At 64.7% G+C, this 916,044-nt stretch carries 801 protein-coding genes, 9 pseudogenes and 3 riboswitches (2 of these 813 cut by a window edge); of the genes and pseudogenes, 346 read left to right on the top strand and 464 right to left on the bottom strand.

The features are described 5' to 3' along the window. From FJV43_RS31075 to FJV43_RS31065, 3 genes are all read left to right on the top strand, one after another. Nucleotides 1-2,442, top strand: the 3' portion of a protein-coding gene (locus tag FJV43_RS31075; RefSeq protein WP_239622830.1) for an Ig-like domain-containing protein. 48 nt of this gene lie to the left of the window's left edge; the window shows 2,442 of its 2,490 coding nt (coding positions 49-2,490); its start codon lies beyond the left edge, outside the window; the stop codon is at nt 2,440-2,442. 354 nt (nt 2,443-2,796) lie between these two features. Next, entirely contained in the window at nt 2,797-3,852 is a 1,056-nt protein-coding gene (locus tag FJV43_RS31070; protein ID WP_239622829.1) for a glycosyltransferase family 2 protein, read from the top strand. 223 nt (nt 3,853-4,075) lie between these two features. After that, nucleotides 4,076-5,362, top strand: a complete 1,287-nt coding sequence (locus FJV43_RS31065) for a polysaccharide biosynthesis protein (protein WP_239622828.1) — start codon at nt 4,076-4,078, stop codon at nt 5,360-5,362. A gap of 31 nt (nt 5,363-5,393) precedes the next feature. Here FJV43_RS31065 and FJV43_RS31060 read toward each other — a convergent pair whose 3' ends face one another. The 3 genes from FJV43_RS31060 to FJV43_RS31050 all read right to left on the bottom strand — a co-directional run bounded on the left by FJV43_RS31060 (nt 5,394) and on the right by FJV43_RS31050 (nt 8,820). Further along, the gene (locus FJV43_RS31060; protein WP_239622827.1) at nt 5,394-6,113 is read right to left on the bottom strand and encodes an FkbM family methyltransferase; all 720 of its coding nucleotides are present in this window, start codon (nt 6,111-6,113) and stop codon (nt 5,394-5,396) included. 78 nt (nt 6,114-6,191) lie between these two features. After that, complete coding sequence (locus FJV43_RS31055) at nt 6,192-7,109, bottom strand: glycosyltransferase family 2 protein (RefSeq protein WP_239622826.1); 918 nt, start codon at nt 7,107-7,109, stop codon at nt 6,192-6,194. A gap of 70 nt (nt 7,110-7,179) precedes the next feature. Continuing rightward, nucleotides 7,180-8,820: a hypothetical protein gene (locus FJV43_RS31050; protein ID WP_239622825.1), complete on the bottom strand. Its 1,641-nt coding sequence runs from the start codon at nt 8,818-8,820 to the stop codon at nt 7,180-7,182. A 115-nt stretch (nt 8,821-8,935) separates the two neighbouring features. On the opposite strand from FJV43_RS31050, the gene FJV43_RS31045 reads away from it, so the two are divergent. From FJV43_RS31045 to FJV43_RS31030, 4 genes are all read left to right on the top strand, one after another. After that, nucleotides 8,936-10,177: an O-antigen ligase family protein gene (locus FJV43_RS31045; RefSeq protein WP_239622824.1), complete on the top strand. Its 1,242-nt coding sequence runs from the start codon at nt 8,936-8,938 to the stop codon at nt 10,175-10,177. Then, nucleotides 10,178-11,197, top strand: a complete 1,020-nt coding sequence (locus tag FJV43_RS31040) for a hypothetical protein (protein ID WP_239622823.1) — start codon at nt 10,178-10,180, stop codon at nt 11,195-11,197. Between the two features lie 135 nt (nt 11,198-11,332). Next, nucleotides 11,333-12,277 carry a hypothetical protein gene (locus tag FJV43_RS31035; protein ID WP_239622822.1) on the top strand — a complete coding sequence of 315 codons (945 nt, stop codon included), beginning with the start codon at nt 11,333-11,335 and terminating at the stop codon, nt 12,275-12,277. Nucleotides 12,278-12,440: 163 nt separating this feature from the next. Beyond that, complete coding sequence (locus tag FJV43_RS31030) at nt 12,441-13,880, top strand: undecaprenyl-phosphate glucose phosphotransferase (RefSeq protein ID WP_239622821.1); 1,440 nt, start codon at nt 12,441-12,443, stop codon at nt 13,878-13,880. Between the two features lie 214 nt (nt 13,881-14,094). Here the strand turns inward: FJV43_RS31030 and FJV43_RS31025 are convergent, their stop codons facing one another. Beyond that, entirely contained in the window at nt 14,095-14,394 is a 300-nt protein-coding gene (locus FJV43_RS31025) for a hypothetical protein (RefSeq protein ID WP_239622820.1), read from the bottom strand. 53 nt (nt 14,395-14,447) lie between these two features. Between FJV43_RS31025 and FJV43_RS31020 the strand changes: the two genes are divergently transcribed. The 20 genes from FJV43_RS31020 (at nt 14,448) to FJV43_RS30925 (ending at nt 36,499) form a co-directional block, all read left to right on the top strand. Next, nucleotides 14,448-15,698 carry an ABC transporter substrate-binding protein gene (locus tag FJV43_RS31020; RefSeq protein WP_239622819.1) on the top strand — a complete coding sequence of 417 codons (1,251 nt, stop codon included), beginning with the start codon at nt 14,448-14,450 and terminating at the stop codon, nt 15,696-15,698. 121 nt (nt 15,699-15,819) lie between these two features. Beyond that, nucleotides 15,820-16,647, top strand: a complete 828-nt coding sequence (locus tag FJV43_RS31015; RefSeq protein ID WP_239622818.1) for an AraC family transcriptional regulator — start codon at nt 15,820-15,822, stop codon at nt 16,645-16,647. Between the two features lie 193 nt (nt 16,648-16,840). After that, nucleotides 16,841-17,851, top strand: coding sequence for a branched-chain amino acid ABC transporter permease (locus FJV43_RS31010; RefSeq protein ID WP_239622817.1), 1,011 nt, complete (start codon nt 16,841-16,843; stop codon nt 17,849-17,851). Nucleotide 17,852: 1 nt separating this feature from the next. After that, nucleotides 17,853-18,935, top strand: a complete 1,083-nt coding sequence (locus FJV43_RS31005; protein WP_239622815.1) for a branched-chain amino acid ABC transporter permease — start codon at nt 17,853-17,855, stop codon at nt 18,933-18,935. Then, complete coding sequence (locus tag FJV43_RS31000) at nt 18,928-19,710, top strand: ABC transporter ATP-binding protein (RefSeq protein WP_239622813.1); 783 nt, start codon at nt 18,928-18,930, stop codon at nt 19,708-19,710. The genes FJV43_RS31005 and FJV43_RS31000 overlap by 8 nt, the downstream gene beginning before the upstream one ends. Continuing rightward, nucleotides 19,703-21,913: an ABC transporter permease gene (locus FJV43_RS30995; protein WP_239622812.1), complete on the top strand. Its 2,211-nt coding sequence runs from the start codon at nt 19,703-19,705 to the stop codon at nt 21,911-21,913. The genes FJV43_RS31000 and FJV43_RS30995 overlap by 8 nt, the downstream gene beginning before the upstream one ends. 3 nt (nt 21,914-21,916) lie before the next feature. Beyond that, nucleotides 21,917-22,750, top strand: coding sequence for a phosphoenolpyruvate hydrolase family protein (locus FJV43_RS30990; protein WP_239622810.1), 834 nt, complete (start codon nt 21,917-21,919; stop codon nt 22,748-22,750). Nucleotides 22,751-22,776: 26 nt separating this feature from the next. After that, a complete protein-coding gene (locus tag FJV43_RS30985) occupies nt 22,777-25,683 on the top strand; it encodes a flotillin family protein (RefSeq protein ID WP_239622809.1) in 2,907 nt (968 codons plus the stop codon). A gap of 9 nt (nt 25,684-25,692) precedes the next feature. Continuing rightward, a complete protein-coding gene (locus FJV43_RS30980; RefSeq protein ID WP_239622808.1) occupies nt 25,693-26,130 on the top strand; it encodes an SRPBCC family protein in 438 nt (145 codons plus the stop codon). A gap of 2 nt (nt 26,131-26,132) precedes the next feature. Further along, a complete protein-coding gene (locus FJV43_RS30975) occupies nt 26,133-26,576 on the top strand; it encodes an SRPBCC family protein (RefSeq protein WP_239622806.1) in 444 nt (147 codons plus the stop codon). Nucleotides 26,577-26,578: 2 nt separating this feature from the next. Then, nucleotides 26,579-27,397, top strand: coding sequence for an FAD binding domain-containing protein (locus tag FJV43_RS30970; protein ID WP_239622805.1), 819 nt, complete (start codon nt 26,579-26,581; stop codon nt 27,395-27,397). A gap of 6 nt (nt 27,398-27,403) precedes the next feature. Further along, nucleotides 27,404-27,880 (top strand): (2Fe-2S)-binding protein, encoded by a 477-nt coding sequence (locus tag FJV43_RS30965; RefSeq protein WP_194388103.1) that lies wholly within the window; start codon nt 27,404-27,406, stop codon nt 27,878-27,880. Between the two features lie 12 nt (nt 27,881-27,892). Then, nucleotides 27,893-29,485 carry a molybdopterin cofactor-binding domain-containing protein gene (locus FJV43_RS30960; protein ID WP_239622804.1) on the top strand — a complete coding sequence of 531 codons (1,593 nt, stop codon included), beginning with the start codon at nt 27,893-27,895 and terminating at the stop codon, nt 29,483-29,485. Then, entirely contained in the window at nt 29,486-30,508 is a 1,023-nt protein-coding gene (locus FJV43_RS30955; protein ID WP_239622803.1) for a molybdopterin cofactor-binding domain-containing protein, read from the top strand. A 10-nt stretch (nt 30,509-30,518) separates the two neighbouring features. Beyond that, a complete protein-coding gene (locus FJV43_RS30950; RefSeq protein ID WP_239622801.1) occupies nt 30,519-31,400 on the top strand; it encodes a MoxR family ATPase in 882 nt (293 codons plus the stop codon). Further along, nucleotides 31,397-32,515, top strand: coding sequence for a VWA domain-containing protein (locus FJV43_RS30945; RefSeq protein WP_239622800.1), 1,119 nt, complete (start codon nt 31,397-31,399; stop codon nt 32,513-32,515). Before FJV43_RS30950 ends, FJV43_RS30945 begins: the two co-directional genes overlap by 4 nt. Next, nucleotides 32,512-33,396 carry an amidohydrolase family protein gene (locus tag FJV43_RS30940; RefSeq protein WP_239622798.1) on the top strand — a complete coding sequence of 295 codons (885 nt, stop codon included), beginning with the start codon at nt 32,512-32,514 and terminating at the stop codon, nt 33,394-33,396. Before FJV43_RS30945 ends, FJV43_RS30940 begins: the two co-directional genes overlap by 4 nt. Nucleotides 33,397-33,426: 30 nt before the next feature. Then, nucleotides 33,427-34,275 (top strand): MBL fold metallo-hydrolase, encoded by an 849-nt coding sequence (locus tag FJV43_RS30935; protein ID WP_239622797.1) that lies wholly within the window; start codon nt 33,427-33,429, stop codon nt 34,273-34,275. 19 nt (nt 34,276-34,294) lie between these two features. Further along, entirely contained in the window at nt 34,295-35,869 is a 1,575-nt protein-coding gene (locus tag FJV43_RS30930) for an isochorismatase family protein (protein ID WP_239622795.1), read from the top strand. Nucleotides 35,870-35,872: 3 nt separating this feature from the next. Beyond that, nucleotides 35,873-36,499, top strand: coding sequence for an NAD(P)H-dependent oxidoreductase (locus tag FJV43_RS30925; protein ID WP_239622794.1), 627 nt, complete (start codon nt 35,873-35,875; stop codon nt 36,497-36,499). A 30-nt stretch (nt 36,500-36,529) separates the two neighbouring features. Here the strand turns inward: FJV43_RS30925 and hydA (FJV43_RS30920) are convergent, their stop codons facing one another. Genes hydA (FJV43_RS30920) through FJV43_RS30900 form a run of 5 tightly spaced genes read right to left on the bottom strand, consistent with a single transcriptional unit; the run spans nt 36,530 to nt 41,307 of the window. Then, nucleotides 36,530-37,990 (bottom strand): dihydropyrimidinase, encoded by a 1,461-nt coding sequence (hydA, locus tag FJV43_RS30920; protein WP_239622793.1) that lies wholly within the window; start codon nt 37,988-37,990, stop codon nt 36,530-36,532. Continuing rightward, entirely contained in the window at nt 37,951-38,682 is a 732-nt protein-coding gene (locus tag FJV43_RS30915) for an aspartate/glutamate racemase family protein (protein WP_239622792.1), read from the bottom strand. Before FJV43_RS30915 ends, hydA (FJV43_RS30920) begins: the two co-directional genes overlap by 40 nt. Before the next feature lie 9 nt (nt 38,683-38,691). After that, complete coding sequence (locus FJV43_RS30910; RefSeq protein ID WP_061020907.1) at nt 38,692-39,468, bottom strand: ABC transporter ATP-binding protein; 777 nt, start codon at nt 39,466-39,468, stop codon at nt 38,692-38,694. Continuing rightward, nucleotides 39,468-40,319, bottom strand: coding sequence for an ABC transporter permease (locus FJV43_RS30905; RefSeq protein ID WP_239622791.1), 852 nt, complete (start codon nt 40,317-40,319; stop codon nt 39,468-39,470). The genes FJV43_RS30910 and FJV43_RS30905 overlap by 1 nt, the downstream gene beginning before the upstream one ends. Continuing rightward, complete coding sequence (locus tag FJV43_RS30900; protein ID WP_239622790.1) at nt 40,303-41,307, bottom strand: ABC transporter substrate-binding protein; 1,005 nt, start codon at nt 41,305-41,307, stop codon at nt 40,303-40,305. The genes FJV43_RS30905 and FJV43_RS30900 overlap by 17 nt, the downstream gene beginning before the upstream one ends. A gap of 128 nt (nt 41,308-41,435) precedes the next feature. On the opposite strand from FJV43_RS30900, the gene FJV43_RS30895 reads away from it, so the two are divergent. Beyond that, nucleotides 41,436-42,215 carry a GntR family transcriptional regulator gene (locus FJV43_RS30895; RefSeq protein ID WP_239629688.1) on the top strand — a complete coding sequence of 260 codons (780 nt, stop codon included), beginning with the start codon at nt 41,436-41,438 and terminating at the stop codon, nt 42,213-42,215. Between the two features lie 2 nt (nt 42,216-42,217). Then, complete coding sequence (locus FJV43_RS30890; protein WP_239622789.1) at nt 42,218-42,967, top strand: aspartate/glutamate racemase family protein; 750 nt, start codon at nt 42,218-42,220, stop codon at nt 42,965-42,967. Here FJV43_RS30890 and FJV43_RS30885 read toward each other — a convergent pair whose 3' ends face one another. Continuing rightward, entirely contained in the window at nt 42,968-44,215 is a 1,248-nt protein-coding gene (locus FJV43_RS30885) for an amidase family protein (RefSeq protein ID WP_239622788.1), read from the bottom strand. A 229-nt stretch (nt 44,216-44,444) separates the two neighbouring features. Between FJV43_RS30885 and FJV43_RS30880 the strand changes: the two genes are divergently transcribed. Genes FJV43_RS30880 through FJV43_RS30865 form a run of 4 tightly spaced genes read left to right on the top strand, consistent with a single transcriptional unit; the run spans nt 44,445 to nt 48,298 of the window. Further along, the gene (locus FJV43_RS30880; RefSeq protein ID WP_239622787.1) at nt 44,445-45,539 is read left to right on the top strand and encodes an ABC transporter ATP-binding protein; all 1,095 of its coding nucleotides are present in this window, start codon (nt 44,445-44,447) and stop codon (nt 45,537-45,539) included. Nucleotides 45,540-45,569: 30 nt separating this feature from the next. Next, nucleotides 45,570-46,616 (top strand): ABC transporter substrate-binding protein, encoded by a 1,047-nt coding sequence (locus FJV43_RS30875; protein WP_239622786.1) that lies wholly within the window; start codon nt 45,570-45,572, stop codon nt 46,614-46,616. 3 nt (nt 46,617-46,619) lie between these two features. After that, complete coding sequence (locus FJV43_RS30870) at nt 46,620-47,483, top strand: ABC transporter permease (RefSeq protein WP_239622785.1); 864 nt, start codon at nt 46,620-46,622, stop codon at nt 47,481-47,483. Then, on the top strand, nt 47,483-48,298 hold the full coding sequence (locus tag FJV43_RS30865; RefSeq protein WP_197965506.1) for an ABC transporter permease: 816 nt from the start codon (nt 47,483-47,485) through the stop codon (nt 48,296-48,298). The genes FJV43_RS30870 and FJV43_RS30865 overlap by 1 nt, the downstream gene beginning before the upstream one ends. Here the strand turns inward: FJV43_RS30865 and FJV43_RS30860 are convergent, their stop codons facing one another. Further along, on the bottom strand, nt 48,299-48,634 hold the full coding sequence (locus FJV43_RS30860) for a hydroxyisourate hydrolase (protein WP_239622784.1): 336 nt from the start codon (nt 48,632-48,634) through the stop codon (nt 48,299-48,301). 26 nt (nt 48,635-48,660) lie between these two features. Here FJV43_RS30860 and FJV43_RS30855 point away from each other — a divergent pair, with 26 nt between their 5' ends. Then, nucleotides 48,661-49,857 (top strand): MFS transporter, encoded by a 1,197-nt coding sequence (locus FJV43_RS30855; RefSeq protein ID WP_239622783.1) that lies wholly within the window; start codon nt 48,661-48,663, stop codon nt 49,855-49,857. Further along, a complete protein-coding gene (locus FJV43_RS30850; RefSeq protein WP_239622782.1) occupies nt 49,844-51,205 on the top strand; it encodes an amidase in 1,362 nt (453 codons plus the stop codon). Before FJV43_RS30855 ends, FJV43_RS30850 begins: the two co-directional genes overlap by 14 nt. 132 nt (nt 51,206-51,337) lie before the next feature. Here FJV43_RS30850 and FJV43_RS30845 read toward each other — a convergent pair whose 3' ends face one another. Continuing rightward, nucleotides 51,338-51,592 (bottom strand): hypothetical protein, encoded by a 255-nt coding sequence (locus tag FJV43_RS30845; RefSeq protein WP_239622781.1) that lies wholly within the window; start codon nt 51,590-51,592, stop codon nt 51,338-51,340. Further along, a complete protein-coding gene (locus FJV43_RS30840; protein WP_239622780.1) occupies nt 51,589-52,443 on the bottom strand; it encodes an AraC family transcriptional regulator in 855 nt (284 codons plus the stop codon). The genes FJV43_RS30845 and FJV43_RS30840 overlap by 4 nt, the downstream gene beginning before the upstream one ends. A 508-nt stretch (nt 52,444-52,951) precedes the next feature. Here FJV43_RS30840 and FJV43_RS30835 point away from each other — a divergent pair. The 6 genes from FJV43_RS30835 (at nt 52,952) to FJV43_RS30810 (ending at nt 59,501) form a co-directional block, all read left to right on the top strand. Next, nucleotides 52,952-54,775: a PAS domain-containing sensor histidine kinase gene (locus FJV43_RS30835; protein ID WP_239622779.1), complete on the top strand. Its 1,824-nt coding sequence runs from the start codon at nt 52,952-52,954 to the stop codon at nt 54,773-54,775. Further along, a complete protein-coding gene (locus FJV43_RS30830) occupies nt 54,772-55,443 on the top strand; it encodes a response regulator transcription factor (RefSeq protein ID WP_028179426.1) in 672 nt (223 codons plus the stop codon). Before FJV43_RS30835 ends, FJV43_RS30830 begins: the two co-directional genes overlap by 4 nt. A gap of 106 nt (nt 55,444-55,549) precedes the next feature. Then, nucleotides 55,550-55,927, top strand: coding sequence for a response regulator (locus tag FJV43_RS30825; protein WP_239622778.1), 378 nt, complete (start codon nt 55,550-55,552; stop codon nt 55,925-55,927). A gap of 170 nt (nt 55,928-56,097) precedes the next feature. After that, the gene (locus FJV43_RS30820) at nt 56,098-57,993 is read left to right on the top strand and encodes an FUSC family protein (protein WP_239622777.1); all 1,896 of its coding nucleotides are present in this window, start codon (nt 56,098-56,100) and stop codon (nt 57,991-57,993) included. Next, nucleotides 57,990-58,193 (top strand): DUF1656 domain-containing protein, encoded by a 204-nt coding sequence (locus tag FJV43_RS30815; protein ID WP_028179429.1) that lies wholly within the window; start codon nt 57,990-57,992, stop codon nt 58,191-58,193. Before FJV43_RS30820 ends, FJV43_RS30815 begins: the two co-directional genes overlap by 4 nt. Before the next feature lie 12 nt (nt 58,194-58,205). Then, entirely contained in the window at nt 58,206-59,501 is a 1,296-nt protein-coding gene (locus FJV43_RS30810) for an HlyD family secretion protein (RefSeq protein WP_239622776.1), read from the top strand. A 382-nt stretch (nt 59,502-59,883) separates the two neighbouring features. Here the strand turns inward: FJV43_RS30810 and FJV43_RS30805 are convergent, their stop codons facing one another. The 9 genes from FJV43_RS30805 to FJV43_RS30765 form a co-directional block, all read right to left on the bottom strand. Next, nucleotides 59,884-60,822 carry an acyltransferase domain-containing protein gene (locus FJV43_RS30805; RefSeq protein WP_239622775.1) on the bottom strand — a complete coding sequence of 313 codons (939 nt, stop codon included), beginning with the start codon at nt 60,820-60,822 and terminating at the stop codon, nt 59,884-59,886. Between the two features lie 9 nt (nt 60,823-60,831). Further along, complete coding sequence (locus FJV43_RS30800; RefSeq protein ID WP_239622774.1) at nt 60,832-61,782, bottom strand: AEC family transporter; 951 nt, start codon at nt 61,780-61,782, stop codon at nt 60,832-60,834. Beyond that, on the bottom strand, nt 61,779-62,660 hold the full coding sequence (gene mdcB / locus FJV43_RS30795) for a triphosphoribosyl-dephospho-CoA synthase MdcB (RefSeq protein ID WP_239622773.1): 882 nt from the start codon (nt 62,658-62,660) through the stop codon (nt 61,779-61,781). Before mdcB ends, FJV43_RS30800 begins: the two co-directional genes overlap by 4 nt. Further along, the gene (gene mdcG / locus FJV43_RS30790; protein ID WP_239622772.1) at nt 62,657-63,337 is read right to left on the bottom strand and encodes a malonate decarboxylase holo-[acyl-carrier-protein] synthase; all 681 of its coding nucleotides are present in this window, start codon (nt 63,335-63,337) and stop codon (nt 62,657-62,659) included. The genes mdcB and mdcG overlap by 4 nt, the downstream gene beginning before the upstream one ends. Continuing rightward, entirely contained in the window at nt 63,312-64,034 is a 723-nt protein-coding gene (gene mdcE / locus FJV43_RS30785; protein WP_239622771.1) for a biotin-independent malonate decarboxylase subunit gamma, read from the bottom strand. The genes mdcG and mdcE overlap by 26 nt, the downstream gene beginning before the upstream one ends. Then, a complete protein-coding gene (locus tag FJV43_RS30780; RefSeq protein ID WP_239622770.1) occupies nt 64,021-64,959 on the bottom strand; it encodes a biotin-independent malonate decarboxylase subunit beta in 939 nt (312 codons plus the stop codon). The genes mdcE and FJV43_RS30780 overlap by 14 nt, the downstream gene beginning before the upstream one ends. After that, complete coding sequence (gene mdcC / locus FJV43_RS30775) at nt 64,956-65,273, bottom strand: malonate decarboxylase acyl carrier protein (RefSeq protein ID WP_239622769.1); 318 nt, start codon at nt 65,271-65,273, stop codon at nt 64,956-64,958. Before mdcC ends, FJV43_RS30780 begins: the two co-directional genes overlap by 4 nt. A 9-nt stretch (nt 65,274-65,282) precedes the next feature. Then, entirely contained in the window at nt 65,283-66,929 is a 1,647-nt protein-coding gene (gene mdcA / locus FJV43_RS30770; RefSeq protein ID WP_239622768.1) for a malonate decarboxylase subunit alpha, read from the bottom strand. Between the two features lie 173 nt (nt 66,930-67,102). Then, nucleotides 67,103-67,888 carry an alpha/beta hydrolase gene (locus FJV43_RS30765; RefSeq protein WP_239622767.1) on the bottom strand — a complete coding sequence of 262 codons (786 nt, stop codon included), beginning with the start codon at nt 67,886-67,888 and terminating at the stop codon, nt 67,103-67,105. Between the two features lie 253 nt (nt 67,889-68,141). Here FJV43_RS30765 and FJV43_RS30760 point away from each other — a divergent pair, with 253 nt between their 5' ends. From FJV43_RS30760 to FJV43_RS30735, 6 genes are all read left to right on the top strand, one after another. Next, nucleotides 68,142-68,501 (top strand): hypothetical protein, encoded by a 360-nt coding sequence (locus FJV43_RS30760; protein WP_239622766.1) that lies wholly within the window; start codon nt 68,142-68,144, stop codon nt 68,499-68,501. A 181-nt stretch (nt 68,502-68,682) separates the two neighbouring features. Then, nucleotides 68,683-69,147, top strand: coding sequence for a hypothetical protein (locus FJV43_RS30755; protein WP_239622765.1), 465 nt, complete (start codon nt 68,683-68,685; stop codon nt 69,145-69,147). Nucleotides 69,148-69,167: 20 nt separating this feature from the next. Next, the gene (locus tag FJV43_RS30750) at nt 69,168-70,340 is read left to right on the top strand and encodes an efflux RND transporter periplasmic adaptor subunit (RefSeq protein WP_239622764.1); all 1,173 of its coding nucleotides are present in this window, start codon (nt 69,168-69,170) and stop codon (nt 70,338-70,340) included. After that, on the top strand, nt 70,337-73,480 hold the full coding sequence (locus tag FJV43_RS30745) for an efflux RND transporter permease subunit (protein WP_239622763.1): 3,144 nt from the start codon (nt 70,337-70,339) through the stop codon (nt 73,478-73,480). Before FJV43_RS30750 ends, FJV43_RS30745 begins: the two co-directional genes overlap by 4 nt. Next, nucleotides 73,467-73,925, top strand: coding sequence for a thioesterase family protein (locus FJV43_RS30740; protein WP_239622762.1), 459 nt, complete (start codon nt 73,467-73,469; stop codon nt 73,923-73,925). The genes FJV43_RS30745 and FJV43_RS30740 overlap by 14 nt, the downstream gene beginning before the upstream one ends. Nucleotides 73,926-73,982: 57 nt before the next feature. Beyond that, the gene (locus FJV43_RS30735) at nt 73,983-75,464 is read left to right on the top strand and encodes an ATP-binding protein (protein ID WP_239622761.1); all 1,482 of its coding nucleotides are present in this window, start codon (nt 73,983-73,985) and stop codon (nt 75,462-75,464) included. 23 nt (nt 75,465-75,487) lie between these two features. On the opposite strand, the gene FJV43_RS30730 is transcribed toward FJV43_RS30735, so the two are convergent. Beyond that, entirely contained in the window at nt 75,488-77,776 is a 2,289-nt protein-coding gene (locus FJV43_RS30730; protein ID WP_239622760.1) for an FdhF/YdeP family oxidoreductase, read from the bottom strand. A gap of 250 nt (nt 77,777-78,026) precedes the next feature. On the opposite strand from FJV43_RS30730, the gene FJV43_RS30725 reads away from it, so the two are divergent. Then, nucleotides 78,027-79,274 (top strand): oxalate decarboxylase family bicupin, encoded by a 1,248-nt coding sequence (locus tag FJV43_RS30725; RefSeq protein ID WP_239622759.1) that lies wholly within the window; start codon nt 78,027-78,029, stop codon nt 79,272-79,274. 101 nt (nt 79,275-79,375) lie between these two features. On the opposite strand, the gene cydB is transcribed toward FJV43_RS30725, so the two are convergent. From cydB to FJV43_RS30665, 12 genes are all read right to left on the bottom strand, one after another. Beyond that, entirely contained in the window at nt 79,376-80,362 is a 987-nt protein-coding gene (gene cydB, locus FJV43_RS30720; RefSeq protein WP_239622758.1) for a cytochrome d ubiquinol oxidase subunit II, read from the bottom strand. Between the two features lie 2 nt (nt 80,363-80,364). Then, nucleotides 80,365-81,765 (bottom strand): cytochrome ubiquinol oxidase subunit I, encoded by a 1,401-nt coding sequence (locus FJV43_RS30715; RefSeq protein WP_239622757.1) that lies wholly within the window; start codon nt 81,763-81,765, stop codon nt 80,365-80,367. An 18-nt stretch (nt 81,766-81,783) separates the two neighbouring features. Further along, a complete protein-coding gene (mqo, locus tag FJV43_RS30710) occupies nt 81,784-83,322 on the bottom strand; it encodes a malate dehydrogenase (quinone) (RefSeq protein WP_239622756.1) in 1,539 nt (512 codons plus the stop codon). A gap of 51 nt (nt 83,323-83,373) precedes the next feature. After that, a complete protein-coding gene (locus tag FJV43_RS30705; protein ID WP_239622755.1) occupies nt 83,374-83,778 on the bottom strand; it encodes a hypothetical protein in 405 nt (134 codons plus the stop codon). A gap of 13 nt (nt 83,779-83,791) precedes the next feature. Beyond that, nucleotides 83,792-85,228 (bottom strand): class II fumarate hydratase, encoded by a 1,437-nt coding sequence (fumC, locus tag FJV43_RS30700; protein WP_239622754.1) that lies wholly within the window; start codon nt 85,226-85,228, stop codon nt 83,792-83,794. Nucleotides 85,229-85,373: 145 nt separating this feature from the next. Beyond that, on the bottom strand, nt 85,374-86,054 hold the full coding sequence (locus FJV43_RS30695; protein ID WP_239622753.1) for a YoaK family protein: 681 nt from the start codon (nt 86,052-86,054) through the stop codon (nt 85,374-85,376). Nucleotides 86,055-86,070: 16 nt separating this feature from the next. Further along, nucleotides 86,071-86,907: a formate dehydrogenase accessory sulfurtransferase FdhD gene (gene fdhD, locus FJV43_RS30690; RefSeq protein WP_239622752.1), complete on the bottom strand. Its 837-nt coding sequence runs from the start codon at nt 86,905-86,907 to the stop codon at nt 86,071-86,073. Between the two features lie 3 nt (nt 86,908-86,910). Next, nucleotides 86,911-87,510 (bottom strand): HdeD family acid-resistance protein, encoded by a 600-nt coding sequence (locus tag FJV43_RS30685; RefSeq protein ID WP_239622751.1) that lies wholly within the window; start codon nt 87,508-87,510, stop codon nt 86,911-86,913. 183 nt (nt 87,511-87,693) lie between these two features. Then, nucleotides 87,694-88,320, bottom strand: a complete 627-nt coding sequence (locus FJV43_RS30680; RefSeq protein WP_239622750.1) for a histidine kinase dimerization/phosphoacceptor domain -containing protein — start codon at nt 88,318-88,320, stop codon at nt 87,694-87,696. 35 nt (nt 88,321-88,355) lie between these two features. Beyond that, nucleotides 88,356-88,856, bottom strand: coding sequence for a DNA starvation/stationary phase protection protein (locus FJV43_RS30675; RefSeq protein ID WP_239629686.1), 501 nt, complete (start codon nt 88,854-88,856; stop codon nt 88,356-88,358). Between the two features lie 110 nt (nt 88,857-88,966). Then, nucleotides 88,967-89,530 (bottom strand): cytochrome b/b6 domain-containing protein, encoded by a 564-nt coding sequence (locus FJV43_RS30670; RefSeq protein WP_239622749.1) that lies wholly within the window; start codon nt 89,528-89,530, stop codon nt 88,967-88,969. Next, complete coding sequence (locus FJV43_RS30665) at nt 89,527-90,579, bottom strand: catalase family peroxidase (protein WP_239629684.1); 1,053 nt, start codon at nt 90,577-90,579, stop codon at nt 89,527-89,529. Before FJV43_RS30665 ends, FJV43_RS30670 begins: the two co-directional genes overlap by 4 nt. Nucleotides 90,580-90,999: 420 nt before the next feature. Here FJV43_RS30665 and FJV43_RS30660 point away from each other — a divergent pair, with 420 nt between their 5' ends. Next, complete coding sequence (locus tag FJV43_RS30660) at nt 91,000-91,242, top strand: hypothetical protein (RefSeq protein ID WP_239622748.1); 243 nt, start codon at nt 91,000-91,002, stop codon at nt 91,240-91,242. 754 nt (nt 91,243-91,996) lie between these two features. Continuing rightward, nucleotides 91,997-92,773 (top strand): hypothetical protein, encoded by a 777-nt coding sequence (locus FJV43_RS30650; RefSeq protein ID WP_239622746.1) that lies wholly within the window; start codon nt 91,997-91,999, stop codon nt 92,771-92,773. On the opposite strand, the gene FJV43_RS30645 is transcribed toward FJV43_RS30650, so the two are convergent. From FJV43_RS30645 to FJV43_RS30620, 6 genes are all read right to left on the bottom strand, one after another. Continuing rightward, a complete protein-coding gene (locus FJV43_RS30645; RefSeq protein ID WP_239622745.1) occupies nt 92,730-94,016 on the bottom strand; it encodes an efflux RND transporter periplasmic adaptor subunit in 1,287 nt (428 codons plus the stop codon). The genes FJV43_RS30650 and FJV43_RS30645 overlap by 44 nt on opposite strands. Beyond that, nucleotides 94,013-97,195 (bottom strand): efflux RND transporter permease subunit, encoded by a 3,183-nt coding sequence (locus FJV43_RS30640; protein ID WP_239622744.1) that lies wholly within the window; start codon nt 97,193-97,195, stop codon nt 94,013-94,015. The genes FJV43_RS30645 and FJV43_RS30640 overlap by 4 nt, the downstream gene beginning before the upstream one ends. Nucleotides 97,196-97,255: 60 nt before the next feature. Next, nucleotides 97,256-98,272 (bottom strand): RNA polymerase sigma factor RpoH, encoded by a 1,017-nt coding sequence (gene rpoH / locus FJV43_RS30635; RefSeq protein WP_239629683.1) that lies wholly within the window; start codon nt 98,270-98,272, stop codon nt 97,256-97,258. Between the two features lie 168 nt (nt 98,273-98,440). Beyond that, a complete protein-coding gene (locus FJV43_RS30630) occupies nt 98,441-99,034 on the bottom strand; it encodes an ATP-binding protein (protein WP_239622743.1) in 594 nt (197 codons plus the stop codon). A gap of 18 nt (nt 99,035-99,052) precedes the next feature. Beyond that, complete coding sequence (locus FJV43_RS30625) at nt 99,053-99,865, bottom strand: HAMP domain-containing protein (RefSeq protein ID WP_239622742.1); 813 nt, start codon at nt 99,863-99,865, stop codon at nt 99,053-99,055. Nucleotides 99,866-99,881: 16 nt separating this feature from the next. Further along, on the bottom strand, nt 99,882-100,559 hold the full coding sequence (locus FJV43_RS30620) for a response regulator transcription factor (RefSeq protein ID WP_061882070.1): 678 nt from the start codon (nt 100,557-100,559) through the stop codon (nt 99,882-99,884). A 484-nt stretch (nt 100,560-101,043) separates the two neighbouring features. On the opposite strand from FJV43_RS30620, the gene FJV43_RS30615 reads away from it, so the two are divergent. Together FJV43_RS30615 and FJV43_RS30610 are read left to right on the top strand one after the other, a co-directional pair. After that, a complete protein-coding gene (locus tag FJV43_RS30615; RefSeq protein ID WP_239622741.1) occupies nt 101,044-101,289 on the top strand; it encodes a hypothetical protein in 246 nt (81 codons plus the stop codon). A gap of 268 nt (nt 101,290-101,557) precedes the next feature. Beyond that, nucleotides 101,558-101,962, top strand: a complete 405-nt coding sequence (locus FJV43_RS30610; protein WP_239622740.1) for a hypothetical protein — start codon at nt 101,558-101,560, stop codon at nt 101,960-101,962. 160 nt (nt 101,963-102,122) lie between these two features. Here FJV43_RS30610 and FJV43_RS30605 read toward each other — a convergent pair whose 3' ends face one another. The 6 genes from FJV43_RS30605 to FJV43_RS30580 all read right to left on the bottom strand — a co-directional run bounded on the left by FJV43_RS30605 (nt 102,123) and on the right by FJV43_RS30580 (nt 109,299). After that, on the bottom strand, nt 102,123-104,177 hold the full coding sequence (locus FJV43_RS30605) for an acetoacetate--CoA ligase (protein WP_239622739.1): 2,055 nt from the start codon (nt 104,175-104,177) through the stop codon (nt 102,123-102,125). A gap of 96 nt (nt 104,178-104,273) precedes the next feature. Then, nucleotides 104,274-104,969, bottom strand: a complete 696-nt coding sequence (locus FJV43_RS30600) for an ABC transporter ATP-binding protein (RefSeq protein ID WP_239622738.1) — start codon at nt 104,967-104,969, stop codon at nt 104,274-104,276. Further along, nucleotides 104,969-105,718: an ABC transporter ATP-binding protein gene (locus FJV43_RS30595; RefSeq protein ID WP_028181856.1), complete on the bottom strand. Its 750-nt coding sequence runs from the start codon at nt 105,716-105,718 to the stop codon at nt 104,969-104,971. The genes FJV43_RS30600 and FJV43_RS30595 overlap by 1 nt, the downstream gene beginning before the upstream one ends. Next, nucleotides 105,715-107,013 carry a branched-chain amino acid ABC transporter permease gene (locus FJV43_RS30590; protein WP_239622737.1) on the bottom strand — a complete coding sequence of 433 codons (1,299 nt, stop codon included), beginning with the start codon at nt 107,011-107,013 and terminating at the stop codon, nt 105,715-105,717. The genes FJV43_RS30595 and FJV43_RS30590 overlap by 4 nt, the downstream gene beginning before the upstream one ends. Next, entirely contained in the window at nt 107,010-107,957 is a 948-nt protein-coding gene (locus tag FJV43_RS30585) for a branched-chain amino acid ABC transporter permease (protein WP_239622736.1), read from the bottom strand. Before FJV43_RS30585 ends, FJV43_RS30590 begins: the two co-directional genes overlap by 4 nt. Nucleotides 107,958-108,066: 109 nt before the next feature. Further along, nucleotides 108,067-109,299, bottom strand: coding sequence for a branched-chain amino acid ABC transporter substrate-binding protein (locus tag FJV43_RS30580; protein WP_239622735.1), 1,233 nt, complete (start codon nt 109,297-109,299; stop codon nt 108,067-108,069). Nucleotides 109,300-109,623: 324 nt separating this feature from the next. Between FJV43_RS30580 and FJV43_RS30575 the strand changes: the two genes are divergently transcribed. Then, complete coding sequence (locus FJV43_RS30575; protein WP_239622734.1) at nt 109,624-110,484, top strand: alpha/beta hydrolase; 861 nt, start codon at nt 109,624-109,626, stop codon at nt 110,482-110,484. A gap of 120 nt (nt 110,485-110,604) precedes the next feature. On the opposite strand, the gene FJV43_RS30570 is transcribed toward FJV43_RS30575, so the two are convergent. The 10 genes and pseudogenes from FJV43_RS30570 to FJV43_RS30525 form a co-directional block, all read right to left on the bottom strand. After that, on the bottom strand, nt 110,605-110,937 hold the full coding sequence (locus tag FJV43_RS30570; protein WP_345946107.1) for a Rieske (2Fe-2S) protein: 333 nt from the start codon (nt 110,935-110,937) through the stop codon (nt 110,605-110,607). Next, nucleotides 110,930-111,634: an ABC transporter ATP-binding protein gene (locus tag FJV43_RS30565; protein ID WP_165936011.1), complete on the bottom strand. Its 705-nt coding sequence runs from the start codon at nt 111,632-111,634 to the stop codon at nt 110,930-110,932. The genes FJV43_RS30570 and FJV43_RS30565 overlap by 8 nt, the downstream gene beginning before the upstream one ends. Next, nucleotides 111,627-112,409, bottom strand: a complete 783-nt coding sequence (locus FJV43_RS30560) for an ABC transporter ATP-binding protein (RefSeq protein WP_239622732.1) — start codon at nt 112,407-112,409, stop codon at nt 111,627-111,629. Before FJV43_RS30560 ends, FJV43_RS30565 begins: the two co-directional genes overlap by 8 nt. Beyond that, nucleotides 112,409-113,449 carry a branched-chain amino acid ABC transporter permease gene (locus FJV43_RS30555; protein WP_239622731.1) on the bottom strand — a complete coding sequence of 347 codons (1,041 nt, stop codon included), beginning with the start codon at nt 113,447-113,449 and terminating at the stop codon, nt 112,409-112,411. The genes FJV43_RS30560 and FJV43_RS30555 overlap by 1 nt, the downstream gene beginning before the upstream one ends. Beyond that, nucleotides 113,446-114,318 carry a branched-chain amino acid ABC transporter permease gene (locus FJV43_RS30550; RefSeq protein ID WP_239622730.1) on the bottom strand — a complete coding sequence of 291 codons (873 nt, stop codon included), beginning with the start codon at nt 114,316-114,318 and terminating at the stop codon, nt 113,446-113,448. The genes FJV43_RS30555 and FJV43_RS30550 overlap by 4 nt, the downstream gene beginning before the upstream one ends. 499 nt (nt 114,319-114,817) lie before the next feature. Then, a complete protein-coding gene (locus FJV43_RS30545) occupies nt 114,818-115,972 on the bottom strand; it encodes an ABC transporter substrate-binding protein (RefSeq protein WP_239622729.1) in 1,155 nt (384 codons plus the stop codon). Nucleotides 115,973-116,049: 77 nt separating this feature from the next. Further along, nucleotides 116,050-117,237 carry a 2Fe-2S iron-sulfur cluster-binding protein gene (locus FJV43_RS30540; RefSeq protein WP_239622728.1) on the bottom strand — a complete coding sequence of 396 codons (1,188 nt, stop codon included), beginning with the start codon at nt 117,235-117,237 and terminating at the stop codon, nt 116,050-116,052. Further along, on the bottom strand, nt 117,234-118,070 hold the full coding sequence (locus FJV43_RS30535) for an FAD binding domain-containing protein (protein ID WP_239622727.1): 837 nt from the start codon (nt 118,068-118,070) through the stop codon (nt 117,234-117,236). Before FJV43_RS30535 ends, FJV43_RS30540 begins: the two co-directional genes overlap by 4 nt. Beyond that, a pseudogene (locus FJV43_RS30530) lies at nt 118,067-120,357 on the bottom strand (xanthine dehydrogenase family protein molybdopterin-binding subunit). The gene FJV43_RS30535 and the pseudogene FJV43_RS30530 overlap by 4 nt, the downstream one beginning before the upstream one ends. A gap of 111 nt (nt 120,358-120,468) precedes the next feature. Next, nucleotides 120,469-121,746: an amidohydrolase/deacetylase family metallohydrolase gene (locus tag FJV43_RS30525; protein ID WP_239622726.1), complete on the bottom strand. Its 1,278-nt coding sequence runs from the start codon at nt 121,744-121,746 to the stop codon at nt 120,469-120,471. A gap of 187 nt (nt 121,747-121,933) precedes the next feature. On the opposite strand from FJV43_RS30525, the gene FJV43_RS30520 reads away from it, so the two are divergent. Together FJV43_RS30520 and FJV43_RS30515 are read left to right on the top strand one after the other, a co-directional pair. After that, a complete protein-coding gene (locus FJV43_RS30520; protein ID WP_239622725.1) occupies nt 121,934-122,428 on the top strand; it encodes a MarR family transcriptional regulator in 495 nt (164 codons plus the stop codon). Between the two features lie 266 nt (nt 122,429-122,694). Further along, nucleotides 122,695-124,113, top strand: coding sequence for a cytosine permease (locus FJV43_RS30515; RefSeq protein ID WP_239622724.1), 1,419 nt, complete (start codon nt 122,695-122,697; stop codon nt 124,111-124,113). 27 nt (nt 124,114-124,140) lie between these two features. Here FJV43_RS30515 and treZ read toward each other — a convergent pair whose 3' ends face one another. Next, entirely contained in the window at nt 124,141-125,970 is a 1,830-nt protein-coding gene (treZ, locus tag FJV43_RS30510; protein ID WP_239622723.1) for a malto-oligosyltrehalose trehalohydrolase, read from the bottom strand. Nucleotides 125,971-126,153: 183 nt separating this feature from the next. Between treZ and FJV43_RS30505 the strand changes: the two genes are divergently transcribed. From FJV43_RS30505 to FJV43_RS30495, 3 genes are all read left to right on the top strand, one after another. Next, nucleotides 126,154-126,435, top strand: a complete 282-nt coding sequence (locus FJV43_RS30505; protein WP_239622722.1) for a DUF3606 domain-containing protein — start codon at nt 126,154-126,156, stop codon at nt 126,433-126,435. Between the two features lie 20 nt (nt 126,436-126,455). After that, nucleotides 126,456-128,693: a glycogen debranching protein GlgX gene (glgX, locus tag FJV43_RS30500; protein WP_239622721.1), complete on the top strand. Its 2,238-nt coding sequence runs from the start codon at nt 126,456-126,458 to the stop codon at nt 128,691-128,693. Nucleotides 128,694-128,976: 283 nt separating this feature from the next. Then, the gene (locus FJV43_RS30495) at nt 128,977-129,210 is read left to right on the top strand and encodes a DUF3551 domain-containing protein (RefSeq protein ID WP_239622720.1); all 234 of its coding nucleotides are present in this window, start codon (nt 128,977-128,979) and stop codon (nt 129,208-129,210) included. A 12-nt stretch (nt 129,211-129,222) separates the two neighbouring features. Here FJV43_RS30495 and FJV43_RS30490 read toward each other — a convergent pair whose 3' ends face one another. After that, on the bottom strand, nt 129,223-131,535 hold the full coding sequence (locus FJV43_RS30490) for a TonB-dependent receptor (protein WP_239622718.1): 2,313 nt from the start codon (nt 131,533-131,535) through the stop codon (nt 129,223-129,225). Nucleotides 131,536-132,019: 484 nt separating this feature from the next. On the opposite strand from FJV43_RS30490, the gene FJV43_RS30485 reads away from it, so the two are divergent. Next, on the top strand, nt 132,020-132,229 hold the full coding sequence (locus tag FJV43_RS30485; protein WP_239622717.1) for a hypothetical protein: 210 nt from the start codon (nt 132,020-132,022) through the stop codon (nt 132,227-132,229). 26 nt (nt 132,230-132,255) lie between these two features. Here FJV43_RS30485 and FJV43_RS30480 read toward each other — a convergent pair whose 3' ends face one another. Genes FJV43_RS30480 through FJV43_RS30460 form a run of 5 tightly spaced genes read right to left on the bottom strand, consistent with a single transcriptional unit; the run spans nt 132,256 to nt 137,855 of the window. After that, complete coding sequence (locus FJV43_RS30480; protein WP_239622715.1) at nt 132,256-133,257, bottom strand: formate dehydrogenase subunit gamma; 1,002 nt, start codon at nt 133,255-133,257, stop codon at nt 132,256-132,258. Nucleotides 133,258-133,297: 40 nt separating this feature from the next. Then, the gene (gene fdh3B, locus FJV43_RS30475; RefSeq protein ID WP_131870000.1) at nt 133,298-133,894 is read right to left on the bottom strand and encodes a formate dehydrogenase FDH3 subunit beta; all 597 of its coding nucleotides are present in this window, start codon (nt 133,892-133,894) and stop codon (nt 133,298-133,300) included. Between the two features lie 13 nt (nt 133,895-133,907). Continuing rightward, nucleotides 133,908-136,850, bottom strand: coding sequence for a formate dehydrogenase subunit alpha (locus FJV43_RS30470; RefSeq protein ID WP_239622713.1), 2,943 nt, complete (start codon nt 136,848-136,850; stop codon nt 133,908-133,910). Between the two features lie 13 nt (nt 136,851-136,863). Beyond that, nucleotides 136,864-137,073, bottom strand: coding sequence for a twin-arginine translocation signal domain-containing protein (locus FJV43_RS30465; RefSeq protein ID WP_239622712.1), 210 nt, complete (start codon nt 137,071-137,073; stop codon nt 136,864-136,866). 29 nt (nt 137,074-137,102) lie between these two features. Next, complete coding sequence (locus FJV43_RS30460) at nt 137,103-137,855, bottom strand: molecular chaperone TorD family protein (protein ID WP_239629681.1); 753 nt, start codon at nt 137,853-137,855, stop codon at nt 137,103-137,105. Between FJV43_RS30460 and FJV43_RS30455 the strand changes: the two genes are divergently transcribed. Continuing rightward, nucleotides 137,802-137,948 carry a hypothetical protein gene (locus FJV43_RS30455; RefSeq protein ID WP_239629845.1) on the top strand — a complete coding sequence of 49 codons (147 nt, stop codon included), beginning with the start codon at nt 137,802-137,804 and terminating at the stop codon, nt 137,946-137,948. The genes FJV43_RS30460 and FJV43_RS30455 overlap by 54 nt on opposite strands. A gap of 63 nt (nt 137,949-138,011) precedes the next feature. Here the strand turns inward: FJV43_RS30455 and FJV43_RS30450 are convergent, their stop codons facing one another. The 5 genes from FJV43_RS30450 to FJV43_RS30430 are packed head-to-tail and all read right to left on the bottom strand — an operon-like array spanning nt 138,012 to nt 141,400. Beyond that, nucleotides 138,012-138,638: a DUF3306 domain-containing protein gene (locus tag FJV43_RS30450; protein WP_239622711.1), complete on the bottom strand. Its 627-nt coding sequence runs from the start codon at nt 138,636-138,638 to the stop codon at nt 138,012-138,014. Beyond that, nucleotides 138,635-139,150, bottom strand: a complete 516-nt coding sequence (locus FJV43_RS30445; protein WP_239622710.1) for a DUF3305 domain-containing protein — start codon at nt 139,148-139,150, stop codon at nt 138,635-138,637. Before FJV43_RS30445 ends, FJV43_RS30450 begins: the two co-directional genes overlap by 4 nt. Then, nucleotides 139,147-140,154, bottom strand: coding sequence for a DUF6352 family protein (locus FJV43_RS30440; RefSeq protein WP_239622709.1), 1,008 nt, complete (start codon nt 140,152-140,154; stop codon nt 139,147-139,149). The genes FJV43_RS30445 and FJV43_RS30440 overlap by 4 nt, the downstream gene beginning before the upstream one ends. Next, nucleotides 140,151-140,696, bottom strand: coding sequence for a DUF6505 family protein (locus FJV43_RS30435; RefSeq protein ID WP_239622707.1), 546 nt, complete (start codon nt 140,694-140,696; stop codon nt 140,151-140,153). Before FJV43_RS30435 ends, FJV43_RS30440 begins: the two co-directional genes overlap by 4 nt. Further along, nucleotides 140,693-141,400, bottom strand: a complete 708-nt coding sequence (locus FJV43_RS30430) for a biotin/lipoate--protein ligase family protein (protein WP_239622706.1) — start codon at nt 141,398-141,400, stop codon at nt 140,693-140,695. Before FJV43_RS30430 ends, FJV43_RS30435 begins: the two co-directional genes overlap by 4 nt. Nucleotides 141,401-141,597: 197 nt before the next feature. Between FJV43_RS30430 and FJV43_RS30425 the strand changes: the two genes are divergently transcribed. Then, the gene (locus tag FJV43_RS30425; protein ID WP_239622704.1) at nt 141,598-143,568 is read left to right on the top strand and encodes a 4Fe-4S binding protein; all 1,971 of its coding nucleotides are present in this window, start codon (nt 141,598-141,600) and stop codon (nt 143,566-143,568) included. A gap of 717 nt (nt 143,569-144,285) precedes the next feature. Further along, the gene (locus tag FJV43_RS30420) at nt 144,286-146,046 is read left to right on the top strand and encodes a radical SAM protein (protein ID WP_239622703.1); all 1,761 of its coding nucleotides are present in this window, start codon (nt 144,286-144,288) and stop codon (nt 146,044-146,046) included. 254 nt (nt 146,047-146,300) lie between these two features. Here the strand turns inward: FJV43_RS30420 and FJV43_RS30415 are convergent, their stop codons facing one another. Continuing rightward, a complete protein-coding gene (locus FJV43_RS30415) occupies nt 146,301-147,656 on the bottom strand; it encodes a c-type cytochrome (protein WP_239622701.1) in 1,356 nt (451 codons plus the stop codon). 528 nt (nt 147,657-148,184) lie between these two features. On the opposite strand from FJV43_RS30415, the gene FJV43_RS30410 reads away from it, so the two are divergent. After that, on the top strand, nt 148,185-148,421 hold the full coding sequence (locus FJV43_RS30410) for a hypothetical protein (protein WP_239622699.1): 237 nt from the start codon (nt 148,185-148,187) through the stop codon (nt 148,419-148,421). A 233-nt stretch (nt 148,422-148,654) separates the two neighbouring features. Here the strand turns inward: FJV43_RS30410 and FJV43_RS30405 are convergent, their stop codons facing one another. From FJV43_RS30405 to FJV43_RS30355, 11 genes are all read right to left on the bottom strand, one after another. After that, nucleotides 148,655-149,650, bottom strand: a complete 996-nt coding sequence (locus FJV43_RS30405; RefSeq protein WP_239622698.1) for a tripartite tricarboxylate transporter substrate binding protein — start codon at nt 149,648-149,650, stop codon at nt 148,655-148,657. Between the two features lie 171 nt (nt 149,651-149,821). Next, entirely contained in the window at nt 149,822-150,583 is a 762-nt protein-coding gene (locus FJV43_RS30400; RefSeq protein ID WP_239622697.1) for an SDR family NAD(P)-dependent oxidoreductase, read from the bottom strand. A 33-nt stretch (nt 150,584-150,616) separates the two neighbouring features. Beyond that, nucleotides 150,617-152,356, bottom strand: coding sequence for a nitrilase-related carbon-nitrogen hydrolase (locus tag FJV43_RS30395; protein WP_239622696.1), 1,740 nt, complete (start codon nt 152,354-152,356; stop codon nt 150,617-150,619). 13 nt (nt 152,357-152,369) lie between these two features. Further along, entirely contained in the window at nt 152,370-153,359 is a 990-nt protein-coding gene (locus FJV43_RS30390; protein WP_239622694.1) for an acetamidase/formamidase family protein, read from the bottom strand. 33 nt (nt 153,360-153,392) lie between these two features. Continuing rightward, complete coding sequence (locus tag FJV43_RS30385) at nt 153,393-154,121, bottom strand: ABC transporter ATP-binding protein (RefSeq protein ID WP_239622692.1); 729 nt, start codon at nt 154,119-154,121, stop codon at nt 153,393-153,395. Next, a complete protein-coding gene (locus tag FJV43_RS30380; protein WP_239622690.1) occupies nt 154,114-154,830 on the bottom strand; it encodes an ABC transporter ATP-binding protein in 717 nt (238 codons plus the stop codon). The genes FJV43_RS30385 and FJV43_RS30380 overlap by 8 nt, the downstream gene beginning before the upstream one ends. Continuing rightward, nucleotides 154,830-155,894 (bottom strand): branched-chain amino acid ABC transporter permease, encoded by a 1,065-nt coding sequence (locus tag FJV43_RS30375; protein WP_239622688.1) that lies wholly within the window; start codon nt 155,892-155,894, stop codon nt 154,830-154,832. Before FJV43_RS30375 ends, FJV43_RS30380 begins: the two co-directional genes overlap by 1 nt. Before the next feature lie 15 nt (nt 155,895-155,909). After that, a complete protein-coding gene (locus tag FJV43_RS30370) occupies nt 155,910-156,782 on the bottom strand; it encodes a branched-chain amino acid ABC transporter permease (RefSeq protein WP_025035503.1) in 873 nt (290 codons plus the stop codon). A 94-nt stretch (nt 156,783-156,876) separates the two neighbouring features. Next, a complete protein-coding gene (locus FJV43_RS30365; RefSeq protein ID WP_239622686.1) occupies nt 156,877-158,130 on the bottom strand; it encodes an urea ABC transporter substrate-binding protein in 1,254 nt (417 codons plus the stop codon). Nucleotides 158,131-158,140: 10 nt separating this feature from the next. Beyond that, a complete protein-coding gene (locus FJV43_RS30360; RefSeq protein WP_239622685.1) occupies nt 158,141-158,806 on the bottom strand; it encodes an ANTAR domain-containing protein in 666 nt (221 codons plus the stop codon). Then, the gene (locus FJV43_RS30355) at nt 158,803-159,963 is read right to left on the bottom strand and encodes a transporter substrate-binding domain-containing protein (RefSeq protein WP_239622683.1); all 1,161 of its coding nucleotides are present in this window, start codon (nt 159,961-159,963) and stop codon (nt 158,803-158,805) included. The genes FJV43_RS30360 and FJV43_RS30355 overlap by 4 nt, the downstream gene beginning before the upstream one ends. A gap of 654 nt (nt 159,964-160,617) precedes the next feature. Here FJV43_RS30355 and FJV43_RS30350 point away from each other — a divergent pair. Continuing rightward, the gene (locus FJV43_RS30350; protein WP_239622682.1) at nt 160,618-161,754 is read left to right on the top strand and encodes a GNAT family N-acetyltransferase; all 1,137 of its coding nucleotides are present in this window, start codon (nt 160,618-160,620) and stop codon (nt 161,752-161,754) included. Nucleotides 161,755-161,782: 28 nt separating this feature from the next. On the opposite strand, the gene FJV43_RS30345 is transcribed toward FJV43_RS30350, so the two are convergent. Continuing rightward, entirely contained in the window at nt 161,783-163,006 is a 1,224-nt protein-coding gene (locus FJV43_RS30345) for an NAD(P)/FAD-dependent oxidoreductase (protein WP_239622680.1), read from the bottom strand. Nucleotides 163,007-163,470: 464 nt separating this feature from the next. On the opposite strand from FJV43_RS30345, the gene FJV43_RS30340 reads away from it, so the two are divergent. From FJV43_RS30340 to FJV43_RS30330, 3 genes are all read left to right on the top strand, one after another. After that, nucleotides 163,471-164,817 carry an oligosaccharide flippase family protein gene (locus tag FJV43_RS30340; protein ID WP_239622679.1) on the top strand — a complete coding sequence of 449 codons (1,347 nt, stop codon included), beginning with the start codon at nt 163,471-163,473 and terminating at the stop codon, nt 164,815-164,817. A gap of 238 nt (nt 164,818-165,055) precedes the next feature. Further along, nucleotides 165,056-166,231, top strand: coding sequence for a glycosyltransferase family 4 protein (locus FJV43_RS30335; protein WP_239622677.1), 1,176 nt, complete (start codon nt 165,056-165,058; stop codon nt 166,229-166,231). A 29-nt stretch (nt 166,232-166,260) separates the two neighbouring features. Continuing rightward, complete coding sequence (locus FJV43_RS30330; RefSeq protein ID WP_239622676.1) at nt 166,261-167,793, top strand: hypothetical protein; 1,533 nt, start codon at nt 166,261-166,263, stop codon at nt 167,791-167,793. A 55-nt stretch (nt 167,794-167,848) separates the two neighbouring features. Here the strand turns inward: FJV43_RS30330 and FJV43_RS30325 are convergent, their stop codons facing one another. After that, the gene (locus FJV43_RS30325) at nt 167,849-168,772 is read right to left on the bottom strand and encodes a LysR family transcriptional regulator (protein ID WP_239622674.1); all 924 of its coding nucleotides are present in this window, start codon (nt 168,770-168,772) and stop codon (nt 167,849-167,851) included. Nucleotides 168,773-168,879: 107 nt separating this feature from the next. Here FJV43_RS30325 and FJV43_RS30320 point away from each other — a divergent pair, with 107 nt between their 5' ends. The 11 genes from FJV43_RS30320 to FJV43_RS30270 all read left to right on the top strand — a co-directional run bounded on the left by FJV43_RS30320 (nt 168,880) and on the right by FJV43_RS30270 (nt 179,749). After that, on the top strand, nt 168,880-169,203 hold the full coding sequence (locus FJV43_RS30320) for a Dabb family protein (RefSeq protein ID WP_239622673.1): 324 nt from the start codon (nt 168,880-168,882) through the stop codon (nt 169,201-169,203). Further along, nucleotides 169,200-170,279, top strand: a complete 1,080-nt coding sequence (locus tag FJV43_RS30315) for a maleylacetate reductase (RefSeq protein ID WP_239622671.1) — start codon at nt 169,200-169,202, stop codon at nt 170,277-170,279. Before FJV43_RS30320 ends, FJV43_RS30315 begins: the two co-directional genes overlap by 4 nt. Before the next feature lie 5 nt (nt 170,280-170,284). Beyond that, nucleotides 170,285-171,658 (top strand): amidohydrolase family protein, encoded by a 1,374-nt coding sequence (locus FJV43_RS30310; protein ID WP_239622670.1) that lies wholly within the window; start codon nt 170,285-170,287, stop codon nt 171,656-171,658. Between the two features lie 21 nt (nt 171,659-171,679). Then, a complete protein-coding gene (locus tag FJV43_RS30305; protein WP_239622669.1) occupies nt 171,680-172,582 on the top strand; it encodes an NAD(P)-dependent oxidoreductase in 903 nt (300 codons plus the stop codon). Nucleotides 172,583-172,597: 15 nt separating this feature from the next. After that, nucleotides 172,598-173,482: an intradiol ring-cleavage dioxygenase gene (locus FJV43_RS30300; RefSeq protein WP_239622667.1), complete on the top strand. Its 885-nt coding sequence runs from the start codon at nt 172,598-172,600 to the stop codon at nt 173,480-173,482. A 54-nt stretch (nt 173,483-173,536) separates the two neighbouring features. Beyond that, nucleotides 173,537-174,931, top strand: a complete 1,395-nt coding sequence (locus FJV43_RS30295; protein ID WP_239622666.1) for an FAD-linked oxidase C-terminal domain-containing protein — start codon at nt 173,537-173,539, stop codon at nt 174,929-174,931. Continuing rightward, the gene (locus tag FJV43_RS30290) at nt 174,928-176,451 is read left to right on the top strand and encodes a sugar ABC transporter ATP-binding protein (RefSeq protein WP_239622664.1); all 1,524 of its coding nucleotides are present in this window, start codon (nt 174,928-174,930) and stop codon (nt 176,449-176,451) included. The genes FJV43_RS30295 and FJV43_RS30290 overlap by 4 nt, the downstream gene beginning before the upstream one ends. Then, nucleotides 176,444-177,394, top strand: a complete 951-nt coding sequence (locus FJV43_RS30285) for an ABC transporter permease (protein ID WP_197968246.1) — start codon at nt 176,444-176,446, stop codon at nt 177,392-177,394. Before FJV43_RS30290 ends, FJV43_RS30285 begins: the two co-directional genes overlap by 8 nt. Then, nucleotides 177,391-178,368: an ABC transporter permease gene (locus FJV43_RS30280; RefSeq protein WP_197968247.1), complete on the top strand. Its 978-nt coding sequence runs from the start codon at nt 177,391-177,393 to the stop codon at nt 178,366-178,368. The genes FJV43_RS30285 and FJV43_RS30280 overlap by 4 nt, the downstream gene beginning before the upstream one ends. A 42-nt stretch (nt 178,369-178,410) precedes the next feature. After that, the gene (locus FJV43_RS30275) at nt 178,411-179,385 is read left to right on the top strand and encodes a sugar ABC transporter substrate-binding protein (protein ID WP_239622663.1); all 975 of its coding nucleotides are present in this window, start codon (nt 178,411-178,413) and stop codon (nt 179,383-179,385) included. 76 nt (nt 179,386-179,461) lie between these two features. Then, entirely contained in the window at nt 179,462-179,749 is a 288-nt protein-coding gene (locus FJV43_RS30270) for a YciI family protein (protein ID WP_212370153.1), read from the top strand. 3 nt (nt 179,750-179,752) lie between these two features. Here the strand turns inward: FJV43_RS30270 and FJV43_RS30265 are convergent, their stop codons facing one another. The 13 genes from FJV43_RS30265 to hydA (FJV43_RS30205) all read right to left on the bottom strand — a co-directional run bounded on the left by FJV43_RS30265 (nt 179,753) and on the right by hydA (FJV43_RS30205) (nt 195,293). Continuing rightward, a complete protein-coding gene (locus FJV43_RS30265) occupies nt 179,753-180,730 on the bottom strand; it encodes an oligopeptide/dipeptide ABC transporter ATP-binding protein (RefSeq protein ID WP_239622661.1) in 978 nt (325 codons plus the stop codon). Then, nucleotides 180,727-181,716: an ABC transporter ATP-binding protein gene (locus tag FJV43_RS30260; protein ID WP_239622660.1), complete on the bottom strand. Its 990-nt coding sequence runs from the start codon at nt 181,714-181,716 to the stop codon at nt 180,727-180,729. The genes FJV43_RS30265 and FJV43_RS30260 overlap by 4 nt, the downstream gene beginning before the upstream one ends. Nucleotides 181,717-181,735: 19 nt before the next feature. Then, nucleotides 181,736-182,659, bottom strand: a complete 924-nt coding sequence (locus FJV43_RS30255; RefSeq protein WP_239622658.1) for an ABC transporter permease — start codon at nt 182,657-182,659, stop codon at nt 181,736-181,738. Then, nucleotides 182,656-183,597 carry an ABC transporter permease gene (locus tag FJV43_RS30250; RefSeq protein ID WP_239622657.1) on the bottom strand — a complete coding sequence of 314 codons (942 nt, stop codon included), beginning with the start codon at nt 183,595-183,597 and terminating at the stop codon, nt 182,656-182,658. The genes FJV43_RS30255 and FJV43_RS30250 overlap by 4 nt, the downstream gene beginning before the upstream one ends. Nucleotides 183,598-183,614: 17 nt before the next feature. Further along, entirely contained in the window at nt 183,615-185,216 is a 1,602-nt protein-coding gene (locus FJV43_RS30245) for an ABC transporter substrate-binding protein (RefSeq protein ID WP_239622655.1), read from the bottom strand. A gap of 141 nt (nt 185,217-185,357) precedes the next feature. Continuing rightward, complete coding sequence (locus FJV43_RS30240; RefSeq protein ID WP_239622654.1) at nt 185,358-187,028, bottom strand: ABC transporter ATP-binding protein; 1,671 nt, start codon at nt 187,026-187,028, stop codon at nt 185,358-185,360. Then, on the bottom strand, nt 187,025-187,873 hold the full coding sequence (locus FJV43_RS30235) for an ABC transporter permease (RefSeq protein ID WP_239622653.1): 849 nt from the start codon (nt 187,871-187,873) through the stop codon (nt 187,025-187,027). Before FJV43_RS30235 ends, FJV43_RS30240 begins: the two co-directional genes overlap by 4 nt. Beyond that, a complete protein-coding gene (locus FJV43_RS30230) occupies nt 187,870-188,904 on the bottom strand; it encodes an ABC transporter permease (protein WP_239622652.1) in 1,035 nt (344 codons plus the stop codon). The genes FJV43_RS30235 and FJV43_RS30230 overlap by 4 nt, the downstream gene beginning before the upstream one ends. Before the next feature lie 28 nt (nt 188,905-188,932). Beyond that, entirely contained in the window at nt 188,933-190,552 is a 1,620-nt protein-coding gene (locus FJV43_RS30225; RefSeq protein WP_239622650.1) for an ABC transporter substrate-binding protein, read from the bottom strand. A gap of 96 nt (nt 190,553-190,648) precedes the next feature. Then, the gene (locus FJV43_RS30220; protein ID WP_239622649.1) at nt 190,649-192,085 is read right to left on the bottom strand and encodes an NAD(P)/FAD-dependent oxidoreductase; all 1,437 of its coding nucleotides are present in this window, start codon (nt 192,083-192,085) and stop codon (nt 190,649-190,651) included. Then, a complete protein-coding gene (locus FJV43_RS30215; protein WP_239622647.1) occupies nt 192,082-192,831 on the bottom strand; it encodes an SDR family oxidoreductase in 750 nt (249 codons plus the stop codon). Before FJV43_RS30215 ends, FJV43_RS30220 begins: the two co-directional genes overlap by 4 nt. A 1-nt stretch (nt 192,832) precedes the next feature. Then, nucleotides 192,833-193,807, bottom strand: a complete 975-nt coding sequence (locus FJV43_RS30210) for an NAD(P)-dependent oxidoreductase (RefSeq protein ID WP_239622646.1) — start codon at nt 193,805-193,807, stop codon at nt 192,833-192,835. A gap of 16 nt (nt 193,808-193,823) precedes the next feature. Continuing rightward, nucleotides 193,824-195,293, bottom strand: a complete 1,470-nt coding sequence (gene hydA, locus FJV43_RS30205; RefSeq protein ID WP_239622644.1) for a dihydropyrimidinase — start codon at nt 195,291-195,293, stop codon at nt 193,824-193,826. Between the two features lie 56 nt (nt 195,294-195,349). Between hydA (FJV43_RS30205) and FJV43_RS30200 the strand changes: the two genes are divergently transcribed. Continuing rightward, nucleotides 195,350-196,012, top strand: coding sequence for an aspartate/glutamate racemase family protein (locus FJV43_RS30200; RefSeq protein ID WP_239622642.1), 663 nt, complete (start codon nt 195,350-195,352; stop codon nt 196,010-196,012). On the opposite strand, the gene FJV43_RS30195 is transcribed toward FJV43_RS30200, so the two are convergent. The 8 genes from FJV43_RS30195 to FJV43_RS30160 form a co-directional block, all read right to left on the bottom strand. Continuing rightward, nucleotides 196,009-196,668, bottom strand: coding sequence for a flavin reductase family protein (locus FJV43_RS30195; protein ID WP_239622641.1), 660 nt, complete (start codon nt 196,666-196,668; stop codon nt 196,009-196,011). The genes FJV43_RS30200 and FJV43_RS30195 overlap by 4 nt on opposite strands. A gap of 5 nt (nt 196,669-196,673) precedes the next feature. Further along, nucleotides 196,674-197,606, bottom strand: coding sequence for an N-carbamoyl-D-amino-acid hydrolase (locus tag FJV43_RS30190; protein WP_239622640.1), 933 nt, complete (start codon nt 197,604-197,606; stop codon nt 196,674-196,676). 112 nt (nt 197,607-197,718) lie between these two features. Next, nucleotides 197,719-199,401: a long-chain-fatty-acid--CoA ligase gene (locus FJV43_RS30185; RefSeq protein ID WP_239622639.1), complete on the bottom strand. Its 1,683-nt coding sequence runs from the start codon at nt 199,399-199,401 to the stop codon at nt 197,719-197,721. Then, the gene (locus FJV43_RS30180; protein ID WP_239622637.1) at nt 199,398-200,693 is read right to left on the bottom strand and encodes an aspartate aminotransferase family protein; all 1,296 of its coding nucleotides are present in this window, start codon (nt 200,691-200,693) and stop codon (nt 199,398-199,400) included. The genes FJV43_RS30185 and FJV43_RS30180 overlap by 4 nt, the downstream gene beginning before the upstream one ends. 10 nt (nt 200,694-200,703) lie before the next feature. Then, entirely contained in the window at nt 200,704-202,284 is a 1,581-nt protein-coding gene (locus FJV43_RS30175; RefSeq protein ID WP_239622635.1) for a hydantoinase B/oxoprolinase family protein, read from the bottom strand. Then, nucleotides 202,281-204,290, bottom strand: a complete 2,010-nt coding sequence (locus tag FJV43_RS30170; RefSeq protein WP_239622633.1) for a hydantoinase/oxoprolinase family protein — start codon at nt 204,288-204,290, stop codon at nt 202,281-202,283. The genes FJV43_RS30175 and FJV43_RS30170 overlap by 4 nt, the downstream gene beginning before the upstream one ends. Before the next feature lie 446 nt (nt 204,291-204,736). Continuing rightward, entirely contained in the window at nt 204,737-206,260 is a 1,524-nt protein-coding gene (locus tag FJV43_RS30165) for a PLP-dependent aminotransferase family protein (protein ID WP_239622632.1), read from the bottom strand. Between the two features lie 78 nt (nt 206,261-206,338). Then, nucleotides 206,339-207,772 (bottom strand): NAD-dependent succinate-semialdehyde dehydrogenase, encoded by a 1,434-nt coding sequence (locus tag FJV43_RS30160; protein ID WP_239622631.1) that lies wholly within the window; start codon nt 207,770-207,772, stop codon nt 206,339-206,341. Nucleotides 207,773-208,043: 271 nt separating this feature from the next. Here FJV43_RS30160 and FJV43_RS30155 point away from each other — a divergent pair, with 271 nt between their 5' ends. From FJV43_RS30155 to FJV43_RS30145, 3 genes are all read left to right on the top strand, one after another. Next, the gene (locus FJV43_RS30155; protein WP_239622630.1) at nt 208,044-208,868 is read left to right on the top strand and encodes a helix-turn-helix transcriptional regulator; all 825 of its coding nucleotides are present in this window, start codon (nt 208,044-208,046) and stop codon (nt 208,866-208,868) included. A 107-nt stretch (nt 208,869-208,975) separates the two neighbouring features. After that, entirely contained in the window at nt 208,976-209,665 is a 690-nt protein-coding gene (locus FJV43_RS30150) for a class I SAM-dependent methyltransferase (protein WP_239622628.1), read from the top strand. A gap of 36 nt (nt 209,666-209,701) precedes the next feature. Then, nucleotides 209,702-210,454, top strand: coding sequence for a siderophore-interacting protein (locus tag FJV43_RS30145; protein WP_239622627.1), 753 nt, complete (start codon nt 209,702-209,704; stop codon nt 210,452-210,454). Here FJV43_RS30145 and FJV43_RS30140 read toward each other — a convergent pair. Continuing rightward, complete coding sequence (locus FJV43_RS30140) at nt 210,421-211,869, bottom strand: PepSY domain-containing protein (RefSeq protein WP_239622625.1); 1,449 nt, start codon at nt 211,867-211,869, stop codon at nt 210,421-210,423. The genes FJV43_RS30145 and FJV43_RS30140 overlap by 34 nt on opposite strands. A 12-nt stretch (nt 211,870-211,881) precedes the next feature. Then, nucleotides 211,882-214,239 (bottom strand): TonB-dependent receptor, encoded by a 2,358-nt coding sequence (locus FJV43_RS30135; RefSeq protein ID WP_239622623.1) that lies wholly within the window; start codon nt 214,237-214,239, stop codon nt 211,882-211,884. 116 nt (nt 214,240-214,355) lie between these two features. Then, nucleotides 214,356-214,559, bottom strand: a riboswitch (cobalamin riboswitch). Nucleotides 214,560-214,631: 72 nt separating this feature from the next. On the opposite strand from FJV43_RS30135, the gene FJV43_RS30130 reads away from it, so the two are divergent. Then, on the top strand, nt 214,632-215,204 hold the full coding sequence (locus FJV43_RS30130) for a histidine phosphatase family protein (RefSeq protein WP_239622621.1): 573 nt from the start codon (nt 214,632-214,634) through the stop codon (nt 215,202-215,204). Between the two features lie 6 nt (nt 215,205-215,210). Here the strand turns inward: FJV43_RS30130 and cobT are convergent, their stop codons facing one another. The 8 genes from cobT to cbiT all read right to left on the bottom strand — a co-directional run bounded on the left by cobT (nt 215,211) and on the right by cbiT (nt 222,412). Further along, a complete protein-coding gene (gene cobT, locus FJV43_RS30125; RefSeq protein WP_239622619.1) occupies nt 215,211-216,263 on the bottom strand; it encodes a nicotinate-nucleotide--dimethylbenzimidazole phosphoribosyltransferase in 1,053 nt (350 codons plus the stop codon). 10 nt (nt 216,264-216,273) lie between these two features. After that, entirely contained in the window at nt 216,274-217,023 is a 750-nt protein-coding gene (gene cobF / locus FJV43_RS30120; protein WP_239622618.1) for a precorrin-6A synthase (deacetylating), read from the bottom strand. Between the two features lie 46 nt (nt 217,024-217,069). Next, nucleotides 217,070-217,747, bottom strand: coding sequence for an energy-coupling factor ABC transporter permease (locus tag FJV43_RS30115; RefSeq protein WP_239622616.1), 678 nt, complete (start codon nt 217,745-217,747; stop codon nt 217,070-217,072). 36 nt (nt 217,748-217,783) lie between these two features. After that, nucleotides 217,784-218,003: riboswitch (cobalamin riboswitch) on the bottom strand. Between the two features lie 45 nt (nt 218,004-218,048). Next, nucleotides 218,049-218,780 (bottom strand): uroporphyrinogen-III C-methyltransferase, encoded by a 732-nt coding sequence (cobA, locus tag FJV43_RS30110; protein ID WP_345946106.1) that lies wholly within the window; start codon nt 218,778-218,780, stop codon nt 218,049-218,051. After that, nucleotides 218,777-220,087 carry a cobyrinate a,c-diamide synthase gene (locus FJV43_RS30105; RefSeq protein WP_239622612.1) on the bottom strand — a complete coding sequence of 437 codons (1,311 nt, stop codon included), beginning with the start codon at nt 220,085-220,087 and terminating at the stop codon, nt 218,777-218,779. The genes cobA and FJV43_RS30105 overlap by 4 nt, the downstream gene beginning before the upstream one ends. Then, nucleotides 220,087-220,869 (bottom strand): precorrin-4 C(11)-methyltransferase, encoded by a 783-nt coding sequence (gene cobM / locus FJV43_RS30100; RefSeq protein ID WP_239622610.1) that lies wholly within the window; start codon nt 220,867-220,869, stop codon nt 220,087-220,089. Before cobM ends, FJV43_RS30105 begins: the two co-directional genes overlap by 1 nt. Continuing rightward, nucleotides 220,866-221,234, bottom strand: coding sequence for a cobalamin biosynthesis protein (locus FJV43_RS30095; protein ID WP_239622609.1), 369 nt, complete (start codon nt 221,232-221,234; stop codon nt 220,866-220,868). The genes cobM and FJV43_RS30095 overlap by 4 nt, the downstream gene beginning before the upstream one ends. Next, complete coding sequence (cbiT, locus tag FJV43_RS30090; RefSeq protein WP_239622607.1) at nt 221,231-222,412, bottom strand: precorrin-6Y C5,15-methyltransferase (decarboxylating) subunit CbiT; 1,182 nt, start codon at nt 222,410-222,412, stop codon at nt 221,231-221,233. The genes FJV43_RS30095 and cbiT overlap by 4 nt, the downstream gene beginning before the upstream one ends. On the opposite strand from cbiT, the gene FJV43_RS30085 reads away from it, so the two are divergent. Continuing rightward, entirely contained in the window at nt 222,411-223,157 is a 747-nt protein-coding gene (locus FJV43_RS30085; protein ID WP_239622606.1) for a cobalt-precorrin-6A reductase, read from the top strand. The two genes, cbiT and FJV43_RS30085, sit on opposite strands and share 2 nt — an antisense overlap. On the opposite strand, the gene cobJ is transcribed toward FJV43_RS30085, so the two are convergent. Genes cobJ through FJV43_RS30050 form a run of 7 tightly spaced genes read right to left on the bottom strand, consistent with a single transcriptional unit; the run spans nt 223,133 to nt 231,040 of the window. Then, nucleotides 223,133-223,867, bottom strand: coding sequence for a precorrin-3B C(17)-methyltransferase (cobJ, locus tag FJV43_RS30080; RefSeq protein ID WP_239622604.1), 735 nt, complete (start codon nt 223,865-223,867; stop codon nt 223,133-223,135). The genes FJV43_RS30085 and cobJ overlap by 25 nt on opposite strands. Continuing rightward, complete coding sequence (locus tag FJV43_RS30075; protein ID WP_239622603.1) at nt 223,864-224,595, bottom strand: precorrin-2 C(20)-methyltransferase; 732 nt, start codon at nt 224,593-224,595, stop codon at nt 223,864-223,866. Before FJV43_RS30075 ends, cobJ begins: the two co-directional genes overlap by 4 nt. 2 nt (nt 224,596-224,597) lie before the next feature. Next, nucleotides 224,598-225,227 carry a precorrin-8X methylmutase gene (locus tag FJV43_RS30070; protein ID WP_239622601.1) on the bottom strand — a complete coding sequence of 210 codons (630 nt, stop codon included), beginning with the start codon at nt 225,225-225,227 and terminating at the stop codon, nt 224,598-224,600. After that, on the bottom strand, nt 225,227-226,390 hold the full coding sequence (cobG, locus tag FJV43_RS30065) for a precorrin-3B synthase (RefSeq protein WP_239622600.1): 1,164 nt from the start codon (nt 226,388-226,390) through the stop codon (nt 225,227-225,229). Before cobG ends, FJV43_RS30070 begins: the two co-directional genes overlap by 1 nt. Continuing rightward, nucleotides 226,387-229,635, bottom strand: a complete 3,249-nt coding sequence (cobN, locus tag FJV43_RS30060) for a cobaltochelatase subunit CobN (RefSeq protein ID WP_239622599.1) — start codon at nt 229,633-229,635, stop codon at nt 226,387-226,389. Before cobN ends, cobG begins: the two co-directional genes overlap by 4 nt. Further along, the gene (gene cobW, locus FJV43_RS30055) at nt 229,635-230,669 is read right to left on the bottom strand and encodes a cobalamin biosynthesis protein CobW (protein ID WP_239622598.1); all 1,035 of its coding nucleotides are present in this window, start codon (nt 230,667-230,669) and stop codon (nt 229,635-229,637) included. The genes cobN and cobW overlap by 1 nt, the downstream gene beginning before the upstream one ends. Next, nucleotides 230,666-231,040 carry a DUF1636 domain-containing protein gene (locus FJV43_RS30050; protein WP_239622596.1) on the bottom strand — a complete coding sequence of 125 codons (375 nt, stop codon included), beginning with the start codon at nt 231,038-231,040 and terminating at the stop codon, nt 230,666-230,668. Before FJV43_RS30050 ends, cobW begins: the two co-directional genes overlap by 4 nt. A 92-nt stretch (nt 231,041-231,132) precedes the next feature. Next, a riboswitch (cobalamin riboswitch) is annotated at nt 231,133-231,353 on the bottom strand. A 39-nt stretch (nt 231,354-231,392) separates the two neighbouring features. Between FJV43_RS30050 and cobO the strand changes: the two genes are divergently transcribed. Together cobO and FJV43_RS30040 are read left to right on the top strand one after the other, a co-directional pair. After that, on the top strand, nt 231,393-232,028 hold the full coding sequence (gene cobO, locus FJV43_RS30045; protein WP_239622595.1) for a cob(I)yrinic acid a,c-diamide adenosyltransferase: 636 nt from the start codon (nt 231,393-231,395) through the stop codon (nt 232,026-232,028). 12 nt (nt 232,029-232,040) lie between these two features. Further along, nucleotides 232,041-233,489 (top strand): cobyric acid synthase, encoded by a 1,449-nt coding sequence (locus tag FJV43_RS30040; protein WP_239622594.1) that lies wholly within the window; start codon nt 232,041-232,043, stop codon nt 233,487-233,489. Here the strand turns inward: FJV43_RS30040 and cobD are convergent. Together cobD and cbiB are read right to left on the bottom strand one after the other, a co-directional pair. Continuing rightward, the gene (cobD, locus tag FJV43_RS30035) at nt 233,478-234,443 is read right to left on the bottom strand and encodes a threonine-phosphate decarboxylase CobD (protein ID WP_239622593.1); all 966 of its coding nucleotides are present in this window, start codon (nt 234,441-234,443) and stop codon (nt 233,478-233,480) included. The two genes, FJV43_RS30040 and cobD, sit on opposite strands and share 12 nt — an antisense overlap. 11 nt (nt 234,444-234,454) lie before the next feature. Next, complete coding sequence (cbiB, locus tag FJV43_RS30030; protein WP_239622592.1) at nt 234,455-235,396, bottom strand: adenosylcobinamide-phosphate synthase CbiB; 942 nt, start codon at nt 235,394-235,396, stop codon at nt 234,455-234,457. A gap of 125 nt (nt 235,397-235,521) precedes the next feature. Between cbiB and cobU the strand changes: the two genes are divergently transcribed. The 5 genes from cobU to FJV43_RS30005 all read left to right on the top strand — a co-directional run bounded on the left by cobU (nt 235,522) and on the right by FJV43_RS30005 (nt 239,184). Beyond that, nucleotides 235,522-236,025: a bifunctional adenosylcobinamide kinase/adenosylcobinamide-phosphate guanylyltransferase gene (cobU, locus tag FJV43_RS30025; RefSeq protein WP_239622590.1), complete on the top strand. Its 504-nt coding sequence runs from the start codon at nt 235,522-235,524 to the stop codon at nt 236,023-236,025. Continuing rightward, complete coding sequence (gene cobS, locus FJV43_RS30020; protein WP_239622589.1) at nt 236,022-236,804, top strand: adenosylcobinamide-GDP ribazoletransferase; 783 nt, start codon at nt 236,022-236,024, stop codon at nt 236,802-236,804. Before cobU ends, cobS begins: the two co-directional genes overlap by 4 nt. 4 nt (nt 236,805-236,808) lie before the next feature. Beyond that, nucleotides 236,809-237,441: a 5,6-dimethylbenzimidazole synthase gene (gene bluB, locus FJV43_RS30015; protein ID WP_239622587.1), complete on the top strand. Its 633-nt coding sequence runs from the start codon at nt 236,809-236,811 to the stop codon at nt 237,439-237,441. Nucleotides 237,442-237,766: 325 nt separating this feature from the next. Beyond that, nucleotides 237,767-237,946: a Flp family type IVb pilin gene (locus FJV43_RS30010; protein ID WP_239629679.1), complete on the top strand. Its 180-nt coding sequence runs from the start codon at nt 237,767-237,769 to the stop codon at nt 237,944-237,946. A 173-nt stretch (nt 237,947-238,119) separates the two neighbouring features. Continuing rightward, nucleotides 238,120-239,184, top strand: a complete 1,065-nt coding sequence (locus FJV43_RS30005; RefSeq protein WP_239622586.1) for a phosphatase PAP2 family protein — start codon at nt 238,120-238,122, stop codon at nt 239,182-239,184. 97 nt (nt 239,185-239,281) lie between these two features. On the opposite strand, the gene FJV43_RS30000 is transcribed toward FJV43_RS30005, so the two are convergent. Continuing rightward, on the bottom strand, nt 239,282-240,193 hold the full coding sequence (locus FJV43_RS30000) for a LysR family transcriptional regulator (protein WP_239622585.1): 912 nt from the start codon (nt 240,191-240,193) through the stop codon (nt 239,282-239,284). Between the two features lie 128 nt (nt 240,194-240,321). Between FJV43_RS30000 and FJV43_RS29995 the strand changes: the two genes are divergently transcribed. The 3 genes from FJV43_RS29995 (at nt 240,322) to FJV43_RS29985 (ending at nt 242,816) form a co-directional block, all read left to right on the top strand. After that, a complete protein-coding gene (locus tag FJV43_RS29995) occupies nt 240,322-241,260 on the top strand; it encodes a ring-cleaving dioxygenase (protein ID WP_061883232.1) in 939 nt (312 codons plus the stop codon). Further along, nucleotides 241,257-241,883 carry an alpha/beta hydrolase gene (locus tag FJV43_RS29990; RefSeq protein WP_239622583.1) on the top strand — a complete coding sequence of 209 codons (627 nt, stop codon included), beginning with the start codon at nt 241,257-241,259 and terminating at the stop codon, nt 241,881-241,883. The genes FJV43_RS29995 and FJV43_RS29990 overlap by 4 nt, the downstream gene beginning before the upstream one ends. A gap of 294 nt (nt 241,884-242,177) precedes the next feature. Next, a complete protein-coding gene (locus tag FJV43_RS29985) occupies nt 242,178-242,816 on the top strand; it encodes a cation transporter (protein ID WP_239622582.1) in 639 nt (212 codons plus the stop codon). Nucleotides 242,817-243,211: 395 nt separating this feature from the next. On the opposite strand, the gene FJV43_RS29980 is transcribed toward FJV43_RS29985, so the two are convergent. The 6 genes from FJV43_RS29980 to FJV43_RS29955 form a co-directional block, all read right to left on the bottom strand. Then, entirely contained in the window at nt 243,212-244,708 is a 1,497-nt protein-coding gene (locus tag FJV43_RS29980) for an ABC transporter substrate-binding protein (RefSeq protein ID WP_239622580.1), read from the bottom strand. A gap of 50 nt (nt 244,709-244,758) precedes the next feature. Continuing rightward, on the bottom strand, nt 244,759-245,769 hold the full coding sequence (locus FJV43_RS29975) for an oligopeptide/dipeptide ABC transporter ATP-binding protein (protein ID WP_239622579.1): 1,011 nt from the start codon (nt 245,767-245,769) through the stop codon (nt 244,759-244,761). Next, on the bottom strand, nt 245,766-246,779 hold the full coding sequence (locus FJV43_RS29970) for an ABC transporter ATP-binding protein (protein ID WP_239629677.1): 1,014 nt from the start codon (nt 246,777-246,779) through the stop codon (nt 245,766-245,768). Before FJV43_RS29970 ends, FJV43_RS29975 begins: the two co-directional genes overlap by 4 nt. Nucleotides 246,780-246,781: 2 nt before the next feature. After that, nucleotides 246,782-247,669: an ABC transporter permease gene (locus FJV43_RS29965; RefSeq protein ID WP_239622578.1), complete on the bottom strand. Its 888-nt coding sequence runs from the start codon at nt 247,667-247,669 to the stop codon at nt 246,782-246,784. Then, nucleotides 247,666-248,616, bottom strand: coding sequence for an ABC transporter permease (locus tag FJV43_RS29960; RefSeq protein ID WP_035669781.1), 951 nt, complete (start codon nt 248,614-248,616; stop codon nt 247,666-247,668). Before FJV43_RS29960 ends, FJV43_RS29965 begins: the two co-directional genes overlap by 4 nt. A 99-nt stretch (nt 248,617-248,715) precedes the next feature. Continuing rightward, nucleotides 248,716-250,137 carry an amidase gene (locus FJV43_RS29955; RefSeq protein WP_239629675.1) on the bottom strand — a complete coding sequence of 474 codons (1,422 nt, stop codon included), beginning with the start codon at nt 250,135-250,137 and terminating at the stop codon, nt 248,716-248,718. A gap of 124 nt (nt 250,138-250,261) precedes the next feature. Here FJV43_RS29955 and FJV43_RS29950 point away from each other — a divergent pair, with 124 nt between their 5' ends. Continuing rightward, a complete protein-coding gene (locus FJV43_RS29950) occupies nt 250,262-251,149 on the top strand; it encodes a LysR substrate-binding domain-containing protein (RefSeq protein WP_239622576.1) in 888 nt (295 codons plus the stop codon). A gap of 6 nt (nt 251,150-251,155) precedes the next feature. Here the strand turns inward: FJV43_RS29950 and FJV43_RS29945 are convergent, their stop codons facing one another. From FJV43_RS29945 to FJV43_RS29875, 15 genes are all read right to left on the bottom strand, one after another. Continuing rightward, on the bottom strand, nt 251,156-252,091 hold the full coding sequence (locus FJV43_RS29945) for a carbohydrate kinase (RefSeq protein WP_239622574.1): 936 nt from the start codon (nt 252,089-252,091) through the stop codon (nt 251,156-251,158). Nucleotides 252,092-252,096: 5 nt separating this feature from the next. After that, on the bottom strand, nt 252,097-253,749 hold the full coding sequence (locus FJV43_RS29940; protein WP_239622573.1) for an FGGY-family carbohydrate kinase: 1,653 nt from the start codon (nt 253,747-253,749) through the stop codon (nt 252,097-252,099). Nucleotides 253,750-253,788: 39 nt separating this feature from the next. Beyond that, nucleotides 253,789-254,562 (bottom strand): SDR family NAD(P)-dependent oxidoreductase, encoded by a 774-nt coding sequence (locus FJV43_RS29935; protein ID WP_131870097.1) that lies wholly within the window; start codon nt 254,560-254,562, stop codon nt 253,789-253,791. A gap of 31 nt (nt 254,563-254,593) precedes the next feature. Then, entirely contained in the window at nt 254,594-255,601 is a 1,008-nt protein-coding gene (locus FJV43_RS29930; RefSeq protein WP_239622571.1) for an ABC transporter ATP-binding protein, read from the bottom strand. Between the two features lie 15 nt (nt 255,602-255,616). Further along, on the bottom strand, nt 255,617-256,447 hold the full coding sequence (locus FJV43_RS29925; RefSeq protein WP_239622570.1) for a carbohydrate ABC transporter permease: 831 nt from the start codon (nt 256,445-256,447) through the stop codon (nt 255,617-255,619). A 4-nt stretch (nt 256,448-256,451) separates the two neighbouring features. Next, nucleotides 256,452-257,324, bottom strand: coding sequence for a sugar ABC transporter permease (locus tag FJV43_RS29920; protein ID WP_239622569.1), 873 nt, complete (start codon nt 257,322-257,324; stop codon nt 256,452-256,454). Nucleotides 257,325-257,476: 152 nt separating this feature from the next. Next, complete coding sequence (locus tag FJV43_RS29915; RefSeq protein ID WP_239622568.1) at nt 257,477-258,787, bottom strand: sugar ABC transporter substrate-binding protein; 1,311 nt, start codon at nt 258,785-258,787, stop codon at nt 257,477-257,479. A gap of 315 nt (nt 258,788-259,102) precedes the next feature. Continuing rightward, complete coding sequence (locus FJV43_RS29910; protein ID WP_239622566.1) at nt 259,103-260,053, bottom strand: sugar-binding domain-containing protein; 951 nt, start codon at nt 260,051-260,053, stop codon at nt 259,103-259,105. 7 nt (nt 260,054-260,060) lie between these two features. Continuing rightward, entirely contained in the window at nt 260,061-260,723 is a 663-nt protein-coding gene (locus tag FJV43_RS29905; protein WP_239622565.1) for an HAD family hydrolase, read from the bottom strand. 72 nt (nt 260,724-260,795) lie between these two features. After that, a complete protein-coding gene (locus FJV43_RS29900) occupies nt 260,796-262,712 on the bottom strand; it encodes a VWA domain-containing protein (RefSeq protein ID WP_239622564.1) in 1,917 nt (638 codons plus the stop codon). Between the two features lie 7 nt (nt 262,713-262,719). Continuing rightward, nucleotides 262,720-263,529 (bottom strand): CbbQ/NirQ/NorQ/GpvN family protein, encoded by an 810-nt coding sequence (locus FJV43_RS29895; RefSeq protein ID WP_239622562.1) that lies wholly within the window; start codon nt 263,527-263,529, stop codon nt 262,720-262,722. Nucleotides 263,530-263,591: 62 nt separating this feature from the next. Beyond that, entirely contained in the window at nt 263,592-264,938 is a 1,347-nt protein-coding gene (locus FJV43_RS29890; RefSeq protein ID WP_239622561.1) for a cbb3-type cytochrome c oxidase subunit I, read from the bottom strand. A 37-nt stretch (nt 264,939-264,975) separates the two neighbouring features. Beyond that, entirely contained in the window at nt 264,976-265,428 is a 453-nt protein-coding gene (locus tag FJV43_RS29885; protein WP_131870107.1) for a cytochrome c, read from the bottom strand. A 96-nt stretch (nt 265,429-265,524) separates the two neighbouring features. After that, entirely contained in the window at nt 265,525-265,785 is a 261-nt protein-coding gene (locus tag FJV43_RS29880) for a cytochrome C oxidase subunit IV family protein (RefSeq protein WP_239622560.1), read from the bottom strand. A 2-nt stretch (nt 265,786-265,787) separates the two neighbouring features. Next, the gene (locus tag FJV43_RS29875) at nt 265,788-266,363 is read right to left on the bottom strand and encodes a cytochrome c oxidase subunit 3 family protein (RefSeq protein ID WP_239629674.1); all 576 of its coding nucleotides are present in this window, start codon (nt 266,361-266,363) and stop codon (nt 265,788-265,790) included. Nucleotides 266,364-266,532: 169 nt separating this feature from the next. Here FJV43_RS29875 and FJV43_RS29870 point away from each other — a divergent pair, with 169 nt between their 5' ends. Next, a complete protein-coding gene (locus FJV43_RS29870) occupies nt 266,533-266,700 on the top strand; it encodes a hypothetical protein (protein ID WP_239622558.1) in 168 nt (55 codons plus the stop codon). A gap of 110 nt (nt 266,701-266,810) precedes the next feature. Here FJV43_RS29870 and mmsB read toward each other — a convergent pair whose 3' ends face one another. The 19 genes from mmsB to FJV43_RS29775 all read right to left on the bottom strand — a co-directional run bounded on the left by mmsB (nt 266,811) and on the right by FJV43_RS29775 (nt 287,509). Further along, nucleotides 266,811-268,001 carry a multiple monosaccharide ABC transporter permease gene (gene mmsB / locus FJV43_RS29865; protein ID WP_239622557.1) on the bottom strand — a complete coding sequence of 397 codons (1,191 nt, stop codon included), beginning with the start codon at nt 267,999-268,001 and terminating at the stop codon, nt 266,811-266,813. Next, entirely contained in the window at nt 267,998-269,575 is a 1,578-nt protein-coding gene (gene mmsA, locus FJV43_RS29860; RefSeq protein WP_239622556.1) for a multiple monosaccharide ABC transporter ATP-binding protein, read from the bottom strand. Before mmsA ends, mmsB begins: the two co-directional genes overlap by 4 nt. Nucleotides 269,576-269,744: 169 nt before the next feature. Continuing rightward, nucleotides 269,745-270,815: a multiple monosaccharide ABC transporter substrate-binding protein gene (gene chvE, locus FJV43_RS29855; protein ID WP_275973689.1), complete on the bottom strand. Its 1,071-nt coding sequence runs from the start codon at nt 270,813-270,815 to the stop codon at nt 269,745-269,747. 72 nt (nt 270,816-270,887) lie between these two features. After that, nucleotides 270,888-271,766, bottom strand: a complete 879-nt coding sequence (locus FJV43_RS29850; RefSeq protein ID WP_239629671.1) for an SMP-30/gluconolactonase/LRE family protein — start codon at nt 271,764-271,766, stop codon at nt 270,888-270,890. Further along, entirely contained in the window at nt 271,766-272,842 is a 1,077-nt protein-coding gene (locus FJV43_RS29845) for an aldose epimerase family protein (protein ID WP_239622554.1), read from the bottom strand. Before FJV43_RS29845 ends, FJV43_RS29850 begins: the two co-directional genes overlap by 1 nt. A 2-nt stretch (nt 272,843-272,844) precedes the next feature. Further along, nucleotides 272,845-273,771: a Gfo/Idh/MocA family oxidoreductase gene (locus FJV43_RS29840; protein WP_239622553.1), complete on the bottom strand. Its 927-nt coding sequence runs from the start codon at nt 273,769-273,771 to the stop codon at nt 272,845-272,847. Continuing rightward, nucleotides 273,768-274,544, bottom strand: coding sequence for a FadR/GntR family transcriptional regulator (locus FJV43_RS29835; protein WP_239622552.1), 777 nt, complete (start codon nt 274,542-274,544; stop codon nt 273,768-273,770). The genes FJV43_RS29840 and FJV43_RS29835 overlap by 4 nt, the downstream gene beginning before the upstream one ends. Continuing rightward, nucleotides 274,541-275,521, bottom strand: a complete 981-nt coding sequence (yjfF, locus tag FJV43_RS29830; protein WP_239622551.1) for a galactofuranose ABC transporter, permease protein YjfF — start codon at nt 275,519-275,521, stop codon at nt 274,541-274,543. Before yjfF ends, FJV43_RS29835 begins: the two co-directional genes overlap by 4 nt. Then, a complete protein-coding gene (locus tag FJV43_RS29825) occupies nt 275,518-276,510 on the bottom strand; it encodes an ABC transporter permease (protein ID WP_239622550.1) in 993 nt (330 codons plus the stop codon). The genes yjfF and FJV43_RS29825 overlap by 4 nt, the downstream gene beginning before the upstream one ends. Beyond that, nucleotides 276,507-278,051: a sugar ABC transporter ATP-binding protein gene (locus tag FJV43_RS29820; protein WP_239622549.1), complete on the bottom strand. Its 1,545-nt coding sequence runs from the start codon at nt 278,049-278,051 to the stop codon at nt 276,507-276,509. Before FJV43_RS29820 ends, FJV43_RS29825 begins: the two co-directional genes overlap by 4 nt. 116 nt (nt 278,052-278,167) lie before the next feature. Next, complete coding sequence (gene ytfQ / locus FJV43_RS29815; RefSeq protein WP_239622548.1) at nt 278,168-279,133, bottom strand: galactofuranose ABC transporter, galactofuranose-binding protein YtfQ; 966 nt, start codon at nt 279,131-279,133, stop codon at nt 278,168-278,170. Between the two features lie 789 nt (nt 279,134-279,922). Next, the gene (locus FJV43_RS29810; protein WP_239622547.1) at nt 279,923-281,095 is read right to left on the bottom strand and encodes a fumarylacetoacetate hydrolase family protein; all 1,173 of its coding nucleotides are present in this window, start codon (nt 281,093-281,095) and stop codon (nt 279,923-279,925) included. A 124-nt stretch (nt 281,096-281,219) separates the two neighbouring features. Then, nucleotides 281,220-282,278: a putative sulfate exporter family transporter gene (locus FJV43_RS29805; RefSeq protein ID WP_239622546.1), complete on the bottom strand. Its 1,059-nt coding sequence runs from the start codon at nt 282,276-282,278 to the stop codon at nt 281,220-281,222. 111 nt (nt 282,279-282,389) lie between these two features. After that, nucleotides 282,390-282,668 carry a hypothetical protein gene (locus tag FJV43_RS29800; protein ID WP_239622545.1) on the bottom strand — a complete coding sequence of 93 codons (279 nt, stop codon included), beginning with the start codon at nt 282,666-282,668 and terminating at the stop codon, nt 282,390-282,392. A 106-nt stretch (nt 282,669-282,774) separates the two neighbouring features. Next, nucleotides 282,775-283,488, bottom strand: a complete 714-nt coding sequence (locus FJV43_RS29795) for an ABC transporter ATP-binding protein (RefSeq protein WP_239622544.1) — start codon at nt 283,486-283,488, stop codon at nt 282,775-282,777. Further along, entirely contained in the window at nt 283,485-284,240 is a 756-nt protein-coding gene (locus FJV43_RS29790; protein ID WP_239622543.1) for an ABC transporter ATP-binding protein, read from the bottom strand. The genes FJV43_RS29795 and FJV43_RS29790 overlap by 4 nt, the downstream gene beginning before the upstream one ends. 3 nt (nt 284,241-284,243) lie before the next feature. Further along, nucleotides 284,244-285,263: a branched-chain amino acid ABC transporter permease gene (locus FJV43_RS29785; protein ID WP_239622542.1), complete on the bottom strand. Its 1,020-nt coding sequence runs from the start codon at nt 285,261-285,263 to the stop codon at nt 284,244-284,246. Then, the gene (locus tag FJV43_RS29780) at nt 285,260-286,162 is read right to left on the bottom strand and encodes a branched-chain amino acid ABC transporter permease (RefSeq protein ID WP_239622541.1); all 903 of its coding nucleotides are present in this window, start codon (nt 286,160-286,162) and stop codon (nt 285,260-285,262) included. Before FJV43_RS29780 ends, FJV43_RS29785 begins: the two co-directional genes overlap by 4 nt. Before the next feature lie 87 nt (nt 286,163-286,249). Then, nucleotides 286,250-287,509, bottom strand: coding sequence for an ABC transporter substrate-binding protein (locus FJV43_RS29775; protein ID WP_239622540.1), 1,260 nt, complete (start codon nt 287,507-287,509; stop codon nt 286,250-286,252). A 173-nt stretch (nt 287,510-287,682) separates the two neighbouring features. On the opposite strand from FJV43_RS29775, the gene FJV43_RS29770 reads away from it, so the two are divergent. Genes FJV43_RS29770 through FJV43_RS29760 form a run of 3 tightly spaced genes read left to right on the top strand, consistent with a single transcriptional unit; the run spans nt 287,683 to nt 291,724 of the window. Next, a complete protein-coding gene (locus FJV43_RS29770; RefSeq protein ID WP_239622539.1) occupies nt 287,683-289,176 on the top strand; it encodes an AMP-binding protein in 1,494 nt (497 codons plus the stop codon). Further along, nucleotides 289,173-289,814 carry a TetR/AcrR family transcriptional regulator gene (locus FJV43_RS29765; protein ID WP_239622538.1) on the top strand — a complete coding sequence of 214 codons (642 nt, stop codon included), beginning with the start codon at nt 289,173-289,175 and terminating at the stop codon, nt 289,812-289,814. Before FJV43_RS29770 ends, FJV43_RS29765 begins: the two co-directional genes overlap by 4 nt. After that, on the top strand, nt 289,811-291,724 hold the full coding sequence (locus tag FJV43_RS29760) for an NAD(P)/FAD-dependent oxidoreductase (protein ID WP_239622537.1): 1,914 nt from the start codon (nt 289,811-289,813) through the stop codon (nt 291,722-291,724). Before FJV43_RS29765 ends, FJV43_RS29760 begins: the two co-directional genes overlap by 4 nt. Before the next feature lie 192 nt (nt 291,725-291,916). On the opposite strand, the gene ald is transcribed toward FJV43_RS29760, so the two are convergent. Beyond that, nucleotides 291,917-293,032 carry an alanine dehydrogenase gene (gene ald, locus FJV43_RS29755; protein WP_239622536.1) on the bottom strand — a complete coding sequence of 372 codons (1,116 nt, stop codon included), beginning with the start codon at nt 293,030-293,032 and terminating at the stop codon, nt 291,917-291,919. A gap of 144 nt (nt 293,033-293,176) precedes the next feature. Here ald and FJV43_RS29750 point away from each other — a divergent pair, with 144 nt between their 5' ends. From FJV43_RS29750 to FJV43_RS29725, 6 genes are all read left to right on the top strand, one after another. After that, nucleotides 293,177-293,656 (top strand): Lrp/AsnC family transcriptional regulator, encoded by a 480-nt coding sequence (locus FJV43_RS29750; protein WP_239622535.1) that lies wholly within the window; start codon nt 293,177-293,179, stop codon nt 293,654-293,656. Nucleotides 293,657-293,794: 138 nt separating this feature from the next. Then, nucleotides 293,795-294,286, top strand: a complete 492-nt coding sequence (locus tag FJV43_RS29745; RefSeq protein ID WP_239622534.1) for a (2Fe-2S)-binding protein — start codon at nt 293,795-293,797, stop codon at nt 294,284-294,286. Next, on the top strand, nt 294,283-295,299 hold the full coding sequence (locus tag FJV43_RS29740) for a xanthine dehydrogenase family protein subunit M (RefSeq protein ID WP_239622533.1): 1,017 nt from the start codon (nt 294,283-294,285) through the stop codon (nt 295,297-295,299). The genes FJV43_RS29745 and FJV43_RS29740 overlap by 4 nt, the downstream gene beginning before the upstream one ends. Nucleotides 295,300-295,306: 7 nt before the next feature. Then, nucleotides 295,307-297,508, top strand: a complete 2,202-nt coding sequence (locus FJV43_RS29735) for a xanthine dehydrogenase family protein molybdopterin-binding subunit (RefSeq protein ID WP_239622532.1) — start codon at nt 295,307-295,309, stop codon at nt 297,506-297,508. Between the two features lie 99 nt (nt 297,509-297,607). Beyond that, the gene (locus tag FJV43_RS29730) at nt 297,608-299,965 is read left to right on the top strand and encodes an Orn/Lys/Arg decarboxylase N-terminal domain-containing protein (RefSeq protein ID WP_239622531.1); all 2,358 of its coding nucleotides are present in this window, start codon (nt 297,608-297,610) and stop codon (nt 299,963-299,965) included. A gap of 5 nt (nt 299,966-299,970) precedes the next feature. Continuing rightward, nucleotides 299,971-300,546, top strand: a complete 576-nt coding sequence (locus FJV43_RS29725) for a GNAT family N-acetyltransferase (protein ID WP_239622530.1) — start codon at nt 299,971-299,973, stop codon at nt 300,544-300,546. A 3-nt stretch (nt 300,547-300,549) separates the two neighbouring features. Here FJV43_RS29725 and FJV43_RS29720 read toward each other — a convergent pair whose 3' ends face one another. Then, a complete protein-coding gene (locus FJV43_RS29720) occupies nt 300,550-300,762 on the bottom strand; it encodes a hypothetical protein (protein ID WP_028177182.1) in 213 nt (70 codons plus the stop codon). Nucleotides 300,763-301,062: 300 nt separating this feature from the next. Between FJV43_RS29720 and FJV43_RS29715 the strand changes: the two genes are divergently transcribed. Next, on the top strand, nt 301,063-301,296 hold the full coding sequence (locus tag FJV43_RS29715) for a hypothetical protein (RefSeq protein ID WP_239622529.1): 234 nt from the start codon (nt 301,063-301,065) through the stop codon (nt 301,294-301,296). A gap of 72 nt (nt 301,297-301,368) precedes the next feature. On the opposite strand, the gene FJV43_RS29710 is transcribed toward FJV43_RS29715, so the two are convergent. Both FJV43_RS29710 and FJV43_RS29705 read right to left on the bottom strand, forming a co-directional pair. Beyond that, nucleotides 301,369-301,818 carry a flagellar basal body protein gene (locus tag FJV43_RS29710; protein ID WP_239622528.1) on the bottom strand — a complete coding sequence of 150 codons (450 nt, stop codon included), beginning with the start codon at nt 301,816-301,818 and terminating at the stop codon, nt 301,369-301,371. Between the two features lie 123 nt (nt 301,819-301,941). Further along, a complete protein-coding gene (locus FJV43_RS29705; RefSeq protein WP_239622527.1) occupies nt 301,942-302,991 on the bottom strand; it encodes a hydroxyacid dehydrogenase in 1,050 nt (349 codons plus the stop codon). Nucleotides 302,992-303,232: 241 nt separating this feature from the next. On the opposite strand from FJV43_RS29705, the gene FJV43_RS29700 reads away from it, so the two are divergent. The 3 genes from FJV43_RS29700 to FJV43_RS29690 all read left to right on the top strand — a co-directional run bounded on the left by FJV43_RS29700 (nt 303,233) and on the right by FJV43_RS29690 (nt 304,858). Beyond that, nucleotides 303,233-303,799: a thiamine pyrophosphate-binding protein gene (locus FJV43_RS29700; protein WP_239622526.1), complete on the top strand. Its 567-nt coding sequence runs from the start codon at nt 303,233-303,235 to the stop codon at nt 303,797-303,799. A gap of 8 nt (nt 303,800-303,807) precedes the next feature. After that, a complete protein-coding gene (locus tag FJV43_RS29695) occupies nt 303,808-304,404 on the top strand; it encodes a thiamine pyrophosphate-dependent enzyme (protein WP_239622525.1) in 597 nt (198 codons plus the stop codon). 76 nt (nt 304,405-304,480) lie between these two features. Then, nucleotides 304,481-304,858: a VanZ family protein gene (locus FJV43_RS29690; protein WP_239622524.1), complete on the top strand. Its 378-nt coding sequence runs from the start codon at nt 304,481-304,483 to the stop codon at nt 304,856-304,858. 43 nt (nt 304,859-304,901) lie between these two features. Here FJV43_RS29690 and FJV43_RS29685 read toward each other — a convergent pair whose 3' ends face one another. The 11 genes from FJV43_RS29685 to FJV43_RS29635 all read right to left on the bottom strand — a co-directional run bounded on the left by FJV43_RS29685 (nt 304,902) and on the right by FJV43_RS29635 (nt 318,193). Next, nucleotides 304,902-305,285 (bottom strand): DUF1236 domain-containing protein, encoded by a 384-nt coding sequence (locus FJV43_RS29685; protein ID WP_028177189.1) that lies wholly within the window; start codon nt 305,283-305,285, stop codon nt 304,902-304,904. 115 nt (nt 305,286-305,400) lie between these two features. Further along, nucleotides 305,401-306,288, bottom strand: coding sequence for a 2-hydroxy-3-oxopropionate reductase (locus tag FJV43_RS29680; RefSeq protein ID WP_239622523.1), 888 nt, complete (start codon nt 306,286-306,288; stop codon nt 305,401-305,403). 238 nt (nt 306,289-306,526) lie between these two features. Next, on the bottom strand, nt 306,527-307,312 hold the full coding sequence (gene hyi, locus FJV43_RS29675; RefSeq protein ID WP_239622522.1) for a hydroxypyruvate isomerase: 786 nt from the start codon (nt 307,310-307,312) through the stop codon (nt 306,527-306,529). 11 nt (nt 307,313-307,323) lie between these two features. Further along, nucleotides 307,324-309,114 (bottom strand): glyoxylate carboligase, encoded by a 1,791-nt coding sequence (gcl, locus tag FJV43_RS29670; protein ID WP_239622521.1) that lies wholly within the window; start codon nt 309,112-309,114, stop codon nt 307,324-307,326. A gap of 152 nt (nt 309,115-309,266) precedes the next feature. Then, nucleotides 309,267-311,069: an adenine deaminase C-terminal domain-containing protein gene (locus FJV43_RS29665; protein WP_239622520.1), complete on the bottom strand. Its 1,803-nt coding sequence runs from the start codon at nt 311,067-311,069 to the stop codon at nt 309,267-309,269. A gap of 85 nt (nt 311,070-311,154) precedes the next feature. Continuing rightward, the gene (locus FJV43_RS29660; protein ID WP_239622519.1) at nt 311,155-311,949 is read right to left on the bottom strand and encodes an NYN domain-containing protein; all 795 of its coding nucleotides are present in this window, start codon (nt 311,947-311,949) and stop codon (nt 311,155-311,157) included. A gap of 53 nt (nt 311,950-312,002) precedes the next feature. Then, the gene (locus FJV43_RS29655) at nt 312,003-313,502 is read right to left on the bottom strand and encodes a tripartite tricarboxylate transporter permease (protein ID WP_239622518.1); all 1,500 of its coding nucleotides are present in this window, start codon (nt 313,500-313,502) and stop codon (nt 312,003-312,005) included. Beyond that, on the bottom strand, nt 313,502-313,987 hold the full coding sequence (locus FJV43_RS29650; RefSeq protein WP_239622517.1) for a tripartite tricarboxylate transporter TctB family protein: 486 nt from the start codon (nt 313,985-313,987) through the stop codon (nt 313,502-313,504). Before FJV43_RS29650 ends, FJV43_RS29655 begins: the two co-directional genes overlap by 1 nt. Beyond that, entirely contained in the window at nt 313,984-314,952 is a 969-nt protein-coding gene (locus FJV43_RS29645; RefSeq protein ID WP_239622516.1) for a tripartite tricarboxylate transporter substrate binding protein, read from the bottom strand. Before FJV43_RS29645 ends, FJV43_RS29650 begins: the two co-directional genes overlap by 4 nt. 105 nt (nt 314,953-315,057) lie before the next feature. Then, nucleotides 315,058-315,900 carry an IclR family transcriptional regulator gene (locus tag FJV43_RS29640; RefSeq protein WP_239629669.1) on the bottom strand — a complete coding sequence of 281 codons (843 nt, stop codon included), beginning with the start codon at nt 315,898-315,900 and terminating at the stop codon, nt 315,058-315,060. 163 nt (nt 315,901-316,063) lie between these two features. After that, nucleotides 316,064-318,193, bottom strand: coding sequence for an acetate--CoA ligase family protein (locus FJV43_RS29635; protein ID WP_239622515.1), 2,130 nt, complete (start codon nt 318,191-318,193; stop codon nt 316,064-316,066). Between the two features lie 350 nt (nt 318,194-318,543). Between FJV43_RS29635 and FJV43_RS29630 the strand changes: the two genes are divergently transcribed. From FJV43_RS29630 to FJV43_RS29610, 5 genes are all read left to right on the top strand, one after another. After that, entirely contained in the window at nt 318,544-319,239 is a 696-nt protein-coding gene (locus FJV43_RS29630) for a GntR family transcriptional regulator (RefSeq protein ID WP_239629667.1), read from the top strand. Between the two features lie 73 nt (nt 319,240-319,312). Next, nucleotides 319,313-321,046: an oxalyl-CoA decarboxylase gene (oxc, locus tag FJV43_RS29625; RefSeq protein WP_239622514.1), complete on the top strand. Its 1,734-nt coding sequence runs from the start codon at nt 319,313-319,315 to the stop codon at nt 321,044-321,046. Nucleotides 321,047-321,110: 64 nt separating this feature from the next. Next, complete coding sequence (gene frc / locus FJV43_RS29620; protein ID WP_239622513.1) at nt 321,111-322,388, top strand: formyl-CoA transferase; 1,278 nt, start codon at nt 321,111-321,113, stop codon at nt 322,386-322,388. 544 nt (nt 322,389-322,932) lie between these two features. Beyond that, a complete protein-coding gene (locus FJV43_RS29615) occupies nt 322,933-324,162 on the top strand; it encodes a hypothetical protein (protein WP_239622512.1) in 1,230 nt (409 codons plus the stop codon). 609 nt (nt 324,163-324,771) lie between these two features. After that, nucleotides 324,772-325,707: a hypothetical protein gene (locus FJV43_RS29610; protein ID WP_239622511.1), complete on the top strand. Its 936-nt coding sequence runs from the start codon at nt 324,772-324,774 to the stop codon at nt 325,705-325,707. A 343-nt stretch (nt 325,708-326,050) separates the two neighbouring features. On the opposite strand, the gene FJV43_RS29605 is transcribed toward FJV43_RS29610, so the two are convergent. The 3 genes from FJV43_RS29605 to FJV43_RS29595 all read right to left on the bottom strand — a co-directional run bounded on the left by FJV43_RS29605 (nt 326,051) and on the right by FJV43_RS29595 (nt 329,602). Beyond that, nucleotides 326,051-326,725 carry a hypothetical protein gene (locus FJV43_RS29605; RefSeq protein WP_239622510.1) on the bottom strand — a complete coding sequence of 225 codons (675 nt, stop codon included), beginning with the start codon at nt 326,723-326,725 and terminating at the stop codon, nt 326,051-326,053. A 935-nt stretch (nt 326,726-327,660) separates the two neighbouring features. Continuing rightward, complete coding sequence (locus FJV43_RS29600) at nt 327,661-328,272, bottom strand: hypothetical protein (protein WP_239622509.1); 612 nt, start codon at nt 328,270-328,272, stop codon at nt 327,661-327,663. A gap of 355 nt (nt 328,273-328,627) precedes the next feature. After that, nucleotides 328,628-329,602, bottom strand: coding sequence for an alpha/beta fold hydrolase (locus FJV43_RS29595; RefSeq protein ID WP_239622508.1), 975 nt, complete (start codon nt 329,600-329,602; stop codon nt 328,628-328,630). A gap of 135 nt (nt 329,603-329,737) precedes the next feature. Between FJV43_RS29595 and FJV43_RS29590 the strand changes: the two genes are divergently transcribed. The 4 genes from FJV43_RS29590 (at nt 329,738) to FJV43_RS29575 (ending at nt 333,171) form a co-directional block, all read left to right on the top strand. Then, nucleotides 329,738-330,427, top strand: coding sequence for a hypothetical protein (locus FJV43_RS29590; protein WP_239622507.1), 690 nt, complete (start codon nt 329,738-329,740; stop codon nt 330,425-330,427). 133 nt (nt 330,428-330,560) lie between these two features. Then, nucleotides 330,561-331,004, top strand: a complete 444-nt coding sequence (locus FJV43_RS29585) for an SRPBCC family protein (protein ID WP_028180500.1) — start codon at nt 330,561-330,563, stop codon at nt 331,002-331,004. A 312-nt stretch (nt 331,005-331,316) separates the two neighbouring features. Then, nucleotides 331,317-332,579 (top strand): serine hydrolase domain-containing protein, encoded by a 1,263-nt coding sequence (locus FJV43_RS29580; RefSeq protein ID WP_239629665.1) that lies wholly within the window; start codon nt 331,317-331,319, stop codon nt 332,577-332,579. Between the two features lie 142 nt (nt 332,580-332,721). Further along, nucleotides 332,722-333,171 carry a cytochrome c gene (locus FJV43_RS29575; RefSeq protein WP_239622506.1) on the top strand — a complete coding sequence of 150 codons (450 nt, stop codon included), beginning with the start codon at nt 332,722-332,724 and terminating at the stop codon, nt 333,169-333,171. 27 nt (nt 333,172-333,198) lie between these two features. On the opposite strand, the gene FJV43_RS29570 is transcribed toward FJV43_RS29575, so the two are convergent. Together FJV43_RS29570 and zigA are read right to left on the bottom strand one after the other, a co-directional pair. After that, on the bottom strand, nt 333,199-334,512 hold the full coding sequence (locus tag FJV43_RS29570; protein WP_239622505.1) for an Hsp70 family protein: 1,314 nt from the start codon (nt 334,510-334,512) through the stop codon (nt 333,199-333,201). Nucleotides 334,513-334,650: 138 nt separating this feature from the next. Next, nucleotides 334,651-335,856 (bottom strand): zinc metallochaperone GTPase ZigA, encoded by a 1,206-nt coding sequence (gene zigA, locus FJV43_RS29565; protein WP_239622504.1) that lies wholly within the window; start codon nt 335,854-335,856, stop codon nt 334,651-334,653. 259 nt (nt 335,857-336,115) lie between these two features. Between zigA and FJV43_RS29560 the strand changes: the two genes are divergently transcribed. The 15 genes from FJV43_RS29560 to FJV43_RS29490 all read left to right on the top strand — a co-directional run bounded on the left by FJV43_RS29560 (nt 336,116) and on the right by FJV43_RS29490 (nt 353,685). Continuing rightward, nucleotides 336,116-336,253 carry a hypothetical protein gene (locus FJV43_RS29560; RefSeq protein ID WP_194388353.1) on the top strand — a complete coding sequence of 46 codons (138 nt, stop codon included), beginning with the start codon at nt 336,116-336,118 and terminating at the stop codon, nt 336,251-336,253. A gap of 460 nt (nt 336,254-336,713) precedes the next feature. After that, the gene (locus FJV43_RS29555) at nt 336,714-337,721 is read left to right on the top strand and encodes a tripartite tricarboxylate transporter substrate-binding protein (protein WP_239622503.1); all 1,008 of its coding nucleotides are present in this window, start codon (nt 336,714-336,716) and stop codon (nt 337,719-337,721) included. A gap of 102 nt (nt 337,722-337,823) precedes the next feature. Then, nucleotides 337,824-338,315 (top strand): tripartite tricarboxylate transporter TctB family protein, encoded by a 492-nt coding sequence (locus tag FJV43_RS29550; RefSeq protein WP_239622502.1) that lies wholly within the window; start codon nt 337,824-337,826, stop codon nt 338,313-338,315. Between the two features lie 43 nt (nt 338,316-338,358). Then, complete coding sequence (locus FJV43_RS29545) at nt 338,359-339,858, top strand: tripartite tricarboxylate transporter permease (protein ID WP_035676542.1); 1,500 nt, start codon at nt 338,359-338,361, stop codon at nt 339,856-339,858. A gap of 397 nt (nt 339,859-340,255) precedes the next feature. Continuing rightward, nucleotides 340,256-341,545: an oxalate/formate MFS antiporter gene (gene oxlT, locus FJV43_RS29540; RefSeq protein WP_194388357.1), complete on the top strand. Its 1,290-nt coding sequence runs from the start codon at nt 340,256-340,258 to the stop codon at nt 341,543-341,545. A 256-nt stretch (nt 341,546-341,801) separates the two neighbouring features. Further along, nucleotides 341,802-343,124, top strand: coding sequence for an oxalate/formate MFS antiporter (gene oxlT, locus FJV43_RS29535; RefSeq protein WP_239622501.1), 1,323 nt, complete (start codon nt 341,802-341,804; stop codon nt 343,122-343,124). Between the two features lie 185 nt (nt 343,125-343,309). Then, nucleotides 343,310-343,738, top strand: coding sequence for a CBS domain-containing protein (locus tag FJV43_RS29530; RefSeq protein ID WP_028180493.1), 429 nt, complete (start codon nt 343,310-343,312; stop codon nt 343,736-343,738). 222 nt (nt 343,739-343,960) lie between these two features. Further along, on the top strand, nt 343,961-344,980 hold the full coding sequence (locus tag FJV43_RS29525) for a 2-dehydropantoate 2-reductase (protein WP_239622500.1): 1,020 nt from the start codon (nt 343,961-343,963) through the stop codon (nt 344,978-344,980). After that, nucleotides 344,977-345,765, top strand: a complete 789-nt coding sequence (locus FJV43_RS29520) for a fumarylacetoacetate hydrolase family protein (RefSeq protein WP_239622499.1) — start codon at nt 344,977-344,979, stop codon at nt 345,763-345,765. The genes FJV43_RS29525 and FJV43_RS29520 overlap by 4 nt, the downstream gene beginning before the upstream one ends. A gap of 524 nt (nt 345,766-346,289) precedes the next feature. Further along, nucleotides 346,290-346,493: a hypothetical protein gene (locus tag FJV43_RS29515; RefSeq protein ID WP_035718272.1), complete on the top strand. Its 204-nt coding sequence runs from the start codon at nt 346,290-346,292 to the stop codon at nt 346,491-346,493. 55 nt (nt 346,494-346,548) lie between these two features. Beyond that, entirely contained in the window at nt 346,549-347,199 is a 651-nt protein-coding gene (locus FJV43_RS29510) for a hypothetical protein (RefSeq protein WP_239622498.1), read from the top strand. A 346-nt stretch (nt 347,200-347,545) separates the two neighbouring features. After that, nucleotides 347,546-348,541: a nitronate monooxygenase family protein gene (locus FJV43_RS29505; protein ID WP_239622497.1), complete on the top strand. Its 996-nt coding sequence runs from the start codon at nt 347,546-347,548 to the stop codon at nt 348,539-348,541. Between the two features lie 25 nt (nt 348,542-348,566). After that, nucleotides 348,567-349,535: a zinc-binding dehydrogenase gene (locus FJV43_RS29500; protein ID WP_239622496.1), complete on the top strand. Its 969-nt coding sequence runs from the start codon at nt 348,567-348,569 to the stop codon at nt 349,533-349,535. A gap of 220 nt (nt 349,536-349,755) precedes the next feature. Then, entirely contained in the window at nt 349,756-351,129 is a 1,374-nt protein-coding gene (locus tag FJV43_RS29495) for a cation-efflux pump (protein WP_239622495.1), read from the top strand. 225 nt (nt 351,130-351,354) lie between these two features. After that, on the top strand, nt 351,355-353,685 hold the full coding sequence (locus FJV43_RS29490; RefSeq protein ID WP_239622494.1) for a PAS domain-containing sensor histidine kinase: 2,331 nt from the start codon (nt 351,355-351,357) through the stop codon (nt 353,683-353,685). A gap of 172 nt (nt 353,686-353,857) precedes the next feature. Here FJV43_RS29490 and FJV43_RS29485 read toward each other — a convergent pair whose 3' ends face one another. Beyond that, on the bottom strand, nt 353,858-354,751 hold the full coding sequence (locus FJV43_RS29485) for a LysR family transcriptional regulator (protein WP_061883324.1): 894 nt from the start codon (nt 354,749-354,751) through the stop codon (nt 353,858-353,860). A gap of 224 nt (nt 354,752-354,975) precedes the next feature. On the opposite strand from FJV43_RS29485, the gene FJV43_RS29480 reads away from it, so the two are divergent. The 5 genes from FJV43_RS29480 to FJV43_RS29460 are packed head-to-tail and all read left to right on the top strand — an operon-like array spanning nt 354,976 to nt 360,953. Next, nucleotides 354,976-355,449, top strand: coding sequence for a formate dehydrogenase subunit gamma (locus FJV43_RS29480; RefSeq protein ID WP_239622493.1), 474 nt, complete (start codon nt 354,976-354,978; stop codon nt 355,447-355,449). Further along, nucleotides 355,446-357,002, top strand: coding sequence for an NADH-quinone oxidoreductase subunit NuoF (locus tag FJV43_RS29475; protein WP_239622492.1), 1,557 nt, complete (start codon nt 355,446-355,448; stop codon nt 357,000-357,002). Before FJV43_RS29480 ends, FJV43_RS29475 begins: the two co-directional genes overlap by 4 nt. A gap of 10 nt (nt 357,003-357,012) precedes the next feature. Beyond that, entirely contained in the window at nt 357,013-359,898 is a 2,886-nt protein-coding gene (gene fdhF / locus FJV43_RS29470; protein ID WP_239622491.1) for a formate dehydrogenase subunit alpha, read from the top strand. 4 nt (nt 359,899-359,902) lie between these two features. Further along, entirely contained in the window at nt 359,903-360,730 is an 828-nt protein-coding gene (gene fdhD, locus FJV43_RS29465; RefSeq protein WP_239622490.1) for a formate dehydrogenase accessory sulfurtransferase FdhD, read from the top strand. After that, complete coding sequence (locus FJV43_RS29460; RefSeq protein WP_239622489.1) at nt 360,720-360,953, top strand: formate dehydrogenase subunit delta; 234 nt, start codon at nt 360,720-360,722, stop codon at nt 360,951-360,953. Before fdhD (FJV43_RS29465) ends, FJV43_RS29460 begins: the two co-directional genes overlap by 11 nt. Here the strand turns inward: FJV43_RS29460 and FJV43_RS29455 are convergent. Both FJV43_RS29455 and FJV43_RS29450 read right to left on the bottom strand, forming a co-directional pair. After that, complete coding sequence (locus tag FJV43_RS29455) at nt 360,910-363,897, bottom strand: bifunctional [glutamine synthetase] adenylyltransferase/[glutamine synthetase]-adenylyl-L-tyrosine phosphorylase (protein ID WP_239622488.1); 2,988 nt, start codon at nt 363,895-363,897, stop codon at nt 360,910-360,912. The two genes, FJV43_RS29460 and FJV43_RS29455, sit on opposite strands and share 44 nt — an antisense overlap. Next, nucleotides 363,894-365,348 (bottom strand): ATP-binding protein, encoded by a 1,455-nt coding sequence (locus FJV43_RS29450; protein WP_239622487.1) that lies wholly within the window; start codon nt 365,346-365,348, stop codon nt 363,894-363,896. Before FJV43_RS29450 ends, FJV43_RS29455 begins: the two co-directional genes overlap by 4 nt. A 593-nt stretch (nt 365,349-365,941) precedes the next feature. Between FJV43_RS29450 and FJV43_RS29445 the strand changes: the two genes are divergently transcribed. Next, nucleotides 365,942-366,370, top strand: coding sequence for a hypothetical protein (locus FJV43_RS29445; protein ID WP_239622486.1), 429 nt, complete (start codon nt 365,942-365,944; stop codon nt 366,368-366,370). Here FJV43_RS29445 and FJV43_RS29440 read toward each other — a convergent pair. From FJV43_RS29440 to FJV43_RS29400, 9 genes are all read right to left on the bottom strand, one after another. Further along, the gene (locus tag FJV43_RS29440; protein WP_239622485.1) at nt 366,330-367,043 is read right to left on the bottom strand and encodes an ABC transporter ATP-binding protein; all 714 of its coding nucleotides are present in this window, start codon (nt 367,041-367,043) and stop codon (nt 366,330-366,332) included. The genes FJV43_RS29445 and FJV43_RS29440 overlap by 41 nt on opposite strands. Further along, nucleotides 367,024-367,755, bottom strand: coding sequence for an ABC transporter ATP-binding protein (locus tag FJV43_RS29435; RefSeq protein WP_239629663.1), 732 nt, complete (start codon nt 367,753-367,755; stop codon nt 367,024-367,026). The genes FJV43_RS29440 and FJV43_RS29435 overlap by 20 nt, the downstream gene beginning before the upstream one ends. A 32-nt stretch (nt 367,756-367,787) precedes the next feature. Further along, the gene (locus FJV43_RS29430; RefSeq protein WP_239629661.1) at nt 367,788-368,765 is read right to left on the bottom strand and encodes a branched-chain amino acid ABC transporter permease; all 978 of its coding nucleotides are present in this window, start codon (nt 368,763-368,765) and stop codon (nt 367,788-367,790) included. A gap of 28 nt (nt 368,766-368,793) precedes the next feature. Then, complete coding sequence (locus FJV43_RS29425; protein WP_239622484.1) at nt 368,794-369,663, bottom strand: branched-chain amino acid ABC transporter permease; 870 nt, start codon at nt 369,661-369,663, stop codon at nt 368,794-368,796. Beyond that, a complete protein-coding gene (locus tag FJV43_RS29420) occupies nt 369,663-370,031 on the bottom strand; it encodes an amidohydrolase family protein (RefSeq protein ID WP_239622483.1) in 369 nt (122 codons plus the stop codon). The genes FJV43_RS29425 and FJV43_RS29420 overlap by 1 nt, the downstream gene beginning before the upstream one ends. A 64-nt stretch (nt 370,032-370,095) precedes the next feature. Then, nucleotides 370,096-371,271 carry an ABC transporter substrate-binding protein gene (locus FJV43_RS29415; protein ID WP_239622482.1) on the bottom strand — a complete coding sequence of 392 codons (1,176 nt, stop codon included), beginning with the start codon at nt 371,269-371,271 and terminating at the stop codon, nt 370,096-370,098. A gap of 31 nt (nt 371,272-371,302) precedes the next feature. Next, nucleotides 371,303-372,745: a glutamine synthetase family protein gene (locus FJV43_RS29410; RefSeq protein WP_239622481.1), complete on the bottom strand. Its 1,443-nt coding sequence runs from the start codon at nt 372,743-372,745 to the stop codon at nt 371,303-371,305. Between the two features lie 34 nt (nt 372,746-372,779). Continuing rightward, entirely contained in the window at nt 372,780-374,138 is a 1,359-nt protein-coding gene (locus FJV43_RS29405; protein WP_239622480.1) for an aromatic ring-hydroxylating dioxygenase subunit alpha, read from the bottom strand. 57 nt (nt 374,139-374,195) lie between these two features. Next, nucleotides 374,196-375,881 carry an amidohydrolase gene (locus FJV43_RS29400; protein WP_239622479.1) on the bottom strand — a complete coding sequence of 562 codons (1,686 nt, stop codon included), beginning with the start codon at nt 375,879-375,881 and terminating at the stop codon, nt 374,196-374,198. A gap of 217 nt (nt 375,882-376,098) precedes the next feature. Here FJV43_RS29400 and FJV43_RS29395 point away from each other — a divergent pair, with 217 nt between their 5' ends. Genes FJV43_RS29395 through FJV43_RS29385 form a run of 3 tightly spaced genes read left to right on the top strand, consistent with a single transcriptional unit; the run spans nt 376,099 to nt 378,512 of the window. After that, the gene (locus FJV43_RS29395) at nt 376,099-376,422 is read left to right on the top strand and encodes a 2Fe-2S iron-sulfur cluster-binding protein (protein WP_239622478.1); all 324 of its coding nucleotides are present in this window, start codon (nt 376,099-376,101) and stop codon (nt 376,420-376,422) included. Beyond that, the gene (locus tag FJV43_RS29390) at nt 376,419-377,657 is read left to right on the top strand and encodes an FAD-dependent oxidoreductase (RefSeq protein ID WP_239622477.1); all 1,239 of its coding nucleotides are present in this window, start codon (nt 376,419-376,421) and stop codon (nt 377,655-377,657) included. The genes FJV43_RS29395 and FJV43_RS29390 overlap by 4 nt, the downstream gene beginning before the upstream one ends. A gap of 60 nt (nt 377,658-377,717) precedes the next feature. Further along, nucleotides 377,718-378,512, top strand: coding sequence for an IclR family transcriptional regulator C-terminal domain-containing protein (locus tag FJV43_RS29385; protein ID WP_239622476.1), 795 nt, complete (start codon nt 377,718-377,720; stop codon nt 378,510-378,512). Between the two features lie 28 nt (nt 378,513-378,540). Here FJV43_RS29385 and FJV43_RS29380 read toward each other — a convergent pair whose 3' ends face one another. Both FJV43_RS29380 and FJV43_RS29375 read right to left on the bottom strand, forming a co-directional pair. Further along, complete coding sequence (locus FJV43_RS29380) at nt 378,541-378,882, bottom strand: 5-carboxymethyl-2-hydroxymuconate Delta-isomerase (protein WP_028182201.1); 342 nt, start codon at nt 378,880-378,882, stop codon at nt 378,541-378,543. A gap of 27 nt (nt 378,883-378,909) precedes the next feature. Further along, nucleotides 378,910-380,598: an amidohydrolase gene (locus FJV43_RS29375; protein ID WP_239622475.1), complete on the bottom strand. Its 1,689-nt coding sequence runs from the start codon at nt 380,596-380,598 to the stop codon at nt 378,910-378,912. Between the two features lie 290 nt (nt 380,599-380,888). Here FJV43_RS29375 and FJV43_RS29370 point away from each other — a divergent pair. Continuing rightward, nucleotides 380,889-381,032 (top strand): annotated as a pseudogene (locus FJV43_RS29370) (IS630 family transposase); the annotation flags it as partial. Here the strand turns inward: FJV43_RS29370 and FJV43_RS29365 are convergent. After that, the gene (locus tag FJV43_RS29365; protein WP_239622474.1) at nt 381,029-381,289 is read right to left on the bottom strand and encodes a hypothetical protein; all 261 of its coding nucleotides are present in this window, start codon (nt 381,287-381,289) and stop codon (nt 381,029-381,031) included. The pseudogene FJV43_RS29370 and the gene FJV43_RS29365 sit on opposite strands and share 4 nt — an antisense overlap. Nucleotides 381,290-381,306: 17 nt before the next feature. Here FJV43_RS29365 and FJV43_RS37275 point away from each other — a divergent pair. Then, nucleotides 381,307-381,447: pseudogene (locus FJV43_RS37275) on the top strand (hypothetical protein); the annotation flags it as partial. An 84-nt stretch (nt 381,448-381,531) separates the two neighbouring features. Next, a complete protein-coding gene (locus tag FJV43_RS29355) occupies nt 381,532-381,924 on the top strand; it encodes an FCD domain-containing protein (RefSeq protein ID WP_239622473.1) in 393 nt (130 codons plus the stop codon). Between the two features lie 2 nt (nt 381,925-381,926). Here FJV43_RS29355 and FJV43_RS29350 read toward each other — a convergent pair. Further along, a pseudogene (locus FJV43_RS29350) lies at nt 381,927-382,297 on the bottom strand (CoA transferase). Nucleotides 382,298-382,365: 68 nt separating this feature from the next. Continuing rightward, on the bottom strand, nt 382,366-383,031 hold the full coding sequence (locus FJV43_RS29345) for a TetR/AcrR family transcriptional regulator (RefSeq protein ID WP_239622472.1): 666 nt from the start codon (nt 383,029-383,031) through the stop codon (nt 382,366-382,368). Between the two features lie 148 nt (nt 383,032-383,179). Here FJV43_RS29345 and FJV43_RS29340 point away from each other — a divergent pair, with 148 nt between their 5' ends. From FJV43_RS29340 to FJV43_RS29305, 8 genes are all read left to right on the top strand, one after another. After that, nucleotides 383,180-384,547, top strand: a complete 1,368-nt coding sequence (locus FJV43_RS29340) for an aminotransferase class III-fold pyridoxal phosphate-dependent enzyme (RefSeq protein ID WP_239622471.1) — start codon at nt 383,180-383,182, stop codon at nt 384,545-384,547. Nucleotides 384,548-384,586: 39 nt separating this feature from the next. After that, complete coding sequence (locus FJV43_RS29335; RefSeq protein WP_239622470.1) at nt 384,587-385,696, top strand: class II histone deacetylase; 1,110 nt, start codon at nt 384,587-384,589, stop codon at nt 385,694-385,696. 138 nt (nt 385,697-385,834) lie between these two features. Beyond that, nucleotides 385,835-387,130, top strand: a complete 1,296-nt coding sequence (locus FJV43_RS29330) for an ABC transporter substrate-binding protein (protein WP_239622469.1) — start codon at nt 385,835-385,837, stop codon at nt 387,128-387,130. Between the two features lie 12 nt (nt 387,131-387,142). Continuing rightward, nucleotides 387,143-387,958: an ABC transporter ATP-binding protein gene (locus FJV43_RS29325; RefSeq protein WP_239622468.1), complete on the top strand. Its 816-nt coding sequence runs from the start codon at nt 387,143-387,145 to the stop codon at nt 387,956-387,958. Further along, on the top strand, nt 387,951-388,679 hold the full coding sequence (locus FJV43_RS29320) for an ABC transporter ATP-binding protein (RefSeq protein WP_239622467.1): 729 nt from the start codon (nt 387,951-387,953) through the stop codon (nt 388,677-388,679). The genes FJV43_RS29325 and FJV43_RS29320 overlap by 8 nt, the downstream gene beginning before the upstream one ends. Before the next feature lie 4 nt (nt 388,680-388,683). Then, nucleotides 388,684-389,568 carry a branched-chain amino acid ABC transporter permease gene (locus FJV43_RS29315; protein WP_035676140.1) on the top strand — a complete coding sequence of 295 codons (885 nt, stop codon included), beginning with the start codon at nt 388,684-388,686 and terminating at the stop codon, nt 389,566-389,568. Between the two features lie 7 nt (nt 389,569-389,575). Next, nucleotides 389,576-390,604 (top strand): branched-chain amino acid ABC transporter permease, encoded by a 1,029-nt coding sequence (locus FJV43_RS29310; protein WP_239622466.1) that lies wholly within the window; start codon nt 389,576-389,578, stop codon nt 390,602-390,604. Between the two features lie 15 nt (nt 390,605-390,619). Continuing rightward, nucleotides 390,620-392,233, top strand: a complete 1,614-nt coding sequence (locus FJV43_RS29305) for a GMC family oxidoreductase N-terminal domain-containing protein (protein WP_239622465.1) — start codon at nt 390,620-390,622, stop codon at nt 392,231-392,233. Between the two features lie 374 nt (nt 392,234-392,607). Here FJV43_RS29305 and FJV43_RS29300 read toward each other — a convergent pair. Beyond that, nucleotides 392,608-392,703, bottom strand: a pseudogene (locus FJV43_RS29300) (IS21-like element helper ATPase IstB); the annotation flags it as partial. Beyond that, nucleotides 392,703-393,571 (bottom strand): annotated as a pseudogene (locus tag FJV43_RS29295) (IS21 family transposase); the annotation flags it as partial. The pseudogenes FJV43_RS29300 and FJV43_RS29295, both read right to left, overlap by 1 nt. A gap of 11 nt (nt 393,572-393,582) precedes the next feature. On the opposite strand from FJV43_RS29295, the gene FJV43_RS37270 reads away from it, so the two are divergent. Further along, on the top strand, nt 393,583-394,287 hold the full coding sequence (locus FJV43_RS37270) for a hypothetical protein (RefSeq protein ID WP_345946105.1): 705 nt from the start codon (nt 393,583-393,585) through the stop codon (nt 394,285-394,287). A gap of 68 nt (nt 394,288-394,355) precedes the next feature. Here FJV43_RS37270 and FJV43_RS29280 read toward each other — a convergent pair whose 3' ends face one another. The 8 genes from FJV43_RS29280 to FJV43_RS29245 form a co-directional block, all read right to left on the bottom strand. After that, the gene (locus FJV43_RS29280; RefSeq protein ID WP_239622464.1) at nt 394,356-395,624 is read right to left on the bottom strand and encodes an adenylate/guanylate cyclase domain-containing protein; all 1,269 of its coding nucleotides are present in this window, start codon (nt 395,622-395,624) and stop codon (nt 394,356-394,358) included. Between the two features lie 332 nt (nt 395,625-395,956). Further along, nucleotides 395,957-396,637: a YoaK family protein gene (locus FJV43_RS29275; RefSeq protein ID WP_239629658.1), complete on the bottom strand. Its 681-nt coding sequence runs from the start codon at nt 396,635-396,637 to the stop codon at nt 395,957-395,959. Nucleotide 396,638: 1 nt separating this feature from the next. Then, on the bottom strand, nt 396,639-398,060 hold the full coding sequence (locus FJV43_RS29270; protein WP_239622463.1) for an alginate export family protein: 1,422 nt from the start codon (nt 398,058-398,060) through the stop codon (nt 396,639-396,641). 14 nt (nt 398,061-398,074) lie between these two features. Beyond that, nucleotides 398,075-399,007, bottom strand: coding sequence for a glyoxalase (locus FJV43_RS29265; RefSeq protein ID WP_239622462.1), 933 nt, complete (start codon nt 399,005-399,007; stop codon nt 398,075-398,077). Beyond that, the gene (locus FJV43_RS29260) at nt 399,004-399,471 is read right to left on the bottom strand and encodes a DoxX family protein (protein ID WP_239622461.1); all 468 of its coding nucleotides are present in this window, start codon (nt 399,469-399,471) and stop codon (nt 399,004-399,006) included. The genes FJV43_RS29265 and FJV43_RS29260 overlap by 4 nt, the downstream gene beginning before the upstream one ends. A gap of 1 nt (nt 399,472) precedes the next feature. Next, nucleotides 399,473-401,359 carry an amidohydrolase gene (locus FJV43_RS29255; RefSeq protein ID WP_239622460.1) on the bottom strand — a complete coding sequence of 629 codons (1,887 nt, stop codon included), beginning with the start codon at nt 401,357-401,359 and terminating at the stop codon, nt 399,473-399,475. Beyond that, a complete protein-coding gene (locus tag FJV43_RS29250; RefSeq protein WP_239622459.1) occupies nt 401,356-401,646 on the bottom strand; it encodes a XapX domain-containing protein in 291 nt (96 codons plus the stop codon). Before FJV43_RS29250 ends, FJV43_RS29255 begins: the two co-directional genes overlap by 4 nt. Nucleotides 401,647-401,672: 26 nt before the next feature. Beyond that, nucleotides 401,673-402,323, bottom strand: coding sequence for a hydrolase (locus FJV43_RS29245; RefSeq protein ID WP_239622458.1), 651 nt, complete (start codon nt 402,321-402,323; stop codon nt 401,673-401,675). A gap of 111 nt (nt 402,324-402,434) precedes the next feature. Between FJV43_RS29245 and FJV43_RS29240 the strand changes: the two genes are divergently transcribed. Together FJV43_RS29240 and FJV43_RS29235 are read left to right on the top strand one after the other, a co-directional pair. Continuing rightward, complete coding sequence (locus FJV43_RS29240; RefSeq protein ID WP_239622457.1) at nt 402,435-403,451, top strand: alpha/beta hydrolase; 1,017 nt, start codon at nt 402,435-402,437, stop codon at nt 403,449-403,451. A gap of 13 nt (nt 403,452-403,464) precedes the next feature. Then, a complete protein-coding gene (locus FJV43_RS29235; protein ID WP_239622456.1) occupies nt 403,465-404,097 on the top strand; it encodes a hydrolase in 633 nt (210 codons plus the stop codon). An 18-nt stretch (nt 404,098-404,115) separates the two neighbouring features. Here FJV43_RS29235 and FJV43_RS29230 read toward each other — a convergent pair whose 3' ends face one another. Further along, on the bottom strand, nt 404,116-405,042 hold the full coding sequence (locus tag FJV43_RS29230; RefSeq protein WP_239622455.1) for an AraC family transcriptional regulator: 927 nt from the start codon (nt 405,040-405,042) through the stop codon (nt 404,116-404,118). A gap of 261 nt (nt 405,043-405,303) precedes the next feature. On the opposite strand from FJV43_RS29230, the gene FJV43_RS29225 reads away from it, so the two are divergent. Beyond that, nucleotides 405,304-406,293 (top strand): LysR substrate-binding domain-containing protein, encoded by a 990-nt coding sequence (locus FJV43_RS29225; RefSeq protein ID WP_239622454.1) that lies wholly within the window; start codon nt 405,304-405,306, stop codon nt 406,291-406,293. On the opposite strand, the gene FJV43_RS29220 is transcribed toward FJV43_RS29225, so the two are convergent. Then, on the bottom strand, nt 406,227-407,462 hold the full coding sequence (locus FJV43_RS29220; RefSeq protein ID WP_239622453.1) for a ring-cleaving dioxygenase: 1,236 nt from the start codon (nt 407,460-407,462) through the stop codon (nt 406,227-406,229). The genes FJV43_RS29225 and FJV43_RS29220 overlap by 67 nt on opposite strands. A gap of 128 nt (nt 407,463-407,590) precedes the next feature. On the opposite strand from FJV43_RS29220, the gene FJV43_RS29215 reads away from it, so the two are divergent. Further along, a complete protein-coding gene (locus FJV43_RS29215; RefSeq protein WP_239622452.1) occupies nt 407,591-407,803 on the top strand; it encodes an alpha/beta hydrolase in 213 nt (70 codons plus the stop codon). Nucleotides 407,804-407,837: 34 nt separating this feature from the next. After that, nucleotides 407,838-408,998 (top strand): iron-containing alcohol dehydrogenase, encoded by a 1,161-nt coding sequence (locus FJV43_RS29210; RefSeq protein WP_239622451.1) that lies wholly within the window; start codon nt 407,838-407,840, stop codon nt 408,996-408,998. Between the two features lie 89 nt (nt 408,999-409,087). Here the strand turns inward: FJV43_RS29210 and FJV43_RS29205 are convergent, their stop codons facing one another. The 7 genes and pseudogenes from FJV43_RS29205 to FJV43_RS29175 all read right to left on the bottom strand — a co-directional run bounded on the left by FJV43_RS29205 (nt 409,088) and on the right by FJV43_RS29175 (nt 416,067). Next, nucleotides 409,088-410,092, bottom strand: coding sequence for a nitronate monooxygenase family protein (locus tag FJV43_RS29205; protein WP_239622450.1), 1,005 nt, complete (start codon nt 410,090-410,092; stop codon nt 409,088-409,090). A gap of 23 nt (nt 410,093-410,115) precedes the next feature. Next, nucleotides 410,116-411,303: an acetyl-CoA C-acyltransferase gene (locus FJV43_RS29200; RefSeq protein ID WP_239622449.1), complete on the bottom strand. Its 1,188-nt coding sequence runs from the start codon at nt 411,301-411,303 to the stop codon at nt 410,116-410,118. An 18-nt stretch (nt 411,304-411,321) separates the two neighbouring features. Continuing rightward, nucleotides 411,322-412,452 (bottom strand): acyl-CoA dehydrogenase family protein, encoded by a 1,131-nt coding sequence (locus tag FJV43_RS29195; RefSeq protein WP_239622448.1) that lies wholly within the window; start codon nt 412,450-412,452, stop codon nt 411,322-411,324. Between the two features lie 23 nt (nt 412,453-412,475). After that, the gene (locus FJV43_RS29190; protein ID WP_239622447.1) at nt 412,476-413,657 is read right to left on the bottom strand and encodes an acyl-CoA dehydrogenase family protein; all 1,182 of its coding nucleotides are present in this window, start codon (nt 413,655-413,657) and stop codon (nt 412,476-412,478) included. Between the two features lie 14 nt (nt 413,658-413,671). Beyond that, nucleotides 413,672-414,409, bottom strand: coding sequence for an SDR family oxidoreductase (locus FJV43_RS29185; RefSeq protein ID WP_239622446.1), 738 nt, complete (start codon nt 414,407-414,409; stop codon nt 413,672-413,674). A gap of 452 nt (nt 414,410-414,861) precedes the next feature. Further along, a pseudogene (locus tag FJV43_RS29180) lies at nt 414,862-415,357 on the bottom strand (CoA transferase); the annotation flags it as partial. Between the two features lie 77 nt (nt 415,358-415,434). Next, nucleotides 415,435-416,067, bottom strand: a complete 633-nt coding sequence (locus FJV43_RS29175) for a 2-hydroxychromene-2-carboxylate isomerase (protein ID WP_239622445.1) — start codon at nt 416,065-416,067, stop codon at nt 415,435-415,437. 226 nt (nt 416,068-416,293) lie between these two features. On the opposite strand from FJV43_RS29175, the gene FJV43_RS29170 reads away from it, so the two are divergent. After that, complete coding sequence (locus FJV43_RS29170; protein WP_239622444.1) at nt 416,294-416,827, top strand: helix-turn-helix domain-containing protein; 534 nt, start codon at nt 416,294-416,296, stop codon at nt 416,825-416,827. 42 nt (nt 416,828-416,869) lie between these two features. On the opposite strand, the gene FJV43_RS29165 is transcribed toward FJV43_RS29170, so the two are convergent. The 14 genes from FJV43_RS29165 to FJV43_RS29100 form a co-directional block, all read right to left on the bottom strand. Beyond that, nucleotides 416,870-418,858 carry an AMP-binding protein gene (locus FJV43_RS29165; protein ID WP_239622443.1) on the bottom strand — a complete coding sequence of 663 codons (1,989 nt, stop codon included), beginning with the start codon at nt 418,856-418,858 and terminating at the stop codon, nt 416,870-416,872. Then, nucleotides 418,801-420,000 carry an ABC transporter substrate-binding protein gene (locus FJV43_RS29160; protein ID WP_239622442.1) on the bottom strand — a complete coding sequence of 400 codons (1,200 nt, stop codon included), beginning with the start codon at nt 419,998-420,000 and terminating at the stop codon, nt 418,801-418,803. Before FJV43_RS29160 ends, FJV43_RS29165 begins: the two co-directional genes overlap by 58 nt. A 1,175-nt stretch (nt 420,001-421,175) precedes the next feature. Next, the gene (locus tag FJV43_RS29155) at nt 421,176-421,856 is read right to left on the bottom strand and encodes a response regulator transcription factor (RefSeq protein WP_239622441.1); all 681 of its coding nucleotides are present in this window, start codon (nt 421,854-421,856) and stop codon (nt 421,176-421,178) included. A 274-nt stretch (nt 421,857-422,130) separates the two neighbouring features. Next, nucleotides 422,131-423,708 (bottom strand): Do family serine endopeptidase, encoded by a 1,578-nt coding sequence (locus FJV43_RS29150; RefSeq protein ID WP_239622440.1) that lies wholly within the window; start codon nt 423,706-423,708, stop codon nt 422,131-422,133. Nucleotides 423,709-423,928: 220 nt separating this feature from the next. Then, complete coding sequence (locus FJV43_RS29145; RefSeq protein ID WP_239622439.1) at nt 423,929-425,272, bottom strand: methyl-accepting chemotaxis protein; 1,344 nt, start codon at nt 425,270-425,272, stop codon at nt 423,929-423,931. A 113-nt stretch (nt 425,273-425,385) separates the two neighbouring features. Then, entirely contained in the window at nt 425,386-425,868 is a 483-nt protein-coding gene (locus FJV43_RS29140; protein ID WP_239622438.1) for a cytochrome c-type biogenesis protein, read from the bottom strand. Between the two features lie 4 nt (nt 425,869-425,872). Beyond that, complete coding sequence (locus tag FJV43_RS29135; protein ID WP_239622437.1) at nt 425,873-427,855, bottom strand: heme lyase CcmF/NrfE family subunit; 1,983 nt, start codon at nt 427,853-427,855, stop codon at nt 425,873-425,875. Further along, nucleotides 427,852-428,361, bottom strand: coding sequence for a cytochrome c maturation protein CcmE (gene ccmE, locus FJV43_RS29130; protein WP_239622436.1), 510 nt, complete (start codon nt 428,359-428,361; stop codon nt 427,852-427,854). Before ccmE ends, FJV43_RS29135 begins: the two co-directional genes overlap by 4 nt. A gap of 37 nt (nt 428,362-428,398) precedes the next feature. Further along, nucleotides 428,399-429,505, bottom strand: coding sequence for a c-type cytochrome biogenesis protein CcmI (gene ccmI, locus FJV43_RS29125; protein WP_239622435.1), 1,107 nt, complete (start codon nt 429,503-429,505; stop codon nt 428,399-428,401). 139 nt (nt 429,506-429,644) lie between these two features. Continuing rightward, nucleotides 429,645-429,914, bottom strand: coding sequence for a hypothetical protein (locus FJV43_RS29120; RefSeq protein WP_239629656.1), 270 nt, complete (start codon nt 429,912-429,914; stop codon nt 429,645-429,647). A gap of 98 nt (nt 429,915-430,012) precedes the next feature. Further along, nucleotides 430,013-431,413 (bottom strand): hypothetical protein, encoded by a 1,401-nt coding sequence (locus FJV43_RS29115; RefSeq protein ID WP_239622434.1) that lies wholly within the window; start codon nt 431,411-431,413, stop codon nt 430,013-430,015. A gap of 160 nt (nt 431,414-431,573) precedes the next feature. Beyond that, a complete protein-coding gene (locus tag FJV43_RS29110) occupies nt 431,574-432,950 on the bottom strand; it encodes a sensor histidine kinase (protein WP_239622433.1) in 1,377 nt (458 codons plus the stop codon). 106 nt (nt 432,951-433,056) lie between these two features. Then, nucleotides 433,057-433,731, bottom strand: coding sequence for a response regulator transcription factor (locus tag FJV43_RS29105; protein WP_011085905.1), 675 nt, complete (start codon nt 433,729-433,731; stop codon nt 433,057-433,059). A gap of 234 nt (nt 433,732-433,965) precedes the next feature. Next, a complete protein-coding gene (locus FJV43_RS29100; protein ID WP_162832009.1) occupies nt 433,966-434,121 on the bottom strand; it encodes a hypothetical protein in 156 nt (51 codons plus the stop codon). Between the two features lie 230 nt (nt 434,122-434,351). Between FJV43_RS29100 and FJV43_RS29095 the strand changes: the two genes are divergently transcribed. The 7 genes from FJV43_RS29095 to FJV43_RS29065 all read left to right on the top strand — a co-directional run bounded on the left by FJV43_RS29095 (nt 434,352) and on the right by FJV43_RS29065 (nt 444,283). Beyond that, nucleotides 434,352-435,347: a Ku protein gene (locus FJV43_RS29095; RefSeq protein ID WP_239622432.1), complete on the top strand. Its 996-nt coding sequence runs from the start codon at nt 434,352-434,354 to the stop codon at nt 435,345-435,347. Between the two features lie 59 nt (nt 435,348-435,406). Then, nucleotides 435,407-435,643: a hypothetical protein gene (locus tag FJV43_RS29090; protein ID WP_239622431.1), complete on the top strand. Its 237-nt coding sequence runs from the start codon at nt 435,407-435,409 to the stop codon at nt 435,641-435,643. A gap of 291 nt (nt 435,644-435,934) precedes the next feature. Then, nucleotides 435,935-436,099: a Flp family type IVb pilin gene (locus FJV43_RS29085; protein WP_028177856.1), complete on the top strand. Its 165-nt coding sequence runs from the start codon at nt 435,935-435,937 to the stop codon at nt 436,097-436,099. 141 nt (nt 436,100-436,240) lie between these two features. Continuing rightward, nucleotides 436,241-437,782, top strand: a complete 1,542-nt coding sequence (locus FJV43_RS29080; RefSeq protein ID WP_239622430.1) for a thymidine phosphorylase family protein — start codon at nt 436,241-436,243, stop codon at nt 437,780-437,782. Beyond that, nucleotides 437,779-438,699, top strand: a complete 921-nt coding sequence (locus FJV43_RS29075) for a ribose-phosphate pyrophosphokinase (protein WP_239622429.1) — start codon at nt 437,779-437,781, stop codon at nt 438,697-438,699. The genes FJV43_RS29080 and FJV43_RS29075 overlap by 4 nt, the downstream gene beginning before the upstream one ends. Next, nucleotides 438,696-440,291 (top strand): MBL fold metallo-hydrolase, encoded by a 1,596-nt coding sequence (locus tag FJV43_RS29070; RefSeq protein ID WP_239622428.1) that lies wholly within the window; start codon nt 438,696-438,698, stop codon nt 440,289-440,291. The genes FJV43_RS29075 and FJV43_RS29070 overlap by 4 nt, the downstream gene beginning before the upstream one ends. A gap of 1,238 nt (nt 440,292-441,529) precedes the next feature. Continuing rightward, nucleotides 441,530-444,283, top strand: coding sequence for a calcium-binding protein (locus FJV43_RS29065; protein ID WP_239622427.1), 2,754 nt, complete (start codon nt 441,530-441,532; stop codon nt 444,281-444,283). 52 nt (nt 444,284-444,335) lie between these two features. Here FJV43_RS29065 and FJV43_RS29060 read toward each other — a convergent pair whose 3' ends face one another. From FJV43_RS29060 to FJV43_RS29045, 4 genes are all read right to left on the bottom strand, one after another. After that, nucleotides 444,336-444,968: a hypothetical protein gene (locus FJV43_RS29060; protein ID WP_239622426.1), complete on the bottom strand. Its 633-nt coding sequence runs from the start codon at nt 444,966-444,968 to the stop codon at nt 444,336-444,338. Between the two features lie 8 nt (nt 444,969-444,976). Beyond that, the gene (locus tag FJV43_RS29055) at nt 444,977-447,229 is read right to left on the bottom strand and encodes a molybdopterin cofactor-binding domain-containing protein (RefSeq protein WP_239622425.1); all 2,253 of its coding nucleotides are present in this window, start codon (nt 447,227-447,229) and stop codon (nt 444,977-444,979) included. A gap of 1 nt (nt 447,230) precedes the next feature. After that, a complete protein-coding gene (locus tag FJV43_RS29050) occupies nt 447,231-447,695 on the bottom strand; it encodes a (2Fe-2S)-binding protein (RefSeq protein WP_239622424.1) in 465 nt (154 codons plus the stop codon). Between the two features lie 82 nt (nt 447,696-447,777). Continuing rightward, a complete protein-coding gene (locus FJV43_RS29045) occupies nt 447,778-448,713 on the bottom strand; it encodes an AraC family transcriptional regulator (protein WP_239622423.1) in 936 nt (311 codons plus the stop codon). A 413-nt stretch (nt 448,714-449,126) separates the two neighbouring features. Between FJV43_RS29045 and FJV43_RS29040 the strand changes: the two genes are divergently transcribed. The 7 genes from FJV43_RS29040 to FJV43_RS29010 all read left to right on the top strand — a co-directional run bounded on the left by FJV43_RS29040 (nt 449,127) and on the right by FJV43_RS29010 (nt 460,899). Beyond that, nucleotides 449,127-450,140, top strand: coding sequence for an aldo/keto reductase (locus FJV43_RS29040; RefSeq protein ID WP_239622422.1), 1,014 nt, complete (start codon nt 449,127-449,129; stop codon nt 450,138-450,140). Between the two features lie 38 nt (nt 450,141-450,178). Further along, nucleotides 450,179-451,024: a VOC family protein gene (locus FJV43_RS29035; RefSeq protein WP_239622421.1), complete on the top strand. Its 846-nt coding sequence runs from the start codon at nt 450,179-450,181 to the stop codon at nt 451,022-451,024. A gap of 73 nt (nt 451,025-451,097) precedes the next feature. Then, complete coding sequence (locus FJV43_RS29030) at nt 451,098-451,520, top strand: putative quinol monooxygenase (protein ID WP_239622420.1); 423 nt, start codon at nt 451,098-451,100, stop codon at nt 451,518-451,520. 181 nt (nt 451,521-451,701) lie between these two features. After that, nucleotides 451,702-454,632, top strand: coding sequence for a winged helix-turn-helix domain-containing protein (locus FJV43_RS29025; RefSeq protein ID WP_239622419.1), 2,931 nt, complete (start codon nt 451,702-451,704; stop codon nt 454,630-454,632). Between the two features lie 108 nt (nt 454,633-454,740). Beyond that, nucleotides 454,741-456,375, top strand: a complete 1,635-nt coding sequence (locus FJV43_RS29020) for a thiamine pyrophosphate-requiring protein (RefSeq protein WP_239622418.1) — start codon at nt 454,741-454,743, stop codon at nt 456,373-456,375. A gap of 331 nt (nt 456,376-456,706) precedes the next feature. Beyond that, complete coding sequence (locus FJV43_RS29015) at nt 456,707-459,187, top strand: GAF domain-containing protein (RefSeq protein WP_239622417.1); 2,481 nt, start codon at nt 456,707-456,709, stop codon at nt 459,185-459,187. A 74-nt stretch (nt 459,188-459,261) separates the two neighbouring features. Continuing rightward, nucleotides 459,262-460,899, top strand: coding sequence for an alpha/beta-hydrolase family protein (locus FJV43_RS29010; protein ID WP_239629654.1), 1,638 nt, complete (start codon nt 459,262-459,264; stop codon nt 460,897-460,899). 6 nt (nt 460,900-460,905) lie between these two features. Here FJV43_RS29010 and FJV43_RS29005 read toward each other — a convergent pair whose 3' ends face one another. Together FJV43_RS29005 and FJV43_RS29000 are read right to left on the bottom strand one after the other, a co-directional pair. Further along, a complete protein-coding gene (locus FJV43_RS29005) occupies nt 460,906-462,489 on the bottom strand; it encodes an MDR family MFS transporter (RefSeq protein ID WP_239622416.1) in 1,584 nt (527 codons plus the stop codon). Between the two features lie 165 nt (nt 462,490-462,654). Next, nucleotides 462,655-463,170, bottom strand: coding sequence for a YcgN family cysteine cluster protein (locus FJV43_RS29000; RefSeq protein ID WP_239622415.1), 516 nt, complete (start codon nt 463,168-463,170; stop codon nt 462,655-462,657). 290 nt (nt 463,171-463,460) lie between these two features. Here FJV43_RS29000 and FJV43_RS28995 point away from each other — a divergent pair, with 290 nt between their 5' ends. From FJV43_RS28995 to FJV43_RS28985, 3 genes are read left to right on the top strand one after another with little or no spacing between them, the layout of a single operon-like run. Continuing rightward, entirely contained in the window at nt 463,461-465,749 is a 2,289-nt protein-coding gene (locus FJV43_RS28995; protein WP_239622414.1) for a PBP1A family penicillin-binding protein, read from the top strand. A 9-nt stretch (nt 465,750-465,758) separates the two neighbouring features. Then, complete coding sequence (locus FJV43_RS28990) at nt 465,759-466,337, top strand: DUF1214 domain-containing protein (RefSeq protein ID WP_239622413.1); 579 nt, start codon at nt 465,759-465,761, stop codon at nt 466,335-466,337. Then, on the top strand, nt 466,334-466,918 hold the full coding sequence (locus FJV43_RS28985) for a DUF1254 domain-containing protein (RefSeq protein ID WP_239622412.1): 585 nt from the start codon (nt 466,334-466,336) through the stop codon (nt 466,916-466,918). Before FJV43_RS28990 ends, FJV43_RS28985 begins: the two co-directional genes overlap by 4 nt. Nucleotides 466,919-467,194: 276 nt before the next feature. On the opposite strand, the gene FJV43_RS28980 is transcribed toward FJV43_RS28985, so the two are convergent. The 5 genes from FJV43_RS28980 to FJV43_RS28960 all read right to left on the bottom strand — a co-directional run bounded on the left by FJV43_RS28980 (nt 467,195) and on the right by FJV43_RS28960 (nt 471,686). Next, on the bottom strand, nt 467,195-467,965 hold the full coding sequence (locus FJV43_RS28980) for an amino acid ABC transporter ATP-binding protein (RefSeq protein ID WP_275973688.1): 771 nt from the start codon (nt 467,963-467,965) through the stop codon (nt 467,195-467,197). A gap of 37 nt (nt 467,966-468,002) precedes the next feature. Next, on the bottom strand, nt 468,003-468,698 hold the full coding sequence (locus tag FJV43_RS28975; RefSeq protein WP_239622411.1) for an amino acid ABC transporter permease: 696 nt from the start codon (nt 468,696-468,698) through the stop codon (nt 468,003-468,005). Beyond that, nucleotides 468,695-469,489 carry an amino acid ABC transporter permease gene (locus FJV43_RS28970; protein ID WP_239622410.1) on the bottom strand — a complete coding sequence of 265 codons (795 nt, stop codon included), beginning with the start codon at nt 469,487-469,489 and terminating at the stop codon, nt 468,695-468,697. The genes FJV43_RS28975 and FJV43_RS28970 overlap by 4 nt, the downstream gene beginning before the upstream one ends. Nucleotides 469,490-469,600: 111 nt before the next feature. Further along, nucleotides 469,601-470,503 (bottom strand): amino acid ABC transporter substrate-binding protein, encoded by a 903-nt coding sequence (locus tag FJV43_RS28965; RefSeq protein ID WP_239622409.1) that lies wholly within the window; start codon nt 470,501-470,503, stop codon nt 469,601-469,603. 22 nt (nt 470,504-470,525) lie between these two features. Continuing rightward, a complete protein-coding gene (locus FJV43_RS28960; protein WP_239622408.1) occupies nt 470,526-471,686 on the bottom strand; it encodes an aminotransferase class V-fold PLP-dependent enzyme in 1,161 nt (386 codons plus the stop codon). 176 nt (nt 471,687-471,862) lie between these two features. On the opposite strand from FJV43_RS28960, the gene FJV43_RS28955 reads away from it, so the two are divergent. Both FJV43_RS28955 and FJV43_RS28950 read left to right on the top strand, forming a co-directional pair. Continuing rightward, nucleotides 471,863-472,663, top strand: a complete 801-nt coding sequence (locus FJV43_RS28955; protein ID WP_239622407.1) for an IclR family transcriptional regulator — start codon at nt 471,863-471,865, stop codon at nt 472,661-472,663. Between the two features lie 265 nt (nt 472,664-472,928). Then, nucleotides 472,929-473,336, top strand: coding sequence for a GFA family protein (locus FJV43_RS28950; RefSeq protein ID WP_239622406.1), 408 nt, complete (start codon nt 472,929-472,931; stop codon nt 473,334-473,336). A gap of 68 nt (nt 473,337-473,404) precedes the next feature. Here the strand turns inward: FJV43_RS28950 and FJV43_RS28945 are convergent, their stop codons facing one another. The 10 genes from FJV43_RS28945 to FJV43_RS28900 form a co-directional block, all read right to left on the bottom strand. Beyond that, nucleotides 473,405-473,935, bottom strand: a complete 531-nt coding sequence (locus FJV43_RS28945) for a hypothetical protein (RefSeq protein ID WP_239622405.1) — start codon at nt 473,933-473,935, stop codon at nt 473,405-473,407. A gap of 154 nt (nt 473,936-474,089) precedes the next feature. After that, on the bottom strand, nt 474,090-474,581 hold the full coding sequence (locus tag FJV43_RS28940) for a DUF411 domain-containing protein (RefSeq protein ID WP_239622404.1): 492 nt from the start codon (nt 474,579-474,581) through the stop codon (nt 474,090-474,092). Nucleotides 474,582-474,617: 36 nt separating this feature from the next. Further along, nucleotides 474,618-475,229, bottom strand: a complete 612-nt coding sequence (locus FJV43_RS28935) for a class I SAM-dependent methyltransferase (protein WP_239622403.1) — start codon at nt 475,227-475,229, stop codon at nt 474,618-474,620. A gap of 183 nt (nt 475,230-475,412) precedes the next feature. Then, entirely contained in the window at nt 475,413-478,604 is a 3,192-nt protein-coding gene (locus FJV43_RS28930; RefSeq protein WP_239622402.1) for an efflux RND transporter permease subunit, read from the bottom strand. After that, nucleotides 478,601-480,022: an efflux RND transporter periplasmic adaptor subunit gene (locus FJV43_RS28925; RefSeq protein ID WP_239622401.1), complete on the bottom strand. Its 1,422-nt coding sequence runs from the start codon at nt 480,020-480,022 to the stop codon at nt 478,601-478,603. Before FJV43_RS28925 ends, FJV43_RS28930 begins: the two co-directional genes overlap by 4 nt. Nucleotides 480,023-480,104: 82 nt before the next feature. Beyond that, on the bottom strand, nt 480,105-480,497 hold the full coding sequence (locus tag FJV43_RS28920; RefSeq protein WP_239622400.1) for a FixH family protein: 393 nt from the start codon (nt 480,495-480,497) through the stop codon (nt 480,105-480,107). A 101-nt stretch (nt 480,498-480,598) separates the two neighbouring features. Beyond that, nucleotides 480,599-480,964: a hypothetical protein gene (locus FJV43_RS28915; protein ID WP_239629650.1), complete on the bottom strand. Its 366-nt coding sequence runs from the start codon at nt 480,962-480,964 to the stop codon at nt 480,599-480,601. A gap of 198 nt (nt 480,965-481,162) precedes the next feature. Beyond that, nucleotides 481,163-482,338 carry an MFS transporter gene (locus FJV43_RS28910; RefSeq protein WP_239622399.1) on the bottom strand — a complete coding sequence of 392 codons (1,176 nt, stop codon included), beginning with the start codon at nt 482,336-482,338 and terminating at the stop codon, nt 481,163-481,165. Then, entirely contained in the window at nt 482,335-483,699 is a 1,365-nt protein-coding gene (locus tag FJV43_RS28905; protein WP_239622398.1) for an NAD(P)-binding domain-containing protein, read from the bottom strand. The genes FJV43_RS28910 and FJV43_RS28905 overlap by 4 nt, the downstream gene beginning before the upstream one ends. Before the next feature lie 49 nt (nt 483,700-483,748). Next, nucleotides 483,749-484,066, bottom strand: coding sequence for a helix-turn-helix domain-containing protein (locus FJV43_RS28900; RefSeq protein WP_061878003.1), 318 nt, complete (start codon nt 484,064-484,066; stop codon nt 483,749-483,751). A 126-nt stretch (nt 484,067-484,192) separates the two neighbouring features. Between FJV43_RS28900 and FJV43_RS28895 the strand changes: the two genes are divergently transcribed. From FJV43_RS28895 to arsC, 4 genes are all read left to right on the top strand, one after another. Continuing rightward, nucleotides 484,193-484,555 (top strand): metalloregulator ArsR/SmtB family transcription factor, encoded by a 363-nt coding sequence (locus FJV43_RS28895; RefSeq protein WP_239622397.1) that lies wholly within the window; start codon nt 484,193-484,195, stop codon nt 484,553-484,555. Beyond that, nucleotides 484,548-485,075 carry an arsenate reductase ArsC gene (locus FJV43_RS28890; RefSeq protein ID WP_239622396.1) on the top strand — a complete coding sequence of 176 codons (528 nt, stop codon included), beginning with the start codon at nt 484,548-484,550 and terminating at the stop codon, nt 485,073-485,075. The genes FJV43_RS28895 and FJV43_RS28890 overlap by 8 nt, the downstream gene beginning before the upstream one ends. A gap of 2 nt (nt 485,076-485,077) precedes the next feature. Further along, entirely contained in the window at nt 485,078-486,133 is a 1,056-nt protein-coding gene (arsB, locus tag FJV43_RS28885; protein ID WP_239629649.1) for an ACR3 family arsenite efflux transporter, read from the top strand. A gap of 67 nt (nt 486,134-486,200) precedes the next feature. Beyond that, complete coding sequence (gene arsC / locus FJV43_RS28880; RefSeq protein WP_239622395.1) at nt 486,201-486,602, top strand: arsenate reductase (glutaredoxin); 402 nt, start codon at nt 486,201-486,203, stop codon at nt 486,600-486,602. 60 nt (nt 486,603-486,662) lie between these two features. Here arsC and FJV43_RS28875 read toward each other — a convergent pair whose 3' ends face one another. The 6 genes from FJV43_RS28875 to FJV43_RS28850 form a co-directional block, all read right to left on the bottom strand. Continuing rightward, the gene (locus FJV43_RS28875; RefSeq protein ID WP_239622394.1) at nt 486,663-487,430 is read right to left on the bottom strand and encodes a hypothetical protein; all 768 of its coding nucleotides are present in this window, start codon (nt 487,428-487,430) and stop codon (nt 486,663-486,665) included. 2 nt (nt 487,431-487,432) lie between these two features. Beyond that, nucleotides 487,433-487,627, bottom strand: coding sequence for a hypothetical protein (locus FJV43_RS28870; RefSeq protein WP_239629647.1), 195 nt, complete (start codon nt 487,625-487,627; stop codon nt 487,433-487,435). Beyond that, nucleotides 487,627-488,070, bottom strand: coding sequence for a hypothetical protein (locus tag FJV43_RS28865; RefSeq protein ID WP_239622393.1), 444 nt, complete (start codon nt 488,068-488,070; stop codon nt 487,627-487,629). Before FJV43_RS28865 ends, FJV43_RS28870 begins: the two co-directional genes overlap by 1 nt. 25 nt (nt 488,071-488,095) lie before the next feature. After that, nucleotides 488,096-491,374: a CHAT domain-containing protein gene (locus FJV43_RS28860; RefSeq protein WP_239622392.1), complete on the bottom strand. Its 3,279-nt coding sequence runs from the start codon at nt 491,372-491,374 to the stop codon at nt 488,096-488,098. 347 nt (nt 491,375-491,721) lie between these two features. Further along, nucleotides 491,722-492,483 (bottom strand): hypothetical protein, encoded by a 762-nt coding sequence (locus FJV43_RS28855; RefSeq protein WP_239622391.1) that lies wholly within the window; start codon nt 492,481-492,483, stop codon nt 491,722-491,724. A gap of 16 nt (nt 492,484-492,499) precedes the next feature. Further along, entirely contained in the window at nt 492,500-492,688 is a 189-nt protein-coding gene (locus FJV43_RS28850) for a hypothetical protein (RefSeq protein WP_131874317.1), read from the bottom strand. A 255-nt stretch (nt 492,689-492,943) separates the two neighbouring features. On the opposite strand from FJV43_RS28850, the gene FJV43_RS28845 reads away from it, so the two are divergent. Further along, nucleotides 492,944-493,891, top strand: coding sequence for a DUF2336 domain-containing protein (locus FJV43_RS28845; RefSeq protein ID WP_239622390.1), 948 nt, complete (start codon nt 492,944-492,946; stop codon nt 493,889-493,891). Nucleotides 493,892-494,038: 147 nt separating this feature from the next. Here FJV43_RS28845 and FJV43_RS28840 read toward each other — a convergent pair whose 3' ends face one another. The 4 genes from FJV43_RS28840 to FJV43_RS28825 form a co-directional block, all read right to left on the bottom strand. After that, entirely contained in the window at nt 494,039-494,383 is a 345-nt protein-coding gene (locus FJV43_RS28840) for a DUF1491 family protein (RefSeq protein ID WP_061878014.1), read from the bottom strand. A 53-nt stretch (nt 494,384-494,436) separates the two neighbouring features. Continuing rightward, complete coding sequence (locus tag FJV43_RS28835; RefSeq protein ID WP_239622389.1) at nt 494,437-494,649, bottom strand: hypothetical protein; 213 nt, start codon at nt 494,647-494,649, stop codon at nt 494,437-494,439. Between the two features lie 156 nt (nt 494,650-494,805). Further along, nucleotides 494,806-495,507 carry a peptidoglycan-binding domain-containing protein gene (locus FJV43_RS28830; protein ID WP_239622388.1) on the bottom strand — a complete coding sequence of 234 codons (702 nt, stop codon included), beginning with the start codon at nt 495,505-495,507 and terminating at the stop codon, nt 494,806-494,808. After that, nucleotides 495,500-497,368 carry an ATP-binding protein gene (locus tag FJV43_RS28825; RefSeq protein WP_239622387.1) on the bottom strand — a complete coding sequence of 623 codons (1,869 nt, stop codon included), beginning with the start codon at nt 497,366-497,368 and terminating at the stop codon, nt 495,500-495,502. Before FJV43_RS28825 ends, FJV43_RS28830 begins: the two co-directional genes overlap by 8 nt. A gap of 410 nt (nt 497,369-497,778) precedes the next feature. On the opposite strand from FJV43_RS28825, the gene FJV43_RS28820 reads away from it, so the two are divergent. Together FJV43_RS28820 and FJV43_RS28815 are read left to right on the top strand one after the other, a co-directional pair. Continuing rightward, on the top strand, nt 497,779-498,222 hold the full coding sequence (locus tag FJV43_RS28820) for a DUF5330 domain-containing protein (RefSeq protein WP_239622386.1): 444 nt from the start codon (nt 497,779-497,781) through the stop codon (nt 498,220-498,222). 67 nt (nt 498,223-498,289) lie between these two features. After that, nucleotides 498,290-498,718 carry a SufE family protein gene (locus tag FJV43_RS28815; RefSeq protein ID WP_239622385.1) on the top strand — a complete coding sequence of 143 codons (429 nt, stop codon included), beginning with the start codon at nt 498,290-498,292 and terminating at the stop codon, nt 498,716-498,718. A 4-nt stretch (nt 498,719-498,722) separates the two neighbouring features. Here FJV43_RS28815 and FJV43_RS28810 read toward each other — a convergent pair whose 3' ends face one another. Both FJV43_RS28810 and FJV43_RS28805 read right to left on the bottom strand, forming a co-directional pair. Then, on the bottom strand, nt 498,723-499,139 hold the full coding sequence (locus FJV43_RS28810) for a MucR family transcriptional regulator (protein ID WP_239622384.1): 417 nt from the start codon (nt 499,137-499,139) through the stop codon (nt 498,723-498,725). Nucleotides 499,140-499,285: 146 nt separating this feature from the next. Beyond that, a complete protein-coding gene (locus FJV43_RS28805; RefSeq protein ID WP_239622383.1) occupies nt 499,286-500,125 on the bottom strand; it encodes a DUF308 domain-containing protein in 840 nt (279 codons plus the stop codon). Between the two features lie 312 nt (nt 500,126-500,437). On the opposite strand from FJV43_RS28805, the gene FJV43_RS28800 reads away from it, so the two are divergent. Further along, complete coding sequence (locus FJV43_RS28800) at nt 500,438-502,087, top strand: glycosyltransferase family 39 protein (protein ID WP_239622382.1); 1,650 nt, start codon at nt 500,438-500,440, stop codon at nt 502,085-502,087. A gap of 208 nt (nt 502,088-502,295) precedes the next feature. Then, nucleotides 502,296-503,075 (top strand): class II aldolase/adducin family protein, encoded by a 780-nt coding sequence (locus FJV43_RS28795; protein ID WP_239622381.1) that lies wholly within the window; start codon nt 502,296-502,298, stop codon nt 503,073-503,075. Nucleotides 503,076-503,480: 405 nt separating this feature from the next. Here FJV43_RS28795 and FJV43_RS28790 read toward each other — a convergent pair whose 3' ends face one another. The 3 genes from FJV43_RS28790 to FJV43_RS28780 all read right to left on the bottom strand — a co-directional run bounded on the left by FJV43_RS28790 (nt 503,481) and on the right by FJV43_RS28780 (nt 508,013). Then, nucleotides 503,481-504,875, bottom strand: coding sequence for a M20/M25/M40 family metallo-hydrolase (locus FJV43_RS28790; RefSeq protein WP_239622380.1), 1,395 nt, complete (start codon nt 504,873-504,875; stop codon nt 503,481-503,483). A gap of 24 nt (nt 504,876-504,899) precedes the next feature. After that, nucleotides 504,900-506,228 (bottom strand): glycosyltransferase family 87 protein, encoded by a 1,329-nt coding sequence (locus FJV43_RS28785; RefSeq protein WP_239622379.1) that lies wholly within the window; start codon nt 506,226-506,228, stop codon nt 504,900-504,902. A 156-nt stretch (nt 506,229-506,384) separates the two neighbouring features. Continuing rightward, entirely contained in the window at nt 506,385-508,013 is a 1,629-nt protein-coding gene (locus FJV43_RS28780; protein ID WP_239622378.1) for a helicase HerA-like domain-containing protein, read from the bottom strand. 346 nt (nt 508,014-508,359) lie between these two features. Here FJV43_RS28780 and FJV43_RS28775 point away from each other — a divergent pair, with 346 nt between their 5' ends. The 10 genes from FJV43_RS28775 (at nt 508,360) to FJV43_RS28730 (ending at nt 516,836) form a co-directional block, all read left to right on the top strand. Further along, nucleotides 508,360-508,725 (top strand): DUF2267 domain-containing protein, encoded by a 366-nt coding sequence (locus tag FJV43_RS28775; RefSeq protein WP_239622377.1) that lies wholly within the window; start codon nt 508,360-508,362, stop codon nt 508,723-508,725. 25 nt (nt 508,726-508,750) lie between these two features. After that, a complete protein-coding gene (locus FJV43_RS28770) occupies nt 508,751-509,158 on the top strand; it encodes a DUF4332 domain-containing protein (RefSeq protein WP_028176685.1) in 408 nt (135 codons plus the stop codon). A 238-nt stretch (nt 509,159-509,396) separates the two neighbouring features. Next, nucleotides 509,397-510,257, top strand: a complete 861-nt coding sequence (gene folP, locus FJV43_RS28765; protein WP_239622376.1) for a dihydropteroate synthase — start codon at nt 509,397-509,399, stop codon at nt 510,255-510,257. Then, entirely contained in the window at nt 510,254-510,622 is a 369-nt protein-coding gene (folB, locus tag FJV43_RS28760) for a dihydroneopterin aldolase (RefSeq protein WP_028176687.1), read from the top strand. Before folP ends, folB begins: the two co-directional genes overlap by 4 nt. Nucleotide 510,623: 1 nt before the next feature. Continuing rightward, the gene (gene folK / locus FJV43_RS28755) at nt 510,624-511,115 is read left to right on the top strand and encodes a 2-amino-4-hydroxy-6-hydroxymethyldihydropteridine diphosphokinase (RefSeq protein WP_239622375.1); all 492 of its coding nucleotides are present in this window, start codon (nt 510,624-510,626) and stop codon (nt 511,113-511,115) included. Nucleotides 511,116-511,196: 81 nt separating this feature from the next. Further along, nucleotides 511,197-513,068, top strand: a complete 1,872-nt coding sequence (locus tag FJV43_RS28750; RefSeq protein ID WP_239622374.1) for a methylmalonyl-CoA mutase family protein — start codon at nt 511,197-511,199, stop codon at nt 513,066-513,068. Next, nucleotides 513,065-513,529 (top strand): GFA family protein, encoded by a 465-nt coding sequence (locus FJV43_RS28745; RefSeq protein ID WP_239622373.1) that lies wholly within the window; start codon nt 513,065-513,067, stop codon nt 513,527-513,529. Before FJV43_RS28750 ends, FJV43_RS28745 begins: the two co-directional genes overlap by 4 nt. A gap of 23 nt (nt 513,530-513,552) precedes the next feature. Then, nucleotides 513,553-515,709, top strand: coding sequence for a methylmalonyl-CoA mutase (gene scpA, locus FJV43_RS28740; protein WP_239622372.1), 2,157 nt, complete (start codon nt 513,553-513,555; stop codon nt 515,707-515,709). 34 nt (nt 515,710-515,743) lie between these two features. Then, nucleotides 515,744-516,034, top strand: coding sequence for a nucleotidyltransferase domain-containing protein (locus FJV43_RS28735; RefSeq protein WP_239622371.1), 291 nt, complete (start codon nt 515,744-515,746; stop codon nt 516,032-516,034). A gap of 22 nt (nt 516,035-516,056) precedes the next feature. Then, on the top strand, nt 516,057-516,836 hold the full coding sequence (locus FJV43_RS28730) for an RsiV family protein (protein ID WP_239622370.1): 780 nt from the start codon (nt 516,057-516,059) through the stop codon (nt 516,834-516,836). Nucleotide 516,837: 1 nt separating this feature from the next. Here the strand turns inward: FJV43_RS28730 and FJV43_RS28725 are convergent, their stop codons facing one another. Beyond that, nucleotides 516,838-517,317, bottom strand: coding sequence for an SRPBCC family protein (locus tag FJV43_RS28725; RefSeq protein ID WP_239622369.1), 480 nt, complete (start codon nt 517,315-517,317; stop codon nt 516,838-516,840). A 217-nt stretch (nt 517,318-517,534) separates the two neighbouring features. Here FJV43_RS28725 and FJV43_RS28720 point away from each other — a divergent pair, with 217 nt between their 5' ends. From FJV43_RS28720 to FJV43_RS28695, 6 genes are all read left to right on the top strand, one after another. Continuing rightward, nucleotides 517,535-518,527: a tripartite tricarboxylate transporter substrate binding protein gene (locus tag FJV43_RS28720; protein ID WP_239622368.1), complete on the top strand. Its 993-nt coding sequence runs from the start codon at nt 517,535-517,537 to the stop codon at nt 518,525-518,527. Between the two features lie 213 nt (nt 518,528-518,740). Beyond that, nucleotides 518,741-519,232, top strand: a complete 492-nt coding sequence (locus FJV43_RS28715) for a tripartite tricarboxylate transporter TctB family protein (RefSeq protein ID WP_239622367.1) — start codon at nt 518,741-518,743, stop codon at nt 519,230-519,232. 4 nt (nt 519,233-519,236) lie between these two features. Next, nucleotides 519,237-520,748: a tripartite tricarboxylate transporter permease gene (locus FJV43_RS28710; protein ID WP_239622366.1), complete on the top strand. Its 1,512-nt coding sequence runs from the start codon at nt 519,237-519,239 to the stop codon at nt 520,746-520,748. Nucleotides 520,749-520,799: 51 nt separating this feature from the next. After that, nucleotides 520,800-521,789, top strand: coding sequence for a methylmalonyl Co-A mutase-associated GTPase MeaB (gene meaB, locus FJV43_RS28705; RefSeq protein ID WP_239622365.1), 990 nt, complete (start codon nt 520,800-520,802; stop codon nt 521,787-521,789). Continuing rightward, nucleotides 521,786-522,439: a pyroglutamyl-peptidase I gene (locus FJV43_RS28700; protein WP_239622364.1), complete on the top strand. Its 654-nt coding sequence runs from the start codon at nt 521,786-521,788 to the stop codon at nt 522,437-522,439. Before meaB ends, FJV43_RS28700 begins: the two co-directional genes overlap by 4 nt. A 200-nt stretch (nt 522,440-522,639) precedes the next feature. Next, the gene (locus FJV43_RS28695) at nt 522,640-524,010 is read left to right on the top strand and encodes a TIGR03808 family TAT-translocated repetitive protein (protein WP_239622363.1); all 1,371 of its coding nucleotides are present in this window, start codon (nt 522,640-522,642) and stop codon (nt 524,008-524,010) included. Between the two features lie 304 nt (nt 524,011-524,314). On the opposite strand, the gene FJV43_RS28690 is transcribed toward FJV43_RS28695, so the two are convergent. The 4 genes from FJV43_RS28690 to FJV43_RS28675 all read right to left on the bottom strand — a co-directional run bounded on the left by FJV43_RS28690 (nt 524,315) and on the right by FJV43_RS28675 (nt 528,667). Beyond that, nucleotides 524,315-525,091 carry a TIGR03809 family protein gene (locus FJV43_RS28690; protein ID WP_239622362.1) on the bottom strand — a complete coding sequence of 259 codons (777 nt, stop codon included), beginning with the start codon at nt 525,089-525,091 and terminating at the stop codon, nt 524,315-524,317. Between the two features lie 585 nt (nt 525,092-525,676). Next, entirely contained in the window at nt 525,677-527,389 is a 1,713-nt protein-coding gene (locus FJV43_RS28685; protein ID WP_239622361.1) for a S8 family serine peptidase, read from the bottom strand. A gap of 16 nt (nt 527,390-527,405) precedes the next feature. Further along, the gene (locus tag FJV43_RS28680) at nt 527,406-528,101 is read right to left on the bottom strand and encodes a hypothetical protein (RefSeq protein ID WP_239622360.1); all 696 of its coding nucleotides are present in this window, start codon (nt 528,099-528,101) and stop codon (nt 527,406-527,408) included. Next, complete coding sequence (locus FJV43_RS28675) at nt 528,098-528,667, bottom strand: sigma-70 family RNA polymerase sigma factor (protein ID WP_239622359.1); 570 nt, start codon at nt 528,665-528,667, stop codon at nt 528,098-528,100. Before FJV43_RS28675 ends, FJV43_RS28680 begins: the two co-directional genes overlap by 4 nt. Before the next feature lie 435 nt (nt 528,668-529,102). Here FJV43_RS28675 and FJV43_RS28670 point away from each other — a divergent pair, with 435 nt between their 5' ends. After that, nucleotides 529,103-530,260, top strand: a complete 1,158-nt coding sequence (locus FJV43_RS28670) for a GGDEF domain-containing protein (RefSeq protein WP_239622358.1) — start codon at nt 529,103-529,105, stop codon at nt 530,258-530,260. 63 nt (nt 530,261-530,323) lie between these two features. After that, a complete protein-coding gene (locus FJV43_RS28665; RefSeq protein ID WP_239622357.1) occupies nt 530,324-531,427 on the top strand; it encodes a DUF2336 domain-containing protein in 1,104 nt (367 codons plus the stop codon). Between the two features lie 12 nt (nt 531,428-531,439). Here FJV43_RS28665 and FJV43_RS28660 read toward each other — a convergent pair whose 3' ends face one another. Continuing rightward, nucleotides 531,440-532,078: a DUF1109 domain-containing protein gene (locus tag FJV43_RS28660; protein WP_239622356.1), complete on the bottom strand. Its 639-nt coding sequence runs from the start codon at nt 532,076-532,078 to the stop codon at nt 531,440-531,442. 2 nt (nt 532,079-532,080) lie between these two features. Continuing rightward, complete coding sequence (locus FJV43_RS28655; RefSeq protein ID WP_239622355.1) at nt 532,081-532,626, bottom strand: sigma-70 family RNA polymerase sigma factor; 546 nt, start codon at nt 532,624-532,626, stop codon at nt 532,081-532,083. A 290-nt stretch (nt 532,627-532,916) separates the two neighbouring features. On the opposite strand from FJV43_RS28655, the gene FJV43_RS28650 reads away from it, so the two are divergent. From FJV43_RS28650 to FJV43_RS28635, 4 genes are all read left to right on the top strand, one after another. Further along, complete coding sequence (locus FJV43_RS28650; RefSeq protein WP_239622354.1) at nt 532,917-533,576, top strand: hypothetical protein; 660 nt, start codon at nt 532,917-532,919, stop codon at nt 533,574-533,576. 146 nt (nt 533,577-533,722) lie between these two features. Then, complete coding sequence (locus FJV43_RS28645) at nt 533,723-534,502, top strand: enoyl-CoA hydratase (protein ID WP_194388492.1); 780 nt, start codon at nt 533,723-533,725, stop codon at nt 534,500-534,502. A gap of 185 nt (nt 534,503-534,687) precedes the next feature. Further along, on the top strand, nt 534,688-536,118 hold the full coding sequence (locus FJV43_RS28640; protein ID WP_239622353.1) for a TolC family outer membrane protein: 1,431 nt from the start codon (nt 534,688-534,690) through the stop codon (nt 536,116-536,118). Nucleotides 536,119-536,307: 189 nt separating this feature from the next. Continuing rightward, nucleotides 536,308-537,270, top strand: a complete 963-nt coding sequence (locus FJV43_RS28635) for an amidohydrolase family protein (RefSeq protein WP_239622352.1) — start codon at nt 536,308-536,310, stop codon at nt 537,268-537,270. Between the two features lie 3 nt (nt 537,271-537,273). Here the strand turns inward: FJV43_RS28635 and FJV43_RS28630 are convergent, their stop codons facing one another. The 3 genes from FJV43_RS28630 to FJV43_RS28620 all read right to left on the bottom strand — a co-directional run bounded on the left by FJV43_RS28630 (nt 537,274) and on the right by FJV43_RS28620 (nt 543,404). After that, nucleotides 537,274-540,390 (bottom strand): CusA/CzcA family heavy metal efflux RND transporter, encoded by a 3,117-nt coding sequence (locus tag FJV43_RS28630; RefSeq protein ID WP_239622351.1) that lies wholly within the window; start codon nt 540,388-540,390, stop codon nt 537,274-537,276. A gap of 224 nt (nt 540,391-540,614) precedes the next feature. Further along, on the bottom strand, nt 540,615-541,859 hold the full coding sequence (locus FJV43_RS28625; RefSeq protein WP_239622350.1) for an efflux RND transporter periplasmic adaptor subunit: 1,245 nt from the start codon (nt 541,857-541,859) through the stop codon (nt 540,615-540,617). Between the two features lie 144 nt (nt 541,860-542,003). Beyond that, complete coding sequence (locus FJV43_RS28620; RefSeq protein ID WP_239622349.1) at nt 542,004-543,404, bottom strand: CoA transferase; 1,401 nt, start codon at nt 543,402-543,404, stop codon at nt 542,004-542,006. A gap of 139 nt (nt 543,405-543,543) precedes the next feature. On the opposite strand from FJV43_RS28620, the gene FJV43_RS28615 reads away from it, so the two are divergent. The 3 genes from FJV43_RS28615 to FJV43_RS28605 all read left to right on the top strand — a co-directional run bounded on the left by FJV43_RS28615 (nt 543,544) and on the right by FJV43_RS28605 (nt 546,069). Continuing rightward, nucleotides 543,544-543,831, top strand: a complete 288-nt coding sequence (locus tag FJV43_RS28615) for a hypothetical protein (protein ID WP_197969196.1) — start codon at nt 543,544-543,546, stop codon at nt 543,829-543,831. A 172-nt stretch (nt 543,832-544,003) separates the two neighbouring features. Further along, nucleotides 544,004-544,774, top strand: coding sequence for an SDR family oxidoreductase (locus FJV43_RS28610; protein ID WP_239622348.1), 771 nt, complete (start codon nt 544,004-544,006; stop codon nt 544,772-544,774). A gap of 326 nt (nt 544,775-545,100) precedes the next feature. Beyond that, nucleotides 545,101-546,069, top strand: a complete 969-nt coding sequence (locus FJV43_RS28605) for an IS110 family transposase (protein WP_239620704.1) — start codon at nt 545,101-545,103, stop codon at nt 546,067-546,069. A gap of 241 nt (nt 546,070-546,310) precedes the next feature. Here the strand turns inward: FJV43_RS28605 and FJV43_RS28600 are convergent, their stop codons facing one another. The 3 genes from FJV43_RS28600 to FJV43_RS28590 are packed head-to-tail and all read right to left on the bottom strand — an operon-like array spanning nt 546,311 to nt 552,124. Next, on the bottom strand, nt 546,311-549,829 hold the full coding sequence (locus tag FJV43_RS28600) for an error-prone DNA polymerase (RefSeq protein ID WP_239622347.1): 3,519 nt from the start codon (nt 549,827-549,829) through the stop codon (nt 546,311-546,313). Then, a complete protein-coding gene (locus tag FJV43_RS28595; protein ID WP_239622346.1) occupies nt 549,826-551,421 on the bottom strand; it encodes a DNA polymerase Y family protein in 1,596 nt (531 codons plus the stop codon). The genes FJV43_RS28600 and FJV43_RS28595 overlap by 4 nt, the downstream gene beginning before the upstream one ends. Continuing rightward, nucleotides 551,318-552,124, bottom strand: coding sequence for a DNA repair protein (locus tag FJV43_RS28590; protein WP_239629645.1), 807 nt, complete (start codon nt 552,122-552,124; stop codon nt 551,318-551,320). The genes FJV43_RS28595 and FJV43_RS28590 overlap by 104 nt, the downstream gene beginning before the upstream one ends. Nucleotides 552,125-552,286: 162 nt before the next feature. On the opposite strand from FJV43_RS28590, the gene FJV43_RS28585 reads away from it, so the two are divergent. From FJV43_RS28585 to FJV43_RS28575, 3 genes are all read left to right on the top strand, one after another. Further along, entirely contained in the window at nt 552,287-553,522 is a 1,236-nt protein-coding gene (locus FJV43_RS28585; RefSeq protein WP_239622345.1) for a putative DNA modification/repair radical SAM protein, read from the top strand. Further along, the gene (locus tag FJV43_RS28580; RefSeq protein ID WP_239622344.1) at nt 553,522-554,964 is read left to right on the top strand and encodes a UdgX family uracil-DNA binding protein; all 1,443 of its coding nucleotides are present in this window, start codon (nt 553,522-553,524) and stop codon (nt 554,962-554,964) included. The genes FJV43_RS28585 and FJV43_RS28580 overlap by 1 nt, the downstream gene beginning before the upstream one ends. A gap of 94 nt (nt 554,965-555,058) precedes the next feature. Beyond that, entirely contained in the window at nt 555,059-556,687 is a 1,629-nt protein-coding gene (locus FJV43_RS28575; RefSeq protein ID WP_239622343.1) for an inorganic phosphate transporter, read from the top strand. Nucleotides 556,688-556,915: 228 nt separating this feature from the next. Here the strand turns inward: FJV43_RS28575 and FJV43_RS28570 are convergent, their stop codons facing one another. Further along, complete coding sequence (locus FJV43_RS28570; RefSeq protein WP_239622342.1) at nt 556,916-558,088, bottom strand: M20 aminoacylase family protein; 1,173 nt, start codon at nt 558,086-558,088, stop codon at nt 556,916-556,918. Between the two features lie 174 nt (nt 558,089-558,262). Between FJV43_RS28570 and FJV43_RS28565 the strand changes: the two genes are divergently transcribed. Together FJV43_RS28565 and FJV43_RS28560 are read left to right on the top strand one after the other, a co-directional pair. Next, nucleotides 558,263-559,882: a GMC family oxidoreductase N-terminal domain-containing protein gene (locus tag FJV43_RS28565; protein WP_239622341.1), complete on the top strand. Its 1,620-nt coding sequence runs from the start codon at nt 558,263-558,265 to the stop codon at nt 559,880-559,882. 24 nt (nt 559,883-559,906) lie between these two features. After that, nucleotides 559,907-560,788, top strand: coding sequence for an alpha/beta hydrolase (locus FJV43_RS28560; RefSeq protein WP_239622340.1), 882 nt, complete (start codon nt 559,907-559,909; stop codon nt 560,786-560,788). A 94-nt stretch (nt 560,789-560,882) separates the two neighbouring features. On the opposite strand, the gene hpnO is transcribed toward FJV43_RS28560, so the two are convergent. Continuing rightward, on the bottom strand, nt 560,883-562,274 hold the full coding sequence (gene hpnO, locus FJV43_RS28555) for an aminobacteriohopanetriol synthase HpnO (RefSeq protein ID WP_239622339.1): 1,392 nt from the start codon (nt 562,272-562,274) through the stop codon (nt 560,883-560,885). A gap of 142 nt (nt 562,275-562,416) precedes the next feature. On the opposite strand from hpnO, the gene FJV43_RS28550 reads away from it, so the two are divergent. Then, nucleotides 562,417-563,076 (top strand): DUF2147 domain-containing protein, encoded by a 660-nt coding sequence (locus tag FJV43_RS28550; RefSeq protein WP_239622338.1) that lies wholly within the window; start codon nt 562,417-562,419, stop codon nt 563,074-563,076. Here FJV43_RS28550 and FJV43_RS28545 read toward each other — a convergent pair. Then, the gene (locus FJV43_RS28545) at nt 563,044-565,632 is read right to left on the bottom strand and encodes an MMPL family transporter (protein WP_239622337.1); all 2,589 of its coding nucleotides are present in this window, start codon (nt 565,630-565,632) and stop codon (nt 563,044-563,046) included. The genes FJV43_RS28550 and FJV43_RS28545 overlap by 33 nt on opposite strands. Before the next feature lie 452 nt (nt 565,633-566,084). Here FJV43_RS28545 and ispH point away from each other — a divergent pair, with 452 nt between their 5' ends. Continuing rightward, entirely contained in the window at nt 566,085-567,011 is a 927-nt protein-coding gene (ispH, locus tag FJV43_RS28540) for a 4-hydroxy-3-methylbut-2-enyl diphosphate reductase (RefSeq protein WP_239622336.1), read from the top strand. Between the two features lie 35 nt (nt 567,012-567,046). Next, nucleotides 567,047-568,207 carry an adenosyl-hopene transferase HpnH gene (gene hpnH, locus FJV43_RS28535; RefSeq protein WP_239622335.1) on the top strand — a complete coding sequence of 387 codons (1,161 nt, stop codon included), beginning with the start codon at nt 567,047-567,049 and terminating at the stop codon, nt 568,205-568,207. Between the two features lie 117 nt (nt 568,208-568,324). On the opposite strand, the gene FJV43_RS28530 is transcribed toward hpnH, so the two are convergent. From FJV43_RS28530 to FJV43_RS28505, 6 genes are all read right to left on the bottom strand, one after another. Further along, a complete protein-coding gene (locus FJV43_RS28530; protein WP_239622334.1) occupies nt 568,325-569,074 on the bottom strand; it encodes a phosphorylase in 750 nt (249 codons plus the stop codon). Further along, nucleotides 569,071-571,023: a squalene--hopene cyclase gene (gene shc / locus FJV43_RS28525; RefSeq protein ID WP_239622333.1), complete on the bottom strand. Its 1,953-nt coding sequence runs from the start codon at nt 571,021-571,023 to the stop codon at nt 569,071-569,073. Before shc ends, FJV43_RS28530 begins: the two co-directional genes overlap by 4 nt. Nucleotides 571,024-571,075: 52 nt before the next feature. Continuing rightward, nucleotides 571,076-572,344 carry a hydroxysqualene dehydroxylase HpnE gene (hpnE, locus tag FJV43_RS28520; protein ID WP_239622332.1) on the bottom strand — a complete coding sequence of 423 codons (1,269 nt, stop codon included), beginning with the start codon at nt 572,342-572,344 and terminating at the stop codon, nt 571,076-571,078. Then, nucleotides 572,344-573,183: a presqualene diphosphate synthase HpnD gene (hpnD, locus tag FJV43_RS28515; RefSeq protein WP_239622331.1), complete on the bottom strand. Its 840-nt coding sequence runs from the start codon at nt 573,181-573,183 to the stop codon at nt 572,344-572,346. Before hpnD ends, hpnE begins: the two co-directional genes overlap by 1 nt. After that, the gene (gene hpnC, locus FJV43_RS28510; RefSeq protein WP_239622330.1) at nt 573,173-574,057 is read right to left on the bottom strand and encodes a squalene synthase HpnC; all 885 of its coding nucleotides are present in this window, start codon (nt 574,055-574,057) and stop codon (nt 573,173-573,175) included. Before hpnC ends, hpnD begins: the two co-directional genes overlap by 11 nt. Nucleotides 574,058-574,249: 192 nt before the next feature. Then, a complete protein-coding gene (locus FJV43_RS28505) occupies nt 574,250-574,483 on the bottom strand; it encodes a hypothetical protein (protein ID WP_025035011.1) in 234 nt (77 codons plus the stop codon). Nucleotides 574,484-574,941: 458 nt separating this feature from the next. Here FJV43_RS28505 and FJV43_RS28500 point away from each other — a divergent pair, with 458 nt between their 5' ends. Together FJV43_RS28500 and FJV43_RS28495 are read left to right on the top strand one after the other, a co-directional pair. Then, nucleotides 574,942-575,439 (top strand): hypothetical protein, encoded by a 498-nt coding sequence (locus FJV43_RS28500; protein WP_239622329.1) that lies wholly within the window; start codon nt 574,942-574,944, stop codon nt 575,437-575,439. A 75-nt stretch (nt 575,440-575,514) separates the two neighbouring features. Next, nucleotides 575,515-576,348, top strand: coding sequence for a hypothetical protein (locus tag FJV43_RS28495; protein ID WP_239622328.1), 834 nt, complete (start codon nt 575,515-575,517; stop codon nt 576,346-576,348). A 30-nt stretch (nt 576,349-576,378) separates the two neighbouring features. Here FJV43_RS28495 and FJV43_RS28490 read toward each other — a convergent pair whose 3' ends face one another. The 4 genes from FJV43_RS28490 to FJV43_RS28475 form a co-directional block, all read right to left on the bottom strand. Then, a complete protein-coding gene (locus tag FJV43_RS28490; protein WP_239622327.1) occupies nt 576,379-578,745 on the bottom strand; it encodes an MMPL family transporter in 2,367 nt (788 codons plus the stop codon). Nucleotides 578,746-578,954: 209 nt separating this feature from the next. Beyond that, complete coding sequence (eutC, locus tag FJV43_RS28485) at nt 578,955-579,740, bottom strand: ethanolamine ammonia-lyase subunit EutC (protein WP_239622326.1); 786 nt, start codon at nt 579,738-579,740, stop codon at nt 578,955-578,957. Between the two features lie 6 nt (nt 579,741-579,746). Next, entirely contained in the window at nt 579,747-581,333 is a 1,587-nt protein-coding gene (locus FJV43_RS28480; RefSeq protein WP_239622325.1) for a B12-binding domain-containing radical SAM protein, read from the bottom strand. Between the two features lie 151 nt (nt 581,334-581,484). Further along, nucleotides 581,485-582,867: an ethanolamine ammonia-lyase subunit EutB gene (locus tag FJV43_RS28475; protein WP_239622324.1), complete on the bottom strand. Its 1,383-nt coding sequence runs from the start codon at nt 582,865-582,867 to the stop codon at nt 581,485-581,487. A 237-nt stretch (nt 582,868-583,104) separates the two neighbouring features. On the opposite strand from FJV43_RS28475, the gene FJV43_RS28470 reads away from it, so the two are divergent. The 3 genes from FJV43_RS28470 to arsA all read left to right on the top strand — a co-directional run bounded on the left by FJV43_RS28470 (nt 583,105) and on the right by arsA (nt 587,496). After that, nucleotides 583,105-584,844: a methyl-accepting chemotaxis protein gene (locus FJV43_RS28470; RefSeq protein ID WP_239622323.1), complete on the top strand. Its 1,740-nt coding sequence runs from the start codon at nt 583,105-583,107 to the stop codon at nt 584,842-584,844. 493 nt (nt 584,845-585,337) lie between these two features. After that, a complete protein-coding gene (locus tag FJV43_RS28465; protein ID WP_239622322.1) occupies nt 585,338-585,529 on the top strand; it encodes a hypothetical protein in 192 nt (63 codons plus the stop codon). A gap of 209 nt (nt 585,530-585,738) precedes the next feature. After that, nucleotides 585,739-587,496, top strand: coding sequence for an arsenical pump-driving ATPase (gene arsA, locus FJV43_RS28460; protein WP_239629644.1), 1,758 nt, complete (start codon nt 585,739-585,741; stop codon nt 587,494-587,496). A gap of 400 nt (nt 587,497-587,896) precedes the next feature. On the opposite strand, the gene FJV43_RS28455 is transcribed toward arsA, so the two are convergent. The 6 genes from FJV43_RS28455 to FJV43_RS28430 form a co-directional block, all read right to left on the bottom strand. Next, on the bottom strand, nt 587,897-589,111 hold the full coding sequence (locus FJV43_RS28455) for an acyl-CoA dehydrogenase family protein (RefSeq protein ID WP_239622321.1): 1,215 nt from the start codon (nt 589,109-589,111) through the stop codon (nt 587,897-587,899). Between the two features lie 181 nt (nt 589,112-589,292). Further along, a complete protein-coding gene (locus FJV43_RS28450; protein ID WP_239622320.1) occupies nt 589,293-590,504 on the bottom strand; it encodes an ABC transporter substrate-binding protein in 1,212 nt (403 codons plus the stop codon). Nucleotides 590,505-590,708: 204 nt separating this feature from the next. Next, complete coding sequence (locus FJV43_RS28445; RefSeq protein ID WP_239622319.1) at nt 590,709-591,284, bottom strand: HdeD family acid-resistance protein; 576 nt, start codon at nt 591,282-591,284, stop codon at nt 590,709-590,711. Nucleotides 591,285-591,436: 152 nt separating this feature from the next. Beyond that, complete coding sequence (locus FJV43_RS28440) at nt 591,437-592,333, bottom strand: alpha/beta hydrolase (protein WP_239622318.1); 897 nt, start codon at nt 592,331-592,333, stop codon at nt 591,437-591,439. Between the two features lie 116 nt (nt 592,334-592,449). Further along, nucleotides 592,450-593,277, bottom strand: coding sequence for an HD domain-containing protein (locus FJV43_RS28435; protein WP_239622317.1), 828 nt, complete (start codon nt 593,275-593,277; stop codon nt 592,450-592,452). A 227-nt stretch (nt 593,278-593,504) separates the two neighbouring features. Next, nucleotides 593,505-594,404 (bottom strand): LysR family transcriptional regulator, encoded by a 900-nt coding sequence (locus FJV43_RS28430; RefSeq protein ID WP_239622316.1) that lies wholly within the window; start codon nt 594,402-594,404, stop codon nt 593,505-593,507. Between the two features lie 151 nt (nt 594,405-594,555). On the opposite strand from FJV43_RS28430, the gene FJV43_RS28425 reads away from it, so the two are divergent. The 5 genes from FJV43_RS28425 to FJV43_RS28405 all read left to right on the top strand — a co-directional run bounded on the left by FJV43_RS28425 (nt 594,556) and on the right by FJV43_RS28405 (nt 599,682). Beyond that, complete coding sequence (locus tag FJV43_RS28425; RefSeq protein ID WP_239629642.1) at nt 594,556-595,707, top strand: ABC transporter ATP-binding protein; 1,152 nt, start codon at nt 594,556-594,558, stop codon at nt 595,705-595,707. Further along, complete coding sequence (locus FJV43_RS28420) at nt 595,700-596,647, top strand: sugar ABC transporter permease (RefSeq protein WP_239622315.1); 948 nt, start codon at nt 595,700-595,702, stop codon at nt 596,645-596,647. The genes FJV43_RS28425 and FJV43_RS28420 overlap by 8 nt, the downstream gene beginning before the upstream one ends. Continuing rightward, complete coding sequence (locus tag FJV43_RS28415) at nt 596,644-597,480, top strand: carbohydrate ABC transporter permease (RefSeq protein ID WP_239622314.1); 837 nt, start codon at nt 596,644-596,646, stop codon at nt 597,478-597,480. The genes FJV43_RS28420 and FJV43_RS28415 overlap by 4 nt, the downstream gene beginning before the upstream one ends. A 28-nt stretch (nt 597,481-597,508) precedes the next feature. Then, entirely contained in the window at nt 597,509-598,789 is a 1,281-nt protein-coding gene (locus FJV43_RS28410) for an ABC transporter substrate-binding protein (RefSeq protein ID WP_239622313.1), read from the top strand. A 68-nt stretch (nt 598,790-598,857) separates the two neighbouring features. Further along, complete coding sequence (locus tag FJV43_RS28405; protein ID WP_239622312.1) at nt 598,858-599,682, top strand: phosphodiesterase; 825 nt, start codon at nt 598,858-598,860, stop codon at nt 599,680-599,682. A gap of 225 nt (nt 599,683-599,907) precedes the next feature. Here the strand turns inward: FJV43_RS28405 and FJV43_RS28400 are convergent, their stop codons facing one another. The 10 genes from FJV43_RS28400 to hpaR all read right to left on the bottom strand — a co-directional run bounded on the left by FJV43_RS28400 (nt 599,908) and on the right by hpaR (nt 613,813). Continuing rightward, on the bottom strand, nt 599,908-600,360 hold the full coding sequence (locus FJV43_RS28400; protein ID WP_239622311.1) for a hypothetical protein: 453 nt from the start codon (nt 600,358-600,360) through the stop codon (nt 599,908-599,910). A 157-nt stretch (nt 600,361-600,517) separates the two neighbouring features. Then, entirely contained in the window at nt 600,518-601,396 is an 879-nt protein-coding gene (locus FJV43_RS28395) for a transglutaminase family protein (protein ID WP_239622310.1), read from the bottom strand. Further along, nucleotides 601,393-603,918, bottom strand: coding sequence for a circularly permuted type 2 ATP-grasp protein (locus FJV43_RS28390; protein ID WP_239622309.1), 2,526 nt, complete (start codon nt 603,916-603,918; stop codon nt 601,393-601,395). The genes FJV43_RS28395 and FJV43_RS28390 overlap by 4 nt, the downstream gene beginning before the upstream one ends. A gap of 27 nt (nt 603,919-603,945) precedes the next feature. Continuing rightward, nucleotides 603,946-607,215 carry a transglutaminase family protein gene (locus FJV43_RS28385; RefSeq protein WP_239622308.1) on the bottom strand — a complete coding sequence of 1,090 codons (3,270 nt, stop codon included), beginning with the start codon at nt 607,213-607,215 and terminating at the stop codon, nt 603,946-603,948. A 264-nt stretch (nt 607,216-607,479) separates the two neighbouring features. After that, complete coding sequence (locus FJV43_RS28380) at nt 607,480-608,787, bottom strand: methyl-accepting chemotaxis protein (RefSeq protein ID WP_239622307.1); 1,308 nt, start codon at nt 608,785-608,787, stop codon at nt 607,480-607,482. Then, nucleotides 608,765-609,283, bottom strand: coding sequence for a PAS domain-containing protein (locus FJV43_RS28375; protein WP_239622306.1), 519 nt, complete (start codon nt 609,281-609,283; stop codon nt 608,765-608,767). The genes FJV43_RS28380 and FJV43_RS28375 overlap by 23 nt, the downstream gene beginning before the upstream one ends. Nucleotides 609,284-609,523: 240 nt before the next feature. Next, a complete protein-coding gene (locus tag FJV43_RS28370; protein WP_239622305.1) occupies nt 609,524-611,047 on the bottom strand; it encodes an altronate dehydratase family protein in 1,524 nt (507 codons plus the stop codon). Between the two features lie 95 nt (nt 611,048-611,142). Then, nucleotides 611,143-611,919, bottom strand: coding sequence for an aldolase/citrate lyase family protein (locus FJV43_RS28365; protein WP_239622304.1), 777 nt, complete (start codon nt 611,917-611,919; stop codon nt 611,143-611,145). A gap of 162 nt (nt 611,920-612,081) precedes the next feature. Next, nucleotides 612,082-613,167 carry a malate/lactate/ureidoglycolate dehydrogenase gene (locus FJV43_RS28360; protein ID WP_239622303.1) on the bottom strand — a complete coding sequence of 362 codons (1,086 nt, stop codon included), beginning with the start codon at nt 613,165-613,167 and terminating at the stop codon, nt 612,082-612,084. Between the two features lie 115 nt (nt 613,168-613,282). After that, the gene (gene hpaR / locus FJV43_RS28355; RefSeq protein ID WP_239622302.1) at nt 613,283-613,813 is read right to left on the bottom strand and encodes a homoprotocatechuate degradation operon regulator HpaR; all 531 of its coding nucleotides are present in this window, start codon (nt 613,811-613,813) and stop codon (nt 613,283-613,285) included. A gap of 111 nt (nt 613,814-613,924) precedes the next feature. Here hpaR and hpaH point away from each other — a divergent pair, with 111 nt between their 5' ends. From hpaH to FJV43_RS28325, 6 genes are all read left to right on the top strand, one after another. Beyond that, a complete protein-coding gene (gene hpaH / locus FJV43_RS28350; protein ID WP_239622301.1) occupies nt 613,925-614,731 on the top strand; it encodes a 2-oxo-hept-4-ene-1,7-dioate hydratase in 807 nt (268 codons plus the stop codon). Nucleotides 614,732-614,761: 30 nt separating this feature from the next. Further along, nucleotides 614,762-615,160, top strand: a complete 399-nt coding sequence (locus FJV43_RS28345; protein WP_239622300.1) for a 5-carboxymethyl-2-hydroxymuconate Delta-isomerase — start codon at nt 614,762-614,764, stop codon at nt 615,158-615,160. Then, complete coding sequence (hpaE, locus tag FJV43_RS28340) at nt 615,153-616,691, top strand: 5-carboxymethyl-2-hydroxymuconate semialdehyde dehydrogenase (RefSeq protein WP_239622299.1); 1,539 nt, start codon at nt 615,153-615,155, stop codon at nt 616,689-616,691. The genes FJV43_RS28345 and hpaE overlap by 8 nt, the downstream gene beginning before the upstream one ends. A gap of 111 nt (nt 616,692-616,802) precedes the next feature. Further along, nucleotides 616,803-617,786 (top strand): 3,4-dihydroxyphenylacetate 2,3-dioxygenase, encoded by a 984-nt coding sequence (hpaD, locus tag FJV43_RS28335; RefSeq protein ID WP_239622298.1) that lies wholly within the window; start codon nt 616,803-616,805, stop codon nt 617,784-617,786. Next, complete coding sequence (locus FJV43_RS28330; protein WP_239622297.1) at nt 617,786-618,655, top strand: fumarylacetoacetate hydrolase family protein; 870 nt, start codon at nt 617,786-617,788, stop codon at nt 618,653-618,655. The genes hpaD and FJV43_RS28330 overlap by 1 nt, the downstream gene beginning before the upstream one ends. A gap of 25 nt (nt 618,656-618,680) precedes the next feature. Next, on the top strand, nt 618,681-620,309 hold the full coding sequence (locus tag FJV43_RS28325; RefSeq protein ID WP_239622296.1) for a thiamine pyrophosphate-dependent enzyme: 1,629 nt from the start codon (nt 618,681-618,683) through the stop codon (nt 620,307-620,309). Here the strand turns inward: FJV43_RS28325 and FJV43_RS28320 are convergent. From FJV43_RS28320 to FJV43_RS28300, 5 genes are all read right to left on the bottom strand, one after another. Next, on the bottom strand, nt 620,287-621,531 hold the full coding sequence (locus FJV43_RS28320) for an MFS transporter (protein WP_239622295.1): 1,245 nt from the start codon (nt 621,529-621,531) through the stop codon (nt 620,287-620,289). The genes FJV43_RS28325 and FJV43_RS28320 overlap by 23 nt on opposite strands. Before the next feature lie 54 nt (nt 621,532-621,585). Continuing rightward, complete coding sequence (alkB, locus tag FJV43_RS28315; RefSeq protein WP_239622294.1) at nt 621,586-622,239, bottom strand: DNA oxidative demethylase AlkB; 654 nt, start codon at nt 622,237-622,239, stop codon at nt 621,586-621,588. A gap of 9 nt (nt 622,240-622,248) precedes the next feature. After that, entirely contained in the window at nt 622,249-622,995 is a 747-nt protein-coding gene (locus FJV43_RS28310) for a 2OG-Fe(II) oxygenase (protein WP_239622293.1), read from the bottom strand. Between the two features lie 311 nt (nt 622,996-623,306). Further along, a complete protein-coding gene (locus tag FJV43_RS28305; RefSeq protein ID WP_239622292.1) occupies nt 623,307-623,993 on the bottom strand; it encodes a DUF2848 domain-containing protein in 687 nt (228 codons plus the stop codon). Beyond that, nucleotides 623,986-625,335, bottom strand: coding sequence for an amidase (locus tag FJV43_RS28300; RefSeq protein ID WP_239622291.1), 1,350 nt, complete (start codon nt 625,333-625,335; stop codon nt 623,986-623,988). The genes FJV43_RS28305 and FJV43_RS28300 overlap by 8 nt, the downstream gene beginning before the upstream one ends. A gap of 178 nt (nt 625,336-625,513) precedes the next feature. Between FJV43_RS28300 and FJV43_RS28295 the strand changes: the two genes are divergently transcribed. The 4 genes from FJV43_RS28295 (at nt 625,514) to FJV43_RS28280 (ending at nt 629,385) form a co-directional block, all read left to right on the top strand. Continuing rightward, nucleotides 625,514-625,927 (top strand): Zn-ribbon domain-containing OB-fold protein, encoded by a 414-nt coding sequence (locus FJV43_RS28295; RefSeq protein WP_197967125.1) that lies wholly within the window; start codon nt 625,514-625,516, stop codon nt 625,925-625,927. A 4-nt stretch (nt 625,928-625,931) separates the two neighbouring features. Then, nucleotides 625,932-627,071 carry a thiolase gene (locus tag FJV43_RS28290; protein ID WP_239622290.1) on the top strand — a complete coding sequence of 380 codons (1,140 nt, stop codon included), beginning with the start codon at nt 625,932-625,934 and terminating at the stop codon, nt 627,069-627,071. A gap of 128 nt (nt 627,072-627,199) precedes the next feature. Next, nucleotides 627,200-628,114, top strand: a complete 915-nt coding sequence (locus FJV43_RS28285) for an SDR family oxidoreductase (RefSeq protein ID WP_239622289.1) — start codon at nt 627,200-627,202, stop codon at nt 628,112-628,114. 107 nt (nt 628,115-628,221) lie between these two features. Beyond that, entirely contained in the window at nt 628,222-629,385 is a 1,164-nt protein-coding gene (locus FJV43_RS28280) for an SMP-30/gluconolactonase/LRE family protein (RefSeq protein WP_239622288.1), read from the top strand. 122 nt (nt 629,386-629,507) lie between these two features. On the opposite strand, the gene ppc is transcribed toward FJV43_RS28280, so the two are convergent. Then, the gene (gene ppc / locus FJV43_RS28275) at nt 629,508-632,303 is read right to left on the bottom strand and encodes a phosphoenolpyruvate carboxylase (protein ID WP_239622287.1); all 2,796 of its coding nucleotides are present in this window, start codon (nt 632,301-632,303) and stop codon (nt 629,508-629,510) included. Between the two features lie 1,030 nt (nt 632,304-633,333). Between ppc and FJV43_RS28270 the strand changes: the two genes are divergently transcribed. Together FJV43_RS28270 and FJV43_RS28265 are read left to right on the top strand one after the other, a co-directional pair. Then, on the top strand, nt 633,334-634,302 hold the full coding sequence (locus FJV43_RS28270) for an IS110 family transposase (RefSeq protein WP_239621302.1): 969 nt from the start codon (nt 633,334-633,336) through the stop codon (nt 634,300-634,302). A 419-nt stretch (nt 634,303-634,721) separates the two neighbouring features. Next, nucleotides 634,722-635,129 (top strand): hypothetical protein, encoded by a 408-nt coding sequence (locus tag FJV43_RS28265; RefSeq protein WP_239622286.1) that lies wholly within the window; start codon nt 634,722-634,724, stop codon nt 635,127-635,129. A 79-nt stretch (nt 635,130-635,208) separates the two neighbouring features. On the opposite strand, the gene FJV43_RS28260 is transcribed toward FJV43_RS28265, so the two are convergent. From FJV43_RS28260 to FJV43_RS28240, 5 genes are all read right to left on the bottom strand, one after another. Next, nucleotides 635,209-636,216, bottom strand: coding sequence for a transporter (locus FJV43_RS28260; RefSeq protein WP_239629640.1), 1,008 nt, complete (start codon nt 636,214-636,216; stop codon nt 635,209-635,211). A gap of 201 nt (nt 636,217-636,417) precedes the next feature. Then, the gene (locus FJV43_RS28255; RefSeq protein ID WP_239622285.1) at nt 636,418-637,857 is read right to left on the bottom strand and encodes a DUF1254 domain-containing protein; all 1,440 of its coding nucleotides are present in this window, start codon (nt 637,855-637,857) and stop codon (nt 636,418-636,420) included. Nucleotides 637,858-638,004: 147 nt separating this feature from the next. Further along, nucleotides 638,005-639,435: a DUF1254 domain-containing protein gene (locus tag FJV43_RS28250; RefSeq protein ID WP_239622284.1), complete on the bottom strand. Its 1,431-nt coding sequence runs from the start codon at nt 639,433-639,435 to the stop codon at nt 638,005-638,007. Nucleotides 639,436-639,528: 93 nt separating this feature from the next. Next, nucleotides 639,529-640,152, bottom strand: a complete 624-nt coding sequence (locus FJV43_RS28245; protein ID WP_239629638.1) for a hypothetical protein — start codon at nt 640,150-640,152, stop codon at nt 639,529-639,531. Nucleotides 640,153-640,403: 251 nt separating this feature from the next. Further along, a complete protein-coding gene (locus FJV43_RS28240; protein ID WP_239622283.1) occupies nt 640,404-640,940 on the bottom strand; it encodes a helix-turn-helix transcriptional regulator in 537 nt (178 codons plus the stop codon). 129 nt (nt 640,941-641,069) lie between these two features. Here FJV43_RS28240 and FJV43_RS28235 point away from each other — a divergent pair, with 129 nt between their 5' ends. After that, complete coding sequence (locus FJV43_RS28235; RefSeq protein ID WP_239622282.1) at nt 641,070-642,071, top strand: AraC family transcriptional regulator; 1,002 nt, start codon at nt 641,070-641,072, stop codon at nt 642,069-642,071. 103 nt (nt 642,072-642,174) lie between these two features. Here FJV43_RS28235 and FJV43_RS28230 read toward each other — a convergent pair whose 3' ends face one another. The 4 genes from FJV43_RS28230 to FJV43_RS28215 form a co-directional block, all read right to left on the bottom strand. Next, entirely contained in the window at nt 642,175-642,579 is a 405-nt protein-coding gene (locus tag FJV43_RS28230) for a YccF domain-containing protein (RefSeq protein WP_239622281.1), read from the bottom strand. A gap of 170 nt (nt 642,580-642,749) precedes the next feature. Continuing rightward, nucleotides 642,750-643,559: an enoyl-CoA hydratase/isomerase family protein gene (locus tag FJV43_RS28225; protein ID WP_239622280.1), complete on the bottom strand. Its 810-nt coding sequence runs from the start codon at nt 643,557-643,559 to the stop codon at nt 642,750-642,752. Nucleotides 643,560-643,660: 101 nt separating this feature from the next. Next, on the bottom strand, nt 643,661-645,205 hold the full coding sequence (locus FJV43_RS28220) for an acyl-CoA synthetase (RefSeq protein WP_239622279.1): 1,545 nt from the start codon (nt 645,203-645,205) through the stop codon (nt 643,661-643,663). A 110-nt stretch (nt 645,206-645,315) separates the two neighbouring features. Further along, on the bottom strand, nt 645,316-646,125 hold the full coding sequence (locus FJV43_RS28215) for a crotonase/enoyl-CoA hydratase family protein (RefSeq protein WP_239622278.1): 810 nt from the start codon (nt 646,123-646,125) through the stop codon (nt 645,316-645,318). 105 nt (nt 646,126-646,230) lie between these two features. On the opposite strand from FJV43_RS28215, the gene FJV43_RS28210 reads away from it, so the two are divergent. Together FJV43_RS28210 and FJV43_RS28205 are read left to right on the top strand one after the other, a co-directional pair. Continuing rightward, a complete protein-coding gene (locus FJV43_RS28210; protein WP_239622277.1) occupies nt 646,231-647,103 on the top strand; it encodes an SDR family oxidoreductase in 873 nt (290 codons plus the stop codon). 173 nt (nt 647,104-647,276) lie between these two features. Continuing rightward, nucleotides 647,277-648,854 carry a fatty acid--CoA ligase gene (locus FJV43_RS28205; protein WP_239622276.1) on the top strand — a complete coding sequence of 526 codons (1,578 nt, stop codon included), beginning with the start codon at nt 647,277-647,279 and terminating at the stop codon, nt 648,852-648,854. A 119-nt stretch (nt 648,855-648,973) separates the two neighbouring features. Here FJV43_RS28205 and FJV43_RS28200 read toward each other — a convergent pair whose 3' ends face one another. After that, the gene (locus FJV43_RS28200; protein ID WP_239622275.1) at nt 648,974-650,248 is read right to left on the bottom strand and encodes an acyl-CoA dehydrogenase family protein; all 1,275 of its coding nucleotides are present in this window, start codon (nt 650,246-650,248) and stop codon (nt 648,974-648,976) included. 213 nt (nt 650,249-650,461) lie between these two features. Here FJV43_RS28200 and FJV43_RS28195 point away from each other — a divergent pair, with 213 nt between their 5' ends. Next, entirely contained in the window at nt 650,462-651,241 is a 780-nt protein-coding gene (locus tag FJV43_RS28195; protein WP_239622274.1) for an enoyl-CoA hydratase-related protein, read from the top strand. 318 nt (nt 651,242-651,559) lie between these two features. Here the strand turns inward: FJV43_RS28195 and FJV43_RS28190 are convergent, their stop codons facing one another. From FJV43_RS28190 to FJV43_RS28180, 3 genes are read right to left on the bottom strand one after another with little or no spacing between them, the layout of a single operon-like run. Next, complete coding sequence (locus FJV43_RS28190; RefSeq protein ID WP_239622273.1) at nt 651,560-651,937, bottom strand: DUF6285 domain-containing protein; 378 nt, start codon at nt 651,935-651,937, stop codon at nt 651,560-651,562. Between the two features lie 3 nt (nt 651,938-651,940). Next, the gene (locus tag FJV43_RS28185) at nt 651,941-652,927 is read right to left on the bottom strand and encodes a phosphotransferase family protein (protein WP_239622272.1); all 987 of its coding nucleotides are present in this window, start codon (nt 652,925-652,927) and stop codon (nt 651,941-651,943) included. Continuing rightward, nucleotides 652,924-653,712, bottom strand: coding sequence for an enoyl-CoA hydratase/isomerase (locus FJV43_RS28180; protein WP_239622271.1), 789 nt, complete (start codon nt 653,710-653,712; stop codon nt 652,924-652,926). Before FJV43_RS28180 ends, FJV43_RS28185 begins: the two co-directional genes overlap by 4 nt. Nucleotides 653,713-653,891: 179 nt before the next feature. On the opposite strand from FJV43_RS28180, the gene FJV43_RS28175 reads away from it, so the two are divergent. From FJV43_RS28175 to FJV43_RS28155, 5 genes are all read left to right on the top strand, one after another. Then, entirely contained in the window at nt 653,892-654,671 is a 780-nt protein-coding gene (locus FJV43_RS28175) for an SDR family oxidoreductase (RefSeq protein WP_239622270.1), read from the top strand. Between the two features lie 130 nt (nt 654,672-654,801). Further along, on the top strand, nt 654,802-655,182 hold the full coding sequence (locus tag FJV43_RS28170) for a VOC family protein (RefSeq protein WP_239622269.1): 381 nt from the start codon (nt 654,802-654,804) through the stop codon (nt 655,180-655,182). A 286-nt stretch (nt 655,183-655,468) separates the two neighbouring features. Beyond that, a complete protein-coding gene (locus tag FJV43_RS28165) occupies nt 655,469-656,746 on the top strand; it encodes an acyl-CoA dehydrogenase family protein (protein ID WP_239622268.1) in 1,278 nt (425 codons plus the stop codon). A gap of 331 nt (nt 656,747-657,077) precedes the next feature. Beyond that, nucleotides 657,078-658,046: an IS110 family transposase gene (locus FJV43_RS28160; protein ID WP_239622267.1), complete on the top strand. Its 969-nt coding sequence runs from the start codon at nt 657,078-657,080 to the stop codon at nt 658,044-658,046. Nucleotides 658,047-658,277: 231 nt separating this feature from the next. Then, nucleotides 658,278-658,895, top strand: coding sequence for a flavin reductase family protein (locus FJV43_RS28155; protein ID WP_239622266.1), 618 nt, complete (start codon nt 658,278-658,280; stop codon nt 658,893-658,895). Nucleotides 658,896-659,176: 281 nt separating this feature from the next. Here FJV43_RS28155 and yghU read toward each other — a convergent pair whose 3' ends face one another. Further along, nucleotides 659,177-660,052: a glutathione-dependent disulfide-bond oxidoreductase gene (gene yghU / locus FJV43_RS28150; protein ID WP_239622265.1), complete on the bottom strand. Its 876-nt coding sequence runs from the start codon at nt 660,050-660,052 to the stop codon at nt 659,177-659,179. 230 nt (nt 660,053-660,282) lie between these two features. Then, entirely contained in the window at nt 660,283-661,938 is a 1,656-nt protein-coding gene (locus tag FJV43_RS28145) for an NAD(P)/FAD-dependent oxidoreductase (RefSeq protein ID WP_239622264.1), read from the bottom strand. A 248-nt stretch (nt 661,939-662,186) separates the two neighbouring features. On the opposite strand from FJV43_RS28145, the gene FJV43_RS28140 reads away from it, so the two are divergent. Both FJV43_RS28140 and FJV43_RS28135 read left to right on the top strand, forming a co-directional pair. Beyond that, a complete protein-coding gene (locus tag FJV43_RS28140) occupies nt 662,187-663,320 on the top strand; it encodes a nitronate monooxygenase (RefSeq protein WP_239622263.1) in 1,134 nt (377 codons plus the stop codon). 115 nt (nt 663,321-663,435) lie between these two features. Beyond that, nucleotides 663,436-664,950 carry an acetyl-CoA acetyltransferase gene (locus tag FJV43_RS28135; RefSeq protein WP_239622262.1) on the top strand — a complete coding sequence of 505 codons (1,515 nt, stop codon included), beginning with the start codon at nt 663,436-663,438 and terminating at the stop codon, nt 664,948-664,950. A gap of 147 nt (nt 664,951-665,097) precedes the next feature. Here FJV43_RS28135 and FJV43_RS28130 read toward each other — a convergent pair whose 3' ends face one another. From FJV43_RS28130 to ltnD, 8 genes are all read right to left on the bottom strand, one after another. Further along, the gene (locus FJV43_RS28130) at nt 665,098-666,294 is read right to left on the bottom strand and encodes an efflux RND transporter periplasmic adaptor subunit (protein WP_239622261.1); all 1,197 of its coding nucleotides are present in this window, start codon (nt 666,292-666,294) and stop codon (nt 665,098-665,100) included. After that, nucleotides 666,281-669,460, bottom strand: a complete 3,180-nt coding sequence (locus tag FJV43_RS28125) for an efflux RND transporter permease subunit (protein WP_239622260.1) — start codon at nt 669,458-669,460, stop codon at nt 666,281-666,283. The genes FJV43_RS28130 and FJV43_RS28125 overlap by 14 nt, the downstream gene beginning before the upstream one ends. 169 nt (nt 669,461-669,629) lie before the next feature. Then, nucleotides 669,630-671,324, bottom strand: a complete 1,695-nt coding sequence (locus FJV43_RS28120) for a methyl-accepting chemotaxis protein (protein WP_239622259.1) — start codon at nt 671,322-671,324, stop codon at nt 669,630-669,632. A gap of 232 nt (nt 671,325-671,556) precedes the next feature. After that, entirely contained in the window at nt 671,557-673,749 is a 2,193-nt protein-coding gene (locus tag FJV43_RS28115; RefSeq protein ID WP_239622258.1) for a methyl-accepting chemotaxis protein, read from the bottom strand. 170 nt (nt 673,750-673,919) lie between these two features. Beyond that, complete coding sequence (locus FJV43_RS28110) at nt 673,920-675,611, bottom strand: methyl-accepting chemotaxis protein (RefSeq protein ID WP_239622257.1); 1,692 nt, start codon at nt 675,609-675,611, stop codon at nt 673,920-673,922. Between the two features lie 168 nt (nt 675,612-675,779). Further along, nucleotides 675,780-677,051 (bottom strand): 3-oxo-tetronate kinase, encoded by a 1,272-nt coding sequence (gene otnK, locus FJV43_RS28105; RefSeq protein ID WP_239622256.1) that lies wholly within the window; start codon nt 677,049-677,051, stop codon nt 675,780-675,782. Then, nucleotides 677,048-677,830, bottom strand: coding sequence for a 2-oxo-tetronate isomerase (gene otnI / locus FJV43_RS28100; protein WP_239622255.1), 783 nt, complete (start codon nt 677,828-677,830; stop codon nt 677,048-677,050). Before otnI ends, otnK begins: the two co-directional genes overlap by 4 nt. Before the next feature lie 15 nt (nt 677,831-677,845). Beyond that, complete coding sequence (ltnD, locus tag FJV43_RS28095) at nt 677,846-678,763, bottom strand: L-threonate dehydrogenase (protein WP_239622254.1); 918 nt, start codon at nt 678,761-678,763, stop codon at nt 677,846-677,848. A 104-nt stretch (nt 678,764-678,867) separates the two neighbouring features. Here ltnD and FJV43_RS28090 point away from each other — a divergent pair, with 104 nt between their 5' ends. Continuing rightward, on the top strand, nt 678,868-679,542 hold the full coding sequence (locus FJV43_RS28090) for an aldolase (RefSeq protein ID WP_239622253.1): 675 nt from the start codon (nt 678,868-678,870) through the stop codon (nt 679,540-679,542). A 190-nt stretch (nt 679,543-679,732) separates the two neighbouring features. On the opposite strand, the gene FJV43_RS28085 is transcribed toward FJV43_RS28090, so the two are convergent. From FJV43_RS28085 to FJV43_RS28060, 6 genes are all read right to left on the bottom strand, one after another. Then, entirely contained in the window at nt 679,733-680,437 is a 705-nt protein-coding gene (locus tag FJV43_RS28085; RefSeq protein WP_239622252.1) for an ABC transporter ATP-binding protein, read from the bottom strand. Next, nucleotides 680,421-681,152 (bottom strand): ABC transporter ATP-binding protein, encoded by a 732-nt coding sequence (locus tag FJV43_RS28080; protein ID WP_028178355.1) that lies wholly within the window; start codon nt 681,150-681,152, stop codon nt 680,421-680,423. Before FJV43_RS28080 ends, FJV43_RS28085 begins: the two co-directional genes overlap by 17 nt. Further along, nucleotides 681,149-682,132 carry a branched-chain amino acid ABC transporter permease gene (locus FJV43_RS28075; protein WP_239622251.1) on the bottom strand — a complete coding sequence of 328 codons (984 nt, stop codon included), beginning with the start codon at nt 682,130-682,132 and terminating at the stop codon, nt 681,149-681,151. Before FJV43_RS28075 ends, FJV43_RS28080 begins: the two co-directional genes overlap by 4 nt. Beyond that, nucleotides 682,132-682,965 (bottom strand): branched-chain amino acid ABC transporter permease, encoded by an 834-nt coding sequence (locus FJV43_RS28070; protein ID WP_239622250.1) that lies wholly within the window; start codon nt 682,963-682,965, stop codon nt 682,132-682,134. Before FJV43_RS28070 ends, FJV43_RS28075 begins: the two co-directional genes overlap by 1 nt. 212 nt (nt 682,966-683,177) lie before the next feature. Continuing rightward, nucleotides 683,178-684,422 carry an ABC transporter substrate-binding protein gene (locus FJV43_RS28065; protein WP_239622249.1) on the bottom strand — a complete coding sequence of 415 codons (1,245 nt, stop codon included), beginning with the start codon at nt 684,420-684,422 and terminating at the stop codon, nt 683,178-683,180. Between the two features lie 89 nt (nt 684,423-684,511). Then, nucleotides 684,512-685,327 carry a putative hydro-lyase gene (locus FJV43_RS28060; RefSeq protein ID WP_239622248.1) on the bottom strand — a complete coding sequence of 272 codons (816 nt, stop codon included), beginning with the start codon at nt 685,325-685,327 and terminating at the stop codon, nt 684,512-684,514. Nucleotides 685,328-685,447: 120 nt separating this feature from the next. On the opposite strand from FJV43_RS28060, the gene FJV43_RS28055 reads away from it, so the two are divergent. The 4 genes from FJV43_RS28055 to FJV43_RS28040 all read left to right on the top strand — a co-directional run bounded on the left by FJV43_RS28055 (nt 685,448) and on the right by FJV43_RS28040 (nt 689,768). Further along, on the top strand, nt 685,448-686,365 hold the full coding sequence (locus tag FJV43_RS28055; RefSeq protein ID WP_035673265.1) for a LysR family transcriptional regulator: 918 nt from the start codon (nt 685,448-685,450) through the stop codon (nt 686,363-686,365). Between the two features lie 142 nt (nt 686,366-686,507). Beyond that, complete coding sequence (locus FJV43_RS28050; RefSeq protein WP_239622247.1) at nt 686,508-687,758, top strand: Zn-dependent hydrolase; 1,251 nt, start codon at nt 686,508-686,510, stop codon at nt 687,756-687,758. 12 nt (nt 687,759-687,770) lie between these two features. Continuing rightward, a complete protein-coding gene (locus tag FJV43_RS28045) occupies nt 687,771-688,682 on the top strand; it encodes an NAD(P)-dependent oxidoreductase (RefSeq protein ID WP_028178362.1) in 912 nt (303 codons plus the stop codon). Nucleotides 688,683-688,694: 12 nt separating this feature from the next. Further along, a complete protein-coding gene (locus FJV43_RS28040) occupies nt 688,695-689,768 on the top strand; it encodes a malate/lactate/ureidoglycolate dehydrogenase (RefSeq protein WP_239622246.1) in 1,074 nt (357 codons plus the stop codon). Between the two features lie 185 nt (nt 689,769-689,953). On the opposite strand, the gene FJV43_RS28035 is transcribed toward FJV43_RS28040, so the two are convergent. Then, entirely contained in the window at nt 689,954-691,027 is a 1,074-nt protein-coding gene (locus FJV43_RS28035) for a tartrate dehydrogenase (RefSeq protein WP_239622245.1), read from the bottom strand. Between the two features lie 154 nt (nt 691,028-691,181). Between FJV43_RS28035 and FJV43_RS28030 the strand changes: the two genes are divergently transcribed. From FJV43_RS28030 to FJV43_RS28020, 3 genes are all read left to right on the top strand, one after another. After that, nucleotides 691,182-691,958 carry an SDR family oxidoreductase gene (locus FJV43_RS28030; protein WP_239622244.1) on the top strand — a complete coding sequence of 259 codons (777 nt, stop codon included), beginning with the start codon at nt 691,182-691,184 and terminating at the stop codon, nt 691,956-691,958. A gap of 121 nt (nt 691,959-692,079) precedes the next feature. Next, nucleotides 692,080-693,498 carry an amidase family protein gene (locus FJV43_RS28025; RefSeq protein WP_239622243.1) on the top strand — a complete coding sequence of 473 codons (1,419 nt, stop codon included), beginning with the start codon at nt 692,080-692,082 and terminating at the stop codon, nt 693,496-693,498. A gap of 10 nt (nt 693,499-693,508) precedes the next feature. After that, the gene (locus FJV43_RS28020; RefSeq protein WP_239622242.1) at nt 693,509-694,159 is read left to right on the top strand and encodes an aspartate/glutamate racemase family protein; all 651 of its coding nucleotides are present in this window, start codon (nt 693,509-693,511) and stop codon (nt 694,157-694,159) included. Here FJV43_RS28020 and FJV43_RS28015 read toward each other — a convergent pair. Continuing rightward, a complete protein-coding gene (locus tag FJV43_RS28015; protein ID WP_239622241.1) occupies nt 694,156-694,803 on the bottom strand; it encodes a TetR/AcrR family transcriptional regulator in 648 nt (215 codons plus the stop codon). The genes FJV43_RS28020 and FJV43_RS28015 overlap by 4 nt on opposite strands. A 137-nt stretch (nt 694,804-694,940) precedes the next feature. On the opposite strand from FJV43_RS28015, the gene FJV43_RS28010 reads away from it, so the two are divergent. Genes FJV43_RS28010 through FJV43_RS27990 form a run of 5 tightly spaced genes read left to right on the top strand, consistent with a single transcriptional unit; the run spans nt 694,941 to nt 699,691 of the window. Further along, a complete protein-coding gene (locus FJV43_RS28010; RefSeq protein ID WP_239622240.1) occupies nt 694,941-695,150 on the top strand; it encodes a ferredoxin in 210 nt (69 codons plus the stop codon). A gap of 50 nt (nt 695,151-695,200) precedes the next feature. Continuing rightward, nucleotides 695,201-696,421 carry a cytochrome P450 gene (locus FJV43_RS28005; RefSeq protein WP_239622239.1) on the top strand — a complete coding sequence of 407 codons (1,221 nt, stop codon included), beginning with the start codon at nt 695,201-695,203 and terminating at the stop codon, nt 696,419-696,421. A 35-nt stretch (nt 696,422-696,456) separates the two neighbouring features. Beyond that, nucleotides 696,457-697,779 (top strand): MFS transporter, encoded by a 1,323-nt coding sequence (locus FJV43_RS28000; RefSeq protein ID WP_239622238.1) that lies wholly within the window; start codon nt 696,457-696,459, stop codon nt 697,777-697,779. A gap of 3 nt (nt 697,780-697,782) precedes the next feature. Beyond that, complete coding sequence (locus FJV43_RS27995; RefSeq protein ID WP_239622237.1) at nt 697,783-698,442, top strand: sulfite oxidase-like oxidoreductase; 660 nt, start codon at nt 697,783-697,785, stop codon at nt 698,440-698,442. 25 nt (nt 698,443-698,467) lie between these two features. Continuing rightward, entirely contained in the window at nt 698,468-699,691 is a 1,224-nt protein-coding gene (locus FJV43_RS27990) for an alpha/beta fold hydrolase (protein ID WP_239622236.1), read from the top strand. Between the two features lie 2 nt (nt 699,692-699,693). Here the strand turns inward: FJV43_RS27990 and FJV43_RS27985 are convergent, their stop codons facing one another. From FJV43_RS27985 to FJV43_RS27910, 16 genes are all read right to left on the bottom strand, one after another. Beyond that, nucleotides 699,694-700,773, bottom strand: a complete 1,080-nt coding sequence (locus FJV43_RS27985; protein ID WP_239622235.1) for a YeeE/YedE family protein — start codon at nt 700,771-700,773, stop codon at nt 699,694-699,696. A 115-nt stretch (nt 700,774-700,888) separates the two neighbouring features. Beyond that, a complete protein-coding gene (locus FJV43_RS27980; protein WP_239622234.1) occupies nt 700,889-701,893 on the bottom strand; it encodes a zinc-binding alcohol dehydrogenase family protein in 1,005 nt (334 codons plus the stop codon). 51 nt (nt 701,894-701,944) lie between these two features. Further along, complete coding sequence (gene paaK / locus FJV43_RS27975; RefSeq protein WP_239622233.1) at nt 701,945-703,276, bottom strand: phenylacetate--CoA ligase PaaK; 1,332 nt, start codon at nt 703,274-703,276, stop codon at nt 701,945-701,947. Between the two features lie 40 nt (nt 703,277-703,316). Beyond that, a complete protein-coding gene (gene paaI / locus FJV43_RS27970; RefSeq protein ID WP_239622232.1) occupies nt 703,317-703,766 on the bottom strand; it encodes a hydroxyphenylacetyl-CoA thioesterase PaaI in 450 nt (149 codons plus the stop codon). A gap of 101 nt (nt 703,767-703,867) precedes the next feature. After that, a complete protein-coding gene (gene paaE, locus FJV43_RS27965) occupies nt 703,868-704,950 on the bottom strand; it encodes a 1,2-phenylacetyl-CoA epoxidase subunit PaaE (protein WP_239622231.1) in 1,083 nt (360 codons plus the stop codon). 136 nt (nt 704,951-705,086) lie between these two features. Then, nucleotides 705,087-705,590 (bottom strand): 1,2-phenylacetyl-CoA epoxidase subunit PaaD, encoded by a 504-nt coding sequence (gene paaD / locus FJV43_RS27960; protein ID WP_239622230.1) that lies wholly within the window; start codon nt 705,588-705,590, stop codon nt 705,087-705,089. Further along, nucleotides 705,584-706,360: a 1,2-phenylacetyl-CoA epoxidase subunit PaaC gene (gene paaC, locus FJV43_RS27955; protein ID WP_239622229.1), complete on the bottom strand. Its 777-nt coding sequence runs from the start codon at nt 706,358-706,360 to the stop codon at nt 705,584-705,586. The genes paaD and paaC overlap by 7 nt, the downstream gene beginning before the upstream one ends. Continuing rightward, on the bottom strand, nt 706,360-706,647 hold the full coding sequence (gene paaB / locus FJV43_RS27950; RefSeq protein WP_015687593.1) for a 1,2-phenylacetyl-CoA epoxidase subunit PaaB: 288 nt from the start codon (nt 706,645-706,647) through the stop codon (nt 706,360-706,362). The genes paaC and paaB overlap by 1 nt, the downstream gene beginning before the upstream one ends. Nucleotides 706,648-706,657: 10 nt before the next feature. Continuing rightward, entirely contained in the window at nt 706,658-707,650 is a 993-nt protein-coding gene (gene paaA / locus FJV43_RS27945) for a 1,2-phenylacetyl-CoA epoxidase subunit PaaA (RefSeq protein ID WP_239622228.1), read from the bottom strand. Between the two features lie 76 nt (nt 707,651-707,726). Then, complete coding sequence (gene paaX, locus FJV43_RS27940) at nt 707,727-708,593, bottom strand: phenylacetic acid degradation operon negative regulatory protein PaaX (protein WP_239622227.1); 867 nt, start codon at nt 708,591-708,593, stop codon at nt 707,727-707,729. 91 nt (nt 708,594-708,684) lie between these two features. Beyond that, nucleotides 708,685-709,455 (bottom strand): alpha/beta hydrolase, encoded by a 771-nt coding sequence (locus tag FJV43_RS27935; protein WP_239622226.1) that lies wholly within the window; start codon nt 709,453-709,455, stop codon nt 708,685-708,687. 202 nt (nt 709,456-709,657) lie between these two features. Continuing rightward, nucleotides 709,658-710,944: a DUF445 domain-containing protein gene (locus FJV43_RS27930; protein ID WP_239622225.1), complete on the bottom strand. Its 1,287-nt coding sequence runs from the start codon at nt 710,942-710,944 to the stop codon at nt 709,658-709,660. Nucleotides 710,945-711,137: 193 nt separating this feature from the next. Beyond that, nucleotides 711,138-711,593, bottom strand: a complete 456-nt coding sequence (locus FJV43_RS27925; protein WP_239622224.1) for a phasin — start codon at nt 711,591-711,593, stop codon at nt 711,138-711,140. A 222-nt stretch (nt 711,594-711,815) separates the two neighbouring features. Continuing rightward, nucleotides 711,816-712,409: a GNAT family N-acetyltransferase gene (locus tag FJV43_RS27920; RefSeq protein WP_239622223.1), complete on the bottom strand. Its 594-nt coding sequence runs from the start codon at nt 712,407-712,409 to the stop codon at nt 711,816-711,818. Then, nucleotides 712,406-713,488: an alpha/beta fold hydrolase gene (locus FJV43_RS27915; RefSeq protein WP_239622222.1), complete on the bottom strand. Its 1,083-nt coding sequence runs from the start codon at nt 713,486-713,488 to the stop codon at nt 712,406-712,408. The genes FJV43_RS27920 and FJV43_RS27915 overlap by 4 nt, the downstream gene beginning before the upstream one ends. Further along, on the bottom strand, nt 713,485-713,865 hold the full coding sequence (locus FJV43_RS27910; RefSeq protein WP_239622221.1) for a hypothetical protein: 381 nt from the start codon (nt 713,863-713,865) through the stop codon (nt 713,485-713,487). Before FJV43_RS27910 ends, FJV43_RS27915 begins: the two co-directional genes overlap by 4 nt. A 166-nt stretch (nt 713,866-714,031) precedes the next feature. Between FJV43_RS27910 and FJV43_RS27905 the strand changes: the two genes are divergently transcribed. Beyond that, on the top strand, nt 714,032-714,946 hold the full coding sequence (locus FJV43_RS27905; RefSeq protein WP_239622220.1) for an alpha/beta hydrolase: 915 nt from the start codon (nt 714,032-714,034) through the stop codon (nt 714,944-714,946). On the opposite strand, the gene FJV43_RS27900 is transcribed toward FJV43_RS27905, so the two are convergent. The 6 genes from FJV43_RS27900 to FJV43_RS27875 all read right to left on the bottom strand — a co-directional run bounded on the left by FJV43_RS27900 (nt 714,943) and on the right by FJV43_RS27875 (nt 722,698). After that, entirely contained in the window at nt 714,943-715,617 is a 675-nt protein-coding gene (locus FJV43_RS27900; protein WP_239622219.1) for a spermidine synthase, read from the bottom strand. The two genes, FJV43_RS27905 and FJV43_RS27900, sit on opposite strands and share 4 nt — an antisense overlap. Nucleotides 715,618-715,647: 30 nt before the next feature. Further along, nucleotides 715,648-718,884, bottom strand: coding sequence for a cytochrome P450 (locus tag FJV43_RS27895; protein WP_239622218.1), 3,237 nt, complete (start codon nt 718,882-718,884; stop codon nt 715,648-715,650). Nucleotides 718,885-719,036: 152 nt separating this feature from the next. After that, nucleotides 719,037-720,032 (bottom strand): alpha/beta hydrolase, encoded by a 996-nt coding sequence (locus tag FJV43_RS27890; RefSeq protein ID WP_239622217.1) that lies wholly within the window; start codon nt 720,030-720,032, stop codon nt 719,037-719,039. A gap of 10 nt (nt 720,033-720,042) precedes the next feature. Then, on the bottom strand, nt 720,043-721,593 hold the full coding sequence (locus FJV43_RS27885) for a wax ester/triacylglycerol synthase family O-acyltransferase (RefSeq protein ID WP_239622216.1): 1,551 nt from the start codon (nt 721,591-721,593) through the stop codon (nt 720,043-720,045). Nucleotides 721,594-721,640: 47 nt separating this feature from the next. Beyond that, complete coding sequence (locus FJV43_RS27880; protein WP_239622215.1) at nt 721,641-722,441, bottom strand: alpha/beta hydrolase; 801 nt, start codon at nt 722,439-722,441, stop codon at nt 721,641-721,643. Beyond that, entirely contained in the window at nt 722,441-722,698 is a 258-nt protein-coding gene (locus FJV43_RS27875) for a DUF6489 family protein (RefSeq protein WP_239622214.1), read from the bottom strand. Before FJV43_RS27875 ends, FJV43_RS27880 begins: the two co-directional genes overlap by 1 nt. Nucleotides 722,699-723,002: 304 nt before the next feature. Between FJV43_RS27875 and FJV43_RS27870 the strand changes: the two genes are divergently transcribed. From FJV43_RS27870 to FJV43_RS27815, 12 genes are all read left to right on the top strand, one after another. Next, on the top strand, nt 723,003-724,598 hold the full coding sequence (locus FJV43_RS27870) for an ABC transporter substrate-binding protein (protein ID WP_239622213.1): 1,596 nt from the start codon (nt 723,003-723,005) through the stop codon (nt 724,596-724,598). Between the two features lie 104 nt (nt 724,599-724,702). Then, entirely contained in the window at nt 724,703-725,683 is a 981-nt protein-coding gene (locus tag FJV43_RS27865; RefSeq protein ID WP_239622212.1) for an ABC transporter permease, read from the top strand. Nucleotides 725,684-725,694: 11 nt separating this feature from the next. After that, nucleotides 725,695-726,666 carry an ABC transporter permease gene (locus FJV43_RS27860; protein ID WP_239622211.1) on the top strand — a complete coding sequence of 324 codons (972 nt, stop codon included), beginning with the start codon at nt 725,695-725,697 and terminating at the stop codon, nt 726,664-726,666. 13 nt (nt 726,667-726,679) lie between these two features. Next, entirely contained in the window at nt 726,680-727,666 is a 987-nt protein-coding gene (locus FJV43_RS27855) for an ABC transporter ATP-binding protein (protein ID WP_239622210.1), read from the top strand. Then, nucleotides 727,663-728,652: an oligopeptide/dipeptide ABC transporter ATP-binding protein gene (locus FJV43_RS27850; protein WP_239622209.1), complete on the top strand. Its 990-nt coding sequence runs from the start codon at nt 727,663-727,665 to the stop codon at nt 728,650-728,652. Before FJV43_RS27855 ends, FJV43_RS27850 begins: the two co-directional genes overlap by 4 nt. 81 nt (nt 728,653-728,733) lie before the next feature. Next, a complete protein-coding gene (locus tag FJV43_RS27845) occupies nt 728,734-730,539 on the top strand; it encodes a gamma-glutamyltransferase family protein (protein ID WP_239622208.1) in 1,806 nt (601 codons plus the stop codon). Nucleotides 730,540-730,548: 9 nt separating this feature from the next. Next, a complete protein-coding gene (locus tag FJV43_RS27840; protein WP_239622207.1) occupies nt 730,549-731,259 on the top strand; it encodes a DUF1028 domain-containing protein in 711 nt (236 codons plus the stop codon). After that, on the top strand, nt 731,256-732,245 hold the full coding sequence (locus FJV43_RS27835) for an ABC transporter ATP-binding protein (RefSeq protein WP_239622206.1): 990 nt from the start codon (nt 731,256-731,258) through the stop codon (nt 732,243-732,245). The genes FJV43_RS27840 and FJV43_RS27835 overlap by 4 nt, the downstream gene beginning before the upstream one ends. Continuing rightward, nucleotides 732,245-733,351: a dipeptide ABC transporter ATP-binding protein gene (locus FJV43_RS27830; protein ID WP_239622205.1), complete on the top strand. Its 1,107-nt coding sequence runs from the start codon at nt 732,245-732,247 to the stop codon at nt 733,349-733,351. Before FJV43_RS27835 ends, FJV43_RS27830 begins: the two co-directional genes overlap by 1 nt. Nucleotides 733,352-733,368: 17 nt before the next feature. Continuing rightward, entirely contained in the window at nt 733,369-734,880 is a 1,512-nt protein-coding gene (locus FJV43_RS27825; protein ID WP_239622204.1) for an ABC transporter substrate-binding protein, read from the top strand. Nucleotides 734,881-734,911: 31 nt separating this feature from the next. Then, a complete protein-coding gene (locus tag FJV43_RS27820; RefSeq protein WP_239622203.1) occupies nt 734,912-735,853 on the top strand; it encodes an ABC transporter permease in 942 nt (313 codons plus the stop codon). A gap of 2 nt (nt 735,854-735,855) precedes the next feature. After that, nucleotides 735,856-736,743, top strand: a complete 888-nt coding sequence (locus FJV43_RS27815; protein ID WP_239622202.1) for an ABC transporter permease — start codon at nt 735,856-735,858, stop codon at nt 736,741-736,743. Here FJV43_RS27815 and FJV43_RS27810 read toward each other — a convergent pair. The 9 genes from FJV43_RS27810 to FJV43_RS27770 all read right to left on the bottom strand — a co-directional run bounded on the left by FJV43_RS27810 (nt 736,740) and on the right by FJV43_RS27770 (nt 747,656). Beyond that, the gene (locus FJV43_RS27810) at nt 736,740-737,486 is read right to left on the bottom strand and encodes a hypothetical protein (RefSeq protein WP_239622201.1); all 747 of its coding nucleotides are present in this window, start codon (nt 737,484-737,486) and stop codon (nt 736,740-736,742) included. The two genes, FJV43_RS27815 and FJV43_RS27810, sit on opposite strands and share 4 nt — an antisense overlap. A 9-nt stretch (nt 737,487-737,495) precedes the next feature. Further along, nucleotides 737,496-738,746, bottom strand: coding sequence for an adenylate/guanylate cyclase domain-containing protein (locus FJV43_RS27805; protein ID WP_239622200.1), 1,251 nt, complete (start codon nt 738,744-738,746; stop codon nt 737,496-737,498). Next, entirely contained in the window at nt 738,743-739,132 is a 390-nt protein-coding gene (locus FJV43_RS27800; protein ID WP_024340065.1) for a response regulator, read from the bottom strand. The genes FJV43_RS27805 and FJV43_RS27800 overlap by 4 nt, the downstream gene beginning before the upstream one ends. Next, on the bottom strand, nt 739,129-741,189 hold the full coding sequence (locus FJV43_RS27795; protein WP_239622199.1) for an ATP-binding protein: 2,061 nt from the start codon (nt 741,187-741,189) through the stop codon (nt 739,129-739,131). The genes FJV43_RS27800 and FJV43_RS27795 overlap by 4 nt, the downstream gene beginning before the upstream one ends. A gap of 129 nt (nt 741,190-741,318) precedes the next feature. Beyond that, entirely contained in the window at nt 741,319-744,414 is a 3,096-nt protein-coding gene (locus tag FJV43_RS27790) for a MexW/MexI family multidrug efflux RND transporter permease subunit (RefSeq protein WP_239622198.1), read from the bottom strand. Between the two features lie 81 nt (nt 744,415-744,495). Further along, nucleotides 744,496-745,686 (bottom strand): efflux RND transporter periplasmic adaptor subunit, encoded by a 1,191-nt coding sequence (locus FJV43_RS27785; RefSeq protein WP_239622197.1) that lies wholly within the window; start codon nt 745,684-745,686, stop codon nt 744,496-744,498. A 1-nt stretch (nt 745,687) separates the two neighbouring features. Next, nucleotides 745,688-746,389: a TetR/AcrR family transcriptional regulator gene (locus tag FJV43_RS27780; RefSeq protein WP_061878200.1), complete on the bottom strand. Its 702-nt coding sequence runs from the start codon at nt 746,387-746,389 to the stop codon at nt 745,688-745,690. 137 nt (nt 746,390-746,526) lie between these two features. Then, entirely contained in the window at nt 746,527-747,117 is a 591-nt protein-coding gene (locus FJV43_RS27775) for a thiamine pyrophosphate-dependent enzyme (protein WP_239622196.1), read from the bottom strand. Then, the gene (locus FJV43_RS27770; protein WP_028178284.1) at nt 747,114-747,656 is read right to left on the bottom strand and encodes a phosphonopyruvate decarboxylase; all 543 of its coding nucleotides are present in this window, start codon (nt 747,654-747,656) and stop codon (nt 747,114-747,116) included. The genes FJV43_RS27775 and FJV43_RS27770 overlap by 4 nt, the downstream gene beginning before the upstream one ends. Before the next feature lie 105 nt (nt 747,657-747,761). Between FJV43_RS27770 and FJV43_RS27765 the strand changes: the two genes are divergently transcribed. Next, a complete protein-coding gene (locus FJV43_RS27765) occupies nt 747,762-748,982 on the top strand; it encodes a cytochrome P450 (RefSeq protein WP_239622195.1) in 1,221 nt (406 codons plus the stop codon). A gap of 227 nt (nt 748,983-749,209) precedes the next feature. Next, nucleotides 749,210-750,424: an ornithine--oxo-acid transaminase gene (gene rocD, locus FJV43_RS27760; protein WP_239622194.1), complete on the top strand. Its 1,215-nt coding sequence runs from the start codon at nt 749,210-749,212 to the stop codon at nt 750,422-750,424. Nucleotides 750,425-750,995: 571 nt separating this feature from the next. On the opposite strand, the gene FJV43_RS27755 is transcribed toward rocD, so the two are convergent. After that, nucleotides 750,996-751,253 carry a hypothetical protein gene (locus FJV43_RS27755; RefSeq protein WP_239629844.1) on the bottom strand — a complete coding sequence of 86 codons (258 nt, stop codon included), beginning with the start codon at nt 751,251-751,253 and terminating at the stop codon, nt 750,996-750,998. Here FJV43_RS27755 and FJV43_RS27750 point away from each other — a divergent pair. Then, on the top strand, nt 751,224-752,396 hold the full coding sequence (locus FJV43_RS27750; RefSeq protein ID WP_239629636.1) for a Spy/CpxP family protein refolding chaperone: 1,173 nt from the start codon (nt 751,224-751,226) through the stop codon (nt 752,394-752,396). The genes FJV43_RS27755 and FJV43_RS27750 overlap by 30 nt on opposite strands. Nucleotides 752,397-752,616: 220 nt before the next feature. On the opposite strand, the gene FJV43_RS27745 is transcribed toward FJV43_RS27750, so the two are convergent. The 9 genes from FJV43_RS27745 to FJV43_RS27705 form a co-directional block, all read right to left on the bottom strand. Continuing rightward, nucleotides 752,617-753,480 (bottom strand): sugar phosphate isomerase/epimerase family protein, encoded by an 864-nt coding sequence (locus tag FJV43_RS27745; RefSeq protein WP_239622193.1) that lies wholly within the window; start codon nt 753,478-753,480, stop codon nt 752,617-752,619. Next, nucleotides 753,480-754,670, bottom strand: coding sequence for a dihydrodipicolinate synthase family protein (locus FJV43_RS27740; RefSeq protein ID WP_239622192.1), 1,191 nt, complete (start codon nt 754,668-754,670; stop codon nt 753,480-753,482). Before FJV43_RS27740 ends, FJV43_RS27745 begins: the two co-directional genes overlap by 1 nt. A 130-nt stretch (nt 754,671-754,800) precedes the next feature. Then, entirely contained in the window at nt 754,801-755,952 is a 1,152-nt protein-coding gene (locus FJV43_RS27735) for a Gfo/Idh/MocA family oxidoreductase (protein WP_239622191.1), read from the bottom strand. After that, nucleotides 755,949-757,346 (bottom strand): hypothetical protein, encoded by a 1,398-nt coding sequence (locus tag FJV43_RS27730; RefSeq protein WP_239622190.1) that lies wholly within the window; start codon nt 757,344-757,346, stop codon nt 755,949-755,951. The genes FJV43_RS27735 and FJV43_RS27730 overlap by 4 nt, the downstream gene beginning before the upstream one ends. 200 nt (nt 757,347-757,546) lie before the next feature. Continuing rightward, nucleotides 757,547-758,389, bottom strand: coding sequence for an ABC transporter ATP-binding protein (locus FJV43_RS27725; protein ID WP_239622189.1), 843 nt, complete (start codon nt 758,387-758,389; stop codon nt 757,547-757,549). 133 nt (nt 758,390-758,522) lie between these two features. After that, the gene (locus FJV43_RS27720; RefSeq protein WP_239622188.1) at nt 758,523-759,515 is read right to left on the bottom strand and encodes an ABC transporter substrate-binding protein; all 993 of its coding nucleotides are present in this window, start codon (nt 759,513-759,515) and stop codon (nt 758,523-758,525) included. Nucleotides 759,516-759,588: 73 nt separating this feature from the next. Then, on the bottom strand, nt 759,589-760,398 hold the full coding sequence (locus tag FJV43_RS27715) for an ABC transporter permease (protein ID WP_239622187.1): 810 nt from the start codon (nt 760,396-760,398) through the stop codon (nt 759,589-759,591). A 354-nt stretch (nt 760,399-760,752) separates the two neighbouring features. Next, on the bottom strand, nt 760,753-761,412 hold the full coding sequence (locus tag FJV43_RS27710) for a TetR/AcrR family transcriptional regulator (RefSeq protein WP_239622186.1): 660 nt from the start codon (nt 761,410-761,412) through the stop codon (nt 760,753-760,755). A gap of 204 nt (nt 761,413-761,616) precedes the next feature. Further along, nucleotides 761,617-762,465, bottom strand: coding sequence for a VOC family protein (locus FJV43_RS27705; RefSeq protein ID WP_239622185.1), 849 nt, complete (start codon nt 762,463-762,465; stop codon nt 761,617-761,619). A gap of 212 nt (nt 762,466-762,677) precedes the next feature. On the opposite strand from FJV43_RS27705, the gene FJV43_RS27700 reads away from it, so the two are divergent. Together FJV43_RS27700 and FJV43_RS27695 are read left to right on the top strand one after the other, a co-directional pair. Beyond that, a complete protein-coding gene (locus FJV43_RS27700; protein ID WP_131866928.1) occupies nt 762,678-763,571 on the top strand; it encodes a sugar kinase in 894 nt (297 codons plus the stop codon). Between the two features lie 17 nt (nt 763,572-763,588). Next, nucleotides 763,589-764,503: a ribokinase gene (locus tag FJV43_RS27695; RefSeq protein ID WP_239622184.1), complete on the top strand. Its 915-nt coding sequence runs from the start codon at nt 763,589-763,591 to the stop codon at nt 764,501-764,503. A gap of 4 nt (nt 764,504-764,507) precedes the next feature. Here the strand turns inward: FJV43_RS27695 and FJV43_RS27690 are convergent, their stop codons facing one another. Beyond that, on the bottom strand, nt 764,508-765,728 hold the full coding sequence (locus FJV43_RS27690; protein ID WP_239622183.1) for an FAD-dependent oxidoreductase: 1,221 nt from the start codon (nt 765,726-765,728) through the stop codon (nt 764,508-764,510). Between the two features lie 227 nt (nt 765,729-765,955). Between FJV43_RS27690 and FJV43_RS27685 the strand changes: the two genes are divergently transcribed. Beyond that, nucleotides 765,956-766,750, top strand: coding sequence for an enoyl-CoA hydratase/isomerase family protein (locus FJV43_RS27685; RefSeq protein ID WP_239622182.1), 795 nt, complete (start codon nt 765,956-765,958; stop codon nt 766,748-766,750). Next, nucleotides 766,747-767,322, top strand: a complete 576-nt coding sequence (locus FJV43_RS27680) for a histidine phosphatase family protein (RefSeq protein WP_239622181.1) — start codon at nt 766,747-766,749, stop codon at nt 767,320-767,322. The genes FJV43_RS27685 and FJV43_RS27680 overlap by 4 nt, the downstream gene beginning before the upstream one ends. A gap of 67 nt (nt 767,323-767,389) precedes the next feature. Here FJV43_RS27680 and FJV43_RS27675 read toward each other — a convergent pair whose 3' ends face one another. Beyond that, nucleotides 767,390-769,108, bottom strand: a complete 1,719-nt coding sequence (locus tag FJV43_RS27675; protein ID WP_239622180.1) for an IlvD/Edd family dehydratase — start codon at nt 769,106-769,108, stop codon at nt 767,390-767,392. A 222-nt stretch (nt 769,109-769,330) separates the two neighbouring features. Here FJV43_RS27675 and FJV43_RS27670 point away from each other — a divergent pair, with 222 nt between their 5' ends. Continuing rightward, on the top strand, nt 769,331-770,257 hold the full coding sequence (locus FJV43_RS27670; RefSeq protein WP_239622179.1) for a hypothetical protein: 927 nt from the start codon (nt 769,331-769,333) through the stop codon (nt 770,255-770,257). A 403-nt stretch (nt 770,258-770,660) separates the two neighbouring features. Beyond that, a complete protein-coding gene (locus tag FJV43_RS27665) occupies nt 770,661-771,629 on the top strand; it encodes a hypothetical protein (protein WP_239622178.1) in 969 nt (322 codons plus the stop codon). Between the two features lie 18 nt (nt 771,630-771,647). Here the strand turns inward: FJV43_RS27665 and FJV43_RS27660 are convergent, their stop codons facing one another. Then, a complete protein-coding gene (locus tag FJV43_RS27660; protein ID WP_239622177.1) occupies nt 771,648-772,580 on the bottom strand; it encodes a LysR family transcriptional regulator in 933 nt (310 codons plus the stop codon). 102 nt (nt 772,581-772,682) lie between these two features. On the opposite strand from FJV43_RS27660, the gene FJV43_RS27655 reads away from it, so the two are divergent. The 5 genes from FJV43_RS27655 to FJV43_RS27635 are packed head-to-tail and all read left to right on the top strand — an operon-like array spanning nt 772,683 to nt 775,458. Beyond that, nucleotides 772,683-773,495: an SDR family oxidoreductase gene (locus tag FJV43_RS27655; protein WP_239622176.1), complete on the top strand. Its 813-nt coding sequence runs from the start codon at nt 772,683-772,685 to the stop codon at nt 773,493-773,495. A gap of 30 nt (nt 773,496-773,525) precedes the next feature. Next, nucleotides 773,526-774,059: a DUF417 family protein gene (locus FJV43_RS27650; protein ID WP_239622175.1), complete on the top strand. Its 534-nt coding sequence runs from the start codon at nt 773,526-773,528 to the stop codon at nt 774,057-774,059. Nucleotides 774,060-774,109: 50 nt separating this feature from the next. Further along, complete coding sequence (locus tag FJV43_RS27645; RefSeq protein WP_239622174.1) at nt 774,110-774,556, top strand: cupin domain-containing protein; 447 nt, start codon at nt 774,110-774,112, stop codon at nt 774,554-774,556. Next, nucleotides 774,549-775,004: a carboxymuconolactone decarboxylase family protein gene (locus FJV43_RS27640; protein WP_239622173.1), complete on the top strand. Its 456-nt coding sequence runs from the start codon at nt 774,549-774,551 to the stop codon at nt 775,002-775,004. The genes FJV43_RS27645 and FJV43_RS27640 overlap by 8 nt, the downstream gene beginning before the upstream one ends. 43 nt (nt 775,005-775,047) lie before the next feature. Further along, nucleotides 775,048-775,458 carry a cupin domain-containing protein gene (locus tag FJV43_RS27635; RefSeq protein ID WP_239622172.1) on the top strand — a complete coding sequence of 137 codons (411 nt, stop codon included), beginning with the start codon at nt 775,048-775,050 and terminating at the stop codon, nt 775,456-775,458. A gap of 7 nt (nt 775,459-775,465) precedes the next feature. Here the strand turns inward: FJV43_RS27635 and FJV43_RS27630 are convergent, their stop codons facing one another. Then, the gene (locus FJV43_RS27630) at nt 775,466-776,290 is read right to left on the bottom strand and encodes an NAD(P)-dependent oxidoreductase (protein ID WP_239622171.1); all 825 of its coding nucleotides are present in this window, start codon (nt 776,288-776,290) and stop codon (nt 775,466-775,468) included. Between the two features lie 91 nt (nt 776,291-776,381). On the opposite strand from FJV43_RS27630, the gene FJV43_RS27625 reads away from it, so the two are divergent. Beyond that, entirely contained in the window at nt 776,382-777,350 is a 969-nt protein-coding gene (locus tag FJV43_RS27625) for an SMP-30/gluconolactonase/LRE family protein (protein ID WP_239622170.1), read from the top strand. 163 nt (nt 777,351-777,513) lie between these two features. Here the strand turns inward: FJV43_RS27625 and FJV43_RS27620 are convergent, their stop codons facing one another. After that, nucleotides 777,514-778,944, bottom strand: coding sequence for an aldehyde dehydrogenase family protein (locus tag FJV43_RS27620; protein ID WP_239629634.1), 1,431 nt, complete (start codon nt 778,942-778,944; stop codon nt 777,514-777,516). A 300-nt stretch (nt 778,945-779,244) separates the two neighbouring features. Then, nucleotides 779,245-781,608: a transketolase gene (locus tag FJV43_RS27615; RefSeq protein ID WP_239622169.1), complete on the bottom strand. Its 2,364-nt coding sequence runs from the start codon at nt 781,606-781,608 to the stop codon at nt 779,245-779,247. A gap of 132 nt (nt 781,609-781,740) precedes the next feature. On the opposite strand from FJV43_RS27615, the gene FJV43_RS27610 reads away from it, so the two are divergent. Together FJV43_RS27610 and ppk2 are read left to right on the top strand one after the other, a co-directional pair. After that, nucleotides 781,741-782,202: an Lrp/AsnC family transcriptional regulator gene (locus FJV43_RS27610; RefSeq protein ID WP_131866897.1), complete on the top strand. Its 462-nt coding sequence runs from the start codon at nt 781,741-781,743 to the stop codon at nt 782,200-782,202. Between the two features lie 91 nt (nt 782,203-782,293). Next, nucleotides 782,294-783,214, top strand: coding sequence for a polyphosphate kinase 2 (ppk2, locus tag FJV43_RS27605; protein WP_239622168.1), 921 nt, complete (start codon nt 782,294-782,296; stop codon nt 783,212-783,214). A gap of 160 nt (nt 783,215-783,374) precedes the next feature. Here ppk2 and FJV43_RS27600 read toward each other — a convergent pair whose 3' ends face one another. The 11 genes from FJV43_RS27600 to FJV43_RS27550 form a co-directional block, all read right to left on the bottom strand. Further along, nucleotides 783,375-784,454, bottom strand: a complete 1,080-nt coding sequence (locus tag FJV43_RS27600) for a zinc-binding dehydrogenase (protein ID WP_239622167.1) — start codon at nt 784,452-784,454, stop codon at nt 783,375-783,377. A gap of 60 nt (nt 784,455-784,514) precedes the next feature. Beyond that, the gene (locus FJV43_RS27595) at nt 784,515-785,453 is read right to left on the bottom strand and encodes a DMT family transporter (protein ID WP_239629633.1); all 939 of its coding nucleotides are present in this window, start codon (nt 785,451-785,453) and stop codon (nt 784,515-784,517) included. A 184-nt stretch (nt 785,454-785,637) separates the two neighbouring features. After that, on the bottom strand, nt 785,638-786,477 hold the full coding sequence (locus FJV43_RS27590; RefSeq protein ID WP_239622166.1) for an aldo/keto reductase: 840 nt from the start codon (nt 786,475-786,477) through the stop codon (nt 785,638-785,640). Between the two features lie 120 nt (nt 786,478-786,597). Further along, complete coding sequence (locus FJV43_RS27585; RefSeq protein WP_239629631.1) at nt 786,598-787,494, bottom strand: SMP-30/gluconolactonase/LRE family protein; 897 nt, start codon at nt 787,492-787,494, stop codon at nt 786,598-786,600. A 374-nt stretch (nt 787,495-787,868) separates the two neighbouring features. Then, nucleotides 787,869-790,574 carry a nitrate reductase gene (locus FJV43_RS27580; RefSeq protein WP_239622165.1) on the bottom strand — a complete coding sequence of 902 codons (2,706 nt, stop codon included), beginning with the start codon at nt 790,572-790,574 and terminating at the stop codon, nt 787,869-787,871. A gap of 15 nt (nt 790,575-790,589) precedes the next feature. After that, nucleotides 790,590-791,807 (bottom strand): FAD-dependent oxidoreductase, encoded by a 1,218-nt coding sequence (locus FJV43_RS27575; RefSeq protein ID WP_239622164.1) that lies wholly within the window; start codon nt 791,805-791,807, stop codon nt 790,590-790,592. Between the two features lie 10 nt (nt 791,808-791,817). After that, complete coding sequence (locus FJV43_RS27570; RefSeq protein ID WP_239622163.1) at nt 791,818-792,246, bottom strand: globin family protein; 429 nt, start codon at nt 792,244-792,246, stop codon at nt 791,818-791,820. A gap of 129 nt (nt 792,247-792,375) precedes the next feature. After that, a complete protein-coding gene (locus FJV43_RS27565; protein WP_239622162.1) occupies nt 792,376-793,755 on the bottom strand; it encodes an MFS transporter in 1,380 nt (459 codons plus the stop codon). 341 nt (nt 793,756-794,096) lie between these two features. Then, nucleotides 794,097-794,891, bottom strand: coding sequence for an ABC transporter ATP-binding protein (locus FJV43_RS27560; RefSeq protein WP_028177816.1), 795 nt, complete (start codon nt 794,889-794,891; stop codon nt 794,097-794,099). A 13-nt stretch (nt 794,892-794,904) separates the two neighbouring features. Continuing rightward, a complete protein-coding gene (ntrB, locus tag FJV43_RS27555) occupies nt 794,905-795,801 on the bottom strand; it encodes a nitrate ABC transporter permease (protein WP_239622161.1) in 897 nt (298 codons plus the stop codon). A gap of 60 nt (nt 795,802-795,861) precedes the next feature. Beyond that, the gene (locus FJV43_RS27550) at nt 795,862-797,184 is read right to left on the bottom strand and encodes a CmpA/NrtA family ABC transporter substrate-binding protein (protein ID WP_239622160.1); all 1,323 of its coding nucleotides are present in this window, start codon (nt 797,182-797,184) and stop codon (nt 795,862-795,864) included. A 676-nt stretch (nt 797,185-797,860) separates the two neighbouring features. On the opposite strand from FJV43_RS27550, the gene FJV43_RS27545 reads away from it, so the two are divergent. From FJV43_RS27545 to FJV43_RS27535, 3 genes are all read left to right on the top strand, one after another. After that, the gene (locus tag FJV43_RS27545; RefSeq protein ID WP_239622159.1) at nt 797,861-798,700 is read left to right on the top strand and encodes a formate/nitrite transporter family protein; all 840 of its coding nucleotides are present in this window, start codon (nt 797,861-797,863) and stop codon (nt 798,698-798,700) included. Between the two features lie 60 nt (nt 798,701-798,760). Beyond that, entirely contained in the window at nt 798,761-800,497 is a 1,737-nt protein-coding gene (locus FJV43_RS27540; protein ID WP_239622158.1) for a bifunctional protein-serine/threonine kinase/phosphatase, read from the top strand. Nucleotides 800,498-800,751: 254 nt separating this feature from the next. After that, nucleotides 800,752-801,765 (top strand): acyltransferase, encoded by a 1,014-nt coding sequence (locus FJV43_RS27535; protein ID WP_239622157.1) that lies wholly within the window; start codon nt 800,752-800,754, stop codon nt 801,763-801,765. 81 nt (nt 801,766-801,846) lie between these two features. Here FJV43_RS27535 and FJV43_RS27530 read toward each other — a convergent pair whose 3' ends face one another. After that, a complete protein-coding gene (locus FJV43_RS27530; protein WP_239622156.1) occupies nt 801,847-802,764 on the bottom strand; it encodes an intradiol ring-cleavage dioxygenase in 918 nt (305 codons plus the stop codon). 163 nt (nt 802,765-802,927) lie between these two features. On the opposite strand from FJV43_RS27530, the gene FJV43_RS27525 reads away from it, so the two are divergent. Further along, on the top strand, nt 802,928-804,202 hold the full coding sequence (locus FJV43_RS27525; protein ID WP_239622155.1) for a serine hydrolase domain-containing protein: 1,275 nt from the start codon (nt 802,928-802,930) through the stop codon (nt 804,200-804,202). 64 nt (nt 804,203-804,266) lie between these two features. On the opposite strand, the gene FJV43_RS27520 is transcribed toward FJV43_RS27525, so the two are convergent. From FJV43_RS27520 to FJV43_RS27510, 3 genes are all read right to left on the bottom strand, one after another. Then, the gene (locus tag FJV43_RS27520; RefSeq protein ID WP_239622154.1) at nt 804,267-805,586 is read right to left on the bottom strand and encodes a TRAP transporter large permease; all 1,320 of its coding nucleotides are present in this window, start codon (nt 805,584-805,586) and stop codon (nt 804,267-804,269) included. Next, nucleotides 805,583-806,098, bottom strand: a complete 516-nt coding sequence (locus tag FJV43_RS27515; protein ID WP_239622153.1) for a TRAP transporter small permease — start codon at nt 806,096-806,098, stop codon at nt 805,583-805,585. The genes FJV43_RS27520 and FJV43_RS27515 overlap by 4 nt, the downstream gene beginning before the upstream one ends. Before the next feature lie 82 nt (nt 806,099-806,180). Continuing rightward, the gene (locus FJV43_RS27510; RefSeq protein ID WP_239622152.1) at nt 806,181-807,179 is read right to left on the bottom strand and encodes a TRAP transporter substrate-binding protein; all 999 of its coding nucleotides are present in this window, start codon (nt 807,177-807,179) and stop codon (nt 806,181-806,183) included. 379 nt (nt 807,180-807,558) lie between these two features. On the opposite strand from FJV43_RS27510, the gene FJV43_RS27505 reads away from it, so the two are divergent. From FJV43_RS27505 to FJV43_RS27475, 7 genes are all read left to right on the top strand, one after another. Beyond that, entirely contained in the window at nt 807,559-809,016 is a 1,458-nt protein-coding gene (locus FJV43_RS27505) for a sensor histidine kinase (protein WP_239629629.1), read from the top strand. Between the two features lie 172 nt (nt 809,017-809,188). After that, nucleotides 809,189-810,010, top strand: a complete 822-nt coding sequence (locus FJV43_RS27500) for a FadR/GntR family transcriptional regulator (protein WP_239622151.1) — start codon at nt 809,189-809,191, stop codon at nt 810,008-810,010. A 150-nt stretch (nt 810,011-810,160) separates the two neighbouring features. Further along, nucleotides 810,161-810,982 (top strand): ABC transporter permease, encoded by an 822-nt coding sequence (locus tag FJV43_RS27495; RefSeq protein WP_035670422.1) that lies wholly within the window; start codon nt 810,161-810,163, stop codon nt 810,980-810,982. Continuing rightward, entirely contained in the window at nt 810,979-811,785 is an 807-nt protein-coding gene (locus FJV43_RS27490; RefSeq protein ID WP_080659888.1) for an ABC transporter permease, read from the top strand. The genes FJV43_RS27495 and FJV43_RS27490 overlap by 4 nt, the downstream gene beginning before the upstream one ends. Then, nucleotides 811,782-812,540 (top strand): ABC transporter ATP-binding protein, encoded by a 759-nt coding sequence (locus FJV43_RS27485; protein ID WP_239622150.1) that lies wholly within the window; start codon nt 811,782-811,784, stop codon nt 812,538-812,540. The genes FJV43_RS27490 and FJV43_RS27485 overlap by 4 nt, the downstream gene beginning before the upstream one ends. Further along, nucleotides 812,537-812,869, top strand: a complete 333-nt coding sequence (locus tag FJV43_RS27480) for a hypothetical protein (protein WP_239622149.1) — start codon at nt 812,537-812,539, stop codon at nt 812,867-812,869. Before FJV43_RS27485 ends, FJV43_RS27480 begins: the two co-directional genes overlap by 4 nt. A gap of 4 nt (nt 812,870-812,873) precedes the next feature. Beyond that, complete coding sequence (locus FJV43_RS27475; RefSeq protein ID WP_239622148.1) at nt 812,874-813,929, top strand: ABC transporter substrate-binding protein; 1,056 nt, start codon at nt 812,874-812,876, stop codon at nt 813,927-813,929. Nucleotides 813,930-813,983: 54 nt separating this feature from the next. Here the strand turns inward: FJV43_RS27475 and FJV43_RS27470 are convergent, their stop codons facing one another. The 4 genes from FJV43_RS27470 to FJV43_RS27455 all read right to left on the bottom strand — a co-directional run bounded on the left by FJV43_RS27470 (nt 813,984) and on the right by FJV43_RS27455 (nt 817,411). Further along, entirely contained in the window at nt 813,984-815,531 is a 1,548-nt protein-coding gene (locus FJV43_RS27470; protein WP_239622147.1) for a heme peroxidase family protein, read from the bottom strand. Between the two features lie 261 nt (nt 815,532-815,792). Further along, entirely contained in the window at nt 815,793-816,065 is a 273-nt protein-coding gene (locus FJV43_RS27465) for a hypothetical protein (protein WP_131866859.1), read from the bottom strand. Between the two features lie 141 nt (nt 816,066-816,206). Next, on the bottom strand, nt 816,207-816,938 hold the full coding sequence (locus FJV43_RS27460) for a cytochrome c biogenesis protein CcdA (RefSeq protein WP_239622146.1): 732 nt from the start codon (nt 816,936-816,938) through the stop codon (nt 816,207-816,209). Nucleotides 816,939-817,144: 206 nt separating this feature from the next. Then, nucleotides 817,145-817,411 (bottom strand): hypothetical protein, encoded by a 267-nt coding sequence (locus FJV43_RS27455; protein ID WP_239622145.1) that lies wholly within the window; start codon nt 817,409-817,411, stop codon nt 817,145-817,147. A 483-nt stretch (nt 817,412-817,894) separates the two neighbouring features. On the opposite strand from FJV43_RS27455, the gene FJV43_RS27450 reads away from it, so the two are divergent. The 3 genes from FJV43_RS27450 to FJV43_RS27440 all read left to right on the top strand — a co-directional run bounded on the left by FJV43_RS27450 (nt 817,895) and on the right by FJV43_RS27440 (nt 820,471). Beyond that, nucleotides 817,895-818,944, top strand: a complete 1,050-nt coding sequence (locus FJV43_RS27450; protein WP_239622144.1) for a LysR family transcriptional regulator — start codon at nt 817,895-817,897, stop codon at nt 818,942-818,944. Nucleotides 818,945-818,972: 28 nt separating this feature from the next. Continuing rightward, entirely contained in the window at nt 818,973-819,344 is a 372-nt protein-coding gene (locus FJV43_RS27445; protein WP_020608151.1) for a helix-turn-helix transcriptional regulator, read from the top strand. Between the two features lie 305 nt (nt 819,345-819,649). Further along, on the top strand, nt 819,650-820,471 hold the full coding sequence (locus FJV43_RS27440) for an enoyl-CoA hydratase (protein WP_239622143.1): 822 nt from the start codon (nt 819,650-819,652) through the stop codon (nt 820,469-820,471). Nucleotides 820,472-820,629: 158 nt separating this feature from the next. Here the strand turns inward: FJV43_RS27440 and FJV43_RS27435 are convergent, their stop codons facing one another. The 9 genes from FJV43_RS27435 to FJV43_RS27395 form a co-directional block, all read right to left on the bottom strand. After that, nucleotides 820,630-821,037 carry an ASCH domain-containing protein gene (locus FJV43_RS27435; protein ID WP_028179982.1) on the bottom strand — a complete coding sequence of 136 codons (408 nt, stop codon included), beginning with the start codon at nt 821,035-821,037 and terminating at the stop codon, nt 820,630-820,632. A gap of 9 nt (nt 821,038-821,046) precedes the next feature. After that, on the bottom strand, nt 821,047-822,126 hold the full coding sequence (locus FJV43_RS27430; RefSeq protein WP_239622142.1) for an isocitrate/isopropylmalate dehydrogenase family protein: 1,080 nt from the start codon (nt 822,124-822,126) through the stop codon (nt 821,047-821,049). Between the two features lie 130 nt (nt 822,127-822,256). Next, nucleotides 822,257-823,324 carry an alcohol dehydrogenase gene (locus FJV43_RS27425; protein ID WP_239622141.1) on the bottom strand — a complete coding sequence of 356 codons (1,068 nt, stop codon included), beginning with the start codon at nt 823,322-823,324 and terminating at the stop codon, nt 822,257-822,259. A gap of 82 nt (nt 823,325-823,406) precedes the next feature. Beyond that, on the bottom strand, nt 823,407-824,378 hold the full coding sequence (locus tag FJV43_RS27420; RefSeq protein WP_239622140.1) for an oligopeptide/dipeptide ABC transporter ATP-binding protein: 972 nt from the start codon (nt 824,376-824,378) through the stop codon (nt 823,407-823,409). Further along, nucleotides 824,375-825,367 (bottom strand): ABC transporter ATP-binding protein, encoded by a 993-nt coding sequence (locus FJV43_RS27415; RefSeq protein WP_239622139.1) that lies wholly within the window; start codon nt 825,365-825,367, stop codon nt 824,375-824,377. The genes FJV43_RS27420 and FJV43_RS27415 overlap by 4 nt, the downstream gene beginning before the upstream one ends. Then, nucleotides 825,364-826,236 (bottom strand): ABC transporter permease, encoded by an 873-nt coding sequence (locus tag FJV43_RS27410; RefSeq protein WP_239622138.1) that lies wholly within the window; start codon nt 826,234-826,236, stop codon nt 825,364-825,366. Before FJV43_RS27410 ends, FJV43_RS27415 begins: the two co-directional genes overlap by 4 nt. Beyond that, nucleotides 826,223-827,173, bottom strand: coding sequence for an ABC transporter permease (locus FJV43_RS27405; RefSeq protein WP_239622137.1), 951 nt, complete (start codon nt 827,171-827,173; stop codon nt 826,223-826,225). The genes FJV43_RS27410 and FJV43_RS27405 overlap by 14 nt, the downstream gene beginning before the upstream one ends. Nucleotides 827,174-827,180: 7 nt before the next feature. Beyond that, nucleotides 827,181-828,716 carry an ABC transporter substrate-binding protein gene (locus tag FJV43_RS27400; RefSeq protein ID WP_239622136.1) on the bottom strand — a complete coding sequence of 512 codons (1,536 nt, stop codon included), beginning with the start codon at nt 828,714-828,716 and terminating at the stop codon, nt 827,181-827,183. A 131-nt stretch (nt 828,717-828,847) separates the two neighbouring features. Beyond that, nucleotides 828,848-830,044, bottom strand: a complete 1,197-nt coding sequence (locus FJV43_RS27395; RefSeq protein WP_239622135.1) for a CoA transferase — start codon at nt 830,042-830,044, stop codon at nt 828,848-828,850. Nucleotides 830,045-830,236: 192 nt separating this feature from the next. On the opposite strand from FJV43_RS27395, the gene glgA reads away from it, so the two are divergent. Continuing rightward, nucleotides 830,237-831,652 carry a glycogen synthase GlgA gene (gene glgA, locus FJV43_RS27390; RefSeq protein WP_239622134.1) on the top strand — a complete coding sequence of 472 codons (1,416 nt, stop codon included), beginning with the start codon at nt 830,237-830,239 and terminating at the stop codon, nt 831,650-831,652. Nucleotides 831,653-831,779: 127 nt separating this feature from the next. On the opposite strand, the gene FJV43_RS27385 is transcribed toward glgA, so the two are convergent. Both FJV43_RS27385 and FJV43_RS27380 read right to left on the bottom strand, forming a co-directional pair. Further along, the gene (locus tag FJV43_RS27385; protein WP_239622133.1) at nt 831,780-832,730 is read right to left on the bottom strand and encodes an oxygenase MpaB family protein; all 951 of its coding nucleotides are present in this window, start codon (nt 832,728-832,730) and stop codon (nt 831,780-831,782) included. A gap of 77 nt (nt 832,731-832,807) precedes the next feature. Next, entirely contained in the window at nt 832,808-833,944 is a 1,137-nt protein-coding gene (locus FJV43_RS27380) for a patatin-like phospholipase family protein (RefSeq protein ID WP_239622132.1), read from the bottom strand. Between the two features lie 200 nt (nt 833,945-834,144). Between FJV43_RS27380 and FJV43_RS27375 the strand changes: the two genes are divergently transcribed. Next, nucleotides 834,145-835,032: a LysR family transcriptional regulator gene (locus FJV43_RS27375; RefSeq protein ID WP_239622131.1), complete on the top strand. Its 888-nt coding sequence runs from the start codon at nt 834,145-834,147 to the stop codon at nt 835,030-835,032. A 258-nt stretch (nt 835,033-835,290) separates the two neighbouring features. Here FJV43_RS27375 and FJV43_RS27370 read toward each other — a convergent pair whose 3' ends face one another. Beyond that, nucleotides 835,291-836,007, bottom strand: a complete 717-nt coding sequence (locus FJV43_RS27370; RefSeq protein WP_239622130.1) for a peroxiredoxin-like family protein — start codon at nt 836,005-836,007, stop codon at nt 835,291-835,293. Nucleotides 836,008-836,091: 84 nt separating this feature from the next. After that, on the bottom strand, nt 836,092-836,376 hold the full coding sequence (locus tag FJV43_RS27365; RefSeq protein ID WP_239622129.1) for a hypothetical protein: 285 nt from the start codon (nt 836,374-836,376) through the stop codon (nt 836,092-836,094). A gap of 238 nt (nt 836,377-836,614) precedes the next feature. Here FJV43_RS27365 and FJV43_RS27360 point away from each other — a divergent pair, with 238 nt between their 5' ends. After that, a complete protein-coding gene (locus tag FJV43_RS27360; protein WP_061878265.1) occupies nt 836,615-837,097 on the top strand; it encodes a cupin domain-containing protein in 483 nt (160 codons plus the stop codon). Between the two features lie 100 nt (nt 837,098-837,197). Next, nucleotides 837,198-838,400: an MFS transporter gene (locus tag FJV43_RS27355; RefSeq protein WP_239622128.1), complete on the top strand. Its 1,203-nt coding sequence runs from the start codon at nt 837,198-837,200 to the stop codon at nt 838,398-838,400. Here the strand turns inward: FJV43_RS27355 and ccoS are convergent. From ccoS to FJV43_RS27305, 10 genes are all read right to left on the bottom strand, one after another. Then, entirely contained in the window at nt 838,397-838,564 is a 168-nt protein-coding gene (gene ccoS / locus FJV43_RS27350) for a cbb3-type cytochrome oxidase assembly protein CcoS (RefSeq protein WP_061878267.1), read from the bottom strand. The genes FJV43_RS27355 and ccoS overlap by 4 nt on opposite strands. Continuing rightward, complete coding sequence (locus FJV43_RS27345) at nt 838,564-840,753, bottom strand: cation-translocating P-type ATPase (RefSeq protein ID WP_239622127.1); 2,190 nt, start codon at nt 840,751-840,753, stop codon at nt 838,564-838,566. Before FJV43_RS27345 ends, ccoS begins: the two co-directional genes overlap by 1 nt. Before the next feature lie 11 nt (nt 840,754-840,764). Then, complete coding sequence (locus FJV43_RS27340) at nt 840,765-841,250, bottom strand: FixH family protein (protein ID WP_239622126.1); 486 nt, start codon at nt 841,248-841,250, stop codon at nt 840,765-840,767. 16 nt (nt 841,251-841,266) lie between these two features. Further along, entirely contained in the window at nt 841,267-842,733 is a 1,467-nt protein-coding gene (ccoG, locus tag FJV43_RS27335; RefSeq protein ID WP_239622125.1) for a cytochrome c oxidase accessory protein CcoG, read from the bottom strand. Between the two features lie 118 nt (nt 842,734-842,851). Continuing rightward, entirely contained in the window at nt 842,852-843,727 is an 876-nt protein-coding gene (gene ccoP, locus FJV43_RS27330; protein WP_239622124.1) for a cytochrome-c oxidase, cbb3-type subunit III, read from the bottom strand. A 6-nt stretch (nt 843,728-843,733) separates the two neighbouring features. Further along, nucleotides 843,734-843,898, bottom strand: coding sequence for a cbb3-type cytochrome c oxidase subunit 3 (locus FJV43_RS27325; RefSeq protein ID WP_028179361.1), 165 nt, complete (start codon nt 843,896-843,898; stop codon nt 843,734-843,736). Between the two features lie 13 nt (nt 843,899-843,911). Next, nucleotides 843,912-844,646: a cytochrome-c oxidase, cbb3-type subunit II gene (ccoO, locus tag FJV43_RS27320; RefSeq protein WP_239622123.1), complete on the bottom strand. Its 735-nt coding sequence runs from the start codon at nt 844,644-844,646 to the stop codon at nt 843,912-843,914. 12 nt (nt 844,647-844,658) lie between these two features. Next, nucleotides 844,659-846,308 carry a cytochrome-c oxidase, cbb3-type subunit I gene (ccoN, locus tag FJV43_RS27315; protein WP_239622122.1) on the bottom strand — a complete coding sequence of 550 codons (1,650 nt, stop codon included), beginning with the start codon at nt 846,306-846,308 and terminating at the stop codon, nt 844,659-844,661. 360 nt (nt 846,309-846,668) lie between these two features. Beyond that, nucleotides 846,669-847,094 (bottom strand): CBS domain-containing protein, encoded by a 426-nt coding sequence (locus tag FJV43_RS27310; protein ID WP_239622121.1) that lies wholly within the window; start codon nt 847,092-847,094, stop codon nt 846,669-846,671. A gap of 37 nt (nt 847,095-847,131) precedes the next feature. Beyond that, the gene (locus FJV43_RS27305; protein WP_239622120.1) at nt 847,132-847,965 is read right to left on the bottom strand and encodes a universal stress protein; all 834 of its coding nucleotides are present in this window, start codon (nt 847,963-847,965) and stop codon (nt 847,132-847,134) included. Nucleotides 847,966-848,180: 215 nt separating this feature from the next. On the opposite strand from FJV43_RS27305, the gene fixL reads away from it, so the two are divergent. The 4 genes from fixL to FJV43_RS27285 all read left to right on the top strand — a co-directional run bounded on the left by fixL (nt 848,181) and on the right by FJV43_RS27285 (nt 851,578). Next, complete coding sequence (gene fixL / locus FJV43_RS27300; RefSeq protein WP_239622119.1) at nt 848,181-849,698, top strand: sensor protein FixL; 1,518 nt, start codon at nt 848,181-848,183, stop codon at nt 849,696-849,698. Nucleotides 849,699-849,701: 3 nt separating this feature from the next. Further along, complete coding sequence (gene fixJ, locus FJV43_RS27295; RefSeq protein WP_239622118.1) at nt 849,702-850,319, top strand: response regulator FixJ; 618 nt, start codon at nt 849,702-849,704, stop codon at nt 850,317-850,319. Between the two features lie 43 nt (nt 850,320-850,362). Further along, a complete protein-coding gene (locus FJV43_RS27290; RefSeq protein ID WP_239622117.1) occupies nt 850,363-850,776 on the top strand; it encodes a response regulator in 414 nt (137 codons plus the stop codon). Between the two features lie 103 nt (nt 850,777-850,879). Then, a complete protein-coding gene (locus FJV43_RS27285) occupies nt 850,880-851,578 on the top strand; it encodes a helix-turn-helix domain-containing protein (RefSeq protein WP_239622116.1) in 699 nt (232 codons plus the stop codon). A gap of 74 nt (nt 851,579-851,652) precedes the next feature. Here the strand turns inward: FJV43_RS27285 and FJV43_RS27280 are convergent, their stop codons facing one another. The 4 genes from FJV43_RS27280 to FJV43_RS27265 are packed head-to-tail and all read right to left on the bottom strand — an operon-like array spanning nt 851,653 to nt 857,535. After that, on the bottom strand, nt 851,653-852,939 hold the full coding sequence (locus FJV43_RS27280; RefSeq protein ID WP_239622115.1) for an MFS transporter: 1,287 nt from the start codon (nt 852,937-852,939) through the stop codon (nt 851,653-851,655). A 23-nt stretch (nt 852,940-852,962) separates the two neighbouring features. Continuing rightward, entirely contained in the window at nt 852,963-853,484 is a 522-nt protein-coding gene (locus FJV43_RS27275; protein WP_239622114.1) for a PRC-barrel domain-containing protein, read from the bottom strand. Between the two features lie 23 nt (nt 853,485-853,507). Further along, nucleotides 853,508-855,712 carry an amylo-alpha-1,6-glucosidase gene (locus FJV43_RS27270; protein WP_239622113.1) on the bottom strand — a complete coding sequence of 735 codons (2,205 nt, stop codon included), beginning with the start codon at nt 855,710-855,712 and terminating at the stop codon, nt 853,508-853,510. Between the two features lie 59 nt (nt 855,713-855,771). After that, on the bottom strand, nt 855,772-857,535 hold the full coding sequence (locus FJV43_RS27265) for an ABC transporter ATP-binding protein (protein WP_239622112.1): 1,764 nt from the start codon (nt 857,533-857,535) through the stop codon (nt 855,772-855,774). Nucleotides 857,536-857,810: 275 nt separating this feature from the next. On the opposite strand from FJV43_RS27265, the gene FJV43_RS27260 reads away from it, so the two are divergent. Next, the gene (locus FJV43_RS27260; protein ID WP_239622111.1) at nt 857,811-858,881 is read left to right on the top strand and encodes a glycosyltransferase family 4 protein; all 1,071 of its coding nucleotides are present in this window, start codon (nt 857,811-857,813) and stop codon (nt 858,879-858,881) included. Between the two features lie 187 nt (nt 858,882-859,068). On the opposite strand, the gene FJV43_RS27255 is transcribed toward FJV43_RS27260, so the two are convergent. The 6 genes and pseudogenes from FJV43_RS27255 to FJV43_RS27230 all read right to left on the bottom strand — a co-directional run bounded on the left by FJV43_RS27255 (nt 859,069) and on the right by FJV43_RS27230 (nt 866,531). Then, a complete protein-coding gene (locus FJV43_RS27255; protein ID WP_239622110.1) occupies nt 859,069-860,997 on the bottom strand; it encodes an alkyl sulfatase dimerization domain-containing protein in 1,929 nt (642 codons plus the stop codon). A 123-nt stretch (nt 860,998-861,120) separates the two neighbouring features. After that, nucleotides 861,121-862,278 (bottom strand): GGDEF domain-containing protein, encoded by a 1,158-nt coding sequence (locus tag FJV43_RS27250; protein ID WP_239622109.1) that lies wholly within the window; start codon nt 862,276-862,278, stop codon nt 861,121-861,123. 156 nt (nt 862,279-862,434) lie between these two features. Beyond that, entirely contained in the window at nt 862,435-863,715 is a 1,281-nt protein-coding gene (locus tag FJV43_RS37265; RefSeq protein WP_239629628.1) for a TRAP transporter large permease subunit, read from the bottom strand. A 267-nt stretch (nt 863,716-863,982) separates the two neighbouring features. Then, nucleotides 863,983-864,411 (bottom strand): annotated as a pseudogene (locus FJV43_RS37260) (TRAP transporter small permease); the annotation flags it as partial. A 149-nt stretch (nt 864,412-864,560) separates the two neighbouring features. Beyond that, a complete protein-coding gene (locus FJV43_RS27235) occupies nt 864,561-865,562 on the bottom strand; it encodes a DctP family TRAP transporter solute-binding subunit (RefSeq protein ID WP_239622108.1) in 1,002 nt (333 codons plus the stop codon). Nucleotides 865,563-865,760: 198 nt separating this feature from the next. Next, the gene (locus FJV43_RS27230; protein WP_345946207.1) at nt 865,761-866,531 is read right to left on the bottom strand and encodes a methyltransferase domain-containing protein; all 771 of its coding nucleotides are present in this window, start codon (nt 866,529-866,531) and stop codon (nt 865,761-865,763) included. A gap of 159 nt (nt 866,532-866,690) precedes the next feature. Between FJV43_RS27230 and FJV43_RS27225 the strand changes: the two genes are divergently transcribed. The 6 genes from FJV43_RS27225 (at nt 866,691) to FJV43_RS27200 (ending at nt 875,084) form a co-directional block, all read left to right on the top strand. After that, nucleotides 866,691-867,434 (top strand): SDR family oxidoreductase, encoded by a 744-nt coding sequence (locus FJV43_RS27225; RefSeq protein ID WP_239622106.1) that lies wholly within the window; start codon nt 866,691-866,693, stop codon nt 867,432-867,434. Nucleotides 867,435-868,145: 711 nt separating this feature from the next. After that, a complete protein-coding gene (locus FJV43_RS27220; protein ID WP_061878284.1) occupies nt 868,146-868,748 on the top strand; it encodes a TetR/AcrR family transcriptional regulator in 603 nt (200 codons plus the stop codon). Between the two features lie 114 nt (nt 868,749-868,862). Beyond that, complete coding sequence (locus FJV43_RS27215) at nt 868,863-870,572, top strand: ABC transporter substrate-binding protein (protein WP_239622105.1); 1,710 nt, start codon at nt 868,863-868,865, stop codon at nt 870,570-870,572. A gap of 65 nt (nt 870,573-870,637) precedes the next feature. Further along, on the top strand, nt 870,638-872,062 hold the full coding sequence (locus FJV43_RS27210; protein ID WP_239622104.1) for an amidase family protein: 1,425 nt from the start codon (nt 870,638-870,640) through the stop codon (nt 872,060-872,062). A 29-nt stretch (nt 872,063-872,091) separates the two neighbouring features. Then, on the top strand, nt 872,092-873,366 hold the full coding sequence (locus tag FJV43_RS27205; RefSeq protein WP_239622103.1) for an aminotransferase class III-fold pyridoxal phosphate-dependent enzyme: 1,275 nt from the start codon (nt 872,092-872,094) through the stop codon (nt 873,364-873,366). 329 nt (nt 873,367-873,695) lie between these two features. Further along, nucleotides 873,696-875,084 (top strand): MFS transporter, encoded by a 1,389-nt coding sequence (locus tag FJV43_RS27200; RefSeq protein ID WP_239622102.1) that lies wholly within the window; start codon nt 873,696-873,698, stop codon nt 875,082-875,084. Nucleotides 875,085-875,117: 33 nt separating this feature from the next. On the opposite strand, the gene FJV43_RS27195 is transcribed toward FJV43_RS27200, so the two are convergent. Together FJV43_RS27195 and FJV43_RS27190 are read right to left on the bottom strand one after the other, a co-directional pair. Next, nucleotides 875,118-877,313 carry a hypothetical protein gene (locus tag FJV43_RS27195; RefSeq protein WP_239622101.1) on the bottom strand — a complete coding sequence of 732 codons (2,196 nt, stop codon included), beginning with the start codon at nt 877,311-877,313 and terminating at the stop codon, nt 875,118-875,120. Between the two features lie 203 nt (nt 877,314-877,516). Further along, nucleotides 877,517-879,136, bottom strand: a complete 1,620-nt coding sequence (locus FJV43_RS27190; RefSeq protein WP_239622100.1) for a radical SAM protein — start codon at nt 879,134-879,136, stop codon at nt 877,517-877,519. 341 nt (nt 879,137-879,477) lie between these two features. On the opposite strand from FJV43_RS27190, the gene FJV43_RS27185 reads away from it, so the two are divergent. From FJV43_RS27185 to soxA, 7 genes are all read left to right on the top strand, one after another. After that, nucleotides 879,478-879,927: a (2Fe-2S)-binding protein gene (locus FJV43_RS27185; RefSeq protein ID WP_239622099.1), complete on the top strand. Its 450-nt coding sequence runs from the start codon at nt 879,478-879,480 to the stop codon at nt 879,925-879,927. Nucleotides 879,928-879,938: 11 nt separating this feature from the next. Continuing rightward, a complete protein-coding gene (locus tag FJV43_RS27180) occupies nt 879,939-882,125 on the top strand; it encodes a molybdopterin cofactor-binding domain-containing protein (RefSeq protein WP_239622098.1) in 2,187 nt (728 codons plus the stop codon). A 126-nt stretch (nt 882,126-882,251) separates the two neighbouring features. Then, nucleotides 882,252-883,523, top strand: coding sequence for an NAD(P)/FAD-dependent oxidoreductase (locus tag FJV43_RS27175; protein WP_239622097.1), 1,272 nt, complete (start codon nt 882,252-882,254; stop codon nt 883,521-883,523). 213 nt (nt 883,524-883,736) lie between these two features. Next, the gene (soxX, locus tag FJV43_RS27170; protein ID WP_239629626.1) at nt 883,737-884,159 is read left to right on the top strand and encodes a sulfur oxidation c-type cytochrome SoxX; all 423 of its coding nucleotides are present in this window, start codon (nt 883,737-883,739) and stop codon (nt 884,157-884,159) included. 4 nt (nt 884,160-884,163) lie between these two features. Next, on the top strand, nt 884,164-884,631 hold the full coding sequence (locus FJV43_RS27165) for a SoxY-related AACIE arm protein (protein WP_239622096.1): 468 nt from the start codon (nt 884,164-884,166) through the stop codon (nt 884,629-884,631). After that, complete coding sequence (soxZ, locus tag FJV43_RS27160; protein ID WP_239622095.1) at nt 884,631-884,948, top strand: thiosulfate oxidation carrier complex protein SoxZ; 318 nt, start codon at nt 884,631-884,633, stop codon at nt 884,946-884,948. The genes FJV43_RS27165 and soxZ overlap by 1 nt, the downstream gene beginning before the upstream one ends. Then, on the top strand, nt 884,945-885,724 hold the full coding sequence (gene soxA, locus FJV43_RS27155) for a sulfur oxidation c-type cytochrome SoxA (protein WP_239622094.1): 780 nt from the start codon (nt 884,945-884,947) through the stop codon (nt 885,722-885,724). The genes soxZ and soxA overlap by 4 nt, the downstream gene beginning before the upstream one ends. A 51-nt stretch (nt 885,725-885,775) precedes the next feature. Here the strand turns inward: soxA and FJV43_RS27150 are convergent, their stop codons facing one another. From FJV43_RS27150 to FJV43_RS27140, 3 genes are all read right to left on the bottom strand, one after another. Beyond that, on the bottom strand, nt 885,776-887,443 hold the full coding sequence (locus tag FJV43_RS27150) for a regulator (RefSeq protein WP_239622093.1): 1,668 nt from the start codon (nt 887,441-887,443) through the stop codon (nt 885,776-885,778). 10 nt (nt 887,444-887,453) lie between these two features. Beyond that, nucleotides 887,454-888,152, bottom strand: coding sequence for an isochorismatase family cysteine hydrolase (locus tag FJV43_RS27145; protein ID WP_239622092.1), 699 nt, complete (start codon nt 888,150-888,152; stop codon nt 887,454-887,456). A gap of 320 nt (nt 888,153-888,472) precedes the next feature. Further along, entirely contained in the window at nt 888,473-889,423 is a 951-nt protein-coding gene (locus FJV43_RS27140; protein ID WP_239622091.1) for a hypothetical protein, read from the bottom strand. Between the two features lie 163 nt (nt 889,424-889,586). Here FJV43_RS27140 and FJV43_RS27135 point away from each other — a divergent pair, with 163 nt between their 5' ends. Next, the gene (locus FJV43_RS27135; protein WP_239622090.1) at nt 889,587-893,063 is read left to right on the top strand and encodes an indolepyruvate ferredoxin oxidoreductase family protein; all 3,477 of its coding nucleotides are present in this window, start codon (nt 889,587-889,589) and stop codon (nt 893,061-893,063) included. 148 nt (nt 893,064-893,211) lie between these two features. Here the strand turns inward: FJV43_RS27135 and FJV43_RS27130 are convergent, their stop codons facing one another. The 3 genes from FJV43_RS27130 to FJV43_RS27120 form a co-directional block, all read right to left on the bottom strand. Beyond that, nucleotides 893,212-894,231, bottom strand: a complete 1,020-nt coding sequence (locus FJV43_RS27130; protein WP_239622089.1) for a trypsin-like peptidase domain-containing protein — start codon at nt 894,229-894,231, stop codon at nt 893,212-893,214. 83 nt (nt 894,232-894,314) lie between these two features. Next, the gene (locus tag FJV43_RS27125) at nt 894,315-894,764 is read right to left on the bottom strand and encodes a hypothetical protein (protein ID WP_239622088.1); all 450 of its coding nucleotides are present in this window, start codon (nt 894,762-894,764) and stop codon (nt 894,315-894,317) included. Between the two features lie 223 nt (nt 894,765-894,987). After that, nucleotides 894,988-896,586 (bottom strand): GMC family oxidoreductase, encoded by a 1,599-nt coding sequence (locus FJV43_RS27120; protein WP_239622087.1) that lies wholly within the window; start codon nt 896,584-896,586, stop codon nt 894,988-894,990. Nucleotides 896,587-896,787: 201 nt separating this feature from the next. Between FJV43_RS27120 and FJV43_RS27115 the strand changes: the two genes are divergently transcribed. Next, nucleotides 896,788-897,576 carry a thermonuclease family protein gene (locus tag FJV43_RS27115; RefSeq protein WP_239622086.1) on the top strand — a complete coding sequence of 263 codons (789 nt, stop codon included), beginning with the start codon at nt 896,788-896,790 and terminating at the stop codon, nt 897,574-897,576. Between the two features lie 318 nt (nt 897,577-897,894). Here the strand turns inward: FJV43_RS27115 and cyoD are convergent, their stop codons facing one another. Genes cyoD through FJV43_RS27095 form a run of 4 tightly spaced genes read right to left on the bottom strand, consistent with a single transcriptional unit; the run spans nt 897,895 to nt 901,742 of the window. After that, entirely contained in the window at nt 897,895-898,281 is a 387-nt protein-coding gene (gene cyoD, locus FJV43_RS27110; RefSeq protein WP_239622085.1) for a cytochrome o ubiquinol oxidase subunit IV, read from the bottom strand. Further along, nucleotides 898,278-898,919 carry a cytochrome (ubi)quinol oxidase subunit III gene (locus FJV43_RS27105; protein WP_239622084.1) on the bottom strand — a complete coding sequence of 214 codons (642 nt, stop codon included), beginning with the start codon at nt 898,917-898,919 and terminating at the stop codon, nt 898,278-898,280. The genes cyoD and FJV43_RS27105 overlap by 4 nt, the downstream gene beginning before the upstream one ends. Continuing rightward, nucleotides 898,919-900,919: a cytochrome o ubiquinol oxidase subunit I gene (gene cyoB, locus FJV43_RS27100; RefSeq protein ID WP_239629624.1), complete on the bottom strand. Its 2,001-nt coding sequence runs from the start codon at nt 900,917-900,919 to the stop codon at nt 898,919-898,921. The genes FJV43_RS27105 and cyoB overlap by 1 nt, the downstream gene beginning before the upstream one ends. Continuing rightward, nucleotides 900,909-901,742, bottom strand: a complete 834-nt coding sequence (locus FJV43_RS27095) for a cytochrome ubiquinol oxidase subunit II (RefSeq protein ID WP_239622083.1) — start codon at nt 901,740-901,742, stop codon at nt 900,909-900,911. Before FJV43_RS27095 ends, cyoB begins: the two co-directional genes overlap by 11 nt. A 256-nt stretch (nt 901,743-901,998) precedes the next feature. Here FJV43_RS27095 and FJV43_RS27090 point away from each other — a divergent pair. Continuing rightward, nucleotides 901,999-902,799, top strand: a pseudogene (locus FJV43_RS27090) (SDR family NAD(P)-dependent oxidoreductase). 268 nt (nt 902,800-903,067) lie between these two features. On the opposite strand, the gene FJV43_RS27085 reads toward FJV43_RS27090, so the two are convergent. Next, complete coding sequence (locus FJV43_RS27085; RefSeq protein ID WP_239622082.1) at nt 903,068-904,384, bottom strand: sorbosone dehydrogenase family protein; 1,317 nt, start codon at nt 904,382-904,384, stop codon at nt 903,068-903,070. Nucleotides 904,385-904,631: 247 nt separating this feature from the next. On the opposite strand from FJV43_RS27085, the gene FJV43_RS27080 reads away from it, so the two are divergent. The 3 genes from FJV43_RS27080 to FJV43_RS27070 all read left to right on the top strand — a co-directional run bounded on the left by FJV43_RS27080 (nt 904,632) and on the right by FJV43_RS27070 (nt 907,197). Next, the gene (locus tag FJV43_RS27080; protein WP_239622081.1) at nt 904,632-905,834 is read left to right on the top strand and encodes a urate hydroxylase PuuD; all 1,203 of its coding nucleotides are present in this window, start codon (nt 904,632-904,634) and stop codon (nt 905,832-905,834) included. 150 nt (nt 905,835-905,984) lie between these two features. Further along, nucleotides 905,985-906,842: a VOC family protein gene (locus tag FJV43_RS27075; protein WP_239622080.1), complete on the top strand. Its 858-nt coding sequence runs from the start codon at nt 905,985-905,987 to the stop codon at nt 906,840-906,842. A 79-nt stretch (nt 906,843-906,921) separates the two neighbouring features. Further along, nucleotides 906,922-907,197: a hypothetical protein gene (locus tag FJV43_RS27070; RefSeq protein ID WP_239622079.1), complete on the top strand. Its 276-nt coding sequence runs from the start codon at nt 906,922-906,924 to the stop codon at nt 907,195-907,197. Here FJV43_RS27070 and FJV43_RS27065 read toward each other — a convergent pair. Then, a complete protein-coding gene (locus FJV43_RS27065; protein WP_239629622.1) occupies nt 907,194-908,225 on the bottom strand; it encodes a L,D-transpeptidase family protein in 1,032 nt (343 codons plus the stop codon). The two genes, FJV43_RS27070 and FJV43_RS27065, sit on opposite strands and share 4 nt — an antisense overlap. A gap of 182 nt (nt 908,226-908,407) precedes the next feature. Between FJV43_RS27065 and FJV43_RS27060 the strand changes: the two genes are divergently transcribed. Together FJV43_RS27060 and FJV43_RS27055 are read left to right on the top strand one after the other, a co-directional pair. Beyond that, a complete protein-coding gene (locus FJV43_RS27060) occupies nt 908,408-909,370 on the top strand; it encodes a lytic transglycosylase domain-containing protein (protein WP_239622078.1) in 963 nt (320 codons plus the stop codon). 145 nt (nt 909,371-909,515) lie between these two features. Beyond that, nucleotides 909,516-909,977 carry an NUDIX domain-containing protein gene (locus FJV43_RS27055; protein ID WP_239629620.1) on the top strand — a complete coding sequence of 154 codons (462 nt, stop codon included), beginning with the start codon at nt 909,516-909,518 and terminating at the stop codon, nt 909,975-909,977. 77 nt (nt 909,978-910,054) lie between these two features. Here the strand turns inward: FJV43_RS27055 and FJV43_RS27050 are convergent, their stop codons facing one another. Continuing rightward, entirely contained in the window at nt 910,055-911,038 is a 984-nt protein-coding gene (locus FJV43_RS27050) for a tripartite tricarboxylate transporter substrate binding protein (RefSeq protein ID WP_239622077.1), read from the bottom strand. Nucleotides 911,039-911,488: 450 nt separating this feature from the next. Between FJV43_RS27050 and FJV43_RS27045 the strand changes: the two genes are divergently transcribed. Together FJV43_RS27045 and FJV43_RS27040 are read left to right on the top strand one after the other, a co-directional pair. Beyond that, the gene (locus FJV43_RS27045; RefSeq protein WP_239622076.1) at nt 911,489-912,136 is read left to right on the top strand and encodes a hypothetical protein; all 648 of its coding nucleotides are present in this window, start codon (nt 911,489-911,491) and stop codon (nt 912,134-912,136) included. Further along, nucleotides 912,133-912,408 carry an HGGxSTG domain-containing protein gene (locus tag FJV43_RS27040; protein WP_239622075.1) on the top strand — a complete coding sequence of 92 codons (276 nt, stop codon included), beginning with the start codon at nt 912,133-912,135 and terminating at the stop codon, nt 912,406-912,408. The genes FJV43_RS27045 and FJV43_RS27040 overlap by 4 nt, the downstream gene beginning before the upstream one ends. Nucleotides 912,409-912,468: 60 nt before the next feature. Here FJV43_RS27040 and FJV43_RS27035 read toward each other — a convergent pair whose 3' ends face one another. Beyond that, the gene (locus FJV43_RS27035; protein ID WP_239622074.1) at nt 912,469-912,651 is read right to left on the bottom strand and encodes a hypothetical protein; all 183 of its coding nucleotides are present in this window, start codon (nt 912,649-912,651) and stop codon (nt 912,469-912,471) included. A 723-nt stretch (nt 912,652-913,374) separates the two neighbouring features. Between FJV43_RS27035 and FJV43_RS27030 the strand changes: the two genes are divergently transcribed. From FJV43_RS27030 to FJV43_RS27020, 3 genes are all read left to right on the top strand, one after another. Next, a complete protein-coding gene (locus FJV43_RS27030) occupies nt 913,375-914,619 on the top strand; it encodes an MFS transporter (protein ID WP_239622073.1) in 1,245 nt (414 codons plus the stop codon). A 33-nt stretch (nt 914,620-914,652) separates the two neighbouring features. Further along, nucleotides 914,653-915,846: a M20/M25/M40 family metallo-hydrolase gene (locus tag FJV43_RS27025; protein ID WP_061878321.1), complete on the top strand. Its 1,194-nt coding sequence runs from the start codon at nt 914,653-914,655 to the stop codon at nt 915,844-915,846. A gap of 79 nt (nt 915,847-915,925) precedes the next feature. Beyond that, nucleotides 915,926-916,044, top strand: partial view of a mandelate racemase/muconate lactonizing enzyme family protein gene (locus FJV43_RS27020; RefSeq protein ID WP_239622072.1) — the beginning only. It continues 970 nt past the right edge of the window; the window shows 119 of its 1,089 coding nt (coding positions 1-119); its start codon is at nt 915,926-915,928; its stop codon lies beyond the right edge, outside the window.

The following is a 916,044-nucleotide window of genomic DNA, read 5'->3' as shown; positions in this document are numbered from 1 at the left end:
AGCGAGGGTTATCCAGACGGTGTTCCGCACAGCTACAATTGGTACAAGGGTTGGAATCCTGATGGACTGCTAACCCCGCCTGCCGACTTCACCGCGGTCGAAGGTTGGGCGCAAGTCTATACGGAAGAAGGGGCTCCCGCGTCCCCAAATTCGGACATCGAAGTCGCGAACGCAAAAACCTACGTCCATATCAAGGAGACCGGCCAGTGGTTGCTGGTTCAGGACCAGTCACAGCTTGGAATCGCAGGCGGACATTTCGTCACTGATTTCAGCGGTAACTCAGGTTACCCGATGCAAGTGACAACCCTGGCAAGCGGAGCGGTGAGCTTTGATGCGCCTTCGACCGGATACAACGATCATTTCTGGTACGGAGCGCGTGGGACTTATGCGGCTGGTACGGTCGACGGCGTTTACGTCCAGATGGACATGAGGCAGACCGACCCCAACGCGAATCTGGTGGGTATGGTTGGCGTGGACTGGTGGCGCAACGCGTCAGCGCCGTATCTTGACGACCACAGCAACAATCCAGGTGTCGGAGGCAGCAACTGGGTTGAGCTATCGACGCAATGGAAGACGATCGGTTACTATTCCATGAGCACCGCGGCGTTCCAGGCAAACTTGCCTCCGCCTCTGCTTGGATCCACTCAACCGCCTCCAGTCGAGGCTCCTGACACGGTAGCACCGGCATCGCCCAAGATAGTCGCAATCACGCCGGATGCGGGTACCGTCGGAGACCAGGTCACCAATGCCAAACAACTGACGCTGAGCGGAACGGCAGAAGCGGGCAGCACCATCAAGGTATTTGAGGGCTCGACCGTAATTGGTACGGCCAAGGCCAATGCGAGTGGCACCTGGAGCCTGACCACTGCCCAGTTGGCAGATGGGAACCATGCCTTCACCGCGACCGCCACAAACGCTGCAGGCAACGTCAGTCCACAATCGGCTTCTCTCAGTATGCGGGTGGACACGCTCGCGCCGGTGGCACCCAGGATCACGGCATTCACACCGGATACTGGTACCGTCGGGGACAAGGTGACCAACGTCAGCCAATTGACGCTGACGGGCACAGCGGAAGCAGGCAGCACGGTCAAGGTCCTTGAGGGAACGACCGTCTTGGGCACAACTCAAGCTAACGCAGGCGGCGCCTGGAGCCTGACGACGGCACAGTTGGCCGTCGGGAACCACGCGTTTACTGCGATGGCCACCGATGCTGCAGGCAATGTCAGCACGAAGTCTGGTGCCCTGAATGTGACGGTGAGCGAGCCCCTCATCTCACCGCCGGCAAACGGAAAGAACCTGCTGGTCAACGGGTCGTTCGAGACGACGGACTCGTCGCCCCTCGGTGAGGGCCGCTGGGGAGCTTATAAGTCGATTTCGGGCTGGACCGCGATCTCCGGCGGCACGATAGAGCTCTGGAACAATATCAATGGAGTCAGGGCGAGCGATGGCGGCAATTTTGGCGAGCTCGACTATCTCGGTGCTCGGGATGGATTCTACCAGGACGTAAAGACCGTCGCGGGACAGGTTTACCAACTGTCCTTCGATGCACGCTCGCGCCCCGGATTCACCGGTACAACCTGCTCGATCGAGGTGTTGTGGAATGACTCGGTCATCGCGACTGTTCCACCCGGCAGCGACTGGACCAACTATGATTTCAAGGTCGTGGGCACTGGCAGCAACGATCGCCTGACCTTCCGCGAAGTGGCCAGCCAAGGTAGCGATGGCTTGGGTGCCCTCTATGACAATATCGAGCTCACCGCCACCACAGCGGCGCCAACCACTCCGCTGCCGGAGGTCGGGGATAAGAATCTCCTGATGAACGGGTCGTTCGAGTCATCTTCACTGGCGCCCGGCGGCTGGGCGGGCTTCGATGCCATTCCCGGCTGGCACGCCATTAGTGGCGGAACCATCGAGCTCTGGAATAATCTGAACGGCGCGACAGCAAGTGACGGCGGCAATTACGGCGAACTGGACTATCTCGGAGCCCGTGATGGACTTTACCAGGATGTGAAAACGGTCGCCGGTCAGCAATATGCTCTTTCCTTCGACGCGCGCTCACGGCCGGGGTTCTCAGACTCGACATGTTCGATCGAAGTCCTCTGGAATGGCTCGGTCGTTGGGGTCGTTCCGCCAGACGCCGACTGGAAGAACTATGATTTCACGGTGACCGGGACAGGTGGACAGGACCGCGTGACATTCCGCGAGGTTGCGAGCCAGGGTGGTGACGGGCTCGGTGCGCTCTATGACAATGTGTCCTTGGTTGCTAAGCAGGCAAACCCTGCCTCGGCGTCCCTGCTGAGCAGTGCAAGCCAGGCAGTTGCGCTGATGAACCAGTACACCGCGACCGATGCGATCACGACCGGTGCGGTGACGAGTGGTCCCCTTGCAACCGATACGACCACTTTGCTCTCGCAGACGCTCTCGTTGCCGGCACAACACTAGTTCCCCGGCGATAGGCTATAAGTCAAATCGCGGGGCGCCGATTTACGGCCCCCGCGGTTTGCGTTGCGAGCGCGGAGGAGCGCCTTCCAGCCAGCAGGCGCCGCTCTACGAGCAGCCTCGCGGAATTGATAGCCGTCAACTCCGACATGCCTGTATCAGCTTAGATGATGCTGGGCGCGCCCAGAATATTGCCGTTCGCCGTCCATACGATATCGCACATGGAAGGAGCCGGCCATGCATTGCAGCAAGTCCACCTCCGATCGGAAGCCAAGAAACGCCGGGTCAAGCCTCTCGTGGCGGTTGCCGCGACGACAGTCCTGACAACCGAAATCCATGACACATTCGGGAAATATCATGGAGTGTTCGCCCGCGAGTTCTGCTAGCAGAGCCGTGAACAGCGCACTTTCGGCAAAGACTGACCATCCTTACGTAACGATCGCAATTCCTACATACAATAGGGCCGCGCTGTTGAGAGGATGCATCGCATCTGCCTTGGCGCAGACCTACCCTCATTTCGAGGTTCTCGTCTCGAACAACGCTTCGCCGGACGATACGGCACAGATCTTGGGCGAGTTTAGCGACCTGCGATTGCGCGTCATCACCCAGGAGACGAATATCGGCCTGCTCCCGAACTGGAATGCATGTCTCGCGAATGCCCGAGGCGACTACATCATCTTCGTATCCGATGACGACAGGATCATGCCGGAGCTGCTCGAGCGATGCGTGACGCTCATTCGCCAACACCCGCAACTTCCGATCGTCATTACCCTGAGCAATCTACACGCGGCCTCACTCGGTCAAACGCGCTCCCCGCGCGTCAGCCGGACTCTCGATACCGGCATTCGGGACGGCACTGCGATTCTGAATGCGTTCCTTACTGACCAGATCACCGTCAATATGTGCGGCGTGGTGATGCGCACCGCCCTTCTGCGCGAACGTGGCGGCATCCCGCTCGATCTGCCGCACACTGCCGACGTCGCTGCATGGGCGCCGCTGCTGCTTCTCGGCAAGGCCGGTCTCGTCAACGAGGCCTGCGCAACCTACACCTATCACGACGATTCCGAAACGGCTCGATTGGGGGTGGAACGGCTTCTGCACGACGGACGCAAGGTAGCCGATTTGATCGCGGACACTGCGGAGATTTGTGTTCAGGACACACAGCTGCGCAAGACCATCCAGCTCCAGGCTTGGCGTTGCTTCGCACGTCGCGGGCTGATCGCGCTGACAGACGTTCGCAAGAACGGAGCAAGCATGCTCGATATGTTGAGCATGGCCTGGCACTTCCGTCGCGATCTCCACGGTGTGAGCCTGCAAGCTGTCCTTCGCTTCGTTGTTGTCGCCCTTTGTCCGCCGCTTCTCGCCGCTCGCCTGCGTCGTCTGAGGCGCGGCACCCCGGAACAACTCGCTTGACGGCAATGGCACGAGTTATGGTCGGTCTCCCCGCACACGATTCCGATACCAAGTGCAAAACGGTCGGCCACAATTTATCGGCTTGAACCGTTATTGATAGCCCTCAAATTCGCCCGGCTCTTGCACCCATAGGCTGACCCAAGATTCACTGGTTTTCCGATCAAGCGAACCGAACGCGAGATCAAGGCGATGGTGACGTTATGCCTAATTCACTGCCTGCATCATGAGCACACCAGCTCTGCCCGGCTCACCCAGCCGCCTCCTCGTCGATCTCATGGTCATGGCCATGCGGGCGAGCGTCATGGGCTGCAAGTTCGGTCTCGCCCTGTTCATTGCCCGCTATCTCGACTTGTCGTCGCTGGGTCTTTATGGCCTCGCCGCCGGCGCGATCGCAGCCGTTCCGATCGTGGTCAATCTTGGCATGAACCACCTGCTGATGCGCGACGCCGTAACAGCCTCCACCAGCGAAATGATCGACAGCATGCGCCACTATTGGGGCTTCGTGGCCTTTGCGTACGCGGTCCTTCTGACGATCACGACGCTCTTCACCGTCCTCGTCGGCACTTCGCCTCTCTGGATCCTCATCGTTGCCGTGATCATGTTCGAGCACGTTGGCAATGACATTTTTTACCTCCTTTCCAGCCTGCAGCACCACGTCTGGGCAAACGCCATCGGCTTCATCCGCGGCGCAGCCTGGATCCTGATCTATATTCCGCTCGCTATTTGGGACCCCAGCTTCAGATCGCTTTCGCATCTGTTCGGCTTCTGGTTGGTGGGAGGTGTCGCCTCGATGGGGCTGTTCGCTGCCCTCAGCCGGTCATGGCCATGGCGGGCATCCTTCTCTCGGCCGTTCAGGCTCAGAGTGATCACCGACGCGATCCAGAAGTCCTTCCTCATGCTGCTGAGCGACCTCGGCTTTATCACGAGCCAGTATATCGACCGCTACCTGATCACACTGTTCCTCGGTTTGAAAGTCGCCGGCATCTACTTCCTCTTCTGGACGGTCGGCAATTCTGCAACCACATTCCTGGCTCTCGTCCTACAACAAAAGCAACGACCATCGCTGATCAGCGCATATCGGACCAGCGGTCCCTCTGCGCACCGGCTGCTGGCCTGGCGCTACCTGCAGACGACCGCATTCGCGACCGCCGCGCTCAGCACGGCAATCGGATTTGCTTTCCAGGTGCTCCTGCCATGGGTCGCTCAACCCGGGCTTGTCGCCCAGTGGTCGGCATTCTGGTTGATAGTAGCTGGGCTGGCGGTGCGCTATATGGCCGATTTCGGAGCCTTGGGCCTGTTTACAGCGCATCTAGACCGTCTGACGACGGTCACGAACCTGGCCTCGGTAGGCATTCTGGTGGTAGCACAATTGGCGCTGCTGCCGCTCGCCGGGCTCCATGGCGCCGGAGCAGCAATTCTGTTGACATCGCTTATCATCGCACTATGGCGCTACTGGTTGCTGTTCGGCTTCCCGAGCTCGAACGCCTATTCCCGCAGAGTGGGCGCCTAGTTGCAGATTCAAGAATGTTCGGCGACTAGTCTTAGCTAAAGCCATCGGCGTAGTCAGTCCGCCTAAACAGGCAATCTACCTCGAGCAGCGAAGCGGGATCCCTGGAGTAGTAGGTCACCGGACGCAACTGGCTCAGCGTGAAGCCAGCCTCGCGCATGAATCGGACTGCTTCATCGAACTTCCAGGTATCCTCATAGAGATGGATCAGGGGCAATTCGAGTTGAACGCCAAGCAGGGTATGAAGCGCGTTGACACCACCGCGCAGGACGCTTTGCTCGAATCCCTGCGTATCGACCTTCAGGAACACACGCTCTCCGGCAAACTCCTCAAATATCGAATCGAGCGTGGCGATCCGGACCTTGTCGACGCGAACTACTTCGGATTCGTAGATGCTGTTCCGGCCGATCTCGGTCTGGTTGACGATAGAACTCATGGCCGTGTTCTTGCTCACATTGATCTGGATGACCCCATTGACATCTCCCAATGCGATATTTCGGCAATCCCATTTCTGATCGGCCTCGCACCTCTTCTCGAGCCTTTTGAACACGTCAAGCACGGGCTCGAAGGAGACGATCCGCCCTGCGTATCCCTGCGATCGCAGATCGTCCACGAACTGGCCCTCGTTCGCGCCGACGTCCAGAACAAGGCCCACGGAACGAGATTGGAGGAACTCCGCCAAATTCGGGTGATGACGGCGAATTTCGTAGCCTGTCGACCTTACAAACGATTTCAGTCGCTCTTTCACCATCATCTCTCCGCTCCCTATCAATTTCAGTCCAACTCGGCCAGGCCGTTGATCTTGCGCGCCGGTGGGCCAAATGGCTTACCGCTAGCCGAACTGACTTCGACGCCATCTCACGAGCGTTGACAGCATTGCTCTCCCCACCTCGGTCCGCCGCAGGCCGACCTTCACCAGGTCCAAGGCCGGCGATGGAAGTGGAGGCATCAGGTCATCGCGCGTGAGGAACATTCCATCGCCCCGATCAACGTCACATTCGGCCGCCTCCCTCACGCGATCGCGCCAGGAGGCCAGCTCATGCACGGGCATCGGGTCCTTATCGATCCAGTCAGACTGACCACCTTTCGCGAGCGCTCGGTTCGCCTCGTGCTTGAACAGTCCCGGCTGCTGTTGGCGTATCGCCAGCCGCTTGGATATCTGCGCCGGCGAGCGATATGGGAAATGCTTCAAACGTATCCGCGATGACAATGTCCGCCCGCGGTTGTGGGGCCAGATCAGTCCACCCCAGCGCAGATCCCTCCGATGGCGAACGAAGCGCGGCTCGCTCCAATTGTTCTGATAGTACCTGAGCCGCTCTTGCACGGGACGGGCGAGCCATGCCGCCGGATTCTCCTCGTAGTTCTTCAAATCGGCATCCGTGAAATAGAAGTTCATTGTTGCCGAAAAGACGAAGCCATAGCTTTGGGGCACGTTCCCAAGAAACTGTGCCGGGTCATCGATGAAGAACTCGTCAGCATCGAGCCTGCACCACCAGTCCCCCGGCGACGCTACGTGCCGTCGGGCCTCGAATATTTCTCCGCGGAGTTCGTCGGTGAACGTGCGATCGTCGTGGCCAACGAGCTCGATCTTGGGATAGCGCTTCGCGAGGTCCTGAAGCGTCTCCCAGGTTCCATCGGTGCTTCCATTGTCGAAAACGAAGATCCGATCGCTCCATGCGAGAGCCGCTTTCAGCGTCTCGCCGACAATGTCGTTCTCGTCTCGAACACAACAAATGCTGAATATCTTCATGTCGGGATTGCCCTTGGTACCGGCGGTGGCTACCGACGTCTCACACGGCGCACGCATGACATCACTGTTTTCACCCCCGTAACGGAGGCATTCTGGATGATCGTGCATCACTCCCGACACCGCCTTCCTCGTAGTCGGCCCGCCCGGCAGCATGTAGCGACCTCACGCCATCTCCTCTTTGGGCAGCCATCAACAAGCTCTTGATAGGATCGTGATCTTCGGCGCCGGTGACCGAGCTCGACGCCGGATGCATGGTGGTCTTGGCAAGCGCGGGACCGAAGATGGCACCCAAGCCGAGCAGAACTCCGCCAGCGGCCGCCAACGCGATCAGATGCGAGACTTGCGGAAACACAGGCGCTGTTGGCGTTATGGCCTTCTGCACCACTCTAAGGCTGGAGAGCTGGCTCTTCTTGGCGACCTCGGAGCTTATCTGCTCCTCGAGAATACGAGCTGCATATTGTGCGGCGGCAGACGATGCGGTTGTGAGAACGCGTTTCAATCTTCCGTACTCCGCTTCCTTCGCGGAAAGCGAGGCCAGCTCCGCGTTCACCTTCTCGAGCTCCATGCCGAGTTGATTCAGGAGTTCCGTCTGCCCATTGAGTTCGGCATTCAGCTTCATCAGCGTTGCCATGTTGTCCTGGTAAACCTTGATCAGAAGCAACGGCGGCTGCTCCTCGAAATGCTCAGGCGGCTTGGCGACCGGGTCAAGACTCTTACGGTTATCTTGCCCTCCGAGAGTGGTCACCATCCTACTCACGGCCTTGTTCTGGGCAACAGGCCGCAATATGGCCAACTGATCGGCGACCGACAGTTTCTGTCCCTTCTTGTCCTCGATCGCTCCTCGCGTCGTGGCAATCAGCGCAGACAGATCACTGGCGCGTTTGAGCAGCAGCTGCCGCTGGTCGTCGACGGCATAGATTGAGGCTTCGACGGAGAAGCGCTTCAGATCCGCTGCAGCGATCTCGGCCTCCTCCTCCAGCCGCTTCGTTTGTTGCTGGAAGAACTCCTGCGCGCCCGGCATTTGCACGTCCAGGCTTTGCACCGTGACCAACGCGCTCGCGAGCTCGTTCAGATAGCTCGCGGCGACCACCGGATTCTTGTGACGGAACGTTATCCTCAACAGATCGGAGCGCCCCTCCTGTTTCGCATTCACGCGGTCTCGCAAGCTGAGAATCCCCGCCTGGTTACGCTCGATATCTTCTTCCGTCTCGTCGACAGGCTTCGGCCGCTCCTTCGGCTCTGCAGATTCCGTGGCGAACACATCCCGAAGATCGATCTCCTTGCCCCAGGCCATAAACCTGGCCAGAAGCGTTGGATTTGCGTCGGACGATAGCCTCTCGTAGCCGACGTTCTTCGCCGCTTCCAAGATGACCAGATCGATCTTGGCGATCCGCGACAGGGATTCCATGCGACTTTGGAGGTCAACGCCTTCCCCGAATGGCGAGGCTGCGTTGCTCGAAGAGCGTTCCTTGATCCCCTGCCCGGCACGGAGCAAGACGTAGGCCTCGTAACGGTCTCCAACCGCTGCGTAGTAGAGAAAGGCCGCGCCGGACGTCAACAATAGGCACAGATATATGACCCATTGCCGCCGCCATAGCAGACCGAAAGCTCTGGCGAATGCACTGCTCGTGTTACGTTCCACCACCGGCTCCACTTCTTTTGACGGCTTAGGGTCTACCGAAGCGTTCGGGCAGGTATTGACGACCGTCAACTCAGACTTGGCAATTCCCGACAACTTGGGCCGACCGGACGGTCCCTGGCAGGTCGCTCCCGCTTGGAGTGGCGCCGCGGAACCGAACTCTTCAGAAGCGCGGAGTACGCCTGCCGTGAACGATCTGGCTCTGGGAAGAGAGGGTACACCGCACCTCGCTTCCGGTTCGATGACCATGCACGGTCGCTTCTTCGTGGTGACCTGCTTCGGCCTTGTGTTCCTGAACCTCCTGACCTTTCTCTATCACTTCACCGGATCGACCATATTCAACGTCCTGAGCAATTCGACGAGCCTGCTTCTGATCCTGTGGTCTGCGCGCCACGTGCTGATCGCGAACGAGAGAAGCTACTTCTACAATCTCCTGTTGGCGCTCGCCTGCGTCTTCACGGGTGCCAGCTACCTGGTGAACTTTGGCTCCTTTGAGCTGTCCGATGGGCTGAAGCTCGTCTCAATCTACTCATTTTACGTCGCCGGCCGCGGCATGGCCGAGCAGATACAGCCAGCCGAAAGGCGTTGCATCTACGTGCTTGCGGCACTGCCGCTCCTGTTCAAGGCGATCGGCCAGACTCAAGTCTACACCGGCATCGAATATCCCGACGTGTTCTCCTACTTTCCGAACACAAATACGGCAGCGCTTTACTTCTCGGCCCTACTGTTTGCCCTTTCTCCCTGGTTCGGAAACAGGGTCTTGATTGCCCAGTTCGTAAACGCCGCGATCATGAACCGTGTCGGGCCCGCCCTGGCGACCATCATCTCGATTGGCCTCTGGTCCTTTTTTCCCTTGCGACCGCAAGTCTTCGTCGTGATCATCCTGTTGGCGTGCGCCAGCGTCGCCGCCTACGCCGTGGGCGCGCTCGATCGATTGATAACCGGTTTGAACGCAATCTCAGTCATCTGGAGCCTTGACCCCAGCACTGTCGCCAGAATGACAACGAAGCAATTGATCGATTTGACCGGATCGACGGACATGTCCGCGTTCTTCCGCATCACCCACTGGACGAACATCTGGCAGATATACTCGTCGCTGGGGCTCGGCGGAATATTGTTCGGATATGGTGCGAGTCAGACCGGCATCCTTACCGTCTTGCCGCTGCCGCCGCACAATGACTATCTGCGCGTCTTGGCAGAGTATGGACTTCTGAATTGCATTGTTTTCGTCGTCTTCGTCTTCAGCATTGTGTTTTCACTGAAGGATCGGGCTGCCAAGACGATGTACACAGTGCTTCTCATCTACTTTTTATCCGAAAACCTCATCGACAATTTCACTTCGATGGCGCTGTTCTTTTCTTACGCGGGCCGGTTTACGTCTCCGAAATGGCCGGAACGCAGCTCGTCCGGCGCGAGCAAGAAAGCATAATTGATGGAGTTCTCACTCTCCGAACTCATCAAGCAAAACACTCCCGGAAACAGCGAAGGCTTTCCGGCAGGCGTACCGTCAAGCTACAATTGGTATCACGGATGGAATGATGACGGACTGTGGTCGCCACCCGAAGATTTCACCGCTGTTGAGGGCTGGGGACAAGTCTATGCGAAGGTGGGGGCACCGTCGTATTCAAGTCCGGGCGCGGCAGTCGAGGTCGCCAACGCCAAGACCTACGTTCGCATCAAGCAAGCCGGCGAATGGACGTTGGTTCAAGACCAGTCGGGAACGCAGTTGACTGGGGGACATTTCGTCCCGGATTTCGCTGGCAATGTTGCCATTCCCATGAAAGCCACCCCTCTGGCCGGCGCGGCGATCGCCTTTGATGTGCCTCCGGCTGGCTACAATAACCATTTTTGGTATAAGGCGCGCGGAACTTACGCGGCCGGCACTGTGGACGCCGTCTACGTTCAGATGGAGATGAGGGTTACCGATCCGAACCTAAGTCTCGTCGCCATGGTCGGCGCCGACTGGTGGCGCGACGCGCGAGCGCCCTATCTCGACGATCACAGCAATAATCCGGGCGTTGGCGGCAGTAACTGGATCGAACTTTCGACCCAGTGGAAGACGATCGGATTCTATTCCATGAGCGCCGAGGACCTTCGCGCGAACCCGGCTCCGCCGCTGCGCGACTTGGTGAGGGAGATGCCGCCCACACGCCCTCCTACGCCAACGCGGAGCGGCGAGAACTTCATCCCGAATGAACCGGGTGGACCTGCCTCCACCTCAGGAGACCAGAAACACACCACGGCAAACGGAACCGCGGAATTTCCACTCGCGGAAGAGATCTGGCCTCAGTCGATCAACTCCGGTTCACGCGCCATGCTTGCTTATCCAATCACAGCAGTCCAAGCCTTGTCGAACGACTGCCTTTTGGCTTTCGCCCTGACCATGGGAGCACTGGCCAAGGTCCGCTGGAGCAACTTGCAGAGGCGCAAACGTATAGACCGGGCGTGACAAGCATTACGGCCCCAGGCGTGCACCGATCTATCGGCACCCCAAATCGCATGCCCATTCTTGACGTTCGTCAACTCTGCAGCGCCTCCAGTGCCTACGATATGAAAAGAAGTTTAACTGGTTATGGGTCGGTCTATGTCTGGCACCTCCCATTCGATCCCGTTCTGCTCGCCGCCCGCTGCTATTGCGCGTATGATTTACGTCCTCGAGCGATCTGTCTCGGGCTGGTTCCTGCCACTCGGTCTCATCGGAATTCTGGCCATCTCTCCGAAGAGTGCCGATGCGGCCAGCGGGAGACCGGACGCCGTCACCTCCGTGGGTCTCGCCTCGAGTGTCATCGAGCAAAACAGCATTGGTTACAGCCAGGCATATCCTGCGGGCGTCCCCAAGACCTCTTCCTGGTGCAACGGCGCCTCAAAGCCCGAAAACGGCGAACCTCCCGCCGACTTCACTGCCGTCACAGGAATGGCATCAATATTTCCAAAGTTTGGTGCGACCACACCGAACAAGGACGGCAAGATCCTCGTCGCCAACGGAAAGACATATGTACGCCTTCGCAGCACGAAGGAATGGATCCTGGTACAAGATCAGGCAGAGAACGAGATCGTCGGGGCCCATTTTGACGTAATGGCTCCCAAGAACGCTGCTGTCGAGATGAAGATTAAAGTTCAGACGGATGGAACTACCCTTGTTGACAGTCCCCCTCCCGGCCGCAACGACCTGATGTGGCTCGTGAGACGCGGCGACTTCGCCGCCGGAGCTGTCGATTCTGTCTACGTCCAGATAGAGATGAAGACGACCGACCCCGAAATGAAAGTGGTTGCCAACGTTGGAGCCGACTGGTGGCGTTCTTCGGACTCGCCGCATAACGGCGCCAATAATCGAGCAGCCGGCAGCAGCAACTGGGTCGAGCTCTCCCCAGACTGGTCAACACTCTACTTCTTTTCGGGCAGCACAGCGCAGTTTGTCGCAGATCCACCCCCACCCCTGGCGGAGTCTCCGCTTCCTGTTACAGCCACCAGCACGCGGCGCACTGCAGCCGGACCCTCGCCGTGTCTGCGGACCTTGGCGCCGCGATAGGTACACTAGGCACAGTTTATATTTGCGATCGCCGTCTTCGAAATGTCGCGAGGCGCTACACCGAAATCATCGGACCTGTAACCTCCCGATCTAGGCTTTTTTGAACGCACCCTTGCTTTAGCTAAAGTATTGCCACGTGACGTCTTTTGGAATGAGGCATTTCATGTCATTAACCACTTACGGTTCGAAGTCCTCATCCTCGATTTTGGTACGACGCGGTGTCTCACTACAGAGACCGGTTCAATTTGCCATTATGGCAGGCGACTTCCTGCTCATTTTGCTCAGCTATGTCGCCGCCAACCTGGTCCACCGCAAGTTCATGACGACACTGGCCGAACGGGAACTTTCCGTCGGCGTCGCCTTGCTTGTGGCGACCACATTCGTCGCGATCGCCTTTTTCAGGGGATGCTACGATAACCACAACCTGGCCAATACGAACTGGCAGTTGCGGAAGGCCTCATCCGTCTGGCTTCTCTCGCTTGCGATTCTTGTATTCTCTGCTTTCCTGCTGAGATCGACCGCCGAGCTGTCCCGTATCACCATCGTTCTGTTCGCAGTAATCGGCCTTGCTGGTCTCGGCGCGCATCGCGTGATCTGGCGATTCGCTCTGATCTCTTCTTTCGCGCGAAGACACTCCGTCAAACGAAGGGTCGTTTTGATCAGCGGAGAGCCACTCGACTTTACCTCAATCCGCTTCAAGGATTTGCGTAGGAACGGTTTTCAGGTGGTACGCCACTTCGTTCTGGACGCTACGTTGAAGTCCGACGACGCAGCAATGGAGCGCGAGCTGGCCACCATCATTCGAAATTCGCGCGGAGCAGGCGTCGACGAATTCCTTCTGGCCTTCAATTGGCGCGATCTGGCGCTGTTTCAGCGCCTCAGCCAATCTCTGCGCCAGGTACCAAATCCGGTTCGCCTCCTGCCAGATCTTGAGATCGCCGACCTGGTATCGCGGCCGTTCACGCCCGTAGGCGACTCTGTGGTGATCGAAGTCCAGAGAGCGCCTCTCTCGGTCAGCGAACGAGCCTTGAAGCGCAGCGTCGATATCTGTCTTGCCTCGCTCGGCCTTCTATGCCTCGCACCTCTACTCGCCATGACGGCGCTCCTAGTCAGGCTCGATTCGCCAGGCAGCATCATTTTCCGTCAGACACGCCGGGGCTTCAACGGCGAGCTATTTAATATCTGGAAGTTCCGCAGCATGACGGTGTCGGAGAATGGCTCCGAGATCAAGCAAGCCAGCAAACAGGATGCGCGGGTTACCCCGGTCGGGCGGATCTTGCGCAAGACCAGCATCGACGAATTGCCTCAGCTGTGGAACGTGCTGCGCGGAGAAATGTCGCTGGTGGGTCCGCGGCCGCACGCTCTCGCGCATGACAACTACTACGATCAGATGATTGGCAACTATGCCTGTCGTCGCCACGTCAAACCCGGCCTTACGGGCTGGGCTCAGGTGAACGGTCTCCGCGGCGAGACACCGACCATCGAGCTGATGAAGAAACGCGTCGAGTACGATGTCTGGTATGTCACCAATTGGAGCATTTGGTTGGACATTCGCATCATGATCCGGACCGTAGTAACACTCTCGGGTCAGGACGTTTATTGAGCTACTCGTGATCGTAGGCTCGCCTACGCCAGCTCGATGTTTTCCCCGCTCGAATGCTGGGAACCGAGTCGCACCGCGTACACTAGTCAGCGCCAGTTACCCGTTCTCGCTGATGTTTTTCATCTTCAGGGTGGTCGCGGCGTCGTTCGATCTCGTGGAGATAACCAGGCGCAGGTCCTTCCCGCCATTTTGGCGTAGGGTTGCCAACGTGCCGTCACGCGACAGGCGGTTGGTCAGGGGTCGATCGGGACTTGGTCCGCGGCGCGTTGCGCTCGGCGGTCCCGTCGCGGAAATCGTAGGTGCGCGGATCTGCATCACGATCATCGGCGGATGCGATTGTTCTGGTCGGCTGCGGCAGGATTTCTTGCAGCGCGAGCCCCTGCTGCACCGCGAAACGACTTGCGCCGCAACATTCAAAAATGAGACTGCCAGTCAAACCGAACGAGACACCGATGCGTGCACCGCATTCGACTTCGGCTAGCTTCCCTCTAAAGCCGCGGCCTTCGAGAGCCACGGGCGTCGCGCAGGTCGGCGCGGCAACAAAACGACGACACAGGGGAGGAGCAAATGTCGAAATGCAGCATGGGACTGCTCGCGTTGAGCAGCCTGTTTCTTTCAGGCGCAGCAATCGCCCAGGAAAAGATCAAGGTGGGCGTGACCGCAACACTCGAAGGCACTTACACCGTGCTTGGCGAGGATGGGATGCGCGGCCATCAGACGGCACTCAATGTGCTGGGCAAGAAGATCGGCGATAAGGAACTCGAATTCATCGTCGCCTCGACCGACGCAACGCCGGACTCAGCCGTGCGCGCTGTGCGCAAGCTGATCGAGCAGGACAAGGTCCAGATCCTGCTGTCGCCGCTCTCTGGCGACGAGGGCATCGCGGTGAAGAACTTTGCAAAGACCCATCCCGAGCTGACCTTCATCAATGCGGCCTCCGGCGCGCAGGAAACGACCTATGTCGACCCTGCCCCGAACTTCTTCCGCTACAATATGGACGGCGCCCAGTGGCAGGTCGGCCTCGGCAAATACGCCTATGAGGACAAGAAGTACCGCAAGATCGCAACCGTCGGCGAAGACTATTCCTTCATCTACACCCAGGTGTTCGGACTGGTGCTCGAGTTCTGCGGAATGGGCGGGCAAGTCACCAACCGACAATGGGTGCCGCTGGGAACGAAGGACTTCGCCTCCGTCATCGCCGCCCTGCCCGACGACGTCGACGCCATCTATCTCGGGCTCGGCGGCGCGGATGCCGTCAACTTCCTCAACCAATATCAGCAGGCCGGCGGCAAGGCGCATCTGATGGGCGGTTCCATCATGATCGACCAGACCATCCTGTCGTCAAAAGGGAATGCGAAGAACGCCCTCATCGGCACCATTGCGGCGAGCGGCCAGGCCGACACCTGGGACGATCCGGGCTGGCAGAAGTTCGTGAAGGCCTATCAGGACGCCTTCCCGCCCAACAAGCGCTTCCCGAGCCCCTCTCTGCTGGCGACCAACTATTATGATTCAACCATGGCGCTGATCCTCGCGCTGCGTCAGGTCAACGGTGATCTCTCCAACAACCAGGCGAAGTTCAAGGAAGCGCTGGCGAAGATCGAGCTCGATGCGCCAAACGGCAAGATCAAGCTCGACTCCAACCGCCAGGCCATCGGCACCAACTTCGTGACCGAGGTCGTCGACGACGGCAAGGGCGCGCTGTTCAGCAAGGTCGTGAAGGTGATTCCGAACGTGAACCAGACGCTCGGCTACGATCCGGCCGTCTTCTCCAAGATCGGACTGCCAAGCCGCACCGTTCCGGAATGTAAGAAGTACTGACGCATCACCTCGGCAGTACGTAGACGGGGAGCGACTTGCTGACGCGGTCGCTCTCCGCTCTTGCAATCTCGTCGGCGTTGTTGAACGCTGACCGAAAAGAGAACATTCGGGAGGGGAAGGCATGAGCCGTGCGCTCGCCGTCTTCCATGGCCGCTTCGGCCGGGCGACGGTTTACCAGTTGAACCGCCCTTTCAATATCCACGCCCATCGTGAAGGTCATCTGATCTTTCATGTCGGCGGCATGCCCGCATGCATTGATGTCTCCAACGGGCATTATGATCTCACCGAATCGTCCGTCGTCGCCGTCAATCCGTGGGAGCCACACAACTTCCTGCCGGCCGATCTCGATGGCGGCGCCATCTTTTTCGTGCTCTACGTCAACGCCGAATGGTTTGCGCCCGATGCCTCGGGCAGCGACCGGCTGCGCTTCGGCCGCACCCAGTTCAGGCGCACTCCTGCACTCGACAAGCATATCAGGCGGACCGCCGCGCTCGTGTGCGGCGCACCATCGCTCTCCAGTCTCGATTCCGAGCTGAGGAGGCTGATCGACATCTGCTATGACGAAAGCTGGCAGCAGGCCGAGATCGCGCGCGATCCGCGCGCAAGCGGCTCCGTCACAGACTTTCGCGTGCGCAAATGCATCAAGATGATGTCGGAAAGCCCCGGTGCCGAGATCGAGCTCGACACCATCGCCCGCGAATCCGGCCTGTCGCGGCCCCACTTCTACCGATTGTTCCGCGTGCAGACCGGCCTCACGCCGAACCTCTATCTCAATACACTGATCATGGAACAGGCGCTCGAAGCGCTGGTCGCGAGCGAAACGCCGATCGCCGACATCGGCTTCGATCTCGGCTTCTCCTCGCAGAGCGGATTCACCCGCTTCTTCGCCGCCAATGTGGGGATGGCCCCGACCGATTATCGTCGCGCAGCCAAGGTTTTGCGCGCCTGACCGCGGGCCACGAAAAGATACTCACGATCAAACGCCGCCCTCGCCGCCCGGGTAGGATGTAGGCAACGCGATCCCGAGATGATCGCGACCGACGGGAGCACACGTCCATGGCAAGGCCTGCAGCCGCTGCAAGGCTGTTCGACCTGCATTCAGTGAACCTTCGGCCTGTGGCCCGGAAAACCGGACGGCGCACATGAGCCGCTTTGTCGAACGCCATCCCGCCTGGGCATTGATCGCGATCATTGCCGTTGCCGTCATGCTCTGGCTGGTCTTCGCCATCTGGCCGCCGGGTCTCGAACAGGCCGTCGGCCGCAAGCGCGTCTTCCTCAACGCCGTCTTCAACGGCATCACGCTCGGGGGCCTCTACTTCCTCGTCGCCAGCGGCTTCACGCTGATCTTCGGCCTGATGCGCAACGTCAACCTCGCCCACGGCTCGCTCTATCTGTTCGGTGGCTATGTCGGCTATGCCATCAGCACCTCGACCGGGTCCTGGGTCCTCAGCTTCATCGCCGCCTTCATCCTGACCGCCCTCGTCGGCGTCCTGCTTCAGGTCATCGTGTTCCGCCGAATGGAGGGACAGGATCTCAGGCAGACCATGGTGACGATCGGGCTTTCGATCGTGTTCGCCGACCTCATGCTGTGGGCCTGCGGCGGCGACTTCTACCAGATCCAGACCCCGAACTGGCTGATCGGGCCGGTGGAGCTGCCACTGATCACCGCGATCAAATCCTCCGGCGAGCCGGTCTATCTCAGATATCCCTCGGTGCGGCTCGTGATCTTCGCAGCGTCCGTGGTCATTGGCGTGGCGATGTGGCTCGCGCTCAACCGCACCCGGATCGGCATGATCATCCGCGCCGGCGTCGACGATCGCGATATCCTGGCTGCGACCGGCGTGCGCATCCAGCTCGTCTTCGTGCTGGTGTTCGCCTTCGGCGCGGGACTTGCCGGCATCGCCGGCGTCGTCGGCGGCACCTTCCAGTCATTGTCGCCGGGCGAAGACATCCGCTTCCTGCTCGCCTCGCTCGTGGTCGTGATCGTCGGCGGCATGGGCTCGATCCCCGGCGCCGCGCTCGGCGCGCTCATCATCGGCCTCGCCGAGCAGCTCGGCTCGGTCTACATCCCGACCTATGCCATCGTCGTGACCTTCCTGATCATGGTGCTGGTGCTGGCCATCCGGCCCCAAGGCCTATTGGCGGGGCGCTGAGATGTCGCTCGCTCACGATGCTCACGTTGCCGTTCGCCCCGCCGCCGCGGCGCAACGCCCGACGCGGACATGGCCGGAGGTCAACAATCCCGCCGCCTGGATCGTCGCGGTCATTCTCCTGATCATGCCGCTGATCGCCAACGGATTCTTCCTGATCGAGATCTTCGCTTCCACCTTGATCCTCGGCACCATGGCGCTGAGCCTGATGTTCCTCGCCGGCTATGGCGGCATGGTCAGCCTGATGCAGCTCACCATCGCCGGCTTCTCGGCCTATATGGTCGCCGTGTTCGGCGTCAGCGGCAACGCCAATATCAGCCTGGGCTGGCCCTGGTGGCTCGCGGTGCCGATGGCGCTGGCGCTGGCGACCGCCTTCGGCACCCTCGGCGGCGCGCTCGCGGTGCGCACCGAAGGCATCTACACCATCATGATCACGCTCGCGATCGGCGCGGCCTTTTACTATTTCACCAATCAGAACTGGGCGATCTTCAACGGCCACACGGGCATCAACACCGTGGCGACGCCGCACTTCTGGGGCGTCAACTGGCGCGCAGACATTCCCTTCTACTATATCGTGCTCGCGGTCGCGGCGCTCTGCTATTTCGCGGTCGAGTATCTCTCGCGCGCGCCCTTCGGCCTTGCCCTTCAGGGCGTACGCGACAATCCGCGGCGCATGGCCGCGCTCGGCTTCAACGTCAATGCCCACCGCGTCGCGGCCTATGCTTTCGCGTCCCTCGTAGCCGCGCTCGCCGGCGTCCTCCAGGTCTGGAACTATCGCCAGATCTCGCCGGGCTCGGTCAGCGTCGGCGCCTGCATCGACGTACTGATCATCGCGGTCGTCGGGGGCATCACGCGCCCGATCGGCCCCTTCATCGGCGCGCTGATCTTCGTGCTGCTCCGCACCTTCGCGCTCGACTTCCTGGTCCGGCTTGGGCTCGACGGCAACCGATTCCGCCTGCTGATCGGGCTCGGCTTCCTCGCCATCGTGTTCTGGTCGTCGGATGGCGTCATCGGCCTATGGCAGCGTTGGCGTCAGAGCCAGCGTCCACGAACGGACCGCCCGGGCGGAGGAAGCGGCCATGGATAGCGTCGCTCAACGCCTTTCCGCCGTTGGCGCCGGTGCCGCTCTCGAGCTGCGCGGGGTGACACGGTTTTTCGGCGCCCTGGCGGCGCTGACCGACGTCACCATCACCGTGCGTCCGGGCGAGCGGCGCGCCGTGCTCGGCTCGAACGGCGCCGGCAAGACCACGTTGTTCAACTGCATCACCGGCGATTTCCCGCCCTCCTCCGGCACCATCCGCTTCTTCGGCGAGGACGTCACGCACTTCCCGCCCTATGAACGCATCCGCCGCGGGCTGCGCCGGACCTATCAGATCTCGGCGCTGTTCCCCGGCCTCACCGTCCAGGACAATGTCTATCTCGCCTGCCGCGGCGTCTCGCGCGGGCGCTTCTCCTTCCTGCGTCCGGGACAGAACGATGCCCTGATGCATGCGGCGGACAATCTCGTGCAGGCCGTGCATCTCTCCGCGGTGAAGGACCAGCGCGTGGCCGAGCTCGCGCACGGCCAGCAGCGTCAGCTCGAGATCGCGCTCGCGCTCGCCGGCGCCCCGCGCTTCGTCCTGTTCGATGAGCCTGCTGCTGGCCTGTCGCCGACCGAGCGGGCCGAGCTGATCGAAATCCTGACCTCGCTGCCGGCGCACATCGGCTACATCATCATCGAGCACGACATGGACGTCGCCTTGCGCGTCGTCGAGAGCGTCACGATGATGCACAACGGCCGCATCTTCAAGGAGGGCCTGCCGGAGGAGATCCAGTCGGATCCCCAAGTGCAGGAGCTCTATCTCGGAGGCGGCCATGAATGAGGCCCGCCGCAGCAGTGCCGCACTCGAGGTCCGCGGCCTCGACGTCTACTACGGCCACTCGCACGCGCTGCAAGGGGTCGACCTCACGCTGGAGAGCGGCGTGTTCTCCGTCGTCGGCCGCAACGGCATGGGCAAGACCACCCTGTGCAAGGCGATCATGGGGCTGGTGCCCGTGAGCGGTGGGTCGATCCGCGTGCGGGGCGAGGACGTCACACGGCGGCCGCCGGCGCAAATCGCCCGGCTCGGCGTCGGCTATGTGCCGCAGGGCCGCCGCCTCTGGCGCTCGCTTAGCGTCGACGAGCATCTGCGGCTCGCCGGAGGCATGCGCGCCGGCGCCTGGACCGTCGAGCGCATCTACGACACCTTCCCGCGTCTGGCCGAGCGCAAGGATCATGGCGGCGGTCAGCTCTCCGGCGGCGAACAGCAGATGCTGGCGATCTCGCGCGCGCTGCTCACCAATCCTCATTTGCTGATCATGGACGAGCCGACCGAGGGCCTCGCGCCCGTCATCGTGACTCAAGTCGAGGAGATGCTGCTGCGCTTGGGCGAGGACGGCGACATGTCGGTGCTCGTGATCGAGCAGAACATCGGCGTTGCCACCGCGGTCTCGCGCAACGTCGCGATCATGGTCAATGGCCGCATCAACCGCATCATCGACTCCGCGCGCCTTGCCGCGGACCGCGAACTTCAGCAGCGCCTGCTCGGCGTCGGGCTTCACGCCGAGCTCGAGCCCGATGTCGACATCGCCCCGTCCGGCCGTGAAGTAAAGCCGGCGCCTGCGCCACGCCGCGACGGGCCGCTCCGCATCTACATCTCCAACCCGACGCTTCCGACGCGATGGTCCCAACCCGTGCCGATCGCCCGCATCGAGGCCGCCGCCCGCACGGTCTCGACGCAGGTGACGCGGCTCGACGAGGCGGTGCGCCGCCAGCGTGAACCTTCAGCGGCCCAGGCCTCGGGCCCGCCTGTCGTGCTGGTCGTCGGCACGCTCGACACCAAGGGCCCCGAGCTGCGCTACATCCGCGACATCATCGCGGAAAGCGGACTGCGCGCGCGGCTGGTCGATGTTTCGACCAGCGGCAAGCATTCGTCGTGCGACGTCTCCGCGCAGGAGATCGCTCTGAACCACGGCCGCGGCGGCTCCGCTGTGTTCGGCCCGGATCGCGGCGCCGCCGTGACGGCGATGGCCGATGCATTCGCCAGCTGGCTGCGGCGCCAGGGCAATGTCGCCGGCGTGATCTCGGCCGGCGGCTCGGGCGCGGCGTCGCTGGTGGCGCCGGCCATGCGCACCCTTCCCGTCGGCGTGCCCAAGCTGATCGTCTCCTCCGTCGCCTCCGGCGATGTCGGGCCCTATGTCGGACCAGCCGACATCACCATGATGCACTCGGTCACCGACGTGCAGGGGCTGAACTCGATTTCGCGGGCGGTGTTGGCCAACGGTGCCAATGCGCTTGCCGGCATGGTGAAGGCGCGGCTCGAGGCGCGCGCCGCAACGGCGCGCGAGCCCCGCGGCCTGCCCTCGGTCGGCATTACCATGTTCGGCGTCACCACACCGGCCGTTCAGAAGATCGCGGCGGAGCTGCGCGATGATTTCGAATGTCTCGTGTTTCACGCCACCGGCGTCGGTGGCCGTTCCATGGAGAAGCTCGTCGAGTCCGGTCAGCTCGCCGGCGTGATCGACCTTACCACCACCGAGATCTGCGACCTGCTGATGGGGGGCGTGTTTCCGGCGACGGAAGATCGTCTTGGCGCGATTATCCGCAGCCGCCTGCCCTATGTCGGCTCGGTTGGCGCCCTCGACATGGTCAATTTCGGTGCGCCGGACACCATTCCCGAACGCTACCGCGGCCGCAAGTTTCACGTCCATAATCCGCAAGTGACGTTGATGCGGACGACCGCCGAGGAGAACGAGCGCATGGGCCGCTGGATCGCCGAGCGGCTCAACCAGATGGACGGCCCCGTGCGCTTCTTCCTGCCGGAGGGCGGCGTCTCCGCGCTCGATGCGCGAGGCCAGCCGTTCTGGGACCCGGAATCCGACGCTGCCCTGTTCCGTGCGCTGGAGCGCAACGTGCGGCAGACCGGCAACCGTCAGATCGTTCGCGTCCCCAAGAACATCAACGATCCCGACTTCGCCGCCGCCATCGTCGGCGCGTTCCGAACCCTGTTCGGCCGCGCCGGCGCGCGGCGGAGACTAGCGAGGTGACCGATGGCCAGATTTGAACGCGCAACCCTCCTGAAGAAGTTTCGCGACATGGCGAGGCGCGGCGTGCCGATCGTTGGTGGAGGTGCTGGCACCGGGCTGTCGGCCAAATGCGAGGAAGCCGGCGGTGTCGATCTCATCGTCATCTACAATTCCGGCCGCTATCGCATGGCTGGCCGGGGCTCGCTCGCCGGCCTGATGGCCTACGGCGACGCCAATGCCATCGTGCTGGAGATGGCCTGCGAGGTGCTCCCCGTGGTCGGCCAGACCCCGGTGCTTGCGGGCGTCAACGGCACCGACCCGTTTCGCGACATGGACGTCTTCCTCGACCAGTTGAAGGCGCTCGGTTTCGCAGGGGTCCAGAACTTTCCGACGGTCGGCCTGATCGACGGCACCTTCCGGGCCAATCTCGAAGAGACCGGCATGTCCTATGCGCTCGAGATCGACATGATCGCGAAGGCACACGACAAGGACATGCTGACCACGCCCTACGTGTTCAGCGAGAAAGAGGCGACCGCAATGGCGATCGCGGGCGCCGACATCATCGTTTGTCACATGGGCCTGACGACCGGCGGCACGATCGGTGCGCACACCGCGCCAAAGCTCGGGGACTGCCCCGCGCGTATCGACACCTGGGCTTCGGCAGCGCTCAGCGTCAATCCGGACATCCTGGTGCTGGCGCATGGCGGTCCGATCGCGGATCCCGCCGACGCCGATTTCATCATGAAGAACACCCGCCATTGCCATGGCTTCTACGGCGCCTCCTCGATGGAGCGACTGCCGGTCGAGCGGGCGCTGACGGAGCAGGTACGTCAGTTCAAGGCGATCGGCGCGCGGTAACGCCGGAAGGTTCGAGGGAGGGAAAGATGTCAGGGATGCTGGTCGGTGAATTGATCCTCTGGCTGATCGTCGCGATCATCGTGATCGTGGTTGGCGTCTATATCGTGAACTGGCTCTACCATCGCTCCTCCAAGGAGACCTCGTTCGTCCGGACGGGTTTCCTCGGCGAACGCGTGGTGATCAATGGCGGCGCCTTCGTGCTGCCATTCATCCACGACTACACGCCGGTCAACATGAACGTGCTGCCGATGGGTGTCGTCCGCTCCAAACAGGATGCCGTCATCACCCGCGACCGCATGCGGGTCGACATTGAGGCCGACTTCTATGTCCGGGTGCAGGCGACCCGCGAAGCGGTCTCGATCGCCGCGGCGACGCTCGGCCGCCGCACCATGGCGCCGGAGCAACTGCATGCGCTGCTCGCCGGAAAATTCATCTCCGCGATCCGCTCGGTCGCCTCCGAGATGACCATGGAGGAGATGCACGAACGGCGCGGCGACTATGTCGCGCGCGTCAAGACCGAAGCGGCGGAAGCCCTCGCCCAGAACGGCCTCGAACTGGAATCGGTCGCCATCACCGATCTCGACCAGACCGACCTGGAATTCTTCAACCCCTCGAACCGCTTCGATGCCGAAGGCCTGACCCAGCTGATGCAGGACATCGAGGCCAAGCGCAAGCTGCGCAACGACATCGAGCAGGACTCGATGATCAAGATCCGCACCCGCAACCTGGAGGCCGAGCGGCAGGCGCTGGAGATCGAGCGCGAGAGCGAGACCGCTCGCCTGGAGCAGGAGCGCGACATCGAGATGCGCCGCGCGCTCCAGCGCACCGAAGTCGCCCGCGAACGGGCGCTGCGCGAGACCGAAGCCGAACAAGCGCAGATCTCGGCCCGCGAAGCCATCGAGCGCGCCCGAATCGCCAACGACCAGGCGATCGCGGAGGCCCGCATCGCCTCCGAGCGCGAAACCCGCCAGAGGGAGATCGAGCGGACCCGCACCATCGAGGAGAAGGAGCTGCTGGCGCGCGAGGAGATCGAGAAGACCAGGATCGCCAACCAGCGCTCGATCGACACCACCCGCATTGCCTCCGAGCGCGAGGTGCGCCAGCGCGAGATCGAGCGGATGCGCACGGTCGAGGAAGCCGAGATTGCGGCCCGCGAAGCCATCGAGAAGGCGCGGATTCAGCAGGACCGCGTCGTCACCGATGCGCGGATCGCCAACGAGGAGGAAACGAGGCGCCGCGAGATCGAGCGCACCCGCGCCGTCGAGGAAGCAGAGATCGCCGCGCGCGAGGCCACCGAAAAGGCCCGCATTGCCCAGACGATGACCGTCAATGTCGAGCGCATCTCCTCCGACGAGCGCACCCGCGCGCTGGAGATCCAGCAGGTGCGGACCATCCAGGAGGCCGAGATCGACGCGCAGCGCGCGGTTGAAGCCGCCCGCATCGCCCGCGAGCGGACGCTTGCTGCCGAGCGCATCGCCGCCGAGCAGAACACGCGCAAGCTGGAGATCGAGCGCAACCAGGCCCTCGATGTTGCAGGCATCGCCGCGCGCGAGACCACGGAAGCCTCGCGCATCGCGCAGGAGGAGCGCGTGCGCTCGCTGGAGATCGCCCGCAACCGCGCCGTCGAGGAAGCCGACATCGCCTCCCGCGAGGCGATCGAGGCGGCGCGCATCGCCCAGGAAAAGGCGGTTGCCGCCGAGCGCATCCAGGCCGAACGCGAAACCCGCGCACTCGAAATCGAGCGGACCGGTGTCCTCGAAGCCGCCGAACTGAAGCGGCGCGACGCCATCGAGCGCCAGCGCATCACGGTCGATCTGGCGCTGGAGGCCGAGCGCATCAATTCCTCCAAGCAGCGCGAGGTGCTCAACATCGAGCAGAAGAAGGCGATCGAGATCGCCGACGAGGAGCGCGTCATCGCCCTCTCGACCAAGCGCTCGGAACGGATCGATGCCGACCGCCAGGTCAAGCAGGCCGAGATCGTCGCCCGCAAGGAGGTCGAGACCACCGATGTCTCCCGCGAGCAGGCGCTGGAGGCGGCGCGCATCGAGCGGCGGCGCGCCATCGAGCAGCTCGAGGTCGCCCGCGTCCAGTCGCTGCAGGAAGCCGAAATCGGCGCGCGCGAGGAGGTCGAGCGTGCCCGCATCGCCTCCGACCGCGGTCTCGACGAAGCCCGCATCGGCCGCGAGCGCGAGCTGCGCAAGCTCGAGGTCAATCGCGAGAAGGAGGTCGAGACCGTCCTGATGGAGAAGGCGATTGCGATCCATCTGAAGTCCCTGGAGGAATCCGCGGCCAAGGCGTCGGCCGAGGAAGCGCGCATGCGCGCGACGGAAGCTACCGAGCGCGTCGTCACGGCGCGGGAGAGCGAGATCGCCAAGCGGCGCAAGACCGTCGAAATCCTGCTCGCCGAGAAGCAGGCCGAGGAGACGCGCATCGCGGCCGAAGCCGAGCGCGTGCGCGCGGCGGTCGAGGCCGAGGCGCAGCGGATGCTCAACGAAGCCGAGAACGTGCTCACCGACCAGGCGCGATACTCGCTGTTCCGGCGCAAGCTGCTCGACCGCATCGAGGGCATCGTGCGCGAGAGCGTCAAGCCGATGGAGAAGATCGAGGGCATCCGCATCCTCCAGGTCGACGGGCTCAACGGCAGCGGTCACGGAAATGGCAATGGCGGCCGCAGCGCCACCGACGAGGTGATCGACTCCGCCCTGCGCTACCGGGTTCAGGCACCGCTGATCGACTCCATCCTGTCCGACATCGGCGTCGAGGGCGGCAGTCTCTCGAAAATGCCGGGCCTGATCCGCGAGGCCCGTGACATGCAGGGCATCAAGGAGGCCGCGCGCAAGGGTGGTGGCGGCGGCGACAAGCCGGCTGCCTCTCCGCCTGCGGCCGAGGCGGGCGAGCCTCCGGCCGAGCGCGGTCCAAGGAAGAAGAGCTGAGGTCGCGCCATGGCCCGCGTCTACGTCTCCACTGTCGTCAACGCCCGCAACGACCGCGTCTGGGCACGGGTGCGCGATTTCAACGGCCTGCCGAACTGGCACCCGGCCATCGCCGAAAGCCGGATCGAGGGTGGCGAGCCTTCCGACAAGATCGGCTGCGTCCGGGATTTCCGCCTGCGCAACGGCGACCGCATCCGCGAGAAGCTTTTGGGACTCTCCGACTACGACATGTTCTGCACCTATTCGATCCTGGAATCCCCGATGGGCGTCGAGAACTACGTTGCGACGCTGAGGCTGACGCCCATCACCGACGGCGACCAGACCTTCATGGAATGGACCGCGGAATTCGACTGCGCGCCGGAACGCGAGACGGAGCTCGTCAGCAACATCGGCGGCGGCGTGTTTCAGGGCGGCTTCGACGCCCTGAAACGCGTGTTCGGAGGTTAGCCGTGCCCCACGTCGTCAAGAGCACGATCCTGAACGCGCCGACAGAGGCGGTGTGGAGCGTGCTGCGCGATTTCAACGGGCACGATCGCTGGCATCCTGCGGTCGCGACCTCCACCATCGAACGCGCGCAGTCGGCCGACAAGATCGGCTGTGTCAGGCGGTTCAAGCTCAAGGACGGCTCGGAGCTGCGCGAACAGTTGCTGGCGCTGTCCGACCTCGAACAGACCTTCAGCTATTGTCTGCTCGATACGCCGATCCCGATGTTCAACTACGTCGCCCATGTCCGCCTGCTGCCGGTCACCGATGGTGACCGCACCTTCTGGCATTGGGAATCGCGCTTCACCACGAAGCCCGATGACAGGGATCGCATCACCCACATGGTGGCGGAAGACATCTACCAGGCGGGATTCGAGGCGATCCGCCGCCATCTGAAGGAGGCCGCCTAGCCATGGCTGTGACCGTAAAGACCTTTGCCGGCGTCAGCGAAGCGGCCGGGGCAATATCCTCCGATCGCAGCGCCCGCTATCTCGGCGGCGGCACGCTGGTGATGCGGGCGCTGAACGAGGGCGACGTCTCAATCTCGACCGTCGTTCGCGCCAGCGATCCCGCGCTCACCCGTATCGATGCGTCCGGCCCGCGCATGATGCTGGGGGCCGGCGTCACCTTCGCGCGCATTCTCGCCGAACGCGACCTCGCCTTTCTGCACGCGCCCGCTCGCTCGATCGGAGGTCCTGCCGTGCGCAACATGGGCACGGTCGGCGGCAATCTCTTCGCGCCCAACCCTTACGGCGATTTCACCGTCGCGCTGCTGGCACTCGACGCCACCGTCACGGTGCAAGGCGGATTCGGCACCCGCGACATCCCGATTGAAGAGTTCTTGCAGGCGCGCGATCGGCAGGCCGGGACACTGGTGCTATCGGTCTCCTGCACTCGGCCGGGGAGCACGGACGCCTTTCGCTATCGCAAGATCGCCCGCATCAAGCCCAAGGGCGGCTCGGTCATAACCCTTGCCGCGCATCTGCCGATCAGCGGCGGCCGGATTGCCGGCGCCCGGATCGCGCTGGGATCGATGGCCCCGACGCAGATCCGCGCTCGCGCCGCCGAACGCGCGCTCGAGGGCCGTTCGCTGGATGCCGCGACCATCGCGGCTGCCGCATCGGCAGCGAACGAAGGAACATCGCCATCCGACGACGCGCTCGGCAGCGCCTGGTATCGCCGCGAGATCGTCGGCGTGCATCTGCGTCGTTTGCTGTCGGGACAGGAATAGATCGCCATGTCCAAGATACCCCTGCAATTTCGTCACAACGGCCGCGACGTCGCAATCTTCGTCGATGGCGGCACCAATCTCCTGGTGGCGCTGCGCGAATTGATAGGCGACATGACCCCGAAATTCGGCTGCGGCCAGGGCGGCTGCGGCACTTGCAGCGTGCTGATCGACGGTGAACTTCACCTCTCCTGCCTGACACTCGCCGAGACGGTCTCGGGTCGCTCGGTCGAGACGCTCGATGGTATGAAACAGGGCCCGAACCTGCATCCGCTCCAGCGCGCCTTCGCGGACAATTTTGCCGCTCAGTGCGGCTATTGCACACCGGGCATGCTGATGGCGGCAAAAGCCCTGCTCGACCGCAACCCTTCGCCGAGCCGCGACGAGGTCGTCGAGGCGATCTCCGGCAACATCTGCCGCTGCACCGGCTACGAGCCGATCATCAACGCCATCCTCGCCGCCGCCGGCGGCCGGGTCAGCGCCTAGAGGGACGCGACCATGCTGGAACTGCGCAAAGACATCTTCGCCGACGAGCGCGACGACAACCTGAACGAAATCGGCAAGGGCACCCAGCGCCAGGACATGCTCGGCCATGTCACGGGCACGTCCAGCTATTTTGGCGACCACAAGCTGCAAGGCATGCTGCATCTGAAGGTCGTGCGTTCGACTCATGCGCATGCGAGACTGCGTCGCATCGACACCACGGAAGCGGAACGCTCGGCGGGCGTACGGCGCATCATCCGCGGCGCCGACGTGCCACGCAATCTCAACACGCTGCTCAGCCTCATCAACTTCGGCAGGGACGACGAGCCGTCGCTTGCGGTCGACAAGGTGCGCTACAAGGGCGAACCGATCCTCGCCATCGTCGCCGACAGCGAGCGCGAGGCGTTCGAGGCCACCGCAAAGGTCCGGATCGACTACGAGCCGCTGCCGACCGTGTTCGACGTCGAGGATGCGCTCAAGCCGGGCGCGCCGGTGGTCAACGAGACCTATCCGAAGAACGCATTCATCTATCATGACGTCTACGACCACCAGCGCCTGCGCTTTGGCGACGCCGACGCGGCGCTTGCAACCGCCGACCACGTGCTCGAGCAGCGCTACCAGATGTCGCCGATCGAGCACGCACCGACCGAGACCAACGGCGCGATCGCCGCGCCCGACACCAACGGCCGCTACGTGGTTTACACCTCGACGCAGGCGCTGTTCTTCTCGGTCGACACCTGCGCCAAGATTTTGGACGTGCCCTCCAACACCTTCCACTTCATCGGCGGCACGGTGGGCGGCGGGTTTGGCGGCAAGGTGGATACGCTGACCGAACCGCTCGCGATCCTCGGCGCCATGCTGACCGGGCGCCCCGTCCGCTACGTGTTCGGCCGCGAGGAGGAGATGCAATATGGCCCGCCGCGCGGCGCCGAGCGCATCTACATCAAGGACGGTGTGATGCGGGACGGCCGCATCGTCGCGCGCAAGATCCGCGCCTATTTCGACAGCGGCGCCTATACGCGGTTGTCGAGCTACGCTGCCGTCAAGTGCGCCGCCCACCTGCCGGGCCCCTACACCATCCCGAACGTCCATGGCGACGTCTATTGCGTCTTCACCAACCGCACGCCGGCCACCGCCATGCGCGGCTTCGGCGTCACCGCGATGGACTTTGCGATCGAATGCCAGATGGACAAGCTGGCAAACCTCGTCGGCATGGACCCGATGGAGTTCCGCATCCTCAACGCCTATCGCGACGGCGACATGAAGGCGCACCGGCGCGAGGCCAAGAACACGGCGCTGATCGAATGCGTGCAGGTCGCCGCGGAGAAGGCCAAATGGCCGATCCGCGACGAGTTCAGGCGCGCCTCCTCGCGCAAGGATGGCGGCGGCAGCCGCGCCGTGATCCCGCCAACGCCGGCGGATGCGCGTCCGAGGTCGACGGCTCCGGCACAGCAGCGCACCAGCTACGATCGGCTCCCGCCCACCGTCACCCGCGAACCGCCGCGCGAGCCGCCACCGCCGACTCCGCCGCCGCCCTCGCCGCGGCCGGCCACGCCATCGCATGGCGCGACCCGCTTCTCCTCCGTATTCGGGACCAGGAGGCGCTAGATGACCCGGCATCGCGGACGCGGCATGGCGTCGATCAACTATCCCATCGGCATGAACCTCGGCGGCGATCCGAGCCAGGCGCTGGTGCATTCCAATCCGAGCGGCAAGTTCACGGTGGCTTTGTCGTCGATCGACCTCGGTCAGGGCATGAAATCGGTGACGCGGCAGATCTGCGCCGAGACGCTCGGCGTGCCCGTCGAGGACGTCTATGTCGACACGGCGGATTCCGACACCGGCCCGCATTGCATGGGCTCGTTCGCCTCGCGCGGCACCCATCGTGTCGGCAATGCCGTCATGGCCGCCGCTCGCGAGGCGCGGGGCGTGATGATGGAAGCGGCGGCCGAGGAGCTCGAGGTCAACGCCGCCGATCTCGAAACCGACGGCCGCGGCAACATCCATGTCAAGGGCGCGCCGCATCGCTCGATCTCGACGAAGGATGTCGCAATCGCGGCGCAGTTCAAGCAGGGCAAGACCATCTCCGGCCGCGGTATCTTCCTCGTGCCGCTGTCCGACGTCGACCCCGAAACCGGCGAGATGTCGCCGGCGACCTGCTACGCCCATGCCTGCCTCGTTGCCGAGGTCGAGGTCGACGACGAGACCGGCGAGGTCGCGATGGTCCGCATGGATTCCGCCTACGAACTCGGCCGCGCGCTCAACCCCCGCCTGGTCGAGCAGCAGCTCGTCGGCGGCGCCTGGATGGGCGTCAGTCACGCGCTCTACGAGACGCCCGAACCCTACTACCCCGATCCAGCTCACGGGCCTCGCGACTTCGTCGAATATCTGATGCCCGGCCCCGGTGACATCTGCCCGCACGACATCGCGGTGCTGGAGCGTCCCGCTCCCGATGGCCCGTTCGGAGCCAAGGGACCCGGCGAGATGTGCGCCAACCCGGTGCTGCCGGCGGTCGCCAATGCGATCTTCAATGCGGTCGGCGTGCGCATCAACGATCTGCCGATCACGCCCGAGAAGGTGCTGCGCGCGATCAAGGCGCAAGGGGGCGCACGGCCGCAGGCGCGGCGCTAGGGGATCGGCCGTGGCGGTTCGCAGCAACATCGTCGGCATTGACAGCCCGGAGGCGCTGGAGAAGGCGCTGCGCGCGGCCTATTACCTCGCCGACGAGGGACTGGCGACGGCGGCCTATCTCGGCCTTGCCCTCGGCAAGCCGCTGCTGCTGGAAGGTGCCCCCGGTGTCGGCAAGACCGAAGCAGCAAAGGCGATCGCCGCCGTGCTCGGCCGCCGCCTCATCCGGCTGCAATGCTACGAGGGCATCGACTCCTCCGCTGCGCTCTATGAATGGAACTACCCGCGCCAGATGCTGGCCATCCGCCAGGCCGGCGACGAGAGCATCGACATCTATGGCGAGGCCTTCCTGATCGAACGACCGATGCTGGCGGTGCTCCGCGCGCCCGATTCCACCGTGCTCCTGATCGACGAAATCGACCGTGCCGACCAGGAGTTCGAGGCGTTCCTGCTCGAGTTCCTGTCCGATTTCCAGATCTCCATCCCCGAGCGCGGCACGGTCCGCGCGGCCGAGCGGCCGGTGGTCGTGCTAACATCGAACCGGACACGCGATTTGCACGAAGCCCTGCGCCGCCGCTGTGTCTATCACTGGATCGACTATCCCGACGCCGAGCGGGAGGCACGGATCATCATGATGCGCGCATCCAGCGTCGCCGAAACCACGGCGCGCGCCGTTGTCGCGGCCGTGGAGAAATTGCGGCGCGAACCGCTGAGCAAGGCGCCCGGCATCGCCGAAGCTGTCGACTGGGCCGAGGCCGCGACGCTCCTCAACAGGGGCGGCGCGCGCTGGCCGGACGCCTTCAAACGCTCAATCGGCGTAGCGCTGAAGGACGAGGAGGATCTGCATTTCATCGCGCCCCGGCTCGATGCCCTGCTCGCGGAGGCGACCGCATGAGCACCGAGTTGCAGCTTCCGCGCGCTGCCCGCATCTTCGTTTCCTTCGCCGCGCTGCTGCGCGTCAACGGCTTTGCCGTTGCCCCGGAGCAGACCACCGCATTCCTTACCGCAATCGCACTGCTGGGCCCGCGCGACCTCGGCGACATCAGGCAATCTGCGCTCGCCACCCTCGCCCCGCCGCCCGAGCGCCGCGCCACCTTCGACCGGCTGTTTGATCACCATTTCCGCGGCAGCGAGGCGATCGAGCATGCCGAAGACGGCGAGGACGACGAGACCGTGCGTCTCCAGGAGGAAGGTCGCGGCGACGAGGAGCCCCTGCTCTCCGACGATGCCAATGAGTCCGGCCTTGCCGCGACGCGCACCGAAGCGCTGGTCGAGCGGCGCTTCGCCCAACTCTCCACGATCGATGCGCTCCGGCGCCTGACACGAGAAGCTCCCCGCCGCCTGCCGCGGCGGCGCGGGCACCGCCGCATGCGGGCGCGCCGCGGCCCCTTCGCCGATCTCCGCCGCACCTTGCGCGACAGCGTCCGCAGCGATGGCGAGATCCTGCGTCTCGGCCATATGAAGCGACGTCAGCGCCCGAGAAAAATCCTGCTGCTGATCGACGTTTCCGGCTCGATGAAGAGCCGCACCGAGGAGAACATGAAGCTCGCCCACGCGCTGGTGCAGGCTGCGCCGAACGTCGAAGTCTTCACCTTCGGCACGCGGCTGACCCGTGTCACCCGCGCGCTGCGGCTGAAACGCCGCGAACAGGCGCTGAATGCGGCAGCGCATCTCGTCAGCGACTGGGACGGCGGCACCCGCATCGGCGACGCGCTGCAGGCCTTTCTCGCGGTCCCGCGGTTCGGCGGCTACGCCCGCGGCGCTGCCGTGGTCATCTTGTCGGACGGACTCGAGCGCGGCCAACCGGACGCCCTTCGCGACGCGGTCGCGAAACTGTCGCGGCGGGCCTGGCGCCTCAGCTGGCTGACGCCCCTCGCGACAGGCCCCGGCTTCCGTCCGCAGACCGAAGCGCTGGTCGCGATCGAACGCTTCGTCGACGATCTCGTGGACGGCGGATCGAGCGCCACGATCGTCGCTCATGTACTGGCACTGGGAAGGAGAGCGGCGTGAACCATATTGTCGACGGCCATCATCACATCTGGCGGCAGGCCGACCTGCCTTGGCTGACCGGCCCGATGCAGCCCCGCATCTTCGGCCCCTACGAGCCGATCCGGCGCGATTATCCGATCCAGGAATATCTCGACGACCTCAAGGGCAGCGGCGTCACCCGTTCCGTCTACGTCCAGACCAACTGGGCCAATGACCGTTTCGAGGACGAGGCTGCCTGGGTGCAGCAGACGGCTGATGAGCACGGCTGGCCGCACGCCATCGTCGCCTACGCCAATTTCGCGGCCGATGACGTGCGCCCGCAGCTCGACCGCCTCAAACGCTATCCGCTGCTGCGCGGGGTGCGCATGCAGCTGCATTGGCACGAGAACCCGCTCTACCGCTTTGCGGCCCGCTCGGATCTCTGCGCCGACCCCTTGATCCGCCGCAACGTCGCGCGTCTCGCCGACTATGGCTGGAGCTTCGATCTGCAGGTGTTCACGCCACAGATGCCGGAGGCCGCGGAGCTGGCCGACGCTTGTCCAAAGGTGACCTTCATCCTTCAGCATGCCGGCATGCTGGAGGACCTCTCACCGTCTGGCCGCAGCGCCTGGCGCGCCGGCATGGCGCGGCTTGCGGCCTGTCCTAACGTGGTCTCGAAGCTCTCAGGTCTCGGCACCTTCATCCATCGCAACGATCCCGCGCACATCGCCGCCGTGCTCACCGACACGGTCGCGATCTTCGGCGCCGAGCGCTGCCTGTTCGGCTCCAATTTCCCGATCGAGAAGTTGTGGACCAGCTATCGCGAGCTGGTTGGCGCGTTTCGCGCAGCCGCCGCGCCGCTGAGTCCCACGCAACAGGACGCGATCTTCAGTGCCACCGCGGCGCGCGTGTATCGACTTTGAAAGACGAGAAGCAAGACAGGAGGGAACCGAATGGCGCTGGAGATCAAGATCCTGGACTACGGCGATATCGAGCTGGAATCGAGCTTCCTGGTGCTCGGCCGCGATTGCGGCCGTACCCGCCGTGTCCTCACCCTTGGCTTCCTGATCCTCGGCGGCCCCTATCCGGTCGTGGTCGACACCGGATATCGCTCCAACCAGATCATGGAGACGCTGGGCATGCGGGGACTTCAGTACCACGAGAACATGATCGAAAACCAGCTGGCGCGGCACGGCGTGCGCATGGGCGACGTCCGCTTCGTCTGCCACACGCATCTGCACATCGACCATGCCGGCAAGGACGACCTGTTCCCGATGAACACGACCGTCGTGCTCAACCGCAAGGAGCTCGAATATTCGGTGTCCGGCCTGATGCATCCGCAATATCCGGCACCCGACATCAAGCACCTGATCGACCGCCTGCATACCAAGAGCGCGCTGCGCTTCCTCGACCTCGAGATCACCGGCCCGATCGAGCTGATGCCCGGGGTCTATTGCGACGCCGCCAACGCTCACACCGAAGGATCGATGAACATCATCGTCCACACCGCCGATGGCATCGCCACCATCTGCGGCGACGTGATCTACGATTTCAATGATCAGATCGTGACGCCGTTCCACGAAATCCACGATTGGGAGCCGCGCACCACCGGCAACCATGGCACCAGCAAGCGTGCCGAGAAGGCGGCGATCAAGAAGCTGCTCAGCAATTCACGCTACCTGCTCCCCGTCCACGACCGGCCCGCCAAGATCGAAGGCGGCAATGTCGTGGGGCGCCTGCACGACCAAGTTCCTGGTCCGATCGTGCAGTCGCTCCCCCAGCGCAACTGGTTCCCGGCTTGATGTTGTCGAGGATCAACCGATGACGCATGTGACGTTGCGAAGCGAGTTCGACAACCTGATCGACCCCTATGCGCCGGTCGCACAGATCGGCACCGGATTCGATTTCACGGAGGGGCCGATCTGGCATCCGGTCGATCATTATCTGCTGTTCTCCGACATGCCGGGCGACGTGCGCCGGCGCTGGGATGCGCGGCGGGGCGTCGTCGAGGTCAAACGCCCGTCGAACAAATGCAACGGCATGACCTACGACGCCGAGCTCAACCTGATCGTTTGCGAGCACGCGACGTCGTCGCTGGTCCGCGAACGGTCGGACGGACGGCGCGAGGTGCTCGCTTCGCATTTCAGCGGTCAGGAGCTCAACAGCCCGAACGATGTCTGCGTCCATTCGTCGGGCGCGATCTATTTCTCCGATCCCTGGTATGGCCGCATGCCGGTCTACGGCGTCGAGCGACCGCGCCAGCTCGGCTTCCAGGGCGTCTATCGGGTCGTGCCCGGCAGCGAACCGAAACTCATGGTCGATCGCAACCTGTTCGATCAGCCGAATGGATTGTGCTTCTCGCCGGACGAGAAGCTGCTCTATGTCAACGACACCGTGCAAGCCCTGATCCGCGTATTCGACGTCGGCAGCGACGGTTCGCTCTCGAATGCACGGGTGTTTGCGAGTGGGATAAAGTCCGAGCTCGAACCCGGTCTGCCCGATGGCATGAAGTGCGACCAGCACGGCAATATCTGGGTCACCGCGCCCGGCGGCGTCTGGGTCTATTCGCCACGCGGCGAACTGCTCGGCAAGGTCCGCGTGCCGGAGCTGGTCGCCAACCTCACCTGGGGCGGGCCGGATTTCCGCACGCTTTATCTCACCTCGACGCATTCGGTGTACGCAATCCCGACCAGGGTCGGGCCCCGCCACGAGCCTTACATGAGCGGCAAGCGCGCAGGCGGCGGAGCAGGCCCGAGCTCATCGCCGGCCTCGCCTGTTCTGACCGAGGGCGAGATGCGGCTCGATCCGCAGCGCTGCGCCATGATCATCCAGGATCTCCAGAACGACGTCATCATGGACGGCGGCGCTTTCGCCGATTCAGGCGCGCCGGGTCATGCAAAGCAACAGCATGTTGTGGAGAATGTGCGCCGTCTGGCGGAAGCCGCACGCGGGCGCGGTGTCGCCATCATCCATGTCTGGTTCGTCGTGGAGCCCGGCGCCCCCGGCGTCACGCTGAATGCACCGTTGTTCGAGGGCCTCGTCGATAGCAAGGCGATGGTGCGCGGAAGCTGGGGCGTCGCGCCCGTTTCCGGCCTCGAGCCGCGGCCCGGCGATTTCGTGGTCGAGAAGATGCGCATGAGCGCCTGGGAAGGCACGCGGCTGGAGACGATTCTCAAGGCCACCGGCCGCGACATGATCATCAATACCGGCGCGTGGACCAACATGTCGGTCGAGCACACCGCTCGCACCGGTGCTGACAAGGGCTATTTCATGATCGTGCCCGAGGATTGCTGCTCGACGATGAATTCCGACTGGCACAATGCCTCGATCAATTTTGCCATGCAGAACGTCGCGGTCGTGACCAGGGCCGATGCCGTCATCAGAGCGCTGGGATGAGCTGTGGCGAAGCTGCTGCATCTGACCTGCTCGCCCCGCGCCGAGTCCGAGTCGAGTGACGGGGCGCGCATCTTTCTCGACAGATTTCGCCAGGCGCGCCCGGATTGGGACGTCGACGTCGTGGACATCTGGCGCGAGCGGATGCCGGAATTCACGGGCCCGATCGTCGAGGCCAAATATGCACGCATGAAGGCTCAGGCCTTCAACGACACCCAACGCGACAGCTTCGCCGAGGCCGAGCGAATGGCGCTGCGCTTTTCGCTTGCCGATCGGGTGCTGATCTCGACCCCGATGTGGAACTTCGGTATTCCCTACAAGCTCAAGCAGTGGTTCGACATCATCGTCCAGCCCGGGCTCACCTTTCGCTTCGACCCGTCGCACGGATATTTCCCGCTGCTGCAGGATCGACCGACACTGGTGATCCTGGCCAGCGGCAGCGATTTTGCCACAGGCATGAACCGCGGCCGCACCGATATGGCAACGCCTTACCTGCGGGAGATCCTGCGCTTCATCGGAATCAGCAATGTCCGCTTCGTTCTGATCGGTCCAACCACCGGACCTCAGCAGCCGGTCGATGCCGCCCGTGAAAGGGCCCATCGGCGCCTCGCTGCAATGGCCACGACCTTCTAGAACTCAGCCTTGACGGCGCATCGATCTGGATCAGATCAGGCTCGACTTGCCCCGGCTCAGCACATTGCCTGCCCCCTTGGCGCCGACGATCCGACCCTGGTCATAGACCACTTGGCCGCGGGCGATCGTCGTCACCGGCCATCCCGTGACCTCGAAACCTTCCCATGGCGTGTAATCTGAGCCGTGATGCAGATCGGCCTGCCGGATGGGCTTCTTCAATTTGGGATCCCAGAGAACGATGTCGGCATCAAAGCCGACGCCGATCGAGCCCTTGCGCGGATAGAGGCCGTAGATGCGGGCGTGGTTGGTCGCGGTCAGCTCGACGAACTTTTGCAGGGTGATGCGTCCCTTCGAGACGCCCTCGGAGAACAGGATCGGCAGCCGGGTCTCGACACCGGGGATGCCGTTCGGCACCCAGCGGAACGAGGTGCGCGCATTCGGCGTCAGCTTGCCCTTGGGATCGTCGTAGCGGAACGGGCAATGATCGGACGAGAAGGTCTGGAACACGCCTGACGTGATACCCTCCCAGATCGCCTGCTGGCTCTCGAGGTCGCGCGGCGGCGGCGAGCAGACGTACTTCGCACCTGATATGTCCATGTTCAGGCCCTTCATGTCGTCGGCCGTCAGCGTGATGTATTGCGGGCAGGTTTCCGCATGCACCGGCAAGCCGCGCTGCTGGGCCCAGCGCACCTGCTCCATCGCCTCTCGGCCCGAGACGTGCACGATCATGATGGGAACGCCGATCACCTCGGCATGGCTGATGGCACGATGCGTCGCCTCGCGCTCGACGGCCTGGGGCCGCGAGGTGCCGTGATAATAAGGCGCGATATGGCCTTCGCGTTCCAGCTTGCTGGTGAGGAAGCGGATGGCGTCGTAGCCCTCACAATGGACCATGACCAGCGCCTCCTCACGGCGCGCCACCTCGAACACCTCGAGCAGCTGCTTGTCGCTGAGCACGAGGTCGTCATAGGTCATGAACACCTTGAACGAGGTGTAGCCGTCCTTGACGAGAGCCGGCAGCTCCTGGCCGAGCACGACCGCGGTCGGATCGGAAATGATGAGATGGAACGCCGTGTCGATATAGCACTCGCCCTCGGCAAGCTTACGGTAGTTCTCGACGCAGGTCCGCAGGGAGGTGCCCTTCTCCTGGAGCGCGAAGGGCAGCACCATGGTGTTGCCGCCGGCAGCAGCCGCGCGCGTCGCCGAGGCAAAATCGTCGGCCATCACCACATCGGGGCCCGACGGCTGGGAGATGTGGACGTGGCTGTCGATGCCGCCCGGCAGCGCGAGCAATCCCGTCGCATCGATCTCGCGTGCCGCGCCCTCGATGCTGTCTGCAATGCTGACGATACGGCCGTCGCGAATGCCGATATCGGCGCGAAACTCGTCGCTGGCCGTCACGATGGTGCCGCCGCGAATGGCGAGATCGAGCTGCGTCACTGAGGCCTCCGTCACTTGATGGCTGGCATTGTCTGGAAGATCCGGCCCCATTGCGCAAGGGTCGTGACGTTGCCCCCGGCGAGGCCGAGGGATCGCCAAAGCGTCACCGCAACCGAGTCGAGCACGGCGATGTCCAGCTCCCGCTCCAGCGTGGCCGCCAGCGCGGCGCCGTCGAGATTGGTGCAGAGGATGACGATCGCGTCGGCACCCTCCGCCGCCACGGCCCGGATCATCTCGGCGATGGTCGCAGGCGCGACCTCGCCGAAGGAAAAATTGTCGCGCAGGCCGAGATGCCGCTCGGCATGCGGCGCGACTCCCTCCCCGGCCCAGACCTCCGCGATACGTTGCTGCACGTCATCGGTATAGGGCGAGACCAATCCGACATGTCTGGCGCCGAGCGCGCGAGCGGCGTCAATGCAGGCCAGCGTGGACGTTGTCGCCGGGATACCCGTGCGCGCCGCGATCGCTTCGCACAGGCTTCTGTCGCGGCCGATCCCGAGCCAACTCGCGGAGGTGCCGTTCCAGGCGATGGCATCAACCTTGGCATCCGCCAGCATATCCGCTGCCGGAAGCATCACGGACGCGTCGAACTGGTTCAGCGCGGCGGCGGCGAGCGCAATCTCCGTGACGCGGAAGCGCGAGAAATGCGCAGTGACGCCGGGAGCGCCTGCCAGCATGGCGCTGGTGACGGGCTCGAGCACCGAGTTGGAGGACGGCGTGATCATGCCGAGACGCTTGCGCATGCCGAAACCTTACGACGCCTGCGCAAGGCGCGTCGACTCCTCGCGGATCAGCGACAGGATGTGGCGTTTTGCGTCGTTGAACTCGGGGCTGGTGATATCGCGCGGGCGCGGCAGGTCGAAATTGACGGCCTCCCGGATCCGGCCCGGCCGCCTGGTCATGACCACGATCTTGTTGCCGAGCACCAGCGCCTCGTCGACACTGTGGGTGACGAACACGATGGTGCAGCGGCGCTTCTGCCAGATCGCGACCAGCTCCTCCTGCATTTCGAGCTTGGTCTGGGCATCCAGCGCCGCAAACGGCTCGTCCATCAGGATGACGCTCGGATTCATCAACAGTGCGCGGGCGATGCCCACGCGCTGGTTCATGCCACCCGACATTTCGGAGGGATGATGATGCTCGAAACCGCGAAGGCCGACAAGGTCGATGAACTCCATGGCGCGGTGGTGCCGCTCGGCCTTGGCAACGCCCTTGAGCTTGAGATGGAAGGCGATGTTGTCGATGGCCGTCAGCCACGGCATCAGGGTCGGCTGCTGGAACACCACGCCGCGGTCCGAGCCGGGCCGCTCCACCTGCTTGCCGTCGACCAGCGTGCGCCCGGACGTCGCCTGCTCGAAGCCGGCGATGATGTTCAGGAGGGTCGACTTGCCGCAGCCAGAGGGGCCGAGCAGGCAGACGAAGTCGTTGGCCTCGATGTCGAGATTGATGTTGTCCAGCGTCAGCAGGTCGCGGCCGCGCCGCTTGTCGGAGAACACCTTGACGATGTTGCGAAGCTCGATTGCCGCCATCAGCCCGCCCTGCCCTGCACGGTGGTTGTCTGCTGCCAGCGCAGCGTGCGCGCCATGATCGCCTTGAGGCCGAGGTCGGAGAGATAGCCGAGCAGCCCGATCGATATCATTGCCGCGAGCACGATGTCGTAGCGCAGGAAGTAATAGGAATCCCAGAGCACGTAGCCGAGGCCGCTCTTCACCGCGACCATCTCGGCCGTGACAGTCAGCATCCAGGCCGAGCCGACCGCAATGCGCAGGCCGGCGAAGATCGAGGGCAGCGCCGCCGGCAGCACGATGTCTGTCAGCATCTGCCGGCCGTTGGCGCCCATCATCGCGCCGGCCCGCACGAGATTGTGGTCGACGGTCTTGACACCATGGATGCTGTTCATCAGCACCGGAAAGAATGCACCGAGGAAGACCAGGAAGATGGCCGGCTTGTCGGCGATCCCGAACCAGATGATCGCGAGCGGAATCCAGGACACCGGCGGGATCGGGCGCAACATCTGCAGTGTCGGCTCCAGCGTCTTCTCGAACAGCCGGGACCAGCCGATCGCGACCCCGGCGAGGATGCCGAGCAGGCTTGCCAATGCAAAGCCGCCAAAGACGCGAAGCGCGCTGGCGAGCGCATCACGCAGCCAATGGCCAGAGTAGGTCTGCGTGGTCTCGTCGAAGCCGAACACCCAATCGCCGAGCGCATGCAGTACCGCACTCGGCGCCGGCAGCAGCGCGGGCGGCAGCATGCCACTGCGGGCAAACGCCTCCCAGCCCGCAATCAACAGCGCGGGGACGACGAGGCGTTCGAGCCCCTGGAACGCTCGCGTCAGCCGGACCGTTGGCCTCGCGGGCGAGACGTCAGTAACCGAGGTCATTCTTGGCCTTTCCCGTGGCCTTTTCCAGGAACGAATAGTCCATGTTCTTCTCCGCTTCCGCGGAGACGTCCTTGGAGATGTATTTGAGGTCGCGCATCATCGCCGCGATCGCCAGCGTCTGTGAACGATGGATCGCGGGATCTGGCGAGGCATTCTTCAGCGCTTCGGTCGCCACATTCTTGTCGAGGCCGGTGAGCTTGTTGATGACCTCGATCCACGGCGCCTTGTCGGCGATCAGCTTGTTGTCGAGCTCGACCACGGCGGCGACCACGCCCTGGACGCCGGCGCGCTGGCCCGCGATCACATCGGAGCGGGTGACGATCAAGTTGGTCAAATTGCCTGCGGCCTGTTCATACGGCAACACGAAGTGCTTGCCGGCACCGGCGAGCCGGATCTGCGATGCAAACGGCTCGACCGAACAGATCATGTCGACCTCGCCGCGCTGGAGTGCCGCGAGATGGTCGGACGGATTGGGAATGTTGATGAACTGGATGTCCTTGTTGGGATCGACGCCCTGCTTGAGGAACGCCCCGCGCATGTGGATGTCCTGCGCGTTGCCGCGGGAGGCCGCAACCTTCAGCGGCTGACCGTCGCTCTTCGCCTTCGCAACGGTCGCCTTGAACGTGGCCCAGTCCTCGGGCGGCAGGCTCAGCTTCGCGGAGGACAGGCATTCCGAGCCGCCATTGATCTGACCGGACACGGCAACGACGTCAAAGCCTTTGTCGAGCGCGGTGATGTAGTGGAGATAGGTGACCTGCGCGACGTCGATGCTCTTCGATATCAAGGCGGTGAGAACGTCGTTCCCCGAGTTGAAGCCGGTGGCCTCGACCTCGACGCCCTTGGCCATGCCTGGGATCAGCGACATCGGCAGGCAGTGCGCGCATTTGGCGTAGCCGAGCTTGATCTTCGCCGTCTGCGCCGAGGCGAAATCGCTTCCGCCAAGCATTGCCGCCATTGCCACTAGACCCAGTCGCAAACTCGTCCGCATCGCTTACTCCGCTTCGAAGGCGCGATATCCGCGCTTTGCGCAGGATCATCCGTCGCCCTTCGCCGCAACGCAATCCACTTTCTGCATGCTGCATACAATTTGCGCGCTATGCCATTGTTTTCAGCGAGATACGTCGATATTTTGAGCAAGCCAAGGAGCCGGAAGCGGCTAAGATCAAGGTGAGAAGCGAGGCACGCGTGCAGCCAAAACCGGAAGCGTCAAAGGGACGAAAGTCGCCCAAACTCAAGCGGATGGGCCTGCATGAGCGTGCTGCGGCGCGGATGCGGACGATGATCATTCGCGGCGAACTGCCACCGGGGTCGCAGACCCAGGAGACCTGGCTGTCGAAGGAGCTCGGCGTGTCGCGCACCCCCTTGCGCGAGGCGATGAAAGTGCTTGCCGCGGAGGGGTTGATCGAGCTTCGTCCCAACCGCAGCCCGCGCATTGCCGGTATCGCGGCGGACGGCATCTCGGAATTGTTCGAAGCGCTCGCCGGTATCGAGCGGCTCGCCGCCGAGCTCGCTGCGGAGCGCGCGACCGAGCGCGACCTCGCCCGCCTGCGCACGCTTCAGGCCCGCATGGAGGGTCATCACCGCAGCGGCAAGCTGGACGACTATTTCGCCATCAACGGCGAGATCCACAACGCCATCGTCCGCATGGCCCGTAACACGCCGCTGCGGGAAGCTCACGAGACGCTGATCTCCCGGGCCGAGCGCGCGCGATATCTCGCCCTCGGCGCCGAACGGCGCTGGAGCAATTCGGTCGACGAGCACGCCGATATCCTGGCCGCCCTCGAAGCGCGCGACGGCGAAGCGGCGGGCCGCCTGCTCGGCGCGCATGTCGCGCGCACCGGCACGGCCCTGCTCGAAGTCCTCGCCGCCTCTCAGGCCAAGCAGACGGCGGCATAGTCATGAAGCTGCTGCTGCTCAACCCGAACACCAGCGCCGAGGTCACGCACCTGATGATGGGTGTCGGGCAGCGGGCGGTCTCGCCCGGGACGGAGCTGATCCCCTGCACCGCGACCCGCGGCGTGCCCTATATCGCGACGCGCACCGAGGCGCAGATCGGCGGGGCCATTGCGCTGGAGATGCTGGCCGAGCAGCACAGGAGGGTCGATGCCGCGATCATCGCGGCCTTCGGCGATCCCGGCCTGTTCGCCGCGCGCGAGACCTTCGACATTCCCGTGATCGGCATGGCGGAAGCGGCAATGCTGACCGCCTGCATGGCCGGGCGCCGCTTCGCCATCGTCACCTTCGCCCAGGCGCTCGGGCCCTGGTACGAGGAGTGCGTCCGCGCGCATGGATTGTGGGAGCGTTGCGCCGGCATCCGCATGCTCGATACGCCGTTCCAGGCCATCTCCGAGGTCGGCACCGAGAAGGAGGACGTGCTGGTCGAGCTCGCCCACCGCGCCATCGTCGAGGACAAGGCCGATGTGCTGATCTTTGCCGGGGCCCCGCTCTCCGGCCTCGCCGAGCGCGTCGCCGACCGGATTCCCGTTCCCGTGGTCGATCAGGTCGTCGCCTCAGTGAAGCAGGCCGAAGCGCTGGTTGCCTTGCGCCTGCGCAAGGCAGCAGCGGGAACGTTCCGCCGGCCCGCCGCCAAACCGACCCTCGGTCTCGCCGCGGCGCTCGCCGCCCGGATCGAGCATCGCGACAGCTGATCAGAAAGGCGGCCGGCGATGCGAAAAACCCAGTTCGTTCTCGAGACTACGGCCGAAGGCGAACAAGCGGGATTCGCCGCCCGGCGGCGCGATGATCTGGATGCCGAAGGGCAGTTCGCTCGCGTCTCGTCGTACCGGCATGGTCAGGACCGGAAAGCCGACCAGCGACACGATGAAGGTGACCGCGAGATAGTCGATCGGCGTCTCCGATGCCGCCCCGTCAATTGCGGTGACATCGCTGATCTCGTTCGGCCAGGGGAAGACGGACGCGGCCGGCGCAATCAGGAAATCGGTACCGATGAACAGCTCGCGAAAGCTGCGGTAGATGGCGGTGCGACGCCGTTCAGCGTCGAGGTAATCCTGCGCGGACAGTTTCGCGCCGGCCTCGATATTCCAGATCACCGTCGGAGTGAGTTCCGCACGCCTGGTCCTCAGCAACTCGCCATAGCTGTTGGCGATGTGCGCAGCGCGCAGCACGCGGAAGGTTTCGACCGCGCCGCTACAATCGGGCGACGACGGCACGATTTCGGCAACCCGGGACAGCGCCTCGCATGCGGTGTTGAAACGCGCGCGAACGTGGCGTGCGACCGGCGCAACACCGAAATCGGGTGTTACGGCGATCCTCGGACGTCCCGCGTTCGACCAATCGTCGCTGCCGAGGCCGAGCGATACGGGGTCGCGCACATCGCTTCCCTCGCACACGGACAGCGCAAGCGCGAGGTCATCGACACCGCGGGCAAGGAAACCGTGGGTGGCGAGCATGTCCCAGCCGAGCGGACGGCACGGCGACGGAATGCGGCCGGGCGTCGGCCGGATCGAGGCGACGTCGCAGAAGCTTGCGGGCGTGCGCACCGAGCCGCCGAAATCGGTGCCATGCGCCAGCGGCACCATGCCGGCCGCGACCGCGACGGCAGAGCCGCCGGACGATCCGCCGGAGGTCAGTGCGGGATCGTAGGGATTGCGCGTCGGCCCGCACAATCGGTTGGTGCAGACCGCGCCGAAACCGAACTCCGGCGTGTTGGTCTTGCCCAGAATGATCGCACCGGCGCGGCGCAGCCGCGCGACCACCAGATCGTCCTCGGCCGGAACGTGATCGCGAAACAGCATCGATCCATGAGTCGTCTTGAGCCCGCCGGTGTCGGTGAGGTCTTTGATCCCGATAGGCACACCGTGCAGCGGACCGAACGGCTCCGATGCCGCATCGCAAATCTGCGCGGCGCGGCGAGCACCATCAGCATCGACCGTCACGAACGCCGCCAACTGACTGTCGAGACTCGCAATCCGCGCAAGATGCGCGTCAACGGCCTCACGCGAGGACAGCTCGCGCCTCGCAATCCCGCGCGCAAGCTCCGTGGTTGTGAGGTCGCAAACCGATCGATCCGATGTCATCGGGCCACCATGCCTGAGCGCGCGCCGAAAAGCGACAGGCGCGGGCATGAGACTTGCTTTCTCCTCTGGGGCAACGGGAGGCAACACCATGGCTGAAACGCAAGGCGGCCGATCGCTCATCGTCGACGCGGTCACCCACCGTTACCCGAGTGGCGCGCTTGCAGTCGAGAACATCAATCTCGACATCAAGGGTGGCGAGATCATCGCCCTGCTCGGCCCGTCCGGCTGCGGCAAGACAACGCTCTTGCGTATCATCGCCGGCTTCATCGCGCAGACGCAAGGGCGGATCATCATCGGCGATGACATCGTAGACACGCTGCCGCCGAACCGCCGCGCGGTCGGAATCGTGTTCCAGAACTACGCGCTGTTTCCGCACCTGTCGATCAGTGAGAACGTCGCTTACGGCCTCGCAGCCCGCGGCATCGACAAGGCGACGCGCCAGCGCGAGGCGCAGCGCCTGCTGGATCTGGTGCAGCTGCCTGCTATGGGTGAGCGGCTGCCGCGGCAACTCTCCGGCGGCCAGCAGCAGCGCGTCGCGCTGGCCCGGGCGCTCGCGATCAAGCCGTCGATCCTGCTGCTTGACGAGCCATTTGCCGCGCTGGACAAGAATCTGCGGCTCGACATGCAGATTGAGGTCAAGCGGCTGCAGCGCGTTTCCGGCATCACCACGCTCATCGTCACTCACGACCAGGAAGAGGCGCTGTCGATGGCGGACCGCGTCGCCGTGCTGAGCCACGGCAAGCTCGAGCAGTTCGGCACACCGTCCGACGTCTACGACCGGCCGCAGACATTGTTCGTCAACACTTTCGTCGGTTCGACCAACCGCATGCCCGGCGTGGTGGTTTCGGCGGACCGTACCGCCGCCAAGGTGCGCCTCGACGCCGGCGCGGAGATCATCGCACGGCCCGCCGGCGGGGCGCTCAGTGAGGGTGGCCGCGTCACCGTCTGCATCCGTCCCGAGCATCTGCAATTCGTCGGCGACGAGACCGGCTTTGCCGGTGTGGTCGGCATGTCGCTGCCGCTGGGAGCCACCGTCGTGCACGAAGTCACCACTGCCGACGGCTCCGGCGTCAAGGTCTCCCAGGCGCGCATCGGCGAGACGCGCGCGCTGGAGAACGGTGCTGCGGTGCGCCTCGCGCCGCTCGCCCCGTCGCTCGCCAACGCCTTTTCCGCAACGCTTTGAAATGCAGTCATAGTCCAAACGGAGTTCGACATGATCCTCAACCGCCGAAGCCTGCTGACCACCGCCCTCACACTCGGCGCCATGAAAGCGTTTCCCGGACTGAGCTTTGCCCAGGCTCGCCCACTGGTGTTCGCGACCTTCACCGGCAGTTGGGAGGAAGCCCACAAGGCAGTGCTGGTGCCGGCCTTTCGCAAGGCGAATGCAGACGCCGCGATCGTGCTCGACCCGATGCTCTCGGTCGACCAGATCGCGAAGGTCAACGCCGCCAAGGCCAATCCGCCGATCGACGTCATGCTGCATGATCCCGGCCCCGCACTCGTCGCCATCGGCCAGGACCTGGTCGAGCCCTATCCGGTCGAGAAAAGCGCCCATTACAAGGACCTGATCGCCGAGGCGCAGGAGCCGATGGGCCCCGCCCCGTTCTTTCAGGTCGTCGGCCTCACCTACAATCCGGAAGCCGTCAAGACGCCGCCGACGTCATGGGCCGATCTCTGGAAGCCCGAGTTCAAGGGCCGCGTCGGCATCACCAATCTCAACTCGACGCTCGGCACCGGATGGCTGGTCGAGATCGCCAAGATGCGCGGCGGCTCGGAAGCCAATGTCGATCCCGCCTTCAAGGCGCTGGAAGAGCTGAAGCCCAATCTCGCCGCGGTCGCCGCCAATCCCGGCGCACTCGCGACCCTGTTCCAGCAAGGCCAGATCGACATCTCGCCCGGCAATTTCAACGCCATCCAGATCCTGAAAGCGCGGGGCGTGCCGGTCGAGTTCGTGGCGCCGAAGGAAGGCGCCATCGCCTTCAAGACCACGATCCACATCGTCAAGAACTCGCCCAACCGCGAGCTCGCCTTCAAGCTGATCGAGGCGGCGTTGACGCCGGAGGTACAGACCACGCTGATGAACCCGCCCTATCTGATCGTGCCGACCAATTCCAAGGTCACGATGGGCGGCGAGATCGCGCGCGTGCTGGCCAAGGACACGGCCGAGCTGAAGAAGAAGTTCGTGTTCCAGGACTGGAAGAAGATCAACGAGCAGCGCTCGGCCTGGATCGAGCGCTTCAACCGCGAAATCAAGATCTGAGCCATGGGCACAGCACCGGCATCACGCGATGTGACATCCTACGGGATGGGATTGGCAGCGCCGCTGGCGCTGTTCTTCCTCTTCTTCTTCGTCGCGCCGCTGCTGCAATTGTTCTGGCTCTCGCTGCACAACGACACGGCCGGGCTCCATTGGGGGCTCGGCCAGTACCTGCACTTTCTCACCGATCCATTCAGCCTGGGCGTGCTCGGCTCGACACTGCTGCTGGGCGCCGAGGTAACCGCCGTCTGTCTCTTGCTCGGCTTTCCCATCGCGTGGCTCTATCAACGAGTCGGACCAAAGCTTCAGACCATCATCATCCTGATCGTTCTGCTGCCGCTTTTGACCAGCGTGGTCGTTCGTACCTTCGCCTGGATCGTCATCCTGGGTCGGCAGGGCATCATCAACGCCACGCTGCAATCGCTCGGCGTCATCGATACTCCCCTCAAGCTGCTCTATACGCAGTTCGGCGTGGTGATCGCGCTGGCGCAGGTGCAGATGCCGCTGATGACACTGCCGCTGATCACCGCGCTCAGCCGCATCGATCCCAATCTCGACGATGCCTCCTGCTCGCTCGGCGCCGGAAGCTGGCGCACCTTCTTCAGAATCGTGCTGCCGTTGTCGCTGCCCGGCGTGATCGCCGGCTGCACGCTGACCTATGCCGCCGCGATCACCGCCTTCATCACCCAGTCGCTGGTCGGCGGCGGGCAGATGCTATTCATGCCGATGTATCTCTATCAGCAAGCCTCCACGCTGCAGAACTGGCCGTTTGCGGCGGCGATCTCGATCATCTTCCTGCTCGCCGTGCTCGCGGTCGTCTCGGTCTTCACCACGCTCGGCCGCCTGTCGCGCGGCTATGGAGGCGCGTGATGAGCGGCCGCAGGCGTACCCTGGAAGCCCTGAGCTTCGAGCTGGTCATGACCGTGATCGCGGTGATCGCGCTGATCATCATCATCGCGCCATCGCTGGTGGTTGTGATCGTCTCCTTCACGAGCGGTTTCTCGCTGCGCTTCCCGCCGCCCGGCTATTCGCTGCGTTGGTACGCCGAATTGTGGAATGCCTGGCAGCTGCATTTCGCGGCGAAGAACAGCCTGATCGTGGCGTTCTGGGCAACGGGCCTCTCCGTCGTGCTCGGCGTCGCGGCCGCGCTCGCAATCTCGCGGTCGCGGACGCTGTCCGCACGGCTGCTCGATTCCCTCTTCATGTCGCCGCTGGTCTTGCCGGCGCTCGCCTTCGGCCTTGCCGCCCTGATGCTGTTCTCGCTGGTCGGCCTGCCGGTATCGCCGCTGACGCTGGTGATCGGACACACCGTGGTCTGCGTCCCCTATGTCGTGCGCAACACCGTCGCCGCCCTCGCCCAGCTCGAGCCGACCCTGCTCGAAAGCTCGGCCGTGCTGGGGGCAAGCCGTCTCTACACGTTCCGGCGCATCGTGCTGCCGCTGATCCGGCCCGGCATCATCGCGGGCGCCTTCATCGCTTTCATGTCGTCTTTCGACAACGTGCCGGTGTCGCTGTTCCTGCGCGATGCCGCGACCGACATGCTGCCGATCCGGATGTGGCAAGATCTCGAAGGCAAGCTCGACGTTACCATCGCCGCGCTCTCCGGCGTGCTGATCATCGCCACCGTCGCGCTGGTCGCGGTCATGGAGCGTGTCACCGGCCTGTCGCGGCGGCTGACCAACTGATCAGGCACCGCGAAACAGCGAGTAGCCCCAGCGCGTGAATTTCAGCGGCAGATGAAAATGCTCGTCAACGTTCTTGATGCGGAAGCGGAACGGCGTCACGGTCAGGAAACCGTCGCTGTCGCCGAAGAACTCGCCGAGATGAAACAGCACCTCGTACTCGCCGGCCGTCACGCCAGCGCCTTGCGCGACGGTATGATCGAGTACGCCGTTGGCGCCGAGCCGCCCGTCGGCGATGCGCGAGGAGTCCGGATCGATCCGCCGGATCTCGACGCGCAGCCCCTGCGCCGGGCGCCCGCTCGCCACATCGACCGCGTGAATGGAAATGCCGCCTGCCACGTTGTTCCTCCCATGAGCAAGCCGCGATGGTAGACGGAAACGCGGCCGTTCGGCCAGCACCCGCATTGCTGCCGGCCCTTGGCGCGATGACCTTGCTGCAGGCCCTCGTTGCGTTTGCCTTGTTCGCGCCTGGCGTGGTCGCGCCGCGCGCCCATATCGAGGTCTGGCAGCTCTCGATGTTCTCCTGCGCTGTGTTCGCCGTCGGCATCCCGGCCTCGTTCTGGGGCGGCGGCTTCATCGCGCGGGTCGGCTCGCTGCGGATCGCGAGCCTGTGCGCGGCGGCCATCGTCGTCGCCATGGCGTTGGCCGCGCTCGGATCGACCGCCGCCCTGCTGGCCGCGGGCATCTGCCTTGGCCTTGCGATGGGGCCCGAGACACCGGCGAGCGCGGCACTGCTGGCGCGGCTCGTGACCGCCGAGCGGCGCACCTTCGTGTTCTCGGTGCGCCAGACCGGCAACCAGATTGGCGCCGTCTGCGGCTCGCTGGCCCTGCCCGCGATCGCCATCGCATTCGGGCCGGCCTGGTGCTATGCGGTGGTGGGCCTCTGCGCGCTGCTGGCGATCATTCTGTTTGAATGGTTGCGACCGGCCTACGCCGTCAAGCTCGTCCCGCCCCCGAAGCTCGATCTCCGTGCGCGGCTGGCGCTGATGACGGCGGACCGGCGCATCGCGATGCTGGCGCTGGCCTCGATGCCGTTCAGCGCGATGCAGGTGTCGCTGAACACGGTGTTCGTCACGCTTGGCACCCGTGAACTCGGCCTCAGCCATATCGAGGCCGGCATGGCGCTCGCCTGCGCGCAGGCCGGCGGCCTCGTCGGCCGGCTCGGCTGGGGATTTGTGGCGATGCGGCTCGATGCCTCGCGGATGGTGCTCATCGTCATCGGTCTCGGCATGGCCTTCTGCGCCGCGCTGCTCGGCCTCGACGGCGGATCGCTCAGTCGCACCTGGCAGTTCGCGATTGCGGCGCTGTTCGGCCTGACGGCGTCGGGCTGGAACGGCGTCTTCATCGCCGAGATCGCCCGCCTCGCCCCTCAAGACCGGATCGGCGAAACCACCGGCGCGGTGCTGACCGCATCCTATGCCGGCCTGCTGGCGGCGCCTGCACTGGTATCAATCCTTGATGGCGTGGCCGGCCTCGGCGCGGCATTCTTTGCCTTGGCGTGCCTTGCCCTCTGCGGCACGGTGGCGCTGTTCTGGGGAGGCCGTGACAATGCCAGCGCATAGTGCCCGTGAGATCGCGGCCGATGTCGCAGCCGGGCGGACGAGCGCCGTCGAAACCGCAAAGGCCGCGCTCGCCCGCATTGAGGCCGGCATGGCGTTGAACGCGGTGGTCACGATCGATCCCGCGCGCACGCTGGCCGACGCTGCGGCGGTCGACGATCGCCTGCGTGCCGGCGAGGCAATGCCGCTCGCCGGCGTCCCCGTCATCGTCAAGGACAACATCTGGGTCGGCGGCTGGCGCGTGACGCAGGGCTCGCGCCTGTTTCGCGAGTTCATCGCACCGCGCGATGCCATCGCGATCGAGCGCCTGCGCAGGGCCGGTGCGGTCGTCGTCGGCATCGGCGCAACATCCGAGTTCGCCTGCAAGGGCGTCACCACCTCGCCGCTGTATGGGCCAACGCGGCACCCCCTCGATCCCGCGCTGACGCCCGGCGGCTCATCGGGCGGCCCGGCCGCGGCCGTCGCCGCCGGCCTCGTGCCGCTCGCGATCGGCACCGACGCGGGCGGCTCGAACCGCAGGCCGCCAGCCCATGTCGGGGTCGCCGGCTTCAAGCCGTCCTATGGCGCGATCCCCTATGGGCCGGGTTTCGCCGAGCCCTTCTTCGGCCTCTCCGTCATCGCACCGATCGCAGCCGATGCGGCCGATATTGCGCTGGCATTCGAAGCCATGGTCGGCGCCGACCCGCGCGATCCGGATTCTGCCGTCGTTGCGCGGCAGGCCGAAGAGATCGGCGCCCAGCGCATCGCGTTCTCGCCGCGCCTCGGTCTCGATGCCGCGATCGATGACGTCGTCGCGAATGGGCTCGTCTCCACCATCGACCGCCTTTCGGCGGCAGGTTTGTGCATCACGCAGCGCGATCCCGTCTGGCCGGCAGGCGCCACGGAAGACGCCATCATGCCGCTTCAGCATGCGGGTCTCGCGGCACTCTATGGTGATACTTTCCGCAAGGATCCCACCGTCTTCGATCCCGACATCGCCAAGCAGATCGAGCGAGGTCTCTCCTGGTCGGGTGCTGAGGTTGCCGGAGCACTGCTCGCGAGCGCCGCGATCGCCAATGCCTTCTCGGCTTTCTTCACCGAAGTTGACCTCTTGCTGACGCCGACGGTGCCATGCGTCGCGTGGCCGCTGACGCAGCTCGGCCCGGACATGATCGGCGGAAAAGCCGTGAGCCCGCGTGCCCACGCGGTGTTCACGCCCTTTGTCAATCATGCCCGCCTGCCGGCAATTTCGATTCCGTGCGGAACGGACCGGTGCGGCCTTCCATTCGGCCTTCAGATCATCGGCGCCCGTGGGCAAGACCGCTCGCTGCTTAGAGCAGCGCAAGAGATCGAGGCCGTCCTGCGAGCTTGAATCCCACTGTCACTGCGCGGCCCATCGACCTCGAACACCTGCTCGCCACAGCGCATCCCGGCGGAGCGCTCGGCCATAATGGCCCGTCGAGCGACCGCGGAGCTGCTCGTATCAGTCCAGCGCCTGTCTATTTCAAGTCTGCGGGACCGCGTCATCTATCGACCGGTCCATCAACACATAGTGTGCGACGCCTCCGACGATAGCTTTGCAGAAGTTCAGGGTGAAGCGACCATATAGGGCGCCTGACCCCGGCTGCGAGGATGCGAAGCGATAGGAGGCACCGAGAATACGCGCGATCTCGTACAATCCCATGAGTTCGTGGTGCGCCAGTGCCGAGTGAATGCCGAGCAGCGGCAGCAACAGGGCCTGCATACCGACGCCGCTCATGACGCCCTCGCTTCCGGGCGCGGCAGCGGCAGGAATTGCGCAAGATGAGCACTCCTCCACTGATATGGCGTATTGCCGGCGAAGCGCTTGAAGACTGTCGTGAAATGAGCCTGCGTCTGGAACCCGACGGTCAAGGCGATGTCTACGAGCGAGATGTCCGGCCGCTGCAGCAATTCCTGAGCCCGCTCGATCCGCCGCTTCAGCAGATATTCGTGCGGCCGCATGCCGACGGCCGCCCGGAACTGCGCGGCGAAGTGCATCCGGCTGAGGCCGGCAACGGCGGACAGATGCTGCAAGGTGACCTTCGCGTCCAGATTGTCGTCGATATACTGCATGACGCGCTTGAGGCGCCATTTTTGCAGCGACCGCACCGCCCGGCAGGCGTGCCCTCCACGGTCACTCTCGGCCGGCTCGGACTGGCCTCGTGCGGCCGTCGTCCCTCCGCTGGCCTTGCGGGTCAGAATGGCCAGGCGCAATGCGTCGACGAGAATGGCGGAATGCGGATCTTGCATGGCTTTGGTTGCCGCGAGGGCATCCGAGAGGCGCCGCATCACCGGGTCCGCACTTCCCTCCGCACCCGTCTCCCGATCGGACTCCGCGGACACGTGCGCAAGACGTTTCGCGGACACCCTGAAGCTCGGCCCGCCACTGGCAGATCCCTGCACGCCCGGTGCTGGTGGCTCGATGGCCAGCGCAACATCCAGATGCACGAGAGAGAGCATCACCGCCTCCTCGCCGGAGCGCGACGAACGTTTCGACGACCGCAGCTGTGGGCCGTCGATGGGAGAGACGTCCATCGTGGCGGCGACATGATCCTTGGCATTTTGCGAGTATGATATCTGCAGCGACATCGTCGAACCTCCTTGTCCCAATTCGCACCAGCAATGCCTGGCCGGCTTGTCCGAATGCTATGGGAGCAGAGTAGTTCGGCGATCCGCGCGCTCCATTCTACGCGCGGGTGCATGGATAAGGTCTCGGGTTAACCGAGTCATACGTAGGTATGATCCCGGGGCGAGAGGGCGAGCGGAACACTCCGCCCCACGCTCGAGCCCTGAAGCTCCCCCTGCCTGCGGTAAGTTGACGCGTCCGCGATCGGCAAAATCACCGATAAGCCTTGTTCCGCAGGGGAATTTCCGTGTCGCCGCCCTCGCCGCATTGGACTATCCACGAGGTCTTCCAAGAGGGCACGAAAATCAGCTGGCGGGATATTGTGGGCGCGATTAAATCGCGGCATCAACGCGGTTGCAATGAGAAGAAACCCCACCTGAGACGATGACGAACTTTGATCGGCCCACGGGCTCGTCCATGAGCCGCGCCGGCCTGCGGTTCTGGTCCGCCGTCCTCGCCCTCGCGGTCTTCATGGTCGACGTGCTGACGCCGCTCGAAGGTGCGGTCGCGGTTCTCTACGTCGTTGCGATTCTGCTCGCGGCGAGGACGAACCGGCGCAACGACATCATCGTCGCCGCGATTGGCTGTGCCGCCCTGACGATGACCGCGTATCTGTTATCGCATGATCACGAGCCCATCGGCTCACCGGCCCTTCGTGCCCTGGTGAGCCTCGCGGCCATCGCAATCACCACGCTGCTCGCGCTCCAGAATCATGCCGCAACCAATCGCCTGGCGGCGCAGGCCCGCCTGCTCAACCTCTCGCATGACATGATCTTCGTCCGCGATCGCGCCGGCGTGATCAATTTCTGGAACAAGGCCGCGGAACAGACCTACGGCTGGACCACCGACGAGGCGCTCGGGCAGATCGCCGACAAGCTTCTGCGAACCAGCTATCCCGACCGGAGGGAAGTCATCGAGGCCACCCTGCTCGATACCGGGCGATGGGAAGGCAGGGTTGAGCAGCGCACGAAGGCCGGTGCCGTACTCGCGGTCGATGCCCGCTGGGCGCTGCAACACGACCATCTCGGCAAACCCGTTGGAGTGCTCGAAACGCACACCGACGTCACGGACCAGGTGGCGGCGCACAGCGCGCTCGTGCAGAGCGAGCAACGATACCGCCGGATGTTCGACGCCAGCCGGATCGGCGTCGTAGAGGAGGACTGGAGCGGACTACGGACCGCGCTGCATTCGCTACCGACCCGAGGGGCGGACCTGCGCGACTATCTGGCACGACATCCCGATTTCGTCCGCCATGCCCGCGGACTTGCCAGAATTACCGACGTCAATCCTGCCCTGCAGAAGATGGCGGGGGCGAGCAGCTCTGCGGCCTTCATCGAGAACGTGGACAAGCTGCTGGGCGAGAACGATCGCAGTTTCCTGGACGCACTGGTGGCATTCGCGGAAGGAGAGCAGTTCCACGAAGGGGAGAGCGAGCTCGTGCGCCTCGACGGACGCAAGGTCCCCGTGCTGTTCACGATCACCTTTCCGCCTCAATCCGACGAAGATCACAACGTGCTCATCTTCGTCGTCGACATTACCGAGCGCCGGCAGGCGCAGGATGCGCTGCTCGCGGCCCAAGCCGAGCTCGCTCATGCTGCACGCGTTGCAACCCTCGGCGAGCTCAGCGCGTCAATTGCACATGAGGTGAACCAGCCGCTGGCGGCGATCGTCACCAGCGGCGAGGCCGGCTTGCGGTGGCTGCGGCGCGACGTCCCCGATCTCAAGGAGGTCACGACGACGATCGGCCATGTCGTCGCTCAGGGCCGCCGCGCCAGCGAGATCGTGACCCGTATCCGCACCTTCCTGAAGAAGGCCCCGCCCCAGCGGGATATGCTGCAAATCGGCGAGATCATCGAGGAGGCGACCGCACTTGTCGCGCGCGAACTCGCCAAGGACCAGGTCACCCTCACCGTCGAGTCGCAGCACGATCTGCCACCGATTCGCGGCGATCGGGTCCAGCTGCAACAGGTCCTGGTCAATCTTCTGATCAATGCCGGCCAGGCCATGTCAGGCCAGCCCGGTTCCCGCACCATCACGGTGCGCGCCGGCAGCGAGGGCAGCGAAACCCTCTCCATCATGGTACAGGACAGCGGCCCGGGTATCCAACCCGAGGACCTGCCGCGCCTGTTTGATCCGTTCTTCACGACGAAGGATGGCGGAATGGGCATGGGACTTGCGATCTGCCGAACCACGGTGGAAGCTCACGGCGGCCGGTTGTCGGTGGCGAGCACTCCGGGCTCGGGAACGACATTCCACCTGACATTGCCATTTAGCCAAGAACACGCCTTGCCATGACACGACCCAACCAGGCGCAGCCGCCCGCCCAACCCTCCAGTGCATTGGTAATCGTCGTCGACGACGACGAAGGCATCCGCGCCTCGCTCGACAGCCTGTTCCGGTCCGTCGGCCTGCAGACGCGCCTGTACGGCTCGCCCGCCGAATTGCTTGCCGGCTCGCTGCCCGACGGTCCGGGCTGCATCGTGCTGGACGTCCGCCTTCCGGGCGTGAGCGGTCTCGATCTGCAGAGCCAGTTCGTCCGGCAGGGCATCAGCTATCCGATCATCTTCATGACCGGCCACGGGGACATTCCGATGTCGGTGCGTGCCATGAAGGCCGGTGCCGTCGACTTCCTTTCAAAGCCGTTTCGCGACCAGGACATGCTGGATGCCGTGACCGCGGCGCTCGAGCGCGATGCGCAGCACCGTGCCGAAGCCGCGGCCAAGGAGGACATCCGCGCCCAGTACGAGACCCTGACGGCGCGCGAACGCGAGGTGATGGGCCATGTCACCGCCGGCCTGATGAACAAGCAGGTGGCGGCCCTGATCGGCCTCAGCGAGATCACGGTCAAAATCCACCGCGGGAACGTCATGCGCAAGATGGGTGTTAGGTCACTGGCCGACCTCGTTCGCAAGGCCGAGGCGCTCGGAGTTTCCCAAACCCGCAGGACTACGGACCAAACCTGAGTATAATTTCGGCGGTCCGGGCCCTGGGTGCATAAGGCGGTATCGGCCGCGCAACGGGAGATATCCTCCTTGCCTTGCGGAGCACCGCGGTCAGGATTGTGCGCAAATGGCCAAGACCCCTGTGATTGCGATTGTGGACGACGATGAAGGCGTTCGCGCTTCGCTTGCGAGCCTGGTGCGTTCGCTCGGCTACGAGGCCGATGCCTACGAGTCCGGCCTGGACTTCCTGCGGCATGCGCCGGGAGACGATCCGGCATGCATGATCGCCGACGTGCAGATGCCGGTCATCACGGGCGATGAGTTGCAGGCCCAATTGATCGCCGCCGGCCGCCGCTTCCCGATCATCTTCATGACGGCATTTCCAAGCGAATCCGTGCGCCAGCGCGTAATGGCCGCAGGCGCGCGTTGCTTTCTCGGCAAGCCCTCCAGCGGCGATGAGATCATCCGCTGCCTCGAAGAGGCGCTGGCAGGCCACGCGGCTTAGCCTGTCTGTCCCCCCCTCGCGCAACGGCTCTCGTCCCTAACCAGACGTGCATTCCGGCAACTGGGTTGGTGGACCGGAAATACCGGCAGGAACTGCAAACCTCATAATCGTTGTCGACTTTCTCGACTTCGGCCGGGCGGTACGCTCTGCCGAAAAACGGATGAGGCACGATGCCCGTGAACGCCACCAGTGCTGCCGCGCCGTCCCCGTTGGTCTTCGCCGGCTTCCCGGCAAGCTCCTGGACCTTTGCGCTGCGGGTATGGCTGGCGATGTTGCTCGCACTCTATGCGAGCTTCTGGCTCGAGCTCGAATCCCCCTCGTCGGCGGCCTTGACCGTGGCGATCCTCGCTTTGCCGACACGCGGTCAGGGCATGGAAAAGGCCGGCTACCGGCTGCTCGCGACGGCGATTGGGGTCATGGCATCGATTGCGATCGCCGGCGTGTTCTCTCAGACCGACGGCCTCCTACTCGCCGTGCTCGGCATCTGGGTCGGGCTCTGCGTCTATGTCGCCGCCATGCTGGACGGCAATCGTGCCTATGCGGCGGCGCTCGGCTGCATCACCGTCGCCCTGATCGCCATCCAGCAGATCGACACGCCGCTCCAGGTGTTTCCGACCGGCATCGCGCGCGGCGCCGCCATCGGCATCGGGGTGCTTGCGGTGGCGCTGGTCAACGAGGTGCTGGCCGCGCCGGACTATCATCCGGTACTGGCAGGCCGCATCGAGGCGCAGTACGACCGGGTCAAGGCGCTCGCGCACGGTACCGACCGTGGCTCCGCAGCGGCTGCGGCGAGCCTGTTGCACGACATCGCTGCGATACGTCCGGAGATCGCCAGCCTTACGACGGAATCGAGCATCGGCACGGCAAGGACTGCGGCCGCACGTTCCGCGCTGGTCGACCTTGTCAGCGTCCTCTCCCTTGGGCGCATGCTCGCGGCGCTCCCAGTCACGTCCGCCCCGGCGCAGAGTGCGAACGGCCCGGGCCAGAAGGCGGCGAGGCTGACGGCCATTTCCCGATCCTGGCTCCGCAGCGAGATCTGCCATAAGCTTGCCGAGGTCCGCAGCAGCCTCGATGCGCTGCACCAAGGGGTACGTCCGTATCATGCATGGCGCACGCCGCTCTACCGCTCGCGCCGCATCGCGGCGGAAACCGGCGCAAGGACCGCGATCTCGTTCGCGCTGATCGGGCTCTTCTTCGTGTTGACAGGATGGCCGACCACCGAGCTCTGCCTCTCGCTCGTCGCGGTGATCCTCGGCCTCGGCTCGACGGCGCCCGCGCCACGCACCTTCACGAAGGTCACGGTGATGGCGATGCCAATCGCCTGCGCGCTGGCCGGCATCCTGAAATATTTCGTCTTCAACGGCGTGTCCGAATTTCAACTGCTGGCGATCGGTCTCGCACCTGTCGTCATCGGCTTCGCGCTGCTGATCTCGTCGCCGAACCCGCTGCTGTCCTCCCTCGGCCGGCTCACCCTGGTGTTCACGATCGCCGTACTCGCACCGACCAACCCGCAGAGCTACGACCCTGAGGTGTTTCTCGTGACGAGCTTCTTTGCCTGCCTGTCGTCCCTGCTCGTGCTCGCAGCGCAGACGCTGCTTCCTTCATTGTCGGGCGACCAGCGAGTTCGTCTGCTGTTGCGAGAGGCCACGAGCGAGCTGGGCCACCTCGACCACTGGCGAGTTCGAGACCTCGCGCCAGAGGAAGCCGCGTTTCGCGACGCGGGGCGAGTCGAACAGATCTTGAGCGCAAACGGCGCCTCCGCTCTCAATGGTCAGATCGCGGCGAAGGCGATGTGCTGTTTCGACCAGGCTGAGAGCTTGCGACGCTGCCGCGCCGAACTGGAGCGGCTGACCCAAGATCCGCTCGCCCGGGTGGTGCAGGACGCACGAGACGCCCTCGCCCAGCGCAACGGTGCCGCGATCCTCGCCGCTGCCGGGGCGCTGAGCAAGGCGGCATCGCAAAACAACCTGTCCGCCAACTCGGCCATCGCCGCGCTGGTTCCGGCAGCCGCCATATTCGCACCATCGCAGTCTCCAACAGACCTCAGCCAAGGCAAGCAGCCATGACAAACACATATCGGGAGCTCGTCATCGGTGGCGTGCTCATTGCTCCCATCGTCTCCTATGCCGCAATTGCGCTGCTTGCGTTCCTGATGCTTCGCCCGCTGCTGCGCTTCGTCGGCTTCGCGAGAGTCTTCAGCAACCCGTCGCTGGCCGAACTTTGCCTCTACGTGGCGATGTTCGGCACGCTCGCGCTGTTCTTCTAGGGAGAAAGTGCCATGGAAGCCACCCTGCCTCGGGACGTCACTCCGCTTCATGGCGAGCCCCCAGCCGAAGCACCGGTCGATGCCGCAGACGCTGTGGACGGTTCAAACGCGCCGGAGACCGTGGCGCGAGACACCAGCGATCGGGCACGGCACAGCATCAGACCCTCCGCATGGGCGACGCCCGATACGAGGCGCCTGCGCCAAGCGGTCGGCCGCTTCATGCGCGGTGCCGGCAGGCACCTTGCGACTCTCGGCATCGCACTGGTCGCAATTCTCATAGCGGCTTCAACCTGGCAGCACTACGTCACCGCGCCCTGGACGCGGAACGGCAGCGTCCGCGTGCAGGTCGCCAGCGTGGCGCCGCAAGTGGCGGGCAAGATCGTGGAGCTTCGGGTGGCCGACAACCAGTTCGTCCACAAGGGCGACGTCCTCTACGTGATCGATCCGTTCGACTTCGAGGTGGCCGTTCGGGTCGGCAAGGCTCTGGTCGACCAGCGGGCGGCGGACCTCGTGGTGAAGCAGGCCGAGTTCGACCGCCGGCAGCACCTGTCAGATCTTGCGACGACGCCCGAAGAACAGCAAATCTATGCAGGCAACGCGGCGCAGGCGAAGGCTGCCTACGAGGCTGCGGCGCACCAGCTCGCACAGGCGGAACTGAACCTGAAGCGTACGAGCGTGGTCAGTCCCGTCGATGGTTACGTCACCAACCTCCTGTTGCGCGCGGGAGACTATGCCGTCACCGGCGTCAGCAACGTTTCCGTGATCGATTCCAACAGTTTCTGGATCGACGGCTATTTCGAGGAAACCAAGATGGCGCGGGTTTGCATCGGCGATCGCGCCGAAGCCCAACTGATGGGCTATCCCAAGCCGATATTGGGACATGTGAAGACCGTGACACGCGGCGTCAGCGTGTCGAACGCCGCCGCGGGCACACAGGGCCTGCCCAACGTGGACCCGATCTACACCTGGGTGCGGCTCGCGCAGCGCGTACCGGTTCGCCTCGCCATCGACACCGTGCCGCCTGATGTGCCGCTCGTCTCCGGCATGACAGCGACGGTGACGATTCGGCAGCCCTCCGCGAGCGAGGGCCAGACCTGGCACGACCGGTTCCGCGCGAACTTCGTCGATCCCGTCTCCGATCTGTTCGGCGCCGGCCGCCCGCCTCGTCCGGACTGCCTCCAGCCGACCGCGCAGCAACGCCCCGAGGTGGAAGTACTTCCCTATACGCGCGAGTCCGCGGTTCCTCCGGCAGAGAAGATCGCGCCCGGCCTGACACCCGGCATCGACGCCTCGCCACGCCTGCCCTGAAGCAGGCCAGGACGCCTGACCTGGACGAGACGCGCCATGTGTCTCGTCTCCTCCGCACGCACCAGCGCAGCAACCCAGCGCGCAGTTCCGTGCGGCGACCTGGCCTCGACACCGCAAAGCCCGATCTCACGTGCTGCGTACGGGCCTCTCGTGGATCATGCGAAACGGGAAATGGCGGGGGTTCATGAAATACTCTGGCTGCGGGATCGGGGATGATGTGCGTGTTAAGTGACTGAGATCCCCAAGTCACGGCTCGAGCCTCCCTCCTCCCTAGGCATCCGAGCATTTCAGGGGCCGTCCTCCCCCAAGGGACGGCCCCTTTTTTTCGACGGCACAATGCGCGATCGAGGCCATCGTCCCGTTCGCGATTTGCCGGCGCTAGCTAGAGGATGACGTGACGCGTGAGCCAGGTGCGGACGCCCTGAAGGCTCCTGAAATCATCCAGCGAGTGCGCGGGAACTCCGGGCGCGATTTCCGCAGCCATGCCGCTCAGCGCATGTCCCGGCCCGAGCTCGAGAAACCCTGTCGCGCCCGCTTCGACACAGGCTTGCAGGCAATCGGCCCATTGCACGGTTTGCGATATCTGCGCGGCGAGTTTGTCGAGACCAGTCTCGCGCGAGACGACCGGAGCGGCATCGATTCCGCTCAGAATGCGCGCACCGGTCCGCGGCGGGAATATCACCGGCGCAAGGCGCAAGGCTTCACGAAATGCCACAGACGCTTCAGCGAGCCGTTCGGTGTGGGAGGCAACCTCAACCGGCAAGGCGACGATCCTCACGCCGTGCATCGCCCTCGCGTCTTTCGCGATCTGATCGAGCGCCTGCCGGTCACCGCCGATGACAAAGGCATCGCCCGGATTGACGATGGCAACCGCTGCTCCGTAGCGCTCGCAAAGGCGACCGACCTGTTCTCGCGAAAGACCGCGGACGAAGACCAGTCCATCGCCGGCGAGCGTCGCCGCATTCATGGCCTCCGCCCGGCGTGCCACGAGGTCCAGCGTGACGGTCGCGTCAAACAGGCCGCCGACACCCCAGGCCGCGACCTCGCCGACACTGTAGCCGGCAATGATGGCGCCAGGTGGAATGGCATCTCCGAGCGCGGCCGCGGCGGCGAGGGCCTGCAAGGTGCACAGAACCTGGCCGGCACGATTGCGATGCAGGGCCTCGTCGGATTCGGCGCGCACGAAATCGCGTGGATCCTTGCCATCAAGCAATGTCGCCGCATGCGCAAACAGGGGCGCGGCCTGCGGCGCATCGCCCGTGAGGGCGAACATGTCGCGATGCTGCCTGCCCTGCCCCGAACAAAGGATTGCCAATGTCATGGTCGCGCCCTAATGCGGAAAGAGCAGCGCAATCACAATCGCCAGCGTCGGGACGCTGAATGCGGTGCTGGCGATAACCATGGACCCCACCCTCGCGGAATCCAGCCGGTAGTTGACCGCAAACAAAATCCCGAAAAAGCCCGAGGGAACGGCGGCGAGCAGAATGGCCGTCTTCGCTGCATCCTGCGCGATCGGAAGGACGAGAATGACCGCGACAGCCAACAACGGGCGGACGATGTCCGAGGCCACCGTTGCAGCGCTGATCTTCCAATCCAGCCGAAACGATTGCGCCGACAGAATGGCTCCGGTGAGGAACAGGGCGACGCCGGCGGCCGAGCTTCCGATCAGGGCGAGGCTCGCATGCGCCAGCGCGTCGAGGCTCACGTCCGACAACGAGAACACGATGCCGAGCGCGGGCGCCAGCACCACCGGCTTGGTGATCGCACGGCGGACTGCCGTCAAGATCTGCCGCGCCGCCATTTCTTCGCCACGAGCCTTGGCGGCACCCATTTCCGCTACGATCAGGGTCAATGGGCTGATGAGGATCGAGCCCGCCGCCAACGCGACGGCAACCGGAACGGTGCCGGTTGGACCCACGACTGAGGTCATGATCGGAAGACCCACCCCGGCGAGATTCGGGAAGCCGATCGTCAACGCCTGCAGGGACGCCTCGGACTGGGAGAGCTTGGAGATCCGGCGTGCGGCAAAATACCAGGCAAGATAGAGCAGCAGCATCGTGACGCCGAGCACCAAGAAGAGCGGGACCTGGTCGATCATCTCACGGCGCGACGCTGAGGCGGTCGCGGCGAACAGTGAAGCGGGCAATGCAAAATCCATCACGAGCGCGTTGAGAGCGTCGACATGGAGATTGTCGACGACATGAAGTTTGCCGGCAGCGTATCCCAACAAGAGAACGAAGAAGACCGGCACGAGCGCCATCAGGATTGCATTGGACATCATCGGCATGGGCTCTCATGGGCGTCGACGAAGAGCGTCATCGCAAGCAGATCGGCCGATCCACCCGGGCTGAGACGACGGGCGACGAAACTGTCATGGATCGATTGCGCCCGCCTACGCCAACCAGCCGCGGTGACGCCGCCAGCATCGATGAAGCCGCGCGCCGCATCATGCGCAAAGCGAAGGCCGTCGAACCCACCGCGATGCAGGAGGTTGGTGTCCTCGACCGAGGCGATCAGGGCAAAGCATGCCTCGACCCGGGCGGCTTCCCCATCTTCCGGCACGGCATGCCCCGCCCTGCGCAGCGCCGGCAATCCGATCCGGTAGACGCTGGGAAATCCGTTCGCGGCCTCGGTACGCGCACCGCCGGCGTGAAAACGGCGTCGGGCCGCGCTGCCGTGGCTGTGCAACAGCACTGGACCGTCGAGGATGCCGTCGCTCCACAGGCGCCTCACGACCTCGCCAAGCGAAAGCTCGGGATCGACCAACCCGCCCGCCCTCGCACCGGCCGCCGCACACAACAGGCCGAGCCCGAAGATCGCGCCGCGATGCGTGTTGACGCCAGAGGTCGCCGCAAACATCGCGTGCTCGGCCTCGAGGCCGATGATCCGCAGCCGCCCCATGCCGCAACTGCGCGCCCCTGCATCGGCCAGGCGCTGAAGATGGGGCTCGATCGCCGCGGCGCTGCGACGGAACGTGCCGGCATCCATATCATCGTGACTGCCATTGTCGATATGACTCACGAGCCCCGGCTTCGGCCAGGTTTCCAGCTCCTCGACGAGACAGCGGGCGGCGATGGCGCCGATGGCGGAAACGTCGGGCGTGATGCGCGCCCGACGCTGAACCGACCTTTCCAAACCTCGCATAGCCGCGGTGATCATGATCCCCTCGCTCCCGAAATGAATCGATTCCTGCCGAGCAGGATCACGCTCTCGATGCTTTTCACCAGAAGCTCGCTCCCGCCGCCGTGGAGCTCGCGCCAGTTCACGGCAGCACCGTCCGCGCGCATCAGCTCGCCATCGATCCGCATCGGCGCTTCGTTCTCGATCGCAGCCACATCGGCAACGAAACGATCGATGTCGGTTTCACCGCGAAACTCGAACAGCACATCGAGGTCCGATCGGTCCGTCACGTAGTCGAGACCGGTCAGCGATTGCCAGGCCAGGCTGCCAAAGACGCGCGCGTCCACCGAGTGACGAAGCTCCAACCGGTCGAGCCGATCGAGCGTCGGCCACCAGTTGCGTGGCGCGTAAGCGCGCGCCTGCCGCAGCGACGGCGGCCTCGCGACCGAGACGACGTGGTCGATATCAACCAGGAGGGAGATCCGCTTCTTGCCGGCCGAGGGCGGCAATGGCAGGCCCAGAGCAAGACCGCTTTCCTCGCATGGCAGAGCGCGCCGCCTGATCGCCGGCCAGCCCATTTTGGACCAACGCGCGACCAACGCATCGGCAGCGAGATCGCCGCGCGCTTCCAGCATCGCACGCCATCCCGCCGGGCTGACGAAGACGAGGTCATGACGACCCGGTGAACGCTCACCGTGCTTGCAGGGCCAGGTCACGAACACGCTCCGCAATATCAGCGGCCTTCAGCCGGCCACCACGCGCCTTACCAAGCGCATCCCGCTGGTCTCGCGCGGCCGGCATGTCGGCCAGCAGCGCCTCCAGTTGATCGGCGAGCGAGGCGTCATTGCTCCATGTCATGTGAACCGCGCCCATCTGCACGAGATTGGACAGCCCCGGCGCGAACACCGGCGTCGACTTCGCCTTCTCCTCGAGGGCTTCCATCGACAGCTTGGTGACCTTCGCCATCGACGGCAGGTCCATCACTGCAGGGTGTGCACCGGGCAACCCGACCAGCACGCGGGTTGCAAGTCCCGTCGCGAGCAGAGCGCCCGCCGCCGAGTGACCGTAGAGAAGGCCGATGGTCGGGCGGCCATTCATGTCCGCGTGGATCAACACTTTCGCCAGATGCGCGAGGAATTCGTTCAGCCCGAGCAACTCGTCGCGCTTGCTCATGCGCTGGCTGTCGCTGTCGACGAGCACCAGGATCGGGCCAGAGTCCCGGCCGATCGACGCCAGGACATGGCCGGACAATCTGATCGCCTCGTCGACGCCCAGTGCGGTCAGATCCGCAACACCGAGGACGAGCATTTTGTCGCCGGGTCGCAGCGTCGCCGAGCCGAGAAGGACGCCTTTGTCGTTCCTGACTTCATGGCCGTCGGGGAAGAGCGAGGCAAGAATGTCATCGAGCGTCACGGCTGGTCCTCCCGATTCTGTCGGCGAGCGTAATGAATTGATCGGCCGGCAGCTCCGGAACCGTTTCAGCGCGCGCGATGCCCTGCGCCGCCCAGATGTCGACGGCATCCAGGCAGGCGCCGTAGCGGCTTAGCCGGTCAGCAAGCCGCTCCTGCTCTGCCTTCAAGCTGTCGAGGCCGAAAGGTCCGATCAGGCCCAGCAGTTCGAGCGCGGCTTCGCGGAAATCCTGCACATTATCATCGGCAAAGACATCCGCGGCGCCGAGCAGCCGGCGATGCTTGCCGCCCATGGTGCGCCAGACCAGCGCGCGGTCGCGGGAGTCGAACTCCTCGACGCCGCGATTGGTCTCGATGACCTCGGGGCCCGACACCGCGATGCGCCCGGGCTCCGAGACGGCGAGAGCCGAGCAGCAGCCTGCGATCAACCCACCGCCGCCGTAGCATCCGGACCGACCGCCGATCAGGCCGACCACCTTCACGCCGGCGCTGCGCGCCTCCATCACCGCCCGCATGATCTCGGCGATGGCGAGCTCGCCCGCATTGGCTTCCTGCAACCGGACGCCGCCGGTGTCGAACAGGATCAGGACGGGGATCGATGCGATCTGGCGCGCCGCGCGGAGTAACCCGATCAGCTTGGCGCCATGCACCTCGCCGAAGGCGCCGCCCATGAAACGGCCCTCCTGTGCGGCGACGAACACCGGCGAGTCATCGAGGCGGCCATGGCCGACGACGATGCCGTCGTCGAACTGCTCGGGCAGATCAAAAATCTTCAGGTGCGGACTGACCTCGCGCTGCTCCGGACCGATGAACTCGACGAAGCTGCCGACGTCAAGCAGCAACTCCAGCCGCGTGCGGGCCGACGCTTCGTAGAAGCTGGTGCTGCGGGCGCGCTCGGCCGGCGTCACGTCCTCGAGTGGTGTGGTCATTGGCCGTTCTCCGTGATCAATCGCACTGCCTGCGCCAACCGAAGCGAGACCGTATCGGGGCGCGCGCCGCCGTCATTGATCGAGAATCTCAGCCCGCCGGGCGAATAGCGCTCGACGAAATCGCCGATTACGGCAGTCCAGACCTCGCCGAAGCCAACCGCCGCGGTCCTGATCTCGATGGCGCATTCCGCATCCGGGAGGACGCGTTCCACCAGCACCTCCAGATTGCCCGAGGCGACAACGCCGACGATCGCGCTCTGCCTGGCGCCGCCGGCCCTGGTGCGAACGCTGTGCTCAAACCTAAGATCTTCCATGGCCCGTCCTCACCAGTTCCTGAACTTCGACGGCGGCGCGTAGAGGCCGCCAGACCAGCGCACGAGATCCTTGATCGAGCGCGCCGCGAGCAGGCTGCGATCCGCATCGAGCGGATTGATGCCGAGATCCTCCGGGCGGCGGACCACCCCGCGTTCGCGCAAGTGCGCGACCATGCCGTGATCCCGCCGACGACCGACATCGGTATAGCCGGCGACGCCGCGGATGGCCTGCTCCCGCTCCTGCGCGGTGCGGCACAGCAGGAGGTTGGCCACGCCCTCCTCGGTGACGATGTGCGTGACGTCGTCGCCATAGATCATGATGGGCGCGAGCTCGAGCTCCAGCTTCTCCGCGAGCTCGATGGCATCGAGCTTCTCGACGAACAGCGGCACGTTCTTGTCGCCGAACGTCTCGCCGATCTGAACGACCAGCTTGCGGCCGCGGCGCATCAGGGGCGAGCCGTCGGGATCGGACTCCGCCCCGGCCTTCAGCCAGGGCTCGCTCGGATGACGCCGGCCGCGCGCATCCGCTCCCATGTTCGGCGCGCCGCCGAACCCGGCGATGCGGGAGGTGGTGACGGTCGACGAATTTCCCTGCAGATCGATCTGCAACGTCGAACCGATGAACATGTCGCAGGCATAGAGCCCGGCGGTCTGGCAAAAGGCGCGGTTCGAGCGCAGCGAGCCGTCGGGGCCGGTGAAGTAGACGTCGGATCGGGCGCGGATGTAGTCGTCCATGCCGACTTCCGAACCGAACGAGTGGATCTGGCGCACCCAGCCGGATTCGATCGCCGGAATGAGTGCGGGATGCGGGTTCAGAGCAAAATGGCTTGCGATCTTGCCCTTGAGGCCAAGCCGTTCGCCGAAGGTCGGCAGCAGAAGCTCGATCGCGGCCGTACTGAATCCGATGCCGTGATTGAGCCGCTGCACGCCATAGGGAGCATAGATGCCCTTGATGGCGAGCATCGCGGTCAGGATCTGCCCCTCGGTGATCGCGGCCGGATCGCGCGTGAACAGCGGCTCGACGAAGAACGGCTTGTCGGACTTGACGATGAAGTGGACGCGGTCCCCCGGGATGTCGACCCGCGGAACCTGCTCGACGATCTCGTTGACCTGGGCGATCACGATGCCGTCCTTGAAGGCGGTTGCCTCCACCACGGTCGGCGTGTCCTCGGTGTTCGGACCGGTGTAGAGATTCCCGTCATGGTCGGCGCTGACGGCGGCGATCAGCGCGACGTGCGGCGTCAAGTCGATGAAGTAGCGTGCGAACAGTTCGAGATAGGTGTGGACCGCGCCCAGCTCGATCTTGCCGCCGAACAGCATGCGCGCGATGCGGGCCGATTGCGGCCCGGAATAGGCATAGTCCAGCCGCTTCGCGACGCCGCGGTCGAACAGATCCAGATGTTCTGGAAGAACGACGCCCGACTGCACCATGTGCAGATCGTTGACCCTGGAGAGATCGACCGCGAGCAGCGCGCGACTGAGCAGATCGGCCTGCTTCTGGTTGTCGCCTTCCAGGCAGATCCGGTCGCCCGGCCGGATCACGGCCTCGAGCAGGCGCGTGGCATTGCCCGCTTCCACGACTTTGCCGCGGGCAAGTCCACCGCCTGCGGCGATGCGGGCATCACGCATGGCGCGGTTGCTTTGCCAGCTCGTCATGGCCTTTGCTCCTTGACGCGCGTCAGGTCACGAACCGGTCCTCGACTTGCGCTGGTCTTCTCGATCACGCTCATGGAATTCTCCGGGGGTGGGCAGTCAGGCCGGCGGGAGTGCTGTCTCCCCCGCCGGCCTTCCTTCCGCCGGCCATGCGTCAGGACCGGCAAAATGCGTCGTCAGCGGGCGGCCGGTTGATCGATGCTGCGTGCGGCGCGGGTGATCACGGCCGCCACTTCCTTGGGATGCGACTCGTAGACCGAGTGGCTCGCGCCCGGGATCACCGTGGTGTGGCTCTTGGCACGCTCGTAGTACCAGCGCTCCAGATCGGGATTGATGATCTGGTCGCCGCCGGCAACGATGCCCCAGCTCGGCTTGGTCTTCCACGCAGCCGCCGTCAGTGGGGTGCTGAACACCTGTGCAGCGGCCAGGACCTGGGAGCGTGCCACGAACTCGGCACGCTCACGCGGCAGATCGGGTGCGAACAGTTTTGGGAATTGCACCGGATCGAGATAGGTGAACTTGTCCGGCGTGACCTTGATGACGCCCTCGGTCTTTCCAAGCACGCTCGGCGTCTTCTTGCCCAGCGCCGATTCATCTTCGCCGACGTCGGGGGCGTGCGCGGCGACGTAGACGAGACCGACGACGTTGGGATGGACGCCGGCCTCGGTGATGATCGAACCGCCATAGCTGTGGCCGACGAGGAGTGTTGGGCCGTCCTGGAGATCGAGAATCCGCTTCGCTGCCGTGACGTCGTCGGCGAACGACGTTTCCGGCTCCTGAGCCATGGTCACGTGAAAGCCTTCCTTGCTCAGGATTTCGTAGACCGGCTTCCAGCCGGACGCATCCACCCAGGCGCCGTGCACCAGGACGATGTTCTTAGGGGGTTCCGCACGCGCCGGGGCGACGCTCGCGAACAGGGAGAGGGCTGCAACAAAGGCGAGACCTGCGTCGAGGTGCTTCATGTCGGGATCACTCCGGGTTGGAACGATGCGACACTAGGTTGGCGGCCTGCCTGTGTATTTCGGCAAGCAACGGCCCTTGCCACTTCGCACGCCGGAAATTATCGCGCCCGGCGCTGACCCAGCTCACATTCCGGTTTCTCTGATGGCACGATCTCGCGCGCGTGCAAGCCAGCCGACGTTCGCAAGCGAAAGACGGCGCGTACCGGTCCTGTCATTGGAGACAGAGGTTCGCTACCGACACGAAGGATCGACAATGACTTCGAATTCACTCATCCGGATTGCAGCTGCCACTATAATCCTCCTGCAGGCGGCATCCCCGGCTCGTGCTGCGTCCTGTTCGGATTCGATCGGGCGTGTCCAGGCACAGCTGGACGCCGCGATCGAGAAAAATGCCGGCGCACATGGCTGGAGCCCGGAAAGCCTCGATGCACTGCGCGGTCATCAGCCCACGCCGCGATCGCTGGCGCAAGCGGAAGGCGCGAGCGGAGTGTACCTTCGGCTCGCGCTCGATGCCCTCGACCGCGCGCGCGCCGCGAACAGCTCCAGCGACATCGCCACGTGCCGCCGGGAGCTGTCCGAGGCAAAGCGACTACTTCGGAAGGGGCCCCAATGATCCCGGGGGTGGATGGCTTTCGATCGTGCGGCCAGACAGCGGGACGTGCATTCAGGGAATACCCGCACGCCGGCCGCTCCCTATCGTCCCGCACACATGAAAGAACCCGGAGCAGCCCATGCGACAACAGCCCTCATCGAAGCGGTTCGGATGCCGCCGATTTGCATCGGTGCATCTGGGCATGGCGCTCGCAACCAGCCTGATATGGCTGATCCCGGCCGCGGCAAGTGCGCAAACGACGCTGCCGACGACGCTGCCCCCTGTCGGCATGTCCGCAACCTCGCCGCTCAACCTGGGCTCCACGCGGCCTGAAGGCATTCCGCTGGGCTCGACCGAAATCGCCACCCCTGGCGTATCCCCGATCAATCCCTCGCAAGCAATGACGAACTGCTCCCAAACGGGGAATACCGGATCGTCGGGGGCCTTGTTTGACGGCGGCGGACTCTCCGGAAGCCCGTCACTCGGCTGCCCCGACGGCACGACGACCCAATCGGCCTTGCCACCCTCGACATCGACGGTCGGACGCGTCGGGATTCCGCTCGGATCCACCGAGCTCGGCGGCGCCGGAATCAGTCCGTCCCTGCCGGTGCCCGGCCCTGCTCCCATGGGCGACACGAATTCAATCAACGGTTCCGGCAATCCCTGAAATCGAGAAGGACCATCACCGTGAAACGGAACCTCACCCTTGCACTGGTTGCTCTGGCCGCGATCCTGATCGGCGCAGGCCTCTGGTTCTACGGCAGCGACCACAGGCCGGCCGTGGCGGCCGCGCCGGTGCCCGCTGCCGTGCCGGTCGTCGCAGCCACCGTCACCGGCAAGGACGTTCCGATCTACCTGCGCGGCATCGGCACCGTGATCGCCTACAACACCGACGTCGTGCGCAGCCAGATTCAGGGGCAGATCGTCAAGATCGCCTTCACCGAGGGACAGACCGTCAAGGCCGGCGACCTGCTCGCCCAGATTGATCCGCGTCCCTACGAGGCGCAGATCGAGCAGCTGACGGCCAACCGCGACAGGGACCAGGCGCAACTCGTGAACGCCGAGGCCAATCTCGCACGCTACAATCAGCTCGGCGACAAGGGCTACGCGACCCCGCAACTGATCGAGACGCAGACGGCGCAGGTGGCGCAGCTCAAGGCCGCCGTGAAGGCCGACCAGGCGCTGATCGATCAGGCCAACGTCCAGCTCAGCTACACGCGCCTGACGTCGGCCATTCCCGGCATCACGGGCGTTCGCCAGATCGATGTCGGCAACGTGATCCATCCGACCGACCCCAATGGTCTCGTCGTCGTCACCCAGATCGAACCGATCTCGCTGCTGTTCACTCTGCCGCAGACCGACCTGCCCGCAATCCAGGAGCACGCTGCAAAGGGATCGTTGAAGGTCATTGCCTACAGCCAGGACAACAAGATGAAGCTCGACGAAGGCACGCTGCTGCTGGTCAACAACGAGATCGCAGGGACGACCGGCACCGTCCAGCTCAAGGCGGTGTTCCCGAATCGTGAGCACCGGCTGTGGCCGGGCCAGCTTGTGAACGCGCGTCTGTTGCTCGAAATTCGGAAAGACGCGCTCACCGTCGCGGGCTCGGCCGTGCAGCAGGGACCGAACGGCAGCTATGTCTATGTCTTGACCGGCGGCCAGACGGCGACCTTGCGCCCTGTTCACGTCGCACAGATCAGTGATGGCCAGGCACTGATCGACCAGGGGCTGAAGTCAGGCGACGTGGTCGTGGTCGACGGCCAGTATCGGCTGACGGAAGGCAGCCGCGTCCGGGAACTGCATGGCAAAGCTGCGCAAGAAGCCGACTTGCAGAGCGCCGTGCAGGAAGCGATCCCATGAACCTCTCGGCGCCCTTCATCCTGCGGCCGATCGCAACCGCCCTGCTGATGGCCGGCTTGCTGCTGTGCGGCCTCGCGGCCTATCCGCTGCTGCCGGTCGGCGCGCTGCCGAACGTCAATTACCCGACGATCCAGATCTCGGCGCAACTGCCCGGCGCCGATCCGGGCACCATTGCTTCGTCGCTCGCCACACCGCTCGAACAGCAGCTCAGCCAGATCCCCGGCATCACCCAGCTCACCTCGTCCAGTGCGCTCGGCGTGGCCCAGCTCACGGTGCAGTTCGAGCTGTCGCGGACGGTGGACAGCGCAGCGGTGGATGTGCTGGCCGCGATCAATGCCGCCAGCCCCTTCCTGCCGCCGAACATCCCCTATCCGCCGACGATCAGAAAGGTGAATCCGGCGGAGACGCCGATCATGCTGATCGCGCTGACGTCGAATTCGCTGCCGCTGACCACGGTCGATGCCTATGCGGAAAATATCCTGCTGCCGAAGATTTCGCAGGTGCCGGGCGTGGGCCTCGTTGGCATCGGCGGCCAGCAGAAGCCGGCGATCCGTGTTCGAGTCAATCCGCAGGCGCTTGCCGCCCGCGGCATCGGCCTCGAAGACGTCCGCAACGTCATCGCCGGCGCCAATGTCGACCTGCCCAAGGGCACGCTCAACAGCCCGCGCGTCACCTACACGCTGAACACCAACGATCAGCTGCTGAAACCCTCTGCTTACGAAGACCTCATCATCGCCTATCGCAACGGCTCGCCGGTGCGACTCCGCGACGTCGGCACGGCGATCGAGGCCCCCGAGAACGATCTTCTGGCTGGCTGGTACGGCAAGGAGCCGGCCGTCATCCTCGCCGTTCAACGCGTTCCCGGCGCCAACGTGATCGAGACCGTCGACCGGATCAAGAAACTGCTGCCGCAGCTGCAGGCTTCCGTTCCGCCGGCGATCAAGGTGACGATCGCCGCAGATCGAACCGCGACCATTCGCGCCGCGGTTTCCGACGTCCAGTTCACGCTGCTGCTGACGGTCGCCCTGGTGGTGATGGTCATTTTCCTGTTTCTGCGGAATTTCTGGGCCACCGTCATTCCGGCGATCACTGTTCCCCTGGCGCTGATCGGGACGTTTGCGGTGCTCTATGTGCTCGGCTACAGCCTCGACAACCTCTCGCTGATGGCACTGTCGATCGCCGTCGGCTTCGTGGTCGATGATGCGGTCGTGGTCATCGAGAATATCGTGCGCCATCTCGAACAGGGCATGACGCCGCAGGAGGCCGCACTCAAGGGCTCCGCCGAGATCGGCTTCACGATCGTCTCCATCACGCTGTCGCTGATCGCGGTGTTCATCCCGCTCTTCCTGATGGGCGGCTATGTCGGCAAGCTGTTCCAGGAATTCGCCGTCACCATCACCGCCGCGCTGCTGCTGTCGCTGGTCATCTCGCTCACCCTGACGCCCATGATGTGCGCGCGCCTTCTGAAGGACGATTCGCGAAGGAAGCACGGCCGGATCTATCTCCTGTTCGAACGCGGCTTCGATGCCTTGCTTGCGCTCTATGCGCGGGGCTTGCGCGTGGTGCTGCGGCATCGCTTCGCGACGCTGCTCGTCATGCTCTCGACCATCGCACTGACCGGCTACCTCTACGTGATCATCCCGAAGGGCTTCTTCCCGCAACAGGACACCGGACAGATCGTCGGCATCACCGAGGCTGCCCAGGACATCTCCTTCCCCGCGATGTCGGAACGACAGCAGGCGATCGTGGACATCCTCTCAAAGGATCCCGCGATCCAGTCGGTGGCGAGCTATATCGGTCCGGGCGGTCCGACCGCGACGCTCAACCAGGGGCGCATCTTCATCGTGCTGAAGCCGAAGCCGGAGCGCAAGGCGAGCGCCGACCAGGTGATCAACCGGCTGCGCCCGCGATTATCCCACATCCAGGGCATCACGCTCTACATGCAGGCGGCGCAGGACATCACGATCGGCGCACGCTTGTCGAAGACACAATATCAATACACCCTGACGGATGCCGATTCCAACGAGCTGACCCACTGGTCGGCGATCTTCCTGGAGAAGCTCCGCGCGCTCGACGTCATCAGCGACGTCGCGAGCGACCAGGCCAATGCCGGCCCACGGCTGGAGGTTACCGTCAATCGCGAGGTCGCCTCGAGCTTCGGCATCCTGCCCACGACGATCGACAATGCGCTTGACGACGCCTTCGGCCAGCGCATCGTCTCCACCATGTTCACCTCGCTGAACCAGTACCACGTCGTGATGGAAGTCGATCCGCGCTTCCAGTACGGGCCCGAGGCGCTCAAGGACATCTACCTGAACTCGGCCAGCGGCCAGCAGGTCCCGCTCAGCACGCTGGTCCATGCCGTCATCAAGCCTGCGCCCATCCTGATCAACCACCAGAGCCTGTTTCCCTCGGTGACGATCTCGTTCAACCTGCGGCCGGGCGTCGCGCTGGGCGATGCGGTGACGGCGATCCAGAAGATCGAGAAGGATACGGGAAAGCCCGCCTCGCTGTCGACCTCGTTCCAGGGCAACGCCCAGGCCTTCCAGTCCTCCCTGTCCGGCACACCGCTGTTGATCGGGGCCGCGTTGATCGTGATCTACATCATTCTCGGCGTGCTCTATGAGAGCCTGATCCATCCGATCACGATCCTGTCGACGCTGCCTTCGGCGGGTATCGGCGCGCTGCTGCTGCTGCTGGCTGTCCACATGGACCTCAGCGTCATCGCCATCATCGGCATCATCCTGCTGATCGGCATCGTCAAGAAGAACGGCATCATGCTGGTCGATTTCGCGCTCGAGGTGGAGCGGCGGCAGGGGCTGAGTCCGGAGGAGGCGATCTACCAGGCCTGCACGCTTCGCTTCCGCCCGATCCTGATGACGACCATGGCTGCGCTGCTCGGTGGCGTGCCACTGATGATCGGCTCCGGCACCGGCGCGGAGCTGCGCCAGCCGCTCGGCTACACGATCGTCGGCGGCCTGATGCTGTCGCAGATCCTGACGCTCTACACCACGCCCGTCGTCTATCTCTATCTCGATCGGCTCGGCAACTGGTTCACCGGACGCAAGCCGCAGGCCGCCAAGACATCCACCCCATCCACGACCGAGGCACAGACGGAATTGAGCCATGAATCCGCTTGAGAAAGTGACGACCGGCATGACCGCCGAAAAACTGCTGACCGTCACGCCCGAGATGACGGTCGGCCACGTGGTGCCGGGCATGCCAGCCGTCTACGGCACACCGATGATGATCCTGCACATGGAAATGGCCGCCGGATCGGCGGTTCAGCCGTTCCTTCCCGCAGGTCATGTCAGCGTCGGGATGATGGTCAATATCCGCCATCTGGCCGCGACGCCGGTCGGCCGCACGGTGCGAGCGACGGCACGGGTCGTCGCGATCGACGCCAGAAGCGTCCTGTTCGAGGTCGAGGCCTGGGAGGGCGACCGCAAGATCGGCGACGGCACCCACCGCCGTGGCGTCGTCAATGTCGCCGAGTTCGAGCAGCGATTCGGCGTCACGAGGCCAACCGCCGAGATGGCCCAGGATCGCATCCAGCAAGCCCGATCGCAGTTTCGTGCGTTTTGACAAGACGCCTGCGAAAACGCAAAAGACCTCCCGTCGGCGGCGCGCTAGACCTTCCGCATGATGCTCGAACGCCTGGATGGCTCAACCCCGGTACAGCCCCAGCGATGGTGGCGGCGTTTGCTGCCGATCCAGACAATACAGGATCGGATTCTGCTGTGGGCTTGGGGTAGCCTTGTTCTGACCCTGCTGTCCTTCGCCTGTTCACTGCTTGGAGACAATTTCACGGCGATCGCTTTCGCTGCTTTCCTAGCCGCTTCGCTGACGCTCGTCGGCGCGATCATGGATATCACGGCCCTGAAGAAGACCAATGCCGAGCTGGAGCGGAGCGAGCAGCGCTACCGCCAGCTGTTCGGCCGCATGCCGATCGCATTCCAGCAGCTCGACGCCAGCAGACTTGTCGCGCTGTTTCGAAGATTGCGTGCCGATGGCGTCAAAGACCTCGGCGCCTATTTCGACAGCCATCCCGAATTCCTCCGCACCTGCATGGATGCGCTCTCGTTCCAGGAGGCCAACGAACGAGCCGTCCAGATGTTCGGGCGAGGCGTCGAAGGATTTGTCGGACCTTCCATGGCGGATACCTGGAGGGAACGGCCCGATACGTTCCGCCGCGCGATGGAGTCCCGCTATCGCGGCGAGACGAATTTCGAGGAAGAGACCAAGATGGTCACGTGGGACGGTCGAATCGTCGACGTTCTCTTCACGACCGCGCGCGTCGGCCCTATCAATGATCTCGAAATAAGCCTGGTCGGCACGATCGATATCTCACAGCGTCTTCGCGCCCAGCAGAAGCTCCAGCAGGTACAGGCCGAGTTCGCACATGCCGCGCGGGTCTCGATGCTCGGCGAGCTCACCGCATCGATCGCCCACGAAGTCAATCAGCCCCTCGCAGCCATCGCCACCAATGGCGCCGCCGGACTGCGATGGCTGAATAGGCCCACTCCCGACATCATCGAGATCCGCAAGACCATCGAAAACATCGTCGTAGATGCGCAACGGGCGGCGAACATCGTGGCGCGCGTTCGCGGAATGGCTTCCCGGAGGCCCCCGGAACGGGCATCCCTGTCATTTGATGACATCATTCACGAAGCGCTTCTCTTCCTCCGACACGAACTCGAATCCCGCGCAGTGACGATCGTGCACCGGCCCGACCCGAGCGCGCCGCAGGTGCTCGGTGATCGCACCCAACTCCAGCAGGTGATCGTCAATCTGGCCATCAACGCGGTGCAGGCGATGACCCAGGCCGGATATGACGATCGCCGGATCGTCATCAGCACGGTCACGCCGGACCCGTCGACACTGTGCTGCTCTGTTGAGGACAACGGGCCTGGCATCGATGCCGAACATGTCGGTCGGCTCTTCGACAGCTTCTTTACGACCAAAGAGACCGGGATGGGCATGGGACTGTCCATCTGCCGGTCGATCGTCGAAGCGCATGGAGGCCGGATCGGCGCGGAAGGCAATGGCGCGCATGGCGGAGCCCGTTTCTGGTTCACGCTGCCGGTCTCCGTCCGGGTGGATGCGCCGTGCTGCGATGCGTGACCGCCACGCGCCCGGCGCTGGCTCTATTCCCCGGCCGCCACCGAGCGCACAAGGCGAATCGGAACGCCCTTGTATGACGGCGTGAAGCTGAGGGGATCCCGGGCATAGAGCGGGACCAGCGGATTGGTTTCCGGATAGTATGCGGCGCAGCAGCCGGTCGGGAACGAATAGGCCACGACGCGGAAGTTGCGCACGATCCGCTCGGCGCCATCGGTCGATACGGTTATCAGGTCGACGCGGTCGCCGTCGACCAGTCCCCGCTTCTTCAGCTCATACTCGTTGAGGAAGACCACGTCGCGCTGGCCGAACACACCGCGGTAGCGGTCGGACATCGAGTAGAGCGTGGTGTTGTACTGATCGTGGCTGCGTATGGTGGTGAGCCAGAGAAAATCGGCATCGCTCTGCGGGTCTTCGCCGCACCCCGGAAACACCAGGAAGTTCGCCTTGCCCGACGGCGTCGCCCATATCCGCTCGCGCGCCGTCGAGGTGAGGTGGAAGCCGCCGGGAACACGAATACGGGCATTGTAGCCCTGGAAGATCGGGAACACCGCCTCGATCGCATCGCGGATCCTGTCGTAGTCGGCAACGAAGCCGTCCCAGTCGACCACGGTGCGCTCGCCCAGCGTCGCCTTGGCGACGCCGGCAATGATCGCAACCTCGCTGCGCAGATGCTCCGACGCAGGCTTGTTGCGGCCGCCGGACGCATGCACCATCGACATCGAGTCCTCCACCGTGATCGACTGCGGCCCCGACGCCTGGACATCGATCTCAGTGCGTCCGAGGCATGGCAGGATCAGGGCCGCTCGGCCATGAATCATGTGGCTGCGATTGAGCTTGGTCGAGACGTGGACGGTGAGATCGAGCTTGCCGAGTGCCGCCTGCGTCGCCTGCCAATCCGGAATGGCCGCGGCGAAATTGCCGCCCATCGCGAAGAAGGCCTTCACCTCGCCGCGGATCATCGCCTCCAGCGCGGTCACCACGTTGTGCCCCGGCGCGGCCGGCGGCTTGAAGCCGAAGCGTTGCTCCAGGCGCTCGAGGAAGTCTGCCTTGGGAACCTCGGTGATCCCCACGGTGCGATCGCCCTGCACGTTGGAATGACCTCGAACCGGGCAGACGCCGGCGCCTTCTCGCCCGACATTGCCGCGCAGCAGCGCAAGATTGGCGATCTGCTGCACGTTGTGCGCGCCGCGCCAGTGCTGGGTGATGCCCATGCCGTAGACGATGATGGCACGCTCGGCCTTCATGTACGCGCCGGCAGCATATTCCATGTCCTCGCGCGTCAGGCCGGACTGACGTTCGATGTCGGGCCATTGCGTGCTCTTGAGATCGTCGATCAGGGCTTCGACGCCGACGGTGTGGCCGCGAATAAAGTCCCAGTCCAGGATCTCCGGCTGCTCGGCGGCGCGGGCGGCCTCGTCCGCCTCGACCAGGATCTTCATGATCCCCTTGAGGGTAGCGACGTCGCCGCCGACCCGAACCTGGAAGAGCTTCGAGCTGATCGTCGTCGCGCTCAGCGTGATCATCTCGACAGGGCTCTGCGGCGCCTGAAAGCGCTCCAGCGCACGTTCGCGGAACGGATTGAACGAGATGATCGATGCGCCCCGACGCGCCGCATTGCGCAGGCTGGTCATCATCCGCGGGCTGTTGGTGCCCGGATTCTGGCCGAAAATGAAGATGCAATCGGCCTTGTCGAAGTCCTCCAGCAGCACGGTGCCCTTGCCGACCCCGAGCGAGTACGGCAGGCCGACGCTGGTCGCCTCATGGCACATGTTCGAGCAGTCGGGGAAATTGTTGGTACCGTATTCGCGCACGAAGAGCTGATAGAGGAAAGCTGCTTCGTTCGAGGTCCGCCCGGAAGTGTAGAACTCCGCCATGTTCGGATTCGGCAGTGCCCTGAGCTCCCGTCCGATCATGTCGAACGCATCGCTCCATTCCAACGGGAGATAGCGGTCGGATGCGGCATCATAGGCCATCGGATGCGTGAGCCGCCCGACCATTTCGAGATCATAGTCGTTCCAGCTTGCGAGCTCGGTGACGGTATGCTCCGCGAAGAATTCTGGCGTGCAGCGCTTTGACGTTGCCTCCCAGGCGATCGCCTTGCCGCCGTTCTCGCAGAATTCGAACGACGAAGTGTGCTTCGGATCGGGCCATGCGCAGCCGGGACAATCAAACCCCTGCGGCTGATTCATCCGGCTCAGCGTCGCCGCGCCCTTCAGCGGCACCCGCTGCAGCAGAAGCGCCTCGCTGAGCGCCTTGAGTGCGCCCCAGCCGCCGGCAGGTTCACGGTAGGGACGAACCGATTTCTTGGTCATCTCGATGTCTCTCGATCTTGCGCTTCTCCGGGTCAGTTAAGGATCCTGCGGGCAGAGACGTCTTTTCAAAACGAAGCCGAATTTCTCAATTTGCACACGGCCGAGCCCGGCCGGCTTGCCGCAACAGCCCGTGCATTCCGGCAAGAAGAGCGCCGTTCGCGGAAGCTGAAGCGGCAATGGGCAACTAGGCTGGGCGGTTGGAGCCCCGTCGAAACAGAGGGCTTTGGACAATCCTCAGGAGCGACCCAACATGTTCTCACGACGTGATTTGCTGGCTATGTCCGCGGCAGGCGCCGCCATGGTCGGCACAAGTGCGCAGGCCGCAAGCTTCGGCAATCCGGATGAGCCACCGCAAGGGGCCGTAAACGCCAGGAGTCCTGGCAGCCTGACAGATCCCGGTCCGCAGAATCCCGCGCTGGCCAGGCAATTCCCATCGGCGCAGACCCCGCCCGCGACCGACGTGGGCGGTCAGCCGATGGATTGGGCCTCGTTCAACAATGCGCCGAGGCGCATCCAGAATGGCGGCTGGGCCCGTCAGGTCACCGTCGCGGATTTCGCCATCTCCAAGGAGATCTCCGGCGTCAACATGCGGCTGTCCGCCGGCGGCATCCGCGAGCTGCATTGGCATCAGGCCGCCGAATGGGCGATCATGACCTACGGCACCTGCCGCATCACGGTGCTCGACACCCAGGGACGCCCCTATGTCGCCGACGTCAAAGCAGGCGATCTCTGGTATTTTCCATCGGGCGCGCCCCATTCGCTGCAGGGATTGGGTCCCGATGGCTGCGAATTCGTGATCTGCTTCGATGACGGCCATGCCAATGAGTTCAACACGCTGCTGGTGACTGATTGGCTCGCCCATACCCCGCCCGAGGTCCTGGCGAAGAATTTCGGCGTCCCGGCCGAGGCCTTCGCGAAGATCCCGCTGCACAATCTCTGGATCTTCCAGGGGACGGTGCCCGGCGATCTCGCAGCCGATCGCGCTGCAGTCGCCAGGCACGCCGAAGCGCCGCCCTACCCCTTCGTCCACACGCTCGGCGGCTCGACCCCGGTCAAGGAGAGCTCTGCCGGAAGCATCCGCGTTGCCGACAGCAGCAACTTCAAGGTGTCCACCACCATCGCCGCGGCGCTGGTGACGATGCCGCCAGGAGCGGTCCGGGAAATGCATTGGCACCCGAACGCCGATGAGTGGCAGTACTACATCAAGGGCAAGGCGCGGATGACGGTGTTCGACACCGGTCCGAACGCGCTGACGACGGATTTCGCGGCCGGCGACATCGGCTATGTCCGGCGCAACCTGGGCCACTATGTCGAGAATGTCGGCGACACCGAACTGCAGTTCGTCGGCGTGTTCCGTGCGCCGCGCTACGAGGAGGTCTCGCTCACCAACTGGCTGACGCACACGCCGCCCAAGCTCGTCGCCCAGCATTTCAACATCGACGAGAAGCTGATCGCGCAATGGCCGGACAACAGTCCCGGCATCATGCCCAAGTCCTGAATGAAGCCGCTCAACGAGAGCCCTTCAACGAGAAAGGCGCCGGAAACGGCGCCTTTCTTCTTGTCCGCTGCAATTCGCGGCACGTTCGAGCCATGCCGCCGTCAGTAGTGATCGACTGCCGGGGCAGACTTGCCGCGGAAGACGCGGTAGCCGACCGCGACATAGAGCAGCATCAGCGGAAAGACGAACAGGCCGGCGCCCCAGAACATGAACGCGAGACTTGCATGAGGCGCCGCGGCCTCGTCGATCGTCAGGACGAACGGGATCATATAGGGCCAGAAAGACAGGGCGAGCGTGCCGAACGCCGCCGCGAAGATCAGCGCGACCATGTGAAATGGCCAGTAATCGTCGTGACGCAGGACACTCGTGGCGAGCACGGCAGCGGCACCGGCCCCGACGAGCGGAAACAGGAACAGATAGGGCCGGTCGGTCCAGCGCTGCAGGATCGGCAGATGTTCGGCAAGCGCATAGGCGAACACGACGATCAGGAACATCAGCACGCCGATCGCCAGCGGCGGGATCTGGCGCCGCGCGGCGTCCCGAACGAGACCATCGCACTTCCGCACCAGCCAGCAGGCGCCGAGCAGCGAATATCCGAAGCAGAGCCCGATCCCGCACAGGGTAGAAAAGACGGTCAGCCAGCCGAACATCCCGCCGACGTAGTGGCCGTTGGAGAACTGAAGTCCTTCCACGAGGGCGCCCACCATCGCGCCCTGCATGAAGCTGGCAGCGAACGAGCCCGCGACGAAGCTGACGTCCCAAATCCAGCGCGAACGGAGCGCCTTGCTGCGAAACTCGAACGCCACGCCGCGCAGGATCAATCCGAGCAGCATCACGATAACCGGGATATAGAACGCTGACATCACCGTGGCATAGGCCAGCGGAAACGCGCCCCACATGATCACGCCGGTGACGACCAGCCAGGTCTCGTTGCCATCCCAGACCGGAGCAACCGTGTGCAGCATCGTCTCCCGCTTCGCCTCGCTGCGTGCGAGGCTGCACAGCATCCCAACCCCGAGGTCGAAGCCGTCCAGAAGGAGATAGATCAGGATGCTGATGGCAAGAAGCGCAACCCAGAACGTCACCATGGCTATTCTCCCGCCTCGACGATTGTCGGCATTTTGTCGGCAAGCGACATCGGCCGGTTGGGCACGGGAACGTCCAGCGGCTTGCCGCCGAGTCCCGCCGGTCCGGCGCGCAAGAGCCGATAGATGTAATAGGTTCCGAACGAGAAGATGAAGGCATAGACCGCGACGAAGAGGATCAGCGAAGCCGTGGCGGCCGACGCGGTCAGGAACGGCGTCGCGGCATCTGCCGTGCGTAGCACGCCATAGACCGTCCATGGCTGGCGGCCGACTTCCGCGGTGTACCAGCCCGTGAGGATGGCGATCCAGGGCAATGGAAAGCTGAGGAAGATGCCCCACAGCAGCAAGCGGCTGCGCTCGAGCCGATGCTTGAGCCCTAGCCAGGTCCCGAGCCAGGCAAGCCCCAGCATCACGAAGCCGCAGCCGACCATGATGCGAAAGGCAAAGAACGGGATTGCCACCGGCGGGCGGTCCTGCGGCGCGAAGCTGCTCAGGCCGACCTCCTTCGAGCTCAGGCTCATGCTTGCGATGATGCTGCCGAGCACCGGGATCGAGACGGCATATCTGTTCGATTCGGTGCTCGAATCCGGGATCGCGATCAGCACCTCCGAAGCCGGTTGCTCGTCATGCCAGCGCGCTTCAATCGCGGCGAACTTGGCCGGCTGGTAATCGTGAACGTAGTCGCCGACGAGATGCCCGATGAACAGCTGGACCGGAAGCAGCACGGCCGCGAGCGCGAGGCCCATGCGCAACATCACATGCGCCTCGGGCCGATAGGTCCGCCGCAGCACGTACCACGCGCCGGTCGCCGCCACGCAGAACGCGCCCGTCAGATAAGAGGCGAGCAGCATGTGCGGAAATCTGACCCAGACCACCCGGTTGAAAATGATCTGCGCCCAATCGTCAGGCACGAACTGGCCGTTTTGCAGGACATAGCCGGTCGGCACCTGCATCCAGCTGTTGTTGACCATGATCCAGAACGCCGACAGCGTGGTTCCGAGCGCGACCATCGCGGTCGAGAACAGATAGAACCAGGGCGGCACCCGAGGCCGACCGAAGATGAGGATACCGAAGAAACCCGCCTCCAGCATGAAGGCGGTGAACGTCTCGTAAGCCAGCAGCGGGCCCTGGATCGGCCCCGACATCTTGGAGAGCACGCTCCAGTTCGTTCCGAACTGGAACGCCATCACGACGCCCGATACGACGCCCATGCCGAAGGCGACACCGAAGATCTTGAGCCAGAACTCGAACAGCGTCCGGTACACTGGCCTGCCACTGTACTGGTGCATCGCTTCGAGCACGGTCAGCCAGGCGGCGAGCCCGATCGTGAACGCCGGGAAGATAATGTGGAACGAGATGGTGAAGGCAAACTGCAGCCGGGACAGGAGAAGCGCCGTCGGATCCATGGGAAGCCCCTTCTTTTCTCACGCTCGCTTCACGGGCGCCGGTGCGCATGCGGCCGGCTGCGGAATGTTTTCGACCTTGAGGACCTCCGCCGTTGCCGCGCGGATCTTGCGGCAGAAATCCGCGTCCTCGATCAGTGACACGCCATAGGACGGGATGATCTGCCTCAGCTTCGGCAGCCAAGCGCTTGCCGTCAGCTCACCGGCGAAACACTTCTCCAGCACGCTGATGGCGATGAACGCCGCAGTGGAGGCACCTGGCGAAGCGCCGAGCAGCGCAACCAGCGAATGATCGTCCGCGCCGACGAGTTCGGTTCCGAATTCAAGGAATCCGCCACGTTTGACGTCGGGCTTGATGATCTGGACGCGCTGGCCCGCGACCTGCAACCTCCAGTCCTTCGGATCGGCCATCGGGAAATATTCGTCGAGTGCCGCCAGACGGTGGCTCTCGGACTGCAGCACCTGCCCGATCAGATACTCGGTGAGATCGAAATTGTCGCGTGCCACCGAAAGTAGCGGTTTGACGTTCGCGGGACGGATGGACTCGAAGAGGTCGAGCAGAGAGCCGTGCTTGAGGAACTTGCTCGAGAAGCCGGCATAGGGCCCAAATAGTAACGACCGCTGACCGCCGATCACGCGCGTGTCGAGATGCGGCACCGACATCGGCGGTGAGCCGACGGCGGCCTTGCCGTAGACCTTGGCGTGGTGACGTCGGTTGATCTCCGCATCGTCGCAGCGCAGCCAGATCCCGCTGACCGGGAAACCGCCATAGCCGCGTCCCTCCGGAATTCCGGACTTCTCGAGCAGAGGCAAAGCACCGCCACCGGCGCCGATAAAGACGAACTTCGCGAGGACAGACCGGATGTCGCCGCTGTCGGTATCGCGCGCCTCGATACGCCAGCGGCCGTCCTGCCCGCGAACGAGATCGGTGACGAAGCTCTTGTAGTGCGTGGTGCAGCCCGGCTGGCCGACGAGATGACGGACCAAAAGATGAGTCAGCGCCCCGTAATCGACGTCGGTCCCCGTGATGATACGCGTGGCCGCCACGGGATCACCGCCGGTGCGGCCCTCGATCACCAATGGCGCCCACTCGGCGATCTTCGTCGGATCCTCGCTGTATTCCATGCCCTCGTAACAGTGATGGGCGGCCATCGCCTTAAACCGCTTCCTGAGAAAGGCGACGTTGTCGGCACCGTGCACGAAGCTCATATGCGGCACGGGATGAATGAAGGATCGCGGATCGGCGATCGCGCCACGCCCAACGAGATAGGACCACAACTGCCGCGACAGGTCGAACTCGACATTGACCTGGAGCGCCTTCGAGATATCGACGCTGCCGTCTTGCCTCTCCGGCGTGTAGTTCATCTCGCAATTGGCGGCATGCCCGGTGCCCGCGTTGTTCCACGCATCCGAACTTTCGAGCGCACAATCCTCAAGGGCCTCGAGCATCTGGATCGTGAGGGAGGGCTCCAACTCCTTGAGAAGGACCCCAAGGGTCGCGCTCATGATGCCTGCGCCAATGAGGACGACGTCGCATTCGTGGTCGGAAGTTCCTTGCATGGCGCCTCTCTTCGTTCAGTTGGAGTTCGATGCTGTGCTCTGGATGGCCGATCAGGCCCGCGCCGGCTGCGGCGCCTTGGCGCGGAACGGCACTTCTGCTCCCGGCCGCAGCACCACGTAGGCGCGGCGCCAGGACGAATCGTCCGTCAACTTCCAGCTGTGGCCCGATCCTGCGGTGTCTTCGGCCAGCAGGACATTGCCAGGATGAATGAGGAAGTGATGGCCGTCACGCGTCTGGAAATCGAGCGTTCCACTCAACGTGATCACGAGTTGGCGGACCGGCGCGGTGTGCCAGGAGAAGGCGCCGCCCGACTCAGTCTCCTGGAAGGAGACGCTGACGGCATCGACCTTGCCGCTCAGGAAGTCGCCGCGCTGGCCGGGCTCCAGCTCGATGAAACCCTCCTCGAAATGCGAATTGGCGTCCTGTCCAGTCCACAGACGTACACAGCGGATCATTGCTTCTCTCCCTTCAACCAGCCTTCTCACCAATCGCAGACGACGCCTTGATCTCGGCAACATAGGGTCTGACCATCTTCACGGGATCCACGATACAGTCGAATTCCGTCTCGGTGACGAAGCCGAGTTTCAACGCCGCCGATTTCAGCGTGAGATCGTTCTCCATTGCGTAGTGCGCGATCCGCGACGCCCTGTCGTAGCCGATCACTGGCGCCAGTGCGGTCACCAGCATCAAGGATCTCTCGACATATTCCTGGATCTTCTTGCGATTCGGCTGGGTGCCTTCGACCAGGAACGTGCGGAAGTTCGTGCAGCCATCGGCAAGGATCGTGACGGATTGCGCGATATTATGGATGATCAACGGCTTGTAGACATTCATTTCGAGGTAGCCGCCGGCGCCACCGAAGCCGACAGCGACGTCGTTCGCCATCACCTGCACCGCGATCATCGTCAGCGCTTCCGCCTGTGTCGGGTTGACCTTTCCCGGCATGATCGACGAGCCGGGCTCATTCACGGGGATCAGCAATTCGGCAAAGCCCGCGCGCGGTCCGCAGGACATCAGGCGGATGTCGTTCGCGATCTTGTAGAGCGAGCCGGCCAGCGTGCGCAGCGTGCCGGATAGCTGCACCAGCGCATCGTGCGCGCCCTGCACGGCGAATTTGTTGGGAGCGCTGACGAACGGCAGGCCGGTCAACCGCGCGATCTCGGCAGCGACCGCCTCCGCGAAACCCGGGCCAGCGTTGATCCCGGTGCCAACGGCCGTGCCCCCGAGCGCGAGCCGGAAGACGCCCTTGAGCGCGTCGTCGATGCGTGCAAGATCGTCCGCGAGCATGCCGGCGTAACCGGACCACTCCTGCCCGAGTGTCAGCGGGGTTGCATCCTGCATGTGGGTGCGGCCGATCTTGACGACGTCGTCCCACTTGGCCGCTTTTTCCGCGATTGCGGCGTGCAGCGCCTCGACTGCCGGCACGAGTCGCTGGGTGACGCTTGTCGCCGCGGCGATATGCATGGCCGAAGGGAAGCTGTCGTTCGACGATTGCGACATGTTGACGTGATCATTCGGATGAACGGGATCCTTGCTGCCGAGCGGCGTGCCCGCGAGCTGGCAGCACCGGTTCGAGATCACCTCGTTTACATTCATGTTGAACTGCGTTCCGCTGCCGGTCATCCAGACATGGAGCGGAAACATGTCGCCGTGCTGGCCGGCGAGGATCTCGTCGCAGACCTGGACGATTAGCTCGTGACGCTTGTCATCGAGGCGGCCGCCGGCGCAGTTCGTTGTCGCAGCCGCTTTCTTCAGGATCGCGTAGGACTGGATCATCTCGCGCGGCATGAGGTCTCTGCCGATGCTGAAATGTTCGAGCGAACGTTGCGTCTGCGCGCCCCAGAGCTTGTCCGCGGGAACGGACACTTCACCGAGGCTGTCTGTCTCTTTGCGGAGGTCGTTCATCCCTGGCTCTCGTGGCGGTTGATCTCGGAAGGCGCCATCCCGACGCGTGCTGGAAATGATACGTTGCGCCCGGCAAGCCTGCTTTCGCGAACGAACGCCCCTTTGCCGAATGGCATGGCGTGGCGGTGCACCGGGAAAGAACCGCTCAACCGGGATCGCGGCGGATCCGGCTCTGCAAGCAGAGCAGCAGCACGGACCCCGACGATACGATCGGCGCCGAAAGACTGGCCGCCCCGAGCCACGTCGTCGCATAGCCGCCGATGGCCGCGCCGCAAAGGAATGTCAGGCAGAGCACGAGCATGGCCACGCCACCACGCAAGGCGTCGCGATCGGAGGTCGACACGAATTGATCGATAGCGCGCAACATGTTGCCGGTCACGGTGACGGAGAGATAGCTCCAGCGATCGACGCGCCTGAAGCTGGCCGACTGCAGCGCGATGCCGAAGGAGATCATGAGGATGGCGATCGGATCTGGGATCCGATGCAGCAACAACATCGCTGCCGCGAGGCAGACGATATGCGCAACGAGACAGCGCAGCGGCGCCTGCATGCGGATTGCGACCCAGGCGCCAAGAAGGAAGCCGACGATCGGCAGCAGATGGTGCGCCGCTTGCTGCCATCGCCCGGACAGGGCATCGATGCCAAGGAAGACGACATTGCCGGTCTGCGAGCTCGCAAACACACCACCGAGCGAGAGCCAGGTGAAGGCATCGAGAAAGCCGCCCGAAACAGTCAGCAGAGCCGCAACGAAGAGCGATCGTTCCGGAGCATAGGCGACGGCGCGGGGCTCGGCCGCGGCGTCCGGAGATACGGCTTGCATCGCCATGCCGGTCGGCCCAGTGTCAGGCCTCCGCGCGCGGAGCAGCCTCGTCAGGCAGCAAAACGCGTCGCGGGTGTGTGAACACGCCGTATCCGTCATCGCGGGCAATCGCCACGAGCGTGATGCCCGCTTCCTTCGCAGTCTGGATGGCGAGCGCGGTCGGAGCGGATACAGCCACGACGACCGGCACGCCCATCATCGCCGCCTTCTGCACCATCTCGACCGAGACGCGGCTCGTCAGGAGCACGGCGCCCTCGCCGGCCGAACCGCCGTCGCGGAGGACCGCACCCGCGAGCTTGTCGAGGGCATTGTGCCGCCCAACGTCTTCCCTGACCGGACCGATGCCGCTGCGCGGCGTCCAGAAGGCCGCCGCATGAACGGATCGCGTGTGCTGATTCAATGTCTGGAGCGGAGACAGGGCCTGCATCGCGTCCAGCAGATCCCGTGCGCGAAAGACAATGTTATGATCTTTCACCCGCGAGGGCGCACGTCGCGCCTGTTCAAGGCTTTCGATACCGCATAGCCCACACCCAACCGGACCGCTGATGGCGCGGCGGCGGGCCGCCAGGGACGCCGAGCAGTCGCCATCGAGCCACATCCGCACCTCGACGCCCAGCTCGTTCGGAATCAGATCGATGCTCCTGATTTCGTCTCTTCGTCCCACGATGGCTTCGGTGAGGCTGAAGCCGATACCGAAATCCTCCAGGTCGGCGGGCGTTCCCATCATCACGGCATGGGTCGAGCCGTTATAGGTGAGCGCGATGGCCGTCTCCTCGGCGATCAGCCGAGAGGTCGACCGCGTCTGACCGCCGCGCCAGGCAATCTCCGAGTGCCGCGTGAAAGTCGATCCCGTCATCATGGCTCACACCGTCGCCGGCTGGGCCGAGTGGCGGGACGCCCGGCTTCTGAGCGCCAGCCCGAATGCAATGAAACCCCAGCCCTGGAAGATCAGGTCGACCACCAGCATCGCACCGAGCAGCCACAGGCCGATCGCGGGCCAAGCCGCCACCAGCATCACGCCGACGCAGAACGTCAAAACACCGGCGGCGACGATCCAGCGCCAACCCGCAGCCGGTCGCATGTGAACACCTGCCCACATCCGCATCACACCGGCGACGACGAGGAAGGCACACACCGCGAGAGACAGCGTGAACGAGGCCAGGACCGGATCATAGAGGATGATGATCCCGGCCGCGCCGTAGACAATGCCCGCGAGCAACCAGAACAGGAATCCCCGCATAGCGCGCACCGAAAAAGCATGCACAATCTGGAAGACGCCAGCGACAGCCATGGTGGCGCCAATGACCAGCACGGAGGCGAGACTGGCGGCCATCAGGTTTGCGGACGCAATGCCACCGAGGACCAATTCGCCTGCGCCCAGAGCAACGAACCAGCCCCATTTTCCGCCGATCGCGTGGATGGCTCTTCCAAGCGACGCCTTCGAATTCGACATGTCCGTCATGGCTTGACCCTTGCACGTATGACCGCTCTCCCGGTCATGAATGGTAGCAAGGGTACAAGCGGGCCCACGCCCCATCTTTCGCAAAAACGGCGATATTGTTGATCTGCACGATGCGGAGCGTTGGCGCGGTGAGCTTGCGGGGCACGAACGGGAAGTTTCCCGTCGTCGCGCGTCGAGACCGCGCTAGGCCCGACGCGGGATCTCGACGACGGTCCTGGTCCCGTCGGGTCCGAAGCGGATATCCATCGTTCCATTCAGACGCGCAGCGAGGATATCGACGATGGAACGGTCGAGCCCGGGCCGGCCTTCGGCAGTTATCCTATTGTCGATGATACAGCACGTGACCGAATTTGCGGTTCCCCAGACTTCGAGCCGGATGGCGCCGGCCCCATCGAGGGAGAGGTGACGCGCCGAGGCGGTGATCAGTTCGAAGACGATCATGCCCAGCAACCAGCAACGCTCGGAGCTTACCTTGAGCGGCTGGAGCAGGAGCGAAAGCGCGATGCCCTCATGCTCAAGCCGTGAGCGGCTGATCGACCTGCACAGTTGCCGGAGATAGGAGGCCAGATCAATGGTCGTGGCGAACTGGGGCATCTGCAATGCGTGGTGGAGGCACACATGGCTTTCCAGTCGATCCTGCACGGAAGCGAGTATCGCTCTCGCCTCCGTGCCTTCGCAGCGACCGGCAGCCTCCGACAGCAACTCGATCACGGACACGAGCTCGCCCTCGATCTGATGGGCCAGCTCCCGCAGCAACATGCGCTCCGCATTGGTGCCGCTATCCGGCGATAGCTCCGAGAGACTGCTCATCCTTCACCCGCCTCCCGGCCGAACGACTTGCCTTCTTACGAATTCGCGCCGCTCCGCCCGGTCTCGTACAGGAACCAGATCCGCCGCTCCGTCTCGTCGATCCAGTTCTCCAGCAAGCTTGCGGTGGCGACATCGCCATATTCGTCGCAGAGCTCGTGGACCCGGCGCATTTCCCGTGTCAGCTGCTGATTGTCGCTGCGCAGCTCGGCCAGCATATCCTGCGGATCGACATAATCCGCGTCGTTGTCGAGAATGCGCTGCTCGCGGGCGATGTGACCGATCGATCGCAGCGTGGTGCCGCCGATCTTGCGCGCGCGCTCGGCGATATCGTCGGTCATGGCGAAGATCTGTTCGGCCTGCTCATCGAGCATGAGATGATAGTCGCGGAAGTGACTGCCAGATACGTGCCAATGGAAGTTCTTCGTCTTCAGGTACAGCGCGAAAACGTCGGCGAGCAGCGCTCTCAGCGCGGCAGGAATGTCCCGGTTCGCATTGGCTCCCAGATCGGTCGGGCTTTGCAGGTCTGCTTTGGTCATGGTTGGCATCCTTGTTGGAAAGTGGACAATTTCTAGCTTGAGGGCGGGCAGCCGGTCTTTCCGTGCCGAAACATCGTTCTCGGATTGCACGCCTACAGGCGCGCGGTGACTCATTCGGTGGGCTTCATCCGCTGCCGCTGCGGCAGAGGCGAGATCGTCGCGAACACGCCATCGCGACGGATCAGGGCGTGGAACAGCGCTGCTGCCAGGTGCAGCAACACGAGGGCGAAGAACGCGAGGCCCAGATAGACGTGGGCATTCCAAAGCAGCGTGTGTGCGTGGTCGCTCTGCGGCAGCAACGCCGGAAGCCGAATCCCGCCATACAGGACGACCGGATAGGCCGCAGCCCAGAGCATGCCGAGACCAAGCAAGGGCATGACGATCATGAAGCCATAGAGCAGCAGATGCGACAATCGCGCTCCCAGCTTCATCGTCGCCGGAAGGTCGGCCGGCAATGGCGGTGCGCCGAAATGAAGCCGCAGCGCCAGCCTGACCAGGACGAGCACGAGGAGTGCAACGCCGAGCGTCTTGTGGATCAGGATGAGCGGCAGATATTTCTGAGCCACGGTGGACACCATGCCTACACCAATGAAGAGCATGGCGATGATGCAGATCGCCATCAGCCAATGCAGCAGCCGCTGGATCGGGGCGAAGCGTTGCGGGACATTGGTCATGGCTTGGCAACCTCGGTTCTCGGATAGTCGCTGGCTTCGGCTGCGCGAAGATCGTAGGATTTGCGGTAGACGGACGAGCGCGCCGCCGGGAAGGGATCGTCCGACACCCGGACGCCCTGCGGCAGCACGGTCGGATCGAAGTTGATGTCGCGGCACGGCCCATCGCGCTCGGGTTCAATTCGCTGCACGACCAGCGTTCCGACCTGGACCTTGCGCCGGTTCTGCGGCCAGGCTTTGCTCGGATCAGCGGTCGGATCGCCCGGCTCGGCCACAGTGGTGACCATGGTCCACCGTTGCGGCGCCGACTGCACCCGGTTCGTGATCTCCTGCTCGAGGAAATCCGGGCCGCGTTTCTCAAGCTCCGCCTGGGCGATGGAAGCAGGCTCTGCCGTGGGCACCAGCGACCACCGCACGGTGTGCTCATCGCCCTTCGCGTTCGTGAAGACGAAGCTGTCGAGACTGTTATACGATTCCTCCGCGTAGCTTCCGGTCCAGGGCGCCGCCTTGGCCCAGGCTGCGAAAGCGGCGAACTCCGGATTTGCGCTGATGAACGTCTTCATCGCCTCCGGATCCTTCTTGCCGGCCGCAACCAGCAGATCGTGAAACGCGTCAGGCGTGGACACCGCAAAGAATGGCGGGTTGATCATCGCCATTCGCCACTCCTCTCCGTCCGCCGCCGATATCTGGAGCCCCATGCCGCGCACGCGCACGGTCGCGTCCACCGCGTTCGGATCGGCCGTACCGAGATTGAAACGGCCCAGAACCGGATAGCGGCCCTGCACGAACACCTTGGCGCGGGACAGCTCGACACCATTTCCGTTCGCTTCGAACATGCCGGTGAAGCAGATTCCCTTGGCATGATTCCGCCGGTGCCCCAGCGGTGGGCCGCTCGGAGGCGTCAACGCTGCAATCATGCGATCCGGCGTAAGACGCCCCGGCGTGAGCCATCCCGCGGTATACGCAAAGGCGGCGGCGCTGCCGCCGACCACGGCGGCAATCAGAACGAGCCATCCAAGGCTCGAACGCTCTACTCTACCTGGCTGATTCATCAAGTCCTCTCACAACGCGGCGGCCGCCCGGCGCTCGAAAGCGCGCAGCTCTCCGCTCAATCACACGAAGCTAACTTAGCGGACCGTCGCTATTCCGATCTTCCCAAACGCACCGTCAATTTCGTGAAGGCACGGCGGGCCCGTCCGATAAGATCACCACCGATATCGCACGCGAAGCGGCTTCGGGCCTTCCCGGCATCACCCTCCCGACGTCGGGTCGCCGCGCTGTCGCGTGCAATCCACGCCGGCAAGTACCTCGCGATAGCCATCGTCTTCTCGCAACAGTGATGCACAATCACGGGCTTTGCGAACAAAGCGACTTATATATCTCGGCATAGAATACAATTCCGGAAACGCCGTCAGCCGAGCAGCGATCCTCGCCAAGCGACTCTCCGCACGAGAACGCAATGGAGACTCGCTATGAATGCACTCAAAATCCTGATCGCCTCGGTGCTGATCTCAACTGCGACAGTGTCGTCGGCCTCCGCCGCCTGGTCCTTCGCCGACCAGGAGCCCGCAACCTTTGCCTCGATGTATCCCGACCGCGACGTGCTGAATGGCGGCGCGTTGACCCCGGCAGGACGAATGGGGCTCGAGCGCCCCGGTGGCGCGGCTCCCGTGTTTGGCGCGGTTCAGGTTCGCAACCACCACTGGCGCCGATGACAAGCCGAACGAGCAATCAAATACAGCTACCAGATTCAGATGACCATCGTTCACGCCTCGAACGGAGTACGCCCGCGCGATGCGGCGTACCCCGCGGCGTGGATGTGCATGCATCCCTTCGTGCAATGACGAAAATGATCGTTCAATTGATACTGCCGATCCGGTGCACGCATGCACATGTCTGATGCGCGAGCCGAGGCGTTCCCGGCGTCGCTTTGTCAAGGAGATGTACAATGACTACACTGAAACTGTTCTCGGCCGGGTTGATCGCTGCGGCCATGGTTGCTTCCCCGGCGATGGCGCGTGAAGGTAATACGAACGCGCGGCGGACGAATGTCGATGCCTACGCGTCGGCTCAACGTGTTCCGGTTACCTCCAAGCGCGGTTGCACGCGGGCTCCGGACGTCGGCGCCTATGCATCTGCCCCGTGGCGTCGCCCGCCCTGCGAGCCCAAGTCCGGCTATTGAGCGCACCGGCCGGACAACGCTGCCTCGGCAGAACGCAATTGCGCGTGCCGAACTGAAGCGGATCGTTGCGCGTCTCGGGGCCTTTTGGCTTACGCGGAAAAGAGGAATGACAGCTCCTCATGCTGTCATTCCTCCAATTTGATCGACAACTCTCGAGTCGTCCGCTCCGTCACCGCCGCTGCACGGGCGATGGAGGTGCCGACATCAGGAATGATTGCCGCCACCCGGCAGAGCGGCGACGACCGTTTTGGGTGACACATCCATCCGTCTGTCGCGATGGTCGCGACATGGCGATAAGGCGGTTGCGCTGCACGGCTGTCCCTCAGCACCCCGGCGGCAAGATCGGCGAGACTCCCGGCGTCGGCGCCGCACCTGATGCGTTGGCCGGCAGCACTGTCGCAGGAGATGCCAGATTCATCGTCATGCTTTCCGCACAGGTCGAGGTGTTGGGGCTGGGCGCGACGACAGCACCTGGATCGATGCCCGTGCCGACATCGCCGCTGATCGCGACCGGGATCGTACCCGGCGGCGGCCCGGCCTGCACTTGCGGGATCGAGAGCGGCAAACTCGCAGCGCTCGCCACCAACCCGCCCGGCATTGAGCTGCACGCCACCGTTACTCCTGTCCCTGACGGCGCGGCCGCGGAGATTGTACCGATCGAGCTCCCGATTTGTCCCATGATCGGTATAGTTGGAGCCACATTGCCCGCCGTCGGCGATCCCATGCTCGATGCGGTCGGCATTGTCGGCACCGACGTCGGAGATGTCGATGGTGGCGCGCAGACGACGGCGGTACCGGGGGTCGTCGGATCCGACGCGAGCGGAACCGGTGCCAGCGTGGTGTCGGGTGCACCTTGCACGGTCGTTGCGGAGAACGGACCCGGGCTATTGAGCGGTGAGGTGACGATGGCGCCCGGTACGGTTGGCAGGCTCATCGCCGTGCTGCCGGTCGTCGCGACCTGGGCTTTGCCCGCGGGGCAGCCGAGCAGCAGGGCGGCGAGCGCTGCGCAAACGATCCGGATCATGTCTGCCTCCCCTGGCTCGCCTCATTCTTGCGAATGGTGACCTGGTTGCCCTCCGCCAGATTGACCGCCGGATTGAGCACGACTTGCTCACCGGGCTCCACGCCCTCGCGCACTTCCACCGACGTGCCGAGATCTCGCGCGATCGAGACTTTCTGCAAATGAACGGTGCCGTTGCGCACGACTGCGACATGAAGGCCGTTCTGGTCGAAGACCAGCGCATCGGCGGGAATCGACATCAACGGCGTCTTGCGCGGGATCGACAGTTCGACCGTGCAGTAGATGCCGGGACTCAACGCGCCGTCGGGATTGGGCACGTCGATCTCGGTCAGCAGCGTTCGGCTTCCCGGCTGCAACGCGCTCGCGATGCGCGTGACCTTCCCTGGAAATGCCCGGCCCGGGATCTCGGGAACGTGAATCTCGGCCTCGACGCCCGGCGCGACGCCGAAGGCCTCGTCCTGCGGCACGAACACTTGCGTTCGGATCACGTTCGAATGCATCAGCGTGAACATGAAGGTCGATCCCGCCTGAACGAGGCTGCCATTGTCCACGTTGCGTTGCGTGATCACACCGTCGAACGGTGCCACCACGCGCTGGTAGGCCTTCTCCTGCTGAAGCACGCGAATCTGCGCCTCTTGTGCCGTGATGTTCGATTGGGCCACGCTCACGGCCGCCTGCTGGGCGCGTAGGGTGAGACGGTCGTTGTCGCCCTGCTGGGCCGTCAACCAGCCCTGCTTGACCAGATTGCTGTCCCGCGCATTGGTGACGTCGGCAAGCTCCCGGCTCGCCTGCGCCTGCTGCAACGCCGCCTGGTTCTGCGCCAGCGTCGCCTGCGCCTGCGCAATCTGCTGGTCGAGTTCCGGCGCCGTGATCTCCGCCAGGAGATCGCCCTTCTTCACGTGATCGCCGATATCGACGTAGCGCTTCTCGATGTAGCCGCTAGCCCGTGCGAAGATGTTCGCCGCCTCGAATGCCGTCGTCGTCGCCGGCAGGGTTACCTTCGTGAACTCGGGGCTGGCGCGGACCGTCGCCACCCGAACCTCCGGAACGGCAGTCTTGATCTGCTCTGCCGATACGGCCAGATCGCGTGCGGCCTGATAGTGCCGCCAGCCGCCCACGCCGAGACCGCCGGCAAGGAGCAGGACCATGGCGCCGCCGAGCCATGCGCCGCCGTGGCGGCGGCGCGGCCGTGCGTCCTTGCCCGGCAGCTCCACGATGCGGCAGCTCTCCGCATCGGGCGGCTCGCTCACGTCATGACTATTGGTCCGCACCCGAACATCGCTCATTCCGGTAACTCCTCGAACACGCCGTGGTGAGGCTTGCCATCGTTGCGCTTGCGCAGCCAGGCGAAGAGATAGGGCACGATCAGCAACGTCGTCGGCGTTGCGAACAGCAGCCCGCCGATCACGGCACGGGCGAGCGCCGCGTTCTGCTCCTCGCCCGGGCCTCCGATCGCCATCGGGATCATGCCCACGATCATCGCGGCGGCCGTCATCAGCACGGGGCGGATTCGCGTGCGGCCCGCGCTCAGCGCAGCCTCGAACGCGGTGTGCCCATTCAGTTGCGCGTCACGCGCGAAGGTCACGAGCAGGATGGAATTGGCCGATGCGACGCCCACGGCCATGATCGCACCCATCAGCGAAGGCACGTTCAGCGTCGTCCCCGTGATGAACAGCATCGTCATGATACCGCAGAAGGTCGCGGGCAACGCCATGATGACGACAAGGGGGTCGCCGAAGTTCTGGTAGTTCACGACCATCAGCAGATAGACCAGGATGGCGGCAAACAGCAGCCCGATCCCGAGATCGCGGAACGATTGATGCATGCTCTGGATCTGCCCCAGAACCTGAATCGAATTTCCCGGCTGGAGCTGCTTTTGAAGCGTCGACGTGACCTTCTCGATGTCAGCCGAGACGCTGCCGAGATCGCGCCCCTGCACGCTCGCATAGACGTCATACACCGGCTGAACGTTTGCCTGGTTCAAATTGGTGGGCACAGTCCCCCGCTTGAAGGTCGCAACATTGCTGAGCAGGCCAGGCACCGTCTGTCCGCTTGCTGCCGATGAGGCCGACACCGGCGTGTTCCCCAGTGCGTTGAGCGAGTTCGCCCTGTACTCCGGCGTCTGAACGGCAAGATAATAAGGGATGCCCGACGTCGGGTCGGTCCAGAAGTTCGGTGAGACCTGGGCCGACGAGCTGAGGCTGACATTGATGTTGGTTGCCACCGTGCTGGCATTGAGCCCCAGCTGTGCGGCCCTCGTGCGGTCGATGTCGGCGTAGAACGCGGGAGCGTCGACCTCCTGTTGAAGATGCGCGTCGACGACTCCCGGAATGGCCGCCAGGCGCTTTTGCAGCTCCTTCGCCACGGACAGATTGTTGGCGCCGTAGCCGACGGTACGAACGTCGATTTGCGCCGGCAGGCCGAAATTCAGGATCTGGGTGACGATATCCGCCGCCTGGAAATAGAAGACATCCTCGGGGAATGCCGCTGGCAGGACCTGGCGCAGCTTCCTGACGTAATCCGCCGTCGGCCTGTGGCCGTCCTTGAGCGATACCAGGATCGTGCCGTCGTTCACTCCTATCGTCGAACCGTCGGTGAAGGCCAGATTGTAGGGACGCGCCGGCAAACCGATATTGTCGACGATCAGCCCGCGATCCCGGTCCGGAATGACTTCGCGGATCTTGTCCTCGACCGCCTGGAAGATGGCCTCGGTGCGCTCGATCCGGGTCCCGGCGGGCGCACGAACATGGAGCTGGATCTGACCACCGTCGATCAGGGGATAGAAATCCCTGCCCACGTAGACGAACGTGACGGCCCCGAGTGCCAGCACGAGCACGGCAGCGATCGGCACGATGCTGCGACTCCGGAGCAGGGTCGTCAGGAGCTCGGAATAGCCGTCGCGCAGGCGCTCGAAGCCGCGCTCGAACGCGGCGGACGCGCGCGAAAACATGCCGGACGAACTCTCGCCCTCGCCATGGCGCCGCTCCCCCTTCAGCAGCAGACCGATCGTGATCGGCGTGAGAGTCCGCGACAGCGCGTACGATGCCAGCATGGCAAACACCACCGCTAGGCCGAGCGGCGTGAAGAGGTATTGCGCCGGTCCTTCGAGGAATATGACCGAGGTGAAGACGCAGCTGATGGCGAGCGTGGAGACAAGCGTCGGTACGGCGATTTCGGCCGCGCCGTGCAGCGTCGCTTGCGACAGCGGCATCCCCTCCTCGGTCCAGAGCCGATGCGTGTTCTCGATCGTCACCGTCGAATCGTCGACCAGAATGCCCACTGCGAGCGCCAGCCCACCCAGCGTCATCGTGTTGAGGGTCTCGCCGAGAAAATGGAGCACAATGAGCGAGGACAGCATCGCGAGCGGAATGGAGATCAGGACCACGAGCGTCGACCGCCAAGATCCCAGAAATACCAGGATCATCAGCGCCGTGAGACCGGCCGCGATCGCTCCTTCGCGCAGCACACCGTCGACGGAGTGCGTGACGAAAACCGATTGGTCGAACAATTCGCTGATCTTCAGCCCGGCCGGCGCCGACGCCCGAATCGACTTCAAGGCCTGCTTGACGCCGTTGACGACGGCAAGCGTCGAGGCGTTGCCATTCTTGATCACGCTGAGCAGAACCGCGCGGTGACCATCCTCGCGCACGATATTCTGCTGGACCTGCGATCCGTCCCGAACCTGGGCGACATCCTTCAGCAGGATCGTCGCGCCGTTCGCGAACTTGACCGGGATCATGTTGAGATCCTTGATCGAGGCCGGCGTCGCGTTGGTTCGCACGGTGTACTGGGTATCGCCGATCTTCGCCGTTCCGGTCGGCAGCGTCAGGTTCTGGGTGTTCACCGCATTGACGATGTCGAGCGGCGTCAATCCGCGCGACGAGAGTTTGTTTGGGTCGATGTCGACCATGATCTGGCGATATTTGCCACCCGCAGGCGTCGGCAGCGTTACCCCCGGGACGGGAGCCAATTGCTGCCGGATCCGATAGATGCCGAAGTCGTATAATTGCTCCTCGTTCAGTTTGTCGGACTCGAGGCTGAGCTGCAGGACCGGCACGCTCGACGCATTGAACTGCACGATCACGGGCGGCTGAATGCCCGGCGGCATCAGGGCGCGGATGGCGTTCGTTGCCGATACGATCTGCGAGATCGCGAGATCGAGATTGACGTCCGGCTGGAAGTAGATCTTTTGAACCGACAGGCCATTGAGCGTCTGCGCTTCGATATTCTTGATGCCGCTGACATTGGCGCTGATCGAATACTGGCTGTACGTGGAGACGCGCTGCTCCATCTCCGGCGTCGAGAGGCCGGTATAGCTCCAGATGACGGTGACGACGGGGATGCGGATCTCTGGAAAGATGTCCGTCGGCATCGACCAGACAGAGATGCCGCCCAGAAACAGGATCAGCGCCGCGAGCACATAGAATGTGTGCGGAAACCGGAGCGCAAAGCGGACAATTCCCATGGAGACAACTACTTCGAGCAGGTTGCGGGAAATTTTCAGATGGCGACGATGCTTGACCGTTCAAATGAAATCGAGTTCAGCATCGCGACCTCTCGATCGTTCACGTCGATGCGAACGCCTCGCGCTCGAGATAGTGTCGGGACAGGTGGGTGACGACAGAGACGACGCCGCGCGCCGCCCCTGTCCCCGGGGAGTGGCCGCGGGCTCGAGGGTGGCACGGATGGCGGCACGCCTGACCTTTGCAAAGGCGCGAATCTCGATCTGCCGGACGCGCTCGCTGGAGATCGAAAGCTCGCGGGCGAGCTGATCGAGCGTCGGGGGATGCTCCGCCAGCCGCCTTGCCTCCAGCACGCGCCGCTCGCGCCCCGTGAGGCCATTCAGCGCAATGCGCAGGGCATCGGTCCGATGCTCCATCTGATCCTGATCGGCAAGAACGGTCTCGGCGTCGCTCGCCTCGTCCACAAGCAAGGCCTCCCACTCAGTACCTTGCTCGTCGCCGCCAACCCGCGCATTCAGCGATAGATCGCCGTGCAGGCGGCAATCCATCTCCATCACATCGCGCGCCGAAACTTCGAGCTTGGTGGCGATCGCCTCGGCGACATCGGGGGTAAGCCGCGCCATCCCGCCCTGGCCGGCCTTTCTCATCTCGCCGCGAAGCCGGAAGAACAGCTTCTTCTGAGCGGCCGTTGTTCCGATCTTGACCAGCGACCAGGAGCGCAGGATGTATTCGTGGATGGCGGCCTTGATCCACCACGTCGCATAGGTGGAAAATCGCGAGGCTCGGTCGGGCTCGAACCGCGACGCGGCAATCACCAGCCCGAGATTGGCCTCGGCCATGAGATCGGCGAACGGAAGGCCGTATCCCCTGTAGCTCCGCGCGACCTTGGCGGCGAGCCGGAGGTGACTTGTGACGAGCGCGTTCGCGGCGTCGCCGTCCCTCGTCTCCTGCCAGCGACGCGCAAGCTGCTGCTCCTGCTCGCGTTCGAGCAGGTCGTAACGGCCGATGACCGAGGAATACGCATTGAACACAGCGGCCGCCGTACGCCTACCCGGCTCAGCCGTCTCGATCCTGCTCAAACCCGCATGTCGCATTGGCATCTTTTGCTCCCACATTCGAACCGGCAAACGGAACGTAAGAAGCCTCCGACTGACGGCGCCAGTAAACTGCACTTAACAAGCCTGAATTCGCTTTCAGAGATCTCGCCGCTCTTTCCGCTTCGCACGTCGCGCACGTGGCATCGGCGGTCACATCGGCGCGAGGCTCGCGTGAAGCGAACGAACCGGCGCCGATGCCGCGGGTTCGCGTGATGTCGCGCCCGTCGTGGCGAGGATCTCCACCCGTCCGCCGGGTGCCGGGCAAATGGTCAGGCAGAAGCCGTGCAGCTTCAGGATCGCAGCGACGAGGCTCAGTCCCAGTCCCACTCCCGGCGTGTTGCGCATCTTGTCGGAGCGATAGAACCGACGCAGCACCGCCTCGCGCTCCGACTCGCCGATGCCGGGGCCGGTATCGCTCACGCGCACGAGCACGGCCCTGTCGTCCGACACCAGCTCGAGCGTCACTCTTCCGCCCGCGGGGGTGAACTTGACGGCATTGTCCACGAGATTGGCAACCGCCTCGAACAGCAGGTCCCGATCACCCCGCACCTGCACTTTGCGGTCGATCTCGACGTCGATCTCGATATCCTTGTCTTCGGCAATGGGTTCGTAGACGTCGCACACCTGACGCAGGATCTCGTCGAGCGCGACGTCGCCGAAGCCGGCCGTACGGCTGCTGCTCTCGATTTCGGCGAGGCGCAGCAGCGCGGTGATGATTGCGAGCGACTGGTCGATTCCGGCCATTGCCTTGTCCACGATGTCCTAAAGCTCCTCCAGCGTGGCCGCATGCGTGCGCCCGCGCTCCAGAGCCAGGCGGGCTCGCGTGAGCGGTGTCCTGAGATCGTGAGCGATATCGTTGCCGACACCGGCCAGCGCGTTGATAGTGGTCTCCATTTCATCGAGCATGCCATTGACGATCCTGGCCAGCCGCGCGAAGGGATCGTCCGCGTTGGTCTGTGGGAGGCGCTCGCGGATATCGCCGGCCACGATGCGCTGAACCCTCTGGTTCACCTCCTCCACGCGCCTTTGGGCGCGGACGCTCAGCCAGGCTCCGGCCAGCAGGCAGAGGCAGAATGCCGGCAGCAGACCGAGCAGAAGCGCCTGCCCGACGACGTTCGATATCTCGCGCGTCTCGTCGACGTTCCTCCCAATCACCAGGATATGGCCGTTGCCCAGCCGCCTGCCCGCGGCCTTCACAACGGTGTCGCGAACCGCCGACGGCCCGTCCCGTGCGAGCCGCACGCTCCGGACCGGCCCGCCGAGATCGAGCTGTGCTGGCAATCGCCCGATGTTGCCGGCAAGCGGAGTCCCTACGGCATCGAACAGCCCGGCATATTGCACGCCCCTGGAATCCTGCTTGAGATGATCGGAGATCGCGTCCATGAGACGGCCGGGCGGCAGCTCGGCCATGAAGTTGAGCTGCGTTGCAATCATGCGGTCGGATCGCATGATCAGGTAGTCGTCGATCTTCCAGTAGATGAAGGCGAACAGGGCGGCGACGAACAACGCCAGCGCGGCTGCTATCGCCGCGGCCCACAGGAACGTGTTCGAACGAATGAACTGAATCTGGCGCATCGATCCGCCGAACCTGTTAACGAGTGCGCAGCACGAAGCCGGAGCCGCGAACATTGTGAATGAGCTGCGTCTCGCCGGGGCCGTCGACCTTGTGACGAAGGCGACCCATGTGCACGTCGATGAGATTGGTGGTTGCCGGAACGAATTTGTAGTTCCAGACCTCCTCGAGCAGCATCGCGCGGGTCAGCAGCTGATCGCTCCGGCGCATCATGTATTCGAGCAGGCGGAATTCGCGCGGCAGCAGATCGATCTCGCGCTCGCCCCGCCGCGCGGTCCGCTCGATCAGGTCGAGCTCCAGCGGCCCGGCGCACAACGTGGTCTCGCGGCTGTCGATCGGACGCCGCAGCAACGCCTCCACCCGGGCGACGAGCTCGATCAGCGCGAACGGCTTGGTGAGATAGTCGTCTCCGCCGACGCGCAACCCACGCACCCTGTCGTCGACCGCGCCGAGCGCGCTCAGCACCAGGACGGGCGTCCTGACCTGGTCCTTGCGCAAGGCCTCGATGACGGTCAGCCCGTCCATTCCAGGCAGCATCCGATCGACGATCAGGGCATCGGGAGACGATTCGCGCGCCCGATCGAGACCGCCGATCCCGTCGGGCGCCCATCGCACCTCGAACCCGCGCTCGGTGAGTTCGGCCACGATCGCGTCAGCGGTCTCGGCATCATCCTCGATCAGGAGAATCCGCGTCATTGTGCTGGTTCCACGTCCTGCGAGGCCTCGAGACCGGCGGCGAAGCATGGGCTCGGTGATCCGCGACGACATGTTCAATGCCCGCCCGGGCCGAACACGCGAGGCAGGACCGGCATGCGACGCACCGCTGTCTCGCAACAGAAGTAAGCCTGCGTCGAATGAAGCACCATTAAATTGCATTTCAGGGCGTCCGAGAACACGGCCGCTGCGGGCGCCGGCGCGAAGGCGATCGAATGTGCTGTCGCAGTGGTCATGGCTCATCTCCATGCAGCGGGATGTTGCAACAGTTATGTCCTCAGCGAGGCTGCTGTTACCGCCGAAATCGGCGACGTTGCGAGTTTGCACGATCGTGCTTGTCGGCAAGGCCGGGATCACGGCCCATTGAACGCCGGTGAGCAATTCGTGCGTTTTGTCGGCGCGCGCTCGTCCGCACCTCCTCCGCAGGCCGGCTTGGACTGCCAGCTGTCATCAAAGGAGAAGCCAAATGACCACTCTCAAGCTCTTGTCGACCGGACTGATCGCAGTCGCCATGCTCGGTGGCCCCGCCATGGCGCGGGAGCGTCATGAAGGCGCCCGGCCATCCGCCATGCAAGCCGATCCGGTTGCATCGTACGGGTCGGACTATCAGGTCGGCCGCGCCTGCGTTCCAGCGCCGCGTGTCGGCGCGTTTGCGACGGCGCCGTGGACCGGCAACAACGTTCCCTGTGAGCCGGGCACCGGCAGCTTCTGATCCCGACGACGTCGCGGCGGCCGGGCGGGTCCCTCGCTCGGCCGCCGCCTTTCACGATGGGGTCGAGCCTGACGTTGACCCCGCCCACGCCCGGTCGACGCGCCGGCCGATCACCTCGCCGAAGCGCAGCGCCCCGCTCCTGAAATCGAATTCAGTGGGATTGCCGCGCGACCTTCCTATCTTCCCTTCACGACAGGGCTTGCCGACGGCACGAGGCTGAAAGCGACGGCATCGTCCGCCGGGCATCCGGACACGAAAGGAGTCCCTCATGAAACGAGCATTGATGATCATGGCGACAGCGGCGCTCGCCTCCGCGCTGGCGATCGGAACGGCCGAGGCACATGGCGGCGGCGGTGGCGGTGGCCACGGCGGCTTTGGCGGTGGCGGTGGCCACGGCGGCTTTGGCGGTGGCGGATTCGGCGGCGGACATATGGGCTTTGGCGGCGGTGCGCATTTCGGCGGCATGGGACATGGCGGCGGATTCGGTGGCGGAGCCCGATTCGGCGGCGAGCACCTCGGCTTCGGCCATCATGTCGCAACCGGCGGCTTCCGGCAGCACGCGTTTCACCGTTTTGACCGCTTCCGGTCCGGATATGGATTCTACGGCTATCCGGATTGCTATGACTGGTACGAGCTGCATCCGGCCCAACCCTTGCCGCTGAGCTGCAGCTAGGTCCGCGCGCACGACGCTGATCGGTCCGGACCACGCAAGCTCGCGGCCCGGATCGATCGAACTGTGCGCGCGAAGAAGACCGCACAGCAGCCTACGGGTGGAGCCACTCCTCAGCCCGCCCTGCGCAGTGGTCGGACGGCAGATGCCGTGTCCATCGCGGTCAAGCCGCTCCTTCGACCTTCTTCAGGTGCATCGCTGCGAAATCGAGATACCAATCCAGACAGCCGGGATTGGCCATCGCCTCCCTGTTGATGACCTTCTCCACGGACTGGCCGAGCAGCAGCTTCTTGATCGGCAGCTCCTGCTTCTTGCCGGACAGCGTCCGCGGAATCTCGGCGACGGCGAAAATTTCGTTCGGCAGAAAGCGCCGTGACAGGCTGGATTCGATCGCCTTGTTGATCTTCGCCTGCATCGCCGCATCGAGCGCAATGCCGTCGCGCAACACAACGAACAGCGGCATGTAACTGTCGCGGCCGAGATATTCGAGATCCACGACGAGGGAGTCGAGCACCTCGGGCAGCGACTCGATTGCGGAATAGAGCTCGCTCGTACCCATGCGCAGGCCGTGCCGGTTGATGGTGGCATCACTGCGGCCATAGATGATACAGGAGCCATCCGGATTGACCTTGAGCCAGTCGCCGTGCCGCCACGCCGGACCGCGCCCGCTGCCGTCGAAATTGTCCGGATAGGTTTCGAAATAGCTCGCGCGATAGCGCGCCTCACCCTCGTCATTCCAGAAATAGAGCGGCATCGACGGCATCGGCTCAGTACAGACGAGCTCGCCGACCTCGTCGATGACGGCGCGCCCCTGTTCGTTGAAGGCCTCCACGGCCGCGCCCAGCAGCCGGCACTGCATGGCGCCCGGCGTCTGCGGCAGCTCGCGGTTGCCGCCGATGAAGGCGCCGGCGAAATCGGTCCCGCCGGAAATGTTGGCCCACCAGATGTCGGCCTGCGCCTTGCTGCCGTTCGTCTTCGACAACGCAGCGAAGCGCGCGTTGAACCAGGCTTGCGTGTCGGCGCTGAGGGGCGAGCCGGTCGAGCCGAGGCAACGCAGTTGCGAAAGATCGCCGGCGGCAGCAAGGTCGATCTCGGCCTTGGCGCAGTTCGCGAAGAACGCCGCGCCTGCCCCGAAGAAGGTCGACTTCGATTGCGCGACGAAGCGCCACAGCGTGGTCCAGTCCGGCTTGTCCTTCGCGCCGGCCGGGCTGCCGTCGAAGATGCAGCAGGTGGTCCCGCTGAGCAGGCCGCCGACCTGGCTGTTCCACATGATCCAGCCGGTCGAGCTGTACCAGTGATAACGCTCACCGAAGGAATTCTGGTGATAGGAACAGCCGATGTCGTTGTGCAGCCCCAGAAGCGCGAGCACCACGATGATGATGCCGCCATGGCCGTGTACGATCGGCTTCGGCAGGCCGGTCGTGCCGCTGGAATAGACGACCCAGAGCGGATGATCGAACGGCAGCCAGATCGGCTCGAAGGCATCGATTGCCGCGCCCGTTCTGGCGAGAATGTCGGAGAGCAGCGCGTCCGGTGCGGCAGCTGCGCCGGCTTCGCCGTGCAGGATAACGTGCTCGACGGTCGGCAGCGACCGCCTGAGCTCGCCGACGACGTCGCGACGGTCATGCCGCCGTCCGGCATAAGTCACGGAATCGCAGGCGATCAGCACCTTCGGTTCGATCTGCTTGAAGCGGTCGATCACCGCGGGCGCCGCCATGTCGGGCGCACAGACGCTCCAGATTGCACCGATGCTGGCTGTCGCCAGGAACGCAACGATGGTCTCGGGGATGTTCGGCAGATAGGCTGCGACGCGGTCGCCGGGGCGCACGCCCTTGTCCTTCAGATCGAGCGCGAGCGCCGCTGCCTTGCGCCGCAGCTCCGGCCAGCTCGTCTCCCTGAGACTGCCGTCCTCACCGCCGCTGACGATGGCGGGCAGCCCGGCTGCGTCTGCCGCCGCGACATGCCGGAACACCTGCCTGGCGTAATTCACCTGCGCGCCGGGAAACCACACCGCATTTGGCATTCTGCGCTCGGTAATCACCGCGGCAAACGGCGTCGGCGATTGCAGATCGTAATAGTCCCAAATGCTGTGCCAGAACCCGTCGAGATCGCGCACCGACCATTGCCGCATCTCTTCGTAGCTCGAGAAGACAAGGCCGCGCGTATCCCCGAGCCATTGACGATACAGGGCCATTTGAGGAACGTAGGGAGCTGCCATCATCAAATTCCGAAGGTCTATGGATTGCGAGAGCTACAGCCGAACTCGGGACGTGTGCGCTGTTGCACCCGTTGAACGGTCCGTCTCACAATAAGTTCAAACCTCGAGCCACTCCTGGCGAACCGCCGCGTTCGCCCTCAGTTCGTCCGGCGTGCCTTCAAAAACCACGCGACCGTGTCCCATGATGTAGACGCGCTTCGAGATGCGCATCGCGATCGATAGCTTCTGCTCGACGAGCAGGATCGCGACCCCGGCTTGCGCGATGCGGACGATGAGATCTCCCACCTGTTGCACGATCAGCGGCGCGAGACCCTCAGTCGGCTCGTCGATCATGATGAGATCAGGATCGCCCATCAACGTGCGGCATGTCGTCAACATCTGCTTCTCGCCGCCGGAGAGGACCCCAGCAGGCGCGTCGGCGCGCGCGGCGAGGTTGGGAAACATGTCGAGCATGTCCTGCAGCCGCCATTTGCCCGGTCGTCGCGTGTCCTTGATGCCGAGCAGAAGATTCTGTCGCACCGTCAAGCTCGGAAAGATATCGCGATGCTCGGGAACGTAGCCGAGCCCGAGGCGCGCGATCTTGTAGCTCGGCAGGCCCGCAATGTCCTTGCCCTTGAAGCGGATCGTGCCCTGCGGAACGACCTCGCCCATGATCGCCTTGACCGTGGTCGAACGCCCGACACCGTTGCGGCCGAGCAGGCTCACCACTTCGCCGGCGGCGACGTCGAGATCAACGCCCTGGAGAATGTGGCTCTTGCCGTAATAGGCGTGGAGGTTCCTGACTTCGAGCATCAGTGTGCCTCCTCGCCAAGATAGGCTTCCCTGACCTTCGGATCACGCCTGATCTCCTCGGGAGTGCCCGAGGCGATGATATGACCGTAAACCAGCACCGAAATGCGGTCGGCAAGGCCAAACACGACGCTCATGTCGTGTTCGACGATGACCAGCGTTCGCCCTTCGGTCAGGCGCCGGATCAACGACACCGCACGCTCCGTCTCGGCGTGGCTCATTCCAGCGGTCGGCTCATCGAGCATGACGACGGTAGCGCCCCCTGCGATCGTGATGCCGATCTCCAGCTCGCGCTGCTCGGCATATGTCAACAGGCCGGCCGGGACGTCGCGGCGGTGCGTGAGGTGAATGTCTTCGAGAATCCGCGCCGTCCGCTCGCGCACCTCGGGCAGGCTGTCCACGTTCTTCCAGAACGCGTAGCGATGCCCGGTGGCCCACAGCACCGCGCAGCGGACGTTTTCCCAGACCGTCATGCGGGCGAACACGTTGGTGACCTGGAACGAGCGCGACAGCCCCCGCCGGTTGATCTCGAACGGCTGCAGGCCGGAGATCACGTCGCCATTGAGCCGGACCTCGCCCGAAGTCGGCTTGATATGCCCACTGATCAGATTGAACGTCGTCGACTTCCCCGCGCCGTTCGGACCGATGATGGCGTGCCGTTCGCCCTGCGCGATGCTGAGGTTCAGGTCGCGAATGATGCCAACGTTGCCGAAGCGCTTCTCGACGGCGCGGACTTCGATGGCTGCAGTCATGCCAGATACCCCCGCTCGCGCGCGACCGTGGCCGCCCGATCCCATGCTTCGCCAACCCGCCGCCACGTCAATCGCGCGATGACGAAGCCACCGGCCACGAGAACCGCTGCGGCAATCCAGGTGGTTGGCGACTTGGGATTGAAGGCGATGCCGAACAGGTTGATCGCATTGGCCTCCCCGCCGGAATGACGCGCGATCGTCTCGATCACCAGAATGACGCCGCAACCGAGCGCCACGGTCGGCACGATCGCGACGAGATAGGACGGAATCACCGTCCATAACGTTCCGGCGCGAAGGAGCGGCCGGTGCATCATGACGAGTCCGGCGATGCCGCCGGGCGCGAACATCACGATGCCGATGAAGATGATGCCGAAATAGAGCTGCCAGACGCTGGTGACGCTGGTCAGCCCGAGCTGCAGATAGGTCACCAGGATCGCGCCGAGAATGGGTCCGAAGAAATAGGCGGTACCGCCGATGAAGGTTGCGAACAGCACCAGGCCGGATTGGATCGCGCCGAGATAGGCCGAATTCGCGATCTCGAAGCTGATCGCGGCAAGCCCCCCGGCGATGCCGGCGAAGAATCCTGCAAAGCAATAGGCGAGATAACGAACCACGTGAGGATCGTAGCCGATAAACTGGACGCGTTCGGGATTGTCACGGACGGCATTGCTAATCCGCCCCAGCGGGGTTCGGGTCAGTGCGTACATCGCGATCGCCGAGACCACCAGCCAGAACGCGATCAGATAATAGACCTGGATCTGCGGCCCGAAGGTCCAGCCGAACATGCGCGGCAGCGCTGTGCGGTCCGTCGTGATGCCGGCTTCGCCGCCGAAGACCGACCGGAGGATCAGAGACGAAGACGCCACCAGCTCGCCGATGCCCAGCGAGATCATGGCGAACACGGTGCCGGCACGCTTGGTCATGAGCCAGCCGACGAGGATGGCGAACCCGAGGCCGCCGAGGCCGCCGAACAATGGGATGAACGGAAGCGGGATCGGCCAGCCGTGGGAAACGATCGCGTTCATCACATGGCAGGCCGTGAAGCCGCCGAGACCGTAGTGCACGGCATGGCCGAACGACAACAATCCGGTCTGTCCAAGCAGGATATTGTAAGAGAGCGCGAACACGATCGCGATCCCGATCAGGCTGAAGGACGTGAGGGAGCCGCCGGACGAGAACACCAGCGGCAGCACGATGAGGACGACCACGCCGGCCAGCCAGACGCCGTAGAAGCGCAGGTTCTCGCCGGCCGCGTTCGCTGCGGGTCCCGATACCGATGTCGTTGCCGTCGTCATGATTCGCGCGTCCCCATCAGGCCCATGGGGCGAACGATCAGGATGATGACCAGCAGAAGATAAGGAATGATCGGCGCGACCTGTGCGATTGTGACGTTCCAGATGTCGGAAAGAGCGGAAGGTCCCCCCGCTGAATCGAGCGGACCGAAGACGCTGGCCAGCGAGCCATTCAACGCCACTGCAAAAGTCTGCACCAGGCCAATGACGAGCGAGGCGACGAAGGCGCCGGGCAAGGAGCCGAGGCCGCCGAACACGATGACCACGAACAGGATCGGCCCGAGCGCGGCCGCCATGTCGGACTGCGTCACCAGCGCCGGTCCCGCAATGACACCGGCAAGGCCTGCGAGCGCGCTGCCCACACCAAACACCACCATGAACACGCGCCCCACATTGTGGCCGAGGTGCCCGACCATGTGAGGATGCGTCAGCGCCGCCTGCACGATCAGGCCGACCCTGGTACGCCGCAGCACCAGCAAGAGCGCGACGAAGATGACCACCGATACTGCGAGCATGAAGATCTTGTAGGCGGGATAATTGGTGGAGAAGATCGTGAAGGCTGGGAAGTCAAGCAGCGCCGGCACGCGATAGTCGACCGGGCTCCTGCCCCAGATCATTGCGACGATCTCTTCGATCGCGAATGCGAGGCCAAAGGTCAGCAGCAATTCCGCGACATGGCCATGCTTGTGCGTGTTGCGCAGTCCGTAGCGCTCGACCGACATCCCGATCGCGCCGACCAGAAGCGGGGCGAGCACGAAAGCCGGCCAGAACCCGATCCATTTCGTCAATTGAAAGCCGAAGAAGGCACCGAGCATGTAGAAGCTGGCATGGGCGAAGTTCAGCACGCCCATCATGCTGAAGATGACCGTCAGCCCGCTCGACAGCAGAAACAGCAGCATGCCGAACAGCACACCGTTCAGGGTCGAAATGACAATGAGTTCTAGCACAGCGTACTCGTGAACTATCCGAGGCAGGGCCCCGGTTTCCATCCAGGAAGCATTTCGGCCGCCACCTGCCCGCGACGAGAGTGCCGCGGGCAGGCGGCGTGTATGGCCCTTACGGTCGCGTCATCTTGCAGGTGGTGGTGACCATGGCCTGCGGGGTATCGACCTTGCTGACCAGATGCCAGCCCCAGCCGGTGTTCTCCTCGTCGAACGGCTCGTTCGCGGCAAGCTTGCCGAAGGAGGAGATGTAGATCGGCTGGAAGAACTGATGGTCGTCCTTGCGCATGAAGCCGGTACCACCATCCAGGACCTCGAACTTCAGGTCCTCGAGCGCCGCCGCCACCTTCACGGGCTCAACCGAGTTGGCCTTCTCGGCCGCGGCCTTGAACATGCGCATCTCGTTGACCGCACGGGGATACCAAAGCGACATGTTGACCTTGGCACGGAAGGCCTTCTCGTAATCCATCGCAGGCTGGTGGGCCGAATTGGCAAAACCTTCCGTCAGCTGGAATACCTGATGGTCGAGACCCGTCTGCTTGATCGCGGTCGGCCCACCGGCGCCACCGGCATAGTAAGTGTACCAATTGACCTTCAGACCAGCATCAGCGGCGGCCTTGAGCAGCAGCGCGATGTCCTGACCCCAGTTGCCCGTGATGACGCTGTCAGCACCGGAAGCCTTGATCTTGGCGATGTAGGGCGAGAAGTCCGTGACCTTCAGCAGCGGATGCAGTTCGTCGCCGACAATCTGGACATCAGGCCGCTTCGCCATCAACATCTTGCGCGCATCGCTGCGCACCGACTGACCAAACGAATAGTCCTGGTTGATCAGGTACACCTTCTTGATCGAAGCGACGTCCTTGATGTAGTTCGTCAGCGCCTCCATCTTGATGTCGGAGCTGGCATCCCAGCGGAAATGCCAGTAGCTGCACTTCTCGTTGGTCATGGCCGGATCGACGGCAGCATAGTTGAAGTAGAGCACTTCCTTGCCGGGATTGCGCGTGTTGTACTTCGTGACGAAATCCTCCAGCGCCAGGCCGACGGACGAGCCATTGCCCTGTGTGATGTAGCGAACCCCGGCGTCGATCGCCTTCTGGGCCTGCACCAGGGCCTCCTGCGGATTGGTCTTGTTGTCGAAGGGCACGATCTCGACTTTGCGGCCCAGGATGCCGCCCTTGGCGTTGAGCTCGTCAGCCAGGTACTGGAATGTCTTCAGGCCCCCCTCACCCACGCTGGCGCCGCCACCGGAGAGTGGATCGATGTAGCCGATCTTGACGGTATCCTCCGCCCATGCCGCATGGCCGAGCATCGGGGCGATCACGGCGGCGGCCAAAATCAGTCTACGCATAATGTTTCCTCACTGATTGTCGACTTTAGTCGATGCATGCATGCGTGGATCGCATGCACGGTTTGGACGGACACTGAGCAGAATAAACTCGAGCTGACAAGCTCGCTCCGACATAGCTGCAGCCGCAGGTACGACAAAATGTAAAAGCACGGGGTAGCCCCATGACCAAATGTTCCCGGGTGTTGCGCGCCCGACCTGCCCCGCAGCCGGCAGGCCGAGCCGTCTTGTCCAAGGCTGGACACGGTTGATCCAACAGCTCAATAGAGGGTGACTGGCCGGTCCAAATCGACAAGAGTGTCGTCCAGGGCCGCAACGGAGAGTTTCATGGCTGAGAACGCGCGTTCGACGATTCGGTCGCTCGACCCCCGCGGGAAATGGTCCGAGCTGTCGCAGGCAGAACGCAATGCCGCCTATGACAACAACGCGGCGGTCAAGAACAGCGCGGCCCTGATCGCCGAGCGCAACGACGCCTCCAGCCGGCTGCGGGGCACGCTGAAGTCCCACCTCGACCTGCCCTATGGCGAGCGGGCCAACAACAAGATCGACCTCTACCCCGCCGCCAAGCCGGATGCGCCCTGCCTGGTGTTTCTGCACGGCGGCTATTGGCAGCGCAATTCGCGCGAATTGTTCGCCATGCTGGTCGAAGGCGTCGCTGCACATGGCTGGTCGGTTGCCATCCCCGGCTATTCACTGGCGCCCGAGGTGTCGCTGACCGATATCGTCGGCGAGATCCCGCGCGCACTCGACTGGCTTGCCGCACATGGCGCGGCCCATGGCGTCGCCGGGCCGGTCGTGCTGTCGGGCTGGTCCGCCGGTGCCCATCTCGTCGCAATGGCGCTCGATCATCCGCGTGTCCACGCGGGGCTGGCGATATCGGGCGTCTATGATCTCGCGCCGATCCGCGATACCGGGCTGAACAACGCGCTGAAGCTGACGGATGAGGAAATCGCCACGCTGTCGCCGCTCCGCCTGCCGGTGACGCAGAAGCGGCTCGACATTGCCTATGGCAGCAGCGAGCTGCCGGCTCTCGTGAACGATTCAATCGATTTCTACGAGAAGCGCGCGGCGGCGCAGGCACCGGGCAAGCTCATCTCGGTCGAAGGCGCCGACCATTTCACCATTCTCGAGGCGCTGCGCCGGCCGGACGGCATGCTGGTCGACGCCGCTCGGCGGTTGCTGGACTAAAAAGTGCGAAAACAACCCCATGCACAGTAGAGATGCCGTTGTTTTCAAATGCAAATTCTTGAAGGCAGAACGACGCCGCCACCGCTTTGACTTGTCGGGCAAAACAGGGGCATGATGCCATCATCGCCCCGGCTGCCGCTCCTGCATCTCGATCCAGACTTGCCCGCCCGTGATCCGCACCGGATAGAGCCGCAGTGGCCGGCTCGGCCATCCCGCGGTGATTGCACCGTTGCTCAAATCGAATGATGCCGCATGGCGGGGGCAACGCAGCCGCCCCGCCGCCACCTGCCCTTGAGCCAAATCGGCCTGTTCGTGCGGGCACGCCCGTTCGCAGGCGACAACGTTGCCTTCGTTCCAGATCACGATCAGGTCGCGCGCGGCGACGCGGACGATCGCTTCCGCCTTCAGCCGGTCGAGATCGCAGACCGGAGTCCAGCCGGCCCCATCACCCACCGAGATAGGCCTTGCGCACATGCTCGTTCGCGATCAGCTCGGAGCCGGCTCCGGACAGCACGATACGGCCGTTCTCGAGCAGATAAGCATGGTCGCACATCTCGAGCGCGGCGAAGGCGTTCTGCTCGACCAGCAGCACCGTGGTGCCGGCATCGCGGATACCGCGGATGATGGCAAAGGTGCGCTCGACGATGTTGGGCGCGAGCCCGAGCGATGGCTCGTCGAACATGATCAGCCGCGGTCGCGACATCAGCGCGCGCCCGATCGCAAGCATCTGCTGCTCGCCACCGGACAGTGTCCCCGCCGCCTGCCGGCGCCGCTCGGCGAGCCGCGGGAATTCCGCATAGATGCGGTCGCGGTCGGCCGCAATCTCGCCCGAACCACGACGGAGGTAAGCCCCCATGTCGAGATTCTCCTCAACGCTCATGTGCGGAAACACGCGCCGCCCTTCCGGACAATGCGCGATTCCGCTCGCCAGCACGCGCGGGGGCCTCGCCCCGGTGATGTCGATGCCCTCGAACCGCATCTGGCCCGAGCGTGGCGGCACGAGGCCGGAGATCGCGCGCAGCGTCGTGCTCTTGCCGGCGCCGTTGGCACCGATCAGCGCGACCAGCTGGCCGGCCTTCACGTCCAGCGAGATGCCGCGCAGCGCGGTGACGCCGCCATAGCCACAAACCATCTCGCGGATCTCAAGCACGTCCCGCTCCATGTCCGAGATAGGCTTCGATGACCGCAGGGTCGTTGCGGATGACGTCGGGCGTCCCTTCCGCGATGATGCGGCCATAGTTGAGCACGACGATGCGGTCGGAGACCGTCATCACCATGGGCATGTCGTGCTCGACCAGGAGGATGGTGATGCCGCGGTCGCGGATGCTGCGGATCAATTCAACGAAGCGATGGGTCTCCGAGGCGTTCATGCCGGAGACCGGCTCGTCGAGCAGCAGCATCGACGGCTCCGCGGCAAGCGCCAGCGCGACACCGACGAGACGCTGCTCGCCGTAGGACAGAGAGCCCGCGGCATCATGCGCGCGCCGCTCCAGCCCGACCCATTCAAGCAGCTCGCTGGCCCGCTGCCGCAGCTTGCGCTCCGAGGCGCGGGCGCCCGGCAGGCCAAGGATGGCGTCGAGCAGCCGCACCCGGCCCTGTCGATGCAGGCCGATCAGCAGATTGTCGTAGACGGTGTCGTTGGGGAAAACGCTGGTGCGCTGGAAGGTGCGGATCAAGCCGAGATCGGCAATCTCGTGCGGTTTCAAACCGGCGAGCGCAGTGTCGCGATAGGTCACGCGGCCGGCGCTCGGCGTCAGGAAGCCGGTCATGACGTTGAAGGCGGTGGTCTTGCCGGCACCGTTCGGTCCGATCAGGCTGACGATCTCGCCCTCGCCCACGGTGAAACTCATGTCGGATATCGCAACCAGCCCCCCGAAGCGGACAGCGACCTGGTCGATGGTCATGGCAATACTGCGCGCCGTCATCACGCCGGCTCCTTGGCAGCGGTCTCCGTGAGGGTCGCCGGCGCAGGCGACCGGCGCCGCCGCCCTGCCAAACGCAGTGCGAGCGACGGCACGATCCCGCGCGGCAGCACGAAGAGGATGGCGATCAGCACGCCGCCATAGGCAATCCATTGCGCTTCCGGCGCCATCACCGGACGGAGCGCGACCGGCAGCAGCCCGAAGATGAGTCCGCCGACGACGGGTCCGGCCAGGGAGCCTTTGCCGCCGGTGATGACCATGATCACCATGGTGACGGTGTTGATGAAGGCGAACACTTCGGGGTCGATGATCCTGATATAATGGGCATAGAGGCTGCCGGCCGCGCCTGCGATGGCAGCCGAGATCACGGCTGCGATCGTCAAGGTCCTGGTCACGTCGATGCCGACGGAGACGGCCAGCGTCTCGTTTTCCATCAGACCACGCATGGAGCGGCCGAAATGGGAATGAACGAGGCGCGCGATCAGGAGATAGGCGATGAGCGCGACGACCAGCACGAGATAGTAGTTCTGCAGCTTGGTGCGCAGCGTCAATTCGCCGACGCCCGGCAAGGGCAACGCGATGGAGGGGATGTTGGTCAACGCCAGCGGGCCCTGTGTCAGTTCGACCCAGTTCAGCGCGACCAACCGGACCACCTCGGCAAAGGAGATCGTCACGATGACGAAATAAGCGCCGCGGACCCGGAACGACAACAGGCCGACGAAATAGCCGCACAATCCTGCAATCAGGATCGCCAGTACGAAGCCTATGATCGGCGGCCAGGGCGTGTGAACCAGCCGAAAGCCTCCGGGCAGGCCGACGTCGAAGCCGAGCGAGGTCAGCGCGCTGACATAAGCGCCGATGCCGAAGAAGGCGATGTGGCCGAGGCTGAGCTGGCCGGTGAAGCCGAGCAGCAGATTAAGGCTCATCGCGCCGATGACGAAGATGCCGGTCGTGATCAGGGCGTTGAGAAGATAGGGATCGCGCAGCCAGAGCGGCACCGAGGCGAGAGCTGCGACGGCAAGAATGGTGACGATCGCTTTCATCCGACCCGCTCCGCACGCGCGAACAGGCCGGTCGGCCGGAAGATCAGCACGGCGATGATGATGACAAAGCCCATGGCGTCGCGGTAGCCCGACGAGACGTAGCCGGCGCCCAGCTCCTCGGCCAGGGCGAGGATGAAGCCGCCGATCACGGCGCCGGTGATGTTGCCGAGGCCGCCGAGGATGACGATGGCGAAGGCCTTGACCGCGGCGAGGTCTCCCATCTGAGGGAAGATGACGTAGACCGGCCCGAGCAGCGCGCCCGCCGCGGCCGCAAGGCTCGATCCGATCGCGAAGGTCGAGGTGTAGATCATGTCCACGTTGACCCCCATCAGCGAGGCCGTGTCGTGATCCTGGAACGTCGCGCGCATCGCGCGTCCGAGGCTTGTCTTGTTGATCAGCAGATACGTCACCAGGATCAGAAGCGCCGCGGCGGCGAGCACGAACAGGCGGAGCCAGGACACCGACACCGGTCCGAGCACCAGCGGCGCCTCGGGAAACGGCGTCGTCACCGATTTGGCGACCCCGCCCCAGATCCACAGCGTGCCGGACTGCATCGCGATCCAGGCGCCGATCATCACCAGCATGGTGGTGTCGATGTCAGAGCCGCGCAGCGGTCGCAGCAAGGTCAATTCGATGGCCGCACCCAGCAGCCATCCGGCCAGCACGGCCACGGGCAGCGCGAGAAAGAAGTTTAGCCCGAGCTGCTGCACCACGATGAACATGATGTATGCGCCGAACGTGTACAGCACGCCATGCGTGAAGTTCACGACGTTCATGATGCCGAAGATCAAGGTCAGCCCGATGCCCAGCAGCGCATAGGTGCCGCCGAGCACGAGCATGTTGATCAGATGCTGGAGGAATTCGCTCAAGACTGTTTCCGAGTGACCCGTGGTAAGTTGGGGCTATCGCATATGACAGTGGGAGAGTGACGGACGAACTCGGCCCGCATGGTTCGAGACGCCCGCTTTGGCGGGCTCCTCACCATGAGGGTCTGACATCTCGCCGCAAAACGCGACCTCATGCTGAGGGCCCGCCGCACGCGGGCGTCTCGAAGGATGGACCGCAGGCAAGCTGCCCGCCACGTTTTTCTTCATATGCGATAGCCTGTGTAGTGAGGCGAGAATAGCGATGCGCCGCCCCTCGCCTGTGACCGGCCCTAAAGCTGACGGCTTTTGATTGGGTCGATCTCGCAGCGGTCTCCGTCACCTCTCCCGCCTCCGGGAGAGGTCGGCGCGGAGCGCCGGGTGAGGGTTCTATCCTCTTGGGGAATCCCACCGCGGAGACACCCTCTCCCCAACCCTCTCCCGCAAGCGGGAGAGGGAGCGCACCTGCATCGCGGCTTGCAATCGGACCTAGCTTAATCATGCGCTAGAGCGTCTTCATCTCGACCTTGCCGTCGTTGATCTCGATGAGATAGACGTTCGGCTGGCTCTGCCCGCTCTCCTTGCCCTCGGGGCCGGACTTGCGGAACACGATGTCGCCGTTGAGCCCCTTGATGTTGATCTGCCAGAGCGCGGCCTTGATCGCCGCGGGCTCGGCCTTGCCGGCCTTCTCGATCGCGGCCGCCGCGGTGCGGATGCCGTCATAGCCACGGAAGCTCTCGGTGCAGCCCGCGAACTCGAATCCGCGCTTCTTCCATTCCGTGATGAAGTAGTTGGTCGCTTCCGGATTCGGCGTCTTTTCGGGGAACCAGGGCAGGAACGTGGTCAGATGCATGGTGCCGTTGGCGGCAGCTCCTGCCTGGGCAATGATCTGGTCCGGATTCTGCGAGCCGCCGGTGGTGATGATCCGCTTCTTCAGGCCCAGCGCCGCGGCCTGCTTGAAGATCAGGGTAAGCTGGTCGACCGCGGTCGTCACGATGACCGTCTCGGAATCCGAGCTCTTGATCTTGGAGAGCTGCGCGCTCATGTCCTGCGCGCCCTGGTCCATGGTCTCGACCAGGCCGATGCTGATCCCCTTCTCCTTCATCATCTTGCTGAAGTCCTCGGCGGTGCCGCGGCCCCAGTCATTGTTGATGACGAGGAAATCGACCTTCTTCAGCGCGAGCTTGTCGACGATGCCCTTGAACGCCGCGGCCTCGACTGCGGAGGGCGGCGAGATGCGGAAGATGAAGGGATTGCCCGTCGTCGTGATCTTGCCCGAGGACGAGGTCTCGACCACCATCGGGGTCTCGTATTCCATCAGCTTCGGCATCACCGCGAGCGTCAGGCTCGAGCCCCAGGCGCCCATCAGCACCGGCACCTTGTCGCTGGTGATGAGCTTCTCGGCGACTGCGGCCGCTTCGGTCGGGTTGCTCTTGTTATCCTCGATCACCAGCTCGATCTTCTTGCCGAGGATGCCGCCCTTGGCGTTGATCTCGTCGGCGGCGATCTTGGCGCCGTTGACGACGTAAGTGCCTGACGCCGCGAACGCGCCGGTGAGCGGCTCGTTGACGCCGATCTTGATGGTCTGCGCCCCGGCGGCGCCGCCGATCAAGGTCGTCGCCAGCGCGATCGTCCGAACCAATCCCAGTGCTCGTGTCATGTTGTCTCTCCAAATCCAACGCTGTTGATGTCTTAAGTCTGTCCAGGCTTCGTCACTTCCGGTGTGCGGGCACACCGTCACCCCGCCTCGCTCCGGCGGCCAAAGATGCGGGCGATCCGCGCGCGCAAGACGTCCGACGCGATCGACCAGAAGCTCAGCTCCGCCGGCGTTCCCGGTCCGGACGACACGCCAGACATCCGGCGATCGAGATTGGCGGCGAAGTCCGCAACCAGGCGTTTGGCGAGATCCCGCACCAGGCCGGGCCGGCCGATCTGGGCCAGCATTCCCGTGAGCGTGTAGCCGATCGACAGCTCGACCGCGGTCGCCGCGCCGCCTTCGAGCGGAAGCAGGCGATAACGGATCTCGCCTTGCGTCGCCGAATGGCTGCGGCGGTCGGTGCCGATGCCGACGATGCGTCCGGAGAGCGTCGCGGGATCGCGCTCGACGCGCGCGGCACCCTCGAAGGCCGCGGCGATCGGCCCGAGCTTCACCCGGATCGACCCCTCCACACGCTCCGGTATCGGCGGCGATGTCAGCGATACGCCAGGAAGGCAGGCGGCAATGCCCGCGATATCGTCGAACATCGCGAACACCTTTGCCGGCGCGTGCGGCAGCGTGAAGCGCTGGTCGAGCACGGTCGCCGGGGTGAAGTCGGGAATGGTGCCGCGCGCGACGCTCTCGGACGTCGGAGCCAGCACGGTGCGCGCAGGCTGCGAGTCGTATCGGCCGGATTCAGCTCGCCCCGAGCCGGCCGGACCGAGGACGGTCCTGCCGCCATCAGCCAGCGGCGCGATATTGCGCGCGCGTCTCGCCTCGATCACGGACTGCACCGCGCGCACGATGCCGACATAGCCGGTGCAGCGGCAGAGATTGCCGCTGAGACCGACGCGAATGCGCCGCTCGTCGGCATCGGGCAGACGCAGCACGAGATCGCGCGCGGAGACCAGCATGCCCGGCGTGCAATAGCCGCATTGCAGCGCATGCTCGCGGGTGAAGGCGGCGCGCAGCTCGGTCGTAACCTCGTCCTCGTCGAGGCCCTCGATCGTGGTGACGTCGGCGCCCTCGCAGGCCGCCGCATAGGTGATGCAGGAGCGCGCCGGCACGCCGTCGAGCAGCACGGTGCAGGCCCCGCAGACGCCGTGCTCGCAGCCGAGATGGGTGCCGGTCAGATCGAGCTTGTCGCGAACGAAATCGGCAAGGCTGGTGCGCGGCTCGGCCGACAGCTCCACAGCGCGGCGATTGACGTGAAGCGCGATCGTGCTCATGCCGCGGCCTCCTGGACGGAGCGTTTCAGCACGCTGACATGGATATGGCGCTGCGCGGCATCGTCGATGCCGGCCTTGGCCAGAACGGCGTCGGCAACGCGGACATCGAAGCGCTGCTTGTAGTCGGCCGTGATGCGGCCGCCGAACAGCTCGGCGGCGTCGGTGATGACGATGGGGGTCGTGTCGATCGCGCCGATCACGATGCGCGCCGAAGCCGCGGCGGGATCGATCAGGACCGCGCCGATGGCATGGGCGAACTCGCCGGTCTTGCGGCAGCTCTTGGCATAGCCCCAATGCGCCGAGGCCGATCGCGCCGGCACATGGACCGCTTCGACGATCTCGCCCGTGTGCAGCGCAGATTCCAGGGCGCCCACCACGAACGCCTCGACGGGCATCGTGCGTGCACCGCCAAGACTGCGCAACGTCACCCGTGCGCCCAAGGCGGCAAGGGCCGAAATCCAGTCCGCGGCGGGATCGGCATGGCTGAGCGAACCGCCGATCGTGCCGCGGTTACGCACGGCGCGATAGGCGATGTTGGCCGCCACGCCGCGCATGGCGCCGCGGGTCACGTCGACCGCGCGCCCGTCTTCGATATCGGCATGGGTGACCAGGGCGCCGAGCACGAGCTCGCCGCCGGAAATCTCGGCGCGCTTAAGCTCGGCGATGCTCGAGATATCGACGATCAGCTCCGGCTGCACCAGCCGCAGATTGAGCATCGGCCCGAGCGACTGGCCGCCGGCGATGATCTTCGCCGAGCCACTGCCGGCGGCCAGCATCGAGAGTGCTGCCGTGAGATCGCGTGGGCGTTCATAGGCGAAGGGAGCGGGCTTCATGCCGCACTCCTTTCGGCCGCGCGCGCGGCCAGCACGGCCGCGACGATCCGGTGCGGGGTGATCGGCGACTGCATCAGCTCGACGCCCAGAGGGCGCAGCGCGTCGTTGACGGCGTTGGCGCTCGCGGCCGGCGGCGCGCTCGCCCGCCCTCGCCGATGCCCTTCACGCCGAACTGCGTATAAGGCGACGGCGTCTCCATGTGGTCGAGGCGCGCGGCAGGAACCTCGGTCGGCCCGGGCAGCAGATAGTCGGCAAGTGTCGTCGCCAGCGGCTGGCCGGAGGCGTCGAACGGCATCTCCTCGTAGAGCGCGGTGCCTATGCCTTGCGCGAGGCCGCCATAGATCTGGCCGTCGACGACGAGCGGATTGACCAGCACGCCGCCGTCCTCGACGATCACGTAATCGAGGATCTCGACCTCGCCGAGATCAGGATCGACCGCGACCACCGCCGCATGCGCGGCGTAGCTGAAGGTACCGCTGTCGCGCACCGGCTTGTAGCCTTGCGTCACCTCAAGCCCGCCGGGATCGACGTCGGCCGGCAGATCCTGCGGGCGGCGGTACCAGGTGTGGGCGATCGCCTTCAGGCTGACGCTGCCATTGACGCCGCGCACTTCGCCATTCTGCAACACCACCGAAGCCGGATCATGCTGAAGCAGCTTGGCGCCGATGCGCCGGGCGCGTTCGCCGAGTTCGCGGCAGGCAGTGGCCACCGCGCCGCCCGCCATCACCATCGAGCGCGAGCCCCAGGTGCCGGTCGAATAGGGCGTCATCGCGGTGTCGCCGAGGATGATGCGGATCTTCGCGACATCCACCCCGAGGATCTCATGCGCGACCTGGGCGAGCGTGGTCTCCATCCCCTGGCCGTGCGAATGCACGCCGACGCGCAATTCGAGGCCGCCGTCCGGCGTCAGCCGCGCCGAAGCCTGCTCGTGGCCCGGCACCATCGGGATGCCCCAGCCGGAATAGACGGATGTGCCGTGCGCGGCCTGCTCGCAATAGATGGAGACGCCGACGCCGATCCGGCGGCCGTCGGCCTCGCCCTTGCGCTGGCGGCCGCGAATGGCATCGATATCGATCTGCGCCAGCGCGCGACGCATCGCCTCCGGATAGTCGCCGCTGTCGAAATGCTTCCTGGTGATGTTGTCGAACGGCATCTGCTCCGGCCGCACCAGATTGCGCAGCCGGACCACGCCGGGCTCGAGCCCGGCCTCCGCCGCCACGAGATCGAGCATCAATTCCAGCGCGAAGCAGACGCCGGTGCGCGCCACGCCGCGATAGGGCAGGATTGGACATTTGTTGGTGGCGACCGAGAAGGTGCGGCAGCGATAGGCCGGCATCTTGTAAGGACCCGGCAGGATGCTCGCGACCTGCGCGGCTTCGAGGCAGGCCGAGAACGGATAGGACGAGTAGGCGCCGGAATCCACCGTCGCCTCGCAATCGATGCCGCGCAGCGTGCCGTCGCCGTCGGCATAGACCGTGATCCTGTAATGGTGCTCGCGGCAATTGGAGCTGGCGACGAGATGCTCGCGGCGATCCTCGATCCAGCGCACCGGGTGGCCGCGCTGCATCGTCAGCCAGGACAGGCAGACCTCTTCGGGCAGCAAAATCCCCTTGTGACCGAAACCGCCGCCGACGTCGGGCGAGATGACGCGGATCTGTCCCTCCTCCATGCCGAGACATTCGGCAAGACCGCTGCGCGTGATGTGCGGCATCTGCGCTGCGGAGTGCAGCGTGAGCTGGTCGAGCCTCGGATCGAAGGTCGCGACCACGCCGCGGCCTTCGAGTGGCGACATGCACTGCCGCGCCGTCGAGATCTCGCGCGTCACCTTGATCGGCGCATCCAGCGCAGCCGAGATGTCGACCTCGTAGTTGGTCTCCAGGAAGACATTGTCGCCCCAATGCTCGTGCACCAGCGCCGAACCGGGCTCGCGCGCCCTCAGCATGTCGTAGACCGCGGGCAGCTCTTCGAGATCCAACGTCACGGAGGCCGCGATGTCCTCCGCTTCGGCGCGTGTCGGCGCAAGGCACATCGCGACGAGTTCGCCGACCTGCCGGACCTTGCCGGTGGCGAGCACCGGCTGCTCGGAAATCTTGAAGCCGGGAAGTCCCGAGACGGCGCGGATGGGCTTGATGCCGTCGAGATCGGCCGCCGTGAACACGTTGCCGCGATGGCGTTCAGGCACATGAATCCCGCGGATGCGCGCATGCGCCAGCGGGCTGCGCACGAAGGCGACGTCCTGAAGGCCGGCGAGCCTGATGTCGGCGACATACTGGCCGCGGCCGCGCATCAGGCGGTCGTCCTCCTTCCGAGGCAGCCGCGCGCCCACGCCCTGCCCGGACTTGCCCGAAGGAAATTCTCGCTCGTTGCGCACGCCGGCCTTCTCCTTCACCGCCCGCCCTTATGCCGCGACAGCTTGCGGCAGGATCGGCGCAACCGCGTCGAAGCGCGTGCCGGCGCGCAGGCAGAAGGCCGGCTGCAGCAGGCGCTCGGCGATCACCTCGTTCTTCTCATTGTCCTTGAGGACGAAGCGGCCGTTCTGTTCGGTTAGCACGGAGACGTCAGCATCCATGCCGACCCTGAGCGCGCCGATCTCCCCGCTGCGGCCGAGCATCCTGGCGGGATTGGAGGTGACCATCGGCACCACCTGCTCCAGCGACAGGCCGAGCGCCATCATCGAGCTCATCGCCTGGACCAGGCTGAACTTGGCCTGGCCCGCGAAGGGATGGTTCTCGTCGTCCTCATGCTGGTCGGGCGTCCCGGCCGGCGCGGGCACATGGGTGTTGTAGCCATGGATATCGGCGCCGAGCGTGGTCGGAACGATGCCGGCGGCGATCGCCTTCTTTGCCAGCCGGTAGGAGAAATGGCTGCCGTGACCGACATCGACCTTCAGGCCGCGGTCGAGCGCAGCCCGGATCACCGGATGCACCTCGCCCTCGCGATTGACGAAACCGCCGGGATGGCGCGTGAAGGGATGGGCGAGAATGTCGCCCTCGCGCAGGAGCGGAATCACGCGCGTCAGGATCGTGTCGGCATCCTCGCCATTGGCGCCGCTCTCGGGCAGGCCCCAGAGCTGGCCGAAATGCACGTAGACCGGCAGATCGGCGCGCTTGCCGATCTCCGCCGCCATCTCGATGACGCGGATGCCCCAGCGCGCGAAGCCGCCGATCTCGGCGTGAGCCTTGATGCCGCGCACGATGTCGAGATTGGCCGTCGCCGCCTTGACGGTCGCGTCGACGTCGACCCCGTCGGGGCTATAGAGCTGCGGATAGAAATGCCCCTCGAGTCCGCCGACGAGATAGGCGGACAGGAACGCGTAGACGCGCGAGGCGGCGGGCTCCGCGATGAAATGACGGAAGCCGGGCAGCGTCATGCAGGACGGACCGCCCTGGTCGACCAGCGTCGTCACACCCGACTGCACGCCGACCATGTCCGGATTCATGCCGAAGCGTCCGGAGACATATTGATAGACGTGGGCGTGCGTGTCGATCAGCCCGGGCAGCACCAGCTTGCCGCCAACGTCGACGACCTCCCGGGCGCTGGTCGGCAGAATGTCGTACGCGATCGCGGCAATCTTGCCGTTGCGGATCGCGACATCCTTGATGCCATCGACGCCGGAGGCCGGACAGATCACGCGACCGCCTCGCAGTAGAAGGTCGAAGCTGGCAGTGACGGACATGGCGCTCTCCTCTTCTTGCGAGGGCGACGGCTTCGTCCCCTCGAATTACGAAGCATGCTTCGTATCTTGACATTACGAAGCATGCTTCGCATTTTGACAAAAGCAAGCATCGTGCCATGATCCCGATGTGGCAGGCGCACTCGAATCGAGCTAAGCGCGGCAGGGTTTCGGCTTGGGAGAGTGTGCATTGCGGCAGGCGAAGACACGTCGCGGCGGGACGAGGCACCGCCCCTGGCCCTTGTCGGAACGGCCCGGATATCTGATCCGCCGGCTGCATCAGATTCACGTCGCGCTGTTTCAGGAAGCCTGCGGCGAATTCGAGGTCACGCCGCTGCAATACAGCCTGCTCTCGGCGCTGGCGGTGCGTGAAACCGCCGATCAGACCACTTTGGCGGCCGATATCGCCCTCGATCGCACCACGACGACCGGGGCCCTGAAGCGGCTTGCCGCCCGAAATCTGGTCGAACGTGCGGTGAACAAGGATGATCGCCGGGCCCGGCTGTGCCGACTGACACCGGCCGGAGCCGCGCTGCTGGTCAAGATCGAGGGCGGGGCGCGACGGGCGCATCGTGCGACGCTCGGCGATTTGAACCAGCGGGAACAGGCGCTTTTCATCGAGATGATGCAGCGCATCGTGGCCGGCCATCCCAGTCGCGACAGCGCTGCTGCCGTATTCGACTAGGAGCCAGTGCTGCGCTTTTGAGTTGGGCTGCTCAATTTATCATCGTACCGCTGCCCGGCCGAGCAACATCGCCCGCCTCTCGCCGGCGCGGCAGACATGCCGAAGCGTACTCACGCGCAAGATCGGCCAGCGCTTGAAAACGCAGTCGCATCCGGCGCGACGCGCATGGCTTCCGGCATCGCCGCCCGCCGGCTCGGCCGCTCCGCAATTCCATGGCACGATTTATGCTGCGGTGATGCGAAGCGTGCTTCGTATTGGGGGATACCATGACGGATTCCGAACTTCGCGCTGATATTCACAGCATTGAGCCGATTCCCGACGCGGACCGGGACTCCACCGGCCCGCAGCAGATGTGGATCTGGGCCGGCGCCAACATCGCGCCGGTCAACTGGGCGCTCGGCGCGCTCGGCATCATCCTCAAGCTCGGGCTGATGGAGACGATTGCGGTCATCGTGCTCGGCAACATCGTCGGCTGCGCGATCTTCGCAACCTTCACGGTGATGGGGCACAAGACCGGCGTGAACCAGATGGTGCTGAGCCGGTCCGCGTTCGGCGTACGCGGCGCCTATCTGCCGAGCATCCTAATGTTCCTGATGACGTTGGGCTGGATCGGCGTCAACACCTACTTCCCGGTGAAGGTCTCGATGGGCATCCTCGGCCAGTTCGGCGTGCCCGACACCTGGCCGGTCGAGCTCGTCGTCATCACGCTGGTGATGGCGGTGCAGGTGCTGATCGGGATCTACGGCTTCTACGCGATCCGCACCTTCGAGAAATACACGGTGCCGCCGACCATCGCCATCATGGTGCTGATGAGCGTGCTGGCCTGGACGCGGCCCGGCGTCGTCAACTGGAACCTGACCACCTCGCTGCCGCCCGGCGCGCATCTTGCGATGCTGACGATGCTGACGACCGCGATCGGTGTCGGCTGGGGGATCTCCTGGGTGACCTGGGCCTCCGACTATTCGCGCTTCGTGCCGCGCTCCACGCCATCGAAGGCCGTGTTCTGGTACAGCTATGTCGGCATGTTCGTGCCGACAGTCTGGCTCGGCATTCTCGGCGCGACCATTGCTTCGACGACGCTGGACACGGACCCAGCCAAGATGGTCAGCGCGGTGTTCGGCGGTCCCGTCAGCATTCTGGTCCTGTTGATGGTGCTGCACGGCCCGATCGCCACCAACATCCTCAACGTCTATTCGGCGGCGCTGGCGGCGCTGAGCGCGGGGCTGAAACTCTCGCGCTTCTGGCTCACCGTCATCGTCGGCGTCGCCGGCTATCTGGTTACCCTCTACTTCATCTTCGCGCCGTCGTTCGCGAAGGCGTTCGACCATTGGATGATCAGCCTGCTGTTGTGGATGAGCCCCTGGGCCGGCGTGGTGCTCGCCGACTTCTTCATCAAGCGCAAGGGCAGGATCGAGGTGGCCGAGCTCTATCGCTCGCCGGAGAGCAGCGCCTATGGCGACATCAACTGGGCCGGCATGATCGCCTTCTTTGCCGGCCTCGTTGCCGGCTGGCTGGTGCAGGACGGCCTGGTCAGCGCGCTGCAGGGGCCGATCTCGATCAATCTGCTCGGCGGTGCCGATCTGAGCTGGCTGTTCGGAATTGGCGTCGCAGGTCTCGTCTATCTTGCGCTCGGCAAGTTCGCGACCTCGCCGTCATCGGTCGTCGCGAGCAGTGCTGGCCGGTAGCAGGAGGACACGGACCGCGTCCAGCGATCAGTCCTTCTGGCGAAGTCTCACGATCATGTCGCCGGGCACGAGTGCTTCGGCGGCATGGGGGTGCAGTCGCCACAGGCTTTCGCCCTCGACCAGCGGCGGCATGGGAAGCGCGTGGCCGGCGAAGTTGACGACAATCTGCAGAACGTCGCCCCTCTCCGTCTGCCAGCGCACATCCGCGCCGCCCATGTGGGGATCCGCGCCGAGCAATTGCCGCTGCGCGGAAACAAACCCCCGTTTGATGAGCGGCACGATCTTCTCACGCCGTATCGTCAACAACCGCGCTGTCAGCGCTCGAAACCTCGCGCCGGCAGGAGATTGGTCGATGCTCGTCCAGTCCAGCTTGGAGACCAGGAAGGTTCCTTCGTCGCACGGGTCCGGAATTCTTGCGCGCGTTTCGGGGGCTGCGAAAGCCTTGAAGTGCGAAAACTCCCTGCGGCGGCCGTCCCGCGTCAGCTCGGCCGCTTCGCCCGTCCAGTCCGCAAAGAACAGGAAGGGCGTGTCGGCGGCGGCTTCCTCACCCATGAACAGCATCGGAATATGCGGGCTCAGCAGAACCAGCGCCAGGGCGAGCTCCAGCTTCTCCGGGCCGACCAATCGGGAGAGCCGCTCCCCGAAGGCGCGGTTGCCGACCTGGTCGTGGTTCTGGGCGAAGAAGATGGTCGCTTCGGGCGGCAGATGAGCACTCGGCTCGCCGCGCGGCTCCTGGTGCAGAGGAAAGACTTCGCCCTGATAGGCAAAGCCCTCGGTCAGGGATCGCGCGAGATGTTCGAGCGGCTTGTCTGCGAACGCCCGGTAATAGCCTTCGTCCTCGCCCGTGAGCAGGACGTGGAGCGCGTTGTGAAAATCGTCGCCCCACTGCGCGTCGTAATACCTCGCCCGTCCCTGCGAACGCGCGAGCAGGTGCGCCTGATTGGCCTCGTTCTCCAGCATCAGATGGACGTGCCGGCCCACCAGCTGACTGCGCACGGTCTCGGCCAGCTCGATCAGGAAATGCCGCTCGGAATCGTCCTTCAGCGCGTGGACCGCGTCGAACCGCAGACCGTCGAACCCATAGTCGCGCAGCCACATCAGGGCATTCTCGATCAGGAACCCGCGCACGCACGCGCCGTCTGGCCCTTCGAGATTGACGGCAGGCCCCCAGCCGGTGGTGTGGCGCGGGTTGAAAAAGCTTTCCGCATAGGAGTGCAGATAGTTCAGCTGCGGCCCGAAATGATTATAGACGACGTCGAGATAGACCATGATGTCGAGAGCATGCGCGGCCTGCAGCAGCCGCTTGAGATCCTCTGGCCGGCCATAGCGGGCATTCGGCGCGTTCAGGAGCACGCCGTCATAGCCCCAATTGTGCCGGCCAGGGACGTCGTTGAGCGGCATCAGCTCGATGGCGGTGATACCGAGATCGCGCAGATAAGGCAGCCTCTTCTCGACGCCGGCATAGGTGCCCTCCTCGCTGAAGGTGCCGACATGCAGCTCGTAGATCACGGCTTCCGCCCAGGGACGGCTCGGATAGAGAACCGGGTCCCTCAGCGCGGTCGTATCGATCACCTCGCTGGACGCACCGACATCGTCCGGCTGGAAGAACGAGGCGGGATCGGGGACGACGAGGTCTTCGTTGATCCTGAACTGATAGCGCGTGCCGGCGCGCGCGGTTGGGCTCAGCAGCTGATACCAGCCGTCGTCATCCCGCGGCATCCTGCGGGACGGCTGGCCGACTTCGAGCAGTTCGACCGATCGGGCCGTGGGCGCCCATAGGTTGAACGAGACCCCGTGATCGACGATCTGAGGACCATGGCGCCGACTTTGCTCGGCCGTTCCCAATCTGTGCCTCAAACCCGTCCCCTTTCACCCGCATGCCCCGCGCCTCGGCGTGCTTTGTGATCGCTTGCATCGTCCGGACCACAAAGCGGAGCCGCGTGCGTTCGTTCCTCCACGCGTCGACGCCGGACATTTGCAGCACATGGGGGAACGGAATCAGCGGCGCGACGGTTACCCTCGTACACAGGAGCTGTCGCCATGCGCCGCCCGAAACCGCAAGCCATCCGCAACAAGCTGGACCTGACCGACCGCACCCAGGTGCGCCTCCTCAGGAAGCGCCTCGGACTGTCGGACGCGGAGCTGACCGCGATCGTCGGGCGGATGGGCAACTCGATTCCGGCCATCAGCAAGGAAGCAGCTCAGCAAAGAGCCAACGCGCTGTCCAAGCCGGCGGACGTGGCGCCTGCCGCCGTGATCGCTTCGGCGACCGCCAGCGAGCAGACGACGGCCGAGGTCGCAGCGACCGCGCCGTCATCCTGACGGACTATTCGGGGGGAAGGATGGACCAAACAGTACATTCAGACGACGCCCTGACGCGGGCGGCCTTAAGCCTGCGCCGCACCCGGATCACCGAGGGCAGGCCGTTTCCGCTCGGCGCCACCTGGGATGGGCTCGGCGTCAACTTCGCGCTCTTTTCGGCCCACGCCACCAAGGTTGAGCTCTGCCTGTTCGACGACACCGGTGAAACCGAGCTCGAGCGCATCGAGCTTCCCGAATATACCGACGAAGTCTGGCACGGCTATCTGCCCTCCGCCCGCCCCGGCACCGTCTACGGCTACCGCGTCCATGGCCCTTACGAACCCGACGCCGGCCACCGCTTCAATCCCAACAAGCTCGTGCTCGATCCCTACGCCAGGCAGCTGGTCGGCCAGCTCCGCTGGGGACCGGAGCTATTCGGCTACCGGCTCGACCATGCCGACAAGGATCTCTCCTACGACGAACGCGACAGCGCGCCGTTGATGCAGAAGTGCCGCGTGATCGATCCCGCCTTCACCTGGGGCGCAGCGCGCAAGCCGGAAGTGCCTTGGGAGCGGACGATCGTCTACGAGATGCACGTCAAGGGGTTTACCCAGCTGCATCCGCTGGTGCCGGAAGCCGACCGCGGCACGTTCTCGGGCCTGGCACATTCCGAAGTCCCGGCCTATCTACGCTCGCTCGGCATCACCAGCGCCGAGTTGCTGCCGATCCATGCCTTCGTCGACGACAGCTATCTGGTCGAGAAAGGCCTGCGCAACTACTGGGGCTACAATTCCATCGCCTTCTTCGCGCCTGATCCGCGTTACCTCAAGACGCCGTCCGCGAACGAGTTCAAGGCCATGGTCAACCAGTTTCACGCCCATGGCATCGAGATCATTCTCGACGTCGTCTACAATCACACCGCGGAAGGCAACGAGCTCGGCCCGACCCTTTCGTTCAAGGGCATCGACAATGCCAGCTACTACCGCCTGCTGCCGGACAAGAAGCGCTACTACATCAACGACACCGGCACGGGGAACACCGTCAACCTTTCGCATCAGCGCGTGCTGCAACTCGTCGCCGATTCCCTGCGCTACTGGGCGACCGAGATGCGGGTCGACGGCTTCCGTTTCGACCTCGCCACCATTCTGGCGCGCGAACCGTATGGCTTCGATGAGGGCGGCGGCTTCCTCGACGCCTGCCGCCAGGATCCCGTGCTCTCCAGCGTCAAGCTGATCGCAGAGCCCTGGGACATCGGGCCCGGAGGCTACCAGGTCGGTCAGTTTCCGCCCGGTTGGGCCGAGTGGAACGACAAGTTCAGGGACACGGTGCGCACCTTCTGGAAGGGCGACCCGGGCACGCTGGCCGACTTTGCCAAGCGCGTATCGGGATCCGGCGACCTCTTCAACAAGCGCGGGCGGCGGCCCTGGGCCAGTGTCAACTTCGTCACGGCCCATGACGGCTTCAACCTGAACGATCTCGTCTCCTACAACGACAAGCACAACGAGGCGAATGGCGAGGACAATCGCGACGGTCACAGCAACAACCATTCCTGGAACTGCGGCGCCGAGGGGCCGACCGACGACCCTGAGATCACCGCGCTGCGCGAGCGCCAGAAGCGGAATCTGCTGGCGACGATGCTGCTCTCCCACGGCACGCCGATGCTGCTCGCCGGCGACGAGTTCGGCCACACCCAGAATGGCAACAACAACGCCTACGCCCAGGACAACGAAACCACCTGGCTCGACTGGATGGGAATCACCGCGAACGGCCGCAGCCTTCGCGAATTCGCCCGCAAGCTGATTGCGACCCGCAAGGCGTTTCCGATCCTCTACCGCAGCCGCTTCCTGGTCGGCTCGCACAACGAGGAACTCGACGTCAAGGACGTGACCTGGCTGTCGCCATCCGGTGAGGAGATGACGACCGAGCAATGGCAGGATGGCAATGCCAAATGCTTCGGGATGCTGCTCGACGGACGCGCGCAGGAGACCGGGATCAAGCGTCGGGGCTCGGATGCGACCATGCTGCTGGTCTACAACGCGCATCATGACGTCGTGAACTTCACCCTGCCGGAGGTCACCGACGGGCGCAGCTGGCTGGGCCTGATCGACACCAATCGGCCTGAGGCGCCCACGACCGAGTTCGAGTTCGGGCACGCCTACGCGGTGACCGGGCGATCCCTGCTGATGTTGGGCCTTGCCAACGATAACATCGCGACGCGCCGCCTGCGGCAGGGTCTCGGCGCCCTGCTGGACATCGCCGACACACCTCTGCCGGGCTAAAGCGCGCTGCGATCGGGATGAATCGTCATCGCGCTTCAGGTTGTTGTTCAAGCATGATCTTTTCGGAAAATCGCTGCGCACTTTCCCGCATCATGCTTTAGACTGTCGTCCGCAGCGCGCCATTGGACTGCGGGATGCCGGGGATCATGATGGTGAGGTCTCCGAGGCGGAGCACTGATCAGGCATCTTCCTTCCGGTTGGGGCGTCGCTGCAACCATCCTGCGCGCCGGGCTTTGGAACGCCCGGTCACGAGCCGCGTTCAGTGTCGAAATTGGAGGTTTTGATGAGACCTTTGTTGATAGCTGCCGCCGCGCTGTCGATCCTGACGAGCTTCGGGTTTTCGAGCGCCGCCGTGGCACAAGATCGCTACTGCCTCCAGGGCCGGATCTGGGGCTATCCAGGCAACTGCCAGTTCGCCAGTTACGCTCAGTGCATGGCAACCGCATCGGGAACGAACGCCTATTGCGGCATCAATCCCCGCTACGCCTATGCGCGCCGTTATAGAGGATACCGGTGACTTCCAGGCTGGCTAAAACGTCCCCGCCACAGTGACCCTGAACGTCAGCGGCTCCACCGGGTGCAGCACGTAATCCATCACGCCGTTCTGGCAGACCGCCGTTGGCGCTGTGCCTGATGTGCAGAGATTGTAGAGCGAGTCGGTCTTGAGCAGCGCCCCATAGGCATAGGTGATCTGGTTCGCCTTCGTGTTGAAGAGGTTGAGCACGTCGAGCTGGATGCGCCAGCCATTGTCGATGCGATAGCCGAGGCGACCGTTGAAGATGCTGGTCGCAGAGGAGCGGAACGCGTTGTCCTCCGTCAGCGGGCTCGAGGCCAGATAGCGCCAACGCACGGTTCCGAACCAGCCGGCCTTCTCGCCCAGCGTGACGCCGGCTGACGCCACCATCGCCGGTGCGTTCGGAATGTAGTTGCCTGGGGCATTGCCGATCTGCGCCTCGGGATAGCCGGCAAGCGAGGCATAGACCTCCGCCTGCTCGCTGTCATAGCCGCGAAACCGCGCATGCGTCATTGCAAGATCGGCGTCGATGTCGATCCAGGACCGTGGCCGGTAATGGTTGGTCCACTCGAAGCCGTAGCGGCGGCTGGCGCGGGTTGCCGAGGTATCGCCGGCATCGCCGGAGAACAGGATCTCGGAATCCTGATCCAGGATGAAGAGGCTGAGCGAGGTGTCGAGGCCCGCAACGATCCTGCTGCGGACGCCGACCTCCGCGCCTCTGGTCCGCACCAGCAGCGGCGACGGCGTGAGCCTTGTCGCGGGATCGGCCGGATCTTCAGTCGTAGTCGCGCCGCGGGCGTCGTTCGAATGCATGCCGTAGCCGGCACCGAGGAAAAATTCGGTCTGGTTGAACGGACCAAGCACCATCCTGAATTTCGGGCTGCCGAGCGCGGCATCGGCGCGGCCGGAATTGGCGCTGTTGAACAGCGAGGTGACATCAGCGGCATAATAGTCGCCGCGCCAGCCCACCGTCGTCCTGAGCCAATCGGTCCAGCGCACCGTGTTTTCGGCATAGACCCCGACGCTGCCCTCGCCGACCTTGTCGCTGCGCACGTTGGAGAGAAAGCTGCGCTGGAACGTGTCGGTGAGCGCGAGGTCGATCGCATCATAACGCGATTGCAGGCCGACCGTGGTCTGCGTCGGCAGGCCCGCGAATGAACCGTTCAGCGTACGCGAGACGTTGGCGCCTGCCATCAGGCGGTCGTCGTGCTGGTGGAACTGGTCGCCGAGCACGGGATCGTCGAGGAAGTAAGTGAAATTGTTGAAGAGGTCGAGCTGGCTCTTCACCACATAGGCATTCGCCTTCCACGACCCGAGATCGTCGCTCTGCGCGATGCGGCCCGACAGAGCAAAACGGTTGGTGTTGCCGCCGTCGGTCGGATCCTCCGAGCCAAAACGATCGAGCAGGCCGCCCGTGATGGCGCGCTGCGGCACCTGGTCGGTCGAATTCCATCTGTTGACGTAGGCCATGCCGGTGACGGACAGGCCGTCGGTCGCAGTGCCCTGGCTGTAGCGCACGAGCCCGTTGAGCTTTCGCACATTGTCCGGATTGTCCCAAGGGCCGTTGTAGGTCCCAACTTCGCCGGCCACCAGCAGCGAACCGTCACCGACTTTTGCGGAATCCATGCCGAGCAGGCGGCGATAGCCGAAACTGCCGACCGTCACCTGCGCGAGTCTCCTGGTGCGGTCGATCAGACCGATATGAACGCTTCCGACCGAGGCGAAGTCGCCTTCGTCGGCGAAATAAGGCCCCTTGCGCACGTCCATGACGGCGACGGTTTCCGGGATCAGCCAGTTGAGATCGGCATAGCCCTGGCCGTGCGCGTGGGTGCGCATGTTGACGGGGACGCCGTCGACCGTGATCGCAAGATCCGTGCCGTGGTCGAGATTATAGCCGCGCAGGAAATACTGGTTGGCTTTGCCCTCGCCGGAATGCTGCGTCACGATCAGACCCGGGACGGCTTCGAGCACCTCACCCGGCCGCGAGACCGGGCGCGCGTTGATCTCATCGCCGGAGACGGTGATCTCGCTGGCCATGCCGGCCTCGCCCTTTGCACCCGAGCCGGCACTGCGCGCATCCGACGCCTGCGTCGGTACAGGATACAGGAAGATGCGGTGACTGGCCGCAGCCGGTCTGCCGGTGCGGCGCGATGCGGCCGGCCTCTTGCGCCCCGGCGTCTCGCTGCCACTGACCTGGACCGGCGGCAGTTCGCGTGAGGCGCTATTGCTCTGCGCAAGGGCGCGGCCGTCATCGGCAAGCAGCGCCAGGGCCGAGAGTGCCGTCAGCGCGCCGCCACGACGGCCGGACTTAGGCCGTCTCAGTCGCATCGGCGCATTCCAAAACCTTCGTCCCGGCAGTCCCGGGCTCGACCGCCCGCAAATTCCGCCTCGCCGCCCGCTCCATCAGCCCCGCCTTTACAGTATGACGTTTATCAAACTTTCTCATACTGACAAGAGCAAGAGCCGGACCACTTTCGACCTCACGGCCGAACGCCGACAAAACGGAAGCCAAATGGCTGCTCTAATGGAGGAATTCCGCGCCGGCCCTTGACGACGCCGGGGCGGGACGGAGCGCTTCTATTGGCAAGCTGATATCCACTCTGACGAGCAAGTTGACGGCTGGCAGGGGCTCACGGACATGCCCGCCGCACCATCCGATCTGAGGATGGATTGCATGTTGATGCCGCAAGTGCCGGCCGCCTCCAGAGCAGCTCGGTTTCAACGGTGGTGGAACCGATCGCTGTGAAGTGGCTCACATGCGGCCGGACAATCTGGATGTATTGGTCGTGCCGGGTGGAGATGGCAGACGGAGATGCGCATGAAACCCCTCATGCTTTCGCTCATTGCAGCCATGCTTCTCGCCGGTGCGGCCAGCAACATGTTCAGGTCGCATGCCGTTCTACATTTCGGTCAGCACGGCATGGCGTCCATTCAAGACATGCAGACCGGCCAGGCAAACAAGCTTCCCGAGCAGGAGCTGCAGGACCGCTCCGTCTTGTTTGCGAAAGAGCCGGCTCAGTAGGCTGGAGCGCCCACGTCGGACTCCGCTTATTCGGCCGCGGCCGTTGCGGGTTGCGGTTGTCCGTCGTTCGGTCCGGTTCGCGCCTTCTGCTCGTCGAGCCAGAGGCTATGGTGCTCGCGAGCCCAGTTGACGTCGACTTCGCCCGAGCCCATGGCCTCGAACGCGCCTTCCATTCCGATGGTGCCGATATAGATGTGCCCGATCATGGCCGCGACGAACAGGACCGCCACGATGGCGTGGACGATCTGGGCCACCTGCATGCCTTCGATCCCCGTGCCGTAGAACGGAAACATCAGCGCATAGCCTGACGCTGCAACGAGACCGCCGCCGAGCACGACGATCCAGTAGATCATCTTCTGGCCGCCGTTGAACCGATAGGCCGGCGGATGATCATGCCCGATCAGGCCGCCACCCCGCCTGGCCCATTCGATATCCACCTTGCCGGGAATATTGCCGCCGATCCACATCAGGAAGATCAACACGACCCCCAGCGTGAACGGAAAACTCAGATAATTGTGGGCGTATTTGGCCCATTGCGACCATTCGGAGAAGGCCTCGAAACCGATCAGCGGCAAAAGCAGCTGCCGGCCAAAGGTGACGTTAAGGCCGGAGATCGCCAGGATGATAAAGCAGGTTGCCGTCATCCAGTGTACGAAACGTTCGAAACCATTGAAGCGCACGATGGTGCGGCCCGAGCGGCCGCTCTCCAGCCGAACCATGCCGCGGGTGAGATAGAAGATCATTATCAGGGCGATCATGCCGATGATGGCAACGCCGCCGATCCAGGGCAGCGTCACCATGCGGAATTCCCGCCATTCCCGCCCCTGCGGCTGCTCGAGAACGCGGGAGCGCTGGTCGGGAATGCTGACGCGGCCCTGGATCCGGTTGAGCTCCTGCAGGAGCTGCTGCTCCTTGACCGCGCTCGCGGTCGGATTGACCTGCTGAGCGCTCGCGGGCACCGCCGTCACCAAAAGAAACAGCGCCCAGGCGCCAAACGCCAGACGAATGAACCTTGCAAACGACGCCATCACGTCCTCCCCGGTCTTGCGCGCCCGTCGACTGCCCACGTCAGGACTCGATCGTCTCGCGATACGCGGTCTTCCAGCCCCATGCACCCGAGCCATAGCCGCGCTTCGTGACGCGTTCCTTGTAGATCTGGGCGATGATCTCGCCGTCACCCGCAAGCAAGGATTTGGTCGAGCACATCTCGGCACACAGCGGCAGCTTGCCTTCGGCCAGCCGGTTCGCGCCGTACTTTTCGTATTCCTCCTTGCTGCCGTCGGCTTCAGGGCCGCCGGCGCAATAGGTGCATTTGTCCATCTTGCCGCGCGAGCCGAAGTTCCCGACCTTCGGATATTGCGGTGCGCCGAACGGGCAGGCGTAGAAGCAATAGCCGCAGCCGATGCAGAGATCCTTGGAGTGCAGCACCACGGCATCGGCCGTGGTGTAGAAGCAGTTCACCGGGCACACGGCCGCGCAGGGCGCATCCGTGCAGTGCATGCAGGCCATCGAGATCGAGCGCTCGCCCGGCTTGCCGTCGTTGATGGTGACGACGCGCCGGCGGTTGATGCCCCAGGGCACCTCGTGCTCGTTCTTGCAGGCGGTGACGCAAGCGTTGCACTCGATGCAGCGATCGGCGTCGCAGAGAAATTTCATCCGAGCCATGTGCGTGCTCCTCTCAGGCTGCGACGATCTGACAAAGCGTGACCTTCGGCTCCTGCATGCCCGTCGCAGGATCGTAGCCGTAGCTCGTGATCGTGTTGGCGCTTTCGCCCAGCACGATCGGATCGGTGCCGGCGGGATAGTTCTTGCGCAGGTCGGCCCCCCCGAGCCAGCCGCCGAAATGGAACGGCATCCAGGCGACGCCCTTGCCGACGCGTTCGGTCACCAGCGCCTTCATCCTGGCACGTGAATTGTTCTCGGCACCGCTCACCCAGACCCAGCCGCCGTCCTTGATGCCGCGATCGGCGGCATCGGCGGGGCTGATCTCGATGAACATGTCCTGCTGCAATTCGGCGAGCCATGGATTGGTGCGGGTTTCCTCGCCGCCGCCTTCGTATTCGACGAGACGTCCCGAGGAAAGGATCAGCGGAAACTGCTTGGCGATCCCCTTTTCCACCGCCGCCTTCTGCACCGAGAAGCCGATGTTGGGCAGGCGGAACTGCTTGGCGTCGGGCAGGGTCGGATATTTCTCGACGAGATCGACGCGCGGCGTGTAGATCGGTTCGCGGTGCACCGGTATCGGGTCCGGCAGGCCGAACGCATTCATGCGCGCCTTGCCGTTGCCGAAGGGCACGCAACCGTGCTTCAGCGCGACGCGCTGGATGCCGCCGGAAAGGTCGACCGCCCAGGACACCGCATCCGGATTGGCCGGGTTGACCCTCTGGATCGTCGCCATCTCGGCCTCGGTGAGATCCTGGTCCCAGCCGAGTTTCTTCAGGCTTGCCAGCGTGAATTCGGGATAGCCGTCCTCGATCTCCGATCCCCTGGAGAAGGACTTGTCGGCGAGCAGGCTCACCTTCCGCGTCGTGCCGTCCGGCAGCTTCTCCTCGCGTTCGATGCCGAAGCGTGGGCGGAACGCGCCGCCGCCGTCCATCACGTGCAGATTGTTGTTGTAGAGCAGCGGCGAGCCGGGATGCTTCACCTCGGGCGAGCCCCAGCACGGCCAGGGCAGGCCGTAATAATCGCCGCCGACCTCCGGATCGTCCTTGGGCGCACGCAGCGTCACCAGGTCGAACTTGTGCTGGTTCTTCATGTGCGCCTTGATGCGCTCCGGCGACTGCCCGCAGTAGCCGGTCGACCAGCTTCCGCGGTTGATCTCGCGCAGCACGTCCTCGGCGACCGGAAGGTCGTTCTCGACCTTGATGTTCTTGAACATCTTGTCGGCGAAGCCGAACTTCTTCGCGAGCAAATAGATGATCTCGAGGTCATCCTTGGATTCGAAGATCGGCTTGACGATCTGCTCGCCCCATTGCATCGAGCGATTGGAGGCGACGCGCGATCCCGTGCATTCGAACTGCGTGGCCACGGGCAGGATGTAGACGCCATCCTTGCGTCCCGCCTCGACCGCCAGGGACGCCCAGGTGGTCGGGTGCGGGTCGGCGATCACCAACAGCTCCAGCGCCTTCAGGCCCTTCATCGATTCGGGAATGCGCGTGATGCTGTTGCTGGCGTGGCCTTGCACGAATACGGCCTTGACGTTGTCCTTCTGTGCGACATCGGCCTTCGGCAACAGCGCAGCATCGAACCACCGCGTCAGCGGGATGCCTGGCGTCTCCATCAGCTTCTTCTCGTCGAAGCGGGAGACGAGATAGTCGTAGTCGACCTCCCAGACTCGGGACCAGTGCTTCCAGGCGCCTTCCGCAAGGCCGTAGTAGAACGGCAACGTCACGATATCGAGGCCGACGTCGGTCGCGCCCTGCACATTGTCATGGCCGCGCAGGATGTTGGCGCCGGCGCCGGCCTTGCCGACGTTGCCCGTCATCAGCAACGCGATGCAGCTCGCGCGCACATTGGCCGTGCCGACGGTGTGCTGCGTCTGCCCCATGCACCAGATGATGGTCGCGGGCTTGACCGTCGCGAGCATCTTGGCGACGCGCTCGAGCTGCGCGGCCGGCACACCGGTGACGCGCTCGACCTCCTGCGGGTTCCACTTCTCGACCTCCTTGCGCAGGTCGTCGAAACCGTAGACGCGCTGGGCAATGAACTCCTTGTCCTCCCAGCCGTTCTTCAGGATGTGCCACATCATGCCGTAGAGCACGGGAATGTCGGTGCCGGGACGGATCCGGACATATTCGGTGGCATGCGCCGCGGTACGGGTCAGGCGCGGATCGAAGACGATGAAGTTCGCCTTGTTGAGCTCCTTGGATTCCAGCAGGTGCTGCATGCTGACCGGATGCGCTTCCGCGGCGTTGCTGCCGATGAACAGCATCGTCTTGGAGTTGCGCATGTCGTTGATGCTGTTCGTCATCGCGCCATAGCCCCAGGTGTTGGCGACGCCGGTGACGGTGGTGGAGTGGCAGATCCGCGCCTGGTGATCGGTGTTGTTGGTGCCCCAGAACGCGCCGAGCTTGCGGAACAGGTAGGCTCCCTCGTTGGTCATCTTGGCCGAGCCGAGCCAGTAGACGGAATCGCTGCCCGACTTCTCGCGAACCTGGAGCAGCTTGTCGCCGATCTCGTTCACTGCCGTGTCCCACGACACACGCGTCCACTGCCCGTTCACCAGCTTCATCGGATAGCGCAGGCGGCGATCGCTGTGCACGAGCTCGCGCACCGAAGCGCCCTTGGCGCAATGCGAGCCGCGGTTGATCGGCGAATCCCAGCTCGGCTCCTGCCCGATCCAGACTCCATTGAGCACTTCCGCCGTCACCGTGCAGCCGACGGCACAATGCGTGCAGATGCTCTTCTTGACGGTGGCGCCGGCCGCGAGCGGGCCGGCAGCGGCCGCTTCCGCCTTGCGCACGCTGACGACCGGCATGGCCCCCAGCGCTGCGAGAGCGCCGCCCGCCAGACCGGATTTGCGCAGGAAGGAGCGGCGATCAAGTCCCCCGCCCTGGCCCGCAAGGGATTCGGCGACGGAGCCGCGGCGATCGGAACGCTGATGTGTTTGCTTGATAAGCACGGCAGCCTCCCTCTCAGGCCGGATAACGATTGACGCGGTAGAACGTCTTCACGTGTTCGGTTTCCTTGTAGCGCGCCTTGCGCTTCTCATCGTTGTTCTCGCTGTCCGCCTGCGCGGACCCGACCAACGGTGTCGCCAGCGTCGCGCCGACACCGGCCGTGCCCAAGCCGACCCTGCGAAGGAAATCGCGGCGTCCGACCTTTGCTTTCGTCTCGTCACTCATCGCATCTCTCCCGGACCAAGGCGCCTCGGTCAGTTGGCGAATGTGAATGCTTCCGTCTCGATTTCGATGAAGGTGCGGCCGAGCGCGCCGACCGCTCGATAGAAACGGGCGTCCCCGGCGCTCTCGATGTCGGCGAACAGCCGCCCCATCCAGGGCGACACATGTTTTTCGAAGAAGGCGCGCTGCGCCTCGGGCGAGGCATCGAAGCGGCCGCCGGCAAGCCCCGACATGATCTCGCACAGGATGGCGGCGTGATCCTCGGGTTCGGAATTGTTGGCAGCCCGCGCGATACCGAGCCTCGCCAGGTCGCCGCGCAGGCGCGACAGGGGCCGTTCGTTGAGAAAGCCGGTGAGATAGTAGGAGGCATAGGGCAGCAATTCGCCGCGGCCGAGTCCGACGAACAGGTCGAAATACTCCCGCTCGACTTGCGCTGCGACGGCGCTCGAGGCGGCATCGGCCAGCGCCGCATGCGCGCGCCCGAGCGGCGTCGCGTCACCGCTCAGCGCGGCGAGCTGATCCAGCAGGCGTTTCGACGGAGGCGCCGACAGCAGCGTTGCCAGGAGCGCGTATTCCTGCGCGCGCGCCGCTTCGATGGGATCGACGAACTCGCCGGAGCCGGCCTGTTCGCCATAGAGATCGGGCCGCAGATCGTTCCGGGAAACGCCGGTGGCGGTTTCGACTGCAATCACCCGTTGTGCGGGCACGCGGGTCCAATTCGATACAGAGGGTTGGCTGATGCCGATTTTGCGCGCAAGCTGAGCAATGCCGCCTGCAGCGTCGATCGCGCGATCAAGCCCGTCATCACGCACGTGGACCTCCCATCCAAGTCCCGTCTGCTGATTATCGCTTTTGTTACAAAGCAGTACGCAGGGTAATCCGGGCTCCGTAAGCCGTCAACGCTTGCCATAGCCTGTGCCTATAGCCTTTGGTCGTGTTGCTCAGCGCGGCAAGGCACTGCCGTGAGTCCGCGGCCTGACGGGCTCGGCGAAATCGTCGGATCCGTCAGCCATCTTCGGTTGCACCGCAACAGGAGCAGCCAGCTGCTTCGTCTCGTCCGGCGACGAGACGACGTTGGACATCTCCGGCACATCGGCCTCATGCAGTTCCGCCGAAGAAACCCCCGCTTCGGTCGGCGTCTCGGGGAGGGACCGGGCCGCCTCGCGCACTCCGCCGACGATGCGGTCGACCAGTGCGGCCAGCTCTTCCGACGAGCAATCCAGCGGTCCAAAACCAGGCATCGCGGTCGGGTCGTTGAAGTCCCATGCATTCTCCGCAAGCCCGACGAAGTCGCGAATGGTCGGATCTGTTGTCCAGGCGCGCCGGAGCGCTGCGCGGCTCAATTCCCGGGGAACACCCTTGCTGAGGAAGGCCGTGATGTCGGTTGCGGCATTGATCTCGTCGATCGAGGGCAGGCACGAGAGATCGAACTCGCCCTCCTCGTCCTTGGCCGCGACCGGCGGCGTTGACTGCGGCGGCGTTGGCTGCGCCGCAGCAGGCTTCGCCGGCTCCGCTTGCGATTCGCGTTTGCGGCGCGACCAACGCGCAAGGAACTCCTCCTCGCTCATTCCTGTCCGCCTTCATGCTCGCGCCGTGCCAGCGCCTCCGGGTCGGCGCGGCGCCGCTTGCGCTTGACGAATTCCCGCTCGACATGGTGCTCGGCCACGAAGCTTTCAATCGCTTCGCGCAGCACCTCCGGCATCGGCACGGCCTCGACGAGATTGTCGGCGGCTTCGGTAAAGCCTTCGCCCTCGGCGGGGTCGGCCGTCACCGCGGTGACGGCATAGGGCCAGGCGCCGTCCGAGGGCGACAGCACGGTCCAGATGCTCGGACTGCCGGAGGCGAGATTGTCGCGGTAGCGCGCCGTCTCGGAGGGATAGAGATCGACGGTCGCCCTTCCGGCATAGAACAGGGTCGTGCCGTCCTGCTCGCGAAGCACGGTCCACGGCTGTGTCGCCGGCTCGTCCGGCAGGACGGCAATTCCGCGCCAGATGAAATCGACCCACGGCGAGTCAGCCTTGCACCGCTCGACCACGACGCCGACGGCAATCGAGAGGGTGGGCAACGCCGCAGGGCTCATGTCGCCATCTCCAGGTGCTTCACCGGCAGCCCGGTCAGCAGATTCTGTGGCTTCATCCGGAGCTTCTGATCCGCCGTCATCGACAGGATCAGGTAGACCGGTTCACCCCCGACATCGTCAAGAGCGCTGCCTGAATCCGCGAACGTCAGGCGGAACAGCGCGAGCACACGGTCGGCGTCGCGCTCGCCGAGTTCTTCGCCGTGCCACAGCCGGTCGCCGAGCCTCGTGGCGTCGGCATCGAGCCCGACATACCAGGTGAGCCGTGCCTCGTGCAGCGCGCGCAGCGGCTCGATCATGACGTCGATGCCGAGCAGATGGGAGACCCAGCGCGTCATCGCCTGCGCCAGGGCAACCGGCCCGCGGCCGCCGGCCGTCAGGTCGAGGGCCATGTCGAACTGGTCGCTGCGCTGCCAATAGGCCTCGGCATTCTCCTCGCCCAGCACCTCGACCACGGCATCGGTGGTGGCGCCCAGCATCGACATCAGAGAGAGTACCGGCGTCGGGCTCCGGCCTCCGACGACCTCCTCGTCTCCGAGCAACAGGGCGTGCTCATGCGGCAGGATGCGCTGGGTCCGGAAGAACAATTCGGCCGCCCGCAGCACGAACGGGTCGTCGCAGCCGTCGAGCGCGTTCCGAAGGATCACGTGCACGAGCTGGTTGACGAACAGCGGCGGCAAATCGTTCGCGCCCGATCTCACCGATGCGAGATAGGCGGCTTCGAGCGTCGGATGCCGCAACAGAAGATCGCGGAACGCCAGCACCAACTGCCAATTCTCCCGCGCATCGGCATCGACGATCCCGGCGATTTCGGCGGCGCTGACCGCCTGGCGCGGATCGGCGAGCAATTCGCGGTGCAGCCGGCGCTCGAGCGGGCACGCATCGTCCGGCGGCATCAGCTCGGGGCGGGCAAAATAGGCCTTGAGGAACTCGTCCGTGACACGGAGCCCACCGCCTTCGTCGCGATCGAGCAGGTGATGACCACAGGCGATCCAGAAATCGTTCATCGGACGGTCGGCTCCCGGCCCAGATCCGCAAGCTTGAGATCGCCGTCAGGCTGGACCTCGTCCTCGATTTCCATGAACGAGAACGCCTTGCTGTGCCCCTGCCCTTGTCCTTGCCGGAGTTGCAGCCGGCGGAACGACTCGCGGACTTCGCCGTCGCTCGAGGTGCGGTGCACTGCAATGAGAGAGCTGATCGGATGGCTGCAGAGCGACTGCGCGAAAGCGACCTCCTCTTCCGCGGCCGTCTTCGCCGCCGCCATGTCCGGCGCACCGAAGCGATCGACGAGTTGCCTGGCGAGGAGATCGACCAGGCTGCGATATTCGTCTTCGGTTGCCGGAACGATCTGCGCCAGCGTCGACCAGCCCCAGGACTGCACCCCGAGGAAACCGCCGCGAAACGCCGCGCGCGCCTTGCCCTCGAGCCTGGCAGCGTCGTGATCCCAGAAGCGGAAAGCGCCTGAGACGGCCCATTCGCCCGGTTCCGCCGCCACGTCGAACACGAAGGTGTCGGAGGGATCGAGCGCGATGGTGCGCAGGAGCTTCACAGGCGCGGTCCTCCGAGGGCCGGATCGAGCCAGGACGGAGTCGCGAGCGCCTGCACGAGGTCGCTTCGCTGGACCCGATCCGTCCCGATGCGGCGCGTCAGGACATCGCCGCATTCGTCAATGCGCTGAACTGTCTGTCTTTCACGCGGCATTCGAGTGAGATAGTCGCGCGCGACGCTGTCAAAGCCGTCAACCCGCCAGCCATCCAGCACCAGCATCAGGTGCCGGGCAAAGCTTTCCGTGATCTGCGCCGCGCCGGCCTCGCCAAAACCTTCCTGGTCGAGTGCCGAGGCCAGCGGGTGGACGCCCGGATCGTCATCGTTCATGGCAACCGTCCGGATCATGGCCCCGAAGACCAGCCAGGGCGGCGGCGCATCCTCGTCAGCTGCGAATGGCCAACCCATCCGTCCGCCACCGACCAGTCCCCCGTCGATCCTGACAGCGTCCGGCCAATTGATCGTGATCGGCTTGCTCGGCGGCGCATAGGCGCTAAGGGCATCGGTGAGAGCGACCATGCCGGCGTAAAAGGCGCGGCGCGCGCTCCGCAACGGCTCGGCCGGCTCCAGCACCACGGCGAACTCTGCGAGGTCGAAGCGCCCGACATAGACCAGCGTGCCGGCACCGGCCTCCGGTGCGATGCGGCATGCATGGGCAAAGGCATCTCCGCTCTCGCGCAATCGCACCAACGTGAACGGCGGCGGCAAGTGAATAGGTTCCGCCAGGGAAACATGGTTGACTGGGGTCGACGACAGGCCGTCCTCCGCTTTCCTTTTCTTCCCGATGGATAATGTCTATACGAGGCGAAGGGCCGGCGCGAGTCCGTCGTCGGCGTCCGAATGGCGGAGGGGTTAACCTGGAGCAGCCGTCGAAGACCGTCCTGATCTGCTCGTGCGAAGACACGATGCCCCTCGACGTGGCTGCGATCCGGCGCGGATGCCCGAACAGCGAGGTCAAGAGCTTTCGCCACCTCTGCGGTGCGGAGCTTGACCACTTCCGCAAGCTTGCCGCGGCAGAGGGCGTGTTGACGGTCGCCTGCACGCAGCAGGCAGCGCAGTTTTCGGACGAGGCCGGCGAACGGCCCGATGCGATCAGCTTCGTCAACATCCGCGAAACGGCCGGCTGGTCCCGCGACGGCGCGCGCACTGGCGCAAAAATGGCCGCCCTGCTCGCATCCGCCGCCGTGCCGTCCCCGGACTATCCGCTCGTCACCCTGTCGAGCGAGGGCGTGATCCTGATCTACGGACGCGATGAGGCCGCGATCGAGGCCGGCCGCCTGCTAGCGGATCACCTCGACGTCACGGTGATGCTGAAGCAGCTCGACGACACCGTGCCTCCGGCCATAGCGGTCTTCCCGATCGTGCAGGGCACGATCCGCTCCGCGAAGGGACATTTCGGCGCATTTGAGCTTGCGATCGACGACTATGCGCGTCCCCGTCCCTCCTCGCGCGATCGCTTCGTGCTGGACCCGCCGCGAAGCGGCGTCACCTCGCGCTGCGATGTCATCATCGACCTGTCCGGCGCTATGCCGCTGTTTCCTGCCCACGACCTGCGCGACGGCTATCTGCGCGCCGACACGAAGGATCCCGCTGCAGTGCTCCGCGCCGTGCTGACCGCGCGCGATCTCGTCGGCAGCTTCGACAAGCCGAAATATGTCGACGTCGCGCCCGCGCTCTGCGCCCATTCGCGCTCGAAGCGCACCGGCTGCCATCGCTGCCTCGATCTCTGCCCGACCGGGGCGATCACCCCCGTCGGCGATCATGTCGCAATCGATCCGAACATCTGCGCAGGCTGCGGCCAATGCGCAGCTGCCTGCCCCACCAGCGCGGTATCCTACACGCTGCCTCCAGCCGATGCGCAGCTCCAGAAAATCCGCGCCATGCTGCTCGCCTACCGCGAGGCCGGCGGCGCGAATGCAGTGCTGCTCTTTCACGACAGCCCGCACGGTACGCCCCTGATCGACGCCCTCGCGCGGCATGGCGACGGCCTGCCGGCGAACGTGCTTCCCTTTGCCGTCAACGAGCTCACACAGCTGGGGCTGGAAGCGATCGTCGGCGCCTTCGCCCATGGCGTATCGGCTGTGCGCTTCCTGCTCCGTGCCAAGCCGCGCCACGATGTGACCGGCCTGTCGCAGACGATCGCGATGGCCGAAGCGATCCTCGGCGGCCTTGGATTTGCGGGCCGTCGCCTCGCCACCATCGAAACCGACGACCCCGATGCGCTGGGCGAGCATTTGACTGACATCGGCACGCTCACCGCGGTCGCGACGCCCGCGACCTTCAGGACCGTCGGCAAGCGGCGCGACCTCTTGCGGTTCGCCCTGAGCGAGCTGCATCGACTGGCGCCGCAGCCGGTCGACGTGATCGCCTTGCCACAGGGGGCGCCGGTCGGCGCAATCACCGTCGACACCGATGGCTGCACGCTGTGCCTCTCCTGCGTCTCGGCCTGCCCGACCGGCGCGCTGCGGGACGATCCCGAGCGGCCCGTGCTGAAATTCATCGAGGATGCCTGCGTGCAGTGCGGCCTGTGCGAGAGCACCTGTCCGGAAAAGGTCATCAGCCTCAAGCCGCAGATCGATTTCCGTGCGGCGCGCGCTCCCGCGACGATCATCAAGGAAGAGGAGCCCGCACTCTGCGTCCGCTGCGGCACGGCCTTCGGCGTCAAGAGCACGATCGACCGCATCGCAGCCAAGCTCGAGGGCCGGCACTGGATGTATCCGGCCGGCGACCGGCGGATCGAGGCACTGAGGATGTGCGCGGACTGCCGCGTCATCGTCATGAGCGAGCAGCAATTCGATCCGTTCAAAGGCGTCCCGGAACGAACGCCGCCGCGGACGACGGATGACTATCTGCGCCAGCGTGAGGGCAAGGACTAGCGCATGTACTCATAGATGTCGGCTCACCAACGTAAAGCGGAAGTCACCCACCTTGAGCGTGATCTGCGGCTTGTGTGAACCATATCGGAAGTCAGCATCTGCGCTACGACGCTTATGGTAGTGACCATTCCGACCGTCCATCGCTGCCAGATATCGACATTCATTCGCCGGATAGTAAGCCTCGCGGATCGCAGCCTCGATCCGAAGCGAGGTAGTCGATTTCGCTGCGGGTAATACCGATATCGTTGAAGCGATGATCGGAAAGGCGGGGTGCTTGGCGACTCAGCTGATCTTCGGATGGTCTGAATCCGCGGCGTAGGACAAGAAGCAAGCAACGGAACTCATCGACAGCGCACTTTCCAAGAGCGGAGGAAACCCGAGGGCTCACACAATCAAGGGAACCCTTCTCTTACTTGGACAACCGGTGCAGGCATTGGCTGAATTCGATGCGGCGCTCAGGGGGGCAGGCGTCCCATAGCAATGAAGGAGGAATATTCTTCAATGACGCCAAGGAGTGATGTCTGGCGCATGACCACCTCGCGACTGTGCATCTCAATTTGTGCCAAACATGCGATAGCGCGATGCGGTTAGCCGAGGTGCTCTGCGAATAGCTGAGGTACCTGGATAGGATGTTTTTCGTGCCACAGTTCGTCGTTTTTTGGCAGAACCTAGCGGAAACCAGTTGGCCTTTGACCGACATCGAGCTACCGGTTGCTTATGGGGAAGAACAAGAGTTTCCGGCTTGTTCTGATCAAGCCGTCACATTACGACGACGATGGCTACGTCATTCGATGGTGGCGCGGCGGCCTGCCTTCGAACTCATTGGCCTGCCTGTACGGCATCGTGCTCGATTGTCGTGAGCGCCAGGTTCTCGGGCCCGATTTCGACATCGAGATCGACGCCATCGACGAGACCAACTGGAAGGTGCGTGTTGCGGATCTGGCGCGCGCAATCAAAGCCGCTGATGCCGGCATGGTGATGCTGGTCGGAGTTCAGTCCAACCAGTTTCCCCGATCGCTCGATCTGGCGAGACGATTTCGCAAGCTCGGAATTGACGTTGCGATCGGCGGCTTCCATGTGTCGGGCACCCTCTCGATGCTGCCGGAGCGCGATCCCGGCGTTCAAGAGATGATGGACCTCGGTGTGTCGGTCTTCGCAGGCGAGGCCGAGGGACGACTGGAGGGGCTGTTGCAAGACGCGGTCGCCGGGCGATTGCAGCCTCTCTACAACTACATCGACGATCTGCCGCATCTGGAGAGCCAGCCTTTGCCGATCATTCCCCGGCAGCAGATCGGGCGGGTCATCGGCCACACCACGAGCTTCGACGCCGGGCGCGGCTGCCCGTTCCAGTGCTCGTTCTGCACCATCATCAACGTGCAGGGCCGCAAGTCGCGACGCCGCAGCGCCGACGACATCGAGGCCGTGATCCGCGCCAACGTCGCCCAGGGCGTCTTCGCCTTCTTCCTCACCGACGACAATTTTGCGCGCAACAAGGATTGGGAAGGCCTGCTCGACCGCGTGATCGCGCTGCGCGAGAAGGAGGGCTGGGATCTCCGCTTCACGATCCAGGTCGACACGCTCTGCCACAAGCTGCCGAACTTCATCGAGAAATGCGCAAAGGCCGGTGTCCGGCGATGCTTCATCGGCCTCGAAAACATCAACCCGGATAGTCTGCTCGGCGCCAAGAAGCGGCAGAACAAGATCACCGATTATCGCGAGATGATGCTGGCCTGGAAGAAAGCCAGGATCATGACCGTCGGAGGCTACATTCTGGGCTTTCCCAACGACACACCGGAATCGATCGTTCGCGACATCGAGATCATCAAGCATGAGTTGCCGATCGACATGCTGGAGTTCTTCTTCCTGACGCCGCTACCGGGCTCGGAGGACCACAAGACGCTCTACATGAAGGGCGTCGCGATGGATGCGGACCTCAACAAATACGACCTGGACCACGTTACGGTCGGCCACCCCGCCATGTCCAAGGCGGATTGGGAGCGGGCCTGCGAGCTCGCCTGGAACAGCTATTACAGCTGGGAGCACATCGAGAGGCTGATGCGGCGCGCCGCGGCGATGGGCAACAATGTCGGCAAGATCGGGACCTACGCGCTTTATTTCAAAGGCTACCATCCCATCGAGCGCGTCCATCCGCTTGAAGGGGGGGTGCTGCGGCTCAAGAGCCGCGACGAGCGCCGTCCGCATCTGCCGGTCGAGCCGGCCTGGTCGTTCTATCCGCGCTATGTCGCCGAGACCGTCGTGAAGGCCGTGCAATGGGCATCGCTCGCGCTGCGCCTCCACCGGCTGGCTCGCAAGGTCAAGTCGGATCCGCACCGGCTCGCCTATGTCGATGAGGCGATCACAATGCAGGCCGACGAGACCGAAAATCTGGACTTGTACAAGACGCGGTCCAGCCAGGCGTTTCTCGATCAGCGGCGGCATATCGAAGAGGCACAGAAACCTAAGTCGGCCGTGCGGTAGTTGCCAACTCGCGTTAGTTGATTTCTCAAGCCGCCGCGGACCATCGTATCCTCACAGATTGCTGGACAAGCGACGTCCGCTTGCACCGAACAGAGGCCCGGGCCAACGTCCCTTGAGTGGAGGCTGAAAATAATTCGCGTGGTCTTCGTTGCTGGCTTGCTTTTCGTTCAACAAGCGTGGGCGCAGAACATGGCGTTGTTCGTGGCTTCCAATGGAAGTACTTGAAGCGAAAATAACCCAGAAGGGACAACTAACTATCGCGATGTCGCGCGCCCCAAGAAGTCGGTCAACGCGCGTCGGTCCTCTGCAGAGCCGATGCGCTGCTCCGGCATCTTGGTTCCGGGGGTGTAGGCATTCGGCCCGATTTCGAACAGTCTCGCGACCGTTTCCGGTGTCCAGACGATGTCCATCGTCTTCAGCGCATCGGAGAAGCGATATCCCGGCAGCGAAGCGATCCTGCGGCCGTATAGTCCCGCAAGTGTCGGACCAGCACGCTGCACCTCCTGGTCCGACAACGTGTGACAGGCAACACACGCCCGAAATACATCGGCGCCATGATCGCCGGCATAGGCGGCGAGCGGATCGGCGGGTGTGCCGATCAGGACTGACCCGACGGGATCGCCGGTGCGCGCATTCCAGCGCCTGATCCTGCCGTCCGCACCACCCGTCATCAGGGTCTCGCCATCTGGAAGGAAGGCGGCCGACCACACCGGTAGCCCGGGCCCGACCAGCGTGCGCAGCAGGTTGCGCGACTTGCGATCGATGATCTCCACTGTGCCGCCGATGCCGGCCGCAGCGATCAACGCGCCGTCCGCCGACATCGTCAAGGCCACCACCGGTGTCGGGCTGGCCGCGACCTCGCCGCTGACCTTGCCGTCCTTGGTCAGCATGCGCAGCCTGCCATCGACCGCGCCTGCGACGATTTCACCATCCGGCGCCACCGCCACGGCGTTCAGCGGCGCCGGCAAGGTCACGATTTCAGGCTGGCCGTCCGGCAAACGCCAGATGCGCAGCGCGAGATCGTAGCCGACGCTGACAAGCCCGCCGTCCGGCGCGAAAGCGACGCCGTTGACGTTCTGCGTATGCCCTTCGAGCACGCGCGACGTGCCGTCCGACAGCGACCAGAGCCGCACCGTCCGGTCCCATGACGCCGATGCGAGCAGCGCCCCGTCGGGCGACACAGCAAGCGCCGCGATCGGAGCGACATGTCCCTCCAGTACCCGGTCCGGCTCCACCCGGCCCGCCGTCCACACCGCAATTCGTGCGTCGGCGCCGGCCGTGATCAGGCGGCGATCCTTCAGAAAGGCAACGGCATTGACGCCGCCGGTATGATACCGCAGCACTTGCTCTGCGGTATCCGTCTTGAGCGACCAGCGAATGACCGCCGTGTCGAAGCTGCCGGAGAGAAGGTCCTGCCCATCCGGGGAAACGGCAAGAGCCCGAATCGGGCCACCGTGTCCGACCATGTCGGCATGCACGGATGATCCGGCAACGATGGCCCACAGCGCTACGGCCACCTTCGTGCACAAAGGTGATCTGTTCATTTCCGGCCGGCCCTGCTTGACGTTCGCATTCTCAAGACTGCCAGAACGGGCGGCCGAAATGAACATCCCGGACCGGTCTACTTGGCCGGTTCCGTGGTGGTCTTGGAGGATCCCTCCGGCGCGGCCTGCATTCCAGGCGGACTCTGGCCTTGGGGACTTTCGGCCGGCGCACCACCCGAACCTGTATTGATTGGGCCCGTCCAACCTTGCGGCTGTGCCTGGCCCTTCTCTTCAGGAGGGGTTTTCGTCGCCGACGGGTTGGTTTGCGCGGGCTGGGCCAGGGCACTCCCAACAAAACAAAGTGCTGCGAAGCACAAGATCGTTCTCGGCAATGTCACGCAAGGCCTCCGATGCGCTCACCAAAGCGCAATGCGATCAGGATAAATCGCCATCGCGCTTCAGGCTGTTGTTCAAGCATGATCTTCCGGAAAACCGCTGCGCACTTTTCCGGACCGTGCTTTAGGCTTGCAAGAAACCTGCGAAACCCGCTTCCGTTCCGAAGCGTGCAGCGCAACAGCCCACCTCGGGCATCCGCCGCTTGAATGCCGAGAGCCCGGACACTAGATTCTGCCTGCTCATGCCAAGGAAGACCGCATGCAGGGGCGAACGGGGCCAATTCTGCGGATGATTGCGCGGCTGCGCGTTCTTGGCGCCATTGATGGCCCGCAAGATCCCGCCGCGCGAGAAGCCTCCCCTTTCCTCTTCCTCATTGCCGTCGTGCTCGCGCTGCTGCTCGCAATCCTGGAAGTCGATTCGAACAGCGCCGGGCTTCGGTCCCTTGGCTTGATGGGCGATGCGTTTTCCGCCGATCCCGTGTTCAAGAGCCCATAGGACCGCGGATGCCTTGCCACGGATGCCTGGGCGCGATCGACGAGCTTGCTCGCGATACGTCGCGTCGTATAGATGGCTTGATGTTCCAAATCGGGGGAGGCTGAGGATGAAGGCTTTTTTACTTGGCTGCGTCGCGGCTCTGGTCATCGCGATTGCGGGAATGGAGATCCTGAATCGAGTCCAGGAGCCCGTCGCTCAAGCGTTTGCTACGTCCGCGGTACGACTCTGAGCGCTCAGTCGCGCTTGAGCCCGATCGACTTGACGATGGGAGCCAGGCGGACGAGTTCGTCCTCGACCAGGCGCTGGAATTTGTCGGGGCCTGAATCGATGTCCGGCTCCAGACCTTGCGAACGATAGCTTTCCTGCAACTGAGCATCAGCCATCGCCGTGCGGGTCGCCGCAGCGATCCGCGCCACGATCGCATCCGGGGTTGCTCTTGGGGCAAACAGGCCAAACCAGCCGGCGTATCTGAGGCCGGGCATGCCGGATTCGATGACCGTCGGAATCTCCGGCGCGCCGCTCAGCCGCCGGTCGCTCGTCACGGCGATCAGCCGCAGCTTGCCCGCAAAGTGCAATTGCAGGTTCTGGCTCGAGACGACCGCAATGACCGAGTTGATCTGGCCGCTGACGAGGTCGTTGGTAGCGGCCGCCATGCCCCGGTAAGGGACGTGGATCAAATCTGCCGCAAGACCCGATTGCTGCCTGAACATCTCTCCGACGAGATGATTGCCGGTGCCGACCCCCGGAGTGCCATAGGACAGCCCGCCCGGATTCGACTTCGCAAACGCTGCCAGCTCCCGCAGGTCCTTCACCGGCAGGGACGGATGAACCGCGAATGCGAGGGTGCTGGTAATCAGACGATAGATGGCACGGAAATCGCGAATCGTGTCGTAGGCAGGCTGCGCCGAGGACAACGGAATCGTCACCTTCGTGCTGCCATTGCCGAGCAGAAGCGAGTAGCCGTCGGGAGCGCTCTGCGCCACCGATGCGGAGCCGATCGCACCGCCGGCGCCCCCGATATTCTCGACATGGACCGGGCCGAGCAGCGGCGCGACCTTGTCGGCCCAGGGACGGCCGATCTGATCACCCGCGGCGCCAGCCGTATAGGGAATGACCAGCTTGATGGAGCGGGAGGGATAATCGTCGGCGGTCGCACCGCCGGGCCAGGCAGCCAGCGCCGTGAGACGCGCCGCCGCATCGAGCAGTTCTCGCCGTGAGAGAAGGGACATCGTCTGCGTGTTCGGGACCGGGCTCGCTATCTTGCACGAATGAGGTGTCCCGAAAATCCACGCGGGGAGATCGCTGCCCTGCACAATGCGGGCAGCAGTGGCCGCAGCTGCCCTGCGATCACACGGTCAATCATGACGCGGGTGACAGATTTGCGTTTCAGCGTTCACGCCTCAGAATTGCACACCGCGCGTCAGGGCACCGTCGACGACGAGGTTCGTTCCTGTGATGAAGCTGGCGGCGCCACTTGCGAGAAATACGACTGCGTTCGCCGTCTCCTGCGGCGTCCCCATCCGGCCGGTGGGATTGAGCGCAAGCGCCGTCTTGTAGAGCTCGGGATTGTTGTCCTTGATGGTGTTCCAGACACCGCCTTCGAAATAGGTGTTGCCCGGCGAAACCGTGTTGGCGCGGATGCCCTTGTGTGCGAGCTGATTGGCGAGACCCTGCGTGTAGTGGATGATGGCGGCCTTGAAAGTGCCGTAGGGGCCGGCCGCGAAATCGACCTCGCGCCCGGAGACGCTGGAGATGGCGACGATCGCACCGGCCCGGCTCTTCTCCAGATAAGGCATGGCCGCGTTCACCAGCCGGACCGTGCCCATCATGTCGGTCGAGAACTCCTTGGCCCAGCTTTCATCGTCCTGCCCGATGGCGAGCGCGCTCACATTGGCCACGACGACGTCAATTCCGTCCAGCTTGGTCGCCATGTCGACCACCCAGGCCTTGAGCGCCGCACCATCGGACACGTCGACCGCAGCGCCAAAGGCCGCGACGCCTTTGCTCTTGAGCGCTGCAACGGTGCTGTCGACGTCCGCCTGGCTGCGCGCACAGATGCCGAGATTAGCGCCCTCGGCGGCAAAGGTCTCCGCGATCGCCCGGCCTATCCCCTTGGTGCTGCCGGTGACGAGAACCTTGGCACCCGCAAGTCCTAGATCCATGATCGGCTCCTTCTTCCCAGTAGATTCACACGTTCAATGGTTATTTGCCGTTGCCCTGACCAACCCTCGATAGCTGTGTGGCATCCGCATCGAAACGAGGTCCTTTCGTCGCACGACGTTGGTCGGATACACGCTGTCGAGATTGGTGGTGTCGACCAGAGCAGTAGCAAGGTTCGTGCCGTCCGCTGCAATCGCTTCGCGGCGCGGGAATTCGAACGTATCGGGGCCGAACACGCCGCTCAGGCCAGGATAGCCGTGTTCGGGATCGAAGACATTGGCAAACGCCAGGAATACGTTGTTCTCGCCGGCGCGGACCCGGAAGTGGTGCCAATGATGCGGATCGGCGCCGGTCGGGATCGGGGCCGGCTGCACAACGGATGTCCCCGGATGTGGCGAACCGAAGGGGCCCTTGACCGCCGCGCAGCACGCGATGATATCGCAGCCGCGAAGTGCGAGCACCCGCCCCGCCTCCGGAAACGCCGCATCGTGGCCGATCAAGAGGCCTACTCGCCCGATCGGCGTGTCGATCACGGCCCAGTCGTCACCCGCCGTGGCCCAGCTCCGCTCCTCTTCCGTCAAATGCGTCTTGCGATAGAGCGTGATCTCTCCATCCGGCGTGATCAGGCAGGCGCTGTTGTAGACGGCATCGCCCGCGCGCTCGGCCATCCCACAGACGATGTGGATATGGAGCTGCGCAGCGAGCGCGTGCAGGCTCTGCGTGGCCGGGCCCGGTAGCGGCTGCGCCGATTTCACGGGATCTGCGAGGCCGGTGACCGCAAGCTCCGGGAATACGACGAGCGCCGCGCCGTCCGCCCTGGCCTGACGCGCAAGATTCGCCATCGCCTCGAGATTTCGCGCAACATCGGCACTGGGTGCGAATTGGGCCGCGGCAACGCGCGAGCGCACGCCTTCAGGCCAGGGCTCGTGGCCGTAAAGGCCGAAGAAATCGCGCGGATTCCAGCTGAAGGTGTCGGTGAGCAGCTCCGGATAAAGCTCGGGCCGGCGTTGACGGAAGACAGGCTCGCCCAGCACGCGACGTGCGCGCGCAATATCGAGATCGATCTCGGCCAGTGCGACCCCGTCGCCCTTGTCGAGGACCGTGATCACCTTGCCATCCGGCGCGATCACACAGCTCCCGCCGCTGAACTGGACGGTGCGCTCGAGCCCCCAGCGGTTGCTCTCGATCACGTAGCAGCCGTTCTCGAATGCACGGCTGATCCAGTATGGCGCCGGCGTTCGCTCCGCGAGCCAGTTGGAGATATGGCAGATGACGTCCGCGCCCCCGAGCGCCATCAGCCGCGCGGTCTCCACAAAATGGATGTCCATGCATATGAGGAGCGCGATCCGTCCGATCGGCGTGTCGAAGACCTGGTTGTGCAGATCGCCCGCCGCCGCCCATTTCGGTTCGGAGATATAAGGATGCGTCTTGCGATGGCGGCCGACGATGCCATCTGGCCCGACGAGCACGGCCGAGTTGAAATAGATGTCGTCCTCGTCGACTTCAGGCATGCCGACCACGATGTAGCAGTCATGCTTGCGTGCCAGCGCCGCAAACCGGTCGGTGGTCGGCCCCGGAATCCGCTCGACATAGGGCCGAACCTCGGCGCGGTCGAACCAGCAATAGCCCGTGGTTCCCATTTCCGGCGTGACGATGAGCTTCGCGCCGGCCGCCGCCGCCTGCTCACAGAGCTCGAGCAGGCGCGCGACGTTGCGCTCCTTCTCGAACATGATCGGCTCGAACTGGACGGTGGCGACCTTGTGTACGGTGGACATGAGCTGGCTGGCCTCAACCGAGATACGACTTCTTGATGGAGGCGCCGAGCGTATACTTCGGATCGACCATGTTGCCGAGGCGCACCCGGCCGGCCTGGGTCAGCAGCATGTAGGCATCGATCTCGTCGAAACCGTAGTCCGTCGCCATCCAGCGGCAAAGCTCGCGATAGGCGATGCGGGCTGCATCCTCCATCGGACGCGCCGAGCCGATCGTCATGATGAAGTCCTTGGTCTCGAGCCGCGGCCAGGCGATGGTCCAGCCCTTGATAAGGTCGACCTGCACCGTGGTCACGGTCGGATGCTCGATGGCGACGCCGCAGAGCTCGCCGTCGCCCTGCGCCGCATGGCAGTCGCCGAGATAGAGCAGCGCGCCCTTGGTATTGACGGGCAGGTAGATGACGGCGCCGACGCCGACGTCGGGCAGATCCATGTTGCCGCCATAGTAATCCGGGACCAGCGACGAGATCGCCTCGATCTCCGGCGAGGTGCCGATGGTGCCGATGAAGGGCTCATAGGGCAACGTGATCTTGTCGTTCCATTTGGTGCCGGTCTTGGCGTCGATCTCCAGCTTCTTGACGCGCTCGGGCAGCGCCGGATTGAGCAGCGCCGTGTTGCCCGTACCGACCAGGCCACCGAATTCCGGCATGATCACCGTGGTGCCACGCGGCTGCGGCCCGCGCGGTACGATGCTCTCGATATAGACCGCGAGCGTATCGCCCTTCTCGGCGCCGTTGACGTGGATCGGCCCGTTCTGCGGATTGAGGAACGGGAAGTTGAGAATCTTCGACGGGCTGTCGGTCTCGTTCTTGATGGCGCCCTCGAACGCGTCATGGGTCTCCGCGGAGACGACGGCGCCGGGGTCGACCGTCAGCACCGGCTTCACATAGGGGCCGTAGACATAGTGGTACTTGCCCTGCTCGCTTTCCGTGATCGTGTAGCCGGTGCCGCGCTCGCCCTTGGCGACGCCCTTGCGGGCCATGATGGAGTCTTTCTGCCAGGACATTTGCTTTTCTCCTTCTGTCGTTGGCGTAGGTCTTCAAACCGCGAGATGACGGCGCATCTCGGCCGCGTCGTCGAGCGCCGCGCGATCGAGGTTGGCGACGATGCGTCCCTTGTCCATGACGTAGCAACGCTGCGCCATGGCGCGGATCATGTCGAGATTCTGCTCGACCAGGATGATGGTCACCCCGGTCCTGTGGTTGAGCTCGACCATGTTGCGCGCGATGTCCTGGACGATGTTGGGCTGGATGCCCTCCGAGGGCTCGTCGAGCAGGATGAGGTTGGGATCGGCGATCAGGACCCGTCCGATTGCGAGTTGCTGCTGCTGGCCGCCGGACATGGTGCCGGCGCGCTGATGCCAACGCTCTTCGAGGATCGGAAAGGCTTCGACGATCTTGCGCCGGCCCGCTTCGGGAATGCCGCCGCCCTTGATCGCTGCGCCGACCGCGACGTTCTCGCCGACGGTCAGGCGCGGAAACACGTCGCGCCCCTGCGGCACATAGCCCATGCCGAGGCGCGCCCGCTTGTGCGCGGGAAGAAGCTCTACCGCCTCGCCGCGATAGACGATCGAGCCGCTCATCGCCGGCACCAGTCCGATCAGGCTCTTCATCAGCGTGGATTTGCCGACGCCGTTGCGACCGATGACGGCGACGATCTCCCCTTCCCGCACCTCGATCTCGAGGCCCTGGAGCACCGGCTTGCCGCCATAGCCGGCGCGCAAGCCCAGGGTCGACAGGATCACTTCCTTGCGCGGCTGATCAAGCATGGGCCTGCCCCAGATAGATCGCCGCCACGCGCTCGTCGGCCACGATCTCGTCGATCGAGCCTTGCGCGAAGACCTGCCCGAGATGCAGCACGGTGACGCGGTGCGCGACCTGCCGGACGAAGGCCATGTCGTGCTCGATCGCCAGCACCGTCATGCCGTCGGCATTGAGCCGCTGCACCATCTCGCCGGTCATGTGGGTTTCCTCGGGCGACATGCCGGCGGTGGGCTCGTCCAGCAGAAGAAGGCGCGGCTTCAGGCTGACCGCCATGCCGATCTCGAGCCATTGCTTCTGGCCATGGCTGAGATTGCCGGCGATCTGCGCCTGCTCCGATTCCAGCCCGAGGAAGGTCAGCAGCCGGCCGATCTCCGCTTCGAGCTCCGCGCCGCGATGCCGGCTCTGCAGGGCGATCTCGAGATTCTGGCGGACCGACAGGCCCTTGAAGACGCCGGGCACCTGGAACTTGACCGAAAGGCCGCGGCGAATCCGCGCAAAGGATTTCAGCGCCGTGATGTTCTCGCCGGCGAAGAGAATGTCGCCGCTGCCGGGATGATGCTCGCCGAGGATCAGGCGGAACAACGTGCTCTTGCCGGCGCCGTTCGGGCCGATCAGGCAATGGATCTCGCCGGCTTGCAGCGTGAGATCCACGGAATTGGTGACGTGCAGACCACCGAAATGCTTGTTCAGCTTGCGCAGTTCGAGCAGCGACATCAGCCGGCCCTCTGCGTGAGGCGTGCGGCGATACGGCGGAGCCAGTTCATCACCCCGAGCACGAGACCGTTCGGGGCGATCAGGACCGTGAGCACCAGCAGCACACCCATGAAGACCAGCGCGTACTGGCTGCCATAGATCGTGAGCGCCTGAAACGCGGCGAGCACCACCAGCGTGCCGATCACGGTCGACGTCAGGTCGCTGCGGCCGCCGACCGCGACCCAGATCAGCGGCAGCGCCGCGGCCGTCATGCCCATGCTCGACGGCGTGATGTACTGGCCCCACACCGTGTAGAGCACGCCGGAGAGCCCTGCGAGCGCAGCGCCGATGACGAAGGTGATGAGCTGGTACTTGCGGATGTCGTAACCCAGCATCTCCGCCCTCTCCGGGTTCTCACGGATCGCGACGATGACGTTGCCGAAAGACGAGTTCATCAGGATCCGCAAGGCCAGATAGACGAAGACGAGAAGGCCGAGCACGAGGTAGTAGAGCCCGACATCGGCGAACAGCACGATCGGCTCGCCCGGCCAGGGGATGGTCAGCGGCGGCATCGCGCTCATGCCGTTGAAGCCGTTGAGCCGCGCACTGCCGATGTGCCATTCCGGCCCCGCGGTCTGTGCCATGAAGCGTTCCAGCATCAGGGTCACTGCGAGCGTGACGATGCCGAGGAACACGCCGGCGATGCGGCCGAAGAACATGAAGTAGCCGAGCAAGACCGCGAACAGTGCGGCGATCCCGACCGCGATCACCAGCGCCAGCAGCGTGAAGCCGTAGGCGGAGCCGAAATTGATGGTGAGGATGCCGTAACCATAGCCTGCGATCCCGAAGAAGGCGGTCTGGCCGAAGGAGAGCGAGCCGCCATAGCCCCAGATCAGGCACAGGCTGAGCGCGATGAAGACCCAGACGAAGAAGTAGACGGTGTTGCCGACCGTGTAGCCGTCGCTGAACAGCGGATAGGCGAGTGCGGCAGCGAGCACGAGTGCGAACAGGCCCCAGAAGGCCGGACCGCGACCGACGGTCTGCGGGCCTTCGAGACGGCGGAACATTGCAAGTAGACCGGTCACGACGCCATCACTCCGTCAGGTGCGCTCGCGCAGCACGAAGCCGGAAATGCCTTTCGGCAACACCCGGACGACGATGATGACGGCGACCAGCAGACCGATCTGGCCGAACAGCTGTCCCTGCCAGGACGTCATCACCGACTTCACCACCGCAAGCACGCCGCCGGCCGGTGCGGTGCCGAGGAAGACGTCGGCGCCGCCGATCACCACGGTGACGAAGGCCTCCATGATGAAGGTCGCGCCCATGGTCGGCACCAGCGTCATGGTCGGCGCATAGAGGCCACCGGCAAGACCGGCGAGCCCTGCCCCGCAGGCGAAAGTGAGGCTGTAGATCAGGCGCGTGTCGACGCCGAGCGCGGCCGCCATGTGCGGCACCTGGATGGTGGCGCGCGCCAGCACGCCGAACCGCGTCCAGTTGAACAGCGCGTAGAGCGCGGCGAGCACGCCGAGTGCGGCACAGAACAGCACGATGCGATAGATCGAATAGGAGTAGTCGCCGACCTGGAAGCTGCCGAACGGCGTACCGACGCCCGCCATGGTCGAGCCGACCATGATCAGCGTGCCCTGCGTGGCGATCAGGCTCAGCCCCCAGGTGGCGACGATGGTGTCGAGCGGCCGGTCGTACAGATGACGGATGACCGCGAGCTCCACCACGACGCCGACCAGCGCCGACACGAGCGTGCCGGCCAGTATTCCCAGCGGCAGCGGGAGGCCCGCATGCACGGTCGCGGCGGTGACGTAGGCGCCGCACATGATGAACTCGCCATGGGCAAGATTGATCACGCCCATCATGCCGAAGATCACCGCGAGCCCGCAGGCCGAGAGCACCAGGAATGCGAAGGCGTCGCCGAATTGATAGAGCGCCGAGAATACGTGGGTCGCGATGTCCATGAATCAACCAGGATGTGGGAGGATGCGGCGTCGCCGCCGCAGATGTCCTTGATCGCCCCGGCGCGCCGAAAGCGCCGGGGCGATCAGCCGCCGGTCAGGGCTTCGGCGGCGGATTCGACGGCGTGTACTGGGCCGTCGGATCCTTCTTGGTGAGATCGCAGCCGGCTTCACCCAGCCAGTACGGCTTGATGTCCTCCCAGACCTTCGGGAAGGAGATCGAGTGATCGGCGCCGACCTTGGCGAGATAGATCGTGTGCGACATGTGCTGGCTCTTCGGGTCGATGCAGACCTTGCCCTCCGGCGCGTCCATGCAGACGTCGCCCAGCGCGATCACCTTGCGGATCTCCTCGCGCTTGGTCGACTTCGCGCGCTCCACCATCTGCTTGTAGAGATAGACCGCGAGATAGGAGTTCTCCGCCTCCTGGTTCACATAAGGCTCGCTCGGGAACTTGGCCTTGAACTTGGCGTAGAACGCCTTGCTCTTGGGCGAGTCGATCTCCTCGATGTAGTTGGTGGTGACGTACATGTCCTTCAGGCTCGGCGGCTTGAAGCGCTTGTGCTCGTAGCCCTGGCCGACATTGACCGAGGAGGCCATCGGCAGGTTGACGTTGGCGGAGGCCGCCTGCTCGTAGTAGGAGGCCTGCGCGGTGCCGACCAGCAGCGTCACCACGAAGTCCGGCTTGGCCTTCTGGATGTTCTGGATGCTCTGCGAGAATTGCGACACGCCGAGCGGGATGAACTCCTCGCCGGCCATCTTGCCGCCGTTCTCCTTGACGATCTTGCGGACCCACTCCGCCGAGATCTGGCCGAAATTGTAGTCGGCTGCGAGCGTGTAGACGTTCTTGCCGTACTTCTCCATCATGTAGGGGATGAGCGTCGAGAACTGCTGCTCGGGCACGGCGCCCGTCACGATCATGTGGCCGTCGCAGACGCCGCCTTCGTACTGGTTGTTGTAGAAGGCGAAACCGTTGAACTGATCGACGATCGGGCGGTACGCCTCGCGCGAGGCCGAAGAGAAGCCTGCGAACACGACATCGACCTTGTCGCGCTGGAGCACGCGCCGCATGAACTCCTGGTAGCGGGTGTTGTCGGACTGCGTGTCGTAAGCGACGAGCTCCAGCGGCCTGCCCATGATGCCGCCGGCCTTGTTGATCTCCTCGGCGGCGAGCTGGATGGCGTGAACCTTGCCGATCGTGGCCGCCGCGAAATCGCCGGACTGATCCTCCAGCACGCCGAGCTTGATCGGGTTTTCCGCCGCGAGCGCCAAGTGTGATCCAAGGGGTGATCCGAGGACAAGCGTCCCCGTGAGGGCTGCGGCGCGCAGCCCCCGCAATACAGACTTGCTCATTTTGCTTCTCCTAGATGGCCTGCTTGTTGCCGCCTTGCAGCGTGATGCCGGTCGTGCGGCTGGACGTGTCGGGCGGCTTCGCCCGCTTGCTCAGAAACTCCTCGCAATAGAGTTCCATGTTCTGCCGCGCGCGCATGCTCTCGCGGCGGAGCTGGGAATAGGCACCCTCCTCGTCGAGGCCCTCCTGCCGCATCAGCAGGATGACGGCCCGGATCACCGCGCGGCGGCCGCGGCGGCGCTCCTCGAGGCCCTGCAGGCGCTCATACATCTCGGCGCGCAGCAGGAACTGGTTGATGCCCATGAACAGGGACGTGTAGACCGCGCCGCCATGCACCGGCTTGCGCAGGAATGAGGTCGCGCCCAGATTGACCAGCGCCTTGAGCCGGCTCGGCGCTTCGACACCAACGAGGCCGATCACCGGCGCCGGCGGCAATCGCGAGCCAGGATTGACCTCGATCGCGACTGCGCCTTCGAGATCGCCGTCGATGAACAGGATGTCACGGTCGGCCTGCAGACTCGCAACATCGATCTGGGCGCGACCGTCGATGATTTCCGGGTACTCCGTGGAAACGCCGAGCTTGGCCAGCGTCGTTTCGAGCGCGCTCTCCCACCCTCCCCGCCTGGTGACGACGATGGCACGGCCGCCCTTGAAGTTCTGCAGCAGTCGGGAGCTCATGATTGCACCACCTTCAAATGTGGAGAGCGCATTGCGCTGGCAAAGCGCGGCGACGACTGAACGAGATAGGGATCCGGCGCGATCGGCTCGCGCGATTCCAGCAGCACTTCGAACTGCCCGTCGGCTGTCGACCGGCCGATCCGAGGCGTGAGCCAGGCATGGAAGGTCTGGCGGTCGATGCGGACCTCGCCTTGCGGCGCGTGCAGCCGCTGGTCTGCCACGGCGGCGCGGACCGTCCGGGCGTCGTCGGTGCCGGCCTGCGACAAGGCCGCTCCGAGCAGCTTGACGGCGATGTAGGACGCTTCGGCATCCGCCGACGAGGCCGGTCCGTCCGGAAAGGACGTCGTATAGGCGCGAATGAAGGCGCCGTTTTCCGCCGAGTTCAGCGAAGAAAAATAGACACTCGAGGATAGATGTCCATCGATCGCATCCGGGCCGATCTCCGGCAATTCCGGCTCCGACAGCGTGCAGCTCGCGACCGGGATTTCGGCGGCCTGGTCGATGCCGCGCGCGCGGCAGGCGGCCCGGAACGCCCGGAAGAACGCGTAGGCGCTGGTGCCGATCAGATTGTTGAAGACGAAGTCGGGGCGCTGGTCGATGATTGCCGCGATCACCTGATCGACCTCGGTGTCGCCGACGGAGAGATAGCGTTCGGCGAGCACGGTGCCACCGCGCGCAGTCAGTGCCTCCCGGAAGATGCGGTTGTTTTCCCAGGCCCAGATGTAATTCGAGCCGACACAGAAGGCGCGCGAACCGAGGCGGGATGCCAGGTAGTCGACGAGTGGCAGCACGTGCTGGTTCGGCGCGGCGCCGGTGTAGATGACGTTATCGGAGCTCTCGAATCCCTCGTAGTGAGAGGGATACCACAGCAGTCCGTCGAGCTTCTCGAAGCAAGGGATCACCTCCTTGCGGCTCGACGAGGTGTAGCAGCCGACCACATGCCGGACGCCGGAGCCGAGAAGCTCGAGGCTGAGCGAGCGATAGCTCGCGAGGTCGCCGGACGGATTCACGACCACCGGCTCGAGCGCAATATCGCCTCCGCTCGCGTTGATCTCGCGAAAGGCGAGCAGCGCCCCATTCAGCATCGATCGCGCGACGACGCTATAGGACCCCGTCGTCGAGAGCATTACGCCGATTCGGTATATCGTCCGCGCCATCACTCGTCCCGAAATGAAAAAGGCGCCCATCGGCTCGTTAAGCCGAGGGCGCCCTCGCCGCCAACCGAGCACGCGAAATCCGCGCGATGTTGGAAATGGTTGAAACTCGCTGCGTTGACGGGCTGAACTGCCCAACGCTTGTGTAGCACGGTCGTTGAGATCAGTTACGAAGTCAAGCGCGTTATTGCAGCGAAAGCTGCTACGATTCGTATCGTGGTGCAGCAAAACTGTGCATCCGATCCGAGCCCACGCGCCGATGCGCCGTCGACATGACGGCACGCCCGACGTCCTGCATTCGGACCTGACGTGCGCTATCGAAGGTTGCGCGGTCGAACCTGCCGATGGGCCTATGCAAAGCCAAGCCGTCGGCACTTCCCGCTGCGAGCGACAGGGATCTCTGCCGGCGCTCGAATTCGCCGGGTGTGAATTCCAGCCGGCGGAGCGTCATCTGGCATCGAGCCGGCCGCACACGATCTCATCCTCAGCCTGGGTCCATGCACTCCGACATTTTAGGAATTTGGCAACGATACGAACGTCGCTGAACGCATTAATGCAAATCGCACGCTGCCGGTGTCTGCCCCGTAACGACCTTGCTATAAGCCCGGCCAGGCGCGATCAACGCTCGCGAAATCGACCTGGTTTCATTGATTGCTCATGAACAAGCTCAGCAATACGTTCGACATCGTCATCGAGCAGTCGTTCGACTTTCTCTCTCCGGAATATGCAGCACTGTTTGATCGCTCGGCCGCCACCGCGTTCCAGCATCCGGTCTGGCTGCATAGCCTCTACACCGGGCTCGCGCCGGAAACGGGCGCAACCCCTCTGGTCGTCGTGGTCCGCCACCGCGCGACGGGGGCCCTTGCGATGGTGCTGCCCCTGCTTCGGATCCGGCGCGGTCCGATACGAACCGTCGAGTTCGCCGACCTCCGCGTTTCCGACTACCTGGCGCCGGTTTGCAGCCCGGACGTGTTCTCGCAACTGCTCGACGACGCGGCTGCGTGCGCGCAGATTCGGCGCCTTGTCCGTCCTTTCGATCTGCTCCGACTGGTCAAGCTGCCCGACGGACGGCTTCCGATCGAAGACCTCCTGGCCGCGTCCCGCCGCGTAGCGATGGACACCAATGCCTACGCGACGGTTCTCGTCGCGCCGTTCGAGCAATGGCGGGCCAGCACGCTCGATCGCTCCTATCAGAAGGAGCTCGCAAAGAAACGTCGTCAGCTCGAGAAGAAGGGCGCGCTGAGCTTCTCATGCTGCGGCGACAGCGCGTCCGTGCTCGAGGCGCTGGACGTCATGAGGAAGTTCCGGGGTCCGCGCTTTCACGCACAGGGCGACGGAGACCTGCTGCAGCGCCCCGAATATTACGGCTTCTATTCCGCCGTCGCGCTTCGCGGCCTCGGGTCCTTTGTCCGCCTCTACGCCATGAAGATGGATGGCGAGGTGATTGCCGCCGTGCTCGGACTATGCCATCGGGGCAGCTTCCTCATCATCATGAGCGCCTTCGACATCGCCGGCTACAAGAGCCAGTCCCTCGGCGCGCTGATGTTCGAGCAGGTGGCGCGGGACTGTATCGAGCGCGGAGATCAGATGCTCGATTTCACCATTGGCGACGAGCCATACAAGAAATCGTTCGGCGGGCAGCCTTCGCCGATGTGGGCGGTGACGCAGGCCGGCAGCACCGCAGGCGCCATCGCCCTCTTCGCGCTGAAGCAGGCTCCCTGGCTCAAGCTGGCGGCCAAGCGGCTATCGGATTTGAAACTCCAGCCCGAGCGCACCCCAACTCCCACGCGCTGACCCACGGCACGCGAACGAGGAGCAGAACTCAGGCGCGCAACGCGCCGCGGACACGCCCAAGCCAACCCGGGTGCATCTGATCGACGCGATGTGTCAGACTGCGCCGCAGGAAGTGCAACCGTCGCCGTACGTCCCAGCCGATGTCGTTGCGGGACGTCAGAGCCTCGCGGAAGCGCGCCATCTTCAGCGACTGCTGGTCAGCCGCGATCTTGTCGCGATCGGAATAGAACTGCGAGATCTTCTCCAGGCCCATGCCTGGGGTCATGAGCCACCGCGGCGCGTATTCGGTGCAAAGACGCTCGACGTCCACCAGCAGGCGGGCGACGCCCGTGCCGGCGGCGGGACAGTTGGTCTGGAACGCATCGCCGATGAGCACGACGCCGGGCTGGAGATGCCCCTCGACGACAGTCAGATCCATCACCCAGTTCTGGACCCGGTCGATCACACGGAAATCGCCGAGGTAGTCCCGCAATCCCGGCAGCAGGCGCAAGACCGTCGCCTCCGGCTCGCGACGCAACTCGCGCATGATCGGGTCTGTCGGATCGCGGAACATGAAGAGATTGGCCCGCATGCCGGCACGGACCGGAAACAGGCTGAGATAGTCGATGCCATCCGCCGTACGTTCGCCGTAGCAGGTCAACGCCTCGAAATCGAACGGAGTACCGTCCTGGCGGGCGATCGTGAAGCCGAATGAAACCGAATGGCGCTCGGCCAGCACGCGCCGCCTGACGCCGAGCTTGTAACCGAGGACTCCCGCCATGCCCGTGGCCAGAACAACGAGGCGTGCGGTGACGCGCCGCCCGGAGGCCAGCTCGAGATTCTGGACATCGTCGCTGCTGCTGATCGCCGTGACCTCGTCGACGATCAGGCGGGATGGATCGGGGATCTGGCGACGCGCCATGGCGACGAGATCGGCATAGGGGAATCCGTAAGCCTGGCCGACACTGACATCGACCACTTTGCCCTCCCGGATATTGAGCACCTGGTCATATCGACAGGCGACGTCCTCGAGCGCGTTGAGAAAGCCCAGCTTGCGAAACAGCTCCAGCTGATGGCCGCCGATCTTTTCGACCCGGAATTCGTCCGGATAGATCGCGCGCTTGTCGACGAGAGCAACGCGATGCCCTGCCCGCGCCAGCACGGCCGCCGCAAGCGATCCCGCAAGGCCACCGCCGACAACGGCGATATCGGAGACGACCGTTGCCGTCTCGCCCTCGTCGATCGGCTCGGTCACGGCTCCATCCGTCGTCATGGCTTCGGCTCCCAGGTTAACGGCGGTTCCAGTGCAACTCTCCCGCCTGATGTCGCATCGCGGAGCCGAGTGCGATCATTTCCGAAGATTGAGGTTAATGATCTGAAGCGGCAGGCGCGCTGCCGCCCTTGCGGCACGCGTCTTGCTCGAGATGCTCCGTAGATTCCGGGTTCCGACATCCCGGCGACCGATCCAGCGCGCCATTCCGCACTCGAACGGCCGATCTCGCCTTCTTCGGTCGTCGATGCGGCGCCAGGCCGTCAGTCGGTCGAGCTGGACTTTGCACCAACCGGGACAATGAGGACGACGATGTTCCAGAGTGAAGCAGCCGACGTCGCCGCGATGTCGTCGCGGCCGGCGAGATCCTGCATCTCGTCCATTAACACTCGCGCCGTTGCAGCATGCTAGGTTGTCGCCGGTATCGGAACACGTCTCTTCAGGGGAGCGCACCCCCTTAAACCTCCATGATCGAAGCCATCCTCCAGTTCATGCGGCGCGATGTCACGCGCGGAGTTGCCGGGACCATCCTCCTCAAGGTTGGCAGCGGCGTGCTCGCGTTTGCATTGTTCTCGCTGGCGGCACGGACGATGTCGCCCGACGGCTTCGGCATCTTTGCGACCTGGCTCTCGGTCGCCCAGATCGCAGCCGTCCTGGGACTGGTCGGCCAGGAATCCCTGCTGGTGCGCTTCCTCAACGAGTATCAGGTCAGCGAGAGGCCGGACCTTACCAAAGGCGTCCTCCTATCGAGCTTCAAGATTGCCTCGGTCGCAATGCTGATCGTGATCGCCGGGATCGCCATCGTAGCGAGCATGAGAGGCGACTGGTGGCTGCTGATCCTCGTGGTGTCGGCCTACACGGCCGTCAACGCCGCAGTGATGCTTGGGAGCCAGATCGCTCGCTCGCTGGTCAGCATTCTCATGGGCGAAGGAAATCGCGAGTTCTTCTGGCGGGTGATCGTCGTCCTGTTCCTGCTCGCCATGCTGCTCAGCCATCGGCAACTCGATCCCACCGAGTTGATCGCGGTGATGACGATGGCCATGTCGGTGGGCCTGGTGGCGCAGATCATTTCGATCGCGCGAGTGCTGCCGGATTTGCGCGGTACGCCGGCGCGCACCGAGACATCCCGCTGGCGATCGAGCGCCCTTCACTTCTGGCTCGCATCCATCCTTGAAGCCGCCAACCAGTATTTCGACGTCATTCTGGTCTACTGGATGCTGGATCCGACGACCGCCGGAATCTACTTTGCCGCCTCGCGCCTTGCCAACATCTTCGCCATGCTGTCCGCAGCGCTGTACACTTTCGGCGCGCGCCGGCTTCCGTCGCTGTATTTCAGCAAGAACCACCGGGAGTTCGAGCGGACCTTGCGGTTGATGGCGGAAGTGACCGCACTTTGCGTGATCGCCGGCCTCGTCATCATCTGGATCGGCGGCCCCTATCTCCTCAACCTGTTCGGACCTCATTTCACTGCACAGCACTCGGTCTTGATCGTGCTCGCGATCGGGACCGCCATCCAGGCAGCAGGCGGCCCGTCTGCTGCGATCCTGCAGCTGACCGGCCATGAACGAATCTATGTGCCGGTCGTTGCCGCCAACGTCGCGCTGCGGCTCGTGGGATTTATCGTCCTCATTCCCTGGCTCGGGGTGCTTGGCGCGGCGATTTCGGCGACGGTCTCGCTCGCGCTCGCGACCATTGCCCTGAACGTCCTCTGCCGCCGGCGATCCGGGGTGGATCCCTCGGTCCTCGTGCTCTTGCGCTTCTCTGCTTCGAGGCGCGGCAACTATGCAGTTCGCGGCGCGGACTCGAGCGATTAGGTGTCATCAGGCCGCTGCTCGGGGAATCCGCAGTCACGCGCCGGCAGCGTGCAAGACCGATTGGTTAACGCGCTCGCCGCGCACCCTCGGGGAAACAGCGGAAATGCCGCGCGAACGATGTGGTTGCAAAGGCCTCGCATTAACTCCGTTTGTTGCTAGGCGCTGTCCAGGCGATACCCGCATGATAGGTACGGAGTTAAGAAGGTGAAGATTTCGTTTCTTTAGCGGGTCGGGATCCGTGCTCCACTATCAGCCGAACAAGCAATTGGGCGAGACGAGCGCGACGGCTTTGGCGCGGCCGGACAACGGCGCGCCGAAACTGCACGTGCTTCTCGCACAAACCCAGGCCGAGAACGCCGGTGCGCAGGAGATCTCGCGGCTCCTCGGCGCCGGGCTCACCGCTCGCGGCTATCGGGTCACCAATCTATTCTTCTTCCGCAAATCGGACTCCTTCGATGAACCGCCGGATACGCTCTACTGCGCACAGAGCCGGCCGGGCAATCCGGTGGCGCTGCTGCGGATGCTGCGGACGCTCGGCCGCCATATCAGGGCCACGAGGCCCGACGCCGTCCTGACTTTCCAACATTTCGGCAACGTCATCGGCGGTGGCGTGACGCGTCTCGTCAGCCGTGCACCGGTTGTCGCAAATCAGGTTTCATCCGCAATGTCGATGAGCTGGCCGGTCCGCACCGCCGACATCGTCATGGGCAGTCTCGGCTTCTTCGACTGCATCACGCTCAATTCGAAGGACATGCAGCGCGAATATTCGCGCTACCCCGCGGCTTACCGGTCGCGCATGGTGCATGTGCCGCACGGCTTCGACGACAAGGCCCTCACGCTGTCGAAGGAGGCTGCACGACACAAGCTCAACCTGCCGCCGGACAGCGTCCTGCTCGGCTGCGCGGCAAGGCTGCATCCGCACAAGCGGCTCGATATGGCGATACGCCTGTTGCCGGATCAGCCATCCTGGCACCTTGCGCTTGCCGGCCAGGGAGCCGACGAGGCCCGGCTGAAGCTGCTGGCGAGCGACTTGCGCGTCTCGGACCGACTGCATTGGCTCGGGGAGATTCCTCCCAGCCGGATGGCGGACTTCCTGGCCTGCCTGGACGTGTTCGTCTTTCCGACACAGGCCGAAACCTTCGGTCTGGCCGCTGTCGAGGCTGCGAACGCCGGTGTTCCCTCGGTCGTGACCGATCTTCCCGTCCTGCGCGAAGTGTTGTCCTACGAAGGGAGACCGACCGCACTTTTCGTCGATGCCTCCGATCATGCGAAGCTCTCTGCAGCCGTCTCCACGCTGTTGACGGACAAGCACCTGAGCGACGAACTGCGACAAAACGCCAAAGGCCTGAGATTGCGCTATTCGGTAGATGCGATGGTTGACGAATACGTTCGTATTCTCGAGCAGGTCATTTGACATGATCCGTTGAAACAGATTGGCTCGACATGATCATCGAGTTTCGCTGTGAACGCGAGTACGCGCGGCAATGGATGGCCCGCGAGACGCTGTCGATCGACGGCCGGGACGTGCCGGTTCAAATCGTATGGGCGCCAACGGCGGAGCCGCGGCCCGCAGGGCTCGACGCCCTGTTCGAGCTCGAACGCGTGGCGTTGCGCAAAGGCAAACATGGCGGCGCAGACAGGCTGAAGCTCGTTCCGGAAGGGTCGCAGGCTTGCGGCGCCGCCGACGTGATCGTCGATTTTACGGGCGCCGCGCGGGATCCGGACTGCTCTGCCCGGCTGTATCTGCGTCCGCTGTTCAACGGAGCTGCGGGCGAAAATGCCGCCCTCGCCGCCATTCTCGCCGGCGACCTGCCCGTGATCGACATCGTCAACGAGGCCGATGGTTCGGTCCTCGACCGCGGCCATCCATCCGGAGAGATTGCCGCGGGCCTCAGCGGCGCGCTCGAAACCGTCATGGCGCGAACCCTGACCATGGTGGCGGCGGTCCTGTCGGGAAGGCCGCGCATTGTGCCGCAACTGGCGCGCCCCGCCGGGAATGACTTGCGCCGCGAAGCTGTCGGCTATGTCGCTCGCGGCCTTGCCGCATCGATCGCCAAGGAGATCTATCGCCTCTGCTGCTATGCCCCGCATTGGCATATCGGATGGCGCTTCAATGACGGCGGAGGCGTCTGGCAGACCGGAGATCTGTCCGGCCCAAGCTGGAACGTGCTGGGAGATCCTGGAAACCACTTCTACGCCGATCCCTTTCCGATCACGTGGCAGGGGCGCACATTCGTCTTCTTTGAGGATCTCGATCACCGCGTCGGAAAAGGCATCATTTCGGCGATCGAGTTCAGTGACGCGGGGCCGGTCGGCGAGGTGATGCCGGTGCTGGAGGAGCCCTGGCACCTCTCCTATCCGTTTCTGATCGAAGACGATGGCGAGCTGTGGATGATCCCGGAGAGCTCGACGCGCGGGGACGTCGCCCTCTACAAATGCGTTCGGTTTCCGGACAAATGGGAGCGATATGCGACGCTCCTTTCCGGCCTCGAGCTGGCCGACGCCACGATCACGCGGCACAACGGCCTGCACTATCTGTTCGGCGCCTGGCGCGACGGAGCGGGTGGCTATTCGGATTCGCTGGCGATCTACTACGCCGACCGTCTCTTGGGGCCCTGGTTGCCCCACGCCAGCAATCCGGTCTTGATCGACCGCGCAAGCACGCGGCCGGCGGGGAATTTCGTCACCCTCAATGGCAGATTGTGGCGACCGGTCCAGGATTGTGCCGACGGATACGGCGCGGCGCTCGCCCTGGCAGAGGTGGTCGAACTGTCGCCGACGGCGTTCAAGCAGATCGTCCGCCACTCTCTGAAGCCCGGACCGCTATGGCCCGGCAGGAAGCTGCATACCTTGAACCGCTGCGGCCGGCTCGAGGTGATCGACGGATCGCGCGTCCAACCCAAGACGCGCGCGTTCGCGAGTCACTTTCCGTCGACGGTCGTGTCTGCGCGAACCAGCCCGAGTTCGGCTGTTTGATCTGCGTTTCGCTCGCCGATCCGCCCACGGCGACCCGAATTCTCGGGTTGCCCGCTCACTTCGCCGCGTCGATCCAGATGCCGGGCTGCGAATGCTCACGGATGTGGCTGACCAGGAAGTCGGAAAAGACCCTGATCTTGGCGGGCAGCCTGACGCGGTTTTGATAGGCGATGTTCATGGTGAGCAGAGGCAGCTCCCAGCCCATCAGGACCGGCACCAGCCGGCCGGCCGCGATATCACCCTGCACGATATAGAGCGGCTGGATCAGGATGCCTAACCCGGCACGGGCTGCGCCACAGATGATCTGGCCGTCATTACTGTCGAGCGTCGGCGCGATGCGGATGGTCTGCGTCGTGCTGCCCTGGCTCAGCCGCAGCGAATAGGGATCGTTGGCGAGGTTGTAGATCAGCATATTGTGGCGGGCGAGATCGGCGGGATGCTCCGGCCAGCCGTGCTTCTCCAGGTAGGAGGGAGCCGCAGCCAGCACGCGGTGCATCTGGCCGATCCGCCGGACGATGATGTTGGAATCCGGTTCTTGCTCCCGCGTGCGGATCGCGACGTCGATGCCAGCTTCGATGAAGTCGGGATACCGGTTTGCGCTGATGATCTGCACGCTGAGATTGGGATAGAGCGCGCGGAAGGCGGGCAGCATCGGCGCGAGATAGATCATCGCGAACGACAACGAGCTCGTCACGCGGAGCATGCCCTTGGGCGACAGCGCGCGGTCGGAGACTGCATCCTCAGCCTCAGCCAATTCGTTCAAGAGCGTGCCGCAGCGCTGCAGGAGTTCCTGCCCTGCTTCGGTCAGCCATTGCCGGCGCGTGTTGCGCTCGATCAGCCGGACCGCAAGCCGCTCCTCCAGCGCGCTGAGATGACGGCTGACAGCCGCATTCGACATCCGCAGCGCGTCGGCAGCTTTGGACAGACTGCCGAGTTCAGCGGTTTTGGAGAACACCTCGAGTTGGAGCAGCCGGTCCATTTTTTCGCAAAAAGGAAAAGAGACTTACAAATTTTGACCTTTATTTCCGATTTCTGCAAGGCAAAATGGCGCCAACAAAGCACTATCGCAGGCGAGGAAACTGGGAAATGTCGGGCCCGATCAGGCACATCGTGATGTGGCGGCTGCGCGGGGACACCCCCGAGGAACGCACCGCCGCGCGGGTCAAGGTCAAGATCCTGTTCGAGGGCCTCAAGGGCCGGATCGACGGCCTCACCCATATCGAGGTCGGCCTCGACGTCAGCGCTGTCGACTACGCCTGCGACGTCGTCCTGTTCTCCGAATTCACCGACCAGGCGGCGCTTGCCGCCTACGCCAACCATCCGGAACATCTGCGCGTCCGCGAGGCGCTGGGCGACTTGCGGATCGGACGCTTCCAGGTCGATTATCCCATCAAAGAGACCGGCGCATGATCGGCTCGTTCACCTACGAAAACCTGCCCTGCCGCGTCGTGTTCGGCAGCGGAACGCTGGCTTCCGCCAAGGCCGAGGTCGAGCGGTTCGGCGGCAAGCGCGCGCTGGTGCTGACGACGCCGCAGCAGGAGGAGCAAGGCAAGAGCTTGGGCACCGCGCTCGGCCCGCTCTACGCCGGCCTGTTTTCCGGCGCGACCATGCACACGCCGGTCGAGGTCACGGAACGGGCGCTCGCGGCGCTGAAGGCGTGCGAGGCCGATTGCGTCGTCTCGCTCGGCGGCGGCTCGACCACCGGTCTCGGCAAGGCGCTCGCCTTGCGCACCGGCGTCAACCAGCTCTGCATCCCGACCACCTATGCCGGCTCCGAGATGACACCGATCGTCGGGCAGACCGAGAACGGCCTGAAGACCACGGTCCGCGATGCGGCCGTGCTGCCGGAGACCGTGATCTACGATGTCGATCTAACCCTGACGCTGCCGGCAAGCCTCGCCGCAACCTCCGGCATCAATGCGATCGCCCATGCGGTCGAGGCGCTCTATGCCCGCGACGCCAATCCCGTGACATCGCTGATGGCGGAAGAAGGTATCCGCGCGCTGGCACGTGCCCTGCCCGCGATCGCCGCCAGGGCCAACGACCGCGAGGCCCGCACCGAGGCTCTCTACGGCGCGTGGCTGTGCGGCGTCTGCCTTGGCACCGTCGGCATGGCGCTGCATCACAAGCTCTGCCACACGCTCGGCGGCACCTTCGACCTGCCGCACGCCGAGACCCACACCATCGTGCTGCCGCATGCGCTGGCTTACAACGCACCTGCGGTGCCCGACGCGATGGCGCGCATCTCGCGCGCGATCGGCGCTGCAGACGCATCGCAGGGGCTTTTCGAGCTTGCGAAGCGGCTGGGTGCGAAGGTCGCGCTGCGTGATATCGGCATGCCCCAAAGCGGCATCGACAAGGCGGCCGACCTCGCCGTCACAAATGCCTACTGGAATCCGCGGCCGCTCGAGCCAAACGCCATCCGCGACCTGATTGCACGCGCCTGGGCCGGCGAGCCGCCGGGCACTGCAAAAGCGGCGGCGTGAAAGCGATGCGGCGCACGTTGATCAAATCGGCCACCGTCATCAGCATGGATGACGCGATCGGCGACCTTTCGAGCGGCGATGTGCTGGTCGAAGGCAGCCGGATCGTCGACGTGCGCCCGTCGATCGACCTCGGCAGTGGTGCCGGCGAGACCGAAATCGTCGACGGCGCCGGGCGCATCGTCATCCCCGGCCTGATCAACGCGCACATGCACACCTGGCAGACGGGCTTGCGCGGCTATGCCGCGAACTGGACGCTGCTCGAATATTTCCGCCGCATGCATGCCGGACTCGCGACCGTGTTCCGGCCCGAGGACATCCATATCGCGACGCTGGTCGGCGCGTTGAACCAGATCCACCACGGCGTCACCACGCTGGTCGACTGGTGCCACAACAATCCGACGCCCGATCACACCGATGCCGCCGTGCGCGGCCTGATCGAGAGCGGCATCCGCGCCGCCTTCTTCCACGGTTCCCCAAAGCCGGAGCCGAAGCCGGGCGAGCCGCATTTCTCGGAAGTGCCGCATCCGCGCCGCGAGGTCGAGCGGCTGCTGGCGGGCCCCCTCGCCGACCGCGACGGCCTCGTCACGCTCGGTCTTGCGATCCTGGGTCCGCATTATTCAACGCTCGACGTCGCCATGCACGATTTCCGCCTGGCGCGAGAGCTCGAGCTGATCGCCTCGATGCATCAGGGCGGCGGACCGGCCAAGACGCCCGGCGGCTGGGAGCAGCTGATCGAGGCCGGCCTCGTCGGCGCGGGCGTCAACATCGTCCATGGCAACGATCTGCCCGATAAACTCCTGGACCGGATGATCGATCTCGGCGTGTCCTTCTCGGTGACGCCTGAGAACGAGATGATCCAGGGCCACGGCTTCCCGATCACCGGACGCCTCCTCAAGCGCGGCGTTCGGCCGACGATCGGCATCGATCTCGAATCCGTGCTGGCAGGCGATCTCTTCTCCGCCGCCCGCGTTGCGCTCTCGATGCAGCGGGCGCTCAACAATGCGGCGTCGCAGCAAACGAGCGGCACCATTCCGGCGACGACCACGATCTCCGCGCGTGAGGCGCTCCGCTGGATCACGACGGAAGGCGCGCGCATGCTCGGCCGCGAGAGGCAGATCGGCTCGCTGACGCCGGGCAAGCTCGCCGACCTCGTCATCATCAACGCCTCCGATCTCAATCTTGTCCCGGTGCACGATCCCGTCGCCACCGTCGTGATGCAGACGGGCCTCGCCAACATCGAGGCCGTGATGATCGGCGGCGCCTGGAAGAAACGGAACGGCCGGTTGCTGGCCGAGGGACTGGAGACGAAGAAGGAGCTGCTGGCGCAATCCGGCCGGCGGCTGGTGCAGGACATCGAACGACAGGGACGCGCTGCCTAGCAGCGCCATTGGACAAGAACAATGACTGACGCTTCCAGGAATGTTGCTTTCATCGGGATCGGCAAGATGGGTCTGCCGATGTCGGCGCTCGTTATCAAGGCCGGCTATGCCGTGACCGCTTTCGATCAGAGTGCCGCACGGCTCGACGAGGCACGCGCACTCGGCGCTTCGGTTGCCGCTTCGCCGGCCGCCGCCGTGAGCGGCAAGCCGGCCGTTGTCACGTCCCTGCCCGATGACGCGGCGTTACGCGGCGCGTTGCTCGGCCCCTCCGGCCTCATCGCCGCGATGGCACCCGAAGCCAGCTTGATCGAGACCAGCACCGTAAGCGTCGAGGCCTCGACCGAAGTTGCGGCCGCGGCGCAGGCGCGCGGCATTTCCTATCTCCGTTCGCCGGTCTCCGGCAATGCCAGCATCGTCCACACCGGCGCGCTGACCTGCTTCGTCTCGGGGCCGAAGCAGGCCTTCGAGAACGCAAAGCCGCTGTTCGCGACCTTTACCCGCGCGCAGACCTATCTGGGGCCGGCCGAGGAAGCTCGCTACGCAAAACTGTCCGTCAACCTGATGATCGCGGTGTCGGCGGCGATGATGGCGGAGAGCCTGGCGCTGGCGCGCAAGGGCGGCATCGCCTGGCAGGACATCCTGAAGGTGCTCGAAGACAGCGCGATCGCCTCGCCGATGGTGAAGTACAAGACCGCGCCGCTGCGAACCCGCGATTTCGAGTCCACCTTCTCCTGCAAGCAGATGGCCAAGGATCTCGATCTCATCCTCGGCGCCGGGCACGCCGTCGGCGTGCCGCTTCAGCTCGCGGCGCAGGTGCGCGAGACCTATGGCTCGCTGGTGGCGCAGGGCGACGGCGACACCGACTTCATCGCAACCGTCAAGCATCTCGAACGGCTGTCCGGCCTCGGCGAGCCGAAGCTCTGATCAACGGAGGCACCCATGCGCAACTTCAACGAGAGCACGATCACGGACGCGGTGCTGGAGCGGATTGCCGGCGCAACCGACCCGCGGATCAAGCAGGTCAGCGAAGCGCTGGTCCGCCACCTCCATGCCTTCGTCCGCGAGGTGCGGCCGACCCAGAAGGAATGGGACTACGGCATCGATTTCCTGACCCGCACCGGGCACATGTGCGACGACAAGCGCCAGGAGTTCATCCTGCTGTCGGACACGCTCGGCATTTCCATGCTGGTCGACGCCATCAACCATCCGGTGCCGGAAGGCGCGACCGAGACCACGGTGCTCGGCCCGTTCTTCGTTCAGGCCGCGCCTGAAAAGGAGAGCGGCGCCGACATTTCGGGTCCGATGGACGGCGATCCGATGCTCGTCACCGGCTCGGTCTCGACCGCCGACGGAAGGCCGCTTGCGGGTGCCATCGTGGACGTGTGGCATTCCGACGATGACGGCTATTATGACGTGCAGCAGCTCGACGCCATCGGCGATCTCGCGATGCGCGCGCGTTTCCACACCGATGCCAACGGCCGCTTCCATTTCTGGTCGATCAAGCCGGCTGCCTACCCCATTCCGCATGACGGCCCGGTCGGCGAGATGCTGGAGGCCCAGGGCCGCCATCCCTGGCGCCCGGCGCATGTGCACTTCATGATCTCGGCACCGGGGTTCGAAAAGCTCGTGACTCACGTGTTCGTCGCGGGCGACCAGTATCTCGACAGCGACGTCGTGTTCGGCGTCAAGGACAGCCTGATCCGGGAGTTCGTACGTCGGCCCGCCGGCCGTGCGCCGGATGGTCGCATGGTAGACAGCGAGTATTTTCATCTCAACTACGATTTCGGGCTGAAGCAGGTCGCGGGCAACGCGAGAGCCGCCTAAGCTGGGCTACGGACCAACGAGAGTCCGGCAACAGGGAGCAGACGGGAGCTGAGGATGGGACCGCGGGTCAGCACGAGCATATTGGCCGATCGTCTCACCGGCATGATCGGCCCGCGCGCGAGCGTTGCGCGCGGCGTGCTCGATCAGCATGGGCAGAGCGAATCGCATTATCAGAGCCTGCCGCCCGATATCGTCGTCTTCCCTGAAACCACGCAGGAGGTCGCGGACATCGTCAAGCTCTGCGCCGGCGCAGGCATGCCGATCGTTCCGTTCGGCGCCGGCACCTCGCTCGAAGGCAACGCGGCCGCGGTCGCCGGCGGCGTCTGCTTCGACTTCGCGCGCATGAACAAGGTTGTCGCAGTGCACGACAGCGACATGGATGTCGTGGTGCAGCCCGGTATCACGCGCAAGCAGCTCAATGCCGAGCTGCGCAATACCGGCCTGTTCTTCCCGATCGACCCCGGCGCCGACGCCTCGATCGGCGGCATGACCTCGACGCGCGCCTCCGGCACCATGGCTGTGCGCTACGGCACCATGAAGGACAATGTCATGGCGCTCGAAGTCGTGCTGGCCGATGGCCGCGTGATCCGGACCGCCAAGCGCGCGCGCAAGTCGGCCGCCGGCTATGATCTGACGCGCATGTTCGTCGGCGCCGAAGGCACGCTCGGCGTCATCACCGAGATCACGCTGAAAGTGCATCCGGTCCCGCAGGCCATCTCGGCCGCGGTCTGCAGCTTCGACACCCTGCACGATGCCGTCGATACCGCGATCTCGGTGATCCAGTCCGCGATCCCCGTGGCGCGCATCGAGCTGCTCGACGACGTCATGATGCGGGGCATCAATGCCTATGCCAAGCTCGGCTATCGCGAGGCCCCCACCCTGTTCTTCGAATTCCACGGCTCGGAGACCTCCGTCGCCGAGCAGGCCGAAGCCGCGCAGGCCATCGCCGCCGACCATGGCGGCCATGGCTTTGCCTGGGCGAAGGCGCCGGAAGATCGCAGCCGGCTCTGGCACGCCCGCGACAACACGCTCTATGCCGGCCTCGGCCTGCGCCCCGGCGCACGCGCGGTGATCACGGATGTCTGCGTGCCGATCTCGCGGCTGGCGGAATGCCTCACCGAGACGCGGCGCGACGCGGACGTGCACGGCTTCGTCGCGCCGATCGTCGGTCACGTCGGCGACGGCAATTTTCACATGCTGATCCTGATCGATCCCGCAAAGCCGGAGGAGGCCGAAGGCGCCAAGGCGCTGCAGGCCCGCATGGTCGCCCGCGCCATTGCCATGGACGGCACCTGCACCGGCGAGCACGGCATCGGGCTCGGCAAGATCGGCTATCTCTCCGATGAACTCGGCGAAGCCGTCGACGTGATGCGGCAGATCAAGACCGCGCTTGACCCTGATGGACTGATGAACCCCGGAAAGATCTTTGCGAGCGGAGCCAAGATATGAGCGACGCACTTCCGATCGAGGTCACCTCGCCGACGCCGCTGCTCGAGCTGCGCGGCATCAGCAAGGAATTCCCCGGTGTCAAGGCGCTGGACGACGTGTCCTTTGCCGTCCATCCCGGCGAAGTCCACATGCTGCTGGGCGAGAACGGCGCCGGCAAATCGAGCCTGATGAAGGTCCTCTGCGGCGCCTACCGCGCCGACGCCGGCGAGTTCTATTACAAGGGCGAGACCGTCGCGATCAATTCCACCGCGGACGCGCAGAAGCTCGGCATTGCCGTGATCTTCCAGGAATTCTCGCTGGTCCCCCATCTCGATATCGCCCAGAACATCTTCCTGGGTCGCGAGCCGAAGGGCCGCATCCCCGGTACCATCGATCGCGGGAAGATCTTGGCTGATGCGAGGCGCGTGCTCGCCACGATCGGATTCGACATCGATCCCTCCACCACCATCGACAAGCTCGGCGTGGCGCAGCAGCAGATGGTCGAGATCGCGAAAGCGATCAGCCAGGACGCCCGCATCCTGGTCATGGACGAGCCGACCGCGGCGCTGTCGGACCGAGAGACCGAGCTGCTGTTTGCGCTGATCGCGCGGCTGAAGGCCGACGGCGTGTCCATCGTCTACATCTCGCACCGCATGGCCGAGGTGTTCGCGCTCGGCGATCGCATCACCGTGCTGCGCGACGGCCGCCGCATCGACGGCGTCCGTCCCGCTGACGTCACGCCGGACCAGCTCGTCCGCATGATGGTCGGCCGCAACGTCGACATGACCTATCCGCGGCACTTTGCCGACAAGCCCGGCGAGCTGCTGCTCGAGGTCAAGGGCCTGACCGCGCCAACCGGCATCTCCGATATCAATATCGAGGTGCGCCGGGGCGAGATCGTCGGCCTGTGCGGGCTCGTCGGCTCCGGTCGCAGCGAGGTCGCGCGCGCCATTTTCGGCGCCGACCCCGTCACATCAGGGCAGATCATCTTCGATGGCAAGACCATCTCCGGCGAGCCGGACCTCGCCGCCCGCCGCGGCATCGCGTTGATCCCGGAGAGCCGCAAGAGCGAGGGCCTGGCGCTGCTGCGGTCGGTGAGCGATAACCTCGTGGTGTCGGCGCTGCGAAAGCTGTTCCCGAGCGGCCTGTTCGACCAGCGCAGTGCGCAGCGCACCGCCGACGGCCTGATCCGCCAGTTGAGGATCGCGACACCGAGTGCGCGGCAAACCGTCGGCCTGCTCTCGGGCGGCAACCAGCAGAAGGTCGTGATCGGCAAGTGGCTGGCTGCCGGCTCAAAGCTGTTCATTTTCGACGAGCCGACGCGGGGCATCGACATCGGCGCCAAGTCCGAGATCTTTGCGCTGATCGACCGCCTCGTCGCGGAAGGCGCGGCGGCCCTGATGATCTCGTCCGAGCAGGTCGAGATCTGCCATGTCTGCGACCGCGCCTATGTGATGCGCGAGGGGCGCATTGCCGGGCACCTGACGCGCAGCGAACTGACGGAGGAGAACATCGTGCGACTGGGGATGCATCATGCGTGAAGCCGCGATCGTCTCAGAGCCCAATCCGCTGCAACGCATCCCCGGCGTTGCCATGGTGCTGGTGCTGCTGATCGCGCTGTTCAGCGTGATCGCGCCCGGCTTCCTGTCGGTCGCCAATCTCTCCAACGTGCTGGTGCAGTCGACCATCCTGACCATGCTCGCGCTGCCGATGACGCTCATCATCATGACGGAGGGGCTGGATCTGTCGATGGGCGCGGTGCTGACGCTGACCTCGCTCTGCGTCGCCATCGTGTCGCTCGCGACCAAGTCGATGCTGCTCGGCTTGGGTGCCGGCCTGCTGGTCGGCACGGCCTTCGGCCTCGCCAATGGCTGGCTGGTCGCGATCGTGGGCATTCCGCCCTTCGTCGCGACGCTGGGCACGCTCGGCATGGCGCAGGGATTGTCGCTGATCGTCAGCGACGGCCAGAGCGTCGTCGGCATTCCCCACAGCGTGCGGGACATCTATTCGGCGACGCTTCTGGGAGTCCCCGTTCCGATCGTGATGGCGCTCGTGACCTACGCGGTCTTCCACGTGCTGCTCTATCATACGAGATTCGGCACCTACATCTTCGCCCTCGGCGGCAACCGCGAGGCGCTGCGCTATGCCGGCCTCTCGCCGAACCGGCTCCTGATCGCCGTCTACGCGATCGGCGGCGCCATGGCCGGCATCGCGGGTCTGCTGATGACCGCGCGGATGAACTCCGGTCACCCCACCGCCGGCCTCGGTCTCGAATTCGATGCCATCGCCGCCGTCGCCGTCGGTGGCACCTCATTCGAGCGCGGCAATGGCTGGCTGCTCGGCACGCTGCTCGGCGTCCTCTCGGTCGGCGTGCTGCGCAACGGGCTGAACCTGATCTCGCTGCCGTCCTCTGTGCAGGTCGCAAGCGTCGGCGTGCTCGTCATCGTTGCCCTGTTCCTCGACGGCCTCAGGAGCCGCGCATGACCGACATCACCAAGGACGCCATCGCGCCGCCCCGCTCGTTCCTCTCGCAGGACGCGATCCAGGTGTTTTACCGCCTGCTCGCGGCACTCCTGATCTGCGCCGTGCTCGCCGTGCTCAGCGATTCCTTCCTCAGCCTCGGCAACATCCTCAACGTGCTCAGGCAGGCGAGCCTGACCTTCTTCATCGCTTCCGGCCTGACGCTGGTGGTGCTGACCGCCGGCCTCGATCTGTCCGTCGGCGCCAATGTCGCGCTGTCCGCCTGTATCGCCGGGACCGTGATCCACACGACCGGCTCGCCGGCGCTCGGCATCCTCACCGGCCTTGCCTGCGGCGGCATCGTCGGCCTGCTCAACGGCATCATGGTCACTGCGCTCCGCATCCCCTCCTTCATCGCCACCTACGGCATGCTCTGGGTGCTGAACGGCCTCACCTACTGGTACATGGCGGGCGAGACCCTGCACGGCTTCCCGGCCGGCTTCCGCCAGATCGGCAGCGGCTATCTGTTCGGCCTGCCCATCCCGGTCTATCTGCTGCTGGTCTTCCTCGGGATCGGAACGTTCTTCGCGCAGCGCACGATCTGGGGCCAGGAGATCTATGCGATCGGCGCCAATCCGGTCGCGGCGCGGCTCTCAGGCATCCCGGTCGCGCGGCGCCTGCTGCTGGTCTATGCCGTCTCCGGCACCATGGCCGGGCTCGCCTCGATCATCTTCCTGTCGCGGCTCAATTCGGCCGAGGCCGACATCGGCGAGAGCCTGACGCTGCCCGCCATCGCGGCCGTGCTGATCGGCGGCACCTCGCTGTTCGGCGGCGTCGGCACCGTGTTCGGCACCTTCATCGGCGCGCTGATCCTCACCTTGGTGCTGAATGGCATGAACCTGCTCTCGGTCAGCGCCAACTGGCAGCCGCTCGTCACCGGCGTCATCGTCATTCTCGCGGTCTGGCTCGACATGAAGACCCGCCGCCGCGCGCAATGAGTTCTTGAAGTTCCAACAAGCAAAACGAGGGATGGAGGCAACATGAAACAGAAACTTGGCTATCTGGCGCTGCCGCTGCTGATGGCGGCCGCGTTCACCACCGGGGCGCGCGCCGATGGCGAGACCATCGCCGTCTTCACCAAGAACCAGACCAATCCGTTCTTCCAGACGGTGCGGGTCGGCGCCGACAACATGGCGAAGACGCTGAACGCGAAGACGCTTCAGTACATCCCGACCAAGCCGGACTCGATCCCCGAGCAGCTCAGCCAGATCGAGGACGTCGTGGTGAAGAAGCCGAGCGCGATCGTCTTCACGCCGGTCGACTACAAGGCGATGGTGCCCGGCGTCGAGAAGATCAACGAGGCCAAGATCCCGGTCGTCAACATCACCGACCGCTCAGCCGGCGGCAAGTTCCTGTCCTTCGTCGGCGCCGACGACTACAGCCTCGGGCTGGAGACCGCGCGCTTCCTGCTGAAGACACTGGGAGGCAAGGGCAACATCGTCATCATCGAGGGCGTCAAGGGCTCGCTGACCAATGTCGACCGCGTCCGCGGCTTCAACGACGCGCTGAAGGAGAATCCGGGCGCCAAGCTGCTGGCCTCCCAGCCCGGCAATTACCAGCGGCTCCAGGCGCTCCAGGTGATGGAGAACCTGATGCAGTCGAACTCGCAGATCGACGGCGTGCTCGCCGCCAATGACGCCATGGCGGTCGGCGCGATCGAGGCGCTCGACGGTGCCAATCGCAAGGCCCAGGTGATCGGCATCAACGGCACCAAGGAGGCGATCGACGCGATCAAGTCAGGCAAGCTGCTGGCGAGCGGCGACTACAACGGCTTTGCGCAAGGTTGCCTCGGCACCATGATGGCGATCCGCTCCCTGCGCAATCAGCCCGTCATCAGCGAGATCGTGCTGAAGCCGACCGTCATCACCAAGGACAATTACCAGCCGTTCGACGTCCCGCTGGAGCAGCGCACCTGCCCGACCTTCGAGGACGCCGGCAAGCTTGGCGCGAAGTAGACCACCCGATCACGTCGAGTCCGGACGGCCGCCCCCGCGGCCGTCCCAAGAACCGAAGCAAGAAACGGAGACCATCATGCTGTTCGCCATTCACGCTCTCGACCGCACCGGTGCGCTGCCCACGCGGCTTGCCAATTACGACGCGCACAAGGCTTTCCTGAGCGATACTTCGCGCTTCGGCGTCAAGATCGTGATGTCGGGGCCGCTGGTCTCCGACGACGGCCAGACGATGATCGGCAGCCTGTTCCTGATCGAAGCGCCGGGCCGCGCCGAGGTCGAAGCCTTCAACCGCGCAGATCCCTTTGCTGCCGCCGGCATCTGGGAAAAGGTCACGATCACGGGCTTCCTGCGCCGGCAGGGTTAGACCCTACGGCACTTCGTCGAGGTGACAGGCCACCCACTGCTCGGCTCCGGTCGAACGCAGCATCGGCTCCTCTGTCCGGCAGCGGTCGAAGACGAACGGGCAGCGGGTGTGAAAGCGGCATCCGTTCGGCGGGTTGATCGGGCTCGGCACGTCGCCCTTGAGAATGATCGGATTGCGCTGCGCTCCGGGCTCCGGCAGCGGCACGGCCGAGAGCAGCGCCTTGGTGTAGGGGTGCCTTGGCGCGGCAAAGATCTCCCGCCGCGGCGCCACTTCCACGATCTTGCCGAGATACATGACCGCAACGCGATGGGTCATGTGCTCGACGATCGCGAGATCGTGGCTGATGAACAGCAGCGCGAGGCCGAACTCGCTTTGGAGATCCTGCAGCAGATTGACGATCTGCGCCTTGACCGAAACGTCGAGCGCGGAAACCGCCTCGTCGCACACGATCAACTCGGGCTCGGCCGCAAGCGCGCGCGCAATGCCGATGCGCTGGCGCTGGCCGCCGGAGAATTCGTGGGGCCTGCGGTTCAGCGCCTCGCGCGGCAGGCGTACCGTGTCCATCAGCGATGTGACGCGAACCTCGAGATCTTCCGCAGACTTGGCGAGGCCGAAATTGCGGATCGGCTCGGCGAGAATATCGCGCACGCGCATGCGCGGATTGAGGCTCGAGAACGGATCCTGGAACACCACCTGCACGCGCCGGCGCATCTGGCGCATCGTGCTCGGCGCGGCGTCGTCGATCCTCTGGCCGTCGAGGATGACCTGGCCCGAGGTGATCTCGAACAGCCGCAGGATGGCGCGGCCGACCGTCGATTTGCCGCAGCCGGACTCCCCGACCAGCGACAGGGTCTCGCCCCGCGCGATCTCGAACGACACGCCGTCGACCGCATAGACGAATTCGGACTTGCGGCCGAACAGGCCGGTCTTGACCGGAAAGTGCTTCTTGAGGTCGTTGACCTGGAGCAGCGGAGGACTCATGCCGCGATGGCTCCCTTGGCGGCGTAATGACAGGCGGCGACGTGGCGGGGGCCCTTCTCCTCCAGCCCCGGCGCATATTGGCGGCAGAGATCGGTCGCGAGCGCACAGCGGCCGGCAAAGACGCAGCCGGTGATCGGCTTGCGGAGATCCGGCACCTGCCCGGGAATCTCGGCAAGCCGTCTTGCCGTGCCCGTCAGCGAGGAGCCGAGCCGCGGCACCGCGCCAAGCAAACCCTGTGTATAGGGATGACGCGGCGAACGGAACAGCTCGGCCACCGGCGCCTCCTCGACCTTGCGGCCGGCATACATCACCATGACGCGCTCGGCGATCTCGGCGACGACGCCGAGATCGTGGGTGATGAGGATGATCGCAGCTCCGACCCGGCTCTTCAGGTCCAGCATCAGCTTCAGGATCTGCGCCTGGATCGTGACGTCGAGCGCGGTTGTCGGCTCGTCCGCAATGAGAAGCTTGGGATTGCAGGCGAGCGCGATGGCGATCATGACGCGCTGACGCATGCCGCCGGATAGCTGATGCGGGTATTCGCGCACCCGGCGATTCGGCTCGGGAATGCCGACCAGCGTCAGCATCTCGATCGCGTGCGCCTCCGCCGCCTGCTTGTCGAGGCCCTGATGGATCATCAAGGTCTCGCGGATCTGGCGGCCGACGGTCAGGACCGGATTGAGGCTGGTCATCGGCTCCTGGAAGATCATCGAGATGTCGTTGCCGCGGATCGCGCGCATCTCGCGATCGGACAGCTTCAGCAGGTCCCTGCCCGCAAAGCGGATGGCGCCGGCGATCCTGCCCGGCGGCTCCGGGATCAGCCGCATCAGCGACATCGACGTCACCGACTTGCCGCAGCCGGACTCGCCGACGATGGCGAGCGTCTCGCCCTCGTTGACATGAAAGGACACCCCGTCGACCGCGCGATTGATGCCGCTGGGGGTGCGGAAATGGGTCTGGAGGTTCTCGACTTCGAGCAAAGCCATCGCGATCAGCCTCGATCCATCAGAGGCTCTTGGCCATGCGCGGGTCGAGCGCATCGCGAAGGCCGTCGCCGAGCAGATTCACGGCGAGAACGGTGACGGACAGGAACGCCGCCGGGAAGAACACGATGTAGGGCTTCACCTGCCACAGTGCGCGGCCCTCGGCCATGATATTGCCCCAGGACGGGATGGTCGGCGGCGTTCCGGCACCGATGAAGGACAGGATCGCCTCGGTGATCATGGCGCTGGCGCAGATATAGGTCGCCTGCACCAGCATCGGCGCGACCGTGTTGGGCAGGATATGGCGGAGGATGATCATTGGCGAGCGCGTGCCGCAGGCCACGGCCGCATCCACATAGGGCTGCTCGCGAAGCGACAGCACCACGCTGCGGACGAGGCGCGAGACACGCGGGATTTCGGCAACGGTGATCGCCAGGATGACGTTGCCGACGCTGCCGCGCGTCAGCGCCATCAGCGCGATCGCGAGCAGGATCGGCGGAATCGACATCAGGCCATCCATGAACCGCATCAGGATGCCGTCGGCCCAGCGGATGAATCCGGAGATCATGCCGATGGCGAGACCCGCCGCAGATGCGAAGATCGCGACCGACAGGCCGACCGTGAGCGAGACTCGCGCGCCGAACAGCACGCGGGAATAGATGTCGCGGCCGAGCACGTCGGTGCCGAACCAGAAATCGGCCGACGGCGCCCGTGTGCGCTTGGCGGGCGCGAGCGCGGTCGGGTCGACCGTGCCGAGATAAGGCGCGAAGACCGCGATCAGCACGAGCGTCAGCAGCAGCGCGCCGCCGATCGCGACCGTCGGATGGCCGCGCAGGAGGCCGACGAAGCCGCGCCGGATCGTGACCGGCCGCAGGATCTCGGGCAGCTGCGGCGCGACGACGAGACCGGCCGGCAGCGATTGCGGATTGACGGTGGTATCGGTCAATAGCGGATCCTCGGGTCAACGAGCGTGTAGACGACGTCGATCATCAGATTGACGAGGACGTAGACGAAGCTGAACAGAAGCACGATGCCCTGGATCACCGGATAGTCACGGCGCAGGATCGCATCGATGGTGAGGCGGCCGAGGCCGGGGATCGCGAACACGCTCTCGGTCACGACCGCGCCGCCGATCAGCAGCGCGATGCCGATCCCGATCACGGTCACGATCGGTACCGCCGCGTTCTTGAGCGCGTGAATGAACAGGATGCCGCCCTGCCCGAGTCCCTTGGCCTTCGCAGTGCGGATATAGTCCTGCTGCAGCACTTCGAGCATGGCCGCCCGCGTGATGCGTGCGACCAGCGCGATATAGACGCAGCCGAGCGCGATCGCCGGCAGGATCAGGTTCTCGAGCCACGGCCAGAAGCCCTGCGTGAGCGGCGTATAGCCCTGCACCGGCAGCCATTCGAGCTCCAGCGCGAAGATATAGGCGAGCATGTAGCCGACCACGAACACGGGCAACGAGAAGCCGAACACGGCAAAGCCCATGATGACGCGGTCGATCAGGCTGCCCGCCTTCCACGCCGCCACCACGCCGAGCGGCACCGCCACCACGATCGTGAGCAGCAGCGTGACCATCATCAGCGACAGCGTCGGACCGAGACGCTGCCCGATCATCGCCGAGACCGGCAGATTGGTGAAGATCGAGGTGCCGAGATCGCCGTGCAGGATGCGCCAGACCCAGCTTCCGAACTGGACCAGGAACGGACGGTTGAGGCCGAGGCTCTGCCGGATGCGCTCCACATCCTCCGGACTCGCCTGGTCGCCCGCGATCACCACGGCCGGATCACCCGGCGCGATGTAGAGCAGGCTGAACACGAACAGCGCGACGATCGCCATGACTGGCAAGGTCGCGACGATGCGACGGAGGATGTAGGAGAGCATCTGGCCTCAGCGCACGATCATGCAGACTTGGACACGCCCCAGAAGAACGGCAGCGGCCCCTTGGTGATGCCGGAGACGTTCTTGCGCCACGCAGTGTAGCTCAGGAAGAAGCCCGTCGGCGCGTAGACGACGTCATCGAGGGCCGCCCTGTTGAGGCGGCCGATGGCGGCCTTCTCCTCGTCGAGGTTCTTGGCCTCGAACCAGGACGCGACCTCCTTCTCCGTGCCGGGGCTGTTCGGCCAGCCGAACCAGGCCTTGTCGCCGTTGGCGCGAATGGCGGTGTATGGGGCGGGATTGATGCAGTCTGCGCCGGCGTGCCAGGTGTGGAACATGTTCCAGCCACCCTGTCCGGGCGGCGTCTTCTGCGCGCGGCGCGAGCCGACCGTGCCCCAATCGGTGGCGACGAAGTCGACATTCATGCCGAGCTTCTTCAGCAGGTCCGCGGTGACGTCGCCCTGTGCCTTGGTGATCGGCTGGTCCTGTGCCACCAGGCACGTCACCGGCTGGCCGGAATAGCCGCTCTCGGCCAGAAGCTTCTTGGCCGCATCGAGATCGCGCTTGCCCTTCAGGATCTCGCCGCCGGCTTCGCTGTAAAGCGGCGTCTCCGGCGTGAAGAAGCCGGGCAGCGGCTTCCAGAGTGCCGTGTCGTCGCCGACGATCGCGCGCATGTAGTCTTCCTGGCTGAGCGCCATCAGCACCGCTCGCCGCGCCCGCACGTCATTGAAGGGCGCAAAGAGATGGTTCATGCGGAACGAGCCGATATTGCCGAGGGGATCGCCAATATCGACGCTGATATTCTTGTTCTTCTTCAGGACCGGAACGAGGTCTGCAATCGGGCTCTCCCACCAGTCGACCTCGCCGTTCTGCAAGGCGGCGGCTGCCGTGGCGGGATCCGGCATCACGATCCATTCGACGCGATCGACCAGGATCTGCTTGCCACCCGCGAGCCAGGATGCCTTCTCCTGCCGCGGCACGTAGTCGGCGAACTTCTCGAACACCGCCTTCGCGCCGGGCACCCACTCGCCCTTGGCGAATTTCATCGGCCCGGAGCCGACATATTCGGTGATCTGCTTGAACGGATCGGTCTGCGCGATGCGCTCCGGCATGATGAAGCCGCACGGCGAGTTGTTCTTGGCCAGCGCGTAGAGCAGCTTCGGGAAGGGCTGCTTGAGCACCCATTTGAAGGTGCGGTCATCGACGGCCGTCAGCTCCTGCTGCAGCGCCTTGATCATCAGTCCCATCGGATCGCGCGCCGACCAGCGCGTCAGGCTTGCAACGACGTCCTTGCTCAGCACCGGCTCGCCGTCATGGAACTTGAGGCCCGGCCGCAATTTGAACGTCCAGGTCGTGCCGTCGTCGGTCACTTCCTCGGACTCGACCATCTGACGCTGCGGCTGCAGCGAGGAATCGATGCCGTAGAGCGTGTCCCAGACCATCGCGGCGGCATTACGCACGACATATTGCGTGCCCCAGATCGGGTCGAAATTGGCGAGATTGGCCTGGGGCACGAAGCGGAGGGTCCGGGCGGATGCGCCTTGCGCAATCGCGGGCGCCGAGAGACCGGTCAATGCCAGACCGCCCGCGCCGGCCAGTCCCTTCAATACGGTCCTGCGATCCATGAAATCCTCCCAGTAATGCCGTGATTCCGGCCAGCATTGGCCAGGGGCAAGTGAAACCGAGCCCATTTGCAAGCAAATGGTATGCCACTAAATGGGCCTTCGCCGGCGGATCTCATTTCTCTTTTTTGGCCGCGCGAGGCTTCACAGAGCGGCCGCCAGCGTCGGCCCAGTCTCGATGTGCGGGATCGCCTCGACCAGTTTGCGCGTGTAGTCGGTCTTCGGATTGTCGAACAGCGCCCGGCTTTCACCCTGCTCGACGATGCCGCCATTGCGCAGCACGATGGTGCGGTCGCAGAGCATGCGCACCACGTTGAGATCGTGGCTGACGAACAGCAGCGCGATGTCGTTCTCGCGCCGCAGGCGGTCGAGCAGTTGCAGCACCACTGCCTGAACCGAGACGTCGAGCGCGGCGGTCGGCTCGTCCAGCACCAGGAGCCGCGGCCGGCAGGCGATGGCACGGGCGATGCCGACGCGGGCCTTCTGCCCGCCGGAGAGCTGATGCGGAAACCGCGGCAACAGATCGAGCGGCAGCCCGACGCGCTGCGCGCATTCTTCCACCCGCTGACGCAGCGCCTCACCCGTGCGCATGCCGTCGAGCCGCATCAAGGGATGGGCAATACAATCGAACGCGGTAAAGCGCGGGTTGAGACTCTCGTTCGGATCCTGAAAGACCATCTGGATGTCTTTGCGAAATGGCGAGCGGTGAAAATCACGCGACGCCACGTGCCCGATCGACTGCCCGTCGAACACGATGTCGCCTTCGCTCGGGTCGATCAGGCGACAGATCATGCGCGACGTCGTACTCTTGCCTGAGCCGGACTCGCCGACCAGACCGACGCTCTCGCCGCCGGCCATGGTCATCGAGAAGTCGGCAACCGCGGCGGAGCCTTGGTCGAAACGCTTTGCGAGCTTTCGCACTTCCAGCAGCGGCGGCGTGCCATGTGGCAGCACCGGCCGCGGTTTGTCGAGAATGGCGTTGTAACGCTCTCTCTCCTCCTCAGTCACGAGGTCTTCGATCCGTGACGTCGCCGTCGGCGATGCCGCGACCAGGCGCCTCGTATAGGCGTGCTGCGGCGCGCTGAAGAGCTTGCCGGGGCTCGCCTCCTCGACGATGCGGCCACGCTCCATCACGGCGATGCGGCGGCAATAGCGCGCGGCGAGGCCGAGGTCATGCGTGATCAAAATCGTCGCCATGCCTCGCGCGGCGGCAATGTCTGCCAGCAGATCCATCACCACCTTCTGCGTGGTGACGTCGAGCCCGGTCGTCGGCTCGTCGGCGATCAGCAGCGCGGGATTGCAGGAGATCGCAATCGCGATCATGACGCGCTGGCACATGCCGCCCGAGAGCTCGTGCGGATAAGCGTTCATCCGCTGCTCGGGATCGCGGATCTGCACGGCGCGCAGCAGGTCCAGCGCCTCGGCGCGCGCGGCCTCCTTCGAGATGCGCTTGTGGGTGAGGATCGCGTCCGCGATCTGCAATCCGATGGCCCGGATCGGATTGAGCGCCGCCCGCGGGTTCTGGAAGATCATCGACATCGCGGCGCCCTGGAGCTGGCGGAGGTCATCGCCCCTGAGCTTCGTCACGTCCTGGCCGCGAAACAGGATCTTGCCCCCGGTGACGCGCCCGGCGGCATCGAGCAACCGCGTCGTCGCAAAGCCGGTGACCGACTTGCCCGAGCCGCTCTCGCCGACGAGGCCGAGCATCTCACCGGCCTTGACGGTCAGCGTCACGCCGCGCACGGCCTCGACCATTCCGCGCCGCGTCGAGAACGCGACGTGGAGGTCGTCGATCCTGAGCAGGTCCTCGCTCATGTGCGCATCCGGGGATCGAGAATGTCCCGCATCCCGTCACCGAGGAGATTGAAGCACAGCACCGCCATCATCAGCGCGAGGCCTGGAAACGCCACCAGCCACCACCGCCCCGTCGAGATGAAGCGCGCGCCTTCGGCGACCATGATGCCCCATTCCGGCGTCGGCGGCTTGACGCCGAGGCCGATGAAGGACAGGCCGGCCGCGTTCAGAATCGCCCAGCCGAGATTGAGCGAGATCTGCACCGCCATCGCCGGCAGGATGTTCGGCAGCAGAAAACGCAGCACCACGGAAAAATGGCTCTCGCCGCAGGCGCGTGCGGCCTCGACCCAGCCGACATTGCGCCTGACGTTGACCTCGGCCCGTGCAAAGCGGATGTAGAAGGGAAGATTGATGATCGCGGTCGCAATCACGATGTTCTCGATCCGGTTGCCGAGCGCGGCCACCATCGCCATCGCCAGCACGAACAGCGGAAACGCCATCATCACGTCGACGAAACGGCCGACGGCGCGATCGAGCCGGCCGCCGGCATAGCCGCAGAACGCGCCGACGACGGCCCCGATCACGAAGGAGATTCCGACCGCGGAGACCGCGATAGCGAGGTCGAGCCGCGCGGCGATGATGAGACGGCTGAACACGTCGCGCCCGAGTTGGTCCGTACCGGCAATGTGCGTCGCGCTCGGCGGCTGCAACGCCTCCGAGACGTTCGAGGCTACGGGATCGTAAGGCACGATCCACGGTCCGAAGATCGCGACCAGGACGAAGAGGAGCACACCGGTCGCAGCAACCGCGGTGAGCGGATTGCCGCGCAGTATCCAGACCGAATGGCGAAGGGTTGCACTGGTCATTCGATCGACACCCGGGGATCGGCGATGCCGTAGCAGACATCGACCACGAGATTGACCAGCACGAACAGGCTGGCCATCAGCAGCACGAAGCCCTGCACCGGCGCATAGTCGGACGAGAGCAGCGCATCGAGCGCATAGGAAGCCACGCCCGGCCAGGAGAACACCTTCTCCACCAGCACGTTGGCGCCCAGCATGGTCGAGAACACGATGCCGGCGATGGTGATGACGGGAAGGATCGCATTGCGCAGCGCATAGGTCACGACCACCTTGCGCCAGGACAATCCGACCGAGCGCGCGGTGCGCACGAAATCGCTGCCGAGCGAGACCAGCATCGACGCGCGCGTGATCCGCGCCAGCGGCGCGATCACGAACAAGGCCATGCTCAGCGCCGGCAGGATCAGCTGCTTGCAAGCCGCCCACCAGCCGTCGAGATCGCCAGCCAGCAGGAAATCGATGGAGAGAAAACCGGTGTGCTGCGGCGGCAGCGAGGTGAAGACGTCGATGCGCCCGGTCGGATCAGGAGCCAGCCCGAGCAGATAGTAGAAGACGTAGATCAACAGCAGGCCCGACACGAAGGTCGGCACGCAGACACCGAGAGCGCAGAACAGCCGCACGCCGTGATCGACGATCGAGCCCGGCCGCAAGGCCGCGACCACCCCGAGCGGCACCGCCGCGATCAGCGCGATCAGGAGCGCGGTGAAGGTGAGCTCGAGCGAAGCAGGCAGCCGCTCGCGCAGATCCTTGAGCACCGGCTGGCCCGTCATCATGGAGCGGCCGAGATTGCCGTGGCCGATGTCGGAGAGATAGAACACGAGCTGCTCCGGCACCGACTTGTTGAGCCCCATCTGCTTGCGGATCTGCTCGATCTCCTCCTTGCCGGCATTGGGCCCCGAGGCGAAGAACACCGCGGGGTCGCCGGGCAGGACGCGCATCAACAGGAAGGTGAAGACCAGCACGCCGAACAGCGCCGGCAGCGAAGACAGAAGCCGCCTGCCCGCTCTCACTATCGTTGCACCAAGACCGGTCTTCACCCTTAGGAGCCTCTCTTGCCTTCAGACGTTACTTGCGGCTGAGGTTGCGGTAGTCGACCTGACGATGGAACTCGTAGATGTAGCCCTCGACCGAGGTCGCCATCACCGCATCCTGGTTCGGCTGCCACAGCATGATCTGGGGCATCAGGTCGACATGCATCGCGTTGAGCTTGCGGCCGTCCTCCTCGTATTTGGCCTTATCCGGCTCGAACCGGGCTTCCTGGGCGATCGCCGACAGCTCGGCATTGTTGATCGAGCTGTAATTCCAGCGCTGATTGCCGGTATAGAAGTTGCGGTAGAAGTAGTCCGTCGACGGCAGCCAGGCGATGATGCCTTCGGTGAAGAAGGGCACCTTCTTCTCGTTGATCAGCGTCGACATCTGCGCGTCCGGCAGCTTCTGGATGTCGACCTTGATGCCGATCTTGCCGAGCGACTCCTTGACCAGCGCCGCCATCGGCTCCGCCTGGGAGGCCCATCCGACATTGAAGCTGAAGGTGGTCGAGAAGCCGTCTGGAAGGCCGGCGGCCTTGAGATATTCTTTTGCCTTGTCGAGGTCGAGCTTGACCGGCTGCTGGAACGGATAAGTCCCGTTCAGCGGCTTGCCGTCCGGCCAGCTGGCGCCATACAGCGGCGCGCCGCGGCCGAACAAGGCCGCCTTGAACATGTCCTCGTAAGGCAGCGCGAACGCGATGGCGCGGCGGACGTTGACGTTGTCGAAGGGCGGTATCTGGTTGTTCATCGAGACGAACGTGATCGCGTTGTATTGCGGCGTCGAGACCACCTTCAACTTGCCCTTGGCTTCGAGCGACTGCACGTCGCTTGCCTGAAGATCGAGCACGATATCTGCGTCGCCGCGCTCGACCAGATTGGCGCGAGTTGCCGGCTCCGGTACCGATTGCACGATGACGCGCTTGAAGGAGGCGGGCTTGCCGGGAGAACCGCGGTTCCAGGCCTCGTTGCGCTTGAGGGTCACCTGCTCGCCGGGCTTGAAGGTCTCGACGATGTAGGCGCCGCTGCCTGCGGTGTGCTCCTTCAGCCAGGCCATCGCCCACGGATCGTCCGCGGTCGCATGCTCCTTCGCCAGCTTCGAATTGATGATCATCGGATAGACGGTGGCGAGATTCGGCAGCGCCAGCTTGTCGGGCTTCGGCAGCGTCACCTCGATCGTCAAGGGATCGATCACCTTGAACTGATCGGCGGATGTCAGCGACCCCGTCAGCAGCTGCGCCTTGCCGAGGATCGGCGCGGTGACGCAGCGGTCGAGCGACCACTTCACGTCATCCGCCGTCACCGGCGAGCCGTCCTGGAACTTGGCGTCCTTGCGCAGATGGAACGTGATCTTCAGCTTGTCAGGACTGACGTCATAGGACTCGGCGAGCTCGCCCGTGATCGTGTCGAGATCGAACACCCATTTGCCGTTGATCTGCTTGCGGCCGAACGACACAAGCCGATCGTAGGTGCTCATGCTGAGTCCGAAGGATTCGCGCGTCGCGCCGGGAATGTTGGGATCGAGCGTGTTGACCGACGCGCCGGTCACATAGCGCAGCGTTTCCGCTCTGGATTGCGCGTGCGAAGGCGCGGTCGCGATCAGCAACAGCGCAGTGATGGCAAGGACTGAGGTCGCGGACCTGAAAGACACAAAACGCATTCGTTTTCCCTTGAATTTCGAGCAGGAAGGCCGGCAAGGCTGGTCAAGAAAGAAGCAATTTGCGCGCCAATCTTCGCCGTGGCGGGGCATGGATGATCATCGCGGTTGCTCCATTGCTCGCGCTGGCCGCGTGACCACGGCCTGCGGCACGTCATAGGCGCTGAGCGAAGCCCAGTGCCGCTCGACATCAGCGCGGAACAGGCCGCGTGTCAGGCCATTCACGAGCTTGGGCACTGCGGTGGTCATCGCATTGATCGACGATCCCGAGGCACCAAAGCTCATGGTGGAGGCGATCGCGAAGAGATGGATGTCGGAGATCCACGGCGTCTTTCCAGGCACGCGCTCGCTGAAGGCATAGTCGTCGGCGAGATAGGGAAAGCGGCCGAGCCGTTCGTTGCGTTCGCCCTCCGGCGGCTGATAGCGGTCCGCCCAGGTGGCGATATTGCCGGCAAACCTGGAGAGCTCGCCGCGCCCCGCAAAGTCCATGTCGATGCCTGCGCCGCAAATGACGAAATCGGCGGTGATGGCGCCCCGCGACGTCTGCAATTCAATGGCTTTGCCTGTCTCGCGCGCCGCTTCGATCGGCGCGCCCTCGTGCAGGATGAAATTGGCGTGGCGCGCGCAGCGGTCATAGGTCGCTTGCGGAAATCCTTCCCGCATCTCGAGCACCTTGCGCATGAAGCGCCAGCGCCAGGCATCATCGAGATCGCTGAGATGGCGCAGGAAGCCGCGGAAGGTCAGCCAGCGATAGGGTTGGATCACCTGGATCTGCGCACGGCGGCACAGCAGGTGCACCTCGGCAGCACCCGCCTCCAACGCGGTGGCCGCATTATCGAAGGCGGAGGCGCCGGCGCCGATCACGGCGACACGCTTGCCGCGCAAGCTTTCGAAATCGATGGCGTCGGCGACGGTCGCGACCGAGCTCGCCGGCAGATCACGCAGCGGCTCCGGGATCATCCAGCCGCCCATGCCCTCCTGTCCCGTCGCCAGCACGATCTTGCGCGCATAAAGCGTCTCCACCCCTGCGGCATGCTTCACGCGCGCGGCGAGCAGGCCGTCGGCCGCTGGCGCGATCTCCAGGAGCTCACAGCCGTTGCATACCGGCAGGCCGAGTGTGCGCCGCAGCCAGAGCAGATACTCGGCCCAGTGCGCGCGCGGAATCAGATCGAGCGTCTGCCAGCTCTCCTTGCCGAACCGGGCTTCGTGCCAGGACTGGTAGGTGAGGCTCGGGATGTCGAGGTCGGGACCGGTGTAATCCTTCGGGCTGCGCAGCGTTGGCATCCGGGCATAGGTGAGCCACGGGCCCTCCTTCCCCTCCTCGGCCTTGTCGATCAGGAGGATGTTGCTGACGCGCGAGCGCATCAGGCCGAAGCCGATGGCGATGCCGGATTGGCCGGCGCCGATGATGAGCACATCCAGCGCAGGATTGCCGTCCGGCCCGGTCTTCGGTTCGAGCCATGCGGCACCGGGATGCGCGATCTTGTCGAGATCGGCGCGAACGCCCGCTTCAAGTTTTGCCAGCGCGTCACTCATGCCGCGAGCCAGCCTCCGTCGACCACCATCACGGTGCCGGTCGTGAACGAGGACGCATCGCTGGCGAGATGCAGCGCGGTCTGGGCGATCTCCTCCGCCTGACCGAACCGCTTCATGGCATGGCGGTTGCGCGAGGCCTCGCGCACCTCCTCCGAATTGGCGTGGCGGGCAAAGCTGCGGCGAAGCATCGGCGTATCGATCGCGCCCGGTGCAATCGCGTTGATGCGGATGCCGTCGGCGGCGAAATCCACCGCCATGGTCCGGGTCAGGCTGACGATCGCCCCTTTGGCGGCGATATAGGCGCTGTTGCCCCTGCCGCCGGCCATCGCGAGCTGCGAGGCCAGCGTGATGATCGAACCGCTGTTCTGCCGCTGCATGTGCGGCACCGCCACCCGCGCCCACAGCCAGGTGCCGCCGACATTGGCGCGGAACACCGCGTCCCAATCGTCCGGGCTCGTCGTCAGCACGGTGCCGCCGCAGGAGAAGCCTGCTGCCGTCATCAGGATGTCGAGCCGGCCGTGCCGCGCGATGACCTCGCCGACAACAGTCTCGGCGAATGCAGCATCGCCGACGTCGCCGACATGCGTCGTTGCTTCACCTACCAGACCTAGCGTTTCCTGGAGGCCCGCGGCATCGAGATCGACCAGAGCGAGACGCGCTCCTTCTTCTGCAAACAGTTTTGCGCTGGCGCGGCCAATGCCCGAGCCTGCCCCGGTGATGATGGCGGTGCGCCCCTGCAGCCGCATGTCAGATCCCCTCCTTGTGCTGCACCCACCAGGCGCTCATCGCAGCGGCGGACTCGGCGCAGCCGAACCGCGCGCGCCAGCCGAATTCGTCGGCCATCCGTGCAACCGAGAGCGGTGCACGATCACCCCCGTGGAGCTTGATAACCGTGCTTTCTCCGGGCACCGCCAGCCGGCAGTGCAGGCCGGGATGAAGTGCCGCAAAGGCCTCGCCCCATTGCAGCGCCGACCAGGCCGCGCCACTGGAGATGTTGTAGAGACGATGGCGTGGCCGCTCGGCCTCGACCAGCACAGCCACGGCCTCGGCGGCGTCGACGGCGTAGGTCCAATCTTTAAGGCCAGGTCCCGGCATGATCGCCGGCTCGCCGCGGGCGAACGCGGCCAGGATCTGGAATTGGAGGCTGGGCGTATCGCGCACCGCGCCGGCCCGCTCCCACGGACCAAACACGGCGCTCAGCCGCACGCTCAGAAAATCGCCGCCAAAGAGCTCGGCATGGCGCGCGACGGAGCGCTCCGAGGTGAATTTGCTGATGGCGTAGAACGAGACGGGATCGCAGGCCGTTTCCTCGTCCAGGACTTGATGACGCTGGCCCGCGGCGCCATAGGCAGACGCCGAGGATAAATTGACGACGCGGCGAACGCCGTGACGGATCGCCGCTTGCAGGATCGGGATCTGTGCCATGACGTTGATCTCGAGAACGCGCGCGGGCGATGCGCGTTCGAGGTCATCGCCTGCAGTGACCGCGGCGCCCAGCACGATTGCGTCCCAGCCTTCAGCGATGAGGGCATCGATGCCGGCCGCATCGGTGACATCGCCTTGAACGAGTCGGAGCCGCTCCCGAGAATCCAGCAGGGATCGCTGCGCAGCCGGCGGCAGCGGCGAACGATCATACAGCGTCACCTCATGGCCGCGCGCGAGCAGAACCTCGGCAAGATTGAGGCCGACAAAGCCGGTGCCGCCGAAGATGACGATCTTCATCGCGCGCGATCCACCGTCACAGCAACTTTGCCCCAAAATTCCGCTCCGGATCCATGTCGGCAACGAGCCGGCCGGTCGGCTTCGCCGCCTCGCCGCCGCTGCGCGCCAGGAATTTTCCGCTGCCGGCGCTCGCGAGGCACTTGTTGCCGTCGATGACCACGCGGCCACGCGAAAGCACCGACACCGGCCAGCCCTTCACCTTGCGGCCCGCGAACGGCGTGTAGCCGGTGAGATCGTGCATCATCTCGTCTGCGATCGTCACCTCGCGGTTCGGATCCCAGATCGCGACGTCGGCATCGGCGCCGACGGCGATCGAGCCCTTGCGCGGATGCAGATTGTAGATCTTTGCCGGCGCCGTCGCCGTCAGCTCGACGAATTTCTCCAGGCCCAGCCGGCCCTTCGAAACCATCGCGTCGAACAGCAGCGGCAGCCGCAGCTCCAGTCCCGGCAGGCCGTTGGCGACCTGCTTGAAGTTCGGATTGGGACCGGCGCGCAGCTTGCCGGTCTCGTCGTAACGATACGGCGCGTGGTCCGACGAGATGGTCTGGAGGTCGCCGAGCGAGAGCGCCTGCCAGAGCGCCTCCTGGTCGGCATGCGTGCGCGGCGGCGGGCTGCACATCCACTTGGCGCCCTCGGAGCCGGGCTTGTCGAGATCGCCTGCCGTGAGGAACAGATATTGCGGACATGTCTCGGCGAAGACCTTGAGCCCCTGCCCGCGCGCATCGCGGATCACCTTGGCGCCTTCGGCGGTCGAGACGTGGAAGATCATGATCGGCTGGTCGATCAGCGCCGCCATGCCGATCAGCCGGGTGAACGCTTCCGCCTCCGAAACGCGGGCGTGGCTGACGGCGTGGTATTTCGGCATGGTGTAGCCGCGCGCGAGCAGGCGCTTGACCATCCAGGCGATGATGCCGTGGTTTTCGGCATGCGCGCACAGCATCGCGCCGGACTGGCGCGCGGCGAGCAGAATGTCGAGCAGCGGCTCGTCGTCGACCTTGAGCCGGTCATAGGTCATGAAGATCTTGATCGAGGCATGCCCCTGCTTCACCAGCGCCGGGATGTGCTCCTCGACCGTCTCCTTGGTCGCGTCCGCAATGATCATGTGAAAGGCGTAGTCGATCATGGCGCCCTTCCTCGCCAGCGCGTGATAGTCCTCCACCACCTGCGGCAGCTTCATGCCGACATGCTGCGCGGCAAACGGGATCACCGTGGTGGTGCCGCCGAAGGCAGCAGAGACCGTCGCGCTTTCGAACGTATCGGCATTCATGATGCCGGCAGCGGAGAGCTGCTCGATATGAGCATGGCTGTCGACGCCGCCGGGCAGCACCAGCTTGCCGCGCGCGTCGATCTCGCGTTTGGCGCCCGGCAGGCCCTTTCCGACGGCTGCGATGGTCTCGCCGGAAATCGCAACGTCGGCCTCGAATACGTCGGTGGTGGTGGCGACGCGGCCACCGCGGATGATCAGGTCGTAAACGGGTTCAGTCATGAGGCACTCCATGATATGCCTGAAACGAGTGATCTCCATTTTGCAGGAAGACCATCATGTCCCGGCCGCGCATTCTCGTCATCAATCCGAACTCCAACCACAAGGTCACGCAAGGGCTGGAGGATGCGCTGAAGCCGCTCGACTTCGAGGGCGGGCCGGAAGTGGTCTGCCAGACGCTGGCCGAGGGTCCCTTCGGCATCGAGAGCCAGGCCGACGTCGACAGCGTCGCGATGCCGCTGCGCCGGCTGGTCGAGAGTGACAACAGCTCGGCCGCCTTCGTCATCGCCTGCTACAGCGATCCCGGACTGCAAGTCTGCCGTGAAGGTACCGACCGCCCCGTGTTCGGCATCGCCGAGTGCGGCGTGCTGACCGCGCTTTCGCGCGCCGAGACCTTCGGCGTCATCGCGATCGCCCAGCGATCGATCCCGCGTCACATGCGCTATCTCAGGCAGATGGGGCTGACCGACCGCCTCGCCGGCGAGCGGCCGCTGAACATGAGCGTTGCGGAAACGGCCTCGGGCGAAGGCACGCTGGCGAAAATGATCGAGGTCGGCCGCGCGCTGCGCGACGAGGACGGCGCCCGTGCCATCGTGATGGGCTGCGCCGGCATGGCGCGCCATCGCCGTCCGCTCGAAGACGCGCTGCGAATCCCGGTGATCGACCCGACGCAGGCGGCCGTCACCATGGCGCTGGGCACGGTGCAGTTCTCGGCTCACTAGGCGTCCTTCAGCTCTCTGGCGTCCTGCCGCGCGAGCCATTGCGCATGGCTCTCGCGGACAAGCGCAAACGTATCCCGCTGCGTCGTGTAGAGATTGCCGAACATGCGGCCGATCGGCCGGTAGGCATCGAGATCGACATACATGTTGGCGGTATCGACGAGGCCCTCGCGCGCGTGCACCCTGATCACCTCGCCAACCAGCAACTCGCGATCCGCCGAGAAAGTCAGCACCACGTGGCGCCGGCATTCCAGCGCGAACGGCGCCGCGGCGAGGCGCGGCACCTTCACGTCGATCGACGGAAGCGTGGCAAGCCCGATCGCGGCGACCTCGCTGTCGCCGGAGGGGAAATCGACCGCGCAGTCGTTCATCGCCACCGACAGCGCTTCATCCACCATGTGCACGACGAATTCGCCGTCGCGATGGATGTTGCGGGTCGTGTCCTTCGGGCTGTGATCGGGCTTGTGCTGCAGCCCGAGCACGATCAGCGCGGGGCTTTCCGAGAAGACGTTGAAGAAGCTGAACGGCGCGGCATTGACAGCTCCGTTCTCGTCCAGCGTCGTCACCAGCGCGATCGGCCGCGGCACCACAACGCCGCAGAGCAGCTTGTAGCGGTCACGCGCGTCAAGCTCGCGCAGGGAGATGCCCTTGTCAGCCATCGGCGTCACGTCTCCGGCGGCGGCACCGCGCCGGTCTGGCTGGTGATCAGGCCGTAATGCTCGATGCGGCGATGCCGGGCGAAATCGAAGATCGTGGTCTTGCCGAAGGTCGTTGCATCGAGGTCGCAAGGATGGACCAGGACCTCGTCCTCCTCCGTCTTCGCTTCGGCCACGATCTCGCCGTTGGGATCGACGATCAGGCTGCCGCCGAACAGCGGATGGCCGTCCTCGACGCCGGCCTTGGCCACCGCGACCACCCAGGTCGCGTTCTGGTAGGCGCCGGCCTGCACCGAGAGGCGATTGTGGAACAGGCGCTTTTCGACGCCCTCTTCGCTCTTCTCGGCATTCACGGATGGCGTGTTGTAGCCGATCAGCACCATCTCGACGCCCTGCAAGCCCATGACGCGATAGGTCTCGGGCCAGCGGCGGTCGTTGCAGATCGCCATGCCGATGATGCCGCCCAGCGTACGCCAGACCTTGAAGCCGAGATCGCCCGGCTCGAAATAGCGCTTCTCCAGATGCTGGTGCGAGCGTTTGGTGTCGTATTCCACATGGCCCGGCAGATGGACCTTGCGGTATTTGCCGACGATCTTGCCGGACTTGTCGGTGAGAACCGCGGTGTTGAAATGATGGCCGTCCGGCGTCAGCTCCGCATAGCCGAAATTCATCGCCATTCCGTGCTGCGCGGCACGCTCGAACAGCGGCCTTGTCGCCGCGTTCGGCATCTCCCGCTCGAACCAGACGTCGAACTCGGCCCGGTCCTCGACATACCAGCGCGGGAAGAACGTCGTCAGCGCCAATTCGGGATAGACGATCAAGTCGGCGCCCTTGCTCTTGGCCTCGTCCATCAGCGCGATCATGCGCTTGACCACGACCTCGCGGCTGTCGGCTTTCTGGATCGGGCCCATCTGGGCGGCGGCGACATTGACGATTCGCATCAGCGACTTCCTGATCTCTTCACGAATTTCTTGGCGAGGCTGGGGATCGCAGCTTCAAGGGCGTAGCGGCAGCATAACGCCGCCTTGCGTCCGTTTTCCAGCCAAGCAGATTTCATGCCGTTCGCCCCCATTCGGCGTCCTGCAACAGCCGCCAGTTGATCTTGTTGCTTGCGGTGCGCGGCAGCTGGTCGACGAAGACGACCGTGCGCGGCGCCTTGTAGCTGGCCATCGCGCCGCGCGCCCAGCCAACGATGTCGTCGGGCGATGTCGTTGCCCGCGCCGCCTCATCCAGCACGACCAGCGCCTTGACGGTCTCGCCGCGGTAATCGTCCGGCGCCGAAATGACGCAGCACTCCCGGATCGCGCGGTTCTGATACATCGCGGCCTCAACCTCGGCCGGCCACACCTTGAAGCCGCTGACATTGATCATCCGCTTCAGGCGATCGACGGCGAAGAAATAGCCCTCGGCATCGCGATAGCCGAGATCGCCCGTACGCAGGAACCGCTTGCCGTCAAGTTCGATGAAGGCCTCGGCATTCGCCTGCGGCCTGTTCCAGTAACCCTGCAACACCTGCGGTCCGTGCACGACGATTTCGCCGACCACGTTGTCGCCGAGCTCGATCAGGCTCTCGGGATCGACGACCCTTGCGTCGGTCTCCTGCACGGCGATGCCAAGGCACTGCCGCTTCGGCGCCGCCATCGGGTTGAGATGCGTCGGCGACATCGTCTCGGTCATGCCGTAGCCCTCGACGAAGTCGAGCCCGAAGCGCCCCTTGAGCCGTTCGGCGACCGCGGTCGGCATCGCCGCGCCGCCGCCGGTCAGAACCTTGAGCTTCGCAAAGCATTTGTCGCGAAACCGGGCGCTGGCGAGCACGTCGACGATCATGGTCGGCGCGGCGTTCCAGAACGTCACGCCATGGATCTCGAACAGATCCGGCAACAGATCCTTGTCCCAGCGCGCCATCAGGAGCAGCGTGGCCCCGGTGACCATCGCCGCATTCATCGAGCCCTGCATGCCCGCAACATGGAACAAAGGCATGAAGCCGGTCATCACGTCGCTGCCATCGAGCCGATACCAGCGCGCCTGCAAGACGGCGGTGAACAGCGCGCTGCGATGCGTGTGCATGCACGCCTTGGGCTTGCCTGTGGTGCCCGACGTGTAGGGCAGGATCATGAGATCGTCCGGCCCCGCGGTCATCACACCCGGCTGCAAGCCTTGTGCGATCGCGGACGACCAGGAATGCCAGCCCGGCGATGACGGCACCTCGGCCGGCGCTTCCGTCACGCATGATGGCAGCGTATAGGGCGTCGCGGCTGGAATCTCGTCGCGATACTGCGCGACGATCGCATGCCTGATGGCCTCGCCCAGCAGCGGGGCAAACACATCGCTCAGTTCGCTCCCGATGAGCGCGACCTTGGCTCCGCTGTCCACGGCGAGATACGCGATCTCGGCGGTCTTGTTCATGGGATTGACGGGTACGATCACGGCGTCCGCCCGCATCACCGCGTAATAGGCGATGACATATTGCGGCGAGTTCTGAAGCGCGATCATGACGCGGTCGCCGCGCTTCACCCCGCAGGCGCCCTGCAGGAAGCCGGCCATGGCATCGACGCGGTCGCGCAGCTCGGCGTAGCTCAGGCTTGCGCCGTAGAACACCGTCGCCGGATGCGACGCTCGTTCACGTGCTGCACGCGCCAGCGCGTCGTAGAGCGTTCCCTCCGGCATCGCGAGATGCCAGGACTCATCCGCCGGCCAGGCCGGCGACCGGCGTGGCGTTGCATGATCCGCGCTCACCCGTGCTCCTCGTCAGCGATATCGAGTCCGTGATCGAGCGCATCCAGAAGCTGGTCAGCCTCGCGCTCGGAAATGACGAGCGGCGGCGCCAGGAACAGCGAGGTCTGCTCGCCGCTGGTACCGATCACCGCACCGGCTTCCAGCGCCCGCTCCGCGACGCGCGAGGCGATCGGCACCTCCGTGGTGTCGGCATGCCAGGTCCGCCAATCCGGCCCGTGCAGTTCCACCGTCCAGTGCAGCCCCTGCCCCGCGACGCGCTGCACGCTCGGATGCTTCTGCGCGATCGCGAGCAGGCGGCGGATGAACCGCTTCTCGAGCTGCTGCACACGCTCCAGAATCCCGTCCTCGGTGACAACCTTCAGATAGGCGCTGACGGCCGCCATGCTGATGGGATGGCCGCGCAGCGTGCCGTAGTTCTGCCAGCTCGTCCCCTTGAGCCGCTCGACGATGTCCTTGGACACCACGACCGCCGCCACCGCCGCGGCGCCACCGCCGAGCGACTTGCCCAGCGTGACGATGTCCGGGCGGCTTTGCGCCCCCTGGAACGCGAACCAGCGGCCCGCGCGCCCCGCGCCGGTCACGACCTCGTCGGCGATCCAGTAGGAGCCCGCCTGCCGCGCGCAGCGCGCCACTTCGTCCTGATATTCGCCGTCGTAATAGATGCCGCCCTGGGTGTAGTCGATGATGGTTGCCGCCGTGTCCGAGAGCAGCCGCGTGGCATCCGCGAGATACTCGCTCGGCGGCGTATTGTTGGCCGGTGCACCGTAGATCGCGCCATCCGGCGCCGGCAGGATCCGCACCGGCGCCATCGGCGCCGGCAGCTTCGAACCACCGGTATGCACCGCGAGCCCGCCGTGCCATTGCGGCTGCACCGTCATGCTGCGCGACAGGCCGGTGATGCCGTGATAGGCGCGCTCGCGCGTCGCCAATGCGGACCGCTGCGTCAGCGCCTGACAGAGCGACAGCGCCATGTCGTTGGCCTCGCTGCCGCTGATGCAGAAGCGCACCGCGCCGACCCAGTCCTCCTCGCCTTTGAAAGCGGTCGCCATCAGATCGTCCGCCGCCTGCTCGCGGCCGACCCAGGTCCAGCCCTCGTTGACGACAGGCGTATCCGCCGCGCGGCGGATCGCCTCCACCATCGCGGGATGGCGATGGCCGAGACCGCCACCGGTGTTGCTGCCGTCGATGAGCTTGCGGCCATCGGACAGGTGGAAGTAGACGCCCTCGCCGCCGACCACGGCCATCGGCGCGCTGTCGCCCGCATTCAGCCCGGTTCGCAACAATCTGCTCATCGCAATCCCCTCACTCTACAGCTGCAGCGCCATAACCGCCGCCGCCGCACATCTCGATCGTGACGAGATCATCTTGCTGCAACACCAGGTTCGACTTGCCGTCGATCGCGACGTTCGCGCCATGCCTGACCAGCGAGATACGGCATGCCTTGCCGGATTCGCCGCCCTGCATGCCCCAAGGCGCAATCACCATCCGTTCGATGCAGGTGGTCAGGTGCATCGAGGGTGCGAGGATACGATAGGTTCGAACCGAGCCGTCGCCGCCGCGGTGCGCCCCCGCGCCGCCGGATTGCCGGCGGATCGCCTGCTGCTCCAGCCGGATCGCGTAGTTCGCCTCGATCACCTCGACCGGCGTATTCGAGGTGTTGGACAGATGCACCCGGGTTGCCGACATGCCGTCCCGATCGTGGCGCGCGCCTTCGCCGCCGCCGTGAACCTCGTAGAGCATCTTCCACGATCCGTTCGGCCGCGGCTCGGCAAAAAAAAGCACACCCGCCGTGGTCGCCCCGCCGGCCGACAGGCGTTCGGGGATGGTGTCCTGCATCGCGCGAAAGATCGCATCGACGATGCGCATGGACGTCTCATGGTTGCCGGCCGCGACAGACGCCGACCAGCCGGGCTCCAGGATCGAGCCCGGGCGCGTGATGATGGTCAGTGGCCTGAGCGCGCCGGCGTTCTGCTGCATGTCGCGCCCGCTCATGATGCGCGCGGCATAGGCGACGGCCGAGCGCGCCATGAACGGTGTCGTATTGCAGAAGTTCGAGACGCGATCGCAGCTTCCGGAGAGGTCGAACGTCGCCTCGTCGCCGCGAATGGTGATCTTCACATGGATGCGCGCCGGCGCGTTGTTGTCGCTGCCGTCGTCGAGATAATCCTCGCCCTCATAGACGCCGTCCGGAAGGTCGCGCAGCGCCGCCCGCATCTCGATCTCGGAGAGATCGTGCAGGCGCGACTGCGCCGCCATGAAGACGGCCTTGCCGTGCTCGCGGCAAAGCTCGACGATGCGCTTCTCGCCGGCCTTGGTGGCGGCGATCTGGGCGAGGAGGTCGCCCTCGCAGGATTCGGAGTCGCGAACATTGGCCTTGAGCAGCTGCACGATCGCCGCATTGACGCCGGCCGCGGTCGCGATCAGCACCGGCGGAATCCGCATCGCTTCCTGGAAGGTGTCGATCGCCTTGGCAAAATAGCTGCCGGGCCAGGTGCCGCCGATGTCGGGCCAGTGCGCGAGGCTGACCGCGAATGCCACGATCTCGCCGTCGACGAAGACGGGGCGCACGACCTTGACGTCGTTGAGATGATTGCCGCCGAGCGCGCCGACATTGTAGATCAGCACGTCGCCGTCGTTCAGGCTGTCGCGCGGCACCACCTTCAGCAATTCGGGGATGGTGTAGGCCATCGCGCCGAGGTGGATCGGGATGTCGCGCCCCTGCCCGACCAGACCGCCGTGGCCGTCGGTGATCGCGGACGACAGATCGCCCGCCTCGCGCAACAGCGGCGAGCGCGCCGAGCGCGTCATCACCAGGCTCATCTCCTCGGCCGCGGCGGAAAGCCCGTGCCTGATGACCTCGACGACGAATGGATCGAGCTTCATGCCCTCCTCCGCGTCAGGAACAGATTGCCCGTCGCATCAGGTTTCGCCTGCCAACCGAGCGGCACGACCACAGTCGACCACGCGTCTTCGATGATCGCGGGGCCGCTCACCATCTCTGTCAGCGACGCTCGGTCGACGATCGCTGTCGCCGTCTCGGGCAGACCATCAAACGAGCAGACACGCGTGCCCGTGGATACCGCCCTCGCCGCCGTCGCCGGCCGGCTCACGACGGTTGTCGACGGGCGGCGGGCCTGCACCCGCACGGACTCGATGACGCAAGGCTCGCCGGTCGCATAGCCGAACAGCTCGTGATGCCGCGTCAGGAAATCCTGCTTGAGCCTGGCGACGTCCAGCGGCAAGGCGAAAGCCACCGGGATAGCGTCGTTCTGCGCCGCATAGCGCATCAACGCGACCAGCTCGACCTGGATCTCCGCCTTCGCAACGCCATTGGCGAGCAGCGGCGCGGATGCATCGGCAATCAGCGCCTCGATCCGCTCCGATACGCGCGCGAGGTCGATGCCGTCGAGTGCGGCGCGAAGGGTCTGCTGCTGGAGAAAGCTGAAATCGGCGGTGAGACAGCCCAGCGCCGAGAAGGCGCTGGATGCACTGGGCACAACGACCTCTGCGATCCCGTAGAGATCGGCGAGGCCCGCGGCATGCATCGGGCCGCCGCCGCCGAAGGCGAGCAGCGTGCAGTCGCGTCCGTCGATGCCGCGCTCGACCGTGACGCGGCGCAACGCGCGGGCCATGGTCGCGTTCGCGACCTTGATAATGCCGAGCGCCGTTTCCGTCAGGCTCAATCCGAGCGCGCCCGCGATCGGTGCGATGACGCGCCTGGCTGCCTCGATGTCGATGCCAATGCGGTCACCAAGCTTGGTCTGGGGATTGAGATAGCCGAGCACGGCGTTGGCGTCCGTGATGGTCGGCTCCGTGCCGCCGCGGCCGTAGCAGGCCGGCCCCGGCTCGGAGCCGGCACTCTCCGGCCCGACCGTGAGGCCGCCGGGACCGTTGCGCACGATCGATCCGCCGCCCGCGCCGATCGAATGCACCGCGAGCATCGGCTGGCGCAGCGGCTTGTCGCCGAGCATGCGGCCGTCGGTCATCTCGGCCTGGCCGTCGACGATCAGGCAGACGTCGGTGGTGGTGCCGCCCATGTCGAACGTCAGCATGCGCGAGGTACCGAGCTGGCGCGCGATGCTGACGGACGCCGAGACGCCGGCGGCCGGTCCCGACATCGCCATCACCAGCGGCCGGCGTTTCACCGCCGAGATGGGGATCATGGCGCCGGCGGAATGAAACACCTGCAATCCCGGCCCGATCGGCAGCCGCTGCTCCAGCTCGGTCAGATACTCGACCGCGATCGGCATCGCGGCCGCGTTGAACACGGTCGCTGAAGTCCGCTCATACTCGCGTGCCTCGGGATTGACCTCGTGCGACAGCGAGACATGGGCGACGACCTCCTTGAGGCGCTCGCCGAGCATCTTCTCGTGGACCGGATTGGCGTAGGCGTGAAGCAAGGCCACCGCGACACTCTGCACGCCGGTGTCCTTCAGCCAGGCCAGCAGACGCTCGATCTCCGCTTGCTCCAGCGCCTTCAGCACCCGGCCCTCGTGATCGAGGCGCTCGGCAAGCCCGAAGCAGCGTTCGGGCGGCACCAGCGGCGGCGATTTCGGCGGAATGTCGAGCCGATAGAGGTCGCGGCGGCGATAGCGCGCGATCTCGAGCACGTCGGCAAAGCCCTCGGTCGCGACCAGCGCGACCTTCGGCAGCCGGTTCTCGACGATCGCGTTGGTGACGCGCGTGGTGCCATGGACGAAGCGCCTGACCTCGTTCTTGTGCAGGCCCACCGCCTCGATCGCCTCCAGCATCGCCTGAACCGGCGCCTGCGGGCGCGACGGCACTTTCGCGATCCGCGCCTCGGCGGAATCGCGCCTGATGGCGATGATATCGGTGAAGGTGCCACCGATATCGGTGCCGACTTCCCAGTGACTTTCGAAAGAGCTCATGTGGCGTCAGCTACGCGTGACGTCCAAACCGGACGCCGGGCCCTTCCCGTCCATCGCAAACTCGAATGCCGAACCGAGAGCGCTCATCTTGCATCCCCTGTCATGCCACCGTCAGCGAGCGTGCGACAGAGCGGTGGCCCTCCGACAGGGCCAGAGTTGTCGCAATTCACTGGGCCAGCAGGCCTATGGCGCAGCGCGCCGCAGGACGGGATGCACGTTTTGGTGCAGAAGTGCCTGCAAAGACAGCACGCGAACGCGCGCTGTTCCACGTAGGAAACGCGCAACGCACCACGGATTTCTCTGAGCAAATCGCGATGTCCATGGCACCGCAGTCCGAGCGACCGAGATCAGTTGTCTAATTTGCAGGCGATCAATCGGCCGCGCGGGAGTTCCGGATGCCTATGAGCTATGCACGGCGGTCGGCTCAGCCTCTCTTTATTGTACGATCAGTAAGAGAGCGACTTGGGCGGGTCGGATGGTGCGTCGCGAGAGGCGCCGCCGATGCAGGCTGCAATTCTTGCAAGTAGCGGAGCGGCATCCTCGACGCGCAACCGCCCGTAGCCGAACACCAGGCCTTGCCGTGTCGGCCGTTCCAGGAAATTCTGCGACAATGGCTGCACGTGGATGCCGGCCCGCTTCAGGACCGCGGCCGCCTCCCGATCGCTCATCCGCGCCTGCATTGCGTCGGTGAACAACGCCACCAGGTGCAGGCCGGTGACGGCGGAGGACACCGTCAGATCATCCGGCATCAGCGCTCCGATCGCGTCGATCAGCGCCTTTCGCCGCGCAGCATAGACCCGCCGCATTGCGCGCAGGTGCCGCAGCAGATGGCCTTCCCGCATGAATTCCGCCAAGGCGAGCTGTCCGATGCCGGAGGTGTGCACGTCGATGCGCGCGCGGCCCTTGGCGAACCCTTCGATGAAATGCCTGTTCGCAACGAGGTATCCGAGCCGCAGGTTCGGCATCATGATCTTCGAGAAGGTGCCGAAATAGATCACCCGGCCCTCGCGATCGAGCGAGCGCAGCGAGGCGATCATGCTGTCCTGATGCCTGAACTCCGAATTGTAGTCATCCTCGATCACCCAGACGTCGTTCTTGTTCGCCCAGTCGAGAAGCTCGAGCCGCCGCTCCAGGCCCATGCTGATCCCGAGCGGATATTGATGCGATGGCGTGACCACGATCAGGCGCGCGCGTGGTGCGCGCCGAATCCCTTCCGAGACGACCAGTCCCTTGTCGTCGACCGGAATCGGAACGAGCTTTGCTCCGGCCGCCGTGAGCGCCCATCGCGCCTCGACGAAACCGGGCTCCTCGACCCAGACCTCGTCGCCGGGATCGAGGATCATCCGGCTGCAGAAATCCAGTGCACCCGACGTGCCGGAGGTGACGACGACCTCGTCCGGCGAACAAACGAGACCGCGCACGGAGCTGAGGAAGTTTGCGATCTCGCTCCGCAACCGCGGATGGCCTTCGGGCGGAAGATCGAGGCACTCCTGCTCTCTTGGATTCTGCCAGGCCTGGCGCAGCAGGCGCGACCAATCCTTGAAGGGAAAGGTCGAGATGTCAGGCGCGCCGGGACTGAACTCCGACGGCCAGTTGGTCTCGTAGTCGAAGGCCAGCAGCGATCGCCAGCGTTCCGACATGTGGGCGGGTTTGGCCGCAGACAACGCGGACGATGGTTCGGCATGAGGCGCCGCCACCGATGCCACCATGACGCTGCCGCGCGGCGTCGATTCCAGATAGCCCTCGGCGTAGAGCAGATCCCATGCCGTCAGCACTACGGTCCGCGAGCAACCCAGTTCGCGCGCGATCTCGCGCGAACCGAGAAATTGCGTTCCTGAGGGAAAGGCGCCGCAGAGAATGCCGTCCCGGATATGCTTCGCGATCTGCAAGTGCAGCGGCACCGCGGAGGTCCGGTCGATATGGATCCCGGCAAGGGATACACGCTTGCTCGGATGACGGCTGTTGTTCATGTCTCGCCTGCCGGGCAACGCAGGTACTGTCCGCCGTCATTCCGGGAGCGCGCCCCGGAATGACAGCGCGACACTTCGTTACGCGCTCGCCTGGGTCACGAACTTCGTGTTGAGATAGCCCTCGATCGCCTCGAGGCCGCCTTCGGAGCCGTAGCCGGAATCCTTGATGCCGCCGAACGGCACTTCAGGCAACGCGAGTCCGTGATGGTTGATCGACACCATGCCGCTCTCGATGTCGGCACCGATGGCCTGCATCGTCTTGGTCGAGGTGGTGTAGGCATAGGCCGCCAGGCCGTAAGGCAGACGGTTCGCCTCGGCCACCACCTCGTCATAGCTGCGGAACGAGGTGATCGGCGCCAGCGGCCCGAACGGCTCCTCGTTCATGATGCGGGCATCGCGCGGCACGTCGGTGAGCACCGTCGGCTCGAAGAAGAAGCCTTCATTGCCGATGCGCTTGCCGCCGGCCTTGACCTTGGCGCCGCGCTGGACCGCATCGGCGACAAAGCCTTCCATGGCATCGACGCGGCGCGGATTCGCCAGCGGTCCCATGCGCGTGTCCTTGTCGAGGCCGTTGCCGACCTTGAGGCTCTTCGCGGCCGCCACGAACTTGTCGACGAAGGGCTCGTAGACGCTCTCATGCACCAGGAAGCGCGTGGGCGAGACGCAGACCTGGCCGGCGTTGCGGAACTTGTTAGCCGACAGGATTTTTGCGGCGTTGTCGAGGTCCGCGTCCGCGAACACGATCGCCGGCGCATGGCCGCCGAGCTCCATGGTGACACGCTTCATGTGCAAGCCCGCGAGCGCAGCCAGATGCTTGCCGACGGCGGTCGAGCCGGTGAAGCTGATCTTGCGGATGATCGGATGCGGAATGAGATACTCCGACACTTCCGCCGGCACACCGAATACAAGTTGCACGACGCCGGCCGGAATGCCCGCATCCACATAGGCCCGCACCAGCTCCATGCAGCTTGCAGGCGTCTCTTCCGGGCCCTTGACGATGATCGAGCAGCCGGCGGCCAGCGCGGCCGAGATCTTGCGCACCGCCTGGTTGATCGGGAAGTTCCAGGGCGTGAAAGCCGCGACCGGGCCGACCGGCTCCTTGGTCACGAGCTGCGAGACGTTGCCCATCCGCGGCGGCACGATGCGGCCATAGGCGCGGCGCGCCTCTTCCGCGAACCAGTCGATGAGGTCGCCGGCCAGCATGGTCTCGCCCTGCGCTTCCACCACCGGCTTGCCCTGTTCCATGGTCATCACGGGCGCGATCTCGGCGGCGCGCGAGCGGATGATGTCGGCGGCCTTGCGCATCAGCTTGTAGCGATCGAACGGCGAGGTCTTGCGCCAGATCTCGAAGCCGGCCTTGGCCGCCTCCAGCGCGCGGTCGAGATCCCCACGCGAGGCATGCGGGGTCTTGCCGATCGGCTGGCCGGTGGCGGGATTGAGGATGTTCTCCGACTTGCCGGACGAACCATCGGTCCACTCGCCGGCGATGAACATCTGAACTTTCGGGTACATCCGTGCTGCCTCCTGCATGATTTCGGCGGCGGCATTGGCGTCCACCACCTCGCGACTGGGCGCAGAGCTACACCGAAAGGCGGCCGGCGAAAAGGGACCAATGTTGCGCTCGCAAGGCATCGCTGATCCCCTCAGCTGCCATGATCACGGAGGCCGCCGGGAATGGCCCGTTAGAACCAATCGAGACTGGCGCCTTCCGCATTGAAAATCGGCGGCTCGGTCTCGATATAGCCGGAGCCAGCCAGTCATCATCGGATCGACCATCGCCGCCATGCCCTTCTTCCGGCTCAACGACAACGATCTTCGTTCCGATGATGCGGTCGATTTCGATCCGGAGGACGTTCCGCGCGCCATCGCCGCCTTCGGCGGCGAGATGGTCACCAAGGGCACCGAGCTTGCCATGCACACCCATTGCAAGGACGAGCTCGTCCTGACCTTGCGGGGTGTCGTCCGCTGCGAGGCTGGGCCGGGCGTCTGGATCGTGCCGCCGCGCTGTGGGCTGTGGATTCCGCGAAATGTCCCCCACAGTGTCAGCGTCGCCGGAAACGTCGAAGTGTATTGCCTGTTCGTCGAACCGGGTGCGGTGCCAAGGCCGCCCGGGCAATGCTGCACGCTGTCGATCTCGCCGCTGCTGGAACGTCTGCTGGTGCACGTCACCCGGATGCCGGCCCTGTATGACACCGACGGCCCCGACGGGCGGATCGCAACTGTCCTGCTCGACCAGCTGGCGCTGGCGCCCACCGAAGAGCTGAGCTTCCCGATGCCGGCCGATGCCAGGCTGCGCAGGATCGCGAGTGCCATGATCGCCGATCCCTCCGACCGCGCGACGATCGACGAGTGGGCCAGCCGCATGGCCGTCGCTCCGAGGACCCTGACCCGCATCCTGCAACGCGAGACCGGCATGAGCTTCGGCCGCTGGCGCCAGCAACTCCACATCCTGATTGCGCTTCAGCGCCTCGACCAGGGAGCGTCGGTGCACGCTGTGGCGCTCGATCTCGGCTATGAAGGCGCGAGCGCCTTCGTCACCATGTTCCGCAAAGCCCTGGGCAAGCCGCCGGCGCGATACCTCGCCGAGCGCCGCGTCCTCGCGCACTGACCGGAAATCGCAATCGATTGTCACGTTCGCGGAATGCGGCCGCCAGACCGATTCCGTATTCAGGCTCCAAGGCCCGTCCGTGGGCGCATTTTCCGGAGCCGAGAAACATGGATTCCCTCAGCCAAGGCCTTGTCGCCGACGTTCTCCTCCGTCTTCATCGGGAAGCGGAGGCTGCCGATGCGCCGCTGATGCAAGCCATGGGCGAAGCAACCGATCAGCAGAGCACCATCAGCCACTTCATCGAAGCCGAGACCAGGGATCTCGCGGGGGTCTATCGCGGGCTCGCGGACAATTTCCTGAACGTCTGCCCCGAATTCGGTCGGTTTCTCTACCTCTGCGCCCGCGCCTGCAAGGCGACGCGCATCGTGGAGTTCGGCTCTTCGATGGGGATTTCCGCCATCTACATGGCCGCCGCCTTGCGCGACATGAGCGGCGGCCGCCTGATCGGGACCGATCTCGAGCCCGCCAAGATCGCGCGTGCACGCGCCAACCTCGCTGCCGCAGGGCTCGACGACCTGGTCGAATTTCGCGTCGGCGATGCGCGCGAGACCCTCAAGGCCGGCGTCGGCGGCGACATCGACATGGTGATGCTCGACGGCGCGTTCACGCTCTATCTTCCCATCCTGAAGCTGCTCGAGCCCCACCTGAAGTGCGGCGCAGTGATCATTGGCGAGAACGCGTTTGCGGAAGGCGCGGGCTATCTCGACTACGTGCGCGATCCGCAGAATGGCTATCTCTCGCTGCCGCTGCCGTTCAATCCGGGGCGCGGCAACGAACTGACCATCAGGACCAGGTAGTCCCGGCGACCGCTGAGAAATGATTGGAGCCAGGCCTTGAACGAGCCCGACCAACCCCGGATGTCCGAGCCATCGAAGCCGCCGCAGGGACGGGTCACGCGCATGTTGCTGCAATGGCTGATGCGCCCTGCGCGCATCGCCGGGATCGAGGTGCTCTCGCCCCGCCGCTTTCGGTCGATCGCGCTCGAGGGCGACGCACTCAAGGGCCTCGCATGGAGCGTGGGTCAGAAGATCCAGGTCGCGATGGGATCCGGCCTGAGCGCGCGAACCTACACGCCGATGTCGTGGGACGCGGAGAACGGACGCACGACATTGCTGGCTTTCGCGCACGGCAGCGGTCCTGGCAGCCAATGGGCAAGCAGCTTGCAGGAAGGCGACATGTGCTGGCTCTTCGGCCCGCGCCGCTCACTCGATCCTTCCGCGGGAGAACCGCCCATAGTTGTGTTCGGCGATGAAACTTCATTCGGCCTTGCTTCCGCACTCAAGGAGAGCCGGCAGGCGGGTGGTACAATCCACGTGTTCGAGGTTTCGGATGCCGCGGAAGCAAGTCCCGTTCTGGCGGCGATCGGTCTCGGCAGTGCGACACTGATCGCGCGCAGCGCCGAGGATGCCCATCTCGCAGCCGTCGAGGCCGAACTGCTGCGCCTTTCAGCAAGCGCGCAATTCGTCCTGACGGGCAAGGCTTCGTCGATCCAGCGCATCAGCCGGGCCCTGAAAGCGGCCGGCGTCGCAGCATCGCGGATGAGGACCAAGGCCTATTGGGCGCCGGGCAAGACAGGGTTGGATTGACGCAAACGCCGCCAGCCGATGACGATGCCCGTGATCGAGAATACCAGCCCGACCGCGCAGAGCCCAACGACCAGGACGTCACGCAGACGCGGGTGTGCCATGAGGGCGGGGAAGTCCAGCGTGTGCAACGCGCTGTAGACCCAGCGATAGGCCCGCCGCGACGCATCCAGCCGTTGCAGCACGCGGCCTTCCGCGCCATCGATGTCGAACCAGAACTCGCCACAGCGCGAGCGATAGACAGGTGAACCCGGCAGAGCTGATCGCACGTTGTAAAAATCATCATCGGCGACGACGGACGGCGCGTCGCAGCGCGGGGCGAGGCGCGACGTCAATGCCAAGACTTCGCGCGCGCTGAGAAATCCCGTCGGCTCATCGTGCGGCAGATCCCCTGCCCTGATCAATCTCTGACCGCCAAGCGCGACCCGGTCGCGCCGATAGACGGTGCCGTTGAAGCCGAACCATTCGACCTCGCGGGCCGAGGAAGATATTGACTGGCGATCGAGCGATGCGGCCTCCCTCCAATCCGGCGCACCGTTGATCACGCCGGCCTCGGCCGGGGTCAAATGCCCTCGCGAGAACAGCCGCCCGTGATCCATCGAGAGCCAGCCGCTGAAGATCCAGCTCAGCACGAAGAGCATCGCCGCGAGCCCAATGAGGTGGTGCAGGGCATGCCAGCCACGATAGGGTGAGGAGATCAGACGTCCTCGAATCCTCACCCGCGCGATCCCGAGCACCGCACCAAGCAATGCTGCGATCAATGCGAGCAGCGACAAGGTCCAGACCACCCCATCCCACAGCGCCCAGTTGCTTCTCAGAACCGTGGGATAGATCCAGTGCAGAACACTGCCGGCCCAATTCCAGGCGCGCTCGCTGCGCGTCGTGTCAAGCACCACCTCGCCGGTCGATGACGAGACATAGACCTCCGTCCCGGCGGCATCGCCGAGGGCAGCGCGGAACAACGGCCGGTGGCGGTCGAATCCGTTCGGCACGCTCCATTGATCGTAGTCAGAATGCCCGGCGATCGCGGCGCGTGCTGCGTCGAGTCCACGCTGACGGGCGTGAGCTCGCACGATGACGAGCGCGGCATCGGCGGAGATCACCGATGCATCCTGCCCGTCGGAGGCGCGCACCGCTCGGGAACGCGCCGGACCCGACACGATGTAGACCGGTCCGTCGATCCGCTGGATCAGCCGCACGCGCGCGGCATCCACGATCCCGCTCGCGGCCACGGCGTCTCCGACCGAAATCCTGATCTCGCCGGGATCCACGGGCGCGAGCCCGGCAAACCGCTCCGCTTCCGTCAGCGACGGAAACGGAACGAAGTGCATCACGATCCCGGTCGCGAACCACATCGCGAACAGGAGGCAGAACGCGATCCCGAGCCAGCGGTGCGAGAGGACGATCGCGCCCATCATGCCTTCAGCGTCCTACCATTTGAACGCGGCCGAGATCTCGTAGGTGCGCGGCGCGCCCAGCAGGATCTGGTCAGGGTAGAACGGATCGCCCCAGATCGCATAGCGCTTGTCGGTGATGTTGCGGATGCGGAAGGTCAGGCGGGCCCGGTCCACCGCATTGAACACCGTCTTGGGGATATCGACAAAGGCATAGACGTCGGCCACCGTGTACGCCTTCATCGTCACGACGTTGGCATCGGTGTTGTAGCGGTCGCCCACATGACGGCCGGTGATGCCGAGCTCCACCGGCCAGGGCGTGAAGAACCGATACGACGCGCCGGCATTGGCCACGATACGCGGCACGTTCGGCGGCGTGTTGCCGGAGAACGAGCCGCCGACGAAATCGTAGTCGGCATAACGAGCGTCGACATAGGCGATGTTGCCCCACAGCCGAAGCGGCTCGATCGGCCGCACCGCCGCGGCAAGCTCGACGCCCTTCGACTCCTGTCGGCCCGCAATGTTGAGCTGCATGCCGCCGGCCGCCGCGTAGACGTTCTTGCGCAGGATGTCGTAGGCCGAGAACGACCATTCCGCCCTGTTGTCCCAGAACAGATGCTTGACGCCGGTCTCGTAGGTGCGCGCGGTCGTCAGGTCGAGCGGCTGGGTGGGTGCGAGCAGGAAGATGTTGTTGGCGGCGATGTCGGCGCCGGTGGCGTACTGGCTGAAGAAGGTCAGGCCGGGAACGGCCTCCCAGGTGTAGCCGATGCGGCCCGTCACCGGCGCCCAGTCTTTCGTGAACGGAAAGCCTGCCTTCTCCTGCCCGCTCACGTTGGTCGAATTGCGGTCGAGCCCGATATGCTCGACGCGGAGGCCGCCGACCAGCGCGAAGCTGCGCGTGAGCTTCAGCCGGTCCTCGAACGAGAGCGCTTCGTTATCGATGCGCGCGGCCTGCTGCTGGGTCGTGAGCAGGCCGTAGTAGCCGCGATTGGGATCGACCAGCGAAACGGAATCGCCTGGAAAGTTTGCCGCGCCCGGCCTGACGAAATCGAGATAGCTTGTCGACAAGGTCGTGACCAGCCGGTTGTCGAAGCCTGCGATATTCGTGTCCCAGATCAAATCGGTGATGTTGCCGACCTGGCGCTGGCTGTGCGCGACATAGAAGCGCTCGCGATCGACCAGGTTCGTGGTGGAATTGAACGCCTCGATCTCGTTGTTGAACCAGCTCCGCTCTGCGCCATAGCCATAGGCCTGGCTCTTCAGCGTCAGGTCAGGCGCCAATTTCAGCTCGAAGCCGCCGCGCAGCCACACTTCCTGGGCGACGTTGCGGTTATCAAGGACGTTGTAGTTGGTGTTGAAGGTGCGGTCGTCGATGGTGACGGCACCGAGATTGGTCCCGTTGTAGTTCGAGACGTAATTGCCGGAGACGATCCCCGTCGTTGCATGCGAGCCGCTGAAAGCGACCGGCACCAGCGGCGCGCCCCAATAGGCCTTGGAGCGGTCCTCGCGGTACTCGAGCGCGCCCCAGATCTTGAGACTATCGGAGATGCGGTAGTCGAGCTGGCCGGACGTGCCGAACGTCTTGATGTTGGTGTCGTCGGCAAAACCGTTGAGGGCGGAGCGGCTGATGTCGAAGCGATAGTCGAGGCCCTGCACATTGGTGCTGCCGCCCGAGCCGTAATGCGCGCGGAATGAGTTGAGCGAGTCCCAGGAGAACTCGGCTTCGTTGCGGATCGGTCCGGTGTGGGGCTGCTTGGTGACGAAGTTGATGGCGCCGCCGGCGGCACCCTCACCTGACATCAGCGAGGCCGGGCCTTTGAGAAACTCCACGGCCTGCAGATTGGCGGTGTCGGTGATCCGCGAGGTCATGTTCTGCGGGCCGATCTTGATGCCGTTGTAGAGCGTATTGATCTGGCTGTTGGTGAAGCCACGCATGGAGAACGCCGCGGGCTCGGCCGGATTATCGCCGGAGGTGACGCCGACGGCACCCTGCGCCACCTCCGAGACCGTCCGATAACCCTGCTCGCGCATGGTCTCGGCCGAGATTACCTCGACCGTCGCCGGCGTTTCGCGCACCGTCAGGCCGAGCCGCGAGGCGCTTTCGGCCACCACATTGCTGTTGAGCGGCGTCTGCGCTGTCGCAGCCGGCGCGCTCGGCTTGGGCGGAGCCGATGCGGTCGCTGGCCGGCGCGCGGCTGCACGGCGCGCGCGCTGCGCTTCACGGCCGGCCGGCTTGGCTTGCCTGCCGGTTTCGGCAGGCGAGACCTCGACCGGCGGCAGGGGTTCGCGGACCTGCTGCGCCAGGGCGGCAGGGATATCAGCGATGACAAACGACGTGAGCGTAGCGGAGGCGAGCAGGAAGCGGCTCGGCCGTAAGATACAGATGGAAGACACGATACGAAACCTCGGTATGACGTCAGTGGCACGTCACAGCGAACGAGGTCTCATCTGTTGGCCTTTCGGGCCGTCCGATGAAGCCGAATGTCTGTACTCCCCGACCGACATCTTCGCGTGTGACCACGGCTGACGGCAGGTCTCCTGGCTCGCGGGTCGTGACCGCTTCGTCGCCTTCCCGGGACCGAGGACCCAGTGGCTTCTGACGAAGGATTCACCGCTTACAGTTGCGGGGGCAGCCGCGGCATTGGGGACAAGTTTCCCCGCACCGCATTCCCTTTTCATTCCCTCTCGGGGAAACCGTCGCGATCATCTAGGATTACCATCATGACAGAGTCAATGCGCCAGTTGCGGCGTTGTGGCCACAGCGACCAACTTCCCTGGAGATGAGCATGGAAGGCGAGACCTTCCTCTGGCTGGTACGGCATGCGACCGTCGAGGGCGTGGCGGGGACGATCCATGCTACTGATGCGCGGGCGGATCTCGGCGATCACGCAGCGTTGGCGGCTCTGCGGCGGCATTTGCCGCCGGATGCCACCAGCTATGCCAGCCCGTCGCGGCGCACCGTCGAGACCGCGCGCGCACTGGGGTTCGAACCGGAATTGGTCAGCGAATTCCGCGAGCAGGATTTCGGCGACTGGACCGGCCGCCGGCATGACGAGCTCGCCGCGACCGGTGGCGAGACTTACGCGCAGTTCTGGCACGATCCGGCGCACGGACGGCCGCCGAACGGCGAAAGCTTTGCGGATCAGATCGCCCGCGTCCGGCTGGGACTGTCGCGGATCGGGGCCGGATCGGCAACGCTCGTCGTGCATTCCGGCACCATCCGCGCCGCGCTCTGCATTGCACTGGACCTGACGCCGCAAGCCGCCTTGCGCTTCGTGATCGATCCGCTGTCGCTGACCCGGATCGACCGGCTCGCGGCGGGCTGGCGTGTCGTCTCCGTCAACCAGCGCGTGGCTTGAGCCGCATCAGGCCTGGCGATCCGGCACGTTGGCCTGCGCGAAGGTCGTCATACCGTTGTGAAGCGCGCAGGCCGCGCGGACCAGCGGCAGCGCGATGGCCGCCCCCGATCCCTCCCCGAGCCTGAGATCGAGGCTGATCAGCGGCTGCACGTTCAGCGCGCGCAGCACCAGCCGATGCCCCTGCTCCGCCGATTGATGCGAGGCGAGCTGGAACGGCTGGCAGGACGGATTGAGACGCGCCGCCGCCAGCGCCGCGACGGACACGATGAAGCCGTCGATCAACACCGGAATGCGGGCTTGCGCGGCCGCAATGATCGCGCCTGAGATCGCCGCGATCTCGAGGCCGCCGACGGCGCACAGGATCTGCTCGACCGACGCTCCGGCGACGCCGTGGCGGGCGATCGCCGCATCGATCACCCGTGCCTTGTGCGCGCGGCCGGCCGCATCGACGCCGGTGCCGCTGCCCGCGATCTCCGCGGCGCTCACACCAAGCAGGCTCGCCGCGATCGCCGCGGATGTCGTGGTGTTGCCGATGCCCATCTCGCCGAGGATCAGGAGATCTGGCCGACCGGCCTCGGCGCGCACCACCGCACGCTGGCCGGCCTCGAAGGCAAAGGCGAGGTCCGCGGGCGTCAGCGCAGCCTCGACGCTGAAGTCGCGCGTGCCGTTGCGCGGCTTGTCGGTGACGACGCCCGCCATCTGCTCCCGGGCCAGCGTGCCGGCGTCGACCACCTCCAGGCTCGAACCCAGCTCGCGCGCCAGCACCGAGATTGCCGCGCCGCCGGAGGCAAAATTCGCCATCATCGCAATCGTCACGGCTTGCGGATAGGCCGACACGCCCTGCGCGACGATGCCGTGATCGCCGGCGAAGATGATGATCGGCACCCGCAAGGCGCGCGGCTCTTCGGTCGCCTGCAAGCCCGCAAGCTCGATCGCGAGCTGCTCGAGCCGGCCGAGCGCGCCGGTCGGCTTGGTCAGCTGCGCCTGCCGCGCGATCGCCGCATCGCGATGATGTGCGGAGATCTCGGGGCATTTCCGGTGGACCCATTCGGGGAGCATGCTGCCTCGCTTACGCCCTGCGCTTGAGAAGATAGCTGTCCATGATCCAGCCGTGCCGCTCGCGCGCTTCCTGCCGCGCGATCACGATGTGCGGACCGACCTCGGCCAGCGCGCCGGACATGATGATCTGATCGGGCATGCCGAGATAGGCGCCCCACCAGATATGCAGACGCTCCGGATCGAGCGACTGGAACGCCGTGCCGCCGTCGAGCATCACCACCACGGTATCGACACCTTGCGGCCAGCCGCCTTCGCGCAAGCGCCGCCCCGTCGTGACCAAGAACGGCTCGCCGATGTCGTTGAGCGGCAGCGCATGCGCCGCACACAGCGCCTGGATCGAGGTAATGCCGGGCACGACTTCGATCGCCGGCAACGGATTCAATCGCCGTGCAATGCGCAGCGAGGAGTCGTAGAGCGACGGATCGCCCCAGATCAAGAGCGCAACCTTGCCCTCACCATCGAGATGCCTCGCGATCGTCTGCGACCAGGTCGCGGCAACCGCATCGTGCCAATCGTCTACGCCCTTGCGGTAGTCGGCCTCACCGGCGTCGCGCACGGGAAGGTCGAATTCGGCGATGGCTGTCTTGTCACTGGTGAGCAAGTCCGCGCAGATCGTTCGCCGGAGATCGGCGAGATCGGACTTCGCAGCCCCCTTGCGTGGGATCAGGACGAGATCGGCCGCGTTGATGGCAGCGATCGCGGCGCGCGTGAGCTGCTCGGGATCGCCGCAACCGATGCCTATCAGGGAGAGCGTGAGCATCGCGAGCGCGACGGGCGGCAATCAAGGCCGCCCTTTCGCTTGTCTCTCAGGCGCCGCTGTGCAGGCGCGGAGTGACGAGGCCGGGCGCGGTGACGCCACGCAGCGACTTCGCCAGCGCCAGCACTGCGAGGTCTGCCAGCGGCTCGATCACGATGACCAGCGCGTAGGAGGCCGCGAAGGTCGCGATGTTGGCGAGGTTGCTCATGGCAAAACCGGAGCCGTAGAGCGCCCAGAACGCCACCCAGGCGACAACACCCGCTTGATAAGTCGTCGACAGCGCCAGCGCCTGACCGTACTTCAGATCGACATAGGCGGTGTTGCGCGAAATGATGCGCGTGGCGATGGCCTGGATCGCGAGCAGCGGCACCAGCAGCGTGGTGACGTTCATGCCGTATTGCGGCAGGTCGGCGGGCTCGAACAACAGCCCCTGGAGCAGCAGGCCGAAAGCGAGGCCGAAGGCGGCGGGCGCAGCACCAAAGAGCAGGAACAAGGTCGAGCCGAGGATGAAGTGCACTTCGGAGACGCCGACCGGGAAGTGCGGCAGGACCTGGAAGAAGGTGAAGACGAGGCCCGTGGTGGCGAGCGTGCGCGCGGCGAACGAGCCGACGCCCTGCGTGCGGACGGTTTCGGCCGCCAGCTTCAGCGCAACGCCGCCTGCGGCGATGCCGGTTGCGTAACTCAATACGAGCTTGGCGCCCGTGACGATTCCCGGTTCGATATGCATGGCTCAGATCCTTCCTGCCGTCACACCCGACGGCCTTGGCCTCAAAACGTGCAGGGCCGGTCTCCTGGCTCGCGGTTCACTGGGTTCTCCGGCCTTCCCGGACCTTGCGGCCCAGTGGCTGATCGGAGCCCCTCACCGCTTACAGTCGCGGGGGCGGCTGGGGTTTTGGGCGCCGCAACTTGGTCCGCCCATCCCCATTCCCGATTATGCTCCGGCGCTTTGCGCCGCGTCGAGCACCTTGCCTCTCCTGTGTGCCCCTTTCGCCGAGCCTGCGTCAAGGGGCGAGGCGCGGCCAAGACAATCATGACGGATAATCCCCCGCCAGCGCACCGAACAGGATCACGGCGGCGGTGGAAGCGGCACCGCCGCGGGCAAGCTGCTCGGCAAGCTCGGCAATCGTGGTGCGGACCAGCCGCTCGTCGGGTCGGCCCAGGGATTCGGCGAACAGCGCCGGGGTCTCCGCGGCGAGGCCGTGCGCGATCAATTTTGCGGCAAGCGCCGGAAAGGTGCGCCGGCCCATATAGACCACGGTCGTGGCCTCGGGATCGGCCAGCGCCGCCCAGTTCAGGTTGGACGGCAGCTCGCCGCTGACATCGGCCCCCGTGATGAACTGCACCCGGCGGGAGGTATGCCGACGGGTCAGGGGAATGCCGGCCTGGGCGGCGGCGGCGCAGGCCGCAGTGACGCCGGGAACGATCTCATAGCCGATGCCGGCTTCGCGCAGCGTCTCCAGCTCCTCCTCGAGCCGGCCGAAAATGCCGGCATCGCCGGACTTGAGCCGCACCACGCGCGCGCCCGTCGCGGCATAGTCCACCAGGAGACGGTTGACGTGGTGCTGCTTGGTCGAGGGCCGCCCTGCCCGCTTTCCCACCGCGACGAGATTGGCGCCGGGCCGGGCGAGATCCAGAATCGCGCCGGAGGCGAGGTCGTCATAGAGCACGACGTCGGCCTCGCGCAGCCGCGCAGCGCCCCTCACCGTGAGCAACTCGGGATCGCCGGGTCCGGCGGAAATGAACGACACGAATCCTTTCACCGGTCCTCCGCGATCAGATGAAAGAATGTACCGGTGGCGTGGCCGCGCCGCGAGCCGGTTTCGGCCATGGCGGCGCCCGTCGCATCGTGCACGACCGCCAGCGGCGCGTCCGGCTGCGCGACGATCGTCGAATAGTGGAACTCGTGACCGCGCAGGCGTGCACCGGGCTGATGCCCCGGCATCGGCGCAGCCAGTTCGGCGAGACGATAGCCCAGATGCATGCGGCGTTTGGCAAAGCTGGTCTCGAGGCCGAGCAGGCCCGTCATCTCATGGCGGAGCCCGTCGGCATCGGTGAGGCTTGTGCCCAGAACCATATAGCCTCCGCACTCGCCGTGGACCGGCCGTGTCTCGGCGAAGGCGCGCAGGCCGCTCCGAAAGCGCGCATTGGCCGCGAGCTTGCCGGCGTGCAGTTCGGGATAGCCGCCAGGAAGCCAGCAGACGTCGGCGCTCGCGTCAGGCGTTTCATCGGCAAGCGGCGAGAATGTCGAGATCTCGGCGCCCGCCGCGCGCCAGGCCTCCAGCATGTGCGGATAGACGAAGGAGAAAGCCGCGTCGCGGGCGAGCGCAATGCGTTGCCCGGGTGGGGCCACGTTGAGACCGTTCGCGGCGGGTTGCGGCAACCAGCGAGCCGCCGATCGCAGCACGGCATCGAGATCGACATGCTCGGCGACGAAGCGCGCGGTCTCGTCGATCAGCTGGCCGATCTCGGCCCGCTCCTCGGCCTGCACCAGGCCAAGATGCCGCTTCGGCAGGCTGATCTCGGCATGACGCGGCAGCGCGCCGAACACGGCGATGCCGGCATCAACGAGCGCACGCCGCACCAGATCTTCATGACGCGGGCTGGCGACGCGGTTGAGCACGACGCCCGCAAGGCGCACGCCGGCACGATAATCGCGAAGGCCTGCGGCGATCGCCGCCGCAGTCTGCGCCTGGCCCGAGGGATCGATCACAAGAACCACCGGCCAGCCCAGCATCTCCGCAATGTCAGCGGTGGCGCCGGTGCCGGAGACGCCGCGCGCGGCGACACCGTCGAACAGGCCCATCGAGCCCTCTGCAAGCACGACGTCGGCGTCGGCACCGCGGCTGACGAGATGCGCGATCGCTCCGCGATCCATCGCCCAGCTGTCGACGTTGACGGAGGCGCGGCCCGTTGCGGCGGCGTGGAACGCGGGATCGATGTAGTCGGGCCCGCTCTTGAAGCACTGCACGTTCAGGCCGCGATTGCGCCATGCGCGCGCGAGCGCCAGCGTCAGCGTGGTCTTGCCGACACCGGAGGCCGGCGCGGAGATGACGAGCGCTGCGGCCATCACGATGCCTCCGGAAAACGCGGCTCGGCGCCGACCGGCCGATAGCGGCGGTCGTAGTCGGCGGCATAGAGACGGCTCTCGTCGAAATCCGCAGCACCAAGCGTCCTGCCGACCAGGATCAGCGCGGTTCGCTCCATCTCGCTGCCCACGGTCGCATCAAGCGTGCCAAGCGTCGCGCGGACGATGCGCTGGTCCGGCCAGCTCGCGCGCCAGACGATCGCGACCGGGCAGTCCGTGCCGTAATGCGGCGTCAACTCGGCCACGACCTTGTCGAGCAGGTGGATCGACAGATGGATCGCGAGCACCGCGCCGGTCGCGGCGAATGCGGCGAGCTTCTCGCCTTTAGGCATTGCGCTGGCGCGGCCCGGCGTGCGCGTCAGCACCACGGTCTGGGCGAGACCAGGAAGCGTCAGCTCGGTCTCCAGTGCCGCTGCAGCGGCCGAGAAAGCAGGCACGCCCGGCGTCACCGAACAGGGAATGCCGAGCGCGCGCAGGCGGCGAAGCTGCTCGCCCATCGCCGACCAGATCGAGAGGTCGCCGGAATGCAGCCGCGCGACATCCTTGCCTTCTGCATGCGCGGCGGCGATCTCCGCGATGATCTCGTCGAGCGAGAGCGGCGCGGTGTTGACGATGCGTGCACCGGGCGGGCAATGCGCCAGCACGCCCTCCGTCACCAGCGAGCCGGCATAGAGACAGACCGGAGAGGCTGCGATCAGATCGCGGCCGCGCAGCGTCAGCAAATCGGGCGCGCCCGGGCCGGCGCCGATGAAATGCACCGTCATGCGCCATCTCCTTCGGCGATCGCCGCGGTCGCGGTGCGATCCCGCGAGACGACGCGTGTCGCAATCAGCCGCGCGCGAGGACCGGCCGCAGCGAGCGCCGCGGCCTCGGCAAGCGATCCCGTCCCGAACTTTTCCGCGACGAGTTTTGACTGCGTCGGCGTGTCGATGCCGGCCAGCCTGTCGGCCGGAACGGCCTTGATCGGCACACCGCATTCCTGCGCGAGCTGCTTCAGCGCCTCCGCGTCGGCCTTGTCGCTGACGGTCGCGAATGCCGCAAGACCTTCGGGGCCGCCGGCTGTCGCGAGCGCCTCGCGCAACGAGGCGAGCGTCACGTCGCTCTTGAAGCCCAGACCAGCGACTTTCATCGGATCGCACTCCATTGCACCACCGGCCGCGTCGCCTCCCAGGAGCGGTAGCGACCGAGTGGGGCCGCATGCGCGATTTCGACCCGCATCAGATCGCCGCCATGGCGCTGGTGCAGCTCGGCGAGCAGCGCTTCCGTCTCCAGCGTGACCGAATGTGCGACGAACCGCGCTCCGGGCGAGAGCCGCGCCCAGATGGCGTCGAACATCGCGCCATCGAGGCCGCCGCCGATGAAGACGGCATCCGGCGGCTCCAGCGCAGCAAGGGCTTCGGGCGCCTTCCCCGAAACGATGACGATCCGATGCGCCAATCCGAACGCGGCTGCATTGCTGCGAATGTTCGCGGCGCGATCTTCGCGCAGCTCGATGGCCGTGGCTGTCCCACCACACAGCCCCCACTCCACCGAGATCGAACCCGAACCGGCGCCGACGTCCCACAGTCGCTCGCCTGGCCGCGGCGCCAGCGCCGAGAGGGCGAGCGCGCGCACCGGCCGCTTGGTGATCTGCCCGTCATGGACGAAGAGATCGTCCGACAATCCCGAACTGCGGGGAATGCCCTGGCCTCCCTGCGCCTGCACCGCCACCGCAACCAGATTGCCTGCGATATCCCCGGCAAAGAGATCGGCGCGATGCTGGTCGATACTTTCGCGTGGGCCGCCAAGCGCAGCCAGAGTCCACACGAGTGAGCCGCCCCATCCGCGTTGTGTCAGCCATTTCGTGAGATCGCCGACCGCCGTTGCGTCGCGCACCAGGCATAGGATGCGTGCGCCTTGCGACAAGTGCGGCATGAGACGCTCGAATGGCGCCGCATGAAGGCCGAGGCACGTCACGGATTCGAGGCGCCAGCCCAGCCGCGCGGCCGCAAGCGAGAATGTCGACGGCGCGGGGTGCGCGATCCACTCGCCGCCATCGAGCATCTGGGCGAGGCTCGCGCCGGCGCCATGCCAGAACGGATCGCCGGAGGCGAGCACCGCCGTCGGCCGGCCACGGCAGCTCAGCACGATCTTTGCGTCGAACGGCACCGGCCACGGGCGGCCACGGCTGCCTGCCTCCGCAAGCGCGAGATGGCGCTCACCGCCGAAGACGGTTTCAGCCCTGGCAAGCGCCTTTCGGCTTGCCTCGGACAGCCCGGCAAGGCCATCTTCCCCGATACCGATGATTGTCAGCCAGGGATCAGACATGACGCGCGCCCTCATTCTGGGCGGAACGGCCGATGCGAGCCTGCTCGCAGCGGAGATCGCGCGCGCCGGCATTGGCGCCGTCTATTCCTATGGCGGCCGTACCCGCGCGCCGGCCGACCAGCCGCTGCCGACCCGCATCGGCGGCTTCGGCGGCGCGAGCGGCCTTGCCGACTACATTCGCCGCGAAAGTATCACCCATGTGATCGACGCGACGCATCCCTTCGCGGCCGAGATGAGCCGGAACGCGGTCGAGGCGTGTGCGGAAACCGGCGCACCGTTGATCGCACTGGAACGCGCGCCCTGGACGAGAGCGCCCGGCGATAAGTGGATCGAAACGCGCGATGTCAACGCGGCAGTCGCCGCGCTGCCTGACGCGCCGACAAACGTGTTCCTCGCCATCGGCCGCCAGCACATCGCGCCGTTCGCGAGCAAGCCACAGCATGCCTACACGTTGAGGTTCGTCGATCCGCCAGAGGCGCCCCTGCCCTTCGCCGCCGATGTGATCGTGTCGCGTGGACCGTTCACGCTTCCAAGCGAACTGGAGATGCTGCGCGCGCGCGGCATCGTCTGGATCGTCGCCCGCAATTCCGGCGGCGACGGCGCGCGCGCCAAGATCGACGCGGCCCGTACGCTGGGCCTGCCCGTGGTCATGATCACGCGACCGCAACTGCCCGAGCGATTGCGGGTCGAGAAGGTCGCCGACGTGATGCAGTGGCTCGGTCATTCTACCCGCCTCGGCGCATAGACCCAGCGGCCGACGCGGCGCGTCTGCGAATTGCCGACGATCACGAGCGTGCGCATGTCGGCCATTTCAGGCGTCGCTTCGTTCAGCGTGACGGTCGCGATCCTCTCGTCAGCCGCGCTGATCGCGCGCGCGAAGATCACCAGCCGCTCGCCGCAACCGGCCTCGCGAAGCACCGCAAGCGCGCGGCCAAATCCCTCCGGCCGGCTTGCCGAGCGCGGATTGTACATCGCGATGGCAAAATCGGCTTCCGCCGCGAGGCGGAGGCGTTTCTCGATCACCGCCCACGGCTTGAGATTGTCGGAGAGATTGATCGCGCAGAAATCATGACCGAGCGGCGCGCCGGCATGCGCGGCCGCCGCCAGCATCGCGGTGATACCAGGCAGCACGCGGATCGGCAGCGCCTGCCATTGCGGCGCCCGTTCGAGCGCCTCGAACACGGCCGAGGCCATCGCGAACACGCCGGGATCGCCGGACGACACGACGACGACCTGGCCGCCTTCGGCCGCCAGCCGCAAGGCCTCGCTCGCGCGTTGCAGCTCCTCGCGATTGTCTGACGGATGCAGGGTGAGCCCAGGTCGCGGCAGCACCCGGGCGACATAGGGCGCGTAGCCCAGGATGTCGGTCGCGGCTGCAAGCGCCGCCGAGACTTCCGGCGTCACCAGCGCCTCGCTGCCCGGGCCGAGACCCGCGATGGTCAGCGTGCCCGTCATTCGGCTGCGTCCAGATGCCGGCCCTTGCCGTGCACCAGCACGATCGCAAAATAGGGGCAATCGGCGGCATCGGTCTCGGCCAGCCGCAGCACGCGCTCGTCCGGCATGGTGCCGCGCTCGACCAGCCAGGCGTCGTCGAGCCGGCCGGCGGCTGCGAGCGCGCGGCGCACCTTTGCGAGGTTGCGGCCCGTCTTCATGACGACGAGCGCATCGGAATCGCGCATGTGGCGCTCAAGCTCGTCTTCAGGAAGCGTGCCCATCAGCACGGTCGTCACGTCGTCGCCGAGCGCAATCGGCTGTCCGACGCCGTTCCAGCAGCCGACCATGCCCGGAATGCCGGCGATCACCTCGATCGCGACGCGGCCCTGCAGGCGCGTGTGCAGATGCATGAAGGAGCCGTAGAAGTAGGGATCGCCCTCGCAGAGCACGACGATGTCGACCGCGCGAGAAAGGCGGGCCAGGCGCTCGGCCCATTCGTCGTAGAAGCCGGCGAGCAAATTGACATATTCCGGGCTCGCGAAAGCGATCTCCGTCGTAACAGGATATTCCATGGGATATTCGGTGACGTCGGCAGCCAACATGCCCTCGACGATGCGGCGCGCCTGGCCCGGCCTGCCCTTCTTGCGGAAATAGGCGACATGCTGCGCCTTGCGAACCGTGCGATCGGCGCGCACGCTCATCAGATCAGGATCGCCGGGGCCGAGACCGCAGCAGATGATGCGTCCCATGGCTATTCGCTCCGGCTCGCCAGCGCGTTGACGGCAGCAACCGTGATGGCGGAGCCACCGAGGCGGCCTTCGACCGTCAATGCCGGGACCGGCGGATCGGCCATCAGCGCGGCTTTCGATTCGGCGGCGCCGACGAAGCCGACGGGACAGCCGATGATCGCCGCAGGCCGCGGGCAGTCGCGATCCTCCAGCATGTTGAGCAGATGAAACAGCGCGGTCGGCGCGTTGCCGATTGCGACGATCGCACCGTCGAGATGCGGCCGCCACAGCTCCAGCGCCGCGGCCGAGCGCGTGTTGCGCATGGATTGCGCGAGCGCAGGAACGGCGGGATCTCCGAGCGTGCAGATGACCGCATTGGCCGCGGGAAGTCTTGCGCGCGTGATGCCTTCCGAGACCATGCGCGCATCGCACAGGATTGGGGCGCCCTTTTGCAGGGCCGCGCGCGCGAGCGTCGCCATGCCCGATGTGAAGCGGATATGCGCCTCCAGGCCGACCATGCCGGCGGCGTGGATCATGCGCACCACGACCGGCTCCTCGTCGGGCGTAAAGCGCGCAAGATCGGCCTCGGCCCGAATGGTCGCGAAGGATTGCCGGTAGATCGCCGCGCCGTCGGTCTCATAGGTGTGCGGCATCAATTCCCTCCGACCAGGATGGAGGGATCGCTGACGATGTCGGCGCCGTTGAGACCGCGCAGGACCGGCTCGTCGCGGGTCGAGCCGTCGCGGACGAGATCGAAACCGGCATGCGTCGCAATCAGCGTGACCGCAGCCGTGCCGGAATGGGCGCAGCCCTTGCCGCAGCCGGAGACGTGGAGCCGCGTGTCGGCGGCAATGCGCGGCGCCAGCGCTGCTGCGAGCGCGCGCGTATCGGCATGAGCTTCTTGGCAGCGCGGCGCGCCGCTGCAGGCGATCACGCGCAGCGCCGGGTCGTACGGCTCGGTGATGAGGCCCGCCCCACCCGGCATCTCGCGCTTGCCCTCGCTGAGCACCATCCGCCAGGGCGTCACGCGCAGCGCATGTCCGCAAGCAGAGAACTGATGGAGCGTCGAGTGCAGCATCTGCCCGAACGCGACGCCGACCATCGCGCCTTGCGGATAGTGCCCGGGCCGCGCCGCGGCCATGACGGCCGCGGGTTCGGTCTCGCCGCGCAGCGATTGAGGCAACGCGGTGCCGGACGCGATGTGGGCTGCCATGCGCCCTCGCCCGCCCCTCGCGCCGCCGGAGATGATGAACCAGCTTGCGAGCGCCAGCGCCGTGCTGACGGCCTGTCCGCGTGCGACGGAGCGGCCGAGCCTTGCGCCGTCGGCCCGCACCAGGAGACGGCCCGAGCGGTCGCGCTCGATGCGTATGTCGGCGGAATCGCCGGCAAGAACGCGCGACCTTCCGTCGTCGATGGCGAAGCCGAACTTGGTGGGAAGCGCAAGGCCGGAATCGGCGAGCGCCTCCTCGATCTCCGCGGCGAGCGACTGCGTTTCGTCGCCGTTGCTCCAGAACGGCGTCACCAGGATGTTGCGCCGAGCTTCGATGTCAGCGTCGGGGTCGAGCAGCTGGAGCTGCGCAAGGCCGTCGAGCAACGGCCGATGGTCCTCCTCCTTGACGCCCCTGATCTGGAGATTGGCCCGGCGTGTGACGTCGATCAGACCATTGCCGAAGCGTTCGGCCAGTTCGGCAAGCCCGGAGATCTGTGGTGCTTCAAGTCGCCCGCCAAACGGACGCACGCGCACCACGAACCCATCGCCCGACAGCATCGGGCGCAGCGCGCCGGGACACCAGCCTTTGACTGCGCCCGCGCTCATGAGGCCTCCCGCAGCGCCGCCGCGATCGAATTGCGGCGGGTTCGCCAGAGTGAGGCTTCGTGCAGGCGTGTGAAGCAGGTCTCCATCGCGGCGAGCGCGGACGGATTTTCATTGGCCATGAAGGCCCGGACGTCGTCATTGCCGAGCGTGGCATCGTAGTAGAGGTCGAACAGATGTGGCGGCACGGCGCCCGCGAGATGCGCGAAGGCGGCCATGTGCTCCAGCGTCGCGGTGATCTCGGCGGCGCCGCGAAAACCATGCCGCATCATGCCGGCGATCCACGCCGGATTGACCGCGCGTGCCCGGACGACACGAGAAATCTCCTCCGTCAGCGTGCGCGCGCGAGGTTGCTCGGGGCGTGTCGCGTCGAGGTGATAGAGCGACGGTCCCGCCGCGCCGAGATGTGCCGCAGCTGCGGCTACGCCTGCTTCATGTGCAGCATAGTCGGCCGCGAGCAGCAGATCGGTTTCGGGCAAGTCCTGCACATGGACGAAAGCGTCGGCAGACGCGAGCCGCTGCTCGATGCCGGCGCGATCTGGCTGCATCGCACCATCTGCCGAGAAGGCCCAGGACGATGCCGATAGCCAGGCCTCGCCCGCCGCATCGCGTGTCTCAGACGTGAAGGCATCCGGGATAGCGGACAATCCGACGCCATAGTGTCCTGGGCGCGGCGCGAAGACGCGTGAGGTACGGTGACGATACGGGTTCTCCTCGCCCTCCTCCGCGCGGCCAGCGAGCGCCTCGGCGGCAGCTTCGAACAATTGCGCGAGACCCACGAAGACATCGCGGAACAGGCCCGACACGCGTAGCGTGACGTCGATGCGTGGACGGCCGAGCTCGGCCGGCGCGACAATGTCGTAGCCGGTGACGCGGCCGGAGGCGTGATCCCAGCGCGGCGCAAGGCCGGCCAGGTGCAGCGCCATGGCGAACTCCTCGCCCGCCGTGCGCATCGTCGCCGAGCCCCAGAGATCGACGATGAGGCCCTTCGGCCAGTCGCCATGATCCTGCAAGTGACGGCGGAGCAGCTCCTCCGCAAGCTTGATGCCTTGCGCATGCGCGGACGGCGTCGGCACCGCGCGCGGATCGACGGCGAAGAGATTGCGCCCGGTCGGCAGCACGTCCTGGCGTCCGCGATAGGGCGAGCCCGATGGGCCCGGCGCAACGCGCCGGCCTGCCAGCGCAGCAAGCAGCGCGTCCCGCTCCGCATCACCGCAGGCGCCGCGGCCGAACACGTGCAGGCCGTCGCCGAACTGGCTCTCCTTGAGATCGCAGACGAAGCGATCGATCCGCGGAATCGCCTCGGCGGGCGCTGCCGATGCGTCGAGACCGAGATCCTCTTCGAGGCCTGCGGCACGGGCCTCGTCGCGGATCGCCGCGATGAGGCGCTGGCGACGGGCGGGATCGAGACCATCGGCGGTCGAATATTCATCGAGCAGCCGTTCGAGCCGGCGCAGGCCTTCCGGCACCGCGGATGTTTCCAGCGGCGGCGGCAAATGGCCGATCGTGACCGCGCCGATGCGCCGCTTGGCCTGCGCAGCCTCGCCGGGATCGTTGACGATGAAGGGATAGATGACGGGAAGATCGCCGGTCAGCGCTTCCGGCCAGCAGCTCGATGACAGCGCCACGGATTTCCCGGGCAGCCACTCCAGCGTGCCGTGCGCGCCCATATGCAGGACGGCGTCACAGCCCTGCTGCCTGAGCCAGAGATGGAAGGCAACGTAGGCATGGCGCGGCGTGCGCGCGAGGTCGTGATAGTCGGCATCGCGCGAGGCCGCTTCGCCGCGTTCCGGCTGAATTGCGACGATCGACTGACCACATGCGATCGCGGCGAAATGGAACGCGCCGTCGCGGCAGCTCGGATCGTCTTCCGGCGCGCCCCAGGCCTGCGCGAGATCGTCCTGCAAGGATTGCGGCAGGCGCGACAGCGCAGCGCGATAATCGGCGACATTCCAGGTCAATTGCTGCGTGAGCAGCGTCTCGCCGAGCGCATGAACCGGAACAACAGCGAATCCGGCCTCAGCGAGATCGGACAACAACGCTTCGACCGAAGCCAGCGCGTCGAGACCAACGGCATGCGCGATCTGGTGCGGCCGACCGGGATAGTTCGACAGCACGATCGCCAGCCGCTTCTCGCCGGCCGGCGTCTCGGCAAGGCGCCGCCAGGCCGCGACGCGCGCGGCGACGGCCTTCACCCGCAACGCGTCGGGCGTGTGCGCCAGATGCGAGAATTGCAGATCGGGATCGCGCGTCGCGGCCGACTTGAAGCTCACCACGCCCGCGAACAGGCGGCCGTCGACTTCGGGCAGCACCACATGCATGGCGAGGTCGCCAGGCGACAGGCCGCGCAGCGAGCTCGCCCAGTCCTCGCGCCGCGCCGTGGAGAGCGCGACCTGAAACACGGGGCACGTCGCGGCATCGAACGGCGTCGTGCCGTCATCGCCGATCGCGGAGAACGCCGTTGCATTGACGATCGCGGCTGGAGCATCCTGCGCAAGATGCGCGCGGAGCCAATCCGCGACGCCGGGGGCCTTCAGGGAGGTGACGAATACGCCATACGCATCAAAGCCGCGCTCGCGCAGCGCCGCAATCAGGGCATCGACCGGTCCCGTGTCCGCAGCTGTGAGATAGGAGCGATAGAACGTCACCAGCGCGCGCGGCTTCTCCTCGGCACCCGCCGGCGCCGCAATGACGCCACGCGCGGGATCGTAAAAGCCCATCTCGGGCACGGTCATCTCGCCGACGACCGGTCCCGCGTAGAGCCCCGAGGCCAGCGCGAGCTGCGCGATCGCCGCCTGCGCCGCGACCGGACCGCCGGTGTCGCAGAGCACCTTGAGCCGCCGCAGCGTCGAGACCGGCAAGGTCGAGTACGAATCGAGCCTCGTGTCGTCGCGGCCATCGGCCGGCAGCACGGCGAGCACGACGTTGCGATCTTTCGCCACTTGCTGGAGAGCCGCGAGCCCGTAGGGCCAGTAGGACTCGCCGCCGATCAGCCGCACGAGGATGCCGCGCGCCTGCGACAGCGTGCGCTCGATATACGTGTCGACCGACAGCGGATGTCGGAGCTCGGCGAGATTGGCGAGCCGCAGCGACGGCAGGCTGCTCCGGCCGCGCCGCCAGCCGGCCGCAAACGCCGCAAGATCGGAATCCGAATACGAGAGCACCACGAGATCGGCCGGGTCCTGGCCGATGTCTCTTGGCGTCGAGGTCTCCTCGAGACCACGGCTCTCGCGGAAAACGACGTGCATCAGATACCAAGTCCTGACCTGATCGCGGCCTCGTCGATATCGCCATGCTCGCCGATCACGACGAGCTTCGACTGCCTGATACCCGCGCCCCAGGGCCTGTCGAACTGGTGGCGCACGCGCTCGCCGACGGCCTGCAGCAAGAGGCGCATTGGCTTGCCCGCGACCGCGATGTAGCCCTTGGCACGCAGCACGTTCTGCTCGCGCGCCAGACGCTGGACCGAGGCGACCAGCGCATCGATATCCGCGACCTCCGGAAGATCGATCACGACGGAGGCGAAATCGTCGTGCTCGTGCTCCTCCTCGCCGTCATGATGCGACGGGCGCGCGGCGAGATCGTTCTCGGCGGCAGCGCCAAGGCCGAGGATGACGCGCGCATCGATCGCACCGTCGGTGACGGAAAGCATCGGCACGCGGCGCGGCATCTCGGCGGCGATCGCCGCCCTGGCGGCTTCGATTCCGGCCGCGCCGGCGAGATCCGCCTTGGTCAGCAGCACGATGTCCGCGCAGGCGATCTGGTCCTCGAACACTTCCGACAGCGGCGTCTCGTGGTCGAGATTTTCGTCCGCGGCGCGCTGCGCTTCGACGGCAATCGGGTCCGGCGCGAAGCGGCCCGCCGCGACGGCCTCGGCATCGGCCAGCGCGATCACGCCGTCCACGGTGATGCGCGAGCGGATCTGCGGCCAGTCGAACGCTTTGAGCAGCGGCTTCGGCAGCGCCAGGCCCGAGGTCTCGATCAGGATGTGATCGGGCCGCACCGGGCGCGCCAGCAATTTCTCCATCGTCGGAATGAAATCGTCGGCGACGGTGCAGCAGATGCAGCCGTTGGCGAGCTCGATGATATTCTCCTCCGGACAGTTCGCATCGGCGCACGACTTCAATATCTCGCCGTCGACGCCCTCGCTGCCGAACTCGTTGACGAGCACTGCGAGCTTCTTGCCGTTCGCATTGGCGAGCAGATGCTGGATCAGCGTGGTCTTGCCGGACCCGAGAAAACCGGTGACCACCGTCACTGGAACTTTTGCGAGCGAATTCATTCGGCGGCCTCCGGCACGACGGCAATGGGGGGAATGCGGGCAAGCGACTGCTTGCGGAAGATTTCCGGCCTGCTGCGCCAGGGCACGAGGCCGTCGGGCGCAGCCGCATAGGCCGCCGCGCCTGCGACCACGTCCTGCGCATTCGTCTCCGACAGGCGGCCATAGACATAGGACCAGCGGCCGGGCGCGCTGAGCGCGACCGAGCAGCCCTGGCTGCAGGCCGACAGGCATTCGACGGGAACCACATTGACGCCCTCGGGGACGCCGGCGTCGAGGATCGCGCCATGCAGGCGCTTGCCGGGCGTCGTCTCGCCCTCGCCAAGCGTCTGGCCGGCGCGGCAGGTGATGCAGACGTGAAGTGTGACGGTCATCGCCTCTTCCAGGATAAACAGCGGGAGGCGAGAGGCACACGGACCCTGACTCGAGAGGCCGTTTCCCCGTCGCGGAACACCCCGTCCGCCGGTCCAAAACTCGTCGCGCTGGCAGGTCTCCCGGCTTGCGGAGCAGGGCTTTGCCCTTCGATCCCCGCCTTCCCGATTCCCGCGGGAATCAGTGGCTTCGGGCATCTCTCCGGTCACGGTCGCGGGGGCGGCTGCATTTTGGACCCAAATCTTGCCGATTCGGACCCTATCGCATTCCCTCTTCGCCTGTCATAGGACAGGAACCAACGCCGGGCCACCATTTGCCCGTGGCTGCCACTTGTCAAGCCGAAGGACTGGACCGATGACGCCTGAACCGGACACCCGAACGGGCGAGGAAACCGACGCCCGGCACGCCCAGAAGATGGCGAAGAAGAAGGCCGCCCGCGACAAGATCATGGCGACCAAGAGCGGCGAAAAGGGCCTGATCATCGTCCACACCGGCAGCGGCAAGGGCAAATCCTCCTCGGCGTTCGGCATGATCGTCCGCTGCGTCGCCCATGGCTTCCCCTGCGCGGTGGTGCAATTCATCAAGGGCGCCTGGGACACCGGCGAGCGGCGCCTGCTCACCGGCCATTTCGGCGATCTCTGCCAGTTCCACGCCATGGGCGAAGGCTTCACCTGGGAGACGCAGGACCGCGCCCGCGACATCGCCGCCGCGCGCGCCGGCTGGGAGAAGGCCAAGGAGCTGATCCTCGATGAGAGCTTGCGCATGGTCGTGCTCGACGAGATCAACATCGCGCTGCGCTACGATTATCTCGACATCACCGAAGTGGTCGAATTCCTTTCGACGCAAAAGCCGCCGATGACGCATGTCGTGCTCACCGGCCGCAACGCCAAGGACGAGCTGATCGAGATCGCCGATCTCGTCACCGAGATGACGCTGGTGAAGCACCCGTTCCGCTCCGGCATCAAGGCGCAAGCCGGCGTCGAGTTCTGAGTCTCTTCGGCAATGACGCGCGCATTGATGATCCAGGGAGCCGGTTCGGACGTGGGCAAGTCGCTCATCGTCGCCGGCCTTGCGCGTGCCTTCACGCGGCGGGACTTGCGCGTGCTGCCCTTCAAGCCGCAGAACATGTCGAACAACGCGGCCGTCACCGTCGACGGTGGCGAGATCGGCCGCGCCCAGGCGCTCCAGGCGCTCGCCGCCGGCGTCGAGCCGCATACCGACATGAACCCGGTGCTGCTGAAGCCCGAGACCGATGTCGGCGCGCAGGTCATCGTTCACGGCAAGCGCATCGCCACGGCGCGTGCGCGCGACTACGCCGCGATGAAGCCATCATTGATGGGCGCGGTGCTGGAGAGCTTCGAGCGGCTGAAGGCGCGCGCCGATCTCGTGCTGGTGGAAGGTGCCGGCAGCCCGGCCGAGGTGAACCTGCGCAAGGCCGACATCGCCAATATGGGCTTTGCGCGCAAGGCGGACGTGCCGGTCGTGCTGGTCGGCGACATCGACCGCGGCGGCGTGATCGCGCAGCTCGTCGGCATCAAGACGGTGATCGACGCCGACGATGCCGCGATGATCCGTGGATTTGTCATCAACAAGTTCCGCGGCGATCCCACGCTGTTCGACGACGGCTACAGACTGATCGAAGACAAGACGTCCTGGCGCGGCTTCGGCGTGCTGCCCTGGTTCGCGCGTGCCGGCGAGCTGCCGGCCGAGGATGCGCTGGGCCTGAGCGACGCGCGAAAGCCGGGCCGATGCAAGATCGCCTGCCTCGCTCTGTCGCGGATTGCCAATTTCGACGATCTCGATCCGCTCAAGCTCGAGCCGGGCGTCGATCTCCTCATGGTGCGTCCGGGCGACGCCATTCCCGGCGATGTCAGGCTCGTCATCATCCCGGGCTCGAAATCCACGCGAGGCGATCTCGCCTTCCTGCGCGCGCAGGGCTGGGACATCGATCTTCTCGCGCACCACCGCAGGGGCGGCCATGTGCTCGGCCTCTGCGGCGGCTATCAGATGCTCGGGCACAGCGTCGCCGATCCTGATGGCATCGAGGGCCCCGCGGGCGAGACTCCGGGCCTCGGACTTCTGGACGTGAACACGGTGATGAGCCCACAGAAGACGCTGACGCGGGTTGCGGCCGTGCATGCCGCCACGGGGCAGCCGATCGAAGCCTACGAAATCCATATCGGCCGCACCGACGGCCCCGATCGCGCCCGCCCGTTCGCACAACTGAATGGCGAGCCGGAAGGCGCGATCTCGCAGGATGGACGCGTGCAAGGCAGCTATCTGCACGGCCTGTTCACGTCGGACGATTTCCGCAAGGCGTTCCTGGCCAGGCTCGACATTCCCGCAGGCGACGAGCCTTATCGCGCCAGGGTCGAAAGTGCGCTCGACGCCCTCGCCGACCACATCGAAACCCACCTCGACGTCGATGGCCTGCTCGCGCTAGCGCGCTAGAACCTCGCCGAGCCGCGCCCATTCGGCTTCGCTGCCGGGAAGCCCGAGGCGCAGCCATGTCGGCTTCTGCGCAAAGACGCGCGACCAGATTTGGCGACGCGCGAGCTTCTCCTGCGCGGCACGCGCGTCAGGCGTTTCGTACGAGCGAAACAGCGGCGTGCCGCCAACAAGCCGCCAGCCTCGCGCTCGCGCCATGTCGTCGAGGCGGCCGCAGTCGCGCGCAAGCCGCGCCGACGTGGCCTCGGCCCAGGCCTGGTCGTGCAAGGCGCGACAGCCGATCGCAATCGCCGCCCCCGAGACCGGCCATGGACCCGACATCGCCGCGAGTCTGGCGATGTCGGCGGCATTGCCGATCACAAAGCCGAGGCGCAGGCCGGCAAGGCCATAGAACTTTCCGAAGGAGCGCAATATCAAAAGTCCCGGCCGATCCGCTTCGGGAGCGAGCGACAATTGCGGCACGGCATCCGCAAAGCTCTCGTCGATCACGAGACGGCCGACGCGCGGCAGCATTGCCAGCAGATCCCTGGGCATATGATGCCGGCCGTCGGGATTGTTGGGATTGACGACGACGGCGAGGTCCGCGCCCGCCAGCGCGTCGAGGTTCTCAACCTCCTGGACGTCCCAGCCTGCAGCCGACAGGACCCCAGCATATTCATTGTAGGTCGGGCCGAGGATGCGGGCGCGACCGGGCGGTGCCAGTTGCGGCAGCAATTGAATGGCGGCCTGCGCGCCACCCATCGCAACGACCGGTGCACCGGTGCGGTAGGCCTGCTGCGCGGCCCGATGCAGCGCCTCGATCTCGGCACGCGACGGCAGCGCGCTCCACGCATGCAAGCTCACCTCACCCACCGGATAAGGCAGCCGGTTGATCCCGGTCGACAGATCGATCCAGTCCTCCGCGCGTCCACCAAAACGCTGCCGGGCCTGATCCAGATTTCCACCGTGCTCGCGCATGCCCCGTTGTTTCACGCGAAAGCCAGGACCGCAAGCAGGCCGGCGAGCAGCAGCATGGCGCGACGGTACAGCGTCAGTGCCTCGTCGATGTCCGCGGCGCGCGGATCGCGCGCGCCTTCGTTCAGCCAAGGCTCGTTGGCGACGCTGCCGTGATAGATGCGGGGGCCGCTGAGCCGCACACCGAGCCCGCCAGCCATGGCCGCTTCCGGCCAGCCGGCATTGGGCGAGCGGTGGCGGCGCGCATCCCGCGTCATGCACGACAGCGCCTCCGACCGGTGCGGCGCCAGCAGCACGAAGAGAAATCCTGTCACCCGCGCCGGAATGAAATTGGCGACATCGTCGATGCGCGCCGCCGCCCAGCCGAACGCTTCGTGCCGTTCGCTGCGATGACCGATCATGGAATCGAGCGTGTTGATGGCCTTGTAGCCGAGGATTCCAGGCAGGCCGAACAGCGCGCCCCAGAACACGGGCGCCACGATGCCGTCGGAGGCGTTCTCCGCGAGGCTCTCGATCGCCGCCCGCGCGATGCCGGCTTCATCGAGCGCCGCTGGATCGCGGCCGACGATGCGCGAGACTGCGTCTCGTGCAGCGGCGACGTCGCCGTCCCGCAACGGGGCCGCGACGGCGGCGACGTGGTCGTGGAGCGAGCGCAAGGCGACCAGGGGCCAGGCCAGGACGCCCACCAGCACGATCTGGATCCAGCCTGAAGGAAGCAAGGATTGAAGCCCCCAACCGAGCGCGACGGAGAGCGCGATCACCACGAGTGCACCGGCAACGCCGGCAGCGCGGCGCAACGCCGGCGGATCGGACGCGCGATTCCAGGCCGAGTCGATCGCGGCAATCAGCCAGCCCAGCCAGGTGACGGGATGGCCGATCCGCGCGAACAGCCACGACGGCCAGCCCAGAAGGGCATCCACCGCCATCGCCACTGCCATGGCCCCCGCAAAATCCACGCAAATCTCCCGTCTCGCTCCGTCCCTGTTGCGCAAGACCGCGGCCGAGCGCAAGCCCCCGCCGCCTGATTTCGGCTTTGTCTTTGCCCGCGTTTGATGATTAGTGCTGGCGACAGGAGACCTTCATGGCCGTCATCTTGATCACCGGCGGAGCGCGATCGGGCAAGAGCACCCGGGCGGAAGCGCGCGCGCGCAGCTTTCCCGGCCAGCCCGTCTACATCGCAACCGCCGAGGCGCTCGATGGTGAAATGGAGGAACGCATCGCACGACACCGCGCGCGGCGCGGAACCGATTGGATCGAGCGCGAGGTCCCGCTCGATCTCGTGCCGGCGCTGCTCGCAACCGATGGCGGGGGCGCGAGGCTCGTGGACTGCCTGACGCTGTGGCTCTCCAACCTGATGCATGCGGCGCGCGACTGGGAGCGAGACGTGCGAGATCTCGCCGGCGCCCTGCCCCGCCTCAGCAGCCCCGTCGTCCTTGTGACCAACGAAGTCGGCCTCGGCATCGTGCCCGACAACGCGCTGGCGCGCAGCTTCCGCGACGCCGCCGGGATCATGAATCAGATCATTGCCGATGTCGCCGATGAGGTCGAGTTCGTCGTCGCCGGCCTGCCGATGAAGCTGAAATGATCCCGCGCGCCGAGCTCTTGCGAGACGTCGTCGCCGATCTCAGGATCGCGGCGTCGTTCGTGACGATCCTGCCCGTGGCATCGTCGAAGCCCGCCGGCGACGGCGCGATCGCGCGCGCAACCTGGGCGCTGCCCGTGGCGGGATTGCTGGTCGGCCTCGCCGGCGCCTTCATCTACATGATCTCCATTCGCTTCGGACTGACATCGGGCCCCGCCGCGCTGCTCGTGCTGGCCACGACCGCTCTCATCACCGGCGCGTTGCACGAGGACGGACTTGCCGACACCGCGGACGGACTCGGTGGAGGCCGGACACGCGAGCGCAAGCTCGAGATCATGCGCGACAGCCGGATCGGGACCTATGGCGTCTGCGCACTGATCCTGACGTTCGGCCTGCGCTGGAGCGCGCTCGCGGCGATCGCCGATCCCTGGGCCGTCATGCTCGCGCTGTGCGCTGCGCACGCTGCTGCCCGCGCCGGTGTGCCGGCCTTCATGTCGCTGGTCAGCCCGGCGCGGACTGATGGGCTGTCGGCCGGCGCCGGATCGCCGCCGGGCCGCAGCGTGGCCATTGCCTTCGCTGTTGGAACCCTCGCGCTGGCCCTGACGTTGGGGCCGGGCAAGGCGCTGGCCGGCCTGGTCCTGCTGTCGCTCGCCGGCCTCATGCTGGCGCGGCTTGCCATCCGCCAGATCGGTGGGCAGACCGGCGACATCCTCGGGGCGTTCGAGCAGCTGGGCGAGATCCTGATCCTGCTGGTTGCCGCCTCCTTCCCGGAGGGACATTGACGTCATGGTCGAGTTCGATGACGCCTTCCGCCAGCATTTGCGCGAGCTGTTCGTGTGGCGCCGCGACGTGCGCCGCTTTCGCAGCGACCTATTGCCGGCCGGCGCCGTCGATCGCCTGATCGAGACCGCCTGCCTCTCGCCTTCGGTCGGCCTCAGCCAGCCCTGGCGCTTCGTCACCGTCGACGACGACGCGCGGCGCCGCGCTGTGATCGACGATTTCAGATCATGCAACGCCGACGCGCTGAACGCCTATGTCGGCGAGCGCGCCGCGCGCTATGCCACGCTGAAACTCTCGGGTCTCGAACAGGCCCCTGGTCACCTCGCCGTGTTCGCGGACAAGACCAGCGACATCGGCCACGGCCTCGGTCGCGCGACCATGCCGGAGACGACCGAATATTCCGTGGTCGCCGCGATCACCGCGATGTGGCTCGCCGCGCGCGCCGAGGGCATCGGTCTCGGCTGGGTGTCGATCCTGAGCCCGGATCGGATTCACGCCATTCTCGACGTGCCCAGCTCCTGGAAATTCATCGCTTATCTCTGCATCGGCTATCCGGAGATCGAGTGCGACCGGCCCGAACTGGAGCAGGCGAAATGGGAGCACCGGCGCGGTGCGGACGAGTTCACGCTGCGGCGGTAGGATAGCACCACCGCTCGCCTGGGCGGCCTCATAGTCGGCTCGAGGCACAGCGTGGCTGAGTCGAAAGCGTCGACTTCCGCCTCGAGCTCCCTTCGACCTTCGGCTCGCCGGTCAAGACTGAAGACGGTCGTTCCCGACATACGGTCTTCCGCAGCAGACGGCCGCGACCGTACTCACGCGGCTTCCAGCAACCGTGTGAAACATTCGAGTTGGACTCAAATTAACGGTTCGGATTCAAGCCTCCTTAATTCCTTCACGAGTAGAAACAAGTTGTTACAACCAGTTGCTACACGCTAATAAAGCAATCATAAGGAGACGAACTTGCATACGTTCAAGAGGTTTCTGTCTGGCTGACGAAAGCGGCGCTACGGCTATCGAATATGGCCTGATCGCCGAGGGCATTGCGCTCGCAATCATTGCTGCGGTCAAGAACACCGGCACGGCATTGAGCGATGTATTCACGAGCATCAACACCAAGCTGAGCCCAGCGCCAGCCGCACCCTAACCTTCACGAAAAGCGGGGCGGCCCAGCCTCCCAGCGCCGGACTGCCGGAGATCCGAGCTCCACGGACACTTTGGTAAATCCAACGCCGCCCTGCTGCCCTGTTCCAGCCAGCTTGCCCGAGCCGCCTCATCGGCAGCAGACGTCGCGCTCTCTCAAGCTACGCCGGGACCGACTTGGTCTACGGCGCATTAAGGATTCCTTCGTGCGGCGTCTCCATCCATTTCAACCAAAAGCTGCGGCAGAGGAAAATGCACGACCGGTCGAACACGGATGACCGACTGCTGTCCACCATTACGTGGCAGGCCACCTTGGCGATCGCTCTCTTGGCGGCGCTCTCGCTCAGCCTTGTCGGTTTAAGCTGCAGCATTGAAGTGTCAGCCGATACCCTCGTGTTGATGTCATGCTATGCTTTCTGCGCCATATATTTCAGTTTCGTTCGACCGAATCCAAAGATCGCGCGCGGCCTCATCTGCTTTGGCCAGCTCGTTGTCGTGATCCTCATGGGAGTGATGCTGAGCTACGCCGCGTCCACAGTGCCGCTGCCTTACCGGGACGCCGACCTCCACGCCATGGATCAGTGGCTTGGATTCGATCGCGCCGGCTATCTCGCTGTCGTGAAAAAGCACGAAGGACTTCGCAACGCACTTTCCCTCGCCTACAACTCCATGATGTCGCAGAATATCTTGGTGCTGGCCGCCGCCATTCTGACCCGACGGCTTGACCGATTGCAGTTCTACATCATCGCATTTGCGGTTGCTGTAACGGCGACCGCCGCAATCGCGTGCTTCATTCCGGCCGCAAACGCGATAATCTATGTGGACAGGGTTGCCACCGAACTATCAACCCTGCCGGACGGCGGGCACAGCTATTTCCCTGTCCTGGAGGGACTTCGCAACGGAACGCTACGCGTCATCGATTTTCGGTCGGTGGAGGGGCTGATCTCCTTCCCGAGCTTTCACACGGCCAATGCCATTTTGTTTGCTTGGGCTCTTTGGCCGATCCGAATCTTGCGCTTCGTTCTCGTTCCCTTGAATCTCCTTCTCATCGCCGGAACGCCACTCTGCGGCGCGCATTATGGCGTGGACGTTATTGGCGGCGCTGCCGTGGCATACGGAGCCATTGCTGCAACGACGTGGCTCGTTCGGGCGCGTGGCCCGAGCAGCGCCCTCGTGCAAGCCATCCCCTCACCGATTGACGGCAAGCCGTGGCTGCGCCCGATCTGGTTCTCGCCCGACTAGGTACTGGACGATCAACGCAGATCGAGCGCGAAGTCTGCTCATTGGGCCAAACAGACGTCGGCCGGCTGCCCCCTCGATCCGTTCGCGGCCCCGAGTCTCACTGCGGCCGCACACCTGTCTCGTCCTCCCGCCCGAACCGCTCGACCAGAAAATCGATGAACAGCCGCACCTTCACCGACAGATGCCGCGTCGGCGGATAGACGGCGTACAGCGCGAGTGGCGGCGCAGAATAGTCCTGGAGCACGACGCGCAGCTCGCCTTTCCGCACGGCATCTGCTGCGATGAACTCAGGGAGCAGCGCGAGCCCCCTGCCCTTGATGGCGACGTCGCGCAGCACCTCGGCATTGTTGACGCAGAGCGACCAGGCCGGCTGGATCCAGTGATCGCCATCGCTGCCTGAGAGCTTCCACTGGTTGCCGGTTAGCAGGAAGCCGTAGGTCAGCGAGGTGTGCCCGCGGAGATCCTGCGGATGTCTTGGCGTGCCGTGGCGCGCAAGGTAGTCCGGCGAAGCGCACACCATGCGCGCCACCGGCATGATCTTGCGCGCGATCAGGCTGGAGGATTCCAGCTCCGCGATGCGCAGCGTGACGTCGAAGCCGTCTTGCACGGGGTCGAGCAGATCGTCGCTGAGCACGATCTGGAGTTGAAGCTCGCCATGGCGCGCCATGAAATCGGCGAGCGCCGGCCCGAGCCGCATCGTGCCGAACGACATCGGCGCGTTGACCCGCAACAGGCCGCGCGGCGCCGACTGCGCCTGCGTCACCGCCTGGTCCGCGGCCTCGATCTCCGAAAGGATCACGACCGCGCGCTCGAAATAGCGCTGGCCGTTCTCGGTCGGGCTCGCGTGCCGCGTGGTCCGGTTCAACAGCTGGACGCCGAGGCTCTCCTCGAGGTCGGCGACGTATTTGCTGATCGCCGAGCGCGACAGCCGCAGCTGGCGGCCGGCCTCGGCAAAGCTCCCGCTTTCGACCACCTTCACGAACGCCCGGAGGCTGCCGAGCTTATCCAAGGGCCCGCCCCGGCGATTGTTTCCAAATCGTAGACATAGCCGTCATAATCGCATGGATTGTCTCCAATCCAAAGCAGAACAATATTTCCGGCCAGAGCAAGCCCGCTCCCCAATCTTGGAGGACGACAATGTCTGGACTGCACCATGTCACCGCGATCGCCGGCGATCCCATCAGGAATTTCGGCTTCTACACCCGGGATCTCGGCCTGCGCTTCGTCAAGAAGACGGTCAATTTCGACGATCCCGGCACCTATCACTTCTACTACGGCGACGAGACCGGCCGCCCCGGCACCATCCTGACCTTCTTCCCCTGGGCGGGCGTCCCGGCCGGACGCCGCGGCGTCGGCGAGACCCATCAGACCGCCTTCCGCGTGCCGCAGCGCTCGCTCGGCTACTGGACGCAGCGTTTCACCGAGAAGGGCATCGCGTACGAGGCGCTGGAGAAGCGCTTCGGTGAATCCGTGCTGCCGTTCACTGATCCGGATGGCATGGCGCTGGCGCTGGTCGGCATCCCCGGCGCCGAGAACGAGCCCGGCTGGAGCAACGGCGACGTGCCGGCCGAGCACGCCATCCGAGGTTTCCACGGCGTGACCTTGCTGCTGGACAGCGCGGCGAAGACGGCCGCCGTCCTCACCGACGTGTTCGGTTTCAAGGAGACCGGACGCGAAGGCTCGGTGATCCGCTTCAAGGCTTCAGGCGATGCCGAAGGCAGCGTCGTCGATATCTACGAGGCCAAGGGCTTTTTGCGTGGGCATCAAGGCGGCGGCTCGGTGCATCACATCGCCTTCCGCGCGGCTGACGATGCCGAACAGGGCAAGATGGCGCAGAAGCTCGTCAGCAATCACGGCCTGCACCCGACCGAGCAGCGGGACCGCAACTACTTCCGGTCGATCTACTTCCGCGAGCCCGGCGGCGTGCTGTTCGAGATTGCGACCGACATCCCCGGCTTCGCCGTCGACGAGCCCGTCGCGACGCTGGGGCGTGAGCTGAAGCTGCCTGTTTTCCTCGAGCAGCATCGCAAGCAGATCGAGGACGTGTTGCCGAGCCTGGAAGAGAGCGTGTCATGACCGAGAGTAGCTTCATTCATCGTTTCGAGCCCGCGACCGATGCGGGCTCGCCCCCGCTGCTGCTGCTGCACGGCACCGGCGGCGACGAGAACGACCTGCTCGGGCTCGGCAGGATGATCTCGCCCGGCGCCGCCCTGCTCTCGCCGCGCGGCCGCGTGCTCGAGCACGGCATGCCGCGCTTCTTCCGCCGCCTCGCCGAGGGCGTGTTCGACGAGGACGACGTCCGCCGACGCGCGCACGAGCTCGGCGACTTCGTCGCGGAGTCGCGCAAGCAATACGGCCTCGCCGCGCCGGTCGCGGTCGGTTTCTCCAACGGCGCCAACATCGCGGCGGCGCTGTTGCTGCTGAAGCCGGAAGCGTTGTCCGGCGCGATCCTGCTGCGCGCCATGGTGCCGCTGTCGGATCCGCCGAACGCCGACCTTGCAGGCAAACCTGTTCTGCTGCTCTCCGGGCAGGCGGACCCGATCGTGCCGGCGAGCAATTCCGCAAGGCTTGCGGCGCTGTTGTCGGAAGCGGGCGCGCGGGTGACCCACAAGGTCCTGCCGGCAGGCCATCAATTGTCGCAGGCCGACGTGTCGCTGGCCCGCGACTGGGTCGGCAACGTCGCGGCGGAAGCGGCCTGACTCGCGGGCGGCGCATCGTTTCCGAACGGTGCGCCGCCTCTCAATCGAACCAGCCGCGCCGCCTGAACCAGATCAGCGGCAGCAGGCCGCTGGCGATGACATCTGCGCAAGGACCGCAACGGCGTTCGTAGTGCTGATTCCCCTGCACATTGCCTCTGCCCGGCTTTTCAGTGATACTCATGCGGCCATGGCAAACCCTTGGCTTCTGGTGAAACGAATTCGCGGCAAAGACGATTGAAGCGACGAGAGTTTCGGGCGGACAAGCACGATGACGAAGCCTCGACGGAGGTGGGCATGGCAAACTGCGGTGGCTGTTGCGGCAGCAATGTAAAATTTGAGGGCCTTTCCTCAGACTACAAGCGGCGGCTGTGGACAGTAATCGCGCTCAATGCCGGCATGTTCATCGTCGAAACGGCAGGCGGTCATCTGGCGGGATCGAAGGCGCTGCAGGCTGACGCCCTGGATTTCCTGGGCGATGCTTTGACCTATGGGATCACGCTCGCAGCGATCGGGGCGACGGTGGCAATCCGGGCCAAGGCGGCCCTCTTCAAGGGCTTCACGCTGTTCGTGATGGGCCTGTGGGTCTTTGGATCGACGGCATATCACGTCATTGTTCTGGACGTCCCACGGGCCGAGTTGATGAGCGCGATCGGCTTTCTCGCGCTGTGTGCCAACGTCTCGAGTGTCTTGCTGTTGATGAGATACAAGGATGGCGACGCCAATGTGCGATCCGTCTGGCTGTGCTCACGGAACGATGCCATCGGCAACGTTGCCGTAATGGTCGCGGCGGGGGCCGTGTGGCTCACGGCGTCGAAGTGGCCCGACCTCATCGTTGCGGCATTGATGGCCGGACTTTTCCTGTCCTCCGCGTTCCAGATTCTTCGCCAGTCGCTCGCGGAGTTGCGGGCTCCGGTTGGCGTTGCCGCCGAGTAATTTCCGGCCCCGAGGTGCGGCTTGATCACGGGCGGAATCCAGGGGTGGGCTGCGCATCCGCCATAGCGGCATGCCGTGGGCGCACGCGCTCACCGACAAGCGCGGAAGGGGCGCGATGACGGCATCGCCGCGCCACGGCTTCTTCAGGGCTGCCCCGCCTGATGGCGCGTCCCGAACCACGAGACCGCCGACGATCGCATCATGCCAGTGTTTTGCCCGACGGGTCAACGTCGGCCCCTTCGCGCAGACCACGCAAGGCGCAACGCGCAAGCCTTTGAAATGACTGGCCCCGTCTACTGTGCATGGGGTTGTTTTTCAGGTTTTTGTTTTGGACCCCATAAATCCTCTCTCGGGAGAATGGACACGGTCCTTTCGACTTGATCTCGCGGCGGCCCCTACTCCCAATACCAGGTCGAGAAATCGTTCTCGTACTGCGGCACGTCTTTCCAGACGCCCTTCAGCTTCTTGTTGGTGATGGTGATCAGCTGCGGCTGGTAGAGGTAGGCGGAGACCGCGTCGGTCGCGAGCATGCGCTGGGCGTCGCCGAGCAGCTTGGCGCGTGCCGCCTCGTCCGGCGTCGACACGATCTGCTTGTAGAGCGCGTTGAACTTCTCGTTGTTGTAGCCGAGGTAGTAGTCCGGCTCGGTGATCTTGACGAGGTCGAACGGCTCGACATGGCTGACGATGGTGAGATCAAAATTGTGTGGACCGTTGGGCGCGAACACCTGCGACAGCCACTGCGCCCATTCGACGTTCTCGATCTTGGCGATGATGCCGACCTTGGCGAGCTGAGCTGCGACGATCTCGCCGCCCTGCCGCGCGTAGGACGGCGGCGGCAGCTTGAGCGAGAGCTCGAGCGGCGTGGTGACGCCGGCTTCAGTGAGCAGCTTCTTGGCCTTCTCGGGGTCGTAGGGGTTGATGCCGGTGGTGTCGACATAGCCAAGCGCCCCCGGGACGTAGAAGCTGCCGATCGGCGTGCCGAAGCCATCGACGGCGCCCTCGATGATCGCCTTGCGGTCGATCGCGGCGAGGATGGCGCGGCGGACGCGGACGTCGTCCAGCGGCTTCTTCCGGTGGTTGATGCCGACGATGGTCTTGGCCCTGGAACCGCCGACCTGGACGTTGAAGCGCGGATCGGCCCTGAACTGAGCGATCGCGCGCTGTGCGGAGACGCGCGGGAACGCATCGACGTCACCCGAGAGCAGCGCGGCGGTCTGCGCCGCCGGTTCGGAGATGAAGCGGATCGTCACCTTTGATAGCTTGACCGCGGCGGCATTGCGGTAGTCGGCCCATTTGGTCAGCGTGATCGAGGAGCCCTTGGCCCAGGCGCCGAGCTGGTAGGGCCCGGTGCCGACCGGCTGCGTGACGTTGGTGGCCGCGCTCTTCGGCTCCACGATCGAGCCGCTCGCCTGCCCGAGCAGGAACGGCAGGTTCGGCTCGCCATATTTCATGGTGATCACGACGGTGTCGGCGTCGGGCGCATCGACCTTCTCGATGGCCTGGAACAGGCTCTTGTCCTTGTTGGTGCTGGTCGGCGCGGCGTTGCGCTCGAACGAGAACTTCACCGCCGCGGAATTGAACGGCTCGCCGTTGTGGAATTTGACGCCCTTGCGCAGTTTGAACGTGTAGGTCTTCAGGTCGGGCGAAGCGGTCCAGCTCTCGGCCAGCAGCGGCGCGACCGAGCCGTCCTCGTTGATCTTGGTCAGCGTCTCATAGATGTTGTAGAGCGTGACCTCGGCGATCGCGGCGGCGGCGGCATTGGTGGGATCGAGCCCCGGCGGCTCCAGCGCCATCGCCATGACGACGCTGTCCTTCTTGCCCTGCGCCAGCACCGGCAAAGGCGCTGCGGCAAGTGTGAGGGCAAATGCGACGATCGACAGTTTCCTGAACATGCGTGACTCCCCGGCCTGTGCTTAAGCCTACGCCAATCCTGCTGCGAACACTAACCTTCCATGGCCGCCTGCGGCAACGCCATCGCGGCCTCGGCCTTGTGGCAGGCGGCAAGGTGCCCCTCCCCGACCTTGCGTAACTCAGGCAGAACCTCGCGGCAATGCTGGTCGGCGAGCGGACAGCGCGCGACATAGGGGCAGCCGGTCGCCGCCGCCGATTGCGAGGCGATCGCCTGCGCTCCGCGCCGCCGCCGGCCCCCGACGGGGCGCGCCCGCGGTACGGCATCCAGGAGTGCTCGCGTATAGGGATGGGCGCAGCGCTCGAACAGATCCTCCGGCCGCCCCTGCTCGACGATCCGGCCGAGATACATCACCGCGACCTCGTCGCAGAGATAGTCGACGACGGCGAGGTCGTGGCTGATCAGGATGTAGCTGAGGCCGAACTGCTCCTGGAGGTCCTGCATCAGGTTCAGCACCTGCGCCTGCACGGAGACGTCGAGCGCGGAGACCGGCTCGTCGGCGACGATCAGCTTCGGCTGCGTGATCAGCGCACGCGCAATCGCAATGCGCTGGCGCTGGCCACCGGAGAATTCGTGCGGGTACTTGTCCATGTCCGCATCGCGCAGGCCGACCTGCCGCAGCACCGCGGCGACGCGTTCGCGGAACGTGGTGCGGTCCGCGCCTTCGAGCACGGTCAGCGGCTCGGCGACGATGCGCGCGATGGTCTGGCGCGGATCGAGCGAGCCATAGGGGTCCTGGAACACCATCTGGAAATCGCGCCTTGCGCGGCGCAGCTCGTCGGCGGAGATGCGGTTGAGATCGCGGCCGAGCAGCGCGACCTCCCCTGACGTCGGCCGCTCCAGCGCCATCACCAGCCGCGCGAAAGTCGACTTGCCCGATCCGGACTCGCCGACGACGCCGAGGCTCTTGCCGGCGGCGACCTGCACGCTCACGCCGTTGAGCGCACGCACCTGTCCCGGCGGCCGGAACAGGCTTTCGCGCGGCAGCGCGTAACGCTGCACCAGATCCTTCACGTCGAGAAGAGGCTCTGCTGCGGCGGTCATGCGGTCAGCGCTCCGACGCGCTCTGCCATCGACACATCCGTCCTGATGCAGCGTACGAGGTGGCCGGGGCCGACGTCCACCATCGGCGGCAGCGCGGCGCGGCACCGATCGATCACGAGCGGACAGCGATCGGAGAAGGTGCAGCCGGACGGCAAATCGGCGAGCTCCGGCACCGTGCCCGAGATGGTCTTCAGCCGCGTCCCCTTGCGTGCGCCGAGCTTCGGCCGCGCGCGAAACAGGCCCTGCGTGTAGGGATGTCCCATCCGGCGGAACACCTCGTTGGTCGGCCCGCTCTCGACGACGGCACCGCCATACATCACCATCATGCGCTGCACGTTCGCGGCGATGACGCCGAGATCGTGCGAAATCAGGATCATCGACATGCCGCGCTCCTCGACGAGATCGGCAATGAGGTCGAGGATCTGGCCCTGGATGGTGACGTCGAGTGCGGTGGTCGGCTCGTCCGCGATCAACAGGTCGGGCTCGCAGGCGAGCGCCATGGCGATGGTGATGCGCTGGCGCTGGCCGCCGGAGAACTGGTGGGGATAGGCGTCGACGCGCCGTGCGGGATCGGGCAGCCCGACGCGGTCGAGCAAGGCGATCGCTTCGCGCCGCGCCTGCGCCGCCGAATATTTCTTGTGGCGGCGCAGCGGCTCGGCGACCTGATGGCCGATCGTGTGCATCGGGTTGAGCGCGGTCATCGGCTCCTGGAAGATCATGCTGATGCGGTTGCCGCGCAACCGGCAATAATCGCCATCCGAAAGCCCGACGAGCTCCTTGCCATCCAGCTTGATGCTGCCGGTGACGGCCGCACTGTCCGGCAGCAGGCCCATCAACGACAACGCGGTGACCGACTTGCCGCAGCCGGATTCGCCGACGAGCCCGAGCGTCTCGCCGCGCTCGAGCGAGAAGCCGACGCCGCGCACCGCCTGCGCCGGTCCGCGGCTGGTGTTGAGGCGGACGCCGAGATTGCCGACTTCGATCAGCGGCACGTTGGTGCGCTCGCCCATCATTATCGCTCCCGCGCCAGCCTGGGATCGAGCAGGTCGCGCAGCCCATCCCCGAGCAGATTGAGACCCAGCACCGCGATCGCGATCGCCGCACCCGGATAGACCGCGAGCATCGGCGACTGGAACAGCAGCGTCTGCGCATCGTTCAGCATCCGCCCCCAGGACGGCTGCGGCGGCTGCGTGCCGAGGCCGAGATAGGACAGCGCGGCTTCGGCGAGGATGGCGAGCGCAAACTGGATGGTGACCTGCACGATCAGGATCGACAGGATGTTGGGCAGCACGTGCTCGATGGTGATGCGAAAGCGTCCCTTCCCTGCCGCGCGCGCGGCCAGCACGAATTCGCGCGCCCAGATCGCATTGGCCGAGCCGCGCGTCAGCCGCGTCAGTGTCGGGATCTGGAAGATGCCGATCGCGATGATCGAGGTCACCATGCCTGGCCCTACGACCGCGGCGAGCATGATCGCGGAGAGCACGGCCGGAAAGGCGAAAGTAAAGTCGGAAAAGCGCATGATGATCTCTTCCGTCCAGCCGCGCCGGGCCGAGGCGATCAGGCCGAGCGTGACGCCGAAGGTGAGACCGATACTGACGGCGATGACACCGACCATGATGGTGGATCTGGCACCGGCGAGCAGCAGCGAGACGATGTCGCGGCCGAAGGAATCGGTGCCGAGCCAATGCGCCGCTGAGGGCGGCCGGAGCTTCGATGCGATGTCGATCTCGTAAGGAGACCAGGGCGTCCACACCAGCGACAGCAGCGCCGAGGCGAGCACCAGCAGGCTCAGCGCAGCGCCGAGCACGAAGCTGCGATGGCGCAGTGCTCGACGGACGAAAGTGCGGGCCGGCAGAGGCCGCGTTGCGATCGGCGCATCGATGGTCAGGGGCTCGCTCACAGGTCGTGGACCTTGATGCGGGGATCGATGAAGGCGTAGAGCACGTCGACCACGAAATTGACGATGACGACCATGGCGGCGAGCAGCATCACGCAGTTGCGCACCACGATCAGATCGCGGTTGGCGATCGACTGGAAGATCAGCCGGCCGAGGCCCGGCAGGTAGAACACATTCTCGATCACGATGGTGCCGGCGAGCAGATTGGCGAATTGCAGCCCCATCACCGTCATCACGGGGATCATGGCATTGCGCAGCACATGGCTCCACAGCACCTCGCGCTTGCCGAGGCCCTTTGCGCGTGCAGTGCGGACGAAATCCTCGCGCAGCACTTCGAGCACGGCCGAACGTGTGACGCGCGCGAGGATGGCGGCCTGCACCACTGCGAGCGAGATTGCCGGCAGCAGCAGCGACTTCACGCCGAGCCAGATGCCGTCGTCCCAGCCGGCAAAGCCGCCCGCCGAGAGCCATTGCAGGCGCACCGAGAACAACAGCACCAGCAGGATGGCGAACCAGAAGTTCGGCAGCGCGATGCCGACCTGGGTCAGCGACATCACGCCGACGTCGCCGAGCTTGTTGTGATTGGCGGCGGTGTAGATGCCGGCGGAGAGCGCCAGCGTCACGGTGATGGTCATAGCCATGATCGCGAGCGGAATGGTCAGCATCAGCCGCTCCGCGATCAGGCTGGCGACCGGCGTGCCGTAGGCATAGGAGTTGCCGAGATCGCCGACGAGCAGCCCCTTGATCCAGTGCAGATAGCGGACCGCCAGCGGCTGGTCGAGCCCGAGCTTGACGGTGAGCGCGCGTACCGCATCCGCCGAGGCATCGGCGCCCATCAGCATCTGCGCGGCATTGCCGGGAAGCGCGTCGAGCACCAGGAAGATGATCAGCGATGCGCCGACCAGCGTCGCGAGCAAGGTCAACAGACGTCGGAGGACAAAGACGCTCATGCGCGCTCGGCTTCAGGGCTCACCTGCGGCACGATCAACATGTCTGGACCCCGGAGGCAAGTCCTTTGCACACGCGCCCCTTGCTGCATGCCCATGTCCTCAAGCCGGCCAGCGGGACAGAAGATCGCTCGAAGCCTCGAACATAGCGCTCACGCGCAGCAATTCCGCATCGGCGCGGAAGCGGCCGACGAGTTGAATCCCGATCGGCAGGCCGTCGCGGGCAAAACCCGAGGGCAGGCTGATCGCGGGATGGCCGGTCATGTTGAAGGGCATGGTCCAGGGGAACCAGTGCGGCCGGACGCTGTCGAAATGCCGACCATCGATCTCGATGCTGCCGAACAGGTCCTGCTCGATCGGCAGCGCGGTGCGCGTGAGGGTCGGCGTCGCCAGAAAGTGCCCGCGCGCAAGCAGCGATTGCAGGCGGCGGAACAGCGCGGTGCGCGCGAACATCGCCTCCTGGTAGTCGACGCCGCTGACGTCGGTGGCGAGCGCAAGCTGCTTGAGAAAGGCCTCGCTCAGCTGGTCCCTGTGCTCTGCCGCAAGTTTTGCAAAGCGCGTGCGCCAGACCGTGTGGTTGATGGCGCGCCAGATCGGCTCGATGTCGAAACCATCGCCGGAGAACTCCTCGAGCTCGGCACCGAGCCCTGCCAGCCGGTCGAGGCTCGCCTTGAAATTGGCGGCGACCTCAGTGGACACCGGCCGGCCCGGCGGCGTCAGGCAATACAGGATCCTCTGCCCGCGCAGATCGCCGCGTCGGGCGGCCGTACCGACGAAATCGGGCACGGGCACGCCAATCGACCAGGGATCGCAGGCATCCTCGCCGGCCATCGCCTGCAACATCAGCGCGGTGTCGGCGACGGTGCGGGTGGTCGGTGTGACATAGGTCTGGTTACCGAACACATCCAGCGCCTGGCTGTGCGGGACGACGCCGTTGCTCTCCTTCAGCCCGACCACGCCGTTGCAGGCGGCCGGAATTCGCGTCGAGCCGCCTCCGTCGGTCGCGATCGCGAGCGGTGCGATGCCGCTGGCAACGGCGACCGCGGCGCCGCCGCTGGAGCCGCCGGAGGACCGGTCGGCACTCCACGCATTGCGGGTGCGACCGAACAAGGGCGAGTCGGTCAGGCACTTGCTGCCGAACTCCGGCGTCGTGGTCTTGCCGATCAGGATCGCGCCCTCGCTGCGCAGCCGCGCCACCGCCACGGCGTCCTCGTTCGGCACATTGTCCTTGTAGGGAACGGCGCCGAAGGTGGTCTTGACGCCCCTGGTGTTGACGATGTCCTTGACGGTAACGGGGATGCCGTGCAGCAGGCCGAGCAGTTCGCCGGCCATCACCTTGCGCTCGGCTTCGCGCGCCGCTGCAATCGCCTCATCGCCGCACAGGGTGATGAAACAGTTGAGCGCGGGCTGGAGCGCCTCGGCGCGCGCGAGAACGGCTCGGACGATCTCGACTGGCGAAATCCGCTTTCCGGCGATGAGGCCGCGCAGCTCGGTTGCGGACAAGCGACAGGGATCGCCGTTCATGGTCACATCGCGCTCCGAAGCGGGCCGCCATTGGCCCGAAGACATTGACAGCAAGAATGACAGCCTTGTTAACTCGCCGTCCAATACGATTTTTGCCGTCAGCCCATATATTTTCGGTATGCCAATGGATCTTCGCCGGCTCCGCTATTTCGTCGCCGTTGCCGAGGCGCGCAGCGTCGGCAAGGCGGCCGAGCGGCTGCGGATGGCGCAACCACCGCTCTCGGTGCAAATCCGCAAGCTCGAGGCCGAAGTCGGCGCGCCTTTGTTCCGCCGCGGCACGCGCGGCATGGACCTGACCGAGGCCGGCCAGGCCCTGCTGGCGCGCGCCGGCGAGGCGCTGGCCCTGGCGGCCGACGGCATCGAAGCCGCGCGCGCGGTTGCGGCCGGGCGGCGCGGGCGGATCTCGATCGGCTACATGTTCGCGCTGGCAAATGCGGTACTGCCGCGCCTGATTCCCGAGTTGCGGCGCTCCATTCCCGGCGTCGAGCTTCATTTTGCCGAGCTCAGCGGCTCGACGCGCGAGGCGCGGCTGCTCGACCGCAGCGTCACGGTCGCGCTGTGCATGCCGGCGATCAACCATCCCGAAATCCAGGTGGCGCGGGTCGGCGCGCAACCTCTCATGCTGGCGATGCCGATCCGATCGCCGCTCTCCCGCCTCGGCGCGGTGCCGATGGCGAAATTGCACGGCCGGCCGCTGATCGCGCTGCCGCGGCCGGAGCAGGACCCCGCCTCCTCTGCGGTGACGGCGTTGCTGCGGCGACATCAGGTGGTGATGCCGATCGCCAGCCGGGTGGAAACCGTGCATTCGGCGATGAGCCTCGTGCTGGCCGGCGAAGGGCTCGCGATCCTGCCCGCCTGCGCCAAGCTCGGCGCGCCGCAGGGCATCGTGTTCCGGCCGTTGCGGGACGCAACCGACTCCATCGACGTCGCCGTATGCTGGCGGCGCGACTCGCACAGCCCGCTGATCCGCACCTTCCTCAAGTGCGCCGAGAAGGTCGTCGCACCAATGTGACGCGGATTACCAACTCCAATTGATCTCATCGCTCCAGGGTGGATCGGCGCCCGGGCGGGTGCAGGTCAGGCCCGCGCAATTGGCGGCAAAGGACAGTGCGCGGCGGAGCTCGTCCGCTCCGATCTTGCTCAGTTTCTCGCGCACCAGCCCGCCCTGCTTGTGCAGGGCGAAGAGCAGCGCCGCCTGAAAACTGTCGCCGGCGCCAATGGTGTCGGCAACTTCGACCTTCGGCGCGGGGACTTCGATCTGCCCTGCCCCCGCGTGCCACGCAATCGCGCCGTCGTTGCCGCGGGTGATGACGATGAGGCTTATACCCTGTGCGAGCAGCGTGCTCGCGCGCTGATGATACGGCTCGTCGCCGAAGAGATAGGCGAAATCGACGTCCGACATCTTGATGAGATCGGCGCTTCCCGCGAACTCGGCCATGCGCGCGAGATAGGCCGGCTTGTCGCTGACGAGGTTCGGGCGGCAGTTCGGATCGAAGCAGATCGTGGACGACGCGCGCGCGTCCGCGATCAACGCCTTGGTCTCGGCCGCGCCATGGTCGTTGACCAGCGTGGTCGAGCCGACATGAACGGCTTCGACGCTCGCGAATGGAATGGATCCGCGCCGGTAGGTCCAGTTCCGCGTCGCGGTCTCGGCATCGTAGAACGCGTAGTGCGACTCGCCCGCGACGATGCGGACGAAGGCGAGCGTGGTCTGGTGATCGCTGCGGGTGGCGAGACTGATATCGACATTGGAGGCCGCGGCGTGATCGGCGATCATTCGCCCGAACAGGTCGGTCGAGACGCCGCCGACGAAACCGGTCGGCGCGCCCAGCCGCGCCATGCCGATCGCGACGTTGAGGCAGGAACCGCCGACCGCCGGCATCACGGCCTCGCGCCCGTCGATGTTTCGCGTCGGTACGAAATCGATCAGTGCATCGCCGCAGGCAATCAGCATGTCCTTCAACCTCGTTCGACGCCGCGCATCGCCGCGCGGCTGCCGCGATCGACCTCGCGCAGCAGCTTGTAGACGTCGCGCTTGCGGGCGTGAAACGCGGTCATATCAGGCGCAGTCGGCTCGCTCTTCCGCCCCAGCGCCGACATTTTGGCCATGGTCTCGGCTATCGTGGCATAGGCGCCGCCGGCCACCGCCCCCAGCATCGCGGCGCCCAGCAGCACGGGCTCCTTCGTCTGCGGCAGCGCGACGCTGAGACCGGTCGTATCCGCCATGATCTGCCGCACCAGAGGACTGCGGCTGGCGCCGCCGCCCATGATCATGATGTTCGAGCGCACGCCATGCGCGGCAAAGGCTTCGATCACCTCGGCAAGACCATAAGCGAGCCCGCAGAGGCCGGCGACGAACAACCGCTCCATGGAGGCGATGTCGGTGTCGAGATCGAGACCGGCGATCACCGCGCGCGTGTCAGGATCGGCATAGGGAGAGCGGTTGCCGATGAATTCAGGCAGCACATGAACGTCACGCGCGAGCAGCGCCGCGCGGCTGGCATCGCCGGCACGCGCCATGATGCGGCGCTCCAGGAAGTCGATGAGGTCGAGGCCTTCCCTGCGTGCCGCCGCGCCCGCCTCGCCGAAACCGGGATGCGACTTGAGGAGATGGTCGATCGCCGCGCCCGCGGCCGACTGGCCGCCCTCGTTGAGCCAGAACTCCGGGACCATGCCGGAATAATAAGGCCCCCACACGCCGGGGACGAAGCACGGCTCTTTCGTCGTCGCCATGATGCAGGCCGACGTTCCCATGATGTAGGCAAGACGGTCGCTGACATCGCCCGCCCCGCCCGCCCCGCCCGCCCCATCGCGGCCGCCGATCGCGCCGACACCGCCGGCATGCGCGTCGATCAGCGACGCGCCGACCGGCGTGCCCGGTGCCAGACCGAACTCGGTCGCGGCGGCACGCGTGAGGCCTGCGCCGAGCCGCGTGCCGGGTGCGACGATCTCGGTGCCAATGCGCGCATAGTTCTCGGCGACGAAGTCGGATAGGCCGATGCGCTTGAAGAACGGCGCACTCCAGCCGCCATCATGGGCGAGGTAGTTCCACTTGCAGGTGACGGTGCAGGTCGAACGCTGCAGTGCGCCGGTCGCACGCCAGGTCAGATAGTCGGCCAGATCGAAGAAGTGACCGGCGGCGTCAAAACTCGCGCGCAGATGCCGCTTCAGCCATAGCAGCTTCGGCATCTCCATCTCCGGCGAGATCGAGCCGCCGACATAGCGCAGCACGGCATCCTCGGTCTCGTTGATCAGCCGCGCCTCGGCCGTGGCGCGATGGTCCATCCAGACGATGACGTTGCGCTGCGCCTCGCCGGACGCGCTGACGGTGAGTGGCTCGCCTTGCGGATCAAGCACCACAAGGGAACAGGTGGCGTCAAAGCCGATGCCGCCGATGCTGTCGGGTGCAATCGCGGCCTCCGCCATCGCCGCCCGCACCGACTTGCAGCAGGCCTCCCAGATGTCCTGGGAGGACTGCTCGACGATGTCGCCGGCCTCCTGCCAGATCCGGATCGGATGCCTGGCGGTGGCGAGCAGGATACCGGCCTCGTCAAACACCCCTGCCCGCGTGCTCGTGGTCCCCACGTCGACGCCGATATACGCTCGCGGCATTGTCGCTCCCGGTCGCTTCTCGCCAGTTTTGACGCAAGCCTACCAGCAAGTGTAGCCGCCATCCACCAGCACGATGCTGCCTGTCATCAGGCTCGCGGCTTCCGAAGAGAGGAACAGCACGACGGAGGCGATCTCCTCGACCTGCCCCATCCGCGCCATCGGGGTTCCGCCGATCCAGGCGTCGTACATCTTCGGATTGCTCTTCACGAAGGCATTCAGCGGCGTCTCGATATAGGTCGGCGCCACCGCGTTGACGCGGATGCCGCGCGCGCCCCATTCGGCGGCGAGCGACTTGGTCAGATGGTGCACTCCGGCCTTGGAGGCGTTGTAGAAGCATTGTTCCTGCGGCTTGTTGACGATGAAGCCGGACATCGAGCCGACGTTGACGATGGCGCCGCTCCTGGCCTTGAGCATGTGCTTGCCGAATTCGCGGCAACACCAAAACGTGCCATTGAGGTTGACGTCGATGACGTTGAGCCAGTGCTCGTCGGTCACAGTCTCGGCCGGGGTCTCGCTGCGCGCGATGCCGGCATTGTTGACGAGGATATCGACCTTGCCATGGCGGGCGACGAGGTCGTTCGCGACCTCCGCCACGCGCCTGGTGTCGGTGACGTCCATGATCGCGGTCTCGATGTCGAAGCCCTTCGCCTTCAGGCCGGCTTTGGCGCTGTCGGCGACCTTGCCGTCGCGGTCTCCGATCACGACCCTGGCGCCGGCCTCGGCCAGCGCTTCGGCGCAGGCGAGGCCAATGCCCTGGCCTCCGCCGGTGATGAACGCGGTCTTGCCGTTCAGCTTGAATTTTTCGAGGTACATGATCGTCTTTCCGTTGTCTCGTCGTTTCTTGTCAGCCCCGAAGAGCGTTGCCGCTCGCGTCGAAGCGGTGGATGCGCGCGGGATCCGGCAGCAGCGACACGCGATCGCCGGCATGCAGGCTCAATTCGCCGATGTAGCGCGCGGTCAGCATGCCGAGCGGACCGGCATCGACGTAGAGAAACGTGTCGCTGCCGAGATGCTCCGCGACCGCGATCGTCCCCTGCCAGCCGCCACCGCCGTCACGCTCGATCTTGAGGTGCTCAGGCCGCACGCCGATGGTGGCGGCGCCATGCTGCAAGGCGAACTCGCCGGTGACGAAATTCATCTTGGGCGAGCCGATGAAGCCGGCGACGAAGAGGTTGGCGGGCTTCTCGTAAAGCTCCAGCGGCGAGCCATATTGCTCGATCTTGCCGCTGTTGAGCACGACGATCTTGTCGGCCATGGTCATGGCCTCGACCTGATCGTGGGTAACGTAGATCGCGGTGGTGCCTAGCTGCTTCTGCAGCCGCGTCACCTCGATCCGCATCTGCACGCGCAGCGCCGCATCGAGATTTGAGAGCGGTTCGTCGAACAGGAAGGCCTTGGGCTCGCGCACGATGGCGCGGCCGATGGCGACACGCTGGCGCTGACCGCCGGAGAGCTCGCGCGGCTTGCGGTCGAGATAGGGCGTGAGGTTCAGCGTCGCCGCTGCCGCCTCGACCTTGCGGTTGATCTCGTCCTTCGGCAGCCCTGCCATCTTCAGGCCGAAACCGATATTGCCGCGCACGCTCATATGCGGATAGAGCGCGTATGACTGGAACACCATCGACAGTCCGCGCTTGGCCGGGGGCGTATCGACCACATTCTTGCCGTCGATCAGGATCTTGCCGCCGGAGACGTCCTCGAGCCCCGCGATCAGGCGCAGCAGCGTGGTCTTGCCGCAACCGGAGGGACCGACGAACACCACGAAGGAGCCGTCGGAGATGTCCAGGTCGGCGCCCTTGATGATGTGCACGGGGCCGAAGGATTTTTGCACGCCCTGGAGTGTGATCTGACCCATGATACGCCAGCCCCTCTACTTCACCGCGCCGAAAGTCAGCCCGCGCACGAGCTGCTTCTGGCTGAACCAGCCGAGGACGAGAATGGGCGCGATCGCCAGCGTGGACGCCGCCGACAGCTTCGCCCAGAACAGCCCTTCCGGGCTCGAATAGGACGCGATGAACGTGGTGAGCGGCGCGGCGTTCGAGGTCGACAGATTGAGCGTCCAGAACGCCTCGTTCCAGGCCAGGATCAGGTTGAGCAACAGGGTCGATGCGAGCCCCGGGATCGCCATCGGCGTCAGCACATAGACCAGTTCGCGGCCGATGGTGGCGCCGTCCATCCGCGCGGCCTCCAGGATGTCGCGCGGGATCTCCTTGAAATAGGTGAACAGCATCCAGATCACGATCGGCAGATTGCCGAGGCAGAGGATGAAGACGAGACCGATGCGGGAATCGAGCAGTCCGAAGGACTTGTAGATCAGATAGATCGGCACCAGCACGCCGACCGGCGGCATCATCTTGGTCGAGAGCATCCAGAGCAGGATGTCCTTGGTGCGCCTGGTCGGCGAGAACGCCATCGACCAGGCCGCGGGAATGGCGATCAAAAGCGCTATCAGCGTCGAGCCACCGGCGATGATGATCGAGTTCATCGCGTGGTGGAAATAGTCGCTGCGCTCCTGCACGGTCGCGTAATTCTCCGTGGTCCAGTGAAAGAACAGGAAGGACGGCGGTATCGCAAACGCCTCGAGCTCGGTCTTGAAGCTCGCCAGCACCATCCAGAGGATCGGGAAGAAAATCAGGAAGCCGAAGAACCACGCTCCGATCGTCGAGACCACCACCCGCTGTGTTGTCGACTTGCGCGCCATGATGTCAGGCTTCCAGGTTGCGGCCGACGATGCGGACGAGGAAGAAGGCGACGACGTTGGCGATCACCACGGCGACGAGGCCGCCCGCGGAGGCGGTGCCGACGTCGAACTGGATCAGCGCCTGCGAATAGATCAGGAAGGCGATGTTGGTGGTCTGCAGGCCAGGCCCGCCGCCGGTCGTGACGAAGATTTCGGCGAACACCGTCAGCAGGAAGATGGTCTCGATCAGGATCACCACGGTGATCGGACGCGCGAGGTGCGGCAGCGTGATGTAGATGAAGGTCGAGATCGCGCTGGCGCCGTCCATCTCTGCGGCCTCCTTCTGCTCCTCGTCGAGCGATTGCAGTGCGGTCAGCAGGATCAGCGTCGCGAAGGGCAGCCATTGCCAGGCGACGATCAGGATCACCGCGAGCAGCGGCGCGTCGGTGAACCAGTCGATCGGCGTCAGGTGAAACAACTGGGCGAGCCAGGCGAACAGGCCCGAGACCGGGTGCATCAACAGGTTCTTCCAGACCAGCGCGCTCACGGTCGGCATCACGAAGAATGGCGCGATCACCATCAGCCGGACGAAATTGCGTCCGATCACGGGCTGGTCCATCAGCAGCGCCAAGGGGATGCCGAGCAGGATCGTCAGTGCCAGGACAGAGCCGACCAGCACCAGCGTGTTCCGGAGCGAGGCAAGGAATGCGGGATCGGTGAGGAAGTAGCGGAAATTCTCCAGCCCGACGAAGGATTCCGAGCCGGGATCGAGCAGGCTGTAATGCAGCGTCGAGAAGTAGAGCGTCAGCGCGAGCGGGACGATCATCCAGATGAACAGCAGCCCGACCGCCGGCGCCAGGAGCGAGCGCGCGAGAAGCTGCGTCTGCCGGGTTGCCATCCGTGACCTCTCCTTCAGAGCGTTTTCGAGCGAAGTGGAGACCGGTTCGCGGGAAGAAAACGCGTCAAAATGAAACCTCGCGAAGAAGGCGGCCATCCATCCGGGGACGGGCGGATGGCCGCGAGTCTGAGCTCAGGAGGAAGAGCTCGGGTTCACTTGATATAGCCGGCGCGCTTCATCTCGCGCTCGGTTGCGGATTGGGCGGCGGTCAGCGCAGCATCGACCGTCATCGATCCCGCGAGCGCGGCCGAGAACTGCTGGCCCACCTGCGTGCCGATACCCTGGAATTCCGGGATCGCGGCATATTGCACGCCGACATAGGGCACCGGCTTCACGGTCGGCTTGTTCGGATCGGCGGCATCGATCGAGGCCAGCGTCAGCTTGGCGAAGGGGGCGACCTTCAGATATTCAGGATTCTGGTAGAGCGAGGTGCGCGTGCCCGGCGGCACATTGGCCCAGCCGTCTTTGGACGCCACGAGCTTGGTGTAGTCCTTGCTCGTCGCCCAGGCGATGAACTTCTCGGCCGCTTCGGTCTTCTTGGAGCCGGCTGGGATTGCGAGATTCCAGGCCCACAGCCAGTTGGCGTTCTTGCCGAGCCCGGTGTTCGGCGCGAGCGCGAAGCCGACCTTGTCGGCGACCTTGGAGTCCTTGGGATTGGTGACGAAGGACGCCGCGACCGTGGCATCGATCCACATGGCGCATTTGCCCGCGTTGAACAGCGCCAGGTTCTCGTTGAAGCCGTTGGAGCTTGCGCCCGGAGGACCGGCCTCCTTCATCAGATTGACGTAGGTCGTCAGCGTCGCCTTCCATTCCGGCGTGTTGAACTGCGGCTCCCACTTCTCGTCGAACCAGCGCGCGCCGTAGGAATTGGCCATCGCCGAGAGGAACGCCATGTTCTCGCCCCAGCCGGCCTTGCCGCGCAGGCAAATGCCGTAGGTGCCGGCGCTCTTGTCGGTGAGCTTCTTGGCGGCATCGATGACGAAATCCCAGGTCGGCTTTTCCGGCATTTTCAGACCGGCCTTCTCGAACAGATCGGTGCGATACATCACCATGGAACTCTCGCCGTAGAACGGAGCGGCATAGAGCTTGCCGTCGGCGGAGACTGAGTCCCTGATCTTGGGCAGGAGGTCGGCGACGTCGTAATCGGCGCCGAGATTGGCGAGCGGCACCAGCCAGCCCTTCTTGGCCCAGATCGGCACTTCATAGGTGCCGATGGTGAGCACGTCGAACTGACCGCCCTTGGTGGCGATGTCGGTGGTGACGCGCTGGCGCAGCACGTTCTCCTCCAGCGTCACCCATTTCACGGTGATGTCGGGGTTCTTCTTGGTGAACTCACCCGTCAGCCCCTGCATACGGATCATGTCGCCATTGTTGACGGTCGCGATCGTGAGGGTGGTTTCGGCCATCGCAGGGACGGCCAGCAGGACAGACGCGCCGCAGACGGCGCCGAGGACGTGTTTCACGGTGACCTCCCTTGGCTTTGCGCTTTTGAGCATATGCCCACGCATTGGGCGTATGTTCAACGGACGGGCGGCGCTTGTCAAGCACGCGCGCGGACGTTTGCGCACCTTATGAGTGCTGCGGTGCGGGAGTGACGACAGGTGTTGCCCACCAGACTGTCATGCTCCGCGGAAGCGGGGCATCCAGTATTCCGTGTCGTCTTGTTGGTTTGCCTCAAGCGGGGCCGCGGCGTACTGGATCGTCCGCCTTCGCGGACGATGACAATGGGTGCGGATGGAAAGACCGCCCGCCTCACTGACGCTGGAAGCGCAAGCGCCCTACCGCTCCAGAATCGCCCTCGCGGTCGTCTCGTCGGTGATCAGCCCGTTGATCAGGCCCCCGTTCAACGCGGCGGCGATCGCCGTAACCTTGGCCGCGCCCACTGCCGCACCGATCGTCGTGGTCTTCGCCGGCACTTCCGGCGGGATGCTGGTCAGGCGCTTGTTGGTGCCGGCCTTGAGCAGACGGCCCCTGGAATCATAGGCCCAGCCGGTGATCTCGCCGATGGCGCCAAGCCGCATCATCTCGAACAATTCGTCGCGGGTGACGAAGCCGTCGATGTGGACCTGCGCCTTCTGGTCCATCTGGCCGATGCCGACGAGACGCAAATCGGCCTTGGCCGCGACCGCCTTCACCTTCGCGATCGGCTCGATGCGCACCATCCTGTTGCGCTCGTCTTCCGACGACATCAGGAACGGCAGCGGCATCGGATAGTGCCGCGCGCCGGTGCGGTCGGCGAGCCGGCCGACGGTGTCGTAGAAGCTCGCCGAACCGTCGGCGGAGATGTTGCCGACCAGCGAGACGATCTGGTGATTGGGCCGGTCGATCGGCGTGACGCGCTCGACCGCGGCGCGCACCGCGCGGCCGGTGCCGAGCGCGACGATGACGGGCGTCTCCGATCGCAGCGTCGTGTCCAGCAGGTTGGCGCAGCGTTCGGCGATGCCGGCGGTCGCCTGCGGCGCGCCGGGATCGGCCGGCACCACCTCGCAATGGACGAGATCGAACCGCTCCTTCAGCCGCGCCGCCAATTCCATGCAGGCGGCGATCGGATGCTCGAGCCGGAAAGTGATGAGACGTTCGGCCAGGCACAGCGACACCAGCCGCTGCGCCGAGGCGCGCGAGACCTGGAGCATCCTTGCGATCTCGTCCTGGGTATGGCCGGCAATGAAATAGAGCCAGCCGGCGCGGGCGGCATCGTCGAGCCTCGACTTGTCGTTCTCGGCGGCCATGCGGGCCTCACGCCTCCCAGAAATCGCTCATATGCGCGAAGACCCGATCGGCCCCGGCGGCGGACAATATAGCGCGGCCGTCGCGCGCGCGATAATGGCTGCCGCCGACAAATCCCCAGACGGTCATGCCGGCCGCCTTGCCCGCCTGCACGCCGCTGACACTGTCCTCGATCACCAGCGTGCGCGCAGGTTGCGCCCCCATCTTCTCCGCCGCATAGAGGAAGAGATCGGGTGCCGGCTTGCCGCGCGCGACCATCTGCGCGGTATAGATCCGATCGCCGAAATGCGCCCGCAGATCGGTGACGTCGAGCGAGAGCGAGACGCGATCGATGTCGCTCGATGAGGCCACGCAGACCGGCACGGTCACCCCCGAGATCACCGCCCGTACCCCCGGGATTGGCTCCAGCGAGGCGGCAAACGACTCGAGCACGCGCGACTTCAATCCCGGCAGGAAGCTGTCCGGTAGCGACTGCCCGAGATCACGATAATGCTGCTCGATCGCCTTGGTGCTGCGCCCGAGAAACAGGTCCAGCGCCTGCGCCTCGCTGAGCGTGAATCCGAACCCGGCCAGCACTTCGGACAGGCAACGACAGCTCAAGAGCTCGCTGTCGACGAGCACGCCGTCGCAGTCGAAGATGATCAGATCGGGTTGTGGCCGGCATGGGTTCATCCAGCCATTCGATCATATACCCAATCTCTGAGCAATAGCTCACAAAAGGTAACCGCGGTCGGCTCGACCGGGTCAATGCGCCACCTGCCGGTAGATCGCCGGCAGTGCCCCCGGCAGCCGCTTGATGTTGCCGACGATGGCATAGCCACCGCGGCCGAACAGCGTCGGAAAATAGGATTGCGCGGTCGCGTCGATCGTCACGCCGAACACCGCAATGCCGAGCCGGCGCGCTTCCTGCACGGATTTCCTGGTGTCTTCGACCGCAAAGCGCCCTTCATAGTGATCGACGTCGTTCGGCTTGCCGTCGGTGAGGACGAGCAGCAGCTTCTTGCGCTGCGGCTGGCGCGCGAGCCCGGCCGCGGCGTGGCGCACCGCCGCGCCGATCCGCGTGTAATAGCCGGGCCTGAGCGCCCCGATGCGGCGCTCCACCACCCCGCTCATTGGTTCGCCGAACGCCTTGATCGTTTCGAGTCGCACCCAGGAACGTCGACGTGACGTGAAGGTCAGAATGCTGTGGTGGTCGCCGCAAGCCGACAGCCCGTGCGCGAGCACGAGCAGCGCTTCCTTCTCGACGTCGAGCACGCGATAGCCGTCGACCCAGGCATCGGTCGACAGCGAGACGTCGACCAGCAGCGTGACGGCGAGATCGTGCCCTTGCGGGCGCATCGCGACATGGATGCGATCGAGACCGCCGCCGCTGCCGGCACTGAGATCGCACCGCGCGCGCACCAGTGCGTCGAGGTCGAGATCATGTCCGTCGCTCTGGGCACGCATCATCTCGTGACGCGGACGCAGAACCTCGAAGCGGCGGCGCACCTGGCGAATGCGTCGGCGCATCGCGTCATCCGCCGTCCAGTTCTCGCCTTCCTCCGACGCCGCAGCCTCGAGCACGCGGCAATGATCCGGCAGATAGGAGCCGCTTCGATAGTCCCATTCGGGATAGGTCAGGTCCGCATTCAGCTGCGAGGCGTCGAGGGCCTCCGGCGGCAGGTCGAGATCGAACTTGAACCGGCTCGCTGGCTTGCCAGCGCGGCGGCTGAGCGTGATCTCCTCGAGATCGTCGGCTGCTTTCTGCGCATCCTCGTCCTCGCTGTCGTCAGCAGGGCGGTCGACATTGATCATCTCGGCCATCGCGAGGATCTTCTCGAAGCGGTTCAGCACGAACGGATCGCGCCGATTGGCGTCGTCGTCGCACTCGCGGACGGCAAAGCGCTTGCGATCGTCCTTCGCCGCGGCCGCTGCGCCCGGTGCGCATTCGTCTTCGTCCGCATGTGCGGGCGAGAGCTCGCGCGTCCAGCAATCTCCCCAGAGCGGGCACGGCAGGATCGCGCGATAGCCCGGCGGCGCCTTGTCCGGCAGCGGGCCCATCCCCATCATCGCCGGCCACAGTCGACCTGCAGGCGCCTTTCCCGCTCCGAGCAGGGCCAGGACGATTTGCTCGATCTCTTGCTCGATCCGCGGCAAGGGGCGACGAGGCCGGGCCTCGGCGGTGGCCGCGGCAAGCTGCGCGTAATCGACGGCGAGCCCTGGGAATTGCGTGAGCACCCAGACCGCGGTTTCGCTCGCCCGGCGCAACATCAAGAGATCCCGCCGCAGCGGATCGGCTTCCGCGATCGCATCGATCGGCGCGGCTGCGAACCACGCCGCAAGCCAGCGATAAAGCGTTGCGTTCAGGGCCCGGTCGGGAAAGATCGCGATGCGATCGGGCAGGAAGATGGTTGCCGCGTCGCGGCCCGGCTGCTCGAGTCGCTCGTCTCCGAGGCCGATGCGCTGCCGCCAGCCGAGACGATGGCCCGGCCTGCGCGCGCCTGCGCTGGCGATCTGAACGCCGGTCTCGCCGCCAAGCGCGCGGAACATCACCGCGAGCCGGCTCCTCACCTCTGCGAGGGCGACGGCGTGATCGCCGTGAACCGGATAGCTCGCGACGCCGCCGACCATCCGATGCCAGGCGCGGCCGACCGTCTCTTCCAGTTCGAGGAAGTCGAGCATGGCGGCTTCACCCGATCACGGCACACGCGACGTCCAGCAACGCCGCCTTGACGTCGGCATCGTCGGTCAGCGGCTCGATCATGCCGGCGAGCACCGCATCCGCCGTCGGCATCCCCGCGGCAATCAGCGTCGCACAATAGACCACGAGCCGGGTCGAGACGCCCTCCTCCAGATCGTTGCCCTTGAGCGCACGCAGCCGGCCGGCCAGCCCGACCAGCGGTCGCACGCGCTCCGGCGACAGCCCGCTTTCGGCGGACACGACGGCAATCTCCTGTTCGGGCGGCAGGAAGCCGAATTCGATGGCGACGAAGCGCTGCCGCGTCGAGGGCTTGAGCGCCTTCAGCAGCGTCTGATAGCCGGGATTGTAGGAGACCACGAGCATGAAGCTCTTCGGCGCCGCGAGTTCCTCGCCGGTACGTTCCAGCGGCAGGATACGGCGGTCATCGGTCAGGGGATGCAGCACCACCGTGACGTCCTTGCGCGCTTCCACGACTTCGTCGAGGTAGCAGATGCCGCCCTCGCGCACCGCGCGCGTCAGCGGACCGTCGGTCCATACCGTGTCGCCGCCCCGCAGCAGGTAGCGACCGGTGAGATCCGCGGCGGTGAGATCGTCGTGGCAGGCGACGGTGTGGAGCGGCAATCCGAGCCGCGCCGCCATATGCGCGACGAAGCGCGTCTTGCCGCAGCCGGTCGGCCCCTTCAGCAGGACCGGCAGCTGATGCCGCCAGGCGTGCTCGAACAGCGCGCACTCGTTGCCGCTTGCGACATAGGCCGGCAGCTCGCGCTCCGACGTCACCGTGTGAAGGGCAGCTTTCATGATGTTTCTCCGGACTTTCCAGGAAGCTGGCGGCCGCGGCGAACCGCGACCGCCGATTGCATTCATTCAGCCGGCTGCAACGCGCCGGGGATGACCGCCTGCTTGGCGCGACCGGGCACCAGCACGGCCCAGACGAACATCAGCGCGGAGATCGCGACGAATACGCCTGAGCCGAGCCGGACCCAGTAGAACATCGCGAGCTGGTCCTGCACGTCCATGTAGCCCTGGCCGAGCACGCGCTGGAGATGGACCTGGACGACGCCGGCAAAGGTCAGCGCGAAGGTCATCACCATCATGGCCGTGCACATGATCCAGAAGCTTGCCATGGAGAGCCACTGGTTGTAGGGCGCGCGTCCCCTGATCTGCGGGATCGCATAGGCCATGACGGAAAGATTGAGCATCACATAGGCGCCGAAGAAGGCGAGATGGCCGTGCGCCGCGGTGACCTGGGTGCCGTGGGTGTAGTAGTTCACCGAGGACAGCGTGTGCAGGAAGCCCCAGACGCCGGCACCGAGGAAGGCCATCACCGAGCAGCCGACCGACCACAGCAGCGCAGCGCGGTTCGGATGCTTGCGGCCGGCCTTCCATGTCATCTGCACCGTGAAGATCACCATCGTGAAGAACGGTGCCACCTCGAGCGTGGAGAACAGCGAGCCGATCCACTGCCAGTAGCCGGGCGCGCCGATCCAGTAGAAGTGATGGCCGGTGCCGAGGATGCCGGAGAACAGCGCAAGGCCGATGATGACGTAGAGCCATTTCTCCACGACCTCGCGGTCGATGCCGTTGAGCTTGATCATGAGATAGGCCAGCACCGAGGCCATGATCAGCTCCCAGACGCCTTCGACCCAGAGATGGACGACGTACCACCAGTACATCTTGTCGAGCGCGAGGTTCGCAGGATTGTAGAAGGCGAACAGGAAGAAGATCGCAACGCCCCACAGGCCGAACAGCAGGATGTTCGTGATCGTGGTCTTGCGGCCCTTCAGTGCCGTCATGGTGACGTTGAACAGGAACATCAGGCAGACGACGACGATGCCGACCTTGATGATGAAGGGCTGCTCGAGGAACTCGCGGCCCTCATGGTAGTGGAAGAGATAGCCGACCACGGCCACGCCTGCGGCGCCAAAAAACATCCAGAACTGGATCTTTGCCAGCAGCGGGCTGTACAGCTCGGTCTCGGTTTCCTCAGGCAGCAGGAAATAGGTCGCGCCCATGAAGCCGATCAGCGACCATACGATCAGCGCGTTGGTGTGGATCATCCTGACGATGTTGAACGGCAGGAGCGTCGACAGCGTGTTGGGCAGGACGTAGATGGTTCCGGCGACGAGGCCGAACAGGACCTGCGCGAGGAACAGGGTCAGCGCGCCGTAGAAATACAGCATCGCGACTTTCTGGGTCTGATATTTCATCTCGGGTCTCTCTGTCTTGAAAGAGGAAACAGCGTGCTCAGCCGGCCTTGTTCGGCGGCCATTCCTGGCGCTTGATCTTGCTGGTCCATTGCAGGAAGTCGGCGAGATCGTCGAGCTCCTGGTCGGTGAGGTTGAACTGCGGCATCTGCCGCCGGCCGGGCGCGCCCGAGGGCTGCGACTGCATCCAGGCCTTCAGTGTCTCGCGCGCAGCCGCCGGGTCCTCGTTGCCGCCCCAGCGATCCCAGACGTTGCCGACCTCAGGGGCGAAGTAGGCGCCCTCACCCAGCAGAGTGTGGCAGTTGATGCAGGAGTTCTTTTCCCAGACATGCTTGCCGCGGGCGACCGACGACGTCAGCGTCGTGGCGTCGGTCGACGTCGTGGCCATGTAGTAATGGCTGTGCGCCGTCAGCCCTATGAAGATGGCGAAGAAGAAGGCCGAGCCGCCGTAGAAGACATTTCGAGCGGCCGACTTGGTCAGGCGTTCAGCCATTGCCAATCCTTTCCGGTTTGATTCCTGCGAAATCGCGATGGTGCGATTTATTGCCGCTCAGCCCGGCCCGTTCTTTGTCAGGGCGCAATGAGCGCGTCAGATCAGGACGACGACGGCCGAGGCGAGCCAGGCAAGCAGCAGGACGATCAGGATCCAACTCACGACGAGGCCCCGCCAGAGTGCGGGGACGGCGCGTAGATCCATGAAGTCGAGCGCGATCCGGTGGCCCTTGAGTGCGGCGAAAGCGAGCAGCAGTGCGTTGCCGAGCAACGGCCGCGGCACAAGCGGCGGCAGCAGGATGGTCGCAAGCGCGAGGCCGATCAACACGACCCAGGTCACGTCGATACGATCCGGCATCGTCACTTCACCAGATAGAGAATCGGGAACATGACGATCCAGACCAGGTCGACCATGTGCCAGAAGGCCGTTGCCGTCTCGACGCCCGATATCCCGGCGCGGCGGCAGACCACGGCGAGGATGACGATGCCGAGGCCGACATGCAGAAGATGAAAACCGGTCAGGAGGAAGTAGAGCGTGAAGAACGGGCTGGTCTCGAGCCCGACGCCTCGCCCGATTTCTTCCGCATATTCGGCGATCTTGATCGCGATGAAGAGACCGCCGAGCGCCATCGCGCCCAAGATCCAGTATCGCGCCACCGGCCGTTCCCCTGCACGCGCGGCCTTCGTTGCCTTTGCCGCCGCCCAGCCGCTGGTGACCAGCACGACGGTGTTGAGGCCGGCGAGATTCGAATTGAGTGCTGACTGCCCGGCCGCGAACAGCGCGGGGTGGATCGTGCGGGCGACCGAGAAGGCGCCGAGGAACAAGCCGAAGGCGACGAGCTCGCTGAAGATCAGCACCCAGATCATGGGATCGCCGGGGAGATCTTCCAGAATTCCCCAGCCGGTTTCCTGGCGTTCGCACTCGGCCGTCGACATCATCTTTCCGGATCAGGACACCGGCCAGACTTAGCCCGACTGCCCGGTTCCGAGTTTGTCGCCGGACAAACTGGCGAGTTACGGTGCGCTTGTTTGCGCCGACGCAACGTCCGACCGGCCGGATCGCGTTACGAACCAGCTCAGGGACCACGGAATGGCGAACGATCACATGAGTGATGCACAGATCGGCTTGATGACCGCGACACCCATCATCATCGCCTTCGCCATCGCGCTCCAGCGAATGGGGGTATTGTCGACGGTGGCGACCGTATCGGCGGTGGGCCTCTCCGTCGCGATCGCGGCGGTGCTGTTCACGACGCAATCACCGCTGCCGTAATACCGTAGGGTGGGCAAAGCGAAGCGTGCCCACCATTTTCTCACGATCGGAGACAGATGGTGGGCACGGCGCGATGCGCCTTTGCCCACCCTACGACAGCGCCGTTGCGGCTACCGCCGCTGATTGTACACGTCGATGCACACTGCTCCCAGCAGCACCAGCCCCTTGATCACCTGCTGGTAGTCGATGCCGATGCCGAGGATGGACATGCCGTTGTTCATCACACCCATGATCATGGCGCCGACCACGGCGCCGCCGACGCGCCCGACACCGCCATAGGCCGAGGCGCCGCCGATGAAGCAGGCGGCGATGACGTCGAGCTCGAAACCGAGGCCGGCCTTCGGGGTCGCGGTGTTGAGCCGCGCGGCGAAGACGAGGCCGGCGAGCGCGGCGAGCACGCCCATGTTGACGAATGTCAGGAACGTCAGCCGCTCGGTCTTGATGCCCGACAGGCTCGCTGCCTTGGCGTTGCCGCCGACCGCGTAGATCTGCCGCCCGATCACGGTGCGGCGGGTCACGAAGCCGTAAAGCGCGATCAGCCCGGTCATGATGACAAGCACGTTGGGCAGGCCGCGATGCGAGGCGATCAGATAGGTAAAATAGAGTACGGCGCAGGCCAGCAGGATGCTCTTGCCGAGAAAGAACGCATAGGGCTCGACCTCGATTCCGTGCAATTGCTCGCGCGACCTGCCCTTGGCGCTGGCGTAGACGAGGCCCAGCGCGAGCACGGCGCCGATCAGCATGGATGTCGGATGCAGCGTGCCGGCTTCGGGCAGCAGTTCGGGAATGAACCCCGACGACAATTTCTGGAAGGTCGCCGGGAACGGCCCGAGCGACTGGCCCTGCAGCACCGCGAGCGCGAGGCCCTTGAACACCAGCATCCCCGCCAAGGTGACGATGAAGGACGGGATCTTGAAATAGGCCACCCAATAGCCCTGCGCCGCGCCGATGGCGGCACCGACCAGGAGGCAGGCGATGAACGCAAGCGTATAGTCGACCTTGTAGGTCACCATCAGCACCGCGGCCACGGCGCCTATGAAGCCTGCGACCGAGCCGACCGAGAGGTCGATATGGCCGGTGACGATTACCAGGAGCATGCCGAGCGCCATGATGACGATGTAGCTGTTCTGCAGCACCAGGTTGGTGAGGTTGAGCGGCTGCAGCAGCGTGCCGCCGGTCACGACCTGGAAGAACAGCATGATCGCGATCAGCGACAGCAGCATGCCATAATTGCGCAGATTGTTCTTGATGAAGCTGCCGTGCCGGCGCTCCTCGGGCAGCGACACCGTCTTGTCGGTCATGGCTGCGATCCTCCCATCTCCGCGGCCTCAGGCACGCTGTTTCCATTGCTTCGTTCGTTGCGCATGATGGCGCGCATGATCTTTTCCTGCGTCGCCTCAGGGCCCTTGAATTCCCCGACGAAGGCGCCATCGTTCATGACGCAGATGCGGTCGCAGATGCCGAGCAGCTCGGGCATCTCAGAGGAGATCACCACGACGCCGCGGCCGGCCTCCGCCAGCTCGTTGATGATACAGTAAATCTCGTACTTGGCACCGACGTCGATGCCCCTTGTCGGCTCGTCCAGGATCAGCACCTTGGGGTCCGTCATCAGCCATTTCGACAGCACCACCTTCTGCTGGTTGCCGCCGGAGAGCTGGCCGGTCTCCTGGTAGACGTCGGAACAGCGGATGCGCATGCGGCTGCGGTAGTCGCTGGCGACCTTCAGCTCGGCGATGTCGTCGATCACCCTCCTGGGTGCGACCTGGTGGAGGCTTGCGAGCGTAATGTTCTTGCGGACGTCGTCGGCGAGGATCAGGCCGAGTTGCTTGCGGTCCTCGGTGACATAGGCGAGGCCGGCGTCGATCGCGGCCGCGACGCTCGGCAGCACCATCTCCCTGCCTTCGAGCCGGAGAGAGCCGCTGATCGTTGTGCCCCAGGAGCGGCCGAACAGGCTCATGGCGAATTCGGTGCGGCCGGCCCCCATCAGTCCGGCGATGCCCACGACTTCGCCGCGCCTAACGCTGAAATTGACGTTCTTGATCACCTGCCGCTCGGGATGGATGGGGTGATAGACCGACCAGTTCGCGACGTCGAGCACCGGTTCGCCGATCTTCGCGCTGCGCTCCGGGAAGCGGTGCGCGAGATCGCGATTGACCATGCTGCGGATGATGCGATCCTCCTGGATCGGCTCGGCATGACAGTCGATGCTGTCGACGGTGCGGCCGTCGCGCAGCACCGTGATGTGGTCGGCGACCTTGGCAACCTCGTTCAGCTTGTGCGAGATCAGGATCGAGCCGATGCCCTGCTCGCGGAATGTCATCAGGCGTTCGAGCAGCGCGGCGCTGTCGGCTTCGTTGAGGCTCGCCGTCGGCTCGTCCAGGATCAGCATGCGCACACGCTTGGACAGCGCTTTCGCGATTTCGACGAGTTGCTGCTTGCCGACGCCGAGATCCGTGATCAGCGTATCGGGGGACTCCTTCAGGCCGACCTGCGCCAGCAGCTCGCGCGTGCGCCGGTAGACCTCGTCGCGATCGATCACCCCGAGCTTCGACGGCGGATGCGACAGGAAGATGTTCTCTGCGATCGACATCAGCGGGATCAGCGCCAGCTCCTGGTGAATGATGATGATGCCGAGCGCCTCGGAATCGTTGATGTCGCGGAAGCGACGCTCCTCGCCCTCGAAGATGATGGTGCCCTCGTAGCTGCCATGCGGATAGACCCCACTCAGCACCTTCATCAGCGTCGACTTGCCGGCGCCGTTCTCGCCGACGAGGGCGTGGATCTGCCCGGCCTCGACCTGGAAGTTGACGTCGCGCAGCGCCTGCACACCGGCAAAGCTCTTGCTGACGTTGCGCATCTCCAGCATTGCGGTCATGGCATCATGTCCCTTGGTCGCTAACTTCACCTCGCCCCGCTTGCGGGGAGAGGTCGATCGCGTAGCGATCGGGTGAGGGGGAGTCTCCGCGTGGGCAGCTATCACCGTCCCCGTGGAGAGCCCCCTCACCCTAACCCTCTCCCCGCACGCGGGGAGAGGGAAGAGAAAGTTACTGGAACTGCGACTTCTTGTAATAGCCGCTGTCGACCAGCACCTTCTCCCAATTGTCCTTGTAGACCACCACCGGCTTGAGCAGGTAGGACGGCACGGTCTTGACGCCGTTCTCGTAGGTCTTGGTATCGTTGACGGTGACCTCCTTGCCGGCGAGCGCGGCATCGACCATGTCGGCTGTCACCTTGGCGAGGTCGCGGGTGTCCTTGAAGATGGTCGAATACTGGTCGCCGCGCAGCATGGCCTTGATCGATGGCACTTCGGCATCCTGGCCCGAGATGATTGGCATCGGCTGGCCAGCACTGCCATAGCCGACGCCCTTCAGCGAGGAGATGATGCCGATCGAGATGCCGTCATAGGGCGACAGCACGGCATTTAGCTTCTTGTTGCCGTAGTAGGCGCTGAGCAGATTGTCCATGCGCGCCTGGGCGGTGGCGCCGTCCCAGCGCAGGGTCGCGACCTTGTCCATACCCATCTGGCCCGATGCGACGACGAGCTTGCCGCTGTCGATGTACGGCTTCAACACGCTCATCGCGCCGTTGTAGAAGAAGTAGGCGTTGTTGTCGTCGGGCGAGCCGCCGAACAGCTCGATGTTGAAGGGACCCTTGCCCTCCTTCAACCCGAGCCCCTGCTCGATCGACTGCGCCTGCAAGACGCCGACCTGGAAATTGTCGAAGGTCGCGTAGTAGTCGACGTTCGGCGTGCCGCGGATGAGGCGGTCATAGGCGATCACCGTGATGCCTTTTGCTTTCGCCTGCTTGAGCACGTCCGACAGCGTGGTGCCGTCGATCGCGGCGATCACCAGCGCTTTCGCGCCCTTGGTCACCATGTTCTCGACCTGCGAGAGCTGGTTCGGAATGTCGTCCTCGGCATATTGCAGGTCGGTGTTGTAGCCGCGCTCCTTCAGCACCTTGACCATGTTGTTGCCGTCGTCGATCCAGCGCGCCGACGACTTCGTCGGCATGGCGATGCCGACGGTCGCCTTCTGGGCGAAGGCCGTGACGCCTGTGGCCATCGTGGCAGCGCCGGCCAGCGCCAGCGCGAGAACTGTCGTCTTCAGTTTCAGCATGTTTCACTCCCTTGGGTATCAGACTGTTTCTTCGTGACGTCGAGAACGTAGTCGTGGGATGCCTCTGGTCTCCTATGCGAGCTTGACGTCGGGCTCCGCGCGTCCGCGTGCGGATGCCTCCAACAAGAAGGTGCAACCGGCTTGCGGATCGGCGGCGCGCGCAGTCGCGTCCATGTCCTGCCAGGCCGAGGTGACGAGCAGGCGCGACAGATCCGGGCCGACAAAGGCGGGACAGCTCGCCTGCCTTGCCGGCACGCCGAGTGAGCGCAGGCGCTCGCCTTGCGGAGAATAGACATCGATCCGGCTCGCGCCCCAGCACGCGTTCCAGATGTTTCCTTCGGCATCGCACACCGAGCCATCAAGGCCGCCGATGCCGCTGTGGCGCAACAGCACCTCCGGCTCGGCGCGCGGCAAGCCGGTCGCAGGATTGAGCGGCACAGCGTAGAGCACGGCGCGCGCGCTGTCGGCAAAATAGCCGATCGCGCCATCCGGCGAGAAACAGATCGAGTTGGGAATGCTGATGCGGGGAAACAGCAGCGAGATCCTGCCGCGGTGGAACGCGTAGATCGCGCCTGCCCCCGGCTCCGCGTTGCGTCCCATGGTGCCGATCCAGAACGTGCCGGACTGATGCACCCGCGCGTCGTTGGAGCGGGTCGCGGGATTGTCGGCTTCGAGCGGACAGAGCAGCATCATCGCGCCATCGACGAGCTTGCGGATGTAAAGACCGTCCTCGGCAACGATCAATTGGCGCTCCGCATCGATGCGTCCGAGCGCGCTCGCCATCCGGCCGAGCGCGTGGACGCGGATGCTGCCGCTGTGGAGCTGCGCCTCGAACAGCAGCCCTTCGCGGATGTCGAACCACCAGGCGGTGTCGGTGGTTGCGTCATAGGTCGGCCCTTCACCCAGATGGCAGGGATGGTCCGAGAGCACAATCGTGGGCACCTGTTCCATCATGGTGACCTCACTGAAAAGCGATAGACCGTATGATGGCGATAGACTTCGCCGGGGTCGAGGCGCGGGCTTGGAAAATCCGGCCGGTTCGGCGCGTCCGGCCAGATGTGAGGCTCCAGGCACATGGCGTCCGATTGACGAATGAGCTTGCCGCCCTTTCCCAAGATCGTGCCATCCAGATAATTGCCGGAATAGACCTGGAGCCCGGGCTGATCGGTGAACAGCTCCATGATGCGGCCCGCGCGCGGCGCCTCCAGCCGGGCGGCTAACGCGAGCTTGCCGTCGCGGGCGAGGCAGTAGGTGTGGTCGTAGCCCCTGCCGCTCTGCATTTGCTGATCGCTCTCGCGGATCCGCTCGCCGACCGCCCGCGGCTCGCGGAAGTCGAACGGCGTGCCGGCTACCGGGCGCGGCGGCTCCCGCAGCGGAATGGCGGTGGGATCGATCGCCAGGAAATGGTCTGCGGGGACGGTCAGCTCGTGGTCGAGAACGGACCTGCCCGACGTTGCGCCCTCGAGATTGAAGAAGCTGTGGTTGGTGAGATTGACGATGGTCGGCCGGTCCGTCCGCGCCTCCATGATGAGCGAGAGTTCGGCCGGGCCGGTGATGCGATAGGTCACGCGTACGTCGAGCCGGCCGGGATAGTTCTCTTCGCCATGCGGGCTGACATAGGTAAGCGTCACCGCGGGTTCGGCGCCCTCGTCGAGGTCCGCAAGCTCCCAGAGCTTGCGGTCGAATCCGTCGAGGCCGCCGTGCAACGCATTGGGGCCGTTGTTGACGGCAAGCTGCACCGTCTCGCCGCCGAGCGAAAACTGGCCCTTGGCAATGCGGTTGGCGTAGCGGCCGACGGTCGCGCCGAAAAACTTTCGTTCGGCGAGATAGCCTGTGAATGTGTCATAGCCGAGCACGACGTCGTCGTGGCCGCCGCGCGCGTCCGGGGCGATCAACGCCTGAAGCACGGCGCCATGCGTGATGATCCGCGCCTCGAAGCCGCCCTCCCCGCGCAGCACGATGCGCTCGACCTTGCGGCCGTCCGGCAGCGTCCCGAAGACGTCTCTGGTGATTTTTGGTGCGGCCATGTTCAGTCCACAAACGGCTCGACGATCGTGCGCTTGCCCAGCAGAAAGGCGTCGGCGACGAGACGCAGGGGCGTCAGATCCATGTCACTCGCGCCGGTCGCCGCGAGTTCGACGAAGCGCCGGTAGAGCCCGCGATATTCCTCATCGGGAGCCTCGGCAAGCACCTTGCCGTCAACGGCCATGCGCGCGCCACCGCTGGACAGAGTCATCCGGCCCCGATCCGTTTCGACGACGATATCCCAACTCTGCGGCCCGGTCTGGCGGAAATCGAACTCGGCGGTCACAGGCAGACCGCTGATATCAGTCAGTGTCAGGTTCGCCGCGATCGGCGCCTGGCAATTGGCCGGGAAGGCCAGCTCCGCCGCGGTGACGAACACGGGCTTCGGCAGAATCCTGGTCAGGATCGACAGCGCATTGATGCCGGGATCGAACACGCCGAGGCCGCCCGGCTCCCAGATCCAGGCCTGGCCGGGATGCCAGACGCGGACATCTTCCTTCCAGCTGATCTGCACGGAGGCGATGCGGCGCTCGGCGAGCCATTGCCGCGCCGGCTCGACCGCCGGCGCATGGCGCGAATGCCAGGTCGCAAACAGCGTGCGCTTCGCCTCCGCCGCCATTGCGATCAGCGGATCGAGCTCGGCAACGCCGGTGCCCGGCGGCTTCTCCAGCATGACATGCTTGCCGGCGGCGAGAGCTGCTGCAGCCTGGGCCCGGCGCACCTGCGGCGGCGTGCAGAGCGACACCGCATCGATCGGCGGTCCCCGCTCCAGCAAGTCCTCGATGGTGGCAAAATGCGGCAATTCCGGCAGCGAAGCGTTGCGGCTGGCGACCGCCGCCAGCGTTGCACCCGGGGTCGCCGCGATCGCGCCGACATGCTGGTCGCGCGCGATCTTGCCGAACCCGACGATGGCGATGCGAAGGTCTGTCACGCTCGTTCTCCAGTATCCGCCGACGGCAGCGCCTCGGCCGGCGCGGTCTCGATCGCGGCCCCCTCATGGCGATGCATTCCATTGTGAATGACGAAGACCATCGCTTCGGCGGCGGCATCGGCATCGCCGACCGCGATGGCATCGACGATCTTCTGGTGCCACTGCAGCACAGTGTCGCGATCCTCCGGCTCGACCGGGGCGCTGAGCAGGAACGAGGCGCGCAGCGCAGCCTCGATGACGTGCCCGATCGAGCGCATGAACAAATTGCCCGAGGCGCGCGCCACGGCCACGTGAAGCGCGAGATCGGCATCGGCAAAGCCCACCGAGTCGGACGCTTCATGCCGCATGCGCTCCATGCTGCGGCGGAGCTCGGCAAGGCCCTCCTCCGACCGCCGCGCCGCCGCGAGCATGGCCGCGCGCGGCTCGACCGCAAGACGGATCTCGGCGAGATCATTGAGGAAGCGCTTGTCGATGCCGGCGTCGAGGTGCCAGGCCAGCACATCAGCGTCGAACATGTTCCAGGCGCCGCGCTCGCGCACGACGGTCCCGACCCGCGCCTTGGTGGTGAGCAGGCCCTTGGCGACCAGCGTCTTCACGCTCTCCCGCAGCACCGGCCGCGACACGCCGAACATCGCGATCATCTCGGCATCGCCCGGCAGACGCGTGCCTTCCGCATAGCGGCCGGCGATGATGTCGACGCCGATCGAACGGGCCACCTCCGCATGGTTGGAGTGGGCCCGCCGCGTCGGGATGACGAGGATGCGCGAGGTCATGACGCCGCTCCTGCGCTCTTGACCACCGGCCGGCGCGCCAGCGCGACCAGCCCCTGCTGCAAGGCGATGAAGGCGAACAGTAGCACGCCGGTCGCGATCTTGGTCCACCAGCTCGACAAGGTGCCGTCGAAATTGATGTAGGTCTGGATCAGGCCCTGGATCAGCACGCCGAGGAAGGTGCCGATCACCGAGCCCTGGCCGCCCGTCAGCAGCGTGCCGCCGATCACGACGGCGGCGATGGTGTCGAGCTCGACACCGACGGCGGAGAGCGAATAGCCGGCGCTTGTGTAGAAGGAGAAGACGATGCCGGCGACCCCCGCGAGCAGGCTCGACAGCATGTAGATCTTGATCGTCATCTTGCCGACGGCAACGCCCATCAGGCTTGCGGTGGTCCGGTTACCGCCGAGTGCATAGACGTTGGCGCCGAACCGGGTGAGATGCAGAAGCAAGGCGCCGCCGATCACGATCACGAGCATGATGATCGCGATCGCGGTCAGTCGCCCCCCGCCGGGCATCCGCAGCGCGAAGTCCGACACGGTGGAATAGACCGGCGCAGTGATCGGCACCGATTCGGTCGAGAGCAGGAAGCTCGCACCCCGCGCCAGGAACATGCCGGCCAGCGTGACGATGAAGGGCGGCAGGTCGAAGACATGGATCACCGCGCCCATCGCCGCACCAAAGGCTGCCGAGAGCGCGAGAATGGCGACGAAGGCGACCAGCGGCGGCACGCCCCAGCGCTCGATCGCCAGTGCAACGAACACGGTGGTGAAGCCGATCACCGATCCGACCGAAAGATCTATGCCGCCGGAGATGATCACAAATGTCATGCCGGTCGCGACGATGCCGAGGAAGGCGTTGTCGGTGAGGAGATTTCCGACCACGCGCGTCGAGGCGATATTCGGAAACTGCATCGCGCAGAGCGCGAAGCCCGCAACGAGCACGATGGCCGTGATGAGAACGGGCGGCAGGCCTTTCATGCCTTGGTCCTCCGCAGCCGCATGGCAATTCCGGCGAGCCCCGACAGTTTCGGCGATTGCAGCAGCAACACCGTGAGCACCACCACCGCCTTGACCAGCAGGTTGAACTCCGGCGGATAGCCTGACAGCAGGATGCCGGTGTTCATGGTCTGGATGATGAGCGCCCCCAACACGGCGAGCACGAGGCTGAAACGGCCGCCGAACAGCGAGGTGCCGCCGATCACCACCGCGAGGATGGCATCGAGTTCGAGCCACAGGCCGGCATTGTTGGCATCGGCACCCATGATGTCGGCGGCCGCGATCACGCCGGCGAGCGCGGCGCATACGCCGCACCAGACGTAGACCGAAAGGATCATGGCGCGGGTGCCGACGCCGGCGAGCTCGCTCGCCCGCGCATTGCCGCCGGTGGCCTCGATCAGGAGGCCGAGCGCGGAGCCGCGCACCACTGCGGCGGTGAGGATCAGCATGCCCAGGGCAATCACGACCGGCACCGGCAGGCCGAGTACCGAGCCATTGCCGAGCCAGACCAGGTCCGGTGAGGAAAAGGTGACGATGCGCCCCTCGGTGATGAGCTGGGCGATGCCGCGTCCCGCCACCATCAGGATCAGCGTCGCCACGATCGGCTGCATGCCGAGCACGGCGACGAGGAAACCGTTCCACAAGCCGCAGACGAGGCCTGCGCCAAGCGCGGCCGCCAGCACGATCGGCAGCCCGTAGCTGTCGGCGAGGCTCGCCGCGATGGCGCCCGAAATCGCCATGACGGCGCCGACTGAGAGATCGATACCGCGCGTCGCGATCACCAGCACCATGCCGAGCGTGAGCAGTGCCACGGGCGTGCCGCGATTGAGCACGTCGATCAGGCTGCCGAACAGCCGCCCGTCCTGCAGGCGCAGGTCGAAGAACTGAGGTGATACGATGCGATCGACCGCCAGGATCACGATCAGCGCCAGGACCTGGGCAAGGCCGCGGCGCGGCAATAGCGTTGTCATGCCCGGCCCTCGTGCGCGGCCGCGGCGCCATCGGCGGCGATCGCCGCGAGAATGTTGCCGACGTCGATCGTCTCTCCCGCGAGCTCTTCGACATGGGCGCGGTCGCGCAGCACCACGACGCGGTCCGAATAGGTCACGATCTCGTCGAGCTCGGAGGAAATCACGAGCAGTGCCAGGCCATCGTCGCAGAGGTCGCGGATCAGACGGATGATCTCGGCATGCGCGCCGACATCGATGCCGCGGGTCGGCTCGTCCAGCACGAGGAGCCGCGGCGAGGTCGCAAGCCAGCGCGCCAGCAGCACTTTCTGCTGATTGCCGCCGGAGAGCAGACCGACGGGGCGCTCGGGATCAGGCGGGCGGATGTCGAGCATCTTGACGTAGCGGTTCGCGATCTCGTCCTGCTCGCGGCGCGACAGCGGGCGATGCAGGCCGCGCTTGGCCTGGAGCGCAAGCACGATGTTCTCGCGCACGCTGAGTTCGGCAATAATGCCGTCGGTCTTGCGCTCCTCCGGGCAATAGCCAAAACCGTGGCGGACACCGTCGCGCGGCGACTGCAGCCGCACCGGCGCACCTTCCACCCTCGCCTGCCCGCGATCGGCGCATTCGGCGCCGAACACCAGCCGCGCCGTCTCGGTCCGGCCCGAGCCGAGCAGTCCGGCAAGGCCGACGACCTCGCCATGGCGCAGCTCGAGATTGAACGGCGCGACGTATCCGGACTTGCCGTAACCTTCGAAGCTCGCGCAGATCTCGCGTGTCTTGTGCTCGGTGACAGAAGCCCGCGTGCTGGTGGTGTCCGCGAGCTCGCGACCGAGCATCATCCGGATCAGCTCGAGGCGCAGCAGTGAAGCTGTCTCACGCTCGCCGACCAGGCGGCCGTTGCGCAACACCGTGATGCGGTCGGAGATCTCGTAGACCTGGTCGAGGAAGTGGCTGACGAAGACGATGCCGATGCCGCGCCGCGCGAGCTGGCGCATGATGCCGAAGAGAATCCCGACCTCATGGCGGTCAAGGCTCGCGGTCGGCTCGTCCAGGATCAGCACGCGCGCGGAAAGATCGACGGCGCGCGCGATCGCGGTGACGTGCTGGATGGCCACCGAATAGTTGCCGAGCGGCGCGGCGACATCGATATCGAGACCGAAATCTGCAAGCAGTGCCTTGGCGCGGCGGCGCATCTCGCCTTCGCGCACGATGCCGAAGCGCATCGGCTGCCGGTCGAGGAACAGGTTCTGCGCCACCGACAGGTTCGGCAGCAGGTTGACCTCTTGGTAGACGGTGGCGATGCCGGCGCCAAGCGCCGCCTTGGCCGAGCGCGGCACGACCTCTTCGCCACCGAGCCTGACAGTGCCGGCATCGCGGGGAAACACGCCGGTGATCACCTTGATCAGCGTGGACTTGCCGGCGCCGTTCTCGCCGAGCAGCGCATGGATCTCGCCGGCGCGCAGCGTGAAGTCGACCTCCTGCAAGGCGCGCACCGCGCCGAAGCTCTTGCTGATCCCGCGCACCTCAAGGAGCGGCGAAACAGGATCGAGGCTGTTTTCCATCGCGACGTCACTCCCACGGGCGTCCGCTGTGACGCGCACGTCCAGCCTATTCGTTCCCCGCAGCGGTTTCGAAGGGGGCACCGGACTGCTGGAAGCAGTCCGGCGTATTGCCCGCCTCAGTAACCGAGGCCCTTCTTGCTGTCGTAGATCTTCTGCGGATCGTCCGCCGCGGTATAGAGCTTGGACTCGGTCTGGATCCATTTCGGTGGAACCGTACCCTTCTCCTTGAACGCCGCGATGGCATCGAGCGCGGGGCCGGCCATGTTCGGCGTCAGCTCGACCGTGGCATTGGCCTCGCCCGCAGCCATCGCCTTGAAGATGTCGGGCACGGCGTCGATCGAGACGGTGAGGATCTCCTTGCCGGGCTTGAGGCCAGCTTCCTTCATGGCCTGGATCGCGCCGACCATCATATCGTCGTTGTGGGCATAGACCGCGCAGATCGACTTGCCGCCGCCTTCGGCCTTGATGAAGCTCTCCATCACCTCTTTGCCCTTGGCGCGGGTGAAGTCACCGGTTTGGCTGCGCACCACCTTCAGATTCGCATGCTTGGCGATCGCGGTGTCAAAGCCCTTCTTGCGGTTGGCTGCGACGCTGGCGCCGACCGTGCCCTGCAACTCGACGATGTTGCAGGCCTTCGTCCCGACGGTCTTGGCGAGCCAGTCGCCGGCGACGGCGCCTTCGTGCACGCTGTCCGAAGTAACAGCAGTGAGATAGAGGTCCTTGCCTGAGGGGTCGATGTCGCGGTCGAGCAGCACGACCGGGATCTTGGCTTCCTTGGCTTCCTTCAGCACCGAATCCCAGCCGGTCGAGACGACGGGCGCGAGGAAGATCGCATCAACGTTCTGCGCGATGAAGGAGCGGATCGCCTTGATCTGGTTCTCCTGCTTCTGCTGCGCGTCGGCGATCTTGAGATTGACCTTCCGCTTGGCGGCTTCCTGCTTGGAGACCGAGGTCTCGGCCGCGCGCCAGCCGGATTCCGATCCGATCTGCGAGAAGCCGATGGTGAGTTGGGCGGCGTTAGCCGGCAAGGTGAGCATCAACGCGGCCGCGGCGCTGGCCGCAAATAGAGCTTTGAGGGTCATCAGGCGTGTCTCCCAAGATGTTTATCCGGGGCGCCTATTGGTATCATGGCACCCGTAGGCCGGCCCTTGAGGCGGCGGAAGGCACTATTTCACGGAAGATCGGTTCCGACTAGTCATATTATTTTACTATTCGCCGCAAAAAGTTCGGGTAGTGCGGCGCGCGGTTTTAAGACACGCTCTGCGCGATTTTGTTCCAGCGATGCAACGGGGAGATGAACGGAAATTGCGAGCTGCTGCGACAGCGATGACGAGTTTCACCCGCGCTGAGAGGGTTGGGGTAAGGGCCCATCCAGCGACGGTGATAAACGGACCCGCGACCTCTCCTCCCCGTCATTGCGAGCGCAGCGAGACAATCCAGAATCCCTCCGAGGAAAGACTCTGAATTGCTTCCGCCTTCGCCGAAGGCTTCGGCGGACAAATCGCTGCGCTCGCAATGAAGGAGTAGATAGAGAGCTCTGCGTATGTCAGCCAGAGCGACCAGTGGCAGGTCCCTCATCCGCCACGCTTTGCGTGTCGGCCTCCCCCTGCATGCGGCAGGGCTATCGCATAGGAGTTCTCGGCGGGGCCTGAGCGCACGCCTCGTCCTTCGAGACGACCGCAGAGCCTGTCATCGGGCCGCGCTATGCGCGGACCCGGTGGCGGTCTCCTCTCCATGAACCACCTGTCAGACGACGTCTGGCAGGTGGTTCATGGAGAGGGCCCGCCGACGGCGGGCGTCTCGAAGGATGGACACAGAGGAATCGCTCCCATATGCGATTGCCCTGCCGCATGCGGGGAGAGGCGCAGAAACTAGATCAGCTTCCGTTGCGCCAGGTTCTTCATCAGCGCGCCGATGCCAAACGTCCACGGCTCACACTCGTCGCTGGTGCGCATGCGGTTGACGAGCTTGCCGAGTTGGGGCGCGGAGATCGTGACGATGTCGTCGCGCTTGTGGGTGAACCCCTGCCCCGGCGCATCGCGATCCTTGACCGGTGCGAACATCGTTCCCAGGAACAGCACGAAGCCATCAGGGTATTGATGGATCTTGCCGATGGTCTGCGCGACCAGATCGGTCGGATCGCGGCTGATCTTGCTGATCGAGGAATGGCCGTCGAGAACGAAGCCGTCCGTGCCCGTGACATTCAGGCTGATGTCCAGCTTGCGCGCGTCGTCGAGCGTAAAACTGTCGTCGAACAGGCGCAGCAGCGGGCCGATTGCGCAGGACGCGTTGTTGTCCTTGGCCTTGGACAGCAGCAGCGCCGAACGGCCCTCGAAGTCGCGCAGGTTCACATCGTTACCGAGCGCCCCGCCGACGATCTTGCCATGGCTGGAGACGAACAGCACCAGTTCGGGCTCCGGATTGTTCCAGGTCGATTTCGGATGCAGGCCGGCGTCCATGCCGGTGCCGACCGACGACAGCGTCGGCGCCTTGGTGAAGACTTCAGCGTCGGGGCCGATGCCGACCTCGAGATACTGGCTCCAGGCGTTCTGATCGATCAGCACCTGTTTCAGGTGCATCGCCTGGTCCGAGCCCGGCTTGAGCTTGGACAGATCGTCTCCGATCAGACGCGTGACCTCTTTCCGGATCGCTTCGGCCGAAGCCGGATTGCCCTTGGCGCGCTCCTCGATCACGCGCTCCAGCATCGAGATGGCGAAGGTGACGCCGGCGGCTTTCAGCGTCTGGAGGTCGACCGGCGCGAGCAGCCACGGTTTCTTGGGGTCACGCCCGTCGGGTGCCGTGTTGGCAACAATTGTTTCGAGGTCGCCGATACGCTCGCCCTTGGTCGTGGTCAGCGCCTGAGCGGGATTGTCTTCTTCGCAGAGCGCGCTGATGGTCGGGAATCTCGCGGTGACATCGAACACGCCGTCGCCGCGCACGGCGACCACGGCCGGACCATCGACCTGCGGCAGCCAGACGCGGCCGGCCAATGTTCCCCGCGTGCCGTCCTCGGGCAGAAGATCCTTCACGGTCAATGTCGTCATGGCCGGCGTCCTCGCTGTTTCTGAGGATCAGCCGCGCTCGAAGACGGCCGATCACATTGGCGAAGACCAATAAACGTCTGGCGGGGGAAGTCCAGAGCGGCAGCGAGGCCGCGTCCTGTTCCAATCACTTGAACCAGTGCACCAGCGCGATGCTGATGCCGAGCAGCAGCAGCAGCGAGAGCGTGACGGCGGCCGTCACCCTGCCTCCGACATTGGCGAGCACGCGGACGTCGACACCCAAGCCGAGTGCGGCCATCGACACCACGGTGAGAAAACTGGTGATCTTCGTCACGGGGCCGACCACCGTCGCCGGCACGATTTCGAGGGAGCGCAGGGTCGCCAGCGCGAGAAAGCCGAGGATGAACCACGGGACCAGGCGGAAGAAGCCGACATTGGTCTTCTTGGCATCGGCCTGCCAGCGCGAGGCGACCAGCGACAAGCCGACGACGACGGGCCCGAGCATCAGGACGCGCATCAGCTTGACCAGCGTGCCGATCTGGGTCGCGACGAGTCCCGCCGGCACCGTTGCGGCCAGCACCTGCGGCACCGCATAGACGGTGAGGCCCGCGAGGATGCCGTATTGCGTGGCCGACAATTGCAGCAGCGGGATCAGGAGCGGCAGGCCAAGCACCATCATCACGCCAAGGATGGCGGTGAAGGAGATCGAGGATGCGATCTCGTCGTTGTTGGCACCGATGATCGGCGCCACAGCAGCAATCGCCGAATTCCCGCAAATCGAGTTGCCGCAGGCGATCAGGATCGACAGGCGTGTCGACAGACCCAACAGACGGCTGAGACCGAAAGAGACACATAGCGCGATCACGACGACGGCCGCGATCGAGACGAGAAGCGCGATGCCCGAGGCGGCGATCGCGGCGAAGCTGATCGAGGCTCCCAGCAGCATGACCGCGACCTCGAGCAGCTGTTTTGCGCTGAAGGCGATCCCGGCCTGCCACCGCTGTGCCGGCTTCCAGAAGCTGCGGAGCGCCATGCCAAGCAGGATCGCCATGACGAGCGCTTCGACATAGGGATGCTCGAACATACCCAGCTCGGCGCGCTCCAGCAGGGCGGAGACGCCGGCGACCAGAACGCAAAGGAGAATGCCGGGAATCAGCGACGCAATGCGGCTTGCGGCTGTGGCCGGCTTGGCGTCGGCCGGGCTGGATGCTTGATTCTGCGACACAAATCTCTCCCTGAAGAGAAAGATTTATACGCAGCATGGCCCGGGAGGGAAATAAGTTTTCGACATATCAGGCCCGAGGGGAGTTCTATCCTCAGCCCGGGGTAACCAGCCTCAGAAGATCAGGCTCTTGGCGAGGGAAGCGACGCGGCTGAAGCCATCATAGACGCCGGGCTCGAAAAAGGCGGCGCGAGCAAGCACGATACCCGCAACCAGCGACCAGAACAGGCCGGTGCCGGCGCGCAGCAAAAGCTTCGACGTACGCGACCGCGGCTGGGTGTCCGTCGCGGACACCAATTGCTCGCCGAAGGGTTCAAATCCGGTACGTTCCATGGCTCTGGCCAATCCATCAAATTCTGATGGGAATGTCGTCGTTTCGGCCGCAAACAGCAATGGAAGCGATTGGCGTTTTTGTCCTCGCGGAGGAAATCTCCTTCCGTCGGACTGGCGCGGAACGATAGTTTTCTTCTTCCGGCCTATTTGAACACCGGCACCCGACTCACAGGGCCAGATAGCGGCGCCGGATTGCCTCGTTGGCCCTGAGTTCGTCGATCCCGGCGGCATAGACGATCTGGCCCTTGTCGATGACGGTGGCGTGGCTTGCGAGCCCCAGGCAGAAATGCATGTTCTGCTCGGCGATCAGCACGGTCGATCCGAGCTGGCGGAGCTGCCGCAACAGCTCGCCGATCCGCTGCACGATGATCGGCGCGAGCCCCTCGCTCGGCTCGTCCAGCAGCAGCAGCGCCGGATTACCCATCAGCGTGCGAGCGATCGCCAGCATCTGCTGCTCGCCGCCCGAGAGACGCCCGGCAATGCGATGGCGCAGCGGCTCCAGGAGCGGAAAGACCTCATAGATGCGCTTGATCGGCCATTCGTCCTGGCCGTCCGGTCCCTTCTTCTTCCCGATGACGAGATTGTCCTCCACCGTGTGCTCCGGAAAAATCTGGCGATCCTCCGGCACGAAGCCGAGGCCGGCGCGCGCGATGGTGTGCGGCTTAAGACCGGAGATTACAGTCCCGCGCAGGCTCACCCTGCCCCGCCGCGGCGGCGCCAGCCCCATGATCGCCTTCATCGTCGTCGACTTGCCGGCGCCGTTGCGACCGAGCAGCGCCATCGTTTCGCCCTGCCGCACCGACAGCCCGACGCCGAACAGGATCTGGCTGGTGCCGTAGTAGACATCGAGATCGGCGACTTCGATGACGGCGGTGCTCATGCGGCGGCTCCCGCATGCTCGGTCCCGAGATAGGCATCGATCACGGCGCTGTTGCTGCGGATCTCGTCGGGCGTGCCGATGGCGAGGATGCGGCCGTAGCACAGCACGACGATCTTGGGTGCGATCTTGAACACGATGTCCATGTCGTGCTCGATGAAGACGACCGTAATCTTCTGGATCTCCCAGAGCTCGCGCACCTTGTCGATCATGCGCCAGCGCTCCTCCGGCCCCATCCCGGCTGTCGGCTCGTCAAGAAGCAGCACTTTCGGTTCGAGCACGAGTGCCAGCGCAATGTCGAGCAGCTTCTGGTCGCCATGCGACAGCGTCGCTGCCGTGCGATGACGCTTGCTCGCCAAACCCAGCAGCTCCATCACATGTTCGGCGCGGTCGCGCGTCTCGGGTAGCGGGAAGCGCTTGTGCAGCACCGCGGAAGTGCGCTGATCGGCGCTGACGGCGGCGAGCATGGTTTCCTCTACCGTCAGCGACTTGAAGATGCTCGCGACCTGGAAGGCGCGGCCGATGCCGTACCGCACGATCTCGGGCGGCGAGCGGCCGGCAAGATCGACGCCGTCGAGCAGAACCTGGCCGGAATCCGGTTTCAAGGCGCCGGTGATCAGGTTGAAGAAGGTGCTCTTGCCGGCGCCGTTCGGCCCGATTACGGCGGTGAGCGAGCCGTCGGGGAAATCGAGCGAGACGTCGTTGGTCGCCTTCACGCCACCGAAGGATTTTGCGAGGTTGCGGATCTCGAGCATTGGCTAGCGCCCCTTGCCTGCATCGCGCCGATCCCAAAGCCATTCGGCGACGAAATCCAGCAGGCCCTTGCGCAGGCCCAGCGCGAAGAACAGGATAACCACGCCGAGCACGATGCCATGATACTCGGTGAACCGCGTCACGGTGTCGTTGAGCAGGAGCAGCAACACCGTGCCGACCATCGGGCCGAGGAACGTCGAGACGCCGCCGAGCATGTTGATGAAAATGCCCTCGCCCGAGATCGTCCAATAGGCGAACTCCGGATAGGCACCCGACACGAACAGCGCCATCACCATGCCACCCATCGACGCGAACAGCGCGGCCAGCACGAACACGGTGAGTTTTGCGCGCCAGACGTCGATGCCGAGGAAGCTCGCGCGCGCGGCGTTGTCGCGGATCATGCGCAGCGTGTAGCCGAACGGCGACTGCGCGATCTGGCGCATCGCGAGCAGGCCGAGGATGAGCAGCGCGCAGCTCGTGACATAGAGATGGACATGATTGGACAGATCGATGCCGAGAAAGACGGGCCGCGGGATGCCGCCGCGCAGGCCCTGATCGCCGCCGGTGAACGAGGCCCAGGACAGGATGGTCGAGTGGATCAGCATCTGAAAGGCGAGCGTGACGAAGGCGAAATAGATCTCCTTCAGCCGCACGCAGATCGCGCCGATGACTGTCGCAAAGACCGCCGTGATGGCCAATGCCGCGACGAAAGCCACCGGAATCGGCACGCCGAGCTTCTGCATGATCAGGCCGAAGCTGTAGGCACCAAGGCCGAAGAACATGCCGTGCCCGAACGAGGTCAGGCCGGTGTAGCCGACCAGGAGGTTGAGCGAGGTCGCGAACAGACCATAGGCCGAGCAGCGGATGACGAAATCGAGCAGCGCCTTGCTGCCGGTGAACAATGGCAGGCTCGCCAGCACGGCGAAGGCGATCAGCGCGATCAGCACGTCGCGATAACGTCGCAGCACGGCACCGCTGCGCACCGGCACCAGAGCTTGCGCGCGTCCGGCCTCCAGCTCGGTCATGCCGCCTCCTTGCCGAACAGGCCGGTGGGCTTTGAGACCAGCACGATCACCATGAACAGATACATCAGGCCTTCCGTGAACAGGGGAAATCCGAGCGACCCGAAGGAACGGATCAGGCCGAGCAGCAGCGCGCCGATCAGCGCGCCCAGGATCGAGCCCATGCCGCCGATCACCGTGACGATGAAGGACTCGATCAACACCGAGAAGCCCATGCCGGGAGTCAGCGAGCGCACCGGCGCTGCCAGCGCCCCGGCAAGACCCGCCAGCATGCCGCCGAGCGCGAACACGCCGCCATAGATCAGGCCGGTGTTGATGCCGAGCGCCGACACCATGCCGGGATTGTGCGCGGCCGCGCGGATCACCTTGCCGATGTGGCTGCGCGACAGGCCGATGCCGAGCACGATGGCGGCGAGAAGCGCGACACCGATCAGCAGCAGATAGTAAGGCGGCACCACGCCGCCGGCGATGAACAGCGGCATCACCTGGAAGGCCGCCGGCATGCCCATCGCCTTGAACTCGGGCCCCCAGATGATGCGCACGACGTCGTCGAAGATCAGCACGAAGGCGTAGCAGACGAGGAGCTGCATCAGGACGTCGGCGCCATAGACGCGGCTCATGAAGACACGCTCGAAGATCAGGCCGAGAACCGCGGTGCCGGCCGCGCCCGCGAGCATCGCCAGCGCAAAACTGCCGGTGAGCTGATAGGCCGTCATCGCGAAATAGGCGCCGAACATATAGAAGGCGCCGTGGCTGAAATTGACCACCTTGAGCACGCCGAAGATCAGCGTCAGCCCGACGGCGACGAGGAACAGCAGCATGCCGATGATGAGGCCGCTGGTGGTTTGCGTCACCAGGCACGCGGAACTGGAGAGACAGCCGGCAAGCGCATCGAGATCCACGGGAGCACTTTCATTGCGACGCGCCTGACACGGCGCGGAAAAGGACACGACGGCGGAGACGGTCACCCGTCCCCGCCGCTTGCGCGATCAGGTATAGCCCTTGCTCTTCTTCCACTCGGCTTCCAGCTCGAAGATGGTCTTCCAGTCCCCGGCCTTGACTTCGGGCACGTACGGCTCCTGTGGGATCGTCGTGCCCCAGCCGATGGCGTAGCCGACGAGGGTGTGATCGTCGCCGCGCATGGTCACGGTGCCGTCGGCACCGAACGGGCACTTGATCGTGAGGCCCTTCAGAACCTCTGCGATCTTCTTGCCGTCGGCCGAGTTCGCCTTCTTCGCAGCTTCCGCCATCAGCATGATTGCGGTGGCATTCTCCCACGACCAGTTGGTCGGATATTCATTGAACTTTGCCTTGTAGGCATCGCCCCAGGCAGCATTCTCCGGCGTGGTCGGGAAAGTCTTGATGTAGCGGTTGCCGGAGTGGATGCCCTTGGGCAGGTTCTTCACCACGGTGAGCGCAGTGTAGTCAGCCATATTGACCGCGAACACTTCCATCTGGCCGAACATCGCGTAGATGTTGGCCTGGTCGATATAGGAGGTGAGATCGCCGCCCCACAGGCAGGAATAGAGCGCCTGCGGTTTGGCTTGCAGGATCTTCGTCACCACCTCGGTGTAGTCAGGCTGGAACAGCTTCGGCCAGGACTCGCTGATGATCTCGACCTCGGGCGCGAAGCGCTTCAGGTACAGCGTGAACTCCGCCGTGGTGTCGCGGCCATAGGCATAATCCGGCGAGCAGGTCGCCCATTTCTTCAAGCCCTTCGCCTTGGCGATCGCAGCGGCATAGCTGCCGCCGACGATGGAGTCGTGCACGCCCTGCCGCGCGGTACGGAACGCGTTGGGAATGTGCTGCTTGGGATCGGCGGTCAGAGCCGAGGTCTCCGAATTGGTGTGAATGCAGAAGACGCCGAGATCGCGCGCGACCTCGTGCACCGCGAAGGCACCGGAGGAGGCTTCGGCATCGATCATGAGCTCGCAGCCGTCGGTGTTGACGAGTTCGCGCGCGACGCGGGCGGCTTCCTGCGGCTGGCCCTTGGAGTCGCGGATCACCATCTCGATCTGCCGGCCGGCAAGGCCACCGACAGCGTTGACCTTCTCGACCTCGAGCATCACCGCATTGCGCGAGGACGTGCCGAGCTGCGCAACGCGGCCCGACAGGATCGTCGGCATTCCGATCTTGATGGTCTTGGCTTGCGCACGCGCCACCCAGGGCGCGGCAACACTCATCGCACCGGCGCCCATCAGCGCCAGTGTTGAACGGCGGCTGATGCCCGGCGTGCGGGTCCTCGTCATTTTCCCCTCCCTCTTTCGGGTCGGCGTTTCCTGATCCCTGTCGGAGATCGTCTCGTCTCCGTGTCTCGAAGGATTTCAGAGGTAGGGGGGTGACGTCAAGCCAAAGATGAATTACGAGTCAGAATTCATCAGGGAAGGAAACGAGGCCAAGAATTGGCCCGAAACCAGCGCAAATGATCAATCTGTCGAGCTTCATCGCCTTTCATGCCCGACGCACGCCGGCGCGGCCCGCGCTGAAATATCGCGGCGAGGTGATTTCCTACGCGGCGCTTGATGCACGCGTCCGCAAGGCCGCCGGGTGGCTCGCCGCGCAGGGCATCGGCCCTGGCGATGTCGTGGCCGTATTGATGAAGAACAGCGCGGCATTCCTGGAACTGGTGTTTGCCACCAGTCATCTCGGCGCAGTCTTCTTGCCGATCAACTTCCGCCTCTCACGCGATGAGGTCGGCTACATCGCCGGCAATGCCGGCGCGCGCCTGCTGATCGTCGATGAAGAGCTGGCAGCGAATGCCGCGGGCGCGAAGAGTGTCGTGCTCGATGAGGCCGCGCAGCACAGCGTCGTGCGTCTCGCGAGCAGCGCTGCACCCGCGCCGATGCATCCGCGCCAGCCATCGGACCTGATGCGGCTGATGTACACCTCGGGCACGACCGACCGCCCCAAGGGCGTGATGCTCTCTTACGATAATTTCTACTGGAAGTCCGCCGATCAGACGATTGCGCTCGGCCTCAGAGCCGAGACGCGGCTTCTCGTCGTCGGTCCGCTCTATCACGTCGGTGCACTCGACCTGCCGGGCATCGCCGTGCTCTGGCATGGCGGCTTTATCCGCATCGAGCGCAATTTCGAGCCGGAGACGGCGCTTGCGGCGATCGCCGAGGACAGGCTCAACGCCGCCTGGTTCGCGCCGGTCATGACCACGGCGATGCTCACCTGCCCCACCCGCGATCGCTACGACGTCTCCAGCCTGACATGGGCGATCGGCGGCGGCGAGAAGACGCCGGAGTTGCGCATCCGCGCCTTCTCCGAATACTTCCGCAACGCGCGCTATATCGACGCCTATGGCCTCACCGAGACCGTCGGCGGCGACACGTTCATGGAGGCCGGCCGCGAGATCGAGAAGATCGGCTCCACCGGCCGCGCCATCGCCCATGTCGAGATCGAGATTCGCGACGAGGACGGCAAGATCGTGCCACCGAACGTCAATGGCGAGATCTGCCTGCGCGGGCCGAAAATCACGCGCGGCTACTGGAAGGATTCGGACAAGACGGCCTCGGCCTTCTTCGGCGACTGGTTCCGCAGCGGCGACGTCGGCTATCTCGACGACGAGGGCTTTCTGTACCTGACCGACCGCAAGAAGGACATGATCATCTCCGGCGGCGAGAACATCGCCTCCTCCGAGGTCGAGCGCGTCATCTACGATCTGCCCGAGGTGCGCGAGGTCGCCGTGATCGGCCTGCGCGATGCGCGCTGGGGAGAGCGACCGGTCGCCATCGTCGTGCTGGCTGACGGCGCCAGCCTCGACCTCTCTGCCCTCACCGAACATTGCCGTGCGCGGCTGGCGAGCTTCAAGGTGCCGAAACAGCTCGTCGTCCGCGACAGCCTGCCGCGCAATCCAAGCGGAAAGATCCTCAAGCGCGTGCTGCGCGCCGAGCTGGAGACGTCTGAATGACGCAAGTGAACGCCAAGGTGACGAAGCTCAACCGCGTCGAGCGCAACGCCTGGACCAAGCAGAAGATCTTCGAGGCCGCCACCAAGGTCGTGGGCAGATACGGCTATGCCGAAGCCTCGGTCGCCCGCATCACCGAACAGGCCGGCGTCGCGCAGGGCACCTTCTACAATCATTTCGAGAATCGCCAGGAATTGCTCGACCAGCTCCTGCCCAAGATCGGTCTCGACATGGTCGAATTCATCCGCGCTCGCACCGGCACGGCGGATGCGGCACGGCAGGAGATCGCGCGCTTCTCCGCCTTCTTCGACTTCATCCGCGAGGTGCCGGAATTTCTGCGCATCCTCAACGAGGCCGAGTTCTTCGCACCGACCGGGTATCAGAAGCATCTCGACAACATTTCGGTCGCCTATGTCCGCATCCTGCGCCGGGCTCGTCTTGCGGGCGCGATCGAGGACTACAGCGATGAGGAATTCGAGGCGATCGTCCACATGCTGATGGGGGCGCGCGGCTATCTCAGCCGCCGCTATTCCTATTCGGAAAGCGGCGTCACCACCGTTCCCGATCACGTCATCTCCGCCTATCGCAAGCTGATGACGCGCGGCCTCTTCACTGCCTTCGGAGATCAGGACACGCCATGAACATCGAATCTCCGCACAAGCCGCTCGACTTCGCCTCGGCGATCGCCGAGGGCGATATCCGTTGCCTGCTGATGGTGCTGGTGCACATGACCGGCGACGAGAAGTGGCTGGAACCGCCCTACCTGCCCAAGCGCGATATCCGCCTGATCCCCGATCCCGAGGCCGGGGTGCCGCACGATATCCAGGACGAGATCCGCGCCGCCGTGGTCAAGCTCTTCGCCGAGGGGACGCCCAAGCCCGTCATCACCGACCCCGGCGAGGGATTGCTGCTGAGGATGATGCGCGCCTGCCTCGGCGAGAACGTCGCGCCGGAATATGCGCCCCTGATGCGCGAAGAGATGGGCTTTGTGACGCGCGAGGCACGCTGGACGGCGCGCCCTTCCGACGAGAAGCTTGCGAACCAGCACGTGCTGATCGTCGGCGCCGGTGTCTGTGCCATCGCGCTCGGCGTGGCGCTCGGCCATCTCGGCATCCCCTACACCATCGTCGAGAAGAACGAGGAACTCGGCGGCACCTGGTGGATCAACCGCTATCCCGGCTGCGGCGTCGATACGCCGAACCACTCCTATTCGTATTCGTTCGGATCGCGCAATGCCTGGACGCGCTACTTCTGCCAGCGCGAGGAGCTGCTCGGCTATTTGCTTAAGGTCGCCGACGAATACGGCATCCGCAAGCATCTTCGCGTCAACACCGAGCTGACCTCGTCGCGCTGGGACGAAGGCAAGAAGCGGTGGATTTCGACGCTGAAGACAGTGAACGGCGAAGAGATCTTCGAGTCCACCGCGCTGGTCAGTGCCATCGGCCAGCTCAACGATCCCTCACGCGCCCGCTTCGAAGGCGAAGACAGCTTCAAGGGAACGATCCTGCATTCGGCATTGTGGTCCGACAACATCAACGTCGAGGGCAAGCACGTCGCCGTGATCGGCACCGGTGCCACCTCGATGCAGCTCGTGCCCGCGATCGCCGGCCGTGCAGCCTCGGTCACGGTCTACCAGCGCAGCGCGCAATGGGCTCGGCCGGTGAAGGGCTATGCCGACCCGATCAGCGAGGGCGCACGCTGGCTGCTGGCGCATCTGCCATTCTATGTGCAGTGGTATCGCTTCAACATGTTCTGGCGCTACGGCGATGGCCTCCTTCCCTTCCTCCGCAAGGACCCGGCCTGGCCGCATCCCGAACGCGCCGTCAACAAGGGCAACGACCGGCACCGCCAGGAGCTGACGGACTTCATCCTGGCGGAACTGCAGGGACGCCCCGACCTGATCGAAAAATGCGTGCCGACCTATCCGCCCTATGGCAAGCGCATCCTGCTCGACAACAGCTGGTTCAAGACTTTGAGGCGAGACAACGTCGAACTCGTCACCGAGGCGATCGACCATTTTGACGAAAGCGGCATCGTCACTGCCGACGGCAGGCAGCGCCCGGCCGACATCATCGTCGTCGCCACCGGCTTCAAGGTGACGGAGATGGCTGCACGCCTCAACATCAGCGGGCGCGGGGGCACGAATCTGCGTGAAGCCTGGACCAACGACAATCCGACCGCGTTCCTCGGCCTCACCGTGCCGGGCTTTCCAAACTTCTTCTGCATGCTCGGTCCCAATTCAGGGCCGGCCCATGGCGGCAGCGTCATTTTCCAGTCGGAATGCCAGAGCCGCTACATCTCGGCGTGTCTCGTCGACATGATCGAACGAGACATCGCCGCGATCGATGTCCGTCAGGACGTGCTCGACGAGTATGTCCGCAAGGTCGATGCCGAGCACGAGGCGATGATCTGGACCCATCCGGGCATGAGCACCTACTACCGCAACAGCAGTGGCCGCGTGTTCTCGGCGATGCCGTGGCGTTTCGTGGATTACTGGCGCATGACGCATGATCCGGATATGAGGCAGTACACGCTGACGAAGGCTGACTGAAACTGGAGCGGCAACCAGTGCACCCTCTCCCCTTGTGGGAGAGGGTGGCTTCGCGAAGGCGAAGCCGGGTGAGGGGTATCTATCCCCACGAGCAGTCTGGCCAGTCGCGAGAACCCCTCATCCGGCGCTACGCGCCACCTTCTCCCACAAGGGGGAGAAGGAAGTGCGACATCCGCGTAACCCAACGCACCTTTACGCCGCCAGCCCGCTCTCCACCGGAGCGAACTCCAGCCCGAGGCTCTCTGCCACGGCCTTGTTCGTAATCCGCCCGCGATGCACATTGAGTCCGTTGCGCAAATGCGGGTTCTCCAGCACCGCCGCAAACCCCTTGTTCGCGAGCATCAGTCCGAACGGCAGCGTCGCATTGTTCAGCGCCTGACTCGAGGTCACCGGCACCGCGCCCGGCATGTTGGCGACGCAATAATGCACGACGCCGTCGACCTCGTAGGTCGGCTCGGCGTGCGTGGTCGGATGAGAGGTCTCGAAGCAACCGCCCTGGTCGATCGCGACGTCGACCAGCACGGCCCCCGGCCGCATCGATTTCAGCATGGCGCGCGTGACGAGCTTCGGCGCACTGGCGCCCGGCACCAGCACCGCACCGATCACGACGTCGGCGGCGAACACCTCGTCCTCGACCGATTCAATGGTCGAGAAACGCGTGCGCACGCGTCCGGCAAAGAGATCGTCCAGTTCGCGCAAGCGCGGAATCGAGCGGTCGATCACGGTGACTTCGGCCCCGAGGCCGGCGGCCATGCGCGCCGACTGGGTTCCGACCACGCCGCCGCCGAGCACGACGACGCGCGCCGGCTGCACGCCCGGTACGCCGCCCAGGAGCAAGCCGCGGCCGCCGGCCGAGCGCTTGAGCGCGGCGCCGGCGGCCTCGATGGCAAGGCGGCCGGCGACTTCGCTCATCGGGGCGAGCAGCGGGAGGTGACCGCTCGCATCCGTGACGGTCTCATAGGCGATCGCGGTGCAGCCGGAGTCGATCAGGCCCTTGGCCTGCTCCGGATCCGGCGCAAGATGAAGATAAGTAAACAGGATCTGGTTCTCGCGGAGCTGGGCCCATTCGCCCTTCTGCGGCTCCTTGACCTTCACGATCATCTCGGACTTGGCGAAGATCTCGCGGGCGGTCTCGGCAATGGACGCCCCTGCCCGCCGATACATCTCGTCGGACCCGCCGATGCCACTGCCGGCGCCGGTCTCGACCGTCACCTGGTGCCCGGCGGCGACATACTCGCGGACGGCGCCCGGGGTGAGCCCGACGCGATATTCCTGCACCTTGATCTCCTTGGGCACACCGACACGCATCCCGAGCTCCATTGCCAACGCACTGATTCCGCTCATTCATCGTAGCGACGGCGCCCGTTTGGTTTCGTGCAAATATCCGCTAGGTTTGGCACGCGCGCGCCGGTTTCCGGCGCGAAAGTGCCCTTTCACGCTGGAAACGAAACCTTGGCCCTCGACCGGAAAGACATCGCGATCCTCGCGGAACTCACGACCAATGCGCGGGCCAGCCACACCGAGCTTGCCAACAAGATCGGCCTGTCGAGCACGGCGCTGGCGCGGCGGCAGAAGGCGCTGGAGGACGACGGCTACATCCAGGGCTACCAGGCCACACTCGACCTCGCCGAGTTCGGCCTCACCACCACCGTGCTGGTTCGCATCGCGCTGGAGAGCCAGAGCGACGATGCGCTGAAGGCGTTCGAGGCTGAGGTGGTGAAATGCCCCTCAGTCGTGCGCTGCTTCCTGATGTCGGGCACCGACGACTACATCTTGATCGTGCTCGCCCGCGACATCCAGGATTTCGAGCGGATCCACCGCACCGAGCTGTCCCGCCTGCCCCGCGTCGCGCGCGTGCAATCGAGCTTCGCACTACGCGAGATCGTCAACCGCGCGGTGCCGACCGTGGTGTTCGGGGAGACGAAGCGCTGACCTCGCCCGTCCCAACCGGAGAACCGGTCGGGAACCAAGAAGCCCGTCATCCGTTGGGCGCTATTGGCCAGCGGCGGCAATGCATCCTCGCGTCACAGCCTCGGTTGCCCGGCTCGGCCTTTCCGCAGGGAACAGACCATGGCCGACATCGCGGATCAGACCCCCAAACGCATTCCGATCAACCTCGTCGTCAATGGCGCAAGGCGCACACTCGAGGTCGCGCCGTGGACCACGCTCCTGGATGCCCTGCGTGACCGCCTGGAGTTGACCGGCACCAAGAAAGGCTGTGATCACGGCCAATGCGGCGCCTGTACCGTGCTGATCGATGGAAGACGGGTCAATTCCTGCCTGACCCTCGCCGTCATGAAGGATGGCGCTGAGATCACGACGATCGAAGGCCTTGCCAAGGACGGCGCGCTGCATCCCCTGCAACAGGCCTTCATCGACCATGACGCCTTTCAGTGCGGCTATTGTACGCCGGGACAGATTTGCTCGGCGGCCGGCCTGCTGGCCGAAGGCCGTGCGCGGGATGCCGACGAGATCCGGGAGCTGATGAGCGGAAATCTCTGCCGGTGCGGCGCCTACCCCAACATCGTGGCTGCGATCGAACAGGCAATGAGCCGGTCATGAACAACTTCCACTATTCCCGCGCAAGCGACGTTGCCGACGCCATTCGCCTGCTCGCCGCCGATCCAGGCGCGAAGCTGATTGCCGGCGGCACCAACCTGATCGACCTGATGAAAGAGAACGTCGAACGGCCCTCGCGGCTGATCGACATCTCCCGCCTGCCGCTCCGCGACATCGAGGAGACTGCCGATGGCGGCCTGCGCATCGGCGCCTTGGTGCCGAATTCGGATCTCGCCTATCATCCGCTGATCGAGCAGCGCTATCCCCTGCTCGCCAGCGCCATCCTGGCAGGTGCCTCCGCGCAACTGCGCAACATGGCCTCGGTCGGTGGAAATCTGATGCAGCGAACGCGCTGCGCCTACTTCTATGACACGACGACGCCTTGCAACAAGCGAAGTCCCGGTTCGGGCTGCTCGGCAAGCGATGGTCTCAACCGGAACCATGCAATCCTCGGCACCAGCACGTCCTGCATCGCGACCAATCCCTCCGACATGAGCGTGGCGCTGGCGGCGCTCGGTGCGCTCGTCCACATTGCAGGCGCCAACGGTCAGCGCACCATCGCGCTGACCGATTTCCATCGGCTGCCGGGTGATACGCCTCACCGAGATACGAATCTCGGCAGCGGCGAGATCATCATCGCAATCGAGCTGCCGCCGCGCGGCTTTGCCCGGAACTACAGCTACCTGAAGATCCGCGACCGGCTGTCCTACGCCTTCGCCTTGGTCTCGGTCGCAGCCGCGCTCAAGCTGGAAGGCAACGCAATCGGCGAAGCGCGCCTGGCGCTCGGCGGCGTTGCCCACAAGCCCTGGCGAAGCCCCGAAGCCGAAGCGGCATTGCGCGGCCAGGCGGCAACACCGGATCATTTCGGGCGCGCCGCCGATCTGCTGCTGCAGGGAGCAACCGCTCGCTCGCACAACAGGTTCAAGATCGAGCTCGCGCGCCGAGCCGTCGTGCGTACGCTGATCCAGGCCACAGGCGCCACACCGCAATCACAAGCTCACAAGAAGATCGCATGAGGGCCCGATGAACGCCTATGTCGGAACACCAACGTCGCGCGTCGACGGCCGGGCCAAGGTCACTGGAGCTGCGAAGTATGCCGGCGAGTTCACCGCCGAGGGCCTGGTCCATGGTTTCGTGGTGGCGGCCACCATAACGCGCGGTCGTATCGTGCGGCTCGACACCAGCGAAGCGCTGAAGGTGGCTGGAGTGCTCGACGTGCTCACGCACGCCAATCGTCCTTCCCTCGCCGACAAGGACGAGGCCTGGAAGGACGAGGTGGCCCCGGAGGGTTCGCCCTTCCGGCCGCTATATGATGACTTGATCAGGTTCAACGGGCAGCCGATTGCTCTCGTCGTTGCCAAAGAATGGGAGACCGCGAAGTACGCCGCAACGCTGGTGCGGATCGATTACGAGCAGGATGGGTTTGCAACCGATCTCGAGGCCGAGCGCGGCAGTGCCCGCGAGATGGACAAGCCGCACAAGCCCCGCGGCGACGCCAAAGCAGCGCTTGCGGCCGCCCCCCTGCGGCACGAAGCGGACTACCTCATTCCGACCGAGCATCACAATCCGATGGAGCTCTATGCGACGACGACGGTCTGGGAAGGCGACGGCAAGCTCACGGTCTACGACAAGACGCAAGGCGTCCAGAACGTGCAGAAGTTCCTCTGCGGTGTGTTCGACAAGAAGCCCGAGGAGATCCGCGTGCTTTCGCCCTATGTCGGCGGCGCATTCGGTTCCGGCCTGCGGCCGCAATACCAGGTGGTGCTGGCGACGCTGGCCGCGCTCGCACTCAAGCGCTCGGTCCGCGTCGTGCTGACACGGCAGCAGATGTATGGGCTTGGCTATCGGCCGATGACCATCGAGCATGTCGCGCTCGGGGCAAGGCGCGACGGCACGCTCGATGCCGTCAGCCACGAAGCCATTGCCGTTACCTCACGCTACGAGGATTTTTCGCGCAATGACACCGGCTGGGCCGAGCAGCTTTACAAGAGCCCCAACAGCCACTTTTCCCACAAGCTGGTCGACCTCGACGTCTCGACGCCCTGCGACATGCGCGCGCCGGGCGCGGCAACGGGCGTCTTGGCGCTCGAATGCGCCATGGACGAACTGGCCGTCACGCTGAAGCTGGATCCGATCGAGCTGCGCCTGAAGTGCTACTCGGATCGCGACCAAAGCGAAGACCTCCCCTACACCAGCAAGCAATTGCGGGAATGCTACGCCCGCGGCGCGGAAGCCTTCGGCTGGGCCCGGCGCGCCCCCGCCCCGCGCTCCATGCGCGACGGCAAGGAACTGGTCGGCTGGGGCATGGCGACGGGGGTGTGGGAGGCGCTGCAGATGCCGGTCGCCGTCCGGATCGTGCTGACGGCCAACGGCCATGCCGAGGTCTCCTGCGCCGCGTCCGATATCGGCACCGGCACGTACACCATCGTGGCGCAAGTGGCGGCCGATGCTCTTGGGCTGCCGATCGAGAACATCAGCGTCAGGCTCGCCGACTCGACCTTGCCGCAAGCCCCTGTCGAGGGCGGCTCCTGGATGGCGGCGTCCAGCGCGCATGCCGTACTGGGGGCGGCCGAAGACATTCGCCATGAGCTCGCACGTCTTGCAAAGGCAATGCCAGGCTCGCCGCTCGCTAACCTCGACGCCGCCAACGTGACCCTGGTCGACGGTATGATCGCCAGCAACGGCAAGGACGGGGCTGCCGTCTCGATTGCGGATGTCATGCGCCACGGCGAGCTCGAGCGGATCGAAAAGGAGAAGCTCAACCAGTTCGCGGAGGACAAATCGCATGCCCGCAACACGCATTCGGCGGTTTTCGCCGAGGTGAAGGTCGACGAGGAGCTGGGTGTCATCCGCGTCACGCGGGTCGTGAGTGCTGTCGCCGCCGGCCGCATCCTGAACACCAAGACGGGCCGCAGCCAGGTCATGGGCGGTGTGGTCTGGGGGATCGGGATGGCGCTGCACGAGGAGACGATGATGGATCACCGCTTCGGCCGCATCATGAACGCTAACGTCGCCGAGTACCACATTCCCGTGAACGCCGACATTCACGATATCGACGTCATTTTCGTCGATGAGCCCGACGGCCGGATCAACAGGATGGGCATCAAGGGTCTCGGCGAGATCGGCATTGTCGGCGTGCCTGCGGCGATCGCAAACGCCGTCTATCACGCCACCGGCAAGCGCATCCGCCGCTTCCCGATCACGCTGGACAAGCTGCTGGACTGAGGCCGCAAATACGCGAACATTCCCGCGGCACTCGGGCGTGTCATCCAACTGTCATCGAATGTGCCGAGAGCTGTGTCTCTGCCACATTCGGGATCCGACATGGACTATTTCAAGCGCTTCAACTTCCTGTTCGCAGCACCCGTGTTCGACGCCGACGACCTCGAGGGCGTTCGCTTCAACCAGATCATCGAGGAGATCCAGCGCTCCGGATTCGAGGTGGTCCGGGCCCGCAAGCTGGAGGATGCCGAGATGGCCGTGCAGACCGATGCGGCGATCGGCTGCATGGTGGTCGACTGGGGCAAGAAGGGCCTCGAAGGCAAGACCTCGGCCCTGATCAATCTGATGCGCCGCCGGGGCCTCGACTTCCCCATCATCCTCCTGATCCGTCGCAAGCGGTTCGAGGATCTGCCAGTCGAGGTGCTCGATTTCATCGACGGCTATGTCTTTCTGTCCGAGGAGACGCCGCCCTTCATCGCCAAGAACCTGATCAGCCGTCTCAAGCAATATGCCGAGACGCTGAAGACCCCGTTCTTCGGTGCGCTGGTCGACTATGCCGAGGAAGGCAACCAGCTCTGGACCTGTCCAGGCCATAACGGCGGCGTGTTCTACAACCGCAGCCCGATCGGGCGCGTGTTCGTCGAGCATCTCGGTGAATCCGTGTTCCGTGACGACCTCGATAATTCCGTGCTCGATCTCGGCGACCTCCTCACCCATGAAGGCCCGGCGCTGAAGGCGCAGAAGGAAGCGGCCCAGATCTTCGGCGCCGAAAAGACCTATTTCGTGCTCAACGGCACCTCGACGTCGAACAAGGTCGCGCTCGGCGCCCTCGTCACCGACGGTGACCTCGTGCTGTTCGACCGCAACAACCACAAGGCCGCCCATCACGGCGCTCTGATGATCAGCGGCGGCGTCCCCATCTACGTCCCGACCGTCCGCAATGCCTGGGGCCTGATCGGCCCGATGCGCTGGGACATGCTCGACGAGAAGGCCCTGCGCGAGGCCATCCGCAACCATCCGCTGGTCGGGGACCGCGACGCCTGGCGCAAGGAGCGTCCGTTCCGCGTCGCCGTGGTCGAGCAGTGCACCTATGACGGCTCGATCCACAGCGCAGAGATGATCCTGAAGCGCATCGGCCATCTCTGCGAATACATCCTGTTCGACGAGGCCTGGGCCGGCTTCATGAAATTCCATCCGCTCTATGCCGGGCGCTTCGCCATGGGCCTGGCCAATCTTCCTCCTGAGGCGCCCGGCATCATCGCGACGCAGTCGACCCACAAGCAGCTGGCGAGCTTCTCGCAGGCCTCGCAGATCCACATCAAGGATCGTCACATCCGCGGCCAGAAGCGGCGCGTCGAGCACCGCCGCTTCAACGAGAGCTTCATGCAGCACGCATCGACGTCCCCCTTCTATCCGCTGTTCGCCTCGCTCGACGTCGGTGCGCAGATGATGAAGGGTCGCTCCGGCGAAGTGCTGTGGGACGACACGATCCGGCTCGGCATCGAGCTGCGCAAGAAGATCCGGGCGATGCGCAGGGAGTTCGAGGAGAAAGAGCAAAATCCGGAGCGGCGCTGGTTCTTCGAGCCCTTCGTTCCCGATCGGGTCGCCATTCCCGATGTCAGCCGCCCCGGCGCCGCGCACAACGTCGCCTGGGAGACGCTCTCCACCGACGAGCTCGCGACCAATCCCGCGCTGTGGCAGCTCTCCCCGGACACCAACTGGCATGGCTTTCCCGATCTCGCGGAAGGCTTTGCCATGACCGATCCGAACAAGCTGACCTTGCTCACCCCCGGATTCGATCGTGCGACCGGCGCCTATGCCGAACACGGCATCCCCGCACCGGTCGTCGCGCAATACTTGCGCGAAAACCGCATCGTCCCCGAGAAGAACGACCTCAACTCCCTGCTCTTCCTGCTCACGCCCGGCGTCGAGGCAAGCAAGGCCGGCACGCTCATCTCCGGCCTCGTCGCGTTCAAGAGGCTGCATGACGACAATGCGCTGCTGGCCGACGCGATCCCGGAATTCCATCAGCGGCGACGGGCGCGCTACGCAGGCGTGCGTCTGCGCGACCTCTGCGGCGAGATGCACCGCTTCTTCCGAGCCGCCGACGTCAGTGCGCTCCAGGCTCGGCAGTTCATGCCCGAGCACATGCCCGAGATCGCGATGTCGCCCCGCGATGCCGCGCGCTATCTGTTCCGCAACGATGTCGACTACCTGCCGATCGAGGCGATCGCCGGCCGCATCGCCACCACACCCTTCGTGGTCTATCCGCCCGGCATCGCCACCATCGTGCCCGGAGAGCGGCTGACGGAGCGGGCCAAACCCATGATCGATTATCTCAAGATGTTCGAGACCTGCTTCAACACGTTCCCGGGCTTCGACGTCGAGATCCAGGGGGTCTACAAGGAGGTCGATGCGAACGGGCGCATCGGGCTCTACACTTACGTGGTCGCCGAGTAGCGCCGATGAACGAAACAGCTGCGCGCGCGAGTGACGAGCCCGTTCTGGTCAGGCCGTCACGCGAAAGCGATGTCGAAGCGATGCTGGCGATCTACCGCCATCACGTCCGCAATGGTGTGCCGCGCGATGTCGAGGGAACCGGTGCGCCGGCGCCGGATGATTTGCGCGAGCGGCGCAAGAACCTGAAGCAGACCCGCCTGCCGCATCTGGTCGCGACCTATCGCGGCGAGGTCGTCGGCTATGCCTATGCCGTGCTGTTCCGCAAGCGTCCCGCCTATCGGTACACGGCCAAGCACTCGATCTACGTCCACCACGCGCATCTCGGCCGCGGAGTCGGACGGCTATTGCTCCAGGAATTGATCGATGCCTGTGCGGCGGCCGGCTTCCGCCAGATGATCGGCTATATCGATGCCGACAACGCGCCCTCGCTGGCGCTTCACGAGAGGTTCGGCTTCGCGCGCGCCGGCCTGCTTTGCGGCGTCGCCTATCGCCACGGCCGCTGGTCCGACACCGTGATGGTGCAGCGATCGCTCGGCGCCGGGACGACAACACCTCCGCCCATCATGACGCCGGGCCGGTAGGCCTTACGACGGAAAGTCGGCCGGTCTCACATGGATGCGGTCGGCATGCAGCGACCAGTCATGCAATGCCTGTTCCTTGCAGAATCTCGCTTTCGCCCGCTCCTTGGCCTCATTCTCGTCGGCGGCATCGATCTCGAGCGTACCCTGACAAACCTCGCTCTGTCGGCCGTATTCGCCGAGCACGTTCTTCATGAACCTGACGACATAAGTAGCCATAGGACCTCCTGCTGCCCTCGCAGCACTCTAGTCCCATTTAGGGCGGAGCGGGGAAGGAGATTTTGACGCGGATCAAGGCGGGAAGGACAATCCATTTCGGAACCTGCCGGCCGGGGAGAAGCCGGAATGCCGGCCGCGCCCATGAGGATCTTGCCTTGCACCTCGTCTCCGATACCGAAGTCACGAAAGTTCCGACGTCTCCTATCCTCATTGCCGCGCTGGAGGAGGCCCATCGCCGGCCGAAGATGGAAGTCCTGGACGCCTTTCTCGGCGGCGAGGGGGCCCAATACGCGCGTCTTCGTGGACCGGCGGGAATCGGCCTTCCCTGGCCTCGGCGCCATCCTGCAGCCGATCACCAGCGGTGCGATCAGCGAGACCGACGTCCTCGGCGATCTCGACGATCTCGCCAGCGGCAGCGCGCAGGGACGCGCCTCACCGTCCGACATCACCTTCTTCACGAACGCGGGCGGCGGCCATCTCGACCTCATGACCTGGGAGGCCGTGTTCAAGCAGCTCGGCACGAAGTTCGGGTAGACGCCCTGCCCTGGCATCTCGCCGGTGGAGGCGGACGAGCGAAGGCAGGCGGGACAGAGCCGACATCAGCCATCACGTCGTGATGTCGAGCAGCGACTCCGTCGTTTCCGAGTAGGCCTGAATGACCTTCGCATTGGCGATGAAGCTGTACTTTGCGGCCGCCAGCTCAACGAATTCGCGGGTGATATCGACATTCGGCGCCGCGACCAGGCCGTCCTGGTTTGCGAAGGGGGCGCCCGGGTCGGATTGTGCGATATAGCTCGGCGAAACCGTCGACACGACCGCTTTCGTACCGCCTGGCATCGAGCCACTGGATTGGTCGACCTGATCGACGCGCAACGGCACATAAGCCGCGGGATAAGTCGAACTCGTGCTCGAGCTGGCTGCACCGGCCGACGTGCCCGATCCGCCTGACGCTGGCAGCGGGCCGGTCGTGCGGACGTTGGCGATATTGCTCGCGGCCACGTTCACGCGCAAACTTGCCGCAGAAAGTCCGGATGTCGCAATCGAAAAGACGCTCATGGACTTTCAACTACAGGACAAGTGATACGCGTTCACTTACCCGATCGATAAGATGCGGCGCTTTGGCTTTCAATCGTGGTAACCAATGATCGGAGCGCAATCCAACCTGGCGCGGCCGGCCCCTTACCCGGGCGTCACACCAAACGCCTGCTTGAAGCGCTCCGCATAGCGCGGCCAGACTTCGGGATTGATCATGCGCGGCGGTCGCTTGCCGTCGAGCACATCAAGCACCTGCTCGGCGGCGATGCGGCCCATGTTCTGGCGCGCCTCGATGGTGACGCCTGCCGTGTGCGGGCTCGCCAGCACGTTGTCGAACTGGAGCAGCGGATGCTCCGGCGGCGGTGGCTCCTTGGACCAGACGTCGAGGCCGGCACCCGCAATGCGCTTGTCGCGCAGCGCCTGAAGCAACGCGTCCTCGTCGTGGATGAAACCGCGCGCCGTGGTGATGAAATAGGCATGCGGCTGCATCAGCGCGAATTCACGCACGCTGATCATGTTCCGGCTGCCCTTGTTCAGCGGGCAGGAGATCGAGACGAAATCGGCGCGGCGCAGGAGCTCGTCGAGCTCGACCTTCTCCCCGCCCCGCTCCGCCATCACCTCGGCCGACAGATACGGGTCGTAGGCCAGCACCGTCATGCCGAGCAGGCCCTTGCACAGGGCGGCGATGCGCCGGCCGACATTGCCGAGGCCGATGATGCCGACGGTCTTGCCCTCGACCTCGTTGCCGACGAGTTCGTTGCGGTTGACGTCGCGCTCGCGGCGCAGGCGGCGATCCGACTGGATGATGCGCTTGGACAACGTCAACATCATCGCCAGCGCATGCTCGGCCACCGAATGGGCATTGCCGCCGGACTGGTTGACGACCAGCACCCCCGCGTCCGTGCAGGCCTCGACGTCAACAGGGTCGAAGCCCGCGCCATTGCTGGAGACCAGCAGCAATTTCGGCGTCCGCTTCAGAAAGGCGGCGTCGACGTGGAAATGCGGCGCCAGTTCGTCGCGGGCCGCGCCGATCTGGTAGACATGGGCCGCGCTCAGGACCGGTGCATAAAAATCTTCAGGGCTCTCGTTCTCGATGCGATCGAGCCGGACGTCGGGCCGCGCCTTCAGAATGTCGATGTAGATCGGATTGGCGAGGTATTTGACGTAGAAGACGCGCTTGTTGTTGACGGACATCAGGACCCTTCCGGCTCGCTCGCGAGGGAGCTCGGCAAGGTCGGCGCGACGCGCTGCCTCCGGTGCTTCCTCCCGTTTCTTCATTGCCACACTTATGACATGGCGGTGCCGGCCACGGCAGGCCTTCTGGCGCAGATCACGGTGCCGGCCCGGACATGTTGACAATCCCACTGCCTGCGTCAAGTTCGGCGGGCCGCCGCGACGGCCAGAAAGAAGCATGCGCGGCTGAAGGGAGAACGCAATGGCGATTGCGGAACAACGGACCTCGCCCCAGGCCGCTCAAAGCTCCGGCGAAGGAAGCTGGCACGGCATCGTCCTGCAAACGTTGAAGCGGAACGAGATCAGCCTCATCCCCTACGTGCCCGACCGCGTGCTGACGCCGCTGATCAAGAACCTGCACGCCGATCCCTTCTTCACCACCTTTGCCACCGCCCGCGAGGAGGAAGCGGTTGGCATCGTCTCCGGCGCCTGGATGGGCGGACGGCGCGGGGCGGTGCTGATGCAGACCTCCGGCTTTGCCACGCTGGCCAACGTGCTGGCCTCGCTCGCGGTGCCCTACCAGATCCCGCTGATCATGTTCGTGTCCGAGCGCGGCACGCTCGGCGAGTTCAATTACGGCCAGTCGCTGGTCTGCCGCACCATGCGCCCGGTGCTCGATTCACTGGCGCTGGAGCACCACACCATCACCCGGCTCGACGAGCTCGAATTCATCACGGACCGCTCGATCAAGCAGGCCGTCACCACGCAGGCGCCGGTGGCGTTGATCCTCAACCCGCTGCTCACGGGCGGCAAGGTCTTCGACAAGTGAGGCCGGTCATGAACACGCGCAACACCAAGGTCATGAACCGCTTCGACGTCACCTCGCGCCTCGTCGCGAAGCTCAAGCACGAGGAAGCCGTGATCGGCGGCATCGGCAACACCAATTTCGATCTCTGGGCCGCCGGCCACCGCCCGCAGAATTTCTACATGCTGGGCAGCATGGGGCTCGCCTTTCCGATCGCGCTCGGGGTGGCGCTGGCGCAGCCCGGTCGCCGCGTCATCGCACTCGAAGGCGACGGCTCGCTGCTGATGCAGCTCGGCGCGCTGTCGACCATTGCAGCCCTGAAGCCGAAGAACCTGACGATGATCGTGATGGACAACGGCATCTACCAAATCACCGGCGCGCAGCCGACACCGGCAGCGAACGTCGCCGACATCGTCGCCATCGCCATCGGCTCCGGCCTCGTCAACAGCGCCTGGGCCGCGGACGAGGAGGATTTCGAGCGACTGGTCGACGATGCGATGGCTGCCAGCGAGCCGGGCCTGATCGCAGTCCGGATCGACGACAAGCCGGGCGTGGGCACCACCCGCCGCGACCCCGTGCAGATCCGGGAACGCTTCATGCACGGCCTCGGCGTGCGCGAGCCACTTTAACATTTTGTCATTAACTACACGGCGATCTGATACCGACCTCGCGACAAGCCCGCCAGATCCGTGCTAAGCGGTCCGGATGTCCTTTTTCATTCGTAGCGTTGCCTGGCTGCTCGCGGCCGCCGTCACTTTCGCCACCCTAGGTCCCCCCGGCCTACGGCCCCATTCCGACCTCGGCCAGGACGGCGAACATGCGCTCGCCTTCATCCTGGTGGGACTGGCGTTCGGCCTCGCCTATCGGCGACGACGTCTGCTGGTCACAGCCGCCGCGGTCGTGCTGATTGGCGTGCTCGAGCTGATGCAATTTTGGGCACCCGGCCGCCATGCGCGGCTGGAGGATTTTCTGGTCGATGCCGCCACCGCCTGCCTCGGCTTTGCGCTCGCCGCCGCGGCCGATTGGCTGCTCGCGCGCTTTCGCACCAGCGCTGCCCTGACAAGCGAAGGCCCCGCGGAGTGACACTCCGCAGGGGCTGTCTCGTCAGCGCCTGGATTGCCGCCGATCAGTCGATGATCTTGACGACGCGGCGGGTGCGCGGCTCGACGATCACGCGGCGATCGTTCACGACCGCATAGCGATACTCGGTGTAATTCGGCACGGGGCGGAGCACAACGGTGGGCGGCAGCGGCTCGCCGACGACAACGCGCTCCTCCACGACGACCGAATCGCTTCGCGGGATTCCGCCCAGCACGGCATTCGGAATTTCGAGACCGGCGCCGACGGCCGCGCCAACGGTGCCGCCGACCATCGCGCCGATTGGGCCGCCGATGTCGCCACCCGCACGCGCGCCATCCGCGGCGCCCTGAGCGGTCGTTGACTGGGCGAAGGCTGCGCTCGACGCCAGCAGCGAGGCGGCGGCGAACGTAATCGCAAGACGGGTTTTCATGTGCTTATGTCTCCAGTGGATTGTCCTGCGCCTTCAACCGCGGGGCGCAGGCATTGTTCCGGTTCCCTGCGGCCAAAGAAGCGTCAGAATCCGGAGACTGTTACGCCGTAACACATCAGGCTGCGGCGATCTCGTGTCCCGCCATCAGTTCCAGCGCCCGCACCATCGCCGAATGATCCCACGCCTTGCCGCCATGCGCCGTGCAGGACGAGAACAATTGCTGCGCCACTGCCGTGCTCGGCAGCGACAAGCCGAGTGAGCGAGCGCCTTCGAGCGCGAGGTTGAGATCCTTCTGGTGCAGCTCGATGCGGAAGCCCGGATCGAAATTGCGCTTCACCATGCGCTCGCCATGCACTTCGAGGATCCGCGACGAGGCGAAGCCGCCCATCAGCGCCTTGCGCACCAGCGCTGGGTCCGCGCCGGCCTTGGATGCGAACAGAAGCGCTTCGCTCACGGCCTCGATCGTCAGCGCGACAATGATCTGGTTGGCGACCTTCGTCGTCTGGCCGTCGCCATTGGCGCCGACATGCGTGACATTCTTGCCCATCCTGTCGAAGATCGGCTTCATGGTGCCAAAAGCCCGCTCCGGCCCGCCGACCATGATGGTGAGGCTCGCAGCTTTCGCTCCGACCTCGCCGCCCGACACCGGCGCATCGAGATAGTCGGCGCCAAGCGCCTCGATCTTCTTCGCAAATTCCTTCGTCGCCAGCGGCGAGATCGAGCTCATGTCGGCCACGATCTTGCCCTTGGAAATGCCGCTCGCGACCCCGTCCTTGCCGAACAGCACGGCTTCGACATGCGGCGTATCCGGCACCATGATGACGACCGCATCCGCCTTCTCCGCGACCTCTTTGCCGGAGTTGCAGGGAATGCCGCCGGCCGCGATCAGCTCCGGCGCAACGGGCGCCACATCATGCAGAAGAACGCGATGGCCCGCGGCCAGGAGATGGCCGGCCATCGGCCGTCCCATGGTGCCAAGTCCGATGAAGCCGATGTCGATCATGTCAAGCTTTCCTCAGTTGCATATGCAAGATTCATCCGTTGGCTCGGTGCACCTCTCCCGCTTGCGGGAGAAGTCGGCGCGTCCGGGCGATGCGAAGCATCGTCCCGCGCGCCGGGTGAGCTTTATCCGCTTGGGGATTTTCACCGCACCGCGAATCCCATTGCGGAAGCACCCTCTCCCCAACCCTCTCCCGCAAGCGGGAAGAGGGAGTGCACCGTCACTGTGGCTTCGATATCCTCTATGTCTCGAACGTCTGTGCCGCGTGCCACGAAAGTCCTTCGAGCGTCGTGGTGCGCGGCTTGTATTCGCAGCCGATCCAGCCGCGATAGCCGATCGCATCGAGGTGGCGGAACAGAAAGGGATAGTTGATCTCGCCGGTGCCGGGCTCGTGGCGGCCGGGATTGTCGGCGAGCTGGATGTGGGCGATCTCAGGCAGATATTCCTGCATGGTGCGAGCGAGGTCGCCCTCCATGATCTGCATGTGATAGATGTCGTACTGGATGAAGAGGTTATTCGACCGCACGTCCGAGATCAGCTGCACCGCCTGCTCGGTGCCGTTGAGATAGAAGCCGGGAATGTCGAGCGTGTTGATCGGCTCGACCAGCAGCTTGATGTTCTCCCGCGCCAGCGTCGAGGCGGCAAAGCGCAAATTTCCGACCAGCGTCTCGTTCAGCTCGCGCGGGTCCGCATCGACAGGCGCGATGCCGACGAGGCAGTTGAGCTGCTCGCAATCGAGCGCCTTGGCGTAGTCGATGGCGCGGAATACGCCGTCGCGGAATTCACTGACGCGATCGGGCAGGATGGCAATGCCGCGCTCGCCCGCCGCCCAATTGCCGGCCGGCAGATTGTGCAGCACCTGCGTCAGCCCGTGGGCCTCCAACTGTTCACGCAGCTGCGCCTTGTCGAAATCATAGGGAAAGAGATACTCGACCCCGGCAAAGCCCGCCGCCTTCGCAGCGGCAAAGCGGTCGAGGAACGGCATCTCGTTGAAGAGCATGGTGAGGTTGGCGGCAAACTTCGGCATGATACTCTCCCCTATTCCGCCGGCTGCAGCACGCCCGGGCGCGCCCGCTCGACCTCGTCGAGCGGAAGGTCCAGCACCTCCTCGAACTCGACGATGTTGTCGATCTCGCTGCCCATCGCGATGTTGGTGACGCGTTCGAGGATGAATTCGACCACCACGGGCACGCGATGCCTGGCCATCAGTTCGCGCGCGGTGGCGAACGCCGCTTGCGTGTCCTCGGGGCGGGTGACGCGGATCGCCTTGCACCCGAGGCCTTCGGCAACTGCGACATGGTCGACGCCGTAGACGCCGATCTCGGGTGCGTTGATGTTCTCGAAGGAGAGCTGGACTTGATAGTCCATCTCGAAGCCGCGCTGGGCCTGGCGGATCAGGCCGAGATAGGAGTTGTTCACGACGACGTGGATGTAGGGCAGATTGAACTGCGCGCCGACCGCGAGCTCCTCGATCAGGAACTGGAAGTCGTAGTCGCCGGAGAGTGCGACGATGTCGCGATCCGGGCACGCCGCACGCACGCCGAGCGCGGCAGGCAGCGTCCAGCCGAGCGGTCCCGCCTGTCCGGCATTGATCCAGTTGCGCGGCTTGTAGACGCCGAGGAATTGTGCGCCGGCGATCTGCGACAGGCCGATCACGGTGACATAAGTGATGTCGCGGCCGAACGCCTTGTTCATCTCCTCATAGACGCGCTGCGGCTTGATTGGCACGTCGTCGAAATGGCTCTTGCGCAGCATCGTCTTCTTGCGATCGCGGCAGGCAGCGGGCCACGCCTGGCGCTCGCGGAGCCTGCCTGACCGGCGCCACTCCCTGGCGACGGCGACGAACAGCTCGAGCGCAACCTTCGCATCCGAGACGATGCCGAGATCGGGATTGAACACGCGCCCGATCTGCGTCGGCTCGATATCGACATGCACGAAGGTGCGGCCCTTGGTGTAGGTCTCGACCGAGCCGGTGTGGCGGTTGGCCCAGCGGTTGCCGATACCGAGCACGAAATCGGATTCCAGCAGCGTGGCGTTGCCGTAGCGGTGGCTGGTCTGAAGCCCGACCATGCCGGCCATCAGCACATGGTCGTCGGGGATCGCACCCCATCCCATCAGCGTCGGGACGACGGGCACGTTGGTGATCTCGGCAAACTCGACCAGCAGATCCGAGGCATCGGCATTGATGATGCCGCCGCCGGCGACGATCAGCGGCCGCTCGGCCGCGTTCAGCATCTCCAGCGCCTTCTCGACCTGCTTGCGCGTCGCGGCGGGCCTGTAGACCGGCAGCGGCTCATAAGTCTCGTCGTCGAACTCGATCTCGGCGAGTTGCACGTCGAGCGGCATGTCGATCAACACCGGCCCCGGCCGGCCCGAGCGCATCACGTGAAAAGCCTGGCTGAACACGCGCGGCACCAGCGCGGGCTCGCGCACCGTCACCGCCCATTTGGTCACGGGCTTTGCGATGGACTCGATATCGACCGCCTGGAAATCTTCCTTGTACAGCCGCGCCCGGGGCGCCTGTCCGGTGATGCAGAGGATCGGGATGGAATCGGCGATCGCGGAATAGAGCCCGGTGATCATGTCGGTGCCGGCCGGCCCCGAGGTGCCGATGCAGACGCCGATATTGCCGGCCTTGGCCCGCGTATATCCTTCCGCCATGTGCGAGGCGCCCTCGACATGCCGCGCCAGGATGTGGCGGATCGAACCGCGCTTCCTGAGCGCCGAGTAAAGCGGATTGATCGCGGCCCCGGGAACCCCGAAGGCAGTCGAGATGCCTTCCTTCTCCAGGACACGCACGGCTGCATCGACGGCTCGCATCTTCGCCATATCGGACCTCGCTTCAGTTGCGTCAGTGAGCGAGATCATCGGTTGCGCAGAAGCCGATCTCAACGAGATCGGTTTTATTTTCCACGATGCGGCAACCGCGGAAAAATCGGGGCGGTCTCAATCGGTTATATCGAGGAATGCGTGAAAGCGGATCACTCGAACAGCGGCGCCAGCTCCATCTGCGGCACCAGCACGAGACCCTTGTCGGTGATGCGAATTTCCGGAATGACCGATAGCGGAATCAAATTGAAGCCCATGTAGGGGATGGTGCAGCCGGCCTCCGCCCATTCCTTCTTCAGCACCTTCATTTCTTCCGCCACTTCGGTGACGCGCTTGTCGGAGAGCAGCCCGGCAATGGGCAGTGGAACCAGCGACCTCACCTTGCCATCTGCGACGACGCAGACGCCACCCTGATGCTCCTTGATCGCAGCGATTGCCACCTGCATGTCCGGCTCGTTGGTGCCGGCGACGATGATGTTGTGGCTGTCGTGACCGACGCTGGAGGCGACCGCACCGCGCTTCAGGCCGAAATCCTTGAGAAGGCCATGGGCGACATTGCCGGCCGACTTGCCGTGGCGCTCGACGACCGTGACGAAGCAAAGTCCGTAGCGGGCAAACAGGGATGGCCAATCCTTTGCAGGTTCGATCGCGACCTTCTCATGGATCAGCGTGATGCCGGGCAACGCGGTCTTGATCGCGTTGACGGTGCAGGCCTTCGCGGGCAGCTCAGGCGTCAGCTTCAACTTTTCCGGAAGCTTCACCGTGGCGTAGGCGGCCGTCGGATATTGATAGCGTTGCGACAAGGCCTGATCGAGAAGCCCGGTGATCTTGCCGTTCTCGACCACGAGCTCGCCGCCGTACCAGGTGCATTGCGGCTTGAGCTGGTCGTCCATAAGCACGAGATCGGCGCGGCGGCCGCCACCGAGCCCGCCGATATCGCCTTCCATACCGAAACGTGTCGCGCCATGAAGCGAACCCATCGACCAGGCCTGCTCCGGCGACATCCCCGCCTTCACCGCCTCGCGCACCACCCAGTCGAGACCGAACAGCAGCAGATCGTCGGCATCGCGATCATCTGTGCAGACCGCCGTGCGCTTGTGCGAGGCCCCGAGCTCGGTCACGGTGCGGATCGCCTGCGGCAGCGAATGCCAGGGCGTCGTCGGCGGGCCGCCGCGCAAGAACACCCAGACGCCGGCGTCGAGCAGGTCGTCGGCGATGTCGCGGTCGATCGCCTCGTGCGTATCGGTGACGCCGCTCGCCGCATAGGCAGCGACGAACTCGCGGCCATAGACATGACCGGACACCGGACGCCCGCGCTTCAGGGCCGCGGCGAGGATGGCATGGCTGCGCTCGTCGCCCATGGTGACAGGCACGAAATCCATCTTCTCGCCGAGTGCGACCGCCTCGGGCCAGCGATCGAACAGGCCCGCGATCTTGTCCGGCGTGAGGTCGCCGCCGGCGGTTTCCAGTTCCGCGGACGTTGCTGGCACCGTGCTCGGCACCGTCAGGAAGATCGAGAGCGGCGCCTCGCGTGCGTCCTCCAGCATCGCCTCGACGCCGGCGACGTCCATGACGTTGCCGATCTCGTGGCTGTCGCAGAAGATCGTGGTGGTTCCGTTGAGCAGCGCAGCTTCCGCGTAGGCACAGGCCGTCACCATCGAGGATTCGATGTGGATGTGCGGATCGACCAGCCCCGGCGCGATGATGCCGCCGGCCGCATCATAGAGCGGCACGCCGCTCCAGACCTTCTTCGCCGTGCCGGCCGGCTTCACCGCAGCGATGCGGCCGCCGGTGATCCAGACCTCGCGGCCCGGATGGATGCGCTCCGAATAGGTCGAGAGCACCCGGGCCCCCGTGACGACGAGATCGGGCGCAACGCGCGCCGAGGCGACGTCGGCGAGGCGACGCGTCATGCTGTGCAGCGGCGCAACGGAGAAACGGGTGAGTCTGGTCATCGGCGCTCTCTGGTGACGTTACGGCCGAGCGATGGTTACGCCCAGCCCCACCCCGGGCAAGCTCAAATATAGCGGCAGGACCTGCTTACGTCTTCGGCGCCGAAACGCCTGCCGCGCCCGGAGGCCTGCGCGGGTTCCGCGGTCGCCTCGGCGGTGCGGCAGTGGGCTTGACCCGAATTCGCATCGACCGGCCTTTCGGCTCATCGATCTCGAACGCATTCGTCTTTCGCACGAGATCGCTCAGCTTGCGAAAGCCGAACGTCCTCGGATCGAAATCCGAAGCCAGGTTGGCGAGCTGCCGCCCGACTTCACCGAGAGCGACCCAGCCGTCTTCGCTCTCCATCTGGGTGATCACCTTCTTGATAATGGGCGTGGCGGCATCGGGCGGCTGAAGCGGCGGCGACCTCGAGGCGGCATCCTGGGTGTTCGCCGGGGCGGCAAGCAGGTTCTCGGTGTAGACGAATCTCCGGCAGGCCTGCCTGAAGCTTTCCGGCGTCTTCTGCTCGCCGAACCCGAAGACGTCGACGCCCTGCTCCCGGATGCGGGCGGCGAGACGGGTAAAGTCGCTGTCGGAGGACACCAGGCAGAAGCCGTCGAACCGGCCGCTGTGAAGCAGGTCCATCGCGTCGATGACCAGGGTGATGTCGGACGCATTCTTTCCCGTCGTATAAGCGAATTGCTGCTGCGGGATGATGGCGTGCTTCGACAGAACGTCGGCCCAGGCCCTGGAACGCGCATTGGAGAAGTCGCCGTAGATGCGTCGGACGCTGGCCTCGCCGATCTTGGCAATCTCCTCGAAAAGTCCATCCGCGATCTTCGCAGAGGCATTGTCGGCGTCGATCAGGACGGCCAGACGGGGCGAGCGAAGTTCAGACGGCATTGCATTTCTCCACGGGATGGACGCAGCATTAGAACATGCGCGCGTCTTGACGGCTAATCCTCGTTCGCCTTGAATCGCCCGAGCCCCTTCAGCACGAAGGGCGCCAGCAGCGCGATCAACGCCACCGCCAGCAGCGTCGCCGAGATCGGGCTTTGGACCAGCGTCATGGGATCGCCGAGGCTGATCGCGAGTGCGCGCCGCAACTGGCTTTCCGCGATCGGGCCGAGGATCAGGCCGACGACCACGGGAGCGATCGGAAAATCGAACCGGCGCATCAAGAAGCCGAGCACGCCGAAGCCGGCCAGCATCGACAATTCCACCACCGACGGCTTGGCGGCGATGGTGCCCATGGTCGCGAAGACGAGGATGCCGGCATAGAGCCAGGGCTGCGGAATCGCGAGCAGGCGCACCCACAGTCCGACCAGCGGCAGGTTGAGCACCAGCAGCATGCAGTTGGCGATGAAGAGGCTCGCGATCAGACCCCACACCAGATCGGGCCGCTCGGCGAACAGCAGCGGCCCCGGATTGAGGCCGTATTGCTGGAAACCCGCCAGCATCATCGCGGCCGTCGCCGAGGTCGGCAGCCCGAGCGTGAGCAGCGGCACCAGTGTGCCGGCGGCGGAGGCGTTATTGGCCGCTTCCGGTCCCGCCACACCTTCGATCGCGCCCTTGCCGAATTCTTCGGGGTGTTTGGTCAGGCGCTTCTCGGTCGAATAGGACAGAAAGGTCGGGATCTCGGCGCCGCCCGCAGGCAGCGCGCCGATCGGAAAGCCGAACATGGTGCCGCGCAGCCACGGTTTCCACGATCGTTTCCAGTCTTCCTTTGTCATCCACAGCGAGCCGCGCACCGGCTCGAGCTTCTCCTCGGTATGGTGGCGGCGCGATGCGACATAGAGCGCCTCGCCCACCGCGAACAGGCCGACCGCGAGCGTCGTCACCTCGACGCCGTCGAGCAGCTCGGGGACGCCGAACGCAAGCCGCGCCTGGCCGGTCAGCTTGTCGATGCCGACGAGGCCCAGCGTCAGGCCGATGAACAAGCTGGTCAGGCCCCGAACCGGCGAATCTCCGAAGGTCGCCGACACCGTGACGAAGGCGACGCACATCAGCGCGAAGTAATCCTCTGGGCCAAAGCGCACGGCGAAATCGACCAGCCACGGCGCAAGGAAGGCGAGTCCGATGGTGGCGATGGTGCCGGCGACGAAAGAGCCGATCGCGGAGGTCGCAAGCGCCGGCCCGCCACGGCCGGCCTTGGCCATCTTGTTGCCTTCGAGCGCGGTCGCCATCGAGGCGCTCTCGCCGGGCGTGTTGATCAGGATCGCGGTGGTCGAGCCGCCATACATGCCGCCATAATAGATGCCGGCGAACATGATCAGCGAGCCGCCGGGATCGAGCTTGTACGTTACCGGCAGCAGCAGCGCGACCGTCAGCGCTGGGCCGATGCCGGGCAGCACGCCGACGGCCGTGCCGAGGAACACGCCGATCAGCGCATAGAGCAGGTTCATCGGCTGGACGGCGACCGCCATGCCGTGGGCCAGCGCGGCAAAAGTGTCCATCACAGCAGTCGCTCCAGGGGCCCGGCCGGAAGGCTCAGCGTCAACAGGCGGTCGAACGCGAGATAGATGAGGGTCGACATCACGAGGGCGATGATGCTGTCGACCAGGATGGCACGGCGCCCAAACGCCGCCGACGTCGTCACGAACAGCGCGGACGTCGCCAGGATGAAGCCGCCGCCGAAGCCGATGATCGCGATCAGCAGCGCGAGGCCGACCAGGATCAGAAACACCGGAACGGGATCGGCGCTCTCGCGCGCCGGCAGGTTGCCACGCAGCGCGTCGATGAGATTGCCGATCGCGAGCAAGGCAAGGCCGGAGGCGACCACAACCGGCATCGCTTCGGGCCCCATCCCGTACATCGCGGCAGATTGCAGGCCGCGTGCATCCCAGACCAGCACCGCGGCCAGCCCTGCGAGCACCGCGGCGATAACGAGGCCGGCGCGGTCGACGCGCCGCGGCGGCTGCGCAGGATCGCCCGAGGTCATGACTTGACGAGGCCGACCGATTTCAGCACGTCGGTGACGCGCAACGTTTCCTTCTTCAGGAAGTCGGCGAAAGCGTCGCCGCCGAGATAAGCGTCCTCCCAGCCTTTCTGCTTGAGGATCTCCTTCCAGGCGTCGGACTTCACCATCTTCTCGACCGCATCGCTCAAGGTCTTGCGCTGCTCCGGCGTGATGCCGGGAGGCGCGACCACCGAGCGCCAGTTGGCAATCACGAGGTCGATGCCCTGCTCCTTGAAGGTCGGGATGTCACTGCCGGCAATGCGCTTCTCCGAGGTCACGCCGATCGCGCGCAGCTTGCCGGACTTGATCTGCCCTTCATATTCGCTCAGGCCCGAAATGCCCGCGGTGACCTTGCCGCCGAGGATCGCCGCCAGCGATTCGCCGCCGCCGGAGAACGGGATGTAGTTGATCTTCTTCGCATCTGCGCCGACGGCGCCGGCGAACAGCGCTGCCATCACATGGTCCACACCGCCGGCCGAGCCGCCGGCGAAGGTGACCCTGGCGATATCGGCCTTCACCGCGGCGGCGAGATCCTGCGCATTCTTGATCGGCGAATTCGCGGGAACCACGATCACCTGGATCTCCTCGGTGAGGCGGGCAATCGGCGTCACCTGCTCCAGCGTCACCGGCGACTTGTTCATGGCGAGCGCGCCCACCATGACGAAGCCGTTGACCATCAGCTGGTTGCCGTCGCCCTTGGCGCCATTGACGAACTGCGCGATGCCGACGCTGCCGCCGGCACCGGGAACGTTGGTGACCTGCACGCTGCGCGCGACGCCCGAAGCCACCAGCGCCTGCTGCATCGAGCGCGCGGTCTGGTCCCAGCCCCCGCCCGGAGCTGCCGGTGCCATCAGCTTGAGCTCGAGTTGCTGGGCAAAGGCCGGATTGGCTGCCGCCAGGGTCAGCGCGACGGCTGCGCCGACAAGGCGCGGGGGAAATCGAAACATGGGGGCATCTCCAGGCTCATGCGGACGTTTGCCGCATTGTGTCGTTTGGTCGCATATCAGCCAAAACGGCCGATACTGTCCAGTGACATCCCCCAGGGGTCTTGGTCAGCGGGGCGCCGGGATCACCCCGCCGAGCGCGGCCGTCAGATCGGCAGCAACATGCCGGACGATTTGCCCGATCTCCGGCAACCGCTGATCGGTCAAGCGGCCCGTCATGCCGGAGACTGAAATCGCCGCGAGCGGCTCGGCGCAGTCGTTGTAGACGACCGCCGCAACGCAGCGCAGGCCCATACAGGCCTCTTCATCGTCGAGGGCATAGCCCTGCTTGCGGATCTTTTCGAGCTCCTTGAACAGGTCGCTCGGCCGAACGATCGACTTCTCGGTCAGGCGGGGCATGCCGTGATGGCGGATGACGGCGCCGACGTCCTCGTCCGAATAAGTCGCCAGCACGGCCTTGCCGACGCCGGAGGTCACCATGGGAACGCGGCCGCCCACCTTGGTCAGCGAGCGCATGATCTCGCGGCTTTCCATGCGGGTCAGCACGATGATGAACTCATCGTCGACCACGGCGAGATTGGCCGTCTCGCGGGTGAGATCGCGCAGCTTGCGCAGATAGGGAATCGCCTGCGCGGAGAAATTGCGTCGCCGGGCAAAGCTGGCGCCGACCGTGAAGCTGCGCACGCCGACATGCCATTTGGATTCGCCACGGTCGAACTGCACGAAGCGGCGACTTTCGAGGGTTGCAAGCAGCCGGTGCACGGTGGACGCCGACAGGCCGGTACGGACCGCGAGATCGCTGAGGCGATAACCCTCGTCGTCCTCGGCCAGCGTCTCGATGATCGACAGCGCGCGGTCAACGGATTGCACGCCGCCGTCACGGCCCTCGTGATCGGATTCCGCGACCGATTTGGGCTCGAGCGATTTGCGCCGGATCACGTTCTTGCTCATCGCGACCTGCCGCTTGTGCATCCGTCATTCCGGGATGGTGCGCCGGGACTGCGCGCAGCGCGGGCCTGGCGTACCAGACCCGGAATCTCGAGATCCCCAGGTGCGCAATTGCGCACCATAGTTCGATGCTCCGCATCGCCCCGGGATGACAGGAGAGTTAGGCTCAGAGCAGCCCTGCCCCGCGCGCCCACTTGTACTTCGCGCCGAGCACCTCGACCGGCAGCTCCGTCGAGTAGGCGTAGGCCGGGATGCCGTTCTGGTAGAGATATTCGGCGGCTTCCTCGACCTCGACGTCGCCGGCCAGAGACGCGACCATCGGCTTCACAAAACCCTTGGCCTCCATCTCCTTCTTCACCTCGACCATGTTGCGGGCGAACACCATCGGCGGGGTGACGATGGTGTGCCAGTAGCCGAGGATGAGCGCATGGATGCGCTCATCCGACAGGCCCAGCTTCACGGTGTTGACGTAGGTGATCGGCGGCTCGCCGCCGGTGATGTCCACAGGATTTCCGGCCGCACCGAACGGCGGAATGAACTTGCGGAAGGCCGCGTCGAGATCCGGCGGCATCGACATCAACGACAGGCCGTTGTCGACGCAGGAGTCCGACAGCAGCACGCCCGAGCCGCCGGCGCCGGTGATGATCAGCACGTTCTCGCCCTTCGGCGTCGGCAGCACCGGCACGCCACGGGCGAATTCGAGCAGCTGGCGCAAGGAGCGAGCACGGATCACGCCGGACTGCTTGAACACGTCCTCGTAGATGCGGTCGTTGCCGGCGAGCGCGCCGGTGTGCGAGGACGCAGCCTTGGCACCGGCCGAGGTGCGGCCGGCCTTGAGCACGACCACCGGCTTCTTCTTGGAGACGCGTTTTGCCGCTTCGGCAAAGGCGCGGCCGTCCTTGAGGTCTTCGCAGTGCTGCGCGATCAGGTTTGTGTTCGGATCCTGCTCGAAGAAGGCGAGCAGATCGTCCTCGTCGATATCGGACTTGTTGCCGAGACCGACGATCGCCGAGACGCCCATTTTCGCTGAGCGCGAGAAGCCGATGATGGCCATGCCGATGCCGCCCGACTGCGACGACAGCGCCGCATGGCCCTTGACGTCGTAAGCAGTACAGAAAGTCGCGCAGAGATTGACGGGCGTATAATAGAAGCCATAGATGTTCGGCCCCATCAGGCGGATGTCGTACTTCTTGCCGACCTCGACGATCTCGGCCTGCAACTCCGGCGCGCCGGCTTCAGCGAAGCCCGACGGGATCAACACCGCGCCCGGGATTTTCTTCTCGCCGCACTCGGTGAGCGCTGCAGCCACGAACTTGGCGGGGATCGCGAACACCGCGACGTCGATCACGCCGGGCACGTCCTTGACGCTCTTGTAGGCCTTGTAGCCGAGGATCTCGGTGGCCTTGGGATGGATCGGATAGATCTCGCCCTTGTAGCCGCCGTTGATGAGGTTCTTCATCACGGAATTGCCGATCTTGCCATCCTCGGCGGAGGCGCCGACCACGGCGACCGCCTTCGGCTGCATGATGCGGTTCATCGCCGCGACGATCTCATCGGTCGGGCGCGGCTTCGGCTTCGGCTTGAAAGCGAAATCGACGACGATGCGCACGTCCGCGGCGGTCGCGCCCTTCGGCGTCGCGAACACCGGGTTGAGGTCGAGCTCGACGATCTCAGGGAAATCGGTGACGAGCTGCGAGACCTTGACGATGACGTCGGCGAGGGCGTTGCGATTCACCGGCTCGCTGCCGCGCACGCCCTTCAGGATCTCATGCGCCTGGATGCCGTCGAGCATCGAGAGCGCGTCCTCCTTGGTCGCCGGCGCGAGGCGGAAGGTGATGTCCTTCAACACCTCGACCAGCACACCGCCGAGGCCGAAGGCGACGAGCTTGCCGAACGAGCCGTCGGTGATCGAGCCGACGATGACCTCGGTGCCGCCGGCCAGCATCTGCTGCACCTGGACGCCCTCGATCTTGGCATCGGACTTATATTTCTTGGCGTTGGAAAGAATGGTCTCGTAGGCCTTCTCGGCCTCTTCGGTGGTCTTGAGACCGACAATGACGCCGCCGGCCTCGGTCTTGTGGAGAATGTCCGGCGAGACGATCTTCATCACGACCGGGAAGCCCATGGCCGAAGCCATCTTGCCGGCCTCGCCTGCCGACTTTGCCACGCCCTCCTTCGGCACCGGAATGCCGTAGGCGTCGCAGACCAGCTTGCCCTCCGGCGCCGTCAGGCTGGTGCGGTTGTCCGCCTTGACCTGGTCAAGCACCTTGCGGACGGCATCTTTGGAATTGGACATCTGGCTTCTCCCTTGACCTGAGTTCGTTCTTTTCAAAGCGCGCGCATGGTTAGCGGCTGCCTGTGATGCTTGCCATTCGCCGCGCTCTGTTCCATGCGGCGGACGGAGTGGCATAAAGCCCGAGACTACTCCGCCGGCTTGGATCAAAAATGGCTGGCGATGGCATTTGGTATGCCAGAAGCCAACTTGTCAAGCTGGAGCATGTCTTAGAACGCCGCAAAAAATCGCCGCCTTGACATTCTGGCATGTGGTATGCCAAAAACTTTCCCGTCATTATTCCTGTAAAAGACGACTCCCACTGGAGGAGATTCGTCGTGTCACTACGGAAACCAACCAAGGCGTTGCCGAACATGGCCGAGGCAGACATCGCAATCGTTCGTATTGCCCCGGAGAGCAGCTTCAAGAACAAGGCGTATGACGCCTTGAAGGAAGCCATCCTCAAGATGGACATCTACTCGACGCCCGAGCCGGTGATGCTCGACGAGCGCGCATTGTCCGAGAGGCTTGGCGTCAGCCGCACGCCGATCCGCGAAGCGATCGCGATGCTCGAGCAGGACGGTTTTGTGAAGACGGTGCCGCGCCGCGGCATCATGGTGGTGCGAAGGACCAAGAGCGAGATCGTCGACATGATCCGCGCCTGGGCGGCGCTGGAGAGCATGGCCGCCCGCCTCATCACCACGACTGCGCGCAAGAAGGACATCACCGCGCTGCGCGACTTCTTCAAGGACTTTAACAAGGACCGCCTGCCCGAGGATCACGTCGAGGAATATTCCCGCGCCAACATCGCCTTCCACCAGGCGCTGATCTCGCTGTCGGAATCGCCGGTGCTGGTCGATCTCACCAACGACCTCCTGCTGCACGTGCGCGGCTATCGCCAGCTGACCATCGGACGCAAGGACCGCACCGCAACTTCGCTGCCCGAGCATCTCGGCATCATCGAAGCGCTGGAAGCGCGCGACACCGAGCTCGCCGAGAAGCGCGCCCGCGATCACACCCTCGGCCTCGCCGCTTACGTCGAAGCGCACGGCCAGGAACTGTTCACGTAGCTCTTGACCTAGCAAACCTTCACCAGAAGGGCGAAGCACTCGCCCCAGTACTGAGACCAGGGAGACAAGGCCCATGCTGAATACCGCGACCAAGTCCGAAGCACCGGGCACCGAGCAGGAACTGACGGATGGCTTCCATCTGGTCATCGACGCGCTCAAGCTGAACGGCATCAACACCATCTATAATGTGCCGGGCATCCCGATCACGGATTTGGGCCGCATGGCGCAGGCCGCCGGTCTTCGCGTGATCTCCTTCCGCCACGAGCAGAACGCCGGCTACGCCGCAGGCATTGCCGGCTATCTCACCAAGAAGCCCGGCGTCTGCCTCACGGTCTCGGCGCCCGGCTTCCTCAACGGTCTCACCGCGCTCGCGCATGCCACCACCAACTGCTACCCGATGATCCTGGTCTCGGGCTCCTCCGAGCGCGAGATCGTCGATCTCCAGCAGGGCGACTACGAGGAAATGGACCAGCTCGCGATCGCGAAGCCCCTGTGCAAGGCGGCCTATCGCGTGCTGCACGCCCAGGACATCGGCATCGGTTTCGCCCGCGCCATCCGCGCCGCGGTCTCGGGCCGTCCGGGCGGCGTCTATCTCGACCTGCCGGCAAAGCTGTTCGGCCAGGTGATGAACGCCGAGGCCGGCCGAAAGTCGCTGGTCAAGGTGATCGACGCTGCGCCCGCGCAGATCCCCTCGCCGGCTTCGGTCAAGCGCGCGCTCGACGTGCTCAAGAGCGCGAAGCGTCCGCTCATCATCCTCGGCAAGGGCGCGGCCTACGCGCAGGCCGACGAGGAGATCAAGAGCTTCGTCGAGAACAGCGGCGTGCCGTTCCTGCCCATGAGCATGGCCAAGGGCCTCCTCCCCGACACGCATCCGCAATGCGCCGGCGCGGCCCGCTCGACGGTGCTGAAGGACTCCGACGTCGTCATGCTGATCGGCGCGCGGCTGAACTGGCTGCTGTCGCACGGCAAGGGCAAGAGCTGGGGCGAAGCGCCGAAGAAGTTCATCCAGGTCGACATCGAGCCGAAGGAGATGGACTCCAATGTCGAGATCGTCGCGCCCGTCGTCGGCGACATCGGCTCGGTCGTCTCCGCGTTCAACCAGGCGCTGGCGTCGGGCTGGACCGCACCGCCCGCCGAATGGACCAAGGCCGTGTCAGCCAAGCGCGAAGAGAACGTCGCCAAGATGGCGCCGAAGCTCATGAACAACAAATCGCCGATGGACTATCACGGTGCGCTCGGCGTGCTGAAGAACGTCATCAAGGAGCACCCCGAGGCGATCCTGGTCAACGAGGGCGCCAACACGCTCGACCTCGCCCGCGGCGTCATCGACATGTACCGCCCGCGCAAGCGTCTCGACGTCGGCACCTGGGGCGTGATGGGCATCGGCATGGGTCAGGCGATCGCAGCTGCGCTCGAGACCGGCCACCCCGTGCTCGCAGTGGAAGGCGACTCGGCCTTCGGCTTCTCCGGCATGGAGGTCGAGACCATCTGCCGCTACAACCTTCCGATCTGCGTCGTCATCTTCAACAATGACGGCATCTATCGCGGCACGGACGTGAACAACGCCAACGCCGACCCGGCGACCACCGTGTTCGTCAAGGGCGCGCGCTACGACAAGATGATGGAAGCCTTCGGCGGCGTCGGCGTCAATGCGACCTCGCCCGACGAGCTCAAGCGCGCCGTGAACGAGGCGATGAAATCCGGCAAGCCGACGCTCATCAACGCGGTGATCGATCCGGCCGCGGGCTCGGAGAGCGGCCGCATCGGCAACCTCAATCCGCAGAGCGTTCTGCAGAAGAAGAAGTAAGTCCACCCCTCAACCCTTATTCCCTGCCGGGTGCAGGGGCAGACAAAGAGTACGGAGCAACACGATGACCAAAGCGCTCGAGGGCGTTCGCATTCTCGACTTCACCCACGTCCAGTCCGGACCGACCTGCACGCAGCTGCTGGCCTGGTTCGGCGCCGACGTGATCAAGGTGGAACGCCCGGGCGTGGGTGACATCACCCGCGGCCAGCTGCAGGACATCCCGAACGTGGACAGCCTGTATTTCACCATGCTCAACCACAACAAGCGCTCGATCACGCTCGACACCAAGAACCCCAAGGGCAAGGAGGTCCTCACCGAGCTGATCAAGAAGTGCGACGTGCTGGTGGAGAATTTCGGCCCCGGCGTGCTCGACCGCATGGGCTTCCCCTGGGAGACGATTCAAGCGATCAACCCGAAGATGATCGTCGCCTCGATCAAGGGCTTCGGACCCGGACCGTACGAGGACTGCAAGGTCTACGAGAACGTCGCGCAGTGCACCGGCGGTGCCGCCTCCACCACCGGCTTCCGCGACGGCGTGCCGCTCGTCACCGGCGCGCAGATCGGCGATTCCGGCACCGGCCTGCATCTGGCGCTCGGCATCGTCACCGCGCTCTATCAGCGCACCCACACCGGTAAGGGCCAGCGCGTCACCGCGGCGATGCAGGACGGCGTGCTCAATCTCTGCCGCGTCAAGCTGCGCGACCAGCAGCGCCTCGCCCACGGACCGCTCAAGGAGTACAGCCAGTTCGGCGAAGGCGTGCCGTTCGGCGATGCCGTGCCGCGCGCCGGCAACGATTCCGGCGGCGGTCAGCCCGGCCGCATCCTGAAGTGCAAGGGCTGGGAGACCGATCCCAACGCCTACATCTACTTCATCACCCAGGCCCCGGTCTGGGAGAAGATCTGCGACGTGATCGGCGAGCCCACCTGGAAGACCGACCCGAACTACGCCAAGCCGGCCGCGCGCCTGCCACGCCTCAACGAGATCTTTGGCCGCATCGAGCAGTGGACGATGTCCAAGACCAAGTTCGAGGCGATGGAGATCCTCAACAAGGACGACATCCCCTGCGGGCCCATCCTGTCGATGAAGGAGATCGCGGAAGACCAGTCGCTGCGCGCGACCGGCACCGTCGTCGAGGTCGATCACCCCACCCGCGGCAAGTACGTCTCGGTCGGCAACCCGATCAAGCTGTCGGACTCTCCGAGCGATGTGCAGCGCTCCCCGCTGCTCGGCGAGCACACCGACGAGATCCTGCGCTCGGTGCTCGGCTTCAGCGACCATCAGGTCGCCGAGATCCACAAGTCCGGCGCGCTCGACCCGCCGCAGAAGCAGGCCGCGGAGTAAGCGGGACGCATCGAACGAGACGAAAGGGCCGCCCGAAGGGGCGGCCCTTTTGCTTGGGAAGGCGCGACGTCGCAGGGTCAAAATCAAAACTGGAAAAACAACCCCATGCACAGTAGCCATCCCGTTGGTCCGCCACGATATTTCTGATTCGACGAAAAAATTCCGATCCGTCGGGCAAAACAGGGGTATTATGCCATCGTGGATGTCATGCGGGAGTGCACATCCGGGCGCTGGCTGCTGCGCATCGGAACGGCTTCCCGACCACACCCCGTTCGCGGAAGGGGCTGCAGAGGTCTGGAGTCCAAGGGCGGTTATCGGACGTCAGCGCGAGGCGCAAGGACGTCAGCGATGAGCCGGACGAAATCCGCTAGAGTAGCCGAGCGACGATTAGGTGTGGGCGTTACAATGGAACGGCAATCACGTTCAGATCTCTTCGACAAAGCTATCAGTGGGCCTCCTGGCACATGAGGCGCAACTTCACAGATCGGCCACTTCAAGACATCGCCCGCTGGGCATAGACCATCGTCCACCCGGAGAACAGCAAGTGAGCCGAATAGCAACCTTCGTACGGATCGTAGCGACCTTCACAATCATTGTAGTCGCCACTCCACTCCGGGCTCAAGCAACACCGGAAGCGTCAGCGTGCGGATACCTCGCTGGCCTAATCGATAAGGCATCACCATCTGGACCACTGTTCCTGCCCAGCTATCCGACCGTCGAATCGGGGCCTCTCCATGCCGCCGCCTACCTCTATGACAATGCGGTAGCCGTCATCGCATTGGTCGGCTGCGGCGAGCGAGACAAAGCGTATCGAATTGGCTCGGCGATTCTCTGGGCCATCGATAACGACCGCACCTGGCATGACGGCCGCCTCAGGAACGCTTACGCGGCGGGGGTGGTGGTGGTGGTGAACGGCCCCGTCAAACTTCCAGGGTGGTGGGACAATACTCAAAACAAATGGTTAGAGGATCGATATCAGGTGGGTAGCGATGTTGGCAACGTGGCATGGGCCATGCTGGCGTTGCTGTCCATCGATGACGTGAACGCCGACGCTCGGCTCCGCGATGGTGCAGCACGGCTTGGCGCCTGGGTCGCGCAATGGGCCGATACGCGCGGTACTGGCGGTTTCACGGGTGGTACGTTTGGGCACGAACCGACCCCGGAAGTGCGGACGTGGAAATCGACTGAACATAATACTGATCTCGCCGCCGCGTTTGGCCTTCTTGCGATCCGTACAGGTGATTTGCGCTGGCGCGATAAGGCAACGGTTGCCGAGTACTTTGTAAATACGATGTGGGATCCGGGGTGCGCCTGTTTCGCCGCAGGGACCGCTGAAGACGGTGTCACGCATAATCCGATGTTGGCTCTGGATGCCCAGATCTGGCCTTTAACAGCGCTTCACGGAGCGGCCGGGAAATTTGCACCGGCAATGACGACTGCCGAACAGCGAATGAGCGTCGGCGGAGGCTTTTCTTACGGTAAAGACCGGGACGGTGTGTGGACCGAAGGTACGGGCCAAATGGCTCTCTTGATGAAATTGCTCGGCAAGGCTGAGAGGGCAGAATCGTTAATCGCTGTCATCGAATCCCAGAGGTCGCCCGATGGTGGGTTCTATGCCACGACTGTCCGCGCGTTACCGACGGGGTTCGTGTTGGACACCGACCCGACCAAGCCGCGAAACTATTTCCGATTGGCGCATCTTGGCGCAGCTTCGTGGGCTGCCCTCGCGGAACGTGGGTTCAATCCCTTTACGATGACAAAAGGACTTCCCTAGCCAAGCCGCAGTGCTTCTCGTCTCAGCCGTTTCGGTCTGTTTTGACTTCGATATCTCCGCAAAGGGCCACAGGACTAAACCGCGCGCGCCGTAGGGCACGACGGCCGGCAGCACGGCTGACAGAATAGCGCAACGAGGCGTCCTAAGGTGACAGTGCACTCAATTGTACTTCGCCAGAAATAGATTAGGTGCACTGTCACCGCAATTCCAGTTTGCCACCGGACTATTGCGAGCAGGTCTTGACCAGACCGGGATGCGGCCTGCTCGCTCATCACGCCAGAACGCATGTGTAACAGATGTCCACCTTGGTGCACGGTCGAGTTGGAACTTTACCGAAGGTGCTATACAATGTTGGGTGGTAACGACAGAAAGGTTCCCCTTGCCGAGACTTCGATGAAGGTTGCGGTCGTGGCCACGGGCTGGGATGTAACCGGTCGGGCGCCCTAACGATTGCTACAACTTAGTTTGGTGCCGGAATCAGTCGGGGACCTGCCGTTAGACCCGATTAGTAATTCGTCGCTCGCACGCTACCTCGCTCAGAGAGGAGCTGGCCCGCCGCGCCCGTCTCTGCGCGATTTCGAGTATCTTGCCGCAGCCTTGGAGGGACGCATGGAAGAGAAGCCATCTAAGTTCATCAGCAAGCTTATTTCGACTGAACGCCGACTCCGCCTTGCAATGGGCAGTTTTGCTCTTTCGTTGCCGCTTATTCTGGTCGTATGGAGCTTATACACGGGATACGACGTCCTACCTTCGATGAGTCATTACTACTTCGCCTCCGCGATGTCATTTCCAATGCGGACTTGGTTTGTCGGCATCCTCTTCACGTTGGGATTCTTCCTGATTTTCTACCGCGGGTTTTCGAAGCTGGAGAGCATTTTGTTGAGTATTTTGGGCTTCTGCGCGATGGCCGTAGCAGTTGTTCACATGGACCCCGACCCAATGTATTGCAGGCGACCCCTCCTCATCGACGGTAACGTAATTATTAAAGAGCTGGACGTTTGCGGAGGCTCTGCGCTTCCGTGGTGGCTTGCGTGGTGGCCTCATTGGGCGGAGGGGCCACACGTGTCCTTCGCGGTAATCGTTTTCGTTTGTATGGCCTTGGTTGTTTTGCTGTGTAGTCGGCAAACCTTCGCTGCGCTGGATGACAAGCAGCTAAAACGGTACCGATGGATTTACCGTGTGATTGGGATCGCAATGATTGCACTGCCCGTGCTTGTTGTCGTTGCGGCACAACCTTTGTGGTCCGTTTGGTCACTCGGAGAGTTCAAATGGCGCGTGCTTGCCCTCGAAACTATCGGGGTTGTTCTGTTTGGAATTTACTGGTTGGTCAAGACTTTTGAGATTTGGCAGACCGAGGCGGACAAAAAAGCGGCGATGGGCAAATTGTTGCCTCCACCTGCTGACCCTTGGCTAAACTGGCTCGACAAGAAGCTCGACGAGAAGCCGGTCCGCTTTCGCCCAACCGTAGACTTGCTGCGCCCGTGGCATGAAATGCAGAACACGCCTGACGGACCGCCGCCCGAAAAAAAAGAGGCAGGACCGTAAAACAAATCAACCAACTCGCGCTCGTTGTGGGGGAGAGGCCAGGCTCGGCTATTACGTGCTTCAGCCGTTCGAACTGCATACGTAGCTTCCCCAGCGTTGCATTAACGCGGAGTAACCGACCACGTCGGCAGCCTAAATCGCAGTAGTCGCCTTTGAACCGCTGCTCGGTCAGAGCGCACTCCGAAGACCAAATTAGCCACCGGCGGTGGGCAGGGAACTTTCCTGGATTACGGTGACAGTACACTCAATTTTACTTCGCCAGCGGCGAGATTAGGTGCACTGTCACTGTAATTACCTTGCCCGGCAACACTCCGGGTCAGAATGACGGCAAGGGCTCATACGGCTAGTCGCTGGCAGAAATGCCACTTAAGGGCGATGGCGTAACGTGCGTGGGCTCCGATGAGAGCCAAGGCTCCCAGCGCATCTTCGAACGAGCCTGCCCCCCGCACAAGATCCTCAATCGATCCAGCAAGTTCAAGGACGTTGGAACGATCAAAGGACGACGTTCAAATAGACGGTACAGCTCGGGCTCCCTAATCAGCTCACCCGGTGATACCCTAACGCGTTCAAAGCGCCTCAGATATCGGTAATGCTCATATGTTAAAACTCCTAGCTGAAAGAAGCGCAGCCATTCCAGAAAGTCGAGATTCATTGGGAAGCCTGCGTGTTCACGCCTCACCATCTCGCGAAAATTCTCGACTATCAATCCGCGCGCCACGATCCAATGCTGCATGACTTCAAACTCGGTCATTCCGCTCTGAAACGATTGCATCAGCTCGACGGCTTCAGGTTCGAGATCGTCGGGTGGGTTCTTCGTCGACCCAAAATGCAAGGTATCACCTGTAGTGTGCGACGGATGGCATAGAAAGGACCACAAAATCACCAGACTAATGTTGCCGATAGCTTCTTGTTTGACGTTGGTGTCTGGATTCAGATCACTGCGGACAAAGAGGCGGTCTTTCGGTCCCGCGAGGACGAAATAGCAGAGCGTAAATGCGTCGGGCTTTAGCAGACCCAAAGATACGCTCCTTGAGCCGGGCCTAAGCGGCGCCTCGGTTCGTCGGTTTAGAATAGGATTTGCCAGCCTACCAATTACGAGTGGCGCGAACCTATTCGTCGTTCTAATGGCGTTAGTGAACAGGTGCATTTCGAACGGCGGACCTTCGTCGTGACGTGCCGTGTAGTGTACTAGATTACCCTCGGCGCTCCGGTGGGATGGATGAATTGTGCAGTGAGCTTCTGTAATCACGTGGTCTGCTCGGTTGATGCGGTAATCTGGGCGACGAAATTGCCCAAGGCGCGGCTTCACTATTACAGAGCCGGTTGCATTTACTGACGCATCTAGGACGGTGCTTGGTCCCGCGGCGGTAATGATGTGAAAGCGGACACCTGACCTATCCAATTTCGGACGAGCGTCACCCGTCATATTCGCGAAATTGGTCAAACTCATTCACTCCCTCAAGGGCGCTGGTTCGCTCCCGTCAAGCTAGCGGGGTTCATTTCATCCGAGCAAGTCGGGCATAGACCTCGATCGTCGCTTGGCTCAACGTCGTGGACGGGCAGTCATCGCAAACCTTCTTAACTTCCGCCACGATGCCGGCCCCGTCGGTCAATGCGCCGACATGATGGTTGTCATCGTTCCCGAAATTTGGGCCACTCCAAAATCCAAAAATCCATACTTTGCCTTCGCTTATGGCTTCCGATTGCCAGTAGGCACAACTCCGTGTGCCTATACCAAAGGCACGTGCTTCAATGGTGCTGCCTGTCCTACCGTCGAAAGGATGGAAAGGCACGCGACTGTGATGAGGCGTCTCAATTGCATCTACTGTCCCCTCATTCGAGGAGCGTAATCCGAATAGGCACGGGTGCCAAGTTGATGGGGTTACGGTGACAGTGCACTCAATTCACTTCGCCTGCGGCAGATTAGGTGCACTGTCACTGTAGTCCGGGGTTTCATCTGCAGCCGTGATCGACGATCGGTCGGCAGAGCTTCTCAATCTCCTCGCGAAGGCGCTTGAGTTGGGTGCTGACAGCATCGTCATTCGTGACCGCCCAGACGTTGTTTCGCCATTTCTGCCAAAGTCGCTGGTTTTCGGGGCTGGTATCCTGCGGGCGCGGGTCATGCATCAACATTTCCGCCGATACTTCAATTTCTCGCCGCACTTTTTGCATCAGCAGGAATGTGTCCTCGACCTGCGATCCGAATAGCGCTGCGCACTTCACCTGAATCTTCCATGCTCGGTCGAAGAAGTCTTTGCTGGCGCGAATACGCTTTAAGGTCGCAAAGAATGCTCCCCGCTGCGACCTCTCGGCGTCCGGCCCGATTTCGGGCATGTCTTCCCACTCGCCAGCAAATGCAAGCGGGCTTCTTATTCCGTCAAAGATGAAGCGAGCTTCGTAGCATAACGCAAGGGCGTCTATTGCGACCTCTATGCGCTTTTCTTCGAGCTTCTCGCGTCGCCATTTGTCGAAGGTCTTAAAGCCGGCAATCGCAATCGCGACGGTGATGACAAGGCCGCTGAGAGTGAACACCTGCGTCCAGCCGAACGCCCATGGATCAGTCATTCAATGTTCCCCGCCTCCACCGCGCATCATTATGGTGACCGCAACCAGCGCGGGTATGCAAGAGGCCACGCGGGTCCTCCCCAGCGGAAAAGCAAACCCGGTGGTTCGGCCCCATTTTTTGGCTAGCTGCGGGGGCGAATTTGATGCAACGAGTCCCTGATGCAACGCCCTTGGAGCTGATTTCGATCAGCGAGGCGGCCCGGATCATCGGGATCAACAAGTCAACATTGAGCTAGGTCGAGAGCGGCGCCGGCCGGTCAGGCCGAAGGGCAAGAAAGGCGCCTTCAAGCTCGGCCTCGGTGCATCAGCGGATGTAGTGCCCGGCCGCCCGGATGCAACGGCTTGACCGGGCCCCTCAACGATCTCCGGCCGCCAATTGCTCACGAAAATACTTCACCACCGCCGCATTGAACTCGCGATGAAATCCTGCCCGGTCGAACCCTGCGGGCACATCGGTGCAGATGCGCGGGACGGCCGCCGCGAGGTCGGTCGAGCATGGAGCCAGGAACGCATAATGGCCGGCCGGCACGACGTGGATGTCGGGCTTGCCCGGCAAGCCTTCGGCAACGCGTGCGTTGCCGGAGCCGTCGCCGACGCCGGGTCCACCGAACTGCGAGCGCCAGAACTGGAAAGGCACCTTGACGGCGGCAAGGTTCTCTCGCGTCAGGGTGGCCGGTGCGGGATCAACGATGACGGCGGCGCGAATGCGCGCATCGCGGATCGGGTCAGGCGGCGTCTCGCCACTGTGAAGCTGTGCGCAGGCGCCGGTCGTCTCCTTGCAGAGGCTGGCGACCCTTGCGAAATCCGGCTTGGTCCCCATCAGCACGAGCCCGGTAGAGCCTCCGAGCGAGAAGCCGAAGAAGCCGACTTTGCCAGGATCGATCGCCGCCCTGTCCTTCCAATTGTTCAGCATGAAATCAAGCAAACGAACAATGTCCGCCGGACGCGATCCCCACACAGACAGCGTGTCGCGCCGCGAGGAGTCACCGTATGTGTCGCCGGGGTGGTTGATGGCCGCAACGATGAAGCCGGCATCGGCCAGCGCCTCCACCGTGTCATGATGCTGGCCGAACCATCCGCCCCGGCCGTGCGAGAAGATCACCAATGGCAGCTTCGCACCCGTGACGGGACAATCCTTCACGCCCTTCAGGTCGAAATCGGCACCGACCGAAAGACGGCCCAGCGCGACATGCGTCGGCTCCGCCGCGCAAGGATACCAGATCGCACCTGACAGCGCCGGATCGGCGTCGAGCAACTGAATGCCAGCTGCCGCCGCCGGCGAACCAAGACAGCAGAGCGTGATGGCCAAAGCCCAGAGCGTGCTGCGCAACGGAAGCCCCCCCGATCTCCCGCAGGAGTTGAACGCGGAACGGTAGCGGAATTGTGGCTTCGGCTTGTCGGGCGGGCACACCTTGCCGCCGCTGTTGGCGTTGAGGCAAACTATCCGCAAAAAGGGGAGGTCAGCATGTCACTGCTCGGCAAGGCCGCGGTCGCGATGTGGTGGAGCGTTCGCCCGGAGCAGCGCAGCGAGTTCGGCGACTGGCACTCGCATGAGCATTTTCCGGAGCGGATGAGCATTCCCGGCTTCCGGCGGGGATCGCGCTGGAGCAGCACGACGGATGCCGAGGGATTCTTTGTGCTCTACGAGCTCGAGCAATACGAGGTGCTCACGTCGAAGGGATATCTCGACCGGCTCAACGCGCCGACGCCGTGGTCGAGGAAGATGATGCCGCATCATCTCGGCATGGTCCGCAGCCAGTGCCGGATCATCGCGAGCTTTGGCGGTGGCGTGGCGGCCTCGCTTGCGACCATCAGGCTGTCGCCAGACGTCGGGCGGGATGCGGAGTTGCAGGCGCACCTTTCCGAGACGCTCGCCGCATTGGCCCAGCAGCCGGGACTGACAGGCGCCCACCTCCTGCTCACCGACACGCCCCGGACAAGCGCGCCCACCACCGAGCAGCAGATCCGCGGCAAGGACGGCGCTGCCGACTGGATCGTGCTGCTGTCCGGTTACGATTCCGATGCCGTTGAGGACGTGATCGCAGGACGGCTCTCGCCGTCATCGCTTCACGCGGCCGGCGCTTGCGAAAACCCTGGAATTGGCCGCTACAGGCTGGCATTCACAATGACGTCTCAGGATGTCGCTGCCGTCTAGCAATCGGGCCGAACAAGACTCGAACGAAAAAATCCAAGGCGCCTGTCGGATCGGCGGCTTGCCCGTCGTCCTCGTGACATGAATGGGCCATAGACGCCAAACTCGGGCCCATCGATCACTGAGGACAACAACCATGCCCAACACTGTCCGCCTGCACCGCGTCCTGGCCACCAGGCCGGAGAAAGTCTATCGCGCCTTCCTGGAGGCCGATGCGATGGCGAAATGGCTTCCGCCGAACGGGTTCACCTGCACCGTGCATCATTTCGAGCCCAAGGTCGGGGGCACGTTCAAGATGTCGTTCCGGAATTTCACCACGGGCAACAGCCATTCCTTTGGCGGCGAATATGTCGAGCTCGTGCCGGGCGAACGCATCCGCTATACCGACAAGTTCGACGATCCCAATCTGCCTGGCCTGATCGAGGTGACCGTGATCCTGAAGAAGGTCTCGGTCGGAACCGAAATCGACATCACGCAGTCGGGCATCCCGGATGTCATCCCGCCGGAGGCCTGCTATCTCGGCTGGCAGGAATCGCTGCGGAATCTGGCCAAGCTCGTCGAGCCCGAGATCAATCAATAGGCTGGACGCAGTGGCTTTGAGCCGAGTCGACGAGAGCCGCTGGCTCGCTCAGCCCCCTCCGCTTGGGCAGGGCCATCGCATTTGAACGCGATTTCCCTGTGGCGGTCCTTCGCGACGCCCGCCATTGGCGGGCTCTCAAGGAGACCGCCACCGGGTCCGTGCGAAACGGTATCCGACGGCGGCGCGGCAGGCGCCCTCCCGCCTGCGTTGCAGGCGCTCCCCGCAGTCCGATGCCCCTTGTGCCGGTCGAGCGGAAGGCTACACTCGGGAGGAATCGGGAGGGGGTTGATGAAACCATTCCAGGCGTTGCGGATGATTACCTGTGGCGCGCTGCTCGTTGCGGCCGCAGCAGCTTCGGCCCGGGCCGAAGGGACTTTTGAAATTCCCGCCGGAGCACATTTCAACAAGGACAAGCTGGCAAAACTCGACGAGTTCTTCCGCAACGAAGTCGCGACGGGGAAAATTCCCGGAGCGATCCTGCTCATCCAACAGCACGGCAAGCCGGTCTATCACCAATCCTTCGGCGTGCAGGACGTGGAGTCGAAGGCTCCGATCACCGACCATACCATCTTCCGCCTGTTCTCGATGACCAAGGCCATCACCAGCGTGGTTGCCGTGCAGATGATCGATGAGGGCAAGTTCTCCCTCGACGACCCGATCGCAAAATACATTCCGTCGTTTGCAAATGTGAAGGTCGGGGTCGAGAAGGCAGCCAGCGACGGTACCAAGACGCTCGAACTGGTACCGCCGAACCGGCCGCCGACGGTGCTCGACCTGATGCGCCAGACCTCCGGCGTTACCTACGGCTTCTACGGCGACAGCCTGGTCCGCAAGGCCTACAAGGCTGCCGATATCTATGCCGGCGATTTCGACCTCGCCGAGTTCGCCGAGCGGATCGCAAAACTGCCGCTGCACAATCAACCCGGCGCGCTCTGGCAGTATGGCCATTCCACCGACATCCTGGCGCGGATCATGGAAATCGCGTCCGGGAAGTCCCTGATCGAGGTCGAGAAGGAAAAGCTGCTCGATCCGCTCGGCATGAAGGACACCGGCTTCTTCGTCGGCGACCCCGAAAAGCAGAAGCTGCTTGCCAAGCCGATGCCAAACGACAGCGATTTCCGGGTGGGCCGCGAAAACGATCCGACCAAGCCGAAGAAGATGATGTACGCCAGTGGCGGCATGGTCTCGACGATGGCGGACTACGCCCGCTTCGCTCAGATGCTGCTCAACGGCGGTACGTACGAGGGCAAGACCATTCTCAGCCCCAAGGCGTTCAAGCTGCTGACGACGGACCAGGTCGGGCCCGGATCGGGCGTCGAGCGGGACTTCTTCTACTTTCCGGGCGACGGCTTCGGCTTTGGGCTCGGCCTCGCGGTGCGCACCGATCCGGGCAACGCCAAACCGCCGCCGCCGGGCAATCTGGGCGAACTGAAATGGGACGGCGCCAGCGGCTGCTATTTCGTGATCGACCCCAAGCAGGACATGTTCTTCATCTTGCTCGAGCAGACTCCCTCGGAGCGCCAGCGCATCCAAAGGACCGTCAAGCAGCTGATTTATGAGGCCATGGAGAACTGACGACGTCACGTCGGCGAGCGAGCGACTGTGCAAAGTCATGTGCGCGCTTCGGTTCTGGCTGTGCGGTCTTGATGTGCGTCAAACTGTCTAAAGGGCAAAACGGCTAGGAGCAGGAGTCTTCCCTGCCGGCCTCGGAGGCGAGATGATGAGATCTGCTATCGGATGGTTGATCATTGCCGGTCTTGCCGCTGGTTTCGCCGCTGCCGCCAAGGCCGAAGAAGTTGACATCGGGAAGGCGGAATTTCTGTCTTCATGCGCGAGTTGTCATGGCGCCGACGCAAAGGGCAAAGGCCCGATCAGCGGCCAGCTCAAGACACCGCCTTCCGACCTGACCATGTTGGCCAAGAACAACAACGGGGTGTTTCCCACCAACGCCGTTTACGAGACCTTGTATGGGTCGAAATCAGTCCCGGCTCACGGAACGCGTGAAATGCCGGTCTGGGGCGAGCGGTTCAACCCCATCGTCAGCCTGCCTCACGCTGTCGATCCCACTTATTGGCAAAAGGCCGGGCCGCAGCAAAACCCGGAGGTCGTCGTGCGGACTCGCATTCTCGCCGTGATCGATTACCTGAACCGAATTCAGCAGAAATAGCGACCAAATAGCGCCGCTCGCCGCCTGCTACGCGACCTGACTTGCCGCCCAGCGATCCGGGTCGGGACTATGTCCGATCAGCGCCAGCCCATAGGCGATCGACTCGAACTGGTCGCCTGACATCAGCCGTTCGTTGCCGAACCGTTCAGCAAACAGTTTCCGGACGGCCGGCACAAAGGACGTGCCGCCGGTCAAGAACACTTTCTCGATCTCGCGCGCGGTGATGCCGGCCTCGCCCAGCACCTTGTCGACCGTCGCCCCCAACCGGGCGATATCGTCGGCGATCCAGGCTTCGAAATTCTTCCGTGTGATCGCCGCGCCGATATCGACGCCGCCGCCCTTGAAGCGGAAGTCCACCTCGTCCTGCGCCGACAGCGCGACCTTGGTGTCGGACACGGCGCGGTAGAGCGAAAAGCCGAGGTCGAGATCGACAATGGTGATGAAATCCTCGAGCAGATCAGGCTTCAGCGCAGTGCGCTGGAGCTCGCGGAGTTCGCGCAGATCGCCGTTGCTCTTCATCATCGCGAGCTGATGCCAGCGCGCGAGGTTGGTGTAGTGGCCGCTCGGAACCGGCAGCACCTTGTCGAACGAGCGAAAGCTGGAGCCTTTGCCGAGCCGCGGCGAGACGACGTGGTCGACGATGCGATAGTCGAAGGTGTCGCCGGCGATGCCGATGCCGGCGTGGCCGAGCGGCTCGGCGCGAAGGCTGCCGCCCGCGCGCGAGAAACGCATCACGGAGAAATCGCTGGTGCCGCCGCCGAAATCGGCAACCAGCACGGTGGCATCCCGCTCCAGCCGGCGCGCGAAGGAGAACGCCGCGCCGACGGGCTCGTAGACATAGCGCGCGTGACCGGCGCCGAGCCGCTCGAACGCGGCCCGGTAGCGCTGCATCGCCAGCGCCTCGTCGGGATTGCCGCCGGCGAAGCGCACCGGACGACCGACCGTGATATTCGCCGCCTCGAAGCCGAACTTCCCGCCGCCATGGCGCGCCAGCGTCCGCAGGAACGCCGCCAGAATATCCTCGAACTTGTAGCGCTGCCGGAACACCTGCGTGGTGTTGAAGCTGCTGCTCGCTGCAAACGTCTTGAACGACTGAAGGAAGCGGTAGACGTGGCGGCCTTCGAGGAACTGCTCGATCGCCCACGGACCACCCTCGGCCTGGGCGCCGGCGCCGGGCCGGTCCTCCCAGAAGCACAGGGCCGACACGTAGACGCTGTGGCGCTGTCCGCCATGATCGAAGCGGATGGCCTCGACCCGGCGGTCGTCCGCCGCAATCGCGACGACCGTATTGCTGGTCCCAAAATCGATGCCGATCGAGACGGCGGGCGAGGCGCTCGACATGAACCACTCTGATGAAGGATTGGAAGGGGGCAGAGCACTAACGGCTTTGCCGTCGCCTTGCAAGACCTGGTCGGAGCAAGACCTGGCCGGAGATGGTCGAGCCCGGACCTCATGCCGAGATTCTGATACTCAAATCGATCAGTTGGACTGATCGCCTCGACGCCAGGCCGGAAACGGATCGGCGAGAGCGGACCATGCGGCGATGTCCATCGTGGACGTTTCCGGGACAAGACATGCGTCGAGCCTGCGGCGGATCTCGGCTTCGTCCATGCCGGTGCCGATGAACACGATCTCCTGGCGACGATCGCCGTAGACCTTGTCCCAATGCTGGCCGAGCCGCTTGCGAAAGGACTCATCGTTCGGCCAGCGCTCCTTTGGGACGCTCGCCCACCAGAAACCCAGCGCTTCGGTCCTCACGATCGCTCCGGCCTGGCTGATCTCGCCGAGCCATTGCGGCCGCGTCGCCAGCCAGAAATGACCCTTCGCCCGGATCACGCCGGGCCAGGCCCCTTTGACGAACTTGTCGAACTTCGACGGATCGAACGGCCGGCGGGCACGGTAGACGAAGTTCCTCACGTCATATTCCTGCGTTTCAGGAACGTGGTCGGCGAAACCGTAGAGCTCCTTGTACCAGAGCGGGTGCTGCTGGGCCTTCTCGAAGTCGAAGCGGCCGGTGTTGAGCACGCGGTCGAAGGGCACGCGGCTGTGATTGGCTTCGATGATGTCGGCTTCGGGATTCAACGAGCGGATGATCTGCCGTGCCGCCTCGCGCTGTTGCGGCGAGGCATCGTCCACCTTGTTGAGGATGATCACGTCGGCGAACTCGATCTGCTCCACGAGGAGATCGACCAGCGTCCGCTTGTCGCCGTCCAGCGCCTCGCCGCGCTCGCCGAGGAATTCGGTCGAGGAATAGTCCTTCAGCAGGTTGGCGGCGTCGACCACCGTCACCATCGTGTCCAGGTGGGCGATGTCGGAGAGGCTTTCGCCGTCCTCCGAGCGGAAATCGAACGTCGCTGCGACCGGGAGCGGCTCCGAAATGCCCGTCGATTCGATCAGCAGATAATCGAAGCGCCCGCTTTCGGCGAGCGCACGTACCTCCTTCAGGAGATCGTCGCGTAGGGTGCAGCAGATGCAGCCATTGGTCATCTCCACCAGCTTCTCATCAGTCCGCGAGAGGTTGGCACCACCATCGCGGACCAGGTCCGCATCGATGTTCACCTCGCTCATGTCGTTCACGATCACCGCTACTTTCAGGCCGTGCCGGTTGTTCAGGACGTGGTTCAGCAAAGTGGTCTTTCCAGCCCCGAGGAAGCCGGACAAGACGGTGACGGGGAGTTTGGGCATGGAGATCGAACAGCCTTTTGAGCGGGATGGGTCGAGGACGGCGAGACACGGCATCTCACTATGTTATGTTATAACATAACATTCTTGGTTCGGCGGGCGATGTCAAGGTGCCTGCCCTGGGCGCCTCACCGGCTATGCCGCAATGCGGAAGAACGAATGCTGCTATGCAAACAAGAACATGGACGTTGGCATCTGGTATACATAAACTGCCTTTCGAAATGAGGCAGCAAGACTGACTGTCTCAAGAAAGGGATTTCCGATGTCCAAGACCGCTTCCGTTGCTCTCGCCCCCTCCGCCTCGCTGTTCGCCCGCCTGATGGCCGCGATCGACAGCTTCCTGATGGCGAGCGCCGAGATTTCCAATCACAACGGCGACCTGCCGCGTTTCGGCCTGTAAGGAGGCCTTGTCCTCCCGCCAGACGGTGGGCTGACAGACTCGCAGACGCCAAGTTCGGTCAAATGGCCCCGCATGTTCGGGGCCATTTTCTTTTGCCGCCTTGCCTGGGCTTGCGACCGCAACTGCGACGATTCGTCCCTCCGGACCGCCGCCGATCCGATTGTTTGTTCGCTGGCATCGCGCATACCATTGGACAAGCAAGAGCGATTGCACAATCCAAGGTGTAAGGCGGGGAAACGTAACGCAGGACGGGAACAGCCGAGGGCACACGCACCGCGAACCTTGGCGGAACCTTAGCCGAAAGGAGCGGATGCCGCGCGCTGTCCCTCCTCATACAGTTTCTATCGGGACTGCCATGGGAGATCGACCGCAAGGGTGACACCAGGCATCTGAATCGAGATGGGCTGACGCAAGTCGACAAAGAGCGGCTGCGTTGAGGGTTCGACAGGGAGAGAAACAAATGAAGCCATCCGTTCTGAGTGTCGCTTTGGCGGCAATCGCGATGTCGTGCGCCAGCAGCACCGCAAGCCGGGCTGCCTGGGAGCCAGTCCGTCCGGTCGAGTTCATCGTGCCCGCGGGCACCGGCGGCGGCGCCGATCAGATGGCGCGCACCATCCAGGGCATCGTCACCAAGCACAATCTGATGAAGCAGCCGATGGTCGTCATCAACAAGGCGGGCGGCGCGGGCGGTGAAGGCTTCCTCGACGTGAAGACGTCATCGGGCAATCCGCACAAGATCATCATCACGCTGTCGAACCTGTTCACGACGCCGCTGGCCACCGGCATTCCGTTCAACTGGAAGGATTTGACGCCGGTGGCGATGCTGGCGCTCGACGAATTCGTGCTCTGGGTGAATGCCGAGAAGCCGTACAACAGCGTCAAGGATTACGTCGACGCCGCGAAGAAGGCACCAAGCGGCTCGTTCAAGATGGGCGGCACCGGCTCCAAGCAGGAAGACCAGATCATCACGGTCGGCATCGAGAAGGCGATCGACGCGAAGTTCACCTACATTCCCTACAAGGGCGGCGGCGAAGTCGCCGTCCAGCTCGTCGGCAATCACGTCGATTCGACCGTCAACAATCCGATCGAGGCGGTCGCGCAATGGCGCGGCGGCAAGCTGCGCCCGCTCTGCGTGTTCGACGCCCAGCCGATGGCCTATGACGAACCGATCGCCGACGGCAAGGCCTGGAAGGATATTCCGACCTGCAAGTCGCAGGGCCTTGCGATGGAATATCTCATGCTGCGCGGCATCTTCATGTCGCCCAAGGCCACGAAGGACCAGATCGAATACTATGTCGAGCTGTTCAAGAAGGTGCGCGCCACGCCGGAATGGCAGGACTTCATGAAGAGCGGCGCCTTCAACACGACCTTCATGACCGGAGCCGACTACGCCAAATGGGTCGAGGCGGAGGAGAAGCGCCACGAAGGCTTGATGAAGGAAGCCGGTTTCCTCGCATCGGGGAATTGAGCCGCGGCATCGACGATGGCTGAGGACGCTGCTCGTCCTCACGCCCGCCGCGACCGCGAAAGACTGCGTTTCCGCCTGGAGGCCCCATGACTGAACGATCCCATGACTGAACGATCCGGATCCGGCCCGGCCCACAAGACGCTGGAAATCGGGATGGCGCTGCTGATCGGCGTCTTCGGCCTCGTCGTCATCTTCGGCAGCCTGAAGGCCGGCATCAACTGGGGCGCGGAGGGCCCGCGTGCCGGCTTCTTCCCCTTCTATATCGGCGCCGCCATCGTCGTGGCGAGCGCCATCAACCTCTGGCATGCGCAACGCGACGACGACGGCCGGCTGTTCGCGGAATGGGGACAGCTGCGCCAGGTCATGAGCGTCGTCGTGCCGACCGCTATCTATGTCGGCTCGATGCCGTTCATCGGCCTCTACGTCGCCTCGATGGTTTTCATCGCCTGGTTCATGCGCTGGCTCGGCGGCTATCGCTGGCTGACGACCATCGCGATCGCGGTCGGAATGCCGGTCCTGACCTATCTCGTTTTCGAGCGCTGGTTCCTCGTCCCGCTTCCCAAGGGTCCGTTCGAGGAATGGCTCGGCCTGTAAGGGCCGCGCCGTCATTTCCGTCACTTCTGCAGGACGTATCGATATGGAAGAGTTGGCCAATCTGTTTCACGGCTTCGCGGTCGCCCTGCAGCCCTACAACATCATGCTGATGATCATCGGCATCACGCTCGGGGTCATCATCGGCGTGCTGCCGGGGCTGGGGGGCGCCAACGGCGTCGCGATCCTGCTTCCCCTGACCTTCAGCATGCCGCCGACATCGGCGATCATCATGTTGTCCTGCATCTATTGGGGCGCATTGTTCGGCGGCGCCATCACCTCGATCCTGTTCAACATACCCGGCGAGCCCTGGTCCGTGGCGACCACTTTCGACGGCTATCCGATGGCGCAACAGGGCAGACCCGGCGAAGCCCTGACCGCCGCCTTCACCTCCTCCTTCGTGGGCGCGCTGTTTGCCGTCATCATGATCACGCTCGTCGCGCCGCTCGTTGCGGGCTTCGCACTGCGATTTGGTCCGGCGGAGAAGTTCGCGGTGTACTTCCTCGCTTTCTGCAGCTTCGTCGGCCTCAGCAAGGAGCCGCCGTTCAAGACCATCGCGGCGATGATGATGGGCTTTGCGCTCGCGGCGGTCGGCCTCGATTCGATCACCGGACAGTTGCGGCTGACCTTCGGCATCACGGAGCTGCTCAACGGATTCGACTTCCTGATCGCCGTGATCGGCCTGTTCGGCATCGGCGAGATCCTGCTGACCATGGAGGAAGGGCTGGCGTTCCGCGGCGGCAACGCCAGCATCAATCTTCGGGTGGTGCTGCAGACCTGGCGGGAATTGCCCGCCTATTGGATGACCTCGCTGCGCTCGTGCCTGATCGGCTGCTGGATGGGCGTCACGCCCGCCGGCGCAACGCCGGCCTCCTTCATGAGCTACGGCATCGCCAAGCGCCTGTCGCGACGCGGCAACAATTTCGGCAAGGGCGAGATCGAAGGCGTGATCGCGCCGGAGACTGCGGCTCATGCCGCGGGCACCGCCGCGCTGCTGCCGATGCTCTCGCTCGGCGTGCCGGGTTCGCCGACCGCCGCCGTCCTGCTCGGCGGCTTGCTGATCTGGGGCCTGCAGCCGGGCCCGATGCTGTTCGTCGAGCAGAAGGAATTCGTCTGGGGCCTGATCGCGTCGATGTATCTCGGCAACCTCGCCGGCCTCATCGTCGTGCTCACCTGCGTGCCGATCTTCGCCGCGATCCTCCGCGTGCCCTTCGGCATCATCGCGCCGCTCATCCTGGTGCTCTGTGCGATCGGCGCCTATTCGGTGCACAACAGCACCTTCGACGTGATGCTGATGCTGGTGTTCGGCGTGCTCGGCTATCTCCTGAAGAAGTGCAACTACCCGCTCGCCCCGCTGGTGCTCGCCATCGTGCTCGGCGACAAGGCCGAGGAAGCCTTCCGCCAATCGCTGCTGGGATCGCAGGGATCGCTCGGGGTGTTTTTCTCCAACGGCCTCGTCAGCACGATCATGGCGCTCGGTCTGGTCGCCTTGTTCTGGTCCGCGATCCAGGAAGGCTATAGCCGGTTGCGCACGTCGATGGCGTGACGAGCGACCTGCGCCATCAGCGCCGCCGCCGCCAAATTGCCGCAGGGCGGACTTCTGGAATATAGAATTCCAGGAATCGCGTGTTCAGCGACGGACCGCGCGTCGGCGGCGCGCGCGTGGAGAATCCCCAAACGTGCGGTCATTCAACAGCGGTCTTGCGGCGTCGCGACGAAACCAAAGTAAGAGCTGAATCAATCACTTGAACAGGATCAACCGCCGCTTCCGCGAGCGCGCCGGCAGCGATTGAGGCTTTACAATCCAGCCCTCATGGCGCATGTGAACAGGCCCGCGTTATTTCGCCGCACCTCCCGTCCTCCGCTTGAATCTTGGCATAATGAATACCAGGATGCGGGCAGCGCATGCATAAAAATGATCGGCGCATTCGGGAGGGTTTTTAATGACGGACATGGTGCAGTCGGCAGCGGCCCCCAGTGCCGCACGCGTAAGCGATGCGTATCGCTGGGCGCAGTTGGCGATCGGTGTGATGGCGATGGTGATGATCGCCAATTACCAATATGGCTGGACGTTCTTCGTCCCCGACATCCAGAAGACGTTCGGCTGGGATCGCGCGTCGATCCAGTGGGCCTTCACCCTTTTCGTCTTGTTCGAGACCTGGCTGGTGCCGGTCGAAGGATGGTTCGTCGACAAATACGGCCCGCGCATCGTCGTGCTGGTCGGCGGCGTGCTCTGCGCCATCGGCTGGGCGATCAACGCGCAGGCCACCTCGCTCAACGGCTACTATCTCGGCATGATCATCGCGGGCATCGGCGCCGGCGGCGTCTACGGCACCTGCGTCGGCAATGCGCTGAAATGGTTTCCGGACAAGCGCGGTCTTGCCGCCGGCATCACCGCCGCGGGCTTCGGTGCAGGCTCTGCGCTGACCGTCGCGCCGATCCAGGCCATGATCAAGGACAGCGGCTTCCAGACCACCTTCCTCTATTTCGGCCTCGGGCAAGGCATCATCATCTGCATCCTCGCCTTCTTCCTGCTCGCGCCGAAAGCGGGCCAGGTGCCGAACGTGGTGGCGAATGCCAATATCATCCAGACCCGCCGCAACTATCAGCCGACCGAGGTGCTGCGCCAGCCGATCTTCTGGCTGATGTACTTCATGTTCGTGATCGTCGGCGCGGGTGGACTGATGGTCACCGCGAACCTGAAGCCGATCGCGGTTGACTGGAAAGTCGACAGCGTGCCGGTGACGCTGATGGCGGTGACGATGACGGCGGTGACCTTCGCGGCCACCATCGACCGCGTGCTCAACGGCCTGACGCGTCCGTTCTTCGGCTGGATCTCCGACATGATCGGCCGCGAGAACACCATGTTCATCGCCTTCGGCATGGAAGGGTTCGGCATCTGGATGCTCTACCTCTGGGGCCACGATCCGGTATGGTTCGTGCTGCTCTCGGGCTTCGTGTTCTTCGCCTGGGGTGAGATCTACTCGCTGTTCCCCTCGACCTGCACCGACACGTTCGGCGCCAAGTTCGCGACCACCAATGCCGGCCTGCTCTACACCGCCAAGGGCACCGCCGCGCTCCTGGTGCCCATCGCCAACTACATGCAGCAATCGTCGGGCACCTGGGACGCCGTGTTCATCATCGCGGCCGGCGCCAACATCCTGGCTTCGCTGCTGGCGATCGCGGTGCTGAAACCCTGGCGCAAGGTCGTGGTCGCGAAATCGACCATCTGACCGCTCCACCGCAGTTCACGCGAACGACGCCCGGCCCTCACGGCCGGGCGTTTTCGTTTTGAGGAGACCTCCGCGATTGGCGGGATGCGGCCTGACCCGCCGCTTTTTGTGAACGCCGAGCCAAGATAGGACTTGCAATCTGGAATATCGTATACCAATCTCCGAGCAACGCCTGCGACGATAAGACACAATATTTGCGACATCAGGTCACCTTGGCAATCTGATGTACGCAAGACAGGCGCGTTGGGAGGTTCTGATGATTTCCAGCCCGGATGGCGCCGCCACCGCCGCGCCGCTTCGCACCGGCTTCCGTTGGCTCCAGCTCGGCATGGGCATCGTCTGCATGGCGATGATCGCCAATCTGCAATATGGCTGGACGCTGTTCGTCGATCCGATCGACGCCGCCCATCATTGGGGGCGCGCCGCGATCCAGCTCGCTTTCACCATCTTCGTGGTCACCGAGACCTGGCTGGTGCCGGTCGAGGCCTGGTTCGTCGACAAATACGGCCCGCGCATCGTCGTCATGTTCGGCGGCGCGATGATCGCGCTGTCCTGGATCGTCAACTCCTACGCCGACAGCCTCACCCTGCTCTACGCGGCCGCGATCATCGGCGGCCTGGGCGCGGGCGCGGTGTACGGCACCTGCGTCGGCAACGCGCTGAAATGGTTTCCCGACCGTCGCGGTCTCGCGGCAGGTGCGACCGCCGCCGGCTTCGGCGCGGGCGCCGCGCTCACGATCGTGCCGATCGCGAGCATGATCGCCTCGAGCGGCTACCAGCACGCGTTCCTCACCTTCGGCATCGGCCAGGGCGTCGTCGTGTTCGTGCTCGCCTTCTTCATCCAGCCGCCGCGGATCTCGATTCCGCCGAAGAAGAAGCAGCTCAATTTGCCGCAGACCAAGATCGACTTCACCCCGCCGCAGGTGCTGCGCACCCCCGTTTTCTGGGTGATGTATCTCGTTTTCGTGATGGTTGCCTCGGGCGGCCTGATGACCGCGGCGCAGATCGGTCCGATCGCGCACGACTACAAGATCGCGAATAGTCCGGTAACGCTCGCCGGCTTCCAGATGGCGGCCTTGACGTTCGCGATCTCGCTCGACCGCATCTTCGACGGTTTCGGGCGTCCGTTCTTCGGCTGGGTCTCTGACACGATCGGCCGCGAGCCCACCATGTTCATCGCCTTCGGCACGGCTGCCTTGATGTTGCTGACGCTGTCGGCCTATGGCCACCTGCCGACCATCTTCGTGCTCGCGACCGCGGTCTATTTCGGTGTGTTCGGCGAGATCTACTCGCTGTTCCCCGCGACCTGCGGCGACACCTTCGGTGCGAAGTTCGCGACCACCAACAACGGCATGCTCTACACCGCCAAGGGCACGGCCTCGCTGCTCGTCCCGCTCGCAAGCATGATCTCCACCGCCTATGGCTGGAAGGCCGTGTTCGTGGTCGCGGTGGCGCTGAACGCAACGGCGGCGCTGATGGCGCTGCTCGTGATCAAGCCGCTGCGCCGCTCCTTCATCCTCGGCAAGGAAGCCGAGAGCACCGGCGCTGCCACCGGCACTGCCAAAACCGAGACGGCGTAAGCACCACACAGATTGCATCCGTGAGAAGGGGCGCAGCGATGCGCCCCTTCTTTCTTTGGTCTCTTTGGCTCAGGACAAACGTCAGTATGGCTGTCGCAAGATTTTTCGGATCAGCCAAATCCAGCGCTTGACGATTGGCATTATGTATACCACACTTCTCCCGTCACTCACCCAGGGAGGTTGCAATGCTGGTCGGAGACATTCTGCGCAAGAAGACGCCGCGCGTTGTCACGGTGCGTATGAACGAAACGGTGGGTATCGCGGCCAAGCTGATGCGCGCCAACAATATCAGCGCGCTGGTGGTGAAGGACGTGGTCCGCTCCGAGGGCAACACCGCGGTCGGCATGTTCACCGAGCGCGACGTGGTGCGCGCCGTCGCCGAGCACGGCGCGAACGCCGTCAATGTCAAGGTCTCGCAACTCGTCTCGGTGCAGCAGCTCGTGTCCTGCACCTCCTCGGATCCGATCGAGCACGTCCGCCATCTGATGAACCGTCATCACATCCGCCATCTGCCCGTGATCGACGATTACAGCCTCATCTCCGTCATCAGCATGCGCGACATCGCCGCGGCCGTCGACGAGGCCCTCAACGGCACGCCGCAAGCCGCAGCCTAAGCGCCCCCTCACGTCCAGCCACGGAAGAGCTGCGCCCCTCTCCCGCTTGCGGAGAGGATTGGGGAGAGGGCTGCATCCGCTGGGGAGACTCCCCAAGAGGATAGAGCCCTCACCCGCCGAGTTCTCCGAACCCGCCGACCTCTCTCGCAAGCGGGAGAGGTGCAGGGAGCCTGTTGCCTGATCGATCCAACTGAATGCCAATCTTGGTCCCGCGAGGATTTCATGAAGATCTGCATCTACGGCGCCGGCGCAATCGGCGGATATCTCGGGGTTCAGCTCGCGCGCGCGGGCGCCGATGTCAGCCTCGTCGCACGCGGCCCGCACCTTGCCGCGATGCGCGAGCGCGGCCTGACGCTGCTCGCGGGCGAAGAGAAGCACACCGTGCACCCGCGCTGCACCGACAACCCCGCCGAGCTCGGCGTGCAGGACTACATCATCATCACGCTGAAGGCCCATTCGATCACCGGCGTGATCGAGAAGATGCAGCCGCTACTCGGGCCTCACACCCGCATCGTCACGGCCGTCAACGGCATCCCCTATTGGTACTTCTACAAGCACGGCGGCCAATACGAGAACTCGACGCTGGAGAGCATCGACCCCGGCGGGCGGCAGTGGCGCGAAATCGGTGCCGAGCGCGCCATCGGCTGCATCGTCTATCCCGCCACCGAGATCGAGGCGCCCGGCGTGATCCGCCACGTCTACGGCAGCAACTTTCCGCTCGGCGAGCCCTCCGGCGAGATCACTGATGACGTGCAGCGTCTCGCCGACCTGTTCGTCGCCGCCGGGCTGAAGGCGCCGGTGCTCGACCGCATCCGGGACGAGATCTGGCTCAAGCTGTGGGGTAACGTCTGCTTCAATCCGATCAGCGCGCTGACCCATGCCACGCTCGACGTGATCTGCACCGATCCGGCGACGCGCGCACTGTCCCGCGCGATCATGGTGGAGACGCAAGCCATCGCCGAGACGTTCGGGGTCAAGTTCCGCGTTGACGTCGAGCGCCGCATCGAGGGCGCCCGCAAGGTCGGCGCGCACAAGACCTCGATGCTCCAGGATCTCGAGCGTGGCCGCCCGATGGAGATCGATCCGCTCGTCACGGTGGTGCAGGAGATGGGCCGCCTTACCGGGATCGCCACGCCCGCGCTCGATTCAGTGCTGGCGATGGTGACCCAGCGCGCCCGCATCGCCGGCCTCTATGACGGGGTCTCGACGCCATCAGATCCGCGCGCACTGGCGGTGGCATGATGGCGAGCGAGATCAAGAAGTGGCTCCGCTTTCGGAGCAATGGCACGACCGGCTTCGGCACGCTGAGCCCATCAGGCATCAGCGTGCATGAAGGCGAGGTGTTCGGCCGCAGCACCGCTACCGGCAAGACGCTGTCGCTGTCGGAGGTCGAGCTGCTCGCGCCCTGTGCGCCCAGCAAGATCGTCGCGCTCTGGAACAATTTCCACGCGCTCGCGGCCAAGCTCAACCAACCCGAGCCGCCGGAGCCGCTCTATCTGCTGAAGGCCACCACCAGCATCGCCGCCCCCGGTGCGGTGATCCGCCGCCCGTCCTCCTACGACGGCAAGACGACCTATGAGGGCGAGCTCGGCATCGTCATCGGCAAGGCCTGCGCGCGCGTCTCGCCTGACGAAGCCGACAGCTTCATCTTCGGCTACACCTGCGTCAACGACATCACCGCCAACGACATCCTGACCAGGGATCCCACTTTCCCGCAATGGGCCCGCGCAAAGGGCATCGACGATTACGGCCCGTTCGGCCCTGTCATCGCGACTGGCATCGATCCGGCCGGGCTCGTGGTCCGTACTATCCTCAATGGCGCGGAGCGGCAGAACTATCCGATCTCAGACATGATCTTCAGCGCTCAGGAGCTGGTCAGCAGGATCTCCCATGACATGACCCTGCTGCCCGGCGACCTCATCGCCGTCGGCACCTCCGTCGGCGTCGGCGTGATGAAGGAGCCGGTAAACACGGTCACCGTCGCGATCGACGGCATCGGCGAGCTGACCAACGAGTTTCGGCTGTAACCACCAACACGGTGCAGTAGCCCGGATGAGCGAAGCGACATCCGGGAGGACTGTCGTGTGACACCCCGCATGTCGCTGCGCTCATGCGGGCTACGACCTCTGCTCCGTCATTGGCGGCTCGCCGGCTAATTGCCCCGCAGCGCAGCAAAATTGATCCGGCGCAAACCGCGACGTCGCCGCCACCGCTATCCTTCCGCAAGAAATCAATGTCTGATGCAAGGGAGGACGCCATGACGAATGCCGGCAATGCGCTTTTGTGGACGGCCCTTTACTTCGCTCTCTCGTTCGTTGCGATCTTCGTCGTTTGGTTCGCCGACAAGATGCGCTCGAACATCTCTCGGAAACGATAGTCCGAGGCGCGTCTACATTTCCGAAGCATTCGGACACATCACATCTGCGCGCGCTTGACATATGCCGCCAACATGTCGCGCGCCTGCCGCAACTTGGACGCATTCGGTCGCCCTTTTGTGTGGCGTGTCTGGGGGCACGGCGCTGCCGTGTTTGGACCAAACCTTCAGGGGTATATGACTGTGAAGAAGATTGTATTTGCTCTCGGTGCTACGCTTGCTCTGGCGACGGCTGCGAACGCTGCGGATCTGCCGCGCCGGCAGCCCGTGCCGGCCTATCCGGCCGAACAGGCGCCGATTGGCAAGATGCCGATTGGCAAGAGCCCCGTTGGAAAAGCCCCGATCGGCAAGGCGCCCGGCCCGGTCGCAGCGCGCTACTGACGCGCAGCGGAATACGCGCAGATCTGCGTAGCAGCCGACAGTCGAGGGGTGTCGCGTGACGAACAAAGCTGATCGATCGGGATCCTGCATCCTCGCGGGCTTCGCTCTTGCGGCTATGCTCTCGTGCACGACGCCCTCGGCCTCGGCCCACCAGGCAAACAAGCGCGCTGCCGATGCCAACGCGCTTGCCACGACCGACACCGCCTCGCGACCTCAGCCGCAATCGACGCGGCGCTCCGTCGCGCGCGCGGAGACAGGCCCCTACTACGTCGACTTCCGCGCGCGTACCGCCGCGAGCTGGGGCCATGCCTTCGTCTGGTACGGCAAGACCAGCGAGCGCGCCGTGGAGGTCGCAGGGCTCACACCGGCCGGCGACACGCTCGCTTACGTGCTCGGTCACCTCACCTTTGTGCCGTCCGAGACCGGCGCGAGCTACGGCGATCTCGATCCGGAATATCTGACCGCGAGCTATCGCGTCTACCTGAACGAAGCGGACGCAAAGCGAGTATTCGCCTACATCAAGAAATTGCAGGCGAACTCACCGGTGTGGAACGCGGAGACCACCAACTGCACCGGCTTCATCGGCGATATCGCCGAATTCATGGGATTGCAGGTCCCCAACCGCTGGCAACGCCCGGAAAACTTCGTCAACCACCTCAAGGAAATGAACGGCGGCCGTCAGATGGTGCGGCTGTCGGCGGAGTAGCCGAAGCGTTGTAGCCGGGATGGAGCGCAGCGAAATCCGGGATCGGAATCGCGTGTTGCACGATCCAACCGGATTGCGCTTCGCTCCATCCTGCTCGAGCCCTCTTATCAAATCCACAGTCGCAATGACGGTGTTGAAGCAGCGGGATTCAAGCGCCGCCTCAGCGGTGTCCCGGCGCGCGCGCTGGTCATAGGACCCGAATTATCCGCCCTGCGGAATCACCTTGCTCCGCGCATGATCGCCCTGCCCCTACCGCACGCCGGCCCGATAGACTTTTGCCACCCCCAGCGGCATCCTCCCGCCATCAACCGATAACAGAGCGCCACGCAGGCGGGGGAAACACATCATGTTGCAGACACGGTTCACCAAACTCGTCGGCGTCGAGCACCCGATCGTCCAGGGCGGCATGCAGTGGGTCGGCCGAGCCGAGCTCGTCGCTGCCGTCGCCAATGCCGGCGCGCTCGGGTTCATCACCGCGCTGACCCAGCCGACGCCGGAGGACCTGACCAGGGAGATCGCGCGCTGTCGCGACCTCACCGACAAGCCGTTCGGCGTCAATCTCACCATCCTGCCCGCGATCAAGCCGCCGCCCTATGCCGAATACCGCGCCGCCATCATCGAGAGCGGCGTCAAGGTGGTCGAGACCGCCGGCAACAAGCCGCAGGAGCATGTCGACGAGTTCAGGAGGCACGGCGTCAAGGTCGTGCACAAATGCACCAGCGTGCGCCACGCGCTTTCGGCCGAAAGGATGGGCGTCGATGCCATCTCGATCGATGGATTCGAATGCGCCGGCCACCCCGGCGAGGACGACACCCCCGGCCTGATCCTGATCCCGGCCGCCGCCAACAAGATCAGGATCCCGATGATCGCCTCGGGCGGCTTTGCCGATGCCCGCGGCCTCGTCGCGGCGCTGGCCCTGGGCGCGGACGGCATCAACATGGGCACGCGCTTCATGGCCACCAAGGAAAGCCCGATCCACCAGCTCATCAAGGAGAAGATCGTCGCCAATGACGAGCGCGAGACCGAGCTGATCTTCCGCACCATGCGCAACACCTCGCGTGTGGCGAAGAACGCGATCTCGAGCAAGGTCGTCGCCATGGAGAAGGAGGGCGCGAAATTCGAGGACATCCGCGAGCTCGTCGCCGGCGCCCGCGGCAAGATGGTCTATGCCACCGGCGATTCCGACGAAGGCATCTGGTCGGCCGGCCAGGTGCAGGGCCTGATCCAGGACATCCCGAGCTGCGCCGAACTGGTCTCCCGCATCGTGCGCGAGGCGGAAGCGATCATCCGCGGCCGGCTCGAAGGCATGATCGTTCATCCGCAACGTGAAGCCGCGGAATAGTCACCGCAGGAAGCGAGAGCAATTCATGAAGGCTTACGTCTACGGCCCTGGTGGCGCTACGATTTCCGATGTCGCTCAACCAAAGCCAGAGGGCACGCAGGTGCTGGTCCGCGTCCGCGCCAGCGCCCTGAACCGCGCCGACACCGCCATGCGCAAGGGGCACGCCCATGGGGCGGCCGGCGGCGTCGGCACCGTGCTCGGCATGGAATGGGCCGGCGAAGTCGCCGAGCTTGGGCCGAATGCCAAAGGCGTCAAAGTCGGCGACCGCATCATGGGCTCGGGCGGCGCGGCCTTTGCCGAATATACGCTGGCCGATCACGGACGGCTATTCCACGCCCCCTCAAACATGAATTTCGAGGAGGCCGCCACCCTGCCCGTCGCACTCACGACCATGCACAACGCCGTCGTTACCGTTGGCGGTGTGCAGGCGGGCCAGAGCGTGCTGATCCAGGGCGCGAGCTCCGGGGTCGGCCTGATGGCGATGCAGATCGCCAGGCTCAAGGGCGCAAAGCTCGTGATCGGCTCGTCGACCGATGCCGCTCGTCGCGGCCGGCTGAAGGACCATGGCGCCGATCTCGCCGTCGATAGCTCCGATCCCCAATGGGTCGACGAGGTGCTGAAGGCGACGAACGGGGAAGGCGTCGATCTGATCGTCGACCAGGTCTCGGGCAAGGTCGCGAGCCAGAACCTCGCCGCGACGAAGATCAAGGGCCGCATCGTCAATGTCGGCCGGCTCGGCGGCACCCACGCCGACTTCAATTTCGACCTGCATGCGGCCCGCCGCATCGACTATGTCGGCGTCACCTTCCGCACCCGCACCATCGAGGAGGTCCGCGAGATCTTCGAGGAGGTCCGCAAGGACGTCTGGGGCGCGGTGGAATCGCGCAAGCTGCAGCTGCCGATCGACAAGGTGTTCGCGTTCGACGATATCGATCAGGCGTTCGAGCACATGGAGGCGAACAGGCATCTGGGGAAGATCGTGGTGACGCTGTGAAGGTTGTGGCAGTGAGACAAGAGCGGAGCGACGCTCTCTCCTCTCGTCATGGCCGGGCTTGACCCGGCCATCCACGTCTTTACCCCTTACGCAGAAGAACGTGGATGCCCGGGACAAGCCCGGGCATGACGGCGTCGGGGGATCCGCTCCTGCAAGTCACTCGCGACTACGGCTGTGGATCGTCGCTTGATGTTCACCCACGCCCTGCTAAATCCCCGCCATGGCCTCTCAGCACAATAAAACCTCGGTCGCCGCGATCTCGATCTTCGCCAGTGGCGGCATGGCGGCGGCGAAGTTCGCGGTCGGGATCGCGATCGGCTCGCTGGCGCTGATCTCCGAGGCCCTGCATTCCTCGATCGACCTGGTCGCGACCATCATCACCTGGGCGGTGGTGCGGGTGTCCGACAAGCCCGCAGACGACGAGCACCATTACGGCCACGGCAAGCTGGAAAGCGTCTCCGCACTCGGCGTCACCGCCCTGCTCTACGTGCTTGCCGGCGGCATCCTGGTCGAGGCCTATAGCCGGCTGAGCGAGGGAACCCCGCCGCCGACCATTTCGGCCGTGCCGTTCGTGGTGCTGGTGCTCGACATCGCCGTCAATCTCTGGCGCGCCCGCGCCCTGCACCGCGCCGCGCGGGAGACCCGGAGCCAGGCGCTGGCGGCGGATGCGCTGCATTTCGCCTCCGACGTGATGGGCTCGTTCGCCGTGATCGTGGGCCTGATCCTCGCCGGCCTCGGCTTCTGGTGGGGCGACGCGGCGGCGGCCGCAGCGGTTGCCGTGATGATCGCCCTGCTCGGGCTGCGCATGGCCGGCTCCACCGTGCAGACGCTGGTCGACCGCGCCCCGGAAGGCGCGCAGGAGAAGGCCACCGCCGCGATCCGGAGCGTGCCGGGCGTGATCGACGTCGACCGGCTGCGCGTGCGCATGGTCGGAGCGACCACGTTCATCGACACCATCGCAAAGGTGCCGCGAACCTATCCGATCGACCGCGTCGAGGAGATCAAGCGCAGCGCGCAAATCGCCGTGGACAAGGCGTTCGGCGACGCCGACCTCACCTTCACCGCCGTCCCCGTCGCCCGCAACAACGAGACCGTGCGCGACCGCATCATGGTGATCGCGCACAATTCGGGCCTCGCCGTTCACCATGTCACGGTGCACGATCTCGGCGCCAAGCTGACCGTCAGCATCGACCTCGAGGTCGACGCCGACATGCAGCTCGAGGCCGCCCATGACGTCGCCAACACACTGGAGCGCAACATCCAGGAGGAGTTCGGCGAGGACGTCGAGGTCGACGTTCACATCGAGCCATTGGAACCGGAACTGCCGTTCGGCATCGATGCCGCACCGGAACGGGTGCAGACCATCGCCGCTGCTCTGACGGAATATGCCGCCGGCGGCGATATCCACGACATCCATAACGTGCGGGTCCGCAACACCGACGCCGGAGAAATCGTCAACTTCCACTGCCGCGCGGCACCGTCGATGAGCGTGATCAAGGTGCATGAGCATGTCGATGCGATCGAGCGCGCGTTGCGGCGTGCGTTTCCGAGCGTGAAGCGCGTGATCAGTCACGCCGAACCGCCGCGCGCGTGACGCAGAACGCACGGGGAGTCGCACGTTCTCGTTTCGGACTCCTCGCGCGCGCGAGTTTGCGGCCACACGATGCACAAACTGCGCGTTGGATAAGAATAATTTCGCGTTAACGATTCGTTGACTCTCGACAGCCCGCGAAAACTGGATTCAAATCAGTGTGATTCGGAAGCGACGTGGGGCTGTTTCCGAACTTCAGTTGCAAGCAGGTTTCAGGGGGCCGAAGGCATGTCGCGTGCAGACGCCGCGAACGCATGCGTCCAATCCGATTCGATCAAGGGATTGGCGCAATCGATCGCGAAACCTGCCTATCATCGGCTCCTGATCGCGGAGCCGGCGCTGCGCCGCGCCGTGCCGACACTCATCATCGCATTCCTGATCACGATCTGCCTCGGCGCGTTCGTGCAGGTGGTCGACCAGACGCGGCAGAAGCGGCTGGTGATCAGCCACGACATTTCGGCACTCGCCGACCTGCTCGCCGAGCGCATCGACCGCCTCACCACGGTGCGGCAGGAACGGCTGAAGAACATCGAGAGCCTGCCGGCGCTGTTGCCGGATCTGATCCCCTCCTGGGGCACGGCCTCGGGCCGGCATGTCATCGTCACCTCGGCCGGCGTCGACCGCCGTATCCTCGCCCGCATCCCGGCCGACAACGACTCCGTCGGCAACGACCGCCTGCTCGATGCGATCACGGCCGCGCAATTGATGGCGGCGCCGCCACGCGACGGCAACGTCTCCGACTTGACGCTGCCGAGCGGCAACGCTGCGATGGCGACCTCGCGGCAGATCAAGTCGCTGCCCGGCTTCGTCACCGTGATCCAGGAGCGCAACGAGCCGATCTGGGGCTCGGACGCCGCGCTCTCGGTCACGCTGTCGGCGACCACCGGCTTCGTCGTCCTGATCCTCGGCTTCGCTTTCCACTGGCAGTCGACCCGCGCCCGCGAGGGCGACATCATCAACGACGCCGTGCGCGGCCGCATCGACACCGCGCTCAACCGCGGCCGCTGCGGGCTGTGGGACTGGGATCTGTCGCGCGGCCGGATCTTCTGGTCGCAGTCGATGTTCTCGATGCTCGGCCTCGACGGCCGCCACGAGCTCCTCACCTTCGGCGAGGTCAACGCGCTGGTGAAGTCCGACGACATCGACCTGTTCGCGATCGCCGACCAGCTCATCTCCGGCGAGATCGACCACATCGACCAGACCTTCCGCATGCAGCATGTCGACGGCCACTGGATCTGGCTCCGCGTGCGCTGCGAGAAGACGCGCGGCGCGACCGATGACAGCGTGCACCTGATCGGGATCGCCGTCGACATCACCGAGCAGAAGAGCCTCGCGGAGAAGACCGTGGAAGCCGACCTCCGCCTGCGCGATGCGATCGAGACGATTCCGGAAGCCTTCGTGCTGTGGGATGCGAGCGATCGGCTCGTGCTCTGCAACTCGCACTTCCAGCGCCTGCACAGGCTGCCCGATACGGCCGTCATTCCCGGCACCTCCTACGAGACCGTGCTCGAGGTCGGCCGCATGCCGGAGGTGCGCACCCGCCACAACGAGACCGCTGCCCAAGGCCCGGGGGCGCGCACCTTCGAGGCGCAGCTCGACGACGGCAGCTGGCTGCACATCAGCGAACGCCGCACCAAGGACGGCGGCTACGTCTCGGTCGGCACCGACATCACCCGCATCAAGGAGCACGAGCAGAAGCTGGTCGACAACGACCTGCGCCTGCGTGCCACCGTCATCGACCTAAAGCGCTCGCAGGCCGCGCTGGAGCGCCAGGCGATCGAGCTCGCCGACCTCGCCGAGAAGTACCAGCGCGAGAAGACCCGCGCCGAGGAAGCCAACCAGACCAAGTCGAAATTCCTGGCCAATATGAGCCACGAGCTGCGCACGCCGCTCAATGCCATCATCGGCTTCTCCGAGATCATGGGCTCGGGCATGTTCGGCGAGCTCGGAAGCGAGAGATACCAGGAATACTGCCAGGACATCCTGACCAGCGGCCACTACCTGCTCGAGGTCATCAACGACATCCTCGACATGTCCAAGATCGAAGCCGGCCGCATGAAGCTCGACATGGAGGAGCTCGACCTCTCGAAGACGCTGGTGGAGTCCCTGCGGGTCGTCACCGGCCGTGCGCAGGACAAGCGCCTGACGCTCGACGCCGACATCGCAAAGCCCATCTCCGTCGTCGCCGACCGCCGCGCGACCAAGCAGATCATCGTCAACCTGCTCTCCAACGCCGTGAAGTTCACGCCCGAGGGCGGGCGCGTCGTGGTGCGCAGCCGGCAGCTCGAGGACAGGATCGTGCTGATGATCGCCGATACCGGCATCGGGATCGCGCCACATTCGCTGGCGCGGCTCGGCCGCCCGTTCGAGCAGGTCGAGAGCCAGCTCACCAAGACCTATCACGGCTCGGGCCTTGGCCTCGCGATCGCCCGCTCGCTGGCGCAGCTCCACGGCGGCTCGATGCGGCTGCGCTCCAAGCTCGAGGTCGGCACCGTCGTGCGCGTGACCCTGCCGCGCGACGCGATCAAGGCGGCGTCCGGGATATCGGCCGCGGCTTAGCGCACGGCGGGACGTTCGCCTGAGGCCATCCTTCGAGACGCCCGCCTGCGGCGGGCCCTCAGGATGAGGTCTGCGTGCGCGGCAGCAGCTTCAGCGAACACCGATACAACGGAGCCTCATCCTGAGGAGCCCGCGAAGCGGGCGTCTCGAAGGACGAGGCGCTTGCTCGAATCTACAATTGCAGCGTCGGCGCCACTTCCCGCGCCACATTGACCAGCGCAGCGATCAGCGGCGTCATCGGGTCGCGCTGCGGGATCACCATGCCGATGCTGTAATTGACCTCGGGGTCGACGATCGGGATCGAACGCACCGTATCGGACAGGCCGAGCGTCTCGGCGAGCTTGGCCGGCATCACGCTCGCCCAACGCCCCGTCTTCACATGCGTGAACAGCACCAGCAGCGAGTTCGAGGTCAGCGTCGGCGTCGCCTCCGCGCCGACCGAGCGCAATGCGCGGTCGATGATGCGGCGGTTCTGCATGTCGGGCGTCAGCAGGCATAGCGGCACCTGGCCGACCTCCTTCCAGGTCACCGTCTCGCGGTCGCCGAACATCGCATCCGGCGCGGTCAGCAGGCGGTAGCTCTCGTTGTAGAGCGGAATGGTGCGCACCTTGCCGATCGGCTCGTTCTCGATGTAGGTGAGCCCCGCATCGACCTCGAGATTTTCGAGCAGCCCCAGCACCTCGGACGAGGTGGTGGACTGGATCCGGAAGCGCACCTCGGGATGCTTGGCGCGATACGGCGTCGTCAGCGAGGCGACCATGCCGAGCACGGTCGGGATCGCGGCGATGCGGATCTCGCCGGAGAGCTGATGCTTCAGCCCGTTGATCTCGTCGCGCATCGCGCGGGCATCACCCACGATCCGCCGCGCCCAGTCGAGCGCCCGCTCGCCTTCCGGGGTAAATCCCTGGAAGCGAGACCCGCGCTGGACCAGCATCACGCCGAGGATCTCCTCGAGCTGCTTGAGCCCGGTCGACATCGTCGGTTGCGTCACGCCGCAGGCTTCCGCCGCGCGTCCGAAATGCCGCTCCTTCGCCAGCGCCAGCAGCAGTTCAAGCTTGTCGATCAACCGGTTATCCCTTCGGATTCTGTGGTGGCATGCAAGCTAGCACGCCCACTCCTCCGCAACACGCAAAAACCGCCTGCGGGAACGGCTTCGATTGCAATTTGAAATCGAGTGATCGCGCCCGCCAATCGATCTGAATTCGCAATCGCAGCACGGGACAGCTTTATTGATCTTCGAATGATTCCAAATAGTTTGGGAGCAGGAAACGCTCTGGTTGAGAATGACGAATGACAGCGGTTTATGATTGGGACGAGACGCGCGGCGCCGAGATCATCGCCGAACATGCCGGGCAGGAAGGCGCGACGCTCGTCATCCTGCATGCGCTTCAAGAGGCGTTCGGCCATGTGCCGGAGGCGGCAATTCCCATGGTGGCGAAGGCACTCAATCTGTCGCGGGCCGAGGTCCACGGCGTGTTCACGTTCTACCATGATTTCCGCCACAAGCCGGCCGGCCGCCATGTGCTGAAGCTGTGCCGTGCGGAAGCCTGTCAGGCCGCGGGCGGCGATGCGCTGGCTGCGCGCGCCGAGGCAAGGCTCGGCGTCTCGCTCGGCAACACCACGGCCGACGATCGCGTCACGCTGGAACCGATCTACTGCCTTGGCCTGTGCGCGACTGCGCCGTCTGCGATGCTCGATGGCCGCCTCGTCGGGCGGCTCGATCAGAAGCGCCTCGATGCGCTGGTTGCGGAGGCGCAGCGATGAGCATCCGCCTGTACGTCTCGCGCGATGCCGGTGCGGTTTCCGTCGGCGCCGACGAGGTTGCCCTTGCGCTGGAGCAGGCCGCCGCCAAGCGCGGCGTTGCAGTGGAGATCGTCAGGACCGGCTCGCGCGGCCTCTACTGGCTGGAGCCGCTGGTCGAGGTGGCGACGCCCCAGGGCCGGATCGCCTTCGGGCCTGTCACCGAGACCGACGTGCCCTCGCTGTTCGACGCGCTCGCCGGCAACACGCCGCATCTCTTGCGGCTGGGAGCGACCGACGAGATCCCCTGGCTGAAGCGCCAGACCCGCCTCACCTTCGCCCGTTGCGGCGTGATCGACCCGCGCTCGCTTGACGACTACCGCGCCCATGGCGGCTACAAGGGCCTCGCGCGCGCGCTCTCGCTTGGATCGGACGCAATCCTCGACGACGTCACCGCGTCCGGCCTGCGCGGCCGCGGCGGCGCAGGCTTCCCCACCGGCATCAAGTGGAAGACGGTTGCCCAGGCCAAGGCCGACCGCAAATTCATCGTCTGCAACGCCGACGAAGGCGACAGCGGCACCTTTGCCGACCGCATGATCATGGAAGGCGATCCGTTCCTGGTGATCGAGGGCATGACCATCGCCGGCATCACCGTCGGCGCGACCAAGGGCTACATCTACATCCGCAGCGAATATCCGCACGCGGTGGAGGCGATGAACGCGGCCATCGTGGCGGCCAGGCGCGGCGGCTACCTCGGCGCGAATATCGGCGGCTCGAACCAAGCCTTCGATCTCGAAGTGCGCGTCGGCGCCGGCGCTTACGTCTGCGGCGAGGAGACCTCGCTGCTGGAAAGCCTCGAAGGCCGCCGCGGCATCGTGCGCGCCAAGCCTCCGCTGCCGGCGCATCACGGCCTCTTCGGCAAGCCGACCGTGATCAACAACGTGCTGTCGTTCGCCGCCATTCCCTTCATCCTCGCCGAGGGGGCCAAGGCCTATGCCGATTTCGGCATGGGCCGCTCGCGCGGCACGATGCCGATCCAGCTCGCCGGCAACATCCGTTACGGCGGACTGTTCGAGACCGCCTTCGGCGTGACGCTCGGCGAGCTCGTCGACGACATCGGCGGCGGCACGTTCACGGGCCGTCCGGTCCGCGCGGTGCAGGTCGGCGGCCCGCTCGGCGCCTACTTTCCCCGCGCCCTGTTCGACACGCCGTTCGACTACGAATCTTTCGCCGCGCGCGACGGCCTGATCGGCCATGGCGGCATCGTCGTGTTCGACGACAGCGTCGACATGCGCAGGCAGGCGCGCTTCGCCATGGAGTTCTGCGCCATCGAATCCTGCGGCAAGTGCACGCCGTGCCGGATCGGCTCGACCCGCGGGGTCGAGACCATCGAGAAGATCATCAAGGGCGAGCATGTCAGCGAGAATCTCGCGCTCGTCGAGGACCTCTGCAACACCATGAAATTCGGCTCGCTCTGCGCGCTCGGCGGCTTCACGCCCTACCCCGTGCTCAGTGCGTTGAAGCACTTCCGGGAGGATTTCGCGCCGGTCCCGACCACGCTTCAGGCCGCGGAATAGGAGAACGACAATGTCTCTGATCGAAGAAATCGACTTCGGCACGCCGGCTTCCAAATCGGAAACGATGGTGACGCTGACCATCGACGGCAAGGAGGTGACGGTGCCCGAGGGCACTTCCATCATGCGTGCCGCGATGGATGCAGGCCACCAGATTCCAAAGCTCTGCGCGACCGACATGGTCGACGCGTTCGGCTCCTGCCGTCTCTGCCTCGTCGAGATCGAGGGCCGCGCCGGCACGCCGGCGTCCTGCACCACGCCTGTGATGCCCGGCCTCGTCGTGCATACCCAGACCGAGCGGCTGAAGCGGCTGCGCAAGGGCGTGATGGAACTCTATATCTCCGACCATCCGCTCGACTGCCTCACCTGCGGCGCCAACGGCGACTGCGAATTGCAGGACATGGCCGGCGCCGTGGGTCTGCGCGACGTGCGTTACGGCTACGAGGGCGAGAACCACGTTTTCGCCAAGACACCTGGCAAGTCGGACGGCTGCACTAACGACAATTGGATGCCGAAGGACGAGTCCAACCCGTACTTCACCTACGATCCCTCCAAGTGCATCGTCTGCTCGCGCTGCGTCCGCGCCTGCGAGGAGGTGCAAGGCACTTTCGCGCTGACCATCTCCGGCCGCGGCTTCGACAGCCGCGTCTCGCCCGGCATGAGCGAAAGCTTCCTCGGCTCGGAATGCGTCTCCTGCGGCGCCTGCGTCCAGGCCTGTCCGACCGCGACGCTGACGGAAAAGTCCGTGATCGAGATCGGCCAGCCCGAGCACTCCGTCGTCACCACCTGCGCCTATTGCGGCGTCGGCTGCGCCTTCAAGGCCGAGATGCGCGGCGAGGAAGTGGTGCGCATGGTGCCCTACAAGGACGGCAAGGCCAATCGCGGCCATTCCTGCGTCAAGGGCCGCTTCGCCTGGGGCTACACCAACCACAAGGAACGCATTCTCAAGCCGATGATCCGCGAGCGCATCGAGGATCCCTGGCGCGAAGTGTCCTGGGACGAGGCGTTCTCGTTCGCCGCCGCCAGGATGCGCGGCATCCAGAAGAAATACGGCCGCGACGCCATCGGCGGCATCACCTCGTCCCGCTGCACCAATGAAGAGACCTATCTGGTGCAGAAGCTGATCCGCGCCGGCTTCGGCAACAACAACGTCGACACCTGCGCCCGCGTCTGCCACTCCCCCACCGGCTACGGCCTCGCCACCACCTTCGGCACCTCCGCCGGGACGCAGGATTTCGACTCGGTCGAGGAGACCGATGTCGTGGTCGTCATCGGCGCCAACCCGGCCTCCGCTCACCCCGTCTTCGCCTCGCGCCTGAAGAAGCGGCTGCGCCAGGGCGCCAAGCTGATCGTGATCGATCCGCGCCGCACCGAGATGGTGGAATCGCCGCATGTGAAGGCGCTGCATTTGCCCCTGATGCCCGGCACCAACGTCGCGGTCATGACGGCGCTGGCGCACGTCATCGTCACCGAAGGACTCGTCAACGAAGCCTTCGTGCGCGAGCGCTGCGACTGGAGCGAGTTCGAGGAATGGGCCGCCTTCGTCGCCCAACCGCAGAACAGCCCGGAAGCCACCGCCATCCTCACCGGCGTCAATCCGAAGGACCTGCGCGAGGCAGCCCGCACCTACGCCACCGGCGGCAACGGCGCGATCTATTACGGCCTCGGCGTCACCGAGCACAGCCAGGGCTCGACCACCGTGATCGCGATCGCCAATCTCGCGATGGCAACAGGCAATATCGGCCGTCCCGGCGTCGGCGTGAACCCGCTGCGCGGCCAGAACAACGTTCAAGGTTCCTGCGACATGGGCTCGTTCCCGCACGAGCTGCCCGGCTACCGCCACATCTCGGGCGATGCGGTGCGCGAGCAGTTCGAGGCGCTGTGGAACGTCAGGCTCAACCCGGAGCCCGGCCTGCGCATTCCCAACATGTTCGATGCCGCGGTCGAAGGCACCTTCATGGGCATCTACGTGCAGGGCGAGGACATCCTGCAATCCGATCCCAACACCTCGCACGTGGTGGCGGCGCTGTCGGCGATGGAATGCGTCATCGTCCACGATCTCTTCCTGAACGAGACCGCGAACTACGCCCACGTCTTCCTGCCCGGCTCGAGCTTCCTCGAGAAGGACGGCACCTTCACCAACGCCGAGCGCCGCATCCAGCGCGTGCGCAAGGTGATGACGCCGAAGAACGGCATGGCGGACTGGGAGGTCACCATCGGCCTCGCCAAGGCCATGGGCTTCGAGATGAAATACAGCCATCCGTCCGAGATCATGGACGAGATCGCGGCGCTGACGCCGACCTTCGCCGGCGTCTCCTATGCCAGGCTCGACGAGCTCGGCTCGGTGCAGTGGCCCTGCAACGAGAAGGCGCCCGAGGGCACACCGGTGATGCACATCGACGGCTTCGTCCGCGGCAAGGGCAAGTTCGTCGTGACCGAATATGTCGCGACCGACGAGCGCACCGGCCCGCGTTATCCCCTGCTGCTCACGACCGGCCGCATCCTCAGCCAGTACAATGTCGGCGCGCAGACCCGGCGCACCGAGAACGTCGTCTGGCATTCCGAGGACCGCCTCGAGATCCATCCGCACGACGCCGAGCAGCGCGGCGTGCGCGACGGTGACTGGGTGCGGCTGAAGAGCCGCGCCGGCGAGACCACGTTGCGCGCGGAGATCACCGACCGCGTCGCGCCGGGCGTCGTCTACACCACCTTCCACCATCCGGACACGCAGGCCAACGTCATCACGACCGACTATTCGGACTGGGCCACCAATTGTCCCGAATACAAGGTCACGGCGGTGCAGGTCTCGCCCTCGAACGGCCCGTCCGACTGGCAGAAGGCTTATGACGCGCAGGCGCGGCACTCCCGCCGCATCGCACCGGCCGAGGCCGCGGAGTAACCGCATGCACGTTCCGGTCCAGGCCACCGACCGCGAGATCTGGCGTGATGGCATCGCATCAGAGGGCCCACGGCTGATCCCGGAGGAGACTCCGCTGGCGCTGACCTATAATGGCGGCACCTACGCCGTCATGATGGGGACACCGCAGAACCTCGAGGATTTTGCGGTCGGCTTCAGCGTGAACGAAGGGATCGTCGGTTCGGTCGACGACATTCGCTCTCTCGACGTGGTCCGTCTCGACGACGGCATCGAGCTGCGGATGTGGCTGGCATCGGAGGATGCAGCCCGCATCAACGAGCGCCGCCGCCACGTCGCGGGACCCACGGGCTGCGGCATCTGCGGCATCGAGTCCATTGCCGAGGCGGTGCGGCCGGCGGCCGTGGTGCCGCAGGGGCAGACCTTCACGCCGGACCAAATTATGACGGCGATGCAGGCGATCACGCCCCTGCAATCGATCAACATGCAAACCCGCGCCGTTCACGCCGCCGCGTTCTGGTCCCCAGCACGCGGCATCGTCGCGCTGCGCGAGGATGTCGGCCGTCACAACGCGCTCGACAAGCTCGCCGGGGCCCTGGCGCGCAGCCGCGCGGATGCGCGCGGCGGCGTGGTGCTGCTGACGAGCCGGGTCTCGGTGGAGATGGTGCAGAAGACGGCCGCAATCGGCGCCCCCGTGATGATCGCCGTGTCCGCACCGACCGCGCTCGCGGTACGCACGGCGGAAGCCGCCGGCATCACGCTGATCGCGATCGCACGGCAGGACGGGTTCGAAATATTCTCGCATGGCAGCCGGATCGTCGCGCGCCATGCCACGGAGGTTGCCGATGTCGCCTGACCGCCTGATCTACATGGCCAACCAGATCGGCAGATTCTTCCGGAGCCAGGGCCATGACAAGTCCGTGCCGGGGATTGCCGAGCACATCAAGAAATTCTGGGATCCCCGCATGAAGCGCGCGATCTTCGCTCATCTCGATGCCGGCGGTGCGGGCCTCGAACCTGATGTGCGCGAGGCCATCACCTCGTTGAAGCAGGCGACGTCCCTTCCAGCAGCGCCCTGAACACGCGCCGCACCTCGGTCTGGGTCTCCTTCACCCGCGCCTCCAGCGACGAGAAGTCCGGCGCGTCGCCCGCGCGCGCCATCACGCGCAGGAGGTCGGTGCCGGCGGTCTCAGGCTTGAAGCGCTCGCTGACGCAAAGCCGCAGGATCTGCGTCAGGTCGTGATAGAGCCGCGCCGCGGCACGCAAGATCTCGGTCTCGGACTGTGCGAGCACGCCGAGCCGGCATGCATTTTCCAGCACCTGCATGGTGCCGACATCGAGAATGTCCGGCTTCTCGTGGGCATGCACGAGCTGGAGATATTGCGCAATGAAGTCGATGTCGACCATGCCGCCGGCCGCATGCTTGATATCCCAGCAATCGGCCTCGCCCTTCTCCTGCGCGATCGCGCGCCGCATGTCGGCGACGTCGTTGGCCGTGATTGCGGGATCGCGTCGGCGGGTCAGGACATCGCGGATGACACGCTCGATCCGTTCCCGGAATTCGGGCGATGCCGACACCACGCGCGCGCGCGTCAACGCCATGTGCTCCCAGGTCCAGGCCTCGGTGGCCTGGTAGTCCGCGAATGAAACGAGACTCGAGGCCACCGGGCCGGCGCGTCCCGACGGCCGCAGGCGCATGTCGATCTCATAGAGCACGCCGTAATTGGTGCGCGTCGTGAAGGCGCTGATCAGGCGCTGGGTGAAGCGCGCGAAATATTGCGCGCCATGAAGCGATTTCGGTCCATCGGAGTCCGGATTTTCGCTGTCGAAATCGTAGAGCAGGATCAGGTCGAGATCGGACGAGGCCGTCATCTCGCGGCTGCCGAGCCGGCCCATCGCGATGATCGCGGTCTCCTGCCCCGTGATCCGGCCGTGCTGGGCGGCAAAGCGATCGGCGACAAGGCCATGCACGGTGTGCACGATTCCTTCGGCGACATCGGCAAAGGCGGTGCTCGCCTGCTGCGCCGAAACCGTGCCGGACAGGATGCGCGTTCCGATCAGGAACAGGCTCTCCTGGCCGAACAGGCGCAGGCGATCGAGAAACTCCTCGTAGGAGTCCGCGTCTCGCACGGTGGCCGCGAGCCGGCCCGACAATTCCTGCCTGTCGGGCATGGCGCCGAAGAAGCGCGGGTCGATCAGACCATCCATGAGCTGCGGTTGCCGCGCCAGCATCTCGCCAAGCCGCGGCGCCGCCCCCAGCACCAGCGCCACCAGCGCGACGAGATCCCGGTTCTGGCCGAGCAGCGTGATCAGCCGGCCGCCGCGCTGCAGTGCCCCGAGGAATTGATCGAACGCCACGACGGCACGGTCCGGCTCCTCGGAGTGGGCAAGACCGTCGATCAGGGCCGGCACGAATTCGACGAAAGCGCTTCGCGTCGCCTCATTGCGGAATACGCGGTAGTCACCGGTGATCCAGTCGCGCACGGTCTGCGCGACGGCGGCCGGCTTCTTGAAGCCCAGCGTCGCCAGATGCTGGAGCAGGCGCGGATCGTCGGGACCCGCACCATAGTCGAGCGCCGGCAGCTTGGCCGTCCCGGTCGGATCGTCGCCCTCGAACAGTTTTTCGTAGTGACCCTGGACGATCTGGAGCTGGTGCAACAGGTCGCGCGCAAAGGCTTCGCGATCCCGATAACCGAAGAACCAGGCGAAGCGATCGACCGCTTGCCTGTCCTCAGGCAGCGTATGGGTCTGCTCGTCGGCGATCATCTGGAGGCGATGCTCGACCCGGCGCAGGAATTCATAGGCCGTCGTCAGCTCGTCGCGCGCCGCAGAGGTGATCCACTTGCTGGAGGCGAGTACATCGAGCGCCTCGAGCGTCGGCCGCACCCGCAATTCCGGATGGCGGCCGCCCGCAATCAGCTGCTGAGTCTGCGCGAAGAACTCGATCTCGCGGATGCCGCCGCGCCCGACCTTGACGTTATGTCCCTCGACCGCGACCTCGCTCTGGCCACGATAGGTCTGCATCTGCCGCTTCATGTCGTGAACGTCGGCGAGCGCGGCGAAGTCGAGATGCTTGCGCCAGACAAAGGGCGCGATCTCTGCCAGAAGCGCTTCACCCGCCCTGGGATCGCCGGCGCAGGCCCGCGCCTTGATCATTGCAGCGCGCTCCCAGGTGCGGCCTTCCCGCTCGTAGTAATGCAGCGCGGCGTCCCGCGAGATCGCCACCTGTGTCGAGGACGGATCGGGCCGCAGGCGCAGATCCACGCGGAAGACGTAACCGTCATAGGTGCGCTGCTGGAGGATGCGCGCCATCCCCTGCGTGACACGGACGAAGAACGGCTGCGGCTCGATGTCCGCCGCCAGCGTTGTCGCATCGGGATCGAAGAACACGATCAGATCGATGTCGCTGGAATAGTTCAGCTCGCCCGCGCCCATCTTGCCCATCGCGAGCACGATCAGCCCGCAGCCCTCTTCGGGTGCCTCCGGATTGGGCGGCGAGAGCTTGCCGCGTGCGGCTTCCTGCCGCAGCAAATATTGCAGCGCCGCCTGCACGGAGGACACGGCAACATCGGTGAGCGCCGCCGTCACCCGCATCACGGGCCAGACACCGCCAATGTCGCACAGCGCGATCAGCAGCGCGGCCTCTGCCTTCATCCGGCGAAGCAGCCGCATCACCTCGGCCTCGTCAGGTGCCGCGAGCACCGCGCCCCTCGCCTCAGCGATCAGTGCGGCGAGATGCGTATCCGGATCGCATTCGAGCAGCCGGATCAGGCGCGGGGCATCGGCGCGCACCAGATCGAACAGATAGGGCGAGAATTCCGCGATCCCGGCCAGGATGTCGCGGGCGAAGGGGTGGCCCAGGAGCGCTTCCAGACGCGCCGATTGGGCCGGCTCAAGCTCGGCCAGCCAGCTTTCCAAACGTCGTTCGTCGGTTGTGGAAGCGGCAATATGGGGAGCTTCCGCGAAGCGTGCGGCCAGCCTCTCACCATGCTTGTCCGCGTTTCCCGGCGCGGAGAGGTTCATGCCACCTTCTGTGGCACATCCGGCATTGGCGGAGCAACCCTGTCGCCCGCGCGCGCCGGCAGCGCCAGCGTGGCGACAAGACCGGGATGGGCATCGCCCAGCCGCAATTCTCCGCCATGCAGCGTGGCAACAGCCGAGGCGAGGCTGAGGCCGAGACCGGAGCCCGGCAGCGTGCGGCTCGCCTCCAGGCGGACGAATCGCTCGACGACATGCTTGCGGTCGCTTTCGGGGATACCGGGGCCGCGATCGGTGACGCTGAGCAGCACCTGATCGCCCTCGCGCCGGGCCTCGATCGTAATCTGCCGGCTATCCATGCTGACCACGGTTCCCGCGGGCTGCGAAGCGGGCTTGCCGTATTTGATCGCATTCTCGACCAGATTGGCGAGCGCCTGGCTGATCAACTCGCGGTTGGCATGAACCGGTGTCGGATCGGCCTTCACCTTCAAGGTCATGCCGTCGTCCTCCGCCAGGGGCTCGTAGAGCTCGTGGATGCCATTGGCGACCTCGGCGGCGTCGAAATCATCCATGTTGCCGCGCGCCTGTCCGGACTCGGCGCGCGCGATCATCAGAAGCGCGTTGAAAGTACGAATCAGCCCGTCGGATTCCTCGATGGTCCGCTCCAGCGCGGCGCGGTAATCGGCCTCGCAGCCTGATCTCGCCAGCGCCTCCTCGGCGCGATTGCGCAGCCGCGTCAACGGCGTCTTGAGGTCGTGGGCGATGTTGTCCGAAACCTCCTTCAGCCCCGCCATCAGCGCCTCGATCCGCTCGAGCATGGCGTTGAGGTTCTCGGCGAGACGATCGATCTCGTCGCCGCTGCGCCCCACGGGCAGGCGCTCGCTGAGATCTCCGGTCATGATCCGCTGCGCCGTGCCGGTCATGGCGTCGATGCGCCTCAGCACCCTCCGCGCGACGAAAATACCGCCGGCGAGGCCAAGCACGACCACGATGAGGACCGACCATTGCGCCGCCTTGGCGACGATGCCGAACAGACGCCGCCGCTCGGCGAGGTCGCGACCGATCAGCAGGCGGAAGCCGTTCTCCAATTCGGTGACGCGCACCAGCGCGCGATGATCGCGGTCATCGGCGTCCTCGATCCGCCGGTAGGCGGTTTCGGACCAGCCGCGCGTCGCCATCACGCCCGGGGCCAGCGAGCCGACATTGCCGGCGACCGCCTGCCCGGTCGGGGTGGTCACGAGGTAGAGGTTCGCGCCCGGGCGCAGCGCCCGATATTCGATCGTCCGCACGAGGCCAAACAGGCCGCGGCGCCCGTAGATCTCGTTGATCTCCGAGGTTTCGGCATTGACCGTCTGCGTGATCTCCTCGGTGATCAGCCGCCGCGTGTTCCAGGCGAAATAGGCCAGCAGCGAGGCCGCGAACATCGCGAACAGCAGCAGATAGACCAGCGTCAGCCGGAACGCCGTGGTGCGGACGAGTTTACCGAATGCCGTCACGGATCATGTATCCAATTTCAGTGCCGCGTCTGCTATCACCGAGCATCGTCACCCTTCGTATTCTGCTTTATTTACAGTACCTTGGGTTCATAAGCTATCGTCTGTCTTCGCCTAAAATCGCCGAACGCCGGCCGGTCTTTGCAAAAAGTGGTAAGGCGGCACATCCGCCTCTTTGAAAGTATCCGTGACGGTCACACATCCGACTGGTGCTTGTGGAACGACTGACCATGACGGGCAAAGCATCCGCGCCGGTAAGTGGTAAGCGAAAGGGGAACGTTAAAGCGGCGCTCAATTCGAACCAAGTTAAATCCCTGCAAGCTGGCGTTCATGCGGCACTGGCGGGCTCCACCTGGTCGTGCGCGGAAGCGGTGATCGGGTGTGGGCCTTCCGTTTCACCGACCCCGAGGGCAAACGGGCGCAGATGGAGTTCGCCAAGGCTGGCGACCGCGACAGCGCAGGGGGTGACGTTCTGACCCTAAGCAGCGCGCGAGAAGGCACGCGAATACAAGGTTGCATTGAAGCGCCAGGGCATCGATCCGCGCGTCAAAGAGGAGTAAACTCAATGGCAGCTCTCCATCCGCGACGTGCCGAGCTTGCACGAGAAGGCCGCATGGCGCGGCAACCTCAAATACCTGCTGCCGTCGCCCCGCAAGCTGAATCGCAAAAAGGGACATCGGTCCGAGCCTTACACGAAGATGCCGCAAATGATGACAGGGCTGCGCTCTGATCCCGGCAATGCCGCGCGCTGCACAGAAGTCGGCATCCTCACCGTGTCGCGCAGCCAAGAAATCCGGCTCATGGAATGGACCGAGCTCGACTTCGAAGCAAAGACGTGGATGGTTCCAGCTGAGAAGATGAAGATAAAGGGCGACCTAGAGCCCAAACAGAATTTTCGCCGCGAAGTGCTTGAGTTCTGCTTGTCGCATCGTGTCGGCGATGATGCCGAACCGTCATATTGGGTCAGCAGGAACACCGCCCGCTTTAATGTAATCCGACACCGAGCAGGCGCTCGACCATCTTAGGGTCGTCGCGCAAGTGCGCGCACTCCCCACTCCAGACCGCCTTGCCCCGTTCAACCACCATGACCTGATCGGCAAACCGTAGTGCTCGTTCGATCTGCTGCTCGACCAAAACGATGGTCATCTCGCCAGAGCTCGCTAACGCCGTGATGATGTCCATGATTTGATCGCAGATCACCGGGGCGAGACCCTCAAGCGGTTCGTCCAAGAGGAGAACCGAGGGCCTTCCTAGCAGCGTTCTGGCAAGCGAAAGCATCTGTTGCTCGCCGCCCGATAACTGCGTCCCGAAGTGGCGCCGGCGTTCAGCCAGTCTCGGGAACATCACGTAGACCTCTTCAAGCGCCTCTCGACCTCGATCTTTGAGACCTGCGACCAGGTTTTCTTCCACCGTCAGCGACCGAAAAATGTCGCGTGTCTGCGGTACGTAGCCGAGACCTCGCTGAGCACGTGTAGATGCCTTGGAATCCGTGAGATCTGCTTCGCCCAGGAATACTTTCCCGCCATGATGGGTTGTCAGACCCATTAGCGATGCGAGCAAGGTCGTCTTGCCGACTCCGTTTCGACCAAGGACGCTGAGACGACCTCCAGGCAAGACCTCGAAAGACATGTCATCCACGACACGCGTGAGGCCATACCCAGCACTGAGACCTTTGACTTCAAGACGCGTGGCGGGCATCTGCGTAGCTACCTAGATAGGCTCGACGGACTTCCTGATGGTTCGTGACTTCTGTCGGATCGCCCTGGAAGATCAGCTTTCCGTTGGCGAGAACGAGCACACGGCGGGCAAATCTGAAGACCAGGTCCATGTCATGCTCGATCATCAAAACCGCAATATCAGAAGGCAATCTGTCGATCGCCTCGATGATCTTGGAAGACTCCTCTGACGGCACCCCTGCCGCGGGCTCATCCAGGAGCAGGACCTTCGGCTCAAGAGCAAGCCCGATTGCCAGGTCAAGAAGGCGCTGCTGACCGTACGCCAGTTGCGAGACCTGCCTGTCGGCTAGATGTGCGATACCGAGCGTTCCAAGGGCCCGTTCCCACTCCAGGCGAACGTCCGGCCGATCAATCGGGGAGGAAAACATATTTCTCGTGAGCCCCTTCCTTTGCATCACGGCGAGCGCGACGTTCTGTGCGACCGTCAGGCTCTTGAAGAGCCTCGTAATCTGAAATGTCCGGATCAAGCCGGCATCGACGCGATCGGAAATCGGTAGCGCGGTCACATCAACACCGGCGAGGTGTACGGCCCCTTGTGAAGGGGTCAAGTCACCGGAGATAACGTTGACGAGCGTGGTTTTGCCCGCGCCGTTCGGGCCAATCAATGCGACCCTTTCTCCCTTCCCGATACTGAAGGAGATATCATCGTTGACCCTCATCCCGCCGAAGGACATCGAAACGTTTCGCAGTTCAAGCAGGGACTGGCTCACGGGCGCCTCCTCAGCAGCGACGCGGTGCGACCAGCAAGCAAGCCCCCCAGGGATACCAGGCCTTTGGGGGCGAACAACACGACCGCAATCAGCAACGCACCGACCATGGTCATCCAATGGAATGGATTTGCAGCCGAGACATAGTGCTCGAACACCTGGAAGACGATGGATCCGATCAGCGCGCCCCAGAGACTGCCCGCGCCACCCAGGACGAGCATAACGAGAGCTTCAGCCGACCGCTCAAATCCGACGCTATCAAGTCCCACGACGCCTGTATTGATGGCGTTGAGAGCGCCACCAATTCCGCCAACAACCCCCGACACGCCATACATCAGCACGAGCCGGGGATACACGCGGGCACCGATCATCCGTGCCCGAAGGCTGTCATCCTTGATTGCCTGACAGAGAAGGCCGAAGGGAGAGTGCACGATTCGAAGCAGCACCACGAACACGACCATGAGCACCGCAACGGAGAATACGTAGCCGGTGCGCCCGTACATGTCGAAAGCATAGACCCCGAAGATTCGTCCAGGCGAAATGCCGGACAATCCGTCGCTTCCGCCCGTCAGGCTGGACAGTTTGTTGGCTAGCGCCGCGATGAGCTGTCCGACAGCAATGGACAGCACGAGCTGGGGGAGACCCTTGAACCTCGTGACAAGGAGCCCTGAGACCAGCCCCATCAGAGCACCGGCCACCGCCCCCACGAGCAACAGCAGCAGGGGATCGGAATGCCCGGCAAGGCAGGCGTTACCAACGACGTAGGCGCTCACACCGTAGATCGCCGCATGCCCCAGGGTGGCGACACCGCAATATCCCGTGACCAGATCGAGCGACAGCACCAGAAGCGCGATGCTGATCAGCCTTGTCAGAAACGCGAGGTCGTCCGGAAAAAGCGTATAGCCGAGCGCTCCGAGCACCAGCGTGATCACGACAGCGTGCAGCTCGAGCGGGACGGAGAAACGAGGCGCGCTCATGCCATCGACCATGATTCGATCGGTCACGTCAGTGCCTCCTGCCCAAAAGGCCGTTCGGAAACAGAAACACGACCAGGATGACCGCAAGATAGAAGAAGAACTCACCATATTCGGGTGCAAGGTACTTGCCGGTCGTGTCCGCAAGACCAAGCAATATCGATGCCGCCACGGCGCCTGGTATCGATCCTGCCCCGCCGACCGAGACGACGACAAGGAAAGTCACCATATATCTGAGCGCGTAAAATGGTTCGACGGGCAAGAGCTCGGCGCCCACCACACCCCCGAACGCCGCCAGGCCGACCGCAAGCGCGAACGTCGCGGAAAAAAGGATCTGCGTCTTGATTCCAAGCGACTCGGCCATGTCACCGTTGTCGACCGCGGCACGCAGCCGGATCCCGAACTCGGTGCGGTCGATCAGTAGCCAGAGCAAGCCTGCGGTGCACACTCCGCAAATCATCACGAAAATCCGATGAGCTGGGATCATTCGGAAGCCGAGATCGACGGGACCGCTCAGCAGCGGAGGCAGCGGAATGGATTTGGTTGTCGGGCCAAGAATGTAGTTGGCAACGCCGATGATGACGAACGCAATGCCGATCGTGAGCAAAATCTGGGTCAGCTCATCAGACTTGCGATAAATCCGGCGGTAGAGAAGAAACTCAAGCGGAAAGGCGATCACGATGGTGCCGAGGACCGCCAGGACAATCGCGATCGGATATCCAACTCCTGCGCTCTTGAGCGCAAAAGACGCGAGATATCCCCCGATCATCGCAAATGCGCCATGAGCAAGGTTCACTACCCTCATCAGGCCCATCATGATGGACAGCCCGATAGAGATGATGAAGAGCACCATGCCGTACGAGAGGGCATCCAGCCCGATGCTGAGAACCGTCCACGCCATTAGTTGAATACTTCCGCGGCTTTGAAATGTTGCGACCCCGACGCGTCACGCCCAATGGTGCCGCGGACCACCGTCATCAAGGTCTTGACCGACCGCAGGTCGACGGACGAGTCGAACGGGTCCTGATCCAAGGCGACCAGGTCCGCGGCGCTGCCAGCGCGAAGCGTGCCCCGCCAGCTCTTCTGGCGCAACACATCCGCGCCACCCTGCAAATAGCTCGCGATCGTCTGGCTGCGTGAGGGGGCCTCGTCCTGAACGCCGACAATGGCGCCATTTTGCGTCACCAGCGTATCGGCCGGAAGCCGGTCGCTGGCATCGCGATAGATGCGACCGCTGACGAAGCGAATAGACTGCGGCCGACCACTCATTCTGGGCCCTTCTCCGACACGATGAAGAGATTGCTCGCGAGATTTACTTCGCGAGCAATCCGCTCTAGTTCTTCGCTAGGCCCCAGTCCGGCTGCGCATCGAACGTTTGCAGTTCCTTGTTGAGGAACTTGCCGTCCTGCTTCACGACTTCGCGCAGATATACGTTCTGACGAATATGCCGGGTATCCGGATCGATCGACACGGGTCCGCGCGGACTGACCCATTTCATGCCCTTCACGGCCGCAAGGGCTTTGTCCGGATCCTTTTGACCGTTCGTGGCCTCAACCATCTTGTAGATGAGCCGAGCACCGTCATAAGCCGCGACCGACGCCATGGTGATGTCGTCAGGCTTGGCGCCAGCCTTGATCATATCGGCCAGGAAGGCCTTGTTCTCTGGAGAGTCGTGCGAGACCGCGTAGTGGTAAGTCGACAAGATGCCTTCGCCGCTGTCACCAATGTTCGGAAGATCCGGCTCGGTCACGACATCACCGGTGGACAGCAACTTCACGCCGGACGCTTTCAGTCCGTTGTCGATATAGGCCTTGACGAACCCCAGGGTCGGCGGACCGGCCGGCAAGAACGTGAAGATCATGTCTGCGCCGGAATCCTTGATCCTTTGCATGATTGGGCCGAAATCGGTTGTATTGAGCGGCATCCTGACCGATTGGACGATGGTGCCTCCATCTGCCTCGAACGTCTTCTTGAAGGCTGCTTCGGCATCAACGCCCGGACCGTAATCGCTGACGGCGATCGCCACCTTCTTGGCCGCTCTGGCCTTCGCCACCTTTGCCGCGGGGACCGTGTTCTGCCACATCGTAAAGGACGTCCGCACGATGTAGGGGCTCTTCTCGACGATCGCGGACGTAGCGGCGTTCATGACGATCATAGGTACCTTCGCTTCCTCAAGAAGTGGAGCGACGGCCAGCGCGTCCGGAGTGAAGTACAGTCCCGCGATGTATTGAACCTTCTCCTTGACGATCAACTCCTGAGCCAATGATTTCGACTTGGCAGGGTTCGGCGATTCTTCGTCGCGATAGACGAACTCGATCTGATGATCGCCGACTTTCGATCCATGCTTGGCCACCCAGGCGTCAATGCCGTACTTGAAATTCTGGCCGAACAAGGCATACGGACCGGACATGGTGCCAATGATCCCCACCTTGATCGTGTCGCACTGCGCCGGCGAGATCCAGGCGGTGGCAATCGCGACGGCCCCAACAAGTCCAAACCTCAAGCCCATGTCTCTCTTCTCCTGCTTCGGTGATGCCATTTCAGAACATTTCGAAATATTCTCGCTGCTCCCACTCGGTGACCGTCGATTGGAAGCGCTCGATTTCCGCGTTCTTGATGAAAACGTAGTAGTCGACGAATTTCTCTCCCAGAGCCTCGCGGAAGAAGGGGTCATCGCGCAACGCGAACACCGCCTCGCGCAAGGAGGTCGGTAGGAGGTTCGCCTTGGTCTCGTAGGGGGTGTCCGCCGACGGACCGGGATCGAGCTGGCGATCAATGCCGTTGAGGCCGGCCAGAATCTGCGACGCCATGTACAGATAGGGGTTTGCGGCCGGCTCGCCGATCCTGTTTTCGAGCCGGGTGGCTTTATCGTCGGGACCGCCCAGCACGCGGATCATGACGCCCCTGTTGTCGCGTCCCCAGATCGCCCGATCCGGAGCCAGCGAATAGGAACGGTAGCGCTTGTAGCCATTGATCGTCGGTGTCGAGAAGACCGCGGATGCCCTGGCATGCTCCAGCAGCCCCGCCATATAGTGCTTGCCAAGTTTCGACAGACCGGCCGGTTCGCTCGTCATGAACACGTTGGCGCCGTCTGTTCGGGAGACCAGCGATTGGTGAAGGTGCCACCCCGATGACATCACGTTCGGTATCCGCGGCCGACACATGAAGGTCGCGTGATAGCCGTGGCGGTTGCAGATCTGCTTCACTGCCGTGCGAAACAGTACCATCGTGTCCGCCGGCTCAATGCCGACGGTGGGCTGAAACACGAACTCGCACTGGCTCGGCCCGTATTCCACCTCGATCGACCGAAGCGGCAAGCCCAGCGCCACGATGTTTTGCCTGATCAGCTCGAGCGCAGGCTCCATCTGGTCATAACGTTGCTCCGTCAGGTACTGATAGCCCTGCGAAAGCAGGCTGACCTCCGGAGGCTCACCCGGTTGGCCGGGACTGCCGGCGTCCCTAGGTGCTAGCCGGGCATTCTCGACTTTGAAGATGTGGCATTCGACCTCGAGGCCCGCCTTGAAATCATAGCCCCGGTCCTTGAGCTGCCCCAGCACGGATTTGTACAGGCCCCTGGTAGCGAAGGGCACGGGTCGTCCGTCGGAGAAGTAGAGGTCGCAAAGCACCCACCCCGTTTTTGGTGCCCAGGGGAGAACCTTGAAGGTGGTGGGATCGGCGACCATCATGACGTCGCCTCCCCCCTGCATTTCGTTCATCCCAAACCCGCCGCCGGCGGTGAAGACGGGAAACACCGTGCGGTGAGAGGTATCTTTCGCGAGCAATGTCGTCGTTATCGAGCAGCCGCTCTCGATCGACGAGAGCGCCTCGGAAGCGACCAGCGCCTTGCCGCGCAAGATGCCGTGCTGGTCCGGAAAGGAGAGCCGGATCGTATGCAGCTCCTGCTCCTCCGCCATCCGCCGCATGCGGATGGCAGCCTCCTTCTGTTCGGCCGACCAGAGACCGTGCTTTTCGACGAAACTCAACGACATCTCCTTTGCTGAGCTGGGCCGGCCTGGGTTATTCGGCGGCGGTCAGGTGAGGCACCTTCTTGGCGAGCTCGGCGGGCACCGGCGCGGCCCAGGGAGCGCCCCGACGACGCCTGACGTCCACTTCCATCCAGTAGGTTTCCCAGCCCTTCGTCGGACCGATGCCGTCCATTGTGGCCGGCCCCTGGATGCTGCGCGCGCTGGCAGCGTCGAGGAACAACAGCGGCTTGCCCCCGGCGGCCACCTTCTCGATCTCCTGGCGAAGCAGCCGGCGGTACTGAACGATCGCCTTGTCGGATTGCCCGAGATGCTCACGCGTCCGGTCCTGAATGGCGCCCATCGACTCGACGGCCCACTGGTCATGGACGTTGATGTCCGCGCCCATGCCGGTGTAAGTCTCGGTCGCCTGCTCGTGCGGGTCGAAGCCGTAGTCGTTCGACTTGTTCTTCCGCGAGCGGTATTCCGGCAACTCGTAAAGCTCGAGGCGCTGCGCGCGCATTTTCGCCTTGTCGACGGGCGCGGCGTAGCTGGTGAAAATCGCATACCAATAGCAATTCTCGTCGTCGACGGGCACATGCCACTGGGTAATCGTCATCTCCGTGCTCATCGGAATGACGAACGCATGCGGGAACAGCTGGTTGGTGACGCGAACGTGGGTGCGCTGCTCGTCGATTTCTCGCAAGGCGATGAGCCGCAGGCCGTATTCGGTGTGCTCGACGTTGATGATCGGCCGGTCGTACTCGCGCAGGACCTTCGTCATGGGCATTTCCGAGTCGGCCGACGCACCGCGAAACTGCTTGCCGTAGGCCGCCGATGTATCCTCATCCTCGAAGAACCGGTGAAGGAACGAGGCATGAGCCGGGTCGATGCCGACTTCCAGGGCCTGCAGCCAATTGCATTCGATCAGGCCCTTGAAGGCGAAGGTGTATTCGCCCGGCGCCGCGAAGCAGTCGATCTCCGGAAACGCCGGCGGCTCGCCTTCACCCAAATACGCCCACAGGATTCCACCCTTCTCCAGGACGGGGTAGGACCGCTGCTTGATGTTCTTGCAGAGCGAGGAGTTTGCAGGCTCGGCGGGCGTCTCGAGACACTGTCCCGTGGTGTCAAACAGCCACCCGTGGAAGGCGCAGCGCAGGCCGCCGTTCTCGAGCCGGCCGAAGGCAAGGTCGGCGCCCCGATGCGGGCAGTCGCGATCGAGCAGACCATAGCGCCCCGTTTCGTCCTTGAACAGAACGAGGTTCTCACCGAGAAGCTTGACGGCCTTGATGGGGCGTCCCTCCTCGAGTTCGTCGACAAGTGCAGCAGGCTGCCAATACATCCGCATCAGCTTTCCCGCAGGCGCCTTTGGTCCGACGCGGGTAATGAGGTCGTTCTGCTCTTGGCTCATCATGACTTGGGTCTCCTCTCTCCGGCTTCGAGATGCGTCCTCTTGCTATCGGGACGCAGACTAACGCTGAAACACGATCTTGCCGCCGACAATCGTCAGGTCGGCTTTGATGTCTTTGATCTGTTCCTCGGGGACCGTCATGAGGTCCGCCGACAACGCGGTCAGATCCGCGAGTTTTCCGGCCTCGATCGTCCCCTTCTCGTTCTCTTCGAACATGTAGTGCGATGCCGCGCTGGTGTAGAGGCGCAGCGCCTGCTCGCGGCTGACGGCTTCGTTCGCTCCATAAACGCGTCCGGCAGGATCCTTGCGGGTCACCATGATGTACATGTTGATGAAGGGATTGATCGTGTTCACCGGGAAGTCGGTGCCTGCGCCGAGGCTGTTCAGCCCCACCTTCTCGATGAGAGTTTTCGTGGGCACAGCCCGATTGGCGACCGCCGCACCCAGGAAACGCTCGACGGCGGTCGCCTTGTCCCACATGAACACGTTCTGGAAGTCGACTCTGACGCCGAGGCGCTTCGCGCGCTCCATTTGCTCGGGCACGATCAAGCTTCCATGGATCAGAACGAAACGACGATCCTTGATCGATTTTTCCTTGTCGGCTGCTTCGAAGGCATCAAGGACCTGGTCGATGCCCTTGTCGCCGACGGCATGAACACCCACGCGCCAATTGTGGCGATTGCAAATGGACACCAGCTCCTTGAGACGTTGCGGCGATTGCTGGGCAATGCCGTGGTAGTCATCATGCGAGTCCGGATAGGCCTCGCGCATGAGCGCCGTCTTGAGCGTCATGCCGCCATCGTAAAGGATCTTGATTCCGGCGAACTTCAGCCAGTCATCGCCAAAGCCCGACGAGGCGCCGTTGCCGCGCATGATGTCCTCCCAGGCTGCGTTCTCGGCGGGGGGCTCCGGGCGCCACATGAGACCGACCCGTAGCGTTGCTTCACCGGCCTGCGCCACTCGCTGCAGGGCCGCGATGTCTCTGGGCGAGGTGGCCCCTTCTACGGCGCTGGTGATCCCGAACGAGTTTAGCACACCTTCCGCGAGCTTGAATTGGCGAAACTCGTCGTCCGCTGTCCACTCCGGAACGGCCTTTTCGACCTTGTCGATCGCCGTCTCGACCAGAACGCCGGTCAGCTCACCAGCACTGTCGCGCTCAAACGATCCGCCGCTTGGGTTTGGGGTGGCCTTGGTTACGCCGGCCTTCTCGAGCGCCATCGAATTGGCCATCGAGAAGTGGCCAACGGTCCGGAGATAGACCGGATTGTTCGGCGCGACGCCATCGATCTCCTGACGTGTCAGGTAGCGCTTTTCCGCGAGCTGTGACGGGGGATGCCAGGCGCTTCCGATGATCCACTCGCCGGGCTTCTTCTTCGCCACGAACTGCTTGATGCTTGCGAGGGCATCCGCAACAGTCTTGGCGCCGCTCATATTCACGACGTAGTCCGACAGACCGGCGGCCCTGAAATGCGTGTGCGTGTCGATCAGCCCGGGAACGACAGTCTTGCCCTGCAAGTCGATTGTACGGGTGCGATTTCCGGCCAACGCCTTGATCGTCGCCGTGTCTCCTACGGCCAAGATTTTTCCGTCGCGAACGGCAAGCGCTTCCGCAACCTTTGACTGACCGTCCATGGTGAAAATCTTGCCATTGATCAAGGCAAGCGAGGGAGCATTGGCCTCCTGCTGCTGGGCAAACGCCGCGCTTGATGTCAGCACCACTCCCACGATCGCTGTCGTCAGCTTCATTGCGCCCTTCCTGCTTGTTCGATAGACGAACAAAGGTTCGATTTAACTCAGAATGACTCCAATGTGACGAGCAGGCAAGCAAAATATTTCCGCAAAATGTGCCTAATGGAACCGCAGCCGCGGCGACCAGATCGATATTGAGGGGCTCCTAGAATTGCTGTAACCGGTAATCGAACTTATGTTCTTAGACCGAACAGCCACAACGAACGGAGGTCGAATGCCGCGAGTGAGATTTGTCCAGCAGGACGGCAGCGAAAAATCCATCGAGGTCGGACGCGACCTGAGCGTGACGCTCGCGGCCGTTCGCAACGGTATTCCCGGCATTGACGGCGAATGCGGCGGCTCCCTCGATTGCGCGACCTGCCACGTCTACGTCGACGAAGAACAAACAAGCTCTCTCCCTCAGCCGAGCGAAGAAGAGCTCGAGTTGCTATCCGCCGTCTCGGGAGAGCGAAAGCCGAACAGTCGGCTGAGTTGCCAGCTGAAGGTGTTGGCCCCTCTCGACGAGCTGGTGGTCCATGTGCCGGCGAGGCGGTCATGACCGGGCTGGTCATCATCGGCGCCTCATATGCCGGGATTCAAGCCGCTCTCACTGCTCGTGACGCCGGCTATTCTCAGCCCATCACCATTGTGTGCGACGAAGAGTGGTTGCCGTATCAGAGGCCGCCGCTATCCAAGGACTTCCTTCTCGGGCGCATCAGCGAGCAAAACCTGATCTTGCGCGACGAGACTTTCTTCGAAGGCAAGCAGATCAATCTCGTTCTTGGGCAGCGCGCCACGCTGCTTGACTTGCGCGCGCGGCAGGTCACTCTGGCCGGCGACAACGCTCTGGAGTTTGAAAAACTCCTCATCGCCACAGGCTCGCGCGCGCGGCGCATCGCGGTCGAGGGCGCGGACTTCGATGGAATTTTCTATCTGCGTTCGGTGACCGATGCGATCGACCTGAAAGCACGGCTGGCCGATGCCGCGGAGATCGTCATTGTCGGGGGCGGCTTTATAGGGCTGGAAGTTGCGGCCTCCGCGGCAAAGCTGGGCAAGAAGGTCACCGTCGTAGAAGCGAGCAGCCGCCTGCTTGAGCGTGCGGTCTCGCCGATCTTGTCGACCTTTCTTCTTGATACGCATTTGCGGGCTGGCGTCGACGTGAAGCTCGACGAAACGGTTACCTCCTTCAAAGGAAACGATCGAAAAGTTTCCGCTGTCGTGCTGGGCAACGGTGCCAGTGTCCGCGCCGACCTGGTGCTGGTGGGGATTGGTGGTGTCGCCAATGACGAGATCGCGCGCTCGGCGGGGCTTAGATGCACGAATGGAATTGTTGTTGACGAGCACGGACAATCCGAAACATCGGACATTTTCGCGGCCGGTGACTGCGCCAACCACTTCAACCGCTTTTGCGAAAGCTGGGTCAGATTGGAATCGGTGCAAAACGCCCAGGATCAAGCGAAGGCCGCTGGACTGGCGATCGCCGGCGATCGAGCGCCCTATGAGAGTGTGCCGAGGTTCTGGTCCGACCAATATGACGTCAAGCTGCAGATCGTCGGGCTGGCCGGACAGTATGATCGGCAGGCGGTCCGAGGTTCGGTCGACGACGGAAGGTTCTCGGTCTTCTACTTTCGCCAGGGCCGATTGGTCGCGGTGGACAGCGTCAACCGGCCAGGCGAGCAAATGGCAGCCCGGCGCCTGATTGCCGCGGGGATCTCCCCTGCACCGGAGCAGGCCGCAGACGCTTCCTTTGACCTCAAATCCCTGGTGACAGCCGGAGACAAGGCTGGCGCCTAGCGTGCGGATTTGTGATGGTTCTCACTTCCGAGAGGCCGCCGACAGGGACCGCCCAATAGAATGCCGAGGCTGAAGCGTACGGAAGAAGAGGAAAAGGCGCGGGAGGGAAGCGAGTTCATCGAGAGCCTGGATCGGGGTCTTCGCGTGATACAGTCCTTTGGCATCGATCGCCGTCCAATGACCCTCAGCGACCTGTCCAAGAGCGCGAATCTTCCGCGTGCGACGGTGCGCCGGATCCTGATGACCCTCGTAAAATCCGGATTCGTCGTGAGCGACGAGCGGTTGTTTTCGCTGACGCCCAGGGTACTGCTTTTGGCTTCAGCCTATTTGACGTCGAACCAAATCAGCACCGTGATGCAGCCGTTGATGGACGAGGTCGCCGGCAAGGCCAAGGAGGTCTGCTCCCTTGCGATCCTTGATGGCGAAGAGGTCGTTTTTATCGCCCGCTCGAGTCCGGCGCGGGTATTCTCGAGCGGACTGGACATAGGATATCGGCTGCCGGCTTTCTGCACGTCAGTGGGACGCGTTCTGCTGGGCAGATTGGCAAACGACGAGCTGACGAGAACGGTCGACGGCATGAAGCTGGCGGCTCAGACCCAGTCGACGCTGCTCGACAAATCGGCAGTGATTGCGACAATCATTGCCGACCGCACCAAAGGGTATAGCCTTGTCGATCAGGAAGCCGAAGAGGGCTTTCGCTCCATATCGGTGCCAATTCGCCGCTACGATGGCGCCGTCATCGCAGCCGCAAATATTGGCGCTCATGTCGATCGCATCACGACCGGTGAGATGATCGATCGCTTCCTGCCTCTCCTCAAAGAGATGTCCCTCGCCGCGCAGCCCCTGCTCGTCTGAGAAGCTGCCGCCTTTTGGCGAGCACCCGTCATTTCAGCCGTTTCTTGTAGGCGACCGGGTCCATGTCACGGACATCCACGCTTATGCTGACCACATCCGGGCATCGCTCTGTCATCGTCCGTCGAAGGCTCGTACTCAGCTCAACCTTCTGGTCGGGCGATCGACCTTCGAGCAAGTAGACCGACAGATGCACGAAGCTGTCACGCTTCCCGGCAACCAGGAAATCGTTGTAGACGCACGCCCGCACCTTGACGTCCTCCGCCTTCATGATCCCCGTTCGCCAAGCGGCTTCAAAGAGCGCTTCCATCAAGCCTGTTACGTCGTCGCGAGCGAGCGCCCCTTCCGAGTATTCGATCACCAAGTGCGGCATGACGTTGTTCTCGTTTTTAGGTCGCGCTCATGAGATGGCCTCACCGTCGTAGACCGTTCGCCCCCCAACGATGGTCCGTACAGCCGTGATGTCCTTGATGCTTTCTTCCGGGATCGTCATGATATCGTCGGACAGAACAACCATGTCGGCATACTTGCCCGGTTCTATTGATCCGACTTTGTCCTCTGAAAACGAGTATCGAGATGCTGCGCTCGTGTAGAGCTGGATAGCTTCCTTCCGGCTGATCCGTTCGCCTTCTCCATACACGTCGCCATTCTTGTCGCGGCGGGTCACCATGACATACATATTGACGAATGGATTTAGGAGGTTGATCGGATAGTCGGTACCTTGCCCAATCAACTTCAAGCCCATGATGTCGATCATGGTTCGCATGGGGAAGGCCCGGTCGGCGGTATCTTTGCCGAGAAATTTCGCCACGACAGCCGCCTTGTCCCAGAGGAACGAGGTCTGCGCATCGACACGCACGTCTAATTTCTTGGCACGCTGCATTTGATCTGGTCGCATCAGACTGCCATGGATGACGATAAAGCGCCTTCCCTTGATAGATCTCTCAGCATCCGCGAGCTCGTAGGCGTCCAAGACACGGTCGATGGCGGCGTCCCCAACGGCGTGAACACCGACGCGCCAGCCATAGCGATTGGCCGCTGCAACCAGGGCATTGAACCTGGATGGCTCGATAACGATGGTCCCCTTGTATTCGCGATCGTCGGGGTAACCGTCCCGCATCGCGGCTGTTCGCAATGTCATCCCGCCGTCGATCTGAAGCTTGACGCCGGAATAGCTCAACCAATCGTCGCCGAAGTCTGAAGCTGCGCCGATGCGAGAGAAGAACAGCTCCCATTCTTCGATCGTCATGCTGGGATTGAGGCCGCCCGTCGGCGCGTACATGGCACTGATGCGCAAAGACGCCTGTCCGGTTTGCCGGACTCGCTGATGGGCGCGGAAAGTTGCGGGATCGACTGCCGCGCTAATTGCGGAGGTCAGCCCAAATTGATTGAAGTATTGCATCGCGAACTTCATCTGCTCATCGCGATCCTCGTCCGACCATTCGGGCAGAAGGTCGTGAACAAGGTCCTCCGCGGCCTCCTCCAACGTACCATTCGGCTCGCCGGTGGATCTGTCGCGATGGATGATCCCGCCATCCGGATCAGGCGTGTCCTTCGTTATTTTCGCGAGGGCCAATGCCTCCGAGTTGACGAGAGTGAAGTGGCCAATCGGCAAGCACACCGGATTGTGGGGAGCCGCCCGATCGAGCTCCTCGCGCGTCAAGAAGCGCTTTTCGACCAATTGCGAGACCGGGTGCCATTGTGCACCGCGCACCCATTTCCCCTTGGGCAATCTGCGAGCGTGCTCCCCGATACGGGTCAATGCCTGCTCGACCGTGGTGACGTCGTTCAGCTGCACCGTGTACTTGATCAATCCCGCCCGCTCGACATGAGCATGGGTATCGATCAGGCCCGGAAGGACGGTTCGACCGTCCAAATCAATAATGGCCGTGTTCGGGCCCGCGAGCGCAGATATTTCATCGATCTTGCCGACCGCGACGAAGCGGCCGTCTCTCACGGCGACCGCGCTCGCCACGCCGAACAGCGGGTCAACCTTGAGGAACTTGCCGTTGGTGTAAATCGTATCGGGCGCGCCGATGGACTCGCTGCGGTTCGCGCCGCGGGCACCATGGCCACGTGAATCCATCATTCCCATCTCATCTTGTTGTTTGTTCGACTAACGAACATATGTTCGGAATCTACACGTCCGGTTTGCGATTGTCAAAAAGACCAGGCTTTGGCCGATCTTCGAGGACGACACCTGCACTGCATGGATCGTGCTGAGCGAAATCATTCAGTCGACAGCGGGGCATCCGACAAGCAGGATCGCTCCGGCCGGCGATCACAGCTGCTCTCGCGCTTTGGTGCGCGTTGCCCCTGATTGTCCCCGCGCGGCGTCTATCGCAGTGTCGCTGCCCTCAGGGCGGATATCACCTCGTCATCGAACGACACAATGCCGATCCGAAACCATTCCGATGGACCAAGTCCGCTGATGGCATCCTTGCTTCCAGCGAGCGCTTCTGCCGATACAATGCCCCGGCAGAAAACGGAGCGATGTTGCGAACTTCTGGTTCAGGACACTAGCTTTCGCGCATCGCATTCGAGGAGACGCGTACTTCTTCAGTCGAGATCGAACCGCTGTCAACCAGAAGCGCGACCGCTCCACCGGTCAGCGGCAGTTCGCCAGTGTCTTTAACGGTGAACATCTTCTTGCCGTCGACATACGTCTCGATACACGTGCCGGCCACGCGCAGCTCAACTTTGTATTTGCGGTCGAGTTGCCAAGCGAATGGCTCGCTGGCGAGCACGATCTCGTCGTGCACACGCTTGACCAGGCGCACACGGCCCCCTCGACGCGATCGAACATGACTGCATAATACCGCTCACGCCCCTGAACGCGGGCGGCGAGACCCCACGCGTTCGCCAGCATCTGCACGAGCTCGTCCCTCTCGTCGAGCTGACGACGCTGCTGGGCGTCTCGCGCACCCCCGTCCGCGCGGCGCTTCAGAAGCTCGCATCGGAGGGACTGCTCGATTACACGCCCAACCCCGGCTATACGCTGCGGGAATTCTCAATCGACGAAGTGATCAGCGCCTATGAAGTGCGATCCGTGCTGGAGGGCCTTGCGGCGCGACTCAGCGCCGAGCGCGGGCTTAACGTCGGCGAGATAGGGACCTTACAACAGGCGCTCCGGGACGGCGACGATTTGCTTCGCAATGGGCAGATCACCGACGAGCATCGATCTGAGTATAGCCGGATCAATGCATCTTTCCACGTCACGATCCATGCGTCTGCCGGTTCGCGGCTCCTCAACGACATGGTCTATCCGTGTCAGCAGGTGCCGGTCTCGTCGCCACGCAATGTCGTGGCGTTTGAAGAAGGAGACGTTCGCCGCCGCCACGAGGATCACCATCGCATCTTCGAGGCGATCGTTGGGCGCGAGCCCACGAAGACCGCGCGGCGGCTCCGCCGCTAGCATCAATATGGCACCATCTCTTCGTTTTTCGATCGTCGAGCGACACTTGCCATTCGGACGGCCAGTCCCTCCGATGGATGCTCGATCGTTCGAAAATAGTTGATGGCGAGCAGGTGCTCGCCGCTCACGACATCCCCCAAAGAGTTCATGTGCGCCACGGGAATGTCAGCTTCGGCAAGAATGCCGATCCACTCCGCCGTCGTGCGGGTTGCCAGCACGCTGGCCAGATATCCGTAGACTTGTGAGCGAGCCGCTCGCTTTGCGAGGAGAACCGCTTGTCGTTCTCGAAAACAACCGGCTGCCCGATAGCTGCGAAGAAACTCCGCCAGTGCTTGTCCGTGTGGACGAGCGGGCAGATATACCCGTCTCGCATCCGGTGCGGGCGACGGTTGTGCGCCAGGCTGCGCTGATAGCCGACTCCGCCGACTTATGCAGCAGCGCTCATCCCCGCGTCGCGGGCCTCCGCGCCTTTCGCGCTTTACGGTTGTTCGACAGCCCGCTTGCGAATACCTGAGTCGCCGCGATCAGCGTCTCGATCGCGTGCGACGATCTGGTCCTGTTCGGCTTCGCCAGCTCCTGCAACAATAGTCCATCGATACCGGCCAGCATGAACCGCGCAACGTCGGCGCACTCAGCCGCATCGAGCTCGCCGGTGCGCCCAGCAACGCCCTGCAGGATGTCCTGATAGACCTTGATATATGCATCATATTGATAACCCGCGAGCCCGACTGCATCGTCGCGGCGGAGCGCGTACAAGGTTAGCTCGTACTGCACGATCTGCAGCTCGAGCGTTCGCGTCAGATAGCGCCAGCCGGCACGCAGGGACCCGCGGATGCAGCTTGCGATGTCAGCCGCCTCGCCGGTCTCCTCGCGCAGCGCCGTGGTCGTCTCATCGATCAGATGTTCGAGCACCGCAAGCAGCAGCGCGCTCTTGCTCTCGAAATGGTAGTGCAGCGTGGCGAGGCGAACGCCGGCACCGGCCGCGATGTCGCGGGTCGTCGTCGCCGCGACGCCCCCGGTCGCGAGCGCCTGCAAGGCGCCGACGATGATCTGGCGTCGCGTCCGTTCGCCCTTGGCGCCGACCTGCTCACGTGCCGCAGTTGTCATCCGTCTCTCCAATGCGCGCGCGATTGTCTATCCCGTGGCGCACAAATTTGCATGTTGCACAAAATTGGTCATTTGACCAGTTTTGGCTCCTGTGTTTATCCTTGAGGCAGGGGAACATCGAAGCTGCGGGGAAAAAAGGAACGAGAACATGACCACAGCAGCCGCTCGCAACAACGACACGCTGACTCGTCACGTCGTCTACCCCTTCGCGAATGCTAACTTCCTCGCCGCGAACCCGCCAATCTGCATCGAGGGCGGTGACGGTGTCTATGTCTCGGACGGCCAGGGCGCTCTCTATCTCGACGGACAGGCCGGGTTGTGGAACGTCAATGTCGGGCATGGCCGGCCCGAGATCAAACAGGCAATCATCGAACAGCTCGATCGTCTCAGCTTCTATTCCACCTTCGGCAACACCACCAACAGCCCGTCGGTCGCGCTCGCGGACGGGCTCTGCCGGCTCGCCGAGCCGGAAGGCATGGTCCGTACATTCTTCTCATCCGGCGGCTCGGAGGCGAATGAAGCTGCCATCAAGCTCGCCAAGCAGTATTGGCGGCTCGCCGGCCAGCCGCTGCGCACCAAGATCATCTCGCTGCGCGGCGCCTATCATGGCGTGACGCTCGGCGCGTTGTCGGCCGGCGGCGTCAATGTCTACAAGGAGCAATTCACGCCGCTGCTGCCGGGCTTCTTCCAGGTCGAGACACCGCACGTCTATCGCAATCCCTTCACGTCGGATCCGGAGGCACTCGGCCGGCTCTGCGCCGAGCTGCTGGAGCGCGAGATCATCTACCAGGGTCCGGACAGCGTCGCGGCCTTCATGGCCGAACCGGTGCAAGGCGCCGGCGGCGTGATCGTGCCGCCTGCGAATTTCTGGCCGCTGCTGCGCGAGGTCTGCGATCGCCACGGCGTGCTGCTGATCGCCGACGAGGTCGTCACCGGCTTCGGCCGCTCCGGCAGCATGTTCGGCAGCCGCGCCTGGGGCGTGAAGCCCGACATCATGGTGTTCGCCAAGGGGATCAACAGCGGCTACATCCCGCTTGGCGCGACCTTGATCAATGCGAAGGTTGCAGCGGCCTTCCAGTCCGACGACAAGTCCCAGTTCACGCCGCGCGCCTTCATGCACGGCAACACCTATGCCGGGCATCCCCTCGCCTGCGCGGCCGCGATCGCCAATCTGCGCATCGTCGAGCAGGAAGAGCTGCCGGCCAATGCCGGCAAGGTCGGCGCCTATCTGCTGGCGCGGCTGAAGGACATCCAGAAGCGTCATCCCAACATGGGTGACGTGCGCGGCAAGGGACTGATGATCGGCATCGAGCTGGTCGCCGATCCTGAAACCAAGCGGCCGTTCGATCTGGCGGAGAATTTCGGCCAGCGGATCTGGGAGAGATGCGTTGCCAAGGGCATCCTGATCCGCAACCTCGCCGATACGTTCATCATCTCCCCGCCGCTCACCTTCACGACCGAACATGCCGATAAGATTGCGGACACGTTCGACGAGGCGATCAGCGCGGTCGAATAGATCAACACGAGGGCGGCGCCAGGACGAAGGATTGCATGCATGCCTACTGGGTTTGTCTGCCATGAACTTTACATGTGGCACAACACCGGCAACTGGGCTCAGGTGTTTCCGCCGGGATTGACGATCCAGCCAGGGACCCATGCAGAAAATCCGGAGACCAAGCGCCGCATCCGCAATCTGGTCGAGGTCAGCGGCCTGCTCGATGAACTCGTGCAGATCAAGCCGCGTTCGGCTACGGTCGCCGAGATCGCCCGCGTCCACACGTCAGAGCATATCGCGCATATCAAGCGCCTCAGCGATGCGGGCGGCGGCGATGCCAGCGAGCTGACGCCGCTCGGCGCCGGCAGCTACGAGATCGCGCTACTCGCGGCCGGCGGCGCGATCGTCGCGGGCGAAGCGGTCGCATCCGGCGCTGTGACCAATGCCTATGCACTGGTCCGCCCTCCCGGACATCATGCGCGCCCCGAGCTCGGCATGGGTTTCTGTCTGTTCGGCAATGCAGCGGTCGCAATCCGCCATCTGCAGGCGACGGGCAAGGTCGGCCGCGTCGCAGTCGTCGACTGGGATGTGCATCACGGCAACGGGACGCAGGCGATCTTCTACGAAGACCCCAGCGTGCTCACCGTCTCGCTGCATCAGGACAATCTATTTCCGCCGAACTCGGGCGCGCTCGCTGAGAACGGCGCTGGTGCCGGCGAGGGCTACAACATCAACGTGCCGCTGCCGCCGGGATCGGGCATCGGTGCCTATCGCGCGGCGTTCGAACGCGTCGTGCTGCCCGCGCTGCATCGCTTTGCGCCAGATATGATCGTGGTCGCATCGGGCTTCGATGCGTCAGGTGTCGATCCGCTCGGCCGCATGATGCTGTCCTCGGCGGCCTATCGCGAGATGACGCGCATGCTGCTCGCCGCCGCCAAAACCTTGTGCAACGGCCGCATCCTGATGACACATGAAGGCGGCTATTCCGAGATGTATGCGCCGTATTGCGGGCTTGCGGTGCTCGAGGAGCTGTCGGGTGTGCGGACACATATGGCCGATCCCTGGGAGCCGCTGATGGCCGCATGGGGCGGTAACGATCTGCAGCCGCATCAAGCCGCAGTGATCGAGGCCGCCGCCGCACTGGTGGCGCAGCTTCCTGCCACGCGCTGAGTTCACTCGATGGTGTTGTCGATGAACGGGATTGCCGGATGCCATGGCATGGTTCGTGCAGCAACGACCGCCGTGCATCTCTTGCTTTAGAGGGAGGCGTCGGATTGTCCGCGCCATTGACGAGGGGTACTGACGATCATGATTGACCGACGTTCACTTCTCGGCGGCGTTGCCGCCGGCGCAGGTTCAATTGCAATGCTGGCGAGCCTGAACGGTGGAGCTCACGCCGCGGGAGCACCGGTCAAGATCGGCTCGGCACTGCCGATGTCGGGCTTTGCCGCCGCAGATGGCATCGAGTTCAAGAACGGCCTCACGCTCGCCGCCGAAGAAATTAACGCCGCCGGCGGCATCCTCGGACGCCCGATCCAGATCGAGATCGAGGACACCAAGGAGATGGGCGCCGACATCGTCACCCAGGCGATGCAGCGCCTGATCGATCGCCATTCGGCCGGCGCCATCATCAACGGCTACAATGTCGGCACCAACATGGTGGAGATGGATGTCGCCGCCGACAACGACGTCATCTTCGTGCACTACAACACGCTGATCTCGCACAACACCAAGTTCCTCAGCGACCCGCAGCGTTATTATTCGTGCTTCCAAGGCGACCCGCCCGAATTCTATTACGGCCCCGGCTTCCTGCTGTTTCTGAAGTCGCTGATCGACAGCAAGCAGTGGAATCCGCCGAACAAGAAGATCGCGATCATCCCCTCGGCCAACGAGTACTCGATCGTGATCGCCAACGCGATCCGCGACCGGCTCACGGAGTTCGGCTTCGAGCTCGGGCTCTACGAGACGGTGCCCTTCCCGACCAATCAGTGGGGACCTACGCTCGCCAAGCTGCGCCAGAATCCGCCGGCTGCGATTGCGGTGACGCATTTCCTACCGCAGGATCTGGCGCAGTTCATGACCCAGTTCCTGCCCGAGCCGACGCAGAGCCTGGTCTACATGCAGTACGGACCTTCGTTACCGGCGTTTCGCGAGATCGGCAAGGAAGCCGTCAACGGCGTGATCTATTCTACCGTAATCGGCTGCCTGCCGGATGAATTCTCCGCGGCCTACCGCAAGACCTATCGCGAGAAGTTCGGCGCCAAAGCTGCCTTCATCACGGGCTCGCAGACCTATGACGGGCTCTGGCACTACGCATTGTCGGCAGCGATCGCCGGCGGCGCCAGCGAGCCCAACAACAAGGAGCAGACCCGCAAGGTTTCGGAAGCGATGAAGCGGCTGATCTATCGCGGCGTCAACGGCATCTATCACGCCGATCCGAAGGGTCAGTCCGCGTTCTGCTATCCGACCCAGGTCAAGGATCCCTCGCTCGGGATGGCGCACCAGTTCTTGCAACACCAGGATTATCGCACCGATCCCAAGCTGATCGCGCCTCCGCTCTACGCCATCGACGCGATGAAGCTGCCGCCGTGGATCAAGGCGTGAGAGGCTGGCGCGGTGACCTCTCCTGACCAGACGAACGATCCACTGCTCGTCTGCGAGGACGTGACAAAGACGTTCGGGTCGCTCCGCGCGGTGGACGGTCTCTCCTTGACCGTCCGGCCCGGCGAGGTGGTCGGCCTCGGCGGGCCGAATGGCGCCGGCAAGACGACTTTCTTCGACGTCGTCACTGCCGTCACCCCGATCACCGACGGCCGCATCCTGTTTGCGGGACGTGACATCACCGGTCTTGCGGCGCACGAGGTGTGCCGCGCCGGCATCGCCCGTACCTTTCAGCTCAATGCGGCCTTCGACAGCCTGTCGGTGCAGGAGAATATCGAGGTGGCCGCGCATTTCGGCCATAGCGAACGCCGCTTTCCCGGTTTTGCCATCAGTCGTGTCGCCAGGCAGAGCGCCGCCACAGCGCTCGATCTCGTCGGCCTTGCGGGGCGCAAACGCATCGCACGTGACCTGCCGGTGCTCGACCGCAAGCTGCTGATGATTGCCGGCGCCGTTGCGACCTCGCCGCAATTGCTGCTGCTCGACGAGCCGGTCGGCGGCCTCAGCCCGTCAGAGGTCGACCGGATCGCCGACGTCGTGAAGCGGCTTTCGGCCTCGGGGATTGCTATCCTGCTGATCGAGCACGTCATGCGCTTCCTGCTCTCGCTGTCGACGCGCGTCGTGATCATGCACCATGGTAAATCGATCTTCGAAGGCGCGCCCGCGGCGGTGGCCGACGACCAGACCGTGGTCGAGACCTATCTCGGCAAGGCCGCGACCAGCCGGTTGAAGGCCTTTTTCGTCAAACAGCCCGAGATGAGCGCACATGGTTGAACCGTCGAACTCTCCCTGTCTCGTCGTCGATGGGCTCGTCACCGGCTACGACGGCCGTAACGTGCTCACCGGCGTATCGCTGTCGGTCGATCCGGGTGAGCTCGTCACCGTCGTCGGCCCCAACGGCCACGGCAAATCCACCCTGCTGCGTGCGATCTCCGGCCTGCTTCCGGTGCGCAAGGGATCGATATCGCTGAACGGCCGCGTGATCTCCGGCCAACCGGCGCATCGCGTGGCATCCAGCGGCGTGATCCATGTACCGCAGGGCGATCTGTTGTTTGCAGGGATGAGCGTGCTCGAGAACCTGCTGATGGGCGCCTATCTCGATTCCGATCAGGCGGCAGTGGCGCGGCGGCTCGAGGGGGTGTTCACCCTGCTGCCCAAGCTTGCCGAGCGCCAGACTCAGATTGCCGCCAGCCTCTCCGGAGGCGAACGGCGCATGGTCGGCATCGGCCGCGGCTTGATGATGAACGGCTCGGTGATGCTGATCGACGAGCCGTCGCTCGGCCTCGCGCCGATCATCATCGAGCAGATCTACGAGGTGATCGCGCGGCTGAAGGCGAGCGGCCGCACCATCCTGCTGGTCGAGGAGAACCCCGCCCGCGTCGCCGACATCGCCGACCGCATCCATCTGCTCGACAACGGTGCCTTCGTCTGGTCGGGCGAGCCGGCCGTGCTGCTGCAGCGCGACGAGCTGCTCGCAACCTATCTCGGGGGCTGACGACGTGGAGATCATAGGACCCGTACTCGTCTCTGGCATCACCACCGGCGCTCTGTACGCGCTGGCGACACTCGGTCTGTCGCTGGTCTGGGGCTCGCTCGGCATGCTCAACATGGCGCATGGCACACTGTTGACGCTCGGCGGTTACGCGGCCTTCACGGCAGCCAGCCAGCTCGGATTGCCGGTGCCGCTTGCGGTGCTTGCCGCTACCGCGGTCGGCGGCGTGATCGGGGCGCTGATCTTCGCGCTGGTCGCCTACCCGCTGTCGCGCCGCAGCCCGGAGACCTTTGAGACCACCATCATGATCGCGACCTTCGGCGTCGCACTCACGCTCGAGAATGCCGTGCTGCGGCTCTATGGCGGCCAGCCGCTGGGGCAACCGCTCTCGGTTGGCGGCGCGATCAATCTCGGCGGCTTCGCGCTACCCTGGCAGAACCTCATCATCGTCGTCAGCGCCATCGCACTGATGGGCGCCACCGCGCTGTTCCTGACCCGCACCAAAACGGGCCGCGCCATCCGTGCCACCGCACAGAACCCTGATGCCGCCAAGCTGATGGGCGTGCCGGTCGCGCGGGTCTATCTGCAGGTCTTGATCCTGTCCGGGATGCTCGCCGGTGTCTGCGGTGTCTTGGTGTCATCGATTACCCAGCTTTCGCCCTCGCTCGGCGCCGATCCGATGCTGAAGGCCTTCATCATGTGCGTGGTGGCAGGGCTCGGCAATCTGCCGGGCGCGATCATCACCTCGTTCGGTCTCGCGATCGTCGAGGCGCTGGTCCAGTTCCTGGCCGGCGCGCGATGGGGTTTCCCTGCTCTGCTCGCCATCGTGATCCTGGTGCTCATCCGCCGGCCAGGCGGATTGTTCGGCCGGGTTGAAGTGCGGCGTCTGTGAGGTCCATGTGAAACGCGAAGATCTCGCCCATCTCCTGGTCGGCCTCGTCGTCCTCGCCGCGGCGATCGCGCTGCCGTTCTATGTCGACAGCCGTTACGTGATCGGCCAGGTCACGCTGGGCCTATTCTATGCCATCGTCGCCTCGCAGTGGAACCTGCTGTTCGGTTTCTCCGGCGTTTTCTCGCTGGCGCAGATGGCGCTGTTCGGCTTCGGTGGCTACGCCACCGCGATGCTGTGCTTCTATTTCGGCCTCAACATCTGGGCCGCGATGCCGCTCGCGGCTGTTGCCACCGTGCTATTCAGCCTGGTGATCGGCGCGGCCTGCCTGCGGCTGAGCGGCGCCTATACCGCGCTGCTGACACTTGCGGTCGCGCAGGTGATGTATCTTTTGATCGTCACCGACACGGACTGCTTCGTGATGGTCGGCACCCAATGCCGGCAACTCACCGGCGGCGCGGTTGGCTTCGCTCGCTTCGGCGATCTCGGCACGCGCGCGATGTTCAAGGCCAAGTTCCTGGTCGCCAACTACGCGCTAGTCGTGGCGCTGTTCGCCATCACGATGGTGTTCACCTGGGCGATCATCCGCGGCCCGATCGGGCTCGCCTTCCGGGCGTTGCGCGACAATCCCGGCTGCGCCATGGCTCGCGGCATCAGCCGCTTCCAGATGCAGCTCCTGGTGTTCGGGCTGTCGGCATTCTTCACCGGCCTCGCCGGCGGGCTCTACGCCGCGCATTTCAACGCGATCGGTCCTGGCGTGCTGTCGTTCTCGCAGCTGTTCTTCATCATCGCCATGGTGGTCGTGGGCGGCATCGGCCGGCTGTGGGGGCCACTGGTCGGCGCCATCGTGCTGGTGGCCGCCGACGAGGCGATGCGCGAGATCGGCGAATTCCGGTCGCTCGGGCTCGGCATCATCATCGCCGCCGTCATGGTGCTGATGCCAAACGGGCTGATCGGCCTCTTTGAGAGCATCTGGGACCGCTTGCGCACGCGCAACCCCGGGATGACAGCAGAGATGTCCGGCGAAACGCCGGCGTGACCCATGGAGCGAGAGATGTACGATACGATTATCGTGGGCGCCGGTTCGGCCGGATGCGTCTTGGCCAACCGGCTGTCTGCAGATCCGGCCCGCAAGGTGCTGGTGTTGGAAGCCGGCCGCGCCGCGCCGTTGGCGTCGGACATTCCGTCAGACTGGCCGACGATGTTCAACACCGCGGTCGATTGGGGCTTCTACACCGAGCCGCAGGCCGGTTGCCGCGGCCGCCGCGTGTTCTGGCCGCGCGGCAAGATGGTCGGCGGCTCCGGTGCGATGAATGCGATGATCTATATCCGCGGCCTGCCCTCCGACTATGACGGCTGGGAAAAGGCCGGATGCACCGGCTGGGGCTGGCGCAAAGTGCTGCCGGATTTCATCGCCTTTGAGAACAATGCCGACTTCACTGACAGCCCGATGCACGGCACCAAGGGCCCGCTCTATGTCGCGCACGTGCCGTTCGTCGATCCGAACGAGCAGCTCTGGCTCGAGGCGGCCAAGGCCGCCGGTCATGCGCATAATCGCGACTTCAACGGCGAGAGCCAGGAAGGCGCTGGCTTCTTCCAATTCGTGATCAAGCAGGGCGAGCGCTTCGGCACCGGCAAGGCCTATCTGCGTCCGGCGCTGTCGCGGCCCAATCTCACCGTCAAGACCGGCGTACGCGTGATCCGGGTGGTCATAGAGAAGGGGCGCGCTACCGGCGTCGAGTACCTCGAGAACGGCCAGTTCAAGACTGCGCAGGCATCGAGCGATGTCGTGATGTCCTCAGGTGCGATCGGGTCCGCGCAGCAACTGCTGCTGTCGGGCATAGGCCCCGCCGACGAACTCAAGAACGTCGGTGTGACGCCGGTGCACGACCTGCCCGGCGTCGGCAAGGATCTGCAGGACCACATCAACATCCCCATTACCTTCTACACCAAGGAAAAGATCGGCGTCGGCGCCTGGACCGACGAGACCCTCGAGGCCAGCCTGAAGGAATGGCAGGACAGCCGCAGCGGTCCCCGCTCATCGCCCTGGGTCGCGGCTGGCGCGCATGTCCGCAGCCGTCCGGACGTCGAGCCCGATCTGCAGCTCTATGGCGCCATCAGCCCGCACCGTGACTACGTCCGCTTCCTGTCCTCGAAGCCGGGCATCACCTTGCACTCGACATTGCAGCGGCCGAACAGCCGTGGCGAACTGACCTTGCGCTCGGCCGATCCGCTGGAATATCCGGCAATCGACCCGCGCTACTTCTCATCCGATCCGAGTGGCCGCGACATCGCAACGCTGGTCGAGGGCGTGCGCATCAACCGCCGTATCGCCGCGCAGTCACCGCTCAAAGAGCTGATCGAGACTGAAGTCACGCCGAGCGTGGAGGCGACCAGCGACGCCGACATCGCGGAGTATGTGCGCGGCCATTGCACCACGCTGTATCACGCCTCCTCAACCTGCCGCATGGGCAACGACAAGATGGCGGTGGTCGATCCCCAGACCTTCAAAGTGCATGGCCTCGAAGGCCTCCGCGTCGCCGACGCCTCGGTGATCCCGATCATGATCTCGGGCAACATCCAGACGCCGACGATCCTGATCGCCGAGCGTGCGGCCGCGGCGATCTGCCATGGCGACGTTTTTCAGGTGGAGCGTACCGGCAAATGAATTCTGCAACCAAACGAGCGATCGGCCTTATCGTCGGGGATGAATCAGAGCCCTTCCAATCCTGCGTCTGCTTTCAGACGATTGGAGACGTACTTGCGTCCAATTTGAGCAAAGCGAGAACCGATTTGACCCTAAGCAGTTGGCGTGTCGGCAGAATGTCTGCTTTACGCAAATAGCCGCATTGCCTGCATTCAGAGCAGCCGAAGTCACATCATGATCGCGGTGGGACGTTTCGGCCTCCACCCCGTTGACATTTTTGGCCTGGAAAGGTGTAGCGACGGGAAGCGTTGTAATGTTCTGATGGTCAAAATAGTTCGGTTGCCCTCACCTGTTCATCCAGCACGATGAAGTCCATCCGGGTCAGATGCTCGGCGACGCTTGACGGCAGTTGCCATGATCTCGTCGAAGGCAGCCTTCATGCCGTAGAGCTTGAGTTCGCCCATGAGGTCGAAGATTTGGGTTCGTTCCATCAGATGATCATCCGGAGGTTGTCGTAGCGGGCACAATCGGCGATCGGCGCATGGCGGAGCGTCAGTGCGGCCGGCGTCATGATGTTGGCCGGTGGAGCAGGTTCACGTTGCCGCGCCAGGATGTTGAGCACGACATCGGCAGAATGGACGCCATGACCGAGAGCTTCGGCACAGGCGGCTTCCACCGCGGGTAGACCGTCAGTCAGCACCGCGTTGAGGATGTCGACCATCTGACGATTGCCATCGTCGGTGCTTGTGAGTCTGCGCCGGATCCGCTCGACCGCTGCCGGCAACACCCAGTCCTTGAAGGGTGCACCGTCGCGCAAGGCGCCGGGTTTGCGCGCCAGCACCGGCACATAGTGCCAGGGATCGTAGACGGTCTCGCCGCGTCCGAAGCATCGTGGATGCTCCGCAACGATGCGCCCGTCCTGACCGATCACGATGCGATCGGCTGGACCTCGACGGGGCGCCCAACTGCGCTGGCTGCGACCGAGTATTTGTTGTTGTCGAAGCGCACCAGACAGGTCTTCGAGACCGACGCCGTCACCGCATGGAAGCCGTCGAACCGACCGGCATAGGGAACGAGGTTGGGACGCTCGGCTTCGAACACTTCCCAGATTGTCTGGTCGGCCAGCTCTGGATGGTGATGCGCCTTGGCATAGGCGATGCACTTGTCCAGCAGCCAGGCGTTTAACTCGTCCAGGTTTTTGAACCGCAGCCGCAGCGTGAAGAAGCGTTCCCGGACCAGTCCGACCTAGTTCTCAACCTGGCCCTTCTCCCAGCCCGAGGCTGGCGTACAGGCAACCGGATCGACCAGGTAGTGGCTGCACATCTGCAGGAAGCGGCGATTGTAGCGACGGTCTTTGCCGAACCATCACCGTGGTGCCGCTCAGCTCTTGCGCCTTCGATCGGACGTCCGGTCTCTGGACCGGCGAACAGACCGAGGGATGGAGAACCGTCGTCGATCGGATCCACGAAAAAGGGGGGCGTATCGTCGCGCAGCTCTGGCACGCCGGACGCGCCAGCGCGCGTGGCCTACTGTCGGACAAACAACCGCTGTCTCCGTCGGGCGTTAACGACGATCTGGATCGGCTGCAGGTATGGGCGCTGCTCGCAAACGGCGCTTACGTGCGGATCGCCGCCACACCGTCGCGTGCGATGTCGCTCGCGGAGATCCAAGGAGCCGTGAACGAATTCAGACTGGCGGCCGCCAACGCCATTCGCGCGGGGTTCGACGGCGTGGAGATCCACGGCGCCAACGGCTATCTCATCCACCAGTTTCTGTCTCCGACCATTAATCTGCGAACCGACGACTACGGCGGGGACGCCGAAGGGCGATCCAGGTTGCTTCTGGAAATCGTTTCCGCGATATGGACCGCTTATCGTCAATACCGGCATCACTCCCGAGCACGCAGAGCAAATCGTCAGTTCCGGCGAAGCGGATGCAGTCGCCTTTGGCCGCCTCTTTCTCGCCAATCCAGACCTCCCGGCGCGGATTCGAGTTGGAGGCCCCTACAACTCCCCAAAACCGTTCGGGATCTACGGCGGTTCGGATTCCGGGTATCTCGACTACCCAACGCTTGAGACCGTCAGCAGAGAGGCCGCAGCGCGAGCTTAGTGCAGAAACAATCGCACAGGTCGACGGCGACTCGTCATCCCGCGAGTCCGTATATAGACATCCTAGCGGAGATACCTCGCAGCTGATGCTCACCGAGATGCTCGACGTCCCGTGGAACGTGCCGAGCGACGGCTTCCGTCATGAGCAGGTCCCGGCCTATGGTCTTGGTGAGCGCCTCCACGCGGCAGGCCTCGTTGACGGCGGCGCCAATAACCGTGAAGTCCAGGCGATCCGGAGCGCCGACGTTACCAAAAAAGACTGCACCTTCGTGGAGGACGATGCCGGCCCGCAGCAGGTGGCAGCCTTCGGCGTCGAACGCAACACGAATAGTCCGATTGAAAACCTCGAGTCGCGCGATCGCGTCCCTCGCCGCCGAGACGGCCGCGCGGGACGATTCGGCGACGCCCACCGTCACCGGAAAGACGGCAAGCATACCGTCGCCGATGAATTTGAGAATTTCGCCGCCGTGAGCGGTTACGGCACTTACCATCGCCTCGAAGTAGGCGTTGAGCAGGACCAGCATGTCGGCCGGAGCCAGAACGTCCGACATCTTCGTGAAATTTCTGAGGTCCGACACCCAAATCACGGCGCGTATCGAGTCTCCCGCGCCGCGCTTGATCGCGCCCTCAAGCACCTTGGCGGCGGCGCCGTAACCAAGGTACGCGCCCAACGCGTTTTCGGAAATCTTCAACTCGCTATGCCGCTGCACATGCAAGGCGAATAGTTTGAAAAGGTGGATCAAGCAGTCTATCTCCGCCTCGGCGAAGCCACCGGCCACTTTCGTCGCGATGGTGATCACGTTGCGTGTATCCAGGCCGGACAACGGAATCGCGGCGTAGTCGGTCATGCCGGCGGCCGCGAGCTCGATCATGATTGGAAATTCCGCCTGCGTCGACGGCTCGCTGGGCCTTCGCCGGATCGTCTCGCCGGTCTCGACGATACGTTGCAGCGGATTGAGTCTGTAGGCGTCAGAATCGACCGCGGCGTCGGCGACCCGTACCTCGTCGCAGAAGCCATCGTCGGCATTCCAGACCCATGCGAATCCGACAAGCTTGGGATGGAGCGTGCCGATATGCAGGGTAAGTCGATCGACCGAAGAGCCGGCGGCCTTCATCTGACGGATCAGCTTGACGAGGAGGTCGATCATCTGCCGCTCGGCGGAGGCCTCTTCCAGCAGCCAGTTTTCGATCCCGGCGAAATTGTCCGCGATGCCCACGGCGACCGCGATCGGACCGGCTCTTCGCACGAACGTGACCGACTGGGGATAGGATCGAGGGGATGGATCGGAAGTCTCAGAAGCCATTTCAGTTTCCTCGCGCATTGCCTGCCGCACCTCTCGACGCGAAGCCGGTCTTGATGTCCGGACAGCAGGATCCATCGTTCCGGGCGACAATGCGGATGCGCTGGCGGCCATACTTTCGACGGCGGGAGCCAAGGTTGACCATCGCGCGTTCCCGTTAGACCACCCGTTGCAGGCCGTCGTCGCGATGCCCGCTCGTGATTGGCCGAAGCGATGCAGTATGCGATGGCCTCTTGATCAGCGACTTCTCGACTTTCTGCAGGTACCCGATCGACATGGGTCGACCGGGCCCGAGCCATTCGCCAGGTCCTTCAATTCGGATCGCTCACGCCGCGTCACTTCGGCTCGGCCGCGGCCAGAAACACCGCCGGTAACGCGATCAGCGGAGGCAAGATGAAGCACCACGTTCCGAACTTCGCGTAGAGACAGGCGCCGGCTGCGCATCCCAATGCGAAGGCAGCGACGCTCGCTGCCATCTTGCCGAGCCGCGGCTTGGCGACGGTCAGCACCGACGCTGGCGCACCGCGAAAAACGTCTGCGACGTCGATCATGATCTGGGTGGTGGTGCCCGTCATCAACGTGCTGGGAGGTTCGGTACCCATATGGATGCGGTGCGCGGCATTCTGGATGGCCATGGCGGCAACCAGAACCATGCCGGTGCAGATCGCCTGCCAGCTATCGCCCTGCGTGAATGGTCCGAAATAGACGGCGCACGCACCGCCCACCGCCAGAAGTATCGTCTTGAGGGCCAGCATCGAGCGGAAGATCGGAAGTCCCATTGCCGGGAGATAGAAGCTCAAGATTCTGGTGACGACAACTACGAAGCAGAAGACCGGGAGAGCGAGCAGCTTCGCTAGGCCACCGGACGTCCCCAGCACCATGGCCGCGCCGAAGGTGACGAAATTGCCGGTGACATGCGCAGTGAACAGCCCCTGAAGCGCAAGAAAACCGGCGGTGTCGACGAAGCCGGCATTCAGGCTCATGAGGAGCGGAAGCAAAAGTATATTGCGTGGCATATCACCAACCATATTGAAGCTGGACACCCAGATAGTTGCTGGTGTGTCCACCAGCGCGAATGATCGTGTCGCCGACGTCGAAATGCACCGCCTCGATCGCGCCGGTCAGGTGGTCGTTGAACGCGTAGTCGACGCGAAGCTGACCGTAGGCTCCCGTCCAGTTGCTGCCCTTGCCGGCGGTCCCCGCTATCGGCACGCTGGGCTGGACGTAGATCGCGTCGGCCGTCGTTTCGCGCCACTGCAAGCCAATCGCTCCCATCACCTTCAGCCGGTCCGCCGGACTGACGGTTATGGAGGGTTTGAAGTGAAGGATGTTCGCGTATCCCGTATAGCCGGCCAGCGTGAAATAATAGCCGTTCGGGAAGAGCGGATTGAACGTTCCCAGCGTGCCGTCGCCGGAGTGATGGTCGCCCGACGCAGCGTCGAACTGGAGGCCGATGCGCGGCAGCCAGGGAACACCGGACAAAGTGTATCCAATTCGCGTACCGACGGCCCAGGCACGAATGTCCTTCGTACCCACCTGCCCCGCCTGCCCCATGGCTTCGAGATCCCAGTCGAACTGTTGGGACTTTCCTGCGAATCTTGCATCCAGAATGTGACGGCTTTCGTCGCCCAAGGCATCGATATATCTGGCGGCCTTGCGCTCGTACAGCGAGTAGTAGCCCGACAGCTCGTTGTCACCCAAGACCTTCCGCTCGACCCGGAGCGTGCTGAAGCGGAAATTATCGTTCGAGGTGTCATCGAAGGGACGTACATCAAAGTATTGGACGGGACGGCTGACGAAGCCGATGAAGCGCCAGACGCCGGTCTCCCAATCCGCCCAGATCGCATCGAATGATTGTCGCACGTTGGGTCCATCCCGCGACGATACGAAGCGCTGCAGGTCAAAGGCGAAGTCCTGTCGTCCGATGCGCGCCTTCAGGGTCCCGCCCGAGAATGTGTTGACATACTCGAGGAAGGCAAGGCGCAGGTCGGCACGGTCCTGGTCGACCGGAGAGACGCTCAGCTTGTCGAAGGCCCGATCGTCCTCGAGTTGAACGAAGACTCGCCAGTTCTCGTTGAAGTGAATGTCGGCGTGCACCTGCAAACGCTGTATGAGATAGCTGTCCGAGGGCGTGTTGCCGGTGCCGAACGCCGACGCGCTATTGGTCTCGAAGCGTTCCCGCAGTGTGGCCCCCAGCGAGACGTAGCTTTTCGGATCGCTCGCCCAAAGCGGGATGTACTTGAGCCCGTCAAACGGTTCGGTCCGCAACCTGGGATCGGCGAGGACCGACCAGTCCTCTGCCCAGCGGTTCGCCTGGATCGCGGGCCTCTTGGGGACCGCAGCGTCCCCGTCTTCGGCCCGCGCGAAGCCGATGCCGGCGCCAAGGGTCGCAAGCGTCAGAACGATCCGGAAGTTACGCATATCGACCCGTGCCAACATCGGCAGACGTCACCTCATTTGCCGTCCGACCGCGATGCACTCTTCGGGCCAAGCGCGTGGATCTCGGCGATGTACCCGCCGGGGAACATGACGAACGCCGCAGAGCGACCGCTTGACGTGTAGGATTCGACCAGCACCGTTGCGCCGGCGTCCTTTGCCTTGCCGAGCGTCGAAGAGAGGTCGGCCACTTCATAACCCGTCGTCTCCCGGCCGTAGGGATAGGGCAGATGACCGTCCGTGACCAATACAACCATCTTCCCGAATGGGGACTCGATCCGGATGCGCCTGTAGGTCACATCCGATCTTCCGATCTCCAAGCCGGGCGCCTTCGCGTCGTCCGAGACGACCTTGCCGCGGGAGAATGCAAGAAAACTCCGGGTGAAAGCAGCGGCCCTGTCGGGAGAGACGTACACGCGGTTCTCCGGAATTCGCTCGAAGGCAGCGTAGTCGGGCTTCGTCGTATGCCAGTAGAGCTGCAAGTTGATACCGCCCGGCCACTGGACCACGGCGTCGCGCCCAATCGGATCCGGGAAGGTGGACACGATCACGTCAGCGCCCGCGCCGCGCGCTGCTTTGATCGCCTCGTCCATGTCTGCGACCAGGTAGCCGTTGCGCTCGGCGCCAAACGGATATGGAATCGGCGTCTTGAAGCCGAACAGCGAGACGGTGCCGACGGGCGTCTGCAGCAGTTGTGACGTGGTGCTGCTCGGCGTGGGCGTAACCGTCGCCACCACCTGCTTGGTGCTCTTGCCGCCAAAGGTCGCCAGGAAGCTTGCCGCGAACCTGTCCACGTCCTCAGGCGCCACGTAGACGTGGGTCGTGTCGTACTGAGGGGCAACGGCAACCGCCGCGTCCTTGGACCTCGTTGCGTCCCTTGCGATGACCGGCGTGTTCGCAGCGACAATTGCGGTAAACGCCACGAGAGCGATGGCACTAATCGATTTCATTGAGGCATTCCTTGGGCGGCTTGAGGTCGCGCAGTGCGGTTCGGACGGAGAGAGGCCTCGTCGGAAAGAATGGATACTATGACGAGGCCCGCGATCAACCCGAGATGTTCGAAGAAGGCATTTGTTGCCATGAATCTCTCGTGGCCTCCCATCGTCCAGAAGGCGTTCGCGGTAAGCATCGCGACGAACGTCAAAACGCCGAGCCCGCCAGCGCCCAACCACACCAAACGATTCATGACAACAAGCAGAGACCCGCCGAGTTCGACCACGATGGCGGCGGCGGCCCACAGCCAGCCCGGATACAGGCCGAAGTGTTCCTGCTCGGCCACCGCCCCTGCGAAGTCGAGCAATTTGGCAAAACCGCCGAGGATGTAGGCGGACACCAAGGCCAATCTGGCCGCATGCCACAGCAGCGGCCAGCGCAAGATTGTGGAAATCCAGCCAGGTGCGGCGCTGGCCTGCATCTCAGACCGCCCAACAGGCGCATCCCAATGCGCCCCAGAAGCTTCGGAGATCGGAGACCGGCAGCCGGCTCGACCAAGCCGCCGCATGGTCGTGTCCATGGACGCCACATGAGTTGGCGCAGCCGCACATTTGCGTGGCCTTCATCGCGAGGCTGGTATCCTTCGTCTGTGCCTTGTCATCGGCCCAGGCCGCGTACCCGCCGAAGCGGCGGACCGGTGACCAGTCCGGCATCGCGGGCGGCGGAGTGACACTCTCCAGCCTGGAGAAGTCTCCCGCACCAAACACGATCCTTCCCCCGACCATGGTCAACAGCGCGGTCGTATCGGCGATCTCGGCCTCGCTACAGGAGAAGTAGTCGCGGTCGGGGACGACGAGGTCGGCGAGCTGGCCGACCTGGATCCGGCCCTTGTTACCCTCTTCGTTCGAGAACCACGTCACGTTTTCGGTCCACATCCGCAGCGCCGTCTCGCGATCCAGACAGTTGCGCTGCGGCGTGATGCGCAGTCCGCCGACGGTCCGGCCGGTGACCAGCCATGACAACGAGACCCAGGGATTGTAGGAAGCCACGCGCGTCGCATCAGTGCCGGCAGAGACCTTGACGCCCTTGTCGATGATCTTCTTGACCGGCGGCGTCGCTTCCGCCGCACCCAGCCCGTAGCGTTCGACGAAATATTCGCCCTGATAGGCCATCCGGTGCTGCACGGCGATGCCGCCGCCGAGCGCCGCGATGCGATCGATCGACTGGTCCGAGATCGTCTCGGCGTGATCGAAAAACCAGTGCAGCCCTTCCAGCGGCATGTCCTGATCGACGCGCTCGAACACGTCCAGGGCCCGCGAAATTGTCTCGTCGTAGGTCGCATGGAGCCGCCACGGCCACTTGTTCTGAACGAGGACGCGTACGACCTCCTCAAGCTCGCCTTCCATCTCCGCAGGCATGTCCGGACGCGCCACCCGGAAATCCTCGAAGTCGGCGGCCGAGAACACCAGCATCTCGCCGGCGCCGTTGTGCCTGAAATAGTCGTCGCCCTGCTTGTACTTCGAGGTCTTCGTCCAGTTCAGGAAGTCCTCCTTCTCGCCCTTGGGCTTCTGGGTGAAGAGGTTGTAGGCCAACCGTATCGTCAGGAGACCTTCGTCGTTCAGCTTCTGGATAACAGCGTAATCTTCCGGATAGTTCTGGAATCCGCCGCCGGCATCGATCGCGCCGGTCACGCCCAGCCGGTTCAACTCCCGCATGAAATGACGGGTCGAGTTGACCTGGTAGTCGAAGGGCAGCTTGGGCCCCTTGGCGAGGGTCGCATAGAGAATGTTGGCATTGGGCTTGGCCAGCAGCAAACCCGTCGGGTTGCCCTTGACGTCGCGCATAATCTCGCCGCCGGGCGGTTCGGGCGTGTCCTTCGTATAACCAACTGCACGCAGGGCCGCGCCGTTCAGGATGGCCCGATCGTAGAGATGCAGCAGGAAGACCGGCGTATCGGGTGCCACGGCATTGAGCTCGTCGATCGTCGGAAGCCGCTTCTCCGCGAACTGGTGTTCGGTGAATCCGCCGACGACCCGCACCCACTGCGGCGGCGGCGTGACCGCGACCTGCCGCTTCAGCATGTCCATCGCAGTGGCGAGCGAGCGTACCCCGTCCCAGCGCAATTCCATGTTGAAGTTCAGACCGCCGCGGATGATGTGAAGGTGGTTGTCGATCAAGCCGGGCAAAACGCGCCGTCCCCTGAGATCGACGATCTTCGTGGACGGCCCGGCCAGCTTCATCACGTCATGATCGTGCCCGACCGCGACGAAGCGGCCGTCGGCGATCGCGACCGCCGAAGCCGTCGGGTTCGAGCGATCGAGCGTCGTGAACAGACCGCGATGCAGGATGATATCGGGTGCGGAGGTCATGAATGTTTCTCCAGGCCGTCTGCCGGGGCGGCATTTTTCGACTGGTCGGTTTGACGTCCGGGCAGCAGGCCGAACATGTGCGGAGCGCACTTGGCCTGCTGCCACGCCGACGCCAGCCCGTGTCCGGACAGCAGCTGCCGGGCTACGGGGACGATCTGTTCGCCGGCGAGGATGCCGAGAAGCCCGACCAGCGCCACCAGCGGCGGCGCCGGTGAGCGCACGTTGAGAAGGCTGTAGACGACGCCGACCAAGAGGCCGGCGCCGAGAGACAACAGATAGATTTTCATCACGGTGATCCGCGATTGGAGGACGTTCAGCCGGCTTTCGCGCCTCCTTCGGAGGCGTGCTCTCCGAGCGCCCATTTCGAGAAGCGGATCTGGATTCCGTAAGGCGAATGCGCGCGTTGAATGTCCATCATGCCTTCGTAGGTCTCGCTGCGCGCCCAGTCCTGCTGAAGCTCGTAGGCGTATTGCGACGAGGTGATGGGGACCGCACCTGCCTGGATGGCGCGCTCCATGGCGCGGTTATGGGCTTCGAGGGAGAGGTCGCCGCAGGCATCGGCGGCGATGTAGATCTCGTAACCTTCCTTGAGCATGTCCAAGGTCGGAAAGATCACGCACGCCTCGGTCCAGAGACCGGCCAGCACGAATTTCTTGCGACCGGTGGCAGCCACCGCCTTGCGGAAGTTCCCATCGAGCCAGGAATTCATGGACGTGCGGTCGATGACGTCGTGCTTCGGAAACAGCGAGGTGACTTCCGGCATGAAGGGCCCGGAGAAGGAATCCCTGGCCACCGTGGTCAGCACGGTCGGGATTTTGAAAAGCTTGGCGGCCTTTGCCAGGATCTGGACGTTGTTAACCGTGACCAGGCGGTCATGCGATTGAACGCCCTGGAACATGGCCGGCTGATAGTCGATCAGCGCGATGGCGCTGTTGTCGGGGGTAAGCATATCGAGTTTCGACATCGAGAGGTTCTCCTTGCGATCGGCATAGGCGATCGAGCGAAAGGGAATGGAGCAAGTGGCTTCATCGTGCCCCCTGAACACCGGCCAACGCTTGGACGATTTCGTCGTAGCTTGGATTCCGGCCCGATGACTCATCCAAGTGCGACGAATTGCCGGGCGCACATCGGCGGCGCTGGTCCGAGATCGCCAGCATGTCCAAACGACGCGCAGATCGTGCAAGCCAATCCGCGCTCCATCCGTGAACTTGAGGGCAGGACGACCGAACCGCCTCGCAGGATCACGTTCGGTCATATTTCGTCACAGGAGCGAACGATGGCCTTGCTTGAATTGCGGGACGGCACCGAGCTCTATTACAAGGACTGGGGAAGCGGAAAGCCGATCCTGTTCAGCCATGGCTGGCCGCTCAGCGCGGACATGTGGGACGCGCAGATGCTTTTCTTCGCCGAGCGTGGTTACCGAACGGTGGCATTCGATCGAAGGGGTTTCGGCCGGTCGAGCCAGCCATGGACAGGCTATGACTACGATACGTTCGCGGATGATATCGCCGATCTTATCAAGCACCTCGACCTGAAAGATGTGACACTCGTCGGATTCTCCATGGGCGGCGGAGACATCGCGCGCTATGTGGCGCGCCACGGAACGTCGCGGGTCGCCAAGTTCGTCCTGATCAGTGCCGTGACTCCTCTCTTCATCAAGACCTCGGACCATGACGGTGTCGACAAGTCGGTGTTCGACGGCATCAAGGCCGGCTTGGTCAAGGACCGCGCGCAGTTCCTCGACGACTTCAGCGCCCTCTTCTACGGCACGAACCACGGCATGAAGGTATCGCAAGGTGTATTCAAGCAGACCCTCCAGATCGCGCTTCAGGCGTCGGTCAAGGCGACGATCGATTGCGTGACCGCGTTCTCGGAAACCGACTTCCGGCCCAACATGACCAAGATCGACGTACCCACTTTGGTGATCCACGGCGAGGACGATCAGGTCGTGCCGTTCCCCTACACGGGCAAGCTGGCCGCCGAGATGATCAAGGGCGCCAAGCTGAAGACCTATCCGGGCGCTCCGCACGCGACGGCAACGACGCATGCCAACCAGGTCAATGCTGACCTGCTCGCGTTCCTGAAGGCCTAGCCGGAAAAAGTCGATGGCCGCGAATCCACTTCATCTGCTCGAGCCCAAGGACTGCGCCCTGCTCCTGATCGACCAACAGGCCGGCCTGGCTTTCGGAGTGGGCTCGATCGACCGGCAGGCTCTCATGAACAACGTTGTCGCGCTCGCGAAGACCGCGACGGTGTTCGGCCTGCCTGTCGTCGCGTCCACCTCGGCGACGAAAGTGTACAGCGGGCCGCTGATGCCGGCGGTCAAGTCGGCGCTTCCCAGCGTCGAACCGATCGACCGGCGCAGCATGAACGTGTGGGAGGACGACAAGACGCGCGAGGCCGTGCTCGCCACCGGTCGAAACCGCTTGATCGTTTCGGGCCTGCTGACCGAGGCATGCGTGACGTTCGCGGTGCTTTCGGCGCTGTCAGCCGGCCTCGAGGTCTATGTCGTCGGCGACGCCTGCGGAGGGCTGACGACTGGGAGCCACGAACTGGCTCTCGGCCGGATGCAGGCCGCCGGCGCCCGCCTCACGTCCTGGATCCAGGTTCTGCTCGAGATGCAGCGCGATTGGACGAGGCATGAAACCTACGATGGCGCACGTGCCATCGTCGAATCTCACGCCGGAGGCTACGGGATCGGCCTGGCCTACGCCCGCGAGATGATCCGACCGGCTTAAGACAGGGGCATGCTCGCGTCAGCCCTCGGAGCGGGCTCTTCGCCAGGCTCCGGGGCTGGCCCCGACGTTGCGGGAAAACACCCTCGTGAAGTAGCTCTGGTCGCCAAAGCCGCAGATGAGCGCGATATCGGCGAGCGGAAGCTTCGTACTCAACATCAGGCGCTTCGCCTCGTCGATGCGAAGCTGGGACAGGAATTCGTGCGGGGCAACGCCTGTGCTGCGCCGGAACGACCTCGCGAAGTGGCTCGGCGTCAACTTGCATTCCGCGGCGACGTCGGCAATCGTGAGATTGCTGGCGAGACGCGCTCGCATGATTTCCTTGGCGCGACGCTCCTGCCAGGGAGCGAGGCCTCCACCCGCAGCTTTTTCTTGTGGGCGCATTCCGCCGTAGGTCTGGGCGAAATGGGCCAGGACACTCAACCCGATCTGATCGACGAAGAGCTGATTGCTCGTCGGATCCTGCTCCACCGCACTGAGCAGAACGCTGGACAGGGTCGACAGGAACGGATCACGCTGATTCCTGCTCCATTTGAGCGTCGAGACCGGCTTGGCTCCGTGCTCGCGAGCGAACTCGTCGAGGGCCGTCTGCGGCACGTAGTATTGGACGGCATCGAACGGGCCCTTGAACTCACATTGGGGGTTGTCCATCAGGTTGATCACGCTGACGCTCCCCGCACCGAAAGCTCCCGAATATCTCGGTCGTCCGGCGAGCCAGCAGGAATGCCGATCGAGGTCGCCGAGCTGTTGTAGGATGCTGTAGGCCGGCTCGGAAGGAATCGCCGCGGTCCGCTCCCGAATGAATTGGGAGCATGTCAGCCGGGTCATCGCTAGCGCCAATTGCCCTTCGCGCTTGATGCGCAGCAGGCAGTCGCCCTCCATTCCCAGGTGCTGGCTGAGGCGACGACCATAGAAGCCGCCCGCCGTACTATCAGACTCTTCCATCATCGGGGTGTTCAAAGCTATCCACCGTTGGATATGCCGCCATAGTGAATCCGAAGGACCACGTGCAGATCACGTCCACCGCATCAATTTTTCCTCATAGAGCGATAGTCGTCCCCGTTCAAGTCACCGATCCGACAGCGATGTGCTCGCCGGAAAACCGATTGCATAAGGAAACGATGATCCACCATAGGTGACATTTACCGGACTTGATAATCCGCTCCAATTCCACTTTATCTGTGAAACGATTTCATAGATGGATACGCGATGGATAATCGCATCGGCGAAATGCAGGTCTTCCTCCGTGTGGTGGAAGCCAAGAGCTATTCGGAGGCGGCTCGTCGGCTGTTGATGACGCCGTCCACCGTCAGCAAGCTCATCGGAAGGATCGAGACACGGCTCGGTGTCAGACTGTTTGAGCGTTCGACGCGGCGGCTGTCGCTGACGTCCGAGGGTCGGATGTACCACGAGAAGAGCGTTGCGCTGCTGGCCGAGCTCGATGGCATCGAACGCGGCATCTCTCGGGGTGCAGCGGCAGCGGGCGGAACGATCCGGGTCAACACCACCGTTTCCTTCGGCATTCTCGGCCTTGAGCCCCTGCTCCCCGCCTTTTGGCAAGCTCACCCCGAGATCGTGGTCGATATCTCACTCTCGGACGAGATCGTCGATCTGTACCTCGAGCGGACCGATATCGCCTTCCGCGTCGGCCCCTTGCAGGCCTCCGCGATGGTCGCCCGACGCATCGGGGTCGTCAAAAGAAGGATCGTTGCGTCTCCAGACTACATCGATCGCCTGGGTGAGCCGAAGAGGGTCGAGGATCTTTCACGTCACAACTGTCTGGGATTCAATTTCCGGCGCTCTGCCCCGGTCTGGCCCCTGAAGGAGAGCGGGCGAATTGTCGACCGGGCGATCAGCGGCTCGCTGCTTGCGAACAACGCGCAAAGCCTTCGGCGAATGGCAATCGCGGGCATCGGCCTTGCAAGGCTCGCCGACTATCACGTCCGCGACGACATATCGGCTGGCCGCCTGGTCGAAGTGCTCGAGGGCACGGCGGGCGACGAAGAGCAAATACACGCGCTTTATCACGGTGGACCGCGGCTGCCCTTACGCGTGCGAGCATTCCTCGACTTCATGTGCCCACGGCTGACCGATTTCATGGAAGGTCGGGCTCGCGTTGATCGACAGGCAGTTCACGTGAGCGGGGGCAGGATCGCCGCCAGTTCGGCGCGACGTTCTTCGAGAGAGGCGGGAAGCTGAAGTTGCTGGCCCAGCCGCTCCGGCGCCTCGTCGACCGCGAATCCCGGGCCGTCGGTCGCGATCTCGAAAAGCACGCCGCAGGGTGCGCGAAAGCCGACCGCATTCAGGTAGGTTCGCTCGATCGGATCGCTCACCACGATGCCGTACGCAGATTGAAGTTTCTCGACCATCTCCGATCGATCGTCCAGATTGCTCGCGCGGAAGGCGACGTGCCGGATGGTGCCACCGCCGAGGCGCCCCCGCGAAGACTTTCCGATCATGCACAAGGTGATCGTGCCACCCGGACCGTCATGAGCCACGAAGCGCATGGCGCCGTTTCTCTGAGAGACCAGCTGGAAATCGAAAACCTTCTGAAGGATGTCGATCGTCTCATCCTCCTCACGGACGTTCAGCGTGACGCCATGAAGGCCGCGTAGCGCACGATCGGCCGTGGAATTTTGGACGGTTGTCGCTGGCAGCTTTTCCCACGTCTCGACCAGCGACAGCGCCGTGCCATCGGGATCGGCAAAGCAGAGCATGCGCTCGCCGAAGGGCGACACGTCCAATCGATTGGGGACCCCCGAAGAGTTGAGCCGATCCACCCACCCATCGAGCGAATCCGGTGCGACGCGGAAGGCGGTCTGCACGACCTCGCCGACGCCGCTCAGCCCCGGCGTCACGCAATTCCAGGCGAGCGTACTGATCACGGCACCCGGATTGCCGATGTCGTCGCCATAGTACACGTGGTAACTGCCGGGATCGTCATAGCAGACGGTCTTCTTGACCCGCTTGAGGCCCAGCACACCCGCGTAGAAGTCGGCGGCGCGGCGTACGTCACCGATGATCGCTGTGACGTGATGAAGTCCCCGTGCGTTCACGCAATTGCTGCCTAATCCTCGGTCCCGAGGCCGCCCGTTCGGAGCACCATTTCCGCCGCGCGGGTCCTCGTTCTCCCTCTGGTTGCTGCTCGTTCCGGAGAGACAACCCCGAACATCTCCGCGCGTCTTGGACTTTCTCCCGATCTTGGAACCGCCGCCAGGGTAAAATTCGGTACCTAACCCAGCGTTCCCGCAGCTTTGGGGATGCAATCGTGCAAAACGCCGTGAAAACCTGCAATCAGTCCCCTCCGACTTGACGAAGGATCGCGCCCGGAAACCTCGCACCCCGGGCATGAGATCGGTGACCACCATTCGTCGAGCAACCTGCCGGGCAAACGGCATCCGCCAATTCTACCTGGAGGCCGGGGCCGGCCCCCCGATCGTGCTGTAGCACGGCTTCCCGGAGACCAGCTTCGCCTGGCGTTTCCAGATACCGGCACTTGGACCTGCGCGGATACGGCGAGACCGACAAGCCGCCGAACGGCTATGACAAGAGGACGATGGCCAACGACATCGTCGAACTCCTGAAGACGCTCGGGGTTGAAGACGCCGTTGATCGGCGACGGCAACCGTCGCCATTTAATCTTCAGCGCATCGCAAAGCTCCAACTTGCCGAAAGGCCGCTCCTAATTTACATGATGGTCATAATATAACGCCCGGTAGTCGGGCGTCCCGTGGGAGGAAAACATGCGCAGGACTGGTGTCCATAACTTTCCGGCAATCGATCGGGTCATCTATGGCAAAGCCGCCGCCGAAGCTGTCCGCGACGAGGCGGAGCGACTTGGCGCAAAGCGCGTCTTCCTCCTCGCCAGCCGGACCCTGAACTCCAAGACCGACGAGATCGATAAAATCCGGCTTACGCTCGGCGACAAGCATGCAGCGACCTTCGACGGAATTGCACAGCACACGACGCGCAAGCAGGCTGCCGAGGTCGCCCTACATGCAAAAGAGGCGCGAGCCGATCTGGTCGTGGCTGTCGGCGGAGGGTCGGCGGTCGATCTCGCCAAGATCGTCATCATGGCGATGGAGCACGACATCCGCGATGAAGCGGGCTTCGATCCCTTTTCGATAGGGCCTGGCGTAAGCCAATCTCCCTTCCGCGCGCCGGCAGTTCGGCAGATCGCGGTGCCGTCGACGCTGAACGGCGGGGAATACAATGCCGCAGCGCTCGTCACCGATGAGCGCCAGAAGCTGAAGCAGATCTTCTTTCACCCCCAGATGATGCCGGTGGCCATCATTCTCGATCCCGCCCTCACCCTTCATACGCCGACAAAGCTCTGGATGGGATCGGGCACCCGCTCGATGGATCACGGCATCGAGGCTTTGTGCTCGCCGGCCGGCACTCCCTTGGCTGACGAAGTCGTCCTGGCCGGCATCCGCACGCTGCGTGAGGGAATGCTCCAGACCTTGCAACAGCCTGACGATCTCGAGGCACGCCAATTGTCACAATATGGCTCATGGCTTGCGTCGTACGGGCTGCAGGCTCGCGTCCCCATGGGCGCAAGTCACGGCATTGGCCACGTGCTTGGCGGAACGTTCGACGTTCCCCACTACTATTGCACGCCCGTCATCATGCCGAGCCTTCTACGCTACAACAAGCCGTTCACCGAAGATGCGCAGAAGCGTTTGGCGACGGCCCTGGGCGCGCCGGGCGGCGAAGCCGCAGATGCCTTCGCGGAATTCACCAGGACGCTTGGACTGCCTGCGCGGCTGGCCGACGTCGGCATTGGTGAAGACAAGTTCTATCGGATCAGCAGGATCGCGATCAATCATCGCTTCGTAAAGGCCAATCCGCGCCCCTTCAAAGACGAATCCGACATCGTCGGTCTGCTGCGAATGGCCGCCTAGCAGCGGCCTCGGTGAGGGAGCCGAGATCGGGGGCCCCTCACCAGACGAATGCGGGGAAGCGGCGCTTGAAGCGCCGATCCCCGTGGTCCTCACGCGACCTTCCGCGCGGCTCCGCTGTCGGCGTCGAGAAATCCGGTCAGCCTGTCCCTAATCAGTCGCTCGGCATCCGCCATGATGCGGTCGATCAGTTCCTTCACGGTCGGAATGTCGTGAATGAGCCCGACGACCATGCCACAGCTCCAGGCGCCTGCGTCCATGTCGCCCTCGATCATCACCTTGGGATAGACGCCCGCCACCTCGTCGTGGATGTCCTCGATCTTGAGGCTCTTGCCCTTCTCTCGCTCGATCTCGAGCAGCTGCTCGACGCCCTTGTTGTTCAGGACCCGCTCGGTGTTGCGGAGCGCGCGCATAACGAGCCTGGTGTCGAGTTCCGTCGCCGTGACCAGTGCCTTCTTGACGTTCTCGTGCACCGGCGCTTCCTTGGTGGCGATGAAGCGCGTGCCCATGTTCATGCCCGCAGCGCCCATCGCCAGGGCCGCAACCAGGCTGCGCGCGTCCGCCATGCCGCCCGAAGCAACGAACGGGATCTTCAGTTCCTCGGCCGCGCGCGGCAACAGGATCATGTTCGGCATGTCATCCTCGCCGGGATGGCCGCCGCACTCGAAGCCGTCGACGCTGACGGCATCGCAGCCGATCTGCTCGGCCTTCAGCGAATGCCGGACGGAGGTGCATTTGTGAATCACCTTGATGCCGCCCGCCTTTAGGGCCGCCATGTACTGTTCAGGGCTGCGCCCGGCGGTTTCGACGATCCTGACACCGCCCTCCCTGATCGCCGCGATATATTCCGGATAGGGCGGCGCGCTGAAGGTCGGCAGGAACGTGAGGTTCACGCCGAACGGCTTGTCCGTCATGTCGCGGCAGCGCGCGATCTCCTTGGCCAGCAACTCCGGCGTCCGCTGCGTCAGGCCCGTGATCAAGCCGAGCCCGCCGGCGTTGGAGACGGCAGCCGCCATTTCGGCGAAGCCGACATAATGCATTCCGCCCTGGATGATCGGATGTTCGATGCCGAACAGTTCAGTGATCGCTGTCTTCACGAATGATCTCCCCGCGTTTCCGCTCAGTGGATGATTTCAAACAAGCCCGCTGCGCCCATGCCGCCACCGATGCACATGGTCACCACGCCGTATTTCGCCTTGCGCCGCCGGCCTTCGATCAGGATATGGCCGGTAAGCCGTGCCCCCGTCATGCCATAGGGATGACCGATCGCGATCGAACCGCCGTTGACGTTGAGCTTGTCGGGATCGATGCCGAGCTTGTCGCGGCAATAGATCACCTGCACCGCGTAAGCCTCGTTCAGCTCCCAGAGGTCGATGTCGTCGATCTTCAGGTTATGGCGCTTGAGCAGGCGCGGGATCGCGGCGACCGGCCCGACACCCATCTCGTCGGGCTCGACGCCGGCGGCAACGAAGCCGCGGAAGATGCCGAGCGGCTTCAGTCCCTTCCTCGCGGCGATCTTGTCGCTCATGATCACGCAGGCCGAAGCGCCGTCCGAAAGCTGGCTCGCATTGCCCGCGCTGATCGTCTTGCCCTCGAACACCGGCTTGATTTTGGCGAGGCCCTCGGCGGTGGTTTCCGGACGCGGGCCCTCGTCCTTTGTGAGCGTCACCTGCTCGTAACTGACCTCCTTGGTGTCCTTGTTGACGAGCGCCATTCTGGTGGTGAACGGCACGATCTCGTCGTTGAAGCGGCCGGCCTGCAACGCGGCGCCAACGCGGCGCTGGCACTCGAGGCTGTACTCGTCCTGCCGGTCGCGGCCGATCTTGTAGCGCTCGGCAACGATTTCGGCTGTATCGAGCATCGACATGTACATTTCGGGCTTCATCGCCATCAGCTCGTCGTCGACGGCGTGGAACTTGTTCATATGCTCATTCTGCACGAGGCTGATCGACTCGATGCCGCCGCCGATCGCGACCTCGACCCCATCAAGCATGATCGAGCGAGCGGCCACCGCGATGGCTTGCAGGCCAGACGCACATTGCCGGTCGATGGTGGTGCCGGCCACCGTCACGGGCAAGCCGGCGCGGATCGCGCCTTTGCGCGCCACGTTCATCACCATGGTGCCTTGCTGCATCGCGCAGCCCAGGACCACGTCTTCCACCTCTCCGGGCGCGATGCCGGCACGCTTCACCGCCTCGGCCATCACATGCCCGGCCATGGTCGGGCCGTCCGTGTTGTTGAGCGCGCCACGATAGGCTTTGCCGACGGCTGTCCTTGCGGTGGAAACGATGACTGCTTCTGTCGTCATGCTGGCTGGCCTCTCTGCTTACGCGGCCGTGTCCAGCTGCGCATAGCGCAGCACGTGGAACGCGGGATCGCCGAACTGGATGTTGATGGAGGAGATGCGTTTGAAATAGTGCCCGACGTTGAGCTCGTCCGTCATTCCCATGCCACCGTGAAGCTGCACCGCCTGATCGGCTACGAACTTGCCGGCATACCCGATTTTCGACTTGGCACCGGAGGCAAGCCGCGAGAGTCCGGGATCGCCGGCGCTGAGGCTGAGGCTGAGATGCTGCATCAAGGAGAGCGCCTCCTGATGGGCGATGAACATGTCGACCATGCGATGCTGCAGCACCTGGAAGGAGCCGATCGTGGTGCCGAACTGCTTGCGGGTCTTGGAATACTCCAGCGTGGCAGAATTCAGCTCGCCGATCGCGCCGACCGCTTCCGCGCAGAGCGCACCGATGGCGCGGTCGCGGCCGGCTTCCAGTGCAGCAACGCCCTCGCCTTTCCGCCCGAGCAATTGCCCGCGCGCATCGCGCAGGCTGACCTCGGCTGCCCGGCGACCGTCGATGGTCTTGAAGCTCTGGAGATCGACGCCGGCAGCACGGCGATCGACCACGAACAGGCTCACGCCGCCACGGTCACGGTCGTCGCCGGAAGTCCGCGCCGAGACGATCAGATGATCGGCCCAGGGCGCGGCGATCACCATCGTCTTCGCGCCGGTGAGAGCGTAGTCACTCCCCTCGCGCCGCGCCCTTGTCGCGACATGGGCGAAATCGAAACGCGATGCTTTCTCCGTCCAGGCCAGCGCCCAGACCTGCGAGCCATCGATGATACCCGGGATGAAACTTTGCTGCTGCTCGGGTGTGCCCGCGTGCTCGATCAGGCCGCCGGCCAGCACCACCGTCTCGACAAACGGTTCGACAACGAGGTGACGACCGAACTCGTGCATGACGATCATGGTCGACAACGGGCCGCCGCCGAGACCGCCGGCGCCCTCGGAGAACGGGGCGGCCAGCAGGCCGAGCTCGGCGAAAGCCGCCCACTGCTTCCGGCTGAAGCCTTCCTCGCTTGCCACGATCTTGCGTCGTGCCTCGAAATCGTACTGGTCACGCAGCAGCCGCTGGACGCTGGACCGCAGCAATTCCTGCTCTTCCGTGAACTGAATATCCATCCGATCCTCCCGATCCGTCGTGGCTAGAGCCCGAGCACGGCCTTGGCGATGATGTTTCGCTGGATCTCGTTGGATCCGCCGTAGATGCTGAGCTTGCGCGCGTTCAGATACTTCTCCGACGCGGTGTGTCCGTAATCGGGGCCTGGCATGAAGCGGTTGGCGCTGACCGGATGCTCGCGGATGGCCAGGCCGTAGTTGCCGATCGCGCGATGGGTGAGCTCGGTGATGTTCTGAAATATCTCGGTGCCCCGGATCTTGAAAAGCGAGGCCGCCGGACCGGGGTCTATGCCGCGCGCCATCTGGGCGACGACGCGCAGTTCCGTCGCCTCCAGCGCCAGCACGTCGAGCTCGATGCGGGCAATGTCGCGCAGGAATTCGAGATGCGCGGGATCATCGACAGGTATCTCGGCCCTCACGATCTGTTTCAGCTTGTTGATGTAGCGGGTGGACCGGCCGATACCGGCCATGCTGGTGCGCTCTTTGCCGAGCAGGAACTTGGCGTAGGTCCAGCCCTTGTTCTCCTCGCCAACCAGGTTCTCGACAGGCACGCGGACATTTTCGAGGAAGACGTCGTTGACCTCGTGGCTGCCATCGATCGTGATGATCGGCCGCACGGTGACGCCGGGCGACTTCATGTCGATCAGCAGAAAGGAGATGCCGGATTGCGGCTTCGCGTTCGGATCGGTGCGCACGAGGCAAAAGATCCAGTCGGCATGCTGCGCCAGCGTGGTCCAGGTCTTGTGGCCGTTGACGATGTAGTGGTCGCCGTCACGCACCGCCTTGGTTCTGACGGTTGCGAGGTCCGAGCCTGAGCCCGGCTCCGAATAACCTTGGCACCACCAATCCTCGCCGGACAGAATCCGCGGCAGAAACTTCTTCTTCTGCGCCTCGTTGCCGAACGTGTAGATCACCGGCCCGACCATGGTGACGCTGAAGGCGAGCGGCGGCAGCGTGCCGGCGCGAGAGGTTTCCTGCTCGAAGATAAAGCGCTGCGTGACGGACCAGCCCGGGCCGCCATACTCCTTGGGCCAGAGCGGCGCGATCCAACCCTTCTTGTAGAGAATCCGGTGCCAGAGCAGCGACTGCTCCTTGGTCAGATCGGTCTCCGGATTGGGAACGCGCATTTCCGGCGGATAGTTCTCCGTAATGAAAGTACGCACCTCGTCGCGAAACGCGGTATCTTCGCGGGAAAGCTTGAGCTCCATCGTAGCAGGCTCCGCTACCACTTCTCGCCGAAGGGACGGATCTCCATCTCGAACGTCCACGCGCTTTTCGGCTGCTGGTAGAGCTGCCAGTAGGATGCAGCAACGGAGGACGGCGGCATCAAGGCGTCCGGATCATCCAGCGCGTTCGGCCCGAGAGCCTCCAGCCGCCGTTGCCGGACCCACTCGGTATCCACGCCGGAATCGATGATGAGATGCGCGACGTGAATGTTTTTCGGGCCGAGCTCGCGGGCCATGGCTTGCGCGACCGCGCGAAGGCCAAACTTGGCGCTTGCGAAAGCTGCATAACCGCTGCCGCCTCGGAGCGAGGCGGTCGCCCCGGTAAAGAAGATGTTGCCGCCCCCGCGCGGCAGCATGAGCCGGGCCGCCTCGCGACCGGCCAGAAAGCCGGAATAGCAGGCCATTTCCCAGACCTTGCGGAAAACGCGCTCGGTGGTTTCCAGGATCGGGAAATTGACGTTCGCCCCGATGTTGAAGATGCAGACTTCCAGCGGCGCGTGCTTGTCCGCATCGTTCAGGAAGGAGATGATTTCGTCTTCCTTGCGAGCGTCGAGCGAACGGGCGTGGATCTCTCCTCCGGCAGCCTCGATATCCTTCACGAGCGGAGCCAGCTTTTCGCCGTTACGGCGGCCGGCGAAGACCGTGAATCCCTCTGCTGCGAACTTTTTGGCGATTTCGCCGCCGATGAAATCGCCGGCGCCGATCACGGCCGCGGTTGCGCTTCTCTTTTGCAAGGCTCGTCTCCCGGTAGGGTTGATCTGTTGAAGCTATTTCGCCGAGGCCGGAGCGCCTGGCCCAATGCGGCATTCGCCGGTCGTGAGCATATGGCCGCCTGCTATATCGGTCGCGCTTGAAAGGGTCGCCATTGCCAACCTCCCGGATGATGAGCGCATGTCCTTTGCCGCAGCGCATTCATTAATCCGATCTAACGTTCTTTTTTAGAACTCGTCAATCGCCAATTTGTCGCTTTCGGCTCTGGCCCGAGAATGGGGCAGCTGACTTACCCTTTCGCGCGATCTTTACAATGCTGCAGGGGGCAAGTACCAATACGTTCCAAATAAGAATGTACTTGAGGAGAACGCACGGTCGAGAGCCGCGGCGTGGCGATCCTGGTGGGCGCAGCCGTCGCGCGGCGCTTTGCGAAGGGCGGCTATACGATTTGCATCTGCCGGCGCGACGGGGGCGCCCTGCCCCTCTTCTCACGCGCATACAGCGCCGCCGCAACTGCCTGCGCTGTGAACACCGCGGTGGTCTTGTCGCAGACGATGGTGCGGATCATTTGTGGCCGATTCGTCACCGGCTGCGACTGGATATCGGCGAAGCCGGAGAGTCCCTGAACGATCGGATCATAGACGCGCTTCTTGTCGTACGGTATCGCCGACCCCACTGATCGAGATGTAGATCAGGCGCGGATGGCGCTGGCGTAACTCCAGAACGCCGAGACCGAGACGTTCCATGGTCCCTGGCCGGAAATTCTGCACCAGGACATCGGCCTGCGCGACCAGCCGGCTGAGCACCTCGCGCCCAGGCGCACTCTTGACGTCGATCGACAGCCTTCCGCCGCCGATCGGCTCGATCTTCAGCACCTCGGCGCCTTGATTCGCCAGAAACATGGTCGCGAACGGGCCTGACACCACGCCGGTCAAATCAAGCACGCGAACGCCGTGAAGTGGACCAGGTATGGGCATTCTGCCTGATTTTGCTTTTGTTCTGGAACCGAGAGTGGCTTTCGCCACTCGGTCCGGGCAGTCGGCGTCCGTCAGGCCGACTTGGGAACGGGCTGTCTGGTCTGCTCGGCGATGGACTCCTCGACGTCGCGGAGCTGGTCCTTGCCGAAGAACATCTCCTTGCCAACGAAGAAGGTCGGAGAGCCGAATGCTCCTCGGCTGACGGCGTCGTTGGTCAGATCGATCAGCCGCTTCTTGACGTCATCCTGCTGTGCGCGCGCCATCAACCGGTCGACATCGATGCCAGAGGAGATAAACGCGCTGCGGAAGATTTCGAGGTCGTCCATCTTCTTAGGCTCTTCCCACATGTGGTGATAGGCGGCGCGAAAATACGGCTCGAACATGCCCTCGAACTGGGCGGCGACAGCGCCGCGCATTAGCATCAGCGTGTTGACCGGGAAGAACGGATTCTGGCGAAATTTCGTGATGTTGTGGCGTCCGATGAACCGTTGGGTTTCCAGCGCCTGATATTCCGGCTTGTTCTTGATCCCGCGAAGCGAGTCGAACGGCGACATGTTGCCGGTCGCCTTGTAAATTCCGCCTAGGAGAACCGGTACATAGGCGAACTTCACGCCAGTCCGCTGCTCAATGCCCGGAATAGCCACTTCAGCCAGGTAGGCGTTCGGACTACCGAAATCGAACTGGAATTCAACCTTCAAGGTCATCGCGGCTTCTCCCGGAGATCGTATGACGGGCCACTGGCGATCCACTCGCCAGCCCCATTTATGGTATAGTTCTATAAAAGAACTGTCAAATCCGGCTGTACTCCGCTGGTTTCCCTTGCCCGGAGGGGTATTGTTTGGAATTTAGTACCTATCTAGAATGCAAGAGACCGCGCCGGCCTTTGTGGCGATTCGAAACGGCCCATGCCGGCACGACTGGAGTGTGTGGATGAAGTGGAAAGAACTCGAGGAAGAGCCGTGCTCGATGGCCCGGACCATCGCCGTGATCGGCGACCGCTGGACGCTTCTGATCCTGCGCGAGTGCTTCCTGCGCACGCGCCGCTTCGAGGGATTCCAGTCGGCGCTGGGAATCACACGGCACTTGCTCGCCGAGCGGCTGAAGAAACTGGTTCGACAGGGCATTCTGCGCCGCATTCCCTACCAGGAATCGCCCAAGCGCCACGAATATATCCTGACTCAGAAGGGCCTCGACCTCTATCCGATCATGATGGCAATCGTGCATTGGGGTGATACTCATATGGTCGACGAGCGCGGCCGCCCCTTGCTGCACCAGCACCGCAAATGCGGAAAGGACTTCGATCCTGTCATGGTGTGCTCCGAATGCGGCGAGCCATTGTCGGCCAAGGAGGTTCATACTCACCCGGGGCCGGGTGCCCGCGGCGGCCTGCTCGAGAAAAGCGCGCCGGAGACCGGGAAGACGCCGGAGACCAGGAAGACAAAGGCACGATCACGCGCCGCTTGAGACGGCAGCCCCGGCATGCCGCAAGCAACGCTGAACTTCCCGTCACACCAGGACCACATCGCGGCACGGTTCGTTGGCGTAGAGACGCTCAACCTGTTCGGAGCGAACTTTCAGCACGGCACGTTGGTTGACGTAGGCCTTGTCGGTGATTTCTCCCGCGGCCATTGATGGCGGATCCTTCAGCAGCGAGAACGAACAGATCCTTTCGCTGCTCCCGACGGTCTCGTTATACTGCTGAAAACGATCCTTCAGGAATTGAATCACGCCAGGATCGCAGGTCAAATCGCCGGCTCGGCCGCTCGAAATTCTTGCCGCCTCGGTCGGATTCAGCCAGCAGAGCAGCGCGCACGCCTCGCGGTTTTCGCCCGCAACGACGATGTCGAGCAGGACGCCGCCGGTCGCGGCCAGGATTGCCGCGCGCATATTGCCGATCGCGACCCAGGTGCCGTTCGAGAGCTTGAAATTCTCGGAGATTCTGCCGGTAAAGCGAAGACCCCGCTCCGGCTTCTGCGGATCCAGAAACGAGACGGTATCGCCGATGCGATAGAAGCCCTCTTCATCGAAGGCCCTTTCCGTCAACTCCGGTTGGCCGAGATAGCCAGGCGTGACGTTGGGTCCCTTGACCCTGACCTCGTAAGTATCGGTGACGGGAATCAGCTTGAGCTGAAGTCCCGGCGCGGGAAGACCAATCTCCCCCGGCTGATCGGTTGCCCAGTGGGTCGTACTGATCGTCGGGGCGGTTTCGGTGGTGCCGTAGCCTGACATGACAGGAATTGAGCGTCCCGTGATCGACGATGTCAGCCGGTAGAGTTTTTCAAGCGTACCTTGCGAGATTGCAGCTCCGGCGTAGCTCAAACGATCCATCCGCTTGAACACGCGGGCGCCGAGGTCGGGGTCTTTCTCGATCGCGTCGCATAGGAGATTGTAGCCCGCCGGGACATTGAACATCGCGGTCGGCGAAATCTCCCTGAGATTGGCGATGGTCTTGTGAAAGAGCTGCGGCAGCGGCCGGCCATCGTCGATATAGAGCGTTCCGCCATTCTTCAGAATGCCGTGAAGGATGACGTTGCTGCCCATCGTATGGTGCCAGGGCAGCCATTCAACCTGCACCGGCGCAGCCGGAGGTGACACGAGCAGGCTCCCCATCTGCAGGGAGCTTGCCATCATCCGGTGGGTGTTGAGCACGCCTTTGGGAAAGCCGGTCGAGCCGGAAGTGAAGAGGATCTTCGCCACGGAATCGCAGGGCACCTCACGCGAGGCGCGCGCGAATCCCTCGCTCCCGGTCCGATCGGTCAGAACCTTGAAAGGCACTGTGTCCGGTGCACCATCGACGCTGATCCAGGTCGCGGCTGCCAGTTCGGGAATGGCGCGGCCAGCGGAAAAGTCGCGGCCGCTCTGGACGAACACGAAACTCGGGCGCAGCACCTCGGCGATGTCCTTGAGGCGTGCAAGGCCCCCGGGCATCAGGGTGTAGTTTGGCGATATCGGCGCCAGAACGACCCCGATCGACATTGCCGCAAATGAGATCACCGCGTTCTCGATGGAGTTTCCGGACAGGACCGCAAGCTTGTCGGCCGGCTTTGCGCCCATATCGATCAGGCTTTGGCCGACCGCCTGAACCTGCGCCCAGGCATCACCATAGGTGATCTCGTCCCATCCGCCCCTCGCGTTGCGTTGCGCCAGGACAATCCGGTCCGGAACGGCTTCGGCCCAGCGTGGCAGAAAATCCGTGATGCGCCAATCGCACGGCTCCCACGCAAGGGGCGAGCTCAAGATGAGCGTGCCATCTGCTCGACGCTCGATGGAGACCTCTCTTGGTGCAAACGTCAGCGCCGTTGTCGACATCGAAAATGATCTCCCGAATTGCTGAAAGGCCGCACACGGTGCGTTCCTGTCGTGACCGTCGGCGGCCCGCCGACGCAGAGCAGGCTCGGACGCAGCTCGCGCCGCGTCCGCTCCCCTGACTCGCGAACTCACTCGGACCTGGCGTCCAACACTTCGCTGAAGGCTTCCCAGGTCGAGCCGGTCCACCGCTGCAGCCGCATCTGCGTCCAGATCATGTTCTCGGTTTCGCTGGTGTTCACCTTGATCCCGGGCAGCGCGGTCGGGACGACGAAATCCCTGAGGTTCTTGGCCTGCGCCAGAACGTTCTTGCGCGACAGATCATTGCCGCATTGTTTCAGGATCTGCTCGAGCAGGATGCCCTGCTGATAGCCGGTGAGATAGCTACCGTTGGTGATGTCGACGCCGGGCAGGTACTTGTCGAGAAACGCCCGATAGGCCTGCATCGCGGGATCGTCTTTCCAGTTGGGATCCACGACGTCCTTGTTGATGGTCCCGACGATTACGCCGACCGATTTGTCGAGGCCAGCCGGCGCGAGCGTGCCGCCGACCGAACCGGACGGAAAGTTGATGATCACCGTCGCCTTCCAGCCGATCACGGAAGCTTGCCGGATCGCCTGCGCGGCGAATTTCGGCGTTCCCGCGATCATGAGGGCTTCGGCACCGGAGCTTTTCAGGGTTGTGATCTGCGAATCGACGGTCGGCTCCGTGACCTCATAGGATGCGCTGACGACCTTTCGATCGTAGTCCTTGCCGAGAAACGCCTTGAAGGCGTTGACGTAGTCTTTGCCGAGATCGTCGTTCTGATAGAGGATCGCGTATTTGGCGTTCGGCAGCGTCTTGGTCAGATACTTGGCGTAGATTTTTCCCTCGGTGTCGTAGCTGACGAGGCCGGTCGTCGTCAGCGGGTAGCTGGCGACGTCGGTGAACTTGGACGAGCCGCTGATGATGGCGATGCTGGGCACCCCTTTCGCCCGCAGGTATTTTGTCGTTGCGGAAAGGCCGGGCGTGCCGAGCTGGCCGAACATGAACGCCACTTCATCGCTCTCGACGAGCTTGCGGACGTGCTCCACCGCCTTCGGCGGGCTGTAGGCATCGTCGTAGGCGATGTAGTTGATCTTGCGGCCGTTGATTCCGCCGCGGTCGTTTATCGATTGGATGTAGGCGATCAGACCCTTGCCTACGAGACCGATCGACGACGCAGGTCCGCTGAATGGATATACCCCGCCGATCTTGATCTCGGTCGCGGTCACTCCAGGCTCGTCGGCTGCGAACGCCGGACTGCTCAAAAGCAAAGCCAGAGCCGCAAGACTCTTCCATTTCGCCAACATGGCTCGTCCTCCCTGATGCGTACCCGTCCGGGCACGTCATTGTGTTTTGTCGCGTCACCCGGCTGTTCACCCGGCATCGTGCCGTGCGAACTGCGCGCCTCGCCGCCCAAATGTGAATGGCCGGCGTGGTGAGCCCTGCGGCCGTTGAGCTCGGCCTTCTTGTCGGCGACAAGCTACAGTTCTTTTTTAGAACTAGTCAAGCCATTAGATGATCGTTCGTTGACGGCGGCACCGCACCAGCGGCGTTCGATAAAGGGTTGTCTAATCGTGGCTTAGAAAGCGGAAAATCGCTGTGTGTTGTGCGACGTCAGCCAGGAAAATCGAGTGAAAAAGCAAATCGCGGCGCCCTTGTGCTGCATTAATTCTAATATTGGACTTACTTCAATCTTCGCGACCGCATGCGGCTTTGGCCAACCGGCTCATTGTTGCAAGATCTCATTCTGGGCCCGCAGTGTCCGATAGTCGCCATCCGACAAGAAAGCCTCCGCAATCAAGGGCTGCTGATACGAGGCCGAGATCAATCAACAGCAGCGCCACCCAGGTTACGAACGATGCCATCAGCACGGATGGAGCGAAGCTAGTCGCGACATCCGTCTTGCCGCGACGCATCCGCTTCCATAGTGGCAGCATCGCGAAGAGAAGCCGCCACGCACAATGGTCTGCCGGTAAGCCTGGCGTTGAGCCGGGCCAAGGTACACGACGTTCGACTTGGCGAAAAACTGCTATCTCTTCGAAATCCGGGGCAATGCTGCTGCCGACCGAGGCTATGACACCGACTTGCGCGGGGAGCTTGCCACGCCCGTTATGAGTCCACGCCGCTTGGATGCGAAACCGCGGGCGAAATGAACGAGTTCGGACAGAAGGGAGAGATACCGCTCTCGGAACAACTCTCGGTGTCACCTGAGGAGGCAAGCGCCCTTACCGGGATCGGGCTGACTTCCATTCGCGAGGCGATCAGCGCCGGCAAACTTGGGGCGAAGAAGCACGGGAGGCGCACAATCATCTTGCCAGACGATTTGAGAGTGTGGCTCGAAACGCTGCCTGACGGCCGGAAGCCGATCGTAGAAAGCCCCGCTTAGGCGGGGCTCTTATTTTGAGCCGACGGCTAAAAGAGGTGGCAAGAATTTGGCAATCAAAATCAAGGCGCTTGAAAAAAACTAAATGGGCTCCGCATCTTATCTGATCCCGTCACGGATCATGTATCCGGCGCCGCGGATCGTGTGCAGCAGCGGGCGCTCGAAGCCCTTGTCGATCTTGGAGCGGAGCCGCGAAATGTGCACGTCGATCACGTTGGTCTGCGGATCGAAATGATAGTCCCAGACGTTCTCGAGCAGCATGGTGCGCGTCACCACCTGGCCGGCATGCTTCATCAGGTATTCGAGCAGGCGGAATTCGCGCGGCTGCAGCGTCAGCTCGTCCTTGCCGCGGGCGACGCGATGCGACAGCCGGTCGAGCTCGAGGTCGCCGACCCGGTAGAGCGTGTCCTCGGCCGGGCCGCCGCGGCGGCGCGACAGCACTTCGACACGGGCCAGCAGCTCGGCGAACGAATAGGGCTTCGGCAGATAATCGTCGCCGCCGGCACGCAGGCCCTTGATGCGGTCGTCGACCTGCCCGAGCGCGGAGAGAATCAGCACCGGCGTCGTGCTGCCCTTGTCGCGCAATGCGCCGATCAGCGACAGGCCGTCGCGCTTGGGCAGCATGCGATCGACCACCAGCACGTCGTAATCGCCGTTCTCGGCCATGGCGAGGCCTTCCTCGCCGTCAGCGGCGTGGTCGGCAATGTGTCCGACTTCGCGAAACGCCTTGGCGAGGTAGTCGGCGGATTCGCGGTCGTCTTCGATGATGAGGAGGCGCATCGTGCGTTCGGCGGCGGTCAAGGAGGTCAACCTTCTCTAAACATGGCGCGAGCGGCACCGGCATGCAAGCCGAGCGGGAGAGTGTCGAAGCAGGAAAAAGGCGGGCGGTGAAGCTGGGGGGACCTCACCGCCCTAGGCCTTCCGACGGAGGGGGGCGTAATTCCACCGGAAGGTAGACAGGGGAAGCGAACATTGCGCTGCTTCCCCGAAGGGCGCCGTCGGCGGGGGCGACTGATGCCGGCGACACACTTCATCTCGTAAGCCTCCTGAAGGCCTAGCCCTTGGCGAGGGGCACCGCGACGAAGCGCGACTGGCCGCCGCTCTTCACGCGCATCAGGACGCTGTTCTTGTTGTCGGTCCGCGCCGCGTTGATGGCGTCACGGACTTCGCCCGCGGTGGCCACGCTCTTGCCGCCGACTTCGAGGATCACGTCGCCTTCCTTGAAGCCGCGTTCGGCCGCAGCGCTCTTCGGATCGACCTCGGTGACCACGACGCCTTCCTTGCCGGCGCCGGCCACCGAATTGGCGGGGGCCACGGTCATGCCGAGCTTGGGCACGTCGGTGCCACGATTGGCACCCTTGCCGCTGTCCTTGTCGGTGTCGGCCTTGGCCTCGACCGTGTTCGGCAGCTGGCCGAGGGTGAGGTTCACGACCTTGTCCTGGCCCTTGTGCAGCACGTTGAGCTTCACGGTCGCGCCGGGCGCCATGCCGCCGATGGTGCGGGCGAGCTCACGGGCGTCCTTGACGGATTCACCGTTGACCGCCGTGATCACGTCGCCGGATTCGATGCCCGCCTTGGCGGCCGGACCGTTGGCCTGCGGTTCCGCCACCAGCGCGCCTTCGGCCTTCTTCATGCCGAGGCTGTCGGCGATGTCGGAGGTCACGGGCTGGATCTGCACGCCGATCCAGCCTCGGCTGACCGAGCCCTTGTCCTTCAGCTGCGCGACCACGCTCTTGACGGTGTTGGCCGGAATCGAGAACGCGATGCCGACGCTGCCGCCGGACGGCGAGTAGATCGCGGTGTTGACGCCCATCACCTCGCCGTTGGTATCGAAGGCGGGACCGCCGGAATTGCCCTTGTTCACGGGCGCGTCGATCTGGATGAAGTCGTCATAGGGCCCGTTGCCGATATCGCGGCCGCTGGCCGAAACGATGCCCGCGGTCACGGTGCCGCCGAGGCCGAAGGGATTGCCGACCGCAAGCACCCAGTCGCCGATCCGCGGCTTGCTGTCGGCGAGCTTGGCGAACGGGAAGTTCGAGCCGCCCTCGACCTTGATCAAGGCGAGGTCGGTGCGCTGGTCGGTGCCGATCACCTTGGCGGTGTAGGTCTTGCCGTCATCGGTGGTGACCTCGACCTTGTCGGCGCCGTCGACCACGTGGTTGTTGGTCACGGCATAGCCGTCGGCCGAGATGAAGAAGCCGGAGCCCTGGCCCTGCACGACGCGGCCACGACCTCCCTTCATGCCCGGGATGCCGTCGGGACCGCCGAAGCGACGGAAGAAGCGCTCCATCGGCGAGCCCGGCTGGAACGGCGAGGAGGAATCATCGCCGTCATCGTTGCTTGCGATCTTCTCCTTGATGTTGACCTTCACCGAGATCACCGACGGCTTCACGCGCTCGACGATATCGGCAAAACCGACGGGACGCTCAACCTGACGAACCTCGTTGTTGACCTGCGCATGCGCCGGGCTCGAGAACAGGTCCGCCGGCGAGGTCGAAGGGCTGAAGCCGTAGACAGCCGCGCCGAGGCCGGCGACGACCGAGGCCATCAGCGCGAGCTTGCGCGCAGAGAACACCGACCGGCGCGGCTGCCGGTACGACGGAAGGTTCGAAAGGTCGGGACGTTCGGTCATGCAGAAATCTCCAGGAGCCTTGAATTCCTTTGGTGCGGGATGCCAGCACCTTACGAACCTGAACATGGGGGCTCGCGCCTTACCGTGCGCTGGCGGCGGGGTTAAACTTTCGTAATGAAGGGGTGCGTGGATGCGGCAGTTCAGCGCACGCCGAAAATCGTGGTCCTACAGGAACTTAACCGAGTTCCTGGAACCGCGCCTGAGCGCGACGTTGGCGCTCTCAGCTCGCCCTGACGCTGACGATGAACTCGTCGACTTCGCGCTTCAGGGTCTCGGCCTGCTGCGACAGGTCAACCGCCGAATCCCGCGCCTCAGCGGCCATCCGGCCGGTCTCCGCGGAGGTCGAGGTGATCTGGACGATGTGGTTGGAAACGTCGAGGGTGCCGCGCGCGGCGTCCTGGGCACTGCGCGTGATCTCCTGCGTGGCGTTGCGCTGCTGGGCGGTGTCGACCTCGATGCCGGACATGATGGACGAAATCTCCGACAGCGTCTTGGAAATGCCGTCGATCGCGCCGCGGGTCTCCGCAGTGATGCCCTGAATGCTGGCGACATGGGAGGTGATCTCCTCCGTCGCCTTGCTGGTCTGATGCGCCAGATTCTTCACCTCGGACGCGACCACGGCAAACCCCTTGCCCGCCTCCCCTGCCCGCGCCGCCTCGATGGTGGCATTGAGCGCCAGGAGATTGGTCTGCGATGCGATCGCCTGCACGAGCTGGACGACCTCGCCGATCTTGTCGGCGGCATCCGACAGCGTGTGGATGGTGTCGCGGCTCTTCTCCGCCTGTGACGCCGCGCCCTCGGCGCGCTGGGTCGCGTCCGTGACGCGGCGGCTGATCGTGCCGATCGAATTCGTCATCTCCTCGGCAGACCCTGCGACCGTCTGCACGCTGGTGCTGGCCTGGTTCGCGCCGCTCGCGACCGCATTGGCCTTGGTGCTGGTGTCGTTGGCCGTCCGCGACAGCGTCTCGGCATTGGTCTTCAGATGCACGGCCGATGACGCCACACTGTCGACGACGCTGGCGACGAGATCGTTGAAACGCCTGATCCGATCGTCCAGGAATTTCGACCGCTCGGCCTGATGCCGTGCTTCGTGCAGCTGCTGCTCGGAGAGGCGGCGCCGCTCGAGGCCGTTGGTCTTGAACACCTCCAGCGCGCCGGCGAGCAGGCCGATCTCGTTGGTGAGCCCGAGCCCGGGAACGGCGGTCTCGAATTTCTGGTCGGCCACCTCGCGCATGGCATGCACGATCGCCGCCAAGGGGGTGAGGATGCCGTTGCGCACGGCGAACCAGGTGGCGAGGCAGATCGCGGCGGCGAGGACAGCGATCACGCCGCAGGCGACCAGGAACCAGGAGAACGCGGTCTGCGCCTGCTGATAGATCTGCATGGCATGGTCGCGCACGGGGCCGCTCAGCGAGGCGAAGTCCGAGGACAGGCTGGTGATCTCGTTGTTGAGATAGAGCACCGCGATGAAGCCGGTGCCGCCTCCGATGCCCAGCAGGAACAATAACGCAGCGACGACGGCGCCGACCAGGAAGCGGATCGTCAGATTGCTGTTCGCGAACATCGGGAGGACTCGGAGGCTGGAATCGATCTCGCGACAAGCTTCCAGACAAAGGTCAAAATAGCATGAAGCGCACGGCAGCGGCCGCAGCCGCCGTTCCATTTTGTGGTCGGACGTCAGGAAGATTTGGCATCGTCCGACATCAACGCGGCGAGCCGTGCCTCCTCCTCGGGCGTCAGCGGCGGCGCCGGTACGTCTGCACCGCTTCGCGCGCGGCGCCGGATCTGCAGCCACAGCGCCAGGGCCCCGCCGATCAGCAGCACCGGCCCGAGCAGCCACAGCAGGAGATTCTGCCGTTCGAAGCGCGGTTTCAGCAGCACGAACTCGCCATAGCGCGCCACCAGGAAGTCGAGCACCTGGGAATTGCTGTCGCCGGCGGCGATGCGCTCGCGCACCAGGAGCCGCAGGTCGCGTGCAAGCGGTGCGTCGGAATCGTCGATCGACTGGTTCTGGCAGACCATGCAGCGCAGCTCGCGCGACAGCTCCCGCGCGCGCGATTCCTTGGCGGGATCCGACATGATCTCGTCGGGCTGGACGGCGTGGGCCGCAGGCAGGGCCAGCAGCATCAACGCGATGAACGCGGCCATCATGCGGCGCATAGGATCATTCCGCGGGCTGGAGGCGCTGCTTGGCACGCGCCGGCTTCGGCGCGCCGACGCGCAGGCGACGGTCGGAGAGCGAGAGCACGCCGCCGAACGCCATCAGCACCGGCCCCCACCAGATCAGCAGCACCATCGGCTTGTAATAGATGCGCACGGCGATCGCGCCTTCGGCGGTGGCGTCGCCGAGCGAGACGTAGAGCTGGCTCGCACCGCGCGTCAGCAGCGCGGCCTCGGTCGTCGACGAGCCGCGCGTGGTGAAGCTGCGCTTCGACGGCGTCATGACCGTGAGCGCCTCGCCATCGCGGCTGATCTTGAACTCGGCGATCATCTCGCGGTAGTTCGGGCCCTGGCGCTGAAACAGCCCGTCGAGCTTCAGCTCGTAGCCGGCGACATGAGCGACGTCGTTCGGCTTCATCGTCGCGATATATTCGCTGTTCCAGGTGGTCTCGCAGACGATCCCGATCAGCGCGACGCCGAGGCCGGCATGCGCAAACGCCGTGCCCCAGGCCGATCGCGGCAGGCCGCGCGCCCGGTGCAGCACCGTCGCGAACGGCAGCCGGACCAGGCCCGTCCGCTCGACGATGTCGGTCACGGCCCCGGCGATGACGAAGACGCCGAGCCCGATCGCAAGCGGCGCCAGCGTGCTGCCGCCAGTTGCCCAGCCCCAGGCGATGGCGACGGCGACGAGGCCGGCAACGCCCGCCGCGAGCAGGCGCTGCATGACGCCGAGCAGATCGCCGCGCTTCCACGCCAGCATCGGCCCGAACGGCACCGCGAGCAGCAACAGGGTAAACAGCGGGGCGAAGGTGAGATTGTAGAAGGGGGCGCCGACCGACATCTTGAAATCGGCGAGCATCTCCATTGCCAGCGGATAGAGCGTGCCGAACAGCACGACCGCGCAGGCGACCGTGAGCAAGAGATTGTTCAGCACCAGCGCGCCCTCGCGCGAGATCGGCGCGAACAGGCCGCCCTGCTTCAACGAGGTGGCGCGGCCCGCGAACAGCGCAAGGCTGCCGCCGATGAACAGGCAGAGGATCAGCAGAATGAACACGCCGCGGGTGGGATCGGTAGCGAAGGCATGCACGGAGGTGATGACGCCCGAGCGCACCAGGAAGGTACCGAGCAGCGACAGCGAGAAGGTCAGGATCGACAGCAGGATGGTCCAAACCTTCAGCGCATTGCGCTTCTCCATCACCAGCGCGGAATGCAGCAGCGCGGTGCCGGCGAGCCAGGGCATCAGCGAGGCGTTCTCGACCGGATCCCAGAACCACCAGCCGCCCCAGCCGAGCTCGTAATAGGCCCAGTACGACCCCATGGCGATGCCGAGCGTCAGGAAGATCCAGGCGACCAGTGTCCACGGCCGCACCCAGCGCGCCCAGGCGGCGTCGATTCGTCCCTCCATCAGCGCCGCAATGGCGAAGGAGAACGAGATCGAGAAGCCGACATAGCCGAGATAGAGCATCGGCGGATGCACGGCCAGACCGATGTCCTGCAGCACGGGATTGAGATCGCGTCCCTCGATCGGCGGATTGGCGATGCGCAGGAACGGATTCGATGTCACCAGGATGAAGAGGTAGAAGGCGCTGGCGACCCAGGCCTGCACGGCCAGCACATGCGCGCGCAGCGACAGCGGCAGATTGTTGCCGAAGCTCGCGACCAAACCGCCGAACAGCGCGAGGATCGACACCCACAGCAGCATCGAGCCTTCATGGTTCCCCCACACGCCCGTGATCTTGTAGAGCAGAGGCTTCGTCGAGTGGGAGTTCTCGTACACGTTGGCGACGGAGAAATCCGAATTCACGTGCAGCATCACGAGCGCTGCGAACGACACACCGACGAACAGGAGCTGCGCCAGCGCCGTGGAGCGCGCGACATTCATCAGGGCTGCATCGCGCAGGCGCGCGCCGACCAGGGGCACGATGGACTGAATCAGCGCGAGCCCAAGCGCCAGCACCAGCGCGTAATGTCCGGATTCTGCGATCACCGCATCGCTCCTTGCGGGTTGCCCTGTGCGGTCGTGGCTGCAGGCTTGGTGCCCTCGGACGCCTTGCCGCCGTAATCGTCCTTCCAGTGCCCCTGCTTCTTCAGGGCATCGGCGACCTCCTTGGGCATGTAAGTCTCGTCGTGCTTGGCAAGGACGGTATCGGCCTTGAACACGCCGTTGGCGTCGAGTGCGCCTTCGGCGACCACGCCCTGCCCTTCGCGGAACAGGTCGGGCAGGATGCCTTTGTAGGCGACCGGCAGCTTGGCGTTGCCGTCGGCGACCTCGAAGGTCACCGCGAGATTGTCGCCGCGCTGCAGCGAGCCGGGCTGCACCAGCCCGCCGAGGCGAAACCGCTTGCCGGGCTCGACGTGCTTCTCGGCGACCATGGTTGGCGTCGAGAAGAACACGATGGAGTCGCGAAGTGCGTTGAGCACCAGCGCGGCCGCGAGCGCGAGCACGGCGAGCGAGCCGCCGATGATGGTCATACGTCGCTGCTTGCGCGTCATGGCGTATCCGTTCTCCGCTCGTCGCGTCCCGAAATCATCATCCGCCGAGCCCGAGAGTCCTCAGGCCGTCGTTGAGCTGACGCAGCCGCTCGGCGTCGCTGGCAACCGCCTGCCGGGCATCGGCCGATGCCCCCATGGCCTTGTCCCGCTCGCCCATAACGAGATAGGCGCGCACCAGGCGCAGCCAGCCCTCGACATCGTCACCGTTCTGCTTCAGCCGCGTGGCCAGACGATCGACCATGCCGCGTACCATCGCGTTGCGACCGCCTTCGTCCATATCCTTGGAAGCAGCAATCGTCTCATCGGACAGCGCGGGCATCGTACCGCCCCCGCCGACTCGCGCGAGCGAGGACTGCACCAGAGCACGCCACGGCGCATCCGCGGGCGCCTTTGCGAGCAGCGCGCGCCAGATCGTGGCCGCATCGTCCTTGCGGCCGTCCTGCTCGGCGGCAAGACCCAGGAAGTAATTTGCCTTGGGATCGTCGGCGTTCAAGGCATGTGCTCGCTCGAATTCGGCCTTGGCCTCGGCGGTCACCACGCCGCCGGCGGCGGCCGACATCGCTTCGCCGAGATCGGACCGGCGCTCCGCGCTCTCGCCATTGTATGTGAGCGAGTTGCGATAGGCGCGCACCGCATCATCGAAGCGGCCGAGCCGCTCCAGAACCGGCGCGAGCACGTTCCAGCCCCGCCCGTCGGTCGGATTCTTTTCCAGATGTTGCTCGACCTGAACGACGAGGCTCTCGAGCGATTGCGCCATGCCGGGCCCGCGCTCCCGCTGCGCCAGGGGAAAGTCCTGAAGCCTGGGTGAGCCGAGCGGCATGTAGACGGCGACGGCAACGAGCGGCAGGCCGGCCAGCGCCACCACGGCCGCTGCACGGCGCCATTTGAGGTTCGACTTCGGCGCCGTTGCGGGCTCACTGGCTGCCGCCGCGAGCAGCCTGCGGCTGATCTCGACGCGCGCAGCCTCGGCCTCCGGCGCCGGAATCAGTCCTGCGGCGAGGTCACGCTCGACCTCGGCCAACTGGTCCTTGTAGACCGCGACCTCGCTGCCCTGATCTTGCGCGCCGCTATTGCGGCCAAGCGGCCAGAGCACGGCGAAAATCGCCGCGACCGTCATCAGCGCGAACACGAACCATAGAGTCATCTGGCAAGCTTCCGGCAGCGCACGAACCGCGCCTATAGGTCCTATAGGTGCCTTTACACCACGGCCGGACGATGCGGCAATTGACAATTGTCAAAGCGCTGCACGCCATACAGTCCCGAAGAGTTGAAAATCCAACAGCTTAGCCGATCTCGAAGTCCGCGCTTCGCGCCGCGTCCTCGCCGTGCCCGTTGAAGGCCCTCAGGAAGTATGTTCCCGGCTTGATTGCCTCCGGCAATCTGATGCGCACCGCTCCGACCGGAACCCGAGATGCAACCGTCGTGGTCGTCTCCGGCAGCTGCCGATCGCTCGCCTTCTCGACCAGCACCACCTTGGCGCCAACCATCAGCCTTTGATACTTGGCAACGATGACGCGGTTCTCAATCTCGATCGAGCTGATAACGGGTTTCATGCGCCCACAGATAGAAATTCCCCGGACTTGCTCGGGGACCGTACGGCGCGCCATCGATATGGTCAACCAGAAATTGCGACGATGAAATTTGCGCTTGATCAGCCCGCGCGCGACGATTTGCGTTCGCCAGTGAGTGCGTTCTCCGCGGCCCGGCTCATCAGCGAGGCGTAATCGTCGCCGAACAGGACCTGGCAGAAGCGGATCGCGGCATGCACCTGCTGCTGTCGATAGGTGCGGACCTTGTGATCGGCGGCGCGCAGCGACTGCACCAGCTGCTCGGTCGAGCGTTCCACGTATTGCTGGAGGTCGGAATAGGTGCGCAGCGTCACCTCGTTGATCGCGAGCTCGCTCGCATAATTGCGGCAGGTCGCGACGAAGTCGATCAGCGCCACCGCTTCCTCTACCTCTGTGCTGTCGACCCGCGCGCCCGGCGGAATGTCCTTCTCGGGGCGCTGGCGCAGGATGCGGCGAACGCGGCCGGGAACGCTGTCGATCTCGGACTGCAGCGCGTTGGAGATGTCGGCGCGGATCGACGTCAACTGCTTGCCCCAGGCGGAATCGTTGCGCAGGTCGAGCTCGGTGCGCAGGCCGCGCACGCCGTCATGCAGCGTCTTGAGATTGTCGGCGACGTTGTCGAAATGGCCGCGCTTGATGTCCATGCGAAGGATCGCGGCCACGCAGGACAAATCATGCAGCGCGATCGTGACGGCAACGCCATAAGGGGTTGCCGCGACTCGTATCTCGTCGTCGGACGCGGCAATCTTGATGGCGAGGCGGATGATCTGCCAGGGGGCGGTCATCCGCTGCACGACCATCGAGAGCGCGAAGGGCAGCATCTGCGGCGTCTGAAGCGCGGGAATGTTGAGCGCCGACGTCACCGAGGCGATCTGGGGATCGCCGAAGGTGCGCAGGAAGCGCGGCAGCCGCTCGCTCACGGTGGCGATGGCCTCGCGGATCTGGAGTATCGCACCAATCGAATAGAGATCCTCGATCACGTTCGGCGGACCGACACGGGCCAAAGCGCGCGACTTGTCGCCTCCACCCGGTCCCGTCAGCTCGAAGATGGCATCCGCGGCCACCGCCTGGAGCCTCAAGGCCAGCGCATCGACCTGCCCTGCATTGTCGGCCGGCAAGCGCGACAGCAGCGCCTCGAATTCGTTCACCTTGTCCGGTGCGCCGTCACGGCCGAGCCACTGCCAGATCGGCTGGAGCGAGGAGCGGCGAATCTGGCCAACCCGGATCGGCGTGCCCGCCTCGACCAGGAACGGTTCCAACACCTGGAACAGCAATCGCGACAGATCGTCCGTGCGCGGCGGCGCGGCTTCATCGGCTTCGGTCTTGCGGACGATGTTGCGCAGCTGCTCGAGCACCAGGGTCGCGACGGCCGTATCCTGGCCGCGCTCCAGCGCGCGCTCGAACTCTCGCATCAGCAGGGCCTGCGCCTGCGGCGGGAGCTGCGCGAGATATTCCCTCAGCCGCTCGATCGATGTCTGGCTCATGCGCCCGGGTAATGCACGGTAAAATGGCGGACATGGGATGCGTCCGGGCGCGATCATAGGACGCCCCACTTAAGAAGCCGTTTAGGAAGTGGGTCCGAATGCCCGCGGTTTCCACCAGACGGAGATCAACGAAGACGAAAAACAACGTCAAAACAAGGAACTAGAGTCCCGGAAGGACCAATTCGGCGCGCAGGCCACCGGTCGGCGCGGCACTGAGCGAAAGGCTGCCGCCATAGAGCGCGGCGAGATCGACCACGATGGAGAGGCCCAGTCCCGATCCGGGCTTGGACTCGTCGAGCCGCTGGCCGCGCCTGGAGACCTGCGCGCGTTCCGCCTCCGACAGGCCACGGCCGTCGTCATCGACAATGATCCGCAGGCGCGGACCCGCACCCGCCTGGCGCGGCGCCTCGACCAGCACCTCGATCAAGACGCGCGAGGCCGCCCATTTGCAGGCATTGTCGACGAGATTGCCGACCATCTCTTCCAGATCCTGCCGCTCGCCGCGAAATTTTGCCGACGGATCAGCCCTGGCCTCGACGACGATGCCACGATCGCGATGGATCTTCTCCATGGTCCGCCGCAGCGCCTCGATGGCGGGCGCCACCTCCGTCACGGTCGCAACCACCGAAACCCGCGCCGCAATGCGCGCACGCTCGAGATGATGGGCGACCTGGTCGCGCATCAGGCCCGCCTGCTCCATCACCTTGGCCGCGAAGGGATCGGCCAGGTGGGCGCCGGCCTCGTTGACGATGACCGAGAGCGGCGTCTTGATCGCGTGGGCGAGATTGCCGACATGGGTGCGCGCGCGCTCGACGATCTCGCGATTGGCATCGATCAGCGCGTTGGTCTCGCGCGCCAGCGGCGCGATCTCGACCGGGAATTCACCCTCGAGCCGTTCCGCCCGCCCGGAGCGGATGTCGGCGATCGACTCCGAGATCCGCTTGAGCGGTGCGAGACCGAAGCGGACCTGGAACACGGTCGTCAGCAGCAGCACGATGCCGAGCGCGGTGAAGGTGCCGCCGAGATAATAATCGAAGCTTCGCGTCTCGTCGAAGATCTCGGTGTCGTCGCCGGCGACGCTGACGAGAAACTTGCCGTCGGCACCGAGATCGACCGGCCGTTCCACCATGCGCAGATTCTGCCCCTCCGGGCCGTCGACATAGGCGAGGCGGATACCGGCGGCGGTGAGCTCGGCGCCCTCGTCTTCCAGCTTCGGCAGCTTCTTGTCCCAGAGCGAGCGCGAGGAGCGCACCTCCGGCTTTTCGGTGTCGGTGCGCGTAATCTGCCAATACCAGCCGGACAGCGGCAGCTCGAACAGGGGCTCGCCCAGCGACTGGAACTGGCGGTCCGGCGGCTCGTCGGGAGTCGCGACCTCGGCGATGAGGGTGCGCAGATAAAGATTGAGCCGGCGATCGAAGGCGCGCTCGGTGGCGTTCTTGTACACCGACGACAGCACCACGCCGGTGATGGCCAGGATCACCACGAGCCAGGCGGTCGCCGACAAGAACAGTCGGTTCGCAAGCGAGCTAGCGGCCATCGGAACGGTCCCGGCAGGGGCTGGAAGTCAGGTCGTCGGAGGTCATGGTCCGACCAAGGCCCGTGTCAGGGCGGCCGTCAAGCCCGGACCGCTCGAAGGCCGGGCCTCAAGCGCCCGGCGCAGGCGGCGGGGTCAGGAGATAGCCGAGGCCGCGGACGGTCTGGATGATGTCGACGTCGAGCTTCTTGCGAATACGGCCGACAAAGACCTCGATGGTGTTGGAGTCGCGGTCAAAATCCTGGTCGTAGAGATGCTCGACCAGCTCGGTGCGCGAGACCACCCGCCCGGAATGGTGCATCAGATAGGCCAGAAGCCGATATTCGTGCGAGGTCATCTTGACGGGATTGCCTGACACGCTGACCCGGCCGGTCCTGGTGTCGAGCGTGACGGGACCGCAGCTGAGCTCGCTCTGGGCGTGGCCGGTCGAGCGGCGCAGCAGGGCGCGGATGCGTGCCAGCACCTCCTCCAGGTGGAACGGCTTGGCGACATAGTCGTCGGCGCCGGCATCGAAGCCCTGCACCTTGTCGCTCCAGCGGTCGCGTGCGGTGAGGATCAGGACCGGCATGGTGCGGCCGTTGCGGCGCCAGGCCTCCAGCACCGAGATGCCGTCCTTCTTCGGCAGGCCGATGTCGAGCACCACGGCGTCATACGGCTCGTTGTCGCCGAGATAGTGCCCCTCCTCCCCGTCGAAGGCCCGATCGACGACATAGCCGGCGTCGGTCAGCGCCTTGGTGAGCTGGCGATTGAGATCGGGGTCGTCCTCAACAACGAGCAGGCGCACGCTTCTCTCCAAAGGCTGCAAGAACAGGCTGCATGAACACTGCCAGAGATGAGCAATTCCGGCGTGAACTGAATATGAACGCAGGGAACCGGCCTACGTTACTTTTTGGTCATATAGAACCTGTTGCAAGCCAATGCGACTGCGCCCGCCATGCCGCGGGACGAGCCGGGGCATGGCGGGCGCAATGTGCCGCGTCGCGCGGCGAGCCGGGGAGCCGGCGTCCAGATCCGGCGGTCAGGTCCGGAAGAAGACGAACCAGACGACGGCGAGGATCAGGATCGCAAGCCCGGTCGAGATGGCGAGCAGCGCCGCCACCGAAGGCCCGGGCTCGCCCTGGCGCGCCTCGGTCGGAGTTTCCACGATGCGGTTCTGCTCTCGCGTGGTTGCCATGGTGACCTCAATCTGTGGCTGTCGCTTGCGATGACCGCGACTTCCTCGCGGTTATGAAGTGCCCGGGGCAACGCGTGATCTCGGGCGATGTTCCGACCGTGAGCCCGGCCGGCAATACGGCGCAGGCGGCGATTAACGCCGTTGCAAGATTCCGCGCCGGCGGTTGCTATGATTCGCACCTGGGCGATGTTATCCTTGGTGCTTGTCCTCTGTTGCGTCTGGAGTAGCCCATGGCCCCCCGCGCCAATTGGAAGGGTTTTCTGCGTTTGTCGCTCGTGACCTGCCCGGTCGCGCTCTATCCGGCCACCTCGGATACCGAGAAGGTCTCGTTCAACCAGATCAACCGCAAGACCGGCCACCGGATCAAATACCTCAAGGTCGACGCCGAGACCGGCGACGAGGTGACCTCCGAGGACATCGTCAAGGGCTACAAGGTCGACACCGACACCTATATCGAGGTCACCAAGGAGGAGCTGGACGAGATCGCGCTCGACTCCACCCACACGATCGAGATCGACGAGTTCGTGCCCAAGGCCGACATCGACAACCGCTATCTGATCCGCCCCTACTACCTCGTGCCGGACGGCAAGGTCGGCCACGATGCCTATGCGGTGATCCGCGAGACCATCCGCAGCATGGACAAGGTCGCGATCGGCCGCGTGGTGCTGACCAACCGCGAGCATATCATCGCGCTGGAGCCGCTCGACAGCGGGCTGATGGGCACGCTGCTGCGCTACCCCTACGAGGTCCGCAGCGAAAAGGAATATTTCGACGACATCCAGGACGTGAAGCTCACCAAGGACATGCTCGACCTCGCAAAACACATCGTCGAGAAGAAGTCCGGCGCGTTCGAGCCAGAGCTGTTCGAGGACCATTACGAGACCGCCCTGATCGATCTCATCAACAAGAAGCGCAGCGGCATGCCGATCACCGCGAAGGCCGCACCGAAGACCGGCGGCAACGTCATCAATCTGATGGACGCGCTGAAGAAGAGCATCGCGAACGAGAAGGACGCGGCTCCCGCGGCGAAGGTTGCCAAGGAGACCGTCAAGGGCAAGAGGCCGAAGAAGCGCGTCGAGGGCCAGCGCGAGATGCTGCTGCCGATCGCCGGCAAGGGCGGCAAGGACATTGCGGCGAAGACAGCGACCAGGGAAGCGACGAGGGACGCTTCGAAGAAGGCCGACAAGCCGGTGCGGACACCGGCGCGGGCGAAGAAGGCCGGCTAGCAGCATCACGCCCCGCGATCGCGCCGTGATGTCTCTCCCTACCGATCGGCCGGCCTGACATGCCCTGGTCGACGGCGTTCGACGATCCCGTTCGCGTCGGCAACAAGCGCAAGCTGCTGACGCTTCAGGATGCGGCGGACTACATCATGCAGCTGCCCGATGACGCCCAGCACGAAGCGCACTGGCAGACCGCCATCGAGACTTTGATCAATGCGGCCGAGACGGGCGGCGGTTGGGTGATGTTCGCCCGCATCGCCATGTTGCGGGCGCTGAATACGGACGGCCGGAGCGGATGAGGCGCGACGGAGATGTCCTTGCCGGTCCGTTGACGAACAGGCTCAACAATCGGTTAAGCGGCCACACGATGACGCGTTGAGGGGGCCCTGCGCCGGTGCAGCCCCTGGGCTGCCGATTTGAAACCATTTGGACGGATCGACGGAACCTTAATTTAATGAATGCCGTCGTATGAGCGGGGTCGCGATCGCGCGAGCCCAAATTCTTCCGGCACGCACAAGGACATATTCGATCGATTTACGAGTCCGATTAGGACGCGACCATGCATTGGATCGGATGAACAGGAGCTGGCAATGCGTCTGCTGAGGTCTTTTCTTGCCGATGAGAATGGCGCAACCGCCATCGAGTATTGCCTGATCGCTGCCGGAATCGCTCTGGCAATCGTGACCGTCGTGAACAACACGGGCGGCGCGCTGCTCAACAACAAATTCAACTCGATCAGCTCGGCGATGAAGTAACGGCCGGCCCTGGCCTGCGTAACGGCGCGCCACGCCCCTCGCCCCATGTCTCCCCGACCCGCGGGCCATGATCTGGGTCAACAGCGCCAGAACGGCGACGGTTAAGCATGGAGGCCCAACTCCCCTGCTGCCGGCCTGTCCATGCATCCAGACCTCCCGCACTCCCAACTGAAGATCCGCCGCGTCCGCCTCGATACCGGCCGCGAAAACGTCGTCGTCGTCTCCAGGCACTCGAAGGCGCTGCGCGCGGAAATCTTCCGCGGCTTCAGCCGCGTCGAGCTTCGTCGTGGCGACAAGGTTCTGCTGGCGACGCTGCTGATCACGGACGACGATACGCTGGTGGCTTCCGACGAGATCGGCCTCTCCGAACCTGCGTTCCGGCGCTTTGCGGAAGCCGTCGGCACGCCGGTCACGGTCAGGCCCGCCTCGCCTCCGGAGAGCCTGGAAGCGGTGCGCGCGAAGATCCGCGGACGGACCTTGAGCCAGGCCGAGATCGGCGCGATCATCAGCGACCTCGCGCATTACCGCTACTCCGACATGGAGATCGCCGCCTTCCTGATCGGTTCGGCGAGCTTCATCACCAGCGACGAGCTTCTCGCCCTCACGGGGGCAATGGCGCAGGCCGGCACGCAATTGGTCTGGCCGAACCCGATCGTCGTCGACAAGCATTGCATCGGGGGCATCCCCGGCAATCGCACATCGATGGTCGTGGTGCCGATCGTCGCCGCCCATGGCCTGCCGATCCCGAAGACCTCCTCGCGTGCCATTACCTCGCCCGCCGGCACCGCCGACACGATGGAGGTGCTGGCACGGGTGAATGTCGGCGTCGAGGAGATGAAGGCGATCGTCTCGGCCTGCAACGGCTGCCTGATCTGGGGCGGGCACGTGAACCTGTCGCCCGCCGACGACGTCCTGATCTCGGTCGAGCGCCCCCTGAGCCTCGATACCCGCGAGCAGATGGTCGCCTCCATCATGTCCAAGAAGATCGCGGCAGGCTCGACCCATCTGCTGATCGACATTCCGGTCGGGCCGACCGCGAAGGTCAGCGGCGGCGTCGAGGCCATGCGGCTGCGCAAGCTGTTCGAATTCGTCGGCGACCGCTTCGGCCGCTCGGTCGAGGTGATCACGACCGACGGAAGCCAGCCGATCGGCAACGGCATCGGCCCCGTGCTCGAAGCCAACGACGTCATGGCGGTGCTCGGCAACGAGCCGGGCGCGCCGCGCGATCTGCGCGAGAAATCGCTCCGGCTCGCCGCCCATCTCCTGGAATACGACCCGAAGCTGCGCGGCGGCGCCGGCTATGCCCGGGCGCGCGAACTGCTCGACAGCGGCGCGGCGCTGAAGCAGATGCAGAAGATCATCGACGCACAGGGTCCATCGACATGCAGCAACGAGCTGGGACCGCTCAGCTTCGACGTCAAGGCGATGCATGACGGCATCGTGTCCGCCATCGACTGCCTGCGCCTGAACCGCCTCGCCCGCACCGCCGGCGCGCCGCTCGACAAAGGCGCCGGCATCCGCCTGTTCAAGAAGATCGGCGATCGCGTCGAGCAGGGCGAGCCACTCTATCGCGTCTACACTTTCGACCATCCCGAGCATGATCTGGTCGCCGATGCCGCCGCCGAAGAGACCGGTTACCTCGTCAACGGTCACGAAGCCCTGCAGGGCACGACGGCGCCGTGAGCACGATCGCGTTCCAGACATTGCCGTCCGGCGCCGATGCGGCGAAGCGGCTCGCGGCGCGGCTTGGGCTTGCCTGCGGAGAGATCGCCGTGCACCGCTTTCCGGACGGAGAACTGCGCGTTGCAGTCGCGCCGGCGAGCGACACCACGATCCTCTATGCCCCGCTCGATCAACCCAACGACAAGCTGGTCACCCTGCTCTTCGCTGCGGAGGCCCTGCGACGTGGCGGCGCGAAGCGGCTCGTCCTGGTCGCGCCCTATCTCTGCTACATGCGGCAGGATGCTGCATTTCATGTGGGCGAGGCCATCAGCCAGCGCGCCATGGGCAATCTGCTTGCAACGACCGTGGACCGCGTCGTCACCGTCGATGCGCATTTGCATCGCACTCCCGACATCAGGTCGGTGTTTCCTGGTATCGAAGCCGAGAACCTGTCCGCCATGCCGGCGATCGCGAAGGCGCTGGCGGCCGGCAGCATCGATCCTACGACCGTCGTGATCGGGCCCGACATGGAGTCCGAGCCCTGGGTGAACGATGTCGCGAGCCGCTTGCGGTTGCAGCACACGGTGGCGAGAAAGACGCGCCACGGCGATCGCTCCGTCGCCGTCAGCTTCGCCGATCCTGCCCTGCTCTCGGGACGACCGGCGCTCATGGTGGACGACATCGTCTCCTCCGGGACGACGTTGACGGCCGCCGCGAAGGCGCTGAGAGCGATGGGGGCGACGGTCGTCGATGCGGTCGTGACGCACGCGCTGTTTCCACCCGCGATGATCGCCACATTCACCGACGCCGGCATACGGTCGATCCGCTCGACCGACAGCGTGCCGCATCCGACCAATGCGATCTCGCTCGACGAGATTCTCGCGGACGCCTTGCGGTCCGAACTGGCCACGACACATCTTCCGGAGACGACGACATGAGCATCACCGTTCGATTTTGCGGCGCCGCCCGCACCGTGACCGGGTCGAGCTATCTGTTTCAGACCGCGACGGGCCGCTTCCTGGTCGATTGCGGGCTGTTCCAGGGCCAGAAGACGCTGAAGGAGCTCAACTACGGCGCCTTTCCGTTTCGCCCCGCCGATATCGATGCCGTGCTGCTCACGCATGCTCACATCGACCACAGCGGATTGCTGCCGAAACTCGTGCGCGCGGGATTCGAGGGGCCGATCCTGGCGACGCGCGGCACGATCGATCTCTGCTCCTACATGCTGCCCGACGCCGGCAGCATCCAGGAATCGGAAGTCACCCAGCTCAACCGGCGCAACGCCTCGCGCGGGCGCAAGGAGGTGCAGCCGATCTACACGCAGGCCGATGCGATCGCATCGCTGCAATCGTTTCGCCCGGTCGACTATGAACGCTGGGCCGACGTGATCCCTGGCGTCCGCGCGCGCTACTGGAACGCCGGCCATCTGCTCGGCTCCGCCTCGATCGAGCTCGAAATCGCCGAGCAAGGTTCGCCGCGTCCGCTGCGCGTGCTGCTCTCCGGCGACGTCGGGCCGGAGGCCAAGCTGCTCCAGCCCGATCCCGAAGCGCCGACCGATTTCGATTACGTCATCTCGGAATCGACCTATGGTGACCGGGTACGCGAGGCCACGACACCCGCACTCCGCCGCAAGCACCTCGCCGCCGAGGTACGCGACGCCGCGGCGGCCGGCGGCGCGCTGCTGATTCCCGCCTTTGCGGTCGAGCGCACCCAGGAGCTGATCGTCGATCTCGTCGACCTGATGGAGCACGGCGGGATTCCGACCGCACCGATCTTCCTCGACTCGCCGCTCGCGATCCGGGCGACCGAAGTGTTCCGCCGGCATTCCGAGAGCCTCGACCCATCCGTCGACGCCACCCGCCTGCTCAACTCGCCGCATCTCAAATTCACCGAGACCGCCGACGAGAGCAAGGCGATCATGCGCCTCACGGGATTCCACATCATCATCGCCGCGAGCGGCATGTGCGACGCCGGCCGCATCCGCCATCATCTGAAGCGCTGGCTCTGGAACGAGCGCGCGACCGTGCTTCTCGCCGGCTTCCAGGCCAACGGCACGCTCGGCCGCTTCCTCCAGAACGGGACCAGGGCCGTGCGGATCCAGGGCGAGGAGATCAAGGTCGCGGCCCGAATCCGCATGATCGACGAATATTCGGGCCATGCCGACGGGGCCGGCATGGCCAGCTGGATCGCGGCGCGCCGCCCGATCGCCCGCGGGCTGTTCCTTGTCCACGGCGAGGAAGGGGCGATTGCAGGGCTAGCCGAGCGCGTGGCCGAACGCATCATTCCCGCGGCCAAGGTCTACCAGCCGATGTTGGACGATATCTATGAGCTCGCCGCCTCCGAACCGCGCGTGCTCGACGTGGATCATCGCCGGCGGCTCGCGCCGGAGGCTGTGACCCGTCTCGACTGGCACAACGAGATGTCCGAGCTCGTGCTCGACATCAACGATCGTGTCGCAGCCGCCGCCGACGACCGCGCCCGCGGCGTCATCATCCGAAGGCTGCGCCGCGCGCTGGAGGAGAAGGCGTAGCGGGGCAGCGGTCGCGGTAATAGGCATCGACGTCTCAGCAGACTCCGTCATTGCGAGCGCAGCGAAGCAATCCAGAATCCCTCGGCGGTTAGACTCTGGATTGCTTCGTCGCAAGAGCTCCTCGCAATGACGGAGTGTGGGGAGATGACATCGCCTTAGCGCGCGTCTCTCGTGTCCCGGACGCGCTGCAGCGTGCTTACGCTGCTGCGCAGAGCCGGGACCCGGAAGGCTGCGCATTCCGCTGACACATGGCCCCCGGCGCTACAGAGCCCCGCGCCGGACGATGCTTCGCATCGCCGGGGGCGCTGCACCGCATCCGGGGGCACACGACCGTTGTTTGGCGATAGACATGGCTGCTCATCCTCGCGGCTGTTTCGCCCGAGCTTTGCTGGCTTCTTCCGCCCTCTTCGAAAGCAAGGGCGCAGAGAAGGCCGGGCGCCGGCTGGCACCCGAAGTCCCGCGTGTGCTTCAGAAAAGCGCACGGGGTGGACGACAGATGACGCCGGGACATCCCGGCCTTCCCTGCGCGATGGTTTTCACGGTGTCCTTCGTGCTCTCCTCGGGGAGCGATGCACTATTGCCCCCGTCGCCGTGCGCATGATCGATGCGCGCACCGGTCGGCCGCCACATCACCGCATGACTTGACGCACAGACCCCGGGCGTCGGGACCACACGACTTCTCCGTCCGCGCACGTCCTCGCTGGGTCCTCCACGGCTGGCGTGCGCTCACCGTCGAGGCCCTTCGAAGACGCTGTCAGCGCCGTGTCGTGTCGCGCCTGTCGCTGCTCACGGGATTCCCGCCCTGCAGCCCCATCGCGCGCCGACGCCGTCGCGGCCACCGCATCCCGGCCCGCGCTTCGTGACGATCGCGAAACGCCCCTTTGGCGGGCGGGATGCGTCGGCTTGTACGGTAAAACAGAATTTCTGTAAATACGAATCTTTTCGCGAAGAGATCTCGACCCAGCGCTTGCGTGTTTTGCCCGTCGGGCAACGCAAAAGGTTGTGGGTGGCATGGCCGAGCTGCCGCGAACACGGCTGCGTGAACTGCCGTTTCGCCTCGCCTTCCCGAAAATCAAGCGGCTCTCAAGCAAAACAGGAGCCCGTCCGAAGACTTCAGCGAAGCCGGAACCGGCGTCCCGGCCTACAGAGGTGATCGTCTGCCGTTCGTCCCGGCATCGCGCAAAGCGTCACGATCCAGCCGCACGGCCCATTTCGATCACGTCAAGCGAGAAGCACCCATGGCTGTCACAGCAAATTTTTCCGCCGGAATTCTCACCGTCCTCGGCAACGGTCACAACAACGCGGTCACGTTGGGCCGCAACGCGGCCGGGACGATCGTCGTCAACGGCGGCGCCGTCGCGATCAAAGGCGGCCCAGCCACGGTCGCCAACACCAAATTGATCCAGGCCTTCGGCCAGGACGGCAACGACATCATCACGATCGACGAGAGCAACGGCGCGATGCCGGCGGCGAATCTGTTCGGCGGCGCCGGCAACGATACGCTGACCGGCGGATCGGGCGGCGACATGCTGTTCGGCCAGTCCGGCAACGACACTCTGTTCGGCAAGGGCGGCAACGATCTGCTGTTCGGCGGTTCCGGCAATGATGTGCTGGTCGGCGGCGACGGCAACGACCAGATGTTCGGCGAAGCCGGCAACGACCGCATGATCTGGAACCCCGGTGACGACAGCGACCTGATGGAAGGCGGCCAAGGCATCGACACCGCCGAGGTGAACGGCGGCAACGGCAGCGAGACCTTCGCCATCACGGCCAACGGGGCGCGCGTGCGCTTCGACAGGGTCGACCCGACACCGTTCTCGCTGGACATCGGCAGCACCGAGAACCTCGTGGTCGACGCCGGGGACGGCGACGACGTCGTAACCGCCACCGGCAATCTCGCCGCGCTCGTCACCCTGACGATCGACGGCGGCGACGGCAACGACACGATCCTCGGCGGCAATGGCGCGGACCGCCTCTTGGGCGGCGACGGCAACGATTTCATTGACGGCAACCAAGGCAACGACACCGCGCTCTTGGGCGCCGGCAACGACACTTTCCAGTGGGACCCCGGCGACGGCAGCGACAAGGTCGACGGACAGGCCGGAACCGACACCCTGCTGTTCAACGGCTCGAACATCGGCGAGGACATCACTTTGTCCGCCGCCAATGGCGGACACACGCTGCTGACCCGCAACGTCGGCAACATCACGATGGACCTCGATGGCATCGAGACCGTCACCATCAATGCGCAGGGCGGCGGCGACAACATCGTCGTCAACAACCTGGCCGGAACCGACGTCAAGCAAGTCAATATCGATCTCGGATCAGCCGGCGCCGGTGACGGTGCGGCCGATACGGTGACGCTGGTGGGCACGAACACCGCCAATACGATCCAGATATCCGGCTCGGGCACGTCGGTTGCGATCGCGGGATTGCCGGCCGCCGTCACCATCACCAATGCGGAAGGCGCGAACGATGCGCTCGTGATCGAAGGCCTCGGCGGCAACGACACGATCTCGGCCGCAGCGCTTGCCGCCGGGATCGTGCACATGACGATCGACGGCGGCGCCGGCAACGATACGATCCTCGGCAGCGGCGGCAGCGACACGCTGATCGGCGGCGACGGCAATGATCTCATCGACGGCAACCAGGGCAACGACACCGCCCTGCTGGGCGCCGGCAACGATATCTTCATATGGAATCCCGGCGACGGCAGCGACATTGTCGAGGGCGGCACCGGCGTCGACACGCTGCGGTTCTTCGGGGCCAACATTGCGGAAACCATGGCCGTTGTGGCGAACGGCGATCGCGCGCTGCTGACGCGCGACGTCGCCGGCATCACGATGGATCTGCACGGGGTCGAGCACGTCGATATCCACGCGTTGGGCGGCGCCGACCATGTCACGGTGGGCGATCTGACCGGGACCGACGTGACGCGGGTGAACATCGACCTCGCCGGTCCGGCCGGAACGCCCGACGGCGTCGTCGATACCGTCCTTGTCGATGCCACCCAGAGCGCCGACACGATCCGCGTCAGTGGCAATGCCGGCGGCGTGACGGTGTCCAGCCTGCATGCGGCGACCCACCTCACCTCCATGGACGGAACCGATCAGCTCACGCTCAATGGCCTCGCTGGCGACGACTCCATCGACGCGAGCGGGCTCGCTGCCGGCGTGCTGCAGCTGACGATCAACGGCGGCATCGGCAACGACACCATCCGCGGCAGCCAGGGCGACGATTTGATCAACGGCGGCGACGGCAACGACGTCGCGCTGATGGGCGCAGGCAACGACACCTTCGTCTGGAATCCGGGCGACGACAACGACACGATCGAGGGCCAGGCCGGAAGCGACACCCTGCTGTTCAACGGCGCCAACATCGCCGAAACCATCGACATCTTCGCGAACGGCGCCCGTGCCGAGCTGACGCGGGACGTCGCCTCCATCACGATGGACACGGGCGGCGTCGAGACGATCGCGTTCAACGCCCGCGGCGGCGACGACAAGATCACCGTCGGTGACATGAGCGGCACCGACGTGACTGAGGTCAAGATCGACCTCGGCGGCGTTCCCGGCACCCCGGGCGGCGACGGCGCGGTCGACAACATCACAATCAACGGCACCGGCGGGGACGACGTCATCATGTTGTCGCTCAACAGCAACGGCGCGCTGGTGATCGACGGCCTGGCCAGCCAAGTCGTGATCGAGAACTTCGACTTCAACGACACCATCACCATCAACGGCCTCGGCGGCGACGACGTGATCGAGGCGTCGGGCGTCGGCCCGGGCGGGCCGCATCTCGTGTTCGATGGCGGCGTCGGCGACGACGTGCTCATCGGCAGCGCGGGCAACGACACGCTGCTCGGCGGGCTCGGCGACGATGTGCTGATCGGCGGCGGCGGCCTCGACGTGCTGGACGGAGGGCCCGGCGACAATGTCGTGATCCAGTCGCTGCTTGCCAATGCGAGCTTGCACGCGGGCACGTTGATCTGAGCCGGCGGGCCGTGTGGCCGATACGATCGCGCGCAATCAAGGCGCGCGGTCGTCAATTCGGACAGGGCTGTCCGGCGGCGCCCCACAGGGCCATGTCCTTGACGTGATCCTCGAAGGTGCCCGGCGGCGTCGAGCGGCCTGCACCGGGCGCCCAGCCCCGCGGGATGAAGCCGTTCAAGGACGCATCGTGCCGCAAATGTTCAACAAGGCCAGCGGCGTCGCGGCCGCCATTGCGCTTCGGGTCCTTCATCTGCGCGCAAATCTCGGCACCACTCTTGCCGAACCAGATGAACGCCACCGGCGCGAGTTGCCAGTCGATACCGGCGCGCGGCGGCGACGGTGCCGGCTCGTTCGCCTGGGTGGAGGTCATGTGACAGGTCGAGCACGGGATCGCCTCCGCGCCGATGCGGCTCTCGCCGCCATGGATGTTCATGCCATGCGGGCGCGGCTTGGTTTCGCCGGCCGGCGTCCAGATGGGTATGGCCTTGGCATCGACATGGCAGTTGGCGCAACGTGGATGGGTCACGACGGCCTCAATCCGCTTCCAGGCTTCCAGTCCCTGGACACGGCTGACGCTGCCGGGCGGCAGCACGTCCTTGGCGGCCTCGTCCTTGGCCGCAACGATCCCGGTGAGCGCCGCGACGGCTGAAGCCGCGAAGACGACCGCAATCAGAGATCTCCTCATGGCTCGCCTCACACGAAATCAATGAACTTGTTGAAGGGCATTTCGCGGATGCGCTTTCCGGTGGCCGCGAAGATCGCATTGGCGAGCGCAGGCGCGGCCGGCGGAACCGGCGGCTCTCCGATGCCCCTCACCTTCGGATCGTTCTCCAGCCCGCGCACTTCGATGACGGGGCACTGATAGATCCGCATTGCTTCATGGTGGTTGTAGTTGGTCTGCTGCACCGCGCCCTTCGCGTAAGTGAGTTCGCAGTTGATGGCGTGGCCGAGTCCCCAGATGACACCGCCCTGCACCTGGTTCTCGAAATTGACGGGATCCACGACCTTGCCGACGTCGACGGCAACCCAGACCTTGTCGATCCTGATGCCTCTGTCGGTCATCGTGACTTCGACGACCTCGGCTGCCGGCGTCCCGAAGGATTCGACGAACGCGACGCCGCGCCCGCGGCCGTTGCCGAGCGGCCCCTTCCAATCCGACATCTGCGCGAGCGTCTCCAGCAATTTGCGGTAGTGCGGAACGGTGCACATCGCAATCCGCGCCTTCATGGGATCCAGACCGGCCGCGTGGATCAGCTCATCGATAAAGCTTTCGGTGAAGAAGCCCGAGGTGGAGGCGCCGACCGACCGCCACGTGGTGCTTGGCGACAGTCCCTGCGCCTCGTAGCTGGTACCCCGGAAATTGGGGATGTCGTAGTAGACGTTCCACAGGCCCGCGGCCAATTGCCCGTCGGGATCCTTCGAGGGCGTGCCCGAACGCTCGAGCAATCCCTTGAGCGGCGTCGTCGAGGCCAGTTGCAGATCGGCGGCGACGATCTTGCCCTTGTCGACGCTGCCGCGGTGCCGCGCGATCGCAATCTGCCGCGGAATGTCCTGAAGGAAATCCTCCTCGCGCGAGAACACGAGCTTGATCGGCGTGCCCTTCATCTGGTTGGCGATCTCGGCGAGAACGCGGACGTTCTCGTATTCGAGACGGTGGCCAAAACTTCCGCCGGTCCACTGGTTATGGAAGGTGATCTGTTCCGGCTTGAGACCGATCGCGGTCGCCGCGACGTATTGCACGAAGCGCGGGCTCTGATGGCCAACCCAGATCTCCATGCCCTTGTCGGTGACGAGGCCGATCCCGTTCAGCGGCTCGAGCGGCTGATGCGCCACATAGGGTGCGCGATATTCGGCTTCGACGAGCTTGCCCGCCTTCAGGCCGGCTTCGATGTCGCCGATCTTTCGCCACTCCTTGCCCAGAAATTCCGGCTTGAAAGAGGATTCCAGCACCTTCCAATGGTCGGCCTGCTCGGCGGGATAGGCCGAGGGCGCCCACTCGCAAGCGATGGCGTCGACCGCCTTCATCGCGTACCAGCTGTTCGTGGCGATCACCGCGACGCCATTCTTGATTTCGAGGATCTTCCTGACACCCGGCATCGACCGCGCCTTGCCGGCGTCGTATGACTTCAGCGGCTGCCCCTTGCTGGGGTTCAGCTTGACGGAGGCATACAGCATGCCCTCCATCTTCAGGTCGATTCCGAACTTCAGCTCTCCCATGACCTTGTCGCGGATGTCGAGCCGCATCATCGGCTTGCCCAGCATCCGCCATGTCGAGGGATTGCGCGGCTTGGCATCGAGCACGGGCGGAATCTTTGCGGCGTCCGCAGAGAGATCGACGTAGGCGATCTTGGTCCCGTTGGGCAGGATCACATGGCCCGATTGAGTGCGCAGGTCGGCCACGGCGACGCCCGACCGTTTGGCAGCGGCGGCCTTCAGCGTTTCTCGTGCGACCGCGCCGGCAACACGCAGCTTGTCATAGGTGTCCGGCAGCGTGCTCGACCCGCCGGTCATCTGCAAGCCGGATTGTCTCAGCCATTCGAGCGACTTGGCGCGCGCTTCCTCCGCGGCCGGGCTTTGGTCCGCGGCCACGAACGGCGCGAACTCGTCGGCGAAGCCGGTGTTGAAATAAGCCGGGCTGGGGCCGGCGAAGCGGACTTCGAACTGGCCGGGATCGAGGTCCATCTCTTCGGCGATCATGATCGGCTGCACCGAGCCGACGCCCTGGCCGATGTCGGCGTGCTGGGCGATCAGCGTGATCTTGTCCGGGCTGATCTCGACCCAGGGATTGAAAGTCACCGAGTTCGGGCCAAGACCGGCGGCCAACGGATTGTCGCTTGCGCTGGTGGCCGCTTCAGCACTGGCGTAGGCACCGAAAGCGATGCCGCCGGCGATGGCAGCGGAGCCGACGACAAACGCTCGACGCGAAAGGGTCTGCATGTGGCCCATGTCACTTCTCCGCCATCTTCTTCTTCGCCGCCGCATGGATCGCCGCGCGGATGCGCGGATAGGTACCGCAGCGACAGAGATTGCCGGACATCACCTGATTGATCTGCTCGTCGTTTGGTTCAGGGATCAATCCAAGAAGCGAGATGGCCTGCATGATCTGTCCGGTCTGACAGTAGCCGCATTGCGGGACCTGATGCTCTATCCAGGCCTGCAAGACCGGGTGGTGATCCTTGTTGTCCAGGCCTTCGAGCGTGACGACCGATTTGCCCGCGACCTCGCCGATATGCGACTGGCAGGACCGCACCGCCATTCCGTCGATGTGAACGGTGCAGGCGCCGCATTGCGCGACTCCGCAGCCATATTTGGCACTGGTGATGCCGAGCTCGTCGCGCAGCACCCACAGCAAGGGCATCTCGGGAACGACGTCGACCTGGCGCTTGATCCCGTTCACCATGAGCTCGATCATGTCGGCATATCCCCTCGCGTATCTGGTCGTCGTAGCAGCACTGCACGATGCAAACCGAGCCGTATTCCCGAATCCTGCGGGATCATGCGCAATCTCTGCGGAATGCCGTATTGTTGCGATCGGCATTCACGGCCGCCTGGCCGCAGCACAGTTCGCGATACTGCCCCGGCGTGAGACTTGCGGCCTTGCGGAATACGCGCGTGAAATTGGCCTGCGAGCCGAAGCCGAACTCCAGGGCAATCTCGACCAGGGACAGGCGGTCGCGTGCGAGCTCGTGCCGCGCAGCCTGGACGCGGCGATCGGTGACGTAGCGGTGCGGTGACAGTCCGGTTGCTTCACGAAACAACCGTGAGAAATGATAGGGGCTGAGGCAGGCCTGCGCCGCCATATCCTCGAGCCTGATGTCGCCGCCAAGAGAGGCCTCGATATAGTCCAGCACGCGCTGAAGACGCCGCGGATCGAGCGACGGCGACCTTTCGGGCGCGCGCCAGCGCTCGATCGTATAATTTCCCAGAAGATGCGCTGCGAGCGCGACCTGGATTCCCTCCACGAACAGCGCGTCGGTCGGCTGGCGGGGACGATGGAGCAGGTCGCGAAGCGGCGAACAGATGTGGAAGAGCACCTGGTCCGCCAGACCGTGAGCGTAGGCGATCTCGATCTTTGCCGGGTCGATATCGAAATCCGCAAGGGCGCTGTGGTCGAGCAGCACCGGCGGCAGATAGAGATGCAGACATTCCATCCGGTCCGCAAGCTCGAGATGGCTCTCCTGCGTTCCCACGGGCACGAGGTAGCTCATCCCCGGCCGCGCCAGGCTCTTCTGGATCTCACCGTTGCCGGCGCGGCACACCATCCCGCCGCCTGACAGCAGCATGACGAGCTCGGTGCAGATGGGAACGGGCGTTGCCTGACATCCCGCCTCGAACTTGCGATGCTCGATGCTCAGCCCCGGCCAATCGCTGGCCGCCGCGAGCTTCTCGCTGTTCTGATATTTCTGATCTCCATGCGTCACGAGCGCCATCACGACCTCCGCTTCAGTTGCGGCGAATCCCGGCCCCGTCTCGCGAGCGAGCCATCATTCCATCCGGTGACGAGTTGCAGCCCGGTCGCTGCCACACCGATGCGAACTTCTCACAAGCCGCTGGAGCGAAGTCCAGAGCCGGCGCGGTTAAAAGAGGTAAAAGACTGTCAAAGCAAAGGCTTGGACGATGCGCTCGATTGGCTCGAACGGCTGATCCAGTCCCGATCAGCAAGATGCGTCCGTCATCGCGCAGGAACCGGAAATACCGCAATGGCCGGATGAGCCAGTGATGGTCCATCGAACGGCAGTCCTGCCGGATCGATGTGACGAAGACCGAAAGCGCGATCGCCGAGGTCGACGTTGCCGCAGTCGCCGACGATGGTCCCGTCCGTTACCAGCGAAGGATATGCAGCATGGCTCTCAAGGATATTCTGCCGGGAAGACTGGGCTTCGGTGCGGCGCCGCTCGGCAACATGTTTCGTGACATCCCGGAGCAGGAAGCCCTCGCGACGGTCAATGCCGCCTGGGACGACGGCATCCGCTATTTCGACACGGCGCCCTTCTATGGCGCAGGTCTTGCCGAGATCCGCATGGGTGCAGCGCTCGCCGGCCGACCGCGGAGCGACTATGTCGTCAGCACGAAGGTCGGGCGCCTGATCCTGGACGAGGTCGAGGATGTCAGTGCCCGCGATCTCGGCGAGAAAGGCGGCGTCTTCAAACATGGCCGTCCGAACAGGATCGTGAACGACTACTCCCGGGACGGGACGTTGCGCTCGATCGAGGACAGCCTGAAGCGGCTGGGCACCGACCATATCGATATCGCCTTCGTGCATGACGTCGCGCAGGATTTTTACGGAGACGAGTGGCTTTCGATCTTCGAAAGTGCGCGCAAGGGCGCGTTCAGGACGCTCGACAGGCTGCGCGACGAGGGCGTGATCAAGGCATGGGGGCTGGGTGTCAACCGGGTGGAGCCGATCGAGCTGCTGCTCGCGCTCGAAGAGCCGCGCCCCGACGGCTTCCTGCTCGCGGGCCGCTACACGCTGCTGGACCATGCCCGGGCGCTTCAGCGGGTGATACCGATGGTTTCGGAGCATGAGCTCGCGATCGTCGTCGGCGGACCCTACAGCTCGGGCGCGCTCGTCGGCGGTCCGAACTTCGAGTATGCGCCAGCGCCTCCGGAAATCCTCGACAAGGTGGCGCGGATCAAGGCGATCGCCGATCGCTACGGCATCAGCATGAAGGCCGCAGGCCTGCAGTTCGCGCTGGCAAACCCGGTGGTTGCCGCCGTGATCCCGGGGGCGAGCCGGCCCGGCCGCATCGCCGAGGACCGCGCGGCGCTTGACCAATCAATACCCGGCGATTTCTGGCGCGAACTTCGATCGGCCGGTCTCGTCAATCCAGCTGCTCCGCTTCCGGACGCCGGCTGACCGGCACACGACATCACCCACAGACCGAGGAGACGAGAATGACCGACGAAAGCAGCAACGTTGCCGAAATCGAACGCCGCAACCTGCTTCGCACGGCAGGCGCCGCGATGATCACCGGTCTTGCGGTCGGCAGCATGCCGTCAGCCGCGTCCGCGGCGCCGGAGGGCATGTCCCCAGCCGAGCGCAACGAGGCGCCGCTCGGCGCGCGGCTGCAGGGCGTGCAGCATTTCGGGTTGACGGTCCAGAACATGGAGCGGGCTTACGAATTCTATACGGAGGTGCTCGGCGGCACCGAGGTCTTTCGTCATGGCGACTTCCAGGGCGACGGGGTGCAGAACACGCTGCTGGCCGACCAGGAGATCGAGGCGAACGCACGCGGGGTCAATCCGCGGACGATCGGCGTTCCCGACCTGCGAAGCGGAGCGCAGCGGCTCGATGTCCGCTTCATCCAGTTCGACAACATGGTGCTCGAACTGCTGCAATATCGCGAGGCCGATCAACCCATGGGCAGCGCGAAGAGCTTTGCCGAGCCGCTGGAGCACATGAGCCCGGCTTTTCCGCGCATGATGCACATCTGCTTCTACGTTCGCGACGACGTCGACTTCAACAAGTTCATCGCCGACCTCGAAGCCGAGTCCGCGCGCCGCGGCATGACACAGGTGAGAGCGAACCGCACCATCCGCGTCATGACGGAAGCAGACCGCAAGGCGGCTCCCCGCAGCGCCAACACGAACCGCGTGACGGCGGAGCCTTCGAACGGTTGGGAACTGATCTATTGCAAGGGTCCCGAGGGCGAGCAACTCGAATTCGTCAAAGCGCTCGACCCGGTCAAGAAGCGCTTCAGCGAGGCCCTGGCAAAGCGGCAGCAGAAAGTCGTGCGCTGACGCCTCAAATGTGGCGGGCGACCGTTCGATGCCGGTCGCTCCGAACTCACAATCACATGTGAAGGAGCTCATCATGCAAAGTCTCGTCCGCAATTCGCTTTGCGTCCTGCTGTCCGCCGCCTCGATGGCCATGACGGCGCCGTCCGCGGTCGCCGGGGAAGCGCCGCGCGTGCGCTATCAGGAGATTCCGGATGGCGCATATTCGGTGGTGGCGCAGGTGAGAGCCAAGCCCGGGAAGGAAGACGCGCTGCGCGCAGCCACCTTGCCCCTGATCGAGCTGGTTCGCGGCGATCCCAAGAACCTGGTCTATTTCCTTCAGGAAGACCGCGCCAAACCCGGTCATTTCATCTTTTACGAGGTGTTCGCCAGCCAGGCCGATTTCGACGCGCACAACGCGATGCCTTATGTGAAGGACTGGTTCGCCAAGCTGCCGGAACTTGCCGACGGCGGCGTCGAAGTCATGCGCATGGCGGTTCTAGGCAAACGCCAGAAATAGCGAGTTCGGTCGAGAATCCGTCCCGCGCGCCGGCACCTCCAGCCGGCGCATGAGCGATTTTGTCGCAGCAATCCCGCGGCAGATCCCGCGGCGATCGTGCGAATTCAGAATGACTCTCTTCAACCAGTTTGCAGTGCATGATAATGGCAGGCGATCTGTTCGATCGATTTGGCATGGATCAATGCGGGCTGCCACGGAGACACGGCAACGGGCCACACTCCGACAGGAACTCACATACTGCTTCGGCCCATTTCGACTGGTTCCCCGCCGCCAGTTGCTCCTTCTCGACGGACGCCCGGTCAAACTGGGCGGGCGCGCATTCGAACTCTTGCAAGTGCTGGTGCAGCGCTGCGGCGAACTCGTCAGCAAGAATGAGCTGATGGCCGCAGCCTGGCCGGGCACCTTCCTCCACGACAGCAATCTCAAGGTCAACATGTGGAGCTTGCGTCGTTCGCTGGGAGATACCCAGATCGAGCCCGTCTACATCGCGACCGTGGCGCGCCGCGGGTACAAGTTCATCGCCGAGGTGCAAATCAGCATCGGCGAGATCGAGGATGATCTGGCGCTCGCCGAACCGCTCCCGTTGTCCAATCCGCCATTGCCGCGCGGCATCGTTGGTCGTGAAGCGGAGGTCGTCGAGATCGCCGGCCTGCTGGCCGACAACAGGCACGTGACCCTGGCTGGCGCCGGAGGAATCGGCAAGACGACGGTTGGCGTGGCGGTCGCCCAGGCGTTTGCGCCACGGTGTCGCGACGGCGTCTGCTTCGTCGATCTCGCCACGATCTCCGATCCGACGCTGTTCGGGGCGGCACTGGTGACGGCGCTGGGCATCAGAGGCAATCCGGACAACAGTCTGGCTGCGGCCCTCGACTATTTGAGACCGCGGCAGATGCTGCTCATTCTCGACAATTGCGAGCATGTGCTGCCCGCCGCGACGATCTTCGCCGGCCGGTTCATGGCGGACACATCGCCTTCCAGGTTGCTTGCCACGAGCCGCGAGCCGCTCGGCACCGCCACCGAGCATGTCGTCCGGCTGGGTTCGCTGGCCTCACCGAAATCCGGCTACGCCTTGACCGTCGATCAGGCCGTCAGGTTTCCCGCGGTGCAGTTGTTCGTTCGCCGCGCCGCCGAATGGTCGGACTACCAGTTCGTCGATCGTGATTGCGAGGCCATCGCCTGGATCTGCCACTCGCTCGGCGGCCTTCCGCTTGCCATCGAGTTGGCGGCAGCCCAGATCGGCAGGTTCAATCCTCGCGAATTGGTGGCAATCCTCGACCACAATCTGGGTTTTCGCGCTCCCGCCGCCGATGGCACGCCGCCACGCCAGGAAACCCTGATGGCGACGATCGACTGGAGCTTCAGGCTGCTTTCGCAGAGGGAAGCCAGACTGTTCGGCCTGCTGTCGGTGTTCAGCGACGCCTTCGAGGTTGAGGACGCGGTCTTCGTCGCCGAGGCGACAGGGCTCACGCCGGTCGACGTCGTCACCGGACTCGGCAGTCTCGTCGCCAAATCGCTTTTGAGCGCGCAGGCCCAGGGCTCAAGCCTGCGCTACCGATTGCTCGACAGCACTCGGCGCTATGCCGCCGAGCGGCGCCGGGCCGATCCTGCCTGCGGCCAGGCGCTGACCCGCCATGCGCAACGCGTCCTCGCGCTGTTCGAACAATCCGAGGAGGAATGGAACTGGCGCGAGCCGGCCGATTGGACACAGCGCTACCTTGGTCGCATCGCCGATTTGCGCGCCGCTCTTTCATGGGCATTCGGGGAGGAAGGCGATCCTGTCCTCGGAATCAAGCTCACGGTTGCAGCGATCACCTTGTGGTCGGAAACCTCCATCCTGTCGGAAGCGCAGGCGCGGCTGGAGGACGCGCTCGCCTTGGCCGAGACCGTCGCGTGCGACGATCTGTTGAAGGCAAAGCTCGCCTGCGCCCTTGGATGGAGCCTGTTCTACGCCCGCAAGATGTCGAATGAGAACGAGGTCGCCTGGCTCGATGCCATCGCTTTTGCAAGGAGCGCCGGCAACATCGAGTATCAGCAGCGCGCGCTGGTCGGTTTTGCCTTCTACCTGCTGCAGATTGGCCAGGTCCCGCGCGCCATAACCTATCTCGAGGAGGCCACGGAGCTAGCCGACCGCGACCGCGATTTGACGGCAACGTCCGAAGCCGACCGCGCGCTGGCCTGGGCCTGCGCCTTTGCCGGTGAATTGAGCAAGAGCCGCGCAGTTCTGGATCGTCTCGCGGCAACCTATTCGCTCGCCAAGGGCCGTTCGCGCAAGGATGCGAACGAAGTCTACCGGTTCATCACCGTCCGCTTCAACCTGCCGTTCGTGGCGTGGATGCAGGGGCAAGCCGACTACGCTGCGAGGCTGGCCCGCGACGCCGTCGAGGCCGCGGATCGCAGCGGCCATTGGGTGTCACAGTCGAATGCGCTCGGGCTCGCCGCGCTTCCCGTCGCGCTCGAAACCGGTAATCTGGACGCGCTCGCGAGCTTCACCGAGCGTCTGCGTCGCAACCTGGAACGTGAGCGCATCTCGCGCTGGGTTCCGGTCGAACGCTATTTCTCCGCCTGCCTTCGTGACCTGCGTGGCGATCGGCGCGCGGTGGAGGATATGCGAGCGGCGATCGAGGAGTTGATCGAATGTCGCTTCCTGATGCGGATCGGCAGCTATCTCGCGGTCCTCGCCCGCGCCTATTTGCGGCAAGGGCGGATCGCGGAGGCGCGCGAGGCCATCACGCGGGCGATCGGCCATCAGGAACGTCAGGGCGAGCGCTGGTGCCGGCCAGAACTTTTGCGGGTCGACGCAGCGGTTCTTCTCCACGCCGGCGAGCCGCTGCGCGCTGAAAAGCGGCTGCAACAGGCACTCGCCGAAGCACGCGCCATAGGAGCGGCGACATTTGAATTGCGCATCGCCACCGATCTCGCCGCACACTGGATCGGGACCGGCCGCAAGGTCAAGGCTGTCCGACTGCTCGCCCCGATCTATGAAGGCTTCGCCGAGGGCTTCGAGACGCCGGATCTGGCTGCGGCTTCGCACCTGCTGCGGTGCGCGCCGCCGACGGCGAGCGGCTGCGGCCACTATCGCCAGCCGAAGCCAGTGCACGCCCGCGATGCATAGCTGGCCTACCGCCGCGCCAGCCGCGCGTGCTTTACGCCTCGCGTAATTCCTGATCCTCTCTCCCCAACCAGCCGGACCAACCGGCCATGCCCCAGGGAGAGAGACGCCATGAAGCTCGGGACCGCGATCGCGGAAATCATGAGGCGCGAGGGGATCGAGATCCTCTGCGGCTATCCGGTCAACCATCTGATCGAGCACGCGGCGAAAGCCGAGATCCGCCCCGTCATGGTGCGGCAGGAGCGCGTCGGCATCCACATGGCGGATGCGATCTCGCGGGTCACGTCGGGGCGACGCATCGGCGCGTTCTGCATGCAGCACGGGCCGGGTGCGGAGAATGCGATGGGCGGCGTCGCCCAGTGCTTTGGCGAATCCGTACCCGTGCTGGTGCTGCCGATGGGCTATCAACGCCGGCTGGCGCATATCGAGCCGAACTTCAATTCCAGCGAGGCGATGAAGCCGTTTGCGAAATCGTCCGAGCCGATCATCCTCGCGACCGAAGTCGCCAACATCTTCCGCCGCGCCTTCACCAAGCTGAAGAACGGCCGCGGCGGGCCTGTGATCGTCGAGATCCCCTCGGACATGTGGAACGAGGAGGTGCCGGAGCCGCTCGACTACACGCCGGTGCTGCGCACCCGCTACGGCGCCGACCCCGTGCATGTGAAGGAAGCGGCCGGCCTCCTCGTCAACGCGAAGCGGCCGGTCATCTATGCCGGCCAGGGCGTCCATTACGCACAGGCGTGGCCACAACTGAAACGGCTCGCCGAGCGGCTGGCGATCCCCGTCACCACCAGCCTCGGAGGCAAATCGTCGTTTCCGGAAACGCATCCGCTCTCGCTCGGCTCCGGCGGCCTTGCGGTGCCGCGCGCGGTTCCGAAGTTCCTGAGCGAGGCCGACGTCATCTTCGGCATCGGCTGCTCCTTCACCGAGACCAATTTCGGCATCGCGATGCCGAAGGGCAAAGCCATCATTCACTCCACGCTCGATCCCAATCATCTCAACAAGGACGTGGAAGCGAAGATCGGCCTCGTCGGCGACGCCGCCCTCGTGCTCGACGCGCTCCTGGAGGAGATCGGCAAGAGCGTCACCACGGATCGCGATGCCTCGGCGGTCGCGGCCGAGATCGCGGCCTCTCACAAGGAGTGGCTGGCGAAATGGATGCCGAAGCTGACCAGCAACGACGCACCGTTGAGCCCGTACCGCGTGTTGTGGGACCTCCAGCACACCGTCGACATCGAGAACACCATCATCACCCACGATGCCGGCAGTCCGCGCGACCAGCTTTCTCCGTTCTGGAAAGCGGTCGCGCCCCTCACCTATCTCGGCTGGGGCAAGACGACGCAGCTTGGCTACGGCCTTGGGCTGGCGATGGGCGCCAAGCTGGCAAGGCCCGACAAGCTCTGCATCAATGTCTGGGGCGATGCGGCCATCGGCTTCACGGGCATGGATTTCGAGACGGCGGTGCGCGAGCGCATCCCGATCATGTCGATCCTGCTCAACAATTTCTCGATGGCGATCGAATTGAAGGTGATGCCGGTCTCGACCGAAAAGTATCGCTCGACCGACATTTCCGGCGACTACGCCGCGATGGCGCGCGCCTTCGGCGGCTATGGCGAGCGGGTGACCAGGCCGGAGGACATCGTGCCCGCGATCAAGCGGGGCATCCAGAAGACGCAGGAAGGCGTCCCGGTGCTGCTCGAGTTCATCACCAGCAAGGAGACCGAGGTGTCGCGGCCGGGCACGTGAGGCGGGCGCCCTCGATGGAGTCCAACTGCTTGCGCCGCCGTCCACCTCTCCCCAGCGGGGTCGGATTGCGCCTGGCGAAGCGGAGCATCGTCCAGCGCAATCCGGGTGAGGAGCCGCAGCGCATCGTGAGACAGCAACCCCTCACCCGGACCGCATCTTCGATTCCATCCGACCTCTCCCTTCGGGGGAGGTGAACCCCGGCGCCGGCTTCGTCGTATCCGTCAATTTCATCTCGACTCAACGACGCCGCCGCCGACGCTGGCTCCCGCTGCGAAAGATGTGATAATCCGGCCCGGTGCTGCGCCTGTCGCGGCATCAAGCCGGATTGCGAATGATCAACCCTCCGAAGGATATCGCCGCTGGACTTGCAGCCGAGAACGCGCGGCTGCGCAGCGAGCTTGCGATCGCGCGGGATCGCCAGAGCGCGAGCGCCGAGATCCTGCGCACCATCGCGGCCTCGCCCTCCGACGCACGGCCAGTCTTCGCGGCGATCGCATCCAGCTCGAAGCACCTGCTCGGCGGCTTCTCCGCTACCGTGCTCCAGTTCATCGGCGACGAGCTGCACCTCGTGGCGTTCACGCCGACCAGCCCGGAGGCGGACGAAGGGCTGAGGGCGTCGTTCCCGCGCAAGATCGCGGACTTCCCGACCTTTGCCCTGGTACGCGACGGCGAGACGATCCAGTTTCCGGACAGCGAGGCGGCCGACGTTCCGGCGCTGAACCGGGAGTTGGCGCGGCTGCGCGGCTTCCGCAGCGTGCTGTTCATGCCGCTGATGAACCGGGGCGCGCCGGTCGGCATGATCAGCGTCACGCGCGCTGTAACAGGCGCATTCGCGCCCGACCTCGTGCAGCTGCTCCAGACCTTTGCCGACCAGGCGGTGATCGCGATCGAGAATGCACGACTGTTCAATGAGACGAAGGAGACACTTGAACGCCAGACCGCCACCGCGGACATCCTGAAGGTGATGGCGGCCTCGCCGTCCGACGTGCAGCCGGTGTTCGAGGCGATCGCAATCAATGCCAACCGGCTGATCGGAGGCTTCTCCACCGCGGTGCTGCGTTATATCGACGGCGCCGCCCACCTTGCGGCATTCACGCCGACCGATCCGGCCGGCGATCGCGTGCTCCAGGCCTCGTTCCCCGTGCCGTTCGCACAGTTCCCGCCCTATCAGCTCGTTGCCAATGGTGCCGCCGCGCAACTGCCCGACACCGAGCTCGAGCCGGCCGCACGCGACATCGCGCGCGCGCGGGGCTATCGCAGCATGCTGTTCACCCCGCTGATGAGCGAGGGCGAAGCCATCGGCATCATCATCGCCACGCGCCGTGCGACTGGCAGCTTCGCCGAGCATCATGTGCGGCTGCTCCAGACCTTCGCCGACCAGGCGGTGATCGCGATCAAGAATGTCAGCCTGTTCAACGCGACCAGCGAAGCGCTGGAACGTCAGACCGCGACCGCCGATATCCTCAAGGTGATCGCGGCCTCACCATCAGACGTCACGCCGGTGTTCCAGGCCATCTCCGACAGCGCCAAGGCGCTGATCGGCGGACACTCCTCCACCGTCACCCGCGTCATCGACGGCATGCTGCATCTGGCGGCCTTCACCACCGACAATGAAGCCGGCAACGCCGATCTGCTCAGCTCCTTCCCGGCGCCGCTGTCGGGCTCGGGCATTCACAGCCGGGTGGCCCGAAGCGGACAATATGCCTTCCGCAGCGACATGCAGAGCGAACCTGGCCTCACCGAAGCCATGAAGGAGCTGGCGCGAACGCGAGGTTACCGCAGCATCCTGGTGGTGCCGATGCTGCGCGACGGCGTCGCGATCGGCACCATCGCCGTCACGCGGCCGGAGCCCGGTCATTTTCCTGACAAGGCGATCAACCTGCTCAAGACCTTTGCCGACCAGGCGGTGATCGCGGTCGAGAACACGCGCCTGTTCAACGAGGTGCGGGACCGCACAAGCGAGCTCGCCAGATCGCTGGACGATCTGCGCGCCGCGCAGGACCGGCTGATCCAGACCGAGAAGCTCGCATCCCTCGGCCAGCTCACCGCGGGCATCGCGCACGAGATCAAGAACCCGCTCAATTTCGTCAACAATTTCGCCTCGCTGTCTGCCGAGCTGACCGAGGAGCTGAACGATGTGCTTGCGCCGGTATCGCTCGCCGAGGACGTGCGCGCGGACGTCGAGGAGCTGACGGGCCTCCTGAAGGACAATCTGGCAAAGATCGTGCAGCACGGCCGCCGCGCCGATTCCATCGTCAAGAACATGCTGCTGCATTCGCGCGAGAGCGGCGGCGAGCATGGGCCGAGCGACATCAACGCGCTGGTCGAGGAAAGCCTCAACCTCGCCTATCACGGCGCGCGCGCCGAAAAGCCGGGGTTCAACGTGACGCTCGAGCGCGAGCTCGATCCCGCGGCCGGACAAGCCGAAGTGTTTCCGCAGGAGATCACCCGGGTGCTGCTGAACCTGATCTCGAACGGCTTCCATGCGGTCGCAAAGCGCAGTGCGGACGGCGCCGCCGACTACGCGCCGGTGGTGCTTGCCGCGACGCGCGACCGCGGCGACGCCGTCGAGATCCGCATCCGCGACAACGGCACCGGCATTCCGGACGAGGTGAAGGAGAAGATGTTCAATCCGTTCTTCACCACCAAGCCGGCCGGCGAAGGCACCGGCCTCGGGCTGTCGATGAGCCACGACATCGTGGTGAAGCAGCACGGCGGCACGATCGACGTCGCGACGGCGCCGGGAGAGTTCGCCGAATTCACGATTCTCCTGCCGCGCAAGAGCGGATCCATGAAGAGCGACAAGGGATAGCATCGGAGGATTCATTGAAGAGTCTCGCGTGGTTCATTCGGCGCCAATTGCTCTCGCTCTCCGGCGTCGGCCTCATGCTGGGCGCGCTGTTCTTCGCGGCCGCGCTGGCGCCGACGCTGATCCCGCGCAGCTATTTCACGCAAGGTGCCCTCGCCGGCGGCTGCTTTGCGATCGGCTATTTCGCCGGCGTGCTGTGGCGGCGGCTGTGGCACTATCTGGAATTGCCCGAACCGTCGGCGCGGGCGAGATCGATTGCGAACGCGCTGGCCGCCGCCATCTGCCTGCTCGTCGTCATCGTATGCCTATGGCGCACCGCCGAATGGCAGAACTCGATCCGCGCCGTGATGAAGATGGCACCGGTCGAGACCGCGCATCCGTTCAAGGTCTGCGCGATCGCCCTGGTCACGTTCGTGGTGCTACTGGTGCTGGGACGGCTGTTCACGCTGGTCGCCGGCTTTCTCGCCGCCCGCGCGCGGCACGTCATCCCGCCGAAAGTGGCGAACGTCATCGGCGTGCTGATCGCGGGCCTGCTGTTCTGGTCGATCGCCAGCAATGTCCTGATCCGCACCGCATTCAACGCGCTCGACTCCTCCTTTCGCGAGCTCGACATTCTGCTCGAGCCGGAGCGGCTGCAGCCGACCGCGTCGAACCGGACGGGTGGCCCGGACTCCCTCGTGAAGTGGGAGCTCGGGCGCATGGGGCGCCGGTTCATTGCCTCGGCCCCGACCGCAGCCGAGATCAGCGCCTTCACGGGACGGCCCGCCCAGGATCCCGTGCGCGTCTATGTGGGGCTCGCCGGCCGCGACACGCCGCGGGCGCGCGCCAAGCTCGCGCTCGACGAGCTGAAGCGTCAGCACGGTTTTGAGCGCAAGGTCCTGGTCGTGATCACGCCGACCGGCACCGGCTGGATCGATCCGGCCGCGATGGACACGGTGGAATGCCTCCACCATGGCGATGTCGCGAGCGTGGCGATACAGTACTCTTATCTCAACAGCCCGCTGTCGCTGCTCTTCCAGCCGGAGTACGGAGCAGAGGCCTCGCGTGCGCTGTTCGCTGAAATCTATGGCTACTGGACAACGCTGCCGAAGGACGGCCGGCCGCAGCTGTATCTGCACGGACTCAGTCTCGGCGCCATGAACTCGGAAAAATCTGCGGAGTTGTTCGAGACGATCGGCGATCCGATTGCGGGCGCGCTCTGGAGCGGGCCGCCGTTCGAAAGCCGCATCTGGCGCTCGATCACCGCGAACCGCAACCCGGGCACGCCGGCGTGGCTGCCGAAATTTCGCGACGGCCGCTTCGTCCGCTTCATGAACCAGAATGGAGCGACAGTGCCGGCAGATGCGCCCTGGGGGGCGATGCGCGTCGTCTATCTGCAATATGCCAGTGACGCGATCACGTTCTTTTCCTACCGCGACGCCTACCAGGCGCCGGCCTGGATGACGGTGCCGCGCGGACCCGACGTCTCACCTGAGCTGCAGTGGTATCCCATCGTCACGATGCTGCAGCTCGCCCTCGACATGGCGGTCGCGACCCATACGCCGATGGGCTTTGGCCATGTCTACGCACCCGAGCATTACGTCGACGCCTGGGTCGCGGTGACCGATGTCAATGACTGGTCGGCCGAGGCGCTCGCCCGGCTGAAGGGGCAGCTTGCGGCGAAAGCGCGGCAGACGACGAACGCAGGGAATGACGATCCCGATCGCGGCGGCTAAAGCCGCTCACTCCGCCATCTCGACGTGCTTGGTCACGGTGGGGCCGGCCAGCGGCCGCTCCTCCATCGCGATCAGGCACAGCGCAGCACCCGTCATCAGCGCGGTGGCGGCGCCGAAGACGTAACGGAACGCATGCCGCATGTCCTCAGCGGGAATGGCATTGACGACGCCTGCGGCATGATGCTCGCCGGCGAGCGGGATGTCGGCACCCAGCGCGATCAGCAGGATGGCTGCGAAAGCCGCGACCGTGAACGAGGACATCAGCGAGCGGACGAAGTTCAACGCGCCGGTGATGGTGCCGACCTGCGGCCGCGCGACCGAATTCTGCACCGAGACCACGCAGACCGGAAAGGTGGTGCCGAGGCCGAGCGCAAACGCGGCCATCAGCGTCAAAAGGCCCCAGAGCGGCAGCGTCGTCAGTGTGAGGCCAAGGCCGCACAGCGCGGCCCAGGACGTGCCGATGATGGCGACGCGCTTGTAGTGCTTGGCCCGCGCCATGGTACGGCCGGCGACGGCCGCACCGATGGTCGAGACCGCCGCGAGCGGGATCAGCGCAAGCCCCGCCTCGCTGGCGCTGAGGTGATAGACGGATTCGTAATAGAGCGGCAGCTGGACCGTGAGGCCCGTGATCGCGCCGAGCGCGCAACCGCCCGCCATCAGCCCGAATGGCACGACGCTTCCGCCGAGCAGCGGCAGCGGCAGGAACGGCTCGTCCGCGCGCCGGGCGTGCCAGACGAAGCTGACGACGAGCGCGACCGCGCCACCGACCATCGCGAGCACGGTCGGCGACAGCCACGGATAGCGCGTGCCGCCCCAGGTCAGCACCAGCATGAAGACGACGGCGGAGGCCATCAGCAGCACGCCGCCGAGCCAGTCGACCTTGCGCTTGCGGTGGAACACCGGGATCTTCTTCATCTTCGGCAGCAGAAGCGCGATCGCGGCGGCCGCGAGCGGAAGGTTGATCCAGAAGATCATCGACCAGTGCAGATGCTCGGCGAACACGCCGCCGATGACCGGGCCGAGAATGCCGCCGACCATCCAGACGCTGGAGAAATAGGCCTGGTATTGCCCGCGCTCGCGTGGGCTCACCACGTCGGAGATCACGGTCTGCACGACAGGCATGATGCCGCCGCCACCGAGGCCCTGGAGGCCGCGCGCCAGGATCAGCATCGGCATGTTCGGCGCGATCGCGCACAGCACCGAGCCCGCGACGAACAGGCTGAGCGAGATGATGATCATGACGCGGCGGCCATAGATGTCGCTGAGCGTGCCGAACACCGGCGCGACCGCGGTCGAGGCGAGCAGATAGGCTGTGATCACCCAGGAGAGATTGGAGACGTCCTGGAACTGTCGCCCGATGGTCGGCAGCGCGGTCGCCACGATGGTCTGGTCGAGCGCTGCCAGGAACATCGTCAGCATCAGGCTGATGACGATGGTGCGGACCTCGTCGGAAGTCAGCGGCACCGGCGGCGCGATGGACGGCGCGTCATCGACGCTCAACACCTCGCTGGGAAGGCGGGAAAGCTCGTCGGCAATGTCGTCAGGCAATGTCTGGACGTCGGCAGCACTCTGCCGTTCGATTTTGTTCATCTCGTCGGACGTCATGTGGCGGCGCAACGCCGCGAAGGATTCGTTCTATGCAATCCAATGTAGACAGCAAAGTTCTTCCCGGGCAGGCACCACGGCGCATGGGTGCATCCCGCCCCGGGGTCATCCCGAACACGTGATCGCGAGGGGCGACGGATCAGTCCCTTGTCAGTCCCTTGGGCGTCGCTTCAGACGGGCCCGTTTCGGCAGCACGGCCGGCCATTGCACGATGTGGTTCTCGAGCTCCTCGTCCGGGATCTCCTCCTCGCTCCCCTCGACGCGGCCGCGGACGGAAACGCCGGCTTCATGCACGGTGTTGGGATCGCCCGAAACCAGCGGATGCCACCAATAGAGGTCGCGCCCCTCGGCGACGAGCTTGTAGCCGCAGCTCGGCGGCAGCCAGTTCAGGCTGCGGACATTGGCCGGGGTCAGGCGGACGCAATCCGGAACCTTGTCGGAACGATTCGGATAGTCCTTGCAGGCGCAGCTCGCCCCGTCGAGCAGCTTGCAGCCGACATGGGTGAAGTAGATCTTGCCGGTGTCCTCGTCTTCGAGCTTGTTCAGGCAGCAGCGGCCGCAGCCGTCGCACAGGCTTTCCCATTCGGCCGCCGACATCTCTTCCAACGTCTTGGTTTTCCAGAAGAATTCTTCCTGGCCTGAAGGTCGTTTGGGAGCTGCGGTCATGCGCCTCAACAAGAATTCGAAAGAGCTACGGCGACGCCATCTAGGGGGCGCGGCCGCAAGGGTGCAAGCGAGGCCTCTCTGAAGCCCGTAATGACCCGGGGTCAATTAGGCCTGTTGTTCAAAATCGCGAGCGTGGCCATTGGTTTATGGGCCCCGCTCGGCTAGAAGGAACAGCAAGTCCCTCGGATGCTGGCCGGGCGCCTTGGGTTTGCCGCAAGATTCCCCCAAGACGTCTCGATGCCGCCCCGGCCGGGTGCTTGAACGCTCGAAGCAAGCCTCAAGGGTTCTAGGTGCGACAGATCATACCACCGCATTGGAAGCAGGGGGTCCGGAATTTCTTCCTCGACCTCGATGCGCGTATCGACTCCTCGCTGTTCTCCTCGGCCAAAGGCATCCGCGAGCTCTACGAGCGCTACTCGACCTTCATGGACCGGTTCTATGTCGGGCGCTGGAAGCGCTGGGTGTTCATCGAGCCGCTGTCGGAGGCCGCCACGCTCGGGCTCGGCGGCCTGGTCGTGATGCTCACCCTCGCCATCCCCGCCTTCCGCGAGACCGCGGACGAGGACTGGCTGAAGAAGTCCGATCTCGCGGTGAGCTTCCTCGACCGCTACGGCAATCCGATCGGCAGCCGCGGCATCAAGCACAACGACTCGATCCCGCTGGAAGATTTTCCCGATGTCCTGATCAAGGCGACGCTGGCGACCGAGGACCGCCGCTTCTACGAGCATTTCGGCATCGACATCGCCGGCACCGCGCGCGCGCTCGTCACCAACGCCCAGGCCGGCGGCGTCCGCCAGGGCGGCTCCTCGATCACCCAGCAGCTCGCCAAGAACCTGTTCTTGAGCAACGAGCGCACCATCGAGCGCAAGGTCAACGAGGCCTTCCTCGCGATCTGGCTGGAATGGCGCCTGACCAAGAACGAGATCCTCAAGCTGTATCTCGACCGCGCCTATATGGGCGGCGGCACGTTCGGCGTCGACGGCGCGGCGCATTTCTACTTCAACAAGTCGGCGCGCGACGTGACGCTGGCGGAAGCTGCGATGCTCGCCGGCCTGTTCAAGGCACCGACGAAATACGCCCCCCACATCAACCTGCCCGCCGCCCGCGCCCGCGCCAACGTCGTGCTCGACAACCTCGTCGATGCCGGCTTCATGACCGAGGGCCAGGTGTTCGGCGCCCGCCGCAACCCGGCCTTCGCCGTCGACCGCCGCGACGAGGCTTCGCCGAACTATTATCTCGACTACGCCTTCGACGAGATGCGCAAGCTGGTCGACACCTTCCCGAAGTCCTATATCGAGCGCGTCTTCGTGGTGCGTCTCGCCATCGACGCCAATGTGCAGAAGGCGGCCGAGGACGCGGTCGAGAACCAGCTGCGCCAGTTCGGCCGCGACTATCACGCGACGCAGGCTGCGACCGTCGTCGCCGATCTCGACGGCGGCATCCGCGCCATGGTCGGCGGCCGCGACTACGGCGCCAGCCAGTTCAACCGCGCCACCGACGCCTATCGGCAGCCCGGCTCCTCGTTCAAGCCCTACGTCTACACCACGGCGCTGCTGAACGGTTACACGCCGAACTCGATCGTGGTCGACGGCCCCGTCTGCATCGGCAATTGGTGCCCGCAGAATTATGGCCATTCCTATTCCGGCTCGGTGACGCTGACGCAGGCGATCACGCGCTCGATCAACGTCGTGCCGGTGAAGCTGTCGATCGAGATCGGCCGGCGGGAGCAGCCGAAGGCGCCGAACCCGGCCAAGATCGGCCGCGCCAAGATCGTCGAGGTCGCGCGCCGCTTCGGTCTCAAGGCGCCGCTGCCCGACACGCCGTCGCTGCCGATCGGTTCGGACGAAGTCACCGTGCTCGAGCATGCCGTCGCCTACGCGACCTTCCCCAACCGCGGCAAGGCGGTGACGCCGCATGCGGTGCTCGAAGTGCGCACCGGCGCCGGCGACCTCGTCTGGCGCTGGGACCGCGACGGTCCGAAGCCGCGGCAGGCGATCCCCGCCTCCGTTGCCGCCGACATGGCCGGCATGATGAGCCACGTCGTCAGCGAGGGCACCGCGCGCCGCGCCGCGCTCGACGGCATTCCGACCGCGGGCAAGACCGGCACGACCAATGCGTATCGCGACGCCTGGTTCGTCGGCTACACCGGCAACTTCACCTGCGCGGTCTGGTACGGCAACGACGACTATTCGCCGACCAATCGCATGACCGGCGGCTCGCTGCCGGCGCAGACCTGGCACGACATCATGCTCGCGGCCCATCAGGGCGTCGAGGTCCGGGAGATCCCCGGCATCGGCATGGGCCAGAAGCTGCCGCCGCAGCACGTCTCCAACGCGCAGGCCAATGCGGCGGCGAAGGTGCTGGAGACCAAGCCGGGTCCGCCGCCGGTGCTGACCAAGCGCGGTGCCGACGTCCTGGTGCGCGTCGAGAAGTTGCTCGATGATGCGGCCAGGACCGCGAATAGATCCGCGGCCGACGACAGCAAGCTGGCGAAGCCGTCCTCGGCGACGAGCGCGCTCGCCTTCCCGCAAAACTACGCGGAAGAGAACGTCAACGCCTCTGCTCCGCGCAAGAACTGATCGAAACCCGTGCGGCTGATCCTGATCACATTGACGGCGCTTCTTCTCGCAACGGTGGTCGGCGTCGGCGCGACCTGGATGACGACGACGCGCGGCACCGAGATCGGCACGCTGACCATCGGCGCCTGGACCGCGCGGCCGCGCACCGGCACCGCCGACGCCGACCCCTATTCGCGCGCCACCATCGTGCGCAACGGCGAGCTGCCGATCGGCACCGGCGACGGCGTCGCCTTCACCGCCACCACCGACGACAAGAAGAAGGCGCTCGACGGCCGCTGCGATGTCGTCGTCTCCGGCGTGACGCCGCCGGCGCGGTTCTGGACGCTGACGCTGTACGACCGCAAGGGTCACCTCGTCGCCAATTCGCTGCAGCGCTACGGCTTCACCAGCCAGGAGATCGTCCGGCAGTCCGACGGCTCGTTCGAGATCCGCATCGCCTCGCGCTCCCGTGCCGGCAACTGGCTGCCGACCGGCGGCATCGAGCGCTACGCCTTGATGCTGCGCCTCTACGACACCCCGGTCGGGGTCGCAACGCGCACCCAGCGCGATGCGCCGATGCCAAGCATCACGACGGCGGGCTGCTCATGATCCGGCTCGCGTTCACCATCGTAGCCGGCGTGGTGCTGGGCCTCGTGGTCCATCTCGTCAGCGTGCTGGCGCTGCCGCGGATCGCGACGCAGGATGCCTATTCGCGGCTGACGCCGATGACGAAGGTGAACGCCGTCACCCAGCTTCCCCTCGCCGACCCCAACACTTCGCCGATGCCGTTCATGGATCCGGCCTTCGCGCTGGCGATCTGCCGCTACGATCTGTCGGGCGGACCGATCAAGCTGACGGTGCCGGTGAGCCAGGCCTACACCTCTGTTTCGTTCTACACCCGCAACGAGATCGCCTATTACGCCATCAACGACCGCTCCGCAGGCCGCAAGGTGATCGAACTCGACCTGATGACCGAAGCGCAGCACAGCGAGCTGCCCGAGGACGAAGAGGTCACCGCGGCCGACCGGCTGATCATCGATTCCCCTGCTACCACCGGCCTGATCCTGATGAAGGCGCTCGCCCCCGAGCCCGGCCTGATGCCGCAGGCGCAGGCCTCGCTGGCAGCGGCGACCTGCGCGCCGCAGACCGAGCCGCCGGCCAAGGCCGAAGCGCCACGCAGCCGGCGCTGAGCGCGGCCGTTTTAGCGCTGCAAAACGTAAAAGCGCGAAAACAACCCCATGCACAGTAGCGGGGGCGTTGAAATCATTGCGTTCTTCCGTCGGCGATAACGAAGCTACCGGGCGACGCTTACGCACCTTTGACTCGTCGGGCAAAACACCGGCATACTGGCATCATCGAGAGTTCGTCACACCCGCGCGGAGCCATCCGTCGCGGGTGTTTTCATTTGGCAGCGCGGGCTGCGAGGCGCATGCAAAGCCGGAGGCCGGGATCTGACGTCATTCGACCTAATGGATGATCTGGCCGAGAAAATCCCGCGCGCGCTCAGTCCTGGGCGCACGGAAGAAAGTTTCAGGATCGGCTTCCTCGACGATGGATCCGCGATCCATGAACACCACCCGATCCGCGATCTCGCGGGCAAAGCCCATCTCATGCGTGACGCAAACCATCGTCATGCCGTCACGCGCGAGCGCCACCATGGTGTCGAGCACTTCCTTGACCGTCTCCGGATCGAGCGCAGAGGTGGGCTCGTCGAACAGCATGATCTTCGGCTGCATGCACAGCGCACGCGCGATGGCAACGCGCTGCTGCTGACCGCCGGAGAGCTGTCCCGGATATTTGTTCGCCTGATCGTGGATGCGCACTTTCCGCAAAACAGCGATCGCACGCTCATGCGCATCCGTGCGGGACAAGCCCCGCACCTTCATCGGCGCCAGCATGCAGTTCTCGACGACCGAGAGATGCGGAAACAGATTGAAGCTCTGGAACACCATGCCGACCTCGCGGCGGACGCCATTGATGTCGTGGATTCGGCCCGTCAGTTCGACGCCATCGACGACGATCCGGCCGCCGTCGTGCTTCTCGATATGGTTGATGCAGCGGATCAGCGTCGACTTGCCTGAGCCCGAGGGGCCACACAGCACGATCTTCTCCCCTGCCGCGACATTGAGATTGACATCGTTCAGGGCCGTGAAGTGGCCGAACCGCTTCACCAGATGCTCCACGACGACGATCGACGCCGACCGGCTGGACTCATTCCCGGCAGTGTGCTGAAGCATTTTCCTCTCCCAAGAACAGGATTTTTCGTTCGGTCCGCTACCGGTGCGTTCCCGCAATCGCATAGCGCCTGCGCAGGGATGCCACGCATTGCGATGCCGCCGAGCTGATTGCGAGGTAGACCACTGCAATGGCCAGATACATCTCGACGAGACGGCCGTTGAGCTGCGCAAGCTTCGAGGCTGCGCCGAGTAGATCGGTGAGCGACAGAACGTAGACTAGCGAGGTGTCCTGGAACAGGATGATGGTCTGGCTCAGAATGATCGGGCTCGCGACGCGAAGCACCTGCGGCAGGATCACAGAGCGATAGGTGTCGAAGGTGGACAATGCGAGCGCCTGGCACGCCTCGAACTGCCCCCGGTTCACGGCCCGCAATCCGACGCGGATGATTTCCGAATAGTAGGCTGCCTCGAACAGGCCGAAAGTGATGAACGCCGTCCAGGTGGCACCGATCGGGACGGGGCGGCCACTCCCGCCGAGATGGCCAAGCACGATCGGCACCAGAAAGAAGAACCAGAACAGGACGAGGATCAGCGGGATAGAGCGCATCAAGGCGACATAGCCACGTACGAGCTTACCGATCACAGGCACTTCAAAGTGCTGCACCAGGGCGAAACAGGTCCCGAGGATCAGGCCGACCACGAATGCAATGGCGGTCAGCGCCAGCGAAAACAACAGGCCCGACCAGAGGTAAGGCCACGCCTGAAGAACAACGGAGAAATCGAGGCTGTTCATTTCACGACCTCCATTGCGTCGGGCAAGGAGCCGACCTGTTGGGCAGCGCGCGTCGGGGCCGGTTCGATCGCATTCTCCGCACGCCCGGTGCCCGGAATGCGCACGGCCCTGTCGATCAGCGCCATTCCCTGATAGGCAATCAGAGCCAGCGCGAGATAAATCAGCGTCGCGGCGCCGAAAGCCGTGAAGGTCTGGAACGTCGCTTCGCTGATCTGCCGGGCCTGCGCCGTCAGCTCCATCAGCCCGATCGTGAGTGCGACGGAGGTGTTCTTGTAGATGCCCATCACCTCGCTGGTCAGGCTCGGTATGATCAAGCGCAGCGCCTGCGGCAGGATGATATGGCGATAGGTCAGATGTCCGCTGAGCCCGAGCGCGCTTGCCGCCTCGACTTGCCCCTTCGGCAACGCCTCTATCCCGGCACGAACCTGTTCGGCGATGCGGGCGGCAGTGTAGAGTCCCAGGCACACGAGCGCCGGGAAGAATGATCCCCAAGGCGGAGGAATCTGCTTGATGGCATTTCCGAGCGCAACGGGCAGAATCTCCGGCAGGACGAAGTACCAGAGGAACATCTGCACGAGCACAGGAATGTTGCGGAAGATTTCCACATACAACCGCGCGACGGCCGCAACGATCCGGTTCTGAACGGTGCGGCCGATGCCGACGATGACCCCGACCGCGAAGGCGATCCACCAACCGAAGAACGCCAGCGCCAGAGTCCAGCCGAGGCCCGACAGAAGCCAGTCGATATAGCGTTGGCCATCCGCCGTCTGTTCAAGAAGCACTGCAAACATGGCGAACCTCAGGGCTCGGTTTGCGGGACACTCTCCGCCTTGCCGCGAAGTGGATTCTTGTTTTCACGCGTTTCTTGACACGAACCGGAATCCATTTCGCTCGAAGACGCTCTAGTCGACGGCGTCGCTGGGATGCGCGATCCGTTCCGTGAGCTCGACCGTCAGCGGGAACGCTAGGTTCTCGCCCTTGGGCGGGATCGGCCTGGTGAACCACTTGGCGTAGGTCTTCTCGAACTGACCCGACGCCATCTGATTGGAGAGGACATCATCGACGAGCGCCTTGAAGCCGGTATCGCCCTTCGTGAACATCAGGCCATAATAGATCTTGGCGTAGCCCTCGGGGAGAAATATCAGCGCATCCGGCTTCGGCGCAGCGGCCTTCAGGCCCGCGAGAAGGATGTCGTCTTCCATGAAGGCGGCCGCGCGGCCCGTGTTCAGCATCAAGAAGGATTCGGCATGATCCTTGGCCTGGACGATGTTGAAGCCGAGCTGCTCCCTCGCATTCACGCCCTGCGCGAAGCCGACGGCATTGGAGCCCTGGGTCACCACGATCGTCTTGCCCTTGAGATCGCCGGCCGTCTTCAGGCCGCTGTCCGCCTTGATCAGCCAGCGCGGCTGGCTCACGAAAGTGGCGACGGAAAACGAAACCTGCTCCTGCCGCTTCCTGTCGTTCGCCGTGCCTCCGCACTCGATATCGACGGTGCCGCTCTGGATCAGCGGGATGCGGTTGGACGAGTTCACCGGAACGTAATTGACCCTCAGATTGGGCAGGCCGGTCTCCGCCTTGATGCGCTCGACGATGGCTGCGCAGAGATCGAGCGAGAAGCCGATCGGCTTCTGGTCAGGACCGAGATAGGAGAACGGTATCGAGGCTTCGCGGTGGCCGATGGTGATGGCGCCGGTCGACTTGATCCTGGCAAGCGTGGGACTGTCGGCGGCAACCGAGGGTCCGCTGATGGCGGCCAGGACCGCGAGGCCGGACAGAATGCTCAAGACACGCGCAACGTTCGTCATGTACGTCTCCTTGATGGACGGCCTATGCGGCCCTCGATGATGGCTTCACGCCGCGCCGCTGGATGATCTCGATCAGGCGGTCGACGTCCGCGAACGTATTGAACATCCCGAACGACACGCGAATGCCGCCCCGCTCCGGCGACACGCGGACCCCGTTCTCCTCGAAATGGCCCAGCCATTCGGCGGCAGGCAGCGCGATGACGTAGATGTGCGGCGCGCGATGCTGCCGCTCGCGAGGACCGACGAGACGAACGCCCAGCGCGTCGAGCCGGGCGATGAGATGATCGCCGAGATCGAAGCAATGGTTCCGGATGTTCTGCACGCCTAACGCTTCGATCATGTCGAGCGAGGCACCGAGTGCATGGATCGCCGGAAGATTGAAATTGCCAAGCTCGAAGCGACGCGCGCTTGGGGCCGGATCGAGCCTGTCGACGCGGGCGATGAGATCGCCCGGTATCTCCGCCAGGCTCGCAGCCGCCAGATAGGCCGGCTCGAGTTCGGTCCTGGACTTGTCCCAATACAACAGACCCAGCCCCTGCGGCACGAGCAGCCCCTTGTGACTGCCCGAACCGATGAAGGTCGCGTGCATCGCCTTGGCGTCGATCGGCACGACGCCGATCGCCTGCATCACGTCGACGACGAAATAGAGGCCTCTCTCCCGGCACAGCGCGCCGATGCTTTCGACGTCGAAGCGGTGGCCGGCATGGAATGTCACCTGCGACATCGAGATCGCCCTCGTGTTCGCATCGACGTGCGGACGAAGGCTCGCGGCGTCAACGACCTCGGTCATCGGCACAAATTCGACCGCGACGCCCTTTCGTCGCAGATTGAGGAATGCGTACGCGTTGTTCGGATGATCGCCGTGGATCATGAGGACCTTGTCGCCAGCGTGCAGGGGCAGCGCGTTCGCGGCGATGTTCATGCTCTCCGAGGTGTTCTTGGTGAAGGCGATCTCATCTGCCGCTGCACCGAGGAGCCGCGCCAGCTTCGCGCGGGTCTGCTCGACGCGATCGAGCCACACGCTCTTGGGGCCTGCGCTCTCCAGACCTTCGCTCAGGAAACGGTCGATCGCGGCTTTGACGGGACGTGCGAGCGGCGTCTGGAAGCCGGAGTCGAGATAGGTCATCCGCTCGGCAGCCGGAAACTCCTTCCGCACGGCATCAACATCGTAATGTCCTGACATCCCATTCTCCTGAGCGCGTCCGCGGCGGCTCGCACTGCACAATTCCTGCTCACCGCCGGGCAGCGCCAACGATATGGGCAGAGCGTCGAACCGGCTACTTTGATTTTCATATTTCAGTAGTTTTTATTCCGAAAAATGATAATTTTTGATTCCGAAGTTTGATAGAGGGAAAGAAGATGTCGGAAGCCAGCCTCAACGGACCGCTCGACCGCGCCTTCGCGATCGTCGGTTACGTCGCCGGCCAGACCAGAGCGGCCTCGGTCGCGGAAATCGCGAGCGCCTTGTCACTGCCGCTGCCGACTGCGCACCGGTTGATCGGCAATCTGGAGCTGCGCGGGCTTCTGCAGAAAGCCCTGGGGACAAAGCGCTATGTGGTCGGCAATCAACTGGTCACGTTGTCGGCCCGGGTGATCGGCGCAGCGTTCCGGACCGCTCGCCGGCACGCCGTGCTCCGCGCTGTCGCCGCGGAGATCGGCGAGCAATGCGAGATCGGCGTCGTGCGTGACAATGTCGTTTCGTATGTCGACAGCGTCCGCGTCTCGCAACCTCAAGGCCTACAATTCAATCCGGGAGAAGCGGCGCCACTCCACTGCACGTCGACCGGCAAGATCTACATGAGCCGCTTGCCCGAGCGCGCGCGAGAGAAGCTGTGCCGCGCCCTTGCTCTGACCAGATATACCGAAACGACGATCGTCGATGTCGAGAGCCTGATGAAGGTGCTCGATGAAACCCGCAGACGGGGCTGGGCCAAGACCAACGAAGAATATGTGAGAGGCGTCGTCGGCTGCGCAGTTCCCATCCTGTCCCCGGATCGCGAACTGATCGCGTGCCTGGGCGTGTCCGTTCCCGTGGCGCGGGTGAGCTTCACCGCACTCGATCGGTTCATCGCGCCGCTTCAGAAGGCCGCGGAACTCCTTTCGGAAACCATCCTCCAGGCCGACGAGGACGGAAGAAGCGATGCATCCGCGGAAGCCTGAACTCACGGTCCAATCTGACACCAAAGCGCGATGAGATCGGGATGAATCGTCATCGTGCTTTGGGTTGTTGCTTGAGCATGATCTTTTCGGAAAACCGCTGCACACTATGCGTTAACGCGGCCCTTGGGGTCCGGATCATGCTCTAGCGAGTGATGGCAGCAGCTGTCACGCGACAGTAGGACGCAACCACAAATCCTTTGCGGCGTTGAAGCGGCTCGCCCCCAGAGCTATCGATCGGCCAAACCATTTTCGATCGGAGGAACGCATGAGCACCATCACCGGCGGCTGTCACTGCGGCGCAATCCGTTATGAGGTCGAGGGTGAGGCGATCGTGCACGCGCTGTGCCACTGTCGCGACTGCCGACTTCACGCCGGCGCCCCGGTCGTCGGCTGGACGATGTATCCGGACGATGCCGTCAAGGTGACCAAGGGCGAGCCGAAAGTGTACCACTCCTCGGAACATGGCCGGCGGCACTTCTGCGGCGACTGCGGCACCGGCCTGTTCTATTTCAATGCCAACATCATGCCCGGAATCATCGACATCCAGAGCGCGACCTATGACGATCCCGAGGTCGTGCCGGCAACGATGCAGATCCAGGTCGCCGAACGTCTTCGCTGGATGGAGCACGCGCACGAACTGCCGGCGTTCGACCGCTATCCTCCACAGCCGTAGCGGCGGAAGATGGCACCGGCTGTTTTGGCGTCATCCAGGGATTGGCAACGCTCGGCTCGTGCGCCAGCTCATTGATGGTGACGATGGTGCTGCGCCGCGCCGCCGGACGTGTACCCGCGCAGCTCGGCGTATCTTGCCAATTGCGCCTGATCGAGAACCGCCGCGGTGCGCAGGTGATATTTGAGATGGGCTTGCCGCAGCTCTCCCTGCGTCTTCGCGATCGCCGCGGTGGCGGATCCCAGACTCTCGTCGGTGATCGTGCGGCTGGCGAACTGCCGATCCAGATCCGCCTCGTTCTCGATCAATCTGCTGCCGATGGGAGTGGTCTCGGCCTTCATCTCGGAGAACATCGCCTCGACCTTGCTCCGCTGCTCCGGGTTCAATCCCAATTGGTCCGCGAGTTCGAGCACGTGGGAGGGCCCGGGATAACCATTGAGCTCGGCCGCGAGTGCGAGCCCCATGCCGCGCCCCGCCCGCAGATCGCCGATCTGCTGGTCCGAAAGCGCCTTGATGTGGCGGGACTGCATGCCGGCGTACGGCGTCTGCGCCCAAGCGGCAGCGGGCGCGAACAAGGCGATGATCAAAACGACGATCTTCATGACTTTCTACCCATGTTGCAGGACGTCAGCCAATCATGACTCGGCGATGGCGTAAACGGCAACATCGCCGGTGATTTACGCGGGACCTTCGGCAGATTGCGATCTCGGCTTCCATGACGGCCTCGGCTGGGAGCGCTCCCTGATCAAGGGGCTCTCAACCGATCACCTGCGAGCCGATAAAGCGCATGAATGGCCTTTGACCATCGGCACCGAACAGCACGACCGTGTAAGGCTCCGGCTTGCCGCCTTCCATCCCGGGCGATCCGACCGGCATGCCCGGCACAGCGAGCCCTTTCGCAATGGGGCGCTCCAAGAGGAGGCGCCGCACGGCTGCGGCCGGCACATGTCCCTCGATGAGATAACCTGCGACCTCTGCCGTGTGACACGCGGCCAGGTCCGAGGGGATGCCGAGACGATTCCGAACCGCGTCGAGATCGGCGGTCTCCTCCACCTGGACGACAAATCCTGCGTCCCGGAGATGCTGCACCCAGCCCGCGCAACAACCGCAGCTCGGATCCCTATGCACCGTGACGGTCGTTTCTCCGGCCTGCGCCGCAACGGCAGGCCTCGCCAGGACTGCCGCCGCTGCCGCCGCCATCAGCCCTGCAAGCGACCGACGGGTCATCACATGTCCGCGTTCCCTCATCTTCGATTCCTTTCCTCATCGCTGGATCTCAAGGCATCAACGAGGGCTCGCCTGGCCCTCGTACATGAACGTCATGGGCTTCAGCCCGTTCATATAGCCGGTGCGCATCTCGTCGATGCGAAAGCCGTTGCGGGTCAAGACGTCAGCGATGTCCCGGTTGAGATGGCAACCGCCCGAGATGCGCATCCATGCGGGGGTCAGGCGATCTTGCCACCAGCGCACGTTCGGTTCGGGCGCGCGGCCATGCTCGACGAAGACCAGCTTCCCTCCCGGTTTCAGCACACGCCGCGCCTCTGTCATCGCGCGATCGACGTCCGGAATGCTGCACATGGTCCAGGTCGTCAGGACCGTGTCGATGCTGCGGTCCTCGATCGGCATAGCCTCGGCCGAAGCTTCAACGAGATTGACCGGAGTTTTCGGATGCGGCGCGTGTCGCGCCATCTCGAGAAGCTTTGGAGCGGGCTCGAGACCCACAAGCTGCGTCACCGTAGCTCCGTAGAACGGCAGGTTGCGGCCGGACCCGACGCCGATCTCGAGGACCCGGCCCTGAGCCGCACGGGCCGCGCGCTGCCGATAGGGCGCAAGTTCCTTGTTGCGCATCGCAAGGTCGCAAAGCCGTGGCAGAATGACGTCGTTGTAGAAGCCCATGCGCGCATCTCCTGGCATCGCCGCTCAATGATCCTGCTGATCTCTTCAGGTGCGGCAAAGATCACGCGTCCGCACGTTCGCCTCTCATGCCAGCGCCGTCCCCAATATTAGCGCGATGACGACCAATGCGGTGATCAATTCCATCGCCCCAACATTCCTGACAGCCGTTCAACATGACTGACCTCATTCGGCAGACTGCAGCACCCGCAATCTCGGACCGATCGGCTTTGACATTTCGGTCGGTTGTCCCTTGTCCTCGGACTCGGGAGGCAGGTGGAAGCCCTTGACCAACCCGAAGATCGCCGGGATCACGATCAGCGTCAGCAGCGTCGACGACGTCATCCCGCCGATCATCGGCACCGCGATGCGCTGCATGATCTCCGACCCGGTGCCGGTGCTCCACATGATCGGCAACAGGCCCGCCATGATGGCGACCACCGTCATCATCTTGGGGCGGACGCGCTCGACGGCGCCCTCCATGATGGCCTCGTGGAGATCGCGCCGGGTGAAGACCCTGCCCTCGGCGCTGCGCTTCGCCTTCAGCTCGGCCAGCGCGTGCTCGAGGTAGATCAGCATCACGACGCCGGTCTCGGCGGCGACACCGGCGAGCGCAATGAAGCCGACGGCGACGGCGACCGACAGGTTGAAGCCGAGCCACCACATCATCCAGATGCCGCCGACCAGCGCGAAGGGCAGCGACAGCATGACGATGAGTGTCTCGGTCATGGCCCTGAAGTTCAGGTACAGCAGCAGGAAGATGATCGTGAGCGTTACCGGAACGACGATCTTCAGGCGGGCCGCGGCGCGCTGCAAATATTCGTACTGACCGCTCCAGACAACATAGTATCCGGGCGGGAACGCGATGCTTTCCGACACCGCGCGTTGCGCATCGGCGACGTAGCTGCCGATGTCCCGGTCGCGGATGTCGACATAGACGTAGGTCGCGAGCTGACCGTTCTCCGTTCGGATCGAGGTCGGCCCCCGCGCCGGCTCGACCTTCGCGACCTCGCCGAGCGGCACCGCGCCGCCCGCCGGCATCGGCACCAGGATATCGCTGGCGATGGCCTTCGGATTGTCGCGCAAATCGCGCGGATAGCGCATGTTCACCGTGAACCGCTGCCGGCCTTCGACCGTCGTCGTGACCGTCTGGCCGCCGAGAGCGGCCGCGATGGTGTCCTGAACGTCCTGGATCAGGATGCCATAGCGGGCAAGCGCCTCGCGGTCCGGGACGATCTCGAGATAGTACCCGCCGATGCCGCGCTCGGCGTAAGCCGAGGACGTGCCCGGGACGGCCTTGATCACCCGTTCGACCTGCTTCGCCAGCCGGTCGATCTCGACGAGGTCGGTGCCCATCACCTTGACGCCGACTGGCGTGCGGATGCCGGTGGACAGCATGTCGATGCGCGCCTTGATCGGCATGGTCCAGGCGTTGGAGACGCCCGGAAACTGCAGCGCCTTGTCCATCTCCGCGACCAGGCTGTCGACCGTGACGCCGGGACGCCACTGCTCCTTCGGCTTCAGGTTGACGATGGTCTCGAACATCTCGGTCGGCGCCGGATCGGTCGCGGTCGCCGCCCGTCCCGCCTTGCCGTAGACGGACGCGACCTCCGGGAACGACTTGATGATGCGGTCCTGCGTCTGCATCAGTTCGGCCGCCTTGGTGACCGAGATGCCGGGCAGCGTCGTCGGCATGTAGAGCAGCGTGCCCTCGTTCAGCGTCGGCATGAACTCGGTGCCGAGCTGCCGCGCCGGCCAGATCGTGACGGCGAGCACGACAAGCGAGGCCAGGATCACCAGCGTCTTGGCACGCAGCACGCCCTTGATGACCGGCCGGTAGATCCAGATCAGGAAGCGGTTGATGAAATTCCTGTGCTCCGGCACGATCCGGCCACGGACGAAGATCACCATCAGCGCCGGCACCAGGGTGACGGACAGCAGCGCCGCAGCAGCCATCGCGAAGGTTTTCGTGAACGCCAGCGGACTGAACAGCCGCCCTTCCTGCGATTCCAGCGTGAAGATCGGCATGAAGGACACGGTGATGATCAGCAGGCTGAAGAACAGCGCAGGGCCGACCTCGGAGGCCGCGTCGATCAGGATCTGGACGCGCGACTGATCGGGCTTGGCGCGTTCGAGGTGCTTGTGGGCGTTCTCGATCATGACGATCGCGGCATCCACCATGGCGCCGATCGCAATCGCGATGCCGCCGAGGCTCATGATGTTCGAGCCGAGGCCGAGCAGCTTCATGGCGCCGAACGCCATCAGCACGCCGACCGGCAGCATCAGGATCGCGACCAGCGCGCTGCGGACGTGCAGCAGGAACACGATGCAGACCAGCGCGACGACGATGCTCTCCTCGAACAGCGTGTGCTTGAGCGTATCGATGGCCGCGTAGATCAGGTTGGAGCGATCGTAGACCGGTACGATCTCGACCGACTTCGGCAGGCTGCTCGCGATCTCCTTGAAGCGCTTCTTGACGTTCTCGATGACGTCGAGGGCGTTGACGCCGAAACGCTGCAATACGATGCCGCTTGCGACCTCGCCCTCGCCGTTCAGCTCGGCGATGCCGCGCCGCTCGTCCGGCCCGAGCTCGACTTTGGCGACGTCCCGAAGCAGCACCGGCGTGCCATTGCTCGTCTTCAGGACGATGTTGCCGAGATCGTTGACGCTCTTGACGTAGCCCTTGCCGCGAATGACGTATTCGAACTCCGATAGCTCGACCGTGCGTCCGCCGACATCGGCATTGCTGGCGCGGATCGCCTCCCGGATCTTCTGCATGCTGATGCCGCGATCGCGCATCCGCTGCGGATCGAGGACAACGTTGTATTGCTTGACGAAGCCGCCGATGCTGGCGACCTCGGCGACGCCTTCCGCCTTGGCCAGCGCGAACTTCAGATTCCAGTCCTGGATCGTTCGCGTATCGGCGAGGTTCAATTCCCTCGATGTCACGGCGTACTGGTAGACCCAGCCGACGCCGGTCGCGTCTGGCCCGATGGTCGGGGTGACGCCGGCAGGAAGCCTGGACGACGCGCCGTTCAGGAATTCCATGACGCGCGAGCGTGCCCAGTAGATGTCGGTGCCGTCCTCGAAGATGACGTAGACGAATGACACGCCGAAGAAGGAGAAGCCGCGCACCACCTTCGATTTCGGCACCGTCAGCATCGCGGTCGTCAAGGGATAGGTGACCTGGTCCTCGATCACCTGCGGCGCCTGGCCGGGATACTCGGTGTAGACGATGACCTGCGTGTCCGAAAGGTCGGGGATCGCATCCAGCGGCAGGTGCAGCAGCGCGTAGAGGCCGGCGGCGGCCGCAAAACCGGTGCCGAACAGCACCAGCAGCAAATTGCGCGCCGACCAGGCGATGATGCGGGCGATCATTTGTGCTCTCCCGCCGCATGGCCCGTGTCGGAGGCCTGAGGAGCAGCCTCGGCGAAGCCTTTGAGCGCGGCCTTCAGATTGCTCTCCGCATCGATCAGGAAGTTGGCGGAGGTCACCACCGCCTCGCCGTCCGCAAGACCGTCCCGCACCTCGATATAACCGCCACCGCGCCGGCCAAGCTTCACTTCCCGCGGCTCGAAACGCCCGTCTCCCTTGTCGACGAGAACGGCCTGGCGCGTGCCGGTGTCGAGCACCGAGCTATCCTGTATCGCCAGGACGGGCGCGCCATCTGCCGTGTCGATGTCGGCATCGACATACATGTCCGGCAGCAGCGCCGCGTCGGGATTGGCGAGCTCGATCCGGACGCGAACCGTCCGGGTATCGCGGTTCACCTGCGGATAGATCACGGCGATCTTGCCGGTGAACGCGCGGCCGGGAAAGCTGCGCGCGCGCACCGCAACGGACTGCCCCACCGCGATATTGCCGAGATCGCGCTCGGCGACGTCGACCAGCGCCCAGACCAGCGAAGTGTCAGCGATCCGGAACAGCACATCGCCGGGATTGGCGCGCATGCCTTCGATCGCGTTGCGCTCGAGCACGATCCCGTCGCGCGGCGCCGACCAATGGATGGTGACGGGCGCGACGCGCGTCTTCTCCATCTCGGCGATCACCTGCTCGGGGACGTCGAGATTGACCAGCCGCTGCCGCGAGCCACGGCCGTACGACTCGACGCCGCCGACGGTCTTCGAGGTGATCGTCGCGAGATACTCGGCAGCCGCAGACGCGACCGCCGCGCTGTAGATCTCCATCACCGGCTGGCCCGCCTTCACGCGGGTGCCGGTGGTGACGTCCGCGACCTTCTGCACGAAGCTTTCGGCACGCATCGCGATCACCGACACGCGACGTTCGTCCAGCTGAATCGTGCCGGGCGCCTTCACCAGCACCCGGATTGATCGCCGCGCCGCCGGCTCGGACTTCACGCCGGTGCGCTGGATCTTGCCGGGCGACAGCTTCACCGTCCCATCATCGACGTCGTCGCCTTCGTAAACGGGGATGTAGTTCATCCCCATCGGATCCTTCTTCGGCACCGGCGAGGTGTCGGGCAGCCCCATGGGATTGCGGTAGTAGAGGATTTTTCGCGACGCGGCCGCTTGCGATGGCTTCGACTCTGCAGGGGCTGCCTGATCGTCGTCGTAGACCGGCAGATAGTCCCGCCCCCGCTCGTCCTTCCGCGGCCCGGCCGACCAGAGCGGCGCGCCGCTCGGATCGCGGTAGTAGAGCGGCGTTCGGGCACCGCCTGCCGTGGCCGAGACGACCTCGGCATGGACGGACGAGCCTCCGTCGTTCATGAGCCAGAAAACGGCCAGGGCCAGGCTGCCAGTGAGCGCGAGTGCGGTGAGAAGACGTTGCGTGTTCATCGCCAGATACCGCGCGCCGCGGGCGCGCGTCCATGTAAACGGGAAAGAGAAGTTCGGGCGCCGTCCGGCGGCGCCCGAAGGCTCACTTCGTCGCCTTGACGACGACCTTGCCGGTGACCGTGTCAGGCTCGCCCTGCACCTTCGCCGAGAGCGTGACTTGATAGCGGCCGGCCATCGGCAGGTCGGTCTTGAAGGCATAGATGCCCGGCTCTTGGGACGGCAGCGGCGCGACGGCCGACTCCATGTCGGCCATGCCGTCAGGCGCCATGTCCACGCGAGTCCTGAAGATCACCGCGTCGGAGACCGGCTTGCCGGTCTGCTTGTTGGTGAGGCGAACGGCGAGCGTGACGTCGTCGCCCTTCTTCATCTCGGGATTGACCGGCTCGAAAGCGTAATCGCCTGCGCCCGCCATGGCGGCCGGAGCGGCGAGCGAAAGGGTGGCGGCAAGAGCCGCAGCGCTGAATCTGGAAAGCATTGTCGTGTCCTCATGAATTGATCTTCCGCCGTGACGCATGACGCGCGCACGTCAGCCATCGACGCGCGCAGCCGTGCGCACGCGTCGTCAAATTGGCGAGATCAGATTCGAGGGGGCCGGAAGGGAGGACTGCCGCCGCGGAAGGCGACGACCTGATCGTCGGGAATGACGGTTTCCCCCGACGCTATGGCAAGCAATTCGAAGCCCAGGGGCCGGATGTCTGCAAGCGCGACGGTGCCGCCGACACAGCAGAACCCCATCCCGCACTTGTAGCCGCCGGTGTCGGAGCCCGTTCCCTTCATGTCGGGACAGCAATCGTCCATCGACATTTCTCCGTGGCCGCTCATGACCATGGTCGCCTGCATGTCGTCCGACGACTTGGCGAGGCTGGAAGCAGACACGCCAACCGGCAGCATCGCCAGGGATAGGGCGATGGCGAATGCCAGGATGGTACGGACGATCCGCATCAGATCTGCTTTTACCGTTTGGACAATTGGAGCCGCAACGCTTGTAACATATCCCGCTGCCGAAAGCATTCTTTGATCCGGGTCAAGCATTCGTGACCGAGGCTTCGATCACCCCGAGCGGGCGTTTGCGATCTCGGCCGCGAGCAGTTCCCCGCCTCGTCGCCGACATGCCGAATCCGACCGTCGATTGCAAGGGACTCACGTCGTCCGATCTGCACGAAGCAGCAGCAGCGCGACGAAGGCCGAGGCCGAGGCCAGCGCGCTGATCCAGAGCGCGCTGCTGCCGAAATGCTCCACCATCAGTCCCAGCGCAAGCGGCGCGAAGGCGCCTGTTGCCCTCGACGGCAGCGAGATCATGCCGACCCGCCTGCCGAATCCCGTCGGCCCGAACAACGCCAGTGGCAGCGTACCACGGGCGATGGTGATGATGCCGTTGCCCGCGCCATACAGCACCGTGAAGGCCGGCGCGAGCCAGGGGCCGCCCGCGACCAGCGCAAGCACGCCGATCGGATTCATGAGCATGGCAAGCCTTGCCGACAGCAGCGGATGAAACCGGCTGAGCCATCCTGCCTCCAGAAGGCGGGCGCCGACTTGCGCAGGTCCGACCAATGCTCCTGCGAACAAGGCCTGTGCCGGCGTGGCGCCGAACGCAACCAGCATGGTCGGCAGGATGGCCGAGACTCCGGAGCTGACGAAGCTTGCCGCCGCAAAGATGTACGCCAGCAGCATCATCGCGAAGCTTTCGCTCTGGCGGCCGGAGTGTTGGCTCGCACCCGTGCCCGGTCGGGACTCCTGGTCCAATGGAGCGGCACGGGGCAGCGAAAGATTGAGCGGCAAGGCAACGCCGATATGGATCACCGCCCATACCTGGCAGGCCGCGCGCCAGCCGTACTCCGAAGCAAGCCACGTCGTGAGAGGCCAGCCGAGGGTAGAGGCGAAACCGGCGATCAGCGTGATGCCGGTGATCGTTGCTCGCGCATTGGCGCCGTAGATCCGCGCAAGCGTCGCGAACGCCGCTTCATAGAGGCCCATGCCCATGCCGATCCCGAGCAGGATCCAGGCGGTGATCAGCAGCGCCACACCATGGGACACGGACAGCAGGAGCAAGCCTGCCGCGAAAACGAGGTTCGAGACGGCAAGCAGGCCACGCCCTCCGAACGTATCGATGGCATGCCCGACTCTCGGGCCGAGCAGGCCGGAGATGACGAGCGCTCCCGACAGCGCGCCGAACAGGTAAGTCGGCGCAAGACCGAGATCGAGCGCAATCGGCGCAGCCAGGATCGCAGGGAGATAGTAGCTCGACGCCCAGGCAATGGTCTGGGCGCTGCCGAGCGCGACGACGACAGCGAGCGGGCTCGCAGTGCCTCCCGTCATGAGCAACCGCATCCCGCACTGCCTGCCTTCATGGCGGATTCATCGGCGGCACAGCAGGCCGAGGGTTCGGCCTTGGCCGGACCGCCGCAGCATCCCGCTGCGCCGGCGGACTCGACGCCGGCCCGCGTGCAGACGCCGGTCTCGGGCAACACGAGCTCGACCCGTGCCGCAGCCTCCTTGTCGCCCGCGATCTCGGCGACGATCGAGCGGACCTGCTCGTATCCGGTGGTCATCAGGAAGGTCGGCGCCCGGCCGTAGGATTTCATGCCGGCGAGATAGAAGCCCGGCTCGTCATGCGCCAGTTCGCGAGCGCCGTGAGGCCGCACCGTTCCGCAGCTGTGCTCGTTGGGATCGATCAGCGGCGCAAGTGCGACGGGCGCCTCGATCGCCGGGTCGAGCCGAAGCCGCAGCTCGGACAGGAACGAGAGATCGGGACGGAAACCGGTCGACACCACCAGCTCATCCGCAACCACACTGCGCGCACCGCAGCAGGCACCTGCCGAAATCCTGAGACGTCCTTCGACCTCCGAAAGATGGGTGACACCGAAGTCGGTCTCGACCTTGATCTTTCCGTCAGCCACGAGCGCGGCGAAGGTGGATCCCAGCTCGCCGCGCGCGGCAAGCTTGTCGTTGCTGCCGCCGCCGAAGGCTTTTGCAGGATCGTCGCCGCGCAACAGCCAAACGGGCTGCGTGCCGGGCACCTCCTCGGCGAGCCGTGCGAGTTCGATCAGCGTGCCCAGCGCGGAATGGCCGCCACCGAGCACGGCGACGGTCTTGCCGGCATATTTGTTGCGCGCAGCACCTCGCACATCCGGCATGCCATAGGCGATGCGATCGCTGCGCTCGCGTTCGCCGATCGCGGGCAGACCGTTGCTGCCGGCCGGATTGGGCGAGAACCACGTGCCTGACACGTCGATGACGGCATCGGCGCGCAGCACCTCGGGGCCCCTGCCGTTCTGATAGCGGAGTTCGAAGGGCGCCTGCTCGCGGCCCCTGGTCTTCGCCTTGTCGAAGCCCACGCGGCTGATCGCCGTGACGCGGCTCGACGTCCGGATCGTCTCGCGCAACAGCGTTCGCGTTGCGAGCGGCGCGAGGTAGCGCTCGATCAGTTCGCCGCCGGTCGGATAGGATTGCGGGTCCGGCGAATTCCAGCCCGTCGGCGCGAGCAGGCGCGCCGCCGCCTTGTCGACATTGTATTCCCACGGCGAGAAGAGCTGGACGTGCCGCCACTGCCGCACCGCATGCCCGGCCTCGGATCCGGCCTCGAGCACGACAGGGGACATGCCGCGTTCGAGCACGTGCGCGGCGGCGGCGAGACCGACCGGCCCCGCCCCGATGATGGCCACCGTTTTCTTGCTCATGTCGCTTTCTCCTATATTTCTAGAATTATGGAATAAATCGTCAAATGAATCAGGCTGCCGTCTGAGCATCCTTGCATCCGGCTTCGTCCGCGCAGCACTCCGCGACCAGATAGTCGACCAGGCCCCGCATGGCGTCGAAGTTGGCGTGGCAGATCAGGGTCGTCGATTCCCTGACCTGACTGACCAGTCCGACCGCGACCAGGGTCTTGATGTGGTGCGACAGCGTTGACGCCGGGATCTTCAGCTTGTCCTGCAAGCGGCCAACCGGCATGCCCGCGTGCCCGGCCCGAACCAATGCGCGGTAGATCTGAAGCCGGGTCCGATTCCCCAGGGCCTCCAAACGCGCTGCTGCGTCATCGATCTTCATGAGGCCAGGATGTACCCGTGCTACATCATCTGTCAAACGCTATTTCTAGAATATTCGAAATATTGGCCTCACGAGGTCGCGGATTTCAGGTTGACGCGACCCTAACAATTCCATAAATCTGGATATATGGAAACAGAAGAAGCCGTCCTGGCGCTTGCCGCGCTGTCTCAACCGACCCGCCTGGAGGCGTTCCGGACGCTGGTCAGACACGAGCCTGACGGTCTTGCGGCCGGCGATCTCGCACGCCTGCTGGAAGTCCCCCAGAACACGCTCTCGGCGCATCTGTCGATTCTGAGCCGCGCGCGCCTCGTGATGTCCGAGCGGCACAGCCGTTCGATCGTCTACCGCGCCAACCTCGGTGAATTTCGCGACGTTGCCGTCTTCCTGCTGCGCGATTGCTGCGGCGGACGGCCGGAAGTCTGCGAGCCCGTCGTCGAGACTTTGCAATCGTGCTGCGCTCCCAAGCGAAAGGAGAAGGCCCGTGCCTGATCGCGTCTACAATGTGCTGTTCCTCTGTACGGGCAATTCGGCCCGTTCCGTGCTCGCGGAATCGATCCTTCGCAAGGACGGTGCCGGGCGCTTCCGGTCCTACTCCGCGGGGAGCACACCGAAAGGCGCCGTGCATCCGCTGGCGCTGCGCACGCTGCAGAGCATGGACTATCCGACCGACGGGATGCGCTCGAAGAGCTGGCTCGAGTTCGCCGCGCCCGATGCGCCGGTAATGGATTTCGTCTTCACCGTCTGCGACAACGCCGCCGGCGAATCCTGTCCGGTCTGGCCGGGTCAACCGACGACTGCGCATTGGGGCATCGAAGATCCTGCGGCCGTCGAAGGCACCGAGATTGAAAGACTTGCGGCCTTCTCGACGGCCTTCCGCTACCTGAAGAACCGCATCAGCGCGTTCGTGAACCTGCCCCTCAGCGGCATCGACCGGCTTTCGCTGGGGACCAAGCTGCGGGAAATCGGCCGCTCCGAGGGGGCAACCTCCGGCAAGAGCGACGTGGCGTGACCATGAGCATCTTCGAACGATACCTCACTTTGTGGGTCGCGCTTTGCATCGTGGTCGGCGTCGCATTGGGGCACGTCATGCCCGGCTTCTTCGGCGCGGTTGCAGCCGCTGAGGTCGCCAAGGTCAACCTGCCGGTCGCGATACTGATCTGGCTCATGATCGTGCCGATGTTGTTGAAGATCGACTTCGGCTCACTGGGCCAGGTCCGGGAGCATTGGCGCGGCGTCGGCGTCACCCTCTTCATCAATTGGGCCGTGAAGCCGTTCTCGATGGCGCTACTGGGCTCCTTCTTCGTCGGTCACGTCTTCGCACCGTGGCTGCCGTCCGACCAGATCCCGTCCTACATCGCCGGCTTGATCCTGCTTGCGGCTGCCCCCTGCACTGCGATGGTGTTCGTGTGGTCCAATTTGTGCGAAGGGGAGCCCCACTACACTCTGAGCCAGGTCGCACTCAACGACGTGATCATGGTTTTCCTGTTCGCGCCGCTCGTGGGGCTGCTGCTCGGAGTGGCCTCGATCAGCGTCCCCTGGGACACACTGCTTCTGTCCGTCCTGCTTTACATCGTTGTTCCCGTGATTGTCGCTCAGCTGTGGCGCAAGATGCTGCTGCGAGGCGGCGACGCCAGCTTCAACCGCGTCATGCGGATGCTGCAGCCTCTCTCGCTTGTCGCGCTCCTCGCGACGTTGGTGCTGCTCTTCGGCTTCCAGGGAGAGCAGATCGTCAGACAGCCCGGCGTCATCGCGATCCTTGCCGTCCCGATCCTCGTGCAAGTCTATCTCAATGCGGGCCTGGCCTATTGGCTGAGCCGGCGGTTCGGCGTGGCCTGGTGCGTCGCGGCTCCGGCTGCCCTCATCGGCGCGAGCAACTTCTTCGAACTGGCGGTCGCCGCTGCAATCAGCCTGTTCGGCCTGGACTCCGGCGCGGCCCTGGCGACCGTGGTCGGCGTCCTCGTCGAGGTCCCGGTGATGCTGTCCGTCGTCCGCATCGTCAAGGCCACGCGGGGCTGGTACGAAGCGGGGACAGCTAAAGTCCCGACAGCTGCCGAGGCCCGCCAATGAACTCATCATTTGCCGGCGGCGGTGCGGCAGCGATGGATGCCGGTCTGCCAGTCACGGAGACAAGTCGATGAGCGTCACGATCTATCACAACCCGGCTTGCGGCACCTCGCGCAACACGCTGGCGATGATCCGGCAGAGCGGCACTGAGCCCGTCGTCATCGAATATCTCAAGACGCCGCCCTCGCGGGAGAAGCTCGAGGAATTGATCGCAACGATGGGCATTCCGGTCCGCGCGCTGCTGCGTGAGAAGGGAACGCCATACAAGGAGCTCGGCCTGGACGATCCCAAATGGACCGACGACGAGCTCCTGGATTTCATGATCGCACATCCCATTCTGATCAACCGCCCGATCGTGGTGACACCAAAGGGCACGCGCCTGTGCCGGCCGTCGGAGGCCGTGATGGATATCCTGGACAATCCGGTTGGCCGCTTCGTGAAGGAAGACGGCGAGGTGGTCGAGGCGCGATAGGCTTGCATCTTTTCCCGGGGCCACGCCGGCCCGGACCAAGCGTCCGCGTTGAACGCGGAGCTATCCGAGCAAGAAGCCCTTCAACCCCGCGTAGATCGACCCGACGCCGGTCGCAGCGACGCCGGCCAGCGGCCCCGCGGTCTGCATGAGGTCCTGGATCAAGCGAGCCCGGCGGCGCAGCTGCTCCTCGCCGACGTGCTGCCCGAGCAGTCGCGCCACGCGGAAGGCGAACGCATTCGGCTTGCCGCCCTGGGTCAGCACACGCGGCAGGATCTGGAAGATCACGACGCTGAGGATGTTTCCCGAAACGAAAGCGAGCAGGATGCTGGCGCCATATTCGAAAACCTCGCGCCACTCGATCCAGATCGTCGGCAGGATCGGGACATCATCGTGCAGGCCGGTGACCGTCAGCATCGCCAGGATGCTGACGCCTGCGGCCAGGAACGCCAGCACGAATGCCGTCAGGGCGGAGACCCGGTGCAGCGGATAGGCCACGAATCCGAACAGGAGCGGAATGACGATCGATGCAATCCGAAGCGGGATCGGCGACACGTTGAAGGTGATGGTCACGAGCACATGCGCAATCACTAGCAGCAGGGACGGAATCAAGACATAGAGCACCGCATGCGTTCCATAATAACGCAGCGGGTTGTTGTAGCGCTCGAGGCGGACATTGACGCGATCGAGATCGCGCCTGAGCTTGTCCAGCTCGGCGACGATCTCGTCAATCTCGAGCAGCGTCGGCCGTACGACGCGCAAGTCTCGCGAACAATGCTTGCACGCGATGGCTTCGTCCTTGATCGTCTCGGAGCAGAACGGACACTCCATCGCTAGCGCGACTTTCTCCGCTTCATGATGGCTTCGACCTCGTCCCTGGCCCGCCGCAGTTCATCGCGCAGCTCCTCGCGCTTGCGCAGGAGATCGTCGCGCTCGGCAATCAGCGTGGCGGGGACGGCGATGTCGCGCCCGCACGAGGCGCAAACCAGCGCGCCCTCTGCACTTTCGGACCGGCAGTAGGGGCACATCACTTGGGCGCCACCTTGAGGGTGAACATTGCCGTACCCGGTCGGCCATCACTGTCCTTGATATCGACGCGCACCGTGTATTCGCCGGGCGGCAGCTCCGCATCCTGCATGTTGATGCCGTCGGCCTGCACGAAGGGCTTGACCCGAGGGGTCAGGTCGACGTTCGGCGTCCGGAGGAAGATCACCTTGACCGACTCCGGATCGATCTTGGCCCCGCCATAGGATTGAAATTTCAACACCAGCCGGAGAGGTGAGCTCGCCGAGCCGCCCGGCGAGACGAACTCGACCTTGGGACCGCGCAGGATGCCGCGCTGATCGACGGCAACTGCGCCCTTCGGCGGCGGCAATTTCGCTTCCTCCTCCGTGATCAACAGCGTGGCGCGCGATGGTGCCGAGAACGACAAACCTGCAGCCACAAGGCCCAACAAGACTTTCCGCTTCATTTCCCTGCCCCCCCTTCCCCGTTCGTCAACGCAAGCCGCCATCGCCGATGATGGTGTAAGGCGCCCAGAACAGCGGATGCGCATAGGCGAACTCGGTCTTGCCCTCGCTGTTGAGATAGCCCGGCCCATCGACGAGAGCCATCGCCGCCTGGCGCAGCGCCTCGCTGCGCGACAGCTTGGGATCGTCGGCCTGCCGCTTGAACAGGTCGGTCACCAATTGTCGCGCCGACTGTGAGTGGACCGACCAGTTCGTCACCAGCAGCGCGCGCGTTCCGGCGTAGAAAAACGCGCGCCCAAGGCCGGATGCCGCCTCCGCCCCTGCCCCGGCACCGGCGCCGGTGTTGCAGGCCGACAGGATGACCCAGTCCGCATCCAGCTTGAGGCCCAGGATCTCCTCCATGGTCAGGAGGCCGTCGCCGCCCTCACCCGTCACCGCCGGCGACGACAAAGCGAGCGCCGGCTGCGTCAGCCCGTTCAGCTCGCCCGGGACCAGTCCATGGGTTGCAAAGGCCAGGATCCTGAAGCCAGACAGATTCATGGTCTTCACCGCGCTCTCGGTTGCGCTCTTGCCGAGAAACAGCACCTTGGAGGGGTCCGCCTGCAAGGCCAGCGCGATCGATTTCAACTCGTCGGCGGTATCGGGCAGACGGGGCAAGAGGCCGAGCTCGGCGCTGTCGACGCCTTCGAGCTTGGGACTGTTGCGCCGCTTCAGCGGGCCGCCGCGGGTGATGTTGCCGCCGGCGTCGGCGACCTGAATCTTCTCGCCTCCGCCTTCCGCCTCGGCCTGCTGCTCGCTGTTGAAATAGGGATCGCCAAAGGCCACGAGGTCGCCGCGGCCGGGCTTGCCCGGCGGCAATTGCCGCAGCGTGCGCAGCGCCGCCGCCGAAGGCACCGTCGACACGGCATGGGTTCGCGCCAGCCACGGCACACTGCGATAACCGATGAAGAGCGGGTCCTCGTCGGCAGACACTTCCGCCGGCGCCGTCGGCAACAAGGACAGCGGCAACAATCCCAGCGCGCCGTTGGTCACGACGATCACGTTCCTGGCCGGCTTCCAGCCGCTCTCGACCGGCTTGAGCAGCAGTTCGTAGAGCTCGTGGCCGAGCTTGAGGTCGAAGGGCGGAATGTCAGAGATCATCGCAGCTTGCGGCTCGAGCGCTTCGCGCAGCTTGCGGATCTTCGTCTCGATGTCGCCGATCCTGGCCTGCACGGCGGCGAACGCCACCGGCCCGGACTTCGGCACGGCCCAGACGAAACTGCCGTTCTGGCCGAAATAGAACGACAGCATGGCCTCATCGTCGGCCAGCGTGGCGCGGATCTCGGCGACGCTCGGCGGCCTGGGCGAAACGAGATCGGCGTAAATCGGAAACTTCTGCTTGATCTCCTGGCGCGCCTTGTCGCGCTGCCCGCGCAAGGCGCCAATCGAAGCCTGGATTTGTGCAACGCCCTTCTCGTCCCGTTCCGCCGCGGGAAGCGCGAGCACGTTGTTGAGCGTGCCGAGCTGGGCGTTGACCTGCTTGGTGAGGTCCTGCTCCTTGCGCACGAGCTCGGCAAGCGCAGGGTCCTTTGCCGCCGCACGCGCGCTCGAAGCGGCCAGCGCCTGCTGCACCGAACGGCCGCGGACAGCATCAGCGAGGCCGAACGTCTCTTCGCCAACCTCCTTGCCGGTTCCTACGGCCCTGGCAAGCAGCAGCAGATAGCTCTCCACGATGGTCTGCAGCCGCTGGCTGCGCGCGGCCACCACCGTCGTGTTCTCATCGTCGGCGTTTTCTCCGGCGCTCGCCACCATGACCGGGATGGCAGCCTTGAACTCCCGGATAGCTTCAGCATCGCGGCGTGCGCGCATCAGTCCGACGGCCAGCGTGCCGCGCGCCGAGGCGGAATCGAAATGATTCTCGCCGACCCGGGCGACCTGCTTCTTCACGAGCTGCTCGGCCGCGGCGATGCCTGCGTCCAACTGACCGGAGCCGTAAAGCGAGAGGATTCGGGACGGATTGAGTTCGAACACCTGACGGCGCTGCGGATCCCAGCCGGCCACGGCCTTGTCGATCCTCGCAAACATCTCGTTCGCTTCGGCATTCTGGCGCCGAAGCGTCAGAATGCCGGCGAGCTGCGACAGCAATTGTACCGTCGTCTGCGAGTCCTCCGGCACACCCACGCTCTTGTTGATCTCGAGCGCCACACGACCGAGCTTCTCGGCCTCCTCGTAACGGCCCTGATCGACCAGAATGCCCGCCAGCCCCATCACGAAACGCGGCGTGACGGGATTGTACTTGCCGGTGTCCTTCAGGCGCGAGAGCAGCGCGCGACGCGCGTCCGCCTCGGCCTCGGCGAGCCGGCCCTGCTTCGCCTTCATCCGCGCCTGGTTCAACACGGTGCCGTCGATCGCCTGCTGCAGGAGTGTTTCCGCCGGCGCGTTGTCCGACTCCATGATCGCCTTCGTGCTTGCGCGCTTGCGCACCTCCGCATTGCGATAGGCGGTCTCGGCGTCGGCAAACTGTCCGCGCGCCTCGAAAATCAGGGCGCGAGCCAGCTCCAGCTCGCCTTCCCAGCTCTGGCCGAACCTGGAATAGGCCGACCGCCAATTGGGATGGCCGCTGGTCCGGGCCTCCTGGATCGCGGTCTGGCTGCGGCGCAGATAGGCTTCAGCCTGCGCGACGTCGCCCATCTGGATGAGGACGGCCGCGACCCCGCGGTTGGTGTTGAACTGCCATCCCTTGGCGCCCGGCATACTGGCCGCTTCGCGCAGAAGCCTCTGCATGATCTCGAGCGCGCGCTTCGGGTCCCCCGCAAGAGCGTGCTGCAGCGACTGAAGCTGCAACATCCGCGCCAGCAAATTCGGACTGACGGCGCCGCGCCCGACTTCCACGGCCTTGTCGGCGTCGGACATCGCCTCGGCGAGCCGGCCGAGCTGCGCGCGCGCGTTGGCGCGATCGAAATAAAGCTCGGCGAGATCCTGACGGGATTCCTTGCCGGTCGGTGCGGCTTCGGCGTCCGACTTCAATTTCGCGATCGTCTTCTCGTCGGGCTTGTCGCCGTCGAGGATCGCCGTGATGTCGGCGATGCTGCGGGGCGGCGCGACGAAATCCTTCGGGAGCGCGGTGCCTGCCTCGAGCTTGGGTCCCATTTCCTTGGGAAGCTCGACTGCGACATTGGCGCGGCCATTGGCGGCATTCAGTGCCGCCATCACGCAGGCCCTGACCTGGGGCGAGGCCTTGGCGCGGCAAGCTTCGAGATTGGCACCGCCGGCCGGCCCTCCACCTGCGCGCATGCAGGCCTGCACGATCGGCCTGCCGACCGTCATCCGACAATTCTCGAGCGCCGCTTCCTTGGTCAGCGCGGTTGCAGAGCCGGTTGACCCTAGCAGAAGGGCAAAGGTCAGCAGTTGGCGTGGGCTAAGGTCCAGACGGCTCTTAAACGGACCAATGGTGTCCAAGCGCATCTCGAACAACCTTTGAAAAAATAACTTGAAGAAACGGGACCATCCTATCCGGACCGTAGGGAAGGACAAGGGCAATCAAGGCGGTTCCCGGATGCCTCAACGGACCAGGCGGTTGCGGCCGGCATGAGGTGGCGGCGGCTTCAGGCTAGCTTCGCTGACCTGGCTGCAAGGGCGAGATGGCTGCGCTCGGCCGGCAACGGGTTGTATGGTCAGCCCTTCGAGACGACCGCCCGGCCGTAGGGCGGCTGTGCCGCGACCGGTGGATTGGCGGTCTGGGCGGCGAGTTCGCCGATCAGGCGGTCGGCATCGGCGGCCATGCCGTCGGGAGCCTGGATCACCAGGCGTTCCAGCGCCCAGCGGTAGGACGAGATGCGCTGCTCCAGGCACTGCTGCACCCACTGGATGATCAGCGAGTTCTCCTGCATGCGAGCGACCGCATCGTCCCTCTCCCTTGGTGAGAGCGCGGAGACGCGTGCCATGCTGGCATTGCGCTTCCTGTCGAGATCGATGACGCGGATCGCGCTGCCGAAGAACGGCTCGAACCGCGTGATGTCGTTGCGGACGTCCTCGATCAGCTGCGCATAGCGCGAGGAATGCGAGCGGTGCGGCTCGTCGATCAGCGTGCGTCCGTACATGGTGCGGTCGAACACGACCTTCTGCCGCCAGGGCGAGGGCAGCGCCTTGTAGTCGCCGAACACGCTCTTCCAGGCCGGCCGCGACAGCGGCGGCTCGATCATGGGATAGGCGAGATCGCGAAGCTGGCGCTCTTCGTCGGTGAGCTGGAATTGCGAGGGCTGCAGGCCGACGCTGGAGGTGACCTCCGCGCCCAGCCAGCGGTGCATGTCGTCGCTGCGCATGTCGGCGCGCGTGCGGCCGAAATCGCCGCCGCTGCAGGCGCACAGCCCCGCGCCAAGCAGGGCGAGCAGCACGGCCGAAAGGACAGGCCGGATCTGGCGGATGGATTCCGGCATTGCGTGAAGCCGGATGTCAGCGGCGGCGACGACGGCGCCCCGGCGCTGCGCCCTGCTCCGGCCCGCGATCGCCGCTGGTTTCGTCCGCCTCACGCTCGATCCGGATCACGGGAAGGATCACGACCGTTCCCATGTCCGCGCGTGGAGCGACATCCCCCGACGAGCCCACCCGGCGACCGGCCGGAAATTCGATGATGGTCCCCATGTCAGCTCTCTCAATTGCCGTGCGACCGAACGCGCCTCTGCAACGTGGCGATCATTAAGATCAGTTCATGGTTAACGGGATGTAAACGCGCGCCCTTGAACCGTAACCGCACGGGCGCGCCGCGCCGTCCCGTTGCGGTACGACAACGCCTTGAATTGCACGGCCGGCTTCACGCCTCATTTTCCTTAACGAGGCTTTAAAAGAACCTGCGCTAGGTTCGCTCGCAAGTATCTTTTCCGAGTTGCGTACGCCTCCATGACCAAGTCGCTGTTTCCCGGATTCGACGGGCTGATGAACCTGTCCCGTCGCGAAGGTGTCGACGTCCGTCCAACGCTGCTGCGCGTGCTGACCGACCTGTATGTCCAGACCGGCACCCACAGCGAGGACGAGCAGCGGCAGTTCGTTGAGCTCGCCACGCGGCTGATCGACCAGGTCGACGATGCGACGCGCGCGGCCGTCAAGGCGCGGCTCGCGGTCTATCCGCACACGCCCGTCCCGGTCCTGCAGAAGCTCGGGCTGGTCGCGGCACAGGAAGGCCGCAGGGTTCCATTACCTCCCTCTCCGGCGCGCGCGCCCGCCGAGCCCGAGCAGCGCATGACCGCCGACATGGCGATGCAGCCGAAGGAGGCGGCCGAGATCCACGACATGTTCTTCCGCGCCGGCGCCTCCGAGCGCGCGCTGATCCTGCACAATCTGGCACAGACCCCGCTGAAGGCCGCTCCCCGCATCCCAACCGTGCGCGCCAAACGCGCGATCCAGATCCTGGAAATGGCGGCGATCGCGGGTGACGTCGAGAACTTCACCTTCGAGCTCGGCGACAGCCTGCTCCTGCCCTCGCGCGTCGCGGCCCAGATCGTCGACGATGCTGGCGGCGAGGCGCTCGCCGTCGCCGCGCGCGCGCTCGATATGCCGAGCCCGGTGTTCCAGCGCATCCTGCTGTTCTTCAAGCCGGAGATCGGCACGTCCGTGAACGCCGTGTACCGACTGTCGCGGCTCTACGACCGACTCGCCGAGCGCTCGGCGCTGGTGATGCTGGCGGCCTGGCGCGGCTCGACGCTCGCCGTCACGCGCGCAAAGTACCAGGCAGCGCTGCATGACGGCGAACGCCAGCGCGCGCGTGCGGGCGCGAGCCAGACGCGGCCGGGCGCGCAGCCCGGCTCCAGCCCGACGGTGCGCAAGGGCACGGGTTCGTCGGACCGGTAAAGACGGCCATGAGGCAGCGACATTGGATGTGGGGTGCGCAACGCCTGTTCAAGCTCGTCGTTGCGAGCGCAGCGAATCAATCCTCCGTAGAAAGATTCTGGATTGCTTCGTCGCTTTGCTCCTCGCAATGACGGCGGGGCGCGATAGTTACATCTTTGCCAATTCCAGAAAATGCCGTCCGGCACGGTCCTCGGTCTCGACGATCCAGGCGTCGGAATCGAAGCGGATCTCCTTGGTCAGCCGCTCCTCGATCGTGTGCTCCGGCAGAGGCTGCGGTGACACGGGCACGAAGAAGCGATCGATGGGCCGGCCGTCGTCATAGACGGTCTGCGGCGCCGGCGCGTACAGCATCGCATTGCCGTCGAGCAGCGACACCTTGACGAACACCGCGCCCGCCTCCTCGGCGCCGCGGCGTCGCACGGCGCCGAACACGCCCTCGGTCTGGCAGCGGCGCAAGTAAGCGGCCACCCAAATGTTGGATTTCAAACGCATGAATTCGACGATAGGCCAGCGCGAGGTCTCACGCCAGCCTCACTTCGTCCATCTCACGCCCTGCGCGTGCTCTCCTGGCCGCCGCGAATCTGGGTCGCGACGAAATATGACAGCGGCATCGCCAGCGCGAATCCCACGGCCACGGCGTAGGGAATGTTCTTGATGGCATCCGCCGCAAGGCTCGGCACCATCAGCACCACGATCAGACTGACTCCAGCCAACGTGGTTCCCAACATGATCCAGACCAGAATCGAAACCTTGAACATGACGACCTCTCTCTTCCCTGATGAGGATGAGCGATCATGTACCCCGAAGCCGCCGGCCGTCATTGATCCCCAGCAAATCCCGCGCCCGCGGACGCCGAGCTGATGTGCGGACGCGCGATATGCGGAATTGATCGGCGTCAATGACAGGCGGTACGGCTACTCGACGGGATGGCCGATCGCGGCGCCGAGCTCGCGCAACAGCCGATCGGAGACCTGCCCGGTGACCGGCATTTTGTGCTCGCGCTCGAACTTCTGGATCGCGGACTGGGTCTCGCCGCCCATCGTGCCCGTGATCTTCAGATTGCCGTAGCCATATTCGGACAGCGCGCGCTGCACGCCGGCGATACGCCGCGCGGCCGGGCTTTGCGCCGGAATCGGCGCCGGCGGACGCAGGGCCGAGGGCGGCGCCGAGGTCGTCGACTTGACCAGGTTCGTCATCGGATCGCTCGCGCGCGTCGAGGCGGTTGCCTCGACGGGCTTTTCGGGCGCCTTCTCGACGGCACGCTCGGCAGGTTTGGGCTCGACGCGGAACTCCGTCGCACGCGGCTCGAGCGGCGAGCTATCGGCGCCGACGGGGCGCGGACGCGGCAACGGGTTTGCCAGCGGCACGGACGACGGCGCGGGAAGATTGATCACCGTGCCGAACATCGGCGCTGGATGCCGGCCGGTCTGGAGGAACAGCGCATTGGCAACGATCGCACTGATCGCGGCGGCGGCGACGAGGCCGGCCAGCGTATCCTTGGGGCTGTGCAGCAGCACGCGCAGCACGAGGTTGCGCTCGGTCTCGACATCGACGACCGCGGCTTTGGCGCCACGACGGCGCGGAGCGGCTTCGTCCTTTGCAGACTTCCTAGGCACTTTTCTTCACCAGAGCGGGTTGGTCCTGAGGCTGGTCGTGAGTTTGGTCGTGAAGGTCCTGGCGCAGCACCGGCGTCAGCGTCGCGATCTTGCCCTCGGCCGGCCTGACTTGCGGCGGCGTGTAGACGAGCGGCAGCTTGACGGTGACGGCGGTGCCCTCTCCCAACCTGCTTTGTACCGTCAATTCGCCGAGATGCAACGCCACGAGACTCTTGACGATCGAAAGTCCAAGACCGGTGCCTTCGTGACGGCGCTGATAGGTCCTGCCGGCCTGGAAGAACGGCGCGCCGATGCGCTTGAGATCGTCGGGCGCGATGCCGACGCCGGTGTCGCTGACGCGCAGCGTCAGCTGCGAACCCGACACCGCGGCTGATACGGAGACCTGGCCGCCGCGCTCGGTGAACTTGATCGCATTGGCGACGAGGTTGAGCACGATCTGCTTGAAGGCCCTGGGATCGCCGGTCATGACGGGCAGGTCCTGCGGCGCGTCGGTGATCAGGTCGATGCCGTTCTCCCGCGCCTTCAGCGCCAGCAGATTGCAGCAATGGAGCAGCGAGGCGCGCGGTGCGAACGGCTCGGAGGCAATCTCGAAATTGCCCGACTCCATCTTCGACATGTCCAGGATGCCGTTGACGACCGACAGCAGATGCTGGCCGGAATCGTTGATGAGCTGGGCATATTCCTTGCGCTGGGCCGCCCCCAGCATCAGGCTCTGCTCCTGCGCGATCATCTCGGAGAAGCCGATGATGGCGTTGAGCGGCGTGCGCAGCTCATGGCTCATGGTGGCGAGGAAGCGGGTCTTGGCGGCATCGGCCGTCTCGGCGGCGCTGCGCGCCTGATCCAGCGCCTGCTCGAAAAGCTTGCGGTCGGTGACGTCACGCATCACCGCGACGACTTCGGCTTCGCGGGTTGTGTCACGATCGGTATCCTGGCGGCCGAGATCCAGGTCGAGCGGGCGGCAGCGCATCTCGACCCAGATGAAATCGACCTCACCGCGCTCGGAACCAACGGGCTCCCGCCGCAGCCGGAACTCGACGCTTGCGACATCGCCGCGCGCCGCATCCGACAGAGCGGTGAGATAGGCTGGCCGATCGGCGACATGGACGCGGTCGAACAGGCCGTGGCCGAGCAGTTGCGCCACTTGCAGGCCGAGCATGGCCTCCACCGCCGGCGAGATGAACTGCACGGCGCCGTTACGCTGATGCCGCGAAATCACGTCGCTCATGTTGCGCGCGAGCAGGCGGTAACGCTCCTCCTCGCGCGACAAGAGCGCGACACTGGTGCGCGCGAGCGATTCCGCGCCGAAGGCGAGCCCTGCGGCATAGAGAGTCGCAGACGCGATGCCGAAGGCCATCAGCACGCCGCGCTCGGCCGCGCTCGGCTCCTCCACCGGCAGCCAACCGAGCTGGCTGATCAGGATCAGCATCCCGGCGCAGGACAGCGCGAGCAGCGAGGCAAAGGCCGCGACGCGGCGCGAGGCCGACAGCGCAGCTTCGAGTGGAACCACGATCAGCCAGACCGCGGCGAATGATTGGATGCCGCCCGTCGTGACCGCGACCGCCATGATCAGGCCGGCGAGCGCCAGCGACGACAGCACATGCGCGCCTTCGTAGCGTCCGGTGCGCGACAGGAACCAGGCCAGCATGATGGGCGCGATCAGCCAGGCAAAGGCCGCGACCTCGACCGCGCTCGGCGCACCGCGCATGGCGAGATAAACCGGGAATGCGGCAAAGGCGGCCAGGCTGCCGAGCAGCCGCGGCGCCATGAAGGCACGATGGCGCGCTCGCATCAGCGCATCGTAGCGCGCGGAGGGATGCAGCAGCGCATCGAGACAATCGCGGATGATACTCAAAACTGTCACGGGTCTCGCGCTTCGGCTCAATCGTCTCTTGGAAGACGCGCCGGAACGCCTCCTTGTCGTTGAGCCACCGTGTCAGAGCGACCTTAAACGAGTGCTAAGGCGACGCCGCGTGCGGCCGGACACCGCGCGATCGCGAAGCTTTTTAGACGATTTGGCGACGTCTTCGGTCAGGATGGTGAACACAGGGTTTCACCTTCCTCCGCATGGTTTCGAATTGGTGGATGCGGGCAGCCGGCGGAATCACGGGCGCGGGCGTCAATCGAAAATTTACGACACCGTCGGCTTCGAAGAATCCTGCGCAAATTTTCCGCGAATTAAGCTCAAGGCAATCACTTGCGATTTATCGAGAGTTGCTAGGTCCGACTTCCGCGGAGATCGCCGCGGGCGGAATCCAACGGACAGGTCGCAAGATGCGCTTTCTGCTTCGCATCACATTCTGGCTCGGGCTGGTGCTGGTGCTCCTGCCGCGGGACAAGACGCCCGAATCGGAGAAGCTGCCGCAGATCGGCGCCGCCGACGCGGTGCAGGCTGCGACTGCGGCCGTCTCCGACATGACCCATTTCTGCAAGCGCCAGCCGGCCGCCTGCGAGGTCGGCGGACAGGCCGCGACCATCATCGGCCAGCGGGCCCAGGACGGCGCCAAGAAGCTCTACCAGATCATCAACGACAAGAAAGAGCAGATCACCAACGACAAGAACGAGAAGACCGACAAGACCGACAAGAAGGCGCCCGACCATACCGGCTCGATCGCCATGGCCGGCGAAGGCGACAGTGCCGCAAGCGAGGCGCCGCGCGATACCCTGACCCAGGACGACCTTGCGCTCGAATGGCGCGGACCAGGACCAGCGAAATAGCGGCCGAACCCTATCGATTTCACGGCTTCGCGACCTTATATTGGCCTGAACACGAACACGGGCCAGCATGACGACGATCGACGAAATCAGGGACAATTTCGAGCTTCTGGACGAGTGGGACGACCGCTACCGGTATGTCATCGAGCTCGGCCGCACCCTGGAACCGATGCCGGAGGCGGAACACTCCGCCGCCAACAAGGTGCAGGGCTGCGTCAGCCAGGTCTGGCTCCAGAAGCTGGTCGACCGCAGCAATGGCGAACCGATCCTGAGATATCGCGGCGACAGCGACGCGCATATCGTGCGCGGGCTGGTCGCGATCGTGCTTGCGCTCTATTCGGGTCGCACGCCGCAGCAGATCCTCGATACCGACGCGATCGCCGTGTTCAACGAGTTCGGCTTTCGCGATCATCTGACGCCGCAGCGCTCCAATGGCCTGCGCTCGATGGTCGAGCGCATCAAGAGAGACGCGAAAGCGGCGCTCGCGGAAGCGACGTAGGAAATCACTTCCGCTTTCGCTGCTGCTGTCCGAGGCCCATCTGCTTGGCAAGCTGCGAGCGCGCCACCGCATAGTTCGGGGCGACCATGGGATAGTCGGCCGGCAAGCCCCACTTCTCGCGGTATTGTTCCGGCGTCATGTTGTACTGCGTGCGCAAATGGCGCTTCAGCGACTTGAAGCGCTTGCCGTCTTCCAGACAGACCAGATAATCGGGCGCGATCGACTTCTTCAGCGACACGGCCGGCTTGGCGGGCTCGAGCGGCGCCGCCTCGGTGCGGCCCGACGACACCCGCACCAGAGCGGCATGCACCTGGCTGATCAGGTTCGGAATCTCAGCCGCCGGCGTCGGATTGTTGCTGAGATAGGCCGACACGATGCTTGCCGTCAGCTCGATGAAATTCCTGGCCCCCGCGTCCGACATCGGCCGCCCTCCCTCCACCTTGCGTCTCACGGGATTGACGACGCCAGAGTATTCCATGTCAACAATACGTTCGGCTGAAATAAGATAACGGACGATGATGCGCTGATTACTGGTGAACGGCGCTGCTTTACTTACGCGCGGCAGCCTCAACCGCGCTGGTCGAGATGGGCGCGGAGCTCGTCGATCGAGGCAAAGCGCATCATGCCTTCCGGCATCTGCGCCTCGATCGAGCCGTCGGAATAGAGCGAATAGGCCATGCCGTCGACGACGCCGGATTTGAGCACGGTCACGGGTGCCGGCTCGACGGGTGGTGGCGGCTCGGGTGCAGGCGGTGGGGCGCCCTCCGCAAAGGTCGAGGGGGAACGCGGCGGCGGACGGCGCGGGGGAGGAGCCGGCGGCTCCTGCGGGCGCATACGATCCGGCTTCGGCCAGGCCACGTCAAAGCTCGCGGGCGGATGGTCCGGCGCCTCACCGGGCTCCTCCGCAGGCAGCTGCGACGCCGCGCCTTCGGTGCCCTTCTCCGCGCGCTCGCGCTCCTTGCGCGAGGTCGAGGTGAACAGCAGGTTGCGCCGGCGCGGCGCTTCCGGGGCGGGTGGCGGCGCAGGAGCTTCCGCCTCCTGCGGTCCCTCGACCCGCGGACGCTCGCGCGCGGCAGCTTCGCTCTGCCACGGCCGCGGGCCTGCGGACGGTGGTGGCGGCGGCGCCGGCTCGGACGTGACCATGCCTGATACGGCGAGGCCCGGCAGCACGGGCCTGACCCGAACATCGAACGGCGCGATCGCGGCGGCCAGCCGGCGCGCGATGCCCTTGAGCTCGAGCAGCACGAGATACAGGCCGACCAGTAACATTCCGGAGCAGACGCCGATGGCGCCGGAGATTATGAGAGTTCCTCCGAGGCTGAATTCCCTGATCGTCAGGCCGAAAATGATCGCAAGGAGACCCGCCAGGAAGGCGCAAATCCCCACGATCAACAATGCCAAGTTCATCGACTCACCCCCGGCCGCGCATCCACACGCGACAACCGCTACGCCACGATACCGTCATACGATGTTCCACGCCAACGGCCAATTGTAGGCGGTGTTCCTAAAGGGAAGGAAATCAGGGACTTATTCACATTCCCTTCAGCTCCGGCTCGGTACTGCTCAGGGGTCCTCCGAGGAACGGGAATTGCTGCGTCGCATCAGGATTTTAGCCATAATGCCCAATTACTTGGTAATGGAACTGCGCTATAGGGAGTCCGGGGAGCAGGCCCGCGCGCACCGGCAGGGCCAAGAGGGGATCCCGGGGCACCGACCGCTATGACATCCATCACGACTTCGGTGATCGACACGCCCCTGCGGCGCTCGGTCGAGCGGACTTGCGACGATCTCGCCATGCTGGTGCTGGCTGCGGTCGCCGTCATCGCAGGCTTGACGTTCCGCGACTACGGGCTCGGCTGGGACGACTACACCCACGCTGAATACGCCGACCTGCTGCTGCGCATGTTCGGTTCCGGCTTCAAGGACACCGCGGCGCTCTCCTTCGCCAATCTCTACATGTATGGCGGCGGCTTCGACATGGTCGCGGCCCTCCTGCACAAGGTCATCCCGCTCGAATTGTTCGAGACGCGCCGCCTGGTCGGCGCCATCGTCGGCGTGATCGGCCTTGCGGTGACGTGGCGGCTCGGCCGCCGCATCGGCGGACCTCTTGCGGGTCTTGCCTCGCTCCTGCTGCTCGCGCTCTGCCCGATCTTCTACGGCCACATGTTCATGAACCCGAAGGATGCGCCCTTCGCGGTGGCCATGATCATCCTGATGCTCGGCCTCGTCCGTCTCGCCGAGGAATATCCGCGGCCGTCGCCGCGCACGGTCCTCATCGTCGGCCTGGGTGCCGGCCTATCGCTGGGCTGCCGCATTCTCGGCGGGCTCGCACTCGTCTACGCCGTGGTCGGCTTCATACCGCTGCTCCTGGAGGAACTGCGCACTGAGGGTTTGCGCGAGTCGGTCCGCCGCTTTGCCCATGTCGTCTATGTGCTGCTGCCCGGCCTCGTGCTCGGCTATCTCGTGATGGGCCTGATCTGGCCGTGGTCGATCATGGAGCCCGGCAATCCCTTCGACGCGCTGACCTACTTCTCGCATTTTTTCGAGAAGCCGTGGAAGGAGATGTTCGACGGCGCGATCGTGTCGGTGCCCGACATGCCCTGGTCCTATCTGCCGACGCTGTTCGCACTGCAGCTGCCGGAGGTCATGCTGGTGCTGACGGCCGGCGCCGTGTTCAGCACCTTCGCCATGCTGCCGCGACGCGGGGTTCCGGCGCGCCGCAAGACCATCCTCTTGATGCTGACGCTGGCTGCGACCCTGCCGCTCGCGATCGCGATGGTGAAGCGCCCGGCGCTGTACAACGGCATCCGTCATTTCGTCTTCGTGATCCCGCCGATGGCGGTGCTCGGCGGCGTCGCGTTCGCCTGGGCCATGGAGCGCCTGCGCGCCAATCACCGCACCTGGCAGCCGGTCGTGCTCGCCACCTTCTGCTTCGGCCTCGCGCTGTCGCTCGCCGAGATGATCCGGCTGCATCCCTACCAATACACGCATTTCAACCACATCGCCGGGACCGTTCGCGGCGCCGACGACCGCTTCATGCTGGACTATTGGGGGCTCGCCTTGAAGCAGGCCTCCGACGAATTGCGCGAGCAGCTCGTCGAGCGCCAGGAAGTGCCGCCCAGCAATCGCAAATGGAAGGTCGCCGTGTGCGGTCCGCAACGCCCGGCCCAGGTCGCGCTCGGGCCCGACTTCACCATCGGCTGGGATTCCAACGCGGCCGATTTCGCCATGACGCTCGGCGAGTTCTACTGCAAGGGCCTCACCGCGCCCGTCATGGTCGAGATCAAGCGCGACGACGTGGTGTTCGCCCGCGTCTACGACATCCGCGGCCGCGGCATCTCCAGCCTGCTGTCGATCCCGGCGCCATAAATTCTTTCCGCGGTCTCTGGGCTGCACAAGAAAAACGCAGTCGTGGCCTGGATGAGCGCCACACATCCGGGACCTTCGGGGCAGCCCCGCCTATCCCTTGCGCTCATGCGGGCTACGCTGAACTGCCGCGCTTTTGGCCGTCTTGCTGCCAGCCCGCAGCAAGACTAGGTTTGCGCCCCGCAACAACGATGTTTCGGAGAGACCAGCCATGTCGCCAGCGGAAGCGCGCCTCAGGGAAGTGCCGTCGAACATGACGGAGGCGGAGTGGCAGCAACGGGTCAATCTCGCCGCCTGCTATCGCCTCGTCGCGCTGTACGGCTGGGACGATCTGGTCGACACCCACATCTCCGCGCGCGTGCCCGGCCCCGACCATCACTTCCTCATCAACCCTTACGGACTGATGTTCGAGGAAATCACGGCCTCGAGCCTCGTCAAGGTCGACCTGCACGGCAACCAGCTCTCCGAGAGCGAATACAGCATCAACCCGGCCGGCTTCACCATCCATTCGGCGATCCACGAGGTGCGCGAGGACGCGATCTGCGTGCTGCATCTCCACACGCTCGACGGCACTGCGGTGTCGAGCAGCGCCGAAGGCCTGTTGCCGCTGAACCAGACTGCCCAGCTCGTCACCCACGACCTCGCCTATCACGACTATGAAGGCATTGCGCTCGACCACGACGAGCGGCCGCGGCTGCAGAAGGATCTCGGCGACCACAACCACATGCTCCTGCGCAACCACGGCACGCTCACGGTCGGCCGCTCGGTCGCCTCCGCCTTCGAGCGCATGTATCACCTCGAGCGCGCCTGCTCGATGCAGGTGCGCACGCGCGCGCTGGGCACGCCGGTCTATCCGGTCGACGACATCGCGATCGACAAGAACACCGAGCTGCTGTCGAACCGCGACCGCGCCGAGCTGCGCGCGACCAACCTCGTGTGGCCGCCCTTGCTCCGCAAGCTCGACCGTGAGCTTCCGGGCTATCGGACTTGAGATTTTCACGAATTTGGCGTAGGTGTTCTCAACTAACCTCTACGCCTTTTGGAATGAAACGCCGCCCAATCCCGGGCGGCGTTTTTGTTTGGACCGTTCGTCACAATACATCACCGTCACCCTGAGGTGCTCGCCTCTTCGGCGAGCCTCGAAGGGCGATGGCCCGGCTGCATCAGGGCCGTACATCCTTCGAGGCTCACCGTGAAGCGCGTTGCGCTCCACGGCTCGCACCTCAGGATGACGGGAGGCGCAGTTCGGTCGTTGCAAGTTTCGCAGTCTGGGCAGAGCGACTTGTCCGCCATAGCTCGACGAGCGACGGCGGAAGCGTGCGCGACACTTCTATCGATCCAAGGAGAGATCGTGGGCACGGCGCTTTGCGCCTTTGCCCACCCTCCGGCACCGCGCCTATTTCACCTCCGCCAGCGCGGCGAGGATGCGGGCCCAGGAGCGGATGCCCTTCTGGAAGCTGCGCAGGTCGTATTTCTCGTTCGGCGAGTGGATATTGTCGTCGTCGAGGCCAAAGCCCACCAGCAGCGAGTCGAGGCCCAACGTGCGCTTGAAGTCGGCGACGATTGGAATCGAGGCGCCCGAGCCCATCAGCACGGTCTGCTTGCCCCACTCCTCGGCCAGCGCCTTGCTGGCGGCGGCGAGCGGCTTCATGGTCCAGTCGAGCGCGACCGCAGGCGCGGCGGAATGGTCGCCGAACTCGACCTTGCAGTCGCCGGGAATGCGCGCCGATACGTAGTCGCGGAAGGCCTTGCGGATTTTCGCAGGATCCTGGCCCTGCACGAGGCGGAACGACACCTTGGCCGAAGCATGTGACGGGATCACGGTCTTGGAGCCTTCGCCGATATAGCCGCCCCAGATGCCGTTGACGTCGCAGGTCGGACGCGTCGAGGCCTGCTCGACCAGGAGCCTGCCCTTCTCGCCAGCCGGGAGCGACAGCCCGACCGGCTTGAGGAAGGTCTCGGGGGTGAAATCGAGCTTCTTCCACTGCTCCAGGACGTCGGGCGGCGTGTCCTTCACGCCATCATAGAAGCCGGGAATGGTGATGCGGTTGTCGTCGTCGAACAGGCCGCCCAGTATTCTCGTGAGCACCCGGATCGGGTTCATCGCGGTGCCGCCGAACACGCCGGAATGCAAATCGCGATTGGCTGCGGTGATCTTCAGCTCTTCATACAGCAGCCCGCGCAGCGAGGTCGTGATCGCCGGCGTATTGGAGTCCCACATGCCGGTGTCGCAGACCAGCACGTAGTCTGCCTTGAACTCGTGCTTGTTGGCCTCGATGAAGGGCACGAAATTCTTCGAGCCGACCTCCTCCTCGCCTTCGATCAGGAAGGTGACGTCGACCGGCAGCGAGCCCGTCACCTTCTTCCAGGCGCGGCAGGCCTCGACGAAGGTCATCACCTGTCCCTTGTCGTCCTCGGCGCCTCGCGCGACGATGATCTTGCGGCCGTCGGCATGATCCGCGACGACGGGCTCGAACGGCGGACGGTGCCAGAGATCGAGCGGATCGACCGGCTGCACGTCGTAATGGCCGTAGAACAGCACGTGCGGCCGCCCGCCCGCTCCGGTCCTGCCGACGACGGCGGGATGGCCCGCGGTCGACCTCACCTCGGTCGCGACACCGAAGCTGGCGATGTCCTTGGCAAGATGCTCGGCCGCAGCCTTGCAATCATCCGCGAAGGCCGGATCGGCCGAGATCGACTTGATCCGCAACAACGAGAACAGGCGCTCCAGGCTGTTGTCGAAATCCTTGTCGATGTGGTCGAGCACGGATTGAAGCTGCGTGTTGGACATTGTCGTGTTCCTGATTGCGGGATCTCAAGGTGTCTGCGCTTTTAACGCCGCCGCGGCCTGGGGGCCAGCCGCAACCGCCGGATGCCGGATGTGCCAGGCGAGACACCCTGCGAGGACGGCCGTCGCAGCGAGGTTGTTGCCACAGGCCTGGATGACCTTGGGAAACCACGGCAGCGACAGCAGCATGAGGATGCCCGCGGCGCCCAGGGCGAGCCAGGTTCCCAGGCGCACATGCGCCCGCGCGTCGAAGGCGGCGCGATGCATCAGCACCGTCATCGGGAAGAACAGCCACATGAAGTAGTATTGCCGCGCCAGCGGCGAGGCCACCGTCATCAGGCAAAACAGGATGCCGAGCTCCTCGGCGTCCGAGCGCTCGGTCCGCTGCGCCTCCCGCGGCATGATCGCGACGAAGCCGAGCCCGAGCAGTGCCGACAGCGCCAGCACGATCCAGTTCGCCGTCCTGTAATCGACGTCGATGACGTTCATCGTCCGCGGCGGCTTGTTGCGATCATCCTGATTGTAGTTGATCGGACGGACCAGGCGATGCGTGACGGCAATGAGGGACTGGTTGACCCATGACCAGTTCTGCTCCGCGCGCTGGCCGAAGCCCTTTTCCGAGCTCGTCCCGACCATGCCCTGATACCAGACCGCAAGCTCGGCCGCGTTGCGCTCGAAACCGCGGATCGGCGCCGGCACGACATAGAGCAGGATGCCGGTGAAGGCGATCGTGCTGACGAGGGCGGCCCACTTCCGCCGCCAGAGCAGATAGGGCAGCACAGCGATCGGAAACACCTTGATGGCGGCGGCGAGCGCGAACAAGAAGCCGGCGAGCCACGGCCGCTGATGCCGCAGGCTCCAGAAGCCATAGAGCATCATCGCGAGCAGGACGAGATTCGGCTGGCCCAGATCGAACATGTCGAACACGAAGGCCACGGTGACCAGGACCGGCAGCGCTTCCAGCCAGCGGCCAGGCTTGCGGTGCGAGCCGGCCATGACTTGGGAGAGCGTCCCGGTGTACCACCACGCCACAGCATTCAAGATCGACAGGACGACATAGAGCGGGATCTTGCCGAACCAGCTCGGGATCGCCAGCAGGATCGCGGGGAGCGGTGGATAGATGAAGTCGAAATAGTCGCGGGCCGTAGCAGGATAGAGCGGCCCATCCTGCAAGACCTGCTGTCCGGCCCAGTACCAGAGCACGTAGTCCTTGGTCTTGCCGTGGCCGAAAATCTCGGGGACGAGCACGTCAGCCGTCAGGAGGACGCAGCAGAACAGAAAAAGCAGATCCAGCGGCGCACGCGGCGACAGACGTCTCGGCGCATCAGGCTTGGCTAAGGGGGCGGGCGGGGTCACGGGGCGGGGGTCCGGTGCGGCGACGAAACAGGACGTAGCAGACCCGCAGGGGCTTGGAGAGCCCCCTCACCTGAATGTGTGCGACGTTCGCCGCCTCGATCGAGGGACAGATCGATGAGCTCGGCGGACGAATTGCCTTCCCGTCGGGCGTCCTGCCTACCGCCGCAGCAATCCACCGAGCGCGCCGCGGACCAGCGTGCGGCCAATGGAGCCGCCGAGCTGGCCGCCGACGGACTTGCCGATATTGGCGGCCATACCGCCGATCACCTGATTGGTGACCGATCGTGTCACGTCCCGCGCAATGACCTGGCCGGTCGACAGACGGCCTCGCTTGACGTTGGTGCCGAAGATGGTGCCGACGATCGAGCCGATCTGGCCCAGGATGCCGCCGCCTGCGCCGGCTCCACCATTTTGTGCGTCCGCATGCGCAGCCGTGCCGGCCACGCGCTTCTGCAGCATCTCACTGGCGGACTCTCGATCCACCGCGGTATCGTATTTGCCCTTCACTGGGCTCCTGCTCATGATCGCCTTGCGCTCCTCGGGCGTGATCGGTCCGATGCGGGCCGACGGCGGCCGGATCATCACCCGCTCCACCATCGAAGGCGTGCCGTTGCCCTCGAGGAAGGACACCAGCGCCTCGCCCTTGCCGAGCTCCGTGATCACCTTGGCCGTGTCGAGCTTCGGGTTGGGCCGGAAGGTCTGCGCCGCAGCGGCGACCGCCTTCTGGTCGCGCGGCGTGAAGGCGCGCAGCGCATGCTGCACGCGACCGCCCAACTGGGCCAACACCTTGTCCGGCACATCGATCGGATTCTGCGTGACGAAATAGACGCCGACGCCCTTGGAACGGATCAGACGAACCACCTGCTCGATCTTGTCCATCAGTGCCTTCGGCGCATCGTTGAACAGCAGATGCGCCTCGTCGAAAAAGAACACCAGCTTCGGCTTCGGCAGATCGCCGGCTTCAGGCAGTTCCTCAAACAACTCCGACAGCAACCACAACAGGAAGGTAGCGTAGAGCCTGGGGCTCTCCATCAGCTTGTCGGCAACCAGAATGTTGACGATGCCGCGACCGTCGCTATCGGTCTTCATGAAATCCTTCAGCTCCAGTGCCGGCTCACCGAAGAATTTCGTTCCGCCCTGGTTTTCCAGCACCAGGAGCTGGCGTTGAATGGTTCCAACCGTCGCCTTGCTGACATTGCCGAAGCTCTGCGCGGCCTTGCGGATCTCGGCAAATGGATCTTCCTCGGCATCCGCTGCCTTCTTGCCGCTGGCGGGAACGATCGCATCCAACAGCGACCGCAGATCCTTCATATCCAACAATGGCAGACCATTCTCGTCGGCAACACGGAATGCGACATTGAGAACGCCTTCCTGCACGTCGTTCAGGTCGAGCATCCGCGCCAACAGCAACGGCCCCATTTCGGTGACGGTGGCGCGCACGGGGTGGCCCTGCTCGCCGAACACGTCCCAGAACACGGTCGAGAACTGGTCCGGCTGAAATTTGAGGCCTATCTCGCCCGCGCGCTTGAGGATGAAGTCCTTGGCGTCGCCGACTTCCGAGATCCCAGACAGGTCGCCCTTGATGTCGGCCGCGAATACAGGAACACCGGCGCGCGCAAATCCTTCCGCCATCACTTGAAGCGACACGGTCTTGCCGGTTCCGGTTGCACCCGTGACGAGGCCGTGGCGATTGGCGAGGGCCAGCGTCAGCCATGCCTGCTCGTTTCCCTTGCCGACGAAAATCTTGTCGTCGGTATCGCCGAGCTTGCTGTCCTGTGCGGTCATTATTCTCTCTGATCTCTCTGCCGAGTTTCGCGTGTTGAAACTCAAGTGCACCAGTTCCGTAGTTTAACGCATGTCGCGTACCGATTAAAACCGTTCCACGCGCCCCGAGCATGCGACATTGTCGGACACGAATGGACAACATCAGCCGAAAGTAGGAACGAGGTATTCGCAGCGCGGCAATTTTTTGCCGATTCGATCTCGGCTCGTGCACGGCTGCAACACTTTTCTCGCGTTCGAGGATGAATCGCGACCGCGCGTGCGTTCATCGCTTGAATTTCACATCACACCGGCTCAAGATCAATTTTCGAAAGCAATACTCCGGCGTGCAAACCGGCTGAGGGGCCTTATGGACGAGCTGATCGGACGGCTGGCGGCAAGCGCCGGCATAGATGGTGCTGTCGCTGAAAAGACCGTCGGCATTATCCTGGGCTTCCTCCGCAGCGAGGGTCCTTCCGAGAGCGTGCAGGCCCTGATCGACCAGATCCCAGGAGCGGAAGCTGCAATCGAGGCGTCCAGGAGCGGCGGCGGCCTGTCGCGGTTGATGGGTGGCGGCTTGATGGCGGTCGGCACGCGCCTGATGGGCCTGGGACTCGGCATGTCCGATATTCAAAAGGTCGCCCGTGAACTTTTCCGCTACGGGCGAGACAAAATCGGAGCGGATCAGATGGGCAAGATCATCGCTGGGACTCCGGGCCTCAGCCAATTCGCCTGAAGCCACGCATTTCACATCGAGTGTCATGACATATCCAATCTCCGAGATTGAGGGCCTGTCGACCTTTGCGGCCAACAAGTTGAAGGCGCAAGGAATCCGCACCACCGACGCGCTGCTCGAGGCGGCCTCGACCGTGAAGGGCCGCAAGGCGCTTTCCGCCAAGACGGGCATCAGCGAGCAGTCGCTGCTGGAATGGGCCAACGTCTCCGACTACATGCGCATTCCCGGCATGGGCAAGGCCAAGGTCGGCCTGGTCCGCGCCGCCGGCGTCACCACGGTGCGCGAGCTCGCCTATCGAAATCCCGCAAGGCTTGCCCAGAGCATGCGCGAAGCCAACGAGAAGAAGAAGCTCGTCCGCATCCTGCCTTCCGAGAAGTCGGTCGGCGACATCATCGCCAAGGCCAAGAAGCTGCCGCCGAAGATCACGTATTAGCCCACTTCCCTCTCCGTCATCCTGAGGTGCTCGCCTCTTCGGCGAGCCTCGAAGGATGCACGGCCACCGCCGCATCCGCACGGAGAGCGCCGGGCCGTCGCCCTTCGAGGGCCGCTAAGAAGCGGCCACCTCCAGCGACAACGGCTTCGCCGTTGCGCCGGGGTGACGGTGCTAGAGCGGTGCTCCTCCACCCCATCCCGTCTTGACTCCCCCTGCCCGACCGCGCAAAGCGGGCCGCATGAACGCCTCGCTCTCCCCTTCCGTCCCGCCGGCCGGCTCGGCCGGGCCTGATGCGCTGCGGACGCTGCTGAAACGGCCTCTTCCCGCGGTGATGGGCGTGCTCAACATCACGCCGGATTCCTTCTCCGATGGCGGCGCGTTCATCGCGCCCGCGCGGGCGCTGGAGCGGGCGCGGGCGATGATCGCCGATGGCGTCGACATCATCGATATCGGCGCCGAATCCACCCGGCCCTACAAGGGCGCCCGGCCGGTCACCGCGGAAGACGAATTGGCGCGATTAAAGCCGGTGCTGGCCGACGTGGTGGCGCTCGGCGTGCCGGTCTCGATCGACAGCATGAAGGCGAAAGTGGTGGCCTTCGCGCTCGACCAGGGCGCGGTGATCGCCAACGATGTCTGGGGCCTGCAACGCGATCCCGACATGGCGCCGCTGATCGCCGCAAGAGGCGTTCCCGTCGTCGCCATGCACAACCGCGACAGCGTCGATCCCGCGATCGATATCCTTGCGGACATGCAGGCGTTCTTTCGGCGCTCGCTCGATATCGCCGCGCAGGCCGGCATCGTACGCGACAAGATCGTGCTCGATCCCGGCATCGGCTTCGGCAAGACGGCCGAGCAGAGCATGACCGCGTTGGCGCGCTTACGCGAACTCGACATGTTCGGCTTGCCGATCCTGGTCGGCGCCTCGCGCAAGCGCTTCATCGCCTCGGTGTCGCCGTCGGAACCATCGGAGCGGCTCGCCGGCTCGATCGCGGCCCATCTGATCGCCGCGCAGCGCGGCGCGAAGATCATCCGGACCCATGACGTCGGCGAAACCTTGCAGGCCCTGCGGGTGGCGCATGCAATCGAGAGCAAGCAATGACCGATACGATCTTCGTCACCGGCCTGTCGATCCATGCCCGCCACGGCGTGATGGATCACGAAACCGAAGTCGGCCAGCGTTTCGTCATCGATCTCGAACTCTATACCGACCTGTCCGAGCCGTCGCGCAGCGACCGGCTCGCGGACACGGTGTCCTACGCCGACGTGGTGGCGACGACGACGGCGGCGTTCAAGAACACCAATTACAAGCTGCTGGAGCGCGCGGCCGGCGCGGTGGCCGACGCCATCCTGTCGAACTTCCCGCGCGTCCGCGCCGTGAAGATCACGGTGCACAAGCCGCATGCGCCGATCGCCGCGATCTTCGACGATGTCGGCATCATGCTGACGCGCTCGCGGCATCCCTGAGATGGCGAGCGTGCTGATCGCGCTGGGCGGCAATGTCGGCGATGTCCGCGCGACGTTCGGCAAGGCGATCGCCCATATCTGCGGCATGGCGCAAGGCGCGCTGATCGCACGCTCCTCGGACTATGCCACCCCACCCTGGGGCGACGAGGACCAGGATCCCTTCATCAACGCCTGCATCGAGATCGAGACCGGTCTCGATCCGCACGCGCTCTTGTTCGTGCTGCAGAAAGTCGAGCAGAAATTCGGCCGCGTGCGAACCAAGGAGCGACGCTGGGGCCCGCGCACGCTCGATCTCGACATGATCGCCTATGACGACGTCAGCTTGCAGAAGCCCGACCTTACGCTGCCGCATCCCCGCCTGTTCGAGCGCGCCTTCGTGCTGGTGCCGCTGGCCGAGATCGCGCCCGACCGCGTGATCTCAGGCATTCGTGTGCGTGACGGCCTCGCCAGCGTCTCCACGCAAGGCATTGAGCGGCTTCCGGATACCGGTTAACCAAAAACAACCGTTTGCAGGGACGGTCTGCCGTGGCAATTTCGCCTGAGAACAACGAGACGTTTGGGAGCCCCTCGCCGCATGACCTCCGTGACTGACGACCTGCCGCTGGCGGCGGATTTTCCCAAGGCGACGCCTGAGGACTGGCGCAAGCTGGTCGACGGCGTGCTGAAGGGCGCGCCGTTCGAGAAGCTGGTCGGCAAGACCTATGACGGCATCAAGATCGATCCGCTCTATCCGCGCGCCAAAGGCGTTGCGCCCGTGGCGGGACGCCCGCCGGCTGCGCCGTGGCAGATCGTGCAGCGGATCGACCATCCCGACGCGGCGCTCGCGAATGCACAGGCCCTCACCGACCTCGAGAACGGCGCGACGGGGCTCGCGCTGGTGTTCGCCGGCGGCAGCGGCGCCCATGGCTTCGGCCTGGAACCTCCGGCGGATGCGGTCGCAAAGGTTCTGAAAGACATTCATCTCGACGCCGGCATCGGCCTCGAGCTTCAGATCGGCCCGCAATCGCGGATGGCCGCGATCCATGTCGCGGAATATGTCAAGAGCAAGGGGTTCGATCCCGCGGCCTGCAACATCCGCTTCGGCCTCGATCCGCTCGCGGCCGCCGCTGCGTGGGGCCACAGCCCCTATACCTGGGACGAGATCGTTCCTGCCGTCGCCGGCGCCATCAAGGGCCTTGCCGCGCTCGGCTTCAAGGGACCGTTTGCGCCCGCCGACGGGCGCGTGATCCATGATGCCGGTGGCTCGGAGGTGCAGGAGCTTGCCTTCGTGCTTGCCTGCGGCGTCGCTTATCTGCGCGCGATCGAAGGCGCCGGCATTCCCCTCGAGCAGGCGCAGGGCATGGTCTATGCGCGGCTTGCTGCAGATGCCGACCAGTTCCTGACCATGGCCAAATTCCGCGCGCTGCGGCTGCTGTGGGCACGCATCGAGCAGGCCTGCGGGCTGACGCCGAAACCGCTGTTCATTGCCGCCGACACGGCCTGGCGCATGCTGACGCAGCGCGACCCTTACGTGAACATGCTGCGCGCGACCATGGCGACGTTCGCCGCCGGGCTCGCCGGCGCCAATGCGATCACGGTGCTGCCGCATACGCTGGCGCTCGGCCTGCCCGATCCGTTCGCGCGGCGCGTGGCGCGCAACACGCAGCTTCTCTTGCTGGAAGAAAGCAACCTCGCCAGGGTCAGCGATCCCGCGGCAGGCGCAGGCGGCATCGAGACGCTGACGGCGCAGCTTTGCGACGCCGCCTGGGCGCTGTTTCAGGAAAGCGAGAAAGCCGGTGGTGCCTTCGCGGCACTTCAGCAGGGCGTGTTCCAGAGCAAGGTGGCGGCCACGCGAAAGGCGCGCGACGCCAACATCGCAAAGCGCCGCGACGTGCTGACCGGCGCCAGCGAGTTTCCGAACCTGCATGAGCGCGAAGCCACCGTGCTGAAGGCAACGCCGATCGCGCTTCCGCCCTACGGGGAACAGAAATACGAGTTCGATGCGCTGCCGCCGATCCGGCTGGCGGAACCGTTCGAGGCGCTGCGCGACAAATCCGACGCGGCGTTGAAGGCACGTGGCGCGCGGCCAAAGGTGTTCCTGGCCAATCTCGGCACGCCCGCCGATTTTACGGCGCGCGCCACCTTCGCGAAGAGCTTCTTCGAGGCCGGCGGCATCGAGGCCCTGGACAGCGAGGGCTTTGCCGATCCGGCCAAATTGGCAGCCGCGTTCAAGGCTTCAGGTGCGGAGCTTGCGTGCCTTTGTTCCAGCGACAAGGTCTATGCCGGTCAGGCGGAACCCGCCGCCCGGGCCCTGCAATCGGCCGGCGCCCGACATATCTATCTGGCGGGCCGCCCGACTGATGCCGAGGCGGCGCTGCGGGCCGCCGGCGTCACGGGTTTTATCTTCGCCGGCGGCGATGCGCTTGCGACGCTGCAAGACGCCTATCGACGGATTGAGCAGCCATGACGGACGCCAGCAAACCCGTTCTCACCGGCGGCTGCCAATGCGGCGCGGTGCGCTTTGCCGTCATGACGGCGCCGACCAGGGTTTCGATCTGCCATTGCCGGATGTGCCAGAAGGCGGCCGGCGCGCCTTTCGCCTCCTTTGCCGACATCAACAAGACGGACTTCGCCTGGACCAAGGGACAGCCCTCGTTCTTCCGCTCCTCCACCATTGCCGACCGCGGCTTTTGTGCCGCCTGCGGCACGCCGCTGAGCTTTGGCCGCATCGACGGCGACCGGATCGAGATCATGACCGGCACGTTCGACCGCCCCGACCACGTGATCCCGACGCGCCAGTTCGGCACCGAATCCCGCCTCGGCTGGGTGGTCGGCATCGCCAATCTGCCGAGCCAGACCACGCAGCAGAATTACGGACCGGAGAAGATGGCGACCATCGTCAGCCATCAGCATCCGGATCATGATTGAGCGTCTATGATATGGTTGAAACCATGACCCGCATTCCCAATTTTGCCGATGTCGCTTTCGAGCGAGCCGCCACTGCCGCGCCGTCAGGCAGCGCCGAACCGTGGCTGACGCCCGAGGGCATTCTGGTGAAGCCCACCTATGGCGAGGCCGATCTCGCCGGGCTCGATTTCCTCGAGACATATCCCGGCATCGCGCCGTACCTGCGCGGCCCCTACCCGACCATGTATGTCAATCAGCCCTGGACCGTCAGGCAATATGCCGGCTTCTCCACGGCGGAGGATTCCAACGCGTTCTACCGACGCAACCTCGCGGCGGGGCAGAAGGGCCTCTCGGTCGCATTCGATCTCGCCACCCACCGCGGCTATGACAGCGATCATCCGCGCGTCGGCGGCGACGTCGGCATGGCCGGCGTCGCCATCGATTCCATCTACGACATGCGCACGCTGTTCGCGGGGATCCCGCTCGACCAGATGAGCGTGTCCATGACCATGAACGGCGCGGTGCTGCCGATCCTCGCGCTCTACGTCGCCGCCGCCGAGGAACAGGGCGTACCGCCGGAGAAACTCTCGGGCACCATTCAGAACGACATTCTGAAAGAGTTCATGGTGCGCAACACCTACATCTATCCGCCGGCGCCCTCGATGCGGATCATCTCGGACATCTTCGCCTACACCTCGCAGAAGATGCCGAAATACAATTCGATCTCGATCTCCGGCTATCACATGCAGGAGGCCGGCGCGACGCAGGACCTCGAGCTCGCCTACACGCTCGCCGACGGCGTCGAATATCTGCGCGCAGGCCTTGCCGCAGGGCTCGACGTCGACCGTTTCGCTCCGCGCCTGTCGTTCTTCTGGGCGATCGGCATGAACTTCTTCATGGAAGTCGCCAAGATGCGCGCAGCGCGCCTGCTTTGGGCGAAGCTGCTGAAGCCGTTCAACCCGAAGGACCCGCGCTCGCTCTCGCTGCGCACGCACAGCCAGACCTCTGGCTGGTCGCTGACCGCGCAGGACGTCTTCAACAACGTGATGCGCACCACCGTCGAGGCGATGGCGGCCACCCAAGGCCACACCCAGTCGCTGCACACCAACGCGCTCGACGAGGCGCTCGCCTTGCCGACGGATTTTTCGGCGCGCATCGCGCGCAACACCCAGCTCTTCCTGCAGCAGGAGAGCGGCACCACCCGCATCATCGATCCCTGGGGCGGCTCGTATTACGTCGAACGGCTGACGCGTGACCTCGCCGCCAAGGCGTGGGGCCATATCCAGGAGGTCGAGGAACTCGGCGGCATGGCGAAGGCGATCGAGGCCGGCTTGCCGAAGCTGCGCATCGAGGAGGCTTCCGCCAAGACGCAGGCGCGGATCGACGCCGGCAAGCAGGCGGTGATCGGCGTCAACAAGTACAAGCCGACCGACGAGGACAGAATCGAGATCCTGAAGGTCGACAATTCCAACGTCCGCCGCTTGCAGATCGACAAGCTGACGCGGCTGAAAGCCGAGCGCAACCAGAAGGACGTCGATGCCGCGCTCGCGGCGATCACGCGCTCGGCCGGCGAAGGCAACGGCAATCTGCTCGCGCTCGCGATCGATGCGGCGCGGGCCAAGGCGACTGTCGGCGAGATTTCGGACGCGATGGAGAAGGTATTCGGCCGGCACCGCGCCGAGATCAAGTCCATTACCGGCGTCTACAAGCGGGAGGCGTCCAGCATGGGCAACCAGGTCGAGAAGGTTCAGGCGCTGATCGACGCGTTCGAGGAGGCGGAAGGCCGCCGCCCGCGCATCCTGGTCGCCAAGATCGGCCAGGACGGCCACGATCGCGGCCAGAAGGTGATTGCGTCTGCCTTTGCCGACATCGGCTTCGACGTCGACATCGGGCCGCTGTTCGCCACCGCCGACGAAGCCGCGCGGCAGGCGGTCGAGAACGACGTCCACATTCTCGGCGTCTCCTCGCTCGCCGCCGCCCACCTCACCGCCGTGCCCGAATTGAAGGCCGCGCTGAAGAAGCAGGGCCGCGACGACATCATGATCATCGTCGGCGGCGTGGTGCCGCCGCAGGACTACGACGCGCTCTATGCCGCCGGTGCTGAGGCCATCTTCCCACCGGGCACGGTCATCGCGGAGGCGGCTGAAGAACTGATCCGCAAGCTGAACGCACGGCTCGGCCATAGCGAGGCGGCGGAGTAGATGATAGACTGGCCGCAACCGGCCAGGTGTGTCCATGACACGTGACGAGATCATCGCTGCCATACGCAAGAACGCCGATGCCATCAAAGGCAAGGGCGTATCCAGGCTTGCCATTCTTGGCTCGCGGGCCGACGAAGATTACAACAGCGACATCGACATTCTGGTCGAGATCGAACCGGATACGTCTTTTTCACTGCTCAAGCTGATCGATGTCGAAAACATCATCGAAGATGCGACCGGCTTGCAAACGCAGGCAACCGTTCGCCGCTCGACGTCCCCCCGCTTTGCGCCGCACAGCGCTGACGACATTGTCGAAATACTCTGACGCTCACGCAGGAGCACTATCCTTGAAATTCGTCGCCGGTTTGAGCGTCGCCCTGGCGTTGAGCGCAACATGCGTGTTTTCCACCCATGCCGCCGAGCCCAAACCGGACACCGTCGTCAAGACCAAGAGCATCGAGGCGCGCGTTTTCCTCGACGACGGCATCAAGGCGAATGCCGCGCTCACGGCGAATTGCTTGGCGGAGGGCAAGAAATGGCTCGACAAGAATGCGGCCGAGGCCGCGGCCTCGCGCAAGGAGGATCCGCAGTTCTTCAAGGACGGAGGCTGGGACTTCGAGCGCAAATATGAGATCCGCTCGGTGGTCGCCGACCGCTACGTCAGCATCCTCCGCAACGACTACATGAACACCCGCGGCGCGCATCCGAACTCGGACGTGAACACGATCCTTTGGGACAAGGCCGACAACAAGCGCATCTCGATCCGCCCGTTCTTCACCGAGACCACCGATAACGGGACGACCATGAAGGCGATTGTGAAGGCCGTGACCGCCTCACTCAAGGCCGAGAAGACAAAGCGCGGCACCAGCGAGACCGCGACTGACGAGTGGTTCAAGGAGTTGAAGCCGAGCCTGCTCAGGATCGGCGCGGTGACGCTCGCGCCCTCGACCGAAGCTGGCAAAAGCTCCGGCCTGACTTTCCACTACCCGCCCTATGCTGTCGGCCCCTACGCCGAAGGCGAATATGTCGCTTTCGTGCCGTGGGAAACGCTGAAACCCTACCTGACCACTGAGGGCACCCGCATCTTCGGCGGCACGCGGCCGAAGGGCGACGCGGACGGGCAGTGAGCTAACCGGATCGCGGGCTGCCCCGAGCCAATGCCCGCGCAAGTGAATCCGTCCAATCGGGAATCCAGGAGGCAAACAGGGCCTGCCAGCGATCGGCATCCGCAGGCTCCGTCTCGAGGGCGACCGACCATTCGATGAGGGTGCGATCGTCCGCGATGATCGGGCGCAGATGCATGGTGCCTTGGTAGCGCGCCGGCGCCGGGCACCGGCCGCTGTCATCATGCGGATATGGCAGCGTGTCGAGACCGGCATAGGTCAAGGTGTGCTTCTGGTCCGAGTGATCGACCAGACGCTGACGGATCCAGTTTCCGAGATAGCAGAAGCGCCTGATGGCGCCGACTTCATCGCCGCGCTTGTCGTCTTCGATCACGCTCTCGCTCACCCCGTCGATATAGGCGGGATAGTTGTTGAAGTCGCGGATCAGCGACCAGACTTCGTCCAGCGGGTGGTCCAGCACGGCGCTGTAATAGGCTCGGGTCATCGGTGGCTTGCCTTCGGTTTCCGTTACGCGCTGAGGTTGGCTGCTCGCGCGGGCAAAACCCACCCGGTTTCCGACTGCCCATCCGATAGCCATCCAACTTTCAAGCATGACGCGACAATCTCGTTGGTAGCGCTATCTTGCGGCGGCTCCGCAAAGCCGACTAGAATGCCGGCATTGACAAGAGCGCCCGGCGTCACGGGCGCCGCTGGGAGGATTCATGTCCAAGATTACGCGCCGCACCTTTGCGGCCTCAACCGCCGCAGTCGCCGCATCCGCCGCCTTCGGCTTCAAGCCCGCGCTCGCACAAGCCTATCCGGCCCGGCCGGTCACCGTGATCGTGCCCTGGGGCGCCGGCGGTGGCACCGACGCGACGGCGCGCATCGTTGCGGCGCTGCTGGAGAAGGACCTCGGCCAGCCCTTCAACGTGGTCAACCGCACCGGCGGCTCCGGCGTGGTCGGCCATAGCGCGATCGCGACCGCCCAGCCCGACGGCTACACCATCGGCATGCTCACGGTCGAAATCTCGATGATGCACTGGCAAGGCCTGACCGAGCTGACGCCGAAGAGCTACACCCCGCTGGCGCTGATGAACGAGGACCCTCCGGGCATCCAGGTCTCATCCTCCTCGCCCTACAAGACGGTCAAGGAACTCGCCGATGCGATCAAGGCGTCGCCTCCCGGCAAGTTCAAGGCCTCCGGCACCGGCCAGGGCGGCATCTGGCATCTGGCCCTGGTCGGCTGGATGCAGGCCATGGGCCTGCCTGCCAATCAGGTCGCGTGGGTGCCCTCGAACGGTGCGGCGCCGGCGATGCAGGATCTCGCCGCCGGCGGCCTCGACCTCACCACCTGCTCGGTGCCCGAGGCGCGCGCCATCATCGAGGCGGGCAAGGCCAGGAGCCTCGCCATCATGGCGCCGGCCCGCAACCCGATCTTCAAGGACGTGCCGACGCTGAAGGAGGCGATGGGCATCGACTACGCGACGGGCGCCTGGCGCGGCATTGCCGGGCCAAAGAACCTTCCGCCGGAGATCGCAACGAAGCTCACCGCGGCACTGAAGAAGGTTTACGATTCCGCCGAGTACAAGGACTTCATGAGCAATCGCGGCTTTGGCACCGTGTGGGGCGATGCCGCTCACTTCGCCAGCTTCATGGACAAGGGCGACGCCCAGATGGGCCAGGCCATGAAGGCGGCAGGCCTGAGCAAGGCGTGATGTTTCATTGCTCTGGCTGAGATGATACCGGCCGCAGTGCTGAGCACTCCTTCACCTCTCCCCGCGCGCGGGGAGAGGTCGAATTCGAGCAAAGCTCGAGTTCGGGTGAGGGGGACTCTCCGCGAATCCAACTCTCTCCGTCCCCGCGGAGACTCCCCCTCACCCCGACCCTCTCCCCGCAGGCGGGGAGAGGGAGAAGACTAGGACTCTTTCATGCGTCTTCCCGACTCCGTGACGGGATCGTTTCTCGTCGTGCTCGGCGCAGCAGCTGCCTATGGCGGCTGGATCCTGCCGCCGGTGCCGGGCCAGCCGGTCGGCCCCAACGTGTTCCCGCTGGTGATCGGCTGCGGCCTTGCACTATGCGGGCTCGCGATCGTGTTCGGCATCGGCCGTTCCTTCGAGGAGGAGGAAGCGCTGGTCCCGCTGGAGGACGGCCAGGCAGCTGCCCCGCCACCGCAGGGCAAGCTCTACGGCCTGCGCGCGCTGCTGCCGCCGGCGTTGCTGCTGTTCTACGTCGCGGCGGCCGACCGGCTTGGTTTCATCATCACCGCGGCGATCATGGTCTACGTCACCTCGACCGCGCTCGGGGCCAGGTGGAAGCTGGCCCTGCCGCTCGCGGCGCTCTCGCCCTTCGCCATCCACCTCATCTTCGGCAAGCTGCTCCGCGTGCCGCTGCCCGCCGGCCTGTTGCCGGCGCCCTGGTAATCCCATGCTGAAAACCCTGATCGATGCGTTCGCGCTGATCTCCACCTGGGAGGTCATCATCGCGATGTTCGCGGCGTCCGTGTACGGGCTCGTGATCGGCTCGCTGCCGGGCCTGTCGGCGACGATGGCGACCGCCCTGCTCGTCCCCGTCACCTTCTATCTCTCGCCGATCGCGGCGATCGCGACCATCGTCGCGGCCTCCTCGATGGCGATCTTCTCCGGCGACATTCCCGGCGCGCTGCTGCGCATTCCCGGCACGCCCGCTTCCGCCGCCTATGCGGACGAAGCCTACGCGATGACGCGCAAGGGCCAGGCCGAGCTCGCGCTCGGGGCCGGCGTGTGGTTCTCGGCGGTCGGCGGCATCGCCGGCGTGCTGTCGCTGATGATCCTGGCGCCGCCGCTCGCCGAGATCGCGTTGTCGTTCTCGACCTTCGAATATTTCTGGCTGGCGCTGCTCGGCCTGATGTGCGCCACCCTGGTTGCGCGCTCCTCGCCGGTGAAGGCGATCGCCGGCATGTTCATCGGCCTGCTCGTCGCCTGCATCGGCATCGAGAATCCCGGCGGGGTCCCGCGCTTCACCTTCGGCCTCACCGATCTGTTCGGCGGCATCGAGCCGATCCCGGCGCTGGTCGGCGTGTTCGCGGTGGCGCAGGTGATGCGCGCGATGCTGACGCCCGAGCCGCCGCCGCTGCCGCGCCGAAAATTCGGAAGCATCCTGGCCGGCCAGTGGAAGCTGACGAAGCTGTATCGCTGGCAGATGACGCGTGGGAACATCGTCGGCATCATCATCGGCGTGCTGCCCGGCGCCGGCGCCGACATGGCCGCCTGGGTCTCCTACGCGATGTCGAAGCGCTTCTCCAAGGAGCCGGAAAAGTTCGGTACCGGCCATGTCGAGGGCCTGGTCGAGGCCGGCGCCAGCAACAACGCCAGTATCGCCTCCGGCTGGGTGCCCTCGCTGCTGTTCGGCATCCCCGGCGACACCATCGCCGCGATCGCGATCGGCGTGCTCTACATGAAGGGTCTCAATCCCGGCCCGACGCTGTTCACCGAGAAGGCGTCGAGCATGTACGCGATCTATCTGATGTTCATCATCGCGAACATCATGATGATCCCGCTCGGCATCGCCATGATCCGGGTCGCGGCCTACATCCTGCTGGCGCCGCGATCGGCCATCATGCCGGTCATCATGCTGTGCTGCGCGGTCGGCTCGTTCGCGATCGGCAACAACATGTTCGGCGTCGTCACCGTCGCCGCCTTCGGCGTGATCGGCTACGTCATGGAGGCGAACGGTTATCCCGTCGCGGCCATGGTGCTCGGCATCGTCATGGGCACCATGGTCGAGCAGGCCTTCGTCACCTCGCTGATCAAGTCCGACGGCAGCATCCTGCCGTTCTTCGAGCGGCCGGTCGCGGCGATCCTCGCCGCCATGGCGATCGGCGCGCTGCTTTGGCCGGTTATGGTGTGGGCGTGGCGGAAGCTGAAACCGGCGCAGACTGCGGCAGCAACATCCCGGTGATATGGCGCGGGCGGCCCTCGCCTGCCCCGCCGGGCCGTTGTAAAGCAGGGCATGACTGAGAAGAAGGCTTCGCTGGACATCAAATCCCTCGCCCGCGACTTGCGCGCGGGCAGCCGCGCGGCGCTCGCCCGCGCCATCACGCTGGTCGAGAGCCGGCGCGGCGATCATCAGGCGCTAGCGCGCGAGCTGGTGCAGATGCTGCTGCCCGACACCGGCAAGGCGTTTCGCGTCGGCATCACCGGCTCGCCCGGCGTCGGCAAATCCACAACCATCGACGCGCTGGGGACGTATCTGATCGAGCAGGGCCACAAGGTCGCGGTGCTCGCGGTCGATCCGTCCTCGGCACGCAGCGGCGGCTCGATCCTCGGCGACAAGACGCGGATGGCGCGGCTGTCGGCCTCGAGCGATGCCTTCATCCGCCCCTCGCCGTCCTCGGGCACGCTCGGCGGCGTCGCGGCGAAGACGCGGGAGGCGATGCTGCTGTGCGAGGCGGCCGGCTTCGACGTCGTGCTGGTCGAGACCGTCGGCATCGGCCAGTCCGAGACCGCAGTCTGCGACATGACGGATTTCTTCCTGGCGCTGATGCTGCCGGGCGGCGGCGACGAGCTGCAGGGCATCAAGAAGGGCCTGGTTGAACTCGCCGACATGATCGCCATCAACAAGGCCGACGGCGACAATCTCAAGCGCGCCAACATCACCGCCGCGGATTATCGCGGCGCGCTGCACATCCTGGCGCCGAGATCCGAGCATTGGCACCCGCCCGTTGTCACCTATTCGGCGCTGGCCGGCACCGGCATCGCCGAGCTCTGGCAGAAGGTTTTGGACCACCGCAAGGCGATGAATGCGTCCGGTGATTTCGCCGCGCGGCGGCGCGACCAGCAGGTGAAGTGGATGTGGTCGATGCTGGAGCAGCGCATGCTGGCAAGGTTGCGGAGCGAAGCGTCGGTGCGGACCAAGGTCCGGAAGATCGAGGCCGAGGTCGCCGAGGGCCATCTCACGCCGGCGCTCGCCGCCGAGCGCATTCTGGAGTTGCTGCAATGACCGGGCCCCGCATTCTCCTCACCGGCTTCGGGCCATTTCCGGGCGCGCCCTACAATCCGACCCAGGCGCTGGTGGCGCGGCTGATGCAGTTGCGCCGGCCGGCGCTCGACGATGTCGAGCTGTCGAGCCACATCTTCCCGGTCACCTATGCTGCCGTCGACCGGCAATTGCCGGACGTGCTCGCGACGGCGAAGCCCGACGCGCTTTTGATGTTCGGCCTCGCGGCGCGCACGCCCTATCTGCGGATCGAGACCCGCGCGCGCAACGCCGTGACCATGCTCTGGCCGGATGCCGCCAACACCCGTTCGAGCAAGCGCGGCATCGCCGGCCATGCAGATGCGATGACGTTCGGCTCGCACACCGCGAGGCTGCTGCGCGCCGCGCGCCTCACCGGCATCGACGCGCGCCCCTCGCGCGATGCCGGTGCCTATCTCTGCAATTACCTGAGCTGGCGCGCGATCGAGAACGTCAGGTCGGGCGGGCCGAAGCTTGCGGCCTTCATCCACATTCCGCTGCTGGCACGCGGCGGCGCCGTGCGGCGCAAGGGCGCAGCCCGGATCACGCTGGAGGAGCTTGTGGATGCGGGGGAAGCGATGCTGATGGAGATGGTGCAATTGGCAAGGAAGGCGCGGAACACCTCGGTCTCGTAGGGTGGGCAAAGGCGCGCTTGCGCCGTGCCCACCATGCATCCGCATTCGCGGCGATAATGGTGGGCACGCTTCGCTTTGCCCACCCTACGGCACCGTCTTTGCGGTAAACATTTAACCCTACTGCCAACAATCCCGGCGCCACCGGCTGCCCTGCGCTACCTAGTCTCCGCGGACATCCCGCGTCCGCCGGAGGACGCGTCATGGACCTCAATCGCCGCCATCTCATCGGAGCTTCGACCGCGGGCATCGCCGGCGCGCTGGCCATGCCGGCCGACGCTGCGCGCGCGGCGCCGCTGACGTCCCTGCTCGGGCGCGACGCCACGCAATACGGCGTGCGGCCCGGCAGCAGCGAGGATCAGACGCGAGCGCTGCAGCGTGCGATCGACGAGGCTGCGCGGGCGCAAATGCCGCTGGCGCTGCCGCCGGGCGTCTATCGCAGCGGATTGTTGCGGCTGCCGAACGGGTCGCAACTGATCGGCGTGCGCGGTGCGACCAAGCTGGTCTTCACGGGCGGGGCCTCGATGATCCAGAGCGACGGCTCCGATGCGATCGGCCTCACCGGCATCACCTTCGACGGTGGCAACATTCCGCTGCCGACCCGGCGGGGCCTGATCCATGTTCTCGGCGGACGAGATGTGCGCATGGCGGATTGCGAGATCACGAAATCGGGCGGCAGCGGCATCTGGCTCGAGCAGGTCGCGGGCGACGTCTCCGGCAACATCTTCACCAACATCGCTCTGACTGCGGTGGTCTCGTTCGACGCCAGGGGGCTCAGCGTCTCGCGCAACACCATCATCGGCACCAACGACAATGGCATCGAGATCCTGCGCACCGCGATCGGCGATGACGGTACGCTGGTCGCCGACAACCGCATCGAGGACATCAAGGCCGGCCCCGGTGGCTCCGGCCAGTACGGCAACGCCATCAACGCGTTTCGCGCCGGCAACGTGATCGTGCGCGGCAACCGCATCAGGAATTGCGACTATTCGGCGGTGCGCGGCAACTCGGCCTCGAACATCCACATCACCGGCAACAGCGTCAGTGACGTGCGCGAGGTCGCGCTCTATTCGGAGTTTGCGTTCGAAGCCGCGGTGATCGCCAACAACACGGTGGATGGCGCCGCCGTCGGCGTCTCCGTGTGCAATTTCAACGAAGGCGGCCGCATCGCCGTGGTCCAGGGCAACATCATCCGCAATCTGATCCCGAAGCGGCCGATCGGCACCGCGCCGGACGACGATGCCGGCGTCGGCATCTACATCGAGGCTGACACATCGGTCACCGGCAACGTGATCGAGAACGCGCCGTCCTACGGCATCGTCGCCGGCTGGGGCAAATATCTGCGCGACGTCGCGATCACCGGCAACGTGATCCGCAAGACGCTGGCCGGCGTCGGCGTCTCGGTCGTGCCGGGCGCGGGCACCGCGCTCGTCAACAACAACATGATCTCGGAAACGCCACGAGGCGCCGTGGTCGGGCTCGACCACGCGCGGGCGGTGACGTCGGATCTGTCGGCCGAAGGGGCGCAACGCTTCGCGCAGGTGCTGGTCGGCGGCAATGCGGTGCGGCGGTAAGTGCGCGGCCGGCAGACGGGCCGTGCATCCTTCGAGGCTCCTTATGGGACGCGGGGCGTCCCATGCCTCGCACCTCAGGCCGCGCCAAGAAGGAAGCGCTCATTCGTTCGGATTGGAATTCGGTGAGCCAGCTCGCGCGGCGACACGCGGGAGCGCCTAGGTCGAAGAAGCAGGCTTGATGTGGCGGCGGATGGGCCGCGCATCCTTCGAGGCTCGGCATGAGACGCGTCGCGTCCCATGCCTCGCACCTCAGGATGACCGGGCGAGGGAGGCGGCCGACTCTGCTCGGGCCTCACCCACCGCCTTAGAACGCGTTTCTGAGCAGCGGGTATTTGGCTTGGAGACCGTCGAGGCTGAAGGTGAATTCGACGACGCGCTCGGGGGCTGCGACGATTTCGGCGGCGGGCGGGGCGAACTGCGGGAGGAGCGCCGCCATCGCCGCAGGCGCCGCCTTCGGCAGCTTCGCGGCAGGCACCGCGAGCGGCGGCCTCACTTCGGGCGCGGTGAACGGCGTCATGGCGGCGGGCGCAAGGGGTGATCTCACGGCAGGTGCGCTTAGCGGCGCCCTCGCAGCGGGAGCCTTGAGCGGCGGCATCTCGGCGGGGGCGGTAAACGAAGCTACCGCGGCAGGTGCAGTGGGCGGCGCCATCGCGACGGATGGCAACACCGCCGCGATCGGCGCCTCGGTGATCTCCGCGAGCACGTCCGGCTTCTGATCGAGCCTGACCGCCACAGCGGTCTCAGGCGCGATGTGAACGGCCTTGGGCTGGACGGTCTGCGCCTGCTGCTCGCGCGGTGCCATGCGGGGCATCGTCGCCGGCGACCAACCGAATGCGGGCATCACGCTTGCAGCCGCCTCGGCGACGTCCCCGCCGGTTGCGAGCGCGCGCCAGGTCTGGACCGCACGCTTGGCTTCCTGGATGTTTTCAAGGAATTCGATCTCGGAATGATACCGGCGCCAGCGGCCGGTCTCGAACATCTCGGAGAGATGTTGCAGGCGCTGTTCGGCGAGAGCGCACCAGCGCGCCGCGATGGCGCGGCCAGCGACTGCGTCGCGAACGAACTCTTGGCGATGTGTCATGAACCAGCCCGTCAGGAAAAAATACGGACGCGGGGGACGCAACGCACACGAATCAATTTAGACGCGACATGAATATTTTGTGGAAAAGATTTGACTTGTCCAGCAGCGACACGGCATTCGTCATCAAATACCGTAGTCCTCCGGAAATTTGCTGGGTTTTCGAGTCAAGCTTCGCACAAGCATAACGGAGTTGCGGCGCGTTGCGCGCGCGACGGCAACGGACGTCTGCGGTGATCCTCAACCGCAAGCTGAACGAATGCGACGCTTCAAAAGATCGGATGCCCAAAGCTCCGGTTCCGATTGAATCAGAACCGACGCTCTGGATTCTTGGTTTGACGCGTTTTCTTCCCGCGAGCCGGCGCCCACTTCGCTCAAGTACGCGCTGAAAAGAAAAGACCCGTCCGGGGGGACAACCGGACGGGTCAAGCCATATGGGCGCTTGGGGTGGATGGGCGCTCGCGCCTGATATGACTGATGGGGAGGGATGACCGCTCCCACATCAGTTGGTCGTGGCAGCTGGCTGAACGTTCAATGCGAGGGTTCGCTTTTTTGAGCTTCGGCCCGCGCGCATCCTTGTCGCAGCCGCTATCTCGCCGCCGGCCTATCTGCCTGAGAAACCGCGGACTTTTCGTCCGAGCCCGACAACGACGGTTGCTCGATCGCACGGCTGCCGGGCTCGCCGCGACGCTTCTCGGCATCTTCACGTTTTGTTGTATCGGACGCAGCCGCAACCGGCGTCGCGCTGTCGGCGGGAACGGCCATGACCGCGGCAAAGGCGTCGGCCTGACCGTCGCCGAAAAGGTCGTCGCGTCCGGGTGAGCCGAGGTCGCGCGCGGTCTTCGCCAGCGTCATGCGCAGCACCTCCGGCTTCAAGGCGTGGTTGCGCTCGAGGAGCAGCGCCGCAACGCCGGAGACATAGGCGGCCGAGAACGAGGTTCCCGACGTCATCTGGTACTTGCCGGCGGGTGCCGGCAGGAAGATGTCGACGCCGGGGGCTGCGACCGCGATGAAGTTGCCGCGGTTGGAGGCGGAGAACAGCCTGTCCTGCTGATCCGTCGCGCTGACCGCGATCACATTGGGATTGGCAGCCGGATAGAGCGGCGGCGATTTCGCGCCGGCATTGCCGGCGGCCGCGATCAGCACAAGGCCGCGTGCGGCCGTCGCCGCGATCGCACGCTCGATGATCGCGTCCTTCGGGCCGGCAAAGCTCATATTGACGATCTGCGCGCCGTGCTCGGCGGCGTAATTCAGCGACCGCAGGATGATGTAGGACGAGCTCTCGGCGCCGCCGTTGGCGCCGCCGAAGGCCCGGATGGCGATGATGCGCGCCTCGGGCGCGCTGCCCATCAGGCGGGCATGCGCCACGATGGCACCGGCGATGCCGGTGCCGTGGACGTGCGGCCCCTCGGCACTGCCGAGCGCGTCGAAATGATCGGCGACGGAATTGGCGAGTTCGGGATGCTTGGCGTCGATGCCGGAGTCGATCACGGCAACCGTGACGTTGGCTCCGTGCGCCAGCGCATGCGCCTGCGGCAGGCGGAGTTTTGCCAGCGCATATTGCGCGGGATCGCCCTCGACCGGTACGGACGATTTCTGGTCCTGGAGCACGTAGCGGAAGTTCGGCTGGGCGGAGCGCACGCTGCCGTCGGCCGCGAACTCGCGCCGTACCGTCTCGGCAGGCCGGCCGTCGGTGATGCGGAACAGGCCGAACGTCGCCCCGATCAGCGGAAAATTCTCGGATGCGACGCGCGCGAGGCCGTGGCGACGCGCAAGCTCATCGGCCTCCGTCACCGACAGACTGCCGTCGATCTCGGCGACGAATTCGTTGGCAAAGCTGCGCTGGTTCACCGCGACCGGCGTGTTGTTGCCGCGCCCCTTGCGGGCGCTCTTCTTGTTGCCCGATTTTCCACTGCCCTCGCCGCCCGCGTTCGCCTGTGCCAGGCATTCGCCGTCGGCAGCCCGATAGGGCGCCGTGCAGGCCGGATAGAGGTTGGGGGAGTAGCGCGCATAGGGCAGCACCGGCGTCAATCCGATCCGCGCCGAAGGAATCCGGACGGCCGTAATCGGACGCGGGCCGCGGTCGACCGACACCGCCCTGGCGGATAGGGTCGGGCTGACGCGCGGAGCAATGCTCGGGGAGATCGTCGGCGTGCGCGAGGGAACGCTGATCGTGGGCGTACGCATGATCGCCTGCGCCTGCGCGACCTCGACGCCGAGACAAGAGGCGAGCAGAAGCGCGGCTCCGATGGATGAAGCGCAGGCCCCCGCACGCACCCTGCTCTCGGAATTGCCCGTCATCGGCTCAGCGGCGCGCCTAGGGCGCCGCGACGGCGAGGTTGACGACCTTCTCGCGCTGCATCCTGCCGAGCAGCGAGGCGAGCTCGTCCTGGCTCATCGCCTTGTCGAACTGGAGGCGGAATATGCCGCCCTTGGCGTCGCCGATGATCGAAGCCTGATAGCTGTCGAGCAGCGCCGTGATGTCGCCGACGCGCGCCTCCGGCGTGAATCGCACCAGCGCGCGCGCCGGCGCGGCCGTACTGCCAAGTTCGCGTGTAATCGGCGCGCCGGTCGAGAGCGAAGCCGTCTGGAAGGTCGCCGGCTGGTTTCTCATCAGCACGGCGCCGATGATTCCGGCTTGCAGCACGAGTGCGACGGCGCCGAGGCCCGCCGACCACGCCAGCGTGCGCGGCGACAGGCTCGCAAAGAAGGTCGAGATCCGCGCCGACAGCGGCAACGAGCCGCTCTCCCGTGCCGGCTCGGCGTCGATCGCGGCGAACAGCTTCTGCATCGCCCGCGCCGACGGAGCCCCCAGGCTCTCGTTCAGATGGATGGTCTCTTCGTACTCGCCGCGGATCGCGGCATATTGCCTGGCGAGCTCGGGATCGCGCGCCAGCGCTTCCTCGACGCGGCGCGCATCGCGCGCGCTCAGCGTACCGGCGGCGTGCCACGGCAGCAGCAGTTCAATTTCACTGGGCTCTTGCTCCAGCATCTTCTTGCTCAATGCCATCATGGCCAGCCTCGCTCAACGCCGGCTGCCTTCAGCAGTTCGGCCAGTTTCTTGCGCGCATAGAACAAGCGCGTCTTTACAGTGTTCTCGGGAATTCCGACGATTCCGGCCACCTCTTCCACGGACTTCTCGTGGTAGTAGACGAGATCGACGATTTCCCGGTGTTCCGGCGAGAGGCTGGTCAGACACTCCCGCAACGCCTCACTGGTGTCCTTCTTCTGCACCACCGTTTCCGGATCGTCGGACGTGTCCTCGATCGCGTTCGCGGCTTCTTCGTCCAGTTCGAAATCCTTCCTGCGCCGGAGCGCAGACAGGGCCTTGAATCGGGTGATTGCCAGCAGCCAGGTGGAAACCGCCGATCGGCCCTCGAACTTGCCGGCTTGACGCCAGACGTCGAGAAACACCTCGCTGATGAGGTCTTCCGCCGCCTGCTCGTCCCGCACGAGCCGCAGTCCGAACCTGTAAACCCTGACATGGTGCCGCCCGTACAGCACCTGCATGGCGAGCCGGTCACCTTGGGCGATCCTGGAGATCAGGACCTCGTCGGAAGCCGCCTGTGTCGCGCTCAATGGCCGTCTCGCAAGGTTGGTCGGGTCGATACGGCGCGCGGTTCGACGGGGGGTGCAAAATTGTTCAAATTACCGCAATCATCCGGGGGCCAGTGTGAGCTACCCCACATATGCGCATTTTTGTCGTCCCATCCGCAGCGATCAGCGGCGTCCATCCAGATCGGTAACATAATACTGAGATACTTTCCCTGCGGAAGACCTTTCCGGCACAGGCGCCGGCCTGGTCCGGTTCCATAGCAGCCCTGCACCAGGTTTGTCGCACCAAGCCCTGCTTTGGCTCGACCGCATCGCACACGATGCAGGATCGCCGGTAAGATCGCGCGATGGCTGATCATCTTGTTCCGTGCTGCAGGTTTCGGATTCGGTTCCAAAGGATACCAAACCTAAAGGCTTGCCACGTAGAATTTTGCGCTGACATCCACCATTGGCGGGACCATGAGCACGGCCGCGACGTCCTTTCCCGAGAGGAATGCCGCAGAGGCCGCGGACCTCGTCCTCGCGCCTGAGGCGGCAGCCCCCGAAGTCAGGGCGCGCCGGGCCCGGCAGCGCCGCCAGATGTATATGGGCCAGGTCGCGAGCTACTCGCTTGGCGCCTCGGTCCTGCTGCTCTACGCCTATGACGGCACGATCTCGATGGGCGTTCCGTCGCTGTTCTGGATCGGCGGCCTCCTCATCATCGGTACGTTCACGGTGCTGTCCGAAGCCGGCTTCGGCGACCGGTTCGAGGATCATTACCTCACCGTGTATCAGATCTCGGCGCATATGGCGCTGCAACTGGTGTTCCTGCTCGCGGTGCCGACCGTCGGGGTCGCGTTCCTGGCCGTGTTGTTCCTGATCTTCGCGTTCGGCACACTGCGTATGACGTCGGGTCAGGCGATGCTCACCTGGGGCCTTGCCACCTGCGGGCTCGCCGCGGTCTTCCTGGGATCGGACCTTCCGATCGGACTGCCGGTCACGACCCGGCTGCAGCGAGCCGCCTCGATGCTCTGCTTCGTGCTGGTGATCGGCCAGTGCGCCTTCCTCGGCCTGTTCGGCGCCACCCTGCGCAAGATCCTGTACCGGCGCAGCATCGAACTGAAGGCGGCCTATCAGCGCATCGAGGAACTCGCCGAGCTCGACGAACTCACCGGCGCCTACAACCGCCGCTGCATCATGCGGCTTCTCGACGCCGAGATCGAAAAGTCGCGGCAGGCATCCACGCCGTGCGCGATCGCGCTGATCGATCTCGACTGGTTCAAGCGCATCAACGACGCCTACGGCCATCCCGTCGGCGACGAGGTGCTGCGCACCTTCGCGATCACCATTTTCGCCAACATCCGCCCGGCCGACAGTTTCGGCCGATACGGCGGCGAGGAATTCCTGCTGCTGCTGCCGGGCATGTCGGGCGACGCCGCGCAGCGCATGCTGGAGCGGTTGCGCGGCATCGTTGCCGATCTCGACTGGAGCGCGTTCTCTCCGGGCATGCGGGTGACCATTTCCGCGGGCGTCGCGACGCTGCGCGACATTGATACTGCCGACACATTTCTCGCGCGCGCCGATCGCGCGCTCTATTCCGCCAAGGCGCAAGGGCGCAACTCTATTGTGACGAGCTGACCAATCCATTTTCTCCCGGCGCGGCAGAAGCCGTTGCAGGGCCGAACGCTCCAGGACAGGGCAATGAGATCCAGATCCCCAAGACCATCCGAAAACCTGCTCGAGGAATTGCAGGCTGCCCTCACGCACGGCACCGTTGCGCGCCGGGTCGAGACGCTGCGCCGCGTCACCGATCTGTTCGTGGGCAACGCAGTAGACTATTCCGACGACCACATCCGCGTGTTCGACGACGTGTTCCAATGCCTGGTCGGGCAGATCGAGACGTCGGCCAGGGCGCTGCTCGCCGAACGCCTCGCACCGATCGCGGCTGCGCCGCCGAAAATCATCCGCACGCTCGCGCTCGACGAGGTCATCGAGGTCTCCGGCCCGGTGCTGTCGAAATCGGAACGGCTGGACGAGGCGACCCTGCTCGAGATCGCCCGCACCAGGGGCCAGGCGCATCTCAAGGCGATCTCGCTGCGGCGGATGCTGTCGGAAGCGCTGACCGACGTGCTGGTGACGCGCGGCAACGAGGACGTGGTGCAGTCGACCGTCAGGAATCCGGGCGCGCGGCTTTCCGAGGGAAGTCTCACCGAGCTCGTCATCCGCGCCGAGCGCGACGACGACCTCGCCGGCTGCATCGGCCTGCGGCCCGACCTGCCGCGCCATCACTATTTGAGGCTGGTCGCCAAGGCATCCTCGAGCGTGCGCAGGAAGCTTGCGGCCGCGCATCCCGAGCTTGCGGACGAAGTCTCGAGCGTAGTCCAGCAAGCGGCCCAACGGGTTCGCGCTGCCGCCATGACGAAGCAGACCGAGATGGCCCGCGCGCTGGTGAAATCGCTGCACGACGACGGCCGGCTCAACGAGTTCCAGGTCACAACCTTCGCCGAGCAGGGCAAGTTCGACGAGACCAATGCGGGGTTGGCTGCACTCGCAGGCGTCGCGGTCGAGACGGCCGAGACCATGATGATCGAGAGCCGTACCGAAGGCGTGATGATCCTCGCCAAGGTCGCTGGCATGCAATGGTCGAGCGTGCGCGCCATCATCGCCATGCGCGAGAAGCTCTCCGGCGGGTCGCAGACCGACATTCTGACGCTGCGCGACAGCTATGAGGCGCTGCGCCCATCGACCGCGCAGCAGGTGCTGCGCTTCCACCGCATGCAACTGGGCGCGACGCCGGCGGCGTGAAGCCGCGGAATCCTAGTATCTTAGGACCTTCGATCCCACCAGCGCGCCGATCGCGGTCACCAACGCGGTCGCGAGCGTGTACCAGGTCGCGACGAACAGGGGCGAGTCGTCGGTGCAGTGCGAGGCATAGAGGGTCGCGGCGAGGCCGGCCGACACCAGCCCGGCGAGTGCACCAGCCAGCGCGGGGCTTGACGGCGCGCCGTGGCGCAGGCCGAACAGCGCCCCTGCAAGCAGCGGCAGCGACATCACAGGGATCGCGACCAGGCACACCCGGGAGTTCTTGCCCATCAAGCGCATCGTCATCGGCATGGCCGGGGCCATCATCGCCTCGCTGCCGATCGCAACCGCCAGCAGCCCGACCGGCAGCAGCAGCAGCCAGCCCCAGCCGCGCAGCAGGGCTTCGGGACGCGACAAATGCAGGCTGACGATGATCGCGGGGATTGCGAGCGACAGCGTCACGGCGAACTTCATGTCGAAGAACGGGTTGTGCATGGCGCTCATCACGTCGGCGCGCACGCCGAGGAATGTCGCGAAAACCAGGATCGACAAGGGCGCAGCCACCAGCAGCGCCATGGTCAGCACGGCGCCGACGCGTGGCGCGCGGTGCGCGTTGTCGGCTGCGAGCGAGCGAATGAGTTGATCGGTGTCCATGACTAATGGTCCCGCAGTTTGGCCGTCAGCGCCGCAAGTCCGCGATGCAGCGCGACCCGCACCGCACCCTCGCTCATCGAAAACTTCGCCGCCGTATCCTTGATCGAGGCGGCCTCGACCGCGATCGATTGCAGCACGTCGCGCTGACGCTGCGGCAGCGTGCCCAGTTGGGCGGCGACCTCGCCAGCCGACGCGGTCTCCTGCGGCACCTCGCCCGGCAGCGTCTCGGCGAAATCGTCGATGTTGACGAACACGCGCTTGCCGCGCCGGCGGAGCGCGTCGATCAGCTTGTTGCGGCCGATCGCAAACAGCCAGGGTGCGAAGGGAGCCTCGCTGTCCCAGGTGTGCCGTTTCAGATGCACCGCCAATAGAATCTCCTGCACGACGTCCTCGGCCTGGTCGGGAGGCTGACCTGCCCGCGCCAACCCTCGCCTCGCGGCAGCGCGCAGCACCGGCGTGATTGCCTTCAACAGGCGATGATAGGCCGCGTCATCGCCAGCCATGGCCGACCGCATCAGGCCGGTCCATTCGTCCTCACGTCCGCGCACCCGCGCCCCTCACCATGCAATTCGGCCGCTCTTTCAATTTGTTACGCGGACACCCATCACATCACGAATTCGTGATGCGCGATCGAACGACGCGATCAATTCGGCCGCAGAGATCCCTGACGGCTCATAACACCGATCGGCCCGTACCGCATCCGGCGGCAACAATGCAACGCAATTTGCCCCGTTTTTGCCGGGTCTAGCCCGAAGATTCCCATTTTCTGCCCCGGTGTCGTCACGCCCCGGGGTCTCTGTTCGCTGCCGGGACGGGCGGAATTGGGGAGATCGTCAACATGATGAAAGCCAGCGCACGCGCGGTCCTGATTGTCTTGGCCGGGCTTTTCTTGCTGTTCGGAGGCATTGCACAGGCGGCGCCGATTTCGGCCGCAAGCAACAAAGCGGACAGCGCGGACCAGCAGGCCGACACGGCCAAGCACCGGCGCCAAGACTCGCGCCGCACCAGCAGCAGCAAGACGACGCAGAAATCCGACGACAAGGCCGACAAGAAGGGTGCCGCAGCAAGGGCGGACGAGGGCAGGAACGGCAACAAGTCAGGCAGTGAGGTGCCGGTGTCGAGCCAGATGCCGCCGGAGGTCGCCAATGCCAACGCGCAGTTCGCCCCGGATACGCCGACCGCGGCTGCCGCCTCCGCGATGACGAACCGCGCCAACGACAATGTCCAGGCTGCAGCCGATAATACCAACGTCGCGCCAGCCGAAAGCCAGGTCGTCGCGCCCGATCAACTCAACGACATCGATCGCGCCCTGCAACAGGAGACGCCGGGGCAGAAGGCGGTGATTGCCGCGACCGAGGCACAGCCGCGGCCAGCGCCGGTGATGGCAAGCAGCCATCAGAGCTCGGCCTGGGACCAGAGCTCCCTGATCGGCAAGATCTTCATCGGCGTCGGCACGCTGCTGACGCTGGCGTCCGCCGCGCGGATGTTCATGGCGTGATTGGCGGCCGCTTCCCGGCCCCGAGTACCGGCCTGACGGACCTCGTCCGGAACGCGCCCCTCGTCGCGTTCCGGCGGCCTGCAGCCCCTTGAAGCCCATCGCGCCAGCGGGCACATTGCCCACCCAATCAAAAGCGTGGGTGGAGCATGAGCACGTTCGAACACATCATCGTCGAAAGCAAAGGCGCGGTCGGTATCGTCAAGCTGAACCGGCCGAAGATGCTCAACGCACTCTCTTTCGGCGTCTTTCGCGAGATCGCCGCGGCGGTCGACGATCTCGAGGCCGATGATGCCATCGGCTGCATCGTCGTGACCGGCAACGAGAAGGCCTTTGCCGCCGGCGCCGATATCAAGGAGATGCAGCCCAAGGGCTTCATCGACATGTTCTCGGAGGATTTCGCCGCGATCGGCGGCGACCGCGTCGCGCGTTGCCGCAAGCCGACGATCGCGGCGGTTGCCGGCTATGCGCTGGGCGGCGGCTGCGAACTCGCCATGATGTGCGATTTCATCATCGCCGCCGACACCGCGAAGTTCGGCCAGCCCGAGATCACGCTCGGCACCATTCCCGGCATCGGCGGTACCCAGCGCCTGACGCGCGCGATCGGCAAGTCCAAGGCAATGGACCTCTGCCTCACCGGCCGGATGATGGATGCGGCGGAAGCCGAGCGCTCGGGCCTCGTCAGCCGCATCGTACCCGCTGACAAGCTCATGGACGAAGTGATGGCGGCAGCCGAGAAGATCGCCGCGATGTCGCGCCCTGCGGCCGCGATGGCCAAGGAAGCGGTGAACCGCGCCTTCGAGACCACGCTCGCCGAGGGCATGAGCGTCGAGCGCAACCTGTTCCACTCGACCTTCGCGCTCGAGGACCGCTCCGAAGGCATGGCTGCGTTCATCGAGAAGCGCAAGCCGGTGAACAAGAACCGGTAAGGCAAACCGGTCAGGCTGCTGTAAGGCTCTGCCGCGTTCCCGCAGAATGCTGTGACGGAGCTGCAACAAGCACGGATTTCATGGGGGTTTCCCCCGCGGCAGTTTGCCTGCGGGACCTCGGCTGGTTAAACAGCTAAGAGGACCGCCGTCGGCGGGGGCGGACAGCCGGGAATTCGCGGGAACATATGACTGGGCGTATCGCCAGAGCTGGTCGCGGGGTGACGCGGCACCGATCGGGCGTGGGTCCCGCGTTTGCGACATGGGCCACGCTGGCGCTCTCGTGCGCCCTGCCCTCCGCCGCCTGGGCCGAAGCTCTGCCGGAGGCGCTGGCCAAGGCTTACCAGACCAATCCGCAGCTCAATGCCGAGCGTGCGCGCCAGCGCGCGACCGACGAGAACGTGCCGCAGGCGCTCGCCGGCTACCGGCCGCAGATCGTGGCCAGCCTCAGCGCCGGCCTGCAATCGGTGCGCAATCTGTTGCCCGACAACACCATCCAGACCGCCAACCTGAAGCCCTGGATCATCGGCGTCACCGTGACGCAGACCCTGTTCAACGGTTTCCGCACCGCCAACAGCGTGCGGGCCGCCGAACTCCAGGTGCAGTCCGGCCGCGAAGCGCTGCGCAATGTCGGCCAGGGCGTCCTGCTCGATGCGGTCACCGCCTACACCAACGTGCTCGCCAACCAGTCGCTGGTCGAGGCGCAGCGCTCCAACGTCGCCTTCCTGCGCGAAACACTCTCGGTCACCCAGCGCCGCCTCAACGCCGGCGACGTCACGCCGACCGATACCGCGCAGGCCGAGGCTCGTCTCAACCGTGGCCTTGCCGATCTCAACGCGGCCGAGGTCGCGCTCGCCGTCAGCCAGGCGACTTACGCGCAGGTGATCGGCAATGCGCCATCGCAGCTTCGGCCCGCCGAGGCCGTCGACCGCTATCTGCCGAAGAGCCGCGAAGACGCCGTGACGATGGCGATCCGCCAGCATCCGGCGGTGATGGCGGCAAGCTTCGACGTCGATGTCGCCTCCACCAACATCCGCATCGCGGAAGGCACCCTGCTGCCGAGCGCCAGCATCCAGGGCAGCGCAAGCAAGAGCCGCAACAACGACCCGACACTAGGCACCTTCGCCGAAGACCAGGCCTCGATCGTCGCCAACGTCACCGCTCCGATCTACGATGGCGGTCAGGCTGCGGCGCAGACGCGGCAGGCCAAGGAGATCACGGCACAGAGCCGGCTCGTGCTCGACCAGGTGCGCAACCAGGCGCGCACGGCGGTGGTCAGCGCATGGGTTGCGAATGAAGGTGCCAAGGTCACGGTGTCGGCCTCGGAGTCCGAGGTGAAGGCGGCGACCGTCGCGCTCCAGGGCGTGCAGCGTGAGGCATCCGGCGGACAGCGCACGACCGTGGACGTCTTGAACTCGCAAGCCGATCTGATCCAGGCCAAGGCCCGCCTGATCGGCGCGCAGCGCGACCGCGTGATCGCCTCCTACACGCTGCTCAGCGCCATCGGCCATCTCGACGTCAAGACGCTGAACCTGAACACGCCGGACTATCTGCCCGAGGTGCATTACCACCAGGTCCGCGACGCCTGGCACGGCCTGCGCACGCCGTCTGGGCAATAGCAGCCGACGCGCGGCGTCTCCAGCGCTCTGCCCCCTCGCCGTCTTGACGGCGCCCGGTCGGACGCGTTGACCGCTCACGTCCGCTTGCGGGCCTTGTTGAGCAGCTATGCAGCCAGGCGCAGCAGCTGACCCGGCGGATCTGATACCGTCCCAGCCGCATTTCCAAAGAACGAAACAGGGAGAGAAGCCATGCACAGCCGACGCAGCATCCTGCTTGCCTCCCTTGCCGCCGGAGTAGCCATGACCAGCAAAGCCCGCGCCCGTGCGGCGCAACCCGCAACGCCGATCAATTTCGACATCCCGGCGCATGCCTGCGACTGCCACACCCACATTCATGGCGACACCCAGAGATTTCCGTTCTTCGCGGGGCGCGTCTATACGCCGGAGCCTGCGAGCCCCGAAGAAATGGCGGCGCTGCACAAGGCGCTGCATATCGAGCGCGTGGTGATCGTGACGCCGAGTGTCTACGGCACCGACAATTCGTCCACCTTGTTCGGCATGAAGGCGCGTGTCGCGACCGCGCGCGGGGTCGCCGTGATCGACGACAAGACCACGGAAACCGAACTTGATACCATGCAGGCGGAAGGCTTCCGCGGCATCCGCATCAATCTGGCAACCGGGGGCATCAACGACCCCAATGTCGGCCGCGCTCGCTTCACCACGGCCGTCGAGCGCATGAAGGCGCGCGGCTGGCATGTGCAGCTCTACACGACGCCGGCGATGATCTCGGCGATCAAGGATCTCGTGCTGGCGTCGCCCGTGCCGGCCGTGTTCGACCATTTCGGCGGGCTCGAGGCCTCACTTGGGCTGGAGCAGCCGGGATTTGCCGACCTGATCGCCCTCGTCAAGTCCGGGAAGGCCTATGTGAAGATCTCCGGCGCCTATCGCTCGTCGGAGCGCGCGCCCGACTATCAGGACATGGTGCCCTATGCCCGCGCGCTGATCGCGGCCAATGCGGACCGCATCGTCTGGGGCACCGACTGGCCGCATCCGGATTCCAGCCGCGTCGAGGGACGCAAGCCCACCGACATCGCGCCTTTCTATCAGATCGACGACGGCCGCCTGCTCAACCAGCTTCCGGTGTGGGCGCCGGATGCGGATGTGCGCAAGAAGATCCTGGTCGACAATCCGGCGCGGCTCTACGGGTTCTGACGGTCAGCGCGCGCGGCGGGAAAAGAACGAGATCAGGACCGGCAAGGTCACCAATATCACGAGCGGCGCCAGCATCATGCCGGTGACGACGACGACCGCGAGCGGCTTCTGCACCTGCGAGCCGATCCCCTCCGACAGCGCCGCCGGCAACAGGCCGACGCCCGCGACGACGCAGGTCATCAGCACGGGACGGAGCTGAAGCTCGCCGGTGCGGACCACCGCGCTCATGCGGTCCATGCCCTCTTCGATGAGCTGGTTGAACTGCGACAGGATGATGATGCCGTCCATCACGGCGATGCCGAACAGCGCGATGAAACCGATTGCCGCGGAGACGCTGAACGCCGTGCCGGAGATCAGCAGGCCCAGCACGCCGCCGAAGATCGCCATCGGAATCACGCTCATCGCGAGCAGCGTGTCGGTCATCGAGCCGAAATTGAACCAGAGCAGCACGCCGATCAGCGCCAGCGAGATCGGCACCACGATCGACAGCCGCCGGATCGCGTCCTGGAGATTGCCGAACTCGCCGACCCACTCCATGTGCGAGCCCGGCGGCAGCTGCACCTGCTCGGCGATCTTGTCCTGTGCCTCGCGGATGGCGCTGCCGAGATCGCGCTCGCGCACCGAGAACTTGATCGGCAGATAGCGCTCCTGCTGCTCGCGATAGATATAGGCCGCGCCGGAGACGAGGCTGATGGTGGCGACCTCGCTAAGGGGAATCTGCGTGACGGTGCCGTTCGGCCCGGGCGCGCCGATCCGCAAATTCTGGATCGCCTCGGCACTCCGGCGGTATTCCGGCGCGAGGCGAACGATGATCGGGAAGTGGCGATCGCTTCCGGGCTCATAAAGGTCGCCGGCGGTGTCGCCGCCGATCGCGACCTTGATGGTGGCGTTGATGTCGCCCGGCGCAAGGCCGTAGCGCGCGGCCTTGGCGCGGTCGATGTCGATCTGGATGGTCGGCTGCCCGAGCGAGGTGAACACGGCAAGGTCGGTGACGCCCTGTACGGTGGCCAGCACCGATTTGATCTTGTTGGCGGTGTCGGTCAGTGCCTGGAGGTCGCTGCCGAACAGCTTGATCGAGTTCTCGCCCTTCACGCCGGAGACGGCTTCGGAGACGTTGTCCTGGAGATATTGCGAGAAGTTGAACTCGACGCCGGGAAAGCGGTCGTCGAGCTGCTTGAGCAGCTGCGCGGTCAGCTCTTCCTTGTCGCGCGTGCCGGGCCACTGGCTCACGGGCTTGAGCGGCGCGAAGAACTCGGCATTGAAGAAGCCGGCGGCGTCGGTGCCGTCATCGGGACGGCCGTGCTGCGACACGACGGACTCGACCTCCGGCCGGGCGCGGATCACCTTGCGCATCTCGTTGACGTAGCTGTTGCCTTCCTGGAGCGAGATGGTCGGCGGCAGCGTGGCACGGATCCAGAGATTGCCCTCCTCCAGCTTCGGCAGGAATTCGAGGCCGAGCAGCCGGCTGAGCGCCACCGTCGTCAGCACGAGGCCGACCGCACCGCCGAGGACGATGTTGCGATTGGCGACCGCCCAATGCAGCAGCGGCGAGTACAACCGGTGCAGGATCAGCATCACCTTCGTCTCGGTTTCCTCGACATGCGCGGGCAGGATGATCGCGGACAGCGCCGGCGTGACGGTGAAGGTCGCAAGGAGCCCACCGGCAAGCGCATAGGCATAGGTGCGGGCCATCGGCCCGAAGATGTTGCCCTCGACCCCGGACAGCGTGAACAGCGGCAGGAAGGCCGCGATGATGATCGCCGCGGCGAAGAAGATCGAGCGCGAGACGTCGGCGGCCGCGCTGAGGATGGCATGGCTCTTCATGCCGAACAGCGTCTCGGGCGATATGTGCTCGGATTCCGAGATCGGCGTCGTCTGCGTCAGGCGGCGGAAGATCGCCTCCACCATGATGACGGTGGCATCGACGATCAGGCCGAAATCGATGGCGCCGACCGACAGCAGGTTTGCCGATTCTCCGCGCAGCACCAGGATGATCACGGCGAAGAACAGCGCGAACGGAATCGTGGCGCCGACGATCAGCGCGCTGCGGAGATTGCCGAGGAATATCCACTGCAACAGCACGATCAGCAAGATGCCGACAACCATGTTGTGCAGCACGGTGTGGGTGGTGAGATCGATCAGGTCCTTGCGGTCGTAGATGCGCTCGATGCGCACGCCGGGCGGCAGAATGGTGGAGTTGTTGATTTGCTGAACGAGCTGCTCGACCCGCTTGATGGTCGGCGAGCTCTGTTCGCCGCGGCGCATCAGGACGATTCCCTGCACGATGTCGTCGGTTTCGTCGAGGCCGGCGATGCCGAGACGCGGCTTGTGGCCGACGGTGACGGTTGCGACGTCCTTGACCAGCACCGGATTGCCGCCGGTCTGCGCCACCATGGTGTTGGCGAGGTCGTCGATCGAGCGGATCAGGCCGACGCCGCGCACCACGGCCGATTGCTGGCCGATATCGACGGTGTTGCCGCCGACATTGACGTTGGAATTGCCGACGGCCTGGAGCAGTTGCGGCAGCGTCAGGCCATTGGCGACCAGCTTGTTGAAGTCGACCTGGAGCTCGTAGGTCTTGCTCTTGCCGCCCCAGCCGGTGACGTCGATGACGCCGGGCACGGCACGGAAACGGCGCTGGAGAATCCAGTCCTGAATGGTCTTGAGGTCGAGCACGCTGTAGTTGGGCGGGCCGACCAGGCGATAACGGAAGATCTCTCCGATCGGGCTGAGCGGCGAGATTTGCGGCTGCACGTTGCCCGGCAGCGGCGCGAGCTGCGCCAGGCGGTTCAGCACCTGCTGCAACGCCTCGTCATAGGTGTAGGCGAAGGAGAACTGGAGTTTGACGTCGGAGAGGCCGTAGAGCGAGATGGTGCGGATGGTCGTGAGGTTCTTCAGGCCCGCGACCTGGGTCTCGATCGGGATCGTGATGTAGCGCTCGATCTCCTCCGCCGACAGGCCCGGACTCTGCGTCACGATATCGACCATCGGCGGGGTCGGATCGGGATAAGCCTCGATGTTGAGCTGGTTGAACGCGATGAGGCCGCCGATCAGCACGGCGGCGAACATGCCGACCATCAGGAAGCGCCGGTCGACGGCGAGGGCAACGAGACGATCCATTCAGGTCAACGGCCTTCCCCCTCTCCCCGCTTGCGGGGAGAGGGTTGGGATGAGGGGGAGTCTCCGCAGGGACGGTGAGAGTTGGACTCGCGGAGAGTCCTCCTCACCCGGATTGCTTCGAGCGACGCTTCGCGGCGCCGAGCGCAATCCGACCTCTCCCCGCAAGCGGGGCGAGGTGACGCGAGCCCGTGCGCGACCTGATTCACATCAACATTCATTCTGGATCAGCTGCCGGAGGCTGCACGGTCGATGAACAGGCTGCCTTTGGTGACGATCTGCTCGCCGGGCTTGAGATTGCCGGTGACCTCGACGAGGTCGCCGTTGATGAGGCCGATCCTGATCTTGCGCAGCTCGACCGACTTGTCCTCGCGCGCGACCCAGATGCGGACGTTGTCGGCTTCGTAGATCAACGCCTGCTTCGGCACTGCCGGCGCGGCGCGGTCGCCCGCCGAATAGATCGTGACGTTGGCGAACATCTCCGGCTTCAACAGGCCGTCCTTGTTGTCGATGGTCGCGCGAACCAGAAGGCGGCGGGTCGTGGGGTCGATCGCGGCGGCGACGTAGTTGATCCTGGCGGTGAACGGACGGCCCGGCAGCGCCATCACGTTGACGGTGATGTCCTGCCCGGTGCACACCGCGGCCGCGTCGCTCTCGCGCACGAAGGCGGTGAGCCAGACCGTGGAGAGATCGCCGATCACGAAGACCGGGTCGCTGGCGCCGGAATTGACGTACTGCCCGGGGCCGATCTTTCGCTGCACGACCGTGCCGGAGATCGGCGAATAGATCGTGACCTCCCGATTGATCGTGCCCTTGTCCTGGAACGCCTTGATGGTCTCGTCGGTGAAGCCGAGGATGCGCAGCTTGTTGCGCGCCGCTTCCAGCGCCGTCACCGAGGAGCGCATGTCGTTCTGCGCCTGGACCTGGGTTGTTTCCGCCTGCTGATAGTCCTTCAGCGGAATGGCGTGTCCCTCATAAAGATCCTTGGCACGCTTGAACTGGATGTCGGAAAGCTCGAGCGCCGACTTCGCCTTGTTCTGAGAGGTCATCGCCGCGATGAAATCGTTCTGGGCCTGCACGGTGTCGGCGGCCTCGATCGTAAACAGCGGTTGACCTTGCTTCAGCATCTCGCCCGGCTTGGCCAGCAGCTTGGTGACCCGGCCCGCATAGGGCGAGAACACCGGCGTCGAGCGGTCCTCGTCGACCGCGACCTTGCCCTCGGTGACGTACTCGGCTCGGAAGCTCTTGGCCTTGACCGGCTCGATCGTCAGCGTCGCCCATTCGGACGGCGTCGGCGTGAAGGTCTGCGCATTCCTGCGCGACTGGCTGGAGATCTCGGAGTGCTTTCTTTGCTTTGGCCCGGAAGAAAGGAAGCCGTAGGCACCGGCGCCGGCAAGAGCGAGTAGAACTACGGATGCGATCACCCGTTGTTTTGTAAGCACCTGCAATCGCTTGGTCTTTTCAACTACCATGGGGCCCGGTCGTGTCTGCGACGATCTCGGCAATGACTGCCTCATCGGTCGCGCTAATAGTGCCGAATTAGGATTTCAAACAACCTAAAAAACGCTGAGCCTCTTGCGGTTTGCGTTAAAGTTTTACGTCGTGTCAGCTTCATGTCAGCTTCGCGCAGGCCATTGTGCAGAATGACTGCCGAGCGGCATCGCGGGACGGCTCCATTGTGCCGGCGTCTTCGACAGCACTGCCGAATGACGCACCGCCTTCAACGTGCCGAAGCCAGATGGCATGTCTTCGATGAACGCAGCATGTACGGCCTCGCCCGTAAGATCCGGGGTATTCAGTCCGCCGTCGAGCCGACCGAGATTCCACAACCATCGCCCGGTCTGCGCCAGCGAGACGCGCACGTGCCAGCTGCCGCCTTCGCGGGCCTGGCGCGCCCTGGCCATCATCGCGCCGAACGCCATCAGATAGCCGGTGGCGTGGTCGAGGATTTGCGCCGGCAATTCCCTGGGAGCATCGATGCCGGCGGCCTGGCCTTCGGCATGATTGAAGCCGGTCGTCGTCTGCACCAGCGAGTCGAAGCCGCGCCGCTCGGCCCAGGGGCCGCTGTGGCCATAGGCCGACAGCGTGACATAGACGATGCCGGGATTGATTTGCGCGGCGTCCTCCGGCGCGAAGCCGAGGGCGGCGAGCGCACGCGGGCGATAGCCTTGCGAGAAGATGTCGGCGTCCTTCAGCAACTCGCGCAGCTGCGCCCGCCCGAACTCGCTCTTCAACTCGATGAAGGTGGTGAGCTTGCCGCGGCCGGTGTCGATGGTGAGCCAGGGAATGGTGGGCAGCTCCGGCCCTGACACCAGCAGCACGTCCGCCCCGTGCGCAGCGAGCGTGCGGCCGGCGACGGGGCCCGCGATGACGCGAGAGAGATCGAGCACACGAAGACCTGAGAGAGGTCGATCGCCTTTTGGCCACGGCTTCGGCGGGGCCTCGCCGATCCTCTCGATCGAGACCAGCGGCAATTGCGCGAGCGCACGCGCCTGCGGCAAGGCGGACCATTCGTCGTACGATCGCATCAGGGCGACGACACCGCCTGCGGCGTAAGCCGCAGTTTCGAAATCCTCCCCGTTCCAATGCATCAACGCCGCCTGCACCTTCTCGCGCTCCGCCGCGCAGCCGAGCACCTCGCAGACGGCGTCGCGATGGTGCGGGAAATTGGTGTGGCAGCGGACGAAGCGGCGATCGCCAGTCCTGTAAACGCCGGCGATCGCGTCCCAGGCTGGCGGGGGCGGCTTGTCGTCGACGCGCAAATAGCGCTCGGAACGACATTCGGCGACGGCGTGGCGCATGTCGACGGAGACGTCCTGCACCTCGCCGCTGCGCTGTCGCCAGATTTCGGCGGCGGCGAGCCCGGCGGCAGCTATCGTCGTCTGGCCGGCGACGGCGACACGAAACGAGGATGGGATTTGTGGCTCGGTGCCGGTCAACCGCACGCGATCGAGCGGACCCGCATCGCCGCCGGCGGAAGTCCAGATACCCTTCAGAATGTCGGCGGGGCTTTGCATGGCCGGTGCCCTCCCTTGAAGCTTGAGCATGATCTCCGCGCAAACGCGGTCCGCGTTCGTCGCGATGGAAAACGGCTGCACACCTTTCCGGATCATGCTCTAATTTTCGCGACCATCCATCAGCACGAGAAGGAATGCAATGGCCGCCATCGATCCCCTCACCGCAGGCGCCGTGTTCATCGCGACGGCGGCCACCGACGCGGTCTATGTCATGTTCACTTCGGCGGTGATCGCGCGCAAGCGCGTGCCGGCGGCGAACTGGAGCGCGGTCTGGTACCTGCTCTCCTCCTACGCGGTGATCAGCTACACCGATAACGCGTTCTATGTCGCGTTCGCGGCGATCGGCTCCTGGGCCGGCGCCTATGCGTCGCTGACCTTCCTGCACCGCCCGCCCGGCGGTCCGCCGGTGGGGGCGGCACCGGAGTAAGGGGTGCGAGCCTCGCACCACGTCATTGCGAGGAGCCCTTGCGACGAAGCAATCCAGACCGTTGCCTCGGACGCATTTCTGGATTGCTTCGCTACGCTCGCAATGACGAGGTGGATAGTTCAGCCTACATGTCGAAACAGCTGCACTCGCAGCACCAAATAAGGAGCTAACAATGGATCTCGGTCTCAAAGGCAAGAACGCCATCGTGCTCGGCGGCACGCGCGGCATCGGGCGGGCGATTGCGGCGACGCTGGCCGGTGAAGGCGCCAATGTCGCGGTGTGCGCGCGCAACGCCGATCAGGTTGCGGCCACTGTCGCAGAGCTGAAGGCGAGCGGCATCAACGCCACCGGCAGCCCGGTCGACGTCACCGACGGCGCGGCGCTGCAATCCTGGATCGAGAATGCAGCGAAGGAGCTCGGCGGGATCGACTTGCTGTTCTCCAATGCCGGCGCGATGGCGCAAGGCGGCGATCCCGCGTCTTGGGAGCAGAATTTCCGGCTCGACGTACTCGGCGCCGTGCATGCGTTCGATGCCGCACGACCGTTCCTCGAAGCCAGCGGCGCGAGAAGCGGCGATGCGGCCTTCGTGATCATCTCGTCGATCTCCGCGGCGCAGGCGGACACGGCCAGCTCCTACGGCCCGGTCAAGGCCGCGCTGATCCACATGGCCAAGGGGCTGGCCCGGCAATATGCGAAGAAGAAGATCCGGGTCAACGTGGTCTCGCCCGGCACGGTCTATTTCAAGGGCGGCGTCTGGGAGATGATCGAGCAGAACATGCCCGAGCGCTACAAGGATGCGATGAGCCGCAACCCGACGGGACGCATGGCAACGCCCCAGGAGATCGCGAGCGCGGCGGTGTTTCTGGCGAGCCCCGTGTCGGGATTCACGACGGGATCGAATCTCGTCGTGGACGGTGCGATCTCGAACCGGGTGAATTTTTGAGGGCGCGCTGCATCGTCATCGCAGAACGCGTAAGGTGGGCAAAGCGAAGCGTGCCCACGGCTTTCGCGACAAGCTGCTGGGAGGTGGGCACGGCGCTGACGCGCCTTTGCCCACCCTTGTATTAGCCCGATTGGTTATATTGAGCCGTTCCGTGAGGAATGGCCCAGCCCGGGTGGCCGCCCGAGCTGGGTCGCCGTTCGATCGGATCGGTACCCACCGAAGCCTTGAGGGCTGTCAGACGTAGCAAGATCGCGATCGGCACTTCATCGGGACCCGAATGGTTGAACGAACTTTAGGTTCGCATAACAAGGGAGGGATCGACGAAGATGGCCAAGCATACCACGATCTGTGCCGGGATCGATACCGGCAAACGGAAGCTCGATGTGGCGATCGAGGGCAGCCGCGAGCAGTTGCAGGTGACGAACACGGCGGAAGGCCATGAGGCTTTGCTGACGTGGCTGCGACAGCATCGCATCAAACGCGTCGGCATCGAGGCGAGCGGCGGTTACGAACAGGCTGTCGTCGCCGAACTGCGACGCAAGGGGTTTGTGGTTGTGGTGTTTCAGCCGGCTCAGGTCCGAGCCTATGCCACATTCCACTTGCAACGGGCCAAGAACGATAAGATCGATGCCGCTCTTATCGCAACCTGCACCGCCGCGGTGCGGAAGATCCATACCGCTCCCGATCCCCGGTTGCTGCCGTTCGCCGAGCAGCTGACCATGATCGATCAGATCGGTGAGGATATTGCACGCCTCAAAAACAGGATCGAAAGCTGCCGCAATGCGGCGATCAACAAGCTCTGGCAAGAGGATATCGCTCGCCTGGAGCAGCGCGTGAGGGTCGCACTCAAGGCTCTGGTCGCCTCGATCCGCAAGCATCCCGACCTTGCCAAGAGACTTGCCCTGATCAACAGCGTTGACGGCATCGGGCTGCCGACCGCCGTGGCCATCCTGGTGCGTCTGCCTGAGATCGGCCAGATCACGCGGGAGCAAGCTGTCGCTCTCGCCGGCCTTGCGCCCTATGACGACGACAGCGGCGACCGGTCAGGCGTTCGGCATATCGAGGGCGGACGAAAGCGGCTGCGCCGCGCCCTTTATACGGCTTCACTGGCCGCATCGTTTCGATGGAACCCGCAGCTCATCAAGCTCTATCAACGGCTGACTGCGGCTGGAAAGGAACACAAGCAGGCGCTCGTTGCCTGTGCCAGAAAGATGCTCATCTTCGCCAACACAGTGGTGGCTCGCGGCACGCCGTGGTGCGGCGAACCTCCGGTAGGATCATTCCCTGCTTCTTAGTTCGACCGAGACGCGCTTCTTCGTCCCGACCTACGGCTCCCTCATGACGTCGCGCGTAGCGTCCGTCAAGGATGGCCGTCGCTCGCCCCAACATCACCCGATCTGCCGCCAGGCCACGCCTTGACGGACGCGAGCACGGCGTCATCATGGCAGACGCAGGCGATCCGGACGGCGCAAAACACGGCCGCTATTTAATGGTTGCTACGGCAGTAGGTGTGTGGCGGTATCTCGCCTCACACCCTCAATGAAAGTCCCGCGAGGGCGGCAGGATGCGGACGTTGCGGGGGTGGCGGATTTTTTGCGCCGGAACGTCGGGATGAGCGCGAGGGTCGTCGTTGAGCGGCTCGACGACGGTGGCGCCTGCCGGCACCGGATGCTTGCGACCGAGCGCATCGTTGGCGAGGCCGATCAGATCGTGCGAGCGGTCGACCATGCGCTGGGCGATGAGATGCGTCACCTTTTCCGGGCTGCTCTGGATATAACCCTCGACCAGGATGAGGCGCGCGCCCATCACCTCCTTGCGGTACTGTTCCATGATCTTGGGCCACACCACGACATTGGCGATGCCGGTCTCGTCCTCCAGCGTCATGAACACGACGCCGCTGGCGCTGCCCGGCCGCTGCCGCACCAGGACCACGCCGGCACAGCGGACGCGGCGTCGCTCGTTCTCGTGACTGATGTCCTTGCAGGCGACGATGCGCTCGCGCGAAAACATCTCGCGCAAGAATTCCATCGGGTGGCCCTTCAGCGATAGCCGGATGGTCTGGTAGTCCGCGACCACCTGCTCGGCGCGCGGCATCGCCGGCAATGGCTTTGCGCCTTCGTCCGGCTGCTCGCGCGCGGTCGCCGCCTCGAACAGCGGCAGCGGCACGTCGTCGGGTAACCGCCGCACCTGCCACAGCGCTTCGCGGCGGTCGAGCCCGAGCGAGCGAAACGCGTCGGCATCCGCCAGCAGGATCAGCGCGCGCTTGGGCAGGCCGGTGTCGCGAGCGAAGTCTTCGAGCGAGGTGAAGGGACGGCGGTTGCGGGCGGCGACGATGCGGTCGGCCCAGTCTATCTTTGCCTCCCCCGCTTGCGGGGGAGGTCGCATCGCATCGAAAGATGCGATGCGGGTGGGGGCTTTCTCCACACAAAGAGTGTCGCTTGCGGAGACACCCCCACCCCAACCCTCCCCCGCAAGCGGGAGAGGGAGTGCAGTCCCGTCGTGGTTGGCTTGTGTGTCCCGGAATGACGCTTGGGAGCGTTTCAAGCGCTCCTCATCCTCATCGAGCCAGTGAAAGCCGTCGATCTGGCGAAAGCCGAGGCGCACGGCGCAATGTTTGCCACTCCCTTCCTCCAGCGTGTTCTGCGCGAAGCTGTAGGACACGTCGATGTCGCGAACCTCGACGCCGTTCTTGCGGGCATCGCCGACGATCTGCGCTGGCGCATAAAAGCCCATCGGCTGCGAATTCAAGAGGCCGCAGCAGAAGGCGTCGGGATGGTAGTGCTTCAGCCACGACGAAATGTAGACCAGTTGCGCAAAGCTCGCGGCATGGCTCTCAGGAAAACCGTAGGAGCCAAATCCCTTGATCTGGTCAAAGCAGCTTCTGGCGAAATTGGGATCGTAGCCGCGCGCCACCATATTGCCGATCAGCTTCTCCTCGTATTGGCCGATGGTGCCGACGTTGCGGAAGGTCGCCATCGAACGGCGCAGGCCGTTGGCTTCCTCGGACGTAAAATGGGCAGCCTCGATCGCAATGCGCATCGCCTGCTCCTGGAACAGCGGGACGCCGAGCGTCTTGTGCAGCACCTTGTAGAGCTCGTCCTTGTCGCCATGCTCCGGTGACGGCGAGGGATAGCTCACCTTCTCGATCCCGTTCCGCCGCCGCAAATAAGGATGCACCATGTCGCCCTGGATCGGCCCGGGGCGCACGATCGCGACTTCGATGACGAGATCGTAGAAGGTCCGCGGCTTCAGGCGCGGCAGCATGTTCATCTGGGCGCGGCTCTCGACCTGGAACACGCCGAGCGACTCCCCGGCGCACAGCATGTCGTAGACCCTGGGATCGTCCTGCGGAACACTCGCCAGCACAAAACGCTCGCCCTTGTGCCGATCGATCAGGTCAAAACACTTGCGGATGCAGGTCAGCATGCCGAGCGCCAGAACGTCGACCTTCATCATGCTGAGCGCGTCGACGTCGTCCTTGTCCCATTCGATGAAGGTGCGGTCGTCCATCGCGGCGTTGCCGATCGGCACATAGGTGTCGAGCCGGTCCTGCGTCAGCACGTAGCCGCCGACATGCTGGGAGAGATGGCGCGGGAATTCGATCAGCTCGGTCGCAAGCTCGACCGCGAGATTGATCATCGGATTGTTCGGATCAAGCCCGGCCTGCCTGACCTGCATGTCGTTGAGGCCCTTGCCCCAGCTGCCCCAAACCGTGTCGGCGAGCGCGGCGGTGACGTCCTCGGTCAGGCCCAGCGCCTTGCCGACGTCGCGAATGGCGCTGCGCGGGCGATAATGGATGACGGTGGCGATGATCGCGGCGCGATGGCGGCCGTAGCGGCGATAGACATATTGCATCACCTCCTCGCGCCGCGAATGCTCGAAATCGACGTCGATGTCGGGCGGCTCCAGCCGCTCCTTGGAGATGAAGCGCTCGAACAACAGGTCGACCTTGGTCGGATCGACCGAGGTGATGCCGAGCACGTAGCAGACGGCCGAATTCGCCGCCGATCCCCGCCCCTGACACAGGATGTTCTGGCTACGTGCATAGTGCACGATGTCGTGCACGGTGAGGAAGTAATGCGCGTATTTCAGCTCGGCGATCAGCGCGAGCTCCTTCTTCAGCGTCGCGCGCAGCTTGTCGTCGATCTTGCCGCCGAAATATTTGTCGACGCCGGCCCAGGTCAGATCCTCCAGATGTCCCTGCGCGGTCTTTCCCGGCGGCACCGGCTCGTCGGGATATTGGTATTTGAGCTGGTCGAGCGAGAAGTCGACCTTGTCCGCAAAGCGCATGGTCTCCGCGATCGCATCGGGGAAATCGCGAAACAGCCGCGCCATTTCTCGCGGCGTCTTCAGGAACCGCTCGGCATTGGCCTCCAGCTTCCGTCCGATTGCATCGATCGTGGCCTTTTCCCGGATGCAGGTCAGCACGTCCTGGAGGGGACGGCGCGCGGGATGGTGATAGAGCACCTCGTTGGTCGCAAGCAGCGGCACTTGGGCTTTTGCCGCGAGATCATCGAGCCGCGCCAGGCGACGCCTGTCGTCGCCGCGATAGATCAGGCTCGCCGCCAGCCACACGCCCTCGGCGCGGCTATCCCTAAGCTTTGAAAGAACATTCAGCGCCTGAGCGGGCTCGAAGCGATGCGGCAACGCCAGGACCAGCAACTGGCCTTCCGAAAATTCCAGGAGATCAGCGAAAGCGAGATGGCATTCGCCCTTCTCGATCCGCGTGATGTCGTCGCCGCGCTTGCCCCGGGTGAGAAGCTGGCACAGACGGCCATAGGCGGCGCGGTCGCGCGGATAGACCAGGATGTCGGGCGTGCCGTCGACGAAGACGATGCGCGCGCCGATCAGCAGCTTCGGCTTGTGCAGCACTTCGGCATTGTCGAGCTCCTTGTAGGCCCGCACCACGCCGGCGAGCGTGTTGTGATCGGCAATGCCGATCGCGGGGACGCCGAGGATGCTGGCCTGATGCACATAGGCGCGCGGATCCGAGCCGCCGCGCAGGAAGGAGAAGTTCGTGGTGATGCCGATCTCGGCATAGGCAGGCGTGGTCATGCGAAGAGACCGTGCACATACCAGTTGGGGGAAACGGGCTTGCCTTCGCCGTCGAACGTCTCCCCCTCGTAGAGACCGTCGCGAAAGATCCAGAAGCGCAGACCTTCGGCATCCTCGATGCGGAAATAGTCCCGCGTCAGCTGCTTGCCGTCCTGCTGCCACCATTCCATCGCGATGCGCTCGGGCCCCTCCACCCGCACCACCGCATGCAGCGCGCGGCGCCAGGTGAATTGATGCGGCGGACCATCCGGCACGGTCGCGAACGGCACCTTGATCGGCTCCGGCTTGTCGAACAGCCGCAAGGGGCGCAGCGGCGGCTCGCTCTCGGTGCGAACAGGCCATTCGGCCTGCATCGCGGCGGCGAGATGATGCTGAGCGGGGGCGGACAAAACCGCGCGTTCGGGGATATGGGTGTCCTGCGGCAGATGCACGACGACGCGCTTTCCCCCGATGCGCGCGGCGATGCGGTCGATCAGCGCAGCAATCTCGTCATTGTCGTGGACATGCGCATCGAGATCGCGCTGCTCCTGCACCACGATCTCGGTGCGGCTCGCCGACAGCCGCACCATGTCGAAGCCGAAGCCGGGATCGAGGGGATCGGCGAGCGCATCGAGGCGTTCGCGGAACAGCCGGTCGATCACGGCGCTTCGCGTCACCGGACGTCCGGTCTCGACCGTGATCGCGCGCACCACGCCGTCGGTGCGGAAGAAGGCTGCCTCGAGACGTCGTGCGCCCTTGCCCTGCTTCTCCATGGATGCGATCAGCGTGTCCGCCAGCCGCGACAGCGTCATCGCGATCATGGTGTCGGTCGCGATCGGCTCGGCGAAGCGCTTCTCCACGATGTAATCGGGCAGCGGCTTGCGCGGATTGATCGGCGCATCGCCCTGCCCCAGCGCATGCGCGAGCAGCGTGGAGAACCGGGCGCCAAACCGCGCCGTGATCTCGCTCGGCGCGCGCGAGGCGACGTCGCCGATGGTCTTCAGGCCGGCGCGGCGCAGGCCGGTGGTGATGGCATCGCCCGCACCGAGCGCGGACACCGGAAACCGCTCGATCGCCGCCGCCTCGCCGCCATCGGCGACGATGCTGCTAGATGCCTGCCGCGTCAGCGTACGCGCGCAGATCGACGTGCCGGCGATTGCCGCACCGACGGCAAAGCCCTGGCGAGCGAGCGCACGAACCAGCGTCGTTAGCAGCGCAGCCTCGCCGCCGAACAGATGGGCGCAGCCGGTGATATCGAGGAACAGCCCGTGCGGCGGATCGAGCGCCACCAGCGGCGTGAAGCGGTCGCACCAATCGGCGACATCGCTGAGCGTCTTCGCATCGGCCGCGACATCGGCGTCGAACACTTTCAGATCCGGGTACATCGCCCGCGCATTCGCCAGCGGCTGACCGATGTACAGGCCGAGGCGCTCGGCGGCCTCGTCCAGTGCATGGATCACCAGCGCATTGTTGTCCTTGATGACGACGATGCTCGGCTCATGATTGGCTTTACCCAGCCCGGCGCTGTTGAAAAACCGCTGAATCCTGTCGATCGGCAGGCGCGGCAGCCACAGGCTGAGAATACGTCGACGGCTCGCTGAACTGGCACTCATCACAATTCCATTCCATGATCCACCGGCCGCAGGGGCCATGACGATTGCGCAAGAGCTCGGCATCGAAGCGCGGCGCGCCCCATGTGCTCCAAGGCGCCGCAGGCATTAAAGCCTGCCCCGGCGGTGAATGTGCCGCACGCAGCATCCATCGCGTCTCCGCAGTCGAGGGCAAAGGTTGTGCGGCCATGCGCAGGAGTAACCCGGTGACGCCGGAAGATTGCGCGGCGAGCGTCAGCTTGCGGCTTGCCACGAGATCGAACTGTCTGATCTCTCCCCAGAGCTCGAGCACGACGGCGCCCAGCGCGTCGCAGGCGAGCGCATCGGCCGAGGTGCGCAGCGCGCTCTCGACATCGGCGGCGCGGACCGTCACCACGCGGCGCGGATCGAGGCCGAGTTCGGCTAGCCCGCTCATCGACAGCGCGCCTGTTTCCACTTCCGAAAAATCCTGCCGCACCCACAGCAGCGGCTTGCGTGCCGCCACGCGCCCCGCAAGCCCCATGACAAAACCCGTTGCGGCCACGCCCTGGCGCCCTTCGCAAAACACCTCGTGAATCGCCGCGCGCGCGAGCCCGCCCTTCAGCACGCTGTCGGCCTCGCCATGGCCAAGCGCGACGCGATCGTGCTGATGGACGACCTCCGCGGTCTCGATGCGTTCGATCTGGCCGCGCAAGGTCGCAAGCGCGCTGTTGCGTGCGCCGCTCATGCTCGCCGCTCCTTCAGGAATTGGTGCCGTGGCCTTCAAAAGAAGAACCAGCGGCTGGCTCATTTGTTCATGATATGTTCTAATATAAAGCTAACGGCGCGCGGAGAGTCAATCGAATTGGCGCGCTTTCGGATTCATGAGTGGAATCAACGGGATTCAAACATGGACGTGCAACGCAAGCTAGAGATCCTGGCCGATGCCGCCAAGTACGACGCGTCCTGCGCCTCCAGCGGCACCGAAAAGCGGGATTCCAGCGACGGCAAGGGCATGGGCTCGACCGCGCCCGGCATGGGCATCTGCCATTCCTATGCGCCGGACGGACGCTGCATCTCGCTGCTCAAGGTGCTGCTGACCAACGCCTGCAATTACGACTGTCTTTATTGCGTCAACCGCGCCTCCTCCAACGTGCCGCGCGCCCGCTTCACCATCGAGGAGGTGGTCAAGCTGACGCTCGACTTCTACCGGCGCAATTACATCGAGGGCCTGTTTCTCTCCTCCGGCATCATCCGCAGCCCCGACTACACCATGGAGCAGGTGGTGAGTGTCGCGCGAAAACTGCGCGAGGAGCATCACTTCCGCGGCTACATTCACCTGAAGACCATTCCCGAAGCCGACGACGCGCTGATCGCGGAAGCTGGCAAATATGCCGACCGCCTCTCCATCAATATCGAGATGCCGCAGGAGACCAGCCTGCAGCAATTCGCACCCGAGAAGGACGTGCGCGCGATCCGCCGCACCATGGGCCGGCTGCGGCTGAAGCTGGACGAGGCCGAGGACAGCCGCAGCGCAAAGAGCAAGGTCAAGCCGCAGCGCTTCGCGCCGGCGGGCCAGAGCACGCAGATGATCATCGGCGCCGACAGCGCCTCCGATCACACCATTCTCCACACCAGCGCCAATCTCTACGGCGCCTACCGGCTGCGGCGCGTCTACTATTCCGCGTTCAGCCCGATCCCCGACGCCAGCCGTGCCTTGCCCCTGCGGGCGCCGCCCTTGCTGCGCGAGCACCGGCTCTACCAGGCCGACTGGCTGATGCGGTTCTACGGCTTCGACGTCGGCGAGATCGTCGACGGCAGCGCGATGCTGCCGCTCGACATCGATCCCAAGCTGGCCTGGGCGCTCCGCCATCGCGACCGCTTCCCGCTCGACGTCAACCGCGCCAGCCGCGAGGAATTGCTGCGCGTGCCGGGCTTCGGCACCAAGGCGGTCGAACGCATCATCGCGACGCGGCGCACCACCACGATCCGTCTTGCCGATCTCGCGCGGCTGCACGTGCCCCGGAACAAGGCGCTGCCGTTCATCGTCCTCAGCGATCACCGCCCCTCGCTCCATCGGCTCGACGCTGCCGGGCTGATCGAACGGTTCAAGCCGAAGGCAACGCAACTGGGGTTTGGCTTCTGATGCAGTACATCACCCTCGATACCGAAACCGATTTCGACGGCTGGCGCAAAGCCGCCCGTACGCTCGTTCTACATCATGTGGAGCCGCGTGATATCACCTGGACCGTGCGAGGCGGCGAAGCGGAGTTGTTCGCACCGCCCGCGCCGTCTCCGATCCTGGAGGTGAACGACGGCACCTTCAACGTATCAGCAAAATTCGTCGAGCTGGCCAAGGCCGCAATCCTGCACCGCGATGTCGAGCGTTTTGCGATCCTCTATCGCCTGCTCTGGCGATTGAGGGACAATCACGACCTCATCGAGGTCGCGACCGATCCTGACGTCGCACAGGTCACGGCCATGGCAAAAGCGGTTTACCGCGACGAGCACAAGATGCATGCCTTCGTCCGCTTCCGCGAGATCGGCCGGGAACGCCAGGCGCATTACGTCGCCTGGTTCGAGCCTGAGCATCATATCGTCGAGCTCGCTGCGCCGTTCTTCGCCAAGCGATTTGCCGACATGCCCTGGTCGATCCTGACACCGGACCTCTGCGCGCATTGGGATGGCCACGCACTGTCGTTCACATCCGGCGTCAGCAGGAGCGAAGCACCGAGCGAAGACCGGCTGGAAGAAACCTGGCGGCGCTACTACGCCAGCATCTTCAATCCGGCACGGCTCAAGGTGAAGGCGATGCAGGCCGAAATGCCGAAGAAATATTGGAGGAACCTGCCCGAGGCCTCGATCATTAAGCCTCTGATCGAGGACGCAGAGCGCATGACCGGTGCCATGATCGCCAATGCCGCAACCGATCCGCACAAGCCTCAGAAGCGGCCGGAGGCCCCGATGGAACGCAAGCTTGCTGCCGACGATCTCGAAGCGCTCCGCGAAGAGGCCGCGCATTGCCGCGCCTGCCATCTCTACAAGGACGCGACCCAGACCGTGTTCGGCGAAGGCCCGAAGTCCGCCAACATCATGCTGGTCGGCGAGCAGCCCGGCGACAAGGAAGACCTCACCGGCCATCCCTTCGTCGGCCCGGCCGGCCAGATGCTGGACCGTGCGCTGGAGGAAGCCGGCGTCGACCGCAAGAAGGTCTATGTCACCAACGCGGTCAAGCACTTCAAATTCGTGCCGCGCGGAAAAATCCGCCTGCACCAGAAGCCGAACACACCTGAGATCCGAGCCTGCCGGCAATGGTACGAGCGGGAAGTTGCGGCAATCCAGCCCGATCTCATCGTGGCGATGGGCGCGACCGCCGCGCAAAGCGTGTTCGGCAAGATCACCCCAATCGGCAAGAACCGCGGTCGGCTCATGGACCTTCCCGACGGACGCAAAGCACTCGTGACGGTGCATCCGTCCTATCTGCTGCGGCTGCCGGATCCGGAAGCCAAGGTGCTGGAGTATCGGCGCTTTGTCGAGGATTTGAAGATCGCCGCTGCCTTGCAGAAGAAGGCCGCCCGGGCTGCCTGAACACCGGAAGTCGACCTTCACGCCTGAGGTGTCATCCGGCCTTCAAATCCATCGCGGACAATACCCTTACCTGAAAGTTAAGGGGCGTCCAGACATGAGCGATGTTGCATTCGACCGAGCAATAGCCGATTCCGCACCGATCCAGCCAGCCTCGCGACCAAATCTCGACAAGGGCTTCAATCCGCTGACGATGATCCTGTTCTTCGGCATCCTCGCCGCCGGCCTGCTGTTCGTCGCCTACAGCATCTATGTCGACGTCAACGCGACGGGCGTGCGGGTGACGACCTACCTGCCCTACATCCTCCTGTTCGTTGCGCTCCTGATCGCGCTCGGCTTCGAATTCGTCAACGGCTTCCACGACACCGCCAATGCGGTGGCCACGGTCATCTACACCCATTCGCTGCCGGCGGAGGTGGCGGTGATGTGGTCTGGCTTCTTCAACTTCCTCGGCGTGCTCCTGTCCTCCGGCGCGGTCGCTTTCGGCATCGTCTCGCTGCTGCCGGTCGAGTTGATCCTCCAGGTCGGCTCCAGCGCCGGCTTCGCCATGGTGTTCGCACTGCTGATCGCCGCGATCCTGTGGAATCTCGGCACCTGGTTCTTCGGCCTGCCCGCCTCCTCCTCGCACACCCTGATCGGCTCGATCATCGGCGTCGGCGTCGCCAATGCCGTGATGCGCGGCCGCGACGGCACCTCGGGCGTGGACTGGAGCAAGGCGACCGAGATCGGCTATGCGCTGCTGCTGTCGCCGCTGTTCGGTTTCATCTGCGCCGCCGTGCTGTTGCTGCTGCTCAAGTTCATCGTGCGCAACCCGGCCCTCTATGCCGCCCCCGAAGGCAACAAGCCGCCGCCGCTCTGGATTCGCGGCCTGCTGATCGCAACCTGCACCGGCGTCAGCTTCGCTCACGGCTCGAACGACGGCCAGAAGGGCATGGGCCTGATCATGCTGATCCTGATCGGCACCGTGCCGACGGCCTACGCGCTCAACCGCGCATTGCCGGAATCCCAGGTCGTCCAGTTCCAGAAGACCTCGGATGCCGCCGCGAAGGTGATCTCCGCGAAGGGCGCCGGCCACAGCATCATCGGCGATCCCCGTCCGGCCGTGACGCAGTACATCACGTTGCGTCACATCAACGAGGGCACCTATCCCTCGCTCGCCATACTGGTGAAGGATGTCGGAGACCAGGTCGCCAAATACGGCACGCTGAACAAGGTGCCGGCGGAAGCCGTCGGCAACACCCGCAACGACATGTACATGATCTCGGAAGCGATCCGCTTCCTGATGAAGGACAAGGAAAACGATCTCAACAAGGAGGAGATCGCGACCTTGAATGCCTACAAGGGCTCGCTCGACGCCGCCACGAAGTTCATCCCGAACTGGGTGAAGATCGCGGTCGCCATCGCACTCGGCCTCGGCACCATGATCGGCTGGAAGCGCATCGTGATCACGGTCGGTGAGAAGATTGGAAAATCCCATCTCACCTACGCGCAAGGCGCCTCGGCCGAACTCGTGGCCGCCGCCACGATCGGCGCGGCCGACGTGTTCGGCCTGCCGGTCTCGACTACGCACGTGCTGTCGTCGGGCGTCGCCGGCACCATGGCAGCGAACGGTTCGGGCCTGCAATGGTCGACGATCCGCAACCTGCTGATGGCCTGGGTGCTGACGCTGCCCTGTGCGATCATGCTGTCGGCCACTCTCTACGTGATCTTCTCGCGGATGTTCTGAAGACTTCTCCCTCGCCCCGTTCTTACGGGGAGAGGGCAATTGCTTTTGAACCTTCAGCAGACGTCGTCATGCCCGGGCTTGTCCCGGGCATCCACGTTCTCAGTGCTGCGTGGAAAGGCGTGGATGGCCGGGACAGGCCCGGCCATGACGCTGTGGTTACTGTCGGTGCCAACCCAAGCCTCATACGGGATTGCCCTGCCGCAAGCGGGGCTAGGTGAAGAAAAAGCCTTACGACGCCGCCAGCTGTTCCTCGACCAGCTTGACCCAGTAGGACGTGCCGTAGACGATCGCCTCGTCGTTGAAATTATAGGCGGGGTGATGCAAGCCGGCGCTGTCGCCGTTGCCGCAGAAGATGAAGGCGCCGGGCCGCGCTTCCAGCATGTAGGCGAAATCCTCGCCGCCCATCAGCGGCGCCATGTCGTGCACATTGGCTTCGCCCGCGACCTGCTCGGCGATTCGCCGCGCCACTTCGGTCTCCGCCGCATGATTGTTCACGACGGGATAATTGCGCTTGTAGCGCAGGTCGATCTTGGCGCCGGTGATCTGCGCCACGCCTGCCACAACTTCACGCACGCGCTTCTCGACCAGCTTGCGCACCTCCGGCGACAGGGTACGGATGGTGCCTCTCAGCATCGCTGTCTGCGGAATGACGTTGCGGGCGTTGCCGGCGTGGAATTCGCAGATCGAGATCACGGCCGATTCAAGCGGATCGACGCTGCGCGCGACGATCGACTGCAGTGCCGTGATCACCTGCGCACCGACCAGCACGGAATCGACGCATCTGTGCGGGCGCGCGGCGTGGCCGCCGACGCCCTCGATCATGATATCGACCTCGTCCGTCGCCGCCATGATCGGACCCGGCCGGATCGCGAACGAGCCGATCGGGATGCCCGGCCCATTGTGCATGCCGTAGACCTGGTCGATGCCGAAGCGCTCCATCAGGCCGTCCTTGACCATGGCCGCGCCGCCGGCACCGCCCTCCTCGGCCGGCTGGAAGATCACCACGGCATCGCCGGCAAAATTGCGGGTCTCGGCGAGATAGCGGGCGGCCCCCAGCAGCATCGCAGTATGGCCGTCATGGCCGCAGGCGTGCATCTTGCCGGGGATCTTGGAGGCGTAAGGCAGATTGGTCTGCTCCTCGACCGGCAGCGCGTCCATGTCGGCACGCATGCCGATCACCTTGAGCCCCTCGCCGGCCGGCTTGTTGCCCTTGATCACTCCGACCACGCCGGTCTGGCCGAGACCGGTCACGACCTCATCGCAGCCGAACTCCCGCAGCCGGTCCGCGACGAATGCTGCGGTGCGGTGGACGTCGTACAGCAGCTCGGGGTGCTCGTGGATGTCCCGTCGCCAGGCCTGGATGTCGGGCTGAAGGTCGGCGACGCGGTTCACGATAGGCATGGAAGGTCCCAAGCTTTGTTGGCAATGCAGGACTGTCTACCATGCAAGCGCCGGTCCACCCAACCGGCGGAGGGTCCAGGGTAGCTCTGTTCTCTCGTCATGGCCGGGCTTGTCCCGATCCGCTGCGTCTGCCTATTAGACGGAACGCAAAGTGACCATCCGGATGGAAGCAGAATGCCAAGGCGGCTCGAAGGTGAATTTGACTACATTGTCGTCGGCGCCGGCACGGCCGGCTGCATCGTCGCCAACCGGCTCTCGGCCGATCCGAACAACCGCGTCCTCATTCTCGAAGCTGGCGGCGACGACAATTGGATCTGGTTCCACATCCCGGTCGGCTATCTCTTCGCGATCGGCAATCCCCGCTCGGACTGGATGTTCAAGACCGAGGCGGAGCCCGGCCTGAACGGCCGTTCGCTCGCCTATCCCCGCGGCAAGGTGATCGGCGGCTGCTCGGCGATCAACGCCATGATCTCGATGCGCGGACAGGCCGCCGATTACGATCATTGGCGCCAGCTTGGGCTGACCGGCTGGGGCTATGATGACGTGCTGCCGCTGTTCAAGCGGCTGGAAGACCACTTCCTCGGCGCCAGCGAGCATCACGGTGCCGGCGGCGGCTGGCGCATCGAGGCACCGCGGCTGTCATGGGCCGTTCTCGACGCCGTCGGTGACGCCGCCGAGGAGATGGGCATCAAGCGCATTCCGGATTTCAACACCGGCGACAACGAAGGCACGAGCTATTTCCACGTCAACCAGAAGCGCGGCCGGCGCTGGTCATCGGCGCGCGGCTTCCTCAAGCCCGCACTGAACCGCCCCAATCTGCGGCTCGAGAAGCATGTGCTGGTCGACCGCCTCATCATCGAGCAAGGCCGCGCCGTCGGCGTCCGCTTCATCCAGAACGACGAGATCGTCGAGGCGCGTGCGAAACGCGAGGTCATCCTCTCGGCAGGCTCGATCGGCTCGGTGCAGGTCCTGCATCGCTCCGGCATCGGACCGGCCGACTGGCTGTCACCGCTCGGCGTCGACATCGTCATGGACAAGCCCGGTGTGGGACGCAATCTCCAGGACCACCTCCAGCAGCGCGCGATCTACAGGGTCGAGGGCGTCCGCACCCTGAACGAGACCTATTACAACCTCTTCCGCCGCGTCCTGATGGGACTCGACTACGCCTTCCGCCGCCGCGGTCCTCTGACCATGGCGCCGTCGCAGCTCGGCATCTTCACGCGCTCGGACGCGACGCGCGCGCGCGCCAACATCCAGTTTCACGTGCAGCCGCTGTCGCTCGACAAGTTCGGCGATCCCCTGCACCGCTTTCCTGCCATCACCGTGAGCGCCTGCAATCTGCAGCCTACCTCGCGCGGCACCGTTCGCTTGCGCGCGGCGACACCTGATGAGAAGCCGGTCATCGCGCCGAACTACCTGTCGACCGACGACGACCGCCAGGTCGCCGCCGACGCCATTCGCACCACGCGGCGCCTGATGCAGCAGAAGGCGCTCGCAAAGTACCGGCCCAGCGAATATTTGCCCGGCCCCTCCGTCGGCGACGACGACGCCTCGCTGGCCAAGGCCGCCGGCGATATCGGCACCACCATTTTCCACCCCGTCGGCACCGCGAAGATGGGCGCGGCGAACGATCCCATGGCGGTGGTCGACGAGCGCCTGCGCTTCTACGGCCTCGGGAGCTTGCGCATCGTCGATGCCTCGATCATGCCGACCATCACCTCGGGCAACACCAACACGCCGACGGCGATGATTGCGGAGAAAGGAGCCACGATGATCCTGGAGGACGCGAAGTAAACGAACCCGTAGCGCATCACTGCCATGATCAATCCGCACCGTTTTTCCATCGGCCCGGCCGACGCGCAGATCGCCATGTTGCAATGGGGCGAGAGCGGCAGGCCGCCCGCGCTGCTCCTGCATGGCACCGGCTTCGTCGCCGATGTCTGGGATGAGGTCGCGCGCGAGCTTGCATCGACCTACACCGTCTATGCACTCGACCGTCGCGGCCACGGTGCGAGCCACAAGCCCGGTGCCTATCATTTCCTGGACTATGCGCAGGATGTCTGCCACGTGATCGATGCGCTCGATCTCCGCGACATCTACGGCATTGGCCACAGCGCGGGGGCGACCGATCTCCTCCTCGCGGCGAAACTCTTGCCCGGCCGCTTCACGCGCCTGTTCGTGATGGAGCCGACCGTGATGGACCCGCGCAGCACGCGCTCCGGCGGACTGAGCGAGGAATCCTTGTCCCGCGTCGAGAGCACGCTGCGCCGGCGCGCTGAGTTCGACAGTGCCGACGCCGTGTTCGAGCGCTATCGCGCCGCTCCGGCCTTCGCGGATTGGACCGAGACCTCGCTGCGCGCCTATGTGCGCCACGGCTTCGTGCCGCTCGACGATGGCCGCGTCCGACTCTGCTGCACACCCGAGATCGAGTCCGCGATCCTGCGTCCGATCTACGAGGCCATGGAGCAGGTGTACGCTGGCGACGCCCGCGGCAATCCGTTTTCCTGGCTGACCGAGATCGACTGCCCGGTGCGCGTCACGACCGCCGCAAATTCGGGGCCGATCTACAAGGAGATGGCGCGACGCGCCGTGTCGCTGATCCCGCGCGTCAGCACGCAGGTCTTCGAAGGCGCCGGCCATTGCGTGGCTCAGGAAGTGCCAGGGCGCGTGGTCGAGGCCGTGCGGGAGTTTGCGAAATAGCTCGCGTATCGCGGACGCGGCGCAACACCATAAGCGCGTTCACGCGAGAAGTTCGAGGCGGCGATGAAGGCGAACGTGGCGGCCCGACAAGAAATCAGGCCGACCGTCGCACCGCGTTGTCCACCAGCGTCTTGCCGAGCGACCAGATCGCACCGGGGACCTTGTGGCTGCCGGCGATGACGTCGTCGAAGGCGCGCTCGATCCAGCTGCAATCTTCCTCGGTGATCGTGAGCGGCGGCAACAGCTTGATGGTGTGGCTGCCGTGACCGGCGACCTGGGTCAGAATTTTGTGATCCTTGAACAGCGGCACGGTAATGAGCTGGCAGAACAGGCCCTTGTTGGCGGCCTCCAACACGTTCCAGGAGGCGCGCAGGCGCAGCGACTTCGGCGGGCCGAACTCGACGCCGATCATCAGTCCCTTGCCGCGCACTTCCTTCATCAGCTCGTAGCCGGGCACCATGCGCGTCAATGCGAGGCGCAGCTCGGCGCCGCGCTTGGCGGCGGACTCGATCAGCTTCTCGGACTCCATGACGTCGAGCGTGGCGATGCCCGCGGCCATGGCGAGGTCGTTCTTGGAGAAGGTGGAGCCGTGCACCACCGCACGGTCCATCTGGTTGAAGATCTTGTCGAAGATGCTCTTGCGCGTCAGCACCGCGCCGACCGGCACGTGGCCGCCCGACAGCGACTTCGACAGCAGCACCATGTCGGGCTCGACGTTCCAGTGCTCGACCGCGAGAAAGCGGCCGGTGCGGCCCATGCCGGTCTGGATCTCGTCGGCGACGAACAGCGTGCCGTATTTCTTGCAGAGCGCAGCCGCGCCGGGCAGGAACTCGTCGGTGGGCATGTTGACGCCCTTGCCCTGGATCGGCTCGACGACGAAGGCCGCAACCTCGCGCGAGGCCAGGGCCTTTTCCAGCGCAGCCAGATCGTTGAACGGGACCGGCGTGCAGCCCGGCAGCAGCGGCTCGAATCCGGTGCGGAAGTTCGAATCGCCCGTCAGCGACAGCGCGCCATAGGTCAGGCCGTGGTAGCCGTGGGCGCAATAGACGATGCCGGGGCGGCCGGTCGCGCCACGCGCAAATTTGATCGCGGCTTCGACGCATTCCGCGCCGGAATTGGCGAAGAACGCCTTGTCGAGATAGGGGACATATTTCAGCAGCCGTTCGGCCAGCACGCCGGCGAGCGTCGAGACGTCGAACTGGACGAGGTTGGGCAGGTCGGCATCGAGCACGCTCTTGAGCGCATCGCGCATGACGGGATGATTGCGCCCGATCGCGAACACGCCAAAGCCGGACAACAGGTCGAGATAGCGAGCGCCCTCGCGATCGTAAAGGTACTGCCCCTGCCCCTTCTGGAAGCCGACATCGTAGCCGATGGTCTTGAGAACCCGAACGAACTGCTCGTTCAGATACCGGTTATGCAGGGTGCTGCGCTGGGCCTGACGGTCCGCGAATAGCTGAGACATGTCTGGATTTGGGCTGTGCATCCGCTACATACTTCGATTGGAGGCCGTCTCGTCAACTGAAAACGGACCGCTGCTGAAAACGGTCTGTGCGGCCTTTTGCCCTTTTTCGGACCATCTTCGCAAGCACAGCTTTTAGATCATGTTGCACTGCCAAGGAACCATCATGCGTTTAGCCCTTTACACCGGACTAATACTGGCTGGCGGTTACACCTGCCTGACACCCGCGCTCGCTGCAGACCCGACCGGCGACTGGCGGGTCGCCGACGGCGTCGCCAACATTCGTGTCGCCCAATGCTATGGCAGCATGTGGGGCGCGGTCTCCTGGGAAAAGCAGCCCGGGGGGCGCGACGAGAACAATCCGGATGTCTCGAAAAAGAACAGGCCGACGCTGGGCATGGCGACCCTGATCGACATGAAGAAGAAGCCCGGCATCGATCAGTGGGAAGGACAGGTTTACAACGCCAAGGATGGACAGCTCTACAGCGCGACCATCACGCCGGCTGGTGCCGATCAGCTCGAAATCAAGGGCTGCGTGATGGGCTTCCTCTGCGGCGGCGAGACCTGGACCCGGGTCGGCCCGCCAATCCCCTCGAGCCCCGTCAACGCCATGGCCAAGGGCGCGCCGAAATCCGGCGGCGCCACGCCGCCGAAGGCTCAAGGTGCGCAGGCAGCTCAAGCCACGACAGGCGCCACGGCACCTGCGCAGGCGCCCGCGCCTGCAGCTCCAAAGGCCGCCGGCGCCGCCAAGCCCGCTCAGAAGGGCGCCGCCGACCCCGTCGGCGACATCTGCCTACTCCCTGAGATTGCGGGGTTTGCCCATTAGGGCCGGCTGAAACAGCAGCACGGCGGCAAGCGTCGTCACCAGCGAGAGTGCCAGCAGCTTGCCCATGCTGGACGTGCCGGGATGGCTCGACAGCCACAGGCTGCCGAACGCGGTTGCCGTCGTCAGCGCGCTGAAAAAGATCGCACGCGTGAGGCTGGTCTGGAGCAGGTTTGTTCTGCCCGAGCGCCACGCCACAACATAATAGATCTTGAAGGCGACACCGACGCCGAGCAGCAACGGGAACGCAACGATATTGGCGAAGTTCAGCGGCAGCCCGATCAGCACGCAGATCTCGAGCGTCACGGCGCCGGCAACCAGAAGCGGCACCAGCGTCATCAGCACGTCGACGAACCGGCGCAGCGTGATCCACAGCAAGAGCCCGATCACGACCAGCGCGTAGATGCCGGCGTGGATGAACGCCTTCACCACGGTGTCGCCGGATTTCAGGATCGAGACCGGTCCGCCGATCGCGGTCGGCTCGGCCGCGAGCACCGCCGCCGCGAATTTGCGCAGCGTGTCGTTGTCGTTGGGATCGCCCTTGGGCAGCGCCTCGACGCGGATGATGCCGTCCTTGCTCTTCCAGGCGCTGACGAGCTCGGGCGGCAGTGACTTCAGGGTGACCGGCTCGGCCTGCATGGCGTTCCTGAGCTGGTCGAACACGATCTTCATCGGCGTGACGAACACGTCCTGCGCCTTGTTGCGCGCGGCCTCGTCGCTGTCGGCGAGCTTTTCGAGCGCGTCTGCAAGACGGCGCGAGGCGACCGCACCCGGCCCCTTCGCGTCGCCCGCGGTCCGGCGCAGATTGTCGACCGAGGATTTCAGCGACTCGACATTTTCCTGATCCGATGGGGCCGCATCGATCTGATCGGGGTTCAACGCGGGGTTCAGCACCTTGGCCGCCTGCGCAATCAGCTTCAGCTTCGGCGGCTGGTCCTGCGGCACGAAGCTGTCGAGAGACATCACCCTGAGCACCTCGGGCACTTTCTCGAGCCTCGCCTCAACCTGCCTCGCCTGCTCTTCCGACGTCGTCATCACGTTGATGGCATTGGCACCGGTATTGGGGTCCTTGCGCAAATCGAGGAAGGTGGCGATCGATTCGGCCTTCGGATTGCGCAGGTTCATCGGGTTGAAGTCGAACTTCATGAAGTAGAGCAGCGGCAGGCCGCCAAGCGCGAGCAGCAGCGTGCCGCCGACGATCAGCACGCGATGCTTCTCCAGGAAGTGATCGAGCGGGGCCAGGAAGGCATAGCCGACGGGCTCCGGCTCGCCGGGCGGGTTCAGAAGCTTGAGCAGCGCCGGCAGCACGGTGATGCTGGACACGAACGCCACCAGCATGCCGACGCCGGCGATCTGCCCGAGTTCCGAGATGCCCTTGTAGTCGGTCGGCATGAAGCAGAGGAAGCCCGCCGCGGTGGCCATTGCAGCCAGCGACAGCGGCACCGCCGAGCGCTTGGCCGCCAGCACCAGCGCGCCCGAGAGGTCATCGTGCTTGTAGCGCTCGGAGCGGTAACGGACGCTGTACTGGATACCGAAATCGACGCCGAGGCCGACGAACAGCACCGCGAACGCGATCGACAGCAGATTGAGCGAGCCCACCATCATCAGGCCGGCCGCGGTCGTGATCGCAAGGCCCACGAAGAGATTGACGAACACCGCAAAGATGATCTTCGCCGAATGCAGCGCCAGCCACAGGATGAGCAGCACGACGAGAACGGTGCCGATGCCGTTGACGACGGCTCCCTCCTGGACGGTCGCGTATTCCTCGTTGGCGATCGGGACCGGGCCGGTCAGGCGCACCCGCGCCTGGTATTTGTTGGGGAAGTCCAGATCGGCCGCCGCTTTCCGGATCGCGTCGGTCGCGTCCTTGCCCGGCTCCAGCGCGTTGTAATCGAGGATGGGCTTGAACTCGATGAAGGCGCGCTTGTCCGAATCCTTCAACGGCTCGTCGCTGACGAGCTCGCGCCAGGAGAAGCTGGGCTTGCCCTTGTTGAGCACGGTCTCGACGGTCTGCGCGATCAGGTTGAAGGGCCGCTCGGTGTTGTCGAGCTTGACCTGGCCTCGCTTGACGCCGGCAAGGCCGGTTTCCAGCGCGCCGGTCAGGCCGCGGATCGAGGGATCGCCGGCCATGATCTCGATCAGGGGCGCGGCGGATTCGAGCTGGCCGGTCGTCTTGGCGACTTCCTCCGTCGGCAGGAACAACAGTCCATTCCTCTCGAAGAACTCGCCGCTACCGAGTTGCTGCATCGAGTGGAAGTTGGTCTTGTCGTCCTTCAGCTTTGCATAGAGCGCCTCTGCCGCGGCGCTCGCCATCTCCGGCGTCCGGGCCTCGATCACGGCGAGGATCGTTTCGTTCTGATCGAACGCCTGGTCGAATTGCTGGTCGCGCTTGCGCCAGTCGAGATTCTGGGAAATCAGCGAATTGATGTCGGTGTTGATGGCGAAGTGGCGCGCGGCGTAATAGCCCGCTCCCACCGACAGCAGGAGCCCGAGAAGGACGACGAGGGAGGCAAACCGGGTGCAGGCCCTGACAATGGCAACGACTACGCTTTGCAGCACTTCTTTTCTTTCTGCGGTTAACAGCTTGCCAGAAACGCCCGCTGTTTATCGGAGTTTCCGGGCGAAACCTATTGCTGTTTTGAGTGGTTCCCGCCGCTAGAAGGTTCGAGGTAAACGGCGGGAGACCCGGGCAAAATCATGCGGGGCGGCCGGTATAGCCGGGGAGTTGAGGCGGGAAAGTGACGAAGGACGATGCACGAATGTCGCGCATTTGCACCCATCGCATATCCTACTATGATACCTCTAACATGGCCCCGTAGCGGTCCGACCTTTCCTTAATGCCGATTTTTTGACACAAAGTATTGCGCCTCCATGCGCCAGAGCCCCTCTGGGGGTGGGCGGCTACCGCGTACGCGAACCAATGGTGCGGATATTGCAACTCATTGGTCAGTATCGGGGTGCCGTGGGGACTTACAAAATCGGATTGGTGCAACTTGCGTAATGGGCGTCCAATGGAAGTGTATCTGGCGCAACCGCGCGGCTTCTGCGCGGGCGTGGTGCGTGCGATCGAGATCGTGGAACGGGCGCTGGAGAAATACGGCCCCCCGGTCTACGTGCGCCATGAGATCGTGCATAACAAATACGTCGTCGAGAGCCTGAAGAGCAAAGGCGCGATCTTCGTCGAGGAACTCTCCGAGGTTCCACCGAAAGCGGTGACGGTCTTCAGCGCCCACGGTGTCGCCCGCAGCGTCGAGGAAGAGGCCGCCGCGCGCGATCTTCCGGTGCTCAATGCGACCTGCCCCCTGGTCACGAAGGTTCACAATCAGGGGAAGCGCTACATCGGCAAGGGCCGCACGCTGATCCTGATCGGCCATGCCGGCCACCCCGAGGTCGAGGGCACGATGGGCCAGGTCCCCGGGCCCGTGCAGCTTGTCCAGAGTGTTGAAGAGGTTAAGGCGCTCACGCTGCCGGCGGATACACCGGTCGCCTACATCACCCAGACCACCCTGTCGGTCGACGACACCAAGGACATCATCGCGGCCCTGCAGGCCCGCTTTACAGACATTCAAGGTCCGGATATCCGGGATATCTGCTATGCGACACAGAACCGCCAATCTGCGGTAAGGGACTTGAGCAAGCTGGTCGACGTGATCCTGGTGGTGGGCGCTGCCAACAGCTCGAACTCGAACCGGCTTCGCGAAATCGGCACCGAGGCCGGCGTCGCGAGTTATTTGATTGCCGACGGCAGCGAGCTCAATCCGGAGTGGCTGAAAAATGCCAGGACCGTCGGCATCACGGCCGGCGCCTCGGCGCCTGAGGTACTCGTGGATGACGTGATCGAAGCGATGCGGCGGCTCGGACCGGTCAAGGTCTCGGTGCTGCCGGGCCGCGAGGAGAACATCGAATTTCGGCTTCCGGCCCAATTGGCTGCGAGCTGACCCACCCGAATTTCAAGCCCAGAAAGAAACGTGTAATGGCTATCCCCTTCTTCAAGGAAATGCGTATCGGCGGCTATTTGCTCAAGCAGAGACTGCTTGGCCGCAAGCGCTATCCGCTCGTGCTGATGCTGGAGCCGCTGTTTCGCTGCAACCTCGCCTGCGTCGGCTGCGGCAAGATCGATTATCCCGACGCGATCCTCAATCGCCGCATGACGGCGCAGGAGTGCTGGGACGCCGCCGACGAATGCGGCGCGCCGATGGTCGCCATTCCCGGCGGCGAGCCGCTGATCCACAAGGAGATCGGCGAGATCGTCCGCGGCCTCGTCGCGCGCAAGAAGTTCGTCTCGCTCTGCACCAACGCGCTGCTGCTCGAGAAGAAGCTCGATCTGTTCGAGCCTTCGCCGTACCTGTTCTTCTCCGTGCATCTCGACGGCCTGCGCGATCACCACGACAAGGCGGTGTCGCAGAAGGGCGTGTTCGACCGCGCGGTCTCCGCGATCAAGGCGGCCAAGGCGCGCGGCTTCACCGTCAACGTCAACGCCACCATCTTCGACGGCCATCCGGCCGAGGAGATCGCGAAATTCCTCGACCTCACCGTCGAACTCGGTGTCGGCGTCTCGATGTCGCCGGGCTACGCCTATGAGCGCGCTCCGGACCAGGAGCACTTCCTCAACCGCACCAAGACCAAGAAGCTGTTCCGCGACGTCTTTGCCATGGGCAAGGGCAAGAAGTGGAATTTCATGCATTCCGGCCTGTTCCTGGACTTCCTCGCCGGCAACCAGGAATACGAGTGCACGCCGTGGGGCATGCCCGCGCGCAACATCTTCGGCTGGCAGAAGCCCTGCTATCTGCTCGGTGAAGGCTACGCGAAAACCTTCAAGGAGCTGATGGAGACCACCGACTGGGATTCCTACGGCACCGGCCGTTACGAGAAGTGCGCCGACTGCATGGCCCATTGCGGCTATGAGCCGACGGCGGCGACCGCAGCCTTCAACAACCCGCTGAAGGCGATGTGGGTGGCGCTGCGCGGCATCAGGACCACCGGCCCGATGGCGCCCGAGATCGACCTCTCCAAGCAGCGCCCGGCGCAGTACATCTTCTCGGCGGAAGTGCAGAAGCGCCTGTCGGAGATCCGGAAGGACGAGGCCGCCGCCGCGCAGGCGAAGGCGGCGCAGAAGGCTTCGACGGCGGCATAGTCACGAGGAACCTTGTCGCCCGGATGGCATGAAGCGAATCCGGGTGGCAACATCAGCAAAAAAGGCCCGGACGCCAATGCGACCGGGCCTTTTCCGTTTGTCGGTTCGAAAAGCCGCTCAGGCCGCCTTGGAGACCAGGGCCTCGCTCTCGGCGAACTCCGTCCCGATCAGATAGTCGCGGCAGCCCCGCAGGCTTCGCAGGGCGCGGTTGAAGTCGATGCCGGTCGAGACCAGCGCATGCAGCGTGGTCGGGTTGCGCACGATGCCGCGCAGCACGGCGGCGAGATCGATCTGGCCGTTCGGCTTGATGGCGGCGCGCGCGAGCGCCGGCAGGGCGCGATGGGCGGGATCGCTGATGACGCGGACGGCGGCAAAGGGCAGACCGGCTTCCGCGGCGTAGGCGGCCGCGATGTGGCTCTCCATGTCGACGGCGAAAGCCCCCGTCTCCGAATGCAGCGCCGCCTTGCAGGACCGCCCGGTGACCACTTCCTCGGCGCCGGCGAGGCTGCCGCGCACCACACGGCGCCGGCCCGAGGTCAGTCGCTCGATCAGGTCGTCGCCGAGCGACAGCCCGGCGGCCCAGCGGGTGTCGCCGGACAGCACTTCGGTCGCCAGCACGACGTCGCCGGACCGCAGCGTCGGGTCGAGCCCGCCGGCCACGCCGAAGGAGATCACGCCGCGAATCGTCTCGGGATCCACCACCGTCAGCAGGGCCCGCAACTGGGTCGGGCTGCTGGATGAACAGATAACCGCCATTCCGGGCCCGGCCGCAATGCGGGCCTCCTGAACCAGTCCGGTCACGATCAATATCGGCCGCGGGTCGATGGTATTCCCCGCGGTGAAATAGTCCCCCGTCCCCAAAGTCACATTCCGACCCCTACCACCCTGCTGTTGGTGTTCCGCAAGTTCCGATACCGCGCCAACGCCCACAGCGGAAAGAACTTTGGGTAACCATGATAACGTAGATAGAATACACGGGGAAAGCCCGTGGCGGTGTACCGCTGCTCGTCCCACAGTCCTTTTTTGTTTTGTGTTGCAATCAGGTACTCCACCCCGCGGGCGACGGCCGGGTGATCAACCTCGCCTGCCGCCATCAGGGCAAGCAAGGCCCATGCCGTTTGCGAGGCGGTGGAGGGGGCGGTCTCCCATCCCCGGTAGTCCAGCCGGTAGCTGACGGCGTCCTCGCCCCAGCCGCCGTCCTCGTTCTGGATCGAGGCCAGCCAGGCGACGGCTTTGCGGATCATGGGATCCTTGTGGTCGACGCCGGCCATGTTGAGAGCGCACAGAACCGACCAGGTTCCGTAGATGAAGTTCATGCCCCAGCGGCCGTACCAGGACCCTTCCGGGTGCTGGGTCTTCCTGAGGTAAGCGACGCCGGCGGCCACATGCTTGCTGGTTGTCGCGGTTTCGCCGAGCTGCGCCAGCATCGAGATGCAGCGCGCGGTGACGTCCTCGGTCGGCGGATCGAGCAGCGCGCCATGGTCCGAGAACGGGATGTTGTTCAGGTAATATTCGAGATTGTTGACGTCGAAGGCCGCCCAGCCGCCGTCGTCGCTCTGCATGCCCTCGATCCACTCGCGGCCGCGGGCGATCGCAGTGTCATAGCCGGCGACGCCGTGCTCCCGGCGCATGCGGTCCATCGACATCACCACGACCGCGGTGTCGTCGAGGTCGGGGTAATGGGCGTTGTTGTACTGGAAGGCCCAGCCGCCCGGACGCACGTCGGGCCGCTTCACGGCCCAGTCGCCCTTCACCTCGAGCTCCTGCTTCGGAATCAGCCAGTCGAGGCCACGCTTGGCGGCCGGCACGGCTTGCGCATCGCCCGCCTCCAGCAGCGCGTGGGCGGTCAGGGTCGTATCCCACACCGGCGAGACGCAGGGCTGGCAATAGGCCTCGTCGTCGTTGATCACGAGCAGCTTGTCGATGCCCCGCCGCGTGATCGCGCGCGGCGGAAAGTTCTCGTCCTTGCCGAGCGCGTCATACATCATGACGATGTTGGCCATGGGCGGATAGATCGCGCCCATGCCGTCCTCGCCGTTGAGCCGCTCCTCGATGAAAGCGAGCGCGGCATCGATCGCGCGCTTGCGCAGGCTCTTCGGAAACAGCGGCTCGATCACGCGCAGGATCGCATCGAGCGAGCGGAACAGCAGGAACCAGGCCATGCTCTGGTGCGGCGCCTTCGCGGTCATGCCGATCGAGCGCGGATCCTGCAGGAACAGCTCGTCGATGCCGACGCCCTTCGGATTCTTCGCGCGCGGCTTCAGCGCGGCGATCACCATCAGCGGCACCATGGTGGTGCGCGCCCAGTACGAAATCTTGTTGAGGTGGAACGGCGACCAGAACGGCAGCAGCACGATCTCGATCGGCAACACCGGCACCGCGCGCCAGGTCACGACGCCGAACGTCGCCAGCAGGAAGCGCGTGAAGACGTTGCTGTTGATCGCACCGCCTCGGGCATGAATCGCCTCGCGCGCGCGCACCATGTGCGGCGCATCGACGGAGTCGCCGATCATCTTGAGCGCGAAGTAAGCCTTCACGCTGGCGCTCATGTCGAACTCGCCGTCGTGCACCAGCGGCCAGCCGCCATGGGCTCCCTGCACGCGACGCAGGTAATTGCCGATCTTGGCTTCGAGCACCGTGTCAACGGGCTCTGCGAGATAGTGGCGCAGCAGGACGTACTCGGCCGGAATCGTGCAGTCGGCCTCGAGCTCGAACACCCAATGGCCATCAGGCTGCTGGAAGCCGAGGACGCCTTGCCTCGCCGACGCAATGCTCGATTCCAGGGTCTCGCGGCTGGTCGCGTTCACGGAATCCATGTCGCTCGATTGCTCCGATAGTGGATTGAAAGTTGACCGGGACATCTGCCCGTCAGGGCCGCTGTGCGGCCAGAACCAGATCGGCAGCGCGATCGCCGGACCGGACCGATCCCTCGATGGTTGCAGGCAATCCCGTAGCAGTCCAGTCGCCGGCGAGGAACAGGTTTTTCAGCGCAGTGACCGGCCCTGGACGCAGGGCATTCTGGGCCGGCGTGGCGGCAAAGGTGGCGCGGCGCTCGCGCACGATCTGCCAGGGAGGCAATTGCGCCGGCAACTCACCGGACAGGCCGGCGGCCTTGCAGACGTCGGTCCAGATCGCCTGCGCGAGTTCCTCGCGAGGCATGTCGACCAGACGGTCGCCATTGCTGATCGTCACGGAAAGCCGGTTGGGGAACGCGAACAGCCATTCCACCACGCCGCCGATCACGCCGAGGATCGGTGCCGAGCCCGCCGGCGGTGTGATGCGGAAATGCGCGTTCACGATGGCGCGGAATTCGGTCGGCGTCTTCAGGCCCGGCAGCAGGCCCGCGGCGGCGCGCGGCGGCACCGCCATCACGACGACGTCGCCCTCACCGATCCGGATCACATCCTCGCCGCCGAAATTCAGCGCGCCGACCTTGCCGTCGGTGGTCGCAAACGAGCGCAGCTCATGGCCCAGCTGAACCGAATGGCCGCGCTCCTGCAAGAACTTCACGGCAGGCTCGATCAGCACCGCGCTGAGACCGTCGCGCGCGATCAAGGGACGGCAGGCCTGCCCGCCCGCGAGCAGCGTCTCGCGCACGATCGCGCCCGCGAGCCCCGCCGAGCCCTCGGGCGGATCGACGTTGAGCGCCGCGAGCAGCAACGGCTGCACCAGACGCTGGTAGAGGATGCCTTCGCAAGGAATGGACTTGCCGACCAGCGTCTCCTCCGACGCCCAGATCAGCGGCGCCAGCTTCAGATAATCGGTGAGGCCGGTGTCGGGAACGCGGCGGCTCTCGTCGAGCACCCAGGTCGGCAGCCGGCCAGCGCCGAGATCGATCTGCCAGCGCTGTCCCGTCCTGATGTCGACGAACGGAAACTGCGCGCTCTCGGGGCCGACGAGACCCGCCTCGGTGCCGATCGCGCGCGCATAGGCGCGCGCATGGCTGTTGCCCGACAGCAGCAGATGATTGCCGTTGTCGATGGTGAGATTGGTGGCGCCGTCGAAATAGGAACGGCAGCGGCCGCCGGCCTGGTGCGTCGCCTCGTGCACGGCGACCTTGAAGCCGGCATTGGCGAGCCGCACAGCGGCGGAGAGGCCGGAAATCCCAGCACCGATGATGTGAGCTGTCTTTTGCATCAGATCAAAGCGTAACGGAGCAGGATCAGGATGCGCGTGATCTTCGACACACGCACCGGCTCGCGCGGCGCGGTGAAGCCACGCGCGATCAGCAGGTCCAGGATGGAATGATAGTATTTCGACATGATCCGCGGCGCACGCACCGCGCGGCGCTTGTTGCGGTTCATGATCTCGTCCGACTTCTCGAAATGCACCTTCGCGCGCTGCGCCAGCGGCAGGCAGACCTTCGGGAGCGCGCGCTCGGCGATCACGCGGTCCGGATCATTGGAGGTGATGCCGGCATGCAGCAGCGCCTCGCGCGGCAGATAGAGCCGGCCGAGGCCCGCATCCTCGTCGATGTCGCGCAGGATGTTGGTGAGCTGCAGCGCGCGACCGAGATGGTGCGCGAGCAGGATGCCGTCTTCCTCGGGCATGCCGAACACCCGCACCGACAGCCGCCCCACGGCGCTGGCGACACGGTCGCAGTAGAGATCCAGCGTCGCCATGTCGGGCGCGCGGATGTCCTGCGGCACATCCATTTCCATGCCATCGACGATGGCGAGAAAATCCTCGCGCTTGAGCCCGAAGGTCTTCACCGAGGCGACGTAGTCCTTCAGCCGCGGCGGCGGATGGCCCTGATAGAGCGCGTCGATGTCGTCGCGCCATTGCTGGAGTGCGGCGAGCCGCTCCTCCCGCGGGCCGTCGGAATCGGCGATGTCGTCGACCTGGCGACAGAAGCTGTAGATCTGGAACATCGCTTCGCGCTGGTCGTGCGGCAGGATGCGCATCGCGGCATAGAACGAGCTGCCGGATGCGGTCGAGCCGTAATTGGCGCCGGGCGTGGTCGCCTCAAGCGTCATGTGCAGTCCCCGGTCTGGAAATGGCCTTGCGTCTGATCGCGCGGCGACCGACTTCGCCGATCATCCCGGCGAGGCTGAAGGCAAGCAGCTCGAACTTGTTCAGATGTACGCGCTCGCGCAGGGGATCGCGCACCTTCAAGAGGCGCACGATGCGGTCGGCATAGGCCTCGATCACTGAAATGTCGACGCCGAGGCGAAAATCCCTCACCTCCGCGCTCAGCGACTTGCTCTGGTTGAGCAGCGCTTCATTGCGTGCGGCAAGCGCGTGAAGGCAGGCCAGCATCGCCGGCGGCGACTGCGCAAGCCCGAGCTGCTCGACGGAGGCGCCGTGTGCTGCCAGCGCATCGCGCGGCAGATAGACGCGGTTGAGCTCGCGAAAATCCTTGCCGCAATCCTGCAGGTGATTGTTGATCTGGAGCGCCGCGCAGAGCGCGTCCGACGCGGCCCAGGTCGAGGTGCTCTCGCCATGGACGTCGAGCATAAAGCGGCCGACGGGCATCGCCGAGTAACGGCAATAGTGGATGACCTCGTCCCAATTCTCATAGCGCAGCTTGGTCACGTCCATGCGGAAGGCGATGAGCACGTCGAGCGCATGGCGTGGGGCCATGCCGCGCTCGGCCAGCGCGCGGCGCAGCGTGACGGCTTCGGCCTGGGTGTCGCCCTTGCCGAGCAGTTCCGCCTCGAGCAGGTCGAGATAAGCGAGCTTCTGGTCGGGCGGCAGGGTCGCGTGGTCGGCGATGTCGTCGGCGGTGCGGACGAAATTGTAATAGGCCAGGATCAGGGCGCGATGACGCGGATGAATGATCCAGGACGCGACGGGAAAATTCTCGTCGCGGTCACCCTTGCCGGATCGCAATTCGCTCGCAGAGGTCATCGAGGGCTGATTTACAATCGTTTGGACAGGAGGGCTTTTTCGCTCGCGCGGGCTCATGCCGGCGATGCCGCCGCGGCCCCCATATAGGGGAATACGGCCGCAAAACCAATCCTGTCTGTCGATGGCCGCCCTTTGCGGATCGGGCCCCAAAAGGCGGCTCCGGGATCCGCCTTTGGGAGCCAATGACCAAGCTTACTGGTTGTGGTTCTTCAGCACCTGGTCGCAGGCCTGCGAGATCTTGGCCCGGTTCTCCTTGAGACAGGCAAGGATCGTGAAATCGCCCTGATCGATGACCGGACGGCAGAACTTCTGCACATCGCGTGTGCAGGCCTTCTGCTCGGCGTCGGTGCCACGCCCTTGCTGAGCGAACGCCGCCGTCGAAAGGGATGCCGACAGCAGGGTAAGAGCGACGAGAAGATTACGCATTGTATTCCTTCATTCTGACGGCAGAATCGTACCGGACCCGGCTGCACAGGGCGAACTACCGGGGCGGATTGTTCTGATGGCAAGTCGCCGCAGGAGTGGCGGCCCAGAGAAGGCACAAGCACCGGCAAATGCGGCCAAATTGGCACCGCATGTGCCGAATCGGGTCTTCCCCGCGTCTTCATTCGCAGATGTAAGAGGTTGATACTACGTCATAATTCAGAAGATCTGCGTTTTACTGCATACCTGTTGCAGCGCTGCATCTGTCCGCCTTGCCTTTCCCGCCTGAAACATGCCGAAACGTGGCAAATCGGGGGATCAAACCTGGCGCGAGGCGTCGTGGCCCGCCATCCCGGGCGGCCAGGCTTTGAACCTGACACTGGCTCGGAGCACTAAACTTTCGATGTGGCGAGACGTTCTCAATGGGTAAGCGAACGTCGTTCCAAAACGGGATATTTGCGATGAAATTCTTTAGGCGATCTGGATTGGCAATCAAGGCGGCCGGCATCGGGGCGGCGCTGCTCTTTTCGGTTCCGGCGAGCCTTGCTCAGTCGTCCGGACCGTTTGCCGGTTTCGACGGCGCGTGGACCGGCACCGGCACGGTGTCGTTGTCCGACGGCTCCACCGAGCGCATTCGCTGCAAGGCGGACTACAAGGTGGGCGGCAGCGGCCTCAACCTGAAGCAGGCGCTGCACTGCGCCTCCGACAGTTACAAGTTCGACCTCACCAGCGACGTGACGAGCCAGGGCGAGCGCATCTCCGGCAATTGGAGCGAGTCCAGCCGCAACATCTTCGGCAATCTCCAGGGCACCGCCGGCGGCGGCCAGATCGACGTGTTCGTCGAAGCCAACGGCTTTGCCGCCAACCTGTCGCTGCGCACCAACGGCACCAAGCAGACCGTGCAGATCTCCTCCAAGGGCGAGATCCGCGGCGTCAACATCACGATGACGAAGGGCTGACGCCCTTCCCGCTGCGAAAGGATACAGCCTCCGGCTCTCGCGACCCGGGGGCTTTTTGCTGACATCGTTGCAGACATGAACCCAACTCGCAGACATCTGCTCAAGGCCGCAGGGCTCTTCGTAGCCAGTCGCGCCTTCGCCAGCGACCAGCAGGAGGCGAGCATGCAGCCTTCGTCCGTGAAGCCACGCCACGTGCTGTGCTTCCTCGGCAAGGACGAAAGCCTGCTGCATCCGCCGAAGGCGGTGGCCAAGACGATCGCCGACCTCAACTTCGAGATCGACCGCACCTATTCGCAGGCCAAGCCCGATCCGCATATGGAGCGGTCGTTCGGCGTGTGCTGGGACCGCGTCTTTCCGAAAGCCTGGTCTGCGTCCGACGAAGCCGCCGTAGCCAATCACAAGGCGGTGCTGTACGTGCGGAGCCCGCCGATCGATCAGCAGAAGTCGGCCGCCTATTCAGCCGCCGCCTTGCTGATCGTGGACGAGATGCTTGAGGCAGGCGCCATTGCGGCGAAAGGTGAAAGCGCCGGTGTCGCCCATGGCGTCGCGCGCTGGCGCAGTCTCGCCGATCAAGCTCGCAAGGGCTCGAGGACCAGCCAGGGCCTGAAGATGACCCCCGCCGTCACGAAGGCGTGTCGTCTCGCCTTCGCCAAGCGCCCGCTCGCCGGCGATCGCTATTACGAGACCGTCGGCTACCACCTCGTCGGCCTGCCGGAGGTCTATGTCGCGACATCGCACGGCAGCGATCGGGACGCGGTCAAAGTGATGGACGAGCTCGCCGACGCCATGGCCGAGCGCGGCGTCGACGCGACGCTGCGCGACCGCAAGCTCACGCTATCGCGCGAGCAGGACTACGCCGAGGACGATTTCAAGTTCAATCCGTACGGGATCGTCCGTATCGAGGCCTGAGAGCGCTGGCGCCTTTTGCCGCCCTGCCGCTCAGATCGCGGGCTTGTCGGGGCCCTGAAGCCTGGCGTGCAGATTGATCAGCCACATCGCCGTCGGCCGCAGGATGAAGAGGTCGGCGACGAGGGCCATGACCATCGAGAAAGCGCTGAGCCAGCCGAACAGCCGCAGCGACGGCAGGTCCGAGAACACGGTGACGACGAGGCCGCAGGCCAGCACCACCGTGGTCAGGATCAGCGCCGGGCCGACCAGCACGGTGGCCCGCTCCACCGCGAGCGCCGAGCCAACGCCCGGCTTGCTCTCGAGTCTCAAGCGGTTGAGGAAGTGGATGGTCGCGCTCAAACCCAGGCCGAACGAGACGGTGAGTGCGACGACGCTGGCGAATTGCAGGCCCTCGCCCATCGCCCACAGCACCGTTCCCGACATCACCACCGGGAAGATGCCCGGCAGGATGCAGGCGAACATCACCACCCAGGAGCGGAACGCGAGGCCGATGAAGATCGCGACCAGCGCGAATTCGATGGTGAGGCCGTGGTTCAGCTTCTCGATCATGCTGGCCGAGTTGCGCGCAGCGATGGCGGCAAGACCCGTCACCGCGATCTCGTAGCCGGGATGCTTCTTGCGGACGGCGTCGAGCTCGTGGTCGAGCTTGTCGACGATCGGCAGGAGCTGGCTGGAATCCTTGTCCGGCACGCGGCCGGCAACCACGACGGCATCCTGCTGGGCATCGATGAACCGCCGCACCAGATGCTCGGGGATGACGTTGACATATTCCTTCAACGTCGCGACGTCGGCGCTGCCCGCCTTCTCGGCCAGCCAGCGGCGCAGCGTCTCCAGCGACCAGACGTTGCCGACACCGGCCGTCTTCTCCACCGTCGCATGCACGTCGGCGATGGTCTGGAGCGTCTCCGGCGAATAGAGCGATTCGCCCTTGGGGAACTGGATCAGCACGTTGACCGGGTTGGCGCCGGTCAGCTTGGCATCGAGCCGGTCGCTGGCGGCGACCGCCTGGCGCTTGTCCGGCACCTGGTCGGCGAGCCGGTAGCGCGGCTCCAGATTGGCATAGATGACGCCGAGGCCGCCGACGAACAGCACCGCGATCAGGCTGAACAGGCCGGGACGGCCGACCATGCGCACCGCGATCCAGTAGCAGAAATTGCGCAGGGCCTGGACGCCGGCATCTGCGCTCTGGAACTTGACGGCGAACACCTTCTCGTTGCGCACGAGCAGCACGCCGAACACCGGCACCAGCGACAGCACCGCGACCAGCGCGATGATGGTGGCGGCGAGCCCGGCCTCGCCGAACTTGCGGATCAGGTCGGAGTCGGAGAATTGCAGCGCGATGAAGGAAATGCCGGCCGTGCCGTGCGTCAGCACGCAGGCGGGTCCCACCACCAGCACCGCGTTCTTGAACGCGGTGAACTTGTCCTGTCCTGCGATCAGCCGGTCGCGCGCGGCGAAGGTGAGCTGCATCGAGTCCGAGAAGCTGATGACCATGATGAGCGGCGTCATCACGTTCAGGAACATGTTGAGGTTGAAATTGGCCCAGCCGAGCGCGCCCAGCGCCAGCAGGATCGCGATCATCGGCGGGAATGCCGCCGCGACCATGAACGAGATCTTGCGGAAGAAGATGATGGCGATGATGCAGCCGGCGAGAATGCCGAGGATGTTGTAGGTCAGCCCGTCGCGCTCGACCGCGTTGCGGATCTCGAGCTGCATCACCGGAACGCCGGAGAGCTGCACGTTGAGCCCGGTGTCGCCGAGGTCCTCCTTCATCAGCGCGCGGATGTCGCCGACGGTCTTGGTCAGCTTGTTGGAGGCGACCACCTCAGGATCGAGCGAGAGCACGATCAGCGCCAGCGTGCCGTCCTCCGACAGCAGCTTGCCGCGGATGATCTCGTTGTTCTTGACGGTCTCGATGAACTTGTCATAGGCGGCCCCCTCGGGGAGCTCGGCCGGGAACAGCGCCGCCGGCAGCTTGCCCGGCGCCGGCGCCTGACGCGCCGAGAACAGCGAGACCAGCCCGCGCGTACCTTCGACCAGTTGCAGGTCGGTGACGAAGTCACGCAGCTTCTCGAGGTTGCTGCGCTCCAGGAGGGACTTGCCCTCGACCACGACGAGGACGTCGAACTCCTCGGCCGGGAACTTCTTCGTCACCTCTTCATACTGCTTGAATTCGCGGGTGTCGGAGCGGAAGAGCTGCGACAGCGAATCGTCGATCTTGATCCGGTGGATGCCGAACACGGCGCCGACGATCAGCGCCAGCAGGACGATGCAGGAGACGATCGGCGCCCGAACGGCGATCAGCCCGAGGCGCTCCAGCCCGAAGGCGATCGAGGACGCAGGTCCCTGCTCGACCTTGTCGACATGAACCTCATTCTCGCTGTGCTTTTCGAGCATGCCTTGTCCAGTTCCTAAATCGGCTCGGTCTTGAGAGCTTGTTGCGCCCCGCGAACGGCTTGAAAACGCCATACCAATGGGAGGCTTGCCTTTTGAAAATGCGCGGAAAATCGCCGCGAGGGGTTTAGCAGGTCAACAGGTCCTCTCGCAAGCAGGCGAAGCGTGGCCGAATCGATCAAGAAGCGGCGATTTCGGGTCCCGACCGCCTATCATTCCGGCGGCGCCGTGCCAATTCGACGCGGCGCACGGTCCGCGCTCTCGTCCTTCAGAGCCACGCCGGTGGTCTCCCGCGCGAGCCCCTCACGGACGAGCCAGGCGATCTTGAAGGCGGCCTCGTCGTAGCTCAAACCGGCGTGGTGGATGTTCGACACGCAATTGCGTTCGGCATCGGTACGGCCGGGCTTCGGTGCGAAGGTCAGATAGGCGCCGAGACTGTCGGGCGCGGACAGGCCGGGCCGTTCGCCGATCAGCATCGCGACCATGCGTGCCCCGAGAATGGCGCCGATCTCGTCGCCGAGCGCGACGCGCGCGCCCGACGCGACAACGACATGGCCGATCGCGACGTCATCCCCCTGCGCAAGCAATGGCAACAGTCGCCTCACCACGATCGCCGCATGGGCCTGAACCGCCGCCGCGGACAGCCCGTCTCCGATCACAATCACGAGCCGGCACGGCGCCAAGGCGCTTCGTGCCAGAAGCTGCGCCGAACCGGGTTCGAGCTGTCGTCCCAGATCCGGCCGCCGCAGATAGTCGCTGCGATCGACCGCCCGGCTCCTCACTTCGGTCACGGCAAGTCCGAGCGCACCGAGATCGGCGACCAGGCGCGGCGTGTCGAAAGCGGCATGCACGGCATCGCGCGCGCGGGCATGGTCCAGCGTGAAATCAAGCAGCGCCCTCGTCGGCATGCTCGCGCCGCTGCGCCCGAGCGCGACGCGCGCGGGCGTGAACGCCCGCAGATCGAGGGTCGGTCGGTGCGGCGGAGCCGGATCAGACATGTCGCATCATTCGGCCGGAACGGCGGCCTCGCGCAGGCGGATCGAATAGTTCGAGGCGTTCTGCTTGCCGCTGGAGGCCGCGCGCGCAAAGGTGATGAGATGGTGCGCAATCAGCGTGCAGCCGATCAGGCCTTCGATGTCGCCGCGCTTGATGCGTCCCAGCGCGAACTTCCAGAACACGCGCCTGTAGTCGCCGAGCACCCCGACCTTCCAGAAGATGTTGCGCAACATGACGAGGCCGCGCCGGATGTTCGGCCAGGTCTTCATCTCGTCCGCCACCGGCATCTTGACCCGGCGCACGTAGACATTGTCGCATTGATACTGGTAGCGCGCGTAAACCTTCTCGGGCGCGTAGGCGACCGCCATCGCATGCTTCCACGAGGCGACGACCTCGTCATAAGGCAACAGGAAGTCGACGTTGGAATCGCGGCCGTCGTCGTGAACCAGGCGGCCCTCGCGCTCCAGACGGTCCCACAGCGGCGTCTTGGGCAGCGCCTGGAGCAGGTTGATGGTGAGCAGCGGAATCCGGGACTCGTCGACGAAAGCGAGTAGCGCTTCCGAGGTGTTCGGCTTGTCGGTATCGAGCCCCATGATGATGCCGGACACGACCTCCATGCCGAAGGAGTTGATGGTGTGCACGCCCTCCAGGATCGGGACCATCATGTTGTGGTCCTTCTGCATCGCCTTCAGCGCATCAGGATCGGGCGTCTCGATGCCGCAGAAGATGGTGACGAAATAGGCCTCGCGCATCTTCTCGAGGATCTCGGGCCTCTTGGCGATGTTGAGCGTCGCCTCACAGGCGAGCCGCACCACGTAGCCGGTCCGCTTCTGCCATTCAATCAGATGCGGCAGCAGGTCCAGCGCCGCCTTGCGGTTGCCGATGAAATTGTCGTCGACGAAATAGACCGTGTCGGTCATGCCGCATTCGCGCAGGCGATCGAGCTCGGCGATGATCTGCTGCGGCGACTTGATGCGAGGATTGCGGCCGTAGAGGCCGGGGATGTCGCAGAACTCGCACTGATAGGGACAGCCGCTGGAGTACTGGATGCTGCCGAGAAAATACTTCTTCACGTCGGCGAGCTCGTAGGCCGGAATCGGAAACTCCGTCATCGGCACGCGGTCCCTGGTGGTCAGCACCACCTGGGCCTCGGGACGCGAGGTGTCGCGCGACAGGATCTCGATCAGCTGGTTGGTGGCGTCGCCGAGCTCGCCGACATGCAGATAGTCGAAGGACGGATAGTAGTCCGGGCAGGCGCTGACCGAGGGCCCGCCGAGCGCGACCGGCAGATCGAATTCATGGGCGCGGCGGCAGATGTCGTTCATCTGCTGGCGCTGGATGTGCATGCCGCTGACGAAGACCGCTTCCGCCCATTCGAATTCCTCCTTCGTCGTGGGGCGCAGGTTCTCGTCGACGAATTTGACCTGCCACTCCTTCGGAAGGTAGGCGGAGATCAGCAGCAGCCCCTGCGGCGGCATGAAGGCGCGGACGCCGTCGGTCAAGGGATAGGAATGCTCGAACGTACCGAAGGACGAGGTGTAGCGCGGAAACACGCAGAGAATCCGCCGGGTCGTTCCGTTACTTTCAGCTCGCATCAAAGCTCCCCCCGCCACGCTCGACCGATAGTGCGGAAATTGCCAGCCAGACTCAGGGTAACGCTGTCGCCGGAATTTCTCAATATTGTGGCACAAGCACAATTCCGGGAAGCGCCGATAGTTTCATCGGAGTGCCAGTTGGCGCGCCGCCTCACGCGATCAACCGCGAGGCAAAATCGGGCAGCAGGCCTGCATCGCCGGCCAGGCGGAGATCGGCGCCTGTAATTCCCGACTGCACCAGCCAGTCGTCGAATTCCGGCGCGCGGCGCAAGCCGAAGACGTCGCGGACATAGAGCGCGTCGTGAAAAGACGTCGACTGGTAGTTCAGCATGACGTCGTCGGCGCCGGGGACGCCCATGATGAAGGTGACCCCGGCAGCGGCGAGCAGCGTCAGGAGGTTGTCCATGTCGTCCTGGTCCGCCTCGGCATGGTTGGTGTAGCAGATGTCGACCCCGAGCGGCAGGCCGAGCAGCTTGCCGCAGAAATGATCCTCCAGTCCAGCCCGGATGATTTCCTTGCCGTCATAGAGATATTCCGGGCCGATGAAGCCGACCACGCTGTTGACGAGGAGCGGGGCAAACGCGCGGGCGACCGCATAGGCGCGCGCCTCGCAGGTCTGCTGGTCGACCCCGTGATGGGCGCCCGCCGACAGCGCCGAGCCCTGGCCGGTCTCGAAATACATCACATTCTGCCCGACGGTGCCGCGCCGCAGCGACAGCCCGGCCTGCTGCGCCTCTTTCAGGAGCGCGAGGTCGATGCCGAAGCTGCGGTTGGCGGCCTCCGTACCGGCGACCGACTGGAAGACGAGGTCGACCGGCACGCCCTGCCCGATCAGCGACAGCGTCGTCGTGACATGGGTCAGCACGCAGCCTTGCGTCGGGATCTTCAGCCGCGCGATGACCTCGTCGAGCAGCCGCAGCAAATGGGCGATGACGGCAGGATCGTCACTCGCGGGATTGATGCCGATGCAGGCATCGCCGGCCCCCAGCAAAATGCCGTCAAGGATCGAGGCGGTGATGCCCCTGGCGTCGTCGAAGGGATGGTTCGGCTGGAGCCGCGTGCTCATCCGCCCCTTCAGCCCGATGGTGTTGCGGAAAGCGGTAATGACCTGGCATTTCCGCGCCGCCAGGATCAGATCCTGGTTGCGCATCAGCTTTGACACTGCGGCCGCCATCTCCGGCGTGATGCCGAGCGCGAGCTTGCGCAGGATCTCGGGCGTTGCAGCATCGGACAGCAACCAGTCGCGGAAGGCCCCGACCGTGAGCGATGCCACCGGCGCGAAGGCCCTGGCGTCGTGGCTGTCGATGACGAGGCGGGTGACCTCGTCGGTCTCATAGGGAATGACGGCTTCCTGGAGGAATTGGCCGAGCGGCACATCCGCGAGCGCCATCCGTGCCGCGATCATCTGCTCGGAGCTGGCAGCGGCAATTCCGGCCAGCCGGTCGCCGGAGCGCGGCGGCGTCGCCTTGGCGAGCAGGTCGCGCAGATCCGGGAAGGTGTAGGTCGTGGCGTCGATGCTGTGGCGGTAGACCACTGGGCTCTCCGGGCTTGGTCGGCCAACGGCCGACCCCAAGACTATGCTGAAAGACTATCCTGAAACTATACCTTGGGATCAAGACGCTGAAATATCTTACCTTTCATTCGACCAAGGGACGAAGGGAGCCGACGGGCGCGTTAACGCCGCATCCACCTTCCTCCTGCAAAGTTTTGCATCAATTCTACACGACCCCGCTCACCGGCCGTTTCAGGCCATTCCGGGCTCCTGACCACCATGACATCCGACCGATCTGGGAATGCCGCCAAGCCGGCAGGCCGTTTCACGCTTGCCACCAAGCTCTATGCGATCTTCGCGCTGTTCGCGCTCCTCACGGCCGCGATCGCGATGCTGTCCGACTACAACAGCCGCCGCAGCGCCGACCTGACCAGCGCGATCGAGACGGCGAATGCCGCCGCGCTGAACGTCGAGCGGGTCAACTCGCTGGTCTATGCGGTCGTGATGGAATCGCGCGGCGTGTACATGTCGACCGAGCCGGCCGTGGTAAAGAAATACGGCGATGGCCTGCTCAAGTTCAACGCCCAGATCCTGGACGTCGTGAAGCGTTGGGAGACCATCGTCAAGGCCGACGACGCCGAGCAGTTTGCCACCTTCAAGAAGCGCATCGAGCAATTCGTCGAGTTCCGCAAGGAGCTGGTGCGCCGCGGCGTCGAGATCAATGCTGCCGCGGGCCGCGAATGGGGCGACAACGACGCCAACCGCGCGGTGCGCTCGGCCCTGAACAAGGACCTCGAGGCGCTGTCCAAGGTCTATGCCGAGCGCGCCCGGCAGATCGCGCAGCAGACCGAGACCAATCGCGAATTGTCGTTCGTGCTGACCTGCCTCGGCGGCGTGGCGCTGGCGCTCGTCGTGATCGGCATCGTCATCATCGCCCGCTCGATCGCCCGGCCGCTCGCCTCGATCACCGCCACCATCAAGCAGGTCGCCGACGGCGCCGAAAACGTCGTGGTGCCGCACTCTGACCGCGCCGACGAGATCGGCGCACTGGCCCGCGCGATCCAGGTGTTCCAGGACGCCATGGGCCGCAACCGCAACCTCGCCTCGCAAGTGTCGCACGACGCCGCCGCGCGCGAGGAGCGTGCCCGCCACATCGAACGATCCGTCGAGCAGTTTCGCGAGGCGATCGGCGCGATCATGCGCGGCCTCAGCGACAACGCCTCGGTGATGCGCGAGACCGCGCAGACCATCACGCGCGTCACCGCCGATGCGAACAGCCGCGCCGGCACGGCGGCGAACGCCACCGAGCAGGCCTCGCACAACGTCACGGCAGTGGCGGGCGCGGCCGAAGAACTGTCGGCCTCGGTGGTGGAGATCGGCCGCCAGGTGCGCCAGAGCGCCGGCGCGGTCGAGCAGACCGGCCAGCGCACCGAGAAATCGATCTCCGAGATCGAGAGCCTCGCCGCGGCCACGCAGCGCATCGATGGCGTGCTCAGCCTGATCCAGGCGATCGCCGAGCAGACCAATCTGCTCGCGCTGAACGCCACCATCGAGGCCGCGCGCGCCGGCGATGCCGGCCGCGGCTTCGCCGTCGTCGCCCACGAGGTGAAGGCGCTCGCGGGCCAGACCGCCAAGGCCACCGCCGAGATCAGCGAGAACGTCTCGATGATCCAGGCCTCGACCCGCAACGCCGTCGATGCCGTCCGCGAGATCGGCGGCGCGGTCCGCGAGATCAACGAGGTCACCTCGGCGATCGCCGGCGCCGTCAGTCAGCAGGACGCCGCCACGCGCGAGATCTCGTCCAATGCGCAGTCGGCCGCGCAGGGCAACGAGACCCTGGTCGCCAACATCACCTCGCTGCGCGATGCCATCGGCGAGACCGATGCGGCGGCATCCTCGGTGCTGACGGCGGCAAGCAGCCTGACGGCGACGGCGGACACGCTGTCGCGCGAGGTGGAAAAGTTCTTCCAGAACCTGCGCGCAGGTTCGGCGGACGGCCGCCTCGCCAGGGCGGGATGACGGCGCGGGCGCGGGCCGCGAAGCCGGCGCCGACACAAAAGTGCGAAAACAACCCCATGCACAGTAGACGGGGGTAGCTGAATCAATGGGTTAGCCGCCGCCGCGAAACGCTACGGATTTTACGAAGTCAATTTGACTCGTCGGGCAAAACACCGGCATGATGTCATCATTGGCTCACCGCCCCTCCGTCGGCGTAGACGGGCCTAGATGCTATCCGGTGCACGCGCGCAGGGCAGGCCTGCTCCCAAGAATCGTCGCGTTGGCCATGCTCTCAGAAGGCAGCGTTTGAGTCCAATGGGGTCGATGCGGCCCTGCGCCCAACGGCCAACAGCCCCCGCGACAATGCCACAGCGCCTGAGGCCGAGATCGGACATTGATTCAGATTGGTTCCTCCGCTCCGTTGATCCATCTCAACAGAGCCTCAGCCGAATTGTTCATAGATCGCGCTAGATGCCCATCGCCGAGCGATGCAGCCGAAAGCGAGAGATGACCAATGGCCAATAGGGAAGTCGTGATCTGTTCGCCCGTGCGCACCGCCATCGGCACGTATGGCGGCACGCTGAAGGATTTGCCGGCCGTCGATCTCGGCGCCGTAGCGATCCGTGCAACGCTGGAGCGCGCGAAGCTGTCGCCCGGTGATGTCGGCACGATCGTCATGGGCAACGTGATCCAGGCCGGCAACTAGATGAACCCATCGGCGGCGGCCAAGGGATTGCGCTTGCGCTTGAATCGATGAACTGAGCCTGCCTTCGAAGAGAAGGCATGATCCGCCTCGCGCGCCGATCTCCGGCGCGCCAGAAGCGTCAAGCCGATCAATCATTCGAACGCAGTGCTCGCGCGGAATCTGGACCGATCGGCAAATGTCGCGAGACCTCTGTGACCACAGGACAGCCTATGTTGCCCCACTTTCGCGCGCTGACCGCCCCGACCCCGTATCTGTTTTTCACCGGCAAGGGCGGAGTCGGCAAGACCTCTCTTGCATGCGCCACGGCCGTTAGCCTCGCCGACCGCGGACTGCGCGTCCTGATCGTCAGCACCGACCCTGCGTCGAATCTCGACGAGATGCTCGATGTCACTTTGACCGATCGCCCTACCCCGGTGCCAAACGCGGCCGGACTTTCGGCGATGAACATCGATCCCGAGGCCGCAGCCGACAATTATCGCAGTAAAGTGCTCGAGCAGCTTGGACCGGAGGTTCCCCCTGACGAGCGATCGACTGTACGCGAGCAGCTCTCCGGCGCCTGCACGACCGAAATAGCTGCCTTCGACGAGTTCGTGGGACTGCTGGACGGCGATATCGCGGGGTTCGATCACATCGTATTCGACACCGCGCCGACCGGTCACACGTTGCGGCTCCTGAGCCTGCCAAAAGCATGGAGCGGCTTTCTCAAGGACAACGATCGGGGAGCATCCTGCCTCGGGCCGCATTCAGGGCTGAAGATGCAGGAGAACCGCTTTCGCAAGGCGCTCCAAGCCTTGGGCGATTCCAGGCAGACCACCATCATTCTGGTCACCCGCGCCGACCGGGGTGCGATCCGCGAGGCGGCCAGAACGGCCGCCGAACTCGACGCGCTCAATCTCTCGAACCAGCTCCTCGTGGTGAATGGGCGCTTCCATGCCACGGACCCGGCCGATGTCGTTGCAGTTGCCCTCGAGCGGGATCAGGACGAGGCCCTGGCCGCAATGCCTGCATCGCTCACGAAACTGCCGCGCGACGAAATTCCTCTGGTCGGGTTCGACATCGTCGGCCTGGTGGCTCTGCGCGCACTCTTATCGCCCACCGATCAGCCATCGCTTGTATCCGCCGAACCCGGCACCGAACCGCTCGACCTGCCCGGCCTGAACCGGCTGGTCGATGACATCGCGCGGGACCAGCACGGCCTCATCATGGTCATGGGTAAGGGGGGCGTCGGAAAGACGACGATCGCCGCGGCCGTCGCCGCGGGACTGGCCAAGCGGGGTCATGCCGTTCATCTCAGCACGACCGATCCCGCAGCTCACGTCAGCTTCGTCGTCGATGGCGTCATGCCCGGTCTGACGGTCGACCGGATCGACCCCCGGGTTGAAACGGAGCGGTATGTCGCAAAGATAATGGCGAGCCGGGGCCGGGACCTGGACGAGCAGGCCAAGGATCTGCTGCTCGAAGACCTCGCTTCGCCATGCACGGAAGAGGTCGCCGTGTTCCACGCCTTCTCGCGCATTGTTGCGGAGGCCCGGAGCGCATTCGTGGTGCTCGATACGGCGCCGACAGGCCACACGCTCCTGCTGCTGGACGCGACCGGCGCCTATCACCGCCAGATGACGAGCCAGGTTGCCCCGACCGGTACAGGACGTATCGTCACCCCGTTGATGAGGCTGCAGGATCCGAACCACACGAAGATCATCCTCGTGGCGCTGCCGGAGACGACGCCGGTTTCCGAGGCCGCTTCCCTTCAGGACGACTTGCGGCGTGCCGGCGTCGAACCGTACGGCTGGGTCATCAACAAGTGCCTCGCCGTCTCGGGAACTCGCGATCCCCTGCTGCGGCTTCGGCTCGATAGAGAGCGAACGCAGATCGCTCGCGTTCAGAACGGACTCGCAAAACGCGCTTTCATCGTCGGGTGGCGAGTAAAGCCGCCGATCGGCGTGGAAGAGCTGCGTAGTCTGTCATGAACGTTGTTCGACGGTGTGATGTCGGCTGCAGGGCGAGGCGAAGTGCCCTCGCGTTCCATCTGTCAGCCTCCTGCAAAGCGAGCCGGCGCGCCTGTGCAATCTCGCGGGAGGAGTGCGCGATGTCCTCACGTACCAGGCCCTGCTCGGCCAGCGGCTTGCCGAAAGGCTACGCGCGACACTGACCGCTAGCACATCATTCCGAGCGCGCGCAGGGCACACCCGCCCTTTCGAAGGCTCCTGTCCTGCTCGTAGAGGACGACGTTCTGGTCCGCTCCATGGTCGCGGACGAGCTGGGAACGAACGAGATCTCCGTGATCGAGTGCGGCGACGCAGATGAAGCGCTGGAGATTCTTCGATCGAGAACCCAGGTTGCCGCCCTTCGTCGATCTCACAATGTCCCCTACTCCATCACCCCGCCACGCCGGATCAACTCCTTGCCTACCGCGGCCAGATGCACCTGGTCCGGCCCGTCGCCGATGCGGATGAAGCGGGCGTAGACGTAGGCACGCGCGAGGAACGTATCCTGCGAGACGCCGGCGGCGCCGTGGATCTGGATGGCGCGGTCGATGACGCGGGCAGCCATGCTGGGCACCACGATCTTGGCGGCGGCGATCAGGTCGCGCGCGGCCTTGTTGCCTTCGCGGTCCATCTTGTCGGCGGCTTGCAAGGTGAGCAGGCGCGCCTGTGCGATCTCGCAGAAGGAATGCGCGATGTCCTCGCGTACCGAGCCCTGCTCGGCGAGCGGCTTGCCGAAAGCTGTGCGCGAGACCGCGCGCTGGCACATCAATTCCAGCGCACGCTGGGCGCAGCCGATCAGCCGCATGCAATGATGGATGCGGCCCGGGCCCAGCCTGCCTTGCGCGATCTCGAAGCCGCGGCCTTCGCCGAGCAAAATGTTCTCCGCGGGCACGCGGACGTTCTCGTAGACGATCTCGGGGTGGCCGACCGGCGCATCGTCGTAGCCGTAAGTGAGCATGTCGCGGACGATGCGCACGCCGGGGCTATTCTTCGGCACCAGGATCATCGATTGCTGGCGATGGCGGTCGGGATGATCCGGCGCGGTCTTGCCCATCACGATCAGGATCTCGCAATCCTCGTTCATCGCGCCTGACGTGAACCATTTGCGGCCGTTGACGACGTAGTCGCCGCCGTCGCGCCTGATCTCGCACTGGATGTTGGTGGCGTCGCTGGAGGCAACCTGCGGCTCCGTCATCGAGAAGCCGGAGCGGATGCGTCCCTCCAGGAGCGGCTTCAGCCAGCGTTCCTGCTGCGCCTTCGTACCGTAATTGGCGAGCACCTCCATGTTGCCGACATCGGGCGCCGAGCAGTTGAAGACCTCGGGGGCCCAGAGGATGCGGCCCATGATCTCCTTCACCGGCGCATATTCGAGGTTGGAGAGGCCCGGGCCATGCTCACCGGAGAGAAACAGATTCCAGAGCCCCTGCTCCCGCGCCAGCCGCTTCAGGTCCTGAAGCACCTGCGGCGTCTTGTAGCGCGCCGCTTCCGGCTTGACCTGCTCGTAATAGAGCTCCTCGACCGGCTCGACATGCGTCCGCATGAACTGGCGAACGCGGTCCTGGAGCTCGAGCGAACGGGCGGAGTGTTGAAAGTCCATGATGCTCTCCTTCTTCCTTCTCCCCTTGTGGGAGAAGGTGGCGAAGCGCCGGATGAGGGGTTCTCTCCGCCGGCAACACCATTCGTGGGGATCGAGACCCCTCACCCGGCTGCGCTTCGCGCATCCACCCTCTCCCACAAGGGGCCCACAAGGGGAGAGAGTGCACCACCTCCTCGGCCTCTCACGTCCCGCGCAACAGCTCGCTCGCGATAACCCAGTCGTTGCCGTCGAACTGGAGCATGTAGCCGTCCTTGATCGGCCGGAAATCCTGCGGCGTGGTGTTGAGGGTGATGCCGGGCATCAGCAGCGACAGCGGCACGCTCTTCAGGTTGGCGGCCTGCGCCATGATGTTCTCGCGCGTGAGGTTGTCCTTGCATTGCTTCAGCAGCACCACCAGCGCTTCGGCGACGGTGTAGCCATAGAGGCCGGCGACATTGTTGACGTCGGCATTGGGCAGGCGCTTCTTCATGAAGTCGATATAGGCCGACATCGCCGGATCGTCCTTCGGCGTCTCGACGAACGGCTTGAGCGCGCCGAGCGACAGCACGCCCTTCCCGGCATCGAGGCCCGCGGGAACCATCACGGTCGCCTTGTTGGCGCAGCCGCTCGCGATGAAGCGCATCGCCTGCCAGCCGACCTCATGGGCTTTCCGGATCGCCTGCGCGCAGGCGCGCGGCGTCACCGAATAGATCAGGAAGACGTCGGCCTTGGTATTGGCCAGCGTCAGCACCTGGGAATCGACGGTGGGGTCGGCGACCTCGAAGCTCGAGGCCATCGCGATCGCCTTGTCGGCGTCGGCGCCGAGCGCCTCCTTGACGCCGCGCAGATATTCCTTGCCGGCGTCGTCGTTCTGATAGAGCACCGCGAAGCGCGCGTTCGGGTTCTTGGCGCGGGCATAGGCGACGTCGATCGCGGCCTCGCTGGTGTAGTTCGGCGCCCAGGGCAGCGCCATCGACCATGGCATGTTGGCGGGATCGTTCCACTTCGAGGCCGAGCTGATCAAGAAGAGCTGCGGCACCTTGTTGCTGTTGAGATACTTCGCGATGGCCGAGCTCGGTGCCGTGCCCATGGTCGCGAAGATGAAGGCGACGCCGTCGCCTTCGACGAGGCGCCGCGCCGCCTCCATGGTCTTGGGCGGAGAGAAGGCGTCGTCCAGCGAGATCAGATTGAGCTTGCGGCCGCCAACTCCGCCTTTCTCGTTGATCTCGTCGAAATAGGCGGAGATTACCCTGCCCGTGATGCTGAGCGGCGAGGCCGGGCCGCTATAGGGCATGGTGTTGCCGATCTTGATCTCGGTGTCGCTGACGCCGGGACCGTAGGACTTTTGCGCGAAAACGGGCGTGGACAGGCAGCCGGCAGCCAACGCTGCGGCCAGGGCCAAAGCGGCTCTCATGGTTTCTCCCCGGTGATGATCGCCCGCGCGAGGCGGTCGGCGCCCGCGCGGCGTGCTGCTTTATTGTCAGCGCGTCAGATCAGCGGAGTTCCGCAAGATGGTCTTGCGTCGAGTTGCTGATGGCCCGTGTCGGCTTGGCGCATCAAGCCCTCGCTTCACCTGTCCCGACGGGAGAGATGAAGAGAGAGCTGCGCGCGCCTGCGCTCAGCCTCGCCGCTTCAGGCCAAAGCCGAGGCTGATCCAGCCGGCACCGGCCATGATCAGGTCGATACCGAGAAACAGGCCGAGGATGTAGACGCTGTTCACGGGCCAGCGTGCCACGATGAGCAGGCCGAGCAGCAACGTGATCGCGCCGGAGATCGCGACCCACACCCACGGGCTCTCGCGCTTCATGCTGAAGGCGAGAAACAGCCTGACGGCGCCGGAGGCGATCAGCGATGCCCCCAAAAACAACGTCAGCAGCACTGCCGCGAGCAGCGGATTCGCGAAGGTCAGGAAGCCGGCGACGATATAGAGCACGCCGAGAAACGCCCAGATCAGGAATTTGCCCCAGCTCTTCATCTGGAATGCGCCGATCACCTCGGCGACACCAGCCACGATCATCATCGCGCCGACCACGATCACGCTCGCCACCGTCGCCATCACGACGCTGCCGAGAGCGACGAAGCCGGCGATCAGATAGACGACGCCGAGCGCGACGATCCAGCCCCATTTGGCATGCAGCGCGGCGATGCCCGAACCGAGGCTCGCTTGGTGAGACGTATCCGAAGCACTCGTCATGGCCGCCACTCCTGTTGCAAAGCCCGGAGGCACAATTCAAGATAGCACGAGCCGGACCGGGACGACAGCCAGCAGAACACTCCTCATCCGCAGCAACATTGACGCAAATCAAGATCGAATGCGGCGAATACGTCTGCCATGTGCTGCAATGATCAGGCGCGCGCGGCAGCGTTGCGAACGTCGAGCACGGCCTGGGCCCATTCGGCAGGCCGTTCCTGCGGCAGGTTATGGCCGGCATCGGTGAAGACGCGCCGCTCGAAAAACCCCTCGAACTTGCGCGCGTGGTGGGCCGTGCCGGGATTGACTCCGTCGCTGTCGCCGTCGATCGCAATCGTCGGAACGCGGATCGGCGGCTGGGCGGCGAGCTTCGCCTCGATCGCGGCATAGGCAGGGTCGCCCGCCACCAGCGCGTAGCGGTGGCGGTAGGAGTGAATCACGACATCGACGAAATCGGGATTGTCGAAGGACACAGCGCTCGCATCGAATGTCGCGTCGTCGAACGCCCATTTCGGCGACCACATCGCCCAGAGCTGGCGGGCAAAGCCGCGGCGGTTGCGCTCCAGCGCGCGGCGGCCGCGCTCGTTGTGGAAGAGATATTGATACCAGAGTGCCGCCTCCTCCGGCGGCGAGGCCGGCTCCATGGCGCGGGCGATGTTCTGGATGTTGTAAGAATTGCCGGAGACGAGCCCGATCACGCGTTCCGGATGGAGCGCCGAGACCACGCAAGCCGCACGCCCGCCCCAATCATAGCCGCCGACGACGGCGCGCTCGATGCCGAGCGCATCCATGAAGGCGAGGAGATCGGCGCCCAGCGCCGCCTGCTCGCCGGAGCGCAACGTCTCGGTGGAGCGAAACCGCGTCGGTCCATAGCCGCGCAGCCAGGGCACCAGCACCCGTGCGCCTGCCTCGGCGATGATCGGCGCGGTCGCGGCGTAGGCGTTCACATCGTAGGGAAAGCCATGACCCATGATGCAGGGCCAGCCATCAGAAGCGCCGAATTCGTGATACGCGACGTCGAGGACATCAGTGGTGATCGTTTTTTGTTGCATGCTTTTCTCACCGCGTCGGGACTGCTTCGCCCGAATGGAGCGCAACGCAATTCCGGAAAGCCAGCATCCGCGACTCCGGGTTTCGCTGCGCTCCATTCAGGCTAGAAGAGCATAGCCTATGTCTGCGGACCGGACAGCGAGATGTCGCGTTCGGCGCGGAACACGTTGCTGTAGAGGTTGGCGATCCATTGCCGGCCGATCTCGGTCTTGTTGAGATAGCCGATCTCGGTCTGGATGTGCGGTGCGACGCTATTCCAATAGAATTGCGGGTAGCGATTCACGATGTCGGCAGGCGAATCGTAGCCGAGCTGACGGTTGATGCCGACCTCCTCGAACTCGTAATACAGCGCGTTGGCCTTGCGCAGATAGTTGGGATCGCCGAGCTGGCCGATGAAGTCGGCCGCCCGCAGGATCGAGGCTTCGTGGTCATATTCCTGCCCTTCACGGGCCGGAAAGCGCGTGCCCTCGATGGCGCGGGCGACGCGGTCCGGGTCTACCCCGGGAATGTGTCGGAGCCGCCGCGTCACATAAAGCTTCGACCGGTCAACATGATACATCATCAAGCTCGCGTCCGACGCGCCACGCGGCAGCGAGATCTTGGAATCGGCCGCATCGATCACGAAGCCGTCGGCGTCATCCTCCTCGAACAGCCCGCGCACATAGCCGATGTCATGGGCGAGGCAGGCGATCAGGACATGGACGTAATCCTCGGCCGACAGATGCGTATGAAGACTCCGGCCGCGGAGGATCGCCTGGGCCGCCAGCGTCACCAGCATCGTATGCTCGATGTTGTGGTAGAGCGCATCGCTGTTGCCGATGCATTCCATCGCGGTGCGGGTCGCGCTCTCGACGATGTTCGCAGAAGTCTCATCGTACCGGCGACGCATGAACCTGCCGAGGAACTGTTCCAGGGATTCAGCCGCCAGTCTCGGTAAGGTCATCATGGATGCAGCCCCGTCCGCCGCTGGTGTCCCATGCCATCTCCCGACGTCTCATTCTTGTCCTCGACGCAGCGGGGAGCATAGCCCATCTTGGGCCGGGTCACCAAACTCCGAAGCAAAAATACGTAAATATCTTGCCGTCCCGCTGCGCAACATCACGGTTGCCGCCACAGTGCACCACAACCAAAGGTGCCGGTGGGCCGGGGTCGGCTCCAGGCCCGACTGCCGCATCAGGGCGCGGCCAGCATGGCGGCACCTTCAGCCGAGCGCGAAAGACTTCTGGCCAGATAGAACAGCTCGACCAGCTTGCCGCGTTTGCCGGCCAGCGAGAAGATGTATTCGGGTGACTCCGCCTCGATCTCCGCGATCGCCACCTTCGCGATCCGATCGATGCGGCTCGAGCCGTGCTCCCAGACAAAACCGACACCAAGCCGATTGGCGACCGCCTCCAGCATCCCCTCGCGTGTATTGACGATGATCGCGGGAGTGGCGCGCAGGTTGACGGCGCGAAGGGCCCTGTCCACGGCGCGCTGGGTCGCGGAATCCCGGGTCCGAAAGACCAGCGGATATTGCACGAGGCCGGCGATGGACACGCGCGATTCACGACTGAGCTCGTGAACGGGATGACAGATCGCCACGACGCGCTGCTGCACGCAGGGCTCGCGCCGGAAGCGGTTGTCCTGCGGCACCTCCGGCAAGACGGCAACGTCGACGCGCTGGTCGACCACGGCGGCCATGATCGCCGACCAGCTGCCGATCTCGATGTTGATCTGGATCTTCGGATACAGATTGCGGAACGCCGCGATCAGCGCCATGCCCGGCATGGCGTTGCCGAGCCCGATGCGGAGCTCACCTCCCGTGAGCTCATCGCGCTGCTGCAGGATGGCCAGTGCGTCCGCCTCGATCGCCTGCATGCGGCTCGTCGCTGCGTAGAGCCGGCGGCACAGCGGCGTCGCGATCAGAGTCTGGCCGTGCCGGTCGAACAGCGCAACCGCGAACTCGGCCTCCAGATCGCGCACGAGCTGGGCAACGGCCGGCTGCGACACCCCAAGCCGCCTTGCTGCGGCGGCAAAGCTGCCGGTCTCGAACACCGCATTGACCGCCCGGACGCGCGAGGACGTCAACGCCACGACAACAACCCCAAGTCGATCCTCCGTCTGCCGAACCGGCAAAAGCAAAACCTGGGATGACCATAAGGACGGCCATTGACCGTTATGTGAATGTCAGATGCGCTCCCTACTCCTCATGCGCCGCAACAAGGCCAGCAGGGGACCAGCGCGCATGGCGCAGATCGAGCTTTCCGCAATCCGCAAGTCCTTTGACGGCACGGACGTCCTGAAGGGCATTGATTTCCGAATTGAGGACGGCGAGTTCATCTCGCTGGTCGGTCCTTCCGGCTGCGGCAAGTCGACCCTGCTCCGCATCATTGCCGGCCTCGAGCCGCAGAATTCCGGCCAAGTCCACATCGATGGCCGCCCCGTGGACGCCATTCGCCCGAGCGCGCGCAACCTCGCGATGGTCTTCCAATCCTACGCGCTCTATCCGCATCTGAGTACCTTCGACAACATTGCAGTGCCGTTGCGGATGCGGCGCCTCTCGGCGATCGAACGGCTGCCGCTGCTCGGCAAGCTGCTGCCGGGCCGGCGCGCCAAGGAACGGCACATCCGGGCCGACGTCGAAGGGATCGCCGAGCAGCTCGACATATCTCCATTGCTGCGGCGCAAGCCCGGGCAATTGTCGGGCGGACAGCGGCAGCGCGTCGCGGTCGGACGCGCCATGGTGCGCGAGCCGCTGGCTTTCCTGTTCGATGAGCCGCTCTCCAATCTCGACGCAAAGCTGCGTGTCCATATGCGCGCAGAACTCGCCGAGCTGCATCGCCGTCTCAAGGCGACGTTCGTCTACGTCACGCACGACCAAGCCGAGGCGATGACGATGTCGAGCCGGATCGCCGTCATGATGGGCGGTGAATTGATTCAGGCCGGGACGCCTGCGGAGATCTACAACGACCCCGGCGACATCCGTGTCGCCGAATTCATCGGCAGCCCCAAGATCAACGTCCTCCCCGGCCGGATCCGCAAGGATGGCGGCGTCGACGTGCTGGGGACTGCCCTGAAGCTCTCGTGCAATGCGGCGGCCGGCGAATGCCGCGTCGGCGTCCGCCCGGAGCGGATCGACGTCGGCGCGGGGCCGTTCTCCGGAACCGTGGTCCATCTGGAGAATCTCGGTGCGGAAGCTTTTGTGCACCTTGCGATCGAAGGCGCCGGATTGCGCCTGATCGCGCGGCTCGCGGACGTCAGGCATCTGCCTGCGATGGCCAGCTCCGTCACCTTCGGTTTCGCCCCCGACGCGGTGCGGATTTTCGATCCGGCCGGGAAGCGGATCGAGCTCAGACTGGAGCAGCCCGAGCGCGTCCGTGAGCCCGCCCATGTCTGACGGCTCCATGACCATTGGCGCGGCCATCGTTCCCGCAGGCGCGACACGGCGCACGGTGCAGGCCCATGGCAGCCGGCGGACATACTCCGCTTACGCCCTGGTGACGCCGGCCGCGGCGTTGATGCTGATCATGCTGCTTGGTCCGCTCGCCGGCGTGATCGCCCTCTCCTTCACCGACTATCAGCTCGGCGCGCCGCATTTCTCCTGGATCGGCCTTTCCAATTACCAGGACCTGTTCGCCGACAAGGTGTTCTGGACCGCGCTGCGCAACACGCTGGCTTACGTCGTGATCGTGGTACCCGGCGCCGTGATCGCAGGCCTTGCCATCGCGCTCCTGATCCAGAGCGGCACCAGCCTGCGCAGCCTCTACCGGACCATCTATTTCCTGCCCGTCATGGCAACCCTGATCGCCATGGCGGTGGTGTGGGAGTTCATGCTGCACCCGCAATTCGGCCTGGTGAACGGGATGTTGCGCGGCGCGAGCCTGCCGGCCTTTTCCTGGCTGCAGGACCGCAGCACCGCCCTCTACGCGCTGTGCGCGATCGGCATCTGGCAGGCGGTCGGCTTCAACATGGTGCTGTTCCTCGCCGGCCTCGTCTCGATCCCAAAGCAGCTCTACGAGGCGGCCGAAATCGACGGCGCCTCGAGCGGCTGGGCCCGCTTCCGCCTCGTGACCTGGCCGATGCTGGGGCCGGTGACGACCTTCGTCGTCGTGATCTCCGGCATCCGCTCCTTCCAGGTGTTCGACACCGTGCACGTATTGACCAAGGGCGGCCCGTCGAAATCCACCGAGGTGCTGATCCACACCATGTACACGGAAGGCTTCGAGTTCTTCCGCTCAGGCTATGCCGCGGCGATCACCGTCGTTTTCCTGGTCTTCGTTCTCCTGCTCACTCTGGTCAAATCGAGGCTCGCCGATCGCGGCGTGCACTACACATGAGCTACGCGCATCCCATCCCGTTCCGGGCGATCCTCCGCCACGTGCTCCTGATCGCGGGCGCCGCGCTCATGCTGGCACCCTTCATCTGGATGATCTCGACCGCGTCCAAGCCGCAGACCGAGATCTTTTCCAGCGAGCTGCACCTGATCCCGCACCAGTTCGCGCTGGCGGAGAACCTGCGCGAGGCCTTCGCCAAGGCCAATCTGCTGCGCTTCCTGATCAACGGCGTCATCGTCACGGTCTCGATCTTCGTGCTGCAGGTCATGGTGGCGCTGCCCGCGGCCTATGCGCTGGCAAAGCTCCGCTTCCGCGGCCGCGAGGCGCTGTTCGCGCTCGTGCTGTTCGGGATCCTCATCCCGCCGCAGGCGACCGCGATCCCCGTCTTCCTGATGCTGCACAAGGCCGGCCTGCTCGACAGCTATGCCGCGCTCGTCCTGCCCTTCACGATCTCGGTGTTCGGCATCTTCCTGATGCGCCAGTTCTTCAAGACGGTGCCCGACGATCTCGTCGATGCCGCGCGCATGGACGGCATCTCCGAATTCGGCATCGTCTGGCGGGTAATGCTGCCGGCCGCGATCCCGGCCGTCACCGCCTTCGGCATCTTCTCCGTGGTCGCGCATTGGAACGACTACTTCTGGCCGCTGATCGTGCTCAACAGCGAGCAACTGCGTACGCCGCCGCTTGCGGTCGCGCATTTCCGCAACAACGAGGCCGGCACCAGCTACGGCCCGCTGATGGCCGCGGCGATGGTGATCATCGCGCCGCTCGTCATCGCCTTCCTCTTTGCCCAGCGCCGTTTCATCGAGGGCATCACCCTCACCGGCATCAAGTAACCGCGTCACCTCAAACAGGAGTCTATCCATGCTGAAGTCCATCATCGCCGCGGCGGCTCTGTCGCTTGCGGCCGGCTCTGCCCTCGCGCAGACCCAGACCGAGATCGTGATGCAGTATCCCTATCCGGAGCTGTTCACAGAGACCCACAAGCGCATCGCCGGGGAGTTCGCCAAGGTGCACCCGGAGATAAAGGTCACCATGCGGGCTCCTTACGAATCCTACGAGGACGCCACCCAGAAGGTGCTGCGGGAAGCCGTGACCAACCAGATGCCGGACGTGTCCTTCCAAGGCCTGAACCGCATCCGCGTCCTGGTCGACAAGAACATCCCGGCCGAGCTCGGCGGCTACATCGCGGCCGAAAAGGACTTTGACAAGCAGGGCTTCCACCAGGCGATGTACGACATCGGCACCGCCGGCGGCAAAGTCTACGCCCTTCCCTTTGCGATCTCCCTGCCCATCGTCTACGTCAATCTCGACCTCGTGAAGCAGGCCGGCGGCGACGTGAACAACCTGCCGAAGAGCTGGGACGAGCTGATCGCACTTGCCAAGAAGGTCAAGGCGCTCGGCAACGACACCAACGGCGTCACCTATGCCTGGGACATCACCGGCAACTGGCTGTGGCAGGCGCCGGTCTTCGCGCGCGGCGGCACCATGCTCAATGCCGACGAGACCAAGGTCGCGTTCGACGGGGCGGAAGGCAAGTTCGCCATCAACACGATTGCGCGCCTCGTCAACGAGGGCGGCATGCCCAATCTCGACCAGCCGTCGATGCGCGCGGCGTTCGCGGCCGGCAAGACCGGATTCCACATCACCTCGACCTCTGACCTCAACAAGGTCACGCAGATGACCGGCGGCAAGTTCGCGCTGAAGACGATTCCGTTCCCGGACGTCGTCTCTCCGGCCGGCAGGCTGCCGGCCGGCGGCAATGTCGTGCTGATCCTCGCCAAGGACAAGGCCAAGCGCGACGCCGCCTGGGAAGCGGTGAAGTTCTGGACCGGCCCCAAGGGCGCGGCGATCATGGCGGAGACCACCGGTTACATGCCGCCGAACAAGGTCGCCAACGACGTCTATCTGAAGGACTTCTACGTCAAGAACCCCAATAACTACACCGCGGTCAGCCAGCTCGCGCTGCTCACCAAATGGTACGCCTTCCCCGGCGACAACGGCCTGAAGATCACCGACGTGATCAAGGATCATCTCAACTCGATCATCTCGGGCGCCCGCGCCAAGGAGCCCGAGGCCGTCCTCGCCGACATGACCGCGGACGTGCAGAAGCTGCTGCCGAAGACCACCGGCGCGGCGCGCTGAATATCCTGACATCCGCCGGCACGGGACGCCATCGGCGCCCCGTGCCGCCCCAATGACTGGAGATGGCGATGAAACTGCTTCATCTGAGCGACATTCACCTGACCGCGCCCGGCTCGACCATCGGCGGCCGCGATCCGCGCGCCAATTTCGAGCGGGCGCTGGCGCATGCGTTGACGGATCATCATGACGCTGAACTGATGGTGATCACCGGCGACCTCTCGGATTGGGGCGATCTCGCCGACTATCAATGGCTCAAGCAGCGCATCGACGAATATCCGCTGCCGATCCGGCTGTGCATCGGCAACCACGACCGGCGCGCCGCCTTCCTGAGCGTGTTCCCCGACCTCGCCGACGACAACGGCTTCGTCCAGGGCATCCACGATACCGCCGCCGGCCGCTGCCTGTTCCTCGACACCGCCCATCCGGAAACGCACGCCGGCCGCTATTGCGAGGATCGTCTCGGCTGGCTCGAGGCACGGCTTGCCGAGCATGACGGGCCGTTCCTGATCTTCATGCACCATAATCCGATGCCGGTGCATCTCGTCCCGTTCGACCAGATCGGCCTGCTGGACGATGCAGTGTTCCGACGTCTCATCAGTCGCCATCGGGCGAAGATCCGCCACGTCTTCTTCGGGCATTGTCACTTGCCTCTTGCCGGCTCGATTGCAGGCGTGCCCGTCTCGTCGCTGCGCGGCACCAACCATGCGAGCTTTCCGCTCTTCTCCGAGACGAAGCTGCTGAGCGCCTGCGACCTGCCGCAATCCTACGGCGTCGCTTTTCTCGGGGAGGACTACGTGACCGTGCACATGGTGGAATACGGCTACGACGGTCCCATCCGCACCCAAGGTTCGCCCGACTACAAGGCCTGGGATCGCGACACCATGGTTCGATGACCGGCGAGCGCCGACCATTTCCATGGCGAGTCCTCATAAACCCGCGCGGCACTCCTTGTAGAGTCCGCTCTGTCTCTATTGCGGCGCGTTGACATCCCTTACCCTAGAGGTCGGAGATGGGTCAAAGGCTGCCCTTGGCACCCTGCACCACCTTGGCCGGCTCACCTCCCGAAAGCAGACGTCGCCGAGTTGCGAGGGCAGGTCAGCACCGGGCCACAAGCTGACTTAAAGCTCTTGCACGCGGGAGAATGCCGCGAGATACGCGGCCCAATCAAAAACGAACGGGCCTACGTCGGCCCTTTTGATTTCAGGTTCGAACCCGTTCTCGTATGCAAAGTCAGACCACTGGACGGAGTTTTCGTCCCGAGAGACAAGGACCGTGATGACTCCGCAAGCGAGGTCAGCACATTCGGGGCAACCAAACAAAACAGCACGGTGACCAACTCCAGCTTGTAGGTCTAACGTGAGCATATTCACCGCCTTGACATTGAAGCGGCTGGCCAGATCAGGCTCGAAACAAGCATCAGAAAGACACCCACACATGTCAGAGGCAGACGCCTGAGTAGCTTTGAAGAGAGACACGCCGTTGACGACAAAGTCGAAGGTGTGCCTTTCGCGTTTTGGAGGATCGGCCTCGCTTCTCCGATGTAGCGCCGCAAGCTCGAGTTGATCCATCATCGCGCCACCACCCCGATATAATTGGCAATCTCCGCCATAGTTCTAATCCGCTACTGGTAAGACTGCTAGGTCCGCTAAGGGTCACAAGCTGCCGATCACATTCCAGATGGCAGACTTTCGCTTTGCGTTGGCCAGCCGACGCTTATGAGTACCCGCCCTACTCCACCGGCAGCACGTCGACGGCGACGCCGAGCTTCTGCTTCTGCGAGCCGACGATGACGCCGTCGACTGGCGAGACGTCGGAAAAATCCCGGCCGACCGCAAGCACGATGTGATCGTTGCCGATGAGAACATCGTTGGTCGGGTCGAGATCGACCCAGCCAAGCTCCGCCCCGCACCACAGCGACACCCAGGCATGGGTGGCGTCGGCGCCCTGCAGACGCGGCCGGCCCGGCGGCGGAATGGTGCGCAGATATCCGCTGACATAGGCGGCCGGCAGGCCGAGCCCGCGCAGCCCTGCAATCATCACATGGGCAAAGTCCTGGCAGACGCCGTGACGCTTGTCGAAGACCTCGTCGAGCGGTGTCGAGATCACCGTGGCCTTGGGGTCGTAGCGGAACTGGTTGCGGATGCGATGCATCAGATCGACCGCGCCCTTGAGGATGCCCGCGCCGGGCGCAAAGCTCTCCGCGGCATAGGCGCTGACCGGGCGCAGCACCGGCACCAAGGGGCTCGCAAAGACGTAGCCGACGGGCGAAGCCGGCCCGAGGCTCCTCGCCTCGAAGGCAAGGTCGCGAATGCTCTCCCAGGACGGGCTCGACGCATCACGTGGCGGCGGCTGGCGCGACACCGACACGCGCGAGCGCGAGTCGATGCGCAAATTGCGATGCGCGGCTTCGATCACGACGCTCTCGGTGAGCGTACCGAAGAAATCGCGCCGCACATTGCGCTCGGCCGGGCGCGGATGGATCTCGAGATCGTGCGAGATCAGCTCCTGGCCGCCGCCGCTTCTCGGCTCCAGCCGCAGCGTGCAGCGGGCGAAGCTGACGGGATGCTCGTACTCGTAGGTGGTGACGTGACGGATGTCGTAGATCACGCCAGCCCCGTCAGCTTTTCCGGCCGGCTGGCATTGGGACCGTGCGGGAAGTAGTGCTGCCCGATCGCATCGGCCAGGCTGAGCAGATCCTGCTCCAGCGCGAACAGGGTCTTGACCTCGAGCTTCTCGGCATCCGCGGTCGCGAGCATCGCCTGCATCGCCACCGCGAGCCGCTGCGGCTTCTCGATCAGGCCGTGCTCCTTCAAGCTCGGCAGCGCGGCAATGTGCTCGTTCAGCGTCGTCACCTGGAACGCCACCGACCGCGGATTGTAGCCGTCGAGCACGGCGAGGTCGCGCACCGGCGCCAGGATCGGCGCCAGCAGGTAACGCGAGCGGTAGGTGATCTGGCAATCCACCAGCGTCAGCAGGATGTCGAGATCCTCGTCGCCGGCCTCGTCATAGGCGAACTGGCGGGTGAAGCGCGTGGTGTTGATGGCGCGCTCGATGCGGCGGCCGATGTCGAGGAAGCGCCAGCCGGCGGCGCGGTTCATGTTCTCCTGCGCAAGGCCTGCAAAGCTCGCCAGCTCCTGCAAGGTCAGCTCGGCGGCGCTCAGCACGCTGTCCTCGCCCTCCACCTCGATGGCGAGGCGCTCGGCCATCTCGGTGATCACCTGCCAGGCATCGGGCGACAGGCGCTCGCGCAAGGAGGTCGCGGTGCGCTGTGCCGCGCGCACCAGCGACAGTGCCGAGCCGAAACGCTCCGCGCTCTGCAACGCTTCGGCCGTGATGCGCCCGGGAGCCGCCCGCGACGTCTGCGAGATCGCGCCCCAAGCCACCAGCAGACGCTGGATGCGTTCGGCCGATTGCAGCGAGGCCGCAGTGCCCTTGTTGGGCCCGCTCGGCGAGCCCAAAGCGCGCACCAGCCGCAGCGTCGCCTCGGCGCGCTCGAGATAGCGGCCGAGCCAGAACAGATTGTCGGCGGCGCGGCTCGGCAGCACGCCGGCGATGCGGCGGATGCGCACCTTGTCGGTCGCCGGCAGCAGCGTCGCGGTCGGGACCTGCTTGTCGGAGACCACCCAGACGTCGGCGGCGCGCGCACCGTCGCCCATCGAGACCGCGCGCGCATCGGCCTGCTCGGCGATCCGGCAGAACCCGCCGGGCATGATGGCCCAACCGTCGGGCGTGGCGGCCGCGAACACGCGCAGCACGAAGGGACGCGGCGTGAGCTGGCCCTGCTCCCACACCGGCATGGTCGAGAGCCGCACCACTTCCTGGCCGACATAGTCCATACCGCGCGCGGTGATGGCGTCGACCAGGCGCCGGCGGTCGGCGGCGTCCAGCTCGCTCGCGAGCACCGGACCGCTGCTGTCGAAACCGGGCACACCGCGCCGGTAGGCGCCTTCGATCGCGACCTCGTCGAGCCGCGCCAGCACCTCGTCGCGCGCCGCGCGCTGGCCGCACCACCAGGTCGCGATGTGCGGCATCTTCAGGTCTTCCCCGAGCAGGCGGCGGCTGAGCGCCGGCAGGAAGCCGAGCAGCGCCCGCGCCTCCAGGACGCCCGAGCCCGGCATGTTGGCGACGACGACGCCGTCCTTGCGCAGCACGTCGATCAGGCCGGGGACCCCGAGCCGCGAGGAGGCATCGAGCTCGAGCGGATCGAGCGAGTTGGAATCGACCCGGCGCAACAGCACGTCGAGCCGCTTCAGGCCGGCCACGGTGCGGATGTGGACGCGGTTGTCGCTGACCGCGAGGTCGTCGCCCTCGACCAGCAGGAAGCCGAGATAGCGCGCCAGCGTCGCATGCTCGAAATAGGTCTCGCTGAAGCTGCCGGGGGTGAGCACGCCGATCCGCGGCTCGTCGCGGTCGGCGCGCGCACGAAGGCTGTCGCGGAACGCCTCGAAGAACGGCGCGACGCGCGGCACGTTCATCGACTTGTAGAGGTCGGAGAAGGCCCGCGAGAGCACCAGACGGTTCTCCAGCGCGTAGCCCGCGCCCGATGGCGCCTGGGTGCGGTCGCCGAGCACCCACCAGCGGCCGTCGGGGCCGCGGCCGACATCGGCGGCATAGAGCGAGAGATAGCGCCCGCCGGGGGGCGGCACGCCGCAGACGGGACGAAGATATTCGGGGCTGCCGGCGATCGCGGCCGCCGGCAGCGCGCCCTCGGCAACGAGCCGGCCCTCGCCATAGATGTCGCGCAGCACGCTCTCCAGCAGCTCGGCGCGCTGGGTGATGCCGGCGCAAAGCTGCCGCCAGTCGGCCTCGTCGATCAGAAGCGGCAGATGGCTGATCGACCACGGCCGGTCGGCGCTGTCGCCGGGCGCGCGGTAGGTAACGCCGGCTTCGCGGAGATGGCGGTCGGCCATGCCGAAGCGCCGCTCGATCTCGTCGGGCGCCAGCGCGCCGAAGGCGTCGAAGAAGCGGCTCCAGACCGCGCGCGGGGCGCCGTCCGGGCCCAAGAACTCGTCGGGGATGCCGGGCAGCCGGCGATAGTCGCGGACCCATTGCGCGAGGCGGCGCTGGCCTTCACGCTGGCCCTGCGCCTTCTCCGCCTTGTCATCCTGTTCGGCTGCGCCCTCGCCCATGCGCGTCTCCCTGCCCCCGCATCATACTCATTGCAGGAGCGGGGTCCGCAAGTCGAGGGTCAGCGGAAACTCATTTGTGCGTTCCTCGGGCGGCGGTTGCATCGGACCCGGGGTATGGCCGTGATCCTGGAAGCGCGCCAGCCGCCGCGCCTCGGCCTCGTAGGTGTTGACCGGCTTGGTGTCGTAGCTGCGCCCGCCGGGATGGGCGACGTGATAGACGCAGCCGCCGAGCGAGCGGCCGTTCCAGGTATCGATCAGATCAAACGTCAGAGGCGCGTGAACGGGGATGGTCGGGTGCAAGCCGGAGGCCGGCTGCCAGGCCTTGAAGCGGACGCCGGCCACGGCTTCAGTCGAGCGGCCCGTGGGGGTCATCGGCAGGCGGCGGCCGTTGCAGGTGACGATGTGGCGGCCCTCGACGAAGCCCTCCGCCTTGACCTGAAGCCGCTCGACCGATGAGTCGACATAGCGCACGGTGCCGCCGGCCGAGCCCTCCTCACCCAGCACGTGCCAGGGCTCCAGCGCCTGGCGCAGCTCGAGCGTCACGCCGCCATGATGGACGCGGCCGAAGGCGGGGAAGCGGAATTCGAGCTGGGCCAGATACCATTCCGGCTCGAACGGGTAGCCGAACTGCTTCAGCTCGGTGAGCACCTCCAGAAAATCGTCCCAGATGAAGTGCGGCAGCATGAAGCGATCATGCAGCGCGGTGCCCCAGCGCACGAACCTGCCGGCCTGCGGCTCGCGCCAGAATCTGGCGATCAGCGCGCGGATCAGGAGCTGCTGCGCCAGCGACATGCGCGGATCGGGCGGCATTTCGAGCGCGCGGAACTCGACGAGGCCGAGCCGGCCGGTCGGTCCCTCCGGCGAATAGAGCTTGTCGATGCATATCTCGGCACGGTGGGTGTTGCCGGTGATGTCGACCAGCAGATGCCGGAACAGGCGGTCGACCAGCCACAGCGGCGCCTGGGTGCCCGGCGGCGGCACATGCGAGAGCGCGATATCGAGCTCATAGATGCTGTCGTGCCGGGCCTCGTCGATGCGCGGCGCCTGGCTGGTCGGGCCGATGAAGAGGCCGGAGAAGAAATAGGACAGCGACGGATGCCGCTGCCAGTACAGCACGAGGCTCTTCAGGAGATCGGGGCGGCGAAGGAACGGGGAGTCCTGCGGGCTTGAGCCGCCGACCACGACGTGATTGCCGCCGCCGGTGCCGGTGTGACGGCCGTCGACCAGGAAGCGGTTGGCGCCGAGTCGCACCTTCGCCGCGTCATCATAGAGTCCGGAGGTGATCTCCACCGCGTCGCGCCAGCTCTTCGCCGGCTGGACGTTGATCTCGATGACACCAGGGTCGGGCGTCACCTTGATGACCTCGATGCGCGGATCGAACGGCGGCGGATAGCCCTCGACATGGACCTGCAGCTGCATCTCCTCCGCGGTGGCTTCGAGCGCGGCGACCAGTTCGAGATAGTCCTCGATGCGCTCGACCGGCGGCATGAAGGCGCAGAGCACGCCGTCGCGGAGTTCGACCGACATCGCGGTGCGCACCGGGACGGAGGTGTTGAGATGCTCGGGCGCGGCCCGCGGCGGAGATTCCGGACGCGCGGCGAGCGTGAACACCGGCAGCTTGTCCCGCGCCTCCATCGGGTCCTGCTCGACGATGTAGGGATATTGGTTAGGCGGGACGTAACCGAGCGACCCGATCGGCAGGCGCAAACCGAGAGGCGAATCGCCTGGCATCAGGAACAGATGATTGCGCCGGAGTTGCCATCGCTCGCTGCGCCAGCGCGGCGGGGCGTTCCAGCGCTGCACCGGCAGCACGAAGCCGCGCGGTGTGTTGAGGCCCTCGTTGAACACGCGCGCCATCCGCGCGCGGGCTTCCGGATCCGACAGTTTGGAATCGGAGGGATCGACGTTGACGGGAAGCTCGGCCTCCTTCTGGAGCCAGTACGCGGTGTCCTCATAAGCCGGCATGATGTAGCCGGCATCGAGGCCGAGCCGGGCCGCCGTGCCTTCCATGAAGGCCTCGGCGTCCTTCACCTCGGCGCGGCGCGGATTTTCGATCTTGGCAATGAGGTCGGCGTTCTTCCAGATCGGCACGCCGTCCTTGCGCCAGTAAAGGCCGAAGGCCCAACGCGGCAGACTCTCTCCCGGATACCATTTGCCCTGGCCGTAATGCAAAAGGCCGCCCGGTGCGAAGCGCGTGCGCAAGCGGCGGATCAGATCGTCACCGAGCGCGCGCTTGGTCGGGCCGACGGCGTCGGTGTTCCATTCCGCCGCCTCGAGATCGTCGACCGAGACGAAGGTCGGCTCGCCCCCCATCGTGAGCCGAACATCCTGCGCGGCGAGATCGCCGTCGACCTGCTCGCCGAGATCGTTGAGGCGCGCCCATGCCTCATCGGAAAAGGGCTTCGTGATGCGCGGCGCCTCGCGGATGCGCCGCACGCTCATATCGAAGGCGAATTCGACCTCGGCAAAGCCCGCACCGCCCGAGATCGGCGCCGCGGAGCGATAATGCGGCGTGGCGGCGACCGGGATGTGCCCCTCGCCCGCGAGCATGCCGGAGGTCGCATCGAATCCGATCCAGCCCGCGCCCGGCAGATAGACCTCGGCCCAGGCGTGCAGATCGGTAAAGTCGTTCTCGACTTCGGGCGGTCCCTCGATCGGATCGATGTCGGGACGGATCTGGATGAGATAGCCGGAAACGAAACGCGCGGCGAGGCCGAGATGGCGGAACGTCTGGATCAGGAGCCAGGCGGAATCGCGGCATGACCCCGCGCAGGAAGCAAGCGTCTCCTCCGGCGTCTGCACCCCCGGCTCCATCCGGATGATGTAGCGAATCTTCTTCTGGAGCTCGCGATTGAGATCGACCAGGAAGTTGACGGTGTTCGGGGCTTCAGTCGGGATCGAGTCGAGATATTGCGCGAACAGGCGATCGGGCTTGACGGTCTCGAGATACGGCGCCAGCTCCGTCTTGAGATCCTTCGGGTACTCGAACGGAAAACTGTCGGCATAGGGCTCGACGAAGAAGTCGAACGGGTTGACCACGGTCATCTGCGCCGTGAAGTCGACCTCGAATTTCAGCTCGGTGGTCTTCTCCGGGAAGACGTAGCGAGCGAGCCAGTTGCCTTGCGGATCCTGCTGCCAGTTCACGAAATGATTGGATGGCGTGACCTTGAGCGAATAGCTCAGGATCGGCGTGCGCGTATGCGGCGCCGGCCGCAGGCGGATGGTCTGCGGGCCAAGGTCGATCGGGCGGTCGTATTTGTAGTGCGTGACGTGGTGTAATGCGACGTAGATCGACACGGGGTGCGATGCTCCAGCAGCTTTTTTGAGCAGAACACCTGATGTCGGTGCGATCAAGCACTAACAACGGGCAGACCGTGCCTAGGTAAGGTGCGGGGCGGTGATGGTGGTCGTTGTTCGGCCGCACCGGCGAGGCTGCAGAGCTACGCAGTCAGCCGCTCGCTGGACCATTTCGTGAGGATAGAGACCCCCTCACCCGGCTTCGCTTTCAGCGAAGCCACCCTCTCCCACAAGGGGGTTGGCGGCGTGCCGTCGCCGAAAGCCCTACGCCGCCGAGGTCAGCCGCTGCAGGAACTGCGTCACCTCGCGCCGGAGCGTCTCGACCTCGCCGTGGACGCGTTCGGAGGCGCTGTTGACGCGGCGTGCCACACGGCCGGTGTCGGCGGCGGCTTCGCTGATGCCGGTGACGTTGGAAGACACCTGCGTGGTGCTGGCCGACGCCTGCTGGACATTGTGGGCGATCTCGCGAGTGGCGAGACCCTGCTGCTCGATGGAGGTTGCGATCGCGGCGGTGATCGCGTCGATCTCGGCGATGGTCTGCGCGATCGCCTCGACCGCCGCGACCGAGTTGGTCGTCGACTGCTGCATCTCGCCGACCTTGGCGCTGATCTCCTCGGTCGCCTTCGCGGTCTGGTTGGCGAGGCTCTTGACCTCGGAGGCCACCACCGCGAAACCGCGGCCGGCTTCCCCTGCCCGCGCCGCCTCGATGGTGGCGTTGAGCGCCAGCAGGTTGGTCTGCTCGGCGATCTCGCTGATCAGCCTGACGACGTCGCCGATCCGCAGCGCCGCGTCGGCGAGCGAACGGATCTCGCTGCCGGCGCGATTGGCCTCGTTCACCGCCCGTCCCGTGCTCGCGGTCGAGCCGGCCACCTGACGGCCGATCTCGGCGATCGATGACGCCAGCTCTTCTGCCGCACTCGCCACCGTCGCGACGTTGCTGGAGGCTTGATCGGACGCGCTGCGCACGCCGGAGGTCTGACGGTTCGTCGTCTCGGCCGCCGCGGCCATCTGGCCGGCGTCGGATTCGAGATCGGTCGCGGCGCTCATCAGGCCGCCTGCGACCTCATCGAGGTGGGTGCCGAACTGCTTGGCGAGCTCGGCGATCTCGACGACGCGGCGGCCGAGGCTGTCGGTGCCCGAATTGATCACGGTGGCCGAACGGCGGAACGAGCCGGGCAGCCCGCGCGCCAGGATCTTGCGAAAATGCTTGCCGCGGCTGGCGTAGTCCATCGACGCCGAGGCTTCGCGGACGAAGGCATCGGTAATGTCGAGCATGTCGTTGACCGATTTCTGGATCGTTCCGATGCGGCCGGGCTGCCGATCGCTGAACACGCGCGCTTCCAGATCGCCATGGGCGGCCTTGCGGCACACCTCCGCGGCTTCATCGATCGCAGCCAGCGAACGGCGCTGATTCCAGAGCGTGTAGCCGAGCAGCGCCACGATCAAGCCGAGCAGCACGCCGGCGGGGGCCGCCGTCAGGGCGCCGGCCACCGACAATGCAAGGGCAGCAGCGGCGAGCAGACAGGCAAGGCCGGCAGCGGCTTGCGCCTTAGAGAGAGAGCACAAATTCATCGTAGGCGACACCGTTTTGCTTGAGCAGGCCGACCATCATCTCGAAGCTCGCGCGCATGCCGTCCTTGGCGTTGGCGTGGCGCGCCTCTTCGGCGCACAGAGCCTTGTAGATCGGCTTGATGCGCTCGATCTGCGCCGGATCGGGTTTGCGGCGGTTGGAATGATAGCCGACGATGTCGCCGCGATCGTCGAGCGTCGGGGTGACGTGAGCGAGCACCCAATAATGGCTGCCGTCCTTGGCGAGATTGACGACGTAGGCGAAGATTTCCTGCTTGGCCGCGAGCGTGTCCCACAACAGCTTGAAGACACAGCGCGGCATGTCCGGATGGCGGATCAGGCTGTGGGGCGCGCCCATCAGCTCCTTCCAGGAGAATTTCGCCATGCGGATGAAGACGTCGTTGGCGTAGGTAATGCGGCCTTTGAGATCTGTCTTCGATACGATCAGTTCTTCCTCACCGAGGAGATTTTCCACCCCAGTGGGACGTATCGCTTGCATCTGTTCGATCCTCGACAAAGGCCGGCCCGCAACGTCGCGGAGGCGCATCACAGCCTGTCTACGACAACAGTGTTAACCAGATGTAATCCCGGGAACTCCTGCGGGAGGCCTTGCCTCCGTATCACTACCTATCGCACGATCGTTGCACCTTGGACCATCACACGCGCTGCGGACATCATCGCCGGCCTCGGTTTGAGCGGCCTTTGACTGCGCTCGCGCGACGGCGCTCGCCCAACGCGACTACATTGTCGCGCCGAGCACCCAGGGCGCGAACTCGGCGCCGCCGAAATCGAAGCTCTCGCTCTTGGTCGGCTGTCCCGAAGCGGTCTTGAGAATGAGATCGAAGATGCGCTGGCCGCACTGCGCGACGCTCTCCTCGCCTTCGAGGATGGTGCCGCAATTGACGTCCATGTCATCTTCCATTCGCTTGTACATGGGCGTGTTGGTGGCGAGCTTGATCGAGGGCGCCGGCTTGCAGCCGAACACGCTGCCGCGGCCCGTGGTGAAGCAGACCAGATTGGCGCCGCCGGCGACCTGCCCGGTCGCAGCCACCGGATCGTAGCCGGGCGTGTCCATGAAGACGAAGCCCTTCTTGGTGACGGGCTCGGCGTAGCGCAGTACCTCCACGAGGTTGGTGGTGCCGGCCTTCGCCATCGCGCCGAGCGACTTTTCCAGGATCGTGGTGAGACCGCCGGCCTTGTTGCCGGGGCTGGGATTGGCGTTCATCTCGGCGCCTTCGCGCGTCGTGTACTCGTCCCACCAGCGCATCAGATCCACCAGCTTCTCGCCGACCTCGCGGCTGACGGCGCGGCGCGTGAGCAGGTGCTCGGCGCCGTAGGTCTCCGGCGTCTCCGACAGGATCACGGTGCCGCCATGGCGCACGATGAGGTCGCTCGCCGCGCCGAGCGCGGGATTGGCGGATACGCCGGAATAGCCGTCCGAGCCGCCGCATTGCAGGGCCACGGTGAGCTCGCTGGCCGGCACCGTTTCCCGCCTGACCTTGTTGGCGTCGGCCAGCGCCTCGCGCACGAAGGCAATGCCCGCCTCCACCGTCTTGCGGGTACCGCCGACCTCCTGAATGTCCATCGCGCGCAGGCGGCCGGCGAGCTTCTGCTCTTCCATCAGACCACCGATCTGGTTCACCTCGCAGCCGAGGCCGAGCACGATGACATGGGAGAAATTGACGTGCCGCGCATAGCCGCCGAGCGTGCGGCGGAGCAGCGCCAAGGGCTCGTTCTGCGTCATGCCGCAGCCGGTCTTGTGGGTCAGCGCGACCACGCCGTCGACGTTGGGGAAGTCGGCCAGCGGGTTGTCGCCCGTGAAGGGATTCTTCTTGAAGACGTCGGCGACGAGGCTCGCGACATGCGCGCTGCAGTTCACCGAGGTGAGGATGCCGATATAGTTGCGCGTGGCCACTCGGCCGTCCGGGCGGCGGATCCCCTCGAAGGTCGCCGGCAGGTCGAAATTCGGCGTCGGCTTGACGTCGGCGCAATAGGCATAGTCCTTGGCGAAATCGCCCATGCCGCAATTGTGCACGTGCACGTGCTGGCCCGGCGCGATCGGCACCGTGGCAAAGCCGATGATCTGGCCGTAGCGCTTGATCGGCTCGCCCAACGCAATCGGCTTGATCGCGACCTTGTGGCCGGAGGGAATGCGATCGACCGTGGTCACGCCGTCAGCCACGCTTGTTCCAGGCGGCAGGCTCGCGCGCGCGATCACCACACCATCATCGGGATGCAGGCGGATGACGGGGCTGATGGTCATGGGAGTCTCCTTCGGAGGCGAATAGCGAACGGTGAGGAGCGAATGGAAAAGGGAGCGGCGCCATCGCCCCTCCCTATTTGCCATTCGCCCAGAGCTCAGGCCTTGCCGCCCGAATCCTTGCGGGTGGCGTTCACCTGCATCTTGGCGTAGGTCGTCATCAGGCCGACCTCGTTGGACAGCGTCACCAGCTTGAAGCCCATGTTGATGGCGCGCGCCGCGCCTTCCGCGCCGCTGCAATGGATGCCCGGGTTCAGACCGCGCTTGCCGCACTCCTTGATGATCTTGTCGTAGATCGCGAGGATCTCGGGTTCGGTACGATCGAGCTTGGGCTCGAGGCCGTAGGAGAAGCCGAGATCGGACGGGCCGATATAGACCCCGTCGATGCCTTCGACATCGAGGATCGCTTCCATGTTCTCGACCGCGGTCCGGGTCTCCATCATCGGCAGCAGCACGATCTCGTCGTTGGCCGTCTTCTGGTAGGAGCCGGCGGTGCCGTACATGCCGGCGCGGATCGGGCCGTTGGAGCGGACGCCCTTCGGCGGGTACTTCGAATACGAGACGAGGTTCCGGGCTTCCTGCGGCGTGTTGACCATCGGGCAGATCACGCCATAGGCGCCGCCGTCGAGCACCTTGCCGATGATGCCGGGCTCGTTCCAGGGCACGCGGACCATCGGCGTGATCGGATGCTTGTCCATGGCCTGGAAGCACTGCACCATCGACAGATAGTCCTGTACGCCATGCTGCATGTCGACGGTGACGCTGTCGAAGCCGCATTGCGCGATCATCTCGGCCGAGAAGCCGGAGGGTATCGCAAGCCACGCGTTGACGACCGCCTTGCCCGACTTCCAGATCTCTTTGACTTTATTCGCCACGTTGCCTTCCTTCTTTGTTGATCTCACTCACTGTCGTTGCGAGCCACCGGGTCCGCGCGAAGCGCGGCCCGATGACGGGCTCCGCGAAGCAGTCCAGAATTTCTCCGCGATGACACTCTGGATTGCTCCGTCGCTGGCGCGCCTCGCAATGACGAAACGCGTCTAAGCCGTCGCCCTCTGGATGCTGACTTCGCTGACACCGACCTCACGGGCGGTGTTCACTATTGCCGCCCAGGTGTCATCCGGCAAGGGGATGCCGTTCCGGGTCCGCTCAGCGCGGGTCTTTCGCTCCGGATCGCCCGGAATCAGCACCTGATCGACCCCGGCCATCGGCTTGGTAGCGCGGATGAAATCGACGTAGCGCGACACTTCGGCGTCGAAAAGGTTGGAGGTGTCGACGACTTTCGGATCGACATAGAACGCCAGCATGCCGTTGGCAAAGCGCCGCCCACCCGAGGTGGCGCCGGTTCCGGTCAGCGCGCCGCCCAGGAGTTCGCACATGAAGGCGAGGCCCGATCCCTTGTGCTCGCCGAAGGCACGGATCGCGCCCGTTCCCCTGGTGTGATCGCGCGGCCCGTCCGGCGTGTAGGGGCCGTAGAGCACGGCCGGATCCTCGCTCAAGGTCCCGTCGGAATCGACCAGTGCGCCCTTCGGCAGCTTCTTGCCGCCGCGGCTCGCGACCAGCACCTTGCCCTCGGCGACGACCGAGGTCGCAAAATCCAGCACGATCGGGTCCTGGCCCTCACGCGGGATGCCGACGCAATACGGCGCGGTCGACAGCCGCTTCTCGACGCCGCCGAACGGCGCGACCAGCAGCGAGCCCGCGGCATTGACGAAATGCACGGAGACGAGACCTTCGGCCGCCGCCATCTCGGCCCAATCGCCGACGCGGCCGATATGGCCGGCGTTGCGCAGCGCGACCGCGGCAAGCCCGGCCTTCCTGCATTTCTCGATGCCGATCCTGACCGCCTGCGGCGTCACGGTCTGGCCATAGCCGAACTTGCCGTCGATCACCGCGAGCGAGGGCGTGTCGAGCACGAGTTCCGCGTTCTGATTTGGGACGACCGATCCGGTCTTCTGCCAGCGGATATAGACGGGAACGCGGATCACGCCGTGGCTGTCATGGCCGGTCAGGTTCGCCGTGGTCAGATAGGTGGCGATACGCCTGGCCTCCTCCGGCGAGGACTGCGCATGCGCGAAGACTTCGCTGACGAAGTCGATCAGCTTCTGGACCTGAATGGTGACCATGACGGCCTGTCTGTCTCCCCGGCGCCGACTTTGCAGCGATCGGCTTCGGCGGCACTTGAGCGAAAAAACGCGACCATGTCCATGGCCGCTGCCGCATGGGAGCGCATATCTGCTCTCACTCCTCGGGACTTGCTTCCTCGCTGGCGCCGAGCCCCGCGAGACTCCGTTCGAGCTCGCCGAGCATCTCCTGCAATTCGGCAAGCTTGCGTACGCCAAAGCGGCGCGTGATCTCCGCGTAGATCGCTTCGGACGTCGGCGCAACGGAGGCCATCAGCTTCACGCCGTCTTTCGAGATCGACACCATGCTGCGGCGTTGATCCGTCTTGGCGGTCTTGCGCTCGATCAGGTTGCGCGCTTCGAGATCGCGCAGGATGCGCGACAGGCTCGGCCCGAGCAGGAACGCCGTGCGCGCGAGTTCCGTGACCTCGACCGCCTCGATGGAAGCGAGCGCGCGCAGGATGCGCCATTGCTGCTCGGTCAAGCCGTGCTCGCGCAGCGAGGGACGAAACTGCCGCATCACCGCCTCGCGGGCCCGCAGCAGCGACATCGGCAGCGAGCGCGAGAAGTCGCGCATCGGCACCTGTCTTGCGGCAGGTCCTGCGGCAGGCGCGCCTCCGTTGGCGGGATCGGCGGGTTTCTTCGTCATGACGCCCCTTCAAGCCGCAGAATGTTTGCAGTGCAGCAAGCCCGAATTGTGTTTGACGCATTCACTTAACATGTTAAGTATCTCCGGGCACCACGATTTGTCAGACTAAAGATGGCGCTTTCCAACGATGATATCCGAGCTTGCGCGAGGCGTCTGCACCAGGCGGAGAAGACCCGCACGCAGATCCGGCAGCTGTCGCAGGAATTCCCTGACATCACCATCGCCGATGCGTACGCGATTCAGAAGGCCTGGGTCGAGGTCAAGATCGCCGAAGGGCGCATCGTCAAGGGCCACAAGATCGGCCTGACCTCGAAGGCGATGCAGAGCGCGCTCAACATCGACGAGCCCGATTCCGGCGTACTGCTCGACGACATGTTCTTTGCCGATGGCGGGATCGTTCCGACCGAGCGCTTCATCGCGACGCGCGTCGAGGCCGAGCTCGCCTTCGTCATGAGCAGGCGGCTCTCAGGCCCCGACTGCACGATGTTCGACGTCCTCAACGCCACCGATTTCGTCGTGCCGGCGCTGGAGATCCTGGACACGCGGATCGAACGCGTCGATCCGACCACGAAAGCGACGCGAAAGATTTTCGACACCATCGCCGACAATGCCGCGAATGCCGGCATCGTGCTCGGAGGACGGCCGATCCGTCCGCTGGACGCGGACCTGCGCTGGATCGGCGCGCTCTGCTTCAAGAACGGCCAGCTGGAAGAGACGGGCCTTGCGGCCGGCGTACTCAATCATCCCGCCACAGCCGTGGCCTGGCTCGCCAACAAGATCGCGCCGCTCGGCCTTGCGCTGGAGCCCGGCCAGGTCGTGCTCGCGGGATCCTTCATCCGTCCGATCGAGACCCGCAAGGGCGACACAATTCAGGCCGATTATGGCGCCTACGGCTCGGTGAGTTGCTACTTCGCTTAGGCCAACAAGAAGACAGGGAGTGAAACGGCGATGCCGCATTTCACGATCGAATATTCGGCCAATCTCGACGGCCGTCTCGACATCGGCACGGTGTGTGAGGTCGTGCGCAAGGCAGCCAGCGAGACTGGCATCTTCCCGCTCGGCGGCATCCGCGTTCGCGCCATCCGCTGCGAGCACTATGCGATCGCGGACGCCCGCCAGGACTACGGCTTTCTCGACATGGTGCTGCGCATCGGCGAGGGCCGCGATCTCAAGACACGTCAGAACGCCGGCGAGCACGTCTTCCAGGCGCTCTCGAAACATCTCGATCCCGTCTTCGCCGCCAGCAGGTTCGCCCTGTCGTTCGACATGCAGATCAACGACAAGGACACCAGCTGGAAGCGCAACAACATCCACGACGCCCTGAAAGCGGAGGCCGCCCATGGATAAGCCCACGCCGAATGCCGATGTGTTCCAGGCCAACCGCGACCGCGTCGCACCGCTCTTGGAGACGTTGCGCGCCGATGGCATCGGCCACATGATCGACGGCAAGGTCGTCGCCTCGATCTCGGGCGAAACGTTCGAGACGAAATCCCCGGTCGATGGCGCCGCGCTCGCAAGCGTTGCCCGCGGCAATGCGGAGGACATCGACGCTGCGGCAACCGCGGCTGCGCTTGCGTTCAAGTCCTGGCGCGACATGGGACCGGCGATGCGGCGCAAGCTGCTGAATCGCGTGGCCGATGCGATCGAGGACAATGCCGAAGACATCGCGGTGCTCGAATGCATCGACACCGGCCAGGCCTATCGTTTCATGGCCAAGGCCGCGATCCGCGCCGCCGAGAATTTCCGCTTCTTCGCCGACAAAAGCGCGGAGGCGCGCGACGGCCTCAACACGCCGAGCGACGAGCACTGGAACGTCTCGACCCGCGTGCCGATCGGCCCCGTCGGCGTGATCACGCCGTGGAACACGCCGTTCATGCTCTCGACCTGGAAGATCGCCCCCGCCCTCGCTGCGGGCTGCACCGTCGTGCACAAGCCGGCCGAATGGTCGCCGGTGACGGCCTCCATTCTGGCGAAGCTCGTCAAGGAAGCCGGCGTGCCCGACGGCGTGCTCAACACCGTCCACGGCTTCGGTGAAGAGGCCGGCAAGGCGCTGACCGAGCATCCCGCGATCAAGGCGATCGGCTTCGTCGGCGAAAGCGCGACGGGCTCGGCCATCATGATGCAGGGTGCGCCGACCCTGAAGCGCGTGCATTTCGAGCTCGGCGGCAAGAATCCCGTCATCGTGTTCGACGACGCCGATCTCGACCGCGCGCTCGATGCCGTCGTGTTCATGATCTACTCGCTCAACGGCGAGCGCTGCACCTCGTCGAGCCGCCTGCTGATCCAGCAGAGCATCGCCGAGAGATTCGTGGAGAAGCTGGCCGCGCGCGTGAAGGCGTTGAAGGTCGGCCATCCCCTCGATCCCGCCACCGAGATCGGGCCACTGATCCACGAGCGGCACCTCGCAAAAGTCTGCTCCTATTTCGACGTCGCGCGCCAGGACGGCGCGACGATCGCGGTCGGCGGTAAGGCTTATGACGGGCCCGGCGGCGGACATTATGTCGAGCCGACGCTGGTGACCGGCGCGCATGGCAAGATGCGCGTGGCGCAGGAGGAGGTGTTCGGGCCGTTCCTCACCGTGCTGCCGTTCCGCGACGAGACGGACGCGATCGAGATCGCCAACGACATCCGCTATGGCCTCACCGGCTATGTCTGGACCAACGACATGGGCCGGGCGCTGCGCGTGGCCGATGCGCTGGAGGCCGGAATGATCTGGCTGAACTCGGAGAACGTCCGCCACCTGCCGACGCCGTTCGGCGGCATGAAGGCCTCGGGCATCGGCCGCGACGGCGGCGATTACTCGTTCGACTTCTACATGGAAACCAAGCACGTCTCGCTGGCGCGGGGCACGCACAAGATTCAGAGACTGGGAGCTTAGAACCGCCGTCGTTCCGCGACGATGCGAAGCATCGGACCCGGAACCTCGAGATTCCGGGTTCGGCTCTTCGAGCCGCCCCGGAATGACGGGGCCTAACGAGGGAAAACGCACATGCCCGTACCGCAACACACCTTCGAGCCGCCGTTCAACATCATCAGGTCCAGCCACGTCGTGCTCGACGTCACCGATCTGAAGCTGAGCCGGGAGTTCTACGAGACCATCGTCGGCCTGCATGTCGAGGATGCCGACGACAATGTCGTTTACCTCCGCGCGGCCGAGGAGCACCAGCATCACTCGCTGGTGCTGCGCAAGGCGGCAGCGCCGGCCTGCGCACGGCTCGGCTTCAAGGTCGGCAACGACAAGGATCTCGACAAGGCAGCCGCCTTTCTCTCCGAGAACGGCCTGGCCTACGCCTTCGTCGATCAGCCGTTCCAGGCCCGCACATTGCAGTTCACCGATCCCTTCGGCTTCCAGATCGAGCTCTACGCCTCGATGGACCGGCGGCCGCATCTGCTGCGCCGCTACGACCTCTACCGGGGCTGCCATCCGCAGCGGCTCGATCATTTCAACGTCTTCGCTGCCGAGGTGCAGGACACGATGGAATTCTACGCCCGGCTCGGCTTCCGCCTCACCGAATACGCCGAGGAGGACGGCCCGAACGGGCGCATCGCCGCGGCCTGGATGCATCGCAAGGGCAACGTCCATGATTTCGCCATCACCAACGGCAAGGGTCCGCGCCTGCACCATTTCGCCTACTGGACGCCGACGGCGATGAACATCATCCATCTCTGCGATGTCATGGCTTCGCAAGGTTTCGTGAAGAACATCGAGCGCGGGCCGGGACGCCACGGCATCTCGAACGCGTTCTTCCTCTATGTCCGCGATCCCGACGGACACCGCCTCGAGCTCTACACCAGCGACTACTTCACGGGGGATCACGACCACGCGCCGCTGCGCTGGTCGCTGCGTGATCCGCGCCGCCAGACGCTGTGGGGCGCGCCCGCCCCGCGCTCCTGGTTCGAGCAGGGCTCGCCGTTTTCGGGCCAGGCCGTGCGCGAGCCGAAATTCGTGGCCGACGTGCTGGTGGCGGACTGATGACCCTGCCTCGCCTCGCCACCTATTCCGTCAAGGGTGCAACCCGCTACGGCGCCGTCGTGGACGGCGGCCTCGTCGATCTCTCCGCGCGTTACGGCAAGGGCTATCCGACACTGCGCGAGGTGATCGCGGCAGGCAAGCTCTTGAACCTTGCCGAGGAAGCCGCGGGGCGCGCACCCGATCACGCGCTCAGCGAGATCACCTGGCTGCCGCCGGTGCCCGCGCCGGAGAAGATCATTTGCATCGGCGTCAACTATCCCGACCGCAACGCCGAGTACAAGGACGGCCAGGACGCGCCGAAATATCCGAGCATGTTCATGCGCTCGCCGCGCTCCTTCGTCGGGCACGACACGCCGCTGGTGCGCCCGCGCGCGTCCGCGCAGCTCGACTATGAGGGCGAGCTCGTGCTGGTGATCGGCAAGCAAGGCCGGCACATTCCCGAAAGCGCCGCGCTCGATCACATCGCCGCCCTGACGCTCTGCAACGAGGGCTCGGTGCGCGACTGGCTGCGCCACGCCAAGTTCAACGTCACCCAGGGCAAGAACTTCGACTCCAGTGGCAGCCTCGGCCCGTGGCTCGTGCCCTACACATCGGAATCGCAGATTGCCGACATTCGCCTCACCACGCATGTCAACGGCGAACTCAGGCAGGACGATCGCACCAGCCGGTTGATGTTTCCGTTCCGCTATCTCGTGAACTATATCTCGACTTTCGCAACCCTCGTGCCCGGCGATATCATCGTCACGGGCACGCCGACCGGCGCGGGTGCACGGTTCGATCCGCCGCGTTACCTGAAGCCCGGCGACGTTGTCGAGGTCGAGGCCGAGGGCATCGGACGCTTGCGCAACGGCGTCGTCGACGAAGCCTGAACAATCATCGAAGTGGAATAACCAGATGACCACCCTCACCGGCGGCGAAGCGATCGTAAGCGGCCTGGTCGCCCATGGCGTCGACACCGTGTTTGGCCTGCCCGGCGCACAGGTCTACGGCCTGTTCGATGCCTTCCACCAGGCGCAGCTCAAGGTGATCGGCGCGCGACACGAGCAGGCCTGCGGCTACATGGCGTTCGGCTATGCGCGCTCCAGCGGCAGGCCCGGCGTGTTCAGCGTCGTGCCCGGCCCCGGCGTGCTCAACGCCAGCGCGGCACTGCTCACGGCGTTCGGCTGCAACGAGCCGGTGCTGTGTGTCACCGGCCAGGTGCCGACGCAGTTCCTCGGCAAGGGCCGCGGTCATCTGCACGAGATGCCGGACCAGCTCGCGACCTTGCGCACCTATGTGAAATGGGCCGACCGGATCGAATATCCCAGCAACGCACCGACGGTCGTGGCGCGCGCGTTCCAGGAGATGATGTCGGGACGGCGCGGCCCTGCCTCGGTCGAGATGCCCTGGGACGTCTTCACCCAGCGCGCGGATACGGCGGCTGCTCAAGTGCTGGAGCCGCTGCCCGCGGCGCGGCCCGATCCCGACCTGGTCAGGCAGGCAGCCGCGCTCATCAAGACCAGCAAGGCGCCGATGATCTTCGTCGGCAGCGGCGCGATCGAGGCGGGCGAGGAGATCCTCGAGCTCGCCGAGATGATCGATGCACCCGTGGTCGCCTTCCGCAGCGGCCGCGGCATCGTCTCGAACGCGCACGAACTCGGCCTCACCATGGCCGCCGCCTACAAGCTCTGGCCCACCACCGACCTGATGATCGCGATCGGCACCCGCGCGGAGCTGCCGGCCTCGGGCTTTCGCTGGCCTTATCAACCGAGTGGACTGAAATCCATTCGGATCGATATCGACCCGGCCGAGATGCGCCGGATCATCTCCGATGCCGCCATCGTCGCCGACGCCAGGGCCGGCACGGCCGATCTCGTCGCGGCCGTGAAGAAAGCCGGCTATGCGCGCACCCGTGGCCGGCGGGAGGCGATCCGCGAGGCGACTGCGACCGCGCAAGCCGAGATCCAGCGCATCCAGCCGCAGATGGCCTATCTCAACATCCTGCGCGAGGTGCTGCCGGCGAATGCGATCGTCACCGATGAATTGTCGCAAGTCGGCTTCGCCTCCTGGTACGGCTTCCCGGTCTACCAGCCGCGCACCTTCATCACCTCGGGCTACCAGGGCACGCTCGGCTCGGGGTTTCCGACCGCGCTTGGTGCCAAGGTCGCCAATCCCGACAAGCCGGTGGTGGCCATCACCGGCGACGGCGGCTTCATGTTCGGCGTGCAGGAGCTTTCGACCGCCGTGCAGTTCAACATTGGCGTGGTGACGCTGGTGTTCAACAACAACGCCTATGGCAATGTCCGCCGCGACCAGCGCGAACGTTTCGACGGCCGCGTGGTGGCATCGGACCTCGTCAATCCGGATTTCGTCAAGCTCGCGGAGTCCTTCGGCGTCGCGTCCGCGCGCGTCACCGCGCCGGAGCAGTTCAGGGCCGTGCTGGAGAAGGCGCTGGCCCATGGCGGGCCGTATCTGATCTCGGTCGAGGTGACCAGGGATTCGGAAGTGAGCCCCTGGGCGTTCATCCACCCGCCGAAGCCTTGAGGTGAGCACCGCCCTGGAGCCGGGCGGCTGCGATCACCAGCAAGCCGGCGCCTGCGACCGACCAGCAGGCGACCGGCGCCCAGTGCAGCAGCGGCGCGTAGTCCGGCATTTTCTGCAGGCCGCCCGCGACCGCCGCCATACGCGCGAAGGTGCCGAGGGCCAGCGCCGAGAAGACAAGGCCCGTGACCTTGCCTTCCGCCCCAGTCGAGCCGATCGCGAGCGCCGCCGAGATCGCGCTCATCAGCATGCAGCCCCACGCGGCACCGGCGAGGAACTGGGCGACGATCAGCGTATTGAGGCTACCGGCAAATTCGGCGGCGGCGATCGCCACCGCACCGAACAGGCCGGCCGCGCCCATCACGATCAGGCCGCCGCGATGCTTGACGACGAGGCTCGCCGGAAACATCGCGATGTTGAAGCCGATCCAGAACACCGGCATCAGCCATTGCAGCTCATCCGGCTTGGCAAAGCGTAGATAGAACGGCGCGCTGTTGATGGCGAAGTGCAGCTGATAGCCGAGCGCCAGCGCCACCATCGCGACGATGAAGGCGATCGGAATGAGGCCAAGCGGTTTGGCCGCCTCGGCCGGCGTCGGCGGCGGGGCGTCGCGCACCACGTCATGCTCGATCCGTGACAGACCCAGCGCCGTCAGCAGCAGCACCGCGCTCGATATCACGAATGGCAGCCGCGCATCGTGCTCGCGCAGCACCACACCGAGATAGGGCGAGACCGCGCCGGCGACGCCATAGCCCAGCATGGCCAATGCCGCGAGGAACGGCACCTGCGGCTTGGCGCGGTATTTGCCGAGCAGGGTCAGCGGTGGCGCACGCAGGGCCGACGACGCGATTGACCAGACCACGATCAGCGCGATGAACCAGACCTGTGCGCCGGCACCGATGCCGGCCACGAAGGGCAGCGCGACGAAGGCGGCGCAAGAGATCGCCGCCAGCACACCGACGAACAGGCCGAGCCTGCCGACGACGGGTGCGAGCTTGTCGGCCGCGATCCCCATCGCGGTATCGGCGATGGTGAAGATCGCCTGGTCCAGCATCAGGATAAGGATCACGGCCGCCGGCGCAAGACCGACGTCCGCCGCGAGCTTCGGCAGATAGACCACATAGGTCGTCCAGCCCAGCGTGAACACGAGTTGCAGAACGGCCAGATAGAGCCCCGTGCGCGATGCGTTCGTGCTCGCCCCGGTCGAGACCTGTGCAGTCGTCATGTCGCCGCCCCCCTCGCGGAAGCTTAGACGACAGCGATGCTTCTTGGGAATGCCTCAGAGCACCTTGCGAAAGGTCAAGTTGATACGCCGCCGTCCGAGCAGCGGATGCTCGCCATCGGCGAGCGGCGCCACGCCGTGATAGGCGAGCCTGCTCGGCCCGCCCCAGACCACGACGTCGCCATGGACGAGCCGGAAGCGGCGCGGCTTGTCGCTGCGCGCCAGGCCGCCGAACAGGAAGGTCGCGGGCAGGCCGAGCGAGACCGAGACGATCGGCGCCGAATAGTCCAGCTCGTCCTTGTCCTGGTGCAGCGACAATCGGGTGCCGGGCTCGTAGCGGTTGACGAGACAGGCATCGGGCGCGAAGCCGGCGAAACCGCCCTGCTCCGCAGCGCGGCGGGCGAGATCCCGGAACACAGGCGGCATCTCCGGCCAGGGCGCTCCGGTGCGCGGGTCGACGGGATCGTAGCGATAGCCGGTGTGATCGGTGATCCAGCCGCGCTCGCCGCAATTGGTCATCGCCACCGACATCTGGTAGCCGCCGGGCGTGGTCATCCGCCGGAACGGAGATTGCGCCGCGATGGCGCGCACCGCTTCGATCAGCTCGCTCTCGATCGGCTTGACGAAGCCGCGCAGCAGCACGGCGCCGTCGGCGATCTCCTCGCGCGACGGCTGTGCTTCGGCAACACTGTCAAACAGATCACCCGTCAATCGCAGCGCTCATTTGGCATCATGAAAGATCACGCCCAGGGTGTGGCGCCGGCCGGACCTGATCCGGCTGACGCCATGGCGCAGATTAACGCGGTAGGTGCCGCGTGTCCCCTGCACCGGGCGGTGATGCACAGCGAAGGCGACCGCATCACCCTGCGTGAGCGGCACGACCTCGGCGCGGGACTGCATGCGCGGGCGCTGCTCGGTCAGCACGAACTCGCCGCCGGTGAAATCGCGGCCCGGCTCGGAGAGCAGGATCGCGACCTGGAGCGGGAACACATGCTCGCCATAGAGGTCCTGGTGCAGGCAATTGTAGTCGCCGGCCTCATATTGCAGCAGCAGCGGTGTCGGCCGCGCCTGTCCGGCCTCGTGGCAACGCTTCAGAAAGGCCGCATGGCTTTCGGGATAGCGGATGTCGATCCCCATCGCCTCGTTCCAGCGATTGGCGACGCCTTGCAGATGCGCATAGAGCGCCGGACGGAGCTGCGCGATCAGGTCGGGCAGCGGATAGGAGAAGTACTTGTACTCCCCGCGGCCAAAGCCGTGGCGGCCCATGACGATACGGCTGCGGAAGCGCCTGTCATCCGGGTAGAGCGCGGCGACGGCGCGGCATTGATCGGGCGTGAGCAGGCCCTTCAGGACGGCGCAGCCCTGGGAGTCGAGCTCGGCGGTGATTTGCGGCCAGTCGAGGGCGTCGACCTGGGCGACGAGGTTGGTGAACGGCGCTTGGGGCGATTTGCGTGCGGTCATTGTCATAACAATCACCTTTGCAGCTCGACGTTCACCCCGCCACCCGATTTCCGATGACTATCTCCCCCGTCATTGCGAGCGCAGCGAAGCAATCCAGAGTGCCACCGTGGAATCAGTCTGGATTGCTTCGTCGCAAGGGCTCCTCGCAATGACGTGGAGAGAGTTGCGCCCGCAACGCAGTTTCGTAGGGTGGGCAAAGGCGCTCTTGCGCCGTGCCCACACCTTCGCAAGACGTGGGCACGCTTCGCTTTGCCCACCCTACGGGACCGTCGCTTATGAACCAACGATCCTTCCCCGCCCCCCAGGTGTGAACCGAGCTATCCCCGCACCGGCAGCGTCGCCACCTCGTAGCCGTGCTTGATCGTGCGCTTCAGCACGGGATCCTCCAGCTCGAAGTCGAAGCGGTCGGCGGGGCGGATGCCGCCTTTGGCGGCGAAGGTGCCGCCGAACATGGCGCAGCCGTCGGGGAACTTTCCGCCCGGAAAACCGCGCGCGATGAGGTCGGTGACCGGCAGCATCGCATCCAACGTGCCTTCCTGGTAGAGCACGCGCTCGCCCTTGATGGTGGCGTAGGAGCGCAGGATCATCTTGTCCCAATGGCCGATGACGTCCTCCAGCTCCCACAGCGTGGAGGCGATCGGCTTGTCGCACATCTGCTTGGAGACCGTGACGCTGTAGGCCTCGACCTTGCGGTCGGTGTGGTCAGAGCCGCAGCCGACGAAGATGCGGCCCTGCCAGCCGATCAGCACGAACTCGACCTCGCCACTGGAATCGCCGCCGGTGCATTCGATGCGGTCTTCCTGGGTCAGTCGCCGCGCCGAAGCGCGATAGTAGATCGGCGTCGAGGCCGGGCGTGCGATGCCGACCGCCTCGAGCTCGGCGATGTGCTTGTCGCGGGCGACGGGATCACGGCCGGTCCAGCCGGCGATGACCATCTGGTCGATCGCCAGCGTCAGCGGCGTGGTGGTGTCCTGGGCATCGACGGTGAAAGTCAGGTCAAACACGAATTGCGGTCTCCATGCCGGCAGCAAGCTCGAAAATGCGACGGTCTGATCCGCCCGCCCCCGCCAGCATCAGGCCGACGGGGACGTCGCCCTCGCGATGTGCAGGGATCGAGATGGCGCAGCCATCGATCATGTTGATCAGGGTGCAGTTGCGCAGCGCGCGCAGGTTTTCGGTGGTGAAGGCCTTGTCGTCGGCGAGATCGGCGATCTTCGGCGGCGTGTTGGCGGTGGTCGGCAGCACCAGCGCATCATAGGACGCAATGCGCGCATTGACACGGGCGATCAGCGAGCGGCGCTCGTTGAGAAGATCGATGTAATCGGCCGCGCTCTGTGACTCGCCGCGCATGATGCGCACGGCGACCCTGGGATCATAGACATCGCCCTTCGCCGCAATGAGATAGCGATGCCAGGCATAGCTTTCAGAGGCCGCAAAACCGCCTTTGGCGTTCATCGGGCCGACATCGTGGAACTCCGCCATCTCGATGCGCTCGATGATGGCGCCGTGATCGGCAAGCGTCTTGAGGGCGCGCTCGAAGGTCTTGGCCACTTCCGCGTCCAGGTCGTCGAGCGCGATCGTGGTGGGCACCGCGAGCCGCATGCCCAGGATCGGCTGCGGCTTGATCGCTGTGATCGGCTCGTTCGCGAGCACGGCGTCGAGTATGGCACAGCAGCTGACCGATCGTGCCAGCGGGCCGATGCTGTCGAGCGAGAACGAGAGCGGCACGGAGCCGTCGAGCGGCACGCGGCGCTGCGTCGGCTTGTAGCCGACGATGCCGTTGAAGGCAGCCGGAATCCGGCAGGAGCCGCCGGTGTCGGTGCCGAGCGCGCCATGCGCCATGCCATCCAGCACCGAAACGGCCGCACCCGAGGAGGAGCCGCCGGGCACGTGCCCCTCGCTCCGGTTCCAGGCGCCCTTCGGCGTGCCGTAATGTGGATTGATGCCGATGCCGGAATAGGCGAACTCGGTCATGTTGGTGCGGCCGATCACGACGAACCCGGCCCTGCGCAGCCGCGCCACCGTTGCGGCATCCTGCTCGGCCGGCGGGGAATCGTCGAGCGCGCGCGAGCCGGCGCGCGTCACCTGGCCCTTGATGTCGAAGAGATCCTTGATCGATATCGGAATGCCGGCATAGCGCGACGGCGCCGCCTTGGCCTTGCGCAAGCCGTCCATTGCATCGGCCGCCGCCAGCGCGGCGTCCTTGTCGACATGGATGAAGGCGCGCTGGCCTTCGCCGGCGGGATCGGCGATCCTGGCGATGCACGCCTCGACCAGCTTGCGGGCGGTCGTGCGGCCGCTTTCGAGGTCTTCGGCGAGCTTCGCCAGTGTCGGAAAATCGGGCATGTCTGTCTCACGGAATATTGGCGCGCGCAATCTATAGCGCTGGCTCAGTTCGACACAAGCATTGTGCGCATGATGGCATGCATGCGTATTGCTGGACCGTTGACGCACCATAGTCGATTGTCGCATCAAGATCGAAACAGCCAGGCGGGAAGCCTGTCTTTTGGGAGGAGCCCCCAACATGGCCGAACCGCAGCGCGCGCGACCGAAACCAACGCCGGAGACCCAGCATTTCTGGGACGGCACGAAAGCGGGCGAATTGCGGCTGCAGCGCTGCGACGCCTGCGCGCATGTCTACTTCCCGCCGCGCCCGTTCTGCCCCTCCTGCGCCTCGCGCAAGGTCAGCATCTTCAAGGCGAGCGGCAGAGGCTTTCTCTACAGCTACGTGATCAACCACCGCCCCGCCGCGCCGGGCTTCACGCCGCCTTACGCCATCGCCGTGGTCGAGCTCGACGAGGGCCCGCGGATGATGAGCAACATCATCGACTGCCCGCAGACGCCGGAGGCACTCGAGCTCGACATGAAGCTCGAAGTCGCCTTCCAGGAGCTCGACGACAAGATCACCCTCCCCGTCTTCCGTCCGGCGAAGGGGTAAGCCCATGCGCAAGAACCAGGTTGCCGTCGTCGGCGCGGCCGAGACCACCGAGCTCGGCGTCATCCCCAACGCTTCGCAGCTCCAGCTCCATGCGGACGCCGCACTCAACGCCATCGCGGATGCCGGGCTGAAGCTGTCCGACATCGACGGCTTCGCCACCGCGGTCGAGACGCCGCAGCAGGTCTGCCACTATCTCGGAATCAAGCCGACCTGGGTGGACGGCACCTCGGTCGGCGGCTGCTCGTTCATGCTCCACGTCCGCCATGCCACCGCGGCGATCGAGGCAGGCCTGTGCAAGACCGTACTGATCACCCACGCCGAGAGCGGCAAGTCGATGATCGGCAAGCTGCCGCGCTCGACCCCGCCGGACAGCCTCAACGGCCAATTCGAGGCGCCCTATGGCGTCTACGGTCCGCCCAGCATGTTTCCGATCCCCGTGCTGCGCTTCATGAAGACCTGGGGCATCACCCACGAGCAGCTGGCTTCGGTGGCGGTGGTGCAGCGGGAATGGGCGGCGAAGAATCCGCGCGCGATGATGAAGGAGCCGATCACGGTCGCCGACGTGCTCAACTCGCGCATGATCGCGTATCCGTTCCGCCTGCTCCAGTGCTGCCTCGTCACCGACGGCGGTGGTGCGCTGATCCTGACCTCGGCGGACCGCGCCAGGGACTTTCCGCGCAAGCCCGTCTACATCATGGGCACCGGCGAGAGCGTTGAGACGCCGATGGTCAGCCAGATGGAGACGTTCAATTCCTCGCGCGCGTTCAAGACCGCGGGGCCGCTGGCCTTCAAGGAAGCCGGCATCGCGCATGAGGACGTCGACCATCTCATGATCTACGATGCCTTCGCGCATCTGCCGCTGTTCGGGCTCGGCGATCTCGGCTTCATGCCTTATGAGGAGACCGGCAAGTTCATTGCAGACGGCAACACGCGTCCGGGCGGCAAGTTGCCCCTCAACACAAATGGCGGCGGATTGAGCTACATGCATTCGGGCATGTACGGCATGTACGCGCTGCAGGAGAGCGTCCGCCAGATGCGCGGCATCGCGCCGGCGCAGGTGCCGAACGCGAGGATTTCGGTGTGCCACGGCGTCGGCGGCATGTTCGCCGCAAGCGGCACGATCGTGTTTACGAACGAGAGGTAATTTCTCGTCGTTCCGGGATGGTCCGAAGGACCAGACCACAGGTGCGCAATTGCGCACCGGGGAACCTCGAGATTCCGGGTTCGTGCTTCGCACGCCCCGGAATGACAGAGACAACAGGAGGCATCCACATGAGCAAATCACTGCAAGACAAGGTCATCATCGTCACCGGCGCAGGCCGCGGCATCGGGCGCGAGATCGCACTGCTGTGCGCGGCGGAGGGCGCCAAGGTCGTCGTCAACGATCCCGGCAGCGCCGCGGATGGTGCCGGGTCGAACGCTGCTCCAGCCGAAGAAGTGGTCGAGGAGATCAAGAAGCGCGGCGGCACGGCGGTCGCCAATTTCGAGTCGGTGGCGGAAGCGATCCCCGCCAGCAAGATCGTGAAGACCGCGACCGATCATTTCGGCCGGCTCGACGGCGTCGTCAACAATGCCGGCATCCTGCGCGACATGATCTTCCACAAGATGAGCGTGGAGGCGTTCGAGGCCGTCATCAAGGTGCATCTGATGGGCTCGTTCTACGTCTCGCATGCCGCGGCCCGCGTCTTCCGCGAGCAGGAGTCGGGCTCCTTCGTGCATTTCACCTCGACCTCGGGCCTGATCGGCAATTTTGGCCAGGCCAACTACGCCGCCGCAAAGCTCGGCATCGTCGGGCTCTCCAAGTCGATCGCGCTCGACATGGGCCGCTTCAACGTCCGCTCCAACTGCGTCTCGCCCTTCGCCTGGACCCGCATGATCGGAACCATCCCGACCGAGACCGAGGCCGAGAAGGCGCGCGTCGAGAAGATCAAGCAGATGGGACCGGAGAAGATCGCCCCGCTCTGCGGCTATCTGCTCGGCGATTCCGCCAAGGAGGTCACCGGCCAGATCTTCGGCGTGCGCATGAACGAGATCTTCCTGTTCAGCCAGAACCGTCCGATCCGCTCGGTGCAGCGGAGCGAAGGCTGGACGCCGCAGTCGATCGCCGAACACGGCATGCCGGCACTCAAGGGTTCGTTCTACAAGCTCGACCGCTCCGCTGACATCTTCACCTGGGATCCGGTCTAGGCGCTATTGCTGCATTGCGATCTCCGGTTGTCCGGCCGGAGGTCGCCCGCTTTACGCCCGATTGCGGGCGGATGGTTTGCTCCCAACAAAAAAATCGGGAGGCAACCATGACGACACCCCTGCCCATCACCATCGATGCCCGCGAGCCCGTTCTCGCCCGCCGTACCCTGTTGAAGGGCGCCGCCGCAGTCGCGGCGACGGGCATGACCATCGGTGCCGCCGGCGCGGCTTCCGTGGCGCCCTTGGGCCAGACCGGCGCGCCGACGATGTCGACGGCGCCATTGCCCCTGGGACCGCTTCCCGGCAGCCGCTACCCGGACGCTCACCTGGAATCCGCCAAGAAGGGGCCGCCATCGTTCGGGCCCTCCGGTTTTCCGGCCTTCGCCGGCACCATGGCCGTCGAGCGGGTCGCGACCGGTTTCCGCTGGGCCGAGGGACCGGTGTATTTCGCAGCAGGGCGGTACCTGTTGTTCAGCGACATCCCGAACAACCGCATCATGCGCTTCTCGGAGGACGACGGCCATCTCAGCGTCTACCGGCAGCCATCGATGAACTCGAACGGCAACACCATCGACCGAGAAGGACGCCTGATCACGTGCGAACACAGCGGCCGGCGGGTGACGCGGACCGAACTCGACGGCTCGATCACCGTCATCGCCGACAAGTTCAACGGCAAGCGACTGAACTCGCCGAACGATGCGGTCGTCACGGCCGATGGCGCGATCTGGTTCACGGACCCCGCTTACGGCATCGGCGGGTTTTATGAGGGCATCAAGGCCGAGCCTGAGCAGGAGAAGAAGAACGTCTACCGGGTCGACCCGAAGTCCGGAGACGTCAAGGTGGTCGTCGACGATTTCGTGGAGCCCAACGGGCTGGCGATCTCGCCCGACGAGAAGAAGCTCTACGTCTGCGACACCGGCTTCACCGACGGACCGGCCAACCCGTCGCATATCCGCGTATTCGACCTCGACGTCGCCGCGGGCAAGGTCTCGAACAGCAAGGTCTTTGCTGAGATGCCAAAACCGGGCATCACCGACGGCGTCCGCTGTGACACCGAGGGGCGGGTCTGGTGTTCGGTCGGCTGGGGCGATCCGAACGAAGACGGCGTGCGCTGCTACACGCCATCGGGCGAGCTGCTCGGCAAGATCCATATTCCGGAGACCGTGGCCAATCTGTGCTTCGGCGGACAGCAGCGAAACAGGCTCTATATTTGCGGCTCGACGTCGCTCTATGCGGTCTACACCAGTGTGCAGGGCGCGATGAAGCCGTAAGTTGGTGACGTCGTCATTCCGGGCTGGTCCGGAAGGACCAGACCCGGAATCTCGAGATTCTCAGGTGCGCAATTGCGCACCGTAGTTCGCGCTTCGCGCGCCCCGGAATGACCGGTTAAGGGTTACCCCGTATTCCGCAACCCCGCCGAGATGCCGTTGATGGTCAGCTGAATGCCGCGCAGCACCTGCTCGTCCGGGTTCTGCGCGCGGTGCTCCTTCAAGAGCTCGACTTGCACGTGGTTGAGCGGGTCGAGATAGGGGAAGCGGTGGCGTACGGAGCGCTCCAGCAGCGGGTTGCCCTGGAGCAGCCGGTCCTGGCCCATGATGTCCAGGAGCGTCTCGATGCAGGAATGCCATTCGCGGCGGATACGGCCGAAGATCTTCTCGCGCAAGGCTTCGTCGGGCACGAGCTCGGCATAGCGAGAGGCGATCGCGATCGAGCTTTTCGCCAGCACCATGTCCATGTTCGACAGCAGCATGCGGAAGAACGGCCATTCCTGATAGAGCTCCTTCAGGAACGGCATGCCCTTGTCGGGATGCTCGGCGATCCATTGCTCGACCGCGCTGCCGAAGCCGTACCAGCCCGGCAGCATCAGACGGCATTGCGCCCAGGAGAACACCCAGGGGATGGCGCGAAGGTCCTCGATGGCGCGGGTCTTCTTGCGCGAGGCCGGGCGGCTGCCGATGTTGAGCGTCGCGATCTCGTTGATGACGGTGGAAGCCCAGAAATAATCGACGAAGCCTTCCGTTTCGTAGACCAGGCCGCGATAGGCCTTGAACGCCAGATTGGAAAGCTCGTCCATCGCGACCAGATATTCGCGGCGCGGTGCGCTCTGGCGCGGATGCAGGAGGCTTGCTTCCAGCGTCGCCGCGGCGAGGATCTCCAGATTGTTGCGGCCGACCTCGGCGTTGGAATATTTCGACGAGATGATCTCGCCCTGCTCGGTGATGCGGATCTGGCCGTTCACGGCGCCGCCTGGCTGCGCGATGATGGCGTCATAGCTCGGCCCGCCGCCGCGACCGACCGAGCCGCCGCGGCCGTGGAACAGGCGCAGCCGCACGTGGTGGCGCTCGAACACCTCGACGAGGCCGATCTCGGCCTTGTAGAGCTCCCAGCCCGAGGTGACGAAGCCGCCGTCCTTGTTCGAGTCGGAATAGCCGAGCATGACCTCCTGCACGCTGCCGCGGCTGTCGACCAGACGGCGGTAGTCGTGCAGCGACAGCATGCGATCCATGATGCCGGATGAGGCCTGCAGATCCTCGATGGTCTCGAACAGCGGCACGATGTTCACGGCGCTGCGGCCGGAGGGATGGACGAGGCCGACCTCCTTGAGCAGCACGGCCACTTCCAGCATGTCCGACATGCCCTTGCACATCGAGATGATGCATTGGGGAATGGCGTCCGAGCCGAACTTCGCATGCGCTTCCGCGGCGGCATGGAAGAGGTTGAGCTCACCCATGGTCTCGTCGCTGTATTTGACGAAGGGCGAGACCAGCGCGCGCGTCGAGCGCAATTCGTTGGTGAGCAACGAGATGCGCGCGTCCTCGCCGAGCGCGAGATAGGACATGCCGGGATTGGCGGCGTCCATCAGCTCGGCGATCGTGCGTTCGTGCACGGCCGAGTTCTGGCGGATGTCGAGCCGGGCGAGATGGAAGCCGAAGCAGTCCACCGCGCGGCGCAGCAGCCGCAGCCGGCCGCGGGCGATGACGCGGGCATTGTTGGAGATCAGCGAACGGTGCAGCACGTCGAGATCGGCCTGCAGCTCCTTGACGCTGGCGTAAGGCGCCGCTTTGCCGACCGGCCGGCGTGTGATCTCGACCTCCAGCATTTCGGCCGTTGCGGCGAGCCGGGCATAGATGCCGGACACCGCGAGGCGATAAGGCTCGCCGCTCCGGTGCGGCGAGGTGTCCGGCGAGCGCTCCGCCAGGTTTCGCAGTTCCTCGGAGACATCGGCGAGATGAGCCGCGATCGACAGCTCGGAGCCGAGCACGTGCAGCTCGTTCAGATAGAACTGCATCACCCGGCTCGACTGCAGCCGCAGCGTGCCGCGCATGACGTCGGCGGTGACGAAGGGGTTGCCGTCACGGTCACCGCCGATCCAGCTGCCCATGCGCAGGAACGAGGCGAGCTCGCCGGCAGCCTGTGCGCCATCCTCCTCCAGCCGATCTTCGAGCGCGTTTACGAGCCGCGGCACCTCGCGCAGGAAGGTGTAGTCGTAGAAGGACAGGCCGTTGGCGACCTCGTCGAGCACGGTCAGCTTGGTCCGGCGCAAGAGATTGGTCTGCCACAACGTCAACACCTCGCGGCGAAGCTGCTCGTCGCTGGCGGCCGCCTCCTCCGCGGTCAACGCGACCCGCTCGCGGCGATCGAGCAGGCCGGCGACCTCCATCTCGCGGTCCATGGTGCTCTTGCGTCGGACTTCGGTCGGATGCGCGGTCAGCACCGGGCTGACCAGCGCGGTCTTGAAGAAGTTGCGGAGCTGATCGGGACCAACGCCCGCCGCCTTGGCATGGGCCAGCGTGTCCGCCAGCACGCCGGAGCCGCTGCTTTTGGCAGCGCGCGCGCGCATCTGGCGGATGTTGTTCTGGTCCTCGGCGATGTTGGCAAGATGCGAGAAATAGCTGAAGGCACGGACGATCCGCACCGTCTCGGAGGTCGACATGCTGTCGAGGATCTGCTCGAGCTCACGGCGGGCGAGCCGGTCCTCGTCGCGGTGGAACCGGATCGAGGTCTGCCGGATGCGCTCGACCAGGTCGAACACGTCGGCGCCCTCCTGGTCGCGCACGGTGTCGCCGAGGATGCGCCCGAGCAGGCGAATGTCGTCCCGCATGCGCGCGTCGGCCTCAAGCGCCTGGACGTCCTCAGGGCGGTTGGGGCGAGGTTCAGTGCTGTCGGATGGTACGGTCTGGAGGGACATGGCTCGCTCCTTGGTTCGAGCTCGCTTGGATGCCCGGCAAGGGCGAGTGTGCGATATTTTTCCGCCGCAGTGCAAGATGAACTTGGTGGCGGCGCGGCAGGGCTGGGTGATGATCGCGTGTCCCGGACAAGCAGCAACGCCGCAAGCGTTGCTGCGCCGAGCCGGGACCCAGAAGCCACAGAGCACATTGCCGCAACATGGGCCCCGGCTCTGCAGCGCATCACGCCGCGAAGACGGCGGCGCGCTGCGCTGCGTCCGGGGCACGAGAGATTGCTGCAATCTCCCCAATGGACATAGTCTCGCGGTCTCGTGGCCGGTTTCGCCCGAGCTCTGCTGTCCGTTTCGCCCTCATCGAGATGAAGGGCGCAGGGAAGCCCGGGCGCCGGCTGGCACCCAGGGTCCGCACGCGGGGTGACCACAGGTGATGCCGCGGGACATCCCGGCCTTCCCTGCGCAATGGTTTTGCGGCTTATGGCGCGTTCTCCCCCGGGAGCGATGCACTATTGCCCCCGTCGCCTTGCGGATGATCGTTGCGCGCGCCCGGTCGGGCCGCTTCACCACCGCAAGCCCTGACGCACAGACCCCGGGCGTCAGGACCACACGCTTTTGCCGTCCGCGGACGTCCCGTCCCTGATCAACGGAGGCTACGCGTGCTCGCCCCCGTGGCCGAAACGAGACGCTGTGACCGCGGCGTGTTTTGCCTCCGGGCACCGCGAGCGATTAAGGGGCTCAGCGCGTAGGATGGGTTGAGCCCTTGCGAAACCCATCGCGTTGCGTCATCGGCGGAGCTTGATGGGTTTCGCTTACGCTCTACCCATCCTTGTATTAGCCCGATTGGTTATATTGAGCCGTTCCGTGAGGAATGGCCCAGCCCGGGTGGCCGCCCGAGCTGGGTCGCCGTTCGATCGGATCGGTACCCACCGAAGCCTTGAGGGCTGTCAGACGTAGCAAGATCGCGATCGGCACTTCATCGGGACCCGAATGGTTGAACGAACTTTAGGTTCGCATAACAAGGGAGGGATCGACGAAGATGGCCAAGCATACCACGATCTGTGCCGGGATCGATACCGGCAAACGGAAGCTCGATGTGGCGATCGAGGGCAGCCGCGAGCAGTTGCAGGTGACGAACACGGCGGAAGGCCATGAGGCTTTGCTGACGTGGCTGCGACAGCATCGCATCAAACGCGTCGGCATCGAGGCGAGCGGCGGTTACGAACAGGCTGTCGTCGCCGAACTGCGACGCAAGGGGTTTGTGGTTGTGGTGTTTCAGCCGGCTCAGGTCCGAGCCTATGCCGCATTCCACTTGCAACGGGCCAAGAACGATAAGATCGATGCCGCTCTTATCGCAACCTGCACCGCCGCGGTGCGGAAGATCCATACCGCTCCCGATCCCCGGTTGCTGCCGTTCGCCGAGCAGCTGACCATGATCGATCAGATCGGTGAGGATATTGCACGCCTCAAAAACAGGATCGAAAGCTGCCGCAATGCGGCGATCAACAAGCTCTGGCAAGAGGATATCGCTCGCCTGGAGCAGCGCGTGAGGGTCGCACTCAAGGCTCTGGTCGCCTCGATCCGCAAGCATCCCGACCTTGCCAAGAGACTTGCCCTGATCAACAGCGTTGACGGCATCGGGCTGCCGACCGCCGTGGCCATCCTGGTGCGTCTGCCTGAGATCGGCCAGATCACGCGGGAGCAAGCTGTCGCTCTCGCCGGCCTTGCGCCCTATGACGACGACAGCGGCGACCGGTCAGGCGTTCGGCATATCGAGGGCGGACGAAAGCGGCTGCGCCGCGCCCTTTATACGGCTTCACTGGCCGCATCGTTTCGATGGAACCCGCAGCTCATCAAGCTCTATCAACGGCTGACTGCGGCTGGAAAGGAACACAAGCAGGCGCTCGTTGCCTGTGCCAGAAAGATGCTCATCTTCGCCAACACAGTGGTGGCTCGCGGCACGCCGTGGTGCGGCGAACCTCCGGTAGGATCATTCCCTGCTTCTTAGTTCGACCGAGACGCGCTTCTTCGTCCCGACCTACGGCTCCTCATGACGTCGCGCGTAGCGTCCGTCAAGGATGGCCGTCGCTCGCCCCAACATCACCCGATCTGCCGCCAGGCCACGCCTTGACGGACGCGAGCACGGCGTCATCATGGCAGACGCAGGCGATCCGGACGGCGCAAAACACGGCCGCTATTTAATGGTTGCTACAGGCTAGTGAGCGGCGGCATTTTCGGCACGTGCAGGAGCATCACCGACGTTAACCCTGTCGCGCAAATGATTCGTCGTGAGGCGGCAGCCGCCGACAAGTTGCCTTATTGCAGCGGAGAATTTTCAGCGGCACTAACCTAGGTTAGAGGCGCATTATGCTGAGAATGGCGTTGTTGGGCCTCCTCATCCTGTTGAGTGTAGGAATGCTCTCAGCAATGGAGCTGACAGCTCCACCGCGTCGCGCTGTCGCGACCGTCCAGCCGCTTGCCGAGCAAAACGCAGCCATCCCGGCTGCACATGACGCATTGGCGAAGGCCGATCGCCTTGACGTCGTCGCTGTGAGCAGCGAGATGCCGACACAGGCTGCTTTGGTCGAACCGCCCGTTGCTCCGCCGGAAGACATCCATCTCGGTTCGCACGAGCCGGAAACGATCACCCGTCATCGGCACCATTCGAAGAAGATCGCGACCGCTGAACGTCCCAAGCCAAAACCGAAAGCAGCCGCTATCAAGCGAACTGCCAATGTCCAGCGTTCAAAGGCCGCCAACAATACCGAGCCCTGTCGGCTCAAGGCGTTTGGTGGCTTGCGCAAGGCATTGAATCTGACCAGTTGCGAAATCTGAGGACGGTTCTGGCCCCTTGACCTGCATGTGGCGTGCTTTGCCCGACCGGGCAACGCGTGGGATTGTGTGCGACCACGGCCTATTTCGTCACCATCCGTCGGGTCGGCGCTACGGTGCCGGCAGGAGCCATCGGCGAGATCGAGAACGTCAACCACGCGTTCCATCCTGCCGGCCGGTTCTCCGCCGCGAATTCGCCATATGCCTTCAGGTTGAGATAGCCTTGCATGTCTTCAACCGGAAACAGGTATCCGACCTGCGGACCTACGCCAACGACCCGTGACCGGAAACCACCGAGGATCGGGTGTTGTCCAAAGTCGTCGGTGATCTGCTGATAGCCGTACCCCACCAGTCCGACAAAAAGCTGCTTAGAGAGAAACTGGGAGGCGCCCCAGTCGAAGTGGAAGTCGATGCCATTCTGATATTGTGTGTCGTGGTTCTTGAAATTGTAGGTAAGTCCCGCGACAGCCGAAAACTCGTGGCCGGTCTGCGGATTGAAGTAGGTGTAGCCGCCGCCGCCGTCGATAGCAGCATGGCCGATACCGAGATTGGCAAGCCGGATTGGCGAATAGGCGCCGACCGGAATGTCCCCGGTCACATAGGTCATGAAATTGTGGACGCCGGCGTTCCACTTCAATGTCGCCTGCGGATAGAGGTCGCCGACCGATGTGATGGAGTCGGCAATGGTGCCGTTGCGCGTTATCACGAGCGGTCCGAGTGCCGTGGTCAGCGTCCCGCTCAGGTCGGCGCTCGAGCGCCCGAACAGGCCGGTTACGCCAATGGCCAATTGTCCTCCGAGCACCGGCGTTGCGAAGGTGTAGGTGGGGTTGAGCAGAACGAGATCGCCCTGCGCATTGAGATGCAGATTGAGGCTGCTGTTCACCGTCGCGGGAAACCTGCCGATCTGGATTTCCTTCGCCGCGGCTGTGGCCCCGGATGCGGATACGGTCGTGTGATAATACACCGCCGCCATCGACCAGCCCGGCACCGCCGGGGCCGCCGCGAGGCTGCCGAACCGGCCGGGAAGCCAGTACGAAACCCCACCCTCATCGGCATATGCCGCTTCGGGCACGCAGCCGAGCAGCACCATGGCTGCGCCGAGACTCGTGCGGATGAACCAAATCCGAGATTCTTGCTTGGATGGCGTCATTCTCTGCCCCCGACACTCATTGTATCTGAACCCAAAATGGCCGTCGCTGAACTGCAACGGGTGGTCACGGTCCTCGCCAATGGTATGCGGCATACGATCTGCCCGGACCATTTGCCGAATCGATCTGCATTCAGACGACTGTCAAACCCGCTTGATGCCAGGCGGCTGCCAGCTCCCTTCGCCGGCCGGCAGGATCGAAGGTGCTTCGCTCTTCGGCCAGTACAAGCGCATGACAAGATAGATCGTGTCATTGGGCGCAGGCAGCCAGTTTGCTTCCTTGTCCGCGCCGGGGCTGTCCTTCTGGATGTAGAGGGTGAGCGAGCCATCCTCATTCTTCTTCATGCCGGGCAACATCGGCGAGTTGATGAGGTAGCGGCTGATCGGGTTCTCGACCAGGAGTTGGCTCTTGCCGTCATACATCGTCACCGACCAGAAGGAGTTCACCGGTGGCAGTTGTCCCGCGGGGAAGGTCAGTGTGTAATTGTGCTTGCTGCCGTCGAGCGTCCGGCCGTCGCTGTCAACGCGCGTGAACGGATAGGTCGCTTCCGCCGGGTCATTGCCGTAGATGCCGGCCTGAGCGGCGACGGCTCGCTTCAACCAGTCGCCATTGTAGTGGGCGCTATCGCCTGGAAGACCGCTAACGCGCCAGCCATTGATCGCCTCGCCGGCAGATGCGACGGCCTCGTCCACCTTCCGCTGACCCTCCTTCATGCCGAGGCCAAGCTCCAGCTTGTGCTCCAGTGGCAGGTCCTTGAAGTTGAGGGTCTTGCCTGGCCCGACCCCGATGCGTGCCAGCTTGGAGCGTATCTCCTTTTCATTATCCTGTGCCGGCGCGAATTGTAGCGCGAAGTCGAGATAATCGAAGAAGTTGGTCTTCACGAGTTCCTTGTCGATCTTGGGGAAGTCGATGGCTGGCGCGGCCGGCGGCGGCGTCTGTTTCAGATAAGCCGAGAGCATCTGCACCTTGTAACCAGCTTGCACCTTCTTGACGTTATCGAGATCATCCGGGCCGAAAAGCTGGGTGCGATAGCCCGCAAGGGATAACTGTGTGCTCGAACGAAACACCCGTTTGATGCCCGCCGGGGTGTCGCCCTTCCAGTTGGGCCCGACCACCATGTAGTCGCCGGTCTCGCTCCCTGTGGCTCGGGTGCCGATATAGCCGTAATTGTAGGTATTCCCGTCGCAGAGCATGACCGAGTAGTAGCGCTTCGGGTCCATCGCGGGCACCGAGAGCACCACCGGCTCCATCCGCAGATCCAGCCATACGAAGGAATAGGGCGTGTCGCTATTGGGCGTGACGATTGCCGTATCCTTGTAGGTGTAGACATTCGGCTCGTTCTTGATTTGGTTGAACGGTGCCTTGAACTGCCCCGAATTGCGGTCGACCGCGTATTCGTACATGATTGCATAGTTCATCACGATTGGCAGGCCATAGATGAAACCTGCCTCGGCGAAGTCCTTGGCCTCAAACAGCCCGGGCCAATCGGCTTTGTTCTGCGCGATTACCGGGGTGGACTTCGCCGTCGTGACGGCGAGCGCAGTCAGCGCAGCGGAGCGAAGCAGATCGCGTTTCGTCAACATGGGAGCTCTCCTTTGTTACCATTGTTCTTTTGTTCGGCCGACGCCAGCGCCAAAGCGCTGGGCCTCGATGGCGGAGCGAATGAGGTCAAAGCCGCAGGCCGGACCAGCCGAGGTATTTGAAAGTTTGTGCTGTCGTATGCCTTCGGCTCACGTGACCTGCTTGACCGGCGGAATCTTCCAAGATCCATTGATGATCGAGGGGTTCCTCTCGTTCGGCCAATACAGCCGCATCATCAGGACAAAATCGCCTGACGGTGCGGGAAGCCAGTTGGATTCCTTGTCCTTCCCCGGCGAGTCCTTCTGGATGTAGAGTTCGGTGGAGCCGTCAGGATTCGATTTCAAATTCTGTCGCGCGCTGATCGAGTAGCGGTCGAGTGGATTGTTCACGAAGAAATAGTTCGCATCGTACATCGTCAGCGACCAGAACCCGAGCGCCGGCGGCAGCTGCCCCTTGGCAAATCGCAGCACGTATTTGTTGGCACCGTTGTATTTGCGGCCCTCAGCGTCTTTCAGCGAGGTCGGATATACGGCGTCCTGCGGACGGTTGGCGCCGAGCCCGATGGCGGTAACCAGCGCGCGCATCAGATAGTCGGCACCGTAGATGCCGGTCTTGGTGGTGAAGCCCCAGCCGTTCTCGTCCTTCATGTCCTTGTTGATCTTGAACTGAAGCATGATGCGATCGAATCCGATCTCCGGAACTCGCTTGACGAAATCTGCCTTGAGCTTGCTTGCGTCGAAATCCTTCCCGGGCACGATTCCGATCCTCGCGAACTTGGCGAGTTGCGGCGCGTCGGCGGCCGCCGGCGGATTGTCTTTCATGAGCTTGCAGAGCAACGTGAAATAGGCCGTCGCATCCATGCGATTGACCTGATCACGAACAGCAGTCTTCATGTCGATGGAAGCATCGACCTTGCCTTCAGGCGGTGTGTAGGGCTTGCCATAGGAGCTCAGCGGGACCAGCTTGCATTCGTCCTGCAGCTTGTGCACCTCGGCGTAGTCCTCGGACGTGCCGGTGCAATAGATGCGGCCGAGCAGCCACACGATGCTGGTGGGCGACTTGTATTCCTTGACGCCGGACGGCAGCGTGCCCTTCCATCCGGGGCCCGTGATGGCATAGGTCTGCGCGCCGGTGCCGGTCGTCCGCTTGCCCGGCACCTGGAATACCGTCGTCCAGCCGTCCAGCATCGGGAAGAGTGCGTAACGGCCCTTCATGTCCGGGATGCTGAGCACCCACGGTTCCTTGCCGACGTCGAAGAACGCACTGGTGTAAAGCGTGTCTGCATTTGGTGCCGTCACGTCGCGGAAAGACGCATCAGGGTACTTGCGCAGCTTGATGATCTGGCCCATCGGCGCGCGCGTGCCGACCGGCTTTGCAACGTTGGTGATGACACGGCGCGTCATCTCCATCGTCACGAGCGGATAGCCGAAGATGTAGGCGTCGGTGGCGAGTGCGAACTCCTCGAGTCCCTCGCCGGTGCCGAGAAGTTCGCCGAGCTCGGCGTGGCCCATTGTGCTTATCGAGGAACTAACGAGCAGGCTCATGCCGCCGATCGTTACGTTGCGACGGGTGACATCCATGATAAACTCCGTTGAAATGAAGAACTTGAAATCTTTCGATGCTCTCGGTCGCTCAATTCACCGAGCTAAGGGGAAACCCGCTCCTCTCTCGTCTCAATAACAGGGCGGATACGGGTAATAACCGCACGCCGGCCGCGCGTAGGGGTGATAGTACGCAGCCGCGCCATATGCGGCGGCGCCTACGGCGCCTGCATACATCGCGCCGCGGAACGCGCTGCGCCGGGCAACGCCGGCGAACGACAGCGGCGTGAACGGCCGCCCGATGATGTCGATGAAGAGGGCAGCGCCACCGTCGGCGCCGGCAAGATCGCCTTCCAGAGTCTGGACATGGAAGGTGAGCTTGTCGCCCTCGAGCTTCGGGTTCTTGAGGACCACGACGGCGTCCTTGACCGAGCCATCCTTGCCCAGCACGGAAACGGTCGCGTTCGGAGGATTTTTGGTGAAACTGTCGTCACCCGATCCCCACTCCGCGATCACGTCAGCGGTCGCCTGGTGGCCTGCGGAGCGTACTGGACGGTCGGCAAATATGATGGAGCTGGGCGACACGCCGGTCAAAGTGAGTGTATCCCCTTGCAACGTGGCGCCACGGGAGTTGAGCACGAACAGCGACGGCACGATCTCGGGTTTGGCTGAGGCTGCTGGCGTGCCGATAGTCTTCATGGAAGACGGTGCCGCCGCGTTCTGGGCGAGCGACGCACTGGCGCTGCAAAACGTCATGGCCAGGGCGAGTATTGCGATAATCCGATCTAGTCCTGCGATCCGCATGTGACGTTCACTCCTGTTTGCCGCTCGTCTTTTTCGTTGGCTGTTGCCTGCCGAAACCCAATGGTTGACGGCAGGTATTCCAAATGCCTGCATGACGCGCTTCCCAGTTCACTGATCAATCAAGGCACGCTCGCACAGCGTGCAGAATGATCTCTCGATGTCGCGGCGTCTTGCCATTTCGCGCCAATCATTCCGAGGTCGAGTTAGTCATTTCGAGGTCCTGAGAAGCGCTTACCTGCCGGCTTTCGGGCAAAAGGACCGCATTTCGCGCCATTCGTCCGGTTTGACTGCTGTCGCCGATAGACGTTGGGTTGGATCTTCATCAAGCGCGCGAAGTTGCGGCTGAAGCTGCTGGCACCTGCGAAACCCAAACGCGCAGCGATGTCGGCGATGTTTTCGTCCGATTCCGCGAGCAGATGGCAGGCGGTGTCGAGCCGAACCTCCGCGACGAGCTCAGCGTAGGTGGTGCCCATCTCGGCAAGGCGGCGCTGCAGCGAGCGGGCACTGATGCCGAGCCGGTGCGCCGTTTGGGGGAGCACCGCACGGTCCTGGCGCAGCGACGCGGCGATGGCCGCTCGGACAGCGTATCGGGACGGCGTGGGGACTCGCTTCATGATGCGGCGCAAAACCTCCGCTCTTCCGACATATTCGCCAATGTTTACGCAGAAGACGCCGTTACGTATGGCCATCGCGCGCCAAAATGCGACTTCGCCGACCGTTGCGAAGGGTAGCACCGGCATGATGCCGCAGCGCAGCGTGGCAAGGTTGATCTTGAACTCAGTCTAAAGTAGCATCATGAGCAAAGCGCGCGGTTGCATCACCTTGGGAGGCCGGGACAGCGGAAAGCCGTGACGTCCCGGGGCACGACCATGAAGGCCATTGTCGTGGCGCGCTGCGCCCTGCTTGCACCTTTCGTTGAGGTTTTGAACGATGTCGGGGCCCCGGCTGAACGGATGCTGAGCAGGTTCGGCCTGCCAGCACATCCCGAACAGAAGCCCAATGACTATTTCCCACTCATTCCCGCACTTCAGTTCGCAACGATTGCACAGTCATCGCAGGGGATTACGGATCTTGGATTTCGAGCCGTCCAACGAATGCACTTTGGTCATATGAGTGACCAACTTCAAGCTGCGGTTCGCCACGCGCCGACCCTGTTTTCCGTCTTGGAGCAATGGTGTCAGCTTATCCAGATCGAAGACAACTTCGTCCGCTATTGGCTCGAGCGTCATGATGACCTCTTGAGGGTTTGCAACAGCATCTCCGGAACTGCTGGAACTCTGCATCTCGAGCATACGCAATGGCTGCAGAACGTGATGATGGTGTACGTCATCCGCCAGTTTGCAGGGCCGAATTGGGCGCCGGCGACCATCGCCTTTGAAGCTCGATACACGCCTGGTCCCGAGACCCAATCCCGGTGGCCTCACACCCGTTTCCTGTCGGGTCAGAAGGTTTCATGGATTGATGTGCCCATTTCACTGCTGAGCTTACCCAATCCGGTGAAGCCCGCGGCATCAGGCCCATCGGAGCGCGAGTTTCAGCGCATCGGCACCGATGCCATAACATCGCTCAAGATGATGCTTCCGTCGTACCTGGATGAGGGCCCCCTCGGCATCGCCGAGGTAGCCGAGATCGCCGGGACCAGCGTGAGAAGCCTTCAGCGCGGCCTCGCAAGCGCAGGACTGACATACTCTCGCTTGCTCGATCAGGTCCGGTTCGAGAAAGGTGCCGACTTGCTGCGCAAGACGGACGCCAGGATAATCGATGTTGCCTTGGCCACGGGTTACACCGACCCGGCTCACTTTGCCCGTGCGTTCCGCCGCATGGCGGGCATAACGCCGCGCGAGTTTCGAGAGAATTCGCCGCGAGCCTAGCGATGCGAAAGTCCTACAGGAGCGTCGACCGCCGCGAGGCTCCAAAGTCAGCTTCGCCGGAGCGCACCGGACCCCGCGACCGACATTGACGCGTCCGCGCGCCTCAAGCCGGCACGATCACCTTGCCGATCGGCCAGAGCGCGATGCCCGCGAGCTTGAGATGGGCCCATGCGAAGGGGATGCCGATGATTGTGATCGCGAGGACCAGCGCGGTCAGGACATGGCCGAGCGCCAGCCACCAGCCGGCGAGCACGAACCAGATGATGTTGCCGATCACCCCAAGCGGGCCGGTGCCGATATCGCTCATGCCGGTGACCTCGTCGCGGCGCACCGCCCGCGAGCCGAACGGCAGCAGCGTGTAGACGGCGATGTTGAACGCCGCCCGCGCCCAGGGCAGGCCGATGATGGTGATGGCCATGATGATGGCAGCCACCAGCCAGCCAAACGCCATCCAGGCGCCGCCGATCAGGATCCAGAGGATGTTGAGGAGAATGGAGACGGGGGCCATGGTTCTATCCGCAGGTCGATGACCCCGCCTATATAGGTGCGAAATCTGTCCCTGCTAAGACGGCAAGGCAGGCCATATGGCGCACAGCGCGATCCGGGGCTTGGTCCGGAATGCGCTTCCGCCTTCGCTCGTCGAGCTACGGCGGACAAGTCGCTCGATCCGGGCTCCGGCTACCGCCCCTCGAATTTCGGCTCGCGCTTCTCCATGAAGGCCTTCATGCCCTCGGCCATGTCCTCCGTCCTGAACAGCGGCAGGAGCTGCAGATAGACGTGGTGGACGTGGTCGGAGAAGTTTTCGTTGAGGCCCATCCGCATCATGCGCTTGGAGGCCTGCACCGCCAGCGGCGCATTGGTGGCGATTTCGCGCGCGATCGTCATGGCGCGGCTCATCAGCTCGGCGTCCGGCACGACCTCGTTGGCGAGGCCCCATTCGAGGCACTCGCGCGCACTCAGCGTACGGCCCGTGAAGATCAGCTCGGAGGCCTTGGCCCAGCCGAGCATGCGCGGCAACAGCCAGGTGCCGCCGGACTCCGGCACCACGCCGCGCTTGACGAAGGCGGCGGCGAGCTTTGCCGACTCCGCCATGATGCGGATGTCGCAGCCGAGCGCGGTGTCCATGCCATAACCGGCGGCGCCGCCGTTGACCGCGCAGATGGTGGGCTTGTCCATCGCATGCAGGACCGTGGGCGGGGTATTGCGGAGATTGATCGTGGTCGGCGAGGACGCGGCGCTGAGACCGTTGCCGTCGCGCTCCTTGCGCAGGTCGAGGCCGGCGCAGAACGCCCTGCCCTTGCCGGTGAGGATCACGACGCGGACATTCCTGTCCTCATTGGCCTCGGTCAGCAGGCGGGCGAGATCGTTCAGCATCGGCCCGGAGATCGTGTTCATGCGCTCCGGCGCGTTCAGCGTGATGGTCGCGATGTGGTCGGCGACCGTGTAGAGGACTTCGCTTGTGATGTCCCCATCTGTCGTGTCGCTCATGAAAGCCCCTCGGTCTCGTAGCCCGGATGAGCGCAGCGACATCCGGGACAGTGGTTGCTGGTCGTCCCGGGTATCGCTGCGCTCACCCGGGCTACGCACCGTCAGATCTTCCGTCCGGCCTGCTCCCAATAGGGATCGCGCAGGCGGCGCTTGAAGATCTTGCCGGAATCTTCGCGCGGCAGCCCGCTGCGGATCTCGATGTGCTTGGGCACCTTGTAATCGGCGAGCGAGGTCTTCAGTCGCGCGCGGACTCCGGCTTCATCGAGCGTGACACCGGCCTGCGGCTCGACCACCGCCATCAGCGCTTCGCCGAACTCAGCGTCGGGGATCCCGAACACGGCGCAATCATGCACGCCGGGCACGGCGTGCAGCACGGATTCAATCTCGGCTGGGTAGATGTTGACGCCGCCCGAGATCACCATGTCGCGCTTGCGGTCGCAGATGAAGACGTAGCCGTCCTCGTCGATGTAGCCGACGTCGCCGGAGGTGATGAAGCCATCGCGGTCGATCTCGGCGCGCTTCTCCGGCTTGTTGTGATAGGTGAAGTCGGCCATCTCGGCCATGCGGGAATAGATCTCGCCGATCTCGCCCACGCCAAGCACGCGGCCGTCCTCGCCGATGAACCGCAGCTCGGCGCCCGTCGAAATCCTGCCGACGGTGCCGGGCTTCTTCAGCGCATCCTCGGAGGTCGCGAAGGTCACGGCGCTGGATTCGGTCGAGCCGTAGAATTCGTAAATCACCGGCCCCCACCATTCGATCATGGCGCGCTTGACGTCGGCCGGACACGGCGCGGCGGCGTGGATGACATGGCGCAGCGAGGACACGTCGTACTTGTTGCGCACCGCCTCCGGCAGCTTCATCAGGCGGATGAACATGGTCGGCACCATGAAGATGGTGTCGATCTTGTATCGCTCGATCGCCTGCAGGAATTCCTCCGCCTCGAAGCGCGGCATCAGCACCAGCGCGCCGCCGAGCTTGCCGGCACGGATGCCGAACGAGTTCGGCGCGGAATGATAGAGCGGGCCCGGCAGCAGCGCGCGGGCACCGGGCTTCAGCCCATAGATCATCGCGCGCATGCGCTCGCCGGCTGCCGCCTGCTCCGGCGTCGGCGCATTGCGGCGTACGCCCTTGGGATGGCCTGTCGTGCCCGAGGTGTAGATCATGTTCATGGGCTGCGGCACCACCGGGCCGTCATAAGGCCGGTGCTGCGCGAGCCAGGATTCGAGACCGATCGCGAAGTCCGGCGTCGTCAGATGATCGGGATCGATCTTGTAGGTGGACAGTATCTCCGGCGGCGTCGGCACGCTGAGCACGGTGACACCCTTCGGTATCGCGTCGCGCAAGCCGTGCAGCATGTCGGCATGCGCGATCAGGACTGCGGTGCCGGAGTCCTTGAGGATATAAGTAATCTCCTCCGGCTTGAAGTGCCAGTTGATCGGCACGCCGTAGGCGCCGAGCCGCATCGCTGCGTAGGCGGCTTCGAGGAAGGCGATGTCGTTGCGCATCAGCATGCAGACGCAATCGCCAGGCTTGACGCCGAGCTTGGCGAGGCCGGAGGCGATGCGGTCGCTACGGTCTGCGACCTCGGCGTGGGCACGACGGCGCTCACCGGAGACGATGCCGAGAAAGTTGGACGTTTCGCTCATTGTTGTTTTTCTTTGTTGTCGTGTTGTCATTCCGGGGCGATGCGCAGCATCGAACCCGGAATCTCGAGGTTCCGGGTTCGGTCCTGCGGACCGCCCGGAATGACAGAAAGCTAATCCGCGAATCTCGGCGCGCGCTTCTCCAGATTGGCGCGGACCGCCTCGGTCTGGTTCGGACTGCCGATCAGCTTCTGCTGCTCGACGGACTCGGCGAGCAGCGCCGGGCCGGGATCGACCGAGAGATTGTTGAGCATCCGCTTGGCCGCGCGGATCGCATCGGGACTCTTGCCGGCGATCTCGCGCGCGGCTTCGAGGGCGCTCGCGCGCGGGTCGTCGCAGATGCGCGTGGCGAGGCCGTAGGCCATCGCCTCCTGGGCGGAGAAGATGCGGCCGGTGTAGGTGAGATCGCGCAGGATGTCGTCGCGCACGAGCGAGGCCAGGATTGGCGTGCCCGCCATGTCGGGCACGAGGCCCCATTTGATCTCCATGATCGACATCCGCGCGTCCGCTGAGAGAAAGCGCATGTCGGCACCGAGCGAGAGCTGGAAGCCGCCGCCGAAGGCGACGCCATGCACGGCCGCGATCACGGGCACCGGAAGCTGGCGCCAGCCCCACACGGCGGCCTGCGGAAAGTTGGCCTGGCCATGCGTGCGTTTGATGAGATCGCGATTTTCGCCACCCGGAATTCCGTTGCCGCCCTTCTCCTTCATGGCGGCAAAACGCCCCATGTCGAGGCCGGCGCAGAAGGCGCGGCCTTCGCCCGAGAGCACGACGGCGCGCAGGCCTTTCTCCGTGGAAAGCCGCTCGGTTGCGGCGACAAGGGCCTCGAACATCGCCTGATCAAGGGCATTCATCTTGTCCGCGCGCACCAGCCGCACGTCGGCGACGCCTTCCGAGATCGAGATCGAGACGCGCTCTTCCATGGACGAATTCTCCCCTGTTCTTGTTCAGTGCCGCTTTACAGGACGCTGGCGGCCGGATTTAGTCAATCGACCAATTAACTGACAATCCCTACGGGGGAAACAGCCATGTTCAAGGAAAATCTTCTCGCCGGCCGGAGCATTCTCGTGACCGGCGGCGGCACGGGTCTCGGCAAGTCGATGGCGGCGCGCTTCCTCCAGCTCGGCGCCGACGTGCACATTTGCGGCCGCCGCAAGATCGTCTGCGACGAGACCGCGACCGAGCTGATGGATCGCCATGGCGGCCGCGTCACCAGCCACGGCGTCGACATCCGCAACGCGCTCGCGGTCGAGGAGATGGTGGAGAACATCTTCCGCGAGGCTCCGCTGACCGACCTCATCAACAACGCCGCCGGCAATTTCATCTCGCGCACCGAGGAGCTGTCGCCGCGCGGCTTCGACGCGGTCGCCAACATCGTCATGCACGGCACGTTCTACGTGACGCATGCCGTGGGCAAGCGCTGGATCGCTTTGAAGCAGCCCGGCAACGTCGTCTCCATCACCGTGACCTGGGTGCGCAACGGCTCGCCTTACGTGGTGCCGTCGGCGATGAGCAAGTCGGCGATCCACGCCATGACGATGTCGCTGGCGACCGAATGGGGCCGCTACGGCATCCGCCTCAACACCATCGCGCCCGGCGAGATCCCGACAGAGGGCATGAGCAAGCGCATCAAGCCGGGCGATGAAGCCGGCGCGCGCACCAAGGCGATGAACCCGATGGGCCGCGTTGGCACCATGGAGGAACTGCAGAACCTCGCGGTGTTCCTGATCTCCGGCGGCTGCGACTGGATCAACGGCGAGACCATTGCCATGGACGGTGCGCAGGCGCTCGCCATGGGCGGCAATTTCTACCAGCTCCGCGACTGGAGCGACGACGACTGGAAGACCGCGCGCGACAGCATCATGGCGCAGAACGAGAAGGACCGGGCGAAGCGGGGGTAGTTGCTGCCTCGGGCGCAGCGCAGCACACCCCCGGCGATGCGGAGCATCGTCCGGTGCGGCTTGCTGCGCCGCGTCCGGGACACGAAGCCACAACTGCGCTCCTCCCCGTCTTGTCTTCACCCGCGGATGACGCCACACTCCCAGGCATAAGAACAAGACGTCACGGGAGAAACATGTCCACACAGCCATTGGCGAATCTCGCCGACATGGTGCGCGAGCGCGCGAAGAGCCGCGGTAACGCCATCGCCTATGAATTCGAGGGGCGCACTACCAGCTTTGCCGAGTTCGACGTCACGACCAACAAGGTCGCCAACGCCCTGATCGCGATGGGCGTGAAGAAGGGCAACCGTATCGCCTATCTCGGCAAGAACAGCGATGCCTATTTCGAGCTGCTGATGGGCGCGATGAAGGCCGGCGTCGTGATGGCGCCGGTGAACTGGCGGCTTGCAGGGCCCGAAGTCGCCTTCATCGTCGAAGACTGCAGGGCTCCGGTGCTGTTCGTCGGGCCGGAGTTCATCACACAGGTCCGCCAGATCAGGGACCGGCTGCCCGGCGTGCGCACCGTCATCACCACCGAAGGCGGCGCACCGGAATGGCAGGATTTTGCGGCCTGGCGCGATGCGCAGAGTGGCGACGACCCGAGGGCGCCGATCGACACCAGGGACATTGCGATCCAGCTCTACACCTCGGGCACGACAGGCAAGCCGAAGGGCGCGATGCTGTCGCATGCAAACTTCCTCAACCTGGTGCAGACAGGCAATGCCGAGGACAAGCCCGAGTGGAACCGGTGGTCGACCGACGACGTGTCGCTGGTCGCGATGCCGATCTTCCACATCGGCGGTTCCGGCTGGGGCGTGATGGGGCTCTATCATGGCGCCCGCGGCGTGATCGCGCGCGAATTCGATCCGACCAAGGTTCTGGACTTCTTCGAGCAGTCGGGCATCACGAAGCTGTTCATGGTGCCGGCGGCGATGCAGTTCGTGGTGCGGCAGCCGCGCGCCAGGACGGTGGATTTCTCGCGGCTGAAATACATGCTCTACGGCGCCTCCCCGATCCCGGCGGCGCTGCTGAAGGAGTGCATCGAGGTCTTCAAATGCGGCTTCGTGCAGATGTACGGCATGACCGAGACGACGGGAACGATCGTGGCGCTGCCGCCGGAGGATCACGTCGAGGGGCTCGAGCGGATGCGCTCGGCCGGCAAGGCGCTGCCGGGCGTCGAGATCGCCATCCTGGACGTGGACGGCAAGCCGCTGCCGCCGCGCCAGGTCGGCGAGATCGCGACGCGCTCGGGCTCGAACATGGCGGGCTACTGGAATTTGCCTGAAGCGACCGCGGCGACGCTGCGCAGCGACGGCTGGCTGCGCACCGGCGATGCCGGCTACATGGACGAGGACGGCTATCTCTACATCCACGACCGCATCAAGGACATGATCATCTCCGGCGGCGAGAACATCTACCCGGCCGAGGTCGAGAGCGCGCTGTGCGATCATCCTGACGTCGCCGAGGCCGCCGTGATCGGCGTGCCCGACGACAAGTGGGGCGAGGCGGTGAAGGCGGTGGTGGTGATGAAGCCCGGCAAGCAGGCGACCGCCACCGACATCATCAACTTCACCCGCGAGCGCATCGCCGGCTACAAGACGCCGAAGAGCGTGGAATTCCTGCCGGCGCTGCCGCGCAATCCCTCAGGCAAGATCCTGCGGCGGCAATTGCGGGAGCCGTACTGGGTGGGGAAGGATCGAAGGGTGAATTGATCCGCGGTCTCGTACGGTGGGCAAAGGCGCAAAGCGCCGTGCCCACCATTCTTTCATGATCGCGACAGAAGTGGTGGGCACGCTTGCGCTTTGCCCACCCTAAGAGAGCGGTGCAAGCCTCAATGCTTCCCCGGCCCCATATAACCGAACAGGAATCCCGCCACTTTCCGCATCTGGATTTCCTCGCTGCCTTCGGTGATGCGATATCGCCGGTGGTGGCGGTAGATGTGCTCGAACGGCTTGTGGCGTGAATAGCCCATGCCGCCGTGGACCTGCATGGCGCGATCGGCGGATTCGCAGCAAAGGCGGTTTGCCCAGTAGTTGCACATCGAGACGCGGTCGGAGAGCGTACGCTCGATCTGCTCCTCGGTGAGCTGGTCCATCTCCCAGGCGGTCTTGCGGATCAGAAGGCGCAGCATCTCGGCTTGCGTGGCGAGCTCGACCAGCGGGAACTGGATCGCCTGGTTCTCCGCGAGCGCCCTGCCGAACGGCTTTCGCTCGCGTGCGTATTTCACGCTCTCGTTGATGCAATAGACCGCCGCGCCCAGCGAGCTCGCCGCCTGGCGGATGCGGTTCTGGTGCACGAAGCACTGCGCCAGCGACAGGCCGCGGCCGACCTCGCCGAACAGCGCATCCTCCGGTACGAAGACGTCGGTGAAGCTGACGCGGGGATGATCGGTCGGCATGTTGAAGGTCCACATGTACTCTTCGACCTTGACGCCGGGGCTTTTCGCGGGCACCAGGAAGCAGGTGATGCCGCGGGCATCGCCGTCATTGCCGCTGGTGCGCGCGAACAGCGCGCAGTGCGTCGCGACGTGCATCCCGGTGGTCCACATCTTCTCGCCGTTGATGATCCAGCCCTTGACGTTGTCGCGGGTCGCCGGCACCGCGCGCGTCTCCATGTGGGTCGCGTCCGAGCCGTGATGCGGCTCGGTCAGGCCGAAGGTGATGCGGTACTTGCCCTTGATCGAGCCGTCGATCATCGCCTTCTGGTCGTCGCGGCCGTAGCGGTCGAGCATGGTGACGACGGGGAAATTGCCGACGATCGAGTGCTCGTTCTGGAGATCGTTGTGGAGGCCAAGCCCCTTCGCGGCGAAGTGCTCGCGGATCACGGCCATCCAGAGGTTGGACCCGTCCTTGCCGCCATATTGCTTCGGTACCGGAAAACGCAGATGGCCGGCAGCGTCGGCGAGATCCTTGGCCTTGCGCAGCAGCACTTCCCATTCGTGGCGCGGCAGGCCGCCATTCTCGAAATCGGTACGTGCCCATTCACGGCGGTGGTCGAAGAAGCGGATGTTGTCGTCGGCCTCCTCCAGCGGCTTGATCTCGCGTTCGATGAAACGGTCGAGCTCTCCGAGATAGGCGACGAGATCGGCAGGCAATGAGAAATCCAAAGCTTCTCTCCCGGATTGATTTTGTCGTTTTGCGTTAAGGCGCTAGGCGCACTCATGCTTCGCACGATTAAGGTGAGAAGAGCGCGCGCAAGTCAAGCAAGCCGAGGCGTGTGGCGCGCGCAAGGCGCACCAGCGCAATTCGATGGTGCTCCGCCGCCAGCGCGCGGTAGTATGCCGCCAATATTCCTTCACGAGAAAATGCGGGAGCGCGCGATGGAGCTGAAATTTTCCAAGGTGGAACGCAAGGGACCGATCACGATCGTCACGCTGACGCGGCCCGAGGTCTACAACGCGCTGCATACCGATGCGCATTTTGAACTTCAGAAGGTGTTTGACGATTTCTCTGGCGACCCCGAGCAGTGGATCGCCATCGTCACGGGCAGTGGCGAAAAGGCGTTCTGCGCCGGCAACGACCTGAAGTGGCAGGCGGCGGGCGGCAAGCGCGGCTGGGACAAAGGCGGCTTTGCCGGCCTCACCTCGCGGTTCGACTGCGACAAGCCGATCATCGCTGCGGTGAATGGCGTCGCGATGGGCGGCGGCTTCGAGATCGCGCTGGCGTGCGACCTGATCATTGCGTCGGAGAACGCGACCTTCGCCCTGCCCGAGCCGCGCGTCGGCCTCGCCGCCCTCGCCGGCGGCCTGCACCGCCTGCCGCGGCAGATCGGGCTCAAGCGTGCCATGGGCATGATCCTCACCGCGCGCCATGTCAGCGCCAGGGAAGGCCAGGAGCTCGGCTTCGTCAACGAGGTGGTGCCGCAGGGCGAGGCGCTCGCGGCCGCGCTGCGCTGGGCCGAGATGATCGCCAAGAATTCGCCGATGTCGATCCGGGCCTCGAAGCAGGCGATCCAGAAGGGGCTTGGCGTGTCGCTGGAGCAGGCGATCGAGGACCAGCGTGAGTATCCGGCCGTGAAGGCGATGGTCGCCTCGCAGGACTACATCGAGGGCCCGAAGGCGTTCTCGGAGAAGCGGCCGCCGAAATGGGTGGGGAAGTAGGACGGTCTTTCTCTCGTCATTGCGAGCGCAGCGAAGCAATCCAGAATCCCTCCATGGAGACAGTCTGGATTGCTTCGTCGCAAGGGCTCCTCGCAATGACGGCGGAGAGAGTAGCGCAACTGCCTCAACATCATCGGTTTCATGCCCCGGCTTGCCGCCTTCGCTGAAGCTCCGGCGTGCCGAGCAACCCTGCGGGCCTCGGCGGAGTCGGGACCGGGGCATCCAGTACGCCGCGGCCTCTCAGCATCTCGCTGCGTCTCTGGAATACTGGATCGTCCGGTCAAGCCGGACGATGACAGCGCAGCATGTAGCGCGGACCTATCCGCCCCGCTCCAACTCCCGCTTGTAGGACGCGTAGCTCGGCTGATCGACGGCGAGCTTGTCCATCGTGGTCGCCCAAAGATGCTCGGCGAGGCCTGGCGTTGCGAGATCGATCTCGCCTTTCGCGATCCGCTCGGCCAGCGCGCGGTTGAGCTCCCTCACCGAGCCGTCCATACCGAGCAGCGCACGCAACCGCTCCACTTCCGCGGCATCGCTCCCCTCCTCCCGCGTCAGCTGCCGCGTCACGAGGTCGAGGATGTTGATGGCAACGCGCAGCTTGAAGGCCTGGTGGCCCGAGATCAGCGGCGTGATGTCGTTGCGGAGGAAATCGGCGACCGCCTTGGTCAGCTCGATGGGTGTCGGCTCGTCCTGCATGCGTCAGCTCCCGCGCGGCGCCAGGAGCCGCAACAGATCGATCTCGGTCTCGGAGGCACGGCGGCCGATCATGGCCCGCTCCATGGAATGGACGGGGCCCTCGCGGAATCGCTGCATCATGCCGCCGCACATGATGCCCCAGCGCAGCGTGCCCATCACTTCCCAGAATTTCACGCGCACCGGATCGACCTTTCGGCCTGCGGCCTCGTAGCCGGCGAACAGCTCCTCGCGTGTGCCGAAACCGCCGACCGGCTTGTCGATCTCCCCGAAGCGCCAGGAGTTCACACAGACCCAGCCGAGGTCCTCCATGGGATCGCCGAGATGGGCGAGCTCCCAGTCGAGCACGGCACGGACGCCGTCGGCGCCGATGATGAGATTGCCGTTGCGGAAATCGCCATGCACCAGCGTGGTCTCGGCCGCGGGACCGGGATCGTGGTCGCGCAGCCAGCGCAGCGCCAGCTCGAACACGGGCTTGGGCCAGTCCAGGCTGCGATAGTCACGCTCGAACTCGCCGATCTCCCTTGTCGCCGTCATGTGCCGCAGTTCGGGCAGCTTGTTCCGCGGCAGCCTGTGCAGGCCCGCAAGTATGCCGCCGATCTGCCGCGCCAGAAGCGGCCGCGCCGTGGCGTATTCGTCATCGCGCAGGATCTTGCGCGCGATGGTCTCGCCCTCGACCCGCTGCATGATGAAGCCGGTGCCGAGATCGTCTTCCGGCGCCAGTACATGCATCACGCGCGGTGACGGCACACCGGCCTCATAGGCGAGCTGCATCAGCTGCGCTTCCGCGGCAAGACCCGCCGCGCGTGTCGGCGCCGCGCCATATCCCTTCGGCGAACGGCGCAGGATCGCGCCGATCGGTCCATCGGGATGCACGATGTCGAAGCGCCAGGTTTCCTGGCTGGCGCCGCCGGACAGCTTGGCCGCTCCGGCGACGCCGGTCGCGCCCGGGCACCAGCGCCTGACGCTGCGCGAGAGTTCGGCCTCGATCATTTGCCCTTGAACTGCGCGGGACGCTTCTCGAGAAACGCGCCGACGCCCTCGCGAAAATCCTGGGTGTCGCCGGCACGGAGCTGGCACTGGAACTCGAGATTGAGCTGATCCTCGAAGGAATTCTCCGGGCTGTCCCAATAGAGCTTGCGGATCAGCGACAAAGCGATCGTCGGGCCGCTGGCGAGTTCGCGCGCGAGCTTCATCGCCTCCTCCATCAGCACGCCGTCATCGTAGACGCGGTTGACGAGGCCCCATTCCAACGCCTTCTCCGCCGGCAGCCGCTCGCCCATCAGCGACAATTCGATCGAGCGCGCCCGGCCGACGAGCCGCGGCAGGAGCCAGGTCGAGCCGCAATCCGGCACGAGCCCGATGCGACGGAAGGCTTGCAGGAAATAGGACGAGCGCGCGCACAGGATCATGTCGCCAAGCAGCGCGAAGCTCATGCCGGCGCCGGCGGCGGGACCGTTGACCGCAGTGACGATCGGGCAATGCAGATTGCGGATGCGGCGCAGGAAGGGGTGGAAGCCGGTTTCCAGCGTCAGGCCGGCCTTGGTCTTCTTCGACTGGTTGTTGCGGCCCTGGAGATTCGCACCGGTGCAGAACGCGCGGCCCGCGCCGGTCAGCACCACGCAGCGCACCTCGTCCTTCTTCTCCTCGATCGCATCGAGCGCCTCGGCGAGACCGCCCAGCATGTCCACGGAGACCGCGTTCATCACCTCCTGATGGTCGAGCTTGAGGATCGCGACCGCGCCATCGAAATCGAGCGTGACGTGTTTGAACTGCATGGTTTCCTCGTCGGTTGCGGCCTGCGTCAGTTTCGCAGACCGGAATTACTTCTGCCGGGGCGCATATTTGATTTTTGTCGCGACCTTGTCCATGGTGATCGCAGCATAGCAAGCAATCTTGTGCGCAGCGGCTGATGCTGCCTCATGCCAGGACGTCTTGCCAAGAACAGGAAACGCGCATGAACCTTTTCGACCTCTCCGGCCGCGTCGCCGTGATCACCGGCGGCAATGGCGGCATCGGGCTCGGCATCGCCCAGGCGCTCGCGGCACAAGGCTGCAACGTCTCGATCTGGGGGCGCAATGCGGACAAGAACAAGGCTGCGGCCGCCAGCATGGCCGGCCTTGCCGGCAAGGTCGACACCCGCGTCTGCGACGTCACTGATCCCGCGTCGGTCAATTCCGCGATGAAGGCGACGCTCGACATTTTCGGCCGGGTCGACGGCTGCTTCGCCAATGCCGGCATCGGCGGCGGCGGCCGACGCTCCTTCATCGAGCGCACCGAGGAGGAATGGCGCACGATGTTCGCGACCAATCTCGACGGCGTGTTCCACGCGTTCCAGGCCGCGGCCAAGCACATGACGGATCGCGCCAATGCCGGCGATCCCTTCGGCCGCCTCGTGGCGACCTCGAGCCTCGCCTCGATCTTCGGCACTGCGCGCAACGAGCATTATGCGGCGACCAAGGCGGCGATCAACGCGCTGGTGCGCGCGCTCGGCGTCGAGCTGGCGCGCCACGGAGTCACCGCGAATGCGATCCTGCCGGGGTGGATCAAGAGTGACATGACGGCAGGGCTCATGGCCAACGACAAGTTCGTCGCCAACGTCATGCCGCGGATTCCGATGCGGCGCTTCGGCGAGGCATCGGATTTCGGCGGCATCGCGGTGTATCTGATGAGCAAGGCGTCGTCGTATCACACCGCGGATACGTTCGTGATCGACGGCGGCTATACGGCGTTTTGACTCTCGTAGGGTGGGCAAAGCCGCACTTGCGGCGTGCCCGCCATGAGCATTTTCGATTATCGTGGTGGGCACGCTGCGCTTTGCCCACCCTACGGCATCTGATTTCAAAAGCGCAGAAGGGAATGGGCAAATGTTCTCACACGTCATGATCGGCACCAACGACCTCGACAAGGCCAAGGCGTTCTACGACAATCTGCTGAGCACGCTCGAGGTCCGGCCGGCCAGGGTCGACGGCCATCGCATCTTCTACATCACCAAGACCGGCGTGTTCTCGGTCTCGAAGCCGATCAACGGAGAACCGGCGACCTGCGCGAATGGCGGCACGATCGGCTTTGCCTGCAGCTCCCCGGAGCAGGTCGACAAATGGCATGAGGCAGGAGTCGCCGGCGGCGCAAAATCCATCGAGGATCCGCCAGGGGTGCGTCAGGGCCCTGGCGGCAAGCTCTATCTCGCCTATCTGCGCGACCTCGACGGCAACAAGATCTGCGCGATGCACCGGATGCCGGCGTGAGGCCGACTGGACCCTCCTCGTCATTGCGAGGAGCTCTTGCGACGAAGCAATCCAGACTGCCGCCGCGGTAAGATTCTGGATTGCTTCGCTGCGCTCGCAATGACGGAGTCCTGGGGATCTGACGGCGCTCCAGCCCACTCGCCCCGCCCCCATTCAAACAACATTTCAAACGACCTCGCGATATTGCATCGCGTGGCATGGCTCGCGTGACAAAAGCGCGCTCGCACTTTGGCGGCGCTGCGACTATTCTTGCGTTCGGCACAATGCTATCGCTCCGGGAGGAACAATGACAAAACACGCCTACATTCCCCGCACCACCAACTACACTCTCAATCCCGGTGACGAGCTCAACGACCTTAGGATGTCGGAGCAGGTCCGGCCGCTCTATGACCACGTCAAGAAGTTCATCCGCGACACCGTCGAGCCGATGTCGATCGAGTTCGCCAAGGCGGGCGAAGGCAAGGAGGATCGCTGGAGCTTCACGCCGAAGCAGCTCGAGGTGCTGGAGAAGGCCAAGAACAAGGCCAAGCAGGAAGGTCTCTGGAACTTCTTCCTGCCCGATGACGAGACCGGCCAGGGCCTGAAGAATCTCGACTACGCCTATATCGCGGCCGAACTCGGCAAGAGCCCGCTGGCCTCCGAGACCATGAACTGCTCGGCGCCCGACACCGGCAACATGGAGGTGCTGGAGCGCGTCGGCACCAAGGAGCAGAAGGAGAAGTGGCTGAAACCGCTGCTCAACGGCGAGATCCGCTCGGCCTATGTCATGACCGAGCCGAACGTCGCCTCCTCCGACGCCAAGAACATCTCGACCACGGCCAAGCTCGTCGGCGACGAATGGGTCATCAACGGCGAGAAATACTACATCTCAGGTGTCGGCGATCCCCGCTGCAAGATCCTGATCGTGATGGTGAAGACCAACCCGGATGCAGCGCCGAGCAAGCAGCAGTCGCAGATCCTGGTGCCGCGCGACACGCCCGGCGTCGAGGTGCTCGGCCCCATGTATGTGTTCGGCCAGGACCACGCCCCGCGCGGCCACATGCACATGCGCTTCAACAATGTGCGGGTGCCGAAGGAGAACATCCTGCTCGGCGAAGGCCGCGGCTTCGAGATCTCGCAGCTCCGCCTCGGACCGGGCCGCATCCATCACTGCATGCGCACCATCGGCAAGGCCGAGAAAGCGCTCGACCTCATGGTGCAGCGTGGCCTCACCCGCGAAGCCTTCGGCAAGAAGATCGCCCATCTCGGCGGCAACATGCAGATCATCGCGCAGGCGCGCTGCGAGATCGAGGCGATGCGGCTGATGGTGCTGAAGGCGGCGAAGGCCATGGACGTGCTCGGCAACAAGGAGGCCCGCGTCTGGGTCTCCATGGTCAAGGCCATGGTGCCGGAGCGCGCCTGCAAGATCATCGACCAGGCGATCCAGATGCACGGCGCCACCGGCATCTCGCACTGGACCCCGCTCGCCGAGATGTACCAGGACGTGCGCCATTTGCGATTCGCCGACGGTCCCGACGAGGTGCATTGGATGGTGGTCGGCCGCCACGAGCTGAGCATGGCGTAGAGGCTTTGCCTCTGCCCGCGCGGGAAGGGTCGTAGGGCGGGCAAAGGCGCGCACTTCGCGCGCCGTGCCCACCGTCGCGATCTCGCAAGGAATGGTGGGCACGCTTTCGCTTTGCCCACCCTTGTATTAGCCCGATTGGTTATATTGAGCCGTTCCGTGAGGAATGGCCCAGCCCGGGTGGCCGCCCGAGCTGGGTCGCCGTTCGATCGGATCGGTACCCACCGAAGCCTTGAGGGCTGTCAGACGTAGCAAGATCGCGATCGGCACTTCATCGGGACCCGAATGGTTGAACGAACTTTAGGTTCGCATAACAAGGGAGGGATCGACGAAGATGGCCAAGCATACCACGATCTGTGCCGGGATCGATACCGGCAAACGGAAGCTCGATGTGGCGATCGAGGGCAGCCGCGAGCAGTTGCAGGTGACGAACACGGCGGAAGGCCATGAGGCTTTGCTGACGTGGCTGCGACAGCATCGCATCAAACGCGTCGGCATCGAGGCGAGCGGCGGTTACGAACAGGCTGTCGTCGCCGAACTGCGACGCAAGGGGTTTGTGGTTGTGGTGTTTCAGCCGGCTCAGGTCCGAGCCTATGCCACATTCCACTTGCAACGGGCCAAGAACGATAAGATCGATGCCGCTCTTATCGCAACCTGCACCGCCGCGGTGCGGAAGATCCATACCGCTCCCGATCCCCGGTTGCTGCCGTTCGCCGAGCAGCTGACCATGATCGATCAGATCGGTGAGGATATTGCACGCCTCAAAAACAGGATCGAAAGCTGCCGCAATGCGGCGATCAACAAGCTCTGGCAAGAGGATATCGCTCGCCTGGAGCAGTGCGTGAGGGTCGCACTCAAGGCTCTGGTCGCCTCGATCCGCAAGCATCCCGACCTTGCCAAGAGACTTGCCCTGATCAACAGCGTTGACGGCATCGGGCTGCCGACCGCCGTGGCCATCCTGGTGCGTCTGCCTGAGATCGGCCAGATCACGCGGGAGCAAGCTGTCGCTCTCGCCGGCCTTGCGCCCTATGACGACGACAGCGGCGACCGGTCAGGCGTTCGGCATATCGAGGGCGGACGAAAGCGGCTGCGCCGCGCCCTTTATACGGCTTCACTGGCCGCATCGTTTCGATGGAACCCGCAGCTCATCAAGCTCTATCAACGGCTGACTGCGGCTGGAAAGGAACACAAGCAGGCGCTCGTTGCCTGTGCCAGAAAGATGCTCATCTTCGCCAACACAGTGGTGGCTCGCGGCACGCCGTGGTGCGGCGAACCTCCGGTAGGATCATTCCCTGCTTCTTAGTTCGACCGAGACGCGCTTCTTCGTCCCGACCTACGGCTCCCTCATGACGTCGCGCGTAGCGTCCGTCAAGGATGGCCGTCGCTCGCCCCAACATCACCCGATCTGCCGCCAGGCCACGCCTTGACGGACGCGAGCACGGCGTCATCATGGCAGACGCAGGCGATCCGGACGGCGCAAAACACGGCCGCTATTTAATGGTTGCTACGAGAGTCTTTTCCACCAGGAGCCATCATGGACTACGCCGCCAGCGACCTGACGCCACGCGAGCGCTACAAGGTGCTGACCTCCTTCATCTTGCCGCGGCCGATCGCATGGGTGACCTCGCTCGGGCCGACCGGTGTTGTCAACGCCGCCCCGTTCAGCTTCTTCAACGCCTTCTGCGAGGATCCACCGCTCTGCATGTTCGCGGCGAACCGCAAGCCGAACGGCGAGGACAAGGACACGTTCCTCAACATCCAGCGCACCGGCGAGTTCGTGGTCAACCTCGCCGACGAGCCGCTGGCGAAAGCAATGCACGAGAGCAGCGGCGATTTTCCACCTGAGATCGGCGAGCCCGACTATCTCGGCCTGAAGCTGGCGCCATCCACCAGCATCGCGGTGCCGCGGCTGGCCGACACGCCGTGGGCAATGGAGTGCAAGCTCTGGAAGCTGATCGACGTGAACGATGATCGCCGCCTGATCATGGGCGAAGGCATCCACTTTCACATCCGCGACGAGCTCTGGGATCCCGAGGCGATGCGGGTCCACATGGAGCGCTATCACCCGATCGGCCGCATGTTCGCCGACCGCTATTGCCGCACCGATGATCGCGTGGTGTTTCCGGCGGCGGAGGGTGTGAAGAGGAAGTAGCCTCACGCCGCGCACGAGGTGCGCTCCCTCGCCCCGCCTTGCGGCAGGTTATCGCATATGAGTATTTGGCGCGGGCCTGAGCGCGCGCCTCGACCTTCGAGACGACCGCTTCACGGTCTCCTCTGGATGAGGCTTCGTGGGATCGGTGCCGGCTGAAACTGCTGCCACGCGCTCGATCCTCATCCCGAGGGCCCGCCAAAGGCGGGCGTCTCGAAGGATGGCCGCAGGGAAAAGCCCTCAATGCGATGGCCTGCCGCAGGCGGGGAGAGGTAAGAAAGCAGCTACGTCGCAGGCGCGAGCTTGTCCTGTGTCCTGGTCTCGAAATCGCTGGCGTCGTGGCGTTCGTGGAGCTGGCTGGCGGGATCGCCGGAGATGCGGTTGACCATGCGGCCGCGCTTCACGGCCGGACGCTTGGCGATCTGGTCGGTCCAGCGCTGCACGTTCTTGTAGTCCTGCACCGAAAGGAATTCGCCGGCGCCATAGACCAGCCCCTTGGCGAGCGCGCCGTACCAGGGCCACACCGCGATGTCGGCGATGGTGTATTCCTTGCCCGCGAGATATTCGTTGTCGGCGAGGCGGCGGTCGAGCACGTCGAGCTGGCGTTTGACTTCCATCGCGAAACGGTCGATGGCGTATTCGATCTTGAACGGCGCGTACGCATAGAAATGGCCGAAGCCGCCGCCGAGATACGGCGCGCTGCCCATCTGCCAGAACAGCCAGGACATCGCCTCGGTGCGTGTCCTGATGTCCTTCGGCAGGAAGGCGCCGAACTTCTCGGCCAAGTAGAACAGGATCGAGCCGGACTCGAACACGCGGATCGGCTCCGGACCGGAGCGGTCCATCAGCGCCGGGATTTTCGAGTTCGGATTGATATCGACGAAGCCGCTGCCGAACTGATCGCCGTTGCCGATCTTGATCAGCCAGGCGTCGTATTCAGCGCCCTTGTGGCCGAGCGCCAAAAGCTCCTCCAGCATCACCGTCACCTTCACCCCGTTCGGCGTCGCCAGCGAATAGAGCTGCAAGGGATGCTTGCCGACCGGCAGCTCCTTCTCGTGGGTGGGGCCGGCGATCGGGCGATTGATGCTGGCGAACTGCCCGCCATTCTCCTTGTTCCAGGTCCAGACCTTGGGCGGCACGTAGGCGGGGGTGTCGGTCATGCGAGGGCTCCGGCGGAAAGATGCGTCTGCATTAATTAGCCCGCGACCGGCCGATGACAAGGCCTCGGAAATGCATTGCCCGGCGGGGCAACTCTACGTTTCGTCATGGCACCCCCTCCCCGACGTCATTCCGGGGCGCCCGCAGGGCGAGCCTGGAATCCATCGCACCGCCTGGAATGCTCATTCCGGGGTTTTCGCTTCCGCGAGCCCCCCGGAATGACGGGCGTCACCTAGGACGCCGCCGCCTGCGGCCGCTCCCCGTGCTCCATCACAAATCCTTCATATCCCTTCGCCGCGACCTCGTCGCAGATCCGCCGGTAGACGCCGACGCCGCCGATATAGGGCATGAAGATGCGCGGCTTGCCCGGGATGTTGGCGCCCATGTACCAGGAATTGGCCTGCGGATAGAGCGTGCCCTCGGCGACCTCGTTGACGTGCGCGACCCATTTCTCCTCGGCCTCCCCGCCCGCCTCGATCGTCGTGAAGCCGCGCATGCGCATGTGGGTCAGGCACTCGGCGATCCAGTCGACATGCTGCTCGATCGACACGATCATGTTCGAGAGCACCGACGGGCTGCCGGGCCCGGTGATGATGAAGAGGTTCGGAAAGCCCGCGCTCATCAGGCCGAGAAAGGTCTTGGGGCCTTCCGCCCATTTCTGGTTCAGCGTCTGCCCGCGACGGCCCAGAATGTCGATCCTGGCGACCGAGCCGGTCATGGCGTCGAAGCCGGTCGCCAGCACCAGCGCATCGACCTCGTGATCCTTCCCGGCGACGCGCACGGCATTTGCCGTGATCTCCTCGATCGGATTGGTCTTGATGTCCAGCAGCGAAACATTGGGCCGGTTGAAGGTAGCGAAATAGTCGGTGTCGACGCAGATGCGCTTGGTGCCGATCGGGTGGCTGTTCGGCTGAAGCAGCTTCGCGGTGTCAGGGTCTTTCACGATCTCGGCGATCTTGCGGCGCACGAAATCCGCCGCGGTGTCGTTCGCGGCCCGGTCGAGGCCGAGATTGTTATAGGCATACATGAAGGTGAGCCCGCCGCGCTCCCAGCGCGCCGAATACTTGGCGCGCCTGACATCGTCATTGTCATCGAGAGCGCCACGATCCGGCTGCTCGGTATAGATGCCATTGCGGGCAACCTCGCGGGCGAAGCGACGGATCTCCGGATAGTTCCTGCGGAACGCGCTGCGTTCCTCATGCGTGAGCGCGGCGTTGCGGGCGGGAACGGAGAAATTCGCGGTGCGCTGGAACACCGTGAGATGTCTCGCCTGCTCGGCGATGATGGGAGCCGACTGGATGCCCGATGATCCCGTACCGATCAGGCCAACGCGCAGGCCCGCTAAGTCGACCTCTTCATGCGGCCAGTTGCCGGTGTGGTAGACGGGCCCTTTGAAATTCTCCAGGCCCTTGATGTCCGGCTTGCGCGCGTTCGAAAGACAACCTGTAGCGAGCACGACGAACTTGGCTTCGACCGTCTTGCCGTCCGAGGTCGTCACCGACCAGCACGTCGCGCGCTCGTCGAATGCGGCGCGCTCGACGCGTGTGTTGAACTGGATGTCGCGGCGCAGATCAAAGCGGTCGGCGACGTGGTTGGCATATTTCAAGATCTCTGGTTGCGGCGCGTAGCGTTCGCTCCAGTCCCATTCCTGCTGGAGCTCTTCGGAGAACGAGTAGGAGTATTGCATGCTCTCGACGTCGCAGCGCGCGCCCGGATAGCGGTTCCAGTACCAAGTGCCGCCGACGCCGCCGCCCTGCTCGTAGACGCGTGCGGAGAAGCCGAGCCCGCGCAGCCGATGCAGCATGTATAGGCCGGCAAAGCCGGCGCCGACGACGACCACGTCGTAAGCCTCGGCGGCGCGAGCCGGATTCGATTGCGCTGACGACATTGGCGCTCCCTGATTTTCTGTTGTTGCGAGCCAGCATTTGCTGTCGCTCTCGAAAGCGCAAGAGGCAAATCGGGCGGCTCTGGGCCGCTTATTTTGTACAGCGGAATGGCTCATCCACGTCGTGGCGCCTGCACGCAAGATGCGCGGCCAAATCCGGCTTGGCATCGCGGATGGCGATGGGCTAGCGTCGAGCGCCTGCGCGAGCAAAGCAACAACAGCAACGCGAAGGCTGCTGCCGGGAGAGGGCCATGAAATCGCCGATCTGCGACATGCTGGGCATCGAGTTCCCGCTGCTCGCTTTCAGCCATTGCCGCGACGTCGTTGCCGCCGTCAGCCGCGCCGGCGGCTTCGGCGTGCTGGGCGCGACCGTGCACACGCCTGACACGCTCGAACGCGAGCTGGCATGGATCGATGCGCATGTCGACGGCAAGCCCTACGGCATCGACGTGCTGATCCCCGAGAATATCTCGACCGCGGGCGAGAAGGACGTCACCTGGAAGAGCCTGGAAGCGCGGGTGCCGCAACAGCATCGCGACTATACGCGCGATCTCCTGAAGAAGTACGACATCGAACTGACCACCTCCGAGGTCGCGGACGACCAGCCGCAGCCGTTCGATGCGAAGACGGCGCTTGAGCTGCTCGAAGTCTCTTTTCGTCATCCGATCCGCCTGATCGCCAATGCGCTGGGCGTGCCGCCGAAGGCGATGATCGAGATGGGCAGGAAACACGGCGTCCCCGTTGCGGCACTGGTCGGCGCCAAGGAGCACGCGCTGCGTCAGGTCGCAGCCGGCGTCGACATTCTCGTGGTGCAGGGCACCGAGGCCGGCGGCCATTGCGGCGAGGTCTCGACCATGGTGCTGGTGCCGGAGGTGATCAAGGCGATCAAGAAGATCCGCGATGCGCCGGTGCTGGCGGCCGGCGGCATCATGACGGGACGGCAGATGGCCGCCTGCATGGCGATGGGCGCGGCCGGCGCCTGGACCGGCTCGGTGTGGCTTGCGACCGTCGAGGCGGAGACCACGGAGATCTTTCGCGAGAAGATGATCGCGGCCTCCTCGCGCGACGCCGTGCGCTCGAAGGGTCGCACCGGCAAGCCGGCCCGGCAGCTCCGCTCGGTCTGGACGGATGCCTGGGACCGAGCGCCGGAGAGCCCCGGCGCGCTGCCGATGCCGCTACAAAGCATCATCAGCCGCGACGCCTTCCATTCGATCGACCGCGCGGCGGCGAGCGGGAATGCGAGGGCGCGCGATCTCGTGAGTTACTTCGTCGGCCAAGGTGTCGGCCTGGTTGACAGCGTGAAATCGGCAGGCGCGGTGGTGCAGGAGTTCAAGGAAGAGTTTGCCGAAGCCGTCGAGCACATGAATGCGCTGGTGGCGGAGTGATTGCTACACCGTCATTGCGAGCGAAGCGAAACAATCCAGGCTGTCGCCGCAGAAAGATCCTGGATTGCTCCGCGTCGCTCGCAATGACGAAACAACTGACATCGTGAATTGAAGCATGAAAGACAACAACATCCCCGAAGACCGCATCCCCGTCATCGTCGGCATCGGCGAGATCGTCGACCGCCCCAAGGAGATCACCGAGGGCCTCGAGCCGCTCGATCTGCTCGAACAGGCGCTCCGGCGCGCCGAGGCCGATGCGGGCGCAAAACTGCTCGGCGAGCTGCAGTCGCTCGACGTCGTCAACTTCCTGAGCTGGCGCTATCGCGATCCGGAGAAGCTTCTGGCGCAACGGCTCGGGATCGCGCCCGCGCATTGCTATTACGGCCCGGTCGGCGGCGAGAGCCCGATCCGCTATATCCACGAGGCGGCAAAGCGCATCGCGCGCGGCGAGTGCAGCGTCGCGGCAGTCTGCGGGGCGGAGGCGCAATCGACCGCGACCAAGGCGGAGCGCGCCGGCGCGAAGCTGGCATGGACCTCGTTCGCGGATGACGTCGAGGAGCCCAAGCGCGGCGCGGCGTTCCAGAAGCCGCTGGCGGTGAAGCTCGGCGTGTTCCGTCCCGTCACGGTCTATCCGTTCTATGAGGCGGCCTCCTCCGCGCATTGGGGCCAGACGCCGCGCGAGGCGATGGCTGAGTCCGGTGTGCTGTGGTCGCGTTATTCGGAAGCCGCCGCGCAAAATCCGAATGCCTGGCTGAAGCGGCGCTATGCGCCCGAGGAGATCACGACACCGACCGCCGACAACCGCCTGATCGCCTGGCCCTACAACAAGCTCATGGTTGCCAACCCGAGCGTCAACATGGGCGGCGCACTGCTGCTCACCAGCCTTGCCAAGGCGCGCGCGGCCGGGATTCCCGAGGATAGGCTGGTCTACCCGCTCGGCGGCGCCTCGGCCGAAGAACCGCGTGACTATCTCCTGCGCGACCAGTTCTACGAGAGCCATCCGCAGAACGCGGTGCTGAAAGCCGTGATGGACCTCGCCGGCGGCGACGGCAGAAAGTTCGATGCAATCGAGCTCTATAGCTGCTTCCCCTGCGTGCCCAAGATGGCGCGGCGGACGCTTGGCTTGGGCGCGGACGTGCACCCGACCGTGACCGGCGGGCTCACCTTCTTCGGGGCGCCGCTCAACACCTACATGACGCATGCAGCCTGCGCGATGGTGCGGCGCCTGCGCGGCGGCGCCGGGCTCGGCCTGCTCTACGGCCAGGGCGGCTTCGTCACCAAGCATCACGCGCTGGTGGTCTCGAAGACACCGCCGCGCGAGGCGCTGGCGCAGGAGACGAGCGTGCAGGCCGAGGCCGACCGCAACAAGCGCGCGGTGCCGGAGTTCGTCACCGAGGCCGGAGGCAAAGGCAAGGTCGAGAGCTTTACGGTGCTCTATGGCCGCGGCGGCGATGTCGAGCACGGCGTAGTGATGCTGCGCACCGAAGACGAACGGCGCACGTTGGCGCGGATTCCAGCGAGCGATGCGGCGACGCTGGCGCATCTGCTCAGCATGGATCGCACGCCGGTCGGCTCAATCGGCGAGATCGTGATGGCCGCGGATGCCGTGCCGGAGTGGCACGCGGCGTAAGCTCTCGTGTCCCGGACGCGGTGCGGCGCGAAGTGCCGCTCCGCAGAGCCGGGACCCAGAAAGCCACACGGTACAGCGAGGAGAGATGGGCCCCGGCTCAGCAGCGCATCACTTCGTGCTGCGCTGCGTCCGGGGCACGAGACCGTCCTAGCTCTTCGGTGCCTGCTTCTCGGACGCGGTCGCCGGCTTGCCTTTGGCGCCGACCACGCGGACCGCGTCGCCATCCGACAGACCATCCGGCGGGGCGGTGATGACGCGGTCGTCCGGCGCGATGCCCGACGCGAGCTCGATCTCGCGGCCGAGATCGCGCGCGATGGTGACCGGCTTGAACAGCACCTTCTCGTCCGCACCGACCGTCGCCACACGCAGGCCGCTGCCGTTGAAGATCAGGGCGCTGGCGGGGATGCTGAGCGGCGCGGAGTCACGCTGGAGGCTGAGCTTCACGCTGGCATAGCCGCCGGGCATCAACTCGCCTCTGGAATTGTCGAGCCCGAGCTGCATGCGCGTGGTGCCGGAGGCGACATCGACTGCCTGCGATGAAGCCTCCACCGTCGCCTGAAAGGTCCGGTTGGGATATTCCGGCAGCGTGATGATCGCCTTGGCCCCGATCTTGATCGCCGGCACGTAGTTCTGGGGCACGTTGACGTAGACGCGCAGCTTGGTGATGTCCGAGATCACGAACATCGCCGGGCCCGAGCCGCCGCCGGCATTGATGAGCGCGCCGACGTCGGTGTCGCGCGCGGTAACGACGCCGTCGAACGGCGCGGTGATCTTCTTGTAGCCGGCGAGCGCTTCCAGGCGCTCGACATTGGCCTGCCCCGAATTGACGGCCGCCTTCTTGTTGGAGAGGTCGGCGGTGCGCTCGTCGATCTCCTGCGCCGAGACGAAGTTGGAGGCGACCAGCGTCTTGCGCCGGTTCAGCGTTGCCTCCGACAGCCTGGCGCTGGCCTGCTGGCTGGCGAGGTCGGCGCGGGCTTGCAGCAACTGCTGATCGAGGTCGGGCGCCTCGATCTCGGCAATCACCTGGCCGGCCTTGACGCGCGCGCCGATGTCGGCGCTCCAGCTCTTCAAATAGCCCGACACGCGCGCGAAGATCGGAGCCCGGTAGTAGGCTTCCAGCCGGCCCGGCAGCTCGATGGTGGCATTAAGGTCCTTGGCATTGGGCAGCGTCACCGCCACGCTGGGAACGGCCTGGTCGTCGGTCCATTCCTTCAGCTTGGAGCCCTGCTCCTCGCGGGCACGGATGCCGGTGCCCACGACGAGGCCTGCCGCAATCAGCGCCACCACGCCGAAGATGCCCAATTTCCGGTGCGACACCGGGGAGCGGGGTTCAGTGGACGACATGCGGAGTCTCCAATGAGGCGGCGGCTTCGGCGCCTTGTTTCTTGTGAACCATGCTGAACACCACGGGAACAAACATCAGCGTGGCGAAGGTTGCAAAGATCAGGCCGCCGATCACGGCCCGGCCGAGCGGTGCATTCTGCTCGCCGCCCTCACCCAACCCGAGCGCCATCGGCGCCATGCCGATGATCATGGCGAGCGCGGTCATCAGCACCGGGCGGAACCGGACGAAGCCGGCTTCGAGCGCGGCGGCGATGGGATCGCCGAGCTCCTCGTAGCGCTCGCGGGCAAAGGAGATCACGAGCACACTGTTGGCGGTGGCAACGCCCATGCACATGATGGCGCCGGTGAGCGCCGGCACCGACAGCGTGGTCTCGGTCATGAACAGCATCCAGACGATGCCGGCGAGCGCGGCCGGCAGCGCTGTGATGATCACGAACGGGTCGGACCAGGACTGGAAGTTCACGACGATCAGGAAGTAGATCAGCACGACGGCCCCGAGCAGGCCGAACAGGAGGCCGGTGAAGGCGCTGTTCATGGTCTGGACCTGGCCGAGCAGCACCACGGAAGATCCCTTCGGCACCTCCCTGGCGGTGTCGGCGATCAGCTGGCGGATGTCGGCGGCAACCGCGCCGAGATCGCGGCCCGAGGTCGTGGCAAAGATCTGCACCATGGACTGGATGTCGTATTGTGAGACCACCGCGCTCGACGTCGAGCGCGTGATGTCGGCGATGCCGCCGAGGATCGGCGACTGCGCATTGCTGGCCGCGGTGATCGGCAGGGTCTGCAGCGCACTGAGCGAGTCGATCTGGTATTGCGGCGTCTGCATCACGATCGAGTAGGACACGCCGTTGTCGGGATTGAGATAGTAGGTCGGCGCCACCTGCGAGGAGCCGGCGAGATTGACCACGAGGCTGTTGGTGACGTCGCGCTCGGTCAAGCCGACATATTGCGCGCGGGTGCGGTCGACATCGATGTTGAAGGTCGGGTTGTTCGGCGACTGCTGGATGCGCGCATCGGCAACGCCGGGAATCTTGCGGACCTTCGCCAGCAGGCTGTTGGCATAAGCGAAATTCGCGCTGACATTGGCGCCGCGGATTTGCAGGTCGATCGGCGCCGGCGCGCCGAAATTCAGGATCTGGCTGACGATGTCGGCCGGCAGGAACGCGAAGCTCACGCCGGGAAACAGGCGCGGCAATTGCTCGCGCAGCACGCGGACATGCTCTTCGGTCGGCTTGTGGCCTTCCTTCAGCTTGATCTGAATGTCGCCGTCCTGCGGGCCGATCACGCCGGTGTTGTTGTAGGTCATGTTGATGCCGGAGATCGGCATGCCGATATTGTCGGTCATGGTCTCGATCTCGCCCGGAATCAGCTTGCGCACTGCCTTCTGCACGTCGGCGAGCTGGTTCGCGGTCTCCTCGACTCGGGTGCCGACCTGGGTGCGGACATGCATCAGGATGTTGCCGGCATCGACGGCTGGGAAGAAGTTGCGGCCGAGGAACGGCACCAGCGCGAAGGACGCGCCGACGACGCAGATGAAACCGATGACGAACACCGCCCGGCGCGCCAGCGCCAGGCCAAGGAGGCCGCGATAACCACCGCGGATGCGCTCGAACCGCGCCTCGAAGCCGCGTTGGAACCAGACCAGTGGATTGCGCGACTTCGGCGGACCGCCCTCGTGATGGACATGCGCCTTGAGCAGATAGTTCGCCATGGTCGGCACCAGCGTGCGCGACAGGATGAACGACCAGATCATCGCGAACATCACGGCTTCCGCCATCGGCACGAACAGGAAGCGCGCGACGCCGGTCAGGAAGAACATCGGCACGAACACGATGCAGATACACAGCAGCGAAACGAAGGCCGGCGTCACGATCTGGTTGGCGCCGTCGAGGATGGACTGCTCGACCGGCTTGCCCTGCTCCAGATGGTAGTTGATGTTCTCGATCGTGACCGTGGCGTCGTCGACGAGGATGCCGACCGCGAGCGCGAGGCCGCCGAGCGTCATGATGTTCAGCGTCTCGCCGATCGCCGACAGCATGATGATGGCGCCCAGCACCGACAGCGGGATCGAGACCGCGATGATGATGGTCGAGCGCCAGCTGCCGAGGAACAGCAGGATCATGACGCTGGTGAGCAGCGCCGCGATCACGCCTTCGAAGGCGACCCCCTGGATCGCGCCGCGGACGAACACCGACTGATCACCGATGAAGCCGATCTTCAGTGCGTCGGGCAGCTGATCCTTGACGTCGATCACCTTCTGCTTGATGCCGGCGATGATATCGAGCGTCGAGGTCGCGCCCGCCTTCAGCACCATCATCAGCACCGAGCGGTTGCCGTCGACATGAACGATGTTGGTCTGCGGCGGATTGCCGTCCCGCACGGTGGCGACGTCGCGCACATAGACCATGGCGCCGTTGACGGTCTTGATCGGCAGATTGCCGAGTTCCTCGATCCGGAGCGGCGAGTTGTTGAGCTGGATGTTGTACTCGAACTGGCCGATCTTCTGGGTGCCGACCGGTGTGATCAGGTTCTGGGCGGCCAGCGCATTGGCGACGTCCTGGCCCGAGAGGCCGCGGGCCTGGAGCGCGGTAGGATTGAGATCGATCTGGACCTGGCGCTGCTTGCCGCCGAACGGATAGGGAATCGCCGCGCCCGGCACCGTGACCAAGGGCGTACGAAGCTGGTTGATGCCGATATCGGCGAGATTCTGCTCGGTGAGCCCGTCGCCCGACAGCGCCACCTGAATGATCGGCACGGTGGACGCCGAGTAGTTCAGGATCAAGGGTGGCGTCGCGCCCGGCGGCATCTGCTTGAGCAGCGTCTGCGAGATCGCGGTGACCTGCGCGTTGGCGGTGCGGATGTCGACGTTGGGCTGGAAGAAGATCTTGATGATGCCAAAGCCGTTGTAGGAATTGGCGACGATATGCTCGATGTCGTTGACCGTGGTCGTCAGCGCGCGCTGGAACGGCGTGGTGATGCGGCCGGACATCTGGTCCGGCGGCAGGCCTGTGTACTGCCAGACCACGCCGATGACGGGAATACGGATATCCGGGAAGATGTCGGTCGGGGTTCGCAGCGCCGCGAGCGGTCCGATAATCAGCAGCAGCAGCGCCAGTACGACGAATGTATAAGGCCGGCTCAGGGCAATACGGACCAGAGCAATCATGCGCCAGGCAAATCCAGGTCAAGCGAGGATATGGAATCCGCCCCCACGGCGATCCCCTTCCCCCTTTACCTGAGCACCGCCGGAAACGCTAATCCCCGGCGGCTATTCCGCATTCACTTCCCTGCTACCGCACTGCGAAACGGACATCGCAGCCATGCGGCCGCGCGCCTCAGGCGGCGCGGACCGAGTTCAGGAACTTGCCGACCTCGAGCTTGAGGCGGTTGGAGTCGCGCGACAGCATCTGCGCCGCAGTCAGCACCTGCGACGACGCGGAACCGGTCTCGGAGGCGCCGCGCTGGACGTCGCCGACATTGGACGACACCTGCTGCGTTCCCCTGGCCGCCTCCTGAACATTGCGGGCGATCTCCTGGGTTGCGGCGCCCTGCTGCTCCACGGCCGCGGCGATCGCCGAGGCGATCTCCGACAGACGCGCGATGGTGCCGCTGATCTCGCCGATGGCGCCGACGGAATCCTGCGTCGCCGCCTGGATGCCGCCGATCTGCTGGCCGATCTCGCCGGTGGCTTTGGCCGTCTGCTCGGCCAGCGCCTTGACCTCGGAGGCCACCACCGCGAAGCCGCGACCGGCCTCGCCCGCCCGCGCCGCCTCGATCGTGGCATTGAGCGCCAGCAGGTTGGTCTGGCCGGCAATCGCGTTGATGAGCTCGACGACGTCGCCGATCCGCGATGCAGCCCGCGACAATTCGCTGACACGTTCGGTGGTCGCGTGGGCCTGACTGACCGCCTCGCTCGCGATCCGGGAGGAATCCTGCACCTGCCGGCCGATCTCGCGCACCGAGGACGACATCTCTTCGGCGGCCGAGGCCACCGAATGGACATTGGTCGACGCGGCTTCCGAGCCGGTTGCGACCGCCGTCGCCAATTCCTGCGCCCGGCCCGCGGTCGAGGACAGCGTCGAGGCCGAGGCCTCGAGCTCGGTTGCCGCCGACGACACGGTCTCGATGATCTCGCCGATCGCGGCCTCGAAGCCGCTGGCGAGCTTGGTCATGTCGTCCTTGCGTTGCGCCTCGGCACGGCGCTGCACCGCCTGCACCTCGTCGCGGCTGAAGCGGATGATGGTCTGCACGGTCTGAAGGTTGCGCAGCGCCTCGCCGATCTCGTCGTCGCGCTCGATCACGATGCGGTTGTCGAACTTGTCCTGCACGAGGTTGATCAAAGTGTCATTGAGCTGCCGCATCGGCCCCTGGATCGCTCGCATGGTTGCAAGGCCGGTGAAGCCGACGGTGGCGGCGCCGACGACAGCCAGCAGCGACAGGATCAGGCCGGCGGAACCGCCGGTGGAGAGGGCACCGCCGATGCCGAGTGCAAGCATGAACAGCGCCTGGAGCACCATCGTCGTGACCAGGCGCGCCTTCAGCGTCCCGGTGAAGATGCTGAAGCGGTCGAGCAGCGAGCGGCGACGGATGATACCGGCGTCGATGCGATAGCCGTGGGGCTTCTTCTCGCGGATTGCAGCGTAGACCTCCTCGGCGAGCTTGCGCTGGTCGGCCGGCAGCCTGGTGCGGATCGAGGTATAGCCCTTGACCTGACCGTTCTCGCGGATCGGTGAGGCCGTCGCCAGCACCCAGTAGAAGTCGCCGTTCTTGCGGCGGTTCTTCACTGCGCCGAGCCAGGGCTTGCCGGCCTTCAGCGTGTCCCAGAGATTGTCGAACGCCTCCGGCGGCATGTCGGGGTGGCGGACGATGTTGTGCGGCTGGCCCATGAGTTCCGCCGACGTGAAGCCGGCAGCGGCAATGAAATCCTCATTGAAGTAGGTGAGCTTGCCCTTGAGATCGGTTCGCGAAACGATCAGCGTCTCGTCACTGACGGGATATTCGACGGCCGAGACCGGAAAATTCTTGCGCATCGGATCCCCCAAAAAGACCGGTTCAGTGTGAAATCATTCCAATGGGAACCTCGCCCCTTGCTGGGCCGCCCTCGCCCAACATTCGTAAATCCGGTTTAACCGTCCATGAAACGGCGCGCCCGTAAGATTACTGGGAAAGCCTCGGACACTTCCTTCAAACGACATCATGCGACCGAAAAAAAATGAGCGGCGCTTACAGCGCCGCTCATGGGTTTGATGGATGGACCGCGCTTTACGCCGCGCGCACATTGGTCAGGAACTTGCTGACCTCGGTCTTGAGCCGGTTCGAGTCGTTCGACAGCATCTGCGCCGCCGACAGCACCTGCGAGGAGGCCGTGCCGGTCTCGGTCGCGCCGCGCTGCACGTCGGTGACGTTCGACGACACCTGCTGCGTGCCCTGCGCGGCCTGCTGCACGTTGCGGGCGATTTCCTGCGTCGCCGCGCCCTGCTCCTCCACCGCCGCCGCGATCGCCGACGAGATCTCCGACAGACGCTCGATGGTCGAGGAGATCTCCTTGATGGCGCCGACCGAGTCGTTGGTCGCGGCCTGGATGCCGGAAATCTGCTGGCCGATCTCGCCGGTCGCCTTCGCGGTCTGCTCGGCGAGCGCCTTCACCTCGGAGGCAACCACGGCGAAGCCGCGGCCAGCCTCGCCCGCGCGCGCCGCCTCGATAGTGGCGTTCAGGGCGAGCAGATTGGTCTGGCCGGCGATGGTGTTGATCAGCTCGACGACGTCGCCGATGCGCGAGGCGGCCTTGGAGAGCTCGCTGACGCGCTCGGTGGTGGCGCGCGCCTGGCCGACGGCATCGCCCGCCATCCGCGCCGATTCCTGCACCTGGCGGCTGATCTCGCCGACCGACGAAGCCATCTCCTCCGTCGCCGAGGCGACCGATTGCACGTTGCCGGACGCCTGGTCGGATGCGGCGGCCACGACGGAGGCGAGCTGTTGCGCCCGCTCGGCGGTTGAGCTCAGCGACGCGGCCGAACTTTCCAGCGCACCGGACGCGGCGGACACCGTCTCCACAATAGCGCCCGCGGAGGCTTCGAAACTGTCGGCGAGCTCGTTCATCGTGCGCTTGCGCTCGCGGTCGGCGACCGCCTGGTCCTGGGCGCGCTGCTCGATGCTGCATTTGAGGTCGCCTTGCATCGAGCTCAGCGACGCTGCGAGCCTGCCGACCTCGTCGGCCTGCTCAATTTCGAGTCGCTGATTGAAATCGCCCTTGGCGATGCCGTCGGCGAAATTGGCGCAATCCTGGATCGGCCGCGCGATCTCGCGTGCGGCGAATGAGATCAGGAAGATCGCCATCAGCACGATGACGAGGCCGACACCAAGCTGCCAGAACGTGCTGGACGTCGCACGGGCGCTGAGAGAGGCATCCAGTTGTCGTGCCGACGCCAGCACCACCTCGCGCGGGATCGAGATCAGGACCGACCACGCATTTTCGGTGAGCCCGAAGCGCATGGGCGCGTAGATGTCGATGTTGGCGAACTTGGGATCGTCCTGCACCGTGCTCTTGCCCGCCTTCACGATGGCGAAGCTTTCGCTCCAGCGCGGATCGGCCGCCGAGGCATTCTTGCCGATCACGTCCTGGTTGGCGCTGTTGGCGACGATCAGGCCGGTGTCGTTGAGGATCGCGACCTTGCCCTTGCCTTCGAACAGCGAGTTGTTGAGCTTGACGGCGAGCTTCTGCACGAAGTCGAGGTTGTAGTCGGCGCCGGCAACGCCGCGGAATCTGCCACCGATCATGACCGGCACCGACATAGTCGCCAGGAAGACCGACTTTCCCTGCACGATATAGGGCAGTGGGCCGAGGATGTTCTCCTTACCCGTCATGTTCGGATTGATGTACCAGGCCCCCTTCACGAGGCCGTTCGTGTGCCGTTCGCTGCTGTCATATTCGACGAGTGGCTGAACCGCGATGTCGCCGTTGGCGTTCCGTGTCCAATAGGGCAGGAAGCGGCCGGTGTTGTCCGATCCCATCTCCTTGCGTCCCTTGAACGCTGCATCGTCGCCATCGAGCGCACCGGGCTCCCAGGCCGAGTAAGTGCCGTTGAAGGCGGGGTTGAGCTCGAGCACGTGGCGAAGCAGCGCGTTGAACTGGGCGCGCCGGGCCGCAATCGGGGTGCCGGTCTTGTCGTCCGCCAGCGTCTCGAACGCATGCGCGATCGTACGCGCCGCGTCAAATCCGACCTCCAGCTCGGCCTTGATGGCGTTGGCTTCGTTGGAGGCGCGATTCATCAGGCTCTCCTTTGTCTGCTGGTCGACCAGCTGCATGACCTCGCGGGTCACGTACTGGTTCATGCTCTGCGTGGAAAAGAGACCGTAGCCGATCAGGACGACACACGTGACCGCGAGGCAAACGCCAGCGATCAGAGCGATTTTCAATTGGATGGAACGAATGGCGGCAAAGGAAAGCAGCTTCACGATGGAGTCTCCGAAACAACTGCGGAGAAAGCTAAAGTTCCCTCAGTTCGAAACCCGTAAAGATTTGGAACCGTAGAACCCACGTGAAGAATATGTCAGTGTCGGCACTTGCCTAAAAGGCAAAGGGCGACGCCGAAAGCGCCGCCCTTTGTAGATGAGGTGAGCGCGAACTACGCCGCGCGCACATTGGTCAGGAACTTGCTGACCTCGGTCTTGAGCCGGTTCGAGTCGTTCGACAGCATCTGTGCCGCCGACAGCACCTGCGAGGAGGCCGTGCCGGTCTCGGTCGCGCCGCGCTGCACGTCGGTGATGTTCGACGACACCTGCTGCGTGCCCTGCGCGGCCTGCTGCACGTTGCGGGCGATTTCCTGCGTCGCCGCGCCCTGCTCTTCCACCGCCGCCGCGATCGCCGACGAGATCTCCGACAGACGCTCGATGGTCGAGGAGATCTCCTTGATGGCGCCGACCGAGTCGTTGGTCGCGGCCTGGATGCCGGAAATCTGCTGGCCGATCTCGCCGGTCGCCTTCGCGGTCTGCTCGGCGAGCGCCTTCACCTCGGAAGCGACCACGGCGAAGCCGCGGCCGGCCTCGCCCGCTCGCGCCGCCTCGATTGTGGCGTTCAGGGCGAGCAGATTGGTCTGGCCGGCGATGGTGTTGATCAGCTCGACGACGTCGCCGATGCGCGAGGCGGCCTTGGAGAGCTCGCTGACGCGCTCGGTGGTGGCGCGCGCCTGGCCGACGGCATCGCCCGCCATCCGCGCCGATTCCTGCACCTGGCGGCTGATCTCGCCGACCGACGAAGCCATCTCCTCCGTCGCCGAGGCGACCGATTGCACGTTGGTCGAGGCTTCCTCCGAAGCGGAGGCGACCGTGGTCGCCAGCCGCTGCGAGCGGTCCGCGGTCGCAGTCAGCGTCGAGGCGGAGGCTTCGAGCTGAGTCGAGGCCGACGACACGGTCTGGACGATCTCGCCGATCATCGTTTCGAATTCGCGGGTGACATTGTCGACACGGCGGCCACGCTCGATCTTGGCTTCGGCATCCGCCGCGGCGGCTTCGTCGGCGGCCTTCTTGGCGATCAGCGCCTCCTTGAATATCTGGAGCACGTCGGCCATGGCGCCGATCTCGGTCTTCTCGCCGCGGTGGGGGACCTCGGCGGAGAGGTCGCCCTTACCCAGCGCCTGCATCGGCTGGATGATCGAGTTGATGCCGCTGGATACGTCTCGGACGAGATAGAAGCTGAGCCCAAGGCCGATCACGACAGCGGCGCCGAGAATGACCGAAACCAGCATGAAGGCATAGGCGTAGCTGTCGGCAGCCTCCTGAGCGGCCCGTTCGCCGCCCTTCGTGTTGAGCTCGATGTCCTTGTTCAGGACCTCGTCGGCCTGGAGCCCGATCTTGTTGACGGTCTTGGAGTTGAGCTCCTGCGCCTCGCGCGGGAGCTTGCCGGCCTCCTTGCGCGACAATGCCATGACCTCCTCGGTGCCCTTCTTGTAGTCGTCCCAGAGCCTGGACCATTGGTTGTAGAGCGCCCGCTCTTCCGGGGAGCTGATCATGGCCTCGTACTTGGAGCGCACCTTGGCGAGCGCTTCGCTCACCGTGGCAGCGGTCTTCTCCGTCGCGAGCTTGTCGTCCAGCGACTCGGCAAGCATGTGCTGGCGAACCACGTTGCGATACGTGATGACGCTGGCGCGCAGATCGCCGATCACCCGCACGCTGGGCAGCCAGTTCGTGGTGATGTCGACGGTGTTGGCATTCATCGACCGCATCTTCATGACGGCGAGCAGGCCCATGCCGGCCATCGCGACCAGCAGGAATGCCACGACACTGATGATTTTGGTGCGGATGGAGAGTTTGGCAAACATAATCGGGTCTCGTTGTATTGGCGCCGGCGCGCGTCCGAAGTTCTACGAATCAATCAAAGGGAGCAGCGCCGACATCCAACACCAGAGCACTTGTGCAGACGTTAACGACGGCTCCGTGCGAGCACGGAGCCCGACAGAAATGAACAGGCAGCTAAAAATGCTCTGCGCTCAGCGCATGAGCCTGATTGCGTCGGAGAAAAACTCCGCTCCGCCGAAATTTCCGGACTTCAGAGCGAGCAGCATGTCGCTTTCGGCACCGACCGCGCGCAGCACCGGAACGCCTGCGGCAATTTCTACTCCCACGAGAAATCCGGGAATCTTCAACCGATCGACAACGGCCCCGGACGTCTCGCCGCCGGCAACGATCAGTCGCCGCACGCCCGATTTTACGAGGCTCTCCGCAATATCGGCCATCGCCTGCTCGATGGCATGGCCGGCGGCGTCGCGACCGTGGCGTGCCTGCAACGCGGCGACCTGATCCGGTGTCGAGCTCGATGCGATCAGCACCGGACCCTCGGCCAGTCGTGGTGCTGCCCAGCCCAGCGCGCGCTGCACTTCGTCTGCCCCCGTAATGATACGGTCCGGATCGAGATGAAGCACCGGCATGATGCGTTCGGCATTGGCGATCTGCTGAAGCGTCGCCTGCGAGCAACTCCCGGCAAGGCATGCCGCCGGTCCGCCGACCGGCGCGCCTGCATCACTGGTTGCCGCTGCCTTGACCCTTCCAGTCGATACCAGAGCCCGTGCGAGTCCAAGGCCGATGCCCGAGGCGCCGACCGACAGCCGATGTTCGGCGGCGACGAGACCGATGGTCTCGAGATCACGGTCGAAGACGGCGTCGATGATCGCGGCGCCGATGCCCTTGCCCGCGAGCTCGGCCAATCGCGCCCGCACGGCCTCCGCGCCGCGCGTGACGGTGGCGAGATCGACGAGGCCGATCTGCGTGTTGCTCTGGCGCGCCAGCACGCGCACCAGGTTCGAATCGTGCATCGGGTTGAGCGGATGGTCCTTCAGCGGGCTCTCGTTGAGCGGCACGGCACCGACGAACAGGTTACCCTGGTAGACGGTGCGGCCGGTCTCGGGGAACGCCGGTGTCACCAGCACGACGGCTTCGCCGGAATCGGCGCGTAACGCGTCCATCACCGGGCCGATATTGCCGGCGTCGGTGGAATCGAAGGTCGAGCAGATCTTGAACAACACGTGGCCCGCGCCGCGGCCGCGCAGCCATGTTTCCGCCGCGCGCGAGCGCGACACCGCGAGGCCGGCCTCGATCGAGCGGCTCTTCAGCGACACCACGACGGCATCGACCTCGGGCAGCGCCAGATCGTCCGCAGGCACGCCGATGGTCTGCACGGTGCGCAAGCCCGCGCGCGTCAGCGTGTTGGCGAGATCGGAGGCGCCGGTGTAGTCGTCGGCGATGCAGCCCAACGCAAGTGTCACGACTTCACTCCAGCGTAGGGCTTGAACCAGGCGAGCCCATCGGTGGTCTTGCCGCGCGGATTGTACTCGCAGCCGACGAAGCCGGCATAGCCGAGCCGGTCGAGCTCCGCGAACAGGAACGGATAGTTCAGCTCCTCGCCGTCGGGCTCGTTGCGCGAGGGGATGCTGGCGATCTGGATGTGGCCGATGATCGGCATCATCTCGCGCAGCCGCATGGTGACGTCGCCATGGATGATCTGGCAGTGATAGATGTCGAACTGGAGCTTCAGGTTCGCAAGCCTCAGCTCCTGGATCAGGTCGCGCGCGAAGCCGAAATCGTTGAGGAAATAGCCGGGCACGTTGCGCGCATTGATCGGCTCGATCACGACGTCGATACCGTGGGGTGCGAAGAACTCCGCGGCCCAGGCCACCGACTTGTAGAAGGCCTCGATCGCGACGCGTTCGCCGCGATTGGCGATGCCGGCCATCAGGTGCAGGCGCTTGACGCCGGTCGCCCTGGCATAAGGCAGCGCCGTCTCCAGGCTCGCCTTGAGATCGTTGAACCGCGAGGGCAGCGCCGCAAAGCCCTTCTCGCCGGCGTTCCAGTCGCCCGGCGGCAGATTGAACAGCGCCTGGGTCAGACCATTGCGCTCGAGCCGCTCGCCGATCGCTTCCGCCGGATGCTCGTAGGGAAAGAGAAACTCGACGGCGGTGAAGCCGGCCTGGGCTGCGGCGTCGAAGCGGTCGAGGAACGGCACCTCGGTGAACATCATCGAGAGATTTGCGGCGAAACGGGGCATCGGAGTTCCTCTTGCTTATTTGTCGCCGGGCAGCTTGACGCCGGTGACCTGCGCATACATCCGCGCCACGGAAGCATCGTCGTCACGGCCCATGCCGGCGGCTGATGTCATCAGAAACATCTGGAGCGCGGCGGCGGATACCGGCACGGGGAATCGGGCAGTGCGTGCCATGTCCTGAATGATGCCGAGGTCCTTGACGAAGATCTCGACCGCGCTACGCGGCGTGTAATCGCCATCGAGCACGTGCGGCATGCGATTCTCGAACATCCAGGAATTGCCGGCCGATGCCGTGATCACCTCATAGACCTTGCGGATGTCGAGGCCCTGCTTTGCCGCAAACGCCATCGCTTCGCTGGCGGCGGCGATGTGCACGCCGGCGAGCAATTGATTGATCATCTTGAACGCAGCGCCCTGCCCGGCGGCATCGCCGAGTTCGTAGAGCTTTGCGGCCATGGCATCGAGCGCGGGCCGCGCCTTAGCAAAAGCGGCGGGACTGCCGGAGGCGAGGATCGTCAGCTCGCCTTGCGCGGCGCGCTGCGCCCCGCCGGAGATCGGCGCGTCCAGATAATGCCGTCCGGTCGCCTCAAGCTGCTTGGCCAGGCGCCGCGCCACGTCGGGATCCATGGTGGCCGAGGATACGAAGACGCTGTCCTTCGGCATGGTCTCGGCGGCCCCATCCTTGCCGAACAGGATCGCCTCCGTCTGCGCAGCATTGACGACGACGCTGACGACGACATCGGCCTCCCTGGCCGCTTCGGCCGGAGTCTTGGCCCCCGCGCCGCCATCCGTCACGAAGCGCGCCACCGCGTCAGCCGAGACGTCGCAGCCGGTCACGGCGTGGCCGGCGCGCTTCAGCGAGGTCGCCATGCCGTATCCCATCGAGCCGAGGCCGACGACGGCGATGCGCTGATTTTGAGAGGTGGAGGCGGACATGCAACTGACCCTTGCGAACGTTTCCCGGACGGCTGCCCTTTGCGGCGGCTCAGCGAACCGATATCACGGCTTGGCCGCGCTGCCAAAGCGTGAGACAAGCAGGCATGACGGCCATGAGCAACGAAACACGGTTGCGCGAGGATATCTGCCGCTTCGGACGGTCCCTGTTCGAGCGCGGACTGACGCCGGGCTCCTCCGGCAATATCAGCGTCAGGATGGACGACGGCGGCTGGCTGGTAACGCCGACCAACGCCTCGCTTGGCTTCCTCGATCCGGCGCGGTTGTCGCGGTTGGACAGTCAGGGCCGGCTGGTGTCGGGCGATGCGCCGACCAAGGAAGTTCCGCTGCACACCGCGCTCTACGACACACGCGGAAGCGCACGCGCGATCGTGCACCTGCACTCCACCCATTCGGTCGCGCTCTCGATGCTCCCCGAGATCGACCCGCGCGCCGCGCTGCCGCCGATGACAGCCTACTACCTGATGAAATGCGGCGCCACCGCGCTCGTGCCCTATTACCGCCCCGGCGATCCCGCGGTTGCGGATGCGATCAAGGGACTGGCGGGGAAATATTCATCGGTGCTGCTCGCCAATCACGGCCCGGTCGTCGCCGGCGACACGCTGGAGGCCGCGGTGTTCGCAACCGAGGAGCTGGAAGAGACGGCGAAGCTGTACCTGCTGCTGCGCGGGATGAACCCGCGGTATTTGTCACCGGAGCAAGTGAAGGATCTGGTGAAGGTGTTCGGGGTAGTGCTGCCGGAGCATGGGCACGGGCATTAGGCCCGCCTCCAACCGCGTCATTGCGAGCGCAGCGAAGCAATCCAGAATTCCTCCGCGGAAAGACCCCTGGATTGCTTCGCTGCGCTCGCAATGACGGAGGATGCGGCGACGATCGTAGCCCGCATGAGCGCAGCGACATGCGGGACCACCTGCCCCGGATGTCGCTGCGCTCATCCGGGCTACGGCAGCATCACAGCCCCAGATACGCCTTGCGCACGTCCGGATTGCCCTTGATCTCGCTCGCTGCGCCCTGCATCAGCACGCGGCCGGTTTGCAGGATGTAGGCGCGGTCGGCGATCTCCAGGCATTCGGCCATGCGCTGCTCGACGATCAGCACGGTCATGCCGGCGTCACGGATGCGCTTCACCGCCTGGAAGATCTCGTCCACGAGCTTCGGCATGATGCCCTGCGAGGGCTCGTCCAGCATCAGAAGCCGCGGGCGTGTCATCAGTGCGCGGCCGATCGCGAGCATTTGCTGTTCGCCGCCGGAGAGCGTCTCGGCGCGCTGCTCCAAACGTTCCTGAAGACGCGGGAACAGCTTGAAGACGAGATCGAGCGGCTCTTCGCGGTTGGCTTCGCCACGGTAGAGATAGCTGCCGAGACGCAGATTGTCGCGCACCGACAGCCGCGGAAACAGCCGGCGGTTCTCCGGCACGTAAGCGATGCCGGTCGCCGTGATGTGGTGTTGCGCCATGCCGTCGAGGCGCTTGCCGTCGAACGTCACCGTGCCCGAGCGCGGACGCTCGGCACCGGCGATGGATTTGAGCAGCGTCGACTTGCCCGCGCCGTTGGCGCCGGCGACGCAGACGATCTCGCCCTTCTGGACCTCGATCGAGACCGCGGAGATCGCGACGAGGCCCTGATAGGCGGTCGTGACTTCACGCACCGACAGCATGACGATCTCCCAGATATGCGCTGATCACCTTGGGATCGCGGACGACGTCTGCGGGCTTGCCCTCGACCAGCACCTTGCCGAGGTCGAGCACGATGGCGCGGTCGACCAGCGGCATCACGATCTCCATGACGTGCTCGACCATCAAGACGGTGATGCCGGCATCGCGCACCTTGCGCACCAGCGCGACACCGGTCTGCGCCTCGGTCGGCGTCAGGCCGGTGAGAACTTCGTCGAGCAGCAGCAGCTTCGGTTCGGTCGCGAGCGCACGGGCGACTTCGAGACGACGCTTCTCGGCCGGCACGAGGTCGCTGGCGAGCACGTCGGCGCGCGCGGCAAGGCCGGTAAATTCCAGCACCTCATGCGCCTTGCGGCGCGCCTCGCGCATCACGGTGTTGCGCACGAGCGCACCGACGATGACGTTGTCGATGACCGTCATGGTCTCGAAGCTCTTGACGACCTGGAAGGTCCGGCCGATCCCGCGCTGACAGCGCTCGGCCGCCGGCATGTGGGTGACATCCTCACCGTCGAATAGAATCGAGCCTTGGGTCGGCGGCAGCACACCCGCGATGAGATTGAACAGGGTCGACTTGCCGGCGCCGTTCGGGCCGATCAGGCCGACGATCTCGCCGCGGCCGACCGAGATCGAGACGTCGCTGTTGGCGATAAGGCCGCCAAAACGCTGCCAGACGCCGCGGGTTTCAAGGAGCGCGGTCATCGCGTGGCTCCCTTTGCTTTCGAACGGGAGAACAGGCTCACCAGACCCTGCGGCAGCGCCAGCGAGATCAGCACGATCAGCGTGCCGTACACGATGAGGTCGACGCCGCGCCCGGAGCCGCCGATATAGGAGCGCGTCAGCTCCGTCATCGGGATCAGGATGGCGGCGCCCAACACCGGCCCCCAGAGGGTACCGATGCCGCCGAGCACGGCCGGCAGCGCCATCAGCAGCGAGAACTGGAAGCCCATGACGCTTTCAGGATCGATATAGGCGAGAAACTGCGCGTAGAAGGCACCGCCAATGGCGACCAGGAAGGCCGAGACGGCGGCCGCGCCCATCTTGGAGTTGAAGACGACGACGCCAAGGCTCTCGGCCGCTTCCGGATTGTCCTTCACCGCACGCCACCAAAAGCCCCATTTGGAATCTTCGAGCCACCAGGTGACGAACCAGGCGAGGCAGCACAGGCCCAGCGCGAAATAGAAGTACGGCAGCTTGGTGCGCAGGAACTGGAACTTCAGCCAGCTGTCGCCGCGGATCGGAATGGTGATGCCCATCGCGGCTCCCGCCCATTCCCAGTTCTGGAACAGGAGCAGCCCGATCTCGGCGATGACGATGGTCGCGATCACGAAGTAATGGCCGCGCAGGCGGAAGAAGGGATAGCCGAGCCCCATCGCGATCAGCGCGGCGATCACGCCGCCGCCGAGCATGCCGAACCAGGGCAGCACGCCGAACTTGGTGAACAGCAGCTCGGTGGTGTAGGCGCCGATGCCGAAATAGAGCGCGTGTCCGAGCGAGATCTGTCCGCAATAGCCGGACAGGATGTTCCAGCTCTGCGACAGCGCCGCATACATCAGCGTCAGGATCAGGATGTTCTGAATGTAGACGTCCTTGACGAACAGCGGCGCCAGTGCGGCGATCCCGGCCAGTCCTGCGGCGATGATGAGGTCGCGGCGGCGCCGCGCTGCAAAATTCTTGTCCATCACATCGACCCGAAAAGGCCGCGGGGCCGGATGAAGACCACGAGCAGGTAGACGGCGTAGATGCCGACGGATTTCAGCGAGGGCGGCAGCACCAAGGCCGTGACCGCCTCGACGAGACCGACGATGATGCCGCCGGCGAAGGCCCCGAACACGCTGCCGAAGCCGCCCAGCGCCACCGTGACATAGGCGATCAGCGCGAAGGACGCGCCGACATCGGGATAGATGTAGAAGAACACCGCCATTATCGCGCCGGCGAGACCAACCAGCGCGGCGCCGAGGCCCCAGCCGAACGCGAACACGCGGTTCTTGTCGATGCCGACGAGCGCCACCGCACCGGGATCTTCGCGGGTGGCCTCGATCGCGCGGCCGAAATCGGTACGGTGGATGAAGAAGTAGAGGCCGGCAAAGGCGAGAACCGAGACCAGCGCGCCGACCAGCTGCGGCTCCGGCAGGAAGATGCCGGCAATCGAGATAGTCTTACCGCCGAGCCAGGACTGCGGAATGCTGCGATAATCAGGGGTGAAGAAGTATTGCGCGAGCCCGCGCATCACGATGGCGAGACCGAAGGTGGTGAAGATCTGCACCATGCCGGCATTGGCCTTGGCCCGCATGGCAAAGCGGACAATGAGCAGGTAGATCACCGCTCCGAAAACGAAGAGCGCCGCGGCGACCAATGGCGCCGACAGCAAGGGGTCGATGGCGAAGAACGCGAACAAAAAGAAGGACAGGTACATCGCGAGCATCAGGAACTCGCCATGGGCGAAGTTCGTGACGTCCATCAGGCCGAAGATCAGCGCGAGGCCGACCGCGATCAATCCGTAGAGCAGCCCCATGAGCAGGCCGCTCGCGAGACTTTGGATTATGGCTTGGGCTGTCAACTCTCGTCCCCCGTTCGAAAAGTCACCGTTTGCTCCGTCATTGCGAGCAAAGCGAAGCAATCCAGCATCCCACCACGGAGACCGCCTGGATTGCTTCGTCGCTTCGCTCCTCGCAATGACGAGGTTCGCGCGACGATCGCGATGTGCTCCCCTGCTCCCGCAGCGCCTTACTTCATCGGCCAGATCGCCTCGGCGATCGCGGCCTGCGGCGGGAAGATGGTGACGAACTTGCCGCCGACATATTGCAGCAGCACCGGATCGGCGTCGTTGTTCTGGCCCATCTCGTCGAACTTGACGCGCTTCCAGGGCATGATGGTCTGATCGCCCGGAATGTCGGTCGCCGCCAGCGCGTCGCGGATCTTCTCGCCGTCGGTCGACTTGGCGCGGTTGATGGCGTCGGCGAGGATGATCAGGCCCATGAACTGGCGCGAGGTGAGATCGTTGAAATCCTTGCCCGACTTCGCCTTGAACATGTCGTTGATCTTGCCGACCATCGGACGCTTCTGCGCGAGGTCGAGCGAGAAGGTGCCGCGCGAGATCACGCCTTCGAGCTTGTCGCCGACGGCATCATAGAGCGCCTTCTCGGAGAAGCCGGCGTCCTGCGCCACGATCGCATTCGGCTTGTAGCCGAGCTCGGCCATGGTCTTGACCAGGAGGATGCCGTCGGTGGTGTAGCTCGAGGGCATCAGCACGTCGGCATTGGCGGTCTTGAGCTGCTGCACCTCGGCCGAGAGCGAGGGCGAGTTGGCGCGATACTTGATGTCGGTGACGATCTTGTAGCCGCGCTCGCCGGCGATCTTGGTCTGGGCGTTGCCGGAGTCGGTGCCGAAGATGGTGTCTTCATGGAACAGCGACAGCGTCTCGATCTTGGTGCCCTTCTTCTTCATGGCATCGAAGAAGTCGAACATCGCGGCAGAGTACATCTCGTCATGCGGCGCCGCGCGGAAATAATATTTCAGGCCGCGGCGATGCAGGCTGGGCGAGGAATTGTCGGCGGACACGAACGGGACCTGATAGCGTTCGCAGATCTGGCTGACCGTGACGGCGACGGCGCTCTGGTAGGTGCCGATGATGGCGCAGACCTTCTCCTGCGTGATCAGGCGCTCGGCCTCGGCGCGGCCCTTCTGCGGGTCGGCCTGGTGGTCGGCGAACACGAGGCGGATCTTCGCGCCGCCGAGACCCGGCAGGCCTTCGCCCTTCGCCAGCGGCAGGTCGAAAGCGGTGTCCTTGTTGATGACTTCGAGCGCGGTCTCATAGGCCTTCTGCGCGTCGACGCCCTGCTGCGCGCTGCCGCCCGAGAACGGATAGATCACGCCGATCACGACTTCCGAGGTCTGTGCGCGCGCTGCCAGCGGCACGAGAGCGGCAGTGGCGGTGGCTCCCAACAACAAGTCGCGGCGAGTGATCGTCATGGCAAAGTCCCCTGTTACAGAATTTCGACTGATGGAATGAAGCGATTGATGGATGCGGTAAAGCCTGAAGAAGCAGCAGACGCTGCCCACTAGATCACGGCCATGTTTCTGTTCTTCAGATCCGTCACCAGCATGAGGCCGGGCGAATGCGTGATGGCGAACGGGAGTTTCGCGGCATTGATCACCGATTGCGGCGTCACCCCGCAGGCCCAGAACACCGGAATCTCGTCGTCGGCGACCGGCACCGGATCGCCATAGTCGGGCTTCGCAATGTCCTTGATGCCGATCAGATGCGGATGGCCGAGATGCACGGGCGCACCGTGCACGGCGGGATAGCGCGAGGTGATCTGCACCGCACGAATTGCGTCCGCCGGCTTGAACGGGCGCATCGACACGACCATCGGACCGGCGAACGGCCCGGCTTCGCCGCAAGGAATGTTGGTGCGATACATCGGCACGCGCACGTTCTTCTCGATGTGCCGGATCGGCATGCCTTCCTCGAGCAGAGCTTCTTCGAACGAGAAGGAGCAACCGAGCACGAAGGTCACGAGATCGTCGCGCCAATACTTCGTCACGTCGGTCGGCTCGTCCACGACTTCGCCGTCGCGCCAGACGCGGTAGCGCGGCACGTCGGTGCGGATGTCGAGATCGGCGCCGAGGGACGGGATGTGCGGGCTACCGACGTCAGACATGCCGATGATCGGGCATGGCTTCGGATTGAGCTGGCAGAAGCGGTGAAAGGCGCCGGCATATTCGGCAGGTAGGATCGCCAGATTGCCCTGGACAAAACCCGGAGCGACGCCGGCGGTGGAGGCAACCAGCCCCTCGCGGTAGGCGAGCCGGGCCTTGCGGCTCGGAAGGGCGTCGGGCGTTTCAGTTTGCTGCGCTGCCACCAAAACAGTCATGTGATCGACCTGCCTATAAACTCGACAAAGACAAGCCAACACCAAGCATGCTATAAAGTCTAATCGTCGTTTCTAATCAATATCGATAAATCCAATTTATCGATCGGGAACATCCTTCCAATGCTGGACTTCAGGTCGATCGAGACGTTCCTCTGGGTTGTGAAGCTCGGCAGCTTCCGTGGCGCCGCCCAACGGCTCAACACCACCCAGCCGGCGATCTCGCAGCGCATTGCACAGCTCGAGCGCGAGATGGGCGTGAAGCTCCTGAACCGCGATCATCGCGTGGCCTCGCCCACCCCCAGCGGGCGACAGATGATGGTCTATGCCGAGAAGCTGATCGGTCTGCGCGCCGCGATGATGGCGGAGATCGGCGACCGGTCGGCGATGCGCGGCGTGATGCGCCTCGGCGTCGCCGAGACCATCGTGCACACCTGGCTGCCGCGGCTGGTGAAGAGCGTGAACGAGGTCTATCCGAACCTGTCGCTGGAGATCGAGGTCGACATCACACCGAACCTCACCGGGCGCCTCCTCGCGCAGGAGATCGAGCTCGCTTTCGTCGTCGGGCCGTTGTCCGCCTCCGGCGTGCACAATCGCGTGCTCGCCGATTATCCGATCGGCTTTCTCGCAAGCCCCTCGCTGGGGCTCGGCAAGGGCCCGGTGACGCCGGCGGACCTCGCCCGGTTTCCGATCATCACCTTCCCGCGCAAGACCAAACCTTACGAGGTCGTGCGCGAGGTGTTCGACCGGCCGGAGCTGCCGCCGATCCGCCTGCATGCCTCCGCTTCGCTCGCGACAGTCATCCACATGGCGGTCGAGGGACTCGGCATCGCCGTGATCCCCGACGCCATCGTGGCGAACGAGCTCGCCGACGGACGGCTGCAACTGCTCGACACCGATCTCGCGATCGCGCCGCTGACCTTCACCGCGAGCTGGCTCGCCTCTCCTGACGTCGTCGCCGTGGAGCGCGTCGCCGAGCTTGCACGGCAGATTGCGCAGAGCAGCCTCGCGGTTGACGCGCCCGCGCAGGCGCGTCATTGAAAAGCGCCGGGTTTTCTACCGTCATTCCGGGGCTCGCACGGGACCGCGCTACGCGCGGCCCGGAGACGAGACCCCGGAATCTCGAGATTCCGGGTTCGCCCTTTGGGCGCCCCGGAATGACAGCGATCAATGGAAGAGACGCATGAGCCGAGCCGCCACCAATCTGCAAATCGATTCCGCCCGCCTCTGGGGCTCCATCCACGAGACCGCGCAATTCGGCGCGACCGCCAAGGGCGGCGTGCGGCGGCTGACACTGAGCGCGGAAGACAAGCAGGTGCGCGATTGGTTCCGCAAGGCCTGCGAGGACGCCGGACTGGAAGTCCACGTCGACGCGCTCGGCTCCATGTTCGGCCTGCGCAAGGGCCGCGACATGTCGAAGCCGCCCGTCGGCATCGGCTCGCATCTCGATACCCAGCCGACCGGCGGCAAATATGACGGCATCCTGGGGACGCTCGGCGCGCTGGAGGTGATCCGGACGCTGAACGACGCCGGCATCGAGACCGAGGCTCCGATCTGCGTCGTCAACTGGACCAACGAGGAAGGCTCGCGCTTCGCGCCTGCGATGATGGCCTCCGCCGCCTATGTCGGCGACTTCACCACCGACGACATTCTGTCGCGCAAGGACGCCGAAGGCATGACCGTCGGCCAGGCGCTCGACGGCATCGGCTATCGCGGCGACAAGCCCGTCGGCTTCCAGAAGCTCGGCTGCTTCGTCGAGCTGCACATCGAGCAGGGTCCCATTCTGGAAGCGGAAGGCAAGACCATCGGCGTGGTCGATTCCGGCCAGGGCGTGCTCTGGTACGACGGCAAGATTTCCGGCTTCGAGAGCCATGCGGGTTCGACCCCGATGCCGCTGCGGCGCGACGCGCTGGCCACGCTGTCGGAGATCGTGCTGGCGATGGAGGCCATCGCCAGGAAGCACGGGCCGAACGCGGTCGGCACCATCGGCGAGGCCGTGATCGCAAATCCCTCGCGCAACGTCATTCCCGGCGAGATCGCCTTCACCATGGACTGCCGCAGTGCCGACGGCGCCATCATGGATGCGCTCGATCGCGATCTTCGGGCGGCGATCACCGAGATCGCCGCACGTCGCAAGGTCGAGGTCAAGATCGACCTGGTCTGGCGCAAGCCGCCGACGCATTTCGATCCGAAGCTGATCGCGGCGGTCGAGAACGCGGCGAAGACGCTCGGCTATTCCTCCCGCCGCATCACCTCCGGCGCAGGCCATGACGCCTGCAACCTCAACACCGTCATGCCGGCGGCGATGGTGTTCGTACCCTGCAAGGATGGCATCAGTCACAACGAGCTGGAGGACGCCACGCAGACCGACTGCGCTGCGGGCACCAACGTACTGATGCATACCGTGCTGGCGATTGCCGGCGTCGCGTCCTGATCGGAGAGAGCCATGCGCGGAGTTTTCGTCGACGCCAATGAAGCCCTCGCCGTGATCATGGAGCGGCTGGAGAAACCCGGTGATCCCAAGGTGCGGATCCACAGGGACCCCGACATCAAGCCCGAGCAATACCCGGAAATCCTCGACGGCGCCGAGATTGCGATCGTCGACCACACCGCGCTTCCCACCGAGGTGGCGAGGAAATGCACGGGGCTGAAGCACGTCGTGTTCCTCGGCACCGGCGCGCGCAGCTACATGAACCCGGAGGAGCTCGCCGAGCTCGGCATCTCCGTGCATCTGATCAAGGGCTATGGCGACACGGCAGTCGCCGAATCCGCGATTGCGCTGATGTGGGCTTCGGCCCGCGTCATCGCGATGATGGACCGCGAGATGCGGGCCGGCAACTGGCTGCGCGAGGACGGCATGCAGCTCACCGGCAAGACGCTCGGCCTGATCGGGTTCGGCGGCATTGCCGCCGAGGTCGCGCGCATCGCGACCGGCTCAGGCATGAAAGTGATCGCCTGGAATCGCTCGCCCAAGAGCTATCCTGGTGTCGAATTCACCGATCTCGATACGGTGCTGGCGAAGAGCGACGTCGTGTCGCTGCATCTGCTGCTCAACGACGAAACCCGCGGCATGATCACGCGCGAGAAGATCCTTGCGATGAAGCGTGGTGTCATCCTCATCAACACCGCGCGCGCCGCGGTCGTCGACGAAGCCGCCATGATCGACGCGCTGAAGTCCGGCCACATCCGCCATGCCGGCCTCGACGTCTTCAACATCGAGCCGCTGCCCGGCGATCATCCGCTGACGAAATTGCCGAATGTGACGCTGTCGGCGCATTCGGCCTTCCGCACGCCCGAGGCGAGCGAGAACCTGATTGAAGCGGCCTGGGTCCACTGCCGCCGGATCGTGAAGGGATAAGAGCGACAACAAATGGCTGACTATCGCACCATCAAGGCCGAAGCGCTCACCAGCGCCGTCCGCGCCATCGTCAAGGCCGGCGGCTCCTCCGACCGAGAGGCCGAGCTCGTGTCCACCAATCTCGTCGAGGCCAATCTCAAAGGCCACGACTCGCACGGTGTCGGCATGATCCCGCGCTATGTCCAGAGCGTCACCACAGGCGGCCTCGCCTTGAACCAGCACGTCAAGATCGTGCTCGACACCGGTCCGCTTCTCACCCTCGACGGCCTCACCGGCTACGGCCAGGTGATGGGCCATGAAGCGATGGAGCTGGCCGCCGAGCGCGCCAAGCGCAACGGCGTGTGTCTCGTCGGCCTCTCGAATTCGCACCATATCGGCCGCATCGGCCACTGGGCCGAGCAATGCATCGACCACGGGCTGGTCTCGATCCATTTCGTCAACGTGATCTCGCGCCCGATCGTGGCGCCCTGGGGCGGCAGCGATGCGCGCCACGGCACCAACCCGTTCTGCGTCGGCATCCCGCGCAGGGGCAAGGACCCGATTGTGCTCGACTTCGCCACCAGCAGGATCGCGCAGGGCAAGACCCGCGTCGCCCACAACAAGGGCGTCGAGCTCGAGCCCGGCACCATCATCGACAATGAAGGCAAGCCGACCACCAACCCGCGCTACACCGTGATCCCGCCGCACGGCGCCATCCTGCCGTTCGGCGAGCATAAGGGCTCGGGGCTCGCGCTGGTGTGCGAAATCCTCGGCGGCGCGCTCTCCGGGGGGCAGGTTGTCAAGGGCCCGTCGGACGGCAAGTACAACGTCCTCAACGGCATGCTCTCGATCGTCATCGACCCGGGCAAGCTCGGCACCGGCGAGAACCTCGCGCGCGAAGTCGAGAGCTTCGTCGCCTGGCACACCGGCTCGCCGCCTGCTGCTGGCGTCGACAAGGTCAAGATCGCCGGCGAGCCCGAGCGCGAGACCAAGAAGAAGCGCCTCGCCGAAGGCATTCCGGTCGATCCGACCACCTGGCAGGAGATTCTGGAGGCCGGGAAGACGTTCGGCCTGGATCAGGCCGCGATCGAGAAGATCGTAGGGTAGTCCCGAGACGAGCAATCACAACCGGTGTCGTCCCGGACGAGCGAAGCGCCGATCCGGGACCCATAACCACAGGAAGTGGCTTGGCGAGGACTCGCGGTTACCTGCTTCGCTCCGCAACAACTTCCTGGGGTAATGGGTCCCGGCTTTCGGCGGGACGACAGTGGAGCCGTTTGCGCGAGTGAGCCTTAATCCACCATATCCGCAACCGCTTTGCCGCAGGCCGTGGTGTCGGCGTTGCCGCCGAGATCCTTGGTGCGCAGCGTGCGTTCGGCCAGCGTGCGCTCGATCGCCTCGACAATCGACTTGCCGGCTTCCTTCTCGCCGAGATGCTCGAGCATCATCGCGCCGGACCAGATCGCGCCGATCGGGTTCGCAATCCCCTGCCCCGCAATATCGGGCGCCGAACCGTGCACCGGCTCGAACACCGAAGGGAAATCGCCCTCGGGGTTGATGTTGCCTGATGGTGCGATGCCGATGGTGCCGGTGCAGGCCGGGCCGAGATCGGAGAGAATGTCGCCGAACAGATTGGAGCCGACCACGACGTCGAACCAGTCCGGATGCAGCACGAAGTTCGCGGTCAGGATGTCGATGTGGTACTTGTCCCACTTCACGCCCGGAAACTTCTTGGCCATCGCCTCCACGCGCTCGTCCCAATAGGGCATGGTGATGGAGATGCCGTTCGACTTCGTCGCCGAGGTCAGGTGTTTCTTCGGCCGCGACTGCGCGAGTTCGAAAGCGAATTTCAGGATGCGATCGACGCCAGTGCGGGTCATCACCGTCTGCTGGGTCACGAACTCGCGGTCGGTGTCCGGGAACATGCGGCCGCCGACGGAGGAATATTCGCCTTCCGTGTTCTCGCGCACCACCCAGAAATCGATATCGCCGGGCTTACGGCCCGCCAGCGGCGACGGCACGCCGGGCATCAGCCGCACCGGGCGAAGGTTGACGTACTGGTCGAACTCGCGGCGGAATTTGATCAGCGAACCCCACAGCGAGACGTGATCCGGAATCTTGGCCGGCCAGCCGACCGCGCCGAAATAGATCGCATCATGCTTGCCGATCTTCTCCTTCCAATCATCGGGCATCATCTGGCCGTGCTTCTCGTAATAGTCCCAGGACGAGAAGTCGAAATGGTCGAAATGCACGGAGACGCCGTGCTTCTTCGCCGCCGCCTCCAGAACGCGCAGGCCCTCCGGCATGACTTCCTTGCCGATGCCGTCGCCGGGAATGACCGCGATCCGGTATTGCTTCTTGCTCATCGAGAACGTCCCTTTTTGGTCCGGCAGCCGCCGCGTTTTGATCGCACTGCAATGGACCAAAGTCGCTGATGGTGCAACGCTGCACTGCAATGTTGACCATGGCGCGGCCGAGCGCCTACTGATTTGATCCTGTTCCCATCCCGCGAGTACTTCCATGGATCTGCATCTGCGTGGCAAGCGCGTCCTGATCACCGGCGCGTCCAAGGGCATTGGCGCGGCCGCCGCCGAGGCGTTTGCCGAGGAAGGCGCGCATCTCCTGCTCGCCGCCCGCAGTGGCGAGGCGCTGAAGGCGCTGGCCGACCGCCTGCGCTCCGCACACCAGATCGACGCCGCAACGAGCATCGTCGATCTGCGCAAGGAGGAGGACGTGGCGCGGCTGGCGAAAGAAGCCGCCGACATCGACGTGCTCGTCAACAATGCCGGCGACATCCCCGGCGGCTCGATCGACAAGATCGACGAGGCGACCTGGCGGCACGCCTGGGAATTGAAAGTGTTCGGCTACATCAACCTGACGCGGCATATCTATGCGCAGATGAAGGCGAAGGGCGGCGGCGTCATCGTCAATGACATCGGCGCGGCCGGCGAAAAATTCGACGCCAACTACATCTGCGGCAGCGCCGGCAACGCCGCGCTGATGGCGTTCACGCGCGCGCTCGGCGGCAAGAGCCTCGCCGACAACATCCGCGTCGTCGGCATCAATCCCGGGCCCGTCGGCACCGACCGCCACGTCACCCTGCTCAAGACGCGGGCGAGACACCAGTTCGGCGACGAGAGCCGCTACAAGGAGTTCCAGAAGAGCCTGCCGCTCGGCCGCCCTGCGCATGCGCGGGAGATCGGCGACCTCATGGCGTTCCTGGCGTCGGATCGCTCCGGCTACACATCGGGCGTGATATATACGGTGGACGGCGGCATCAGCGCGGGGTGGGGTTAACTCGATCCTCGTCAATGCGAGCGCAGCGAAGCAATCCCGGAATGCATCCGCGGTGGGAAGTCTGGATTGCTTCGCTGCGCCCGCAATGACGAAACCAAGAATGGGCACAGGAGTAAGATAATTGTCTCAAGACCTGATCCGCGAAACCGCATGCGCGGTCGTCGACAAGCTGCGGTCCGGCGACGTCTCGCCGCTCGAACTCCTGGATGTGCTGGAGAAGCGCATCGGTGAGGTCGACGGCAAGGTCAACGCGCTGCCGATACTGTGCTTCGATCGCGCGAGGACCAACGCGAAAGCGCTGATGCAGAAGCCGGCCGGGGCGCGCGGGCTGCTCGCAGGCCTGCCGGTGCCGATCAAGGACCTCACCGACGTCGCGGGCGTGTTGAACACGCAGGGCTCGCCGATCTTCAAGGACAACATCCCCGCGAAATCCGACCTCATGGTCGAGAACCTCGAGGCGAACGGCGCGGTGGTCTACGCCAAATCCAACACGCCGGAATTCGGCGCCGGCGCCAACACCTTCAACGAGGTGTTCGGCGCGACGCTCAATCCGTGGGATACGACGAAATCGGCAGCGGGCTCCTCCGGCGGCGCGGCCGTGGCGCTGGCAACCGGCATGGCTTGGCTCGCGCAGGGCTCCGACATGGGGGGCAGCCTGCGCAACCCGGCGGCCTTCTGCGGCGTCGTCGGCATGCGGCCGAGCATCGGCCGCGTCGCGCATACCCCGAAGTCGGGTATCGATCGCAATCTCGGCGTGGTCGGCCCGATGGCGCGCAACGTCGAGGATCTCGCCCTGCTGCTGGATGCCATGAGCGGCGACTATGCGGACGATCCGCTGTCACTGCCCGCCCCCGCGACCTCGTTCCTCTCGGCGGCAGAGGCTGGCAAGAAGCCGAGGCGCATCGCCTATTCACCCGATCTCGGCATCACGCCGGTCGATCCCGAAGTGAAGGCGATCACGCGCAAGGCCGCGGAGCGCTTCGCGGAAGCCGGCGCGATCGTCGAGGAGGCCCATCCCGACTGGCGCGAGGCGCATGAATGCTTCCACGTGCTGCGCGCGTTCGATTTCGCGATCACCAAGGCCAACCTGCTGCGCACGAAGCGCGACATGCTCAAGCCCGAGGTGATCTGGAACATCGAGGAAGGCCTCAAGCTCACCGTCGATCAGCTCGCGCGCGCCGAGGCGCAGCGCGTCGGCATGACTGCGCGGGCGGTCGAGTTCTTCAAGACCTACGATCTCCTGCTGGTGCCGACGACGATCGTGCCGCCCTTCCCGATCGAACACCGCTATGTCGCCGAATGCGCCGGCAAGAGGTTCGACAATTACGTCGAGTGGCTCGGCATCGTCTACGCCATCACGCTCGCCTGCTGTCCCGCGCTCTCGTTGCCGTGCGGCTTCACGGCGTCGGGCCTGCCCGTCGGCGTGCAAGTCGTCGGCGCACCGCGGGCCGACGCACAGGTGATCGCCGGCGCGAAGGTGCTGGAGGATATTCTGGGCTTGCGCGGCACGACGCCGATCGATCCGAAGGTGAAGAACTGACATATACCTGATGACGAAGCCGCCTCGCATCGCGCTCATCCACGCGCTCAAGCACTCCATCGCGCCGATCGAAGCGGCATTCGCGAAGGCGTGGCCCGAGGCACGGCTGATGAACCTGCTCGACGACAGCCTGTCTGCGGATCTGGCGCGCGACGGCGCGCTCACCGATGCCATGACCGAGCGCTTCCTCGCGCTGGGCGATTACGCAGCGGCGACGGGAGCGGATGGAATCCTGTTCACTTGTTCGGCGTTCGGCCCCTGCATCGAGGCGGTCGCGCGCGCACATGCGTCGATGCCGGTGCTGAAGCCGAACGAGGCCATGATCGAACGTGCCGTAACCATGGGTGAGCGCATCGGCCTGCTCTCGACCTTTCCGCCGACGCTGGCCTCGATGCCGCCAGAGTTCCCTGCCTCCGTCCAGATCGTGCCGAAACTGGCCGAGGGCGCGCTGGCCGCGCTCGATCGCGGCGACCGGGCCACGCACGACCGGCTGATCGCGGAAGCATCTCGCGATTTGCGCGACTGCGACGTCATCGCGCTCGCGCAATTCAGCATCGCCGCGACTGCGCCGCTGGTTGCGGAGGCCACTGGCCGCCCGGTCGTGTCGACGCCGGACAGTGCCGTCGACAAGATGATGAGTCAACTGAAGGCGAAGGCTTAGGCGCCGGCCTTTGTCCGGCGCCGCGCATCCTTGATCGCGACGGCGAGCGCAGCCTTCGTCTCGTTGACGAAATCCTCGACCAATTCCTCACGCGTGGCATGCGCCGCCTCGCCGGTGAACAGGCCCTGCTCGGCCAGCATCACCACCCCATGCAGCGCGGCCCAGATCTTGAGCGCCTGCCGCTCGCGCAAGTAGCCGACCGCCGGGGCCTCCAGCGCCTCGATCACGAGCGCAAAGGTCTCTCGCGTCGCCTCGTGCAGCTCGCTGCCCTTGGCCGCGCAGGACACGGTGCGCGAGGCGAACATCAAGCGGTAGATGCCATTGCGGCGCAGGCCGAAATCGAGCGTCGCTTGCGCGAGGCGCGAGAGTTTCGACTGCTTCGACGGCTTTGCCATCGCCTCGCGCAGAATCGCGGAGAGTTGCCGGAATGCCTCCGCCGTGACCGCCGCGAGCAGCGCCTCGCGGTCGGCAAAATGCCGGTATGGCGCCGGCTGCGAGACACCGAGCTGCCTGGCAAGCGCCTTGATGCTGATCGCCTCGGCGCCGCCCTGCTCCGCCTCGTGCAGCGCGGCCTTGATCAAGGCATCGCGAAGATCGCCATGGTGGTAGGTCTTCTCGGGCTTGCGAGCGAGTTGTGAACGCATGTTGAGGCGAAGCCTATAAGTTTGCGCTTGACAGGGGAAGCCCGCCGCGAATGTAATAGGATATAACTTAGAACAATCCCAGATGAGGAAACGCGCCGCCCTTCGGGCCTTGCGCGTACACGACCAGGGAAGCCGCAATGGCAGAGCGATTGAAGGTTCACGTCGATCCCGACAAATGCCAGGGCCATGCCCGGTGCAAGGCCCTCGCGCCGGAGCTTTTCGAGCTCGACGAATATGGCAACGCGCACGAAGCCGGCGACGGCGCCGTCCCGCCGGGGCTCGAGGACAAGGCCTGGCTTGCGAAAGCCAACTGCCCGGAAATCGCAATCGATGTGATCGAGGAGTAGCGCGGCCGCCTGCGTGCTTTCAGCGAACACGAGCCGAGGGATTCCCTGCCATGTCCGACATCAACCAGCCCACCGCACATCCGCCCGTGACCGACTGGGTCCATGATTTCGACCACACCGATCCGCAATGGACGGAGGATCCCTTCCCGATCTGGGACGAGCTGCGCGCCGCAAGTCCCGTGGTGCACACGAAGCGCTTCCTCGGCTGCTACCTGCCGACGACCTATGAAGCCGTGCGCGAGATCGCCAACGACACCGAGCACTTCTCCTCACGCCGCATCATCGTCCGCGATGTGCGCCCCGAGGTCGCGAGGAACGGAGCCCCGCCGATCACCTCGGATCCGCCCGAGCACAAGCCGGCCAAGCAATTGCTGCTGCCGCCTTTCACGCCGGACGCGATGAAGAAGCTCGAGCCGCGGGTCCGCGCCATCTGCAACGAGCTGATCGACGACTTCATCGCCGACGGCAAGGTCGACGCTGCCGCACGCTACAGCAAATACATCCCGGTTCGGGCGATCGCGCACATGCTCGGCATCCCCGAGAGCGACAGCGACCTCTTCATCAACTGGATTCACATGATCCTCGAGCTCGGCATCAAGGACGAGAGCAAGCTGCTCCAGGCCGTGCAGGAGATGACGGCCTATTTCAGCGGCCACATCGAAGCGCGCAAGAACAAGCCCGGCGACGACCTGATCTCCTATCTGATGAACGCCAGGGACAAGCAAGGCAATTCGCTCGAGGACTCCCACGTGCTGGGCTCGCTGCGCCTGCTGCTGATCGCCGGCATCGACACCACCTGGAGCGCGATCGGCTCCTCGCTCTGGCATCTTGCGAAGACGCCGGCCGACCGCGAGCGGCTGATCGCCGAGCCCGGGCTGATCCCGACGGCGGTGGAGGAGTTGCTGCGCGCCTATTCGCCGGTGACGATGGCGCGCGAGGTGGTCAAGGAAACCACGGTCTCGGGTTGTCCGGTGAAGCCCGGCAACATGGTGTTGTTGTCCTTCCCGGCCGCGAACCGCGACCCCAGGATGTTCCCGGACGCTGACAAAGTCGTGATCGACCGGCGCGAGAACCGCCACGCCGCCTTCGGCCTCGGTATCCATCGTTGCGTCGGTTCCAACCTTGCGCGAATGGAGATGCAGGTTGCGCTGGAGGAATGGCTCAAGCGGATTCCGGATTTTCGCCTTGATCCCGCAGGCACGGTGACCTGGTCACAGGGCACGGTGAGAGGCCCCCGGCAGTTGCCATTTTTGCTGGGAAAGGCGATGTAGGCCTTCCCCAGACAAAAGGAAGCGGAAGGCCGGACGTGACAGAGCAAGCAATCCAACCGGCCTCCGAGACTTTTGACGTCGCCGACGCCGAGCGGCGGATCAAGGCGATCTTCATCGGCTCCATCGGCAACCTCGTCGAGTGGTACGATTTCTACGCCTATACGGCGTTCGCGCTCTACTTCGCTCCCGCATTCTTCCCCGGTAACGACCCCGTCGTCCAGCAATTGAACGTCGCCGTCGTGTTCGCGGCGACCTTCCTGATGCGGCCTCTGGGCGGCTGGTTCTTCGGCTATCTCGCCGACCATTTCGGGCGCCGAATTTCGCTCACCCTGTCCGTCGTCTTCATGTGCTTCGGCTCGCTGATCATCGCGCTGACGCCGACCTATGCCACGATCGGCTTCGCCGCGCCGGTGATCCTCGCGCTCGCCCGCGTCATCGAGGGCCTGAGCCTCGGCGGCGAATACGGCGCCAGCGCCACGTATCTCAGCGAGGTCGCCGACCCCAAGCATCGCGGCTTCTATTCCAGCTTCCAGTACGTCACGCTGATCGGAGGCCAGCTCACCGCGATCATCGTGCTGCTGCTCCTGCAAAAGGTCTTCCTCACACCGGAAGAGCTGAAGGCCTGGGGCTGGCGCATCCCCTTCGCGATCGGCGCGTTGCTGGCGATCTTCGCCGCGGTGATGCGGCGCGGCCTGCACGAGACCGAGGCGTTCGAGGAGGCCAAGAAGGTAGTGAAGCCGACCGGCTCGATTACCAATCTGCTGCGCTATCCGCGCGAGCTCTTGCTGGTCGTCGGCCTCACCGCCGGCGGGACCGCGGCGTTCTACACTTTCACCACCTACATGCAGACCTTCGTCAAGCTTTCGGTCGGGCTGACCGAGGACCAGACCACCTTCGTGATCTTCGGCACGCTGATTTTCGCGACCATCCTCCAGCCGATCTACGGCGCGCTCTCCGACAAGATCGGCCGCAAGCCGCTGCTGATTTTCTTCGGCGTCGCCGGCACGCTCGCGACCGTTCCGCTGCTGATGGCGCTGAAGGAGACGAAGTCGCCCTTCATGGCGTTCATCTTGATCTGCGCCGCCTGGCTGTTCGTCGCCGGCTACACCTCGATCAACGCCGTGGTGAAGGCTGAATTGTTCCCGACCAATGTCCGCGCCCTCGGCGTCGGCCTGCCCTATGCCATCACGGTCTCGATCTTCGGCGGCACGGCGCCGGCGATCGCGCTCTATTTCAAGAGCATCGGGCACGAGGAATGGTTCTATTTCTATCTAAGTGGCATCATCTGCCTGTCGCTGATCATCTATTCAACCATGCGCGACACCAAGCACGCCTCCGCAATGCATCGGCACGAGTAGGCCATGACCGACGAGACGCCATCCGATAGCAAGCTGACGCGCTCGAAGGAGAAGTGGGCGCGCGAAGGCCGGTTCCTCACCGGCAAGATCACGCGGCCGGAAGATCAGCGCCTGCCGCCCGGTCAGCACCTCACCAAGGACTGGCCGGTGCTCGATCTGGGCGTCGTACCGCCGGTCTCGCGCGAGCGCTGGCGGCTCGACGTCTACGGCGCGATCGAAACTCCCGTGTTCTGGACCTTCGACGAGTTCATTGCACAGAAGCAGGAGCGGTTCACCTCCGATATCCACTGCGTGACGACCTGGTCGCGCTACGACAATGAATGGGAAGGGCTCGCGACGCGGGAGCTGCTTGCGGCCTGCCAGCCGCGCGAGGATGCGCGCTTCGTCGTGCTGCATTCTTATGACGGCTACACCACGAATCTCGCGCTGGAAGACTTCGCCGCCGAGGACGCGCTGCTCGCCCATAGCTGGTCGGGCCAGCCCCTGAGCGAGGAGCATGGCGGCCCGGTGCGGGTGGTGGTGCCGCATCTGTATTTCTGGAAGAGCGCCAAATGGCTCCAGGCCATCGAATTCCTGACCGAGGACGCGCCGGGCTTCTGGGAAGTCCGCGGCTATCATAACCGCGGCGATCCCTGGGCCGAACAGCGCTATTCGGGCGATTAGGTTCAAGCAAGGACGGGGGAAGCCCATGCCGACGGACCGCTTTCAATTCACCGGAGGAGGTGGCCATCAGCTCTCGGCCGCGCTGGAGCTGCCTGACGGCGAGGCCGCGGCGTTCGCGCTGTTCGCGCATTGCTTCACCTGCGGCAAGGACGCGCTGGCGGCCAAGCGCATTGCGGTCGCGCTCGCCGCCAAAGGCATTGCGGTGCTACGGTTCGACTTCACCGGGCTCGGCTCCAGCGAGGGCGACTTCGCCAATTCGACGTTCTCCTCCAACGTCGCCGATCTCGTGCGCGCGGCCGATCATCTGCGTAGCATCCGCAAGGCACCGTCCATCCTGATCGGCCACAGCCTCGGCGGTGCCGCGATCCTCGCGGCAGCAGGACAGATCCCCGAAGCCAAGGCGGTTGTTTCCATCGCGGCGCCGTCCGATCCCGCCCACGTCACCGGTCTGTTCAAGGAGCATATCGACAAGATCCGCACCGAGGGCGAGGTCGAAGTCTCGCTCGCGGGACGTCCGTTCCGGATCAGGCGTGAATTCCTCGACGACATCGCCGAGCACGAGCTGATGAAGGACGTCACCGGCCTGCACAAGGCGCTGCTGGTGATGCATTCGCCTGTCGACGACACCGTCGGCATCGACAATGCGACGAAGATCTTCGTTGCGGCGAAGCATCCCAAGAGCTTCATCTCGCTCGATCATGCCGATCATCTGCTGACGAAGCCTGCCGACGCGCTTTACGCGGCCGACGTGATCGCGGCCTGGGCGAGCCGTTACATTGACGCAGCAAAGCCCGCAAAAGCGATGGATCTACCCGAGGGTCCGCGAAAGGTCGTGGTGCAGGAGACCCGCAAGAGCAAGTTCAACCAGATCATCACCGTCGGCCCGCATCATCTGGTGGCCGACGAGCCGGTCGCGGCCGGCGGCGCCGATGCGGGGCCCGGCCCGTATGACTTCCTGCTCGCCGGCCTCGGCGCCTGTACTTCCATGACCATGCGCCTCTATGCCGACCGCAAGTCACTGCCGCTTGAGCGCGTGACCGTCACGCTGAAGCATTCCAAGATCTACGCAAAAGACTGCGAAGAATGCGAGACCCGCGACGGCATGCTCGACCAGATCGAGCGCGACATCACGATGGACGGCGCCCTCGATGCCGAGCAACGCAAGAAGCTGATGGAGATCGCCGACAAGTGCCCGGTGCACCGGACGCTGACGTCGGAGATCCGCATCGTGACGAAGGCGGTGGAGTAGCCTCAAGCCGCCGGCGAGCCCGCCTCTCTTGTCGGCTTGAGAGGATGCACCCGCAGCGCACCGCGCAGGCCCGCCGCGGTGCCGAGCAGGATGCCGGCGAGCGCCACGAACGAGCCAAGCGCGAGCGTCGATACGCCCGTGAGCCCCTGCCCGATCGAGCAGCCGAACGCCATCACGCCGCCGACGCCCATCAGCGCCGCGCCGCTGCCTGAGCGCAGCATGTGACGCGGTGAGGAATAGCCTTCGAGCTTGAACCGGCCCGTAGCGAGCGCCGTCACCAGACTGCCGGCGAAGACGCCGGCCACCGTCGCGATGCCGAAATTCAGCGTCAGACCGGTCGAGAGCATGGCGTATTGGAGAGTATCCGCGATCGGCGCAATGAAGGTGAGCGAGGTCACCGGGACGGGGTTGAAGTCGTCAGCGCCGAGACAGCCGGTGACGTACCAGCCGCCGGCGACGAGCAGGCCCACGACGACACCTGCCGCGATCTGACCCGGCGAACGACGAAATGCTGGGTGCGCGAAGGCGAACAGCATCAGCGCGATGACCGTCGCGGCGGCGGCAAGCGTGCGCGAAAGCGATTCCGTGAGACCGAGCATCACCAGCACCGACGGCAGCGAATTTGCGCTGACGGTCATTTGCGAGGCCTGGACCAGCGCGATACGCGCCGGCGCGATCAAGCCCTTCAGCATCATCTGCGCGGCAATGGCGAGCACGATCACGACGACGAAGGAGCGGAGATTGCCGCGGCCGAGCAGGACCAGCGCCCGCGAGCCACAGCCGTTCGACAGCACCATGCCGTAGCCGAACAGCAGGCCGCCGAGGAAGAGCACAGGGACTGAGAACGACTGCTGCAGGTAGATCGACTTGCCGAGATCGACCACGCCGTTGCCGGCAAGGAACTGGCTCGCAGCGATCGCAACGGCGATCGCCAGCGCATAGCTCCGCACCAGCCGCCCGTCTCCCTCCGCCAGAAGGCCGCGCATGCTGCTCATCAGGCAGAAACCGCTGAGCAAGCCGACAGCGCCGTACACAAGCCCGATGACGAGACCGGCGAGGATGACGATCTGGGTAACTTCCATCGGCTGATCTCAAACCTCTCGACACTCTGCGTCATTGCGAGCGCAGCGAAGCAATCCAGCCTGTCTCCGCGGATGCTTTTCTGGATTGCTTCGCTGCGCTCGCAATGACGGTGGGTTACGGCTTCAGGATGACCCGGTCGCGCGAGGAGCCGGCGACGGCGACATAGGCCTCCTTGGCGCGCTCGAGCGGATAGACGGCGCTCGCCTTGATCAGGAAAGGCTTCAGATGTCCGCTCGCAAAGCCCGGACCAAGATCTCGGAGCACCGCGCCCGTGGCGGCCGACGACAGGCCGAGCGTGTCGATGCCGACATAGGTGTGCTGGCCGCGATAGAATTCGAGAATGTTGAACTGCACGATTCGGTCGACCGCGGCGATCAGGATCTGGCGGCCGCGCAACGCAAGCGATTTGTGCGCGGCCTGGAAGTAGGGATCGCCGACGGTGTTGAAGACGATGTCGGCGCCCTTCCCGCCGGTCAATTCGCGCACGCGCGTGGCAACGTCAATGGCAGAGGCGTCGATCACCTCGACCGGCGCGTTGCTATGCCCCTCATAGGCCTCCGCCTTGCGCACCACGCCGATGACGCGCGCGCCCTGCCAGGTCGCGATCTGCACTGCGGCCTGGCCGACCTTGCCATTGACGCCCATCACCAGCACGGTCTCGCCGCTCTTCGGCACGCCTGCGCGGCGAAAGCCTTCCATCGCGGTGACGAAGGGCACGCCGATGCCGGCGGCCTCCTCCCAGGACACCGTCTTGGGCTTCTCGACCACGGCGTCGGCCTCGACGACGAGATGGCTGGCATGGGTGCCGTCGCGGCGGATGCCAAGATCGCCGGACGAGCCGAACACCTCGCGCCCGACCGTGCCGGCTGGCCCCTCGATCACCACGCCCGCGTAGTCGCGGCCGGGAGTCCGGGGAAACACGGCATACGGCATCAGCCCGGTCGCGGCCTTGACGTCGGACGGATTGACGGCCGCGGCTTTCACCTCGATCAGCAGATCGTTCGGACCGCGCTTGAGTGTCAGGCGCTCCACGACTGGCGCAAGCGCGGCAGCGTTTTCAGCCTTTGAGGCAAGGCGCACACAGCGCGCTTCGACGGATTTGGCATCGGCTGGCGACATGAAAAGACCCGCGATTTCTCGCGGGCCTTGTCGCCTCTGGGCGCGGTCAAGTCAATCCTTGGGGCGCTTGTCGTAGAGCCGCCTGGCCTTGCCGAGCGAGCGTTCCAGCGTGGCGGGCGCGACCACCTGCACCCTGGAGCTGATCCCGATCGTGTTCTTGATGTGGGTCGAGATCCGGTCGGCATGGTCGAGCAGACCACGGCCGTCCCAGCTTTCGGGCCGCGCCTCCGCGATGATCGTCAGCTCGTCCATGCGGCCTTCGCGAGTCAGTTCCAGGATGAAGTGCCCGCCGCACCAGTCGGTCGCGAGCAACACCTCCTCGATCTGGGTCGGGAACAGGTTGACGCCGCGCAGGATGATCATGTCGTCCGAGCGCCCCGTCACCTTCTCCATCCGCCGCATGCCGGGCCGCGCCGTGCCCGGCAGCAGTCGCGTCAAATCGCGGGTGCGATAGCGGATCACCGGAAAGGCTTCCTTGGTGAGCGAGGTGAACACCAGCTCGCCCTTTTCCCCATCCGGCAGCACCGCGCCGGTCTCGGGGTCGATCACCTCGGGGTAGAAATGGTCCTCCCAGATGTGCAGGCCGTCCTTGGTCTCGATGCATTCCTGCGCGACGCCGGGGCCGATCACCTCGGAGAGACCGTAGATGTCGGTCGCGTCCATGTCGAACGCGTCCTCGATCTCGCCGCGCATGGCGTTGGTCCAGGGCTCGGCGCCGAAGATGCCAACCTTGAGCGAGCACTGGCGCGGATCGAGCTTCTGGCGCTTGAACTCGTCGAGGATCGCCAGCATATAACTCGGCGTCACCGTGATGATGTCGGGCCGGAAGTCGTTGATGAGCTGCACCTGCCGCTCGGTCATGCCGCCGGAGATCGGCACCACGGTGCAGCCGAGCTTCTCGGCGCCGTAGTGCACTCCCAATCCGCCGGTAAAGAGGCCGTAGCCATAGGCATTGTGGATGATCATGCCGGTGCGGCCGCCAGCGGCGCGGATCGAGCGCGCCATCACCTCCGACCATGTATCGATGTCACGCTGGGTATAACCGACCACGATGGGCTTGCCCGTGGTGCCGGACGAGGCATGCACGCGCACGAGCTTTTCGCGCGGCACGGCGAACATGTCGAAGGGATAGTTGTCGCGCAGATCGGTCTTCACCGTGAACGGAAACTTTGCGAGATCGGACAGCTCACGAAAGTCGGACGGATGCACGCCGGCCTTGTCGAAGGCCTTGCGATAATGCGCGACGTTGTCGAAGGCGTGCTTCAGCGACCAGGCCAGCCGCTGCTTCTGCAGCGCCATGATCTCATCGCGCGAGGCGCGCTCATGTGCGTCCATCTCGGCGCTATAGCTACTGGCACCTTCCTTGAGCCTCGTCAGAGCCATCCTCGTTTCCCCACATTGGTTTGTTCTTTTTTCTATGGTCTTATTGATCCTGCGCCGGCAGCCACGTGCCGGGAATGACGCGCGAATGTCCGCGGAATTCCGCGATGACGGTGTCGCCCGCGGTCACACGCACGTCGTAGATGCCGGAGCGGCCGCCGCGAGTGATCTCCCGCGCCGTCGCAACGAGACGGTCGCCGAGCTTGCCCGGCTTGATGAAGGTGATCTGTCCCTGCGCCGCGACAACGCGCTCGTTGTGCGAGTTGCAGGCGAACGCGAAGGCGGAATCGGCGAGGGTGAAGATGAAGCCGCCATGGGCGATGCGCTGGCCGTTGACCATGTCCGGCCGCACGGTCATCGCAAGCGTTGCCAAGCCCGGGCCGATCTCGACGATCTCCATCCCGAGACCCTTGGACGCATCGTCCTCCGCCCACATCGCGTCAGCGCAGGCGCGGGCAATATCCTCAGGCGACAGGGCGGCTTTGACGTTCACGCGCTTCTCCGGGCCAGATGCTCGCACATGATGTTCTGCTGGTTGGCTCAAGCTGTCAAATAATGCGACGCATTTGCATTCATGGGGTCTGATCTGCCCGATCAGACATGGTCATAATCGACCACGACACGCTCCGACGATGGCTTTGCCTGGCAGGTCAGGACGAAGCCGGCCTTCAGCTCCCACGGTTCCAGCGAATAGTTGATGTCCATCGGCGCCTCGCCCTCGACCAGCTTCGCGCGGCAGGTCGAGCACATGCCGCCCTTGCAGGCGAAGGGCAGATCGACCCCGGCGCGCAGCGCGGCATCGAGGATCGCCTCATCCTCTGCGACCGGCACGTCGCGCCGCTTGCCGTCGATGATCAGCGACGCGACCGCCTTCGGCGGCGCATCCGGCGCAACGGCTTTCTTCGGCCTCGGCTTTCCGCCGAATTCGGAGACGAAGCGCTCGACGTGGATGCGTTCGTCCGCGATGCCGAGATCGCGGCAGGTCGCCTCGATCTCTTCGCTCATGCCAAGCGGGCCGCAGATAAAGACGTGATCGACGCTCCCGGCCGGCACCAGCGAGCGCAGCAGCACCCTCACCTTGTCGCCGTCGAACCGGCCATGCAGGATCGGGATGTCCTGCTCTTCGCCGGAGATGACGTGGAAGAGCGAGAGGCGATCGATGAAGCGATCCTTCAGCTCCTCGAGCGCTTCGAGGAACATGATGTTGTCGGTGGTGCGATTGCCGTAGAACAGGAAGAAGCGGCTGTCCGGCTCGCGGGCAAGCACGCCCTTCACGATCGACAGGATCGGCGTGATGCCGGAGCCGGCGGCAAAGCCGACATGGATGCGCGCGCGATCTGCCGGCGGGACCACGCCGAAGCGGCCGGTCGGCGTCATCACGTCGAGCTCATCGCCGCATTTCAGCTCGTCCGCCGCCCAGGTCGAGAACGCGCCGCCATCGACTTTCTTTACGGCGATGCGGATCTCGCCGTCGTCGGGACCGGAGCAGATCGAATAGGAGCGGCGCACCTCTTCGCCATCCAGCATCGTGCGGAGCGTGAGATACTGGCCGGGCGTGAAGGCGTAATCGCCGGCGAGTTCGCCGGGAATGGCGAAGGTCATCGAGACGGCGTCGAACGCCTCCCGCCGGAGATCGTTGACGGCAAGGCGATGGAAGCGCGGTGCGGCTGCTGACATCAGAAATACCCCAGCCTGGTCTCACCGCCGTCATTGCGAGGAGCCCTTGCGACGAAGCAATCCAGACTGCTTCCGCGGACGGATTCTGGATTGCTTCGCTTCGCTCGCAATGACGATGGAGTTGGCATCGTGATCCTCAATGACACTTGAAATAGTCAAAAGGTTCGCGGCAGGACTTGCAGCGCCACAGCGCCTTGCAGGAGGTCGAGCCGAATTCGGAGAGCAGCTCGGTGTTCTCAGAGCCGCATTGCGGGCAGGCCACGGCCTGCCCGCCGAACAGCGCGCGGCGCGAGCTCGACGCTTGCGGCGGCGCAATGCCGTAGGCGCGCAGCTTGCGGCGGCCCTCCTCGCTCATCCAGTCCGTCGTCCAGGCCGGTGACAGCACGGTGCGCACCTTGGGATGACGAAAGCCGGCGCGTTCCAGCGCGATCTCGATTTCGAGCGCGATCATGTTCATGGCGGGACAGCCCGAATAGGTCGGCGTGATCGCGACCTCGACATGATCGCCGTCGAGCGCAATCTCGCGCAGCACGCCGAGATCGGCGATGGTCAGCACCGGGATTTCGGGGTCGACCACGCTTGCCGCAGCGTCCCAGGCCCGCCGGCGCAGCTCGCTGTCGCGCTCCAGCACGCTCACCATGTCAACCCCGGGAAGGTGCGCTGCATCGATTGCAGTTCGGACAGGAGGTGGCCGAGATGTTCGCTGTGCCGGCCGGACCGGCCACCCTGCTGCATCCAGTCGTTCCGGGGCAGCTCGAGTGTGGCTTCGCCGACGACGTCGGACAGCGTCGTCAACCAACGACCGCGCAAGCTCGCAGGATCAATGGCGATGCCGGCCTGGATCAGGGCGCGCTCGCCGTCGTCGACCGAGAACATCTCGCCGGTGAAGGCCCAGAGATGATCGATCGCTGCTTGCGCCCGTCGACGGCTTTCGTCCGTGCCGTCCCCGAGCCTGATGATCCATTCCGAGGCGTGGCGCAGGTGATATGCGCTCTCCTTCTCCGACTTGGCGGCAATGGCGGCAAGCGTCGTATCGCGCGAGCTCATCATGGCACGCCAGTAAAGGTCGGCGAAGGCGGAATAGAAGAATTGCCTCACCAGCGTCTGGGCGAAGTCGCCATTCGGCTGCTCGACCAGCAGCAGATTGCGGTACTGCCTGACGTCACGCAAGTAAGCGAGCTTATCCTCGTCATTGTCCTTGCCTTCGACCTTCGCGGCGTAGGTGTAGAGCTCGCGTGCCTGACCAATGAGGTCGAGCGCGATGTTGGAGAGTGCCATGTCCTCTTCCAGCATCGGCGCGTGCCCGCACCATTCCGACAGCCGGTGGCCGAGGATCAGCGCATCGTCGGCGCGGCGCAGCGCATGGAGCACCAGCGGTGTTTCGGAGATCTGGATGTTGGCGACGGCCATCACATGTGCCCCACTTCTTCCGGCACCTCGTAGAACGTCGGATGCCGGTAGATCTTCGATTCCGCCGGCTCGAACATCATGCCCTTCTCGGCGGGATCGCTCGCGGTGATCGCGCTTGACGGCACGACCCAGATCGACAGGCCCTCGCCGCGGCGGGTGTAGATGTCGCGGGCGGCTTGCAGCGCCATCGTCGCGTCGCTGGCATGCAGCGATCCCACATGCTTGTGCGCAAGCCCGTTGCGGCTGCGAATGAAGACCTCCCACAGCGGGGTGTTCGGCGTGGCCATCTTGATCTCCCTATTCGGCAGCCTGCGAGGTCTGACGCCGCGCGCGCTTGGCGGCATAGGCGGCTGCCGCCTCGCGCACCCAGGCGCCGTCCTCGTGCGCCTTGCGGCGCGCCGCCATGCGGTCGCGGTTGCAGGGGCCATTGCCGGCGAGCACCTGCTTGAATTCGGTCCAGTCGATCTCGCTGTAGCGCCAGTGTCCGTCCGCATCCTGCGTCATGCCGGGATCGGGAATGGTAAGGCCGAGATATTGCGCCTGCGGTACGGTGGCATCGACGAACTTCTGGCGCAGCTCGTCATTCGAGAAGCGCTTGATCTTCCACCTGGTCGAAGTGTCGCTGTGCTGGCTCGCGACATCCGGCGGGCCGAACATCATCAGCACCGGCCACCACCAGCGGTTCAGCGCGTCCTGCGCCATCGCCTTCTGCTCGTCGGAGCCGCGGCACAGCGTCACCATGATTTCGTAGCCCTGGCGCTGATGGAACGACTCCTCCTTGCAGACACGGATCATCGCGCGCGCATAGGGACCATAGGAGCAGCGGCACAGCGGGATCTGGTTCATGATCGCCGCGCCGTCGACCAGCCAGCCGATCGTGCCGATGTCGGCCCAGGTCAGCGTCGGATAATTGAAGATCGAGGAATATTTCGCCTTGCCCGCGAGCATCGCGTCGACCAGCTCCTCGCGCGAGGTGCCGAGCGTCTCGGCCGCCGCGTAAAGATAGAGCCCGTGGCCGCACTCGTCCTGCACCTTGGCGAGCAGCGCGGCCTTGCGGCGCAACGTCGGCGCACGGGTGATCCAGTTGCCTTCGGGCAGCATGCCGACGATCTCGGAATGCGCGTGCTGGGAGATCTGGCGGGTGAGCGTCTTGCGGTAGGCCGCCGGCATCCAGTCGTTTGGCTCGATGCGTTCCTCGGCATCGATGCGGGCCTGGAACTGCGCAGCCTTCGCCGCGTCCTCGAGACCGCGATCGTCGGTCTCGGCCGTGTTCAGCGCCTGGGTATACATGCGCATCCTCCCGATTTATTGGGAGATAATATATAACAGAAATTACATCATGCAAGATATTTCTGTAACATAACAATCAGGAATCGAACCTCCGTTCCAGGAGCTTCCGGGCCGCCGGTAACGGCCCCTTCTCGTTGATTCCATGGCCGTCGAGCCATTGTTCCGATGCAGCGAGGAGCGCGCGATAGATCTCGCCGCAGAGCGCGCGGGCCGCCCTTCCCGGCCAATCCGCGGGCAACAGGCCTTCGGGCAGCAGCGGGTCGCGCAGCACGACACGGCGATAGTAGTGGATCAACAGGATCCGCGCGGTGAAGGCTTCGGCCTCGGACAATTCAGTACCGCGCGCGATCGCGGCGCGGAGCGGCTCGAACGTCTTCATGAATTTCAGATAGGCATCCGCGGTGCGATCGAGCGGCCAGCTCGCGCTGAGCAGGCGACGCCCGCTGTCATCCTCAGCCGAGACTTCGAGACGGATGGCGCCCGCAGCCTCGTCCGGCACCGGCACGCCCGACGGCGCGACCCAGACGCCCGGCAGCGGACTGCCGAAGCCGGCATTGCGCAGCGCCTCGCGCGAGGCGTCGCGGTCCTCGCCATTGCCGATCAGCAGCAGCTCGAAACGGCCGGTCCAGTCCGATGGCGGCGGATCGTAGATGTGGCGCGTGGCAGCTTCAAAGGTCTGCCTGCCCTTGTCGGCCAGGCGATAGAAACTGTTTCGCCCGACCTTTTCGCGCGTCAGCCAGCCGTCGGCAGCAAGCCGCGACATCGCGGTGCGGACCACGCCGCTGTCGATATCCAGGCTCTCGAAGAATTCCAGCAGCGTCCCCAGCCACACCGAGCCGCCGCGCGGCACGATGGCATCGCCGAACACGGTGATGACGATGGAGCCGGTGCGCGAGGGCTCGCGCTTGAGCTGGTCGATGATGCGGGAAAGCGGATGCGCCATGCGCGAGGCATAGCGCGTTTGGCGTGGCTGCGACAATGGACGGAAGCGACTCGCCTCTTCCATTCTCGTGCGGGACGAAGTGGAGAACGAGCTACCTATGCGGATCGGGATACGTCAGGCTGCGCCAGCCGCTGCGATCGAACGGGAGCCACTGGCCCTCCTTCTGCGCGAGCCGCTCGGCCACGGCATAGACGACGGCAGGATGATGGCCCATGCCGCAATGGCTGCTCTCCACCTCGATGCTCTCGGTCTGTGCGCCCGGTTTCTCCATGCAGCCTTGCCAGGCGCAGACACCGTCGGTGCGGCTGAAGATAGCGGTGGTCGGCACCGGCGGCGGAGCGGCAAGCTCTCCCCCGAAACGCGGATCGACCTCATCGGCCTTGTGCCCGCTGGCCCATTCGTAGACGCGCCAGGCGTTGGTCGAGCGCGGATCGCCGGCGAAGGGACTGCCGAGCGTGATCACCTGCCGCACGCGCTCCGGCATCATCTTGGCGAGCTGGCGGGCATAGAGACCGCCGAGACTCCAGCCGACCAGGCTGATCTTGCGCGCGTGTTTGTCGCTGAGCTCCCGGACCAGATCGACCATGGCGTCCTGCACGCCTTCGCGCAGGCCATAATTGCGTCCTTGGCGCCAGCCGCTCACCGCATAACCCTTGCTGGTCAGAAACGTGCGCAGCGCACGCGTGGACACGTCGGAGGCCACGAGGCCGGGGAGCACCAGCACCGGATGCCCATCACCGCGTGGCGCAAGGCTCAGGAGCGGCAGCGCGCCGAGGAATGCGCCGAACTCGTGAAGCGCGCGCCCCTCCAGAAACATCAGGGTACGGGACGGCGGACTCAGCGGCTGGGCGGTAGCGGTCATCGATGTTTCCCCTGGAAAGACTTCCTGGAAAGGACGCCGGCGGCGAAGCCGGCAAATTGGCATGAATTCCAATGCACCGGCTTCTCGAACGTTCCGCAGCGCAACATGAATCAGCTAGGCGGCCGGTTCCTGACATTCAAGCGGGAGAGATGCGCGGCGGCAATAGGCCCGCGCGGTAATGCTTACGGCCGTGACGCGAAAGTCACAGCAATCGAAGCAGGAATTCTGCGGAGTAAAGCACGAGCCCGGCGAGCCCGCCGATCAGCGAACCGTTGAAGCGGATGTATTGCAGGTCGCGCCCGATGTTGATTTCGATCAGCGTAATCAGCTGCGTCATATTCCACGCCTTGACCTGATCGGAGATGAAGGTGGAGACGCCCTTCTTCTGGTCGGCAACGAAGCTGCGCAGCACCCTCACCAGGCCCTTGTTGATCTCGCCGCGTAGTTCGGCATCGCCGGCGAGCGCCTCGCCGGCCGCGACGAACATGCCGGCGAGATGATGCTGCAGCACCTGCGTCTCGCCGCTCGCGCTGCGCTCAATGAAGGAGCGCGTGTTGGCCCAGACGGTGCGGGCGAGTTCGGCAAGCTCGGGACGCGCGAGCAGATCGCGTTTCAAGCCGTCGATGCGATCGACATAGGCCTGATCGGTGCCGAGCCGATCGACGAAGCTCAGCACCATGCGATCGAACTCGCCGCGGAATGGATGCTTGGGATCGCTGCGCACCTCGTTGAAGAAAGCGGTGGCTGAGGCCACGATCTTGTTCACCAGAAACTTGTCGGCGCGATAGAGCCTGAGCAGGGTCGGCAACTCCGCGCGCACCTTCTCGCGGATCATCGCCATCGTTTCCTTCTGGTTCAGCGTGTCGTGCATCACACGCAGGAGATCGTCGAACAGGATCTGGTGCCGTCCCTCCGCGACGAAGCCGCGCAGCGTGCCGGCCGCGAGCGGCGCCAGATCGATCGCCTGGAGCTGCGATGACATGCGGCGGATGACGAAGCTCATCAGACCGGAGCTTTCGGTGGCGGAAACGGCCTCCGGGAGCAGGCGCAGCGCGAACCGCGCCAGATCATCGCTGCGCTTGCGGTTGCGCAGCCAGTCCGCAACGAAGGAGCCGAAATCGATCTCATTCAGCTTGGCCTCGACGGGGCCGGCCTCGAGGAAATGCACCTGGATGAATTCGCCGAGCTTGTCGGCGATACGGGCCTGATTGCTCTGGATGATCGCCGTGTGCGGGATCGGCAGGCCGAGCGGCCGCTTGAACAGCGCGACCACCGCATACCAATCGGCGAGACCACCGATGGTCGCCGCTTCCGCGAAGGCTGCAACGAAGCCGAACACGGGATGCACCGGGAGAAGCCATTTCGCGACGATGAAGAGCAGAAGCGTCGAGGCCAGCACCAGCGTCGCCAGGGCTTTCACGCGGCGCAGTTCGGCCGCGCGTTCGGCATCGCCGGGGGTATCGAAGGAGAAGGTGGCGGGTGGAGTCATGACCGTTTGAGAGTACGTCATTCCGGGGCGGTCCGCAGGACCGAACTATGGTGCGCAATTGCGCACCTGAGAATCTCGAGATTTCGGATTCGATGCTTCGCATTGCCCCGGAATGACGGTTGAGGCGACGAAGCCGACAAACAAAAGGCCCGCCGAAGCGGGCCTCAAATTCAGTTTCGACTCAGGCGCCAAATCAGGCGGTCTTGTTGTAGACCTTGGCGAAATTGTCCTGAGCGGACTTCGCGCCGTTGGCGGCGAGGTTGCCGAAATAGTCGGCGGTCGCCTTTGCACGCGAGACGAACACTTCGCCGCGGGCACGGAGCAGGCTCGACTGGATCTCGACGGCTTCGCTGATCGATTTTGCCGACGCCAGCTTGTCGATGCCCGAGAAGAACGCCTCGGCGTCCTCGTAGATCGCGTGCTGGATGTTGCGGCTGATCTTGCCGGCCTCGGCGACGGATTCGGCCACTGCGTTCTCGACAGCGGCGGTCACCCGCTCGGAGCCGGCGAAGGCCTCCGCGGCACGGTCCTTGGCAGTGTTGGCAGTCTTCTTGACGAATTCGCGGGCGGCCTCGGGAACTTCCAGATTCTGGATGTTCTTGAAAGCGTCCTTGAAGCCCTCGAACGCGGTGTTGGTTTCAGTGGTCATGGGGTTCTCTCCATCCTCATTGATCTGAGCTATGGGCTCACCCCGTCCTCATTGGCCCGGGGCAGCCATCTGTATGGCATAGTTAATTGTGCGATGCAACATTCATATTGCGTCGCACCATCACAAAAGTGTGACAAGCCTCGGCAAAAGGCATCATGATGCCTCTTTAGCCAACAGGTCCGATGATCCGCTCGATTTGGACGGAATGCTGAGCGGGCGCTTCTAGTGCTGGACTGCGCCCGGCACCCCATAAGCCTCCATCTGGGCCTGGACCTGCGCGATGTTGTGACCGAGCACGACGATGTCGTGGGTCTTGCCGTCAACATCCCGGACATGGTCGCGCAGCAGCGCCTCGGCCTTGAAGCCGAGGCTTTCGAACAGCGCGATCGCCGCCTGCTGATCGACGGTCATCTGGACCGAGAGCTTCTCCAGGCCGGCGCCGAGCGCGAGCGCAAAGGTCTCCTGCGAGAGCGCCTTGCCCACTCCCCTGCCGCGGACATCGGGCGAGACCACCATCCGGATCTCGCCGACATGCGGCGACCAGGAATGCGGATCGCGCACCAGCGTGCCGCAACCGACCACCCTGCCCTCTCTCACCGCGAGCAGGCTCTGGATCGCGCCGCGCTCGATCTCCTTGACCCATGCCGACAGGACCTTCGGCTCGCTGATGTTGCGGGGGAGGAACAGCAGATCGTGGGTCGGCAGGCCCTTGCCGAAGGCCAGCACGGCGGCCTCGTCCGCAGGCGACATCAAGCGGATCTCGATGTCGCCGGCCTCGGTCTCGACCTGACGCGGGTAGGAACGCTGCTCACTCATGTCGATCTCTTTCCCAGCCAGGAATCCAGTTTCGGCCATAGCCGCTTCACGGCGTTGGCGCCCGCGACGAGAGAGACGTGACCACCCTTCAGGATCACCTCCTCCTTATCCGTCGAGCCGACCTTGGCGATCAGATGCTTGGCGGCCTCATACGGCACGATGTGGTCGTGCTCGGCGACCGCATGCAGGATCGGCACCGTGATATCGTCCAGCCGCGCCGCCCGGCCGCCAACCGACATGGTGTCGTTGAACAGCTTGTTGTCCCACATCAGGTCCTTGGTGATGGCGCGGAAATACTCGCCCGCCAGCGGCAGCGTGTCGGTCGCCCAGCGGTCGAACATGCGGTAGGACTTGACGAACTCGTCGTTCCAGATGTTCTCCCAAAGCTGGATCTGGCTCGCCGTGCGCGAGGCGGGGCGCAGCATCTCGAATGAGGACAGGATCATCTCCGGCGGCACGTTTCCCACGCTGTCGACGAGACGATCGACGTCGAAATAGCGGCGGTCGGAGAAATTCGAGAACAACTTCATCTCGCGGAAGTCGATCGGCGTGGTGAAGCAGATCAAATTCTTCATCGGCCCGTCCTTGTGGATCGAACCGTAGAGCAGCGACAGCACGCCGCCGAAGCAATAGCCGATGACCGAGACGTCCTGCTCTCCGGAATCGGCCTGCACGCGGCGGATGCAATCGGGAATGAAATCGAGGACATAGTCCTCCATGCGCAGGTTTCTTTCCTCAGGCCGCGGCGCGCTCCAGTCCAGCATGTAGACGTCGTAGCCGCGCCTCAGCAGGAACTCGATGAAGCTCTGGCCGGGCACGAGGTCGAGGATGTAGCCGCGGTTGGTCGTCGCCATCACGATCAGCACCGGCACGCGGTAGATCTCGTCCGACATCGGCCGATAGTGGTAGAGGCTCATGGTTCCGCGCGAATGCAGCACGTCCTTCGGTGTCGAGCCGAGCGAAGGGCCCGAGGTCGAGAAATACTCGACGCCCTTGATGCTGCGCTGGATCGCGCGCTGCACCTCGGACTGGATGCGCTCCGGGATGGACGCGAAATCGAGTCCCGTCGGCGCGTTCATTTTTGCTCTCCGCCTTCGGACGGCGGACGTTTCGTCCGCGGCGGACGCGGAGCGGCGCCGCCCTGCTGCGCACCCGAACTGGCCGACATCTGGCTCAGCATCGACTTGATCTCGCCGAGTTGGCCTTCAATCGACTGAAGCCGCTCCGCGATACCGGTCATCTGCTCGCGGCTCGGCAGGTTCATGGAGAGCAGGTATTTCTCCATGAGATCGCCAAATTGCTTCTGAGCACCTGCAGCAACGCCGCCGGCGCGGTTCACGGCTTGCGAGAACTCGGGCGTCTCCATCGCCTTGGTCGCGAAAGAGTTGAAACCCTTCTCCATCTCGCCGACCATCTTCTGCCACAAGGCGACCGGATCGGTGATCTTGTCGGTCATCAGCGTCCTCCCATGTAGAGGGCTTTGCACCCTTCTTTTCTCGCCATACCACACCGTCGCGAGATGCCGGTCAACCGGCAAGCAGCGGGCGCGGTGTCGCGCTCGCGGCTTCTTCGCGGAACGAAACCGTGCGATACAGCATCGACCAGCAGGAGGGACCGCGCCCGTGACCGCCCATCAGCCGCCCCACACCGTCCGCGCCAATGGCATCGACATCTGCTACGAGATTTTCGGCAACGACAATGCCGAGCCGTTGCTGCTGATCATGGGGCTCGGGGCGCAGATGATCCATTGGGACGATGCGTTCTGCGAGCAGCTCGCCGCGCGCGGCTTCCGCGTCATCCGCTTCGACAACAGGGACATCGGCAAGTCGAGCCATCTCACGGGCGGCAAGCGCCTGACCCCGCTCGAGCTGCTGAAGCTGCGTTTCCTCAGGATTCCCGTGGCCGCAACCTACAAGCTGATCGACATGGCCAAGGACACGGTCGGCTTGATGGACGCACTCGGCATCAAGTCGGCGCATCTGGTCGGCGCCTCCATGGGCGGCATGATCGCACAGGAGGTGGCGCTGTCGTTTCCGCACCGCGTGCGTTCGCTGACATCGATCATGTCGACCACGGGTAATCCGCGTATACCGCCGCCGACCCGCGAGGCCGCCGCGATGCTGATGGCGCCGCCGCCACGCAGCAAGGAGGAGTTCATCGTCCGCTTCGGCCAGACCTGGAAGATTTTGCGCGCCGGTTCTTTTCCGGAAGAGGAAGCGCTCGACCTCGAACGTGCCGAGCGCGTGTTCGCGCGCGGGCTCAATCCGGCCGGCGTCGGCCGGCAACTCCGTGCCGTGCTGGCCTCCGGCAGCCGCAAGGAGCGCCTGCATAGCGTGAAGACGCCGACGCTGGTGATCCACGGCACGGTCGATCCGCTGGTCCACCCCGAAGGCGGCAAGGACACGGCGGCGTCAATCCCGAATGCCAAGCTGCTGATGATCGAACGCATGGGTCATGCCCTGCCGATGCGGTTCTGGGCCGAAATCATCGACGCCATCGACAAGCATGCGCACGGGGCGGCGGCGCAGGCGGCCTAGTTCTTCCGCGCGATCCAGATCACGTGGCGCGCGCCGCCACCTCTGCCGGTGGCGCGGATGTTGACCTCGTTGACGCCGAAGCCGGCAGTACGGAGCCGCTTGGTGAAGGCCGCGTTGGGGCCGGACGACCACACCGCCAGCACGCCGCCAGGCCGCAGCGCCGTCTTAGCCGCCTTCAACCCGCTCGCATCATAGAGGGCATCGTTGCCTTTCCGGGTCAGCCCTTCCGGCCCGTTATCGACGTCGAGGAGAATGGCATCGAATGCCGAGCGCTGCGCGCGGATAATCTCGCCGACGTCAGTTTCGCGGATGCTCACCCTGGCATCATCGAGACTGTCGCCGAAGACCTCCGCCATCGGACCTCGCGCCCAGGCCACGACCGCGGGCACGAGCTCGGCGACAACGATCTTCGCCTTGCTTCCGAGCACAGCGAGCGCCGCGCGCAGTGTAAACCCCATGCCGAGGCCACCAATGAGGATGACGGGTTTTGCGACTTGCTCGATCTGCCTTGCCGCGAGCGTCGCGAGCGCGGCCTCCGAGCCCGACAGGCGATTGTTCATCAGCTCGTTGCTGCCGAGCTTGATGGAAAACTCCTTGCCCCTCCGCATCAGGCGAAGTTCCTCGTCGGAGCCGGGGATTTTGGCGGTGTCGATCTTTTCCCAGGGAATCATGCCAGACGTTTAGCACGATCGGGCGGGCCGTCACCCACCCGCCCAGACATCCAGCACATAGCGGTTCTTCGCGCCCATCTCCTCGATCCAGCGTGCAGCCGTGGCGGCGTCGCTGCCGGTCTTCTCGCGCTGGATCGCAACCAGCGCCGCCTTCACATCGGGCTCCATCCTGCCGCCGTCGCCGCAGACATAGATGATCGCGCCCTGCTCGATCAGCGGCCAGACCTTGTCCTTCTGCGCGGCGAGCACATGCTGCACATAGGTCTTCGGTCCATCCGCGCGCGAGAATGCCGTGAAGAGCTCGGTAATGCCGCCGGCCGCCTGTGCCTTCAGCTCGTCGGCATAGAGGAAATCCTGATCCGGGTGACGGCAGCCGAAGAACAGCATGGCCGGACCGAGCGCGGCCCCCTTGGCCTTGCGCGCGGCACGCTCCTGGAGGAAGCCGCGGAACGGCGCCAGGCCCGTGCCCGGGCCGATCATGATGATTGGCACGGAGGGATCATCGGGCAGCCGGAAACCGGCCTTGGTCTCACGCACCGTCGCACAGATCACATCGCCGGCACGTCGATTGGCGAGGTAGTTGGAGCAGATGCCTTTATAGACGCCACGGCCCGAGGCGGCCGGCCCCTCGACCACGCCGACCGTGATGCTGCAACGCGCCGGATCCACCGATGGCGATGACGAGATCGAGTAATAGCGCGGAGCCAGCAGCGAGAGCATTTCGAGGTAGACGTGGAACGGCAATTCGCAGGCGGGATATTCGAGCAGCAGATCGAACACCGATTTGCGCCTGGCCAATATCTCGGTGCGATAGCGCTCGAGCGGCTCCGCCTCCTCGCCGACTAAGGACAATAGCTTCGGCTTGGTGACGGGGCAGCGGGTGTGCTCCGCCATGATCTGAATCTGCTTGCGCGTCGCGACCTGCTGGAGTTCGACGAACTCGCTGAGCAGACGGCCGACCGACACGGCCTCGCCGACCGGCAATTGCGCACGACGGCCTTCGGCGACCTGCAATCTGATCTGGTCGGCCGGCAGGAAACCGAAGCGGCGGGCCACCGAATCCACCAGCCTCGGATCGTTCCGCGGAACCACGCTCAAATGATCGCCGACGCGATAGGTGATGTCGGACGGCAACTGCACCTCGATGTGGCGCGTCGAGCGCTCCGACGGATGCGGGCCACTCTTGTTCTGGAGCTCGTCATTGACCCGCACCTTCATCGCCACCGCGCCACCCTGCGCGACGATGGTGTTGACGGCGGTCACCGCCACCGGCTCGATCGCGTAGAGCGGATCGTCCTCGGCGGTGCGGGTGAAGTTCCAGTCGATACCGAACTCCTTGGTCGCGACCTCGGCCGCCGCCGGGAACCATTTCTGAAACTGGCCGTCGAGATCGCTACGCGCATCGCCCTCGCCGCGCGGATAGACCGCCCGCGCACCGTGGGCCGACAATTGCTCATCGATGAAGCGCGGCACGGATTGATAGGTCGCCGCCCAATCGCTGTTGCCGCAGCCGAACACGGCGTAACGCACCTTGGCAAAGGTATCCTTCGGCAGGTCGCCGCCGAGCCATTTGACGAACTGCGTCGCATTGTCAGGCGGTGCGCCGTTATAGGAAGCGCAGATGATCAGCACGCCGCCCTCCTGCGGCAACTTGCCGACATAGTCGTCGAGCGGGCCAAGATGCACGGCAAAGCCGTTGATCTCGGCGAGGTCCGCCATGCGCGTCGCCAGCTCTTCGGCGGTGCCGAGATTGGAGCCGTAGAGCACCAGCATCGGCGTGTTATGGCCGGGCCGCGTCGTCGGCTGCCGAGGCGCCTTCGGCGCCGAAGCCGCCGCAGCGACCGGCCCGCCATAGGCGCCGCGCTCGCGATCGGCGCGCGGACGCACCTTGATCTTGAAGCCTTCCGGCTTGATCGTCAGCGTTTCCTTCAGGTGCATCTGGTAGCGCTGGTGGTCGATCAGCTTGAAGCGCTGCAGGATCATGCCAAGCGCGAGCGCAGCCTCGTGCATGGCGAAGCCACGGCCGATGCAGGCGCGCTGGCCGTTGCCGAACGGCTTCCACGCATTGATCGGCCGTTTCGCTTCCGCCTCGCGGCTGAAATTCTCGGGATCGAACACGTTCGGGTTCGGCCCCCAGACAGAGGGATCGCGATGCAGCGCGGTCACCAGGATGGTGGTGAAGGTGCCCTTTCTGAGCTTGTACCTGCCGCCACCGATGGTCTCGTCCCTGAGCGGCGAGATGCCGTAGGCCGGCGCCGGCGGCCACAGCCGCAGCGCCTCCTTCAGGATCTGCGTGATGTAGGTGAGCTGCGTCACCTGCTGATAGGTTGGCTTCGCATTGACATCGGGGCCGAAGACGCGGTCGACCTCGTCATAGGCCTTCTTGAGAATGTCGGGGTGCTTGAGCAGCGCATAGAGCGTGTAGGACAGCAGGCCGCTGGTGGTCTCGTGGCCCGCGATCAGGAACGTGTTGATCTGGTAGCGGATATTGACGTCGTCGAGTTGCTCGCCGGTCGCGCGGTCGACACCGGTCATCATCGCGGCAAGCATGTCCTTCTTGTCATCGATGCCCTCCGCGATCTTGCGACGCTCGGCGATGATCTCGTCGACCATCTTGTTCATGAAGGCGACGTCTTCGGCGAGCGTCCTGCGGCGCTTCTGCATCCAGAGCTGCTCGAACGGCAGGCCGCGCGTCATCATGATGGTTTCGAGCGAGCGCACCAGCGATTCGACGAAGGGATGGTAGTCGCGCCGGTAGAACGAATTGAAGCGATAGTCGAAGCCGCACAGGCCGATCGTGTCCAGCGTCAGCGCGGTCATGTCGTGGACGACATCAATCTCGTCGTCGGCGTTGAGCCGCTCCCATTTCTGGACCAGCTGCTCGGCGATGTCGACCATGCTTCCGTGGTAGGACTGCATGGCGCGGTTGCCGAAGGGCTGGAGCAGGATGTTGTGCGCCTTGCTCCAATTCGGCTCGTTGGTGTCGGCCGTGAACAGGCCATCGCCGCCGACCGCGCGCACGCGCCGCAGCGCACCGCGCACCGTCTTGTCGAACCGCTTCTCGTCGGAGAGCTCGTCGACGAGATCGTGGCCGGAGACGACGACGATCGGCGAGCCCATCATGTCGAGCCAGAAGATCGGACCCAGCTCCTTGGCGAGCCGCGTCAGGTGCTGCACGGGGGCGGACGAATCCAGCGACAGCATGTTGCCGACCACGGGCTGGGTCGGCGGATGCGGAATCGGGTCCAGACGATTCTTGGATGACATTTGAAGCGCTTCCCCCCTCTTGCCGTCATTCCGGGGCGATGCGCAGCATCGAGCCCGGAATCTCGAGATTCTCAGGTGCGCAATTGCGCACCATAGTCCGGTCCTTCGGCCCGTCCCGGAATGACGTCTGACTTACGTGGACGACCGGATCCTTACCCGAACCGCCTTCTACGCCATTCGATCAGCTTGGCGCTGACCTCTTCCGGCTTCTCTTGCTGCGTCCAATGGCCGCTGTCCTTCACGAGATACTTCTCGAGATCGGATATGAGCTTCTCCATGCCGTCCGCTGCCGACGGCGGCAGCACCGCGTCGTTCTCGGCCATGATCATCAACGACGGGACGTGAATGTGATGATCCAATCCCTCCGCGCGCTCCCAATTGCGCGTAAAATTGCGATACCAGTTGATGCCGCCGGTGAAGCCGGTTTTCGTGAACGTGTCGACGAACACTTTCTTCTCCTCCGCCGACAGGATCGGCGTGCGCGGATCGACCTTGGCATCATAGGCCGCGATCATCTGCGGAAACGCCAGATTGGTCTTTGACGAGGCTCCGACACCCGCAATCGGAGCCTCCTCTAGTTTCGCCGCCGGCCGCGGCAGCGGCTTGCGCATGAAGGCGTCGAAGGTCTGTTCGACGCGGCTGCCAAAGATCCTGTCCGGCTCGCGTGCGGGGTCCTGGAACTGGACGATGTACATCTGGTCGCCGAAGCGCTGGCGGAACAGCGCGATCGGATCGACCGGAGCGCGGTCCCAATGCGGCGTGTTGACGCCGACGACGCCGGCGACGCGCGAGGGGTGTCGCAGCGGCATCTGCCAGACGACGAAGCCGCCCCAGTCGTGGCCCACGAAGATCGCCTTGTCGATATTCAGGTGATCGAGCAGACCGACGAGATCGCCGGTCAAATGCTCCATGTCATAATCCTCGACCGCCTCGGGCCGGTCGGTCGCGCCATAGCCGCGCTGGTCCGGCGCGATCACCCGGATGCCGGCCTCGCTCAGCGCCTTGATCTGGTGGCGCCAGGAGAAGGCGAGCTCCGGCCAGCCGTGACACAGCACGAGCGGTGGCTTGTCATCGGTCGGGCCCGCCTCGTAATAGCCCATGCGGATTCCGTTCGTCTGCGCGAACTTGAGCGGCGGCATTTCAATCATCGTGGATTCCTTATTCCGCCGCGCCCTTCATATCGGCGGCCGGCCGCGCATAGGCGGCCTCCAGCGCGGCAAACTCCTCCGGCAACATATCGCACATCACCTGCACATGCGGAATGATGTTGGCGCCGACGATGAAACCGAAATCGAGCTGGTCGCGATAGCTCTGCACGGTGATGTTGAGGGCCTGCCCGTGCGTCGAGATCGACACCGGGAAGATATGCAACAGCTCGGCACCGGCGGCATAGAGCGTCTGCCGCGGCCCGGGCACGTTGGACACCGTGATGTTGGCGGCGGGCGGCAGCACGTCGGAGAGATTCGAGCGGCTGTAGAGCAGCGCCAGGATCTGCACCATGATCGGCGCGCCCAGCATCGAGATGTTGGAGACCTGCGGCATCAGGGCGCGCAAGGGATGCGACATCTCCTTGGACTTGGTCGATTGCGCGATGATGGCCTCCAGCCGCGCCTTGGGATCCTCGAGGTTGGTCGCGATCGCGCAGATCATGCCAAACACCTGGTTGTTGGCCTCGGTGTTGCCTTCCTCGCGCAGCGAGATCGGCACGGCGGCAGTCAAGGATTTCGCCGGCAGCGTGCCATATTGCAGGAGGTAGCGCCGGACCACGCCGGAGGCGAGCGCCAGCACCACGTCGTTGAGCTTGCCGCCGGCCTGCTTGGCCAGGGCCTTCGCCCGCGACAGCGGGATCGACACGCCGGCAAAGCTCCGCTCCGACGAGATCGTCTTGTTGAGCATGGTCGGCGGCGACACCATGCTGGCGAGGCTCTCGCGCGACTTGGGATCGGCGACGTTGCCGAGCACGTCGGAGACGCTCTTCAGCACGGTCGGGATGTTGCCGGCGAAGCGCACCGCGCTCTCGATCTGGTACATCGCGTTGTCGAACAGGATCGAGCCGATGTCGCTCTTGCCGGTGCGCGGCAATTGCAGGTTCTTCGCGGTCTGCGAAGCGTCGAGCGGTTGAGAGAAGAGCTGCTGATAGGAATCGAGCAGGTTCGCGGCGATGTCACGCGGCTCCTGAGCGGGCTTTGCTCCTCGCCTCGGCGGCTCGACCTTCCGCGGAATCGGCGAGATATCATAGATCATGTTGGTCAGGGCAGCGCCGGCGCCGCCGTCGATCGCGGCATGATGCATCTTGGAATAGAGCCCGACCTCATTGTCCTTCATGCCCTCGAACACGTAGAACTCCCAGAGCGGGCGGGCGCGGTTCAGGAGCTTGGCGTGCATCCAGCCGACGATACGTTCGAGCGTGGCGCGGTCGCGCGGTTGCGGCAGGCTGGCGCGGAAGATGTGACGGTCGATGTCGAACTGGTCGTCCTCGACCCAGGAGGGATGATCGATGTCGAGCGGCGCCTTCTCCAGCCGCGCCTTGAGGATCGGCGCCATGTGCAGGCGCGAGACGATCATTGCCTTGAAGTCTTCGAAGAAGTCACCCTTGTAATCGTCGGGCAGGCGGAAGATCGCCATGCTGCCGACATGCATCGGCATCTCCGGCGTTTCCAGATAGAGAAACGACGCGTCCAGCGACGACAGCTTCTTCCCGTCGGCCATGGTTCCCTCCCGCAAGATCTGACGGGCGCCTTGGACGGCGCTTCTCGTCAGGCCGATATTGCCTGTTCCGGCGGGGCATATGCAATGGCAAACGGCCCTGCCCGGTCAAATGGCCGGAACTCCCCCTCCGGCTGCGCCAGGCGATCTGCCACGGCCCATAGCGCCGCGGGGTTCACCCCGAGCCCGATGTGGCTCGCCAAATGCACCTCGATGTTCTCGGCACGCGCGGAGGGACGAAGCAGGCAGGTCTGCCAGTTCACGACGCCGTCGGCGCGCGAATAGATCGACGTCGTCGGCACCGGCAGATCACCAGCGATCGCCTCGCGCGCTTCGGGAAAATCCTCGACCCGCTCGCCGGACAGCGCCTCGTAAAGCCGCGTGGCGTTGGTCGCCCGCACGTCGTTGGCGAAAGGGCTGCCGAGCGTGATGACGTAACGGACCTTGTCGGGTGCCCAAAGCGCGAGATCGCGGGCATAGACGCCGCCGAGGCTCCACCCGACCAGGCTGACCTTGCGTCCGCTCGCGGCATGGATTTCGGCCAGGCGAGTGCGCAGCGAATCCCGCATCCGCCCGAGCCCGCCGAGATTGCGGCCCATCCGCCAGGCATGTGCCTCATAACCGAGCTCGCTGAGATAGCGCCGCATCGGCACCATCGACAGGTCGCTGGCGAGAAAGCCCGGCAGCGCCAGCACCGGATGGCCGTCGCCCTTCGGCGCGCGCATCAGGAGCGGCGACAGCAGCAGGCTCGCATTCAATTCGAACAGTCCACGGGCTTCGGCCAGCAGCAGGCCGAGACCTGGCGGACGAAGCCGGCCCGAGTCCAGCGTCCCGTCCGGTCCGGTCGACACTATTTCTTCTTGTCGCCGCCGCGCGTGCCGCCAAGCCCGGCCATCGCGACGAACATGTCCTGAAACCGCTCGGCGATCTTGGGATCGAAGGTGAACCAGCTCTGGATCAGGGACTCCGGCGAGACCTTCTCGATGTTGCTGAGAACCTGCTGCTGCAACTTGTCCATCACCGCCGCCTGCATCGGCGCCACGTCCGGCAGACCGAAGAACTGGCGAGCCTCGAGGGGGGTGCAGTCGATTTCGATGTTAACCTTCATGTCCCCTCCAGATGAGATTCGAGCGGCCTGTCTGAGTATCGCCGCGAGTTGTGGTGCAACGCAAGCGACCTGATGCCGGCGCGACATGCTCGGTCCGGCAATCCGCCCGCATGGTCAACCAAAGTCGAAAGACATGGTCGTCCATACCGGGCGACACGGTCAGCATTGCTGCACAGCGGTGCAACTTGGCGCGTTCCTTGCTGGAATGGCGCTTGCACGGGTCGAGAACTCTGGGCAACATGGATCAGTCAACCCCGCCGAACAATCAAAAATCACCGGCGTGGCAGTGCGGAGAGGGTCAAGAATGTCAATCGGTCAAAGTCTGTGTGCGGCGGCGCTCGCCGGTGCGCTTGCGTTGGCGGTCTCGCCGGCGTCAAGCCAGACGCTACGTTATGCCAATCAGGGTGACCTGAAGTCGCTCGATCCCTACACCCTGAACGAGAGCACCACCCACGCCCATCTTGGCCACGTCTATCAGGGCCTCACCGCGCGCGACAAGGACCTCAAGATCATTCCGGCACTGGCCGAAAGCTGGGAAACGCCGGAGCCGACCCGCTGGCGCTTCCATCTGCGTAAGGGCGTGAAATTCCACAACGGCGATCCCTTCACCGCCGACGACGTGCTGTTCTCCGCCGACCGCGTCCGCAAGAAGGGGTCCAACATGCAGACCCGCCTTGCGCCCGACGTCAAGGTGGTCAAGGTCGACGACTACACCGTCGATTTCATCCTGCCCTCGCCCAATCCCATCCTGCATTCGTCGTGGGATGTCTGGTACATCATGGACAAGAAGTGGGCCGAGGCGAACAACGTCGTCGATCCGACCCCGGTGGCGGCGACCACGCCGAGCTACGCCTCGCTGCACGAGAACGGCACCGGTCCCTTCATCATCGAAAGCCATCAACCCGGCGTGAAGACGGTGTTCAAGGCCAACCCGAACTACTGGGGCAAGGTCGAAGGCAATTTGAAGGAAATCATCTTCACCCCGATCGCCTCCGACGCCACCCGCGTCGCCGCGCTGCTTTCGGGCGAAGTCGACGTCATCGAGCCGGTGCCGATCCAGGACATCTCCCGCGTCGATTCCAGCCCGAACGCCCAGGTGCTGAAGGGGCCGGAGCTGCGCACCATCTTCATCGGCTTCGACCAGACTCGCGACGAACTGCTCTACTCCAACATCAAGGGCAAGAACCCCTTCAAGGATGCCCGCGTCCGCGAAGCCTTCTACAAGGCCATCGACATCGAGCTGATCAAGACGCGCGTGATGCGCGGCCTGTCGACGCCGTCGGCTCTGATGATCGCGCCGGAACTGTTCGCGCTCTCCAAGGAGTTCACGCGGCCGAAATTCGATCCTGACGGCGCCAAGAAGCTCCTGACCGAGGCCGGTTACCCCGACGGTTTCGAGGTCACCATGGACTGCCCGAACGATCGTTACGTCAACGACGCCGCGATCTGCCAGGCCGTCGTCGGCATGCTCGCGCGCATCGGCGTCAAGATCAATCTGCTGGCGCAGCCGAAGGCGCAGTACTTCGCCAAGGTGCTCAAGCAGGGCGGCTACCAGACCTCGTTCTACCTGCTGGGCTGGACGCCGAGCACCATGGATTCCCACAACGTGCTCTACGACATCATGGGCTGCCGCGACGATGCCAAATCCTCGCGCGGCGAGGCCAATCTCGGCGGCTACTGCAACAAGGAGTTCGACGCCATCACCGACAAGGTGCTGGTCGAGACCGACACCGCCAAGCGCAACCAGCTGATCAAGCAGGCCTACGAAATCGGTATGAAGGACTGGGCCTACATTCCGCTGCACCAGCAGGCGCTGGCATGGGGCGTATCGAAAAAGGTCAACCTGCCGCAACGCGCCGACAATCTGGTCATGTTCCACTGGGCGACCAAGAAGGAATAGCGTCAGTTGAACACAGGGTCCCGGTCGCGTGAGGCGTCCGGGACCATTCCTTTTCCGGCCGGCAAAGACGTCAGCCGCACGCACACCCAAGGACAGTGGAAGGCATGCTCGCTTTCACTCTTCGCCGCGCCGTTCAGGCCATCGGCGTCATGTTCGCCGTCGGCATCATCGCGTTCTCGATGTTCCGCTTCGCCGGCGACCCCGTCAACCAGATCGTATCGATCGACACCTCGGCGGCCGAGCGCGCGGTCGTGCGCAAATCGCTCGGCCTCGACGATCCCGTGCCGGTACAGTTCGCGCGCTATTTCGCCGATGCCGCGCAGTTCAAGTTCGGCGTTTCCTACCAGTTCCGCCAGCCGGTCTCGGCGCTGTTGATGGAGCGTATGCCCGCGACACTGGAGCTTGCGATCTGCGCGACCGTCTTCGCGATGGTGTTCGGCATCCTGATGGGCGTCTATTCGGCGCTCAAACGCGACACCGTGCTGGCCAAACTGTTCCAGGCAGTTTCGCTTATCGGCATCTCGCTGCCGACTTTCCTGATCGGCATTCTCCTGATCTATCTGTTCGCGGTGACATTGGGCTGGTTGCCCTCGTTCGGCCGCGGCGAGGTGGTCAAGCTCGGCTGGTGGACGACGGGCCTGCTCACGCTGTCCGGACTGAAGGCACTGATCATGCCCTCGATCACACTCGGCCTGTTCCAGATGACCTTGATCATGCGGCTGGTGCGCGCGGAGATGCTGGAAGTGCTGCGGACCGACTATATCCGCTTCGCACGTGCCCGGGGACTGACCACCCGTGCCATCCATTTCGGCCACGCGCTGAAGAACACGTTGATTCCGGTGATCACGGTGGCCGGACTTCAGTTTGGCTCGGTTATTGCATTTTCCATCATCACCGAAACCGTGTTCCAGTGGCCGGGCATGGGACTTCTGTTCGTCCAGGCCGTGCAAAATGTCGATATCCCGATCATGGCCGCCTACCTGCTGATGGTCTCGCTGATCTTCGTCACCATCAATCTGGTGGTCGACATTCTCTATACCGTGGTCGATCCGCGCCTGCGCTCGACCATCGGTCGCGCCGCATAAGGCAGCCCTGCATGTCCGACACAGCCGTCTCCAGTTCCGACAAGCAGGGCGCGCAGCCGGCACCTGCCGCCCAGAACTGGTTCAGGCGCGGGCTCGACAGCGATCTCTTTTATTCTTTCCGGCGCTCCAAGCTCACCATGGTGGCGGCGACCATCACGGTCTTGTTCTTCCTGCTCGCGATCTTTGCATCCGTGCTTGCGGTGCAGAATCCGTTCGATCCGGCGCAGCTGCAATTGATGAATTCGCGGATCTCGCCGCTGTGGACCGCCGACGGTCAGAGCCCGTTCCTGCTCGGCACCGACGAGCAGGGCCGCGACGTGTTCTCTGCCATTCTCTATGGCATGCGCATTTCGCTCGCGGTCGGCGTCGCCGGCGTGATCTTCGCCGGCGCGCTCGGCATCGCGCTCGGCCTGATCGCCGGCTATTTCGGCGGCGCAGTCGACGGCGTGATCATGCGGATCGCCGACGTGCAACTCACCTTCCCCGCCATCCTGATCGCGCTGCTGGTCAACGGCATCGCGAAATCGATCCTCGGCAACCGGCTCGACGCCACCAGCATGCTGGTGGTGCTGGTGATCTCGATCGGCCTGAGCTTCTGGGTGGGGTACGCGCGGACGGTGCGCGGCTCCGTGATGGTCGAGAAGAACAAGGACTACGTGGCGGCCGCGCAGCTGATCGGCCTGCCTGCGCCGAAGATCATGCTGCGGCATGTGCTGCCGAACACGATGGGCCCGATCCTGGTCATCGCCACGATCAACCTTGCGCTCGCCATCATCACCGAGGCGACGCTCTCCTTCCTCGGCGTCGGTCTGCCCGACACCATGCCATCGCTCGGCACGCTGATCCGCATCGGCAACAACTATCTGTTCGCCGGCGAATGGTGGATCGTCGCTTTCCCCGGTTTTGCGCTCGCCGCCCTGATTCTCTCCATCAACCTGCTTGGCGACTGGCTGCGCGACGCGCTCAACCCGAAGCTTCGATGAGTACGCCTCGCCCATGACCGAACCCGTTCTCTCCGTGCGCAACCTCCAGGTGGAGTTCGCCTCCCGCCGAGGCACGTTGCGCGCCATCGACGACGTCTCCTTCGACATCGCCAAGGGCGAGGTGCTCGGCGTCGTCGGCGAGTCGGGCGCCGGCAAGTCCGTCACCGGCCTCTCGGTAATCGGCCTGATCGATCCGCCCGGCCGCATCGCCGGCGGCGAGATTCGTCTCGCGGGCCTGCGCATCGACAATCTGCCGCCGGAGCAGATGCGCCGGATCAGGGGCAAGCGCATCGGGATGATCTTCCAGGATCCCCTCACCTCGCTCAATCCGCTGTACAGGGTCGGCGACCAGATCGTGGAGACGATCCGGACGCATCTTAATCTGTCGGAGCAGGCGGCGCGCCGCCGCGCCATCGACCTGCTCGCCGAGGTCGGCATTCCCGCACCCGAAAAGCGGATCGACGGCTATCCGCATGAGTTCTCCGGCGGCATGCGCCAGCGCGTGGTGATTGCCCTTGCGATCTGCGCCGAGCCGGAGCTGATCATCGCGGACGAGCCGACCACCGCGCTCGACGTTTCCGTGCAGGCCCAGATCATCTCGCTGATCAAGCGGCTCGGGCGCGACCACGGCACTGCGGTCATGCTGGTGACCCACGACATGGGCGTGATCGCGGAGACCTCGGACCGCGTCGCGGTGATGTATGCCGGCCGCATCGCGGAGATCGGCCCGGTGCAGGATGTCGTGAGAAACCCGCTGCATCCCTACGCCAAGGGTCTGATGGGCGCGATCCCGACGCTTGCGGGCGAGGACAAGCGCCTCGTGCAAATTCCCGGCTCCATGCCGCGCCTGTCAGCGATCCCGCGTGGTTGCTCGTTCAATCCGCGCTGCGCCTTCGCCTTCGATCGCTGCCGCGTGGAGCGGCCGGAGCCGCTGCCGCGCGGCGCGCAATCGGTCGCGTGCCATCTCTACGACAATGTGCCGGCGGAGAGCGCGGCATGAGCGCTCCCTTCGTCCAGGCCACGAATCTGCGCCGCGTTTTCGACGTCTCGAAACCCTGGCTCAACCGCGTGCTCGAAGGTGGTCACCTCGAATACCTCAAGGCGGTGGATGGCGTCACTTTCGACATCAGAAAGGGCGAGACGTTTGCTCTGGTCGGAGAGTCCGGCTCCGGCAAGACCACGGTGGCGCGGATGGTTGTCGGCCTCCTGCCGCCAAGTTCCGGCGATGTCCTGATCGACGGCGTCTCGATGACCGATCCGCGGCAGGCGCCGGCACGGCGGAAGCTGCGTCGCCGCATCCAGATGATCTTCCAGGATCCCTACGCAAGCCTGAACCCGCGCTTCCGCGTGGATGCCATCATCTCCGAGCCGATCCGCGCCTTCGACCTGATCCAGGGCGAACGTGACATCCAGGCACGCGTCGGCGAGCTGCTCAGCCTCGTCGGCCTGCATCCCGACGACCGGCTGAAATTTCCGCATGAGTTTTCCGGTGGCCAGCGCCAGCGCATCGCGATCGCGCGCGCGCTCGCCTCCGACGCCGAGTTCATCGTCTGCGACGAGCCGACCTCGGCGCTCGACGTCTCGGTGCAGGCGCAGATCCTGAACCTGATGCGCGACCTCCAGGACAAGTTCGGCCTGACCTACATGTTCATCAGCCACAATCTCGCCGTGGTCCGCCACATGGCGAGCCGCGTCGGCGTGATGTATCTCGGCCGCATCGTCGAGATCGCGGAAGGACGCGAGCTGTTTGCCCGCCCGCGCATGCCCTACACCAAGATGCTGCTGGGCGCGGTGCCCGATCTCGCCATGAGCGGCCGCCAGCGCATTCCGGTCAAGGGCGAGATCCCGAACCCGATCAATCCGCCCCCCGGCTGCGCCTTCAATCCACGCTGTCCGCTCGCGTTCGATCTCTGCCGCAAGGAGACCCCGGAACTGATCGACGGCGTCGCCTGCCACGCCGTCAACACCGCACCGGTCCCGGCGTGACGCGCGCGTGCCATGCAGCCTTCGCATTTGGCGGCAGCGTGGCCCTGTGATCAATTGCGCGCGCCGCAAATAAGGTAGCCTATGACAAGCAAGATCAATCCCGATCCATTCACGACGAGGCCCGAGATCGAAGGCACGTTCGGCGTCGTCGCCACCACGCACTGGATTGCGACCGCCGTCGGCATGGCCATCCTGGAAAAGGGCGGGAATGCCTTCGATGCCGGCGTCGCCACCGCCTTCACGCTCCAGGTGGTCGAACCGCATCTGAACGGTCCCGGCGGCGACGTACCCGTCATCGTCCACGATGTGAGGCGCGGCCGCACTGAGGTGATCTGCGGTCAGGGCCCGGCGCCCGCGCGCGCCACCATCGCACATTACAGAAGCGAAGGCCTCGACATGGTGCCCGGCACCGGCCTGCTCGCGGCCTGCGTTCCCGGCACTTTCGAATCCTGGATGATGCTGCTGCGAGACTACGGCACGATGCACGTGCGCGACGTGCTGGAGCCCGCGATCTCCTACGCCCGCGACGGCTATCCGCTGGTCGAACGCGCCTGCGCCACGATCCAGACCGTCGAGCAGCTGTTCCGTCAGCATTGGCCGACCTCGGCCGCGGTGTATCTTCCGAACGGTGAGGTGCCGAAACCCGGAACGCTCTTCATCAACAAGACGCTGGCAGCAACCTACGCCCGCATCCTCAGCGAAGCCGAGAGCGGCGGCGGAGGCCGCGACGCCGAGATCGAACGCGCGCGCAAAGCCTGGTCGCAGGGCTTCGTCGCGGAGGCCATCGACAAGTTCTGCCGGACGCAGGAGGTGATGGACGTCAGCGGCTCGCCTCATCGCGGCGTGCTCTCGGCCGACGACATGGCGCGCTGGCAGCCGACGGTCGAGGCGCCGCTCACTTACGACTATGGCCGCTACACCGTCTGCAAGGCCGGCGTCTGGAGCCAGGGCCCCGTCACGCTCCAGCAGCTCGCGCTGCTCAAGGGCTTTGCGCTCGACGGGCTCGATCCGACCGGGCCGGAGTTCATCCATCTCCAGATCGAATGCGCCAAGCTTGCCTTCGCCGACCGCGAGAAATTCTATGGCGATCCCAAGTTCACCGAGATTCCGATCGGGACGCTGTTGTCGGATGCCTACAATGACGAGCGGCGCAAGCTCATCACCGACAAGGCTTCGCTCGATCTCCTCCCCGGCTCGGTCGAAGGCTTTGGCGGCGAGGTCAAGCTGCGCCGCGCCGAGGGCCAGCGCGAGGCCGTCGGCGCGCTCGGTGCCGGCGAGCCGACGGTGGGGCGCTTCGGCGAGGTTCGCGGCGACACCGTGCATTTCGACATCATCGACAAGGCCGGCAACATGGTGTCCTCGACGCCATCGGGCGGATGGCTGCAATCCTCGCCAATCATTCCGGAGCTCGGCTTCTGCCTCGGCAGCCGCGCCCAGATGTTCTGGCTGGAGGAAGGCCATCCCGCTGCGCTTGCGCCGGGCAAACGGCCACGCACGACGCTGTCGCCGACCATGGCATTGCGCGATGGCGAGCCATACCTCGCCTGGGGCTCGCCCGGCGGCGACCAGCAGGACCAGTGGATCACGCAGTTCTTCCTGCGCCACGTTCATTGCAATCTGAATCTCCAGGAGGCGATCGACGCGCCGGCCTGGCACTCCGAGCACTTCCCGATCTCGTTCTGGCCGCGCACCGCGCGCCCCGGCGTGCTCGTCGTCGAGAACCGCGTCCCGAAGGCGACGATCGAGAACCTGCGCGATCGCGGGCATATCGTCGAGGTCGGTCCCGACTGGTCGGAAGGCCGCCTCACCGCCGCCTCGCGCGTCGGCGTGCGCCGCCGCGCCGCCGCCAATCCGCGCGGCATGCAGGGCTACGCCGCAGGACGCTGAAGGCAGCACATGACCTGGTCGATCATCGCGCGAGACCCTTCCACCGGCCAGTTCGGCATTGCGGTGGCAACCCGCTTCTTCGCCGTCGGCGCGCGGGTCCCCTACATTGCCGCCGGCGTCGGCGCCATCGCAACGCAGGCTTTCGTCAATCCCTATTACGGCATCGACGGCGTCAAGCTGCTGCGCGAAGGTTTGAACGCGCACGACGTGCTCGCCACCCTGCTCGCGACCGACGACGGCCGCGAAAGCCGCCAGATCCACATCATGGACGCCAGCGGCGAGATCGCCGCGCATACAGGGCGCGATTGTGTCGACTGGTGCGGCCACATCGCAGGCAGCGGTTTCTCGATCGCGGGCAACATGCTCGCCTGCGCCGACGTGCTCGACGAGACCGCAAAGACCTACATCGCCAATGACAGCTTGTCCTTCCCGCGCCGCCTGCTCGCGGCGATGCGCGCGGGTGAAGCCGCCGGCGGGGACAAGCGCGGCAAGCAGTCCGCCGCGCTGCTGATCCACGGCGAGGAGGAATGGCCGGCGCTCGACATTCGCACCGACGATCATCCCGATCCGCTGGGCGAGCTCGAACGTCTGGAGCAGGTCAGCCACGAGCTCTGGGTACACTTCCGCGCCTCCATGCCGACGCGGCAGAACCCGGCCGGCAACACCGATCGCAGCGTCATCGACGCCAGCATCGCAGCAGCGCGGGCAAGGCGGTCATGAGCACGAGCCCCCTCATCGAGATCAGGGATCTGCGCATCCGCTTTCACGGCGACGACGGCCGCGTCACCCACGCCGTCGACAGCGTCGATCTCAGTGTCGCCCATGGCGCCACGCTCGGCCTCGTCGGCGAATCCGGCTGCGGCAAGAGCGTGACCTCGCTGGCCATCATGGGCCTCTTGCCGAAGCAGAGCGCGGAGATATCAGGCGCGATCCGCTTCGACGGTTTCGACCTGCTGAAGACCCCGGACCAGACGCTGCGCGACCTCCGCGGCAACCGGCTGGCGATGATCTTCCAGGAACCGATGACCTCGCTCAACCCGAGTTTCACGATCGGCGATCAGATCATCGAAACGATCCTGCGCCATCGCGGCGGCTCGCGGAAGAGTGCGCGGAACCGCGCAATCGAGCTGCTGCGCCGCGTCCATATCCCATCGCCCGAGCGGCGCATCGACGAGTATCCGCACAAGCTCTCCGGCGGCATGCGCCAGCGCGTCATGATCGCGATGGCGCTGGCCTGCGACCCGCGCCTCCTTATCGCCGACGAGCCGACGACCGCGCTCGACGTCACCCTGCAGGCTCAGATCCTGGAGTTGATGCGCGAGCTGAAAGCGGCGAGCGGCGCCGCGATCATCCTGATCACCCACGATCTCGGCGTCGTCGCCGAGGTCTGCGACGAGGTGGCGGTGATGTATGCCGGCGAGATCGTCGAGCGCGCGCCGGTGGACGAGCTGTTCTCGGCGCCGCAGCATCCTTATACGGTCGGGCTGCTCGGCTCGATCCCGCGGCTCGACCATCGGGCCGAGCAGCTTGCGACGATCGAAGGCATAGTTCCGAACATGGCGCAGCCGCCCGCCGGTTGCCGCTTCGCCGCGCGCTGTCCCTTCATGCTGGATGCCTGTACGAAGGCGCCGCCGCCGCTGCTGGAAGTCGGCCACGGTCACCTCTCGCGCTGCATCCGCGCGCCGCTCGAACTGTTGGTGTCGTAATGGCCCTGCTCGAGGTCGAAGGCCTGGTCAAGCATTTCGTCGCCGAGCGCTCGCTGTTCGGCCGCGCATTGGCGCACGTCAAGGCCGTCGATGGCGTTTCGTTCTCGCTCGACGCCGGCAAGACGCTGGCCCTCGTCGGCGAATCCGGATGCGGCAAGTCCACCGTCAGCCGCCTGGTGCTGCGGCTGATCGAGCCGGATGCGGGCGCGGTCCGCTTCGACGGCCGCAACCTGCTCTCGCTCGACGCCAACGGCTTGCGCGCCTTCCGGCGTGAAGCCCAGATCATCTTCCAGGATCCCTACGCCTCGCTCAATCCGCGCATGACGGTCGGGCAGATCCTGACCGAGCCGCTGGCGCTGCACGATCTCGTTCCGGCGCCGCGACGATCCGAGCGCGTTGCCGAGCTGCTGCGGCTGGTCGGGCTCGAGCCGCGGCTGGCGCGGCGCTATCCGCATGAATTCTCGGGCGGTCAGCGCCAGCGCATCGCCATCGCGCGCGCGCTCGCGGTCGAGCCGAAGCTGATCATCTGCGACGAGCCGGTCTCGGCGCTCGACGTCTCGATCCGCTCGCAGATCCTGAACTTGCTGCGCGAGTTGCAGGACCGGCTTGGCCTCGCCTACATTTTCGTTTCGCACGACCTCGCCGTGGTCAAGCACATCGCCGACCACGTCGCGGTGATGAATCTCGGCCAGATCGTCGAGACCGCGGAGGCGGACGCGCTGTTCGCCGCGCCGCGCCATCCCTACAGCCGGGCGCTGCTGTCCGCGATCCCCGTGCCTAAACCGCGGGCAAAGAGCAGCCGGATTGTGCTGCAGGGAGAGATCCCCAGCGCACTCAATCCGCCGTCGGGATGCCGCTTCCACACCCGCTGTCCCTATGTCATCGAACGCTGCCGCAGCGAAATGCCCCAGCTCATGCCGGATGGCATCGGACATGCAACGGCCTGCCACCGAACATCGGAACTGCCCTCCTCGGAGGCGATCGTCCCCATGGACGGCGGCTTCTCGCCCGTCCTGGAAAAACTGGTCGCAGCCTTCAGCGGCGGGCCGGAAGCAGCACGCGGCGGCGGGGTTCGTTCATTGGGGGCGGCCCCCACAACGCCGTAAAACAGAGGTTGAGAGCGATGAGCTTTATGCGTTTGACAATCCTGGCGTCGGCATTGCTGACGTCGCTCGCGGGCACCGCCCAGGCGCAGACTACGCTTCGCATCGGCATCGCCGAGGACCCCGACATCCTCGATCCCAGCATCGGCCGCACTTATGTCGGCCGCATCGTCTTCTCCGCGTTCTGTGACAAGCTGTTCGACATCGACGAGAAGCTCAACATCGTGCCACAGTTGGCGTTGTCCTACGAGACATCGGCCGACGGCAAGGCCATGACGATCAAGCTTCGGCCAGGCGTCAAATTCCACGACGGCGAACCGCTGGATGCGGAAGCCGCGAAATTCTCGATCGAGCGTCACATGACGCTGCCGACCTCGTTCCGCAAGTCCGAGCTCGCCAGCGTCGACCACGTCGAGGTGGTCGATCCCCTCACCATCAAGCTGGTGCTGAAGACGCCCTATTCGCCGCTGATCGCCCAGCTCACCGACCGCTCCGGCATGATGGTCTCGCCCAAGGCTGCGAAGGAGGCCGGTGACAAGTTCGGCCTGCATCCGGTCTGCGCCGGTCCCTACAAATTCGTCGAGCGCGTCCAGCAGGACCGCATGGTGTTCGAGAAATTCGCCGACTACTGGAACAAGGACAACATCCACATCGACCGCGTCGTGTTCCAGCCGATCGTCGACGCCACCGTACGCCTCGCCAATCTGAAATCCGGCGCGCTCGACCTGATCGAACGCGTGCTCGCCACCGACATCAAAGACGTCCGCGCCGATTCCCGGCTCGTATTGTCGACCGCGCCGGAGCTTGGCTATCTCGGCCTGACCATCAACATCGGTAACGACAAGAACAAGGGCCCGCTGAGCCAGTCGGCCAAAGTCCGGCAGGCGCTCGATCTGTCCATCGATCGCGAGGCTCTCAACCAGGTCGTGTTCAACGGAGAGTTCACGCCGGGCAATCAATGGGTCAGCCCGACGCATCCCTATTACCAGAAGGCATTCCCGGTTCGCGGCCGCGACGTTGCCAAGGCCAAGGCGCTGCTGAAGGAAGCGGGCGTCCCCCTGCCGGTGACGGTGGACTACATGATCCCGAAGGGCGCGGAGAACGAGGCCGTCGCCCAGGTCGTCCAGTCGATGGCGGCGGAAGCCGGCTTCGACATCAAGATCCGCGCGGTCGAATTTGCGACCACCTTCAAGCAGGCCCAGGCCGGCGAGTTCCAGGTCTTCCAGATCAACTGGAGCGGCCGGATCGATCCCGACGGCAATTCCTACATCTTCATGCGCAGCAAGGCGCCGCAGAATGACGGAGGCTATTCCAACCCCGAGGCGGACAAGCTGATGGAAGAGGGGCGAGCGACAGCGAACGTCGACGAGCGCAAGGCGATCTACGCCAAGCTGGCCAGGATCCTGCTCGACGACCTGCCGATCATCTACATCTATCACCGCACGCTTCTGATCGCGCACACCAAGAAGCTCGACGGTTACCGGCAGATGCCCGATGGCCTCGTGCGCGTGGTCGGGCTGAAGTTCAAGTGATCGCGACAGCGCCCACGGAGCGCTCGGCACCATGCTGAACTTCCTCGCCCGCCGGATCGCGCAGATCGTACCGACGCTGTTCTTCGTGTCGGTTCTGATCTTCTCGCTGCAGCAATTGCTGCCGGGTGACCCCGCGCTGGTGATGGCCGGCGAGGAGCGCGATCCCGCGGTGATCGAGCAGATCCGCCAGCAGTACAAGCTCGATCAGCCGATCCCGGTCCAGTACGTCTACTGGCTCAAGGGCGTCCTGACAGGCAATTTCGGCGAGTCGCTGCGCAACAAGATGCCGGTGCGCGAGCTGATCGCGCAGAAGCTGCCGGTGACGCTGCAGCTCGGCTCGATGGCGATCCTGATCGCGTTCTGCATCGGCATTCCCGCCGGGATCGTCTCCGCGGTGAAGAAGGGCACGGCCTGGGACTATGGCGCCAATCTGTTCGCGCTGTGGGGTATCTCGACGCCGAATTTCTGGCTCGGAATCCTCCTGATCTTCCTGTTCTCGATCAAGCTCGGCTGGCTGCCGGCCTCGGGCTACGTGCCGCTGACCGAGGACTGGCGCGCGAGTCTCGCCGCCACCATCATGCCGGCCTTCGTGCTCGGCAACGCGATTTCCGCGATCCTAATGCGACACACCCGCAGCGCCATGCTCCAGGTGCTGGAGAGCGACTATGTCCGCACCGCTCGCGCGAAGGGTCTTTCCGAGCGCTCGGTCATCCTCAAGCACGCCATGCGCAATGCGCTGACGCCGATCATCACGCTCGGCGCGCTCGAGCTCGGCACGCTGCTGTCGGGCGCGGTGCTGACCGAACAGATCTTCTCCATCCCCGGTTTCGGCAAGCTGATCGTGGACGCCGTGTTCAATCGCGACTACGCCGTGGTGCAGGGCGTGGTGCTGGTGACGGCCACGGTTTACATTACCCTGAACCTCGTCGCCGACGTCGCCTATGTCCTCGTCAATCCGCGGCTGAGGGGCTAGGGATGACCGACACTGCGTTGCCCGCCAGCCCCGCCGCCCAAGCCTACGAGCTGGACAGCCCGGCCCGTCGCGCCCGGCGGCGACTGTTCAAGCGCAAGGCGGCCGTGTTCGGGCTTGTCGTGATCACGGTATTCATCCTCCTTGCGGCGCTCGCGCCACTCGTCGTTCCCTACGATCCCATCGCGACGAGCTGGAGCCTGGTGCGCAAGCCGCCGACGGCCGCGCACTGGTTCGGCACCGACGAGCTCGGCCGCGACATCCTGAGCCGCGTCGTCTACGGCGCGCGCGCCTCCCTCCTCGCGGGTCTCATCTCGGTCGCGATCGCGCTCGGCATCGGCGTGCCGCTCGGCCTTCTCGCCGGCTATCGCGGCGGCTTCACCGACGCGCTGATCAGCCGGATCACCGATGCGATGCTGGCCTGCCCCTTCCTGATCCTGGCGATTGCGCTCGCGGCATTCCTCGGGCCGAGCCTCGGCAATGCCATGATCGCGATCGGCATCTCGGCGACCCCGATCTTCATCCGCCTGACCCGCGGCCAGGTGCTCGTCGTCAAGGCCGAGGACTATGTCGAGGCCGCGCGGGCGCTCGGCAATCCGCCATGGCGGATCGCGTTCTCCCATATCCTGCCGAACATCCTGCCCGCGCTGCTGGTGCAGGCGACACTCTCGATCGCCGCTGCCATCATCGCGGAAGCCGCTCTGTCCTTCCTCGGCCTCGGCCAGCAGCCGCCCGCGCCGTCCTGGGGCAGCATGCTCAACGCCGCGCAACGCTTCCTGACCCAGGCGCCCTGGATGGCGATCTGGCCGGGCCTCGCGATCTTTCTCGTGGTGCTGTCGCTGAACCTGCTCGGCGACGGCCTTCGCGATGCGCTCGATCCGCGGCAGCGCTAAATCACAACCTCGCGCATCACGCGGCGGCAGTCCATCTCATATTCGAGATCGACCACCGGCGGCCGGGCAAAATGCCAGGTCAGGCCGGAGCGCAAGGCGCCGCGGCGGACCAGTTCGTCGACCAGGGCGTGGTGGAAGTCGTGCACGGAGTAGGCCTGCACGCCGGTCGTGTCCTTCCAGCCGAAGCCGAAGGCGGCCATCCGGCTCTCCATCTGCGAGGTCGTGGTGAAGCGAACCTTTTCCCGCAAGCCTTCCGGACTGAGGTCGCGGTAGCGCACGGTGCGCTCGACATAGGTACCGCTGCCCTCGCGTGCCTCGGCGCCGCCGGCGATGACGAAGCTGGGCGTGTTTGATCGCGTCGGTCGCGTGAAGGAGAATGCGTAGAAGGACGGCTCTGACGGCGGATCGATCTCCGGGCAGACATTGCTGCGCGCCACCGGATTGGTCGTGCCGTCAAAGATGCCCCACTCGGACAACGTCTTCACATAGTGCAGGTTGAACGCACGAAAGCCTTCCTCGCTGAAGGCCGCCGGCGAGCGCAGCTCGCAGGCACAGAACGCCGTCAACGGACGCCCGGCCTCCCGGATGAACTTTGCGGCCAGCGCAAATCCTTCCGCGAGCGGCACCAGGCGGTCGAACCGGACGCGCTCGATCTCATAGCCCTCGTCCGCGGCGGCGCCGGCGGAATACTGGAACACGGATGGAATGAAACGATAGTTGCCGGCGGAGAATTCGCGCGTCATGACGGACTCCTATTCCAATTGCATGCGAGTGCCCTTGGCGCCGTTGAGCAGGCGCCTCAGGTGAAAACCGGCCAGCGGATCGTCGGCATGCATCCCGACCAGCGCGGCAAAGGCCGGCATGGCGGCGGCATCGCCGGCCTCCATCTTGGCAAAAGCTTCGGAATATTGCGCCGTCGCCGGTGCTTCGAATTTCGCCTGGGGCAGCGGTTCGAACGCACGCAGCGGCTCGCTGCGCCCGCGCAGCATCAGGTCGCCCACGGGCCGACCATGGAAGTTCGCAGCTCCCTTGGCCACGCTGGCACTGACGCAGATGCGCGTTCCCAGATACTTGTTGGCCGCCTCCAGCCGCGCCGCCGTATTGACGGTGTCGCCATAGGCCGTGTAGTCGAAGAATCGGTTGCCGCCGAAATTGCCGACCAGCGCGGGGCCAGCATGGGCACCGATGCGGGTGGTCCCGAAATTCACGCCCCTCGCCTTCCAGCGCGCCGAAAAGTCCTCCGCCCAGGCGTCGAGGTCATGGGCACAGGCGACTGCACGCGTCGCATAGTCCGGCTGGTCGCCGGGCGCATTGAACAGCACCTGGATCGCATCGCCGATGATCTTGGCGACCGTCCCCTCATGAGCGAAGACAATCTCGGTCATGCCGCCGAAATATTCGTTGAGAAGCTCGCCCAGTGTCTGCGGGGCGGCGGACTCGACCAGTGAGGTGAAGCCGGTGATGTCGGTGAAGAGGGTGGCGACATCGCGCCAATGCACCTCCATGCCGTCGCCCTCGACATCCGCGGCCAAGCGCCTTGCGATCTCCGGCGAGAAGAAACGCGACAGCGAGGCATAAGCGCGCTCGGCTTCCATCTGGCACCGCCGCACTTCGCGCAGCATCTCCACATGACGAATGGTCTTCTCGATCGTGGTCTCCAGATCGGCGAAGTCGATCGGCTTGGTCAGGAAGTCGAAAGCGCCGCGGTTCATGGCGATGCGGATATTGCTCATGTCGCCATAAGCCGAGACGATGATGGTCGACTTCTTGTCCTCGGCCTCCTGGAGCCTCGCCAGCAGCGACAGCCCGTCCATCCGCGGCATGTTGATGTCGGAAACCACCATGTCGACTTGCGGGTTCATCTCGAGCGACTCCAGCGCCTCCAGGCCGTCGCGCGCGAATATGAGAGCGAGCTTCCCATCGCGAATCTGCCTGCGGAATTTCTGCAGGATCAGCGCCTCGAGGTCAGGCTCGTCGTCGACGAAGAGGATGGTCGCAGTCATGCGGCTTGCTCGAGCCTCGTGTCGATCTCCTGCCGCAGCAGCGCGAAGTCGATCGGCTTGGTGAGAAGCCCGACGGCACCGCGCTCGATCGCCTTTCGGCGCGTCTCGGCGTCGCCATAGGCCGTGATCATGATGACGGGCACATCCGGATGCGCGGCGCGCACCTTCGGCAGCATGTCGAGCCCGCTCATGCCGGGCATGTTGATGTCAGACAGGATCAGGATCAGCGAGGGATCGCGAACCTCGGCGGCGCGCTTCAGCGCCTCGGGAGCCGAGAGCGCGAACTCCATCTGAAAGCGGCCGGCGCGCAGGTCGCGCCGGAACTGTTGCCGGAACAGCGCCTCGACGTCGGGCTCGTCATCGACGACCAGGATGTAAACGTTCAAGACTTGCCTCCGGGTGTGCTGCTAGTCGTGCTGCCTGTTGCCATCGCCCGCGGCAGGGTGATGATGAATTCGGTGAATACACCGGGCTCGGTGTTCACGTCGATCGTGCCGCCGTGCTGCTTCACGATGATATCATGGCTCATGGACAGACCGAGCCCCGTCCCCTCGCCGGCCGGCTTGGTGGTGAAGAAGGGGTTGAACATCCTCTCCTTCACCTCGGGCGGAATCCCGGTGCCGTTGTCGCGGATCCGGATTTCGACGCTGCCGCCGAGATCCTTCGTTGTCGCGCCCAGGGTGGGCGCGAAGCTGTCCCCCTCGCTCTCCTTGCGCTTGGCCGCCGCGTAGAAGCCGTTCGAGATCAGGTTGAGGAAGACGCGCGTGATCTCCTGCGGATAAATATCGACCATGCCGGCAGCGGGATCGAACGCGCGCTCGAGCGTGACGTTGAATGCCGGCCTTTCGGCACGCGCGCCGTGATAGGCCAGATTGAGGCTTTCCTCCACGACGGCATTGATGTCGACGGCGCGATGCTCGCCGGAACCTTCGCGCGAATGCAGCAGCATGTTCCGCACGATGGAATCGGCGCGCCTGCCGTGCTGCACCACCTTCTCGAGGTTGCCCCTGAGCATGCCGGTCAACTCCTCGACCTCCTCCTTCGTCTTGCCGTCGAGAGCGGCGGATCGCAACGTTTCGTTGAGCTCGTCGATCAGCTCCGTCGACACTGCGGAGAAATTATTGACGAAGTTGAGCGGGTTCTTGATCTCGTGAGCGATGCCGGCGGTGAGTTGGCCGAGAGACGCAAGCTTCTCGGTCTGGATCAGGCGGTTCTGCGCTGTGCGCAGATCGTTGAGGGATTGGCGGAGTTCCGCGGTGCGCTGCTCGACCTTGTTCTCGAGGTCGGCATAGGATTCCTGCAAGCGTGCGCCCATGTCGTTGAACTGGTCGGCGAGCCCTTCAAGCTCGTCGCCGGTTTTAATCGAGATGCGCTGGGAGAAATCGCCGCCCCCGATCCGCTCGGCGCCGCTGCGCAACGCCTGGATCGGCACGACCATGCGGCGCGCCAGGAAGATCCCGGCGAGCACCGCGAAGATCGATGCTGCGAGCAGCACGATCGCAAGCCGCTGCAATGAAGCATAGAGCGCGGCATAGGCCTCCTCGACCGGCAGCTCGACGAACATGGTCCAGTGCAGCGGCTCGATCGGGGCCGATGCGGTCAGCACCTGCTGGCCCTGGATGTTGCGAGCTTCGGAAAGCGCGCCAGCGCCGGTACCGCTCCCGGCCAGCGCGGCACGTACCTGCGCTAGGTTCGACATGTCGGTATTGCGCAGGACGAGGCTGATGTCGGGATGCGCGATCAGTCGTCCCTCCGGACCGACCACGTAGGCGTGTCCGTGCTCGCCGACCTTGATCTGGGACACGACGTCCCAGATCAGCTTGAGATTGACCTCCGCGATGCTGACGCCGGCATCCTTGCGGGCGCCGGCCAGCGCCAGCGTCATGTAGGGCTCGGACTCCCGGCGGAAATAAACCGGGCCGTAATAGACCTTGTGCGCGACCGCCTCGGTGAACTTCGGGTCGGCCGACAGGTCGATTCCGCTGTCGAGCGCGTCCATCGCCAGCCGCGAGACCCGCAACCGCTCCTTGCCGGTCGAATCCACCTGGGCAAGTTCGGTGATGGCAGGCACCTGGCGCAGGAGCCGCAGCGCATCGAACCGGCGCTGCTCGATCGAACCACCGGACCAGGGCAGTTGCGTGGTCCAGCCGAGCTGGCTCTCGATCTCCTTGACGAACTGGCCGATCTTGGCAGCGGCCGCCTCGGCCTGCTCGTGCTGGACTCTGATCAGCGAAGCCTTGTGCTCGCGATAATAGAAGAAGACCTCGAACAAGCCATTGGCGAGCAGAGCGATGGCGACGACGGCCACGAACAGCGCGACGTATTTGGTAAACAGCCGCGACCTGATTCCGCGGCCCGCCGTTCCGCCGGACGCTGCCTTGGCCGGGGCCGCGCTCGGCAGCGTCCCGGCTCGAGGCGTGTCGGAGTGGAGGGAAAGGCTCATCCCGCGGAACCTAGCAAGAAGACCGGACCTTGTCTCTCGCAAGCGCAGGAACGGGCTTCCTCAGGACACAACGAAAAAGGGCGGCAGCGGATGACCGCTGCCGCCCTTGGACTGGCTTGCCTTGCGGCCTCAGGTCGGCCGCAGCGCCTTGGAGCCGAGGTCGAGCTCGTTGACCTGCTTGTTCCGCTCCGAATCGGCCGCCGCGCGATGGTCGGTCGCCAGCACCACATAGACCGCCGGCAGCACGAACAGCGTGAACAGCGTGCCGATCGACATGCCGGCCACGACGACCAGACCGATCGAGAAGCGGCTGGCCGCGCCTGCGCCGGTCGCGGTCAGGAGCGGGATCAGGCCGGTGACCATGGCGGCCGTCGTCATCAGGATCGGCCGCAAGCGGATGCGGGCCGACATTTCGATGGCGGAGCGGCGGTCGAGCCGCTCTTTGACCTGGAGCTCGTTGGCGAACTCCACCATCAGGATGCCGTGCTTGGTGATCAGGCCGACCAGGGTGAGCAGACCGACCTGGGTATAGATGTTCATGGTCGCCGCGCCGAAGAACAGCGGGATCAGCGCGCCGACGATCGCCATCGGCACCGAGATCATGATCACCAGCGGGTCGCGGAGGCTCTCGAACTGCGCGGCCAGCACCAGGAAGATGATGATCAGCGCGAAGCCGAAGGTGATCGCGAGCTGATTGCCTTCCTGCACATATTGCCGGGAGTCGGCCAGATAGTCGTGGCTGAAGCCCTGCGGCAGCTTCTTGGCCTCGCCTTCGAGGAAGTCCACCGCCGCACCGACGGTCACACCCGGCATCGGCACGGCCGAGAACGTCGCCGAATTGAGCTGGTTGAAGTGAGTCAGCGAATTCGGGTCGGTCTTGGTTTCAATGGACACCACCGTCGACAGCGGCAGCTGCTGGCCGGTATTGGTCGTCACGTAGTAGCCGCCGAGCGATTCCGGCGACAGCCGCTTGGCGCGCGGCACCTGCGGGATCACCTGGTAGGACCGGCCCTCGAGATTGAAGCGGTTGATGTAGTTGCCGCCGAGCAGCACCGCGAGCGTAGCACCCAGGTTCTGCATGTTGACGCCGAGGTCCTGTGCCTTGGTGCGGTCGATCGTCACCTTCACGTTCGGCTGGTTGTAGGCGAGATCGCTGTCGGAGACGATGAACATGCCGCTCTTGCGCGCAGCTTCCTTCAGCTTCTCCATCTGCTCATAGACCGTCTGGAACCCGGCGGTGGAGTTGATCACCATCTGGATCGGCAGGCCACCCGGGCCGCCCGGCAGCGGCGGCAGGTTGAAGGCGAAGGCCTGCACGCCCTCGATCTTGGAGAGCTCGGCCTGCACCAGCGGCTTCAGCTGGATCGACGAACGCGTGCGCTCGTCCCAGGGCTTGAGCAGCATGCCGGCGATGCCGCCCTGCGGGCCGTTGATGCCGTTCAGCACGAAGCGCAGGTCGGTCTCGGGGAATTTCGCGAATTCCTTGTCGAGCTTCTCGCCGTAGAAATCGAGATAATCGATGTTGGCGTATTTCGGGGCCTTGGTCACTGCGAACACGATACCCTGGTCTTCCTCGGGCGCCAGCTCCTTGGAGGTGTGCATATAAAGGAAGCCGACGAGGCCGAGGATCGTGATCGCAAACAGGCCGGTGATGGCCTTGTAGTCGAGCGAGCGATCGAGCTTGCGGCCGTACCAGCGCGTCATCGCGCCGAACACCCGGTTCACGAGCTTTGCGAAGCGGCCTTCCTCGGTGTTCTTCAGCAGCATCGAGCACATCATCGGCGACAGCGTCAGCGCGATCACGCCCGACACGATCACCGAGCCCGCGAGGGTGAAGGCGAATTCGCGGAACAACGAGCCGGTGAGGCCGCCGAGAAAGCCGATCGGCGCATACACCGCCGCGAGCGTGATCGTCATCGAGATGACGGGGCCCACGATCTCGCGCGCACCTTGCAGCGAGGCCTGAACCGGTGTCTTGCCCTCCTCAAGGTGGCGATGGATGTTCTCCACCACGACGATGGCGTCGTCGACGACGAGGCCGATCGCCAGCACCATCGCAAGCAGGGTCAGGAGGTTGAAGCTGAAGCCCAGCGCCAGCATCAGGGTGCAGACACCGATCATCGACAGCGGGATGGTGACGACGGGAATGATGACCGACCGCAGCGAGGCCAGGAACAGGAAGATGACCACGATCACGATGATCACCGCCTCGCCCAGCGTCTTCTCCACCTCGTCGATCGAGGACTGGATGAACTTGGTCGAGTCGTAGGCGACCTTCATCTTCATCGATGGCGGCAGATTGCGCTCGAGCTCGGGGAACAGCGCGCGCACGCCCTTGACCAGCGTCAGCGGGTTGCCCTGCGGCGTTGCCTGCACGCCGATGAAGATCGCGTGCTCGCCGTTGAAGGCAACACTGGCGTCGGTGCTCTGGGCGGCAAGCTCGACGGTGGCGATATCCTCCATCCGCACGAAGCCGCCGTCCTTGGCCTTGACGATCATCTTCTTGAACTGGTTGACGTCGGTGAGGCCGGTATTCGTCGAGACGTTCGAGACGATGAGATAGCCCTTGGTCTGGCCCGCCGCGGACTGGAAGTTGTTGGCGGTGATTGCCGCGGCGACGTCGGCCGGCGACACGTTGCGGCCGGCCATCTTCACGGGATCGAGCCAAAGACGCATCGCGAAGGTCTGGCCGCCGAGAATGTCGGCCGAGGCGACGCCGTCTACGGTCGACAGCACCGGCTGCACCACGCGCGTCAGATAGTCGGAGATCGCCGAGCCGGACAGCTCCTCGGACGAGAAGCCGAGATACATCACGGCCGTGGTCTGGCCGGTGGTCTTGGTGACGATCGGGTCGTTGGATTCCTTCGGGATCAGGTACTTCACCGAGTTCGTCTTCGCCAGCACCTCGGTGAGCGCCTGGTTCGGATCGAAATTCAGCTTGATGTAGACCTGAATCGTCGAAGTGCCGAGCACGGAGGACGAGGTGATGTAGTCGACGCCCTCGGCGGAGGCGACTGCCTGCTCGATCGGCGTGGTGATGAAGCCCTGGATCAGGTCCGCGGACGCGCCGGGATAGACGGTCGTGATGTTGATGACCGTGTTCGACAGCTTCGGATATTGCCGGATCGGCAGCACCATCGCCGCGCGCAGGCCGATCAGCAGGATCAGCAGGCTGACGACGACCGACAGAACCGGGCGCTTGATGAAAATATCGGTAAGGGCCATCGCGGCGATCTCGATTTCCGATCTGGATTTCTTTGTCTCAAGAGACGTGATCCGGCCGGGCCGGATCACGTGAGGATGTTGTCAGTAGCGCGGCGGCTGCGCCGGGATCGGCGGAGCCGGGTCGGTCGAAATCGATACCGGTGCACCCGATTGCAGCTTGAGCTGGCCGAGGGCGACGACCTTGTCGCCCGCTTTCAGGCCCTTGAGGATCTCGACGCGACCCTCGACCCGGTTGCCGGTCTGCACGAAGGTGCGCACCGCCGAGAGGCTGGACTTGCCATCCGCTTCCTTTTTCTCGGCAATCACGAACACCGAGTCGCCGTACAGGGTGTAGTCGACCGCCGTCTCAGGCACGGTGATCACGGCCGGCTTGTCCGGCAGCACCACCGTGGTGGTCACGAACATGCCGGGCTTGAGGATCTTTTCCGGATTGGCGATCGTCGCCTGCACGCGGATGTTGCGGGTGTCGGTCGCGATCTGCGGCTCGATCGTGGTGATCTTGCCCTCGAAGGTGCGGCCCGGATAGGCATCGACCTTCAGCCGGACGGTCTGGCCGACCTTGAGGTTGCCGGAATCCTTTTCCGTCACCGTGAAGTTGGCCCACAGCTCCGACAGATCGGTCAACGACACGATCGCCGTACCTGCCGTCAGGTATTGGCCAACCTCGACCTTGCGCATGCCGAGATCGCCTGAGAACGGCGCGCGCACCAGCTTCTGCGAGATCAACGCCTCGGTCTTGGCGATGCCGGCCTGCGCCTGGTCGTAGGAGGCCTGCGCGGCATCGACGGTCGCCTGCGGACCGAACTGGCGCGCGGCCAGTTGCTTGGCGCGGTCAAGCGACAGCTGCGCGACGGTCGCCTGCGCCTTGTAATTGGCGAGGTCGCCCTGCTCCGGCGCGTCGAACAGCTGCACCAGCGGCGTGCCGGCCTCGACACGCGTACCCGGCTCGAACTTGATCTCCGTGACGCGGCCGTTGACGTCGGCGCTGACGTCGACCTGATGCACGGCGACAAGGCTGCCGACAGCGGTGAGCAGGTTCGGCACCACCTCGGACTTCGCCTCGGCCGCGCTGACGGCCGTCGGCGGCGGCTTGTTGTTGGCAAAGAACTGCTGGATCATCTGGCCGCGGAAATAGTTGAACCAGACGAGTCCACCGACGAGCGCGGCCAGAAGCGTGCCGACGATGATGAACCAGAGCACCGGCCGGACCGGACGCTTGGGAGCCTTGTCGATCGGTTCGCCCGAAATCTTGTGTTCGGTTACGATGTTCATGTCATGCACTTTCTGCAATCGCCGCCTTGCCGGCATCCGCGGCCTGATCGCGGCCCAGATGCGAAGCAATTGCGGCGTCGTTAAGTCCTATACCCCTCAGGAGAAACTCACAGAGCTGCCGCTCCAGGTCGTTCGCCTTGCCGTAAGCGAGACAAGGCGTGGCCGGCAGCCTGGTCAGCGCCGCGGTCATCACCGCATGATGCGCAAACCAGAACAGGTTGAGCGGATCGCCAGCGTAGGGCCGCGCATCCCCGGCGGCCACGGCGCGCTCGAGCGAGCCGACGAAAGCCGCCCCAATCAGTGTCTCGATCTTGGCATATAGCAAACGCGCGAATTCACCGTCATCCAGATGGCTCGTGGCCATCAGTCGCAGGCGCTGCGCCTCTTCCTGATCGGGGCCGTCAGCAATGTGCAGGAAATGCCCGACCATCCTGCGGATCACCTCGACCAGCGTGGCGGTCGAGGGCTCCCGCTCGAGAAGCTCGATGAACGCCGGATCCGCTTCGCATTCGTCGCTGAGAATTTCTGCATAGAGCGCGGCCTTGGACGGGAAATGCTTGAACAGCAGCGCCTCGGAAATGGCAGCGGCGGCCGCCACGCTCTTCGTCGTGGTGCCGGTGTAGCCATGTCGGGCAAAGCAGCGCTTTGCGGCACCGAGGATCAATTGACGCCTCAGGTCGCTCGTCATACGCAATGAGCTCATGGTGGTGAGTAAGCACTCACCCACGCAGAAGTCAAGCACTATGTTGCATCGCAACCTGAATGCGTTGCAAACTCAGGGGAAATTCGTCCCACCACTCGGGCTGCTTGCAGGGCGCCGCCTCTGAGAGCCGCGCCCGGCTAGATAGGCTGGAAGCCGAGGTCGCCGCGGATCCGGTTGAGGATGTAGGTCCCATCCCGGCTTGGCAGGATCCGCTCCAGGCTGGCGCTGTCGATCTTCACATTGGCAAAGCGCGGCCCGGCGGAAACGTCGTGGACGGCTTTGGCAAAGGCCTCGACCTCGGCCATGGTCGTGACGGCCCGGCTGTCCGCAATGCCACATGCCTTGGCGACGCCGACAAGGTCGGCGGCGGCCGAGGTATGGCTGGTCTGCCCGCCGGTCTCGCCATAGGCCTCGTTGTCGAGCACTGCGATCGACAGATTGGGCGGCCTTTGCAGGCCGATGGTGGCAAGGCTGCCGATCCCCATCAGCATTTCACCGTCGCCGGTGATGACCAGCACCGGCAGCGTCGGCTGCGCCAGAGCGAGGCCGAGCCCGATCATCGCGGCGCCGCCCATGCCACCCCACTGGTAGAAATTGCGGGCATGGTCGCCGGCGGCGCACATGTCGTTGGTGGAGGCACCCAGGCCCCCGATCGCGACCACGTCCTTGCGGTCCGCGAGCAGCGTCGACACCACCTGGCGGCGGTCGAGGAGATTGGCCTTGCTCATTTGGTGAAAACCTTGGCGCCGATCAGGCGCTGCGACAGAAGGACGGCAGTCGGGGTGAGCGCGTTGTAGGCCTGCGCCGCGGCCGCTTCGAGCACAGCCGGCACCTCGGCGGCATTCGAGGCGCGCAGCACCTTGACGCCGGAGAGCTCGAACACACCCTGCGTGGTCGATCCCATCGGCACCTGCCACGGATTGAACTCGCCCCACTCGCCGCGCATGGTGACCAGCGTGAGGAACGGAAAGCGCAGGATCGGGATCAGCGACAGCATGTTGATGCAATTGCCGACGCCGCTCGACTGCATCAGCAGTACGCCACGCTGTCCGCCGGCCCAGGCGCCGGCGAGCAGCGCCACCCCTTCCTCCTCCGTCGTCAGCGGAATGCCGCGCATGGTGGAGGAGTCCAGCACGCGCTGGATCAGCCTGGAATGACCGGCGTCGGGGACATACGGCACCTGCCGGACGTCGAAGCGCTGCAATGTCGCGAAGATATCGTCGGGCCAGTTCGGGGCCGTGTCGGCAGCGTCAGCGCGTGCGTGCATTTTCCTGTCCGGTCGGCTAGCAAGGTGCAATGACTGTAGACGCATGCATGCGCCGACCAGAACAACAAAAACGGCATATCGGCTTTAACCGGCGAGTATAACGGGATGAACGCAGATGCGAAGGCGCTGGCGGCCAGCTTCGACCTCGAGAAGCTGACGCCGGAGTTCTACGACAACCCCTATCCGACTTATCGTGCACTGCGGGAGAACGAGCCGGTCAAGCGGCTGCCGAACGGCACCGTGTTCCTGACCCGCTACGACGACCTCGTCACCACCTACAAGAACACCAAGTCGTTCAGCTCGGACAAGAAGCGTGAGTTCGCACCGAAATACGGCGACACCCCGCTCTACGAACACCACACCACGAGCCTCGTCTTCAACGACCCGCCGTCTCATACCCGCGTGCGCCGCCTGATCATGGGGGCGCTGTCGCCGCGGGCGATCGCGGGCATGGAGGGCGACCTCATCAAGCTGGTCGACGGCCTGCTCGACGCCATCGCCGCCAAGGGCGCTTGCGAGCTGATCGAGGATTTCGCGGCCTCCATTCCCATCGAGGTGATCGGCAATCTGCTCGACGTTCCCCATGACGAGCGCACACCGCTGCGTGGCTGGTCGCTGGCGATCCTGGGCGCCCTCGAACCCGTGGTGTCGCCCGAGGCGGCGGCGCGCGGCAACAAGGCGGTGACGGATTTCCTCGCCTATCTCGAAACGCTGGTGGCGCGACGGCGCGCCAAGCCGGGCAATCCCGAGCGCGACGTGCTGACGCGGCTGATCCAGGGAGAGGAGAACGGCGAGCGGCTGAGCGAGAAGGAGCTGCTACACAATTGCATCTTCCTGCTCAACGCCGGGCACGAGACCACCACCAATTTGATCGGTAACGGCCTCGTGGCGCTGGACCGTCATCCCGACCAGAAGCAGCGGCTGATCAACAACCCCGACATGATCAAGACGGCGGTCGAGGAGATGCTGCGCTATGAAAGCTCGAACCAGCTCGGCAATCGCATGACCACGGAGCGTGTCGAGCTCGGCGGCGTCGTGCTCGATGCCGGCACGTCCGTCACGCTGTGCATTGGCGCGGCCAACCGCGATCCCGCGCAGTTTCCAGACCCGGAACTCTTCGATATTGCACGCACGCCAAACCGGCACCTCGCCTTCGCCACCGGCGCGCATCAATGCGCCGGCATGGCCCTGGCGCGGCTGGAAGGCGCGATCGCGATCTCGCGCTTCCTAGCGCGCTTCCCGAACTATGCCGTGAGCGGGCAGCCGGTGCGGGGCGGACGGGTGCGGTTCCGCGGGTTCTTGAGCGTGCCTTGTTCGATCGGCTGAGGGGTCCAGAACAAAAATGTCGAAAACAACCCCATGCACAGTAGAGAGCGTGTCGGCGAACGAGGCCCTGTGGTTCCGCAGAACCATCTGACATTTCGAGCAGATCGGGCCCCACCACGCGATCGGGCGCATGAAGGCTTCCAAGACGGCAGAGCGATACCCAGATCAAGTTGAGGGCCGCCGGAGCGGTCGGTTGACGCCGGCGCGCAGCAATGGAGTGACGACAGATGAGCGCGTCGGTCATTGATCTCATCGCAACGGAAGCACGCTTTGGCGCCCATAATTACGCGCCGATCGGGGTCGTTCTGTCGCGCGGCGAAGGTGTCTGGGTCTGGGATACCGAAGGCAACCGCTATCTCGATTGCCTTTCGGCCTATTCGGCGGTCAGCCAGGGCCACTGCCACCCCAAGATCCTGGCGGCAATGGTCGAACAGGCGCACAGGCTGACGCTCACCTCGAGGGCCTTCCACAACGACCAGCTGGCCTTGTTCTACGAGGAGATCGCCGCGCTCACCGGTTCCCACAAGGTGCTGCCGATGAACAGCGGCGCCGAGGCGGTCGAAAGCGCGATCAAATCGGTTCGCAAATGGGGCTATGAGGTGAAGGGTGTGCCGGACGGTGCGGCCGAGATCATCGTCTGCGCCAACAATTTTCACGGTCGCACGCTTGCCATCGTCGGCTTTTCGACCGACCCCGAGACACGCACACATTTTGGGCCGTTCGCGCCGGGTTTCAGGATCATCCCGTTCGGCGACGCTGCGGCGTTGCGAGACGCAATCACCCCAAACACGGTCGCCTTTCTGGTCGAGCCGATCCAGGGCGAAGCTGGTGTCATCATTCCTCCAGCCGGCTATTTCACTGAGGTGCGCCAGCTCTGCACCGCCAACAACGTGATGCTCGTGCTCGACGAGATCCAGACCGGCCTAGGCCGCACCGGCAAGCTGCTCGCCGAGCAGCACGAGGGAATCGAGGCGGACGTGACGCTGCTCGGCAAGGCCCTGTCCGGCGGCTTCTATCCGGTGTCGGCGGTGCTTTCGAACAACGACGTGCTCGGGACATTGAGACCCGGGCAGCATGGTTCGACCTTCGGCGGTAACCCGCTTGCCTGCGCAGTGGCGCGCGCGGCGATGCGCGTGCTGGTCGAGGAAGGCATGATCGAGAACGCGGCCAGGCAGGGCGAGCGCTTTCTCGAAGGCTTGAAAAACATCCGTGCCAATACGATCCGCGAAGTGCGCGGGCGCGGCTTGATGCTGGCGGTCGAGCTGCATCCCGAGGCCGGCCGCGCGCGCCGCTACTGCGAGGCGCTTCAGGGCAAGGGCATCCTCGCCAAGGATACCCATGAGCAAACGATCCGGATCGCTCCGCCGCTGGTGATCACAAGCGACGAGGTCGACTGGGCGCTGGAGCGGCTCGCCACCACCCTGACGCAGGACTTCTCCTGAGACTGCCTGCGTCCGAAGATCGCATGCCGACCGCCGCCAGCAACGAACGATTCCGCAACATGCGCGTTGAAACATCGTGGGCGATTATGAGCTGGGAGCTAAGATCATGCTTCCGCGTGGCGTTTGCCTTACCTCTGTTCTAGCTGGTGTCTCGATGCTGGCGGCGAGCGTCGGCGCGTTCGGCCAGGGACCCGGCCAGGGACATGGAAGGGGCGGGCCACCGGGTCCAGCCGCAGCGCCGGCAGCACGGCCAGCAGCTCCACCGGCCATGGCACGCCCGGCGGCGCCGCCTGCGATGGCACGTCCCGCCGCGCCGGCATCCCATCCTCCTTCCATGCCGCAGCGACCGGCCATGGCGCCACGTCCGGCGCCGCATGTCGCCTCGCCGCCACCGCGTCCGACCCCACATGTCGCTGCGCCGCCGCGAGCGGCCCCGCACGTGGCGGCGCCACGGCCTGAAGTCCATCGCCCGCCGGCAGCACCGCAACGTCCGGCCACGGCACCGCGGCCGACGCCGCACATCGCCGCCCCATCGCGGCCCAGCGCACCGCCGGCCGCGAGCGAGCGGCTGTCACGGCGCGATCAGATCGAACAGCGTGCGCAGCAGCATCAGCAGCAGATCCAGCAGCGCCAGCAAATGGTGCAGCAGCGACAGCGCGAGACGCTGTCGCGCCAGACGACGGAGCGCCAGACCCGCATCGATCGCCTGCAGCAGCGCGTTCAGCAATTGCAATCGCAAAAGGTGGAAGGCGCGCGAGCGCAACGCGAGCAGCAACGGATGCTCCAGACCCAGAACCGCTTGCTCGGCCGTGAGCAGCGCGCGCAGCAACTTGACCTGGCTCGCCAGCAGCGGCTTGGACTGCAGGCTCCGGCCGGGCGCGCCGCGGCGACTGCGGCCGCCGTGCAGGCTGCCGAGCGCGGGCGGTTCGCGGCGCGCTTCCGCGAGCAGGCCACTCCGCAGACCCAGGCGGCCCTCGTCGCTCGCCAGAGCGGCTGGGCGCCCCGGCAAGCCTGGCGTCACCGTCATCCCGCGGTGTTCGTGGCATGGCTTGGGCCGGTGTTCTGGCCTTACGCTTATTCTGATATTTTCAACTACACGTTCTGGTCCTATGGCTACGAGCCCGGCTATTGGGCCTACGCCTATGACGATTTCGTCGATACCGTGTTCTGGGGTGGTGACAGCCCCTATTCCGCCTATGCCAGCGCCAACCCGTATGACTATCCGCAAGCCCGCGGCGACCGCGCGCGTCCACGCGCCAGCGTGAGCCGACAAACGCTCCAGCAATTGTGCGGCGCACCGGACAAAGGCGTGACCGCGTGGCCGCTTGCCGATATCGCGAAAGCAGTGCAGCCGACGCCGGAGCAACGCGCACTGCTCGACGAGTTGAAGACCGCGGCGGCCGACGCTGCCGGCGTGTTCAAGGACTCCTGCGCAGAGACCTATGCACTGACGCCCCCTGGGCGCTTGCGCGCGATGATGAACCGCATCGGCGCGACGCTGGAAGCCGTCAAGATCGTGCGACCGGCACTGGAGAATTTCTACAACTCGCTCAGTGACGAACAGCAGGCCCGCTTCAACGCGCTCGGCCCCAATGTCGGCGAGCGATCATCACAGCCGCAGGAAGCCAGTGCCCAGGAAACCAGTGCCGAGGGCTGCGGCGATCCGAAGTCCGGCCTGACTCAGTTCCCGATCCAGAGGATCGAGGCTGTGCTCCACCCCGCAGGCAAACAGAAGGAGGCGCTCGACCGCCTCGGCGAAGCGACGGCGAAGGGCGTTCAGGACCTGCAGGCGGCCTGTCCGAACGATGTGCCGCTGACGCCGGTTGGACGGCTCGAAGCGATGCAGCGTCGGCTCGAGGCCATGCTGACGGCCGCCAAGCTGGTCGAACCCGCCCTGGACGAGTTCTACGCCACGCTGAGCAGCGAGCAGAAGGCGCGCTTCAACACGCTGCAACAGGTCGCAAGCCCATAGGGCGCGCGCCTGACCTAGACCACGATGAAATTTGGCTCGGTCGGTTGTTCCAGGTTCACCTCTCCCCAGCGGGGAGAGGTCGGATTGCGCAGCAATCCGGGTGAGGGGCCGCAGCGATCGGTGAGACCTGATCCCCTCACCCGGATCGCATCTTTCGATGCGATCCGACCTCTCCCTACGGGAGAGGTGCTAGCATCGATTCAACCCAACTCATACCGCATTAGACCACCGTCCTGTGCCGCGCGATGCAGGTGCGCAGCACCTCGTCCATCGGCTTGCCCCACCAGTCGTTGGAAAAGATCTCGATCTCGGAATAGCCGGCAAAGCCCTGCGCTTCGACGACTTGACGCACCGATTTGATGTCGATGACGCCATCGCCCATCATGCCGCGGTCGTTGAGGATGTCTTTCGTCGGCACCAGCCAGTCACAGACATGGAACGCGAGCAGGCGATCCTTGCCGGCGCGCGCGATCTGGCCCATCAGCTCCGGATCCCACCAGATGTGATAGACGTCGAGCGCGACGCCGAGCATGCCGGTGCGGCCGGGGTCGAGCCGGTCGCAAATGTCGAGCGCCTGTTTCGTGGTGTTCACGCAGGCGCGGTCGGCTGCATAGGCCGGATGCAGCGGTTCGATCGCCAGCGGCATCTTCGCCTGTCGGGCGTAGTCGAGCATCTCCGCAAGCGCGTCCTCGACCTGCCCGCGCGCCGCCGCGATGTCTTTCGAGGCTTCGCTGCCCGGCCGCGAATATTGCGGCAGGCCGCCGACGACGAGGACGACGCAGGGCGCGCCCAGCGCCTTGGCCTCGTCGACGCAGCGCCTGTTGTCGTCCCGCACCTCGCCCCGGCGCGAGGCGTCCGAGGTGAACATGCCGCCGCGGCAATAGCCCGACAGTTCGAGGCCGGCCTCGCGCACTGCACGCGCGGCGCGCTCGAGACCGACGGCAGCGACCTGGTCGCGCCAGGGATCGATGGCACGGATGCCGTGCTTCGCACAGGCAGCGATGATCGCGACGAGGTCACCCTGCTTGCGGACCGTCGCCGTATTCAACGACAGCCAGCGGTGATCGGACGAGAAGTCGCGCATCAGGATTCGATACCGTGGGTGGCGAGCACGGTCTTCATCCGCCGCGTCGCTAGTTCAGGGTCGGCGAGCAGGCCGGCCTTGTCAGCCAGACGGAACAGCTCGGCCAGATGCAGCGTGGAGCGCGTGCTCTCCTGGCCGCCGACCATGGTGAAATGATCGTGATGGCCGTTGAGATACGCCATGAACACGACGCCGGTCTTGTAGAAGCGCGTCGGCGCCTTGAAGATGTGACGCGACAGCGGTACCGTCGGCCCGAGCACGTCGTGGAAGCCGGCTTCGTCGCCGACCGCCAGCCGCGACAACGCGTAGGACGCCGCCGGCGCGATCGCATCAAAGATGCCGAGCAACGCGTGCGAAAAACCCTGCTCGTCGCCGGCGATCAGCTCGGCGTAGTTGAAGTCGTCGCCGGTATACATCTTGATGCGCTTGTCGAGACGACGGCGCATGTCGATCTCGCGCTGCTTGTCGAGCAGCGAGACTTTCACGCCGTCGACCTTGGCGGCGTTGCCATTGATGATGGCAACCGCCGTGTTCATCGCCTGATCGATATCCTTGGTGCCCCAATATCCCGTCAGGGCCGGATCGAACATGTCGCCGAGCCAGTGGATGATCACGGGCTCGCGAACCTGCGACAGCACGCGGTCATAGACCTTAGCATAATCGTCGGCGTTGCGCCCGAGCTTGGCCAGCGCGCGCGACGCCATCAGGATGATGCGGCCGCCGACCTTCTCGACTGCCGCAATCTGCTCCTCATAGGCGCGGATCACGTCATCGAGGCTCTTGGCATCATCGACTGCAAGATGGTCCGTGCCCGCGCCGGAGAACACCAGCGCATTGCGGCGCTTTGCGGCACCGACCGAACGCGTGATCAGCTCCAGCGAAGTCGGCCAGTCCAGACCCATGCCGCGTTGCGCGGTGTCCATCGCTTCGGCAACGCCGAGCCCGAGATCCCAGACGTGCTCGCGAAAGGCGATGGTCTTGTCCCAGTCGACGGCGGCCGAGAGCCAGGGATCGTTGTCCGCGAAGGGATCGGCGACGGTGTGCACGGCCGAGAAAGCGATGCGGTTCAGCGGTCCCTCGAGCTTTGCGGGAAAGGTGCGCGAGGCCGCGAGCCGGTAGGTCTCGATCGAACGATCGGCCTTTGGCAGCTTCAGCGACAATGACGACATCGGCTGGACGGGTTTATTCATGGCTCAGACCTCTCCTCCGTCATTGCGAGGAGCGAAGCGACGAAGCAATCCAGGTTGTTGCCGCGGAGGGACACTGGATTGCTTCGCTTCGCTCGCAATGACGGCTTGGCAAACATCGAACTTGTTCAGCTCACGCCTTGATCGGGGCGACGTCGATCCAGCGCCGCTCCTTCCAGCTCTTCAGCGCGCATTCGGCGAGCTGCACGCCCTTGGCGCCTTCGAGCAGCGTGAACTTGTAGGGCGCATCCTCGTAGACGTGGCGGATGAACATCTCCCACTGCTCTTTGAAGCCGTTGTCGTAGGTGACGTTGTCGGGGAGCTTCTGCCAGTCGCCGTAGAAATCGTGCAGCCGCTTCTCGTCGGGATTCCAGACCGGGCGAGGCGTCGCCTGCCGCGCCTGGATCATGCAGTCGGTGAGGCCTGCGACCGCCGAGCCGTGGGTGCCGTCGACCTGGAAGGTGACGAGGTCGTCGCGATAGACGCGCGTCACCCAGGACATGTTGATGTGGGCGATGATGCCGCCTTCGAGCTGGAACGTCGCGTAGGCGGAATCGTCCGCGGTCGCCTTGTACCTCTTGCCCTGCTCGTCGTAGCGCTCCGGGATGTCGGTATTGCCGATGCAGACCACGCTCTGGACGTTGCCGAAGAGGTTGTCGAGCACGTAGCGCCAGTGGCAGACCATGTCCAGGATGATGCCGCCGCCGTCCTCGTCGCGGTAATTCCACGACGGTCGCTGCGCCTCCTGCCAGCCGCCTTCGAACACCCAATAGCCGAACTCGCCGCGCACCGAGAGGATGCGACCGAAGAAGCCGGAGTCGCGCAGGAAGGCGATCTTCTTCAGGCCCGGCAGGAACAGCTTGTCCTGCACCGTGCCGTGCCTGACGCCCTTGGAATTGGCGAGCTTCACGACCTCGACGGCCTCCTCGAAATTCGTCGCGATCGGCTTTTCGCAATAGACATGCTTACCGGCGTTGATGGCCTGGGTCAGCAGGCCGGGCCTCGCCTGCGTGGTCGCGGCATCGAAGAACATGGTGTCGTTGTTGTCGGCGAGCGCGGCATCGAGATCGGTGGTCCAGCGTGTGATGTTGTAGCGCTTCGCAAGCGCCTCGACCTTCTCGGCGCTGCGGCCGACCAGGATCGGGTCGGGCATGACGCGGTCGCCGTTCTTCAGGCGGACGCCGCCCTGGTCGCGGATCGCGACGATCGAGCGGATCAGATGCTGGTTGAGCCCCATGCGTCCGGTGACGCCGTTCATGATGAGGCCGAGGCGTTGGGTGGTCATGCCGGATACTCCTGAAGTGATTTTGGCTGTTGGAGCGGGCGGAGCGCCGACCAGTCCGGATGGACCGAGGTCGCAAAGCCCGCAGCATGAAGCGATCCCGTCAGGAGATCGCCGTCGTGAATGCAAAGGCGGATGCCTTGTCCGGCATCGGAATAGAGATCGGAATGCGCGACTGCGAAGGCTTGTGCTTCCGCGGCCGGCGTCTCGCCAAAGCCGTCGACATAGTGGTGGCCGTTGCGCTCGGCATGGGTGACGCCGATGAAGGCGCCGAGTGCGAGGTCCTGCTGCACGGCAAGCCCTGCCTGGCAGGTGAGGTCTTCGCCGGTGATGAAGAACGCTTCGCCTTCCGCGCTCCATTTTGCGGCGCGCGTGGCATTGACGATGGATTTGTAGAGGCCCTTGCAGGACTTCGATGAGATGCCGCGATAGCCGAGGGCCCGGGCGGCCGGAAAGGCATCGTAGGAATCGTCGGCTTCGTCGATGATGAAATCACGGGCGCGGAGCGAGCCGAGCGGCGATTGCCGCGTGATGTCGCGCGGCATCGGCTGTTCGATATAGAGCAGGCGCGAAGCGATCGGGCGCAATGTGGGATCGTGATCGAGCCGGTCCATCAGCGCCTGTAGCGCGGCGAGGTCGGCATATTGCTCGTTGGCGTCGAGCGTTACCCTGGTGTCGCGACCGAGCATATCGAGCTCCTTGCCGATCCGCGCCAGGCGCGCGGCATCGGCTACGGGATCGCCCGACAGCTTGAGCTTGAAGTAGCGTGCACCAGCGTTCCCGCGCGGATCGGCAACGCCGCCCTCGCCCTCAACGACATCATCAAGGCCGACCGTATGCCTGATGGCAACGCGCTGCAGCGGCATCCGGCCGGAGAGAAACGTCCTGATGTCCCTCTCGCTCAGGTCAGGAGAAAGCCGGGCATCGATGCCGGCGATGTTCACAGCCATGCCGTCGAAGAAGCTTGCCTCGACGCCGCGCAGCAGCGCATCGAGGATCGCCTTGTCGATTTCCGCGGGGCCGTAAGCCGCGGCAAGCGCCGGGATGTTCTTCTTCGCGCAGGTCGCGATCTGCGCCCCGATGCACGAGGCATGCAGATCGAACGCGGTCTGAAATCCGGTCCGCGCCAAATAAAGTCCGCGGGCGATCTCCAGCGAGCGGCGCAAGCCATCGACCGTCTGCGCCGGCGACAGCTCCGGCCGCTTGTCGAACCATTTCGGGACCAGCAGTTCGGCGCTGGCGCCGACCGCAACGCCCCTGCCTTCGACCTCGATCTCCACCCGCACGAACAGCTGCGGCGTCGCGTTGATGGTGATCGCGCCGAAGCGAAACGGCCGCGCGAACTGCACGGAACGTTCGAAGAAGGCGATGTCTCGCAGCTTCAGGCGGGGTGACATGGTGTTAGTTCGTCCCACAAAGCTGGCCGCGGAGGCGGTGCACCTCTCCCGCTTGCGGGAGAGGTCGGCACGAAGTGCCGGGTGAGGGTTCTATCCTCTTGGGGAGTCTTTCCAGCGGAAACACCCTCTCCCCAACCCTCCCCCGCAGGCGGGGGAGGGAGCGCACCGTGCATGTGGTGGCTCCAGAGAACAGCATCGTCCTAATCCAGCGCCCCTTGCGAGAAGAAGTGCTTGCGGATGCGCTGCACGAGCTCGGTGAAGACAGGATCGGCCATCGCGTCGAGCGAGCGCGGGCGCGGCAGCGGCACGTCGTAGATCGCGGCGACCGCACCGGGGCGCTCGGTCATGACCAGCACGCGGTCGGCGAGGAACACGGCCTCGGGAATCGAATGCGTGATCAGCAGCACCGTCTTCTTCGTCTCGCGCTGGATCCGCATCAATTCGACATTCATGCGTTCGCGCGTCAGCGCATCGAGCGCGCCGAACGGCTCGTCCATCAGCATGATCCTGGGATCGTGCACCAGCGCGCGGCAGATCGAGGCACGCTGCTGCATGCCGCCGGAGAGCTGCCAGGGCAGCTTCTTCTCGAAGCCTTCGAGCCCGACCAGCTTCAAGAGCGACTTGGCGCGCGCGAGATATTCCTGCCGCGGCAGCCGCTTCATGTCGATCGGCAGCATCACGTTGCCGAGGATGTTGCGCCATGGCAGCAGCAGCGCGTTCTGGAAGACGATGCCGACATTGCCGTGCGGCCTCGTCACCTTCTCGCCCTCGACCAGGATCTCGCCCGTCGTCGGCGGCAGCAGGCCCGAGATCAGCTTGAGCAGCGTGGACTTGCCACAGCCGCTCGGACCGACCACGACGAAGAACTCGCCGTCGTTGATGTGGAAGTCGAGCGGACGCAGCGACGGCACGTCGCCGTCGCGCGTCCGGTAGGTCTTCGACACGCCTGACAGCTTGATGCCCGACGCATCGCCCGCCCGGTCGTTCACCAGTCTCAGATGCGCGGCAGGCTGATCCGCAACTGACTTTATCGCTGATTGCATGCTGTTCGGTCCAGTTGAACGCAGCTGGTGCAGCCCGTCATTGCGAGCGAAGCGAAGCAATCCATGCCTCTCCAAGTGGGGAGATGGATTGCTTCGTCGCTATCGCTCCTCGCAATGACGGACGTTGTTGGTTTCACGTGCCGCTCTTCGGCAGATAGTCGTTGGTGTAGAAGGCCTTCGGGTTGTCCTTGGCCTTGGCGTCGAGACCGCCATATTCGACCATCAGATTGACGGAGTCCGTCATGTTCTGGTCGGTGACCTGGAACGGCCGCTTGCCCTTGGTCTCCGCAGTCCGGTAGAGCGGAATGGTCAGCTCGAAACCTTGCGTCAGCGTATCGATCTTGCCGCCCTTGGGGTTGGCATCGAGGATCGCCTGCGCCGCGGCCTTCGGCTCCTTCTCGGCGGCTTCGACGGCCTTGGTCGTCGCCGACATGAAGCGGCGGACGAGATCGGCATTGGCCTTCACATAGTCGGAATTGGCGATGATGCCCGACGACACCATGTTGATGCCGTAGTCGGCGAATTTGATCGGATAGACGTCCTTGCCGGTGGCGTCCTTGATCTTCATCGACTGGTCCATGACGTAACCGAGCAAAAGGTCGGCCTGGCCATTGATGACGGCGTTGAGCTTGGTCTGGCCGTCGCCGGCGACGGTCTTGAAGTCGCTCTCCTTCAGGCCGGTCTTCTTCAGGAACAGCGGCCAGATCTGGGTCATGGAATCAGCGGGAGTGATCGCCACCGTCTTGCCCTTGATGTCCTCGGGCTTCCTGATGTTCTTGTCGGCGAAACCCATCGCGGACATGGGGCTGGTCTGGAGCAGAACGCCGGTCGCAACCACGGGCGCGCCCTTGATCGCGGCGCGCATCATGGTGGGAACGTCGACATAGCCGAAATCGGCGGTCTTGGCGGCGACGGCCTGCGTGGTCGCCGCCGAGCCGCGGCCTTCCTGGATCTCGAGCTCGATGCCTTCGGCGGCATAGATGCCCTTGGCCTTGCCGTAATAGAACGGCGCGTGCTCGCCATAGACGTACCAGTTGAGCATCAGCACGACCTTGTCGGCCGCCTGCGCCGGCATGGCCGCGAAGGTCATCAGCACCGCCGAGACGGCCCCAATCAAGCGTTTCATCGTCACTCTCCCTTGCCCTTGTTGCGTCGGCCGTTGGTGGCCGTTCGTTGCGTCACTTCAGAGCCGCAAACACTCAGGCGGCGAAAATCACGTCCTCGCGCTGGCTGACATGCCAGGGAATGACCAGCTTCTCGATCCGGTCCACGATCCAGAACAGGATCACGCCGAGCAGCGCGAGGATCACCAGCGCCGCAAACATCGTCGGCAGGTCGAACGTGCCGATCGAGCGCTGCATGACGTAGCCGATGCCGGAATTGGAGCCGACGAACTCGCCGACGACGGCGCCGACCACGGCGAGCGTCACCGACACTTTGAGGCCAGAGAAGATCGCCGGCAGCGCATGCGGCAGGTTCACCGCGCGGAACACCTGGAAACGGCTGCCCTGCATGGCGCGGGCGAGATCGACCATGTCAGGATCGACCGATTTGAAGCCCTGCACGGCGGACACCACCACGGGAAAGAAGCCGAGCAGGAAGGCCGAAATGACTTTGGGAATGATGCCGAAGCCGAACCAGACCACGAACAGCGGTGCGATCGCGATCTTGGGCACGGACTGCGAGAACACCAGCAGCGGATAGACGTAGCTCTCCACCGTCCTGGAGCCCGCGATCAGCATCGCCACGGGAATGCCGAACAGCGCCGAGAGCAGGAAGCCGCAGACGGTCGCATAGGTGGTCGGCCAGGACTGGCGCAGCAGTTCCGGCCATTCGGTGCGAAGCACGGCGACGACATCGAGCGGCGACGGGATCTGGTAGGCGGGGATCTTGAACAGACGGATCGCCAGATCCCAGGCGACGACGATGAAGACGAGGAACAAGAACGGCCGAACCCAGGCCGCATTCAGCATCTTGGACACCGCATTTTGCGGCTTCAGCTCGGCCAATTTTCACTCCCGGCATCTTCTTCGTTGCGGGCAGAAATTAACCCGTTGGATAAATACTGTCCAGAGCTTTCCCTGTGACGTTTTGCGCCGGGTTCCGGGGCTGTGTGGGGGAACGCACTATCGCCTCCGTGTCCCGGACGCGCTGCGCGAAGCGTTGCTGCGCTGCGTACGGGGCACGAGACCGGCCCACCCTCGGTGTCATTCCCCGCGCAGGCGGGGAATCCAGTACGCCGCGGGCTTCTCCGTATCCCGCCGACGCCTCTGGAATACTGGATTGCCCGCCTGCGCGGGCAATGACGGCGGAGATTGAGGAAAAGGCGGATACCAAATCCGCCAAAGCCTGCGACTCGCAGACTACGCCGTCTGCACCACGCTGCCGCGGGCCTTCGCCGGCTTCGCGATCTCGAACAGGGCCACGGACTGCCCGGTCAGCGCGGCGAGCACGAGGCCGACCATATGGGCCAGCCGCTCATCCTTGGCCTTCTTATCCAGGAGATCGCGCCCGAAGATCACGCTGAGCGTCGCCGAGTTGGAGAGATAGAAGAAGCTCAGCGCCGCGATGGAGATGTAGAGCTGCACCGGATCGACTGCGACCTGGAAATCGCCGCTGTCGACGCCCCGCCGAACCACGGTGCGGATCATCTCGACGAAGGGCGAATGCATCGACTTGACCTTGGTCGATTTCTTCAGGTGCTTGGCGCGCGCGAGGTTCTCGGTCTGGAGCAGCGACAGGAACTCCGGGTTGCGCAGGAAGTAATTCCAGGTGAACTCGATCAGCCGTCTGATCGCCTCGGGCGGATCCAGATGTTCGAGATCGAGCCCGCGCTCCTCGCTGCGGATCTTGTCATAGGCGCCTTCGAGCACCGCGAGGTAGAGCTCGTCCTTGTTGCCGACGTGATAGTACAGCATGCGCTTGTTGGCGCCGGCCTTGGCTGCGATGCGGTCGACGCGCGCGCCGGCGAGCCCATGGGCGGAGAACTCCTGCTTGGCAGCTTCGAGAATGCGCAGCCGCATCCCCTCGGGGTCGCGTTGCCATTTCAGAGTTCGCTTTGCCTTCGCCTTCGCCAAACCGGGTGCTCGCTGGAGGTTCTCGGGTCAGCGTGTAACACGAGGAAGCCGTCATTGCGAGGAGCCCTTGCGACGAAGCAATCCAGACTGCCACCGCGGAGGGATTCTGGATTGCTTCGCCGCGCTCGCAATGACGGAGGACAGACTGCCCTATTCCACTGGCTTCGGCGAGCGCTCCAAGAGCACGGTCTGAATCCCGCAGGTCCCGTTCCGCACCGTCATGATCCGCGTGCCCGGCTTGCGGCCGTTGCGGACTTCGCTGACGTCGAGGCCGGCAGCGATCAGGCGGGCGCGGGTGGCGTCGATGTCGGCGACCCGCCAGCTCAGGCCCCAGAGCCGGTCATGCGTGAGGTCACTGCCGGCGACAGGGCGGCGCACCACCTCGACGATGAGGTCGCCGCAGCGGAAGAACATCAGCTGGCCCCAGTCCTGGTGCGAGCGGTCGAGCGCGAGATCGAGCCCGAGCCGCGCACCATAGAGCGCGGCGGCGCGCTCGGAATCCTCGGTGGTGATGACGACGTGGTCGAGCGCATCGATCGGCGCGACGTCGGTCGCGACCGACTTCGGACGCTCGTCGGCCAGCTCGAGGAAGAACATGCGCACGCCGCGCGTGAGCTCCGTGGCGGCACGCGTGCGCTTCCAGTGCAGCACGGCATCGCTGACCGCATCGCTGCTTTCGACCTCCGCAACAGGGTCCGGCCTCAAGGCCACCCGGTCCAGCCGCCGGTGCATCTTGCCGATGTCCGCGACCCGAAAGCACAGGCTGGCGAGCATGCCCTCCTGGTCCTCGAGCAGTGCGCGCATGCGGTCGGCGGTGACGCTGAAACCGCTCGGCGCCATCAGCTCGATCGTCATGTTGTCAAGGGTGAACAGCACCCGGTCAGCGCCCTCGCCGGAGTTCTGCCAGGCCGGCGCGCGGGCCAGCAGCGTCTGATAGGCCGCCTTGGCCGCACCGATATCGCTCACGAGAACGACGATGTGATCGAGGCCGGTGATCATCCTGCACCCTTTTGATAGACTTGGAACCCATGGACCGACAGACGGCGTTTGTCCGGGCTTGGCATTGGGCCGACATGGTCGTATTCCGGCACCATGCTGACCTCAAGCGCTTCGGGCGGCAGTTTTGCGAATAATTTCAGCGTCCCTCCGGAGCGGAACCGGTGCTAGAGTAATCCCGCCGGCCGGGACCACAAGCGCATCACGGACAAGCAATGCAGGCTCTCTTCATCGGACAGACCTATATCGACGTCGTCTTCATCACCGACCACATGCCGACCGGCGACGAGAAGCACGTGGCCTCGGACTACGCGGTCTCCTTCGGCGGCAATGCGGTGACGGCGGCCTTCTGCTGCGCCAAGCTCGGCATCGTGCCCGATCTCATCGCCACGGCGGCCAACGACTGGCTGGGGCGCATGTTCCAGGACATGTGCGCCAAGTACGGCATCTCGCTGCACGGGCGCAAGGTCAACCAGTCCTCGCTCTCCTTCATCATGCCCAAGGACGGCAAGCGCGCCATCGTCCGCTGCCGCGACGACGAGCACATCCACCCCTTCCCGATGCTCAATCTCGGCGGCTGCCGCGCGCTGCATGTCGACGGCCACCAGCCGGACGCCGCGATCCACTATGCCAAGGTGTGCCGCGAGGCCGGCATCCTGACCTCGCTCGACGGCGGCGGCCTGCGCACCAACACGCATGAACTGCTCGAATATATCGACGTCGCCATCGTCGCCGAACGCCTGTGCGAGCAGATGGACCTGACGCCGGAGAAGATGCTCGACTACCTCAAGGGCCGCGGCTGCAGGATCGGCGGCGTCACCATGGGCGAGAAGGGCCTCTTCTGGTACGACGAGACCGGAACGGTGCAGGTGATGCCGGCGATGCCGATCCCGCGCGAGCGCGTCATCGACACCAACGGCGCCGGCGACGTCTTCCACGGCGCCTATGTCTATTCCTACCTCGCCCATCCCGGCAAAAGCTGGCGCGAGCATTTCGATTTCGCGCGCGCCGCCTCGACCTTCAAGATCCAGCGCCTCGGCAACGAGGCCGGCCTGCCGACACTGGTCGACATCGCCAAGGTCAGGCACGAGTTCGAGGTCAGGGTCTAACAGTCGCAGGGGTCAGGATGGGGCGCGTCTTCGTCGCCGGCAGCATCAACATGGATGTGGTGGCGACCGCCGATCGCCATCCGAAGGTCGGCGAGACCGTCGCCGGCCGCCAGGTGCTGTATTTTCCGGGCGGCAAGGGTGCCAACCAGGCGGTCGCGGCGTCACGGCTTGGCGCGCGGACCACGCTGATCGGGCGACTGGGGAAGGATTCGTTCGGAGGCGAGCTGAAGGCCTTTCTCGGCGAGCAGGGCATCGATCTCGGTTACGTCCAGGAGACGGCGGAGGCCCACACCGGGACGGCCATCATCACGGTGGCGGAGGCCGACAACACCATCGTCGTCATTCCCGGGGCGAACGGGCTGGTCGGCGCCGAAGACGTCGAGGTCGTGCCGCTGCTGGCGGGCGACGTCGCCGTCAGCCAGTTCGAGATTCCGCTGCCGGCGATCGCTGCGTTCTTCCGGCGCGCCCGCGCCGCCGGGGCCACGACGGTGCTCAACCCGGCACCGGCGCAGGCCATGTCCCGCGAGCTGCTCGCGCACGTCGACATCCTCGTGCTGAACGAGACCGAGCTCGGCTTCCTCGCAGGCAGCGAGCTCTCCGAGAGCGACGAGGCGGCAAGGATCATTGCCGTGGCGCGGCAGCTTCAAGCGCGGGAGGACCAGGCCATCTGCGTCACGCTCGGCAAGCGCGGCGTGCTCGCGCTGGCGGGGCGCGAGGAGATTGCCGTGCCCGGCCGCGTGGTCAGGGCGCTCGACACCACGGGCGCCGGCGACTGCTTCGTCGGCGCGCTGGCCGCGCAACTGGCCGACGATGTGCCCTTGCGCGCCGCCCTCGCCTTCGCCAATGCCGCCGCCTCGATCAGCGTGCAGCGGATGGGCGCCGGGCCGTCGATGCCGACGGCCGCGGAGGTGGCGGCGGTCATGCAGCGCTAAGCGCTCACGCCAGCGCGCCCTTCAGGTCGAAGCTCTCGTCCGCGGCCTGCTCCGGCGTGATCGAGCGGTCCATGCCCTGCAGGCGGCGGCCGAACATATGGTCGCCGGCGCGGTTGATGGATTCGATGCCGAGCAGCCTGTCGCCCTTGTAGCAGAACGCCGAGAACGCCTTCTTGGCGGGATCACCGCGCAGCACGACGCGGTCGTAGCCCGTGGTGAGCCCTGCGATCTGGAGCTTGTCGTCGCCCTGGTCGCTCCAGAACCAGGGATGGCTATCGTAGGGCTTCCTGTCGCCGGTGAGGCGCGCCGCAAGGCAGCGGGCATGATCGGTGGCGTTCTGCACCGATTCCAGCCGCAGCGATCCGCCGAAGCGCGGGCTTGCGAACAGCGCGCAATCGCCGATTGCGGAAATGTCTGGATCGGCCGTCGCAAGATATTCGTCGACGATGATGCCGGCCGCGACCGGCAGCCCCGCCTCGGCCGCGAGCTCGATGTTCGGCAGCACTCCGACGCCGACCACGACGAGGTCCGCCGGCAAATGCCGTCCGTCGCTCAAGGAGACGCCGGTGACCTTGCCGCCCTCCGCCTCGATCGAGGTGGCCTGCACGCCGAGGTGAATGCGGATGCCGGCCTCGCGATGGCGTTCTTGAAAATACTCCGAAACCTCGGCCGTCACAGCGCGCGCCATCACGCGCGGGGCGAGCTCGAGCACGTCGACCTCGAGGCCCTTGATGCGCGCGGTGGCGGCGAATTCGAGGCCGATGAAACCGGCGCCGATGATCACGGCGCGCGTCTTCGAGGGCATGATCTGGCGCAGCGCCTCGCTCTCGTCGAGGATGCGCAAATATTTCACGTCGGGCAGGTTGGCATTGGGCAGATCGAGCAGGCGGTTGCGCGCGCCGGTCGCCAGCACGAGGTGGCCGTAAGCCAGCGTCTCGCCGGAGGCGAGCAGGACCTTGCGCGCCGCGCGGTCGATCGAGACGGCGCGGCCCGCGATCAGGTCGATCTTCTGGTCATGATAGAACTTCTCCGGCCGGAACATCAGGCTCTCCGGTCCGGCAGAGCCCTTGATGTAGGCCTTCGACAGCGGCGGCCGCTGATAGGGCAGATGCGCCTCGTCGTTGATCAGGCAGATGCGCTCCGAAAAGCCGGCCTGGCGCAGCGATGCCGCGACTTGGTAGCCGCCATGGCCGGCGCCGACGATGATCACCGGACCGCCCGTCATTGGACAGCCCATTTCCGGAAGACACGAGCGTAACCCATGCCGGCTCCTCTCTCGCTGATTTTGGTTTGCTGGCCGCGGAGGAGCCGGCGCTCGTGTCCGTTCCCTGGCGAAGGCGGGCCCATTTGAGCCTATCGTTCCGCCCGGCGCAAGGGCGGCGGCCGGGGATTGTCACCCCTCGCCTTCTGCGATTTAGTTCGAGCCTCGACCTCCTGCCGGGGATTTTCCATATGACCGCTCCCGTCTCAAAGCCCGATGATCCCGCCCTGCTGCGGATCGACGGCCCGATCGCAACCATCACGCTGAACCGCCCTGCTGCGTTCAACGCGATCAACCTTGCGATTGCCCAGAAGCTCGAACAGCTCGCGGCCTATATCGAAGGCGCGGACGACATCCGCGTCGTCGTCCTCGAAGGCGAAGGCCGCGCGTTCTGCGCCGGCGGCGATCTGCAGACGATCGGAGCCGCCGCCGAAGCCGGCACGGTGACGCCGGTCGTCGGCGACCTGCTCAAGCACTATCATGCCTTCATCGAGACCGTCAGGCGCATGCCGAAGATCTCGCTCTCCAGCGTGCACGGCTCGGCCGCCGGCGCCGGCATGGGCCTCGCCTTCGTCACCGACCTCTGCATCGCCGCCGACGACGCCAGGTTCACGCCCGCCTATGCCAAGATCGGGGTGTCGCCGGACGGCGGCTCGACGGTCGGCATCGTCGGCACGGTCGGCTCGCGCCGCGCGCTGCAGATTTTCCTCGCCGAGGACAATTTTACCGCGCAGCAGGCCTATGAATGGGGCCTGGTCGCCAAGACCGTTCCCGCGACCGAGCTGAAGGCGGCGACGCGGCAGCTTGCCGAACGGCTGGCGCAGAATCCGCCGGCCGCGATCGCCGGCACCAAGCAGCTGGTCTACCAGGCCGCGACCACGCCGGTGAAGCAGCAGCTCGATGCCGAGGAGCACAAGATCATCATGGCGATGAACACGGAGGCGTTCCGCACCGCCGTGAAGAAGTTCACGAGCAAGTCGAAGTGACGAGGCCCGCGCGCACGTTCTACGGCCTCCGTCACGGTGCGACCGACTGGAATCGCGAGGGGCGATTCCAGGGCCGCACCGACAATCCGCTGAACGACGATGGCCTGCGACAAGCGCGCGAGGCCGCGCACTCGCTGCGCGGCGTCGGCATCAGCCGCATCGTCGCAAGCCCCCTGGTACGCGCGGCGCGGACGGCCGAAATCATCGCGGACGTGATCGCGGTGCCGCTCACGATAGACGATGGCATCATCGAGTTCGATTTCGGCAGCTTTGAAGGCCTCCCCGTCCGCGACCTCATGATCAAGCACGGCGTCAAATCCGCGACGGGTCTCGTGTCGATCCTGCCGGCCGACGGCGAAAGCTGGGACGCCATGGCCGGACGGTCGCTGGCCTGCGTCTCGGGGTGGCTCGCGCGCCATCCCGACGACAATCTCCTGTTCGTCTGCCACGACGCCGTGATGCAAGCCATGGCAAACGCACTATGTGGCAGCTATTTCAAGAACAGCCACGGCACGCCGTTCCGCTACCTGCGCGAAGACGCGCAGTGGCGGATCGAGCAGGTCGTGACCTAGGACAGATGCAGCCTGTCTCCGGCGGCAATCTGAAGCAGCCGATCCGAGCGTTCGTTCGCGCGGCCGATCAACGCTTCTCCGTCTGCTTCCCGGTCCTCTGCATGAAGTCGAAGTCGCAGCCCTCGTCGGCCTGCATGATGGTCTCGTTGAACAGCCAGGCGTAGCCGCGCCGCATTTCCCCGGGGACGGCGGCCGGCTTCAGCGCGGCGCGGCGCCGCTCCAGCTCGGCGGCATCGACCAGCAGCTCGATGCTGCGCTTTTCGACGTCGAGGCGGATCATGTCGCCGTTCTCGACCAGCGCCAGCGGCCCGCCGACGGCGGATTCCGGCGTGATGTGCAGCACGATGGTGCCGAACGCGGTGCCGCTCATGCGCGCATCCGAAATGCGCACCATGTCCTTGGTGCCGCCGCGCGCGAGCTTCTTCGGGATCGGCAGATAGCCGGCTTCCGGCATGCCCGGCGCGCCCTTCGGGCCGGCATTGCGCAGCACCAGCACGTCGTCGGCGGTGACGTCGAGATCGGGATCGTCGACCCGCAAGGTCATGTCCTCGACCGATTCGAAAACGACTGCCCGCCCGGTGTGCCGCAACAGTTTCGGGCTCGCGGCAGACTGCTTGATGACGGCGCCGCGCGGGGCGAGATTGCCGTGCAGGACGGCGAGGCCGCCCTCCTTCTTGATCGGATTGTCGCGCGGGCGGATCGCGTCCTGACCGGGCACGTCCTCCGCGTTCGCCGCGACATCGCGCAGCGTCTGGCCTGTGATCGTCTTCGCGTCGAGATCGATGAGATCGCCGAGCTGCGCCAGCAGTTTCGGCACGCCGCCAGCGTGATGGAAATGCTCCATGTAATGCTCGCCCGACGGCTTGAGATCGACCAGCACCGGCACCTCGCGCCCGATCTGGTCGAAAGCTGCGAGATCGAGCCGATGCGGCGAGCGATGCGCCATCGCGGTCAGATGGATCAGGCCGTTGGTCGAGCCGCCGATCGCCTGGAGGACGACCTGCGCATTCTTGAAAGAGGCAGGGGTCAACAGCTCGCTCGGCTTCGGCCCCTTCGTCTTCGCCATCTCGGCGGCCACCTTGCCGCTCGCCTCGGCGAGACGGAAGCGCTCGGCATGCGGCGCCGGGATCGTTGCGCTCATCGGCAGCGACAGGCCCATGGCTTCGATCATGCAGGCCATGGTCGAGGCCGTACCCATCACCATGCAGGTGCCGACCGACGGTGCGAGGCGGCCATTCACCGCCTCGATCTCGGCATCGTTCATGTCGCCGGCGCGATATTTGGCCCATAGCCGGCGGCAGTCGGTGCAGGCGCCCAGCACCTCGCCCTTGTGATGGCCGACCACCATGGGCCCGACCGGGATCACCACCGTCGGCAGATCCGCACTGATCGCGGCCATCACCTGCGCCGGCAGCGTCTTGTCGCAGCCGCCGATCACGATCACCGCATCCATCGGCTGGGCGCGGATCATCTCCTCGGTGTCCATTGCCATCAGATTGCGCAGGTACATCGAGGTCGGATGCGCAAAGCTCTCGGCGATCGAGATGGTCGGGAATACGAACGGCATCGCGCCGGACAGCATCACGCCGCGCTTCGCCGCTTCGATGATCTGCGGGACGTTGCCGTGGCACGGATTGTAGTCGCTATAGGTGTTGGTGATGCCGACGATCGGGCGCTCCAGCGCGTCGTCGGAATAGCCCATGGCCTTGATGAACGCCTTGCGCAGGAACAGCGAGAAGCCGGCATCGCCATAGCTCGTCAAACCCTTGCGCAAGCCACTCGTCATCAGGTTGCTCCGTCCATTTTGCCATGGTGGTACCGCCTCGCCCCGCATTGTCAACAAGGCGCACGCATGGATCCGGCGGAGCTCATCCCTTCCCGAGGACCATCGTCTGGTAGATTCTCCGCGACCTCACAACCGATTAACGACTTGTTAGAAGACTCTAGCGCAAATGGTTTTCGAAACAAATAACAACCATGCCGGGTTCCTTTACCCGGAGAAATTCCCATGAATGTACCCGGTGTCCTGATCGCAGCGGCTTTCGGCGCAGCTTTTTTTGCCGTCGAGTATGTGTGGTACTACCAGCCCGAATTGATCAATCCTGACGTCCTGATCAGCGCGCTCTCCTCCGAACACACGAAAGCTCGCGCAGCCGTCCGCCATGCGCTGATCGATCCAGAGACGGCCACATTCGGCGCGTTGCGTTCAGTCGAAGCCGGTGCGGCGAGGTATGTTTGCGGCGGTGTCAAGGCAAGGGACAAGTCCGGCCAGGTCATCGACGCCGCTTTCGTCTACACCGTGGCCATTGATCTTGCCCGCATCGATGATGACGGACGCATCACGCGTCAGCGTTCGGGATACCGGCCCTGCCCCACCGAGGACGACAAGGTCGCGCAACAGCGGCCGGCTCTGTCACCCGGCGCGTCGGCGGTCGTCAAGACCGTTCAGAAGATTGCCCCCGAGGTGCAGACGTCGATTGCACCCGTCCTGACAGCGCCGACGCCATCGGCGGGCGGATCGTCGTCTGGCGGGACGATGGAGCAGCAGATTCGCGAACTGGCAGGCCGGACCGTTCCGCCTGATGCTGCAGATGGACAGGCAAGTCCGCCCGCGAAGCGCGAGGCAGCCAAGGAAGGCGAGTGGCGAGCCGATCGGCCTCCCACTGCCTGGCCCACATTCCCTCTGGGTCACGCATTGGCGAAGCCAACCCGGAAGCGAACCCCGTCGGAAGCATTGGCCCTGGCGAAAGAGGTCGAGGACCGCTGGAAGGGGGCGGAGTCATCGGGCGACATCTCCATGCGTCCTTCAGCGGACGACATTAACGAGGCCTGCCGCGCGCTGCTCACGATCGATTCAAGAGACGCCCAATATCCAAACGCGTGGGCCGCCTTTGCACGATTGCAGAAGATAAGCCGGGACATCGCCAGAGGTTGATTTCGATTAGCTTGACTGGCTGGGCAGACGTCCTGTCGCAGCCTCTTGCCGGCAGCACGGTCAATGCCTCCGGCCGGCACGGCGTGGCCCACAAGCGCGCAAGGACCGCCCAGCCGCTCGCGATCCGCACTGGTCTCGCATAGTCGGTGCGGCCACCTGGTCTTGCATCGATCGAGGCCTGACCCGCGCGAATTCCCGGGCGCCCCCCGGCCTCCCACCTAGGCGATTGCGCTGGAGCTCAGTCCAGCCGCGACACTTGAACGCAACTAAGAACGAGTCGCAACAATTGCATCGGCGGCAATTTCATGAAATGTCATTGCGAATGACTTGCATTTGCATACGGTCAGCGCACGCCTGAGACCTTCCGTCCATCAGCGAGTCTCGGCTTAGAGGTGAATTGTTCGTGTCTGGAATATTGAGCTTCCCGCGCGCCGTAGCGGCGGCAACGATCGTGGCCAGTCAGCTGGCGAGCTGTGCCTTGGCCTTCGCCGACGACAAGCCGGGGCGCACATATGGTACGCCTCGCGACCCGCTCAGCCACGCCGCCTCGAAGCCTGCGCAGAACCTGCCGTCAGCCCACGCGGAGATCGACACCGAGCACATTTTCGGCTTCAGCATGGGCTCCGACATCGGCAAGCCCGGCGAAATCGAGATCGAATTCGAGAATGTCGGCGCGTTCGGCAAGCGCTCCGGCAGCTACGCGGCCTGGGCCAATCTCAATCAGATCAAGTACACGGTCTCGGACAATTTCCGGATCGCACCCGGATTTGCACTGAGCGGACAGCGCATCAGCGGCGTTCCGGGACTTGCCGATCATTCGGACGTCGCTTTCGGTGGGGCCGCGCTCGAACTGCGCTACAAGCTTGTCGATCGCGCCGTCGCGCCCTTTGGGCTCACCCTCCACGCGCAGCCCGGCTGGAGCCGGATCGACGACGCCAGCGGCATGCCTATCCAGCAATATGGCGCAGAGTTTGCCGCGCTGTTCGATCGCGAGCTGGTCAAGGACAGGCTGTTTGCGGCCTTCAACGTCTGGTACGGGACCGGCGGAACCCGCGAGATCGCGACCAATCTTTGGCGACACGATTCCGAGATGCAGCTCCAGGCAGCGATCTCGTACGCGGTGCAGCCCGAACTCGTGCTCGGCCTCGGCGTTCGCTACGCGCGGGCGTATGACGGCGGCGCACTCGACCGTTTCGTCGGCGATGCGGTCTTCGCCGGCCCGACCTTCTCCTACACCATCTCGAAGGAAGTCGGCATTTCCGGTACCTGGCAGATGCAGGTTGCAGGCAGCGCGGTCGGCGACAACCGCAGCCTCAACCTGGAGCAGTTCGAACGGCACCAGGCGCTATTGCGTCTCAACCTGCATTTCTGATCTCCGCGCCCGACGCAGTCACGCCCGTTGCTTCCGCAACGCCACGTCCCGGGACATGTCGGCCAAGCGCGCCCTCAGGCGCGGTACTGCAAAATCGAGAAAGGCTCGCAGTTTGGCCGGCATGAAGCGGTTGGGCGAATAGACGAAGTTGACCGGCTGCGGCGGCGGCTGAAAGTCCTGCAGAAGCGCGACCAGCTCTCCGGACCGCAGCGGGTCGGCGACGAGGTATGAGAACGCGACGGTGACTCCTATGCCTGCACGTGCGGCATCGAAGGCCGATTCGAGATTGCTCGCAATGAAGCGCGACCGCACGGGGACAGCATACTCGGTCTGCCCTCGTTTGAACCTCCAGACGTTCGGCGACTGAAGTGGAGGATAGCTGATGCAGTCATGCGCAGAGAGGTCGTCGGGAGACTGCGGTACCCCGCGTACTTCCAGATAGGCCGGACTGGCGCATGCCACGCGGTGAATGTCTCCCACGCGCACGGCGATCAGGCCGCTGTCGGCGAGTTCGCCGACGCGAAGCGCGACGTCAATGTGCTCGTCCAGGAGATTGAGCGTCCGGTCCTGCAAGTTGAGCTGAACGTCGACCTCCGGGAAGGCTGCAAGGAACTCGGCCAGGATCGGCTGCAGGCAGAGGCGACCGAGGGCGACGAGCGTCGTGACACTCAGATCTCCGCGCGGCGTGGTGTATTCGCCGGAGGCAACCCGCTCGGCCTCGGCGAGATCGGCAAGAATTCGCTTGGCTGCGGCGATGTAGGAGCGCCCGGCGTCGGTGGGAACGAGGACGCGGCTCGATCGGTGAAACAGCTTGGTGCGCAGGTGCTCCTCGAGCTCCGAGACCTTTCGGCTCACCGTTGCCAGCGGCATTTTCTGGCGGCGTGCGGCGGCGGACAGGCTGCCGGCCTCCGCCACCGCCAAAACCACCGACATGCTTTCGAGACGATCCATCTGGGCACTTCCATATTCTGGAAGGATAGATCCCGAATTTGCCAGATACTCGTTATTTCCGGAAGTGCCTATTCCTCTCCGCACCGAAACGGAGAGACGAAAATGACCCAGACCAGAAAGGGCACTGCCCTCATCACCGGTGCTTCGACCGGAATCGGCGCGATCTACGCCGACCGCCTGGCGAAGCGCGGCCACGACCTCATCCTCGTTGCGCGCAACAGGCAGCGGCTCGCATCGCTGGCGCGCCGGCTCGCCAATGAAAGCGGCCGCAAGGTAGAGACGGTGCAAGCCGATCTCACATCCCCGTCCGACCTGCGCCATATCGAGCAACTCCTCAGAACCGAGCCCGGCATCTCGGTGCTGGTCAACAACGCCGGCGTCGGCGCCTCGGCACCGCTGATCGCCTCCGACGTCGACAAGATGGAGGACATGATCCGCCTCAACGTCGGCGCGCTCACGCGTCTGACCTACGCGGCGGTCCCCGGATTCATCGACCGCGGCCACGGCACGATCATCAACATCGCCTCCATCGCCGCGATCGCGCCGGAACTGCTGAACGGCGTCTACGGCGGCTCGAAAGCCTTCGTGCTCGCCTTCACCCAGTCACTCGTTCACGAACTCGCCGGCAAGGGCATCCGCGTGCAAGCCGTGCTGCCGGGCGCCACTGCGACCGAGTTCTGGGATGTCGCCGGTACGCCGGTTCACCAACTGCCCGCCGAGATCGTCATGTCGGCCGACGACATGGTCGACGCGGCACTCGCGGGTCTCGACCTCGGCGAGGTCGTGACGATCCCGGCGCTGGCCGACCAGTCCGCGTGGGATCGCCACGAGAGCACGCGGCTCGCCATGACGAACAAGCTCTCGAGCGCCATTCCCGCCCCTCGCTACAACCTGCACACGCACGTGAATGCGTGAGCGATACCCAGCATCAAAACGGAGACAACCATGTCACGCATCATCAGCCACTCGTCCACCTCACCCATCGCGCTGAGCCGCACCATCAGCTGGCGCGATCAGTCTGAACGCCTGCTCGCCTACGCCGAACCGGTCAGCCGGATCGGCCTCTATGCGTCGCTTGCAATCATCTATGCCTGGTTCGGCGGGATGAAGTTCACCGATTACGAAGCCCAGGGGCTGGTTCCTCTGGTGGAGAACAGCCCACTGTTGCGCTGGTTCTACGCGCTGTTTTCGGTCCGCGGCTTCTCCACCTTTCTCGGCTTCGTCGAACTGAGCATCGGGTTCTTGATCGCGCTCCGGCTGGCAAGCCCGATCTATTCCGCAGCCGGCGGCCTTCTCTCGGCCGGACTGTTCGTCACGACGCTGAGCTTCATGATCTCGACGCCTGGCGTCGTCGTGCCGGAGCTCGGGGCGCCCGCGATCACCGTCGCGCCGGGGCAGTTCCTGCTGAAGGACGTCGGCCTGTTGGCTGCTTCCTTCTGGGTGTTCACGGACTCGCTGAAGGCCGTCATCCGCAGGTGAACAGGCGGGCCACAGCACAACAGAGACGAATTCGAAACAGGAGAACTTCCATGAAAGTGCCATCCATCCTCGGTGCGGCTTGCGCTGCCATTGTTATTGCGGGTGCGGCGCCCAGCGCCGCCCACGGCATCGGCGAAACGGTCACGCCGCATTTCGAGCAATCGATCCCCAATATCCCGGGCAAGTCAGTCGTGGCCCTGGTTGTGAACTATGCACCTGGCGGAGCGTCGCCTTCGCACATCCACGCAAAGTCCGCCTTCATCTTCGGTTACGTGCTGTCAGGCGCAGTCGAGTCTCAGGTGAACGACGGACCCAGACGGGTATATCGTGCCGGCGAGAGCTTTTACGAGCCGCCGGGCTCCCGTCATCCCGTCAGTCGCAATGCGAGCCAGTCCAAGCCCGCAAGCCTGCTCGCAGTGTTCGTCGTCGACAGCGGCGAGAAGGATCTGACCACTGCCTCCGAGCAGGATCATCATCAAGGAGAGGAACATGAGTAAGCGTCTCGACTACAACCAGATCGCGCCGGCAGGCATCAAGGCGCTCGGCGGCGTCTACGGCTACATCCTGCAGAGCCGCCTTTCCGCCACGCTGATCGAGCTGGTCTATCTGCGGATCTCCCAGATCAACAATTGCGCCTACTGCCTCGACATGCACACGCGCGACCTGCTCAAGAAGGGAGAGAAGGTCGAGAAGATCGCGCTGCTGCAGGCCTGGCGCGAGGCCGGCAATCTCTTCGACGAACGCGAGCGGGCCGCCCTGGCGTGGGCGGAAACCGTGACGCGGGTTGCCGAGACCGGCGTGCCTGACGAGGCCTACCAGGCCGCACACGCCGTATTCGAGGAGCGTGAGCTTGTGGACCTCACGATCGCCATCAGCCTGATGAACGCCTACAACCGCATGGCCATCAGCTTTCGTGCAACACCCGCGGCAGCGGCCGCCGCCTGATCGACACCCGCGCAACCTCGCGCACAACCGAAAGGCCATTCACATGAAGAGACATGGAATCATCGTTGCGGCGGCGCTGATCGCCGCAACCAGCCTGACTTCGCTCGCCGCACGATCCGAAGAGCCACGGCTGGGAGACATCAAGCGCACACATCTCATGAAGGAAGCTCTGAGCGTCCCCGGACGCGAGGTCATCCAGGTCCGCGTCGATTTTCCTCCGGGCGTTGTCGCCGTCAGGCACAATCACCCGGGCGAAGAGCTCGTCTATCTGATCGAAGGCGAGCTGGAATATCGGCTCGACGGCAGGCCGCCGGTGATCCTGAAGGCCGGCGACGTGCTGCTCATTCCTCACGGAGTACATCATGCGGTAACGAACGTCGGCAGCGGCAACGCGGCGGAGCTTGCGACCTACATCGTCGAGACAGGCAAGCCGCTGTTGACGCTCGGCAGGTGAACCGCTTCTACCGCTTGGTCCAGTCGATCACGCGGCCTGGGTCGGCATCGAACTCCATGCTGCAGAATGTGCCGCCCTGGAAATAATCGCCGACGGGATCCGGCTTGAGCTTGGCCTGCTCCGCCATCGCGTGCTCACGGAAATCTTCGGCGCGGCCGGTCGGGCGATAGCCGAGCTCGTAGGCGCGGTGATTGTCCCACCAGGTGCGCTCGTTGAAAGAGGCGCCGTAGAAGACCTCGAAATGGATGTCGGGATGTTCGAGCCCGATGCGGCAGAGCTGCACCAGATCATCGGGCTTGAGCCAGATCGCGAGCCGGCGCTGGTCGAGCGGCATGTCGCCGAAATTGCCGATGCGCAGGCAAGTCACCTTGAGGCCATGCTTGTCGGCATAGAGCGCGCCGACGGCCTCGCCGAACACCTTGCTGACGCCGTAGCGGCTGTCGGGCCGCGCAGTGACGTCCGTGCCGATCTTGTGGTGGCGCGGATAGAAGCCGACGGCGTGGTTCGACGAGGCGAACACCACGCGCTTGACGCCCTTGCGATACGCGGCCTCGAACAGATTGTAGCCGCCGATGATGTTGGCCTGGAGGATTTGATCCCAGGTGCCTTCGACCGAATAGCCGCCGAAATGGAGGATGCCGTCGACGCCCTCGCAAATCGCCTCGCACTGCGCGAGATCGGCGAGGTCCGCCGCCTTGAACTGCTCACTCGCCCCGAGGTCGTTCGGCGGTCGGATGTCGCTGAGCAGCAGATCGGGATAGATCGGCGGCAGGAGTTTCCGGAGGCGCGTTCCGATTCCGCCCGAAGCCCCCGTCATCAAAATACGCGGCATGTCTTCTCTCGCCTGTGGTGACCGATTTGCGGCCATGGATATCTGATGCTAGCAGACTTGGACAGAGGGAACGCAACGACGAGAACCGCGCATGAACGATGCATCGTCCCATAATCAAGGCTGGCGGCCGGCGACCTGTTATCCCGACCCGGCGATCAAGGCACTCGATCCCCGCTTCGAAAAATACTGGCTGAAACTTTCGGCGGTGGAGCGGCTGGCGACCGGCCTGCGCTGGGCCGAGGGTCCGGTGTGGTTCGGCGACGGGCGCTATCTCTTGTGCAGCGACATTCCGAACCAGCGCATCCTCAAATGGGAGGAAGAGACCGGCGCCGTCAGCGTGTTCCGCAAGCCGTCGAATTTCGCCAACGGCAACACCCGCGACCGGCAGGGACGGCTCATCACCTGCGAGCATGGCGGGCGGCGCGTCGTTCGCACCGAATATGACGGCAGCATCACCGTGCTGATCGACTCGTTCGACGGCAAGCGGCTGAACTCGCCGAACGACGTCGTGGTGAAGTCCGACGGCTCGATCTGGTTCACCGATCCCACCTTTGGCCTGCTCGGCAACTACGAAGGCTACAAGGCGGAGCCCGAGATCGAGCCGAACGTCTACCGGCTCGATCCCGCGACCGGCAGGGCGACGATCGTCGCCGAAGGCGTGCTCGGGCCGAACGGGCTGTGCTTCTCGCCGGACGAGACAATCCTCTACGTCGTGGAGTCGCGCGGGGTGCCGAACCGCAAGATCCTTGCCTATGACGTCTCGGCCGACGGCACCACGATTTCCAACAAGCGCGTCCATATCGATGCCGGCCCCGGCACGCCGGACGGCATGCGCTGCGATATCGACGGCAATCTCTGGTGCGGCTGGGGCATGGGCGATCCCGAGCTCGACGGCGTGGTGGTGTTCGCACCGGACGGAGTCATGATCGGCCGCATCGCGCTGCCCGAACGCTGCGCCAATCTCTGCTTCGGCGGCGTCAAGCGCAACCGCCTGTTCATGGCCGCGAGCCAGTCGATCTACGCGCTGTACGTCAACACGCAAGGTGCGGTGGGGGGATAGGCGCTTCGTGTTGCCTCCGTCATTGCGAGGAGCACTTGCGACGAAGCAATCCAGACTGCCTCCGCGGAGAGATTCTGGATTGCTTCGCTGCGCTCGCAATGACAAAGCGAAAACGCCGGAGCGGTTGCCCGCTCCGGCGTCGTGTTCGTTCACGCGATGATGCTTACGCCGCGTTGAAGCCGGCGACGGCCTTCACTTCGAGGAAGTCCTCGAGGCCGAATTTGCCCCACTCGCGACCGTTGCCCGACTGCTTGTAGCCGCCGAACGGTGCGGTGCGGTCGTTGGGCACGCCCTGGAGGTTGACGTTGCCGGCGCGGATCTGGCGGCCGACGCGTTTGGCGTCCTCGACTGACGGACCGTAGACATAGCCCGCGAGGCCATACGGCGTATCGTTCGCGATCTTCACCGCATCGGTTTCGTCCTTGGCGCCGATGATGGTCAGCACCGGTCCGAAGATCTCTTCGCGTGCGATCGTCATGTCGGGAGTGACGTCGGCGAAGATGGTCGGGCGGACATAGAAGCCCTTGTTGACACCCTCGGGCAGGCCCGGACCGCCGGCGACGAGGGTAGCGCCCTCGTCGATGCCCTTCTTGATCAGGCCCTGGATCTTGTCCCACTGGCCGCGGTTGACGACGGGGCCGATGGTGGTGCCTTCGGCGCGGGGATCGCCGGCCTTGGTCTTGTCGGCCACGGCCTTCGCGATCGCGGCGACTTCCTTCATCTTCGACAGCGGCACGATCATGCGCGAGGGCGCGTTGCAGGACTGGCCGGAGTTGTTGAACATGTGCATCACGCCGCCGGTCACCGCCTTCGTGAGGTCGGCGCCTTCGAGGATGACGTTCGGCGACTTGCCGCCCAGCTCCTGGCTGACGCGCTTCACGGTCGGCGCCGCGCGCTTGGCCACGTCGATGCCGGCGCGGGTCGAGCCGGTGAACGAGATCATGTCGATATCAGGGTGCTCGCTCATGGCGGCGCCGACCTCGGGGCCGAGACCGTTGACGAGGTTGAACACGCCCTTCGGCACGCCGGCTTCATGCAGGATCTCGGCGAAGATCAGCGCCGAGGTCGGGGTGAACTCGCTGGGCTTGAGGATCATGGTGCAGCCAGCGGCGAGCGCGGGCGCGACCTTGCAGGCGATCTGGTTCAGCGGCCAGTTCCAGGGCGTGATCATGCCGACCACGCCGATCGGCTCGCGCAGCACCATGGCGGTGCCGACCGGCTCCTCGAAATGATAGTTCTTGAGCACGTCGAGCGTGGTCATGAGATGGCCGAGGCCGGCGCCGGCCTGGAGCTTTTCCGCCATCGGCAGCGGCGCACCCATCTCGTCGGAGACGGCAGCACCGATCTCCTTGAGACGGCCCTTGTAGACCTCAATGACCTTCGACAGCAGCGCGACGCGCTCCTCGCGGCTGGTCTGGGAGAAGGTGGCAAAGGCGCGCTTGGCGGCGGCGACGGCCTTGTCCACGTCGGCCTTGGAGCCCAGCGCAACCTCGTACATCGCCTCTTCCGTCGCCGGATTGACCACGGCGGTGGACTTCTTGACGGCGGGATCGACCCAGGCGCCGTCGATGTAGAATTGCATGCGATTGACCATCATTAACCTCTTCTTGGAGCTTGGAGGGGGCGTTTCGGCAGGCATCCTTGCACGAAAGCGCCGGCAATTGAACCCGCCATATGCGGGGCCAGCGTTGCGGCGAGCGCGCGGAATATGGGACGCGATTTGAAGCGAGGCAAGCGGCTCTGGGTCCCGGCTCGGCGTCGCGACATTTCATGTCGCGCCTTGTCCGGGACACGAGATTGGAGCGAGTGCAAACACGCTCGTGCCCCGGACGCAGCGCAGCACTTCTTCAGTGATGCGCTGCAGAGCCGGGGCCCATGCGCGTGGTTACCCCGACTACACCGCCATCTTCCGGTGCAGCACCGGCGCACCGGTGGTGAGGCTTTCGGCCGCATCGATGATGGCGTTGGCATCGATGCCGTAGTGCCGATAAAGGTCCGCGATGCTGCCGGTCTGGCCGAATTGCTCGACGCCGAGCGCCTCGACGCGGTGGCCGCGGACGCTGCCGAGCCAGCCGAGCGCGGAGGGATGGCCATCGATCACGGTGACGATGCCGCAGTCGCGCGGCAGCGGCGCCAGCAGTTTTTCGATGTGGCTGAGATGCTGCACGCCGCGGCGGTCGCGCCGCAATTTCCGCGCGGCGGTCCAACCGGCGTGGAGACGATCCGCCGAGGTGATCGCGAGCAGGCCGACGTCGCGGCGGCTCTCGCCGATGAAGCCGGTGGCCTCGATCGCTTCCGGTGCGACCGCGCCTGTATAGGCGATCACGACTTCGGCATTCGGGCCCGGCTTGCGCAGCCAATAGGCGCCATCGGTGATGCCCTGCCTCAGCTCCGGCGTCATGATCCGCTGTGCCTGCTCGATGCTGCGCGTGGAAAGCCGCAAATAGACCGAGCCGCCCTCGCCCGCCTCGCGCTGCATGTGCTCAAAACCGAACGCCATGATCACGGCGAGCTCGTCGACGAAGGCCGGCTCGAATGAAGCCAGGCCATCCTGCGCCATCCCGATCAGCGGCGTCGCGATCGACTGGTGCGCGCCGCCCTCCGGCGCGAGCGTGATGCCGGACGGCGTCGCCGCCACCATGAAGCGGGCGTCCTGGTAGCAGGCATAGTTCAGCGCGTCGAGGCCGCGCTCGATGAAGGGATCGTAGAGCGTGCCGACCGGCAGCAGCCGCTCGCCGTTGATCTGGTGCGACAGGCCGAGCGCGGACAGCATGATGAACAGGTTCATCTCGGCAATGCCGAGCTCGATATGCTGGCCCCTGGGCGAGGCGTCCCAGTTGTAGGTCGAGGGAATTTTCTCGCTGCGGAATAAGTCCGCCTTCTCGGCGCGCGCGAACAGCCCGCGGCGGTTGACCCAGGGGCCGAGATTGGTGGAGACGGTGACGTCGGGCGAGGTCGTCACGATGCGCCTCGCCAGCTCGCTGTCGCTGCGCGCGATCTCGTTGAGCACGAGGCCAAAGCCCTGCTGGGTCGACATCTGCGGCGACGGCTTGAAGGCGAGCTGCTGGGGCACCTCGACGACGGGAGCCGTCAGCCGGCGGCCGTCCTGGTTGAACGGCACCCGTGCAAGGAAAGCTTCGAGTTCGGCCGCATCCTGCGTCAGCCCTTCGAACTTGTCCCATTCGTGTCCGGGCCGGATGTTCTGGCTGTTGCGGTACTTCTCCATCTGCGCGACCGTCATCAGGCCGGCGTGGTTGTCCTTGTGGCCCTGGAACGGCAGGCCGACACCCTTGATGGTGTAGGCGATGAAGCAGACCGGGCGATCATGATCGATGGAGTCGAACGCCTCCAGCATGCTCGCCATGTCGTGGCCGCCGAGATTCGACATCAGCGCGAGCAGCTCCTCGTCGCTGCGCCTGTCGATCAGCTTCGTGATCGGGCCCTGGTCGCCGATCTCGTCGTGCAGATGCTTGCGGAAGGCCGCGCCGCCCTGGAAGCACAGCGCCGCGTAGAGCGCGTTCGGGCAGTTGTCGATCCAGCGCTTCAAGGCTTCGCCGCCGGGCTCGGCAAAGGCATCGCGCATCAGCCGGCCGTATTTCACGATCACCACGTCCCAGCCGAAATTGCGGAACATGGTCTCGAACTTTTCCCAGAGCCCCTCGCGCACGACGGCGTCGAGCGACTGACGGTTATAATCGACCACCCACCAGGTGTTGCGCAGGCCGTGCTTCCAGCCCTCTGCCAGAGCCTCGAAGATGTTGCCCTCATCCATCTCGGCGTCGCCGACGAGGGCGATCATCCGGCCTTCGCGGCGGTCCTTCATCCAGCCATGCGCCTTGACGTAGTCCTGCACCAGCGAAGAGAACAGCGTCTGCGCGACGCCGAGGCCGACCGAGCCGGTGGAGAAATCGACGTCGTCGACGTCCTTGGTGCGTGACGGATAGGACTGCGCGCCCTTGAAGCCGCGAAAATTCTCCAGCTTCTCGCGGGTCTGGCGGCCGAACAGATACTGGATGGCGTGGAACACCGGGCTCGCATGCGGCTTCACCGCGACGCGATCCTCGGGCCGCAGCACGTGGAAGTACAGCGCGGACATGATGGTCGCGAGCGAGGCGGAGGAGGCCTGGTGGCCGCCGACCTTGAGGCCGTCCGCATTGGCGCGGACGTGGTTGGCGTGGTGGATGGTCCAGGACGACAGCCACAGCGCCTTGCGGGCCAGCGCGGTCAGGATGTCGAGGCGAGCGGGATCAACGGGCATGGCGATGCTCCGGGAAATAAGCACCGATCATACGCCTGCGGGCCGCGCCAGATTTCTCAATTTTTCGCGCCATACCGGCCGATATTGGGATATTTTACCAACCAGACGCCTCCTGACCCAGGTTCCATCCCAATGCCAGAGCTCGACGCCATCGACCGGAAAATCCTCGGCCATCTCCAGAACGACAGCCGGATGACCATGCAGGAGCTCGCCGACAAGGTCGGACTCTCCGTCTCGCCCTGCCACCGCCGCGTCAAGCTGCTGGAGGAGCGCGGCGTGATCTCGCGCTATATCGCGACCGTGGACCAGAAGGCGCTGGGACTGCATGTCAGCGTCTTCATCTCGATCAAGCTGGCGCGGCAGAAGGAGGAGGACCTCAACCGCTTCGCCCGCGCGATCTCGAAATGGGACGAGGTCCTGGAGTGCTATCTGATGACCGGCAACCGCGACTATCTGCTCCGCGTCGTCGCCGCCGACCTCGCCTCCTACGAGACGTTCCTCAAGACCAAGCTGACCCGGCTCGACGGCATCGCCTCGATCGAGTCCAGCTTCGCGCTCAGCCAGGTGAAATATTCGATCGCGCTGCCGGTGTGACCTGCGTCAGCGGGATCGCACGTTGTCACATGGTCGCAACAAACCCCGCCGATGGTCGTTGTGACTGGTATCCGAGCCGAGAGAAGCACCCATGACCGCATCCGACCGCAAATCCCAGATCTCCAAGCGCGAGCGCATCATCCAGGAAATGGCCGACGATCTCGACGAGGAACTGGAGATGGAGCTGGATGATACCCGTCTCGACGAGCTCCTTGACGAGGCCGGAACGCTGAAACCGACGGTCGATCGCAGGCTCTATTTCCGGGAACTGCTTCGCCTCCAGGGCGAGCTCGTCAAGCTCCAGGACTGGGTGCAGAGCGAGAAGAAGAAGGTCGTGGTGCTGTTCGAGGGCCGCGACTCCGCCGGCAAGGGCGGCGTGATCAAGCGCATCACCCAGCGCCTCAATCCCCGCATCTGCCGCGTCGCGGCGCTTCCGGCGCCGAACGAGCGCGAGCGCACGCAATGGTATTTCCAGCGCTACGTCGCGCACCTGCCGGCCGGTGGCGAGATCGTGCTGTTCGACCGTAGCTGGTACAACCGCGCCGGCGTCGAGCGCGTGATGGGCTTCTGCTCGGAGGACGAGTATCAGGAGTTCTTCAAGTCAGTGCCGGAATTCGAGCGCATGCTGATCCGCTCCGGCATCATCCTGGTCAAGTACTGGTTCTCGATCACCGACGACGAGCAGCAGTTCCGCTTCACCATGCGGATCAAGGATCCCCTGAAGCAGTGGAAGCTGAGCCCAATGGACGTCGAGTCCCGCAGTCGCTGGGAGGCGTACACCAAGGCCAAGGAGACGATGCTGGAGCACACGCATCTGCCGGATAGCCCATGGTGGATCGTCGATGCCGTGGACAAGAAGCGCGCCCGGCTCAACTGCATCGCGCATCTATTGACTCAGATCCCGTACCGGGAGGTCGCGCGGGCCCCGGTGACGCTGCCGCCGCGCGTGCGCAATCCCGACTATCAGCGAGGCCCGGTCCCGCCGGAGATGTACGTGCCGGCGAAATATTGACGGTGGTCTCGCCGTTAACCTCTCCCGCTTGCGGGAGAGGTCGCGCCGCAGGCGCGGGTGAGGGCTTTCTCCTCGAAGGGAATCCGAATGCGGAGACACCCTCTCCCCGCCCCTCTCCCGCAAGCGGGAGAGGGAGCGCATCGCCATCGCGGCGGCGCTTTCACCGCCATGGCTGCACGATGATCTTGGTGTGCATCTCGGGATTGGCGAGATCGGCGAACGCCTTGGCGACGCCGTCGATACCGACCTCGGCAGTCACCATCGCGGCGGCATCCACCTGCCCTTCCGCGATCAGGCGCAGTGAGCTGGCGAATTCGTCCGGCGTGTAGCCGAGCACGTACTGGACGTTGAGCTCCTTCATGATGCCAAGCATGGGCTCGCTTCTGTCGGTCTCCATGCAGACGCCGACCACGACGATGCGTGCATCGCGCGGCGCGCCTTCGAACACCTGTTGCAAAAGCCCGGGCACGCCGACACATTCGAAGATGACCGCCGGCTTCAGCGCCGGCAGCATGGCCCGGAATGGCGGCCGCGCCGCCTTCTCCGCCTCCGACATCTGCGCGTGCTCGGCCCAGGTCGCATAGGGCTGCGATACCTTGGGATCAACGACGATGTCGGCGCCGAGCTTTCCCGCAAGCGCGCGCCGGGCCGGCGAATAGTCTGCGGCGACGATCGGGTGCAGGCCCCTGAGCTTCAGCGCGGCGATCACCGCGAGGCCGACCGGGCCGCAGCCGATCACGAGCGGCACCTCGCCTCCGTTGATATTGGCTTTCGCCACGGCGTGGACGCCGACCGCCAGCGGCTCGGTGAGCGCGGCATGCTCCGGCGCAAGCCCGTTGGGCACTTCAAGCAGCAGCGCTTCGCTCAGCAGCATCGCCTCGGCGTAGCCGCCGACATTGTCGTTGGAATAGCCGATGCCCTCGATGCCCTGCGGCGTCAGCAGCGCCGGCAGCGAGCAGACGCGGGTGCCGGACTTGAGCTTGCGTTCGGTGCCGGTGCCGTAGTCGACGACCTCGCAGCAGAACTCGTGCCCGAACACGACGTCGCGGCTGAGGTCCATCGGCTTGCGCCCGACCTTCCGTGCCATCTCCACCATGCGATGGGCGTGCTGGCGCGCGTGCAGGTCGGAGCCGCAGATGCCGCAGGCGAGCGTCCTGACCAGCACCTGGCCGGGGCCCGGCTTCGGCTCGGCGATCCGGTCGACGACGATCTCTCCGTTCCTGAAAATCGCGGCCCGCATCCGGCTCCTCCCGTCTTGTTTGGAGCGCTGATACCACGAAGCACGAGGGGCGAACTTGCGTCAGGCGTTCGGGGAACGCTCTTCCAGCACCAGGAGCTGGGCGCGGCGGACACGCTCGCGATGGGCGATGTAGAGGCCGCTGGCGACGATGAAGGCCGCGCCGGTGATGGTCCAGATGTCGGGCACTTCGCCGAAGATGAAGAAGCCCAGAATGCTGACCCAGAGCAGCTGCGTGTAGGAGAAGGGCGCCAGCACCGAGGCATCGCCGTAGCGATAGGCGAGCACGACGATCCACTGGCCTGCGGTCGAGGCGACGCCGATGAAGATGCCGAGCGCGACCGCGGTCCAGGATGGCGTGACCCAGACGAACGGCACCAGCGCGGTCAGGATCGCAAGGCCCGTCAGCGAGGAATAGGCCATGGTGGTGACGACGGCTTCCCGCCCACTCATCATGCGCGTCAGGATCAGGGTGCCGGCCCAGCATGCCGCCGAGACCAATGGAAAGAATGCGGCGGGGTGAAACGCGCTTGTGCCCGGGCGCAGGATGATCAGCACGCCGATCAGGCCGAGCGCGGTCGCGAGCCAGCGGCGCATGCCGACCTTCTCGCCGAGGAAGACGATCGAGAGCGCAGTGACGAACAGCGGCGCAACGAAGCCGGTGGCGGATGCCTCCGCGATCGGCAGGAAGCCGAGACCCGTGATGAAGAACAGCGAGGAGCCAAGCAGCGCCGCCCCGCGCATCACGTGAAGGCCGGGACGCTTGGTGCGCATCGCATAGACCCGCGAGACGGGCAGCATCACCGGCGTGAACAGCAGCGTGAAGGTGAGGAAGCGGATCCAGGTGATCTCGATCGACGGCAGGCTGGTCGACAAATATTTCGCGGTGACGTCGGAGCAGCCGAGGAACACCGTCGAGAGCAGGATCAGTACGATGCCTTTGAAGGGATGATCGACGCGCGCGGGTGCGCGGCGGCCGACATGCTTCTCGGGCACGGGCATGGAAATACTGTCGAGCCTTGCGGCTGCGGCTGGCGGCGGGGTCACGGCTGGAACTCGGGAAAAATGCGAATCGAGCGCCCTAAAAAACGACAAATGTGCCGCGTTCACAACTTCCGAAAACAGGATGCCGATATGCGCAGGCCGCCGCGCGCGTCAATGCTCCGTTAATATTGCGCGTTGTGCATTACAGCATGGGCAGGCCGCGCGGCTTCGGCCCGCGCGGAAACGCCGCGTCAAGCGCCGCAATCTCGTCTTTCGTCAGCACGATATCGCCTGCGGCCGCATTTTCGCCGGCGTGTTCCGGGGACGAGGCCTTCGGGATCGCGAACACCGTGGTCGCACGGGTGAGGAAGCTCAGCGCGACCTGACGCGGCGTCGCGCGACGCGTCTCCGCGATGCGCGCCAGCACCGCGCCGCCCTTGCTGCTGCTCGCCGGGAAATCGTCGTGCCCGAACGGCGAGTAGGCAACGACGGCGACACCGTGCCGCTCGCACCACGGGATCACCGCATGCTCGATCGCACGCTCCTTCAGATGATAGAGCACCTGGTTGCACGCGATCCGGCCTTCGCCGGCGACCTCGAGAATCTCGTCGAGATCGTCCGCGTCGAAATTGGAGACGCCCCAGGACCTGATCTTGCCTGATTTCACCAGCTCCTCGAACGCAGCGACGGTGTCCTCCAGCGGATAGGAGCCGCGCCAGTGCAAGAGATAGCAGTCGAGCCGGTCGGTCTTGAGCCGCTTCAGCGAGCGCTCGCAAGCGGTGATGGTTCCGCGGCGCGAGGCGTTGCTGGGCAGCACTTTCGAAACGAGGAACACCTCGTCGCGCCGGCTCGCGATCGCATCCGCGATGACGAGTTCGGCATCGCCATACATCTCGGCGGTGTCGATATGGGTCATGCCGAGATCGAGCCCGCGCTGAAGCGCCGCGATCGCGCGCTTGCGGTCGCCGTGATCGAGGTACCAGGTGCCCTGCCCGATGATCGAGACGTTGGCGCCGGTCCGGCCGAAGGGGTGCGTGTTCATGTTTACTCCTTCAGATGCTCTACAGCATGATCCGGAAAAATTGTGCAGCGGTTCTCCGAAAAGATCATGCTCAAACAATGACCTAAGCGCGATGGCGATTCATCCTGATCGCATCGCGCTTTAGAGATCGCTGATGTCGGCAACCAGCACGCTGCCCGTCGCCGACTCCGTGACATAGAGCCGATCCTTCTTCGCGCCACCGATCGCGACATTGGTGCAGTTCGGCCCCGCGCAGGACTTGATCCGCGCGATCAGTTCGCCATTCGGCGCGAACACGAAGACATGGCCGAGCGAGGCATGACCGACGAACAGGCGGCCTTTGGCATCCATGGTCATGCCGTCAGGACCGCTGGTGCCGAACAGCGAGCAGAAGCGGCCGACCTTGGACACGCTGCCGTCCTTCATGAAGGGCAACCGCCACACGGCGTTGTCGCGCGTCATCGCGACGAACAGCACGGTCTCGGTCGGGTCGAGCACGAGACCATTCGGGCTGATGCCGGTGTCGATCAGGCAATCGAGCCGGCCGTTCGACGCGAGACGATAGACCCGGCCGCTGGGATCGTGCAGGCCGGTCTGGCCCTGATCGGTGAAATAGACGTCGCCATTGCTGGCGAGGTGGAGATCGTTGCAGCCGCGGAACGATTCCGAATTGCGCGAGGTCAGCACCGGTTTGATCCGCCCGGCCTTCGCGTCAAGCTCCATGAGCCCGTGCATGTAATCGGCGACCAGGATGCGGCCGTCGGATGCGATCTTCAGCCCGTTCGGCCAGCCCTCGTATTCGATGACCTGCGACCACTCGCCGTCACGCGCGATACGGAAGATGCGGCCGAAGGGAATGTCGACGACATAGAGGTTGCCAACCTTGTCGAATGAAGGACCTTCGATGAAGCTGTCGGTCGGCACTCCCGGCCGGTTGGCATCAGCCCAATCGGTCCGCTCGCCCTTGCGGCGGAACTTGTCGGGCATTGCGGAGAAGACTTTTGTCTCGATCAGACGGGGCGGCGTTTCCAGGTACATCATCGTTGTTGTAGTTATGGAGGAGGTGCGCGCGGCACCATAGGGGACAATTGAAGCCGCGTCGATTGGGCGGAGGTCATCGTTGCGTTACGAGCACGAGTACCAGCCCACGCCACTCTCGTGTCCCGGACGCGCTGCAACGCCCCAGCGTTGCGGCGCAGAGCCGGGACCTAGAAGGCCAAACGCTCCGCTGCTAGATGGGCCCCGGCTCTACAGCGCATCACTTCGTGCTGCGATGCGTCCGGGGCACGGGACCACAATTTGGCATACCGGCATCAACATCGTCACCGCGAGCGTAGCAATCCAAAAATCCCTCCGTGGAAAGGTTCTGAATTGCTTCGCGACGCTCGCGGTGACGTTGGAGAGAGCCAGCCCTACCCCGCCGCGCCAGCGACCTTCACCTGCTTCGCCGGCACCGCCTCGGTCGTCGCAATCAGGCGCTTCATCTCGGGGACGCAGGAGCCGCAATTGGTGCCGGCCTTGAGCTTGGCTCCGATCTCGGCGGCGGTGCGTGCGCCGCCGGCTATGGTGTCGCAGATGGTGCCGCGGCCGACGCCGAAGCAGGCGCAGACGATCGGCCCGGTCGACGCGGCGCCCTCGATCGACTTGCCGGACAGCAGCATGCGACGCTGCTCGTCGGTCACCTGGTCGGCGGCGAAGGCGCTCTTCACCACCTCCCAATCGCCGGCATCATGCGCGGGTCCGACGAACAGGCAGGTCTCGATGCGGTCGCCTGCGAACGAGGCGGCGCGATAGACCCCGCCGCCGAAGTCGCGGTACTCGGCGACGTCCTCGCCCGCGACGTTCTGGAGCCAGGCAAGCCAGCGCGAAAGATCGCCGTTGTCCGCGAAGAGATAACCGAAGCCGCCGGCGACCGTGACGCGGGTCCACAACAGGTTCTCCGGCAGGTCGATCTGCTTTCGCGACAGCGCGAAGCCGCGGAAGACGAATTCGTAAGGAGCGATCGCGGCCGGCGTCGCCTTCGCCTCCGGCTGGCCCGAGAACGGATCGGTGAAGGACTGCACCAGCGCGCCAACGCGGCCGTGCGAGGTGTTCATCGCACTCCAGTGGATCGGCACGAACAGGGTGCCGCGCTGCTGCCGTTCGCTCACCACGGCCTTCAGGATGCACTTGCCGTAATCGGTGGTGATGCGGGCATAGCTGTCGTGGGCGATGCCGTATTTGCTGGCGTCGTCGGGATGAATCTCGACGAAGGGCTCCGGCAAATGCGCGCCCAGCCGCTGGCTCAATCCCGTGCGTGTCATGGTGTGCCACTGGTCGCGGATGCGCCCGGTGTTGAGCCGCAAGGGGCGCGACGGACCGGTCTCGCCGCGCAGCGCCGGCACCTCAGGCGCGACGAAGCGGCCCTTGCCGTCGTTGGTGAAGAAGCCGCCTTGCGCGAAGAAGCGCTCGCCGGGCCTCTGCCCCTCGCGCGCGGGCCACTGCACCGGCTCCAAGGCGTCGAAGGCGTCGTCCGACAGCGAGGTCAGCGCGCCGATGTCGAAATCACGGCTGCCACCGTTCTCGAAAGCCGAGAGCGCCGCATGCTCGCGAAAGATGTCGGCGGCGGATCTGTAGTTGAAGCTGTCGCCGAAGCCGAAGCGCTTTGCGATCTCGCTCAGCATCCACCAATCAGGGCGCGCCTCGCCCGGCGCCGGCAGGAACGAGCGCTGGCGCGAGATACGCCGCTCGGAATTGGTCACCGTGCCGGACTTCTCGCCCCAGGCCAGCGCCGGCAGCAGCACATGCGGACCGGCCTCGACCGTATCGTTGGAGAGCACGTTCTCGGAGACCACGAACAGCTCGAGCTTCTTCAGGGCATCGCGGACCATGTCGGCATCCGGCAGCGACACCGCCGGGTTGGTGCCCATCACCCACAGCGCCTTGACCTCGCCGCGGTTGATGGCCTCGAACAATTGCACCGCCTTCAGCCCCTCATGGGTGGCGATGCGCGGCGCCTTCCAGAACCGCCTGACGCGATCGATATCGGGCGGCGTGAAACCCATATGGGCGGCAAGCATGTTGGCGAGGCCGCCGACCTCGCGACCGCCCATCGCATTGGGCTGGCCGGTGAGCGAGAACGGCGCGGCACCGGGCTTGCCGATGCGTCCCGTCGCAAGATGGCAGTTCAGGATGGCGTTGACCTTGTCGGTACCCTGCGCCGACTGGTTGACGCCTTGCGAATAGAGCGTGACGACCTTCTCGGTGTCACGGAACATCCTGAAGAAGGTGGCGACGTCCTGCTCGGAGAGGCCCGTGGCAAGCGCGGTCGCAGTGACACTGCCGGCGATGTTGCGCGCGCGCGCCAGCGCGTCATCGAATCCCGACGTGTTGGTGGCGATGTAGTCCCGATCCAACGCACCATTGTCGGCAAGATGAACGAAGAGGCCGGAGAACAGCGCCGTGTCGGTGCCGGGCTTGAGGCCGAGGAAGAGATCGACATCGCCGGCGGTGTCGGTACGGCGCGGATCGATCACGATCATGCGCGCGCCGCGCTCCTGCCGGTTCCTCAGCATGCGCTGGAACAGGACGGGATGGCACCAGGCCGCATTCGAGCCGACGAAGACGAGCAGGTCGGCCTGGTCGAGATCCTCGTAGCAGCCGGGCACGGTGTCGGCGCCGAAAGCACGGCGGTGACCGGCGACCGAGGAGGACATGCAGAGCCGCGAATTGGTGTCGACATTCGCCGTGCCGACAAACCCCTTCATCAGCTTGTTGGCGACGTAATAGTCCTCGGTGAGGAGCTGGCCGGAGAGATAGAAGGCGACCGCGTCGGCGCCGTCGCGCGCCACGATGTGCTGCATGCGATGGGCGACATGATCGAGCGCATCGCTCCAGGCGACGCGCTCCAGCACGCCCTTGCAACGGATCATCGGGTAGAGCAGCCGGCCTTCGAGCCCGACGGTCTCGCCGAGCGCGGAGCCCTTCGAGCACAGCCGGCCGAAATTGGCGGGGTGGTCGGGATCACCGGCAATAGCCGCCCCGTCCCTGCCGTCGGGTGTCGCCAACACGCCGCAGCCGACGCCGCAATAGGGGCACGTCGTTTTGGTGGTGTGGAGCGCGGGATCGATCGCGGTCATCGTCAAACAGCCTTGTCAAGCAGCCTTGGAGGGGTGCGTCACCGCGCGGCCGAACATCATGTCTGTACGGATCGCCGCAACCTTGTCGCGGTTGCGGATCAGTTCGAGGTACCAGAGCGCATCGACGGTATCGCCGATCAGCACGGCGCCGGTGAGCCGGCCGTCGGCGATCACGAGCTTCTTGTAGGTGCCGCGGCTGCGGTCCGACAGCACGAGGCTCTCGCTGCCCTCCCCGCCCATGAAGTCGCCGGCGGAGAACACGCTGACGCCGGAGACCTTCAGATTGGTCGAGACCACGCTGCCCTGATAGGCGGCGGGGCGGCCGGAAAGATGCCGCGCCAGCACGCGCGCCTGCTCATAAGCGGGTTCGACAAGGCCATAGCAGGTGCCGCGATGCTCGGCGCATTCGCCGAGCGCGAAGATGTCGGCTGAGGAGGTCTGCATGACGTCGTTGACGACGATGCCGCGATTGACCGCGATGCCCGCATCTTTCGCCAGCACGACGTTCGGCTTGATGCCGGCCGCGAAAATCACGGCGTCGGCCTCGATGCGGCTGCCGTCGGCGAGCTCGACGGCCTCGACATGACCGTCGCCATGGATGCACTTCGTGCTCGCGTTGAGCAGGATGCGGATGCCCTTGCGCTCGACCAGCGTCTTGAGCAGGTCGGCGGCGGGTGCATCAAGCTGGCGCTCCATCAGCCGGTCCATCAGATGCAGCAGCGTCACGGGGGCACCGGCCTTGGCGAGACCGTAGGCCGCTTCAAGGCCAAGCAGGCCGCCGCCGACCACGACGACGCGCTTCTTCGCCGCCGCAAGCGTCAGCAGCAGGTCGACGTCGCGGGTGTCGCGAAAGGTGTGCACGCCGGCCAGATCGGCACCCGGCACGTTGAGCCGCAGCGGCGTCGAGCCGGTAGCGAGGACGAGCTTGGAGTACTCCATGCTCTCCTCGCCTTCGATCTTCAGCTCGCGGCGGCCGGTGTCGATCTCGGTGACGCGATAGCCGTAGCGCACCGTGACGCCGCGGTGGCGCCACCAGTCGGCCGGCCGGAGCTCGATCTCGTGCGAGCCGGTCTCGCCGGCCAGCACGGAGGAGAGCAGCACGCGGTTGTAAGCGAGCCGCGGCTCTTCGCCGATCACGGCGACGGCGTAGCGGCCGAGCGCGGTCTTCGCGAGCTCGTCGACCAGACGCGCGGCCGCCATACCGTTACCGACGATGACCAGCGGTTCACTCACGAGGCATCTCCTATTCGGCGGCCTGCGCTTGTGCGCCATAGGCCTCGGATATCATGTAGCCGGACAGCACGCCGTAGGCGTCGGTCCAGGCCTTGGCGAGTTCGGGCGTCCAGGCATCGCCAAGCCCCTTCTCCAGGGTCCACAGCAAGGTCGCGCCGACCACAGGGTAGTGCTCGGCCTTGGCGCCGTAGGCGACGTGACGCTTGGCCAGGGTGGAGGCCGCGGGAAGAATCGACTCCAGGTTCGACAGGCCGCCGACCACGGCAGCGAGCATGCCCATCAGCTTCTTGCGCTGCTCGGTCATGTCCTCGGGAAACATCGCACGCACGGACGGCGCCACCTCGAACAGGCGATCGTAGAACAGCACCGCGGCCTGCTCCGATATCGGCGCGACCTTGGAAAAGCTCTGTTGAATGAGGGCGACCTGTTCTGGCGTCATGATGTTCTCCTGTCTGTTTCGGTCTGCCTTCGTCCGCGCCGTTGCGGAAAAAGTTCATGGGTCAAACGTCATCAGAGAGACTCCTCCCCGCGTACGGGGAGAAGCGACATTCGTGCCAAGTGCTCGCGCTCACACACGTGCCTCGGCGAGGCTTGGCGCGCCTTCACCCTGCGGGCTGCGACGCAGGTAGAACCACCAGGTCAGAGCGAGGCAGGAGGCGTAGAAGGCGAGATAGATCGCGAGCGCGAGCTGCGGCCCGCCGGTCATGGCGATCGACTTGCCGAAGCCGCTCGGGATCAGATAGCCGCCGACGGCACCGATCGCGCCGATGAAGCCGACCGCCGCGCCGCTTTCGATGCTCGCGGTCTTCAGCGCGGCCGCACGCGCGACATCGCCCTTGCCGCGCACCTTGAACAGGTTCTCCTCGCGGAAGATCGAGGGGATCATGCGGTAGGTCGAGCCGTTGCCGATGCCCGTCGTCACGAACAGGACCAGGAACATCGACAGGAAGCCCGTGAAATCCTTGTGCCCGACGAAGTAGAGCACGCCGACCGTGGCACCCGCCATCGCGATGAAGTTCCAGAAGGTGATGATGGAGCCGCCGACCCGGTCTGCGAGCCAGCCGCCGAGCGGACGCGACAGCGAGCCGACCAGCGGGCCCAGGAAGGCGATCGAGATCGTCACGGTGGGGAATTGCGTCTTGATCAGAAGCGGAAACGCCGCGGAGTAGCCGATGAAAGACCCGAACGTGCCGATGTAGAGATACGCCATGATCCAGGTGTGCTTGCGCTTGACGATCGCAAGCTGGTTCTTCACCGACGATTTCGCCGTGGTGAGATTGTTCATGAAGAACACCGCGCCGAACACCGCGATCGCGATCGGCAGCACCCACATGAGTCCGGCATTCTGCAGGAAGATGCCGTCGACAGGCGTTGCCTGGAACAGGTTGAAGACGGCGAGCGTCATCAGGATCGGGGTCAAGAGCTGCACGCTGGAGACACCGATATTGCCGCCGGCCGCGTTGAGGCCGAGCGCCCATCCCTTCATCCGGTCGGGGAAGAAGAAGGAGATGTTGGTCATGCTGGAGGCGAAATTGCCGCCGCCGAGACCCGCGGTCGAGGCGATCAGCAGCATCAGCCAGAACGGCGTGTCGGGCTGGCTCACGAAATAGGCAAGCGACAAGGTCGGAATGAACAGGATCGCCGCGCTGAAGATGGTCCAGTTGCGGCCGCCGAAGGTCGTCACTGCGAAGGTGTAGGGAAAGCGCATCAAGGCGCCGATCAGCCCCGGCACGGCGACGAGCTGGAACAGCTGGTCGGTGGTGTAGTGGAAGCCGGCCTGCGGCAGCTTGGTCGTGACGATGCTCCAGATCAGCCAGACCGAGAAGCCGATATGTTCGGCTACGATCGACCAGATCAGGTTGCGCCGCGCGATCGCCTTGCCGGTCGCGTTCCAGAACGCCTCATCTTCAGGGCGCCAGTCAGAAATCCAAGTGGGACTCTTCGTCATTGCATATCCCTTCCAGTCTCACCGCTGCGTCGTTGCAGGCTCTGCCTCCAGGCAGGGAGGCGCGCTCCGAGGCTTCACCCCAGTGGCGAGTTCACGATGCTGATTGATGATGTTGAGGGACGTCGTCGTTGGCGTCGCGCAAAGACGCTTCAATTTCCGTGCCAGTTGCGCGCATCCTGGAAACGCAGGGATTTCAGGATGTTGTTCGCGCCGCCCGAAATGTTCGCAGGGCTTTTTCGCACGCTTGGTTTGCGTTTCGCTCAATCCTTGTGCGACGCACAAGGATTGAGCGAGGTGTTGATTATTTGGGCGCGCGCATGTCGTTGCGTTGAACTCTTCGCTTACGCGGCCTCGACGAAGCGGTGGCGCTCGTAGAGGAATTCGAGCACGCGCTGGCGGCACTTCAGATAGGTGGCGTTGGTCGCGAGCTCGAGCCGCTTGCGCGGCCGCGCCAGCGGCACCTCCAGCACCTCGCCGATGCGCGCGCTCGGCCCATTCGTCATCATCACGATGCGGTCGGACAGCAGCACGGCCTCGTCGACGTCGTGGGTGATCATCAGAATGGTGTTGCCGAGCTTCTGATGCAGCGCCATGACGGAGTCCTGCAGATGGGCCCGGGTCAGCGCGTCGAGCGCGCCGAACGGCTCGTCCAGCAGCAGCACCTTGGGCTCCATGGCGAGCGCCCTCGCGATGCCGACGCGCTGCTTCATGCCGCCGGAGATTTCGGAAGGACGCTTGTCCCTGGCATGAGCCATCTGCACGAGGTTGAGATTGTGCATCACCCAGGCGTCGCGCTCGGCGCGGGACTTGGTCCTGGCGAAGACCTTGTCGACGCCGAGCCTGACGTTCTCGTAGACCGTCAGCCACGGCAGCAGGCTGTGGTTCTGGAACACAACGGCGCGGTCGGGTCCCGGCGAGTTCACCTCGCGGTTTTCCAGCAGCACGCCGCCCGTGGTGGCGCCGGTCAGCCCTGCGATGATGTTGAGCAGGGTCGACTTGCCGCAGCCGGAATGGCCGATGATCGAAACGTACTCGCCCTTCTCGATCGTGAGGTTGATGTCCTTCAGCACCTCCGTGGTGGCGGCGCCGCGGGTAAAGACCTTGTCGATGTGGTCGAGCTTCAGATAGGCGGTCATGTGCCCTCTCCCCTCAGTTCTGCGCGGTGCCGCGGGTGACGAACTTGCCGAGGCCCGCGATCAGGCGGTCCAGCACGAAGCCGACGATGCCGACATAGAACAGCGCCAGGACGATCTCGCTGATATGCGAGGAGTTCCAGGCGTCCCAGATGAAGAAGCCGATGCCGACGCCCCCGATCAGCATTTCCGCCGCGACGATCGCAAGCCACGACAGGCCGATGCCGATGCGAAGGCCGGTGAAGATGTAGGGCGCGGCCGCCGGGATCATGATCTTTGCGAAGAACTCGAGCGGATTGAGCTGCACGACGGCCGCGACGTTGCGATAGTCCTGCGGAATGTTGCGGATGCCGACAGCGGTGTTGATGATGATCGGCCAGATCGAGGTGATGAAGATGACGAAGATCGCGGAGGGCTGGCCGTCGCGGAATGCCGCGAGCGACAACGGCAGCCAGGCGAGCGGCGGAATGGTACGCAGCACCTGGAACAACGGATCGAGCCCGCGCATGGCCCAGACCGACTGCCCGACCAGCACCCCGAGCGCGATGCCCGCGATCGCCGAGAGCGAGTAGCCGAAGGCGACGCGCTGGAGACTGGCGGAAAGATGCCAGAACAGGCCCTTGTCGATGCCGCCATGGTCGAAGAACGGATCGAGGATCAGCTCCTTTGTGTCAGTGAACACCTTCGACGGCGGCGGCAGTGCCGAGCCGGCACGGCGGCAGACCAGCTCCCACACCAGCGTGAGCAGCGCGATCACGACCAGCGGCGGGATCACGCGCACGGCCGTCTCTCGTGCCATGCGTGCGTAAACTTCGGCGCGCGGGGGACGCCTCGGCGTCATCGCGACGACCGGCGCGGAGCTGGCCGCAGGCGTCGCGGTTTCAATCTCGATCTTGGCGGCAGGCATGTTCATCGCAATCTCTCTCCGGCTTCAAGGGACGATGCGGCCGCCAAAGGGCGGCCGCTGGCTCCATCAGACTTCGACGCGCTTGATCGCGAGCGACTTCAGATAGGCGGCCGGATTCTCCGGATCGAACACCTTGCCGTCGAAGAAGGTCTCCTTGCCGCGCGAGGTTGAGGCCGGAATGTCGGCAGCCGCGACGCCGAGGGTCTTGGCGGCGTCGCGCCACATGTCCTCACGATTGACCTTGCCGATCAGTGCCTTGCTGTCGAAGCCGGCTTCATATTTGCCCCAGCGGATGTCCTCGGTCATAAACCAGAGGTCATGGCTCCGGAACGGATAGGAGGCATGGTCGCGCCAGTACTTCATGATGTGCGGCGAGTTCTCGACCACCTTGCCGGGGATGCCGTAGTCGAACTTGCCGGCGGTGCGGTCGAGCACGTCCTCGACAGGACAGTTCATCCACTGCCGCTTGCCCATGATGGCGGCGAGCTCGGCCTTGTTCTCGGCCTTGTCGGCCCATTGCTGGGCTTCCATCACCGCCATCAGCAACGCTTTCGCCGCCTTTGGATATTTGTCGACGAAGGCGGCGCGCATGCCGAAGGATTTCTCCGGATGCTTGTTCCAGAGTTCGCCGGTGTTGACCGCGGTATAGCCGATCTTCTGATGGATCAGCTGCAGGTTCCAGGGCTCGCCGACGCAGAAGCAGTCCATGGTGCCGACCTTCATGTTGGCCACCATCTGCGGCGGCGGCACCACGATGGTCTCGATATCCTTGTCGGGATCGATGCCGCCGGCGGCGAGCCAATAGCGTATCCAGAGATCGTGGGTGCCGCCGGGGAATGTCATCGCGGCCTTCACGGCCTTGCCCGAGGCCTTCTTCTTCTCCAGCGCGGCCTTGAACGGCGCGGCATCGACGCCGAGCTTCAGGTCGGCATATTCGCTCGCGACGGAGATGCACTGGCTGTCGAGATTGAGCCGCGCCAGGATGTACATCGGCGTCGGCTGGTTGTTCTGCGTCACCTTGCCGGCCGAGATCAGATACGGCATCGGGGTGAGGATATGCGCGCCGTCGATGCCGTTGCCTTCGGAGCCGAGCACGAGGTTGTCGCGCGTCGTCCCCCACGACGCCTGCTTCTGCACATCGGTGTCGGGCATGCCGTATTTGGCGAACAGCCCCTTGTCCTTGGCGACGAAGAGCGGGCCGGCATCGCTCAGCGCGATGAAGCCGAGCTTGGCGCCCTTGACCTCAGGGCCTGCGTCCTGCGCGAAGGCGCCGGCAGGGAAGTTCAGTTTTGCGGCGGCGAGAAGTGCCGCGGTCGAGCCGGTGGCCTTCAACAATTGACGGCGGCTGAGGCCAGTCGTTTCGGAGGGCCGGCGGGTGCGCTTGGTCATAGGCTGTGTCGTCCTTTGCGTCTTTGCGGAATGATTTGCGGCTGTGCGCGCGAGCGGCCCGTCCGTCCGGTGGCGCCGTATTCGGCGCATGCGAACGCGTGACGGGGAGGACCCCCGGTCTGGTGGCGTCAGCAAATCGGATGAGAATTCTCGCGGGACGGCTTCAATGGCGTCGGCTGGAACCATTCAAGCTTCATGCCAAGCATGGCGCCACAAGAAGAATAAGTAAATCAATGCGTTACATCGGCAGCGCCAGACTGTCGCAGGTCGGTTCCGCTTGCGAAATTTGCGATCTGCACATTGCTTGTGCGGCGCACAAATCTTGTGCAACAGCTTAAGGAAAAGGCCGAGGCGACGTCAGAATCAGATCGAGCCGAGCGGCATCGCTTTGAAATTGCTCGACATTTTTGACACCACGCGCCGGCACGCAACTTGCTTTACTTTCGCCGTCAACGAAGACTGCGGCTTGCCGCATTGATGCAGCCTCTGGCGGCCGCATCCCGGAAGCTCAACTGCTTCGCGGCCCTCCCGGCTCAAAGTCCTCGTGACGCGATTCCCAAAGCTTCCAGATTTTCCATAGCCCTCGTGCGCGGCAGGCCAGCCCGCACGGCCGAACACGTTCAGCCGCGCTCTCCGGAGCGTGTCGATCTCCCCTTACGAAGCAAAGGAACCATTGATGTCGTATCTCGCGCCTTCGGAATTCGTCACCAAGATGGTGGATGCGGGCGAGTCCAAGATCTTCATGTCCACCCGGGATACCATCATCCGAGCCTATATGGCGGGCGCCATCCTGGCGCTGGCGGCCTGGTTCGCCGTGACGATCAACGTCAACACGGGCCAGCCGCTGATCGGCGCGCTGCTGTTTCCGGTCGGCTTCGTCATGCTCTATCTGTTGGGCTTCGATCTCCTCACCGGCGTCTTCGTGCTTTCCCCGCTCGCCCTGATCGACAAGCGTCCGGGCGTCACCCTCGGCGGCGTGTTGCGCAATTGGGGCCTCGTATTCGTCGGCAACTTCGCCGGTGCCTTCACGGTGGCCTTCATGATGGCCTTCGTCACGACGTTCGGCTTCACCCAGGCGCCGGACAAGGTCGGCGCCGCCATCGGCAATATCGGCGAAGGGCGAACCCTCGGCTACGCCGCGCACGGCGCGGCCGGTATGGCGACGCTGTTCTTGCGCGGCATGCTCTGCAACTGGATGGTCTCGACCGGCGTCGTCGGCGCCATGATCTCGACCTCGGTCCCCGGCAAGGTCATCGCGATGTGGATGCCGATCCTGGTGTTCTTCTACATGGTGTTCGAGCATTCCGTCGTGAACATGTTCCTGTTCCCGTCCGGGCTGCTGCTCGGCGCGAAGTTCTCGATCATGGACTATCTGATCTGGAACGAGATCCCGACCGTGCTCGGCAACCTCGTCGGCGGCCTCGCCTTCACCGGCATGACCCTCTATGCCACGCACGTCATGACCCTGCCCAAGCGCCAGGCCGGCAAGGTTGCGAAGCCCCGCGTTGCGGCCTGATCGGATCCATCTCGACAGGGGAGCCTCGACCGGTCAGGGTGAGGCTCCGCTTTGCAGGTTATGACGATGACCCGCGGACTCCAGATCTCGGTCGGCCAGCATTCCGACAAGGGCCGCAAGTCCGTCAACCAGGACTTTCACGGCGTCCTGATTCCGGAAGAGCCGCTGCTCAGCCTGAAGGGCATCGCGGCGGTTCTCGCCGACGGCATCTCCTCGAGCGCGGTGAGCCAGGTCGCCAGCGAGTCGGCGGTCAAGAGCTTCCTGATGGACTATTACTGCACGTCGGAATCCTGGACGGTGAAGACCTCCGCCCGCCGCGTGCTGGACGCGACCAATTCCTGGCTGCACGCGCAGACGCGCAAGAGCCAATACGCCTATGACCGGGACAAGGGCTATGTCTGCACCCTGAGCGCCATGGTCATCAAGGCGACCACCGCGCACATCTTTCATGTCGGCGACTGCCGCGTCTACCGCCTCGCCGGCAAGACGCTCGAGCAGCTGACCGACGATCACCGCATCATCGTGTCGTCCGAGCAGACCTATCTCGGCCGCGCGCTCGGCATCAATCCGCAGCTCGAGATCGACTATCAGGCGTTCGAGGTCGAGGCCGGCGACATTTTTCTGCTGGCAACCGACGGCGCTTACGAATTCGTCGACGCACGCTTCGTCACGAGCGCGCTGAATGAGCATGCGGGCGATCTCGACGCGGCGGCGAAGGCCATCGTCGAGGAATCCTACCGGCGCGGCAGCGACGACAACATCACCGTCCAGATCCTGCGCATCGATGCGGTGCCGCAGCGCGAGCCGGCCGGCATCTTCAATCAGACCGCACAATTGCCGCTGCCTTCGCTGCCGGAACCGCGCGCGATCTTCGACGGCTACCGGATCGTCCGCGAGATTCACGGCAGCAGCCGCAGCCACATCTATCTTGCCGTCGATGTGGAGACCGGGGAGCCGGTCGCGCTCAAGCTGCCGTCGGTCGACCTGCGCGACAATGCCGCGTACCTGAAGCGCTTTTTGATGGAGGAGTGGATCGCGCGCCGCATCGACAGCCCGCACGTGCTGAAGCCGCTGTCACAGTCGAGGCGGCGCAGCTACCTCTACGTCGCGACTGAATTCGTCGAGGGACAGACCCTGAAGCAGTGGATGATCGACAATCCGCGCCCCGATCTCGAAACCGTCCGCGGGCTGATCGAGCAGATCGCGGCGGGCCTGCGCGCCTTCCACCGCATGGAGATGCTGCATCAGGACCTCAGACCCGACAACATCCTGATCGACAAGACCGGCACCGCCAAGATCATCGACTTCGGATCGGTCAGGGTCGCCGGCGTCGCCGAGGCCGCGCCGCCGGACGAGGCCGACGAAATCCTGGGAACGGTCCAGTATACGGCACCGGAGTATTTTCTTGGACAGGGCGGCTCACCGCGCTCCGACATGTTTTCGCTGGCCGTGATCTGCTACCAGATGCTGACGGGAAAGCTGCCTTACGGTGCCCAGATCGCCAGGATCCGCCGCAAGGCGGACGTGCGGCGGCTCAAATACCGCCCGGCGGACGACGACCGCAATGTGCCGGCCTGGGTCGATGGCGCGCTCAGGCGCGCGTTCCATCCCGATCCCTACAAGCGACACGAGGACCTGTCCGAATTCGTCCACGAGCTTCGCACGCCCAACCCGGCCTATCTCGACACGCGAATGACGCCGCTCCTGGAGCGGAACCCGCTGATGTTCTGGAAGGTGACGTCGGCGGCGCTCGCCTGCGCGGTCATCGTGCTGCTGGCTATGCTGCACGCGCGCTAGAGTGTGTGCTCATGAAGCGCAGACGTGAGCTTCTGGCGGCTACACGGACATCTGCGGCTGGTCGGCGCACAGTCGCTCCTTAGCTCCGAACGGTCATGGCAAGGTGCCGTCCCGCCCCAGCCCACCTAATACATCCTAGCGTAGAGTTTATCAGCCTTACGCAACCATTTATTAGTATCCTTGCGTGCAGATAGATTTCAACTTGTAATTGATTGTGCAGGGGCGTTTTGCGCGTCTTCGCGGGTGTAGAGGCAATGCGCGGCGTTGCTGCGCTATCGGTGGTCTGCGGACACGCGGTCAGCGCACGGCCCGACATGGTCGGCCCGGGCGTTGCCGAAGGCGTCCTCACCATTCTTGCAAGCGGCGTCGACATCTTCTTTGTCATTTCCGGCTTCATCATTGCAACCACAGCAGCGGCGCACCGCGACCCGTTGAGCTTCGTCTTCAGACGAGCGATTCGAATTTATCCGGTCTACTGGCTTGTGTTGCTGGCGGCGTTCGCCAGCTCGTCCTGGATCGATCTGTCGCCGGAGAAACGTCCGCCGCTCGACCTTGGCCTCATCTTCGCGTGGACATATCCGAACTGGTACCTTGGCCCGGCCTGGTCGATTGCTTTCGAATTGCATTTCTATGCCGCAGTTGCGGCCATCCTCGCCATCGCGCCGAACCGGTTGTTCGAACTGCTGTTCGCGGGGCTCGGCATGGTCGTTATTGCCCTCGTACTCCGCCTGCAGCTCGGCATCTATTCCCATCCGCTGGTCCTGGAATTCGGCGCCGGCGTCGGCATCGCCTATCTCCACAGGAACGGTCGATTGCTCTTTTCGCGCCATGTTCTGGCAACTTCAGCCGGCCTGTTCGCCGTAGGCTGGTACTGGATATTCGTGTCCGGATCGGCCGACCCGCAATTCGCGCGCGTGCCAACCTATGGCGTCGCTGCGGGATTGCTCATCCATGCCGTGGTGTCTGCCGAGATCGAAGGGCGGTCGTTTTCGCCGATCCTGCAATGGTTCGGCAAGATTTCGTACTCGCTGTATATCGTCCATTACCTGGTGATACGATGGATGATCAACTTTACCGAGGTGTGGCTGTTATCGACGGCCGCGACAATCGTAGCCAGCATTCTGCTCTCCATCGGCCTCGCCTGGGTCTTGTACATCATCATTGAGGCGCCGCTCATCGGATGGGGCCGCAGGTGGAGCGCCGACCAACGGACCTCGGATGCCCCGAGACGAGAGAAGGCCGTGGATATCCCTGCACGGGTCGACTAAGCACTCCGCGCCGGTTCACGCGAGCGGCGATTGCCGCTCTTCGCCGCCCGCTTGTTATGACGCGCCGCCGGCGGGGAGCCGTCACGCCGGCTCCGCCGCCTTCGTCCCCAGCGGCTTCGGGGCCATGCCGCCGCCGGGCTTGAGGTGGAATTCGTAGGTCATCAGGTGCCACGGCCCGTTCGCCTTGCTGCCGTCGGGCATCGCCGAGTCATTGCGCGGCTCGACCTTGGCGATCAGGTCGTCCTTGACGCCGAACACCACGTCGGAATCCAGATATTTGTCGCCACCGATGAAGACGTGCGTGATCAGCGGCTCATAGCCCTTCGCATTGACCAGGAAGTGCACATGTGCCGGGCGCATCGGGTGGCGACCCGTCTGCACGATCATCTCGCCCACCGGCCCGTCAGTCGGGATCGGGTAGCTGCACGGCAGGATGGTGCGGAAGAAGAAGCGGCCCTCGCTATCCGTGATGAAACGCGCCCGCGCCGAAGCGCCGACCTCGTCATAATTCGGCTTCTGGGAATCGTAGAAGCCGTCATCGTCGGCATGCCAGACGTCCACAGGAACGTTCGCGAGCGGCTTGCCCTTGAGATCGGTGACGCGGCTCTGCACGAACATCTTCTCACCGGTGAGATTGTGCGGCGAGATGTCGGTGCCGTGCGCGGTCACCTTGTGCTCGCCGACATAGAACGGACCGAGCACCGTGGTCTGTGTGGCGCCCTCGCGGTCGCGGTGGTTAACGGCGTCGACCAGCATGGAGACGCCGAGCACGTCGGACAACAGGATGAACTCCTGGCGCGTGTCGGTGCATTTCTGCCCCGTCCGGGTCAGGAAATCGATGGCGTATTCCCATTCCTCGAAGGTCAGGCCGGTCTTGCTCACGTAATCGTGCAGCGACTTCACCAATTCCTGCAGCAGGAATTTTGCCCGCGGATTCGGCGTCTGGTCGAAGCTCCGAACGACGGCTTCGGTGAGTTCGGTCTCGTTGAACTGCGTCATGATGCGTTGCCCTCGCGTTTTTCTCGTTGGCCCGGGTGGGCTCCCTGGAGGCGTTCCGCCGCCGAGCCTACACCAGTCGGCCCGGCTGCGTTAAGCGCAACCGACTTGGAATGGGGCCGCCATTTCGGTATCAACTTTCCGACAAAACGCCCCGGAGGAACTGATGCTCGCCCCCACCCCCGCCTCGCCCGAATCCGTCGGCATGTCCAAGGCCGCGCTCGACCGCGTCGATGCCCATCTGAAGAACCGGTACATCGATGCCGGCCGTTTCCCCGGCACGCAGCTCCTGGTCTATCGCCGCGGCAAGATCGCTCACAGCTCGGTGCAGGGCTTCGCCGACGTCGAGCGCAAGGCGCCGGTGAAGGATGACACCATCTACCGCATCTATTCCATGACCAAGCCGCTCACCAGCGTCGCCTTCATGATGCTGGTCGAGCAAGGCCTCGTCGCCATCGACGAGCCCGTCGCCAAATACATTCCGGAATGGAAGGATCTCGGCGTATTCGTCGCCGGCACCTACCCGGCCTTCCTGACCCGGCCGCCGTCGCGGCCGATGCTGATCGTCGACCTGCTGCGCCACACCTCCGGCCTCACCTACGGCTTCCAGCAGCGCTCCAATGTCGATGCCGCCTATCGCAGCGAGAAGATCGGCGAGGTCGAGAAGTCAGGCACACTCCAGACCATGATCGAGGGCCTGGCAAAGATCCCGCTGGAGTTCTCGCCGGGCGAATCCTGGAACTACTCCGTGGCGACCGACGTGATCGGCTACCTCGTCGGCAAGATCTCGGGGATGCCTTTCGAGCAGTTTCTCAAGCAGCGGATTCTCGATCCACTCGGCATGACCGACACCGATTTCCACGTGCCGGCCTCGAAGGCGCATCGCTTCGCCGCCTGCTACTCGGCGGACCCCGGCGGCGGCATGACCTTCCATGCCGGCCAGCGTCGCGAAGGCCTCACGCTGCAGGACGATCCGACGACGAGCTCGTTCCTGTCACCGCCCTCCTTCATCTCCGGCGGCGGCGGGCTGTGCTCGACGGTCGCCGACTATCTGACCTTCTGCCGCGCCCTGCTCAATGGTGGTGAGCTCGGCGGTGTCAGGCTGATCGGGCCGAAGACGCTGGCGCTGATGACGACGAACCACATCCCGGGCGGACGCGCGCTGCCGGAGGTGTCGCGCTCGCTGTTCTCCGAAGCCACCTATAACGGCATCGGCTTCGGCCTCGGCTTCGCCGTCACCATGCGTCCGGCCGAGACGCTGATCGCCGGCAGCCCCGGCGAGTACAATTGGGGCGGCGCGGCAACGACCTCGTTCTGGATCGATCCGGCGGAGGAGCTGATCACGATCTTCATGACGCAGGTGCTGCCGTCGAGCGCCTATCCGATCCGCCGCGAGCTGCGCAGCATGGTCTACGCGGCCATCACCGAGAGCAATCTGTAAGCGGTGGAATCGATCCCACGGCCGCGCCGCGGGATCGCACTCTCAGAAGCTCACTTGCAGACTCTCATTTCAGCATCTCCGGCACGATCAGACGCGGCAGGAACAGCGACACGCTGGGCCAGACGATGACCGCCGCCAGCACCAGCAGCATCGGTATCAGCATGATCATCGTGTCCTTCAGGGCATAGCGCAGCCGCACGCCGGCGATCGAGCAGGCGATCATCAGACACAGGCCGTAGGGTGGCGTCACCAGTCCGAAGGCGAGCGATACGATGGAAATGATCGCGAACTGGACCGGATGGAGATCGACCGACTTGGCGAGCGGCTCCAGCACGGTGCCGACGATGATGATCGCCGGGATGGCGTCGAGGAAGCAGCCCACGACCAGAAAGCAGAAGGAGATGAAGAAGCCGGCCGCAACGGCGCCCATGCCCCAGGTCGAGACGTTGGCCAGCAGCTCTTGCGGGATCTTGTAATAGGCGAGCAGCCAGCCGAACGCACTTGCGGTGCCGACACAGAACAGCGCCACGCCGGCAAGGCGCCCGGTGTCGAGCAAGGCCTTGTACAATTCGCGTGGCCCCGTCTCGCGGTAGAAGAATGTCGAGAGCGCTACGGAATAGAGCACCGCGACGCAGGCGGACTCGGTCGCGGTGAACCAGCCGAGCAGAATACCGCCGACGACGATGAACGGCGTCATCAGCGCCGGTATCGACCGCCAGATGGCGGATCCCATCTCGACCCAGGTCGATTTCGGATAGGTGGGGTAGCCCCGGCGCACGGCATAGATGTGCACCGTCACCATCTGCGCGCCCGCGATCAGCAGGCCCGGCACGATGCCGGCCAGATACATCGCCGCAATCGAGGTCGAGATCAGCCCACCCCACACGATCATCAGGATCGACGGCGGAATGATGACTGCAAGCACCGCCGACACCGCGGTGATGGCGATGGAGAACGAAAGGTCATAGCCCTCCTTGTTCTGCGCATCGATGAATATCTTGGACTGGCTCGCCGCATCGGCGGTGGAGGAGCCAGAGATACCGGCAAAGAACACCGACAGCACGACGTTGATCTGCGCCAGGGATCCCGGCCAGTGCCCGACCATCGAACGCGACAGCGTCACGAGACGATCGGTGATGCCGCCGATGCTCATCAGGTTCGCCGTCAACAGGAAGAACGGCACCGCGAGCAGGATGAATGAATTGTACGCATTGAAGGTCTCCTGCGCGAGCGTCATCAGCGACAGGTGCGGCTCGATCAGCAGGATCGGCACACAGGCAAGACCGAGCGCGAAAGCGACCGGCACGCGCGCGATGAGCAGGCCGATGAAGACCCCGAACAGCAGCATCGCAGCCTGTCCGGCAGAAAGTACGGTGCCGCTCATCTCTGTGCCCCGGCCAGAACGCGCAGTTCATCGATGATCTGTTCACCCGCAAAGACGATCCACGTCAGACCGGCCACCGGCCAGGCGACATGGATCAGCCAGAGCGGCAGATCGGCCAATTCCGACGTTCTATTCCAGGCAAAACGGGTAAACTCGATGCCGGCGGTTACGAACACCAGCGCCAGCGCAAGCACGCCGAGTCGCGCGAGGATCCGCACCGCGGCCTCCGACCTCCGCGACAGGTCGGGCCACACGTCGACCTCGAAATGCTGCGCCTCCCTGATGCCGACCATGGCACCGATCATGATCGTCCAGATGAACAGGAAGCGCGCCATTTCCTCGGTCCAGATGTAGGACGGAATGAACGGCGTGTAGCGTGAGATGATTTGCAGCGTGACCGGAATAACGAGGATGCCGACGCAGGCGGCCAGCAGGAATTCCAGCAATTTCGCATAGGCCGCGGTGACGCGACGCCACAGCGACGGCGTGGACGGGACGTGCATGTCGGACATTGGGACTCCGTACGGCGCTCATCCGCCACGTCCGGGCAGGAAGCGGGGCCTGCCCGGACGATTGCCGGCGGACAGAGCGACCTCAGACGACGTTGATCTTCTCGAAAATGCCTTCCGCGCCGATCTCCTTGGCGTAGGTGGCGATCACGGGGTCGGCGAGCTTCTTCATGGCATCCCGTTCCTCGAACGGAACGCGCTTGAGCTTGCCGGCCTTCTCGAGCGTGTCGAGCTTGACGACCTCTTCGCTCGACTCCAGCTGGCGGCCGTAGTCGCCGGCCTCCTTGCCGGCCTTCATGATCGCGTCCTGCAAATCCTTCGGCAAGGTCTTCAGCGTCTTCACCGAGAAGCAGATCGGCCGGATCGACACGGCGTGCTGGGTCAGGTTGAGATGCGGAGCCACTTCGTAGAACTTCATCGCCTCGACGCCGGCCGCCTCATTCTCGCCGGCCGAAATCACCCCGTTCTGGATCGCGTTGTAGATTTCGTTATAGGCGATCACGGTCGGGCTCATGCCGACGGCCGCGAACGTCTTCGACCAGATCGGCGCGCCCTGCACGCGGACCTTGAGCCCCTTGAGGTCGGCGAGGTTCTTGAGCGGCTTGTTGGCGAAGATGTTGCGGATGCCGCCGCCGGCATAGCCGATCAGAACGACCTCGGCCTTCGCCGCGACCTCGTCGGCGATCGGCGCCAGGATGTTGGCTTCGACGACCTTGTTCATGTGATCGATGCCCTTGAATACGAAGGGCGCATCGATGAACGGGGCCGCCTTGGCGAAGGTCGACATGTGAGCCGGCGAGACGATGCCGTAATCGACAGCCTTGCCCTGCGACATGTACTCGAAATACTGCTTCTCGAGGCCGAGCGAGGAGTTCTTGTGCAGGGTGAAATTGACTGGCTTGCCGTAGTATTTCTTCACCAGCTCCTCGAACCGGATCAGTGCCCGGTTGAAGGCATGGTCGTCATTGAACTGGACCGCGCCGTTCAGCGTGATCGGGGCTTGCGCCCTGAGGATCGACGGCATGCCGAGCGTAGCCGCCGCAGTGGTCGCGCCGATACCAGCGAGAAATGACCTTCGCTTCATCGTCTCCCCTCCCTTTGATGCTCCGCCCCTGTCGCCGGGCCGTGAGCGCAGCCGCTATGCGGCTTGCATTCATGGAGCGTATGAAAAACTACGGCGGGACGGAAGTCATTTCGCTTGGGCTGGACGTCCTCTTCGTCGCAGAGCTCCGCCGGTGCCGCCTGCTGCACTGCCGCGATCGCGATGATCTGACGCCACTCCAGACTGCGTCACAGCGTCTTTCGCGGGATGGCCCCGGACGCGAAAATCGTGGCACCGGGCAAGTACTGCCCCTATGGTCCTCCCAAAATCATGATCCGGCGCCGCTGCGCTGGAACCGGGACGCCCACGCTTGTCAAAGCTTACCCTGCCGGTCCGGCTCGCCCTCCTGGTCGCGGGAACGATGTTGCCGCTGATCGTCTTTGCCGTCGGCCTCGCCTATTCCAACTATCGCCAGGATCGCAGCGAGGTAACGCGCCGGGTGCTGGAGACCGTGCGAAGCATGCGCCTCGTGCTCGACTCCGAGGTGCAGCGGATGACGGGCGGCTTGCAGGTGCTCGCGCTCGGCGATTCCCTGCAAAGCGGCGATTTCAACGGCTTCCGCCGGCTGGCGGTCGAATTCACGAGCCAGTATGGCGGCGACAGTGTCCTGCTGCTGGCCGACAGATCCGGCCGGCAGCTGTTTTCGACCGTGACGACGGAAACAGCGAGCCTGCCGCCGCGCAACAATCGAGAGATTGTCGAGCGGGTGTTTGCAAGCAAGGCGCCGCAATATTCCGACCTGTTCGTCGGTTCGACCGAGAAACGGCCGATCGTGACCGTGGAAGTTCCCGTGCTTCGCAATGGCGAAGTGGCCTATGCGCTCTCCTTCAGTCCGCCGATCGCGATATTCCAGAAATTGGTCGAGCAGCAGCGGCCAAACGATCAATGGACGGTGTCGCTGCTGGATACCAAGGCTCGCGTGTTCGCGCGTACACCCAACCCTGCCGAGACGTTCGGCAAGCAGGCTTCCGGCGCACTCCACGATGCGATGTCGCACACACCGGAGGCAGCGCTTTCGACCGTTTCGCTCGACGGCGTCGCGCTATCCTCCGCCTTCACCCGATCGCAGCTGACCGGCTGGACGGTCGTGGCCGGCGTCAGCGAGAGCTCGCTGATCGCGCCGCTCTGGCACGACATCGCGATCACCAGCCTGATCGGCGGCATCCTGCTGCTGGTCGGCCTCACCTTTGCAGTCAGGATGGCGACCACCATCGCGCGCGGCGAGATGCTGCACGATCTCCTGATCGAGGAGCTCAACCATCGCGTCAAGAACACGCTGGCCCTGATGCAGGCGATCGCTGTGCAGACATTCCGCAGCGCCAGCCGGGACGAGCGGGCCAAGTTCGAGGGACGGCTCGGCGCGCTGGCCGAGGCGCATAATCTCCTGAGCCAGGAGAAATGGGCGGGATCGGAGCTCCGGGACGTGATCGCCCGCGCGCTCCAACCGTTCCTGCTGAGCAATCACGACCGCATCCGCATGACCGGCCCGGCCGTGCCGCTGTCGCCGCGGCTCGCCGTGGTGCTGTCGATGATCGTGCACGAGATCGCCACCAACGCCGCGAAATACGGCGCGCTGTCCAACGAGACCGGCCGGGTGACGCTGGACTGGGACGTCATCGCTGATGCGCCGAAGCCGCGACTGCGGCTGATCTGGACCGAGACCGGCGGCCCGCCGGTGACGGCGCCGGTACAACGCGGCTTCGGCTCGCGCCTGATCGAGCGTAGCGCGCGCGACCAGCTCGACGGTGAGGCAACCGTCGACTTCCTGCCGCGCGGCGTGGTCTGCACGGTGATCTGCACGCTGGACGAGGCGCCCTGATCCAACGGCCTCCCCCAGCGCATATCGCAACGCAGCACAATCATGCTGCGACAATTGCGCTTGCCCGCACCCAATCATCCGATGTTAAACATCGGATGATTGTGAAGCTGCCGGGCGTGGCAGCCAAGACAAATGAACCGGCCGCGACAGGCCGGACGGGAGAAACGTACGAGTGGCACGAGCGCGCCCGAGCCCCGTCGACAAACTGGTCAAGCCCGGCCGCATTCGCGCCGTGCTGACGACGCTCGGCCGCGAGATCGCCCAGGATCTCATTCCCGTCGGGACGACCCTGCCGCCGGAGCCTGAGCTCGAAACCCGTTTCGGCGTCGGGCGCGGCGTGGTGCGCGAGGCCATCAAGACGCTTGCCGCCAAGGGCCTCGTCAGCGTGCGGCCGCGCCACGGCACGCAGGTGCTGCCGCGCCACGAATGGAGCCTGCTCGACCGCGACGTGCTGAGCTGGCTCGTCGGCCAGGACGAGCCCGACCGCGACCTCCTGCTGGCGATCCAGGAGGTGCGCTCGATCATCGAACCTGCAGCCGCAGCTCTCGCCGCCGAACGCGCCACCAGGAACGACCGCTGGCGGATCGACACGGCCTTGGCCGCGATGCAGACTGCAAAGGATCAGGCCAGCGCCCTCGCCGCCGACAAGGCATTCCATCTTGCCATCCTGGATGCGACCCACAACCCGGTCCTCCAGGGCTTTCGCGGCGCGATCGACACCATCCTGAGCACCGTCTTCACCGTCGCCGTCGTCAGCACCGGCGGCTGGTTCAGGGATAATCTGCCGAACCACGTGGCGGCGGCGCGAGCCATCGAGAGCGGCAACCCGGAGAAGGCGCGCGCCGCGATGGAACGCCTGCTGGGCTACACCCGATTGAAACTTTCGAACCGGAAGACGGCCATCGCCGCGGCGACCCGTAAAGCGGTCGGATCGGCCGTGCGCTCGCCCAAGAAAACGAACCTCAAGAACAAGAGAAAACGCCATGGACCATGACACGAAGGGCTCGGCCCAGATCCTCGCTCCGCCGGGATTCGCGAGGTTCGCACACCGACAAAGATATGCCATCGCGCGAGACGTGGCTACGATGTCGGGAAGATCAGCGTGAAATGCCGGCACAGGCATAGCTGAGCGCAGGGAGGTCACATGCAGGTGACGGGCAGTCTGAAGGGGCGATCGTCGCGGCTGATGCGCAGCGTCAATTCGCTGGCGGGAGCGGCGATGTTCGTCGCGCCGCTGCTTGCGCTGGTTGCGATCTGGGCCATCGTCGTACCGCTGTTCAACGTCAATCCGCGCGTGTTTCCCTCGGTCGGTGCGGTCGGCGCGGCCGCGCTGGACTCGATCCGCGACGGCACGTTGTTCGCCCATGTCGGCGCCAGCCTCTTGCGTGTCGGCCTGGGCACGCTGATCGGGATCGCAACCGCCGTGCCGCTCGGCATCGCCATGGGCGTCAGCCCGACGGTCGCGGCCTTCCTGACGCCGCTGTTCCGCTTCTTCTCGGTGCTCGCCGGCATTGCCTGGATTCCGATCGCGACGCTGTGGTTCGGCTACGGCTTCGGCGCGATCGTCTTCGTGATCTTCAATGCCGTGTTCTTCGTCGTCGCCTACAACACCCTGCTCGGCGTCAGGACCATTCCACACACGCTGCGCAATGCCGCCGCCTCGCTCGGCGCCGGCCGCTGGGCGCTGCTGACCGAAGTGCTGCTTCCGGGCGCGCTCCCCAACATCGTCACCGGCATTCGGACCGGCCTTGGCTTCGCCTGGCGCGGGCTGATCGCCGCCGAGATGATCGCGACCAATGTCGGGCTCGGCTACATGCTGTTCGTCGCGCGCGACTTCTACCGCACCGAGGTGATCGTGTTCGGCATGATCGTGATCGGCGTTCTCTGGCTTCTGATCGACCGCCTGCTGCTGGTCCCGCTGGAACGCGCGACCATCGAGCGCTGGGGCATGGTGAGGCGCGCATGAATCTGATGCTGCAAATCTGGGCCGGCTATACCCGCCTGACCCGGCGCTGGCCGGGGCTCGCCGCGATCATTCCCTTCATCCCGGTGCTGGCGCTGTGGACGGCGGTGAGCGAGGCCGGATTGTTTCCGCGCGCGTTCTTTCCGGGCCCGGCCGACGTCATGCGCGCGTTCTTCACCCTCACCTACAAGGGCATCCTGCCCGACTATCTCCAGGACAGCCTGATCCGGCTCGCGACCGGCGCCGCGGTCGGCATGGCGCTCGGCATTCCTCTGGGAGTCCTGATCGGCACCAGTCGCTGGGCGCACCGCATCTGCTGGCCGGTGCTGCTGTTCTTCCAGGCCATCGGCGACATCGCCTGGCTGCCGATCCTCCTGATCTGGTTCGGCTTCGGATTGACGACGATGACCTTCGTCATCGTCTACACCGTGCTGTTCCCGGTCGTGCTCAACACCGTGCTCGGCGTCGAATCCGTGCCGCGCGACCTCTCGCGCGCCGCCCTGAGCCTCGGGGCCTCGCGCGCGCGCGTCTTGTGGGAGGTGACGCTGCCGGGCGCGCTGCCCAACATCATCACGGGCCTGCGCAACGGGCTAGGCTATGGCTGGCGCGCGCTGATCGCAGTCGAGATGATCGTCGGCACCTCGGGCATCGGCTTCATGATGTTCGACGCCCGCCGCGCCGGCTCGACCGTCGAGATCCTGCTCGGCATGATCATTCTCGGATTGCTCTGGTACATCGTGGACGCCTGGATCCTCGCGCCGCTCGAGCGCGCGACCGGCCAGCGTTGGGGATTGGTGACATCATGAAGACGCTCTCGCTGCGCAATCTCGGCAAGACCTATTTCGATCCCTATGCGGGCGCGCATGTCACCGCCGTCCACGACGTCTCGCTCGACGTCGAGCCCGGCGAATTCATCTCGGTGGTCGGTCCCTCCGGCTGCGGCAAGACGACGATCCTGAACATGATCGCCGGCTTCATCCCCTATTCGAAGGGCGACATCCTGCTCGACGGCAAGCCGGTGCACGGGCCCGGCCCCGAGCGTGGCGTCGTGTTCCAGTCTTTCGCGCTGTTTCCCTGGAAGACGGTGCTCGACAATGTCGGCTTCGGCCCGAAGATGCGCGGCGTGCCGAAGGCCGAGCGCGACCGCATCGCGCGCGAATATCTGGCGCTTGCCGGGCTCTCGCATGCGGCGCACCGCTATCCCAACGAGCTCTCCGGCGGCATGCAGCAGCGCGTCGGCGTGGTGCGCGCGCTCGCCAACAACCCCGACGTCCTGCTGATGGACGAGCCCTTCGCCAGCGTCGACGCGCAGACGCGCATGACGCTCCAGGAGGAACTGACCCGCATCTGGCAGGAGCGCAAGCCGACGGTGATCTTCATCACCCACGACGTGGCGGAAGCGGTGTTTCTCGCCAACCGCGTCGTCGTGCTGTCGAAGGGACGCGTGCTGGACCAGATCGCGGTCGACCTGCCGCGCCCCCGGGTCTGGGACGACCTCGTCAAGGACGACCGCTTCAAGCAGCTCTCGGCGCGCGTGCTGCAGATGGTGCGCGCAGCATGAGCATCGCCTCCGAGGTCCTGCGCTCGCCCAAGGGCCGCATCGTGCTCGGCACGATCGCCGCATGGGCGCTGTTTCAGCTCTGGCTGACGATCGCGGCGCCGGGCAAGATTTCGCCGGAGCTCACCGGCACATCGGAAAAGGTCAACGTGCAGATCGAGCTGCCGTTCGTGCCGGAGCGCTTCCACGTGCTCGCGTTCCAGCAATACGGACGCGTCTCGGGCACGGACGAGCACTCGATCGAACTGCGCGGTGTCAAAAGAACGGACCTCAACGCCGTGGCCCGGCCTTACTGGGTCACGGCGGTGGGGCCGATAAAAGAGGGAGGCTGAGGACATGAAACGACTCTTGCTGCTTGCGATCGCGCTTCTAGCCGGCATGGTGCCGGCGAGCGCCCAGACCTTGACGAAAGTGAAGGCCGGCATGGTCACCGGCATCGACCAGATCGGCCTGCCGATCGCGCTCGAGCGCGGCTTCTTCGAGAAGTACGGGCTCGACGTCGCGATCGCGCGCCCCTACGCCACCGGCGTCGACGCGCTGAACGCGCTGCAGGCCGGCGAGAGCGAGATCGTGCAGGTCGGCGTGCCCATGATCGGCGCCGTCCTGCGCGGCATGGACCTCGTCGCGCTCGGCAATTACAGCGGCAACGCCACCAAGGCCGGCTCCGACGCGACGATGGCGATCATCGCGCGCGAAGGTTCAGGCATCGTTAAGGGCGACCTGTCGACGCTGAAGGGCAAGAAGATCGCGGCGTCCTTCGGCACGATCAACCATCTCTACATCCTGGCGACGCTGGAGAAGGCCGGGCTGAAGCCAGACGACGTGACGCTGGTCAACACCCCGCCGCCGGACATGACCGTCGCCCTGCTGGCCAAGGGGATCGATGCGTTCTCGGGCTGGGACCCCTGGCCGATCGTCGCCGGCAAGGATGTGCCGGGCGCGGTCGAGATCATCCGCGGCGGCGACGTGATCTCCTATATCGGCTTCAACGTCGCGCTTCGCCCCTGGGTGCAGGCCAACGGCGAGACCATCGAGAAATTCCTCGCCGCCGTCTCCGACGCCGACCAATGGATGCGCAAGAACCCGAAGCTGGCGGCGCAAGTCGCCACGCGCTGGATTCCGGGGCTCAAGCAGGACGTCGCCGAGGCTGCGATGCAGTTCAACATCCAGCAGGCGGACCGCCGGCTGTCGGCGAACAACTACCGCGCGCTGTGGAGCGCCGAGGACCGGCTCTCCCGGCTCGGCATCCTCAAATCGACCTTCGACGTCAATGCGCATATCGAGCCGAAGCACATTCTCAAGGTCATGAAGGACCGTCCCGAGCTGTTCGCCGATCTGCCGCCGATTCCGGAGACGGCGGCGATCACGCCGGGCTACGTGTTCAAGCCCTGAGCACGTCCAGACCGGCGCGCTACGCGCGCCGGTCCGGCCAAGTCTTATCGCGCTTTAGACGGTCGCGATGCCGTCGATCGGGCTGATATCGCCGACGAAGCGCAGCAGATCGGCCATCGTGAATTCGCCCGGCACTTGCGATGCAAGCGTCGGCTTCCAGCTCTTGCCCTTGAGCCAAAGGTAGGACTGGTGATCGCCATGGACGAGGCCGACGAAGACCTCGGCGAGCAGCGTCGCGCCGACCGGCCCGAGCCGTTCACCGTTGCCTCGTTGCTCCGCCTCCTTGAGGATGTAGTACCAGAGCGGGGTGTGTTGGTGCAGGCCATGCTTCTTCGCCACGGCACCGTCGCTCCCCTTGGAGATTTCTTCCGGAGACAGTGGATTCTTGATCTTCATGGCCTTGGCGACGTCCTGCCCCGACGGCAATCCCAGCAACACGCCGCGCTTGAGATTGCGGAACGGCAGGCTGCCGCCGTCACCGGGCAGTGTGTGGAGTTGCGGCACGATGAAAGGATCGATCTTGCGCGACGGATTGAGCGTCACGCCCGCAGGATTGTTCGGCAGCACTTGGAAGTAGCGCCGCCAGTCGATGATCCAGTTGCTTGAAAGCACCGGAAGCGGGAGCGGCGGCGTTATCGGGTTCGGCGCCAGGTCTCCGATGATTCCTCCCGAAAGCCCGGTGAACCTGAACAGCAAATCGAGAGTTGCAGGAATACCGCCCGGGCCGGGCGTGAAGATCCTGTTGTGGCTATAGACCTGGCGAACCATGCTGTGACCGAGACGATAGACCGCCCCTGAAAACTCGACAGGCATGTAGGGAATCTTCTTGAAGCGATAGAAGCGCCGACCCTGCTCGAGGATCTTTGCGACGATGCCCTTCTCGGTGATCCGCTCCACGAAATCGTGCAGGACCATCCATTGGTAGTGCCAGGTCACGATGCGGCGCGCTTCCTCGAAGATCTCGCCCGCCGGCTTGCCCGACGCTGCGAGCTGATCGCAGACCTTGTTGTGAAACTTCAGCATCGCGAGATGGGTTTGCGCGACGAGCAGGTTCTCGTCGTTGCGGTGATCGCCGATCAGCGCAAACCCCTCGGGATTGCGCGGCAGGTCGTTGCGATGATCGCCGGTGATGGCGTCGACGTTGACGGTCTTGCCGATCAGCAGCTTGGGGCCCGGTGTCTTGCCGTTGTCGCTCGCCGAATTGCGCGCGTACAGATGACGGCTTCCATCGGGACCAAGACCATAGATGCTGTCGAGATCGAGTGCGGGCGTGCGAAAATTGGTGACCGCCATCGGATCGGCTTCCTTCTCGCCGAAGGAGGTCAGATCGAGCGTGATATCATGGTCGATGAATTGCCCGAGATAAGTAAAACCGGCGGGGACGTTGAGATTGTTTCCCGCGGCGTCGCCGGGGGCGGGATCCTTCATCGCGTCGGCGAGCTCATGCAGCGGACCGTCATCGACAGCCAGCGGCTCCAGGGTCGGAAACATCCGGCCAAACATGCCCGGATCGTCGTGTCCGGAAAGCGTATCCAGAAATTGTCGCGTCGGTTGACGTCCGGCCTTGCCATGACCGGGATGAACATTCACGTCGGTTCCCATCGCTTGCTCCTGCTCAGAATGCTTAAGGGAGAGGGGCGCCGAAGATGTCGCTTGGTCTAAAATTCTCGTTTCAGTATATGTTCTGAAGAATTGCCCCTCAGGGTGCAGTACGACGAAATATTACTACAGATTGCATTCTGTCGGTGAGTCCCACCGGCGAGGCTTTTTGCCCCACCAACGACACAGGCTTTTGATTGCCTGGAGCTCGAGCAGGAAAGACTAAGGCGCGATCGACGAGCCCCGCTCAATCTTCTTCGCGCGTCAGCGTTTGGCTGCGAACCGCGACCAGATCTCGGCGTCCGTATAGAAGTCCACGCCGCCATCGAGATCTCTCACCAGCCACTCGCCGAGATAGACGATCTGGGTGCCGCTGCGCCGCTCGTGCCGAAGCTCGAATTTTCCATCGGCATCCTTCTGCAGCGAGCAATTCGACTGAACCCAGCTCGGCCACTCCTGCAACGGCTGCCCCAAAAATTGCCAGGCAACCAGAGCAGCGTTGTCCGACAAGGGTTCTATGCGCAGTGTCTTGTTCACGAGATCTCCACCATGCGAGTTGTCCCCCGATGCAACGCCTCGGGACTGGAAAGGTTTGGCATCGTCGTTCCGTGACAGCATGCCTGACGGATTTCAACGGTTCCTCTACTTTCTTGTCCGTGAAAACCCGGTCTCCGCGCCCTAACCGATCGTCTGCAGCGCCGGAAACGTCTCGAGCAGCCAGATGCTCACATTCGAGACCGCGCCGGTGAGAAAGCCGATGCCGGTGATCACCATCAAGACGCCCATGGCGCGCTCGACATTGACGAGGTGGCCCTTCATGCGCGCGAACAACGCGGAGAACTGTTCGATCATCAGCGCGGCGATCAGGAAGGGAATGCCGAGGCCCGCGGAATAGACCGCGAGCAGGCCGGCACCCTTCGTCACCGTGGCTTCGGCCGCGGCAATCGAGAGGATCGCGGCGAGGATCGGGCCGATACAGGGCGTCCAGCCGAAGGCGAAAGCGAGGCCCATGATATAGGCGCCCCAGAGGCCGACCGGCTTGGGGATCGGCAGCCGTCCCTCGCGCATCAGCAGGCCGATGCGCGTCAGGCCGAGGAAATGCAGGCCCATGATGATGATGACGATGCCGGCGAGAATCGACAGCTCGGCCGACCAGGCTCGGATCAGCCCGCCGACCAGCGAAGCGCTGGCGCCGAGCGCCACGAACACCGTGGAAAAGCCAAGCACGAACAGAAGCGCCGACATCATGATCGCGCGCTTGGAGGCCGCGACCGGCTCGTCGCTTTCGACATGCTCGATCGTGGCGCCCGTCAGGTAGACCAGATAGGGCGGAACCAGAGGCAGGACGCAAGGCGAGAGGAAGCTGACGAGTCCGGCAATCAGCGCCGCCGGGATCGAAACATTTTGCATGATGCAGTCGGAGCCATCTCAGGCACCGGTACGGCGCGCAAGGAATGCGCCCGGCCGGAGCCGAACCGGCTCTGGTGTAGCCGATGGCTGAGAATGCGCAACAGAGGCGCACGAAAACCAGGGCTCCTCCCGATGCCATCCGTGATCACAGATGCGGCATCGGGACGCGCACAAACCTCGCCAAAAAGCGAGATTCGGCGGCGCGGCTACTTCACCACGCGGAGCAGCGGACGCCGGGGCTGGTCCTGCGTCTGCTTGGAAGGGGTCGGCGGCTCGCTCGCAGCGCTCCGCAGCATTTCGTCGCACAGCGCCTTGAGATCGGCACTGTCAATTCCTTTCAGCTTCATCCGCACGTCGAGGATGACAATGGACAGCATCTCGGCCGACTCACGGTTGTTGCACTCGTTGAGAGCCCTGCGGCACTCCTCGAGCGTTTCCAGCACCGACTGCAACTGTTCGTCTGAATGCGACACTTGCGTTCTTTCCGTTAATTCGGCCTGCGAGACGTATTTGTGGCGCCCCCTTTGGCCCGCATGGACGACCAAAGATAGCACGAGGCTACTGCGCCTCCGAACCTGATTTCAGTGTGTTTCTGCCGTGAGACCGTGGTTCCGGCCGCAGTCGCCCCGCAGCAGCATTGGCGATCGCCGAACTGGTCCGGGAGCAAACGTCTTGCGCGGTGCGATCGATCCATCGCGTGAGACGGCATTTGCCTTCGCGCATGAATTTCCATCACGGACAGCGCCGGCAATCCCGCAGCCATTTCGCGGCCCGCAACGGAACTCACGCCACATTCCCCTCAGCCGGGCGATAGCCTGCCCAATCCCACCCCAAGACAGCACCCCAATACCGCCCACAAGTTGATAAGGATGACGTTCAAAACTCGTCATTCCCCAACCCGCCGTGGTTGTGGTTTGCGTCAGATTCTGCCAGTTTAGCTACCTAAAGGAAATTGTATGCACTCCTTGGCGGAAAGGGGCGTTCCGCTGGAAGAACGCCTAAAAGCAAATATCAGCGGCCTCTCCGATTGGGATGCGGCCCGCATTTTCCTGGAAGTCGTCCGATGCGGAAGTTTCCGCTCGGCGGCCGAACGCCTGTCGCTGTCGATCAACGCCGTCCGCCGCCGGATCGATGATTTCGAGCGTCAGACCGGCACAACCCTGTTCACCCGCGACGTTCACGGCACCCATCTGACCGACGAAGGTGCGATGGTGGTCTCCGCCGTCGAGCGCATGGAGGCCGCGGCCTTCGACGTGCTACGGACCAGCGATTCGACCGCCAACGTCCTGTCCGGCGAGGTCCGCGTCGCCGTCACCGAAGGCCTCGGGACGTTCTGGCTCGCCCCGCGGCTGGTCGAATTCCAGCAGGCCTATCCGAAGATCCTGGTCGACCTGCATTGCGCGATGCGCTCGGCCGACGTCTCCCGCCACGAGGCCGACGTCGCAATCCATCTGTCGCGTCCCTCTGCGCTCGACGTCAAGCTGGTGCGGCTCGGCCGCATGCATCTGATGTTCTGGGCCTCCGAGAAATACATCGCAAGACATGGCGCGCCGCGCTCGGCGGCGGAATTGATCAAGCACCGCCTGGTGCTGCAATTCGCCGACCAGCTTGCCGCCAAGGAGACATTCGAGAGCTTCTTCCCCGGCGTTTCGGAACGCGACCTCCTGGTCATGAAGACCAACGTCTCGAGCGCCAACTACTGGGCGGTCGCGAATGGCGCCGGCATCGGCGTATTCCCGAGCTATGCCATTGCGCTTGGCGGGAAGTTGATTCCACTGGAGGTCGAGCTGAACCGACCGCTGGATATCTGGCTGTCCTATCATCCCGGTAGCGGCCGCATTCCCCGCGTGCGGCACATGATTGACTGGCTGATCGACGCTTTCAATCCGGCTCGCTTCCCGTGGTTTAAGGAAGAGTTCGTGCACCCGCATGAATTCAAGGACTCGTATATGGGCGAACCCCTGACCCAGCTCTTCGGGGGATTTTCAACCGAAGAACAAAGGTGAGACGAATATGAAAGCAGCGGCAAAAAGAATGAAGCAGCGCAGTGCCGGCAAGCCGGACATTGAGCTTGGCAAGCGGATCCGTCTGCGGCGCGTCGAGATGAAGATCTCGCAGGCCGAGCTCGGCGAGAAGCTGGGTGTCAGCTTCCAGCAGGTTCAGAAATACGAGAAGGGCGTCAATCGCGTCGGCGCGGCTCGGCTTCAGCAGATCGCCTCCGCCCTCGATGTGCCCGTGACCTTCTTCTACGACGGCGACAACAAGGCCCGCGAAGTCGAGAGCCTGCTCTTCCTCGACAGCGCCTTCAGCCTCCGCCTGCTGCGCGCCTACAGCAAGATCAAGGACCAGACGGTGCAGCGTCAGCTCGTCTCGCTGATGGAATCGATCGCGGCGAACGAGAGCTGAGATCGGTCGGCGCTCTGGCCTTTACGGCCGATGTTCAATCCGCCGCGTCACGGGGGCGCGGCCGGATTGAACGAGAGCCGACGAGATATGCCTGCGCCCGCGCGCTTGCGCGAGGTCCGTCTTGGGGTGGCCTGTCTCGGGCGGCGTTGCCGCCCTTTCTTCTTGGCGATTTGCCGCCATTCGCCGAACTCCGCGCGCCATGCGTTCGCAGCACAGGCGGATGCAAGCTCTCCTCCCCTGCGCCGGTTGACCACGGCAGCGGCGACGCCGCACATTGCGCTCGGCCACAGACAAGCGAGCGCGCGATGCCCGACATTTCCAGCACGACCGGAACTCCTTACGCCGACGGCAAGATCCTCAAGCACTCGGCCGATGGTGTCGGCGTGGTCACCTTCAACAATCCCGACAAGCGCAATGCGATGTCGCTGGAGATGTGGGAGGGATTTGGCGAGGCGCTGGCGGCCTTGCGCGACGACGACACCGTGCGCGTCGTGATCCTGCGCGGCGCCGGGGGCAAGGCGTTCGTCTCGGGTGCCGACATCAGCCAGTTCGAGAAGGTCAGGCACAATGCGGCGGCGTCCGAGGAGTACGCCAGGCGCAGCGCCGCCCAGCGCGCGCTGCTCGCCGACTATCCGAAGCCGACCATCGCCTGCATCGACGGCTATTGCCTTGGCGGCGGCATGCAGGTCGCGATGCTCGCCGACATCCGCCTCGCCTCGCATGGCAGCCAGTTCGGCATTCCCGCAGCCAGGCTCGGCATCGCCTACGGCTATGACGGCTTGCGGCATCTGGTGTCGCTGGTCGGCCCAGCCTGGGCGCGGCTTCTGATGTACACGGGCATGCGGATCGATTCCGCCGAGGCGCTGCGCATCGGTCTCGTCGAGCGCCTGTTCCCGGCGGGCGAGCTCTGGGGCGAGACCATGACGATTGCCGCGACGATCGCGCAGAACGCCCCGCTCGCGATCAAGGCCGCCAAGATCACCATCGCGCAAGTGCTGAAGGACGAAAGCGCGCGCGACATGGAGGCGATCAAGGCAATCGGCAATGCCTGCATGGACTCGGAGGATTTCCGCGAGGGCCGGCAGGCCTTCATGGAGAAGCGCAAACCGCAGTTCCGGGGTCGCTGAGGCTGAACCCGCGTTCAGGTAGATTAAATTCCTCGTGCAACTTTACGCAGCCGCAACCACTCGATGTCGCGAAAGTTCTCCCGCCACCAACGCGGGAGATTGCGATGACACTGAAATTTGCTGTTCTTGCTCTGGCTGCCATGGGCGGAGTTGCGACGCTACCGAGGGCCGTCGTCGAACACCTCGACCAGACGGAAGCGCTCGCACATCAGCATCATGTCTTCGCTGAACCGTCCGAGCCGGCCGAAATAGGTCCGGTGGGCGCTGCGCCAATAAGCCAGGCTCCGATCGCCTTCGCCCTCCTCGTAAGCGAAGGCGGCATCGACATCGTTGAAACGTCGATAAGCGATCTCGGTGGTCTCGATGACGCAGCGCGGCTCGCCCCGTCCGTTGAGCACGACCCAGCGCTCACCGGGCGTCGAAACATTGGGTTCGTCTTCCGTGCTGCACGTTGCTGTCTTGACTCCCCTGACGACGAGCTCAAGCAATTCGTCCGCGAGCTCGGGACCGTCGCCGAACGCAAACGTCCGCAAGTGCCGATACCGTTCCGGGACTGGCTTGCTCATGATCAAGCTCTATAGCGCCCCCAGCACGGCCTTCGTGATGTCCGCCGTGCCGTTGTTGCCGCCGAACTCCATCGGCTTGATGCCGCCGGCATAGACCTGGTCCACCGCGCGCTCGATGGTCTCGCCCGCCTCGGCCGCGCTCTCGATGCCGTGCTTGTCGGCGAGCCAGTCCAGCATCATCGCCGCAGACAGGATCATGCCGGTCGGATTGGCCTTGCCCTGCCCCATGATGTCGGGCGCGGTGCCGTGGCACGGCTGGAACACCGCGTACTTGTCGCCGATGTCGGCCGAGGGCGCCATGCCGAGGCCGCCGATCAGGCTGGCGGTGATGTCGGAGACGATGTCGCCGAACATGTTCTCCATCACCATCACGTCGAAATCCCAGGGACGCTTCACCAGCATCGCCGAGCAGGCATCGACATAGAGGCGGTCGGTCTTCACCTCGGGATGCTTCTTGGCGATCTCGTCGAAGATGCCGCGGAAGAAGGCAAACGCCTTGAACACGTTCGCCTTGTCGACGCAGGTGAGCATTCCCGGCTTGCCCCGGGCCCTGCGCCGCTCGGCCAGGCGAAACGAGAACTCGAACAGGCGCTCGGACGTCTTGCGGGTGATCACCATGGTCTCGCGCGCATCCTCCTGGGTGACGACACCCTTGCCCATCGAGGCGAACAAGCCCTCGGTGGATTCACGGATCACGACGAGATCGATGCCACGCTGGTCGGCGCCGACGATCGGGCTCGGCACGCCCGGAATGAGCCGCGCCGGACGCACGCCGGCATAGAGATCGAAGATGAAGCGCAGCTCGATCTGCGGCGCGATCTCGGTATTGTCGGGATAGCGCACCGACGGCAGCCCGCAGGCCCCGAGCAGGATCGCATCCGCCTCCTCGCACAGCTTGATCGTGGTGTCAGGCATCGACTTGCCGGTGGCGAGATAATTGTTGGCCCCGGCTGGCGCGTCGGTGAACCGGAAGCGCAGGCCGGATTTTTCGCCGACCTTGCGCAGCACCTCGAGCGCCGGCGCCATGACTTCGGGACCGATGCCGTCACCAGCGAGCACGGCAATGTGGAAGGCGTTGTTTGCGGACATGGGTTTCCCAAAAAGTAGATGTCATTCCGGGGCGGTCCGCAGGACCGAACCCGGAATCTCGAGATTCCGGGTTCGATGCTCCGGGCCGCGCGTCGCGGTCCCGTCGCATCGCCCCGGAACGACAACTCAATTACGGCGTCAGCACCGTGCGTCCGACCACCGCGCCCTGCTGCAACTGCACCAGCGCGTCATTGGCCTTGGCGAGCGGTTGCCGCGTCACCGGGATCGGCGGCACCTTCTTCGTTCGCACCAGCTCGAGCAATTCCTGCGTCTCGCGCAGATTGCCGACGTAGCTGCCCTGGATCGTCACCGCCTTGATCGGAATCAGCGGCAGCGCCCAGGTCGCGCCGCCGCCGAACAGGCCGACGATGACGAGCTTGCCGCCCTTGGTCAGGCAGTCGAAGCCGAGCTGCGTCGTCGCGGCATTGCCGACAAGATCGATCACGGCGCGGATCGGACCGCCCGCCTTCTTGGCGAGTTGCTCGAGCGCATCCGGCGCCTTGGGATCGACGGTCGCCAGCGCGCCGGCCTTCTCGGCCGCCTCGCGCTTCTTCGCGTCGATGTCGACCATGATCGCACCCTTGCCGCCCATGGCCTTGAGCAGCGACAGCGCCATCAGGCCGAGGCCGCCGGCGCCGAACATCACGATCGGCGTGTCGAAATGCTGCTCGACCTTCTTCAACGCGCTGTAGGTCGTGACGCCCGAGCAGGCGTAAGGCGCGGTCGTCGCGGGATCGAGCCCTTTCAGATTGAGAAGATAGCGCGGATGCGGCACCAGCATGTGATCGGAATAGCCGCCGTCGCAATAGACGCCGAGCGAGCGCGGCGTCAGGCACATGTTCTCATCGCCGGCCAGACACGTGGCGCATTTGCCGCAGCCGATCCAGGGATAGACCAGGCCGACGTCGCCGAGCTTGAGATCGCCCTGATCGGTCGGCTTCACGTCGGGACCGAACGCCAGGATTTCACCGACGGTCTCGTGGCCCATCGTCAGCGGCAGGTTGATGCCGCGGTCCTTCAGCGACAGCGGCTTGCGGCCGTGGCCGAGATCGTAGCCGCCCTCCCAGATATGGAGATCGCTGTGGCAGACGCCGGCGGCCTTCACCTTGATCAGCACCTGCGTGCCCGACGGCTGCGGCGTCGCCTCATCGACCTCCTGCAGCGGCGCCTTGAAATCGGCAACCTTGAAACTCTTCATTGGCGTCCTCCCGGAATGCTTCTCGTTCTTGCGCAGCATGCCATGACCGGCGAGACGAGACAAACCCGGGAGCGGTCTTAGTTCAGGCCAACGGATAATGGCAAGCCACGAACTGGCCGGGTCCGATCTGGCGCAACTCCGGTATCTCCGCGCTGCATCGCTGATCGGCGCGCGGGCAGCGGGTGCGGAAGCGGCAGCCGGACGGAGGTGCAATCGGCGATGGTGGCTCGCCGGTTGCCACGCTCTCGGCGGGACGAACGGCCGGATCTGGCACCGGGATCGCCTGCAACAACAGCCCGGTATAGGGATGTGCGGGTCTTGCGAACAATTGCTCCGACGGCCCGACCTCGCAGAGCCGGCCGAGATACATGACCGCGACGCGATCGCTGACCGCTTTGACCACCGCGAGGTCGTGCGCGATGAACAGCAGCGTCAGACCGAAGCGCGCCTTCATCTCCTCGAGCAGGTTGAGGATCTGCGCGCGGATGGAGACGTCCAGCGCCGACACCGGCTCGTCGCAGACGATGAACTCCGGGTTGAGCACCAGTGCTCGCGCGATGCAGATGCGCTGGCATTGACCGCCGGAGAATTCGTGCGGCAGACGGCCCGCCACGAGATCGGGATCGAGCCCGACCGCGGAGAGCACCTCGTGAACCCGTCGCTTGCGCTCGGCGGCATCCTTGACGCCGGCGATGATCAACGGCTCGGCAATGATATCGCCGATGCGACGGCGCGGATTGAGCGAGGCGATCGGATCCTGGAAGATGAGCTGCACCCGGCGGCGCATCCTGCGCAGCGCCTCGCCCTCCATGGCCGTGAGGTCCTCGCCGTCGAACAGCACACGGCCGGATCTGGCGCGGCGCAATTGCAGCACCGCCCGCCCGAGCGTCGACTTGCCGCAGCCGGATTCGCCGACCAGCCCCAGCGTCTCGCCGCGCGCGACCTGAAAACTGACGCCGGAGACGGCATGCACCGTCTTGTTGCCGAGACCATATTCGACGACGAGCTTGTCGACATTCAGAAGCGGCTCGGGGCGCACAGCAAGCTGCATCATGCGCCGATCCCTTCCGTCATCCGGATCGGATGGAAGCAGGCATAGAGATGTCCAGGCGCCTCCGCGTCCTTCAGCTCGGGCTTGGCCTCGTGACAGCGTCCTGCGGCATAGCGGCAGCGCGGCGCGAAGGAGCAGCCACGAAGCGGCCGTGTCGGATCGGGCGGGCGGCCGGAGATGGCAGGCAGCGGCGTATGCGGCGCGGTCTCCAGCTTCGGGATCGCGGCCAGCAGCGCCTCGGTGTAGGGCATGTGCATGCGCTTGAACAGGGCCTGTGTCGGCGCGCGCTCCACCACCCTGCCCGCATACATCACGGCGACCTCGTCGGCACGGCCGGCGACGACGCCGAGATCGTGGGTGATGATGATCATCGCCATGTGCCGGCGGCGCTGCTCGCGCGCCAGCAGATCGAGAATCTGCGCCTGGATGGTGACGTCGAGGGCGGTGGTAGGCTCGTCCGCGATCAGCAGTTTCGGCTCGCAAGATAATGCGATCGCGATCGCGATGCGCTGGCGCATTCCGCCGGAACATTGGTGCGGATATTGCGCGAGCCGCTGCTCCGGCGCGGGAATGCCGACGGCCGCCAGCAGCTCGATGCTGCGCTTGCGCGCCGCTGGCGCATCCAGCTCGAGATGCTCCTGAATCGTCTCCATCAACTGCGTGCCGATGGTCAGCACCGGATTGAGCGAGGTCATGGGATCCTGGAACACCACCGCGAGGTCGCGCCCGCGCAGGCGACGCAGGCTGTCAGGCGCGAGCCGCACCAGGTCCTGGCCGTCGAACATCACGCGCCCCGTCAGCTTTGCCTTCTTCGGCAGCAGCTGAAGCACCGCGCGCGACAGCATGGTCTTGCCACAGCCGGACTCGCCGACGATGCCGAGCGTCCGGCCGGCCTCCAGCGACAGATCGACATGATCCACGGCGCGCAGATTGCCGCGCGGGGTCGGCAGCTCGACCGCGACGTCCTCGATCGTCAGCAGCGGCGCGTTCACAGCGAACCCTGACGCGGATCGGTCAGTGCCCGCAAGGTGTCGCCGACGAGGTTGAACGCCAACACGGTCACGAACAGGGCCGCGGCCGGCAGGAAGGCGAGCCGCGGCGCGACGTCGAGGCTCTCGCGGCCCTCGCCGATCATGCTGCCCCAGCTCGCCATCGGCGGCGGCACGCCGAGACCGAGGAAGGACAGCGCCCCCTCGACCACGATGGTGACGGCGACACCGAGCAGGAAGAAGGCGAGCAGCGGCAGGATCACGTTGGGCAGCAGCTCGCGCACGAGGATACGCGCGTGGCTGGCGCCGAGCGCTTCGGCGGCGATCACAAACTCGCGCCGCGCCAGGGTCAGCGTCGCAGCGCGCGCCACGCGCATGAAGGCGGGAATGCCGAGCACGCCGAGGATCAAGGTGAGATTGGGAATAGACTGGCCCAGATAGGCCGTCACGGCGAGCGCGAAGATCAGCGGCGGAAAGGCGAGCAGCACGTCCATGCTGCCGACCACCAGCGTCTCGAACCTGCCGCGGAAATAGCCGGCGAGCAGCCCGAGCGCGCCGCCGACGACGAGGCCGATCATCGGCGCGATCAGCCCGACGGTCAGCGACACGCGCGCACCAAAGATCAGGCGGGCGAGCTCGTCGCGGCCGAGCCCGTCGGTGCCGAGCCAGTGCTCCCCGGAGAACGCGGCGCGGCGCTCCAGCATGTCCATGTCGGTCGGGTTCTGCAGCGGCAGCACCGGCGCGAGGATTGCGAGCGCAAGAATGATCGCCACCCAACCGCTCGCGAGCCAGAACAGGACGCCGAGCTTGCGCCTGCCGCGAACGGGCGCGGACGCTGCCTCGTCCTGAATTGACAGCTCAAGCGTGGCCATGACGGATCCTCGGGTCGAGCACGGCGTAGAGCATGTCGACGATGAAATTGACGATGACGAAGCCGCAGGCAACCAGCAGCACCACGCCCTGGAGGATGACGAGGTCGCGAGTGTAGATCGCGCCGACCAGCAGACGGCCGATGCCGGGCAGCGCGAAGATCGATTCCACGATCAGCGTGCCGCCGAGCAGACGGCCGATATTGATGCCTGTCACCGTCACCAGGGTCAGCGACGAAGGCTTGAGCGCATGCACGAACAGGATGCGGGATGGCTTGAGGCCTTTTGCTTTCGCGAGCGCGATATAGTCCTCCTGCAGGGTCGCGATCATGTCGGAGCGCAGCACCCGCATGATGCCCGGCCATTCCGCGAGCGCGAGCGTCAGGGCCGGCAGCACGAAGAAGCGCAGATTGCTGAGCGGCTCCTCGGTGAACGGCACATAGCCGGTTGCGGGCAGCCAGTGCAGCTCGACCGCGAACAGATAGATCAGCAGGATCGCGGTGAGAAAAGACGGCATCGACAGCATGGCGAAGGCGCTGCCGGTCATGAAACGGTCGAAGGCGCCGCCGGCGCGTGCGGCGCAGGCGATCGCAACTGGAACGCCGATCAGGAGCCCGATGAATTCGGCCATCAGCATCAGTTGAAGCGAGACCGGGATGCGCTCGGCGACTGCCTGCAACACCGTCTGCCCGGTGCGGAACGAACGGCCGAGATCGCCCTGCAACACGTGGCCGAGCCAGCTCAGGTAGCGCCACCATAGCGGCTGATCCAGCCCCATGTCACGCCGCAGCGCCGCGACATTCTCCGGCGTCGCCTGATCGCCGAGGATGACGAAGGCGAGATCGCCCGGCAGCAGCGAGGCGATCAGGAAGGTGAGCAGCGAGACGGCCAGCAGAACCGGCAGGATGGCAAGGAGCCGCCGAACGACGAAGTTCAGCATCGCGTGGTCATTCCAGCCAGGTGTTCGAGACGTCGATCACGCCGTTGTAGATCTTCGGAAAGCCCTTCAGCTTCGCGCTCGACAGCGCGTAATAGGTGTTCTGGAAGGTCCAGAACCAGATCGCCTCCTTGTTGATCAGGCGGCTGATGGCGCAGTAATCCTCGGTACGCTGGCCGAGATCGGCGGTGACGCGCGCGTGGTCCAGAAGCTTGTCGAGCTCGGGATTCGAGTAGCTGGAGAGTGCCAGCGGGCTGCCGCTGCGGAAATTCGCGTACATCTGCGGATCGGGATCGGCGAGATCGACGATGCGCCACGGCGTCAGCTGGAACTGGCGGGTGAAGGCGCGCGACGGAATGGTGGCCTGATCGACCTGCTCGATCTCCATGTTGGCCCCGACGCGCTTCCAGAACTGCTGGAGCACCTGGCCGACCACGCGGCCGCGGGGCGTCGCGGTCACCAGCATCTTGAACTCGACCGGCTTGCCATAATCCTTGATCAGCGCCTTGGCCTTCTCGACGTCGAAGGGCAGCGCGCCGTCGTCCTTGCACTTGACCCAGGAGCCGTCGCCGTAGGGATTGCTCGCGGGCCGGCTCAGGCCGTTGCTGATCACCTGCGACATCTTCGGACGATCGATCGCCATCACCAGCGCCTGGCGCACGCGGACGTCGTCGAACGGCGCGACCTTGGTGTTGAAGGCGTAGACCTGCGCGCCCGAGCCCTTATAGGTGTGAACCGTGAGCTTGGGGTCCTTCTGCGCCTTCATGATGTTGTCGGCATCGTTCTCGTCGTCCCAGATGATGTCGGCCTCGCCCGATTGCAGCGAGGCGAAGCGCGATTGCGCGTCAGGCAGCGGCTTCAGGATGATGCGGTCGAGATAGGGACGGCTCTTGTCCCAGTAGTTGGGATTCTTCTCCAGCACCATGCGGTCGCCCGCGGTCCAGGATTTGAGGATATAGGGACCGGTGCCCACGGGATTTCGATTGTAGTCGTCACCCCTGGTCTTCCAGGCAGTCGGAGAATGCACCGCATTGTTCTGGCTCTGGATGGTAATCACCGCCGGCAGGTTCACCGAGGGGTCGGTGAGCTTGTAGACGACGGTATGCTCGTCCGGCGCCAGCACCTCCTTGACGTTGGTGATGTAGAAGGCGCAGCGGCACTTGTTGGCGGGATCCTTCTGCCGGTCGAAGTTCTCCTTGAAGGCCTGCGCGTTGAACGGCGTGCCGTCGTGGAATTTCACGCCCTCGCGGAGCTTGAAGGTCCAGCTCATGTAATCGTCGGAATGGGTCCAGGACACCGCGAGCTTTGGCGCGGCCTCGCCCTTGTCGTCGAGGGTGGTCAGTGTGTCGAAGATCGCGGCGGCGGCGGTGAAGGTCGAGGTGTCGTAGACGCCGACCTTGAGGGGATCGAAGCCCGGGATATCCAGCTCCTGGCCGACCGTGATGCTGCCTCCCGGCTTCTGCGCCTGAGCGGGCCCGGCCAGTGCCAACGCCGCAACGAGGAAAATCGGCACGTGCTTGCGCACTGCGGCAGCAATGTTCGTCATGGTTCCTCCCGGGATCCCGCGTCCGATGTTTCGGATCGCTGAACGACTTGAGGGCGAGATTGGCGACAAATGCTCGCCACCGCAAGAGGAACGCACGGGAGTTCAAACGCCGCATGCGGCGGCGATGTTGCTCAAGATGTCGCGGCTGTTTTGCCTGGCGGAATTTGCCCATCGCCTGCGAGGCCGATCTCGTCGCGCAGCGCATCCGTGTGCTCGCCAAGCGTGGCCATCGTCTTGCCCGGTGTGGTATCGGCGCCGGACATCCGGAACGGCAGATTGAGTACCCGGAAGGAGCCACCCTCGTCCTGCACTTCGGAGAGCGCCTGCCGATGCGCGAGTTGCGGATCGGCCAGGGCCTCGGACACGGTGCGATAGGCCGAGGCCGGTACGCCGGCAGCACCAAGCGCGAGGAGGCATGCGTCGGTCGCGAGCTGACGCGACCAGACTTCGACGCCATCCATCAAATCCGCCCAGTTCTCGCGGCGCGCGGCGTAGGTGGCGAAGCGTGGATCGGAGATCCATTCGGGGCGTCCGATCACGCCCATCAATCCCTGAAACGTCTTCTCGCTGGCGACCGTGATCATGACATAGCCGTTTGCCGTCTCGGTCGGGCCGAACATCGGGCGCGGCGGCGGCTTCACCGCGAATTGCGCGCTCTGCAGTTCGATCACAGTCAAGGTCAGCATCGATTCCAGCATGGAGACGTCGATGTGCTGGCCAAGCCCGGTGACCGTGCGCTGATAGAGCGCCGAGGCGATCGCGCCGAAGCCGTAGACGCCGGTGACGACGTCGGCATGGTAGATGCCGCAATAATCGGGACGGTTGCGGCCCGGCTGGTAGGCCAGATGCGCCATGTCGTAGCCGGAGGCCGCATGGATCACGGGCGCGTAGGCCGGCAGCTCGGCCGAGGGGCCGGTCTGGCCGTAGCCGGAGATCGAGCAGTAGATCAGCCTCGGATTGACCGGGCGCAGCCTGTCATAGTCGAGCCGCAGCCGGTGCATCACGCCAGGACGGAAATTCTCCACCAGAATGTCGGCCGTCGCCGCCAGCCGGCTCACCGCCTCCCTGCCGTCCTCGGACTTGAGGTCGAGGACCACGCTCTTCTTGCCGACATTGAGCTGGCCGAACACGGTGCTGCACCCCTTGCGCAGCGGTGGCCGGGTCCGCATCGTCTCTCCGCCGTCGGTCTCGATCTTGATGACCTCGGCGCCCATGTCGGCGAGCATCCGCGTGCAATGGGGGCCGGCGATGGTAGTCGAGAAATCCAGGACCCGCAAACCTGCCATGACCTTTGTCAACGTCCCCTCATGCTTATCTGATAACTGCATGCCTGCTCACGCCTTGGGTCTCTTAGGAACCAACGAAGTGCTTTGTTGTTGATGCGGCGACCCTAGAGGGCGGCGGCCGAGTAGGAAAGTGGTTACCGCACGGACGCGTCGCGTGGGCGGGCTTGGGAATTCCAGGACAACTGGACCCGTTCTTGCATAGCAGCAAGCGGGATCGGAAGAGGGCAGCTGTTCTTGAGGGTCTTGTTCGTCACCACTGAGATGGATGACTTCATCCGCGTTGGCGGACTGGGCGCCGTTTCCGCCGCTCTTCCCCGTGCGCTTCGCTCCTTCGCCGATATCCGGATCATGCTGCCCGGCTATCGCGACATCATCGAGCAACTCACTCATATTCAGATCGTTGGCCGCTGCCCTGCATTCGCGGAGATGCCGGCCTGCTCGCTCGGCCGGGCCGCGACCAAGGACGGCCTGCCGGTCTATGTGCTGTTGTGCTCACAGCTCTACGACCGGCCAGGCAATCCCTATGGCGACGAGGCCGGACGCGACTGGCCCGACAACGACATCCGCTTCGCGCGCTTTGCCTCCGCGGCGGCTGAGCTCGCCATGGGCAAGCTGGACAAGAATTGGGCAGCGGACCTGATCCATGCCAATGACTGGCCGGCCTCGCTCGTGCCGGCGTACCTTGCCTGGCGCGGCGCCAAGCTGCCGTCGATCCTGACCATTCACAACCTCGCCTATCAGGGCCTCTTCCCGAAGGACTCGCTGCGGCGGATCGGCGCACCGGAGAGCTCCTTCCACATCGACGGCGTCGAGTTCTACGACCAGGTCTCCTTCCTCAAGGCCGGGCTGGTCTACGCCTCGCACCTCACCACCGTCAGCGGCACCTACGCGCGGGAGATCACCACGGCCGAATTCGGCTGCGGCCTCGAAGGCCTGCTTCGCCTGCGCTCGGATGCGGCCGAGCTCACCGGCATCCTCAACGGCATCGACGAGAGCTGGGACCCGCGCTCCTGCGCCCAGCTCGCCCAGCAGTTCAGCGCCGGCGACTGGGTCGGCAAGAGGGCCAATGCGGATTACGTGCGCAAGCAGTTCGGGCTTGCGGTCTCGCGCGGCCCGATGTTCGGCATCGTCGCGCGGCTCGTGCACCAGAAGGGCATCGACCTCGTGCTGTCGGCGGCAGACGAGATCGTCGACGCCGGCGGGCAGATCGTGGTCACCGGCTCCGGCGAGCCGGCGCTCGAGCAGGCCCTGATCGACGCGCATCGCCGCCGCCCCGACGCCATCGGGGTCGCGATCGGCTTCAACGACGCCCAGGCTCGCCGCATCTTCGCCGGCAGCGACTTCACGCTGATGCCGTCGCGCTTCGAGCCGTGCGGCCTCAGCCAGATGTACGCCCAGCGCTTCGGCTCGCTGCCGATCGGGCACCAGACCGGCGGCCTCGCCGAGACCATCACCGACGGCGAGACCGGCTTCCTGTTCTCGCGGCCCTCGCGCGAATCTTTCCTCGGCGGCGTCCGTCGGGCCTTCTCGGCCTTCATGGCGCACGACCAGCTCGATACCATGCGCCGCAGCGCCATGGGACGATCGTTCTCCTGGAGCATCTCGGCCGGCAGCTACAGCGCACTGTACCGGAAGCTGGCGTCGGTGTGACGCGAACGTCTCCCCGTACTCCGTCATTGCGAGCGAGCAATCCAGACTGTCTCCGCGAAGGGGGTCTGGATGGCTTCGTCGCTAACGCTCCTCGCGATGACGATGCTTGTGGCAGCAGCGGAGATCTTCACCCCTTCCCGCGCAGGTCCATCTGCGGCCGTCCGATCCAGGCGCGGTTGAGACAGCGGGTCATCCAGTCGGGCTGCGTCTCGCCCCGCAGCCGCGCCTGCGCCTCCTGGTAGGGGCCGACATAGCGCAGCCTATCGGGCAATCCCGGATAGACGCGCCTGATCCATCGCAGTGCGTTGTCGGCGGACCGGATCTCGCGCGCGTCAAGCTCGAAACCAAAGCCGGCGCGCAAGCGCTCTGGCAGCATTCTTGCCGTGAGCGCGCGATACCATCGCGGTGGCCGCAACCAGGGTCGCGCACCCGTGAAGATCTGCGTGGCGATTTCGCGTGCCGCCGTGCTGACAGTCAGCGTGTCCGACTGCGCCATCGCCGCGGTGTAGTCGGCGAAGCCGGCCCAGTCCGCGGGCAGGTCATCCGCCGTCAGGCCGAACAGGGCACCGAACATCCGGCTCTCGGCCCAGTAGCGCTCGCGCTCTTCCGCGGAGAGCGGTGCCAGAACGAGGTCATGCGCCATCAACGCGGTCTCGACCAGCGTGGCGTGGACCCAGCGCAGCGACGGAACGTCATTGGCGCAGTAGCGCGAGCCTGCCCCGAACGGGCCGACGGTCTCGGGCATCTCGCCGACGATCATGCCGTGGCGCCGGTGCAGCTGCCGCGACGACAGTAGCGCCCGGTCGAGCGAGCCGAACACCATGGCGAAGACGATGCCAAAGGTGCGATGGAAGCGCCCGATCGGATCGGCAAACGTCTTGGAATGCTCGGCGATCGCAGCAGCGACCCAGGGGTGGGCCAGCTGCAGCAACAGCGCGCGGCCCGCGCCGAGAAAGATCACGGCCTCGCGGTCGATCCGCCAGGTGACGGTGTCGGGGCCGAACACGCCGGCAACCGATCCCGCCGCATGAGCGCGGACCTGATCGAGGGACAGTTCCAGATCGCTCCCGGACACCAATTGCGATAACTTTCGACTGCGGGCCAATACCGACGATCGCAAGGCCTGTGGCAATTCGATGAAAAGGGACGCCGCCCCTACTCCGCCGCCATCGGCATCTCGTCCACATGCTCGTGCAGCACCACGCCGGCGAGCGGATCGAACTCGCCGATCCACGGCTTGCGCGCCAGCACGGCCTTCGTGTGGGCATAGCCGGCATGCCACCGCCGCGTGATCCCGGACGGACTGAAATCGATGTCCTTGGTATGCGTCTCGCGCTCGAGCTGCGGCGCCAGCAGCCGCACCACATGCATGCGGGTCGGGCAACCGTAGCTCGTCAGCTCACGCACGGCGGGGTCGTTGCGCTCGCTCTCGGGTAGCCGCGCCGCAAGCTGGTTGATCACATGGCGCAGGCGATGGGCCTGCTGCTGTCGCACGATCTGGCTCGCGATGCGGCTGGAATATTGCACGTCCTTGTGCCGGTTCAGCACCTCCGCCATCGTGGTCGGCTCGGGCCCGACGGGATTCCACAGATGCACGGAGAAGATCAGCGAATCCTTGCGTGGATTGTCGTCGAACACCGCTTCCGTCGGCGTGTTCGACAGGATGCCTCCGTCCCAATAGAGCTCACCGTCGATGCGCACGGCCGGGAAAGCCGGCGGCAGCGCGCCCGAAGCCATTACATGCTTCACCGTCAGCTCGCCGTCGCGGCTGTCGAAATAGCGCATTTCGCTGGTGCCGACATGAGCCGCACCGACCGTCAGGCGCGGCGCGCAGCGATTGGCCAGGTCGAAATCGACGAGCTCGCTGAGCGTCTTCTCCAGCGGAGCGGTCGAATAATAGCCGGCGTGATCGGCCCCCAGCGGAAAGGAATCTCCGGCATGCGCCAGCGGATTGGGCCGGAAGAAGCCTGGAATGCCGTGGGTGACGGTCGACCAATAGGCCAGCTTTTCGTTGAAGCCGGGAAATCCGGCGCGCCAGTCCCAGACCGGCTGCTGCTCCATCCGCTTCCAGAACGCCCTCAAGCGCGCGAGCCGTTGCTCCGGCGCGTTGCCCGCGATCAGGCTCGCATTGATGGCGCCGATCGAGGTGCCGATCACCCAGTCCGGCTCTATGCCGGCCTCGTGCAGCGCCTGGTAAACGCCCGCCTGGTACGAGCCGAGCGCGCCGCCGCCCTGGAGCACCAGCACGACCTGACCCGGAATATCCGCACCTGTGCCCTTGATGCCGTTCATGCTACGCTCCTGGTGAGCCTGCACCGGTCGAATTTCGTCGGACGCGGCGGTGTTGTTTCGCGCTATCATTCTAAGAGATCGCGGGGTCTTTTGGAATGCCGGTTGGCTTCCGAGTCCATACGTCCGCGCTATCGTGCCGAGCGTGTCATTTCGCGCCCCAATCGGCTAGATTTGAAGCCGATCCTGCTGGGAGCCGATCCATGGAAATGCACCAGGTCCGCTATTTCCTCGCGGTGGCGCAGCTCTTGAATTTCACGCGCGCGGCCGAGGAGTGCAACGTCACGCAGCCGTCGCTGACGCGCGCGATCAAACAGCTCGAGGCCGAGCTCGGCGGCGACCTGTTCCGCCGCGAACGGCCGGCGGCGCAATTGACCGAGCTCGGTCAACGCATGCATCCGCTTCTGAAGCAGTGCTATGACGCCGCCGCCGGCGCACGTTCGCTCGCCTCCTCGTTCAAGAGCGGCGAGATCGGTGCACTCCGCATTGCGCTGACGCATTCGATCGACCTCGCCCTGCTCATTCCGCATCTCAACGAGATCAGGCGGCAGTTCAACCGGCTCGAATTCCGCTTCCTGCGCGGCTCGAACCGGGAGGTCGGCGATTTCCTGAAGAAGGGCGAAGCCGAGCTCGGCATCGCCGCGGAGATCGACGAGGCCTGGGAGCGGCTCGACGTATGGCCGCTGTTCACCGAGAATTTCGAGCTCGTGGTCGGCGGCGGACACCGCCTGGCCGGCCGCGCCAGCGTCGATCTGGACGATTTGCGATCCGAGCAGCTGCTGAGCCGAACCTTCTGCGAGCACTCGCGCCGCATCTCCGCGAGCCTGCGCGAACACGGCATCGACATCGAGCATGGCCATGAGGTCTCGAACGAGCGCGATCTGATCGAGCTGGTCGAGGCCGACATGGGCGTCGCCATGGTGCCGCACACCTCGCCCGTGCCGGAGCGGCTGACCCGCGCCGCAGTCGCAGGGCTGGACGCCCGCCGTACCGTCAATCTGTATGGGGTCGCGGGCCGGCAACGCACGGCCGTAGGCAATGCCGTGATGCGCATGCTGCGCGGCGCCGATTGGCGGGAGATCGCGGGGTAGCCGGGGAAGCATTCTCGCACCAGGCGAGATGCGCATTGCTGCGCCCTCGCCCCTTGTGGGAGAGGGCAGCGACGCTACCAGAAGCGGACTCACTTGGGTGAGGGGTATATCTCCACGGACATCAGCATATGGGACGAGATACCCCTCATCCAGCGCCATAGCCGAAGCTTCGCTTCGGCGTTCTTGAGAACGGCGGCCGAAGGCCGCCTAGGCCACCTTCTCCCACAAGGTCCCACAAGGGGAGAAGGGAAGAGAAGCTCAGCGCTCCCGGCTCGCGCCCTCCAGCGCTTCGATCAGATCGTCGATCTCCATGCGCTTGCGAAAATCCGGGTCGACGAAGCGGGCTTTCACGATGCCGTCCCGTCCGACCACGAACACGGCCGGGATCGGCAGCATCCAGCCGTCATTGCCGTGGAATTTCGCCATGTCCTGATAGGACAGCAGTTGCTGAATCTCGGTGCCGAGCCAGATCGCGAGATTGAGCGACAGCGCGTAGCCGTTGTCGAGATCGGTCAGGATCGGAAACGGCGCGCCGGATTCGGCCTTGAGCTGTCCGGTATATTCCTGCGTCTCCGGCATGATCGCGACGACCTGCGCTCCCATCGCCTTGATGCGGTCCAGCGCCTGGACCACGGCGCGGACATTGAGCCGGCAATAGGGACACCAATGGCCGCGGAAGAACATCACGGCGAGCGGGCCGCACGCCAGCAGCGCGGGCAGCGCGACGAGACGCCCGCCCTCGTCGGGCAGCATGAACGGCGGCATTGCATCGCCCGGGCGCGGCGCCGTCGCGCCACCGCCGTTTCCGTCCAATCGCGCCACCAGCCGATCGACCGCCTCGCCATAGGCCGGGAAGACTTCGCGGCTCGCATCGGCATAGGCGCGGAGCTGCTCGTTCAGGGTACCGTCCATGTCGCGGCAGCGCTGGAAGGCGAGCCTGAGTTGTTCGGCGTCGGCTGGCGAGAGAGATGTCATCTTTCTGCTCCGGCATTCCCTGGGGCGAATAGTAGTTTCCCGGTTCGGCCGCCCGCAAGGGGCGGCCGCGCTGCCAGGATCGGTTCAGTTCACGTAGAAGTTGCCGGTGGGATCGAGCCGCCCCGAGGCAGAGTACAGCGTCCCGTTGTCCATGAAGAAGACCGTGTTGTCGGGTACCTTCTTCGCGTGCTTCATCATGGTCTCGTGGTTCTTCTCCGCCGGCGCCATCGCCATCGCCGACATCTTGCCGGGCCCGCCATAGACATAGGCCATGCCGGCCTTGAAATCCCAGGCGGCCTCCGAGAGGGCCGATGTGGCGATGACAGCAAACGCGGCCGTGGCGATCAGGGTCTTGGACAGTCTTGTCATGGGATGCTCCTCCGGATTGACGTGAACGCCCGCCAATCGGGCGCCTTGCCATCGAACGGTGGAAGCCGCGCGAGCGGAAATGCCGATCCACAATCGGTTCGATAGCCGCCGCCTATCGGCATAGCGCTGCGCTATCGCACCGAGAGCGAAAGGGCATTTCAGGACGGGCCGTGGCTCGAAGAAACTCCTGCCACAGCCGGCGACCAGCGAGGTTGCGGCCAACACAGGAGACCTCCCCATGTTCACGAGCCACGCTCTGTCGCGCCTGACCTGGCCAGGCCTTGCAATCGTCGGCGCGCTGACCCTCTCGGCGCAGCCGGTAGTCGCCGGCGAATGTCCAGCCGGCAAGATCAAGCCGAACGCACAGCAGATGGTCGACCACAAACCCGTCGGCGTTACCGACGTCACGCTCGGCGCGATCGACCTCGGCAAGCAGCCGGCGCATATCGAAGGCCGCGAGCTGCGCTTCCGCAAGCTGACCATCGCGCCCGGCGGCATCGTGCCCTGGCACAGCCATGACGATCGCCCCGCCCTGATCTTCGTGCAGCAGGGCGAGATCGTCGAATACGCTTCCAACTGCGTCGATCCGATCGTGCACAAGGCCGGCGACATCCGCCCCGAAGTCTACGGCACCTCGCATTGGTGGAAGAATCTCGGCAAGGAGACTGTCATCCTCTACGTCGGCGACGTCCGCAAGGATCCCAACGACCATCACATGTAACGAGCGCCCCAGCCCCAGCACTCGTTACCGGGTGTGGCGCCCGGGATCCCCCATGCCGCCGGCGTGCCGGGCGCCACATTCCCCGCAGGAAAATCAGGCCATGACCGATCTTTCCGCTCCCATCAAACAGGACGTGATAACGAACGAGACACATTCCCCTGGTCTCGCGCTTCGCTCGCTCGTGATCGGCCTCACCGCCTTCCTGACCGTCGTCGATCTCTTCGCGACGCAGGCGATCCTGCCCTCGCTGACGCGGCACTACGGCGTCACTCCCGCAGCGATGGGCTTTGCCGTCAATGCCAGCACCTTCGGCATGGCGGTCGCCGGCCTCATCGTCGGCTTCTTCAGCCCGCATATCGACCGGCGGACCGGCATCCTGCTCAGCCTGACGCTTCTTGCGATTCCCACCAGCCTGCTGGCGTCCGCGCCAGATCTTGTCGTCTTCACCGCCTTGCGGGTCGCGCAGGGCCTGTGCATGGCGTCCGCTTTCGCACTCACCCTCGCCCACCTCGGCGAGCAATGCAGCGCCACGGATGCCGGCAGCGCGTTTGCCGCCTACATCACGGGCAATGTCGCCAGCAATCTCGTCGGCCGGCTGGTCTCGGCGGCGGTTGCCGATGGCCTCGGCCTTGCCTGGAACTTCTACTTCTTCGCAGGGCTCAATCTTGCCGGCGCGTTGCTGGTCCATTTCACCATCCAGCGCGTGCGGCCGATGCATGCCATGATGCCGGCGGCTTCGCCCTTCTCCGCCACCATCGCGCATTGGCGCGATCGGCGGCTGCGCGCCGCTTTCGGCATCGGCTTCTGCATCCTGTTCGCCTTCATCGGCACCTTCACCTTCGTCAATTTCGTTCTGGTCCGGCCGCCGCTGTCGCTCGGCATGATGGATTTGGGTCTCGTCTATCTGGTCTTCCTGCCGTCCGTCGTCACGACGCTTCTCGCCGGCAAGGCGGCCGCGCGGCTGGGAACGCGGCCCACGATCTGGAGCGCGCTCGCTGTCGCCGGGCTGGGCCTGCCCTTGATGCTGGCGCCGCATCTGGACGCGGTGCTCGCCGGCATGGTTCTGGTCGGCGTCGGCACATTCTTCGCGCAGGCCGCCGCGACGGGCTTCGTCGGACAGGCCGCAACCGACAACCGCGGCATCGCCAGCGGGACTTATCTTGCGTGTTATTTCTGCGGCGGGCTCGTCGGCACGGCCGTGCTCGGCCGGCTGTTCGATGCTTTCGGCTGGCAGGCCTGCGTCGCCGGTGTGGGCGTGGCGCTCGTGCTGGCGGCTTTGCTCACCTTCGACCTGAAGCGCTAACGCTCGACCGGGGCCTCCTGCGGCGGCTCGTCGTCGGCGATGGCGCGCCAGGCGGCACCGTCGAGATCGTCGTACTGGCCGCTGCGCAGCGACCAGAGGAAGGCGACAAGACCGGCACCTCCGAGCATCAAGGCCAGCGGCACCAGGATGACCAGGATCTCCATCACACGATCTCCCGCGAGGTGCTGCGGGCACGCAGCGAATTCAACATGACCAGGATCGAGGATCCGCTCATGGCCGCTGCCGCGATCAGGGGCGTCACGATGCCGCTGATCGCGACCGGAACGGCAAGCACGTTGTAGCCGATCGCAAGCCAGAGGTTCTGCCGCATCAGGTGCAGCGCCTTGCGCGAAGCATCGATCGCGGCGACCACGGGGGCGAGCGGCCGGCCGAGGAAGACGAGATCGGCGGTGGCTTGGCTGAGATGCGCGGCCGAGATCGGCGACATCGAGACATGGGCAGCCGCCAATGACGGCGCATCGTTCATGCCGTCGCCGACCATCAGCACCTTGGCGCCGCGCTGCTTCAGCTCCTCGATCCGCGCGATCTTGTCGGCCGGCGTGACGCCGGCGCGCCACTCGGGAATGGCGAGCGCATGCGCCGCCGCCTTCACTGCCGGCTCGCGGTCGCCGGACAGGATCTCGATGCCGATGTTGCGCGCCTTCAGCGCCGCGACCACGGCCTGCGCATCCGGACGCAGGCCCTGGCGTACCGAGAGGACGAATTTCTCGCTGCCCTTGCTGAAGGCGACGACGGAGGCTTCGGGATCGAGCGTGGCGCCGCCGAGCAGCGCCTCGGCACCGCAGTAGGACGGACGGCCGAGGCGAAGCTCGACGCCGTCCACGGTCGCGCGGACGCCCTGCCCGGGCTCCTCGACCGCGCCGACGATCGGAGACTTCGCATCGGCGGCCTGAGCGACGGCGGCGGCGACCGGATGATGGCTCGACAGCGCGAGCCGGCCGGCGAGTTCGAAGATGTCGGCGGGGATGTCGGCCGCATTCATCACTTCGAGATCGGGCAGCGTCAGCGTGCCGGTCTTGTCGAAGATGACATGGTCGGCTTCCGCCAGCCGCTCGATCGCGTCGCCGGAATTCAGCAGCACCCCGGACTTGAACATCGCGCCGGAGGCGATCGTCTGCACGGTCGGAATGGCAAGGCCCAGCGCACAAGGGCAGGTAATGATCAGGACGGCAACACCGGTCACGATCGCATCATGCCAGCTCGCGCCGGCGATGACCCAGCCGAGAATGGTCAGAAGCGCGGTCGCATGCACCACCGGTGCGTACAGCCGCGAGGCGCGGTCGGCGAGCCGCATGTAGCGCGAACGGGCCTGCAGCGCATTGTCCAACAGCCGCGTGATCTCGGCGAGCAGCGTCGCCTCCGAGGCGGCCGAGACCCGCACCCGCAACGTGCCCGAGATGTTCATCGATCCCGCATAGACCGGCGTGCCCTGCTCCGCCGTGACATAGAGCGTCTCGCCGGTGATCAGGCTCTGGTCGATCTCGGAACGCCCCTCGATCACGGTGCCGTCGACCGCGCAGCGCTCGCCCGGCCGCAGCAGCACGATGTCGCCGGGGTGGATGGCAGCCACCGGCACTTGCGAGATTTCGCCGGGGCCCACGAACTTCGCAGCCGTCTCCGCCTTCAGCGCCGCGAGATTGCCGGCAACTGCGCGGGTCCGCCGCCGCATGTTCTGGTCGAGGAAGCGGCCGACCAGCAGGAAGGTCAGCAGCATGATTGCCGCATCGAAATAGGCATGCTCGGCGTGATTGATGGTCTCGACCACGGACATGCCGAGCGCCAGGATCACGCCGATGGAGATCGGCACGTCCATGTTGGTGGTCTTCGCGGACAGCGCGCGCCAGGCCGAGCGGAAGAACGGCTGGCCGGCATAGGCCGCCGCCGGCAGCGCGATCAGCGCCGACAGCCAGTGGAAGAAGTCGCGCTGCTCGGGCAGCATGTCCGAGACGTTGCCCGACCACACCGGGATCGACAGCATCATCACGTTCATGGTGGCGAATGCCGCGACGCCGAGGCACCGCAGCAGGAAACGCGATTCGGCGACCTCGGCCTCCTCAGCGCTTTCGGTCTCGAACGGATAGGCCTTGTAGCCGAGCTCCTCGAGTCGATCGATGAAACGGCCGGGATCGAGCGTGCCCGCCTTCCATTCCAGCGCGACGCGGCGGTCGGTGAGGTTCACGCGTGCCAGCGTGACGTCGGGGATGGCGGACAGGCCGCGTTCGATCTTGGCCATGCACCCGGCGCAGTGAACGCCTTCGACCGCGAGATCGATGTGCTGGATGCCCTCACCCGCGCTTCGGACGTAGTGCGAGAAATCCCGCGTGACGTGCATGACGAAATCCTTCAGTTCAGGATCACGCGGTTGCGCGACAGGAACACGCGTGTTCCCCGCGCCTCGCCTTCGATCACCAGGTCCCATTGGCCCGGCGCGACGGACGCGGCACTGCCGCGATAGAGACCGATGCCGGATTCGGTGAGCTCGACGGCGAGATCGGCACGCTTGTCGGTCGGCCGCTCCAGCCGGCCGCCGAACTTGAGCCCGGAGATCGGCTGGCCGCCGGCATTGCGGGCTTCGACCTGGACCGAGGCGCCGCCGTCGCTGCGGCGCTCGATATGGGCGTTGACCTTCCATTTGCGCGCGGCCTGGTCCTGCGCCGCCGAGATCTCGCGGTCATAGACGAGGCCCGCGGCGTAGGGGCTGTCGACGTCGGTGCCGGGCAGCGTCGCGATCGCGAGCTTCATCATGGTCCCGTTGACGCCGATCACGACGCCGAAGAAAGCGACCAGCATCAGCAAGACCTTGGTTCCGGTCAGAGGCTTGGAAGCCATGGCAGTCTCCTGATCCTTAGGGCGAGACGAAATTATCGGTGGCGGACGCGACGACGCCGAGCCCGATGTCCGTGACGTGGAAGCGGACCGGAATCGACTTCTCCGGGTTGTTGTCGGCCGGCGCGGTGACGAGAAGGCGGAGCTCGCTCGTCGAGTCGCGCGGGATCACGATCATCGGCCGATCCGGGGTCACCGAATCGACGCCGACGACGTGAACGGTCGAATTGACCGGCCCGTCAGCGTCGATCGCGATGACGCGGTCATAGCCGCTCTTGTTGAGCAGCCGCACCGTGTAGGCGTTGCGGATCGAGCCGTCGCTGAGCTTGACCGCGACCGGATTGCGGTCGTGCAGCACGTTGACGTCGAGCAGGCTGCGGGTCGCGAGCGTGTAGATCATGATGCCGCCGACCGCTGCGATGATCGCGCTGTAGGCGACGGTGCGGGCGCGGACGATGCGATAGATCGGCGCCTTGCCTTCCTGGCGGCGGTGGATGTTGATGTCGTTGTCGTAGCCGATCAGGCGCTTCGGCCGGCCGATCTTCGCCATCACGTTGTCGCAGGCGTCGATGCAGAGCCCGCACTGGATGCATTCGAGCTGCGGTCCGTTGCGGATGTCGATGCCGGTCGGGCAGACCGCGACGCATTGGTAGCAGTCGACGCAGTCGCCGACCTGCTGGCCTAGCGCGCGCAGCTCGGCGGCCTTCTTCACCGAGGTGCGCTTCTCGCCGCGGTCGTAGCGATAGGTGACGTTGAGCGCCCATTCATCCGTGAGCGCGGCCTGAATGCGCGGCCACGGGCACATATAGGTACAGACCTGCTCGCGCATGAAGCCGGCGAGGACGTAGGTCGTCGCGGTGAGAATGCCGATCCAGATATAGGCGATCATCGGCGCCTGGAAGGTGACGAGCTCCTTCACCAGGGTAGGCGCGTCGCTGAAATAGAGCACCCAGGCGCCGCCGGTCCACCAGGCGATCATGATCCAGATCGAATGCTTGAGCACGATCTCGGAGATGCGCTCGAGCTTCAGCGGATCGGACGATTTGTCCTTCTTCATCCGCTCGCGCCGGTCCCCCTCGACCAGACGTTCGACGGCGTAGAACAGGTCGGTCCACACCGTCTGCGGGCAGAGATAGCCGCACCAGATGCGGCCGCCGACCGAGTTCATCAGGAACAGCGCCACCGCGGCCACGATCAACAGGCCGGTGAAGTAGTAGACCTCCTGCGGCCACAGCTCGATGAAGAAGAAATAGAAGCGGCTGTTGGGAAGATCGATCAGCACCGCCTGGCTGGGGGCGCCGAGGCCGCGATTCCACCGTACGAACGGCAGGAAATAGTAGACGCCGAGGCAGATCGCCATCAGGGTCCATTTGATCCGGCGAAACGTGCCCGAGACACTCTGCGGGTAGACCTTCTTGCGGGCCGCATAGAGCGGCCCGCTGTCGTCCGCTGGCTTGAGTTCGTTCGGATTGACGGCCTTGTTCATCGCTGAATCTTTCAAGAGGTGCGATTAAACCTAGACCCGGCGCCGGCAAGGCCCTTGATCCAACGCAAACGGGGGCGCTTTTCTTCGCCCCCGCCTGAAGTCGTCGGTCGCGGATCGGCTATTTGCCGCCGCCGAGCGAGTGGACATAGACCGCCATCGCCTTGATGGTGGCGGGATCGAGCCGACCTTCCCAGGCTGGCATCACGCCGGCGCGCCCCTGGCTGATGGTCTCGATCAGGCTCGCCTCGTCGGAGCCGTAGAGCCAGATCTTGTCGGTCAGGTTCGGTGCGCCGAGTTCCAGGTTGCCCTTGCCGGCATCGCCGTGACAGGCGGCGCAATTCTCCGCAAAGATCTTCTGGCCCTTGGCGGCGTCGTAGCCGTTGCGGGTGGAAAGACCCGACAGCGACCGCACGTAATTGGCGACCGTGACGATCTCGTCGCCCTTCAGCACGCCGTCCTTGCCGAAGGCGAGCATCTGGCCCTCATGCGTCTTGGCATGGCCGGACCGTGCGCCGAACTGGATGGTCTGCATGATCTGGTCGAGCGTGCCGCCCCACAGCCAGTCGTCGTCGTTCAGGTTGGGATAACCCTTGGCGCCGGCGGCGCCGGAGCCGTGACACGGCGCGCAATTGTCGCCGAACACGGTTTTGCCCTTGGCGCGGGCGAGCGCCAGCAGAGCCGGGTCCTTCTCGATGTCGGCGAGCGAGGCCGCACCCAGCGCGACCATCTTGTCACCGCGGATCTTCTCGAGGTTGGCGAGTTCGACTGCGACGTCGGCGCGCGAGGAGTAGCCGAACACGCCGGTGGTGTTGCTGGAGATCAGCGGCCAGGCCGGATAGACGATCCAGTAGCCGATCGCCCAGACGATGGTGAGATAGAAGGTGATCACCCACCAGCGCGGCAGCGGCGTGTTGAGCTCCTTGATGCCATCCCACTCGTGTCCGGTCGTGGACTTGCCGGAGACGGAATCGATGTCGCTAGAATGATCGGTCATGGTTCTTTACTCCTCCCGCAACGGCAGGTGCGCCGCTTTGTCGAACACAGCCTTGTTACGGGGCCAGAATGCGTAGGCGACGATCGCGAGAAAGATCGCGACGAACACCGGTGTCCAGATCGTCGTCACGAGATCTGACGCAAGATTATGGACGGTCAGGATGGCTTTCATCGTTCATGCCTTCTCAGCGAAGATTGGCTTTCTCGTTGTAGATCTTGAAGTCGACCAGCGTGCCGAGCATCTGCAGGTACGCGATCAGCGCGTCCATCTCCGTCGGCGTGCCGGTCTTGCCGTCGAAGTTGCGCACGACGGCCTTGGCGTAGCGCTTGCCGAAGGCATCGGTGCCGGCGTTGTCCGGATCGGCCTGGGCCTTCAGGTCGGCGGCGGCATTGGCAATCTGCTCGTCGCTGTAGGGGACGCCGACCGTCCTGAGCGTGCGCATGTCGCCGGCGATCGCATCCGGGTCGATCTCGGCCCTGCTAAGGAACGGATAGCCCGGCATCACCGACTGCGGCACGATCGCGCGCGGGTTGGTCAGGTGGGTCACGTGCCAGTCGTCGGAGTATTTGGCGCCGACGCGGGCAAGGTCCGGACCGGTGCGCTTGGAGCCCCACTGGAACGGATGGTCGAACATGCTCTCCGCGGCGAGCGAGAAGTGGCCGTAGCGCTCGACCTCGTCGCGCAAGGGCCGGACCATCTGCGAATGGCAGAGATAGCAGCCCTCGCGGACATAGACGTTGCGTCCGGCGAGTTCCAGCGGCGTGTAGGGCCTGACCCCGTCGACCTTCTCGATCGTGCTCTTGAGGTAGAACAGCGGCGTGATCTCGACGAGTCCGCCGATCGCGATCACCAGCAGGATGCCGACGATCAGGATGATCGAGTTCTTTTCGAAGATTTGGTGGCGTGTCCAGAACGACATTTCTTTAGCTCCTCATTCCGCCGGCTGAAGAGCGACGGGCATCTGGACTTCCGCCTCGCCGACGCGAACCGTCATCCAGAGATTGTAGGCCATGATCAGCGCGCCGATCAGGAACAGCCCGCCGCCGGCGGCGCGGATGATGTAGAAGGGATGCATCGCCTCGACGGTCTCGATGAAGGAATATTCGAGGAAGCCGAGCGAGGTGTAGGCGCGCCACATCAGGCCCTGGAGGATGCCGGACACCCACATCGCCGAGATGTAGAGAACGATGCCGAGGGTCGCGATCCAGAAGTGCCAGTTGACGAGCTTCAGGCTGTAGAGGCCCTTGCGATTCCAGGCCCACGGCACCAGGCAGTAGAGTGCGCCGAAAGAGACGAAGCCGACCCAGCCGAGCGCGCCGGAGTGCACGTGACCGATGGTCCAGTCGGTGTAGTGGCTGAGCGAGTTGACCACCTTGATCGACATCATCGGGCCTTCGAAGGTCGACATGCCGTAGAAGGCGACGGAGACCACGAGCATGCGCAGCACGGGATCGGTGCGCAGCTTGTCCCAGGCGCCCGACAGCGTCATCAGGCCGTTGATCATGCCGCCCCAGGAGGGCATCCACAGCATGATCGAGAAGGTCATGCCCAGCGTCTGCGTCCAGTCCGGCAGCGCCGTGTAGTGCAGATGGTGCGGGCCGGCCCAGATGTAGAGGAAGATCAGCGCCCAGAAGTGGATGATCGAGAGCCGGTAGGAATAGATCGGCCGCTCGGCCCGCTTCGGGATGAAGTAGTACATGATGGCGAGGAAGCCGGCGGTCAGGAAGAAGCCGACCGCGTTGTGGCCGTACCACCACTGGAACATGGCGTCCTGGATGCCGCCCCAGGCGACGTAGGACTTCGAGCCGAACACCGAGACGGGGAGCGCCGGGTTGTTGCCGAGATGCAGGACCGCGATCGTCACGATGAAGGCGAGATAGAACCAGTTCGCGACGAAGATGTGCGGCTCCTTGCGCTTGAAGATGGTGGCAAGGAAGACCAGCAGGTAGGCGACCCAGACGATGGTCAGCCACAAATCGGCGTACCATTCCGGCTCGGCATATTCCTTCGACTGGGTGACGCCGAGCAGATAGCCCGTGCCGGCGACCAGAATGAAGAAGTTGTAGCCCAGCACGACGAACCACGGCGCGAGGTCGCCGGCGAGGCGCGCGCGGCAGGACTTCTGCACCACGTAGAAGGAGGTCGCGATCAAGACGTTGCCGCCGAAGGCGAAGATCACGGCCGAGGTGTGCAGCGGCCGCAGACGACCGAAGCTGATCCAGGGCAGATCGAAGTTCAGTGCGGGCCAGGCCAGCTGCGAGGCGATGATGAGGCCGACGAGGAATCCGGCGATGCCCCAGAACATCGCCATGAAGGCGGAGAACTTGATCGGCCCCATGTTGTAGTTCGGGCGGCCGTTGATTTCCTGGGGCGGCAACGCCGCCGGCCGTTCGAAGTAGCGGTTGACGATGAAGAACACCGCAGCCAGGCTCGCCGCCGCGCTAAGCGCGGCGTGAAAGGCAAAGGGCGCGTCGAGCGCCTTGGCCGAGGCGATCACGCAAAGAAAAGCGGTGACTGCGAACACGACAGCCAAGCCGCTTTCACCGATGGTCATGGATTTGGGGATGGAGGGCTGGCTCATGCGGATTCTCTCTGAAAGAACACAACGCCAGAAATCACATTCACCCTCTCGGGGAATTGATTGAAATCAAGCTGGCCTTGGAGGCGAGCCGTAGCGGACAAATATTTTCTGGGTTCCTCCGTATTTTTTCGGTGCGGCTAGTTGAAATGCCCTCTCCCCTTGTGGGAGAGGGCAGCAAGGACAACGCGGCAAACTCGCTTGAATGAGGGGTTGGTGCAGCGGGGAACGGTGTCTGTGTGGAGAGATACCCCTCATCCGGCGCCATAGCCGATGCGAAGCATCGGCGTCCCAAGTGGGACGGCGGCCGAAGGCCGCCTACGCCACCTTCTCCCACAAGGGGAGAAGGAAAAAGGCGTCACGTCAGTCCCGCGCCGTCGCCTTGAGCGCCGCAATGACGTCCTCACGGGCGATGATGCCGACCAGCTTCTGTGCACCGTCGAGCACGATGATGCTCCTGATGCGGTGCTCGACCATGATCTGGAGCACGCGTGTCAGCCGCGTGTCGGGGCTGACATAGATGAACTCGGGAGTCATGACGTCGCCGATCTTGCGTCTCATCAGGTCGTCATAGCGCGGCAACATCTGGGTCGGCGTGAAGGCGAAGCACTTCAGGATGTCGAACTTGGTGACGATGCCGACCACTTGCCCGTCGTCTTCGACGGGATAGCTGTTGAAATCGTCGGTCTCGAACATCTCGCTGAGCTGGAACAGGTCGAGGCCGCGCTGCACCGCCTTGACGTTGCGCGTCATGTAACCGTCGACGGTCTGTTCAAGAAATCTGTACACGGCGCGTCCTCCTCGATTCGATGCTGACCGGCGGCGGTCAGTGCGACAGCAGCACGCTGCGGGCGGTCTGTGTGACCAGATACTGGGTGACGCCCCCGAGGATCAGCTCACGAAATCTCGAATGACCATAGGCGCCCGCGACGATCAGGCCGGCGCCGACGTCGCCGGCGACCTTCTCCAAATGCGCCGCGGGGCTTTCGTCTCTTGCGGCCTCCGAGACGCGTGCGGTCGCGGTGACGCCGTGACGGCCGAGCCAGGCAGCGACGTCGATGACGCCGGCCATCACGGCCGAGCTGTCGTCGTCCTTCTCTGGGATCTCAACGATGGTGACGTCCCTCGCCTTGCGCAGCATCGGCAGCGCGTCGGTGACTGCCCGCCGCGCCTCCGGCGTGTCCTTCCACGCCACCAGCACGTTGCGCAGGTCGAGCCAGTTGACCCGATCGGGGACGACGAGAAGCGGACGGCCGGCCTGCAGCACCAGATCCTTGGGGCTCGCGAGCGAGAAAGCATCGGAGAAGGCCGGGCTCTGCCCTCCGCTGACGACGATGTCGGCGCAACGCGCCTGCGCCAGGACGAATCGCGCCGGAAAATCCATGGCGCTGCGCCACTCCACATGCCCGCCGCGATCCTTCGTGGCCGCGCGGAATTGTGCTTCCAGGTCTGCCAGCCGCCGCTTGACCGAAGCTTCGCCCTCGTCGATCAGCGCTTGCGCCTCGGTGCCGTCGGTGAAATAGAGTGGCGGCGCGAACTGCGCTGCGGCAACCCCGACGATCGCCGCCTCGAATCGCTCGGCGAGCTCCCCCGCGACCTGAAGACGCGCTTCGTTGGGCTGATCGAGCGCCAGGCTGACCATGACGGTCGCGTATGTCATCGGGTATCTCCAGCATCACCAAATTTTTTCAAATCGTAAGCCGGCTGCCGCGCGGCAGGATGAGATAGATCAAACAGGCGCTTTCTGGCTCTCTCGCTGTTCGATGAGGATACGACAGCGAATTCAACGTCCGCGCTTGCCTCTGGGCGAGCCTTGGGCGAAATTGCCGTAGCGGTAAAGGCATCCTGCCTGCCCGCTGAGAACAGGAGCAGAGCTTGGCGCCGACCCGCGTGACCCATCCGGCAGACGACGGTCGGGGCGAGCATTTCAGGGGCCGCATCGAGGGATTCGGGGTGGGCACCTGGGACCTCGATCTGAAGACGCGCGAGCTTGAATGGTCGGAGATGGCCAAGCGGCTGTTTGGCCTCGAGCGGGATCAGGCCGTCAGCTACGATCTCTTTCTTTCCCTGCTGGAGTCGAGCGATCGGGAGCACTTCCTGAAGGCGATCGGGCGCACCTCGGAAGGCGGCGGGGAGCTTGATCTGTCCTTCAAGCTCGGCGCCGCGTCCGGAAACGGTCAATGGATCCGGGCCAGGGCCGGCGTGATCCGGGACGATTCGGGCACGCCACGTCACCTCAGCGGGATATTCCTCGACATCAACGAGGAAAAGCAGCTCGAGGAGGCCCTGCGCTCCCAGGAGAATCATCTTCGCTCGATTCTCGAAACGGTGCCCGACGCCATGATCGTCATCGATTCGCGCGGCATCATGCAGCTCTTCAGCAGCGCCGCGGAGCGGCTGTTCGGCTACAGCAAGCAGGAAGCCATCGGCCGAAACGTGAGCATTCTGATGCCGGAGCCCGATCAGTCGCGTCATGACGGCTATCTCGCGCGCTATCTCCGGACGAATGATCCGCACATTATCGGCATCGGCCGGATCGTGACGGGCAAGCGCCGCGACGGCACGACTTTCCCGATGCACCTGTCCGTCGGGCAGACGCAACGCGCGGGCGAGCCCTTTTTCACAGGGTTCGTGCGCGACCTCACCGAGCACCAGCAGACCCAGGCCCGGCTCCAGGAGCTGCAATCCGAGCTCGTACACGTGTCGCGGTTGACCGCGATGGGCGAAATGGCCTCAGCGCTCGCCCACGAGCTCAACCAGCCGTTGGCGGCGATCAGCAACTACATGAAGGGGTCGCGGCGCCTCCTCGCGGGCAGCAGCGATCCCAACATGCCGAAAGTCGAGAGTGCGCTGGATCGGGCGGCGGAGCAGGCCTTGCGCGCCGGCCAGATCATCCGGCGCCTGCGCGACTTCGTCTCCCGCGGCGAATCGGAGAAGCGGGTCGAGAGCCTGTCCAAGCTGATCGAGGAAGCCGGCGCGCTCGGGCTCGCCGGCGCGCGCGAGCAGAACGTGCAGCTCCGCTTCAGCCTCGATCCCGACGCCGATCTCGTCCTCGCCGACCGGGTGCAGATTCAGCAGGTGCTGGTGAACCTGTTCCGCAACGCGCTCGAAGCCATGGCGCAGTCGCAGCAGCGCGAGCTCGTCGTCGCCAACACCCGTGTCGGCGACGACATGATCGAGGTGGAGGTCTCAGACACCGGCATCGGCTTCCGGGACGACGTCATTCCAAACCTGTTCCAGACCTTCTTCACCACCAAAGAGACCGGCATGGGCGTGGGACTGTCCATCAGCCGCTCGATCATCGAGGCTCACGGCGGCCGCATGTGGGCCGAGAGCAACGCGGCGGGCGGAGCGACATTCCGCTTCACCTTGCCGGCAACCGACGAGAGCTGAATCATGACGACCAAGGGACATGTCTACGTCATCGACGACGATGCAGCGATGCGGGACTCGTTGAATTTCCTGCTGGATTCCGCCGGTTTCGACGTCACCTTGTTCGACGATGCCCTGGCCTTTCTCGAAGCCCTGCCGGGCCTCGACTTCGGCTGCGTGGTCTCCGACGTGCGCATGCCCGGCCTCGACGGAATCGAGCTGCTGAAGCGGATGAAGGCACAGCAAAGCCCCTTCCCGATCGTGATCATGACCGGTCACGGCGACGTGCCGCTCGCGGTCGAGGCGATGAAGCTCGGCGCGGTCGATTTCCTGGAAAAGCCGTTCGATGACGACCGTCTCACCGCCATGATCGATTCGGCGATCCGCCAGGCCGAGCCCGCCGCCAAGAACGAAGCCGTCGCGCAGGACATCGCCGCCCGCGTCGCGTCCTTGAGTCCCAGGGAGCGCCAGGTCATGGAGGGGCTGGTCGCGGGCCTCTCCAACAAGCTGATCGCCCGCGAATACGACATCAGCCCGCGCACGATCGAGGTCTACCGGGCCAACGTCATGACCAAGATGCAGGCGAGCAGCCTTTCAGAACTGGTCCGCCTGGCGATGCGCGCCGGCATGCTCAACGATTGAGGCAAGTCAAAGCGCCTTTCCGGGGTCATGCTAACCGGAAAGCATGATCGAGGTCAGCTCACATCGTGCGTGGACGTCGTCCTCCCCACAGCCCACCGTCTTTGTGGTCGACGATGATGCCGCCGTATTGGGATCCCTGCGGTTCCTGCTGGAGACCGACGGCTTCGCCGTGCGGACCTTCAGGAGCGGCACGGCGCTGCTCAATGTCAGCGCGCCTGGACCGGACTGCTACGTCATCGACTACAAGATGCCAGACATCAATGGCATCGAGCTGGCCGGCCGCCTGCGCAAATCCGACCGCGACGCGCCCGTGGTCCTGATCACCGGCTATCCCGACGAGAACATCTCGGCCCGGGCGGCGACGGCGGGCATCAAAGACGTGGTTTTGAAGCCGCTACTCGACGAAAACCTGGTCAAGTGCATCCGCCACGCCATCCAGGACCGCCCCCGCGCCTGACCTACGGGATTCTACGTAAGGCACCCCCCTTAAGATATCGCTCGAAATTTTCGAAGCCCCCGATACCGCGTAGGAAAGCGCCATCACAACGGAGATGGCGCAGATGCTGACCCAGACAATCAACACCCAGGCGATCAACACCCAAATCGGTGGCAAGATTGCCCCTGCCCATCCCGTAACCGACCAGTTCGGCGCGGTCACGGGCCATGTCGGCCTGGTCGCCACCGAGTTCTCCTACGGCAAGGACGAGGAGATCTACGGTGAGGACGAGGCGGCCGAATACGTCTATCAGGTGGTCACCGGCGCGGTGCGCAGCTACAAGCTTCTCTCCGACGGCCGCCGTCAGATCGGCGCCTTCCATCTCGCCGGCGACGTATTCGGCCTCGAATCCGGTCCCACTCACCGCCTCGCCGCGGAAGCCATCATCGACACCACCGTGCGCCTCGTGAAGCGCGCGAGCCTCGAGAAGGCCGCCGGCACCGACGTGCAGGTTGCCCGCAAGCTCTGGGCGATGACCGCCGGTGAGCTTCGTCATGCCGAGGACCACATGCTGCTGCTGGGCCGCAAGACCGCGATGGAGCGTGTTGCGACCTTCCTGCTCGAAATGGACCGCCGCCTCGCCGTTGCCGGCATGATGGCGCTGCCGATGTGCCGCCGCGACATCGGCGACTATCTCGGCCTCACCCTCGAAACCGTATCGCGCGCACTGTCGCAGCTTCACGCCCAGGGCATTCTCGGTTTCTCCGGCGCCCGCCAGATCGTGCTGCGCAACCGCCAGCGCCTGCACAATCTCGACGCCTGACCGATTTTCTCCCCCGTGACTTGGCCGGCCGAACCCGATTCGGCCGGCCTTCTCTTTTGTCTCTTTTGTCGCGATCAGGCCGTGCGCCGGGTTTCCGGCATCATCAGCAGGATCAGAAGGAGCCCCGTCGCGGCGACGCCGGACAGCCCGATGAAGGCGGTGGCATTGCCGAACTTGTCGCTGACATAGCCGCCGAGCACCGTGCTCAGCGATGCGCCGATGCCGGTCGCGGTCCCCACGATTCCCTGCGCCAGGTTGAAATGACCGCTGCCGAAGGCGACGTCGGCCACGATCAGCGGAATCATGACTGCGAACACCGCGGCGGTGAAGCCGTCGAACACCTGCACCAGCACCAGCAGGTAGGGATCGCGCACGGTCGCAAACAGCAGTCCGCGAATCGTCAACGCGCCGAATCCGATCAGGAGCAGCGGACGCCGGCCCCAGAGCTGTGCCTTGCGCCCGACCGTCGGCGACAGCAGCGCCACGATCGCCTGCGGCACGATGATGCAGGCGGCGACGAGCACGGTCGCCCATTGGCTCGACCGCGCCGTCACCGCGCTCGCCATCAGCGGCATCATCGCGGCGTTCGCGAGCTGCAACAACAGCACGCTGAGCGCGAAGACGATGAGCGGACGCTGCCGGATCAAGTGCCAGATGTTGGTATCGCCGCGGTCCGCGGCTTCAGGCGGCATCTCGCCGTGACAGCGCCTGATGTCGACCTCATTCTCGCGGATGCGCGAGAGCGCGATCAGGGTCGGGATCGCGAGCAGGAAGGTGACCAGGAACACCGAGCGGCTCGACAGGAGATAGCCCGCGGTGCCCATCACCGCCGCCGCGACGCCGTTGCCCAGCGAGGCGAACCGCGCGTTGCGGCCGAGCCGCTCGCCGATCGCGAGCGGGCCGACGAGGCCAAGGCTGATCGCGGCGATCGCCGGCCCGAGCACGCAGCTCGCCGCCGCGTGCAAGGTGGCGGCGGCGACCACAACGGGGAAGATCGGCATGGCGGCATAGGCAAGCGCGCAGGCGCCGATGGTCGCAATCGCGAGGGCGGCGACCAGGCGCTCCGACTTCGCGGCGTCGATGATCGCGCCGCCCGGCATCTGCCCGATCAACGCGACGATGCCGCCGATCGACAGCACGAGGCCGATCTCGACCTGGGTCCATTTCTGCGTCGTCAGGTAGACCGCGATGAAGGGGCCGAAGCCGGTCTGCACGTCGGCGAGGAAGAAGATGAACCAGTCGAGGCCGCGCAGGCTCTGGCGCGAGGGCGCCGGAATACCCGCGGCCGACGGCGAAGCGACGTTCACCTGCTCGGCGCGGGCGTCGCGATCCGCTTGGTTCGGCTTCCTCGACAACAGCACAGGCGGTGAGCCCTCCCGGCACCTCACTGGATCGCTTGCAGCGGCTGAAGGCTGCCGGACGCGCCGAGCACGACGATCGGCGTGTCTTCCTTGTATTCCGGCGCGGCCGCGACCTGCGCCTTGGTCAATTCCAGCGTAATGCTGTCCTTCTTGGTGGCGATCTTGCCGAAGCGCAGCGCGTTCCAGTCCACCACGATCTTGCGGCTGCCGACGCCGAGAAAGCCGCCGAAATCGATCGCCGCGGCCCGCACATGGCCGGTGCGATCGACGATGACGTCGACGATGCGGCCCATGTCCTCGCCGGCGGCGCTGCGAACGTCGCGGCCGAGCACGCCGTGGGCCTCGCTCGCGCCGATGATGGTCACCGAGGGTGGCGGCGCGGCGTCCTTGGGCGTCACCGGAACGGTCGAGACCGGCGGCGGTGCCGTCGGAGGCACGTTCGCTTCATTCTGGCCTGCGGGCTGATCCTCCGCGGCGCGCGATGGTGCAACCGTCAGGCCAATCACGATCGCCACGCTCAGGATCAAAGCTCCGATCGCACGCATGACACCCTCCTCACGATGCACCGCTAGCGCGCCAGCACGATCGAGACCTGGATCTGGCCGCGTGTGCGCAGCACCTCCAGCGCCACGTCGTCGCCGTGGCGGCTGACCCGGAGATCGACACTGGATTCGCCGAGGCGCAGATCGCGCAGGATCACCTCGTTGAGGAACGCCGGCAGATGCGGATTGCGCAGGCGAATCTCGCCGCGCGCCACGTCGAACTCGAGGCCGAGCGCCGCCTCCAGCAGCGTGAACGGCGTCGCGCTGGCCCAGGCCTGCGGCGCGCAGGCGACCGGGTAGAGCGTCGGGCCGCGCCGCTTCTCGCGCCGGAAGCCGCAGAACAATTCGGGCAGCCGGCGCAGATCCATATAGGTCGCGGCATCGAACAGCCCCTTGAAGACATGCGCCACCGAATGCTTGAGGCCGTAGCGCGCGAGCCCGAGCGCAATCAGCGCATTGTCGTGCGGCCAGATCGACCCGTCATGATAGGACATCGGATTGTAGCGCACCTCGCCCTGCGCGACGGTGCGGATGCCCCAGCCCGAGAAGAAATGCGGCCTCATCAGATCGGCGGCGACGAGGCGGGCGCGATCCTCGCGGATCATGCCGCTGAACAGGACCTGCCCGGCGTTCGAGGTCCGCACCTTGCAGGGGCGCTTCTCGCCGTCGAGCGCGAGCGCATAGGTGCCGAGCTCCTCGCACCAGAACGACGTCTCGAAGCGCTCGGCGAGTGCCCTGGCGTCGGCCTCGAGCTTGCGTCCCCGCTCCGGCTTGCCGAGCCGCAGCGCGCAACGCGCGGCGAGCTGCTTGGCGGCAAAGACGTAGCCCTGGACTTCCGCAAGCGCGATATTGCCCTCAGCAAGCTGTCCGTCGGCATGGAAGATCGCGTCGTAGGAATCCTTCCAGCCCTGGTTCGCCAGCCCCTTCTCGGTCGCGCGCTGGTATTCGACGAACCCGTCCTGGTCAGGGTCACCAGGGCCGTCCATCCAGGCCAGCCCCGCCTCGATCGCCGGCCACAGCTCGATCAGCGTGGCCTCGTCGCCGGTGCGCTCGAAATAGCTTCCTGCAAGCAGCACGAACAGCGCGGTCGAATCGACGCTGCCGTAATAATGCGCGAACGGCACCTCCCCGAGCGCCGCCATCTCGCCGCCGCGCATCTCGTGCAGGATCTTTCCGGGCGCAGCGTCGGCGAGCGGATCGATCGCCGTGGCCTGGAAATGCGCGAGCCGGCGCAGGACGCCCTTGGCGACGCGCGGATCGACCCAGAGCATCTGGAGCGCCGTGATGAGGCCGTCGCGACCGAACGTCGTCGAGTACCAGGGGATGCCGGCATAGGGGTATCGCCCCTGCGGCGTCTCGGTCATCAGCATGTTGAGGTCGGCCATGGCCTGGCACAGCACCTCGTTGAAGATGTTGTTGGAGGTCTCGATGCTGGCCGCGCCCATGGTCAACTGCCGCATCTCGCGGCGGTGCGCCAGCAGCCCCGGGAAGAACCGCACCGGCTTTTCCGTCACCGGCCGGTTGCAGGACACGGCCACGAACAGTGATTTGGCCTGGTGCGGCTCCAGGTCGAGCTCCCAGGTCGCGGCATTGACCGAGAGCCGCGTCGGACGCGGGTCGAAATGCAGTCCGGTCGCCCGTTCGGCCTCGTCGAGGCCGCGATATTCGAACATGACGTCGGTCGGCCCGAGCAGCCGGCTGGTTCCGATCCCGCGGCGCGGCCGCCGCTCGCCGCGGACCTCGAACAAATCGGCGAAGTCGTTGCCAAACAGCAGCGTCAGGTCGACGCTGGTGCGCCGGTCGCCATGGTTCTGCACACCGATGCGCTGATAGGCCGTGCCGCGCCACAGGAAGATCGTGCGCACGATGTGCAGCAGGTCCTTCTGCAGAACGAGGCTGCCCTGCCGGTAGATGTCCGGATTGGTGAGGTCGACGGTCAATGCCGAATTGTCGTCGCGTAGGTTCGAGCCGAGCAGCAGCGGCTGGAGATCGTCGAGCACGAGCTCGAGCCGCGCAAGGTAGCGCGTGTCGTGATGGAACAGGCCGTCCGGCCCCCCGGCGGATGCGCCGATGTCGCCATGGCTGTCGAGCACGATGAAAGTGTCGTCGTGCTTGAGCGAACGCCGTGGCCGCGCCGACGGCCCCGTCATCGGGATATAGAACGGTTGCTCCGCGACCTGTTCCGAGGTCCGCGTCACGGATACGAATTGGGTGACGGCTTCGGCCGACATGAGCTGCTCCCCTGCGCCTGTTTCAAAACGCAACCGACTCGAGAAACGCGACTGTTGGTTTACGCGGCAGCTTGCGCGAGCCGGCTCATTTCCTGCGTGACCAGCTCACGATACGGCCCGTGGCCCTGCATCAGACGCTCGGGCGAGCCGTCTTCGATGATCTTACCATTTCTCAGCACCACCACGCGGTCGAAATTGCGCAGCGTCGCCAGCCGATGCGCGATCGCGACCACGGTGCGACCGCGCATCAGACGCGACAGCGCCTCGCGGATCGCCTCCTCGGATTCGCTGTCGAGCGCGGCAGTCGCCTCGTCCAGCAGCAGGATCGGCGCATCCTTCAGGAAGGCGCGCGCGATCGCGATGCGCTGGCGCTGGCCGCCAGACATCTTGACACCGCGGTCGCCGACCATGGTGTCGAGGCCGTCAGGCAGGCTCTCGACGAAGTCGCAACGCGCAGCGATCGCCGCGCGCAGCACCTCGTCGTCGGTCGCGTTCGGCCGGCCGTAGCGGATGTTCTCGCGAATGGAGCGATGAAACAAGGAAATGTCCTGGGGCACGACGGAAATCGCCTCGCGCAGGCTCAGCTGCGTTACCTTGGAGATGTCCTGGCCGTCGATGGTGACGCTGCCCTCGTCGACGTCGTAGAAGCGCTGGAGCAGCGTGAACAGCGTCGACTTGCCGCCGCCGGACTGCCCGACGAGGCCGACGCGCTGGCCCGGCTGGAGGCGCAGGCTGAACCGCTCGAAGATCTTCTCGCCGCCGGGATAGCCGAAGGTGACGTTGTTGTACGCGATTGCAGCGCCGCTCTTCACCAGCGGCTCGGCTTCGGGGTGGTCGCGCAATTCGTGCGGCACCAGCAGCGTGGCGATCGCCTCGGTCAGGCGCGCGACGTGCTGGGTGACATCGACCAGCGCCACCGCGAGATCGCGCGTTGCGCTCAGGATGGAGATGCCGAGCGTACAGACCAGCACGACATCGCCGGTCGTCGCCTGGCCCTTCTGCCACAGCGTGATTGCCCAGGCCATCAGCGCGATCGTCAACAGCACGGTGATGGCGGCATGCAACAGCCGCAGCTTTTCCAGATAACGCAGGCTGCGGCTTCGCGCGGTGAGCTCCCGGTTCACCGTCGCGTCGAACCGCTCATGCTCGTGGCCGATGCCGCAGAAGGCACGGACCAGCGGCATGTTGCTGATGACGTCGATCATCTCGCCGTCGACCACCGCGGCCTTGTCGGCGAAATCGTCATGCAGCGGCTTGCCGGCGGCTGCCAGATGGAACATCGCAACCACCATGCCGCCGGCGATCACGACCAGGCCGAGGGCCATGTAAGGACTGACGGTTCCGATCAGGGCAATTGCCGCAATTGTGGCAATGCAGGGCGGCAACACGTTCCAGACGAACATGTTCTCGACGGTGAACACCGCATTCGACGTCGCCGTGATGCGGCTCGTCAGCATGCCGGGCATCCGGTCCGAGAAGTAGCTCGGCGCATGCCCGGTCAGATGACGAAATATGTCACGGCGCAAATCACCCGTGACACGGACGAAGGTGAAGCTCGCCGTCCAGCTCGCGATCCGCCACAGGAAGTTGTCGGCCGCGATCAGTGACATGAGCAGAATGAATGCCAGCCATACGCTGCCGCCATGCCCCGGTCCGGCGGACAAGCTGTCGACCAGGGATTTGACGCCGTACTGGGTGCCCACGGAACAGGCGACGGCTGCCACGACGGCGGCCAGGATCACCAGATGCGAGGCGAGACGACGCCGGAGATAGCGCAAGACAAAGGCAAATGGCCTGCGCGCGTATCCAGAAAGCTGATCCATATGGCTATCGCCCCGTTATGCTGATTTTCGTTTCGTTACTGGCCGAGTGAACATCGACCACTTCGCCTCGGTTCCCGGGCAACGTCATCACGACATGCGGATGCGGGCGATGTGCGAAGATCTAGTGGCAGCATCGCGACGATCCCCCGACGTGTCGAATATGTAACGTTCGGAGGAAGGAACTTCGCAGGTGCGGGAACGTTCCCTTGGCTGGGCATAGCCGGTGCCGACGTACGGGGGCTTTCAACGTTCATGATCGCAGAGGAGATGGTGAGATGCGCATCGCGCAGGTAGCTCCGTTGACGGAGGCTGTTCCACCCAAGCTGTATGGCGGCACCGAGCGGGTGGTGCATTGGTTGACGGAGGAACTGGTAGCCCTTGGACACGACGTCACATTGTTCGCCAGCGGCGACTCGCAGACGTCGGCAAAGCTGGATGCGTTGTGGCCGAAGGCGCTCCGGCTCGACGGTTCCGTGCGCGATCCCAATGCGCTGCACATGGTGCTGCTGGAGCGGGTGCGGCAGAAATGTGACGACGAGGAGTTCGATTTCCTCCACTTCCATCTCGACTACTATCCTTGGTCGCTGTTCCACCGGCAGCCGACGCCATTCGTGACCACGCTGCACGGCCGGCTCGACCTGCCGGAGCATCAGCCGGTCTTCAACACCTTCTCCAAGATGCCCGTCATCTCGATCTCCAACGCGCAGCGGCGGCCGGTGCCGCAGGCGAACTGGGTGACCACCATCCATCACGGCCTGCCGGAGACCCTGCTGACGCCGAAGCCGGCGAAACAGGAATATCTCGCCGTGCTCGGCCGCATCGCGCCGGAAAAAGGCGTCGACCGCGCCATCAAGATCGCGACCCATTGCGGCATTCCGCTCAAGATCGCGGCCAAGGTCGATCGCGCCGACCAGGATTATTACGACGAGCTGATCCGGCCGATGATCGAGAACAATCCGCTGGTCGAGTTCATCGGCGAGATCGGCGATCACGAGAAGTCGGACTTCCTCAGCGGCGCGCTGGGCCTCCTGCTGCCGATCGACTGGCCGGAGCCGTTCGGCCTCGTCATGATCGAATCCATGGCCTGTGGGACGCCGGTGGTCGCCTTCAACCGCGGCTCGGTTCCGGAGATCATCGACGATGGGCTGACCGGCTTCATCGTCGAGGACGTCATCAGCGCTGCCGGTGTGGTGAAACGCCTGCCGCAACTCGACCGCGCCGCGATCCGCAAGCAGTTCGAGACGCGCTTCACCGCGCGGCGCATGGCGCTGGACTATCTTGCGGCCTATCGCAGCCTGACCGAGGCACAGGCGCCACGGATCAAGCTGGTGAGCAGCGCGGAGTAGAGCTTCTACATCGCTGTCAGTCGAAGTGCCCTCTCCCCTTGTGGGAGAGGGCTTCGAGCGCGGAGCGGCGTACTCACTTGGGTGAGGGGTTGCTTCCGCATTGGAACTCTCCCAGTGGAGCGATACCCCTCATCCGGCGCTTCGCGCCACCTTCTCCCACAAGGGGAGAAAGGAAAGAAAAGGCGTCCTATCTTACGACCGCCCGCTTCGGCTCCACGATCTCGAACATCCGCGGGAAGTCGTCCATCAGTCCCATCAGCTCGGCGAGCCGCATCGGGTTGCCCGATAGCTCGATTTTTCCGGCGGCGACCGCTTCCGGAAAGCTCGTCAGCTTCGCGACCACCTCATCGAGCGTTGCGCGCGCGAGCGTGAAGCTGGCGTCCGCGTTTTCCGCCTGCGCGCCCTCGGAGTAAGTGAGCGCGCAGTTCTCCAGATTGAGCACGAACGTCTCGCCGGTGTCGGAAAAGCGCCAGTTCAAGACGATATGCTTGCCTTCCGCCTTGGGGCCGTTGAGGCGGATGCCGAGCACGTCCCAGAGCTGGGAAGTGCGCAGCGCCGCCAGCGTTTCGCGCGGCATCGGCGGACGCGCCGGCACCTTCGGCATGCCCTGGCGCAATTCCTGTGCGCCGAACAGATAGGCATTGCGCCAGGTCGCGCTCTCGGCGGCATAACCGAGCTGCTCCAGCGTATCGGCCAGGAGTGCGCGCGCCGCCGCATTGTCCGGCTCGGCGAAGACGAGATGGCCGAGCACCTGCGCGACGAAGCGAAACTCACCCTTGTCGAAATCGGTGCGCGCCCGCGCCAGGATCGCGTCCGCGCCGCCCATGTACTCGACATACTTCCTGCCCGACTCGACCGGCGGCAGCGGATCGAGATTGACCGGATTGGCGTCGTACCAGCCGAGATATTTCTGGTAGATCGCCTTCACATTGTGGCGGATGTGGCCGTAATAGCCGCGGCCGTGCCAGGCGCCTTCCAGGCTCTTCGGCAGCTGGATCGTTTCGGCGATTTCGGCTGCGGTGAGGCCGTGGTTCATCAGGCGGATGGTCTGGTCATGCGCGAACTTGTAGAGGTCGCGCTGCTGGCGGATCATCGTGCCGATGCGCTCGCGTCCCCACACCGGCCAATGGTGCTGGCCACACATCGCCTCGGCCTTGCCGTCCCAGAGCCGCAAGGCTTCGCCCAGATATTTCGACCAGGCCAGCGCGTCACGCACGTCGGCGCCGCGGAACGGCAGCAGATTGTGGAAATTGTGCGTGCAGTTCTCGGCGAGGTTCAACAGCCTGTAGCGCGAAACGAAGAAGTGCATCTCCGCCGGTGCCTCGCTGTTCGGCGCCATCTGGAATTCGAATGCGACGCCGTCGATCACGCGCGTATCGCCGGTCGCCATGATCAGGTCCGTGGGGCGCAGCAGCGCGACGGAGCCCGCCGCCATCGACTTGCCGAGGCCGCAATCGACCTGCCCGCGCGCGCCCTTGGCGAGAAGGGGTCCGAACTGGTACTGCGCCCGGCGCAGCATCGCCGGTCCTGCGATGATGTTCTCGGAGACGGCGTGCTCCATGAACAGGTTCGGCGCAATGATCGGCACGCTGCCGGTGGCGAGCGCATCCTCCGCCAGCACGCCGCGCGCGCCGCCCCAATGATCGGTATGGGTGTGCGTGAAGATGACGGCCGAGACCCGCTTCAGGCCGCGATGCCTGAAATAGAGATCGAGCGCGGCGCGGGCGCCTTCGATCGAGGTCAGCGTGTCGACGACGATGACGCCGCTGTCGCCCTCGATCAGCGTCATGTTGGCGATGTCGAGCCCGCGCACCTGGTAGACGCCGGGCACGACCTCGAACAGGCCGTGCTGCATGTTGAGGCGCGACTGCCGCCACAGGCTCGGATTCACCGTGGGCGGCGCCTGCTCGGCGGACAGGAAGCCGTAGGGCTCGAGGCTCCAGACCGTCCGCCCTTGCGGATTCGTGATCGCCGCGTTCTCGATCGTGCCGAGGAAGCCGCGCGCGGCGTCGTCGAAATCCCGTCTGTCGGAAAACGGCAGTGCGTTCAGCATCGCCGTTTGCTGCGCGATGACGGACGGCGATGCGTCCTTCGGCTCATTGCTGAGTTCGGTCATTTGCGTCCCCCCGCCTGATGCACGGCATCTAACCGCATCTTGCGGTCGATTGCCATTGGAGGAGACGAAGGAAATGGATGCCTTCTTCCCTTCTCGCCTCCCCGCGAGGAGAGGGTGCATGGGCTAGGCGGCTACGCCTTCAGCGGCTTGGCGCGATGCCGTGGCGTTGTCCGCCATCCGCAGCTCGCTGGCCAGCACGTAGCCGCCACGATTCTGCTTGGCCCGGTACAGCGCCTTGTCCGAGCGCGACAACAGTGCCTCCGCGGTTCGGCCGTCGTCCGGCGCGACGGCAACGCCGACGCTCGCACCGAGATCGATTACCTGTCCGTCAACCTCGTATGGCGTGCCGATCGATTGCACGATCCGCCCTGCCATCGCCTCCGCATCGGATGCGGTGCGCTGCACCAGGACGAACTCGTCGCCGCCCATGCGGATCACGAGGTCGTCAGGCGCGGCCAGCGCCTTGAGCCGCCCGGCGACCTGCTTCAGCAGCGCATCGCCGGCGGGGTGGCCGAACCGGTCGTTGGCTTCCTTGAAGCGGTCGAGATCCAGCGTATGGACGGCAACCATCCCGGCCGACAGCATCACGGGCAGATCCCTTGCCAGCACCGAACGATTGGACACGCCGGTCATCGGGTCGGAGCGCGCGAGTTGCTCGAACTGGCGCTTGAGCGTGATCTGGCTGATCGAGGCGTTGAAGCTGAGCCGAACCATCTCGAAGCTCGCGACCACGTACATCAGAATGAGGAGAGCGAGCCCGACATGACGGAGATCGGGCTGCATGAAGCTCACGATCGCGGCAGGCGCGGCGATCGCGGCGAGATCGAGCAGCGCCGCCGCGGGACGCAGCGCCAGCCGCGCCACCACGCCGGCGCCGAAGCCGAAACCGATGCCGACCGCCATCACGCAGCAGAGCGCATCGCCCAGCACGATGCTGCGCGCGGCGAACACGCCGAGCACGAGGGCCGTTACCACGGTGCCGGCAATGTAGCGCCGTTCCCAGTGCACGGCCTCGGCCCGGTCGAGAAATGGCGCAGCCGCGAGGCGGCGGCGGAATGCAAATATCTCGACGAGACGGACAATCGCCACCACCACGCCGGCGACCGTCAGGCCGGCCGTCATCATGTCACCGGTCTCGTAGGTCGTGATGGCGCCGACCATCGCCTGGCAGGCGGCCGCGAGAATGGTGGGCATCATCGTGCCGTGAAGGCCCGTGATGACTTCCAAATGGACCGCGTCCGAAATCGACGCCGGTCCGGATTCCATTCTGTTGAAAAACATGCCAGCTCCCATCCACTGGCATCTACCGCAGACCCGTAAAGATGCGCTCGCTACTCAACGATCGCATTTGAGCGTGCGGATTTACCGCGCATTAGCCATGTCTCGCCAGGACGGGCGGAGACCCATGCTCATTGTCTCCGTCCCGCCCCGCGGCGGCTACATGCCGAGCAAGCGAGGCAGCCACAGCGACAGGCCGGGCCAGTACGTCACCACCACGAGGAATCCCAGCATGGTCAGGAGCCACGGCCACACCGCGACCGTGAGCTCGGTGATCCCCATCTTGGCGATGCCGGAGGCGACGTAGAGGTTGAGGCCGACGGGCGGATGGCACAGCCCGACCTCCATGTTGACCGTCATCAGGATGCCGAAATGGATGGGGTCGATGCCGAGCTTGATCGCGACCGGAAACAGGATCGGCGCCATGATCAGGATGATGGAGGACGGCTCCATCACGTTGCCTGCCATCAGCAGCAGCAGGTTGACGAGCAGCAGGAAGCCGATCCACCCCAGGCCCTGGTCGATCATCCATTGCGCCAGCGCCTGCGGTACGTTCTCGTAGGTCATCAGGAACGAGAACAGGACGGCGTTGGTGATGATGTAGAGCAGCATCGCGGAGAGGTTCGCCGATGACAGCAGCACGCGCGGCACGTCGCGCAGCTTCAGGTCCTTGTAGATGAATACGGCGACGATGAAGGCGTAGACCGCGCTGACGGCGGCAGCTTCGGTCGGCGTGAACAGGCCGCTGTAGATGCCGCCGATCACGATCACGATCAGCAGGATGCCCCAGATCGACTTGCGGAATGCATCGAGACGCTCGAGGAAGGTGGCTTTCGGCATCCGCGGATAGTCGTTGCGCCAGGCCCGATAGAACGTGGTTGCGCCGAGCAGCGAGGCGAGCGCAAGCCCCGGCACGATGCCGGCGATGAACAGCTTGCCGACCGAGCTGTTGGTGGACACGGCGTAGAGCACCATCGGGATCGACGGCGGGATGAGAATGCCGAGCGAGCCCGACGTCGTGATCACGCCCGCGCCGAACCGCTTCGGAAAGCCTTGCGCGACCATGGCGGGAAGGATCACCGAGCCGATCGCCACGACGGTTGCCGGCGAGGAGCCGGAAATGGCGGCAAACAGCGCGCAGGCGACCACGCCCGACAGAGCCAGACCGCCGTACCAATGGCCGACCAGCGAGGTTGCGAAGGTGATCATCCGCCGCGCCACGCCGCCATGGGTCAGGAAGTTTCCGGCGAGGATGAAGAACGGGATCGCCATGATCTCGAAATTCTCGATGCCGGTGAACAGCTTCAGCGCCACCGATTCCGTTCGCACGTCGGTCAGCGTGAACATGAAGCTGAGCACGGTCAGACCCAGCGCGATCGAGATCGGCATGCCCGTCAGCATCAGCGAGAGCAGCAGCGCGAACACGATGGCGACGCGCACGCCCTGCGGCAGCGTGATGAGATGGCCTGCATGGGCGAAGCATATCGCGACGATCAGGACCGGCAGCAGCATCAGGATCCAGCCGAGCGGGCTGCGCTCGTCGCGGACGACCTGGCTCGGCGTGACCGGGGCCGGATGCACGGGATCCGCCTCGACACCCTCGACGCCCGCCATGTCGTGATGCGGCAGCTCGCCGGTGCGATAGAACGACCAGGCAACCTGGAGGAAGCGGAAGCACATCAGGCCGGAGCCGAGCGGGATCGTGAGGTACACTATCCACATCGGCGCTTCGAGATCGTTGGATTGCTGGCCGCTCTGCCACATGTGGGTGACGAAGGCGGCTCCGAAATAGCCGACGATGGCGGTGAAGAGCGCGCCGCACAGAAGGCCGAAGGTGATCACGCGCCGGCGCGACCCGCCAGGCAGGATGTTGACCAGCACGTCGACGCCGACATGGATGCCGGTCCGCACGCCATAGGCGGCGCCGAACTTCGCCATCCAGATGAACATGTAGATGCAGAGTTCCTGCGCCCAGGACAGGTCGAGAGCGGCAAGCCACACGAACACCGCTCGCGCCGGCACGGCGAGGAAGGCGAGATTTCGCGCTTCCGCCCATTTCGCGATGTCGATCGACAGTCCTGCACCGTAACGGTGCAGCACGGCGACGAAGATGAGCGATGTCGCAGCCGCGATCATCGTCGCGATCAGCCACTCCTCGAGATGATCGAGAAAACGATTCAGCGCGCGCAGCAACTTGGTCCCCCCGGATTGGATCATTCAAGCGCAACGGCCGGGAGTGCGATCACCCCCGACCGTTGGTATTGTTCTTGTTGGGGCGCAGCCCGTCAGTTCATCTTGACGTCGAGTTCCTTGGCAAGGAGATCGAGCACCTCCTGCCCGACCCGCCCCTTTGCCCATTTATAAGTCGGCTGCATCGCCTCCTGCCAGGCCTTGCGGTCGGCGTCGGTGAGATAATGCAGACTGGTCTTGCCCGTCTTCTTGATCTCGGCCAGCGCGTCCTCGTTCTCCTGCCGCGCGATCGAGTTGGTGTAGTCGGTCGCCTCCGCCATCGCCTTGTCGAGCTGGCCGCGGATATCGGGCGGCAGGCCGGACCAGAACTTCGAGTTGACGATGACGGCATACTGCAGATGCGCGTGATAGGATACGGTGATGTCCTTCTGCACCTCGTAGAATTTCTGCGTGAGGTAGTTTGACGCCGTGTTCTCGCAGCCGTCAACCACGCCGGTCTGCAAGGCCTGGTAGACTTCCGAGAACGCCATGATCTGCGGGATCGAGCCCATGATGCGGAGATACTGGTCGGCGACCTTCGATCCGGAGATGCGGAATTTCAGCCCCTGGAAATCAGTCGGCTTCAGCAAGGGACGGTTGGCGGACAGCATGTGGAAGCCGTTGTCCCAATAGGCGAGCCCGGTGATGCCCTTGGCCTCGAGCTTCTGGAACAGCCACTTGCCGATCGTGCCCTTCATCGCGCTGGCATAGGTCTGGTCGTCCCTGAACAGCCAGGGCAGGTCGAGCGCCTCGAACTCCTTGATGCCGAGCGGCGCGAATTTCGCCGTCGAGGGCGCAAGCATCTGCACCGAGCTGAGCTGCAGCGCCTCGATCTCCTCCTTGTCCTTGTAGAGCGAGGAGTTCGGGTAGACCTCGACCTTGACCTTGCCGTCGGTGTATTTCTCGGCGAGCTCCTTGAATTTCAGCGCGCCCTTGCCCTTCGGGGTGTCGTTGGCGACCACGTGGCTGAACTTGATGACGATGGGACTCTGGGCTTGGGCGATGGCAGGAGCCAAAAGAACAGCCGCGGCGGCGACCGCGGCAAGCAGCTTGCGCATGAACGTACCTCCCAACAACTCGGAAACCGGGTTCTTCTTGTTTTTCAGGTCCGTCCTGGCAGCAATCCGCTACTCGAACAACTGGACCCAAGCCCTGTTTGCCGCAGCCAAGCTAACTTGAGGACCGCTGCATGCGCAACCCGGTGTCCGCGCGAGTCCAAAGGGAACGAGCGCTTATGCCGCAATGCGGCAGCGCAATCAGCCTTTGCGCTGGGCGACCATGAAGAGGCGCCGGAAGGGGAACAGCGTCTGCCCCGCAGCATTCTTCGGATAGGCCTTTGCGACGCGCATCCCGTAGGCGGTTTCGAACGCGATCTTCTCCTCGCCTTGCAAGACGTCGAGATAGCGCGTCAGCCAGGTCCCCTTGGTCCATTCCTTCACGGGGTTCTCGCCCTCGAGCACCTGGAGATATTCGGTCTCCCAGATGTCGATGTTGGCCGACATCGGCGCGAGCAGATCGTGATAGAAGGCCGGTCCCTCGACCGGCGGCGGGGTGACGAGATGCTCCACCTTGGACCGCCACGGACCATCCAGCGCGGTCTCGCCGATCAGCACATGCGAAGGCGCGGTGAAGTTGCGCGGCATCTGCACCGCGAGCATGCCCCCGCGCGCCACCTTCTCCATCAGCGACGGAAACAGTGCCGCATGATCGGGCAGCCAGTGCAGTGCGGCATTGGAATAGATCAAGTCGTACTGCCCGGCGGGACTCCAATGGCCGAGATCCTCATGTGACCATTCCACGTCCGGCGCCGCCTTCCGCCCCGCGGCAACCATCTCGGCCGATCCCTCGACACCGGTCACGCGCGCATCCGGCCAGCGCTCCCTGATCAGCTTCGTCACGTTGCCGGCGCCGGCGCCGAGATCGGCGATCGCGCGCGGGGCAAAATCCGGAATCCGCATCAAGAGGTCGACGGCGGGCCGGAGCCGATGGCCGGAGAACTTCAGATATTGCTGCGGATCCCAGACCATCATGTCAGCCTTTTCTTTTTCGTGTTTCCTTCGCCGAGGCTCCTGGTTACCACTGCTCGTCTCGGTTCGGCAAATCGCCGCACGCGGGACGGGGCAGGAAACGAACAGCAAAACGCAAGCAACCAAGAAAACGCAAAGCAACCAAGAGAGCATGCGACCATGGACCTCGGGCTCAAATCGAAAACCGCTGTCGTCACCGGCGCGAGCATCGGCATCGGCCGCGCCATCGCCAGGGGCCTCGCAGCCGAAGGCGTGCGCGTCATCGGCGTGGCGCGCCGCACCGACCTGCTGGCCGAGCTGGCGAAAGACGTCGGCGGCGGATTGATCACGCCGTTCGAGCAGGACGTGATGGCCAAGGACGCCGCTGAGAACATTGCGGCCTTCGCGCTGAAGGAGTTCGGCCATGTCGACATCCTCGTCAACAATGCCGGCGGCAGCCGTCCCCTCCCCGTCGATGCGCCCGACAGCAAATGGGACGAGGCGATCGCGCTGAACTTCACCAGCTATCGCCGCATCGCGCATGCGCTGCTGCCGCAGATGATCGAACGCAAATGGGGCCGCATCGTCAACATCACCGGCAAGTCGGAGCCGGAAGGCCTCAACGCCGCCTTTGCCGCCAAGGCCGCGGTGCACGCCTGGGCCAAGGGCCTGTCGCGCGAGATCGGCGCGCACGGCATCACCATCAACTGCATCCCGCCCGGCCGCATCATGAGCGAACAGATCCGCCGCAACTACGCGCCGGATTACCGCGAGCGTTTTGCCGAGGAAGAGATTCCGGTCGGCTATTGGGGCGAGCCGGAAGACCTCGCGGCCCTCGCGGTGTTCCTGGCCTCGCCGGTGGCGCGCTACATCACGGGCACGGTGATCCCGGTGGATGGCGGGCTGCGGAGATATCAGTTCTAGAAGCGGAATGGCTTTAGGTTGAATCGATCGCCGCGGGCCGTCACCTCTCCCGCTTGCGGGAGAGGTCGGCGCGTTCGGGCGAAGCGAAGCTTCGTCCCGCGCGCCGGGAGAGGGCTTTCTCCTCTTGGGGATTGTCCCATCTGGGATAGACCCTCTCCCCAGCCCTCTCCCGCAAGCGGGAGAGGGAGTGCACCTCCGTCGTTGTAGCAATCAAGCTTCATCCCATCACGCCCTTGAGAGGGCTTTCGGGCGAAGTGGATACCGGCTCGCGCGAAGAAAACGCGTCAACACAAGAATCTAGAGCATCGGTTCTGGCTCAATCAGAGCCATATGCTGGGGCGCGCGGCAGATTACGTCGCTGTGCTTCCTGCCATCATTCTTTGGCGGGTCATGATGATGTGGACGTCGCGCGTGCCTACCCTGTCCTTGATATAGGCGAAGCTGCCCGGACCACGGACGACCTCTCGTGCAACCATCCTGCAAGATTACCACGCCCCCCGACCGCGACCGACGCGATGCGACAGCTTCACGTCGGCGGCGCCGGTTGATCTGGCCAAGGGGTTGATGGTAACTAGACTGACCGGTACACGCCGGGCTGTCGATGAGCGCAGTGCATTTCAGTGCTTCGCGCGCGCTTCGTCTGAATCTCTGTGCGTGATGGCGAACAATTTGGGGAACGGCAAAGAATTGGGTGCTGGGCGTCGTGCGCCGATGCGCAAGCGCGGTCGCGAGCGGCTTCAGCTTCTGCTCGATGCCACCGCAGACCTGCTCGCCGAACGGCTGGACGAGGATATCAGTCTCGCTCAAATCGCCGAGAGAGCAGACGTGCCTCTCGCCTCGGTCTATCACTTCTTTCCGAACCGAGGCGCCGCCTTTGTAGCCCTGGCGCAACGCTACCACGCCGAGATCGCGGCACGCGCCGCGGGCCCGGTTCATCCTCGTCCTCAGACCTGGCAGCACTACATCGCCAACAGCCAGAAGGCCGGCGCAGCGCATCTGAACCGCAATCCCGCAGCGCTGCGCCTTTTCATGGGCGCAGGCGTCAGTGTCGAGGTGAGAAACACGGATCTCAGCGGCAACGCCCATCTCGCAAAGCAGCGTACCGCCTATCTGCGTGCGACCTTCGACATGCCCAAGGTACCGGATCTGGAGAAATGGGTCGCGGTGTCGATCGCGCTCGTGGATGGAATCTGGGCGCTGTCCTACAGCCTCCATCGATCCATCACCCCGGAATATCTCGAGGAATCGATCAGATGCTCCATCGCATATTTGCGATGCTACCTGCCGGAAGTCGTCGATCGGCGCGCCCCCTGACCCCGCCTCTAATCATATAAAATTCTACTATCTCTCCGGACACCGACGCTACCCGCTTCCGCCGTGGGCGGCTCTGTGACCATTTTTTGCTCATATTTCCGTATGATCGTGAAAATGCAGGGATCTTTCCCCGGAGAATGCGCCCAAAGACTCCGCTTTATAATCGAAATTAATATCAATATCATTCCGCGCATGGTGAGGTCCGCGCCTGATCTCCGTTTCCCTGAAAGGAGTGCCATGAACCGCCGAGACTTCTTGAAAGCCGCAACCGCCACGGCGACGGCCACAGTTGCAGCGCCTCGCCTCGCCTCGGCGGCGGGTGAGAAGGTCCTGACCTTCGTTCCGCAATCCGATCTCACTTTGCTCGATCCTGTGCAGACGACGGGGCTCGTGACCCGCAACCATGCACTGATGGTGTTCGACACGCTCTACGGCGTCGACGAACGTTTCGAAGCACAGCCGCAGATGGTGGCTGGTCACGAGATCGACCGCGACGGCCTGCGCTGGACATTGACGCTGCGAGAGGGATTGAAGTTTCACGACGGCGAACGGGTCCTGGCGCGGGATGCCGTGGCCAGCATCAAGCGCTGGTGGAGCCGAGACGTCTTCGGTGGAGATCTTCGCAGCGCCACCGCTGAACTCTCCGCAACGTCCGACAATACGATCGTCTTCGACCTGAAGAAGCCTTTTCCTTTGCTGGCCTATGCGCTGGGCAAACCGTCGAGCGTGTGCCCCGTCATGCCCGAGCGCCTCGCGCTCACGCCGGGCACGGAGCAGGTCAAGGAGATGATCGGCAGCGGACCGTTCCAGTTCGTGCCGGATGAACGCATCGTCGGATCCCAGGTCGTCTACAAGCGGTTTGACGGCTACGTCCCGCGACCGTCAGGCACCGCCAGCTTCATGGCCGGCCCCAAGACCGTCCACCTCGACCGCGTGATCTGGCGCGTTCTGCCGGATGCGGCGACGGCCGCGGCCGCCCTTCAGGTCGGCGAAGTCGACTGGTGGGAGCAACCGACTCCGGACTTGTTGCCGCTGCTCGCCAAGCGAGGCAACATCAAGGTCGAGGTCAAGGACACCGGCGGCTATCTCGCGATGATCAGGCTCAATCATCTCGTTCCCCCCTTTGACAATCCCGCAATCCGTCGCGCCATCCTGTCGGCCATCAGCCAGACGGAATTCATGACGGCCGTCATGGGCACCAATGGCAATTTCTGGAAGGACAATGTCGGCTTCTTCCTGCCCGCCTCCCCCTTCGCAAACGATGCCGGCATGGACGTCTTCGCGGGGGCGCCGGACTACGCCAAGGCCAAGCGCGATCTGCAGGCGGCGGGCTACAAGGGCGAGCGTATCGTCTTCGTCGTCCCGACCGACCTCCACGCCCTCAACTCCATGAGCCTGGTCGCCGCCGACATGTTCAAGAAGATCGGCCTCGAAGTCGATTACCAGGTGTCCGATTGGGGCACCGTGTTGCAGCGTATTGCGTCGCAGCGCCCGCTCGACCAGGGCGGCTGGAGCGCATGGTGCAATTACGTCCCCGGCGCGTCCGCGATCAATCCAGCCGCTCACTCCTATCTCAGGGGCATCGGCAAGGCCGGCACCTTCGGCTGGCCGAGCAGCGAGAAGATCGAGGCCCTGCGCCTCGCATTTCTGTCGGCCCAGGACGACAAGGAGAGACAGCGGCTGGTTCGGGACATCCAGGCGCAGGCCATGCAGGACACCCCCTACCTGCCGCTTGGCTACTTCGCGCAACCGGCCGCATACTCCCAGAAGCTCAGCGACATTCCCTTGGGCTTCTCCCAGTTCTACGGTGTGAAGAAGGCCTGATCCCCAGAGCCCGTCGATCACACCTCGACCCATGCAATCAACGCCTCGGTGGGATGACCGAAAACATGAACGACTTGCACGACGAATTGGGTTACGCAACCGCGCTGGAACTGAAGGCGCGCTTTGAACGCCGCGAGCTCTCGCCGGTAGAAGCCGTATCGGGCGTCCTCGACCGGATCGCGGCGCTCGAGCCGGCGATCAACGCGTTCTCCGTGGTGATGAGAGACGACGCGTTGGTGGCAGCACGGGATTCCGAGCGGCGCCTGCGCAGCGGGGAGGCTCGGCCGCTCGAAGGAATTCCCGTCACGATCAAAGACGCCTTCGGTGTCGCCGGCTACGAAACGGCGACCTGCACGCATGCGCTGAAGGGCCCTGTTGCCCGCGAGGACAATGTCGTCGTGGCGCGACTGCGCGATGCCGGCGCGATCATCCTCGGCAAGACCACGATGTCCGAATTCGGCTGGTCCGGCATCAGCCGCAATCCGGTGACGGGCGTGACGCACAATCCATGGAAACGCGGCTTCAATGCCGGCGCCTCGTCTGCAGGCGCAGGCGCAGGTGCAGCGGCGGGCTACGGACCGCTGCACCTCGGCTCGGATGGAGCCGGCTCGATCCGGATGCCGTCCCATTTCTGCGGCGTCTTCGGCTTGAAGCCGACCTTTGGCCGGGTCCCCTACGCGCCGGTCTCCAACAACGACTACGCCACCTATATCGGCCCGATGACGCGAACCGTTGCCGACGCCGCGCTGATGCTGGAGACAATGGCCGGCCCGCATCCGCTCGACCACACATCCTGCGAAGCGGCGCCCGATGCCTACCTCGCGAAGCTGAAGACCTCGATGAAGGGCAAGCGCATCGCCTTCAGCCCGGATCTCGGTCACGCCCGTGTCGATGACGAGATCGCAGGGATCGTTGCATCGGCAGCCAAGGTCTTTGCCGGGGAGCTTCAGGCCGAAGTGGAGATCGTGACGCCGCCGTGGGGACCGCAGGGACCGGAGCTCGGGCGCTTCTTCTGGGCGGCTCTCTGGGGGCGCCGGGCCGGGCTGCTGCCGGAGTGGGAAGCCAGCATGGGCAGCGACCTCGTCGCCTGCATTCGCGAGGGAGCCAACTATTCCGCGACCGAGTACATGAACATGCGCGAGCGCAAATTCGCGTATGTCGCGCAGATATCGAGCTTTCTCGAGGATTGGGATTATCTCATCACGCCGGTCGCCTCGGTTGCGGCCTTTCCCGTCGAGCGGGTCAGGCCGGAACATTGGCCCGATCACGATTGGGATTGGCTTGAATGGGCGGAATTCCTCTACCCCTTCAACATGTCGAGCCACCCGGCGGCGAGCGTGCCTTGCGGCATGACCCGCGCCGGCCTGCCCGTGGGCCTGCAGATCGTCAGCCGTCGCTTCGACGATCTTGGCGTCCTGCAGGCAGCCGCCGCCTTCGAGGCTGCAATGCCGTGGAGACAGCGTCGTCCCGACATCGCGATGCCGAGCTGACGCGCGGCCCCAATCCGACAGGACAATCCATGATGAGAAATTCGAAGGACTCCGAACTGCGCGAACGCGCACGGCAGGTGATCCCGAAGGGCATGTATGGTCACGAATCGGTCGCCCTTCTTTCGGAGGACTTTCCGCAATTCTTCTCGCGAGCCGAGGGAGCCTATCTCTGGGACTGCGATCACAACCGTTACGTCGACTACATGTGTGCGTTCGGTCCCAATCTGCTCGGCTACCGGCACCGCGGCATCGAGGAAGCCGCACGGGCTCAGGCCGCGATGGGAGACACCATGACCGGTCCCTCCGAGGCCATGGTCGTGCTTGCGGAAGACCTCGTATCGATGATCGGGCATGCGGCCTGGGCCATGTTCTGCAAGAACGGAAGCGATGCTACCTCTATGGCGATGGTGACGGCACGGGCTTATCGGGATCGCCGCAAAATTCTCGTCGCGAAGGGCACCTATCACGGCGCCGCCCCCTGGAATACTCCCAACATGAAGGGCATCACCGCGGAGGACCGGGCCCACATCATCTATTTCGACTACAACGACCTCGACAGTGCGACGGAGGCGTTTCGCAAGGCCGCCGGCGACGTCGCCGGCGTCTTCGCGACGCCATTCCGTCACGAGACGTTCAACGACCAGTACGCGCCCTCGGCCGAATATGCGCTTGGACTGAGGAAGCTCTGCGATGATGCGGATGCGTTGCTGATCCTCGACGAGGTACGCACCGGCTTTCGCCTCTCGCGCGACTGCAGCTGGTCGGTGCACGGCGTTCAGCCCGATCTCAGCGCATGGGGCAAGGTGCTCGCCAACGGCTATCCGATCTCGGCCCTTCTCGGCTCGGAGAAGGCGCGCAGCGCAGCGTCCAGCATCTACGTCACGGGATCCTTCTGGTTCTCCGCCGTGCCGATGGCGGCGGCGATCGCGACCCTGCGGGAGATCCGGACGAGCGATTATCTCGAACGGATCGTCGCCAGTTCCACGCGGCTGCGGGCGGGGATCGCGGCGCAGGCCTCCGCACACGGCATTGCGGTCCGCCAGACCGGACCGTCGCAGATGCCACAAATCCTGTTCGACGACGATCCGGACATGCGGAAGGGTTACTTCTGGGCCAGCTTTGCAGTTCGATCTGGGGCCTATCTTCACCCCTATCACAACATGTTCTTCAACGCCGCCCTGACGACGGACGACATCGACAACACGCTCGACATCACGGACAGAGCCTTCGCCGAACTGAAGCGGCGCCTGTCCTCCCTGCCCGCCCAATCGAACGAGCTGGTGCTGCAACGCCTCGGGCGGTGAAGGCGGGGATGAGTTCCGCCTGAGCCAAACGGGGGACGGCTGCAGCCGCGCCCGCTTACGGCAACGCTGCCGGTGTTTTGCCCGACGTGTCAACGTGATCGCGGCGACAAACGATCGTCGCGACGGAGTTGTAAAAACCCTTGTCGATCAAGGGGCCTTCTACTGTGCATGGGGTTGTTTTCGCATTTTTGTCCAAGCGCACAGCCGCGGGCGGTGCGCATACACAGCATGCACATGTGTGTCTGTGGCAGGTGGCCCGTCCGTAGTACATGCCGAGGTCCCCTCGGCCACGCCCTCGGCGCAACGCGCCGGGCAATGACATCAAGGCAATGACAATCACGTTACCTGCCGCGGCCCGCGAGCCCGACCATCCCGTCACCGACGGCCTTCCGGCCACCCAGCGGCGCTGGGCCATTGCTGCGATCTTCACCGCGCTGGCGATGGCCTCGCTCGACACCGCGATCGCCAACATCGCCCTGCCCGCAATTGCCGCCGATCTTCGCGTCACACCGGAGCAGTCGGTCTGGGTCGTCAACGTCTACCAGATCGCGCTGGTCGCAACCCTGCTGCCGCTGGGCGCGCTCGGCGAGATCGTCGGGCACCAGCGCATCTATCTCGGCGGCCTGATCCTGTTCACCATGGCCTCGCTGCTCTGCGCGGTGGCGTGGTCGCTGGACAGCCTGCTCGTCGCGCGCACGCTGCAGGGCCTGGGCGCGAGCGGCATCATGAGCGTCAACACCGCGCTGGTGCGCTTCGTCTATCCCGGACGGCTGCAGGGCCGCGGTTTCGGCCACAACGCGCTGGTGGTCGCGACCGCCTTCACCTTCGGTCCCTCGATCGCCTCCGCCATCCTGGCGATCGGCCCGTGGCCCTGGCTGTTCGCCGTCAACATCCCGTTCGGCCTCGTCGCCATCGGCATCGGCTTTGCGATGCTGCCGAAGACCCCGCGCGCCGATCACGGTTTCGATTTTCTCGGCGCGATCCTCGCCGCCGCCTGCCTCGGCCTGTTCATCACCGGCATCGGCAGCGCCGCGCACAACCTGTCGCCGGTGATCGTGGGTATCGAGCTGGTCACCGCCCTCGCGCTCGGCTTCATCCTGACGCGCCGCCACGCCGACCATCCCGCGCCGATGCTGCCGATCGACCTGTTCAGCCGGCCGATGTTCGCGCTGTCGGCGGCGACCGCGGTGTGCTCCTTCGCCGTGCAGGGCCTCGCCTTCGTCTCGCTGCCGTTCTACTTCGAGGACGTGCTCGGCCGCTCTCAGGTCGAGACCGGCTTCTTCATGACGCCCTGGCCGCTGGTGGTCGGCATCATGGCGCCGATCGCGGGGCGCCTCTCCGACCGCTATGCCGTCGGCCTGCTCGGCGGCATCGGCCTCGTGCTGCTCGGCCTCGGCATGGCGCTGCTCGCCATGCTGCCGGCCAATCCTGCGATCCCCGACATCATCTGGCGCATGGTGATCTGCGGCATGGGGTTCGGCTTCTTCCAGGCGCCGAACATGAAGGCGGTGATGTCGAGCGCGCCGCCGCACCGGAGCGGCAGCGCCTCGGGCATCGTGGCCACTGCGCGCCTGACGGGACAGACGACCGGCGCGGCGCTCGCCGCAGCCTGCTTCGCGCTCGCAGGTCGTGACGGCGCGACACTGGCGCTGGCGCTTGGCGCAGGCTTTGCCGCGCTCGGCAGCGTGATGAGCTTCCTGCGGTTGGCGGTGAAGTAGACCGGACGCGCTGGCGCGCTTTTCGGGCGGGCTTCACTGCGCCTTCTGCGCGATCGGACGGCTCACGACGGCCGCCGCATCGAGCGGCTCGCATGTGACCGTCCGTGTCAGCCTTGGCGGGCCCTGCCAGCCCGCGGTCTCGCTCACGGGCACAAACGTGCTCCCTTGCGGCGCCAGGATGATCGGCTCCGACTTCAGGCAGAGATCGGGAAATGCGATGCCATGGCCGCCGGCTCGGGTGAACACCCCGACCAGCATCTGGGAGGCCTGCATCCGTGTCGCCGGCGACGCCCGCATCGTACGCTCGGGATCGAACGCGCGATAGCACGGCCAATCGGTGTGGTTCGGCGCGAACTCGTAGACGATCCGGCACGCCGCGCCGGCCGATTTCACGAACGGCGAGTTCGAAGGCGCCGCTGCATCGCGTTCGAAAACCAATGTCTGCAGCGTCAACGCTTCCGTCGTCGCGCCGGACGTGACGGGCTTGCCCGGCTGGACCGCGACTTCTCCACGCGAGAACACCAGCTTGGTTCTGGGTCGCGCGTCCCTGGTCTCCAGCACCAGCATGGGCCTCTCCGCCCAGGAGCGATCCAGGTCCACCTCGCCGTTGCTCATCATCAGTTGCACATTGCCGACGGAGGGTTTGTCCTTGGCGAAATCGACCATGCGAAGGTGCACGCTCGACTTCGCCGCCTCGAGGCTCAGGAAGCGCAGGTCCTCCACCTTGCGCGTGATCGGCATCATCGGATCGAAGCGATCGTCGATGTTGAACCGGACGATCTTCTTCAGCTTGGCCGAGAGAGGCCCTTTTACGGCGAGCGGCGGAGCAACGTCGATCACGAGCAGGGCGCCTTCGGGCGAAAAGGTATTGCCGAAGGCGCGCTGCCGGACGGCGGTCAGCAGCGAGTCCGTCTGCTGCGCGATGTCCCGCGCGAAATAGATCTGCTGCCCGGGACGAACCAGCGGAAAGTTCTGAAATGCGCCGAGCGCCGCGCCGTTGCGGACCTCCGTTTCGGGGAAGGTGACGCATTTGGACCGATCGTCATGGTCGGTCTCCTCGACCTTCCGGGACGCAGAGCGCGAACAGAAGCTCAGATGGTGCTCTGCCGTCTTCTGTGGGCTCGCCGAGGTCGCATAGATGAGATCCGAACTTCCGGGTACTTCCATCGGAAGCGGAGAGGTCGCGAACATGTCGACTTCCACGCGGGTCAGCGATGGACCCGCATCGACCGAGCAGAGATCCCGGGTCGGCAAGGTATTGGTGAGGAGTCGCGCCGCATCGGTGCTGACGACACAGGATATGCTGTTCTCCGAGTTGTTCCGGCTCATCCAGATCAGATGGTCCTTGCCCGCTCCATCGACCAGGAGATGCGGCGCCGCGTGCCGCCGGCGCGGCGGCAACCAGACCGGCATGGTTTCAGTCAGCATGGGCACGCGTTTGAGCAGCACGTCCGGCAACCGCGTCACCCCGACCGAGCGTAGTTCGGCGCTGACGGCGTTGGGATCGGTGGTCCACTCGAGAACGGGAACAGTCGCGCAGGTGATGCAGGTCACGGCCAGATTGGAGCGAAGGTTCTCGAACATGAGAATGACCTGATCGGGGTCACCTGCGTATTTGGCAGGTAGGATCGCCTTGAATGGATGATTGACCACGCGGCTGACCTGAAATCCGTTCGACCGCGACGGATCCGAATCGAATTCGAAATAGGTCGATCGGTCCCAGCCGCGATAGGCGTCATATCCTCCCAGACTCACACCGGCCAGAACCATCTTGGAATCGGTCTGGCAGCGCGCCGCGCTGCTCTCCTGACTGCTGTTTCGTATGTACACACACAGACGAAAAGCCGCGTTTTGCAGAATGCGATCGCAATCGTTCTGGTTATAGCCGTAGGTCGCAAGGCCGTGGCGATAGCACAGGTCGTGAAAGACGCAGGCCTGCCTGAAGCGCTGCAGGACGAGATGGCGCTTCTGGTTGGAATCCGTCCCGCCGTCGAACAAGATGTTGGCCCAGGGCGGCAGGCTGCAGTTCAAGCCCTCGCCGCTGCCGCCGATGGTACTGACGACGTCCGGCCCCGATTGAAAGGCGGTGACGGTGGCAGGCATCTCGCCGTCGGTGATGTCGTCGACGTTCTTGTAGATGGAATCGGCGATGAAGGAAGGCAGATACGCAAAGGCCAGAACGGCCACGGCAATCAATGCAATCGACCAGCGGATCACCTTCCCGAACATGGCTCAACCCCGCTAAAGCCGATCTGGCAATGACGCAGCCGCGCACCGAAATCATGGCAGGCCCGGTGTCGTCCTGATGACGATCAGCTTGAGGTTGTTCGGCTGTCAAGCCGGGATCTCACACATGGCAGCCACTTTGATTGCCGGAAGGCCCGCCGGGCGGCGCATCAAGCGTCCCGGCGATCCCCATCGGCTCTCCGGAGTCAGGCCAGATGTCGAACCTCGGTCGCCTCCGCGGCCACGACGGGATGAGGCATGTGCTCGTCCAGCGCGGCCAGGCGCTCATCGATGGCAGCGATCACCTTGCGCGAGAACGGTCCGAGATGCGCGTAGGCCGCGATCATCTGCACGGCGATGCGCGCGGACGAGGTGTCACGCTTGGCGCAATTCATGAAGGTCTGCCAGAGCGGCCCCCGTGCCTCGGGAAGGGCGGAGACCACCTTGTGCACCGTCTCCATCGCCCCGAGCTTGGCGCGGATATCTCCTTCGGCCAGCTCGGGACGCTGCCTGGATCGGTCGAGCAGCGTCATCAGGCGGTCGACGCGTCCTGCATAGGCCGCCGGGCTGTAGGTGTGCTCCAGCACCCGCCTGTAGTCCAACAGGATGTCGCGCAACGGGCGGACCGGATCGAAATTGATGCCGGCCGTGCACTGATCGGCGCCGATTGTCGGCGCCACATCGTGGCCCGGATGCAGCCGGCCTTCGCGCTCGAGGCGGCGCGTGAGCTGCGTGTTCGGCAAGGCATAGAGCAGGCCGACCATGGCGACGGGAATCGCCGCCTCCTCGATGAATTCGATCATGGCCTCCGCCATCGAGACCTTCTCGTTGTCGAAGCCGACGATGAAGCCCGCGGTGACGAGCATGCCGGCGGCGTAGATCTTGTGGATGCTCTCGGCGATGTTGCGCCGTGTGTTCTGTTTCTTCCGCATCGCGACCAGCGTCGCCGGGTCCGGACTTTCGATGCCGACGAAGATGCCGAAGAAATTGGCCGCCCCCATCAGTTCCAGCAGCTCCGGATCGTCGGCGAGGTTGACCGAGGCTTCCGTGGAGAATTCGAAGGGATAGCCGTGCGTGCGCTGCCATTCGGCGAGCCTTGGCAGGAATTGCCGCAGCGACTTCTTGTTCCCGATGAAATTGTCGTCGACGAAGTCGAGATGGCCGCGGTAGCCCATCCCGTAGAGCGTCTCGAGCTCGACGAACATCTGCTCGACCGTCTTGGTCCGCGGCACGCGCCCGTAGAGCTCGATGATGTCGCAGAATTCGCAGGTGAAGGGACAACCGCGCGAATACTGCACACCGAGATAGAGATAGTCCTCGAACCTGAGCAGGTCGAAACGCGGCACCGGCGTCTTGGTGACGTCGGCCTGGAATTTCGGGGCGGTGAAGACTCCGGATCGCGCGCCGCTTTCCCAGGCCGCGATGAATTCGTCGATGACGCTCTCGGCCTCGCCGAGCACCCGGAAATCGGCCCGCTCATAGAGGTGGGGGCTCGAGGTGGGATCGGGACCGCCGACCACCACCGGCTTGCCAGCCGCGCGGCAGAGCTCGATCAGGCGCAGCGTGTCGGCCTGCTGCGGCATCATTCCGCCGGTGAAGACGACGTCGGCCCAGGCGAGATCGTCGTCGTCGAGCGGCGCCGTGTTGCAATCGATCAGCCGGACCGTCCAGCTCTCGGGCAACATCGCGGCAACGGTGATCAGGCCCAAGGGGGCGGCAGGGCGCTTGACGCCCATCACTTTGCAGGATTCGCCAAAGCTCCAGAAGGACTCTGCCGAGAACAGCGGGTAGAGCATCAGCACGTTGCAGGGACTCGGCACGTTCATGGAACTCCTATTGCTTCGGCCCAGTGTACCAGAGCGCAGGCGTCTTGCATCCCGGCAAAAGGGACAAACTGTCGCCGCTGCGCGGGGCGCGACCCGGGCCTGGAACCGGCCTTGACGGCCGGTCGTCGCCTGAAGCCGCGGATTGGCGCCCATGGAGGAGACGTCAACCCGAATCGATTGAGGAAGGGATGAGGCAAAACAGCGCCGCGGTCCATACTCTCGCGCGGACCGGCAATGCATCCAGGCTAGCCCTCGGAGTGTTGATTTGAACAGTTCCAGTTTGCCGGACAGATTGCGGCCCTGAGTTCAATCGGTGGATTGGGCCAATCAGGGGACTTGCGATGGCAAACCTAACAATCAACGGAAAACCCTTCACTCTCGACGTCGAGCCGGATACGCCGCTGCTCTGGGCGATCCGCGAGAATGCCGGCCTGACCGGCACCAAATACGGCTGCGGCATCGCACAATGCGGCGCCTGCACGGTTCACATCGACGGCGTGGCGATGCGCTCCTGCGGGATCTCGGTCAGCGAGGCCGAGGGCAAGAAGATCACCACGATCGAGGGGCTCGCCTCGGGCGACACGCTGCACAAGGTGCAGGACGCATGGATCGCCCAGGACGTGCCGCAATGCGGCTATTGCCAAAGCGGCATGATCATGGCGGTGGCGGCGCTGCTGAACGAGAAGCCGAAGCCGACCGACGCCGACATCGACGAGGCCATCACCAACATCTGCCGCTGCGGCACCTTCCAGCAGGTGCGCGAGGCGATCCACACGATCGCAAGCGCGTAAGGAGCCGCCCTATGAACAAGCACGTCTCTCCCAGGATGAACCGTCGTGCCTTCGTCATCGGCAGCGCTGCCGTCGGCGCGGGCCTTGCAATCGGCCTCGACATTCCCTTCGGCGGCCCCGCCGTGGTGCGCGCCGCCGACGGCTCGCCCGAGATCGGCGCCTGGGTCGTGGTCAGGCCCGACGACACCGTGGTGATCCGCATCGCCCGCTCCGAGATGGGCCAGGGCTCGCTCACCGGTCTCGCCCAGCTCGTCGCCGAGGAGCTCGAATGCGACTGGACCAAGGTCACGACCGAATATCCGACCCCGGGCCAGAGCGTCGCGCGCAAGCGCGTCTGGGGCGATTTCTCGACCGGCGGCAGCCGCGGCATCCGTTCGTCGCAGGACTATGTCCGCAAGGGCGGCGCCACCGCGCGCGTGATGCTGATCCAGGCCGCCGCCGATGCGTGGAAGGTGCCTGCCTCCGAATGCACGGCCGCGAACAGCGTCATCACCCATACGCGCTCGGGCCGGACCACGACCTACGGCAAGGTCGCCGAGGCTGCGGCGAAGCTGACGCCGCCAGCGGACGTCAAGCTGAAGGATCCGAAGGACTGGAAGCTGATCGGCAAGGGCGTGAAGCGGCTCGACACCGTCGACAAGACCACCGGCGCCATGATCTACGGCATCGACGTCAAGCTGCCGGGCATGCTGAACGCCGCGATCAAGGACTGCCCCGTGTTCGGCGGCAAGCTGAAGAGCTTCGACGAAGCCAAGATCGCCGGCATGAAAGGCGTCAAGAAGGTGGTCAAGGTCGGCGATACCGCGGTCGCCGTCGTTGCCGACACCTGGTGGCACGCCAAGACCGCACTGGAGGCGTTGCCGATCGTCTGGGACGAGGGCGACAACGCCAAAGTCTCCAGTGCGTCGATTGCGAAGTGGCTGGCCGAGGGGCTCGACGACGCGCAGCCGGCCTATGTCGGCAACAAGAACGGCGACGCCAAGGCGGCGATCGCCGGCGCCGCGAAAAAGGTCGAGGCCGTCTACAGCTATCCCTACCAGAACCACGCCACCATGGAGCCGATGAACGCCACCGCGATCTACACGGCGGACAAATGCGAGGTCTGGTGCGGCACGCAGAATGGCGAGGCGGTCTTCGCTGCCGTGCTGGAGGCTTCCGGCCTGCCGGCCGAGAAGTGCGACGTGCACAAGGTGATGCCAGGCGGCGGCTTCGGCCGGCGCGGTCAGACCGACTACGTCCGCCAGGCGGTGATGATCGCAAAGCAGATGCCGGGCACGCCGATCAAGCTGTTGTGGTCGCGCGAAGAGGACATGGCGCAGGGCAGGTATCACCCGATCACCCAGTGCAAGATGACCGGCGCGTTCGACGCCGACAACAATCTCATCGCGCTGCACTACCGCCTGTCCGGCCAGTCGATCCTGTTCTCGCTTCGCCCCGAAGCGCTGCAGAACGGCATGGATCCCGTCGCGTTCCAGGGCGTCGCCCAGTCCGGAGACGCGGCGTTCGGCTATTCGGTGCCGAACCTGTTGATCGAGCATGCGATGCGCAACCCGCACGTTCCGCCGGGCTTCTGGCGCGGCGTCAATGTCAATCACAATGCGATCTACATGGAATGCTTCATGGACGAGCTGGCCCAAGCCGCAGGCCAGGACCCGCTCGAATTCCGTCGCAAGCTGATGGGCAATCACCCCAAGCACCTCGCGGTGCTCAATGCCGTGGCCGAGAAGATCGGCTGGGACACGCCGGCGCCGCAGGGCGTCTATCGCGGCATCGCGCAGGTCATGGGCTACGGCAGCTATGTCGCCGGCGCCGCCGAGATCTCGGTGACCGACGGCAGCAAGATCAAGGTGCATCGCATCGTCGCCTCCACCGATCCCGGCTACATCGTCAATCCGGCGCAGGTGGAGCGGCAGATCGCGGGCTCTTTCGTCTATGGCCTCTCCGCGCTGTTCTATGGCGGCTGCACCGTCAAGGACGGCAAGATCGAGCAGACCAACTTCGACACCTACAACTCGATGCGCATCAACGAGATGCCGAAGGTGGAATCGGTGATGGTGCCGAGCGGCGGGTTCTGGGGCGGTGTCGGCGAGCCGACCATCGGCGTCGCGGCGCCGGCCGTGCTCAATGCGTACTTCGCCGCGACTGGCAAGCGCATCCGCTCGGTGCCGCTGCGGGACCAGAACATCACGTTCGCGTAAAGCATGATCCGGACCCGAAGGGCCGCGTTAGCGCAAAGTGCGAAGCGGTTTTCCGGAAAAGATCATGCTCAAACAACGACTCGCGGCGGCCATGCCGGCCGCCGCAGCATTTTCCGGACAAGCCTCATGAATGCGCCGGTGACACGGCGGAATGCCGTCCTCGGCATCGCCGTCGCGGCCACATCGCTCGCCGCACCTTCGATCCTGCGCGCGCAACCGGCGCGCCGCGTCGTCGTGGTCGGCGGCGGCTTTGGCGGCGCGGCTTGCGCCCGCGCGCTCAAGCGCGCCGACGCCAGATTGCAGGTCACCCTGATCGAGCCGAACAAGACCTACATCTCCTGCCCCTTCAGCAACGAGGTGATCGCGGGCCTGCGCGAGATCGAGGCGCAGCAGTTCGGCTATGACAGGCTCGCCGCCGCCGGCATCACCGTCGTCGCCCAGGCTGCAACGGCCATCGACGCGCAAAAGCGTCGTGTGACCACGGGCGATGGCACCGCGTTTGGCTATGACCGGCTCGTGCTCTCGCCCGGCATCGACTTCCATCTCGAAGCCCTGCCCGGCTACGACGAGGCCGCATCGGAGACGATGCCGCACGCCTGGAAGGCCGGCGCGCAAACGCGTTTGCTGCGCAGGCAACTCGAAGTAATGCCGGACGGTGGCACCGTCGCCATTGCAATCCCGGCCAATCCCTCTCGTTGCCCGCCCGCGCCTTACGAGCGCGCAGGCCTGATCGCGCATTACCTGAAGACGAAGAAGCCGCGCTCGAAAGTTCTGATCCTCGATGCCAAGGACACTTTCTCCCTGCAGCGGCTGTTCGAACAGGCATGGAAGGAGCTCTACGGCGACATGGTCGAACGCGTCGCACTGTCGCAAGGCGGCCGCGTCACCTCAATCGATGCCGCGACCAAGACCATCGTCACCGAATTCGGCAACTACACCCCTGATGTCGCCAACATCATCCCACCGCAGCGCGCCGGCCGCATCGCCGGGCTCGCGGGTGTTGCCGATGCCACCGGCTGGTGCCCGATCGATCCTGTCACGTTCGAGTCGAAACTCGTCCCGAACGTCCACGTCATCGGCGACGCCTGCCTTGGTGGCGGCATCCCAAAATCGGCCTCCGCTGCAAGCGCGCAGGGCAAGGCCGGCGCCGCCGCGATCGTCAGCCTGCTCTCGGGTCGCACACCGGAGGCGCCACGACTCACAGGGGTCTGCTACAGCACCGTCGCGCCCGGCTACGGTTTCTCGCTCGCCGGCAACTACCAGCCTAGGGGCGACATCTTCGCCGAGGTCGAGGGCGGCGCGACCAGCCCGGTCGACGCGCCGCGCGAATTGCGCGCCCGTGAGGCGACTGAAGCCGAGCGCTGGTTTCAGGCCATCACGGCGGACACCTTTGGCTAGCGCAAGATGAGAGCGAGCTGTCGCCACCAGCAAGGTGCGCTCCCTCCCCCGCCTGCGGGGGAGGGTTGGGGAGAGGGTGTCTCCACAATCAAGAATCCCCAAGAGGAAAGAACCCTCACCCGCCGCTGCGCGCCGACCTCTCCCGCAAGCGGGAGAGGTAAGTGGAGTTCGCGACGACATCATGCACCCCATCCGATATCTGCAACTGCGGCAATCATCGTAGCGAGCCTCGCCTTCGCCTCGCCTGCTGAAACAAACGAACTCTTGCCCTACACAATCGTCAACGACGGCATTCCCGCCTCGCTCACCGGCTCCCCCGGCGATGCCGCGCGCGGCCGCGCTCTGGTGCTGGCGCGCGCCACGACCTGCATTCTCTGCCATTCCGGCCCATTTCCGGAAACGCGGTTCCAGGGTGATCTCGCGCCTGATCTCACCGGAGCCGGGAACCGGTGGTCGGTGAGCCAGTTGCGGCTTCGACTGGTCGATGCCTCGCGCTTCAACCCGCAGACCATCATGCCGTCCTATTATCGCGCCGACGGCCTCGTTCGCGTCGGACGCAACTTCGCCGGCAAGCCGATCTTGTCGGCTGCGGAGATCGAGGACATCGTGGCTTTTCTTGCAACGCTTCGGGACTAGGTTCATGCCAACCACGCGACGACAATTCCTGGGCCTCGCCGGAGGCGTGACGGCCGCCGGCACGATCCCGATCGTCACCCTGCGGCCAATCGAAGCAACACCGGCGATGCTCAACACCGCGATCCGCAACGTCGTCGGCGAAGCACAGATTCGCAGTGGCAGGGTGAAGCTCGACATTCCGCCGCTGGTCGAGAACGGCAACACGGTGCCGATGACGGTGAGCGTTGCAAGCCCGATGACGACCGATGACCACGTCAAGAGCATCCACGTCTTCAACGAAAAGAACCCGCAGCCGAACATCGGTAATTTCTATCTCGGCCCCTTCTCCGGCCGAGCCCAGGTCTCGACCCGGATCCGGCTCGCCGATACCCAGAAGGTCGTCGCGATCGCGCATCTCTCCGACGACACGTTCTGGCAGGTTGCCGCCGACGTCGTCGTGACGTTGGCCGCCTGCACCGAGGAGACGAACTGATGGCCGCCCTCATCAACGTTCCGGCAAAGGCCAAACGCGGCGACATCATCGAGATCCGCACGCTGACCTCGCACATCATGGAGACCGGTTTCCGCCACACCGCCGACGGCAAGCTGGTCCCGCGCGACATCATCACGAGCTTTGCATGTCGCTACAACGGCACGGAGATTTTTCGCGCCGATCTGTTTCCGGCGATCGCGGCGAACCCGTATTTGTCGTTCTTCACGGTCGCGAAGGACAGCGGCAAGTTCGAGTTCGAATGGATCGGCGACAACGGCTATTCGACAACGGCGTCGGCATCGATCACGGTCGAATGATATCCTGGCGCGCGATAGCGGTGGCAACCTTGTTCGCCGCAGCCCCTGCCCTGCTCGCCGGTGAAATCCCGCCCGATGCACGCCGCTCCGGCTACACTTTCATGGGCCCGGACACGCGCGCCATGCAGGACGACGACACCACCAATCCCGGCATGCTGTTCGTGCTCGACGGCGAAGCGCTCTGGGCGAAGAAGACAGGCAGCGCCAACAAGGCCTGCGCGGATTGTCATGGCGATGCGCGCAGCAGCATGAAAGGCGTCGCGGCGCACTTCCCCGCCTTCGACAAGGCACTCGGCCGTCCCGTCACGCTCGATCAGCGGATCAATCTCTGCCGCGCCAATCATCAGCAGGCGACGCCGCTGCCCTACGAGGATCGCGAACTGCTCGCATTGTCCGCCTTCGTCGCCCACCAGTCGCGCGGCACCCCGATCTCGGCCGGTGACGATCCGCAAGCCCAGCCTTTTGTCGCGCAAGGCCGCGCGCTCTTCATGCAGCGCGAGGGCCAGCTCAACCTCGCTTGCACCAACTGCCATGACGACAATTTCGACAAGCGCCTTGCGGGCGCGCCGATCACGCAAGGACAGCCGACCGGCTATCCGCTCTACCGCCTGGAATGGCAGACGCTGGGATCGCTCGAGCGGCGGCTACGGAGCTGCATGACCGGCGTCCGCGCCCAGGCCTATGACTACGGCTCACCCGAGCTCGTCGCGCTCGAGCTCTACCTGATGTCGCGGGCGCGTGGCCTGCCGATGGAGACGCCGGCGGTGCGTCCCTGAAAGGAACGGCCGGGACACCGCCCGGCCGTTCCGCGAGACTTGAGGCCACGCCTACTCCGCCGGCGCGGCCGACATCTCCGGATGAGCGGCGTAGGGCTCGCTGGTACCGAGCTTGGCGGCGGCGAACAGACCGGCGGCCATGACTGCGTAGGCCAGGGCCACCGCGGGCGTCACGCCAAAGCCGCCGCCAATGCCGACGGCCTCGCCATGCATGAAGCCGAAATAGGTCAGGATCGCGCCGACCAGCGCAAAGGCGGACGCCTTCTCGAAATCCCGCTCGATGATGAAGACGCCGATCGCGCCGAGGACCAAGCCGCCGAGGATGGAGCCGCCACCCATCACCTCAAGACCGTGATAGAACACGCCCTGCTGCGGCAGCGCGGCGATCGCGGCCGCCTTGACCGCATCGGCCTTCTCGGCGGCCATGCCGCCGACGGTCGCCGCCGCATTCATGGTCGAGCCGAGCATCGTGTCGATCTGGAGCTTGGCCCAGGCGGCCAGATGCGGGGTCAACGCCAGCACGATCGCGGGCGCGTGCTTGACCGGCGTGGTCTGGAACGCCTGCGCGCCGATCAGCATGCCGATATAGAGCAGGATCGGCGAGATCGCGACGACGGGCACGAGTGCCAGCAGCACCGAGATGATGCCGAACCAGGACAGCACGACCACCATGATGCCGGTCGCGGCGGAGTAACCGATGCGGCCGCCCATCGCCTTCCAGCCGGGATGGCCGATATAGACGGCGTTGATGAAGGGATTGCCCATCAGGCAGCCGATCAGGCTGACGACGCCGTCAGCGGTGAGCACACGCGTGGTCGGATAGTCGTCGCCGGCCGCTTCCGCGCTCTCGACATTGTCCATGGCCTCGACGAGGTCGTAGATGCCGAACGGAATGGCGGTGACCAGGATGATGCCGAGGAATTCGAAGCCGGAGAAGACATAGCCTATTGCCGGGATCGGCACCGAGAAGCCGAAATTGGCGAAGGCAGCACCAACGCCGGAGATGCTCAAGCCGCCAAGGCCGAGCCCGAACAGGTTCGAGCCCCAGGCGATGATCATGCCGACGGCAATGGCGACGAGACCGGCGGGAATGCCGCGCCAATACTTCACCCCGCCGAACCAGCTCACCAGGATGATGGCGAAGCAGACCAGACCAATCTGCGGCGTCATGTACATTTCGAGCGCCGGCCGCATCGAGATGAAGGTGACGGAGACACCGGCAAGCGTGCCGAGCAGCGCCGCGCGCGGCGTGATCCTGCGGATGAACGGCGCAATGAAGCCGCCGATCATGAGAATGAAGCTCTGGAAGAACACCCAGACGAGGCCCGCCGACCAGCCCTTGAGCGGGTCGCCGGTCTTCAGCGTGATCGGCAGCATGATCACGAAGGTGACGATGAACATGTGCGGCACGCTGACGCCGGAGGGCAGCGCGCAGACGTCGTTGCGGCCGGTCTTCTGCGCCAGCCGGTACGCGAGATACGCATAATAGAAGGTGGACAGGCACATCATCAGCCCGAGGGCGGGCAGGATGCGGCCGAACACGAGGCTATCAGGCATCTTCAGCACGAAGCGCAACAGGCCCGTGAGCACCAGCATGTTGACGAGGATGTTGGTGCCGAAGCCGAAAAACGCGTTCCAGTCGCCCGATGTCCATAGTGCCGGCTTGAACCCGGACTTGTCGATTTCAGATTTGCCGGCCGTCCCCGTCAATGTGCTCATGGTCATACCCCTATGTGGTCGAAATCCTCATCGCCTCCAGGACTGCGGCTGAGCTCGCGACCCAGCCGAAGATGCCGCCCTGGGCCTTGATCATCTTCAGGCCCATCTCGTGAAACTCGGGGAAGTAGGATGCGCAGCCGTCGGAGATGACGACGCAGCGATAGCCGCGGTCATTGGCCTCGCGCACGGTGGTGTTGACGCACACTTCTGTCGTGACGCCGCACACCAGGAGATTCTCGACGCCATGCTTCTCCAGGACATCGCCAAGCTCGGTGGCGTAGAAGGCGCCCTTGCCCGGCTTGTCGATCACGATTTCGCTGTCGAGCGGATAGAGTTCGGAAATGATGTCGTGGCCGGGCTCACCGCGAATGAGGATGCGTCCCATCGGACCGGGATCACCAATGCGAAGGCTGGGCGCACCGCGTTCGACCTTCGCCGGCGGCGCGTCGGAGAGATCGGGCAGATGCCCCTCGCGCGTGTGGACGACCAGCATGCCGCTCTCGCGCGCCGCCGTCAGCACCGCGCCGATCGGCTTCACCGCGCGTGCAAGCTGGCTGACGTCGTTGCCGAGCGTTTCACCGAAGCCACCGGGCTCCATGAAGTCCCGCTGCATGTCGATGATGAGAAGCGCGGTGGCGGGCCAGTCGAGCGTGATCGGCTCGGGCTCGGCGCTGACGACGCCCTTTGCCGGCTTGGCTGAGTTCAACATGACGCAGACCCCCGCGAGAACTCTCTTGGCCAGGAGTTCTGCAAGCGCCGTGCCATTGTGTACAATTGCGGAGAACGGCCGATCGCGAGGGAATTCGTTGTGCAGTCAGAAGGTTACGATCAAGGTCGGCGGCTGCTTATTCCCTGTGCGGCGGTTTCGCGACGTGCAATTGCTTAAAGCATGAGCTGGCTGTGGCACTCTCTTCCCTGTCGTTCCGGGCGGCGCGAAGCGTCGAGCCTGGAATCCATCGGGCGGCGGCACGCGAGGTGAAATGGATTCCGGGTTCGCGCTATGCGCGCCCCGGAATGACAGGAGTGGCGCTACCGCCCCGCCCCGTACAACCGCCGATACTCGTCCTCATACGGCGCATAGGAATCCTTCAGCGTCGCCATGTTCAGCAGCATGGTCGCCACCATCGCGCCCGCCCTGTCGAACACGCGCGTCTTCACCCAGGCGCTCTCGGTGCGGCGGCTGCCGGAGAGCGCGACCACTTCGCGCTCGACTTCGTACTCTTCGCCAACGAAGAGCGGGCCCTTCACGAGGCGGATCTCCTGGTCGGCGAACAGGCCGACAGCCGGGCCTTTGGCCGGCAGCGGGTCGTCCTTGGAGCGGTACTGGAACAGCACGCTCAGCATCTCCATCGGGATGATGGGTCTGCCCCAGGGATTGTCGGAGCCAGAGTAGTAGGGCGAGTTCTCGGTGATGACGGCGAGCTTCTGCCGGAGTGAGAACGGATAGAGGTCGCCCATGTTCTGATCGAAGGCCATGCGCACCGGCTGCCGCTTGCCGGTCTGCGCCACCTTCACATCGCGCAGGATCACGGGATCGGTGAGCGGCTTGAGCTCGCCGAGGCGCGTCTCGAGCGCGGTCGCAACCGGCGCATCGCCGGCCGAGGCCGTGCCGCGCAGCACCTCGGTGCCGTCGCGCTTGACCATCTGAATCTGGCACTGGCTCGTGCCGGGCAATGGCTTCGACACGATCGCCTGCACTTCCTCACCTTCGTAGCAGACGCTGCGATAATGCGCGGAAAGGCAGCCCGTCTCGAACCAGGCACGACCCCATAGCCGTTCGCCGAGCGGCGCGAACTGGCTGAAATGGGTCGGCCCTTCGATGGTGCCGCCCTTGAAGCCGAGCTTCTGGGCGGTTGCGTCGTCGTGGATCGAGGCGTGCGCGTCGTAGGTTTGCGCTTGCAGCATCTGGCGCGGCTGGCGCCACGGCCCGATCAGCGCTTCGGTCTCGGCGACCTCAGTGTCAAATGCTCTTGCAGCCATGATGCTCTCCACAATCAGCCATGACTAGCAGGAGCGCCACGGATGCGGCCAGCGATATTGACTTCGCCCACACATACTCTTGACTGTCACAATTCGCGTCGCGCCGCCGCAATCCCTCCCGCAGTGCAAACTCCACGCCGAACGAAAGACAAGGACTCCCGAAATGACGCTGATGCAGGTCGAGCTGGACGATAAATACCGGCTCGAATCGAAGCGGATCTTTCTGTCCGGCACGCAGGCTCTGGTTCGACTGCCCATGTTGCAGCGCGAACGCGACCGGCTCCAGGGGCTCAACACCGGCGGCTTCATTTCGGGCTATCGCGGTTCCCCGCTCGGCATGTACGACCACGCGTTGTGGCGGGCGAAGTCGCACCTCCAACAGCACGACATCGCCTTCGTGCCCGGCCTGAACGAGGACCTAGCTGCAACCGCCGTGTGGGGCAGCCAGCAGGTCGGCCTGTTTCCTGGCGCCAAGGTCGATGGCGTGTTCGGCATCTGGTACGGCAAGGGCCCCGGCGTCGACCGCTCGGTGGATGCGCTCAAGCATGCCAATGCGGCCGGCACCTCGCTGAACGGCGGCGTGCTCGCGCTTGCCGGCGACGACCACGGCTGCCAGTCCTCGACGCTGGCGCATCAGAGCGAGCAGGTGTTCGCGGCGGCGCTGATCCCGGTGATGAATCCCGCGACGCTGCAGGACTATCTCGACCTTGGCCTCTACGGCTTCGCGCTGTCGCGCTTCTCCGGTTGCTGGGTCGGCTTTAAGGCAATCAGCGAGACCGTGGAGAGCTCGGCGTCCATCTACAGCGATCCCGAACGCATCCAGATCAGGCTGCCCGACGATTTCGAGATGCCGCCCGGCGGCCTCAACATCCGCTGGCCCGATCCGCCGCTGGAAGCCGAGAAGCGCCTGTTCGGCCCGAAGATGGCCGCGGTGCAGGCCTTCGCCCGCGCCAACCAGCTCGACCGCATCGTGCTCGATTCAAAGCCGGCGCGGCTCGGCATCGTCGCGACCGGCAAGGCCTATCTCGACCTGCGCCAGGCGCTCGCCGATTTGGGCATTACGGACAAGGACGCGCAGGATCTGGGCTTGCGCATCTACAAGGTCGCGCTGACCTGGCCGCTCGAGGAAAGCGGCGCCAGGCGTTTCGCCGAAGGTCTTCAGGACGTGCTGGTGGTCGAGGAGAAGCGAGGCTTCATCGAAGACCAGCTCATGCGCATCCTCTACAATATCGACGCGTCGAAGCGCCCGACCGTCACGGGCAAGCGCGACGAGCGCGGCGCGCCGCTGCTGCCAAGCGAGGGCGAACTGACACCGACCATCGTCGCGGCCGCACTGGTGGCGCGGCTGCGCAAGCTCGGCCATCACAGCCCGGTGCTGGAGCAGCGCCTCGCCCGGCTCGAGGCTTTCGACCAACCCGTCACCACCAGCACGCAGATCAAGCTCGCACGCACGCCGTTCTTCTGCTCGGGCTGCCCGCACAACACCTCGACGCGCGTGCCGGAGGGGAGCCGCGCCATGGCCGGCATCGGCTGCCACGGCATGGCCCTGAGCATGCCGACCCGCCGGACCGACCTGATCTCGCATATGGGCGCCGAGGGCGTGAACTGGATCGGCCAATCGCCCTTCACCACCGAGCAGCACATCTTCCAGAATCTCGGCGACGGAACCTATACCCATTCCGGTCTTCTGGCGCTCCGCGCCGCTTCCGCCGCCGGCATCAACATCACCTACAAGATCCTCTACAACGATGCCGTCGCCATGACCGGCGGGCAGCCGGCCGAGGGCGCCTTCAATGTCGCGCAGATCGCGCACCAGGTCTGGGCCGAAGGCGTCAAGCGGCTCGCGATCGTTTCCGACGATCCGGGCAAATACCCGCAAGGAAATTACTTCCCGCAGGGCGCGACCATCCACCACCGCCGCGAGCTCGATGCCGTGCAGCGCGAGCTGCGCGACATCAAGGGCCTCACGGTCATCGTCTACGACCAGACCTGCGCCGCCGAAAAGCGCCGCCGCCGCAAGCGCGGGCTCTATCCCGATCCCGCCAAGCGCGCCTTCATCAACGAGCTCGTCTGCGAAGGCTGCGGTGACTGCTCGCAGGCCTCCAATTGCGTCTCGGTGCAGCCGCTGGAGACCGAGTTCGGCCGCAAGCGCCAGATCGACCAGTCGAACTGCAACAAGGACTTTTCCTGCGTCGAGGGCTTTTGCCCGAGCTTTGTCACCGTGCATGGCGGAACGCTGAAGCGGATGAAGACCTCGGCGGTCGATTCCGGGCAATTGTTTGCAGATCTGCCGCTGCCGCCGGCGCGTGAGCTCGACGGCCCCTACAACATCCTCGTCACCGGCATCGGCGGCACCGGCGTCATCACCATCGGCGCCCTGCTCGGCATGGCCGCCCATGTCGACGGCCGCGGCTGCTCGGCGCTGGATTTCACCGGCCTGTCGCAGAAGAACGGCGCGGTGATGAGCCATGTGCGCATCGCGCCGAAGCCGGAAGATATCTCCGCGGTCCGCATCACCACCGGCGGTGCCGACGTCATCCTCGGCTGCGACATGATCGTTTCCGCGGGCCCGACCGCGCTCAGCCGCGCCGAGCGCGGCGTGACGAAGGCCTACATCAACGCCGACCTGCAGCCGACTGCGAGCTTCGTGCAAAACCCAGATCTCGATTTCGAGATGGGCACGATGCAGACCGTGCTGCGCGACGCGATCGGCGACAAGAACCTCGACATCATCGACGCCACGGGCATTGCCGCCGCGCTGATGGGCGACAGCATCGCGACCAATCCCTTCATGCTCGGCTTCGCGTTCCAGAAAGGCGCGATCCCGCTGTCGCTGGAGGCCCTGCTGCGCGCCATCGAGATCAACGGCGCCGCGATCGAGATGAACAAGCTCGCCTTCACCTGGGGCCGCCTCGCCGCCCACGACATGTCGCGTGTGCGCAGCGTGCTCCAGTTCAAGAGCCGCGCATCCGCGCCGGCGAAGTCGCTCGACGACATCATCGCGACCCGCGCCGAATTCTTGACCTTCTATCAGGACAAGGCCTACTCCGACCGCTATCTCGCGGCGGTCGCCAAGGTACGCAAGGCGGAGAGCGCCGTTTCGCCCGCGTCGACGGAGCTGACCGAGGCCGTCGCGAAGAACCTGTTCAAGCTGATGTCCTACAAGGATGAGTACGAGGTCGCACGGCTCTACACCGACGGCAGCTTTGCCAGGAAGGTGTCGGAGAAGTTCGACGGGGACTTCACGCTGAAGTACCACCTCGCCCCGCCGATCTTCGCAAAGCGCGACAAGGTGACGGGACATCTGCAGAAGCAGGAGTTCGGCGGCTGGATGATCCACGCCTTCCGCATTCTCGCCAAACTCAAGTTCCTGCGCGGCGGCCTGCTCGATCCGTTCGGCCGCACCGAGGAGCGCCGGACCGAGCGGAAGCTGATCGCGGATTATCTTGGCATGATCGATCAGCGGATCGTCGGGCTGCAAGCCGCACAAATCCCGCTGCTGGCGCGGCTTGCACGCGTGCCCGAGACGGTCCGCGGCTTCGGCCATGTCAAGGAAGCCAATATCAGGCTGGCAGCGGCCGAGGCGGCGCGGCTTGAGGCGGAGCTCGAGAACAGCCGCTTTGCCGCGGCGGCGGAGTAGCAGCTAGCGCAAAATCTCTCCGCTCGTCATTGCGAGGAGCCCTTGCGACGAAGCAATCCAGACCGTCGCCGCAGAACATCCTGGATTGCTTCGCTCCGCTCGCAATGACGAGATTGTGGAGACGTGCTCGCCACTGCTCCGCGCTAGACTAGCGCGCCGGTTTGCGCTCGATCGGATCGATATCGATCGCCCGCAGGCGGCCGAGCCGCAGCACGTCCATGGCGAGCCGCCGGCCGATCCGGTCGCGGTCGAGCACGCGGATCAGATCGTCGACGCCGTTGATCTCGACGCCGTCGAGCCTGATCACGACGTCGCCGGGCAACAGGCCCGCCTTGGCCGCAGGTCCATCCGGCTCGATCTGCATCAAGAGCGCGCCCATCTTGTTCTCGACGCCGGCCAGCACCGCATGCCGCCGCGGAACCGGCGCGGTCTGGCCGGCAACGCCGATATAGGCGCGGCGGACATAGCCGTGGCGGATGATCTCCGACAGCACGAATTGCGCGGTGTTGCTGGCGACCGCAAAGCAGATGCCTTGCGCCCCGTTGATGATGGCGGTGTTGATGCCTATCACCTCGGCATTCGACGACACCAGGGGACCGCCCGAATTGCCGGGATTGAGCGCGGCATCGGTCTGGATCACGTCCTCGATGGTGCGCCCGCTGACCGAGCGGATCGAGCGCCCGAGCGCCGACACGACGCCGGCCGTCACGGTCGATTCGAAGCCGAGCGGATTGCCGATCGCGATCACCAGCTGGCCGCGGCGCAGGCTCTTGGAGTTGCCCAGCGCGGCATAGGGCAAGTGGCGCACGCCGTTGGCGCGCAGGAGCGCAAGATCGGTGTCGGGATCGACGCCGAGCACCTGCGCGTCGCCGACATGGCCCTCGACGTCGCGCAGCCGAATTTCCTTCGAACTGCCGACCACATGGCTGTTGGTGAGAACGAGCCCATCGGGCGAGATCACGATACCCGAGCCGAGCCCGCCGCGCTCGCGGCCGTTCGGCACCTTCGGCCCGGTCTCGACGCGCACGACCGCGGGACCGACACGGTCGGTCACGTCGATCACGGCATTGGAATAGGCGTCCAGCAGGGCCCCGTCGTCGACAGGGGCAGATGTCGTCGTTCGCGATGACGGCGCGTCATCGACGATGTCTGAGGTGAAGTCCAACATGGCAAGAGTCCTTGAGGCTCACACAGATGGTGGCCTGCTCCCTCCAGCGCAAGTGGCTCCGCCCGGGACGCAAAGCTGGGCTGCTAGGGTGCCCGCCTCAACGAGCCGCCTCTTGCCTTGACCGGATCGAGCAGCGACCAGTCTCCATCCGGAAGCACATGGCCCTTCGGAAATGGCGCGCGCAGCTCGAGCCCAAGCGAGCTCAGCACGCGGTCGTCACGGTAGTAGCATTGCAGCACGACGCGGACGAGCGTTGCTGCGGCCACGCCGCCGTGCTTGCGGAACTGTTGCGCGACGCCGTCGCGCGCGGCGTGCTCGAGATCGGCCAGCGGCATGCCGGCGAGCCGCGACAGGTGATCCAGCGCCGCCACGACCCGTTTGGTGTCGCGGCCGAGCGTTGCGAGGATGTCGGCCTGGATGATGTCGTCATCGGCGCCCGGAACGCGGTATTCCTCGCTTGGCGGAATGATCATCGCAGCGATGGTGCGCAAGTCCTGGCGCTGCCGCGGCGTGAGGGTGAGCTGATCAGTCATGGCGTCCTCGCATCGAAACGTTGCGGCCAAGTTGCCGGTGCGCTCCCTCCCCCGCTTGCGGGGGAGGGTTGGGGAGAGGGTATCTCGACAGAGGGATTCCCCAAGAGGAGAGAGCCCTCACCCGGCACGCGGGACGATGCTTCGCATCGCCCGGACGTGCCGACCTCTCCCGCAAGCGGGAGAGGTGCACCGAGCGCGTGGCTGGGTCTGAACATCATCATTCTCAATCGAACAAATTGGCGAGGCGCTGCTTCATCTGGTCGGCGATGTAGAGCGCGAGGGCCTGGATGGTCGACGTCGGGTTCACGCCGCCCGAGGTGACGAAGATGCTGCCGTCGACGATGAAGAGGTTCTTCACATCGTGCGCGCGGCCCCATTCGTTGACCACGGAACGCTCGGGGTCGGTGCCCATCCGCGCGGTGCCGAGCAGATGCCAGCCGCCCCAGGGGATCGGATTGTTGATGCAGATGTCGGTCGCGCCGGCGGTCTCGAGAATCTCCCTGCCGCGTGCCAGCCCGTGCTCCATCATTTTCCGGCTGTTCTCGCTGATCGTATAGTCGACCTTCGGCGCGGGGATGCCGTGGCTGTCCTTCAGCACGGGATCGAGCGTGACGCGGTTGTGCTCCTCGGGTAGATCCTCGCAGATTGCCGACACCGCGAGCCGATGACCGTTGAGCTTACGGAATACGCGATGATGGTCGGCGCCCCATGGCAGAATGCCCTTTTGCTCGCTCGCGACCGCCTCGAACACCGGCCCCGCGCCGCGGCCGAACTGGATGCCGTAGCCGCGCACGAAGCCGCGCGACAGGTCAGTGTCGTAAAACTCCTTGCTCCACAGGCAGGTCGGCGGCGCGCGATTGCTGTCGGTCGGCTCCTTCACAAATCCGTAGATTTGAGCATAGGGATGGAACATCAGGTTCTTGCCGACGAGGCCGGACGAATTTGCAAGCCCGTTCGGAAAGCGCCCCGAGGCCGAGTTCAAAAGCAGGCGCGGCGTGCCCACGCCGTTGCAGGCGATGATGACGACATGCGCGGGCTGAAACTGCTCGACGCCGTCCTTGTCGTAGTAGACGACCCCCGAAGCCATGCCGTTCTCGTCGGTGCTGATCTCCCGCACGCGGCAATGGGTGCGCAGCTCGACGCCGGCGCGGACCGCATGCGGCCAGTAGGTGATGTCGGTGGAGGACTTTGCGCCTTGCGCGCAGGCCGGCGTGCAATGGCCGAGATTGATGCAGCGTGCCCGGCCCTCATAGTCCATGGTCGCGACCGTCGTGTCGGACGGCCACCAGTGCCAGCCGAGCTTGTTCATGGCCTTGCCGATGATGGCGCCGGACAATCCGAGCGGCTGTTGCGGCATCGGCGGATGCGTCAGCGGCGACAACGGATCGCCAGACAGGCCGGACGTCCCCATCATGCGGTCGTTCTCTTCGAAGAACGGGGTCAGCGCGTCGTAGTCGATCGGCCAGTCGTCGGCGACGCCGTCGAGCGTCTTCACCTTGAAGTCGGAGGGGTGCAGCCGCGGCCAATGCGCGGTGTACATCACGGTCGAGCCGCCGACCGCATTGTAATTGACGACCTTGATCGGGGAGTTGTCGTCGTTGATCGGGTAGTCCTCGGGCCGGCCGCGGACATTGGGGCTCGACGACCATTCGCCGTAGAATTTGGCCTCCCAATCCCGGCCGGTGCTGGGATATTCCGCCGGATTCATCCAGCCGCCCTGCTCCAGGCAGAGGATGTGCATCTTGGTCTCGGCCAGCGACCACGCCACCGCCGCGCCGGACGCGCCGGCGCCGATGATCAGGACGTCCACGGGGTCTTTCATCGCAAGCTTTTCCTCCCCCTCGCCGCTTCCCGGGCGATTCGGCCTTTCGCGCTAGGGCGAGGCCGGCGAACGATAGGGTCGGAGCGACGGCCGAGTAAAGCCGCGCGGCCGGAATGTCGCACTTCGCAGGGTGCAGACCATTGGTATCGCCACATCCCGATGCTAGGAACGAGACGCACGAGCCATCGATAGCGAGACCGTATGTCCTTCCGAAATTACTTTGCCAGCGCCCGCGCTTTTGCGCTCATTTCGTTTTTCGCCTTGTCCGGATTTCTGGGCACCTCCTCCCCTGCCTCGGCGCTGACCGGCGCTGCGACGGCCCGCGACGGCAACTCCATCCAGCTTGGCGACGTGACGTATCGGCTGGACGGCGTCGATGCGCCCGAGCTGGACCAGGTCTGCATCGACGATCACGCCGATGCCTGGACCTGCGGCATCGAGGCCCGCGATCAGCTCACGAAGCTGATCAAGGGACGCGTGGTGCGCTGCGACGACGTCGGTCCGGAAAAGAGCTTCGGCAAGCGACACCGGGCGCTCTGCACGGCCGAGGGCGACAAGTCGACCTTGAACGAACAGCTGGTCAGGCTCGGCTTTGCCGTCGCCCGGGAGCCGATCAAGGCCAACGTCAAGCCCGCCGCGGCCGAAGCCAAGACAGCCGCCGCCGGGATCTGGAAGGGCTGTTTTGTTGCACCGCAAGATTTTCGTGCCGGCAAGAAGGACGGCACACTCCTGGGCGCAGCCTGCCGGCCCGACCGCGACAAGGAGATTCGCGCCGTGCTGTTCCCGGAGGAACTGACGATGCCGCCCAGCTGCAGCATCAAGGGCAAGCTTGCGGTGCGCGCCCGCGTCACCGGCAATATCGGCATCTATCATCTGCGCGGCTGCCCGAGCTATCCCGCGACCACCAGACCCGACCGCTGGTTCTGCTCGGAGGACGACGCCCAGGCCGCCGGCTTCCGCAAGGCCTATAATTGCCGCCGGCCAAAATGAATGGGCGGGTTCCGCACCCGTGAGTAGTATTCCGGCTCCGTATTGATCCGGAATTGCACTTCATCGGCAGTTGCTGCATGTGTATGCGTACGCGAGCGCCTTGCGCGAGCGTTTCCTTGGCAACAATCCGGCTCCGGCCCGATTGTCTTTGCTCGGGCGTTTCCTCCCTAGACTTGGCCGCTTGTCACGAGCAAGCGGCCGTTCTTTTCTGTGCGCCGCCGTGCAAGCCGAGGCGCCGTGCCCGGAACGAGCGACGACGACGCGGCAACGCCAGCGCTCCCGATGCACCGTGACGCCTTCTACGATCGTTGCGCGTGATCACTGCATCCGCATGATCTGGTCCATCGGCGGCATGTTCGCGTTGAGATGCGCCATGATCCAGACCGTCCCGCCCACCACGAGGAAGACGACCAGCAGGCCGAAGGCGAGCGCCAGCACGTTGTTGGTGTTGTCGGGCCCCGTGGTGATGTGCAGGAAAAACACGAGATGCACACCCATCTGTGCGATCGCAAGCACGATCAGCGCGACCGGAATCGAGGGCTGCCAGACCAGATCGGTGCCGGCGATGAAGAACGAGGTCGCCGTAAGCAGCAGCGCGAGCACCAGCCCGACGACGTAACCGAGGATCCTTGCGCCGACACCATGCTGCTCTTCCTCGCCCGGTGCGAGGTCGTGTTTGACCATCCCATGCGTCTGCTCACTCATGGCGCACTCCCGAGCAGGTAAACGACCGAGAACACCGCGACCCAGATGATGTCGAGCGCATGCCAGAACAGCGCAAAGCACATCATCCGGCGCAATATGTCGGCGCGAAAGCCCTTTGCGAACACCTGGGCCATCATGGTGAGAAGCCACAGGACGCCGGCGGAAACGTGCAGGCCGTGGCAGCCGACCAGCGAGAAGAACGCGGTCAGAAACGCACTTCGCGACGGGCCGTAGCCGCGGGCGATGAGATCGGCAAATTCGCGGAACTCGAGCATGAGGAATATCAGCCCGAGCACGCAGGTCATGGTCATGGCGAGATAGAACCAGAACCGGTTGCGCACATCGGCAGCGATGCTGGCCATGCCGCAGGTGAAGCTCGACAGCAGCAGGCAGACCGTCTCGATCGCGACGGTCTTCTGCTCAAAAATCTCCGAGCCCTTCGGGCCGCCGGCAGTCTGGCCGGACAGCACCGCATAGGCCGCGAAGAAGCAGGAGAACATCACGATGTCGGAGAGCAGGAAGATCCAGAAGCCGTAGGCGGTCACGATCCGCTTCGGCGCTGGCCCGGGGTGCTCGATGACGACGCCGATGTGATGGGGATCGGCCCGGGCGTGGTCGGCCGTCGCGGTCATCGCCATCAGACCGCTCCCGCCATGCTGACGAGGCCGCGCCGCTCCTCGACGTTGATGCGGTCGATCCGGGCGACCTCCTCGGCAGGAATGACGTACTCGTCATGGTCGCGCCAGGCGAACACGACGAAGGTCGCGAGCGCGCCGATGCCGCCCAGGATGACCATCCACCAGATGTGCCAGATCAGCGCGAAGCCCATGATGGTGGCGAAGAACGCGCAGACGAAGCCGGTCGGCGAATTGCGGGGCATCTCGATGTCCTGATATTCGGGCTGTTCGTGCTCGAGCGATTGCTGCCGGGCGTGGACCTTCATCTCCCAATAGGCGTCCTCGCCGCGCACATCGGGATTGAAGGCGAAGTTGAATACCGGCGGCGGCGACGAGGTCGCCCATTCCAGCGAGCGCCCGTCCCAGGGATCGCCGGTGCGATCGCGCAACGCCTCGCGATTGCGGATGCTGACTGCGAGCTGCACGATCTGGCAGATCACGCCGATGGTCAGCACGACCATGCCGAACGCTGCAACGATCATCCAGGGCCGCCAGGCCGCGACGTCGTAGTGCTGCAGGCGACGGGTCATGCCGAGCATGCCGGCGATGTAGAGCGGCATGAAGGTGACGTAGAAGCCGAGGAAGGTGAACCAGAACGCGGCCTTGCCCCAGCGCTCGTCGAGGCGGAAACCGAACGCCTTCGGAAACCAGTATTCGAAGCCGGCGAAGGCGCCGAACAGCACGCCACCGATGATGACGTTGTGGAAGTGCGCGACCAGGAACATGCTGTTGTGGAGCATGAAGTCGGCCGGCGGCACCGCGACGAGGACGCCGGTCAATCCGCCGATGATGAAGGTGACCATGAAGCCGACCGACCACAACATCGGCGTCGCAAAACGGATGCGGCCGCCATACATCGTGAACAGCCAGTTGTAGATCTTCACGCCGGTCGGTATCGCAATGATCATGCTGGCGATGCCGAAGATGGCATTGACGTCAGGCCCCGCCCCCATCGTAAAAAAGTGGTGCAGCCAGACCATGAACGAGACGACGCAGATTGCCATGGTCGCGAGCACCATGGAGCGATAGCCGAACAGCGCCTTGCCGGAGAAGGTCGAGACCACCTCCGAGAAGATGCCGAACGCTGGCAGCACCAGGATGTAGACCTCGGGATGGCCCCAGGCCCAGATCAGGTTCATGAACATCATGACGTTGCCGCCGGCCTCGTTCGTGAAGAAGTGGAAGCCGAGGTAACGGTCGAGCAAGAGCATCGCGAGCGTGGCGGTGAGGATCGGAAAGGCCGCGACGATGAGAAGGTTCGAGGCCAGCGTGGTCCAGCAGAACATCGGCATGCGCAGATAGTTCATGCCCTTCGTGCGCAGCTTCAGCACGGTCGTGACGAGATTGATACCGGCGACCAGCGTCCCGACGCCGGAGATCTGCAACGACCAGGCGTAATAGTCGACGCCGACACCGGGCGAGTAGGCCAGCCCCGACAGCGGCGGAAAGGCAAGCCAGCCGGTGCGCGCGAACTCCCCGACCACGAGCGAGACGTTGACCAGCAGTGCGCCGGTCGCGGTCAGCCAGAAGCCGACCGAATTGAGCGTCGGGAATGCGACGTCGCGCACGCCGAGCTGGAGCGGCACGACGAGGTTCATCAGCCCGATCACGAACGGCATCGCCACGAAGAAGATCATGATGGTGCCGTGCGCGGAGAAGATCTGGTTGTAGTGCTCCGGCGGCAGATAGCCCTGCGACTGATAGGCGACCGCCTGCTGGATCCGCATCATGATGGCATCGCTGCCGCCGCGCAGCAGCATCACCGAGGCGAGCAGGATGTACATGACGCCGATGCGCTTGTGATCGACGCTGGTGATCCATTCGCTCCAGAGATAGGGCAGATGTCCCTTCACCACGACCCACGTCAGGACGCCGAGGATGGCGACCAGCACCAGCGCGCCGGCGACGAGCGGAATCGGCTGATCGAACGGAATGGCCGACCAATCGAGCTTACCGAGCATCATGGCCTCCACTGTGCGCCCGGCCTGCTTCGGATGCGAGCTCCGGCCCCGGCCCCGGCGGAATGTGCTGGGTCGCGATCAGGTCGAACAGCCGTGGATCGTCCAGGCGATAGACGGGTCGGCCCTTCTCGATGCCCTGCTGCATCAGCTTCTTGTAACTGTCCGCGTTCAGCACCGCGTCCGTCTTCGCGGTATTCGCCACCCATTCCGGAAAGGCGAGCGGCGAGACGACGTTGACGTCGAACATCATGTCGGGGAAACCGTCGCCGGAGAAATGCGCGGACAGGCCCTGGAGCTTGCCTTCATTGTCGGCGCGCAGGTTGAGCTTCGTCACCATGCCGTTCATGGTGTAGATCATGCTGCCAAGCTGCGGGATGAAGAACGTGTTCATCACGCTCGACGATGTCAGCTGGAAACTCAGCTCGGCGCCCGCGGGCACCGTCAACGTGTTGATGGTGGCGATGCGCTGGTCCGGATAGATGAACAGCCATTTCCAGTCGAGCGACACGGCCTGGATCCGTACCGGGCTCCCGGTGCCCGGCACGGGCGCCGCCGGATCGAGCTGGTGCGAACCGATCCAGGCGACACCGCCGAGCAGGATGACCGTGAGTGCAGGGATCGACCACACCACCATTTCGACGCGGCCGGAATAGACGAAGCCAGGCTGGTAGCGCGCTCTCGGATTCGAGGCGCGAAACCAGAAAGCAAAGCCGAGGATCGCGATGATGGTGGGCACCACGATCACGAGCATGATGAAGACGGAATCGACCAGGATGGTGGTGTTGCCCGCAGCCACGGGCCCTTGCGGATCGAGCAGATTCATCGACAAGCCACTGGCGGTTGGGAGCCCCTGGACCGAGCCTAGCGCGGGAAAGGCTCCGGCAGCAAACGTTGCGACCTCGGAACGGTTCCTGCCCTGCAAGGCTCAGTCATGCGCGACGGGCCGGCGGCGACATGCAATTCCATGTGATGTCAATGACATGCACGCAGGAGCCACGCCCTTCTCTCCGGTCGGGGCGATTGCTAATCTGCACGAAAATAATGGGACGAATGGTGCCCGTGCCGGGGAGTGAACTGAGATGCGCTTGAAGGACAAGGTCGCGATCGTCGTCGGGGCCGGGCAAAGTCCCGGCGAAGGCATGGGCAACGGCCGCGCCACCGCGCTCACCTTCGCGCGCGAGGGCGCGAAGGTCTTGTGCGTCGACCATCATCTGGAGTCGGCGCAGGAAACGGTGGCGATGATCACTGCGAAACTTGGCACCGCCGCGGCCTTCAAGGCCGACGTGACCAAGGCTGCCGACATCAAGGCGATGGTGGCCGACGCGCAATCGCGCTAGGGCCGGATCGACGTGCTGCACAACAATGTCGGCGTCAGCCTGTCCGGCGGCGACGCCGAGCTGCTGCAACTGACCGAGGAGGCGTTCGACCGCGTCGTCGCCATCAATCTGAAGAGCTGCATACTCGCCGCGAAGGAAGTGATCCCGATCATGCGCGCTCAACGAAGCGGCGCCATCATCAACATCTCCTCGATGGCCGCGATCACGACGTATCCTTATGTCGCCTACAAGGCCACCAAATCCGCGATGATCGCCTTCACCGAACAGCTCGCCTATCAGAACGCGGAATACGGCATCCGCGCCAACGTCATCCTGCCCGGCCTGATGAACACGCCGATGGCCGTCGACACCCGCGCCCGCGAATGGCACAAGACCCGCGCCGAGGTCGAAGCCGAACGCGACAGCAAGGTGCCGCTGCGCAGGAAGATGGGCACCGGATGGGACGTCGCCAACGCCGCGCTGTTTCTGGCGTCCGACGAGGCGAACTTCATTACCGGCGTGACGCTGCCGGTGGACGGCGGCGCGAGCGTGCGGCGGGGGTAGGTCTCACTTCTCCCTCCCCCGCCTGCGGCAGGGCTATCGCAGATGAGAGCTTTTCCCTGCGGCCATCCTTCGAGACGCCCGCCTTTGGCGGGCCCTCAGGATGAGGACCGAGTGCGCGGCAGCAGTTTCAGCGGGCACCGATGCCACCTAGCCTCATCCTGAGGAGACCGCGAAGCGGTCGTCTCGAAGGACGAGGCGCGCGCTCGGCTCGCGAGTGATGCCATATGCGATTGCCCTGCCCTTGCGGGGAGAGGCGAAGCATGTTCGCTCACCGCGAATATGTCACCCGCCAGATCGTGCCATTCCCATCCTCCGACACCAGCAGCGATCCATCCTTCGCCACGGCGACACCGACCGGACGGCCCCACACCTCTGTGTCGCTCACCACAAACCCCGTGACGAGATCCTCGTATTCGCCGGTCGGCTTGCCATCCTTCATCTTGATGCGGATCACCTTGTAGCCGGTGCGCTTCGAGCGGTTCCAGGAGCCGTGCTCGGCGGCGAAGGCGTCGCCTTGATAGTCGCTCGGAAACTGCGTGCCCTGGTAGAAGGTCATGCCGAGCGAGGCCGAGTGCGGCTGGATGAGCACGTCGGGCACCGTCACCTTGTCCTTCAGGTCCGGCCGCGCGCCGGCATGGCGCGGGTCTTCATTGCTGCCGACATAGAACCAGGGCCAGCCGTAGAACGCGCCCTCCTTCACACTGGTCACGTAGTCGGGGACGAGGTCGTCGCCGAGGCCGTCGCGCTCGTTGGTCGAGCACCAGGGCAGACCGGTCTGCGGCTGGATTGCGAGGCCGACGCAGTTGCGGAGGCCGGTGGCGTAGATCTTCCTCTCCTTGCCGTCAGGATTGAAGGCCAGCACGGTGGCGCGCTCGGTCTCGCTCGCCCAGGCCGCGCCAAGCGGCTGCGCCTTCGACCACGCCTCCAATCCGCCCGGCGGCGTGCCCATGCCTTCGGCGACGTTGCTGAGCGAACCGACCGAGACCAGCATGCGCTTGTTGTCGAGCGTGAAGGCGATGTCGCGCGTGGAATGGCCGCCGTCATGCGGCAGGCTTGCCACGATCGTCTCCGCCTTGCCGCGCGCCTTGAGATCGCCGGCCTGGTAGGGAAAGCGGACGACGCCGTCGGTGTTGGCGACATAGACCCATTGCGGATTGTCGCCGTTCGGAAAGAAGGCGATGCCGAACGGCTGCCGCAGTCCGCTGGCGAACACCTCGTTGGTCGAGACCTTGTCGCCCTCCCCGGCGCGCAACACGCGGATGTTACCGGCCCGTGTCTCCGCGACGAAGACGTCGCCGTTCGGCGCCACGCGTATGATGCGCGGCGCGCGCAGGCCTTCGGCGAACAGCTCGATCCTGAAGCCGGCCGGCACCTGGAGCGCCGCCTCCGGCGGACGCGGCACCACGCGCGACGAGCTCGCAACCGACCGCGTGGCGCCGGGCCTGACCAGATCCTGGGGCCGGATCAGCCTGACCGTGCCGGGCTTGTCGGCCCGCCAGTCGCCATAGGCGTCCTTGCCCTGCAACACCGGCTCGGCCTGCGCGCCGGCCGCAACCGCGACCAGCAGCCCCGCGGATATTGCCATGAACGAAATCCTGTTCTTCACGTCGCCTTCTCCCCACCTGTACCTACAGGGCGTCAACGCCGTTCATCCGCGAACGTTCTGCGGCAGGTCAAACACCCGCCGCATTCGACGTCAGCTCATGCCCGCACGATATGCATCCGGTGCACCCACCGTACTGGAAAACACCGCAGATAGATGCGACACATTGTAAGGGTGCGGCTGCGGTCATGAAAGCTGCGACATCGCCGTCGCGACTGATGGGAAGATCATGTGGGGATCCGTGATATCGGAATGGGCGAGCCTGCTGCTGCGCTGGCTCCACGTCGTGGCGGCGATCGCCTGGATCGGAAGTTCCTTCTATTTCATCGCCCTCGACCTCAGCCTCAAGCCCAGGAGCAACCTGACGGGCGACCTGCCTGATGGCGTGCAGGGCGAGGCCTGGCAGGTTCATGGCGGCGGCTTCTACCGGATCATGAAGTATCTGGTGGCCCCAAGCCGAATGCCGGACGAGCTGACCTGGTTCAAATGGGAGGCTTACACCACCTGGCTGTCCGGCTTCGCGCTGATGGTGGTGGTGTATTATCTCGAGGCCGACCTGTTCCTGGTCGACAAGGCGATCCTCGACATCACGCCATTGCAGGCCGGGCTGTTCAGCTTCTGCAGCCTCGCGCTGGCGTGGCTGCTTTATGAAGCCGCCTGTCGCAGCGGGCTTGCGCAGCACGAATTGCCCTTCGCCATCGGCGGCTATCTGTTCCTGGTCGCACTGACTTACGCCTTCACCCACGTGCTGAGCGGCCGCGGCGCCTTCAACCAGATCGGCGCGATCATCGGCACCATCATGGTGGCCAACGTCTTCGCGCTGATCATCCCGAACCAGAAGGAGATCGTCGCCAGCCTGATCGCGGGCCAGGCCCCCGACCCAAAGCTCGGCAAGGCGAGCAAGGAGCGTTCGGTCCACAACAACTATCTGACGCTTCCCGTGGTCGTGCTGATGATCAGCAACCACTACCCTCTGCTCTACGCCACGCGCTTCAACTGGATCATCGTCGCGATCATCCTGGCGCTGGGGCCGGTGATCCGCCACTTCTTCAACGAACGACACGCGGGGCGCAAATCGCCGTGGTGGGTGTGGGGCGTCGCGGCAATCGGCGTGGTCGCGATCTTATTCCTCTCCGCCGCCGGCCCGCGCGAGGTCAAGACCGGCGCGCTGCCCGCACAGCCGACGCTCGCCAATGTCGAGGAGATCGTCAAGTCCCGCTGCAGCATGTGCCACGCAGCCGAGCCGGTGTGGGCCGGCATCGTGACCGCCCCGAAGGGCATCCTGCTCGACGCGCCCGAGCACATCCATCGCAACATCCGCCTGATCGGCCGTGTCGCGGCCTGGTCGAACGCGATGCCGCCGGGCAACATCACCGAGATGACCAGCGAGGAGCGCGCCGTCCTCGCCGCCTATATCGCGCAGGCGCGCTGACGCGCCGTCTTGCGCGGCCAGACCATTCGGCGGAATGAATTTCCGCTTGCCCTGCTGAATTGAAAATGACTTGACCGCCTAACCGGCGTAGACAGGAGCCGTGGCCGCCGGCGCGCGGCGCAAGATCAGTTTGCAATCGGGGAAAGAACAGTGGCCCTCAAGAACGTCATCGGTATCGACCACGCCGTGGTCATGGTGAAGGACCTCGACAAGGCCGCCGAGAACTACCGGCAGCTCGGCTTCACGGTGTCGCCGCGCGGCACTCACAGCGTGCATATGGGCACCGGCAACTACACCATCATGTTCGATCCCGACTACATGGAGCTGCTGGGCGTGCTCGCCGCGACCGAGCAGAACGCGCCGGCGCGCGCGTTCCTCGACAAGCAGGGAGAGGGCATCGAGCGCATCGCGTTCACTGCGGTCGATTCCGCCGCCGGCGCGGAGGAGATCCGCGCACGTGGCCTGACGCCGATCGGCCCGACCGATTTCGAACGGCCGGTGACGCTGCCTGACGGCACGGTCTCGGCAGCGAAATTCCGCACCTTCATGTGGCCGACTGCGGAAGCGCCCGGCGGAGTCCGCATCTTCGCGTGCCAGCACAAGACGCGCGAGACCGTGTGGATTCCCGAACTGATGCAGCACGCCAATGCGGCGAGGCGGATCAAGCAGACGCTGATCGCAACGCCCGAGCCGGCGCAGGAAGCCGCGCATCTCGGCGGGCTCATCGATCGCGCGCCGAAAACTGAGGCGGACGGCGCGGTCACCGTACCTTCCGGCGGCGATCGCGCCGACTTCGTCTATCTGACGCTGGACCAGCTCGGCAAACGCTATCCCGGCGTGCCGCTGACCGGTCTCTCCGAGCGCGGCGGCGCCGCGCTCGTGCTGGTCAGCGGCGATCTCGCGGCAACCGGGAAGGCGCTGGGTTCAGCCGCTGTCCGAAGCGGCGATGCGATCTGCGTGCCGCCGGCCAAGGCCAACGGCACCCTGCTCGCCTTCGTTGCCGGCTGATTTGAACTAATTCTTTAACGGGTGTTTACCCCCGGCGGCTCTAGGATTCCCGGCAATCCAAGTCGCCGGGACCATATGCATGTTCAAAGAGGAATCGCCGATCGCCTATGACGCGCCGGCCGAATTGAAGAAGTGGCCGTCGCTGAAGGGCGAGAGGCTGAAGGATCGGGGCCCGCCCTATCTCGTCTACAACGGCACGCTCGCCGAATGCGTCCGCGAGCTCATGGGCAAGCCGATCAAGGGCATCTCGCTCTACGACATCATGACGACGCCGCAACCGGCGTTCGACCAGACCGTGCTGTCGCCCGGCGATGCCGCCGAGATCGCGATGCGCAAGGATTTCCCCAAGGACTAGTTCGAGGCCCGCTTCGCCGCGGGCCCGCCCTGCTGCTTCGCGGAAGTATCCGTCGGCGCGTCGAGGAAGACGACGGGGGTGCCGCGCTTGACGTTCTCGCCGATCGCACGCGCGTCCCAATTGGTCAGCCTGACGCAGCCGTGAGACGCCGACTTGCCGACCTTGTCGGGCTCTGCCGTTCCGTGGATGCCATAGCCCTGCGCCGACAGGCCGATCCAGTATGCTCCGACGGGATTGTTCGGACCCGGCTCGATGTCGAACGGCCGTTTGGATTTGACGCTCCTGAACTTGTAGTCGGGATTGTAGCGATAGGTCGGATTCTCGTGTGCGCTGGTCACCTTGAGCGTGCCGCTCGGCGTCGGACGATCCGGGCTGCCGACTGACGCCGGATAGAACGCCAGCAGAGCGCCGCTTGCGTCGAACGCCTTCAACGTCCCGCTCTTCTTGTCGACCTCGAGCCGGGCCAGGCGCGGCAGCTCTCTCCGTGCCTGAACGTTGGCAACGACGATCGTCTCTCCTGCCCTGTCGAAGGCCTTGCCCGGGTTGAGCGCCTTGAGCAGATCCGCGCTCATGTGGAATTTCTCGGCAAGTCCTTCGAGAGGGCTGGTGTAGCTCAGCGCCTTCAGCGATTTCATGTCCTCGAGCTTGCCCGGCAACTCCTTCAGGAACGGGCCTCTTACGTCGGCGTCGACGATCCTGTAGTCGGCGACGATGGGACCCTCGCTCGCCGCTGTCAGCTTGTCCCAGAGCTCCGGCGCTATGGCCTTGTCGGATGCGATGCCGTTCAGCTCCGCGAATGCCTTGAGCGCCTTCTGCGCATTCTCGCCGAACTTGCCGTCAATCTCGCCGGGCGAGAATTGCGCGCGATCGAGCAGGACCTGAAGCTTCACCACCGCCGGATTGAGCTTGTCGGTGGCCGGCGGTTTCGCAGGACGCACAGCGTCATTCACCGCAACCGGATCGAGATTGCCTGCGAACGCCGGGCCGATGAGCCACAGCGAGAACACCACGCCAAGCATCGATCGCATCGTCATCGCGCATCCCACTCGCAAGCGGCCCGAGGGCCGCGGAGAGTTTCACTTCGGGAACACCGTACTAACACCGAAGGAACCGGCGAGATCGCAGCTTTGCCGCAATCGGACGGTTAAGAACTCCCTGTCGCCGGCGCATCGCCGACCATTCATCCCACAGTTCGAGGTTGTCTCCGCAAATGCGATTTGTCGTCGCGGCTTGCGCCGCATTCCTGATTCTGATGTGCGACCTCGATCCGTCGTCATCCCGGCAAGCATCACCGTTCCACAGCACCATTCTTCAGAACAATCATGCCTCACGACTTGTTCCGGTGGTCGAGCTCTTCGTCGCCAGCGTGCAGGCCATCGAGCTTACGAACGCGCACGCTGCCTATGAGCAGGTGATCGAGCCGCCGCGCTCCGTCGAGCCGGCGGTACAGGCGCCGGATTCACCGACCGAACAATTCTGTCACGCGCTTCGTGAAGCCGCCGAGTCCAGCGGCATTCCGGTGCCCTTCTTCGCCCGCCTGCTCTGGCAGGAGAGCCGCTTCAAGTCCAACGAGGTCAGCCATGCTGGCGCGCAGGGCGTCGCGCAGTTCATGCCGGGGACAGCCGCCGAGGTCGGACTCGACGATCCCTTCGATCCCATGAAGGCGCTGCCGGCATCGGCAAAATTCCTGCGCAAGCTTCGCGACGATTTCGGCAATCTCGGCCTTGCTGCCGCCGCCTACAACGCAGGTCCCGGCCGCATCCAGAAATGGCTTGCCAGGGAGAGCGAGCTGCCGCGCGAGACGCGCGACTATGTCCGGATCATCACCGGCACCAAAGCCGAAGACTGGATCGAACGCTCCGAGGCGCTTGCGATCCGCATCGACCTGCCGCGCGAGGCGCCGTGTGAAGGCATCGGCAGTCTCTCCAAGGCCAAGGACGTCGCCTGGGTGCCGGTCAACCTGACGCCTTCGGTCGCGGACATCATTCGCAAGGCCGAGCAACTCGCCACCCGGGTGGCGACGAGCCGGGCGCGCAAGCGGTTCGCAACCCTGCTGCGGAAGAATGCCACGGTCCACCGCAAGGCACGCAGCCAGATCGCGGCACGTGCCGCCGGAAAGAGCGCAAAAGCGCGCGCCGTTCGCATCGCCGCTCGGGAACGCTCTGCGATCTGATATGAAGATGGACAAGCCGCTCGATGGAGCGGCCTCCGACCGGCGTGCGGCTACTCGATCACCCGATGTTCACGGGGCTCGATGCGCCAAACGCTCGGTTCTTCTTCCCGGGCGAAGGCCGCGCCCCTTTCTTGCGGAACCTGAGATGCCATCGAAGAGTGCGGGGATCATCGCCTATCGGAAGCGCGGGGAGATCGAGGTTCTCCTCGTTCATCCCGGGGGCCCGTTCTGGCGCAACAAGGATCTCGGTGCGTGGTCGATTCCGAAGGGCGAGTATGCGGACGCGGAAGATGCGGAAGCCGCCGCGCGACGGGAGTTTGCCGAGGAGCTCGGCCTCGAGGTGACGGTGCCGCTGACCGCGCTGGGTCAGGTCAAGCAACGCGGCGGAAAGGTCGTCACCGCGTTCGCGGCCGAGCTCGACATCGACACGGCCAGCATTCGCAGCAACACGTTCGAGATGGAATGGCCGCCTCGCAGCGGCAAACGGCAGACGTTCCCGGAGGTCGACCGCGCCGCATGGTTCACGCTCGAAGCGGCGCAGCAGAAGATCAACGCTGGACAACGTCCGCTGCTTGACCGGCTGGCGCAGCTGGCCGGCAGCGAATAGGCCTTAGCGACGCCGCTCCCGCTTGCGGGAGAGGCGAAAGATCCCGCGGCGCGATCAGGCTCGAATTCGAGCGAGCCCTACTCCGCTTTGATGTTCGCGGCCGCGACGACCTCGGCGAGTTCCTTCGTCTCCTTCGCGATCTTCGCGGCGTAGTCGGCCGGGCTGAGCACGCTGACGACGCCCTGCGAGCCGAGCTTCTCCGCGACCGCGGGATCCTGGGCGGCAGTGACGATCTCCCGGTGCAGCGTCTCCAGGATCGGCGCGGGCGTCGCCTTCGGCAAGAAGAAGCCGACCCAGAACGAGATGTCGAAGCCGGGATAGCCGGCTTCCGCGACGGTGGGCACGTCGGGCAGCGCCGGCAACCGCTCGGCCGACGATACCGCCAGCGCGCGCAACTTGCCGGCCTTCACCAGCGGCACGGCGGAGAGGGGATCGAACACCGCCAGCACCTCCTGCGCGAGGATACCGACCTCGGCGGCCGAACCGCCGCGATAGGGCACGTGGATCATCTTGATGCCGGCCTTCTGGCCGAGCAGCTCCATGGCGAGATGGGCGAGATTGCCGTTGCCGCCCGAACCGTAGGCGAGCGCCCCGGGCGCGGCCTTTGCCGCGGCGACGAGATCGGCGACGGTCTTGATGTTGGCCGTCTTGGGATTCTCGGGATTGACGACGAGCACGAGCGGCGCCGAGACGACGGTCGTCAGCGGCGCGAAGTCTCCCTGCGGGTCATAGCGGACGTCCTTGAACAGCGTCTTGTTGAGCGTGATCGTGGACGAATTGCAGGCCAGCATCGTGTAGCCGTCCGCGTCCGCGCGCGCGACGCCTTCGGCGGCGATCATGCCGTTGGCGCCGGCGCGGTTCTCGACCACGAAGGGCTGTCCGAGCTTGCTGCCGAGGCGATCGCCGATGATGCGCGCGACCACATCGACCGGGCCGCCCGCGCTGAAGCCGACCATGACCTTGACCGGCCGCACCGGGTATTTCTGAGCCAGGGCCTGCGTCGACAGCGCAGAAGCGCACAATCCGGCGATGGCTGCCAGCAGGCGGACCGTTCGTTGCATTCGTTCTCTCCCAGGCCTCACAGCGCCGCTTGTGCATGTTTGTTGGTGCGACGCATTCGAGGATCATGAATAGCGGCCACGCCGGATTTCGCAATCGCGTTCGGGCGCCGGCATTCCGCCGCACGGCACGTGCGCGCCCCTTCTAAACAAAAAATGCGAAAACAACCCCATGCACAGTAGACGGCCCCTGTCGAAACAAGGACTTGCGCTGGGGAAACGATATTCGGATGTTACGAAATGTATTTTGACTCGTCGGGCAAAACAGGGGCATAATGGCATCATCGCGAGAGCCGTGAGCAACCTGGCCTGCCCGGCCATGGCGCCTCGCTCCGATCGCGCACAAGCCCTTCATCGACATCTGAAAATCGCAGCCGCCGCAGGGCAGCTGCGCGGGTCGGCCTCGCCCAGCGAGTCCCCTCGCGCCTGCCGTGGGCCCAAGGACATTTCGACATGACGACAGCCCTGACACGCAACAGCACAACGCCCGTCACCAAATGGAAGGGCAGCAGTCCAAGCCCGCGGATCAAGCTCAGCCGGCGGCGCATCGAGATCCAGCATCCCGACGCGCAGGCCGGCGAGCGCCTGCTGGCCGACGCGCTCGGCGCCGTCGATCACGACGCGCTGCACGGCATCCTGAGGCAGCTGATGAAGGCCAGCGTGGTCCTGCAGAAGCCCGACGAACCCAATCTTGCCTTCATGATCTCGATGATGAAGAGCATCGCGCCGAGGGATTCGCTCGAAGCCATGCTGGTGGCGCAGATGGTGTCCGTTCACGTTGCCACAATGCGCGCCGCCTGCCGCCTCGCCTGCACCGAAGACCTCTCGCAGCAGGAAGGCATCACCCGCACATTGACCCGGCTGGCACGCACCTTCGCTGCCCAGATGGAGGCCCTCAACCGCCACCGCGGCAACGGCGAGCGTCCGATCACGGTGCAGAATTTGTCGGTGCAGGATGGCGGCAGCGCAATCATGGGCAACGTCACTCAGCATGCGCATCTGATCGTGGGCGAGCCCGGCACCGCAACGGAGGTGGGACAGATCCCGTCCCAAGCCGGCGAGCGCGAACAGACCCTCGCCAGCCGGGGCAATGTCCCGTGAGCGGCAATCACATCCGCAACACCGGCGCGATGATGGCAAGCCCACGCTGCGGGGCCGCGACGCGCAACGGCACCGCCTGCCGCGCGCCGGCGGTGCACGGCAGCCCCCGCTGCCGTATGCACGGCGGCGCGTGGAGATCAGGCGCGCCAATAGGGAATCAGAATGCGCGGAAGCACGGCGTGTTCGCCCAGGATGGGATTGCGGAACGGTGCGCCATACGCGAGTTGCTGGGCGAGACGCAGAAGCTGTTGGCCGAAATCAAGTCAGGCTGACGGCGGAGAAGCGACGCGGCGACTTGATCGAGATAAATCATCCGATCGCCCGCGGCAGAGCTAGCGCGTCGAGCTCTCAGGATCGACGGCAGCAATCTGCAGCCCGGCCTCGTTCAGCGCATCAGCGATCTGCTTCGCCAGCAGCTTCGCTTCTTCAATTCCGATCTTAGCGTCGGGATGTTCCTTGAAGAAGGCGCAAACCGTCGTTGCGATGATGGTGTTGACCTGGTGCGCATCAACCATCTGCGGCTCGCGAATCGCAGACTGCTTCACCTGATCGGCGGTGCGTCAGCGTGCAGAACGGAGACGGTCATCGCAAGCCAAAGAACGAAAGAATGGCCGCGATCACAACGACTAGTCCTACGAGATAAATCAGGCCGTTCATTGCAATTCTCCTTAAGAGAATGAGTTGAATCTATTCGGGGCTCGCGGGCGCGTTCTTGGCATTACACTGCTGAATGGCCAGCCTTTCGAGCTCCACTTCCTTTTCTATGGCGGCCAGAGAATTACCGATCTTGTCAACGATCCTGGCCAAATCCGTATCGGAGATGCGAAGCCGTCTTCGGACGGACTTTACCTGCTCCGCATTTGCAAGATCGAGCGTCGTGCGAATGGGCCGCGGCGGTCTCGAGCACAGCATGAGCAGGCCTCCTGACCGAGGTAAGCGCGATATGTCTTTTTTGTTCCTATCGTCCGCCGGCCGGAAGGCCTCACCTCCCTGTCGTCGCAGCACAATAGCGGCGCAACCAGACACCGGCCGAGCCGATCCCGGAGCGAAGCAGGAATGCTCCTTGTCCGCTCTCGGCGAGCCGCCTCACGAGCTGATCGCCGGCTGCCCGAATCTGGTCTTTCATGCGGCGATCCCGAGAGGCCCACAAATCGGAATGAGGGGGTCCCGCTCCCACCATTGGCGCCCGCCTCGCCATCATGTAACCCCATCCAAAACCTGCTCGGGACGGAACGCTCATGACCAAAGCCGCCAACGACGCGGGCACGACCACCCGCGCGCTGATCTTCGCGCTGGTGGCGCTCGCCTGCGGGCACATGCTCTCGACCTTGCTGCGCACCATTCCGGCCGTGAGCCTCGACCTGATGGCGGCGGATTTCCATATCGAGCCGCAGGCCCTCGCCAGCCTCACCTCGATTTATCCTTTCGCCTTTGCGGCGGCGCAGATTCCGGTCGGGGCGGCGATGGACCGGTTTGGCGTGCGGCCGGTGTCGCTGAGCCTGCTCGCGGGGACCGTGTTCGGCGCGGTCGCGTCGGGGTTTGCGACAGGGCCGGAAAGCTTTGCCGTCGGGCAGCTGCTGCTGGGCGTTGCCACCTCGGGCATGCTGATGTGCCCGATGACGCTGGCGGCCAAGCAATTGTCGGCGGCCCGGTTCGGGCTGTGGTCGGGCGCGATCCTCTCGATCGGCAATATCGGCATGCTGCTGTCGTCGAGCCCGCTCGCTTTCGTGGTGGACGCCTACGGCTGGCGCGCCGGATTCTGGATGTCCGCGATCGGCGGAATCGCGGTGGCGCTCGCGGTGTTCGCGCTGGTCCCACACCAGCCGGCCGAGCACAAGGACGAGTCCTCGCCGCTGACGCAGATGATCGAAGTGCTCAGGCTCGGCCTCTCGCGGCCCTTGCGCGGGCTGATCGCGCTGGCGCTGGTGTCGCTGGCGACCTCGCTGGTGCTGCGCGGCCTGTGGGGCGGGCCGTGGCTGATGGACGTCAAGGGACTCTCGCGGGTCGAGGCCGGCAACCAGCTCGGCGCGTTCACGCTGGCGATGATCGCGGGCCCCCTGTGCATCGGCATGATCGACCGCAGGCTCGGCCGCCGCCGCGCGCTGGTGGCGGGCTCGCATATGGCCGGGGCGGTGCTGCTGGCGCTGATGGCGCTGGGCGCGCCGCATTATGCGGTCTCCACGCTGTTCGGCCTGCCCGTGATGCCGCCGCAATACGACCTCGTGCTGTTCGTGCTGATCGGACTTGCGACCTCCGCCCAGCCGCTGCTGTTCGGCATGTCCAGGCAGCTGGTGGACGCGCAAGTCGCGGGCAAGGCCCTCGCGGCTGTCAACCTCGCCTTCTTCCTCGGCGCGGCGCTGATGCAGTCGGTCACCGGCGCGGTGGCGGCGCTCGCGGGCTTGCCGGCGGTGCTGCTGTTCATGGCTGCCATGCTGGCGCTCGGCGTGCTGATCTTCTTGGCTTACACCTCGCCAAGCCCATAGGATGACGCGCCCCGCTCGCCAAAGGAATCACTCATGCCCGTCGACACCAAGGCCGCCACCGACCGTCTCATGCGCTTCCTCGCCGTCGAGGGCGTGACCGGACAGGAGGCGGCGATCGGGCGCGAGCTTGCCGCCGCACTGAAGGAGGCCGGCGTGCCGGCGAAGGCGATCCGGCTTGACGATGCCAACACTCGCATTCCGGTGCCGACCGAGACCGGCAACCTCATCGTCGACCTGCCCGGCCGCGGCGCGCTGCACAACCAGCCGCGCATCATGTTCATGACCCACATGGACACCGTGCCGCTCTGCGCCGGAGCGAAGCCGAAGAAATCGGGACGCAAGATCGTCAACGAAGCCAGGACCGCGCTCGGCGGCGACAACCGCTGCGGGTGCGGCGTGCTGGTGACGCTGGCCGCCGAGCTCGCCAGGCAGAAGCTCGATCACCCGCCGATCACGCTGCTGTTCTGCGTGCGCGAGGAAAGCGGGCTCTATGGCGCGCGCCACGTCAAGCTCGACGAGCTCGGCTCGCCGGTGATGGCGTTCAACTATGACGGTGGCGCCGCCTCCAATGTCGTCATCGGCGCAGTCGGCGCCGACCGCTGGAGCGTCGAGATCTTCGGCCGCGCTTCGCATGCCGGCGTCGCGCCGGAGCGCGGAATCTCCTCGACCATGATCATGGCGCTGGCGCTTGCGGACGTGAAGGCCGGCGGCTGGTTCGGCAAGGTGGTGAAGGGCAAGCGGCAGGGCACCAGCAATGTCGGCCCGGTCACCGGCGGCGAGGGCCGCCCGGCGGGCGATGCCACCAATGTCGTCACCGACTACGTGCATGTGCGCGGCGAAAGCCGCAGCCATGACGGCAAGTTCTTCAAGGAGATCACGAAGGCCTACAAGGCCGCGTTCGAGAAGGCGGCCAAGAAAGTCACGAATGCGCAAGGCAAGTCCGGCAAGGTCAAGTTCAAGGCCGAGACCGACTATTATCCGTTCCGCATGAAGGACAGCCAGCCCGTGATCAAGCGCGCGGTCGAGGCCGTGTCCGCGGTCGGCGGCACGCCGAACGTGCGCACGGCCAATGGCGGCTTAGATGCCAACTGGATGGTCCGCCACGGCATTCCGACCGTGACCTTCGGCGCAGGGCAGAACGAGGCGCACACGGTCGACGAATGGATCAATCTCGACGAATATGACCGCGCCTGCGCGCTGGCGGTGCAACTCGCGACGATGCGATGAGTTGGTTCACCCGGAGTTCGCAGGCTGGGTTAGGCGAAGGCGTAACCCGCCCTACGAACAAGAAAAGCCGGGAGAAAACATGGCACGCATCGCGAAAACCGAGACCGGACTCTACCGGATTCCCCTCCCCGTCACGCTGTCCGACTCCACCCATGGCGAGATCGCGGCGTTCGAGCTGATCACCTGCCGCATTCGCGA

The organism is Bradyrhizobium sp. I71 (assembly GCF_022354745.1).
GTDB lineage: Bacteria > Pseudomonadota > Alphaproteobacteria > Rhizobiales > Xanthobacteraceae > Bradyrhizobium > Bradyrhizobium liaoningense.
The sequence above is the reverse complement of the archived record's forward strand: the minus strand, read 5'-3'. Positions and strand labels throughout refer to the sequence as shown.

What these genes read in the sequence shown, in the direction of transcription:
- FJV43_RS28085 (WP_239622252.1), bottom strand. Translation starts at nt 680,437, where the DNA reads ATGCTGTCGGTGCGTGAAGTCACGACCGCCTATCAGGGCCTCGTCGCG.
- cydB (WP_239622758.1), bottom strand. Translation starts at nt 80,362, where the DNA reads ATGGTGACGTTCTGGGTTGCGCTTCTTGCCATCAGCATCCTGATCTAT.
- cobS (WP_239622589.1), top strand. Translation starts at nt 236,022, where the DNA reads ATGATCCCGCGCGCCGAGCTCTTGCGAGACGTCGTCGCCGATCTCAGG.
- FJV43_RS28465 (WP_239622322.1), top strand. Translation starts at nt 585,338, where the DNA reads ATGGCCAATAGGGAAGTCGTGATCTGTTCGCCCGTGCGCACCGCCATC.
- FJV43_RS28410 (WP_239622313.1), top strand. Translation starts at nt 597,509, where the DNA reads ATGCTGAAGTCCATCATCGCCGCGGCGGCTCTGTCGCTTGCGGCCGGC.
- FJV43_RS27400 (WP_239622136.1), bottom strand. Translation starts at nt 828,716, where the DNA reads ATGACGAACATTGCTGCCGCAGTGCGCAAGCACGTGCCGATTTTCCTC.
- FJV43_RS29930 (WP_239622571.1), bottom strand. Translation starts at nt 255,601, where the DNA reads ATGGGTCAGATCACACTCCAGGGCGTGCAAAAATCCTTCGGCCCCGTG.
- FJV43_RS30325 (WP_239622674.1), bottom strand. Translation starts at nt 168,772, where the DNA reads ATGGACCGGCTGCTCCAACTCGAGGTGTTCTCCAAAACCGCTGAACTC.
- mdcB (WP_239622773.1), bottom strand. Translation starts at nt 62,660, where the DNA reads ATGATCACCGCGGCTATGCGAGGTTTGGAAAGGTCGGTTCAGCGTCGG.
- FJV43_RS28390 (WP_239622309.1), bottom strand. Translation starts at nt 603,918, where the DNA reads ATGGGCGAGGGCGCAGCCGAACAGGATGACAAGGCGGAGAAGGCGCAG.
- FJV43_RS30150 (WP_239622628.1), top strand. Translation starts at nt 208,976, where the DNA reads ATGGATTCCCTCAGCCAAGGCCTTGTCGCCGACGTTCTCCTCCGTCTT.
- FJV43_RS27580 (WP_239622165.1), bottom strand. Translation starts at nt 790,574, where the DNA reads ATGACCGCGATCGATCCCGCGCTCCACACCACCAAAACGACGTGCCCC.
- FJV43_RS30305 (WP_239622669.1), top strand. Translation starts at nt 171,680, where the DNA reads ATGACTGACGCTTCCAGGAATGTTGCTTTCATCGGGATCGGCAAGATG.
- FJV43_RS29405 (WP_239622480.1), bottom strand. Translation starts at nt 374,138, where the DNA reads ATGATGAGCCAAGAGCAGAACGACCTCATTACCCGCGTCGGACCAAAG.
- FJV43_RS27855 (WP_239622210.1), top strand. Translation starts at nt 726,680, where the DNA reads ATGACCGAACCCGTTCTCTCCGTGCGCAACCTCCAGGTGGAGTTCGCC.
- fixJ (WP_239622118.1), top strand. Translation starts at nt 849,702, where the DNA reads ATGACGACCAAGGGACATGTCTACGTCATCGACGACGATGCAGCGATG.
- FJV43_RS28585 (WP_239622345.1), top strand. Translation starts at nt 552,287, where the DNA reads ATGGACGTGCAACGCAAGCTAGAGATCCTGGCCGATGCCGCCAAGTAC.
- FJV43_RS29890 (WP_239622561.1), bottom strand. Translation starts at nt 264,938, where the DNA reads ATGAAATATCAGACCCAGAAAGTCGCGATGCTGTATTTCTACGGCGCG.
- FJV43_RS28300 (WP_239622291.1), bottom strand. Translation starts at nt 625,335, where the DNA reads ATGCCCGATTTTCCGACACTGGCGAAGCTCGCCGAAGACCTCGAAAGC.
- FJV43_RS27875 (WP_239622214.1), bottom strand. Translation starts at nt 722,698, where the DNA reads ATGAAGGTTAACATCGAAATCGACTGCACCCCCCTCGAGGCTCGCCAG.
- FJV43_RS27900 (WP_239622219.1), bottom strand. Translation starts at nt 715,617, where the DNA reads ATGATTCCCTGGGAAAAGATCGACACCGCCAAAATCCCCGGCTCCGAC.
- FJV43_RS29600 (WP_239622509.1), bottom strand. Translation starts at nt 328,272, where the DNA reads ATGACTGATCCATGGGCGTTCGGCTGGACGCAGGTGTTCACTCTCAGC.
- FJV43_RS30165 (WP_239622632.1), bottom strand. Translation starts at nt 206,260, where the DNA reads ATGAACAACAGCCGTCATCCGAGCAAGCGTGTATCCCTTGCCGGGATC.
- FJV43_RS27225 (WP_239622106.1), top strand. Translation starts at nt 866,691, where the DNA reads ATGGACCTCGGGCTCAAATCGAAAACCGCTGTCGTCACCGGCGCGAGC.
- FJV43_RS27365 (WP_239622129.1), bottom strand. Translation starts at nt 836,376, where the DNA reads ATGACAAGACTGTCCAAGACCCTGATCGCCACGGCCGCGTTTGCTGTC.
- FJV43_RS29640 (WP_239629669.1), bottom strand. Translation starts at nt 315,900, where the DNA reads ATGAGCAAGAACGTGATCCGGCGCAAATCGCTCGAGCCCAAATCGGTC.
- FJV43_RS29635 (WP_239622515.1), bottom strand. Translation starts at nt 318,193, where the DNA reads ATGTCCAATTCCAAAGATGCCGTCCGCAAGGTGCTTGACCAGGTCAAG.
- FJV43_RS29530 (WP_028180493.1), top strand. Translation starts at nt 343,310, where the DNA reads ATGCTGGTCGGAGACATTCTGCGCAAGAAGACGCCGCGCGTTGTCACG.
- FJV43_RS29320 (WP_239622467.1), top strand. Translation starts at nt 387,951, where the DNA reads ATGGTTGAACCGTCGAACTCTCCCTGTCTCGTCGTCGATGGGCTCGTC.
- FJV43_RS28155 (WP_239622266.1), top strand. Translation starts at nt 658,278, where the DNA reads ATGGACTACGCCGCCAGCGACCTGACGCCACGCGAGCGCTACAAGGTG.
- FJV43_RS28455 (WP_239622321.1), bottom strand. Translation starts at nt 589,111, where the DNA reads ATGGACTTTCAACACTCCGCCCGTTCGCTCGAGCTCCAGGACCGCGTT.
- FJV43_RS29070 (WP_239622428.1), top strand. Translation starts at nt 438,696, where the DNA reads ATGAGCATCACCGTTCGATTTTGCGGCGCCGCCCGCACCGTGACCGGG.
- FJV43_RS29515 (WP_035718272.1), top strand. Translation starts at nt 346,290, where the DNA reads ATGACTGTGAAGAAGATTGTATTTGCTCTCGGTGCTACGCTTGCTCTG.
- FJV43_RS28600 (WP_239622347.1), bottom strand. Translation starts at nt 549,829, where the DNA reads ATGACCACGCCTGCCTATGCCGAGATCGGCATCACCACGAACTTCTCC.
- FJV43_RS30850 (WP_239622782.1), top strand. Translation starts at nt 49,844, where the DNA reads ATGCCAGCGCATAGTGCCCGTGAGATCGCGGCCGATGTCGCAGCCGGG.
- FJV43_RS27635 (WP_239622172.1), top strand. Translation starts at nt 775,048, where the DNA reads ATGAAGAGACATGGAATCATCGTTGCGGCGGCGCTGATCGCCGCAACC.
- FJV43_RS29645 (WP_239622516.1), bottom strand. Translation starts at nt 314,952, where the DNA reads ATGTTTCGATTTCCCCCGCGCCTTGTCGGCGCAGCCGTCGCGCTGACC.
- hpnO (WP_239622339.1), bottom strand. Translation starts at nt 562,274, where the DNA reads ATGCACAGCCCAAATCCAGACATGTCTCAGCTATTCGCGGACCGTCAG.
- FJV43_RS27675 (WP_239622180.1), bottom strand. Translation starts at nt 769,108, where the DNA reads ATGACGAGTGGCTTGCGCAAGGGTTTGACGAGCTATGGCGATGCCGGC.
- FJV43_RS30525 (WP_239622726.1), bottom strand. Translation starts at nt 121,746, where the DNA reads ATGTCCGTCACTGCCAGCTTCGACCTTCTACTGCGAGGCGGTCGCGTG.
- FJV43_RS30295 (WP_239622666.1), top strand. Translation starts at nt 173,537, where the DNA reads ATGGGACCGCGGGTCAGCACGAGCATATTGGCCGATCGTCTCACCGGC.
- FJV43_RS27535 (WP_239622157.1), top strand. Translation starts at nt 800,752, where the DNA reads ATGCGCGGCGTTGCTGCGCTATCGGTGGTCTGCGGACACGCGGTCAGC.
- cbiT (WP_239622607.1), bottom strand. Translation starts at nt 222,412, where the DNA reads ATGTCTGATCCCTGGCTGACAATCATCGGTATCGGGGAAGATGGCCTT.
- FJV43_RS27395 (WP_239622135.1), bottom strand. Translation starts at nt 830,044, where the DNA reads ATGCAGTTATCAGATAAGCATGAGGGGACGTTGACAAAGGTCATGGCA.
- FJV43_RS27930 (WP_239622225.1), bottom strand. Translation starts at nt 710,944, where the DNA reads ATGACTCCACCCGCCACCTTCTCCTTCGATACCCCCGGCGATGCCGAA.
- FJV43_RS30695 (WP_239622753.1), bottom strand. Translation starts at nt 86,054, where the DNA reads ATGGCGATGCAAGCCGTATCTCCGGACGCCGCGGCCGAGCCCCGCGCC.
- FJV43_RS27895 (WP_239622218.1), bottom strand. Translation starts at nt 718,884, where the DNA reads ATGTCATCCAAGAATCGTCTGGACCCGATTCCGCATCCGCCGACCCAG.
- FJV43_RS28195 (WP_239622274.1), top strand. Translation starts at nt 650,462, where the DNA reads ATGGAGCTGAAATTTTCCAAGGTGGAACGCAAGGGACCGATCACGATC.
- FJV43_RS29765 (WP_239622538.1), top strand. Translation starts at nt 289,173, where the DNA reads ATGACGCAAGTGAACGCCAAGGTGACGAAGCTCAACCGCGTCGAGCGC.
- FJV43_RS27370 (WP_239622130.1), bottom strand. Translation starts at nt 836,007, where the DNA reads ATGACATCTCTCTCGCCAGCCGACGCCGAACAACTCAGGCTCGCCTTC.
- hydA (WP_239622644.1), bottom strand. Translation starts at nt 195,293, where the DNA reads ATGACTGAACCCGTTTACGACCTGATCATCCGCGGTGGCCGCGTCGCC.
- FJV43_RS28665 (WP_239622357.1), top strand. Translation starts at nt 530,324, where the DNA reads ATGAGATCCAGATCCCCAAGACCATCCGAAAACCTGCTCGAGGAATTG.
- FJV43_RS30575 (WP_239622734.1), top strand. Translation starts at nt 109,624, where the DNA reads ATGGCTGAGAACGCGCGTTCGACGATTCGGTCGCTCGACCCCCGCGGG.
- FJV43_RS29345 (WP_239622472.1), bottom strand. Translation starts at nt 383,031, where the DNA reads ATGACAACTGCGGCACGTGAGCAGGTCGGCGCCAAGGGCGAACGGACG.
- FJV43_RS27235 (WP_239622108.1), bottom strand. Translation starts at nt 865,562, where the DNA reads ATGCGCAAGCTGCTTGCCGCGGTCGCCGCCGCGGCTGTTCTTTTGGCT.
- FJV43_RS30705 (WP_239622755.1), bottom strand. Translation starts at nt 83,778, where the DNA reads ATGATCCGCTGTGTACGTCTGTGGACTGGACAGGACGCCAATTCGCAT.
- FJV43_RS27105 (WP_239622084.1), bottom strand. Translation starts at nt 898,919, where the DNA reads ATGGCGATGACCGCGACGGCCGACCACGCCCGGGCCGATCCCCATCAC.
- cobN (WP_239622599.1), bottom strand. Translation starts at nt 229,635, where the DNA reads ATGCACGTCGTTTTCCGCGAGAGCCGTGGTCTCGAGGAGACCTCGACG.
- FJV43_RS28050 (WP_239622247.1), top strand. Translation starts at nt 686,508, where the DNA reads ATGAGCCGAGCCGCCACCAATCTGCAAATCGATTCCGCCCGCCTCTGG.
- FJV43_RS28495 (WP_239622328.1), top strand. Translation starts at nt 575,515, where the DNA reads ATGAACCCAACTCGCAGACATCTGCTCAAGGCCGCAGGGCTCTTCGTA.
- FJV43_RS30740 (WP_239622762.1), top strand. Translation starts at nt 73,467, where the DNA reads ATGAATCCGCTTGAGAAAGTGACGACCGGCATGACCGCCGAAAAACTG.
- FJV43_RS29980 (WP_239622580.1), bottom strand. Translation starts at nt 244,708, where the DNA reads ATGTTCAGGAAACTGTCGATCGTCGCATTTGCCCTCACACTTGCCGCA.
- FJV43_RS27595 (WP_239629633.1), bottom strand. Translation starts at nt 785,453, where the DNA reads ATGCCCGTGCCCGAGAAGCATGTCGGCCGCCGCGCACCCGCGCGCGTC.
- FJV43_RS30945 (WP_239622800.1), top strand. Translation starts at nt 31,397, where the DNA reads ATGAGCACCGAGTTGCAGCTTCCGCGCGCTGCCCGCATCTTCGTTTCC.
- FJV43_RS30980 (WP_239622808.1), top strand. Translation starts at nt 25,693, where the DNA reads ATGGCCCGCGTCTACGTCTCCACTGTCGTCAACGCCCGCAACGACCGC.
- FJV43_RS28065 (WP_239622249.1), bottom strand. Translation starts at nt 684,422, where the DNA reads ATGACGATCACTCGCCGCGACTTGTTGTTGGGAGCCACCGCCACTGCC.
- FJV43_RS27460 (WP_239622146.1), bottom strand. Translation starts at nt 816,938, where the DNA reads ATGCAAAATGTTTCGATCCCGGCGGCGCTGATTGCCGGACTCGTCAGC.
- FJV43_RS28895 (WP_239622397.1), top strand. Translation starts at nt 484,193, where the DNA reads ATGGAAACAGAAGAAGCCGTCCTGGCGCTTGCCGCGCTGTCTCAACCG.
- ccmI (WP_239622435.1), bottom strand. Translation starts at nt 429,505, where the DNA reads ATGACTCTATGGTTCGTGTTCGCGCTGATGACGGTCGCGGCGATTTTC.
- FJV43_RS28240 (WP_239622283.1), bottom strand. Translation starts at nt 640,940, where the DNA reads ATGCCGGTGCTACCCTTCGCAACGGTCGGCGAAGTCGCATTTTGGCGC.
- FJV43_RS29775 (WP_239622540.1), bottom strand. Translation starts at nt 287,509, where the DNA reads ATGACGAGGACCCGCACGCCGGGCATCAGCCGCCGTTCAACACTGGCG.
- FJV43_RS27150 (WP_239622093.1), bottom strand. Translation starts at nt 887,443, where the DNA reads ATGAGCACATTGACGGGGACGGCCGGCAAATCTGAAATCGACAAGTCC.
- FJV43_RS30290 (WP_239622664.1), top strand. Translation starts at nt 174,928, where the DNA reads ATGAGCGACGCACTTCCGATCGAGGTCACCTCGCCGACGCCGCTGCTC.
- FJV43_RS27565 (WP_239622162.1), bottom strand. Translation starts at nt 793,755, where the DNA reads ATGACGAAGAGTCCCACTTGGATTTCTGACTGGCGCCCTGAAGATGAG.
- FJV43_RS29505 (WP_239622497.1), top strand. Translation starts at nt 347,546, where the DNA reads ATGTTGCAGACACGGTTCACCAAACTCGTCGGCGTCGAGCACCCGATC.
- fumC (WP_239622754.1), bottom strand. Translation starts at nt 85,228, where the DNA reads ATGAACGACCTCCGCAAAGAGACAGACAGCCTCGGTGAAGTGTCCGTT.
- ccmE (WP_239622436.1), bottom strand. Translation starts at nt 428,361, where the DNA reads ATGACGCGCAAGCAGCGACGTATGACCATCATCGGCGGCTCGCTCGCC.
- FJV43_RS29885 (WP_131870107.1), bottom strand. Translation starts at nt 265,428, where the DNA reads ATGGCTGAACGCCTGACCAAGTCGGCCGCTCGAAATGTCTTCTACGGC.
- FJV43_RS30535 (WP_239622727.1), bottom strand. Translation starts at nt 118,070, where the DNA reads ATGAAGCCCGCTCCCTTCGCCTATGAACGCCCACGCGATCTCACGGCA.
- FJV43_RS28725 (WP_239622369.1), bottom strand. Translation starts at nt 517,317, where the DNA reads ATGACCCGAGCCTATTACAGCGCCGTGCTGGACCACCCGCTGGACGAA.
- FJV43_RS29770 (WP_239622539.1), top strand. Translation starts at nt 287,683, where the DNA reads ATGATCAATCTGTCGAGCTTCATCGCCTTTCATGCCCGACGCACGCCG.
- oxlT (WP_194388357.1), top strand. Translation starts at nt 340,256, where the DNA reads ATGACGGACATGGTGCAGTCGGCAGCGGCCCCCAGTGCCGCACGCGTA.
- FJV43_RS30360 (WP_239622685.1), bottom strand. Translation starts at nt 158,806, where the DNA reads ATGAGCTCCCGACTGCTGCAGAACTTCAAGGGCGGCCGTGCCATCGTC.
- FJV43_RS28615 (WP_197969196.1), top strand. Translation starts at nt 543,544, where the DNA reads ATGGCCGCCATCGATCCCCTCACCGCAGGCGCCGTGTTCATCGCGACG.
- folK (WP_239622375.1), top strand. Translation starts at nt 510,624, where the DNA reads ATGGCGAGCGTGCTGATCGCGCTGGGCGGCAATGTCGGCGATGTCCGC.
- FJV43_RS28815 (WP_239622385.1), top strand. Translation starts at nt 498,290, where the DNA reads ATGACGACGATCGACGAAATCAGGGACAATTTCGAGCTTCTGGACGAG.
- FJV43_RS27520 (WP_239622154.1), bottom strand. Translation starts at nt 805,586, where the DNA reads ATGAGCGGCACCGTACTTTCTGCCGGACAGGCTGCGATGCTGCTGTTC.
- FJV43_RS30780 (WP_239622770.1), bottom strand. Translation starts at nt 64,959, where the DNA reads ATGACCACACCACTCGAGGACGTGACGCCGGCCGAGCGCGCCCGCAGC.
- FJV43_RS30200 (WP_239622642.1), top strand. Translation starts at nt 195,350, where the DNA reads ATGTCCCGGCCGCGCATTCTCGTCATCAATCCGAACTCCAACCACAAG.
- FJV43_RS28920 (WP_239622400.1), bottom strand. Translation starts at nt 480,497, where the DNA reads ATGCTTTCCAGATTCAGCGCTGCGGCTCTTGCCGCCACCCTTTCGCTC.
- FJV43_RS30835 (WP_239622779.1), top strand. Translation starts at nt 52,952, where the DNA reads ATGGTCGACGTGCTGACGCCGCTCGAAGGTGCGGTCGCGGTTCTCTAC.
- FJV43_RS27265 (WP_239622112.1), bottom strand. Translation starts at nt 857,535, where the DNA reads ATGGATCAGCTTTCTGGATACGCGCGCAGGCCATTTGCCTTTGTCTTG.
- shc (WP_239622333.1), bottom strand. Translation starts at nt 571,023, where the DNA reads ATGGATTCCGTGAACGCGACCAGCCGCGAGACCCTGGAATCGAGCATT.
- FJV43_RS28435 (WP_239622317.1), bottom strand. Translation starts at nt 593,277, where the DNA reads ATGATGACCTTACCGAGACTGGCGGCTGAATCCCTGGAACAGTTCCTC.
- FJV43_RS29235 (WP_239622456.1), top strand. Translation starts at nt 403,465, where the DNA reads ATGGCCGCGAATCCACTTCATCTGCTCGAGCCCAAGGACTGCGCCCTG.
- FJV43_RS28710 (WP_239622366.1), top strand. Translation starts at nt 519,237, where the DNA reads ATGCTGAAAACCCTGATCGATGCGTTCGCGCTGATCTCCACCTGGGAG.
- FJV43_RS30225 (WP_239622650.1), bottom strand. Translation starts at nt 190,552, where the DNA reads ATGCGTTTTGTGTCTTTCAGGTCCGCGACCTCAGTCCTTGCCATCACT.
- ccoN (WP_239622122.1), bottom strand. Translation starts at nt 846,308, where the DNA reads ATGAGCCAGCCCTCCATCCCCAAATCCATGACCATCGGTGAAAGCGGC.
- paaA (WP_239622228.1), bottom strand. Translation starts at nt 707,650, where the DNA reads ATGTATACCCAGGCGCTGAACACGGCCGAGACCGACGATCGCGGTCTC.
- FJV43_RS28780 (WP_239622378.1), bottom strand. Translation starts at nt 508,013, where the DNA reads ATGACCGCACAGGACAGCAAGCTCGGCGATACCGACGACAAGATTTTC.
- FJV43_RS29500 (WP_239622496.1), top strand. Translation starts at nt 348,567, where the DNA reads ATGAAGGCTTACGTCTACGGCCCTGGTGGCGCTACGATTTCCGATGTC.
- FJV43_RS29700 (WP_239622526.1), top strand. Translation starts at nt 303,233, where the DNA reads ATGGCGATTGCGGAACAACGGACCTCGCCCCAGGCCGCTCAAAGCTCC.
- FJV43_RS28915 (WP_239629650.1), bottom strand. Translation starts at nt 480,964, where the DNA reads ATGCGGATCGTCCGTACCATCCTGGCATTCGCCATCGCCCTATCCCTG.
- FJV43_RS30715 (WP_239622757.1), bottom strand. Translation starts at nt 81,765, where the DNA reads ATGGATCCGACGGCGCTTCTCCTGTCCCGGCTGCAGTTTGCCTTCACC.
- FJV43_RS28680 (WP_239622360.1), bottom strand. Translation starts at nt 528,101, where the DNA reads ATGATGGCATTGAGCAAGAAGATGCTGGAGCAAGAGCCCAGTGAAATT.
- FJV43_RS30390 (WP_239622694.1), bottom strand. Translation starts at nt 153,359, where the DNA reads ATGTCCTGGCAGAAAGACTCCATCATGGCCCGCAAGGGCGTCGCCAAG.
- eutC (WP_239622326.1), bottom strand. Translation starts at nt 579,740, where the DNA reads ATGTCTGATCCGGCTCCGCCGCACCGACCGACCCTCGATCTGCGGGCG.
- FJV43_RS27780 (WP_061878200.1), bottom strand. Translation starts at nt 746,389, where the DNA reads ATGAGCTCATTGCGTATGACGAGCGACCTGAGGCGTCAATTGATCCTC.
- FJV43_RS27540 (WP_239622158.1), top strand. Translation starts at nt 798,761, where the DNA reads ATGACGATGACCCGCGGACTCCAGATCTCGGTCGGCCAGCATTCCGAC.
- FJV43_RS28945 (WP_239622405.1), bottom strand. Translation starts at nt 473,935, where the DNA reads ATGAAGATCGTCGTTTTGATCATCGCCTTGTTCGCGCCCGCTGCCGCT.
- FJV43_RS27470 (WP_239622147.1), bottom strand. Translation starts at nt 815,531, where the DNA reads ATGGGAACCGACGTGAATGTTCATCCCGGTCATGGCAAGGCCGGACGT.
- FJV43_RS27190 (WP_239622100.1), bottom strand. Translation starts at nt 879,136, where the DNA reads ATGAACGTGCCGAGTCCCTGCAACGTGCTGATGCTCTACCCGCTGTTC.
- FJV43_RS27360 (WP_061878265.1), top strand. Translation starts at nt 836,615, where the DNA reads ATGTTCACGAGCCACGCTCTGTCGCGCCTGACCTGGCCAGGCCTTGCA.
- FJV43_RS28745 (WP_239622373.1), top strand. Translation starts at nt 513,065, where the DNA reads ATGACGGACGCCAGCAAACCCGTTCTCACCGGCGGCTGCCAATGCGGC.
- mdcA (WP_239622768.1), bottom strand. Translation starts at nt 66,929, where the DNA reads ATGACGAGCTGGCAAAGCAACCGCGCCATGCGTGATGCCCGCATCGCC.
- FJV43_RS28925 (WP_239622401.1), bottom strand. Translation starts at nt 480,022, where the DNA reads ATGAACACGCAACGTCTTCTCACCGCACTCGCGCTCACTGGCAGCCTG.
- FJV43_RS30040 (WP_239622594.1), top strand. Translation starts at nt 232,041, where the DNA reads ATGACGCGCGCATTGATGATCCAGGGAGCCGGTTCGGACGTGGGCAAG.
- FJV43_RS28690 (WP_239622362.1), bottom strand. Translation starts at nt 525,091, where the DNA reads ATGACACATCGCCAAGAGTTCGTTCGCGACGCAGTCGCTGGCCGCGCC.
- FJV43_RS30580 (WP_239622735.1), bottom strand. Translation starts at nt 109,299, where the DNA reads ATGCGTAGACTGATTTTGGCCGCCGCCGTGATCGCCCCGATGCTCGGC.
- FJV43_RS28500 (WP_239622329.1), top strand. Translation starts at nt 574,942, where the DNA reads ATGAAATTCTTTAGGCGATCTGGATTGGCAATCAAGGCGGCCGGCATC.
- FJV43_RS27805 (WP_239622200.1), bottom strand. Translation starts at nt 738,746, where the DNA reads ATGACTGCGACCATCCTCTTCGTCGACGACGAGCCTGACCTCGAGGCG.
- FJV43_RS29400 (WP_239622479.1), bottom strand. Translation starts at nt 375,881, where the DNA reads ATGAAGCTGACGACAGCGATCGTGGGAGTGGTGCTGACATCAAGCGCG.
- FJV43_RS29870 (WP_239622558.1), top strand. Translation starts at nt 266,533, where the DNA reads ATGAGTGATGCACAGATCGGCTTGATGACCGCGACACCCATCATCATC.
- FJV43_RS29785 (WP_239622542.1), bottom strand. Translation starts at nt 285,263, where the DNA reads ATGACCGAGCTGGAGGCCGGACGCGCGCAAGCTCTGGTGCCGGTGCGC.
- FJV43_RS31020 (WP_239622819.1), top strand. Translation starts at nt 14,448, where the DNA reads ATGTCGAAATGCAGCATGGGACTGCTCGCGTTGAGCAGCCTGTTTCTT.
- FJV43_RS30075 (WP_239622603.1), bottom strand. Translation starts at nt 224,595, where the DNA reads ATGGGACGCATCATCTGCTGCGGTCTCGGCCCCGGCGATCCTGATCTG.
- FJV43_RS28345 (WP_239622300.1), top strand. Translation starts at nt 614,762, where the DNA reads ATGCCGCATTTCACGATCGAATATTCGGCCAATCTCGACGGCCGTCTC.
- FJV43_RS27645 (WP_239622174.1), top strand. Translation starts at nt 774,110, where the DNA reads ATGAAAGTGCCATCCATCCTCGGTGCGGCTTGCGCTGCCATTGTTATT.
- FJV43_RS28625 (WP_239622350.1), bottom strand. Translation starts at nt 541,859, where the DNA reads ATGGTAGTTGAAAAGACCAAGCGATTGCAGGTGCTTACAAAACAACGG.
- FJV43_RS30995 (WP_239622812.1), top strand. Translation starts at nt 19,703, where the DNA reads ATGAATGAGGCCCGCCGCAGCAGTGCCGCACTCGAGGTCCGCGGCCTC.
- FJV43_RS31065 (WP_239622828.1), top strand. Translation starts at nt 4,076, where the DNA reads ATGAGCACACCAGCTCTGCCCGGCTCACCCAGCCGCCTCCTCGTCGAT.
- FJV43_RS30735 (WP_239622761.1), top strand. Translation starts at nt 73,983, where the DNA reads ATGATGCTCGAACGCCTGGATGGCTCAACCCCGGTACAGCCCCAGCGA.
- FJV43_RS30445 (WP_239622710.1), bottom strand. Translation starts at nt 139,150, where the DNA reads ATGAGCCCTGCGGCGTTGCCCACCCTCTCGATTGCCGTCGGCGTCGTG.
- FJV43_RS27290 (WP_239622117.1), top strand. Translation starts at nt 850,363, where the DNA reads ATGATCGAGGTCAGCTCACATCGTGCGTGGACGTCGTCCTCCCCACAG.
- FJV43_RS29955 (WP_239629675.1), bottom strand. Translation starts at nt 250,137, where the DNA reads ATGAACGGCGATCCCTGTCGCTTGTCCGCAACCGAGCTGCGCGGCCTC.
- FJV43_RS27340 (WP_239622126.1), bottom strand. Translation starts at nt 841,250, where the DNA reads ATGGCTTCCAAGCCTCTGACCGGAACCAAGGTCTTGCTGATGCTGGTC.
- FJV43_RS30870 (WP_239622785.1), top strand. Translation starts at nt 46,620, where the DNA reads ATGGGCACAGCACCGGCATCACGCGATGTGACATCCTACGGGATGGGA.
- FJV43_RS27165 (WP_239622096.1), top strand. Translation starts at nt 884,164, where the DNA reads ATGCCAACCACGCGACGACAATTCCTGGGCCTCGCCGGAGGCGTGACG.
- ppk2 (WP_239622168.1), top strand. Translation starts at nt 782,294, where the DNA reads ATGACCGCATCCGACCGCAAATCCCAGATCTCCAAGCGCGAGCGCATC.
- FJV43_RS27230 (WP_345946207.1), bottom strand. Translation starts at nt 866,531, where the DNA reads ATGGTCTGGGATCCGCAGCAATATCTGAAGTTCTCCGGCCATCGGCTC.
- FJV43_RS28320 (WP_239622295.1), bottom strand. Translation starts at nt 621,531, where the DNA reads ATGACGACTGCACAGGTCTCGACCGGGGCGAGCACGAACGCATCGCGC.
- arsA (WP_239629644.1), top strand. Translation starts at nt 585,739, where the DNA reads ATGTTGCCCCACTTTCGCGCGCTGACCGCCCCGACCCCGTATCTGTTT.
- FJV43_RS27405 (WP_239622137.1), bottom strand. Translation starts at nt 827,173, where the DNA reads ATGCTGAACTTCGTCGTTCGGCGGCTCCTTGCCATCCTGCCGGTTCTG.
- FJV43_RS28910 (WP_239622399.1), bottom strand. Translation starts at nt 482,338, where the DNA reads ATGACGGGAGGCACTGCGAGCCCGCTCGCTGTCGTCGTCGCGCTCGGC.
- FJV43_RS27730 (WP_239622190.1), bottom strand. Translation starts at nt 757,346, where the DNA reads ATGTCACCCCGCCTGAAGCTGCGAGACATCGCCTTCTTCGAACGTTCC.
- FJV43_RS28075 (WP_239622251.1), bottom strand. Translation starts at nt 682,132, where the DNA reads ATGGACAAGAATTTTGCAGCGCGGCGCCGCCGCGACCTCATCATCGCC.
- FJV43_RS28325 (WP_239622296.1), top strand. Translation starts at nt 618,681, where the DNA reads ATGACCACCCTCACCGGCGGCGAAGCGATCGTAAGCGGCCTGGTCGCC.
- FJV43_RS27285 (WP_239622116.1), top strand. Translation starts at nt 850,880, where the DNA reads ATGCTGACCCAGACAATCAACACCCAGGCGATCAACACCCAAATCGGT.
- FJV43_RS28360 (WP_239622303.1), bottom strand. Translation starts at nt 613,167, where the DNA reads ATGGTCACCATTCAGGTCCAGAAGCTGATCGACTTCGTCAGCGAAGTC.
- FJV43_RS30170 (WP_239622633.1), bottom strand. Translation starts at nt 204,290, where the DNA reads ATGAGCTCTTTCGAAAGTCACTGGGAAGTCGGCACCGATATCGGTGGC.
- FJV43_RS29660 (WP_239622519.1), bottom strand. Translation starts at nt 311,949, where the DNA reads ATGCCGTCTGAACTTCGCTCGCCCCGTCTGGCCGTCCTGATCGACGCC.
- FJV43_RS28935 (WP_239622403.1), bottom strand. Translation starts at nt 475,229, where the DNA reads ATGGGCTTCTACAACGACGTCATTCTGCCACGGCTTTGCGACCTTGCG.
- FJV43_RS30300 (WP_239622667.1), top strand. Translation starts at nt 172,598, where the DNA reads ATGCGCAACTTCAACGAGAGCACGATCACGGACGCGGTGCTGGAGCGG.
- FJV43_RS28245 (WP_239629638.1), bottom strand. Translation starts at nt 640,152, where the DNA reads ATGACGTTTTGCAGCGCCAGTGCGTCGCTCGCCCAGAACGCGGCGGCA.
- FJV43_RS30970 (WP_239622805.1), top strand. Translation starts at nt 26,579, where the DNA reads ATGGCTGTGACCGTAAAGACCTTTGCCGGCGTCAGCGAAGCGGCCGGG.
- otnI (WP_239622255.1), bottom strand. Translation starts at nt 677,830, where the DNA reads ATGCCCCGTTTCGCCGCAAATCTCTCGATGATGTTCACCGAGGTGCCG.
- FJV43_RS28590 (WP_239629645.1), bottom strand. Translation starts at nt 552,124, where the DNA reads ATGAGCGGCGCACGCAACAGCGCGCTTGCGACCTTGCGCGGCCAGATC.
- FJV43_RS29340 (WP_239622471.1), top strand. Translation starts at nt 383,180, where the DNA reads ATGACCACAGCAGCCGCTCGCAACAACGACACGCTGACTCGTCACGTC.
- ltnD (WP_239622254.1), bottom strand. Translation starts at nt 678,763, where the DNA reads ATGTCCGCCTCCACCTCTCAAAATCAGCGCATCGCCGTCGTCGGCCTC.
- frc (WP_239622513.1), top strand. Translation starts at nt 321,111, where the DNA reads ATGACCAAAGCGCTCGAGGGCGTTCGCATTCTCGACTTCACCCACGTC.
- FJV43_RS28770 (WP_028176685.1), top strand. Translation starts at nt 508,751, where the DNA reads ATGACATATCCAATCTCCGAGATTGAGGGCCTGTCGACCTTTGCGGCC.
- FJV43_RS30865 (WP_197965506.1), top strand. Translation starts at nt 47,483, where the DNA reads ATGAGCGGCCGCAGGCGTACCCTGGAAGCCCTGAGCTTCGAGCTGGTC.
- FJV43_RS29200 (WP_239622449.1), bottom strand. Translation starts at nt 411,303, where the DNA reads ATGACGACAGAAGCAGTCATCGTTTCCACCGCAAGGACAGCCGTCGGC.
- FJV43_RS29230 (WP_239622455.1), bottom strand. Translation starts at nt 405,042, where the DNA reads ATGATGGAAGAGTCTGATAGTACGGCGGGCGGCTTCTATGGTCGTCGC.
- FJV43_RS28015 (WP_239622241.1), bottom strand. Translation starts at nt 694,803, where the DNA reads ATGCGTTCACAACTCGCTCGCAAGCCCGAGAAGACCTACCACCATGGC.
- FJV43_RS30905 (WP_239622791.1), bottom strand. Translation starts at nt 40,319, where the DNA reads ATGACCTCGGTTACTGACGTCTCGCCCGCGAGGCCAACGGTCCGGCTG.
- FJV43_RS29825 (WP_239622550.1), bottom strand. Translation starts at nt 276,510, where the DNA reads ATGACAACGCTATTGCCGCGCCGCGGCCTTGCCCAGGTCCTGGCGCTG.
- FJV43_RS27055 (WP_239629620.1), top strand. Translation starts at nt 909,516, where the DNA reads ATGCCATCGAAGAGTGCGGGGATCATCGCCTATCGGAAGCGCGGGGAG.
- FJV43_RS28595 (WP_239622346.1), bottom strand. Translation starts at nt 551,421, where the DNA reads ATGAGTGCCAGTTCAGCGAGCCGTCGACGTATTCTCAGCCTGTGGCTG.
- FJV43_RS30855 (WP_239622783.1), top strand. Translation starts at nt 48,661, where the DNA reads ATGGTAGACGGAAACGCGGCCGTTCGGCCAGCACCCGCATTGCTGCCG.
- FJV43_RS28280 (WP_239622288.1), top strand. Translation starts at nt 628,222, where the DNA reads ATGACGACACCCCTGCCCATCACCATCGATGCCCGCGAGCCCGTTCTC.
- FJV43_RS29195 (WP_239622448.1), bottom strand. Translation starts at nt 412,452, where the DNA reads ATGGATATTCAGTTCACGGAAGAGCAGGAATTGCTGCGGTCCAGCGTC.
- FJV43_RS29225 (WP_239622454.1), top strand. Translation starts at nt 405,304, where the DNA reads ATGGATAATCGCATCGGCGAAATGCAGGTCTTCCTCCGTGTGGTGGAA.
- FJV43_RS30815 (WP_028179429.1), top strand. Translation starts at nt 57,990, where the DNA reads ATGACAAACACATATCGGGAGCTCGTCATCGGTGGCGTGCTCATTGCT.
- FJV43_RS27720 (WP_239622188.1), bottom strand. Translation starts at nt 759,515, where the DNA reads ATGAAACGCTTGATTGGGGCCGTCTCGGCGGTGCTGATGACCTTCGCG.
- FJV43_RS28660 (WP_239622356.1), bottom strand. Translation starts at nt 532,078, where the DNA reads ATGGACACCGATCAACTCATTCGCTCGCTCGCAGCCGACAACGCGCAC.
- FJV43_RS29875 (WP_239629674.1), bottom strand. Translation starts at nt 266,363, where the DNA reads ATGTCGACGGCCGAGTGCGAACGCCAGGAAACCGGCTGGGGAATTCTG.
- FJV43_RS27185 (WP_239622099.1), top strand. Translation starts at nt 879,478, where the DNA reads ATGGCAAACCTAACAATCAACGGAAAACCCTTCACTCTCGACGTCGAG.
- FJV43_RS29110 (WP_239622433.1), bottom strand. Translation starts at nt 432,950, where the DNA reads ATGGCCGCTAGCTCGCTTGCGAACCGACTGTTCTTGTCGGCGACCGCC.
- FJV43_RS28795 (WP_239622381.1), top strand. Translation starts at nt 502,296, where the DNA reads ATGTCGCCAGCGGAAGCGCGCCTCAGGGAAGTGCCGTCGAACATGACG.
- FJV43_RS28180 (WP_239622271.1), bottom strand. Translation starts at nt 653,712, where the DNA reads ATGCAGTTCAAACACGTCACGCTCGATTTCGATGGCGCGGTCGCGATC.
- FJV43_RS28285 (WP_239622289.1), top strand. Translation starts at nt 627,200, where the DNA reads ATGAGCAAATCACTGCAAGACAAGGTCATCATCGTCACCGGCGCAGGC.
- FJV43_RS29415 (WP_239622482.1), bottom strand. Translation starts at nt 371,271, where the DNA reads ATGGGCTTGAGGTTTGGACTTGTTGGGGCCGTCGCGATTGCCACCGCC.
- FJV43_RS29480 (WP_239622493.1), top strand. Translation starts at nt 354,976, where the DNA reads ATGACAGCGGTTTATGATTGGGACGAGACGCGCGGCGCCGAGATCATC.
- FJV43_RS27660 (WP_239622177.1), bottom strand. Translation starts at nt 772,580, where the DNA reads ATGGATCGTCTCGAAAGCATGTCGGTGGTTTTGGCGGTGGCGGAGGCC.
- FJV43_RS29035 (WP_239622421.1), top strand. Translation starts at nt 450,179, where the DNA reads ATGACCGACGAAAGCAGCAACGTTGCCGAAATCGAACGCCGCAACCTG.
- FJV43_RS30155 (WP_239622630.1), top strand. Translation starts at nt 208,044, where the DNA reads ATGCCCTTCTTCCGGCTCAACGACAACGATCTTCGTTCCGATGATGCG.
- cobD (WP_239622593.1), bottom strand. Translation starts at nt 234,443, where the DNA reads ATGCGCGAGCACGGTGGAAATCTGGATCAGGCCCGGCAGCGTTTTGGT.
- ald (WP_239622536.1), bottom strand. Translation starts at nt 293,032, where the DNA reads ATGCGTGTCGGTGTGCCCAAGGAGATCAAGGTGCAGGAATATCGCGTC.
- FJV43_RS27435 (WP_028179982.1), bottom strand. Translation starts at nt 821,037, where the DNA reads ATGAGCAAGCCAGTCCCGGAACGGTATCGGCACTTGCGGACGTTTGCG.
- FJV43_RS29170 (WP_239622444.1), top strand. Translation starts at nt 416,294, where the DNA reads ATGAAGTGGAAAGAACTCGAGGAAGAGCCGTGCTCGATGGCCCGGACC.
- oxlT (WP_239622501.1), top strand. Translation starts at nt 341,802, where the DNA reads ATGATTTCCAGCCCGGATGGCGCCGCCACCGCCGCGCCGCTTCGCACC.
- FJV43_RS27450 (WP_239622144.1), top strand. Translation starts at nt 817,895, where the DNA reads ATGCACTCCTTGGCGGAAAGGGGCGTTCCGCTGGAAGAACGCCTAAAA.
- FJV43_RS28850 (WP_131874317.1), bottom strand. Translation starts at nt 492,688, where the DNA reads ATGGGGACCATCATCGAATTTCCGGCCGGTCGCCGGGTGGGCTCGTCG.
- FJV43_RS29520 (WP_239622499.1), top strand. Translation starts at nt 344,977, where the DNA reads ATGATGGCGAGCGAGATCAAGAAGTGGCTCCGCTTTCGGAGCAATGGC.
- FJV43_RS29690 (WP_239622524.1), top strand. Translation starts at nt 304,481, where the DNA reads ATGTCCTTTTTCATTCGTAGCGTTGCCTGGCTGCTCGCGGCCGCCGTC.
- hpaE (WP_239622299.1), top strand. Translation starts at nt 615,153, where the DNA reads ATGGATAAGCCCACGCCGAATGCCGATGTGTTCCAGGCCAACCGCGAC.
- gcl (WP_239622521.1), bottom strand. Translation starts at nt 309,114, where the DNA reads ATGGCGAAGATGCGAGCCGTCGATGCAGCCGTGCGTGTCCTGGAGAAG.
- FJV43_RS28230 (WP_239622281.1), bottom strand. Translation starts at nt 642,579, where the DNA reads ATGGCCCCCGTCTCCATTCTCCTCAACATCCTCTGGATCCTGATCGGC.
- FJV43_RS30260 (WP_239622660.1), bottom strand. Translation starts at nt 181,716, where the DNA reads ATGGCTTTGCTCGAAGTCGAGAACCTCCAGACCCATTTCCGCACCCCC.
- FJV43_RS28370 (WP_239622305.1), bottom strand. Translation starts at nt 611,047, where the DNA reads ATGACCATCAGCCCCGTCATCCGCCTGCATCCCGATGATGGTGTGGTG.
- FJV43_RS27830 (WP_239622205.1), top strand. Translation starts at nt 732,245, where the DNA reads ATGGCCCTGCTCGAGGTCGAAGGCCTGGTCAAGCATTTCGTCGCCGAG.
- hyi (WP_239622522.1), bottom strand. Translation starts at nt 307,312, where the DNA reads ATGCCGAAGTTTGCCGCCAACCTCACCATGCTCTTCAACGAGATGCCG.
- cyoB (WP_239629624.1), bottom strand. Translation starts at nt 900,919, where the DNA reads ATGCTCGGTAAGCTCGATTGGTCGGCCATTCCGTTCGATCAGCCGATT.
- FJV43_RS27870 (WP_239622213.1), top strand. Translation starts at nt 723,003, where the DNA reads ATGTCAATCGGTCAAAGTCTGTGTGCGGCGGCGCTCGCCGGTGCGCTT.
- FJV43_RS27070 (WP_239622079.1), top strand. Translation starts at nt 906,922, where the DNA reads ATGTTCAAAGAGGAATCGCCGATCGCCTATGACGCGCCGGCCGAATTG.
- FJV43_RS27650 (WP_239622175.1), top strand. Translation starts at nt 773,526, where the DNA reads ATGTCACGCATCATCAGCCACTCGTCCACCTCACCCATCGCGCTGAGC.
- FJV43_RS28860 (WP_239622392.1), bottom strand. Translation starts at nt 491,374, where the DNA reads ATGACGGTCGGCAGGCCGATCGTGCAGGCCTGCATGCGCGCAGGTGGA.
- FJV43_RS27625 (WP_239622170.1), top strand. Translation starts at nt 776,382, where the DNA reads ATGAACGATGCATCGTCCCATAATCAAGGCTGGCGGCCGGCGACCTGT.
- FJV43_RS30140 (WP_239622625.1), bottom strand. Translation starts at nt 211,869, where the DNA reads ATGATGGGCGCGATCGTCCTCTCGCACCGCTGGCTCGGGATCGCGTTC.
- FJV43_RS30310 (WP_239622670.1), top strand. Translation starts at nt 170,285, where the DNA reads ATGCGGCGCACGTTGATCAAATCGGCCACCGTCATCAGCATGGATGAC.
- FJV43_RS27550 (WP_239622160.1), bottom strand. Translation starts at nt 797,184, where the DNA reads ATGACCAAGCGCACCCGCCGGCCCTCCGAAACGACTGGCCTCAGCCGC.
- FJV43_RS28030 (WP_239622244.1), top strand. Translation starts at nt 691,182, where the DNA reads ATGGATCTGCATCTGCGTGGCAAGCGCGTCCTGATCACCGGCGCGTCC.
- FJV43_RS30840 (WP_239622780.1), bottom strand. Translation starts at nt 52,443, where the DNA reads ATGTCGCTGCAGATATCATACTCGCAAAATGCCAAGGATCATGTCGCC.
- FJV43_RS29030 (WP_239622420.1), top strand. Translation starts at nt 451,098, where the DNA reads ATGCAAAGTCTCGTCCGCAATTCGCTTTGCGTCCTGCTGTCCGCCGCC.
- soxZ (WP_239622095.1), top strand. Translation starts at nt 884,631, where the DNA reads ATGGCCGCCCTCATCAACGTTCCGGCAAAGGCCAAACGCGGCGACATC.
- FJV43_RS30440 (WP_239622709.1), bottom strand. Translation starts at nt 140,154, where the DNA reads ATGAACGATTTCTGGATCGCCTGTGGTCATCACCTGCTCGATCGCGAC.
- FJV43_RS28750 (WP_239622374.1), top strand. Translation starts at nt 511,197, where the DNA reads ATGACCTCCGTGACTGACGACCTGCCGCTGGCGGCGGATTTTCCCAAG.
- FJV43_RS27585 (WP_239629631.1), bottom strand. Translation starts at nt 787,494, where the DNA reads ATGTACCTGGAAACGCCGCCCCGTCTGATCGAGACAAAAGTCTTCTCC.
- FJV43_RS28800 (WP_239622382.1), top strand. Translation starts at nt 500,438, where the DNA reads ATGACATCCATCACGACTTCGGTGATCGACACGCCCCTGCGGCGCTCG.
- FJV43_RS30675 (WP_239629686.1), bottom strand. Translation starts at nt 88,856, where the DNA reads ATGACCAAAGCAGACCTGCAAAGCCCGACCGATCTGGGAGCCAATGCG.
- FJV43_RS28055 (WP_035673265.1), top strand. Translation starts at nt 685,448, where the DNA reads ATGCTGGACTTCAGGTCGATCGAGACGTTCCTCTGGGTTGTGAAGCTC.
- FJV43_RS29425 (WP_239622484.1), bottom strand. Translation starts at nt 369,663, where the DNA reads ATGGCGTGGACGGTTCTCAGCATCGGGCTGGATGCCCTCTCGTACGGC.
- FJV43_RS29095 (WP_239622432.1), top strand. Translation starts at nt 434,352, where the DNA reads ATGGCCCCCCGCGCCAATTGGAAGGGTTTTCTGCGTTTGTCGCTCGTG.
- FJV43_RS27770 (WP_028178284.1), bottom strand. Translation starts at nt 747,656, where the DNA reads ATGCACGCACGCGCTGACGCTGCCGACACGGCCCCGAACTGGCCCGAC.
- paaX (WP_239622227.1), bottom strand. Translation starts at nt 708,593, where the DNA reads ATGGCGCATCCGCTTTCCCGCATCATCGACCAGCTCAAGCGCGAGCCC.
- FJV43_RS29695 (WP_239622525.1), top strand. Translation starts at nt 303,808, where the DNA reads ATGAACACGCGCAACACCAAGGTCATGAACCGCTTCGACGTCACCTCG.
- FJV43_RS28580 (WP_239622344.1), top strand. Translation starts at nt 553,522, where the DNA reads ATGCAGTACATCACCCTCGATACCGAAACCGATTTCGACGGCTGGCGC.
- FJV43_RS29000 (WP_239622415.1), bottom strand. Translation starts at nt 463,170, where the DNA reads ATGACCGCAGCTCCCAAACGACCTTCAGGCCAGGAAGAATTCTTCTGG.
- mdcC (WP_239622769.1), bottom strand. Translation starts at nt 65,273, where the DNA reads ATGGAAGATCTTAGGTTTGAGCACAGCGTTCGCACCAGGGCCGGCGGC.
- FJV43_RS30280 (WP_197968247.1), top strand. Translation starts at nt 177,391, where the DNA reads ATGACCGACATCACCAAGGACGCCATCGCGCCGCCCCGCTCGTTCCTC.
- FJV43_RS29585 (WP_028180500.1), top strand. Translation starts at nt 330,561, where the DNA reads ATGCCCAACACTGTCCGCCTGCACCGCGTCCTGGCCACCAGGCCGGAG.
- FJV43_RS29975 (WP_239622579.1), bottom strand. Translation starts at nt 245,769, where the DNA reads ATGACCGCCGCAGCAGAGCCTCTTCTCGACGTGAAGGATCTGGTGCAG.
- FJV43_RS30730 (WP_239622760.1), bottom strand. Translation starts at nt 77,776, where the DNA reads ATGACCAAGAAATCGGTTCGTCCCTACCGTGAACCTGCCGGCGGCTGG.
- FJV43_RS30275 (WP_239622663.1), top strand. Translation starts at nt 178,411, where the DNA reads ATGAAACAGAAACTTGGCTATCTGGCGCTGCCGCTGCTGATGGCGGCC.
- FJV43_RS29085 (WP_028177856.1), top strand. Translation starts at nt 435,935, where the DNA reads ATGCGTCTGCTGAGGTCTTTTCTTGCCGATGAGAATGGCGCAACCGCC.
- FJV43_RS30810 (WP_239622776.1), top strand. Translation starts at nt 58,206, where the DNA reads ATGGAAGCCACCCTGCCTCGGGACGTCACTCCGCTTCATGGCGAGCCC.
- fdh3B (WP_131870000.1), bottom strand. Translation starts at nt 133,894, where the DNA reads ATGGCTCGGATGAAATTTCTCTGCGACGCCGATCGCTGCATCGAGTGC.
- FJV43_RS29725 (WP_239622530.1), top strand. Translation starts at nt 299,971, where the DNA reads ATGAACGAAACAGCTGCGCGCGCGAGTGACGAGCCCGTTCTGGTCAGG.
- paaC (WP_239622229.1), bottom strand. Translation starts at nt 706,360, where the DNA reads ATGGCCGTCGCCAACATCCAGATCTCCGAAACACCGCTGGTGCTCCAT.
- FJV43_RS27560 (WP_028177816.1), bottom strand. Translation starts at nt 794,891, where the DNA reads ATGACCGCCTATCTGAAGCTCGACCACATCGACAAGGTCTTTACCCGC.
- FJV43_RS28575 (WP_239622343.1), top strand. Translation starts at nt 555,059, where the DNA reads ATGAGCGATGTTGCATTCGACCGAGCAATAGCCGATTCCGCACCGATC.
- FJV43_RS28715 (WP_239622367.1), top strand. Translation starts at nt 518,741, where the DNA reads ATGCGTCTTCCCGACTCCGTGACGGGATCGTTTCTCGTCGTGCTCGGC.
- FJV43_RS29960 (WP_035669781.1), bottom strand. Translation starts at nt 248,616, where the DNA reads ATGAGCGTCTTTGTCCTCCGACGTCTGTTGACCTTGCTCGCGACGCTG.
- FJV43_RS30820 (WP_239622777.1), top strand. Translation starts at nt 56,098, where the DNA reads ATGCCCGTGAACGCCACCAGTGCTGCCGCGCCGTCCCCGTTGGTCTTC.
- FJV43_RS30420 (WP_239622703.1), top strand. Translation starts at nt 144,286, where the DNA reads ATGGGGAAGAACAAGAGTTTCCGGCTTGTTCTGATCAAGCCGTCACAT.
- FJV43_RS30105 (WP_239622612.1), bottom strand. Translation starts at nt 220,087, where the DNA reads ATGGCCGCAGCGCTCGTCATCTCCGCGCCGGCCTCCGGTGTCGGCAAG.
- FJV43_RS31000 (WP_239622813.1), top strand. Translation starts at nt 18,928, where the DNA reads ATGGATAGCGTCGCTCAACGCCTTTCCGCCGTTGGCGCCGGTGCCGCT.
- fdhD (WP_239622752.1), bottom strand. Translation starts at nt 86,907, where the DNA reads ATGATGACGGGATCGACTTTCACGCGGCACTCGGAGATTGCCTGGCGC.
- FJV43_RS28040 (WP_239622246.1), top strand. Translation starts at nt 688,695, where the DNA reads ATGGCTGACTATCGCACCATCAAGGCCGAAGCGCTCACCAGCGCCGTC.
- FJV43_RS28210 (WP_239622277.1), top strand. Translation starts at nt 646,231, where the DNA reads ATGTTCAAGGAAAATCTTCTCGCCGGCCGGAGCATTCTCGTGACCGGC.
- FJV43_RS28375 (WP_239622306.1), bottom strand. Translation starts at nt 609,283, where the DNA reads ATGCAAGCGATACGTCCCACTGGGGTGGAAAATCTCCTCGGTGAGGAA.
- FJV43_RS29945 (WP_239622574.1), bottom strand. Translation starts at nt 252,091, where the DNA reads ATGCTGATTGCCTGCGGCGATGCACTGATCGATTTCGTACCGACGCGA.
- FJV43_RS27375 (WP_239622131.1), top strand. Translation starts at nt 834,145, where the DNA reads ATGGAAATGCACCAGGTCCGCTATTTCCTCGCGGTGGCGCAGCTCTTG.
- FJV43_RS29740 (WP_239622533.1), top strand. Translation starts at nt 294,283, where the DNA reads ATGAACAACTTCCACTATTCCCGCGCAAGCGACGTTGCCGACGCCATT.
- FJV43_RS30555 (WP_239622731.1), bottom strand. Translation starts at nt 113,449, where the DNA reads ATGAAAGCGATCGTCACCATTCTTGCCGTCGCAGCTCTCGCCTCGGTG.
- FJV43_RS29835 (WP_239622552.1), bottom strand. Translation starts at nt 274,544, where the DNA reads ATGACCTCGCGCATCCTCGTCATCCCGACGCGGCGGGCCCACTCCAAC.
- FJV43_RS27725 (WP_239622189.1), bottom strand. Translation starts at nt 758,389, where the DNA reads ATGCAATCAGCGATAAAGTCAGTTGCGGATCAGCCTGCCGCGCATCTG.
- FJV43_RS28900 (WP_061878003.1), bottom strand. Translation starts at nt 484,066, where the DNA reads ATGAAGATCGATGACGCAGCAGCGCGTTTGGAGGCCCTGGGGAATCGG.
- FJV43_RS28810 (WP_239622384.1), bottom strand. Translation starts at nt 499,139, where the DNA reads ATGTCGGACGCGGGGGCCAGGAATTTCATCGAGCTGACGGCAAGCATC.
- FJV43_RS27475 (WP_239622148.1), top strand. Translation starts at nt 812,874, where the DNA reads ATGAAACGACTCTTGCTGCTTGCGATCGCGCTTCTAGCCGGCATGGTG.
- FJV43_RS28270 (WP_239621302.1), top strand. Translation starts at nt 633,334, where the DNA reads ATGGCCAAGCATACCACGATCTGTGCCGGGATCGATACCGGCAAACGG.
- FJV43_RS27045 (WP_239622076.1), top strand. Translation starts at nt 911,489, where the DNA reads ATGACGACAGCCCTGACACGCAACAGCACAACGCCCGTCACCAAATGG.
- FJV43_RS28975 (WP_239622411.1), bottom strand. Translation starts at nt 468,698, where the DNA reads ATGAACAGCCTCGATTTCTCCGTTGTTCTTCAGGCGTGGCCTTACCTC.
- FJV43_RS29985 (WP_239622582.1), top strand. Translation starts at nt 242,178, where the DNA reads ATGGCAAACTGCGGTGGCTGTTGCGGCAGCAATGTAAAATTTGAGGGC.
- FJV43_RS30660 (WP_239622748.1), top strand. Translation starts at nt 91,000, where the DNA reads ATGAATGCACTCAAAATCCTGATCGCCTCGGTGCTGATCTCAACTGCG.
- FJV43_RS27545 (WP_239622159.1), top strand. Translation starts at nt 797,861, where the DNA reads ATGTCGTATCTCGCGCCTTCGGAATTCGTCACCAAGATGGTGGATGCG.
- FJV43_RS27125 (WP_239622088.1), bottom strand. Translation starts at nt 894,764, where the DNA reads ATGACTGATCAGCTCACCCTCACGCCGCGGCAGCGCCAGGACTTGCGC.
- FJV43_RS30605 (WP_239622739.1), bottom strand. Translation starts at nt 104,177, where the DNA reads ATGGCAGCTCCCTACGTTCCTCAAATGGCCCTGTATCGTCAATGGCTC.
- FJV43_RS29490 (WP_239622494.1), top strand. Translation starts at nt 351,355, where the DNA reads ATGTCGCGTGCAGACGCCGCGAACGCATGCGTCCAATCCGATTCGATC.
- FJV43_RS28125 (WP_239622260.1), bottom strand. Translation starts at nt 669,460, where the DNA reads ATGATTGCTCTGGTCCGTATTGCCCTGAGCCGGCCTTATACATTCGTC.
- FJV43_RS27860 (WP_239622211.1), top strand. Translation starts at nt 725,695, where the DNA reads ATGTCCGACACAGCCGTCTCCAGTTCCGACAAGCAGGGCGCGCAGCCG.
- FJV43_RS28565 (WP_239622341.1), top strand. Translation starts at nt 558,263, where the DNA reads ATGCCAAGGCGGCTCGAAGGTGAATTTGACTACATTGTCGTCGGCGCC.
- FJV43_RS29925 (WP_239622570.1), bottom strand. Translation starts at nt 256,447, where the DNA reads ATGGCGCGCAAGTCGACAACACAGCGGGTGGTGGTCTCGACGATCGGA.
- mmsA (WP_239622556.1), bottom strand. Translation starts at nt 269,575, where the DNA reads ATGACCGCAATGCTGGAGATGCGCAACGTCAGCAAGAGCTTTGCCGGT.
- FJV43_RS27990 (WP_239622236.1), top strand. Translation starts at nt 698,468, where the DNA reads ATGCCGACGGACCGCTTTCAATTCACCGGAGGAGGTGGCCATCAGCTC.
- FJV43_RS27935 (WP_239622226.1), bottom strand. Translation starts at nt 709,455, where the DNA reads ATGACCGCTACCGCCCAGCCGCTGAGTCCGCCGTCCCGTACCCTGATG.
- cobT (WP_239622619.1), bottom strand. Translation starts at nt 216,263, where the DNA reads ATGCTCCCCGAATGGGTCCACCGGAAATGCCCCGAGATCTCCGCACAT.
- FJV43_RS27615 (WP_239622169.1), bottom strand. Translation starts at nt 781,608, where the DNA reads ATGCCCGTTGATCCCGCTCGCCTCGACATCCTGACCGCGCTGGCCCGC.
- FJV43_RS30645 (WP_239622745.1), bottom strand. Translation starts at nt 94,016, where the DNA reads ATGAGCGATGTTCGGGTGCGGACCAATAGTCATGACGTGAGCGAGCCG.
- FJV43_RS27510 (WP_239622152.1), bottom strand. Translation starts at nt 807,179, where the DNA reads ATGAAGCGAAGGTCATTTCTCGCTGGTATCGGCGCGACCACTGCGGCG.
- FJV43_RS30955 (WP_239622803.1), top strand. Translation starts at nt 29,486, where the DNA reads ATGACCCGGCATCGCGGACGCGGCATGGCGTCGATCAACTATCCCATC.
- FJV43_RS27195 (WP_239622101.1), bottom strand. Translation starts at nt 877,313, where the DNA reads ATGTTCGGGAAGGTGATCCGCTGGTCGATTGCATTGATTGCCGTGGCC.
- FJV43_RS28620 (WP_239622349.1), bottom strand. Translation starts at nt 543,404, where the DNA reads ATGCAAAGCCCCGCCGACATTCTGAAGGGTATCTGGACTTCCGCCGGC.
- FJV43_RS30180 (WP_239622637.1), bottom strand. Translation starts at nt 200,693, where the DNA reads ATGAGCAGATTGTTGCGAACCGGGCTGAATGCGGGCGACAGCGCGCCG.
- FJV43_RS27890 (WP_239622217.1), bottom strand. Translation starts at nt 720,032, where the DNA reads ATGATTGAAATGCCGCCGCTCAAGTTCGCGCAGACGAACGGAATCCGC.
- FJV43_RS30875 (WP_239622786.1), top strand. Translation starts at nt 45,570, where the DNA reads ATGATCCTCAACCGCCGAAGCCTGCTGACCACCGCCCTCACACTCGGC.
- FJV43_RS27815 (WP_239622202.1), top strand. Translation starts at nt 735,856, where the DNA reads ATGACCGACACTGCGTTGCCCGCCAGCCCCGCCGCCCAAGCCTACGAG.
- FJV43_RS29895 (WP_239622562.1), bottom strand. Translation starts at nt 263,529, where the DNA reads ATGAAAGCTGCCCTTCACACGGTGACGTCGGAGCGCGAGCTGCCGGCC.
- bluB (WP_239622587.1), top strand. Translation starts at nt 236,809, where the DNA reads ATGGTCGAGTTCGATGACGCCTTCCGCCAGCATTTGCGCGAGCTGTTC.
- FJV43_RS29275 (WP_239629658.1), bottom strand. Translation starts at nt 396,637, where the DNA reads ATGCCACGCAATATACTTTTGCTTCCGCTCCTCATGAGCCTGAATGCC.
- FJV43_RS28295 (WP_197967125.1), top strand. Translation starts at nt 625,514, where the DNA reads ATGGCCGAACCGCAGCGCGCGCGACCGAAACCAACGCCGGAGACCCAG.
- FJV43_RS31030 (WP_239622821.1), top strand. Translation starts at nt 12,441, where the DNA reads ATGTCATTAACCACTTACGGTTCGAAGTCCTCATCCTCGATTTTGGTA.
- FJV43_RS30680 (WP_239622750.1), bottom strand. Translation starts at nt 88,320, where the DNA reads ATGAGCAGTCTCTCGGAGCTATCGCCGGATAGCGGCACCAATGCGGAG.
- FJV43_RS27250 (WP_239622109.1), bottom strand. Translation starts at nt 862,278, where the DNA reads ATGTTTTTCAACAGAATGGAATCCGGACCGGCGTCGATTTCGGACGCG.
- FJV43_RS30650 (WP_239622746.1), top strand. Translation starts at nt 91,997, where the DNA reads ATGGCGATAAGGCGGTTGCGCTGCACGGCTGTCCCTCAGCACCCCGGC.
- FJV43_RS29665 (WP_239622520.1), bottom strand. Translation starts at nt 311,069, where the DNA reads ATGACCAGACTCACCCGTTTCTCCGTTGCGCCGCTGCACAGCATGACG.
- FJV43_RS30400 (WP_239622697.1), bottom strand. Translation starts at nt 150,583, where the DNA reads ATGGATCTAGGACTTGCGGGTGCCAAGGTTCTCGTCACCGGCAGCACC.
- FJV43_RS28670 (WP_239622358.1), top strand. Translation starts at nt 529,103, where the DNA reads ATGAGCACGGCCGCGACGTCCTTTCCCGAGAGGAATGCCGCAGAGGCC.
- FJV43_RS29685 (WP_028177189.1), bottom strand. Translation starts at nt 305,285, where the DNA reads ATGAAAACCCGTCTTGCGATTACGTTCGCCGCCGCCTCGCTGCTGGCG.
- FJV43_RS28820 (WP_239622386.1), top strand. Translation starts at nt 497,779, where the DNA reads ATGCGCTTTCTGCTTCGCATCACATTCTGGCTCGGGCTGGTGCTGGTG.
- fdhD (WP_239622490.1), top strand. Translation starts at nt 359,903, where the DNA reads ATGCACGTTCCGGTCCAGGCCACCGACCGCGAGATCTGGCGTGATGGC.
- yghU (WP_239622265.1), bottom strand. Translation starts at nt 660,052, where the DNA reads ATGACCGACACCCCCGCCTACGTGCCGCCCAAGGTCTGGACCTGGAAC.
- FJV43_RS27630 (WP_239622171.1), bottom strand. Translation starts at nt 776,290, where the DNA reads ATGCCGCGTATTTTGATGACGGGGGCTTCGGGCGGAATCGGAACGCGC.
- FJV43_RS28965 (WP_239622409.1), bottom strand. Translation starts at nt 470,503, where the DNA reads ATGACGAACGTTGCGCGTGTCTTGAGCATTCTGTCCGGCCTCGCGGTC.
- FJV43_RS28695 (WP_239622363.1), top strand. Translation starts at nt 522,640, where the DNA reads ATGGACCTCAATCGCCGCCATCTCATCGGAGCTTCGACCGCGGGCATC.
- hpnC (WP_239622330.1), bottom strand. Translation starts at nt 574,057, where the DNA reads ATGACCTCTGCGAGCGAATTGCGATCCGGCAAGGGTGACCGCGACGAG.
- FJV43_RS28480 (WP_239622325.1), bottom strand. Translation starts at nt 581,333, where the DNA reads ATGCGAGCTGAAAGTAACGGAACGACCCGGCGGATTCTCTGCGTGTTT.
- FJV43_RS27440 (WP_239622143.1), top strand. Translation starts at nt 819,650, where the DNA reads ATGCCCGACATTTCCAGCACGACCGGAACTCCTTACGCCGACGGCAAG.
- FJV43_RS30670 (WP_239622749.1), bottom strand. Translation starts at nt 89,530, where the DNA reads ATGACCAATGTCCCGCAACGCTTCGCCCCGATCCAGCGGCTGCTGCAT.
- FJV43_RS28700 (WP_239622364.1), top strand. Translation starts at nt 521,786, where the DNA reads ATGACCGGGCCCCGCATTCTCCTCACCGGCTTCGGGCCATTTCCGGGC.
- FJV43_RS30235 (WP_239622653.1), bottom strand. Translation starts at nt 187,873, where the DNA reads ATGACCAGTGCAACCCTTCGCCATTCGGTCTGGATACTGCGCGGCAAT.
- ccoP (WP_239622124.1), bottom strand. Translation starts at nt 843,727, where the DNA reads ATGACCGATCATTCTAGCGACATCGATTCCGTCTCCGGCAAGTCCACG.
- FJV43_RS27925 (WP_239622224.1), bottom strand. Translation starts at nt 711,593, where the DNA reads ATGACCACTGAAACCAACACCGCGTTCGAGGGCTTCAAGGACGCTTTC.
- FJV43_RS27305 (WP_239622120.1), bottom strand. Translation starts at nt 847,965, where the DNA reads ATGACATACGCGACCGTCATGGTCAGCCTGGCGCTCGATCAGCCCAAC.
- FJV43_RS30190 (WP_239622640.1), bottom strand. Translation starts at nt 197,606, where the DNA reads ATGCGAATCGTCAATGTCGCCGCCGCCCAGATGGGCCCGATCCAGAAA.
- FJV43_RS29905 (WP_239622565.1), bottom strand. Translation starts at nt 260,723, where the DNA reads ATGAACCCATGCCGGCCACAACCCGATCTGATCATCTTCGACTGCGAC.
- FJV43_RS27490 (WP_080659888.1), top strand. Translation starts at nt 810,979, where the DNA reads ATGAATCTGATGCTGCAAATCTGGGCCGGCTATACCCGCCTGACCCGG.
- FJV43_RS28605 (WP_239620704.1), top strand. Translation starts at nt 545,101, where the DNA reads ATGGCCAAGCATACCACGATCTGTGCCGGGATCGATACCGGCAAACGG.
- FJV43_RS28450 (WP_239622320.1), bottom strand. Translation starts at nt 590,504, where the DNA reads ATGAGAGCCGCTTTGGCCCTGGCCGCAGCGTTGGCTGCCGGCTGCCTG.
- FJV43_RS28980 (WP_275973688.1), bottom strand. Translation starts at nt 467,965, where the DNA reads ATGCTTCAGCACACTGCCGGGAATGAGTCCAGCCGGTCGGCGTCGATC.
- FJV43_RS29730 (WP_239622531.1), top strand. Translation starts at nt 297,608, where the DNA reads ATGGACTATTTCAAGCGCTTCAACTTCCTGTTCGCAGCACCCGTGTTC.
- hpaH (WP_239622301.1), top strand. Translation starts at nt 613,925, where the DNA reads ATGGCGCTTTCCAACGATGATATCCGAGCTTGCGCGAGGCGTCTGCAC.
- FJV43_RS29575 (WP_239622506.1), top strand. Translation starts at nt 332,722, where the DNA reads ATGATGAGATCTGCTATCGGATGGTTGATCATTGCCGGTCTTGCCGCT.
- FJV43_RS27270 (WP_239622113.1), bottom strand. Translation starts at nt 855,712, where the DNA reads ATGTCGGCCGAAGCCGTCACCCAATTCGTATCCGTGACGCGGACCTCG.
- FJV43_RS27810 (WP_239622201.1), bottom strand. Translation starts at nt 737,486, where the DNA reads ATGACGCGCGAATTCTCCGCCGGCAACTATCGTTTCATTCCATCCGTG.
- FJV43_RS30910 (WP_061020907.1), bottom strand. Translation starts at nt 39,468, where the DNA reads ATGGCGGCAATCGAGCTTCGCAACATCGTCAAGGTGTTCTCCGACAAG.
- FJV43_RS31010 (WP_239622817.1), top strand. Translation starts at nt 16,841, where the DNA reads ATGAGCCGCTTTGTCGAACGCCATCCCGCCTGGGCATTGATCGCGATC.
- FJV43_RS29335 (WP_239622470.1), top strand. Translation starts at nt 384,587, where the DNA reads ATGCCTACTGGGTTTGTCTGCCATGAACTTTACATGTGGCACAACACC.
- FJV43_RS29220 (WP_239622453.1), bottom strand. Translation starts at nt 407,462, where the DNA reads ATGGTGGTCACCGATCTCATGCCCGGGGTGCGAGGTTTCCGGGCGCGA.
- FJV43_RS29760 (WP_239622537.1), top strand. Translation starts at nt 289,811, where the DNA reads ATGAACATCGAATCTCCGCACAAGCCGCTCGACTTCGCCTCGGCGATC.
- FJV43_RS29950 (WP_239622576.1), top strand. Translation starts at nt 250,262, where the DNA reads ATGGATCTTCGCCGGCTCCGCTATTTCGTCGCCGTTGCCGAGGCGCGC.
- FJV43_RS30085 (WP_239622606.1), top strand. Translation starts at nt 222,411, where the DNA reads ATGACGCGCGCCCTCATTCTGGGCGGAACGGCCGATGCGAGCCTGCTC.
- FJV43_RS29250 (WP_239622459.1), bottom strand. Translation starts at nt 401,646, where the DNA reads ATGAAAATCTATCTGTTGTCTCTCGGCGCCGGCCTCTTGGTCGGCGTC.
- FJV43_RS27620 (WP_239629634.1), bottom strand. Translation starts at nt 778,944, where the DNA reads ATGGTCAATCGCATGCAATTCTACATCGACGGCGCCTGGGTCGATCCC.
- FJV43_RS27065 (WP_239629622.1), bottom strand. Translation starts at nt 908,225, where the DNA reads ATGCGATCGATGCTTGGCGTGGTGTTCTCGCTGTGGCTCATCGGCCCG.
- FJV43_RS28720 (WP_239622368.1), top strand. Translation starts at nt 517,535, where the DNA reads ATGTCCAAGATTACGCGCCGCACCTTTGCGGCCTCAACCGCCGCAGTC.
- FJV43_RS30915 (WP_239622792.1), bottom strand. Translation starts at nt 38,682, where the DNA reads ATGCGCAAGCGTCTCGGCATGATCACGCCGTCCTCCAACTCGGTGCTC.
- FJV43_RS28120 (WP_239622259.1), bottom strand. Translation starts at nt 671,324, where the DNA reads ATGCGCAAGAATTTTCCGGTCTCGGCCGTCGAATATCCCGTCAGTGAC.
- FJV43_RS28955 (WP_239622407.1), top strand. Translation starts at nt 471,863, where the DNA reads ATGTCGGAAGCCAGCCTCAACGGACCGCTCGACCGCGCCTTCGCGATC.
- FJV43_RS27920 (WP_239622223.1), bottom strand. Translation starts at nt 712,409, where the DNA reads ATGAGTGAGCAGCGTTCCTACCCGCGTCAGGTCGAGACCGAGGCCGGC.
- FJV43_RS28930 (WP_239622402.1), bottom strand. Translation starts at nt 478,604, where the DNA reads ATGATCGCCCGCATCATCGCCTGGTCGGCGCGCAATTTGCTGCTGGTG.
- FJV43_RS28185 (WP_239622272.1), bottom strand. Translation starts at nt 652,927, where the DNA reads ATGATCGAGGCCGAACTCTCGCGCAGCGTCAGGCGCTGGTGCCCGGGC.
- FJV43_RS30240 (WP_239622654.1), bottom strand. Translation starts at nt 187,028, where the DNA reads ATGAGCGAGGACCTGCTCAGGATCGACGACCTCCACGTCGCGTTCTCG.
- FJV43_RS29935 (WP_131870097.1), bottom strand. Translation starts at nt 254,562, where the DNA reads ATGTACCTCGAAAAATTCAAGCTGAACGGCAAGACCGCGTTCATCACC.
- FJV43_RS29475 (WP_239622492.1), top strand. Translation starts at nt 355,446, where the DNA reads ATGAGCATCCGCCTGTACGTCTCGCGCGATGCCGGTGCGGTTTCCGTC.
- FJV43_RS28470 (WP_239622323.1), top strand. Translation starts at nt 583,105, where the DNA reads ATGACATCCGACCGATCTGGGAATGCCGCCAAGCCGGCAGGCCGTTTC.
- FJV43_RS27590 (WP_239622166.1), bottom strand. Translation starts at nt 786,477, where the DNA reads ATGAACACGCACCCCTTCGGCCGGACCGGCGCCAACGTCTCGATCATC.
- FJV43_RS30365 (WP_239622686.1), bottom strand. Translation starts at nt 158,130, where the DNA reads ATGAGCAAGTCTGTATTGCGGGGGCTGCGCGCCGCAGCCCTCACGGGG.
- FJV43_RS28110 (WP_239622257.1), bottom strand. Translation starts at nt 675,611, where the DNA reads ATGTTTGCCAAACTCTCCATCCGCACCAAAATCATCAGTGTCGTGGCA.
- FJV43_RS30395 (WP_239622696.1), bottom strand. Translation starts at nt 152,356, where the DNA reads ATGTCCACCGTACACAAGGTCGCCACCGTCCAGTTCGAGCCGATCATG.
- FJV43_RS27825 (WP_239622204.1), top strand. Translation starts at nt 733,369, where the DNA reads ATGAGCTTTATGCGTTTGACAATCCTGGCGTCGGCATTGCTGACGTCG.
- FJV43_RS28950 (WP_239622406.1), top strand. Translation starts at nt 472,929, where the DNA reads ATGAGCACCATCACCGGCGGCTGTCACTGCGGCGCAATCCGTTATGAG.
- cobG (WP_239622600.1), bottom strand. Translation starts at nt 226,390, where the DNA reads ATGAGCGCGGGCGCAGTCAAAGGCTGGTGTCCCGGCGCGCTGCGCCCG.
- FJV43_RS27060 (WP_239622078.1), top strand. Translation starts at nt 908,408, where the DNA reads ATGCGATTTGTCGTCGCGGCTTGCGCCGCATTCCTGATTCTGATGTGC.
- FJV43_RS30160 (WP_239622631.1), bottom strand. Translation starts at nt 207,772, where the DNA reads ATGTACCCGAAAGTTCAGATGTTCATCGCCGGCGAGTGGACCGATGGT.
- oxc (WP_239622514.1), top strand. Translation starts at nt 319,313, where the DNA reads ATGCTGAATACCGCGACCAAGTCCGAAGCACCGGGCACCGAGCAGGAA.
- FJV43_RS29255 (WP_239622460.1), bottom strand. Translation starts at nt 401,359, where the DNA reads ATGACCTCCGCACCCGATATCATCCTGCATCGCGGTCTGTTCACGACG.
- FJV43_RS30935 (WP_239622797.1), top strand. Translation starts at nt 33,427, where the DNA reads ATGGCGCTGGAGATCAAGATCCTGGACTACGGCGATATCGAGCTGGAA.
- FJV43_RS28790 (WP_239622380.1), bottom strand. Translation starts at nt 504,875, where the DNA reads ATGTCCAACACGCAGCTTCAATCCGTGCTCGACCACATCGACAAGGAT.
- FJV43_RS30495 (WP_239622720.1), top strand. Translation starts at nt 128,977, where the DNA reads ATGAGACCTTTGTTGATAGCTGCCGCCGCGCTGTCGATCCTGACGAGC.
- FJV43_RS29115 (WP_239622434.1), bottom strand. Translation starts at nt 431,413, where the DNA reads ATGAGCCAGACATCGATCGAGCGGCTGAGGGAATATCTCGCGCAGCTC.
- FJV43_RS27915 (WP_239622222.1), bottom strand. Translation starts at nt 713,488, where the DNA reads ATGAACGCGCCGACGGGACTCGATTTCGCGTCCATCCCGGAGCGCATC.
- FJV43_RS30640 (WP_239622744.1), bottom strand. Translation starts at nt 97,195, where the DNA reads ATGGGAATTGTCCGCTTTGCGCTCCGGTTTCCGCACACATTCTATGTG.
- cobM (WP_239622610.1), bottom strand. Translation starts at nt 220,869, where the DNA reads ATGACGGTGCATTTCATCGGCGCCGGCCCGGGCGCGCCCGATTTGCTG.
- FJV43_RS30350 (WP_239622682.1), top strand. Translation starts at nt 160,618, where the DNA reads ATGAACAAGCTCAGCAATACGTTCGACATCGTCATCGAGCAGTCGTTC.
- FJV43_RS29710 (WP_239622528.1), bottom strand. Translation starts at nt 301,818, where the DNA reads ATGAGCGTCTTTTCGATTGCGACATCCGGACTTTCTGCGGCAAGTTTG.
- FJV43_RS27820 (WP_239622203.1), top strand. Translation starts at nt 734,912, where the DNA reads ATGCTGAACTTCCTCGCCCGCCGGATCGCGCAGATCGTACCGACGCTG.
- FJV43_RS29900 (WP_239622564.1), bottom strand. Translation starts at nt 262,712, where the DNA reads ATGCTCGACTTCCTCGAACTGGAAGAGACGGTCGGCCGCGCCTGGCAT.
- FJV43_RS29080 (WP_239622430.1), top strand. Translation starts at nt 436,241, where the DNA reads ATGCATCCAGACCTCCCGCACTCCCAACTGAAGATCCGCCGCGTCCGC.
- FJV43_RS28045 (WP_028178362.1), top strand. Translation starts at nt 687,771, where the DNA reads ATGCGCGGAGTTTTCGTCGACGCCAATGAAGCCCTCGCCGTGATCATG.
- FJV43_RS29790 (WP_239622543.1), bottom strand. Translation starts at nt 284,240, where the DNA reads ATGCTCGAGATCCGCAACCTCGCAAAATCCTTCGGTGGCGTGAAGGCG.
- paaD (WP_239622230.1), bottom strand. Translation starts at nt 705,590, where the DNA reads ATGGTGAGCGTGCTGGAGCGCGACAGCGAGCTGCGCCGGCGGGCCTGG.
- FJV43_RS30630 (WP_239622743.1), bottom strand. Translation starts at nt 99,034, where the DNA reads ATGGCCGGAATCGACCAGTCGCTCGCAATCATCACCGCGCTGCTGCGC.
- FJV43_RS27600 (WP_239622167.1), bottom strand. Translation starts at nt 784,454, where the DNA reads ATGCGGGCCGCGATTTTCAGGAACGGAGAGATCGTCGTCGACCGGATC.
- FJV43_RS28205 (WP_239622276.1), top strand. Translation starts at nt 647,277, where the DNA reads ATGTCCACACAGCCATTGGCGAATCTCGCCGACATGGTGCGCGAGCGC.
- FJV43_RS27255 (WP_239622110.1), bottom strand. Translation starts at nt 860,997, where the DNA reads ATGACCGAACTCAGCAATGAGCCGAAGGACGCATCGCCGTCCGTCATC.
- FJV43_RS30625 (WP_239622742.1), bottom strand. Translation starts at nt 99,865, where the DNA reads ATGCGCCAGATTCAGTTCATTCGTTCGAACACGTTCCTGTGGGCCGCG.
- FJV43_RS27610 (WP_131866897.1), top strand. Translation starts at nt 781,741, where the DNA reads ATGCCAGAGCTCGACGCCATCGACCGGAAAATCCTCGGCCATCTCCAG.
- FJV43_RS28840 (WP_061878014.1), bottom strand. Translation starts at nt 494,383, where the DNA reads ATGCGTTTGAAATCCAACATTTGGGTGGCCGCTTACTTGCGCCGCTGC.
- FJV43_RS28970 (WP_239622410.1), bottom strand. Translation starts at nt 469,489, where the DNA reads ATGTTTGCAGTGCTTCTTGAACAGACGGCGGATGGCCAACGCTATATC.
- hpnD (WP_239622331.1), bottom strand. Translation starts at nt 573,183, where the DNA reads ATGACGCTTGAGGCGACCACGCCCGGCGCCAATTACGGCTCGACCGCA.
- FJV43_RS28490 (WP_239622327.1), bottom strand. Translation starts at nt 578,745, where the DNA reads ATGCTCGAAAAGCACAGCGAGAATGAGGTTCATGTCGACAAGGTCGAG.
- FJV43_RS30930 (WP_239622795.1), top strand. Translation starts at nt 34,295, where the DNA reads ATGACGCATGTGACGTTGCGAAGCGAGTTCGACAACCTGATCGACCCC.
- FJV43_RS29580 (WP_239629665.1), top strand. Translation starts at nt 331,317, where the DNA reads ATGATTACCTGTGGCGCGCTGCTCGTTGCGGCCGCAGCAGCTTCGGCC.
- FJV43_RS28985 (WP_239622412.1), top strand. Translation starts at nt 466,334, where the DNA reads ATGATCCGGCTCGCGTTCACCATCGTAGCCGGCGTGGTGCTGGGCCTC.
- FJV43_RS31005 (WP_239622815.1), top strand. Translation starts at nt 17,853, where the DNA reads ATGTCGCTCGCTCACGATGCTCACGTTGCCGTTCGCCCCGCCGCCGCG.
- FJV43_RS27410 (WP_239622138.1), bottom strand. Translation starts at nt 826,236, where the DNA reads ATGGCCACGCTTGAGCTGTCAATTCAGGACGAGGCAGCGTCCGCGCCC.
- FJV43_RS27085 (WP_239622082.1), bottom strand. Translation starts at nt 904,384, where the DNA reads ATGGCAATATCCGCGGGGCTGCTGGTCGCGGTTGCGGCCGGCGCGCAG.
- FJV43_RS27175 (WP_239622097.1), top strand. Translation starts at nt 882,252, where the DNA reads ATGAATGCGCCGGTGACACGGCGGAATGCCGTCCTCGGCATCGCCGTC.
- FJV43_RS28420 (WP_239622315.1), top strand. Translation starts at nt 595,700, where the DNA reads ATGTCTGACGGCTCCATGACCATTGGCGCGGCCATCGTTCCCGCAGGC.
- FJV43_RS27095 (WP_239622083.1), bottom strand. Translation starts at nt 901,742, where the DNA reads ATGAATCTGCTCGATCCGCAAGGGCCCGTGGCTGCGGGCAACACCACC.
- FJV43_RS28225 (WP_239622280.1), bottom strand. Translation starts at nt 643,559, where the DNA reads ATGAGCGACACGACAGATGGGGACATCACAAGCGAAGTCCTCTACACG.
- FJV43_RS27530 (WP_239622156.1), bottom strand. Translation starts at nt 802,764, where the DNA reads ATGACGCAGTTCAACGAGACCGAACTCACCGAAGCCGTCGTTCGGAGC.
- FJV43_RS30600 (WP_239622738.1), bottom strand. Translation starts at nt 104,969, where the DNA reads ATGCTCGAAGTCAGGAACCTCCACGCCTATTACGGCAAGAGCCACATT.
- FJV43_RS27030 (WP_239622073.1), top strand. Translation starts at nt 913,375, where the DNA reads ATGACCAAAGCCGCCAACGACGCGGGCACGACCACCCGCGCGCTGATC.
- paaB (WP_015687593.1), bottom strand. Translation starts at nt 706,647, where the DNA reads ATGGCCACGCCGAACACCCCGCTGTGGGAGGTCTTCATTCGCAGCCGC.
- FJV43_RS29155 (WP_239622441.1), bottom strand. Translation starts at nt 421,856, where the DNA reads ATGCGCCTCCTCATCATCGAAGACGACCGCGAATCCGCCGACTACCTC.
- FJV43_RS27355 (WP_239622128.1), top strand. Translation starts at nt 837,198, where the DNA reads ATGACCGATCTTTCCGCTCCCATCAAACAGGACGTGATAACGAACGAG.
- FJV43_RS29570 (WP_239622505.1), bottom strand. Translation starts at nt 334,512, where the DNA reads ATGTCGAGCGCCTCGCCCGCCGTCTCGATCGGCATCGATTTTGGGACC.
- FJV43_RS27765 (WP_239622195.1), top strand. Translation starts at nt 747,762, where the DNA reads ATGAACGCAGATGCGAAGGCGCTGGCGGCCAGCTTCGACCTCGAGAAG.
- FJV43_RS28685 (WP_239622361.1), bottom strand. Translation starts at nt 527,389, where the DNA reads ATGACGGGCAATTCCGAGAGCAGGGTGCGTGCGGGGGCCTGCGCTTCA.
- FJV43_RS29395 (WP_239622478.1), top strand. Translation starts at nt 376,099, where the DNA reads ATGCCGCGAGTGAGATTTGTCCAGCAGGACGGCAGCGAAAAATCCATC.
- FJV43_RS29305 (WP_239622465.1), top strand. Translation starts at nt 390,620, where the DNA reads ATGTACGATACGATTATCGTGGGCGCCGGTTCGGCCGGATGCGTCTTG.
- hpnE (WP_239622332.1), bottom strand. Translation starts at nt 572,344, where the DNA reads ATGCAAAAGACAGCTCACATCATCGGTGCTGGGATTTCCGGCCTCTCC.
- FJV43_RS27705 (WP_239622185.1), bottom strand. Translation starts at nt 762,465, where the DNA reads ATGATCACCGGCCTCGATCACATCGTCGTTCTCGTGAGCGATATCGGT.
- FJV43_RS30385 (WP_239622692.1), bottom strand. Translation starts at nt 154,121, where the DNA reads ATGCTTGATCAGCCGCGCAAGGAAGTGATCCTGTCGACCCTGGGCTTG.
- FJV43_RS29940 (WP_239622573.1), bottom strand. Translation starts at nt 253,749, where the DNA reads ATGCCGCGAGCGTATATCGGCGTCGACGTGGGGACCACGAGCACGCGG.
- FJV43_RS30220 (WP_239622649.1), bottom strand. Translation starts at nt 192,085, where the DNA reads ATGAGTGACGCGCTGGCAAAACTTGAAGCGGGCGTTCGCGCCGATCTC.
- FJV43_RS27570 (WP_239622163.1), bottom strand. Translation starts at nt 792,246, where the DNA reads ATGACGCCAGAACAGGTCGCCCTCATTCAACAGAGCTTTTCCAAGGTC.
- FJV43_RS27210 (WP_239622104.1), top strand. Translation starts at nt 870,638, where the DNA reads ATGAACGACTTGCACGACGAATTGGGTTACGCAACCGCGCTGGAACTG.
- FJV43_RS29720 (WP_028177182.1), bottom strand. Translation starts at nt 300,762, where the DNA reads ATGGCTACTTATGTCGTCAGGTTCATGAAGAACGTGCTCGGCGAATAC.
- FJV43_RS29150 (WP_239622440.1), bottom strand. Translation starts at nt 423,708, where the DNA reads ATGACCGAACGTCCCGACCTTTCGAACCTTCCGTCGTACCGGCAGCCG.
- FJV43_RS27345 (WP_239622127.1), bottom strand. Translation starts at nt 840,753, where the DNA reads ATGCACGTCACGCGGGATTTCTCGCACTACGTCCGAAGCGCGGGTGAG.
- ccoO (WP_239622123.1), bottom strand. Translation starts at nt 844,646, where the DNA reads ATGTCGTTCTGGACACGCCACCAAATCTTCGAAAAGAACTCGATCATC.
- FJV43_RS30880 (WP_239622787.1), top strand. Translation starts at nt 44,445, where the DNA reads ATGGCTGAAACGCAAGGCGGCCGATCGCTCATCGTCGACGCGGTCACC.
- FJV43_RS30245 (WP_239622655.1), bottom strand. Translation starts at nt 185,216, where the DNA reads ATGGATCGCAGGACCGTATTGAAGGGACTGGCCGGCGCGGGCGGTCTG.
- FJV43_RS29590 (WP_239622507.1), top strand. Translation starts at nt 329,738, where the DNA reads ATGTCACTGCTCGGCAAGGCCGCGGTCGCGATGTGGTGGAGCGTTCGC.
- FJV43_RS29330 (WP_239622469.1), top strand. Translation starts at nt 385,835, where the DNA reads ATGATTGACCGACGTTCACTTCTCGGCGGCGTTGCCGCCGGCGCAGGT.
- FJV43_RS30505 (WP_239622722.1), top strand. Translation starts at nt 126,154, where the DNA reads ATGCGCCGCCCGAAACCGCAAGCCATCCGCAACAAGCTGGACCTGACC.
- FJV43_RS28140 (WP_239622263.1), top strand. Translation starts at nt 662,187, where the DNA reads ATGAAATCGCCGATCTGCGACATGCTGGGCATCGAGTTCCCGCTGCTC.
- folB (WP_028176687.1), top strand. Translation starts at nt 510,254, where the DNA reads ATGACCGATACGATCTTCGTCACCGGCCTGTCGATCCATGCCCGCCAC.
- FJV43_RS29735 (WP_239622532.1), top strand. Translation starts at nt 295,307, where the DNA reads ATGAACGCCTATGTCGGAACACCAACGTCGCGCGTCGACGGCCGGGCC.
- FJV43_RS29060 (WP_239622426.1), bottom strand. Translation starts at nt 444,968, where the DNA reads ATGAGGAGATCTCTGATTGCGGTCGTCTTCGCGGCTTCAGCCGTCGCG.
- FJV43_RS27910 (WP_239622221.1), bottom strand. Translation starts at nt 713,865, where the DNA reads ATGACCGACAAGATCACCGATCCGGTCGCCTTGTGGCAGAAGATGGTC.
- FJV43_RS28020 (WP_239622242.1), top strand. Translation starts at nt 693,509, where the DNA reads ATGACGAAGCCGCCTCGCATCGCGCTCATCCACGCGCTCAAGCACTCC.
- FJV43_RS27525 (WP_239622155.1), top strand. Translation starts at nt 802,928, where the DNA reads ATGCTCGCCCCCACCCCCGCCTCGCCCGAATCCGTCGGCATGTCCAAG.
- FJV43_RS28440 (WP_239622318.1), bottom strand. Translation starts at nt 592,333, where the DNA reads ATGCAACAAAAAACGATCACCACTGATGTCCTCGACGTCGCGTATCAC.
- mqo (WP_239622756.1), bottom strand. Translation starts at nt 83,322, where the DNA reads ATGCAAGGAACTTCCGACCACGAATGCGACGTCGTCCTCATTGGCGCA.
- scpA (WP_239622372.1), top strand. Translation starts at nt 513,553, where the DNA reads ATGACCCGCATTCCCAATTTTGCCGATGTCGCTTTCGAGCGAGCCGCC.
- FJV43_RS27135 (WP_239622090.1), top strand. Translation starts at nt 889,587, where the DNA reads ATGACGCTGATGCAGGTCGAGCTGGACGATAAATACCGGCTCGAATCG.
- FJV43_RS28400 (WP_239622311.1), bottom strand. Translation starts at nt 600,360, where the DNA reads ATGATGGATCAACTCGAGCTTGCGGCGCTACATCGGAGAAGCGAGGCC.
- FJV43_RS30345 (WP_239622680.1), bottom strand. Translation starts at nt 163,006, where the DNA reads ATGACGACGGATGGAGCCGTGACCGAGCCGATCGACGAGGGCGAGACG.
- FJV43_RS29120 (WP_239629656.1), bottom strand. Translation starts at nt 429,914, where the DNA reads ATGAAACCCGTTATCAGCTCGATCGAGATTGAGAACCGCGTCATCGTT.
- FJV43_RS30370 (WP_025035503.1), bottom strand. Translation starts at nt 156,782, where the DNA reads ATGGACATCGCGACCCACGTATTCTCGGCGCTCTATCAATTCGGCGAC.
- FJV43_RS29545 (WP_035676542.1), top strand. Translation starts at nt 338,359, where the DNA reads ATGGAAGAGTTGGCCAATCTGTTTCACGGCTTCGCGGTCGCCCTGCAG.
- FJV43_RS27425 (WP_239622141.1), bottom strand. Translation starts at nt 823,324, where the DNA reads ATGAAGAGTTTCAAGGTTGCCGATTTCAAGGCGCCGCTGCAGGAGGTC.
- FJV43_RS30070 (WP_239622601.1), bottom strand. Translation starts at nt 225,227, where the DNA reads ATGCCGCACACCTATGAGACCGACGGCGCGGCGATCTACCGGCAATCC.
- FJV43_RS27685 (WP_239622182.1), top strand. Translation starts at nt 765,956, where the DNA reads ATGACCGCTCCCGTCTCAAAGCCCGATGATCCCGCCCTGCTGCGGATC.
- FJV43_RS27690 (WP_239622183.1), bottom strand. Translation starts at nt 765,728, where the DNA reads ATGACGGGCGGTCCGGTGATCATCGTCGGCGCCGGCCATGGCGGCTAC.
- FJV43_RS29280 (WP_239622464.1), bottom strand. Translation starts at nt 395,624, where the DNA reads ATGGCTTCTGAGACTTCCGATCCATCCCCTCGATCCTATCCCCAGTCG.
- FJV43_RS27710 (WP_239622186.1), bottom strand. Translation starts at nt 761,412, where the DNA reads ATGCGGCTGCGCATTCTCGAAGCTGCCAAGCAGGAGTTCTCCGCCCAT.
- FJV43_RS27205 (WP_239622103.1), top strand. Translation starts at nt 872,092, where the DNA reads ATGATGAGAAATTCGAAGGACTCCGAACTGCGCGAACGCGCACGGCAG.
- FJV43_RS30315 (WP_239622671.1), top strand. Translation starts at nt 169,200, where the DNA reads ATGATCGGCTCGTTCACCTACGAAAACCTGCCCTGCCGCGTCGTGTTC.
- FJV43_RS28905 (WP_239622398.1), bottom strand. Translation starts at nt 483,699, where the DNA reads ATGAGCAAGAAAACGGTGGCCATCATCGGGGCGGGGCCGGTCGGTCTC.
- FJV43_RS30250 (WP_239622657.1), bottom strand. Translation starts at nt 183,597, where the DNA reads ATGCTCTCCTACATCCTCCGTCGCATCGTCGCGACCTTGCCAGTCATG.
- FJV43_RS28425 (WP_239629642.1), top strand. Translation starts at nt 594,556, where the DNA reads ATGGCGCAGATCGAGCTTTCCGCAATCCGCAAGTCCTTTGACGGCACG.
- FJV43_RS30410 (WP_239622699.1), top strand. Translation starts at nt 148,185, where the DNA reads ATGCAGGGGCGAACGGGGCCAATTCTGCGGATGATTGCGCGGCTGCGC.
- FJV43_RS27745 (WP_239622193.1), bottom strand. Translation starts at nt 753,480, where the DNA reads ATGCGCGACTTCTCGTCCGATCACCGCTGGCTGTCGTTGAATACGGCG.
- FJV43_RS29020 (WP_239622418.1), top strand. Translation starts at nt 454,741, where the DNA reads ATGAAGCTCGGGACCGCGATCGCGGAAATCATGAGGCGCGAGGGGATC.
- FJV43_RS30825 (WP_239622778.1), top strand. Translation starts at nt 55,550, where the DNA reads ATGGCCAAGACCCCTGTGATTGCGATTGTGGACGACGATGAAGGCGTT.
- FJV43_RS29065 (WP_239622427.1), top strand. Translation starts at nt 441,530, where the DNA reads ATGGCTGTCACAGCAAATTTTTCCGCCGGAATTCTCACCGTCCTCGGC.
- FJV43_RS29160 (WP_239622442.1), bottom strand. Translation starts at nt 420,000, where the DNA reads ATGTTGGCGAAATGGAAGAGTCTTGCGGCTCTGGCTTTGCTTTTGAGC.
- FJV43_RS29140 (WP_239622438.1), bottom strand. Translation starts at nt 425,868, where the DNA reads ATGCGCCGCATGATGGCCGCGTTCATCGCGTTGATGCTGCTGGCCCTG.
- FJV43_RS29560 (WP_194388353.1), top strand. Translation starts at nt 336,116, where the DNA reads ATGTCCAAGACCGCTTCCGTTGCTCTCGCCCCCTCCGCCTCGCTGTTC.
- FJV43_RS30380 (WP_239622690.1), bottom strand. Translation starts at nt 154,830, where the DNA reads ATGTCGCTGCTCGAACTGCGCAAGCTGAACAAGCATTTCGGTGGTCTG.
- FJV43_RS30685 (WP_239622751.1), bottom strand. Translation starts at nt 87,510, where the DNA reads ATGACGGACATGTCGAATTCGAAGGCGTCGCTTGGAAGAGCCATCCAC.
- FJV43_RS31070 (WP_239622829.1), top strand. Translation starts at nt 2,797, where the DNA reads ATGGAGTGTTCGCCCGCGAGTTCTGCTAGCAGAGCCGTGAACAGCGCA.
- FJV43_RS30340 (WP_239622679.1), top strand. Translation starts at nt 163,471, where the DNA reads ATGATCGAAGCCATCCTCCAGTTCATGCGGCGCGATGTCACGCGCGGA.
- FJV43_RS28505 (WP_025035011.1), bottom strand. Translation starts at nt 574,483, where the DNA reads ATGCGTAATCTTCTCGTCGCTCTTACCCTGCTGTCGGCATCCCTTTCG.
- FJV43_RS30540 (WP_239622728.1), bottom strand. Translation starts at nt 117,237, where the DNA reads ATGAGCACGATCGCGCTTCACGTCAATCGCCGCGCTGTGGAGCTGTCG.
- FJV43_RS30845 (WP_239622781.1), bottom strand. Translation starts at nt 51,592, where the DNA reads ATGAGCGGCGTCGGTATGCAGGCCCTGTTGCTGCCGCTGCTCGGCATT.
- FJV43_RS27985 (WP_239622235.1), bottom strand. Translation starts at nt 700,773, where the DNA reads ATGGAAGTTACCCAGATCGTCATCCTCGCCGGTCTCGTCATCGGGCTT.
- FJV43_RS27700 (WP_131866928.1), top strand. Translation starts at nt 762,678, where the DNA reads ATGCAGGCTCTCTTCATCGGACAGACCTATATCGACGTCGTCTTCATC.
- FJV43_RS30425 (WP_239622704.1), top strand. Translation starts at nt 141,598, where the DNA reads ATGCCCCTCGACGTGGCTGCGATCCGGCGCGGATGCCCGAACAGCGAG.
- FJV43_RS28145 (WP_239622264.1), bottom strand. Translation starts at nt 661,938, where the DNA reads ATGTCGTCAGCGCAATCGAATCCGGCTCGCGCCGCCGAGGCTTACGAC.
- FJV43_RS29420 (WP_239622483.1), bottom strand. Translation starts at nt 370,031, where the DNA reads ATGAGTGGTCGGCCGCAGTCTATTCGCTTCGTCAGCGGTCGCATCTAT.
- FJV43_RS30755 (WP_239622765.1), top strand. Translation starts at nt 68,683, where the DNA reads ATGGCGCTCGCAACCAGCCTGATATGGCTGATCCCGGCCGCGGCAAGT.
- FJV43_RS27670 (WP_239622179.1), top strand. Translation starts at nt 769,331, where the DNA reads ATGAATGTACCCGGTGTCCTGATCGCAGCGGCTTTCGGCGCAGCTTTT.
- FJV43_RS28310 (WP_239622293.1), bottom strand. Translation starts at nt 622,995, where the DNA reads ATGACAATGACCGCACGCAAATCGCCCCAAGCGCCGTTCACCAACCTC.
- arsB (WP_239629649.1), top strand. Translation starts at nt 485,078, where the DNA reads ATGAGCATCTTCGAACGATACCTCACTTTGTGGGTCGCGCTTTGCATC.
- FJV43_RS30805 (WP_239622775.1), bottom strand. Translation starts at nt 60,822, where the DNA reads ATGACATTGGCAATCCTTTGTTCGGGGCAGGGCAGGCAGCATCGCGAC.
- FJV43_RS30270 (WP_212370153.1), top strand. Translation starts at nt 179,462, where the DNA reads ATGCTGTTCGCCATTCACGCTCTCGACCGCACCGGTGCGCTGCCCACG.
- FJV43_RS27735 (WP_239622191.1), bottom strand. Translation starts at nt 755,952, where the DNA reads ATGACCACCCAACGCCTCGGCCTCATCATGAACGGCGTCACCGGACGC.
- FJV43_RS27220 (WP_061878284.1), top strand. Translation starts at nt 868,146, where the DNA reads ATGCGCAAGCGCGGTCGCGAGCGGCTTCAGCTTCTGCTCGATGCCACC.
- FJV43_RS27995 (WP_239622237.1), top strand. Translation starts at nt 697,783, where the DNA reads ATGACCGACGAGACGCCATCCGATAGCAAGCTGACGCGCTCGAAGGAG.
- FJV43_RS28235 (WP_239622282.1), top strand. Translation starts at nt 641,070, where the DNA reads ATGAAGGCCATTGTCGTGGCGCGCTGCGCCCTGCTTGCACCTTTCGTT.
- ytfQ (WP_239622548.1), bottom strand. Translation starts at nt 279,133, where the DNA reads ATGACCCTCAAAGCTCTATTTGCGGCCAGCGCCGCGGCCGCGTTGATG.
- FJV43_RS27835 (WP_239622206.1), top strand. Translation starts at nt 731,256, where the DNA reads ATGAGCACGAGCCCCCTCATCGAGATCAGGGATCTGCGCATCCGCTTT.
- FJV43_RS30285 (WP_197968246.1), top strand. Translation starts at nt 176,444, where the DNA reads ATGCGTGAAGCCGCGATCGTCTCAGAGCCCAATCCGCTGCAACGCATC.
- FJV43_RS27790 (WP_239622198.1), bottom strand. Translation starts at nt 744,414, where the DNA reads ATGGCCCTTACCGATATTTTCATCAAGCGCCCGGTTCTGTCGGTCGTC.
- FJV43_RS30480 (WP_239622715.1), bottom strand. Translation starts at nt 133,257, where the DNA reads ATGGCGTCGTTTGCAAGGTTCATTCGTCTGGCGTTTGGCGCCTGGGCG.
- FJV43_RS29455 (WP_239622488.1), bottom strand. Translation starts at nt 363,897, where the DNA reads ATGAACCTCTCCGCGCCGGGAAACGCGGACAAGCATGGTGAGAGGCTG.
- FJV43_RS27215 (WP_239622105.1), top strand. Translation starts at nt 868,863, where the DNA reads ATGCAGGGATCTTTCCCCGGAGAATGCGCCCAAAGACTCCGCTTTATA.
- FJV43_RS30490 (WP_239622718.1), bottom strand. Translation starts at nt 131,535, where the DNA reads ATGCGACTGAGACGGCCTAAGTCCGGCCGTCGTGGCGGCGCGCTGACG.
- FJV43_RS29705 (WP_239622527.1), bottom strand. Translation starts at nt 302,991, where the DNA reads ATGTCCGTCAACAACAAGCGCGTCTTCTACGTCAAATACCTCGCCAAT.
- FJV43_RS27115 (WP_239622086.1), top strand. Translation starts at nt 896,788, where the DNA reads ATGTCCTTCCGAAATTACTTTGCCAGCGCCCGCGCTTTTGCGCTCATT.
- mmsB (WP_239622557.1), bottom strand. Translation starts at nt 268,001, where the DNA reads ATGACCGACAAGACGGTGTCGCTGCCCGAGGAGCGCCGGCACGGCAGC.
- FJV43_RS29850 (WP_239629671.1), bottom strand. Translation starts at nt 271,766, where the DNA reads ATGGAACAGGTGCCCACGATTGTGCTCTCGGACCATCCCTGCCATCTG.
- FJV43_RS27140 (WP_239622091.1), bottom strand. Translation starts at nt 889,423, where the DNA reads ATGGCTGCAAGAGCATTTGACACTGAGGTCGCCGAGACCGAAGCGCTG.
- FJV43_RS29440 (WP_239622485.1), bottom strand. Translation starts at nt 367,043, where the DNA reads ATGCCCGCCACGCGTCTTGAAGTCAAAGGTCTCAGTGCTGGGTATGGC.
- FJV43_RS27145 (WP_239622092.1), bottom strand. Translation starts at nt 888,152, where the DNA reads ATGTTGAACTCAGCCAAGCCGGCAAAGGGCGTCGTCAGCGCCGAGCCC.
- FJV43_RS27120 (WP_239622087.1), bottom strand. Translation starts at nt 896,586, where the DNA reads ATGAAAGACCCCGTGGACGTCCTGATCATCGGCGCCGGCGCGTCCGGC.
- FJV43_RS29745 (WP_239622534.1), top strand. Translation starts at nt 293,795, where the DNA reads ATGGCCGACATCGCGGATCAGACCCCCAAACGCATTCCGATCAACCTC.
- cyoD (WP_239622085.1), bottom strand. Translation starts at nt 898,281, where the DNA reads ATGAGTGAGCAGACGCATGGGATGGTCAAACACGACCTCGCACCGGGC.
- FJV43_RS28875 (WP_239622394.1), bottom strand. Translation starts at nt 487,430, where the DNA reads ATGGAGTGTCCGTTCTGCTCCGAGACGATCAAGGACGAAGCCATCGCG.
- FJV43_RS27420 (WP_239622140.1), bottom strand. Translation starts at nt 824,378, where the DNA reads ATGATGCAGCTTGCTGTGCGCCCCGAGCCGCTTCTGAATGTCGACAAG.
- ccoG (WP_239622125.1), bottom strand. Translation starts at nt 842,733, where the DNA reads ATGAACAAGGCCGTCAATCCGAACGAACTCAAGCCAGCGGACGACAGC.
- FJV43_RS29650 (WP_239622517.1), bottom strand. Translation starts at nt 313,987, where the DNA reads ATGACCTCGGGCGATCCTGCGCAGCCGCCGCGGCGCGTCGACCGCGCC.
- hpaR (WP_239622302.1), bottom strand. Translation starts at nt 613,813, where the DNA reads ATGACGAAGAAACCCGCCGATCCCGCCAACGGAGGCGCGCCTGCCGCA.
- FJV43_RS29010 (WP_239629654.1), top strand. Translation starts at nt 459,262, where the DNA reads ATGCTGGGCGCGCTGTTCTTCGCGGCCGCGCTGGCGCCGACGCTGATC.
- arsC (WP_239622395.1), top strand. Translation starts at nt 486,201, where the DNA reads ATGAGCGTCACGATCTATCACAACCCGGCTTGCGGCACCTCGCGCAAC.
- FJV43_RS28060 (WP_239622248.1), bottom strand. Translation starts at nt 685,327, where the DNA reads ATGACTGTTTTGGTGGCAGCGCAGCAAACTGAAACGCCCGACGCCCTT.
- FJV43_RS28135 (WP_239622262.1), top strand. Translation starts at nt 663,436, where the DNA reads ATGAAAGACAACAACATCCCCGAAGACCGCATCCCCGTCATCGTCGGC.
- FJV43_RS27850 (WP_239622209.1), top strand. Translation starts at nt 727,663, where the DNA reads ATGAGCGCTCCCTTCGTCCAGGCCACGAATCTGCGCCGCGTTTTCGAC.
- chvE (WP_275973689.1), bottom strand. Translation starts at nt 270,815, where the DNA reads ATGCTGAAACTGAAGACGACAGTTCTCGCGCTGGCGCTGGCCGGCGCT.
- FJV43_RS30890 (WP_239622789.1), top strand. Translation starts at nt 42,218, where the DNA reads ATGAAGCTGCTGCTGCTCAACCCGAACACCAGCGCCGAGGTCACGCAC.
- FJV43_RS30115 (WP_239622616.1), bottom strand. Translation starts at nt 217,747, where the DNA reads ATGCATATCGAACCGGGAATCGTCACGGGCGCCAAGCTCGTATTGAGT.
- FJV43_RS28645 (WP_194388492.1), top strand. Translation starts at nt 533,723, where the DNA reads ATGAGCACGTTCGAACACATCATCGTCGAAAGCAAAGGCGCGGTCGGT.
- FJV43_RS27275 (WP_239622114.1), bottom strand. Translation starts at nt 853,484, where the DNA reads ATGCGTGCGATCGGAGCTTTGATCCTGAGCGTGGCGATCGTGATTGGC.
- FJV43_RS28035 (WP_239622245.1), bottom strand. Translation starts at nt 691,027, where the DNA reads ATGAGCAAGAAGCAATACCGGATCGCGGTCATTCCCGGCGACGGCATC.
- paaK (WP_239622233.1), bottom strand. Translation starts at nt 703,276, where the DNA reads ATGGCTCTGACGAGGCTCAAGGAAGGTGCCAGTAGCTATAGCGCCGAG.
- FJV43_RS30560 (WP_239622732.1), bottom strand. Translation starts at nt 112,409, where the DNA reads ATGACGGCGCGCAGTATTGCCATGACCATCGACCAGGTCGCTGTCCGC.
- FJV43_RS27130 (WP_239622089.1), bottom strand. Translation starts at nt 894,231, where the DNA reads ATGTTGGACTTCACCTCAGACATCGTCGATGACGCGCCGTCATCGCGA.
- cobU (WP_239622590.1), top strand. Translation starts at nt 235,522, where the DNA reads ATGGCCGTCATCTTGATCACCGGCGGAGCGCGATCGGGCAAGAGCACC.
- hydA (WP_239622793.1), bottom strand. Translation starts at nt 37,990, where the DNA reads ATGGGGCCGGATCTTCCAGACAATGCCAGCCATCAAGTGACGGAGGCC.
- cobW (WP_239622598.1), bottom strand. Translation starts at nt 230,669, where the DNA reads ATGAATTCGCTCGCAAAAGTTCCAGTGACGGTGGTCACCGGTTTTCTC.
- FJV43_RS29050 (WP_239622424.1), bottom strand. Translation starts at nt 447,695, where the DNA reads ATGATCGAGCTCATGGTGAACGGGATCAAGCGCCAGGTCGACGTCGTT.
- FJV43_RS28220 (WP_239622279.1), bottom strand. Translation starts at nt 645,205, where the DNA reads ATGAGCGAAACGTCCAACTTTCTCGGCATCGTCTCCGGTGAGCGCCGT.
- FJV43_RS29920 (WP_239622569.1), bottom strand. Translation starts at nt 257,324, where the DNA reads ATGGCAACCCGGCAGACGCAGCTTCTCGCGCGCTCGCTCCTGGCGCCG.
- FJV43_RS27740 (WP_239622192.1), bottom strand. Translation starts at nt 754,670, where the DNA reads ATGAATAAACCCGTCCAGCCGATGTCGTCATTGTCGCTGAAGCTGCCA.
- FJV43_RS30355 (WP_239622683.1), bottom strand. Translation starts at nt 159,963, where the DNA reads ATGGCGCGGACGATATACCGAATCGGCGTAATGCTCTCGACGACGGGG.
- FJV43_RS30745 (WP_239622763.1), top strand. Translation starts at nt 70,337, where the DNA reads ATGAACCTCTCGGCGCCCTTCATCCTGCGGCCGATCGCAACCGCCCTG.
- FJV43_RS29495 (WP_239622495.1), top strand. Translation starts at nt 349,756, where the DNA reads ATGGCCTCTCAGCACAATAAAACCTCGGTCGCCGCGATCTCGATCTTC.
- FJV43_RS27515 (WP_239622153.1), bottom strand. Translation starts at nt 806,098, where the DNA reads ATGTCCGACATGCACGTCCCGTCCACGCCGTCGCTGTGGCGTCGCGTC.
- FJV43_RS30590 (WP_239622737.1), bottom strand. Translation starts at nt 107,013, where the DNA reads ATGACGACGGCAACGACATCGGTATCGGGACCCGCAGCGAACGCGGCC.
- FJV43_RS29045 (WP_239622423.1), bottom strand. Translation starts at nt 448,713, where the DNA reads ATGGCGCTCGTGACGCATGGAGATCAGAAATATCAGAACAGCGAGAAG.
- FJV43_RS30320 (WP_239622673.1), top strand. Translation starts at nt 168,880, where the DNA reads ATGTCGGGCCCGATCAGGCACATCGTGATGTGGCGGCTGCGCGGGGAC.
- FJV43_RS27775 (WP_239622196.1), bottom strand. Translation starts at nt 747,117, where the DNA reads ATGAGCAAGGCCAATCTCCTCGACCGCCGCCAGGTGGTGTCGACGCTG.
- yjfF (WP_239622551.1), bottom strand. Translation starts at nt 275,521, where the DNA reads ATGAAAGGCCTGCCGCCCGTTCTCATCACGGCCATCGTGCTCGTTGCG.
- FJV43_RS30665 (WP_239629684.1), bottom strand. Translation starts at nt 90,579, where the DNA reads ATGAATCAGCCAGGTAGAGTAGAGCGTTCGAGCCTTGGATGGCTCGTT.
- hpaD (WP_239622298.1), top strand. Translation starts at nt 616,803, where the DNA reads ATGCCCGTACCGCAACACACCTTCGAGCCGCCGTTCAACATCATCAGG.
- FJV43_RS30765 (WP_239622767.1), bottom strand. Translation starts at nt 67,888, where the DNA reads ATGAAGCACCTCGACGCAGGTCTCGCCTTTGTTGCAGCCCTCTCCCTG.
- FJV43_RS29005 (WP_239622416.1), bottom strand. Translation starts at nt 462,489, where the DNA reads ATGAACAAAATCGAACGGCAGAGTGCTGCCGACGTCCAGACATTGCCT.
- ppc (WP_239622287.1), bottom strand. Translation starts at nt 632,303, where the DNA reads ATGTCCCTCCAGACCGTACCATCCGACAGCACTGAACCTCGCCCCAAC.
- FJV43_RS27325 (WP_028179361.1), bottom strand. Translation starts at nt 843,898, where the DNA reads ATGAAAGCCATCCTGACCGTCCATAATCTTGCGTCAGATCTCGTGACG.
- FJV43_RS30330 (WP_239622676.1), top strand. Translation starts at nt 166,261, where the DNA reads ATGATCATCGAGTTTCGCTGTGAACGCGAGTACGCGCGGCAATGGATG.
- FJV43_RS30800 (WP_239622774.1), bottom strand. Translation starts at nt 61,782, where the DNA reads ATGATGTCCAATGCAATCCTGATGGCGCTCGTGCCGGTCTTCTTCGTT.
- FJV43_RS29610 (WP_239622511.1), top strand. Translation starts at nt 324,772, where the DNA reads ATGGAAGAGAAGCCATCTAAGTTCATCAGCAAGCTTATTTCGACTGAA.
- FJV43_RS27480 (WP_239622149.1), top strand. Translation starts at nt 812,537, where the DNA reads ATGAGCATCGCCTCCGAGGTCCTGCGCTCGCCCAAGGGCCGCATCGTG.
- FJV43_RS28165 (WP_239622268.1), top strand. Translation starts at nt 655,469, where the DNA reads ATGACAAAACACGCCTACATTCCCCGCACCACCAACTACACTCTCAAT.
- FJV43_RS27795 (WP_239622199.1), bottom strand. Translation starts at nt 741,189, where the DNA reads ATGAGCCTTTCCCTCCACTCCGACACGCCTCGAGCCGGGACGCTGCCG.
- FJV43_RS28250 (WP_239622284.1), bottom strand. Translation starts at nt 639,435, where the DNA reads ATGGATGTCACCCGTCGCAACGTAACGATCGGCGGCATGAGCCTGCTC.
- FJV43_RS28865 (WP_239622393.1), bottom strand. Translation starts at nt 488,070, where the DNA reads ATGAAGCGGAAAGTCTTGTTGGGCCTTGTGGCTGCAGGTTTGTCGTTC.
- FJV43_RS28380 (WP_239622307.1), bottom strand. Translation starts at nt 608,787, where the DNA reads ATGAATTTGTGCTCTCTCTCTAAGGCGCAAGCCGCTGCCGGCCTTGCC.
- FJV43_RS28735 (WP_239622371.1), top strand. Translation starts at nt 515,744, where the DNA reads ATGACACGTGACGAGATCATCGCTGCCATACGCAAGAACGCCGATGCC.
- FJV43_RS27695 (WP_239622184.1), top strand. Translation starts at nt 763,589, where the DNA reads ATGGGGCGCGTCTTCGTCGCCGGCAGCATCAACATGGATGTGGTGGCG.
- FJV43_RS28845 (WP_239622390.1), top strand. Translation starts at nt 492,944, where the DNA reads ATGACCAAGTCGCTGTTTCCCGGATTCGACGGGCTGATGAACCTGTCC.
- FJV43_RS29145 (WP_239622439.1), bottom strand. Translation starts at nt 425,272, where the DNA reads ATGTTCGCGAACAGCAATCTGACGATCCGCTTCCTGGTCGGCGCCGTC.
- FJV43_RS29990 (WP_239622583.1), top strand. Translation starts at nt 241,257, where the DNA reads ATGACCGAGAGTAGCTTCATTCATCGTTTCGAGCCCGCGACCGATGCG.
- FJV43_RS28805 (WP_239622383.1), bottom strand. Translation starts at nt 500,125, where the DNA reads ATGAACTTGGCATTGTTGATCGTGGGGATTTGCGCCTTCCTGGCGGGT.
- FJV43_RS30265 (WP_239622661.1), bottom strand. Translation starts at nt 180,730, where the DNA reads ATGAGTCCTCCGCTGCTCCAGGTCAACGACCTCAAGAAGCACTTTCCG.
- FJV43_RS30595 (WP_028181856.1), bottom strand. Translation starts at nt 105,718, where the DNA reads ATGACTGCAGCCATCGAAGTCCGCGCCGTCGAGAAGCGCTTCGGCAAC.
- FJV43_RS29390 (WP_239622477.1), top strand. Translation starts at nt 376,419, where the DNA reads ATGACCGGGCTGGTCATCATCGGCGCCTCATATGCCGGGATTCAAGCC.
- FJV43_RS30985 (WP_239622809.1), top strand. Translation starts at nt 22,777, where the DNA reads ATGTCAGGGATGCTGGTCGGTGAATTGATCCTCTGGCTGATCGTCGCG.
- FJV43_RS29380 (WP_028182201.1), bottom strand. Translation starts at nt 378,882, where the DNA reads ATGCCGCACTTGGTGATCGAATACTCGGAAGGGGCGCTCGCTCGCGAC.
- FJV43_RS27980 (WP_239622234.1), bottom strand. Translation starts at nt 701,893, where the DNA reads ATGTCGCCAGCCGATGCCAAATCCGTCGAAGCGCGCTGTGTGCGCCTT.
- FJV43_RS29910 (WP_239622566.1), bottom strand. Translation starts at nt 260,053, where the DNA reads ATGGCCGCCGAGAACGACAAGTCGAGGCTCGACGATGCCGCCCGCGCC.
- FJV43_RS31060 (WP_239622827.1), bottom strand. Translation starts at nt 6,113, where the DNA reads ATGATGGTGAAAGAGCGACTGAAATCGTTTGTAAGGTCGACAGGCTAC.
- FJV43_RS28570 (WP_239622342.1), bottom strand. Translation starts at nt 558,088, where the DNA reads ATGCCTATCGTGAACCGCGTCGCCGACCTTCAGCCCGACATCCAGGCC.
- FJV43_RS27035 (WP_239622074.1), bottom strand. Translation starts at nt 912,651, where the DNA reads ATGGTTGATGCGCACCAGGTCAACACCATCATCGCAACGACGGTTTGC.
- ccoS (WP_061878267.1), bottom strand. Translation starts at nt 838,564, where the DNA reads ATGGAGATCCTGGTCATCCTGGTGCCGCTGGCCTTGATGCTCGGAGGT.
- FJV43_RS29680 (WP_239622523.1), bottom strand. Translation starts at nt 306,288, where the DNA reads ATGATCGACATCGGCTTCATCGGACTTGGCACCATGGGACGGCCGATG.
- glgX (WP_239622721.1), top strand. Translation starts at nt 126,456, where the DNA reads ATGGACCAAACAGTACATTCAGACGACGCCCTGACGCGGGCGGCCTTA.
- FJV43_RS30620 (WP_061882070.1), bottom strand. Translation starts at nt 100,559, where the DNA reads ATGACGCGGATTCTCCTGATCGAGGATGATGCCGAGACCGCTGACGCG.
- meaB (WP_239622365.1), top strand. Translation starts at nt 520,800, where the DNA reads ATGACTGAGAAGAAGGCTTCGCTGGACATCAAATCCCTCGCCCGCGAC.
- FJV43_RS28175 (WP_239622270.1), top strand. Translation starts at nt 653,892, where the DNA reads ATGAACCTTTTCGACCTCTCCGGCCGCGTCGCCGTGATCACCGGCGGC.
- FJV43_RS29190 (WP_239622447.1), bottom strand. Translation starts at nt 413,657, where the DNA reads ATGGAGCTCAAGCTTTCCCGCGAAGATACCGCGTTTCGCGACGAGGTG.
- FJV43_RS28835 (WP_239622389.1), bottom strand. Translation starts at nt 494,649, where the DNA reads ATGTTCAAGGTTTCGATTCTGGTCTGGATCATGTTGGGAACCACGTTG.
- FJV43_RS30405 (WP_239622698.1), bottom strand. Translation starts at nt 149,650, where the DNA reads ATGTCCCTTCTCTCACGGCGAGAACTGCTCGATGCGGCGGCGCGTCTC.
- FJV43_RS27430 (WP_239622142.1), bottom strand. Translation starts at nt 822,126, where the DNA reads ATGTCCGCAAACAACGCCTTCCACATTGCCGTGCTCGCTGGTGACGGC.
- FJV43_RS27445 (WP_020608151.1), top strand. Translation starts at nt 818,973, where the DNA reads ATGAAGCAGCGCAGTGCCGGCAAGCCGGACATTGAGCTTGGCAAGCGG.
- FJV43_RS27025 (WP_061878321.1), top strand. Translation starts at nt 914,653, where the DNA reads ATGCCCGTCGACACCAAGGCCGCCACCGACCGTCTCATGCGCTTCCTC.
- FJV43_RS30900 (WP_239622790.1), bottom strand. Translation starts at nt 41,307, where the DNA reads ATGCGGACGAGTTTGCGACTGGGTCTAGTGGCAATGGCGGCAATGCTT.
- FJV43_RS28190 (WP_239622273.1), bottom strand. Translation starts at nt 651,937, where the DNA reads ATGCAGGACGAGCCGACACCCATCGAGCTGACCAAGGCGGTCGCCGAT.
- FJV43_RS30195 (WP_239622641.1), bottom strand. Translation starts at nt 196,668, where the DNA reads ATGGCTGACAAGGGCATCTCCCTGCGCGAGCTTGACGCGCGTGACCGC.
- cobF (WP_239622618.1), bottom strand. Translation starts at nt 217,023, where the DNA reads ATGCTCACGCTCTCCCTGATAGGCATCGGTTGCGGCGATCCCGAGCAG.
- FJV43_RS28130 (WP_239622261.1), bottom strand. Translation starts at nt 666,294, where the DNA reads ATGTCGTCCACTGAACCCCGCTCCCCGGTGTCGCACCGGAAATTGGGC.
- FJV43_RS27655 (WP_239622176.1), top strand. Translation starts at nt 772,683, where the DNA reads ATGACCCAGACCAGAAAGGGCACTGCCCTCATCACCGGTGCTTCGACC.
- FJV43_RS28405 (WP_239622312.1), top strand. Translation starts at nt 598,858, where the DNA reads ATGAAACTGCTTCATCTGAGCGACATTCACCTGACCGCGCCCGGCTCG.
- FJV43_RS29055 (WP_239622425.1), bottom strand. Translation starts at nt 447,229, where the DNA reads ATGGGCCACATGCAGACCCTTTCGCGTCGAGCGTTTGTCGTCGGCTCC.
- FJV43_RS29040 (WP_239622422.1), top strand. Translation starts at nt 449,127, where the DNA reads ATGGCTCTCAAGGATATTCTGCCGGGAAGACTGGGCTTCGGTGCGGCG.
- FJV43_RS30515 (WP_239622724.1), top strand. Translation starts at nt 122,695, where the DNA reads ATGACGGATTCCGAACTTCGCGCTGATATTCACAGCATTGAGCCGATT.
- FJV43_RS30545 (WP_239622729.1), bottom strand. Translation starts at nt 115,972, where the DNA reads ATGACACGAGCACTGGGATTGGTTCGGACGATCGCGCTGGCGACGACC.
- FJV43_RS30960 (WP_239622804.1), top strand. Translation starts at nt 27,893, where the DNA reads ATGCTGGAACTGCGCAAAGACATCTTCGCCGACGAGCGCGACGACAAC.
- FJV43_RS30450 (WP_239622711.1), bottom strand. Translation starts at nt 138,638, where the DNA reads ATGAGCGAGGAGGAGTTCCTTGCGCGTTGGTCGCGCCGCAAACGCGAA.
- FJV43_RS28010 (WP_239622240.1), top strand. Translation starts at nt 694,941, where the DNA reads ATGGCAGAGCGATTGAAGGTTCACGTCGATCCCGACAAATGCCAGGGC.
- FJV43_RS30465 (WP_239622712.1), bottom strand. Translation starts at nt 137,073, where the DNA reads ATGAGTGACGAGACGAAAGCAAAGGTCGGACGCCGCGATTTCCTTCGC.
- FJV43_RS29460 (WP_239622489.1), top strand. Translation starts at nt 360,720, where the DNA reads ATGTCGCCTGACCGCCTGATCTACATGGCCAACCAGATCGGCAGATTC.
- cobJ (WP_239622604.1), bottom strand. Translation starts at nt 223,867, where the DNA reads ATGACGGGCACGCTGACCATCGCGGGTCTCGGCCCGGGCAGCGAGGCG.
- FJV43_RS29995 (WP_061883232.1), top strand. Translation starts at nt 240,322, where the DNA reads ATGTCTGGACTGCACCATGTCACCGCGATCGCCGGCGATCCCATCAGG.
- FJV43_RS29810 (WP_239622547.1), bottom strand. Translation starts at nt 281,095, where the DNA reads ATGACGACATTGACCGTGAAGGATCTTCTGCCCGAGGACGGCACGCGG.
- FJV43_RS28940 (WP_239622404.1), bottom strand. Translation starts at nt 474,581, where the DNA reads ATGAGGGAACGCGGACATGTGATGACCCGTCGGTCGCTTGCAGGGCTG.
- FJV43_RS29015 (WP_239622417.1), top strand. Translation starts at nt 456,707, where the DNA reads ATGATCAACCCTCCGAAGGATATCGCCGCTGGACTTGCAGCCGAGAAC.
- FJV43_RS29430 (WP_239629661.1), bottom strand. Translation starts at nt 368,765, where the DNA reads ATGAGCGCGCCTCGTTTCTCCGTCCCGCTCGAGCTGCACGCTGTCGTG.
- FJV43_RS29655 (WP_239622518.1), bottom strand. Translation starts at nt 313,502, where the DNA reads ATGGACACTTTTGCCGCGCTGGCCCACGGCATGGCGGTCGCCGTCCAG.
- FJV43_RS28260 (WP_239629640.1), bottom strand. Translation starts at nt 636,216, where the DNA reads ATGGTGCTGCTCGGCTGCGTGCCCGAAGCGGCATATGCCGATGAGGGT.
- FJV43_RS29555 (WP_239622503.1), top strand. Translation starts at nt 336,714, where the DNA reads ATGAAGCCATCCGTTCTGAGTGTCGCTTTGGCGGCAATCGCGATGTCG.
- FJV43_RS28415 (WP_239622314.1), top strand. Translation starts at nt 596,644, where the DNA reads ATGAGCTACGCGCATCCCATCCCGTTCCGGGCGATCCTCCGCCACGTG.
- FJV43_RS28630 (WP_239622351.1), bottom strand. Translation starts at nt 540,390, where the DNA reads ATGGATCGTCTCGTTGCCCTCGCCGTCGACCGGCGCTTCCTGATGGTC.
- FJV43_RS27845 (WP_239622208.1), top strand. Translation starts at nt 728,734, where the DNA reads ATGACAAGCAAGATCAATCCCGATCCATTCACGACGAGGCCCGAGATC.
- FJV43_RS29845 (WP_239622554.1), bottom strand. Translation starts at nt 272,842, where the DNA reads ATGGCCGCACCAAAAATCACCAGAGACGTCTTCGGGACGCTGCCGGAC.
- FJV43_RS28265 (WP_239622286.1), top strand. Translation starts at nt 634,722, where the DNA reads ATGGAGCTGACAGCTCCACCGCGTCGCGCTGTCGCGACCGTCCAGCCG.
- paaE (WP_239622231.1), bottom strand. Translation starts at nt 704,950, where the DNA reads ATGTCAGCAGCCGCACCGCGCTTCCATCGCCTTGCCGTCAACGATCTC.
- FJV43_RS29375 (WP_239622475.1), bottom strand. Translation starts at nt 380,598, where the DNA reads ATGATGGATTCACGTGGCCATGGTGCCCGCGGCGCGAACCGCAGCGAG.
- FJV43_RS28650 (WP_239622354.1), top strand. Translation starts at nt 532,917, where the DNA reads ATGATGAAAGCCAGCGCACGCGCGGTCCTGATTGTCTTGGCCGGGCTT.
- FJV43_RS27885 (WP_239622216.1), bottom strand. Translation starts at nt 721,593, where the DNA reads ATGGCCGACGGGAAGAAGCTGTCGTCGCTGGACGCGTCGTTTCTCTAT.
- FJV43_RS27380 (WP_239622132.1), bottom strand. Translation starts at nt 833,944, where the DNA reads ATGAACGGCATCAAGGGCACAGGTGCGGATATTCCGGGTCAGGTCGTG.
- FJV43_RS29260 (WP_239622461.1), bottom strand. Translation starts at nt 399,471, where the DNA reads ATGCAGGCCAGCGCCGCACCTGGCTGGATTTCCACAATCTTGCGCTGG.
- FJV43_RS28330 (WP_239622297.1), top strand. Translation starts at nt 617,786, where the DNA reads ATGACCCTGCCTCGCCTCGCCACCTATTCCGTCAAGGGTGCAACCCGC.
- FJV43_RS29090 (WP_239622431.1), top strand. Translation starts at nt 435,407, where the DNA reads ATGCCCTGGTCGACGGCGTTCGACGATCCCGTTCGCGTCGGCAACAAG.
- FJV43_RS28160 (WP_239622267.1), top strand. Translation starts at nt 657,078, where the DNA reads ATGGCCAAGCATACCACGATCTGTGCCGGGATCGATACCGGCAAACGG.
- FJV43_RS28290 (WP_239622290.1), top strand. Translation starts at nt 625,932, where the DNA reads ATGCGCAAGAACCAGGTTGCCGTCGTCGGCGCGGCCGAGACCACCGAG.
- FJV43_RS29245 (WP_239622458.1), bottom strand. Translation starts at nt 402,323, where the DNA reads ATGTCGAAACTCGATATGCTTACCCCCGACAACAGCGCCATCGCGCTG.
- FJV43_RS28005 (WP_239622239.1), top strand. Translation starts at nt 695,201, where the DNA reads ATGTCCGACATCAACCAGCCCACCGCACATCCGCCCGTGACCGACTGG.
- FJV43_RS28170 (WP_239622269.1), top strand. Translation starts at nt 654,802, where the DNA reads ATGTTCTCACACGTCATGATCGGCACCAACGACCTCGACAAGGCCAAG.
- FJV43_RS28635 (WP_239622352.1), top strand. Translation starts at nt 536,308, where the DNA reads ATGCACAGCCGACGCAGCATCCTGCTTGCCTCCCTTGCCGCCGGAGTA.
- FJV43_RS28960 (WP_239622408.1), bottom strand. Translation starts at nt 471,686, where the DNA reads ATGTCAGGACATTACGATGTTGATGCCGTGCGGAAGGAGTTTCCGGCT.
- FJV43_RS27200 (WP_239622102.1), top strand. Translation starts at nt 873,696, where the DNA reads ATGACAATCACGTTACCTGCCGCGGCCCGCGAGCCCGACCATCCCGTC.
- FJV43_RS30175 (WP_239622635.1), bottom strand. Translation starts at nt 202,284, where the DNA reads ATGAAGCTCGATCCATTCGTCGTCGAGGTCATCAGGCACGGGCTTTCC.
- FJV43_RS29525 (WP_239622500.1), top strand. Translation starts at nt 343,961, where the DNA reads ATGAAGATCTGCATCTACGGCGCCGGCGCAATCGGCGGATATCTCGGG.
- hpnH (WP_239622335.1), top strand. Translation starts at nt 567,047, where the DNA reads ATGGCTATCCCCTTCTTCAAGGAAATGCGTATCGGCGGCTATTTGCTC.
- ntrB (WP_239622161.1), bottom strand. Translation starts at nt 795,801, where the DNA reads ATGAACATGCCTGCCGCCAAGATCGAGATTGAAACCGCGACGCCTGCG.
- fdhF (WP_239622491.1), top strand. Translation starts at nt 357,013, where the DNA reads ATGTCTCTGATCGAAGAAATCGACTTCGGCACGCCGGCTTCCAAATCG.
- FJV43_RS30830 (WP_028179426.1), top strand. Translation starts at nt 54,772, where the DNA reads ATGACACGACCCAACCAGGCGCAGCCGCCCGCCCAACCCTCCAGTGCA.
- FJV43_RS27640 (WP_239622173.1), top strand. Translation starts at nt 774,549, where the DNA reads ATGAGTAAGCGTCTCGACTACAACCAGATCGCGCCGGCAGGCATCAAG.
- FJV43_RS30725 (WP_239622759.1), top strand. Translation starts at nt 78,027, where the DNA reads ATGTTCTCACGACGTGATTTGCTGGCTATGTCCGCGGCAGGCGCCGCC.
- FJV43_RS29270 (WP_239622463.1), bottom strand. Translation starts at nt 398,060, where the DNA reads ATGTTGGCACGGGTCGATATGCGTAACTTCCGGATCGTTCTGACGCTT.
- FJV43_RS27865 (WP_239622212.1), top strand. Translation starts at nt 724,703, where the DNA reads ATGCTCGCTTTCACTCTTCGCCGCGCCGTTCAGGCCATCGGCGTCATG.
- FJV43_RS28445 (WP_239622319.1), bottom strand. Translation starts at nt 591,284, where the DNA reads ATGACGAGTGCTTCGGATACGTCTCACCAAGCGAGCCTCGGTTCGGGC.
- FJV43_RS30760 (WP_239622766.1), top strand. Translation starts at nt 68,142, where the DNA reads ATGACTTCGAATTCACTCATCCGGATTGCAGCTGCCACTATAATCCTC.
- cobO (WP_239622595.1), top strand. Translation starts at nt 231,393, where the DNA reads ATGACGCCTGAACCGGACACCCGAACGGGCGAGGAAACCGACGCCCGG.
- FJV43_RS29265 (WP_239622462.1), bottom strand. Translation starts at nt 399,007, where the DNA reads ATGAAATCGATTAGTGCCATCGCTCTCGTGGCGTTTACCGCAATTGTC.
- FJV43_RS28560 (WP_239622340.1), top strand. Translation starts at nt 559,907, where the DNA reads ATGATCAATCCGCACCGTTTTTCCATCGGCCCGGCCGACGCGCAGATC.
- FJV43_RS30215 (WP_239622647.1), bottom strand. Translation starts at nt 192,831, where the DNA reads ATGCGGCTGCAGGGGCGCACCGCCATCATCACCGGGGCAGGCTCGGGC.
- FJV43_RS27260 (WP_239622111.1), top strand. Translation starts at nt 857,811, where the DNA reads ATGCGCATCGCGCAGGTAGCTCCGTTGACGGAGGCTGTTCCACCCAAG.
- soxA (WP_239622094.1), top strand. Translation starts at nt 884,945, where the DNA reads ATGATATCCTGGCGCGCGATAGCGGTGGCAACCTTGTTCGCCGCAGCC.
- FJV43_RS27485 (WP_239622150.1), top strand. Translation starts at nt 811,782, where the DNA reads ATGAAGACGCTCTCGCTGCGCAATCTCGGCAAGACCTATTTCGATCCC.
- FJV43_RS27785 (WP_239622197.1), bottom strand. Translation starts at nt 745,686, where the DNA reads ATGAACATCGTAACCGAACACAAGATTTCGGGCGAACCGATCGACAAG.
- FJV43_RS27180 (WP_239622098.1), top strand. Translation starts at nt 879,939, where the DNA reads ATGAACAAGCACGTCTCTCCCAGGATGAACCGTCGTGCCTTCGTCATC.
- ispH (WP_239622336.1), top strand. Translation starts at nt 566,085, where the DNA reads ATGGAAGTGTATCTGGCGCAACCGCGCGGCTTCTGCGCGGGCGTGGTG.
- FJV43_RS27050 (WP_239622077.1), bottom strand. Translation starts at nt 911,038, where the DNA reads ATGCAACGAACGGTCCGCCTGCTGGCAGCCATCGCCGGATTGTGCGCT.
- FJV43_RS30210 (WP_239622646.1), bottom strand. Translation starts at nt 193,807, where the DNA reads ATGAAGATCGTCATCTTCGGCGGCACCGGCTTTGTCGGCCTCAATCTT.
- FJV43_RS29550 (WP_239622502.1), top strand. Translation starts at nt 337,824, where the DNA reads ATGACTGAACGATCCGGATCCGGCCCGGCCCACAAGACGCTGGAAATC.
- FJV43_RS30415 (WP_239622701.1), bottom strand. Translation starts at nt 147,656, where the DNA reads ATGTTCATTTCGGCCGCCCGTTCTGGCAGTCTTGAGAATGCGAACGTC.
- FJV43_RS30610 (WP_239622740.1), top strand. Translation starts at nt 101,558, where the DNA reads ATGAAACGAGCATTGATGATCATGGCGACAGCGGCGCTCGCCTCCGCG.
- FJV43_RS29175 (WP_239622445.1), bottom strand. Translation starts at nt 416,067, where the DNA reads ATGACCTTGAAGGTTGAATTCCAGTTCGATTTCGGTAGTCCGAACGCC.
- zigA (WP_239622504.1), bottom strand. Translation starts at nt 335,856, where the DNA reads ATGCCCAAACTCCCCGTCACCGTCTTGTCCGGCTTCCTCGGGGCTGGA.
- FJV43_RS29880 (WP_239622560.1), bottom strand. Translation starts at nt 265,785, where the DNA reads ATGCCGGATCGTATCGACGTGACCTGGGTCGTGTTGATCGGCCTCGCG.
- folP (WP_239622376.1), top strand. Translation starts at nt 509,397, where the DNA reads ATGAACGCCTCGCTCTCCCCTTCCGTCCCGCCGGCCGGCTCGGCCGGG.
- FJV43_RS28070 (WP_239622250.1), bottom strand. Translation starts at nt 682,965, where the DNA reads ATGGGGCTGCTCTACGGATTGATCGCGGTCGGCCTCGCGCTGATCTTC.
- FJV43_RS28080 (WP_028178355.1), bottom strand. Translation starts at nt 681,152, where the DNA reads ATGACCGCGCTCCTTGAAACCCGCGGCGTCTGGCAGCGTTTTGGCGGC.
- FJV43_RS28550 (WP_239622338.1), top strand. Translation starts at nt 562,417, where the DNA reads ATGCGTTTAGCCCTTTACACCGGACTAATACTGGCTGGCGGTTACACC.
- FJV43_RS29025 (WP_239622419.1), top strand. Translation starts at nt 451,702, where the DNA reads ATGCGGGCTGCCACGGAGACACGGCAACGGGCCACACTCCGACAGGAA.
- FJV43_RS29820 (WP_239622549.1), bottom strand. Translation starts at nt 278,051, where the DNA reads ATGGAAAACAGCCTCGATCCTGTTTCGCCGCTCCTTGAGGTGCGCGGG.
- FJV43_RS30095 (WP_239622609.1), bottom strand. Translation starts at nt 221,234, where the DNA reads ATGAAAGTCGCTGGTCTGGGCTTCAAGAGCGACGTGACGCTCGCCTCG.
- FJV43_RS29795 (WP_239622544.1), bottom strand. Translation starts at nt 283,488, where the DNA reads ATGAGCACCGCCGTCATCGAAGTCGCCGATCTCGATGTCTACTACGGC.
- FJV43_RS31035 (WP_239622822.1), top strand. Translation starts at nt 11,333, where the DNA reads ATGTCTGGCACCTCCCATTCGATCCCGTTCTGCTCGCCGCCCGCTGCT.
- FJV43_RS31015 (WP_239622818.1), top strand. Translation starts at nt 15,820, where the DNA reads ATGAGCCGTGCGCTCGCCGTCTTCCATGGCCGCTTCGGCCGGGCGACG.
- FJV43_RS27495 (WP_035670422.1), top strand. Translation starts at nt 810,161, where the DNA reads ATGCAGGTGACGGGCAGTCTGAAGGGGCGATCGTCGCGGCTGATGCGC.
- FJV43_RS28870 (WP_239629647.1), bottom strand. Translation starts at nt 487,627, where the DNA reads ATGTGCCCCTACTGCCGGTCCGAAAGTGCAGAGGGCGCGCTGGTTTGC.
- FJV43_RS28090 (WP_239622253.1), top strand. Translation starts at nt 678,868, where the DNA reads ATGACGGCCATGAGCAACGAAACACGGTTGCGCGAGGATATCTGCCGC.
- FJV43_RS28775 (WP_239622377.1), top strand. Translation starts at nt 508,360, where the DNA reads ATGGACGAGCTGATCGGACGGCTGGCGGCAAGCGCCGGCATAGATGGT.
- FJV43_RS28255 (WP_239622285.1), bottom strand. Translation starts at nt 637,857, where the DNA reads ATGTTGACGAAACGCGATCTGCTTCGCTCCGCTGCGCTGACTGCGCTC.
- FJV43_RS29100 (WP_162832009.1), bottom strand. Translation starts at nt 434,121, where the DNA reads ATGGCAACCACGCGAGAGCAGAACCGCATCGTGGAAACTCCGACCGAG.
- FJV43_RS29210 (WP_239622451.1), top strand. Translation starts at nt 407,838, where the DNA reads ATGCGCAGGACTGGTGTCCATAACTTTCCGGCAATCGATCGGGTCATC.
- FJV43_RS29385 (WP_239622476.1), top strand. Translation starts at nt 377,718, where the DNA reads ATGCCGAGGCTGAAGCGTACGGAAGAAGAGGAAAAGGCGCGGGAGGGA.
- FJV43_RS30990 (WP_239622810.1), top strand. Translation starts at nt 21,917, where the DNA reads ATGGCCAGATTTGAACGCGCAACCCTCCTGAAGAAGTTTCGCGACATG.
- FJV43_RS27840 (WP_239622207.1), top strand. Translation starts at nt 730,549, where the DNA reads ATGACCTGGTCGATCATCGCGCGAGACCCTTCCACCGGCCAGTTCGGC.
- FJV43_RS30615 (WP_239622741.1), top strand. Translation starts at nt 101,044, where the DNA reads ATGACCACTCTCAAGCTCTTGTCGACCGGACTGATCGCAGTCGCCATG.
- FJV43_RS29970 (WP_239629677.1), bottom strand. Translation starts at nt 246,779, where the DNA reads ATGGGCGAGCGCACCAACGTGCCGCTGATCGAAGTCGGCAATCTCGGC.
- FJV43_RS28855 (WP_239622391.1), bottom strand. Translation starts at nt 492,483, where the DNA reads ATGCCGGAATCCATCCGCCAGATCCGGCCTGTCCTTTCGGCCGTGCTG.
- FJV43_RS29630 (WP_239629667.1), top strand. Translation starts at nt 318,544, where the DNA reads ATGGCCGAGGCAGACATCGCAATCGTTCGTATTGCCCCGGAGAGCAGC.
- FJV43_RS27505 (WP_239629629.1), top strand. Translation starts at nt 807,559, where the DNA reads ATGTTGCCGCTGATCGTCTTTGCCGTCGGCCTCGCCTATTCCAACTAT.
- FJV43_RS30130 (WP_239622621.1), top strand. Translation starts at nt 214,632, where the DNA reads ATGGAAGGCGAGACCTTCCTCTGGCTGGTACGGCATGCGACCGTCGAG.
- FJV43_RS29435 (WP_239629663.1), bottom strand. Translation starts at nt 367,755, where the DNA reads ATGTCCTTCGGCGGGATGAGGGTCAACGATGATATCTCCTTCAGTATC.
- FJV43_RS30965 (WP_194388103.1), top strand. Translation starts at nt 27,404, where the DNA reads ATGTCCAAGATACCCCTGCAATTTCGTCACAACGGCCGCGACGTCGCA.
- FJV43_RS28640 (WP_239622353.1), top strand. Translation starts at nt 534,688, where the DNA reads ATGACTGGGCGTATCGCCAGAGCTGGTCGCGGGGTGACGCGGCACCGA.
- FJV43_RS28215 (WP_239622278.1), bottom strand. Translation starts at nt 646,125, where the DNA reads ATGGAAGAGCGCGTCTCGATCTCGATCTCGGAAGGCGTCGCCGACGTG.
- FJV43_RS28610 (WP_239622348.1), top strand. Translation starts at nt 544,004, where the DNA reads ATGGATCTCGGTCTCAAAGGCAAGAACGCCATCGTGCTCGGCGGCACG.
- FJV43_RS27080 (WP_239622081.1), top strand. Translation starts at nt 904,632, where the DNA reads ATGTGGGGATCCGTGATATCGGAATGGGCGAGCCTGCTGCTGCGCTGG.
- FJV43_RS31055 (WP_239622826.1), bottom strand. Translation starts at nt 7,109, where the DNA reads ATGAAGATATTCAGCATTTGTTGTGTTCGAGACGAGAACGACATTGTC.
- FJV43_RS30050 (WP_239622596.1), bottom strand. Translation starts at nt 231,040, where the DNA reads ATGACCGTCACACTTCACGTCTGCATCACCTGCCGCGCCGGCCAGACG.
- FJV43_RS30485 (WP_239622717.1), top strand. Translation starts at nt 132,020, where the DNA reads ATGCGCATGAAACCCCTCATGCTTTCGCTCATTGCAGCCATGCTTCTC.
- rocD (WP_239622194.1), top strand. Translation starts at nt 749,210, where the DNA reads ATGAGCGCGTCGGTCATTGATCTCATCGCAACGGAAGCACGCTTTGGC.